At 70.6% G+C, this 920,324-nt stretch carries 754 protein-coding genes, 43 pseudogenes and 1 riboswitch (2 of these 798 running past the window's edge); of the genes and pseudogenes, 396 read left to right on the top strand and 401 right to left on the bottom strand.

The window, feature by feature from the left end:
* Positions 1–79: pseudogene (locus tag OG842_RS37760) on the bottom strand (oxidoreductase); its annotated part reaches 8 nt to the left of the window's first position; the annotation flags it as partial.
* A gap of 268 nt (positions 80–347) precedes the next feature.
* Between OG842_RS37760 and OG842_RS37755 the strand changes: the two are divergent.
* The 3 genes from OG842_RS37755 to OG842_RS37745 all read left to right on the top strand — a co-directional run bounded on the left by OG842_RS37755 (position 348) and on the right by OG842_RS37745 (position 2,005).
* Positions 348–914 carry a YrhB domain-containing protein gene (locus OG842_RS37755; RefSeq protein ID WP_266734406.1) on the top strand — a complete coding sequence of 189 codons (567 nt, stop codon included), beginning with the start codon at positions 348–350 and terminating at the stop codon, positions 912–914.
* Between the two features lie 123 nt (positions 915–1,037).
* On the top strand, positions 1,038–1,343 hold the full coding sequence (locus OG842_RS37750; RefSeq protein ID WP_266737234.1) for a transposase: 306 nt from the start codon (positions 1,038–1,040) through the stop codon (positions 1,341–1,343).
* Positions 1,340–2,005, top strand: a complete 666-nt coding sequence (locus OG842_RS37745; protein ID WP_328512612.1) for an IS3 family transposase — start codon at positions 1,340–1,342, stop codon at positions 2,003–2,005. The genes OG842_RS37750 and OG842_RS37745 overlap by 4 nt, the downstream gene beginning before the upstream one ends.
* Here OG842_RS37745 and OG842_RS37740 read toward each other — a convergent pair.
* A pseudogene (locus tag OG842_RS37740) lies at positions 1,953–3,350 on the bottom strand (IS30 family transposase). The gene OG842_RS37745 and the pseudogene OG842_RS37740 sit on opposite strands and share 53 nt — an antisense overlap.
* A gap of 47 nt (positions 3,351–3,397) precedes the next feature.
* On the opposite strand from OG842_RS37740, the pseudogene OG842_RS37735 reads away from it, so the two are divergent.
* From OG842_RS37735 to OG842_RS37725, 3 genes and pseudogenes are all read left to right on the top strand, one after another.
* Positions 3,398–3,697, top strand: a pseudogene (locus OG842_RS37735) (integrase core domain-containing protein); the annotation flags it as partial.
* Between the two features lie 30 nt (positions 3,698–3,727).
* Positions 3,728–3,982: pseudogene (locus OG842_RS37730) on the top strand (IS110 family transposase); the annotation flags it as partial.
* A gap of 126 nt (positions 3,983–4,108) precedes the next feature.
* Positions 4,109–4,453 (top strand): hypothetical protein, encoded by a 345-nt coding sequence (locus OG842_RS37725; RefSeq protein WP_266734409.1) that lies wholly within the window; start codon positions 4,109–4,111, stop codon positions 4,451–4,453.
* A 256-nt stretch (positions 4,454–4,709) separates the two neighbouring features.
* On the opposite strand, the gene OG842_RS37720 is transcribed toward OG842_RS37725, so the two are convergent.
* A complete protein-coding gene (locus OG842_RS37720) occupies positions 4,710–4,832 on the bottom strand; it encodes a hypothetical protein (protein ID WP_266734410.1) in 123 nt (40 codons plus the stop codon).
* A 149-nt stretch (positions 4,833–4,981) separates the two neighbouring features.
* On the opposite strand from OG842_RS37720, the gene OG842_RS37715 reads away from it, so the two are divergent.
* The 3 genes and pseudogenes from OG842_RS37715 (at position 4,982) to OG842_RS37705 (ending at position 7,568) form a co-directional block, all read left to right on the top strand.
* Positions 4,982–5,233, top strand: coding sequence for a DUF7660 family protein (locus tag OG842_RS37715; protein ID WP_266734411.1), 252 nt, complete (start codon positions 4,982–4,984; stop codon positions 5,231–5,233).
* A 234-nt stretch (positions 5,234–5,467) separates the two neighbouring features.
* Positions 5,468–6,722, top strand: a pseudogene (locus OG842_RS37710) (IS256 family transposase).
* A gap of 222 nt (positions 6,723–6,944) precedes the next feature.
* Positions 6,945–7,568 (top strand): hypothetical protein, encoded by a 624-nt coding sequence (locus OG842_RS37705; RefSeq protein ID WP_266734412.1) that lies wholly within the window; start codon positions 6,945–6,947, stop codon positions 7,566–7,568.
* Between the two features lie 122 nt (positions 7,569–7,690).
* Here the strand turns inward: OG842_RS37705 and OG842_RS37700 are convergent, their stop codons facing one another.
* The gene (locus tag OG842_RS37700; RefSeq protein WP_266734413.1) at positions 7,691–8,284 is read right to left on the bottom strand and encodes a hypothetical protein; all 594 of its coding nucleotides are present in this window, start codon (positions 8,282–8,284) and stop codon (positions 7,691–7,693) included.
* Positions 8,285–8,810: 526 nt separating this feature from the next.
* Here OG842_RS37700 and OG842_RS37695 point away from each other — a divergent pair.
* Entirely contained in the window at positions 8,811–9,032 is a 222-nt protein-coding gene (locus OG842_RS37695; protein ID WP_266734414.1) for a hypothetical protein, read from the top strand.
* Positions 9,033–9,559: 527 nt separating this feature from the next.
* A complete protein-coding gene (locus OG842_RS37690) occupies positions 9,560–11,011 on the top strand; it encodes an amidase (protein WP_266737235.1) in 1,452 nt (483 codons plus the stop codon).
* Positions 11,012–11,359: 348 nt separating this feature from the next.
* Here the strand turns inward: OG842_RS37690 and OG842_RS37685 are convergent, their stop codons facing one another.
* From OG842_RS37685 to OG842_RS37660, 7 genes and pseudogenes are all read right to left on the bottom strand, one after another.
* Positions 11,360–11,497, bottom strand: coding sequence for a hypothetical protein (locus OG842_RS37685; protein WP_266734415.1), 138 nt, complete (start codon positions 11,495–11,497; stop codon positions 11,360–11,362).
* A gap of 25 nt (positions 11,498–11,522) precedes the next feature.
* On the bottom strand, positions 11,523–12,017 hold the full coding sequence (locus tag OG842_RS37680; protein WP_266734417.1) for a hypothetical protein: 495 nt from the start codon (positions 12,015–12,017) through the stop codon (positions 11,523–11,525).
* 118 nt (positions 12,018–12,135) lie between these two features.
* Entirely contained in the window at positions 12,136–12,648 is a 513-nt protein-coding gene (locus tag OG842_RS37675; protein ID WP_328512611.1) for an outer membrane protein assembly factor BamB family protein, read from the bottom strand.
* Positions 12,573–13,109, bottom strand: a pseudogene (locus OG842_RS45320) (outer membrane protein assembly factor BamB family protein); the annotation flags it as partial. The gene OG842_RS37675 and the pseudogene OG842_RS45320, both read right to left, overlap by 76 nt.
* Positions 13,110–13,567: 458 nt before the next feature.
* Positions 13,568–14,221, bottom strand: a pseudogene (locus OG842_RS45315) (serine/threonine-protein kinase); the annotation flags it as partial.
* Between the two features lie 125 nt (positions 14,222–14,346).
* On the bottom strand, positions 14,347–14,580 hold the full coding sequence (locus tag OG842_RS37665) for a hypothetical protein (protein WP_266734420.1): 234 nt from the start codon (positions 14,578–14,580) through the stop codon (positions 14,347–14,349).
* A 422-nt stretch (positions 14,581–15,002) separates the two neighbouring features.
* Positions 15,003–15,128 carry a hypothetical protein gene (locus OG842_RS37660; RefSeq protein WP_266734421.1) on the bottom strand — a complete coding sequence of 42 codons (126 nt, stop codon included), beginning with the start codon at positions 15,126–15,128 and terminating at the stop codon, positions 15,003–15,005.
* 149 nt (positions 15,129–15,277) lie between these two features.
* Here OG842_RS37660 and OG842_RS37655 point away from each other — a divergent pair, with 149 nt between their 5' ends.
* The 3 genes from OG842_RS37655 to OG842_RS37645 all read left to right on the top strand — a co-directional run bounded on the left by OG842_RS37655 (position 15,278) and on the right by OG842_RS37645 (position 18,186).
* Positions 15,278–16,261, top strand: coding sequence for a helix-turn-helix domain-containing protein (locus OG842_RS37655; RefSeq protein WP_266734422.1), 984 nt, complete (start codon positions 15,278–15,280; stop codon positions 16,259–16,261).
* Positions 16,262–16,859: 598 nt separating this feature from the next.
* A complete protein-coding gene (locus OG842_RS37650; protein WP_266734423.1) occupies positions 16,860–17,555 on the top strand; it encodes a hypothetical protein in 696 nt (231 codons plus the stop codon).
* Positions 17,556–18,024: 469 nt separating this feature from the next.
* Positions 18,025–18,186, top strand: a complete 162-nt coding sequence (locus OG842_RS37645) for a hypothetical protein (RefSeq protein ID WP_266734425.1) — start codon at positions 18,025–18,027, stop codon at positions 18,184–18,186.
* Between the two features lie 426 nt (positions 18,187–18,612).
* On the opposite strand, the gene OG842_RS37640 is transcribed toward OG842_RS37645, so the two are convergent.
* The gene (locus tag OG842_RS37640) at positions 18,613–19,785 is read right to left on the bottom strand and encodes a hypothetical protein (RefSeq protein ID WP_266734426.1); all 1,173 of its coding nucleotides are present in this window, start codon (positions 19,783–19,785) and stop codon (positions 18,613–18,615) included.
* A gap of 230 nt (positions 19,786–20,015) precedes the next feature.
* Positions 20,016–20,436: pseudogene (locus OG842_RS37635) on the bottom strand (IS5/IS1182 family transposase); the annotation flags it as partial.
* Positions 20,437–20,577: 141 nt separating this feature from the next.
* On the opposite strand from OG842_RS37635, the gene OG842_RS37630 reads away from it, so the two are divergent.
* Together OG842_RS37630 and OG842_RS37625 are read left to right on the top strand one after the other, a co-directional pair.
* On the top strand, positions 20,578–21,222 hold the full coding sequence (locus OG842_RS37630) for a DUF6461 domain-containing protein (protein ID WP_266734428.1): 645 nt from the start codon (positions 20,578–20,580) through the stop codon (positions 21,220–21,222).
* A 383-nt stretch (positions 21,223–21,605) separates the two neighbouring features.
* A complete protein-coding gene (locus OG842_RS37625) occupies positions 21,606–22,133 on the top strand; it encodes a DinB family protein (protein ID WP_266734430.1) in 528 nt (175 codons plus the stop codon).
* 429 nt (positions 22,134–22,562) lie between these two features.
* Here OG842_RS37625 and OG842_RS37620 read toward each other — a convergent pair whose 3' ends face one another.
* The gene (locus tag OG842_RS37620) at positions 22,563–23,105 is read right to left on the bottom strand and encodes a hypothetical protein (RefSeq protein ID WP_266734432.1); all 543 of its coding nucleotides are present in this window, start codon (positions 23,103–23,105) and stop codon (positions 22,563–22,565) included.
* Positions 23,106–23,737: 632 nt separating this feature from the next.
* Complete coding sequence (locus OG842_RS37610; protein WP_266737236.1) at positions 23,738–24,289, bottom strand: YciI family protein; 552 nt, start codon at positions 24,287–24,289, stop codon at positions 23,738–23,740.
* Between the two features lie 82 nt (positions 24,290–24,371).
* Between OG842_RS37610 and OG842_RS37605 the strand changes: the two genes are divergently transcribed.
* Complete coding sequence (locus tag OG842_RS37605; protein ID WP_266734434.1) at positions 24,372–24,497, top strand: hypothetical protein; 126 nt, start codon at positions 24,372–24,374, stop codon at positions 24,495–24,497.
* Between the two features lie 1,045 nt (positions 24,498–25,542).
* Here the strand turns inward: OG842_RS37605 and OG842_RS37600 are convergent.
* Complete coding sequence (locus OG842_RS37600) at positions 25,543–27,213, bottom strand: tetratricopeptide repeat protein (protein ID WP_266734435.1); 1,671 nt, start codon at positions 27,211–27,213, stop codon at positions 25,543–25,545.
* Positions 27,214–27,715: 502 nt separating this feature from the next.
* On the opposite strand from OG842_RS37600, the gene OG842_RS37595 reads away from it, so the two are divergent.
* From OG842_RS37595 to OG842_RS37585, 3 genes are all read left to right on the top strand, one after another.
* The gene (locus OG842_RS37595) at positions 27,716–29,779 is read left to right on the top strand and encodes a discoidin domain-containing protein (protein WP_266734436.1); all 2,064 of its coding nucleotides are present in this window, start codon (positions 27,716–27,718) and stop codon (positions 29,777–29,779) included.
* 224 nt (positions 29,780–30,003) lie between these two features.
* The gene (locus OG842_RS37590; protein ID WP_266734437.1) at positions 30,004–32,064 is read left to right on the top strand and encodes an alpha-galactosidase; all 2,061 of its coding nucleotides are present in this window, start codon (positions 30,004–30,006) and stop codon (positions 32,062–32,064) included.
* The gene (locus OG842_RS37585; protein ID WP_266734438.1) at positions 32,061–33,359 is read left to right on the top strand and encodes an MFS transporter; all 1,299 of its coding nucleotides are present in this window, start codon (positions 32,061–32,063) and stop codon (positions 33,357–33,359) included. The genes OG842_RS37590 and OG842_RS37585 overlap by 4 nt, the downstream gene beginning before the upstream one ends.
* Positions 33,360–33,495: 136 nt before the next feature.
* Here OG842_RS37585 and OG842_RS37580 read toward each other — a convergent pair whose 3' ends face one another.
* Entirely contained in the window at positions 33,496–34,119 is a 624-nt protein-coding gene (locus OG842_RS37580; protein ID WP_266734439.1) for a TetR/AcrR family transcriptional regulator, read from the bottom strand.
* A gap of 61 nt (positions 34,120–34,180) precedes the next feature.
* Between OG842_RS37580 and OG842_RS37575 the strand changes: the two genes are divergently transcribed.
* The gene (locus tag OG842_RS37575; protein WP_266734441.1) at positions 34,181–35,515 is read left to right on the top strand and encodes a GH1 family beta-glucosidase; all 1,335 of its coding nucleotides are present in this window, start codon (positions 34,181–34,183) and stop codon (positions 35,513–35,515) included.
* A gap of 302 nt (positions 35,516–35,817) precedes the next feature.
* Here OG842_RS37575 and OG842_RS37570 read toward each other — a convergent pair whose 3' ends face one another.
* On the bottom strand, positions 35,818–37,872 hold the full coding sequence (locus OG842_RS37570; protein WP_266734442.1) for a phosphocholine-specific phospholipase C: 2,055 nt from the start codon (positions 37,870–37,872) through the stop codon (positions 35,818–35,820).
* 910 nt (positions 37,873–38,782) lie between these two features.
* Here OG842_RS37570 and OG842_RS37565 point away from each other — a divergent pair.
* The 7 genes from OG842_RS37565 to OG842_RS37535 all read left to right on the top strand — a co-directional run bounded on the left by OG842_RS37565 (position 38,783) and on the right by OG842_RS37535 (position 47,902).
* Positions 38,783–39,982, top strand: coding sequence for an aminotransferase class V-fold PLP-dependent enzyme (locus OG842_RS37565; protein ID WP_266734443.1), 1,200 nt, complete (start codon positions 38,783–38,785; stop codon positions 39,980–39,982).
* Positions 39,967–41,295 carry an extracellular solute-binding protein gene (locus tag OG842_RS37560; RefSeq protein ID WP_266734444.1) on the top strand — a complete coding sequence of 443 codons (1,329 nt, stop codon included), beginning with the start codon at positions 39,967–39,969 and terminating at the stop codon, positions 41,293–41,295. Before OG842_RS37565 ends, OG842_RS37560 begins: the two co-directional genes overlap by 16 nt.
* Before the next feature lie 5 nt (positions 41,296–41,300).
* Positions 41,301–42,257, top strand: coding sequence for a carbohydrate ABC transporter permease (locus OG842_RS37555; protein WP_266734446.1), 957 nt, complete (start codon positions 41,301–41,303; stop codon positions 42,255–42,257).
* A complete protein-coding gene (locus OG842_RS37550; RefSeq protein ID WP_266734447.1) occupies positions 42,254–43,069 on the top strand; it encodes a carbohydrate ABC transporter permease in 816 nt (271 codons plus the stop codon). Before OG842_RS37555 ends, OG842_RS37550 begins: the two co-directional genes overlap by 4 nt.
* 5 nt (positions 43,070–43,074) lie before the next feature.
* Positions 43,075–44,928 carry a glycoside hydrolase family 36 protein gene (locus OG842_RS37545; RefSeq protein WP_266734448.1) on the top strand — a complete coding sequence of 618 codons (1,854 nt, stop codon included), beginning with the start codon at positions 43,075–43,077 and terminating at the stop codon, positions 44,926–44,928.
* A 57-nt stretch (positions 44,929–44,985) separates the two neighbouring features.
* Positions 44,986–46,014: a LacI family DNA-binding transcriptional regulator gene (locus tag OG842_RS37540; RefSeq protein WP_266734449.1), complete on the top strand. Its 1,029-nt coding sequence runs from the start codon at positions 44,986–44,988 to the stop codon at positions 46,012–46,014.
* A gap of 529 nt (positions 46,015–46,543) precedes the next feature.
* Positions 46,544–47,902 (top strand): alpha/beta hydrolase family protein, encoded by a 1,359-nt coding sequence (locus tag OG842_RS37535; protein WP_328512610.1) that lies wholly within the window; start codon positions 46,544–46,546, stop codon positions 47,900–47,902.
* Between the two features lie 466 nt (positions 47,903–48,368).
* Here the strand turns inward: OG842_RS37535 and OG842_RS37530 are convergent, their stop codons facing one another.
* Positions 48,369–50,462 carry a DUF6351 family protein gene (locus OG842_RS37530; protein ID WP_266734452.1) on the bottom strand — a complete coding sequence of 698 codons (2,094 nt, stop codon included), beginning with the start codon at positions 50,460–50,462 and terminating at the stop codon, positions 48,369–48,371.
* Between the two features lie 253 nt (positions 50,463–50,715).
* Positions 50,716–51,858 carry a mandelate racemase/muconate lactonizing enzyme family protein gene (locus OG842_RS37525; RefSeq protein WP_266734454.1) on the bottom strand — a complete coding sequence of 381 codons (1,143 nt, stop codon included), beginning with the start codon at positions 51,856–51,858 and terminating at the stop codon, positions 50,716–50,718.
* Positions 51,859–52,093: 235 nt separating this feature from the next.
* Here OG842_RS37525 and OG842_RS37520 point away from each other — a divergent pair, with 235 nt between their 5' ends.
* The 8 genes from OG842_RS37520 to OG842_RS37485 all read left to right on the top strand — a co-directional run bounded on the left by OG842_RS37520 (position 52,094) and on the right by OG842_RS37485 (position 62,987).
* Complete coding sequence (locus tag OG842_RS37520; RefSeq protein ID WP_266734456.1) at positions 52,094–53,098, top strand: LacI family DNA-binding transcriptional regulator; 1,005 nt, start codon at positions 52,094–52,096, stop codon at positions 53,096–53,098.
* A gap of 113 nt (positions 53,099–53,211) precedes the next feature.
* Positions 53,212–54,552 carry an ABC transporter substrate-binding protein gene (locus tag OG842_RS37515; RefSeq protein WP_266734457.1) on the top strand — a complete coding sequence of 447 codons (1,341 nt, stop codon included), beginning with the start codon at positions 53,212–53,214 and terminating at the stop codon, positions 54,550–54,552.
* A gap of 7 nt (positions 54,553–54,559) precedes the next feature.
* Positions 54,560–55,510, top strand: a complete 951-nt coding sequence (locus OG842_RS37510) for a carbohydrate ABC transporter permease (protein WP_266734459.1) — start codon at positions 54,560–54,562, stop codon at positions 55,508–55,510.
* Positions 55,507–56,385 carry a carbohydrate ABC transporter permease gene (locus tag OG842_RS37505; protein ID WP_266734461.1) on the top strand — a complete coding sequence of 293 codons (879 nt, stop codon included), beginning with the start codon at positions 55,507–55,509 and terminating at the stop codon, positions 56,383–56,385. The genes OG842_RS37510 and OG842_RS37505 overlap by 4 nt, the downstream gene beginning before the upstream one ends.
* Before the next feature lie 111 nt (positions 56,386–56,496).
* On the top strand, positions 56,497–58,788 hold the full coding sequence (locus OG842_RS37500) for a hypothetical protein (RefSeq protein WP_266734463.1): 2,292 nt from the start codon (positions 56,497–56,499) through the stop codon (positions 58,786–58,788).
* A gap of 12 nt (positions 58,789–58,800) precedes the next feature.
* Positions 58,801–61,023: an FAD-dependent oxidoreductase gene (locus OG842_RS37495; RefSeq protein ID WP_266734464.1), complete on the top strand. Its 2,223-nt coding sequence runs from the start codon at positions 58,801–58,803 to the stop codon at positions 61,021–61,023.
* A 26-nt stretch (positions 61,024–61,049) separates the two neighbouring features.
* Entirely contained in the window at positions 61,050–61,916 is an 867-nt protein-coding gene (locus tag OG842_RS37490) for an NAD-dependent epimerase/dehydratase family protein (protein WP_266734466.1), read from the top strand.
* Positions 61,917–62,027: 111 nt separating this feature from the next.
* Complete coding sequence (locus tag OG842_RS37485) at positions 62,028–62,987, top strand: SDR family oxidoreductase (protein WP_266734468.1); 960 nt, start codon at positions 62,028–62,030, stop codon at positions 62,985–62,987.
* A 13-nt stretch (positions 62,988–63,000) separates the two neighbouring features.
* Here the strand turns inward: OG842_RS37485 and OG842_RS37480 are convergent.
* A pseudogene (locus tag OG842_RS37480) lies at positions 63,001–63,285 on the bottom strand (peptidylprolyl isomerase); the annotation flags it as partial.
* A gap of 824 nt (positions 63,286–64,109) precedes the next feature.
* Here OG842_RS37480 and OG842_RS37470 point away from each other — a divergent pair.
* On the top strand, positions 64,110–65,129 hold the full coding sequence (locus OG842_RS37470) for a proline racemase family protein (RefSeq protein WP_266734470.1): 1,020 nt from the start codon (positions 64,110–64,112) through the stop codon (positions 65,127–65,129).
* A gap of 335 nt (positions 65,130–65,464) precedes the next feature.
* Here the strand turns inward: OG842_RS37470 and OG842_RS37465 are convergent, their stop codons facing one another.
* Together OG842_RS37465 and OG842_RS37460 are read right to left on the bottom strand one after the other, a co-directional pair.
* A complete protein-coding gene (locus tag OG842_RS37465; protein ID WP_266734471.1) occupies positions 65,465–68,860 on the bottom strand; it encodes a S8 family serine peptidase in 3,396 nt (1,131 codons plus the stop codon).
* A gap of 137 nt (positions 68,861–68,997) precedes the next feature.
* The gene (locus OG842_RS37460) at positions 68,998–70,029 is read right to left on the bottom strand and encodes a helix-turn-helix domain-containing protein (RefSeq protein WP_266734472.1); all 1,032 of its coding nucleotides are present in this window, start codon (positions 70,027–70,029) and stop codon (positions 68,998–69,000) included.
* Between the two features lie 165 nt (positions 70,030–70,194).
* Here OG842_RS37460 and OG842_RS37455 point away from each other — a divergent pair, with 165 nt between their 5' ends.
* From OG842_RS37455 to OG842_RS45310, 3 genes and pseudogenes are all read left to right on the top strand, one after another.
* The gene (locus OG842_RS37455) at positions 70,195–71,316 is read left to right on the top strand and encodes a PP2C family protein-serine/threonine phosphatase (RefSeq protein WP_266734473.1); all 1,122 of its coding nucleotides are present in this window, start codon (positions 70,195–70,197) and stop codon (positions 71,314–71,316) included.
* A gap of 280 nt (positions 71,317–71,596) precedes the next feature.
* Positions 71,597–72,628, top strand: a complete 1,032-nt coding sequence (locus OG842_RS37450) for an endonuclease/exonuclease/phosphatase family protein (protein WP_266734474.1) — start codon at positions 71,597–71,599, stop codon at positions 72,626–72,628.
* Between the two features lie 126 nt (positions 72,629–72,754).
* Positions 72,755–73,369, top strand: a pseudogene (locus OG842_RS45310) (DUF5959 family protein); the annotation flags it as partial.
* A 27-nt stretch (positions 73,370–73,396) separates the two neighbouring features.
* Here OG842_RS45310 and OG842_RS37445 read toward each other — a convergent pair.
* The 4 genes from OG842_RS37445 to OG842_RS37430 form a co-directional block, all read right to left on the bottom strand.
* Positions 73,397–73,570: a hypothetical protein gene (locus OG842_RS37445; RefSeq protein ID WP_266734476.1), complete on the bottom strand. Its 174-nt coding sequence runs from the start codon at positions 73,568–73,570 to the stop codon at positions 73,397–73,399.
* A 99-nt stretch (positions 73,571–73,669) separates the two neighbouring features.
* On the bottom strand, positions 73,670–75,091 hold the full coding sequence (locus OG842_RS37440) for an FG-GAP repeat domain-containing protein (protein WP_266734478.1): 1,422 nt from the start codon (positions 75,089–75,091) through the stop codon (positions 73,670–73,672).
* Positions 75,092–76,232: 1,141 nt separating this feature from the next.
* The gene (locus OG842_RS37435; RefSeq protein WP_266734479.1) at positions 76,233–77,066 is read right to left on the bottom strand and encodes a PIG-L family deacetylase; all 834 of its coding nucleotides are present in this window, start codon (positions 77,064–77,066) and stop codon (positions 76,233–76,235) included.
* A 417-nt stretch (positions 77,067–77,483) separates the two neighbouring features.
* Positions 77,484–77,876: a VOC family protein gene (locus tag OG842_RS37430; protein ID WP_266734480.1), complete on the bottom strand. Its 393-nt coding sequence runs from the start codon at positions 77,874–77,876 to the stop codon at positions 77,484–77,486.
* Between the two features lie 786 nt (positions 77,877–78,662).
* Between OG842_RS37430 and OG842_RS37425 the strand changes: the two genes are divergently transcribed.
* The 4 genes and pseudogenes from OG842_RS37425 (at position 78,663) to OG842_RS37410 (ending at position 81,033) form a co-directional block, all read left to right on the top strand.
* Complete coding sequence (locus OG842_RS37425; protein ID WP_266734481.1) at positions 78,663–79,379, top strand: hypothetical protein; 717 nt, start codon at positions 78,663–78,665, stop codon at positions 79,377–79,379.
* A gap of 77 nt (positions 79,380–79,456) precedes the next feature.
* Positions 79,457–79,720 (top strand): annotated as a pseudogene (locus OG842_RS37420) (transposase); the annotation flags it as partial.
* 47 nt (positions 79,721–79,767) lie between these two features.
* A complete protein-coding gene (locus OG842_RS37415) occupies positions 79,768–79,983 on the top strand; it encodes a GNAT family N-acetyltransferase (RefSeq protein ID WP_443064031.1) in 216 nt (71 codons plus the stop codon).
* 348 nt (positions 79,984–80,331) lie between these two features.
* A complete protein-coding gene (locus OG842_RS37410) occupies positions 80,332–81,033 on the top strand; it encodes a 2-phosphosulfolactate phosphatase (RefSeq protein ID WP_266737237.1) in 702 nt (233 codons plus the stop codon).
* A 350-nt stretch (positions 81,034–81,383) separates the two neighbouring features.
* Here the strand turns inward: OG842_RS37410 and OG842_RS37405 are convergent, their stop codons facing one another.
* Both OG842_RS37405 and OG842_RS37400 read right to left on the bottom strand, forming a co-directional pair.
* Entirely contained in the window at positions 81,384–81,773 is a 390-nt protein-coding gene (locus OG842_RS37405) for a hypothetical protein (protein WP_266734482.1), read from the bottom strand.
* Between the two features lie 260 nt (positions 81,774–82,033).
* Positions 82,034–82,318 carry a hypothetical protein gene (locus OG842_RS37400; RefSeq protein WP_266734484.1) on the bottom strand — a complete coding sequence of 95 codons (285 nt, stop codon included), beginning with the start codon at positions 82,316–82,318 and terminating at the stop codon, positions 82,034–82,036.
* Positions 82,319–82,347: 29 nt separating this feature from the next.
* Here OG842_RS37400 and OG842_RS37395 point away from each other — a divergent pair, with 29 nt between their 5' ends.
* The 3 genes from OG842_RS37395 (at position 82,348) to OG842_RS37385 (ending at position 85,116) form a co-directional block, all read left to right on the top strand.
* On the top strand, positions 82,348–82,917 hold the full coding sequence (locus OG842_RS37395; protein WP_266734485.1) for a TetR/AcrR family transcriptional regulator: 570 nt from the start codon (positions 82,348–82,350) through the stop codon (positions 82,915–82,917).
* 94 nt (positions 82,918–83,011) lie between these two features.
* Complete coding sequence (locus OG842_RS37390; protein WP_266734487.1) at positions 83,012–84,190, top strand: GDSL-type esterase/lipase family protein; 1,179 nt, start codon at positions 83,012–83,014, stop codon at positions 84,188–84,190.
* 212 nt (positions 84,191–84,402) lie between these two features.
* The gene (locus tag OG842_RS37385) at positions 84,403–85,116 is read left to right on the top strand and encodes a hypothetical protein (RefSeq protein WP_266737239.1); all 714 of its coding nucleotides are present in this window, start codon (positions 84,403–84,405) and stop codon (positions 85,114–85,116) included.
* Positions 85,117–85,267: 151 nt separating this feature from the next.
* Here OG842_RS37385 and OG842_RS37380 read toward each other — a convergent pair whose 3' ends face one another.
* Positions 85,268–85,516: a hypothetical protein gene (locus OG842_RS37380; RefSeq protein WP_266734488.1), complete on the bottom strand. Its 249-nt coding sequence runs from the start codon at positions 85,514–85,516 to the stop codon at positions 85,268–85,270.
* Between the two features lie 364 nt (positions 85,517–85,880).
* On the opposite strand from OG842_RS37380, the gene OG842_RS37375 reads away from it, so the two are divergent.
* Positions 85,881–94,358 (top strand): type I polyketide synthase, encoded by an 8,478-nt coding sequence (locus OG842_RS37375; RefSeq protein ID WP_266734489.1) that lies wholly within the window; start codon positions 85,881–85,883, stop codon positions 94,356–94,358.
* Positions 94,359–94,898: 540 nt separating this feature from the next.
* Entirely contained in the window at positions 94,899–95,687 is a 789-nt protein-coding gene (locus OG842_RS37370) for an IclR family transcriptional regulator (RefSeq protein ID WP_266734490.1), read from the top strand.
* 64 nt (positions 95,688–95,751) lie between these two features.
* Here OG842_RS37370 and OG842_RS37365 read toward each other — a convergent pair whose 3' ends face one another.
* Positions 95,752–98,052: an FAD-dependent oxidoreductase gene (locus OG842_RS37365; RefSeq protein ID WP_266734491.1), complete on the bottom strand. Its 2,301-nt coding sequence runs from the start codon at positions 98,050–98,052 to the stop codon at positions 95,752–95,754.
* Positions 98,053–98,489: 437 nt separating this feature from the next.
* On the opposite strand from OG842_RS37365, the gene OG842_RS37360 reads away from it, so the two are divergent.
* The 7 genes from OG842_RS37360 (at position 98,490) to OG842_RS37330 (ending at position 107,686) form a co-directional block, all read left to right on the top strand.
* Positions 98,490–99,419: a carbohydrate ABC transporter permease gene (locus tag OG842_RS37360; RefSeq protein ID WP_266734492.1), complete on the top strand. Its 930-nt coding sequence runs from the start codon at positions 98,490–98,492 to the stop codon at positions 99,417–99,419.
* Positions 99,416–100,336: a carbohydrate ABC transporter permease gene (locus OG842_RS37355; RefSeq protein ID WP_266734494.1), complete on the top strand. Its 921-nt coding sequence runs from the start codon at positions 99,416–99,418 to the stop codon at positions 100,334–100,336. The genes OG842_RS37360 and OG842_RS37355 overlap by 4 nt, the downstream gene beginning before the upstream one ends.
* A 68-nt stretch (positions 100,337–100,404) precedes the next feature.
* Positions 100,405–101,706, top strand: a complete 1,302-nt coding sequence (locus tag OG842_RS37350) for an extracellular solute-binding protein (protein ID WP_266734496.1) — start codon at positions 100,405–100,407, stop codon at positions 101,704–101,706.
* Between the two features lie 225 nt (positions 101,707–101,931).
* A complete protein-coding gene (locus tag OG842_RS37345) occupies positions 101,932–103,248 on the top strand; it encodes a BNR-4 repeat-containing protein (protein ID WP_266734498.1) in 1,317 nt (438 codons plus the stop codon).
* A gap of 187 nt (positions 103,249–103,435) precedes the next feature.
* Complete coding sequence (locus tag OG842_RS37340; RefSeq protein ID WP_328512609.1) at positions 103,436–105,226, top strand: serine/threonine-protein kinase; 1,791 nt, start codon at positions 103,436–103,438, stop codon at positions 105,224–105,226.
* A gap of 82 nt (positions 105,227–105,308) precedes the next feature.
* Positions 105,309–106,508 (top strand): DUF1266 domain-containing protein, encoded by a 1,200-nt coding sequence (locus tag OG842_RS37335; RefSeq protein WP_443064030.1) that lies wholly within the window; start codon positions 105,309–105,311, stop codon positions 106,506–106,508.
* Complete coding sequence (locus OG842_RS37330) at positions 106,499–107,686, top strand: DUF1266 domain-containing protein (protein WP_266734500.1); 1,188 nt, start codon at positions 106,499–106,501, stop codon at positions 107,684–107,686. Before OG842_RS37335 ends, OG842_RS37330 begins: the two co-directional genes overlap by 10 nt.
* Before the next feature lie 246 nt (positions 107,687–107,932).
* Here the strand turns inward: OG842_RS37330 and OG842_RS37325 are convergent, their stop codons facing one another.
* The 3 genes from OG842_RS37325 to OG842_RS37315 all read right to left on the bottom strand — a co-directional run bounded on the left by OG842_RS37325 (position 107,933) and on the right by OG842_RS37315 (position 110,622).
* Positions 107,933–108,484, bottom strand: coding sequence for a DoxX family protein (locus tag OG842_RS37325; RefSeq protein WP_266734502.1), 552 nt, complete (start codon positions 108,482–108,484; stop codon positions 107,933–107,935).
* A 297-nt stretch (positions 108,485–108,781) separates the two neighbouring features.
* Entirely contained in the window at positions 108,782–109,453 is a 672-nt protein-coding gene (locus tag OG842_RS37320) for a response regulator transcription factor (protein ID WP_266734503.1), read from the bottom strand.
* The gene (locus OG842_RS37315) at positions 109,450–110,622 is read right to left on the bottom strand and encodes a sensor histidine kinase (protein ID WP_266734505.1); all 1,173 of its coding nucleotides are present in this window, start codon (positions 110,620–110,622) and stop codon (positions 109,450–109,452) included. Before OG842_RS37315 ends, OG842_RS37320 begins: the two co-directional genes overlap by 4 nt.
* Positions 110,623–110,746: 124 nt before the next feature.
* Here OG842_RS37315 and OG842_RS37310 point away from each other — a divergent pair, with 124 nt between their 5' ends.
* From OG842_RS37310 to OG842_RS37300, 3 genes are all read left to right on the top strand, one after another.
* Complete coding sequence (locus OG842_RS37310; protein ID WP_266734506.1) at positions 110,747–112,291, top strand: hypothetical protein; 1,545 nt, start codon at positions 110,747–110,749, stop codon at positions 112,289–112,291.
* A 192-nt stretch (positions 112,292–112,483) separates the two neighbouring features.
* On the top strand, positions 112,484–113,050 hold the full coding sequence (locus tag OG842_RS37305; RefSeq protein WP_266734508.1) for a DUF4303 domain-containing protein: 567 nt from the start codon (positions 112,484–112,486) through the stop codon (positions 113,048–113,050).
* 38 nt (positions 113,051–113,088) lie between these two features.
* Positions 113,089–113,430 carry a hypothetical protein gene (locus OG842_RS37300; protein WP_266734509.1) on the top strand — a complete coding sequence of 114 codons (342 nt, stop codon included), beginning with the start codon at positions 113,089–113,091 and terminating at the stop codon, positions 113,428–113,430.
* A gap of 48 nt (positions 113,431–113,478) precedes the next feature.
* Here the strand turns inward: OG842_RS37300 and OG842_RS37295 are convergent, their stop codons facing one another.
* Both OG842_RS37295 and OG842_RS37290 read right to left on the bottom strand, forming a co-directional pair.
* Positions 113,479–114,123 (bottom strand): class I SAM-dependent methyltransferase, encoded by a 645-nt coding sequence (locus tag OG842_RS37295; protein ID WP_266734510.1) that lies wholly within the window; start codon positions 114,121–114,123, stop codon positions 113,479–113,481.
* 146 nt (positions 114,124–114,269) lie between these two features.
* A complete protein-coding gene (locus OG842_RS37290; protein ID WP_266734511.1) occupies positions 114,270–115,247 on the bottom strand; it encodes a nitronate monooxygenase in 978 nt (325 codons plus the stop codon).
* Between the two features lie 118 nt (positions 115,248–115,365).
* Here OG842_RS37290 and OG842_RS37285 point away from each other — a divergent pair, with 118 nt between their 5' ends.
* Positions 115,366–115,536, top strand: coding sequence for a hypothetical protein (locus OG842_RS37285; protein WP_266734512.1), 171 nt, complete (start codon positions 115,366–115,368; stop codon positions 115,534–115,536).
* 69 nt (positions 115,537–115,605) lie between these two features.
* Positions 115,606–116,262, top strand: a complete 657-nt coding sequence (locus tag OG842_RS37280; RefSeq protein ID WP_266734513.1) for a class I SAM-dependent methyltransferase — start codon at positions 115,606–115,608, stop codon at positions 116,260–116,262.
* 40 nt (positions 116,263–116,302) lie between these two features.
* Here OG842_RS37280 and OG842_RS37275 read toward each other — a convergent pair whose 3' ends face one another.
* Positions 116,303–116,671 carry a winged helix-turn-helix transcriptional regulator gene (locus OG842_RS37275; protein ID WP_266734514.1) on the bottom strand — a complete coding sequence of 123 codons (369 nt, stop codon included), beginning with the start codon at positions 116,669–116,671 and terminating at the stop codon, positions 116,303–116,305.
* A 63-nt stretch (positions 116,672–116,734) separates the two neighbouring features.
* On the opposite strand from OG842_RS37275, the gene OG842_RS37270 reads away from it, so the two are divergent.
* A complete protein-coding gene (locus OG842_RS37270; protein WP_323185835.1) occupies positions 116,735–117,451 on the top strand; it encodes a YybH family protein in 717 nt (238 codons plus the stop codon).
* Positions 117,405–118,397, top strand: coding sequence for a phosphotransferase family protein (locus OG842_RS37265; protein ID WP_266734515.1), 993 nt, complete (start codon positions 117,405–117,407; stop codon positions 118,395–118,397). The genes OG842_RS37270 and OG842_RS37265 overlap by 47 nt, the downstream gene beginning before the upstream one ends.
* A gap of 102 nt (positions 118,398–118,499) precedes the next feature.
* Here OG842_RS37265 and OG842_RS37260 read toward each other — a convergent pair whose 3' ends face one another.
* From OG842_RS37260 to OG842_RS37245, 4 genes are all read right to left on the bottom strand, one after another.
* Entirely contained in the window at positions 118,500–119,762 is a 1,263-nt protein-coding gene (locus tag OG842_RS37260; protein ID WP_266734516.1) for an MFS transporter, read from the bottom strand.
* A gap of 11 nt (positions 119,763–119,773) precedes the next feature.
* Complete coding sequence (locus tag OG842_RS37255; protein WP_266734517.1) at positions 119,774–120,466, bottom strand: ArsR/SmtB family transcription factor; 693 nt, start codon at positions 120,464–120,466, stop codon at positions 119,774–119,776.
* 198 nt (positions 120,467–120,664) lie between these two features.
* Positions 120,665–122,161 (bottom strand): S1 RNA-binding domain-containing protein, encoded by a 1,497-nt coding sequence (locus OG842_RS37250; protein WP_266734518.1) that lies wholly within the window; start codon positions 122,159–122,161, stop codon positions 120,665–120,667.
* Positions 122,162–122,318: 157 nt separating this feature from the next.
* Positions 122,319–123,602 (bottom strand): alpha/beta hydrolase family protein, encoded by a 1,284-nt coding sequence (locus OG842_RS37245; protein ID WP_266734519.1) that lies wholly within the window; start codon positions 123,600–123,602, stop codon positions 122,319–122,321.
* 251 nt (positions 123,603–123,853) lie between these two features.
* Between OG842_RS37245 and OG842_RS37240 the strand changes: the two genes are divergently transcribed.
* From OG842_RS37240 to OG842_RS37230, 3 genes and pseudogenes are all read left to right on the top strand, one after another.
* Positions 123,854–124,456 carry a dihydrofolate reductase family protein gene (locus OG842_RS37240; protein WP_266734520.1) on the top strand — a complete coding sequence of 201 codons (603 nt, stop codon included), beginning with the start codon at positions 123,854–123,856 and terminating at the stop codon, positions 124,454–124,456.
* Positions 124,457–124,788: 332 nt separating this feature from the next.
* A pseudogene (locus OG842_RS37235) lies at positions 124,789–125,040 on the top strand (GDSL family lipase); the annotation flags it as partial.
* A 52-nt stretch (positions 125,041–125,092) separates the two neighbouring features.
* A complete protein-coding gene (locus OG842_RS37230) occupies positions 125,093–125,452 on the top strand; it encodes an SGNH/GDSL hydrolase family protein (RefSeq protein WP_266737402.1) in 360 nt (119 codons plus the stop codon).
* Positions 125,453–125,540: 88 nt separating this feature from the next.
* Here OG842_RS37230 and OG842_RS37225 read toward each other — a convergent pair whose 3' ends face one another.
* A complete protein-coding gene (locus OG842_RS37225) occupies positions 125,541–126,449 on the bottom strand; it encodes a hypothetical protein (RefSeq protein ID WP_266734521.1) in 909 nt (302 codons plus the stop codon).
* A gap of 308 nt (positions 126,450–126,757) precedes the next feature.
* Here OG842_RS37225 and OG842_RS37220 point away from each other — a divergent pair, with 308 nt between their 5' ends.
* On the top strand, positions 126,758–127,111 hold the full coding sequence (locus OG842_RS37220; protein ID WP_266734522.1) for a hypothetical protein: 354 nt from the start codon (positions 126,758–126,760) through the stop codon (positions 127,109–127,111).
* Between the two features lie 125 nt (positions 127,112–127,236).
* Positions 127,237–127,764, top strand: a complete 528-nt coding sequence (locus OG842_RS37215) for a GNAT family N-acetyltransferase (RefSeq protein ID WP_266734523.1) — start codon at positions 127,237–127,239, stop codon at positions 127,762–127,764.
* Between the two features lie 126 nt (positions 127,765–127,890).
* On the opposite strand, the gene OG842_RS37210 is transcribed toward OG842_RS37215, so the two are convergent.
* Both OG842_RS37210 and OG842_RS37205 read right to left on the bottom strand, forming a co-directional pair.
* A complete protein-coding gene (locus OG842_RS37210) occupies positions 127,891–128,358 on the bottom strand; it encodes a hypothetical protein (protein ID WP_266734524.1) in 468 nt (155 codons plus the stop codon).
* Between the two features lie 309 nt (positions 128,359–128,667).
* Complete coding sequence (locus OG842_RS37205) at positions 128,668–129,162, bottom strand: MarR family winged helix-turn-helix transcriptional regulator (protein WP_266734525.1); 495 nt, start codon at positions 129,160–129,162, stop codon at positions 128,668–128,670.
* A gap of 192 nt (positions 129,163–129,354) precedes the next feature.
* On the opposite strand from OG842_RS37205, the gene OG842_RS37200 reads away from it, so the two are divergent.
* Positions 129,355–130,161: an SDR family NAD(P)-dependent oxidoreductase gene (locus OG842_RS37200; RefSeq protein ID WP_266737245.1), complete on the top strand. Its 807-nt coding sequence runs from the start codon at positions 129,355–129,357 to the stop codon at positions 130,159–130,161.
* Between the two features lie 90 nt (positions 130,162–130,251).
* The gene (locus OG842_RS37195; protein ID WP_266734526.1) at positions 130,252–131,328 is read left to right on the top strand and encodes a DUF4419 domain-containing protein; all 1,077 of its coding nucleotides are present in this window, start codon (positions 130,252–130,254) and stop codon (positions 131,326–131,328) included.
* Positions 131,329–131,367: 39 nt separating this feature from the next.
* Here OG842_RS37195 and OG842_RS37190 read toward each other — a convergent pair whose 3' ends face one another.
* A complete protein-coding gene (locus OG842_RS37190) occupies positions 131,368–133,278 on the bottom strand; it encodes an ATP-binding cassette domain-containing protein (RefSeq protein WP_401876181.1) in 1,911 nt (636 codons plus the stop codon).
* Between the two features lie 379 nt (positions 133,279–133,657).
* Between OG842_RS37190 and OG842_RS37185 the strand changes: the two genes are divergently transcribed.
* The 4 genes from OG842_RS37185 to OG842_RS37170 all read left to right on the top strand — a co-directional run bounded on the left by OG842_RS37185 (position 133,658) and on the right by OG842_RS37170 (position 138,586).
* Complete coding sequence (locus OG842_RS37185) at positions 133,658–134,758, top strand: helix-turn-helix domain-containing protein (RefSeq protein ID WP_266734527.1); 1,101 nt, start codon at positions 133,658–133,660, stop codon at positions 134,756–134,758.
* 291 nt (positions 134,759–135,049) lie between these two features.
* Positions 135,050–136,003: an alpha/beta hydrolase gene (locus OG842_RS37180; RefSeq protein WP_266734528.1), complete on the top strand. Its 954-nt coding sequence runs from the start codon at positions 135,050–135,052 to the stop codon at positions 136,001–136,003.
* Between the two features lie 49 nt (positions 136,004–136,052).
* Complete coding sequence (locus OG842_RS37175; RefSeq protein ID WP_266734529.1) at positions 136,053–137,678, top strand: flavin-containing monooxygenase; 1,626 nt, start codon at positions 136,053–136,055, stop codon at positions 137,676–137,678.
* Complete coding sequence (locus tag OG842_RS37170; protein WP_266734530.1) at positions 137,675–138,586, top strand: SDR family NAD(P)-dependent oxidoreductase; 912 nt, start codon at positions 137,675–137,677, stop codon at positions 138,584–138,586. Before OG842_RS37175 ends, OG842_RS37170 begins: the two co-directional genes overlap by 4 nt.
* 81 nt (positions 138,587–138,667) lie before the next feature.
* On the opposite strand, the gene OG842_RS37165 is transcribed toward OG842_RS37170, so the two are convergent.
* Positions 138,668–139,498, bottom strand: coding sequence for an SDR family oxidoreductase (locus tag OG842_RS37165; protein ID WP_266734531.1), 831 nt, complete (start codon positions 139,496–139,498; stop codon positions 138,668–138,670).
* Positions 139,499–139,640: 142 nt separating this feature from the next.
* Here OG842_RS37165 and OG842_RS37160 point away from each other — a divergent pair, with 142 nt between their 5' ends.
* The gene (locus OG842_RS37160) at positions 139,641–140,273 is read left to right on the top strand and encodes an acyl-CoA-like ligand-binding transcription factor (protein WP_401876179.1); all 633 of its coding nucleotides are present in this window, start codon (positions 139,641–139,643) and stop codon (positions 140,271–140,273) included.
* 66 nt (positions 140,274–140,339) lie between these two features.
* Complete coding sequence (locus tag OG842_RS37155; RefSeq protein ID WP_266734533.1) at positions 140,340–141,947, top strand: MDR family MFS transporter; 1,608 nt, start codon at positions 140,340–140,342, stop codon at positions 141,945–141,947.
* A gap of 107 nt (positions 141,948–142,054) precedes the next feature.
* Here the strand turns inward: OG842_RS37155 and OG842_RS37150 are convergent, their stop codons facing one another.
* A complete protein-coding gene (locus OG842_RS37150; RefSeq protein WP_266734534.1) occupies positions 142,055–142,831 on the bottom strand; it encodes a hypothetical protein in 777 nt (258 codons plus the stop codon).
* A 152-nt stretch (positions 142,832–142,983) separates the two neighbouring features.
* On the bottom strand, positions 142,984–143,844 hold the full coding sequence (locus OG842_RS37145; protein ID WP_266734535.1) for an alpha/beta fold hydrolase: 861 nt from the start codon (positions 143,842–143,844) through the stop codon (positions 142,984–142,986).
* Between the two features lie 58 nt (positions 143,845–143,902).
* On the opposite strand from OG842_RS37145, the gene OG842_RS37140 reads away from it, so the two are divergent.
* The 3 genes from OG842_RS37140 (at position 143,903) to OG842_RS37130 (ending at position 145,746) form a co-directional block, all read left to right on the top strand.
* Entirely contained in the window at positions 143,903–144,511 is a 609-nt protein-coding gene (locus OG842_RS37140; protein ID WP_266734536.1) for a TetR/AcrR family transcriptional regulator, read from the top strand.
* A 120-nt stretch (positions 144,512–144,631) separates the two neighbouring features.
* Positions 144,632–145,102 (top strand): DUF5959 family protein, encoded by a 471-nt coding sequence (locus tag OG842_RS37135; protein ID WP_266734537.1) that lies wholly within the window; start codon positions 144,632–144,634, stop codon positions 145,100–145,102.
* Positions 145,103–145,245: 143 nt separating this feature from the next.
* The gene (locus OG842_RS37130) at positions 145,246–145,746 is read left to right on the top strand and encodes a DUF1203 domain-containing protein (protein ID WP_266734538.1); all 501 of its coding nucleotides are present in this window, start codon (positions 145,246–145,248) and stop codon (positions 145,744–145,746) included.
* Positions 145,747–146,081: 335 nt separating this feature from the next.
* Here the strand turns inward: OG842_RS37130 and OG842_RS37125 are convergent, their stop codons facing one another.
* Positions 146,082–148,367, bottom strand: a complete 2,286-nt coding sequence (locus OG842_RS37125; protein WP_266737249.1) for an ATP-binding protein — start codon at positions 148,365–148,367, stop codon at positions 146,082–146,084.
* Positions 148,368–148,632: 265 nt separating this feature from the next.
* Here OG842_RS37125 and OG842_RS37120 point away from each other — a divergent pair.
* Positions 148,633–149,308: pseudogene (locus OG842_RS37120) on the top strand (GlxA family transcriptional regulator); the annotation flags it as partial.
* 32 nt (positions 149,309–149,340) lie between these two features.
* Here OG842_RS37120 and OG842_RS37115 read toward each other — a convergent pair.
* The 4 genes from OG842_RS37115 to OG842_RS37100 all read right to left on the bottom strand — a co-directional run bounded on the left by OG842_RS37115 (position 149,341) and on the right by OG842_RS37100 (position 153,893).
* Entirely contained in the window at positions 149,341–150,996 is a 1,656-nt protein-coding gene (locus tag OG842_RS37115) for a TlrC/CarA/OleB/SrmB family ABC-F type ribosomal protection protein (RefSeq protein ID WP_266734539.1), read from the bottom strand.
* 351 nt (positions 150,997–151,347) lie between these two features.
* Entirely contained in the window at positions 151,348–152,067 is a 720-nt protein-coding gene (locus OG842_RS37110) for a VOC family protein (RefSeq protein WP_266734540.1), read from the bottom strand.
* Positions 152,068–152,458: 391 nt separating this feature from the next.
* Entirely contained in the window at positions 152,459–153,268 is an 810-nt protein-coding gene (locus OG842_RS37105) for an aminoglycoside N(3)-acetyltransferase (protein WP_266734541.1), read from the bottom strand.
* Positions 153,269–153,371: 103 nt separating this feature from the next.
* Complete coding sequence (locus tag OG842_RS37100; protein WP_266734543.1) at positions 153,372–153,893, bottom strand: CGNR zinc finger domain-containing protein; 522 nt, start codon at positions 153,891–153,893, stop codon at positions 153,372–153,374.
* Positions 153,894–153,919: 26 nt separating this feature from the next.
* Here OG842_RS37100 and OG842_RS37095 point away from each other — a divergent pair, with 26 nt between their 5' ends.
* Both OG842_RS37095 and OG842_RS37090 read left to right on the top strand, forming a co-directional pair.
* Positions 153,920–154,435 (top strand): GNAT family N-acetyltransferase, encoded by a 516-nt coding sequence (locus OG842_RS37095; protein ID WP_266734544.1) that lies wholly within the window; start codon positions 153,920–153,922, stop codon positions 154,433–154,435.
* Positions 154,436–154,494: 59 nt separating this feature from the next.
* Positions 154,495–154,932: a GNAT family N-acetyltransferase gene (locus OG842_RS37090; protein WP_266734545.1), complete on the top strand. Its 438-nt coding sequence runs from the start codon at positions 154,495–154,497 to the stop codon at positions 154,930–154,932.
* Positions 154,933–154,986: 54 nt separating this feature from the next.
* Here the strand turns inward: OG842_RS37090 and OG842_RS37085 are convergent, their stop codons facing one another.
* Genes OG842_RS37085 through OG842_RS37065 form a run of 5 tightly spaced genes read right to left on the bottom strand, consistent with a single transcriptional unit; the run spans position 154,987 to position 162,297 of the window.
* Positions 154,987–157,803: a DUF5682 family protein gene (locus OG842_RS37085; protein WP_266734546.1), complete on the bottom strand. Its 2,817-nt coding sequence runs from the start codon at positions 157,801–157,803 to the stop codon at positions 154,987–154,989.
* Entirely contained in the window at positions 157,800–158,912 is a 1,113-nt protein-coding gene (locus OG842_RS37080) for an ATP-binding protein (RefSeq protein ID WP_266734547.1), read from the bottom strand. Before OG842_RS37080 ends, OG842_RS37085 begins: the two co-directional genes overlap by 4 nt.
* A gap of 12 nt (positions 158,913–158,924) precedes the next feature.
* Complete coding sequence (locus OG842_RS37075; protein ID WP_266734548.1) at positions 158,925–160,409, bottom strand: vWA domain-containing protein; 1,485 nt, start codon at positions 160,407–160,409, stop codon at positions 158,925–158,927.
* On the bottom strand, positions 160,406–161,794 hold the full coding sequence (locus OG842_RS37070; protein ID WP_443064079.1) for a hypothetical protein: 1,389 nt from the start codon (positions 161,792–161,794) through the stop codon (positions 160,406–160,408). Before OG842_RS37070 ends, OG842_RS37075 begins: the two co-directional genes overlap by 4 nt.
* Positions 161,794–162,297, bottom strand: a complete 504-nt coding sequence (locus OG842_RS37065) for a hypothetical protein (protein WP_266734551.1) — start codon at positions 162,295–162,297, stop codon at positions 161,794–161,796. The genes OG842_RS37070 and OG842_RS37065 overlap by 1 nt, the downstream gene beginning before the upstream one ends.
* Before the next feature lie 888 nt (positions 162,298–163,185).
* Between OG842_RS37065 and OG842_RS37060 the strand changes: the two genes are divergently transcribed.
* Both OG842_RS37060 and OG842_RS37055 read left to right on the top strand, forming a co-directional pair.
* Positions 163,186–163,449 (top strand): hypothetical protein, encoded by a 264-nt coding sequence (locus OG842_RS37060; RefSeq protein WP_266734552.1) that lies wholly within the window; start codon positions 163,186–163,188, stop codon positions 163,447–163,449.
* A 93-nt stretch (positions 163,450–163,542) separates the two neighbouring features.
* A complete protein-coding gene (locus tag OG842_RS37055; protein ID WP_266734554.1) occupies positions 163,543–164,682 on the top strand; it encodes a hypothetical protein in 1,140 nt (379 codons plus the stop codon).
* A gap of 16 nt (positions 164,683–164,698) precedes the next feature.
* Here the strand turns inward: OG842_RS37055 and OG842_RS37050 are convergent, their stop codons facing one another.
* Positions 164,699–165,463, bottom strand: a complete 765-nt coding sequence (locus tag OG842_RS37050; protein WP_266734556.1) for a GNAT family N-acetyltransferase — start codon at positions 165,461–165,463, stop codon at positions 164,699–164,701.
* Between the two features lie 22 nt (positions 165,464–165,485).
* Entirely contained in the window at positions 165,486–166,331 is an 846-nt protein-coding gene (locus OG842_RS37045) for a class I SAM-dependent methyltransferase (RefSeq protein ID WP_266734557.1), read from the bottom strand.
* 168 nt (positions 166,332–166,499) lie between these two features.
* Between OG842_RS37045 and OG842_RS37040 the strand changes: the two genes are divergently transcribed.
* Positions 166,500–167,978 (top strand): N,N-dimethylformamidase beta subunit family domain-containing protein, encoded by a 1,479-nt coding sequence (locus OG842_RS37040; protein ID WP_266734559.1) that lies wholly within the window; start codon positions 166,500–166,502, stop codon positions 167,976–167,978.
* Here OG842_RS37040 and OG842_RS37035 read toward each other — a convergent pair.
* Both OG842_RS37035 and OG842_RS37030 read right to left on the bottom strand, forming a co-directional pair.
* Positions 167,926–168,678, bottom strand: coding sequence for an HAD family hydrolase (locus OG842_RS37035; protein ID WP_266734561.1), 753 nt, complete (start codon positions 168,676–168,678; stop codon positions 167,926–167,928). The genes OG842_RS37040 and OG842_RS37035 overlap by 53 nt on opposite strands.
* 20 nt (positions 168,679–168,698) lie before the next feature.
* On the bottom strand, positions 168,699–169,862 hold the full coding sequence (locus tag OG842_RS37030; protein ID WP_266734562.1) for a serine/threonine protein kinase: 1,164 nt from the start codon (positions 169,860–169,862) through the stop codon (positions 168,699–168,701).
* A 309-nt stretch (positions 169,863–170,171) separates the two neighbouring features.
* On the opposite strand from OG842_RS37030, the gene OG842_RS37025 reads away from it, so the two are divergent.
* The 4 genes from OG842_RS37025 (at position 170,172) to OG842_RS37010 (ending at position 174,393) form a co-directional block, all read left to right on the top strand.
* Entirely contained in the window at positions 170,172–171,464 is a 1,293-nt protein-coding gene (locus tag OG842_RS37025; protein WP_266734564.1) for an extracellular solute-binding protein, read from the top strand.
* Positions 171,454–172,368 (top strand): carbohydrate ABC transporter permease, encoded by a 915-nt coding sequence (locus tag OG842_RS37020; protein WP_266734566.1) that lies wholly within the window; start codon positions 171,454–171,456, stop codon positions 172,366–172,368. Before OG842_RS37025 ends, OG842_RS37020 begins: the two co-directional genes overlap by 11 nt.
* A complete protein-coding gene (locus OG842_RS37015; RefSeq protein WP_266734567.1) occupies positions 172,365–173,228 on the top strand; it encodes a carbohydrate ABC transporter permease in 864 nt (287 codons plus the stop codon). Before OG842_RS37020 ends, OG842_RS37015 begins: the two co-directional genes overlap by 4 nt.
* Positions 173,229–173,295: 67 nt before the next feature.
* Positions 173,296–174,393, top strand: coding sequence for a radical SAM protein (locus OG842_RS37010; protein ID WP_266734569.1), 1,098 nt, complete (start codon positions 173,296–173,298; stop codon positions 174,391–174,393).
* Positions 174,394–174,452: 59 nt separating this feature from the next.
* Here the strand turns inward: OG842_RS37010 and OG842_RS37005 are convergent, their stop codons facing one another.
* The 3 genes from OG842_RS37005 to OG842_RS36995 are packed head-to-tail and all read right to left on the bottom strand — an operon-like array spanning position 174,453 to position 177,051.
* The gene (locus OG842_RS37005) at positions 174,453–175,418 is read right to left on the bottom strand and encodes a mevalonate kinase family protein (RefSeq protein ID WP_266734571.1); all 966 of its coding nucleotides are present in this window, start codon (positions 175,416–175,418) and stop codon (positions 174,453–174,455) included.
* Complete coding sequence (locus tag OG842_RS37000) at positions 175,415–175,909, bottom strand: NUDIX domain-containing protein (RefSeq protein WP_266734574.1); 495 nt, start codon at positions 175,907–175,909, stop codon at positions 175,415–175,417. Before OG842_RS37000 ends, OG842_RS37005 begins: the two co-directional genes overlap by 4 nt.
* A complete protein-coding gene (locus OG842_RS36995; protein ID WP_266734575.1) occupies positions 175,906–177,051 on the bottom strand; it encodes an NAD-dependent epimerase/dehydratase family protein in 1,146 nt (381 codons plus the stop codon). Before OG842_RS36995 ends, OG842_RS37000 begins: the two co-directional genes overlap by 4 nt.
* 218 nt (positions 177,052–177,269) lie before the next feature.
* Between OG842_RS36995 and OG842_RS36990 the strand changes: the two genes are divergently transcribed.
* Positions 177,270–178,901: an NAD-dependent epimerase/dehydratase family protein gene (locus OG842_RS36990; RefSeq protein ID WP_266734577.1), complete on the top strand. Its 1,632-nt coding sequence runs from the start codon at positions 177,270–177,272 to the stop codon at positions 178,899–178,901.
* 93 nt (positions 178,902–178,994) lie between these two features.
* On the opposite strand, the gene OG842_RS36985 is transcribed toward OG842_RS36990, so the two are convergent.
* Complete coding sequence (locus tag OG842_RS36985) at positions 178,995–181,547, bottom strand: ATP-dependent Clp protease ATP-binding subunit (protein ID WP_266734578.1); 2,553 nt, start codon at positions 181,545–181,547, stop codon at positions 178,995–178,997.
* A gap of 366 nt (positions 181,548–181,913) precedes the next feature.
* Between OG842_RS36985 and OG842_RS36980 the strand changes: the two genes are divergently transcribed.
* The gene (locus OG842_RS36980) at positions 181,914–182,282 is read left to right on the top strand and encodes a hypothetical protein (protein ID WP_266734580.1); all 369 of its coding nucleotides are present in this window, start codon (positions 181,914–181,916) and stop codon (positions 182,280–182,282) included.
* 238 nt (positions 182,283–182,520) lie between these two features.
* The gene (locus tag OG842_RS36975) at positions 182,521–182,682 is read left to right on the top strand and encodes a hypothetical protein (protein ID WP_266734581.1); all 162 of its coding nucleotides are present in this window, start codon (positions 182,521–182,523) and stop codon (positions 182,680–182,682) included.
* Positions 182,683–182,701: 19 nt separating this feature from the next.
* Here OG842_RS36975 and OG842_RS36970 read toward each other — a convergent pair whose 3' ends face one another.
* The gene (locus OG842_RS36970) at positions 182,702–183,361 is read right to left on the bottom strand and encodes an HAD-IA family hydrolase (protein WP_266734583.1); all 660 of its coding nucleotides are present in this window, start codon (positions 183,359–183,361) and stop codon (positions 182,702–182,704) included.
* Positions 183,362–183,741: 380 nt separating this feature from the next.
* On the opposite strand from OG842_RS36970, the gene OG842_RS36965 reads away from it, so the two are divergent.
* Positions 183,742–184,461, top strand: a complete 720-nt coding sequence (locus tag OG842_RS36965; RefSeq protein WP_266734585.1) for a hypothetical protein — start codon at positions 183,742–183,744, stop codon at positions 184,459–184,461.
* Between the two features lie 96 nt (positions 184,462–184,557).
* Here the strand turns inward: OG842_RS36965 and OG842_RS36960 are convergent, their stop codons facing one another.
* The 3 genes from OG842_RS36960 to OG842_RS36950 form a co-directional block, all read right to left on the bottom strand.
* Complete coding sequence (locus tag OG842_RS36960; protein ID WP_266734587.1) at positions 184,558–184,731, bottom strand: hypothetical protein; 174 nt, start codon at positions 184,729–184,731, stop codon at positions 184,558–184,560.
* Between the two features lie 147 nt (positions 184,732–184,878).
* Positions 184,879–185,340, bottom strand: a complete 462-nt coding sequence (locus tag OG842_RS36955) for an alpha-L-fucosidase (RefSeq protein WP_266734588.1) — start codon at positions 185,338–185,340, stop codon at positions 184,879–184,881.
* Between the two features lie 276 nt (positions 185,341–185,616).
* Positions 185,617–186,132 carry a lytic polysaccharide monooxygenase auxiliary activity family 9 protein gene (locus tag OG842_RS36950; RefSeq protein WP_266734589.1) on the bottom strand — a complete coding sequence of 172 codons (516 nt, stop codon included), beginning with the start codon at positions 186,130–186,132 and terminating at the stop codon, positions 185,617–185,619.
* A gap of 282 nt (positions 186,133–186,414) precedes the next feature.
* Here OG842_RS36950 and OG842_RS36945 point away from each other — a divergent pair, with 282 nt between their 5' ends.
* Positions 186,415–186,969 (top strand): cupin domain-containing protein, encoded by a 555-nt coding sequence (locus OG842_RS36945; protein WP_266734591.1) that lies wholly within the window; start codon positions 186,415–186,417, stop codon positions 186,967–186,969.
* Positions 186,970–187,046: 77 nt separating this feature from the next.
* On the opposite strand, the gene OG842_RS36940 is transcribed toward OG842_RS36945, so the two are convergent.
* A complete protein-coding gene (locus tag OG842_RS36940; protein ID WP_266734593.1) occupies positions 187,047–187,562 on the bottom strand; it encodes a DinB family protein in 516 nt (171 codons plus the stop codon).
* A gap of 50 nt (positions 187,563–187,612) precedes the next feature.
* Positions 187,613–188,389, bottom strand: a complete 777-nt coding sequence (locus OG842_RS36935) for a DUF4389 domain-containing protein (protein ID WP_266734594.1) — start codon at positions 188,387–188,389, stop codon at positions 187,613–187,615.
* 182 nt (positions 188,390–188,571) lie between these two features.
* On the opposite strand from OG842_RS36935, the gene OG842_RS36930 reads away from it, so the two are divergent.
* Positions 188,572–189,246 carry a YoaK family protein gene (locus OG842_RS36930; protein WP_266734596.1) on the top strand — a complete coding sequence of 225 codons (675 nt, stop codon included), beginning with the start codon at positions 188,572–188,574 and terminating at the stop codon, positions 189,244–189,246.
* Between the two features lie 192 nt (positions 189,247–189,438).
* Here OG842_RS36930 and rpmG read toward each other — a convergent pair whose 3' ends face one another.
* On the bottom strand, positions 189,439–189,603 hold the full coding sequence (gene rpmG / locus OG842_RS36925) for a 50S ribosomal protein L33 (RefSeq protein WP_124721937.1): 165 nt from the start codon (positions 189,601–189,603) through the stop codon (positions 189,439–189,441).
* A 391-nt stretch (positions 189,604–189,994) separates the two neighbouring features.
* Between rpmG and OG842_RS36920 the strand changes: the two genes are divergently transcribed.
* Positions 189,995–191,473, top strand: a complete 1,479-nt coding sequence (locus OG842_RS36920) for a PP2C family protein-serine/threonine phosphatase (RefSeq protein WP_266734598.1) — start codon at positions 189,995–189,997, stop codon at positions 191,471–191,473.
* A gap of 168 nt (positions 191,474–191,641) precedes the next feature.
* Here the strand turns inward: OG842_RS36920 and OG842_RS36915 are convergent, their stop codons facing one another.
* Positions 191,642–193,141, bottom strand: coding sequence for a DNA-binding protein NsdB (locus OG842_RS36915; RefSeq protein ID WP_266734600.1), 1,500 nt, complete (start codon positions 193,139–193,141; stop codon positions 191,642–191,644).
* Positions 193,142–193,372: 231 nt separating this feature from the next.
* Between OG842_RS36915 and OG842_RS36910 the strand changes: the two genes are divergently transcribed.
* The gene (locus tag OG842_RS36910; RefSeq protein ID WP_266734602.1) at positions 193,373–194,509 is read left to right on the top strand and encodes an aminoglycoside phosphotransferase family protein; all 1,137 of its coding nucleotides are present in this window, start codon (positions 193,373–193,375) and stop codon (positions 194,507–194,509) included.
* Positions 194,510–194,578: 69 nt separating this feature from the next.
* On the opposite strand, the gene OG842_RS36905 is transcribed toward OG842_RS36910, so the two are convergent.
* From OG842_RS36905 to OG842_RS36880, 6 genes are all read right to left on the bottom strand, one after another.
* Complete coding sequence (locus tag OG842_RS36905; protein ID WP_266734604.1) at positions 194,579–197,674, bottom strand: ThuA domain-containing protein; 3,096 nt, start codon at positions 197,672–197,674, stop codon at positions 194,579–194,581.
* An 85-nt stretch (positions 197,675–197,759) separates the two neighbouring features.
* Entirely contained in the window at positions 197,760–198,632 is an 873-nt protein-coding gene (locus OG842_RS36900; RefSeq protein ID WP_266734606.1) for a sugar phosphate isomerase/epimerase family protein, read from the bottom strand.
* The gene (locus OG842_RS36895) at positions 198,629–199,843 is read right to left on the bottom strand and encodes an ABC transporter substrate-binding protein (protein WP_266734608.1); all 1,215 of its coding nucleotides are present in this window, start codon (positions 199,841–199,843) and stop codon (positions 198,629–198,631) included. Before OG842_RS36895 ends, OG842_RS36900 begins: the two co-directional genes overlap by 4 nt.
* A complete protein-coding gene (locus OG842_RS36890; protein ID WP_266734609.1) occupies positions 199,840–200,841 on the bottom strand; it encodes an ABC transporter permease in 1,002 nt (333 codons plus the stop codon). Before OG842_RS36890 ends, OG842_RS36895 begins: the two co-directional genes overlap by 4 nt.
* The gene (locus OG842_RS36885) at positions 200,838–201,854 is read right to left on the bottom strand and encodes an ABC transporter permease (RefSeq protein WP_266734611.1); all 1,017 of its coding nucleotides are present in this window, start codon (positions 201,852–201,854) and stop codon (positions 200,838–200,840) included. Before OG842_RS36885 ends, OG842_RS36890 begins: the two co-directional genes overlap by 4 nt.
* Complete coding sequence (locus OG842_RS36880; RefSeq protein ID WP_266734612.1) at positions 201,851–203,338, bottom strand: sugar ABC transporter ATP-binding protein; 1,488 nt, start codon at positions 203,336–203,338, stop codon at positions 201,851–201,853. Before OG842_RS36880 ends, OG842_RS36885 begins: the two co-directional genes overlap by 4 nt.
* A gap of 165 nt (positions 203,339–203,503) precedes the next feature.
* Here OG842_RS36880 and OG842_RS36875 point away from each other — a divergent pair, with 165 nt between their 5' ends.
* Positions 203,504–204,691 carry an ROK family transcriptional regulator gene (locus OG842_RS36875; RefSeq protein WP_266734614.1) on the top strand — a complete coding sequence of 396 codons (1,188 nt, stop codon included), beginning with the start codon at positions 203,504–203,506 and terminating at the stop codon, positions 204,689–204,691.
* A 50-nt stretch (positions 204,692–204,741) separates the two neighbouring features.
* Here OG842_RS36875 and OG842_RS36870 read toward each other — a convergent pair whose 3' ends face one another.
* Both OG842_RS36870 and OG842_RS36865 read right to left on the bottom strand, forming a co-directional pair.
* Entirely contained in the window at positions 204,742–205,011 is a 270-nt protein-coding gene (locus OG842_RS36870) for a hypothetical protein (protein ID WP_266734616.1), read from the bottom strand.
* A 68-nt stretch (positions 205,012–205,079) separates the two neighbouring features.
* Positions 205,080–206,411 carry an N-acetylmuramoyl-L-alanine amidase gene (locus tag OG842_RS36865; protein ID WP_266734618.1) on the bottom strand — a complete coding sequence of 444 codons (1,332 nt, stop codon included), beginning with the start codon at positions 206,409–206,411 and terminating at the stop codon, positions 205,080–205,082.
* Positions 206,412–206,796: 385 nt separating this feature from the next.
* Between OG842_RS36865 and OG842_RS36860 the strand changes: the two genes are divergently transcribed.
* Positions 206,797–209,010, top strand: a complete 2,214-nt coding sequence (locus OG842_RS36860; protein ID WP_266734620.1) for a terpene synthase family protein — start codon at positions 206,797–206,799, stop codon at positions 209,008–209,010.
* On the opposite strand, the gene OG842_RS36855 is transcribed toward OG842_RS36860, so the two are convergent.
* The 7 genes from OG842_RS36855 to OG842_RS36825 form a co-directional block, all read right to left on the bottom strand.
* The gene (locus OG842_RS36855; protein ID WP_266737251.1) at positions 208,986–211,220 is read right to left on the bottom strand and encodes a glycoside hydrolase family 95 protein; all 2,235 of its coding nucleotides are present in this window, start codon (positions 211,218–211,220) and stop codon (positions 208,986–208,988) included. The two genes, OG842_RS36860 and OG842_RS36855, sit on opposite strands and share 25 nt — an antisense overlap.
* A gap of 308 nt (positions 211,221–211,528) precedes the next feature.
* Positions 211,529–212,029 carry a hypothetical protein gene (locus OG842_RS36850; RefSeq protein WP_018550733.1) on the bottom strand — a complete coding sequence of 167 codons (501 nt, stop codon included), beginning with the start codon at positions 212,027–212,029 and terminating at the stop codon, positions 211,529–211,531.
* Between the two features lie 312 nt (positions 212,030–212,341).
* On the bottom strand, positions 212,342–212,584 hold the full coding sequence (locus OG842_RS36845; protein ID WP_266734622.1) for a DUF397 domain-containing protein: 243 nt from the start codon (positions 212,582–212,584) through the stop codon (positions 212,342–212,344).
* A gap of 101 nt (positions 212,585–212,685) precedes the next feature.
* Entirely contained in the window at positions 212,686–213,852 is a 1,167-nt protein-coding gene (locus OG842_RS36840) for a thiolase domain-containing protein (RefSeq protein WP_266734624.1), read from the bottom strand.
* Entirely contained in the window at positions 213,845–214,897 is a 1,053-nt protein-coding gene (locus OG842_RS36835) for a thiolase domain-containing protein (protein ID WP_266734625.1), read from the bottom strand. Before OG842_RS36835 ends, OG842_RS36840 begins: the two co-directional genes overlap by 8 nt.
* Positions 214,898–215,842, bottom strand: a complete 945-nt coding sequence (locus OG842_RS36830; RefSeq protein WP_266734626.1) for a Zn-ribbon domain-containing OB-fold protein — start codon at positions 215,840–215,842, stop codon at positions 214,898–214,900.
* 15 nt (positions 215,843–215,857) lie between these two features.
* A complete protein-coding gene (locus tag OG842_RS36825) occupies positions 215,858–216,658 on the bottom strand; it encodes a crotonase/enoyl-CoA hydratase family protein (RefSeq protein WP_266734628.1) in 801 nt (266 codons plus the stop codon).
* 167 nt (positions 216,659–216,825) lie between these two features.
* Between OG842_RS36825 and OG842_RS36820 the strand changes: the two genes are divergently transcribed.
* The 3 genes from OG842_RS36820 to OG842_RS36810 all read left to right on the top strand — a co-directional run bounded on the left by OG842_RS36820 (position 216,826) and on the right by OG842_RS36810 (position 220,769).
* Positions 216,826–218,454, top strand: coding sequence for an acyl-CoA synthetase (locus OG842_RS36820; protein WP_266734630.1), 1,629 nt, complete (start codon positions 216,826–216,828; stop codon positions 218,452–218,454).
* Between the two features lie 135 nt (positions 218,455–218,589).
* The gene (locus tag OG842_RS36815) at positions 218,590–219,651 is read left to right on the top strand and encodes a right-handed parallel beta-helix repeat-containing protein (protein ID WP_401876153.1); all 1,062 of its coding nucleotides are present in this window, start codon (positions 218,590–218,592) and stop codon (positions 219,649–219,651) included.
* Between the two features lie 35 nt (positions 219,652–219,686).
* Positions 219,687–220,769, top strand: coding sequence for a methyltransferase (locus OG842_RS36810; RefSeq protein WP_266734634.1), 1,083 nt, complete (start codon positions 219,687–219,689; stop codon positions 220,767–220,769).
* 70 nt (positions 220,770–220,839) lie between these two features.
* On the opposite strand, the gene OG842_RS36805 is transcribed toward OG842_RS36810, so the two are convergent.
* From OG842_RS36805 to OG842_RS36775, 7 genes are all read right to left on the bottom strand, one after another.
* Positions 220,840–221,172: a TcmI family type II polyketide cyclase gene (locus OG842_RS36805; protein WP_266734636.1), complete on the bottom strand. Its 333-nt coding sequence runs from the start codon at positions 221,170–221,172 to the stop codon at positions 220,840–220,842.
* Between the two features lie 75 nt (positions 221,173–221,247).
* Complete coding sequence (locus OG842_RS36800; protein WP_266734637.1) at positions 221,248–221,727, bottom strand: SRPBCC family protein; 480 nt, start codon at positions 221,725–221,727, stop codon at positions 221,248–221,250.
* 1 nt (position 221,728) lies between these two features.
* A complete protein-coding gene (locus tag OG842_RS36795; RefSeq protein ID WP_266734639.1) occupies positions 221,729–221,986 on the bottom strand; it encodes an acyl carrier protein in 258 nt (85 codons plus the stop codon).
* A gap of 15 nt (positions 221,987–222,001) precedes the next feature.
* Positions 222,002–223,252: a ketosynthase chain-length factor gene (locus OG842_RS36790; protein WP_266734640.1), complete on the bottom strand. Its 1,251-nt coding sequence runs from the start codon at positions 223,250–223,252 to the stop codon at positions 222,002–222,004.
* Complete coding sequence (locus OG842_RS36785) at positions 223,249–224,517, bottom strand: beta-ketoacyl-[acyl-carrier-protein] synthase family protein (RefSeq protein ID WP_266734641.1); 1,269 nt, start codon at positions 224,515–224,517, stop codon at positions 223,249–223,251. The genes OG842_RS36790 and OG842_RS36785 overlap by 4 nt, the downstream gene beginning before the upstream one ends.
* Positions 224,514–224,948, bottom strand: a complete 435-nt coding sequence (locus tag OG842_RS36780) for a cupin domain-containing protein (protein WP_093551855.1) — start codon at positions 224,946–224,948, stop codon at positions 224,514–224,516. The genes OG842_RS36785 and OG842_RS36780 overlap by 4 nt, the downstream gene beginning before the upstream one ends.
* Before the next feature lie 76 nt (positions 224,949–225,024).
* Positions 225,025–226,146, bottom strand: a complete 1,122-nt coding sequence (locus OG842_RS36775) for a SchA/CurD-like domain-containing protein (RefSeq protein WP_266734646.1) — start codon at positions 226,144–226,146, stop codon at positions 225,025–225,027.
* 268 nt (positions 226,147–226,414) lie between these two features.
* Here OG842_RS36775 and OG842_RS36770 point away from each other — a divergent pair, with 268 nt between their 5' ends.
* On the top strand, positions 226,415–228,043 hold the full coding sequence (locus OG842_RS36770; protein WP_266734648.1) for an FAD-dependent oxidoreductase: 1,629 nt from the start codon (positions 226,415–226,417) through the stop codon (positions 228,041–228,043).
* 26 nt (positions 228,044–228,069) lie between these two features.
* On the opposite strand, the gene OG842_RS36765 is transcribed toward OG842_RS36770, so the two are convergent.
* Positions 228,070–229,593 carry an alpha/beta fold hydrolase gene (locus OG842_RS36765; RefSeq protein ID WP_266734650.1) on the bottom strand — a complete coding sequence of 508 codons (1,524 nt, stop codon included), beginning with the start codon at positions 229,591–229,593 and terminating at the stop codon, positions 228,070–228,072.
* A 172-nt stretch (positions 229,594–229,765) separates the two neighbouring features.
* Here OG842_RS36765 and paaK point away from each other — a divergent pair, with 172 nt between their 5' ends.
* On the top strand, positions 229,766–231,067 hold the full coding sequence (paaK, locus tag OG842_RS36760; RefSeq protein WP_266734652.1) for a phenylacetate--CoA ligase PaaK: 1,302 nt from the start codon (positions 229,766–229,768) through the stop codon (positions 231,065–231,067).
* A 17-nt stretch (positions 231,068–231,084) separates the two neighbouring features.
* On the opposite strand, the gene OG842_RS36755 is transcribed toward paaK, so the two are convergent.
* The gene (locus OG842_RS36755) at positions 231,085–232,584 is read right to left on the bottom strand and encodes an acyl-CoA synthetase (RefSeq protein ID WP_266734653.1); all 1,500 of its coding nucleotides are present in this window, start codon (positions 232,582–232,584) and stop codon (positions 231,085–231,087) included.
* 150 nt (positions 232,585–232,734) lie between these two features.
* On the opposite strand from OG842_RS36755, the gene OG842_RS36750 reads away from it, so the two are divergent.
* A complete protein-coding gene (locus tag OG842_RS36750; RefSeq protein ID WP_266734654.1) occupies positions 232,735–235,152 on the top strand; it encodes a penicillin acylase family protein in 2,418 nt (805 codons plus the stop codon).
* 68 nt (positions 235,153–235,220) lie between these two features.
* On the opposite strand, the gene OG842_RS36745 is transcribed toward OG842_RS36750, so the two are convergent.
* From OG842_RS36745 to OG842_RS36735, 3 genes are read right to left on the bottom strand one after another with little or no spacing between them, the layout of a single operon-like run.
* Positions 235,221–236,327: a calcium:proton antiporter gene (locus OG842_RS36745; RefSeq protein ID WP_266734655.1), complete on the bottom strand. Its 1,107-nt coding sequence runs from the start codon at positions 236,325–236,327 to the stop codon at positions 235,221–235,223.
* Positions 236,328–236,387: 60 nt separating this feature from the next.
* Positions 236,388–237,938 carry an acyl-CoA synthetase gene (locus tag OG842_RS36740; RefSeq protein WP_266734656.1) on the bottom strand — a complete coding sequence of 517 codons (1,551 nt, stop codon included), beginning with the start codon at positions 237,936–237,938 and terminating at the stop codon, positions 236,388–236,390.
* Positions 237,935–239,044 carry an NAD(P)H-dependent flavin oxidoreductase gene (locus tag OG842_RS36735; protein ID WP_266734657.1) on the bottom strand — a complete coding sequence of 370 codons (1,110 nt, stop codon included), beginning with the start codon at positions 239,042–239,044 and terminating at the stop codon, positions 237,935–237,937. The genes OG842_RS36740 and OG842_RS36735 overlap by 4 nt, the downstream gene beginning before the upstream one ends.
* A 182-nt stretch (positions 239,045–239,226) precedes the next feature.
* On the opposite strand from OG842_RS36735, the gene OG842_RS36730 reads away from it, so the two are divergent.
* Genes OG842_RS36730 through OG842_RS36715 form a run of 4 tightly spaced genes read left to right on the top strand, consistent with a single transcriptional unit; the run spans position 239,227 to position 243,785 of the window.
* Positions 239,227–241,077, top strand: a complete 1,851-nt coding sequence (locus tag OG842_RS36730) for a serine hydrolase (protein ID WP_266734659.1) — start codon at positions 239,227–239,229, stop codon at positions 241,075–241,077.
* Positions 241,078–241,108: 31 nt separating this feature from the next.
* Positions 241,109–241,987: a phosphotransferase gene (locus OG842_RS36725; protein WP_266734660.1), complete on the top strand. Its 879-nt coding sequence runs from the start codon at positions 241,109–241,111 to the stop codon at positions 241,985–241,987.
* Between the two features lie 35 nt (positions 241,988–242,022).
* Positions 242,023–242,505: a diadenosine tetraphosphate hydrolase gene (locus tag OG842_RS36720; protein ID WP_401876146.1), complete on the top strand. Its 483-nt coding sequence runs from the start codon at positions 242,023–242,025 to the stop codon at positions 242,503–242,505.
* A 59-nt stretch (positions 242,506–242,564) separates the two neighbouring features.
* Positions 242,565–243,785: an MFS transporter gene (locus tag OG842_RS36715; protein ID WP_266734663.1), complete on the top strand. Its 1,221-nt coding sequence runs from the start codon at positions 242,565–242,567 to the stop codon at positions 243,783–243,785.
* Positions 243,786–243,825: 40 nt separating this feature from the next.
* On the opposite strand, the gene OG842_RS36710 is transcribed toward OG842_RS36715, so the two are convergent.
* From OG842_RS36710 to OG842_RS36680, 7 genes and pseudogenes are all read right to left on the bottom strand, one after another.
* Positions 243,826–244,725, bottom strand: a complete 900-nt coding sequence (locus OG842_RS36710) for a MurR/RpiR family transcriptional regulator (protein WP_266734665.1) — start codon at positions 244,723–244,725, stop codon at positions 243,826–243,828.
* Between the two features lie 28 nt (positions 244,726–244,753).
* Positions 244,754–246,004, bottom strand: coding sequence for a M20/M25/M40 family metallo-hydrolase (locus OG842_RS36705; RefSeq protein WP_266734666.1), 1,251 nt, complete (start codon positions 246,002–246,004; stop codon positions 244,754–244,756).
* Positions 246,004–246,774 carry an amino acid ABC transporter ATP-binding protein gene (locus OG842_RS36700; protein ID WP_323185838.1) on the bottom strand — a complete coding sequence of 257 codons (771 nt, stop codon included), beginning with the start codon at positions 246,772–246,774 and terminating at the stop codon, positions 246,004–246,006. The genes OG842_RS36705 and OG842_RS36700 overlap by 1 nt, the downstream gene beginning before the upstream one ends.
* A complete protein-coding gene (locus tag OG842_RS36695) occupies positions 246,771–247,757 on the bottom strand; it encodes an amino acid ABC transporter permease (RefSeq protein WP_266734668.1) in 987 nt (328 codons plus the stop codon). The genes OG842_RS36700 and OG842_RS36695 overlap by 4 nt, the downstream gene beginning before the upstream one ends.
* Position 247,758: 1 nt before the next feature.
* Positions 247,759–248,712, bottom strand: a complete 954-nt coding sequence (locus tag OG842_RS36690; protein WP_266734670.1) for an ABC transporter substrate-binding protein — start codon at positions 248,710–248,712, stop codon at positions 247,759–247,761.
* Between the two features lie 182 nt (positions 248,713–248,894).
* On the bottom strand, positions 248,895–249,392 hold the full coding sequence (locus OG842_RS36685; protein WP_266734671.1) for an SIS domain-containing protein: 498 nt from the start codon (positions 249,390–249,392) through the stop codon (positions 248,895–248,897).
* Between the two features lie 251 nt (positions 249,393–249,643).
* Positions 249,644–249,820: pseudogene (locus OG842_RS36680) on the bottom strand (MurR/RpiR family transcriptional regulator); the annotation flags it as partial.
* A 26-nt stretch (positions 249,821–249,846) separates the two neighbouring features.
* On the opposite strand from OG842_RS36680, the gene OG842_RS36675 reads away from it, so the two are divergent.
* A complete protein-coding gene (locus tag OG842_RS36675) occupies positions 249,847–250,713 on the top strand; it encodes an EamA family transporter (RefSeq protein ID WP_266734672.1) in 867 nt (288 codons plus the stop codon).
* A 19-nt stretch (positions 250,714–250,732) separates the two neighbouring features.
* Here OG842_RS36675 and OG842_RS36670 read toward each other — a convergent pair whose 3' ends face one another.
* Positions 250,733–251,842: a LacI family DNA-binding transcriptional regulator gene (locus tag OG842_RS36670; protein ID WP_266734674.1), complete on the bottom strand. Its 1,110-nt coding sequence runs from the start codon at positions 251,840–251,842 to the stop codon at positions 250,733–250,735.
* Positions 251,843–252,067: 225 nt separating this feature from the next.
* Between OG842_RS36670 and OG842_RS36665 the strand changes: the two genes are divergently transcribed.
* The 11 genes from OG842_RS36665 (at position 252,068) to OG842_RS36615 (ending at position 266,094) form a co-directional block, all read left to right on the top strand.
* Positions 252,068–253,336 (top strand): ABC transporter substrate-binding protein, encoded by a 1,269-nt coding sequence (locus OG842_RS36665; protein WP_266734675.1) that lies wholly within the window; start codon positions 252,068–252,070, stop codon positions 253,334–253,336.
* Positions 253,337–253,348: 12 nt separating this feature from the next.
* A complete protein-coding gene (locus OG842_RS36660) occupies positions 253,349–254,317 on the top strand; it encodes a carbohydrate ABC transporter permease (protein ID WP_266734676.1) in 969 nt (322 codons plus the stop codon).
* Positions 254,304–255,227, top strand: coding sequence for a carbohydrate ABC transporter permease (locus tag OG842_RS36655; protein WP_266734677.1), 924 nt, complete (start codon positions 254,304–254,306; stop codon positions 255,225–255,227). The genes OG842_RS36660 and OG842_RS36655 overlap by 14 nt, the downstream gene beginning before the upstream one ends.
* Positions 255,228–255,311: 84 nt before the next feature.
* Positions 255,312–256,076 (top strand): SDR family NAD(P)-dependent oxidoreductase, encoded by a 765-nt coding sequence (locus OG842_RS36650; RefSeq protein ID WP_266734678.1) that lies wholly within the window; start codon positions 255,312–255,314, stop codon positions 256,074–256,076.
* Positions 256,064–257,854: a heparinase II/III domain-containing protein gene (locus OG842_RS36645; RefSeq protein ID WP_266734680.1), complete on the top strand. Its 1,791-nt coding sequence runs from the start codon at positions 256,064–256,066 to the stop codon at positions 257,852–257,854. Before OG842_RS36650 ends, OG842_RS36645 begins: the two co-directional genes overlap by 13 nt.
* Positions 257,855–257,857: 3 nt before the next feature.
* Entirely contained in the window at positions 257,858–259,843 is a 1,986-nt protein-coding gene (locus OG842_RS36640) for a heparinase II/III family protein (protein ID WP_266734681.1), read from the top strand.
* A 5-nt stretch (positions 259,844–259,848) separates the two neighbouring features.
* Positions 259,849–260,451 (top strand): DUF624 domain-containing protein, encoded by a 603-nt coding sequence (locus OG842_RS36635; protein ID WP_266734682.1) that lies wholly within the window; start codon positions 259,849–259,851, stop codon positions 260,449–260,451.
* On the top strand, positions 260,448–261,527 hold the full coding sequence (locus OG842_RS36630) for a right-handed parallel beta-helix repeat-containing protein (protein WP_266734684.1): 1,080 nt from the start codon (positions 260,448–260,450) through the stop codon (positions 261,525–261,527). The genes OG842_RS36635 and OG842_RS36630 overlap by 4 nt, the downstream gene beginning before the upstream one ends.
* Positions 261,524–262,675, top strand: a complete 1,152-nt coding sequence (locus OG842_RS36625) for an SGNH/GDSL hydrolase family protein (RefSeq protein ID WP_266734685.1) — start codon at positions 261,524–261,526, stop codon at positions 262,673–262,675. Before OG842_RS36630 ends, OG842_RS36625 begins: the two co-directional genes overlap by 4 nt.
* A gap of 7 nt (positions 262,676–262,682) precedes the next feature.
* Positions 262,683–265,115, top strand: a complete 2,433-nt coding sequence (locus OG842_RS36620) for a polysaccharide lyase 8 family protein (protein ID WP_266734686.1) — start codon at positions 262,683–262,685, stop codon at positions 265,113–265,115.
* Positions 265,116–265,119: 4 nt separating this feature from the next.
* Positions 265,120–266,094: an acetylxylan esterase gene (locus OG842_RS36615; protein WP_323185842.1), complete on the top strand. Its 975-nt coding sequence runs from the start codon at positions 265,120–265,122 to the stop codon at positions 266,092–266,094.
* Positions 266,095–266,104: 10 nt separating this feature from the next.
* Here OG842_RS36615 and OG842_RS36610 read toward each other — a convergent pair whose 3' ends face one another.
* The 4 genes from OG842_RS36610 to OG842_RS36595 form a co-directional block, all read right to left on the bottom strand.
* On the bottom strand, positions 266,105–267,649 hold the full coding sequence (locus OG842_RS36610; RefSeq protein ID WP_266734687.1) for a phytoene desaturase family protein: 1,545 nt from the start codon (positions 267,647–267,649) through the stop codon (positions 266,105–266,107).
* 119 nt (positions 267,650–267,768) lie between these two features.
* Positions 267,769–270,012, bottom strand: a complete 2,244-nt coding sequence (locus OG842_RS36605) for a serine/threonine-protein kinase (protein WP_266734688.1) — start codon at positions 270,010–270,012, stop codon at positions 267,769–267,771.
* Positions 270,013–270,047: 35 nt separating this feature from the next.
* Positions 270,048–270,935: an oxygenase MpaB family protein gene (locus OG842_RS36600; RefSeq protein ID WP_266734689.1), complete on the bottom strand. Its 888-nt coding sequence runs from the start codon at positions 270,933–270,935 to the stop codon at positions 270,048–270,050.
* Positions 270,936–271,083: 148 nt separating this feature from the next.
* Positions 271,084–271,959: a universal stress protein gene (locus OG842_RS36595; protein WP_266734690.1), complete on the bottom strand. Its 876-nt coding sequence runs from the start codon at positions 271,957–271,959 to the stop codon at positions 271,084–271,086.
* A 256-nt stretch (positions 271,960–272,215) separates the two neighbouring features.
* Between OG842_RS36595 and OG842_RS36590 the strand changes: the two genes are divergently transcribed.
* Both OG842_RS36590 and OG842_RS36585 read left to right on the top strand, forming a co-directional pair.
* A complete protein-coding gene (locus OG842_RS36590) occupies positions 272,216–272,677 on the top strand; it encodes a Crp/Fnr family transcriptional regulator (RefSeq protein ID WP_266734692.1) in 462 nt (153 codons plus the stop codon).
* A gap of 129 nt (positions 272,678–272,806) precedes the next feature.
* Entirely contained in the window at positions 272,807–274,078 is a 1,272-nt protein-coding gene (locus OG842_RS36585; protein WP_266734693.1) for a cation:proton antiporter, read from the top strand.
* A 155-nt stretch (positions 274,079–274,233) separates the two neighbouring features.
* Here OG842_RS36585 and OG842_RS36580 read toward each other — a convergent pair whose 3' ends face one another.
* The 3 genes from OG842_RS36580 to OG842_RS36570 all read right to left on the bottom strand — a co-directional run bounded on the left by OG842_RS36580 (position 274,234) and on the right by OG842_RS36570 (position 281,527).
* Positions 274,234–276,612, bottom strand: coding sequence for an Ig domain-containing protein (locus OG842_RS36580; RefSeq protein WP_266734694.1), 2,379 nt, complete (start codon positions 276,610–276,612; stop codon positions 274,234–274,236).
* 108 nt (positions 276,613–276,720) lie between these two features.
* Complete coding sequence (locus OG842_RS36575; protein WP_266734696.1) at positions 276,721–279,081, bottom strand: discoidin domain-containing protein; 2,361 nt, start codon at positions 279,079–279,081, stop codon at positions 276,721–276,723.
* Between the two features lie 121 nt (positions 279,082–279,202).
* Complete coding sequence (locus OG842_RS36570) at positions 279,203–281,527, bottom strand: Ig domain-containing protein (protein ID WP_266734698.1); 2,325 nt, start codon at positions 281,525–281,527, stop codon at positions 279,203–279,205.
* 491 nt (positions 281,528–282,018) lie between these two features.
* Between OG842_RS36570 and OG842_RS36565 the strand changes: the two genes are divergently transcribed.
* The 7 genes from OG842_RS36565 to OG842_RS36535 all read left to right on the top strand — a co-directional run bounded on the left by OG842_RS36565 (position 282,019) and on the right by OG842_RS36535 (position 289,975).
* Positions 282,019–282,813, top strand: a complete 795-nt coding sequence (locus OG842_RS36565; protein ID WP_266692892.1) for a FadR/GntR family transcriptional regulator — start codon at positions 282,019–282,021, stop codon at positions 282,811–282,813.
* A gap of 434 nt (positions 282,814–283,247) precedes the next feature.
* Positions 283,248–284,546, top strand: coding sequence for an ABC transporter substrate-binding protein (locus tag OG842_RS36560; protein ID WP_328512608.1), 1,299 nt, complete (start codon positions 283,248–283,250; stop codon positions 284,544–284,546).
* On the top strand, positions 284,546–285,544 hold the full coding sequence (locus tag OG842_RS36555) for a carbohydrate ABC transporter permease (protein ID WP_266734702.1): 999 nt from the start codon (positions 284,546–284,548) through the stop codon (positions 285,542–285,544). The genes OG842_RS36560 and OG842_RS36555 overlap by 1 nt, the downstream gene beginning before the upstream one ends.
* Before the next feature lie 38 nt (positions 285,545–285,582).
* Positions 285,583–286,416 carry a carbohydrate ABC transporter permease gene (locus OG842_RS36550; RefSeq protein ID WP_266737255.1) on the top strand — a complete coding sequence of 278 codons (834 nt, stop codon included), beginning with the start codon at positions 285,583–285,585 and terminating at the stop codon, positions 286,414–286,416.
* Positions 286,417–286,565: 149 nt separating this feature from the next.
* Positions 286,566–287,561, top strand: coding sequence for an aldo/keto reductase (locus OG842_RS36545; protein WP_266734703.1), 996 nt, complete (start codon positions 286,566–286,568; stop codon positions 287,559–287,561).
* Positions 287,562–287,602: 41 nt separating this feature from the next.
* Positions 287,603–289,654, top strand: coding sequence for a hypothetical protein (locus OG842_RS36540; protein ID WP_266734705.1), 2,052 nt, complete (start codon positions 287,603–287,605; stop codon positions 289,652–289,654).
* Positions 289,655–289,684: 30 nt separating this feature from the next.
* Positions 289,685–289,975, top strand: coding sequence for a hypothetical protein (locus tag OG842_RS36535; protein WP_266734707.1), 291 nt, complete (start codon positions 289,685–289,687; stop codon positions 289,973–289,975).
* 104 nt (positions 289,976–290,079) lie between these two features.
* Here OG842_RS36535 and OG842_RS36530 read toward each other — a convergent pair whose 3' ends face one another.
* From OG842_RS36530 to OG842_RS36520, 3 genes are all read right to left on the bottom strand, one after another.
* Positions 290,080–290,409 carry an L-rhamnose mutarotase gene (locus OG842_RS36530; protein WP_266734709.1) on the bottom strand — a complete coding sequence of 110 codons (330 nt, stop codon included), beginning with the start codon at positions 290,407–290,409 and terminating at the stop codon, positions 290,080–290,082.
* Positions 290,410–290,520: 111 nt separating this feature from the next.
* On the bottom strand, positions 290,521–291,564 hold the full coding sequence (locus OG842_RS36525) for an enolase C-terminal domain-like protein (protein WP_266734710.1): 1,044 nt from the start codon (positions 291,562–291,564) through the stop codon (positions 290,521–290,523).
* Between the two features lie 30 nt (positions 291,565–291,594).
* Positions 291,595–292,371: a FadR/GntR family transcriptional regulator gene (locus OG842_RS36520; protein ID WP_266734711.1), complete on the bottom strand. Its 777-nt coding sequence runs from the start codon at positions 292,369–292,371 to the stop codon at positions 291,595–291,597.
* Between the two features lie 424 nt (positions 292,372–292,795).
* Between OG842_RS36520 and OG842_RS36515 the strand changes: the two genes are divergently transcribed.
* Positions 292,796–293,965, top strand: a complete 1,170-nt coding sequence (locus OG842_RS36515; protein WP_266734713.1) for a Gfo/Idh/MocA family protein — start codon at positions 292,796–292,798, stop codon at positions 293,963–293,965.
* Between the two features lie 106 nt (positions 293,966–294,071).
* Here the strand turns inward: OG842_RS36515 and OG842_RS36510 are convergent, their stop codons facing one another.
* The 3 genes from OG842_RS36510 to OG842_RS36500 form a co-directional block, all read right to left on the bottom strand.
* Complete coding sequence (locus OG842_RS36510; protein ID WP_266734715.1) at positions 294,072–295,841, bottom strand: glycoside hydrolase family 35 protein; 1,770 nt, start codon at positions 295,839–295,841, stop codon at positions 294,072–294,074.
* A gap of 63 nt (positions 295,842–295,904) precedes the next feature.
* A complete protein-coding gene (locus OG842_RS36505) occupies positions 295,905–296,852 on the bottom strand; it encodes an ROK family protein (RefSeq protein WP_266734717.1) in 948 nt (315 codons plus the stop codon).
* Positions 296,849–298,552 carry a class I mannose-6-phosphate isomerase gene (locus OG842_RS36500; protein WP_266734719.1) on the bottom strand — a complete coding sequence of 568 codons (1,704 nt, stop codon included), beginning with the start codon at positions 298,550–298,552 and terminating at the stop codon, positions 296,849–296,851. Before OG842_RS36500 ends, OG842_RS36505 begins: the two co-directional genes overlap by 4 nt.
* Positions 298,553–299,093: 541 nt before the next feature.
* Between OG842_RS36500 and OG842_RS36495 the strand changes: the two genes are divergently transcribed.
* The 10 genes from OG842_RS36495 to OG842_RS36450 all read left to right on the top strand — a co-directional run bounded on the left by OG842_RS36495 (position 299,094) and on the right by OG842_RS36450 (position 312,162).
* A complete protein-coding gene (locus OG842_RS36495; RefSeq protein WP_266734721.1) occupies positions 299,094–300,401 on the top strand; it encodes an ABC transporter substrate-binding protein in 1,308 nt (435 codons plus the stop codon).
* Positions 300,398–301,393, top strand: a complete 996-nt coding sequence (locus OG842_RS36490; protein ID WP_266734722.1) for a carbohydrate ABC transporter permease — start codon at positions 300,398–300,400, stop codon at positions 301,391–301,393. The genes OG842_RS36495 and OG842_RS36490 overlap by 4 nt, the downstream gene beginning before the upstream one ends.
* Positions 301,390–302,298 (top strand): carbohydrate ABC transporter permease, encoded by a 909-nt coding sequence (locus OG842_RS36485; RefSeq protein WP_266734724.1) that lies wholly within the window; start codon positions 301,390–301,392, stop codon positions 302,296–302,298. Before OG842_RS36490 ends, OG842_RS36485 begins: the two co-directional genes overlap by 4 nt.
* Before the next feature lie 1,438 nt (positions 302,299–303,736).
* Positions 303,737–305,737: a hypothetical protein gene (locus OG842_RS36480; RefSeq protein ID WP_266734725.1), complete on the top strand. Its 2,001-nt coding sequence runs from the start codon at positions 303,737–303,739 to the stop codon at positions 305,735–305,737.
* Positions 305,734–306,138: a hypothetical protein gene (locus tag OG842_RS36475; protein ID WP_176156439.1), complete on the top strand. Its 405-nt coding sequence runs from the start codon at positions 305,734–305,736 to the stop codon at positions 306,136–306,138. Before OG842_RS36480 ends, OG842_RS36475 begins: the two co-directional genes overlap by 4 nt.
* Positions 306,139–306,356: 218 nt before the next feature.
* The gene (locus OG842_RS36470; RefSeq protein WP_266734726.1) at positions 306,357–306,821 is read left to right on the top strand and encodes a hypothetical protein; all 465 of its coding nucleotides are present in this window, start codon (positions 306,357–306,359) and stop codon (positions 306,819–306,821) included.
* Between the two features lie 293 nt (positions 306,822–307,114).
* Positions 307,115–309,646, top strand: coding sequence for a hypothetical protein (locus OG842_RS36465; protein ID WP_328512607.1), 2,532 nt, complete (start codon positions 307,115–307,117; stop codon positions 309,644–309,646).
* 149 nt (positions 309,647–309,795) lie between these two features.
* Entirely contained in the window at positions 309,796–310,929 is a 1,134-nt protein-coding gene (locus OG842_RS36460; RefSeq protein ID WP_266734729.1) for a hypothetical protein, read from the top strand.
* A 30-nt stretch (positions 310,930–310,959) separates the two neighbouring features.
* Complete coding sequence (locus tag OG842_RS36455; protein WP_266734730.1) at positions 310,960–311,523, top strand: hypothetical protein; 564 nt, start codon at positions 310,960–310,962, stop codon at positions 311,521–311,523.
* A 78-nt stretch (positions 311,524–311,601) separates the two neighbouring features.
* Complete coding sequence (locus OG842_RS36450; protein WP_266734731.1) at positions 311,602–312,162, top strand: hypothetical protein; 561 nt, start codon at positions 311,602–311,604, stop codon at positions 312,160–312,162.
* A 107-nt stretch (positions 312,163–312,269) separates the two neighbouring features.
* Here OG842_RS36450 and OG842_RS36445 read toward each other — a convergent pair whose 3' ends face one another.
* Positions 312,270–312,761, bottom strand: coding sequence for a hypothetical protein (locus OG842_RS36445; protein ID WP_266734732.1), 492 nt, complete (start codon positions 312,759–312,761; stop codon positions 312,270–312,272).
* Between the two features lie 319 nt (positions 312,762–313,080).
* Between OG842_RS36445 and OG842_RS36440 the strand changes: the two genes are divergently transcribed.
* Together OG842_RS36440 and OG842_RS36435 are read left to right on the top strand one after the other, a co-directional pair.
* Entirely contained in the window at positions 313,081–313,302 is a 222-nt protein-coding gene (locus tag OG842_RS36440; protein WP_266734733.1) for a hypothetical protein, read from the top strand.
* A 211-nt stretch (positions 313,303–313,513) separates the two neighbouring features.
* Entirely contained in the window at positions 313,514–314,287 is a 774-nt protein-coding gene (locus OG842_RS36435) for a hypothetical protein (protein WP_266734735.1), read from the top strand.
* Between the two features lie 140 nt (positions 314,288–314,427).
* On the opposite strand, the gene OG842_RS36430 is transcribed toward OG842_RS36435, so the two are convergent.
* The gene (locus OG842_RS36430) at positions 314,428–314,553 is read right to left on the bottom strand and encodes a hypothetical protein (RefSeq protein WP_266734736.1); all 126 of its coding nucleotides are present in this window, start codon (positions 314,551–314,553) and stop codon (positions 314,428–314,430) included.
* Positions 314,554–314,662: 109 nt separating this feature from the next.
* Positions 314,663–316,072 (bottom strand): hypothetical protein, encoded by a 1,410-nt coding sequence (locus OG842_RS36425; RefSeq protein ID WP_266734738.1) that lies wholly within the window; start codon positions 316,070–316,072, stop codon positions 314,663–314,665.
* Positions 316,073–316,971: 899 nt separating this feature from the next.
* Here OG842_RS36425 and OG842_RS36420 point away from each other — a divergent pair.
* Positions 316,972–317,325, top strand: a pseudogene (locus OG842_RS36420) (helix-turn-helix domain-containing protein); the annotation flags it as partial.
* 115 nt (positions 317,326–317,440) lie between these two features.
* On the opposite strand, the gene ltrA reads toward OG842_RS36420, so the two are convergent.
* Positions 317,441–318,904, bottom strand: a complete 1,464-nt coding sequence (ltrA, locus tag OG842_RS36415; RefSeq protein ID WP_266734739.1) for a group II intron reverse transcriptase/maturase — start codon at positions 318,902–318,904, stop codon at positions 317,441–317,443.
* A 593-nt stretch (positions 318,905–319,497) separates the two neighbouring features.
* Between ltrA and OG842_RS36410 the strand changes: the two are divergent.
* A pseudogene (locus OG842_RS36410) lies at positions 319,498–319,888 on the top strand (transposase family protein); the annotation flags it as partial.
* Positions 319,889–320,120: 232 nt separating this feature from the next.
* Here the strand turns inward: OG842_RS36410 and OG842_RS36400 are convergent.
* Positions 320,121–320,464: pseudogene (locus OG842_RS36400) on the bottom strand (helix-turn-helix domain-containing protein); the annotation flags it as partial.
* A gap of 99 nt (positions 320,465–320,563) precedes the next feature.
* Here OG842_RS36400 and OG842_RS36395 point away from each other — a divergent pair.
* The 3 genes and pseudogenes from OG842_RS36395 (at position 320,564) to OG842_RS36385 (ending at position 322,760) form a co-directional block, all read left to right on the top strand.
* Complete coding sequence (locus tag OG842_RS36395; protein ID WP_266734740.1) at positions 320,564–320,977, top strand: hypothetical protein; 414 nt, start codon at positions 320,564–320,566, stop codon at positions 320,975–320,977.
* Positions 320,978–321,151: 174 nt separating this feature from the next.
* A pseudogene (locus tag OG842_RS36390) lies at positions 321,152–321,520 on the top strand (transposase); the annotation flags it as partial.
* A 1,105-nt stretch (positions 321,521–322,625) separates the two neighbouring features.
* Positions 322,626–322,760: a hypothetical protein gene (locus tag OG842_RS36385; protein WP_328512606.1), complete on the top strand. Its 135-nt coding sequence runs from the start codon at positions 322,626–322,628 to the stop codon at positions 322,758–322,760.
* 258 nt (positions 322,761–323,018) lie between these two features.
* On the opposite strand, the pseudogene OG842_RS45305 reads toward OG842_RS36385, so the two are convergent.
* A pseudogene (locus OG842_RS45305) lies at positions 323,019–323,489 on the bottom strand (TniQ family protein); the annotation flags it as partial.
* Positions 323,490–324,201: 712 nt separating this feature from the next.
* On the opposite strand from OG842_RS45305, the gene OG842_RS36380 reads away from it, so the two are divergent.
* Genes OG842_RS36380 through OG842_RS36365 form a run of 4 tightly spaced genes read left to right on the top strand, consistent with a single transcriptional unit; the run spans position 324,202 to position 330,570 of the window.
* Positions 324,202–324,987 (top strand): TnsA-like heteromeric transposase endonuclease subunit, encoded by a 786-nt coding sequence (locus OG842_RS36380; protein ID WP_266734742.1) that lies wholly within the window; start codon positions 324,202–324,204, stop codon positions 324,985–324,987.
* Positions 324,984–327,380: a transposase gene (locus OG842_RS36375; protein WP_266734743.1), complete on the top strand. Its 2,397-nt coding sequence runs from the start codon at positions 324,984–324,986 to the stop codon at positions 327,378–327,380. The genes OG842_RS36380 and OG842_RS36375 overlap by 4 nt, the downstream gene beginning before the upstream one ends.
* On the top strand, positions 327,377–328,627 hold the full coding sequence (locus tag OG842_RS36370) for an AAA family ATPase (RefSeq protein ID WP_266734745.1): 1,251 nt from the start codon (positions 327,377–327,379) through the stop codon (positions 328,625–328,627). Before OG842_RS36375 ends, OG842_RS36370 begins: the two co-directional genes overlap by 4 nt.
* 5 nt (positions 328,628–328,632) lie before the next feature.
* Entirely contained in the window at positions 328,633–330,570 is a 1,938-nt protein-coding gene (locus OG842_RS36365; RefSeq protein WP_266734746.1) for a TniQ family protein, read from the top strand.
* A 598-nt stretch (positions 330,571–331,168) separates the two neighbouring features.
* Here the strand turns inward: OG842_RS36365 and OG842_RS36360 are convergent.
* From OG842_RS36360 to OG842_RS36350, 3 genes are all read right to left on the bottom strand, one after another.
* On the bottom strand, positions 331,169–332,347 hold the full coding sequence (locus OG842_RS36360) for an acyl-CoA dehydrogenase family protein (RefSeq protein WP_266734748.1): 1,179 nt from the start codon (positions 332,345–332,347) through the stop codon (positions 331,169–331,171).
* Positions 332,348–332,448: 101 nt separating this feature from the next.
* The gene (locus tag OG842_RS36355) at positions 332,449–333,606 is read right to left on the bottom strand and encodes a methyltransferase (protein ID WP_266734749.1); all 1,158 of its coding nucleotides are present in this window, start codon (positions 333,604–333,606) and stop codon (positions 332,449–332,451) included.
* Between the two features lie 77 nt (positions 333,607–333,683).
* Positions 333,684–333,890, bottom strand: coding sequence for a hypothetical protein (locus OG842_RS36350; protein ID WP_266734751.1), 207 nt, complete (start codon positions 333,888–333,890; stop codon positions 333,684–333,686).
* 249 nt (positions 333,891–334,139) lie between these two features.
* Between OG842_RS36350 and OG842_RS36345 the strand changes: the two genes are divergently transcribed.
* Positions 334,140–334,964 carry an endonuclease I family protein gene (locus OG842_RS36345; RefSeq protein ID WP_266734753.1) on the top strand — a complete coding sequence of 275 codons (825 nt, stop codon included), beginning with the start codon at positions 334,140–334,142 and terminating at the stop codon, positions 334,962–334,964.
* Positions 334,965–335,015: 51 nt separating this feature from the next.
* Here OG842_RS36345 and glsA read toward each other — a convergent pair whose 3' ends face one another.
* Both glsA and OG842_RS36335 read right to left on the bottom strand, forming a co-directional pair.
* On the bottom strand, positions 335,016–336,353 hold the full coding sequence (gene glsA, locus OG842_RS36340) for a glutaminase A (RefSeq protein ID WP_266734754.1): 1,338 nt from the start codon (positions 336,351–336,353) through the stop codon (positions 335,016–335,018).
* 12 nt (positions 336,354–336,365) lie between these two features.
* Positions 336,366–336,932: a hypothetical protein gene (locus tag OG842_RS36335; protein WP_266734756.1), complete on the bottom strand. Its 567-nt coding sequence runs from the start codon at positions 336,930–336,932 to the stop codon at positions 336,366–336,368.
* A gap of 176 nt (positions 336,933–337,108) precedes the next feature.
* Between OG842_RS36335 and OG842_RS36330 the strand changes: the two genes are divergently transcribed.
* Together OG842_RS36330 and OG842_RS36325 are read left to right on the top strand one after the other, a co-directional pair.
* Positions 337,109–338,224: a baeRF3 domain-containing protein gene (locus tag OG842_RS36330; RefSeq protein ID WP_266734757.1), complete on the top strand. Its 1,116-nt coding sequence runs from the start codon at positions 337,109–337,111 to the stop codon at positions 338,222–338,224.
* Between the two features lie 134 nt (positions 338,225–338,358).
* On the top strand, positions 338,359–338,682 hold the full coding sequence (locus tag OG842_RS36325; protein ID WP_266734759.1) for a plasmid stabilization protein: 324 nt from the start codon (positions 338,359–338,361) through the stop codon (positions 338,680–338,682).
* Positions 338,683–338,728: 46 nt separating this feature from the next.
* On the opposite strand, the gene OG842_RS36320 is transcribed toward OG842_RS36325, so the two are convergent.
* The 7 genes from OG842_RS36320 to OG842_RS36290 form a co-directional block, all read right to left on the bottom strand.
* A complete protein-coding gene (locus OG842_RS36320; RefSeq protein WP_266734761.1) occupies positions 338,729–341,125 on the bottom strand; it encodes a phosphoketolase family protein in 2,397 nt (798 codons plus the stop codon).
* Positions 341,126–341,144: 19 nt separating this feature from the next.
* A complete protein-coding gene (locus tag OG842_RS36315) occupies positions 341,145–342,563 on the bottom strand; it encodes an NADP-dependent succinic semialdehyde dehydrogenase (protein ID WP_266734762.1) in 1,419 nt (472 codons plus the stop codon).
* A 186-nt stretch (positions 342,564–342,749) separates the two neighbouring features.
* Entirely contained in the window at positions 342,750–343,253 is a 504-nt protein-coding gene (locus tag OG842_RS36310; RefSeq protein ID WP_266734764.1) for an ATP-binding protein, read from the bottom strand.
* Positions 343,254–343,429: 176 nt separating this feature from the next.
* Positions 343,430–345,529 (bottom strand): xanthine dehydrogenase family protein molybdopterin-binding subunit, encoded by a 2,100-nt coding sequence (locus OG842_RS36305; protein WP_266734766.1) that lies wholly within the window; start codon positions 345,527–345,529, stop codon positions 343,430–343,432.
* A gap of 109 nt (positions 345,530–345,638) precedes the next feature.
* On the bottom strand, positions 345,639–346,625 hold the full coding sequence (locus OG842_RS36300) for an FAD binding domain-containing protein (RefSeq protein WP_266734768.1): 987 nt from the start codon (positions 346,623–346,625) through the stop codon (positions 345,639–345,641).
* Positions 346,622–347,188, bottom strand: coding sequence for a 2Fe-2S iron-sulfur cluster-binding protein (locus OG842_RS36295; protein WP_266734770.1), 567 nt, complete (start codon positions 347,186–347,188; stop codon positions 346,622–346,624). The genes OG842_RS36300 and OG842_RS36295 overlap by 4 nt, the downstream gene beginning before the upstream one ends.
* 115 nt (positions 347,189–347,303) lie before the next feature.
* Complete coding sequence (locus OG842_RS36290; RefSeq protein ID WP_266734771.1) at positions 347,304–347,693, bottom strand: hypothetical protein; 390 nt, start codon at positions 347,691–347,693, stop codon at positions 347,304–347,306.
* A gap of 218 nt (positions 347,694–347,911) precedes the next feature.
* Between OG842_RS36290 and OG842_RS36285 the strand changes: the two genes are divergently transcribed.
* Entirely contained in the window at positions 347,912–348,244 is a 333-nt protein-coding gene (locus tag OG842_RS36285) for a DUF6479 family protein (protein WP_266734772.1), read from the top strand.
* Between the two features lie 213 nt (positions 348,245–348,457).
* On the top strand, positions 348,458–349,207 hold the full coding sequence (locus OG842_RS36280) for a VOC family protein (RefSeq protein WP_443064078.1): 750 nt from the start codon (positions 348,458–348,460) through the stop codon (positions 349,205–349,207).
* A 27-nt stretch (positions 349,208–349,234) separates the two neighbouring features.
* On the opposite strand, the gene OG842_RS36275 is transcribed toward OG842_RS36280, so the two are convergent.
* Positions 349,235–349,747: a DUF6328 family protein gene (locus tag OG842_RS36275; protein ID WP_266734774.1), complete on the bottom strand. Its 513-nt coding sequence runs from the start codon at positions 349,745–349,747 to the stop codon at positions 349,235–349,237.
* 219 nt (positions 349,748–349,966) lie between these two features.
* Between OG842_RS36275 and OG842_RS36270 the strand changes: the two genes are divergently transcribed.
* Positions 349,967–350,356 carry a VOC family protein gene (locus OG842_RS36270; RefSeq protein ID WP_266734776.1) on the top strand — a complete coding sequence of 130 codons (390 nt, stop codon included), beginning with the start codon at positions 349,967–349,969 and terminating at the stop codon, positions 350,354–350,356.
* 72 nt (positions 350,357–350,428) lie between these two features.
* On the opposite strand, the gene OG842_RS36265 is transcribed toward OG842_RS36270, so the two are convergent.
* The 6 genes and pseudogenes from OG842_RS36265 to OG842_RS36240 form a co-directional block, all read right to left on the bottom strand.
* The gene (locus OG842_RS36265; RefSeq protein WP_266734777.1) at positions 350,429–350,920 is read right to left on the bottom strand and encodes a GNAT family N-acetyltransferase; all 492 of its coding nucleotides are present in this window, start codon (positions 350,918–350,920) and stop codon (positions 350,429–350,431) included.
* Between the two features lie 66 nt (positions 350,921–350,986).
* Positions 350,987–351,391, bottom strand: a complete 405-nt coding sequence (locus OG842_RS36260; RefSeq protein ID WP_266734778.1) for a J-domain-containing protein — start codon at positions 351,389–351,391, stop codon at positions 350,987–350,989.
* Between the two features lie 133 nt (positions 351,392–351,524).
* Positions 351,525–352,469 carry a hypothetical protein gene (locus tag OG842_RS36255; RefSeq protein ID WP_266734779.1) on the bottom strand — a complete coding sequence of 315 codons (945 nt, stop codon included), beginning with the start codon at positions 352,467–352,469 and terminating at the stop codon, positions 351,525–351,527.
* A 106-nt stretch (positions 352,470–352,575) separates the two neighbouring features.
* Positions 352,576–353,373: a tyrosine-protein phosphatase gene (locus tag OG842_RS36250; RefSeq protein ID WP_266734781.1), complete on the bottom strand. Its 798-nt coding sequence runs from the start codon at positions 353,371–353,373 to the stop codon at positions 352,576–352,578.
* Between the two features lie 415 nt (positions 353,374–353,788).
* Positions 353,789–353,935 (bottom strand): annotated as a pseudogene (locus OG842_RS36245) (ATP-binding cassette domain-containing protein); the annotation flags it as partial.
* A gap of 95 nt (positions 353,936–354,030) precedes the next feature.
* Positions 354,031–354,426, bottom strand: a complete 396-nt coding sequence (locus tag OG842_RS36240; RefSeq protein ID WP_266734783.1) for a TOBE domain-containing protein — start codon at positions 354,424–354,426, stop codon at positions 354,031–354,033.
* Between the two features lie 217 nt (positions 354,427–354,643).
* Here OG842_RS36240 and mutA point away from each other — a divergent pair, with 217 nt between their 5' ends.
* From mutA to meaB, 3 genes are read left to right on the top strand one after another with little or no spacing between them, the layout of a single operon-like run.
* Positions 354,644–356,503: a methylmalonyl-CoA mutase small subunit gene (mutA, locus tag OG842_RS36235; protein WP_266734785.1), complete on the top strand. Its 1,860-nt coding sequence runs from the start codon at positions 354,644–354,646 to the stop codon at positions 356,501–356,503.
* Entirely contained in the window at positions 356,503–358,704 is a 2,202-nt protein-coding gene (scpA, locus tag OG842_RS36230; protein WP_266734786.1) for a methylmalonyl-CoA mutase, read from the top strand. The genes mutA and scpA overlap by 1 nt, the downstream gene beginning before the upstream one ends.
* A gap of 12 nt (positions 358,705–358,716) precedes the next feature.
* The gene (meaB, locus tag OG842_RS36225; protein ID WP_266734788.1) at positions 358,717–359,736 is read left to right on the top strand and encodes a methylmalonyl Co-A mutase-associated GTPase MeaB; all 1,020 of its coding nucleotides are present in this window, start codon (positions 358,717–358,719) and stop codon (positions 359,734–359,736) included.
* A gap of 67 nt (positions 359,737–359,803) precedes the next feature.
* On the opposite strand, the gene OG842_RS36220 is transcribed toward meaB, so the two are convergent.
* On the bottom strand, positions 359,804–360,685 hold the full coding sequence (locus OG842_RS36220) for a GNAT family N-acetyltransferase (protein ID WP_266734789.1): 882 nt from the start codon (positions 360,683–360,685) through the stop codon (positions 359,804–359,806).
* 393 nt (positions 360,686–361,078) lie between these two features.
* Between OG842_RS36220 and rho the strand changes: the two genes are divergently transcribed.
* A complete protein-coding gene (gene rho, locus OG842_RS36215) occupies positions 361,079–362,269 on the top strand; it encodes a transcription termination factor Rho (protein WP_266734790.1) in 1,191 nt (396 codons plus the stop codon).
* 54 nt (positions 362,270–362,323) lie between these two features.
* The gene (locus tag OG842_RS36210) at positions 362,324–363,322 is read left to right on the top strand and encodes an aldo/keto reductase family protein (RefSeq protein WP_266734792.1); all 999 of its coding nucleotides are present in this window, start codon (positions 362,324–362,326) and stop codon (positions 363,320–363,322) included.
* Positions 363,323–363,373: 51 nt separating this feature from the next.
* Here OG842_RS36210 and OG842_RS36205 read toward each other — a convergent pair whose 3' ends face one another.
* The 5 genes from OG842_RS36205 to OG842_RS36185 all read right to left on the bottom strand — a co-directional run bounded on the left by OG842_RS36205 (position 363,374) and on the right by OG842_RS36185 (position 370,473).
* A complete protein-coding gene (locus tag OG842_RS36205; protein ID WP_266734793.1) occupies positions 363,374–364,735 on the bottom strand; it encodes an NAD(P)/FAD-dependent oxidoreductase in 1,362 nt (453 codons plus the stop codon).
* 132 nt (positions 364,736–364,867) lie between these two features.
* Positions 364,868–365,209 (bottom strand): hypothetical protein, encoded by a 342-nt coding sequence (locus tag OG842_RS36200; RefSeq protein ID WP_266734794.1) that lies wholly within the window; start codon positions 365,207–365,209, stop codon positions 364,868–364,870.
* 29 nt (positions 365,210–365,238) lie between these two features.
* The gene (ctaD, locus tag OG842_RS36195) at positions 365,239–366,969 is read right to left on the bottom strand and encodes an aa3-type cytochrome oxidase subunit I (RefSeq protein ID WP_266734795.1); all 1,731 of its coding nucleotides are present in this window, start codon (positions 366,967–366,969) and stop codon (positions 365,239–365,241) included.
* A gap of 335 nt (positions 366,970–367,304) precedes the next feature.
* Positions 367,305–368,042 (bottom strand): SDR family oxidoreductase, encoded by a 738-nt coding sequence (locus OG842_RS36190; RefSeq protein ID WP_266734796.1) that lies wholly within the window; start codon positions 368,040–368,042, stop codon positions 367,305–367,307.
* A gap of 208 nt (positions 368,043–368,250) precedes the next feature.
* Positions 368,251–370,473 (bottom strand): NADP-dependent isocitrate dehydrogenase, encoded by a 2,223-nt coding sequence (locus OG842_RS36185; protein ID WP_266734798.1) that lies wholly within the window; start codon positions 370,471–370,473, stop codon positions 368,251–368,253.
* A 301-nt stretch (positions 370,474–370,774) separates the two neighbouring features.
* Between OG842_RS36185 and OG842_RS36180 the strand changes: the two genes are divergently transcribed.
* The 6 genes from OG842_RS36180 to OG842_RS36155 all read left to right on the top strand — a co-directional run bounded on the left by OG842_RS36180 (position 370,775) and on the right by OG842_RS36155 (position 374,650).
* Entirely contained in the window at positions 370,775–371,704 is a 930-nt protein-coding gene (locus OG842_RS36180; RefSeq protein WP_328512605.1) for an LLM class F420-dependent oxidoreductase, read from the top strand.
* A 60-nt stretch (positions 371,705–371,764) separates the two neighbouring features.
* Positions 371,765–371,929, top strand: coding sequence for a hypothetical protein (locus OG842_RS36175; RefSeq protein WP_323185844.1), 165 nt, complete (start codon positions 371,765–371,767; stop codon positions 371,927–371,929).
* Between the two features lie 174 nt (positions 371,930–372,103).
* Positions 372,104–372,325 carry a hypothetical protein gene (locus OG842_RS36170; protein WP_323185845.1) on the top strand — a complete coding sequence of 74 codons (222 nt, stop codon included), beginning with the start codon at positions 372,104–372,106 and terminating at the stop codon, positions 372,323–372,325.
* A gap of 265 nt (positions 372,326–372,590) precedes the next feature.
* Entirely contained in the window at positions 372,591–373,583 is a 993-nt protein-coding gene (gene dhaK, locus OG842_RS36165) for a dihydroxyacetone kinase subunit DhaK (RefSeq protein ID WP_266734799.1), read from the top strand.
* 45 nt (positions 373,584–373,628) lie between these two features.
* The gene (gene dhaL, locus OG842_RS36160; protein WP_266737256.1) at positions 373,629–374,243 is read left to right on the top strand and encodes a dihydroxyacetone kinase subunit DhaL; all 615 of its coding nucleotides are present in this window, start codon (positions 373,629–373,631) and stop codon (positions 374,241–374,243) included.
* Positions 374,240–374,650, top strand: coding sequence for a PTS-dependent dihydroxyacetone kinase phosphotransferase subunit DhaM (locus OG842_RS36155; RefSeq protein ID WP_266734801.1), 411 nt, complete (start codon positions 374,240–374,242; stop codon positions 374,648–374,650). Before dhaL ends, OG842_RS36155 begins: the two co-directional genes overlap by 4 nt.
* 62 nt (positions 374,651–374,712) lie before the next feature.
* Here OG842_RS36155 and OG842_RS36150 read toward each other — a convergent pair whose 3' ends face one another.
* Positions 374,713–378,162, bottom strand: a complete 3,450-nt coding sequence (locus OG842_RS36150; protein WP_443064077.1) for a phosphodiester glycosidase family protein — start codon at positions 378,160–378,162, stop codon at positions 374,713–374,715.
* 292 nt (positions 378,163–378,454) lie between these two features.
* Between OG842_RS36150 and OG842_RS36145 the strand changes: the two genes are divergently transcribed.
* The gene (locus tag OG842_RS36145) at positions 378,455–378,967 is read left to right on the top strand and encodes an NUDIX domain-containing protein (protein WP_266734804.1); all 513 of its coding nucleotides are present in this window, start codon (positions 378,455–378,457) and stop codon (positions 378,965–378,967) included.
* 39 nt (positions 378,968–379,006) lie between these two features.
* On the opposite strand, the gene OG842_RS36140 is transcribed toward OG842_RS36145, so the two are convergent.
* Both OG842_RS36140 and OG842_RS36135 read right to left on the bottom strand, forming a co-directional pair.
* Positions 379,007–379,951, bottom strand: coding sequence for a M48 family metalloprotease (locus tag OG842_RS36140; RefSeq protein ID WP_266734805.1), 945 nt, complete (start codon positions 379,949–379,951; stop codon positions 379,007–379,009).
* Between the two features lie 72 nt (positions 379,952–380,023).
* Entirely contained in the window at positions 380,024–380,356 is a 333-nt protein-coding gene (locus tag OG842_RS36135) for a BlaI/MecI/CopY family transcriptional regulator (RefSeq protein ID WP_266737258.1), read from the bottom strand.
* 252 nt (positions 380,357–380,608) lie between these two features.
* Here OG842_RS36135 and OG842_RS36130 point away from each other — a divergent pair, with 252 nt between their 5' ends.
* Both OG842_RS36130 and OG842_RS36125 read left to right on the top strand, forming a co-directional pair.
* Positions 380,609–381,277 (top strand): DedA family protein, encoded by a 669-nt coding sequence (locus OG842_RS36130; protein WP_266734806.1) that lies wholly within the window; start codon positions 380,609–380,611, stop codon positions 381,275–381,277.
* A complete protein-coding gene (locus OG842_RS36125) occupies positions 381,277–381,879 on the top strand; it encodes a phosphatase PAP2 family protein (protein ID WP_266734807.1) in 603 nt (200 codons plus the stop codon). Before OG842_RS36130 ends, OG842_RS36125 begins: the two co-directional genes overlap by 1 nt.
* Positions 381,880–381,906: 27 nt before the next feature.
* Here the strand turns inward: OG842_RS36125 and OG842_RS36120 are convergent, their stop codons facing one another.
* The 8 genes from OG842_RS36120 to OG842_RS36085 all read right to left on the bottom strand — a co-directional run bounded on the left by OG842_RS36120 (position 381,907) and on the right by OG842_RS36085 (position 388,983).
* The gene (locus tag OG842_RS36120) at positions 381,907–382,230 is read right to left on the bottom strand and encodes a DUF6191 domain-containing protein (protein ID WP_266734809.1); all 324 of its coding nucleotides are present in this window, start codon (positions 382,228–382,230) and stop codon (positions 381,907–381,909) included.
* A gap of 116 nt (positions 382,231–382,346) precedes the next feature.
* Positions 382,347–383,387, bottom strand: coding sequence for an NAD(P)-dependent alcohol dehydrogenase (locus OG842_RS36115; protein ID WP_266734810.1), 1,041 nt, complete (start codon positions 383,385–383,387; stop codon positions 382,347–382,349).
* 81 nt (positions 383,388–383,468) lie between these two features.
* Positions 383,469–384,242, bottom strand: a complete 774-nt coding sequence (locus OG842_RS36110; protein ID WP_266734812.1) for an SDR family NAD(P)-dependent oxidoreductase — start codon at positions 384,240–384,242, stop codon at positions 383,469–383,471.
* Positions 384,239–384,910: a TetR family transcriptional regulator gene (locus OG842_RS36105; protein WP_266734813.1), complete on the bottom strand. Its 672-nt coding sequence runs from the start codon at positions 384,908–384,910 to the stop codon at positions 384,239–384,241. The genes OG842_RS36110 and OG842_RS36105 overlap by 4 nt, the downstream gene beginning before the upstream one ends.
* Positions 384,911–384,997: 87 nt before the next feature.
* Positions 384,998–386,158: a PP2C family protein-serine/threonine phosphatase gene (locus OG842_RS36100; protein WP_266734814.1), complete on the bottom strand. Its 1,161-nt coding sequence runs from the start codon at positions 386,156–386,158 to the stop codon at positions 384,998–385,000.
* A gap of 230 nt (positions 386,159–386,388) precedes the next feature.
* Positions 386,389–387,162: a GNAT family N-acetyltransferase gene (locus OG842_RS36095; protein WP_266734816.1), complete on the bottom strand. Its 774-nt coding sequence runs from the start codon at positions 387,160–387,162 to the stop codon at positions 386,389–386,391.
* Positions 387,159–388,079, bottom strand: coding sequence for an NADP-dependent oxidoreductase (locus tag OG842_RS36090; RefSeq protein WP_266734817.1), 921 nt, complete (start codon positions 388,077–388,079; stop codon positions 387,159–387,161). Before OG842_RS36090 ends, OG842_RS36095 begins: the two co-directional genes overlap by 4 nt.
* A 157-nt stretch (positions 388,080–388,236) precedes the next feature.
* Positions 388,237–388,983: a hypothetical protein gene (locus OG842_RS36085; RefSeq protein WP_266734819.1), complete on the bottom strand. Its 747-nt coding sequence runs from the start codon at positions 388,981–388,983 to the stop codon at positions 388,237–388,239.
* A 230-nt stretch (positions 388,984–389,213) separates the two neighbouring features.
* On the opposite strand from OG842_RS36085, the gene OG842_RS36080 reads away from it, so the two are divergent.
* From OG842_RS36080 to OG842_RS36070, 3 genes are all read left to right on the top strand, one after another.
* Complete coding sequence (locus tag OG842_RS36080) at positions 389,214–389,723, top strand: hypothetical protein (RefSeq protein ID WP_266734820.1); 510 nt, start codon at positions 389,214–389,216, stop codon at positions 389,721–389,723.
* A 419-nt stretch (positions 389,724–390,142) separates the two neighbouring features.
* Positions 390,143–391,054 carry a SigB/SigF/SigG family RNA polymerase sigma factor gene (locus OG842_RS36075; protein ID WP_266734821.1) on the top strand — a complete coding sequence of 304 codons (912 nt, stop codon included), beginning with the start codon at positions 390,143–390,145 and terminating at the stop codon, positions 391,052–391,054.
* Between the two features lie 524 nt (positions 391,055–391,578).
* Positions 391,579–392,850, top strand: a complete 1,272-nt coding sequence (locus tag OG842_RS36070) for a sulfite oxidase (protein ID WP_266734822.1) — start codon at positions 391,579–391,581, stop codon at positions 392,848–392,850.
* A 45-nt stretch (positions 392,851–392,895) separates the two neighbouring features.
* Here the strand turns inward: OG842_RS36070 and OG842_RS36065 are convergent, their stop codons facing one another.
* The 3 genes from OG842_RS36065 to OG842_RS36055 form a co-directional block, all read right to left on the bottom strand.
* Positions 392,896–393,804 (bottom strand): NAD(P)-dependent oxidoreductase, encoded by a 909-nt coding sequence (locus OG842_RS36065; RefSeq protein WP_266734824.1) that lies wholly within the window; start codon positions 393,802–393,804, stop codon positions 392,896–392,898.
* A gap of 55 nt (positions 393,805–393,859) precedes the next feature.
* Complete coding sequence (locus OG842_RS36060; RefSeq protein WP_443064029.1) at positions 393,860–394,444, bottom strand: adenosylcobinamide amidohydrolase; 585 nt, start codon at positions 394,442–394,444, stop codon at positions 393,860–393,862.
* Between the two features lie 172 nt (positions 394,445–394,616).
* Positions 394,617–395,852 carry a cytochrome P450 family protein gene (locus OG842_RS36055; RefSeq protein ID WP_266734826.1) on the bottom strand — a complete coding sequence of 412 codons (1,236 nt, stop codon included), beginning with the start codon at positions 395,850–395,852 and terminating at the stop codon, positions 394,617–394,619.
* Positions 395,853–396,317: 465 nt separating this feature from the next.
* Between OG842_RS36055 and OG842_RS36050 the strand changes: the two genes are divergently transcribed.
* Positions 396,318–397,379, top strand: coding sequence for a PRC and DUF2382 domain-containing protein (locus OG842_RS36050; RefSeq protein WP_266734827.1), 1,062 nt, complete (start codon positions 396,318–396,320; stop codon positions 397,377–397,379).
* A 164-nt stretch (positions 397,380–397,543) separates the two neighbouring features.
* Here OG842_RS36050 and OG842_RS36045 read toward each other — a convergent pair.
* The 5 genes and pseudogenes from OG842_RS36045 to OG842_RS36025 form a co-directional block, all read right to left on the bottom strand.
* Positions 397,544–397,969, bottom strand: a pseudogene (locus OG842_RS36045) (ABC transporter ATP-binding protein); the annotation flags it as partial.
* A gap of 164 nt (positions 397,970–398,133) precedes the next feature.
* Entirely contained in the window at positions 398,134–399,357 is a 1,224-nt protein-coding gene (locus tag OG842_RS36040; protein WP_266734829.1) for a beta-ketoacyl-[acyl-carrier-protein] synthase family protein, read from the bottom strand.
* Positions 399,354–399,632, bottom strand: coding sequence for an acyl carrier protein (locus OG842_RS36035; protein WP_266734830.1), 279 nt, complete (start codon positions 399,630–399,632; stop codon positions 399,354–399,356). The genes OG842_RS36040 and OG842_RS36035 overlap by 4 nt, the downstream gene beginning before the upstream one ends.
* Before the next feature lie 260 nt (positions 399,633–399,892).
* Positions 399,893–401,752 (bottom strand): acyl-CoA dehydrogenase family protein, encoded by a 1,860-nt coding sequence (locus tag OG842_RS36030; protein WP_266734832.1) that lies wholly within the window; start codon positions 401,750–401,752, stop codon positions 399,893–399,895.
* A 14-nt stretch (positions 401,753–401,766) separates the two neighbouring features.
* Positions 401,767–403,044 (bottom strand): beta-ketoacyl-[acyl-carrier-protein] synthase family protein, encoded by a 1,278-nt coding sequence (locus OG842_RS36025; RefSeq protein ID WP_266734834.1) that lies wholly within the window; start codon positions 403,042–403,044, stop codon positions 401,767–401,769.
* A 198-nt stretch (positions 403,045–403,242) separates the two neighbouring features.
* Between OG842_RS36025 and OG842_RS36020 the strand changes: the two genes are divergently transcribed.
* On the top strand, positions 403,243–404,538 hold the full coding sequence (locus OG842_RS36020) for a hypothetical protein (RefSeq protein ID WP_266734836.1): 1,296 nt from the start codon (positions 403,243–403,245) through the stop codon (positions 404,536–404,538).
* A 37-nt stretch (positions 404,539–404,575) separates the two neighbouring features.
* Here the strand turns inward: OG842_RS36020 and OG842_RS36015 are convergent, their stop codons facing one another.
* From OG842_RS36015 to OG842_RS35965, 10 genes and pseudogenes are all read right to left on the bottom strand, one after another.
* A complete protein-coding gene (locus OG842_RS36015) occupies positions 404,576–405,508 on the bottom strand; it encodes a carbohydrate kinase family protein (RefSeq protein WP_266737262.1) in 933 nt (310 codons plus the stop codon).
* A 14-nt stretch (positions 405,509–405,522) separates the two neighbouring features.
* Positions 405,523–406,728: a GH32 C-terminal domain-containing protein gene (locus OG842_RS36010; RefSeq protein WP_443064028.1), complete on the bottom strand. Its 1,206-nt coding sequence runs from the start codon at positions 406,726–406,728 to the stop codon at positions 405,523–405,525.
* A gap of 73 nt (positions 406,729–406,801) precedes the next feature.
* Positions 406,802–407,128 (bottom strand): annotated as a pseudogene (locus tag OG842_RS36000) (ATP-binding cassette domain-containing protein); the annotation flags it as partial.
* An 8-nt stretch (positions 407,129–407,136) separates the two neighbouring features.
* A complete protein-coding gene (locus tag OG842_RS35995; protein WP_266734837.1) occupies positions 407,137–407,571 on the bottom strand; it encodes an ATP-binding cassette domain-containing protein in 435 nt (144 codons plus the stop codon).
* Positions 407,568–408,590 (bottom strand): LacI family DNA-binding transcriptional regulator, encoded by a 1,023-nt coding sequence (locus OG842_RS35990; RefSeq protein WP_266734839.1) that lies wholly within the window; start codon positions 408,588–408,590, stop codon positions 407,568–407,570. Before OG842_RS35990 ends, OG842_RS35995 begins: the two co-directional genes overlap by 4 nt.
* Positions 408,591–408,771: 181 nt before the next feature.
* On the bottom strand, positions 408,772–409,026 hold the full coding sequence (locus OG842_RS35985) for a type B 50S ribosomal protein L31 (protein ID WP_093540855.1): 255 nt from the start codon (positions 409,024–409,026) through the stop codon (positions 408,772–408,774).
* A 151-nt stretch (positions 409,027–409,177) separates the two neighbouring features.
* On the bottom strand, positions 409,178–410,059 hold the full coding sequence (locus OG842_RS35980) for an ABC transporter substrate-binding protein (RefSeq protein ID WP_266734840.1): 882 nt from the start codon (positions 410,057–410,059) through the stop codon (positions 409,178–409,180).
* A 164-nt stretch (positions 410,060–410,223) separates the two neighbouring features.
* Entirely contained in the window at positions 410,224–411,258 is a 1,035-nt protein-coding gene (locus OG842_RS35975) for an alpha/beta hydrolase (RefSeq protein WP_266734842.1), read from the bottom strand.
* 149 nt (positions 411,259–411,407) lie between these two features.
* A complete protein-coding gene (locus OG842_RS35970; protein ID WP_266734844.1) occupies positions 411,408–412,184 on the bottom strand; it encodes a hypothetical protein in 777 nt (258 codons plus the stop codon).
* A gap of 163 nt (positions 412,185–412,347) precedes the next feature.
* Positions 412,348–413,235, bottom strand: a complete 888-nt coding sequence (locus tag OG842_RS35965) for a LysR family transcriptional regulator (protein WP_266734846.1) — start codon at positions 413,233–413,235, stop codon at positions 412,348–412,350.
* A gap of 79 nt (positions 413,236–413,314) precedes the next feature.
* Here OG842_RS35965 and OG842_RS35960 point away from each other — a divergent pair, with 79 nt between their 5' ends.
* Positions 413,315–414,559 carry an MFS transporter gene (locus OG842_RS35960; protein ID WP_266734848.1) on the top strand — a complete coding sequence of 415 codons (1,245 nt, stop codon included), beginning with the start codon at positions 413,315–413,317 and terminating at the stop codon, positions 414,557–414,559.
* 22 nt (positions 414,560–414,581) lie between these two features.
* On the opposite strand, the gene OG842_RS35955 is transcribed toward OG842_RS35960, so the two are convergent.
* The gene (locus OG842_RS35955) at positions 414,582–414,899 is read right to left on the bottom strand and encodes a cupin (protein ID WP_266734849.1); all 318 of its coding nucleotides are present in this window, start codon (positions 414,897–414,899) and stop codon (positions 414,582–414,584) included.
* 73 nt (positions 414,900–414,972) lie between these two features.
* On the bottom strand, positions 414,973–415,455 hold the full coding sequence (locus OG842_RS35950) for a GNAT family N-acetyltransferase (RefSeq protein ID WP_266734851.1): 483 nt from the start codon (positions 415,453–415,455) through the stop codon (positions 414,973–414,975).
* Between the two features lie 220 nt (positions 415,456–415,675).
* Here OG842_RS35950 and pgm point away from each other — a divergent pair, with 220 nt between their 5' ends.
* Positions 415,676–417,316 (top strand): phosphoglucomutase (alpha-D-glucose-1,6-bisphosphate-dependent), encoded by a 1,641-nt coding sequence (gene pgm / locus OG842_RS35945; RefSeq protein WP_266734853.1) that lies wholly within the window; start codon positions 415,676–415,678, stop codon positions 417,314–417,316.
* A 46-nt stretch (positions 417,317–417,362) separates the two neighbouring features.
* Here the strand turns inward: pgm and OG842_RS35940 are convergent, their stop codons facing one another.
* The gene (locus OG842_RS35940) at positions 417,363–419,030 is read right to left on the bottom strand and encodes a PHP domain-containing protein (protein WP_266734854.1); all 1,668 of its coding nucleotides are present in this window, start codon (positions 419,028–419,030) and stop codon (positions 417,363–417,365) included.
* A gap of 170 nt (positions 419,031–419,200) precedes the next feature.
* Entirely contained in the window at positions 419,201–419,674 is a 474-nt protein-coding gene (locus OG842_RS35935; protein WP_266734856.1) for an alkyl sulfatase C-terminal domain-containing protein, read from the bottom strand.
* A 140-nt stretch (positions 419,675–419,814) separates the two neighbouring features.
* Between OG842_RS35935 and OG842_RS35930 the strand changes: the two genes are divergently transcribed.
* Positions 419,815–421,131 carry a DUF2254 family protein gene (locus OG842_RS35930; RefSeq protein ID WP_266734858.1) on the top strand — a complete coding sequence of 439 codons (1,317 nt, stop codon included), beginning with the start codon at positions 419,815–419,817 and terminating at the stop codon, positions 421,129–421,131.
* Between the two features lie 29 nt (positions 421,132–421,160).
* Here OG842_RS35930 and OG842_RS35925 read toward each other — a convergent pair whose 3' ends face one another.
* The 3 genes from OG842_RS35925 to OG842_RS35915 are packed head-to-tail and all read right to left on the bottom strand — an operon-like array spanning position 421,161 to position 422,967.
* Entirely contained in the window at positions 421,161–422,078 is a 918-nt protein-coding gene (locus OG842_RS35925) for an MFS transporter (protein WP_266734859.1), read from the bottom strand.
* A complete protein-coding gene (locus OG842_RS35920) occupies positions 422,036–422,362 on the bottom strand; it encodes a hypothetical protein (RefSeq protein ID WP_266734860.1) in 327 nt (108 codons plus the stop codon). The genes OG842_RS35925 and OG842_RS35920 overlap by 43 nt, the downstream gene beginning before the upstream one ends.
* Positions 422,359–422,967: an ArsR/SmtB family transcription factor gene (locus OG842_RS35915; protein WP_266734861.1), complete on the bottom strand. Its 609-nt coding sequence runs from the start codon at positions 422,965–422,967 to the stop codon at positions 422,359–422,361. The genes OG842_RS35920 and OG842_RS35915 overlap by 4 nt, the downstream gene beginning before the upstream one ends.
* A 204-nt stretch (positions 422,968–423,171) precedes the next feature.
* Between OG842_RS35915 and OG842_RS35910 the strand changes: the two genes are divergently transcribed.
* The 4 genes from OG842_RS35910 to OG842_RS35895 all read left to right on the top strand — a co-directional run bounded on the left by OG842_RS35910 (position 423,172) and on the right by OG842_RS35895 (position 428,691).
* Entirely contained in the window at positions 423,172–425,211 is a 2,040-nt protein-coding gene (locus tag OG842_RS35910) for an ATP-binding SpoIIE family protein phosphatase (RefSeq protein WP_266734862.1), read from the top strand.
* A 125-nt stretch (positions 425,212–425,336) separates the two neighbouring features.
* The gene (locus OG842_RS35905) at positions 425,337–425,948 is read left to right on the top strand and encodes a TetR/AcrR family transcriptional regulator (protein WP_266734863.1); all 612 of its coding nucleotides are present in this window, start codon (positions 425,337–425,339) and stop codon (positions 425,946–425,948) included.
* Between the two features lie 88 nt (positions 425,949–426,036).
* Positions 426,037–427,740, top strand: a complete 1,704-nt coding sequence (locus OG842_RS35900; RefSeq protein WP_266734865.1) for an acyl-CoA dehydrogenase family protein — start codon at positions 426,037–426,039, stop codon at positions 427,738–427,740.
* Positions 427,741–427,839: 99 nt separating this feature from the next.
* A complete protein-coding gene (locus OG842_RS35895; protein ID WP_266734867.1) occupies positions 427,840–428,691 on the top strand; it encodes an SCO6745 family protein in 852 nt (283 codons plus the stop codon).
* Between the two features lie 41 nt (positions 428,692–428,732).
* On the opposite strand, the gene OG842_RS35890 is transcribed toward OG842_RS35895, so the two are convergent.
* From OG842_RS35890 to OG842_RS35880, 3 genes are read right to left on the bottom strand one after another with little or no spacing between them, the layout of a single operon-like run.
* Positions 428,733–429,356: a DUF6629 family protein gene (locus tag OG842_RS35890; RefSeq protein ID WP_266734868.1), complete on the bottom strand. Its 624-nt coding sequence runs from the start codon at positions 429,354–429,356 to the stop codon at positions 428,733–428,735.
* A gap of 51 nt (positions 429,357–429,407) precedes the next feature.
* Entirely contained in the window at positions 429,408–430,517 is a 1,110-nt protein-coding gene (locus OG842_RS35885; protein WP_266734870.1) for an XdhC family protein, read from the bottom strand.
* Between the two features lie 23 nt (positions 430,518–430,540).
* Positions 430,541–430,840, bottom strand: coding sequence for a DUF1876 domain-containing protein (locus tag OG842_RS35880; protein ID WP_266734871.1), 300 nt, complete (start codon positions 430,838–430,840; stop codon positions 430,541–430,543).
* 289 nt (positions 430,841–431,129) lie between these two features.
* On the opposite strand from OG842_RS35880, the gene OG842_RS35875 reads away from it, so the two are divergent.
* From OG842_RS35875 to OG842_RS35865, 3 genes are all read left to right on the top strand, one after another.
* On the top strand, positions 431,130–431,960 hold the full coding sequence (locus tag OG842_RS35875) for a PP2C family protein-serine/threonine phosphatase (RefSeq protein ID WP_266734873.1): 831 nt from the start codon (positions 431,130–431,132) through the stop codon (positions 431,958–431,960).
* Positions 431,961–432,029: 69 nt separating this feature from the next.
* A complete protein-coding gene (locus OG842_RS35870) occupies positions 432,030–433,025 on the top strand; it encodes an MASE1 domain-containing protein (protein ID WP_266734875.1) in 996 nt (331 codons plus the stop codon).
* Between the two features lie 390 nt (positions 433,026–433,415).
* Positions 433,416–434,963, top strand: a complete 1,548-nt coding sequence (locus OG842_RS35865) for an exopolysaccharide biosynthesis polyprenyl glycosylphosphotransferase (RefSeq protein WP_266737264.1) — start codon at positions 433,416–433,418, stop codon at positions 434,961–434,963.
* Positions 434,964–435,038: 75 nt separating this feature from the next.
* On the opposite strand, the gene OG842_RS35860 is transcribed toward OG842_RS35865, so the two are convergent.
* Positions 435,039–436,022 (bottom strand): GDP-L-fucose synthase family protein, encoded by a 984-nt coding sequence (locus tag OG842_RS35860; RefSeq protein ID WP_266734877.1) that lies wholly within the window; start codon positions 436,020–436,022, stop codon positions 435,039–435,041.
* Positions 436,023–436,150: 128 nt separating this feature from the next.
* Here OG842_RS35860 and gmd point away from each other — a divergent pair, with 128 nt between their 5' ends.
* The 4 genes from gmd to OG842_RS35840 all read left to right on the top strand — a co-directional run bounded on the left by gmd (position 436,151) and on the right by OG842_RS35840 (position 441,042).
* On the top strand, positions 436,151–437,164 hold the full coding sequence (gene gmd / locus OG842_RS35855; RefSeq protein ID WP_266734879.1) for a GDP-mannose 4,6-dehydratase: 1,014 nt from the start codon (positions 436,151–436,153) through the stop codon (positions 437,162–437,164).
* A gap of 100 nt (positions 437,165–437,264) precedes the next feature.
* On the top strand, positions 437,265–439,526 hold the full coding sequence (locus OG842_RS35850) for a LamG-like jellyroll fold domain-containing protein (protein ID WP_401876083.1): 2,262 nt from the start codon (positions 437,265–437,267) through the stop codon (positions 439,524–439,526).
* Positions 439,523–440,218, top strand: coding sequence for a hypothetical protein (locus tag OG842_RS35845; RefSeq protein WP_266734880.1), 696 nt, complete (start codon positions 439,523–439,525; stop codon positions 440,216–440,218). The genes OG842_RS35850 and OG842_RS35845 overlap by 4 nt, the downstream gene beginning before the upstream one ends.
* Positions 440,215–441,042, top strand: a complete 828-nt coding sequence (locus OG842_RS35840; protein WP_266734881.1) for a glycosyltransferase family 2 protein — start codon at positions 440,215–440,217, stop codon at positions 441,040–441,042. The genes OG842_RS35845 and OG842_RS35840 overlap by 4 nt, the downstream gene beginning before the upstream one ends.
* Here OG842_RS35840 and OG842_RS35835 read toward each other — a convergent pair.
* Positions 441,014–442,204, bottom strand: a complete 1,191-nt coding sequence (locus OG842_RS35835) for a glycosyltransferase (RefSeq protein ID WP_266734883.1) — start codon at positions 442,202–442,204, stop codon at positions 441,014–441,016. The two genes, OG842_RS35840 and OG842_RS35835, sit on opposite strands and share 29 nt — an antisense overlap.
* Positions 442,205–442,310: 106 nt before the next feature.
* Here OG842_RS35835 and OG842_RS35830 point away from each other — a divergent pair, with 106 nt between their 5' ends.
* Positions 442,311–443,822: a hypothetical protein gene (locus OG842_RS35830; RefSeq protein ID WP_266734884.1), complete on the top strand. Its 1,512-nt coding sequence runs from the start codon at positions 442,311–442,313 to the stop codon at positions 443,820–443,822.
* On the opposite strand, the gene OG842_RS35825 is transcribed toward OG842_RS35830, so the two are convergent.
* Genes OG842_RS35825 through OG842_RS35815 form a run of 3 tightly spaced genes read right to left on the bottom strand, consistent with a single transcriptional unit; the run spans position 443,785 to position 447,967 of the window.
* The gene (locus OG842_RS35825; protein WP_266734885.1) at positions 443,785–445,035 is read right to left on the bottom strand and encodes a hypothetical protein; all 1,251 of its coding nucleotides are present in this window, start codon (positions 445,033–445,035) and stop codon (positions 443,785–443,787) included. The two genes, OG842_RS35830 and OG842_RS35825, sit on opposite strands and share 38 nt — an antisense overlap.
* Entirely contained in the window at positions 445,032–446,705 is a 1,674-nt protein-coding gene (locus tag OG842_RS35820) for a lipopolysaccharide biosynthesis protein (RefSeq protein ID WP_266734887.1), read from the bottom strand. The genes OG842_RS35825 and OG842_RS35820 overlap by 4 nt, the downstream gene beginning before the upstream one ends.
* The gene (locus OG842_RS35815; protein ID WP_266734889.1) at positions 446,702–447,967 is read right to left on the bottom strand and encodes a glycosyltransferase; all 1,266 of its coding nucleotides are present in this window, start codon (positions 447,965–447,967) and stop codon (positions 446,702–446,704) included. Before OG842_RS35815 ends, OG842_RS35820 begins: the two co-directional genes overlap by 4 nt.
* Before the next feature lie 235 nt (positions 447,968–448,202).
* On the opposite strand from OG842_RS35815, the gene OG842_RS35810 reads away from it, so the two are divergent.
* Complete coding sequence (locus OG842_RS35810; RefSeq protein WP_266734891.1) at positions 448,203–448,643, top strand: adenylyltransferase/cytidyltransferase family protein; 441 nt, start codon at positions 448,203–448,205, stop codon at positions 448,641–448,643.
* On the opposite strand, the gene OG842_RS35805 is transcribed toward OG842_RS35810, so the two are convergent.
* Together OG842_RS35805 and OG842_RS35800 are read right to left on the bottom strand one after the other, a co-directional pair.
* A complete protein-coding gene (locus OG842_RS35805) occupies positions 448,618–449,349 on the bottom strand; it encodes a CDP-alcohol phosphatidyltransferase family protein (protein WP_266734893.1) in 732 nt (243 codons plus the stop codon). The two genes, OG842_RS35810 and OG842_RS35805, sit on opposite strands and share 26 nt — an antisense overlap.
* A 189-nt stretch (positions 449,350–449,538) precedes the next feature.
* Positions 449,539–450,234, bottom strand: a complete 696-nt coding sequence (locus OG842_RS35800; RefSeq protein WP_266734895.1) for a ribonuclease H family protein — start codon at positions 450,232–450,234, stop codon at positions 449,539–449,541.
* Positions 450,235–450,364: 130 nt separating this feature from the next.
* Here OG842_RS35800 and OG842_RS35795 point away from each other — a divergent pair, with 130 nt between their 5' ends.
* Positions 450,365–450,556 carry a DUF6381 family protein gene (locus OG842_RS35795; protein ID WP_266734896.1) on the top strand — a complete coding sequence of 64 codons (192 nt, stop codon included), beginning with the start codon at positions 450,365–450,367 and terminating at the stop codon, positions 450,554–450,556.
* Between the two features lie 155 nt (positions 450,557–450,711).
* On the opposite strand, the gene OG842_RS35790 is transcribed toward OG842_RS35795, so the two are convergent.
* Positions 450,712–451,296 carry a nucleoside deaminase gene (locus OG842_RS35790; protein ID WP_323185848.1) on the bottom strand — a complete coding sequence of 195 codons (585 nt, stop codon included), beginning with the start codon at positions 451,294–451,296 and terminating at the stop codon, positions 450,712–450,714.
* Positions 451,297–451,385: 89 nt separating this feature from the next.
* Here OG842_RS35790 and OG842_RS35785 point away from each other — a divergent pair, with 89 nt between their 5' ends.
* The 11 genes from OG842_RS35785 (at position 451,386) to OG842_RS35735 (ending at position 466,590) form a co-directional block, all read left to right on the top strand.
* Positions 451,386–452,351, top strand: a complete 966-nt coding sequence (locus tag OG842_RS35785; RefSeq protein WP_266734898.1) for an antibiotic biosynthesis monooxygenase — start codon at positions 451,386–451,388, stop codon at positions 452,349–452,351.
* Between the two features lie 128 nt (positions 452,352–452,479).
* Positions 452,480–453,460: a PmoA family protein gene (locus OG842_RS35780; protein ID WP_266734900.1), complete on the top strand. Its 981-nt coding sequence runs from the start codon at positions 452,480–452,482 to the stop codon at positions 453,458–453,460.
* Positions 453,454–454,419, top strand: a complete 966-nt coding sequence (locus tag OG842_RS35775; RefSeq protein WP_266734901.1) for a D-2-hydroxyacid dehydrogenase — start codon at positions 453,454–453,456, stop codon at positions 454,417–454,419. The genes OG842_RS35780 and OG842_RS35775 overlap by 7 nt, the downstream gene beginning before the upstream one ends.
* 12 nt (positions 454,420–454,431) lie before the next feature.
* A complete protein-coding gene (locus tag OG842_RS35770; RefSeq protein WP_328512604.1) occupies positions 454,432–455,673 on the top strand; it encodes a mandelate racemase/muconate lactonizing enzyme family protein in 1,242 nt (413 codons plus the stop codon).
* 84 nt (positions 455,674–455,757) lie between these two features.
* Complete coding sequence (locus OG842_RS35765) at positions 455,758–456,828, top strand: LacI family DNA-binding transcriptional regulator (RefSeq protein ID WP_266734904.1); 1,071 nt, start codon at positions 455,758–455,760, stop codon at positions 456,826–456,828.
* Between the two features lie 179 nt (positions 456,829–457,007).
* Positions 457,008–458,180: a GntR family transcriptional regulator gene (locus tag OG842_RS35760; protein WP_266734905.1), complete on the top strand. Its 1,173-nt coding sequence runs from the start codon at positions 457,008–457,010 to the stop codon at positions 458,178–458,180.
* A 14-nt stretch (positions 458,181–458,194) separates the two neighbouring features.
* On the top strand, positions 458,195–459,829 hold the full coding sequence (locus tag OG842_RS35755) for an FAD-dependent oxidoreductase (RefSeq protein WP_266734907.1): 1,635 nt from the start codon (positions 458,195–458,197) through the stop codon (positions 459,827–459,829).
* Between the two features lie 100 nt (positions 459,830–459,929).
* Positions 459,930–461,039: a Gfo/Idh/MocA family protein gene (locus OG842_RS35750; RefSeq protein WP_328512603.1), complete on the top strand. Its 1,110-nt coding sequence runs from the start codon at positions 459,930–459,932 to the stop codon at positions 461,037–461,039.
* Positions 461,036–461,761, top strand: coding sequence for a polysaccharide deacetylase family protein (locus OG842_RS35745; RefSeq protein ID WP_266734910.1), 726 nt, complete (start codon positions 461,036–461,038; stop codon positions 461,759–461,761). The genes OG842_RS35750 and OG842_RS35745 overlap by 4 nt, the downstream gene beginning before the upstream one ends.
* A gap of 46 nt (positions 461,762–461,807) precedes the next feature.
* Positions 461,808–464,822 (top strand): alpha-mannosidase, encoded by a 3,015-nt coding sequence (locus tag OG842_RS35740; RefSeq protein WP_266734912.1) that lies wholly within the window; start codon positions 461,808–461,810, stop codon positions 464,820–464,822.
* Positions 464,823–464,877: 55 nt separating this feature from the next.
* Positions 464,878–466,590: a serine/threonine-protein kinase gene (locus OG842_RS35735; protein WP_266734914.1), complete on the top strand. Its 1,713-nt coding sequence runs from the start codon at positions 464,878–464,880 to the stop codon at positions 466,588–466,590.
* A gap of 12 nt (positions 466,591–466,602) precedes the next feature.
* Here the strand turns inward: OG842_RS35735 and OG842_RS35730 are convergent, their stop codons facing one another.
* The 7 genes from OG842_RS35730 to OG842_RS35700 form a co-directional block, all read right to left on the bottom strand.
* Entirely contained in the window at positions 466,603–467,094 is a 492-nt protein-coding gene (locus OG842_RS35730; protein WP_328512602.1) for a hypothetical protein, read from the bottom strand.
* 147 nt (positions 467,095–467,241) lie between these two features.
* A complete protein-coding gene (locus tag OG842_RS35725) occupies positions 467,242–467,925 on the bottom strand; it encodes a hypothetical protein (protein WP_266734917.1) in 684 nt (227 codons plus the stop codon).
* A gap of 141 nt (positions 467,926–468,066) precedes the next feature.
* Positions 468,067–469,041: an acetylxylan esterase gene (locus OG842_RS35720; protein WP_266734918.1), complete on the bottom strand. Its 975-nt coding sequence runs from the start codon at positions 469,039–469,041 to the stop codon at positions 468,067–468,069.
* Positions 469,042–469,155: 114 nt separating this feature from the next.
* On the bottom strand, positions 469,156–471,948 hold the full coding sequence (locus tag OG842_RS35715) for a hypothetical protein (protein ID WP_266734920.1): 2,793 nt from the start codon (positions 471,946–471,948) through the stop codon (positions 469,156–469,158).
* Between the two features lie 171 nt (positions 471,949–472,119).
* Positions 472,120–473,046 (bottom strand): carbohydrate ABC transporter permease, encoded by a 927-nt coding sequence (locus OG842_RS35710; RefSeq protein ID WP_266734922.1) that lies wholly within the window; start codon positions 473,044–473,046, stop codon positions 472,120–472,122.
* On the bottom strand, positions 473,046–474,074 hold the full coding sequence (locus tag OG842_RS35705; RefSeq protein WP_266734924.1) for a carbohydrate ABC transporter permease: 1,029 nt from the start codon (positions 474,072–474,074) through the stop codon (positions 473,046–473,048). The genes OG842_RS35710 and OG842_RS35705 overlap by 1 nt, the downstream gene beginning before the upstream one ends.
* A 73-nt stretch (positions 474,075–474,147) precedes the next feature.
* Positions 474,148–475,530: an extracellular solute-binding protein gene (locus OG842_RS35700; protein WP_266734925.1), complete on the bottom strand. Its 1,383-nt coding sequence runs from the start codon at positions 475,528–475,530 to the stop codon at positions 474,148–474,150.
* 231 nt (positions 475,531–475,761) lie between these two features.
* On the opposite strand from OG842_RS35700, the gene OG842_RS35695 reads away from it, so the two are divergent.
* Positions 475,762–477,567 carry a hypothetical protein gene (locus tag OG842_RS35695; RefSeq protein WP_266734927.1) on the top strand — a complete coding sequence of 602 codons (1,806 nt, stop codon included), beginning with the start codon at positions 475,762–475,764 and terminating at the stop codon, positions 477,565–477,567.
* Positions 477,568–477,670: 103 nt separating this feature from the next.
* Positions 477,671–478,804, top strand: coding sequence for a PP2C family protein-serine/threonine phosphatase (locus tag OG842_RS35690; protein WP_266734928.1), 1,134 nt, complete (start codon positions 477,671–477,673; stop codon positions 478,802–478,804).
* Between the two features lie 25 nt (positions 478,805–478,829).
* On the opposite strand, the gene OG842_RS35685 is transcribed toward OG842_RS35690, so the two are convergent.
* The 7 genes from OG842_RS35685 to OG842_RS35655 form a co-directional block, all read right to left on the bottom strand.
* Positions 478,830–479,975, bottom strand: coding sequence for a glycosyltransferase (locus OG842_RS35685; RefSeq protein ID WP_266734929.1), 1,146 nt, complete (start codon positions 479,973–479,975; stop codon positions 478,830–478,832).
* 174 nt (positions 479,976–480,149) lie between these two features.
* Positions 480,150–481,619 (bottom strand): MFS transporter, encoded by a 1,470-nt coding sequence (locus tag OG842_RS35680; protein WP_401876075.1) that lies wholly within the window; start codon positions 481,617–481,619, stop codon positions 480,150–480,152.
* Positions 481,620–481,977: 358 nt separating this feature from the next.
* Positions 481,978–483,909, bottom strand: coding sequence for a molecular chaperone HtpG (gene htpG / locus OG842_RS35675; RefSeq protein WP_266734930.1), 1,932 nt, complete (start codon positions 483,907–483,909; stop codon positions 481,978–481,980).
* Positions 483,910–483,998: 89 nt separating this feature from the next.
* Entirely contained in the window at positions 483,999–484,802 is an 804-nt protein-coding gene (locus OG842_RS35670) for an SDR family NAD(P)-dependent oxidoreductase (protein ID WP_266734931.1), read from the bottom strand.
* Positions 484,803–484,859: 57 nt separating this feature from the next.
* The gene (locus tag OG842_RS35665) at positions 484,860–485,642 is read right to left on the bottom strand and encodes an SDR family NAD(P)-dependent oxidoreductase (RefSeq protein WP_266734933.1); all 783 of its coding nucleotides are present in this window, start codon (positions 485,640–485,642) and stop codon (positions 484,860–484,862) included.
* On the bottom strand, positions 485,599–486,333 hold the full coding sequence (locus OG842_RS35660) for a GntR family transcriptional regulator (protein ID WP_266734934.1): 735 nt from the start codon (positions 486,331–486,333) through the stop codon (positions 485,599–485,601). The genes OG842_RS35665 and OG842_RS35660 overlap by 44 nt, the downstream gene beginning before the upstream one ends.
* Before the next feature lie 60 nt (positions 486,334–486,393).
* On the bottom strand, positions 486,394–486,948 hold the full coding sequence (locus tag OG842_RS35655) for a VOC family protein (RefSeq protein ID WP_266734936.1): 555 nt from the start codon (positions 486,946–486,948) through the stop codon (positions 486,394–486,396).
* Positions 486,949–487,086: 138 nt separating this feature from the next.
* Between OG842_RS35655 and OG842_RS35650 the strand changes: the two genes are divergently transcribed.
* From OG842_RS35650 to OG842_RS35640, 3 genes are all read left to right on the top strand, one after another.
* Positions 487,087–489,285, top strand: a complete 2,199-nt coding sequence (locus tag OG842_RS35650; RefSeq protein ID WP_266734938.1) for an alpha-ketoacid dehydrogenase subunit alpha/beta — start codon at positions 487,087–487,089, stop codon at positions 489,283–489,285.
* A 37-nt stretch (positions 489,286–489,322) separates the two neighbouring features.
* Positions 489,323–490,621, top strand: coding sequence for a 2-oxo acid dehydrogenase subunit E2 (locus OG842_RS35645; RefSeq protein WP_266734940.1), 1,299 nt, complete (start codon positions 489,323–489,325; stop codon positions 490,619–490,621).
* 115 nt (positions 490,622–490,736) lie between these two features.
* The gene (locus tag OG842_RS35640) at positions 490,737–492,080 is read left to right on the top strand and encodes an MFS transporter (protein WP_266734942.1); all 1,344 of its coding nucleotides are present in this window, start codon (positions 490,737–490,739) and stop codon (positions 492,078–492,080) included.
* 82 nt (positions 492,081–492,162) lie between these two features.
* On the opposite strand, the gene OG842_RS35635 is transcribed toward OG842_RS35640, so the two are convergent.
* From OG842_RS35635 to OG842_RS35615, 5 genes are all read right to left on the bottom strand, one after another.
* The gene (locus OG842_RS35635) at positions 492,163–492,459 is read right to left on the bottom strand and encodes a hypothetical protein (RefSeq protein WP_323185849.1); all 297 of its coding nucleotides are present in this window, start codon (positions 492,457–492,459) and stop codon (positions 492,163–492,165) included.
* Positions 492,460–492,804: 345 nt separating this feature from the next.
* Entirely contained in the window at positions 492,805–494,856 is a 2,052-nt protein-coding gene (locus tag OG842_RS35630; RefSeq protein ID WP_266734944.1) for a beta-galactosidase, read from the bottom strand.
* Positions 494,857–494,941: 85 nt separating this feature from the next.
* Entirely contained in the window at positions 494,942–496,282 is a 1,341-nt protein-coding gene (locus OG842_RS35625) for an ABC transporter substrate-binding protein (protein WP_266734946.1), read from the bottom strand.
* Between the two features lie 94 nt (positions 496,283–496,376).
* Positions 496,377–497,315 carry a carbohydrate ABC transporter permease gene (locus OG842_RS35620; protein ID WP_266734948.1) on the bottom strand — a complete coding sequence of 313 codons (939 nt, stop codon included), beginning with the start codon at positions 497,313–497,315 and terminating at the stop codon, positions 496,377–496,379.
* 4 nt (positions 497,316–497,319) lie between these two features.
* Complete coding sequence (locus OG842_RS35615; RefSeq protein ID WP_266734950.1) at positions 497,320–498,246, bottom strand: carbohydrate ABC transporter permease; 927 nt, start codon at positions 498,244–498,246, stop codon at positions 497,320–497,322.
* Positions 498,247–498,507: 261 nt separating this feature from the next.
* On the opposite strand from OG842_RS35615, the gene OG842_RS35610 reads away from it, so the two are divergent.
* On the top strand, positions 498,508–499,494 hold the full coding sequence (locus OG842_RS35610; RefSeq protein ID WP_266737271.1) for a LacI family DNA-binding transcriptional regulator: 987 nt from the start codon (positions 498,508–498,510) through the stop codon (positions 499,492–499,494).
* A gap of 240 nt (positions 499,495–499,734) precedes the next feature.
* On the opposite strand, the gene OG842_RS35605 is transcribed toward OG842_RS35610, so the two are convergent.
* The gene (locus OG842_RS35605; protein WP_266734952.1) at positions 499,735–500,568 is read right to left on the bottom strand and encodes a ribonuclease activity regulator RraA; all 834 of its coding nucleotides are present in this window, start codon (positions 500,566–500,568) and stop codon (positions 499,735–499,737) included.
* Positions 500,569–500,653: 85 nt separating this feature from the next.
* On the opposite strand from OG842_RS35605, the gene OG842_RS35600 reads away from it, so the two are divergent.
* From OG842_RS35600 to OG842_RS35580, 5 genes are all read left to right on the top strand, one after another.
* Positions 500,654–501,946, top strand: a complete 1,293-nt coding sequence (locus tag OG842_RS35600) for an alpha-L-fucosidase (RefSeq protein WP_443064027.1) — start codon at positions 500,654–500,656, stop codon at positions 501,944–501,946.
* Between the two features lie 315 nt (positions 501,947–502,261).
* Positions 502,262–503,506 carry an ABC transporter substrate-binding protein gene (locus OG842_RS35595; protein ID WP_266734953.1) on the top strand — a complete coding sequence of 415 codons (1,245 nt, stop codon included), beginning with the start codon at positions 502,262–502,264 and terminating at the stop codon, positions 503,504–503,506.
* The gene (locus OG842_RS35590) at positions 503,485–504,411 is read left to right on the top strand and encodes a carbohydrate ABC transporter permease (RefSeq protein WP_266734955.1); all 927 of its coding nucleotides are present in this window, start codon (positions 503,485–503,487) and stop codon (positions 504,409–504,411) included. Before OG842_RS35595 ends, OG842_RS35590 begins: the two co-directional genes overlap by 22 nt.
* 13 nt (positions 504,412–504,424) lie before the next feature.
* A complete protein-coding gene (locus OG842_RS35585; protein ID WP_266734957.1) occupies positions 504,425–505,336 on the top strand; it encodes a carbohydrate ABC transporter permease in 912 nt (303 codons plus the stop codon).
* Positions 505,337–505,437: 101 nt separating this feature from the next.
* On the top strand, positions 505,438–507,414 hold the full coding sequence (locus OG842_RS35580) for a right-handed parallel beta-helix repeat-containing protein (protein ID WP_266734958.1): 1,977 nt from the start codon (positions 505,438–505,440) through the stop codon (positions 507,412–507,414).
* An 88-nt stretch (positions 507,415–507,502) separates the two neighbouring features.
* Here the strand turns inward: OG842_RS35580 and OG842_RS35575 are convergent, their stop codons facing one another.
* The 3 genes from OG842_RS35575 to OG842_RS35565 form a co-directional block, all read right to left on the bottom strand.
* On the bottom strand, positions 507,503–508,270 hold the full coding sequence (locus OG842_RS35575) for a GntR family transcriptional regulator (RefSeq protein ID WP_266734959.1): 768 nt from the start codon (positions 508,268–508,270) through the stop codon (positions 507,503–507,505).
* A gap of 68 nt (positions 508,271–508,338) precedes the next feature.
* Entirely contained in the window at positions 508,339–509,325 is a 987-nt protein-coding gene (locus OG842_RS35570; protein WP_266734960.1) for an acetylxylan esterase, read from the bottom strand.
* 123 nt (positions 509,326–509,448) lie between these two features.
* Positions 509,449–510,273: an amidohydrolase family protein gene (locus OG842_RS35565; protein ID WP_266734961.1), complete on the bottom strand. Its 825-nt coding sequence runs from the start codon at positions 510,271–510,273 to the stop codon at positions 509,449–509,451.
* Between the two features lie 135 nt (positions 510,274–510,408).
* Between OG842_RS35565 and OG842_RS35560 the strand changes: the two genes are divergently transcribed.
* The 4 genes and pseudogenes from OG842_RS35560 to OG842_RS35545 form a co-directional block, all read left to right on the top strand.
* Positions 510,409–512,331 carry a hypothetical protein gene (locus tag OG842_RS35560; protein ID WP_266734962.1) on the top strand — a complete coding sequence of 641 codons (1,923 nt, stop codon included), beginning with the start codon at positions 510,409–510,411 and terminating at the stop codon, positions 512,329–512,331.
* The gene (locus OG842_RS35555) at positions 512,328–513,284 is read left to right on the top strand and encodes an aldo/keto reductase (RefSeq protein ID WP_266734964.1); all 957 of its coding nucleotides are present in this window, start codon (positions 512,328–512,330) and stop codon (positions 513,282–513,284) included. The genes OG842_RS35560 and OG842_RS35555 overlap by 4 nt, the downstream gene beginning before the upstream one ends.
* 191 nt (positions 513,285–513,475) lie before the next feature.
* Positions 513,476–513,613, top strand: coding sequence for a hypothetical protein (locus OG842_RS35550; RefSeq protein ID WP_266734965.1), 138 nt, complete (start codon positions 513,476–513,478; stop codon positions 513,611–513,613).
* 69 nt (positions 513,614–513,682) lie between these two features.
* A pseudogene (locus OG842_RS35545) lies at positions 513,683–514,091 on the top strand (MFS transporter); the annotation flags it as partial.
* A gap of 202 nt (positions 514,092–514,293) precedes the next feature.
* Here OG842_RS35545 and OG842_RS35540 read toward each other — a convergent pair.
* On the bottom strand, positions 514,294–517,302 hold the full coding sequence (locus OG842_RS35540) for a S8 family serine peptidase (RefSeq protein WP_266734967.1): 3,009 nt from the start codon (positions 517,300–517,302) through the stop codon (positions 514,294–514,296).
* A gap of 298 nt (positions 517,303–517,600) precedes the next feature.
* Between OG842_RS35540 and OG842_RS35535 the strand changes: the two genes are divergently transcribed.
* Positions 517,601–518,563 (top strand): helix-turn-helix transcriptional regulator, encoded by a 963-nt coding sequence (locus OG842_RS35535; protein ID WP_266734969.1) that lies wholly within the window; start codon positions 517,601–517,603, stop codon positions 518,561–518,563.
* A 16-nt stretch (positions 518,564–518,579) separates the two neighbouring features.
* Here OG842_RS35535 and OG842_RS35530 read toward each other — a convergent pair whose 3' ends face one another.
* Positions 518,580–519,542 carry a helix-turn-helix domain-containing protein gene (locus OG842_RS35530; RefSeq protein ID WP_266734971.1) on the bottom strand — a complete coding sequence of 321 codons (963 nt, stop codon included), beginning with the start codon at positions 519,540–519,542 and terminating at the stop codon, positions 518,580–518,582.
* Positions 519,543–519,633: 91 nt separating this feature from the next.
* On the opposite strand from OG842_RS35530, the gene OG842_RS35525 reads away from it, so the two are divergent.
* Together OG842_RS35525 and OG842_RS35520 are read left to right on the top strand one after the other, a co-directional pair.
* The gene (locus tag OG842_RS35525; RefSeq protein ID WP_328512601.1) at positions 519,634–523,863 is read left to right on the top strand and encodes a S8 family serine peptidase; all 4,230 of its coding nucleotides are present in this window, start codon (positions 519,634–519,636) and stop codon (positions 523,861–523,863) included.
* 265 nt (positions 523,864–524,128) lie between these two features.
* The gene (locus OG842_RS35520) at positions 524,129–525,514 is read left to right on the top strand and encodes an MFS transporter (RefSeq protein WP_328512600.1); all 1,386 of its coding nucleotides are present in this window, start codon (positions 524,129–524,131) and stop codon (positions 525,512–525,514) included.
* Positions 525,515–525,581: 67 nt separating this feature from the next.
* Here OG842_RS35520 and OG842_RS35515 read toward each other — a convergent pair whose 3' ends face one another.
* From OG842_RS35515 to OG842_RS35500, 4 genes are all read right to left on the bottom strand, one after another.
* Positions 525,582–526,061, bottom strand: coding sequence for an NUDIX hydrolase (locus OG842_RS35515; protein ID WP_266734974.1), 480 nt, complete (start codon positions 526,059–526,061; stop codon positions 525,582–525,584).
* Between the two features lie 72 nt (positions 526,062–526,133).
* A complete protein-coding gene (lnt, locus tag OG842_RS35510; protein WP_266734976.1) occupies positions 526,134–527,720 on the bottom strand; it encodes an apolipoprotein N-acyltransferase in 1,587 nt (528 codons plus the stop codon).
* A gap of 135 nt (positions 527,721–527,855) precedes the next feature.
* The gene (locus OG842_RS35505; RefSeq protein ID WP_266734978.1) at positions 527,856–528,419 is read right to left on the bottom strand and encodes a hypothetical protein; all 564 of its coding nucleotides are present in this window, start codon (positions 528,417–528,419) and stop codon (positions 527,856–527,858) included.
* A 59-nt stretch (positions 528,420–528,478) separates the two neighbouring features.
* The gene (locus tag OG842_RS35500; RefSeq protein ID WP_266734979.1) at positions 528,479–529,264 is read right to left on the bottom strand and encodes a glutamate racemase; all 786 of its coding nucleotides are present in this window, start codon (positions 529,262–529,264) and stop codon (positions 528,479–528,481) included.
* Positions 529,265–529,322: 58 nt separating this feature from the next.
* Between OG842_RS35500 and OG842_RS35495 the strand changes: the two genes are divergently transcribed.
* Positions 529,323–530,495 (top strand): glycosyltransferase, encoded by a 1,173-nt coding sequence (locus OG842_RS35495; protein WP_266734980.1) that lies wholly within the window; start codon positions 529,323–529,325, stop codon positions 530,493–530,495.
* A 52-nt stretch (positions 530,496–530,547) separates the two neighbouring features.
* On the opposite strand, the gene OG842_RS35490 is transcribed toward OG842_RS35495, so the two are convergent.
* Positions 530,548–531,861: a TerD family protein gene (locus OG842_RS35490; RefSeq protein WP_266734982.1), complete on the bottom strand. Its 1,314-nt coding sequence runs from the start codon at positions 531,859–531,861 to the stop codon at positions 530,548–530,550.
* Between the two features lie 217 nt (positions 531,862–532,078).
* On the opposite strand from OG842_RS35490, the gene OG842_RS35485 reads away from it, so the two are divergent.
* From OG842_RS35485 to OG842_RS35465, 5 genes are read left to right on the top strand one after another with little or no spacing between them, the layout of a single operon-like run.
* Complete coding sequence (locus tag OG842_RS35485; RefSeq protein WP_266734983.1) at positions 532,079–532,963, top strand: ABC transporter substrate-binding protein; 885 nt, start codon at positions 532,079–532,081, stop codon at positions 532,961–532,963.
* An 8-nt stretch (positions 532,964–532,971) separates the two neighbouring features.
* On the top strand, positions 532,972–533,946 hold the full coding sequence (locus tag OG842_RS35480; RefSeq protein WP_266734985.1) for an amino acid ABC transporter permease: 975 nt from the start codon (positions 532,972–532,974) through the stop codon (positions 533,944–533,946).
* Complete coding sequence (locus OG842_RS35475; RefSeq protein ID WP_266734986.1) at positions 533,943–534,716, top strand: amino acid ABC transporter ATP-binding protein; 774 nt, start codon at positions 533,943–533,945, stop codon at positions 534,714–534,716. The genes OG842_RS35480 and OG842_RS35475 overlap by 4 nt, the downstream gene beginning before the upstream one ends.
* Positions 534,716–536,335: an N-acyl-D-amino-acid deacylase family protein gene (locus OG842_RS35470; RefSeq protein ID WP_266734987.1), complete on the top strand. Its 1,620-nt coding sequence runs from the start codon at positions 534,716–534,718 to the stop codon at positions 536,333–536,335. The genes OG842_RS35475 and OG842_RS35470 overlap by 1 nt, the downstream gene beginning before the upstream one ends.
* Positions 536,332–537,177, top strand: coding sequence for a serine hydrolase (locus OG842_RS35465; protein ID WP_266734989.1), 846 nt, complete (start codon positions 536,332–536,334; stop codon positions 537,175–537,177). Before OG842_RS35470 ends, OG842_RS35465 begins: the two co-directional genes overlap by 4 nt.
* Positions 537,178–537,221: 44 nt before the next feature.
* Here the strand turns inward: OG842_RS35465 and OG842_RS35460 are convergent, their stop codons facing one another.
* From OG842_RS35460 to OG842_RS35450, 3 genes are all read right to left on the bottom strand, one after another.
* Positions 537,222–538,145, bottom strand: coding sequence for a LysR family transcriptional regulator (locus tag OG842_RS35460; protein ID WP_266734991.1), 924 nt, complete (start codon positions 538,143–538,145; stop codon positions 537,222–537,224).
* Positions 538,139–539,461, bottom strand: coding sequence for a diaminopimelate decarboxylase (gene lysA, locus OG842_RS35455; protein WP_266734993.1), 1,323 nt, complete (start codon positions 539,459–539,461; stop codon positions 538,139–538,141). The genes OG842_RS35460 and lysA overlap by 7 nt, the downstream gene beginning before the upstream one ends.
* Before the next feature lie 687 nt (positions 539,462–540,148).
* Positions 540,149–541,075 carry a carbohydrate kinase family protein gene (locus OG842_RS35450; protein ID WP_266734995.1) on the bottom strand — a complete coding sequence of 309 codons (927 nt, stop codon included), beginning with the start codon at positions 541,073–541,075 and terminating at the stop codon, positions 540,149–540,151.
* Positions 541,076–541,282: 207 nt separating this feature from the next.
* Between OG842_RS35450 and OG842_RS35445 the strand changes: the two genes are divergently transcribed.
* From OG842_RS35445 to OG842_RS35435, 3 genes are all read left to right on the top strand, one after another.
* A complete protein-coding gene (locus OG842_RS35445; RefSeq protein ID WP_266734996.1) occupies positions 541,283–541,774 on the top strand; it encodes a DUF6643 family protein in 492 nt (163 codons plus the stop codon).
* Positions 541,775–541,998: 224 nt separating this feature from the next.
* Entirely contained in the window at positions 541,999–542,607 is a 609-nt protein-coding gene (locus OG842_RS35440; protein ID WP_443064026.1) for an Rv1733c family protein, read from the top strand.
* Positions 542,608–542,759: 152 nt separating this feature from the next.
* Positions 542,760–545,198 carry a right-handed parallel beta-helix repeat-containing protein gene (locus OG842_RS35435; protein WP_266734998.1) on the top strand — a complete coding sequence of 813 codons (2,439 nt, stop codon included), beginning with the start codon at positions 542,760–542,762 and terminating at the stop codon, positions 545,196–545,198.
* Here the strand turns inward: OG842_RS35435 and OG842_RS35430 are convergent.
* On the bottom strand, positions 545,168–547,564 hold the full coding sequence (locus tag OG842_RS35430) for a hypothetical protein (RefSeq protein WP_266735000.1): 2,397 nt from the start codon (positions 547,562–547,564) through the stop codon (positions 545,168–545,170). The two genes, OG842_RS35435 and OG842_RS35430, sit on opposite strands and share 31 nt — an antisense overlap.
* 184 nt (positions 547,565–547,748) lie before the next feature.
* On the opposite strand from OG842_RS35430, the gene OG842_RS35425 reads away from it, so the two are divergent.
* From OG842_RS35425 to OG842_RS35415, 3 genes are all read left to right on the top strand, one after another.
* The gene (locus OG842_RS35425) at positions 547,749–548,585 is read left to right on the top strand and encodes a DeoR/GlpR family DNA-binding transcription regulator (RefSeq protein ID WP_266735002.1); all 837 of its coding nucleotides are present in this window, start codon (positions 547,749–547,751) and stop codon (positions 548,583–548,585) included.
* Positions 548,586–548,656: 71 nt separating this feature from the next.
* The gene (locus OG842_RS35420) at positions 548,657–549,109 is read left to right on the top strand and encodes an SRPBCC family protein (RefSeq protein ID WP_266735003.1); all 453 of its coding nucleotides are present in this window, start codon (positions 548,657–548,659) and stop codon (positions 549,107–549,109) included.
* Positions 549,110–549,236: 127 nt separating this feature from the next.
* The gene (locus OG842_RS35415; protein WP_266735004.1) at positions 549,237–549,716 is read left to right on the top strand and encodes an SRPBCC family protein; all 480 of its coding nucleotides are present in this window, start codon (positions 549,237–549,239) and stop codon (positions 549,714–549,716) included.
* A 54-nt stretch (positions 549,717–549,770) separates the two neighbouring features.
* Here the strand turns inward: OG842_RS35415 and OG842_RS35410 are convergent, their stop codons facing one another.
* Positions 549,771–550,901, bottom strand: coding sequence for a PLP-dependent cysteine synthase family protein (locus tag OG842_RS35410; protein WP_266737277.1), 1,131 nt, complete (start codon positions 550,899–550,901; stop codon positions 549,771–549,773).
* A gap of 205 nt (positions 550,902–551,106) precedes the next feature.
* Here OG842_RS35410 and OG842_RS35405 point away from each other — a divergent pair, with 205 nt between their 5' ends.
* Both OG842_RS35405 and OG842_RS35400 read left to right on the top strand, forming a co-directional pair.
* Positions 551,107–551,424 (top strand): hypothetical protein, encoded by a 318-nt coding sequence (locus OG842_RS35405; protein ID WP_266735005.1) that lies wholly within the window; start codon positions 551,107–551,109, stop codon positions 551,422–551,424.
* Positions 551,425–551,610: 186 nt separating this feature from the next.
* Positions 551,611–552,132, top strand: a complete 522-nt coding sequence (locus OG842_RS35400; protein WP_266735006.1) for an ATP-binding protein — start codon at positions 551,611–551,613, stop codon at positions 552,130–552,132.
* Positions 552,133–552,216: 84 nt separating this feature from the next.
* Here OG842_RS35400 and OG842_RS35395 read toward each other — a convergent pair whose 3' ends face one another.
* Genes OG842_RS35395 through OG842_RS35385 form a run of 3 tightly spaced genes read right to left on the bottom strand, consistent with a single transcriptional unit; the run spans position 552,217 to position 555,876 of the window.
* On the bottom strand, positions 552,217–554,781 hold the full coding sequence (locus OG842_RS35395) for an ABC transporter permease (protein WP_266735008.1): 2,565 nt from the start codon (positions 554,779–554,781) through the stop codon (positions 552,217–552,219).
* A 4-nt stretch (positions 554,782–554,785) separates the two neighbouring features.
* Positions 554,786–555,589 carry an ABC transporter ATP-binding protein gene (locus tag OG842_RS35390; protein WP_266735010.1) on the bottom strand — a complete coding sequence of 268 codons (804 nt, stop codon included), beginning with the start codon at positions 555,587–555,589 and terminating at the stop codon, positions 554,786–554,788.
* Complete coding sequence (locus OG842_RS35385; RefSeq protein WP_266735011.1) at positions 555,586–555,876, bottom strand: SHOCT domain-containing protein; 291 nt, start codon at positions 555,874–555,876, stop codon at positions 555,586–555,588. Before OG842_RS35385 ends, OG842_RS35390 begins: the two co-directional genes overlap by 4 nt.
* 558 nt (positions 555,877–556,434) lie before the next feature.
* Here OG842_RS35385 and OG842_RS35380 point away from each other — a divergent pair.
* The gene (locus tag OG842_RS35380; RefSeq protein WP_266735012.1) at positions 556,435–556,860 is read left to right on the top strand and encodes a hypothetical protein; all 426 of its coding nucleotides are present in this window, start codon (positions 556,435–556,437) and stop codon (positions 556,858–556,860) included.
* A 75-nt stretch (positions 556,861–556,935) separates the two neighbouring features.
* Here the strand turns inward: OG842_RS35380 and OG842_RS35375 are convergent, their stop codons facing one another.
* Entirely contained in the window at positions 556,936–558,150 is a 1,215-nt protein-coding gene (locus OG842_RS35375) for an ROK family protein (protein WP_266735013.1), read from the bottom strand.
* Positions 558,151–558,258: 108 nt separating this feature from the next.
* Between OG842_RS35375 and OG842_RS35370 the strand changes: the two genes are divergently transcribed.
* Together OG842_RS35370 and OG842_RS35365 are read left to right on the top strand one after the other, a co-directional pair.
* Entirely contained in the window at positions 558,259–559,482 is a 1,224-nt protein-coding gene (locus OG842_RS35370) for an MFS transporter (protein WP_266735014.1), read from the top strand.
* Positions 559,483–559,525: 43 nt separating this feature from the next.
* Positions 559,526–560,323, top strand: coding sequence for a maleylpyruvate isomerase family mycothiol-dependent enzyme (locus tag OG842_RS35365; protein ID WP_266735016.1), 798 nt, complete (start codon positions 559,526–559,528; stop codon positions 560,321–560,323).
* 111 nt (positions 560,324–560,434) lie between these two features.
* On the opposite strand, the gene OG842_RS35360 is transcribed toward OG842_RS35365, so the two are convergent.
* Positions 560,435–560,836: a MarR family winged helix-turn-helix transcriptional regulator gene (locus tag OG842_RS35360; RefSeq protein ID WP_266735018.1), complete on the bottom strand. Its 402-nt coding sequence runs from the start codon at positions 560,834–560,836 to the stop codon at positions 560,435–560,437.
* An 87-nt stretch (positions 560,837–560,923) separates the two neighbouring features.
* On the opposite strand from OG842_RS35360, the gene OG842_RS35355 reads away from it, so the two are divergent.
* A complete protein-coding gene (locus OG842_RS35355) occupies positions 560,924–562,429 on the top strand; it encodes an MFS transporter (RefSeq protein ID WP_266735019.1) in 1,506 nt (501 codons plus the stop codon).
* Positions 562,430–562,528: 99 nt separating this feature from the next.
* Here the strand turns inward: OG842_RS35355 and OG842_RS35350 are convergent, their stop codons facing one another.
* From OG842_RS35350 to OG842_RS35340, 3 genes are all read right to left on the bottom strand, one after another.
* Positions 562,529–563,194 carry a response regulator gene (locus OG842_RS35350; RefSeq protein ID WP_266735020.1) on the bottom strand — a complete coding sequence of 222 codons (666 nt, stop codon included), beginning with the start codon at positions 563,192–563,194 and terminating at the stop codon, positions 562,529–562,531.
* The gene (locus OG842_RS35345) at positions 563,191–564,453 is read right to left on the bottom strand and encodes a sensor histidine kinase (protein WP_266735021.1); all 1,263 of its coding nucleotides are present in this window, start codon (positions 564,451–564,453) and stop codon (positions 563,191–563,193) included. The genes OG842_RS35350 and OG842_RS35345 overlap by 4 nt, the downstream gene beginning before the upstream one ends.
* A 94-nt stretch (positions 564,454–564,547) precedes the next feature.
* Positions 564,548–565,255: a TetR/AcrR family transcriptional regulator gene (locus tag OG842_RS35340; RefSeq protein ID WP_266735023.1), complete on the bottom strand. Its 708-nt coding sequence runs from the start codon at positions 565,253–565,255 to the stop codon at positions 564,548–564,550.
* 128 nt (positions 565,256–565,383) lie between these two features.
* Between OG842_RS35340 and OG842_RS35335 the strand changes: the two genes are divergently transcribed.
* A complete protein-coding gene (locus tag OG842_RS35335) occupies positions 565,384–565,836 on the top strand; it encodes a nitroreductase family deazaflavin-dependent oxidoreductase (RefSeq protein WP_266735025.1) in 453 nt (150 codons plus the stop codon).
* Positions 565,837–565,935: 99 nt separating this feature from the next.
* Here OG842_RS35335 and OG842_RS35330 read toward each other — a convergent pair whose 3' ends face one another.
* Complete coding sequence (locus tag OG842_RS35330) at positions 565,936–567,150, bottom strand: geranylgeranyl reductase family protein (protein WP_266735027.1); 1,215 nt, start codon at positions 567,148–567,150, stop codon at positions 565,936–565,938.
* Positions 567,151–567,333: 183 nt separating this feature from the next.
* Here OG842_RS35330 and OG842_RS35325 point away from each other — a divergent pair, with 183 nt between their 5' ends.
* The gene (locus tag OG842_RS35325) at positions 567,334–568,698 is read left to right on the top strand and encodes a dipeptidase (protein ID WP_266735029.1); all 1,365 of its coding nucleotides are present in this window, start codon (positions 567,334–567,336) and stop codon (positions 568,696–568,698) included.
* A 177-nt stretch (positions 568,699–568,875) separates the two neighbouring features.
* Positions 568,876–569,562: an MBL fold metallo-hydrolase gene (locus tag OG842_RS35320; RefSeq protein WP_266735031.1), complete on the top strand. Its 687-nt coding sequence runs from the start codon at positions 568,876–568,878 to the stop codon at positions 569,560–569,562.
* Positions 569,563–569,595: 33 nt separating this feature from the next.
* On the opposite strand, the gene OG842_RS35315 is transcribed toward OG842_RS35320, so the two are convergent.
* Complete coding sequence (locus tag OG842_RS35315) at positions 569,596–570,633, bottom strand: NUDIX hydrolase (RefSeq protein WP_266735033.1); 1,038 nt, start codon at positions 570,631–570,633, stop codon at positions 569,596–569,598.
* A gap of 415 nt (positions 570,634–571,048) precedes the next feature.
* Here OG842_RS35315 and OG842_RS35310 point away from each other — a divergent pair, with 415 nt between their 5' ends.
* Positions 571,049–571,453: an excalibur calcium-binding domain-containing protein gene (locus tag OG842_RS35310; RefSeq protein WP_323185852.1), complete on the top strand. Its 405-nt coding sequence runs from the start codon at positions 571,049–571,051 to the stop codon at positions 571,451–571,453.
* 44 nt (positions 571,454–571,497) lie between these two features.
* Here OG842_RS35310 and OG842_RS35305 read toward each other — a convergent pair whose 3' ends face one another.
* From OG842_RS35305 to OG842_RS35295, 3 genes are read right to left on the bottom strand one after another with little or no spacing between them, the layout of a single operon-like run.
* On the bottom strand, positions 571,498–572,421 hold the full coding sequence (locus tag OG842_RS35305) for a carbohydrate ABC transporter permease (protein WP_266735037.1): 924 nt from the start codon (positions 572,419–572,421) through the stop codon (positions 571,498–571,500).
* Positions 572,418–573,332: a carbohydrate ABC transporter permease gene (locus OG842_RS35300; RefSeq protein ID WP_266735038.1), complete on the bottom strand. Its 915-nt coding sequence runs from the start codon at positions 573,330–573,332 to the stop codon at positions 572,418–572,420. Before OG842_RS35300 ends, OG842_RS35305 begins: the two co-directional genes overlap by 4 nt.
* A 46-nt stretch (positions 573,333–573,378) precedes the next feature.
* The gene (locus OG842_RS35295) at positions 573,379–574,668 is read right to left on the bottom strand and encodes an ABC transporter substrate-binding protein (RefSeq protein ID WP_266737279.1); all 1,290 of its coding nucleotides are present in this window, start codon (positions 574,666–574,668) and stop codon (positions 573,379–573,381) included.
* A gap of 268 nt (positions 574,669–574,936) precedes the next feature.
* On the opposite strand from OG842_RS35295, the gene OG842_RS35290 reads away from it, so the two are divergent.
* The gene (locus OG842_RS35290) at positions 574,937–576,982 is read left to right on the top strand and encodes an NPCBM/NEW2 domain-containing protein (protein ID WP_443064025.1); all 2,046 of its coding nucleotides are present in this window, start codon (positions 574,937–574,939) and stop codon (positions 576,980–576,982) included.
* An 82-nt stretch (positions 576,983–577,064) separates the two neighbouring features.
* Here the strand turns inward: OG842_RS35290 and OG842_RS35285 are convergent, their stop codons facing one another.
* Positions 577,065–578,018 carry an ROK family protein gene (locus OG842_RS35285; RefSeq protein WP_266735039.1) on the bottom strand — a complete coding sequence of 318 codons (954 nt, stop codon included), beginning with the start codon at positions 578,016–578,018 and terminating at the stop codon, positions 577,065–577,067.
* A gap of 180 nt (positions 578,019–578,198) precedes the next feature.
* Between OG842_RS35285 and OG842_RS35280 the strand changes: the two genes are divergently transcribed.
* Together OG842_RS35280 and OG842_RS35275 are read left to right on the top strand one after the other, a co-directional pair.
* Positions 578,199–579,227, top strand: coding sequence for a LacI family DNA-binding transcriptional regulator (locus OG842_RS35280; RefSeq protein ID WP_266735041.1), 1,029 nt, complete (start codon positions 578,199–578,201; stop codon positions 579,225–579,227).
* A 67-nt stretch (positions 579,228–579,294) separates the two neighbouring features.
* A complete protein-coding gene (locus OG842_RS35275) occupies positions 579,295–580,137 on the top strand; it encodes an alpha/beta fold hydrolase (protein ID WP_266735043.1) in 843 nt (280 codons plus the stop codon).
* 15 nt (positions 580,138–580,152) lie between these two features.
* Here the strand turns inward: OG842_RS35275 and OG842_RS35270 are convergent, their stop codons facing one another.
* The 5 genes from OG842_RS35270 to OG842_RS35250 all read right to left on the bottom strand — a co-directional run bounded on the left by OG842_RS35270 (position 580,153) and on the right by OG842_RS35250 (position 584,776).
* A complete protein-coding gene (locus tag OG842_RS35270; RefSeq protein WP_266735045.1) occupies positions 580,153–581,451 on the bottom strand; it encodes a DUF6986 family protein in 1,299 nt (432 codons plus the stop codon).
* Between the two features lie 178 nt (positions 581,452–581,629).
* The gene (locus OG842_RS35265; protein WP_266728490.1) at positions 581,630–582,592 is read right to left on the bottom strand and encodes an electron transfer flavoprotein subunit alpha/FixB family protein; all 963 of its coding nucleotides are present in this window, start codon (positions 582,590–582,592) and stop codon (positions 581,630–581,632) included.
* Between the two features lie 141 nt (positions 582,593–582,733).
* The gene (locus OG842_RS35260; RefSeq protein WP_266728488.1) at positions 582,734–583,519 is read right to left on the bottom strand and encodes an electron transfer flavoprotein subunit beta/FixA family protein; all 786 of its coding nucleotides are present in this window, start codon (positions 583,517–583,519) and stop codon (positions 582,734–582,736) included.
* A 203-nt stretch (positions 583,520–583,722) separates the two neighbouring features.
* The gene (locus OG842_RS35255; protein ID WP_266735047.1) at positions 583,723–584,229 is read right to left on the bottom strand and encodes a flavin reductase family protein; all 507 of its coding nucleotides are present in this window, start codon (positions 584,227–584,229) and stop codon (positions 583,723–583,725) included.
* Positions 584,230–584,425: 196 nt separating this feature from the next.
* A complete protein-coding gene (locus OG842_RS35250; protein WP_443064024.1) occupies positions 584,426–584,776 on the bottom strand; it encodes a TlpA family protein disulfide reductase in 351 nt (116 codons plus the stop codon).
* A 194-nt stretch (positions 584,777–584,970) separates the two neighbouring features.
* Between OG842_RS35250 and OG842_RS35245 the strand changes: the two genes are divergently transcribed.
* Positions 584,971–585,693, top strand: a complete 723-nt coding sequence (locus OG842_RS35245; protein WP_266735051.1) for a lysophospholipid acyltransferase family protein — start codon at positions 584,971–584,973, stop codon at positions 585,691–585,693.
* Between the two features lie 107 nt (positions 585,694–585,800).
* Here OG842_RS35245 and OG842_RS35240 read toward each other — a convergent pair whose 3' ends face one another.
* The 4 genes from OG842_RS35240 to OG842_RS35225 form a co-directional block, all read right to left on the bottom strand.
* Positions 585,801–586,400, bottom strand: coding sequence for a transglutaminase domain-containing protein (locus OG842_RS35240; protein WP_266735053.1), 600 nt, complete (start codon positions 586,398–586,400; stop codon positions 585,801–585,803).
* A gap of 86 nt (positions 586,401–586,486) precedes the next feature.
* On the bottom strand, positions 586,487–587,566 hold the full coding sequence (locus tag OG842_RS35235) for a threonine aldolase family protein (protein WP_266735054.1): 1,080 nt from the start codon (positions 587,564–587,566) through the stop codon (positions 586,487–586,489).
* Complete coding sequence (locus OG842_RS35230; protein WP_266735056.1) at positions 587,545–588,312, bottom strand: SDR family NAD(P)-dependent oxidoreductase; 768 nt, start codon at positions 588,310–588,312, stop codon at positions 587,545–587,547. Before OG842_RS35230 ends, OG842_RS35235 begins: the two co-directional genes overlap by 22 nt.
* A gap of 26 nt (positions 588,313–588,338) precedes the next feature.
* On the bottom strand, positions 588,339–589,736 hold the full coding sequence (locus tag OG842_RS35225; RefSeq protein WP_266735058.1) for a DUF6421 family protein: 1,398 nt from the start codon (positions 589,734–589,736) through the stop codon (positions 588,339–588,341).
* A 319-nt stretch (positions 589,737–590,055) separates the two neighbouring features.
* Here OG842_RS35225 and OG842_RS35220 point away from each other — a divergent pair, with 319 nt between their 5' ends.
* Complete coding sequence (locus tag OG842_RS35220) at positions 590,056–590,706, top strand: glycerophosphodiester phosphodiesterase (RefSeq protein WP_266735059.1); 651 nt, start codon at positions 590,056–590,058, stop codon at positions 590,704–590,706.
* 12 nt (positions 590,707–590,718) lie between these two features.
* Here the strand turns inward: OG842_RS35220 and OG842_RS35215 are convergent, their stop codons facing one another.
* Positions 590,719–591,270, bottom strand: a complete 552-nt coding sequence (locus OG842_RS35215) for a GNAT family N-acetyltransferase (RefSeq protein ID WP_266735060.1) — start codon at positions 591,268–591,270, stop codon at positions 590,719–590,721.
* 77 nt (positions 591,271–591,347) lie between these two features.
* Here OG842_RS35215 and OG842_RS35210 point away from each other — a divergent pair, with 77 nt between their 5' ends.
* The gene (locus tag OG842_RS35210; RefSeq protein ID WP_266735062.1) at positions 591,348–591,734 is read left to right on the top strand and encodes a VOC family protein; all 387 of its coding nucleotides are present in this window, start codon (positions 591,348–591,350) and stop codon (positions 591,732–591,734) included.
* Positions 591,735–591,752: 18 nt separating this feature from the next.
* On the opposite strand, the gene yczR is transcribed toward OG842_RS35210, so the two are convergent.
* Positions 591,753–593,165, bottom strand: a complete 1,413-nt coding sequence (yczR, locus tag OG842_RS35205; protein ID WP_266735064.1) for an aminotransferase-like domain-containing protein — start codon at positions 593,163–593,165, stop codon at positions 591,753–591,755.
* Positions 593,166–593,292: 127 nt separating this feature from the next.
* Here yczR and OG842_RS35200 point away from each other — a divergent pair, with 127 nt between their 5' ends.
* The 7 genes from OG842_RS35200 (at position 593,293) to OG842_RS35170 (ending at position 598,972) form a co-directional block, all read left to right on the top strand.
* Positions 593,293–594,546, top strand: a complete 1,254-nt coding sequence (locus OG842_RS35200) for a Tm-1-like ATP-binding domain-containing protein (protein WP_266735066.1) — start codon at positions 593,293–593,295, stop codon at positions 594,544–594,546.
* Positions 594,547–594,605: 59 nt separating this feature from the next.
* Entirely contained in the window at positions 594,606–595,430 is an 825-nt protein-coding gene (locus OG842_RS35195; RefSeq protein ID WP_266735068.1) for a phosphoenolpyruvate hydrolase family protein, read from the top strand.
* 161 nt (positions 595,431–595,591) lie between these two features.
* Positions 595,592–596,179: a DUF5134 domain-containing protein gene (locus OG842_RS35190; RefSeq protein ID WP_266735070.1), complete on the top strand. Its 588-nt coding sequence runs from the start codon at positions 595,592–595,594 to the stop codon at positions 596,177–596,179.
* A gap of 86 nt (positions 596,180–596,265) precedes the next feature.
* Positions 596,266–597,201 carry a M56 family metallopeptidase gene (locus OG842_RS35185; RefSeq protein WP_328512599.1) on the top strand — a complete coding sequence of 312 codons (936 nt, stop codon included), beginning with the start codon at positions 596,266–596,268 and terminating at the stop codon, positions 597,199–597,201.
* Between the two features lie 33 nt (positions 597,202–597,234).
* The gene (locus OG842_RS35180) at positions 597,235–597,933 is read left to right on the top strand and encodes a phosphatase PAP2 family protein (protein WP_266735073.1); all 699 of its coding nucleotides are present in this window, start codon (positions 597,235–597,237) and stop codon (positions 597,931–597,933) included.
* A gap of 88 nt (positions 597,934–598,021) precedes the next feature.
* On the top strand, positions 598,022–598,723 hold the full coding sequence (locus OG842_RS35175; protein WP_266735074.1) for an HAD family hydrolase: 702 nt from the start codon (positions 598,022–598,024) through the stop codon (positions 598,721–598,723).
* A 69-nt stretch (positions 598,724–598,792) separates the two neighbouring features.
* Complete coding sequence (locus tag OG842_RS35170) at positions 598,793–598,972, top strand: hypothetical protein (RefSeq protein WP_266735076.1); 180 nt, start codon at positions 598,793–598,795, stop codon at positions 598,970–598,972.
* A gap of 188 nt (positions 598,973–599,160) precedes the next feature.
* On the opposite strand, the gene OG842_RS35165 is transcribed toward OG842_RS35170, so the two are convergent.
* Positions 599,161–600,651 carry an LVIVD repeat-containing protein gene (locus tag OG842_RS35165; RefSeq protein ID WP_266735078.1) on the bottom strand — a complete coding sequence of 497 codons (1,491 nt, stop codon included), beginning with the start codon at positions 600,649–600,651 and terminating at the stop codon, positions 599,161–599,163.
* A gap of 158 nt (positions 600,652–600,809) precedes the next feature.
* Here OG842_RS35165 and OG842_RS35160 point away from each other — a divergent pair, with 158 nt between their 5' ends.
* The 3 genes from OG842_RS35160 to OG842_RS35150 all read left to right on the top strand — a co-directional run bounded on the left by OG842_RS35160 (position 600,810) and on the right by OG842_RS35150 (position 603,550).
* Positions 600,810–601,496 carry a DUF305 domain-containing protein gene (locus OG842_RS35160; RefSeq protein WP_328512598.1) on the top strand — a complete coding sequence of 229 codons (687 nt, stop codon included), beginning with the start codon at positions 600,810–600,812 and terminating at the stop codon, positions 601,494–601,496.
* Positions 601,497–601,573: 77 nt separating this feature from the next.
* The gene (locus OG842_RS35155; RefSeq protein ID WP_266735082.1) at positions 601,574–602,980 is read left to right on the top strand and encodes an FAD-dependent oxidoreductase; all 1,407 of its coding nucleotides are present in this window, start codon (positions 601,574–601,576) and stop codon (positions 602,978–602,980) included.
* A gap of 72 nt (positions 602,981–603,052) precedes the next feature.
* Positions 603,053–603,550, top strand: coding sequence for a hypothetical protein (locus OG842_RS35150; protein ID WP_266735084.1), 498 nt, complete (start codon positions 603,053–603,055; stop codon positions 603,548–603,550).
* A 51-nt stretch (positions 603,551–603,601) separates the two neighbouring features.
* Here the strand turns inward: OG842_RS35150 and OG842_RS35145 are convergent.
* The 4 genes and pseudogenes from OG842_RS35145 to OG842_RS35130 form a co-directional block, all read right to left on the bottom strand.
* Positions 603,602–603,853 (bottom strand): annotated as a pseudogene (locus tag OG842_RS35145) (IS5/IS1182 family transposase); the annotation flags it as partial.
* Between the two features lie 3 nt (positions 603,854–603,856).
* Positions 603,857–604,237: an ArsR/SmtB family transcription factor gene (locus OG842_RS35140; protein WP_266735085.1), complete on the bottom strand. Its 381-nt coding sequence runs from the start codon at positions 604,235–604,237 to the stop codon at positions 603,857–603,859.
* 520 nt (positions 604,238–604,757) lie between these two features.
* The gene (locus tag OG842_RS35135; protein WP_266735086.1) at positions 604,758–605,855 is read right to left on the bottom strand and encodes an NADH:flavin oxidoreductase/NADH oxidase; all 1,098 of its coding nucleotides are present in this window, start codon (positions 605,853–605,855) and stop codon (positions 604,758–604,760) included.
* A gap of 71 nt (positions 605,856–605,926) precedes the next feature.
* A complete protein-coding gene (locus OG842_RS35130; protein ID WP_266735087.1) occupies positions 605,927–606,316 on the bottom strand; it encodes a hypothetical protein in 390 nt (129 codons plus the stop codon).
* Between the two features lie 162 nt (positions 606,317–606,478).
* On the opposite strand from OG842_RS35130, the gene OG842_RS35125 reads away from it, so the two are divergent.
* Entirely contained in the window at positions 606,479–607,015 is a 537-nt protein-coding gene (locus OG842_RS35125; RefSeq protein WP_266735088.1) for a GNAT family N-acetyltransferase, read from the top strand.
* On the opposite strand, the gene OG842_RS35120 is transcribed toward OG842_RS35125, so the two are convergent.
* On the bottom strand, positions 607,003–607,719 hold the full coding sequence (locus tag OG842_RS35120) for a cupin domain-containing protein (RefSeq protein ID WP_266735089.1): 717 nt from the start codon (positions 607,717–607,719) through the stop codon (positions 607,003–607,005). The genes OG842_RS35125 and OG842_RS35120 overlap by 13 nt on opposite strands.
* Before the next feature lie 172 nt (positions 607,720–607,891).
* On the opposite strand from OG842_RS35120, the gene OG842_RS35115 reads away from it, so the two are divergent.
* Together OG842_RS35115 and OG842_RS35110 are read left to right on the top strand one after the other, a co-directional pair.
* On the top strand, positions 607,892–608,980 hold the full coding sequence (locus tag OG842_RS35115; RefSeq protein ID WP_266735090.1) for a WD40/YVTN/BNR-like repeat-containing protein: 1,089 nt from the start codon (positions 607,892–607,894) through the stop codon (positions 608,978–608,980).
* Positions 608,981–609,175: 195 nt separating this feature from the next.
* Positions 609,176–612,040, top strand: coding sequence for a hypothetical protein (locus tag OG842_RS35110; protein WP_443064023.1), 2,865 nt, complete (start codon positions 609,176–609,178; stop codon positions 612,038–612,040).
* Positions 612,041–612,124: 84 nt separating this feature from the next.
* Here OG842_RS35110 and OG842_RS35105 read toward each other — a convergent pair whose 3' ends face one another.
* Positions 612,125–612,802 carry a uracil-DNA glycosylase gene (locus OG842_RS35105; RefSeq protein ID WP_266735092.1) on the bottom strand — a complete coding sequence of 226 codons (678 nt, stop codon included), beginning with the start codon at positions 612,800–612,802 and terminating at the stop codon, positions 612,125–612,127.
* A gap of 141 nt (positions 612,803–612,943) precedes the next feature.
* On the opposite strand from OG842_RS35105, the gene OG842_RS35100 reads away from it, so the two are divergent.
* Both OG842_RS35100 and OG842_RS35095 read left to right on the top strand, forming a co-directional pair.
* Positions 612,944–614,020 (top strand): N-acetylglucosamine kinase, encoded by a 1,077-nt coding sequence (locus OG842_RS35100; protein WP_266735094.1) that lies wholly within the window; start codon positions 612,944–612,946, stop codon positions 614,018–614,020.
* A gap of 119 nt (positions 614,021–614,139) precedes the next feature.
* Positions 614,140–615,063, top strand: a complete 924-nt coding sequence (locus tag OG842_RS35095) for a sirohydrochlorin chelatase (RefSeq protein WP_266735096.1) — start codon at positions 614,140–614,142, stop codon at positions 615,061–615,063.
* Between the two features lie 99 nt (positions 615,064–615,162).
* On the opposite strand, the gene OG842_RS35090 is transcribed toward OG842_RS35095, so the two are convergent.
* The 7 genes from OG842_RS35090 to OG842_RS35060 form a co-directional block, all read right to left on the bottom strand.
* Positions 615,163–616,248 (bottom strand): lactonase family protein, encoded by a 1,086-nt coding sequence (locus tag OG842_RS35090; protein ID WP_266735098.1) that lies wholly within the window; start codon positions 616,246–616,248, stop codon positions 615,163–615,165.
* Positions 616,249–616,398: 150 nt separating this feature from the next.
* Positions 616,399–617,904 (bottom strand): FUSC family protein, encoded by a 1,506-nt coding sequence (locus tag OG842_RS35085; protein ID WP_266735099.1) that lies wholly within the window; start codon positions 617,902–617,904, stop codon positions 616,399–616,401.
* A 238-nt stretch (positions 617,905–618,142) separates the two neighbouring features.
* Complete coding sequence (locus tag OG842_RS35080) at positions 618,143–619,297, bottom strand: glycosyltransferase family 4 protein (RefSeq protein ID WP_266735101.1); 1,155 nt, start codon at positions 619,295–619,297, stop codon at positions 618,143–618,145.
* A 280-nt stretch (positions 619,298–619,577) separates the two neighbouring features.
* The gene (locus tag OG842_RS35075; protein ID WP_266735102.1) at positions 619,578–620,249 is read right to left on the bottom strand and encodes a response regulator; all 672 of its coding nucleotides are present in this window, start codon (positions 620,247–620,249) and stop codon (positions 619,578–619,580) included.
* Positions 620,246–621,598, bottom strand: a complete 1,353-nt coding sequence (locus OG842_RS35070) for a sensor histidine kinase (protein ID WP_266737282.1) — start codon at positions 621,596–621,598, stop codon at positions 620,246–620,248. Before OG842_RS35070 ends, OG842_RS35075 begins: the two co-directional genes overlap by 4 nt.
* 25 nt (positions 621,599–621,623) lie before the next feature.
* The gene (locus OG842_RS35065; protein WP_266735104.1) at positions 621,624–622,790 is read right to left on the bottom strand and encodes an acyltransferase family protein; all 1,167 of its coding nucleotides are present in this window, start codon (positions 622,788–622,790) and stop codon (positions 621,624–621,626) included.
* On the bottom strand, positions 622,783–623,760 hold the full coding sequence (locus OG842_RS35060) for an alpha/beta hydrolase (protein ID WP_266735106.1): 978 nt from the start codon (positions 623,758–623,760) through the stop codon (positions 622,783–622,785). The genes OG842_RS35065 and OG842_RS35060 overlap by 8 nt, the downstream gene beginning before the upstream one ends.
* Positions 623,761–623,987: 227 nt before the next feature.
* On the opposite strand from OG842_RS35060, the gene OG842_RS35055 reads away from it, so the two are divergent.
* The 4 genes from OG842_RS35055 to OG842_RS35040 all read left to right on the top strand — a co-directional run bounded on the left by OG842_RS35055 (position 623,988) and on the right by OG842_RS35040 (position 630,365).
* A complete protein-coding gene (locus tag OG842_RS35055; protein WP_266735108.1) occupies positions 623,988–624,473 on the top strand; it encodes an Lrp/AsnC family transcriptional regulator in 486 nt (161 codons plus the stop codon).
* 232 nt (positions 624,474–624,705) lie between these two features.
* Positions 624,706–625,944 carry a serine/threonine-protein kinase gene (locus OG842_RS35050; RefSeq protein WP_266735109.1) on the top strand — a complete coding sequence of 413 codons (1,239 nt, stop codon included), beginning with the start codon at positions 624,706–624,708 and terminating at the stop codon, positions 625,942–625,944.
* Between the two features lie 129 nt (positions 625,945–626,073).
* Complete coding sequence (locus OG842_RS35045) at positions 626,074–626,613, top strand: hypothetical protein (protein ID WP_266735111.1); 540 nt, start codon at positions 626,074–626,076, stop codon at positions 626,611–626,613.
* Between the two features lie 269 nt (positions 626,614–626,882).
* Positions 626,883–630,365, top strand: coding sequence for a M28 family peptidase (locus tag OG842_RS35040; RefSeq protein ID WP_266737284.1), 3,483 nt, complete (start codon positions 626,883–626,885; stop codon positions 630,363–630,365).
* 60 nt (positions 630,366–630,425) lie between these two features.
* Here the strand turns inward: OG842_RS35040 and OG842_RS35035 are convergent, their stop codons facing one another.
* Positions 630,426–631,865, bottom strand: coding sequence for a helix-turn-helix domain-containing protein (locus OG842_RS35035; protein WP_266735112.1), 1,440 nt, complete (start codon positions 631,863–631,865; stop codon positions 630,426–630,428).
* Positions 631,866–632,477: 612 nt separating this feature from the next.
* Between OG842_RS35035 and OG842_RS35030 the strand changes: the two genes are divergently transcribed.
* The 4 genes from OG842_RS35030 to OG842_RS35015 all read left to right on the top strand — a co-directional run bounded on the left by OG842_RS35030 (position 632,478) and on the right by OG842_RS35015 (position 636,246).
* Positions 632,478–633,434: a DUF3048 domain-containing protein gene (locus tag OG842_RS35030; RefSeq protein WP_328512597.1), complete on the top strand. Its 957-nt coding sequence runs from the start codon at positions 632,478–632,480 to the stop codon at positions 633,432–633,434.
* Positions 633,435–633,638: 204 nt separating this feature from the next.
* On the top strand, positions 633,639–634,301 hold the full coding sequence (locus tag OG842_RS35025) for a DedA family protein (RefSeq protein ID WP_266735115.1): 663 nt from the start codon (positions 633,639–633,641) through the stop codon (positions 634,299–634,301).
* Between the two features lie 92 nt (positions 634,302–634,393).
* The gene (locus OG842_RS35020; RefSeq protein WP_443064022.1) at positions 634,394–635,611 is read left to right on the top strand and encodes a sensor histidine kinase; all 1,218 of its coding nucleotides are present in this window, start codon (positions 634,394–634,396) and stop codon (positions 635,609–635,611) included.
* A complete protein-coding gene (locus tag OG842_RS35015; RefSeq protein WP_266737288.1) occupies positions 635,611–636,246 on the top strand; it encodes a response regulator in 636 nt (211 codons plus the stop codon). The genes OG842_RS35020 and OG842_RS35015 overlap by 1 nt, the downstream gene beginning before the upstream one ends.
* A gap of 16 nt (positions 636,247–636,262) precedes the next feature.
* Here OG842_RS35015 and OG842_RS35010 read toward each other — a convergent pair whose 3' ends face one another.
* Complete coding sequence (locus OG842_RS35010) at positions 636,263–637,618, bottom strand: dipeptidase (protein ID WP_266735117.1); 1,356 nt, start codon at positions 637,616–637,618, stop codon at positions 636,263–636,265.
* A gap of 134 nt (positions 637,619–637,752) precedes the next feature.
* A complete protein-coding gene (locus tag OG842_RS35005; RefSeq protein WP_266735118.1) occupies positions 637,753–639,234 on the bottom strand; it encodes an APC family permease in 1,482 nt (493 codons plus the stop codon).
* A gap of 398 nt (positions 639,235–639,632) precedes the next feature.
* On the opposite strand from OG842_RS35005, the gene OG842_RS35000 reads away from it, so the two are divergent.
* On the top strand, positions 639,633–640,961 hold the full coding sequence (locus OG842_RS35000) for a geranylgeranyl reductase family protein (RefSeq protein ID WP_266735120.1): 1,329 nt from the start codon (positions 639,633–639,635) through the stop codon (positions 640,959–640,961).
* Between the two features lie 58 nt (positions 640,962–641,019).
* Here the strand turns inward: OG842_RS35000 and OG842_RS34995 are convergent, their stop codons facing one another.
* Positions 641,020–641,823: a LysR family substrate-binding domain-containing protein gene (locus OG842_RS34995; RefSeq protein WP_266735121.1), complete on the bottom strand. Its 804-nt coding sequence runs from the start codon at positions 641,821–641,823 to the stop codon at positions 641,020–641,022.
* 58 nt (positions 641,824–641,881) lie between these two features.
* On the opposite strand from OG842_RS34995, the gene OG842_RS34990 reads away from it, so the two are divergent.
* Positions 641,882–642,286 carry a DUF5997 family protein gene (locus OG842_RS34990; RefSeq protein WP_266735122.1) on the top strand — a complete coding sequence of 135 codons (405 nt, stop codon included), beginning with the start codon at positions 641,882–641,884 and terminating at the stop codon, positions 642,284–642,286.
* A 99-nt stretch (positions 642,287–642,385) separates the two neighbouring features.
* Here the strand turns inward: OG842_RS34990 and OG842_RS34985 are convergent, their stop codons facing one another.
* Positions 642,386–642,898: a nucleoside deaminase gene (locus tag OG842_RS34985; protein ID WP_266735124.1), complete on the bottom strand. Its 513-nt coding sequence runs from the start codon at positions 642,896–642,898 to the stop codon at positions 642,386–642,388.
* Positions 642,899–643,088: 190 nt separating this feature from the next.
* Here OG842_RS34985 and OG842_RS34980 point away from each other — a divergent pair, with 190 nt between their 5' ends.
* Together OG842_RS34980 and OG842_RS34975 are read left to right on the top strand one after the other, a co-directional pair.
* Positions 643,089–644,252, top strand: a complete 1,164-nt coding sequence (locus OG842_RS34980; protein WP_266735126.1) for an MFS transporter — start codon at positions 643,089–643,091, stop codon at positions 644,250–644,252.
* A gap of 29 nt (positions 644,253–644,281) precedes the next feature.
* Entirely contained in the window at positions 644,282–644,773 is a 492-nt protein-coding gene (locus tag OG842_RS34975; RefSeq protein ID WP_266735127.1) for a hypothetical protein, read from the top strand.
* 94 nt (positions 644,774–644,867) lie between these two features.
* Here OG842_RS34975 and OG842_RS34970 read toward each other — a convergent pair whose 3' ends face one another.
* Entirely contained in the window at positions 644,868–646,202 is a 1,335-nt protein-coding gene (locus OG842_RS34970) for an MFS transporter (RefSeq protein WP_266735128.1), read from the bottom strand.
* 185 nt (positions 646,203–646,387) lie between these two features.
* The gene (locus tag OG842_RS34965) at positions 646,388–647,566 is read right to left on the bottom strand and encodes a PucR family transcriptional regulator (RefSeq protein ID WP_266735130.1); all 1,179 of its coding nucleotides are present in this window, start codon (positions 647,564–647,566) and stop codon (positions 646,388–646,390) included.
* Positions 647,567–647,759: 193 nt separating this feature from the next.
* Between OG842_RS34965 and OG842_RS34960 the strand changes: the two genes are divergently transcribed.
* On the top strand, positions 647,760–649,496 hold the full coding sequence (locus tag OG842_RS34960) for an aldehyde dehydrogenase family protein (RefSeq protein ID WP_266735131.1): 1,737 nt from the start codon (positions 647,760–647,762) through the stop codon (positions 649,494–649,496).
* A 74-nt stretch (positions 649,497–649,570) separates the two neighbouring features.
* On the opposite strand, the gene OG842_RS34955 is transcribed toward OG842_RS34960, so the two are convergent.
* The 3 genes from OG842_RS34955 to OG842_RS34945 all read right to left on the bottom strand — a co-directional run bounded on the left by OG842_RS34955 (position 649,571) and on the right by OG842_RS34945 (position 651,588).
* Positions 649,571–649,726, bottom strand: a complete 156-nt coding sequence (locus tag OG842_RS34955) for a DUF6131 family protein (RefSeq protein ID WP_266735132.1) — start codon at positions 649,724–649,726, stop codon at positions 649,571–649,573.
* Between the two features lie 78 nt (positions 649,727–649,804).
* Entirely contained in the window at positions 649,805–651,169 is a 1,365-nt protein-coding gene (locus tag OG842_RS34950; RefSeq protein WP_266735134.1) for a nitrate/nitrite transporter, read from the bottom strand.
* Complete coding sequence (locus tag OG842_RS34945) at positions 651,166–651,588, bottom strand: nitrite reductase (NAD(P)H) small subunit (RefSeq protein WP_266735136.1); 423 nt, start codon at positions 651,586–651,588, stop codon at positions 651,166–651,168. Before OG842_RS34945 ends, OG842_RS34950 begins: the two co-directional genes overlap by 4 nt.
* On the opposite strand from OG842_RS34945, the gene OG842_RS34940 reads away from it, so the two are divergent.
* Positions 651,566–652,102 (top strand): winged helix-turn-helix domain-containing protein, encoded by a 537-nt coding sequence (locus tag OG842_RS34940; RefSeq protein WP_266735138.1) that lies wholly within the window; start codon positions 651,566–651,568, stop codon positions 652,100–652,102. The two genes, OG842_RS34945 and OG842_RS34940, sit on opposite strands and share 23 nt — an antisense overlap.
* A complete protein-coding gene (locus OG842_RS34935; RefSeq protein ID WP_266735140.1) occupies positions 652,099–652,872 on the top strand; it encodes a sirohydrochlorin chelatase in 774 nt (257 codons plus the stop codon). Before OG842_RS34940 ends, OG842_RS34935 begins: the two co-directional genes overlap by 4 nt.
* On the opposite strand, the gene OG842_RS34930 is transcribed toward OG842_RS34935, so the two are convergent.
* The gene (locus OG842_RS34930; RefSeq protein ID WP_266735141.1) at positions 652,856–653,476 is read right to left on the bottom strand and encodes an L-threonylcarbamoyladenylate synthase; all 621 of its coding nucleotides are present in this window, start codon (positions 653,474–653,476) and stop codon (positions 652,856–652,858) included. The genes OG842_RS34935 and OG842_RS34930 overlap by 17 nt on opposite strands.
* 201 nt (positions 653,477–653,677) lie before the next feature.
* Here OG842_RS34930 and OG842_RS34925 point away from each other — a divergent pair, with 201 nt between their 5' ends.
* Positions 653,678–654,148 (top strand): GreA/GreB family elongation factor, encoded by a 471-nt coding sequence (locus OG842_RS34925; protein ID WP_266735142.1) that lies wholly within the window; start codon positions 653,678–653,680, stop codon positions 654,146–654,148.
* Here the strand turns inward: OG842_RS34925 and OG842_RS34920 are convergent.
* Together OG842_RS34920 and OG842_RS34915 are read right to left on the bottom strand one after the other, a co-directional pair.
* Positions 654,145–656,196 (bottom strand): eCIS core domain-containing protein, encoded by a 2,052-nt coding sequence (locus tag OG842_RS34920; RefSeq protein ID WP_443064021.1) that lies wholly within the window; start codon positions 656,194–656,196, stop codon positions 654,145–654,147. The genes OG842_RS34925 and OG842_RS34920 overlap by 4 nt on opposite strands.
* 67 nt (positions 656,197–656,263) lie before the next feature.
* Complete coding sequence (locus OG842_RS34915; protein ID WP_266735144.1) at positions 656,264–656,905, bottom strand: DUF1345 domain-containing protein; 642 nt, start codon at positions 656,903–656,905, stop codon at positions 656,264–656,266.
* A 196-nt stretch (positions 656,906–657,101) separates the two neighbouring features.
* Between OG842_RS34915 and OG842_RS34910 the strand changes: the two genes are divergently transcribed.
* On the top strand, positions 657,102–659,417 hold the full coding sequence (locus OG842_RS34910; RefSeq protein ID WP_266735146.1) for an FdhF/YdeP family oxidoreductase: 2,316 nt from the start codon (positions 657,102–657,104) through the stop codon (positions 659,415–659,417).
* 24 nt (positions 659,418–659,441) lie between these two features.
* Here the strand turns inward: OG842_RS34910 and OG842_RS34905 are convergent, their stop codons facing one another.
* Positions 659,442–661,178, bottom strand: coding sequence for an FUSC family protein (locus OG842_RS34905; RefSeq protein WP_266735148.1), 1,737 nt, complete (start codon positions 661,176–661,178; stop codon positions 659,442–659,444).
* A 222-nt stretch (positions 661,179–661,400) separates the two neighbouring features.
* Between OG842_RS34905 and OG842_RS34900 the strand changes: the two are divergent.
* The 4 genes and pseudogenes from OG842_RS34900 to OG842_RS34885 form a co-directional block, all read left to right on the top strand.
* A pseudogene (locus tag OG842_RS34900) lies at positions 661,401–661,697 on the top strand (AMP-binding enzyme); the annotation flags it as partial.
* Between the two features lie 41 nt (positions 661,698–661,738).
* A pseudogene (locus OG842_RS34895) lies at positions 661,739–662,421 on the top strand (isochorismatase family protein).
* 37 nt (positions 662,422–662,458) lie between these two features.
* Positions 662,459–664,516, top strand: coding sequence for a DUF4139 domain-containing protein (locus OG842_RS34890; RefSeq protein WP_266735149.1), 2,058 nt, complete (start codon positions 662,459–662,461; stop codon positions 664,514–664,516).
* A 6-nt stretch (positions 664,517–664,522) separates the two neighbouring features.
* A complete protein-coding gene (locus OG842_RS34885) occupies positions 664,523–666,085 on the top strand; it encodes a mucoidy inhibitor MuiA family protein (protein ID WP_266735151.1) in 1,563 nt (520 codons plus the stop codon).
* A gap of 25 nt (positions 666,086–666,110) precedes the next feature.
* Here OG842_RS34885 and OG842_RS34880 read toward each other — a convergent pair whose 3' ends face one another.
* Complete coding sequence (locus OG842_RS34880) at positions 666,111–667,229, bottom strand: hypothetical protein (RefSeq protein WP_266735153.1); 1,119 nt, start codon at positions 667,227–667,229, stop codon at positions 666,111–666,113.
* Positions 667,220–668,473, bottom strand: a complete 1,254-nt coding sequence (locus OG842_RS34875) for a hypothetical protein (protein WP_266735155.1) — start codon at positions 668,471–668,473, stop codon at positions 667,220–667,222. Before OG842_RS34875 ends, OG842_RS34880 begins: the two co-directional genes overlap by 10 nt.
* 205 nt (positions 668,474–668,678) lie before the next feature.
* Here OG842_RS34875 and OG842_RS34870 point away from each other — a divergent pair, with 205 nt between their 5' ends.
* Positions 668,679–669,695, top strand: coding sequence for a serine/threonine-protein kinase (locus OG842_RS34870; RefSeq protein ID WP_266735157.1), 1,017 nt, complete (start codon positions 668,679–668,681; stop codon positions 669,693–669,695).
* 77 nt (positions 669,696–669,772) lie between these two features.
* On the opposite strand, the gene OG842_RS34865 is transcribed toward OG842_RS34870, so the two are convergent.
* Entirely contained in the window at positions 669,773–671,893 is a 2,121-nt protein-coding gene (locus OG842_RS34865; protein WP_266735159.1) for a LamG domain-containing protein, read from the bottom strand.
* Positions 671,894–672,592: 699 nt separating this feature from the next.
* A pseudogene (locus OG842_RS34860) lies at positions 672,593–673,315 on the bottom strand (VTC domain-containing protein); the annotation flags it as partial.
* 369 nt (positions 673,316–673,684) lie between these two features.
* Here OG842_RS34860 and OG842_RS34855 point away from each other — a divergent pair.
* The 3 genes and pseudogenes from OG842_RS34855 (at position 673,685) to OG842_RS34845 (ending at position 676,443) form a co-directional block, all read left to right on the top strand.
* The gene (locus OG842_RS34855; RefSeq protein WP_443064076.1) at positions 673,685–675,061 is read left to right on the top strand and encodes a family 2B encapsulin nanocompartment shell protein; all 1,377 of its coding nucleotides are present in this window, start codon (positions 673,685–673,687) and stop codon (positions 675,059–675,061) included.
* A gap of 80 nt (positions 675,062–675,141) precedes the next feature.
* Positions 675,142–675,546, top strand: a pseudogene (gene tcp / locus OG842_RS34850) (2-methylisoborneol synthase); the annotation flags it as partial.
* Positions 675,547–675,561: 15 nt separating this feature from the next.
* Complete coding sequence (locus OG842_RS34845; RefSeq protein WP_266735161.1) at positions 675,562–676,443, top strand: geranyl diphosphate 2-C-methyltransferase; 882 nt, start codon at positions 675,562–675,564, stop codon at positions 676,441–676,443.
* A 63-nt stretch (positions 676,444–676,506) separates the two neighbouring features.
* Here OG842_RS34845 and OG842_RS34840 read toward each other — a convergent pair whose 3' ends face one another.
* Entirely contained in the window at positions 676,507–678,735 is a 2,229-nt protein-coding gene (locus OG842_RS34840; RefSeq protein ID WP_266735162.1) for a serine/threonine-protein kinase, read from the bottom strand.
* A gap of 372 nt (positions 678,736–679,107) precedes the next feature.
* Here OG842_RS34840 and OG842_RS34835 point away from each other — a divergent pair, with 372 nt between their 5' ends.
* Positions 679,108–680,988, top strand: coding sequence for an APC family permease (locus OG842_RS34835; protein ID WP_266735164.1), 1,881 nt, complete (start codon positions 679,108–679,110; stop codon positions 680,986–680,988).
* Between the two features lie 247 nt (positions 680,989–681,235).
* On the top strand, positions 681,236–683,185 hold the full coding sequence (locus OG842_RS34830) for an amino acid transporter (protein WP_328512596.1): 1,950 nt from the start codon (positions 681,236–681,238) through the stop codon (positions 683,183–683,185).
* 113 nt (positions 683,186–683,298) lie between these two features.
* Here OG842_RS34830 and OG842_RS34825 read toward each other — a convergent pair whose 3' ends face one another.
* The 6 genes from OG842_RS34825 to OG842_RS34800 all read right to left on the bottom strand — a co-directional run bounded on the left by OG842_RS34825 (position 683,299) and on the right by OG842_RS34800 (position 690,684).
* Complete coding sequence (locus OG842_RS34825) at positions 683,299–683,958, bottom strand: HAD family hydrolase (RefSeq protein WP_266735166.1); 660 nt, start codon at positions 683,956–683,958, stop codon at positions 683,299–683,301.
* A 282-nt stretch (positions 683,959–684,240) separates the two neighbouring features.
* A complete protein-coding gene (locus tag OG842_RS34820) occupies positions 684,241–686,178 on the bottom strand; it encodes a glycoside hydrolase family 5 protein (protein ID WP_266735167.1) in 1,938 nt (645 codons plus the stop codon).
* Positions 686,179–686,246: 68 nt separating this feature from the next.
* Complete coding sequence (locus OG842_RS34815; RefSeq protein WP_266735168.1) at positions 686,247–687,092, bottom strand: carbohydrate ABC transporter permease; 846 nt, start codon at positions 687,090–687,092, stop codon at positions 686,247–686,249.
* A 7-nt stretch (positions 687,093–687,099) separates the two neighbouring features.
* Entirely contained in the window at positions 687,100–688,092 is a 993-nt protein-coding gene (locus OG842_RS34810) for a carbohydrate ABC transporter permease (RefSeq protein ID WP_266735169.1), read from the bottom strand.
* The gene (locus tag OG842_RS34805) at positions 688,089–689,372 is read right to left on the bottom strand and encodes an ABC transporter substrate-binding protein (protein WP_266735170.1); all 1,284 of its coding nucleotides are present in this window, start codon (positions 689,370–689,372) and stop codon (positions 688,089–688,091) included. Before OG842_RS34805 ends, OG842_RS34810 begins: the two co-directional genes overlap by 4 nt.
* 121 nt (positions 689,373–689,493) lie before the next feature.
* Positions 689,494–690,684, bottom strand: coding sequence for an ROK family transcriptional regulator (locus tag OG842_RS34800; RefSeq protein WP_266735171.1), 1,191 nt, complete (start codon positions 690,682–690,684; stop codon positions 689,494–689,496).
* A gap of 193 nt (positions 690,685–690,877) precedes the next feature.
* Between OG842_RS34800 and OG842_RS34795 the strand changes: the two genes are divergently transcribed.
* From OG842_RS34795 to OG842_RS34780, 4 genes are all read left to right on the top strand, one after another.
* On the top strand, positions 690,878–693,007 hold the full coding sequence (locus OG842_RS34795) for an alpha-galactosidase (RefSeq protein ID WP_266735173.1): 2,130 nt from the start codon (positions 690,878–690,880) through the stop codon (positions 693,005–693,007).
* 43 nt (positions 693,008–693,050) lie between these two features.
* Complete coding sequence (locus tag OG842_RS34790) at positions 693,051–693,893, top strand: alkaline phosphatase family protein (RefSeq protein ID WP_323185854.1); 843 nt, start codon at positions 693,051–693,053, stop codon at positions 693,891–693,893.
* 184 nt (positions 693,894–694,077) lie between these two features.
* Positions 694,078–694,560 carry a hypothetical protein gene (locus OG842_RS34785; RefSeq protein WP_266735174.1) on the top strand — a complete coding sequence of 161 codons (483 nt, stop codon included), beginning with the start codon at positions 694,078–694,080 and terminating at the stop codon, positions 694,558–694,560.
* Positions 694,561–694,693: 133 nt separating this feature from the next.
* Complete coding sequence (locus tag OG842_RS34780) at positions 694,694–695,056, top strand: hypothetical protein (protein WP_266735176.1); 363 nt, start codon at positions 694,694–694,696, stop codon at positions 695,054–695,056.
* Positions 695,057–695,284: 228 nt separating this feature from the next.
* On the opposite strand, the gene OG842_RS34775 is transcribed toward OG842_RS34780, so the two are convergent.
* Positions 695,285–695,914 carry a hypothetical protein gene (locus OG842_RS34775; RefSeq protein WP_266735177.1) on the bottom strand — a complete coding sequence of 210 codons (630 nt, stop codon included), beginning with the start codon at positions 695,912–695,914 and terminating at the stop codon, positions 695,285–695,287.
* A gap of 135 nt (positions 695,915–696,049) precedes the next feature.
* Between OG842_RS34775 and OG842_RS34770 the strand changes: the two genes are divergently transcribed.
* Positions 696,050–697,147, top strand: coding sequence for a baeRF2 domain-containing protein (locus OG842_RS34770; protein ID WP_266735179.1), 1,098 nt, complete (start codon positions 696,050–696,052; stop codon positions 697,145–697,147).
* Between the two features lie 115 nt (positions 697,148–697,262).
* Here OG842_RS34770 and OG842_RS34765 read toward each other — a convergent pair whose 3' ends face one another.
* The gene (locus OG842_RS34765; RefSeq protein ID WP_266735181.1) at positions 697,263–698,426 is read right to left on the bottom strand and encodes an ROK family transcriptional regulator; all 1,164 of its coding nucleotides are present in this window, start codon (positions 698,424–698,426) and stop codon (positions 697,263–697,265) included.
* 197 nt (positions 698,427–698,623) lie between these two features.
* Between OG842_RS34765 and OG842_RS34760 the strand changes: the two genes are divergently transcribed.
* Positions 698,624–701,149, top strand: a complete 2,526-nt coding sequence (locus tag OG842_RS34760) for an alpha-N-acetylglucosaminidase (protein ID WP_266735183.1) — start codon at positions 698,624–698,626, stop codon at positions 701,147–701,149.
* Here the strand turns inward: OG842_RS34760 and OG842_RS34755 are convergent.
* Positions 701,122–701,763 (bottom strand): annotated as a pseudogene (locus OG842_RS34755) (GNAT family N-acetyltransferase); the annotation flags it as partial. The gene OG842_RS34760 and the pseudogene OG842_RS34755 sit on opposite strands and share 28 nt — an antisense overlap.
* Before the next feature lie 5 nt (positions 701,764–701,768).
* Complete coding sequence (locus tag OG842_RS34750) at positions 701,769–702,245, bottom strand: 3-oxoacyl-[acyl-carrier-protein] synthase III C-terminal domain-containing protein (protein WP_266735185.1); 477 nt, start codon at positions 702,243–702,245, stop codon at positions 701,769–701,771.
* Between OG842_RS34750 and OG842_RS34745 the strand changes: the two genes are divergently transcribed.
* Complete coding sequence (locus OG842_RS34745; protein WP_266735186.1) at positions 702,238–702,666, top strand: AfsR/SARP family transcriptional regulator; 429 nt, start codon at positions 702,238–702,240, stop codon at positions 702,664–702,666. The two genes, OG842_RS34750 and OG842_RS34745, sit on opposite strands and share 8 nt — an antisense overlap.
* Before the next feature lie 353 nt (positions 702,667–703,019).
* Here OG842_RS34745 and OG842_RS34740 read toward each other — a convergent pair whose 3' ends face one another.
* On the bottom strand, positions 703,020–703,442 hold the full coding sequence (locus OG842_RS34740; protein ID WP_266735187.1) for a secondary thiamine-phosphate synthase enzyme YjbQ: 423 nt from the start codon (positions 703,440–703,442) through the stop codon (positions 703,020–703,022).
* Between the two features lie 92 nt (positions 703,443–703,534).
* On the opposite strand from OG842_RS34740, the gene OG842_RS45300 reads away from it, so the two are divergent.
* The 6 genes and pseudogenes from OG842_RS45300 to OG842_RS34715 all read left to right on the top strand — a co-directional run bounded on the left by OG842_RS45300 (position 703,535) and on the right by OG842_RS34715 (position 709,004).
* A complete protein-coding gene (locus OG842_RS45300; protein WP_353962610.1) occupies positions 703,535–703,618 on the top strand; it encodes a putative leader peptide in 84 nt (27 codons plus the stop codon).
* Positions 703,619–703,827: 209 nt separating this feature from the next.
* Positions 703,828–704,722, top strand: a pseudogene (locus OG842_RS34735) (ABC transporter permease).
* Positions 704,695–705,471, top strand: a complete 777-nt coding sequence (locus tag OG842_RS34730; protein WP_266735189.1) for an ABC transporter ATP-binding protein — start codon at positions 704,695–704,697, stop codon at positions 705,469–705,471. The pseudogene OG842_RS34735 and the gene OG842_RS34730 overlap by 28 nt, the downstream one beginning before the upstream one ends.
* Positions 705,472–705,546: 75 nt before the next feature.
* Entirely contained in the window at positions 705,547–706,575 is a 1,029-nt protein-coding gene (locus OG842_RS34725) for an ABC transporter substrate-binding protein (RefSeq protein ID WP_266735191.1), read from the top strand.
* Positions 706,572–707,780, top strand: coding sequence for an LLM class flavin-dependent oxidoreductase (locus OG842_RS34720; protein WP_266735193.1), 1,209 nt, complete (start codon positions 706,572–706,574; stop codon positions 707,778–707,780). The genes OG842_RS34725 and OG842_RS34720 overlap by 4 nt, the downstream gene beginning before the upstream one ends.
* Positions 707,781–707,879: 99 nt before the next feature.
* Positions 707,880–709,004, top strand: a complete 1,125-nt coding sequence (locus OG842_RS34715) for an NAD(P)-binding domain-containing protein (protein WP_266735194.1) — start codon at positions 707,880–707,882, stop codon at positions 709,002–709,004.
* A gap of 47 nt (positions 709,005–709,051) precedes the next feature.
* Here OG842_RS34715 and mltG read toward each other — a convergent pair whose 3' ends face one another.
* Positions 709,052–709,900 (bottom strand): endolytic transglycosylase MltG, encoded by an 849-nt coding sequence (gene mltG / locus OG842_RS34710; RefSeq protein WP_266735196.1) that lies wholly within the window; start codon positions 709,898–709,900, stop codon positions 709,052–709,054.
* 381 nt (positions 709,901–710,281) lie between these two features.
* On the bottom strand, positions 710,282–712,087 hold the full coding sequence (locus tag OG842_RS34705) for an ABC transporter ATP-binding protein (RefSeq protein ID WP_266735197.1): 1,806 nt from the start codon (positions 712,085–712,087) through the stop codon (positions 710,282–710,284).
* Positions 712,088–712,234: 147 nt separating this feature from the next.
* Between OG842_RS34705 and OG842_RS34700 the strand changes: the two genes are divergently transcribed.
* The 5 genes from OG842_RS34700 to OG842_RS34680 all read left to right on the top strand — a co-directional run bounded on the left by OG842_RS34700 (position 712,235) and on the right by OG842_RS34680 (position 721,335).
* Positions 712,235–712,678: a MarR family winged helix-turn-helix transcriptional regulator gene (locus OG842_RS34700; RefSeq protein WP_124719176.1), complete on the top strand. Its 444-nt coding sequence runs from the start codon at positions 712,235–712,237 to the stop codon at positions 712,676–712,678.
* Between the two features lie 73 nt (positions 712,679–712,751).
* On the top strand, positions 712,752–715,703 hold the full coding sequence (locus OG842_RS34695) for an FAD-binding and (Fe-S)-binding domain-containing protein (protein ID WP_266735199.1): 2,952 nt from the start codon (positions 712,752–712,754) through the stop codon (positions 715,701–715,703).
* A 242-nt stretch (positions 715,704–715,945) separates the two neighbouring features.
* Complete coding sequence (locus OG842_RS34690; protein ID WP_266735201.1) at positions 715,946–717,397, top strand: Gfo/Idh/MocA family protein; 1,452 nt, start codon at positions 715,946–715,948, stop codon at positions 717,395–717,397.
* Between the two features lie 252 nt (positions 717,398–717,649).
* On the top strand, positions 717,650–719,557 hold the full coding sequence (locus OG842_RS34685; protein ID WP_266735203.1) for an ABC transporter transmembrane domain-containing protein: 1,908 nt from the start codon (positions 717,650–717,652) through the stop codon (positions 719,555–719,557).
* The gene (locus tag OG842_RS34680) at positions 719,554–721,335 is read left to right on the top strand and encodes an ABC transporter ATP-binding protein (protein WP_266735204.1); all 1,782 of its coding nucleotides are present in this window, start codon (positions 719,554–719,556) and stop codon (positions 721,333–721,335) included. Before OG842_RS34685 ends, OG842_RS34680 begins: the two co-directional genes overlap by 4 nt.
* A gap of 29 nt (positions 721,336–721,364) precedes the next feature.
* On the opposite strand, the gene OG842_RS34675 is transcribed toward OG842_RS34680, so the two are convergent.
* Positions 721,365–722,156, bottom strand: coding sequence for a metal-dependent hydrolase (locus tag OG842_RS34675; RefSeq protein ID WP_266735206.1), 792 nt, complete (start codon positions 722,154–722,156; stop codon positions 721,365–721,367).
* 78 nt (positions 722,157–722,234) lie between these two features.
* Here OG842_RS34675 and OG842_RS34670 point away from each other — a divergent pair, with 78 nt between their 5' ends.
* Entirely contained in the window at positions 722,235–724,808 is a 2,574-nt protein-coding gene (locus OG842_RS34670; RefSeq protein WP_266735208.1) for a DEAD/DEAH box helicase, read from the top strand.
* Positions 724,809–724,857: 49 nt separating this feature from the next.
* Positions 724,858–725,730 carry an acyl-CoA thioesterase gene (locus OG842_RS34665; RefSeq protein WP_266735210.1) on the top strand — a complete coding sequence of 291 codons (873 nt, stop codon included), beginning with the start codon at positions 724,858–724,860 and terminating at the stop codon, positions 725,728–725,730.
* 86 nt (positions 725,731–725,816) lie between these two features.
* Here the strand turns inward: OG842_RS34665 and OG842_RS34660 are convergent, their stop codons facing one another.
* Complete coding sequence (locus tag OG842_RS34660) at positions 725,817–726,068, bottom strand: DUF6011 domain-containing protein (protein ID WP_266735211.1); 252 nt, start codon at positions 726,066–726,068, stop codon at positions 725,817–725,819.
* Between the two features lie 106 nt (positions 726,069–726,174).
* Here OG842_RS34660 and OG842_RS34655 point away from each other — a divergent pair, with 106 nt between their 5' ends.
* Entirely contained in the window at positions 726,175–726,834 is a 660-nt protein-coding gene (locus OG842_RS34655) for a hypothetical protein (RefSeq protein ID WP_266735213.1), read from the top strand.
* A 66-nt stretch (positions 726,835–726,900) separates the two neighbouring features.
* Here OG842_RS34655 and OG842_RS34650 read toward each other — a convergent pair whose 3' ends face one another.
* Both OG842_RS34650 and OG842_RS34645 read right to left on the bottom strand, forming a co-directional pair.
* Complete coding sequence (locus tag OG842_RS34650) at positions 726,901–727,197, bottom strand: SHOCT domain-containing protein (protein WP_266735215.1); 297 nt, start codon at positions 727,195–727,197, stop codon at positions 726,901–726,903.
* A 108-nt stretch (positions 727,198–727,305) separates the two neighbouring features.
* Positions 727,306–727,749: a DUF6325 family protein gene (locus OG842_RS34645; protein WP_266735217.1), complete on the bottom strand. Its 444-nt coding sequence runs from the start codon at positions 727,747–727,749 to the stop codon at positions 727,306–727,308.
* Between the two features lie 286 nt (positions 727,750–728,035).
* Between OG842_RS34645 and OG842_RS34640 the strand changes: the two genes are divergently transcribed.
* Together OG842_RS34640 and OG842_RS34635 are read left to right on the top strand one after the other, a co-directional pair.
* The gene (locus tag OG842_RS34640; RefSeq protein ID WP_266735219.1) at positions 728,036–728,881 is read left to right on the top strand and encodes an SDR family oxidoreductase; all 846 of its coding nucleotides are present in this window, start codon (positions 728,036–728,038) and stop codon (positions 728,879–728,881) included.
* A gap of 49 nt (positions 728,882–728,930) precedes the next feature.
* A complete protein-coding gene (locus OG842_RS34635; RefSeq protein ID WP_266735221.1) occupies positions 728,931–730,700 on the top strand; it encodes a cation:proton antiporter in 1,770 nt (589 codons plus the stop codon).
* 52 nt (positions 730,701–730,752) lie between these two features.
* Here the strand turns inward: OG842_RS34635 and OG842_RS34630 are convergent.
* Positions 730,753–731,576, bottom strand: a pseudogene (locus OG842_RS34630) (glycoside hydrolase family 15 protein); the annotation flags it as partial.
* 293 nt (positions 731,577–731,869) lie between these two features.
* Here OG842_RS34630 and OG842_RS34625 point away from each other — a divergent pair.
* Positions 731,870–733,294 carry a DUF2252 domain-containing protein gene (locus OG842_RS34625; RefSeq protein WP_266735223.1) on the top strand — a complete coding sequence of 475 codons (1,425 nt, stop codon included), beginning with the start codon at positions 731,870–731,872 and terminating at the stop codon, positions 733,292–733,294.
* A 169-nt stretch (positions 733,295–733,463) separates the two neighbouring features.
* Entirely contained in the window at positions 733,464–734,795 is a 1,332-nt protein-coding gene (locus tag OG842_RS34620; RefSeq protein ID WP_266735225.1) for a chloride channel protein, read from the top strand.
* 18 nt (positions 734,796–734,813) lie between these two features.
* Here OG842_RS34620 and OG842_RS34615 read toward each other — a convergent pair whose 3' ends face one another.
* Positions 734,814–735,254 carry a DUF7144 family membrane protein gene (locus OG842_RS34615; protein ID WP_266735227.1) on the bottom strand — a complete coding sequence of 147 codons (441 nt, stop codon included), beginning with the start codon at positions 735,252–735,254 and terminating at the stop codon, positions 734,814–734,816.
* Positions 735,255–735,414: 160 nt separating this feature from the next.
* Between OG842_RS34615 and OG842_RS34610 the strand changes: the two genes are divergently transcribed.
* The 3 genes from OG842_RS34610 (at position 735,415) to OG842_RS34600 (ending at position 737,258) form a co-directional block, all read left to right on the top strand.
* A complete protein-coding gene (locus OG842_RS34610) occupies positions 735,415–735,996 on the top strand; it encodes a helix-turn-helix domain-containing protein (protein WP_266735228.1) in 582 nt (193 codons plus the stop codon).
* Between the two features lie 13 nt (positions 735,997–736,009).
* Positions 736,010–736,552 carry a GNAT family N-acetyltransferase gene (locus OG842_RS34605; RefSeq protein ID WP_266735229.1) on the top strand — a complete coding sequence of 181 codons (543 nt, stop codon included), beginning with the start codon at positions 736,010–736,012 and terminating at the stop codon, positions 736,550–736,552.
* Positions 736,553–736,769: 217 nt separating this feature from the next.
* Positions 736,770–737,258 (top strand): glutathione peroxidase, encoded by a 489-nt coding sequence (locus OG842_RS34600; protein ID WP_266735231.1) that lies wholly within the window; start codon positions 736,770–736,772, stop codon positions 737,256–737,258.
* 68 nt (positions 737,259–737,326) lie between these two features.
* Here OG842_RS34600 and OG842_RS34595 read toward each other — a convergent pair whose 3' ends face one another.
* Positions 737,327–738,553 carry an acyl-CoA dehydrogenase family protein gene (locus tag OG842_RS34595; protein WP_266735233.1) on the bottom strand — a complete coding sequence of 409 codons (1,227 nt, stop codon included), beginning with the start codon at positions 738,551–738,553 and terminating at the stop codon, positions 737,327–737,329.
* 174 nt (positions 738,554–738,727) lie between these two features.
* Between OG842_RS34595 and OG842_RS34590 the strand changes: the two genes are divergently transcribed.
* Positions 738,728–739,378: a TetR family transcriptional regulator gene (locus OG842_RS34590; protein WP_266735234.1), complete on the top strand. Its 651-nt coding sequence runs from the start codon at positions 738,728–738,730 to the stop codon at positions 739,376–739,378.
* A 41-nt stretch (positions 739,379–739,419) separates the two neighbouring features.
* Here OG842_RS34590 and def read toward each other — a convergent pair whose 3' ends face one another.
* Positions 739,420–739,983, bottom strand: a complete 564-nt coding sequence (def, locus tag OG842_RS34585; protein WP_266735235.1) for a peptide deformylase — start codon at positions 739,981–739,983, stop codon at positions 739,420–739,422.
* A 114-nt stretch (positions 739,984–740,097) separates the two neighbouring features.
* Between def and OG842_RS34580 the strand changes: the two genes are divergently transcribed.
* From OG842_RS34580 to OG842_RS34560, 5 genes are all read left to right on the top strand, one after another.
* Positions 740,098–741,336 (top strand): Mur ligase family protein, encoded by a 1,239-nt coding sequence (locus OG842_RS34580; RefSeq protein ID WP_189544649.1) that lies wholly within the window; start codon positions 740,098–740,100, stop codon positions 741,334–741,336.
* 34 nt (positions 741,337–741,370) lie between these two features.
* Complete coding sequence (locus tag OG842_RS34575; RefSeq protein WP_266735241.1) at positions 741,371–742,096, top strand: type 1 glutamine amidotransferase; 726 nt, start codon at positions 741,371–741,373, stop codon at positions 742,094–742,096.
* Positions 742,097–742,239: 143 nt separating this feature from the next.
* Entirely contained in the window at positions 742,240–743,268 is a 1,029-nt protein-coding gene (locus OG842_RS34570) for a 6-phosphofructokinase (protein ID WP_266735243.1), read from the top strand.
* 111 nt (positions 743,269–743,379) lie between these two features.
* Positions 743,380–744,330: a cytochrome c oxidase assembly protein gene (locus OG842_RS34565; RefSeq protein ID WP_266735245.1), complete on the top strand. Its 951-nt coding sequence runs from the start codon at positions 743,380–743,382 to the stop codon at positions 744,328–744,330.
* Positions 744,331–744,396: 66 nt separating this feature from the next.
* Complete coding sequence (locus tag OG842_RS34560) at positions 744,397–744,555, top strand: hypothetical protein (protein ID WP_107408259.1); 159 nt, start codon at positions 744,397–744,399, stop codon at positions 744,553–744,555.
* A gap of 59 nt (positions 744,556–744,614) precedes the next feature.
* Here the strand turns inward: OG842_RS34560 and OG842_RS34555 are convergent, their stop codons facing one another.
* Positions 744,615–746,168, bottom strand: coding sequence for an alkaline phosphatase D family protein (locus OG842_RS34555; RefSeq protein WP_266735247.1), 1,554 nt, complete (start codon positions 746,166–746,168; stop codon positions 744,615–744,617).
* Positions 746,169–746,528: 360 nt separating this feature from the next.
* On the opposite strand from OG842_RS34555, the gene OG842_RS34550 reads away from it, so the two are divergent.
* The 5 genes from OG842_RS34550 to OG842_RS34530 are packed head-to-tail and all read left to right on the top strand — an operon-like array spanning position 746,529 to position 756,659.
* Positions 746,529–749,444: an alpha-L-rhamnosidase gene (locus tag OG842_RS34550; protein WP_328512595.1), complete on the top strand. Its 2,916-nt coding sequence runs from the start codon at positions 746,529–746,531 to the stop codon at positions 749,442–749,444.
* Positions 749,441–750,748, top strand: coding sequence for an extracellular solute-binding protein (locus OG842_RS34545; RefSeq protein WP_266735251.1), 1,308 nt, complete (start codon positions 749,441–749,443; stop codon positions 750,746–750,748). Before OG842_RS34550 ends, OG842_RS34545 begins: the two co-directional genes overlap by 4 nt.
* Positions 750,745–751,707: a carbohydrate ABC transporter permease gene (locus OG842_RS34540; protein ID WP_266735252.1), complete on the top strand. Its 963-nt coding sequence runs from the start codon at positions 750,745–750,747 to the stop codon at positions 751,705–751,707. The genes OG842_RS34545 and OG842_RS34540 overlap by 4 nt, the downstream gene beginning before the upstream one ends.
* A complete protein-coding gene (locus tag OG842_RS34535) occupies positions 751,704–752,579 on the top strand; it encodes a carbohydrate ABC transporter permease (RefSeq protein ID WP_266735254.1) in 876 nt (291 codons plus the stop codon). The genes OG842_RS34540 and OG842_RS34535 overlap by 4 nt, the downstream gene beginning before the upstream one ends.
* 9 nt (positions 752,580–752,588) lie before the next feature.
* The gene (locus tag OG842_RS34530; RefSeq protein ID WP_266735256.1) at positions 752,589–756,659 is read left to right on the top strand and encodes a hypothetical protein; all 4,071 of its coding nucleotides are present in this window, start codon (positions 752,589–752,591) and stop codon (positions 756,657–756,659) included.
* 8 nt (positions 756,660–756,667) lie between these two features.
* On the opposite strand, the gene OG842_RS34525 is transcribed toward OG842_RS34530, so the two are convergent.
* The 5 genes from OG842_RS34525 to OG842_RS34505 are packed head-to-tail and all read right to left on the bottom strand — an operon-like array spanning position 756,668 to position 764,021.
* Entirely contained in the window at positions 756,668–758,872 is a 2,205-nt protein-coding gene (locus OG842_RS34525) for an MGH1-like glycoside hydrolase domain-containing protein (protein ID WP_266735258.1), read from the bottom strand.
* Positions 758,869–760,902, bottom strand: a complete 2,034-nt coding sequence (locus OG842_RS34520; protein ID WP_266735260.1) for a beta-galactosidase — start codon at positions 760,900–760,902, stop codon at positions 758,869–758,871. The genes OG842_RS34525 and OG842_RS34520 overlap by 4 nt, the downstream gene beginning before the upstream one ends.
* Positions 760,899–761,756, bottom strand: coding sequence for a carbohydrate ABC transporter permease (locus tag OG842_RS34515; RefSeq protein WP_266735262.1), 858 nt, complete (start codon positions 761,754–761,756; stop codon positions 760,899–760,901). The genes OG842_RS34520 and OG842_RS34515 overlap by 4 nt, the downstream gene beginning before the upstream one ends.
* Complete coding sequence (locus OG842_RS34510; RefSeq protein ID WP_266735263.1) at positions 761,753–762,679, bottom strand: carbohydrate ABC transporter permease; 927 nt, start codon at positions 762,677–762,679, stop codon at positions 761,753–761,755. Before OG842_RS34510 ends, OG842_RS34515 begins: the two co-directional genes overlap by 4 nt.
* Before the next feature lie 4 nt (positions 762,680–762,683).
* Positions 762,684–764,021 carry an ABC transporter substrate-binding protein gene (locus tag OG842_RS34505; protein ID WP_266735265.1) on the bottom strand — a complete coding sequence of 446 codons (1,338 nt, stop codon included), beginning with the start codon at positions 764,019–764,021 and terminating at the stop codon, positions 762,684–762,686.
* 143 nt (positions 764,022–764,164) lie between these two features.
* Between OG842_RS34505 and gcvPA the strand changes: the two genes are divergently transcribed.
* The 8 genes from gcvPA (at position 764,165) to OG842_RS34465 (ending at position 773,040) form a co-directional block, all read left to right on the top strand.
* Positions 764,165–765,556, top strand: a complete 1,392-nt coding sequence (gene gcvPA, locus OG842_RS34500; protein ID WP_266735267.1) for an aminomethyl-transferring glycine dehydrogenase subunit GcvPA — start codon at positions 764,165–764,167, stop codon at positions 765,554–765,556.
* Positions 765,553–767,151: an aminomethyl-transferring glycine dehydrogenase subunit GcvPB gene (gene gcvPB, locus OG842_RS34495; protein WP_266735268.1), complete on the top strand. Its 1,599-nt coding sequence runs from the start codon at positions 765,553–765,555 to the stop codon at positions 767,149–767,151. Before gcvPA ends, gcvPB begins: the two co-directional genes overlap by 4 nt.
* Complete coding sequence (locus OG842_RS34490; RefSeq protein WP_266735270.1) at positions 767,148–768,302, top strand: ATP-NAD kinase family protein; 1,155 nt, start codon at positions 767,148–767,150, stop codon at positions 768,300–768,302. The genes gcvPB and OG842_RS34490 overlap by 4 nt, the downstream gene beginning before the upstream one ends.
* Positions 768,303–768,370: 68 nt before the next feature.
* On the top strand, positions 768,371–769,117 hold the full coding sequence (locus OG842_RS34485; RefSeq protein WP_266735271.1) for an SDR family NAD(P)-dependent oxidoreductase: 747 nt from the start codon (positions 768,371–768,373) through the stop codon (positions 769,115–769,117).
* A gap of 49 nt (positions 769,118–769,166) precedes the next feature.
* Entirely contained in the window at positions 769,167–769,808 is a 642-nt protein-coding gene (locus tag OG842_RS34480) for a GntR family transcriptional regulator (RefSeq protein WP_266735273.1), read from the top strand.
* 99 nt (positions 769,809–769,907) lie between these two features.
* Complete coding sequence (locus OG842_RS34475; RefSeq protein ID WP_266735274.1) at positions 769,908–771,125, top strand: DUF4032 domain-containing protein; 1,218 nt, start codon at positions 769,908–769,910, stop codon at positions 771,123–771,125.
* A gap of 69 nt (positions 771,126–771,194) precedes the next feature.
* Positions 771,195–771,926 (top strand): lysophospholipid acyltransferase family protein, encoded by a 732-nt coding sequence (locus OG842_RS34470; protein WP_266735275.1) that lies wholly within the window; start codon positions 771,195–771,197, stop codon positions 771,924–771,926.
* A gap of 64 nt (positions 771,927–771,990) precedes the next feature.
* Positions 771,991–773,040 (top strand): NAD-dependent epimerase/dehydratase family protein, encoded by a 1,050-nt coding sequence (locus tag OG842_RS34465; RefSeq protein WP_266735276.1) that lies wholly within the window; start codon positions 771,991–771,993, stop codon positions 773,038–773,040.
* Between the two features lie 17 nt (positions 773,041–773,057).
* On the opposite strand, the gene OG842_RS34460 is transcribed toward OG842_RS34465, so the two are convergent.
* The 7 genes from OG842_RS34460 to OG842_RS34430 form a co-directional block, all read right to left on the bottom strand.
* On the bottom strand, positions 773,058–773,825 hold the full coding sequence (locus OG842_RS34460) for an urease accessory protein UreD (protein ID WP_266735277.1): 768 nt from the start codon (positions 773,823–773,825) through the stop codon (positions 773,058–773,060).
* Complete coding sequence (gene ureG, locus OG842_RS34455; RefSeq protein WP_266735279.1) at positions 773,822–774,499, bottom strand: urease accessory protein UreG; 678 nt, start codon at positions 774,497–774,499, stop codon at positions 773,822–773,824. Before ureG ends, OG842_RS34460 begins: the two co-directional genes overlap by 4 nt.
* A gap of 26 nt (positions 774,500–774,525) precedes the next feature.
* Positions 774,526–775,188 carry an urease accessory protein UreF gene (locus tag OG842_RS34450; RefSeq protein ID WP_266735281.1) on the bottom strand — a complete coding sequence of 221 codons (663 nt, stop codon included), beginning with the start codon at positions 775,186–775,188 and terminating at the stop codon, positions 774,526–774,528.
* 34 nt (positions 775,189–775,222) lie between these two features.
* Entirely contained in the window at positions 775,223–776,944 is a 1,722-nt protein-coding gene (locus OG842_RS34445) for an urease subunit alpha (RefSeq protein ID WP_266735283.1), read from the bottom strand.
* On the bottom strand, positions 776,937–777,248 hold the full coding sequence (locus OG842_RS34440) for an urease subunit beta (RefSeq protein ID WP_266735285.1): 312 nt from the start codon (positions 777,246–777,248) through the stop codon (positions 776,937–776,939). Before OG842_RS34440 ends, OG842_RS34445 begins: the two co-directional genes overlap by 8 nt.
* 15 nt (positions 777,249–777,263) lie before the next feature.
* Entirely contained in the window at positions 777,264–777,566 is a 303-nt protein-coding gene (locus OG842_RS34435) for an urease subunit gamma (protein WP_266735286.1), read from the bottom strand.
* A 269-nt stretch (positions 777,567–777,835) separates the two neighbouring features.
* A complete protein-coding gene (locus OG842_RS34430; protein WP_266735288.1) occupies positions 777,836–778,120 on the bottom strand; it encodes a type II toxin-antitoxin system Phd/YefM family antitoxin in 285 nt (94 codons plus the stop codon).
* Positions 778,121–778,893: 773 nt separating this feature from the next.
* Here OG842_RS34430 and OG842_RS34425 point away from each other — a divergent pair.
* Both OG842_RS34425 and OG842_RS34420 read left to right on the top strand, forming a co-directional pair.
* Entirely contained in the window at positions 778,894–780,108 is a 1,215-nt protein-coding gene (locus OG842_RS34425; protein WP_266735290.1) for an IS110 family transposase, read from the top strand.
* A 70-nt stretch (positions 780,109–780,178) separates the two neighbouring features.
* The gene (locus OG842_RS34420) at positions 780,179–780,814 is read left to right on the top strand and encodes a DUF7003 family protein (RefSeq protein ID WP_266735292.1); all 636 of its coding nucleotides are present in this window, start codon (positions 780,179–780,181) and stop codon (positions 780,812–780,814) included.
* Positions 780,815–781,085: 271 nt separating this feature from the next.
* Here OG842_RS34420 and OG842_RS45295 read toward each other — a convergent pair.
* The 7 genes and pseudogenes from OG842_RS45295 to OG842_RS34385 form a co-directional block, all read right to left on the bottom strand.
* Positions 781,086–781,253, bottom strand: a pseudogene (locus tag OG842_RS45295) (hypothetical protein); the annotation flags it as partial.
* Positions 781,254–781,262: 9 nt separating this feature from the next.
* On the bottom strand, positions 781,263–781,427 hold the full coding sequence (locus OG842_RS34410) for a hypothetical protein (protein WP_266735294.1): 165 nt from the start codon (positions 781,425–781,427) through the stop codon (positions 781,263–781,265).
* Positions 781,428–781,528: 101 nt separating this feature from the next.
* On the bottom strand, positions 781,529–781,909 hold the full coding sequence (locus OG842_RS34405; RefSeq protein ID WP_266735296.1) for a hypothetical protein: 381 nt from the start codon (positions 781,907–781,909) through the stop codon (positions 781,529–781,531).
* On the bottom strand, positions 781,906–782,163 hold the full coding sequence (locus OG842_RS34400) for a hypothetical protein (RefSeq protein ID WP_266735298.1): 258 nt from the start codon (positions 782,161–782,163) through the stop codon (positions 781,906–781,908). The genes OG842_RS34405 and OG842_RS34400 overlap by 4 nt, the downstream gene beginning before the upstream one ends.
* 392 nt (positions 782,164–782,555) lie before the next feature.
* Complete coding sequence (locus tag OG842_RS34395) at positions 782,556–783,329, bottom strand: VOC family protein (protein WP_266735299.1); 774 nt, start codon at positions 783,327–783,329, stop codon at positions 782,556–782,558.
* 45 nt (positions 783,330–783,374) lie between these two features.
* Positions 783,375–783,932: a hemerythrin domain-containing protein gene (locus OG842_RS34390; RefSeq protein ID WP_266735301.1), complete on the bottom strand. Its 558-nt coding sequence runs from the start codon at positions 783,930–783,932 to the stop codon at positions 783,375–783,377.
* Between the two features lie 208 nt (positions 783,933–784,140).
* A pseudogene (locus OG842_RS34385) lies at positions 784,141–784,266 on the bottom strand (MMPL family transporter); the annotation flags it as partial.
* A 141-nt stretch (positions 784,267–784,407) separates the two neighbouring features.
* Between OG842_RS34385 and OG842_RS34380 the strand changes: the two are divergent.
* A complete protein-coding gene (locus OG842_RS34380; protein ID WP_266735303.1) occupies positions 784,408–785,739 on the top strand; it encodes a phosphoribosyltransferase family protein in 1,332 nt (443 codons plus the stop codon).
* Positions 785,740–786,191: 452 nt separating this feature from the next.
* Complete coding sequence (locus OG842_RS34375; RefSeq protein WP_266735304.1) at positions 786,192–786,593, top strand: nuclear transport factor 2 family protein; 402 nt, start codon at positions 786,192–786,194, stop codon at positions 786,591–786,593.
* A 65-nt stretch (positions 786,594–786,658) separates the two neighbouring features.
* Here OG842_RS34375 and OG842_RS34370 read toward each other — a convergent pair.
* The 4 genes and pseudogenes from OG842_RS34370 to OG842_RS34355 all read right to left on the bottom strand — a co-directional run.
* Positions 786,659–787,290: pseudogene (locus OG842_RS34370) on the bottom strand (IS5 family transposase); the annotation flags it as partial.
* A 606-nt stretch (positions 787,291–787,896) separates the two neighbouring features.
* Positions 787,897–788,316, bottom strand: coding sequence for a CBS domain-containing protein (locus OG842_RS34365; protein WP_266735306.1), 420 nt, complete (start codon positions 788,314–788,316; stop codon positions 787,897–787,899).
* Positions 788,317–789,994: 1,678 nt separating this feature from the next.
* Positions 789,995–791,935 (bottom strand): multicopper oxidase family protein, encoded by a 1,941-nt coding sequence (locus OG842_RS34360; protein WP_266735307.1) that lies wholly within the window; start codon positions 791,933–791,935, stop codon positions 789,995–789,997.
* Between the two features lie 422 nt (positions 791,936–792,357).
* A pseudogene (locus OG842_RS34355) lies at positions 792,358–792,570 on the bottom strand (transposase); the annotation flags it as partial.
* A 144-nt stretch (positions 792,571–792,714) separates the two neighbouring features.
* Here OG842_RS34355 and OG842_RS34350 point away from each other — a divergent pair.
* From OG842_RS34350 to OG842_RS34340, 3 genes are read left to right on the top strand one after another with little or no spacing between them, the layout of a single operon-like run.
* On the top strand, positions 792,715–793,173 hold the full coding sequence (locus OG842_RS34350) for a MarR family winged helix-turn-helix transcriptional regulator (protein WP_266735311.1): 459 nt from the start codon (positions 792,715–792,717) through the stop codon (positions 793,171–793,173).
* Entirely contained in the window at positions 793,170–794,039 is an 870-nt protein-coding gene (locus tag OG842_RS34345) for an ABC transporter ATP-binding protein (protein WP_266735313.1), read from the top strand. Before OG842_RS34350 ends, OG842_RS34345 begins: the two co-directional genes overlap by 4 nt.
* Positions 793,999–794,862, top strand: coding sequence for an ABC transporter permease (locus tag OG842_RS34340; RefSeq protein WP_266735315.1), 864 nt, complete (start codon positions 793,999–794,001; stop codon positions 794,860–794,862). Before OG842_RS34345 ends, OG842_RS34340 begins: the two co-directional genes overlap by 41 nt.
* Before the next feature lie 21 nt (positions 794,863–794,883).
* Here the strand turns inward: OG842_RS34340 and OG842_RS34335 are convergent, their stop codons facing one another.
* Positions 794,884–795,852, bottom strand: coding sequence for a DUF2785 domain-containing protein (locus tag OG842_RS34335; RefSeq protein ID WP_266735316.1), 969 nt, complete (start codon positions 795,850–795,852; stop codon positions 794,884–794,886).
* A 120-nt stretch (positions 795,853–795,972) separates the two neighbouring features.
* Positions 795,973–796,155 (bottom strand): annotated as a pseudogene (locus tag OG842_RS45290) (IS5 family transposase); the annotation flags it as partial.
* A 100-nt stretch (positions 796,156–796,255) separates the two neighbouring features.
* Between OG842_RS45290 and OG842_RS34325 the strand changes: the two are divergent.
* A pseudogene (locus OG842_RS34325) lies at positions 796,256–796,544 on the top strand (IS5/IS1182 family transposase); the annotation flags it as partial.
* A 123-nt stretch (positions 796,545–796,667) separates the two neighbouring features.
* On the opposite strand, the gene OG842_RS34320 reads toward OG842_RS34325, so the two are convergent.
* From OG842_RS34320 to OG842_RS34310, 3 genes and pseudogenes are all read right to left on the bottom strand, one after another.
* Positions 796,668–798,803, bottom strand: coding sequence for a SpoIIE family protein phosphatase (locus OG842_RS34320; RefSeq protein WP_443064020.1), 2,136 nt, complete (start codon positions 798,801–798,803; stop codon positions 796,668–796,670).
* A 594-nt stretch (positions 798,804–799,397) separates the two neighbouring features.
* The gene (locus OG842_RS34315) at positions 799,398–800,042 is read right to left on the bottom strand and encodes a CBS domain-containing protein (RefSeq protein ID WP_266735320.1); all 645 of its coding nucleotides are present in this window, start codon (positions 800,040–800,042) and stop codon (positions 799,398–799,400) included.
* Between the two features lie 438 nt (positions 800,043–800,480).
* Positions 800,481–800,880 (bottom strand): annotated as a pseudogene (locus OG842_RS34310) (cyclic nucleotide-binding domain-containing protein).
* A gap of 659 nt (positions 800,881–801,539) precedes the next feature.
* Between OG842_RS34310 and OG842_RS34305 the strand changes: the two are divergent.
* Complete coding sequence (locus OG842_RS34305; protein WP_443064019.1) at positions 801,540–801,683, top strand: hypothetical protein; 144 nt, start codon at positions 801,540–801,542, stop codon at positions 801,681–801,683.
* Positions 801,684–802,023: 340 nt separating this feature from the next.
* Here OG842_RS34305 and OG842_RS34300 read toward each other — a convergent pair whose 3' ends face one another.
* Positions 802,024–802,542 carry a GNAT family N-acetyltransferase gene (locus OG842_RS34300; protein ID WP_266735321.1) on the bottom strand — a complete coding sequence of 173 codons (519 nt, stop codon included), beginning with the start codon at positions 802,540–802,542 and terminating at the stop codon, positions 802,024–802,026.
* Positions 802,539–803,793: pseudogene (locus tag OG842_RS34295) on the bottom strand (IS256 family transposase). Before OG842_RS34295 ends, OG842_RS34300 begins: the two are co-directional and overlap by 4 nt.
* 1,124 nt (positions 803,794–804,917) lie before the next feature.
* On the opposite strand from OG842_RS34295, the gene OG842_RS34290 reads away from it, so the two are divergent.
* From OG842_RS34290 to OG842_RS34280, 3 genes are all read left to right on the top strand, one after another.
* Positions 804,918–805,553 carry an ATP-dependent Clp protease proteolytic subunit gene (locus OG842_RS34290; RefSeq protein ID WP_323185906.1) on the top strand — a complete coding sequence of 212 codons (636 nt, stop codon included), beginning with the start codon at positions 804,918–804,920 and terminating at the stop codon, positions 805,551–805,553.
* Between the two features lie 7 nt (positions 805,554–805,560).
* On the top strand, positions 805,561–805,869 hold the full coding sequence (locus OG842_RS34285; RefSeq protein WP_266735324.1) for a hypothetical protein: 309 nt from the start codon (positions 805,561–805,563) through the stop codon (positions 805,867–805,869).
* 401 nt (positions 805,870–806,270) lie between these two features.
* Positions 806,271–806,443: riboswitch (cyclic di-AMP (ydaO/yuaA leader) on the top strand.
* A 3-nt stretch (positions 806,444–806,446) separates the two neighbouring features.
* The gene (locus OG842_RS34280; protein WP_266735325.1) at positions 806,447–806,920 is read left to right on the top strand and encodes a C40 family peptidase; all 474 of its coding nucleotides are present in this window, start codon (positions 806,447–806,449) and stop codon (positions 806,918–806,920) included.
* 44 nt (positions 806,921–806,964) lie between these two features.
* On the opposite strand, the gene OG842_RS34275 is transcribed toward OG842_RS34280, so the two are convergent.
* Positions 806,965–807,597, bottom strand: a complete 633-nt coding sequence (locus OG842_RS34275; protein WP_266735327.1) for a LysE family translocator — start codon at positions 807,595–807,597, stop codon at positions 806,965–806,967.
* A gap of 72 nt (positions 807,598–807,669) precedes the next feature.
* Here OG842_RS34275 and OG842_RS34270 point away from each other — a divergent pair, with 72 nt between their 5' ends.
* Complete coding sequence (locus OG842_RS34270) at positions 807,670–808,608, top strand: LysR family transcriptional regulator (protein WP_266735329.1); 939 nt, start codon at positions 807,670–807,672, stop codon at positions 808,606–808,608.
* Between the two features lie 36 nt (positions 808,609–808,644).
* Here the strand turns inward: OG842_RS34270 and OG842_RS34265 are convergent, their stop codons facing one another.
* Entirely contained in the window at positions 808,645–809,076 is a 432-nt protein-coding gene (locus OG842_RS34265; protein WP_266735331.1) for an ATP-binding protein, read from the bottom strand.
* A gap of 204 nt (positions 809,077–809,280) precedes the next feature.
* On the opposite strand from OG842_RS34265, the gene OG842_RS34260 reads away from it, so the two are divergent.
* Positions 809,281–810,141, top strand: coding sequence for a helix-turn-helix domain-containing protein (locus OG842_RS34260; protein WP_266735333.1), 861 nt, complete (start codon positions 809,281–809,283; stop codon positions 810,139–810,141).
* Positions 810,142–810,166: 25 nt separating this feature from the next.
* Complete coding sequence (locus tag OG842_RS34255) at positions 810,167–810,373, top strand: DUF397 domain-containing protein (protein ID WP_266735335.1); 207 nt, start codon at positions 810,167–810,169, stop codon at positions 810,371–810,373.
* 87 nt (positions 810,374–810,460) lie between these two features.
* Here OG842_RS34255 and OG842_RS34250 read toward each other — a convergent pair whose 3' ends face one another.
* Positions 810,461–811,603 carry an 8-amino-7-oxononanoate synthase gene (locus OG842_RS34250; RefSeq protein ID WP_266735337.1) on the bottom strand — a complete coding sequence of 381 codons (1,143 nt, stop codon included), beginning with the start codon at positions 811,601–811,603 and terminating at the stop codon, positions 810,461–810,463.
* Between the two features lie 142 nt (positions 811,604–811,745).
* Here OG842_RS34250 and bioB point away from each other — a divergent pair, with 142 nt between their 5' ends.
* The 4 genes from bioB (at position 811,746) to OG842_RS34230 (ending at position 815,656) form a co-directional block, all read left to right on the top strand.
* Positions 811,746–812,912, top strand: coding sequence for a biotin synthase BioB (bioB, locus tag OG842_RS34245; RefSeq protein WP_266735338.1), 1,167 nt, complete (start codon positions 811,746–811,748; stop codon positions 812,910–812,912).
* The gene (locus OG842_RS34240) at positions 812,905–814,209 is read left to right on the top strand and encodes an adenosylmethionine--8-amino-7-oxononanoate transaminase (RefSeq protein WP_266735340.1); all 1,305 of its coding nucleotides are present in this window, start codon (positions 812,905–812,907) and stop codon (positions 814,207–814,209) included. The genes bioB and OG842_RS34240 overlap by 8 nt, the downstream gene beginning before the upstream one ends.
* 1 nt (position 814,210) lies before the next feature.
* Positions 814,211–814,900, top strand: coding sequence for a dethiobiotin synthase (bioD, locus tag OG842_RS34235; protein WP_266735342.1), 690 nt, complete (start codon positions 814,211–814,213; stop codon positions 814,898–814,900).
* Between the two features lie 78 nt (positions 814,901–814,978).
* A complete protein-coding gene (locus OG842_RS34230) occupies positions 814,979–815,656 on the top strand; it encodes a class I SAM-dependent methyltransferase (RefSeq protein ID WP_266735344.1) in 678 nt (225 codons plus the stop codon).
* Between the two features lie 159 nt (positions 815,657–815,815).
* Here the strand turns inward: OG842_RS34230 and OG842_RS34225 are convergent, their stop codons facing one another.
* Both OG842_RS34225 and OG842_RS34220 read right to left on the bottom strand, forming a co-directional pair.
* Positions 815,816–816,187 carry a fic family toxin-antitoxin system, toxin component gene (locus tag OG842_RS34225; RefSeq protein WP_093551070.1) on the bottom strand — a complete coding sequence of 124 codons (372 nt, stop codon included), beginning with the start codon at positions 816,185–816,187 and terminating at the stop codon, positions 815,816–815,818.
* Entirely contained in the window at positions 816,184–816,411 is a 228-nt protein-coding gene (locus tag OG842_RS34220) for an antitoxin (RefSeq protein ID WP_089114466.1), read from the bottom strand. The genes OG842_RS34225 and OG842_RS34220 overlap by 4 nt, the downstream gene beginning before the upstream one ends.
* A 403-nt stretch (positions 816,412–816,814) precedes the next feature.
* Here OG842_RS34220 and OG842_RS34215 point away from each other — a divergent pair, with 403 nt between their 5' ends.
* The 7 genes from OG842_RS34215 to mug all read left to right on the top strand — a co-directional run bounded on the left by OG842_RS34215 (position 816,815) and on the right by mug (position 823,566).
* The gene (locus tag OG842_RS34215; protein WP_266727096.1) at positions 816,815–817,330 is read left to right on the top strand and encodes a transglycosylase SLT domain-containing protein; all 516 of its coding nucleotides are present in this window, start codon (positions 816,815–816,817) and stop codon (positions 817,328–817,330) included.
* 140 nt (positions 817,331–817,470) lie between these two features.
* Positions 817,471–817,896, top strand: a complete 426-nt coding sequence (locus OG842_RS34210) for a GNAT family N-acetyltransferase (protein WP_266735347.1) — start codon at positions 817,471–817,473, stop codon at positions 817,894–817,896.
* A 172-nt stretch (positions 817,897–818,068) separates the two neighbouring features.
* A complete protein-coding gene (locus OG842_RS34205) occupies positions 818,069–819,406 on the top strand; it encodes a hemolysin family protein (RefSeq protein WP_266735349.1) in 1,338 nt (445 codons plus the stop codon).
* A complete protein-coding gene (locus OG842_RS34200; RefSeq protein ID WP_266735351.1) occupies positions 819,403–820,422 on the top strand; it encodes a hemolysin family protein in 1,020 nt (339 codons plus the stop codon). The genes OG842_RS34205 and OG842_RS34200 overlap by 4 nt, the downstream gene beginning before the upstream one ends.
* Before the next feature lie 129 nt (positions 820,423–820,551).
* Positions 820,552–821,400: an SGNH/GDSL hydrolase family protein gene (locus OG842_RS34195; RefSeq protein ID WP_266735352.1), complete on the top strand. Its 849-nt coding sequence runs from the start codon at positions 820,552–820,554 to the stop codon at positions 821,398–821,400.
* Between the two features lie 59 nt (positions 821,401–821,459).
* Entirely contained in the window at positions 821,460–822,902 is a 1,443-nt protein-coding gene (purB, locus tag OG842_RS34190) for an adenylosuccinate lyase (protein ID WP_266735354.1), read from the top strand.
* 19 nt (positions 822,903–822,921) lie between these two features.
* A complete protein-coding gene (mug, locus tag OG842_RS34185; protein WP_266735356.1) occupies positions 822,922–823,566 on the top strand; it encodes a G/U mismatch-specific DNA glycosylase in 645 nt (214 codons plus the stop codon).
* Between the two features lie 108 nt (positions 823,567–823,674).
* Here mug and OG842_RS34180 read toward each other — a convergent pair whose 3' ends face one another.
* The 3 genes from OG842_RS34180 to OG842_RS34170 form a co-directional block, all read right to left on the bottom strand.
* Complete coding sequence (locus OG842_RS34180; protein ID WP_266735358.1) at positions 823,675–824,112, bottom strand: hypothetical protein; 438 nt, start codon at positions 824,110–824,112, stop codon at positions 823,675–823,677.
* Between the two features lie 97 nt (positions 824,113–824,209).
* On the bottom strand, positions 824,210–824,947 hold the full coding sequence (locus tag OG842_RS34175) for an ABC transporter permease (RefSeq protein WP_266735360.1): 738 nt from the start codon (positions 824,945–824,947) through the stop codon (positions 824,210–824,212).
* A gap of 2 nt (positions 824,948–824,949) precedes the next feature.
* On the bottom strand, positions 824,950–825,888 hold the full coding sequence (locus OG842_RS34170; RefSeq protein WP_266735361.1) for an ABC transporter ATP-binding protein: 939 nt from the start codon (positions 825,886–825,888) through the stop codon (positions 824,950–824,952).
* Positions 825,889–825,996: 108 nt separating this feature from the next.
* Here OG842_RS34170 and OG842_RS34165 point away from each other — a divergent pair, with 108 nt between their 5' ends.
* The 3 genes from OG842_RS34165 (at position 825,997) to OG842_RS34155 (ending at position 829,263) form a co-directional block, all read left to right on the top strand.
* Positions 825,997–827,190, top strand: coding sequence for a sensor histidine kinase (locus OG842_RS34165; protein WP_266735363.1), 1,194 nt, complete (start codon positions 825,997–825,999; stop codon positions 827,188–827,190).
* Between the two features lie 164 nt (positions 827,191–827,354).
* Positions 827,355–828,005 carry a response regulator gene (locus OG842_RS34160; protein ID WP_266735364.1) on the top strand — a complete coding sequence of 217 codons (651 nt, stop codon included), beginning with the start codon at positions 827,355–827,357 and terminating at the stop codon, positions 828,003–828,005.
* A gap of 100 nt (positions 828,006–828,105) precedes the next feature.
* Complete coding sequence (locus tag OG842_RS34155) at positions 828,106–829,263, top strand: ROK family protein (RefSeq protein ID WP_266735366.1); 1,158 nt, start codon at positions 828,106–828,108, stop codon at positions 829,261–829,263.
* Positions 829,264–829,328: 65 nt separating this feature from the next.
* Here OG842_RS34155 and OG842_RS34150 read toward each other — a convergent pair whose 3' ends face one another.
* A complete protein-coding gene (locus OG842_RS34150) occupies positions 829,329–830,096 on the bottom strand; it encodes a GntR family transcriptional regulator (RefSeq protein ID WP_266735368.1) in 768 nt (255 codons plus the stop codon).
* 261 nt (positions 830,097–830,357) lie between these two features.
* On the bottom strand, positions 830,358–831,251 hold the full coding sequence (sigJ, locus tag OG842_RS34145; RefSeq protein ID WP_266735369.1) for an RNA polymerase sigma factor SigJ: 894 nt from the start codon (positions 831,249–831,251) through the stop codon (positions 830,358–830,360).
* Between the two features lie 154 nt (positions 831,252–831,405).
* Between sigJ and OG842_RS34140 the strand changes: the two genes are divergently transcribed.
* Positions 831,406–832,236 (top strand): alpha/beta fold hydrolase, encoded by an 831-nt coding sequence (locus OG842_RS34140; protein WP_266735370.1) that lies wholly within the window; start codon positions 831,406–831,408, stop codon positions 832,234–832,236.
* A gap of 75 nt (positions 832,237–832,311) precedes the next feature.
* On the opposite strand, the pseudogene OG842_RS34135 reads toward OG842_RS34140, so the two are convergent.
* A pseudogene (locus tag OG842_RS34135) lies at positions 832,312–833,160 on the bottom strand (DMT family transporter); the annotation flags it as partial.
* A 47-nt stretch (positions 833,161–833,207) separates the two neighbouring features.
* On the opposite strand from OG842_RS34135, the gene pdxR reads away from it, so the two are divergent.
* The 5 genes from pdxR to OG842_RS34110 all read left to right on the top strand — a co-directional run bounded on the left by pdxR (position 833,208) and on the right by OG842_RS34110 (position 842,053).
* Positions 833,208–834,701, top strand: a complete 1,494-nt coding sequence (gene pdxR, locus OG842_RS34130; RefSeq protein WP_266735371.1) for a MocR-like pyridoxine biosynthesis transcription factor PdxR — start codon at positions 833,208–833,210, stop codon at positions 834,699–834,701.
* Positions 834,702–834,792: 91 nt separating this feature from the next.
* Positions 834,793–836,373 (top strand): alkaline phosphatase D family protein, encoded by a 1,581-nt coding sequence (locus tag OG842_RS34125; protein WP_266735373.1) that lies wholly within the window; start codon positions 834,793–834,795, stop codon positions 836,371–836,373.
* 73 nt (positions 836,374–836,446) lie between these two features.
* Complete coding sequence (locus OG842_RS34120) at positions 836,447–837,817, top strand: SWIM zinc finger family protein (RefSeq protein WP_266735375.1); 1,371 nt, start codon at positions 836,447–836,449, stop codon at positions 837,815–837,817.
* Positions 837,814–840,471: a DUF7824 domain-containing protein gene (locus OG842_RS34115; protein ID WP_266735376.1), complete on the top strand. Its 2,658-nt coding sequence runs from the start codon at positions 837,814–837,816 to the stop codon at positions 840,469–840,471. Before OG842_RS34120 ends, OG842_RS34115 begins: the two co-directional genes overlap by 4 nt.
* A gap of 136 nt (positions 840,472–840,607) precedes the next feature.
* On the top strand, positions 840,608–842,053 hold the full coding sequence (locus OG842_RS34110) for a GNAT family N-acetyltransferase (protein WP_266735377.1): 1,446 nt from the start codon (positions 840,608–840,610) through the stop codon (positions 842,051–842,053).
* A gap of 57 nt (positions 842,054–842,110) precedes the next feature.
* Here the strand turns inward: OG842_RS34110 and OG842_RS34105 are convergent, their stop codons facing one another.
* On the bottom strand, positions 842,111–843,349 hold the full coding sequence (locus tag OG842_RS34105) for a trans-sulfuration enzyme family protein (protein ID WP_266735379.1): 1,239 nt from the start codon (positions 843,347–843,349) through the stop codon (positions 842,111–842,113).
* A gap of 59 nt (positions 843,350–843,408) precedes the next feature.
* Here OG842_RS34105 and OG842_RS34100 point away from each other — a divergent pair, with 59 nt between their 5' ends.
* Together OG842_RS34100 and OG842_RS34095 are read left to right on the top strand one after the other, a co-directional pair.
* Positions 843,409–843,903, top strand: coding sequence for an Lrp/AsnC family transcriptional regulator (locus tag OG842_RS34100; RefSeq protein WP_266735380.1), 495 nt, complete (start codon positions 843,409–843,411; stop codon positions 843,901–843,903).
* A gap of 48 nt (positions 843,904–843,951) precedes the next feature.
* The gene (locus OG842_RS34095; protein ID WP_266735382.1) at positions 843,952–845,637 is read left to right on the top strand and encodes a DUF885 domain-containing protein; all 1,686 of its coding nucleotides are present in this window, start codon (positions 843,952–843,954) and stop codon (positions 845,635–845,637) included.
* A gap of 144 nt (positions 845,638–845,781) precedes the next feature.
* Here OG842_RS34095 and OG842_RS34090 read toward each other — a convergent pair whose 3' ends face one another.
* Complete coding sequence (locus tag OG842_RS34090) at positions 845,782–846,270, bottom strand: rhodanese-like domain-containing protein (RefSeq protein ID WP_266735384.1); 489 nt, start codon at positions 846,268–846,270, stop codon at positions 845,782–845,784.
* A gap of 94 nt (positions 846,271–846,364) precedes the next feature.
* Here OG842_RS34090 and OG842_RS34085 point away from each other — a divergent pair, with 94 nt between their 5' ends.
* A complete protein-coding gene (locus tag OG842_RS34085) occupies positions 846,365–846,811 on the top strand; it encodes an Lrp/AsnC family transcriptional regulator (protein ID WP_266735386.1) in 447 nt (148 codons plus the stop codon).
* Here OG842_RS34085 and OG842_RS34080 read toward each other — a convergent pair.
* From OG842_RS34080 to OG842_RS34070, 3 genes are all read right to left on the bottom strand, one after another.
* Complete coding sequence (locus OG842_RS34080) at positions 846,801–849,965, bottom strand: AAA family ATPase (RefSeq protein ID WP_266735387.1); 3,165 nt, start codon at positions 849,963–849,965, stop codon at positions 846,801–846,803. The genes OG842_RS34085 and OG842_RS34080 overlap by 11 nt on opposite strands.
* Positions 849,962–851,128 (bottom strand): exonuclease SbcCD subunit D, encoded by a 1,167-nt coding sequence (locus tag OG842_RS34075; protein ID WP_266735388.1) that lies wholly within the window; start codon positions 851,126–851,128, stop codon positions 849,962–849,964. The genes OG842_RS34080 and OG842_RS34075 overlap by 4 nt, the downstream gene beginning before the upstream one ends.
* A 162-nt stretch (positions 851,129–851,290) precedes the next feature.
* Positions 851,291–851,917 (bottom strand): YigZ family protein, encoded by a 627-nt coding sequence (locus tag OG842_RS34070; RefSeq protein ID WP_266735389.1) that lies wholly within the window; start codon positions 851,915–851,917, stop codon positions 851,291–851,293.
* A 58-nt stretch (positions 851,918–851,975) separates the two neighbouring features.
* On the opposite strand from OG842_RS34070, the gene OG842_RS34065 reads away from it, so the two are divergent.
* Both OG842_RS34065 and OG842_RS34060 read left to right on the top strand, forming a co-directional pair.
* Positions 851,976–852,386, top strand: coding sequence for a CoA-binding protein (locus OG842_RS34065; protein WP_266735390.1), 411 nt, complete (start codon positions 851,976–851,978; stop codon positions 852,384–852,386).
* Between the two features lie 81 nt (positions 852,387–852,467).
* On the top strand, positions 852,468–853,316 hold the full coding sequence (locus tag OG842_RS34060) for an aminoglycoside N(3)-acetyltransferase (RefSeq protein WP_266735392.1): 849 nt from the start codon (positions 852,468–852,470) through the stop codon (positions 853,314–853,316).
* A 23-nt stretch (positions 853,317–853,339) separates the two neighbouring features.
* On the opposite strand, the gene OG842_RS34055 is transcribed toward OG842_RS34060, so the two are convergent.
* A complete protein-coding gene (locus tag OG842_RS34055; RefSeq protein WP_266735394.1) occupies positions 853,340–853,900 on the bottom strand; it encodes a YbaK/EbsC family protein in 561 nt (186 codons plus the stop codon).
* Between the two features lie 43 nt (positions 853,901–853,943).
* Positions 853,944–854,516, bottom strand: a complete 573-nt coding sequence (locus OG842_RS34050) for a helix-turn-helix domain-containing protein (RefSeq protein WP_266735396.1) — start codon at positions 854,514–854,516, stop codon at positions 853,944–853,946.
* Positions 854,517–854,609: 93 nt separating this feature from the next.
* On the opposite strand from OG842_RS34050, the gene OG842_RS34045 reads away from it, so the two are divergent.
* Positions 854,610–855,476 carry a DMT family transporter gene (locus tag OG842_RS34045; RefSeq protein WP_266735397.1) on the top strand — a complete coding sequence of 289 codons (867 nt, stop codon included), beginning with the start codon at positions 854,610–854,612 and terminating at the stop codon, positions 855,474–855,476.
* Positions 855,477–855,482: 6 nt separating this feature from the next.
* On the opposite strand, the gene OG842_RS34040 is transcribed toward OG842_RS34045, so the two are convergent.
* Positions 855,483–856,226: an acyltransferase gene (locus tag OG842_RS34040; protein WP_266735399.1), complete on the bottom strand. Its 744-nt coding sequence runs from the start codon at positions 856,224–856,226 to the stop codon at positions 855,483–855,485.
* Positions 856,227–856,408: 182 nt separating this feature from the next.
* Here OG842_RS34040 and OG842_RS34035 point away from each other — a divergent pair, with 182 nt between their 5' ends.
* Positions 856,409–856,939 (top strand): gamma carbonic anhydrase family protein, encoded by a 531-nt coding sequence (locus OG842_RS34035; RefSeq protein WP_266735400.1) that lies wholly within the window; start codon positions 856,409–856,411, stop codon positions 856,937–856,939.
* 74 nt (positions 856,940–857,013) lie between these two features.
* Here OG842_RS34035 and OG842_RS34030 read toward each other — a convergent pair whose 3' ends face one another.
* Positions 857,014–857,664: a DedA family protein gene (locus OG842_RS34030; protein ID WP_266735401.1), complete on the bottom strand. Its 651-nt coding sequence runs from the start codon at positions 857,662–857,664 to the stop codon at positions 857,014–857,016.
* Positions 857,665–857,822: 158 nt separating this feature from the next.
* The gene (locus tag OG842_RS34025; protein WP_266737293.1) at positions 857,823–858,260 is read right to left on the bottom strand and encodes a DUF4442 domain-containing protein; all 438 of its coding nucleotides are present in this window, start codon (positions 858,258–858,260) and stop codon (positions 857,823–857,825) included.
* Positions 858,261–858,413: 153 nt separating this feature from the next.
* On the opposite strand from OG842_RS34025, the gene OG842_RS34020 reads away from it, so the two are divergent.
* Both OG842_RS34020 and OG842_RS34015 read left to right on the top strand, forming a co-directional pair.
* On the top strand, positions 858,414–859,448 hold the full coding sequence (locus OG842_RS34020; protein ID WP_266735402.1) for a hypothetical protein: 1,035 nt from the start codon (positions 858,414–858,416) through the stop codon (positions 859,446–859,448).
* Positions 859,449–859,507: 59 nt separating this feature from the next.
* A complete protein-coding gene (locus OG842_RS34015) occupies positions 859,508–860,812 on the top strand; it encodes an MFS transporter (protein ID WP_266737294.1) in 1,305 nt (434 codons plus the stop codon).
* Here the strand turns inward: OG842_RS34015 and OG842_RS34010 are convergent.
* The 3 genes from OG842_RS34010 to tuf form a co-directional block, all read right to left on the bottom strand.
* Positions 860,774–861,619, bottom strand: coding sequence for a spermidine synthase (locus OG842_RS34010; RefSeq protein WP_266735404.1), 846 nt, complete (start codon positions 861,617–861,619; stop codon positions 860,774–860,776). The genes OG842_RS34015 and OG842_RS34010 overlap by 39 nt on opposite strands.
* A 22-nt stretch (positions 861,620–861,641) precedes the next feature.
* Positions 861,642–862,487: a patatin-like phospholipase family protein gene (locus tag OG842_RS34005; protein WP_266735406.1), complete on the bottom strand. Its 846-nt coding sequence runs from the start codon at positions 862,485–862,487 to the stop codon at positions 861,642–861,644.
* Positions 862,488–862,553: 66 nt separating this feature from the next.
* On the bottom strand, positions 862,554–863,741 hold the full coding sequence (gene tuf, locus OG842_RS34000) for an elongation factor Tu (protein WP_266735408.1): 1,188 nt from the start codon (positions 863,739–863,741) through the stop codon (positions 862,554–862,556).
* Positions 863,742–864,158: 417 nt separating this feature from the next.
* Here tuf and OG842_RS33995 point away from each other — a divergent pair, with 417 nt between their 5' ends.
* Both OG842_RS33995 and OG842_RS33990 read left to right on the top strand, forming a co-directional pair.
* Positions 864,159–864,872: a TVP38/TMEM64 family protein gene (locus OG842_RS33995; protein WP_266735410.1), complete on the top strand. Its 714-nt coding sequence runs from the start codon at positions 864,159–864,161 to the stop codon at positions 864,870–864,872.
* A gap of 202 nt (positions 864,873–865,074) precedes the next feature.
* Positions 865,075–865,947, top strand: coding sequence for an undecaprenyl-diphosphate phosphatase (locus OG842_RS33990; RefSeq protein WP_266735412.1), 873 nt, complete (start codon positions 865,075–865,077; stop codon positions 865,945–865,947).
* 331 nt (positions 865,948–866,278) lie between these two features.
* Here the strand turns inward: OG842_RS33990 and OG842_RS33985 are convergent.
* Positions 866,279–866,416, bottom strand: a pseudogene (locus tag OG842_RS33985) (transcriptional regulator); the annotation flags it as partial.
* Between OG842_RS33985 and OG842_RS33980 the strand changes: the two are divergent.
* A pseudogene (locus OG842_RS33980) lies at positions 866,415–866,637 on the top strand (short-chain dehydrogenase); the annotation flags it as partial. The pseudogenes OG842_RS33985 and OG842_RS33980 sit on opposite strands and share 2 nt — an antisense overlap.
* 362 nt (positions 866,638–866,999) lie before the next feature.
* The gene (locus OG842_RS33975) at positions 867,000–867,947 is read left to right on the top strand and encodes a PP2C family protein-serine/threonine phosphatase (protein ID WP_266735413.1); all 948 of its coding nucleotides are present in this window, start codon (positions 867,000–867,002) and stop codon (positions 867,945–867,947) included.
* Between the two features lie 345 nt (positions 867,948–868,292).
* Here OG842_RS33975 and OG842_RS33970 read toward each other — a convergent pair whose 3' ends face one another.
* Both OG842_RS33970 and OG842_RS33965 read right to left on the bottom strand, forming a co-directional pair.
* Positions 868,293–868,559, bottom strand: a complete 267-nt coding sequence (locus OG842_RS33970) for a hypothetical protein (protein WP_266735414.1) — start codon at positions 868,557–868,559, stop codon at positions 868,293–868,295.
* 193 nt (positions 868,560–868,752) lie between these two features.
* Complete coding sequence (locus OG842_RS33965; protein ID WP_266735415.1) at positions 868,753–869,280, bottom strand: hypothetical protein; 528 nt, start codon at positions 869,278–869,280, stop codon at positions 868,753–868,755.
* Between the two features lie 72 nt (positions 869,281–869,352).
* On the opposite strand from OG842_RS33965, the pseudogene OG842_RS33960 reads away from it, so the two are divergent.
* A pseudogene (locus OG842_RS33960) lies at positions 869,353–869,454 on the top strand (undecaprenyl-diphosphatase); the annotation flags it as partial.
* Positions 869,455–869,508: 54 nt separating this feature from the next.
* Here the strand turns inward: OG842_RS33960 and OG842_RS33955 are convergent.
* Positions 869,509–869,778, bottom strand: coding sequence for a hypothetical protein (locus tag OG842_RS33955; RefSeq protein WP_072489644.1), 270 nt, complete (start codon positions 869,776–869,778; stop codon positions 869,509–869,511).
* A 247-nt stretch (positions 869,779–870,025) separates the two neighbouring features.
* Between OG842_RS33955 and OG842_RS33950 the strand changes: the two genes are divergently transcribed.
* The 3 genes from OG842_RS33950 (at position 870,026) to lnt (OG842_RS33940) (ending at position 873,177) form a co-directional block, all read left to right on the top strand.
* On the top strand, positions 870,026–870,886 hold the full coding sequence (locus OG842_RS33950) for a universal stress protein (protein WP_266735416.1): 861 nt from the start codon (positions 870,026–870,028) through the stop codon (positions 870,884–870,886).
* Positions 870,887–870,953: 67 nt separating this feature from the next.
* Positions 870,954–871,451, top strand: coding sequence for a nuclear transport factor 2 family protein (locus OG842_RS33945; RefSeq protein ID WP_266735417.1), 498 nt, complete (start codon positions 870,954–870,956; stop codon positions 871,449–871,451).
* Between the two features lie 100 nt (positions 871,452–871,551).
* Entirely contained in the window at positions 871,552–873,177 is a 1,626-nt protein-coding gene (gene lnt / locus OG842_RS33940) for an apolipoprotein N-acyltransferase (RefSeq protein ID WP_266735418.1), read from the top strand.
* Between the two features lie 8 nt (positions 873,178–873,185).
* Here the strand turns inward: lnt (OG842_RS33940) and OG842_RS33935 are convergent, their stop codons facing one another.
* The 3 genes from OG842_RS33935 to OG842_RS33925 all read right to left on the bottom strand — a co-directional run bounded on the left by OG842_RS33935 (position 873,186) and on the right by OG842_RS33925 (position 875,770).
* On the bottom strand, positions 873,186–873,533 hold the full coding sequence (locus OG842_RS33935) for a hypothetical protein (RefSeq protein WP_266735420.1): 348 nt from the start codon (positions 873,531–873,533) through the stop codon (positions 873,186–873,188).
* 103 nt (positions 873,534–873,636) lie between these two features.
* Entirely contained in the window at positions 873,637–874,536 is a 900-nt protein-coding gene (locus tag OG842_RS33930; protein WP_266735422.1) for a Gfo/Idh/MocA family protein, read from the bottom strand.
* 13 nt (positions 874,537–874,549) lie between these two features.
* Positions 874,550–875,770 (bottom strand): FAD-dependent monooxygenase, encoded by a 1,221-nt coding sequence (locus OG842_RS33925; RefSeq protein ID WP_266735424.1) that lies wholly within the window; start codon positions 875,768–875,770, stop codon positions 874,550–874,552.
* A gap of 116 nt (positions 875,771–875,886) precedes the next feature.
* Here OG842_RS33925 and OG842_RS33920 point away from each other — a divergent pair, with 116 nt between their 5' ends.
* Positions 875,887–876,492 (top strand): TetR/AcrR family transcriptional regulator, encoded by a 606-nt coding sequence (locus OG842_RS33920; protein WP_266735426.1) that lies wholly within the window; start codon positions 875,887–875,889, stop codon positions 876,490–876,492.
* Positions 876,493–876,649: 157 nt separating this feature from the next.
* Positions 876,650–877,102 carry a hypothetical protein gene (locus tag OG842_RS33915; RefSeq protein WP_266735428.1) on the top strand — a complete coding sequence of 151 codons (453 nt, stop codon included), beginning with the start codon at positions 876,650–876,652 and terminating at the stop codon, positions 877,100–877,102.
* A gap of 51 nt (positions 877,103–877,153) precedes the next feature.
* Here the strand turns inward: OG842_RS33915 and OG842_RS33910 are convergent, their stop codons facing one another.
* From OG842_RS33910 to OG842_RS33800, 23 genes are all read right to left on the bottom strand, one after another.
* Positions 877,154–877,639 (bottom strand): hypothetical protein, encoded by a 486-nt coding sequence (locus OG842_RS33910; protein WP_266735429.1) that lies wholly within the window; start codon positions 877,637–877,639, stop codon positions 877,154–877,156.
* Positions 877,640–877,774: 135 nt separating this feature from the next.
* Entirely contained in the window at positions 877,775–878,458 is a 684-nt protein-coding gene (locus OG842_RS33905; RefSeq protein WP_266735430.1) for a uracil-DNA glycosylase, read from the bottom strand.
* Positions 878,459–878,546: 88 nt separating this feature from the next.
* On the bottom strand, positions 878,547–880,127 hold the full coding sequence (locus tag OG842_RS33900; RefSeq protein ID WP_266735431.1) for an ABC transporter substrate-binding protein: 1,581 nt from the start codon (positions 880,125–880,127) through the stop codon (positions 878,547–878,549).
* A 118-nt stretch (positions 880,128–880,245) separates the two neighbouring features.
* A complete protein-coding gene (locus OG842_RS33895; protein ID WP_266735432.1) occupies positions 880,246–881,001 on the bottom strand; it encodes an SDR family oxidoreductase in 756 nt (251 codons plus the stop codon).
* A 20-nt stretch (positions 881,002–881,021) separates the two neighbouring features.
* Positions 881,022–881,783, bottom strand: a complete 762-nt coding sequence (fabG, locus tag OG842_RS33890; protein ID WP_266735433.1) for a 3-oxoacyl-ACP reductase FabG — start codon at positions 881,781–881,783, stop codon at positions 881,022–881,024.
* A gap of 236 nt (positions 881,784–882,019) precedes the next feature.
* The gene (locus OG842_RS33885; RefSeq protein WP_266735435.1) at positions 882,020–882,403 is read right to left on the bottom strand and encodes a DUF3037 domain-containing protein; all 384 of its coding nucleotides are present in this window, start codon (positions 882,401–882,403) and stop codon (positions 882,020–882,022) included.
* A complete protein-coding gene (locus tag OG842_RS33880) occupies positions 882,400–883,254 on the bottom strand; it encodes a HipA family kinase (RefSeq protein WP_266735437.1) in 855 nt (284 codons plus the stop codon). Before OG842_RS33880 ends, OG842_RS33885 begins: the two co-directional genes overlap by 4 nt.
* Before the next feature lie 152 nt (positions 883,255–883,406).
* A complete protein-coding gene (locus OG842_RS33875; protein WP_266735439.1) occupies positions 883,407–883,934 on the bottom strand; it encodes a hypothetical protein in 528 nt (175 codons plus the stop codon).
* 433 nt (positions 883,935–884,367) lie between these two features.
* Positions 884,368–885,372 (bottom strand): ketol-acid reductoisomerase, encoded by a 1,005-nt coding sequence (ilvC, locus tag OG842_RS33870; protein WP_266735440.1) that lies wholly within the window; start codon positions 885,370–885,372, stop codon positions 884,368–884,370.
* A 60-nt stretch (positions 885,373–885,432) separates the two neighbouring features.
* Complete coding sequence (ilvN, locus tag OG842_RS33865; protein WP_266735442.1) at positions 885,433–885,993, bottom strand: acetolactate synthase small subunit; 561 nt, start codon at positions 885,991–885,993, stop codon at positions 885,433–885,435.
* Positions 885,994–886,007: 14 nt separating this feature from the next.
* Positions 886,008–887,897, bottom strand: coding sequence for an acetolactate synthase large subunit (locus tag OG842_RS33860; RefSeq protein ID WP_266735443.1), 1,890 nt, complete (start codon positions 887,895–887,897; stop codon positions 886,008–886,010).
* A gap of 136 nt (positions 887,898–888,033) precedes the next feature.
* Complete coding sequence (locus OG842_RS33855; protein ID WP_266735445.1) at positions 888,034–888,810, bottom strand: 4'-phosphopantetheinyl transferase family protein; 777 nt, start codon at positions 888,808–888,810, stop codon at positions 888,034–888,036.
* A gap of 43 nt (positions 888,811–888,853) precedes the next feature.
* Complete coding sequence (locus tag OG842_RS33850) at positions 888,854–890,146, bottom strand: MFS transporter (RefSeq protein WP_266735447.1); 1,293 nt, start codon at positions 890,144–890,146, stop codon at positions 888,854–888,856.
* Positions 890,131–891,609: an argininosuccinate lyase gene (gene argH / locus OG842_RS33845; protein ID WP_266735448.1), complete on the bottom strand. Its 1,479-nt coding sequence runs from the start codon at positions 891,607–891,609 to the stop codon at positions 890,131–890,133. Before argH ends, OG842_RS33850 begins: the two co-directional genes overlap by 16 nt.
* Entirely contained in the window at positions 891,606–892,871 is a 1,266-nt protein-coding gene (locus OG842_RS33840; RefSeq protein ID WP_266735450.1) for an ATP-grasp domain-containing protein, read from the bottom strand. The genes argH and OG842_RS33840 overlap by 4 nt, the downstream gene beginning before the upstream one ends.
* Positions 892,868–893,917 carry a PLP-dependent cysteine synthase family protein gene (locus OG842_RS33835; protein ID WP_266735452.1) on the bottom strand — a complete coding sequence of 350 codons (1,050 nt, stop codon included), beginning with the start codon at positions 893,915–893,917 and terminating at the stop codon, positions 892,868–892,870. Before OG842_RS33835 ends, OG842_RS33840 begins: the two co-directional genes overlap by 4 nt.
* A 1-nt stretch (position 893,918) precedes the next feature.
* Positions 893,919–894,836, bottom strand: coding sequence for a GHMP family kinase ATP-binding protein (locus OG842_RS33830; protein WP_266735453.1), 918 nt, complete (start codon positions 894,834–894,836; stop codon positions 893,919–893,921).
* A gap of 186 nt (positions 894,837–895,022) precedes the next feature.
* Entirely contained in the window at positions 895,023–902,108 is a 7,086-nt protein-coding gene (locus tag OG842_RS33825; protein WP_266735455.1) for an amino acid adenylation domain-containing protein, read from the bottom strand.
* Positions 902,105–913,462 carry a non-ribosomal peptide synthetase gene (locus OG842_RS33820; RefSeq protein WP_266735457.1) on the bottom strand — a complete coding sequence of 3,786 codons (11,358 nt, stop codon included), beginning with the start codon at positions 913,460–913,462 and terminating at the stop codon, positions 902,105–902,107. The genes OG842_RS33825 and OG842_RS33820 overlap by 4 nt, the downstream gene beginning before the upstream one ends.
* Positions 913,463–913,593: 131 nt before the next feature.
* Positions 913,594–914,862 carry a glutamate synthase-related protein gene (locus tag OG842_RS33815; RefSeq protein ID WP_266735458.1) on the bottom strand — a complete coding sequence of 423 codons (1,269 nt, stop codon included), beginning with the start codon at positions 914,860–914,862 and terminating at the stop codon, positions 913,594–913,596.
* Positions 914,859–915,875, bottom strand: a complete 1,017-nt coding sequence (locus OG842_RS33810) for an asparagine synthetase A (RefSeq protein ID WP_266735460.1) — start codon at positions 915,873–915,875, stop codon at positions 914,859–914,861. Before OG842_RS33810 ends, OG842_RS33815 begins: the two co-directional genes overlap by 4 nt.
* Positions 915,872–917,278: a methylaspartate mutase gene (locus tag OG842_RS33805; protein WP_401877846.1), complete on the bottom strand. Its 1,407-nt coding sequence runs from the start codon at positions 917,276–917,278 to the stop codon at positions 915,872–915,874. The genes OG842_RS33810 and OG842_RS33805 overlap by 4 nt, the downstream gene beginning before the upstream one ends.
* Positions 917,275–917,727, bottom strand: coding sequence for a cobalamin B12-binding domain-containing protein (locus OG842_RS33800; protein ID WP_266735462.1), 453 nt, complete (start codon positions 917,725–917,727; stop codon positions 917,275–917,277). The genes OG842_RS33805 and OG842_RS33800 overlap by 4 nt, the downstream gene beginning before the upstream one ends.
* A 296-nt stretch (positions 917,728–918,023) precedes the next feature.
* Here OG842_RS33800 and OG842_RS33795 point away from each other — a divergent pair, with 296 nt between their 5' ends.
* Positions 918,024–918,305 (top strand): hypothetical protein, encoded by a 282-nt coding sequence (locus OG842_RS33795; protein ID WP_266735463.1) that lies wholly within the window; start codon positions 918,024–918,026, stop codon positions 918,303–918,305.
* Positions 918,306–918,446: 141 nt separating this feature from the next.
* Positions 918,447–918,659 carry an MbtH family protein gene (locus OG842_RS33790; protein WP_266735465.1) on the top strand — a complete coding sequence of 71 codons (213 nt, stop codon included), beginning with the start codon at positions 918,447–918,449 and terminating at the stop codon, positions 918,657–918,659.
* A 213-nt stretch (positions 918,660–918,872) separates the two neighbouring features.
* On the opposite strand, the gene OG842_RS33785 is transcribed toward OG842_RS33790, so the two are convergent.
* Together OG842_RS33785 and OG842_RS33780 are read right to left on the bottom strand one after the other, a co-directional pair.
* Positions 918,873–919,799, bottom strand: coding sequence for an ornithine carbamoyltransferase (locus tag OG842_RS33785; protein ID WP_266735467.1), 927 nt, complete (start codon positions 919,797–919,799; stop codon positions 918,873–918,875).
* 53 nt (positions 919,800–919,852) lie between these two features.
* A protein-coding gene (locus OG842_RS33780; protein WP_328512594.1) for a helix-turn-helix domain-containing protein crosses the window boundary here: on the bottom strand, positions 919,853–920,324 show its end. It continues 887 nt past the right edge of the window; the window shows 472 of its 1,359 coding nt (coding positions 888–1,359); the start codon falls outside the window, past its right edge; it ends in the stop codon at positions 919,853–919,855.

Below are 920,324 nucleotides of genomic sequence, written 5' to 3'. Positions count from 1 at the left end.
GCGCGGTGGGCCGGACCACGATCTCGTTCACATCGACCGCGGCAGGCTGTTCGATCGCGAAAGCGATGGCCCGGGCAATCTCCGGGCGCTCGCCTCAGGCGTCTTCGGGTCCCCAAGGACTTCACAGGGCCGCGTTGGCGCAGGTAGTCCGTTCTGGCTCGCTCGAATGCCCGTCCTCGTGCCTGTACTTCGGCGGCCGGGGCCACGGGGCTTGTCAGTGGCAGGGAGGGGGCTGTGGCGGATGCTTCGTGACGGCCGGGGCAGACAGGTTCGCGGTTCCTTCATGTGAGAGACCTGGTGAGCGAAACCCGTGGTGGCGAGGTGATGTTCCGGGTGATGCTGTGGTCGTGATCGAACGGGATGACGCGGTACGCATTGTTGAGGAAGAGCTGGCACGTGGCCATCAGGCGTGGGCCGCCGCCGGCGTCGAGCAGTTCCCGCGCAGCGTGGTAGTGCGCGTAGTCGAGCACGAGCTCGCCTGGAAGGTCTATGTCCAATCCGAGGAGTATGAGCGAACACGGAATCTACCCGCGATGCTGGTGGGACACGGTCCGTATCTGGTCGACCGCGCCGATGGCGGGCTCCACTCGATCGGAGTGCTCTCTGCGATCAATGGGGCTTGGGAGGACGACTACCGAAGTCGTATCCGAGGGCTGCCGGTCCGCACTCCGGTGGATGATCTCCACGACCAGCTACGGACGGCAGCGGAAGCAACGGGCGGACGCATGGCTGCTGTCCGTGCCCTTCGTCGGAAGGTAACCGGGCTCTCCCCGGCGCATGCCCTCGCCTACGTATCCGGGCTGCTCGCAGGTGAAGTGCCGCCTCAGCTCCTGGCCATCGCTCGCCAGGATCTCGTGAAACCCCTCGACCGTGTGTACGCCGTACGTACCTTCGGCATTGATGCTGATTTCTGAGATGCGACCGGTCGAAACCGCGGTAGACACGTGGTTGACCTTGTTGGCGGACCTTGACCCCGGATTTTGGACACCGGAGAGACTTGGATCTTGATGGTCCAGGAGAACGGAGTCCCTGTGGGGATGAAGCACTATCCCGCCGATTTCAAGGCGGACGCGGTCACGTTGTACCGGTCGAGGCCGGGAGCGACAATCAAGTCGGTCGCCGCTGATCTCGGGGTGAACACCGAGACGCTGAGGAACTGGATCCGAGCCGCGGACGGGCGCCGGCCCGGCGCTCACTCCGCACCGCCGACCGCTGCCCGAACCGAAGGCAACGACGTTCAGGCGGAGCTGACCGCAGCACGCAAGAGGATCCGCGAACTCGAGGAAGAACGCGACATCCTCCGTAAGGCGGCCCGGTATTTCGCGACGGAGACGCGCTGGTGAACCACTACCAGTTCGTTGAGGATCACCAGCGCCGTCACGGCGTGAAGCGGCTCTGCGACATCCTCGGCCTGGCCCGCTCGAGCTTCTACTACTGGCGCCGCACCGCAGCCGCAAGAGCGGCCCGGCAGGCCGTCGAGGCCGGGCTCGCGGCCCGAATACGCAAGGTCCACCAGGACTCCAACGGGACCTACGGAGTTCCGAGGATCACCGCCGAGCTCCGTGACGGGGACGGCCCGGCTATCAACCACAAACGCGTCGCGAGGATCATGCGGACCATCGGGCTCGAGGGAGTCCGGTTGCGCCGCCGGCACCGCACCACCGTCGCGGACCAGGCCGCGGCGAAGGCGCCAGATCTGATCGGGCGTGACTTCACCGCGGCTGTGGTGAACACGAAGTACGTCGGGGACATCACATACCTGCCGGTCAGCGGCGCGAAGCCGCTCTACCTCGCAACCGTCATCGACCTCGCCTCACGCCGGCTGGCCGGGTGGGCGATCGCCGACCACATGCGGACCGAGCTCGTCACCGACGCCCTGGCGGCCGCCGAGCGGACCCGCGGGAGCCTGGCAGGAGCGATCACGCACACCGACCACGGCTCGCAGGACGGATTCAATCGGTCGTCGCAACGCTGGCTGGTGGGAGCGATCGTAGCTGCTTGGTGAATACTTCAGCCGGGGTTCGCCACCCGAGTGTTTTCCGGGGCCGGTTGTTGAAGACCGCCGCGACGGCCTGGAGCTCTTCGCTGTTCCAGCGGGACAAGTCGGTGCCCTTGGGGAAGTACTAACGCAGTAGGCCGTTGGTGTTCTCGTTGGTCCCGCGTTGCCAGGGGCTGTGGGGGTCAGCGAAGTAGACAGGGATGCCGGTCTCGACCGTGAAGGCGGCGTGCGCGGACAACTCCTTGCCGCGGTCCCAGGTGAGAGACCGCCGGAGTTGCTCAGGCAGTGTGGTCATCGTCCTGGCCAGGGCGTTCTTCATCGTGCTGGCACCGTATCCGGCCAGAGCGGGTCCGTTCTTCGTGCGCGGGACCACACCGTAGCCCTCCTCGCGCGGCAGGTGGACCAGCATGGTGAACCTGGTGGTGCGCTCGACGAGAGTCCCGATCGCCGAGCGCTTCAGCCCGATGATGAGGTCGCCCTCCCAGTGCCCGGGAACGGCGCGGTCCTCGGCCTCGGCGGGACGCTCGCCGAGGAGGACCTTGTCGGTGACGTGGGCCCACGCCTTCTGCCGGCTGCGTGCCCGGGGAACACGCAGCGCCCGTCCGGTGCGCAGGCAGGCCACCAGCTCGCGTTTCAGCGCACCACGTCCCTCGACGTAGAGCGCCTGGTAGATCGCCTCGTGACTGATGCGCATGTCCTCATCGTCGGGGAACTCGACCGGCAGGCGTCGCGCGATCTGCTCCGGGCTCCATGCTGTCACCCAGCCTCTGTCGCCGCGGTGCGGCTTGTTGCGCCCCTTCCAGGCCGGGCCCTCCGGGCCCAGACGGTTGCCTCCGGCGTCGGTGACGTCCCTCGACAGCCGGGCCTGGATATAGGCTCGCAGCCTCGGATTGTCCACGAGCTTGGCCGTCTTCGGGCGCCGGGCCCGGCGTTCAGCGTGCCACTGCGCGGTCGAGGCCCGGTAGTCCAGCTTGTAGGTCCGGGTAGAGGCATTGCGCCGCAGCTCACGGGAGACCGTCGACGGCGCCCGTCCGAGCCTGCGGGCGATCTCGCGGACGCCGGCGCCCTGGGCATGCCAGACGGCGATGTCCTCCCGCTCGGGAAACGACAGGTAGCGCCCGGACACATCATCAGGAAGACACGGATTCACGCCGCCAGCGTGCCGGAACCAGCGGAATCCCACCGGCCCGGACACCCCGGCAGCACTGCACGCATCCTCGGTCTTGGCACCCCGAGCGATCACCGTCCAGAACCTGACCCTGTCCTCACGCCAGGCCACCGACGGCCTGCCCGGCGACGGCATCAACCCCCGATACGCACGAACCTGCTTGTGCCGCTCCACAGAGCCCATCGCTCCACCTCCCGATCAAGGTGTTGCGACGATCAGTTGAATTCGTCCAATATACGAGTAGGGCCTTCGCCGAGATCTGCAGGTCAGCAGGGGTCCAGCAGAGTATGGGCGCGATCGGGTCCAGCGCGGACAACGCCGCCGCGGAAAGCTTCAACGCAGCCTTCAAGAGAGAAACACTCAAAGGCCGAAAGGCCTGGCCGAGCGAGCGCGAGGCCAGGCTCGACGCCTTCCGCCGGCTGACCCGATACAACACCCGACGCAGGCACTCCCGCCTCGGCCAAAGATCCCCGATCGCCTACGAGAACGGCCTCCAACCCGCAGCAACTACCCTGGCCCAAGCCGCATAGACGTGTTCACAATCCGGGGTCAAGGCCCCCGGCCGCGTCAGCGGCAATATGCGCAGGCCCCGCCGCTACCACCGCGGGCTGCTTCGGGCCTTCTACCTCTCCTCGATGGCCAGCCTGAGATCGTGCCCCGCAACGCACAGCTACTACTGGCGCAAGCGGAACGAAGGGAAGGGGCACAAACAGGCTCTGCTTTCCCTTGCTCGGCGCAGAGCCAATGTTCTGTTGGCAATGATCCGCGATGGAACGTGCTATCAAGGCCTACCGAACGTCACAACTACGGCTTGACATCGTCATTGGGAAGTTCTTTAAACTGCTACGCTCGCTACGCCCTTCAGGCGGCGTGTGGTGTACTGGTCGGCCGTCTGGCCTGGTTCATGAAGGCGGCGTGCGGTGGAGCGCTGCGGAGCGAGCATGTGGGACGGCCCCTTTTACCGAGTCAGGCGTGACGGATACGAGATCTGCTTCGTGCCCGGTGCGGGAGAGGACCTCAACGAGGTCTGCAATGTGGACATGTGGGTCATCCGCGATGACGGCGAGCGCTGGTCCGGAACCGTGTTCACCCTTGATGAGGTGCACCGAATCATGGACCGCCAGCGGCAGGCGGGCGACCCAGAAGGCGACTACTGGTGGTGCTGGGACGGCCTCATCGTCCGCGACTCGGGTGTGCCGTCGATGGTCGAGGTCATCGACGGGCTCGTCGCCGCGGGCGAGCATGAGACAGTCCTTCGACACGTTGGACCCGAAGAGGACGCTTGATCTTGTTGACTCCGAATTAACCAACGATGACCCGAACGTGATCACTCGTATGGGGACTCCGCAGACGTGAACGAGTCTGCTGCAGCACGATGTCCGGCGGAATGCGTTCGTGGCGGCGTCACACTCCCGGGACAACTTCTTCGATTGCCTGCCCGTGCGTAGGACGCGCTGTTCCAGCTGACCGACGCGTTGCTGTGTGCGGACGGAGCGGTGAGGCGCCGGTGGATCTCACTCTGACAGCCGCGTACCTACGCGGTCACGACGCGACGTACGTGGCTCTGATCAGCAGGAACGCCGCGCTGCCGCTGGGGCCGACCGGCGACGTCGCCGAGGTCACCGCGGACCAGGTCCGCCGTGCGGTCGAGGACCTCGTCGACATGGGGCGGACGGCCGCCCGAGCACGGGCTGGGCAGCTGTACAAGGGAAATTGCGCGGCACAGCGACAGAGTGCTCCGCGCTCCCGGTCTGGTGCTCCCATTGTTCGTCAAGCGTGGGGAGGTGCTCGCAGGCGCAAGGTACCTTCCCTCCATGTCACTTACTCCCGGCGGCGAGGTCCGCAGCCGCGACGAGCTGGTCGCCTTCGTCCGAGAACTGCACCAGGACTACCTCCGCCGGGGGCACGAATGGGAGAACCAGAGCCTCGATCACTTCCTTGAGGCCCTCGCGGCGTGGATGGATGACTCGCCGGGCTGGTATCGAAACTTCGGGAAGCAGCTCCCCGCGGAAGGGGACTGGACCTTCCTGGCCAGAGCCCTTGAAGCCGCCACCGTCTATGAGTGAATCCGCACGGTGATGAGGATGTGCGCGGTCTGGTTCAGGGTGCCGGTGCGGACCTTGACGGCGGGCCGGGTGGCGTTGTGGAGGGCGCGTACGGCCTCTGGAGCAATGCTCAGGACCTGTGGATCGGTCTTGGGAGAGGTGCCTCGCGAAACGCGGAGGGCGTACCTTCCCGAGTGATCGATTGATGGTCACCGAGTAGACCTGCGTTGCACCGCAGGTTGGGAAGGCACGCCCGTGCTCAGCGTAGTCAACAACGATGGAACCACGGAGACCGGATCCTTGATGGACGACATCGTCCGCGAGGGTGCCCGGCGGATGCTCGCCGCGGCCCTGGAGGCCGAAGTCAACCAGTACATAGCGGAGTTGGCTGGTGAGCGGGACGAGGTCGGCCGCCGTCTGGTGGTCCGCAACGGTCATCATCGTGAACGGACGGTGACCACCGCCGCCGGGCCGGTCGCGGTGAAGGCGCCCCGCGTGAACGACAAGCGCGTCGACGTGGAGACCGGTGAGCGCAAGCGGTTCTCGTCGAAGATCCTCGCGCCGTGGTGCCGCAAGTCCCCGAAGATCAGCGAGGTCCTGCCCCTGCTCTACCTCCACGGACTGTCCTCCGGGGATTTCGTGCCCGCGATGGAGCAGTTCCTGGGTTCCTCGGCCGGCCTCTCGTCGGCGACGGTGACCCGGCTGACGAAGCAGTGGACCGACGACCACGCTGCCTTCCAGGCCCGCGACCTGTCGGATTCCGACTACGTCTACGTGTGGGCCGACGGTGTCCACCCCAAGGTCCGCCTCGGCCAGGCCCATTCCTGCGTCCTGGTCCTTATGGGCGTGCGCCCCGACGGCCGCAAGGAACTCATTGCGCTGGCCGAGGGGCTGCGTGAATCGAGCGAATCGTGGGCGGATCTGCTGCGGGACTGCCGCCGACGCGGCATGCTTGATCCCGAACTCGTGGTCGGTGACGGCGCGATGGGCCTGTGGAGGGCGCTCGCAGAGGTATTTCCGCAGGCCAGGCACCAGAGGTGCTGGGTTCACAAGGTCCGCAATGTCATGAACGCGCTAACGAAGTCGGCTCAGCCCGGCGCGAAGAGGGCCCTGCAGCAGATCTACAACGCCGAGGGCCGCGACCACGCCGAGAAGGCGATCAAGGACTTCGAGCGCGCCTACGGAGCGAAGTGGCCGAAAGCGGCCAAGAAGGTCACCGCCGAGGCCGACGAGCTCCTCGCGTTCCTACGACTTCCCCGCCGAGCACTGGGTGCACCTGCGCACGACAAATCCCATCGAGAGCACTTTCAGCACCGTGAAGCTGAGGACCAAAGTCACCCGCGGGGCTGGCAGCCCAGCCGCGGCCCTGGCGATGGTGTTCAAACTCGTCGAGTCCGCCCAGGCGCGCTGGCGCGCCATCACCGCACCCCACCTCGTCGCTCTCGTCCGCGCCGGATCCCGCTTCGAACGCGGACACCTCGTCGAACGCCCGGAAGGTCACGCGGCCTGACTGGAAGGAAGAGCGGAAGCCTCCCACCGAGGCCAAGGCCCTGGTCGGACCGGGTGGGGTGATCGCCTGGGAGGGGCGCAAGTGGACATGTCGAAGACGGCCCCTTCGGGCGCGCCTTGGGCACGGTGTCTCCTCGACGTGGCGCATACTCCAGTGCCGGTCTGGTTGATCACTGGCATATGCTCCCCGTGCCGGCATGCAAGGCAGACCGAGGGGGCATTCATGAGTGATTCCTGGAGTGCCGGTTCGGAGACCAGGGGCGGGGACTGGGTGGGCGAGGAGGGAGGGACGCCGTTTCCAGAAAACGTGAGCGGTGCGCCTGACGGCGGGGCCGGGCTGTGGCGCATGCTGTCGTGCCTGGGGATCGTCGTACTCGTCCTGGCGGTGCTGGCTGGAGGGATCATCTGGCTGTTCCAGGATGAACTGTTCCACCCGTTCGGCGACGTCCGGGCATGCGAGGGAAGCGACGTACAGTTGCCAGGCGTGATCCACGCCGGGGGCGCGTCGATCCCATCCGGCGCCTCCGACGTCCACTACTTCACCCGGAACGGCAGCGCTGAGGTCACCTTCGTGAGCGGCCAGATACCGGACTACCTTCACCGTGCCGGCATCCTCCCGGATGGCGAGCCCCTGTTCGATGAGAAGTACGGCACCAAAGCGGTCGCCGACGACGAGATCGAGCTCCCGGATGGTCTGTGCGGCTCTCCCCTGCGTGGCCCTGTCTGGATCTATCACTCCACAAGCGCCACCGGGTCCAGCGTCAACGTCATGGTCGAGCGCTCTCCCACGGTCAACGACTACTTCCGCTTCCCGGCCCGCGCCGTGGTCACCTACAACCTCCCCTGACGCGCACGGTGGAAAGTCTGACCAGTTCAGATGCCGTGTCCTCTATCGTTGTGGGTCGTCCCACCAGTCCCGCGATGCTCAGCATGAAAGACCGTGGTGGAACGCTGGCGTCCTTGGACACATCACTTCGGCGTCTTGTCCTTGCAACTCTCCGAAGCTCTCACCACGCCGAAGACAACGGGGAAATCGGTGATCTGCTGGTTCGGGCCCGGCTGGGAGTTGCAGATCTTCCACTCAGCCGGGTCGTCCACCGGACGGTCCTGTCCGCTCGCGTCCTGGAAGGTCATGTCGAGTTCGGAACTCATCTGCTCGTATGCACGCCCGGCGTTGCCGCCGATGACATCCGGCATGGTGGCGGTGACCGGCCGCTCGGGGTTTTCCGAGCGACGCGTACTCCTGCAGCATGCCCGCCGGCAGGGCCCGAACCTCGCTCTGACGTCCTTGCCGTCAACCAGAGAGCCCAGGCCCTCTACCGGCGACTGGGCCTGCACGAGGTCACCTGGCACGGCGAGAAGATCAGGGTGTCCCCCAAGCCGTCTCAGCCCGGCCCGATCCACAGATCTTGACAATGGCTCATGCCTCCTGACGGTGTTGTCCTTGGGTATGGCCGATGCCCAGCCGGACAGTGCGGCGCGGACGGCTGCGTAGGCGTTGACGCAATCGGACTTGCCGATCCAGCACCGTTCGACCTTGTCGGGTCGATTGACCTCGATCACGGTAGGGCCGCTTGGCGAGCAGCACACGTGAATCCCAGGCTGCAGGAGGAGGTCCCCTCCTCGACGCCGACAGCGCTCACCGTGCCACGGGCGTTCAGGAACGCGATCGCCGCGGCATATCCGGTCGTCGTGGTTGGGAACTCGGCGTCGGCAACGTGGCCACCCCCGGTCGGTGATGACAGCAACGTGAATCGTGTCCGCGTGGGAGTCCACTCCGCCGAACACCGAATTCACTTCTGCGGCGGGCGTGATCGTCACCGTCATGCTGTCAGTTGCCTTACCGGGCCGGAGGTGACGCCAGCCAGGTGGGTCACCAACTACGACGTAGGCCGGTGGACCTACCTCCGGATCGCGAGGCGGGCAGGCTCGCGGCCCGGCTGACCCAGCGCCCGGGATCGAGGTTGTCTGTCGTGACCGTGCCCCGTTCTTCGCCGAGGGCGCCAGTATCGGGGCGTCCGCCGCCGTCCGGGTCGCCGACCGGCACCTGTGGCGCAACCTCGGAGAAGTCTCCGTTCGGAGTAACCGCGTGGACGGAGATGTGCTGGATCAGAATGCCTCCCGGCTGGAGCACGGCCGGTCCGTGCTGATGGTGCCGCGGGTCGGAAGGGATGTCTCGACCGGGGATGTCGCGCTGCCGTGGCGGGAGTTGGATGGCTCCAGGTTGCCGATCGTGCCGGTGAGCGAGTTCATGCATGAGCTCGTGGCCCGTGGGGAACACAGCAGCATCCTGCCGTTCCTACGCCTATGACCTGCTGCGCTGGTTCCGTTTCCTGGCAGTGGAAGAAGCAAGCCGATCGCCTGCAGCAGCAGCAAGCCAAGCTCGGCGAGCACGGACCCAGCGCTCTCGGCGTCGGCGTCGTAGAAGGACACGTCAGCCGCATCAAGATGCTCAAGAGACAGAGGTTCGGCCGGGCCGGCTTCGTTCTCTTACGCAAGCGAGTCCGCTTGGCTCACTGATCGATGTCAGACCCGTTCGCCGTCGTCCAGTTCGGCCACTCGCGGTTGACCCATGCTGCGGAGAAGGACGCGTCCACGCCGGTGCTGGTGAAGCTGTCCGGGCATACGTCGGTCCGCAGCCTCGCGAAGTACGTGCAGGTGTCCAATGATGGTCTCCTGAACTCCCAGGCCGACACCGATCCCGCCGCGCGTCGACATCGCCGGCGATCGGGTGGAGTGTCTGTGGCCGGAGAAGAAAATGATGAGTACGGAGACATCCATCCCGTTGCGCGAAGCGGCATTTCGTGCCCTGCTCCAGAGGCCAATACGGTCGGTTTCATGGAGTGGAATTTTCAGACGGCCGAAGAACTCGCGGCTGCTTTGCGTGCCGGTGAAGTGACCTCGGCTGAACTGACTGACGAAGCGATCGCCCGTATCGAGCGGGACGACAAGGCGATCAACGCAATCTGTGTGCCGGACTTCGACCGTGCACGGGCCGCCGCGCGCGGTGCCGACCAGGCTCGCGCCCGTGGTGAGGACCGTCCACTGCTCGGTATTCCGGTGACGGTCAAAGAGTCATACAACATGGCTGGGCTGCCCACGACCTGGGGCATGCCGCAACACCGGGACTACATGCCGGCCCAGGACGCGGTACAGGTGTCGCGGCTCAAGGCCGCAGGCGCGGTGGTGCTCGGCAAGACCAATGTGCCCTTGGGGCTGCAAGATATCCAGAGCTTCAACGAGATCTACGGCACCACCAAAAATCCGTGGGATCACGATCGCACGTCGGGCGGATCCTCCGGCGGATCAGCGGCGGCCCTGGCGTCCGGATTCTGCGCGCTGTCCATCGGCTCCGACCTCGCCGGTTCGCTGCGCACCCCCGCGCATTTCTGCGGCATCTATGCGCACAAGCCGACACTCGGACTGGCGGCAACCCGCGGCATGGTCGCGCCGCAGGCACCGCCATTGCCGGTCGACCTCGACCTCGCCGTCGTCGGTCCGATGGCGCGCACTGCCCGCGACCTCACGCTCCTGCTCGACGTCATGGCCGGACCGGACCCGCTGACGCTCGGCAAGGCGCACGACTTGACGCTGCCGCCCGCGCGCCACGAGCGGCTCGGCGACTTCCGGGTCCTGGTCGTCGACGAGCATCCGCTCATTCCGACCGGGTCCGCTGTGCGGGCAGGCGTGAACCGGGTGGCCGACGCCCTTGTCGACGGCGGCGCCCACGTCGAACGGCACAGCCGGTTGCTGCCCGATCTGGCCGAAACCGCGACGCTCTACACGCAGTTGCTGTTCTCGAGCTCCGTTGCACATTTTCCCGTCGAAGCGTACGAGCAGTTGCAGACCCGCGCCGCCGGACTCAGCGCGGACGACCGGAGTCTCGATGCGGCGCGGCTTCGTGGCATGGTGTTCAGCCACCGCGACTGGATCGAGGCGAACAGTCGTCGTGAGCTCCACCGCCACGGCTGGCGGCAGCTCTTCGCCGAGTTCGACGCCCTGGTGTGTCCCATCACGCCCACTCCCGCGTTCCCGCACGACCACAACCCCGATCCGATGCAACGCCGGCTCGACATCGACGGCGTCGGTTACCCGTACTTCGACCAGCTCGTCTGGGCCGGTCTGGCCACCATGCCCGGCCTGCCCGCCACTGCCATACCAGCGGGCCGGTCCCCCGAGGGTCTGCCGGTGGGAGTGCAGCTCATCGGTCCGATGTTCGAGGACCGCACCCCGCTGCGACTGGCCGAACTGCTCGAACAGAAGATCGGCGGCTTCCAGGCGCCGAAGTAGGGCGTACTACCTGGTATCCGTCGAGGACGAGGCGCGGATCACGACGAGACCCTCGAATGCGCGCAGTCGCTGCCCGGAACGCGCATGTCACCCGCCTCCCGACCGCTACAACGCCACGGCACAGCCGTCCCGGTGGAGGTTCACCACCTCCACCGGGACGACCTGCCGACCAGGCTCGACCGGCGCACCGCCGATCACCACGAAGAATCCTCCGCCGGACTGGCAACGTGATCAACCCCCGAAGGACTTCCGGAACCGACCATTGAGACACCTTCGGTCCCACTGGTCTCCCCACGGAGATCACTCACCGTGCACGCATCACGGAAAGTGAGCCAGAACCCCTGGAGATCAACGAAGCCACTGGCCGAACGCGCCATCGGCAACCTTGCTGCCGCTGGTCTCGGCCGGGTTGCCCGCGCCGTGAAGCCGCAGGCTCAAGGTGCTGGGGTACCGGTCGGAGGTGAGCGACGACTGCATGGCGGGCACCGGCCTGCCCCTCTCGGCGTGATCGTCAGAAGATGCCGAAGAAGCGATGCCACCAACTGGGCCGCCCAACGTGCTGCGGGAGCCGGCTCGGTCCGTCGTAGTCGAGCTCCAGGAGTTCTTCGGCAACCACCACATAGCCGAGCTCGGCCAACGCTCGATTGACCTTGTCAAGGTCGGCGCCGTCCAGCTCGCCCTCGGCCTGGGCATCCCCCGTCCCGAGGAAGGCGCCGGGGTTGTCCGCGCAGACCAGAGCCAGCGAGCCGAACTTGCTCACACAGACAACGATCCGGGCACCGCACACGGCCGCGTCCCCGGGCACGACGACGCGTCCGTACTCGCTGGAGTCCTGGGTGTCCTGCTCGGCCGTGCAACGAGCCCCGAAGTCACCTTCGAGCCGGGTCACCAGACCGCCGAAGAGGGCTGCCGCCACACCGCGGTTGTAGTGCTGCGGCCACTCCAGCCACTCCGGATCATCGAGCCCACGCAGCAGCGCCAGCAGATCCGCTTCGCGCCCGGGCATGCCCTCATCCTGACGTGACAGCCACACACGGAGCTGCTCGGGGTACCCCCACGCCCGCCCCAGACAACGCCCGTTCAGGTTCCGTAGCGGGCTGAGCAGGTGCCGAATGGTGACGGACCTATGTCGGGTGCGTGCCGGTGGCCGCGTCGAAGGCGAGCAGTTGGGCCGACGTGGCCACGTACACCAAGCGGCCGTGGACGATGGGGTGGTTGCCGTCCGCGGTGAGCCCCACCCGTTCGCTGGAACTGGCGCTCCACACTTCGGAGCCGTCCTTGGCGTCCAGTGCCAGGACGGTGGGGGAGAATTCTTCGCGGACGGCGACGTAGACCCGTCCGTCGGCGACGGCCGGGATGGTCCCCTCCCGGTCTCCGGCGGCCCACTTCCGCTTGCCGCCGGCCGCGTTCAGCGCGTACACCAGCCGGTCGCCCCCGCCGACGTAGACCGTGTCGCCGGCCAACACGGCCGGTGTGCGCTCTCCAGTCCATCGTCCTGGACCGGGGACGTCCACCTCGCCCTGCCGTCGTCCATGCCGAGGGCCATGGCCTTGTCCTGGGCCACGAGGTACAAGAGCCTCTTGGACGCGTCCACCGCGGGTGGTCCGGGCAGGAAGCCATTCGCGGGACGCGTCCACCGCTGGCCGCCGTCGTCCAGGCGGAGCGTATACAGCTTGTCGTCCCAGCTGCTCAGATAGGCGGTGTCGCCGCTCACCCTCAGCGTGTGGTCCCGCCACTCCCTCTCGGACTTCCACCTCTTGGCACCGGTGGCGGCGTCCAGGCAGTACAGGACCCCATCGGTGACGAAACACACTGCCTCGCCATGCGCCCGGACCGTCGTGCTGCGGTCCTTGCCCGACCTGAACCTCCACTTGGCCGCGCGCCGCCGTCGAATGCGTGCACCGTTCCGTCGTCGCACCCCACGAACACCTGGGAGCCGGACGCCGCCAAGGAACCGGCCTGCTTGAGGGACCCGGTCCACAACCTCTTGCCGCTCGCCGGCTCCACCGCGTGGAGCCCTTCGTAGTCGATGGCATAGAGCACCTCTCCGGCCACCACGGGGGTGGTGGAGATGGTGGCGTCCAGCGGGATCGCCCATCCCGAGTCGGCGGCTGGGGGACGGGATCTGGTGGTGGAATCGCTGGGACCGGTCCGTCCGCTTCCCGCCTCGTGGCCGGAACGCAGCAGCGCGGCGACGCCCGTGGCCGCGGCGGCCACCGCTCCGGCTCCGAGCCCGAGCTGCAGGACCCGGCGACGCGTGGGCGATTGGGGCGTCACCTGGCCGGGGGTGACCGGCCGCCGACCGGGCAGAGACGCAGGCGCCGTCTGGGTGGGCAGGGCGTGCGGACCACGGTGCGCGGGCCGCTCGGCCATGCCTGCTTCGCGGGGCGGCTGGGGTGGGTCCGCAACTGTGGGTGTGGCGTTGGAAGCGGGTATCTCGGTGCGGGCGGGGACCGTGGTGTGGAGGAACCTGTGAAGGGTGTCGTGAACTTCGGCGGCAGTGGCAGGGCGGTCGGCGGGATCTTTGGCGAGGAGTCGTAGGACGAGGGTGTCGAGGGTGGTGGGGATGCCGGAGCGGTGGTGGCTGGGCGGTGTGGGCGGAGTGGTGAGGTGAGCGGTCATCACGGCGACGGGCCCGGTGGGCTGGAAGGGCGTGTGACCGGTGAGGAGTTCGTGCAGGACGCAGCCCAGCGCGTAGAGGTCGGACCGGGCGTCACCAGGGTGTTCGTTGAAGCGTTCCGGCGGCATGTAGGCGAGGGTGCCCATGACCTGGCTGGATTTGGTGGCGGAGGCCATGAGACGGGCGATGCCGAAGTCGAGGACTTTGATCTCACTGTCGGTGGTGAGCATGAGGTTGCCCGGTTTGAGGTCCCGGTGGACAACATCGGCGGCGTGGGCGGCGGACTGGGCCGCGGCGGTTTGCGCGGCCCAGTCCGCCGCCCGGTGGATGGGGGGTGGACCGTCTCGTCGCAGGGGTGCGGCAAGGTCGTGTCCGGCTATGTACTCCATGACTAGATAGAGGGTTCCGTCGGCAGGGTCTTCACCCATGTCGAAGACCGTGACCACGCTGCGGTGGTTGAGTCGGCCGGCGGTGCGTGCTTCACGGAAGAAGAGCTCCGCACCGCCGCTCTCGCCTTGCTGATGGGAGAGGAGTTTGACTGCGACGCGGCGTCCGATGACACGGTCGCGGCCTTCCCAGACCTCACCCATGCCGCCCCGGCCCACGAGCGACGCCAGCTCGTACCGGCCCGCAAGTACCCGATCAGTCATGCTTCCCCCGTCACCTGTCCTCGCAGACCAGATCCCCTTGATCCCACCATTGAACCGCAGCCCGCTCACCGTTCTCCGACGGCCGGGACTCCATAGCGACCGGTGCAACTCCTGATCAAGGAACTTGCATTGATGACCAGTGACAACATGGCCAGGGCCGGGTCCGTCCGGGCGGTGATCCTCAGCCCGGCGACGGGGTGGACGAGTTGGCCGAACAGGCTCAGGGCGGGCGAGCACTGCAGGCGGTATGAGAAGTTGCGGGTGATCGAGCCGGAGAGCGCGTTCTGGCGGCGCGGCATCCAGGTGTGCGTGCGGTCAGTGAGCGAGACCGGGACGGATCAGTTGCGGGTGCCGTACGACTGCATTCCCCCGACGACCGGACCCGGGCAAGGTTCCCCGCTCGGGGCATTGCTCACCGACCAGCGAAATCCCACACGGCCGGGCGGCTGCCCGCGCCTGGGCGGCGGCCGTGCACGGGCACTTGTGTGAAGGACACCCTCCAAGTGCCACGGAAGCACGTCGAACGCCTGGAGGACGCGGGCGGAGGTGCGGCGGTCCCGGCAGGCCGTCAGGCAGGTGCTGGAAGGGCTGTGGTGGTCGAGCACCTGACTCGACAACTTCCGTAAACGCGCCCACAAGCTCATCGAGCAGAGCCGCGCGGACCTGGATGCTTCTCGGCATGCACTGGTCAAGGCGAGGGCGGCACACGGGCGGGAATCATTCACCGGGCGACCAGTTCGTCGAGCGGGGGCGTGCCGAGATCGGCCGCGGGACGCGCGAGACTCAGTGCGGTGAGGAAATGGCCCCTACGACCGCCCCCATGGCCGCCGCAGGTGGGCCGTCGCATGGCTGGACCGTTCACGAGCGACCTTCTGAGTACGCTTCGGCGGTATCGACTGGACAAGGCCGGGAATAGCCTCGGAGGGCCGAGCTGTCTCGGCGAACCGATGGGTGATCATCAGAGCGGCGATACCGGGGGCGGACATGTGGCTGAACGTGTCGAACGAGGAACTTCCCGCGCGGGAGCGGTTGCCCTTCTGGGCCGACATGCTCTCCCGCGAACTGGCCCCTCTCACCGTGAGCAGCGCAAGAGCCGATGTCGACTTCCCCGCAAGGGGCTGCCTGCTGAACCTCGGTCCCGTACGGGTCGCCGCGTTCGACAGCCCGCCTGCGCGCCTGAAACGCACCTGGGCCGACGTCCGGCAGGCCGACCCGGCCACGTACCAGCTCACTTTCGTCTCCGGCACGCCCCTGAGGATCAGCCAGCGGCGCCAGGACTCCGGGCTGGTGTGCGGCGACATGGTGCTCTGGAACAGCTCTCACCCGTTCGAGGGTGAGGTGCCCGACCGGGGCCGTCACATTCAGTCGCACATTCTGCAACTGCCGCGCGAGGAGCTGCCGCTCCCACCCGACAAGGTCGACCGGCTCCTCGCCCGGCCCCTGTCCGCCCGTACCGGGATGGGAGCGATCCTCGCCCGGTTCGTGACAACTCTGGATGCCTACGGCCCCGACTGCGACCCGCACGATCTGAGCCGACTGGGGGCAATGGCGCTCGACCTGGCAGGCGCCTGCCTGGCGCAGCACATCGATGGTTACGGCGACCTCCCGGCCGAGACCCGCCGGCAGGCCCTTCTGGCCCGCGTCAATGCCTTCATCGACCGCAACCTCGGTGATCCGGAACTGAGCCCGGCGGACATCGCGGCGCACCATCACATCTCTCTGCGCTCCCTGCACACCCTCTTCCGGCAGCAGGAGGAGACCGTGGCGGCCTCAATACGCCGGCGTCGGCTGGAACACTGCCACGCCGACCTCACCGATCCCCGCCTGCGACGACGCCCGATCAGCGCCATCGCCGCCCGGTGGGGTTTCCTGCGCCCGCCGGAATTCAGCAGGGCGTTCCGCGCGAAATACGGTGTGCCGCCCAGAGAGCTCAGGCAGACGGCACTGGGCAGCGTGCCCGATACGGAAGGGCCGCGCTGAGCCACAAGTAGCGGTGCATGTATCGCCAACTCGCGGATGCCACCGCACGCCACGATGTCAGGGACGGGGGGCACCGGGCTCCGCCACGAGGCAGAGCCCAGCTCGTCCTCACCCGTTGCAGTTGTCAATCTTCCGTGGCAAAGGGGAAGTGAGCTGCCGGCGGCACACGATCGCAACGTCATGGCGTGCACGGGCATTGGAGGCACGCCCATGAGTGGTCCTCTCCTGCGGTTCCTTCTGCGCGTGACCGTCCTTCCCTGGAGTTTGCGTTCGTAGTGGCGGTGCAGGCGGGGCATTCGGCGAGCCAGGGCGCCGTCCTCTCCACGGCCCAGCGGTGGCGACCCGACCGTGCGGAGGAGTCGGCGCGCTTGCGGGCGATGGGGTGACGGATGTCCCTCTTGCACAACCGTCACAGATGGGGTGTGCGGTGTCGAGTCCGTAGCGGTCGGCGAAGGGCCGGCCGGGGACGTGATCGAGGACGAAGGTGCTACGCAAGAGTCACGGGGCACCCGCCACATACGTCATGCACCATCGCCCCGAAGGTCAACTCGACTTGAAATCAGATGACTTGCACAACCTGGGAGAGTGAGGGACCCGCATGGAGATTGTCGTCCTGGCGTTGTGCGCTCTGGCCGTGTACGGACTTTTCCTGAAGGCCCGGACCGTGCTACACACCTGGCGGCTCCCCGCCCTGTCCATCAGCATGGATCGGCTGGACATCTACCAGAAGCAGGCGTTCCAGGAGATCTGTCGAAGGTCCCCGAGCCTCGGCACCCGAGTCCGCCTGGCACCGTACTTCGACGAGCAGCAGTGGAACCGCGCCGATGCCCTGCTCGTCCTCGCCGAACCCGTCAAACACAAACTCGTGCGTATCGAGGGATGGAAGTTCGGGTCCTATGCCCTCACCCGCAAGGGCTGGCGCGAATACCGGAAGCACTTCATGTGGACAGGGATCAGTGACGAGTCCATGCATATAACTGCCTCTGAGGGCGGTCTCGCCGCAGTCAACGTCAACAGCCCTCACGGGTTGGCCCAGAGCAGCGGGCGTGACAGCAGGGCCGACCTGTCCGTCATCTCGTACCACCAGCTGGCCACCGCTCTCAGGGCCGACTCGGAAGGTGCCCCGCCCGAGGAGGCGGTCAGGGCGCGGGAGTATGCCGAAGACCTGACGGACGCGGCCGGTGCGCAGGACACCGACCGGGCCGGCCGCGTCCTCGGCCGCGTCAATGCCTTTCTCGCAACTGCGAGTTCCGCCTTCAACCTGACCAGGAACCTGCTGCCGCCCGGCAACTGAAACCGGATGCATCTCGCGCGGCTCGGCTTCCGGAGGTCGGTGACGGCCGGACCGGGGCTACGCCGGGCACCCCGGCCATCGAGCTCCCTCACGTCCTGCCACTGAGGTGAACAGCGCGGCGCGGTCGCCTCTCGATCGGGCAAGTGACGCCAAGCGCCGCCGTATTCAGCCTTCCGATCCCCCTACCGGGTCGGCGGCGAACGCGGGCAGCTATGCCCGCTCCGGGTCCGAGTGGCGCGGAGTGCGCCGGCTCTGCCGAAAGGCGGAGCCCGGATCCGTCTTGAGGTCCATGCCCGCGCGTCCGTGGCGACCAATACTGGTTGGCATGCCCGTCATCAGCTGTTTCCGTCGTGTCGGCCGCCCCTGGCCGGACGCTCCAGCGCGTCCCGGGCTGGGGCGGCCAGGATGTCGTGGAGACGGCCGGTGTGGCCATTGCCGCCTTGTGTCTGTTCGCGGCCGCCCAGCGGCTGTGGCATCTGCCGCACGCGAGCGGGTCGAACTGTCTCCCTCCCCTGGGGGCATCCTCGCCCTCGTGGTCCTGCTCTCCCTCGCCGTCGGCGCGCTCGCGGCCACCCTGCCCGCCCGGCGGGCCGCCGCGCTCAGCCCGCTGGAAGCGGTCGCGCAGACGTAGGAAGGCGGACCTCACCCCACACCTCCACCGCAAGTGCGGGAGGGGCGAAACTCGTTCGCCCCTCCCGCGCGGTTCGACCGAGGGTCTGCGTACGTGGGTACGCCAACAGCACGACGCCAAGGCCGGGATCGTCCCCGACGCGGACCGTCGCATCGCGAGTGTGCAGCAGGCCGAACCGGCTCCCACCCGCCTCTCACGCAACCATGGCCAGTGGCTGGCGGGCCCCGCCGCGGCGGGGCCGCGTTGTGAGCGGGGGCTTCTCCCCCACGCGCTCGGCCTGCTGACGCTCTCATGCCGTCCCAAGGGAACGTGACGGACCCGCCCCGTCATGGATGGCACTTCCCATGCACCGGACGGCTTGGCGGTGCCCGATCAGAGAGACGGGAGCGGAACCGCGGGCGGGAAGGCGCCCGGCCCGGAGCGGGACTACCGGATTTCGAGGAGGGCAACGGCCTCGGCAAAGTCGGCATGAGCGGGCTCAAAGGTCCGCGCGGCGACGAGGAACATCGAGCGGTCCGTCAAGGCCCGGGCGAGGCGTGCAGGGTCGTCGGGCAGGCGGCGGGCGAGCGCCACGCTTTCGTCGAAGTACGGCTTGAACCGCTCCTCGAACCGGTAGGGGTGGTTGCCCTCGCGGAGGGCCACGCGGATGCTGATTCTGCGCTGGACGTCGACCAGCTCAGGCAGTCGGTCGGCCTCGCGTAGGCCCGCCGCCTCCGTTTCGAGCTCTGGCAGAGTGCCGAGAAAGGCATCCCGCGTGTCTCTCGACCATCCGAAGTCGGTGCCGAACGGCGGCATTGGGGACTCAGCGCTCGCAGCTCGTTCGTCGCCCCGTCCCGAGAGGGCGAACAGGGTGACCCACCACGCGAGAATGCAGCTCCAGTCCTTCGGCTCGCCCGTCGTCGCCAGCTCCTCAAGGACGGTCAGGGCCTCCCACCGGGTGGCCGCGGCGTCCGCCCCGTGCCCGGCGGCCTCGCGCATCCGGGAGAGGTGCACCAGCTCCCAGGTGAGTATGGCCAGGGCAGTGCGCTGGCCGGCGACCTTGCGCCGGGTCTCGTCAAGGAGCTCGCGGAAGACGCCTGATGCCGCGTCGTCCAGGCCGGCGCCCTCCAGGTTCGCCGCCCACTCGACCATGTTCCAGAAGGAGTGCTCCGATCTGCCGTTGCGGACTGCCTTCTCGTTGAGCTCTGCGGCCTCCCGGAAGCGCCCCTCCTCGGCCAGGATGTTCGCCAGCCGCCCGCTCTTTCCAGCCTCGGCCATTTCCTCGCAGGCCGCGCGTCCCTCTGCTCGGCGTCCGAGGGCGAACAGGGCCGACTGGTAGACGTTCAGCGCCCTGCACAGCCTTTCTTCCCGGGCCGGCGCCCCGGCCTCGATCCTCCGGCAGGCCTCGACCGCCTCGGCGGCCAGCACCAGGTCCACCTCCGGGTCCCGGTTGTGGTAGCTCATCGAGAGGAGCGCGTCGACCAGCTTCGGGAGATACGCCTTCGGGCTCACCTCCGCCAGAACCCGGTACGCGTGGACCTGTTCGAGCAGGCTCAGTCGGCCGGAACCCAACAACAGCACTCGGGCCCGCAGCACCGCGTCGTGATCGATCTTCCCCATGTTCCCCCCTGTCTCCGGGTGATGCACGAAGGAGATTCTGGGAGTCGGGGAGCGGACCGGACAAGGCTCGCGAACTGTGCGTTCCGTCCTACGAAAAACGCCGCTGACCTGTCATGATGGACATGCTCTTGCAGTAGTCCACCGGATGCGTGGTCGGCAGGCATCTTTGAGGAGAGCAGAGCCGGCTCGTCGTCCATGCACCGGCCTGACGGGCCCTTCGAGCACCTTGCTCAGCGCCGGGTCCAGGTGAGGATGGCAGCAAGGTACAAAGCTGCCTGGTAAGCGATGGCAAGCTTGGCCGTCGGCATAGCAAGGCCGCGCCACTGCATACGTCGAGCGGTGCACCGCTCGACGGCATCGCGCTCCTTGTACGTCTCAGCGACGAAACCGGGCGGGCGGCCTCCCACGCGGCCTCGCCGCAGACAGTGGCCGATCTGGTCGGCGAGCTGCGGGATGCGGGATGCCAGCACGGATGCCGCGTCGACGGAGGTCCCCACGGATCGCGCGGGAAGAGCAGGCCCGATCCGCAAGGACGACCGCAGAGCGGGTCGTTGGCCTGCCGAGGCCGCTTCGCTGGATCCGGATTCCGGCCATGACCGCCTCGCAAGCCGGCGCGTCATCTGCCTGGCCGCCCGCAGCGACATGGATGGACTGCGATGCGTCCAAGGTGACCGTGGCCTTCACTGTTCCCCAGCCGTGACAAGCTACTGACCGCTTGTGGGGCACAGCACCAGGTCCCGCTGTGCCTCACCGGTCCCACGTTGTGTTCGGAAGGAGAAGGAGAAATCGGCAATGACCGACCATCTCGCATGGATCGCCGATGCCTGGCAGAGCGCGAACCCGAGCGCCTCCGACCTGTACATCACCTGCGCCCGCGGCCTCAGCCCTCAGCAGCTGGCCGAACGCATGGCCGACCATGAACCTGTCGAGGTCGGACCTTCCCTCACCCTCCAGGAAGCATCCCGCGTGGTCGACCTCACGCAGATCTACTGCGTCGGCCGCATCGGCCGAAGCGGCGACTGGTCATTCATCGTGGAGTGCGGAGGCAGCGAAGGCTGGTCCCTCGACCCGGCAGTGTCCCGCGGCGGCGCCGAAGTGCTGATACTCGACCCACGGCCGGACGATCCGCCCTCCTTCTTCAGGTACCTCGCCGACGGTGAGCTGCGAATGCACCTCGAGTTGGGCTTCGGCTACGACCCCACCGGAACCCGGCCTGACCTGCTGCGCCCAGCGCTGGAAGCGGCCGGAGTCATCCCGCAGGAAGACCGCGTCGATGTCCTGCTCGGCGATGACGAGGAGCTGTCGCCTCTCGAAGAGAAGCGTCGAGTGTTGAAGGTCGCCGGTGAGCATTTCGGGCTGTCACTACCCCGGAAGGTGATCGAGAACGGGCGGCTTCCTGCAGTGGTCACCCGCACGTCACCTCCGTCGTCCTGGTGACCACGAGCGTACGAAGTGCTGCTGCGCCGGAACGGGTCGCTCACCGGCACGCCTTGCTCCGATCACCGGCGTTCCGCCTCGCCGGCCAGCCTGTCCGAACCCCGACCGGTTGCACGCGCTCACCTCCTCCAGCGCCCAAGACGCACACGGTGCCCTTCGGGACATCCGGTCGCGCCACCGGATGTGTCCGAACCACCCGGCCATCCTTTCAGCAGCAGTGTCTGTGCGGCACTTTGGGCAGCAGTTGGAGGTCGATGGGATCGGAGATGTCCACGCAACGAGCTTCGATGTCACTGATTGGGCGCGGGAGGCGCCGATTACGTACGTTCGTCGTCGGTGAAGGAGGGTCGTAAATCCACGACCGTTCCTGCGAGGGTGTGTCCATGAACACGACACCGGATGGACGACCTGTCCCACCTGCACATGCTGACGAGCGCGCCATGCTGGAAGCGTGGCTGGACTTTCACCGTGCGACTCTCGCCCTGAAGTGTTCCGGCCTGAAAGATGATCAGTTGCGGCTGGCCTCGGCGGCACCGTCGTCGATGACACTGCTCGGCCTCGTCCAGCACCTGGCTGAGGTGGAACGCAACTGGTTCCAGCGTGTATTCGCAGGCCAGGACCTGCCACCGGTCTTCGGACAGAGCAATGGCGACGGCTTTGCCCTTCGCCCGGACCGGGGACTGGACGAGGTGATGGCTGCTTGGCAGGCGGAGGTCGCCCGTGGCCGTGAACTGATCGCCGACGCGTCGCTGGACGACTCCGGCCGCCTGTCCGAACAGGAAGCGGGTCACGTCGGTGACCAGGGAGTCTCGCTGCGCTGGATCTTGGTGCACATGATCGAGGAATACGCACGCCACAACGGTCATGCCGATCTCATCCGCGAGCGGATCGACGGGGGTACCGGCGCGTGAGAGAAGCCCTTGCGCGGCCACAAGGCCGCGCAAGCGGCCGCTTCTTCCCTCCCAAATGGTGGCAGCCGTCGGCCGTCGGCTACTGATCCCCGGCCTGTTCTGCCGCGTGGGGAGGGCATTCCGCCGCCGGTGGACACCTGGAGTGCGCAGATTCTTCAGCAGCACTGAGTGGATTGTCCTGTCGCCAGTCGCGAGTCGTCATCAACGCGGAGGGAAACACTGCCGCCGTCCCACGGATGGCCAGGCGCTTGCCGACGAAGCGTCGGAAACACCACGGAGATCGCCAAGGGTGTGCGTCCCTTGATGGGCCGGGTCCACTATTTCTGCGACTGTCAACTGTCTGGATGGCCGCGCCTCACGAGCTCGTGCATGGCTGGCGGCGGCGGGCACAGGGCTGCCTGATGGCATGGTGCCCTCTCAGCCGGTGGCTCAAGGGGTCCCCAGCGATCGAGCGAAATCAGCGAGCGTCCGGAAGTCGTCCTCGCGTAGACCGATTCGCGGGTTGACGTGGTGCAGAAGCCCAGGAGCCCGGTGGTGGGCGGTTACGTAGACCTCGTCGAGGTCGCTCTGCTCGTCGTCCACCCAGGCGAAGGGACGGCCGTTGGCGTAGCGCACAAGGGGCGCAGTCTTCCAGTGGACCCCGTCCGGGCGCTCCTGGAACAGGGCGTCGCCGAAGTCGACGAAGGGGAGTTCGGGAAGGCCGAGCACCGGGGCGATCCACCGATTGGCGTCGTCCATCCACGAGGTGGCCCAGCACAACTCGTAGTCGAGCCCGAGCAAGGCTCGCCCGTGCTCAGGGTTGAGCCAGACCCTCAGGTGCCGCCTCCGGACCGGGAATACTCTGTCTTCCATCAGGGTCCCGCTGCCCAGCGGCACTCTGAGTGTGGTGTAGTCGTCGGGGCGCTTCTGTGGCTTGGCCGCGTAGGGGTTGAGCGGCCCGTCCACATCGAGGAACAGCAGTGGTCGGTTCATGGTCTCACCTTTGCTCAGCATTGGCTGCGTCGTGGAAGTCTGGTTGCAACGATCGTCTCGGCGCCGGGGCGATCTGATGTGGTGATCCCGGTATGGCTGGTGCGATCACGGCGTCGGCGCCGTCCCGGATATCGCCGTATATCGATTCGGGGTGGCGCCCAGAGCGCCACCGTTCAGGTGAAGTGTCCTGGTTGACCACGCGATGCCATGGGTGATCAGGGATTTCCCGCGTCCCGTCGCCCTGCGGACGCACCGCAGGTGGGCCAGGGCGAGCAGGGTCTGGCGCAAGGCGGGACGGCGTCTCCACCGTGTCCCGATGTCCTGCCGTCCGGCCGTTCAGTTGCCCGATCGGGAACCGTAGGGTGCGGCTGGACAGATCAATCGAGGACGGTTGGACCGGCACGTGAAGCTCCTGGTGGAAGCGGGTGAACTCGGTCGAGAGACTGTCTACCAGGAGCTTCTTCGTTGCGCAGGAGCGACCAACTCGTGGTGAGCGCTGCGAGGTGGGGAAAGGCCGTCCCCTGTGCCGCCGGTCATCCGTTCAGGATCTCTGGGAGTGGCTGGAACCGTGCTTCCGTGAGGCTGCTGACGTCAACCGGCAGGCGTCGGCAGCGTGGTGCTCCCCTGCTGCTTCAGGACCTTCGCCCGCCGAACTCCCAGTGGTGCACCTCGATTTCGGCGTACGCGTCCGGGGCAAGGACGGCGCGTGCCGTGTCCGGGTTCGGAGCACTGAGCAGCACCGCTGTACCCAGCCAGGTGTCACCGTCGTCGGACAGCAGCGGCCCGAACGCAATCAGTTCGTCCCGGTCGGGCGGCAGGACGAGATCGGCGGGCTGCCCCGAGCCGAGGCCGAGTACCAGGTACCGGTTGTCACCGGTCGGGCCGCCTGGGAAGTCCCACATGGTTCGTCCGAGCATGTTGCGCCACCGGCGCAGCATCACATCACGGTACGCGCCGGCCTGGTAGTTGGGTTCGTTGAAGGCGAACGCGCGGGCAGCGACGGAATCCGGCAGGTCGACGATGTGCACGCTGCCGACGGGCGTTTCGCCGTCGGCGGCAAAAACCGGGCCGCGAGCGATCATCTCCTCGGCGTACCGGTCCATGTACGACCAGTGCTCTTGCAGCAGCTCGTTGCGCAGGGCGAGGGAGTCGGGCCGGTCGCGGTGGTAGCAGAAGAACTCCATGCCCATGACCTTCTCCGACGTACGGCCTCATCACAACAGGCTTTCGCAGCGATGACCGCACGCTCCGTACGCGGTCGCCGTCGTGGCGCGGGGCCACGGTCCGAGCGCATCCGGCGGCAACGACGTGTCCGAGTCCGCCGTCCGCCGCTGGCGCGACGAGCTGATCGGACTGCTCGCCGCCAAGGCACCGCGCCTGGACCGAGCCTGAGGCAGATCGCCAAGCAGGGCGGAAAGGTGGTCCTGACAACCGCCGGCGGATGACTCGGAGGCGAGGGACGCTTCCGGCTCAAGTCGCATTGTGCGGGCTCGCGCGTTCAGGTCGGGGCCGAGTGAGTGGGTGGCAGGGCCCGGACGTGGTCGGGTGAGAGGTGAAGCTCATACGGCAGGCAGCAGTCGGAGCAGAGGGTCGCGACCAGTGTTCCGCAGGCGCAGACCTGGTTCATTCCCCCGTCAGGAGTCGCCCCGCAGCATGCGGCGGAGGCGTGCCGCGTCGTCAGTCCATTGGAGTCATCCGGGTTTACGACGATATTGCCTCGCAGCCCCTGGGAGACCAACGGCTGCCCGTCGATGTTGTGGAGAGTCCCACGGCGGGGCATCACAGGGCCCGGCGCCTCGGCAATGACAAGAGGCGGGCCGTACGGTTCCGTCTCGATCGCGTAGCAGCCCGACGGCACGGTTGCCGGCGACGGCCCCATTTCCTCCGCCTCCCACCACGCGTGGTGGGGAGCCTCGGGCACTGCCGGCAATCGCTTCAGCGGGCCGGTCAGCGCAGCGCCGCAGGCGGCGCACGCGAACACGGTCATCTCCGCCGCGGCCCGGTCGACCATGACGGAGTCAGGTACGGCTGCCTGCTCGCTGCCCGGTCGGACACTGGTCCCATCCTGACGACCCTGATCTTCCATGGCGGAACCGTACTGACACGCGCTGATCTCCAGCAGTCGCCTCTGCCGAACCAGACGGACGGTCTACTGCGCGGACTGCCGCGCTCGACCGGCGTGAGCACCCCAGGAGTCCATCACGCCAGCCCGTTGACCTGCGACTTCAAGTTTGGCGAAGGCTCACTGCCGGAACCATTTCTGCGTGAACACACCCGAGCCTGTCGCTCTACGTCTGCTGTCCGAAGTGCTGGACAGACGCCGCTGCTGAAAGTGAACGAAACCGGCGGCTCGTACGGTCTGACATGGGTGCCCTGGCAGGACGACGCTCATGGGCCGTCCCACTCGGGTTTGCCCCCATGCCGCCGGCCGGCGGCGTCACGCCCTCAGTGCCGCCTCCACCTCCGCAAGCTCTTTCTCCGGGGCGACCGTCCGGGACAGTACGTCCAGGTCGTCCCGGCTGTAGCGGGCACTCACATCGTCGTCCCAGCGTGCGGCGGCGGTCCGCAGCGGCTCGGTGGCTTCGGCCAGGCGGCCCAGCCGGTGCAGGACGAGTCCGTAGTACCCGGCGGCCTCCGTCCTGTACGCGGAGTCGCCGCCTTGTTCCCAGGCCATCCGGAGAAACGGCTCCGCCTCGGCGTACGCGCCGCGCTGCGCCTTCAGTTTGCCCGCGAGCATGTTGTTCAGCGGGGACCCGTCACCGGCTGCGAGCACATACCAGCGCTCGGCCTCCTGGTAGTCCCGGTGGTGCTCGGAGAGCCATCCCATCTGATTGCACGCGTCATCGTGGCCCGCCTCGGCGGCCGTCCGGTACCACTGGTCGCGCAGCGCGGGCCTGCGCAGAGCGCCGTGCAACTCCGCGAGGTCGTAAGCCGCCTGTGGGTCCCCGGCCAGCGCGGCGGGTTCGATCCAGCGGACCAGGTGGCGGTCGTCCGCGCCACCCCAGTCGCCGAGGATCTTCCCGTACGCGTACGAGGCGTGCACGTCGCCCGCTTCGGCCCGCTCGCGCAGCCCTGGCAGTCGGCGCAGGTCTTTGCCTGGTGCGACGGCGCCGCTCGCCCGGATCGCGGCGATCCGGGCAAGCTGCTCGACGACGTCCTCGTCGTCCTCGCCGACCTCCCGGAACCAACGTTCGGCCTCCTCGTACCGGCGCTGCCGCTTGCACAGGATCCCAAGGTTCCATTGGGCCGACTGATGCCCGCGGTCGGCCGCGAGGCCGTACCAGTGCTCGGCTTCGCCGAGGTCGCCGCGCCGCTCGTGCAGGATGCCGATTACATAGGCGGCGCCTGCGTAACCCTCCTCGTGGGCTTGGAGCAGCAGGCTGCGGGCCTCGGGCCAGGACGCCTCGCCGCCGGTCTCCGTCAGGAACACGGCGTGGTCCACGCGGGCGGAGGCGCTGAGAGCGGAAGCCCTGCGGTAGTAGCCGGCGGCCTCGGCCGTCAAGCCCGGGTATTCGCGGAAGCGCTGTTCCAGGGCGAAGAGCGGCCTCAGCGCCTCTGCGGCGGCGGCCCCGTCCCCGGCGGCCTCGGCTGCATCGAGACCCGCCGCTACGCGGTCGAAGTCCTCTCGGATCGACTCGAAGAGCTGCACCCAACGAAAGACCGCGATGTCGCCCAATTCGATGTCGCTCATCAGGAACTTCGCCGCCTCGTCGAGTCTTCCCTCGGCTGCGAGCAGCTTGCCGAGCTCGATCTTGCAGTCGAGGTTGCGCCCTCCCTCCCAGCCACGGCGGAACCAGTCGGCCGCCTCCGGATCACCATCCTCTCGGAGCAGTACACCGAGTCCGTAGGCGCACCCGGCATGCCGTTCGGCGACGGCACGGTAGAGCGCGTCCGCGGCCTGCCGATCGCCCCGGATCTTGCGGTACCGCGCAAGGGTGTAGTGCGAGAAGGCGTCACCGGCCGCCACGGCCTGCTCCCAGTACGGGATGCCTTCGTCCACGTGCTTGCGCAGCACGAAGAAGTCGGTGTGCCTGCGGGCGGTCTTGGTGTCACCCGCGCGGGCGGCGGCGACGAGCGCCTCGCCGTGGGCCCTTATGTCCTGCGTCATGATCGCATCGTGCCAGGCGGCGCCAACGACCTTCCAATTGGCTGCTGTTGTCCGCCGGCAGGGCCGGTGCGCCGGAGAGCACCTCGGCATCAAGGGCTATCGGCCGCGCTGTTGGTCGACTCACTCACGACCGGCAACTGCACGCATGCGTGACCGCCCGTGAGGCGATGCTGAGGGCTGGACTTCAACTCCCCCACGGCCGCGGCGGGCCTGGCCGAACAGGCCCGCCGCGTCGCCGGAACCTCGCCGACCGCCGCCGCAGCCCTGGCCGCCCCCGCCCACGTCCTCCCCTGCCGGCCGCCACCGCCGCGCTCGCATCCGTCATGTCCGAGGCGCCCATGCGCTCCGTGATCTCGACCGCAGGGGTGCGAACACCCCGTTTCCAGTGGGGTGCTCTTCCTCAATTCCCGGGGATGGCCCCGACAGGGACTTGGCGTCGCGGGCTCGTATCCCTAAGTTATGAGCAGAACATGAGTCCCGCTCACATTTAAGGATCTACGCGATGACCATGGTTCAACCTCCGCGCCACAGATTCAGATCCCTCACAGTGGTGTCACTGCTCCTCGCCGTGATGACCCTGGTACTCGGCCCGGTGCCCAGCTCCGCGGCGGAGCCCAACTGGTGGGATCCGACCGCCCGGCCCACACCCGACTCGCAGACAAACGTCACGGGCGAGCCCTTCAAGGGCACCGACGCCCAGGGGCGTGTAAGGGGCTTCGTCGACGCCCACGACCACATCATGTCCAACGAGGGCTTCGGCGGCCGGCTGATCTGCGGCAAGCCGTTCTCGGAGCAGGGTGTCACCGACGCGCTCAAGGACTGCCCCGAGCACTACCCCGACGGCACGGGCGCCGTCTTCGACTTCATCACCAAGGGGGACGGGAAGCACGACCCCAACGGGTGGCCCACGTTCAAGGACTGGCCCGCCCATGACTCGCTGACCCACCAGCAGAACTACTACGCCTGGATCGAGCGGGCATGGCGCGGCGGCCAGCGGGTGCTGGTCAACGACCTGGTCACCAACGGCGTGATCTGCTCGGTCTACTTCTTCAAGGACCGCAGCTGCGACGAGATGACCGCCATCCGTCTCGAGGCGCAGAAGTCGTACGACATGCAGGCCTTCATCGACAAGATGTACGGCGGCCCGGGCAAGGGCTGGTTCCGTATCGTCACCGACAGTGCGCAGGCCCGCGAGGTCATCAAGCAGGGCAAACTGGCCGTCGTCCTGGGGGTCGAGACCTCCGAGCCGTTCGGCTGCAAGCAGATCCTGGACATCGCGCAGTGCAGCAAGGAGGACATCGACCGCGGCCTCGACGAGCTGTACAAACTGGGCGTGCGCAGCATGTTCCTGTGCCACAAGTTCGACAACGCACTGTGCGGGGTGCGCTACGACTCCGGCGCCCTCGGTACGGCCATCAACGTGGGCCAGTTCCTGTCGACCGGCACCTTCTGGAAGACGGAGACCTGCCGCGGCCCGCAGCACGACAACCCCATCGGCAACGCGAGGGCACCCGAGGCGGAGAAGCAGCTGCCGGAGGGGGTGGCCGTCCCCTCGTACGCCTCGGACGCGCAGTGCAACACCCGCGGGCTGACCGACCTCGGCGCGTACGCGGTGCGCGGCATGATGCAACGTCACATGATGCTGGAACTCGACCACATGAGCGTCAAGGCCGCGGGTCAGGCCTTCGACATCATGGAGTCGGAGTCGTACCCGGGCGCCATCTCCTCGCACAGCTGGATGGACCTGGGCTGGACCGAGCGGCTCTACAAGCTCGGCGGGTTCGCCGCCCAGTACATGAGCGGCTCCGAGGCGTTCAGCGCGGAGGCCAAGCGCACGGACGCGCTGCGTGAGAAGTACAAGGTCGGCTACGGATACGGCACCGACATGAACGGAGTCGGCGGCTGGCCGGCCCCGCGGGGCGGGGACACCCCGAACCCAGTCAAGTACCCCTTCCGCAGCACGGACGGCGGCTCGGTGATCGACAAGCAGACCGCCGGCGAGCGCACATGGGACTTCAACACCGATGGTGCCTCGCACTACGGCATGGTCCCGGACTGGATCGAGGACATCCGGATCGTCGGCGGCCAGGGGGTCGTGGACGACCTCTTCTCGGGCGCCGAGTCCTACCTCCACACCTGGGGCAACACCGAGCAGCACAAGTCCGGGGCGAACCTGGCCTCGGGTGCCACCGCCTCGGCGTCCTCGTCGGAATGGTGGAACCCGTTCGTCAGCTTCGCGCCCGGCAAGGCCGTGGACGGCGACACCTCCACCCGCTGGGCCAGCGAGTGGAACAACGACCAGTGGCTGCGGATCGACCTCGGATCCTCGAAGCCGGTCGACCGCGTCACCCTCGACTGGGAGGAGGCGTACGGGAAGTCGTACCGCGTCGAGCTGTCGGAGGACGGCACGACCTGGAAGACGGCCTGGTCCACGACCGCCGGTGACGGCGGCCTGGACACGGCACGTTTCGCCGGAACCCGGGCGCGCTACGTACGAATCACCGGGCTGGAGCGCGGCACCCAGTGGGGCTACTCGCTTCGCGAGGTCGGCGTCTACGCCGACTGACCCACCCACGAGGCGGTGCCCGGAGCCGGGGCCGGCCGGATCAGCTCTCCTGATCCGGCCGGCCCCGGCTGACTTTCCGGCGCGTTCGCCGCCCGCGGTCCACGCGGAGCGCGGGGAACCACCTGCCGCGAATTTCGACAGCCACCGTCAGGGGGCTTGGCGCAGCGGGCTCGCGTGCCTAACGTATGACCAAACATGAGCCCTACTCACGTTTAAGGACTTGCGTGATCACTCACCACTCCGAAGCCCGCCTCTGGCTCCTGAGTACCCCTGGCACCTCCTACGCCTTCCGGCTGGACGCCGACGACACCCCCCGGCATGTGCACTGGGGCCGGCCGCTGACCCTGGAGCAGGCCGTCGTGATCGCGGCCGACCTGCCCGACGAGGACCCCGGCGGCGACGACCCCGGCAGTGAGGAGTACGTGGTCGAGGGCGGCCTGCGGTTCGGGGCGCAGTCGCTGACCGTCCGGTTCGACGACGGTGTCCGCGGCTTCGAGTGGCGGTTCCTCTCGCACACGGTCGAGGACGGCCTGCTCACGCTCTCCTTCACCGACCGTGTCCGCTCCCTCGGTCTCGACCTGCACTACCGGCTCCGGGACGGCCATGACCAGATCGAGCGCTGGGCCGTCCTCACCGCGGACGAGCCGGTGGACGTCCTGCGGTTCGACTCCGCCGCCTGGACGCTGCCCGCCCGCGACGACTACCGCGTCAGCCATGTGGTGGGGGAATGGGGCCGGGAGTTCCAGCTCCAGCGCGACCGGGTGCCCGTCGGGGAGACCGTGTTCACCAGCCGGCTCGGCATCACGGGACAGCATGCCGGGCCGTGGCTGATGCTCGACGCGCAGGACGCCGCCGAGGAGCACGGCGAGGTCTGGAGCGCGGCCCTGGCCTGGAGCGGCAGCCGCCGGATCACCCTGCGCCGCGACTCCTACGGCCGCGCCTCCTGGACGGGCGGGTTCGGCCACGAGGGCCTGGTCTGGAAGCTGGCCGCCGGCGAGCGTCTGGAGACCCCCGTCTTCACCGGGCTGTATGCCCCCGACGGCTTCGGCGGCACCAGCCGCCGCTGGCACGCCTACATCGAACGTGAGGTGCTGCCCGCCCGCCCTGCCGAACGCCCGTTGATCTTCAACTCGTGGGAGGCGACCGAGTTCGACATCAGCGAGAAGCAGCAGACCGAGCTGGCCGACCTGGCCGCGGGTCTCGGCGTCGAGGTCTTCGTCGTGGACGACGCCTGGTTCGGCGCGCGCACCAGCGACATGGCCGGGCTCGGCGACTGGTGGCCCAACCCCGACCGCTTCCCGAACGGCCTGGGCCCGCTCGCCGACCACGTCCGCGCACTGGGCATGGGCTTCGGCCTGTGGGTCGAGCCCGAGGCGGTCAACCCCGACAGCGACCTCTTCCGTGCGCACCCCGACTGGATCCTGTGCCAGGACGGCCGTACCCGCACCCGGCGCCGCCACCAGCACGTGCTGAACTTCGCCCGCCGCGACGTCCGGGAATGGGCGGTCGACTGGCTGGTCAGGACCGTCACCGAGCTGGACGTGGTCTTCCTCAAATGGGACATGAACCGGCCCTTCAGCGAGGCGGGGCAGCCCGGTGCCGCCGACCCCGACCGGGTCTGGATCGAGCACACGCGCGGGGTCTACGAGGTGATGGACCGGCTGCGCGCCGCCCGTCCCGGCCTGTACCTGGAATCGTGCGCGGGCGGCGGCGGCCGGGCCGACCTGGGCGTGCTGGCCCGCGCCGACCAGGTCTGGACGTCCGACAACACCGACGCCGCCGACCGGGTCGCGATCCAGCACGGCCACTGCCAGCTGCTGCCCGCCCGGACCATGGGCGCCTGGGTCACCGACAGCCCGCACAGCTTCACCGCCCGCCCGACCTCGATCCGGTACCGCTTCCATGTCTCGATGGCCGGGGCGATGGGCATCGGCGGCAACCTGCGGAACTGGAGCGAGGAGGATCTGGCCTGGGCCCGGATGCTGGTCGAGCAGTACAAGCGGATCCGGCCCGTGGTGCACGGCGGCGTCCAGTACCGCCTGGAGCACGACGCCGTGCAGTACCTCACCGAGAACGAGGTCGTCGTCTTCCAGTTCCAGCCGTCCGCGCTGACCCGCTCGGTCGCCCGCACCCGGCTGAAGGGCCTCGACCCCGACGCCCGCTACCGGGACGAGACCACCGGCGCCGTCCACGAGGGCGCCGTCCTGCTCAGCCACGGCCTCCCGCCGCTGCTGTCCTTCGACTGGACGAGCGAGCTCGTCCACCTCAAGAGAGTGTCCCGATGAGCCTTGCCCCCGAGCTGCCCGAGCGCCCCGAGCGCAGCCGGCTGTCCGAGCGCCCCGAGGCCCTCGCCGAGCCCGTCCGCCGGGTCGGCCCCGGCTGGGTCGCCCTGTACGTCCTGGCCAACGTCGGGGTGTTCATCCCGATGCAGGTGCCGACCACGTTCCTGATGCCCGAGCAGATCGCCCAGATCGACCCGGCGGGGAAGGTCGGCAGCTACGCCTGGGTCAGCATGATGGGCGCGATCTCGGGCATCGTCATCGCACCGCTGGCCGGCGCGCTCAGCGACCGCACCACCAGCCGGTTCGGCCGCCGCCGGCCGTGGATGCTCGTGGGCTCGCTGGTCTGCATGGCGACGCTGGTCTTCACCGGCCTCCAGACGACGGTCGTCGGGGTCGCGCTCGGCTCCCTCGTGCTGTCCGCCTCGTTCATGATCATCGGTGCCGGACTCTCGCCGGTGGTGCCCGACCAGGTCCCGGTCGCCCAACGCGGCGCCGTGCTGGGCTGGGCCATGGTCCCGCAGGCGGGCGCCCTGATCGCGGGCGGGCTGCTGATCGGTCTGGTCACGGGCTTCGCCTCGCAGTACCTGCTGATGGCCGTACTGCCGCTCCTGATCCTGCTGTTCGCGACCACCATGAAGGATCCGCCGCTGCCCCGCCTGCACCGCGAGCCGTTCTCGCTGCGCACCTTCCTGGACGGCTACCGGATCAGTCCGCGCGCGCACCCCGACTTCGTCTGGGCGATGAGCTCCCGCTTCATCATGGGTCTCGGCTACGGCATGGGCACGCTCTACCTGCCGTACTTCCTGGACGACGTCCTGCACTACGAGAAGTTGTTCCCCGGCCGGTCCACCGAGGACGGCCTGCTCATCGTGATCGGCATCAACTGCCTGGCCACGATCTCGACGGTCGTCCTCAGCGGCTGGCTCTCCGACAAGCTGGGCAAGCGGCGCATGCTGGTCTTCCTCGGCGGCGTCACGATGGCCGTCGCCGCGGTCCCGCTCGCGCTGTCGCCCACGTGGACCATGACGCTGGTCGCGGCCGTCATCCTGGGCCTGGGCTACGGCGTGTATCTGGCCGTCGACACCGCCCTGGTCACCGAGGTGCTCCCCGCCTCGGCCGACCGCGGCAAGGACATGGCCCTGGCCAACCTGATGACCTCCCTGCCCTACGTTCTCGTTCCCGCGGTCGCCTCGGTCGTGCTCAGCGGTCCGGGGGGCTACAGCTCGCTGTTTCTCTGCTCGGCGGCCATGTCCGCGCTGGGCGCGGTACTGGTCTGGAAGGTCAAAGCCGTCCGTTGAGTACCGGGCAGGGCGGCGGCGTCGTCCTGCGGCAGATCCAGGGCATCACCCGGCGTGGCTCGCGACAGCGCCCGGGTGGCTCCGGCCATTCGTGCCTCCGGCCGCGAAGCACGCGTTGGGCACTGCTGGTTGCCGGTCACCGGCGTCGATCGTTCAGATAGCTGTTGAGGACTCGTTTGCACTCAGCGATCAGCTGGGCGTCGCCCTGCGGATCGATACGGAAGGCGAGTTGCAGCACACTGTCCGCGCACTCCAGGGCAACCCGCACCGCGATCTCGAATTCGGCGTCGTCCTGGACCCCGATCAGGGAGGCGGTCAGTGAGCGCAGCCTTCCGGCGACCGCGGTGTTGTTGTCCAGGGTCGGCTCCAGGGTGTGGTCCTGTCCCACCGCGCCGAAGTCGACCACGCCGAAACCGGTGATCGTCCGGCGCATGGTGACGAATTCGTCGACGGTCACATCCACGATGCCCGAGATGCCCTCGGGCTCCTCCTGCTCCAGCCGGTCCGCGACCCGCCCCAGGAAGGACTCCAGATTGCGGGCGGCGAGCGCTCCGATCAGCCCCTCCCTGTCGGAGAAGAACTGGTAGAGGGTGCCGATGGGCACCTCGGCCCTGCGGGCCACCTCCTTGGTGGTCAGCCCTGCGTAGCCGACCTCGTCCAGGAGTTCGGCGCAAGCGTCCAGCAGCCGTTCGAAGCGTTCGGCGCTGCGCTTCTGGACCGGCAGCCGGCGCAGCGTCCCTGCGGTGCGATCTTGATTCACGCTTCCATCATCCCATCGAGCGGGTTAACGTGAGCCCTGCTCATGTTTCAGGAGGTTAGACGTGACACTGGACCATCTCCCTGCGGACTTCATCTGGGGCGCCTCGACGGCGTCGTATCAGATCGAGGGCGCCACCAAGGAGGACGGCCGCGGACCCTCGGTATGGGACACCTTCACCGCGCGGCCCGGCACGATCCGCGACGGGCACACCGGTGACGTGGCCTGCGACCACTACCACCGGTACGAGCAGGACATCGCACTGATGGCCGAGGCGGGCCTCACCGGCTACCGCTTCTCCATCGCCTGGCCCCGGATCCAGCCGACCGGCAAGGGCGAGGTCAACCCCAAGGGCCTGGACTTCTACGACCGGCTGGTCGACGGCCTGCTCACCCGCGGCATCGAACCCGTCCCCACCCTGTTCCACTGGGACCTTCCGCAGGCCCTCGAGGACGACGGCGGCTGGCTGAACCGCGACACAGCACACCGCTTCGCCGAGTACGCCGCCATCATGGCCGACCGGCTGGGCGACCGCGTCCAGAAGTGGATCACGCTCAACGAGCCGTTCATCCACATGGTCTGGGGCTACGGTCTCGGCACTCACGCACCGGGCCGCACCCTGTTCCTGGACTGCCTGCCGGTCGCCCACCATCAGCTGCTCGGCCACGGCCTGGCGCTCAGGGAGCTGCGGGCGCGCGGCCTCCAGGTGATGATCGCCAACAACTGCACCCCGGTCTGGCCCGCCTCGGACTCCCCCGCCGACCGGGCCGCCGCGCGAGCCTATGACAACCTGCACAACCGCCTGTTCAACGACCCGATCTTCAAGGGCGCCTACCCGGACCTGTCGGACTTCGGCGCGGACGTGACCCTCGACGGCTCCGTCCGGGACGGCGATCTCGAACTGATCTCGGCCCCCTTGAGCGCGCTCGGCATCAACTACTACAACCCGACCCGGATCCAGGCGCCGGCGTCCGAGGGGCTGCCGTTCGAAGAGGCCCCCATCGAGGGCTACCGCCGCACCTCCTTCGACTGGCCCGTCGTCCCCGACGGCCTGCGGGAACTGCTCGTCGGCCTCAAGGAGCGTTACCCGGCACTCCCGCCGGTCTACATCACGGAGAACGGCTGCTCGGCCGAGGACGTCGTCGATGCGGACGGGGCCGTCCTCGACCCCGACCGCATCGACTACTTGGACACCCATCTCCAGGCCGTCGACACCGCCGTGGCCCAGGGCGTGGACGTGCGCGGCTACTTCACCTGGACCCTGATCGACAACTTCGAATGGGCCGAGGGCTTCCACCAGCGCTTCGGTCTCGTCCACGTCGACCACGACACCCAGGTCCGCACCCCGAAGGCGTCCTTCGCGTGGTACCGCGACCTCATCCGCGCCCAGCGCGGCTGAGCCGCCCGCCGGGCTCGCGTCGCGGATTCCGTACGCGCTCCGGCGGATCCCGGGTGCCGGACTCGCACCCGAGCCGGACAGGCAAGCAGGCGCTTCGCATCCTTCTGCCCCGAGTCGTACGACGTCGGGGCCCGGGCCGACGAGGCGCCTGGACGGCCGGGCCGCAGCGCGGTCGTCCCCTCGATCAGGTCCCGGCCCGACGGGCCGGGCTCGCGGGGTGGTGAGCTCCGGCACGGCACGCTGACGCCTCGTCACCCTTCGGGTGTGTGCCCCTCCGTCCACCGGGCGGAGGGGCACAGGTGTCACACGGTCGCGATGCCCGGGTCACTCACGCCGGCCCGACCGTTCTCGACGTGCCCGGCCAGGCGCCGCAGATATCCGGCGTTGCCCTCGACGACGATCGTCAGGTCGTACCAGCGCTTGGTCGCGCGCAGGTCGATGCTCTGCTCGACGGTGGCGCCGGCGCGGACCGTATAGGTCTGGCGCCGGCCGCCGTACGCGTTGGTCACGGTGAGGTGTGCGTCGACGGTCGACGGGTTGGTCAGGGTGAGCTTCAGGTTGCCGGCGTCGTGGCGTGCCGTCACCTCCGGCTCGGCGGCCTTGTTGTTGCCCTTGAAAGCGCGCAGGAAGCCGTTCGGGCCGTGGGCCGTGAGGTCGTAACTGCCGCTGGAATAATACGAGTTCCAGCTGTCGGAGACGGGCTTCCCGGCTGCCGCCGTGTACGTCCACGGGCCGTCGGAGCGATTCTGGGAGCGCACCTGGAAGGCGGCGCCCGCCTGGTCCCCTGCGCTGAACGTCAGCTTGTACTTGCCGGTCGAGAGGTCTGCGGCCCCATCGACATACGGGGCGTAGGAGAGCGGGCGGCTCGGCCGCGCCCCGGCCTCCTGCCGGGGCAGGGCGCCCTGGGCAGGTGGCCTCGGTACGTAGCTGTTGTGGCGGTCGCGGTCCGGCGGGGCGTAGCCCGCGGTGTCCGGCAGGTCGGCCGGGTTCGTGTTCTTGAGGGAGAAGTCGAAGGCGGATGTGAGGTCACCACAGATGGCGCGCCGCCATGGCGAGATGTTGGTCTCCTTCACCCCGAACCGGTTCTCCATGAAGCGCAGGATCGAGGTGTGGTCGAAGGTCTCGGAGCAGACGTATCCGCCGGTGGACCACGGCGAGACAACGATCATCGGGACACGCTGCCCGAGGCCGTACGGACCTGCGGCGTATCCGATACTGCCCTTGTAGTGGTCGAGCGTGGTGTCGACGGTGGACAGGCCCTGGCCGGCGGAGGCCGGCGGATAGGGCGGTACGACGTGGTCGAAGTAGCCGTCGTTCTCGTCGTAGGTGATGAACAGGGCGGTCCTGCTCCATACCTCGGGGTTCGAGGTGAGCGCGTCAAGGACGTGCGAGATGTACCAAGCGCCGTAGTTTGCAGGCCAGTTGGGGTGTTCGGAGAACGCTTCGGGGGCGGCGATCCAGGAGATCTGCGGCAATCTGCCGGCCTTGACGTCGGCTTTGAGGATGTCGAAGTATCCGTCTCCCGCCTTGGCGTTCGTGCCGGTGCGGGCCTTTTCGTAAAGGGGGTCGCCGGGCTTGGCATTGCGGTAGTTGTTGAAGTACAGCAGGGAATTGTCGCCGTAGTTGCCGCGGTATGCGTCGTTGATCCAGCCCCAGCCGCCGGCCGCATCGAGGCCGTCGCCGATGTCCTGGTACACCTTCCAGGAAATTCCTGCCTTCTCAAGGCGCTCGGCGTACGTCGTCCAGCCGTAGCCCGCTTCCTGATTACCGAGGACCGGGCCGCCGCCGGTACCGTCGTTGCCGACGTGTCCGGAAAGCATGTAGTAGCGGTTCGGGTCGGTCGCACCCATGAACGAGCAGTGGTAGTCGTCGCAGACGGTGAATTTGTCGGCGAGGGCGTAATGGAACGGGATGTCTTCCCGTGTCAGGTACGCCATGGTGCCGGTGCCCTTGGCGGGGATCCAGTTGTCGTACTTACCGTTGTTGAACGCGCTGTGCCCACCGGCCCAGTCGTGATCGAGGCCTGCGATGAACTGCATGCCCAGGTCGTCGGCGTCCGGGTGGTACGGCAGCGTTTCCTTGCCGAAAAAGCTGGTCTGGTGCCATACCGGCTTGCCGCTGGGCAGTGTCACCGGGCGGGGGTCGCCGAAGCCCCGGACGCCCTTCATCGACCCGAAGTAATGATCGAAGGAACGGTTCTCCTGCATGAGGACGACGATGTGTTCGACGTCCTGGACGGTTCCACTGCGGCGCGCCGCGGGGATGGCTGCGGCGCGGTCGATGGATCCGGACAGAGCGGTGAACCCCGCGGTAGCTCCCGCGATTTGAAGGAAGCGACGCCGGTTGATTTCGGTCATGGCTGTGGGGATCCTCCTGTTGCTTCAGTGATTTCCGTCCACGATGAGTGGCAGAGGGAGTATTCAAGAGAACCCGGGCTTATGGAAGGTGGGCCGAGGTGACAGTCACGCAAAATATGGGTGGATAGTGCGCGGGACGTCTGCGCATGGCCGCAGATCGTCCCACAAGTCCCATTCCACTGCCTTCGGACCGGCTTCCGTTCCGTGGGCGCGGGCGTCACCTTCGTCGTACGCAGCCGCTTCTCCGGGCTGCCGCAGACGTTCATTCGTTCCCGATTCACGGGCGGCGGACAGGAGTTCGTCCACCCCGCCGCGAGGAACCGCCGCCCCGGGTTACCGACAAGGCGCCCCGTCCCGTGCACCGCGAGCTCCTGCCGACCCGCAGAGCGTGTTCGCGACACCGGGTCCCGGAGTTCACCGGAGAGGTGATCCGACGACCGGGAGCCGAATTTCCGGCCGCCGACGGAAGCGTCCTCGCCCGCGATACGACGATGCCCTCACCGCGACATCGATTCACTCCCGGGGACGACAACATCGTCAGAGTACGTACGGATTCTTGCCCGTGGGTCCGGCCCGCGACCACTCCTCCAGGGCCGATGCCACTGGCATCGGTGCCGGTCGGTACCAGCTGACGTTGTTGCGAACCGGGGAGTTCACCGGTGCGGCCGGTCCATGCCGAGCGGGTGGCGGTCGGTGGTGGATGCGGTTCCACGCCGACGCGCGGGCGGCGCCGCACCGGATCCACGTGACCGGGACGGGCCTGCGCATACCGCCCGCCTGCGCGGGGGCCTGTCGGCCGTCTCGCTGGAAAGTAGTTGCGCTGAACGTCTTGCCGGGTCGTCTCGATCTCCCTATTGTGAACCTTCAAATTCCTGAACGTGCGTGTATCGAGCTCTGTTAGGTCAGTTTTTTGAACGATCAAATCCGTCCGGCACCCGAATCCGTCACCCCCGCGGTCTCCGGTCCGGCTCCCGCTCACGGTCCGAGGGCGGGCTACCTCGACTACGCCAGGATCGGCCCGCTCTCCCGCCCGGCCGCCGCCGCGCTCGCCACCACGACCGCGCTCGCCGCCCGCCTCGACCCCACCGACCTCGACCGGCTGTTCGCCCTCAGCGACGCCGCCCAGACTTCGGCCGCCCGGCTGCTCGACGCCCGTCGGCACGAGATCGCCCTCGCCCCGTCCACCAGCAACGGCCTGTTCACCGTGGCCGCCGCACTCCACGGCCCCGGTACCGTCCTGGTGCCCCGCGACGAGTTCCCCGCCAACCTCTACCCCTGGCTTCGCTTCGCCGGCCGCGGCGGTCCCGCGGTCCGCCTCGTCGACCCGGACGGGCAGCGACACATCACCCCCGACCTCCTGCGCCGCCACCTCACTCCCGACGTCACCGCCCTCGCCGTCAGTGCCGTCGACTCGCTCACCGGCCACCTGGCACCGCTCGCCGCCCTCAAGGAGGTCCTCGGGCCCGGCCGGCTGCTGATCGTCGACGCCATCCAGGGCCTGGGCTCCGTCCCGCTCGAAGTGGACGCCGCAGACATCCTCGTCAGCGGCGGCCAGAAGTGGCTACGGGCCGGCTGGGGAGCCGCGCTGCTACTGATCCGCGACCGGTGCGCCGAGCGCCTGGCTCCCGGGCTCGGTGGCTGGGCCGGCGTCACGGAACCCTTCTCGCCCCGGCATCCGGCGCCACCGCTGCCCGGGGCCGCCGCCCATCTCGCCACCAACCCGGACTTCCCGGCCGCCGCTGCCATCGGCGCGGCGATCGACGCCCTGGCCGGCCAGGGCGGACCGGCCGTCGTCGGCGGTCGCATCCGCGCCGTCCTCAACGAACTGCTCGATCGTGCACGCCAGGCAGGTGCCGAGGTCCTGCTGGACGGGCTCGGGCCCCAGGAGCGCGGCGGCATCGGCGCTTTCCGGCTGCCCGGTCATGATCCCGCCGCCGTCCACCGCGCCCTCGAAGCGGGCGGAGTCATCACCACCCGTCGCGACGAGTGGATCCGGCTGTCTCCCCACGCTTCGACCCCCGACGCCGCGGCGGACCTGCTCACCGAGGCGCTGCACGTCTTCACCCGCCCCACGTCCCACTCCCAGGAGCCCATATGTCCCACCAACTGAGCCGCCGCCGTCTGCTTCAGCTCGCCACCGCCTCCGTCGCCGGACTCGGCCTTGCCGCCTGCGGCGACAACGGGTCGGGCAGCGCCGGAGGCGACGGCGACAGCGGCAAAATCACCGTCTGGAGCTGGACCACCCCGGCCGAGGGCCTGCGCAGCGTCGTCCCCGCCTTCGAGCGGGACAACCCCGGCATCGAGGTCGACGTCCAGGATGTCGGCAACCCGGCCATCTGGGACAAGATCACCGTCGGCCTCGCCTCGGGCGGCAAGGGCCTCGCGGACGTCCTGCACATCGGCGTCGACTACCTGCCCGGTTACCTGGACAAGTTCCCCGACGGCATCGCCGACCTGTCCAGGCTCGGCGCCGACAAGTACAAGGACGCCTTCGCCAAGGGTCTATGGCCGACCGTCATAGGCGAGAACAAGGCCGCCCACGCCCTCCCGTGGGAGGTCAACCCACTCGGTCTCTTCTACCGTCACGACCACTTCGAGAAGGCCGGTGTCGACCCCGACGGCATCGGCGACTGGAACGACATGATCGCCGCAGGGTCGAAGATCCTCAACGCCACCGGTGTCCGGCTGCTGGGGCTCGACAAGACCGGCGCCACCCAGGACATGGACTTCTTCCAGAACCTGATGCAACTCCAGGACGTCTTCTACTTCGACCAGGACGGGAAGATCACGCTCGCCTCCCCGGCCGCCATCAAGGCCCTCACCATCATCAAGCGGCTCAACGACGCCGGTCTGATCGCCGACACCGCGGGCCAGGGCACCGAGAAGCGCCTGCTCGGCCAAGGGAAGCTCGCCACCTACGCGGAGGCGGCCTGGGCCGTGGAGTATCTGGCCTCCACGTTCCCCGAGCAGAAGGGGAAGTGGCGCTCCATGCAGCCGCCCGCCGCCGTTCCCGGGGGCAAGCGCAACGCCATCGTCAACTCCACCTACCTGGCCGTCTCCGGCTCCAGCACGCGTCGCAAGGCCGCCTGGCGATTCATCGAGTACGCGCTCACCAAGCCCGCCCGAATCAACCGGATGTTCGCCTCCGGCGGCGTCTTCCCCGCCCTCAAGGCGGCGTACGACGACCCGAAGTTCAGCTCGCCGCACCCCTTCTACGGCGGCCAGAAGGTGCTGAAGCCCTTCGTCGAATCGCTCTCCGCCGATGCTCGGGCCACCAACTTCACCGGCGACTACGCCCGCGCCCTCAAGTTCGCCAGCGACGCCCAGAGCCAAGTGCTGCTCAAGGGCGCCGACCCGGCCGACGCCCTCAAGAAGGCCGCCGAGCAGCTTGCCCAGCAGACCGGTCGGCAGCAGGCGGTCTGACCACCATGTCCCTCGCCCCGTCCGAACACGCTCCCGCCACCACCACCCCGGCCGGCCGCGGCACCACCAAGCAGACCCGCCGCACCCGCCCGTGCCGCCGCCGACTGCTGACCCGCACCTCCGTCCCGTACCTGCTGATCATGCCCGCCGTGCTGGGCTTCGCGATCTTCAAGGCGTACCCCATCGTCGCCTCGCTCTGGATCAGCCTCACCACCGGCAACGGCGCCGGTCGGCACTTCACCGGGCTCGGCAACTACCAGCGCCTGCTGAGCGACCCGCTGTTCTGGACCGCGCTGAAGAACACCGCGCTGATCCTGGTCGTCCAGGTGCCGCTGATGCTCGGGCTCGCCCTGCTCGTCGCCCTCGGCCTCAACTCCACCAAGGTCTGGCTGCGCCCGCTCTGGCGGCTCGGCGTCTTCGTCCCCTCGCTGACCGGTCTGGTCGCCGCGGGCGTGATGTTCTCCGTGATCCTCAACCGCGACGCCGGACTGTTGAACTGGGTCCTCTCCCTGTTCGGCATCGACCGGGTGAACTGGCTCGGCAGCCCCTTCTGGGCCCGCGTCGGCGTCGTCCTCGTCATCACCTGGCACTACACCGGCTACAACGCGGTGATCTACCTCGCCGGCCTCCAGGGCATTCCCCAGGAGCTGTACGAGGCCGCGAAGGTCGACGGCGCGGGACCGGTCCGCCGCTTCGTCTCCATCACCCTTCCCCAGCTGCGGCCGATCCTGCTCCTCACCGTGGTGCTCTCCACCATCGGCACCCTGCAGCTCTTCGACGAGCCGTACGTCCTCACCGGCGGCGGCCCCGACAACGCCACCTTGACGGTCACCATGTACCTCTACAACAACGGCTTCAAATACTTCGACTTCGGCTACGCCTCGGCTCTCGCCTACGCGCTCGCGCTGATCGTGGCCGTGCTCGGCTTCCTGCAGGTCCGCCTGATGGGAGAGCGCAAGTGAAGCGCCGCAGCCTCCTCCTCACCCTGCTCCTCGCGGGCGCCTTCGGGCTCTGCGTCGGTCCGTTCTACTGGCTCGCCATGGCCGCCACGCAGGAGAACAGCGACGTGTTCTCCTGGCCGCCGAAGCTGCTGCCCGGCGGTCACCTCATGGAGAACCTCCAGGGGCTCCAGGATTCCATCGGGCTCACCCGCGTCCTGTTCAACACCGTGCTGGTGGCGGGCGTCCAGACGGCAGGCGCGGTCGCCGTCTCGGTCCTTGCGGGCTACGCCTTCGCCAAGTTCGAGTTCCGCGGGCGCAATCTGTTCTTCGTCCTGCTGCTCAGCACCCTCGTCCTCCCCGACACGGTGATGCTCATCCCGATCTTCGAGATGATGATGAAACTGGGCCTGATCGACTCCTACCAGTCCGTCATCCTCCCGGGCCTGGTCACCCCGTTCGGCATCTTCCTGATGCGGCAGGCGCTGCGCTCCATGCCCGACGAACTCCTGGACGCGGCCCGCGTCGACGGCGCGGGCGAACTGCGGGTGCTGTGGCGGATCGTCATCCCGGTCAACCGGCCGGTCATCGCGGCGCTCGCGCTGTTCGTCTTTCTCGGCGGCTGGAACCAGTTCGTCTGGCCGCTGATCGCGCTGCGCAGCCCCGACATGTACACGCTGCCCGTGGCCACCGCCACCCTGCAGGGCCTTGCGACCACCAACTACGCGCAGGTCCTGCTCGCCGCCGCCATCGCCGCCGTCCCCGTGATGGCCCTCTTCCTCGTCCTGCAACGCCAGTTCATCTCCGGCCTGCTGGCCGGGGCCACCAAGGAGTGACCACCGTGACCACCGAAACACCCGCGGTCCCGCAGCAGCGCACCCCTGTCTGGCGCCCCAACACGCCGGCCGACGCGACCCCCGACACCATCGTCCACCAGCAGCTCGCCACCGGCCTGTCCGACTCCACCGGAGCCCCGCTCGACGTCCACCTCACCGGGCTCGGCTGCGACCGACTGGAGACCGTCGTCACCCCGGCCGGCGACGGTGTGGCCCTGATCGAGGTCACGACGGCGGCCGCGGCCACCGTCCGCGCCGAATGGCGGGTCCCCTGCCTCGGGGCCACCGCCTACTGGACCCCGGACACCAACGCCTCCCGCTGGCTGCCGCCGTCCTGGATCGCCCCCCGGACCGTCTCGCTCGCCCTGGGCGCCCCCGTCGCCAGTCTGGTCGGCGCCGACGACCGCGCCCTGTGCACCGCCGCCGCCGAAGAGACCTCCGCACCCGTGCGCGTCGGCGCCGGAGTGGTGGAGGAAAGCAGCGAGTTCGCCTTCACCATGGAACAGGACCTCACCCCTGACGGGCCGCCGCTGCGGCTGCGGATCGACCTCAGCGGCCGGCACTTCGCCGCCACCCTGCAGGCCGTCACCGCCTGGTGGGCCGAGGGACTGCACCACCCCGGTGTCTCCCCCGCCGCCCGGATGCCCGCGTACTCCACCTGGTACAGCCTCCACCAGAACGTCGACGCCGCCGCCGTCGAACGCCAGGCCGCCCTCGCCGCGGCCGTCGGCTGCGAGAGCATCATCGTCGACGACGGCTGGCAGACCTCCGACCGTGCCCGCGGCTACGGCCACTGCGGCGACTGGGAGCCCAACCCGGCGGCCTTCCCCGACCCCTCGACCCACGTCGCCGAGGTCCACCGGATCGGCCTCGCCTACCTCCTGTGGTACGCACTGCCATTCATCGGGCGCCACAACGATGCCTGGGACCGCTTCAAGGGAATGATCCTGCGCGAGGAGCCCCACCTGGACGCGGCCGTGCTCGACCCCCGCCACCCCGAGGTCCGCGCCTACCTGGTCGAGAAGGTCTCCCGCGCCGTCGAGCAGTGGGACATGGACGGCCTGAAGCTCGACTTCATCGACCGCTTCGCCGTCACCGACCCCCCGCCCGCCCCGGCCGGTGCCGACCGCACCGCCGTCCACGCGGGCGTGCTCCAGCTGCTCGCCGACCTCGACGCCCGCCTGCGCCGCACCCGGCCCGACGTGATCGTCGAACACCGCCAGCCGTACGTCAGCCCCGGGCTGTGGCCGTACGCCACCATGGTCCGCGCCACCGACTGCCCGCTCAGTCCTGCCGAGAACCGCCAGCGCACCGTCGACTGCCGCCTCACCGCGGGCCCGCTCGCCGTCCATGCCGACATGATCACGTGGAACTCCGCCGAGACGCCCGAGTCCGTCGCCGTCCACCTCGTCAACGCCCTGTTCTCGGTGCCGCAGATCTCCGTCGACCTCACCGCCCAGAGCCCCGACCAGCTCGCCACCCTGCGCTTCTGGCTCGGCATCTCGCGCCGGTACGCCGACGTCCTCCAGCTCGGCGTCCTGGAACCCGCCCGGCCCGACCTGGGCTACCCCCTGGTCCGCGCCCGCGACCACCGCACCACCGTGGTCGCACGCTACGCACCGCTGCCCGTCGCCCTCCCGGACCGGCACGCCGCGGACGGCCCGCAGACCCTGCTCGTCGCCAACGCGGACAGCGACCCCACGGTGCTCCTGACCTCCCCCCGACCGGAACAGGCCCTCGCGCGCGTCCAGGACTGCCGTGGTGAGATCCTGTCCGAGACCGTGCTCGACCTCGTCGCCGGGGTGAACTCGGTGACCGTGCCGACCGGTGGCCTGCTCACCCTGACCCGCGAGCACTGAGAACCGCGGGCTGGGGGAGGCCACCGCCACCCCCAGCCCGCCGACCACAGAGGAACGATGACCGCTCGACAGGTGACCATCGAGGACGTCGCACACGCGGCCGGAGTCTCCCGCCAGACCGTCTCGAACGCCCTCAACGCACCTCACCGGCTGCGCGCCGCCACCCTCGCCCGGGTCACCGCCGCCATCGACGAACTCGGTTACCAACCCGACCAGTCCGCCCGCAGCCTGCGCACCGGCACCCGCAAGATCATCGGCTATCCCGCCCCCGCCGACAACCCCGCCGACCCCAACCCCCTGATGGGCGGCTTCCTCCAGGCGCTGGTGACCGCCGCCGACGCGGTCGGCCACCGCATCCTGGTGTTCCGTTCCGACCCCCAGCAGGGCGCCGGAGCAGTCGCCAGGTCCTTCAACGGACTGATCGCGGCCCGCCAGGTCGACGGGTTCGTCCTCTCCGACGTCGTCCACGACGACCCCCGTGTCGACGTGCTCACCGAGGCCGGTTTCCCGTTCGCCGCCTTCGGCCGCACCGCCCCCGGCCGCCCGCAGAACTGGGTGGACATCGACTCCACCGCCGCCACCGCCGCGCTGGTCGGGCTCCTGCTGGACCAGGGCCACCGACGGATCTGCTACCTCAACTCCGCCGCATCCCTGCCCTGGCTCGCCGACCGCAGGGCCGGCTTCCTTCAGGCCGCGGCCACCGCACCCGACGGCGCCTTCGAGGTCGGTGTCCCCGGCGACGACCCGGCCGCGCTTTCCCACGCCGTCCAGCGCCTGCTCACCGGCCCCGACCGCCCGACCGCCCTGGTATGCGCAAGCGACTGGCTCGCCCTGACCGCCTACCAGGCCGTCCGCGCCGCAGGCCTCGCCGTCGGCGACGACGTCGCCGTCACCGGCTTCAACGACATCCCGCTCTGCACGCTGCTCCAGCCCGCCCTCACCAGTGCGCGCCTGCCCCTGGCCGCCATCGCGCGCGCCCTCGTCGACCGGCTGATCGCCGCCGTCGAGGACCCCGCCGCCACCCCGGCGAGCGGGCTGCTGCTCCCTGCGGAGCCGGTCGTGCGCGACAGCACGCCCGGACGGTAGCGGCGGCCGGCAGCGCGCTTTGCCCGGATGTCTCCTCGGTGATGTCCGCCTCGGCGGGTTCCGCCCAGGAGCGCAGTTCGGCGGCGAACGAAGTGCGCCTGGCCTGCGCCCGGATGCTGTCCCGCAGGATGTTGCGGGCGACTACGAGCAGCCACGGCAGCAGCGGCCCGCGTCGCAGTCGGGCACTCTCGCACCCTCTGCCCGTCACGGTGTGTTCTGTCTTTGGGCAGTCGGCGGAACGGGTTGATTCTCCGGCTGATGGCTGACCTCGGTCACCTCGACCGGCGCAATGCGGAGAGCGCCCACTCTGACACGAACACAGCACAGATCCGGGGGTTGTCCCCACCCCCGCGAGGGGGTCCACCCACCTCGACGCACGTTGTGACAGCAACAAGGATCTGGATCTCCAAGGACGCGCACGTCACGGCTGCCGGCCGACCGGAAAACCTGGGGGATCGAGATGAAACTCGCACGTGGGCTCTGCCCTCGCAGACTACTGTTGCTGCTGTCGACAGCCTGCGTCGCCCTGATGTTGCTGTCACCGACGGCTGCGGCCGCTCCTGCGGACGACCGACCCGTCCCGACCGAGGTGTCGTTCACAGGCGCGGACGGTGTGCGGCTGAACGGGACGGTGTTCAGCCCCAGGGCAGTCGGCGGGGACCGGCCCGCGCTGGTGATGGTGCCGGGTGCGGGTCCCGGCGGCCGGTCGGAGTTGCGGGACGCGGCCGAGTCGTACGCTCGGCATGGCATCGTGGCCCTGATCTACGACAAACGCACCACCGGGTACTCCACTCTGCACCGCGACTACTCTCTCCTCGCCGGTGACGCGCTCGCTGCGCTCCGCTTGCTGCGCGACCGGCCCGGAGTCGACAGGGCCAGGACCGGGATGTGGGGACTGTCCGAGGGTGCGTGGGCGGTGTCCTTGGCGGCGAGCCGGTCGGCGGACGTGTCGTTCGTGATCACCGCGGGAGCGGTCGGCATGGAACCTGCCCGGCAGCAGGCATGGGCCTATGGTGAGTACCTGGCTCATGCGGGTGTCTCCGGCTCGCTTCCGCACACCATGCAGGGGTCCTTCACCCGGCAGCTCGTCGGCGCGGGCCTGTTCCCGGAGGCCGACTACGACCCGGTGCCGACGTGGCAGCGCGTCCGCCAGCCGGTGTTGGCCGAATGGGGCACCCTCGACCGCGAGGCAGCTCCGCAGGAGAGTTCTCGGATCATCGCCCGCGCGCTGTACCGGGGTGGCAACAGGCACTGCACCATCCGCTTCGTGCCGGGCGTGCGGCACAACCTCAACGGGACCCTCGACCACGGCTTCGACCGGATCTCCCGACTGCCGTCCGACTACGCCGGCTTCGAAGCGGCATGGATCGAGCGGCTGAGCCTCGGACTGCCGTCCCGGACCATCGGCCCGGCACCGCACCAGCAGCGGCAGACCCGAGCTCTGCCGTCGCCTCTCTGGTACGACGCCGGCCAGGTCCAGCTGGCGGCCCTGTGTGTCCTCGCAATCGGATTCGTCGGGTATCCGCTGTGCGTGCTCGTTCGCCGCGTCGGCAAGGGGCGCGGTCGGCGGGTTCCGTCTCTGCGCGCCGCACGGTGGCTTTCCGGCACCGGCCTCGCGGTGTTCGTGGGGACACCCGTCTATCTGCTCTTCCTCGCGCTCACCGCCGCGGGCGTCACAGGTCCTGTCCTCCTGGGGCGGACACTGCCCTGGCTCGCACTGCAGCTCCTGGCTGTCGCCGTGATGGGGGCGACCGTGTGGACGGGGGTGTCGTGGTGGCACGGCCGAGGGAGGTTCGGCCGAGCCGAGAGTGTCCGCCTCGGTCTTCTCCTTGCCGCGGGGCTGGTCTTCGTGCCGTGGGGGATGTACTGGGGGCTTCTCGTCCCCTGAGCGCTCTCTGTCCTGTCGAGAAGTGGGGGTCGGGCAAGCCGCGCTGAGGGGTCGGCAGGTCAGACGTGAGGGAGCGGGCCCCGTATGCCGGGGCCCGCACCTTCGGGCGTCCGCCCGTACGCTCACTGCGCCGACGGCAGAAGGGAGGCGAGTGGGGACTCGCGCCCCTTGCTCACCGCGCTCAGGCGGTCCGGTCGGACCGATCGTCGCGCGAGCCGTCTCCGGCACTCGTCCCGCAGCCGCGGACGAACTCGTCCGAGGATCCCGACCCGCTGCTCTTCCGCTTTCCGGCCGTCTGACCCGCACTCCCACCATCCGCCGCAACGGGTCCCCCGGCGGGCAGTGGGCACGGCCCGCCAGGGCTGGGAAGGCCGTCGGCCGCCCCGTACGCCGTCATTCTCATCCCCACTGGCATCGGAGCGAGGGGTCGCACCTGCCCCAGTTCGGGCCCACTGCCGCGATCCCTTCACTGCCGGTCGAAGGAGAGCCATGTACCGGCGAGGTCCTGCTGACCCGCGCCGGGCTTGGACCAGTCGCAGACACCGTCCCGGAAGATCGCCTGCAGATCCTCCAACTGGCCATCGGTCACCGGCACTCGGTAGTCGGAGCGGGTCACGGGACGCTTGCGGCACTTGACGATGTCGTTGGCCACATCGGCTCCGGCGACCATCCGCGGCGATGTCCACACCGGGTAGAGGGTGTTGCACTCGGTGTTGTCGATGCCCTCGACCTGGGGCTCCGCGATCTTCTTCGCACCGATGCCACGCGTCCAGCAGGCGTCCGTGAGGCCTTGCGGCTTGTTGCGGACGATCTTCTCGATGGGGGCTTCGTCGCCGGAGTCCGCCTTGATGCCGGTGAGCCACTGGTCCATGTCGGACAGCATCCCGGCAAGTGTGAATCCGTGCCCGTTGGAGCGGGTGAGCATGATCTGGTTGGCATGGGTGCCGTTGGCCTTGTCCAGGCGCGCCCGGGTGGAGAAGGAGTGGAAGCGCATGTGCATGTCGCCGGCGGCCGCGTCGTCCGTGTAGTCGCGGTAGTCGATGATCGGGACGTCGGCGAGGCCACCGCCGCCGTTCAGCATGCGGCCCGTGCGGTAGGCGAGCCGTACCGCCTTGAGATCGGCGACGGTGCGCTCCGCGGCGGGCTTGGCGTCGTCGTCGAGGCCGCCGATGCGCCGGTTCAGGTCGATGAACTGGCCCATGTCGATGGCCCCCTTGTTCAGGGCCTCAAGTCCGTACTGGATACCGGTGTTGTCGAGCGGCCTGCGCGCCTTCCCGGTCTCCGGTACCTCGCCGTAGACGTTCACGGTGTGGCTGTAGACGTCACAGCGGGCACCGTCCGGGTTGGTGCCGGGGTCGTAGCGCTGTCCCGTGGGCAGCTGGGACGGGCAGTACACCGTGGGGTCGATTCGGCCGGCGGCGCGGGCCAGGCTGCCGATGCTCTCCCACTTGCCGAACCCGGAGACCGCCCGCTGCTGCTCCTCGGTGAACGCGTCCGGCGCGACATCCTTGAAGTAGTGGTTCAGGAGCTGGGCGTCGCTGAGCGTCTGAATCGTCCCGAAGCCGACGTCGGGGAAGCTGCAGCCGGAGAGGATGCCGTCCAGCAGACCCGGGTAGTTGTCGGCGATCTGATGGGTCTGGTACGAGCCGCCGGAGCAGCCGTTTCCGATGGTGAAGGCCGGTTCGCCGTAGGTCTCCACGAAGCGTTCCTTGACCATGCTCATGGTCTCGGCCGCCAGCACGTCGTTGCAGTTGTTGCCGAACACGTTCAGCGTGGACGAGGCGACGCCGTAGCCCTTGCTCAGATACGTGTCGTTCATGATGCCGACGGTGTTTCGGCCCTGGACGTACCAGCCTCCGTTGCAGCCCCCGCCGAAGCCGTACACGAGGCGCCCGTTCCAGCCCGGCTCACGTTGCAGCGGGTCGGGGGCGGCGGCCTGCGGATCGTGCAGCACAGCCGTCTCGTAGATGCCGCGGTTGATGGTGCCGGTCTCCACGCGGACGATGTACGGCACCTTCTCGCCCGCGCTCGTCGTGGCGGTCGCCAGGTCAGCGGGACGGACGTTCTCGTCGGGCAATGGAGCGAACTTGCCGGCCGTGGTGCGGTACATGTAGTCGACGCGGGTCCTGACCGAGCAGTCCTTGTCGACCGGCTGGCCGAGGGTGCCACCCGTGACCGTCTTGAACTCGGTGGTGTCACAGACGAACGGCTGCTCGTGCGGCCCGGCGAACACCGGCCCGGTGATGGGGTGGTTCTTCAGGGTCAGTTGTCCGGAGTCCGCGCCCTGGGCCCTGGCCGTGAGCCTGTTGTCGCCCTTGGCCAGCCCCTTCACCACGCCCATCAGCGCATGGTTGCCAAAGGGCCGGAAACTCGAGGTCACGTCCCGGCCTTCCACCTCGACCCGGACTTGGTCGGCCGCTGTGGAGGCGGGCACCTCGACACGTATCAGGGCGTCGTCTCCCGACACCGTGCCTGGCCGCGACGACACGGCCGTCACCTGCAGCTTCTCGCGTTCCTGGCTGCCGGCCGGCGTCGCCGACGCGCCTACCAGCACGCCCATGAACGCTATGCCGGCAAGGCCCAGTCGGACCGGCCTGGCGGCTCCTGTGAACGACACGACGGAACTCGCCTCACTTTCTGGAGTCGGAGATCGTGCTCAGTGTGCGGGTGCGGGCCATGGGCCCGCCGGGGCTGTGATGTGAATGTCCCGCCGGGATACCGGCGGCTGATGCGGCGGGTCGTGGGAGTCAGGTCCCGGGCCCGCGCCGGTGGCCGCGTCAAAGGCCTGCGCGTTCCGGCCGTGCGCGGCGCGGCTACCAGTTGGTGAACGCCCCGTCCGCCGTTCGCAAGTGCGGGCGCTCGGCCGCGGCGGCCTGATACCGACGCGCCGCCGCCCGGTCGATGTCGACGCCGATGCCAGGCAGTTCGCTCAGCTCGACCCGCCCCGGCAGGATCGTCGGCCGTGCGGTGAAGAGGGCGGCGATGGCTGGATCCGGGTCGGTCTGGTGCTCCTGGATCGCCACATTGGGGCAGGCCAGGTTGAGTTGGAGCGAGGAAGCGGCGGTGACCGGGCCGAGCGGGTTGTGGGTGGCGAGCTTGATGTGGTGGGTCTCCGCCATCGCCGCGATCTTCTTCGCCTCGGTCAGGCCCGCGGCCACCCCGACGTCCACGCGCGCGAAATCGATGAGGTCGTCCTCGATGAGTGTCCTGAACTCCCATTTGGAGCCGTACTGCTCACCTGCGGCCAGTGGAACGCCGGTGCGGGCCCGCAGCATACGGTAGCTGTCCGGGTTCTCACAGCGCAGGGGGTCCTCGACGAAGTACGGGCGGGCCGCCTCGATCTCCCGGCACAGGGTCAGCGCCTCCGGCGGATCCAGGCGCGTATGGACGTCGAGGATCAGCTCCACTTCGTCGCCGACCGCGTCCCGCACCTGATGGAAGAGGACCACCGAATCGCGCAGGCAGCGGCGGGCGTCGAGCGTGCCGTCGGCGTCGTGCGGCGCGGCGAACCGCAGATGACGCCAGCCCTCGGAGACCAGGTCGCGGCAGCGGTCCAGGAACCACGCGCGGTCGTGGTAGCCGTCGCCGACATGCACATAGGCGGGTACGTGATCACGCACCCGGCCGCCGAGAAGCTCATGCACCGGTACGCCGAGCGCCTTGCCGCGGATGTCCCAGAGCGCCACGTCCACCGCTGCGATGGCGGCGCCGAGTATACGGTCGGCGGGGAAGAACCCGCGCCGGAACATCACCTGCCAGAGGTGCTCGATCCGTCGCGGGTCCTCGCCGACGATCAGCTCCGCGAGGTGCTCGAGACCGCCCGCGACCGCCCGTTGGCGCGACCTGATGCCGACCTCGCCCAGGCCGTGGATGCCCTCGTCGGTGTCGACCACGACCAGCATCATGCTGTCGCCGTGGTCGGGGAGAGTCAGCACTTCCAGGCCGGTGATCTTCATTCCACTCCTCTATGAAAACGTTCCCGCAATTTCAGCACTGTTCTTGAGAACACATCATCAGCAGCAGTCGAGCTGATGCGCAAGACCCGTGCATCCAGAAGGTTTTCCTCGATGAAATAGTCCTGACACACGTCTTGACATGTCGTGGGAACGTTCGCAAACATCAACCGCATTCGCAGGATCCAGATGCGAGACGACCGGGGTCCCCCGGCTCAAGACGACGAGGAGGCCGTCCGTGGCAGTCACGATCCGGGAGGTGGCGAGCGTCGCGGGCGTCTCGGTGTCGACGGTGTCCCGCGCGTTCACCGCACCCGACCAGGTGCAGCCGACGACGCGGCAGCGCATCTTCGACGCCGCGGCCGAGCTCGGCTACTCCCCCAACCCGGCGGCGCGTTCACTGCGCGGCGGCGGCACCGGAACGCTCGGCCTGATCGTCCCGGACATCGCCAACCCGTTCTTCCCGCCGATCATCAAGGCGATGCAGGCCCGCGCCCGGCACCTGGGCTACACGGTCCTGGTCGCCGACAGCGACGAGCGCGAGGCGGACGAGCTGGCCGCCATCGCGGCCGTCTCGAAGCGGGTCGACGGCCTGATCCTGTGGGCCTCCACCCTGACCGAGGACCGGCTCCATGAACTCGCGGGCCGGATGCCGCTGGTGGTGGTGAACCGTCACGTCCCGGGCATCCCCGAGGTCCGGATCTCATTGTCCGCCGGCATCTCCCAGGCCGCCGAGCAGTTGAAGGCGTACGGTCATCGGCGCTGCGTCTTCATCAACGCGTCCCGCGCCGAGCTGAGCCGTGGGAAGTCCATCCAGGAGTCCTTCGAAGCGCTCGACCTCTCCCTGTCCGAGCTCGGTCCGTACGAGCCGCGGTTCGAGACGGGCGTGCACGCCGCCACCCTCGTCGCCGCCCACGACGCGACCGCCGTGATCGCCCACAACGACCTGGTCGCCCTCGGCGTGCTGCACCAGATGGCCAACCTCGGCGTGAACGTGCCGCGCGACGTCAGTGTCATCGGCATCGACGACACACTGCTCGCCTCCGTCTCCACCCCCAGCCTCACCACGATCAGGATCGACCCCGAAGAGATCGCCACGCGGGCGGGGGACCTCCTGATCAAGACGATCTCGTCTGGCACAACAGGACGTACTGGACAAGGACTTGAGGTCGATTCCCCCTTCGTGGAGATCGGCTCACGCCTGATCCCCCGCGCCTCGACGGGCCCCGCACCCGCCCACTGATCCACGGCGCACAGCACTACATCGCACCACACCACACCCGCACCGAGCCCACTCCTGCCCTTCTTGGAGCCGTTATGCCCAGAAACTCCCGCTGTGCGGCCATACTTGGCTGCATGGCGCTGACCGCGACCCTCGCGGGCTGTTCCTCCCTCACCCCGAGCAGTGCCGGCGGGGACGGCGATCTCGTGCTGCGGGTGCAGGGCATGCCGCCGGCCACCGACAAGCCGGGGCTCGCCCTGTTCAAGAAGCAGGTGGCCGACTTCGAGAAGGCCAACCCGGGCATCAAGGTCAAGGGTTCGACCACGGTCTTCGACCCGCTGACGTTCTCCGCGAAGCTGTCCGGCGGCAATGTCGAGGACGTCATCAAGGTGCCGCTGACGGAGCCGCAGCGGCTCATCCAGCAGAAGCAGGTGCAGCCGATCACCGGGCAGCTCAAGGAGTGGAAGCACTTCAAGGAGTTCAACCCTCAGGTCCTCCAGCCGCTCACTGACAGCGCCGGCGACGTGTACGGCGTACCGCAGAATCCGTACGCCCAGGGCCTGGTCTACAACCGCGAGCTCTTCGAGAAGGCCGGCCTCGACCCGGACAGACCACCGACCACCTGGACGGAAGTCCGCACAGCCGCCAAGAGGATCAGCGACAGTACCGGCAAGGCGGGCTTCGTCCACGAGTCCAAGGACAACCAGGGCGGCTGGCAGCTGACGATGCTGTCGTACGCCTTCGGTGGCGAGCTGGAGAAGGAGCAGGGTGGCAAGTACACCGCCACGCTCACCGGGGAGCCGACGAAGAAGGCATTGCGGCTGCTCAAGGACATGCGCTGGAAGGACGATTCGCTCGGCAAGACCCTGCTCAACAATCAGAACGACGTGATCAAGCAGTTCGCGGCCGGGCAGGTCGGCATGTTCATGGGCAGCCCGGGGACGTACCGACTGGCGAAGATGCAGTTCGGCATGGAGAACACCGAAGCCTTCGGAGTGGCCCCGATGCCGCAGTCCGGCGGCGATGCGACGCTCACCGGCGGCGACATCTACATGGTCCCGAAGTCCGCCGACAAGAAGCATGCGGCAGCGGCCGTCGAGTGGCTGACCTTCGCCTACGCCAAGCCGCAGTACAGCACCGACATCGCCGCCGAGCAGGCCAAGGCGCTCTCCGCCGACCCGAAGTCCGCGGTGGGCGTGCCGACGCTTCCGGTCTTCGACAGAGAACGGCAGACCGAGATCGACGCAGCGATCAAGCCGTACGTCAATGTGAAGCTGCAGAACTTCAAGCCGTACATCGACGGTCTCTCCACGCTGAAACTGAAGCCGGAGCCGCCGTACCAGGCGCAGAAGCTGTACACCGTGCTCGACCCGGTGGTCCAGGCTGTACTCACCAAGCGCGACGCCGACATCGACGCCCTGCTGGCCTCGGCCGAGAAGGACGTCAATGCCAAGCTCGCCGCGGACCAGAAGTAGCCGGCCCATGGCCCTGCTCACTCCGTCCCGGCGCCCGGCCGCTGTCGCCAAGGAGCCCGTCCCGCGAACCCTGCCGCAGCGGCAGCGTGGCACCGGCCCCCGCAAACAGTTCACGGCCTGGCTGTTTCTCGTCCCCGCGCTGCTGGTCTTCGGGCTCTTCGCCTGGTGGCCGATCGTGCGCAGCCTGCTGCTCAGCTTCCAGAAGACCAACCTCGTCGAGCCCGCGGTCTGGGTCGGACTGGACAACTTCCGTACCCTGTTCGACGATCCGCTGCTCGGCACCGCCGTCGGGAACACCCTGTTCTTCGTGGTCCTCGGCCTGCTGATCGGCTTCCCGGCGCCGCTGATCCTGGCCGCGATCATGTCGACGGTGCGGCGCGGCGCGGGCGTCTACCGCTTCCTGGTGTACCTGCCGGTGGTCATCCCGCCAGTGGTGGCGATCCTGCTCTGGAAATGGTTCTACGATCCCGGGAGCGGGCTGTTCAACAACGTCCTCGGAAAGGTCGGGCTCGGCCCGTACTCGTGGCTGGAGTCCTCCGACAGCGCCATGCTCTCGCTGATCCTGGAGGCCACCTGGGCGGGCATGGGCGGCGCCGTCCTGATCTACCTCGCGGCGATGGTCGGCATCCCCGGCGAACTCTATGAGGCCGCCGAGATGGACGGTGCCGGGATCTGGCGGCGGATCTGGCATGTGATGCTGCCCCAACTTCGTTCTGTCATCGGACTGTTGCTGCTCGTCCAGCTGATCAACACGGTGCAGGTCTTCACCGAGCCGTACGTCTTCACCGGCGGCGGACCCGAGAACTCCACCCTCACGGTCCTGCTGCTGATCTTCCGGTACGCCTTCCAGGACGGCGCGTACGGCCAGGCCGCCGCACTCTCCTTCCTGATGGTGCTCGTCCTCGCCCTGCTCTCCGCGGTGTATCTGCGGGCCACCCGCAGCTGGAGCACGTCATGACCACGCTCACCACCTTCGTCTCCACCAACGACCGCCAGCGCCCCGGCGTACGCGCCGCAGTGCGCTCCATCCAGGTGTTCACGCTGCTCCTGCTGCTGCTCATCGGTATCGGACCGCTTTACTGGATGGTCAAGGGCGCGGTATCGACACCCACCGAGCTCACCACCCAGCCCCTGGCCCTCTGGCCGGACCGGCCGGCCCTGGGCAACTTCTCGGCCGCATACACCGATCTGGGTGTCGGCCGCTATCTGATGAACACCTTCCTGGTGGTCGGCGGATCGTGGTTCGTGCAGCTCTTCGTCTCGGCCACGGCGGGCTTCGCCCTGTCGGTGCTCAGGCCCAGGTTCGGCAAGGCCGTCTACGGAGCGATCCTCGCCACGATGTTCGTGCCGTACACGGTGAACATGGTCAGCCTCTTCATGACCGTGACCGATGTACCGTTCCTCCACATCAACCTGGGCGACACCTACTGGGCGATCTGGCTGCCGGCCGGCACTAACGCCTTCACGGTGCTGCTCGCCAAGCAGTTCTTCGACGCCCTGCCCAAGGAGCTGTTCGACGCGGCGCGGGTCGACGGTGCGAGTACCCGGCAACTGCTCACCAGGATCGTGCTGCCCATGAGCAAGCCGGTGCTCGCCGTGATCAGTCTGCTCGCGGTGATGCACTCCTGGAAGGACTTCCTGTGGCCGCTGGTGGCCATCACCGACCCCGAGAAGCAGCCGATCAGCGTCGCTCTCGCCCAGCTCACCACGCAGGCCCCGCAGGACCAGCTGATCGCCGCGATGGTGCTCGCCGTCGCCCCGCCGGTGCTCGTCTTCGTCGTCTGCCAGAAGTACATCGTCGCCGGGCTCGGCTTCACCGGAGTCAAGGGCTGAGTCCACCGGAGCCGATGGCCGGGCCATCGGCTCCCCACCACACCTTCCGCTTCGGAGCCTTCCCAGCCTTCGGAGCATCCGGAACACCTCGACCGAGAGAAGGGCACCTCCATGTCAGTCGCCCGCCGCAGATTCATCCAGGGCACGGCCGTCGCCACCGGCGCCGCACTGCTGCCGGCCGTTCCCGCGCACGCCGCAGACCCGGTCACCATCGAGGCCGACGGCATCACCCTCGTCGGCCGTGTCGACGGCAGCGTCCTCGTGCAGGACGGTACGGGCGCCGACCGCATCCTGCTCAGCCACTTCATGATCAAGGACACCGCGCTCGGCCAGCAGCGCACCTTCGGCGGCACGCCCGCCCGGATAACGCTCGCCGACGGGCGGCCCGCGATTCAGGTCACGTACACGATGGCGAGCGGCGCGTCCGGAGTCACGGTGCGCGGCACCTTCGACGTCACCGCTCACAAGGCGCACATGAAGTGGGAGGTAGGCGGCTCCAGCACGCTCACACCGGCCGGCTTCATGTTCTCCCGCACGGTGTACGGAGCGAGCGCGCCGGAGTCGTACGAAGCGCTGACCGTCTGGGAGCGGGACGCCCGGGGCGGCATTCCGTACGAGGTGAACGCGGGCGGCGCGTACGTGGAGACGTGGGCGGGCTCGAAGGGCTTCTTCTGCCTCTCGTCCACCGTCCCGGCGAGCACGAACGCCACATGGATCCATTCCCCCGGCACCTCGACCGGTGCGGGCACCGCGGTCACCGAGGCCGATCTGGTCCTCGGCGATCTGCGGCCTCGCGGGGCGGGAGCGCTCGCCGCCAGGAGGCCCCTCGGCGTGGAGGTGTGGACCGACCAGCCGTTCAACCTCTACAAGGCGGCAGGGCAGACGATGACGCTCAAGGCGCAGGTCGTCAACGGCTCGGCCGCGACCAGGAAGGTGACGCTCACATGGTGGGCGCGGGACTTCGGCGGCAAGCGGATCGGCGGTGGAACGCTCTCCAGGAGCCTCGCGGCGGGCGCCGCCTGGAACGCCTCCTTTCCCCTGACCTCGCCCTCGCAGAACATCGTGTTCACCGAGGTGGAGGTGGTCAGCGGCAACGACAGGGCGCTGGCCCGCACGAATCTGAGTGTGCTCCCGGAGTTCACGTACAAGGCGGGCAAGGAGTCGATGTTCGGCCTCGCCAACTACCCCTGGCTGCTCAAGCCTGGCAAGGAGGCAGTGCTCGGGCTGGTCAGGACGCTCGGCATCAAGTGGATCCGCATCGCCTACGCGGGTGCCCCGGGCATCGACACCGCGACCCTGGACGCGAACGGCATCGGGCACAACGTGGAGCTGAGCGGCATCCCCGTGGGCGGCAGCCCGGAGCAGATCGCGGCCTGGGCCGACACCAATGTCGCCAAGGCCCTGGACGCCGAGGCCGCGTACTTCGAGGTGAGCAACGAGGTCAACCAGCCCTGGATGTCGGGCCGCGGCGCCGATGCCTACGTCCGGGACGGTCTGCGCCAGGTCACCACGCGCCTCGACGCGGCGGGCTCGCGGATGAAGGTCATGAACGCCGGCCTCGGCGGCATGGACTACGTATGGACCAAGAACTTCCATGACGCGGGCGGCTGGGACCTCATCGACGCCTTCGCCTTCCACCCCGGCCGAGGCAACTTCACGCCCGACTTCGCGCCGCCGCCCGAGGAGTGGACGCAGGGGTCGTCCGGCTCGTACTGGAACTTCCTCGGCGCACTGCGCAAGGCGAACCAGGTGCTTCAGGAGTACGGCGGCGACAAGGAGCTGTGGCTCACCGAGGCGTACGCTCCGACCCGGCCCAACGCCTGGTGGAGCGACACCTACCGGCACGCCGCCGAGAACACACTGCTCACGCTCGCTCTTGCCAAGTCCGAGAAGGTGCGCGCCGTCAACTGGTATCAGCTGCACGACTCGGTGATCCACCACCCGCAGGAGGCCGACCCGGCCAACCCCGAGTACCACTACGGCCTGATGAACCGCGACACCAGCGCCAAGCCCTCGCTCCTCGCCTTCGCGACCGCAGCCCGGGTCCTGGACGAGGCCGAGTTCGTCCGGCATCTCGCCTTCGCGGACCAGGACATCAAGGGGCTCCTCTTCACCACCCCCGACGGACCGGTGTCGATCATCTGGAGCCGCAAGGACGGGTACGTCCTCAACGCCGAGCACGGCGAGGACCCCTGGTACGCATCGCCCGAGCCATGGATCGACACCTGGACGACCAGGACCAAGGCCGTGGCCCACTCGGGCACGGTCGACGGCAAGGTGCGGGAGCTCAACTGCATCGGCCAGGAACGCTCTCTGAAAGCTTCGAACGGCAAGGTCACCCTCACCCTCGACGGTGCCCCGCGCATCTACTACGGCCTCTCCGCCAATCCCGACTGGAAGTAAGTGACGCACGACATGAGGAATGAAACCGCACGGCACGACATCACCGTCGTCGGCGGCGGCCTGGCCGGGGTCTGCGCGGCGATCGCCGCCGCCCGGCTCGGCCGGAGCGTCGCGCTGATCAACAACAGGCCGGTGCTCGGCGGCAACGCGAGCAGCGAGGTCCGGGTCTGGGTGTGCGGCGCGACCGGCCACGGCAGGAATCACCATGCCCGTGAGGGCGGCATCATGGGCGAGTTGCTCGTGGAGAACCAGTTCCGCAACCCGGACGGGAACCCCTACTACTGGGATGCCGTGGTCCTGGACGCCGTACGCGCCGAGCCGGGCATCACGCTCTATCTCAACACCGACGTGCGCGAGGTCGACGCCGAAGGTCCGGACGAGGCCCGGCGGATCACCTCGGTCACCGGATGGATGATGGGCTCGGAGCGGCGGATACGTTTCGAGAGCCCCCTCTTCCTCGACTGCACGGGGGACGGCCTGATCGGCCACCTGGCGGGCGCCCACCACCGCATCGGCCGGGAATCGCGCGCCGAGTACGACGAGGCATGGGCTCCGGAGACGGCCGACGACATCACCCTGGGCTCCACGCTCCTCTTCTATACGAAGGATGCCGGTCACCCGGTCAAGTTCGTGCCGCCGAACTTCGCCAAGGACATCACCGGGACCTCCATCCCGCAGCGCCGCATCATCAAGGCGGGCGACAACGGTTGCGCGTACTGGTGGATCGAGTTCGGCGGCGAGCTCGACACCGTCCACGACAACGAACGCATCCGCGACGAGCTGTGGTCGGTGATCCACGGCATCTGGGACCACATCAAGAACTCCGGCGAGTTCGACGCGGCGAACATGACCCTGGAGTGGGTGGGCTCGGTCCCGGGCAAGCGGGAGTACCGGCGCTTCCTCGGCGACTACGTACTGCACCAGGGCGACATCCTCGGCCAGACCGAGTTCGCCGACCGGGTCGCTTTCGGCGGCTGGTCGATCGACCTGCACCCGCCGCAGGGCATGTACTCCGACGGGGCAGGTGCCAGACAGCTCTACGCGGACGGCATTTACCACATTCCGTACCGCAGCCTCTACTCGGTGAACACCGAGAACCTGCTCTTCGCCGGGCGCAACATCTCCGCCAGCCATGTCGCCTTCGGCTCGACCCGGGTCATGGCGACCTGCGCCACGATCGGCCAGGCGGCCGGCACGGCGGCGGCGCTCTGCGCCACCGGGGATGTCACTCCGCGCGGACTCCCCGTGCCCGAGCTGCACCGGGCGCTGCTGCGCCAGGATGCCTCACTCATCGGCCTCGCCTCGACGGACCCGGAGGACCTGGCCCTGCGGGCGACGGTCAGCGCATCGTCCGCCTTGAGCAGCTTGGCGGTCGAGGAATCCGACGAGCCATGGCCGCTCGCGGCGGACGCCGGACTCGTCCTCCCCGCGGACCCGGGCCTCTCCGGGGTGGAGCTGCTCGTCGACGCCGACCGCGACACCGAGATCGTGATCGATCTGTACGACCCCGAACTCGGCCAGAACTACGTCCCGCGCCGCCTCGTCGCCTCCACCACCGTGTCCGTCGCCGCCGGGGCCCGGCAGTGGATCAGGACGGGCCTGGACTGGTCTCCCGAAACCCCCCGCAACGCCTTCCTGGTGGTCCGCGCCAACGACGCCCTCGCCCTGCACCGCTCCGACCGCCCGACCCCCGGCGTCCTGTGCTTCACGCGCGTCCCGCTGCGCCCGTCGGACGAATCGCCGCAGCCGCTGCGCGAGTGGACGGACACGGGCCTGCTGCGCCGCACCTTCTGCCTCCGTACGGGAGAGACCGCGGCCTACTCCCCCGCCAGGGCCACCGACGGCTATGCCCGCCCGTACGCGGGACCCCACATGTGGGTCTCCGCACCACTGGCGGACGACCCGTCCCCCTGGCTCGAGTTGGCCTGGCCCGAACCGGTCGCCCTGGGCCGGATCGAGGTCATCGCCGACGACGACGTCAACGAGGACCTGATCAACCTGCACCACCACCGCACGCCCTTCGACACCCTCCCCACCCTCCTTCGCGACTACCGCGTCGAGGCACTGGATACCGACGGCACCTGGCGCGTGATCGCCCGTTCGGCGCAGAATCGGCGGCGCCGCGTGACGCACACGCCGGCGGAGCCGGTCACCGCATCGGCGATCCGGGTCGTCGTCGAGGCCACCAACGGGGCAGCGTCGGCGCATGTCGTCGCCGTGCGCGCCTACGAGTAGAAACACCGACGCGGGAGAGTGACTGGATGGTCAGAAGAGCGATGGTCACCGGGGCCGCCGGGCGGATCGGGCGGGCGGTCCTCGCGCTGCTCGCCGAGCGCGGGATCGAGGCGAACGCCCTGGTCCTCGATGATCCCGGTGATCTGGCGGCGCGCCTGGTCGTGACCGGTGACGCGGCCGACGCGAAGACCGTGCGGGCGGCTCTGGAGGGTGCCGACGCGGTCATCCACCTGGCGGCGATCCCGACTCCCGAGCGCAACACCGCGTTCGAGGTCTTCGCGGGCAACAGCCTCACCACCTTCACCGTCCTGGAGGAGGCCGGCCGGGCCGGGATCCGGCACGCGGCGGTGGCGAGCTCCTGGGGTGTCACGGGCCTGCCCTGGACGGACGCCGAGGATCCCCATCCGCCGTACGCACCGGTCGATGAGGAGATGGCCTCCCAGGTCGCCGACCCCTACGGCCTGTCCAAGCAGGTCGACGAGCTGACAGCGCAGATGATGGCGCGGCGGCACGGGATGAGCGTGGTGTGCCTGCGCTATCCGTACGTGGGCGGATTCGAGGAACGGCTGTACGCACACGCCGCCCGGCTCACGGCCGACCCGGCCGCGGGGGCAAGGGAGCTGTGGACGTACCTGGAGGTCCACGACGCGGCGAGGGCCGCGCTGCTGGCCCTGGACGTGCCCGGCCGTGCGGCGCACGCGGTACACCTCTGCGCCCCCGAGATAGTCGTGCCGTACCCGACGGAGGAGCTGCTGCGCCGCTTTCACCCCACGACCGTGCTCCGGCGCCCGCTGCCGGGGCGCGCGGCACCCGTCGACACCTCGGCCGCGCACAGGCTGCTGGGGTTCACGGCACAGAATCTCCTCGGTCACGGGGCGGTGTTGCCGGGTTGAGATCACGACGGCCGCCGGTCCACCGCAGATGGGAGAGAACAATTCCGGGCGAGGACAACCCAAGGAGAAAAGACGCCATGAACTGTCGCCTTTAACGTGCACGGTGGTGGCATGAACAAGGACAGGAACACCCAGTACACCGATCAGGCTGGCCCGCTCGCCGGCCGGATCGCACTCGTCGCCGGGGCCACCCGCGGCGCCGGACGCGCCCTCGCCGTCGAACTCGGCCGCGCCGGCGCCACCGTCTACGTCACCGGCCGCACCACCCGCGAGCACATCAGCGAGGTCGGCCGGACCACGGAAACCATCGAGGAGACCGCGGAACTGGTCACAGCGGCCGGCGGCACCGGCATCGCCGTCCCCACCGATCACCTGGACGAGGACCGGGTACGCGCCCTCGTCGAACGGATCGACCGCGAGCAAGGACGGCTCGACATCCTGGTCAACGACCTCTGGGGCGGCGAACACCTGCTCATCGGCTCCGTCTTCGGCAAGAAGAGCTGGGAGACACCGCTCGCCGACGGCCTGCGCATCCTGGAACTCGGGGTGCGCTCGCACGTGATCACCGCAGCACTCGCCCTCCCCCTCCTGGTCCGCTCCACCGCTCCCCTGCACGTGGAGGTCACCGACGGCACCGCGGTCTCCAACCGCCGATACCGCGAGAACCTCTACTACGACCTCGCGAAGAACGCCCCGATCCGGATCGCCTTCGGGCTGGGAGAGGAACTGGCAGGGTACGGGGGCACGGCGGTCGCCGTCACACCGGGCTTCCTGCGCTCGGAACAGATGCTCACCCACTTCGGCGTGAACGAGGACAACTGGCGCGACGCCGTCGCCCAGGAACCGGGCTTCGCGATCGCCGAATCACCGCACTACCTCGCCCGCGCGGTAGCCGCGCTCGCCGCCGACCCGGACCGCGCCGCCCGCTGGAACGGCAAGTCCACCTCCAGCGCCGAACTCGCCAGGACCTACAACGTCCGGGACATCGACGGCAGCCAGCCGGACGCCTGGGCGTACTTCGAGGCCATCCGGCACGGCGGGAAGGACAGCCCCGCGGACGGCTACCGCTGATCCTCCGGCCTTAGAACTGGGACGTTGCCGAGTGCGGCTCCATCGTGCGGGCCATCGCCACGCTGTACCTGTGGTTCTTCAGCCCGTTGTCCGCCTCGTTCCGGACGGGGGAACGGGTCTCCTTCTTCTTCATGCCGGGCTCGAAACCGCCAGCCTGGATCATGAAGTTGTTGATGACCCGGTGGAAGACCGTGCCGTCGTAGAAGCCGTCCTCGACGTACTGGACGAAGTTCTCGACCGTCTTCGGAGCCTTCTCGGCATCGAGCGGCAGGATGATGTCACCGTGGTTGGTGGCCAGCCGGACCTTGGACGTGACGACCTCATTGTCTGTGTGCGTACGACGACGGAACGATCAAGAGCATTGTCACAGCCCCGCCTGGACCCGGCTCGCCGCACGGCAGGCGGGGCTGGTGACCGCAGCTGCCGAGGGATGAAGCGGCCGTCTACCGTGGCCGATCCGTGCCAGTGACGCTCCTGGGCACCGAGCGGGCGCGGTGCGGGATACCGTCCGGGAGCCGCCGAACGGCGGCGGCGAGGTTACCCGAGCCGTGCCGGGAGGCCACCGTCACCACCGAGGAGGAACGTGACGCCGAGTTCGAAGAGGCGTTCAGCGCTCTCCGCCTCGTCATGGCCGACCGGGAGGTCGCCGAACTCCGCAAGGCCGGTGAATCCACGGTGCGCGGATTCACCGACGGGTCGAGACCGTGGATGATCCCGGTCGGCACACGGGAGACGACACGGGAGACTGCAGCCAGGTCATCGGCCCGCGTGCGAACGCCCCGTCGCAGGGCGGACCGGACTCAAGCATGAGTTCCGACTCGGCGAGGGAGCGGCGCCGGCCCGTCCGGACGACCTCACCACGCCCGAGGAGCGACGCGGCGTCGGTGTCCGGACCGAGGACGGCCCGGTCGTCACCGAGGACGGTCACGAGGGCCTGGGCCGAGGCGTGGATGGCGCGGTTCGCCGGCTGACAACATGTCACCGATGCCAGGTTCACCGGGGTTTTCCCGCCGCGCTCGCCTCGGCTCTCGACTCACGCGATCCCGAACCGGACGAGTTCGTCGACGCCGCTCGGATCCGGCCGGCTCACACCCTGCCCTAACCAGCTCCGTGGAGGACCTCATGACCATCCACCAGGTATTCACCACCGACTACCACACCGGTGGTGAACCGTTCCGCATCGTCCCCGAACCGCCGGTCGCCATCGAAGGCGCCACCGTCGCCGAACGCCGTATGTTCGCCATCGGCAACGCCGACGTGGACAACCTGCGTAAGCTGTTGTGCTTCGAACCGCGCGGACACGCCGACATGTACGGCGGGTTCATCACGCCGCCCGATGACGAGGGTGCTCACTTCGGCGTGCTGTTCTGGCACAAGGACGGCTTCTCGACAGCCTGCGGCCACGGTTCCATCGCGCTCGCCGTCTGGGCCGTGCAGACCGGCCGCGTCGCCCGCGACCCCTCCGGCATCACCACGGTCGTCATCGACGTCCCCTCGGGCCGGGTCACCCTGCGCGTGCACACCGCCGGCGAACAGGTCACCGGAGTCGACTTCGTCAATGTCCCCAGCTACCGGCTCGCCGAACGCGTCACCGTCGCCACGTCCCGCGGGGACGTCGCCGTCGATGTCGCCTACGGCGGCGCCATCTACGCTCATCTGGAAGCGGCCGACGCAGGACTGGCAGTCACCCCCGAGCACTACTCCGACCTCATCGCGATCGGACGCGAGGTCAAATGGGCGCTGAACGACAGCGAGTACGCGCGTCACCCTGCCGACGGCCGCCTCAGCGGCATCTACGGAACCATCCTGTACGACGACCTCGGCACCGACGAGAACGGCAACCCGCACCAGCGCAACGTCACCGTCTTCGCCGACGGCCAGGTCGACCGTTCCCCGTGCGGCTCCGGCACCTGCTCCCGCGTCGCCGTACTCGCAGCGACCGGCCACCTCGAGCCGGGCCGGATTCTCGTCCACGACTCGATCGTCGGCACCCGCTTCCACGCACGGGTTGTCGCGGAGTCGGCCGCCGACGGCTACGCCGCTGTCATTCCAGAGGTCACGGGGATGGCATACCGGACCGGCGAGCACCGCTTCGACCTCGATCCCGCGGACGAACTCGGCACCGGCTTCGTCCTGCGGTAACCGCCCCGTCGACCGGCTGGGGATGCGCGTGCGCGGTGCTGACGTCCCGCGTACGCCTCTCACTCAGGAGTCCGCCCCGGCCCGTCCTGCCCGATCGACCGCACGGCGTCACCGTCGACGGAATCTGCCTCGGCCTCTGCCTCGACGCCGCTGCCTGAGAGGCCCGTCGCCGAGAAGGTCCACCACTCATGGCCGATCCCACCAGACGCCCGGATCTGACCGGGAATCAGGTGGGATCGGGTTGTGTTGCCGCAAACCGCATTCATCTCTTGCACGGTTGCGCCCGGAAGGGCCGCGTGGTCGACGTACTGACCCACGCGGCCCGGACCAGGTGATTACCGGACGTCGTAGGCGCGGGTGATCGTCTGGGTGACCGCGTTGCCGTTGGCGTCGGTGAGGGTTGCCTTCATCGTGACCTGCTTGCCGGAGGCTCCGGTGTGGTCGAGAAGGGCCGTCCAGCGGCCGTCATGCTGTTCGGTCGGCGCCTGGGTCCAGGTGGTGCCGCCGTCGTAGGAGTAGGACAGCGTGGCCGCCGTGATCGCGCCCGGGGCGTATCCGGCGTGTCCCTCGACCGACAGGCCGACCTTCAGTCCCTTCTCCGCGGGAAGGGTGTTCATGCCGTCCACCGGCGCGTCGTACGCCGGGAAGAGGAGCGGCAGGCCGCGCGAGAAGACGTCCGGCTCCCGGTGGGAGCGGAAGCTCCACGTGGTGGTGACGGCGCTGGAGCGCAGCCAGTTCCGGTCCGAGGTGTCAATCTTCTGCAGGTTCTGGGTGAGTTCGTAGGCGGAGTCCTCGTCCGGCACCTCGAACACGTCGTACGGATAGATGCTCCGGCCGATCTCTTCACCATTGCGCTTCAGCAGCAGGTTGCCGATGTCGCCGAACGATCCGCCGAAGGACCAGTGGTCGCCGGACCCGTCGAGCCAGAACGCGGTCTGGATGCCCATCAGGTCGCCCTGCCGCTCGGCGGCGAGCACGGGCTTGCCGTTGGTGTCACGCGGGGCGGCCGGCCGCAGCAGGCCGCGGTACCACTCCTCGGCTCGTCGCTGTCCGGTCCGGTAGGTGCGCTCCTGGTCGCCCATGAACGCGGCGAACGGGAAGCTGGTCATCGCACCGTGGTACCAGACGTCGTCGCCGGTCGTGTAGTAGGCGGTGCGGGTCGTGGGCACGTGCACCACGCCGTACGGGCTCACGGGGATGTAGTCGCTGCCGCTCTCGGGGCGGCGGACGAACATCGCATCGAGGTAGTCGGCTTCCTTGCCCACGGCGTTCCAGGTCTCGGTGACCTGCGCCAGCCGGGAGTCCTTGGGCCGGTAGACCTGGTCGGAGTGGAGCGGTCCCGTGGTCGGGAACGTCAGGTTGTAGACGTACGGCGAGCCGCCCTCGGATCCGCTCGCGCGCCAGGTGGGCCGGAACTCGAAGGTACCGTTCGTGGCGCGTCCGTCGATGTCCGCGTAGAACTTCTGGACGGTGGCGTTCGCCGAGACCGAGCCGGAGAGCAGCCAGGTGTCGTCCCAGGTGCGGGCGTAGCTGATCGTGGTCAGGTCCACCGTCGCCGGGCGGTCGGTCTCCAGGCTCAGCCGGTGGGCCTGCCGGGCGTCGAGGACGACCGTGGTGTCCCGGGTGATCCGGAGCTGCGGCCGCGCGAGGTAACTGACCGATTCGGCGGCGCCGTTCGCGTCGTACGTCGTCACGAAGCCGCTGATGGAGTAGCTGCCAGGACGGACACGGTACGTCTGGTCGGACGCCCCGGAGTTTTTGCGGCGCTCTCCCTTGTCGGTGTCCAGGCTGACGAGATCCAAGGAGGAGCTGCCGGTCGCGGGCTTGCCGTTGCGGTCCACGGTCTTGACCCGGAGGGTGACCGTCTCCGCCTGGACGTACAGCGTGACCGGCACGGAGACGTGCACGTCGCCGCCGGTGGCGAGGATCCGGCCGGTGACCGCACCGTACTGCGAGTCCTGGAGACGGGCGGTGGGGTCGATCTGCACCGGCACCTGAGCGGTGGTCCCGGCGGGGATCGTCACCTTGCGCTGCCCCAGCTTGACGATGTCGGAGTGGACATCGCTGCCGTCGTTGCCGTGTACGCCGCTGACCCTCAGGTTCAGGGTCAGGTCGTTGCCGCTGGTGTTGGTGAAGGGCACCTTCACGGATGTGCGGTCCGACGCGTCCTGCGGCCAGTTGTAGTTGCCGGCCTGGACGGCGGGCGCGGAGACCACCTTCTGGTTCACCGCGGCGAACACGTCGAGGACGCCGGCGCCGGTCTGGTCGGCGCCCGCCACCTTCCCGCCGGTGCGGGCCGAGGAGACGAGCGCGGCCTTGATCTGCTGAGCGGTCCAGTCCGGGTGGGCCTGGCGGACGACGGCCGCGGCACCCGCAACGTGCGGGGTCGCCATCGAGGTGCCGGACATCGACCGGTAGGCGTAGACGCCGCGGCCGCCCGCGCTCGCCGCCGAGATGTCGACGCCGGGCGCGGCGATCTCGGGCTTGAGGGTGTGCGTGACGGCGACGGGGCCGCGGCTGGAGAACTGCGCGGTGCTGTCGTCCCGGTCCACGGCGCCGACGGTCAGCACACTGGGCACGCACCCGGGCGAGGAGACGGTCTCGGTGCCCGGGCCGGCGTTGCCCGCGGCGACGACGAACAGGGTGTGCGTGTTCTGCGCGAGCTGCTCCGCGGCCTGGGCCACCGGGTCGGCGCAGTCCCCGATCGCCGGGCTGCCAAGGCTCATGGAGACGACGTCGGCCTGCTGGTCGACGGCCCACTGCATGCCGGCGATGACCCAGGAGTCCAGGCCGTAGCCACCGTCGTTGAGCACCTTGCCGATGAGCAGGGAGGCGCCTGGGGCCACGCCCTTCTTGCGGCCTTCGCTGGCGGCTCCGGACCCGCCGACCGTGGAAGCGGTGTGGGTGCCGTGCCCGACATGGTCGTCGGTGGTCTTGGAGTCCGTGAAGTTCTTGGAGGTGGCGACCCGGTCCACGAGGTCCGGGTGCTCGGCGTCCACGCCCGTGTCCAGCACGGCGACCTTGGTGTTCTTGCCGTCGTAGCCGGCCGCCCAGGCCTCCGGCGCGTGGACCTGCTTGGTGGACCGGTCCAGCGTGGCCTCGACCTTGCCGTCCAGCCACAGCTTCTTCAACGCGGAGGCGGAACGCGAGCGGGAGTCGGTGACGTCCCGCCAGAACGTGGCGGCGGTGTCCTTGTCCGCCTTGAGCGCGACGCCGCCCACGGCGGGAAGCGACAGGCTCCGTTCGGAGCCGCGAGGTGCCTCCGGCGCGTTCTTGGCGACGTTCACGCTGTTGCCGTAGGTGGCGATCAGCGGGAGCGAGTCGGTGTGCGCGTCGTCATATCCCTGGCGGATGAGCCCGGTGACGTTGAACAGCTGCTCATCGACCCTGCCCTCGGCGACCGCCTGGGAGGCGCCCTCGGGGTAGACGTAGAGGTCCTTGCCCGACTGGTAGGTCTGGAACATCGACTGCGTGCCGTCCTCGCGCGGCAGCACCGCCGCGGAGCTGCGGCCCGACTTGTCCGTGGTCACGAGGACCTTGTCTCCGGTGACGAGCGTGACCGCCGTCTGCTTGCCGCGGTCCTGCGCGGTCTCGCTGCCGACGACGGATCTCTTCCCCGAACCCGGGGCGGCGTCATGCGGTGCATCCGCCGCCCCGGACGGCGTGACTGCCGTGAAGGCCAGGGCCGCGGCGGACGCCGCTCCCATGGCTATACGTGTGATGGGGCGCATGAATCTCCCTACTTGGTGCAATGAAATGCCGTGGTGCGGCTGCAGCCTGGCAGACATGCAGATGACATAGGGATGCCTGCGCGTGACGGGTTCCCCGCATGTCGGGTTTCCGCCAGACGGTCACGAGGGAGAGCCGGTCACAGCCAGCCCGCGCGGGCAGCGTGCCAGCCGAGCTGCAGGCGGGAATCGGCTCCCGCAAGGTCCATCAGACGGCGCGTCCGCCGCTCCACGGTCCGGATGGAGACACCTAGCTGCGAAGCCGCGCGCCGGTCGGAGATCCCCGCCAGCAGCAAGGACAGGACTTCGAGTTCGCCCTCGGTCGGCCATTGCTCCTCTGCCGTCTGCGCCCGTACGCCCGAGGCAGTGGGGTACAGCGGCCGGGCCCGGTCCCATTCCTTCTCGAACAGGTGCACAAGGGCGGTGAGCAGACCGCTGCGGTGCACCACGATGGCGCTCGGCTCGCCGCAAGGACCGGCCATCTCCAGCGGCACCATGGCGCGCTCCCGGTCCGACACGACCATCTTCAGCGGCAGGTCGTCGACGAGGCGGAGTTCCAGCCCCGCGGTGATGGCCGCCCGCATGTCCGCTGCCACCTCGTGTCCGTCGAGGTAGTCCTTCGCGGCCACGACCCGGAATTCGACCCCGCGGTCGAGCGCGGAACTCTCCGCCATGTCGGTGTCCTCGCGCGGCACCGCCATCGGCGCGCCGACGAGGAACACGAGCAGCTCCCGCTGCGCGCCGAGCTCCAGCTGGTGGAACCGGTGGGCCACCTGCTCCACGCCGACGACCACCTCCACGACACTGCCCGCAGGGTGTGCGGCGGTGCTCCGGTACTGCTCGGTCAGCACCGAGAACGCGTTCTCGGCCCGCTGCAACGCGTTGCGCTGCTCGACGAGAAGCGGGGCGAGGGCCACGGAAGGCGGCGTGAGCCGGTACCGGGCGGCGGGTCCGCCGTCGGCTCCTTGGCCGGCCGGGGCAGACACCTCACCGCCCGCCTCCGACACCACCGCGACCAGGCCACGTGCCGCCAGATCGAGCAGGACTCGGGCGATCTCGGCCCGCTCCAGTCCGGTCTGCCGGACGAGTTCCTGGGCCGAGGCGGACGAACGGGGCAGCAGAGCGGTGTAGACAGCCTCTTCGGCTGAGCCCAGTCCCAGTGCCTGCAACATCCAGTTCCCCCCTCGGGGAGACCTTATCCCCGCCGCCCGGCGCACCATGCGCCGACCCGGAATACCGGCCGCCGAGTGGGTGCGGTCGTCCGGCGGGGCGCGGCCGCCCCGCGGTCGGGGCCTGCTTACTGTGGACAGAAATGCCCCATCTGCCCCGGAGGTCCCGTGGTGCGTAAGCATTCGAAGAAGCCGGTGCGTCCGGCCGAGGCCATCGAACCGCCGAGCGGGGCCGAAGTCGTGATCGCCGTCGTCTCGGTCACCTTGCTGGTGCTGATTCTGGGGGCCCTGTCGCAGTCCCCGGTGTGGCTTCTGGGCCTTCTCGTCTTCCTTCCGGCGGCGGCGTCGGCGCTGTGCACCGTCCGCCAGACGAAGTTCGTGTCCGCCTGGACCGGACTCGTCGTGATCGTCACCATGCTGGTCCGGCACGGGGACGGGCGGCCGTGGCTCGACAGGTTCCTCATGATCCTGCTCACCCTCGTCCTGGGTGCGGCCTCCGTCTACGCGTGCCACCGCCGCATCAGCCGTGAGCGGGAGATGATCGGACTGCGCTCCACTGCGGCCGCGATGCAGCGGCACATCCTGCGCCCCCTGCCCATGCTCACCGACGACGTCCTGGTGAACGGGGTGTACGAGCCCGTGCAGGAGGACCGTCTGGTCGGCGGGGACATCTACGACGTCGTCGACTCGCCGTGGGGAACCCGGGTGCTGATCGGCGACGTCCAGGGAAAGGGCCTTCCGGCGGTCGGCGCCGCGTTCGCCGTCATCGGCGCATTCCGTGCGACGGCCCACCGGGAACCCACCCTGACCGCGCTCGTCGACGCCCTGGACGCCTCCGTAGTACGGCACAACTCCTATGCCGCGCAGACCGGCGACGACGAACGGTTCGTCACCGCGCTCATCCTCAACATCGACGCGGGTGCGGAGGTGCAGGCCATCAACTGCGGTCATGTCCTGCCACAGGTGCTGCAGGACGCCACTGTCACGACACCGGCCCTCACGTCCGGCGTCCCCCTCGGTCTCGCCGAGCTCGCCGACGAACCCGCAACGGTCGACTGGTTCGTCTTCCCGCCCGGCGCGACCCTGCTCCTGACCACGGACGGACTCACCGAGACCCGCGCCGCGGACGGTGCGTTCTACCCCCTCACCGAGAGCCTCACCCGGCGCGTGTCGCTCTCCCCCACCGAGCTGCCGCGTGCGCTGTACGACGACGCGCGTGTGTTCGCCGGGGGCGGCGGCCAGCACGACGACGTGGCGGTACTGACGGTGCGACGGTCACCGAGCCACTGAGCGGTCGTTCGCCTCACATCGTCATACGCGGGAAGCCCCGCGCACGGCAGAGGCGTACTCGCTGTCCTGCTGCTGCTCGCCATCCCCTCCGTCCCCGCACTTGCCACCCCCATGCCCTCAAGGAGCTGCCGGACGCCCGAGTCCAGACCGCCTGCGGACCGCCTACGGACAACTCCGCACGGCATGGACCGCAGCCGGGTACTGGTGGATCCGGCTTTCAACAGAAACTGATTCGCCTGATCACGCGTCCTGGGGGGCGAGGCCGAGTGGATGGGAAGCCATGGTGGAACGGGCGGACAGCGGTGCGACGTCGACGGTGAAGGCAGCGGCGCCCCCGCGGGCGCAGTGTCGGACGGGACGGTGGGAGGAGTACGCGAGGGGCCGGCCGGCCTTGACGCGGGACCGGGCCCTCGCCGCGCTCGCGGTGCTGACGGCCGGGCTGTTGGCTCTCCACCGGGCCGTCCCCAACTCCTTGGGCCGCCTGGGCAGTTCGCTGGAGAGCTTCCTGCCTTGGCTCGGCCTGGTGGTCGTGGTTCTGCTCGGTCCGACGCTGCTGCGGCGTTCGGCCACCGCGCTGGTGGCCCTGCTACTGCCGGTGGCGGCCTGGACGTACCTCTTCGGCGGGCTGCTGCTGCCCGGGGCAGAACCCGGCGCGCACGACCTGGTCGTGGTGCAGCACAACGTCAGCGACGAGAACAGCGACCCGGCGGGCACGGCCCGCACCCTGGCAGACGCCTCGCCCGATCTAATCGCGCTGGAGGAGCTGGTCCGCCCGGCGCTGCCGGTCTACGAGAGGACCCTCGCCCTGGACTATCCGTACCGCACAGTCCAGGGCACCGTCGCACTCTGGTCGAAGCATCCGCTCACCGACGCCCGGCCGTTGAACATAAAGCCCCAAGGGATCACGGAAGCCTGGAATCGCGGGCTGCGTGCCGTGGTCCACACACCGCATGGCGAGATCGCGGCGTACGTCGCGCACCTGCCCTCGGTCCGCGTCGGGGCGAGCGGCCTCGCGTCCTCCTGGCGCGACGAAAGCGCCGAGCTGCTGGGCAGGGCCATCGCCGCCGAGAAGCTGAAAACGGTGATCCTGCTGGGCGACCTCAACGGCACGGTCGACGACCGCGGGCTGGCCCCGCTGACCTCACGGATGAACGTGGCGGAACGCGGCTTCGCCTTCAGCTTCCCCGCCGCCTTCCCGCTGGCCCGGATCGACCAGGTCATGACCCGCTCGGCAACCGTCGGCCACATCCGCACCTTGCCCGCCACCGGCAGCGACCACCTGCCGGTCGCCGCCCGAATCACACTGGGCTGAAGAAACAGCCCAAGTGACAGCCAGAGCGCTTCGGTACATTCGGTAGAGAGAACCTGGGGAAGCCGGCAGCCGCGTGGAGAAGGCTCAGGGCGTCGAAGCCAATGCCCGTGACGGAACAGCGTCACGGTCTGCGTTCTGGGACGTAATCCGAGGTGGGCCGCCGGACTCGACGCCGAGATCGTCGTCAAGACGCCCTTCGTGTCCGGCCGTATCGACCTGGCGTTGTACGTTTTGCGGCTGAAGAGCTGGGCCGACGCGCTGGACCGGCTCGAGGCCGGCGAAGACGTGGCATGGATGGAGATGAGCAGAGGGCCGTCCATCTCGATCCGGCTCACGGGCGAACGTGGCTGCCCAGAGGTGACCGTGGAGGACGAGTCCGGGTCCATGGTCACCGTGCGGGTTCCGATCGTCCCGCCGGACGACTGGATTGCCGGCCACCGCCGGCGTCTGCGCCAGGTGATGGATCACGGGTCCCGATGCTGTCAGGATAGAGAGGCAAGCCGACGCCTGCGGGCGAGTGGGCGACCGGGGCAGGAAGACTTCATGGATTTCACCGCTGGCCTCCTGCGGATCCGCAGCCGACGGAACCGGTGCAGATGGACTGACACACGCTCCACGACCCGACGTCGAACGCCGAGTCCGGAGCTGTGGACGGCACCGCTTCGGGCGACCACCCTCTTCACACCGAGGGCCCACCCGCCCGCCACCAGCCCACAGGGCGCCACCGACAGGTCGGCATGATCCGGCCGCGTCCACGTGGGTGAGGCGTCATGGCGTACGGGCGGCTGCTGCCATCAGCGGTACGACGCCCGCCCCGTCGGAGACACGGGCCTCGGCGTCGCCCTGCGTCCGTCGCCAACTCCCGGTGGCGGCCGCGCCGTCCTGTACGACCAGCGAGCGCGTGCGTAACGAAATCGCCGCCTCGAAGCAGATCACAGCCACGGGCGGCAGAACGAACCATCCGGCTCGCTGGGGCCGGGTGCCGGGTGCGCTGCTTCGCGGTGCGCTCGGCACCCGGTGCATGGAGCTTGATCATTTGTCTCAGTGGCCGAAGCCGGAGCCGAAGCTGTCCCCTGTCATGGGCTTCAGTCCCAGATCCGCAGGCCCGATGAGCATTGGCCTGGATGTGCTGATGCCGGAAGGGCCGCCTCGCAGAATCCTGACCTTGTCGTCGGCCCCGCTTGCGTACGACGTGCTGACCGCCAGTTCGGCCGCGCCGTCGCCGTTCAGGTCCTGGATCGCCAGCCGGGGCCACGCCGGGAGGCCGGAAATGCTCTTCGCGCTCCTACCTGTCAAGCCCTGCGGTCCGCCGCGCAGCACCAGGGTCACCGTCTTGTCGCCCTTGAGCGGGGCACTGAACGCGACGTCGGCGTAACCGTCGCCGTTCACATCACCCGTCGCCGGCGCGTACCCGAAATTGCAGCGGGAGGAAACCGGCTCGCCGGGCAGCCCCGGTGTCTTCTCGTTGATCGTCGTGGGCTTCAGGCCGGTGCTCCACCCGCTCTTTCCGCCGTACGCGACCATCAGCCGGCTGCCGCCCTCGGGCGTGGCTTCGTCGCCGACGATCTCGCAGGTGAGGCTGACGATCACATCGACGAAGCCGTCCTTGTTCACGTCGGACGTGAGGGTGGTCGAGCCGTACATGTCCTTGCCGCGCGCGTCCTTGAGGCGCGGCCCCTTCCTCAGTACGCCGTTGGCCGCTCCGCGGTACACGAGGGTGGCGCGGGGGGTCGGGATCTCGTCCGCGAACACATGCGACCAGGTGACCACCAGATCGTCCTTGCCGTCGCCGTTCACGTCGCCGACGCCGGTGGGCCGGGCGGTGTAGTACGACGGCTTGTCGGGGGTGAGGTCGAGCGTCTTCGTGCGGGCCGGCTTGCCCGTCCGGGTGAACGGGCCGAACCGTATCGTCGCCTTCGAGTCCGTGCCTCGGCTCGTGACGAGGTCGGCGTGGCCGTCGCCGTCGAAGTCGCCGGCGACCGGCGTGGCGCCGGTCAGCTGCGCCGCTCCGGAGAGCTTCTTCCTTCCGCCCCACACCACGAAGACCGTGTTGCTGCCGGCCTGCGTGATGAGGTCGCTTCGGCCGTCCCCGTCGAGGTCGGCCGAGATGGCACCGCTGCCGAAGCGGCCGCCGGTGCCCGCTTTGCCGAGGCCGAGGCTGTCCTGGGTGATCACCTGGTGGCGCGGGGTGCCGGGGTCGGCAGTCGACCCGCTCACCACTGCCGCGTAACCGGCGGCGTACTTGCCGTCGACCGTGGCCGCCGTGTCGGTGATGACCAGATCCTCCTTCCCGTCGCCGTCGAAGTCGGCATGAGCCCCGGCGGTGTCGGGGTCGGCCGTCGGCCTCGTCGTGGCCGCGGCGGTCTGCGTCGCGCCAGGTGAGACGGTGGAGTCGGGGACGGCCCCGGGGGCCCCGCAGCCGGCTACCGCGATCAGGGCCAGGGTGACAAGTCTTTTCCGCATGGAGAGTTGGACTGGGGCCACCCCCGAATGGTTGCGCCGGCGACCAGGCCGGCAGACCGACCGTACGGCGGTGACCACGCCGATACGGGCGCAGTCACCCTGCCATCGGGCCGCTCCAGGACCGGCACCGGCCACGTGCCGGGGCCGCGGACCTTCTGCTCCCGGTCCCGCCGCCAGCGCCTGACACAACACACCACCGAGCAGTGCGTCGGCCCCGCTCCCGCTGCACGACGTACAACGGGTCACCGTCGGACTGTCTGGCGACGGTCGAGGCCCGGCTCGGAACAGCGTTGCCCAGCGACTGCAAGGAGCTGGTCCGGTTGTTCGGCTACGGGACTTCGACGACTACCTCGGCCTCGTCGAGTTCAACGAGTTCCGGGCCCCGTCCGAGCAGCCGCCGAGGACGGCGGCGAGCGATGGGAGCCGTACCGGCTCCGCCCGGCTCCTGGACGCCTACTTCAGTGGGCGGAGACGGAGCAGCGGACCTCCTTCTACTGGCTCACCGAGGGCGCCGACCCCGGCCGGTGACCCATCCTCGTCACGGGTGACGACTACAGCGAGTGGGACCGGTTCGACGTATCGACCGCGGAATTCGTCCACCGCCTGCTCACCGACCCACACCACCCCTACTCCACGGCACGCTACTTCGACCAGCACTGAGCCCTTTCCGACCTCACCCCGCGTGTGAGGTCGAAAAAGGCTCCGTCTCCGCCGTAACGGTGCGTCTGTGGTTGAAGGCGCAAGTCGCCAGAGACCTCTGAGTCCGCCGGTGGACCACTCCTCGCCCCCGATCGGAGCCGGCCCGGACGCGCCTTCAGCCACGGCGAGTTCGATAGTCAGCCCGAGGATCCTGCAGAGAAGGTTGTCACCAACTGGCCGGGCCGAGCACCCTGCGTATCCACGGAGCACGGTCATGAGGACGGCAAGGGAGGCCGGCCCCGAAGCGGTCCAAGGCACACCCGTGAACAGCAGCCCGTCCATGGCGAGTTGTCGCCACTCATGGATCCCGCTCTGCGGCATTCGGGCCACAGCGGGCGGCCCGAATGCGGGCAGGAACCCCAGAGCTGCGCCGGCCGCCACCCGACTGGCGAACTGTCCAGTCCAAGCCGGCGCCAACGCGGCAATGACGGCATACAGCGGATCAGCGCAGTCCGGCGAAGAGATCGTTCTCGGGTGCGGCCGCGCCGGTGGCGTCCTTGACACGTACGAAGGTCTCCATGCCCATCAACTCGCCGAACCTCTCCTTGCCCATCTTGAGGAAGAAGATGTTCTCGCCCTGACTGGCGTGCGCGGCCAGCGCATCGAACTTCTGACCGCTGAATGCGGTGGTGTCGACCCACGTGGTGATCTCATCGTCGGGCAGGCCGATCTCGGCCATCGCGGCGGACTCGGCAGGATCCGGCTCCGGCATGTCCCCACCAAACTCGCGCATGGTCTCCCCGAACCGCTGCATCATCGAGCGGGGCGCCGTCGTCCAGTACACCTTCGGTGTCAGCGCGGTCATCTCCAGCGCCGCCATCGTGATGCGGTGGGCCTGAATGTGGTCGGGGTGGCCGTAGAAGCCGTTCTCGTCGTAGGTGACGACCACATCGGGTCGGTAGTGCCGCATGAGTTCCGCAAGTCGGGCAGCGCCTTCCTCCACGGGGGTCTGCCAGAAGGATCCAGGGGCGTCATTGCTCGGCCACCCCATCATCCCGGAGTCGGCATAGTCCAGCATCTCCAGATCGCTGACCTTCAGGACGTCACAACTCGCCCTGAGTTCTTGGCGGCGCATCAAGGCGACGGCCGCCGGATCATGCCCGGGATCGCCCGGCTTGACACCCCCCGGCCCATCACCGCAACCACCGTCGGTACACGTCACGAGGACCGTGCGGATGCCTTCGGCCGCGTACCGCGCGAGGACCCCTCCGGTTCCGGTGGCCTCGTCGTCGGGGTGGGCGTGTACTGCCATGAGCGTCAACGGCCGGTCAGTCATGAAACGGTCCTCCTGCAGAAGTACGTCTTGGTCCGAGTGCGCGGCAGGCGTACCGCGATCCTGGGGTCCGGATCCTGGCGGGGCGGATGACCTCGCAGTCTCCGTGTTCCCCGCCCGTACGGCGCCGGTCCCTCGGTCGATGCAACCGTGCCGACCGGGCCCGCTGTTCCCGGCGCAGCCAATTGGTCTTCCAGGCGTCGGAGTTTCAACGCGAACACGGTGCAGGCGCGACCTGCACGTCGCAAAGCCACGTCGGCCTCCGCCCGCCGCACCGAGCCGCCGGTCAACACGGTTCATTCCCCCAAGTACACCCCAGGCCCGAAGCTCACCGGTCGAAGGCTGATGTGGACAGACTCTGCCCCGACACCGGCACCCGTGCGGAGTATCCCCGGTGGGCGGCCGGCCGCCGAGCGGGGATCAGTACGTCTGGATCTCCAGCAGGTTCCCGTCCGGGTCACGCAGGTGCGCCGCCCGCAGTCCCCACCCCGGCATGTCCCGGGCGGGCGTCACCAGCACCCCGCCATGCCGACGGCACAGCGCGACCGCCGCGTCCATCGCAGCCACGTCAGCGACGGGCACCACGAGAGCCGCGCCGCCCGCCGGAGGAGCCGACGGGACCTCACCGACGAACATATCCCGCTGGATCACGGCGAACGCGGTCGCTCCGCCGGGCGCGTCCCAACTGGCGTACCCGGACGCCGCGTCACCACGCGCGAGCACGTACCCCGTCAGCCCGGGCAGTACGCCCTCGTAGAAAGCGAAGACGGCCGGATGGTTCCCGGCAAGCATGCGCGGATACAAAGCGAACATGGCCCCAATCTACTGGCCGTTCCGCTTCGGTTGGGGCGCGGCTGAGGGTTGGGTACGAGACGCGAGAGCGCCTTCCCGAACCGGGACGATGGACCGTTCCAGGGTTCCGTGGCCGCCGGAGGGAGACACTCCCCGTGTGAAGGAAGTCGGTTCGAGGCCTCGCTCGTGGTGCCCACTGGCGGTTCGTGGTTGGCCGGTGCACCGGACCGTCCACGAGCGCAGGCCGTACAGCTCCTGGTCCACCGCCGCATGCCCGCACACGACCGCTTCATCGATGCTGCCGCTGCATACTTCAGCGCCAACACATGAGAGTGCCTATGCCCCGCAGCCTGAAGTGGCTTGCTCCATGCCGACGGCGAGCAGACACGGAGATCACGATCTGCAGCTGAAGTATTCGTACTCCAACCGGACTTCTTCATTCGCACTGGTCAACGGCTTGGACGCGGAGAGTGGAGCGGTCCTTGCCGGGGCACCCCACAAACGCGTGGGCGCGCTGCTTGTAGTGGCAACGGCGGGCGCGTGCTCGGTGGCGGCGACGCCGGTGGGACCACCTCATCGCGTGCGGGCAAGGGCGGTTGCGTGATGGGCTGGGCGGGAACACCGCGGGACAGAACCTCGGTGACGAGGACCCCGCGCCCGAGCCCACGCCGACTGACGAGCCCACTCGTCTCCTGCGGGCCCCTGCCGGCCATCTGACCGGTGTGACCTGCCAAGGTGGGTCGCGCACCGCACCAAGCGCCGTCCGACCATGCACCCAGCACGGACCACACCACAGGAGGGGACACCATGGGCAAACAACGCATCACCGTCTGCCTGCCGCCCGTCGGCCCCGACGGGCTGAAGCAGGCGATCGGGCAGGCCATGGCCCCGTTCTGGTACGACCGTGAGGACCGCCCTCACTCGGACTGGGTGGGCGAATGGAGCTACTGGTTCATCTCCGGGGCGGGCTGTCTCTTCGACGTACTGCCCGGCCACGAGGACGACCCCCGGCTCGTGCGGTACGACGACTGGACCGAACCCCCCGAGGACCTGCCGCCCTCCCGCTGCCACGGCGGCCCGCGAGGCATCCTTGACCTCGACACGCCCCGCGCCGCCGAGGCCCGCCGGGCGGCCGGCACCTGGACGGCGTACCGCGCCTTCGCCGACCGCTACCCGCCCGCGCTGCCTTTCCGCCACTTCGCCGAGCGGGTCAGGAACCTGGAGCCCGACCGCGCCAGGGAGGCCGCCGTGGCCGCCTTCCGTGAACAGCCCCTGATCCAGGCGATCGAGGCCGACCCCGCCCTGGAGGAGCGGTTCACATTCGACCCCGTCCGCCGCTTCGACGAGGACCTGGAGACCTACGTGACCCGCCATGTGGCCGCCGTGCTGCCCACCCCCGCCCTGCTCACCCTCGACGGCCGGTGGGTGGAGGCCGGCGGCCTCGACTACAAACAAATGTTCAACGCCTGCCTGGACGGCCTGCCCGGCGACTCGATGGTCGTGCGGGTGCTCTACCACTCGTGACGCAGTGGCACTCCAGCCGGGCTTCTTCATCAGCGCTGGTCAACGGCTTGGGTGTGGAGAGTGCAGCGGGCCGATGGCTGCAGCACCTCCTCTCCCGGAGCCGCTGGGAGGCCGACGAGGTCCGCGACGACCTGCACGCCTACGTCGCCGAGCATCTCGGCGCAGACAACGGCGTGCTGATCATCGACGACACCGGCTTCGTGAAGAAGGACACCGCCTCCGCCGTGGTCCGGCGCCACCACTCCGGCACCGCAGGCCGCACCGAGAACTGCTGGATCGGCGTCTTCCCCGCCTGCGCCACCACCCGCGGCTGCACCCTGGTCGACCGAGAGTTCTACGTGCGGTTCAGGAGGATCGATGGACATCAGGGGCCGCATTCGCCTTTGCCGTGATCGACCGCATGGACACCGTGCTGGGCAACGTGGCCGTCAGCGCAGTGGATCAATGTCATCGGACCGGGTGGGTGTCGTACTGGACTGCGGTCCCTGCCCGAGGCCGGGGCGTCGCATCGCTCGCTTGCCGGCCGCTGGCACGCTGGTCCTTCGACGAGCTCGAACTGTTCCGACTCGAACTGGGCCATCGAACCAACAACCCGGCCTCCTGAAGGGTGGCCCTACTTCCGGATGACGGTGGTAGGCACCACACCACCGCCAGGGTGATCGAGTCATGTTCCGCTTCGCGAGAGGCCGGCTGTCCGCTTCGCACGGAGTTCGAGGGCCGATTCGCCTGCTTCTGCACAAGACAACGCGGCACGACAAAGAGGTCCACATCGCACGTAATGACCAGATATATTCGGCGCGGTTGATGCCGTCGTCGAAGGATCCGATACGGGCCGGCCGATACGCACCGCTTTCGCGGCGCAGGCAACCGATGGTATTGCATTCCGAGACCGTCTACGTGATGTGCATCACCGCCTGGATGATTCGGTTCGGGCATGCGCGATCATGACCGGATGAACGCTCGCTTCCTTGGTATTGTCGAGCTGACCGAAGCCCCGTCCGTGACGGTCGTTGTCGACGTCATGCGTGCTTTCACGGTGGCTGCCTGGGCCTTTGGTCAGGGGGCGGAGAAGATCGTTCTTGCTGAGTCTTTGGACGAAGCGCTGGCGCTCAAGGCTCGCCACCCGGATTGGGTGGCACTCAAGGACGGTCCGCTCGCGCCCGGGTTCGACACCGTCAACTCTCCGGGCCTGTTGCGGTCTGTTGACCTTGCTGGGCGGACCGTTGTGCAGAAGACCACGGCAGGGACGGTCGGCGCCCTCGCCGTCAAGGAGGCGTCGCTGGTGCTGTGCGCCAGTTTCGTGGTGGCGGAGGCGACGGCTCGGCTCTTGCGGACACACGAGTGTGACAGCGTCACGTTCGTGGTCACTGGCGAAGACGGGCAGGCCGACGAAGATCTGGCGTGCGCTCAATACATCGCCCGCCGGGCCACAGGGGACGGGACGAATGCAGGTGAGTTCCTTCGCCGCGCCGACGAGTCGCGTGCTGCCTCCGAGTTGAGGGAGGGTGTGCGCCAAGGGGTCCATCCTGATGACGTCGCACTCTGCCTTGAGCTCGACCGATTCCCCTTCGCCATGGTGGCGACCTTGGAAGACTCGTTCATGATCCTCCGTCCGTGCGCCGTGCCTTCGCTGACCGACGAGACTTCGATCTGATCGCTTCGCCAGTGCTGTGACAGGGAAGGTTCACCGGGATACTGGTCGCGGTGGCAGGGTTGGTGCCGATTGGATGTCGCGGCCAAGGAAGGAATCCATCAACCCGGATTACGACGCCGAGCTGGACCGAGCCAATTGAGCGCTCGCCCCACGGCCCAACCGCACCTCCGCGTTGGTTGATTTCGGGCCGCTCGGCATACGCCCGATCCACGTGATCACGGACAACCTCTCCACCCACAAGGGCGCTCAGATCCGCCGGCAGGCGTGGAAGAACAGCGTCGAGCTGTTCTCAGACCTTCGCTGGGGCGGCCGACCGTTGGCGGCGGTCTGCGACTTCCCGCCGCGACGGTCTACTCGGCCATTTCCTCAGGACACAGCCGAGTGATCCTCTTTCCCGCTTCGGTCTCGACCAGGGTCAACGCGCCGGTCCAGTCCCCGTCTTCGGGATACTCCCAGGTGGCCGCATCCTCGAGGATCGCCAGAAGCTGATCACGAGGCACCAGTTCGCCGGGCTGAAAGCCACTTTCCCCGGAGGGCGAGGTCCACGGCGCGAGTCGGCGGACCTGAATCCACCCACGATCGACGAGAGCAAGCAAGATTCCCGCCAGCTCGTTGACCGGTCGGGACTGGTCGGTTTCGTCGAGATCACCCCAGACACCAGGGAGGATGTCGATCTCATAGGAGTTGACCATGAAGGCTTCTTCAGACTTGGTCAGCATGTCCCATTCTTTCTTGCTCATGCAGCAATCGTCACAGAGCGGGAGCGCGACAGGCTGCTGCACCGCTGACCAGGTCATCCCAATCAGTAGGAGCTGACCTGCCGATATGAACGTCATCGACGGTGAGTTGACAGATGGCGGCGAGCTTCCGTGGGTAGAGAATGTGCAGCAGTCCCGTGACGCGGTCCGGGGGGCGGCAGGGCGTCGTCGCGGCGGAGGCACCGGGCGTCGGGCCTGCACTTTCAATGGTGTCGAGAGGGCCTCTCCGGCGGACCGTACCGTTACGTTTCAGGGGTGAGCGACGCGTGGAGCCGCGCGCCGACACCCGCATCCTTCTTGTCCCGCAATGTACAGAGCGGGCAGGCGCGGTCGCCGCACATGTAGGCACCCACCGAGTTGCCCTGCTTCTCCAGATCGCCCCAGAAGCGCTCGGCCGGATCAAGGGGAACGAGCACGTGCTTCGCCTCGCCCTTGGCGCAGTTCACGTACGCGGTACGGATGCCTTGCTCGGTCAGTGGGTCCGTGAGCGGCAGGCACATTTGCCTAAAATCCTTAGGCAAATGCATAATGGTTGTCGTCGAATGAGAGGAAGATTATGGTTCGCGTGGGGCTGACCACGGAGCGCCTGACGCGTGCCGGGGCGGAACTGGCCGACGAGATCGGCTTCGACCAGGTGACCCTCTCGGCGCTCGCCCGGCGGTTCGATGTCAAGGTCGCGAGTCTGTATTCGCACCTGAAGAACTCCCAGGACCTCAAGACCAGGATCGCCCTGCTCGCGCTGGAGGAACTCGCCGACCGGGTCGCCGCCGCGCTGGCAGGGCGGGCCGGCAAGGACGCCCTGGCCGCCTTTGCGGATGCCTACCGCGACTACGCCCGGGAGCATCCCGGCCGCTACGACGCCGCCCGACTCAGGCTCGACCCCGAGACCGCGGCCGCCAGTGCCGGGGTGCGGCACGCACAGATGACGCGGGCGATCCTGCGCGGCTACGACCTGCCGGAGCCGGACCAGACACACGCGGTCCGGATGCTGGGCAGCGTCTTCCACGGCTACGTCAGCCTGGAGATGGCCGGAGGCTTCAGTCACACCGCCGTCGACTCTCAGGAATCCTGGGCCTGGATCCTGGATTCCCTCGATGTTCTGTTGCGGAACCGGACCAAGCCTTGACCAGCGGGGGCCGCGTCGCCGGAGACGGTCCGCCGCACACCGGCACAGCCGCACACCTGAACACTCCGAGAATCTTGATCAAAAGGCTGGGACAGTGAACACCGAACACGACTGGATTACCACACCTGTCACCGCGGACATACTGCGTGGATTCCTCGACGTGGAACCGACCGCACACGGCCTGCTGCCGCATCGACTGCCCGCTCGGGCCCGCCGGCAGATCCCTGACAACCAACTGGCCGTGGCCGAGGCCCAGCCCTCCGGCGTGCGGCTGTCCTTCCGTACCCGGGCCACCGCCATCGAACTGGACACGCTGCCCACCAAGCGGGTCTACCGAGGTTTCCCGGCCCCGGCGGACGGCGTCTACGACCTGCTGGTCGACGGCCGGCTCGCCGCCCAGGCCACAGTGCCCGGCGGTAACGTCCGCACGATCACCGACATGGTCACCCAGTCCGCCGAGCTGCGTGAGGGGCCCGTCGGCACCGCCCGGTTCACCGGTCTACCGGCGCGTGAGAAGGACATCGAGATCTGGCTTCCGCATACAGAGATCACCGAGCTGATCGCTCTGCGTACCGATTCCCCGGTCGAGCCGGCGCGGGACAGCGGGCGCAGGGTATGGCTGCACCACGGCAGTTCCATCAGCCACGGCTCGAACGCCGCCCACCCGACCGCGATCTGGCCCGCCCTGGCCGCGGCCCAGGGCGAAGTGGAGCTGGTCAACCTGGGGTTCGGCGGCAGCGCGCTGCTCGACCCGTTCACCGCACGCGCAATGCGAGACACCCCTGCGGACCTGATCAGCGTCAAGATCGGCATCAACGTCGTCAACTCCGACGTGATGCGCCTGCGCGCCTTCACCCCCGCGGTCCACGGCTTCCTCGACACCATCCGCGAGGGGCATCCGACCACACCGCTGCTGGTCGTGTCCCCCGTCCTGTGCCCGGTCCAGGAGGACACTCCCGGCCCCCTCGCGCCCGACTTCGAGGGCGGGACATTGCGGTTCAAGGCCACGGGCGATCCTGCCGAACGCGCTGCCGGGCGCCTGACGCTCAACGTCATCCGCGACGAACTCGCCCGGATCGTCGAACAGCGCACGGCTGACGACCCGAACCTGCACTACCTCGACGGCCGTGACCTCTACGGCGAGAAGGACTACGCCGAATTCCCGCTGCCCGACGAGGTCCATCCTGATCCCGCAGGGCACCGCCGCATCGGCGAGAACTTCGCGCGGCTCGTCTTCGGCGATGGTGGTCCCTTCGCCGCCGAGACGGGCTGACCACATCGCGGTCACGCAGAGTGTGATCAATCGGGCGACGTCCTTCTCAAGGTGCCGATGTGGACCATCTGGGACTGGAACTCTCACCGGATGGCATCGCGCCCCACCACCCCTGCGTGCCGTCCGGAATCCCGTCGTGTCTTCACCTGCGGTCAATAACCTTTGCGCCGGGGATTCGCCTCGGACATGCTTGGCGTCATGCGAGCGTGGAAATGCAGCTGAAGTTGCGTGAGTTCCGGCCCCGGATCGGGCCACGGGAGTACCGGGTGGTGCAGCCGTGGCATCCGCTGCGGCACACCGCACTCGCCGACCCGACCGGCTACGGCTGGCTGGTCGGCGACCACGACGGCCTGTCCCGCCTCGCCGCGCTCTTCTCCTTCGTCGCCTACTCCCGGCAGACCATCGTGCACATCCCGCTGCGGGACGGAGTCCCCATGGACGGCTGGTACGAGCAGTACCTGGAGATCTGCGGAGGCCGGGTCGACCTCGTCCTGGTCCACCACTCACTGGGCCTGCGCCCCGCCAACTGGCCCGACCTGCGCCGGCGCCCCGTCCAGGGCACCCCTCTCACCGTCCGGACCGACGAACACCGCACCGCCCGTGACGCCGCCGCTTGGAACCGCCGGTGCGGGCATGCCCGGACCCGTGAGTGGCTGCGCCCCGTCACCCATGCCCGGACCCTCTTCCTGACGGGAAGCCGCGGCCCCTTCACCGCCGCCTGCACCGAGTTCGAGTACGCGGCCGGCTGGGGTCCCCGCCAGGCCGACGCCGCCCACGGCGACCAGGTCCTGGCCAGCAGCATCACCAGTCAGCTTCTGCCCGACCCCGACCTGCGCCGCCCCGAGGTCGACATCTCCTTCAAAGCCCACCCGCCCTGCGCCAACTTCCGCCGCGCCCACGGTTGCCCCCGCTCAGGGCGCGGGTGAACGAGGGGCACCGCACGAACCGACGCTGCGATCGTGTCCCGGCGTGGCAATGGATGCCTGACGCGATCGGTCCGGTCCGGCCCCGGCCTGGTGCGGAGCAGGACCGGACTGGCGAGCCCTACCGGCCCGCCCTGGTGTACATGGCGCTGCTTCAGCGCCCGTAACGCTTGCAGCTCAGGTACTTGGGCGGGACCGAAGGGGCTCCGTCATCGAGGCGGATCCGTACGACCGCGGCTCCGCCGGAGACGTCCGCCGGCACGGTGATGCTGAACTTCTCGCTGGTGCCGCATGCGGAGCGGGGGCTGTAGCCGACGCCCAGTTCCTTGTTCTTGGCGTCCAGGGTGAAAGCCGTGGTCCCCCGGCAGTTCCCCGGGGCCACCGACTTCTGCTCACCTGACACGGTGACCGACCGGTTGTGTGACCTCCAGCTGACGAGTTGCCCGGTCGGCGTCCTCAAGGACCGCATCAGCGTAGACCCAGTGACCACCCAAGGCGGGATAAGTCATGGATTGGGCGTGTTGGGTGAGTCACCGGTGAACTCGCCGACGGGGTGCGGGGTTCTGGCCGACCGGAACGCCCGCGTGCCGTGCGCCGGCTGGTGGCCGCGAGTCGGCCTACGACGACGGTGAAGCGCGTCCGGTGCGCGGGAACAACTGCTCGGGGCAGGTGAGTCGTACTCCGTCAGGGTCGGCCCGTCACCGGGAGGCAACCCGGGGCACTGTGCCATCGTCCTCAACGGCGGGTCGTCTCAAGGAGGTCATGCGGTGGGTAAGCACGCCGACATCGTCAAACCACTGCCGGAACTGCTCGGGCACCACGCCCGGCGCCTCGGCGACAAGGTCGGTTTCGAGGACCGGCTCAGGCGTGTGACCTACCGGGAGCTGGAACGGAGGACTGCGCGGCTGGCCGGCCATCTGGCCGGACTCGGTCTGGAGCGTGGTGACCGGGTGGCCGTGCTGCTCGGCAACCGTGTCGAGGCGGTCGAGAGCCTGCTCGCCGTCACCCGGGCGAGCGGCGTGGGTGTGCCGCTGGACCCCGGGAACTCAGTGGAAGAGCTGGCCCGCCTGCTGGACGACAGCGCGGCACGGGTGCTCATCACGGATGATGTCTGCCTGGCGCGGCGGCGAACGCTGCCGTTGCGCCCCGGGTTGATCGTGGTGGTGGCCGAAGGCGGTGCCGAGGACGGGGGCTGGGACTCGGATTCGGGCGCGGAACTCGCGGAACGCGTGGAGCCGGCGGGCGAGGTCGGCGGAGTCGGGGGCCGGCCCGCCGGGGTGGCGGGCGCGGCCGGCGTTCTGCGGTTCGAGGAGTTGGCGGGTACCGAGCCGAGGACGTCGGCCCGGGACGATCTCGCGCTGGACGAAGTGGCCTGGCTGCTCTACACCTCGGGCTCCTCCGGTGTGCCCAAGGGCGTGCTGTCCACCCAGCGCAACCGGCTCTCGCCGGTCGCGACGGGCCTGGTCGGTGTTCTGGGCCTGTCCGAACAGGACCGTGTGCTGTGGCCGTTGCCCCTCCATCATGCGATGAGCCAGATCGTGTGTTTCCTCGGGGTGACCGCGGTGGGGGCGAGCGCGGTGCTGCTGCCCCGGTTCTCGGTGTCGGGGGTGCTCGGCGAACTGCGGCGTGAGGAAGACTCGTTCACCTTGCTCGGCGGGGTTCCGACCACGTACTCGGCGCTGCTCGACGCGGTCCGGGGCGAGAGCGGCGGTCTCGGCGGCTCCGCGCTGCGGGGTTGTGTCAGTGGTGGCGCGGCGGCTGGTCCCGGGTTCCACGAGTCCTTCGAGGCGATCTGTGGTGTGCCCTATCTGGAGCATTACGGCAGCACGGAGGCGGGCCCGGTCACCATGTCGGCGCCGGACGGAGCGACGGCGTCCGAGGCGTGCGGGCGAGTGCTGCCCGGCACCCGGGTCCGGGTCGGCGGGGGTCCGGACGGCCGGGACACCGGCGAGGGCGAGTTGTGGGTCAACGGGCCCGGGGTGATGGCCGGTTACCACGGCAGGCCGGAAGCCACCGCGGGGGTACTGCGCGACGGCTGGTTCCGCACGGGTGACCTGGCCAGGATCGATGGCTCCGGTGCGCTGGCGATCACCGGCCGGGCGAGCGATCTGATCATCCGGGGCGGGGTGAACATCCACCCTTCGGAGGTGGAGGCCGTGCTGCGGCGGCTGCCCGGGGTGGCGGACGCCGCCGTGGCCGGACGTCCGCACCCCGCCTTCGGCGAGGTGCCGGTCGGCTATCTGGTCGCCGAGCCCGGCGGCGTACTGGACCGGGGACGCATCCTCGCCGCCTGTCGTGCGGAACTGTCCGGTTCCAAGGTGCCTGTCGAGCTGTTCGAGGTGGAGGACCTTCCCCGTACCTCTTCCGGGAAGATCCTGCGACGGGATCTCGCCGGTCTGCCCGCACGGGCGCTGGGCGCGGAGGCCACCGGCAACGGGAAGCCGTCGGAGGGCCTGCTCGCCCTGGTGCGGAGCGAGGTGGCGGCCGTGCTCGGCTGTACGGCTCGGGCGGTGGAGCCGAGTACCGCGCTGCGGGACCTGGGCATGGACTCCCTCACGGCCACGGTGCTGCGGGAGCGATTGTCGGCCGCGACCGGTCTGCCGCTCTCCGAGGCCGTCGCCTTCGACTTTCCCACGGCCGAGGCGCTCGCCGCCCACCTCGGGGAACGGAACGCCCTCGCACCGGCCGGCGCCGGGCCGGTGGACCGGAGTGCGGCCCGGTCGGACGACGATCCCGTGGTGATCGTGGGGATGGCCTGCCGCTACCCCGGGGACGTGACCTCGCCCGAGGAGCTGTGGCAGCTGGTGGCCGAGGGGCGGGACGCCATCGGCCCCTTCCCCACCGACCGGGGCTGGGACGTCGACGCGCTCTACGACCCGGACCCCGGGCGGCCCGGGAGGACGTACGTGCGCGAGGGCGGTTTCCTCTCCGGTGCGGACCGCTTCGACCCCGCCTTCTTCGGCATCTCGCCCCGCGAGGCCCTGGCCATGGACCCGCAGCACCGGTTGCTGCTCGAAGTGGCGTGGGAGGCTTTCGAGTACGCCGGTCTTGTCCCGGGCACTCTGCGCGGCTCGGCGACCGGTGTGTACGTCGGACTGATGTACAGCGACTACGCGCGCCGTCTGGCAAGGACACCCGAGCAGGTCGAGGGGTACCTCGGCCTCGGCAACGCCGGAAGCGTCGCCTCGGGCCGCATCGCGTACGCCTTCGGCCTCGAAGGCCCGGCCCTCACCGTGGACACGGCGTGTTCCTCGTCCCTGGTGGCCCTGCATCTGGCGGCCCAGGCGCTGCGCCGGGGTGAGTGTGCCTTCGCGTTGGCCGGTGGCGCCACGGTGATGTCGGGGCCCTCGTCGTTCGTGGAGTTCAGTCGCCAGCGGGCGCTGGCGCCGGACGGCCGCTGCAAGGCGTTCGGTGCGTCCGCCGACGGCACGGGGTGGGCCGAGGGTGCCGGAATGCTGCTGCTGAGCCGGTTGTCCGAGGCTCGCCGCGCCGGGCTTCCGGTACTGGCCGTGGTGCGCGGCTCGGCGGTGAACCAGGACGGGGCGAGCAATGGGCTGACCGCGCCGCACGGACCGGCGCAGCAGCGGGTGATCCGGCAGGCGCTGGCGGACGCGGGATTGAATCCCGGGGACATCGACGCGGTGGAGGCACACGGCACCGGCACCCGGCTGGGGGACGTCATCGAGGCGGAGGCCTTCCTCGCGACGTACGGGCGGCAGGAGCGGGAGCGTCCCCTCCGGCTCGGCTCGGTGAAGTCGAACATCGGTCACACCCAGGCCGCTGCCGGAGTGGCCGGGGTGATCAAGATGGTCCAGGCGATGCGGCACGGTGTGCTGCCGCGTACCTTGCACGCCGACGAGCCGACGCCCCGGGTCGACTGGTCGGCGGGGCGGATCGCGCTGCTGAGCCGGGCGGTGGAGTGGCCTGCGACGGACCGTCGGCGCCGGGTGGGGGTGTCGTCGTTCGGGATCAGCGGCACCAATGCCCATGTGGTGCTGGAAGAGCCTCCGGGCAACAGGGAGGCCGCAGCGCTGTGTGTTGTGGCGGGCGGCGGGGCCGCGAGCAGCAGCCGTGTCGGGCCCGGGGTGGAGTCGGAGTGTGCGGCGCGTCCTGAGCGGGCCGCGGTGGCCTTTCCGGTGTCGGCGAGGAGCGTGCCGGGGCTGCGGGCCCAGGCGCGACGGCTGTACGACCATGTGGCCGCCGCTCCCGACACGTCCCTGGTGGACATCGGGTACTCCCTCGCCACCACGCGTGCGGCCCTGGAGCACCGGGCCGTGGTGGTGGCCCGGGACCGTGCGAAGCTGCTCGGCTCCCTGCGGGCCGTGGCCGAGGGCGGCAACCGGTCCGGAGTGCATACGGGCACGTCCCGCCATCACGGCTCGACAGCCTTCCTGTTCACCGGTCAGGGCAGTCAACGTTCCGGCATGGGCCGCGAGTCGTACGAGTCACGCGACCTGTACCCGGCCTTCGCCCGTTCGTTGGACGAGTGCTGTGCCCTGCTCGACCCACTGCTGCCGGTGCCCCTGCGGGACGTCATGTTCGCCGGGCCCGGTACGGAGAAGGGCGCGTTGCTGGACACGACCCGGTTCGCGCAGCCGGCGCTCTTCGCTCTGGAGACCGCGCTGTTCCGGCAGTTCGAGGCGTGGGGAGTACGCCCCGGTCTGGTGGCCGGGCACTCGGTGGGCGAGGTGACGGCGGCGCACGCCGCCGGGGTGTTGTCCCTCGCGGACGCGTGCACGCTGGTGGCGGCCCGGGGCCGGCTGATGGACGCGCTGCCTCCGGGTGGCGCGATGGCGGCCGTGGCCGCGGGCGCGGACGAGGTGGCCGGCCACCTCTCCGGGGTCGGGAGCGCGGTGGAGATCGCCGCGGTCAACGGGCCTGCGTCGGTGGTGGTCTCCGGTGACGAGTCCGCGGTGCGGGAGGTGGCCGCGCACTTCCGGGAGCGGGGCCGTTCGGTGACGCCGCTGCGGGTCGGTCATGCCTTCCACTCCGCCCGGATGGAGCCCGTGCTGGCCGAGTTCGCGGACGTGGTCGGGCGCTTGTCCTTCGCCGCACCGCACCTGCCTCTGATCACCGCTGTACCGGGCCGGGCGGCCACCGCCGAGGAGGTGCGCGCACCGGAATTCTGGGTGGACCATGTCCGCCGTCCGGTCCGCTTCGCCGATTCGGTGGCATACCTGGGTGAGCAAGGCGCGGCGCACTACGTCGAACTGGGGCCGGACGGCGTGCTCACCGGCCTGGTGCGTGATTGCCTCGCCGTGTCCGGGCCGGGCCCGGACGCGGACGGCACGGACGGCGGACCGGACGCGGGCGAAGCGGGCGGTGGTGAGTGGGGCCCGGTACCGCTGGTTCTGCCGACACTGCGCAGGACGCGGCCGGAGGCGGATGCCCTGCTCGACACGCTGGCCGCGCTGCACGCCCATGGTGTTCCCGTCGACTGGCGGGCTGCCCTCGCCGGGAGCGGCGGGCGGCGCGTCGCGCTGCCCACGTACGCCTTCCAGCGCCGCCGGTACTGGCTGGAGGCCGTCCCGGAGCTTCCGCCCGCCTCCCCGGCGGCCGAGGCCGCCCATCCGTTCCTGCGGTCGGGCACCCGTACGGCCGACGACGACGGGCTGCTGCTGAGCGGGTTGCTCTCGGTGCGGGACCAGCCGTGGCTTGCCGACCATGTGGTGGCCGGGGAGATCTTGCTTCCTGCGACCGCCTTCCTCGAAATGGCCGTCCATGCGGGCGAGTTGATGGGCGCCGCTGTCCTGGACGAGCTCGTTCTGACCGCACCGCTGCCGTTGCACTCGGACGATGCCGTCGCCCTGCAGGTGAGGGTGGCGGGGGCGGACGAAACGGGGCGTCGGGCTGTGCTCTTCCACTCCCGTCCGCATACTCCGGCGGGTGACGGTCCCTGGCTCCGTAACGCCGTCGGCACTCTTTCGCCGACGCGGCCGCCCGCGGACCGGACAACGGCCGAAGGTGAGACCGCGGGCGAGACCGGCGGCGCGCCCCGGCCTGACGCGTCCTGGCCGCCGGAGGGGGCGATGCCGCTGCACGCCGACGGCCCGGGGACGGGGCCGTACGATCAACTGGCCGCCGAAGGGCTGCGATACGGCCCCGCCTTCCGGGGCATGCGTGCCGCCTGGAGGCACCGGGAGGAGTTGTACGCGGACGTCGCGCTGCCTGAAGCTGTCCGGGCCGCGCACCGGGAGGCGGGCGGTCCTGAGTTCGTCCTGCATCCCGCGCTGCTCGACGCGGCGCTCCACGCCCTGGCCCTGGACGGCCTGGCCGCGAACGTGTCCGGGGCGGCCGGACCGGCGGACGGCGGGTCGTCCCTGCCGTTCGCCTTCAGCGGGGTGCGTGTACACATCGCCGGTGTGCAGCGCTTGCGAGTGCGGGTGGCCCCCGGTCCGGACGGTCGGGCCGCAGTGGAGCTGACCGACGAGACGGGCTCGCCGGTGGCGACGGTCCGTTCACTGGCGCTCCGGCCCCTTCCGCGTACCGAATTCGGCTCCGGCTCAACGGCGGCGGACGCGGTCACCGGTGCTCTCCACCGGACGGACTGGGTGGCGATGGCCGAGCCGTCCCCGCCCGTGACGCTGCCCCGCTGGGGGGTTCTGGGCGCGGCAGGCACATGGCTGGTGGATGCTCTCGCGCCGCCCGGTTCCGGTGTCCCGGTGTACCCCGACCCGGCGGCGTGCGACGCGTCTTCGGCCGTCGTCGTGGCACCGTGCCCACTGCCGGGCACGGCCGGCGATGACCAGGACCAGGCTGCCGGTCTGCTGCGGGCGGCGGACCGGGCACTGAGGCTCGTGCAGGAGTGGCTCGCCGAGCCGCGCCTGTCCCGTTCCCGTCTCGTCCTCGTGACGTCCGGTGCCGTCGCTCCGGCAGGTGACGGTTTCCCCACGGACGATGCCGCCGGTCGCGGGAGTGACGACCGGTCCGGCGAGACAGGGCCCGTACCGTTGCACACCCCGGTGTGGGGTCTGGTCCGTTCGGCGCTGCGGGAGAATCCGGGCCGCTTCGCCGTCATCGACGTGGACGAACACCCCGACTCGTGGAGCGCCCTTCCCGGCCTGCTGGCCGCCTCGGTACCGGAGGCGGCCGTACGCCGGGGGGCGGTGTACGTACCGAAGCTGGTGCCGCTGCCGGCCGAGGCGGCACCGAAGCCACGGAAGGGGCGGACCCTCGACCCGGAGGGGACCGTCCTGGTCACCGGCGGCACCGGTTCCCTGGGGATGCTGGTGGCTCGGCACCTGGTCACCGCTCACGGTGTCCGGCACCTGCTGCTCGCCGGCCGACGCGGGCCGGACGCTCCGGGCGCCCGTGAACTCGTCTCGGAGCTGTACGAGGCGGGCGCCCGGGTGACCGTTCACGCCTGTGATGTCGCGGACCGGACCGCGCTCGCGGCCCTGCTCGACGCGGTGCCGGCGGCCCACCCGCTGACGGGTGTCGTGCACACCGCGGGAGTACTGGACGACGGTGTCGTCGCGGCGCTCACCACGGACCGGGTGAGGCGGGTGATGCGCCCCAAGGCGGACGCCGCCCTCGCTCTGCACGAACTGACCCGGGGTCATGACCTGGCCGTGTTCGCGTTGTTCTCCTCGGTGGCGGGCGCCTTCGGCTCCGCCGGCCAGGCCAACTACGCCGCGGCCAATTGTGTGTTGGATGCCCTGGCGCGGCACCGCGGGCGGCTCGGGCTGCCCGGCACGTCGATCGTCTGGGGCCCCTGGCAGCAGAACGACGGCATGATGACCCACCTCGGCAACGCGGACCGGCAGCGGATGGCCCGTTCCGGGTTCGGCCCGCTCGGGCCGGAAGAGGGCTTGGCGCTCTTCGACGCGGCCGTGGCCGGCGACGAACCCGTGGTGGTGGCGGCCCGCCTCGCCCCGGCCGCTCTCCGCAGCGGTGACACGGCGGCGAACCGGCTCCGCTCCCCAGCCGAGGACGAAAACTACGCGGGCGACGGGGGCGGGGACCGGCTCGGCCGGTTGCCGACGGGTGCTTCGTCCGGAGAGATGGGCAAGGTGCTGCTCACGAAGGTCCGGACGCTGGCGGCCCGCGTCCTGGGCCATCGGGAGGAGGCGAGCGAGATCGACGAGGACGCCCTGCTGGCGGACCTGGGGCTGGATTCCCTGGCCGCGGTCGATCTGCGCAATGAGCTCGCGGCGTGGACGGGGCTCGCACTGCCGTCCACGCTGCTGTTCGACTTCCCGACGCCGCGCGCGCTCGCCGTCGAGCTGACGCGGCGGTACGCCGCCGAGGCACCATCTGCGGGTGCCGCGTCCGACGCCCGGACACGGCCCGGGGCCGTCGGCTCTCCGGGCTCCCCGGAACTTTCCGGACGGTCGGCGGACGACGATCCGGGAAGCAGCGCGGGAGGACGCCCTGGGGCGGGCGCTCCGCCGGACGTCCGGGGGCGGGTCACCGAAGCATCGCACGCCGAGGAGTCTCCGGACTCCCTGGGCGCGCTCTTCCGTACCGCATGCGCCCGGGGCCGGAGCTGGGACGGCATGGTGCTCCTCACCGTCGCCGCGCGCCTGCGCCCGGTCTTCGACGGGACCGGGGCTCCCGGCACGACGCACGAACCCGTCATGCTCGCGGCGGGCGGTACGGGGTCCCGGCTGGTCTGCTCCCCCGCGCTCAGCGCACTGTCCGGACCGCAGGAGTACGCGCGTCTCGGTGCCGGGCTACGCGGGCTGCGGCCGGTTTCTGCGGTGCGGCACCCGGGGTTCGAGCCCCGCGAGGCGCTGCCCGCCACACTGGACGCGTTCGTCACGGCCCAGGTCGCCGCTGTTCGCGCGGCCTCGGCCGAAGGCCCTCCGGTACTGCTGGGGCGGTCCGCCGGTGGCTGGGTGGCCCACGCCGTGGCCGAGCGTCTGGAGTCCGAGGGTGCCGCCCCGGCCGCCGTCGTCCTGGTGGACACCTATCCGCCCGGTCACGGCGACCGGGGACAGGCGCTTTCCGCGATGACGTCGGACATGCTGCGCCGGGCGGCGGAGTTCGCCTCCGCCAGTACCGACCGGCTCACCGCCATGGCCGGATACTTCGAGCTCTTCAGCGGCTGGAAACCCGCTCCGCTTGCCTGTCCCACCCTGTACGTACGAGCCCGGGACCTGCTGCCCGGCGCCGATCCCGCCCCGGACTGGAGCCTGCCGCACGCAGAGATCACCGTGCCGGGGGACCACTTCACCATGTTGGAGGAGCACGCCCGTAGCACCGCGCTCGCCATCCACGAGTGGCTCGGCAACCGGTTCTGAGGAGGTCCCGGCTGAAGCGGATCGCCGAGCACCTCGACGTCCCTGCGCGGCTTCCTGAAGCGGTTGCCGAGGCCTCATGATGCAGTCATGAGGATTCCCGACCGACGGATCGAACTCTTCGCGGGTACTGACAGTGGCAACCGGTTCAGCGGCCCTGCGACGGGGGGTGAACGGCCCATGGTGTCTTGCCGATCAAGCCGGGGCAGCGAGCGGTGACTTGCGACTCGAAGCTGAGGGCCCTGCGCGTTCGGGGGCTCGCCCACGTGGCGGCTGTGTCTCCGCCGAAAGGCAGAAGTCCCGATCAGTCCCCAGGCGTACGGCCCCGCCCGGCTGTGTTCCTCGCCCTGGCCCTGTTCATCGGCGCCTTCGCCGCGATCTGCCCGGCGAGGCGGGCGGATCGTCGCTCCGGGCGCCGTCCCCCGCGAGACGGTTCGGGCCCGGATCCGGACCTTCGCAAGCCGGTGGAAGTCGGGGACATCCCCAGGTCGACGCGATATGCTGATGCAGATTGTGCAAGCCATTTGCAAAATGAGGAGGGCCATGGCCACGCGGGCGACCGATGCCGGGACGAACCAGAGCGTCGAACGAGCGGTCTCGGTACTGCGCGCACTCGACGCCGGCCGCGCCGAACTACGCGTCTCCGACGTCGCCGAACTCACCGGGCTGGGGTCTTCCACCACCTCTCGGCTCCTGTCCACCCTCGAACGGCTCGACATGGTCGAACGCGACCCGGTCAGCAACCTCTACCGCCTCAGCCTCGGGATTCTCCCGCTCGCCGCCACCGCGACCAACCGGCATCCCGTCCACCGCGCGGCCCGCATGGTCCTCCAGGACCTCGCGACCCGCACCGGGCTGGGGGCCAATGTCGCCGTCCGCCGGGACTCCGAGCTGATGTTCCTGTGCAATTTCGAGGGGCACCGCGCCCCGAAGTCCTATACGCAGGCCGGGCACACGGCGCCGCTGCACGCCACCAGCATCGGCAAATGCCTTCTCACCGGCCTCACGCCCAAGGAGCGCCGCAAGCTGCTTCCCGAGCCGCTCGCGGCACACACCGACTACACGACCACCAGCCACGACCTCCTCGACGCCGAGATCGACACGGTCCGCCGCACCGGTTACGCGATCGAAGCCGAGGAACGCGCCCTGGGCCGTGCTTCCCTCGCCGCACCCGTCCGCGACGCCTCGGGTGACGTGGTCGCCGCCATCTCCCTGTGGGGCCCGGCCTCCCTCCTCGGCAACCACGCCGAGACCAACGGGCAGCGGCTCGCCCTCACCCGTGAGGTCATCGAAGCCGCCGACGCCATCAGCCAGGCGCTCGGCGTCCTCTGAATCACACGGCGAAGGGGCCCGGTGAAGGTCGAACAACCTTCACCGGGCCCCTTCGCCGTGCCGTTTACGCGCCGTACGCCTTGAACGCGATCACGTGCGCGTGCCGCGCGCCGTGCGTCGCATCCACCACGAGCCGCAGCGCATCGGTGCGCAGGGGCCCGCCGTCCGCACCGTTCAGCGGGTGCACGCGGTGGCGGCGGCGGTTGCCCTCCACCGTCAGCAGCGTGCGCCAGGTGCCGTCGGGCTCGCGGCTCTGGAGGCGGTAGTCGCGGACCAGTTCCGGCATGACCTCGAACGGGGTGCGGTGGCGGTGCAGGTTGTTGAGGTACTCGTCGACGTCGTCGTCGAACACCACGCGTGCCTCGGTGAGGTGCTGCTCCTCGTCCCAGTCCAGGCTCAGCCACTGCTCGGCCCGGTCCGGGTCGGGCAGCAGCTCGGACGACCACATCTGCGGGCCTCCGTAAGCGCGCTGGAATCCGCCGACGGCCCGCTCGGGCCGGAACGCACCGGTGTCCGGGGCCGCACGGAAGCCGAAGCTCCGGCGGCGCAGGCCGCGGGCCTGCCATTCCAGGACCAGCTGGCCGTCCTCCTCCGGAATGTCGTGGTCGACGGCCGCGTCCCCCTCGACCCTGCTGCGCAGCGCGAGGACACCGTCGGTGCGCTCGGGGACGAGGACCAGCGCGGCACCCGGGCAGGCGCGCACGATGAGGACGACGTTCTCCGGGGCGTCCGGACGATGGCCGAGGCGGGCCGTGACCCAGTGGGGGCCCTCGGCCGGCACGGTGACCGTGGTGGTGAGCAGGTGATCGACCGGGACCGCGTTCTCGGGGCGGCCGGTGCTCCACAGTTCCACGGTGAGTTCGCTCGCCGGCCCGCCCGGGACGCCGTGGACGAGCAGGTCGACCGTGTCGAGTGCGGGGTCCACCGGCAGCAGCAGCGCAAGGTCGCGGGTGAGCGGGTAAGGCTCGCCGGGTGCGGTCTGCGTGGGCTCGGCGGCCAGGCGGCTCAGGTGCGAGGAGGCGCTGACGCGGGCCGTGCGCGCCAGGTTCTCGGGGTCGTCGTCGTACAGGCCGATGACCGAGGCGTCCTGCCGCAGCAGGGTGCGGCGCACCAGTTCAGGGTGTTTTGCGGCGAGTTCGCGCGGGGTGAGGCCCTCGGTGACACAGAGCGCGGCGGCCGTGCCCGCGGCCTCGCCGAGCGTGGCACAGGTGGCCATGACACGGGTGGCGCCGAAGGCGATGTGGGTGGCGGAGATGTTGCGCCCGGCGAACAGGAGGTTCGTGACGTTCGCCGAGTACAGGGAGCGCAGCGGTACGTGGAAGATGCCGTCCGCGTAGCGCTGGCGCGCGCCGGGTTCGTCGGCGTACATGCCCTGCACCGGGTGGAGGTCCACGGACCAGCCGCCGAAGGCGACGCGGTCGGCGAACTGCCGCTGTTCGAGAATGTCCTGCTGGGTCAGCATGTGGTCGCCGAGGAAACGGCGGTACTCGCGCTTGCCGGGGAGACTGCCGACCCATTCCAGGGTCAGGTTCTCGGCGTCCGGGAATTCACCGGAGTTCTTGATGTGGTCCCAGATGCCCATGATCACGGACTGGAGCTCGTCGCGGATGCGTTCGTTGTCGTGGACGGTGTCGAGCTCGCCGCCCCACTCGATCCACCAGTAGTCGCAGCCGTTGTCGCCGGTGCGCAGGACGCGGTTGCGCAGGATGGGCGTGGTGGTGAGGTCGCGGGCGCTGGCGGGCGGCACGAACTTCACCGGCCGGCCCGTGTCCTTGGTGTGGAACAGGATCGTCGACCCGAGCAGCGCCTCGTCCTCCTCCTCGGGTGCCCAGGGCTCACCGAACTCGGCGCGCGCCTCGCGGCCGATGCGGTGGTGGGCGCCGGCGAGGTGGCCGAGCAGGCCGTCGCCGGTGCAGTCGAGGAACTGCTGCGCGTGGAAGGTGATGCGCCGCTCGGAGCCCATCATCCAGCCAATGCAGGAGTGCACCTCGCGTGCGTCGTCCGGGCCGCTCGCCTCGACCTCGCGTACGTCGGTGTTGAGGTACAGGTCGATGTTCGGCTCGGCGCGGACCGCGTCGAGGACCACCTGGTCCCAGTAGTACGGGTTGCCTTCGGGGTTGCGGAACTGGTTCTCGGTGTACAGCTCGCCCATGATTCCGGTCTCCCGGGCCCAGCGGTGCACGCCATGGGCGGTGGCGCCGCAGACCCAGACACGGACCTCGCTGCTGGCATTGCCACCCAGGACGGGCCGGTTGTTGACCAGCGCGACGCGTCGGCCGAGCCGTGCCGCGGCGATGGCCGCACAGGTCCCCGCCAGGCCACCGCCGATGACGGCGATGTCGTAATGGACCTCTTCTTCCCGCACGGTGCGGCCTCCTTGATGTGAAGCTCGGATTCTCTCCGCCACAGCGAAGCGGCCTTGAACGTACATCACATCCATATTGTGCAACCACTGTTCAGCCAGTGGGATGTGTTGTAAGTTTCCAGCGCAGCCGACGACACCGTCGCCGCGGGCCGACGGACCAGCTCATGGCAAGTGCGGCGACTTCGCCGGTCCCGCACAGAACCGGCGTTTCACTCACCAGCAGGGTTGACGCCGTCGCAGGATATGGAGAACGATCCCGCATGCTGCAACTTGCGTTCAATGGAGCATGCAATGGCATTCACACAGGGCCTCGGGCGAAACAGGGGACGGGGCGACGCACCACTCGCGCCCGGCCGCGTCGCATCCGGCTGCCGGTGCACGGCCTTCCGTGCCACGCCCTGCAACACCGCTCCCGCCCCGTTTGAGAGGACACACCCATGAGTACGGCCGCACCTCCCCAGAAGGCCGCTCCACGCCGTGAGCGGGCCGGTGGGCGGCTCTCCAACGGCGCGTTCGCACTGCTGCTGACCGCCCCGGGGATCGCCCTGTTCGCGACGATCATCGTCTACCCGCTGGTCTCGGCCCTGTTCACCGGCTTCTTCAAGCAGGATCTGCGGCTGCCGGGCCGGGAATTCGTCGGCCTGGAGAACTTCACCTACTGGCTGGACGGCGACTTCCTCACGATCCTCAAGCAGACGCTGATCTTCACCGTCGGTGCGACGGTCGTGCCCTTCGTGATCGGCTTCGCGCTCGCGCTCGCGCTGAACTCGGGCCTGAAAGGCAGCGGCTTCCTGCGCGGCCTGTTCCTGTTCCCGTGGGTGATCCCCGGCGTGGTGATCTCCTTCCTGTGGATGTGGATCTTCAACGCGAACTACGGCGTACTGAACGGCATCCTCATGAAGGCCGGGATCATCGAGGAGTCCATCTCCTGGCTCGGCCAGCCCGGCACCGCCATGCTCGCCGTCATCATCACCAAGACCTGGGCGAGCTTCCCCTGGATGATGGTGATGCTGCTGGCCGGTCTGCAGACCGTCCCCAAGGAACTGCACGAGGCGGCCTCCATGGACGGGGCCGGCTCGATCCGGCGCTTCTTCGCCGTAACCTGGCCGCAGGTCCGCGGTGTCGCCTCGATCGTGCTGCTCCTGGAGTTCATCTGGAACTTCCAGCACTTCGACACCATCTACGTGCTCACCGGCGGCGGCCCGGCCGGCTCCACCGAGACCTTCGCGACCGCCGTGTACCAGACCGCCTTCAAGGGCTTCGACATCGGCCGGGCGACCGCGCTGGGCGGACTGTGGATGCTGCTCCTGCTCGTCCTCGTCGCCGTATACCTCAGGATCACCGAGCGGAAGGGCGACGCCCGATGACCTCCACGACTTCCACCCCGCTGTCCGGCACCGAGCGGCTGAGGCCGCACACCGCGTCCGCCGGGCGCACCTCGCGACGCCGGATCCGCAAGGACCTGCTGCGCTCGCGGATCGCCGCCTGGACCGCGGTCCTGGTGATCGGCGCCTTCGGCATGCTGCCGATCTACTGGCTGCTGGCCACCGCCCTGAGCAGCCCCGAGCAGACTTTCCAGTTCCCGCCGAAGCTCATACCCACCGAGATCACCTTCAGCAACTTCACGGCCCTCGCCGAGAACGAGCAGCTGATCAAGTACCTGGTCAACTCCCTCATCGTGGCCTCGATCACCGCCGTGCTGAGCGTGGTCGTCGCCACGTACATGGGCTACTCGTTCTCCAAGTTCCGCTACCGCGGACGCCGGTCGCTGATGCACCTGGTGCTGGCCTCCCAGATGTTCCCCCAGGCGGTCCTGCTGGTGACGCTGTACGCCGTCTTCTCCAGCTTCGGCCTGCTGAACACGTACACCGCCCTGGTGCTGTCCTTCACCACGTTCACGATGCCGCTGTGCGTCTGGATGCTGAAGGGCATCTTCGACACCATTCCGGACGCCCTGCTGGAAGCCGCGTCCATCGACGGCGCGTCCCGGTGGCGGACGCTGCACTCCATCGTGGCGCCGCTGGCCGCGCCCGGAATGATCGCCGCCGGCCTGTTCGCCTTCGTCCGCGGCTGGAACGACTTCATCTTCGCGGTGACGCTGGCCGACAAGGAGAAGCAGACCCTGCCGCCCGGCCTCGTCTCCACGTACATCGGTGAGTTCCAGACCGCCTGGCCGGAGCTGATGGCGGCCTCGCTCGTCGTCTCCGTCCCCGTGGTCATCGCCTTCATGTTCCTGCAGCGCTACCTCGTCGGCGGCATGACCGCCGGTTCGGTCAAGAGCTGAGCCCGCGGGATCCTCCCGCACCGTCCCCCCACACCCTTCCCTTCCGCCCACTCCCCCATGGAGAGACCATGACCACCTCTGGCATCAGCCGGCGCGGCGCGCTGCGCATGTTCGGCATCGGCGCGCTCAGTGTGGCCGGAGCCGGTGCTCTGGGCGCCTGCGCACCGTCCGGCGCCAGCACCTCCTCGAACGGAGGCGACACGAAGTCCAAGGACTTCGACTTCACCTCCTGGTCGCTCAACGAGGAGGCCGCCAAGCCCTCCATCGAGAAGATCATCAAGGCGTGGGAGAAGTCCGAGGGCTCCAAGATCCGCGCGGTCTCGTACCCGTACAACGAGTACCTGAGCCAGCTCACCCTCAAGCTCGGCGGCGGCGAGACGACCGGCGCGGTGCACCTCGACATCGCCTGGCTCGCCGCGGTGGCACAGATGGGCAAGCTCGCCGAACTCGACACCGTGGCCATGAAGGGCGGCTACACGAACGTCGCGCTGAACAGCGGCATGTACGACGGCAAGCAGTACGGCCTGCCGTGGAACACCGGCTCGATCGGCGTGATCGCCAACTCCAAGCTCCTGGAGAAGGCCGGCATCAAGAAGCACCCCACCACCATCGAGGAGTTCGAGGGCGCGCTGCGGGAGCTGAAGGGGCTCGGCAACGGCATCGTGCCCTACGCCGCGGCCACCAAGGTCGCGCAGCTCAAGGACATCTTCCCGTGGATGCAGACCTTCGGCTGCATACTCATGGACGGCGACAAGGTGACCATCGGCGACGACGCCTCCGTCGACGCGGTCACCTGGTACAAGAAGCTGCACGACGAGAAGCTGATCGCCGCGGACGTGGACCGCTTCGACGCGCGCGCCCTGTTCGGGCAGGGCAAGGCCGCCTTCTACGACGACGCCATCATCGGCAAGGGCGTGACCTCGGCGCAGTCCAAGGACAAGACGCTGGCCGACGCGATGCAGCCGATGAAGCGGCCGGTGCTGAAGGCCGGAGACACGCCGCAGGCGCTGCTGTGGGGCGGCGTGATCGCGATCGTCAAGGGCAAGGGACAGGACGCGGCGACGCAGTTCGCCCTGCACACCACTTCCGACCGCGCCACCACCACCGAGTACTTCGCCTCCCGCGCCTTGCCGCCGTCCACCACGGTGGGCCTGTCCGACCCGAAGGTCGCCCAGGACACCTTCACCACCGAGTGGACCGAGAAGATCACCGACACGGCGACCGGCAGCCCGTTCTGGCAGTTCGCTCAGAACGCGCAGATCGAGGAGGCCGTGGCCAAGCAGGTCCAGGCGGTCCTGGTCGGCAAGTCGAAGCCGAAGGACGCGATGAAGAAGGCCGGCGAGGAGGTCGCCGCCCTCATCAAGCGCTGAGTCGGCGCGCGGCGCTCCGGGCCCGGTGAAGGTCGAAACGGCCATCATCGGGCCCTTTGCCATGCCGCACATGCCTTCCTCAGTACGTATTCAAGTTCCGCATTGTGCAACCTCTGTTCATGATCTGGGAACTGCTGTAAATTCCGGGCGCAGCGGAGGGGGTGTGCCGACCTGCGGGGCCACTCCCGTTCGCCTCACCGCCACACCGCCACGAAGGAGTTCACCTTGCGACGTCCCACGGCACGCGCGTACGCCGCCTCGGCCGCGTCCCTGGCCGCCCTGCTCTCGCTCGTCCCGGCCGCCGCCCGGGCCGACGACACGGACCGTGCCGCGACCGCGGCGGCCGCGGCGACGGTGATCGAGAAGGTCCCGTACGCGATGGACTCGTCGAACCAGGCCGCCTGGTGGACGCCGGTCGCCACGTACAAGGGGCGGGGTCAGTACACGTACTTCGCCTTCAACGAGCCCGGTTCGACGGCCGCCACGCACCGTCCGGCGATCGCGCGGCGCGACCCGGACGGGGTGTGGAGCCGTCTGCCGCTGCTCGACAAGAGCGGACAGCAGGCCGAGTTCCCCGACGACAACGGTCACAACCAGTCGTCCGTCGCGCGCGACGGCAGCGGCCGTCTGCATGTGTTCGCCTCCATGCACGCCGACCCCTGGCGCTACTTCCGCACCGAAGCCCCCGGCGGGGACGTCACGGATCACGCGTCCGAGCTGCCCGACCAGGGCGTGGGCATCACCTATCCGGTCGTGACCACCGCACCCAACGGCGATCTGTACCTGGCCGCCCGCGTCGGCTCCGGCTCCGACAAGCGCCCCGGCAAGCTGTACCGCTGGGACAACGCCGCCGCACGCTGGAGCGTGGTCGCCACCTTCGCCGACGCGCTGAACCGCTCGGTGTACCCCGACGACCTGACGGTGGACGCCGACGGCCGCGTACATCTCCTCTACGAGTGGGCCAAGGCCCCGGCGACCGGGTTCCGGCACCAGCTCTCCTACCTGAGCTACGACCCGTCGACCGGCGCCTTCGCGGACAGCGCGGGCGCGGCCGTCACCACCCCGGTGACGCCCGACACGTCCGATGTGATCCAGGAGCTCACCACAGGTGAGGAGTGGAGCATCGACAACGCCTACCCGGGCCCTGCGGTGCAGAGCGCCAAGCTCACCCTCGACGGCTCCACCCCGAAGGTCGCCTACCGCTACCGCTCGGCCGACAGCGGCGGCAACTTCCGTGTGTACTACGCGTATCCGAGCGGCAGCGACTGGGTCCGCAAGACCGTGTACGCCGGTGGCCAGACGGCCGCGGCCCTCGGCATCACCTGGGACGAGACGGACACCAAGCGGATCTACTACGTCGCCGGCTCCGGTACCGACCGCGTCTTCGCCGCGACACAGTCGGCGGACGGGGCATGGACCGCGGAGTCCGCCGCACCGGGCGTGAGCGCGGACCGGCTCGCGGTGCGGCGGGACTCGGACGGCAACGACGTGCTGTACCTGCCGGACACGGCGCACAACTCGCTGTATTACGGGCTTCGTTGATGCCCTGAACCGGCGGCGGGGAGGGGCGGCGTCCGTCGTCCGCCGCCCCTCCCGTCCGCCGCCGGACCCGGCCGCCGACTGCGTCCCGGCGGAGGCAACTGCGTCCGGCCCGGCTCCAGCAGGCACGTGTTGCTGTCGATCTGATGACAACGGCCGTGCTCGGACCCAAGAATGCGGGGAGTCGGTGATGGCAGGGATGCAGGGGGAAGAGAACGTGCCGCAGGCTGGGGATGTACTGGACAGGCGTTACAGGTTGGACTCCCGGCTGGGCGCCGGAGGGTTCGGCACCGTCTGGCAGGGCCGTGATCTGCGTATGAACCGCGAAGTCGCGGTGAAGACCGGGGTCCCGGACACCGTGGAGGAGGCCCGCCGGTTCGTGCGGGAGGCGGAACTTGCCGGCTCTCTCGCACATCCCGACATCGTGACCGTCCACGACTTCGCCCACATCCACTGGGAGGGGCGGGAACTCGTCTATCTGGTGATGGAGTTGGTGCGAGGAGAGAGTCTCGCTGACGTACTCCGGCGCGGCCTCCCCGGCTTCCACGACTCCGTCGTCTGGGCCGGGCGGATCTGCTCGGCGCTGGAGGCGGCCCACTCGGCGGGGATCGTGCACCGCGACATCAAACCCGCGAACGTGATCATCGGAGCGGCGGACACCCTCAAGGTCCTCGACTTCGGCATCGCCCGGCACCAGCTCTCCCGAACCGATCTCACCGGGAACGGCGTCATCGGGACCGCTCTGTACATGGCTCCGGAACGCTTCCGAGGCGCGGCGGACGCGCGCTCGGACCTGTACTCGCTCGGCTGCCTGCTGATGGAGATGTGGACCGGCCGGCTGCCGTTCCCCGGAACGTCGTGGCAGGAGCTGTACGCCCAGCACATCGGTGCACCGCCGCCGCGGCCGAGCGCGTTCACCCCCTCGCTCTCCGCCACCGCCGACCAGCTCGTCCTCGACCTCCTGGCCAAGGATCCGGCCGGCCGGCCGCCGCACGCAGCCGCTGTTGCGCAACGCCTGACACTGCTGGCCCAGGGCACCGAGCCCACCGCGTCGCGGCCGGGCACGACGCCTCAACCCCCCTCGTACACGCCCACGGTCCTCGACGAGGGTGCGGAGCCGGTGCGTGCCGCGCTGCGTCGTCGGCTGGGCCAGATCATGGCGCTGCCCGATGACTCCGACATCGGCGAGTTCCAGGAACTGCTGGGTGCGCTGATCCCCGAGGCCCAGCGGGAACTGGGCCCGGACGACCCGCTGACCACGGAGGCCGTCCTCGTTCGTGCCCGGCGGTTGTGGCGCCGGGACCCGACCGACACGGCTCTGGCCCGAACCGTTCCGAAGCTGCGGAGGGTCTTCGGCGAACAGGATCGGCGGACGATCGAGGCACGGGCACTGCTCCTCGGGCAACAGGTTCAGTCGGCACACGCGGACAGGACTGCGGCGACGGCCGAGATGCGCGAGGTCATCAAAACGGCGCAGCATGTACTGGGCCCCTTCGACCCGGTCACCCTGCACGCGCGCGCCGAGCTGGCCACGGGCCTGTGCAAGGGGTTGTCGCGGGACAGGTTCGAGGATGTGAAGCGGCGAAGGGCCATCCTGGAGCGCCTGCTGCCCGACCTCGTCCGTGGGCTGCCTGCCGAAGACTCCCATCGCCGTGACATCCACCTGACCGTGGCCGACGACGCCTACCTCATGCAGGATTACGAGACGGCCGGGCGGTACTACGACGAATTGGCGGCCCTCGACGACGGCGACGACCGGGCGTGGCCCGCGAAGACCGTCTTCGCCCACGCGCGCAGCCTCGGTGAGACCGGCGAATTCGAGCGCGCGGCTGCCATGTTGGCGCAGCTGACGAACACACTGGCCGACGAGGGGAACGCCAGGAGCTACCTCGGGAGCGAGGCACGCCGACTGGAGTCCCGCTACAGGCGACGACTGCGCCGCCGGACGCATCAGCCCCGCGGCTGGTTCACGCGCGGCTGAGACGCCGGCTTCCTCCGGCGCGTCGGCCGTCGACTCGCAGGTCGCCGCCCCGGCCGCCGGAGGCGTTCCATAGGATCCCACCGTGACAACGGGGACAGGAACAACGGGTACAGGTACGGCGGAGACAGCGGCACCGTGGGCGGACTGGTCGCCACCGACCGAGACGGAACGGCTGCTCCACGAGACAGTGGTGACCGGCAGCCGGGATGCTTTGCTGGACGTCCTGGCCAGGAGCAGGCTCTTCGTACTCGTCGCCCGGCTGTACGCGGACACTCCCGGCTTCACTCCGCCGCTCACGGCGCAGCCGGATCCCGCGTCCGGCCGGACGTGTGTCACGGTGCTGACATCCGGCGCGCTGCCGCCCTGGCACCCGGACTGGGTGTTCGAGGCGACCGGTCTCGACGAGCTCGCGCGCCGTTGGCCGGACGGTGTGCGGTGGCTGGGGATCAATCCCGGCACGCCGTACGCCGTCACGCTTGAGGCCGGTCCGGGACGTCGCCGTGCGTGGCTGAAGGCCCACGCGCGGTCGGGCGGTCCGCAGGCCGGCGTGCTGTTGACCCACCGGGCCGGTCCGCTGCACGGACCGGTCGCACACGGGCTGGCTCTCGGAGCCCATCTCGCCGTGCACAACGGCCTCGTCTGGAACGACCTGGGCGCCGCCTACGAGGGGTACGCAACGGATCGCGTCCGGCTCCGCAACCCCTGGGTCGTGCAGGACCGCGCCGACTACCGGGAGACTCTCGAAGCACTGCTGGCCGCCCGACTCGTCGGCCGCACCTACGAGTCGGTGCTCGGGATCCGTCGTGCCCTCGCCGGGCGGCTGGGCCGCACCCCCACGGTCCCGGAGTGGTCCGCGGCGCTCACCGAAGCGCTGGTGCACCGCCGCTCCGCACCGTCCGACGCGGACGAAGCCCATGAGGCGCTGCGGCTGGCCGCCAAATACGAGGACAGGTTCCGCGCGGACGGCGCCCTCGGCCCCGCTGAGCGGGTCGACACCCTGGCCGCCTTCGACTACGGGCGGGCGGTCAACGTCGTACGGCTCGCGCTGGGTGCCCGCCTCTGCGATCCACGCGAAGCCGAACAGGCAGTGCTGCGTATCGGCGCCCTGGCCGGGCAGGCGTACGGTTCCTGGGCGCAGTTCTCCCTCGGATACTCGCTGGCCCGTGTGATGCACTTCGACGAGGACGATCCGTCCGGGGTGAAGTACGAGCAGTCGCTCGCTCAGCACCGCGTCCTGACGCAGGACCCCAACAGCCCTTACCGGAACATCGCATGGTCATGAATCCGCTGCCCCCTCACCCCGGCTTCCCTGCCCTCGGCGCCCCCTGGATCCCGCCCTCGACAACCGAGCACCTGTTGCACGAAGCGGGCGTACGCGGTGACACGGAGGCCCAACTGCGTGTGCTGGCCGGCGAGGAGCTGTTCATCGTCGCGCCGAAGGCCGAGGTGGACGCGGCTCCCGACATGGTCACCTGGCGCTCGTACCGGGACCAGGGCGGACGACGCTGCCGTCCGGTGCTCACCCGGGGGATGCTGCCGCCCTGGCATCCGGAGTGGGTGTTCCACGCCGTCTCCCTCAAGTGGGTGGCGGAGTCCGACTGGCACGACCCGTACCAGCTGCTCTCCGTCAACGCCGGCACTCCCGCCCAGTCGGTCTTCCCGGCCACGCCCGCGCACCGTGCGATGTGGATGCGCTACCACGCGGAGAACGACCGTCCCAGGAACGACCGGCTGATCGCCTTGCGGCACGGGGCACTGCACGGCCCTCTGGCCTACGGACTGGCGTGCGGGGTGCATCTGGCGGTCGGCAACGGTGTGCCCTGGAACGAGGTGGGCACCGCGTACCACGACTACTCGCGCGAGCTGGAGCTGCTCCGCGACGCATGGGGCATCACCGAACCGACCGGCTGGCGGGAGCAGTTGGACTTGCTGCTGGACGCGCGCAACAGTCCGCCCGAACCCGATTTCGTACTCCGGGTACGTGAACAGCTCTGGGCCGGGCTCGGCGAGCAGCCCACCGTGGAGCTGTGGCGCGAGACGGCCGCCGGGCACGCCCAGGACATCGGGGCGGGCCACGGCACGGTCAAGGACATCGAGGAGTTGGTAAGGCGCATCGTCAGGTACGAGGCCCGGTTCCGCGCCGACGGGCTGCTGCCGCCGGACGGCCGGGTCAGCACCACGGTCGCCTACGACTACGGGCGTGCCGTGAACCTGGCCAGGTGGGGGCTGTCCGCCCGTTTCTGCGCCCCGCACGAGGCGGAGCAGGCCATCGTGCACGCCGGTGCGCTGAGCAGACCGGCCTACCGATCGTGGGAGGAGTTCTCCGCGGGATACACGCTGGGCCGTGTACTGCGGTTCGACGGCGAGGAATACGGCCACTACTACCGGAGCAGTGTCACGGCGCACCGTCTGCTGACGGAGAGCGAGGGCAGCCCGTGGCGGAACCTGCCCTGGCGCTGAACCCTGCCGTGTCTCTCCGCCGTCCTCGCTGATCCGGGGGCGGCGGAGTGCGAGTTGCTTGTATGATCACTGGCGGGATAGGGCTCGTAGCGCAGAGGTCGTCGCGCCTTCACCGCGTGTGGGAGGACGCCGGTTCGAATCCGGTCAGCCCCATCCCGCCTTCCGTCGTCACGCGGAGTGGCCACATCCCTGACGTCGACGGCAGACACAACAGCCGTCCGAATCCGTCCAAGTGCGTATCCGCGTTCAAAGGTTCAGCACGATGGCGGCGCCGATGCCACCCACGAACAGCGCGAAAGCGGCTTCCGGCCAGCCGCCCCTCCCCCAGCGGAACGGTCTGTCGAGGGCGAACCTGCCGGGACCGATGGCGGCGACGGCCAGTGCCACGACCGCGATGCACACGTTGTACTCGACGCCGCCTTCCGTCTCCCACAGGCCATGTGCCGCGGTGACGGTCGCCATGGCATTGATCATCACGCCGATCAGGGCAGCCGATGCCAGTGGGGTGAACAGTCCCAGCGCCAGGCCCAGCCCGCCCAGGAACTCGGAACCGCCGCCGATGGCGGCATAGACCACTCCTGGGCGGTATCCCAGAGCGGCGAAACCCCTGCCCGCTGCGTCGAGACCTTCACCACCGAATATTCCGAAGAGCTTCTGTGATCCGTGCCCGGCCATGAGGAGGCCGAAGGTGATCCTGACAAGGAGCAGACCGCAGTCACCGGCGGAGACCACGGTCCCTGCCGGAACGCGGGCCGCCTGCTGGGGCGGGGCACGCAGCTTCTCATCGATGAACTTCATCGCGGACTCCCTCTTCGCTCCGCATTGCCGCGGAGATTCAGTTGGACTGCCGCCTCCGCCATCGAGCAGATGCGCGTTCTCGCATCGAAGTGCGTGAATCGGATTGCCTTTCCATCGTTACCCCTCCTCCCACCGGTATCGACCCCGGAGCGGTGGGGTGCGCGCGGTATCAGCAGGTGAAAGCCGTGCGGTCGGCTTGATTCATCCTGCACCGATCCGTCCGATCACTGTCGGTGGCGCCCGGTCGTGCCGGGGATCCACACGTCGCCGCGCAGTGGCAGATCCCGCCTTGTCGTGTCAGGGGGCCGGAGCGCCGGCGATGCGATAGCCGACCCCGGGTGTGGTCGTGATGACGGGCGGGCCGCCCAGCTTGCGGCGCAGTCGGCCGATGGTGACGGTCACGGTGTTGGTGAACGGGTCGGCGTTCTCGTCCCACACCTGTTCCAGGAGGCCCTCGGCGCTCAGGAAACCGGGGGCGGCGCGCAGCAGGGCCTCCAGGACGGCGAACTCCTTGACCGACAGCTCAAGCGGACGGCCGTCGCGGAGGGCGGTGCGGCGTACCGGGTCGAGTTCGAGGCCGGCGGCACGTAGCGTGCGCGACCGGGCGGCCGGTCTGCGGCGGGCGAGGGAGTGGATGCGCAGGATCAGCTCCGGGAAGTGGAAGGGCTTGGCGAGGTAGTCGTCGGCGCCGAGGGTGAGGCCGCTGACCCGGTCGCCGGGTGCACCGGCCGCGGTCAGCATCAGGACCATCGGGCGGTCGTTCCGCTCGGTGATCATCTGGCAGAGCGTGTCGCCGTGGATCCCGGGCAGGTCACGGTCGAGGACCACGACGTCGTACGCGTTCACGTCGAGCCTGGCAGCGGCGGCCAAGCCGTCGTGCGCGACGTCGACGGCCATTCCCTGGTCCCGCAGTCCCTCGGCCACGACCTCGGCGAGCGACCTCGCGTCCTCCACGACCAGAACTCTCACCGCTTCACTTCTCCTCTCCGGAAACCGACCGCCGTCGGCATCGCCGCCGCGACACGCAGGCCGCCCTCCGGCCGGGCCAGCAGGGTGAGACGGCCGCCGTGCGCCGCGACGATCGCTGCGACGATCGAGAGTCCCAGCCCGGAACTGCACTCCGGTCCCGTCCGGTCGGCGCCGAGACGCTCGAACGGCTGCGTCAGCCGGTCCACCTGGGTCTGGTCGAGAACGCGCCCACCGGTCTCGACGACGAAGTGTGCCCCGGTGTCGTCGCGTTCGGTGGCAACCCGGATCCAGCCGCGCTGCTCGTTGTGCACGATCGCGTTGTCGACGATGTTCTCCACCATCCGGGACAGCAGTGCCTGACTGCCCCGTGTCCAGGCGTCCCGCCCGACGGTGTCGTCATCGACGGTCAGCTTCTTCGCGGTGATGTCTCCGGCTCGTCCGGTCAGCGCCCCCCGCGCCAACTCGCCCAGCGATACGGGGGTCCGGTCGGCGAGGGTGCCGTGTCGGGCCCGGGCGAGGACGAGGAAACCGTCCAGCAGGTGGTCCACCCGGTCGAGTTCGGTCCGAAGCCGGCCCACGAGCGCGACGGTCTGCGCCGCGGGCTCGGGTTTGGCGGCGGCGACATCCAGCGAAGCCCGCATCGTCGCCAGTGGCGTGCGCAGTTCGTGCGAGGCGTTGCCGACGAACCGGCGCTGCGCGACGAATGAGGCTTCGAGTCGCTCCAGAAGGCCGTCGACCGTGTCTGCCAGCTCCTTGACCTCGTCGACGGGCCCGGCCACGGCAAGGCGCTGATGCAGGTTCTCCGCGGTGATCCGCCGTGTCGCCGCGGTGATCAGCCGCAACGGTCGCAGGACACGGCCGGCCAGGATTCGGCCGAGCAGGAGAGAAACGCCCGCCATCACCAGCAGCGCGATCAGCGAGCCGGCCAGCAACCGGTGGCTCTGCTGCGCGTGCACGTCCGCGAGTCGCCGCGCCAGATCCTGGATCTGCTGTTCGGCGGCGGCGAGGTCTGACGGGCCGGCCGGGGGCTGTTCAGGAGCGGCGCTGGACACCCGGCCACCGGACATCAGGTACGTCAGGGCGAGCAGCACGATTCCGGACCCGAGGAACCCCGCCGCGTACAGGATCGTGAATCGCCGTCCGACGGTCCAGCTCCATGGCTTTCCCACGTTCTCTTCCTCCTCATACCGCTGCGGGTCCGGCAGCCGGACCCAGACTGCCCCACGGCACCTAACAGCGGGATGACAGAGGCGGTTCGGACCATGTCATGGGCCGAACCGTAGAACCGATGCCATGCTCACGACCAACGAACTACTTCGACAGGTTCGACAGGAGTGGATCAGGTTCCGGCGTCCTGGCCGGCTGATCGCGATGGCGGCCGCGGCTCTGGTCGTCGTCGCCCTCGGTCTGCTCCCCGCGTTCGGCAACCACACGTCCTGCGACGGCCCGTGCCCGGCCGGACCGACCGGGCCGGACGGCTCACACGTCAACGACCAGTTCTCCTTCCTGCATCGCGATCTGGGCGAGAACGGCAGCATCACGGTCCGCATGACATCCATGACGGGCACGATCACCTATCCGCCGCCGGACCATGACCGGATCGTCCCGGGCCTGGTGCCGTGGGCGAAGGCCGGGATCATCATCAAGGACGGGATCCGCCGGGGGTCGTCGTACGCGGCGTTGATGCTCACCGGCAGCCACGGCGTGCGGATGCAGTACGACTACCGACATGACATCGCAGGCAGCCCCGGCGGGGTCTCGGCCGAGTCGCCCCGGTGGCTGCGGCTGACACGGTCGGGCGACTCCGTCACCGGCTACGAGTCCGCCGACGGCCGGCGGTGGGCGAAGGTCGGCACGGCGCAGCTGTCCGGTCTGCCCAGGACCGCGCAGGTCGGCCTCTTCGCCACCTCTCCCGGAGATCTGACACTGCGGCCCGTCGGCCTCGGCGGCGCCACGGAAGAGGTGCGTTTCACTCAGGCCGGCGGTGCCTTCGACAACGTCGTTCTCAGCAACGTGCCCTCCTCCGCCGGGGGCTGGCGCTCCGACGCCGTCGGGGAAATGAACCGGACCGACTGGGAGAAGTACCACAAGGCATCCGGGGCGGTGGTGGACGGCGGCACGATCACCGTCACCGGCACCGGCGACATCGGGCCGGGAGATACCGAGGGAGGTGACCGCCCGGTGGAACGTACCCTCGGCGGTCTGGCCCCTGGGCTGCTCATCGTGGTCGTGGTCGCCGTGCGGTTCGTCGCGTCCGGGTCCCGCAGCGAGCCCGCGCGCGGTGCCCCGGTCACCCGCCGGGGGCTCGCTGCGAAGGCGGCCGTCGTCGGAGCCGTCACGTTCGTGACCGGTCTCCTGGCCGTGGGGATCGTGATCCCGGTCGGCACGGCGATTCTGCGCGAGTACGGGACCACCGTCATCGCGGTGTCCTCGCTCACCGGCGTGCGGGTGGTCGTCGGGACCGCCGCTGTGCTCGCCCTCGCCGCCGTGCTCGCGCTCGCGCTCGGCGCCCTCCTTCGCCGCATCTGGCTCGCGGTCCTCGCCGCCGTACTGGCGATCGTGGTCCCGTACGCCGTGACCTCCGTCCCGCTGCTGGCCGACGGTCTCTCGCGGTGGCTGTTGCGGGTCACTCCGGCCGCCGGCTTCGCCACCCAGCAGACCCTCGTCGAGTATCCGCAGGTCACCGCCCACTTCGTACCTTCCACCGGATACTTCCCGCTTCCGTGGTGGGCCGGGATCGCCGTGTTGTGTGCGTACGTGGTGGTGTTCCTGGGCCTCGCTCTGAGCCGCCTGCCGCGAAGCGACGGGCGGGCCGGGCAAGCGGGGCGCTGGAGGTGACCGTCGGCGGCACGGGGCCACGTACCGGAGTACGCCGGAGGAGAACTCGGTGTCCGGCTCCGGGCCGCCGGGGCGGATCACATTCCGCCGGAAGTGTCGCTCGCACTCGGCCGGTCCGAAACTGTCGCCGCTGTCGCGCCGAGGACGGCACACACCGGCCGATGCCTTCACCACCCCTGGTAGGGTCCACGGATGCGTTTTGACTGGGCCGGGCTCGAAGCGGCGATACGAGAACAAGTCGTCGGCTTCGTCCTCCGTATGTGTGCCGAGCATCCCGACGAGCACATCTACGGCGCGGCTGTCCATGAGTTCTACGCCGAGTCCGGCGGCACCATCGCCTGGACGCTCGTCGGCGTGGCGAGCGAGGAGAGACTCGCAGCGGCGGCGTCCGGCCCGCTCGATGCTCAGGCCTTGCGGTGGAGCCCGGCGGACTGGCCATGGCAACTCGACCCGGGAGCGGCCGAGGAGGAGTGGGCCTCCCGGCTGGAGGCAGCCGCGACGGCCGGGGACGGCCGGCACTGGGAATCGGTCCACCAGCGCTACTTGCGTACCGCCACCAAGGCCTGCACGGCAGCGCGGAAGCAGTTGGTGGCCGACGGGGTGGTGGGCAAGGATTTTCTCGTCGTCGCGATGGACGAGGCGTGGGAGCTCATACCCTTGAGTCCGACCCGGGCGCAGGTACGTCAGCATTTCCCCGAGCTGGACGCCGAACTGTGCGAGGCGGACCGACTGGCCGCGTGCCTCCGGAACAGCGGGTGAACGAGCTCGTCGCCATCGTCGAGTCACACAATTCGCCGTTGCCCTCCGAGCCGGCGGTGGAGTCGCTCCGGGCACTCGGTGCGCTCGCCGTTCCCGCCGTGCTGGCGCGTCTGGACGGTTCGCGTTCGCCCGACAGATGGCTCTGGGCGAAGCTCCTGGCCGACATCGGCATCGCATCGGCCGAGGTGTCCGACGCGCTGGAACGAGCCATGACGAACAGACACCTCGGCGAACCGGACCGGGCCTGGGCCGCGGCAGCGCTCTCCGGCGCACCGCTGGACGCGGAGCAGCATGAGCACTACACCGCCCGGCTGCGGCACCTGCGTCAGGACGACCCGGATCCGTCGGTACGCAATGCGGCGGCCGCACTCGGCGGATGACCGTGCACGAACCCGGGGTCCGTCCGGTGGCGGGTAACGGAGCAGCCCTCAGGACCGGCGACGTGCAAAGAGGACAGCTCCTGGCCGGCTCTCGTCGAGATCGAGCAGCCATTGGGCCTCGACGGTGAATCCTGCATCGCGCAGCCAGTCCGTCATCCGGGCAGGCTGCCGTCGATGGACGTGAACGTGCATCGGGTGGCCGCCGTAACCCTGGGTCTTCAGTCGCGACTCGTCGCCTACGTGAAAGCCGAGCAGCAGCGGTCCACCGGGGCGCACGACCCGTCGGAAATGGCCGAGGACCGCAGGGATCTCGTCGTCGGGAACATGGATCAATGACCAGAAGGCGAGCAGAGCGGTGACGGAGGCGTCGGCGAGGGGGAGGTCCGTCATCGTTCCCACCTCGAACCGCAGGTCGGGGTGGTCGCTCCGGGCCACGTCGATCATCCCGGGCGACAGGTCGATCCCGAATGCGTCCACACCCAGCTCATGCAGGTGAGCGGTGACATGCCCGGGTCCGCAGCCCACGTCCGCCACCGGCCCGCCGCCGGCTGCATGAACCATGTCGGCGAACAACGCCAGTGCCGCCCGGAGGTACGGCTCTCCTGCGATGGCCTCGCGCAGTTGGTCCGCGTAGCTGACCGCGACTGTGTCGTACGAACTCCGGGTATCTGCCAACCATCCGCTCACACTCATGCTCCGACACGGTAGTCGACCAACTGCGCGATGTTGTACTGACGGCCGCCGGAGCACGAGGCACAAGGCGGCCTGGCCCCCGCGTGGTCAGCAACAGCATCCATGTCTCATGGTGCCCCCGAACCGCCAGTCCCAGAACGCCCCGCTCAGCCGCGCCTGCCTGCCCGGGACAGTGCTTGCTCGGCCTGTGCGGCCAGGGTGCCGACCAGGTCGAACGCGGACGGCAGGTCGTCGATGAGGTCGATGGCCTCGCTCGCCCACCGGGGCAACGGGGGGATCTCGCCTCGGACCACGGCTTCCTGGTACGCCTGTTGGGCATGCGGGGCAGCCGCGAGCTCGTCCTCCCGGCCCCGCCATGCGTCGAGGTAGGGGTGGCCGAGAGTGCGGGCGGTGTACTTCGACGGCCACCGCGAGCTGCGGGCAATGTCCAGCACCCTGTTGCGCTCGGTGTCCTCCCCGCGTCCCTCAACGATCGCCTGGGCGGTCCCTGGAGCGATCAGGGCCTCGGTCGTGGCTTGGAAGCGGGTGCCGATCAGCGCTCCCTCGGCCCCCAGCGCCAGCGCGGCGGCCACACCGCGCCCGTCGGCGATCCCACCTGCCGCCAGTACCGGCACCGGCGCCGCCAGGTCCACCACGGCGGGGACGAACGGCAGTGTGGAGCGCCCGTTCCGGGCTCCGTGTCCGCCGGATTCGGTGCCCTGCGCCACGATCACATCGGCGCCCAGGTCCACCGCCCTCCGGGCCTCCTCCATGTCGGTGGCCTGAATGATCAGCACCGCGCCCGCGCTGCGGATGTGCTCCACGAACGGACTCGGATCACCGAAGGACAACATCACCGCAGCCGGCCCGTGTTCCAGCGCTCGGGCCACCACTGCGACGTCGATCGCCCACGCCTGGAATCCTATGCCCCACGGCTTCCCGGCGGCCTCGTCGACCAGGACAGGAAGCTCGCGGGCCAACCAGTCCTGATCGCCGTTCCCGCTGCCCAGCAGTCCGAACCCGCCGCCGCGCGATACCGCCCCCGCCAGAGCTCCACCGGCCGACCCGCCCATCGGGGCCAGCGCGATCGGAAGCTCCACACCGATCATTTCCGTGAATGCCGTCGACAGTCCCATCAGTCCCATGGCTTCAATCCTCACCCGTCTGTCCTGTCGGCAAACGGCGCCAAGCCGTACGCCGGAAGCGAATCAAGTGGGGTCAAGCGGATCAGGCGGATCAGGCCGAACTGGCAAGTTCGACGAGGTGCGCGTCCGGGGCCCCGGCCGTGTGCGGGTGCTCGCTCTCCTGGAGCCGCACCGCGAGGCGACGCGGACTTCGTGGCTGGCGGCGCCACTCGACGCCTTCGCGGTCGCCGATTTCGACCTCGACGGGTTCGTCACCGGCCTCCTGGACACGGTGTACGGGACCGCGTGAAGGCGCCCGCCCCCTGTGCCTGCGGATCGGTGGTTTCGCAGGCGGCTGAGGCTCTGATGGACTCATGTGATGACGACACCGCTGCCCCGCATCGTGCGAGCACTCGAGCAGTTCCACGCCACCCACCCCTGGGATCACAACGCCCACTACCACCGATGGATCCTGCGCCGGCTCCCCAGGCGTTTCGACAGCGCCCTGGACGTCGGATCAGGCAGCGGTGACCTCGCCAGGCTCCTGGCCTCACGGGCCGGAGCAGTGCACGGCATCGACGTGGACCCCACCATCCTCGCTCGCGCGCGCGAGCTCACAGCCCCGACCGCCCCGGTGACCTTCTCTGTCGGAGACGCGCTGAAGGAGGTACCTCCCGGCCCCTACGACGTCATTACCTGTGTCGCCACCATCCACCACATGCCGTTCAGCGACGCCCTCACCCACTTCCGACAGCACCTGGCGCCCGGCGGAACTCTGGTCGTCGTCGGCCTCTACCGCCCGCAGTCCCGGAGCGATTACCTGATCGATGCCGTCGCCATCCCGTCGAATGTCGCCATGGCCTGGATCAAGAACAAGGGCCGCAAGGCGCCGCGACCAGCCTCGATGACCGCCCCGACCCGACCGGCGACCACGACCTTTGCAGACATCGTCCGCGACGCCCGCCAGGCGCTGCCCGGCGCACGGCTGCGCCGACGGCTGTTCTGGCGCTACACGCTGGTCTGGCACCAGCAGTAGGCGCTCGGCCTCACGGCTCGGCCGGGTGCACGCCGCCGTCTCAGGCCGGGGCCTCGGCTCCCCAGTCCCACAGGGCTTGGAGGACCGGGCCGAGGCGGTGTCCTCGCGGGGTGAGCGCGTGGCGCACTCGCGGAGGCCAGCCCGGGTGGCGGTCGCGTTCGACGACTCCGGCCTCGCCAAGTTGTGCCAGCCTGTCGGACAGCACCTTGTCCGACAACGTGGGCAGGGCCGCGCGCAGCTCGCTGTAGGAGCGGTCGCCGCGCAGCAGCTCGCGAACCACCAGCGTCGTCCAGCGGCCGTGAAGGGCCGCCAGCGTGATCTCCACCGGGCAGGCGGGATTGGGCACCTCGATGTTCGCGTATGGGTCCTCGGGCAGCCCTGCCGGGTGACCAACCGTTCGGTGAGTCACGAGATCGCCTCCTAACGTGTGGAGCACCCTATTCTCCCCGCAACGGAAGGACATCTGTCGATCATGCGGGAACTGGCCGATCGGCCCGAAGACGTGCCCGCAGTGTTCGCCGAGCGGTTCAACAGTGGCGATGCCACCGCGTTGGCGGAGGTCTACGAGGACGGGGCAGTGCTGGTCGAGCAGTCGGGAACGCCGGTGACCGGCCCGGCCCTGCTCGCCGCCAATGGCCGTCTGCAGAACCTCGGAGTCCCCGTCTCGGTCCGTCCGCGGCACGTCTACCGCAACGGAGACCTGGCGCTGCTGATCGTGGACTGGGCCATCGACGGGACCGACCGTGACGGCGAGGCGGTGCACGTCGAGGGCACAGCTACCGATGTCGCCCGGCGGGGGCCGGACGGCCGCTGCGGTACGCCATCGACAACCCCTTCGGTCTCCGTTCGCAGCAGGTCCCCACCGAGGACGCCGCAGATCCGACGTCCTGAAACAGCACAGCTGGTCAAGCGTCTGCTGTCGGCAGGCTCCGAGCAGACGACTTCCGAAGTCTGCGCGTCCACCGGGACCGTGCGGCCAAGGCCCTCGATCGAATCGGTCGGCCGAGCCAGTCTCCGGACGCCCCCGGAGGCATCACCACCCCGCGCGAAGACGCCTTGCGGACCCACGAACAGATGCTGCTGCTGGAAGTGGAGAATCTATCCAGTGGGACGCGCGGCGTCTTCCTGTGTAGCTTCTGCGGATGAGGCAATTCGCGGACACCGAAAACCTGTCGGAACTCGTGCGTGATGCGCTGGGAGCGGGACGCCGCGTCATCTCGGTGGACCGGTTGCGTGGGGGAAGCCAGAAGGGCGTGTACCGGGCCCGCCTCGATGGCCCCCGTACGGAGAGCGTGATCGTCTACAGCTGGGCCGAGGACGAGAACTACTGGCCGAGCACAGGAGAGGCCGATCCCTCCGATCCCTTCGCGCCCGCGTCAGGAATGGCCCAGTTCCTGACCGCACAACGGACCTTGCACGGTCTCGGGGTACGGGTTCCGCAGGTGCTCCTGGCGGATGGCAGCCGATGCCGCTTTCCGGCCGATTTCGCCGTGGTCGAGGACGTTGCCGGTGGCACGCTCGAAGCCTTCTTCGAGACGGATCCCGAGCGCGCGGCAGGGGCCCTCGGCGGCCTTGCCGAGATGCTCGGCGTGATGCACCGTGACCGGTCCCGGGACTACGGCGGCGTGGACCTGCGGGAGCACGGCGACTGCGTCTCCGATGTCCCGTGCGAGCGACGGGTGCTCGACCGTGCCCTGGGGCACCTCAAGGAGGCGGCGGCGCGTGACGGCAGCATCGCGGCGGCCGAAGCCGCTTTGCGCGACCGTCTTGAACAGCTGGCGGAACGGGTGAGCCCTCGCCAGGAATACGGCCTGATCCACGGAGAACTCGGACCCGACCACGTCCTGGTGGATGTCGACGGGCACCCCGTCCTGATCGACATCGAGGGCCTGATGTACTTCGACATCGAGTGGGAGCATGTATTCCTCCGGCTCCGCTTCCGTGAGCGGTACGCCGCGCTGTCCCGGCCCGATCTCGATCCCCGACGACTCGACCTCTACATGCTCGCGATGCGGCTGTCACTGGTGGCCGGCCCGCTGCGTCTCCTCGACGGTGACTTCCCCGGTCGGGCGTTCATGCAGGGAGTCGCTGTCCACAACGCGAAGGAGGCACTGGCGCTTCTGCCGCAGACGTAGCCCTCGGGTATGTCGGGCCACACGGATCACTCAGCTGTTTCCCCGACTCAGTCGGCTCACAGTGATGTGTGTTCCTGCCGGGTTCAATGGGGATGAACTTCCCTATCTTTTAGGGTAGTTGCGGCCTGTCGGCGCGGCGGACCCCGTCGTCGCCGGCCGGAGTTCGGCGCGCCGTAGCACGGGAACGGCCAGGCCGAGCACCCCGGCGGACAGGCAGATCGCGCCGCATCCGGCGAAGAACGCATCCGCTCCCCACAGAGCCACCGTCACGCCGACCGCCGGGAAGAGCGCGGGCGCGAGGCCCAGTGTGCACAGTGTCGTGACCGAGGTGACCCGGCCGAGGTATCGCGGGTCGGTCTCCGTCTGGATCAGGGCGCCGGTCACGACCGCGGTGAGCCCGCTGGTCAGGCCGATCAGGGCGCCGAACCCCACGGCAGCGGGCAATGAAGGGGCCTGCCCCAGCGCGACCGCGCCCGCAGCTGTCCCGAGCAACGCCCCGGACATCGCCAGCCCGGCACGTGGGATCCGGGGCGACACGGTGAGAATCAACCCCGCCGCCGCGCCTCCGACGCTGAACGCACTCGCGACCCAGCCCATCCCCGACGCGCCCCAGCCGCGTTCGTCCGCCAGGAGCACCAGGCCGGTGGCGACCGGGCCGCTGAAGCACATCTCGCTCAGCCCGATCACTGCGACCAGGGACGCGAGCGTCCGGTGGCGGCGGACGTATCGCAAACCGTCACCCAGCTCACGCCAGGCAGAGGCTCGCCGAGGAACCTCCGTCGGGGGCGCGATCCGCACGGTGAGCAGAACGGCGAGCGAGCCGGCGAAGAGTACCCCCGCGGCCGTGAACGCACCGGCCGCACCGCCGATGGCCAGCACCACCCCCGCCAGGAGCGGGCCGACCGCGTTGCTCAGCCGTATCGACAGCCCGCGCATCCCCTGGACCCTGGCGAGTTGCCCGGGCGTCGTGATGCGCGGCGGCAACGCACCCACCGCCGGCATGAACACCGCGTCCACCACACCGAAGATCAACGCCACCGTGGCCAACAGCCAGACACCCGGCGACGCCGACACGACTGCCGCGGCCACGGCGAGGATCACCACGCAGCGGACCGCATCGCTGACCACAGCGACCCGGCGCGGCCCGAACCGGTCGGCCACCACGCCCCCGCCGAGCATGAAGACCGCCCGGGGAAGTGCCCCGGCCGCGACCACCAGGCCCGCCTGCGACGGCCCGCCGGTCCGGGTGGCAGCCCAGGACAGGGCGAGGAAGTACACGACGTCGCCCGTCACCGAGGCGGTGTACGCGGCAAGCCAGCGAAGGACGTTGACGTCCCGGTGAGCGGGCCGCGCGAACGCTGCCATGCCGTGCGTACTCACGCGTCACCGGTCGGTCGCAGGGCCGCGCCGGGCACCGGAAACGCCTGCACTTGCAGCACTATCGGAGAGAAGCCTTCAGGCGCCCCGCGCACCTCGGTCGCTTCAGGTACTTCGGGTGCTTCCCCGGCTCCGTGGCGGTAGCGGGCGATCACCTCGAAGAGCTCGGACCTCATCCGGTCCACGTCGCCGGGTGTCAAGTACAGGAGGAAGTCGCTGTAGACGGTGACGTCGAGCCATTCCTGAGGAAGCAGGGCCACCTCCTGCGCTGCCCTGCGCAATCGGTCCGCAGCGGCTGCGGCGACTGCCTGCGTGTATGCGCGTCCGGCCTCGCGTTGCTCCGCCGGCGCTGTCGCAGGCTCGTGGATCGACTGGCGATGAAGGGATTTCCACCATCGTTCCCGCCCGGTGCCCCGGCCAGGCTCGTCCACGATGAGTCCGCCCGACGCGAGGCGACGCAGGTGGTAGCTCGCCGCACCGGGGTTGATGCCGAGTTCCTCCGCGATGCGGGTGGCGGTGGAAGGACCGCGCTCACGCAACAGGGTGAGCACGTTCAGGCGCAATGGATGAGCAAGTACGCGCAGGGCTGCGGTGTCGAGTTCGATGTCCCGTTCCGACGACTCGATGTCTCGGTCCGAGAACTCGGCCGAGGCAGCGGAGGAAGCGGCGGATGCGGCGGAAGAAGCGGCCATGCGCCAAAGATAGACCTACAACAATTGTTTCGAAAGAGATGTTGTGAACAATGGCATGCCAAGCCGAAGCTATACTGAATGTCCGTCAACTTTGCTGGCACCGGCTGAGGTTGGCCATTCGGTCCCGACGCTCCCGCAACGCACCGGCTGGCTGTCGGTGACGTGGTTCCGGCAGTCAGGATGCCGCCGGCCGATACGTCACGAACCGGCAGTAGGGGCCTGAGCGAGCGAAAGGAGAATGCGGCGGCCCGGGAGGTCGACGTCTGCGATCTCCACGGTGAGGATGTCGCCCACTCGAACGGCGTTCTCGGGCCGCTCGACGGGGGTGTCGGCCGGCTCTCCGATGCGCACCAGTCCCTGGAAGCCGTCCTCCCGGTCTTCGACGCGGACGAAGAACCCGAACGGCACGATGTTCGTGACCGGGCCGGTGACCACTTCCCCGATCCGCTGCGCCACCTGCGGCCACGGGTCCTCCTGCGCCGCCTTGAGCGACAGCGCAACTCGTTCCCGGGCCATGTCGACGTCGAGCACTTCGGCAGTGATCTCCTGTCCGACACCGACGACGTCGGAGGGATGGTTGACGGGGCGCCAGGACAGCTCCGGAATGTTGATCACCGCGGTGAAGCCGCCGATGTCGACGAACGTGACGCCGAAGTCGGCAATGCACGTCACGGTGCCGGTGACGAGCTGACCGCGCCGTAGGGTCTTCAGGACGGCCCAGTCCCGGTCGCTGGGCGTCGGTTCGGTCTGCCAGCGAGCACGTAGGGTGCCGTCGCTGTCGGGCAGCACGGCCGTGAACAGCGGGTGGCGCTCATCGATGCTCACGGGTACGACGGCCGCGGAACGCGCGTCGGCGATGCGAAGGGTCACTGCCCCGAACTGGGTCTCGTCGGCAATCGTGGCGTTGATCCGGCCGTTCACGTCCTCCCAGAGGATCTCCACCGTGCCCTCGTCGGGCAACGCGGCCACGGCCTCCTCGACCTCGATGAACAGGTTCGGCCAGACTGCCAGCTGGGCACGAGGAGCGAGTTGGGCACGCACGGTCTCGATGTTGTCGAGTGTGAGGCGGTGCCAGCGCGACGCGTTCTCGACGTAGGTCTCCTCCAGAAAGGTTGCACGATGGGAGCTCACCACCCATCGCAGGCGGGCCCAGAAGTCGGCGTCGGCCGGGCGCTGTACGTGAGGCTCATCGGGGACGAAGTCGTACGGCGACGCGTCCAGGCGTTCCGGGAACAACCCGAGTGAGCGGGTACGGGCCAGCGCCGCTTCACAGGGCCGGCTGCTGCCCACGTAGACGTACTGGTCCCAGCCGACGTGCACCGAGAACACCCCGTCGACCTCCAGGCGGCACCATGCTCCGTTGTCGCGGAGCATGGCCCGGACGAGTTCCAGGCCGACCTCGACCGGCACCGGCGTACCGTCGTGGAATCCGGCGAGGTCGTTCGGGAAGAGGCCCGCCAGTCCGTGGCCACCGACCGGCGGCTCCAGGCCGAAATGGGCGAACCCACCGATCTGCGGTTCGCGGACGGTCAGTTGGTCGATGCCCATGTCTTCGGCGAAGGCGGCTACTGCCATGAGGTAGGCGGCCTCGACCGGTCCGTGGTCGCTGATCTCGGACTCGGCGCCGATGTAGTGGCCGTGCTGGTCGCGGTCGGCGGGGTCGTATTTGGTGACCCGGTAGACATGAGGCAGCACGTCACTGCCTGCCAGGGGGCGAAGGCGATGCTGGGGACATGCCTTCAGCGTAGGCCGGTCTCCCCCTCTCTTGCGCGAAGGGCCTCTCCCCCATGTCGAAGAGGCCGTTCAACGTCTTCGCCGGGGCGGCCCCGGCGAGGGGTCGGACGCGGCCGTCTCAGTCGACGTCAGTCGTCTCGTCGAAGAAGCGGACGATCCGTGGCAGGGCCTGCCTCACCGAGTTGCTGTGGTCGTAGTCACCGACGTCCGTGAGTCGGTAGTCGGCGCCGTTGTCCCTCAGCTGTTGTGCACAGTACTCGGAGTGGGAGTAATCGACGTCCTGGTCGCCGCGGGCGTGGAAGAGGCTCACGGGTACGTTCGGCTTCCAGTCACAAGTGGTGTCCAGCGCGTGCAGCCGGTGCTTGAGGACACCGCTGGGTCTGCGGATCCTGTCCAGGAAGTCTTCGGTGAACAGGTCCTTGGACGCGGGCGGGAGCGCACCGGCGATCTCCTCTGTCGTGTGATCACCGTCGAAGAGCCCCTCCACGATCCGGTCGTAGGGTGCGCGGAAGACTTCGCTCGGCGAGCCGTAGAGGCCGTAGGTCTTGTTCCACGCAGTCGCGAAGTAGGCGAGATAGAGGCCGGACTTGGCGATCCTGTCGTCCGCCGCAGCCGCTTCGAAAGCAGACAGATGGAACGGACCGGCGACCGGGGCGACCGCCCCGAGCCGGAAGTACCGGTCGGCTCCCTCCTGGAGGGCCCGGCCGACGAGCATGGTCGCGGGCCCGCCTTGCGAGAACCCGCTGACGTGGACCGTGCGGTCGAGTTTCCGGCCGTCTCGATGGGCGAAGGTACGTGCCGCGCGCAGCCCGTCGACGGCGGCGGCGACGGTGGCCCGTGGATCGCCGTACGGGTGGAAGCCCTCGCCCGCGCCGAGGCCCACGTAGTCGGGCGCCGAGACCGCGCGTCCGGTCGACGCGAACAAGTACGCCGCCAGCCTGTCGTCGGAGGCGGGGTCCTCCGAGGCGACGTCCTTGCGGTAGGCGATGGTGCCGTGCAGCCAGGAGACGGTCGGCAGATGGCGGTCGAAGGTCTTGGGCAACACGAGAAGCTGACTCGCCGTGGTCGGCTCGCCCGCGCTGTTCGTGGTGCGGTACACGATCTGATAGGCCGTCACTCCGTATCGGACCCGGGAGGAGTCGATCTTTCCTTGCAGCTCCGCGGCTACCTGTTGCGTCGTCAGATCAGCTGACCGGCGGAAGGAGACTACGGCTCCGGATTCTGCCGTCCGGGTGGAGGAATCGGCGATCGAGGTCGGCGGGGTCGCAGTGGGCCGGGTCCGTGTGTCTACGGCAGAGGCCACCGCCGAGGTCGGCGCGGCCAGGGCCGCCCCGCTGCCGAGGAGGGCCGCAGCCACGCCTACCAGCAATCGGGGCGAGGTGCGGAAGCGATGTGAAGTCATGTGTGGATCTTGTCTGTTGACGGGTTCGCAAGAACATGAGGCCAACCGCCCGATCCGCGTAGGGCCGGCCCTACAGGGACTCCCTAGGGGTTTACGTATGGAGGGCAGGCACGGGGCGCCGGTCTCGGGCAGCCCTTGCTCCGTGACAGGCACGTAGTGATCATGGGACTCCAGGCACTTGGCTGTACGGCTCGGTCCACTGCACACCGATTGCCGATCGCCACTGCCAATCGATCAACGGAAGGTCGTCCGTGCGCAAGCTTGTGTACTACATCGCATCCACTCTCGACGGTTTCATCGCAGGACCAGATAATTCCGACCCCACCGGTCCGGACGGATTCTGGCCGATCCCCGAGGACTACATCCAGCACCTCGTCGCCGAGTACCCGGAAACGCTCCCTGCCCCGGCGCGTGCCTCGCTCTCCATCACGGCAGACGGCACGCATTTCGACACCGTCCTCGAAGGTCGGCGCTCCTACGAGATCGGCCTCAAGGCCGGGCTGACGAATGCCTACCCGCACCTGCGCCATCTGGTGTTCTCCAGGACGCTGACCGAGAGCCCGGACCCGGACGTGGAACTGATTGCCGACGATCCGGTCGCGACGGTACGGGAGTTGAAGCAGCAGAACGGCAAGGACATCTGGCTGGTCGGCGGTGCCGAGCTGGCCGGAGCTCTGTATTCCGAGATAGACGCGCTGATCATCAAACTGAGCCCCATGACCATCGGCTCAGGAATTCCGCTCTTCTCCCACAAGGCGGTGTTCGACCCCCGCACCTGGGAAATCACCGACCACACTGTTCTGAAGTCCGGGGCAGCGTTCCTCACCTACGCCCGCAGAACCCCCAGCGCGTAACTGCTCGATTGCAGGTACATCTCTGGCCCAGCCCGGCTTGTGGACGTACGTCCTGTGGCTTCGACCTTGGGGTGGGCCGGAGCTCGCCCCGGTCTCGGCGAGTCGGATTCCTTGGCCGCAGTCGACGGGGCGTTGTCGATCTTCCTCCTTCATCGTCTTGTCGATCCGGCCCGCGTGGGCAGAACGCAGAAGGTTCCCCGCCATGGAGGCGTGGTGTCGGCGGTGCGTCGGAGGGCTGTCGGTCCGATGTCGACGGGGCCTGGCACCTTTCGAGAGGTCCTGCCTTTCCTCTCCTCAACCGAGTTCGGCTCGCCCGAGTCCAAGGAGCCCACATGTCGATCACTGTCCGGCCGGGAAGCACCGTGATGTTCACCGGCGATTCGATCACCGACTGCCAACGGCGGGAGAGCGAAGACGGTTTCGGATACGGCTACCCGCTGCGCGTCGTGGGCGAGTGGGGACTCCGGTACCCGGACCGGCCCGTGACCTGGCTGAACACCGCGAACGCGGGCGACAAGGTGCGGGACCTCGAAGCCCGCTGGAAGACCGACGTACTCGACGCGCGCCCGGACGTGGTGTCGATCCTCGTCGGGGTCAACGACATGGGCTGGCACACACTGGACCCGAAGGGGGTACGTGATCTCGGCGGAGGAGTTCGAAGCGGGCTACGACCGCCTGCTCGCGCCCCTCGCCGAGGCGGGCACGCAACTGGTCCTCATCGAGCCATTCCTCCTGCCGATCAACGGTGTCATCGAGGCCGGTGCCGCACTCATCGGGGAGGAGGAGCGGCGGCAGTGGCGCACCGACCTGGACCCGAAGATCCAGGCCGTGCGCAAGCTGGCCGGCGCGTACGACGCCCATCTGCTCGCCGCCGACGGCATGTTCGCCGGGCTCGCCGCGCCGAACGGCCCGGAGTACTGGGCCGCGGACGGTGTACACCCGACACCGGCCGGTCACGCCGCACTCGCGGCGGCCTGGCTGCGCCTGGTCACGTGACCGGTCGGCGGTATCGGTGACGGCCAGCTCATGCGCGAAGTCGGCCATCAGCTACACGTTCAGGGGCGAGCTGCGCATCGCTCCGGAGTCAGGCTCCGCAGAACGGCATGGTTCGCACATAGCCGCCGAGGTTCTCGTCGTCGGTACCCAGAAGTGTGTCGGAGGAGCCGGGCAGACATTCCACCGCCTCGATCTTGTACCGCGGGAAGGTCCCCAGCACCGTCGGATTCGCCGCAAGCCTGACCTGTACCCGGCCGGTGGCCGACACGGTCACCCGGCCCGCGTCACTCACCGCGGAGTCGAACGGGCCGTCATCACCGGCGTCCGCCGCCGAGCTCACGATGATCCGGCCGGAACCGGTCACCGAGATATCGGAGATGTGCCGAGTCCCCTCCCCGGTCGGGTACGCCGCCACGTAGGACCGGCGCGTCACGGCACCGAACTGCGGCTGCCCCCACGGGGCGAACGACAACCGCGAGGCGTTCAGCGTGGCGGGACGAGCCGCACCGGCTCCCCGGTCGGCCCACAGGGCGGCAAGTTTCCCGTTCTGAGCGACAAGCGCGAAGCTCTCGAAGTCATCGCCCTCGCCGATCCCGGGCAGTGGCGTGTAGTCGACAACTTCCGCTGTGGAGCCGGTGACCTTCAGCCGGTAGACGATGCCACGGCTGGCGAGCGCCAGGTACTCCCCGGGCATCCCTGGGATGGCCTCGACGGCCTCCAGGTCGACGGGTTCCGGCCCGTCCCAGATGATCGGGGAGACGTCGTCGGATCCCTCCCGGTGGGTGATCCGGGACAGGCGCCGCTCCCCGGACCGCTTGTTGTCGTGCACAACCAGCGCGTACACCCCTTCTCCGTCCGCGGTACGGCCCTCGTACGCGAGACCGCTGACTCCGCTGCGGGCGTCACCACCGACCTTCTGCCATTCACTGCCGTCCGCACCGGCCGAGGCGGTGCCGAGCGTCGTCAGCAGGGCGGCCGCCGCGGTGATACAAACCATGCGCTGCAACATCGGGAGTTCCACTGGGAGTCGCTCGCCTTCTCTGTCCGACGGACGCGAGGTCACGCGCCGGGCGTCAGGTTATTGATCATCGTGAGCGCGGCCCAGCGACGCTTACTCCATTTGCCGGAGCGTGAAGTCGGACTCGGTGGGCATGCATCACGCGTCGCGCGCCATTCGCCATATGCCGTGCGTCGTGCGTCGTGCGTCGTGCGGAAACGACGTGGCAGTCCGACTTGGCGTGCCGGTATCGTCCGGTCGCACGACCAGCCGTTCCGGCGGCCGCCGACCCTCAGAGAGCGATTCCCATGATCAGCCGGCATGCAACGACGACCTTGTGGCGCCCGACCGGCCCCAAGGAGCTGGATCTGGTCCGGGAGCTGAACTGGCGTGCGTGGCCGCCCCGCCTTCCCGAGCAGCCCATCTTCTACCCGGTTCTCAACGAGGACTACGCGATCCGGATCGCCCGGGACTGGAATGTGAAGCACGACGGAGCCGGGTTCGTCACGCGTTTCGAGGTCGAGTCCGAGTTCCTGCGCCGCTACCCCGTCCAGCAGGCCGGCGGGCGGACGATCCTCGAGTTGTGGGTGCCGGCCGAGGAACTCGACGAATTCAACGCCCATATCGTCGGCGAGATCCAACTCGTCCACGAATTCCGCTAGGGCCTGTACGGCGGATCACGGCCGGGGTCGCCCGCGGCCCAGCCCTGGAGGTCGTCGCCGTTCTCCGAACTCCACTGAACGATCCACCAGTCGGCCTCGTCCGCGGCCGGTGCGAGGATTGCGGGATGAACGATCTGCGCTTCCGGCTCGCCGGTGACACCGACCTCCCCGCTCTCGTTCGTCTGCGCGACGACGCCGCTCGCTGGATGCTCGCCCAGGGCATCAACAACCAGTGGCAGCCCGGCGAGCTGGACGAGGAGCATTTCCGCCGGGTCATGGCCGGTGGTGAAGTCTGGATCGCCGAGACCGACGGCCGGGTGGCCGGGGCCTGGGAGTTGTGGTGGACGGACGAGGATGCCTGGGGGCCGCAACCGCCCGTGGCCGGCTATGTGCACCGGTTGATGGTGGACCGCAGCAGCGCCCGTCCGGGTACCGGGCGGCTGCTGCTACGAGCTGTGGAGCAGCGGGTGGCCGCGGCGGGACGGGCGTTCGTCCGTCTGGACTGTCTGGCCGGGAATGCTCGTCTGAGCTCCTATTACGTGAAGGACGGCTACCGGATCGTCGGCCACAAGGCGGGCAAGCCGCAGCCGGGCGGTGTTCCCAAGTCGTTCACGCTCCTCGAGAAGGACCTGCAGACCGGCCGCGAGCGCTGAGCAGCCGGAGCCCGACCTGCCGAGGACGACCTTGGCGGACGTTTCGGGAGCGCGCGGTCGGCGTCGGGACGGCTGCCTGCGGCAGGCAGGCAACCGCCTCGGCCGGTAACCGCTTTCGCGAGCCGCTCAGCGACGGAGGACGTAGCGGGTCAGGCGGGAGCGTGCGCCCCGGCGGCTGACGCCGAGCGCCTGGGCGACGGTGTCCCACTCCGGCCCGTCCGCGGTGTCGAGGCTGTACACGGCATCCTCCGCGACGCGCTGGGTCATGCGTTCCAAGGTGGCGGCGGCCCGGATCGCGGCCAGTGGTTCGTCGGTGATCAGGGCGGTGAGACGTGTCTCGACCTGGTCGAGGAGGGCGGTGAGGTCCACCGGCAGGGAAACGGTGCGCGCCTGTACGTCGTTGATGTGGGCGTCCCAGTCGCCTTCCGGGCCGCTGGTGTCGTACGGGTACGGATTCCGCCGCTCGACGGCTTCCCAGTCGAGCAGGTAGCGAGGTGTGCCGCGCCAGCCGCACGAACACGCGCCGCGCAGCTCGGTGGCGACCGGAGCGCCGAGCGTGCCGTCGTACACGTACCAGTCAGTGCTCCGGTGCACCGTCGGCCCGCTTCCGGTGTCGAAGTACACCGGGCCCGGCTCGGTGCCGTCGGCCGGCAGGTCGGCCCTCGTGCTCGTCGCCGAACTCTTCGGTCTCCCACATGCCGGACTCCTCCCCCACCGGAACTCCGGTGAGTCTCGAACGGCCGGCCCGGACGGCGCACCCGAAGTGCCGCTCCGCTCACTGGCCCGGCCGGCCTGTCGACAACCCTGCCCGACCGTGGCTGCTCCGGCGGGCGAATACCCGAACCGGTGAATCCGTCCATCGCAACTGGTCCGGATGGGGCGGGCGTTCGGTTTTCTGTCCGGTCAGTCCGTGGCCGAGGGGATGTCGGACCGGCCCGTGCGGGACCAGGTGAGCCCTTCGAGCTGTTCGATGCTCTGGTTGAACTCCACCAGCAGGGTGAGGAATTGCGCGGTTCGCTCGCCCGTCCACCCGGACGCCTCGATGAGGCGCGTGGTGCCCGCTCTGCTGATGGCGCGATCCTTCTCCAGGCGTTCCAGACCGAGTGCGGTGGGACGGAATTTGCGGGCCATCCCTCCGTCGGGATCGGGGATGCGTTCCACCAGGCCGTTCCGGAGCATCGCGCTGACCTGGCGATTGATGGTGGAGACGTCGACCTGGAAGGTGTGGGCCAGTTCCTTGAGCGTGAGCGGTTCACCGACTTCCAGCCGGGTGAGCAGGACATAGGCCGAGCGTTCCAGGCTCTGGCCGATGCGGGGACCCCGCGCGGCGATGAAATGCCGGGACAGCAAGGTCAGCTCCCGCTCCAGATCGCTCAGCCGGTGCTCTTGCTCGCTCATGTGCCTGGTCCTCTTCCACCGTGGGTTCCCACTCATCATCGCGCATGTCAAGCCCTGTCACTGCTGCCCCCACGGCGCACGACGGACCATGTTTGTTCATTGTGCACATAATATGCATCTTGCATATTATGTGCATGGTGCCCATCGAGCAGCCCTGCGCAGCCGCACAGCCATACACGGAAGGACATGATCATGGATCGCCTCAAGGACAAGGTCGCGGTCATCACCGGCGCGGGCAGCGGTATCGGAAGGTCCGCCGCCGAACTGATGAGCCTGCAAGGGGCCCGTGTCGTGGTCGCCGACTTCAACACCCAGGGCGCCGAGGAGACCGCCGAAATCATCGAGGCGGCGGGCGGACGGGCGCTGCCGGTCACCGTGGACGTCACCGACGAGGGCTCGGTCGCCGACATGGTCGCCGCGGCCATCAGTGAGTTCGACGGCCTGCACGTCCTGTGCAACCACGTCGGCGGAACGAACCCGCGCAAGGACCTGGACCTGCTCCGCATGGACATGGACGAGTTCGACCGGGCCGTCGCCCTCAATATGCGCAGCACCCTGCTGGGTGCCCGGCACGCGGTGCCCCACGTGATCCGCGCCGGTGGCGGATCCGTCATCAACACGGCATCCGTCGCCGCGCTCGTCGGCGATGTCCTGCAGACCTCCTACGGTGCCGTCAAGGCCGCGGTGGTCAGCATCACGAAGTCGATCGCCGTCCAGTACGGGCCGCAGAACGTGCGCTGCAACGCCATCGCCCCCGGTGCGGCCATGACCCCCGCTCTGGAGAACAACCTCCCCGAGTACGTCGTCGAAGCGCTGCGGAAGGGCAACGCACTCCCGTACCTGGGCTCTCCCGAGGACATCGGCCACGCCATGGTGTTCCTCGCCTCCGACGAGTCCCGATACCTCACCGGCCAGCTCCTCGTCGTCGACGGCGGCATGAGCATGCAGTCCTCCGCGGCCCCCGGGCGGCGCGCCATGCTCCCCGGAGCCGCTCGTTAGAATCGCGGCCGGTCGTACCGCCGCGGCTGATCGCGGCTGCCGCGGCCGGCCGGTGCTGCTGAAGAATGCTGCTGGGGATCGGGGATCGGGATGGCTGTCGAGATAGACCTGCCGCTCGGCGAGAACGCCGGTGCTGATGCCGATTCCGATGCCCATGCCGCCCGGCTCGCTGCCGAGCTCACCGAGCTGGGGAACGAACGCTTCCTCCGTGCGGCGCTGCCCGGTACGGCACGCTTCCACCACCGCAGCACCGACCGGCTCGTCGGTTGGCCGACGACCGCCCCGGAGGCCGTTGAGCCCGCCTCCAGCCTCCTGTTGCGCGCCATCCACCTATGCTTCACGGCCCACTTGCCCCTGAGCCTGTCCCCCGACCTGCTCTGGTACGCCGTCGTGCACGAGACGGCCGTACACATCCGCCTCAACTCCCGTACGTACGAGGGGGTCTTCACCGAAACACCGGGAAAGCAGCAGCTCATCACCGTTCGCGACGACCTGGCGGCGCTGGACTGGGAGCGCTCGATCAACCTGGTCAAGCAGCCGCTGCGGGCCCGGATCGGCGACGACGTGGCCGATCTGTTCCAGCCCACGTTCTCCACCACCACTCCTGGTGACGCCACGGCCGCGCTGGTGGCGCTGATGGACGTGGTCAGCCCGTACTACCGCTTCCAGTGGGTCTCGCTCTGCGGAATCCCCCGGATCAGGCTGGAGGGCTCGGGCCGGGACTGGCGGCTTCTGGCCGCCCGCGTACGTGAACTGGAAGGGTGGTTCGAGGGTCTGCGTCTGTGGTTCAAGGCCCTGCACCCCGTGCTGGACGCGATCTGCGCGACGGCCTCGGGATGGGGAGCGGACCGGGAGTTCTGGCGTTCGCTGTACAAGTGGGAGTCTGCCTCCGGCGGCGATCGTGTGACGGGCTGGATCACCACCTTCTTCGCCCACCGGTACACCGACGACGGCCCCGTTCCCAAGAAGTCGTTCGGCCCGGGGGCCACCGTGGAGGAGGACTTCCCCTCACATCTCTCGCGCGTCCCGTTCCGCTGGGAGACGCCGGCCGGCGATCTCCGGATGGCCTTTCTGGGGGGCGTTCTCGGCGTCGCCCGCGACGGTGAGTGGGTCCGCCCCCTGCTCGGTCATGCGGTGGTGGAACTGGCCGCGGATCACGCGGTGTGATCCCGCGTACGGTTCACGGCCGGACGGTCGGACGACCGGTCAGCGGTCCTGCGACAGCTCCAGGAGTTCGGCGAAGGTGCCTGCCGCGTGGACCAGGTCCTCGTACCGGCCCTGTTCGGTGATGCGGCCGTGCTCCATCACGACGATGTGGTCGGCGATCCTGGTGTTCTCCAGCCGGTGGGTGACCACGACCGTGATGCGGTCGCCGGCGATGGCCTTGATCCGCTCGAAGATGCCGTGCTCACCGCGTGGGTCCATCTGCGAGGTGGGCTCGTCCAGGATCAGCAGCGACGGCCGACGGTACAGCGCGCGGGAACAGGCCAGCCGCTGCCACTGTCCGCCGGACAGCTCCGCGCCGCCGAAGAGCTCGCGGGCGAGGAGGGTGTCCAGACGCTCCGGCAGTTCCTCGACCGCCTCACGCATTCCGACCGCGTCGACCGCCTCCCACACGGGTCCGTCGTCGGCGGTGCGGGGCTGGCCGAGGGTGATGTTCTCCCGCACCCGCAGCGGCCACTGGGCGAAGATCTGCGGGACCAGCCCCGTGCGGCGCCAGACGGAGGCCGGGTCGACCTCGGCGAGATCCGCTCCGTTCCAGGTCACTCTGCCCTTGTCGGGCAGGTTGATTCCGGTGAGCAGCCGGGTCAGGGTCGACTTCCCCGAGCCGTTCGTGCCGACGATCGCGAGGATCTGGCCGCGCCTCAGTGTCAGGGAGACGCCAGCGACGGCCGGTTTCTCCTTCCCCGGGTACTGATAGACGACTTCGTCGAGCCGGATCTCGTCGACCGGACCGGTGACGGCGCGATCCCCTCGCCTGGGCGCCCGCGCGGCGGCGGCGTCGAGGAATGCCTGCATGTCGCCGAGGTAGAGGCTGGTGTGGAAGACCGCGGCCCCGTTGATGACGACCTGCGACAGGGAAGCCAGCGTGGTCTGCACGGCCAGGACCGCGGTCGCGGCGATCGCGAGCCCGATCCGGCCGGTCACGGCGAGCCAGGCCAGTACGGCCCAGGTGAGGACGAGGAACGCACCGCCGGCCAGTGAGGAGAGCAGGGCGATGCGCAGGGTGCGCGGGGCGGCGGCCAGGGTCCGCCGGTCGCACCGTTCGGACAGTGACCGGTACCAGAACAGCAGGTAGTCGGTCATTCCGTTGGCGCGTACCTCGTCACCGTACTTGGGCGTGGTGGACCACCAGCGCATCATGCCCCGCACATTGCGGTCGGCGACGTTGGCGTAGTGGATCTCGTAGTCCACGCGCGCGGTCAGGACGGCTCCGATCCCGGCGGGCAGGACGGCGAGGAGCAGCAGCGGCAGCATCGCCGGGTTCAGTACGGACAGGACGCCGCCGGCGGTGACCATGCGGATCAGGGCGGACATGAGCCTCTGGGCATCGGTGACCATCACCTGGGTGCGCAGCACGCCCATCTCCGCGGCCTCCTGGCGGTCGGCGAAGCCGTGCTCCGAGTAGGCCGCGGCCTCGACCCGGCAGACCGCCTCGACCAGGGCGGTGTCCGTCTCGGTGGTCAGCCTCGGGGTGATGCGCCTCTCGGCGTACGTGGCCGTCGCGCCCGCCGCCCGGGCGAGGGCGGCCGCGACGGCCACGAGAAGGAGCGCCGGCAGGGCGTCGCGCAGCCGTTCGGCCACGGCGCCGGTCCCGAGGACGGGTTTCATCGCCCGTGCCGTCGCCGTCAGAAGGACGGCCGCGGACAGGCCCGTCAGCAATTGGCACCCGATCAGCAGCCGCACCGCATTGCGGTCGGTACGCCACGACAGCCGGGCGATCCGGTGCAGGACCGTCGGGATCTGCCCGCACATCTTCCGGAAGGAGACCTCGGCGAGCGGGTTGACCGCGTACTGCCCGCTGTAGCTGAACTCCGCCGGAGGCGGTGGTGGCAGTTGCGGTGGCGGCGGCGATGCTGTCGTGAACTGCTGCTTTCCTGTCTCGGTCGAGGTCAAGTGAGCTCCCTGGTAGGTCGCTTGGGCATGTCATGGAGCTCAACGACCGGGCCGGATTCTTCGAACACATGTATTTGAGCCGAGGTGGATTCCGTACGGCAGAGCGAGAAACGGAGCGTGCGGGATGCACCGACCGTTGCCGGGTACGGAGGCGGCTCGGAGCGACGTTGGCCGAAACGCCGACGCCCCCCGCGCGAGCCCGGGATCGGGAGCCGAGCCAGGTCGCTCGCGGACTCCGCCGCCCCACTCCCGGCCGGGCGCCGTCGGCATCACCTCGTGGCCACCCACCGCGGCCGCACCTCTTCCCCACTCCGCCGCGGTGGACGACACTCGTCCCAAGATCACAGCACTCTGCGACGGGGGAGATCGGAGTGGGTACATGCGGGGTCTCGTGCTGCGGCTGGCCGGGCTCAATGCCGGGGCGGAGAGCGCCATGCGGCTCATTGGCTTCTTCGACACCCTCGTCGAGCAGCGGCTCGGCCTCGACGGGGTACTGGGGATGGCGGCCCGGGTCGCCGAGTGTCCGGTCGGGCTGTCCGGGCCCGGTTGCGACGGTCTGACGGCCGGGCCGGACGGCAGGACCCGGCCAGGCGGGTCTCCCCCGGGCGCGGCGGTACGGGAGCTGCGCGACGGGCAGTACGCCTGGCTGGCACGCGAGGGTGGACCGCAGCCCTTCGACGAGCTGCTCCTGGAGCGGCTGGCGCTGGCCTGCGACACCGTGCTGAGCCGTCGCGGCAGCGAGGCCGTACCGCTCGACCCTGCGCTGCTGGAGACCGTCATCAGCTCCACCGCGCCGCTGCCCGAGCGGGCGCGCGCGCTGCGGCTGCTGGGTTTCGCGCCCTCGGGCCCGCTCACCGTCCTGGCCGTCGACGGTGGGCGGGGCCCGCAGGGGATGGCGCCGGTCCTCGAACGGCTCCCTCCCGCCCCGGCGGGCCGCCGCCGGACGGCCGCTCTCGGCTCGGTGCACGCGGTGGCCGTGGTGGGCCCGCTGCCCGAGCGGCTGCTCGCCCCGGCGGGCTTCCGGATCGGGGTGGGTCCCGAGGTCACCGCGACCGAGGCGCCGCGCTCCTGGGAGGGTGCGGTGCGGGCGCTGCGGTTCGCGGGGACGTCGCGCTCGGATGTGGGGCTGGCCCCGGTCGCGGAGGAGCCCGCGATCTACCACTCCTCGCTCGGCGCCTTCGAGGTGCTGGCGAGGGAACTGTCCGGCCCGGCCATCGCCGGCATAGGCGACCTGGACGTCCTGGACGCGCTCGCGGCGGAGCCGGGCAGCGGCACGGAGATGCTGACCACACTCGAGGTCCTGGTGCAGGCGGGTTCGCTGCGCGCGGCGGCGCGGGAGTTGCACCTGCACCACAACTCGGTGGCGGTGCGGGTCGCGCGGGCGGAGGCGGCGCTCGGTTACGGGCTGGGCGAGACGGTGGGCCGCTTCCGGCTGGCGCTCGCCCTGGCCCTGCGGCGCCTGCGGGACAACCCGGCGTAGCGGCGAATGCGCGCACGGAGCCGGTGGCGCGGGCGGGACGCGCGACAGGTGGAGCGAGGGACGTTGTCGAATGGGCGGGGCCCCTCTCCCCCGCCCGCCGGACGAGTCGCACCCTGTCCCCTCCGCCCGCTAGGCGCAAGCCGCCAACCGGCGCGGACGGGGGCGGATCGCGCGCCACCCGGCTCATGACCCGGTCGGGGCCGCGGACACAGACTGGCGACGTCAGCAGCGGTTCTCCCGGGCGGTCCTGTTCCGTCCGGTGCCGCTCCGTGCCGTCCGCCGGAGGCCCCCGTGCCCCTTCCCCTGCCCGTCGATCCCGAACTCGCCCCGTGGCTGGCCCTGCTGCCCGCCCTCGATGTCGGTGACGCCGCCGCCGCGCGGGCCACCGTCGAGGCGATGGGTGCCGCCGCGCCGCCCTTCGTCCTCCCCGAGGGCGTCGAGTCGAGCGAGCACCGCGTAGTGGGGGCCCCTGGCGCCCCCGAGGTTCCCATGTCGGTCTTCCGTCCGGCGGGGTCCGGTACCGGGCTGCCGGCCGTGCTCTATGTGCACGGCGGCGGGTTCATCCTGGAGGAGGGTGACGGGGACCGGGCCCTCGCCGCGCGATGGGCGGCCGAACTCGGCGCCGTCGTCGTCTCCGTGCGATACCGGCTGGCCCCCGAGCACCCCTATCCTGCCGCCACCGAAGACTGTTACGCGGCCCTGGATTGGCTGGCGGCGAACGCCGACGGCCTGGGGGTGGACCCGGCCCGGATCGCCGTCGCCGGGATGAGCGCCGGGGGCGGTCTCGCCGCCGCGCTCGCCCTGCTGGCCAGGGACCGCGGTGGACCGGCGTTGTGTTTCCAGCTGCTCGACATACCGGAGCTGGACGACCGCCTGGACACCCCCTCCATGCGGGAGTTCACCGACACGCCGGTGTGGAACCGCACCAACGCCGTGCACAGCTGGCGGGCCTACCTCGGGGCCGACCGCGACCCCGCCGCCCCGGTGCCCGCCTATGCCGCGCCCGCCCGCGCCGAGGACTTGTCGGGGCTGCCGCCCGCGTACGTCGCCGTGAGCGACCTCGACCCACTGCGCGACGAGGGACTCGACTACGCCCAGCGCCTCGTACAGGCCGGTGTCCCCACCGAACTGCACCTGTTTCCCGGCACCTTCCACGGCGCGGCCGGCTTCGTGCCGGACACGGCCGTGACCCGCCGCATGACCGAGGGCGCGCTGGACGCGCTGCGTCGCGGCCTCGCCGTCTGAAGAAACGCCTGAAGGAACCCACTCCCTCCCCCCACTCAAGGAGCCGCACATGACCGACTCAGCAACCACCGTTCCGGAGTACGACGCACTCGTCGTCGGCGCCGGGTTCGGCGGCCTCTACGCCCTGCACCAGCTGCGCGCGCACGGGTTCAGCTGCCACGCCTTCGAGACGGGCGACGACGTCGGCGGCACGTGGTACTGGAACCGCTATCCCGGAGCCCGCTGCGACGTCGAGAGCCTGGACTACTGCTACTCGTTCTCCGCCGAGCTGCACGCCGAGTGGGACTGGTCCGAGCGCTTCGCCACCCAGCCCGAGATCCTGCGCTACGCCGGACACGTCGCGGACCGCTTCGACCTGCGGCCGATGATCTCCTTCGAGACGCGGGTGGTCTCGGCCGTCTGGGAGGAGGAGGGCAGGACATGGCTCCTGACCACCGATACCGGCCGCCGCGCCAGGGCACGGTTCCTCGTCACCGCCGTGGGCTGCCTGTCCGCATCCCGCATCCCCGACCTGCCCGGTCTCGGCACGTTCGGCGGCGAGGTGCACCACACCGGCCGCTGGCCGCACGAGGGCGTGGACCTCGCCGGCAAGCGCGTCGCCGTCATCGGAACGGGCTCCTCCGGCATCCAGGCCGTACCCGAACTCGCTTCGAATTCAGCTCACTTGACTGTCTTTCAGCGAACCCCCAACTACAGCCTGCCGGCCCGCAACCGGCCGCTTTCGGGCCGCGAGAGCTGGCGGGCCAAGACGGAGCTGGAGGAGCTGCGCACTTATGCCCGTACGGGATTCTCCGGCTTCTACATCGCCTCCACCGGCCGTTCGGCCCTCGACGTGGGCGAGGAGGAGCGCCGGTCCGCCTTCGAGCGCAAGTGGGCCATCGGCGGGACCGAGATCATGTCGGTCTTCAACGACATACTCACGGACGGGAAGGCCAATGACCACCTCGCCGAGTTCGTCCGCGAGAAGATCCGGGACGCCGTGGACGACCCGGAGACGGCACGCAAGCTCGTCCCGGTGGACTACCCCATCGGCACCAAACGCATCTGCGTCGACACGGGCTACTTCTCCACGTACAACCGCGAGAACGTCGATCTCGTCGACCTGCGGGCCGAACCGCTCGTGGAGATCACCGAGGACGGCATCCGCACCGAAGCCGGCACGTACCCGGCCGATGTCCTGGTGCTGGCCACCGGCTACGACGCCATGACCGGTCCGCTCACCCGCATCGACATCCGCGGGACGGGCGGCCGGGCCCTGAAGGAACAGTGGGCCTCGGGACCGCGCAGCTACCTGGGTCTCTCGGTGGCCGGCTTCCCCAACCTGCTCACGGTCACCGGGCCCGGCAGCCCCTCGGTGCTGGTCAACATGGTGCGGGCGGTCGAGCAGCACGTCGAATGGATCGTGGACTGCCTGCGGCAGCTGCGCGAGGACGGTGTGGAGCGGATCGAGGCGCGGCCGGAGGCACAGGACTCCTGGGTCGCCCATGTCAACGAGGTCGCCGACACGACGCTCTACCCGCGTGCCGACTCCTGGTACGTGGGCGCCAACGTGGAAGGAAAGGCACGGGTGTTCATGCCGTACGCGGGCGGGCTCAACAACTATCGGGAGCGGTGCGAGGAAGTGGCCCGGTCCGGCTACCAGGGCTTCGCGCTGGGTACGGAGGTGTCGGCGTGAGGCGGGACACGCTGAGGCTGGACGGGCGCTCCGTCGTCGTCACGGGCGCGGGCCGCGGACTCGGCCGGGCCTATGCCCTGGACCTCGCCGCGCGCGGCGCCCATGTCGTCGTCAACGACCTGGGAACGGCGACGGACGGCACCGGGAGCGAGGACTCGGGCCCGGCGGCGCAGGTCGTCGAGGAGATCCGGGCGGCGGGCCAGACGGCGGTCGCGAGCACCGCGGACGCGAGCGGTATCGAGGGGACGCAGTCCCTGATCGATCTGGCGTGCGCCGAGTTCGGCTCCGTCGACGGGATCGTGGCGAACGCCGGGATCTACCGGCCCGGGCTGGACTTCACCGACATCGACGAGGCGCTGCTGGAGCGGATGACGGCCATTCACTCCCTCGGCGCCTGGCGGCTGGTACGGGCCGCCTGGCCCCGATTCACGGAGAGCGGACGGGGCCGGGTCGTCCTGGTCACCTCGGCGGCCGGTCTGTACGGAATGGCCGGGAACGCCGCGTACTCCCTGCTCAAGGCGGGGATCGTGGGGCTGACGCGGACGCTGGCCGCCGAGGGCGCCCCCCACGGTATCCGTGTCAATGCGGTGGCTCCGGTGGCCTGGTCACGGATGTCGGCGGCGACCGAGGGCGTGCCGGCGGAGGTGCTGGAGCGGATGCGGGAGCAGGCGCCGCCCGAGGCGGTCGCGCCGGTCGTGGCCGCGCTCCTCGCGGATGACGTACCGGTCACGGGCGAGGTGCTGAGCGCGGGACGCGGCCGCGTGGGGCGGGTGCTGACGGGTGAGACCCCGGGCATCCGCTCGGCGGACGGCGGACCGCTGCTCGCCCAGGACCTCACCGAGCGGCTCGACGAACTGCTCTCCGCGGACGGGGTGGTGTACCCGGCCTCGGCGCACGAGACCCCCTGAGCGGATTCCGGGGCGGGATGAGCGCAGGGGACACTCCCGGGCGGCGGGGACGCCCCCGGGGACGTCCCCCGTCCGTCTGCCTCAAGCCGCCACGGCGAGGAACCGGCGGGCACCGCGCAGTGTCGTTTGCAGCCTCCGCTGGGTGGTACGGCTGTCGAGGCGGATGTCGAGTCCCCCGGGAAGTGCGCTTTCGGCCCGCAGACCCGCGGGCAGGCGGGAGGCGTCGAGCCCGTCGCGCCGGGCGATGAGGATGCCGAGCTCGTGACGGCTCACGGCGTCGGTTCCCGCCAGATGGTGAACGCCCTTCGAGTCGTCGTAGGCGAGTTCCAGCAGGGCGGCGGCCAGGTCGGTGACATGCACCGGGCATCGGATGTCGTCGGTGAACAGGACTCCGTCGCGGGTCCCGGCCGCGAGGCCGTGCACCGCGCGTACGTGCTCGGAACGTCGGCCGTCGCCGATGATCAGTGAGGTACGGGCAATGACGGCATCGGCGTGCAGGAGGCGGACGCCCGTCTCCGCCGCTGCTTTCGCCGCACCGTAAGGAGTAAGAGGGTCGGGGAGGCAGGATTCGTCGTAGTGGACGCGGGTACCGGAGAAGACCGCGTCGCTCGATACATGGATCAGGCGGCTGCCGTACTTCGCCGCGGTCATTGCCAGCCGGACAGGACCCTCCGCCGTGACCGTCCAGTCGGATCTGCTGCTCGTCGCGTTGATGATCACGCGCGGTCCCACCTCGGCCACGACCGCTTCGACGCGATCGGGGGCGCGCAGGTCGAGGGCGTGCCAGGTGGCCTCCGCGGTGCCGCCGGCGCCGGTCGCGAAGGTCGCGGCCGTCGTGTACCCCGCCGCCACCGCCCGGCGGACCAGCTCGGTACCCAGGAAACCACTGCCGCCGATGACCAGGAGTGTCATGAGGCGACACAGTAGAGGATCATTCGGTCGGCCGTGGGCACCGGACTTTCGCCGTACCACCCCGATCCCGCCCCTGGCGGGCACACGGCCGGGGGTGCGAACGCCCGAGAATAATTTTGCGCAGCACGCAAACTTGCATAGCATGCACTTCATGAGCGCCGACAATGCCGACAGCGCCGACGACACGGCTCTCGGGCTGCGCGAGCGCAAGAAGCGCGCGACACGCGACGCACTCGCGGACGCGGCGCTGCGCATGGCCGCGGACCGCGGGATCGAGAACGTGACCGTGGAAGCGGTCACCGATGCGGTCGGCGTCTCCGTGCGCACCTTCTTCAACTACTTCCCGTGCCTCGAGGACGCGATCACCCGCCCGAACCACGACAACGCCGAGCGGACCCGTCGCGCGGTGCTCAACGCACCGGAGGAACTCACGGCACTCAACGCCCTGCGCGAGGCGGTCGGCCAGGAGCTCGCCCACATCGAGGAGGACCACGAACGCTGGGAGCTCCAGATGGCCGTGCTCAGGAAGAGTCCTGCACTGCTGTCCGGATTCCTGGCCGCCCAGGGCGCGGACGAACGCGCGCTGGTCGCCGCCGTGGCCGAGCGCCTCGGCCGGGACCCCGATACCGATCTCCGCCCCCGGCTGCTCGCGCTCGCGACGATCGCCGCCGTGCGCGCCGCCGTGGAGCTCTGGGTGGCCTCCGGCCGTACTCGCACGTTCCAGAGCATCTATCGCGAGGCTTTCGCCTCGCTGGCCGCCGGTCTGAACGACTGAGGCACATCCGAAGGCCCCGCCCGGGGCCGTTCGACCGAGAAACCAGAGAATGAGGAACGCCAGCCGATGAGCGCTGCCGTCACACCCGAAGCCGGCACGGCCGGTGCGCCCGAGGGGGCCGCACCAGCCATGACGCGTCGTCAGATACTCCAGGCCATGTCCGGCCTGATGGCCGGCATGTTCGTGGCCATCCTGGCCTCCACCGTGGTCTCCAACGCACTTCCCCGCATCATCGCCGACCTGCACGGCACCCAGTCCTCGTACACCTGGGTGGTCACCGCGGAGCTTCTGGCGATGACTGCGACCGTTCCGATCTGGGGCAAGCTGTCCGACCTCTACGACAAGAAGCTGCTCATCCAGCTGTCCCTCTCGATGTTCATCGTCGGCTCGCTGGTCGCCGGCTTCTCGCACAGCGTCGGCCTGCTCATCGTGAGCCGTGTGGTGCAGGGCATCGGAGCGGGCGGTCTCACGGCGCTCGCCCAGGTCGTGATGGCGGCGATCATTCCGCCGCGTGAACTCGGCCGCTACTCGGGCATCTTCGGTGCCGTGTTCGCCGTCGGCACCGTCGCGGGACCGCTCATCGGCGGTGTGCTCGTGGACACCTCCTGGCTGGGATGGCGCTGGTGCTTCTTCATCGGCGTGCCGTTCGCGCTGCTCGCGATCGCGCTGCTCCAACTGACCCTGAAGCTGCCCACGGTCCGCCGGGAAGTGAAGATCGACTACCTCGGCGCCGTCCTCATCATGAGCGGGGTCAGCGCCCTGCTGCTGTGGGTGACCCTCGCGGGCAACCGGTTCGACTGGGCGTCGTGGCAGACCGCCGTCCTGGTCACCGCCGGTGTGGTCCTGCTGACTGCCGCGGTACTGGTCGAGTCCGTGGTCAAGGAACCGATCATCCCGCTGGGCATCTTCCGCAACCGCACCGTGACGCTGACGACCGTGGCGAGCCTGCTGGTGGGCGTGGCCATGTTCGGCGGCACGGTGTTCCTCTCCCAGTACTTCCAGATCTCGCTCGGCAAGACGCCGACCGTCGCCGGCCTGATGAGCCTGCCGATGATCCTCGGTCTGATGATCTCCACAACGGTCGCCGGGCAGATCATCTCGGCCCGCGGCAAGTGGAAGGGCTTCCTGATCGCGGGCGGCATCATCATGACCGCGGGCATGGGCCTGCTGTCCACGATCAGCGCGGAATCCTCGTTCGGGCTGCTCAGTGTGTACATGGTGGTGCTCGGCGTGGGCGTCGGCATGCTGATGCAGAACCTGGTGCTGGCGGCCCAGAACGACGTGCCCGCGTCGGAGCTGGGTGCGGCGACCTCGGTGCTGTCGTTCTTCCGCAGCCTCGGTGGGGCGATCGGCACGAGCGCGCTGGGCGCCGTGCTCAGCCACCGGGTGGCGAGCGAGATGGCGAAGGGCTTCGGCGGGGCGGCGGACAACGGGGGCGCCGGACACGGCGTTCCCGACCTGTCCACGCTTCCCGAGCCTGCCCGGCAGATCGTCGAGCACGCGTACGGGGTCGCGACCGCGGATGTCTTCCTGATCGGAGCACCCTTCGCGTTCCTCGCCCTGATCGCGGTGCTGTTCATCAAGGAGAAGCCGCTCAAGACGCAGAGCGGCATGGAGCGGCTCGCGCAGGAGAACGCCGCCGGCGGGAAGTCGCCGGCTACCCCGGCGCACTGACCCCCAGCGGGGCAATGAGACCAACGGCCACACCGATCAGCCGATCGGTGTGGCCGTTGGTCTCCGCGGGGTCAGCGGGGTCAGCGGGGTCAGCGGGGTCAGCGGGGTCAGCGGGCGGGAGGAGCGGGCCAGGCGCCCGGTTGCGCCGGGCGGTTCGGTTTCTTCCCGGCCGAGCGGTTGCTGATGAGCGCCTGCCGGATCTGCGCGGCGGTCGCCCGTGCGTGCTCCGAGGTGGAGATCGCCTCGGCGGTGGCGGGGACGAAGCGGTGGGCCGGCCGCCGGCAGTACGGGCAGGGCGCTCCGTCGGCGAGGAGATAGCCGTCCTCGCAGACCCGGTTCGAGCAGTTGGTGGGGCTTACGAGGGCCTCGGCGATCTCCTGGGGTGCCCAGCGGCGGCGGTTCTCCTCGTCGCGTTCGTGGATCGCGTGGGACCAGCGGTTGCTCCAGCGCCTTTCGATCCGGTCGAGGAGCTGGGCGGCCGTCCGGAGCTTGAGCTCCTCGTACAGGATGTCGTGCAGGGTGCGCGGGACGCGATGCCCGAGTGCCTGGAGCAGTGGCTGGGGAAAGCCCTGCATGATGAAGCGGATCGGGTCGCTGCCCGGGCTCTGCTTCCACTGCTGGCAGTTGCAGACTCCCCCGTCGGGCAGCGGCTTGAGGCAGCGGGTGCACAGGCCGCGGCAGTCCACGCAGATCCCGTCGTTCAGCCCGTCCAGATGCGGCGCGGGCGCCCGGCCGCATTCGCGGCAGCAGGCCGCGCACAGCCCGCACAACCGCTCGTTGCCCTGCTGAGTCGTCCAGTTCCGCTGCTGACAGCGGCAGCACAGGCTGGTGTTGCAGTAGTCGCTGTGCTCGCCGTTGTGCCGGCCGAGGGGAGCGAAGGACATGGTGCTTCCTCTTTTCGTGCCCGCGCACGGTCTTGCTCCGTACAGCGTAAGGGCTGCCCCGTGGTCCCCGGTGGGCAAGGCCCGAACCGGGTGGCACGGCTCACAGGAAGTCCTCGTGGCCGCACCGGCGGCAGCACACCGGCCTCTCGCTCTCAGGCGATCTCCTCCTCCTTCATGAACCGGCGCAGTTCGTGGGCGAGCGCCGACGGGTTGTCCATGGGTACCAGCGTTCCGGCCCCGGGGATCTCGACGTATCGCCCCCGCGGCAGCAGTGCGGCCAGGCGCCGGCCGGTCTCGGGCGGCATCATCCGGTCCTCCGCGCCCCAGGCCACCAGCGCCGGCCGGTCGAAGTGCCGCAACCGTTCGGCGGCCCGCAGATAGGTGTCCTTCTGCGTGGAACGCAGAAGGCGGGCGAGGTCGCGGCGGATGGCCCGGTCGGTCAGCAGCGGCCCGTACCAGCGGCGCACCCGCTCGTACGGGATCCCGCGCGCCGTCATTCCGCCCAGCGAGCGGCGCATCGATGCCAGGAAGGGCACCCGGAAGGACTGGAGGAGCAGGAACAGGCCGCCCGGCACCCGGCTCGCGGCCAGGAGCGTGCGGCCCTGGACGCCCGGCGGATAGTTGTCGAGCGCCTCGCAGGAGGTGAGCACCAGGCGGGCGATGCGCTCGTCGCGCACGCCGGGCAGGAGCTGGGCGGTGCCGGCGTCGTTCTGCACCAGCGTGACCGCGCGCAGGTCCAGCCGCTCCAGGAATTCGGCGAGCAGGTCCGCGACGCCCTGTGCCGACAGATCCGCGGTCGGCCGCATCGGGTGGCGGTGGCTGCCGAGCGGCAGGACGGGGACCACCACGCGGAAGTCTTCGCGCAGCTCCGCCACGAGGCCGTCCCAGACCGATCCGTCGAAAGCGAGCCCGTGGACGAGCACCACGGTCCCGCCCGGCCCGTCCCCCGTTCCGGTGTCTGTTCGGGTGTCGGTGTACTCGATGGTTCCGGCGCTCAGTTCGATTTCCGGCATCGTATGGCCTCCCCGTGACCGCTACTTGATAGACCGATCTAGTGAGAGACTATCCGGCATGAGGACCACCGGCGACACCAGGCAGCGGATCGTCGCTGCCGCCACCGAACTCTTCCGGCGCCAGGGCTACGCGGCGACCGGCATGAAGCAGATCGTCTCGGAGGCCGGGGCCCCGTACGGCTCGGCGTACCACTTCTTCCCCGGAGGCAAGGGCCAGCTCGGCGAGGAGGTGATCCGTACCTCCGGAGCCGCTTATCTGGAGCTGATCGGCAGTCTGTTCGCCGACCACGGGGCGGATCCGGCAACCGCCACCGCTGCCGCCTTCACGGGCGCGGCCGAGACCCTGCGGGAACTGGACTTCACCGACCCGTGCCCGATCGCCACCGTGGCCCTGGAGGTCGCCAGTACGCACGAGGCGCTGCGTCGCGCGACGGCGGACGTCTTCGCCTCGTGGATCGAGGCCCTAGCCGCCTTCTACGCCGCTGCGGGCATCGCGGTGGACACCGCCCGGGACACCGCGGGCTCGGTGATCGCCCTGCTGGAAGGTGCCTTCATGCTCGCCCGCGCGGCCCACGACACGGCCCCGGTCCTCGCCGCGGCCCGTGCGTCCGCCGCGATCGTCCGTGAGGCGCTGGGGTCCGCCGAACCATGCCGGGCCGTCCCGTGACGGCCCGGCCCCGGAACCACTGATCGCAGCGCTCGTTCTCCGGGGCCTCCCACAGCCGCGCGCAGCCCATGGGAGAGAATGCACGCGACATGCACCAGCCAGGCCATGCGGAGGCACACAGTGGGAAAGCCGGAGCCCGTCGACCTGATCCATCTGGCGGACGCAGCCGGGGGCCAGTGCGTCGTTCGCGTCACCGGGCGCCACCAGCCCGGCGTTCTGCCCGGACACGACACCCTGCGCGCCGACGTACTGGTGTCCACCGACTTCCTCGACGCACGGCTCGATCTCTTCCTCTCCCAGCGGGATCTGTCCACCTGGGCGCAGCAGTTGGAGGGCCTGGCGCCCAGGGGCACGGCGGAGATCGGTGGCGACCGAGGGCTGCAGCTCGGTCTTCGCGTCAACGAGGACCGGTCCCTGAGCGTGACGATCCACGACCCCGACCGGCTCTCCACGCTGTTCGCGATCCAGCCGCACGACGACTGGGTCCAGGACCATAGGGCCCGCCTGGAGCGCGTTCGTCAGGTCTGGCCCAGCGAGGTCGTCGAGGCCGCCCCGATGGTCTACGAGTGGAGCCCGGTCCGCGGCGGGTGAGCGCCTGCGGCACGCGGACACCCCGGTGGCACCGCGCGACGACCGCACGCCCCCGGGCGGCCGCTCCCCGACGAAGCCGGAACGGGCAGGGCAACGTCCGATTCCCGCCAGCTCCGGGACGGGCGTCCGCGGATGCTGGAGCCATGACCACGACTTACCAGGTGCGGGCCATCGACCCCGCCGTGCTGAAGCGACTGCGGGAACGGGACGACGCCGGTCGGACCCGGACACCCCTCACCGATCCGGAGGGTGGTGCCCCGCTGCGCTGCTGTCTGCGGCACAGCGAGGCGGGCGAGCGCATCGTCCTCGTCTCCTACGCGCCGTTGCGTCGCTGGGCGGCGGAGACGGACGCCGAGCCGGGCCCGTACGACGAGTGCGGTCCGGTCTTCGTTCATGCCGAGGAGTGCGACGGACCGGCTTCCGGCCCCGGCTATCCGGCCGAGCTGCACGGTGCTCGCCGGGTGCTGCGGGCCTACGACGGCCGGGGGCACATCCTCGGCGGGCGACTGATCGAGATCCCCAAAGAACGGGCCGCCGAGGTGGACGACGCACTGCACGAGGTCTTCGCCGATCCGGCAGTGGCCCTCGTACACGTCCGCGCGGTGGAGTTCGGCTGTTTCATGGTCGAGGCGCGCCGCCGGTAGGCGGGGCAGGGGGTGGGTTTCAGCGGTCGGAATCATGCGCTTGCACCGCCGACAGCGCGGGCACATGTTTCCGGTGTGCCGCCAGGGAGGTGGGAGCACTCGGGTCCGCGACAGCCCCGTCCACCAACGCTGCGCAGTAACTCCGCCTCCCCGGCGGCACGCCCAGCCTGCCGCACCCCACGGTGCCGCGACGCGCGTTGAACCGCAGGTCAGTACACGTATCTGTGCCGTCGGACCCGTCTCACCCCGTTGGCGTCGGCATACGTACCGGTGGCGGAACGGGTATACGTACGACTGTGGGGCGGCCGGGGCGGGACGCTGCCACGGGACAGCCCTCAGGGGCTCAGCACCGACGCGATCTCCGTGCGCGAATCGATCGCGAGCTTGGTGAGAATGCGCTCGACATGTGTGTCCGCGGTGCGCTTGGAGATCACGAGCTGCTCGGCGACCTCCCGGTTGGACAGCCCGCTCGCGACCAGCGTGGCGACTTCCCGTTCGCGCGGGGTGAGTACATCGGCCGGCGTGGACCCCTGCCGGCTGCGGGGCAGGCGCCCCGCGGAGAGCGGGCTGTCGGTGTCCGCCCGTACCGCGTGCAGGATCTCGGTGCCCGACAGCCGCGCCCCCACGCCGTGCCAGCGTTCGTACTCCGTGTCTCCCAGCGCTTCCCGCAGGGCGTTGCGGGTTGCCTCCTGCTGGTCCAGCAAGGACGCCAGCATGGCAACGGGGTCGCCGCTGAGCCGCCGCGCGCCTTCCGCGTACCCCAGCAGCCACGCCGCCCTGACGTAACGTCCCCGTTCCGCGGCGTGCCAGGCCAGGCCCAGGCAGCAGAGCGCGGCGACCAGTACGTCACCGATCTCGCTGATGGAGTCCAGGGCCTGCCGCAGCGCGTCGGCAGCCTCCTCGTGGCGGCCGGCGAGCCAGAGAATGAAGCCCTGCGCCAAGAGCGTGGAACCGTAGAACTGGCGATCACCCGTGCCGTCCAGATGGGCCAGCCCCACCTCGCACAGCTCCAGGGCCCCGTCGGGGTCCCCGAGCACCGCGCGCAGCAGCGCGCCTTCGTAGTGGACCATGCTGATGCCCAGCGAGTCGCCCACGGCGACGATCCGCCGACGCCCCTGTTCCAGATCGGCCAGTCCCTCGTCGATCTCGCCGCAGAGCGCTCGCATCGATCCGATGTACGGCTCCGTGAACAGTGCCACGCGCTGTTCGTCGCAGTTCAGCGCGGCCTCCCGCGCCTGCTGGAAAAAGGCCGGCGCCACTGCCAGGTCGGCGGTCCAGGTGGCGAACACTCCGGTCATGAACAGGCCCCAGGCCCGCTCCGAGCAGTCCTCGGGCACCAGGCGGAGCCCCTTGTCGATCCAGTACAGCCCCTCGGACAGGGTGCCGGTCGCCCTCCAGTGCGGGGCGAGCTGCACGGCGAGGCTCAGCCCTTCCACCGCACGGTCCGGGACCGTGAAGGCGTACTTCATCGCGGCCCGGATGTCGGCGATCTGGCTGCGCACCGCTCGATGGAGCTCGGCCTGCGCCGGGGTGATGAGTTCGGCCCACAGGCGCCCGGCCGTGTCCCGGTGGTACTCGAAGTGCCGCCCGCGCACGGCGGCCGCGTCGCTCTCCTCGTCGAGGCGCTCGGCACCGTACTCCCGGATCGTGTCCAGGAACCGGTAGCGCGCCCCGTCCTCGCCGACGCGCTGCACGACCGACTTGTCCACCAGGCCGAACAGCGCCTCCAGGACGGCGTCGGACGGGAGCCCGTCGTCCCCGCCCACCCGTTCCGCGGCCGACAGTTCGAATGGCCCGGCGAAGACGGACAGGCGCGCCCACAGCAGCCGCTCCGCCGGTGTGCAGAGCTCGTGGGACCAGCCGATGGTGGTACGGAGCGTCTGGTGCCGGGCGCAGGCCGCGCGCTGCCCGCCGGTGAACACCTCGAACCGGCGGTCCAGCCGGGCCACCAGCTCGGCCAGGGGGGCGACCCGCAGCCGCACGGCGGCCAGTTCGAGGGCGAGCGGGATTCTGTCGAGCCGTTCGACGAGCGCCAGCGTCTGTGTCCGGTTGGCTTCGGTGATGGTCCAGCCCGGCAGGACGCGGGCGGCTCGCTGCGTGAACAGCTCCACGGCGTCGTCCACGCCGAGCGGGGCGATCGGCATCGTCCGCTCGTCGGCCACGTCGAGGGGCTGCCGGCTGGTGGCCAGTACACACACCTCGGCGGCCTCGCGCAGCAGGACGTCGCAGAGAACGGCGCAGGCGTCGACCATGTGCTCGCAGGTGTCGAGCACGATGAGCAGCTGCTGCCCCTTGAGATGGGCGACGACCGCGTCCAGGGGTTCCATACCGGCCTGGTCCGGGACGCCCAGCACGGTGGCCAGCGTCGCGGGTACCAGTTCGGGGTCGGACAGGGCCGACAGCTCGGCCAGCCACACCCCGTCCGGGAACCGTTCCCGCAGGCCCTCCGCCGCACGCAGGGCGGTGCGGCTCTTGCCGACACCGCCGGGGCCCACCAGGGTGACGAGCCGTACCTCGCGGAAGGCTTCCTGGATCAGCGAGATCTCCTCGGCACGTCCGACGAAACTGGTCCGCTCGGCGGGGGGTTGCCCGCCGCGCCGCTGCCCGAAGCCGAATCCCATGGCGTCCCCGTGATGCTCAAGTCCCGCACCTTCGCGCGACATGGGCACAGTGTAGATGCGCGACTTCGGAGAGTTGCCAAAGTTCGAATGGATACGCAGCGGCTGCGAATCCTCGGTGCGTGAGGGACGTGCCGGCGTGCGGGCGGGGGTACGGGGCCGTCACCCGCCGCGTACCCCCGCTCCCGGCATCACCCGGCCCTCCCGGCCCGACGCGCTCAGTCGGTGTTCCGGTCCTCCCGGCCCTCCACCACCAGGACGATCTTCCGGCACGCGCATGGTGTCCATCTGCACCGGTGCGTTCGTGCCGGCCGCCGCGGGCTGCTCGACGGCCGCCGGGCCACCACCCACTGGGACCTGAGCGGATGCCTCCGCAAGTGGTTCCCGCACGTCCAGCTGGATCCGAAGGTCCTGTTCGTGGACGACGGCGATGTGCTGACCGCGGCGGGGGCCGCCGCCGGGGTCGACATGTGCCTGCATCTGGTGCGTACGGACCACGGCAGCGCGATCGCCAACCAGGTGGCCAGGCACTGTGTGGTCCCGCCGTGGCGGGAGGGCGGACAGGCGCAGTTCATCGACCAGCCGGTACCGGAGCCGACCGGGCAGAGCACTTCCGCCACCCGCCAGTGGGCGCTGGAGCGGCTGCACGAACCGCTGGCTTCACCGACCTCGCCACCCACGCCCGGATGAGCCGCCGCACCTTCGCTCGGCGCTTCCAGAACGAGGTGGGGGTCAGCCCCGGGCGCTAGCTCACCCAGCAGCGCGTCGCCCGGGCCCGGCACCTCCAGGAATCCACCGCCCTGCCCGTGGACGAAGTCGCCACTCGGACCGGCTTCAGCAGCGACACCTCGCTGCGCCAGCATCTGCACGCGGCCATCGGCGTCCCCCCGCTCACCTACCGAAGGACATTCCGCGGAGCGGCCACGGCCGGTGCCAAAGCCTGACGCGGGGTCCGGGGCCCCCTGGTGAAGGTGGCTCAGGCCGCCCCGGAATCCGCGATGTGCCCGCGGTCCATGGTGAGCCGGGCGCCGGTGAACCGGGAACGCATCCGGCGGTCGTGGGTGACGACGACCACGGCACCCCGGAAGTCCACCAGCGCCTGCTCCAGCTCCTCGACCAGCACCGGGGTGAGGTGGTTGGTGGGCTCGTCCAGCAACAGCAGGTCCATCGGCTCACTGACCAGCCGCGCGATCTCGATCCGGCGCCGCTGTCCGTACGACAGGTCCTTCACCCGTCGCCGTAGGTCGGACGGGCCGAACAGGCCCAGGGAGAGCAGCTTTTCGGCGTGGTCCGCCAAGTAGCCGCCCCGGCCGTGGGCGAAGGCCCGCAGCACGGTCAGTTCCGGCGGCCAGGGTGTCTCGTCCTGCCGCAGGTGCCCGACCCGGCAACCGACGCGCACCGAGCCGCTGTCCGGTGCCAACTCCTCGGAAAGCACCCGCAGCAAGGTGGACTTGCCCGCACCGTTGGGACCGGTGATCATCAGCCGCTCGCCCGGCCGGATCCGCAGGAAGCCGACGGACAGCCGGTCCGCGACTCTCACCTCGGTGAGTTCGGCCACCGCCTCCTCCGCCGCCTCCGGGCCCACGGATTCGATGCGGGCCGCGAAGGAAAGCGGGTCCGCGGGGGCGTGGACCGGGCTCTCGGTCAGCTGGGCCACGCGTTGCTTGGCGTTGCGGATCCGCGCCATCGCGCCATGGTCCCGTCCGCGCCTGCGGTACGCACCGTGGCCGAACGAGGAGAGGGCCATCTTGCGCGGGATGTTGTCCATCCGCGCCACGTTGGAGGCGATCAGCCCCTGGTTCCGGTCGAGTTCGGCGCGCCACTCCTCGTACTCCCGCAGCCGCCGCGCACGTTCCACGGCCTTGGCCGCCAGATACCCCTCGTAGCCGTCGCCGTAGCGGGTCACGCGGCCGGAGCCGACCTCCAGGATCGTGGTGGTGAGCCGGTCGAGGAACACCCGGTCGTGGGTGACCGCGATCACCGTGCCGCGGTGGCCCCGCAAGTGGTCCTCCAGCCATTCCATCGCCCCGTCGTCGAGGTCGTTGGTCGGCTCGTCGAGCAGCAGCAGTTCCGGTGCCGAGGCCAGGGTCGCCGCGAGTGCCAGCCGGGAGCGCTCGCCGCCGGAGAGGGTCCTGAGCCTGCGGTCGCGGTCCAGGCCCGGCAGTCCGAGGCCGTGCAGCGCGACCTCCACCCGTACGTCGGCCTCGTAGCCGCCACGCGCCTGGTACCGCTCGATGAGGACGGCGTAGCGCTGGAGGATGGCGGACAGCTCCGATTCGGGGGCGTCCGCGTCGTGCTCGGCCAGTTCCGCCTCCGTCCGGCGCATCGCCGCTTCGAGCTCGCGCAGGTCGGACAGGGCCAGGTCGACGGCGTCCTGGACGGTGGCGTCGAGCGGCAGCTCCAGAGTCTGCGCCAGGTAGCCGATGCCGCCGGGAGCGACCACGGTGAGCATGCCGTTGTCGGGCTGCTCACGGCCGGCGAGGACCTTGAGCAGTGTGGACTTGCCGGATCCGTTGTCGCCGATCACACCGACCTTCTCGCCCGGCTTGATGCTGAAGCCGACCCGGTCGAGCACGATGCAGTCGTGGTAGCGCTTGGTGATGTCATGGAGGGCGAATTGCGCAATCGACACGCGTGTATCTCCTGTTTCCAGATGAGGACGGGTGAATGCGTGAGCGCGCTGAGCGGTACGGCCGGAGAATGCGGCACAACCGAAAGAGACCGGCACACAGGCCGCCGCAGCGCTCGGAGACGGTGCGGTCGAAACCGGTGCGGTGGTGTGTCAGCAGCACGCTGCTGGATGCGGCGACGGAGTCCAGCTCAACGCCGCGCATCCTCATCTGTCACAGAGTTCCCATGGAGTGAACCATAGGCGGGGGCCGGTGACCCGGCAAGGGAATTCGGGCCCACCGGCCCGCAGTTCAACGGATGGATGCCTCGGTGGACGGACCGAAGCTGTGCATGGTGGGTGCCGGAGCTGCTGTCATGGGCCGGATACGGTGAAGAGCGCGCCGTCCGGGTCTCGGATGACGAAGGCGTCCTTCGACGGGTCGTCGAGTGCGGGAACCAATGACGACTCACCGCCGGCATCGACGGCGGCGGCTGCGGCGCGTGCGCTGTCCTCGACGCGGAAGTCGACGATCCAACGGGGCCGGATCCGGGGATCCGCAGCGGCTTCGATGCCTCCGCCACGAAGGGTGGCAACGGTTCGCCCTTCGAGCTTGACGAGAACGTGGTCCTGCGCGTACTCGACCGTGCAGCCACCGGGCGGTTCGGCCCAGTCGAAGATCCCCGCGTAAAAGATCGCCGCCTCGAAGGCATGGCGAGTCTGCAGGTCCAGCCGCGCGGGAGCGCTGCCCTGCCCCACCGACCAGGCAAGGGCGGTGCCCTCCCACAGGCCGAAGACGGCCCCGTCCCGGTCGGCGGCGATCGCCGCGCGGCCATCGGCCAGTTTCACCGGCCCGACGGCGAGTGTGGCGCCGCGCTCCCTGACCCGGTCCGCGGCCTCGCCCACGTCGTCCACGGCGAAGTACGGGGTCCAGACGGCGGGCGGACTGGCGGCGGGGCCGCAGCATCCGATCCCGGCCACGGGGCGGCTGTGCGCCATGGCCACGGAGAAGTTGCTGCCGAGGCTGCTGGCCACGAATTCCCAGCCCATGACGTCGGCGTAGAAGGCCTGGGTCGCGTGCAGATCGTGAATCATCAGGCTGACCCAGCAGGGAGCGCCGTTTACGTGCCTGATCCTTCCGAGGGCCGGCATTCGATGCTCCTTCGGGTCTCTCGTCGCTGCTGCTGTCCCACGGGCCGCGCCTCGATCCGTGTGAACAACTCGTCCACATCGGCCTGGCCTCGCCGTGGGTTCCGCGATCGATCGCCTCCCATACCAATGGCTCGGCGCTGCCTTCGTCACCGAACGTCGTACGGTGTTGGCCGGTCGGTGACGGACGTGCTGGCGGTCGGCAGGCCGAGTTCGTGATCTAACGGTGTACCTCAGACCGCTCCACCGCACCTCAGCGCTCCCGCTCCCGCGCCCGATCCCGCACCGCCTGCCGGTGCGGGAGCCCGGCGCCGACCGGCGGTCGGCGTGGATCCGATCACTCCGCGGACGGGCGCGGACGGTGCTCGGGCAGCCAGCCCTCGGCGTACGCGACGGCCTCGGCCAGGCCGAACAACCGGGCCTCCGCACCGCCCACCGTGCCCCTTACCACCGGGCGTTCCTTCTCGAAGGCCGCACCCAGTTCATCGAAGCGGTCCGAAGTGAACGAGGTGTCACGCACCGTTGCCCATGCACGACCCTGCGGAGTCATGACGGCGAAGGAGTTGTCCACCCGCGGCGAAGGGACGCGGTACTCGGCGAGGTGGAACGCCGTGCAGGAATCGAAGCCCGCACCCAGGAGAAGAACCCGCGCCCCGGCTTCTTCCAGCCGGGCGAGGGGGCTGTGCTCGCCGAGCCGGCAGTCGAGCGCGTGGGCATCCACGATCGCTGGTGCGCGTGGGCCCACGGCCGCGAAGGAGGTCTGCGGATGACAACTGCGGAGGGCGCCCGGCCAGCTGCGCACGGTCTCCGGGATGATGCCGACGCCGAGGGTGGGAGTGGTCCGGGCGTCGAAGGCCGGCATCGAGGCGCGGATGTCCGCCCACCAAGCCTCGGGCACGGGCGGGTTCTGCCAGTACGCCGGATCCGAATTGTCGCCGGAGTGGGTTGGCACCACCAGGGTCCCGCTGTCGCCGAGAGCGTCGAGCAGCGCCATGACGACGGTGCCGGGACCGCCGCAGACCCAGCCGAGCGAGCTGAGCGAGGAATGCACGAGGAGGACCTCACCGGCGCGCAGGCCCATTGCGCGGAAGTCGGAGGCGAGCGAATCACGGGTACACATCGGGCCGGAGGGAGGTTTGATAGGCATGAGCAGTCAGTGTCCAGGCGCCGATCGGCTTGGACCACTGCTTTTCGGCGCGGGTTGACCAGCCTGCGTCGGGGTCGGTGGCGACCAGGGGCCGTCCTTCGGGTCAGGGTGCGGTCCGCGCGCGGTGCCGGCGTACCGCGTCGCGGTTGGCACACCGCCGCGAGCAGTAGCGCTGCCGCCCGGTGCGGGAGGTGTCGGCGAAGACCACGGCGCACTCGGTGACGGCGCACCGCCGCAGCCGCCGCATGCCCCGCCCCGCCAGGTGCAGCGCGGTGCCGACGGAGAGCAGTGAGAACAGCAACGGGCCGAGCATCTGCCGGTCGTCCCGGTAGTGCAGGTGCCAGCCGTCCTCGGCGTGGTCGGTCAGCCTCGGGTAGGCGGCGGCCGCCGCCAGCATCCGGTTGAGCAACTCGGCGCGCTCGTGCTCCTCTTCGGCATCGACGACCTTCTCCCAGGCGTCCAGCACTTCATGGGTGCGGTCGAGATCCTTCGGCGTGACCGGAAGCTCCACCACCAGGCCGGCGGCGCGGCAGCGGTCCGCGAGCTCCTCGGCGCTCGCGGGGCGCCGGTTGGCCAGATCCGCGGCCAGCTTCACGACATCCTCGCCGTAAGGGTTGAGGTGCATAAGACCATTACATCAGTGTGGTCGGCATGAGACAACGCACTGAGAACCACACCGCCGTACGGCAGGCGGTGGAGGGCGACATCGCGGAACTCGTACGCCTGCGGGCGATGCTGTTCGACGACCTCGGCGGCGATTTCTTCGACCCCGCGTCGGGAGGCGACGACTGGCTGCAAGCCCTGGCCGTCGTGCTCAAGGAGCAGTTGTCCGCGGCCGCGGACGCCGCCTCCGGTACCGACGCCGTACGCATCCTTGTCGTGGACGGCGGGAGTGGCCTCGCCGCCTGTGGCATCGGCACGATCGAGCAACGACTGCCCGGCCCGCACCTGCGCAACGGCCGGATCGGGCAGGTGATCGGCGTGGTCACCGACCCGGAGTACCGGCGGCTCGGTCACAGCCGCTCGGTCATGCGGGGACTGCTCGACTGGTTCCGGGAGAGGGATGTCGCCCGGGTCGATCTGTACGCCTCCCCCAAGGGCGAGCCCCTCTATCGTGAGCTCGGCTTCACCAACCACCCCGACCCGTCGCTGTACTGGCGTCCGTGACCACACGACGCGGACGCCCTCCCACCCTGTTCGCGGGACTTGTCGGTAGGGTCACGACAATGAGCGTCGAGGTGGAGGTCGTCCGTGGGGCGACCGATGAAATGGTGGAGGCGATCGCTCGCCTGCTGCCGCAGCTTTCGAGTACTGCCGGTGTGCCCGACCGGGAGTCGGTGGCCGCTTTGTTGCGCAGTGACGCCAATACCCTGCTGATGGCCAGGGTCGAGGGCCGAGTCGTCGGCATGCTGACTCTGATCCTGTTTCCGTTGCCGACGGGCCTGCGGGGCCGCATCGAGGATGTCGTGGTCGACGGGGCGGCGCGGGGTCACGGAGTGGGCGCGGCGCTGACGGAGGAAGCACTGCGCCTGGCCGAGGTGGCCGGGGCCCGGACGGTCGATCTCACCTCGCGTCCGTCCCGCCAGGCAGCGAATCGGCTGTACGAGCGTCTGGGGTTCAAGGCCCGCGATTCCCAGGTCCACCGGTTTGTCGTGCGGCCATAGGCTCGACCGCACGGCTGTGCTGCCCGGCAAGGCCGGGCAGCACAGCCGTATGCGTCACGCTCCGGCCAGCAGCACTTCCAGCGCGGCGGCCGTCTCGGGATGGCGACCGGTCAGCGCCGCACCTGCCGGGCGGTCGGTCTCCGCCGTCTCCCACGTGCCTTCGCAGCCCAGCAGACTCGCCACCGCGTCGCACGTCGCGGGGTGCGCGGCAAGCAGTGTGCAGCCGTGGGGGCCTTCCGGGCCGACTCCCGGACGCAGGGCTTCGGGCTCCGGCTGTGCCAGCCACGGCGGCACCCATGCGTCCAGCGCTGCGAGCCGTCCGGGGAAGGTCCGCCCGGCTTCACGGATCAGCAGCGGAGCCAGCTCCGAGCCGCTGGATCGCAGAGTGGTGATCAGGGTCGGCAGCCATGGTAGAAGCACCGGATCCGGCAGCCGTGCGAACGCGTTCGACACTGCCTCCACCACGAAGTCCGTGAGGCCCGGGACGGGCTCCAGGGCCTGTACGAAGCCGCTGAGATAGCGCGGATAGGCGGGCACCACCAAGGGGTTGCCCAGCAGTTCGTCGCACTTCGCCCGCAGGTCCGCGCGGGAGAGGTGCCCGAGCTGCACCCGGGCCGCCCACAGCAGTGCCGTCTTCGACGGCTCCTCGGGATGCGACTGGACCACGGCCAGTTCCAGCTGGGTCCGGTCGCAGCCCAGCGACAGCGCCAGGCTCTCCATGCTGAACAGGAAGCCCAGTGTGGCGGCCACCTGGCGGACAGTGGCGTCTTCGTCGGTGAACGCCGTCGGCAGCAGGGTGCAGTAGTGGGCGTATCCCGTCTTGGCGAAGGATTCGATCCAGGACGGCAGCACCGGTTCGCTGGTGCGGTAGTACGCCAGCAGCCGCCGCACCCGGCGCAGTACCTCCGGTGCGCCGTCGACGCTTCGTTCGGCCGAGAGCACCTCCAGGGCGTGTGTGCCCAGTTCGTCGGCGAGGCGGCGGCTGCGCAGGTAAAGCGTCGCGTCCTCGACGGCTTCCAGGACGGTCGCGGTGGTGGCTCGCCGGTCGTACGCCGTGCGGCGCAGACGCTGCTCCAGTACCTGCTCGATGCTGACGCCCTCGTAGCCGAGCTCGATGAGCGCACGCTGGTAGGTGCCGAGCGCGAGGTCCCACGATTCCTGGATCGGCCGCTCCCCCAGTTTCCGTTCGCCCATGATCGGGCGGGCGGCGCCCTGCGGCAGCAGGTGGCGCAGCATCCACAACGCGTCGGAGCAGCGCTCCAGTTCCGGCTGGGAGGCGATGTCCAGCAGTGCCCGTTGCACACCGGTCTGCTGGAGCTTCAGGCCCAGGGGCGCGAGCCGGTCGTGCACGTCGCGGGCCAGGGGCGGCAGCGCCTCGTAGCCGACCCGGCCGACCCGGTCGCCGCCCATCATGATCTCCACGAGGCGCCGCACATCGCGCCGGCCGGGCACGGTGTCCTTCTCGATGCAGGTGACGGCCGCGTCCTGGAAGTCGTACGGGGTGGGCTTGGCCCGGTCGCGCATTCCGGCCAGCAGGATCGACGTCTCGAACACCGCGATGGCGTCGGCGGTGGAGGCGAGGTAGCCGTTGCGGCGCGCGGCGCGCACGATCTCGACCGACCAGCCGAGCAGTTCCGCCTCGTCGAGCCGGTCCAGTGCGGGCGGTCGCTGCAGGAATCCGGTCAGCTTGTCCGAGGGCGGGATCGCCTCCGCGGGCCCCACCGCCGCCGCGGCCACGGCCTTCTTGGCCTTGGCACTCGACTTCTTCGCGCCCGCCTGTCCGGCCAGGCGGAAGGGCTCTACGCGGGTGCGCCGGACGTTCTTCGCCCATACGGTCGCGGCGATCGACACCGATCCCGCGGCGAGGCCGAACTGCGCCTCGATCGCCGCGTGGCTGGACGGAATCAGGCCGTGCTGCCACGTGGTGGCACTGGGCGGGCTGATCTCGAAGGTGTCCGTGCCGTGGACGCCGAACTCGGCGACGCGGCTGGCCGCGTGGAAGGCGCCGCACACGTAGAGGCAGTCCGCGGGGTCGGTGCCGGTCGCGGCCAGGTGTTCGCGCATCCTGGTCCACATGTAGCGTTCGCGGTCCTCGTCCACCCGGAGCCGGTGGGAGTCGCCGGGTGCCAGTCGCCGGAAGAGGCTTCCGATCAGGAGCATGACCTGGCGGTAGGTGTCGTGGTCACTGTCGCCGAGCGGCAGCTCGACGTACTGGTGCCACCACTCCGACCAGTGCCGCACCTTGCCGTGGTGCAGCAGGTGCTCCTCCAGTTCGGCGAAGCGCGGTCGCAGGTCTCCGATCTCCACGCCGACCGCGTCACCGTGCAGTGCGGCTTCCTCCTCGGCGGGAGGTGTGTCCGGGGCGGCCGGCTCGGCGGACTCCGTCGCACGTGCGTCCCACTGGAAGACGTGGTCCGAGGAGCGGTCGACGAGGACCAGTTCCACGCCCGGTGTGTCCAGGGCGTAGGCGATCGCCTGGTACTCGGCGGAGGCCTCGGTGATCGGTGCGACCACCGAGAGCGGGGACCACTCGACCGGGAAGCCGTCGACCTCGGTCGCGAACGACTGGACCGCCACCGGGAGCTTGCAGTTGCGCAGCTCCGTCAGCAGTGGCGCCATGTCCTCGCACAGTTCGAGGTAGACCACCTTGGGCCGCTTCTCCCGCAGGCGACGGGCCATCGCGATCGCCGAGGCGGGTGAGTGATGGCAGACGGGGAAGATCTCGAGCGGCTCACGGACCGCGTGGTCGACGTCGTCGACGATGCCGAGAAGGATGCCCTCCAGCGCGTCGGGTCCGTCGGCGAACGTGGCCGCGGCCTCCTGCAGCTGAGCCCGCAGTCCTTCGAACGTCCCCTCGTGGGTGCTGGTCATGACAGGGTGGCGATCGCGTCGCGGCCGCCCTCCAGGAACTCCGGCCAGGAACCGCCCTCTTCCTTGCTGCGCGGCTCGACGACACCGTGCAGGTACTTGTTGAGGATGGCCAGGTCCTCGGGCTCGCGCCGGGCCAGCGATCCGACGAGCGAGGAGGCCAGCGTGCGGGCGGTGAGAGCGCGCTCGCCGAAGAAGTTGCTGTGCAGCACCGCGTCCTCCAGCACACCGATCTGTTCCGCGGTGGACAGGGCGGACTCCAGTTTCTCGTCGTCGCTGCCGGCCGCGGCCGCCGAGGCACGGAGGTCGGCGAAGCTCTGCAGCAGCACGTCGAGCAGGGTCGGCGGCACTTCCAGTTCGATCTGGTGGCGGCGCAGCAGTTCTTCGGTACGGAAGCGGACGATCTCCACCTCGCTCTTCTTGTTCGTCACCACCGGGATGCGGACGAAGTTGAAGCGTCGCTTGAGCGCCGAGGAAAGGTCGTTGACGCCTCGGTCGCGGCTGTTCGCGGTGGCGATGATCGAGAAGCCGGGCTTGGCGAAGACGATGCTGTCGCTGTCGAGTTCGGGTACCGAGATGTACTTCTCGGACAGGATCGAGATCAGCGCGTCCTGCACGTCGCTGGTGGAACGCGTGAGTTCCTCGAAGCGGCCGATCGCGCCGGATTCCATCGCGGTCATGATCGGCGAGGGGATCATCGATTCCCGCGACTGGCCCTTGGCGATGACCATCGACACGTTCCAGGAGTACTTGATGTGGTCCTCGGTGGTGCCGGCCGTGCCCTGCACCACCAGCGTGGAGTTGCGGCAGATCGCGGCGGACAACAGCTCGGCCAGCCAGCTCTTGCCCGTGCCGGGGTCACCTATGAGCAGCAGGCCGCGGTCGGAGGCGAGTGTGACGATGGAACGCTCGACGAAACTGCGGTCGCCGTACCACTTCTGCGAGATCTCCCGGTCCAGGCCGTCGGACCGCTCGGAGCCCAGGACGAACAGGCGGACCATCTTCGGGGACAGCCGCCAGGAGAAGGGCTTGGGGTTGTCGTCGATGGACTCCAGCCACTCCAGTTCCTCGGCGTACTTGATCTCGGCGGGGGCGCGCAACAGGTCGGACATGAAAGGGCCTTTCTAGGCGAGGAAGGTCTTGAGCTCGTCGACGAGCTTGCGGATGTGGCCGGAGAGCACCGGCGTGCCGAGGTCTTTGAAGCGGTCACGGAACCACGGGTTGACACTGCCGCGGCCGGAGCTGGTGACCGAGCCGACCGGGATGAACTTGGCTCCCGAACGGTGAATGGCGACCATGCTCTGGAACAGTGGCTCGGTCTGCCATTCGTAGAAGTCGGAGATCCACACCACGACGGTGTTGCGGGGCTCCGCGATCTTCGGCTGGGCAAGTGCCATGGCCACCGTGCCGTCGGTGCCGCCACCGAGGTTGGTGCGCAGCAGGGTCTCGAAGGGGTCGTGCACCCATGGTGTGAGGTCGAGCGCCTGTGTGTCGTACGCGATGAGGTGGACGTCCACCTTCGGCAGCCCGGCGAAGATGGACGCAAGGATGGTGCAGTTCACCATGGAGTCGACCATCGAGCCCGACTGGTCCACGACGACGATCAGCCGCTGGGGTGTCGTCCTGCGGGCCGTGTGCCGGTAGTAGAGGCGGTCGACGTAGAGCCGCTCCTCCTCCGGGCTCCAGTTGGTGAGGTTCTTCCAGATCGTCCGGTCCAGATCGAGGTTGCGGAACACCCGCTTGGGCGGGACGGAGCGGTCCAGGGGACCCACCGTGGCCTTTTCCACCTGGGTGCGCAGTACTTCGGCGACCTCGTCGACGAAGCGGCGGATGAGGTCCTTGGCGTTGGCCAGGGCCACGCCCGAGAGGTTGTTCTTGTCCCGCAGCAGCTGCTCGATCAGCGACATGCTCGGGGTGAGCCGCGAGGCGAGCCCGGAATCGGCGAGCACCTCGCGCAGGTGCATCCGTTTGACGAGGTCCGCCTCGATGGTGGCCAGTTCCGGTCCGATCTCCGGAATGAGCCGGCCGAGGTCGGGGGACGCGTGCCGACCGCCGGTGCCGGTCGGGCTGGCACCCGCCCCTGCCGCGCCTTTCCCGGGACGGCCGCCTCGCAGCTCGCCGGGGACGCAGCCGAGGGCACGTTCGAGCCAGCCCGCATCGGACTGCCAGCGCGCCAGTTGTCCGGCGGTGACCGTGCCCGAGCCGGAGGCGAAGACATTGAGCAGCACCTTCGACACCAGCGCCGCCCGTCGTACTTCGGCGGCCCGGTCGCGGGCATCGGGTCCCTCGGAGTCGAGGTCCGGAGCCGGCTTGGGCTCGGGCGTCATCAGGCCGTCGAACTCGGCTGCCAGGTCCGGATGCCGCTGCACGATCGAGTCGACGGAAGCCTGTGGGTCCAGCAGTGCGGAGGGCAGGCCGATGTCCTCGACGACGGCGAGGCTCGCGGATTCCAGCGTGCTCTGCTCCTCGGGGTCGAAGAGCCGGGCTAGGAGCCGCCAGTACAGGACCTGCCGGCGGTTGTCCTGGGCATCCGCCTCCGGGATCCGAGAGGGCTGAAGGGTCGGCGGGGCCGTGGTCCCGGTGGTTCGTTCCGTCGTGTGGTCCGTCATTTCCGCAGCAGCCTCCCCGCGCGCTCCCGCAGCACGGCCACGGCGTCGGTGGCGGCCTTCTCGGCCTTGACACCGGTCTTGTCGGTCGTGCCCCCGGCCCATCCCCCGGCGTGGATCGTGACGGTCTTCTTCCGTACGGTCGTCTCGACGGCCAGCGGCTGCACGCGATACGTCCCGGCGTCCCAGCGGAGCAGTCCGATGCACGCGCCGGATGCCGCGACGGCCTCGGGGGTGAGCGGTCCGGCGGTCGGAATGCGGTCGGTGTCGACGGCGAGGGGGCCCGCGGCGAGGGTGAACGTGACCGCGTCGTCGTCCTTGGTGGCGGCGTAGCCGTCCAGGAACACGGGGACGGCGATGCGCGCCGGGTGCCGGTCCAGGGGTGCTGTCGCCGCGTCGGTGGCCGTGGGCAGGGCGACGCGGGCGGTGGCGAAGGCGTCGGCGGGCTCGCCCCGGCGTGCGTGCTCGTCGCTCCAGATCAGGTCGCCCTCCGCGGTGACGGGCATGTCGGTGAGCTCCATCGAGCGGCCTTCGCCGATGGCGGCCAGCAGCGACATGTGCGGGCGGAGCAGCTGCCAGAGCCCTGCTCCGACGACCGTGTCGGGTTTCGGCGCCGCGGCCCCGGCGCGTACCAGACGGGGCGTGGTGCCGTCGGCGGGCTCGAACACCGCGTGAACCTGGGCCTGTACGGCGGTCGCGTGTTCATGGACGTCGATACCGAGGGGCAGGAGACGGCCGGTGGCCGTACCGGTCACGGGCACATCGGCCGCTCCGGGCACCGTCAGCAGCAGTGCGCGTGACCACAGGTCGGCCCAGCGGCGTGCCGGGATCCGTTCCATGGACAAGCCAGGGCAGGACGCCGCGAGTTCGGCGGCGAAGCCGTCCAGGAGCGTCGCCAGGCGGCGCAGCGCGGGATCCGGCAGCATCGCGGAGACGACCGGCGCCGCGCCGGCGACCACTTCGTGGTCGATGCCCTGCCATCCGCAGCGCGCCAGATCGGCCAGCCAGGAGCGGGCGGCGGTGAGCAGGTTCGCCCCCTGCTGCCCGGCGGGAGCGGGGACCGTCGCCTCGGCACGGGTCCGGCCGGTCGCCTCCTCGATGCGGGTCATCAGTGCGTCGTGGACGGAGCCGAGGAGCGCGGTGCGGGCGGCGGCAAGGGCGAGGAAGTGGTCCTCGCTCGCGGCTCCGCCCGCCGCCTTCCCGGCCGCCTCGGCGGCCCTTACGGCCAGTGGCGTCCCGGCGACCGCGTGCGCGAGGCCGGTCAGTCCGGCGCTCTGGGTGGGCTGAGGACGCAGCAGGCCGGCGACGAGAGCCCGGTCGAAGCCGTCGACGGCCTCCAGGGCCTCGTCGAGTCCGGTGATGTCCTCCGCGAACAGGTCGGCACGCATCACGCCACCGCCCTGGTCGGCGGGAACCACTGCATCTCCGGCAACGGTGCCGTGGTCGGGGCGAGTTCCAGGTAGGCGAGGTGGCGCAGGAACCGGCTGAAGACGGGTGCGGCCGCCTTGGTGTCCCCCTGCGGTGGACGTGCGGCGCTCATGTCATTGGCCAGGGTCTGCGCGCTCGGCTCCCCGTCCGCGGGCTCGGCCTTCAGGTAGCGGGCGACGCGCTCGGCACCGTACTGCAGCACCGCCTCGTTGATCAGGGCCCTGATGTGATTGCAGAACGACCCCCGCGCGCCGCCGCAGGGGCGGTTGTTGTTGGTGCTGCAGGCGAACGCGTAAGTGGCCGCGGCGACCGACGACACATAGACCCGCCCGATGTCGGAGCCGCTGGACACCACACCCTGCAGGCGTCCGTCGGCCAGCTCGACGAACGGGACTTTGGCCAGCTTGCGCGGTCGTGCGGGTGTTGTCACCCGTGCCGTGCTCGACCTCTCCCAATCTGACAACACACCACTCCTATGTGCACCAAGGCGACTTCCTCGCCACAACGGCAGGACACGACCGAACATACCTACGACCACTGACAACGCCCGGTCGCGGCCGCGGCGCCGCCCGCTGCGCGGCTGCGGCCAGGGACGTGCGGCAGCCGCGCAGCAGGGCATCAACGTTTCGGCGCCGGAGGTGGACGATCACCTGCACGCGGCGGGGAGGAGCGGAGCGCGCCGTCCCCCGGCGGCGTCAGAGGGTGGGTGCGGAGCCCTCGGAGGGCACGGCTTCTCCGCCCGAAGACCGGGGGTGGAACGGGATGGCCACGAGGTCGTACTGAGGGCACGGCGTCGTGAAGCACTGCTTGGGCGAGGGCACACAGAACTGTCCGTCAGGCGCGACGACGGCGGCGCACGGACTCGCCTGTGGAGCGATGGAACCCGTCCGTTGGGCAGTCGAACCCGTCCGATGGGCAATGGATCCCGTCCGTGGAGCAGTGGAGCTCGCCTGTGGTGCGACGGAGCCTTCTCCGGCGTGCGCCGGGCTCGCCATGGTGAGGGGCAGGGCGGTGAGAGCGACCGCCGTGGCGGTACGCAGCAGGTTGTGAATCACAAGGAGCAGAGTTAGCCGCACCCCGGCGCGTGGCCGTATCGCCCGAGGGGTCAATCACCCTTACGGGTTCAGAGGTTCATCCCCGGAACATATTTACTACGAGTCTCGCACCTTGCCGGCGCCGACCGAATCTCGTCATTACGCGGCCGCGCACGGCGCCGTGCCTGCCTCGATGTTGGGCCAGACTGGCCGGAATGGGCCGTCACACAACGGGATGCTCTGCCGTTCACTTCTCGGAAGCTCGCAAGCAGCGCGACGGATGGGGGGCGTTCACAGTGCGGCGAACTCTGCGGTCCTTGTTGCTCGTCGTCGGGGGTGGCCTCGCGGGGCTCGCGGTAGTTGCTGTGCACCGAGCCGGTCTGCCGCTCGGCTTCGTCGTGTATGCCGACACCGCCATCGTGCTGTGCTGGCTCGTCGTCGCCGTCCTGCTGTTTCAGGGGCGCCGGGTTCCGGAGGTCCCCGTGGACGGCACCGGCGGCCGGCACCACCAGGCTGTGCGCTGCTCCACCGACGGCGAGCCCTGCGCCCGCTCCCACTGGGGCGCCCGCCACCGCCCCTGATCCGGCCAAAGTCCCCGCGCGCCGGCCCCCGCGCGGCCGCGCTCTGCGATTATGACCGGCGACCACCCCCGCCGAGCAGTCGAGGAGTGCCGTGTGACCGAGGTCCACGTGAGTTCGGCCGTCATGACCCACCCCGTGCGCCTCACCCAGGCCCAGGACCTCGCCGCCCGGCTGCGGCTCGACGGTCTCGCCCTCGACCCCGACCCCGAGGGGCCGCCCTCCGCCCTGCGCACCGCCCTGGTCGCGTGGGCCGCCGTGACTCCGCGGGCCAGTCATCATCTCGTCGTCCAGGACGACGTCGACGCCCCCGCCGAGCTCCTGGAGATCGTCGGGCGGGCCGCTGCCCGGTTTCCCGACGAGGCGCTGGTCTTCTACACCAACTGGCACGCCCGCAACGGCGCCGCCGTCCGGCTCGCCGCCCTCGCCGGAGCCTGCTGGGTGCGGGCCGTGCCCGATGAGTTCACGCCGTCGCTGGGGGTCTGCCTGCCGTCCGGGACCGCCGCCGACTTCCGCGAGTACGCCCGCGAGAGCGCCGAACGCCACGACGACGAACTGCTCTCCGTCTTCTTCCGCAGCCGCGGCCGGGGCCGGATGAGCCTGCTCGCCGTACCGAACATCGTCGAACACATCGGCACCAGCAGCATCAACGGTCACGCGGCCCAGGGCATCCGCCTCGCCGTCTGCCCCACCTCCGCCGCCGACGCCGCTCCCCTGCTCGCCCGGGGCGGCGTCCTGGAGGAGCCCGGGTGGATCCCGTACATGCGGTACGGAGAGGGATACATCCGTCTGGCCGGCCAGGAACACGACGCCGACGGCGGGCGCGGCCACCACCGGTGGCGCGATGCGCTGCCCGCGACCGGGCTCACCGAGGAGCTGGTCCGGGAGACACAGGACGCGCACCTGCCGGAGGACCTGGCGGCGGATGTGGCCCGGAGCTTCGGCAGGGCCTTCGCGGAGGAGCTGTGGATCCACTGTCTGCTGCTCGGACGGCAGGCCGCCCGAGCGGCCCGGCGCCTGTCCCCCTCGCCGGACGATGTCCCCCCGGACGCGCTCGACCGGATGAGGCACTCCGCAGTCGCCACCGCCGGACCCGCCGGGCTCCCGCCCGAACGCCGTCCGGAGGCGGGCCCGGACGAGGTCCGTACGATGGCCGCGTTCGCGTGGACCGCCGTCCGAGCGGGCACACGGCTTCAGGGGCTGTCCGCCGGCGGCCACCGGCCCGTCGAGCTGTAGCGGACCGGCCGGACCATCAGGAAGGGTCGGGGCCGGCCCCGACCCGGTGCGTGATCCACACCCCGGGCTCCCAGTACGCCCCCAGGTCCCGCGCCCGGTCGACATCGAGCGGCGCGAGACCACCCGGGAAGACGTACTGCCCGTCCTCCGGGAAGGCGAGACCCGTCCAGCTCTCCCATTCGGCGACCGTGCCCGTGATCCGCGAGGACCGGTCGGACGCCGCCGCGACCGTGCCGCCCGCGCCCACCTGGGTTCGGATCCATGGGTCGAACGGGGCCCCGTCGTCCCGTGTCCAGGCCGCGTACCGCTCGATCGGCACCAGCGGGTACCGTTCCTTCCACGTGGGCCGTACCGGCACCAGGACCGTCCCGAGCCCGGCGCGGCGCGCGGTGTCCGACATCGCGTCGAGCAGCACCTTGGACAGGCCCCGGCCCTGGTGGTCCTCGGCCACCTCGATGCCCAGCGCGCACAGGGCGCCGGGCGCTCGCCCGGCATCGCGGTCCGCGAAGGCCCGAGCGATCGAGTCGTCCAGGCCGGGGCCCAGATCGGCCGCGGTGCCGTCCCAGGAGCGGGGCAGCGACCTGCCCGCGCCGACGATCACGTCTTGCTCGTCGTCGTACAGGACGAACTGGAACTCCGGAAAGTCCTCGAACAGCCGGTTCCAGTAGTCGCCGTTGATGTCACCGTGCAGGTTGTACTCGGGCACCACACCGGCGAACCGCTCGGGAATGCGGTCCCACAGTTCGGGCCGTTCCGCGTGACGTACCACTACCAGGGTCATGGAGCCCCCTTCCAGGAGAGATCTAGGAGGGGACCTCGACGTCCCAGACGACGACGATCGGCAGACCGTCCCAGGCGGCACGGGCCGCGTCCGCGATGAACTCCTCGTAACCGCCGGGCGCGAGCCGCCCGTTGAACAGCGGCTCGTGGCAGCCGCGCACCCGCAGCCCGGCCCGGCCGAACGCGTCCAGGTAACGGCTCGGCAGATGCACGTGGTTGCGTACGAACGCCAGCTCTTCGGAGCCCCGCACGAAGAGGCACTGGCCCTGCAGCGAGATGACGAAGGGGTGCATGTCCGAGACCACGATCCGCCCGCCCGGCCGGACCACCCGCGCCAGCTCGGCAACACCCGTGGCGAGGTCCGGAAGATGCGTCATGGCCAGCGAGCAGACCGCGAGGTCGACGGAGTCGTCGTCGAGCGGCAGCCGCTCCAGCCGCCCCACGCGGAACTCGGCGTCCGGGGCGTGCTCGCGGGCCTTCGCCAGCATCTGCGGCGACTGGTCCACACCGATCGTGTGGTGACCGCGTGCGGTCAGCGCCCGGGTCTGCCGCCCGGTGCCGCAGGCGGCGTCGAGCGCCACACCCGTCGCCAGGCCGTCGAGGATCGAGTGGACGACCGGCTCCTCCACCTCGATGTACGAGCTGGGCAGTGAGTCGTACACCGCCGACCAGGCCGCGTACCCCTCCGCCTCGTCGAGCTCGCTGACCGCGGCCCCGCCGTCCGGCAGCTTCTCCTCGTCGAGAACGAAGCGGCGTATTTCCGCCACCCGCTCCTGGAGGAACTCCTCGTCGCCATCCATGGCATGGCGCAGCAGCGCGAGCCCCTCGATCCCCAGCACCATTTCCCGTACGCGGAATTCACCGCTCATTCGAGCCCCTCACCGGCCGGTGGACGGATCCATGTCCTGTCTGGTTCCGCCCTACCCGGACCGCCTGACACGGAGTCGAAAAATACCTCCTATGTCCAAAAAGGTGGCTCGAATGGCCGGTTCACGACACTGTTGTCGTCCGAACAGTCGCTGCTTAGCATGTGCGCCATGATTGAAGGATATCTGGGCCGTGAAAGCGTCATCGCTGGCGGAGAAGTGCTGCTGCACATCTCCACCGACGCTCCTCTGTTCCGTCTCCGTTTTTACCGGCTGGGACAGGAACTCGCGCCCGTCGGAGAATCCGGCACGTATCGGGGAATCCTTCATACCCCGCCTGCTCACCCCGACGGAATACCCGGCCTCGCCTCGCCCGCCGACGACTGGAACTGGCCGCCGATCTCCCTTCCCGTACCGGAGGACTGGCAGCCGGGAATCTATCTGGTCGAATTCATCGAATGCACCGGACACGGTCCGGACGGTGGCGGGAATCCGCCACTGCTCGACGCGGAGCACCTCGAGGGGCACGCGCGGGAGTTCTTCGTCGTACGCCCGCGCGTGCCCGGTGGCCACTCCCGCATCCTCTACAAGAAGTCCACCTTCACGCGACATGCCTACAACCGCTCCGACCGGCCCGGTCTGGAACGCGCCGTCAGCCTCTACGACCACCCCGTCCACCGCACCGGCGGCGAGGGCACCCTCCGAGGCCACAAGGTCAGCTTCCACCGCCCCGGTGGCGTCATCGACCTCGCCTACTGGGACGCGCCGTTCATCGCCTGGCTGGAACGCAACGGCTATCCCGTCGAGTACTGCACCGACCTCGATCTGCACGAGGACCCCGCCCTGCTCTCCTCGTACGATCTCCTCCTCAGCGTCGGCCACGACGAATACTGGAGCGTCGCGATGCGCACCCATGCGGAGCGATTCGTCCGTGAGGGCGGAAACATCGCCTTTCTCAGCGCCAACACCTGCTGGTGGCGTGTGCATCCGACGGACGGCAACACTGCTTTCGTCTCCGACACCGACCACCACGTCGGTGACGAATACCCTTATTCGCCTGCCACCGACCAATGGTGGACGCCCGAACCCGACGGAGTCGGAAATCCGGAGAACTCGCTCACCGGAGTAAGTTTCCGCAATGGCGGAATGTGGCCCGCAACGGAATGGCCCGGCGACCGCCCCCGCACCGGATACACGGTGCAGCACGCCGGTCATTGGATCTACGAGGGCACCGGACTGCGCGACGGGTCCGACGGAGGAACACCGGACCGGCTCGGATCGGGAACACCCCTCATCGGATACGAATGCGACGGCGCCGCCTACGCCTACGACACATATGGAACAGCCCACGCCACCGGAGAGGACGGCACTCCGGACTCCTTCCTGATTCTGGGAATCCACGTGCTGGAACCGGTGCACGAGGATTTCCACCACTTCAAGTGGGGCCACTGGAACGGCCCGGTGCGCGAAGCAGCCATCAGCAGCCCCCGCGCCGCCACGATGGGCATCCACACCGCAGGCGGCACCGTCTTCACCGCCGGCACCACCGACTGGTCCGTGGTCTGCGGGCACGAACAGGATCCGGGCGTCGTCCGTGTCACCCGCAACCTCCTCGACCGCCTGCGCCACCGGACCCCGCTCCCGGGGTGAGCAGTTCCCGCAGACCGGAGATCCGCGCCGCCCGCTCCGGCAGGGGCGGCGCGATGCCCTCCACCGCACGGTCGGGACGCCACAGATGTACCGCCCGCATTCCCGCCGCCAGCGGACCGAGCACGTCGGGCACCCACATGTCGCCGACGAACAGCACCCGCCCGGCCGGCAGCGCACACCGCTGCACCAGCGCGCGGTAGATCAGCGGATGGGGCTTGCGTGCCCCGGCCCGCGCGGAGCCGACGACCACGTCCACGGCCCCGCCGATCCCCACCGCCTCGACGCACTCCTCCAGGTTCCAGAACCAGTTGGAGCACACCCCGACGAGCAGCCCGCGCTCCCGCAGTGCCGCGAGCACTCCGGGGACGTCCGCGAAGAGTTCGAGCCGGACCGCCTTCATCGCCCGGTCGAGCTCGGCGACCAGACCGTCCAGCTCGCCCTCCGGCACCCCGCAGCCACGTGCCCGCCGCCGCAGCCGGTCCCGCTCCCACGCCGTGTACGCCGCCTCACCGACCGAGTGCGCCGCGTGCTCCTCGCCCTCGCCGGGGCCCACCGACCACTGGTCCCCCCAGAGTTCCCCCTGAGCGGCCAGGCCCCGGCGCGCGAAGATCCCGCGGTGCTCCGGCGGCAGCGGCTCCACCATCCGCACCAGCGTCCCGTAGAAGTCGAAGACGACCGCGCCGACACCGACCGGCACCATCGCGGGACCGTGTTCCATTCCTAGAACCGGCCGTACCTGTGCGGGAAGTAGTCCTCCAGCGTGCCTTCCCGTTCGATGTCGACGGTCGCGCAGTGCAGCCCGCCGCCGAACGGTCCGACCGCCCGGAACGGCACCGGCACGATCTCGAAGCCGTACGACGACAGCTGCTCCGCGAGCCGCACCTCTTTTTCCTCGACGCACAGTGTGTTCGCGTCGAGGTTCAGCATGTTCCCGGCGAGCCACGGACTGCAGAAGGACAGCTTCGGCGGATGGTCCCAGCTCGCCGGCTGGACGGCCTCGACGATCTCCCAGTCGTTGAGCTTGAAGAACTCCATCAGCTCGGCGTCCGCGAGCCGCTCGCCGCAGTGCAGGACGAGTCCGGGCCGTAGCGGCACCCAGGTCGCGTCGATGTGCAGCGGATGGGTGTTGGTCGAGGTCACCGCATGCACCCGGTGGTCGGGGTAGTGGCGCCGCAGCCACTCGTACCCGCTCTTGTTGGTGACGAACGACAGCTGCACGAACAGGTCCTTGCCGAACCGAGCCACGTCCGCGGCGTCGAACAGCGGCTCGGCCTCGGTGAGCACCAGGTCGTAGTCGCGGACCCGGGCCAGCTGCTCCTCGGTCGACAGCTCGTTGTACGTGTCCCAGAACCCGGTCTTGTACGAGGCATCCGTCAGCCGCGGTTTGGGTGCGGCCTCCCAGCGCATCCGGTCGTCGGCGTCGAACAGGCTCTGCAGCACCGGCCGGTAGCAGAGGTACTCGAACCAGCGGCTGCGATACGACATGGTCGCTTCCAGGACCTCGTTGCCGACCGTGAGCAGCAGGTCCCGGGGCGGCATGCAGCCGAACATCGACTCATGCGCCCACTCCGGCGTGCCCACCTGCCGGCTGAAGTCGAACGGGGTGGGGCGGTCCACCCTGATGCCGCGCCGCCGCAGCATGTCCGAGAAGTCGTCGAGCTGCTGCTCGGCCTCGGCCACCATGTCCGCGGGCATGGGACCGTACGTCCCCAGAGGGAAGCCGTCGTCGGGGTAGTCCCGGCGCACCGCGTGCTCGGGGGCCTGCACCACGGTGCCCTCCGCCCGGCCGACGATCACGTGCCGCAGCGGATCCCAGCCGTTCCAGGAGTTGACCCGCACGGGGCGCGCGGAGATGTCGGGGGCGGTTGTGCTCTGCTCGGTCACGTACAAGCCCTTCGATCGGGGTCGTGGAGTGCCGCAGGCCAAACTGCGGGCACTGTCACGTCACCGTCAAGAGCCACCCCGCTACCCACCGTGCCGATCGCGTCAGCGTGGCCTGAGTACGGCCTCGCCGTCTCAGCGCCTTTCGGCATCCACACAGCGCAGCGGGGAACTGCTGGGCTTTCCGTGGGAAGCGCACCGTCGTGTTCCGGCCGAAACTCCGCGCCGCTGCGGGGAGTCGCGACCCGCGGGGTAGTGAGAAGACCGTCGCCGAAGCCCCGTACGTCTCAATGACCCCGCACGGAGGAACCCATGGCACTGCGTCCGCACCGCCGATCCGTGATCCTGGGAGCCCTCCTGCTGCTCACGGCGGTGGCGGGCTGTAGTGGGGGCGACGCGGACGAACGGGGCGGGGGCGGCGACGGACTGACGGTGTGGCTGACGGTCGACGCCCGGGAAAGCTGGCCGGAGTTGGTCGCCTCCGCCAACGCCCGGTTCGCGAAGAAGCACCCCGGGGTCAAGGTGGACGTCCAGTACCAGCAGTGGACGACGAAGAACCAGAAGCTCGACGCGGTCCTCGCGGGCCGGAACGTGCCCGACGTGGTCGAGATGGGCAACAGCGAGACCACCAACTACATCGTCAACGGCGCCTTCGCACCGCTCGACCCGAAGAGCTTCGACCGCTCCGGGCAGTGGCTGCCCGCGCTCGCCGACGCCTGCCGCGACGACGGCCGGACGTACTGCGTGCCGTACTACGCGGGGGCCCGCGTCGGTGTCTACCGCACCGACTACTTCCAGCGCGCCGACCTCACCCACGCGCCGCGCACGTACCCCGAGTTGATCTCCTCCCTGGACCGGCTCAAGAAGCGGTTCGGTGCCGAGGACCCCGGCTTCTCGGCCTTCTACATGCCCGGCCGCTACTGGTACGCCGCCATGGGCTTCGTCAAGGACGCCGGCGGCGAGATGGCGGTCGAGAAGGACGGCCGCTGGCAGGGTGCGCTCTCCTCACCGAAGTCCGTCGCCGGGCTCACCGCCTGGAAGAAGCTCCTGGACGACTACTACGTCGGCGACCGGGCGAAGGACAACGGGGACCAGCCCGCCGTCGTCGGGCAGGGCAAGGTCGGTGTCTTCTACGGCAACACCTGGGAGGCCGCGGCCGCGGCCGACGCCCGCTCCGGCGGTGACCCGCGGCTCAAGGGCAAGTTCGCCACCTTCGCCTTCCCCGGCCCGTCCGGACAGCTGCTCCCGCCGTTCCTCGGCGGCTCCACCCTTGCCGTGCCCGTGAAGTCGAAGAACCAGGACCTGGCGAACGACTGGATCCGCCTCTTCACCGACCGGGAGTCGCAGGAGCGGCTGATCGCCGCCAACACCCTTCCCAACAACACCGTCCAGCTCGCGGACGTCGCCGCCGGCGGCATAAACGGTCCTGCCGCCCAGGCCGCCACACGCGGCTGGGTCACTCCCCTCGCCCCCGGCTGGACCTCGGTGGAGAAGTCCAACGTCCTGCCCGAGATGCTGGAGCGCATCGCCACCGGCAAGGCGTCCGTGGCGGACGCCGCGCGGGAAGCGGACCGCAGGATCGACGCCGTGATCAATGAGCGCTGATCCGGCCGGGCGCAGGCTGCGCCCCCTCCTGCCCTATCTGCTGATCGCCCCGGCCCTGCTCGCCCTGCTCGTGGTCCTCGGCTACCCGCTGGTCGACATGGTGACCCTGGCCTTCCAGGACATGACCCGCAAGGAGCTGTTCAGCGGCACGGCGCCGCCCTGGGCCGGGCTCGGGCAGTTCCGGGCGATCCTCGGCGACGGGTTCTTCTGGACCGTGACGGCCCGCACGGCCCTGTTCACGCTCGTCTGCGTCACCCTCACCATGGTGCTCGGCCTGCTCACCGCCCTTCTGATGCGGCTGGTGTCCCCGTGGGTCCGCGCCGTCCTCGCCGGGATCCTCGTCGCGGTGTGGGCGATGCCCGTGATGGTGGCGGCGGCGATCTTCCGTTGGCTCTTCGACGCGGACTACGGCGTCGTCAACTGGCTGCTCTCGACGCTGCCCGGCCTCGATCTCGCCCGGCACAACTGGTTCACCGACCCGTTGCAGGGCTTCGCCGTGATCACCGCCGTCGTCGTCTGGGGCGCGCTGCCGTTCGCCGCGATCAGCCTGCACGCGGCCCTCGCCCAGATCCCGCCGGAGCTGGAGGAGGCCGCCCTCATCGACGGCGCCCGCCCCTCCCAGGTCTTCCGGTACGTCACCTTCCCCGCGATCAAACCCCTGTTCGTGATGGTCACCACCCTGATGTCGATCTGGGACTTCGGGGTCTTCAACCAGATCTGGCTGATGCGCGGCGGCCAGCCCGAGCGCGAGTACTACCTGCTCGGCGTGTACTCCTTCATCGAGTCCTTCGCCGTCAACCGCTACAGCGCCGGAGCCGCGATCGCCCTGGTCACCGTCGTGCTGCTGCTCGCCGGGGCCGTGCTGTACCTGCGGCAGATGCTGCGGCTGGGGGAGGTCGAATGAGCGCGGTACGCAAGCGGCCGGGGGCGGGCAGGGGACTGCGTCGCGGGCCCCGGCGCCGTTACGACGTCCTCGGCCTCCTCGTGGCGGCCGCCGTCGGCTTCCCCGTCTACTGGATGGTCATCACCGCGTTCCGGCCGGCGACCGAGATCCTCAGCCTGCCGCCCGAGTTCTGGCCGGCCCACCCCACCTTCGCCAATTTCGCCCGTGCGATGCGCACGGAGACCTTCTGGTCCAACGTCCGCTCCAGCGCCGTCATCGGCCTCGGCACCGTCCTCGTCTCGCTCCTGGTCGGCACCCTCGCCGCGTTCGCCCTCTCCCGCTTCCGCTTCGCCGGCCGCAAGGCGTTCGTCGTGGTGATCCTCACCGTCCAGATGATCCCGCTCGCCGCCCTCGTCATCCCCGTCTACCTGCTCCTGAACGAGGCGGGTCTCACCGACAGTCTCGGTGGCGTGATCCTCGTCTACCTCGTCTTCACGCTGCCGTTCACCGTGTGGATGCTGCACGGCTTCATCTCGGCGATCCCGGTCGAGCTCGAAGAGGCGGCGATGGTCGACGGCTGCGGCCGCTTCGGCGCCTTCGTCCGCGTCGTCCTGCCGCTGCTCGCCCCCGGGCTCGTCGCGACTTCCGTCTTCGCCATGGTGCAGGCGTGGAACGAGTACGTGCTCGTCTACGTCCTGCTGTCCACCCCTCAGAAGCAGACCCTCAGCATCTGGCTGGTCTCCTTCCAGACCAGCTTCGGCACCGACTACGGCGGGCTGATGGCGGGCGCCACGCTCACCGCCCTGCCCGTGGTCGTGTTCTTCCTGGCCGTCCAGCGCAAGATCGCCGCGGGGCTGGCCACCGGCGCGGTCAAGGGCTGAACGACGCCCGGCCACAACCGGTGCGCCCCGCCGACGACACCCCGTACACCCCGCAGAGGAGAGCCCTGTGACGCACGACCGCCTCGACCTCGTCTCCAAGCTCTACCAGCCCTCGGGCTGGCCCCGGATCCTCCAGGCCGCCTCCGGCACGCCCTCCCACGCCCCCCTCGTCGTGGACTTGGACCCGACCACGTTCTGCGACCTGGCCTGCCCCGAATGCATCAGCGGAAAGCTCCTCAACCAGGGCCGGTTCACCCCGGACCGGCTCGCCGCCCTCGCCGAGGAACTCGTCGCGATGTCCGTCCGGGCGGTGGTCCTGATAGGCGGCGGGGAACCCCTCGCCCATCGCGGCACCCGCAAGGTATTACGCATCCTCGGCGAGGCGGGCCTGGCCGTCGGGGTCGTCACCAACGGCACGATGATCAAGCAGAACCTCGCCGAACTCGCCCAGTACGCCACCTGGGTCCGCGTCTCCGTCGACGCCGGCACCGCTGAGACGTACGGCCTGTTCCGGCCGGACCGCAAGGGCCGCAGTGTGTTCGACAAGGTGATCGGGAACATGCGGCTGCTCGCCGCCGAGAAGGCCGGAGCGCTCGGCTACTCCTTCCTCGTGATGTCGCGCCGGGAACCGGACGGGCGGACCGTCGCCAATCACCACGAGGTGCTGCGCGCCGCCGAACTCGCCCACGACATCGGCTGCGACTACTTCGAGACCAAGGCCATGTTCGACGACGACCACCACGTCGTGCAGGTCCCGCAGGAGATGCTGGACTCGGTCGACCGCCAGCTCATCGAAGCCGCCCGGCTGGAGAGCGACCGCTTCCAGCTCGTCAACTCCTCCACCCTCACCTCCCTGCGCAGCCATGTCGGCCCCGTCCAGCCCAAGGAGTACAACCGCTGCCGGGTCGCCGAACTCCGCACCCTCATCACCCCCTCCGGGGTGTACGTGTGCGCCTACCACCGGGGCAACCCGCTCGCCCGGATAGGCGACGCCGTCACCGACGACCTCGCCACCATCTGGCAGGACTCCGACCGCGGGATCGTCGACCCGAGCCGGGACTGCCGGTTCCACTGCGCGCGCCACGGCTCCAACCTGGAACTGGAGCGCATCGCCCGCGGAACCGGCGAGCTCCCGCCGATGGAGGACTACGACCCGTTCCTCTAGGGCCTGTCCGACCCTGATCCGCCGGATCAGGCCCAGGGACCTGATCCGGCGGACAGGCCCTATCCCCTCTCGGCCGGCACCGGGGCCCGGCGGGTGCCCGGGGCCGCCGCGGTGGGCAGGACCCGGGCCCCCGGATGGGAGACGCGCAGCGCCCGCTCCAGGCGCCGCACCCGTTCCGCGGTCTCCTCCGCCCGGCAGACGCCGACCAGCGCACCGCCTCCGCCTGCCCCGCTCAGCTTCAGCGGCAGGCCGGCGGAGCGCAGCGCGTCCCTTCGCAGCTCCTCCAGGAGCGGCGTCGACATCCGCTGGTGATCCCGCATGGCCTCGTGGGCGTCGGTCATAGCGGCCCCGAGCCGGGCCAGATCCCTGCCGCGCAGCGCCTCCCACACCCGGCCCGATGCCTCGTCGGCCGCGCGCCGGTACGCGGCGAGCGCCGGGTCGCCGGCGGCGAGCTGCGCCCGTACGTCCCGGATGTGGTGCCTGGTGTCCTTGTGGGTGCCGGAGTCCACGACGACCACCCGCCACTCGGCCGGGAGGTCCAGCCGCTCCCGTACGGCCGGAAGTCCTTGTTCGCGGCCGTCGAGAAGGAGCGCGCCGCCCTCGACGACCGCGAGGTGGTCCATGCCGCCACCGTTGAAGACCGCGAACTCGAACTCGTACGCCCACTGCGCGATCGTGGTGTCGCAGACGCGCCGCCCGGAGAGCGACGCGTCCGTGAACGCCCGGAACAGCGCCACGATCCGTGCCGTCGACGACGAGAGACCGCTCGCCGCGGGAGCCTCGCTGCGCACGGTGACGGCGGGCGGGTGTGCGGCGAGGCCGGGCAGCCGCTCGCGCAGGAACGTCCACACCCCCCGCTGCCAGCTGTCCTCGGTCTCCCCGTCGGGGCCGGGCACGACCTCCACGGTCGTCATCAGGCCGAGCGCGAGACTCACCGAGCGGCCCCCGCCGAGCCAGTCCAGGTCCTCGCCGGACAGGCAGGCCCGGCAGGGAACCACCGCGCGTATCGGATGTTTGGCATTCACCGTGCCTGGAACCTTCCCTCCGTGCGGAACCTCTCGTACATGGACAGCACCACCTCCGTCGGCGGATGCAGTGGCCGGGGCGGGTCGCCGAGCGGCCGGAACAGTGCCTGGCGCACCTCGTCGGCGCCGGGCGCGAGCGTCCCCGACCAGCGCCGGGCGAAGAAGCACAGCGCGAAGCAGTGCGTCACGTCCCCGTTCGGGTAGGTGAGGGTGTGCACCTGCGGATCGGAGAGCGATCCGAACGCCACCAGATCATCCCGCTCCACCCGCAGCCCGGTCTCCTCGGCGACCTCCCGGACGGCCGCGTCGGCGAAGTCGCCGCCCTCCTCGCAGGCACCGGCCGGCAGTTCCCAGACCCCGTTGTCCACGCGCTGCTGGAACAGCCCCCGGCCCTCGGAGTCGAGCAGAAGCACCTGCGCACCGGGCACGAGGAGGGTTCTGGAGCCGACTTCTTGACGCAACGACCAGATGTAGGAACCGGCATAACTCATGTCGTGCGTGTCGCCTCCGTCGCTGTCCCCCCGGCCCCGTCGTCGCGCAGCGTCTCATGCCCCGCCGCCTCGTCGGCCAGCCAGCGCGGCGTGGCGTCCGGCGTGGCGAGCAACCATCGCACGTAGCGCTCCACGCCCTCACGGACCCCGATGCCCGCCTGCCAGCGCAGCAGTTCCCTGGAGTGTTCGACCGAGGCGTAGCCGCCGAGCGGGTCCCCCTCGGGGCGCGGGGTGGTGATCCGCCGCGCGCCGGGGAAGTACGGGGCGATCAGGTCGGCCACTTCCTTGACCGAAGTTGGCCTGCCCGTTCCGACGTTGACGGTCTGCCCGGCCATCCGGTCCTCGGTCAGGGCGAGTGCGGTGGCCTCGGCGACGTCGTCGACGTGGATGAGGTCGCGGACCTGGATCCCGCCGCCGTTGAGGCGCATCGGCCGGCCGAGGCGGGCCTGGAGGGAGAGCCAGGGCACCATCCAGGAGTGGCTGCCGGGCTTGGGGATCTGGGGCTCGCCGTACACGGAGAAGTAACGCACCACCGCGTACTCGGTGCCGCCGGCGGCACCGAGCATCAGCCGGGTCTGGTGCTCGGCCCAGAGCTTGGAGTTCGCGTACACGGATACCGGATGCAGCGGCATGCCCTCGTGGAAGACCTGCGGTCCCTCGATGCCGGGCACGCCGTCGCCGTACACGGAGGCGGAGGAGACCAGTACGAGCCTGCGGACCGGGAAGCGGGCGGCCTGTTCCAGGACGACCTGGGTGCCCTCCACGTTGGCGCGGAAGGCGATGTCGGGGCGCCGGGTGCAGGCGGCGACATCCGCGTAGGCGGCCGCGTGCACCACGAAGTCGGCCTCGCGCAGCAGCCCTCCGACAACCGCGGCGTCGCGGACGTCGCCCACGACAAGGCGTGCGCCGCTGCGCGCCACCCCGAAGGTCGCGTGGCCCGACTCGGGGTAGGCGTCCATCCGGTCCAGGACGGTGACGATGGCTCCGGCGCTCCGCAGCAGCGCGACCAGCCGGCTGCCGACGAGCCCGCCGCCGCCGGTCACCACGACGCGGGCGTCACGGAGCTGTTCGAGCCGGGAGCGGACGGTCTCCTGGTTGGCGATGGAGCCCTCGGCGACGGCCAAGGAGGGTAACGCGGGCATGGAAGCCTCTTTCCGGCGTCAGGGGATGCAGTCGGTTCTCGGCATGCGAGCGCAAGCATCGTCGGGCCCGTCGCATGCCCGCCAGAGGGCGATTTCGGCACTCTTGCGGGGCGTGTGAGCCATCCGTACTGTCCGGATCTGGCTGGCGGGACACGGGTGCCGGGCAGGCCCGGACAGAGGGAGGACGTATGGCGCGTCAACGGCTCAGTGCAGTGGTCATGACCCATCCCAAGCGCCGCGCGGCGGCCGAGAAACTGGCGTTGAGCGCGCCGTCCGGCCTTCTGCGGGTCGTCATGGACCCCGACCCCACCGGGACTCCGTCGGTGCTGCGCACCGCGCTGGCCGCGTGGTCGGCGATCGAGGACGGGGCCACGCATCAACTGGTGATCCAGGACGACATGGTGTTGTCCGATTCCTTCTTCGACCGGGTCCGGTGCGCGATCGAGGAGTTGCCCGACTCGGCGCTCGCCCTGTTCGCTCTCTGGGACTCCCGCAACGGGGCGGCCGTGCGGTTCGGGGCGATGGCGGGTGCCCGCTGGGTCGGTGCCGTCAACGAGTACTTCCCCTGCGTGGCGATCGTTCTGCCGCGCCGGGTCGCCGAGGGTTTCGTCGCGTACGGGAGGCAGCGGCTCGGCGGCTGGCCCGACGACATCCTGATGTACCGCTATCTGTGTGCCAACGGTGTACCGCGCCATGTCGCCGTGCCGAACCTCGCCGAGCACGAGGACCGCGGCTCGATCTCCGGGAACGCGTTCCGCGGCCCGCGCCGCTCGGTCTGCTTCCTGCCGGGGGACGGGGCCGGGGGCGAGGGCCGGACCCTGGCCGGCCTGACGGTGATCCCGTTCTTCAAGTACGGCGTCGCGAAGTGCGCGGTACGGGTCTCCGGCCCCGGCCCGGAACGGTGGCTGCACCTGGACGCGGAGCAGTACCTGCGCGGCGCCGGTCTCTCGCCCGCGCTGCTCCGTCCGCCCGGCGGCGGCGCGGCCGAGGCGGATGTACGAGGGACCTGGCTGACGGCACTCGCGATGGGGTTCGAGGCGGCCCGCGCCGGATTGGCGGTGCCGCCCGAGGCGTCTCCGGCGTACGCGGAGGCGGTGGCGACGATCGGTCCGGGCGGCATCAGCAACGCCAGTACGGAGGAGCACATCGCGCGGCGTCGCGAACCCCTGGCCGAGGTGGCGCGGCTGGCGCTCCAGGCCGGGCGCGAGGCTGCCGCCGGGCACCGGCCGCGGCCCCGGCGGCCGGGCGGCCTGATGTGGCGCGGGGCGGCGACACCGCTCGGCGAACACCTCGTGCGCAGGCTGGCCGACCGGGAGGAGCGGTCCGCCGCCGTCGTCGACCTCACGCGGCTCCACGGCGCCGAACCGGAGGTGACGATCCGTCCGCAGGGCGACCCCGTCCCGTACCGCCTGGGCGTGGGTGAGGTGTACGGCCCCGGCTGCTCGCGCGACAGCCGTGTCGGCCGCATGGTGTGGGAGGCGCTGCGGAGCCGTCCCGTCGTGGTCGAGGGTGATCCGGACGCCGAGGTGCATCCGGTGTACGTGGACGATCTCGCCGACGCGATCGAGGCCGTGCTCCGGATCCGGCCGGAACGGCACGTCCTCACGGTCGCGCCCGAGAAACCGTGCACGGCGGCGGAGTTGGCGCAGGCCGTGCACGAGGCCGTACGGCCCGTGCCGGTGCGGACCGGGACCGGGGCCGGGTCCGTTGCCGGGTCCGGGGACGGGCGGCCTGCCCCGGCGGACGCGGTGCGACCGCCCGGCTGGACGCCCGCGACGGGTCTGGCACGCGGACTGCACGCCTTCGCCCAGTGGCTCGCCTATGAGGGCGTCCTGCACGCCGAGGACTGATCCGGCGAGACGCCGGCGGATCCCTGACAGGGCTTGGCGCGCAGTTCCCGGGACCGCGCGCCAGGCCCTGTGGTCGGGGATCGGCGGCGGGGCCTACTCGGCCTCGGTCGCCTCGGTCGCGGACCCGGCACCCGACTTGGTATCGGCCCCGGCCTCTGCCCCTGGCTCCGGTCGGCGGATCGAGCAGACCAGCGCGTTGTCCTTCACGTCGGCGACGACGGTGTCGCCCGGCTCCGCCTCGTCGCTCAGCAGCAGGGAGGCGATGCGGTTGTCGAGTTCGGTCTGGATCGTGCGGCGCAGCGGGCGGGCCCCGAACTCCGGCTGGTGGCCGTGTGCGACGAGGAGCTTCTTCGCGGCCTCCGTGATCTCCAGTTCCATTCCCTGGGCCCGTACGCGGCGTTTGCTGCCGTCCAGCATCAGGTCGACGATGAGGCCGAGGTCGTCCTTGTCGAGGCCGTGGAAGATGATCGTCTCGTCGACACGGTTGAGGAACTCCGGCGGGAAGTGGCCCCGCAGGTCGCCCATGAGGTCGTCACGGATCTCGGAGACATCGCCCTTGTGGGCGAGGATGCGCTGGGCCCCGATGTTGGACGTCATGATGACGACGGTGTGACGGAAGTCTACCGTCCGCCCCTGCGCGTCGGTCAGGCGTCCGTCGTCGAGGACTTGCAGCAGCGTGTTGAAGACGTCCGGGTGGGCCTTCTCCACCTCGTCGAACAGGAGCACGCTGTACGGCTGGCGGCGTACCTTCTCCGTCAGCTGGCCGGCCTCCTCGTGGCCCACGTATCCGGGGGGTGCGCCGACGAGCCGCGAGACGGTGTGCTTCTCCTGGAACTCGCTCATGTCGAAGCGGACCATGCGGTGCTCATCGCCGAAGAGCAACTCGGCCAGTGCCTTGGCGAGTTCGGTCTTGCCCACACCGGTGGGACCGAGGAAGAGGAAGGAGCCGACGGGACGGTCGGGGTCGCCCATTCCGGCCCGGTTGCGGCGCACCGCCTGGGCGATCGCGGTGACCGCCTCGTCCTGGCCGACCACCCGGGAGTGCAGTGCGTCCTCCAGCTTGAGGAGCTTCTCCTTCTCGCTGGCGGTGAGCTGCGTGACCGGGATGCCGGTGCGGCGGGAGACGACATCGGCGATGTCCGCGGTGGTGACGTCCATGACGCCCTCACGGCGTTCCTCGATGCCCGCGAGTTCGGCCTCGGTCTCCGCGACCTGCGTCTTCAGCCCGGAGGCCTTCTCGAAGTCCTCGGACGCGACCGCCTCGTCCTTCTCCCGTTTCAGCTTGGCGAGCCGGTCCTCTCGGGAGACGACTTCGGTGGACCGGCCGAGCGAGCGCAGCCGTACCCTGGCGCCCGCCTGGTCCATGAGGTCGATGGCCTTGTCCGGCAGGAATCGGTCGCTGATGTAGCGGTCGGACAGCTCGGCCGCCGCCACCAGGGCTTCGTCGGCGAAGCGGACCTGGTGGTGGGCCTCGTAGGAGTCCCGAAGGCCCTCCAGGATCTGGATGGTCTCCTCGACCGTCGGCTCGGGCACCATGACGGGCTGGAAGCGGCGCTCAAGGGCGGCGTCCTTCTCGATGTGCTTGCGGTACTCGTCGATGGTCGTCGCGCCGACGACATGCAGCTCGCCGCGGGCCAGAGCGGGTTTGAGCATGTTGCCCGCGTCCATCGCGCCCTCGCCGGACGCCCCGGCGCCGACCACGGTGTGCAGCTCGTCGATGAACAGGATCATCGAGTCCGCGGCGGCGCTGACCTCCTCGATGACGTTCTTGAGCCGTTCCTCGAACTGGCCGCGGTACTGGGAGCCCGCCACCAGGCCGGAGAGGTCCAGGGCGATCACCCGCTTGTCCTTGAGGGTGCGGGGGACGTCCCCGGCCACGATGCGCTGGGCGATCCCCTCCACGATCGCGGTCTTGCCGACGCCGGGCTCGCCGATCAGCACGGGGTTGTTCTTGGAGCGCCGGGAGAGGACCTCCACGGTCTGCTCGATCTCCTCGGCCCGGCCGACCACGGGGTCGAGTTTCCCGGCCTTCGCCTCTTCGGTCAGGTCCCGTCCGTACTGGTCGAGTGTGGGGGTGTCGCTGGTCCCGCCCGTCGGGGTGCCGTCGGCCCGTGCCGCGCTCTCCGCCTCGCGCCGCAGTCTGCCGGTGTCCGTGCCGTAGGAGCCGAGCAGTCTGGCCGCGCCGGAATCCTGTGTGTCCAGCAGCGCGCCGAGGATGTGCTCGGGTCCGATGTAGGAGACGCCGGCTGCCTGTGAACGCTCGTAGGCCTGCAGCAGTACGCGCTTGGCGGAGGGCGTCAGGCTCGGCTCGGCGGACGGCGTTGCGCTCTCCCCCGGCAGGACTTCCGCGATCCGTTTGGCCAGCTCGTCGGGGTTGGCCCCGGCCTGTTCGAGCAGGGTGCGTGCCGGGTCCACCTGGGTGGCCGCCCACAGCAGATGCTCCGTGTCCAGGTCCCGGCTGCCGTCCTCGGTCGCGCGTGTGGTCGCCCGGCCTATGAGCTCGCGCGCCGATTCGGTCAGCAGCCGCCCGATGGGAACCCGCTGCACCTGTGGCGGCGAGGACGCCGGGGACATCCCGAAGAACCGGTTGAGCAGTTCGTTGAACGGGTCCGGGCCGCCGAAGGAGCCGAAGGAGGACATGGTCATGGTCACCGTCCAGTGAGTGCGGGTGAGAGGGAGAGCGCGATCGGTGGGTATGCCTGCCGGGATCGCCCTGCGCCGGACGCGGGCGTGGGTCGCCCGGGGGTCACGGATCATCTCGGTCGCCTCGTGGCCCCCATCGGGCAGGTGATTTCACTAGACCAACGCCCACTCCGTCCCGCAACGGCGCGGACGATCATGTATCGCCCGCCGGCGTCGCTCGGCATGCCGTCACGGACTTCCCGGCCCGGTGGCGGACCGGCCGGGTATCCGCCGTTCGGGTGATGACCGGACCGTCGGTGCCGCACCGCGCGGGCGGCGGTCCCGGCAGGTCGCCTCGCCGCCCGCATGGACCCCGCCAGAACTTGCGTCATGAGCAACAAGGAGAAGTCGGAGGATCTCAAGGGCGGCCCCGGCCATATGATCCTGCTGGCGGTCGTCTTCGCAGTGCCCGTCCTCAAGCCGGCCTGGACGCTCGGTGGCGGGATTGAGGCGAGTGAGGCGCTGGTCGCCATGGAGCCGTCCAACTGGCCGGACGTCCTGATCGGCATGCTCCTCAACACCGCGCTGCTCGCCTCGGTGCTCGCCGTCGTGGTCTCGCGCACCACATACGCCTACTTCGCCGCCAGGGGCGGAGCCCGGGTGCACGCGGACAGCTCCGTCGCTCACACTCCGGCCGCCGCCGCCGTCGTCCCGGTCACCTTCGCCCTGGTGGTCGGGGCGTTCCACGGATGGTGGTGAGGTGCCGCGGTGGCCGTAGCCTCGTACGCGCTGCGTCTCGGCGTGATCGTCGAGTACCGCACCGGGCGCCGCGAGCGCGCCGACGGCAGACGCACCGGCACCTCGTCCTCCGGGTGACTCGAACAGACCGCGGATGCCGCGGCCGTGGCCGCCCTGCTGCTGGCCGGGTGGCGCTCCCGGTGATCGCGCCGGCGGGGCGGTGGACGGCCGCGCCTGGACGAGTGTCGTGGAGTGCGATGTGAACACCGGGCAGGGGAATGAACGTGCACGTCTCGTGGAGCTGGGCCGCAAGGGCAACGGCGTCGTCGGCTGGGACATCAAGGGTGACGAGGTCGTCAACGGCCTGAACTGCCAGGTCTCCGAGGACGACGTGGTGCGTGCGCCGTGGTGTCGCGCTTGAGGACGGGGCCGCCCCGTTCTCAGTGGGTGACGGCCGCCAGCAGGCCGGGCAGTTCGCGCATGTCGTCGAACACGGTGGTGCCCGGCCCCTCCAGCCGCGAGGCGGGTGTGAGACCGCCGCAGTAGCCGAAGGCCCGCATCCCGGCGGCACGCGCCGCCCGGACTCCGTATGCGCTGTCCTCGACCACCGCGCATCGCCCGGGGTCCACTCCCATGGAGCGGGCGGCGTGGAGGAAGAGGTCGGGGGCGGGCTTGCCCGTCGTGACGTCGGCGGCGCTGAAGATGTTCGCCTCGAAGTGGTGGCTCAGCGCGGCGAGTTCGAGGCCCCGCCTGATGGCGTCGTGATCGCTGTTCGAGGCAACGCAGACGGGTGCGGTGAGACCGTTCAGCGCCTCTGCGATGCCGTCGACAGCAGTCAGTTCGGCGTCCAACGCCGCCCGGTACAGGTGCTCGTACTTGTGCTGCCAGCCCTTCTCCAGCCGCCGCCCGAGCCGTTGCTCCACGGCCGCCGTGTAGACCTCGCTGGACGAGCCCACGAACCGCTCGATGATCTCGGCCTCCGTGAACGCGCATCCGAGGTCGGCCATGATCACCGCGTCCACCTTGACGCATATCCGCTCGCTGTCCACGAGGACACCGTCGCAGTCGAAGATCACCAGTTCGACAGGATGACGAGTCATGGGCGGCAGCCTAGCCTGCACTTACCGGCAGCAGGCCACGGAGGATCGACACCCACCCGGACACGTTGACTCGCGGCGTCCAGTTTCGGACATGCAGAGGGTGGCCTTACTCCGTGCCGGAGGGGCCGTGATCACGAATCCGCACCCGGCGGTCGCGTCGCATCCGAGGCGTGTTCGCCGACGCGGCGGTCTCCTGTGGGCCGTGCCTGTTGACCACTGCCGTACGGAGCGAGCCGACGAGCCCCGGCTGACGCACCGTCATCGACGCCGTCCCCGCACCCCTCGGACCTGGCACGTTCTATTTCCGGATTTCTACGTTCTTGTCGGTGCCATACGCCACGCTGAACGCATACCGCCCAACACCGGCTTGGAGGCCAGTAGTGGACGCCCAGGACCTCGCGCAGCTCGCCGACAAAGAGTTCGAGCAGATTCTCACCTCGAACATTCACCCGCCCACCCGCGACGCCAGAACGTGGGCGGCGATCACTCACCCCGACAATCTGCCGCGCGCCCGGAAGATCCTCACGCATGTCCACGAGCGCACCGCGAGCGTTCTGCGCCGCCGGAAGACCGAGCGCGAGGAGTTCCGCGTCGAGTGCTTCGCGCGGGGTGAGGCCGGCAAGCGGGAATGGTTCGCCACCCGGGCCGAATTCGAATCGCTGCGGCGCCGCACCGCGAACTTTCACCAGCGTGTCCAGCGAGCCATCTCCGAGCTGGGCCAGGAGCAGCGGAACGTGAACCGCGCGCAGAGCCTGAGCTCCGGTCAGCAGAGCCGGGAGACGCTCCGTGAACTGGCTGTTGCCGTGCAGCGCCACCAGGCGGTCCACGCCCGCGACGGCGGCGGCGCCGAGCCGGCGGACCACGAGCTGTGGCGGCATCTGGACCGGCTGACCGTGCCCACGGGCCCCGGGCAGGAACCGACGACGCTTCGCACGATGCTCAACATCTACTGGACCGACGTGCATCCGCTCGATGACGGTCCGGAGCGGCGGACGAGGACCGAGGACATCACCCACAGCGCTCCCGCGGCCCCGCCGCCGGCTCACTGCTGCGTGCCGCATGCCCGGCGCGTCCAAGGCCGGGAGGACCGCACGACATAGCCGCGGGTCCCACGCTCCCCCGCCCTGCCGGCACGGGGCGGACCGGGGATCGTCCGTTCCCCCGCCGTGCCGGAGATCCGGCCGGATACGTCCGGGTCAGGGTGCCTTGTACAGACCCGGCTTCGCCACATTCGGGTTGGCGCGGGCGCCGAGGACGCGCAGCCGGACCTTCGACGTGGTGACGGGCGCGCTCAGGTACTCGATGCGTTTGTACCCGATGGCGCCCGCCTGCACGACGGTCTTCCACGCGGTGCCGTCCCAGACATCCACGGCGAAGGACTCGACACGTTGCCCGCGGGTGATGTCCTCCCTGGAGCACGACGCGGTCGAAGGTGACCGGCTGCGGGGACTCCACGACCACCTCCCCCGAGTGCGCGTCACCGGCCGGGCTCCACGCGGAGGTCAGCTGTTCGTCCGTCAGCGGGGAGCCGCCGGAGGGGACCCCGGCAGGTTGGTGCCGTACGTGGCGCGTACGGTCTGTCCGAAGGATGCCGGCGCGGCGGTGTCCGGATCGCTGATCCGGCCGTCCCGGTTGGGCGGCACGTTCAGCAGCAGTACGGAGTTGCGGCCGACCGATGTGCGGTAGAGGTCGAGCAGCTTGGCGGGCGTCTTCACCTGGCTGTCCTGGGAGGCGTGCCGGAACCAGCCGGGCCGGATGGAGACGTCCGACTCCGCCGGGTACCAGGCGAGGTGGTCCGGGTGGTGGGCGGTGAGGACGTTCCGGGAGGCGAGGTCGCCGCCCTCCGGCGCGACCACCATGTCGTCGGCCCGGTACGTGTACGTGGTGGCCGGGGCGTCGTCGCCGTCGACGAGCGTCGGGACGGTGACCGTCTTCTTGGCGCTGTTGTTGCCGAAGCGGCCCTTGCCCCGATGTCCCACGGCCGGGATCTCCGCGCTGTGGGCGGGTGAGAGACAGACGCCGACGCCGAGGCCGGCGGAGCGGGCTGAAGTTGAGGCGGTGGGTGAAGCGGAGTTGGCCGACGGCGGCCGGACGCTCCGCTTCAAGGGTCGGGTGAATCTTCCGGCCGAGCGTCCGATCCGGCGCTGGGAGATGTGGCCGCGGGGACTGTCCCGCCTGACGTACGCCCTTGGCGGTACGCCGAGGCCCGCACGAGCGGGTGGGGGCCTCGGCGCACCGCCGGCCGGGCTCGCCGGTCAGCCGATGTTCACGTCGACACAGGCGTAGAAGGCGTTGGCGGTGTCGGCGATGTTCCACACCGCGAGCACCTTCTGCCTGCCCGTCAGGCCGCCGAAGTCGACCTGGTGGGTGACGGTGGCGCCGGGCTGCGCGCCGTTGTCGTTGAACTCAGCGATCTTCCGGCCACCGGCGAAGTACTGCCAGGTGCTAGTGGCGTGCCGGGCGGTCAGGACCCACTGGAAGGACGTGCTCCGGCCGACCGGGGTGACCTGCCATCCCTTGGAGTCGTTGTCGAGTTCGGCGAACCGGCTGTTGCCGCCGCTGCAACTGGTCAGCCCCTTTGGGCCCTCCACGCTCTGCGGCTCGTACTTGATGTCCCCGCAGCTCACGGTACCGGCGGCGCACTGGGCCTGACGGCTCGGGGGCGACGAGATGTATCCGTGGGCACTGGCGGAGCCGACCGGAAGGCTCAGGACCAGTACGGGGGCGAGTAAGGCACCGATGACTGCGGCTGTCTTCCTTTTCGCGTGCATGCTTCTCCTTCACGTGAGGCGTCGCCGCACACGAGCGGGCTATGGGGGCCCGGTGTGGCAGACCGGCCTCTCCGGTGTGGGGCCAAGAGGTGCGAAGGGCACGGCAGGAACCGCTGCCGCGTACGCCCGGGACTCGCGACGTCCGACAGGGCACTGCACTTGCCCTAGACCACCCACCGACGCGTTCACGTCAAGACGCCGGTGCCTCGCCGTCGGTCCGGTCCACGGCATAGCCTCGTGGTGCGGCACGCTCCGTGCCCGCCCCCGACGAGCAGGAATGCCATGCCCTCCCATGCCACTCCCCCGCCCGGCCCGTCCGGTTCCGCCGGGCTCGATGCCTTCCACCCCGACCTGTCCGGCCATGACGACAGCGGTGACGGCGCGGCCGGCCAGGGACTCCCGCTGCACGCCCGGCTCCACCACATCCGTGCCGACGCGCTCGACGGCGACACCGCGCAGACGGGCGGCATGCGCCGGTTCGCCGCGATCAGCGGCAACAGGGTCGGGTCGCGGCGCATCTGGATGGGCCAGACCCATGTGGCGGCGCGAACCGCCTCGTCCAACCATCACCACGGAGACTCCGAGACGGCGATCCATGTGATCAAGGGACACCCGGAGTTCGTGTTCCTCGACGATTCGAGCGGCACGGCCGAGGAAGTCCGGATCCACACCTCCCCCGGTGACTACATCTTCGTACCGCCGTTCGTGCCGCACCGCGAGGAGAATCCCAGCGCCGACGAGGAGGCGGTCGTGGTGATCGCCCGCAGCACCCAGGAGGCGATCGTCGTCAATCTCCCGGAGCTGTACGTGCTGGGGGGCGAGCCCGACGCCGGATGACGAGCCGGTGGAATCCGGCTCGGCCGCGTACGTCCTCCGCGCACACTCGGCCGCGCCGGGCCCCGCTCAGCGCGGCGTCACCAGCCCGTCGCACCGTCGACGCGCTCGCGCACCAGGTCCGCGTGGCCGGTGTGGCGCGCGTACTCACCGATCATGTGCAGGTGGATCAGCCGGAGCGAATACTCCTCGCCGCCGTGGACGAAGGTGTCGTCCAGCGAGGCCTTGGCGACGATCTCGTCCGCGAGCCGGCACTCCTCGACGAGACGGGCGTAGTCCTCGGCCGCCCGGGGCGGGTCCAGGTCCTCGAAGTCCGCGTCCTTGCCCTTCTCCGGGTCGTACATGGAGTCGAACGACTGACCGGCGAACCGCTCCCGGAACCAGACACGTTCGACCTTCGCCATGTGGCGGATCAGTCCGAGAAGGGTGAGGTTCGACGGCTCCACGGTCTGTTCGGCGAGTTGCTCCCCGGTCAGGCCCGCGCACTTGTGCAGCAGGCAACTGCGGAACCACGCGAGACAGCCGGTGAGCATCTCGCGCTCCTCGGCCACGAGTGAACCGGATGTGCGCACAACCTCAGGTGCTGTCCATGTCATGACGTGATCACGCCTCGTCCGCGCTGGCACCGGACAGGGTTCAGGAGCTTTCACATGCTGTCGGTGGGCTCGTTCGACCAAGTGGTCGTGGTGGACGTGGTGATGGCGGTGGCCACCCCGAGCACCAGGAACAGGATGAGCAGCCCCTTCCCCGCATCGCTCATGACGAGGGGCCGTGTGGCGGAACGTGTCTGCCGCTGCGGTACGGAGAGGTCGTCGTCGCCGAAGAAGCCCTTGGGGTAGGCCGGGGTGAGCATCATGGCGTAGGCGCCGAAGCGCAGTTCGTAGCGGAGCACGGCGGCCGTGGCCCCGAAGAGGGGGCGCGGCATGCGTCCCAGGATCAGGGTGATCAGCCACCAGACGATCGCGACCGCCCACCAGCCGGACATGACGAGGCCCTGCACGACGGCCGCCGGAATCATCAGGATCAGGCGGAAGAGGACGGCCAGGCGATTGAGGGCGGTGGGCCGGACCTCGATCCGGACCGGGTAGTCCGGCGGCGGATCGAGGGTGAACGGCGGATAGCGGTCCACGAGCAGCATGCTGCTCGCGCCGACCCGTACCTGGTAACCGAGGAATCCGGCGAGGAAACGGAAGACCGGTTCGGGCAACCGCCCCAGGAACAGTGCGGCGAACCACCCCACGATGACGGTCAGCACGGCCGCTATGTACAGGAGGAACAGCACGATGAAGTGCGGGATCAGGAGAAGCAGCCGTACCAGCACGGTGAGCCGGCGCTGTCGGGGCGGCTCGATGACGTCCAGCACGGGCAGCCACTCGGCGGCGGCCCATGCCCTCGGGCCCGGACTCCACTGGGCGTCGGCCATGTCGCTCCTCGTCGGCGGGTGATCCGTACGCCGTCGGCTCGTACGACGTCCCCCCACGCTGGGCCGGGCGGGGATGCCCCGCAATCGGCCACGGACCGAACGGGTGCCGCGTGCCGCTCACGGCGCCCGGACCGCCGGGCTCACCCATGGCGGCGGTCCGGGCCCGAACCGAGAATGCAGGCGTGTCCACTCCCACGCACCCCTCCGCCCCCACCCGCCACGCCGGGCCCGGCCCCTGGGGCGAATGGGCCCTTCTGCTTCTGTCGGCCGCTTCCGGGGCGGCCGACGCCTTCGTCTTCATCTGCGTCGGCCAGGTCTTCGCCGGGGTGATGACCGGGAATCTGGTGCTGCTGGGCGCCTCTGCCGCCGGTGGCGGGGAGCAAGGGGTGGCGCTGCGGGTGGTCACCGCGCTGGGCGCCTACGCCGTCGGCGTCGGCTGCGGTGCGTGGATGAGCGATCGGTCGCGGTGGTCACTGCCGGTGATGCTGCTGGTGGAGGTGGCCCTGCTGGCGGCGGGGGCCGTGCTGTGGGCGCTGGGGCTGATCACTTCGGACGGGGACCGGCTGGGGCTGCTGGTGCTCATCGCCGTGGCCATGGGCATCCAGGGCCGGATCCGCGCGACACCCACCAACTATTTCACCGGCACGCTCACCTCCCTCGCCGGCCGGGCGGCTCTGCGGTCATGGGAGCAGGGGGACCGCTGGGTGGCCGGCCGGTTGGCGGCGGTCGTGGCGGGCGCCGCCGTGACCGCGCTGGCCGTACGCCTATGGTCTGACGCGGCAGCGGCGGTGGCGGTGGTGCCGGCGGCGGGCGCACTGCTCATCGAGTGGGCGCGCAGAGCGGCGTCCAAGCGCTGACCTGCGACGATGTCCAGAGAAGAGGAAAGCCCCGGCCGGATCGGGGGAATCCAGCCGGGGCGGCTCATAGGTGGGCGCGGTGCGCGACATCCACATATAGGTGAACGATAAACCACCGCGCCCCGTTCCCGGAAACGCGCACCCCGCACTGTGATCCACGGCACGGAATGCGGCTTCCCGACGGATCCGCGCTCAGCGTTCCTCACGGAAGAGCACGTGCTGTCCCACCACGGGGTCGAACTTGCGCAGCACCAGCCGGTCGGGGTTGTTCCGGCGGCTCTTGCGCGTCACATAGCTCTGCCCCGTTCCGGCCGTCGACCGGAGAGTGACGACGGGACGGGTCTCACTGCGGGCCATGGGCGCCTCCAGACTTCCATGCCGACCCCATCCCCTTTGGTGAGAATGGGTGTCGTTTTCGTTCTGGTCACTTAACATGGTGAGCCACTGCCGCATTCCCGCCGCACGGCCAGTGGCGCCTCGCATATGCCCCCGATCGGGCCGGAGGCGCGGCGGCGGACCGGCGCACTCGGGCGCACAACCGTCCTCACACACCGGATGACTTGCGCCAACGTCCGTCGATGGCAAAGGTGTTCGACGGAACGGCGTCATCCGCAGCCCATGGCATATGCCGGAAGCAACAACGTCTCGAGTGTTGCCAAATCCCTTACGGGCTCCCGCAGGCTGTGCAACAGTCGTCTTCGGTCCACCTTTCAGACCTGGTCGTGCCGCGCCTGTATCGGAGTACGAGATGCCGTCCCATCTGTCCGCGGACCGCCCCGCCCCACAGCCACCCGAGCGCGATACCGTCGATGCGCTGATCAACCGGACCCTTCGGCTCCGTGGCGATGTGGATGCCGTGCGGCGGGACACGGTGCTGATCGACGAGGAGGACCCGCAGCTGCGCTGGCAGCGGGCGCTCTGCGATCTGGCGGTCCACCATCTCGACGACCTCGGCACACACCTGGGTCAGCTCAAGGAGGGCCTGCCGCCCGGAACCGCGCAGCACCTCGCGGAGACCGTGGCCCCTCCAACGGCGCAGGACCTGCAGGACGCGGCCGCGAGAAGCACGCAGGAGCCTTACGACAGTTCGAAGCCGGGATCGCTGATCGGCCGGGTGGGCAGCGCGGAGTGGAATCTGCTCACCGACGAGGTCAGCTGGTCCGAGGAACTGTTCCAGATCTTCGGCAGGCCCCCCGCCGCCGGACCGCTCTCGCTGGACGAGCTCCCGTCCATGCTCCTTCCCGAGGACCAGCCCCTGCTCACCGCCCTGGTGACCGACTGCCTGGTGGACGGCAAGCCGATAGACGGCGAGTTCCGCATCACGCGGACCGACGGCCGGATGCGCACTCTCCACATGATGGGCGAGCCCGTCCTCGATTCGAACGGGTGCACCGCCTCCATGTGGGCGGTGCTGCGCGACGTCAGCGAGGTGCGGCGCAGCCAGCAGGCGGTGCGCCGGAGCCATGAATCGCTGCGCAGCCGGGAGCACCGGGCACAGACCGAGCACCGCCTGGCGGTCGAGCTCCAGGAGGCCGTGCTCCCCCCCTGGCGTGGCTCACTGCGGCTTCCCTCGCAGGGGCCCGGCGCCCTGGACATCGCGGCGCACTACCTTCCGTCGGAGTCGAGTTCACTCATCGGCGGCGACTGGTACGACGCGCTGGAAATGCCGGACGGCAGGACCCTGCTCACGGTCGGTGATCTGACCGGTCATGGCATCCAGGCCACCTCGGCCATGGCTTTGCTGCTGGGCGCGCTGCGTGGCATGGCCGTGGCCGGCATCGAGCCGGGCGCCCTGATGGGGCATCTCAATCAGCTACTGGAGTCCTCCGTCCAACCTGCTCTCGGCAGCGCGGTGTGCTGCCTTCTGGATCCGTCCACCGGCGCCCTCACCTGGGCGCAGGCCGGACACCCCGCACCGCTGCTGTTCCGCGACGGAGTGGGGCGTCCGCTGCCCGCGCCGGACGGGGTCCTGCTCGGCGCGGCCTCCGGGGTCGCGTACGAGCAGGACGAAGTGCACCTGCTGCCCGGTGACGTGCTGGTGCTGCACACCGACGGGCTGAACCGTCACAGCGACCGGGGTGCGGGCCCGGACGCACTGCTGGCTCTGGCCCCGCGCTTCACGCAGGCCCTTTCGGCACAGGAGTGCCTGCGGACCGTCGTCGCGGAGTTCGGCGGCACCGAGCGCCTGGACGACGCCTGCGTGCTGATCGCCCGCGTCGGGGCGTAGCGCACGGCTCGACACGTACAGGGCACGGACAACCGCGGAACGCCGGACACGGCGCGGTACGCAGGAGGGCGTGCCCGCCTACGGGTGCGATGCTCGGACAGCTGGTGGCCGGAAGGCCGGTGGTCGGACGGTCTGTGCTCGGCGCCCCTTCGTCGCGGCGCCCGCAGGTCAGATCTCCGACGATCGCCTGCGCTGCTTGATGCTGGAGTTCTGCGGCAGGGAGAGCTTGATCTCCTCTCTCAGGTCCTTGATCTTCGCGTAGCCCGCGAACTGGCCTGTGAGCCGGTACATTTCGCGCAGCCGGTCCCAGGTGCGGTGCGAGGAGGTCTCCCCCATCGTCACCAGGGCGAGCCGCGCGTACCGGTCGGCCTGCTCTGGATCGTCGGCGATGAAGCAGGCCGAGGCGAGCGAGATGTAGTCGAAGATCTTGGACCGCTGGCGTCCGTTGGCCCGTAGTTCCAGCGCCAGTTTGGCGTGGCGCTGCGCCACGATCGCGGCCGACGGGTCGTGTTCGGCGAGCGTGCGGAAGGCCAGGGCCTGCATGCCGTGCATGTCCGCCTCGTCGAACAGCTGCATCCAGCTGGGCGGCGGCACATCGCTCTTGTCCGAGATGAAGAGTTCCTCGGCCTTGCCGAGCGTGCGCCGCATGGCCTGGCCGCGGCCCATGGATGCCTGTGCCCAGGCCTCGATGGTGTGCAGCATCGCCTGGGTGCGGGGCAGAACCATGTCCCCGGAGCCGGACTTGGCGAGCTTCATCAGGTCCAGGGCGTCATCGGGACGGCCCAGGTGGACCATCTGACGTGCCGCCCTGGAGAGCGCCTCTCCCGCGCGGGGGCGGTCGCCGCCCTCGCGCGCCGCGTGTGCCGCGATGACGAAGTACTTCTGGGCGGTCGGTTCGAGGCCGATGTCGTGGGACATCCATCCCGCGAGCACCGCGAGGTTGGCCGCGACGCCCCAGAGCCGGCGCTGGAGATGATCGGGGTGGCGGTAGGCGAGCATGCCGCCCACCTCGTTGAGCTGGCCCACCACGGCCTTGCGCTGGAGTCCGCCGCCCCGTGAGGCGTCCCAGGCGCGGAACACCTCGACGGACCGCTCCAGCGCCTCGATCTCGTCGGACCCGATGGGCGCGGCCTCGTACCGGTCGAAACCAGCGGGGTCCGCGTGCAGCGGGTCCTCGATCCGTGGAGCGTCGGCCGCCAGTACGGGGTCGGAGTGCAGCCAGTCGTGCATGGGGCCGGTGATGGTCGATCCTGCGGCGAGCGCGGCGCCCGCGCTCACCAAGCCGCGTCGGTTGAGCATGAGGTCCATTCCCGTGAATTCGGTGAGGACCGCTGCCGTCCGCTCGGGCGCCCACGGCAGTCCGTCGGGATTGTCCTGCGTCCCGGCCTCCCGCCGTTTCCCCACACGCCCGCGTCGGCCGAACCCGAGGTCCTCGATGGTCACGACACGACCGAGTCGCTCGGTGAACAGGGCAGCCAGCACCTTGGGCACGGGATCGCGGGGGGACTCCCCCATGTCGATCCAACGCCTCACCCGCGAGGTGTCGGTGGCCAGTTGCGGGTGGCCCATGGCCGCCGCTTTTCTGTTCACCATTCTCGCGAGTTCGCCCTTGGACCAGCCGGCGAGGCCGAACAGGTCGGACAGGCGGGTGTTGGGTTCTCCGGTCACGTCAAGCCCCCAGGTTCTCGGCTGTGTTGACAGTAACCCCCTGTCAGAGGCCTTGCGACAATTCGCCAGGGTTCGCCAGGGTCCGCCAGTTGGTCTGCCACCCGCCTGCCGGTGTCAGGTAGGAAAGCGCCACCCCGCCCGGCAGCCCTAGGTACTCCCCAGGGTGCCGAACGGCCGCCGGCCGGGGCGGTGCACGCAACTTGTCGGCGCGCGAAGGGATCTGTCTCGCCCATGTACACAGCATCGTCCTCCGTGACCGCCCCGCCCCGGCCGCTCCGTCCCCTGGGGGCGGGCGGGGGTCCGTACCTCTCCCCGCACGCCGCTCCCCCGGCGCCCGGCACGGTCCGGCCGCGACGGCCGGCCGGGATGGTCGGCCCGCCGCTCAGCGGCCGGCTGGACCTGTCCGGCGCGCAGGGGGCGCAGCTGAGAATGGCGATCGCCTCGGTGCACCGGATCTGCCCCGAGTTCAACCCGGTCCAGGTGCTGCGCCGCAGCGGTCGTTCGGTGCTGCTGGTCGGCTCCACCGGCCGGGCGACCGCGGTCGCCAAGTGTTTACTGGACCACTCCCCCGCGTGGTCGGAGCGGTTCCGTCACGAAATAGCTGCATACCGTGCGTTCGTCCGGCACCGTCCGCCGGTGCGCGTGCCGCGTCTCATCGCGGCCGATCCGGAGAACTGCACCCTGGTGATCGAGCGGATGCCCGGCCGGGTGGCCGCGTTGACCCGGCATCCCTCGGAGGCTCCGCCCCGTGCCGATATCCGGGCCGCGCTGGGCGCGATCAGCCGGATCAACGCCTGGCGGCCGGCGCCGGGGCTGTTCGAAGCCCCGCTCGACTACGCCTCGCGGATCGCGCGCTATCACGAGCTGGGGCTATTCACGGACCGGGATCTGGGCGATCTGCAGAAGCTGCTGCACGGTCTGGCGCACGCGGGCGGCCGGCAGGGCACGGGGCAGTTCTGCCACGGTGACGCACTGCTCTCCAACATCCTGCTGTCGCCCACGGGTCCGGTGCTCGTGGACTGGGAGCACGCGGGCTGGTATCTGCCCGGCTACGACCTGGCGACGCTCTGGACGGTCCTCGGTGACGCACCGGCGGCGCGACGTCAGATCAGCCAGCTGGCGCAGGCCAACGGACCCGCCGCGCGGGACGCGTTCCTGGTGAACCTCATGCTGGTGCTGACCCGCGAGATCCGTACGTACGAGACGGCCGTCCAGCGGGCCATGCGGGATTCGACGGCCTCGGGCGCCGGTCAGGAGCGTCCCGGTGCACTGTCGTCGAGCGAGGAACAGCGGTTGTTGCTGCGCCGGCTGCACGACGACTGCGCGATGGCCCGCAGGGCCGTGCGTGCCGCGGTCGGCACCCGCTGACCCTGCCAGGGGGGTGCGTGCTGCGGGTCCGGTGCCGACACACCGGACCCGCAGCTCGCCGAAGTACGGTCAGGGGCTCTTGAAGTCCACCGCGTCCACGTCGAACGAGTTGTCCTGCGGGGACGTGAAGACGAGGTACAGCTTGTGGGTTCCCTTCAGTTCCTGGACGGGCACGGGCGGGGTCGCCTGGTAGTTGTCCCAGCCGCCCGTATTGGGGACCGGGGTGGTGGCGAGCAGCGGGCCGTCGGCGGAGTCCGCTCGGAGTTCGATCGCGCCGACCCCATAGGGTGAGGACAGCCGGTAGCTGACCGTGCCGACGCCTTCGACGCTCATCGGGTCGAAAGCGACCCAGTCGCCGTCGGAGACGTCTCCGATCCGCTTGCCGTTCTCGGCTCCTTCCTGAGCGACGACGCGGGTGCCGGACTGGCCGTCGTAGTACTCGGCCTGCTTGTGCTTCGGCTGGAGCACGGCGCGGCCGTACCCGGTCAAGGCCGAGACGCCGTCGCCGCCCTTGTCGGTGTACTTGGCGTTGAGTACGTAGGTGAGGTCCGCTCCTTCGGGGTGGCCGCCCAGATCACCGGTGTCCACGGTGCCCTCGCAGCCGGGGATGTCGGTGGTGGGGTGCTCGTGGTCGTCGTGGCCCAGGGCCGGGTTGACGGTGACCTTGGAGCAGTCGACCGGGCCGTCCTCGGGGTCGGTGACCGTGACCTTGTACGGGATCTTGTCGCCGAACTCGATGAGTTTGCCGCTGACCGGGAATTCGATGGTCACCTTGGGTGCCGTATTGCCCGCGGTGACGGGGATGTTGGCGTAGCCGGACTTGCCGGTGGAGTCGGTGACCTTCAGCTGGGCGGCGAAGTCGCCCTTGGCCGTGTAGGTGTGGCTGGGGGACGCCTCCGTGGAGTCGTAGGTGCCGTCGCCGTCGAAGTCCCAGGCGTAACTGAGCGCGTCTCCGTCCGGGTCGTTGCTGCCCTCGCTGGAGAAGTCGACCTTCAGCGGTACGGGGCCGTCGGTGGCGGAGGCGGCGGCCTTGGCCACCGGGGCGCGCTGTCCCTGGGCGTAGTCGATGCGGTAGAGCCCGGAGTCGTTGTTGCCGCCGCCGAACGAGCTGCCCCATTCGAGGACGTAGAGCGAGCCGTCGGGCCCGAAGGTCATGTCCATCGGCTTGTTGAACTTCTGGGTGGAGAGGAAGTCATTGATCTTCAGGACCTTCTGGTCCTTGTCGAAGCGGACTTCCTTGACGTAGTTGCGCGACCACTCGTAGAAGAAGCTCGTGCCCTCGAAGTAGGCGGGGAACTTCGTGGTGGACGGGTTCTTCCCGTCGTAGTGGTAGACGGGGCCGCTCATCGGGGCGGAGCCGCCGCTGCCGACCTCGGGAAATTCCTCGGAGGCGCCGTAGCCGTACCAGATCTCCGGCTGCTGAATGGGCGGTAGCTGGGTCAGGCCGGTGTTGTTGGGCGAGGGGTTGACCGGGTTGGCGCAGTCGAACTTGGGGCCGACTTCCTTGGTGTCGGGGTTGTACGGGGCGTATGCCTGGTTGTTGCCGTGGCAGAACGGCCAGCCGAAGTTGCCGGCCTTCTTGATGACGTTGTACTCGACTAGGCCCTCGGGGCCTCGGTCGGTGGTGGGCAGTCCGCGGTCCGGACCGTAGTCGGAGGCGTGGACGTAGCCCGTCTTGGGGTCGACGGTGAAGCGGAACGGGTTGCGGAAGCCCATCGCGTAGATCTCGGGCCGGGTCTTGGCGGTGCCGGGGGCGAAGAGGTTGCCCTTGGGGATGGTATAGCCGCCGGAGTCCTTCGGCTTGATGCGCAGGATCTTGCCGCGCAGGTCGTTCGTGTTGCCTGCGGTGCGGGCGGCGTCCAGCATCTGCTTGCCCTCGCGCCAGTCGAGCGGGGCGTATCCCTGCCAGTTCGGGTCGAGGTTGGGCGGGGTGTCGTCGCCGACGCCGAGGTAGAGCGTGCGGCCGGGGCCGAACTCGACGGCGCCTCCGGTGTGTCCGGGCTCGGGGAAGCTGCGGTCGCGGTAGGCGGGGACGTCGAGGAGCTTCTTCTCGCTGGCGGCGTCGAGGGTGTTGCCCTTGACCGTGAAGCGGGAGAGCCGGTTGACGTCCTCGGTGGCGCCCGCGGGGGCGTAGTAGAGGTAGATCCAGTGGTTCTTCATGAAGTCCGGGTCGAGCTCCATGCCGACCAGGCCGTCCTCGCCGCCGGTGTAGACGTCGAGCTTTCCGGCGGTGGTGGTGGCGTGGGTCGCCGGGTCGTAGATGTTGATCTCGCCGCTGCGCTGGACGTAGAAGACCCGTCCGTCCTTGGCGACGTCGAGTTCCATCGGGTCCGCGGTGTTGTCGTCCAGGGCGACCTTCTCGTAGCCGCTCCAGACGGTGCCGCCGCAGTCGCCGGGCTTGTTGCCGGCGGCCCACCTGACGCCGCCCATGACGTGGGTACGGAAGGCGGCTTCGCTGTACGAGGCGGTGTCGTGGCCCATGGCGGTCGCCCAGACCCGGCCGCCCTCGGTGTTGCGGCACCAGGAGATCGGATGGTCGGCGCCCATGGCGGAGCCGCCGGGGTTGTACGTGGTCTCGTCGGCGGTGACCAGGACGTGGACGTCGCCGCGGGGGTTCCGGTCGAAGTTGTACCACTCCTCGGGGCGCTCCCAGCGTTCGGGGAGTCCTGCGGTGGAGGGGTGGACGCGGTCGGCGACCTTGGCGGTGCCCTGGAGGACACCGGGTGAGTGGGCGGGCATGTGGACGCCGCCGTTGATGGCCTCGTCCCACCAGGGGAAGGTCTCCTCGATACCCATGTCGAGGGTGTTGTGGAGGGCGACGACGCCGCCACCGCCACGTACATAGGCCTGCATCGCCTCGCGCTGGGCGTCGGTGTCCCAGACCATGCCGGAATTCTGCAGCATGACGACGACGTCGAAGTCCTTGAGCTTCTCCGTGTCGAAGACCGCGGGGTCGGCGGTCTCGACGAGCTCGAAGCCGCCCGCGGCGGCCTCCTCCTTGAACATCTGGATGCCGGCCGGGATGGAGGCGTGTACATAGCCGACGGCACGGGTGAAGAGCAGGGCGCGGAAGGCAGGTGCCTTGCCGGTGGTGGCTGCGGAGGCGGGCAGTGCGGTCAGCGCGAGGAGCAGTGCGCCCACCAGCGCGATGAACGTACGCCGCATGTCACGGACATGACAGCGCAATCGGTGACGGCTCACGAGCGGGTCCTCTCTGCGGGTTGCGGACGAGCGGGGCAAGGGGGGTGGATTACGGGACAGCGCTCAGGGCCTGCCGCAGGAAGGCCAGGCCGTCGGTGGCGATGCTGTCCTGGGTGCCGGCGAGCGGCCGCCAGACCGAGGCGGCGACCGCGATGGCATCGTTGTGCGCGGTGAACGACTCGATGCAGAGCGGGCCCCAGTAGCCGCACGTGGCGAGCGCGGCGAGGAAGCCGGGCCAGTCGATACTGTCGGCGCCGGGTGTGCCCCGGTCGCCGGCGCACACCTGGACGTGGACGATGCGGCCCGCCGCGCGGTGCACGGCGCCGGGCAGCGAACGTTCCTCGATGTTCTGGTGGTAAACGTCGAGCGCGAGGCCGATGGTGCTCTCGGGGAGCCCGGTCAGCGCTTCGAGGGTCTGGTCCACGGTGTTGAGCAGGCTCGTCTCGTACCGGTTGAGGGGTTCCACCGCGAGCCGCACGCCCGCCGCGCGGGCATGCTCGACTACCAGCACGAGGTTCTCCCGCAACTCCTCGTAGGCGGCGGCGCGTTCGGCGCGGTCCATCCGCCAGGTGCGGCCCACCGCCGCGTACATGGGTCCGGCGACGGTGGGGGCGCCGAGGGCCTCGGCGGCGTCTACGCACCGGTACAGGTAGTCCTGGGTGACCCGGACGGTCTGCGGTTCGGTGCGGACGAGGTCGCGGCCGGGCGGCATGACGGCGATCACCGCGGCGGGGGCGAGACCGGAGGCGTCGAGGAGCTTGGCCACCGACGCGGGCGCCCAGTCCCGTTCGTTCTCCAGCGGGATCTCGACGCAGTCGAAGCCCCAAGCGGACAGCTTCGGCAGCACGTCACCGAGCGTTTCGTAGGTCACCGGCGAATGCCAGATCCACGGGTTGGCACCGATCGGGAAGGCGACGCTCACTTCTTGCCTCCCCATTTCTCCGGGAATCCGGGCAGGTTCTCGCAGCCGCACATCGCGTAGTGGAGGGGCGGCATGCCGGGCTTGTAGTACTGGTCGAGGGTGTCCTGGGTGACGGTGGGCTGCGGGAGCTTCCACTCCTTGGGGACCTGCTGCCCCTTGAGGATCCTCAGCGCGGCGATGACCGGTGTGCGCCACTGGAAGGTGGGGTACGAGGGGGCGATCGCGGTGAGCTTCTTCTCCTTCCAGGCCTGGAGGAAGTCCTGCTGGTCCTCGCCGGTGATGGGCGGTACGTCCTTGCCGGCGTCCTCGAAGGCTTCGACGGCGGCGACGGAGGTCGCTCCGGAGTCCATCCAGACGCCGTCGATGTCGCCGTTGCGGGTGAGGGCGTCGGTGACGATCGCCTTGGTCTTCGCCGGGTCGCCGTCGGTGAACTTCACGTCCACGACGTCGAGTCCGCTCTTGTCGAACGCGAGTTTCGCCGCGGACCAGCGGGTCTCCAGCACATCGACGCCGGGGGAGATCCGCAGGGCGAGGATCTTCCCCTTGGGCTTCACCTTCCCGACGAGGAAGTCGGCGGCGACCGCCCCGTATCCGTAGCCGCCGATCGGGTTGATGAAGGTGACCGCGCAGTCGGTCTCGACGCCCCGGTCGAAGACGATCACCGGCACCTTGCCGCAGGCCTGCTCGACGGCGGGGGTGAGGGTGGCCGTGGTGTTCGGGGAGACGATCAGGGCGTCGCAGTCCCGGCCGGCGAGCTCCTGGATGTCGGAGATCTGTTTGTCGTCCTTGCCCTGCGCGTCGAGAACGGTGAACTCGGTGATCTCCTTGTGGAGTGCGGCCTCGGCCCGCATGTTCTTGAGGCCGACCTGACGCCAGGGGTTGAAGACCCCGGCGTTGGAGAAGCAGAGGTGGATTCCGCCGGAGCCCTTCTTCTTGTACTGACCGGTGTCGACGAGCTCCGGGCGGAGCATCTGCTCCCACGGCTTTCCGGCGGGCCCCTGCGGGGTGACCTCGGCGAGGCCGAGCTGACGGTCGTACTCGGCCCGGTCGAAGAACTCCGACTGCTTGCCGGTGCCCGGGTCGCCCGTGCCGCCACTCGCTCCGGCGGTGGGCGCGTCGGGCGGTGCGTCGCTGGTACAGCCCGCGAGCAGGGCCGCACCGAGCAGGGCGGCGACCGGCGCGAGGAGGTGTCCGAGCTTTCGCGTACTCATGAGGTTTTCGCTCCCGGGGATCGGTTGCCGCGGCGCAGCCGGGACCAGTCGGCTGCGCCGATGGCGACGGCGGCGATGACGATGACGCCTTGCACGGTCGATTCCAGGGCGCCGGAGACGCCCTGGAGGTTGAGCAGGGTGAACAGTGCCTGGAGCGAGAACGCCCCGGCCATCGCCGCGACGACGGAGCCCCGCCCGCCGCCCAGCACCACACCGCCCAGGACGACGGCGGTGATCGCCTCGAACTCGTAGCCGCGGCCGGCCTGTGCCGAGACGCCGGAGAACCCGCCGACCAGTACCGCCGCGAGCGCGGCCGCGACGCCGGAGAGTACGAAGGCGATGGTCCGGGCGCGTGCGACCCGGACGCCGGCCAGCGCCGCGGCACGTTCGCTGTCGCCGGTGGCCAGCAGCGTGCGGCCGAAGTCGGAACGCATCAGGCGTACGGCCAGGAGGCCCGCGACGACGCAGGCGAGTACGGCCCACGGCAGCCAGCCGAACGCGGTGCCGCGCCCGAGCCTGCGGAACTCCGCGGGCAGGGAGCCGTGGGGCGAACCGCCGGTCCAGAAGAAGACTGCGCCTTCGAGGATCAGCATCATGCCGAGCGTGGTGATGAACGACGGCACGCGCAGCAGGGTGGTGATCAGTCCGCTGACGAGTCCGGCGAGGGCTCCGGCGAGCAGCAGGACCGCGGTGACCAGGAGCCAGGGTGCGGCCGGGAACGAGCCGTACAGTTCGGCGGCGACGACCACCCCGGCGGTGACGATCGCTCCGACGGAGAGGTCGAACTCGCCGCAGACGATGACCAGGTACTGGCCGGCGGCCAGGATGACGAGGGGGGCGGCGCGCTTGACGAAGGCGAGGAAGCGGTCGGGTTCGTAGAAGCCGGGGTCGGTGAGGGCGAGTGCGGCCAGGAGCACCACGAGCAGGAGGTAGACGGGTGTGCCGGTGGTGAGGGCACGCAGTGCGCGGCGGCCGGCGGGCGCCTGGGCGGTGGTCATGCGGTCCGCTCCTTCGGGGTGCGGCGGCCTCGGGCGTAGAGGGCGACGGCCGCGATGATGACGACGCCCCGGACGACGTTCTTGAAGAACGGGTCCACGGACAGCTGGTTGAAGACGCTGTCGAGCACGGCGAGGACGAGTACTCCGCCGAGGGTGCCCGCCACTCCCCCGCGCCCGCCGGCGAGCGCGGTGCCGCCGAGGACGACGGCGGCGATGGACTCCAGGTCGTAGCGGGCCTCCGTGCCCGCCCAGGGAGCGCCGGCGCCGAGCCGTGCGGCGAGGAAGAGGGCCGCCGCGCCGACGCAGAGCGAGCACAGCAGGTGCGCGGTGACGACGGTGCGCCGGGTGCGGACGCCGGAGAGCCGGGCGGCGTGCTCGTCGCCTCCGGTCGCGTACATGTGGTGGCCGAGCCGGGTGCGGCGGGTGATCAGCCACAGGGCGGCGGCGACCGCGAGGAGGAGGAAGAGGGAGACGGGGACCGGTCCGATCCGGTCGTAGCCGAGGTGCTGGAAGGAGGCGGGGACCTTGCCGGCGGGGCCGGTGTAGTTGTCCTCGATCCAGCCGCGCAGGATGAAGGCGGTGCCGAGGGTGGCGATGAAGGCGTTGACCTTGAGGCCGGTGACGATCAGCCCGTTGGCCAGGCCGACGGCGGCGCTGAGGGCGAGGACGGCGATGACCGCGACGAGCACGCTGCCGCTCTCCATCGTCTCCGCGGCGACAAGGGTGCCGAGGCCGATGAGGTAGGCGACGGAGAGGTCGAGCGATCCCGTCAGGATGACGACGGACTGGCCGACGGCCACGAGGCCGAGGGCGACGCAGTTCTGAAGGATCGTCACCACGTTGGTCACGGTCAGGAAGTCCCCGCCGCGGGCCGCGACGGTGATCCAGCCGAGCACGGTGACGGCGAGGGCGGCCAGCCAGACCCCGGCCACCGGGCCGGTGAGGCGGAGGCGGGCCGTCCGGGGCGGGGCGGTGCGGGGCCGGGTTTCGAGGCCGGGCCGGAGTGCGGTCATGCTGCTCCCTCCGTGGCGGGGCCACCGCCGGTGGCGATGCGCATGACCGCCTCTTCCGGGGCTCCGGCGGGCAGTTCGCCGGCGAGGCGGCCTTGGGACATGACGAGGACGCGGTCACTCATGCCGATCAGCTCGGGCAGTTCGGAGGAGATGATGAGTACGGCGAGGCCTTCGCGGGCCAGTTCCCGTACCAGGGTGTGGATGGCCGCCTTGGCGCCGACGTCGACGCCGCGGGTCGGTTCGTCGAAGAGGAGCACCCGGGGGCCGGCGGCGAGCCACTTGGCGATGACGACCTTCTGCTGGTTGCCGCCGGACAGGTACTGGACCTGCTGGTCCTCGCCGTGGGCGTGGAGGCGTACGCGCTCCAGCAGCGCGGTCACCTCGCGGCGTGCGGCCGGTCCGCCGCGCGCCGGGACCGCACGGGTCACGAGCAGTGCGTTGTCGGCCACGGACTGGTGCAGTACGAGGCCCTCCCCCTTGCGGTCCTCGGTGACCAGGGCGATCCCGGCCCGGACGGCTTCCCGGGGGTTCGCCGGGCGCAGCGGCTCCCCGCCGACGGTCATGGTGCCCGTGGTGAAGGGGGCGGCGCCGAACAGGGCGCGGGCCAGGGAGGTCCGGCCGGAGCCCTGGAGGCCGGCGACGCCGACGACCTCGCCGGCCCGCAGGGTCAGATCGATACCGGAAATCCTGGAGTTGCCGCCGCCGCGCACCGTGAGCCGCTCCTCGCCGAGCTCCTCCGGGCCGGCCCGGGGCGGGTAGTAGGCGCCGAGCTCCCGTCCCACCATGGCGCAAACCACCGTGTCGGCGTCGGTTTCACGGGTGGTGAGCGTGGTGACGCGGCGGCCGTCCTTGAGGACGGTGATGCGCTGCGAGAGGTCGAAGACCTCGCGAAGCCGGTGCGAGATGTACAGGATGCCGATTCCGCGGGCGGTCAGGCGGCGCACGAGGGCGCCGAGTCGCTCGACCTCGTGGTCGGCGAGTGCGGCGGTGGGTTCGTCCATCACCAGGATGCGGACGTCCGATGCGAGGGCCTTGACGATCTCCACGGTCTGCCGGCGTGCGACGGACAGCTCGTGGACGGGGGTGCGCGGGGCGATGCCGGTCTCGTCGAGTTCGGCGAGGAGTTCGGCGGTGCGCCGCTCCATGGCGCGTCGGTCGACCAGGCCGTACCTGGTCGGTTCGCGGCCGAGGAAGACGTTCTCGGCGACCGTGCGGTGCGTCAGGAGCGCGAACTCCTGGTGGATGATGCCGACCCCGGCGGCCTGGGCCTGGGCCGGGTGGCTGAAGGAGTGGGCGGTGCCGTCGATGGTGAGGGTCCCCTCGTCGGGTAAGTGCTCGCCCGCGAGGATCTTCATGAGTGTCGACTTTCCGGCGCCGTTCTCCCCCACCAGGGCATGCACTTCCCCGGCTTCGAGGTCGAGCCCCACCCCATCGAGCACACGCACCCCGAGGAAGCTCTTGGACACACCCTGCATCGTCAGCATCGAACTGCTCCTCGCTCAGTGGTCTGCAGAGCAGAGTCGTGACAGGGATTGGGAGTGTCAAGGGCTCAAGCACCTTTGTTTTCTGGCGACTTGGCATGTACTTATGCCGATGAACGAACAGCAGATGCCTTGTGAGCAGCGAAAGTCGTGCCTAGGGTGGCTGCCATGTCTTCGCCGTCGGATCGCAATTCCGCTGCCGCGTCGCACTCGCCCGGCGAGGTGCTCGCGCTGATCGGTTCGGGGGCGGTCGCGACCCGTGCCGACATCGCCCGGGTGACCGGAATGGCCCGCTCGACAGTTTCCCAGCGAGTGGACGCGTTGATCGCGCACGGTCTCGTGGACGAGGACGCCGACGGTGGCTCCACCGGCGGCCGGCCGCCGAGACGGCTGGCGCTGCGCACCCGTGAGCACGCGGTGGCCGGGGTGGATCTGGGGGCCTCGCACTGCCGGGTGGCACTGATGGACATCGGGGGGACCACGCTCGCTTCGCACGAGGAACCGCTGTTGATCGGGGACGGCCCGGATTCCGTGCTGCGGCATGTGGAACGCACCGTGCGCGCACTGCTGGAGGAGACGGGCCGGGAGCCGAGGACGCTACGGTCCATCGGTGTCGGGGTGCCGGGTCCGGTGGAGTTCTCCACCGGCCGTCCGGTCGATCCGCCGATCATGCCGGGCTGGCACCAGTACCCGATCCCGGAGTTCTTCGCCTCCCGCTTCGGGGTGCGGGCGCTGGTCGACAACGATGTGAACGTGATGGCGCTGGGCGAGCAGCGGCGCGCGTTCCCGGACTGCCGCTATCTGCTGTACATCAAGGTCGGTACGGGGATCGGCTGCGGGATCGTCGCGGACGGCAAACTGCACCGGGGCGCGCAGGGGTGCGCGGGCGACATCGGCCATATCCGGGTCGGGGATCTCGACGATCCCTGCCGGTGCGGCAATTCGGGCTGTCTGGAGGCCGTCGCGGGCGGTGCGTCACTGGCGGCGAAGCTGGTCGCGCTGGGGCTGGACGCGACGTCGGGCAGTGACGTCGTGCGCCTGGTGCGGTCCGGTAACCGGGACGCGGTGCGGATGGTGCGGGAGGCCGGGCGGGCGGTGGGCGAGGTCCTCGCCGGTCTGGTGAACTTCTTCAACCCGGACACGGTGGTGATGGGCGGCGCCCTGGCCGCCGTACACGATCAGTTGCTCGCGGGGGTCCGGGAGGCGGTGTACCGGCGCTCGCATCCGCTGGCCACCCAGTTGCTGCGGATCGAGCCGAGCCGTACGGGGGAGAACGCGGCGGCGGTGGGGGCGGGCATCCTCGCGATCGAGCACGCGCTGTCGCCCGCGCAGGTGAACCGGCTGGTCGCGGGGTGAGCGCGGGTGCCCCTCCGCGCGCGGAGGGGCACCGATCACGCGTCGGGCGGTCACGCCGGAGTCATCAGGTCCCACCGGGCCTCGAACAGCACGCACCGGTACTGCTCCCAGCTCCCGTCGGCGACGCCCGCGTCCCCGGCCGCGACGCACTCCTGCTGGGTGTCGAACGAGCCGGAGACGTCCCAGCCCTGCGCCCCGGTCTCGGAAGCGGCGGCGGCCGAGGCCGTGGCGACGGTGACGGCGACCGGGGCGACGGTGAGTGCGAGCGCCATGGCGATGCCCGCGGCCGCGGTGGCGGCGGTCCTGGTCGGCTTGTACATGGAGTCCTCCTTCTCGACTGTACGGATTCCCGGCGTCCCGTCGCCGCTGCGACGGCCCCGGTGCGGTCTCAGCGGGTGCGCACGATGTCCACGTCGGACGCCTTCACGAAGGCGATCCGGTGGCCGATCTGCACCGTCACGTACTTCTCCTCGCCGCGGAAGTACGCGTGGTCGAGCGGGTACGAGGAGTCGATCGTCGGCGCGTAGAAGAATCCCGTCGGTGCCTCGCCGCCGCCGGGGTAGGACTGGCCGGCCTTGATCTTGTACTGGAGCGGCGCGCCCACCCGCTTGTCCGCGAAGTCCGCGGGGTACTCGGACTTCTCCGGGTACGCGACCCCGTACACCGGGACGTCCGTGCGGCCGGCCTTCGGCCTGACGACGTAGCCGGAGGTGGGGGTGGTGTTGCCGCTGCGGGCCGGGGTCTCGAACCAGGCCTTCTGGCCGTACCACCAGATCGCCGTCCAGCCGGGGGCGCGGTCCGCGACGACGGCCTGCTGGGTGGCGCTGATCTTGCTGCCCCAGTCGGCCGCGCAGTTCGTGCCGGGCGAGCCGTCGGAGTGGAGGCCGGGGTCGGAGAAGAGGGGCGCGTCGGCGGACGGCGCGGTGTGCAGCGGGACGGCGCTGGAGCCCTGGACCGGCAGGTCGACGCCCTTCTCGCAGTCACGGAAGGCCTGCTGGTTCTTCTCGAAGTCCGGGCTGACGGTGATCAGTTCGCTGCTCTTGGGGGCGCTCGGCACGGTGGGCTTGCCGAGCAGCTTCATGAAGCGGTTCCAGTCCCAGTACGTGCCCGGGTCCCAGTGCATGTTCTTGGTGCCGGACGCGCTGGTGGGCGGCACTCCGTCGTGGCCGATGATGTGCTGGCGGTCGAGCGGTATGTCGTACTTGGCGGCGAGGTAACGCACCAGCTTGGCGGTCGAGCGGTACATCTCGGGGGTGTACCACTTGGCGCCCTCGACGGCGACGCCCTCCTGCTCGATGCCGATGGAGTGGCTGTTGACGTACCAGTTGCCGGCCTGCCAGGCGACGTCCTTGCCCTTGACCATCTGCGTGACATGGCCGTCGCCCGAGCGCACCACATAGTGGGCGGAGGTCTGCTTCAGCGGGTTCTGGAAGATCTTCAGGGTGGTGTCGAAGTCTTCCTCGGTGTCGTGCAGAACGATGAATCTGACCTTGTTGGTGTGCGGCCGGTCCGCGGTGTCGTAGTTCCCGTACGTCTCCTTGTCGGCCGGGTCACCCGTCTGCTGGTAGGCCGCCGGCACCCAGTCGCACGAGAGCCTGCGCGGGCATTCCGGTCGCACCCCGTCCGCACCGGCCTGCGCCACGGGGCTGAGCAGCGCCATGCTCAGTGCGCCGACACCTGTCAGCGCGATTGCGAGTCCGGTCCTCTGCTTGGAGGTCATGACAACCCTTCCTGGAGCCGTGCGTGATGGAGCCGTGCGTGTTCCGATCTCACTGATCCGCTGTGCGCGCACACTCTCCGACCTGAGATGACAGCGCGTCAAGGGATCCGTGGGGGTCGCGGATCGAGCCAGTGGACCAGACCACTGGCAGGGTGTCCGACCTGCGAAGGAAAGTTTCAACCGGGCACCTTGGACGGCCTGTTGTCCGGGTCGCGGTCAGCGTACGGACGGCCGGCGGAGCACACCCGGGACCCGCCCATGCGGGCGCCTTTTATGTGACTAATCGCGAATGTGCGTGCCTCGAACGGACGAAGGGTAGTGCTCGCGCCGACACGATCACGTCCGCGCGAGCTCCGCGCGGCGACCCAGGAAAGGCCGTACGCACATGGCTCAGCCCTTCACCCTGCCGGACTTCTACGTTCCGTATCCGGCACGGCTCAACGCCCATGTCGAGGAGGCCCGGGTACACACCAAGGAGTGGGCGCGCAGCATAGGGATGGTGGAGGGTTCGGGCATCTGGGAGGAGAAGGACATCGACTCCCACGACTACGCGCTGCTCTGTGCGTACACCCATCCCGACTGCTCGGCCGAGGCACTCTCCCTGGTCACCGACTGGTACGTGTGGGTCTTCTTCTTCGACGACCACTTCCTGGAGCTCTTCAAACGCAACCCCGACCGCGAGGGCGCCAAGCGCTATCTGGACCGGTTGCCGGCGTTCATGCCGATGGACCGCGGGGCCCCGATGCCGGAGCCGGCCAATCCGGTCGAGGCGGGGCTGGCCGATCTGTGGACGCGTACGGTGCCAAGCATGTCCGACGCCTGGCGGGCCAGGTTCGCCGTGGCGACGGAGAACCTGCTCAACGAGTCGCTGTGGGAGCTCTCCAACATCAACGAGGGGCGCATCGCGAACCCGGTCGAGTACATCGAGATGCGCCGCAAGGTCGGCGGCGCCCCGTGGTCGGCGGGTCTCGTGGAGTACGCGGCGGGCGCCGAGGTCCCCGAGGCGGTGGCCGACGAGCGTGCACTGCGGGTGCTGCGCGACGCCTTCTCCGACGCCGTGCATCTGCGCAACGACCTCTTCTCGTACCAGCGGGAGGTGGAGGACGAGGGCGAGAACAGCAATGGTGTGCTCGTCCTGGAGCACTTCCTCGGCTGTTCCACGCAGGAGGCCGCCGATGCGGTGAACGATCTTCTGACGTCCCGTCTCCAGCAGTTCGAGAACACCGCGCTCACCGAACTCGGCCCGCTCTGCGCGCAGAAGGGGCTCGACCCGGCGCAGACCGCGGCGGTGCTAGCGTACGTCAAGGGCCTGCAGGACTGGCAGTCCGGCGGCCATGAGTGGCACATGCGCTCCAGCCGCTACATGAACGACGGCGCGGTCGAAGCGGCCACCACCGGCTTCGGGATGGCCGCGGCGTCGATCCGGTTCACCTCGCGCTCGGAGAGGGCCCGGCTGCGCAGCCACACCCACGTGCCCCACCAGCGCGTCGGCCCGTCGCTGGTGCCCGACATCGAGCTGCCCTTCGGCACGACCCTGAGCCCGCATCTGGACGGGGCGCGGGTCCGCATCGTCGGCTGGGCGAGCCGGATGGGCATTCTGGAGGCGCAGCCGGGGGTGCCCGGTTCGCACATCTGGGACGAGGCGCGGCTCCTCGCGACGGATCTGCCGCTGTGTGCGGCGGGGCTGCACCCGGACGCAACACCGCAGGAGCTGGACCTCTCCTCGCAGTGGCTGACCTGGGGGACGTACGGCGACGACTGGTTCCCGGTGGTGCACGGGCGGGCACGCGATCTGGCGGGCGCCAAGCTCGCCAATGAGCGGCTGTCGCTGTTCATGCCGCTGGACGGGTCCGGGACTCCCGAGCCGGTCAACGCCCTGGAGCGGGGGCTCGCCGATCTCTGGGCGCGGACCTCGGCCCCGATGGACATGAGCGGGCGCCGCGCGTTCCGCAAGTCGGTCGAGGACATGACCGCCAGTTGGGTGTGGGAGCTGGCGAACCAGGCGCAGAACCGCATCCCGGACCCGGTGGACTACGTCGAGATGCGGCGCATGACCTTCGGCTCCGACCTCACGATGAGCCTGTGCCGGCTGGGTCATGGCAGGAAGGTTCCGCCGGAGATCTACCGGAGCGGGCCGCTGCGCTCCCTGGAGAACGCGGCGGCCGACTACGCGTGTCTGCTCAACGACCTGTTCTCGTACCAGAAGGAGATCGAGTTCGAGGGCGAGGTGCACAACGGCGTCCTGGTCGTGCAGAACTTCTTCGGGGTGGACTATCCGACCGGGGTGGCGATCGTGCACGACCTGATGAAGTCGCGGCTGAGGCAGTTCCTGCACGTCGCCGAGCAGGAACTCCCGGTGCTCTACCACGACTTCGGGCTGGACGCGGAGGCCCGTGAGGTCCTCGCCGGTTACGTGCAGGAGCTGAAGCACTGGATCGCGGGCATCCTGATCTGGCACCGGGACTGCCGGCGCTACCGGGAGCAGGATCTGCTGCGCGGCACCGGCACCCCGTGGCACATCAGCGGTCCCACGGGGCTCGGTGTGTCGGCGGCGCGGGTGACCGCGCTGTTCGCTCAGCCCTCGACGGTCAGCGTGTAGCGGCCTCCGGCACGTGCCTTGAAGACCTTCTCGCCACTCGCGAACAGCGAGCTGCGGACGGTCACATCGCGGGTGCGGCTCGCCGTGATCACCACACGGCGGGCCTGCCCGGCGGCCCATTCGATGTCGACGGTGAAGCCGCCCCTGGCGCGCAGTCCGCGCACCGATCCGTCCGGCCAGCCCGAGGGGAGGGCGGGGAGGATGTCGACGGTGTCGTGCTGGCTCTGCAGCAGCATTTCGGCGATGCCCGAGGTGGCGCCGAAGTTGCCGTCGATCTGGAAGGGCGGGTGGGTGTCCCAGAGGTTGGGCAGCGTGGAGTTCTTCAGCTGTTCGGCGAGCATCCGGTGGGCGTGGTCGCCGTCGCGCAGCCGCGCCCAGAAGTTGATCTTCCACGCCTTCGACCAGCCGGTGCCGCCGTCGCCGCGCGCCCCGAGGGAGACCTCGGCCGCCTCGGCCCACTTGCTGCCGGGTTCGATCTGCCGCCCGGGGTGCAGGGCGAAGAGGTGCGAGACATGGCGGTGGTCGTCGGCCGGGTCGTCCCGGTCGGTCTTCCACTCCTGGAGCTGTCCCCACGACCCGATCCGCAGTCCGGGGTCGAGCCGGCCGAGGGCGGTCTCCAGCCTGCCCCGGAAGGCCGGTGTGTCGCCGAGGGTCCGGGCGGCCTCCAGGGCGTTGCTGAGGAGGTCGTGCACGATCTGCTGGGACATCGCGGCACCGGCGGTGAAGTCGCCGTGCTCGGGTGAGTAGCTGGGGGTGACGACGAGCAGTCCGTCGCGCGGGTCGGTGCGCAGATTGGCCAGCCAGAATTCGGCCGCCTCCTTCATCGCCGGGTAGGCGGTGGAGCGCAGGTAGTCGGTGGATCCGCTGAACCGGTAGTGCTCGTACATCTGCTGGGTGAGCCAGGCGGCCGCCTCGGGGAACCAGAAGGCGGTGGACCAGTCGTGGACGCCGGTGAAGCCGTACGGGTTGGTCTCGTTGTGCACCACCCAGCCGGCGGTCCCGAACATCTCCTTCGCCGTCCTGCGACCCGGGGCGCGCATCGCCTCGATGTAGCGGTCGTACGGTGCGGTGGTCTCGGCGAGGTTGGTGACCTCGGCGAGCCAGTAGTTCATCTGCAGATTGATGTTGCTGTGGTAGTCGGCGGACCAGGGCGGGGTGGTCGAGTTGTTCCACACGCCCTGGAGGTTGGCGGGCAGCGAGCCGGCCCGTGAGGAGGCGATCAGCAGGTAGCGGCCGTACTGGAAGAACAGCGCCTCCAGGGCCCGGTCGGCTGGGCTCGTCCCGCCCGTGTAGGCGGCGAGCAGCCGGTCGGTGGGCAGGTCGGGCAGTTCCTGGCCGATGTCGAGGGCGACCCGGTCGAAGAGGGCGCGGTGATCGCGCACATGGGCGTCGCGGACCTTCTCGTACGAGGTCCGGGCGGCGAGGTCCACGGCGGCGGTGACCGCGGTGTGCGGGTCCTCGCCCCGGTAGGCGGGGTAGCTGTCGGCGTAGTCGGTGCCCGCGGCAAGGAAGAACCAGGCGCTGTCGGCGCCGGTGACGGTGAGGGTGCCGTCCGCGCCCGCGGTGACGGTGCCGCCGCTGGTCCGGACGCGGATCTGGGCCTCGAAGCGCAGACCGTTGTCCTTCAGGGCGCCGCGTACGGTGAGCCGGTCCCGGTCGGCGGTGACGGTGCAGTCGCTGCGGGGCGAGGTGTAGCGCAGGGTGAAGGAGACCTGCCCCGGGCGGTCGGCGCCTAGGCGGCCCGCGATGACCCGGCCCGGATGGGAGACGAAGAACTCCCTTGTATGCCTGACCTCTTGGTGGGTGTAGGTCACGGCGGCGAGGGCGTTGCGCAGGTCGAGGGTGCGGCGGTAGGAGGCGTCGGGGGCGGCCGGGGCGTTCGGCAGATCCAGTCTCAGGTCACCGAAGACCTGGTAGGCGCCGTAGCCGCGGCGCGGCTGCCCGAGTTCGGCGGCGACGGTGTCCGGACCGAGAGCGCCCTGGCTGTCGAGGCGCTGTTGTACGTCGGCGAGGGCGGCGGGCCTGGGAGCGGTCCAGTTCCCGAAGTCGTAGCCCTGGACGGAGCCGGGGCCGCCGGTCCACAGGGTCTTCTCGTTGAAGGTGAGCTGCTCGGAGGCGAGTGTCCCGAACACGCTCGCGCCGAGGGCGCCGCCGCCGATGGGCAGCGACTCGCGCTCCCAGCCCGCGGCCGGCGCGTCGTACCGGAGCATTGGCTCCGCCTGTTTCTTCGAGTCGGCGGCTCCCATCGATTCATCGGAGGTACCGGCAGCAGCAGCCGTGCCGGAAAGGGCAGGGATTCCCAGTGCCAGCGCACCGGTTGCCCCTATCGCTGTCTTCACGGTGGTACGTCGCGTGATCCCGGATGTCATGCGGCCGACGGTAAAGGTCCGACGACTGGCCCGACAAGGAGCATGACAAAGCGGCCTCTTGGACGGAGGCCGCGAGCACTTGGACGGATGTCGGTGGGTGCGCCCCGCAGCCGCCCGGTACGTGCGGGCGGCCGGCGAGCGGTGCGAAGTCAGCCCTGCTGGAACAGCTCGGCGGGCAGCGGCTTGAGCAGGGTGTACAGGTCGTCGGTGATCGGCCGGTCCCAGCTGGCGATGGTGACCAGCACACCGTCGCTGCGGTCGAACTGGACGCAGGAGATCCGGCTCTCGGAGAGCTTGACGCGGCGCACGATCAGCAGGTTGTCGCCCTGCATGACGGGCATGTCCTCCGTGCCGGTGACCTCGACCGGCTCGTCGTTCTCCAGCGCGAGCAGCAGCTGGGCGACCTCGAACGGGACCTGTCCCTCCTCGGTCTCGCGGGCGGGCGAGCCCTCCGGGAGGTTGCCGATGATCATCGCGGGGCCGCGGCCGCCGAACAGGTCGTAGCGCAGGAAGACGCCCTGACAGCTTCCGTCGGGCGCGGGCAGCAGACCCGCGCCGAGGTTTCCGGGCCAGTCCCCCGGGTCCATGGCCAGGACGTCGAAGTCGGGGCCCGCGGGTGTGGCGGCGCTACGGCGGCGGAGGAAGGACATGCAGACATGTTACGTGTCCGGGCTCACCTTGCGGAGCCGGGTCCGTGCAGGCCGGGGCGGCGAAGCGTACGCGGCCCGGCCGCGGGGAGGATTCCGCGGCCGGGGTCCGGCCCCGGTCACACTCCGCTCAGCCGGGTCCGGAGATCACGTTCACCGCTCGCAGCGACCACGCCACCCACGGTGTGCGGTCCCCGTCTGCTGCGTTCCGCCCCGCCGTGCCGCCGATCGAGTGATCACGGGCCGAGGGGCCGGGGGTCCGGAGCCCCGGCCCCTCGGACCCGGAGCCGCGTCATGCCACGTCACGGTGCGCCCTCAGGTGAGGTCGAACTCGCCGTCGCGGGCGTTCACCACGAAGGCGCGCCATTCGGCCGGGGTGAAAACGATCGACGGGCTGCCGGGTTTCCCCGCGTTGCGCATCGCGACGAATCCCTCGACGAAGGCGACCTGGACGTCCCCCGCGCCCTGACTGCCCGACCTCCACTGCGCGTTGCTGAGGTCGAGATCCGGCTTGTCCCGGCCCGCGAAGGGGTGCTGGGCCGTGGTGCGCTCCGCCACGTCGGCTCCTCCCACTCGTCGTCCCGGGCCAAAGGTAGTCACCCCCGGCGGTCCCGGACAGGGCGCGAAGGGGGCTTCCGCCGGCCCGGGAACGACCGGTGTCAGCTGCTGGGCGGCTCGGCTCCGACCAGCCACATGGAGAAGAACTGCGCCCCGCCCCCGTAGGCGTGGCCGAGCGCCTTCCGGGCCCCCGCCACCTGGTGTTCGCCCGCCTGCCCCCGTACCTGCAACGCGGCTTCGGCGAAGCGGATCATGCCGGAGGCGCCGATGGGATTGGTGGAGAGCACGCCGCCCGAGGGGTTCACCGGCAGGTCGCCGTCGAGTTCGGTGACGCCGGACTCGGTGAGCTTCCAGCCCTCCCCCTCGTCGGCGAAGCCCAGGTTCTCCAGCCACATCGGCTCGTACCAGGAGAAGGGCACGTACATCTCCACGGCGTCGATCTCCCGCCGGGGGTCGCCGATGCCCGCCTGCCGGTACACATCGGCGGCGCAGTCGCGGCCCGCCCGCGGCGAGACGAAGTCCTTTCCGGCGAAGAGGGTCGGCTCGCTGCGCATCGCGCCGCCGTGCACCCAGGCGGGCGGTTGCGGCGAACGGGCCGCCCCGGCACGGTCGGTGAGTACCATCGCGCAGGCCCCGTCGGAGGACGGGCAGGTCTCCGAGTAGCGGATCGGGTCCCAGAGCATCGGTGCCGAGCGGACCTTCTCCAGGGTGATGTCGGGGTCGTGGATGTGCGCGTAGGGATTCTTGAGCGCGTTGCGGCGGTCCTTGTACGCGACGAGCGAGCCGACCGTGTCCGGCGCCCCGGTCCGGCGCATGTACGCCCGTACGTGCGGGGCGAAGAAGCCGCCCGCTCCGGCCAGCAGCGGCTGCTGGAACGGGATGGGCAGCGAGAGCCCCCACATGGCGTTGGACTCGGACTGTTTCTCGAAGGCGAGTGTGAGGACGGTGCGGTGCACCCGCGCGGAGACCAGATTGGCGGCGACCAGCGCGGTGGAACCGCCGACCGAGCCCGCGGTGTGCACCCGGAGCATCGGTTTGCCGACCGCGCCGAGGGCGTCGGCGAGATAGAGCTCCGGCATCATCAGGCCCTCGAAGAAGTCGGGGGCCTTGCCGATGACGACGGCGTCGATGTCCGCCCAGGTCAGGGCTGCGTCCTCCAGTGCGCGGACGGCGGCCTCGCGGACGAGTCCGGCGATGGACACGTCCCGGCGTGCGGCTACGTGCTTCGTCTGGCCGATGCCGACGACGGCCACGGGCTCCTCAGGCATGAGCGCTCTCCCCTTCGAGGACGGCGACCATGTTCTGCTGGAGGCAGGGCCCGGAGGTGGCGTGGGCGAGTGCCCGGTCGGACTCGCCGCGGTGGATGCGGGCAGCGGCCTCGCCGAGGCGGATCAGCCCGGCGGCCATGACGGGGTTGGCGGCGAGCGCGCCGCCGGACGGGTTGACGTCGACGCTGTCGTCGAGTCGGAGCGCCTTGCGCAGCACCACCTCCTGGGAGGTGAACGGGGCGTGCAACTCGGCGGTGTCCACAGGCCGTTCGAAGGCCCCGGCTCGGGTCGCGGCGAGCCGCGTGGACGGTGAGTCGGTCAGCTCCCGCACACCGAGGGAGTGGGCCTCGATGCGGTGGTCGATGCCGCGGATCCAGGCGGGGCGGGGGCACAGGGCCCTTGCGGTGTCACCGGCAGCGAGGATCACGGCGGCCGCGCCGTCGCCGACCGGCGGGCAGTCGCCGGTGCGCAGTGGCCGCACGACGTAGTCGCCGGCCGGGACTGCACCCTTGAGCTGGGCGTGCGGGTTGTCCGCCGCGGCGACCCGGCTGCGGTGGGCGATCGCGGCGAGGGCCGTCTCGTCCGTGTCGCCCGCGTCGATCAGCGCCTGGGCCTGGAGGGCGGCGAGCGCCACGGAGTCCGGCCAGAGCGGGCCGACGTAGTACGGGTCGAGCTGGCGGGTGAGGACGTCGCGCACCTCGCCGGGCGAGGACTTTCCGTAGGAGTAGACGAGCGCGGTGTCCGCCTGGCCGGTCTGGATCTTCACCCAGGCCTCGTACAGCGCCCAGGCCCCGTCCATCTCCACGTGGGACTCGGAGATCGGCGGGTTGGCGCCGACGCCGTCGAGCGCCATGGTGAAGGAGAAGGCCCGGCCCGCGAGGTAGTCGCTGGAGCCGGAGCAGGTGAATCCGATGTCGCTCGCCCTGAGCCCGGTCGCGTCGAGGACCTGGTGGAGGACGGGCATCAGTATCTCGACTTCGGAGAGTTCATCGGTCTGCCGCAGATGGTCGGTCTGCGCGAAGGCGACGATCGCCACGTCTCGCATCTAGAGCAGCTCCTTGTACGCGTCGTAGTCGGCGTCGGGCTCGCCGGTCGGCCGGTAGTGATCGGGGTGCCGCCCGCCCTCGGTCCAGACGGGCTCGACGCGCAGGCCCATGCGCACCTGGTCGTACGGGATGCCGCCGATCCGGGCGTGCAGTGCGAGGTCCGCGCCGTCGAGCGCGATGTGCGCGTAGACGTAGGGGACTTCGATGTCCAGGTTCTTGGCCTTGATGTTGACGATGCAGAACGTGGTGACGGTGCCGCGCGGGCCGACCTCGACCTGTTCGGTGGTGGCGACGCCGCAGGTGGGGCAGGCGCCGCGGGGCGGTACGTACACCTTGTGGCAGGACGGGCAGCGCTCGCCGACGATGTGCTGCCGGGAGAGTGCGTCGAGGTACGCGCTCTGGGCGCGGCCTGGGGTGTACCGGTAGTCGAGCCGGGCCGGGGTGACGATGCCGGTGACGGGATCGGTGAACTCCCCGTCGTGCGGGGCCGATTGACCGGTGTCACCGCCATCGTACGGCTCGAAGCAGGCGATGTCGGTGATCGCGCCGGTGCGTTCGGCGGCCCAACGGATCCGTACCCGCATGCCGCTGTGCACGGCGTCGGGGCCGGGGGCGTCGAGGGCGTGCAGCAGTGCGGTGTCGGCACCGTCGAGCCGGACCAGGACCCAGGCGAAGGGGGTGGCGAGGGGCTGGGCGGGGCGGGGGGCGGGGTTCCAGGCCCAGGTGGTGACGGTGCCAGTGGCGGCGACCTCGGTCAGTTCGCGGAGTTCCTCCGCAGTGACGGGGTCGTACTCGACGGGCGGGACCAGGACCTTACCCCCGGCGGTGCTCACGCCGAGGACGGTGCGTTCGCGCAGTCCGGTGAGGAAGGCGCTCTGGACGGGCCCCAGGGAGCGGGTGAAGGGGAATTCGACCACCAGCGGTGCGCTGAGGGTTTCGGGCACGGTTGACTCCTCGGCTCAGGCGCGCCGGTAGACGGGCGGCCGCTTCTCGGCGAAGGCTCGGGCGCCTTCCTTTGCGTCTTCGGTCGCGAACACCGGCCAGCCGCGCTTCAGTTCGGCGGCCAGCCCCTCGGTCTCGGTCATCTCCGCGGTCTCGTACACGGACGCCTTGACGGCTTCGACGGCGAGCGGTCCGCAGGCGTTGATCCGTTCGGCGACGGCGAGGGCCTCCTCCAGTGCCGTGCCGTCGGGGACGACCCGGCCGATCAGCCCGATTCCGGCCGCCTCCTCGGCGCTGTACGCACGTCCGGTGAGGAGCATCTCGAGCGCGTGCGTCCGGGCGATCTGGCGCGGCAGCCGGACCGTCGACCCGCCGATGGGGAAGAGACCTCGCTGCACCTCGAAGAGCCCGAAGGTGGCACCCGCCCCGGCGATCCGGATGTCGGTGCCCTGGAGGATCTCGGTGCCGCCCGCGACGCAGTGGCCCTCCACGGCGGCGATGACCGGTTTGCGGGGGCGATGGTGGCGCAGCATCGCCTTCCAGTGCAGATCGGGGTCGGCGGTCATCCGGTCCCGGTACTGCTCGCCCTCCATTCCCTTGCCCGCCAGGGCCTTGAGGTCCATGCCGGCGCAGAAGCAGCCGCCCGCGCCGGTGAGGATCACCGAGCGGATCGTGTCGTCCTCGTCCGCCGCCAGCCAGCCGTCGTAGAGCCCGACCAGCATCGGCAGCGACAGGGCGTTCTTCGCCTCCGGTCTGTTCAGGGTGAGCACCAGTGTGGCGCCCTCGCGCCGCACGACGAGGTGTTCCGTACCGCCCATTGTCCGCCTCCCGTCTAAAGACCTAGAACAGGTTGCAGTAGGCGGTGGCCCAGTTCAATAGTTTTCTGACAGCCAGTCAGATTTCCTCGGCGGCACCCCTTCCCAGTTGAGCCTCCCGGCGCTCTAATGACCGCCGAGCCAGTCAGATTCCGGGGTCAGGAGGAACGGTGGAGTACAACCTTGCCGACCTGTTCGAGTCGGTCGTCGACGCCGTCCCGGAACGCGAGGCGCTCGTCTACGTCGACCATCCCGGCACGGGCGCGGAGCGCCGGCTGACGTACGCGGAGCTGGACGCGGCGGCCAACCGCCTGGCCCACCATCTGATCGAGGCGGGCATCGCTCCGGGCGAGCATCTGGGGCTGCACCTCTACAACGGGGTGGAGTACCTCCAGACCGTGCTGGCCTGCCTGAAGGCCCGCATCGTTCCCGTCAACGTGAACTACCGTTACGTGGAAGAAGAGTTGGTCTACCTCTACCGTGACGCGGATCTGGCCGCGCTGGTCTTCGACGCCGAGTTCGACGAACGGGTCGCGGCCGCCGCACCGAAGGCCCCCGGCCTGCGCCATCTCGTACGGGTGGGGGTGCCGGAGGCGGGGGTACGCGGCCCGGACGCCGTCGCCTTCACCGATGCCGAGGCGTCCAGCAGCCCGGAGCGCGGGTTCCCGCCGCGGTCACCCGACGACCAGTTCATCATCTACACCGGCGGCACCACCGGGATGCCCAAGGGTGTGATGTGGCGCCAGGAGGACCTCTTCTTCTCCGGCCTCGGCGGGGGCGCGCCCACCGGTGAGCCGGTGAAGTCCCCGCAGGAGCTGGCCGAGCGGGTCGCCGCGGGAGGTGACGGGATCACCTTCTTCCCCACTCCGCCGCTGATGCACGGCACCTCGACGCTCACCGCCTTCATCGGTTTCAACTTCGGGCAGCGGGTGGTGGTCCACCGCAAGTTCGTGCCCGAGGAGGTGCTCCGTACGATCGAGAAGGAGAAGGTCACCAGTGTGTCGCTGGTGGGCGACGCGATGCTGCGGCCGCTGATCGACGCACTGAAGGGCCCGCTGAAGGGCACCGACTGCTCCGCGATGTTCTCGGTGTCCAGTTCGGGCGCGATCATGTCGGAATCGGTGCGCGCCGAATTCCAGGAACTGGTGCCGACGGTAATGCTGCTGAACAACTTCGGCTCGTCGGAGTCCGGGTTCAACGGCACGGCGACGGCCGACTCCGGGCCGGAGAACGGATTCCGGCTCCGGGTCAACTCCCGTACGGCGGTGGTCGATCCGGCGACGTACGAGCCGGTGGCTCCGGGTGAGCCGGGACGGATCGCCCAGCGCGGGCACGTGCCGCTCGGCTACTACAACGACCCCGGCAAGACCGCGGAGACCTTCTTCCGGCGGGGCGAAGAGCGATGGGTCCTGCTCGGGGACATGGCCACGGTCGACGAGGAGGGCATCGTCACGGTCCTCGGCCGCGGCTCGCAGTGCATCAACACCGGGGGCGAGAAGGTGTACCCCGAGGAGGTCGAGCAGGCACTGAAGGCCCACCCGGACGTTTACGACGCACTGGTCGCCGCGGTGCCCGACGAACGGTGGGGCAACCGTGTCGCGGCGGTGGTGCAGCTGCGCGAGGGAGCGGCCGAGCCCACGCTCGACGATCTCCAGGCCCACTGCCGGACCCGGCTGGCGGGCTACAAGATCCCTCGCCGGCTGGTGATCACCCACCGGATCCAGCGCTCGCCGAGCGGCAAGGCCGATTACCGGTGGGCCCGCTCGGTCGTCGCACCCCGGCCCGGATCCGGGGAGTGAGGGCGGGCCCGGCCGCGCGGGCGGACCGGGCCCGGTCACCGAGCGGCGGAGCCCGCATCACCCATTCGGGCACGCTCCGGACCCATCCGCTCACCCTATGTGGCAACAGGGGGAGATCGCCCATAGTTTCGGCTCATGAAGAAACGAAACATCAGGGCTTTTGTCCCTATCGTGATCCTCTCGGCTGCTGGGTGCGGAATGTCCTCCGCCTCGGCCACGGACTCGCACGAGGTCCGTCCGGGCGAGTCGATCCAGAAAGCGGTGGACGCCGCCCAGCCTGGTGACACCATCGTCCTGCTGCCCGGCACGTACCGGGAGAGCGTCCTGGTCACCAAGCCCGACCTGACCCTGCGCGGCGCCGGCAGCAAGACCGTGATCCGGCCGGCCGAGGCGGGCACGAAGGCCGCCGACGCCTGCGCGAAGGCCGGCAGCGGAATCTGCGTCCAGGGCCGGTCGGGCAAGACCGTGGACGGCGTCCGCGTCGAATCGCTGACCTTGTCCGGGTTCAAGAAGAACGGCATCTGGGCCTCCTGGACCGACCGGCTGACCGTCCGCCGGGTCATCTCCGAGCACAACGGTGTCTGGGGCATCGCCCAGGAGCGCTCCACCCGCGGCGCGTTCATCGGCAACACCGCCCGCGCCAACGGCGACGCCGGCATCTTCGTCGCGAACACCGTCGACAAGGAGGGCGGCGCCACCGACACCCGGGGCACCGAGGTCCGGGACAACGCGCTGAAGGACAACCGGATCGGATTCACCGCCAGGCGGGTCCGGAACCTGTCGGTCCACGACAACAGCGTCTCCGGCAACTGCACCGGTGTGTTCGTCGTGGGCGACGAAGGAAAGCCGCAGGCCGGCGCCATGACGATCGAGTCCAACGAGATCACCGGCAACAACAAGTTCTGCTCCGCGACCGAACGGCTGTCGGCCCTCCAGGGCTCCGGCCTCGTGCTCACCGGAGCCGCGGACACCAAGGTGCGTTCGAACACCATCCGCGACAACTCCGGCGCCACCCCGATGTCCGGCGGCGTCGTCCTGTTCAAGAGCTTCGTGGGCACGAAGAACACCGGCAACACCATCAGCGGCAACGTCGTGCTCGGCAACAAGCCGGCCGACCTCGCCAATGGGGACACCGGCAAGGGCAACACCTTCGCCGACAACGTCTGCGCCAAGTCCGCACCGGCCGGCATGTGCTGACCGGTGCACCCCCGCACGAGGAGAAGCGAGACAGCATGACCACTGTGAGCCCCACCCCGACCCCCACCCCCTCCCCCGTACACGCCGCCCTCCCGCACCCCGTCACTCCCCCGCAGCCGGCCATGCAACTGCGCGAGCTGGTCTTCGGCGCGGCCAGGGCCGCCGCCGTGCGGGCCGCCGCCCGCCTGGGCGTCGCCGACGCGCTGGGCGAGACGCCCACCACGGCGCAGGAGCTCGCGGCGCTGGTGAAGGCCGAGCCGGCGCCGCTGCGGCGGCTGCTGCGCGCCCTGTCCTGCTACGGGATCTTCACCGAGACCCCGGACGGGCAGTTCGCCCACACGGAGATGTCACGCCTGCTGCGCAAGGACGACCCCAACAGCCTGCGCGACATCTCGCTGTGGTGCACCGAGCCCTGGACCTGGGACGTCTGGCCGCGCCTCGACGACGCGGTGCGCACCGGCAAGAGCGTCTTCGCCGACGTGCACGGCAAGGGGTTCTTCGACTACCTCCACCAGGAGGCCCACGAGTCCGCGCAGATCTTCAACCGCGCGATGACCACCTCCAGCATGCAGTCCGCGCTGGACGTCGCCGAGCTCCTGGACCTCACCGGGGTGTCCACGGTCGCCGACATCGGCGGCGGCCAGGGGCACGTACTGGCGAGCCTGCTGGAGAAGGACCCCTCGCTGCACGGCACGCTGATGGATCTGCCGGGTGTGGTGGCCCGCGCCGACGCGCGGCTGCGGGACCAGGGCGCGCTCGTCGACCGGACCCGGATCGTCGCCGGGGACTGCCGTGAGGCCATCCCCGTCGACGCCGATCTCTACATCATCAAGAACATCCTGGAATGGGACGACGAGAGCACCCGCAGGACGCTGCGCAACGTGATCGCGGCGGCCCGGCCGGGTGCCAGGGTCGTCATCATCGAGAACCTCGTCGACGACACCCCCTCTATGCGGTTCACCACCGCGATGGACCTGCTGCTGCTCCTGAACGTCGGCGGAGCGAAGCACACCAGGGAGAGCCTGGTCACCCGGATCTCGGACGCCGGGCTGCTGATCGGCGACGTCGTCGCGGTCAACCCCTACCTGGACGCGTTCGAGTGCGTGGTCCCCGGCTGACCTCCCCTCCCCGGGCATACGGATCGCCCCGGGCCCGGCCTCTCGGCCGGACCCGGGGCGATCGTCCGTCTCAGGCGGGGGCGCCGCGCTCCCACGTGTAGAACTCGTGGGCCATGGCGTCCTTGGGGCTCCGCCAGGTCTTCGGGTCGTACGCGCTGACGTAGGCGGTCAGCTTGTCGCTGATGTCCCTGAACTCGGGGTGCTCGGTCACCTTCGCGATCTCGGGGCCCGGCGGCTGCTCCGACTCGATCAGGTGCAGATACACGTCGCCGAACTGGAAGAGCTTGCGCCTGGTCACACCGACGAGGTGGGGCAGTTCGCCGCTGTCGGAGGCCGCGAACAGTTCGGCGATGTCCGGCGCCGAACCCGGTGCCATCCGGGCGACGATCAGAGCGTGGTGCATCGGGAGATGCCTTTCTGGTTCGCGGCCCGCCACCCGGCCCGGGGGCGGGGTGGCGGGCCGTGGGCGGATGGCGGGTCAGTTGGCCCCGACCGAGGCGGTGCGGCGCTCCCGGTCGCGCTGTTCGATCTTGTCCCGGATCAGCTCCATCTGGACCTTGGAGTTGCGGTTGATGTTGTCGGTCATCCAGGCGTCGTCGACGGGTGCGTCGGGACGCATCGCGAAGTCCTGGGTCCAGTGCATCTTCGTGCCGCCGGGCACCTCGGAGTACTCCCACCGGATGTTCATGTGCTGGAACGGACCGGGCTCCACACGACGGGCGCGGACCGTGCGCCCGTCGCGGTCCACGGTCCGCTCGGAGACCCAGCTCCACACCTTGTCGTTCTCGTCGGGGTGCATCGTCAGACGGAAGGTGGTGCTGTCGCCGTCCCGCTCGATGATCTCGACCGCGGCGTACTCACTGAACAGCCGCGGCCAGTTTTCCAGGTCGTTCGTCACGTCCCAGACCAGGTCCAGGGGGGCGGCGATGGTGATCTCGTTCTCGGTGTGTCCGGGCACTTCAGGCTCCTGTCATGAGGCTGTTGTTGACGAGGTCGAGGAATTCCTGCGGGGTCTTGCAACGGTCCGCGTCGGCCGGCAGCGGCCGACCGTGCCGGTTCTCCAGCACACCGACGATGCCGAGGAGGCCCAGCGAGTCCAGGCCGTACTCGTCGAAGGCCGAACCGGGGCGCTGCTCCATGTCGAGCGGGTCTACGGAGACTCCGGCGCCCTTCTTCATCAGGACGGCGAGTTCCGTGTAGGTCAGTCGGTCGGTCATGAGGACTTCTCCTTCTCACGTTCGGGGGTCGGTGGAGCACCGCAGCACGATCGCGGCGTTCGAGCCCATGAGCCCGCGGCTGAGCACCAGCGCCGTCCGCAGCTCGGCGGGGCGGGCGCAGCCGGTGACGACGTCGAGGTCGTGGCACACCTCGAAGACGTTCGGCGTGGGCGGTATGAGCGCGTTCTCCATGGAAAGCACCGCGGCGGCCGTGTCCAGCACCGGTGCACCGCAGTACGCGCGCCCGATCCCGGTCTTGGGCGCCGTCACCGGGACCCGCTTGCCGTGCGCACCGAGGGCGTCGGCGATCGCCAGCGCCTCGGCGTGGTCGGCCGCGGGTACGCCGAGGGCGTCCGCGAAGACGACATCGATCTCGTCCGGCGCGCAGTCGGCCTCCCGCAGGGCGCCGATGATCGCCTGGGCGAGGCCCTCCCGGGACTCCTCCCACCTGGCAGCTCCGGTGAACGTGGCGGCGTGCCCGGCGAGTTCGGCCCGTACCTTGGCGCCGCGCCGGCGTGCCGACTGCTCCTCCTCGACCACCAGCATGGCGCCGCCCTCTGCCGGCACGAAGCCGCAGGCGCCCGAGGTGAACGGCCGGTAGGCGCGGGTGGGGTCCTCGACGGTGCTCAGGTCCTCGTACCCGAGCTGGCAGACGACCGAGTAGGGCGCCAGCGGGGCCTCTGCCGCGCCGACCACCACCGCCTCGGTGCCGCCCCGGATCGAGCGGGCGGCGTGCGCCAGCGCGTCCAGACCGCCGGCCTCGTCGCTGGCCACGACCGCGCACGGCCCCTTGAAGCCGCCGCGGATCGAGATCTGGCCGGTGCTGGCCGCGTAGAACCAGGCGATGGACTGGTAGGGGCCCACATAGCTGGAGCCCTGTCCCCACAGCCGCTGGAGTTCACGCTGGCCGAACTCTCCGCCGCCGGACCCGGCCGCGGTGACGACGCCGACGTCGAAGGGTGAGTTTTCGTAGTCGGCGCGGCCGAGCCGGGCGTCGTCCAGCGCGATGTCCGCGGCGGCCATCGCGAAGTGCGTGAACTTGTCGGTCTGGACGAGGAAGCGCTCCTCGATCAGCTCGACCGCCTCGAATCCCCGCACTTCGCCCGCAACCCGCAGGGGCAGGTGTTCGCAGCCCTCGCGGGTGACCCGGTCGAGGACGCTCACGCCTTCGTGCGTCCGCTTCCAGAATGCCTCGGTGTTGTTTCCGTTGGGGGCGACCACACCGATGCCGGTGACGACGGTGCGCCGGGCTTTGCGGGTTCTCATGGTGTCCTCCCACCTGTACGGGTCAGGGCGACCGCGGACTGGAAGCCGCCGAAGCCGCTGCCCACCGAGAGGACGCTGCGCAGCTTCATCGGGCGTGCGGTGCGGGGCACGTAGTCGAGGTCGCACTCGGGGTCGGGGGTCTCGTAGTTCGCCGTCGGCGGCACCGTCTGGTGCTCCAGGGCGAGTACGCAGGCCGCGATTTCTATCGCCCCGATCGCCCCCAGCGAGTGGCCGACCATGGACTTGATCGAACTCATCGGGATGTCGAAGGCGTGCGCGCCCAGGGCCCGCTTCACGGCGGCCGTCTCGTGCCGGTCGTTCTGCTTGGTGCCCGAGCCGTGCGCGTTGACGTAGTCGATCTGCGTGCCGTCCATGCGGGCGTGGCCCAGCGCCCGATTGATCGCCTCGGCCATCTCCAGGCCCTCGGGGGTCAGCCCGGTCATGTGGTAGGCGTTGCCGAAGGTGGCGTAGCCCGCGATCTCGCAGTACACGGTGGCACCGCGGGCACGGGCGTGTTCCAGCTCCTCCAGGACGAGGACCGCGCCGCCCTCGCCCATGACGAAGCCGTCGCGGCGTGCGTCGAACGGCCGGGAGGCGTGCTCCGGGTCGTCGTTGTTCGCCGAGGTGGCCTTGATCGCGTCGAAGCACGCCACGGTGATCGGGGTGATCGGTGAGTCGGACGCCCCCGCGACGCACACGTCGACGCGGCCCTCCTCGATGGACTGGAAGGCGTACCCGATCGCGTCGAGGCCGGAGGTGCAGCCCGTGGAGACGGTCTGCACCGGGCCGTGCGCACCGACCTGCTCGGCGACCGCCGAGGCGAGCGAGCTGGGTGAGAAGGCCCGCTCCAGGTGCGGGCCGGCCGGCCGGGGGTCGACGTCCCAGCGCGCACCGCTCTCGCTGACCGCGACGTAGTCGTGCTCCAGCCGGGTGGTGCCGCCGACCGCGGTGCCCAGCGACACCCCCATGCGCCAGGGGTCCACCTTCTCCGGGTCGAGGCCCGCGTCACCGAGGGCCTCCCTGGCCGCCACCATCGCGAACTGGATGTAGCGGTCCGACCGGTCGACGGTGCCGGCGTCCAGCCCGTGCGCCGCCGGGTCGAAGTCGCACTCGGCGGCGATCCGGGAGCGGAAGCCGGCCGGGTCGAAGAGCGTGATGCCCCGGGTGGCGGTTCGTCCGTTCGCGAGGAGGTCCCAGAAGGCCGGTGCGCCGATGCCGCCCGGGGCGACGACACCGACGCCGGTGACCGCCACGCGGCGGGTCATGAAGCGGCCTCCGTTCGTTCCGGAGGTGCGACGCGGTCGGCGGATTCGGTGTGCTCGGTGTCGACGTGGCCGAGTTCGGGACGCGGGGCGAGCGGGCCGAGGTGGAAGACCATGCGGGCCTCGACGTCGCCCACGTTGCGGAATCGGTGGCGTACATGGGGAGGGATCAGCAGGCCCTGGTCGGGCCGCATCCGGTGCGGTTCACCGTCCAGGTCCACTTCCAGCAGCCCGTTCACCACGTACACGAACTCCTCCGAGTACGGGTGGTAGTGCTCGCCGATGCGGTCGCCGGGCTGGACGATCGCCAGCCCCATGAAGCCACTGGTGGCTCCCACCGCTGTCGGAGTGAGCATGGCGCGCAGGTCTCCTCCGCGCCTGCGGTTGGGCTGCGTCTCACTGAGGTCCACGATGCGTGGCCGGTGCATGGTCATGAGTGCTTTCCTCCTGGCGCATTGCGCGTTGTAATGACGGGTTGAGCGAGAACCCCCCAGGGTGCGGATGCGCGGTTCAGGACTCCATGGCCCGCCGATCTGTGATCAGGGTCATCTCGGACTGCGTGAGGAAGTGCGGGATGCCCTGCTCGTCCGTGGGCACGGCGTTGTTCCCGCCGTCGAGGAGACGCCCGAGCCTTGCCACCTTGCCGGCGCCGTCGATGCCCACCGCCTGGGCGGGCTGGGCGTCGATGGGTTCGACCGCTTCGAGGAGGCGGACGACGACGTCGTCGCGCTGGAAGATGGTGCTGCTGTCGATGATGCTCGTCGGGTCGTCGGCCGCCTCCTCGTCGTGCTCGGCCAGGAGCCGGGCGAGTGCCATGCCGCAGCCCTCCTTGGCCTGGTAGAAGAGCGCGTGCCGGCGGACGTCCTCGGCCTTGTGCCGGCCGGCGGTCACGTGGTGGACGGTGGGGAGCGCCGCCCGGGTGAAGAACATCCGGGCGGAGTCCGGGTCGCTGAGGTCCCGGTCCTGCTCCAGATACGGGTTGATCGCCTCTTCGACGGCCCTGACCTCGGGCTGCCGGGCGACGTGGCGCAGGGCGGCGAGCAGGTCGCCCTCGACCTCGACGGCCCGCACGACGCGGTTTCCGTGCATGAAGAGCGAGGTACGGCGCAGTCGGGTGTCCTCGTCGACCCGTGCGTTGGGGGAGTCGTAGTCGGCGAGGATCTTGGCCACGATGTCCTCGGTGCCCGGCTTGACGGTGAAGGTGAGCGCGTGGCGCACCACGCCGTCGCCCAGGCGCGGGGACGCCTGGAGGCGGCCCTTGGCCGGCTCGGGTGCCATCTCGAAGGCCTTCCCGGTCTCCCGCAGCACGCTGAACCGCAGCGACCTGGTGTCGCGCACGCAGTTGTGCAGCGGCTGGACCGTGGCGACGTGCTCCTCGCTGTTCACCCAGGCGAGGAACGGGGGTGCGCTGTCCCATTCGCTGGTGATCAGCCACTGAGAGGGGTTCTCGATGGACTGGCACAGCTGGTCGCTGATGTGCCCTGGAACGGATGCCACCTGGTTGCGCAGGTGCTCGTACGCCTCCAGGAACTCTTTCTGGGCACCGTCGTAGAGGTCCAGCAGCAGCACGACGCGCAGTCGGGAACCGTCGAAGGCGGACTGGGAGATCCGTTCCGAGAGGGTGGTGGTCATCTTTCGATCTCCTTCGAGGACGGTTCGCCGGCCGTGCCGGGTGGCAGGCCGTCAACCGTCGGTTGGCGAGTGGATTCGGAGCGGGGACTCTCCCGGCGGATGTGATCGGTCCGCCCCCCGGGCCGCGGGCGTCGTCTCCGTGACCGATCGTGAAACGCTGGTCCGGGTGGCGCGAGATTTATGAACCGTTCAGGTGAGCAGGCGTCCGAACCGCTCTCACCAGGGCATTGAACATTGCATCCGAACGGCGTCCGAGCTGGAGCAACTGATGAACGAGAACGTCGACATTCGCGTACCGGTCCTCATCGTGGGCGGCTCCCTGGTGGGCCTGTCCGCCTCGCTGTTCCTCGGCCGGCTCGGGATCGAGCACCTGCTGGTCGAGAAGCACCGGTCCACCTCCACTCACCCGCGCGGCCGCGGCAACAACGTCCGCACGATGGAGGTGTTCCGTGCGGCGGGCGCCGAGGCGGGCATCCGGCGGGCGGCCTCGGTCCTCGCCGACAACCACGGCATCCTGCAGGCCGGTTCGCTCACCGGGGACGACCAGGAGTGGCTGTTCAAGGAGATCGACCCGGGGGGCGGGATCGCCCGGTTCAGCCCGACCGGCTGGTGCCTGTGCAGCCAGAACGACCTGGAGCCGGTGCTGGTGGAGCGGGCCCGGGAACAGGGCGGTGACCTGCGGTTCTCCACCGAGATGCAGAGCTTCGACCAGGACCCGTCGGGGGTGGACGCGGCGCTGAAGAACCGGGAGACCGGCGAGCACATCAGTGTGCGCGCGGACTACCTCATCGCGGCCGACGGCCCGCGCAGCCCCATCCGTGAGCAGCTGCGCATCGACCGTACGGGTCCCGGCGACCTGTTCCACAACGTCAGCATCACCTTCCGTTCCCGGCAGCTCGCCGATGTGCTGGGCGACCGGCGGTTCATCGTCTGCTATCTGACCAACCCGGCAGCGGACGGTGCCCTGTTGCCGGTCGACAACAAGAAGGACTGGGTCTTCCACGCGCCGTGGCAGCCCCAACTCGGCGAAACCATGGAGGACTTCACCGACGAGCGGTGTGCCGAGCACATCCGTACCGCGGTCGGCGCTCCGGGCATCGACATCGAGATCACCGGGAAGGCGCCGTGGCACGCCGCAGAGCGGGTCGCCGAGCGCTACTCCAGCGGCCGGGTCTTCCTCGCCGGTGACTCGGCGCACGAGATGTCCCCCACCGGCGCGTTCGGCTCCAACACCGGCATCCAGGACGCGCACAACCTGGCGTGGAAGCTCGCCGCCGTGCTGAAGGGCGAGGCGGGCCCCGGTCTGCTGGACACCTACGAGGCGGAGCGGCTGCCGGTGGCGCGGGCGACGAGCCAACGGGCTTCGGCGCGCTCCAGCGAGCACAGCCACCCGGGGTACTCGGCGGCGCCGGGCGTCGGCGGCGGGAAGCAGGGCGGCATGCTCAGCGTGGCGCTGGGCTACCGCTACGTCCGCGGCGCGGTGCTGGGCACCGACCCCGAGCAGCCGGTGGTGCCGCAGGGCGTGCAGTTGAACGGTGAACCTGGAAGTCGCGCGCCGCATCTGTGGGTTCATCAGGGCGGTGAGCGCAAGTCCACACTCGATCTGTACGAACACACCTTCGTGCTGCTCACCGACGGTACGGACGTGACGTGGCGGCGGGCCGCGGCACGGGTCGCCGACCGGCTCTCGGTGCGGCTCCAGGCGTACGGCATCGGCGCGGGCTCCGATCTGGAGCCGGAGAACGGCGCGGACTGGGCCGAACTCCACGGCACCACGGCTCAGGGCGCCGTGCTGGTGCGTCCGGACGGCTTCGTGGCCTGGCGGTCGACGGGCCCCGCGGCGGATGCCGAGAGCACCCTCCACGAGGTCCTGACCACCCTGCTGCACCGCCCCTGACCAGGCCGGCGGCACCGGCGGCGGGCTCAGGACAGGCCGAACGCCCGTAGCGCCGAGAGGAATTCTTCCGGCCGGTCGGTATGGACGTGGTGTCCGGCGTCGATGGTGACGAACCGGCCGTCCGGTATCCGCCCCGCCAGCCAGCTCAGCCTTTCCTGGGCGATCTGGCTGGTGGGGCCGCCGCCGATGACGAGGGTGGGGGCGGTGATCCCGCCGAGCCGTTCCGCCCAGGCGGGATCGGGCTCGTTCAGCTGGGCATCGGTCGACGGCACCAAGGTCCAGTCGAAGTCGAGTTCCCCGTCGGGCCGTTCGGCGAGGGGGCGGGGCGGATCGAGCGGGAACGGCGGCGGCATCTCCTCCAGGACGAGCCGGCCGATCAGCCCGGGTTCCCGCTCGGCGAGCAGACAGGCGGCAGCGGCGCCCATGGAGTGGCCGATCACCGTGGCCCCCGCCAGATTGCGTGCCTCCAGGAAGGCGTGCAGATCGTCCCGGAACAGCTCGAAGGAGTAGCGGCCGGGCCAGTCGCTGAGTCCGTGACCACGGAAGTCGAAGGCGTACACCCGGTGTTCGGGGGCGAGGCGTTCGGCGACCTCTGTCCAGGTCCCGCTGTTGTCGCAGCGGCCGTGGGCGAGCACGACGGGTGGCGCCGCCGGGTCTCCCCACACCCGGTGGGCGAGCCGGGTGCCACCGGCGTGCACGCTCTGCACCTCCGGGTCGAGAAAGGCCTCCACCGTACGGACGAAGGCGCCCGGGTCGTCCAGCCAGGGGAAGTGCGCGGCGCCGCGCTGCACGACGAACTCGGCGTCGGGGAAGAGCGCGACCAGTTCGGCGGCGCGGTCCGGGGTCGGGCCCGCGTCGTACTCCCCCGCGAGGACGAGCACCGGTGCGGTGACCGCCGCCAGCGCGGCGTTCGTGGTGGGCGGATCGAAGACGCCGTCCTCGTAATAGACCGAACCCGCCTCGGAGTTGGTCTGTGCGGCCGCCTCGACGGCATGGGCGCGGGCGGCATCGTCCCAGCGCCCGTAGGCGAACGGCGCGACCGCGGCCCGGACCCGGTCCGAGGCGCGGCCGGCGAGGAAGTCGTCCAGCGCGGCCCGCGCCTGCGTGAACCACGGTTCGTGGCGCCGCAGTTCACTCGCCTCGCGCCAGTCCTGTTCGGTGACGTCGATGCCGACCGCCCGGGTGCCGGGGGTGACGAGCGTGAGCGTACGGATCCGCTCCGGGTACCTGGCGGCGTACAGCGCGGCCAGGTTGGCGGAGGCGGAGTGGGCGAGCAGGTCGACGCGTTCCTCGCCGAGGTGTTCGCGCAGCGCCTCGACGTCGTCGACCAGCCGGTCGCAGCGGTAGGCCGACGGGTCGTCCGGCACCGCGGAGTCCCCGGTGCCGCGCAGATCGGGCACCACGAGCCGGCGGCGGGCACAGAGGCCGCCGAGGTCCCCGAGGTACGCACCGGCCCGCATCGGCCCGCCGGGCAGGCAGATCAGCGGTGCGCCCTTCCCGAGAAGGCGGTAGGCGAGTTCGGTCCCGTCGTATGCGTGGAAGATCGGCATGCCCGCCATCCAAACAGCGCCCGACGGGCGGCGCAGCCGTGTTCGGTATGAGCGAAGCCGCGATGTGGATCAGCCGCGTCGCCCCTCTTGCCATCGGGCGGAACATACTGAATTACTGCTACCGAAAGATCGACCGAATGATCGGTCGCCTGCTCGGAAGAGGGAGATCCCGATGACGTCTGCGCTGGACCAGGCGGAACGGCTGGGCCGGGACGAGCTGGAGGCGCTCCAGCTGGAGCGGCTGCGGGCCACGCTGCACCACGCGTACGAGAACGTCGGCCACTACCGGGCCGCGTTCGACCGGGCCGGGCTGCGCCCGGACGACTGCCGTACGCTCGCCGATCTCGCCCGCTTCCCCTTCACGACCAAGGCCGACCTGCGGGACAACTACCCCTTCGGCATGTTCGCCGTGCCCGAGGAGCAGGTGCGCCGGATCCACGCGTCCAGCGGGACGACGGGCCGTCCGACCGTCGTCGGTTACACCCAGCGGGACCTGGACACCTGGGCCGACGTCGTCGCCCGCTCCATCCGGGCGGCCGGCGGGCGCCCCGGGCAGAAGGTCCATGTGGCTTACGGATACGGGCTGTTCACCGGCGGGCTCGGCGCCCACTACGGGGCGGAGCGGCTCGGCTGCACGGTCATTCCCGCCTCGGGGGGCATGACCGCCCGCCAGGTCCAGCTGATCCAGGACTTCCGCCCCGAGATCATCATGGTGACCCCGTCGTACATGCTGACCCTCCTCGACGAGTTCGAACGGCAGGGTGTCGATCCGCGGTCGACCTCCCTGAAGGTCGGGATCTTCGGTGCCGAGCCGTGGACGCAGGAGATGCGGCGCGAGATCGAGGAGCGGTTCGCCATCGACGCCGTCGACATCTACGGGCTCTCGGAGGTGATGGGGCCCGGTGTGGCGCAGGAGTGTGTCGAGACGAAGGACGGGCTGCACATCTGGGAGGACCACTTCTATCCCGAGGTCGTCGACCCGTTCACCGGTGAGGTGCTGCCCGAGGGCGAGGAGGGCGAGCTGGTCTTCACCTCGCTCACCAAGGAGGCCATGCCGGTGATCCGCTACCGGACGCGGGACCTGACCCGGCTGCTGCCGGGCACGGCCCGGGTGTTCCGGCGGATGGAGAAGGTGACCGGGCGCAGCGACGATCTGGTGATCCTGCGCGGCGTGAACCTCTTCCCGACGCAGATCGAAGAGATCGTGCTGCGCACGCCGGGGGTGGCGCCGCACTTCCAGTTGCGGCTGACCCGGGAGGGCCGGCTCGACGCGCTGACCGTACGGGCCGAGGCACGGGCCGGAACCACCCCGGAGCAGCGGACGGCGGCCGCGGCGTCGATCACGGCCGCCGTCAAGGACGGGATCGGGGTGTCGGTCGGGGTGGAGATCGTCGATCCCGAGACGCTGGAGCGGTCGGTCGGCAAGTTCCGGCGGATCGTGGACGAGCGCGACGGGCGTGCGGACGCGCCCTGAGGGCTCCGGGCCGTCCGCTACGCGAACCGGTCGCGCAGCTCCCGCTTGAGGATCTTCCCGCTGGCGTTGCGCGGCAGTTCGTCCACGAAGAGGACCTTCTTCGGAGCCTTGAAGTGGGCGAGCCGCTCGCGGGCGTGGTCGATGAGTTCGGCCGCCGTCGCGTCGCCGCGCAGTACCACGAAGGCGGTGACGGCCTCGATCCAGCGCTCGTCGGGCAGTCCGACGACCGCGGCCTCGGCGACGGCGGGATGGGCGTAGAGGGCGTCCTCGACCTGCCGGGAGGCGACGAGGACGCCGCCGGAGTTGATGACGTCCTTCACCCGGTCGACGACGGTGAGGAAGCCCTCGGCGTCGCGCACCGCGAGGTCGCCGGAGTGGAACCAGCCGTCGCGGAAGGCTTCGGCGGTCTCCTCGGGCTTGTCCCAGTAGCCCTCGCACAACTGGGGTGACCGGTAGACCACTTCGCCGGCCGTGCCGTCGGGGACCTCCTTGCCGTCCTCGTCGACGACCCGGGCCTCGACGAAGAGGACGGGCCTGCCGCAGGAGTCCATCCGGCCCTCGTGCTCGTCCGGTCCGAGGACGGCGGCGAGCGGGCCGATCTCGCTCTGCCCGAAGCAGTTGTAGAAGGCGAGCGCGGGCAGCCGTTCGCGGAGCCGTTCCAGTACGGGCACGGGCATGATCGAAGCGCCGTAGTACGCCTTGCGCAGGCCGCCGAGTTCGCGGGTGGCGAAGCCGGGGTGCCGGGAGATGCCGATCCAGACGGTCGGCGGGGCGAAGACGCTGTCGGCCTGCCCCGTCTCCACGAGGTCGAAGATCCGGTCGGCGTCGGGTGCGTCGAGGATGGTGTTCTGCGCCCCGACCGCGAGGTAGGGCAGCAGGAAGACATGCATCTGCGCGGAGTGGTAAAGCGGCAGCGAGTGGACGGGCCGGTCGGCGGCGCGCAGGTCGAGCGCCGTGATGGCGCTGACGTACTCGTGCACGAGCGCCCCGTGGGTCATCATCGCGCCCTTGGGCTGCGCGGTGGTGCCCGAGGTGTAGAGCAGCTGGACGAGGTCTGTCGCGGCCGGTTCGCGTTCCGGGACGAAGGGGCGCGGGGTGGCGGAAGCCGCCAGCAGGGAGTCCGGTGCGTCGCGCAGCGGGCGTACGGGGAACGCGGCCGGAATCCGGTCGGCGAGGTCCGGGTCGGTGAGGACGAGGGCGCTGCCGGACTGTTCGAGGATGTACGTGAGGTCGTCGCCGGTGAGGTTCTGGTTGACCGGTACGTGGACCAGGCCCGCGCGGGCGCAGCCGAGATAGCCGATCAGATACGCGTCGGAGTTGTGCGCGTAGCAGGCGACCCGGTCACCGGGGCGCAGTCCGTGCTCGCCGGCGAGGACGGCGGCGGCGGTGCTGACGGCCGTGTCGAGCTCCGCGTACGTCCATGACCTGTCCGCGTACCGCAGGGCGGTGCGCTCCGGGGTGCGCCGGGCGCTCCGTGCCAGGACTCCGTCGACTGTGCTGCTCCGTACACCTGTCATGGCGTGATCCTGTGCGGCCGGAACCCGGGGGTCAAGGGTCCGGATACCGGTGGGGATGTTGACAGGGGTGCGAGCGTGCTGGCTGAGTTGCGCGTGGCGACTCGAACCCTCGGGCAACCGCCTTTCGCACCCGCACAGTTGGGAGGACCGTTGCCGCTCCGCAACCGTCTGAGACTTCTTGCGATATCCGGCCTCGCGCTGTTCACAGTTTCGGCGTCGTTGCCGCCCGCCGCGGCCGACGGCCCGCGCTCCCACCGTCCGTCGGGCGGCGGGCTGTCCGCCACGATCCGGTACACCGAGTACGGCATCCCGCACATCGTGGCGAAGGACTACGCGAACCTGGGCTTCGGCAACGGCTGGGCCCAGGCCGCCGACCAGGTGTGCACCCTCGCCGACGGCTTCGTGACGCTGCGCGGCGAACGGTCCCGGTACTTCGGTCCCGACGCGGCTCCGGACGGATCGCTGTCCGCCGCGACGAAGAACCTCTCCAGCGATCTGTACTTCCGCCGGATCCGCGAGGCCCGCACCCTGGAGAAGCTGCTGAAGCAGCCGGCGCCGGCGGGTCAGAGCCATGATGTCAGGGAACTGGAGCGCGGCTGGGCGGCCGGTTACAACGCCTGGCTGGCACAGAACCGGATCGACGACCCGGCCTGCAGGGGCGCCGACTGGGTGCGGCCGGTGACGACGCTGGACGTGGTGGCGCGCGGCTACGCGCTCTCGGTGCTCGGCGGTCAGGGGCGCGGCATCGACGGCATCACGGGCGCTCAGCCGCCGACCGGGGCGGCGGGGACTCCCGAGGTCCCGTCGCCGGGCGACGCGGCGGACGCGGCCCGGCGGCTGCTGTCGACGCAGAACGCGGACATGGGCTCCAACGCGGTGGCGTTCCGCGGCGACACGACGGCGAACGGGCGGGGCCTGCTGCTGGGCAATCCGCACTACCCGTGGCAGGGCGGGCGGCGGTTCTGGCAGTCCCAGCAGACGATTCCCGGCGAGCTGGACGTGGCGGGCGGCTCGCTGCTCGGCGCGCCGATCGTCTCGATCGGGCACAACGAGAACATCGCGTGGAGCCACACCGTCGCCACCGGCGTCCCGGTCAGCCTCCATCAGCTCACCCTCGATCCGGCCGATCCGACCGTGTATCTGGTGGACGGCAGACCCGAGCGGATGACGAAGCGTACGGTCTCGGTCGCGGTGAAGGGCGGCGGTGCGGTGACCCGCACGCAGTGGTCGACCCGGTACGGGCCGGTCATCACCTCGCTCGGTGCCGGGCTGCCGCTGCCCTGGACCACGACGACCGCGTACGCGCTCAATGACCCCAACGCGGTGAATCTGCGCTTCTCGGACGCCGGTCTCGGTTTCAGCCGGGCGCGCAGCACCGCTGACATCGGGGCGGCGCTGCGTCGTACCCAGGGGCTGCCGTGGGTGAACACCATCGCCGCCGATTCGTCCGGGCATTCGTTCTTCTCGCAGTCGCAGGTGCTGCCGAGGATCACGGACGAGCTCGCGGGGCGGTGTTCCACGGCGCTGGGCAGGGCGACGTATCCGGCCTCCGGGCTGGCGGTGCTGGACGGCTCCAGGAGCGACTGCGCGCTCGGTTCGGACCCGGACGCCGTGCAGCCGGGGATCTTCGGGCCGGGCCGGATGCCCACCGTGAAGGACGCCCCGTACGTGGAGAACTCCAACGACAGCGCCTGGCTGACCAACGCGGACGCGCCGCTGGCCGGGTACGAGCGGGTGTTCGGCACCGTCGGCACGCCCCGCTCGATGCGGACCCGGGGCGCGATCGAGGATGTCTCGGCGATGGCGGCGAAGGGCCGGCTGACGGTGGCCGATCTCCAGGGCCAGCAGTTCGCCAACCGTGCGCCGGCCGGTGATCTGACCGCCTCGGACCTGGCGGCGGCCTGCGCGGCGCTGCCCGGCGGCCGTGCGGTCGGCAGCGACGGCACGGCGGTCGATGTGTCGGCGGCGTGCGAGGTACTGCGGCGCTGGGACCGGAAGACCGACACCGGCAGCCGGGGCGCGCTGCTCTTCGACCGGTTCTGGCGCAGGGCGACGGCCGCGGTCCCGCAGGGCGAGCTGTGGAAGGTGCCCTTCTCCCCCGCCGATCCGGTCGGTACGCCGAACACGCTGAACACCTCGGCACCCGGCGTCGCCAGGGCTCTCGCCGACACGGTGGCCGAACTGCGGGCCGCCGGGATCACGCTGGACGCCCCGCTGGGCCGGCACCAGTGGGTGGAACGGAACGGGAAGCGCATCCCCATCGGCGGCGGTACGGAATCGCTCGGCGTCTGGAACAAGACGGAGCCGGTGTGGGACGCGGCGGCCGGCGGCTACCAGGAGGTGTCTGCCGGTTCCAGCTACATCCAGGCGGTCGGCTGGGACGGCGGCAAGTGCCCGGTGGCACGCACCCTGCTCACGTACTCGCAGTCCTCCGCCCCGGGCTCGGCGCACTACAGCGACCAGACCGAGCTGTACTCGGGTGAGCGGTGGGTGACGTCCCGGTTCTGTGAGAAGGACATCCTGCGCTCGCCGGCGCTGCGGGTCGTTCGGGTCCACGAACGCCGGTAGCTCCTCGCGGTGCGATCGGTCCCTGTCAGCCCGACCGGTGGGGCCGGACAGGGACCGATCGCGGGGAATCAGGGGCTGATCGCGAGGAAGACGAACGCGGCGAAGATCGAGAGATGCACGCCGCCCTGGAGCAGGGTGGCCCGTCCCGGTACGACGGTCAGCGCGCCGACCACCACGGTGAGGGCGAGCAGCACCATATGGGTGGCGCCGAGGCCGAGATGGAGCGGTCCGTCGAGCCAGACCGAGGCGAGGGCGATGGCCGGGATGGTCAGGCCGATGCTCGCCATCGCCGAGCCGAGGGCGAGATTGAGGCTGGTCTGGACGCGTTCGCGGCGGGCGGCCCGTACCGCCGCCAGGGTCTCCGGCAGCAGCACCAGCAGCGCGATGACGACACCTACCACCGCCTGGGGCATCCCGGCCGCCTCCACCCCGGACTCGATGGTCGGCGACACGGACTTGGCGTCGCCGACGACCGCGACCAGGGCGATCAGCAGCATCACCACGCTCAGCGCGGTGGCGCCCCGGCCGGGCAGCACCGCGTGGTGCTCGTCCGGTTTGAGCTCGCCCTCGGGTGTGAGGGGCAGGAAGTACTCACGGTGCCGCACCGTCTGCACGGCGACGAACAGTCCGTACAGGAAGAGTGAGGCGACGGCGGCGAAGGTCAGCTGGGCGGTGGAGAACTCGGGGCCCGGCTTGCCGACGGTGAAGGTCGGCAGGACCAGGCTGAGCGTGGCGAGGGTGGCGACGGTCGCGAGGGCGGCCCCGGAGCCCTCGGCGTTGAAGACGACGACTCGGCTGCGGACGGCGCCCACGAGCAGCGAAAGGCCGACGATGCCGTTGCAGGTGATCATCACGGCGGCGAAGACGGTGTCCCGGGCGAGCGCGGACGTCTTGGGGCCGCCGTCCACCATCAGCGTGACGATGAGGGCCACTTCGATCACGGTGACGGCGACGGCGAGTACGAGCGAGCCGAACGGTTCGCCGACCCGGTGCGCGATGACCTCGGCATGGTGCACGGCGGCCAGGACGGCGCCCGCGAGACAGAGCGCGACCACGGCGACGGCGAACGCTGGCAGCTCCCGGCCCCAGCTGAAGACCAGGGCGAGCGCGGCGACGACCGGCACGACCACCGTCCACCGGGTGGCCAGTGTCCGGACCGTCGCGAGCGCGTTCATGGGCCACACCCTGCCAGAGCGGGTACAGGGGCGCTCGTCGGGCGGCGGCCGGACGGCGGCTCACAGGGCCCGTGAGTGGCCCTCCCAGTACGGGTCGCGCAGCCGCCGCTTGTAGAGCTTGCCGTTGGGGTCGCGGGGCATCACATCGATGAAGTCGATGCTTCTGGGGCGCTTGTACCCGGCCAGGCGCTGTTCGCAGTGGCGCAGGATCGCGGCGGCGAGCTCCTGGCCCGCCTCGTGCCCCTCGGCCGGTTCGACCACCGCCTTGACCTCCTCGCCCCAGTCGGGATGCGGGATGCCGAAGACGGCGACGTCGGCGACCGCGGGGTGGCCGAGGAGTGCGCCCTCGATCTCGGCGGGGTAGATGTTGACCCCACCGGAGATGATCATGTCGATCTTGCGGTCGCGGAGGAAGAGGTAGCCGTCCTCGTCGAGGATGCCGAGGTCGCCGACGGTGAAGAAGTCGCCGATGCGGTTCTTCCGGGTCTTGGTCTCGTCCTTGTGGTAGCTGAAGCCGCCGGTGTTCATCTTCAGGTAGACGGTGCCGAGCTCGCCGGGCGGCAGCCGGTTGCCGTCGTCGTCGAAGACGGCGAGCTCGCTGATCGGCCAGGCCCTGCCGACCGTGCCCGGCTTCTTCAGCCAGTCCTCCGCGGTGGCGAAGGCGCCGCCGCCCTCACTGGCCGCGTAGTACTCCTCGACGCATCTCCCCCACCAGTCGATCATGGCGCGCTTGACGTGGTCGGGGCAGGGCGCGGCACCGTGGATGGCGTGCCGCATGGCCGAGACGTCGTAGCGCCGCTTCACCTCGTCGGGGAGGGCGAGCAGGCGGTGGAACTGGGTCGGGACCATGTGCGTGTGGGTGCAGCGGTGGGTGTCGATGAGCCGCAGCATCTCCTCGGGCGTCCACCGGTCCATCAGGACCAGCGGGTGTCCGATGTGCAGGGACGCGCCCGCGAACTGCAGGACGGCGGTGTGGTAAAGCGGCGAGCAGACCAGGTGGACGTTGCCGTCGAACGGTTTGATCCCGAAGATGCCGAGGAACCCGCCGAGGTGGCTCTCCTCGGGGAGCTTGCCGGAGAGCGGGCGGCGGATGCCGCGCGGGCGGCCCGTGGTGCCGGAGGTGTAGTTCATGACCCAGCCCAGGGTGCGGTCCTCCGGGGCGTCCTCTCGCTGCCCTTCGAGCAGTTCGGCGTACGGGCGGAAGCCGTCGACCGTGCCCACGGCGTAGCGGTGGCTCGCCGGCAGCTCCGCCTCGTCGGCGGCCTCGGTCGCGGCCTGCGCGAACCGCTCGTGCGCGATGAGCACCTTGGCGCCGGAGTCGGCGACGATCCAGGCGATCTCGGGGCCGACGAAGTGGTGGTTGACGGGTACGAGGTAGAGGCCGGCCTGAGAGGCGGCGAGGTAGGCGGTGAAGAACTCGACGCCGTTGGGCAGCACCACCGCGAACGCGTCGCCGCGCCGCAGCCCGGCCGCACGCAGTCCGTGGACGAGGCGGTTGGCGGCGGCGTGCAGCCGGCCCGCCGTCCAGCTCTCGCCGTCGGGGGCGGTCAGGACCGTGCGGTCGGGGTCGGCGGTGGCCTGGGCCCAGAAGCCGTTGGGCGGCTGACTCATGAGGCGCTCCGTCCGGCGATGCGGTTGATCCGGTCCACGGCTCGCTCGAAGCCGCGGGTCAGGTCGTCGAAGACGGCCTGCACACTGCGTTCGCTGTTCATCCGGCCGACGATCTGGCCGACGGGGGTGCCGAGCAGCGCGCCGGTCTCGTACTTCTGGATGCGCGAGACGGCCTCGGCCACCAGCAGCCCCTGGAGCGGCATGGGTAGGGTGCCGGGCCCGGCCGGGTCGTCCCAGGCGTCGGTCCATTCGGTACGGAGCTGGCGTGCGGGCTTGCCGGTGAGGGCGCGGGAGCGGACGGTGTCGCCGGAGCCCGCGGCGAGGAGTTTGCGGGTCAGGGCGCGGGAGTGGAGGTCGGCCTCCTCGGTGGTCAGCCAGAGGGAGCCGAGCCAGACGCCCTGGGCGCCGAGGGCCAGCCCGGCGGCTATCTGCTCGCCGCTGCCGATGCCGCCGGCGGCGAGGACGGGCAGCGTTCCGACGGCGTCGACCACGTCCGGGACCAGGACCATGGAGGCGATCTCGCCGGTGTGGCCGCCCGCCTCGTACCCCTGGGCGACGACGATGTCGATGCCCGCGTCGGCGTGGTGGCGGGCGTGCTTGGCGCTCCCGGCGAGGGCGGCGACGAGCACGCCCCGGTCGTGGGCCCGTTGGACGACGTCGGCGGGCGGCGACCCGAGGGCGTTGGCGAGGAGCCGGATGGGGTAGTCGAAGGCGACGTCGAGCTGGTTGCGTGCGACCTCCTCCATCCAGCCGGTGATGCGCCAGCCGGACGCCTCGCCCTCGGGGAGTTCGGGGACGCCGTGCTTGGCGAGGGTGTCCTGGACGAACTGGCGGTGTCCGGACGGGATCATCGCCTCGACGTCGGCCTCGGTCACCCCCTCCACCTTTTTCGCCGGCATGACGACGTCGAGGCCGTACGGCTTGCCGTCGGTGTGCTCCTGCATCCAGTCGAGGTCGCGCGCGAGGTCGTCGGGGGCGGTGTAGCGGACCGCGCCGAGTACGCCGAATCCGCCGGCCCGGGTGATGGCCGCGGCCACCGCGGGGAACGGCGTGAAGCCGAAGATGGCGTGCTCGACTCCCAGTTTCTTGCTCAGCTCCGTCTCCATGGGCCGCAGGATGCCGCAGCCGGTCATCCGAGGGAAGAGATTTTCTGATGCAGTGTCAGATTCTTTGTGGCGCAGGGGGCCTCCGTGGCGGCGGGGGTGACAGTAATCTCTGCGGCGGCAGGAAGTTTCATTGCCGGACGAATTTTCGAAAGTTACTTTCGTTCAGTGAGAAGGGGTTCCGGATGACCGAGGACGCGGCGGACAGAGGGATCAGCCGACGGAGGCTGGGCAGTGGAATGCTGGCCCTGGGCGGGGCACTCGCCCTGGCGCCGATTCCGTTCGCGGAACGGGCGTCGGCCATGGAGTCGGGGGCGGGGTCGTCGGACATGCGCACAGGGATCACGGGGAGCGGCGCACCGGGGCACGGCAGGCCGACGCTGCGGCGCGGCCCGGCCGACCGCGCCGGGCTGCTCCAGGAACCCCTGGACCAACTGGTCGCCGACGCGGAGAAGTTCCTCGCCGCCTCCCCGAAGCACCCCTGGTACGCGGGTGCGGTGCTGCTCGCCGGGCGGGGCGGCACGGTGGCCCTGCACCGGCCGATCGGCAAGGCCGTGCGCTATGCGGCGTACGACGAGAAGTCCGACACCGGGGTGGAGTTCCCGCCGGACCAGCAGATCGCCATGGCCGAGGACACCGTCTTCGACCTGGCGTCGGTCTCGAAGCTGTTCACCTCGATCCTGGCCGTGCAGCAGATCGAGCGCGGGACGCTGGAGCTGGAGGCGAAGGTCGCCTCGTACCTCCCCGATTTCGCGGGCGGCGGCAAGCAGGACATCACGATCCGTCAGCTGCTCACGCACACCTCGGGCTTCCGCGCCTGGATCCCGCTGTACAAGGCGCCGACGAGGGAGGGAAAGCTCCAACTGCTGTGGAACGAGGTGCCGGCCAACCCGCCGGGCACGGTGTACCTCTACTCCGACCTCAACCTGATCTCGCTCCAGCTGGTCCTGGAGAAGATCACCGGCCGCAAGCAGGACGTCCTGCTCCGTGAGCAGATCACCGCCCCGCTCGGAATGCACCGCACCCGGTACAACCCCCCGGCCTCCTGGAAGCCGAAGATCGCCGCCACCGAGGACGCCCGGCTGCCCTGGTCCGGGCTGGACCGCGGGCTGGTCTGGGGCGAGGTGCACGACGAGAACGCGTACAGCCTGGACGGGGTCGCGGGCCATGCCGGGGTCTTCTCCTGCGCCTGGGACCTGGCGATCCTCGCCCGTACGCTGCTCAACGGCGGGGTCTACGGCCGCGCGCGGATCCTCTCCGCCGAATCGGTCGACCTGCTGTTCACCGACTTCAACACCGCGTTCCCCGGCGACGAGCACGGTCTCGGCTTCGAGCTCTACCAGCACTGGTACATGGGGGCGATGGCCACCCCGCGCACCGCGGGCCACACCGGTTTCACCGGCACCAGTCTCGTACTGGACCCGACGACCGACTCGTTCCTGATCGTTCTCGGCAACTCGGTCCACCCGGTGCGCAGTTGGCGCTCCGGAAGCGCACCACGCGTCGCCACGGCCAATCAGATGGCGCGCGCCGTCGCGGTCCGTCCCGCCCGTGGCCGTACGGCGTGGTTCTCCGGAATGGCGAGCGCCGCCTCGGCCACGCTCACCCTGCCGCCGCTGCGCATCACCTCCTCGCACGCCCGGCTGAGCTCGGCCCTGTGGTGGGACACCGAGCCCGGGTCCGACTTCCTCTTGCTGGAGGCGTCGGCGGACGCCGGGGCGACCTGGCAGCCGGTCCCCTTCACCACCGTCCCGACATCGCAAAAACCCCTCCCCGAGCCCGAACCGCACCCCACCGGCGCGGTCTCCGGCTGGTCCGGCCGGGTGTGGCACCGCCTGGACGCGGACCTCGCCGCCTGGCACGGCAAGGAGGTCCGGCTGAGGTGGCGGTACACGACGGACCAGCTGTACGTCGGGCGAGGGGCGTACGTGAACGCCGTCCGGGTCGAGGACGGCAACCGGACCCTCTTCGACGAGAGCCGGCCCGCCGACGCCGCGCGCATCGAGGCACTGGGCTGGACGGCGTCGACGGACTGAGCCCCACCCGGCCGTATCGGACAATGTCCCGATGAGCACATCACCACCGCGGAGCTGGGCACGCGCCGAACGCCTGGACGCCGACCGGACGGCAGCAGCCGTGCACGCCCTGACCGGTGTGCGGCTGGTGGTCGAGGGGCCCTGTCCGGGCGGTGAGGTCGGAGCCGCGTACGTGCGGTGGCCCGACGGCCGCCGTTCGGTCCTCAAGTCGCGGCCGGGCGCCCGGATCGAGGAGCTGCGAGCGGGTCCGCTGGCGGTGTGCGAGGTGCTGGGTGCCCGTGGATATCCGTGCCCCGCCACGGAGCTGGCCCTCCAGATGGGCGATGCGGTGGTACTGGTCCAGGAACTTCTGCCGGGCACACCGGTGGAGTTCCTGGACCACCGCGGGCTGGACCGGGCTCTCGCCCTCAACGCGTCGCAGGCCGGACTGCTGGCCGGGCACCCGCAGGTCCCCTCGATGAACCTGTACCTGCTCGACGACGGCCCCGGCTACTGCCTCCACGAACCACTGCGCCGGCACGGCCCGCGCGGCGCCGCCCTGGAGCGGCGGATCAGATCCGTCGGGGCCGATTGTCCTCGCCTGCTCGCCGGACACGACGTCGTGCACATGGACTTCCACCACGGCAACCTGCTCGGCGTGGACGGCACGGTCACGGGGGTCATCGACTGGGACGGCGCCGGACGCGGGGATCACCGGTTCGACCTGGTCACCCTGCGCTTCGGACTGCACGCGAAGGAACAGCCGCCGGGCGTCGTCCGTCGCCTGGACGACATCCTGGACGCCCTTCCCGAGGAGATCCTGCGTCCCTGCTGGGCCCATATGAGTCTGCGCATGACCGACTGGGCGATCCGGCACTTCGCCCCGGGCGAGGTCGAGCACTGGCTGGATCTGGCCGAACAGCGCCTGTGACGGATCCGGTCGGGCAGGACGCGCTGTAGGTTCCGGTGGTGATCTCCAGCTGGAAGAACGACCGAATAGGCAGTGCCCTGCGGGGCGAGAACCCGACCGTCATGCGCCGCCTGAGTGCGGGATTCGCCGCGATCGGAGACGTGCAGTTCCTGCCGGGGTACTCGGTGCTCCTGGTCGACGAACCAGGGGTGGAGCGCCTGTCCGAACTCCCAAGAGCCAGGCGGTCGGCATTCCTGTCCGACATGGACCGGCTCGGCGAAGCCGTCGAACGGGCCTGCCGCCGTGCGGACCCCGCGTTCCGCCGGGTGAACCTGGAGATCCTCGGCAACACCGACGGCTTCCTGCACGCCCATGTGTGGCCCCGCTACGAGTGGGAGCCGGACGATCTGGTGCGCATGCCCGTCTGGCTGTATCCCCAGGACAGGTGGAGCGACGGACGCTTCGCGCTCGGCCCCCGGCACGACGCGCTGCGGGCGGCGATCGGCGAGGAGCTGGACGGAGCTCCGACGGTGAGCTGACGGCCCGGCTCCGCGCCACCGGCAGAAGCCACCGCCGCGACACCCACAACAGGAGAATCATGGAGTCCACCGTCGAGGCGTCCGCGACCCGTCCGGCGCCCTTGCGGGTTCCGGCCTTCCGGCGGTTCGCGCTCGCCACTCTCGTCTCGGCGACCGGCTCCGCGATGGCGCCCCTCGCACTCGCCTACGCGGTGATCGGCCAGGGCGGCGGAGCAGGGGCGCTCGGTGTGGTGCTGGCGACCAATTCGGTGCCCACGATCGTCTTCACCGTCGTGGGCGGTGTTCTCGCGGACCGTCTGTCACGCAGCCGGATCCTGTTCCTGAGCAACCTGCTGGCCGCGGCCGGGCAGGGCGTGCTCGCGACACTCGTGGCCACCGGCCATGCGACAACCACTTCGATCGCCGGGTGCGGCTTCGTCTCCGGGATCGCCACAGCGTTCACGGCTCCGGCCGCGACGGGTGTCGTTGCGCAGATCGTCGCGGCCGAGCATCTGCAACGGGCCAACGCGCTGCTCCGGCTTCCGAGCAATGCCGTCAAGGTGCTCGGCCCTGTTGCCGGAGGGGTGATCGTCGCGGTCGGCGGGCCGGCCTGGGCCCTGTCCTGGGACGCGCTCAGCTTTCTCGTCGCGGCACTGCTCCTGCTCGGCCTGCGGCTGAGCGCCCCGGTCACGACGAGCAGCGCCCTGGCCGATCTGCGGGCCGGGTGGTCCGGATTCCGGTCGCGCACCTGGCTGTGGACGTACACCGCCGCCGGCACGGTGGTGGTCGCCGCGTGGCTGGCCGGGTTTCAGCTGCTCGGTCCGCTGACCGCGGCCGAGAGCTACGCGGGGGCGCGCTCCTGGGGGCTCGTCCAGGGCGCATTCGCGTTCGGGCTGTTCGCGGGGACGGTGGTGTGCCTGCGCTGGAAACCGTACCGTCTGCTGGCCGTCGCCGTGATCACCGGCGCCGGACTCTGTCTGCCACCGGCGGCACTCGGCCTCGGTCTGGCCCTGCCCTGGGTGCTGCTCGCCGCCGTGCTCGCGGGCGTCGGGCTGGATGTCGCCATCGTGTCGTGGAACACCGCGCTCCAACAGCACGTCCCCCAGGAGGAACTGGGCCGGATGAGCTCGTTCAACGGTGTCGGTGAGCGGATCGCCATCCCCCTCGGCTACCTCGTCACCGCCCTCGCCGCACATGCCTGGGCCGACCGGACCGTACTCCTGGTCTGTGCCGGTGCCATCGTGGCCACCACGGTCCTCAACCTCTGCGTACGGGACGTGTACCGCGTCAATCGCGCCTGAGCGTGCGGGCAGACGCGTACTGAAGAGCACGTCCGCCGTCTCAGGCCGGCCCGGAGTCGTCAGGCTGGATGCCTGCCCGGCGGGACACGTCCTCACTGTGCTCCAGGTGACTGCGCCCTTCTTCGCCGAGCTGCCCGATCACCCCGGCGAGCACCGTCTCGACGGTGGCCAGCGTCGGGACCATGCTGTCGTACGGCGAAGGCTCGGCGACATGACTGGGCAGGACGACATCGGAGAGGCCGGTCACCGGCGAGAGCCAGGCGTCGGTGAACAGGACGACCTTGCTTCCGCACTGCGCGGCCATCCCCGCGATGACGATCTTGTCCGGTTCGTAGCGCCGGTAGTCGAAGACCACGAGGACGTCCTGCCGCCCGAGACCCGCCAGGACGGCGGTCCGCTCCACGTCGCGGTCCGGCAGGATGACCACGTCCCCGCGCAGCTGCATGAGGTGCAGCCCCAGGTACTGCGCCAGCAGATGCGTGAACCGGCCGCCGACCAGGATGATGCGACGCTTGGGGTGGCAGAGCAGGGAGATCGCCGCCTGCACGTCGTGGGGTGGCAGTTCCCTCAACGTGCGGGCGACCTCGGAGCTGAACACGTCCGGTCCGCCCTCGGGGAGCGCCGTGTCCCGCCCCTCCTCGCCCGGAGCGCCGGGTGACGCGGCTCCGTATCCCCGTGTGCTGTAGAGCTGCAGAGGTGAGGCTCTGCGTTCCTCCAGTTCCCCCCGCAGCGCCGCCTGGAAGTCGGGAAACCCCTTGTAGCCGAGCCGGTTGACGAATCGGATCACCGTGGGCGCGCTCACCGTGGCGCGTTCGGCGAGCGTGGCCACCGTCTCGAAACCGGCCGCCGGGTAGCCGGCGAGGAGCACCCGGGCCACCTTGCGTTCGGCCGGGCTGAGGTCACCGAACCGTTGCCGGATCTCTTCGGCGAGTGAGGACATGGGCCGGGCGCCACCTTTCTGAAGGGGTTCAGGTTACGCGGACCGGCGTGCTCCGGGCATCCGGGTCGGCTGTCGTCGTGGAGCCGAGATTCGTGATCAGTGCCGCGAGCAGGGCGACCCGGTGCGGGACCGTCGTCACGTCCAGCCATTCCTCCGGGCTGTGGTCACCACCGCCGACCGGGCCGAGGCCGTCGAGCGTCGGCACCCCGGCTCCGGCGATGGTGTTGGCGTCGCCGACGCCACCGGTGGCAGCGGCCCCGAGGTCGAGGCCGAGCTCCGCCCCGGCCTCCCGGGCACGGGCGAACACGGCGCGGGCCGCCGGGGTGTCCTCCATGGCCGGGCATGTCTCCGTCTGCCGCACGGTGGCCCTGGTGCCCGGTACGGACAACTGGGCGGCGGCCACGACGATGGCCTGCCTGGCGTGCCGGATGCCCGATTCGGTCGAGGAGCGTACCTCCACGTGCAACTCGGCCTCGGGGCAGACGATGTTGATACGGCTGCCGGCCCGGATCATCCCCACATTGACCGTGACGTCGCCCCACCGTCCGTTCATCTCCTGGCAGGCGATGAGCAGATGAGCAGCGGCCAGCGCGGCGTTGGCTCCGCGTTCCGGTTCGATGCCGGCGTGTGCGGCCCGTCCCTCGACAGTGATCAGGAAGTCCGCCACGCCCTTGCGGGCGATGACGAGGTCGCCGTTCTCCCGGGCGCACTCCAGGCCCAGCCCGAAGTCGACGGCCCCGGCGAGCTCCGCGGTCACCCGGCGGCTGGCCGGGGAACCGATCTCCTCGTCGGGGGTGGCCAGGAAGACGATCTCCGCGAAGTCCGTCAGCCCGCGGCGCAGCAGGATCTCCACGGCGGTGAGGCCGGCCAGCAGGCCTCCCTTGTCGTCGCTGACTCCGGGGCCGTGGGCGAGCGGGCCGTCAAGGGTGAAGGGGCGCCGCGCCGCCGTCCCGTCGTCGAAGACGGTGTCCAGGTGTCCGGCGAGGAGGATGCGCCGTCCGCCCTGCTCGGCAGGGATCCGTCCGGGCAGCCGCCCCACCACCAGGTCACCGAAGCGCATGTCCCGGCCCGGGACCGTGACGGGCGTCCGGTCCACCTCGAACCCCAGGCCGGTCAGGCGCCGCCCGGTCCAGGTCGCGATGCGGTTGACTCCTTCGGGGCTGTACGAGCCGGAGTCGATGGACACCAGATGTTCCAGGTCCGCCAGGTAGCGGGGCTGGAGGGCGAAGGCGTCGGAGAGCAGCGGGGCCGCCCTGCCCCGCTTTCGTGCTTCGGGCATCACAGGACCTTCGACAGAAAGGTACGGGTGCGTTCCTGCCGGGGATCGCCGAGTACCTGCCGGGGGTCACCGGCCTCGACCACGACACCGCCGTCCATGAAGACGGCCGTGTCCGCGACCTCCCGGGCGAATCCGATCTCGTGCGTGACGACGACCATCGTCATCCCTTCCGCGGCCAACTGCCGCATCACGTCGAGCACTTCCCCGACAAGTTCCGGGTCCAGGGCCGACGTCGGTTCGTCGAAGAGCATCAGTTCGGGCTTCATCGCGAGCGCTCTGGCGATCGCGACGCGTTGCTGCTGGCCGCCGGACAACTGGGCCGGATAGCGCTCGGCACGGTCGGCGAGGCCGACCCGGTCCAGCAGCCGCAGGGCGTCGGTACGTGCCTCGGCCCTGGTGACGCCCGCGACCTTCACGGGCGCCTCCATGACGTTCTCCAGCGCCGTCATGTGCGGGAAGAGATTGAACCGCTGGAACACCATCCCGATGTTGCGGCGAGCGCGGGCGATCTCGCGTTCCTTCAGCTCGTACAGCCGGTCGCCCTGCTGCCGGTAGCCGACCGGGGCGCCGTCGACGGAGAGGCGGCCTCCGTCGATCTTCTCCAGATGGTTGATGCAGCGCAGGAACGTGGACTTCCCCGAGCCGGAGGGGCCCAGCAGGCAGCAGACGCGCCCACGTTCGACAGTCAGGTCGATGCCCCGGAGCACGGAGACCTTCCCGAAGTGTTTGCGCACGCCCTCGGCGTGCACCATCGGCGTTTCCACAGTCATCCCTTCGTGTCGGTCGATGCGGCGGGGACGGTCCGGGAGATCCGGAGTACGGCGCCCGTGACGAGGCGTCGCAGCGGCCCGGCGGCAGGGGTGGCGGGTGAGCTGCCACGGCCGTAGCGGCGCTCCAGCCAGGACTGTGGCAGGCCCAGTGCCGTGACGAGGATCAGGTACCAGATGCCGGCGACCACGAGCATGGGGACGACCTGGTAGTTCTGCGCGTACACGTCCTGGATGTTGGACATCAGGTCGTGGGCGGAGATCACCGAGACCAGAGCGGTCATCTTGAGCATGTTGATCGCCTCGTTCCCCAGCGGCGGGATGATGACCCGCATGGCCTGGGGCAGCACGATGCGCCGGGTGGTCAGGGCCGGGCGCATGCCTAGCGACTGGGCGGCCTCCGTCTGTCCCGCGTCGACGGACTGGATACCCGCGCGGACGATCTCGCTCGCGTACGCGGCCTCGTTCAGTCCCAGCGCCAGGAGTGCGGCGACGGCGGGGGTGAGCACCGTGTTGGTGTCCAGGTCCAGGAACGTGATGTGGGTGAACGGGATGCCGATCAGGATGTGTTTGTAGAGGGCGCCCGCGTATCCCCAGAAGATGATCTGGACCAGGAGCGGGGTGCCGCGGAAGACCGATACGAACGCGTTGGCCAGGACCCGGAGCACAGGGTTGGACGACAGGCGCATCACGGCCACGAGAACGCCCAGTCCGAGGCCGACGGCCATGGCTGCCGCGGTGAGCCACAGTGTGGTGGCCAGGCCGTCGAAGACGAGGTCGGCGAAGACGTAGTGCCCGACGATGTCCCAGTGCAGGTTCTCGTTCCCGGCAAGGGAGCCGATCAGGCCGACGAGGGCGGTGAGGGCTGCCGCGGCCGCCAGCCATCGGCCCCAGTACCGGATCGGTACGACGGTGAGACTCTTCTCGGCAACCGGTGCGATGACCTGGGCGCCGCGTAGGGACCCGGCCGGTGTGAGGGCGGCCATGTCAGGACACCGCCGCGTTCCTGGTGGCCTGCTTCACGGCGATGGAGGCGGCGCCGTACTTGTCGCAGATCTTGCCGAGCGTGCCGTCGTCGATGAGTGCCTGCAGGGCCTTCTGGATCGCTTCGGTCAGCCCGGGAAGCTGTTTGCTGACACCGATGCCGTTGGGTGTCGCCTCGTAGCCACCGCCCGCGGCGGGATCCTCGACCACTTCGAAGGCGCGGCCGCCGTCGGCGGTCTTCGCCGTCCAGCCGGCGCCGGGCTTCGTCACCAGATCGGCGACCACCTTCCCCGAGCGCAGGGCGAGTTGGGCGTCGGAATCCTTCGGGAACGTCTGGATGGAGACGGCGTCACTGCCCGCTTCGGCGCACTTGGACTGATGTGCCTTCAGCACTTCCAGCTGGTGGCTGGCCGCCTGGGTGCCGACCGACTTGCCGCAGAGATCGTCGAGCCGTGCGATCCGGTCCGGATTGCCCTTGACCACGAGGATTCCCGAGCCCGACACGGAGTAGTCCACGAAGTCCAGGACCCGCTGGCGCTCCCTGGTGTCGGTCATGGCCGACATGACCGCGTCGAACTTGCCGGCCTGGACGGCGGGCACGATGCCGTCGAACTTCTGGGCCGTGAAGGCGAATCGCACCCCCAGCTTGGCGCCGAGTGCCTGGCCGAGGTCGAAATCGAGCCCGGTGAGCTCGGGCCGCCCCTCGGCCTTGAACATGATGAACGGCGCATACGGTACGTCGGTCGCCACCCGGACCGTACCGCCGGCCCTGATGGCCGAGGGCAGGGAGGCGTGGAGTTTCGCGTCGCGGGTGACGTGCACGCCCGCGACGGCGACATCGCCGGTGGGAGCGGCGGCGTCATCGGCGGCGCCACCCTTTCCGCATGCGGACAGCGTGGACACTGCGATCAGCAGTGCGGTGGCCGCTACTGCGCGGCGGGCTGGGCGGGTAAGCAAGACGGACCCCTCTCGCGGAACTGCCGTGCGGTCGATTCAACCGCCGACCAGATGCCCGCACGTTACACGCAAGGTCCATTTTGGCCACACTGTAATTCTCGTAACAGGTTAATAACGGTCGTGCCGGGTGGCGAAATGAGCCGCTGTCCATGGGTTCACTGCCTTCCGGAGCAACCTTCGCGTCACACCTCGCATCGATGATTCGTTTCAGGATGCCGATCGCCAGGCACATGTGTAACGCGTTCGGCATGTGACACCCACAGCCACCCGGCCAGGTCAGTAGGTGTGGTCGGCGGAGAGGCGGAGGGTCCGTTCCGCCGTGGTCGCGCGAAGGGTGAGGAGAGTCTGGGTGAGCGCGTCCACGGTGACGAGGTGGGCGATCCGGCTGGCCGTGGTTTCCAGCCCGAAGACGAGGTCCTGCCCCCGGCGACGAGAGTGTGCGTACAGGTCTCACTCAGGGGCGACTGCGCATAGCTGGTGAGGCCGATGACCTCGGCGCCCGCGCGGCGGGCACGGCGGGCGGTGTCGACGGTACTGCGGGTGGCACCCGTGTGGCTGATGGCCAGGCAGACCGCACCCGGAGGCAGTTGGGCGGCGGCGAACTGGGCGGTGAGGGGGTCGACAGGGGCGTCGACGACGCACCCGAGGGCACGCAGGCGGTAGGCGGCGTCGGCGGCCACGGCGGCGGAGAGGCCGGCCGCCGCGACCACGACGCGGGGTGCGGCGTCCAGCGCGGTCGCCGCCGGTCGGCGGTCAGCGTGGTGGCGAGGTCGTCGAGGGCTTCGCGGGAGGCGTGGACCGTGTCGGCCAGGGCGCGTGCGGCCGGGTCGCCGTGGGGATCCGGCGCCGGTACGCGGGTGGGGCTCTGGCGCGCCGCCGCGATCTTCAGTTCCTGGTAACCACGGAAGCCGAGGCGTTGGCAGGCGCGGACGACCGATGACGGCGCCGTACCGGCCAGGGCGGCGACATCGCTGACGCCGAGCCGAACGAGGTCGGCCCCCTGATCGAGGATCACCCGCGCGACGCGGGCCTCGGTCTCGCGGAGCTCCGGCAGCTTGGCCCGTACGTGCGCGCCGAGCCGGTACTCGTCGGCGGAATTCTGTTCCATGTGATTAGAGCTGGAGCCCTTTCGCCATGCCTTCGTTCCTTCCTGCGGGCACAGCTGTGCCCGCAGCCGTGCTCACTGCCGCCGTTCTGCATGCCCTGTGGAACGCGATGGCCCACCGCATCACCGACAAACTGGTGGGTTTCACACTCATCAACCTCGCGTACACCGGCTGCGCGGCAGTCATGGTCTGTTTCACACCGATACCCGAGGCCGGGGCCTGGCCGTTCATCCTGGTCTCCGCCGCGCTGGAGGTGCTCTCCCAGCTCTTCCTCCTGCGCGCCTACCAGCTGGGGGACTTCGGCCAGATGTACCCCATCGCCCGTGGCACCGCGCCACTGCTCGTGGCGGTCGCCTCCGTGACCGTGCTGGGCCGGCCGCTCGCCGTCGCAGAAATGGCGGGGGTTCTGGTGATTTCCGCGGGTCTGGCCGGTCTGGCCTTCGCGGACGGGTGGCCCGGACGCGCCCAACTGCCCGCGCTCGCCGCGGCGGTGGCCACCGGAGTGGTCATCGCCGGTTACACAGTCGTCGACGGCACGGGCGTCCACCGCTCCCAGACCGTGATCGGCTACATCGCGTGGCTCTTCCTGTGCCAGGGCCCCGTCCTGCCGCTGCTGGCACTGGCCCGACGCGGCCGCCCCCTGTTCGCGCAGCTCAAGCCGGTCCGCGGGATCGGCCTGACAGGCGGTGCCGTCTCCTTGCTCGCCTACGGCCTCGTCATCTGGGCGCAGGCCCACGGCGACCTGGCGACCGTCGCCGCCCTGCGTGAAACCAGCATCCTCATCGCGGCGCTGATCGCCACCCTGCTCTTCCGCGAACGGTTCGGGCGGCTGCGTCTCACCGCCGGCGCGGCCGTCCTCGCCGGCATCGTCGTCCTCGAACTCGCCCATCCCTGAGCCGTCGGATACGCCCCTGCTACGCCGTCCGGCCCGCGACCGGCTGCCCAGCGCCGGCCGGTGCCGGGATCGCGGCGGTCGTACCGGTCGGCGCCGGGGCCGTGGACTCCCGTACGACCAGCCTCGGCCGGATGAGCAGTGACCGGCCGGCCGCCGGGGCCGAGTCGATCCGGGCCCGCAGCTGCTGGAAGGTCTCCGCGGCCATCTCCGGCAGCGGCTGGCGGACCGTGGTGAGCGGCGGTTCGAAGAGGTCGGCGAGGAGGATGTCGTCGAAGCCGACCACGGAGACGTCCTGTCCGGCGCTGCGCCCGGCGTCCTTGGCACCCCGGCAGATCCCGATCGCGCACATGTCGTTGATCGCGACGAACGCGGTGGGCGGGCGCGGGCCGCCGAGGAGCTCCCTGGCGGCGTTGCGTCCGAGTTCGGCCGCGTCCTTGTCACCGAACTCGGTGGCGTCCGCGCCGGGCCAGACGATCGCGTCGGCCGGGTCGAGACCGGCCGCCTCCAGGGCGGCCCGGAAGCCGCGCAGCCGTTCTCGGCGGTTGACGCTGTTGACCGAGCCGGAGACGAACGCCAGCCGGCGATGACCGAGTTCGATCAGATGACGGGTGGCGATCTCGGCACCCATCGCGTTGTCGACGCTGATGGAGGCCAGTGACGGCGGATCGCCCGCCTGCGCGGTGCGGTCGAAGGCGACCATCTTCAGCCCACGGCTCAGCAGCGGTGTCATGTGGTCGAGCGAGGGCAGCGAGGAGCAGAGCACCACTCCGCTCACCCCGTCCGCGAGCAGTTCCTCGCCGTACTTGAGCTCGCGGGCCGCGTCGCGCTCGCTGTTGCAGAGCAGTACGTGGTACCCCTCGGCGAGCGCGATGGCCTCCAGCTCCCGGGCGAGCGCCCCCCAGAAGGGGTTGGCCACCGACGGCACGATGAGGCCGATGACCTTGATGCGGCCGGTGCGCAGCATCCGGGCGGCTCGGTTGGGCCGGTAGCTGAGCTGCTCGATCACCTGCTCCACGCGGGCCAGCGTGGCCGCCTGCATACGGTCCGTCCGCCCGTTGAGGACGTTGGAGACCGTGCTCGCGGAGACCCCCGCGGCCTCCGCGACCTGATGGATCGTTACCCCGCTCATGCCACCTCCGGTTCGGAACTCGCTAGACCATACCAGTGTATCGATTTACTGAACTTCGTTTACCGGTACACCCGTTAACATCCCTGAAAATTCATGTGCATCAGCTGTTGACGTCGCTCTCACGACGTTCCTAGCATCAGTGCATCGATTTACCGGCACTTCCCAGCCATGGCTGGGTTCCATCGCTGGATCGATCCACAGCCTCCACCTCAAAAGGGGTGTTCCATGCAACTCAAAAGACGGTCGCTGCTTGCCGCCATCGGCGCCGGTACCGCTGCCGCCGCGCTCAGCGGGTGCGGAACCGGCACTTCGGCGGCAGGCTCCGCCGACGGTCCCGCCGAAGGTGAGATCACTCTGCTCACCCCGATCTACGAAGGTGCCGACGGCAAGACGCTGTTGGAGAAGGAGATACTCGGCGGCTTCCGGAAGAAGTACCCGGACGTCAAGGTGAACGTGGACTACACCACGTACGACCAGCTCAATGAGAAGATCACCACGGGGCTCGCGGGCGGTCTGCTGCCCGACGTGCTGATGATGGGCGTGGGCTGGATCCCGCCGTTCGCCGCGAAGAAGGCGATCGCGGAGCTGCCCGAGAAGTTCGCCACCGCGCACGACTACGAGGAGCGGGTGCTTGAGCCGTCCCGGTACGACGGCAAGCTGTACGCGCTGCCGGTCGTCCTCGACACCCGCATCGTCGTCTACCGCAAGGACCACTTCGCCGAGGCCGGCATCAAGAAGACCCCGGCGAACTGGGCCGAACTGCGCGCCGTGGCCAAGCAGCTGACCAAGAACGGCCGGGTCGGGTTCGACCCGTTCTCCATCCATCTGCGCCAGTGCTGGGAGACCTTCCTCTTCGCCAACGGTGGCCAGCTGTTCAGCGAGGACGGCAAGAAGGTGCTGTTCACCGACGCGCGCGGGGTCGAGGCGCTGCAGTTCTTCAAGGACCTGGTCAAGGACGGCTCCGCCGACTACGCCAAGAAGACGGACCTCGGCGCCCCGACCAACGTACAGACCGGCAAGGCGTCGATGATGATGACGTCCAGCGCGCTGTGGACCCAGGTCGGGGAACAGACGCCGGACCTGATCAAGGACGACAAGCTCGGAGCGTTCGTCCTCGCCAACCGCAAGCCCGCGATGCTCCAGGGCGGCACCCTCGTCACCCAGTCCGCCACTTCCAAGCACCCGGCAGCGGCCCGCGCTCTCGTCGAGTACCTCGCGACGCCCGAGTCGATCCTCGGTGCGGCCAAACAGCGCGGTTCGGTGCCTGGTCTCAAGGATCTCAACGACACCAGCTACGTGAAGGAGAACAAGTTCGTCGATCTTTCCCTGCAGAGCATGGGCCACGCGTGCTCGGAGGGCGGCACCACCGCCTGGATGGAGATCCGCGAGAAGATCAAGCCCACGCTGGAGCCCGCGATCGTGGGCAACCAGTCGGCGAAGGACGCCATCGCTGAACTCGGCCGGCTCGCCGAGGCCGCGATCGGCCGGATGTAAGGACCCGTCACTGTGGGAGCTACATCCGTATTGAAGGCGCGCCCCGCGCCGCCCTCCGCCCCGGCCGGGCACACGGTCACGAAGAAGCGCTCCGGCCGGGCCCCGACGGGGCCGGGGCGCCGCAGGCAGCGCGCCGGCATGCTGATGGTGGCGCCCGCGCTGCTGCATGCCTCGCTCTGGATCGGTCTGCCGGTCGTCGCATCGGTGGTCCTGGCCTTCACGAAGTACGACGTGCTGACGGCGCCGCAGTTCGTGGGTCTGGACAACTTCCGCGACATGCTGGACGACGCGGTGTTCCGCAAGTCCATCGTCAACACCGTCATCTACACCTTCTTCACCGTCCCGTTCGGCATGGCGCTGGGGCTGCTCGTGGCCCTGGCACTGCACACCGGTCTGAAGGCCAGGGGCATTTTCCGTACCGCGGTCTTCATTCCCCAGGTGACGGCCACCGTCGCGATCGCGCTGGTCTGGCTGTGGATCTACAACCCCGGCAACGGGCTGCTGAACACACTCCTGTCCTTCCTCGGGATCGACGGCCCGGCCTGGCTCTCGTCGACCTCGTGGGCGATGCCGTCGGTGATCCTGGTCGGCATCTGGCAGGGCATCGGCATGAAGATGCTCATCTACTTGGCCGCGCTGCAGTCCCTGCCGAAGGAGCTGTACGAAGCGGCTTCGGTGGACGGCGCGTCCAAGGTGCGCCAATTCTTCTCGATCACTCTGCCGCTGCTGAAACCCGCGACGTTCTTCGTCCTCATCACGTCGATGATCAGCGCGTTCCAGTCCTTCGACCAGATCTACATCCTGACCGACGGCGGCCCGGGCAACAGCACCACGATGATGACGTTCGAGATCTACAAGTCCGCCTTCCGGGAGTTCCGCATCGGGTACGCCTCCGCGCAGTCACTGGTGCTGTTCGTACTGCTGATGGGCTTCACCCTGGTCAACCGGCGGATCATGGGAGGCACCCGTGGCAACAACTGAGCTGCACGCGCCGCGGGCCACGAGCAAGTCCCGGCCGGTGAAGAACGGCAAGCCGCTCACCGCCGGCCGGGTCGCGCTCTACGTGACCCTCACCGTCGTCTCGCTGCTGATGGTGGTGCCGTTCGTCTGGATGGTGCTCACCTCGCTCAAGACCCCGGTGGAGATCGCCTCCCAGGACGCCGGACTGCTGCCGGAACACTGGGAGTTCGGGAACTACGTCGACGCGCTGAAGGCGGCGCCGTTCGCGACGTACGCGCGCAACAGCTTCATCATCGCCTTCAGTCACACCCTCATCAACGTGGTCGTGGCGTCGATGGCCGGGTACGCGCTGGCGCGGATCAAGTTCCGGGGCAGCGAGGTCATCTTCTACCTCTTCATCGCCGCGCTGATGATCCCCACATACACCAAGGTGCTGCCGGAGTTCCTGATCGTCCGCTTCATGCCGCTGGCCGGCGGGAACGACATCTTCGGCCAGGGCGGCAGCGGCTGGCTCGACTCCTGGTGGGCGCTGATCGTTCCCGGCGCCGTCACCCCGTTCGCGGTCTTCCTCTTCCGCCAGTTCTATCTGGACCTCCCGGTGGAACTGGAGGAGGCGGCCAGGCTCGACGGTCTCGGCGAGTTCCGGATCTACGCCCGGATCATGACGCCGCAGGTCAAACCCGCGCTCACCACCGTGGCGCTGCTGACCTTCGAGTCGTCGTGGAACAACTTCCTCTGGCCACTGCTGGTGACCCGCACGGACAGCCTGCGGGTGATCCAGGTGGGACTCTCCGTCTTCAAGACGGAGAACGGCCCCCAGTGGCACTTCCTGATGGCCGGCACCACGCTGGCCACCCTGCCCATGGTCATTCTCTTCCTCATCGGCCAGCGCTACTTCGTGCAGGGCTTCGCGACCGCCGGTCTCAAGTGACCGGCTCCGGTCCTCCGTGACCGGATCAGGCACCACGTCACCGGCTTTCGCCCGAACGACCGTTCTTCGAAAGGTACTTACTCCATGTCTGCTGATCTCAACGGCTCCCGCGCACTGGTGACAGGGGCGGGCCACGGCATCGGCCGCGCCATCGCCGTCGCGCTCGCCGAGGCCGGTGCGGACGTCGCCGTCCACTACCACTCCTCCGCCGACGAGGCCGCGAAGACGGTCTCGGCGATCGAGGCGCTGGGCCGCCGGGCGAAGGCGTTCAAGGCCGATGTCACGGTGACCGGCGATGTGGACCGGCTCGTCGAAGAGGCGACCGGCTTCCTCGGCGGGCTGGACGTGCTGGTCTGCAACGCGGGTCATCTGATCGGCCGGGCCACCATCGCCGAGATGACCGACGACCACTTCGACCAGGTCCTCTCCACCAATCTGACGTCCACGTTCCGCACCGTGCGCGCCGCGATCCCCCATCTGAAGGAGTCGTCGGCCGGCCGCATCATCACGATGGCCTCGCTGGCCGCGCACAACGGCGGCGGCCCCGGCTCGGTGGCCTACGCGGCGGCCAAGGCCGGTGTGCGCGGCTTCACCAAGGGCCTGGCCAAGGAGCTCGGCTCCACCGGCATCACCGTCAACGCCGTCGCGCCCGGCTTCATCAAGGGCACCGCCTTCCACGACACGTTCACCGCGCCCGAGGCGCAGCAGGCGATGGAGGCCGGCATCCCGGTCGGCCGGGCCGGCACCCCCGAGGACGTCGGCGCCGCGGTCGTCCACCTGGCCTCGCCGTCGTCCGGCTTCCTCACCGCCACCACCGTGGACATCGACGGTGGCGTGTGGCCGCGTTGAGGCGGATCGCCCGGGAGCGGGGCGGCTGGTGGCACGCGTACGTCTGCCCGGCGCACGGCGTGGAGCTCGACCACGGTGACCTGCTCTGCGGGGTGTTCCCCGAGGGCGGTGCGCGCTGCGCGTACGGCTGCCGGGTGGACGACGAGGCGGTGCGCGGCGCCTGGCTGGTGCTCTCGCACCAGGCGTGGGCGCGGCACCTGCGGGTGCTCGCCCACCGCAATGAGCGCGCCGAGTCCGTGTCGCGGCTGGTGGAGTACGCGGGGCTGTACGCCTCGCTGGCCACCGAGCGGCACGGCGAGGCCCAGTCCTGGATGCTGCGCGGCCGGCTCTTCCACCAGGCGCTGACCGACGCCATCTGGGCGGTGAACGTCGGGCACGCCGTGATCACGCTCGCCGAGCAGTCGACCGAGGACCTGGCGCCGGTGCTGCCGCTGCTGGACGCGCTGGAGCGGGCCGCTCTCGACGCCCGGGACGTGCTCACCGGTCAGGGCCACCTCGCCTCCAACTACACCGCGTGGCTCAACGCGGCCGGTGTGGCAGCGAGTCGGGGCGCTGCGGCGGCCCGTGGCCAGGAGTGGGACGGTGCCGGGCAGTGGCTGGAGGGCGAGCACGGGCTGTACGCGCATCTGCGGGTCGCGGTCGCCGATGACGGCTGGGAGTGGGAGGGCAGCACGTACTACCACGGGTTCGTGTTGCGGGCGGCGCTGCTGGCGCTGCGGGGCACCGACCCCGCGGCCGTGCCGTCGGACGTGGTGGACGTGCTGGCCGGGATGACGGATGTGCTGGCGGCGATCGCCACGCCGGGCGGCATCCTGCCGGCGCTGCACGACGGCCCGTATCTGCGTGGTCCACTCGCCCTGGAGTGGCTCGAACTCGTTGCGCTGGCCCAGCAGTTGGCGCCTTCACCGGCTCTTGAGGCGGTGGCCGGCCGGGCGCGTGCCGAGCTCGGCGCGCAGGACGACGGGCTCGACCGGGAGCTGGACGGCTGGTTCGCCGGCCCGCCGCTGCCGCAGCGCCCCGCCCCCGGTGCGGTGACGGTGTTCCCGACCGCCGGGTACGCGGTGCTGCACCACGCGGGCGTCCACGCGCTGCTGGACTTCGGTCCGCACGGCGGTTCGCACGGCCATCGCGACAAGCTGTCGCTGTATCTGTACGGCGACACCACCCCGTGGCAGCCCGACCCCGGCCAAGTGCCCTACGCGCACGCCGAGTTCCGCGATCTGTACGCATCGACCGAGGCCCATCCGGCGTTCCGGGTGGACGGCGGCGAACAGGCCGAGTGCACCGGGCGGCTGCTCGGTTCGGACGGTTCGTCCGTGACCGCCGAGGTGACGACCGCGTACGAGGGTGTGCGCGCGGTGCGCCGGGTGGTGCTCGGTGACGGCTATCTGGTCGATCTGCTGACGGTGCGGGCCGAGGACGAGCGGCGCCTCACCGCGCAGCTGCGCCCAGGTGTCGCGCTGGACGTCCAGCTCCAGGCCTCGGGCGAGGTCCGCACCACCTGGTACGGCGACGAGACCCTGCACGGCTGGCACACCCACACCCCGGGTGCGACCGTGCGTCCGGTCTCCCGGCCGGGCCCGGGTCCGGCCGACGACCCGCAGCGGGTGCGCACCCGGGTCGACTTCACCGCGCGGTCGCAGGAGGTCACCTTCGCGTCGGTGTACCAGGCGGCGTCGGCCGGGCCCGCCGTGGCCGATGTGCGGCTGGACGGTGACGGGGTGCTGACGGTCTCGCTGACCGACGGCGGTAGCGCACGGTTCCGGACGGAGGACTGACCCTTGTTGCTCTCGGCGACCCCGCCGCCCGGCCCGCGCCCCGCACAGCAGGCGCGGCTGTACGAGGAGGCCGCCCGCCACCGCGGGCTGACCCCGCCTCGTACGCATCCCCTGGCCAGCATCACCTGGCTCGGCCCCGCCGCCTCCAACCCGGCGCTGGCCTACCGGGTGAGCGGCGATCCGGTCCACCTGGCGGAGAGCCGGCGCTGGATCGAGGCCGCGGTGCGGCTGCCGCACTGGGGCAAGGCCCATATGCCGGACCACGATCTGGACGCCGGCTGGCTGCTGCACCATCTCTCGCTCGCCTACCGGTGGATCGGCGACGATCTACCGGACGGCGTGCGGGCGCTGCTGCGGTACAAGCTGCTGCTCCAGGGGCGGCGGATGTACGAGTTCGCGGTGGCGAGCGAGGGCCGCTGGTGGTCGTCGTCGTACTGGCAGAACCACAACTGGATCTGCTACGCGGGTCTGGCGACGGCCGGTTATGTGCTGGGCAAGGAGGAGTGGACCGAGCGCGCCAAGGACAACCTCGGTACGGTCCTCGATCTGATGCCGGACGACGGTTCGCACGCCGAAGGGGTCGTCTACTGGCGCTACGGCGTGCCCTTCCTCGCCATCCACCTGGACCTCCTCCAGGAGGCGGAGGGCATCGACTGGTGGGGGCGGGGCGGCTTCCTCTCGAACACCTTCCGCTACCGGCTGCACCAGCTGGCTCCCGGCTTCGCGTTCAACGTCGACCACGGCGACTGCCACGACCGGCGCAGCGGACACAGCGCCGGCCTGTACTACCGGCTCGCGGCGCAGTACGGGATCGCGCAGGCACAGTGGCTGGGCGATCTCGCCTCGGGTGAACTGCTGTGGCAGGAGGCGGCGGAGAGCGGGGTGCGGCCGGGGATCCTGCCGGAGGCGTATCTCGAATACCTCTGGTACGACCCGTCGGTGGCCGCTGCCCGTCCCACCGAGACCCGGGCGTTCTTCCCGGATCTCGGTCTGCTCGCGGCCCGTACCGGATGGGACGACGACGCCACGCTCGTCTCGTTCAAGGCGAGCCCCGCCGGCGGCCACAAGGCGTGGGAGACCTCCGCGAAGCACCGTGCGGAACTGGGCTGGGAGACCCTCGACCAGGGTCACCACCACCCCGATTCGGGCTCGTTCGTGCTGGTGTCGCAGGGTGCGTTCCTCGCGGTCGACGAGGGTTACAGCAACCGCAAGCGGGCCGCGCACCACAATCTGCTGCTGGTGGACGGCCAGGGGTACGCGGACGAGGACCGCTACCACGTCTACAAGGACATCCCGTACGAGCGGCAGGCCCGGCAGCGCGATGTGCTCGCCGGTCCCGACTGCGGGTGGGCGCATGCGACGGCGGAGATCGCCGCGATGTACGACCCCGCGCTCGGGGTGCGGCGGCTGGACCGGACGCTGGTGTTCACCCCGTCGGGACGGCTCGTGCTGCTGGACCTCGCCGAGGCGGACACGGAGCGGGAGTGGTCGTTCCTGCTCCAGACCGACCGGCCCACCGAACCCGGGCCCGACGGCAGTCGGCTGATCCGGTCCGGGGCGGCCTGTGCCCTGGTACGGCGGTTCGCGCCGCAGGACGCCTCGGTCGTCTCCGAGGCCACCGAGGTCGAGGCGAACCCGACGTCGAGCACGCCGGAGCTGCGTCTCACCCGCACACTGCACACGCTGCGTGCGACGACCGCGCCCTCGGCACAGGCGCTCTTCCTCACCGCGATCGTCCCGGGCCCGGCACCGGCCCCGGCCGAGCGGGTGGAGTGCGCGCAGGGCCAGGGCGTCACGTTCGGCGAGGAGACCGTGCTCCTCTCCCCCGTCGAGCGCCGGATCCGTACCGCGACGGTGTCGGCCGACGCGGCGGCGGTGCTGCTCGGGGCCGAGGGCTCGGCCCCGTACGTGGTGGCGGCCACCCGGCTGGAGCTGGACGGCCGCGTGCTGCTCGATGTCCCGGAGCCGTACACAGGAAAGGTCGGCTGATCACCATGCAGGCAACCCTCTCGTCCGGCTGGCCGACGCTGCTGCGGCGGCTGGAGTTCGTGGCCTATCCGGCAGCCGCCGGGGCCGCCTTCACCCTGCTGTCGCTCGGTGTCGTGACCTGGCTCCCCGCGCTCGCCGCGATGGGGCACGCCCTCCAGCGGTGGCGGGCGGAGGGTGACAGCCGCTGTTTCACCAACACCTTCGCCGCCTTCCCGCAGTACTGGCGGTCCCTGTGGCGCCACAGCCTGGCGTCCACCGCGGCGGGCATCGTCCTGGCCGCCAACATCGTCCATCTGCTGGGCCGTCCGGAGCCGTGGACGTTCGTGCTGCTCGCCGCGCAGGTGGGCATCGCGGCCGCGCTCACGATCCACCATGTGGCGCTGGCGGCCGAGGCGGGCCGCTCGCCGCGCGGCACGGTCCGCACCTGGTCGCGCGGTGCGCTGGCCCTCGGCTTCGGCTCGGCGGCCCGTGGCACCGCACTGCTCGGCGCGGTGGTCTCCGCCGCGCTGATCTCCCTCGTCGTACCGCTGGGACCCCTGCTCCTCGGCCCCAGCATCCCCGTACTGCTCGCTCTGTCCTTCGCAGACCCCAGGAGGCACACCCCATGAGCCGTGTACTGCGCACCACCCTCGTCGCCGCGCTCGCCGCCGGCGCACCGCTCGCCTTCCCCCCGCCTTCGGTGGCCGCCGAGGCCGCCACCGCGTACTACGTGTCGCCGTCCGGCAGCGACTCCAACGCCGGTACGTCGGCGGGCGCCCCGCTCGCCACCATCCAGAAGGCGGTCGACCTGGCGCCGACGGGCGCGGTGGTCAACCTCGCCGCCGGTACGTACAAGCAGGACGTCGTGACCAAGCGCTCCGGTGTCACCATCACCGGTCCGGCGAACGCCGTGGTGAAGGGGGCCGGCGACGCCCGGATCATCCAGGTGCAGCACGACTCGACGACGCTCAGCGGCTTCACCGTGGACGGACTGCACGGCTCGGCCGGCGACGTGTCGGGGTACCGCCTGAAACTCATCTATGTCATGAGCACGACCCCGGGCAACGGGGTGGGCGCGCTGCGGATCACCGGGATGACGCTGAAGAACGCCGCCGACGAGTGCCTTCGGGTGCGCTATCTGGTGACCGGGGCGGACATCTCCGACAACACGATCACCAACTGCGGGGTCGCCGACTTCAAGTTCGGCGGTGGCGGCAAGAACGGTGAGGGCATCTACCTCGGCACGGCCCCGGAGCAGCAGGGGGCGAACGGCGCCCCGGACGCGGCCCCCGACATCAGCAAGAACAACCGCATCCATCACAACACCATCGCCACCCAGGGCAACGAGTGCGTCGACGTGAAGGAGAACTCGACCAACAACTACGTCGAGTACAACGACTGCAGCGGTCAGAAGGACTCCAGCTCCGGCGGCCTGGACGCGCGCGGCAGCGGCAACATCTTCCGCTACAACACCATTCACGACAACGTCGGCGCGGGCATCCGGCTCGGCGGTGACACCGCGACCGACGGCATCGACACCAGTATTTACGGCAACACCATCACCGGTAACGCGGGCGGCGGCATCAAGTTCATGCGCACCCCGCAAGGTCCGGTGTGCACCAACACCATGAGCGGCAACACCGGTGGCGACGCGGTCGGCACCTACGGCAGCGAGTACGACCCGACGGGTGCGTGCCCCCAGTGACCGGGCGGGGACCCGCGAGACGCGGGGTACTGACGGCGGCGGCCTCTCTGGCGGCGGTCGCGGCCACGGCGCCGGGGGCGCAGGCGGCCGAGCGGTCGGGCGGCGGCGCGAGCCGGTCGCGGTGGACGACGTCCTGGTCGACCGCGCAGACCGCGCCCACCGCCACGGACACGGTGGCGAGCGCCGGCCTGACCGACGGCACCTGCGTCGCCAACGTACGGCTCTCCGCGGGCGGAACCGTCCGGCTGCGTTACGGGCACGCCTTCGGCACGGCCCCGGTCCTCGTCGGCCCGGTGACGGCGGGCGGCCTGCCGGTGACGTTCGGCGGGCGGCAGCAGGCGTGGCTCGCCGCGGGCTCCACGCTGACCAGCGACGCTGTCGCCGGACTGCGGGTCACCGAGGGGGCGCGGCTGACGGTGGAGACCAGGCTCCCCGGCCCCACCGGTCCGCTCTCCTTCCACCGCAACACCCATGCCTCGCACTCCGTGGACGGCGAGCGCACCACTTCGGTGTTCCTGCTGACCGGCGTCGAGGTGACGGGCGCGCACGGGCCCGTGGTCGCGGTGCTCGGCGACTCCATCACGGAGGGCGTCGGCACCCCCGACGACGCCGATCTGCGCTGGCCCGACCAGCTGGCCAGGCGGCTTCCCGGTTCCGCCGTCGCCAATCTCGGCATCAGCGGCAACCGGCTGCTGCTGGACGACGCCCGGTTCGGGCCGGGCGGCCAGGCGCGCTTCGACCGCGATGTGCTGTCCCTGCCCGGACTGCGCACCGTACTCGTCCATCTCGGTGTCAACGACCTCCAGCAGCCGCCGAGCCAGACCGATCCGGCGCGCGTGCTGGCCGGGTACCGGCAGTTGGTGCTGCGCGCCCGCAACGCCGGGCTGCGGACGGTCGGCGCGACCATCGCCCCGTTCGGCGGCTGGACCCGCTGGACGCCGGAGCTCGAAGCGGTGCGGCAGCGGATCAACGCGGCGGTGCGCACCGGCCGGGTCTTCGACGCCGTCGTCGACTTCGACGCGGCACTGCGCGATGCGGCAGACCCGGCACGGCTGCTGCCCGCGTACGACAGCGGGGACGGACTCCACCCCAATCCTTCCGGTCATGCCGCGCTGGCAGCGGCCGTCGACCGCCGAAATCTCCTGTGAGGGCCGCATGACGAACCCGGGCACCACTCCAGGCACCACCCGCCGCACCGTTCTCGCCGGTGCGGCGGCTCTCGGCGCGGCCGCCGCGCTGCCGCTGGCGCTCACCGCCGCCGCGTCCACCGCGCACGCTGCGGAAGGGCCCGCCGTCATCGACGACGCCACCGCCCTGCGCACCCGCTGGCACACGCTGCTCACCGGCGGCCCCGGCCTCGACCTGACGGACCCGCAGATCGCCGCGGCCGTGGCCAGGATCGGCAAGGCCGCGACCACCTCGGCCAAGGGCCTCGACCCGGCCCGGACCGACGGGCTGTTCCCCGATCTGACCAGCACCACGCTCTCCAACCACGTGACGACGTCGTTCAAACGGCTCGCCACGGTCGCGACCGCGTGGGCCGTCCCCGGCACCCCGCAGTACGGCGACACCGCGCTGCGCGATCTGCTGCTGGCCGGTATCGACTGGATGCTGACCAACCGCTACGGCGCCGGCCACACCCGGTTCGACAACGACTGGGACTGGGAGATCGGCTCCGCGCTCGCCCTCAACGACGCGACCGTTCTGCTGTACGACGCGCTCGGTACGGAGCGGCTCGGCCGGATCACCGCGGCCGTACGGCACTACACACCCGACCCGAACCTCTGGCGGGCCGACCGGCAGATCGCCACCGGCGCCAACCGGGTCTGGATCTCCACCGTGGTCGCCGTCAACGCGGTGCTCACCGGGACCGGCGGCGATCTGGCCCGGGTCCGTGACGCTCTTTCGGACGTCGAGGGTTCGGGCGCCAACAGCGTCCTCGCCTTCAACGACGCGAGCGCCGCGGCGGAGGGCACCGGCGAGGGCTTCTACTCCGACGGTTCGTTCCTCCAGCACTACAAGCACCCGTACAACGGCGGGTACGGCAAGGAGCTGCTGAACAACCTGTCCCGGCTGCTGAACCTCCTCGCCGGGACCGAGTGGGCGGTCACCGACCCCGACCTCGACAACATCCGCGGCTGGGTCGACGACGGCTTCGACCCGCTGCTGGTGCGCGGCGACGTGATGGCCTCGGTGTGCGGGCGCGAGATCGCCCGGCCCAGCAAGCAGGGCCATGTGTCGGCGCAGACGGTCATCGAGGCGGTGGTGCGGCTGATCCCGAGCTTCCCCGGCGAGACGGCCGACCGGTTCACCTCCCTGGTCAAGCAGTGGATCGCCGAGGACACCTACCGGGACTTCCTGGCCGTCACCGACCTCGCCTCGCTGGTCGCCGCCCGGCAGGTCATCGCCTCCACGGTGCCGGCGCGAGGGCCGCTGGTCGCGCACAAGCAGCACCCTCGGATGGACAAGGCCGCCCACCACCGGCCGTCGTTCGCGCTCGGCATCTCCGCGTACTCGTCCCGGATCTACAACTACGAGTCGATCCAGAACGAGAACCTGCACGCCTGGCACCTGTCCGACGGCATGGTCCTGCTCTACACCGACGACCTCGGGCACTACAGCGAGGACTACTGGCCGACCGTCGACCCGGCCCGGCTGCCCGGCACCACGGTCATCGCCGGGCGCCCCGCGGACGCGGCGGGGCAGCGCACCACCAGCACGGCAGACTGGGCGGGCGGCACCGCGCTGCCCGGCACCACGCTCGGCGCGTACGGCATGGAGCTGCGCGCGTACGGCAGTTCGCTGCACGGGCTGAAGAGCTGGTTCTGCCTGGACGACGTGATCGCCTGCGTCGGCTCGGGCATCGACGCCGACGCTGGCACGGCCGAGACGGTCGTGGAGAACCGGAAGCTGCGCGACCCGAAGGCCGCCCTGCTGGTCAACGGCACGGCGGCGCCCACGGACGCCGGCTGGTCGGCCCGTATCGACAAGGTGCGGTGGCTGCATGTGGCCGGAACCGGCGGCTACGTCTTCCCCGAGCCCGTCACGCTGAACGGTCTGCGTGAGGACCGCACCGCGACCTGGCGCGAGATCAACCTCAAGTACGGCACGGACACCTCGGTCACCCGCCCGTACCTGACGCTGTGGCAGGACCACGGCGCCGCCCCGAGCGGGGCCGGCTACTTCTGGCTCCAGGCCCCGGCCGCCTCGGCCGAGCGGACCGAGCAGTGGTCGGCCGCGCCGCCGGTGAAGCTGATCGCCCGCTCCACCTCCGTGCACGCGGTGCGCCGCTGCGCGGACGGGCTGGTCGCCGCGAACTTCTGGACGGCCGGCACCGTGCAGGAGCTGTCCTCGGACGGCCCCGCCTCGGTGCTGGTCCGCCCGGACGGGAAGACGGTGAAGGTGTCGCTGTCCGACCCGACACAGCTGCGGTCCTCGGTCGTGCTGGACCTGGCGCAGCGCGGCCTGAGCGTCGTCTCCGCCGATCCGGGCGTGAGCGCCCGCTCCACCGGCAGCGGCATCCGGATCACCGCCGACACCACCGGACGCCACGGTGCAACCCTCAACCTCACCCTGAAGAGGAGCTAGACCCTTGCTGTTCGACATGCCTCTGGACCGGCTGCGCGACTACCGGCCGGAACCGGAGGAGCCGGCCGACTTCGACGCCTTCTGGGAGAAGACGCTCACCGAGACGGCCCGCCACGACCTTGACGCCGAGTTCGTCCTGCACGACGCCGGGTTCGCGACCGTCGACGTGTTCGACGTGACGTTCCGGGGCTGGGGCGGGCAGCCGGTCAAGGCCTGGCTGATGCTGCCGAAGACGCGTTCCGGCGCGCTGCCCGCCGTGGTGCAGTACATCGGCTACAACGGCGGCCGGGGCATCCCGTACTCCTGGCTGACCTGGAGCGCGCTCGGCTACGCCCATCTGGTGATGGACAACCGGGGCCAGGGCGGCGGCGGCAAGAACACCGCGGACACCCCGGACATCGGCCCGGACGGGCACGGCTCCTCCTCGCCGGGCTTCCTGACCCGCGGCATCGAGGACCCGTACCGCCACTACTACCGGCGGCTGATCACGGACGCGGTGCGGGCGGTCGACGCGGCGAAGGCCCATGACGCGGTGGACGCCTCCCGGGTGGCGGTGCTCGGCGGCAGCCAGGGCGGCGGGCTGGCGCTGGCCGTCGCCGGGCTGCGGGACGACATCGTGGCCACCGTCGCCGATGTGCCGTTCCTCTGCCACTACCGGCGCGCCTCGCAGATCACGGACGCCGGACCGTACGCGGAGATCGCCCGCTGGCTGTCCGGGCACCGCTTCCGGATCGACGAGGCGATGGAGACGCTGTCCTACTTCGACGGGGTCAACTTCGCGGCACGGGCGAGTGCCCCGGCGTGGTTCTCGGTCGGCCTGATGGACAAGATCTGCCCGTCGTCCACGGTGTTTGCCGCCTACCACCGCTATGCGGGCCCGGCGCAGATCGAGGTGTTCACGTACAACGGGCACGAGGGCGGCGCCGAGTACGACCTGCCGCGCAAGCTCGGTGCGCTGCGGGGCGTGTTCGGCCGGTAGCGCACCACGGTCACCGGCCCAGCGCCGCCATCGCGGCGTTGTGGCCGGGAACCCCGCTGACCCCGCCGCCGCGCACCGCGCCGGCCCCGCAGAGCAGCACATTGGCGTGTGCCGTCTCCACCCCCCACCGGCCGGTGGACCCGGTGGCGTACGGGAAGGCGAGGTCCCGGTGGAAGATGTGGCCGCCGGGCAGCCGCAGATCCCGCTCCAGGTCGAGCGGGGTCTTCGCCTCGATGCACGGCTCGCCGTTCCCGTCGCGGGCCAGGCAGTCGGTGACCGGTTCGTCCAGGTGCGCGTCGAGCTGGGCGAGCGTCGCCGCGAGCAGTTCGGCGCGGGTCGCCGCGTTGTCGGTGGCGAAGAGCCGGGCGGGGGTGTGCAGACCGAAGAGGGTGAGGGTCTGGTAGCCGCGGGCGGCCAGGTCCGGACCGAGGATCGACGGGTCGGTCAGCGAGTGGCAGTAGATCTCCGACGGCGGGGCGGCGGGCAGCCGGCCCGCCGCGGCGTCCCGGTAGGCGTCGGCGAGCTGCCCGTACCCCTCGGCGATGTGGAACGTCCCGGCGAAGGCCGCGCGCGGGTCGACGGAGCGGTCGCGCAGCCGCGGCAGCCGGGTGAGCAGCATGTTCACCTTCAGCTGCGCGCCCTCGGCCGGGGCGGGCGGTTCGTCCCCGAGGAGGGCGGCGAGCGCCTGCGGGGAGGCGTTGACCAGGACCTTGCGGGCCGCGACGACCTGCTCGCCCTCGGGTGAGCGGACGGTGACCTCGGCCCGTGTTCCGTCGGTGTCGATCCGGGTCGCCTCGTGCCGGACCCGGATCTGTGCCCCGGCCTCGCGGGCGGCGCGGGCCAGGGCGTCGGTGAGCGCGCCCATGCCGCCGACGGGGACGTCCCAGTCGCCGGTGGAGCCGCCGATGACGTGGTAGAGGAAGCAGCGGTTCTGGAGCAGCGACGGATCGTGCGCGTCGGCGAAGGTGCCGATCAGGGCGTCGGTGAGGACGACTCCGCGTACCAGGTCGTCGGTGAAGTTCTTCTCGACGGCGACGCCGATGGGCTCCTCGAAGAGCGTCCGCCAGGCCTGCGGGTCGTCGATCCGCTCGCGCAGGGCGTCGCGGCCCGGCAGCGGTTCGGTGAGGGTCGGGAAGACCCGTTCGGCGACGTGCCTGGTCATCCCGTAGAACCGCTGCCACGCCTCGTACTCCCGGTCGGAGCCGGTGAGCGCGGCGAAGGAGTCCCGGGTGCCCTCCCCGCCGACGAGCAGCCCGGTGGCGCGGCCGCCGCGCACGGTCGGGGTGTACGAGGAGACGGTCCGCTTCCGTACCGCGAAGTCCAGTCCGAGATCGCCGACGATCTTCTTCGGGAGCAGGGACACCAGGTACGAGTAGCGCGACAGGCGGGCGTCGACCCCGTCGAAGGGGCGGGTCGAGACGGCCGCTCCCCCGGTGGTGGCCAGCCGCTCCAGGACCAGCACGGACTGTCCGGCACGGGCGAGGTATGCGGCGGCGACCAGACCGTTGTGGCCGCCGCCCACGATCACTGCGTCATAGCTGTCGGGTGCGGGCATGACCCTTCGTAGCACGGCGCGATCGCCCGTGGCCAGAGGACGTGGGGCCCGGTCGGTGCGGCGGCGCTGCCCGCTGCACAGCGCCGGCCTGCCGTGTGACCGAAGGCCGTGCTGCCGCGTCAGTTCGGCGGCTGCTGCCCGCTGCGCAACGCCGCGACCTGCCGGTAGAGCTCGACGGCCTCCGTTCCCCGGCCGAGCTGCTCCAGGCAGTGCGCCTCGTCGTTGCGGGCGGCGAGGGCGTCGGGGTGGCCGGCGCCCAGGAGCCGGTCGCGGGCCTCGGCGACGGTGCGGTAGACGGTGAGGGCGTCGGCCCAGCGGCCGAGCCAGCCGAGGCCGACGGCGACCTCGCGGCGGCTGACGAGGGTGTCCGCGTGGTCCGGGCCCAGCACGCGTTCGCGGATCGCGCACACGTCGCGCGCCTCGGCCAGCGCCTCCTCCCAGCGGGCGAGGCGCCCCAGGTTGACGCCGAGGCCGTGGCGGGCGCGGAGCGTCTCGGGGTCGGCGGCGCCGCCCACCCTGGTCCGGTCCGCCACGAGGGTGCGGTACAGCTCCAGGGCCTCCGCGCTGCGGCCCAGGCGGCCGAGGCTGATGCCGACCTCGTAGCGGGCGGAGAGCGTGTCGGGGTGGTCGGGGCCGAGCGATCTCGACCGGGCCCGGGCGACTTCCCGGTACGCCTGCAGGGCCTCCGTCCAGCGCCCCAGCCGGCCCAGGGTGTACGCCACCTCGTAGAGCGTGACCAGGGTGTCGGGGTGGTCGGCGCCGAGCAGCCGGCTGCGGGCCGACGCCACGTCCCTGGCCATCCGGTAGGAGTCCTCCAGGCGGCCGAGCCTGCCGAGGTTGAAGGCGAGGTTGTGGCGGCAGCGCAGGGTGTCGGGGTGGTCGGGGCCCATCGACCGTTCCCGGGAGGCGAGCACCTCCGCGTACACCTGATGGGCCTCGAAGTGCCGGCCCAGCCGGCCCAGCACGTACGCCGACTCCTGGCGGGCCGCCAGGGTCTCCGGGTGGTCGGGGCCCAGGATGCGCTCGCGGCCCCGGGCGACGCGCTCGAACTCCCGCAGGGCGTCCGAGGCACGTCCGGTGCGGCTGAGGGTGAAGCCGATCTCGTAACGGCTGGCAAGCGTGTCGGGGTGGTCTGGGCCCAGCGCGTGCTCCCGTTCGGCGGCGACCGCGCGATGCACCTCGCCAGCCTCCTCCCAGTGGCCGAGGCGGCCCAGGTTGAGGCCCGCGCTGTGCCGGCTGGCGAGGACCGACAGCAGTTCCGGCGACGGGGTCGGGCGTTCGGCCCCGGCCGGCGGCAGTTCGCCGGTCAGGCTGCGCAGGTCGGTGCCGGTGGTCCACTCGCCGGTGAGCCCTGCCCAGTGGTCGGGCGGGGCGAGCACGGCGTGGGTTCCGGTCGCCCTGTGGCCGGTGGTCATGGAGCGGGCCCAGGCGGGCAGCTGCTGCCCCGGGAGCACGACGGGAACGGGCGGTGCGAGCGGTACCCGCCCGGTGGGCGGCAGGTGCGGCTGCTCGCCGGTGCGGCCGACGGCGATCCGCTGCCGGAGGTCGCCCGCGTCGACGGGCCGCTCCTCGGGGGTCTTGGCCAGCAGTTCCAGCACGACACGGTCGAAGAAGCCCGGGAGCTCGGCCCGGTGGGTGCGCAGCGGGCGGGGCTGGGTGTCGCGGTGTCCGACGAGGACGGCCCAGGCGTCGTCGAGGTCGAACGGCGGTACCCCGGTGGCGATCTCGTAGAGCACGCAGCCCAGTGAGTAGAGGTCGCTGCGGTGGTCGATCTGGCCGCCGCTGATCTGCTCGGGCGACATGTAGTGCGGGGTGCCCATGGCGATGCCGGTGCCGGTGAGACGGGAGGTGAAGCCGACGTCGTGGCCGAGCCGGGCGATGCCGAAGTCGCAGATCTTCACCGTGCCGTCGGCCAGCCGCATGATGTTGGCGGGCTTGAGGTCGCGGTGCACGACGCCCTGCTGGTGGGTGTAGCCGAGGGCGTCGGCGACCTGTTCGGCGATGTCGACGACGTCCGGCACCGGCAGCGGGTGCTGCTTGTTGTCCTCCAGGAGCTGGCTGAGGTTGCGCCCGTCGAGGAGTTCCATGACCAGGTAGAGGACGCCCTCGTGCTCGCCGAAGTCGTGGACGACGGTGACGCCGCGGTGCTGGAGCGCGGCGGCGACCCGGGCCTCGCGACGGAAGCGTTCCCGCAGGACGCGGGTGAAGGACTGGTCGTGCTGGGGCCCCATCGGCTTCAGGCATTTGACGGCGACGTGGCGGCCGAGCGACTCGTCGCGGGCGCGCCACACCTCCCCCATGCCCCCGCGCCCGATCAGATCGAGCAGTCGGTACCGGCTCTGGATCAGCCTGGTGTCCGCCATCGCCTGCTGTCGCCCCCGTCTGCTCCGCCTGCTGTCTACTGCTGCGCCCTCCCCGGCCCGTCCAGTATGGCGGCCCGGCTGCGCAGTTTGTACGGGGTGGGGCGGCTGCCGGGACCGAGCCGGGCCATCGCGTTCAGAATGTGTCCGGGCGGGAGCCGCCAGCGGAGCCGGGCGGGGATGCGGCGCAGCAGGGCTCCGGCGGTGCGCAGGCGCCGGTCGACGGTGTGCGCCGGTGCGGCGGGTCTGCCGTAGAGCTCATGGGCGTACGGGGGCAGTGACTGGTAGGCGAGTGCCGCGACTGGCCGCCACAGCAGGGCCCGCGCCGGTACGAGCAGCGGGTGGACGGGGGGCCGTCGCAGGAAGTCGTCGACGTCCAGCGCCTCCGCGGACGCGGCGAGCCGGGGACGTACGCACTCGAAGTAGGCGGCGAGCTGTGCGGTGGTGGCCGGGACGTCCACGGGGTCGAGGCCGACGAGGCGGGCGCTGTGGCGGTGCTCGTCGACGTAGCGGTCGGCCTGGGCGGCGGTGAGCGGGAAGCCGGACCGGCGTTCGACCTGGAGGTAGGAGTCCACCTCCGCGCAGTGCACCCACAGCAGCAGTTCGGGCTCGTCGACGCCGTAGCTCTCCCCGGTCCGCGGGTCGGTGGCCTTGATGAGCCGGTGGATCCTGCGGACCCGGGCACCGGCCTGCTCGGCGGCCTCGGTGGTGCCGTAGGTGATCGTGCCGACGAAGCCGGCCGTGCGCATCAGCCTTCCCCAGGCGTCCTTGCGGAAGTCGGAGTTCTGCACGACGCCGCGTACGGCGCGCGGGTGCAGCGCCTGGAGGTAGAGCGCCCGGACTCCGGCGATCCACATCATCGGGTCGCCGTGCATCTGCCAGGTGACGGATTCGGGCCCGAAGAGCCCCGGGTCGGCGTCCACCATGTCGCTCGTACCTCCCGCTCGGCGGCGTACGTACGTATGCCGTACGCCCCCACAGGATGCGCGCGACGGGGCGGAAGCTCCAGACCCCCGTCCCGCCCGGTCACGCCCCGGCGATCACCGCCGCACCGGCCCGGCAGGGGTCCTCGCGTCATTCGTGGGGGACGACCGCGACGGGGCAGCGTGCGTGATGGATGGCGCCCTGGGCCACGGGGCCCAGGGACGGTGCCGGGCCACGATGGCGCCGGCCCCGGCCGACGACCAGCAGATCGGCACCCTCGGCGGCCTGCACGACGGCCTTGGCGGGGCTCACCAGTGCCGTGCCGTCGGTGACGTCCACCTGCGGGAACCTCTCACGCCAGGGAAGGAGGGTCCGGCCGAGGAGCTTCTGCGCGCCCTGGACGACTTCCTCGGCCACGTCATGGTCCACGCCCCAGGGCACGTACGCGTCCACCGGCAGGCTCCGGCCGTGGACGGCCCGAAGGGGCATGCCGCGCGCGGCGGCGGCCTCGAAGGCGAATCGGAGCAGGTTGTCGCAGGGCCCGTGCAATTTGAGCGCCACCACCACGCCACGCGTTCCGCTCGGGGCGGGCTGTCGGCCGTCGTCCCCCGCACCGGCCCGTACCAGGACCACCGGCCGCTCGGCACGGGCCACGACGGGCAGGCTGATGTCACCGAGGAAATAGCTCTCCACGGGCACCAGCCCACGCGAACCGAGCACGGTCATCTCGGACTCCGATGCCGCTTGCAGAAGGGCGTGCTCGGCGTCGTCGGCGACCAGGCTACCGACGACGGTGAGGCCCGGGTGGTGCGCCTGGAGTTCCACCCGGGTGTTGTCCACGATCCGTCTCGCCCAGTAGTTCTGGTCCTTCTCGGCGGGAACGTCGGCCGGTTCCTCCACCAGCAGCGGCCATGCGTGCAGCAGGCGCAGCGTGAGTTCGCGCCGCTCGGCTTCGTCGGCGGCCCAATGGGCGGCTGCCAGGCTCTCGGGCGACCCGTCGAGGCCGACGGTGACGACTGGCTCCATGACGAATGCCTCCGTCTCTCAGGGAACCGGAACGGCGGCAGAGGATCGACGGGGTCGAGCAGCTGCGCAGACGCGCCGGGCACGGGTCCTCTTCATCCGACAAGTACCCCAGATCCTCCGGCGGCGCATTTGGAGGGCGCCATCCGGCTGGCCCGGGGTGCGCGGGAGGCAGATAGTGGAGAGGCGGCGCATCGGGCGGAACCCGCCGGGAGGTGCTCACGGAAGCCCTCGGAAGCCGCAGAGGAGGCCACCCGCCATGAGCGCTTCTCCCACCCGTATCACCTCGGCCCTGCCCGCCTCGTACCGTGCCCGCCTGATGCAGATGGGGCAGGAGGTCAATTTCGAGGAGGGCGCGCGCCTCTTCAACGAGGGGGACCACGCGGACCGCTTCTGGATCCTGCGTTCGGGCACCGTCACGCTGGACTTCCGCGTCCCCAAAAGCTCGCCGGCCTCGATCGAGAACCTCGGGCCCGGCGAACTCGTGGGCTGGTCATGGCTGTTCGAGCCGTACATCTGGCACCTCGGGGCCGAGGCGATGACGCCCGTCCGTACCCATGAGTTCGACGCGGCGACGGTACGGATGACGATGGACGCCGATCCCGCCTTCGGCTCGGCCATCGGCCACTGGGTCGGTCAGGTCCTCGCCCACCGGTTGCAGGCAGCCCGGGTCCGTCTCCTCGATCTCTACGCCCCGCACGGCGGTGGCGGCCTCGTGTGATCCGTACCGCCGCCCTGACCCCAGTCGGGTGAAAGCTGCGGTCACACCCTCCGGCTGGACCCTCATACCACCGCGACCACCGAGAATCGGCCCTCCGTCGGCCTTGCGGCCACGATCACGGAGTGCACGGTGGATGGAACCCTCTCGCTGATTCTCCTCCTTCTCTTCCTCTGGGGTCTCTACTCGCAGCGACTGGCACGCGTCGAACTCACCGCCCCCGTGGCGTTCGTGGCTCTGGGCCTGCTGCTGGCCGAAGGGCTCGGCGTACTGGACCTGGCCCCCTCGCCCGGTACGGTACGGGCGCTCGCCGAGACCACCCTGACCTGGGTGCTCTTCACCGACGCCGCACGGCTGTCCTTCCGGGCGCTCCGTCCCGACCTCGGTCTGTACGTGCGGCTCCTGCTGCTCGCCCTGCCGATGTGCATCGGCCTCGGCGCGCTCATGGCCACGGCCCTGCTCCCCGGTGTGTCGGGCTGGGCCGCGCTGTACGTCGGGGCCGCACTCGCCCCGACGGACGCCGCGCTCGGCGCCACGATGATGGTCGATCCGGTGGTGCCCGAGAGGATCCGCCGGCTCATCAACGTCGAGAGCGGCCTGAACGACGGCATCGCCACCCCGTTCGTCGTCATCGCCCTCGCCGCGGTCGCCGCGGCCGGAAGCACGTCGAGCGCCCATGCCTCCGAGGGCGCCCTGGTGGAACTCGCCATCGGCCTGGCCTACGGCACGGTGCTGGGGCTGACGGCCGGGTGGCTGCTGCGTTCCGCCCTGCGCAGGGGCTGGACCACCGAAGGCGTCGCCGGGCCGGGCGTCCTGGCGCTGGCCCTGTTGAGCTACACCTCGGCCATCGCGATCGGCGGCAACGGTTTCGTCGCCGCCTTCATCGCCGGCCTGGCCTTCGGCTCGGCACACGCCGCCTCACAGCACGTGCTGCTGTTCGTCGAGCAGTCCGCCTCGCTGCTCTCCGTGCTGGTCTGGCTGCTCTTCGGCGCCGTGCTGGTGCCGGCTGCCGTCACTCACCTCACCTGGCAGGCACTGCTCTACGCGGTGCTGAGCCTGACGGTGCTGCGCATGGTGCCGGTGGCTCTGTCCTTGACCGGAAGCGGTCTGGACCGAAGAACCGTCCTGTTCGTGGGCTGGTTCGGTCCGCGTGGACTGGCATCCGTCATCTTCGCTCTGCTGGCGGTCGAGGACCTGGCCCCGTCCGCCGCACGGACGATCGTCCCGGTGGTCGCCTGCACCGTGCTGCTCAGCGTCCTCGCACACGGCATCACGTCCACTCCCCTCGCCCAGCGCTACGGCAGAGCCTCGAAGGCCACCGGCGCGCCCACCGCGGGCCCGGCCGTGAACGCTCTGCCCGTCCGGGGCATGACGGCGGGCACCAACCCCGGTCACACACCATGAGCACCGTCCGGCAGGGTGTCGGCGCACAGGAACCAGGCGAGCCAGGGCCACGACATCTCTCCGGACGCCGTCGAAGGGCAGCGCTGAGGCGTGTCGTCACACTTCCGTCGTGACCCTGACTGTGTTCAGCGGTCATGGACCGACCGAGGCCGTTGTCAGCCGCGAGTGACCCGCAGGCTGTACGTGACCTCCGCGTCGGCCATGATGCCGTTGTTGCGCGCGGTGATCGTGAACCGCTTGGCGCCCGGGGCGGTGGGGACTCCGGTGATGCCGCCGGTGTCCTTGTTCAGGCTCAGTCCGGCGGGCAGCGCGCCGGACGTGACCTCGTACCGGACCGTCCGGGGCGAGCTGGAGGTGACCTTGAACGCGTACAGCTCACCCACGCGGCCGTCGGCCGGCTCCGGTGTCGTGAAACCGGGCTTCGGCGCCTGCACCGGCTGAGCCGGGCCGACCGGACTGCCGGACGAGTCCAGCTCCTGCAGCGACCACTCCTTCCCCTCGGTCATCTCGCTCAGGTGCCAGTTCTTCTTCTCGTCGGTCATGAGCTGCTGCTGGGCGGGCGTGAAGGCGCCGGCCTCGACGGCGGAGTTCCAGATCCGTACCGCGGTGAGGACCGCCGCGGTGTCGGATCCCTTGGCGAGACTGTCCGTGCTCGTCTCGAACCAGCCGAAGTTCGCGCCGATCGACGCGCCGAGGGCCAGGTTGTGCTCGACGCCGAGCGTGCTCGTGCCTCCGCCGATCGGCAGTGAACCGCCCATGGCGGGGAGGAAGTTGGCCCGGTAGAAGTTGTTGTTCCTGGTCACCTGCGCGTAGTTGGAATCGGACCAGCCGATGCCGCCCCAGCTGATCCGCGACTGGGCGAACCAGGAGTTGGACGACGGGTTGGAGGCCTCGCAGATGAAGCCGTCCCTGGAGTCGAGCCGGCGGTAGATCCCGTTGACCAGGTGAGCGAAGCCCTGGCCGCGCCAGCCGCTCCAGGACACCTCCTCCAGTCCGTCGTAGGAGATGCTCCGTACACCGGTGGTGTTGGCCATGGTGGCAAGGCGGGTGGCGATCTCGTCGATGACCGGCAGGTCGCCTCGCGCTCCGCCGTACTGGTTCTCGCTGACCCGGGTGGCGTCGGCCCCGGCGGGGTGGGCCGCCGCGGACGATCCCCACTGCGCCCGGCTGACGCCGGTGAACTGCCACTCGTCGGCGCCGGCCTGCGTCACAGCGGAGAACGTGAGGAACTCGTCGCCGATGCGCAGCCGGCGGCCGATGACGTGACCGCCGCCCCCGGAGTCTCCGTCGGCGTACAGGGTCGTGTCCGACGCGGCCAGAGCGCGGGTCAGCTGCACGGTCGCGCCGACCGTGAGCCGCTTGTCGGCCGGTGCGGGAGAGATGTACGGGTCATTGGCCTGGATGAAATTGGACAGGGTGTGCACGCCGACCCGCATGCCGCCCGCGGCGGCGGTCGCGACCAGTTGAGCCGCGGCGGCGTCCGAGCCGCCGAAGCCGCTGTTGAACTGGTAGTGCCCCGTCGACTTCCAGGGACCGGCCGCACCCTGCACGGAGTAGACGTTCTCGATGCCCGCCTGCTTCGCGAACTTCATGGCGTCGAAGAGGTTCGAGCTGCCGAGGGACGACAGGGCCAGGAACGGCTGCCGGGTCGCCCGGGCCACCTTCTGCCACTGCCCGTCGATGGTCGGGTACGGCAGGTGCTCGCCCTGCGCGATCTGGCTGAGCACGGTGAGCACGAGATCAGGGGCGCTGCCGTACACGGCCAGCTTCGATCCGAGGATCCGGCCTTCGAAGCCCGGCAGCGGACCGATCCGGATGCCGTCCTCGCGGGTCCGTACGGTGCTGTAGTCGTAGGAGTAGGCGCGCAGAATGCTGCCCCACGACGTCTTCGCCGCGGCGCCCCACTCGTTCTGCGTTCCGGCCTCCCCGTACGGCTTCGGCCTCACCTCCGAGCCGAACCCGTACGCGTCGAACTCTTTGGGCCAGCCGCCGACGGTCTTGTCGTTGAGCGGGGTGATACCGAGGGCGAAGCTACTGTCGCGGACCACACCGACGGCCTCGCCGACGGTGTCGGTGACGCTGGTGGCCAACGGCCCCCACAGCAGGGTCCGCACGTCCACACCCGGCGCGGCGTCCAGACCGACGACCTCGAGCGTCGCGTACGTCGCGTGGTCGACGACCTTGACCTCGACCGTCGCCCGGTCGCCGCTGAACACCAGCACGTGCCGGTCCCGCCGGGAGACCTTCACCTGGGTGGGGGCATCCTGCTCTCCGTCGCCCAGGACGACGGACACCAGGGGGAGCGACCTGCCCGCCGCCAGATGGTCGGTTCCCGTGCGTATGTCCTTCAGTTCGACGACCCGGCCCGTCGGGTCGAGACCCAGCGACAGGAATCCCGCCCTGATCCGCAACGGGCGGCCGGCCTGCTCCGTGAACGCCGGCCCTGCTGCTGCAGCCGGCTGGGCGAGGGCCGGTGTCGCGATCAGCGCCAGCGAACTGACACCGCCGGCGATCAGGAATTTTCTTCTGTCCACGATTCCTCCAAATCGACATGCACCGATATGTCTTGTGTTCTACGTGGAGGGCGCTATCGGTTGTGCAGTGGTGCCGGCCGACGTCGTCACCGGCCGGCACCACGTCTCTCAGCGGCGCAGGAGGTTCGTCGCCGGGCTCGCGGCCCGGACCTCGATGCGCCGGAGCGAATAGCCGAAGGACGACGTGCGCTTGATGCCCTGCATGCGGATGTACCGGCCCGAGGCGGGAGCGAAAGTGAGGTCGTCCACGCGGGCGCCCGCCGCCTTGTCCCGGACGGCGGCGGCTGTCTTCCAGTTCGTCCCGTCGTCGGAGACCTGGATGTCGTAGTCCTTTCCGGACGCCGTCTCCCAGTCGAGCAGGACGCGGCGGACCGTCTGTACCTGACCCAGGTCCACCTGGATCCATTCGCCGTCACGGTAGGCGCTGGCCCAGCGGCTCACCGGGTCGCCGTCGGTGGCGTTCTCCGGTCCCAGGCTGGGCACTTCGGACGACGACGCGGTGGCCGGCCGGTGCAGCGCCAGATCCGCTGCGTCGAAGACGCGCATGCTCCACAGCGCGAAGCCGTCCTGCTTGCGGGCCGCTTCGGTGCCGACGAGACGCACGTACCGGGCGGTGACCGGCTCGAAGGTGAGCGTGTCGGACCCCGCGGACGCGCGGTCCGTGCGGCGGGCGACGGTGGCCCAGGTCGTGCCGTCGCCGGACACCTGGATCGCGTAGTCGCGGCCGTGTGCGGGCGCCCAGTCCAGGTCGGCCCTGGTGACGATCTCGGGGCGGCCGAGGTCCACGCGGAGCCAGGCGTGATCTCCCGGGCCGCTCTGCCACTTGGTCGTGCTCACCCCGTCGAATGCCGCGTCGGCCGTGCCCGCGGACGCGGACGCCGGCTTGCCCGCGCTCAGCTCACTGTTGGCCGGGGTGGCGAGTGTCGTGGCGACCTCGGTGAGCCCCGTACCCACGCCGAGCTTGCGCACGGTCGACATGAAATCGCTGTACGGAACGCCCGAGTCGGCACCGCTCCACATCTTCTGCGCGAGGACGCCGAAGGTGGGCTCGACCAGTTCGTGCACGTCGAGTTCGGTGTAGCTGGACTTGGTCAGGTCGTTCCACACCGAGGACATGGCGCCGAGGAGCTGGGGGTCCTTCGGTGCGACGCTCTGGCCGTCGGGGAATACGTTGGGTTCCCAGTTGTCGTAGAGGTACTTACCGTCCAGGCCGTGGCCGTGGTAGTAGCTCGCGAACGGGACGATGTAGAGCAGGGCGTCGTTGGTGTTGATGAACGAGTAGCCGTCCTTCTTGGCGGCCTGCGGGCCGTACCAGGAGTTGTTCCAGCTGTTGAGGGTGACGTCGCGGTCGAAGCCCTCGGTGTCGGACGTCATCAGGGACAGGCTGCCCCAGGCGCGCGGATGCTTGCCGAGCGTGCGGATGTGGGCGGCGATCTCGTTGAAGTAGCTCTTGTAGCGGGGCTTGTCCGACCGGTACTCGTCGGCGCCGAAGTGCATGTCCGGACCGCGGAACCACGGCGTGAACTCGTCGAACACCGACTTCATGAACGCGGTGGTCTCCGGCTTGGACAGGTCCAGGTGGTCGGAGTCGCCGTTGTTGAGGCCCAGGGACGGCTTGAACCGGATGAACGCGAGCGAATGGGCGGGGGCGTCGAACTCGGGGACGAGCGTGACGCCGTTGGCGGCGGCAGTGTCCTCGAAGGAGTCCCAGTCGTGCCGGTCGTACGCCCCGTCCTTCGAGGCCAGGCCGGACAGCGCGGGGTTGTCGGTCCTGAGCCGGAAGCCGGCCTGGGCCTCGCTCCAGGGCCGGTCGCCCTTGAACCCGTTGTCGTTGAGGTGGATCTGGAACTCGTTGAGCTTGAACCAGCCCATGAGGCGGATGTAGTCGCGGATGAAGTCCGCGGTGAAGAAGCGCCGCCCGACATCCAGCGTGAAGCCCCGCACCTTGTAGTTCGGCCAGTCCACGGCGGTGCCCACGGGGACGGAGTCACGGCCGTCGTCGAGCAGCAGGATCTGCAGGAGCGTACGCGTGCCGTAGTAGACGCCCTTCGCGGTCGGCGCGGCGATCCGCACGTTCTCGCCGGTGACCGTGAAGGTGTAGCCCTCTTCCTCGAACCGGGCGCTGTCCACCGCTTCGGGCAGGGTGGGATCGATCGAAAGCACGATGTCGCCGCTTTGCGGGTGGCGCGGCGACAGGGTCGGCTTGCGCCCCATGACCTGCTCGATCTCCTCGGGGAGGGTGGCGAGTTGATCGCGGAGACGGTCGCGGTGCGCTCCGGCGAACACGATGCGGCTGTGCCGGCTCAGCTCGAAGAATCCGGTGCGGCCCTGCCACTTCTGGAGGGCGGGCACCACTGCGGGTTTCGCGTTGACCTGGTCGGGGGCGGCGCTCGCCGGTGTGGCGGGAGCAGCGAGGGCGAGCAGGGAGACCATCAACGCGAGAAGGCACAACAGCTGTGTTGGACGCACTCTCATATGAAACTCCAAGCGTTCTCGATGGATTCGTTCCTGGAGGTTCGTGCGGGTGACGCGACGGGGAGCAGGTGCCGGGCCGTGCCCCGACCGAGGCCGGGGCACGGCCCGGCAGCGGTCACGGCCGGGTCGTCACCTTGTAGGTGGTCTTCGCGTCCGCGACGATCCCGCCGTTCTTTGCTGTGATGGTGAACTTGCTGGTGCCGGGGGCGGTCGGGATTCCGGTGATGCCGCCGGTGTCCTGGTTGAGGGTCAGGCCGCGCGGGAGGCGGCCGTCGGTGACCTCGTAGCGGATGGTCCGCGGAGTCGTCGAGGTCACCTTGAAGGCGTACAGCTTTCCGACCCGGGCGTCCGTCGGCTCCGACGTGGCGAAGCCCGGCGTCGGGGCCTTGATCGACTGCGGGTCACCGATCGGCTGACCGGACGTGTCCATCTCCTGCAGCGTCCACTCGGCGTCCGGCGTGACCTCGCTCAGGTGCCAGTGCCTGCTCGCGACGCCCAGCTGCTTCTTCTGCTCGGCAGTGAACGCGCCGGATGCTCGCGCGGACTCCCACATCCGGACGGCGGCGAGCAGCACGGCGGTGTTCTGCCCGGACTGGAGGCTGCTCACGCTGGTCTCGAAGTTGATGCCGGCGTCCAGAGAGGCCGCGTGCGCCAGGGTGTCCTCGATCTTCTGCAGGGCGTCGCCGCCCGAGAGCCCCTGCTGGCCCATCATCCCGGGCAGGTAGTTCGCCCGGTAGAAGATGTTGCTGCGGATGATCTGGGCGTAGCTCGTGGGGCCGATCTCACCCCAGCTCGCCCTGGACTGGGCGTCCCAGGTGTTCGACGCGAGGTTGCTGCACTCGGTGATGAAGTTCTTCGTGGTGACCTGCCGGTGGACGCCGTTGACGAGCCGGGCGAAGCCGTAGCCGCCCCAGCCGTTGTAGCCGGTACCTTCGAGCCCGTCGTAGGACGTGGCGTGGACCCCGCTGGTGTTGTAGGCGGTGGCCAGCCGGGTCGCGATCTCGTCGGTGATCGGCAGACTGGCCAGGGCGCCGCCGTAGCCGTTCTGGATGAGCCGGGCGACGGTGGTACCGGCCGGGTAGTCCTTGGCGGCCGAGGACCACTGTGCCCGGCTCAGGCCGCTGACCTGCCACTCGGTGTTGCTGACCTTGGTGACGGAATCGTAGGTGATGAACTCGTCGCCGATGCGCAGCCGTTGACCGTCGACGCCGGAGGCCAGCAGGCCGTTGGCATCCACGTACAGCGTGGTGTCCGACCCGGCCAGCGGGCGGGTGAGCCGGGCGGAGCCGCCCACCGCGAGCCGTGGATCGGCCGGCGCCTTCACGTACGGGTCGTTGGCATCGATGAAGGTGGACAGGGTGTGCACCCCGACCTCGATGCCCTCCTTCGCCGCTGCGGCCACCAACTGGGCGGCTGCCGCGTCCGATCCGCCGAAGGAGCCGTTGAACTGGTAGTGCCCGTGCGACACCCACGGCCCGTTGCCGCTGATCGCGTAGATGTTCCGCACCCCGGCCTGCGCGGCAAGCTTGGCGGCCGCTGTGACGGTGCCCGTGTTGAGGTCGTGGACCCAGAAGTGGGTCTGCGAGGTGCGCTGGGCCGCCTTCTGCCACTGGCCGTCGAGGGTGGGGTACGCCTGGTTGTGCTCCTTGGCGATCTGGCTGAGCACGGTCAGGGCGAGATCCGGCGCACTACCGAACAGGGCGATCTTCGACCCGACGATCCGGCCCTCGGGCGCGGGCAGCGGGCCGAGCGGGATCTCGTAACCGTTGGTGCGCTGCCGGACCCGTGCCTTGCTGTAGTCGTAGGTGGTGGCGCGCAGGACGCTGCCCCACGTGGTCTTCGCAGCGACGTTGCTCGCCAGCCACTCGTCCTTCGCACCGGTCTGCAGGCCGTACGGATTCCATACGAGGTCAGGACCGAACCCGTACGCCAGATGCTCGTTCGGCCACCCGCCCACCGTCTTGTCGTTCAGCGGCCGGACCCCCATGACGAAACCGGAGTTGGCGACCACACCGGCCGTCTCGCCGATGGTGTCGTCGAGCGTCGTCGGCAGCGGACCCCACAGCAGCGTCTGCACATCCACACCCGAGGCGGCCGTCAGGCCGACGACTTCAAGTGTGGAATGCGTGGCAAACCCGACGGCCTCCACGTGGATCGTCACGCTCTCGCCGACGAACTCAAGGACCTGCCGGTGGTGCGCACGGTCACGCGACACGACCCGCACCTTCGCGGGAACCACGTGCTTGCCGTCGGCCACCACGCTGACCAGCGGCACGGGGGTGTCCTTGGCCAGGTGGTCGGTGCCGTCGCGCAGGTCCACCAGGCTGTCCACGTATCCGGAGCCGCTGATGCCCACCGACAGGAAGCCCGCCCCGATCCGCAGCGACGGGGACGTCTTGGTCCTGGCCGTTCGCGCGGCATGCGCGGGTCCGGCGGCCATGGCCACGGCCGTGGCCGAACTCAAGCCGCTGGCAACCAGAAAGCGACGCCTGTCCACATGTCCTCCTAGGTGAAGTGACTCTCGATGACGCGCGGGATCGCTGATCAGCTGCCCGTGAACAGCACAGAGGGGCGCATGGCCGGCAAACGTCGAGCGACGAACAAGGTCACCTGGATAGTTCGTATTCTTCAACGAAGATGGTTCGCGCTGTTCCGAGGAGCGGGATCGGCGGACGGCCGTGAGCCGGAGAGCCCATGGGCCTGCCCGTGCAGGGAAGTGCGCTTGCTTCTCCTGTGTAACTACCGCAGCACAAGTGCGGTCTAGCGTGCACGGCACGGAAGTGGCCGTCAAGGCTTAGTTCGGATCTATTCCCGATGACAGGAGTGCTCCGTGGAGCGGTCCGAGCACCCCTGTGCGGGCGGCCCGGGAGGTATCTTGGGGGCCCAGCACTTGGTATTTCGTGACGGCATGCATCGGATACATGGAGCAACATGACTGGATCTTCCCGGCCCGCGTCCGCGGCATCGGAGACGGAGACTGAGGCGGCTCCCTACCGCCCCGGCTACGAGGTCGCGGCGGAGCGCATCCTGGAGTACGTCGCCCGGCAGGGGATGGGGCCCGGCGACCGGCTGCCGACGGAGAAGGACCTGGCGGCCGAAGTGGACATGAGCAGGACGGTGGTGCGAGAGGGCGTCAAGATCCTCTCGGCCCTCGGGAGGCTCTCGGTGGAGAAGGGGCGCGGCATCTTCGTGGCGCATCCCAGGAACGACCTGTGGTCCGACACGTTCTCCCGGTTCCTGCCGACCGACCCGAGCCGCGTCGGTGAACTGTTCGAGTTCCGGCGCTTCACCGAGGCCGAGACCAGCGGGCTCGCGGCCGCGCGGGCCACACCGGTTCAGCTCAGGGCGATCCGCGAGGCGGCGCAGCGCTCGGCTGAGGCCGCCGAGCGCGACGACCACGAGTCGTTCGGCCGGGCCGATGCGGAGTTCCATCAGGCGATCGGCGCGGCAGCGGGGAACGCGTTCCTCTCCAGCCTGGTCGACGCGATCCAGCGGCTGCAGCGACAGGTCACCATCGTGGCCCTGGCCGACTCCGCACCGGGATCACTCGCCGGGGCCGCGGAGCAGCACCTGGCGATCCTGGAAGCGATCGGGGCCGGTGAGCAGGAACAGGCCGCCGCCCTCATGGCCCGCCATATCGACACGACGGAACTCCAGGTCCAGCGAGAGATCCGCAATCGCATCTTTGCCGCTCCCGCCGCTCCCGCCGGCCGGGACGGGGCGTGACCGCGGACGACAGCCTCGATCAGTAGCGCCCCGCCGCCCGCCCCGCCGCCCACACCGGAAACGACCAGGCGACGGGGCGTGCCGGGGTCGTGAACCGCGCCACCGATGCGTCTCGTTCCTGCGAAGCGAATCCGTCGGGGCCGGCGAAACTCTACCGACATGTATCAGATCTATTGCCGCCCTGGTTCAGGCAATAACTCCGTCTCATCTCTTGACATGCCGTCGCGTGCGGACTTCCATACCCCAAGGTGCCCCGACGGGCGAACGCTGAGGGGAAGCGGTCGCCCCCGAGAGCAGCAGGACTCTGGGAAGAGTCTGAACCATGTGACGGATTCGGTGGACGGTCGGCAGCGGGATTCCCTCTCTCGTCTCGGTACGAACAAGACAGCGACTCGGTACCGCCCCCGGACAACGACGGGTAGGGGAAGTTGGACATGATGCGCAATCCGATACTCACGAGAACTGCCGCCCTCGCAGGTGCTCTCCTCCTGGCCGGGTGCACGGCCGGCAGTTCCGGTACGAGTGCGTCCAAGGGCGACGGCGACAAGGTCACCCTGACCTTCCTCACCTTCGAAACGCCCAACCTGGACGCGAAGTACTGGGACGCCGCGATCGACCGCGCCTCGGCGAAGGTGCCCGGGGTGACGATCAAGAAGCTCGTGTCGCCCAGCGCCGACCGCACCGGGTACGCGAAGCAGCTCGACAGCACGGGGCAGTTCCCGGACGTCATGATCGGCCTGAACCCCGCCGGATTCGCCGAGGCGGGCAAGCTGTCACCGTGGACGGACAAGGAACTCGCGACGTACGGGAACCCCCGCGCCAACACCTACGACGGCAAGGTCTACCAGCTGCCCTACGCCGCCCAGACGACGCTCGTCTACTACAACAAGAAGGACTTCGCGGCGGCCGGCATCGACACACCGCCCCAAACGTACCGTGAACTGCTCGACGACAGCGCCAAGTTGAAGAAGAAGGGCATCAACCCCTTCGTGGTCGGCGGTGGCGGCAAGGATTCCTGGGCCGACATGTTCCCGCTGATCTGCACGGTGGCCACCGACGTCTACAAGAAGACGCCGGACTGGCTGTCCCAACGTGCCAAGGGAAAGGTCAAGTTCACCGACCCGGCGTTCGTCGCCGCCGCCCAGAAGGTCGCCGGCCTCGCGGACAAGGGATACATCGACCGCGCCGGCCTTTCCCGCTCCTACGCGGACACCGAACAGGCCTTCCGTGACGGAAAGGGCGCGATGTATCCGATGGGCAGCTGGTTCTCCGCCTCGGCCGACACGAAGAAGCCGGACTTCGACACGGGCGTCTTCGCGTGGCCCACGGACCAAGGGGCCCCGGCGCTCCCCGGCGTCCTCGGCGGCGGGATGACGGTGAGCTCCAAGGCCTCCGATGTTCCTCTGGCCAAGAAGTGGGCCAAGGCCTTCATGGAGGACCAGAAGAACCTGGACGCCGCCGTCAAGGCCGACGGGCTCATCATCGACATCAAGGGCTACAGCCCGCCCAGCACCATGGGCCCCGTCTACAAGAAGACCGTGGCGGCGTATCGGCAGGCCCAGAAGGACGACGGGATCGTCAACTCGTTCTCCCAGGAGACCGGTGACGGTTCCCTGCCGCCCGGCCTGGCCGACAAGGCCGCGGCCGGCGTCCAGAATCTCCTCGGCGGGCGAATGACAGCCCGTCAGTTCGGTGCCTACATGGACGAGCAGTGGGACAAGGCCACCCGATAATGCGCATACGTACCCTGACTCGACCGGATGGTTCCGCCGCCGCGCCCGAGGCGAAGGACACGGCAGCGGTCCGACCACAGCACACCCCCGCGCGGCGGTCGTCGCGACCGTCCCGGCGCTTCCGGCCGAACGGCGGACCGGGCCGCTTCGCTCTCTTCGCGGCTCCCGGACTGCTCGCCTACCTGGCCCTCGTCCTGGTGCCGATCGGCATGACCGCCGGCTACAGCCTCACCAACAAGAACCCCTTCAACCCGCCGACCCGGTGGGTGGGCCTGTCCAACCTCACGAGCCTGTTCTCCGACGACGACTTCCTCAAAGCACTGCAGAACACCGTCGTCATCACCGTGATCGTGACGCTGGTGACCAACGCCGGCGGCCTGGCGATCGCCCTGCTGCTCGACCGGCGCGGCTGGCTGTACAACGCTCTGCGCAGCGTGTTCTTCGTACCGGTCGTGCTGAGCGCCGTGGTGGTCAGCGTCATCTGGCAGGCGATCCTCGTCGACGACGGCCTGCTCAACTCGATGCTGCGACAGCTGGGGGTGAGCCATCCGCCGGGCTGGCTCTCCGACCCGAGCCTCGCCCTCTACACGGTCTCGTGGGTCATCGCCTGGCAGGGGCTCGGCTTCTGCGTGGTGATCTACCTGGCCGGACTGCAGGGCATCCCGCAGGAGTTGCACGAAGCGGCGGCCATCGACGGCTGCGGACCACTGATGCGGTTCCGCCACGTCACCTGGCCGATGCTGGCACCCGCCGTCACCATCAACACGGTCATGTCACTGATCGGCGGATTCAAGGCCTACGACCAGATCCAGGTGCTCACCAACGGCGGCCCCGGCCCCGGCACCACATCCACCCTCGCCTTCCAGGTGATCCAGACCGCGTTCAACGGCAACCACGTCGGCTACGCCTCCGCGATGGCCGTGGCGATGCTGATCCTGGTCGCGACCGTCTCCGTGATCGCGCTCGGGTGGCTGCAGAAACGCGAGGTGTCCGCATGAGCACGAACACGAAGATGAACCCGGACCTGGACGCAAACATGAACAGGGGTGGAACACGGGCGTGGATACGTCCGGTCGTCGCGCTCCTCGCCGGCCTGCTGTTCTTCCTGCCGATCTACCTCGTGCTGGTCAACGTGTTCAAGGACGGTTCGGCGATCGTGTCGAACCCGGTCGGCCTCCCGGTCCCACCGACCCTGGACAACATCCAGAGCGTGCTGTCGCGCCCGGACCACCTCTTCTGGTACGGGCTGGTCAACAGCACGGAGGTCACCGTGATCTCCATCCTCGTCATCACCGCGATCTCCGCCATGCTCGGCCACTACCTGGCCCGGTCGACCGGCGTCCTGTCCAAGGTCATCATGGTCGTCCTGCTCTGCGGTCTCATGGTGCCGCCCGCGGTGATCCTCACCCCGATCACCGAAGTCCTGCGCACGCTGGGGCTGATGAGCAGCGTGCCCGGACTGGTCCTGGCGTATGTCGGCTACTACATGCCGTTCGGGGTGTTCGTCTTCGCGGGCTTCGCCAAGACGATCCCCCGAGAGCTCGAAGAAGCCGCGGCGATCGACGGCGCCGGAGCGTTCCGCGCCTTCTGGCAGGTGGTCTTCCCGCTGATGCGGCCGGCCTCGGCCAGCGTGGTGATCTTCCTCGGCGTCTGGATCTGGAACGACTTCCTCAACCCGCTGATCGTCCTGGGCCCGGCAGCAGGCACCACGGTGACCGTCGGCATCTACCGGGCCATCGGCGAACACCAGGCGGACTTCGGCTCGGTCTTCGCCTTCATGTTCCTGGCGACACTGCCCATCCTCGTCTTCTACCTGGCCTTCCAGAAGCAGTTCGTCAAGGGCCTCACAGGAGGAGCGACGAAGGGTTGAGATCGGCCGGTACGGCTGGGCATGTGACAGGGGGCGGGGACCGACGCAAGCCCCGCCCCCGTCACATGTCGCGGACTTCGGACGCTCGCGCCCCTTCACGCCCGTTCATGTCCTTTCACGTCCCTTCGGCGAGAGGCACTCCTCACCCCATGCACTCCACAGCACCCGTGCACACCGCCACCGCCGTCGACGCACTGTCACTGGGTGCCGCCGCCCTGGGGAACCTGTTCCACGCGGTCAGCGACGAGGACGCGGCCGCCGCCATGGAGGCCGCCTGGAACTGCGGCATCCGAGCGTTCGACACCGCTCCGCACTACGGACTCGGCCTGTCCGAGCGCCGGCTGGGGGACGCGCTGCGCACCCGGCCACGTACGCAGTTCACGCTGTCCACCAAGGTCGGCCGCCTGCTGCGCGCACGCGCCGGGCCGCCCGGCGACGACCTGGCGAACGGCTTCGCCGTCCCGGCCACCCACGAACGGGTGTGGGACTTCAGCGCCCGCGGTGTACGCACCGGCGTCGAGGAAAGCCTCGCCCGGCTCGGTCTCGACCGCGTGGACACCGTCTACCTGCACGATCCGGACAGCCACGAGCGCGAGGCCTTCGACTGCGCCTACCCCGAGCTGGAGCGGATGCGTGCGGAGGGCATGGTCGGGGCGATCGGCGTCGGCATGAATCAGACCGCGATGCCGACACGCTTCGTCCGCGACACCGACATCGACGTGGTCCTGCTGGCCGGCCGCTACTCCCTGCTAGACCAGAGCGCTCTGGCCGCACTGCTGCCGCTGGCGGCGCAGCGCGGAGTGTCCGTGCTGGTCGGCGGGGTGTTCAACTCGGGCCTCCTCGCCGATCCCCAGCCGGGCGCGACCTTCGACTACGCACCGGCCCCGGCACACCTGCTGGACCGGGCGCTGGCTCTGCGCACGCTGTGCGAGACCTTCGGGGTTCCGCTGCGGGCAGCCGCCCTGCAATTCCCGCTGGGGCACCCGGCGGTCGCCGGTGTGCTGCTCGGGGCACGCAGCGCCGCCGAGGTGACGGACGCCACCGCGATGATCAGCCACCCCGTACCCGAGGAGATGTGGCTCGCCCTGCGTGCCCAGGGTCTGCTGCCGCCGGACGTGCCGGTGCCTGTGCCGACATCGATCTGAAACTCAATTCGCTGGAACACGCACACAAGGATGGTTGCAGAATGCTTGACAGGAGAAACTGCCTTTCTTTGTTGGCGGCCGCCGGAGTCGGAGCGAAGATCGCTCTCGAACCCACGGTCTCGCGAGCCCAATCGCTCGACGCAGGGGTTGCCGGAGCCAGCGGCCAGACTGCGGAACTCAGCCGTGCTCTGCGCGAGCTGCACGGCTCCCTCCTGGTATCGGTTCGGGAATATGACGGCACGACGCTGTGCCGGGCCCAGCAGTTCGACGGCGACCTGCTGACCGACGGACCGCGACAGTGGCAACTGAAGTGGGATACGCGGCGGGTACCCGATGGTCACGGGTGGGAGGTCACCCTGACCTGCACCCTGGAGAAGGGGGCGGCGGAACAGACCGCGATCTCCGTGGATTTCCCCTTCGAGAGCTGGGAGACCGCTAACTACGTGATGATTCCCGGAATCATCTACAACGGCAATCGCTATCGCGCCATCGGCAACGGATACAATCCGGACTATCCGGCAGACATGTACTACAACCCACGGACACCGCTGACGATATCGAACAACCCGCGACTGGCCGTCGATGCTGCGGCGACCTCACGGATCGAGCTGGCGACGTGCAACACTGCCGCCCCGGCGATGAGCTTCTTCTCGCCCAAGTTCGGAAAGGGCTGGATCGTCCTCACCGAGCAAGGAACCCGCCTGGGAAACAGTGGACTCTCGGTCGAGGAGAGCGCGAGCAGGGAAAGCTGTGAATTCAGCATCTCGGCACCGGTCATGCGCCGGCAGGCGGCAGGTTTCGGCGGCTTTCGGCCGAGCGGTGACAGTGCGTCGAACTGGGCCCCCGGTGACACGGTTTCGATTCGCTTCCAGGTTTTCACCTTCGATGCCGACGGAATTCCGGCAGTCCTGCAAAAGTTCATGGATGTGCGAAAGTCGCTCACCGGCCCCACCGTGCCTCGCAACCTGCTTCCGATGAGTAAGCTGGCCGAGCTCGGCACCAACATCTGCCGAGGAAATTTCACAGAGACCAAGGCAGGCCGCTACTACCTGCCGGAAAACTCCAGGCACTTTCAACTGGGTTGGGTCAGCGGAATGATCAACACCTACCCCATGTTGGCTCTGAATGACCCGACGGAACGGGACAGGGTCTCCGATGAGCTTGACTTCATCTGTTCCCGCATGAAGGGGCAGAGCGGATTCTTCTACGGCTTCATCAGCGAAGACGGCGAGATCCTCTCAGAGAAGGCCCACCCCGACTTCCCTGCTGTGCAGGCGATGGTGCGCAAGAACGGAGACATGCTCTTCTGGCTGATCAAGCACGTGATGCTCCTGAAGGCACAAGGGCACGGCGACACCATCAAGGAATCCTGGGAACTGGCCGCGGCCGGTCTGGCCGAAGCGTTCACCCGGACCTGGCGAAAGCACGGAGAATTCGGTCAGTACATCGTTCCCGGAACAGGCGACATCGCCGTGTACAACTCGACGGCCGGCGCCATCGCTCCGGCCGGGCTCGCCCTGGCGGCCGAATACTTCCACCGTCCGGACTGGTTGGCCGCGGCCGAGGAAGCAGCCGAATTCTACTATGAGCGCGACATCAAGTCCCGTGGGTTCACCAGTGGAGCGTGCGCGGATATTTCACAGGATGCGGACTCCGAAACGGCGTTCGGTCTCCTGGAGTCATTCATGGCGCTGCACCAGTACACCGGAAAGAAGATATGGCTGAACCGCGCGAAGGTCCAGGCTGCTTTGTGCTCGTCCTGGACTCTTGCGTACGATCCTCTGTTTCCGGCAGGCAGTGATATCGCGCGGCTGGAGGGAAGGATGGCGGGCGCCGTTTGGGCAAGCAGCCAGAACAAACATGCCGCGCCCGGTGTCTGTACGTCCTCCGCCGACCACCTGTTCAAGCTGTATCGGGCTACTGGGGACAAGAAGTACGCTGAACTCATCAGCGATATCCAGCATGCCCACGCCGAGGCCGTCAACATGCCGGGACACATCACCACCGACTACCTCATCGGTTCGAGCATGGAGCGGATCCAGCCCAGCGACGCCGAGGGCAAGGGTGCCGTCGGTGATTTCATCAGGACGTGAAACTCCTGGACCGAGACCAATGGTGTCTTGATGGCACTCGAACTTCCCGGAATCTACGTCCGGCCCGGGGAAGGAATTCTCATTCCCTTTGATCACGTCGAGGCCGAGCATGTCAGCGAGAGCCGTCAGGCGGCCGTAGTCCGCTTGACCAACAAAACGGCCTACGCGGCAAGGGTGTCGGTACTGGCGGAAACGGCCCGCCAATCGGCCCGCCCCCTCGGGTACACGGCGTTCCTCAACTGGCCGCAGGTCGAAGTCCCGGCGGGTGGGTCGGTCACCGTGCGGATCACGAGGAAAGGCAAGGTCGCACGTCAAGCCTGATCCGACTGAGCCTGTCCCCGTCCACGGTCTGTGACCCGCGGCAGGCAAACGGCGGAGGGGGCGGACGCTGCTGCGTCCGCCCCCTCCGCCGTTTGCCCCTGATGTCACTCGAGATGGAAGACCTCTTCGGCAGGTGCCCACCACTCGCCGTCGCCGGCGCTGTCCAGTGGCTGCTGGCAGGGGTCGGTACGGGCCCACCAGTCCCGGGTGACCGGGCACTCGGCGATGAGCGCGGTGTCGGCCGCGTAGTCCTCGCCGGTGTACTCGAGGTAGCTGAAGAGCAGCCCATCACGCAGGAAGATCGAGTAGTTGCCGATGTGGGCGCGCTCGAGGGTCGCGAGGACCTCGGGCCAGGCCGCCGCGTGCAAGGCTCGGTATTCCGCCTCGAGTTCCCCACGCAGGCGTATGACCGAGGCGTAGCGTTGCACGGGCATGGTGTGGCTCCTTTCCACGAAGCACTGAGGCATTGAGACGTTGAGCCGTTGGAAACCTGAAACATCGTCAAGGACGTTCCGGAGCGGCCCTGTTGGTTCGAACGGAAGTCGTCACCAGCCCGGTTGATCGAAGCCGATGCCGGGGGCCGACGGCGCCCGCACCAGCCCGTCGGCACCGACCGCCGGCTCGCGCTGCACGGGGTTGGTGTAGACGAGGGACTCGTAGTAGGTGGTGTTGGGGATCGCCATGCACAGGTGGGCATTGACCACTCCGCTGCCGTGCACCTCGGCCCGCAGGTTGTAGCTCTCGGCCAGGTGCGCGATGCGCAGGGCTCCGGTGATCCCGCCTTTGAGCTGCGCACTGGTGCGGACCCGGCTCGCCGCGCCCGCCATGATGAAGTCACCGACGTTGAAATGCGCGCCGTCGGACGTCTCCGCGACCAGCAGCGGAATGTCGACCTGTTCGGCCAGCCACCGGTGGGCGGTCACGCTGAACTCGCGCATCGGCTCCTCGTACCACAGGTAGTCCGCCTCGGAAAGCGCGCGGCCGAGGTACACCGAGTCCGCGAGGTCGAACCCGGCCGAGCCGTCGTACATGAGCGGGACGTCGTCACCGACGTGGGCCCGCAGCTTCTGGCACAGGTCCGCGTCGGCTCGCGGGTCTCCCCACGCGTGCAGCTTGATGGCGGAGTAGCCGAGCTCCAGACACTGGTCGGCCACATCGAGGTACTCCTCGACGCTGCCGAAAGTGACCGTGCTCGCGTAGGCGGGGATGGCCTCGCGGTAGGGGCCGAGCAGCCGGTGGACCGGCTGTCCGGCCGCGAGACCGGCCAGGTCCCACAGCGCTACGTCGACCAGGCCGAGCGCGTAGATGGGGAGCTCCTCTATACGGTCCAGCTCCCACAGGCGGTGCCACAGCAGCTCGCGCATCAGCGGGTCGCGGCCGAGCAGGTCCTCACGTATACGGCGGTTCACCAGATCGGCGACGATCAGCCCACGTCTCGTGTGCGCCTCGCCCACCAAGCCTTCGTCCGTGTGGACCCGCAGGATCCCGCCCACGACCGCCGGCTCCGATCCGGGCAGCCCTGCCCGCCACCGGAAGGGCGGCTGAGCGGGCAGATCGACCAGTTCCACAGTCACGTCGGTGATTCGCATGGGTGTCCTTCATGGGTGGTGGTGTGGGGTTCAGGCGTTGGGGTGGCCCGGGGCGATGCGGTGCCGGATCTCTCGTTGGAACTGGTGGGTGGTCCGGTCTATGTGGTGGGCCATGAGGGTGTGCGCGTGCGTGGGTTCGCCGGTGGCGATTGCGTGGGCGATGGCTTCGTGCTGGGCGGCGGCGTCGCGCAGGGATCCGCCCGCGAGGCCGGCCAGTCCTATGGCGGTGACCTGGTGTTGCAGGCGACGCAGGGTGTCGATGGTGGCGGCGAAGAAGGCGTTGTTGGTGGCTGTGGCGATGGCGGTGTGGAAGGTGTCGTCGGCGTGGCTGAAGGCGTCGATGTCGTCCTGCCGGGCGGCCCGGGTGGACTGGTGGGCGGCCGCGCGGACGGCTTTGACCTGGGCGGGAGTGGCGCGTTCGGCGGCCAGGCGGGCGGTGGTGGTTTCCAAGTGGCGCCGGAATTCGAAGAGTTCGTCGACCTGACGCAGATCGGCGGGCAGGAAGTGGGTCAGGGAGTGCTGCCAGGAGGACTGGTCGGGCTGGGCGACATAGATGCCGCGGCCCTTGTGCACGGACAGCCGGCCCAGCGCGGAGAGGATCTTCACCGCCTCGCGGACCACGGTCCGGCTCATCCCCACCCGGTCGGCCAGGTCCTGCTCGGTGGGCAGCCGGGCGCCGGGCCCCAGGCCGGCCAGGACGAGGTACTCGAGGATGCGTTCGGCCGCGACCTCGTAGCCGGGACGGTAACCGGCCCCATCGCCCGGGGGTTGCGGCGCGGGTGCGGTGCTGTGGGCTGCGCGGGTCACCGGCACTCCCCTTTCACGTCGGTCCACTTCTCCGTCGATCCATGTCACGGCGGTCCGGACGGTACGGCGGTCCACGTCGGGCGTGAGGTTGCCGAACGACGCAGAGACGCACCATCTGCGATATGTTTCTGATACATCAGCCAATTCGGGGTCAGTGAATCACATCCAAACTCTTGACGCCAGGATCCGGTGAACTCAGACTCGTTCCGTCCCGCACCGACCACCTCGCCCCACCTCTCACCGGGGCAACATCCTTCTCTGCCCGGCCGCAGCACCTCCGAGAGCGCGGCCGCCCTGGTGGTCGACACCATCCCGACCCCCTCAGAATCAAGACAATCCCACCATGCAACCGGATATGTTCCAGATCTATCATCCGGTCATCCTCGCTCTGCTGGGGTCGAAACCTTCTGAAAGGGCAAGCACCTTGGACGACATCAGGCTCGGCGTCATCGGCCTGGGTAATCGCAGCGACCTGGCCGACCTGGCCCACCGGCCCGGTTCGGGCTCACTGGTGGCCGCCGCCTGCGACCGCGACCGGCAGTTGCTGACGCGCGCCGAACAGCGATTCGGCACCCGGGTGCGGACCGCCGCCGATCACCACGAGCTGCTCGACGCGGGACTCGACGGCGTGCTGGTGCTGACTCCGGACCACACGCACGGGGAGATCGGCCTGGACTTCCTTCAGGCCGGTGTACCGGTGTTCCTGGACAAACCGATGGCGATCACCACCGAGGGGTGCGACCGGCTGCTCGCGGCGGCTCACCGGCATCGGACCCCGTTGTACGTGGGCCACAACATGCGCCACATGCCGGTCGTGGTGGCCATGCGTGAACTGATCGTCAAGGGGGCGATCGGCGAGGTCAAGGCCATCTGGTGCCGCCATTTCGTCGGCCACGGCGGGGACTTCTACTTCAAGGACTGGCACGCGGACCGACGCCGCACCACCGGCCTGCTGCTGCAGAAGGGCGCGCACGACATTGATGTCATCCATTGGCTGGCCGACGGCTACACCCGGCGGGTGAACGCCATGGGCGGGCTGACGGTCTACGGGGACATCGACTCACACCGCGACCGCAGCGGGGAGCGGATGACCGAGTGGCTGTCGACGGAGAACTGGCCGCCGCTCACCCAGACCGGTCTCCACCCGGTGGTGGACGTGGAGGACCTGAGCATGATGCAGATGCAGCTGGACAACGGAGTTTTCGCGAGCTACCAGCAGTGTCACTACACCCCCGACTACTGGCGCAACTACACGGTGATCGGCACCGAGGGGCGCCTGGAGAACTTCGGCGACTCGGAGGGAGCGGAGGTCCACGTGTGGAACCGCCGCTCCGACGGCCGCGCCGAGGCCGATCTGGTGGTGCCCGTGCACACACCGACCGGCACGCACGGGGGCGCCGATCCCGTGCTGATGGCGGAGTTCCTGCGGTTCGCGCGGGACGGCGGAGCCACCGTCACCTCGCCCGTCGCGGCCCGCGAAGCGGTGGCCGCCGGCTACGCGGCCACCATGTCGTTGCGGGACGGCGGCCGGGCCGTCGAGGTCGCGGCCCCGGACCGGGAGTTGGCCGCGTACTTCGGGCACGGCCAGAGCTGATTCAGACAGACGGAAGCCGGCGGAATCCCGTCGGTGCTCCGGGACTCGCTTCAAGCGGCTCCGGTCCGGAAGGAATACGGACCGGAGCCCCTTGGCAGTCCGGAGGTCAGTCGGTCGGGCCCAGATCCGGGACGTCGCAGAGTTCGATCCGCTCGCCCGGCCGGTGCAGTTCCAGGATCACGAGTTCATTTCGGCCGGCCCGCCACACCGGGGCGGGGGCGTACAGGGTGCGCTGGGGTCCGCGGTCCCAGTAACGGCCGAGGGCGAAGCCGTTCAGCCACACCTGGCCCTTGGTCCAGCCCGGCAGGGCCAGGAAACCGTCGGCCGGTTCCGGTACCTCCAGCGTCGCACGGTGAAAGGCCGGGCCCTCGATCTGTTCGGCGGCCCCGAACCGCAGGCCTGCCAGATCGGTCAGCGGGAGGGGGCGGATCTCCCAGTCGAACTGGTACTGGCCGTCGATCCGGACGCCGCCGCTGATGCCCTTGCGATCCTCCAGCAAGGGGCCGTAGTTGATCCGTCCCATGTTCTCCACCAGCAGGTCGAGTTCGGCACCGGTGTCGGGGACGTTGATCGGCAGCGCGTCGAGCGGCCCTGTCCGCTCCAGGACGCCCAGCGGCACTCCGTCGAGGAACACCTGGGCCCGGTCCGCGAGGCCGTGCACGCGCAGGGTCGAGTCGGGGAAGGAGCCACGGAGCCACGTGCGGTAGTGGATCAGCCCCAGTGACTGGCCCAGCACCTCCATCGGTTCCGGTGAGAGCCGCTGCCGAGGAGTGGAGAGCACGTCGAGGCAGTCCGCCAGCGCCACCGCACCGTTCGGCCGTACCGTCTGCGGGGCGAGCCGGTCCGGTGTCGCGGGTATCGCGTACGGGATCGGGCCACGGTGCCGCTCGATCACCGCGCGGAACGCGTGGAACTTCTCGGTCAGCTCGCCGGCCTCACCGACCGGAGCGTCGTAGTCGTAGCTGGTGCAGGTGGGCTGGTAGTCGGTCTCGTTGTGGTTGGCTCCGTTCCACCACCCGAAGTTCGTGCCGCCGTGGCCCATGTAGATGTTGACCGAGGCGCCCTGAGTCAGCATCCGGTCCAGCTCCCCGGCGGCCTCGTCCGCGTTCCGTACGTGGTGGTGCTCGCCCCAGTGGTCGAACCAGCCGTGCCAGTACTCGGAGCACATCAGCGGGCCGGTCGGCTGGTGGCGGCGCAAGGTCGCCAGTGACTCCTCGGGCTGCGAGCCGAAGGTCGCGGTCGCCAGGGTGCCGGGCAGCATGCCCCCGCGCAGTACGCCGTCAGTGGCTCCGTCGGCGGTGAACAGCAGGCAGTCCACGCCGCGTCGGACCAGGCCCTGCCGCAGATGGTCGAGGTAGGGGGTGTCATGGCCGTAACTGCCGTACTCGTTCTCGACCTGGACGGCGATCACCGGCCCGCCCCGGCCGGCGAGCAGGGGGCGCAGGACTGGGATCAACTGGTCGAACCAGGCGTCCACGGCGGCCAGATAGCGGTCGTCGGTGCGGCGCAGCCGCAGCCCGGGGTCGGCCAGCAGCCATGCGGGGAGGCCGCCGAACTCCCACTCGGCGCAGATGTAGGGGCCGGGTCGCACGATCACGTCCAGGTCGAGCCGGGCAGCGGTGCGCAGGAAGCGGGCGACATCGGCCTGTCCGGAGAAGTCGGTCTGCCCGGGAGCCGGCTGGTGCAGATTCCAGGCGATATAGGTCTCGACGGTGTTGACGCCCATGGCGCGCAGCCGCAGCAGCCGGTCCTCCCACAGTTCGGGGTGGACACGGAAGTAGTGGATGGCGGCGGAGACGATCTGGTGGGGGCGTCCGGCGCGCAGGAAGCCGCGCTCGGTCACGATCAGTTCGGCGGTGGAACGGGGAGGGGTCACAGCTGTTCCCAGGGGGTCGGTGGTGTGGATGGAGGAGGCCTCGTCGCACGTGCCGGGCCGGTGTCAGCGGGAGTCTCCGAGCGGCGCGGTACGGTCGCCCGGCCGGCCGCACACCCCGGCCAGGTAAGCCGCGCCGAGCAGCGGGGCCTCGTCCGGCCGGTGTGCCGGGGTGATGACGACGCGTCGGTTGCGGACCGGATCGGCCTCGGTGAGCCCTGAGCGCAGCGGCTCGGCCAGGAGGTCCCAGGCCCCCGCGATCGCGCCCCCGACCACCAGAACCGTCGGCTCGAAGGCGGCGAGCAGTGGCCCGAGCACCTTTCCCAGGGCACGGAACGTCTCGGTGAACACCTCCGCCGCGGCCCGGTCCCCCTGCCGCGCCCGCCGGGCGATCTCCCGGACGTCGGGCGGCGCCGCGCCGGTCGCCCGTGCGTAGGCCCGCCGCAGGGCACGCCGGGACACCGTCTCCTCCAGGGGTCCGCCCGCGTAGCGCAGGTTGTGGACCCAGCCTTCGGGAGGGACCCCGGGGCCGTGCCGCAGTATCCGGCCGTCGCGCAGGAAGCAGGAACCCACACCGGTCCCGAGGGTGATACCGGCGGCGGTGCGGTGCCCGCGCGCCGCCCCGGCCCACCACTCGCCGAGCACGAACGCCTCCGCGTCGTTGCAGAAGCTGAGCGCGGTGGCGCCGGGCAGTGACGCCGTCAGGGCGGCCCGCAGATCGACCCCCCGCAGGGCTTCGAACTTGCCGACCCCTTCGAACCGCCCGATCCCGCGCTCGTAGTCGAACGGACCGGGCAGTGCCACGGCCCATGGGCCCGTGCCGAGGCCGGACAGCCGGTCGGCGCAGCGGACGAGGGCCGACAGGATCTCCTCGGCACTGCCGTCGCTGTCCACCGCCTCACGGAACGAGCGGCCGGACCGGAGACTGCGGGCGCGGATGTCGACACCGGCCGCGGTCACATGGGTGCCGCCGACCTCGAGGACCGAGACGGTGGCCTCGTCGGCGGGGCTCACCGCACCAGCGCCTTCACATAGCGCACCGGTCCCCCGCCCAGGGCCCGCACCCGGTAGGCGCCGACCGCGGCGGGCACGGTCAGTGTCTCGGCGTACGCCAGCACATGGCGGTGGCCGCTACTGGTCTCCAGGACGATTCCGTCGCCCTCCACGACGTTGAGGACGTGGAAGCGGTGGTCCGTGTCGTCGTCCGCGACGGTGTCCGGCGCCAGTGCGATCCGCCGGACCTCGAAGAACATCTCCGGGAGGCGGCCGATGACGTCCTCGTGCCAGCCGTCGCCCGAGCGCAGGGTGCGCGGCGTGGGGACCAGGTCCCTGGCCACGGCTTCCCCCGACCGGTCCGGGTCCAAGTTTTCGAACGCGTGGCCGACGTGGACCGGCCGCTGCCTGCCTTCGCTGTCCTTGCGCAGCCAGTCGTAGAGGCGAAGGCTGTACAGGTACGGCGTCGCGCTGATCTCGAGAACGACATTGCCCTCGCCGCTGCCGTGCGGGGTGCCGCCCGGGATGAGGAAGATCTGGTGCGGATCGGCCGGGAAGGTCTGGACGTACTGTTCGATGTCGAACGGCACGCCGTCGTGGAACGCCCGGTCCGCCTCGTGCCGGAAGGCCGAGAGGTCGGCGTCCTGGCGCAGCCCCAGGAACACCTGCCGGCCGGGCCCGCCGAGCATCATGTAGTAGGTCTCGTGCTGGGTGTACGGCCATCCGAATACGCGGCGCATGTAGTCCGACTGCGGGTGGCAGTGGACGGAGAGGTTGCCGCCGCCGACGGTGTCGAGGTAGTCGAAGCGGATCGGGAACGAGGTGCCGAACCTCGCGTGCACGTCGTCGCCGAGGATCGCCTCGGGGTGCGAGGCGACCAGTGCCTGCAGGGGCACCTCGACCCGCGGACCGTCCGGCGTACCCACCAGAATCCCGCTCTCGGGAGCGATGAGCTCGTAGCCCAGCGCGGTGTTGGCCGCCTCCTGGTTGAAGCCGAGCTGCTCCTGGGCCCAATGTCCGCCCCAGGACGTGGTGTTGAAGGTGGGGCGGGTACGGAAGGGCCGCCCGGCCAGATCTGCGAGGGCAGCGCGCAGGGCGACGCCCTCCAGCCAGGACGGGGCCTGCGCGTCCTGGGTGTCCAGCCACAGGTCGAGGCCGGACACGAGGGTGTCGCGGTGCCGGTCGAGGACGGGCCAGTCGATGTAGAAGAGCCGACGGGTCGTACCCGCCCCGGTACCGGCAGGCTGCCCCAGGTTGCGGCCGGTCCCGCCGGTGATCTGGGCCTCGGCGTACCGCTTGGGCAGGTCCGCGTACCAGAGCCGGTCGTGCGGCACCAGGGCCGCGCCCGGTCCGAAGACGACCGTCACGGTGTCGTCGGCGGCCCCGGGCTCCGGCAGCCCGGCGAAGAAGTCGGCGAGCCCGGCCCGGGACAGCGGGGCGAAGTCCGGGTCGTCCTCCAGTACTGCGGAGGCGGTCAGGGCGAGGACGTCCGGCCAGGGCGCGAAGTGCTCGCGCAGGTCGGTCTGTTTGGTCGCGACGGCGCGGGCGGCCAGCGCCTCACAGATCCCGGCGGCAACCGCCTCCCAGTCCACCGCAACCGGGCCGTCGACGGCGAGGACGAGACCCGGGGCGAGTCCGGCGACCGCCTCCCGGTACCCGGCGCCCACCTCCGCGGAGATGCTGTAACACGGTTCGGCTTCATAGCCGCGAACTTCCGACATGACGGTGTCAGCCTTTCTGTCTCTCGGTAGGGCTTGCTGATCGTGCGGCTCAGGCCGCTCCTGCAACGAGGGCCGGGAGCACCACACTGGGCGTGACGCCGGGGACGAGCGGCGCAGGCGCCGACCGCGCCATGGTCGGGACGGTTGGGGGCGACGGCGACCGGGTCGCCGTCGCCCTGCGGTCCGCTCAGCCTCCCCACGGCGCTCCAGGCGCCGGTCCGGTCCCGGCCTGGTGTCCGACGGCGGGATCACGGCCGCCGCGGTGATGAAGGCAGGCTCGCAGCGGCTTCAATGCCCATCCGATATTTCGGAGCTACGGATCTCTACGGATGGAATGTATCCGATCTATGGTCTTGACGTCACGGAGTGCCCCACAAATACTGAGCTTCGCCTCGCGATGGATACAAGTACCGGACCTCAGCGCCTCGGGAAACTACAGCCCCACCCCTCGACCTTCGAGGGCAGCACCAGGCTCCTCACGTTCAACGCGCCCAAGAATCTGAGCAATTGCCAGTTCTTCGCAACGGGAAGGTGCACATAAATGCTTGCTAAGTTGGCCGCGCGCTCCAGAAGGCGGGCCGTACTCGGGAGTTTGTCCGCGGCCGCCCTGGTCCTGACCGCTGCGGCGTGCGGAGGGAGCGGCGACGACAAGGCCGTCGGCGGCACCGTCCACCTGGAGTTCTGGGGCTGGGCCCCCGGCTACGACAAGTCGGCCGAGCTGTTCAACGCCACCCACAAGAGCATCAAGGTCACCTTCAAGAAGCTGCCGTCCGGTGGCCAGGGCGGCTACGACAAGATGCTCTCGGCGGTGAAGGCGGGCAACGCCCCCTGCCTGGCACAGATCGGCTTCGAGTCCATACCCACGTTCCTGCTGGAGGGCGCCCTGGAGGACGTCTCCCAGGAGGCCGGTGCCACGAAGGACAAGTTCGTTCCGTGGACGTGGAACCAGGTCACCGTCGCGGGCAGGACCTACGGCATCCCGGTCGACACGGGCCCGATGGCCATGTACTACCGCAAGGACGTCTTCAAGAAGTACGGCATCGCGGTGCCGACGACCTGGGACGAGTACGCCAAGGCGGCCGAGAAGCTGCACAAGGCCGACCCCGAGGCCCACATCGTGAACCTGCGGGCGATCACCCTGTCCGGCCTGGCCTGGCAGAAGGGCGCCAAGTGGTTCGGCACCGAGGGCGACGCGTGGCACGTCGGCGTCGACGACGACCAGTCCGGGCAACTCGCCGACTACTGGCAGCAGTTGGTGGAGAAGAAGCTGGTGGCCACGGACCAGGGCTACAGCCCCGCATGGTGGAGCGGCCTGCAGTCCGGCAAGGTGGCCACGGCCATCGGCGCGGTCTGGCTGAACCCGCTGATCGCCCAGAACGCACCCAAGGCCAAGGGCAAGTTCGCCGTCGCCCCGATGCCGCAGTGGACCGCCGGGGAGAAGAAGTTCGGCAACGACGGCGGCGGCAGTACGGCCGTGCTCAAGGGCTGTCAGCACAAGGACGAGGCAGTGGAGTTCGCCACCTGGATGAGCACCGACCCCGACAGCCTCAAGAACCTGATCACGAAGACCGGCATCTACCCGGCCGCCACCGCCGGACTCGAGCTGCCCGAAGTGAACAAGGGCGTGGACTACTACGGCGGCCAGAACATCTACAAGGTGTTCGGCGAAGCCGCCCAGCACACGGACACGAACTGGCAGTGGGGTCCCACGCAGTCGCAGTTCGGTGTCGACCTGGACGAGGCGACCGCCAACGCCTACGCCGGTTCCGGCACGCTGTTCGACGCGTTCAGCAACGTACAGAAGAAGACGCTCTCGGCGATCAAGTCCAAGGGCGTGAAGGTCAGATGACCCGCGATGCGGACTCCCCGACACTGCCGGCCGCGGACCGGCCGGCGCCGTCGGGCGATCACGGCCCGGGCCGGGAGCGGCGGCCGTCGCGCAGCCGCTCCGGCAGCAGGCTCGCCGCCCGGCGCAACCGCTCCGCCGCCGTGCTGCTCGCCCCGTTCGGCGTCCTGTTCCTGGCCGTGTTCGTCATCCCGATCGGCTACGCCGTCCATCAGAGCCTCTTCCGGGTGGAGCGCTCCGGGCTCGGCTTCGGGGCACCACGCACCGTCTTCGCCGGCCTGGACAACTACACACGGGTGCTCACCGACAGCACGTTCCTGAAGGGCGTGGGCAGGGTCCTGCTCTTCGGCCTCGTCCAGGTGCCGGTGATGCTGGGTCTCGCCCTGCTCCTCGCCCTGCTCCTCGACTCCCGAGTGGCACGGTTCAAGCGCTTCTTCCGCGTGGCGTACTTCCTGCCGTTCGCGATCCCCGGTGTGATCGCGGCGGTGCTGTGGGCCTTCCTCTACATGCCCGGCATCAGTCCGTTGAACGACATCGGCAGGAGCATCGGCGCGGACGTCGACTTCCTCTCCCACGACGTGATCCTCTTCTCGATCGGCAACATCGTCACCTGGTCCTGGACCGGCTACAACATGCTGATCATCTACACCTCGCTGCAGTCCGTCCCCAAGGAGTTGTACGAGGCCGCCGAGCTGGACGGATGCTCCGGATTCCGGATCGCCTGGCACATCAAGGTGCCGCTGGTGCGCCCGGCCCTCACCCTGACCGGCGTCTTCTCCATCATCGGCACGCTGCAACTGTTCGGCGAACCGATGGTGCTGCGCCCCATGACCGCCGCGATCAGCAGCAACTACACCCCGGTGATGCTCTCCTACCAGGCTGCCTTCGGCCTCAACGACTACAACTTCGCCGCGGCTGTCGCGGTGGTCCTGGCCCTTGCCACATTCGTCCTGTCCTACGGCTTCCTGCGCCTGAGCACACAAGGATCGCGATGAGCACGCAGCCCACAGCCCGACACCGCAGGTCCGACCCGGGGCGGGCGGCGCCGCCCGCCCGCCGTCGCGGCACTTCGGCCGCCCGGCTGAGCACCACCGTGCTGCTGTTCGCGATCGCGGGCTACTTCCTGCTGCCGATCTGGTGGCTGATCGTCTCGGCGACGAAATCCAACGGCGACCTGTTCGGCAGCAACGGTTTCTGGTTCGGCTCGCACTTCCACCTCGCCGACAACCTCACGAAGGTCTTCCGGCACAGCGACGGCATCTTCGGCCGCTGGCTCCTCAACAGCCTTCTGTACTGCGGGGCCGGGGCCCTGGTGGCCACACTGTTCGCCGCGATGGCCGGATACGCCCTGGCCAAATATCCCTTCAAAGGCCGGGAGGGTGTCTTCGCCGTGATCCTCGGCGCGGTGCTCATCCCCCCGCCGCTGCTCGCCCTCCCGCTGTATCTGCTCGCCTCGTCGACCGGCCTCGTCAACACGTACTGGTCGGTGCTGATCCCGAGCGCCGTCACCCCCTTCGGGGTCTACCTCGCCCGCGTCTACGCCGAAGCCTCCGTGCCCGACGAACTCACCGACGCCGCCCGGGTCGACGGCGCGGGAGAACTCCGGATCTTCTTCACCATCGCCCTGCGGCTGATGTCGCCCGCGCTGGTCACCATCTGCCTGTTCCAGTTCGTGGGGATCTGGAACAACTTCTTCCTGCCACTGATGATGCTCGCCGACGACTCACGCTGGCCGCTCACCCTGGGTCTCTACTTCTGGAACAGCCAGCTTCGGGACCAGCCCTGGTACGACATCGTCGTCACGGGCTCCCTGGTATCGGTGGTCCCCCTCTGCATCGCCTTCCTCGCCCTCCAACGGTTCTGGCGCTCGGGGCTGTCCGCGGGAAGCCTCAAGAGCTGACGCTCGGACAGTTCCGTGCTGATCAGCTGTGACGAGTGCTGCGGGCTTCTCTCAGCAGGTGAGGGCAGTGGCCCACCCGATGACCGCGGGCTGCAGCCAGTGCCGACCATGCCTCTCTTGTGCCGACTACGAATCCTCGTCACACGGTGACTGTGACCAGGATCGGTGGTTGGCACTACGGGATCTTCGTGACCTGCACTGATGCCAACCAGGTTCTGGGACTGCAAGTACAGAATCAGAGAGATGGTTGGCACTTTGGTACACCGCAGGTCAGTGGAGGTTCTGCCGGAACTTCAGGCCCGAGGCAACTTCTCTGCTGGTGATCCGTACGGTGACGCATCCAGATCAAAACGTCGCAGACCCAGAGCACGCTGAAGGTCGCGGAGACGGGTCCAGCTTGCCGTAGGCCCATCAGCTCGCCACGGTCGAGGGAAAACAGCGCCCTGACATCTCGCGCTCCACGGCGGGTCCACGGGCAGCGGCAGAAGAACCGAGCTGCTCGGGCGGTCAGCAACCGGGCCGGTCGATGGTGTGGGCGCCAGTATCGACGACCCCGGCATCCAGTCGTCGACTCGACGACCGGCAGGGGCACTGTTCGCTGGCCCTTCGCGGCTTCGCCGCGCTAGACCAGGGTTTGGGCGGTCCCCATTCGGACCAACAACAGTGCCCAGCGTCGTCGGGCGATTCGGTGCCGGGCACAGCCGAGGTCCGCTTCACCGACATCGAGCACTTGGAGTTCGATTTCTGGCTCACCGATGTCTGGAAGTCCGGGGCAGGCTGCTGTGACTGAGCGCTTCAGTTGGCCAGTGAGCGTTCGATCTGGCCAGTTGAGCGCCGCCATTTCCCATGGTCAGCGGGTCGTGATGCTAGAGAGCTGCACTCCTCGGAGTGCGGCCTTGGGTATCGCGCCCGCAGGCAATGGTGTGCGGGCGGAGCCCCCTGCCCTGATCCTGCCACTCAGGCCCCGTTCGCCCCGACTCGGGACCGGGTGGCCGGGGACAGCTCGCGGGTTCGAGGAAGGCAGCCTGGGCGCTCCGGACGTGGTAGCCGGGCCGGTCTCTCGAGTTTGCGCAGCTAGTGAGCCTGGAGTCGCACGGCATCTGCCGGTGCGTCAAAAGGAGTCCAGTAAAACCACTTTGGACGATGGTCAGCGAACCGGTAGGGTGCGGCCGACGCCGTTGATTGCGGCGGTCAAACGCCTGCGCGCGCGGACCGAGGTCTGCAACCGCACGACTTGGGCTCCTCTCCGCCTGCGACGGCCTCGCCGCCACACACGTAGAGCACTCGAACTGCCGCTGACCGACGTGACAACGCTACGAAACCCTGAACGGACTGAGGTTCTTCAGAGGCGGAGTAGGTGCGTGGCAGCCCGGATGGCGCCGCGTGACGCGCGGCCAACGCCGGCGTACTACACGCCGGCCATCCAAGAAGGCGCCCCATGAGCAGCAGTTCCAAGCCGGACCGTGGCGAGACCCGTGAGATCCAGGTCATCCCGGTCAGCGGATTCCGAAACGACAACGGTGAGTTCGAGCACCGTGTCCCGCCGGTCAGCCAGACGACCAAGGCCCAGACCCAGCTCGGCAAGCTCGGCGGAGTTCTCCTTAGCCCCAGCCACATCGAGCGTCTCGCCCACCTGGCCACCGACCCCCAGGAGCTCGAGCTCAGCCGGGCTGAGCGGCACCGGACGCCGTTCGGCTGGCTGACGACGCTGAACTTCCGCGCGTACGCGCCGATGATCTCCCCTGCGGTGGAGAACGACCGGTTGCTCGCGGACGCGAGCTACGCCGCCGACCCCAAGGCGCCCCGCGGCCGACTCGCGCTGTCGATGCCGGCCCCGCACGACCGGTACGCGACGCTGGTCCACGGCGACGCGTTCGAGGCCGTGATGGAGGCCGTGGACCGGGCCGCGATCGCCGTGCAGAAGGACAACCCGCAGGACGTAGGGGAGCGCATCGTTGAGCGCTCGCTGACGCTGGTGCCGGCGACCTTCACCGGGTCCCCCGACTCGGTCGGCGAGGACTACACGGCCGTGGACGGCAACTGTCGGCTGATCTCCTGCCTGGTGCTCCTGCCGGTCGAGCGCGGATGGCTGACCGGCGACGCCCGCGACCACACCCGGATCCGGCTGCTGCCCTCGTACCTCATGCGACTGCCGCTCGTTGCCCGCCGTGAGCTCGTCCGCAAGATCGCCAAGGTGGCCCACAAGCGACTGGCGCAGCCGCCGAAGGGTACCGAGGCGGACCAGCGGGAGCGGAACGAAGCGGCGATCGCGCTCAACGCGCTCACCGTGCCGGTCCAGGTGATCGTCGGCTACGAGGACGACGACCCGCAGCGCGGGATGGAGCGCTTCCCCGCCGCTGTCCGCAGCGTGCTGGTGCGCATGAACGTGTCCGCCAAGAAGTTCTCCGCCGGCTCCCAGCACGCCGTCGTCGCCGAGGAGATGGCGACGGCCCTCTACGACGAGGGCCTGCTGGATGGCAGGCAGCCCGACAAGGACCTGGCGACGGCGCGGCGGGACGTTCTGATCGGCCGCGAGCAGGTGCCCGAGGGGATGCGCCTGCTTGGCCTGGACGACCTGCCCGACCTTCGCTTCGCCCAGATCGTCCAGGAGCTCACCCGCAAGGGGCACGCCTTCAACCGCCTCGTGCGCTCCCAGCTCGGTAAGACTGGTCTCTACCTCAGCCACCGCAACGGGCCGGTGGTGGAACTGGGACTGCGTTCGTACTCGGCGAGCGTCGAGACGCCGAAGCACCTGGACTCGATCCGCAAGGCGCTGGACACCGGCTGCCTGTGGCAGGACCTGGTCGACACCGAGTGGACGGTGGAGAACGCCGCCACGGACCACGCCATCGACGGCCTCCGGGACCGCGCCCACGCCAACGACACCCAGGCCGCCCTCGTGCTCGGCGTGCTCGGCATGGTCGCCTTGGTGGTCACCGGTCACCTGCGGGCCGCCGCCGGCTCGGCCGAGGAGACGGTCGGCACCACCATCGCCCGTACCAGCGTCGGGCAGATCATCAAGGGCCTCCTGGAGACCGGGCCGGGCCGCGAGCTCTTGGCCGACGCCGTGAAGCGGTCTCGGGCCCGCCGGCCGCTGCGCTGGTGGGACAGCGAGTCCAAGTCCCTGGTCGAGCAGCCGTCGGACTGGGCGACCTCCACCTTCAACGCCTACCTGCGCCAGGCGGTCCGGCACGGCTTCACCTCCGAGGCGGAGCGCAACAACCCCGCCGCCAAGGAGGCCGCGAGCCTCACCCGGTTCCAGGAGGCGGTGTTCACCGCGAAGGACCGGCTGATGGACCTCATCGAGATGCGCGACGAGAACGGCACTGACGACAAGATCGCCTGGCTCGAGGTGGAGTCGACGTTCGGGATCCTCGCGGGCATCACCGCTCGCCTCGGCAAGATCGCCGAGTCGGAGCCCCTGTCGGACAGCTGGTGAGCGCCCTGGTGTGGCAGGGCGTCGCCACGATGACGCCCGAGCGCTACGCCGTGCTGGCCAGCCTGGTAGGCCCCTGGCTGGAGGAGTACCGGGACTCTCCGATCTGGATCGGGGAGGACAGCGGGAACGAGCGTCGTGCCATCTACATCCCGGTGAACGGAGAGGGCGTGGCCTGCTACTGCGGACGGACCCGACCCGAGCGGGCGCTCTGCGGGGGCGCCGCTTCGGTTCGTATCCGTCAGCACATGGCGGAGTCCAGGTCCAAGCGGGAGGAGTGGTCGGCTTACTGGGTGCTGCCGCTCCGCGCCGATACCCCGGCTGTCGTGGTTGGTGAGTTGGAACGTACGGTGGCCGCTCGCCTCGGCGTTCCCCTCGTCAATCGCCGCTGGCGTCGCCACTGACGATCCGTCCCGGGGGTGGGACAACCGCCCCCGGGACGCGACGTTTGGACGCTGATTCGCACATACCCTCGCGCGGCCGCACGGTCGTGTGACGGAGGAGTGGAGCTACACACGTGGTGAGTACGTCCCCGGATGACGGACACGATGGGATGATCTTGTATCCGATCACGTTCAAGGGGGGGTGGGACGTACGCGCGGCATCCTGAGCCGGTGAGCTGGTGCTGCCCCGGCCCTACTGGAAGCCCGGATTCGACGGCCCCGTGAAGTTCAGCCGGGACGGCACCCTGCTCGCCGACCGGGAGGCGAAGAACGTGGTCTCCGTCCGCGACGTCGCCACCCTGAGGGAGGTCACCTCGATGAGGGCAGCCGAGCCCCCGTCCCTGCTCGTGCCCGAACCGTCCATTCTGGGACTGGCCCTGCCTGCAGGGGATGCCTGGAAATGGGGCTTCGCCCGCTTCTTCGACACCGAAGGAAAGATTCTCACCATCTCGGGAAAGGTGGTGCAGCGCTGGGAGCCGCGCACCGGCCAGGAACTCGCGGAGTTCAACGTTGAGCCCCTGATGCCCGACGGCAAGCCGGACGTCATGATCGCCCCCGGTCCGGCGCCGAACGAGGTAGCCGTCATCGTCCTGGGCAACCCCGTCGTACGCATCGTCGACATCACCACCGGCAAGATCACGTAGAGCATCGGGACCACCGAGGACGTCCTCGCGATCCAGTTCGACCGCAGCGGCCGCCACTTCGCGCTGATGCGCCGCGGATCGATCATCGAACTCTGGCAACGCGACCCACCTCCCCGCAGGCCCGCCGTGCGCCGCGCAAGTGAAGCTCACGAGCAGGTATGGCCAGTCCAGTCCCTTCGTTCCTCTACCGGCGCCATCACCGTGTATACCCGTTCCGCCGATACCCTGTCCGGCCAACGCTCAACTCGCCAAGTGAAGCACTCAGTCACACCCGGTGTGACTGGGCGCTCCAGGTGGCGGGTGAGCGGTCGAGATGGCGAAGTGCTGAGAGGTCTGGTCGTCGCGTCGCTGAGCTATACCCGGCAACAGGTGCGCCACTCCTGGGGCGGCTCTCGGTGGCGACCTTGTCATTACGCGCCCGGCCAGTGCTATGGGAGGCTGGCGTCGTGGATTCGAGGAGATATCTGGGGCAGGCCGGCATGGAAGCAGCTGTCCTCCCCTCCCGGGCGGCCTACCTCATTGCGGGCGGCAGCGTGGCCGGGTTCCGTGCGGCCGTGACGCAGGCCAGCAGCCGGTGGGGTGGCATGACCGAGCCCATCGTCGAAGCCCAGGCGTCGGGCCTGTCCACGCTGCACGAGCAGACCGTCCGCATCGCCAAGGTCGAGGCGCTCGTCAACATCGACGCCGCCCCGTTGGCCGCCGAGGAGATCGCGGAGGGCCTCGGGCTGCCTATCGTCGACCTTGCGGGCATACGGAAGAGCAACGTGGCATCCACCTGCTCCCTGGCCGAGGTCGTGCAATTCGACCCGGCTTACCCTCCGATCGCAGCGAGCCCGACCGGAGCGCTCTGGCAGCTGGCGGCGGCCGGCTGCGTAAAGCAGCGCAACATTGTCGAACCTGTGAGGGTGAGCAGGCAGGAGGACGAGTTCGGCCGGTACCAGCTGAATGAGGACACTCGGATCCATAGCACGGTCGCGCAGTTCGGCGAGTACCCGAGCACCCCCGCGAGGCGCATTCCGACGGTCCTGTGGGTCGTAGAGGGCGAGGGCTTCACCGACAGCATCGACTTCTGGAATACCAGGGCGCTGAGACCGGTCGACATGATCGAGATGCCGATGCTGCTGCTGCCGGGCGCCGACACGGTCAAGTACTGGCTCGACTTCCCCGAGCAGGTAGCCCGTCTCCTCAAGTCTCGCCCCGACGAGTTCGCCGTCGACGTGGCGCTCGTCAGCCGCTCGGCGTCGCCCGAGCAGCTGCTGGAGCTCGCCTCTGTGCTAGGTCTGGAGCCCACCGAGGAGGAGCCGCGGGACGGGACTCACAGGCCCGCGTTCCCGGCCCGGACCGCCCCGTTCACCTTCCGGACGGACCTGGACCCCACGGCGTGGGTGACCTTCGAACGCCACTACGGCGTGCCGACGTCGTTCGACGTCCAGGTCTTCGCCGACGGGCCGAGCACCTTGCGCTTCATTCAGCCCGTCGGGTTCAACGGGTATGCCGGGGCCCTGGTGAGGTTCTGGGGCGAGCCCCTGCTCGGCTTGCCGGCCCGCCCGTCCATCGCCGAGCTGGTTCACCCCGATGCCCAGTGGCGGGACGGCAAGCTGCAGCTCGCGTTCCAGCCGATGCCCCACCAGCTCGCCGTTCAGATGACGTTCCCCCTGCTGCCGCAGGCCACGGAACGGCTTCTGGACGATGTCGCAACCGGACACCAGCTGTCCTCTGCGGGACGGCTGGGAACGGCCCTGGCCGAACGCGCCGACAGCTCTGCGCTTCTCGAGCCCGGTGTCTACGAGGCAGCCGTCGCCCTGACCACGCCGCGGTCCAAGGAGCTGTTGAAGCGGCTGAAGGAGCTTCGCGCGGACGGCCACCCGGACGCCGCGCTCGCCGAACTGGCCGCCACGTGGGGTGGCCGGTCCGAGCGTCGCTATCTGCCCGCCGACAAGCTGCCGAACGCCAGGGCGGAAGACCGGGCGGCGGCGCTGGAACAGCTGTGCGTGCTCGGCTGGGCCGAGCGTGGACTGGAGAGCATCTGCCCCTCCTGCACCAGCCGGTCCTTTGTTCCGCTCGGCCAGACCAGCAGTTCCCCGCAGTGCCCCGGGTGCGGCGCCGTTTCCACCTACCAGTCCGGCGGCGCGCCGACTGCCGTGCACTACCGGCTCGACAGCTTCACCGACCGGGCCAGCGACAACGGCCTGTTGCCGCATCTGCTGGTCATCGCCGAGCTCTGCCGGCGCAAGCCCCGTTCGCATTTCCTCCCCGGCACCGACGTCACCTTCGAAGGCGGCACCCAGGAAGAGGTGGATATCTTCGGTATCTGGGACGGGAAGGTCCTCTCCGGGGAAGTGAAGACCTCAGCCTCGGAGTTCAACGAGGCCCAACTCCGGCGCGACGTCGCACTGAGCCAGCGGCTCGGAGCGGATGTGCACCTGCTCGCCTCGATCACCCCAGTTGACGAGACCGTCAGGAATACCGCGCGGGAGCTGTGCAACGCGGCCGGGCTGGAACTGGAGGTCCTGGACCAAGCCGATCTTCGCCCAGCCGCAAACAAGCCCGTCCCTGCGACAGCGGCCAACGGCCTCGGCTGGCTGCGTACCGCAACGGCTGACCTGACCTCGCTGATCGAGAAGGGCAAGCCCGTCAGCCACGGCCAGGTGGCGCGGATCCTGAAGACCGCGTCCGGCGGAGCCGCCCCGGTGCCCGGGCATATCGCGGCTCTCTCCTGGGCGCTGACCGAGCACGGAGATCATGCCGCAGACCTGCTACTCCGAGCTCTTGGGGTGCTCGATGCCGCGATCCACAAGCACGGCGCGGCCGGCCCGGAGGCCTAGAGGCAGCTACTGGTCTCCGAGCTGTCGCTCAATCGCCAACTGAAGCGCTCAGTCACGCCCTCGGACCGTTACTGGTCCGGGGGCTCGGTCGCGTATCGGTCTGCCCCGTTGGCCAGTTGATGCTTGCCGGGTTGGGCGATGATGGGCCGGTGAGTTTGGATCTGAGCAACTATGAGCTGCGCTGGCCGGCGCCGCTGTTCGCGTCCGAGGGCGAGCGGGTCCTGCGGGTCCCGAACAGATGGTGGGAGGACCAGGCGGTCTGGCTCCTGACGGAGGCCTTCGCCGGTACTACGGTGGTGGCCGACTTCGAGGAGTTGCCCAACAGCCCCGCACCGTCGGATGACCCATGGGCCAGCACTACCCCTGGCTGGGGGGAGCGGCAGGGAAGGGACAAGCGGGACTGGCTCACCGAGCTGGTCGGCCGCGCCTCGGAGCTGCGCCGTGCCGTCGAGCCGCGGCCGTACTGGCCGCAGCGGCAAGGGCGCGGCCTCTCGCACGACGGCAGTACCCCACGGGACTCCCGCCGCGACTTCGAGCGGATCGTCAGCGACTTTGCCGACAGCGGCTACCTGGTGGAGGTTTTCGGCGAGGACTGCGTGGACGACCCCACCGAGCTGTCGGACGCGGACGCCTCGCGAGTGATCGAGCGCCGCCTGGGCATTCCCGACCTGTGGCCCTTATCCCCGGCTACGTGGGACGAGGACACCTTCTTCGGGCTGATCGAGGTCTTCCACGACCTTCTCAGCCGCCCCCGGACTCGCCGCTTCCACTCCTACGCCGGGTGCGGCTGGCACCACTCGGAGTTCCACAACGGGCCCGCCCGGCTCCTTTACCGCAGCAAGGTCAACGAGCTGCTCCGCGAGGCCGGCATCGAATACGAGCTGGCCGCCGAAGGCGAGGACCTCGGGCGCCTGGTCGCCGTCACCGACGACGCCCGCAGCGCGCTGGTGGACCACGCCCTGACCGGCAGTACCCCGGACATCACGGCCCGGGTCCGTCACGCCGTCGCCCTCTTCCGCGCCCGTGACGCGGCTGCGGAGAGCAAGCGATCAGCGATCGTGGCCCTCGCGGGCATCCTTGAGGAACGCCGGGCCCTCCTCAAGGAGCAGCTCGGCAAGGACGAAGGGGCTCTCTTCGATATCGCCAACCGCTACGACCTGCGCCACCGGAGAGCAGACCAGCGCGGCGACTACGACGAAGCGTTCCTGGACTGGATCTTCTGGTGGTACCTCGGAACGGTCGAGCTCAGCAACCGGCTCATCGCGTCACGGATCGGCGGCTGATACCGCGTCCTGTCCGGAGAGCAGGGGGGCATGAACTATCCGAGGCTGAGAGCAATCCCGGAAGGTCTGGTGATCACCGTATGCCTGCTGGTGCTGACTGCGTGCAGCGGCAACGACGACCCGCCGGTCAGACGCAGCGACGGCGTGATCAAGGACTTCGGGCACGTCACAACACCCGATCTGAAGAAGTGGGTCCAGAGGTCTGAACTGCCGCAGAAGACCAAGAGCCTGATCGACCTCTACGTCGGCAAGATCCGCGTCACCAACGGGTTCGCCGGATGCCTGACAGAGGGACGGACCGAACCGCTCATGAACGTTGAGCTGACCTATCCAGACCTCGGGCAATACGACGAACAGGGCTTGGACGAGCAGCGCGACTGGAGCCGCCGAATCATTTCAGGACTGGAAGAGTTCGCCCATACCTTCGAGCCGGGCTACTTCACGGAGGACGGTTGGGTCGGAGGGCCAACCTGGGTGACCGACCCCAAGGGCGGTCTGGACTGCAGCGGCAGTATCGAGATGGGCCAGCTATTGACCCCAGCGGCGAACATGGGAACGGATTACCACCAGAGGGACAACAACCCGATCCCCTGAGAATGGTACCGGGCCGACCGTGCCGCCAATGCTGACGAAGCCGCGCGCCGCCTGCCTCAACCCGCCTACGATGCCCTGGTGCGGAAGACGAAAGCGTTCAAGGAAGCCGTTGCCGAGACGCTCGCGGAGCTGGCCCGTCGCGGAGTGACGTTCGCCCCCGCGACCGTGGCGGACACGATCGAGCAGCAGATCACCACCGTGTCCGAACGGCTCGGGATCCAGGTTCGCTCCGCCTGGAGGTACTTCGACGCCTCCGCCACGGCCGACCGCCTCGCCAAGAACCAGGCCTCCTACGAGGAGAGCAGCAGCGAGAAGGACGCCGGGCAGGCACCGATGCCGCCGATCGACAACCCTGAGCTCGCCCTGGTCCTCGCCGGAGTGCCGGACTCCCTGGCCCAGACCGGCGGTGACCTGTACGCGGTCATCATCAACGTCGCGGTCAACGCCTGGATGGCCGGCCACATCCACGGCGAGGACGGATGCGCCGGCTGCGACGGCAGCCGCGGCGATGTCGGGCACGACTGGGAGGCGCGCATGCGGATGATCAGCGAGCTCCAGCCGAACATCACCAAGTGGTTCGACCGCGATGTATGGACCGCCGCCGTCAACGACGCCGGCTACACCGTCACCCGGCGCTGACCTGACCATCGCTCGCCACTCGGACCTGTACCAGCACCCGGAGCCCGACGCTCACCTCGTGCCAGCTCGAGGCCGTGGCGCATCGCATCTGCCAACCGGTCACCCGGTCACCCGGCGGCCTCCTTCTCGGCAAGCTTCTTCCGGGCCTGCTGGTAGTCCTCGTACGTCACGGCGTTCAGCGCCTCAATCCGGGCGAGCGCCTCCACCGTGTCGTCCTTCCTCATCGCGGTGTCCATGAACTTCAGCAGCAGCTCCACCATCGCGTGGCTCTTCCAGTGCCGCAGCTCCGCCTCGTTCAGCAGCTCCGGGCCGCTGGCCATCATCATGTTGACCAGCCGCTCTCTCGCCCGCCACTCCCGGCGCCGACGCCACCAGCCACCCCCCGGCCGGTTCAGATACCGCAGCTTGCGGATCTGCTCCACCATGGCCCTGATCTGCGTCTCTTGCTCGGGCGTCCACGCCTTCCCAGAACCGTCAGCAAGCGCCTGGACGGCCTCCTGAGCGGCCTTGCTGCCGTCGCCCGGCCCGTCGCCGCACAGTTGCTCCACGGCCTTCCTGAGCGACGCTTCCGCCGCTGTGGTGTCGTTGTCTTCGGCCACGCTCTCCCTCTCTTTTCCTCGCCGAACGCGCAGCATGCCCGCCGTGCGGCACCCCGGGCAATCGGACGGCCGGCCTACTGGGGATCCGGGGCCGCCCCTCCCGGCGCGGCCGCCGTGCGACGGGAGCGCCGACGGATGACGCCGGGCAGCTGGCGGGTGGCGGCGGCCGGGGTGAAGAACAGCCCGATCATGCTGAGCTGTCCTGTTGTGCCGTCCGCGCCTGCGCTCCGAGGGCGTCCCCGACGACCTTCCAACTCACCCCTGCCTGCCCGGGTTACGCCGTCAAGCCGGATCATCGCCCTAGCTACACTGCGACTTCATGACGACGATCTACACGACCCAGGAGTGGAAAGGCCACGGGAGGCAGAACTACTACTGGAACGAGTACAGGCTCGAAGGCAACACCGTCGTCAAGTACAAGTGCAACCGGCAGAAGTTCTTCGACGGCGATGAGAACACCTGGCAGAAGGACGAGCAGTTCCAGAAAGCCTGGGAACTTGACGACCCGAGCATGCCCGACTGGCTGAGGCAGCATCTCTGATCACACCTGCCCTCTCTCTGTAGCCCTGGAACGCATCACCGCATGCCTGTATGGCTGCTGACAGGCCTCGGAGCCATGAGGCGGCGACGGGGGCCGTCAGTGGGCCTGTAGTGCCCGCCCCGCTACGGTCCGGCGGCCGGCCGGGCCGGATCACGATTCAGTGGTCGGGCCACACGCTCGCCGATACGAGCCCGGCCGATACGATCTGCCGATGTCCTGCGTTTTCTGCGGCCGTGCTCCGGTCACCAAGGAGCACGTCTTCCCCCAGTGGCTGAACGAGTACCTCCTCCCAGGACGTCAGCGGACCGAACAAGCCCGCTACGGTGATGGCGCCTACGACAAGACCCGGGAGACGGCGGGTCTGGACTTCACGGTCAAGAAGGTCTGCGCCCCGTGCAACAACGGTTGGATGTCGCAGATGGAGGTCGCTTCCAGGGACGCCCTCACGCCTCTGATCACCGGGCAGGACCTCAGCCTCATTTCCCTGCCGCAGCAGCGCCAGATCGCGCTCTGGGCCACAAAGACAGCGATGATGGCCGACCAAACCCAGCACACGCCCCTCCTGCCGCCCCATCAGCTTCGGAGGCTGCGTACTCACCGGGCGATACCTGGTGGGACGCGTGTCTGGATCGGTGCCTGCCCACAACGCGAACCCCTCGTCACCAGCCTCACCGTGAAGGTCGACCTCACCGGCGTAGGCGCGCCCGGGAGCCCGCAGCCGGTCGGGTTCTACTGCCCGATGAAGATCGGGTACCTCTGTCTCTACGTCTACTTCCCGGCCGTCGACGTCGTCATCCAGCACGCTCGGGAGTTCCACCTGTCCGTCGCCCGGATCTGGCCCCGCCGTTCCAGCAGCCTGCCGTTCCCTCCTCCCGTCCAGCCGCAGGACGGGGAAGCCTTCGAATACTTCGCCGACGCGCTAAAGGAAAGTCTGTACCTCTACACACCCGAGGAAGCCGCCCAGCACCGGCTCAAGGAATCCTGACGCCGGGGCCGGCACAGCAGTGCAGCCCCCCCATACGCAACCTCCCGGTATCCCGCGTCGCGGGACGCCGACCTCCGACCGCCATCGAGAGCTGTGTCGAAGTACGGGCTCAGTCGCCTCGGCCGTCGTGCCTGTGCAGGTCAGTCAGAGACGGACGGTTTCTCTTCCCAGAACCAGCCGTGGGCGGCCATGCCCTCCTTCGACCACTCCATCACCAGCAGGGCTCCCTCCTTGGCCTGGGCGGCGTCACAACTGCGGCCGTCCACGAAGAAGCGGATCAGCGCCCCGTTGGGCCGAGCTTTAGGGATACGCCCAGCCGCAGCAATTCCGCTGGAAGTCCTATTTTCAGAACTGCGAGAAAACCATTGAAGAGACTTAGACCGGTGTATATTCAACTTCCGCAGATGCCCAAGTCGCAAGCTGGGCGACCAGCAGGCTTGTCTTGTGCTCCACAGAATCCCCTAACCGGACATAACGGATCGCCGCGGACAGCGACTCAGCGAGTTCCGGGTCTGTGACTTCCACAGCAAAGGCACGCAGGACGCGGAGTTGGGGCACACTGCGTAGCCCGCCATCAAGCGCAGCGATGGCCCGCCGCGCTGTCCAGCCACGAGTTACAGCTTCCGTCACGCAGGGCTGACCGTCGTATGTCCAGACTCGCTGAAATCGCACAGCGGCAAGCCCATGATGATCATCAGCTTCATTAGCCGGATCCAAGAAAGGGCGCAAAAGCGATACAGGGCCACTCAGGACGTGCCAGCCATCTTCCCGCTTGGCATGAAGGGTGAAGATCTCAATGCTGTCGGGAATTAGCGCGGATGCGCCAGCCACCAGGACAGTCAGAGGCGAACCTTCAGGCGCTTCCAGATGAACCGTCCAGGAACCCTCTCGTTCCTCCAGGAAGATCTCCTGGCAACCCAGGCCAGACATACCCACGCTTAGCATAACCGCTGGAGATATCCCGAAGGAATGGTAGCTGGTCGCGTCAAGAAGGTTCACGTCTAGCTGATTGAATGCAAGCGTTAGTCCGACGAAATATCCCATGGCACTTTCGCACGCCCTGATGATCTCATCGTTCAGTTCACTCCAGGAGATTTCCTGCGAACCAGACTTAATTTCTATGCGTACACCATCATCCTGATAGCGAACCATTCTATGTGCTTGGGCTGTGCGCAAGTCCAGGTTGAAACCCCCCAGCAGGTTCTCCATCACGGGGCGCGTGCGAGCGCTACGCAAAAGATCCGTCGCATTGTCTTGCCGAAGCTTGCCGTAGGGCCTTGACTTCTGTCCTGACGTCACGAGCAGGGCAATTGCCACCAGCTGTCCTGCGCCCTCCACCAAACTTGCAGCGATATCAACCATGGACCGCCCCACTTGACGCGGCACGCCACAATTCGCTGCCTGCGCAACCTGAGAGGCGGCGTCGAACAGGTCTAGCATTGCCGCCTCATAATCAGATTTGAAGTGAGGACTCTCCGCCAAGATCGATAGTAGCTCAGGATTCTGGGAAAATATTTCGAAGCTTCCCTTTACGATGCGCTCAAATCTATCTTCGTCTCCCTGTGCGACCATAAGGGCCCGCTGTAGAGCGAACTGCAGACCACCCCCGTACCCGTACTGAGGGGGGGTTCCAAGGATTCTCGCAACCTCGGCCTCGGCAAGCGCACAAAGATCTGCCAGATCGGTTGCGCCCAATTCCATCATTGACTGCCGCAGCAGCACGACCATCTGATCCTGAAAACCGTCAACCTCCAAGAGTTCATTGAGCCGGTTTACCTTTTCCATGTGCATTCCTAGAACGTCACCAGAAGCGTCCATTCTTTTCTGCGCAACGTCTGCGTGACGCTGCGCTTCTAGCGGCGTAGGCGCGTCTAGTGCGGCTAGATATGCACGTACTGTATCCACGAGATGCTCAATGCAGGCTCTCGCACCGTCAACCAAGGGTAGATACGGACGGTGCCGAACTGCTGCGGACGCAACGGCGCGCTCATTGACCAGTTCCTCAACAACTTCCCTGAGAGTATCGTCGGCCCCCGGCAGGGTTTGAGTCACCGAGCGAACCGCGGCGAAAAAGCGGTATAGCCATGACTCCAATCGCCCCACTAGCATTTCCATTTCAGCAGCCTGAAACAGGCTCGGAGATGCTTCCACGGGAGAGGTCGTCAACAACTCGGCTGTGGCACGTATGGATGCCCGACGTGCTCCCGCACGCTGATCTATTTCCCAAGGAGCTGGGCGGGCTCCACAGTCCGCACAGTCAACGCCGCGAACTCGTTTGATCCCGCACCTCGCGCACAAGACAAGGTCGTAAGACAAACGGAACCGCAGTTGGTTCTCTGAAGTTTCCATGCGCTTCTCCCGGTTCGAGGGGTTGGTTGCACTCATGGAGTGCAACTCCCATGGGCATCATCTCGCGAAGCAGGAGAGGAGCACAGGCAGATTCTCATGTGTCGGGGAGAGCACACACGGCAGCTACTGACAGCTGTTCAGTTACCCGGAGCGCCTCGTGCCTCAGCACATCATCAGCCGGGTTCGCTTGGCCCCCGCCGCCGGAACTGCCGAGGGCGCAAGAGTGCGCCTTCTCCAACGTGATGGCGCTGGCCGTGTTGGACGGATCTACGGAACGACGAAGCTCCTGGTAGACGGTTTCACGACCAAGATCCGCTGTCTGCCAGGAGCTTCGTGTGCTTGTCTACCCGTCGTCGATCGACCTGTCGAGTCGCGCCCTGCGGTACCTGACCGGACGACTCGCTGTACGGCGAGGGGAGATCGGGACCCGGTGGCGGCGCCTGACCGTCGGCCGTCAGGCTCTCCTCGCTCTGGCCCATCTGAGGTGCGGTGACGCCTACGCCCAGCTCGCCGCCGGTTTTGGTATCGGCATCGCGACCGCGTACCGCTACATTCGCGAGGCCGTTGATGTGCTGGCCGCGCTCGCGCCCACCCTGGCCGAGGTGATGAGCATCGCGAGGACCAAGGCATTCGTGATTCTGGACGGCACTCTGCTGCCGATCGACCGGGCCGCCGCCGACACCCCGTACTGTTGAGTCGGCACGGAGCGCGGTGCCGGTGTTGCCACCGGCCCGTTTCTCCGTGCCGCTCGCCGAACCCGGCGTGCGGCTCTCACCGCACCGGGCTCTCCACGGTCTCTGCCGTTCAAGCGTGGTTGAGAACCCAGGGGTTGGGGATCGTGTTGCCCCGGTAGCGATAGCGGGTGACCGCGATCGAGACCATGGGGAACAGTTCGATCCCGTCCGCCGAGAGCCTGTGCCACCGGCCATTGCGGTCGGTGAAGCGTCGGCGGACGTCCTTCCACCTCCAGCGATGCAGCACCATCCACCAGCTGGTCACCCGTCGCCATACGAAGTGGTCCAGGGCTTTCAGCGTGGTCTTGCATACCGCGTGCTTGAAGTAGTTGACCCAGCCGCGCAGAATCGAGTTGATCCTCTTCAGTACGGTCCCCGGGTCCTGCTGCGACGTTCTGTTCGTCAGGGCACGGATCTTGTCCTTCAGCTGCCGGATGGGCCTCGCGGCGATGAAGGTGTAGACGTACCACTTGTTCGAGCCTCGCTTACGGCGCCACTGGATGTGGAACCCCAGGAAGTCGAACCCTTCCGACATGTCCACGATCTGGGTCTTGGCTGGTGACAGCCTCAGCCCGAGAGGGTGCAGTACGTCGGCGATGTCCTCGCGCAGGCGGGCGACATCGTCGCGGCTGCCGTCGACCAGGACGACGAAGTCGTCCGCGTAGCGGACGATGCGCCAGTTCGGGCGGCCGTGGTGACGATGGTGTGCCCGCCTGCCCCTGGTGGACATCCTTCCGCCCGGCTCCCACGGCTCCATCACGTGCTCGTCGAGCACGGACAGGGCGATGTTCGCCAGCAGCGGGGAGAGGATGCCGCCCTGCGGGGTGCCGGTGAAGGTCTCCTCGCGGTCGCCGCCCTCAGTGAGGACGCCGGCCTTGAGAAACGCCTTGACCAGCCGCAGCACGCGCTTGTCCTTGACCCGCGCTCGCACCCGGTCCAACAGGGCCGCGTGGTCGATGGAGTCGAAGCACGCCTCGATGTCCGCGTCCAGCACCCAGCGATAGCCGTTGGTGCCGTAGCGGTGTATCTCGGCGATCGCGTCGTGTGCGCGCCGCATGGGCCGGAAACCGTAGGAGACCGGCAGGAAGTCGGCCTCGAAGATCGGCTCCAGCACCAGCTTGAGGGCCGCCTGGACCACCCGGTCGGAGACGGTCGGGATGCCGAGCTTGCGCACCTTCCCGCTCCCGCCGGGCTTGGGGATCTTACGTTCGCGTACCGGCAGCGGGCGGAATTCACCCGTTTTCAGTACGCGTTGCAGGTCCTCCAGGTAGCCCGGGAGACCGAGGTCCCGCTCGACGTTGACGACCGTGAGGCCGTCGACGCCCGGGGTTCGGGCTCCCTTGTTGCCCGCGACCCGTTCGAACGCCACGAGCAGCGTCGCCGGGTCGCATACGAGGTTGAACAGATCGTCGAACCTGCGGCCGTGGTCGGCCGCCGCCCAACGGTGAAGCTTGGTCTGCATCCCCGATACCCGCTGGCGAGACCCCACCGGGGCCTCGGGAGCACCACTGTTCAGCGGTGCGTCTTTCGGCATTGCAGCCTCCTTCCCTTCTCGAAACCGCTGCCGCCCTTCCCCATGTGCCGGGCTCTCCCCGACTCGGAGTACTACGGCGGCTCCGCCCCGTCCCGGCCCGATCGACCGACGATGGACCCAGCCCTCCGCCCGAGCTGGACGCGCGGCAGGAAGGCGGAACCGGGACGGTTCCCGTGTTCGCTCGTTGTTCGATCGTCGGAGTAGGAGCCCGGCTATGCCCCCGCGGCCTCGCCACGGCTACCCCGCAGCACTTCACCGTGGCCTCCCCGCGCGACCGAAATAGACCGCCCGGGAAGTTCCCTGCCAGCCGAATATCCAGCAGGGACGCACCGCATCCAGCCCTGATCCACCAGGTTCGAGCTGGCGTGCCTCAAGGAGGCGTAGACGCCGGTTCCTCGCGTACTCCTCTCCGTCTCGCTTGCCGGACCCGCACCATCTGGCAGTACTGGCACGTCCCGGCTTTGTCGGGGCTGCTTCCCGCCCTCCCCGGCACCTCCCGGTTCAGGCTGCCCCCAGCTTCAACCTCCCTGCTGCGACAGGGCGATGGCGGCGGTCTTTCACCTCCACTCGAACAACAAGCGCCTCACGGCGCACACTCGGGCAAACACAAGCGCCATGGCATGAACGTCCAGGTCCTCACCGACCCGTTCGACCGCCTGCTGTGGGCCTCGCCCGCCCTCCCCGGCTCCACCCACGACCTGACCGCCGCCCGCACCCACAGATCGTCGAAGCACTCACCGCCGCCGGCCTCAAGTGCTGGGCCGACAGGGCATACCAAGGTGCCGGCGGCCCCATCCGGGCCCCCTTCCGCGGCCGTCGCCTCAAACGGTGGCAGCGCCGACACAACAGCACACACGCCAAGATCCGCTGCCTCGAGCAGGCCATGGCCACCCTCAAGGACTCCTGCTACGAGAGCTCCGTTGCAACACCAACCGCATCACTGCGACCGTCCAAGCCCTCCTCATCCTTCAACACGCCTCCGCGTGCGGTTGGAAAGCGCTCAGCCCTCCTCCTGAACGGCGCCCTGGCCCCTACCCGCGGCCACACCATCGCCGAGCAGCCAAAGAAGTACCGGTACTCCACCAATCACCAGACCGGCTTCCAGAGCAGCGGACGAGTCTGGCGCCAAGGCCGCCGTCGGCTAGACCCTCACGATCACCGACGGCGGATAACCAGGCAACTTCATCCCGCCCGCACCGCCGATAGCTCGGCCAGCGCGAGTGGGCACCAGGGTGCCGTCCACGATCAGCACGGCGTCCTTGGCGAACCGCTTGCGCGGCCGGAGCGCGAGCATCGGCCCGAGGTGATCGATGATGCGGTCCGCCGCCGACTTCGACACCCCGAACAGCGGCGCGAGCTGCCGCATCGTCAAGTTCGTGCGCCAGTACGCCGCGACCAGCAGTGCCCTGTCCTCCAGCGGAAAGCTCCACGGTCGGCCCTTGCGGCGGCGTCCGCACCCTGGCGCCGCAGAATGGTCATCAGCTTCCCGAACTGCCTCGGACTCAGCCCGCTGAATGGGGCTATCCAGGGCGGCTCCGACGCCATGATCACACCAGCCACGACGAGATCGTCTCATCTTGATCCTGCTGCCGGGCCGCCAGCCTCTGACGGGACACAACTCGGTGGCCCGGACGGATTCGGCGTGAGAGCCTCACGCCCGTGGCTACTGAAACCGAGGTGGGACAGCTGTTGCACCAGCGCGGCTGGCGGACGGCATTCACGGTCACTGAAAGGGTGAACGCGTGGGCTTCCCTCGTGAGTGTCATCGAGCGCGGCTACGGCGACGACATCTACGAGTACACCAACGACCTCTACTGCCGAAACTGGCTGCACGAAGCGTGGCTCCTGCTGGACGAACACATCGTCCAACTCTGGACCCCACGGATCAAAGCCCTGGACGCCCAGTACAAGGCCGCGACCATCGACGACGACGGCCAAGCACTCGATCAGTTCCACAGGCTGCCCGGCCCCGACCTGTGGTGGTGGCGGCGCCACCCTCGCGTCCTCACCGGAGACCTCGGGCGTTCGCTTCGCTCGGCCGGCGCCATCGGCGTCGACCCGGACACGGCTTGACCCTCAGCCTCGTGGGATTACGGCACAGCCTTTAGCTTGATCTTTAACCTCGGGGGTCGAACGACGTCTCGCACTTGATCACTCAGACTGGTAACTGCCTTACGCGCAGGCGGCCTTCGGCTGAGCATGTGCTCCGACCAAGGAACACACACGCCCAGCACGAAGGCCGTGAGGATGAGTCTGCTGCATCATGCTGTCCGGCAGGATCCGTTCGCGGAACTGTCACGCTTGCGGGGTGAGTTCTACTCCTGCCTGACCAGGCGTGCGGATGCACTGTTCGAGCTTGCCGACGCCGTGCTGTGTGCCGACGGCCCCGTCCGGTCGCTGGTGGAGCTGTCACTGGTGGGCGAACATCGTCGCGGGCATGGCGGGCTCTACGACGCACTGGCCGCCGGCCGAGTCGATGTCGCCCGGCTGCGGCGGGCCCTGGCCACGGTGCCGCTGCCGCGATCAGCGGACGGCCGGCTGGTCCTGGCCGCCGACATCACCTGCTGGCTGAGGCCCGACGCGCACACCTCGCCGCAGCGGATCCTGTGTCACACCTAGCGCAAGGCGGCAAAGTATTTCGCCGGGGAGACGCGCTGGTGAACCGCTGGGTGCGGCGTCGGCGACCGCGCCGCCGTGATGGACGACAGCCGCTGGGCTACTGCTGTGCTGGCAGTTCCCTCACCTCACAGTCCGCCCCGAGCCGGTCGGCGTAAGGGCCGAGCCTCTGAAGCAAGGTGAGCATGCCGCCGCGGCGGGCGTTACTAAGTTGGCTCGCAGCCGCAGTCACGATATGCGCACCGGCTAGCCGCTTCCCGGTCGTGGTGTCTCGGATCAGGGGGCTGAACAGGTGGTAGCCCTGAGTTGCACGAGCCCAGGCGAGCACGGAGAACCCAATGTGGTGGTGGGACTGCTTGAGGCTATGGCCCAAGTCGCGTGTGAGGTCCGTCCAGTCCTGTGCGGGAACGACCCATTGAGCCAGTTGCCGTCGTCGGCGAGCGTAATTGTGGCGCTCCGGGTCTCGCTCCATCTGTTCCGCGACGGCTTCTACGGCCGAGCGGAAGAGTGGCCAGGCGTCTTCTGGGCAGCGCTTCCTCAGCTGCCGTATGGAGGACAGGGCGCAACTAACCGGCATGTCAAGGATGTGGGCGGCTTCGATCACCGTCGCCCCGGTGCTCATTTCAATCAGCTTGAGGGCTGCGGCCCTGCGGATGTGGTTGGCATTGGCCGAGCTGGACACGGTGAGACGAGTGGAGAATACGGAGAAGTATTGCTGATACCAAGTGGCAGGGATGAGCTGCGGGACCTCTCCCGGGCTGAAGCGGCTCTCTCGCGAAGGGACACGTAGAGCGGCAGTGGCCAAGGGGTAGCGGCGGCCGGCATGGAATCCTCGGTACTGGCGGCTCAGCGCACGTGCGAGTGATGGGGTCACGGGCTGGCTGCGGAGCGTCCTCATGAAGCGGGCTCGATCCTGCCCGGCAGCACTGTCCGCCAAGGACTGCATAGTGTCACGCAGGCTCGCGGGATTCCGGTCTGCGAGGAGAGTGTCGCTCTGCAGGAGGAGCGCTGCGGTCGCTTTGGGGTCGGCAGGCGGTCGAAGAACGCTTGCCGACCCATGCTGGGCACCCGGCCGCGGAGCGCTTTTGCGTCGCGCCTCAGCGATGTGACCGTCCAGAGCGTCAGCGAGTGGCGTGTCGAGTGGTGCGGAGTGAGTGGAGGCTGGCCAGGCAAGGACGACGAGCTGCGCGACAGCAAGCAGGTCGTTGAAGTAGAAGGGGTCTTCGCGTCCTGGCAGTAATCGCGCGGCAATGTGTTCCTGCAGTCGCAGACACGATTCCAGGTATGAGGTGGCGGAGTTCTTACCCTCGGGTCTCCGGGTCAGCGGTGCTTCGCAGTAGGCGCGGTGCTGTCGGCCAGTAGAGCCGCGCAGGACGTTACGGCAGTTCGCGGGGTGGATCCCACTGGCATCAGGGTTCAGCACCATACCCAGGCGGGCTCGGGAAGCGGCATGGAGCGGAAGGGTGCATGTGGAGCACTGGTATTCCAGTAGCTGTCTGTGCCGTGTGCATGCAAAAACCACGGGCAAATGCCAGTCCCGGCGCCAGGCGCCTCCATGAGCGCGCTGGATAGGGCTTCCGTCACCGATAAGGCAAGCGGCGCAGAAACGGTTGACTTGCAAAAAGGCCCAGGCGTCACGCCGAATCTTTCCATTCGCCTGTAGTCCGACACGAGCGAGCGGTGGATAGCTGCTGGCATGACAGCTCAGACCAAAGGCTGCAACTTCATCCATGGTGAGGTGAGTTGCCGCGGCGAACGAGTTAGCCCTCTCGCGCTCTAGCCCTAGCAGAAGGTGAGCGGGGAACCGCGATGCCCTATCGCCGGAGGCATAGGTAACCAGCGATGTGATTCGCCCGATTCGGGCAGGCGATCGGTCCAGGCGATGAGCCAAGCGCAGAATGAATCCCGTCAAGGATTCTTCCGGAAGCGGTGCGAGGCTACGGGGAAGGGGGCTCACCCTTCTCCCCATTGCACGGCTCGTCGCGCCAACGTCATCGCGCACACCTGTTCCGCTCCGCTCCTGTCAACACTCCCGCGCCATTTACGTCTTCCACGCAGGCACCTTTCAGATCACGGTGGGTCGCCGGTGACGCTGCAGAGCAACGGTTGGGAGCTCGGGTAACGCCCCTCAATGAAAAGTTCGACGGCAGTCCCTCAGCGGGCGGCGAGCCAGATCTCGCTGCTGTGCGGTTTGCACCCAGAGAGAGTCACGGCGCCCATTCACGTCGCGGCGCCGTACCGCGGCAGCCGGGAGCCCAGGTCACATTGGACAGCGATCCGCTCGGTGTGTCGTTCGAGCCGGTCAAGCTGCGAGGTAGTGGCGTCAGAGTGGCGCCGTCCATCCAGCCCTGATTCGTGTTCGCCCTGTTGGTGCCTGAAAGTCACGCCCCGGACGGGCCTCCGAGCCGTGCCGGTTCGGACGGGCTCAACAAGATCAGCCGTGCCTTGCCTGCGGGAAGAAAGCGGAGACACATTCACTCGAATGTGTGAATTACGAAAGAGTGAACGACCTGGGCTGCGTTGCGAGCCATACGGTCTTTCCGCTCTTGGAGTACGGATCACGGCGAGGAGGCGAGCGCTCCCAGATGAACTCAGCAACTTCGGGGCGGAGTTGGTCCACTGGACCGACACCTTACCGTGATGGTGCCTGGTCGGATATTTGTTCCCTTGAAGACCTCGCCGTGCTGGACTCCGGGTTCACGGAGTACACACAGGCGCTGGATCTTGACGAGAAGTGGCCCGTGCGCTGGACCACGACGTGGAAGTTCGGCCAGACTCCGATCACCAGACCGGTGCGCGACTTGGACATGATGGATCTCCGGCGCAGCGTTCCGGTACGCCGCTTCACCTGGCGCACGGACCAGTTCCACCGCCCCGGGCTCGAGTATCTGATGGCGACGGACCGGCACCACGGCTTCGAAAGCCACGAGGAGGAGCGGCTGCTGCTGGTCGCCGACTTCGCCGCGGGCCTGGTGGAGGCCCTGTGTCAGCCGTTCCGGCTACGGTTTCTCTCCGGCGGCAAGTCGATCCAGCACACCCCGGACTTCCTGCTGGTGACCGAGTCCGGACTCTTCCTGATCGACGTACGTCCTGCCGATCGGATCAAGCCGCAGGACGCACTGAAGTTTGCCGCCACCGCCGAGGCCGCGCTGTCGGCGGGCTGGCAGTACGGCGTCGTGGCGGGGTGGCGCCGACACGTGTGGACGAACGTGGACGCACTCTCCGCGGAGCGGCGTCCGACGCCTGATGTGCTGGGCATTCAGGACCAGTTACGGCAGGTGGCAGCGCAAGGACCCTTGCCGTTCGGCGAGTTGGTTGAGCAGTGCCGGATTCCGGCGATCGCCCGGGCTCATGCGATTCATCTGCTCTGGCATCGACACCTTGGCGCGGATCTCTCGGGGCCGTTCGGTGATGCGAGCCTGATCCGTCTGGCTCCCGAGCAGCACCGCCGGGAGTTGCCACGGTGAGCACTTCAGCAGATCCCATGTGGAACCTGGCGGCGGGCGCCGAGCTGATCATCAGTGGCAGCGCGTGGCGGATCCAGTCCTGTCTGCCCCATCTCAGCCGGGTCACCCTCGTCGACGAGAACGGCGAGGCGTGGAAGACCTCGCTGAGCGAGCTCATGCATCGCCCGGACTGCCGTCCCTCCACCCGGACGCGTACGGACCTGCCGGCCGCGGACCGCGGTCGGCAGCCCAAGGCAATGGATGATTTGGATGACCACCAGCGCCAGATCATCATGCTCCGCATGGAGCACCTGCTCGAGGCCAAAACGGGGTATCGCAGCGGCGACCCGCTCTACGCGCTGCCGCATGAACCCCTGCCGCAGTACGACCCGGACATCACGACGCTGACCCAGCGCCGCAAGGCGAAGGCAAAGGAACTACTGAAAGCCGCGGCCGAGGCCCCCGCACAGGCGAAGGCGAACGGTCTGCACAAGGCGAGCCTGCGCACGCTGATTCGATGGGACACCGCACGGGCGAAGTACGGTCCGATCGGCGTCGCGGACGACCGGTGGCTGCGGGAGGCGACCGGGCACACGATCTCCCCCGAACTGCGCGAGGCATTGTTCGCGGTGTATGCGGAGTGCTCGGATCGCCGCTCGAAAATGACCATGCGGGACATCGAGCGCCTCATCCACCAGTACATACGGGAGGTGTTCGAATCGCCCGAGGCCGAGCCCGCCGAGGGGGAAGCCACCAAGCCTGACTCCGCCGCCCCCTCGCGTGTGAAGATCCCCAACTACGACACCCTGCGAGCCATCTGGAAAGAGTGGTTCGGCTCCAACGGGGGACGACAGCGCTACATACGCTCAGCGGCAAAGGCGAAGCAGTACGCGACCGGCTGGCACATCGTGGTGCACCGCCCCGGCCAAGTCGTCGCCCTGGACAGCACAGTGCTGCCGGTGAAGGTACTGGACAACGTGTTCGGCGACCCGGTCTCCGTGTATCTGACGCTGGCACTGGACGTCTACACGCGCTCGATCGTGGCGTTCCGCCTCAGCCTTGTCTCCGACAAGTCGATCGACGTGGCGATGGTGCTGCGGGACATGATGATGCCGTTGCCGATGCGCCCGGAGTGGGGCACGAACGTGGAGTGGGCCTACCCAGGCGTCCCCCACACGGTGGTCGCGGAGTTCGCCGGGTACGAAGTCGCCGGACTGCCGTTCTTCTCTCCCGAGACGGTCACCACCGACCACGGCTCCGTCTACCGCAACCACCACCTCGTCGAAGTGCAGCGGGTCATCAAGGCGAACATCAAACCCAGCCGCGTTCTGCGTCCGACCGACAAGCACTCCGTGGAGCGGACGTTCGGCGCCATCAAGTCGCTGCTATTCGCGGTCCTGCTCGGCTACCAGGGCACGGACGTCGCCGACCGGGGCGTGGACCCGGAGGCCGACGCCTGCCTGACCGTGACGGGGATGGAACACATCATCGCCACCTGGGTTGTCGAGACCTGGCAGAACCGGCGCTTCGGTTCCTACGCCCCAAGCTGGGACCCGCGTGGCGATCACAGCCCCAACAGCCTGTTCGCGGCCGCTATGGCCCAGGGCGGCTTCGCTCTGCGGATTCCCCCCGCCGAGCTGTACTACCGGCTCCTGCCGCGGCACAAGCTCATGATCCACGGCAAGCGCGGTGTGAAGGTCAAGAACCTCTGGTACGACGGACCCGCCCTGGATCCCTACCGCGGGAAGCTCTCCGGCCGTGGAGGAAAGAAGAACAAGAACAGGTACGTCGTCCACCGTGACCCGCGTGATCCGTGCTTCGTGTTCTTCCAGGACCCCGATACGCACGACTGGCACACGCTCCGTTGGACGGGCCTGCCCGAAGAAGGCGAGGTGCCCGCCTTCAGCGACGCCCGCGTCCACGAAGCCATGCGGGAACTACGCAAGACCGGCCTTGCCCCGAAGTCGGACACCGAACTCCTTCCAGTTCTGCTGGAGTTGATCGGCGGCAACATCCCGGTCGAGAAGTGGCCCACCCAACTCTCCAAGCGGAAGCGAACCGAGCACGCTCGCGAAGTCGCCCAGCGGGCCGCGGCGGCCGCCGACCGGCCCGCAAACGCGATCAAGAAGGAGACGCCGACGCCACGCGCCACTGTCCCCGCCGCGCGGACAGGTTCCTCCGAAGGCAAAGTCGTACCTCTTCGTCCGAAGGATCGCGCACAGCAAATACACGACGCGGTGAACAGCGAACGTCGGCGCCGCCGCGAAGCCGCAATCCCCGACGAGCTGTCGACGGCCCCCAACCTGTCCGAACGGCTGCGCTCTTCGAGCTTGTTGGCACTACTGGACGACGACTCCGTCGATGACGACACCCCCATCACGCCCGACGAGACCGAGAAAGAGGCCAGCCAATGACCTCGAAGCCGAACCCGCTGTCGTTCCTCCCCGGCCCGACGGTGGACCGCACCACCTTCGAAGGCTGGAACCGGTGGTGCGAGACCCGCGACGCCTTCGTCCCCGCGCCGATCCTCACAGCCGAGGAGTACGGCCGTCTGACCAAGCGCCAGAAGCGCATCCATGACCTGCACCGCCTCGCGACACACAGCTCCCTGCCGATCCAGGCCACCCCGATGAGCGAACGCGTAGCCCACGCGGTGCTCGCCCGCGTCGAGGACGGCGCCTACAGCCACAAGGCCGGAACCCGCGGCGGCATCATGGTCAACGGCGACGGCGCCCAGGGCAAGACCGAGACGATCTGCGAAGCCCTGGCCATCTTCCAGGAGGAATGGCTGGCCCTCCACAACTATGCGAACCCCGACGCCATGCCCGGCACCCGCGACCTAGTCGCCCCCGTCGCCTACGTACGCTGCCCGGTCAAGGCCACTCCCATCTCCACCTGCCAGCGGATCCTCGACTTCTACGGCGAGGACCACAAGGGCATGCGCCTGGAAGACCTCGTGCGCACCGTCAAGACCGCAGTCGTCGAGCACGCCACGAAGGCCCTCGTGATCGACGACATCACCCGCCTCAAGCTCCACCGGGAAGCCGACCAGGACGTGCTCGACCTGATCCGCGAAATGATGAGCATGCCCGTCACGCTCATCCTGGTCGGCGTCGGCATCCCCACCTCGGGTCTGCTGCGCGAAGGCCGCCGTGACCCCAAGACCCAGGAGTGGGTCTACGAGCCGGTCAAGGACGTCGGACGCAGCCCCAACGCCCACGCCGCCAGCCAGCACGAACGTCGTTTCCAGGTCGTCGACCTCGACCCATTCAGGTACAAGACACCAGCGCAGATGAAGGCATGGATAGTCCATCTCCGGCGCCTGGAGTGTGAGTTGCGCCTGTTGAGCGACACCACCGGGATGCTCACCGCCGGCGACATGCCCGAGTACCTGTTCAACCGCACCAAGGGTGTGGTCGGCATCCTGGAAAAGCTCATCCAGCACGGCTGCCGCCGCGCCATGGAGAACAAGAGCGAGCGTCTCACCAAGGACCTGCTCAACCAGTTCACCGTCACCCCCGACGACATGCCCGACCTCGACGCCGGATCCGGCGAACAGCCCGACATTCCACCCCACGAGCCGACGCAGAAGAAGAACCCCCGAGGCCGCAATACCGTCTTCGACGACGACGGCCCCGCCGCGGCCGACGAGGCAAGCTGACGGAGGTGACACCCCGACCGCTGTCCCGCAGCCTCGCACCCCTCCCCGAGGAATCACTGCCCGGTCTGCTCCTGCGGCTGGCGTACCGCATGGAGCGCTCTCCCGCCCGGATCGCACACCTTTGCGGACTGGTTCATCGTCAAAACCGGCTCCCAGGCGAGTACCTGCTCTCACTGCCTGGCGAGCGGATCGTGCAGTTCGCCGCGGCCACCCGCCTGAGCGTGGAGGAAGCCAATGCACTGACACTGTCGTCCTATGCCGGCGTCTACCCGCCGTTGGCGTCCGTACGGATCGACGGCAACCGGACCACCGCCGCCGCGCGGAAGTCGTGGGCTGCCAGCATGTCCAGTCGGTACTGTGCCGCGTGCCTTTCCGGTGACGGAAGTCCCACCCAATCTCGCTATGGCGGCCCCTGGAAACTGCGCTGGCATCTCCCCGTCTCGTATGCCTGCGTCACGCACCGCACCTTGCTCTCCCACACCTGCCCGCGCTGTGGGGACATGCCGAATCGGCCGACAAGCACCGAGCGCCAAGGGCTGATCATGCACCGGACCACGAGCGGGTTGCACCCAGCCCAATGCCGGCGCCCCGTAGCTGATGCCGACGTCTCTCCGACCGCTGCTTGCGCTGCCCGTCTGGACGACGGACGCCAGGCCGCACGGGTGCCCGATGCCGATCTGTCCATGCTTCTTGCACTACAGCACCGCATCGATCACCGGCTGGCACGCAGCCAATCCCCTACAAATCCAGGCGAGCTGGCCTCGGGTCTCTTCTTCTTTCCGGATCTCATCGTCGCTGCACATCTGATCCGGCTCAGCTGGCCAGACGGCGCTCACTACACTTCCTCGACTTCGCTGGCCGACCTGATCGATCGCCACGTCTCCTCCGCTGCCACTCGCCGCCGCACCTATGAGCCCGCGGGGCGCAGGCTCGCTGCCTGGGACGCCCCCGAGGACCCAGGTGAGTGCGCGGCGCTGCTTGTTGCCGCCGACGCCCTTCTCGGCCACGAGGACCGCGATAACGCTGGGGTGACCGATCGCGTCCGGCCACTCGCTGAGGCCGCGTTCAGTCGCAGTTCCGCCAACATCGGCGCTTCGTTGCGGCGTGCGGACGTCTCCCCTGCCATGGCGCGAGCTCTGCTACGTCATGACAAGGGGTTCTACCGTGCCGCCGGCCACCGGCACGCGCGGCAGAGCCTTCCCTCACGGCCGAGCCGCTTCCGCATCGAGCATGTGCCTGCCCTCCTGCCGCAAACGTGGCTGTCCGCCCACTTCGAAGACCTCCTGTCCCAGTGGCTACACCACACCGCCTGGAAGGTGCGGCACCTGCGGCGCGTTGCAGCGCTCAAGCTCGCCGAGATGAGTGGCGGCGGCACCTGGCCCGACTGCGCGAAGACGCTCCGTATCCCGTGGAACACCGCACAGCAGTCCCTCAAGGTCGTCAGGAAGGAATTGGACTTGCAGAACCTGTGGCCAGACTTCGAGCGGGCCGTCGAAAGGCTGGCCAGCCAATTGGACCGGGACACAGATCGTGTGCACTTCGGGCACCGCCGGGAACTTCTCTCGGCCTGGCAGGTCCCGCCTCCGGACTGGGCCGAACTCCTTCACGAACTGAGTCAGTTCGGCCAGGGCGTCACCACCCCCACTCGTGACACCGCGACCGTGCTGATCTGGGCGCATGTCACCCAGGGTGATCACCTTCACAGCCCCGTGCTCACCGCCCTGAGGGAATCGGGCTCCAGCACCCAGAGCTTGGTCGCGTCGGTCAACCAGCTCCGCACGCTGGCGAACCACAAGGGCAGCAAGCGCAACCTGTTGCGCCGCCTCGCGGCATACTCTGACCTTCTCGCCACCGCCTGCGATCGATCGGCTGTCTCGTCGCCGACCGGCTACGCCGAAATCGGGCTACAGGCTGCTCACCTGCGTGGAATCAAGTCCCCGTAGGAGTGTGGTGATTACGCCAGGGCTCAGTGGTAGATCATCCGCCGACGCCCCGAGGCGAATGACGATCGCACCCTCAGGGGGTCTCGTAATACGGCCTCGTACATCTGCCGCTCCAGCGGTACTCCGCAGCACCGAGTAGGCCGAACGGCTAATCATCCCCTCGGAGAAGCCGTCAAAATCGCACTGCGTAGCAACCGTGTTGCCAACGTGGTCGCAGTATTGACGTTTCGCCGAAGCGCTCGCCCACCGCTTCGACGTCCTTCCCGAGCGCATCAACTACGCCAAGCGCCGTGGGGCCTCAAGAGGCCCTGTTCTCGTATAGCTACGGCGAACAGACATGTAGCGCTCCTCGAAATCTCTGCGCAACCCAGCCTGGGACTACCTGCGACCAAAACTTGGCTCTCGGCGGCTCCGTAGACACGATCAGCAAGCAAGAACCGCGACGCGCGGTACGCCCGAACCTCATCAACCCACGGAACGTAGCAGGTCAGCTACCTCAGGTGGCCGACGCATCAGATCACTGCCCGCTTAGCCAACGATTTCAGCTGGCGCCAACCATCCCTCTTTTGTGCCAACTAAAAATCTTCGTCACAGTGACTCACCGCCGTACGCGCGGCATCCCCAGGCCGATCCACGAGATGATCTCCCGCTGGATCTCGTTGTTGCCGCCGCCGAAGGTGAAGATGACGGCGGAGCGGTATCCGCGTTCCAGTTCGCCGTGCAGTACGGCGCCCGCCGAGCCTTCCTTGAGCGGTCCCGCCGAGCCGACGATCTCCATCAGCCAGGCGTAGGCGTCGCGGCGCGCCTCGGAGCCGTAGACCTTGACGGCGGAGGCGTCCTGCGGGGTGAGGGTGGCGTTCTGCACGGCGGACACCATCTGCCAGTTGAGGAGCTTCATTGCGTCGAGCCTGGTGTGGGTGCGGGCCAGCAGGGCGCGGACCCAGCCGAGGTCGATCACGCGGCGGCCGTCGGTGAGCCGGGTGTCCGCGGCCCAGCGCTGGACGTTGTGGAGGGCGCGGATGGCCATGGTGCCGTGGGCGGCGAGGGTGACGCGTTCGTGGTTGAGCTGGTTGGTGATGAGCCGCCAGCCCTGGTTCTCCTCGCCGACACGGCGGGAGACGGGGACGCGAATGTTCTCGTAGTAGCTGGCGGTGGTGTCGTGCGAGGCGAGGGTGTTGATCAGGGTGCAGGAGTAGCCGGGGTCCGTGGTCGGGACGAGCAGCATGGTGATGCCCTTGTGCGGTGCCGCGTCCGGGTCCGTGCGGACGGCGAGCCAGACCCAGTCCGCGGTGTCGCCGTTGGTCGTCCAGATCTTCTGCCCGTTGACGACATACTCGTCGCCCTCACGCACGGCCCTGGTCTTGAGGGCGGCGAGGTCGGTGCCCGCGTCGGGCTCGCTGTAGCCGATCGCGAAGTCGATCTCGCCGGACAGGATCTTCGGCAGGAAGTACGCCTTCTGCTCGTCGGTGCCGTACCGCATGATCGTCGGGCCGACGGTGTTGAGGGCCATCAGCGGCAGCGGTACGCCCGCCTGCGCGGCCTCGTCGAAGAAGATGAACTGCTCCATCGGGGACAGTCCGCGTCCACCGTACTCCACCGGCCAGCCGACGCCGAGCCAGCCGTCGGTACCGAGGCGGCGGATCGTCCCCCGGTAGAAGGCCTTCTGGGCCGCGGGGGCTGCGTAGCGCGCGTACGCGTCGTCGGGGACCAGTGCGGCGAAGTAGGCGCGCAGCTCGGCGCGCAACTGCTGCTGTTCAGGCGTGTATTCGAGGTGCACGGCCCCTCCGGGAGTCTCGCGGTCGCGTCGTCCTTGTGCGGCGGCGCACACAGTAGAACGTGTTGCAAGAATCCGGAAGGGCCGGGACGTCTCCGGCCGGGTCAGCGCTTGACGGCTCGCAGGACGACGAACTTCGGGTCGCCCGCGACGGTGACGCAGTTGCCGAAGATGCGGCGGAGCCGGGTGTGGTAGCCGAGGTGCCGGTTGCCGACGACCCACAGTTCGCCGCCTGGCCGCAGTGCGTCGCGCGCGCCGAGGAACATGGTGCGTGCCGTCGCGTCGGTGGTGGCCTGGTGGGAGTGGAACGGCGGATTGTTCAGCACCAGGTCCACGCTGGCGGACGGCAGTTCCGCCGGCCCGTCGCCGACGACGAACTCGGCCTTGGCGTCCGGTCCGGTGTTGGCTCGGAACGTCTCCTCGGCGGAGGCGACCGCCTGGTACGACTCGTCGATGAAGGTGACCGTCGCCTCGGGGTTGGCGAGCGCCGCGGACAGCCCGACGACGCCGTTCCCGCAGCCGAGGTCGACGACCCGATCGGGGCCGCTGCGCGCGGGGAGGTGGCCGAGGAAGAACCGGGTGCCGATGTCGAGGCGCTCGGCGCAGAAGATCCCGGCGTGGTTGGTGACGGTCCGGCCGGAGACCGGTCCGACCCCCTGGGGCAGCTCGTACCGGTACGGCCACGGGCTGGGTGTGCGGGCCGTTCCCGGGGCCGGGGTGGAGAAGATCAGCCGGGCCTTCTTGACCGCGAGGGACGTGCGGGTGGGACCGATGATCCGCTCGAAGAGCTTGAGGGTGGAGGTGTGGATCTCCTTGACCATCCCGGTGCCGATGACGACCGTGCCGGGGTGGACGGCCGGGGCGAGCCGGTGCAGCTGGTCCTCCAGGAGTGCGAGGCTCTTCGGGACACGTACCAGCAGGACATCGATGCGGTCCGGCGGGGTGTCCCTGGCCGACAGCAGACGCACCGCGTCCGCGTCCACGCCGTTGCGGTCCAGGTTCGCCAGGGTCGCGCGCTGCGCCAGGTAGGAATCGGTGATCTGTACGGGCCGGTGCGCGGCCAGTACGGTGCTCAGCGCGCCCCAGCGGTCGCCCACCACGACCACGGCGCCCGACAGATCGACCGGGTCCGTGCCGTCGGCCCCTTCCAGCCGCCGCAGCAGGTACTCGTCGGCAGCGTCCCACGCTCGGAACGGGTCGCGCGGATCCTCGGGGTAGCGGGCGAGGTCGAACCCGGCCCCTGACGTCGTCAAACGGTTCATTGTCCACCCAGGCTAGCCGAGCCGCGGGGAGCGCCCGCACACTCCCCGCGCGCCGGCCGCCGGGCCGCCGCGTACCGCTACGGCAGCACCTTGTCGATCGCCGACCGGCCCTCCCGGGCCAGCCTGCGCTCCGCCCACTGGAGATTCTTCGGGGTCAGGTCCCGCCCGGAGGCGAGCACCAGGTCCTCCGCCGACGGATTGTCGCTGCCGCCGGTGTGCAAGAGGCTGTCGGGAGTCACTCCCCGGGTCACGGATACGGATACGGATTCGGGCTCGTCGCTCATGCCGCCTCCTCGTCCTTTCGGTCATTCTCGCCCCGCGCCAGGCCCGCCGCATCCGAGGCCTCCCGGACCTCTCCCGGGGGCACGATCAAGCCATCACTTGACCTGCACATGATAGGTACACACTGTTCACACCATGGTCACGGTGCGTGTGGAAGGCTCCCGCGTACCACATACCACACGACCGCCGCGGCGCCGTCCCCACCTTGTGACGGTGTCGTGGCGCACGCATTTTCGGAGAGGACACCCCACATGTCCCGTCGTCACCTTCGTTACCGGCGCCCGCTGCTGGCGACCCTTGCCGCCTTCGCGGTGCTCGGCGGTACCGCCGCCGCCGCACCGGCCGCCGTACCCGAGGCCGCGCCCACCACCGCGACACCGCTCCGGGTACTCGACGACACGTACTACCAGGACGCGCTCGGCAAGACCGGAACCCAGCTGAAGAGCGCTCTGCACGGGATCATCAAGAACCAGACCAAGATCTCCTACAGCCAGGTCTGGGAAGCCCTCAAGGACACCGACCAGGACCCCGCCAACAGCTCGAACGTGATCCTCCTCTACACCGGGCGTTCCCAGTCCAAGAACTCCAACGGCGGCTCGGTCGGGGACTGGAACCGCGAGCACGTCTGGGCCAAGTCGCACGGCGACTTCGGCACCGCCACCGGCCCCGGCACCGACATCCACCACCTGCGCCCGGAGGACGTCACCGTCAACTCGATCCGCGGCAACAAGGACTTCGACAACGGCGGCAGCGCGGTCAGCGGCGCACCGGGCAACTACACCGACAGCGACTCCTTCGAGCCGCGCGACGCGGTCAAGGGCGACGTGGCCCGCATGATCCTCTACATGGCGGTGCGCTACGAGGGCGACGACTCCTTCGCCGACCTGGAGCCCAACGAGAAGGTGTCCAACGGTTCCGCACCGAACATCGGCCGGCTGTCGGTGCTGAAGGCATGGAGCCAGGAGGACCCGCCGGACAGCTTCGAGAAGCGGCGCAACGACGTCATATTCGACAAGTACCAGCACAACCGGAACCCGTTCATCGATCACCCCGAGTGGGTCGAATCCATCTGGTAGGCCCGACCGATCCGGAGGTCCGGCGGCCATCCGCCGGACCGGCCGGGGTGCTCAGCCGCCGGTGCACCAGGCCACGGCCTGTTCGCGGGTGGCGAAGCACCTGAGGGCCGTCGGCGCGTCCCGCTGTCCGGTGCCGGGCGGGGCGAGCCGCCCGGCCGGGTCGGCGACGGCGGTGCGCGCGCCGTCCGCCGCGATCCGGCCGAGCCCGCCGCGCAGCATCGCGCGGGCCACCCGGTCCACACCGGTGACCTGCAGCAGGTCCAGCACGAGCGGTCCCGTCCCCCGGGGGCGCGACTCGTCCAGCGCGTACAGCACCCGCTCGGCCGCGGTGAAGTCGATGGCGCCCTGGGCCGCCACCACCGCGACCCGTTCGCGCGGGACGCTGTCCCGAGGGCCCGGCCCGGCGGCGGGCAGATCACCCGCGGTGGCGACGAGCGTGACGGTGGAGGCGGCCAGTGCCGGGTTGTGCATCAGGTGCAGGCCGAGCCTCTCCGACAGGGCACCGAGCGCGGCGCGCCCGCGTACCGAGGTGCCGCTCGGGTCCAGCCGGGGGCTGTACGTCGCCAGCCCGAACCGTGCGGGGCCCGCGGCGATCAGCCCGCCGGACACACCGCTCTTCGCCGGCAGCCCCACGCGCAGCAGCCATTCGCCGGAGGCGTCGTACATGCCGCAGGTCGCCATCACCGCCAGCACCTGCGCGGCGACCGGCTCAGGGACCACCGCCTCACCGGTGAGCGGGTTCACGCCGCCGTGCGCAAGGGTGGCGGCCATCGCTGCCAGGTCCAGCGCGGTGACCCGTACCGCGCACTGTCTGAAGTACGTCTCGACCGCCGCGACCGGGTCGACGGGCAGCGGGCCGGCGCTCCGGATCAAGTAGGCCAGGGCGCGGTTGCGGTCGCCGGTGGCGGCCTCCGAGGCGTACACCTGCTCGTCCACGTCCAGCCGCCGGCCGGCGAACCGGCTCAGGCAGTCGAGGATGCGGTCGAACCTCGGGGCGTCGGGGGTGTCCGGGATCAGCGCGGTGGTGATGATGGCCCCCGCGTTGACCATGGCGTTGTCGGGCCGCCCGGTGTCCGGTTCCAGGCTTATGGCGTTGTACGCCTCCCCGCTGGGCTCGGCGTTGACCCAGCGGCACACCTCGTCGAGCCCGAGGACGGACAGCGCGAGCGCGTAGACGAACGGTTTCGACACGGACTGCATGGTGAACGGGGCACCGGCGTCGCCCGCGCTGTAGCGGTGACCGTCCATGCTGATCAGCGCCAGCCCGAACGCGTCCGGGTCGGTCCGCGCCAACTGCGGGATGTAGTCGGCCGGTCGGCCGTCCCGCAGCCCGGTGAACCGCGTGTGCAGTTCGCACAGGGCTTCGGTGACGGCGTCGGCGGCGCTCATCCGGCCCGGCCGTCAGCCGCGCTCGGCCTGGGCGATCCGGGGGAACGTCTTGACACCGGCCGCCTTCCGGCTGTTGGCGTTCTGGCTGACGGTCCGTCCGGGTGGAGCGGCCGGGAAGCCGAGCACCACTGAGTCGAGCACCTTCCCCGACGCGTCGATGAATTCCACCTTGACGGCGTAGAAGGCGGCCTTGTCCGTGTGGTTGGTGACTCGGACGACGGCGCTGCGGAACTGCTCGGTCTTGGCGAGGGGCAGCCCGGTCACCGACACGTCCCCGATCGCGTTGCCCCGGCCCTGCACACCTTCGAGCAGCTTCGCCGCCTGCTGCCGGTTGCGCTCGGCGGCGGCGGAGACCGAGGCGGCGAACTCCTGCTGGGTGCGCCCGGTGGGACTCGCGGTCCGGGTCATGGCCGGTTCGGGGGAGACCGTTCGGGTGCTCCTGGCCGTACCCGTCGAGTTGGTGCCGGAGCCGCCGCAGGCGGCGGTACCGGTGATGATCGCCGCGGCCAGTACGGCCGGGGCCAGATTGCGCGCTGCGCGGCCGCCAAGGGCGTTTCGCGAAGAACTGATCGGGTTCACGGAGGCTCCGTCTGCCCGGAAGGGCGTAAGTGGAAGTCGGGGAAACCGCTGTTCGGCACTGCCTGGGAAGACAATGAAGAACTCGCCCATATTAGGAACAAAAGATATGAATTGACTCGTCGAATTCACCCGCTTCACTCGGGAGCGGACTCCGGCCGAACCCCTGGGAGAGAACGATGGACACGGACGCCCTGACCGCCGGCCTGTTGCGGGAACTGCGGACGGTCAAGCCCTATCCGGCCCTGTCCCTGACCATGCCGACGCACCGCCGCGCCCCGGACAACGCCCAGGACTCCGTTCGGCTGCGCAATCTGGTGGCCGAGGCCGCCGATCGGCTGGAGGCGGACCCCGCGGTCACCCGCGAGGTGCGGACCGCGATCAAGGAGCAGCTCGACCGGGCGGTCACCGAGGTGGACCCCCGCCGGGCCCTGGACGCCCTGGTCCTCCTCGTCACCCCCGACGAGCACCGGATCTGGCAGCTTCCGCGCACCGCGCCCGAACGGGTGGTGCTCAGTGACACCTATCTGACCCGCAACCTGGTCGCCGCGAAGGCGCAGTCCCAGCCGTTCTGGGTACTCACCGTGTCGGCCGACCGGGCCGTCCTGTGGAGCGGCACGGCGGACGCCGTGCGGGAGGAGCGGACCGGCGGGTTCCCGCTCACGGCTCCGCAGGAGCCGCCCAATCCGCAGCGCGAGGAGCGGGTCGGCGACACCCCGAGCACCTTCAGCGACGAGGAGACGCGCAACTTCCTGCGCACTGTCGACGAGAAGCTGCGCACGGTGCTCGCCGAGGAGACGCGCCCGCTCTACCTCATGGGTCTCGCCCCCGCGCTCGCCCTGCTGGACGAGGTCGGGGGGAGCGCCAAGTCTGCCGTCGGCCGGGTCACGAAGGGTGCCCCCGCCGACATGTCGGCGGGGGAGCTGCTCAAAGAACTGCGGCCGGCGCTCGACGAGCGGCAGCAGCGGTTCGTGGCGGAGATCGACGGCAGACTGGACGAGGCCCGCGGCCGTCGTGCCTTCGCCGGGGGCCTCGACGAGGTGTGGGCCGCCGTTCGGGAGGGCCGTGCCGGGCTGGTCGCGGTGGAGGAGCACTTCCAGCAGACGGTACGGGTGACGGACGAGCACCTGGAGCCGGTGAGCGGCGGAGCCGCGGATCTCACGGATGTCGCGGTCCGCGAGGACATCGTGGACGAGCTCGTCGAGGCGGCCCTGGACAGCGGCACCGACGTGGTCTTCCTCCCGGACGGCTCGCTCGCGGAGCACGGACGTATCGCGGCGGCCCTGCGCTACTGAACGGACCGGCGCGACGCCGTACCCCCTCCCCCGGGCCCGCATGCCTCAGGCGTGCGGGCCCGGGGGCGCGCTGGGAGACTGAGGAGGGGCCGCCTGGCCCCGGGGCAGGTCCCGGAGAAAGGGGTGACTGCACCATGCCACGCGGATCCAACGCCAAGCGGGAACGGCAGTACGAGCACATCAAGGAGAGCGCGCAGGAGCGCGGGGTCAGCGAGGAACGGGCCGAGGAGATCGCGGCCCGTACGGTCAACAAGGCACGCGCCCGCGCCGGTGAGTCCAGGACGGCCAGCCGTACCTCCGTCGAGGACATGTCGTCCTCGCGGCGCGGCGGTCTGCGTTCCCACAGCGGAGCGGAAGGGCCGACCCGCGACCAGCTTTACGAAGAGGCGAAGAAGAAGAACATCCTCGGGCGGTCGAGCATGACGAAGGCCGAGTTGGCACGGGCCGTGGGCCGCTGAGCCTGCGTCGTGGAAGCCGGGGGTGGGCGTGGGAGCCGGAGCGGTGTCAGCCGCTCCAGGTCCAGTCGGCCACCTCCGGCAGGTCCGTGCCGTGTTCACGGATCCAGGCGTGGTGGCGGGTCCGGACATCCGCCATCGCCTGGCGCACCGCCACGGCACGGACGCCGAGGCCGGGCACCCGGTCGATGACGTCCATGACCAGCCGGTAGCGGTCCAGGTCGTTGCGGACCACCATGTCGAAGGGCGTCGTGGTGGTGCCCTCCTCCTTGTAGCCCCGCACATGCAGCTGCTCGTGGCCCGCGCGCCGGTAGGCGAGCCGGTGGATCAGCCACGGGTAGCCGTGGTAGGCGAAGATCACGGGGGTGTCCTTGGTGAACACCGCGTCGTACTCGGAGTCCGGCATCCCGTGCGGGTGTGCCTCGCGGGGCAGCAGCCGCGTCATGTCGACCACGTTGACCACCCGTACCGCCAGTTCCGGCAGATGCCTGCGCAGCAGGTCGGCGGCGGCCAGGGTCTCCAGCGTGGGTACGTCACCGGCGCAGGCGAGCACCACGTCGGGTGCGCGGCTGCCGTTCTCCGTGCCCGCCCATTCCCAGACCCCGGCGCCGCGGGCACAGTGCGCGCGGGCCTGGTCGAGGGCGAGCCAGTCGAAGGAGGGCTGCTTTCCGGCCACGATCACATTGACGTAGTCGCGGCTGCGCAGCGCGTGGTCGGCGACCGAGAGCAGGGTGTTGGCGTCCGGCGGCAGATAGACCCGTACGACCTCGGGGCTCTTGTCGAGGATGTGGTCGACGAAACCCGGGTCCTGGTGGGAGAAGCCGTTGTGGTCCTGACGCCAGACGTGCGAGGTGAGCAGGTAGTTGAGCGAGGCGATGGGGCGGCGCCAGGCCAGCCGGCGGGAGGTTCTGAGCCATTTGATGTGCTGGTTGACCATCGAGTCGACGATGTGGGCGAACGCCTCGTAGCAGGAGAAGAGGCCGTGCCGGCCGGTGAGCAGGTAGCCCTCCAGCCAGCCCTGGCACAGGTGCTCGGAGAGCACCTCCATGACGCGTCCGTCGCGGGCGAGGTGCTCGTCGGTCGGCAGCATCCGTTCCTGCCAGGCCTTCGTGGTGGCGCCGTAGAGGGCGTCCAGCCGGTTCGAGGCGGTTTCGTCGGGGCCCACAACGCGGAAGTCGCGGCGCTCGGAAGTGGCGGCCATGACGGCCTCCAGCAGACCGCCGAGCACACGGGTCGGCTCGTGCAGCACGGTGCCGGGCTTGTCGACCTCGACGGCGTGGTCGTCCAGCGGCGGGATCGGCAGGTCGCGCAGGAGCAGACCGCCGTTGGCGTACGGGGTCGAGCCGAGCCTGGCGTCGCCCTCGGGCACACAGGCGAGCACCTGGGGGCCGGGCCGTCCCGACGCGTCGAAGAGTTCCTCGGGCCGGTAGGAGCGCATCCACTCCTCCAGCTGCCGCAGGTGCTCCTCGTTGTCCCGGACGCCGGGCAGCGGGACCTGATGGGCGCGCCAGGTTCCTTCGACGGGCACCCCGTCGACCGCCACCGGCCCGGTCCAGCCCTTGGGGGTGCGCAGCACGATCATCGGCCAGTGCGGGCGTGCGGTGTCGCCGCCGGTGCGGGCGGCGGCCTGGAGTTCCCGGATCCGGTCGACGGCCCGGTCCATCGCGGCGGCCATCGCCCGGTGCACGCCGACCGGGTCGTCGCCGCCGACGTACAGGGGGTCGTGCCCGTAGCCGCGCAGCAGTGCGTCGAGCTCCGTCTCGGGGAGGCGGGCGAGCACGGTGGGGTTGGCGATCTTGTACCCGTTGAGGTGGAGGACCGGGAGGACGGCGCCGTCGTGCACCGGGTCGAGGAACTTGTTGGAGTGCCAGGACGCGGCGAGCGGTCCGGTCTCGGCCTCGCCGTCGCCGATGACGCAGGTGACGAGCAGGCCGGGGTGGTCCAGGGCGGCCCCGTAGGCGTGCGTGAGGGCGTAGCCGAGTTCGCCGCCCTCGTGGATGGAGCCGGGTGTCTCCGGTGCCACATGGCTGGGCACCCCGCCGGGGAAGGAGAACTGCTTGAACAGCTTCCCCATGCCTTCGGCGTCCCGGGTGACGTCCGGGTACGTCTGCGAGTAGCTGCCCTCCAGCCAGGAGTTGGCGAGGACGGCGGGCCCGCCGTGGCCGGGGCCCCAGACGCAGAGGCCCTGGATCCCACGGGACTTGATGACGCGGTTGAGGTGGGTGTGGACCAGGTTCAGTCCGGGTGAGGTTCCCCAGTGGCCGAGCAGCCGCGGCTTGATGTCGTCCCGAGCGAGCGGCCGGGTCAGGAGCGGGTTGTCCATCAGGTAGATCTGGCCGACGGTGAGGTAGTTGGCGGCCCGCCAGTGGGCGTCGAGTGCCGCGATCTCCTCGTCGGAAGGGCCGGTCGCGCCGGATGTGGCTGCCGGGCCGGGGGCGTTGCTCATGGTGTCTCCAACCGGGGCCCTACGGGCCGACGGGCTCGGGGCCGTACCAGACCGTGGTCGCGTTGCAGAACGCGCGGATGCCCTGTCCGGCGAGCTCACGTCCGTACCCGGAGCGCTTCACACCGCCGAAGGGCAGTGCGGGGTGGGACGCCGTCATGCCGTTGAAGAAGACACCGCCGGCCTCCAGGTCGCGTACACAGCGGCGCGCCTCGTCCGCGTCGCGGGTCCATACGTTGGAGCTGAGGCCGAAGGGGCTGTCGTTGGCGAGCGCCACGGCTTCGTCCAGCTCGTCGACGCGGTAGAGGGAGGCGACGGGGCCGAAGGTCTCCTCGCGGTGGATGCGCATGGCGGGGGTGATCCCGGCGAGGACCGTGGGGGCGTAGAACCAGCCCCGCTCCAGTTCCGGGGCCAGGCCCTCGGGCCTGCCGCCTCCGCACAGCGCTCGCGCGCCCTGCCGTACGGCGTCGTCCACCAGCTCCTCCAGGTCGGTGCGTCCCTGTTCGCTGGCGAGCGGTCCGACGTCGGTGGATTCCTCCAGCGGGTCGCCGACCGTCAGGTTGCTCATGCCCACGGTGAACCGTTCGGCGAACTCCTCGTACACCTCGGTGTGCACGATGAACCGTTTGGCGGCGATGCAGGACTGCCCGTTGTTCTGCGCCCGTGCGGTCACGGCGGTACGGGCGGCCCTGGCCACGTCGGCGGACGGCATGACGAGATACGGGTCGCTGCCGCCGAGCTCCAGGACGGTGTGCTTCACCTCGTCGCCGGCGATCGACGCGACCGAGCGGCCTGCTGGCTCGCTGCCGGTGAGGGTGGCGGCGACGACCCGGCGGTCGCGCAGGATCGCCTCGACCGCCCCCGATCCCACCAGCAGGCTCTGGAAGCAGCCCGCCGGGAATCCGGCCCGGCGGAACAGGCCCTCCAGGTACATGGCCGTCTGAGGGACGTTGGAGGCGTGCTTGAGCAGACCGACGTTGCCCGCCATGAGGGCCGGGGCGGCAAATCGTATGACCTGCCAGAGCGGGAAGTTCCACGGCATCACGGCGAGCACGGGACCGAGCGGCCGGTAGTGGACGTAGGCCCGCGAGGCACCGGAGTCCCGCACATCGTCGAAAGACGGGTGCTGGTCCGCGAGGAGTTCCTCGGCGTGGGCCGCGTACCAGCGCATCGCCTTGGCGCATTTGGCGGCCTCGGCGCGGGCCGCCACGACGGGTTTGCCCATTTCGATGGTCATGGTGCGCGCGATGTCCCGCTGGTCCTCGTCGAGCAGGACGGCGGCCTGGTTCAGCAGGCGGGCCCGCTCGGCGAACCCGGTGGTCCGGTACTGCCGGTACGCGGTGGCGGCGGCGTCGAGCCGCTGCTCGATGCCCGCCTCGTCGAGCGCGTCGAATCTTCTGAGGGTCTCGCCGTTCGCGGGATTGACCGTCGCGATGGGCATGGCCGTGTCCTCCTTGCCTCGTTCCTTCGACCGTGCCGTGCCGTACGCCGCGCCGCAACGCGGGCCCCGCCGGGCGGACACCCCGGCCGGCGCGGTCGGTGCGTGCGGTGTGCACGCCGTCCGCGCCGGGAGGGGGAAACGTCCAGCGGGTACGAATTGTGGCGCTGCCGGTCCCGGTGGCCCGGCTCAGACGAGAGCGGGGTCGGATGCCGTCGCGGGCTCGATGACGGGGGCGGCGGCCGCCACGGGCGGGCGCCGGGACTCGCGCACCCCGGGCAGCGGCGGGAACCGCACCAGGTCGGCGCTGTACGGCTCCTTGGCGTACCGGGTGAACCAGACGACCTTGCCCTCGGCCGTGCGGCAGGTGCCCCAGCTGTCGCTCAGGGCCATGACCCGGCTCAGGCCACCACCGCCGTTGCTGAGCAGTCGCGGCATCTCGGAGCCGTTGTCGGCGACGGAGACCGTGAGATGCCGCCCGGACCAGCGGAGTTCGACGACACAGTTGTTGTCGTCACCGACATGCCGGTGGACATTGGTCAGCAGCTCCTCCACACCCCGGCATACCGGCCGGATATGGAGTTCGAGACTCCAGTGGCGGAGGTGTGCCGCGATTATTCGTCGCAGCTGACACACACGCTCTGCCGAAACCTGGAATTCGACCAGGTAGTGCCGGTCGAGTGGAACGGTCATCGTCGAGGCTCCTCACATCGAGGCCCACTGGCTTCGCCCCGTTGAACCAACAACCCCCGAACACGAAGAGTGAGCAGATGTCACTTCTGGGTCACTCCACAGGGTGACTCGCCGGCACCGCTCGTGCAACACGTGGGGGGCTTTCGCCGAGAGGCCCCGGGGTGCGTCCGTCCGGGTCACAGGAGGTACGGCAGCAGTGTGTCCGGGGTGAGCGGGAGACTGCGCAGCCTGACGCCGGTGGCGTGCCGGACGGCGTTGCCGACGGCCGCCGCGGCGCCGACGATGCCGATCTCGCCGATGCCCTTGCTGCCCATCGGGTTGAGATGCGGATCCTCCTCGTCGATCCAGTGCGCCTCGATCTCCGGCACGTCGGCGCAGGCCGGCACGTGGTAGGTGGCGAGATCGCTCTCGGTGTAGTCGCCGAAGACGGGGTCCATGGTGGATGCCTCGGTCAGTGCCATGCCGACCCCCATGGTCATCCCGCCGATGAACTGGGAGCGCGCGGTACGGGAGTTGAGGATGCGTCCGGCGGCGAAGACACCGAGCATCCGGCGCAGCCGCACCTCTCCCGTCCGTGCGTGCACGGCGACTTCGGCGAAGTGGGCGCCGAACGCGTGGCGTGCGTAAGGGGATTGTCCGGCGGTCTCCTGCTGGGTGTCGGCGGTGACGGTGAGCCCGTCGGCGGGGACCGGTCCGCTGCGCTCGCGCAACTGGCGCAGCAGCAGGGTGGCTGCCTTGTGCACGGACCAGCCCCAGGAGGCGGTGCCCGACGATCCGCCCGCCAGTGGGGCGTCGGGCAGTTCGCTGCTCCCGATGTCGACCCGGACGTTCTCCACGGGCGTGGCCAGGACGTCGGCGGCGATCTGCGCGAGCACGGTGCGGGCGCCGGTGCCGATGTCGGTGGCGTTGGTCCGGATGAGGAACGAGCCGTCGGCGGCGGCCTGCGCCGAGGCGCTGGAGGCCGCGATGTACACGGGGTAGGTGGCGGCTGCGACGCCCGTGCCGAGCAGCAGGGGCCCCTCCTCGCGGCTCGCGGGGCGCGGGTCGCGGTCGTACCAGCCGAAGCGCGCGGCGCCCTTCTCCAGGCAGGCGGCCAGGCCGCGGCTGCTGAACTCGCGTCCGGAGTCCGGTTCGTTCGCCGGATCGTTGCGGATGCGCAGTTCGACGGGGTCCATGCCGAGCGCCGAGGCGAGTTCGTCCATGGCGGATTCGAGGGCGTACATGCCCGGCGCCTCGCCCGGTGCGCGCATCCAGGAGGGGCTCGGCACGTCCAGGGCGACGACCCGGTGGGTGGTGCGGCTGGTGGCGGAGCCGTACATGATCCGGGTCGGCACGGCCGCCTGCTCCACGAACTCCTTGATGGTGGAGGTGTGGGTGATGCACTCGTGGTCGACCGCGGTGAGGATGCCGTCGAGTTCGGCGCCGAGCCTGATGCGCTGGATGGTGGGGGCGCGATGGCCGACCACGGCGGCCAGCTGGCGGCGGGGCAGCGCGATCTTGACGGGGCGGCCGGTGTGGCGTGCGGCCATGGCCGCCAGGACGGTCTGCGGGCGCGGTGTCCCCTTGGATCCGAAGCCGCCGCCGACGTGCTCGGAGACGGCGGTGATCTGCTGCGGCCTCAGTCCGAAGGCGGTGGCGAGGCTGTCGCGGACCGTGGTGGAGCCCTGGCTGGAGTCGTGGACGGTCAGATGTCCGTCGTCGTCCCACTGCGCCGTCGTGGCGTGCGGTTCCATGGGGTGGTTGTGCAGGGCGCCGATGGTATAGGTGGCGTCGACCTGTACGGGTGCCGCGTCGAAGGCCCAGCCGGTGTCGCCGCGCTCCCGGACGGCGGGGTAGTCGCCATTGACGATCTGCGGGGTGTACAGGCCGGGGTGCTCCTCGGTCAGCAGGACATCGTGCCCGTCGGTCTCGTACGTGATCCGCAGCGCCTCGGCCCCGGCGCGGGCGCCCTCCGGGGTGTCGGCCACCACGAGCGCGACGGGCCAGCCCCGGTGCGGGACCCGGTCGTTCTGGAGGACGGCGAGGATCGGGTCGTCGGGCTCCTTCAGCCGGGGCGCGTCGTGGTGGGTGAGCACGGCGTGCACACCCGGCAGGGCCAGCGCCTCGTCCGCGTGGATCGCGTCGACGCGGCCGCGGGCGACAGTGGCGGGGACGGGCCACCCGTACAGACACCCCGGCGGGGTGTGCTCGGCGGCGTAGCGGGCGGTGCCCGTGACCTTGTCCCGGCCCTCACGGCGGACGACGGGGGTGCCCAGTGGTGACGGGGCCTGGCTCATGACGGGGTCCTCACGGCGGGGGCGGCGTTGGGTGCGGTTGCTCAGCTTTCGGCGGGGCGGCCGAGAGACGATCGCCCGGCGCCGGCGGGGCGGTGCCGGGGCCGGTCGCTCAGGTCTCGGCGGCGAGTTCGGCGAGTACGTCGACGGCCAGGTTGCGAGCGAGGCCCACCTTGAACGCGTTCTCGCGCAGCGGCCGGGCGGCGGCGAGTTCGGCGTCGACCGCACGCTCGAACGTCTCGTCGGTGGCCGGTGCTCCCCGCAGCAGGTCCTCGGCGGCGTGTGCGCGCCAGGGCCGGTGGGCGAGCCCGCCGAAGGCCAGCGCGGCATGCTCGATCCGGCCGCCGCGGACGCTCAGTACGGCGGCGACGGACGCGAGGGCGAAGGCGAAGGAGGCGCGGTCGCGGGCCTTGCGGTAGAGGGAGGTGGCGCCTTCCGGGCGCGGTGGCAGGACCAGCTCGGTGATGAGTTCGCCCGGCCGGATCTCGGTGTCCTGTTCGGGGGTGTCGCCCGGAAGGCGGTGGAATCCGGTGGCGGGCAGGGTCCGTCCGCCGTCCGGTCCGTACAACTGGACGGTGGCGTCGAGGGCGGACAGCGCCACGGCCATGTCGGACGGGTGGGTGGCGACGCAGTGCGCGGAGTGGCCGAGTACTGCGAGGTCGCGCTGGGCGCTGTCGTGGGCGGGGCAGCCGGTGCCGGGTGCCCGTTTGTTGCACGGCTTGGAGGTGTCCTGGAAGTACGCGCAACGGGTGCGCTGAAGCAGGTTGCCGCCGGTCGTGGCGGTGTTGCGCAGCTGCCCCGAGGCGCCGGACAGCAGCGCCTGGGACAGGGCGGGATAGCGGGTGCGTACCGCGGGATGGGCGGCCAGGTCGCCGTTGCGCACGGTCGCGCCGATCCGCAGGCCGCCGTCCTCGGTGTCGGCCACGTGGTCCAGCGGCAGCCGGCTGATGTCGATGAGCCGGTCCGGGGCCGCGACGCCGAGCTTCATCAGATCGACGAGGTTGGTGCCGCCGCCGAGGAACACGGCGCCGGGGTGGGCGGCGCGCTCACGGACCGCTTCCTCGGCGGACCGGGCGCGGAGATAGGCGAAGGGCTTCACAGCGCCACGTCCTCGATCGCCTCGACGATGCGGGGGTAGGCGCCGCAGCGGCACAGATTGCCGCTCATCCGCTCGCGGATCTCGTCGGCGTCGAGCGGCGCCGGGGCCGATACCGGTGCCCTGCGGGCGGTGGCATGGGACGGGAAGCCGTCGGCCGCCTCGCCGAGCATGCCGACCGCCGAGCAGATCTGGCCGGGGGTGCAGTAGCCGCACTGCAGGGCGTCGCGGTCCAGGAAGGCTTCCTGGAGGGGGTGGAGCCGGTCGCCGTCGGCGAGGCCCTCGACGGTGGTGACGGCGGCGCCGTCGTGGGCGACGGCGAGCAGCAGGCAGCTGTTGGCCCGCCGGCCGTCGACGATGACGGTGCACGCCCCGCACTGTCCGTGGTCGCAGCCCTTCTTCGCGCCGGTGAGGCCGAGGTGCTCGCGCAGGGCGTCCAGGACGGTGGTGCGGTGATCGAGCGTGAGCGTCCGCTCGGTTCCGTTGATCTGCAGTGTCAGGGTGGAACGGTGACCGGTTGCTCCCGGCTGCTGCGCACCGTCGTCCCGCCCGCGAGAGGGGTCCACGCACTCGCACCTTTCAGGGGTGACCTTTTGACCGTTTTCTACCAGACGTGCGAGGGCTTCCCACTTCATTGCTCCGCCACCGGGCCGTGACCCGTCGGTCGGTCGTCCCATCGGTCTACCGGCTCGACAGACGCAGCCGCACCTCTTCCTCCTGGTCGCCGGAGACGGCCCCGACGACGGTCACGTCGAAGGCGTGCGCCAGGCTCCGCCTCAGCCGCTCCACCGCCCAGTAGCCGCCCTGCACGTCGACGCTCACGGGCGCGCCGAGCGCGACCGGGCCGGACACCACCCGGGCCTCCGTGACGTCGACGGTCACCACCCATGCGGTGGGGCGCTTGCCCGCGAGGTCCTGCGGTACGTCGACCGAGGCCCGGTCGGTGGTGAACGCGGCCCGCAGCACATCGAAGACCATCCGTGCGTCGGCCTTCTCGCATCCGCTGATGACGACCGACACCTCCTCGGTGTACCCGCTGTCCTCCGTCTGCTTCTCCTTGATGGTGTTCACCGCGGTTCCTTCCGCTCCGTGCCCCTGGGGCGATTCGGGGATGTCTCCAGGCTCACCCCGCGGCAGGACGACGGCGACACGAGACCACCGGATTTCGAACGGATAGCGACCCTACGGCGCAAAGCCCGGAGCGAAACACCTTTCAGGTCATATCCACTTAAAACATGAATTCATGTGAATTATTGAGTGAGGACTGCGCCTCGGGGTATCCGGCAAGCATGGACGTTTCGAACGCAGACCTGAGTTCGCTGGCCGTCACCTTCGCCGACGGGCGGGGCGCCACCGGGTCGGTGCTGGGCATTGTCGGAGTGGTTCTGGTGGCCGTACTGATCGGCGCCTTCTGGCTCGGGCAGCGGCGCCGCGACCAGGAACTGCCACCGCCCAGCCCCGACGAGCAGCCACCGCGGCCGGACCACCGCAGCCACATCGAGGAACGCGATGTGCACGGCGACGACCACTTCCCGCCCGACCGCCGGGGCCTTTCGCCGTACGAACTCGGTGACCACGGGAACGAACCCATCCCCCGAGAGACCGACGAGCAGCGCGACTGACCCCGCGGACCTCCCGGCAACGGTCCGCGGTGGGGGCATCGCGTGTTGCGGGGGCGACTGCCTGCGGTGAGGCTGGTGGGGGTCCGCCGGCCACAGGCGTACCCAGACCTCGGAACCGATGAAGGCAGTAGGACCATGAGCGGAAGCCACCTGGGGAAGGCGTCGACACCGGCGCCGCTGACCGGATCCGCAGCGCCCTGCTGGGTCAACCTCATGACCCGTGACCTGGGAGCGGCGCAGGAGTTCTACGGCGCGGTGCTGGGGTGGACCTTCCGTCCGGGCAAGCTGGGGCAGGAGTTCTCGGTCGCGCGCCGGGGCGACGTACCGGTCGCCGGCATCGGCGCGGTGGCGACCGCCTACCGGGTGGCCGTGGCCTGGACGCCCTACTTCTCCGTCCCCGACGCCGACGCGGCGGCCTCGCGCATCCGGGAGCGCAGCGGCACGGTCGCCGTGGGACCGATGGCTCTCGGCAAGGGGCGCGGGGCGCTCGCGGCGGACCGGGACGGTGCGGTGTTCGGGATCTGGGAGCGGACCGAGCCCGCGACCTCGCCGCCCGCGCCGGACGGCCATTCGCACGCCTGGCTCCGTCTGCACACCAGGAACGCCTTCGACGCCGCGATCTTCTACGGGCAGGTGCTCGACTGGGCGAGCGGGCGCCCGGGGTCCTGCGAGGTGTCGTACGAGGGGGACGAGGTCATCGTCGAGTGCGACGGGCGCCTGCTGTTCCGGATCAACTCGGGCGCGGTGGAGGCGGCGCCCGATCCCTTGGTCCGCCCGCACTGGCAGGTGCACTTCCCGGTCACCGATGTGGCGGCCACGGTCGCGACTGCGCGGGAGCACGGCGGCAGCCTGGTCGAGCAGCGGGCTCTGGCGCAGGGCGCGGAGGCGACCCTGCTGGACCCGGACGGCGGCCTCTTCACGGTCACGGACGTCCGGGGGCTCGCGGCGGACGGTTCCGGCTGACCCGGTCAACCTCTCGTCGGCCGCCGGTCATTTCCCGCGTACGGACGAGAAGCGGGCCAGCGCCCAGGCCGGAAAGACGAACCAGCAGATCAGGAACCACAGCGCCATCGCACCGACCAGCCACAGCGCGACGGAGTTGTGCAGGGCCACCCGCAGGATGAGCAGCAGGGTGGAGCACATGGTGCAGAACAGCAGGACGAGCCCGAGCACGGTCATCCGTGACGCCCAGGCGACCGTCTGCGGTTTGAGCCGCCGCCCGGTGAGCAGCCGGTGGTACGAAACGGGCCCGATCAGAGCGGCGGCGGTGGCCGATCCCAGCATCACCGTGACCACGTAGATGGTGCGGTCGGTGTCCGAGAGTTCACCGAAGCGGGGCTGGAAGACGACGGCGAGCAGGAAGCCGAACAGGATCTGGACGCCGGTCTGGGCCACGCGCAGTTCCTGGAGCAGATCGGTCCATCGCCGGTCCGCCCGTTCCTCGGGCGTCTCGTCGCGGCCTCCGCGGCCCTGGGCGTCGGGAAGACGTGCTGTCGAGGTCACCGGGAGCCTCCGTCCGAATACCCGGAGTACTTCACCTTCCTCCCTCCCCCACCGTAACCGGTCACCGGGGCCGTGGCGGTGGCGGTGGCCGGATCCGTTCGCCCGAACCTCGACGATCAGTTCGACCTCGCCTAGGATTTTGGTACGGCATCGCGCGTCGGTCACCGGCCGGGTGAGGCGTGGAGGTGCCCGTGAGATGCCCGTTGGAGGCATTCCACAGTGTCAGTCGAGTTGAATCACACCATCATCCACTCCCGGGACAACCGGAAGTCCGCCGAGTTCCTGGCGGACATACTGGGGCTCGAAATCGGCGAGGAATGGGGCCCGTTCATCCCGGTCACCACCGCGAACGGGGTCACGCTGGACTTCGCGACCATTCCCGAAGCCTCGATCACCGTGCAGCACTACGCCTTCCTCATCTCGGAGGCGGAGTTCGACACCGCGTACGCCCGCATCAAGGAGCTCGGGGTCGCGTACTTCGCGGATCCGCACAAGAAGCAGCCGGGCGAGATCAACCACAACGACGGCGGCCGAGGCGTGTACTTCCTCGATCCCGCCGGTCACGCCATGGAGATCATCACGCGCCCGTACGGCGGCTTCCCCTCGTAACACGGCGTCCTGACAAGGGAGTTCGGCCGGGGTTCGCGCACGCGTCCCGGCCGGGCTCCCTGTCGCCCCGGATCAGGCGACCGGCAGCAGCAGCTCGGGCCGGTCCCACATCACCGCGGGCGGGGTGGCGGCCAGGGTGCCGGTCCGCCGGGCACCCACACTCCGGTAGAAGCCTTCGGCGGGCGGGTGCGAGACGACGCGGACCCCGGTGAGGCCGACGCGTTCCGCCTCTGCGCGCAGATGCCCGACGAGCAGCCGCCCGATGCCGCGTCCCTGCGCGTCGTCGGCGACGAACATGAGGTCGAGCTCCGGCGGCTCGAGAACGAGCGCGTAGAAACCCAGCACCCGCTCGGAGCCGGTCTCCACCGCCACGAAGACCCGATGGGTCTCGATGTAGTCGGGGCCCACCCGGTATCCGGCGACCATGGCGGCATAGTGCCCCTCGTAGGCGCGGGAGCTCCTGACCAGCCGGGTGAGCCGCTTCGCGTCCCGGGCGGTGGCACGCCTGATGCTCACGGTCTCCCGCAGCGCCTCGCCGCCCCGACGCGTAATGCTCGATTTCATGGATGGAGTATTACGCATCCGGCTGCTGGACACCCACCCGCGAGCCGGCCACCGGCCCGCCGGGCGCTACGGCCGATCGCGCACCGTGCGCCATTCGTCGACCACGGCGTCGATGTCGAACGGCTTGAGGTTCAGCGGCGGGCCCGGCGGCGGCCGCCTGATGGCCGCCGCGATCTTCTCGTTGACCTCGGACAGCATGCGCCGCACCTCGGCCTCCGTCCGCGCCTTGGACACGGATTCGGCCACGTCCTCCGCCTGCTTGCGCAGAGCCAGGGCCGGCGGGAGCACCGAGACCCCTTCGCGCTGGAGTTTCTGCTTGATCCACCAGTTCTCGTCATAGGGAGCCCCGATGGCGTCGAGCGGCTTGCCGAACCCCGGCAACTGCGAGATGTCGCCGCGCTGCTCGGACTCCCGGATCTGCTTGTCGACCCATGATTCGAAGCTGACGCCCGCAGGCTTGCGCTCGGTCAACGTACGCCCCTCTCGGAGGATTCGTAATCCGGTCCCTCCACGATACCCAGGGGCGTGGGAGGCTCGGCGCCCGCACGGACCCGCATTGCAACCCCCTTCGGTACAACACCGTTCCGGGGACCGGACAACCGCCTCAGTGCGCGTGTCCGGCGGACTCCCCGGCCTCGCTCCCCCGGTGTCCGTCGCCGTCGTTGCCCGGTTCCGCCACCCGGACGGTGAAGGCCGCGGTGCGCACCTTGCCCTCGTGCTTGAAGTCGAGGAAGAGCCGGTACGCCCCGGCACTGGGAGCCGTCGCGGTGAAGGACACCACCGGACCGGGGCCACCCTCGTTCGGGTGGACGTGCAGATAGGCCAGGTCGCCCGAGCGCAGGGCGACGAGGTGCCCGTACGCACCGAGGTAGGGCTGGAGATCGGTGACGGGACGGCCGTTCCTGCTGACGGTCAGCTTCAGTTCGCCGCTCCGGCCGGCCCGGAGGTCGCCGCCGAGAGCGACGCGGTAGCCGTCCACCTCGGCGGTGGCGCCCGGGGCCGGGAGAGCGGCGGGGCGGTAGGCCCCGGAGACGGCCAGATCCGCGCCCAGCGTGAGGTTCTCGGCGCCTGCGGCCGCCGGGGTGAAGTCGGCGAACACCCGGTAGCCGCCCGCTTCGGGGAGGTCGACGGGGGTCGACCAGGTGCCGTCGCCCGCCCGGACGGGGTGCAGGTGCCGGTACCGGGTGAGGTCGGTGGAGGCGAGTATGAAATGCAACTCCTTGCCGTGCTCACGCTGGTAGGCGGTGACCTTGCGCCCGCTGTCGTCCTTGACGGCGAACCGGATCTCGCTCCGGTCCCCGGCACGGACCACCGGTGCCTCCAGGTCCAGCGTGTAGCCGCCCTCGGAGATCTGCAGCCCGCCGGGCGCGTGGTCCGCCGCCGCGGCCTTCGCCCCGCCCTCCTCTCCCCCGGCGTGGCCACCGTGCTGCTGCGCGGGGCGGTCCTCCGCGGCCACCAGCGGGTCGACACCCTTGCCCACTCCGTACGCGGTTCCGAAGGTCGCGGCGAGCGCGGTGGCGAAGGCGGTGATCTTCAGTGCGTTGTTCATGACAGGTTCCTCCATCGGGTCGACCGGGAGGCAGCGCTTCCCGACGCCTCACAACATACCCCCTAGGGGTATCAAGTCAACCCCGGAGCACGCCGATCGCTCCGGCTCAGGCAGGCACCACCAGCCCGGCACGCAGTCGCTCCAGCGCGACTTCGGGAATGCGCAGGCCGTCGCGCACATACCCGTCGAGTCCGCCCCATCGCTCATCCATCGCGTCCAGCGCCGTGTCGAGGTAGCGGGGGCGGACCTCGGTGATCGCGGAGGCGATCCCCGGATCGCCGCCCGCGTCCAGGAAGGCCTGCACGTACGGCGCGAAGGCGACCCGTACCACCGGATTCACCGCGAGGAACTCGGCGCGCACGACCTCGCGGGACGCCCCGAGCATCATCAGGAGCAGGGCCGCGGCCCAGCCGGTACGGTCCTTGCCGGCCGTGCAGTGGAACAGCACCGGGCGGGCCCGGTCGTCGGCGACCGTCTCGACGAAGGCCCGGTAGGCGGCGGACGCACCCGGCGAGAGCACCATCTGCCGGTAGGTGTCCGCGAAGAGCCCCTCCGCCTTTCCGCCGCCCAGCAGCCGCTCGGCCGCGACGGGGTCGGCGAGCAGTGCGCGCAGCCGGGCGGGCGCCACACCCGGGTTGTCCCCGAGCACATCGGCGACGAACAGCCGGGCGCCCGGCGGCAGCCGGTCGGGGCCCGCGGCACGCTCGTCGGCGGTCCGCAGATCGACGACGGTACGGATGCCGAGCGCGGCCACCCGCGAGTCCTGCGCCGCGTCGAGCCCACTGAGCTGACCGGACCGCAGCACGACGCCGGCCCGGACCCGGTGGTCCGGGCCCAGGGCGATGCCACCCAGGTCGCGCAGATTGAGGACGGTGGATGCCGGGACGGCCCTGGCGGTCTGCACGATGAACTTCCCCTTTTTCCCGACGCGTATCCGAATTCATTCGTTTTTGCCGGATCAAACGTCGCACGCAGCCGGGAAATCGACAAAGTAAAACGCCGGACGACAATCGATCGTTGGCACTCGCGGAGATAAAGGAAATGTGAAATCGCAACCGCCCCCACCCAGGTCAGGGGGCACACCACACCAATAGCGGTGTGTTCTGTGAATCCCGGCTCGAAGGGCGGCGCCGGTCGGCGCACGGACCGCCACGACGGCCCTTGAATTCCCACCTGGTAACGCAACAGAACGGAACGGGCCACCTCGCGCCGCGCCGGGGAATCCTCGCGCTCAGTGCACGACGACAGTGACCTCGGTCGCCTTGATGCTCGTCCGTACGGCGGTCCCCTCGACGAGCCCCAGCTCGGCCGCCGCTTCGGCGGGCGGCGAGCGCCCTGGCCACGGCCACGCGCTGGGCCCGGCCGCCGGAGAGCTGGGCGGGTTTGCGGTGGGCGAGGTGGCCGACGCCCAGCCGGTCGAGCCATTGCCGCGCCTCGCGCCGGGCCTACCCGCGGGCGACGCCGTGGGCGCCCTCGTCCGCAGCGGTGCGCCGCCCGGTTAGGGTGGTCGGCAGGGTCAGGTGACTCCTTGAAGTGGATGCGTGCCGTGCGTGACGCGCGGTCAGACGCGGTCGATGTGCACGTTGGTGGACTTCACGCGGGCGGTGGCCTGCATGCCGACCTCCAGACCCAGTTCCTCGACGGCCTCGCGGGTGAGCAGTGACACCAGGCGGTGCGGGCCCGCCTGGATCTCCACCTGGGCCGCGACGTCGCCGAGCTTCACGGCGGTGACGATGCCCGGGAAGGCGTTGCGGGCCGAGGTGTACGAGGCGTCGTCCTCGCCGCCCGCGCCCTGGCCGACCTCGATGGAGAATGCGGCCAGGTCGCGGCCGTCGATGAGCCTGCGGCCGCTCTCGTCGCGGTGGGTGGCGACCCTCCCGGCGTCCGCCCAGCGGCGGGCCGTGTCGGGGCTGACCCCGAGCAGGCGTGCCGCCTGACCGATTGTGTAGGACTGCATGCGCGACAAGGTATGCGAGCTGTCATGGCAGATGCAATCCATTCGAGTGGTATGTGCAGCAAATGCCAGGCACATTGGAGGAATCACCAAGTACCGGGGCGGGCCGGGCCGGGGCCGGCTACGCGACGGTGGGTGAAGGATCAAGTGCGCTCCGGAGAGGGCAAGGTCACAAGCGGAACCCATGCTGCCCTCAAGCCCCCTGACCTAGCATCTGGGCATGACGGTCCTGCCTGCCGACGGGTTTTCGTTGGCCGCCGAATTCCCCGCCCCCGCCCATGAGCAGTGGCAACACCTCGTCGAAGGTGTGCTGCGCAAGTCGGGCAAGGAGGCCGCGGGTTCGGCCGCCGAGGAAGCGCTGTCCACCACGGTGGAGGACGGGCTCATCACCCGTCCCCTCTACACCTCGCGCGACAGCGCGCCCGATGCCGGATATCCGGGCTTCGCCCCCTTCACCCGCGGCAGCAAGGCCGAGGGCAGCGCGGCGGGCGGCTGGGACGTGCGGCAGCGGCACACCCTGCCGGATCCCGCGCGTCTCAACGAGGCGGTGCTCGCCGATCTGGAGAACGGCGTCACCTCGTTGTGGCTGACCGTGGGCGGTGCCGCGGGCGTGCCGGTGTCCGCGCTGGCGGGGGCCCTGGACGGGGTCTACCTGGATCTGGCTCCCGTCGTGCTCGACGCCGGCGACGAGACCGACGCCGCGGCGAAAGAGCTGCTGCGGATCTGCGCGGAGCGGGGCGTCGACCTGGGGAGCGTGCGTGGCAACCTCGGCGCGGACCCGTTCGGGCAGGCAGCCCGCAGCGGTGCCGATCCCGATCTTCCGGACGCGGTGCGCTGGGCGCAGCGGTGCGCACGGGAGTTTCCCGGGCTGCGGGCGCTGACCGTCGACGCGCTGCCGTACCACGAGGCCGGCGGTTCGGCGGCCGAGGAACTGGGCGCTTCGCTGGCGACCGGTGTCGCCCTGCTGCGGGCGCTGACCGACGCCGGACTGTCGGTCGAGGACGCCTGCGGGCAGTTGGAGTTCCGGTACGCGGCGACCGCCGACCAGTTCCTGACCATCGCCAAGCTGCGGGCCGCGCGCCGGCTGTGGTCCCGGGTGGCCGAGGTGTGCGGGGCCGCCGGTGCCGGTGCGCAGCGTCAGCACGCGGTGACGTCGTCGGTGATGATGACGCGGCGCGATCCGTGGGTGAACATGCTGCGCACGACGCTGGCGTGTCTGGGGGCGGGGGTCGGCGGCGCCGACTCCGTCACCGTGCTGCCGTTCGATCACGCGCTGGGCCTGCCGGACGCGTTCGCCCGGCGCATCGCCCGTAACACCTCGACGATCCTGCTGGAGGAGTCGCACCTGGCCCGGGTGATCGACCCGGCGGGCGGTTCCTGGTACGTGGAGCGGCTCACCACCGAACTCGCCGATGCCGCCTGGTCGTTCTTCCAGGAGATCGAACGCTCCGGCGGCCAGGCCGCCGCGCTCCGCTCGGGGATGATCGGCGAGCGTCTGGCTGCCACCTGGGCGGCGCGCAGCAAGGATCTGGCGCGTCGAAAGGAGCCGATCACCGGGGTCAGCGAGTACCCGCAGCTCGCGGAGCGGCCGGTGGAGCGTGAGCCGTCCCCCGCCGTACCGGCCGCGCCGGGCGGTCTGCCCAGGGTCCGCCGGGCCGAGGCGTTCGAGGCGCTGCGCGCCCGGTCGGACGCGCATCTCGCGGCGACCGGGCAGCGGCCGAAGGTCTTCCTCGCCGCGCTCGGCCCCGCCGCGGCGCACACCGCGCGGGCGTCGTTCGCCGCCAATCTGTTCCAGGCCGGCGGCATCGAACCGGTCCACGACCCGGTCTCGGTCGACGCGACCACGGCCGCAGACGCCTTCAGGGCCGGCGGGGCCACCGTGGCGTGCCTCTGCTCCAGCGACGCGCTCTACGCCGAGCAAGCCGAAGCGGTGGCCGGGGCACTGCGGTCGGCGGGTGCCGAGCGGGTGTTCCTGGCCGGGCGGCCCGGCGAGTACGCCGGCGTCGACGAGTACGTCTTCGCGGGCTCCGATGTGGTGGCCGTGCTCTCCTCCCTTCTCGACCGTATGGATGTGGCGTAATGCGTATCCCCGACTTCTCCGGCATCGAGCTCGGTCCGGGCGGCGCCGCCGAGGTGTCCGAGGACCAGTGGCGTGCCTCGGTGAAGGAGTCCTCCGGCAGTTCCGACGGCGATCTGCTGTGGGAGACCCCGGAAGGCATCGCGGTCAAGCCGCTGTACACCGGGCACGACCTCGAAGGGCTCGACTTCCTCGGTACGTACCCGGGCATCGCCCCGTATCTGCGGGGCCCGTACCCGACGATGTACGTCAACCAGCCCTGGACGATCCGGCAGTACGCCGGGTTCTCCACGGCCGAGGAGTCCAACGCCTTCTACCGCCGCAACCTCGCGGCCGGGCAGAAGGGTCTCTCCGTCGCCTTCGACCTGCCGACCCACCGCGGCTACGACAGCGACCACCCGCGGGTGACCGGTGACGTCGGCATGGCGGGCGTGGCGATCGACTCGATCTATGACATGCGCCAGCTCTTCGACGGCATCCCGCTGGACAAGATGACCGTGTCGATGACGATGAACGGCGCGGTGCTCCCCGTCCTCGCGCTGTACATCGTCGCGGCGGAGGAACAGGGCGTACCGCCCGAGAAGCTGGCCGGGACCATTCAGAACGACATTCTGAAGGAGTTCATGGTCCGCAACACCTACATCTATCCGCCGAAGCCCTCGATGCGGATCATCTCCGACATCTTCGCGTACACCTCGCAGAAGATGCCGCGCTACAACTCGATCTCCATCTCCGGCTATCACATCCAGGAGGCGGGTGCGACGGCCGATCTGGAGCTGGCGTACACCCTCGCGGACGGGGTGGAGTATCTGCGGGCCGGCCGGGACGCCGGTCTCGACGTGGACGCGTTCGCGCCGCGGCTGTCGTTCTTCTGGGCGATCGGCATGAACTTCTTCATGGAGATCGCGAAGCTGCGGGCGGCCCGGCTGCTCTGGGCCAAGCTGGTCAAGGAGTTCGAGCCGAAGAACGCCAAGTCGCTCTCGCTGCGCACCCATTCGCAGACCTCGGGGTGGTCGCTGACCGCGCAGGACGTGTTCAACAACGTCACCCGGACCTGTGTGGAGGCGATGGCCGCCACCCAGGGGCACACCCAGTCGCTGCACACCAACGCGCTCGACGAGGCGCTGGCCCTGCCGACCGACTTCTCCGCCCGGATCGCCCGGAACACCCAGCTGCTGCTCCAGCAGGAGTCGGGCACCGGCCGGGTGATCGACCCGTGGGGCGGCAGCGCGTACGTGGAGAAGCTGACGTACGACCTGGCGCGCCGGGCCTGGCAGCACATCGAGGAGGTCGAGGCCGCGGGCGGCATGGCGCAGGCCATCGACGCGGGCATCCCCAAGCTCCGGGTGGAGGAGGCCGCGGCCCGCACCCAGGCGCGGATCGACTCCGGACGCCAGCCGGTGATCGGGGTCAACAAGTACCGGGTGGAGAGCGACGAGCAGATCGATGTGCTGAAGGTCGACAACTCCTCGGTCCGCGCCCAGCAGATCGAGAAGCTGCGCCGGCTGCGCCAGGAGCGCGACGAGGCCGCCTGCCAAGCGGCGCTGCGGGCGCTGACGGCCGCTGCCGAACGTGATCCCGGCCCCGGCCTCGAAGGCAATCTGCTGGCACTGGCCGTCGACGCGGCACGCGCGATGGCGACCGTGGGCGAGATCTCGGACGCCCTGGAGAAGGTGTACGGGAGGCACGCGGGCCAGATCCGTACGATCTCCGGTGTGTACCGCAACGAGGCAGGTGAATCCCCTTCCGTGGACCGTACCCGGGCGCTGGTGGACAGGTTCGAGGAGGCCGAGGGGCGCCGTCCGCGCATCCTGGTCGCCAAGATGGGACAGGACGGCCACGACCGCGGCCAGAAGGTGATCTCGACCGCCTTCGCCGACCTGGGCTTCGACGTGGACGTCGGCCCGCTGTTCCAGACGCCGGCCGAGGTGGCGCGGCAGGCGGTGGAGGCGGACGTGCACATCGTGGGCGTCTCCTCGCTGGCTGCCGGGCACCTCACGCTGGTGCCGGCGCTCCGCGAGGAGCTGGCGGCCGAGGGGCGGGAGGACATCATGATCGTGGTGGGCGGGGTGATTCCGCCGCAGGACGTCGAGGCGCTGCACGAGGCGGGTGCGACGGCCGTGTTCCCGCCCGGCACGGTGATCCCGGATGCCGCGTACGACCTGGTGACGCGGCTCGGCGCCGCGCTCGGCCACGAGCTGTGAGCCGCTGACCCGATGGCTCCCAGGATCGACATCGACAGCTATGTGAAGGGGGTGCTCGACGGGAAGAGGGCGCACATCGCGCGCGCCATCACTCTCGTCGAGTCCACCCGCCCCGATCACCGGGCGCTGGCCCAGCAGTTGCTGCGCGAGCTGCTGCCGCACTCCGGCGCCGCGCGGCGGATCGGCATCAGCGGCGTGCCCGGGGTCGGGAAGTCCACCTTCATCGACGCGCTGGGCACGATGCTCACCGGGCTCGGGCACCGGGTCGCGGTCTTGGCCGTCGACCCCTCCTCCAGCCGTACGGGCGGCTCCATCCTGGGCGACAAGACCAGGATGGAGCGGCTGGCGGTGGACCCGGCGGCGTTCGTGCGCCCGTCCCCCACCGCCGGGACGCTCGGCGGGGTGGCCAAGGCGACCCGGGAGTCCATCGTGGTGATGGAGGCCGCGGGGTACGACGTGGTGCTGGTGGAGACGGTCGGCGTCGGGCAGTCGGAGACGGCGGTGGCCAATATGGTCGACACGTTTCTGCTGCTGACACTGGCCCGGACCGGCGATCAGCTCCAGGGCATCAAGAAGGGTGTGCTGGAGCTGGCGGACGCGATCGCGGTCAACAAGGCCGACGGCCCGCACGAGCGCGACGCCCGCGCGGCCGCGCGTGAACTGGCGGGCGCGCTGCGGCTGATGCACCCGGTCGACGCGGCGTGGACACCGCCGGTGCTCACCTGCAGCGCCCGTGAGTCGGCCGGTCTCGACACCCTGTGGGAGCGTCTTGAGCAGCACCGGGCGCTGCTGGAGTCGACCGGGCGGCTCGCCGCGAAGCGGCGTGACCAGCAGGTCGACTGGACGTGGACGATGGTGCGGGACGAGCTGCTGGAGAGTCTGCGCGGCCATCCCGAGGTGCGTGCCCTCACGCCGGGGCTGGAACAGCGGGTACGGGACGGGGAGTTGACGGCCACGCTGGCGGCCGAGCAGATCCTGTCCGCGTTCCGGGGCGCGGCGGCGGTCGCGGGGGCCGGTGACCCGGTGGCCTGACGGTCCGGGTGAGCGATGTCTGCGTCCGGCGGTCCGGAACTGCCGGGCCGCCGGACGTTCGCAGCCGCTACAGATCGAGCTGGTACTCGACCGAGCCGTGTGTCGGCTCGTAGCCGAGTGCGTCGTTGATGCGCCGCATGTGCGTATTACTGTCGGCGGTGTCCGTCAGCAGCCCCTCCAGGCCGGGGTGGGCCTCGCGGGCGTGGAGGATGGAGCCTGCCTTCATCCACGCTCCGAGGCCGTGTCCCCGGTGCTCGGGAAGGACTCCGGTGCCGTAGTGCTGGGCGTCGCCCTTTCCGTCGCCCGGGACGACGAGTTCCGTGAAGCCCACGATCGTGGTGGTGGACTCCTCGACCGCCACGACGGTGTGGAGCAGGTCGCCGCGGGCCGCGACGGCCGCCGCCGCGGAGCGGACCCGGTCCACGTCCCAGACGACCGTGCCGAAGTCGGTGTCGTCCATGGGCATGTCGTCCATGGCCCGGCGCGAGGCGGCGAACGTCACCGCGAGCTCGTCCGGGACGGTGCCGTCCCAGGAGATCAGCCGGTAGCCCGGGTGCGGCCGCCCGACGGCCCGGTGCAGGGCCTCGGTGTCGGCCTTCGCCAGCGGGAGCCGTACGTACGTCAGGGTCAGGACCTTGCGCAGTCCCTTGGCCCGCAGGAAGTGGTCTCCCGCCGATCCGGTCTCGGCCTGCGCGATCACGCTGCGCCGGTCCTCCTCGCGGGCAGCGGCGACCGCGGCGTCGAACAGCAGTGAGCCGACGCCGTTGCGGCGCTCCGCGGGGTGGACGGTGAGTTCCAGTTCGGCGAGGTGGTCCTGGCCCTCGCGGGTGAAGACGCGCAGGAACGCCGAGCCGAGGGGGCTGCCGTCGGGGCCGGAGGCGAGCCAGGCCAGACGGTGGCTGCCGGTGGGCCGGTCGGGGTCGGCCAGCACGGTGATGCGTATCGACAAAGTGACTCCTGTGCGCCCGGGGCGCCGGTCGGAACGGGTGAGCGGGCGGGTGGCCCGGAGAACCACATCACTCCGTGAGAGCCTCGGCAACCGGATTTCGGAGCCCCTGGCAGTCCTGCCCGTCCCCGGCATGGTCCCGCTCCCGCAGAGCCGTGCTACCGTGTTTTTGGTACCAGTGTCCGCCTCGCTCCGAGGCGCCGGTGCCGATTCACCTCTCCGAAGCTGCCGCGCCCGTCCTTCTCGACCGGCGATCCAGCTCTTGGCGTCACCTCATCCAGTCCGGGCCGACCTCTGCCCGTTCGGACTTTCCCGCCCGTCGTCGGGGGCGTGTTCTCTGCCGCCCCGTGCCGTCCGGCCCCTCATTCGCCATGTCCGCGAAAGGACCCGCCCACCATGACCATCTCTCTCGAACACCCGCTTCAGCAAGGGCAGTTGACCGCAGATTCCACGAACACCACCGAGGCCACCGGCGTACTCGACCTCACACACCAGGGGAACGGCGTACTGCGCGTACGGGACGGCCTCCCCTCCCCCGGCGACGTGGTGGTCCCGGCCGCCCTGATCCGCCGCCACGGCCTGCGCCGGGGCGACGCCGTGACCGGGCTCTGCGACCGGCCCCGCACCCTGTCCGCCGTGGAGCGGGTCAACGGCCTGTTCCCGCAGGCGCTCCGGGGCCGGCCCCACTTCCGTGACCTCACCCCGCTCCACCCGCGGCAGCGGCTGCGGCTGGAGACGCCGTCCGGCGGTGCCGCGATGCGGCTCGTCGACCTGGTCGCACCGGTCGGCAAGGGACAGCGCGGGCTCGTCGTCGCGCCACCCAGGACCGGCAAGACGGTGCTGCTCCAGCAGATCGCCGCGGCCGTCGCCGCCAACCACCCCGAGTGCCACCTGATGGTGGTGCTGGTCGACGAACGTCCCGAAGAGGTCACCGACATGCGCCGGTCCGTCCGGGGCGAGGTGCTCGCCTCGACCTTCGACCGGCCCGCGAAGGAACACATCGCGCTCGCCGAACTCGCGGTGGAACGTGCCAAGCGGCTGGTCGAACAGGGCCAGGACGTCGTCGTCCTGCTCGACTCCCTCACCCGCCTGTGCCGCGCCCACAACAACGCCTCCGCCGCGGGCGGACGCACCCTCAGCGGCGGTGTCGACGCGGCCGCCCTGCTCGGCCCCAAGCAGCTCTTCGGCGCCGCACGGCTCGCCGAGGAGGGCGGCTCCCTCACCATCCTGGCCACCGCGTTGGTGGAGACGGGCTCCCGCGCCGACGACTACTTCTTCGAGGAGCTGAAGAGCACCGGCAACATGGAACTCCGGCTCGACCGCACACTCGCCCAACGACGCGTCCACCCGGCCGTGAACATCCCGTCTTCCGGCACCCGGCGCGAGGAACTCCTCGTACCGGAGAGCGAGTTGCGGTTGGTACGCGGGCTGCGGCGCGCGCTGCACACCAGGGATCCGCAGGCCGCGCTGGAAACCCTGCTGGACCGGCTCCGCCGCACCCCGGACAACGCCTCGTTCCTCCGCGCCGTCCACGGCACCGTCCCACAAGCCCGAGTCTGTCCGGACGGCACCGGCGCGGACGCATAGCATGGCCCGGCGATTGCATGATCCGCGCCTCACGAGCACAGGGAGAGCAGCCACATGGAGTTCCGCCGACTCGGCCGCAGCGGCCTGACCATCAGTGAGATCGCTTACGGGAACTGGCTCACCCACGGTTCCCAGGTGGAGGAGGACGCGGCTGCGGCCTGCATCCGCGCCGCCCTGGACGCCGGAATCACCACCTTCGACACCGCGGACGTCTACGCCGAGACCCGGGCCGAAGCCGTCCTGGGCCGGGCGCTCAAGGGCGAACGCCGCGAGGGTCTGGAGGTGTTCACCAAGGTCTACTTCCCGACCGGCCCCGGACACAACGACCGGGGGCTCGGCCGCAAGCACATCGTGGAGTCCATCGACAACTCGCTGCGCCGTCTGCAGACGGATTACGTGGACCTGTACCAGGCCCACCGCTACGACCACTCGACCCCGCTGGAGGAGACGATGGAGGCGTTCGCCGACGTCGTCCGCTCCGGCAAGGCCCTCTACATCGGCGTCTCGGAGTGGACGGCCGACCAGCTCCGCGCCGCGCACGGGCTGGCCCGCGAGCTGCGGGTGCCGCTGATCTCCAACCAGCCGCAGTACTCGGCGCTGTGGCGGGTCATCGAGAGCGACGTGGTGCCGGCCTCCGAGGAACTGGGCATCGGCCAGATCGTCTGGTCCCCGATCGCCCAGGGCGCGCTCACCGGCAAGTACAAGCCGGGTGCGCCGCTCCCGGCCGGTTCGCGGGCGACCGACGACAAGGGCGGCGCGAACATGATCGCCGACTGGCTGCGCGACGACGTGCTGGAGCGCGTCCAGCGGCTGCGGCCGCTCGCCGACGGCGCCGGTCTCAGCCTGGCCCAGCTCGCGGTCGCGTGGGTGCTGCAGAACTCCAACGTCTCGGCCGCGATCATCGGCGCCTCCCGGCCGGAGCAGGTGGCGGAGAACGCCGCGGCGGCCGGCGTGACGCTCGACTCGGAGCTGCTGAAGGGGATCGACGACATCCTGGACCCGGTGGTCGAGCGGGATCCCGGGCTGACGGCCGGGCACGCGGGCAACAGCTGATCCGGCCGCACGGCCCCGGCCCTGTGCGGGCCGGGGCCGTGCGCTGCGGGATCAGGTGCCGGTGTGCAGCGAGGCGGTGTACTCGCGGACCTGTGCCGGTGTGAGGTAGGTGTCCGTGTGCTCGAAGTCGCGCAGCTTGGCCGGCTGCCGGGACAGGAAGCCGGTGCGTACGAAGTCGTCGCCGGCGACGGCGTTGAGGATCCAGTTGGTCGCGACCCGGGCCTTGGCGACATTGGTGCGCAGCGCCGACCAGTGGTAGCCGCGGGCGACGGCCTGTGCGGGAATCCCGTGCAGTTCGATGCCGAGCGGCTTGGAGACCGCGTCCTTGCCGCCGAGGTCCACGACGAGACCGAGGTCCTTGTGGACGTACGGCTTCAGCGGCTGGTTGCGCAGGGTCGCGATGAGGTTGTCGGCGAGCCTGCGGCCCTGGCGCATGGCGTGCTGTGCGGTGGGCGGGCAGACCGCTCCGTCGCCCTTGTGCAGGTCCGGCACGGCCGCGCAGTCGCCGAGGGCGAAGACGCCGTCGAAGCCGGGCAGGCTCATCTCGGGGGTGACGGCCAGCCGGCCGCGTACCGTCTCCGCGTCGAACGTGCTGACCAGCGGGCTGGCGGCGACGCCCGCCGTCCAGATCAGGGTCCGGCAGGGCAGCACCCGGCCGTCGGTGAAGGTGACCTTCTCCGGGGCGGCCTCGGCGATCGAGACGCCGAGCGAGACCTCGATGCCGCGTGCGCGCAGCACCTGAAGGGCGCTTCGGCCCAGCTTGTCGCCCAGTTCGGGCATCAGTTTCGGGGCGATGTCGATAAGGTGCCACTTGATCAGCTTCGGGTCGAGCCGCGGGTACTGCTGGACCGCGCTGGTGGTGAGGCGTTGCAGGCAGGCCGCGGTCTCGGTGCCCGCGTATCCACCGCCGACCACCACGAACTGGAGGCGCGAGGCCCGCTCGTTCTCGTCGTGGCTGGCGTCGGCGAGGTCGAGCTGGGCGATCACGTGGTCTCGTACGTAGGCGGCCTCGGCCAGTGTCTTCATGCCCCGGGCGTTGTCCAGCAGGCCGGGGATGTCGAAGGTGCGGGTGACGCTCCCGGCACTGAGCACGATGTAGTCGTAGGGCTCGTAGACGACCTCGTCGGTGATCTTGCGGATGACGCAGACCTTCGCCCTGGGATCCACGCCGATGGCCCCGCCCGGGATGATCCGGGTGCGGTGTTTGCGGCTGCGGCGCAGTGAGATGGCGACCGACTGGGGGGTGAGCACGCCCGCCGCGACCTGTGGCAGCAGGGGGAGGTAGAGCTGGTACGAGAACGGGGCGACGAGTGCGATCTCCGCCTCGCCGGGGATGAGCCCGCGCTCCAGACGGCGCACGCACTCCACTCCGGCGAATCCGGCGCCGACAACGAGGATCCTGGGTCGTGCCACGGTGTTCGTCCCTTCTCGGGCCTGTACGTTCATCCGTTCGCCTGCCACGTCGCACGCGCCCGTCCACCCTCATCTTCACGAGCCCGGTACGAGTTCGCCTGCTGAGGGCGGCGGAACGGACGACCCACCCGGTCAGCGGGTGAGCAGGGTGACCGCGGTGCAGGTGCCGCCGACGGCGCCGACGGCCACGACACCGGCGGTCACGCAGCGTGCCCTGAGCCTGCGGTAGCGCGCCTCGTACTCGCCGCGCAGCGCGGTGGCGCGGGCCGAGATACGGCAGAGCGTCGCCCGTGACGCGGCGAGCCGGTCGGCGGTGTAGACGCGTTCGACGTCCTCGCGCTGGGCGGTGGTGAGCCAGGGCAGCTCGTCGGTGAAGCAGCCCGCGCGGCGGCGGGCCTCCTCGACCTCGGCGCTCCACAGCAGGTAGCCCTGCAGCTGTGCCAGGCCGCGGGCGCTGTCCTTGTCGGGGTCCACTCGCTCCTCCTCCCGCCGGGCCGTCGTGCTCAGTCCCGCTCGTCGCCCCGGGTCCGGGGCAGTTCCGTGACCGGACGGTTGAGGGCCTCGTCGAGGGCGCGGACCGAGGGGTGGTGCAGGTCGAAGGCCGGGGATTCGGAACGGATCCGCGGCAGGGTGAGGAAGTTGTGCCGCGGCGGCGGGCATGAGGTCGCCCACTCCAGCGAGCGGCCGTAGCCCCACGGGTCGTCGACTCCGACGTTCCGGCCGTACTTGGCGGTCTTCCAGACGTTGTAGAAGAACGGCAGCATCGACAGGCCGAGCAGGAACGAGGAGATCGTCGAGATCGTGTTCAGCGCGGTGAAGCCGTCCGCGGCGAGGTAGTCCGCGTAACGACGCGGCATGCCTTCCGCGCCCAGCCAGTGCTGCACCAGGAACGTGCCGTGGAAGCCCACGAACAGCGTCCAGAACGTGATTTTTCCGAGCCGCTCGTCCAGCATCTTGCCGGTGAACTTCGGCCACCAGAAGTGGAATCCGGCGAACATCGCGAAGACCACGGTGCCGAAGACGACGTAGTGGAAGTGCGCGACGACGAAGTACGAGTCCGAGACGTGGAAGTCCATCGGGGGCGAGGCGAGGATCACGCCGGTCAGACCGCCGAACAGGAAGGTGACCAGGAATCCGATCGACCAGAGCATCGGTGTCTCGAAGGACAGCGCCCCGTGCCACATCGTGCCGATCCAGTTGAAGAACTTCACACCGGTCGGTACCGCGATGAGGAAGGTCATGAACGAGAAGAACGGCAGCAGCACACCGCCCGTGACGAACATGTGGTGCGCCCACACGGTCGCGGAGAGGCCCGCGATGGCGATCGTCGCGCTGATCAGGCCGATGTAGCCGAAGATCGGCTTCCGGCTGAAGACCGGGATGATCTCGCTGACGATGCCGAAGAACGGCAGGGCGATGATGTACACCTCCGGGTGGCCGAAGAACCAGAAGAGGTGCTGCCACAGCAGTGCGCCTCCGTTGGCCGGGTCGAAGACGTGCGCGCCGAACTTGCGGTCCGCCTCCAGCACAAGGAGGGCGGCTGCGAGGACCGGGAAGGCCAGCAGGACCAGCACAGCGGTCAGCAGGACGTTCCAGACGAAGATCGGCATGCGGAACATCGTCATGCCGGGGGCGCGCAGGCAGATGATCGTGGTGATGAAGTTGACCGAGCCGAGGATCGTGCCGAAGCCGGAGAAGGCCAGCCCCATGATCCACATGTCGCTGCCGATGCCCGGTGAGCGGACCGCGTCGGTCAGCGGGGAGTAGGCGAACCAGCCGAAGTCCGCCGCCCCGTTCGGGGTGAGGAAGCCGGCCACGACGATGACCGAGCCGAAGAGGTAGAGCCAGTACGCGAACATGTTCAGCCGCGGGAACGCCACGTCGGGCGCGCCGATCTGCAGCGGCATGATCCAGTTGGTGAATCCGGCGAACAGCGGCGTCGCGAACATCAGCAGCATGATCGTGCCATGGATCGTGAACGCCTGGTTGAACTGCTCGGGCGAGACGATCTGCATCCCCGGACGCGCCAGTTCGGCGCGCATGACGAGGGCCAGCACACCGCCCACGACGAAGAAGGCGAACGAGGTGACGAGGTAGAGCGTGCCGATCGTCTTGTGGTCGGTGGTGGTCAGCCACTTGATGACGACGTTTCCCGGTTCCTTCGCGTGGACCGGGAGCTCGTTCGCGTACGCCTCCTCCGCGTCGGCCGGCCCTGTTGTGCCCGTCGTCGTCACTGGGACGCTCCTTCGATCGTCGTTCGCGGGTGGACCGAGCACCCGGCAGGGGAGCCGTTTCCACCAGGACGGCCGGCAGACCGGTCCCGCGCGCGTCACGCCAGATTCCAGGAGCAGCAAATCAGCCGCGGGGCCGCTGTGCGTGGCCCGCCGCCCGCCGTCGTACGACATTCACCCGTCAGGGCGCCCACGGGTCGGGGACGGGTTTCGTGCCGTCGGTCGGCCGTCGACCGGGCCACCATCGGCCGAACTCCGCTGCCGTGCGGTGCGGTTGCCGGGCGGTCCGGTGGACGCGCCCGGGGCCGGGGGCCGGCGGCGGGCTTCCCCGGCGCCGCTCAGGCCAGCCCGCCCGTCGCGCGGATGTTCTGCCCCGTGATCCACCGGCCGTCGTGACCGGCGAGGAAGGCGACCACATCGGCCACGTCGGCGGGATGCCCCAGTCGGCGCAGCGGGGTCATTCCGGCGACTGCCTCCAGTGCCTGCGGCTGGTTGTTGCCGCGCAGCAGCTCGGTGTCGGTGGCGCCGGGCGAGACGGTGTTGACCGTGATCCCGCGGGCCCCGAGTTCATGGGCGGCGACGGCGGTGAGCTGCTCGACGGCGCCCTTGCTCGCGGCGTAGGCGGAGATGCCGGGGCCCGGCCGCACAGTGTTGGCCGTGGAGATGTTCACGATGCGGCCGCCGTCGCGCATCCTCAGCGCCGCGTGGCGGACCGTCATGAAGACCGCTCTGGTGTTGACCGCGAGGACCTGGTCGAAGACCGCGGGATCGGTGTCCGTGAGCAGGGAGGGGGTGGGGCACAGCGCGGCGTTGTTCACCAGGATGTCCAGCCCGTCGAGCTCTTCCTCGGCGACCGACATCAGGCGCTCGGGGCCGTCGGGCTCCGCGAGGTCCAGCCGGACCGCCCGGACCGTGCCGCCGTCGCCCCGCACCGTGCGGACGACCTCGGCCGCGGCGTCGTCGTCGGTGGCGTAGTTGAAGACCACGTGCGCCCCGTCGCGGCACAGGCGCTCGACGATCGCGCGGCCGATGCCCCGTGATCCACCGGTGACCACGGCGTTCCTGCCTGTCAGCACGGCCTCTCCCCTTCCATGGCACGGTTGGTCCGGGCGTACGAACCTATCGGTGAAAGGGCTCCACGGGGCCGGTTGTGCGGAATCTCCTCGATACGGCGGCCTGGCTCCGGTGCCGCTCCTGGACACGCAACCGCCCCGGCCGGGCATGGTGCCGGCCGGGGCGGGAGAGGTGGGGCGCCTGGTCGCGCCCCCGCTGCGCGGTGTCGTGTCAGCCGATGGAGGCGATGGCCTGGACGAACGTCTGCGAGGGACGCATGACGGCGGAGGCCTTGGCCGGGTCGGGCTGGTAGTAGCCACCGATGTCGGCCGGCGAGCCCTGCACCGCGATCAGCTCGTCGACGATGGTCTGCTCCTGCTCGCCCAGCGTCTTCGCGAGCTCGGCGAACGCCTGCGCGAGCTGCGCGTCGTCGGTCTGCTGCGCCAGCTCCTGGGCCCAGTACAGGGCCAGGTAGAAGTGGCTGCCGCGGTTGTCGATGCCGCCCAGCTTGCGGCTCGGCGACTTGTCCTCGTTGAGGAAGGTGCCGGTCGCGCGATCGAGGGTGTCGGCGAGGATCTGGGCGCGTGCGTTGCCCGTGGTCGTCGCCAGGTGCTCGAAGCTGGCCGCGAGCGCGAAGAACTCGCCCAGGCTGTCCCAGCGCAGGTAGTTCTCCTTGACCAGCTGCTGGACGTGCTTGGGCGCGGAGCCGCCCGCGCCCGTCTCGAACAGACCGCCGCCGTTCATGAGCGGGACGACGGAGAGCATCTTCGCGCTCGTGCCCAGCTCCAGGATCGGGAACAGGTCGGTCAGGTAGTCACGCAGCACGTTGCCGGTGACCGAGATGGTGTCCTCACCGCGACGGATGCGCTCCAGCGAGAACGCGGTCGCCTCGACCGGCGACATGATCTCGATCTGCAGGCCGTCCGTGTCGTGGTCGGCGAGGTACTTCTTGACCTTGGTGATCAGCTGCGCGTCGTGGGCGCGGTCCTCGTCCAGCCAGAACACGGCCGGGACGCCGGTGGCGCGGGCGCGGGTGACGGCGAGCTTGACCCAGTCCTGGATCGGCAGGTCCTTGGCCTGGCACATGCGGAAGATGTCGCCGGCGCCGACGGCCTGCTCCAGGACGACCTCGCCGTTGCCGTCGACGACCCGCACCGTGCCGGTGGTGGGGATCTCGAAGGTCTTGTCGTGGCTGCCGTACTCCTCGGCCTTCTGCGCCATCAGGCCGACGTTCGGCACCGAGCCCATGGTCGACGGGTCGAAGGCGCCGTTGGCGCGGCAGTCGTCGATGACGACCTGGTAGACACCCGCGTAGCTGCTGTCCGGCAGGACCGCAAGGGTGTCGGCCTCCTCGCCGTCCGGGCCCCACATGTGACCGGAGGTGCGGATCATGGCCGGCATGGAGGCGTCGACGATGACATCGCTCGGCACGTGCAGGTTGGTGATGCCCTTGTCCGAGTCGACCATGGCCAGCGCGGGGCCGTCGGCGAGCTCGGCCTCGAAGGACGCCTTGATCTCGGCGCCGATGTGCGGCACCGAGTCCAGGCCCTTGAGAATGGCGCCGAGGCCGTCGTTCGGGGACAGGCCGGCGGCCACGAGCGCCTCGCCGTACTTGGCGAAGGTGTTCGGGAAGAAGGCGCGGACCACGTGGCCGAAGATGATCGGGTCGGAGACCTTCATCATGGTGGCCTTGAGGTGGACGGAGAACAGCACGTTCTCGGCCTTGGCGCGGGCGACCTGCGCGGTGAAGAACTCGCGCAGGGCCGCGACGCGCATGACCGCCGCGTCGACGACCTCGCCCGCGAGCACCGGCACCGACTCGCGCAGCACGGTGGTGCTGCCGTCGTCGCCCGCGAGCTCGATGCGCAGCGCACCGTCCTCGGCGATGACCGTGGACTTCTCGGTGGAGCGGAAGTCGTCGACGCCCATGGTGGCGACGTTCGTCTTCGAGTCGGCGGTCCACTTGCCCATGCGGTGCGGGTGCGCCTTGGCGTAGTTCTTGACCGAGGCGGGGGCACGGCGGTCGGAGTTGCCCTCGCGCAGCACGGGGTTCACCGCGCTGCCCTTGACCTTGTCGTAGCGCGCGCGGACGTCCTTGTCCTCGTCGGTCTGCGGGTCGTCCGGGTAGTCCGGCAGCGCGTAGCCCTGTGCCTGCAGCTCGGCGATGGCCGCCTTGAGCTGCGGGATCGAGGCCGAGATGTTGGGAAGCTTGATGATGTTGGCCTCGGGGCGCTTGGCCAGCTCACCGAGCTCGGCGAGCGCGTCGTCGATGCGCTGGCCCTCCTGGAGACGCTCGGGGAAGCTGGCGATGATGCGTCCGGCCAGCGAGATGTCACGGCTCTCGACATTGACCCCGGCCGTCGAGGCGTACGCCTGGATCACGGGCAAGAACGAATACGTCGCCAGGGCCGGGGCCTCGTCGGTGTGTGTATAGATGATGGTCGAGTCAGTCACCCTGTGCTCCGCTCCACGTCTGCAACATTGCTTGACATCAAGATATCTCGTGATCGCCCCGGCCTCGACAGGGCCCCGCGTTCACCGGCGCCGAACCGTGTCGCCACGGCCGCGCACCGCGCATGCGCCCCGTCCGGGTCCGGCGGCCGCCCGTCGGCGTACGCCCCGGTCACCGCGTACGGACCGCACCCGCCCCACGGGCCGCAGCCGCACCCGGCACCCCTCCGCGAAGAGAGCCGGACGAACAACGGGCAAGTGTCATACGGTGGTTGTCCCGCTGCTCACCAGAAGGAGTACGCACATGCCGGTCTCGCTGGGTCTCGGTCTTCCGCAGATGAAGCAGTACGACATCGGCCGCGATGTGGCCGCCGTGGCACGCGCGGCGGAGGAGACCGGCTACGAGAGCCTGTGGGTCTTCGAGCGGATCATCTTCCCCGAGCCCGCCGCACAGGGGCTGTACGGCGTTCCGGGGCTGCCGTGGCCCGAGCAGTACCGCAGCGTCGCCGACCCGCTGATCACGCTCGCGCTGGCCGCCGGGGCGACGGACCGGGCCCGGCTGGGCACCAGCGTCCTGGTCGCGCCGCTGCACGTGCCGTTCCAGCTGGCCCGTTCGCTGGCCTCGCTCGACGTGGCGAGCGGCGGCCGGGTGGTCGCGGGCCTCGGCACCGGCTGGTCGCTGGACGAGTACGCCGCCGCGTCGGTCGCCCCCTTCGAGAAGCGCGGCGCGGTGCTGGACGAGCTGCTCGACGTGTGCGCGGCCGTCTGGGGCCCGGACCCGGTCTCGTACCAGGGCGAGCTGACCACCATCGCCCCGTCGGTGGTCGGTCCGAAGCCTGTGCGCCCCATCCCGGTCTATCTGCCGGCGAACAGCCCCCGGGCCACCCGCCGCCTGGTCGACCGGGCCGACGGCTGGATGCCGGTGGCCATGGGCGCCGCACAGCTGGCCGAGCAGTGGAAGCGGATCCAGGACCTGGCGGCCGAGCGGGGCCGCGAGCGTCCGGTCGGCGTCTGCGCCCGTGCCAATGCCCGGTACACCGCCGAACCGGCCGCAGGTGCGGCCCGCACCCCCTTCCACGGCAATGTGGCCCAGATCGTCGAGGACCTGGTGGCCCATGCCGAGACGGGGGTACCGGAGATCCTGCTGGACCTCCAGGGCACGACGCGCGACGCCTCGGAGCTGATCGACGTGGCCGGCGAGGTGTACGAGGCGGCGCGGGCGGCAGGCGTCTGACCGGGTACGACGCGGGGGGCCGGGTGGGGCGGCGGCGCGGACGGTGCACCATGGTCCGCGATGCGACGAGGACTGATGCACGGCATGGCCTGGGTGCTCTCCACAGGGGCCGCGGTCACGCTGTCCTGGTGGGGTGTCCACACGGTGCTGTCGGGAACCGCCTACGAACCGCCCCGCGCCCTCCCGATCGCGGACGCGGCACGCGCCGAGGCCGAGGAGGCGTAGCCGCGGCCCTCCCTCACGTACCGCTCCGGGAAGTCCCCGGAACCCGGCACGTCACCGCCCACCGAGGACAGGAACGGCGAGAACGACACGGCCCCGAAGCCCTCGGCCGGCGCGCCGCGAGGTTCCGCTCCGGCCGGCCCGCCGAGCCCGGCCGGCGAGCCCTCCGGCGGGGCCGTGAAGGTGCAGGGCTACACCGTCGACGGCGGCCGGGTCGTCTTCGGCATCGAGCGGGCCGACGCGGAGCTGGTCTCGGCGACTCCCGGATCGGGCTGGCAGATGCAGGTGTGGAAGACGGAGCAGTGGATCCGGGTGACCTTCACCCGGGACGACCGCGAGATCTCGGTCATCTGCGGCTGGTACCAGCACACGCCGCTCGTCGAGATCGAGGAGCGGTAGCTCAGCGCGGCCGGCCGCTCGGTCCTCGTGCGGAATGGGGACGGCGTGCGCCCCGGCTCGGGCGATCCGCCGAACAAGCGGACTCCCGGACCCGGCCGGTCATCGGTTCGGCTGTCTCCGACACAACGTGATACCCCATCAGTAGAGTCGGCAGCGACCCGGCGACAGCTCGGCCGGAGCCCCGGGGTCCGACGAGGTGGCGGGACCCGGCCGGGCTGTGCGGACCCCGCTCGGCGCCACACCTCCCAACTCCCAGGAGATACCGTTGAGGATGCTGATCAACGTCCCCGAAACCGTTGTCGCGGACGCACTGCGCGGTATGGCCGCCGCCCACCCCGAACTGACCGTGGACGTCGAGAACCGCGTCGTCGTGCGGAGTGACGCGCCCGTGGCCGGGAAGGTGGCGCTCGTCTCCGGCGGCGGGTCCGGGCACGAGCCGTTGCACGCGGGGTTCGTCGGGCCCGGGATGCTCTCCGCGGCCTGCCCCGGAGAGGTGTTCACCTCGCCCGTGCCGGACCAGATGGTGCGGGCCGCCGCCGCGGTCGACAGCGGTGCCGGAGTACTGTTCGTCGTCAAGAACTACACGGGTGACGTACTGAACTTCGAGATGGCCGCGGAGCTCGCCGAGGACGAGGGCATCCGGGTCGCCCAGGTACTGGTCAACGACGACGTGGCCGTGACGGACAGTCTTTTCACGGCGGGGCGGCGCGGCACGGGCGCCACCCTGTTCGTCGAGAAGATCGCCGGGGCGGCGGCCGACGAGGGCGCTCCGCTGGAGCGGGTGGAGGCCGTCGCCCGGCAGGTGAACGAGGCGTCGCGGAGTTTCGGGGTCGCGCTCGGCGCCGTCACCACACCGGCCAAGGGCTCCCCCACGTTCGATCTGCCGGCGGGTGAGCTGGAGCTCGGGATCGGCATTCACGGCGAGCCGGGGCGGGAACGCCGGCCCATGATGACCTCGCACGAGATCGCGGACTTCGCGGTGCACGCGGTGCTCGACGACCTGCGGCCGACCGGGCCGGTGATCGTGCTGGTCAACGGCATGGGCGCGACGCCGCTGCTGGAGCTGTACGGATTCGCCTCCGAGGTCCAGCGCGTGCTGTCCGAGCGGAGTGTCGTCGCGGCTCGTACGCTCGTGGGGAACTATGTGACCTCGCTCGACATGGCGGGCTGTTCGGTGACGGTCTGCCAGGTGGACGAGGAGCTGCTGCGGCTATGGGACGCACCGGTGGAGACCCCGGCGCTGCGCTGGGGCCGATGACCCGCCCGTACCGCACCCGTCATGCTGGAGCGACAAGGAGATCATGTGCTCGACGCCGACTTCTTCCACCGTTGGATGACCGCGGCCGCCGCCGCGGTGAGCCGTGAGGCGGACCACCTCACCGACCTCGACTCCGCGATCGGGGACGCCGATCACGGCCGCAACATGCACCGCGGGTTCGCGGCGGTGACCGCGGTCCTCGGCGAGGAGTCGCCACAGACTCCGGGGGCCGTACTGATGCTGGCCGGAAGGCAGCTGATCTCGACGGTCGGCGGTGCGTCGGGCCCGCTGTACGGGACGCTGCTGCGGCGCACGGGCAAGGCCCTGGGCGATGCTCCCGCCGTGACGCCGGAGCAGTTGGCGGAGGCGCTCGGGGTGGGCGTCGCGGCCGTGGCGCAGCTCGGTGGGGCGCAGGCCGGGGACAAGACGATGCTCGACGCGCTGCTGCCTGCCGCCGAGGCGCTCGGCACCTCGTTCGGGGCGGCCCGGGAGGCGTCCGAGGCCGGGGCGCTGGCGACGGTGCCGATGCAGGCCCGCAAGGGCAGGGCAAGTTATCTGGGTGAGCGCAGCATCGGTCATCAGGACCCCGGGGCGACGTCCTCGGCGCTGCTGATCGCCGCGCTGGCCGATACGGCGGCGGCGAACGGGGGCGGCGCATGAGCGACGGGAATCAGGTCGGGATCGTGCTGGTCTCGCACAGCGGCCCGGTCGCCGAGTCCGTGGCCGAGCTGGCCCGGGGGCTCGCGGCGGGCGGCGCCACGGCGCCGGTGGCTGCCGCCGGAGGCACCCCCGCGGGGGGCCTCGGGACGAGCGCGGAACTGATCGCCGCGGCAGCCAGGTCGGTGGACTCCGGCGCGGGCGTCGCTCTGCTGGTCGATCTGGGCAGCGCGGTGCTCACGGTCAAGTCGATGCTGGCCGAGGGTGACGAACTGCCGGACGGCTCACGGCTGGTGGACGCGCCGTTCCTGGAGGGTGCCGTGGCGGCCGTGGTCACCGCGTCGGCGGGTGGCGACATCGCGGCGGTGGAGGCCGCGGCGTCGGAGGCGTACGGGTACCGCAAGCTGTAGCCGGGCGGGGCCGCCCGCACCCGTGTGGGGATGCGGGCGGCCCCGGTCCGGCTCCCGGTCGGTCAGGCGGCCGGAGCGGACCCGGCTGCGGCGACGGTGATCCGCACCTGCTGTGTCGTGCCGTTGACCGTCACGGCGAGGGTGATCGTGCCCGGCCGGAGCGCGGTGAGGGTGCCGGTGGACGGATCGAGGACCGCCGTGTGGCGGGGGCGGACGCCACTGCGGTCACCGATGTGCACGTTCGGCGAGCCGGTCCAGTCGGCGGCCAGCGGGAAGCCGACCGGGACGCTTCGGGTCCCCTGGGTGACCGTCGCGGTGACCTTCGTACGGCTTCCGGTGGCGAGCACCGACGGCGCGTCGATCCTCAGCGCGTCCACATGTGCGCGGGTCTGTACGGAGATCCAGTCGGGCCCGCCCTGCCACGGCCGTTGCCGCGCCGCGGCCTGGGCCCCCTGGCCGATGCGGTCGGCGCCGACCAGCGACCAGCCGGTGAAACCGCCGTCGTCCGCGGGTCCGGCCGGTGCCTTGCCGGAGTTGCCGTTGATCAGGTACGGCACTCCGTCGACGTGCGAGGCGTGGAAGACGCCGACGTGGCTGCCGATGAGGGCCGCGCCCTTGCCCGTCGTACGGCGGAAGTCGGCGAGCCACTGTTCGACCAGGGCGGCCTCCTTGCGGTCCCCGAGCTGGCTGCCCTTCTGCACGGTCGGATCGCGCGGCGGCACATGCTCGATGACCATCAGCGAATCGACGGTCCGGTCCTCGGCAGCCGCGTCCAGCTGGGCGCGGAGCTGCTTGATCTGGGCGAAGCCGCCGCCGCGCAGGCTGAGGCTGGAGGTGTCGAGGGTGACGACGCGGGTGCCCTTGTGGTCGAACGTCCGCTGGGCGGGCCCGAATTCGGTGATGAAGTTGTCGATCCTGCCGCCCATCACCTCATGGTTGCCCGGTACGTAGTACCAGGGCAGCGTGTCGCCGAGTTCCTCGGTGAGGATGCGGCGGGCGAAGGCCAGGTCCGCGGGCGATCCCTCGTCGACGAGGTCCCCGTTGACGACCAGGAAGTCCGGGGCCGCAGCCTTGATCTCGCGCAGGGTGCGCCGGGCCTGGGCGACGATCGCGCTGTCCGGGTCGCGGGCGACGAACTGGGCATCGGACATCACCGCGAACCGCCAGTCCCGGCGCCCGGTCACGGCCGCCGGGTCGATCAGCGGGTCGGCGGGAGCGGCCTGTTCGGGCAGGTCGACGGTGGGCGGGACCTGGGCGGTGAGTTCGTCGATCACGATCTCACCGGTGTACTGCTTGGCCGCCGCGGTCTCCGCGAGGTAGAAGCGGGACACGGAGAGCGGCATGGCGGCTCCCGGCGGCACGGCGAAGGTGACCTGCCGCCAGCCGTTCCAGGTGACGTACGGTCCGCGCAGCAGCTGGTCGGATCCGGCGGCGTCCTTGAGGTGCAGGGTCGGCCAGGCGCCCCGGCCGTCGCCCTTGATCCACAGCTTGAACGACTGGGGCTGGCCGGGCACGGCGACCGGCTGGGGCGGGGCGGCGTAGGCGGCGCGGGTGGCGGTGGACCGGGTGAAGTCGTAGGTGAGCTTCAGTCCGGTACCGGTGTGGCCGTCGGGGGTGGCCGCCAGCGATCCGTCCGCGCGCGCCTGGCTGAACTTCCAGGACCCGGCGTCGTCGAAGGTGGAGACGGCCTGCTCGGTGAGGCCGACGCTGACGGCGAGGACGGTCGTGGTGCCCGCGACGTTCGCCTTGATCTGCCCCGCGCCGGAGCCGGTGCGTGAGGCGACGGTGAACGAGCCCTGCCCGTCGTCGCGGATGTCGAAGAGGGCGTGGTCGTAGTCGAGTTCGATGTCGCGCGGCTCGACGGGGGCGCTGGTGCCGTGGGCGTCGAATCCGACGATGCCGAAGGTGCCGGTCGCCCCGGCGTCGGCGAGACCCACCCGCCGGGTGGTGGCTTCGGTCCGGGCCAGCTCGTCGAGGACGGTCAGGGACGTGCTCCCGCGCGCCGGTCCGTGTTCGGCGCGTACGTCGGTGGTGCCGCTGCGACGTGCGGTGAAGAGCCCGTCGCCGTCGACCGTGCCGACCGATCCGTGTGCGGTGCGCCAGCGCGGGGCGCCCTGCGCGGGGCCGTACGTCTCGTCGTACCCGGTCGCGGTGAGGCGACGGGTGAGGCCGGGGAACACCCGGTCGGGGTGGCCGCCCTTCACCGGGTCGGCGCCCGGCGCGGCGCCGGCGGGGGTGCGGGGCTCGACCCAGTAGCCCTTGAGCCGTCCGCTGCCGTCGGGTGCGGTGAGGGCGAGGCCGTTGGGTACGGTGCGCTCGCTGCCGTCGGACGGGCTGTTCTCCACCCGCAGCGCGTCGCTGCCGGGTTCGCGGGCGACGAGGGTCGACGATCCGCCGCCGTCCAGGTTGAGTGCGCTGTACGATCCGGCGCGCTTCATCATCAGGCCGAGTTCGGTGAGGGTGACGCCGCCGCTGTCGGCCTGCCGTCCGTCGACGGTGAGGATCTGCATGGTCCGGCCGTCCTCGGAGAAGCCGACGGCGGTGCGGGGTGCGGCGGTGTTGTTGCCCTCGCCGTCGTGGTTCTGCGCGACTCCGTCGACGACGAGGAGTTCCCGGCCGCCGACGGCGGTGCGCGGTACGGCCCCGCTGTCGGTGCGGGCCCGGTAGGTCAGGGACACCGGGTCACCGGGCTTCAGCGCGCCGAGTGCCACGGCGCCGGCCTCACGGCCGACCAGGACGGTGGTGCCTTCGGGTACGGCCCCGGAGCCGGGTGCGGGTGAGACGGAGACGACCTTGCCGTCCCGTACGACCGCTTCGGCGACCGGCGTCGCGCTGTCCACGGTCAGGGCACGGTCGGCGGTTCCCCAGGCGGAGGTGTACGCGCCGACCTGGCCGGCCGGCACGTTGGCCGCGTTGTAGGCGGCGAGCGGCCGCTGTCCGGCGGGCAGGGTGAGCGTGCCCTCGAAGTACAGGTTCAGGATGCGGCCCGCGCTGTCGGGGCCGATGCCGACGGCCCGGTTGATGCCGGGGGCGGGCGACTGGACGGTGGCTCCGTCCTTGATGCCGATGCCCTCGGGCGCGCCGGTCTGGTTGATGTCGAAGAAGTCGGCGTTGATCGCGGCTACGGTTCGGCGGCCGCGGCCCGCGTCGTGTCCGGCGGCGAGTTCGGAGACGCTGTGCCGTTCGGAGACCTTGCCGGAGGAGAGGTAGTCGGCGCGTACGCCGCTGCCCGCGAGGTCGACCGAGAGGTTGTCGACGCGCAGCCACTTGTCGGACTCGAGCCGGTCGTACGAGCTGAGGCGGACCCCCGGGGCGATCGGGCGGGAGGTGCGTGCGGTCTCGATGCCGTCGCCGTCCGCCACCGAGCGGGGCGCCCCCGTCGGGTTGCTCGCGGGTGGCGGGGCGACCGGTCTGAGGATCTCCGCGGAGGTGCGGGGTCGTGGATCGGGGTTCGAATCGGCGAGCGCGGGAGAGATCGCGCCGACGGTCAGGGCGGACACCGTCGCGAGCAGCACGGCCGGGCGCGCGAGAGCCCTGTGCCCGCGCGCCGCCCTCCCGCGCGGTCCGGTTGTCCTGCCGACTATGCCAAGGCCCACAAGTCCTCCTGGATTGCCAATGGTTGCGCGGCCCGGTCCGGGCGCGGGCGCTGTCGGCGGACAGCATGGCCGGGTGCGCAACGGCGCACCAGAGGGCATCGGGAACCTCGCGGCGAACAGGACGCGTCGGGTCGATGACGGCAATGATCAGCACGAAGGCTGTGTCGCCGACGGCACTCCGCCCAGGTCGGGACGCAGACTTGACGGCATGCCAAACCGGAAGCGTGCCAGGCGCAGTGCGGGCCTTCTCCTGTTCCGACGGTCGGGCGAGGCCGGTTTCGAGGTACTCATCGGGCACATGGGCGGCCCGTTCTGGGCGGGTCGCGAGAGTGCGGCCTGGTCGGTCCCCAAGGGGGAGTACGACTCCGAGGAGGAGCCGGCGGCCGCCGCCCGGCGTGAGTTCGCGGAGGAGTTCGGGCGTCCGGTGCCGGACGGTGAGTGGGTGGCGCTGGGCGAGGCGCTTCAGTCGGGCGGCAAGACCGTGACGGTGTGGGCGCTGGAGGCGGATCTCGATGCCGCGACGGCCGTCCCGGGGACGTTCACCATGGAGTGGCCGAGGGGGTCGGGTGTGCGCCGGGAGTTCCCGGAGGTCGACCGGTTCGCGTGGTGCACGCCCCGGGAGGCGGCCGAGCGGCTGGTCGCGGGACAGCGGGTCTTCCTCGACCGGCTGCGGGAACACCTGGTGGACGGGCGGGGGACGCCCGATCAGGAGGGGGCCTGAGCGGGCTCGCCGGACGAACGGGCGGCGGGGATCAGCCGGTCAGTGGTGCGCGCCCTCGCCCTGTGCCACCTCGATGCTGCTGTGCAGATCGTTCGTCGCGTCGAGCGCGGCGGCTCCGGAGGCGACCAGGCAGGCCAGCAGCACCGCGGCCGCGGCACGGCCGACGCGGGAGCGTGCGGTGTTCCGGCCGAGGAGTGCGGCGACGCGGCGCGGTACGGGCCCGGCCGCGGCGGCGAGCGCCACCCGTGGGCGGGGCTGCGGGGCGCCTTCGGCGGCGCGTGCGGCGAGGGCGGCCCGGCCGATGGCGCGGGCGGCGATCCGCCGGTCGCCGACCGCGGCGGCGGCCGCCTCGTCGGCGCAGCGTTCCAGGGCGTAGCCCATGGGGGCCCGCAGGGAGCGCAGCGCCGGGTGGCAGAGCGCGGCGGCTTCGACAGCGGCGACGAAAAGGTGGTGACGGCCCGCGAGATGGGCGCGTTCGTGCGCCAGCAGGGCATCGCGTTCGGCGGGGTCGAGGGCGCGCAGCATTCCCGTGGTGACGACGATCCGGCCGGGGGTGCCGGGGCGGCCGGGCAGCGCGTAGGCGTCGGGGCGGCTGTCCCGCAGGACGGCCAGCTCGCCGTCGGCGCGCCCGTCGAGCCGTCCGGCCCGGCGCAGCTCCGCCCAGTGACGGCGGGCGGCGCGGGCGACGGCGGCGGTGCAGCCCACGAGGAGAGCCAATGCGGCGGCGGCCAGCGGCAGGGTGGCCGCCGGGACGGCGTCGGAGAGCGGTCTGACCAGCTCGCCCAGGGCGAAGACCACGGAGAACCGGGTCGCGCCGGGCACCACGAGCAGGACCAGGGCGAGGACGCTGCACAGGGCGAGGCCGACGCCCGTCGCGGCGAGCAGCCGCACGGCGCGCACCGGCGAGAGCGCGTCCGCCAGACGGCGGGCGGCGGGCACCGCCAGGAACGGCATCAGCAGTGGCACCCACACGGCGTAGATCACTGGGCCTCCCCGGACACGGCGCTCGCGGCGGTCATGGCGCTGATCACGAGGGCTCCCCGGTCGCGGCCCGGATCATGATGTCTCCCCGTCGAGCAGGTCCCGGAGCAGCTGCTCGTCCTCGTCGGTGAGCTGTGAGACGAAGCGGGCCAGGACGGTGCTGCGGTCCTCCTGCTTCCGCAGTTCGCTGTGCATGCGGCGGGCGGTCAGTCCGGGCTCGTCCTCGGTGGGCGTGTAGGCGAATCCGCGGCCTGCCCGGGTGCGGTCGACCGCGCCCTTCTCGTACAGGCGCGACAGGATCGTGGTGACGGTGGTACGGGCGAGTTCCGCGCCGATCGCGCCCTGGACCTGGCCCGGGGTGAGCGGTGTTCCCGCGGCCCACAGCGCCGCCAGGATCGTGGATTCCAGCTCACCGGCGTGGCGCCGTTCGGCAGTTGCGGAGTGCGGTGCCGGTCCCGCTGCCGGTTCGCCGTGTGTCCGGGGGCCGGGTTCGCCGTGTGCGTGGGGGCCGGATCCGCCGCTCGATATCCCCTTCACCTGGGACATGGGAACTCTCCTCCCCCTTCGGGCGTCTACAGTGATGTAGACCGTCTACATCACTGTAGTCAGTCCGGGCGCTCCGTCGGGTCGCCCGCTCACCATTATGGGAGACCCTCCACCGTGTCCGTATTCTCACTGGCGTCCGCGCCACAGGCGGTGAACCTGCTGGACGCGGGGTCACTGCTCGGGGCGTTCGGCGCGCTCGGCATCGCCGTCGTGCTCTTCGCCGAGACGGGACTGCTCGTCGGTTTCTTCCTCCCCGGCGACTCCCTGTTGTTCACGGCGGGCCTGCTCTGCGTGTCCGGCGCCCATGGGCCGGTGCACCTGTCGTTGCCGCAGGTCCTGATCGCCGCGGTGGCCGGCGCGCTGCTGGGCGCCCAGACGGGTTACTGGATCGGCAGCCGGGGCGGCCGGGCCCTGCTCGCCCGCAGCCGCTCCAAGCGGCTGCACGAGGGCGCCGCCCGCGCCGAGGAGCTGCTCGGCAGATACGGCCACGCGCGGGCGATCGTGCTGGCCCGCTTCGTACCTGTCGTACGTACGGTGCTCAATCCGCTGGCCGGGGCACTCGGCGTCCCGGCCCGGGTGTTCACGCTGTGGCAGGCCGTCGGCGGGGTGGTCTGGACCGTCGGGCTCGTCCTTGCGGGGTACGCGCTGGGGTCCTCGGTGCCGAACGTCGACCGCTATCTGCTGCCGATCGTCGCCCTCGTGGTCGTGATCTCCCTCGTCCCGCTCGCCGCCGAACTGCTCCGCTCCCGGGGCCGGCGCACCCCCGAAGGGGAGAACAGTTGATGCCCATCGCCTCCATCGCCACCTCGACCGACGGCGGCCTGTACACCTGGATCACCGAGCTGGCCCAGCGCACCCCCGCCGCCGTGGACTCCGCCATCCGGATCTGGTCGGACTACGGGCTCGTCCTGTTCGCCCTGCTGATGCTCGCGTCCTGGTGGCGCTCCCGCTCCACCGATCCCGCGCGGACCGCCATGGCGCTCTGCGCCCCGCTCGTCGTGGTGGCCGCGTATCTCGCCAACGACCTGGTGAAGTCGCTCTTCCACGAGCAGCGGCCGTGCCAGACCCTTCATGTCGTGACGGTGGAGGCGTGCCCGGCGCTCGGTGACTGGTCCTTCCCCAGCAACCACGCCGCCATCGCGGCGGCCGCGGCGACGGCGATCTGGCTGGCCGACCGCAGGCTCGCGGCGATCGCGGTGCCCGCCGCCGTGCTGATGGCCGCGTCCCGGGTGTGGATCGGTGTGCACTACCCGCACGATGTGCTGATCGGGCTGGTGACCGGCGCGCTCGTCGCCTGGCTGCTGACGACGGCGGCGCGGCGCTGTGCCCCGGCGGTGGTCCGGCTGCGCGGCACCGCTCTGCGCCCCCTGGTGGCGACGCGGTGAGCCGGGACGTTCCGGGGCCGGTGGCCGCTACCCGGTGGCGCCGCCGGGCAGGCGGATGACGGCGCGGCCGCCGTCCAGGTCGACGGTGGAGCGGTGGGGCGGGGCGCCGTCCTCCTCGTCGTCGCGCATCAGCAGGGCGCTCCGGCGTTCCTTGAGCTCGCTCTGCTTGCCGGGCGAGAAGCTCGCGTGCAGCTGCTCGAACCCCGTCGCCGACACCTGCCCCTGCCGCGCGCTGTTGCGCCATGGCAGCAGGCCCGCCCGGCCCGCGCGCAGCATCAGCTGATCGAGAAAGGCGACCGCGGTCAGCCCGATCACGAGTCCGGGCAGGGTCATCAGCGCGACGAATTCCATCCGCCGAGTCTCCCCCTCGGGCGGCGCGCCGCGCATCGGTCGCGGGTATGACGATGCGGGCCGTCGCGATCCGCGACGGCCCGCACGGCCGTGAGCGAGGAGGGCCTCCCGGCCGGTCAGCCGTTGGGGAGGATGACCGCGCGGCCGTTGATCTTGCCGTGGTGCAGCCGCTCGTACGCCAGCGGTGCCTCGTCCAGGGAGTACGTCTCCACGTGGACCTTGACCGATCCGGCACGGGCGAGGTCGAGCACCTCGGCGAGTTCGGAGCGCGATCCCCAGTACGGGGAGGTCACCGTCGTGTTGTACGGCAGCGAGCCGAAGCCGACCGGCAGCGCGCCGCCGCCGAGACCCACGATCGTGACGTCGGAGTCGATGGCGGCCGCGGCCCCGGCGGTGGCGACGGTGGGCGGCGCGCCCACGAAGTCGAGGATGACCTGTGCGCCGATGCCGCCGGTGAGTTCCCTGACTTTCGCCGCGGCGTCCTTGTCGGACAGCACGGTCTCGTGCGCACCGACGGCGCGGGCGAGGGCCAGCTTGTCCTCGGTGACGTCGAGCGCGATGACCCGGACGGCCGTCATGGCGCGCAGCAGCTGGATCGCGACGTGGCCCAGGCCGCCGGCGCCGATGACCACGGCAGTGGCACCCGGCACCAGCTTGGGCAGCGAGCGCTTGATCGCGTGGTACGGGGTCAGGCCCGCGTCGGTGAGCGGCACGGCCTGGACCGGGTCGAGGTCGCCGAGGGGCACCAGGTGGCGCGGGTCGTCGACGATCATGTACTCGGCCATGGCGCCGGGCGCGCCGAGTCCGGGCGGGGCGATGCCGAGATCCTTGGCGCGCAGGCAGTAGTTCTCCTTGCCCTCGGCGCACTTGACGCAGGTGCCGCAGCCCCAGGGGCCGTAGACCGCGACGGACTCGCCGACCGTGAGCCCGCTCACGCCGTCGCCCAGGGCGGCGACGGTGCCCACGCCCTCGTGGCCGAGGGTGAGCGGCAGCGGGAAGGGGATCTGGTCCGCGGGCCAGCTCATCACGGCGATGTCGGAGTGGCAGACACCCGCGGCGGTGACCTTCAGCATCACCTGGCCGGGGCCGGGCTCGGGGTCGGGCACGGTGACGACCTCGGGTGCTGCACCCACGGTGCGGTACTGAACGGCCTTCATGGAATTCTCCTCACGTTCTCTGCTCCATTGCTCACCCCCGTTCCCCCGTCCGCCAGTCGCCCCCGTTCCCCCGTCCGCCACTCAGGAGGCGGAGTAGCCGCCGTCCACGAGGTGGTAGCTGCCGTGGATGAAGGAAGCGCGGTCGGAGAGCAGGAAGGCGGCGAGTTCGGCGACTTCCTCCGCCTTGCCGAGGCGTCCGGCCGGGTGCAGCGAGATCAGGTGGTCGCGGGCCGCGCTGTCGGTGTCGCGCAGCAGCGGCGTGTCGATGAAGCCGGGGCCGACGGCGTTGACCCGGACGTTCCGGGCCGCGTATTCGAGGGCCGCCGTCTTGGTGAGGCCGACGACGCCGTGCTTGGCCGCCACGTAGGCGGGCGATCCGGCGAAGCCGTTGGTGCCGAGGATCGACGACATGTTCACGACGGCGCCGCCGCCGGCCGCGACGATGGCGGGAAGCTCGTAGCGCATCGAGTAGAAGACACCGCCGAGGTTGGTGGCGACGACCCGGTCCCAGTCCTCGATCCCGTACTCACCGGTGGGGTTGCTGGGGCCGCCGATGCCGGCGTTGTTGACCGCGAGGTGCAGGGCGCCGAAGGTGTCCACGGCGAACCGGACGCCCGCTTCGACGGAGGCGGAGTCGGTCACGTCCATGGCGACCGCGGCAGCCTTGGTGCCGACGCTCTCCAGTTCGGCGACCGCCTTGCGGGCACTGGCCTCGTCGTAGTCGGCGACGACGACGGACGCGCCGCCTGTGGCCAGCCGGTGGGCCAGGGCCAGTCCGATGCCGGAGGCTCCGCCGGTGATGAGGGCGGTCTTGCCGGCGAATTCCTGGTCGGCGGGGGCGGGGGTGGTGCTCATGATTCTGTGCTTCCTTCCGTGGTGCTGTGCTGCGCCTGCCCGGCGGGGGGCTGCGCGAGCAGTTCGCCGGCGAGGGCGTCGAAGGCCTGCCCGATCAGTCGGGGCAGGTCGTCCGGTTGCCCGGCGCGTGCCCAGGCGGCCTGGGCCGCGAGGAGTGCCCCGGCGCCCGCGGCGACCGTGACGGCGGGGCGGATGTCCCGTCGCGGGTCGACCCCGAGCCGGTCCGCGACGATGGCGACCGATTCCTCCTGGGCGTCCACCCGGATGTGGTGGAACGCCGCATAGAGGGTCGGTTCCTGCTCGGCGAGGACCAGCAGGTCGAAGATCCGTTCGCGCCGGTGCCAGGCCTGCGCTCCGGGGGCTTCGAGCCAGTCCTGGACGGCCCGGCGGTAGGCGATGAGCGGGGGCTCGTCGGCGGGGCGGGTCCGCAGGGCGTCGTTGATCCGGTCGCCGTCGCCCCGGAGCGAGTCCAGGACCGCGACTTCCTTGCTCGTGAAGTACCGGCTGAAGGTGCGCCGGTCGACGTCCGCGCGTTCCGCGATCTCCTCGACCGTCACATTCTTCAGACCCCGGTCGAGCACGAGCTCGAACGCGGCCTGCGCCAGTGCGTCCCGGGTTCTGCGGGCCTTGCGGCTCCGCCGCTCCGGGGTCTTCCGTTCCGGATTCATAAATGCACCGTACACCTGAAAATGTCCCGACGCGACACAAGTCTCGTCGGGACATTTGATCGGCGCGGGACTGTCCGTCCCGGACGGTTACCTGCCGCTGGACGCGAAGGCCTCCCGGCGGGCGCCGTGGTCCGCCGTCCCGGTCCGGTACGGGGTGCCGGCCGGTGCCCGGCACAGCGCGATCACGGCGACGTCATCACGTCGTACACCGCCGGAGAACGCCTCCAGGTCCGCGTGGAGCGCGTGCAGGAGCTCGAACGGCTCCAGCTCCGTCCAGCGACTCAGCCGGGCGTCCAGCGGGTAGAAGGCGCCGGACGGGTCACGGGCCTCGGTCACTCCGTCGGTGCAGAGCAGGAGCGTGGCACCGGCCGGGAGGTCCAGCGGTTCCGCGACCCGCGCCTCCTGCCCGAGTTCCGCCATGCCCAGCGGAACGAACGTGCGGGCCAGCGGGAGCGCGCGGACCACGTCCTGGTCCAGCAGCCGGGGCGGCAGGTGGCCGCAGTTGACGGCCTGGACCCGGTCGCTCCCGTCGAAGCCCAGCACCAGTGCGGTGACGAAGCGCTCGGTCTCACCGGTCTGGGCGGAGAACGCGTTGTGCCGGGCGACCGCGTCCTCCAGGGCGTCGACCACCCCGGTCAGGTCGGGCTCCCGGATGGCCGCTTCCCGGAACGCTCCGAGCACGGCGAAGCCCACCCCGATCGCGGCGAGTCCCTTGCCCTGGACGTCCCCGATGATCGCCCGGGTTCCGTAGGGCGACTCGACGACCTCGTAGATGTCGCCACCGACCAGCCGGTCCTCCTCGATCGGTGTGTAGATGCCGTGGGCGAGGACCTGGTCGGTCAGGATGGGCAGCGGGCGCAGGATCTGACGCTGGAGCGCCCCGGCGGCGGAGCGCAGCCTGGCGATCTCGGTGGCATGGCGGATCCGCAGCACGCACGAGCCGACCCCCAGGAAGCAGGCCAGCACGGTGAAGGCGACGCTGCTGGCGGTGTCCCAGAACGTTCCGCCGGCCACCAGGCGGGAGCAGACGACGACGGCCGTGACCCAGGTGGCCACGCCGATGGTCTGCCGGACCGTCCCGAAGACGGAGACCAGGGCGGGGACGACCACCATCAGCGGTACGAGGTGCAGGTCCTTGCCGGTCCGGAAGTCCAGGAGGACGACCAGGACGGTCAGCAGTGCCAACCCTGCGAACAGCGCCGGGTTCCCGACCCGTGGCGCACGTACGGCCGCCTCCCCCGCGTCCATGCCCGGGAGCGCCGCTCCACATGTCGCAGGCTGGCACTGAGGCCCGATCGTCACCGCCGACTCCTCCCAGGATCTGCCGGCACGGTGCCGACGTTCCCTCCCAGTGCACCCGGTTCCGAGGGGCGGCGCACGTGGCTTATGGCCTCCCGGGGGCGCCGAAGGTCCCGACCTGGGAGGCCGTCAGTGCCCTTCGGCCCGGTGCTGCCGGGCCGAAGGTCCCGCACCGTGGATCAGCGCGCGGCTGCCGCGCGGGCCTCGCGCCCGCTGCGGACGCCGCCCGGCCCCGGCAGGCGGGCCGGCGGCTGCTGCGGTGCGAGCGCCGAGAGGAAGGACGTCCGGCGGCGGAGCACGAATCCCAGGGATTCGTAGAGCCGGACGGCATTGGTGTTGGAGGAGGCGGCATGCAGGAACGGCGTCTCGCCGCGCTGCCTGATCTCGTGGGCGACGGCACGCACCAGCCCGGTGCCGAGCCCCTGGCCGCGTACGGACTCGTCCGTGCAGACGGCGCTGATCTCGGACCAGCCCGGCAGGTGCAGCCGTTCCCCGGCCATCGCGACGAGCACGCCGTCGCGCCGTACCCCGAGGTACGTGCCGAGCTCGACGGTGCGGGGCAGGAACGGTCCCGGCCGGGTGCGCTCGACCAGTTCGAGCATCTCGGGCACATCGGCGGGTCCGAGCCGTACGGCCCCGGAGAAGGGCGCCGTCTCGACCCCGGCGTCGACGAGCTGGACGCCCTCGGCCCGGAAGACGGTCTCCCAGTCGTCCGGCGGGGGCTCACGGAAGGCGGTGACGGTGACGGCGCCACCGGGCCCGACGAGCGCCGCCGCGTCGTCCCAGTCCTCGGCCGTCGGGGTGTCCGGGATCGCGACCCATGGGGCCACGTCCGGCCGGTACCGCAGGATGCGGCCGCGGCGCTCGGCGAAATGGGCGTGCGGGCCTGACAGCGCGGCGTGGACCGGGCTGTCCAGCGGGTGCGGCCTGCCGGCGGCGTCCGGCGCGCTCACGCGACCACCTCGATCGCGATCTTGCCGAGGGTGTGACCGCTCTCCACGGCCCGCAGCGCGTCTCCCGCCCCGGCGAGCGGGAAGGCCCGGTTCACATGGGGCCGCAGGGCGCCTTCGACGACGAGGTCCGCCACCTCGTCGAGGACCGCCGCGGTGCGGGCCCGTTCGACGGCCGCACCGCCGAGCTCCGCGGCCAGCGGCTTGTCCCCGGCGCTGATCAGGGCCGTCGGGTCCCCGAGCAGTGTGGCCGCGGCCCGCAGGGTGTCGCCGCCGACCAGGTCGAAGACCGCGTCCACACCGTCGGGGGCCGCCACCCGCACCCGGTCCGCGAGCCCGGGGCCGGATTCGACGTGCACCGCGCCGAGCGACTCGACGAACTCCTTCTTGGCCGCACCGGCGACGCCGACGACCTGGATGCCCGCGTGCCGGGCGATCTGCACCGCCGCGGCACCCACCCCGCCCCCGGCGCCGGTGACCAGCAGGGTCGAACCGGGGCCGAGGCCGAGCTGGCACACACCGTCGTACGCGGTGGCCGCCGCGACCGGCAGTACCGCCGCGTCGGTGAACGACAGCCCGGCCGGCTTGTGCGCGGACACGGCGACGGGCAGCAGCGTGTACTCGGCGTACCCGCCGGTCACCGGGTTGCCGAAGACCTCGTCCCCGATCGCGAACCCTTCGACGTCCGGGCCGACGCCCTCGACGACCCCGGCGGCCTCGCTGCCGAAAACGGTGGGGAAGGGCTGCAGCTCGCTGCCGGGCCTGATGTACCCCGTGCGCAGCTTCCAGTCGACCGGGTTGACCCCGGCCGCCCGAACCGCGACGAGCAGCTCACCCGGGCCGGGCACCGGCACGTCCTGCTCGATGAGGGCCTCCACCTCCGGTCCGCCGTGGCGGGTGAACACGTAAGCCTTGGGCATGAGCTCCCTCTCTCCTGCTGCACGGCACCGGCGGCCGGGTGGCCGCCGGTGTCACAGCAGCAGGAATGCGCTGGTCCGGGCAGCGTATTCCCCGGGGCGGAGCGCGTTCATCGGACCGCAACGATCCTGAATCGTTCACGGGTCGGTGATTCCGCGGTCAGCTCCTGAGGCTCTTCATCAGGTCGCGCATGTCGCTGATCATCGCCGACCGGTACGGGGAGAGATCGGAGGTGTCCGGCCCGTCATCGGACGGCGGTTCACCCGCGTCGCTGTTGTACTGCGCGGAGGCGAAGAGACCCAGCGAGAGGACCGCGCCGCCCTCCTGCACCCGCAGTTCCGCGTAGCCGTCGTCCTGCGTCAGCACATACGCGCTGTCGCCGAGGTTCGGGACCTTCTCGGCCTTCGTCCCGGCATCAGGACCGGAATCGCTCACCCCGCGCATCGCCTCGAATTCGGCTGCGGGGTCGGACTTCTTGTGCAGTGCCACGGTGATCGCGACGGAGTAGTCGGTGTACCAACGACTACTGATCGACTTCTTCGCGGCCGGTGAACGAAGGGAGATGAAGCACCTCACCCGGTCCAGGGCCGGATCGTTCAGGAGCTCCGGTGCGACCATCGCGGTGTCCTCCTTCGGTGCGAGCGCCGCGCCCAGTGCCTTCAGCTGCACGGTCGGGCACGGGTTCGCGTCCAGCCGGTAACCATGCATGTCCGGCTTCCGGTCACCAACCGGATGGAGGTACAACGCCCCGGCCCACACCGCCGAAGCCACCGCGGCTCCGCTCACCGCCCACCACCACGGACGGCGCGGCCGGGGTTCCCGGGCGGGATTCCGGTCGAACTCGCCCACCACCTCGCCCGGCCCGACCGCACCGAACTCGTCCACCATCTCCGGCTCGGAAATCACCTGTGCCCCCCTCGGCAGAACCATCCGTCCACCACATGATGGTCCACAGGGACCGCAGCGGGACTCGAGACGGCCGTGGGAGGGCCGTGGGAGCGGTTCGCCGTCTGTTCGGACGCGCCGTCCGACCGCATCCGCGGACCTGCGAAGATGTCGCGGCCCCACTGCTGCGCGTCGCCTGGGGCCGGAATTCGGGTGACAGTGGACGCGCGATGTGCGGGCGGGGGAAACAGATGAGCGCGTCGGGCGCCGTGGTGCGTCGCGGGTTGTTGTTCGGCATCCGGGCCGGGGCGGTTCCGGCCGGGATCTGCGCGGTGCTGTGGGCTGTGATCGCACTGGCGGGACTGTCCGGGGAGCCGCTGGAGAGCACCTTCGAGAAGCCCGTGGCAGGACTCGTCGCCGTGCTGGGTTCCCTCGCCGTGGGGGCGGCAATGGGCCTGGTGACGGGCGCCGTACTCGCGGTCGCGCCTTCACGCGTGCTCGGTTCCGCCCTCGTGCGTGGCCTGGTCTGCTTCGTGGTGGGGACCGCGTCGGCCGTGGGCGAGGTGGTGGTGATGGATGTGTCGTCCGAAGGCGGCTACGGGCCCGTCATCGTGGCCGTGCTGGCCATGCCGGTGGTGGGGGCCGTCACGGCGGCGCGCAGCCGGTCAATCGCGGCCCCACGCCTCGGTGGCGGGGCCGTCGTCGGGGGCGCGGATGCGGGTACGGGTGCGGGCCGGGGTACGAGTTCGATTCCGGGTTGAGGTACAGGTTCGGGTGCGGGCCGAGGTACGGGTTCGGACTCCGGTTCGGTGCGATGAAGCCGTCTCCTGGTCGAAGTTGCCGTCTTTCTCCCGAACCTGCGACATCGACGTCGGAACACCGTCGATTTCGACTCAACTACCGCTGGATATGCGCCGGTCGGTCCCCATTGCCCCTCGGCTGTGGCAGTCTGGACAGCGACCGCCCCACCGGGCTCCCCCGTACCGGTGGGGCGGTTCCGCTTTTCTCGCGAGCCCGGTCCGCGTGGGTGCCGGAACATGACGGGGGGTCACGGCGAGCACGGCGAATCCCAGCCATTCGCTGCCGTGTGACGTGATCGACTTCCGCAGTCGCGCATGGGAATTCCCTCTTGGGGCAGGCGCATCAATCTCATGGGACACGACCTGGGGAGCGTGACGGAATGACGGCGCACACTGCGCGGACCGCCGGTACGGAGAGGGCGGAGGGTCCTCGCTCGACACCGGCGGACGTGCCGGCCGGGGACCTCGGTGGGTTGCCGTGGATCGAGGACGCGGGAAAGGTCGCCCCTTGCGACGCGCGCGAACTGTCCAGGCTGTTCTTCGGCCGTCTCCAGGCCCTGGAGGAGGGAACCCCCGCCCATCAGTACGCGCGCAACACCCTCATCGAGATGAACCTCTCCCTCGTGCGGTTCGCCGCGGGCCGGTTCCGCAACCGGGGCGGCGGTGGCGACATGGAGGACATCGTCCAGGTCGGCACCATCGGGCTGATCAAGGCCATCGACCGGTTCGAGCTCTCCCGCGAGGTCGAGTTCACCTCCTTCGCGGTCCCGTACATCACCGGGGAGATCAAACGATTCTTCCGTGACACCACCTGGGCCGTACATGTCCCGCGCCGGCTCCAGGAGTTGCGGGTCGACATCGCCAGGACCAAGGAGTCGCTCGTCACGGAGCTCGACCGCGACCCCACCGTCCCGGAGCTCGCCGAACAGCTGGGGCTGAGCGAGGAAGAGGTCACCGAGGGCATCGTGGCCGCCAACGGGTACGCGGCGGGTTCGCTGGACATGCCGGCCGATCCGTCGGAAGCAGGGCGGCGCCATGCCCCGGGGCGCACCTTCGCCGATGTCCTGGGCGGTCCGGATCCCGCCCTGGAGACGGTCGAGAATCTGCACGCGCTCGCGCCACTGCTGGGCTGTCTCGACGAACGCGAGCGTCGCATCATCGACATGCGTTTCGGCCAGGAGATGACCCAGGCCCGGATCGGCGCGGAACTCGGCATCTCCCAGATGCATGTGTCGCGACTGATCAGCAGAATCCTGCGGAAGCTCCGCAACGGGATGTTCGTCGAGGAGTGACCACGGACGTCACTGCCCGGGGCCGTCGCCGTAGAGGATCACCGGGCGGAGCCGTCGCGCACGCCGGTGCGTCGCGGCGGCTCCGGCCATACATTGCGGCCGAATGAACTCCGTCGCCGGCACCGGGCCGCTCGGCCCCGCCCCCACCGGCCTCCGTACCACTGGGCGAGAAACGCCCGTGCCCAGGTCGGAGGCGGTTCGGCGGCGGAATCGAGGAGTGGGGTGCGGTGATGTCGCCCATTCCGCGCGGCCGTGGCGGGCACGGCGCCCGTACGGAAGTGCGGTTGACGCCTGCGGGAGCCGCTGACACGCTCACCGCCATGCCCGCGACTCCTGCCCTCGTCTCGCGGCGCCACGTCGATCTGGGACGCCTCGCGTCCGCCGCGTGGCGTCTCAACTCCTGCCGCGCACCGCTCCGTTGAGCAGCGGATGAGCAGCTGAGCCGCAGCGGCGATTGCCCGGGTCCGCTGACGCGCCGTCATCGTCCGCCCGTCCTCGCTCCTCCTCGTCCCCCGGAGTTGCCCATGAGATCCGATCCGCCGTCCGAGGCCGCCTACGACAGGATGCGGCTGCGTCAATGGTCACGAGGTGCCGCGCGGTCCGCCGGGATCGACCGGCGGGATCTGCTGAGGCTGCTGGCGGCCGCTTCGGCGGCCGGGCCCCTGGCCGGGCTCGCCGCTCCCGCGTACGCGGCGCCCGCCACCGATTCGCCGTCCGCGCCCGGGATCGTGAAACCGCTGCCGCCCGAGGTGTTCACCGTGCGCGGCACCAACGCCGAGACGAACTTCGCGGCGCTGCGCCAAACCGGGCTGCTCACCCCGGCCGACCGCTTCTTCGTACGCAATCACACCGTCACCCCGCGGATCGACGCGGCGGCCTGGAGGCTGACCGTGTGGGGCAGTGGGCTGACGGGCCCCGCCGTGGAATTCACGTACGACGAGCTGCGTGCCCTGCCCGCGGTCACCCGCACCGCGTTCGTCGAGTGCGCGGGGAACGCCCGGAGCTTCTACGCGACCCAGCAGAACCAGCAGGTGAGCGGCACCGCCTGGACCCTGGGCGCGATCGGGACGGCCCGCTGGCGCGGGGCGCGGCTCTCCGACGTGCTGCGGCGGGCCGGCATCGGCCGGGACGCGGTCGATGTGCTGCCGCGCGGCCTGGACGACGAGGTGGTCAGCGACGGGATCCGGCTGGGGCGGGTGCGCAGGCCACTGCCGGTGGCGAAGGCGCTGGACGACGTGCTGCTCGCGTACGAGATGAACGGGCGGCCGCTACCGCCCGACCACGGCCATCCGGTGCGGCTGATCGTGCCGTCCTGGGTGGGCATCGCCAACATCAAGTGGGTCGGTGACATCGAGGTGAGCGCGGAGCCCCTGGTCTCGCCCTGGAACACCGGGCTCTACCGGCTGTTCGGCGCCGGCTACCCCCCGGAGGGCAGCGCGCCGCTGACCCGGCAGACGCTGAAGAGCGCGTTCGAGGTGGCACCGGGGGCGTCGTTCCCGGCGGGCCGGCGCCAGGTGCTGACCGGGCGCTCGTGGTCGGGCGGGGCACCCGTGCGCACGGTCGAGATCAGCACCGACGGGGGTGCCCGGTGGCGGCGTGCCCGGCTGCGTGACCAGCCGAGGAGCGGGAGCTGGGTCCGCTGGTCGGCCGACTGGGTGCCGGGGGCCCCGGGGCCGGCCGTCCTGCTGGCGCGGGCGACGGACCGGACGGGCCGTACCCAGCCCGAGGCCGCCGTCCACAACACGCAGGGCTATCTCTTCGATGCCGTGGTCCGGCACGAGGTGCGGGTCGTCTGACGACTCCGGGACCGGCGCCGCCTGCGCAGCGCGTCGTGGGGCGGCTCAGTCGCTGTCCCGCTCCTCGGCCCGGCCCGCGTAATAGGTGGCGATCATGTCCTCGCCGCCGTGTCCCGCCGCCTCGGCCCGTACGAAACGGTCGGCCGACGCCGCGACGAGGTCCAGCCGCACCCCCGACGCCTGCGCCGCGTCCAGGATGAGGCGGGTGTCCTTGAGCGCGGTGGACAGGGTGAAGCTCGGGGTGAGGTCGCCGGAGAGCACGGCGGCGGACTTGCCCTGCAGATAGGCGGAGTCCAGCGGGCCGCCCTTCATGACGTCGAGGAACGTCTGCGGGTCGATGCCCAGCCCTTCCGCAAGGTTGAGGCACTCCGCGATGTTGTTGACCATGGTGAGCACCCAGGTGTTGACCACGAGCTTCAGCCGCGAGGCCGCTCCCGGGGCCTCGCCGACCCAGACCGTACGCTGCCCGATCGCGTCCAGCACCGGGTCGACCGCGGCGCGGGCGGCGGACGGACCGGCGACGAACACCGTCAACGCCCCTTGTTCCGCGGGCTGTTTGGTGCCGGAGACCGGTGCGTCGAGATATACCAGGCCCAGGTCGGCGGCGCGCTGGGCAAGATCTGCGGTGGCGTCGAGCCCGACCGTCGAGCTCTGGAGCAGGATCTGGCCCCCGTGCACTCCCCCGGACGCGGCGGCGAGCGCGGCGGCGACGGAGGGGCCGTCGCTGAGCATGGTGACGACGACATCCGCGCCGCGTACGGCTTCCTCGGCCGTCTCCGTGACCACGGCGCCGTCGGCGGCGAGCGGGGCAGCCCTGGACTGCGTACGGTTCCAGGCACGGACGTCGAGCCCGGCCCGCAGCAGGCTCCGGGCCATTCCCGACCCCATGATTCCGGTGCCGAGGACGGCGACGACCGGCCGTCCCCCGGTGGCGTCCGCAGTGCTCGATGTCATGAGGGGGCTCCCTTCGTCGGCCGGGCCCGGGGTCGGCGCGCGGCGCTGTGGATTCTCAGGATTGCCGCAGTGCGCCTTCGAGGACGGCAGCGTGCACCACCCTGGCGAGTCGCGCACCCCACAGGGAGCGCGGCCCCGCGAAGGGTTCGGCGGGGGCGGGTCCCGGGGTGGGGGCGGCGATGCAGACGGCGTCCGTGGGGGTGCCCGAGCAGTCCAGGCCCGCGTCCAGGAGAGCCTGGACCTTGGCCTCGGTCGCGGTGGCGACGGCGTTGACGAGTGCGGCGTCGGAGAGCGGCACGGGGAGCGTGACGACGATGTTGATCGTGCCCGGTCGCGGCGGCCCTTCTGTGCCCTCCGCCGGGGCGGCGGCCCAGCCGCGTACGCCGAGTCCGCAGGTGGCGGTCGCGGTCGCGCCCTCTTCGGCCGCGACCGTGTACGCGGTGACGTCGGCGGCCGTCATCAGCCCGGCGCCGGGTCCGGTGAGGTGTTCGGCGGCGGCGATCTCGGCGAGGTGCCGGTCGGGGTCCAGACGCGGGTAGCCGCCGGGCACCTGGGCGTTGAGTATCCAGTCGCGCGGGCCGATGCCGCCGCCGAGGACGGCGCTGCCGCACACCCGCCACCCCGGCCCGAGCCGCCACACCAGGTGGTGCAGTTGTGCACCGTCCTCCTGCCGGACCAGCAGTTCACCGCGCTGCTCGGGCAGCCGGATGCGTACGGAACTGATGGGGCACCCCCGGTGGCGCGGCAGGAAGACGGTCGGCTCTTGGCCCGTCGATCATATGTGCCGACGTGAATGTGCCGGGGCTCCGGCTCTACGGGCGGAGCCGCACGGGGAGCCGTCCCGTGCTGTTGCCGACGAAGCCCAGGTGGCGGGGCAGCTCGGGCTCCGGGACGGCGAGTTCCAGTTCCGGGAAGCGGCCGAACAGCTGCTCCAGCGCGATGGCGGCCTCCATGCGGGCGAGCGGTGCCCCGAGGCAGTAGTGCGGGCCGTGGCCGAGCGAGAGATGCCGGGCGGCGGTCCGGCGGGCGGGCCTGGTCACATCGAAGCGGTCGGCGTCGGGTCCGTGCGCGGCCTTGTCCCGTCCGGCCGCGGAGTAGCCGGCGAGCACAGGGGTGCCCTGCGGGATGACGGTGCCGTCGAGCGTGAGGTCCCGGGTCGGGTAGCGGAACGGGAAGTAGCTGACCGGGCTGTCCCAGCGCAGCGTCTCCTCCACCACGTCCGCCCAGTTCGCCCGGCCCGTTGTGACGAGCCGGAGCTGTTCGGGATGGGTGCACAGCGCCCGTACGGCGTTGGTGATGAGGTTCAGCGTGGTCTCGTGCCCCGCGATGATCAACAGGAGCAGGGTGCCGATGAGTTCGTGCTGCCCGAGCCGGCCGCCGCCCTCGTCGCGGGCGGCGATCAGCGCGCTGGTCAGGTCGGCGCCGGGCCGCTCGGCACGGGCGACGGCGACCGCTCCGAGCAGGGCCACCAGCTCCCGGTTGGCGGCCATCGCCTCCTCGGGGCCGGTATCGGTCGCGACCACCCGGCCGGACAGGTGGTGCAGCCGGTCCTGGTGCTCGGCCTCGACGCCGAGCAGCTCGCAGATGACGCCCATCGGCAGCGGCAGGGCGAACCGGGAGCGCAGATCCACAGTTCCGTCGCCCTCGGCGGCGGAACGGTCGACGCGGTCGAGCAGTTCCGCGGCCACCGTCGCGATGCGGGGCCGCAGTTCCTCCACCCGCCGTGCGGTGAACGCGTTGCCGACCAGTGAGCGCAGCCGTCGGTGGTCGTCGCCGTCCGCGGTGGTCATGCCCTGCACGGTGGCGAAGGTCCTGAGCGGCCAGCCGTCCGGGATGCGCCCCTCGGCAAGTTCGGTGAAGTGGTGGGCGCCCTTGGCCACGTCGGGGTGGGCGAGGAATTCCCGGAGCGCGTCGTGCCCGAGCACCACCGCCCCGGCCACGTCGCCGGGGAGCACGACGGATACCACGGTCCCCCGGGCCAGCAGCATGGCGTTGTCCGCGTGCGGGCAGCCGCCGGCCGGGTCCAGGCGGTGCGGGGTGCCGGTCATCGAGGTCTCCAGACGCTGGTGGGCCGGTGGCCGTGGCCGACGGGCGAGGTGGGCGGCAGCCTGTTCGAACGGTGCCGATCCTAAGGTCGGCGGCACCGGCGGGAGGGCGGGTTGCCGGTGTTCACAACGCCTTCCGCACGACGAGGGGTTGGTGCCGGTACCGCTCGGTGACGACCCCCTCCTCGCCGGTCGCCGATCAGGCTCCCGGTGCGGCCGGGCAGGCCGTGCCGCGCGTAGCGGGCAGCCCGGCACACCCTCCGCCCGCTTCACCCGAATGGCCTAACTCGTGGACGAGGTGCCCACCGCCGTGGCAGGCGGTCAACGCCCAACCGCCGAGCATGCGGCAGGCGGCCTTTGCGGACCGGGCGGTTGCAGCGTCCATCCGGGTGAGGCGCGATGGAAGGCGGACGCGCCTCCTCTGATGGCCTCAGCCACAGGACGCGCCCGGACGAGGAGGAATCGGTCATGGCAGCCGCTGACGGTTTCACGGATTCCGGAGAGCTCGACGGCCTTACGGTGTACGACACCGACGGCGAGAAGGTCGGCAGTGTGGGCCGGGTGTACGTCGACGACAACACCGGCCGACCGGACTGGATAACGGTGAAGACCGGCCTGTTCGGCATGAAGGAAAGTTTCGTTCCGCTTGCCGGAGCCCGCCGCGTCGGATCCGATCTGCACATCTCGCACCCGAAGGACCGCGTCAAGGACGCCCCCCGGGTGGACGCGGACGCGCATCTGTCCGTGGCGGAGGAGGAAGAGCTCTACACGCACTACGGCCTCGCCAGGAACACCACCGCGAAGCTCGGCGACCGGCCGGGCACGGGCAACACGACGGCGTCCGGGACCGGCACCACGGCCATGGGAGCGGCGGGAGCCGCCGGGGCGGCCGGGGCCATGGGCGCGGCCGGCGCCGGACGCACCACCGGGTCCGACAAGTCGGCCATGACCGGCACCACCGCCGCCGGTACGGGCACGGCCCGGACCACCTCGTCCGGCATGACCGGCGCCGGATCCGGTCCGGGCCAGGGCAGGCACCGCGGCACCGGGGCGGCCGGCACCTCGCGTCCCCTCGTCGGCGCCGGGGCGGGCTCCGAACGGTCGGCCGCCGACCTGGGCGGCAAGGAGGAGATGATCCGCTCCGAGGAGCAACTCCACGTCGGCACCGAGGAGTACGAGAGCGGAAAGGCCCGGCTGCACAAGTACGTCGTCACCGAGAACGTCACCAGGACCGTGCCGGTGACGCACGAAGAGGTGCGCCTGATCCGTGAACCCCTCCAGCCCGGCGAGAAGACGGCGGAACGGGCCGCGATCCGCGAGCAGGACGTCGAGGTCACCCTGCACGCGGAACGTCCGACCACGCGCAAGGAGACCGTGCCCGTCGAGCGGGTGCGGATGGAGACCAAGAAGGTCACCGAGCAGAAGGAAGTCTCCGCCGAACTCCGCAAGGAGCAGATCGACTACGCGGACGGCACCGACATCGGCGGCAAGGACACGGGCGGCGAATTCGGCCGGGGACGCCGCCGCTGACCCCTTACCGCACACCGCGGCGAACAGCCGCACCCGGACAGCTCTCAGGGCGGACCCGCGCAGTGCCGGGGTCCGCCCGACCGCTTTCACGGCACCCGCCCGCTCTCGTGGCACCTCACCACTTTCGTGGCGCCCGACAGCTCTCGTGGCGCCCGCGCCGGACGCTACGTGCCCGCAGGCCACCCCGGCAGGAAGCGCACCGAGGGCCGCCCGTCCGGGCCGTCCGGCGTGACGCGGGCGGCGACCCGGTACGCGTCGGCGATCAGCTCCTCGGTGATCACTTCCGCAGGGGTGCCGGCGGCCACCACCCGCCCCTCCTTCAGCACCGCGATCCGGTCGCAGAACATCGCGGCCGGGTTGAGGTCGTGCAGCGCGATCACACCGGTCAGCGGCAGCGAGGCGATCAGCGCGAGGAGTTCCAGCTGGTGCTGGATGTCGAGGTGGTTCGTCGGCCAGTCGAGCAGCAACTCACGCGGCTGCTGAGCCGGCGCACGCGCGATCTGGACACGCTGGCGCTCGCCCCCGGACAGGGTGTGCCAGAACTGGTCGGCACGGTCGGCCAGGCCGGTCCGCACGAGTGCTTCGCGTACCGGCTGCCACACGCCGCCCGTGCCCTCGCCGGTTCCGGGCACCGGCGGCTGCTGCCGGTCACGGGGCGGTGGTGGCCGGTGGTACGCCGGGCCGTCTTCCCGTCGCACCACCTGCCACCTGCCTGCTGCCTGCTGCCTGCTGCCTGCTGCCTGCGGAACGGTCCTCAGGGGCGCTGAAGGGCGATGACGGCGTTGTGGCCGCCGAATCCGAACGAGTGGCTGACGGCGCGCCTGATGGGCCGCCGCAGCGGTTGCTTGGTGACGCAGTCGATGTCGAACTCGGGCGCCGGGGCGTCCAGGTTGGCGATCGGAGGTACGACTCCGCGCTGGAGCGTGAGGACGGTCAGTCCGGCCTCGATCGCTCCGGCCGCCCCCATGCAGTGCCCCAGTACGCCCTTGGGTGCGGTGACGGGTGGCCGGTGCGGGTAGACCCGGGCGATGAGGGCGGCCTCGACGGCGTCGTTGACCGGGGTCGCCGTGCCGTGCGCATTGACGTGCTCGACGTCCTCGGCCGCCCAGCCCGCGTCGCGCAGCGCGGCCTCCACCGCTGCCTGGGCGACCTTGCCGGAGGGGCGCGGGCTGATGGGGTGGTGGGCGTCGGTGGTGGCGCCGGTGCCGGCGAGCAGCGCCCGTGGGGCCGCGTCCCGGGCCCGGGCGTCGTCCGTCCGTTCCAGCACCATGACGGCCGCGCCCTCGCCCATGACCAGGCCGGCCCGGTCGGCGGCGAAGGGCCGGCACAGTCCGGCCGGGTCGCCGACCCGCCGGGCCCCGGCCCCGGACCTGGCGAACGCGGCCATGGCGGCCGGGTAGACGATCGACTCGGTGGCTCCGGCGATCGCGATGTCGCACTGCCCGGTGACCAGCAGGTCGCGGGCGACGGACAGCGCGGTGGCGCCGGACGAGCAGGCGGTGCACGGCGCCATGCTGGGTCCGGTGGCCCGCAGCTGGATCGCGATCTCGGCGGCGGGCATGTTCGGGATGGTGAGCAGGATGCCCGACGGCGAGGTGGCCCCGGCGCCGAGCCGGTCGAGCACGACGGCCTGCTCGGTCAGCGAGGCGGAACCGCCGCTGCTGGTGCCGACGACCACCGCGACCCGGCTGCCCTCCCACCGGGCCGGGTCGAGCCCGGCGTCGGCGACCGCCTCCCGGGCGGCGAGCACGGCGAGTTTCACGTACTTCCCCATGCGGAAGGACGCCCGGCCGCCGATCGCGGCGTCCAGGTCGATGCCGTCGACCATGCAGGCGAAGTCGATCGCGCAGCCTTCGAGTTCGGCGACGGTACGGGCCGGTGACACTCCCGCGCACACACCCTGCCAGGTGGATTCCGTGTCGTTGCCGACCGGGGTGATCATGCCCAGGCCGGTGACGGCGACGGCCGGCCGGTTCATCGGGCGTTGCTCATCGCTGCCCCGCCGCCCGTCCGCGCGCCGCTGCCGTCCGCCGCGTCGATGAACCGTGTGATGTCGGCCAGCGTGGCGTTCTTGGGGAACTGGTCGAAGTCCCGGTCGCCGCCGGCCGTCTCCCTGATGAGGACGGCGAACTCGGCAACGGCGAGGGAGTCCATCTCCAGGCTGTCCATCGTGGAGCCCGGGTGGATCTCCGCTGCGGGGACTTTGAAGGTGTGTGTCAGAACCTCGGTGATCTTGGGGTGAATCGCGCTCATCAGCTTTCTCTCCATCATTCGGTCCGGCTGTCGGGGCCGGCGGTGAAACCGTCCCGACGCCGAATCAACTAGGAGGAGTGCCTCCAGTTACGCCTTGTGCCGAACCGATTCGCCACCGTCCTCCCCGCGCTCCCCGCACCACCGGGCCAGGACGGACGCCGTACCCCAGAAGGCCAGCAGGACAACGCGTACCCCGAGGGCCCCGGCCGCCTCTCTGACCCGATGACTCCGCACGGCTGTTCCCTTCCTCGTCATGGTCCTCACCGCTCGCCCCGAGCCGCTTCCCGGCCCCCGTCGGTCTGCCAGAAGGCTCCCGGATCGTCGTAGGCGTCCACGTAGTCGGCGCCTGCGATCGGCCAGTCGGCGAGCAGTTGTGGCGGCAGCGCGAAGGACTCGACGAGTTCGGGCAGATGCGCGGCGACCGTGGCGATGAGCTCCTCCACCCTGTCCGGCAGGCATTTGACCTGGTCGGCGGTCAGCAGCCCCGCGGCCAGCAGATCACCGGCGTTGCGGGCGATCCGGTCCAGCGCGAAGAGCCGCTGCAGCTCGCCGAGCCGGTCGCGGGCGGGCCCCTCGGGCAGCGCGGCCACCGCCTCCGCGTACGCCTCGGCCGCCTGCCGCTGGGCATGCGCCTCGACGCCGCGCAGGGCGGGTCCGGACGCCGCGTTCCACCGCGCCAGCGGGTCGCCGTGCGGTGCGAGGCCGATCCGCTCCTGGGCCCGGCCGAACCAGATCCGCTCCAGTTCCGCGAGCAGCCCGCCGAGGAAGCCGGGGTCGTCGAGATCACCGGGTCCGCCGCCGGGGCAAGGACCGGGCCCGGCCGGTGCGGCGGCGAAGAGCATTTCCGCCGCCGCCTTGGCGTGGATGGCCAGATTGTCGCCCTCGGCGGTGATGGCGCCCTCCACCCCGGTGAGGAGTTCGCTCATACCGTTGTGCTCCAGGAGTGCCTGGGCACCGCAGCGTTCCCGGGATTCCACGATCACGGACCTGGCCTGCCAGGTGATCCATCCCTTGGCGACGGCGACCAGCCGCTCGGCCTCCTCCCGTCGCTCGCCGCGCTCCCAGCGGTCCAGGGCCCTGCGGTGCAGCAGGCTCATCGCGAAGACGGTGGCCATGGCCGAGGCGAGCGGTCCGTGGTGACTGCGGTGGGCGATCACCGGCACCCGGTTCGAGCCCCGTGGGCCCGAGATGTACCGGTGGCCGCCGTAGCGGACGGCGACGGCGAGCGTCGCGCGCGCACAGCCGACCGCGCAGGCCGTCATCGAGATCTTGCCGGAGGTGACACGTCCGATCGACGCGAGGAAGCGGCGCCTGCGGTTGTCGAGGGCGCTGCTGAACTCCCCGTCCGCACCGATCCGTCCGTGGTCCCCGTCGAGCAGCGCGGCGCGCCCCACGAAGACCCGGTCGAAGGAGGTCAGGCAGTGGTCCACCGGGCTGCCCGTGCGGGTGGGGAGCGTGCGGACGCGTACCCCGGGCAGGGCCTGTTCGGCGTCGGTGAGCGGCACGAGGAAGAGGAAGACCCCGTGGTCGGCGCCGTCGACGAGCAGGCGGGCGGCCACCAGCCCGGTCTTGGGGCCGCCGGCCGGGCTGGTGTTGGGCATGAATTTCTGCGCACCGGCGTGCGGTGTGCGCAGCACGAAGCCGTCGCGCTCGCGGTCGTACTCGGCCGTGGTCTCGACGGCCGCGGCGTCGTTGCCGTGTGCCACCTCCGTACAGAGGAAGGTGCCGATGCGCCGCAGCCGCAGGAAGTCCGACAGGTCGCGGCGGCCGTCGCCCCCGTGGTCGAGGAGGCTGCCGAGAAAGAGGTTGTAGTGGATGCCCGCCACCGTGGTGAGCGCCGGGTCCACCGGGCCGAGCCATTCGTGCAGCGCCGCGAGGGCACGGGGGTCCGCGGCCAGCCGGGCGCCGCTGTCCAGGCAGTCGTTGAGGACGCGCAGCCGCTCGTACGCGAGAGCCAGGCGTTCCTCGGCGGTGCGGCGGTCCGGGCGGCGGCGAAAGGGTTCGGTGCTGATCAACCGCTGCCAGAAGCCGTGCTCCCGGCGGAAGTTGCCGCCGAGGAGCACACCGGTGAGGAGGTCCGTGGATCGTTCTGCGGAGGGGCTGTCGATCGTTGCGGTCATGGAAAATAAAACGATCAAACAACGGCGAGGACACCCGGGTCCGTCCGTGACGGGCCGTCCGCGTCGGCGCGCTGGAAGGCGAGTACGACATTGTGTCCGCCGAAGCCGAAGGAGTGGCTCAGCGCCCGCTCGACCGGCTGGATCCGGGCTTCCTTGACCACGCAGTCGAGGTCGAACCCGTCCGGCAGCGAGTCCAGGTTGGCGATCGGCGGGACGAGGCCGTGCTCCAGGGTCAGTACGGTGGCGACCGCCTCGATCGCCCCGGACGCCGCGAGGGTGTGCCCGAGGACGCCCTTCGGTGCGGTCACCGACGGCCGGTGCGGGAAGAGCTCGGAGATCAGCGCGGTCTCCATCGCGTCGTTGAGCTGCGTCGACGTGCCGTGCGCGTTGATGTGGTCGACCTCGTGGGCCGCCCAGCCCGCCTCGCGCAGCGCGGCCTCGACGGCCTTGCGCGCGCCGCCGCCCTCCGGGTCCGGGGCCGTGGGGTGGTGGGCGTCGGTGCTGGAGCCCGTACCGGTCAGCAGTGCGCGCGGCCGTCCGCCCCGAGCGTACGCGTCGGCCGTCCGTTCCAGTACGAGCACGGCGGCGCCCTCACCGATCACGAACCCGTCCCGGTCCGCGGCGAACGGCCGCGACGCCCCCGCCGGATCGCCGGTGCGCAGCGAGAGTGCGCCCATTCCCGCGAAGGCGCTCACCACCAGCGGGGTGAGCACGGCCTCCGCGCCGCCCGCCACCACCACGTCGCACCGGTCGTTCAGCAGCAGGTCGCGGGCGACGGCGACGGCCGTCGCCCCGGACGCGCAGGCGGTCGCCGGGGCCAGGCTGGGGCCGTGGGCCCGCAGGGCGATGGCCAGCTCACCGGCGGCCGCGTTGGGCATCATCATCGGGACCAGCAGCGGTGACACCGCGTCCGCTCCGCCGTCGTCGAGCCTGCGCACGTTGTCGACGAGCACGGACACCCCGCCCACCCCGACGCCGAGCACCACGGCGACCCGGTCGCCGTCCCACCGCTCGGGCGACAGACCGGCGTCCGCCACGGCCTGGCGGGCGGCGACCAGTGCCATCTTCACGAACCGTGCCATCCGCCACACCGAACGCCCGCCGACCGCCGCGTCCAGGTCGATCCCGTCCACCGGACAGCCGAAGTCGACCGGCAGTCCGGCCAGTTCCTCGCAGCCGCGGGCCGTGGACACACCGGCGCACAGCCCCTCCCAGAAGGTGTGCTCGTCCGCGCCCGCCGACGTCACCAGCCCCAGCCCGGTCACCGCGACGCCTCCGTCAACCCTCGTCATGCCCGCCCCCTCCTCCGTAATCGATCACGCCTACTGGTTGTCGAACGGCCGTAGCCCCGGCAAGGATGCGCCCAATGAGCCGAAAGGGTCATCGATACCTCCGGCGGGCCGAACGGTGCCGCACACCACGGTGACCGTCCTCACCCGTCCGGACCAGCCCGCCGTGCCGTGTGCGGTGGCAGGCCGTCCCCTGGGGGGATGGAAGCGGACCACGATCATCCGAAGCCCCCGCATGACAGTGCCGAGCTGGAGGAGCTGCGTGCCAGGGTGGCTGTGCTGGAGGACCGTGCCCCGGCCCGGCACCGTCCGCGCGCCCGTTCGTTCCTGGCCGTGCTGCTCGTCCTGGTCGCGGCCGTTCTCACTCCGCTGAGCATCGTGTCGTCCTGGGCGAAGAACCAGATCAGCGACACCGACAACTATGTGGCGATGATGGCGCCGCTCGCCTCCGATCCCGATGTGCAGGCCGCGGTGACCGATCGCGTCACCGGTGCCGTCATGCAGCACCTGGATGTGAAGGCCCTGCTGTCCGAGGTCTCCCCCGCGGACCGGCCGGTGCTCGACAAGGCGCTGTCGAAGCTGAACGGCCCCATCACCACGGGCATTTCGAACTTCGTGCACGGGACCGTGGAGAAGTTCGTCGCCAGTGACGCCTTCGCGACGATCTGGACCGACCTCAACCGGGCGGCCCAGTCCGCCGCGGTGAAGGCGCTGTCCGGGAGCGGCGGCGGGGCCGTGAAGCTCACCGACGACACCGTCACCATCGACCTCGCACCGGTCATCGACCGGGTGAAACAGCGTCTCGTCGACCGGGGGCTGGGCGTCGCGGCGAAGATTCCCGAGGTCCACACCGATTTCACGGTGCTCACCTCCGATTCGGTGGGCAAGGCCCAGAGGTGGTTCCGGGCCCTCCAGATCATCGGGTTCTGGCTGCCGTTGGCCACTCTGGTGCTGGCAGCGGGCGGGGTGCTCCTCGCGGTGCGCCGCCGCCGCGCCCTGGTCACGGCGGCGCTCGTGGTCGCGGCCGGTGCCGCGGTGCTCGGCCTGGCGTTGTGGGTGGGCCGGGCGTTCTATCTCGACAGTCTGCCGTCCGGGGTGTCGCAGCCGGCGGCCGGTTCGGTCTTCGACGCCCTGGTCGGTCAGATGCGTGCCCTGGTCCGCATGGTCGTCACGCTCGGCGTCGTGGTGGCCCTCGCCGCCTGGCTCACCGGTGACGGCCGCGCCGCCGGCCGTGTCATGGCGATGTGGAGCGGCGGCATCGGTGCCGTACGGGACGCCGCCGGGTTCACCGGCGGCCCGGTCGGCCGGTGGGTGCACCGTGCCAGGCGCCCGCTGAACTGGACGGTCGTCGTGGTGGCCGCCGCGGTCCTGGTGGCGTGGGACCGGCCGACGGGCCTGGTCACGGTGTGGATCGCGCTCTGTGCGCTCTTCGTCCTCGCCGTCGTCGAGTTCCTCGACGACGACAGCAGCCCGCATCTGGCGGTGCCCGGGGGATGAAGGCTCCCGGGCACCTCGTTCCCCGGCCGGGGCGTGTTCAGCTCCGGTCGAGTGCCGCCTTCAGCTCCGCCCCGTCCGGCGGGTTGGCGCCGGCCCGGGCCACGGTCACCGCGGCCGAGGCCGCCGCGTGCCGCAGGACATCGGCCGTCCGGGCCCGGTCCAGCGAGCGGAGCCCCTCCCGTCCGTCCGAGCCGAGCAGTCCGTGTCCGGCGAGGGCGTGCAGGGTGCCCGACATGAAGGCGTCGCCCGCCCCCACCGTGTCGACGACGTCGGTGGGCAGCGCGTCGACCGTCACCCGCCCGCCGGGCAGTACGGCCAGCGCGCCGTCGCCGCCCCGGGTGACGAGGACGAGTGCCGGGCCGGTGGCCAGCCACCGCTCGGCGACCCGCTCCGGATCCTGGCCCGGGTACAGCCATTCCAGGTCCTCGTCGCTGGCCTTGACCACATCGCTGAGCGCGACGCACCGCTCGACCCTGCGGACGGCCGACTCGTGGTCCCCCATCAGCTCGGGCCGCACATTGGGGTCGTAGCTGACGGTCGCGGACGCCCGCAGCGACTCCACGGCGGCCAGGACGGTGGCCGCCCCCGGTTCCATCACCGCCGCGATGGAACCGGTGTGCACATGGTGGGGTGGCCGGTCCAGCGATACCGGGCCGAGCGTCCAGGTGATGTCGAAGGTGTACTCGGCCCGGCCCGCCCCGTCCAGGGTGACGGCGGCGGACGGGGTGGGGGCCGTGGCGCCGTCCGTGCGGACCTCGACCCCGGCACCGGCGAGATGGTCCCTGATCAGCCGGCCGTCGGCGTCGGGGCCGAGCTGGGTGAGCAGGGTGGAGCCGTGCCCGAGCCGGGCCAGGCCGTACGCGACGTTGGCCGGGCTGCCGCCCGGGTGGACCTGGTCGGCCGCACCCGGCAGCCGGACGATGTCGGCGACGCATTCGCCGATGACCAGCAGGTCGAGTCTGTCGAGCATGAGGGTGGGGTCTCCTAGAGTGCGGTGACGAAGGTGTCCTGGTAGGCGGCGCGGCCTCCGAACACATTGAGCCCGATCCTGCCGCGCGTGTGGTGGGTGTCGGTCACATCGACGACAGGCAGGCCGTCGACGAACGCCTCGATCCGCCCGCCCCGGGCCCGGATCCGCAGCGCGAGGCCGAGACCCGGGCGGATCAGCAGCGGTGCCTCGGCGAGCACGGTGGTCCGTCCCCCGTCCTTGCGGAAGAGTCTGACCGTCCGCAGGTTCGGATCGAGGTTGAGGGCGTATCCGTCGGCCGTGTCGGGCAAGGCACGCAGCAGCACCGATCCGGCACCACTGGTCCCGTCGGGGCCGCCGAGGCGGACGAGGGAGGTCAGTTCCAGATCGCCGTACTCGGTGCTGGAGACGGCGGTCGAGTCCCGGTCGAAGACTCCGGTGCGGCCGGCGCCGGTGGTCGTCCAGTGCCCGGCCGGCACGACGGTGAGCTCGCCGAGCCCGCCGCTGCGGAACTCCCCGCCGCGCGGTTCCGCGGCAGGCTCGGGGCCGGTGTCCGTCACCCGGAAGACGTCGCGGAGCCGGTGGACGGTCAGGGTGACGATGCGGGCGGTGCCTCCGGAGGCGTAGCAGGCCACGCCCCGGTCGTCCGGTCCGGGGAAGAGCAGGCTGCTGATCGTGACCCGGCCGTCCCCGCCGAACACCTCGATGGAGGAGGTGTCCATGAACAGCCTGATCCGCAGCCGCCGTTCGCCGTCGACGGTGGTGAGGGACAGGGGCGCTTCCGTCCGTCCGGCGAAGTGCTCGGTGAAGTAGTCGACTCCTGCGGCGCTGCGGTCCACGAAGAGTTTCCCGGTGCCGGTGTCGTAGCCGACGAGGGTGTGCCGGTCTCCCCCGGTACGGAGCCGGAAGCCGAATTCCGTCGCGGCGCCCGTGCCCGGCAGGGCGATCTCGGCCTCGATCTCGTAGGACCGGCCGCTCAGCGCGGAGAGCGGGTCGGCGGAGCCCGGACGCATGGTGACGTCCTCGATCGTGGTGCTGTCCGCGCGCAGCGTCTCGATCTCCGCAGCGGGCCGCTGGACGAGTCCCCCGGCGGTCAGGGTCAGTTCGCGGGCGATGCCGAGCTGGCCGTTCCATTCGCCGGTCGGGGCGCTGAACGCGTAGTCCCAGTTGCTGAGCCGGCCGAGCTGGACGCGCCGGCCGTCCGGCAGCCCGTAGAAGGTCATGGCGGCGTAGTAGTCGCGGCCGGCCTCGGCGCGCGTCGTAGCCGTGGTCGCGCTCCGGGTCGGGGACGGCGGAGAGCAGGAGTCCGGTGTAGGGGTGGGCGGGGCGGTCCATCAGGGCGAGCGAGTCGCCGCCCTCGACGAGTTCACCGGCGAAGAGCACCTGGGTGGTGTCGGCGACGTAGCGCGCCGAGGCCAGGTCGTGGGTGATGTACAGCATGGAGATGCCGTGCTCGTCGCGCAGCCGCCGCATCAGGTTGAGGATGCCGATGCGTACGGAGACGTCGCGCATCGAGGTCGGCTCGTCGGCGAGGACGAGGCGGGGGTCCACGGCGAGCGCGCGGGCGATGGCGACGCGCTGGCGCTGTCCGCCGGAGAGCTCGTGCGGGTAGGACTGGAGCATGTCCTCGGTCAGCCCGACCGTGGTGATGAGTTCGCGCAGTTCGCTCTCGCCCGCGGGCCGCCCGTGCACCAGCAGGGCGCGGCGCAGGAAGTGCTCACGCGGTGGACGGGGTTGAGGGAGCCTAAGGGGTCCTGGAACACCATCTGTACGGTGCCCCGGTAGGCGCGGGAGGCGCCGCGCCGCTGGGTCCTCAGCACGTCCTGGCCGTCCAGCAGGACCTGCCCGGAGGTCGGCTGTTCGAGGCGGGCGAGGCAGCGGGCGAGGGTGGACTTGCCGCTGCCGGACTCGCCGACGAGGGCGACGATCCTTCCGTGCAGGATGTCGAGATCGACGGCGTTCAGGGCCCGGTGGTGGTCGCGGGAGAACAGTCCGCCCATCCGGAAGTCCTTGGTGAGCCCGCGCACGCTCATCAGCGGGGTGCGGGTGGTGGCCGGGGCCGTCATCGCAGTCGGACCGACGAGCGTTCGATCAGCGGGCAGCCGACCTTCATCTGTGTGGTGTCGAGCGGCTGTCCCGCTGTGAGAGCGCCGAGCATGTCCACGCCCTTGGCTCCCATGGCCTCGAAGGGCAGGGCGACCGTGGTGAGGCCGGGCCGCAGGTAGGCGGCGATGAGTTCCTGGTTGTCGAATCCGATGACGGCGATGTCGTCCGGGATCCGCAGTCCCCGTTCCTTGATGGCGTCGTAAGCGCCCATCGCCGTACGGTCGTTGCCGCAGAACAGTGCGGTGGGGCGGCCGTTCTCGCGGTCGAGGAGTTCGCAGGCCGCCGCGTACCCGCCGTCGGTGGCATGTCCCGGTACGACGAGGCTGTCGTCGATGTCCAGTCCGGCCTCGCGCAGGGCCTGTTCGTACCCCTGGCGCCGTCCGACGGCGGTCGGGATGCCCGTGTCGAGGTTGATGAATCCGATGCGCCGGTGTCCCGCGTCCAGCAGCCGCCGGGTCGCGGTGTGGCCGCCTGCCACCTCGTCGGGCACCACGGACGGCAGGGCGCCGTCCGCGTCGAAGCAGTTCACCAGGACGACCGGCACCTCGCGGGCGGCGGGCGGCAGGGTCACCGCACGGTGCCAGGTGGTGGCGTACAGCAGCCCTTCGGCACGCTGTTCCAGCAGCTTGTCGAAGGCGGCGGCCTCCATGGCCCGGTCCCGGTCCCCCGCCGTGATGAGCAGGAACTTCCCGTCGGCCCAGGCCCGGTCCTGTGCCCCCTTGATCACGTCGACGGCGAACGGCGCGGTGACGATCTCGGTGATCAGCCCGTACCACTCGCTGCGTTTGGCGGCGAGTGCCCGCGCTCCGGCGTTGGGCCGGTAGCCGAGCTCCTCGATCGAGGCGCGGATGCGCAGCCGGGTCTCTTCGGGGATCCCGGCGTCGGCGCCGTTCAGGACGAAGGAGACGGTGGTGCGTGAGACCCCGGCGTGGCGGGCGACATCGCTCATCGTCACGCGTCGCGCCTTGTTCGTGGCCACTTCGGTTACCCCCTGTGTCCCTCGGGCAGCGGGCCGTGCTCTGGTTACGCGCTTTAGTAACGCGCGTTAGTTCGATGTTGCAGGCAAGTTACGAGGGGTTGGCCGACGGTGTCAAGAGGGGTGACGCGGCGAGTCCCCCGCCCCTTCGGGAAGGGCCGGGGGACTCGGGTCCGTACGTGGGTCAGGAGGCGTCCTCGCCCCCGTACCGGCGCTCGAATTTGGCGACCTGCCCCTCCGAGTCGACGACGCGCGCCTTCCCGGTGAAGAAGGGGTGGCTCTCGGCGGAGATCTCCACGTCGATGACGGGGTAGCTGTTGCCGTCGTCCCAGTCGATCGTCTGCTCGCTCGACGCGGTGGAACGGGTCAGAAATGCGTAGCCCGCCGAACGGTCGCGGAAGACGACGGGACGGTAGGAAGGGTGCTTGTCCTGCTGCATGCCTGCTCCTGGGGACGTACGGGGTGGTCTGCGCGGGTGGTCCTGACCAGCCTCGCGAACCGGTACGTCCCGCGCGATCGGACACGTCCGTACGGGCGTCGGCCCGCACGGCCCGTCCCCGCCGGGTGCCGGGCGTACGCCCCGCCCGTGCTCAGCGCCCGGCCGCCTCCATCGCGTCGGCCACTCGCGTCAGGAAGGCCGCGTGGGCGCGCGCGCTGCACACCGGCTCCGGGTTCCACGGCACCACCCGGGCGGCCCGCTCGATCGCCTGCCAGTCCGCGTTGGTCCGCAGCTCGTCGAGCGGTGTGGCGTTGGCCCTGATGTCGGCGAGGACCACCTCGGGGCGCAGGGCCGCCGCCTCCGCCCAGCCGACCGTGGACCAGTTCGCACCGGGCCCCTCGGCGGGCTCCACGAGGCCGACGCCGAGCTCGGCCAGCACCCGCAGCTCGGGCCACATCCGGGGGCGGGCGAGGTGCGTCCGTTCCTGGCCGGCCGGGGAGAGGGCGACGACCCGGGGCCCGTCCGCCCCGGCGGCGAGCGTGCGCAGCCGGTGCCGTGCTCCGTCCAGGCCCCGGGTCGCCGCCTCGGGCTCCTCGGCCCCGAGCGAGCGGGCGAGCAGGGCGAACCGGTCACCGATCTCGGCGAGGGTGCGTGCCTGCCCCACGTCGATGACGACGACCGGGACCTGCTCCTCCAGATGCTTGGCGGTCTCCGGGGCGAGCCCGTAGACATGGCCGCCGCCGTAGCTGACGGCCACCACGAGATCGGGCTCACCGCTCAGCAGGGTGTCCACGTCCAGGGTGCTGCCCGCGCCGAGGTAGCCGACCTCGGCCAACGGGAGCGAACCGGTCTTCGCCACGTCCGGCACGGCCCGGTCGTCGTGATCGGAGCCGAATATCGCGCCGGGGCGTATGCCGTGGTCCCACAGGGTCGCTCCGGCCTGGACATAGGCGAGCACCCGCGCCGGGCGCCGCTCGGCCGTCGACAACTGTCCACGATCGTCGGAGAACTGCCACACGGAATGCTCCCTCACGTCACACACCCCTCGCCACCGGTCGCCGCACCCCGCACACCGGGGTCGTACACCAGTACCTGCCCAGCGGACTCCGGTGGCACCCCACCCGGTGGCCGGTCGGCGCGGATGGCGCGAAGAGGCCCGTGCACGGCCGCGATACGGCCCCTGCCGTCACCGTTTCGTCAGCTCGGATCCGCCATCCGCCGGGAGAGCCAGGCCAGTGCGGGCGGCATCCGGTACTCGACGGCGTGGTGGCCTCCGTCGAACAGCTCGAAGCGTATGGCCGCGTCGTCCACCCCGGCCTCGGCCAGGGCGTCACGGAACGCCTGCGCGCCCAGGTCGAGGAACCATTCGTCGCGGGTTCCCGCGTCGATCCAGATCGCCCGCTGGGACCGCAGCGCCTCGGCGTGCCCGGGCACCATCCGTACCGGGTCCCAATCCAGCCAGCGCCGCCAGATCTCCGGGCGGAGCGCACCCGTTCGCGGGTCGAAGGGCAACTGGGGCGTGCCGTCCGGGGCGGGCGAGAAGCAGGACGAGACGCCGAGCAGTTCGAGCAGCCGCAGATCCTCGTCCCTGGTGAAGGCCACGCGTGAGCGGAAGTCGTCCCACCAGCGGAAGATGTCGCCGTCATAGTCCCTCAAGTGCCTTGCCGCCATGAGGAAGTGGGGAATGTACTGGGCCTCCGACAGCGAGTCGCCCGAATGCGTCGCGAAGGCGCCGAACAGGTCGGGCCTCAGCATCGGCGTGATCATCGCGCCGAGTCCGCCGCTCGACTTCCCTGCCAGCGCGCGGTGTTCACGGTCGGCGAGCGTGCGGTAGTGGGCGTCGACCCACGGCACGATCTCCTCGCAGAGGTACGAGTGGTAGCGGCCGGTCCCCGGCGAGTCGATGTACTGGCTGCCGCCGTACGTGGTCCAGGCGTCCACGAACACCAGCACCATCGGCGGGGCTTCGCCGCGGGCGAAGATCCCGTCGACGAGTTCGGGCACCGGTTGGCGGTAGGGGGTGCGGTTGCGCCAGACCGGGAGGGTGCCGGCGTAGCCGAGCAGGAGGTACGTGACGGGGTAGCGGCGCCCGGGATCGGCGTCGTAGCCGGGCGGGGTGTAGACCCAGAGCGGCCGTTGCGACGGGTCGCCGAGCGGGTTGTCGCGCAACAGGGCGCTGTCCAGGACGTGTTCGTCGATACGGCCTGCGAGTTCGGTGGGCCATGGGGACATCGGAACCTCCTCGGGGAGCGGGAGCCCGACGTTACTACGATTTCAAAATATATGAATTGGAAGCACAACTGTCGTGCCGGCTGCCGCCGCACACACCGCGGGCGCGGCCGTCACCGTTTCCGGGACGGCCGCGCCCGGCCGGCAGATCTCTAGAGGTTGGGGCGGATGGCGTCGGCGATGACCTTCAGGCCGGTCACACCCGGGCTGGGGAAGAGCCCGACGTTCGGGAACGCCCTGGTGGGCACGCCCTTCCAGGCGATGTCGGTGTCGAAGAGGCGCATTCCGGCCCAGAAGTCGGTGCCCAGCTCGGAGTTGAGGTGGGCGGCCCACTGGCCGTCCATGTCCATGATCACGCGCTCGGGGCCGATCCCGCCGTTGTGCGGAACGAATTCACCCGTCGTGAACGCCTGCGGGACGCTGAAGTTCAGCATGGTCAGCTCCCCGGCGGCCCGGGGCACTCCGTCGACCTCCGGAGTGGCGAAGAACTTGCTGTCCCCGAACGCCGCGAACTGGATCCAGAAGTCCTCGATCTCGTAGACCTTGCCGGTGGCGGAGACGATGCGGAAGCCCCCGGGGTAGCAGACCCGGCCGCTGGGCAGTTCGATGTTGTCATACTTCTCCCCGATGGGCATGACCGCGGCCGTGCCGTTGTCGGCCAGCCGGATCGGGGCGATGGCGTCGATCGTGGCGCCGGCTCTCCTCAGGCCGTCCAGGAGGGGTTGCGAGAAGGTGACCTTCGCCGTTCCCTCCTTGGAGAGGTACAGGCCGGTCTCCCCCGGCTTCACGCAGCCCTTGACGGCGGCGGCGTGCTCCTGGGCCCGGACCTGCGGAGCCGACCGCGCGGCAGCGGGCACCGCCTGACCGGCCGTCAGCATGACGGCGCAGAATCCGGCGGCCACCGCGAAGGGGGCAAGGATGTAGCGCATGGCTGGTCTCCCTGAGAGACGAATGAGGCATGGCGGGCGAACGCCCGTCCAGACATCTACCAACGGCACCGGCTTCAAGATCGTCGGCGCGGCACCCGGTCGCGCCGAACGGCCGATCAAGCTCATCCCAATGGTCAGACCCGGGCCCGTCCCATGCGTTCGCTCAGCCGGTCACGGCACCGGGATCGACGCCGAGTCCGGTCAGGAACGCGGCGGCGGCCGGAGTGGGGCGGAAGCGGCTCCAGACCAGGCGCTCGGTGCGCGCGGGGGCATCGCGGACGGACAGCACGTGCACGCCGGCCAGTTCCGCCGCGAAGGCGGCCGGCAGCATGGCGATGCCGAGCCCGCTGCGTACCAGCCGCACGATGAAGTCGGTTCCGCTGACCTCGAACGCCACCTCCCGGGTGAGGCCCATCGCCGCGAACGCCTCCTCCGACTGCGCACGGGCCGCGGTGCCGTCCGGGTAGTCGACGAACATCTCCTGCGCCAGCCGCTCCAGCCCCGTCTCCGAGTGCCCGGCCAGGGCGTGGGTCGGTGCCACGACCGCGACCAGTTCGCCCGTGGCCAGCTCGTGATCGCTCACGCCCTTGGGCCGGTAGCTCGGCAGCACCCCCAGGAACGCCACGTCGAGCGTCCCGTCCCGTACCTCCTGGGCCAGGTCCTTGCTCGCTCCGTCCCGCAGCACGATGTGCACCCTCGGGTAGCGGAGGTGGAAGGCCCGCAGTGCGGCCGGGATGTCGACCGCGGAGATGGTCGGGATGGAGCCGACCGCGAGGCGGCCGCGGACCTCCCCCGCCGTCGCGGCGACCTCGGCGCGGGCCCGCTCCGCCGCGTCCAGCGCCTGCCGGGCCTCCGGCAGGAACACCTCGCCCGCCGCGGTGAGCCGGACCCGGCGGCTGGTGCGGTCGAAGAGCCGGGCCCCCAGCTCCTTCTCCAGCCGGGCGATCTGATGGCTCAACGCGGACTGGACGACCAGGCACCGCTTCGCGGCCCGGGTGAAGCTCCCCAGCTCCGCCACCGCGACGACGTACCGCATCTGCTGAAGTTCCATGGATCTATCGTGAACCACGATCGATCGAATGAAAAACATGTGTTGGACTCATGGATGGTCGGTCCCCGAGGCTGGGCACATGGCTCACACCACTCACGAAACCCGTAGCCCGGCCGTGCCCCGCACCATGTCCCAGCCTCCCGTGCTCGGGCGCGGTCTGGTTCTGCTGATGGCGCTCGCCGCCGCCCTCTCCTGCGCCGGGAACTACTTCGCGCAGCCGCTCCTCGACATCATCGAGGGGAATCTGCACATAGGTGTCACCGCCGCGGGGCTGATCGTGACCGCCGCCCAGGCCGGGTACGCGCTGGGGCTGATCCTGCTCGTCCCGCTCGGGGACGTCATGGACCGACGGCGGCTCGCCGTGGGCCTGTTCGCCCTGACCGCCTTCTTCCTCCTGGTGACGGCCGCCGCGCCCACGGGGCCGCTGCTGATCGCCGGCACGCTGCTGACCGCGCTTACCTCCGTCGGGGCCCAGGTCGTGGTGCCGTTCGCGGCGGCTCTCGCGGCCCCGGCCGAGCGCGGCAGGATCGTCGGCGTCGTCATGTCCGGCGTGCTGCTCGGCGGGCTGTTCGGGCGCCTCGCCGCCGGAGCGCTCTCCGAACTCGGCGGCTGGCGGACCGTGTACTGGGTGAACGCGCTGCTCATGGCCGTCATGGCGATGCTCCTGCACAAGCGCCTCCCCCGCCTGCCCCGGCCGGGCGACGCGGCCACGATGCGGTACACCGGGCTGCTGCGCTCCACGCTTGCCCTGCTGCGGCAGGAACCCCTACTGCGCCGGCGGGCGGCCATCGGCGCGTTCTCCATGGCCTCGTACAGCGTGCAGCTGACCGCACTGACGTTCCTGCTGACCCGGCCGCCCTTCCGGTGGAACGCCGCCGCCATCGGGCTCTTCGGCCTGGTGGGCGTCATCGGTGTAGTGGGCATGAACATCGCGGCCCGGCTGAGCGACCGGGGCCGGGTGCAGGTGGTGTCGGGAACGGCGGCGGCGCTCCTCACGCTCGCCTGGCTGCCGCTGCTGGCCGGTGAGTCGTCACTGCTGTGGCTGACGGTCGGCGTGATCCTGCTGAACATCGCCCAGCAGGCGGGGCTCAACAGCAGCCAGAACGTGATCTACGCGCTCCGCCCGGAGGCCCGAAACCGGATCAACTCCGCATTCATGACGCTCTTCTTCATGGGCGGGGCGGCCGGCGCCGCGCTCGCCTCGGTGGTCTGGTCCCGGGCCGGCTGGAGCGGCATCTGCCTCCTGGGCGGTGCGCTCGCCGCGGGCAGCCTCGTGCTGTGGATCCTGGAGCGCACCCGGATGGCCTCCGCCGCGCGCCCCTGAACCGGGTCCGGGTCCGTCGCCGTCAGTCGTTGACGGCGGTCAGGAGCACCACGGCGTCCTCCAGCGCCAGCAGCCCGTGCCGCTCCTGCGGAACCGGGTGCAGCGCTCCGGCGCTCAGCTCCACATCGCCGGAGGCCGCTGTGAGGCGGACCCTGCCGCGGAGCACCTGGAGGGAGGCCGCGGTGGGGGCGTTGTGCTCGTCGAGGGCGGATCCCGAGGTGAGGGCGATGACGGTCTGTCTCAGGGGTTCCTGATGCAGCAGTCGGTGCGCGCTGCGGCCGTGCGCGGAGGCTCGGGCCGCGGCCAGATGCTCGTCGGCGAGGGCATTCAGATCGTCCATGTGCCCACTGTGCCGCAGTGCCCGTCCCCCCGCGATCCTGGCGCCGGGCGGCGACGCGGACCACCCGGCCGGGTCAGCCGCCGGCCGTCCACCGGTACCGGACGTCCGGCTCCCGCTCCTCGTTGCGGCCCCCGTCGTCGAACGAGACGGCGGTGAACCCGTGCCGCTCGTAGAAGGCCCGCGCGTCCGTGTTGCGCTGGAAGACGTACAGCGTGAGCTCGCCGGCCGCGAGCCGGCGCACCTCGGCCAGGAGCAGCGAGCCGATGCCCCGGCGCCTTACGCCGGGGCGCAGGTAGAGGTGTTCCAGCTCGGTTCCGTCCAGGGAGGCGAAGCCCAGCAGCTCCCCGGCGCCGGTCTCGGCGACCCGCACCGTCGTCCCGGGCAGCACCACATGGGTCATCCAGGCGAGGGTGTCCTCGTCGCTGTGCACCTTCGGCAGATACGGCATCGACGCGGCGCGCGAGTCGAGGAAGAGCCGGGTCAGCGGGCCGGCGTCCTCGGCGGTGGCCTCACGCAGCAGCACCCGGCCGTCCGGTTCGGAAGCGTTCGGTGACATCTCGTCCCTCCTGGTCCGGCCGGAAGGCCGCCGCTGTACGCGGTCCGCGGTCCGCGGTGAACTGCTCGTATGCGCGGACCGAACCTATGCCGGGGCCCGTCGGGACCGCCAGCGGGATTCGGCCCGTCCGGGCGCGGCAGTCGCGGACCGGCGCGGGCCACCCGCGAAAATGTGATGGGGGAACGACCGAAGCGACCGACCGATACGGAGGAGTGGGCAGATGCCGCACGAACGAGCTGGACAGCCGGCCCGGCCGGAGGATCTCATTGATGTGGCGCGGCTGGTGACGGCGTATTACGCGCTGCACCCGGACCCGGCCGAGCCGGACCAGCGGGTGGCGTTCGGCACCTCCGGTCACCGTGGGTCGGCCACGGCCACCGCGTTCAACGAGGACCATATCGCCGCCACCAGCCAGGCCATCAGCGAGTACCGGGCGATGCAGGGCACCGACGGGCCGCTCTTCCTCGGCGCCGACACCCATGCGCTGTCGGAGCCGGCCCGGGTCACCGCCATCGAGGTGTTCGCCGCCAACGACGTGACGGTGCTCGTCGATCCGGCCGACGGCTTCACCCCGACCCCGGCGGTCTCGCACGCGATCCTCGGCCACAACCGGGGCCGGACGGCAGGGCTCGCCGACGGTGTGGTGGTCACCCCGTCCCACAACCCGCCCGGCGACGGCGGGTTCAAGTACAACCCGCCGAACGGCGGCCCGGCCGGGTCCGGTGCCACGGGCTGGATCCAGGAGCGGGCCAACGAGATCATCGCCGCCGGGATGAAGGACGTGCGCCGGCTGCCGTACGCCCGTGCACGGGCGGCGTCCACCACCGGGACGTACGACTTCCTCGGCAACTACGTGGCCGACCTGCCGTCCGTGCTCGACCTGGACGCGGTGCGCGCGGCCGGAGTGCGCATCGGCGCCGACCCGTTGGGCGGCGCGTCGGTCGCGTACTGGGGCCGGATCGCCGAGCAGCACCGGCTCGATCTGACGGTCGTCAATCCGCTGACCGACCCCACCTGGCGGTTCATGACGCTGGACTGGGACGGAAAGATCCGGATGGACTGCTCGTCGCCGTACGCGATGGCCTCGCTGATCGGGCAGCGGGACCGCTTCCAGATCGCGACCGGGAACGACGCCGACGCCGACCGGCACGGCATCGTGACGCCGGACGCCGGGCTGATGAACCCGAACCACTACCTCGCCGTCGCCATCGACTACCTGTACGCCCACCGGGAGCAGTGGCCGACGGCCGCGGGCGTCGGCAAGACGCTGGTCTCGTCGGGGATGATCGACCGGGTCGCCGCCGGTCTCGGCCGTGAGCTGGTCGAGGTGCCGGTCGGCTTCAAGTGGTTCGTGGACGGCCTGGTCGACGGCTCGATCGGGTTCGGCGGCGAGGAGTCCGCCGGGGCCTCGTTCCTGCGCCGCGACGGTTCGGTGTGGACGACCGACAAGGACGGCATCATTCTGGCGCTGCTCGCCTCGGAGATCCTCGCGGTGACCGGCAAGTCCCCATCCGAGCAGTACGCGGCGCTCACCGCCCGGTTCGGTGAGCCCGCGTACGCCCGGATCGACGCTCCCGCCGACCGTGAGCAGAAGGCGGTCCTCGCGCGCCTCTCCCCCGAGCAGGTCACCGCCGACACGCTGGCCGGTGAGCCGGTCACGGCCGTGCTGACCGAGGCGCCCGGCAACGGCGCGCCGATCGGCGGCATCAAGGTGACCACCGAGAACGCCTGGTTCGCGGCGCGCCCCTCGGGCACCGAGGACGTGTACAAGATCTACGCGGAGTCGTTCCTGGGCGCCGGTCATCTCGGCCGGGTGCAGGAGGAGGCCAGGGCCGTGGTCTCCGCGGCGCTGGGGTCCTGAGCCGGGCCGGGGCGGCCTGCGGGCCGCCCCGGCCGTTCGCGCGGGTTCAGCGCACCACGTCCACGAAGACCGGGTTGGTGTAGAACCAGGTGTCCAGCCACGGGTTTCCCTGGCCCGGCTCGTGCGGCAGCGGGCCGTGCGGGTCGATCGCCGCGCCGAGGAATCCCGTCCCGTGGCGCTTGCCGTCACTGCCGCGCAGCCGCAGGTAGAACGGCTCGTCGGCGCGGCCGACCGGGATGCGCAGAGTGTACGTGCCGCGGCGGCCCGAGACGTCGGCGGTGTGGGCGAGCCGAGTGTCGGGGGCGTGCCAGTCGTCGCGGTCGGCGGCCGGGCCGCGGACCGCGCCGCGGATGACGTCGACGTGCTCCAGGCTCGGCAGCACACCGTACGGGTTGCGGCGGGACGCGGCGGTCACCGTGACGGTGAGGGTGAGCCGCTCGCCGCGCCGGGCGCGCAGCCGGCCGCCGAGCGTTGCGCTGTTGCCGTGCTCGCCGCGCACCTCGACGTCGATGCCGTCGATGAGATGACCGTGGTCGACCCAGACCCGGCCGGCCCGCAGTCCCTCCATCACGTTCCGGTAGCCGTACCGGGTGACGCCGACGTGCGTACGGCTGAACTGGCCGGGCCAGAAGTCGCCGCCGGGCTGCGGTTCGGTGGTGTTGTACGGGTCGGGCAGGTGGCCGGTGTTGTCGAAGTTCTGTCCGGGCGGCCACTCGCCGTTGACCCAGGTGTCCTGGGCGACGCGGTGGACGTCGGAGTTGGAGGTGATCGTGAAGAGCTTTCCCTCCGCCAGCATCGCGTCCCACAGTCCGCCGACGGTCGCGGTCGCCCAGTCGAAGCCGCCGTAGGTGACGTACGCCTCGCGCGGGTAGCCGGGCCAGGAGTCGGCGGACGGTGAATTGCTGTACTCGCCGCGGACGTTGGTGTCCGGGTGCCAGCCCGGGATGGCACCGGCCTGGGCACCGGGGGCGCCCTCCATGCCGATCATGATCCCGGGGGCGGCGTCGCGCCAGCCGCGCATCTCGTGCGGGGAGTCGATGCCCAGGCGCATGGGGTGGTTGGCGAGGACGAGTACGTCGTCGACGTAACGGGTGCGGCGCTGTTCGGCCAGCCATTTGAGGGCCTTGACCGCGTGTGCCTCGTTGCGCGGGGTGTCGGGGTGCGTCGGGGCGCCGGCCGTGTAGCCGAGCAGCTTGCCGTCGAAGGCCTCCTCGAAGCGGGTGAGGAGGTCGACCTCGTGCCGTCCGGGGGGCGAGAAGACCGTGCAGTGCTCGGCGCCGGGGATGTACCACTCCAGCCCCTGGAAGATGAGCATGCGCTTGTTGTCGGCGCGGGCCCTGAGGATCTCCTGGTGCTCCCGCGCGGCGCCGAACTCGGCGTGGCCGATGTTGCTGTGCTCGGTGAAGACCATCCAGTCGAGACCGAACTTCTGTCCTGCGGAGGCTAGTTGGGAGAACGTGTACTTGGCGTCGTGGCTGTAGACGGAGTGGTTGTGGTGGTCGCCGACCAGATAGACGAGATCCGGGGCGTGTCCGTGCCCGCGGGACGGGCCTCCCCGGCTTTCGGCCAGCGCGGGCAGCGGCAGCGAGGCGGCGGCGAAGGCGGCACCGAACAGACCGGCGCGGCGCATCAGCCCTCGGCGGCTGAGGCCCTGCGGGTCGAGCCGCTCAGCGGGAACCTGGGGGTCGGCCCATTCGGGCACGGGGTGGGACATGACGCGTCGTTCTCCTTCGTGCGGGCGGCGACGGTCCGGGGCCGGACCGCAGGGCCGCCGACAGAAGGATTTCCTGATTCCGGAACCGTCCGGTGAACCCCGGGCGAAGTACGGGGGTCGCACCCGTGGCAACCGGGCACGACAGCGCGGGGTTCACCGGACCGCGGTGTTCACGGCGTGACGATGGCGAAGTCCGGGTCGGGCTCGCCGAGGTGGCCGAGCAGTTCGTCCACCTTCGCGAGATCGCCGTCGGCCTTCGCCCACCCCTGCTCCACCAGATCGGCGAGTGGTGTCTCACCGAGGAGCAGCGCGCGCAGGGCGTCCTCGTCGAGCGTCACCTCGACGTCCGGCTCACAGGCCGCGGGACCATTGCCCGTCACATGGGTGAGCACACCGTTGCGCAGCCGCATGCCGACGGGGTCCTGGTCCTTCACGTTCCAGCGTACGCAGATGTCGGCGTCCCAGCTGCGGGGTCCGTCGACGCGGATGGCGAGGGCGTCGAAGAGCTGGTCGGGCGTCAGGGCGCGCAGCAGGTCGGGGGCCGTGGTGGTGGTCGGTGTGCCGACGGGGTGCTCCGAACGGGGGACACGAGGGCGGTACCGGAACCCGGTGCCGTACCGGTCGCCGTCGCCCGCCCGGAGCATCGCGGCTTGTGGGACCCGGGGCGGAGTTCCACGATGGCGGTCCTGGAAGCGACGGCATCGGGGACGGACATGGGTAACGGCAGGGGCATGAGCAGCGCCGCACCCCCGCCCCGCCCCGCGTGCCCCCCGCACGCCCCACGATGACTCCGCCCGTCCGCGCCCGGGGCCCCCGCCGCAGCAGAGGCTCCCACCGGGCCCGCAACCTGCGCAGCCGCGCCGCGGCCGTTCTCCTGGTCGTGCTCGGCGCCTTCCTCGGCTGGGCCGTACCCGTCTGGGAGCGGCATCTGCCGTCGACAGGACTGGGGTTCGACGCGTCCACGGCGCAGGCGACCCTCGCCGCCATCGCCGGCGGCATGATCACGCTCGCCGGTTTCATCGTCACGGCGATCACGCTCGTGATCCAGACCGTCCAGTCGATGTCTCCCCGGCTGGTCGCGGCGCTGGGACACTTCAGCCGGTACCTCGTGCTCTTCGGGCTCCTGATCGGCACCGCCCTGTACGCGCTCGTGGCCCTCAGCCAGGTACGGGAGTCCCACGTCCCCCGGGGAAGCGTCACCTTCGCCGTGGGGCTGGTGCTGGTCGATTCCGTCGTGGTGCTCCGTCTCCTGGCCTCCCTGCGGCATGCGGTGACCGGCGGCGGGCTCTCGCGCGCGGTGGGCGAACGGCTCCGCACCGTCATCGACCAGGCGTATCCGCCGGGGCCCGCGGTGCCCGCGCCGCCCACCGGTGATGCCGACCGTGCCACCCGCGTACCTGTCGTCCACGGGGGCGGGCCGGCCGTACTGCTCTCCATCGACGAACCGAGGCTCGTACGGATCGCCGCCCGCCACGATCTGCGGATCCGCTTCGTCCACGCGATCGGGGACTTCTTGGGGGCCCACGACACGGTCGCGTTCCTGGAGCCGGCACACGGCCGGGGCGGCGCGGGCACCCGTCTGGCGAAGCGCGTCGCCGCCTGCGTCCGGTACGGCCCCAGCCGCACCGTGGAGCAGGACGCCCCGTACGGGTTCCGGCTGCTGGCCGACATCACGGTCAGGGCCCTCTCACCGGCCGTGAACGACCCGACGACGGCGGTGCAGTCCCTGGACCAGATCGAGGACGCGCTCCTGAGACTGTCGCAGCGCTCCCTGGGCGACGCCTGGCTGCTCGACGCGGCCGGCACCCCCCGGGTGTCGTACCCCTCACCCGGCTGGGAGGACCTCGTCTCCCTCGCCCTGGACGAGACGCTCATGTACGGGTCGTCCAACCCGCAGGTCGTCCGGCGCCTGCGGGCGTTGCTGGAGCGCGTGGCCGCTGCCGCGCCGCCGCCGCGCAGAGGGGAACTCGCCCGGCGCACGGCCGCGTTGGAACGCCTGTCCTCGGCGGCCCTCTCCGATCCGCTGCTGTCGGCGGTGGCCGATGTGCCCGATCGTCAGGGGCTGGGCGGATCGGCGCCCCGGGGCGATTCCCTCGGCTGAGGGCCGAGGGCGGACGTTCATCCGTCGGATCATGAGGCCACTGGCCGGCTGTCGCCGTCCGTGGTGTGGTCCGGAACCAGGGAACGGATGCGGGGTATCGGCGAGGGCAGCAGCCAGAGCAGCGACAGGGATCCGCCGACGGCCGCGACGAGGAGGGTCGCCCGCAGGCCGATGAGGGTGGCGAGCAGCCCGCCGACGACGGCGCCGACCGGGCGTACGCCGTAATTGATCGTGCTGTACGCGCCGGCCACGCGGCTGCGCATGCCGTCCGGGATCACCGCGGCCTGGAGGGAGTTGAGGTTGACGTCGAACAGCATGACGCCGAACCCCGAGCCAATGACGATGCCGCGCCCCACACCAAAGCATCGCGAGATCCTCGGGGCGAGCACGGCGCCGAGGAGGGCACCGGTCGCGCCGGTCCCGAACGCGATGCCGATCACTGTGGCGGAGAGTCCGAGGCTCCGGTCGGCGAACAGCACGAACAGCCCGCTGCCCGCCACGAAGGTGAAGAAGTTGACGGTTGCCGCGCAGCCGAGGCCGGCCCGCAGTACCGGGTGCCGGGCGACGAATGCCAGGCCGTCCCTGGCACGCCGCAGCAGCGAGGACGCCGCCGTGGCAGCGGGCGGTGGTTCGTCGACCGGAACTCTGCTGATCAGGACCGCCGACACCAGGAAGGTCAGGGCGTCCACCACGATGGCCACGGGTGCGGTGAGCAACTGGACCAGTGGGCCGCCGATGGCCGGGCCGGCCACGTACGACGCGGACCGCGCGGCGCTGAGCTTGCTGTGGGCATCGACGTAGGACGCGCGCGGCACGAGACTCACGAAGAAGGGCGGCCAGGCGGTGTTGAACAGCACCCCGGCGGCGCCGGTCAGCAAAGCCACGACGTACAACTGCCCCAGCGTCACCGCGTCCAGTAGGTAGGCCGCCGGGAGGCTGAGCAGCACCGCGGCCCGCGCGCCAGGTCGGCGAGGATCATCAGACGGCGTTTGCGGGCCCGCTGGTCGACCCAGGCACCCAGGACCATGGCGAGCAGGTTCGGGGTCCAGATGAGCGCGGTCAGCCACGCCGCCTGGTTGGCCGTGGCGTTCAGGGCGCCGACGGCGATCAGTGGCAGGGCCAGTTCGGTTATCCGGTCACCGAACTGGGAGACCGACTGACCGGCCCAGAAACGGCGGAACCGCCGGTCCCGCCACAGCGATGTCGCGGCGTTCCGGTCCGGCGCGGTCACGGTGTCCGTCCGGTCTGCTCCTCGGCGCCTTCCGGCAGGACATAGCGCAGCAGCCGGACGCCGCGGGCGTCGGCGGGCCGCTCGTCCGGGTCACGGGTGGCGTACGGCGCGAGCACGCGCTCGATCCCCTCCTCGATGGCCGCGAGTTCCTCGGCGGAGACCACGACGCGGGTGTTGGCCAGCCCGGCCTGGCCGAGCCACGCCGGGTCGAGTGCGGGTTCGACCTCGGCGGCCCATCGGGCCGGGAGATCGGCCGAGCGCCGGAACATCTCCTGCGACAGCGCCCGCGCGGCCGACCGGCCCTCCTCGTCGGCCGGGTCGTGCGGCGCCTTGAACCGGAAGCCGCCTGCCGCCGCCTCCCACCGCCGTTGACGGCGGTCCGGGCCCGGCTCGCTGTCGCGGACCAGTCCGAAGCCCGCCAGGTGGCGCAGATGCCAGCTGGTCACCGAGGGCGTCGCGCCCACGTCGGGCGCGAGCTGGGTCGCGGTCGCGGGCCCGTGCCGCCGAAGGCGGTCGAGGATCGCCAGCCGCACCGGATGGGCCAGCGCCCGCATGGCCTGCGGATCGGTGATCTCGATATCGCCCAGGCGATTATTGGAATCCATGACGTGAGAGCTTCCTCTCACAATTCCTGAGAGTCAACTCTCACATCGTGCGGAGTGGCAGCGGGCAGTCCCCCGGTGGCGAAGTGCGCAGGGTGCACCGACGCTTGTCCCTACCTGCCGATCCGAGCAGGGGCGGAGCCTGATGGGGGTGAATCCGTGTCGGATGCCGGTGCACCGGTCCCCGAGCCGGCGGGAGCCGACGGTATGGGGGCGGCGATCCTGCACACCTTGTTCGCCCAGTCCGCCGTGGGGCTGCATGTGCTGGACACGCGGCTGCGAGTGGTCCGGGCGAACCTCCTGCCCGACGACGTTCCCGCCGAGCGTCTCGCGGGCCGGTACTTCACCGACGCCTACCGACTGGAGCGGCCGCACGAGGCGGAGCGGGTGCTGCACGGTGTGCTGGACAGCGGGGCGGCCGTGCGCGGTCTCGTGGTCCGCGGCCGGCTCGCCGACGGGGCCGGCCCCGATCGCAGCCTGAAGGTGTCCGTGCACCGGCTGGACGACGCGCGGGGGCACACGCTCGGGCTGCTGGCCACGGTCGTCGACGTGGACGAGCAGGAGAAGGCGCGTACCCGGTCGGCGTGCCTGGCGGCGGTGCGTACCCGGGTGGGCAGGTCGCTCGATGTGGCGGCCACCTGCGAGGGGCTGGTCGCGGCCGTGGTGCCGGTCTTCGCCGACCTGGCCGTCGTCGAGGTGGTGGACGAGGTGCTGCGGGGGTCGGACCCGCCGCCGGGGCCGCTGGGGCACGACGTGCCGCTGCGCCGCGTGGCCCTGCGGGGGCACGGTGCGGACGGTCACCGGGACGGGCTCGTCGGCGAGATGCGCCGGCTGCCCGCCCGTACGCCCTACGCGCTGGCCGTGTCCGACCTCCGGCCCCGCCTGGTCCGGATCACTCCCCGTACGCCCTGGCTCGGCACGGCCCCCGAGAGCGCGCGGCTGATCGAGGCGACCGGGGCCCACTCCATGATCGTGGTGCCGCTGAAACTGCACGGCGCGGTCCTCGGGCTGGTGAGCCTCTACCGGTGCCGGGATTCGGAACCCTTCGAGGAGAACGATCTCCCGATGACGCTGACGGCCGCCGCCCATGTCGCCCTCAGCATCGACAACGCGCGGCAGTACGAGCGCGACCATGTGATCGCCTCCACGGTCCAGCGCCGGCTCCTGCCGCAGCGCGACAACGGCAACGTCGCCGTGGAGACCGCGCACTTCCTGCTGCCCGGACGCAACAGCGGCTCCTGGTTCGACACCATCGGCCTCTCCGGCGCCCGCACTGCCCTGATCGTCGGCGCCGTCGACGGACCCGGGCTCCAGACGGCCATCACCATGGGCCAGCTGCGGACCGCCCTCCACGCGCTGGCCGGACTCGACCTGGAGCCCGACGAGGTGCTGGCCAGGCTGGCCGACACCACCGAACGCCTCGCCAGGGAACGGGAGGCGCTGCCGCCCGCGGACCGGCTGCTCGGGCAGTCGCTCACGAGCACGTGCATGTACGCCGTCCACGACCCGTTCGCCGGTACGTGCACCATCGCGCGGGCGGGGAACGCGACAGCGGGCCTCCTCACCCCCGACGGCACCACGGCCGCCCTGGACGTACCCGAGGGGCCCCGGCTCTTCTCCGGCGACAGCGCCCCCTTCGCCACTGCCACCTTCGCCCTGGACGAAGGCAGTGTCCTGGCGTTCTTCTCCGGCACCCCGATACCCGCGGGCCGGCAGCCTGCCGGTCTGCGCGAGGCCCTCGCCAGACCCGGCCGCAGCCTCCAGGACCTGTGCGACGACGTGGTCTACAACCTGCCGGCCGACGCGCACCCCGAGGGCGCCGCCCTCCTGCTCGCCCGCACCGGCGTCGTTCCGCCGGACCGGTTCTCGACCTGGGACCTGCCCAGCGACCTGACCTCCCCGGGCGTCGCCCGCACGCTCATGCGCGACCGGCTCGACAGCTGGCACCTCGACGAGGAGACGATCGAGGCGACCGAACTCATCGTGAGCGAACTGGTCACCAACGCGGTCCGTTACGGCGCCCCTCCGCTGCGGCTGCGGCTGATCCTGGACCGCACGCTCACCTGCGAAGTGCACGACGGCAGCCCGGTCGCGCCCCACCTGCGCCATGCCCGCACCGCCGACGAGGGCGGTCGCGGCCTGTTCATCGTCTCCCAGCTCGCCGCCCACTGGGGCACCCGGTACGGCGCCGGCGGCAAGACCCTGTGGACCGAGCAGGAGATCGGCTCCGCCACGGACGACCGCTGACCGGCGCGGCACGGCTGGGCACGTGCGGGGCGGCTGGGCGCACAACGGCTGCGCGCCGGGCCATTGCCCCCGGACAGCAACAGTGGTTGGCTGGACAACAGAAGATATGAATCGGGGTTCAGACCATGGCCTACCGACCCACCGCCCGTACGGAGGCGACCCGGCTCGCCCACCGTGAACGGCTGCTCGACGCCGCGCGGGAGCTGCTGGCGGAGGGCGGATACCCGGCAACCGGCGTCTCCGCGCTCGCCCGGCGGGCCGGTGTGGCCACCGGCAGCGTGTACAACCACTTCGCCTCCAAGCAGGAACTGCTCGCCGCGGTCTTCCGGCATGTCGCGGGCCATGAGCTGGGCGCGGTACGGGAGGCGGTGCAGGCACGGCGCGGCGCCACCGATCAGCTGCGCGCGCTCGTCGAGGTCTTCTCCTACCGCGCGCTGCGCAGTCCGCGTACGGCCTGGGCGCTGCTGGCCGAACCGGTCGACCCGCTCGTCGAGGAGGAGCGGCTCACCTATCGGCGCGGCTACCACATGCTCGCCGAGACGGTCATCGTCGCCGGTATCTCGGCAGGCGAACTGCCCGAGCAGAACGCCCAGTTGTCGGCCGCCGCCGTGATCGGGGCGGTCGGCGAGGCGCTGCTCGGCCCGCTCTCGCCGGTCGGCGCGCGCACCGGCCCCGGGCCCGTCGTGGAGAGCATCACCGCGCTGTGCCTCAGAGCGGTCGGGGCCGGCGGTTCCTGAACCCGGGCCGCCCACCCCGCCGTACCGGCTCACCCCGAATCGCTTCCCTCGCCGCCCCGACCGTCTACCCAGGACAGGATCACCCGCCATGACCGTCACCCAGCACCGGACCGACCTGCGGCCCGGGGCCCCCGCTCCGCACCCCACCCACGAGGTCACCAACCAGGCACCGCCCCGGGTGGACCTCGACGAGTACGGCACCAATCTGCCGCTCGCCGAAGCCGTTCGCGCCTTCGGGGCGGCCTGGCACGAACCGGAGCTGCACGAGATCGGCGCCCTGGTCGGCTCCGAGCGCTTCCAGACCGCCACGGAGCTCGCCCACAACTCGCCGCCCGTCCTGCGCACCCACGACCGGTACGGCAACCGCGTCGACGAGGTCGAGTTCCACCCCGCGTACCACGAGATCATCGGCGGGGCCGTGCACCACGGCACGCACACCGCGGGCTGGGCCGACCCGAAGCCCGGGGCTGCGGTGGCACGGGCGGCGTCGTTCATGCTGTTCGCCCAGATCGAGCCCGGCCACGCCTGCCCGATGTCCATGTCGCACGCCGTGGTCCCGGTCCTCCAGCGCGACCCGGACGTGGGCCGGGACTGGCTGCCGGGCCTGCTCAGCCGCGCGTACGACCCCCGCCTGATCACCCCGGGCGAGAAGTCCGGGCTCACCTTCGGCATGGGGATGACGGAGAAGCAGGGCGGCTCCGACGTACGCGCCAACACCACGCGGGCCGTCCCGCTGGCCTCCGACCCCGAGGGCCGAGCCCATCTGCTGACCGGTCACAAGTGGTTCTTCTCCGCCCCGCAGTCGGACGCCTTCCTGGTGCTGGCCCAGGCCGAGTCCGGGCTCACCTGCTTCCTCGTGCCGCGGGTCCTGGCCGACGGCACCCGCAACACGGTCCGGATCCAGCGGCTGAAGAACAAGCTGGGCAACAAGTCGAACGCCTCCTCCGAGGTGGAGTTCGACGGCACCTGGGCGGTCCGGGTCGGCGAGCCGGGCCGCGGCGTCCCGACCATCATCGAGATGGTCAACCACACCCGGCTCGACTGTGTGCTGGGCACCACCGCGGGCATGCGGCAGTCGGTGTCCGAGGCGATCTGGCACGCCCGGCACCGCAGCGCCTTCGGTGCCCGGCTGGCCGACCAGCCCGCCATGACGGCTGTCCTGGCCGACCTGGCGCTGGAGACGGAGGCCGCGACCTGGACCTCGCTGCGCCTGGCCCACGCGTACGAGAGCGGCAGCGGCGAGTCCGAGGAGTTGTTCCGCCGGCTGGCCACCGCGGTGTCCAAGTACTGGATCTGCAAGCGCGGCCCGCACCACGCCTACGAGGCGCTGGAGTGCCTGGGCGGCAACGGCTACACCGAGGACTGGCCGCTGGCCCGGCGCTACCGCGAACAGCCGGTGATGGCGGTGTGGGAGGGGACCGGCAACGTGATCGCCCTCGATGTACTGCGGGGCATCGGACGCACACCGCAGTCGCTGGACGCCTTCTGGGCCGAGCTGGAGACCACGGCCGGTGCCAGTTCCGTACTGGACGCGCATGTCCGCCGGGTGCGCCAGGAGCTGGCCGATGACCTGCGCGACCCGCTCGCGGCGCAGACCCGGGCGCGGGCGTCGGTCGAGGGCATGGCGCTGGCCCTGCAGGCCTCGCTGATGCTCCGTCACGCTCCCGCCGCGTCGGCCGAGGCGTTCGTGGCCGCCAGGCTCGACGAGGGCCGCGGCCACCAGTACGGCATCCTGCCGCGCGGCACCGACGCCGCGGCGATCGTGGACCGGCACTTCGGCGCCGCGGGCTGAGCCCGTAGGGGCGTGTGCGCAGGACCGGCGGGCCGGCGCTGCGGCTCCCGCCCGCCCGTCGTCGGGGCGCGGCCGGCCGGCCGGTCTAAGGTTGGCCGTATGGAGTCGAGACCCCGCACCCTGTGGCTGCGTACCGAGCCCCTCCACGCCGTGCTCTACTTCGACGAGGAGTGCCGGGGCATCGGGAGGTCCGTCGGCCTCAAGGGCTTCTGGATGGGGTACTTCGCCACCCGTACGGCCCCCATGGGGCGGATCCGCCCCGAGGCCGCCACCGCCGTCCTGGGTGTCTTCGCGCCGGGCATGGTGGCCCGCGCACTGCCCGACGCCTGGCGGGTCGTCACCCCCGAGAAGCTCACCGACCTGCGCGCCCGGCTCGCCGCGAGTGCGCTGCGCCGGCTCGTCCCGGAAATCGACGCTCTCGCCGGCCCGCTCATCCCGCCGCTCGCAGCGATGGTGGCCGACGCCTCCCCGCAGGCCCGCCCGCTGTTCGCCGCCAACCGCCCGCTGTGCGACCGCACCGACCCGGTGGAGAGCCTGTGGCAACTCACCACCGCGCTGCGGGAGTTCCGGGGCGACGCGCACAACGTCGCGCTCGCCGACCACGGTCTCGACGCACCCGAGGCCCTCGTGCTCGCCGCTGCCACGGGCCGTGTCCCGCGCGAGGGCATCCGGCTCGACCGCGGTTGGAGCGAGGCAGAGTGGGCGGAGGCCGAGGAACGGCTCCGCTCCCGCGGCCTGATCGACGCGGAGTCCGCTGCCACGCCACGCGGCCGCCAGGAACGGGAGCTCGTCGAGGACACCACCGACCGGCTGGCCGCCCGGCTGCTGCGCCCCCTCGCCGAGAGCGCGGTGGACGAGCTGCTCGCCGCCCTGGAGCTGCCGGCCCGGCAGGTGCTGGCCGCGGACCTGCTGCCCTTCCCCAACCCGATCGGCCTGCCCGGGACGGTCTGACTGCTGTCGTCGCACGCCCGCCAGGCAGTACGGGACAGCCCTCAGACACCTCCGGTAGCCGGGTCCGGGCGGGGCCGGGCCAGCAGGATCACCGAGCACACCGCCGCGAAGGCGCACCACGTCGAGACGAACTCCAGCCGCCACAGTGCCGCACAGACGGCGGCCCCGACGGCGGCCAGTGCACCGAGCCTCCTCAGCACCGGGTCCCCGGCCAGGAGCAGGGCGCCGACCGTGGCCAGGAGATAGCCGGCGACCAGGAGTCCGGAGCGGGGAAGGTCGAGGGCGTAGCCGAGGGTGTGCCCGCGGATCTCGGCGGTCACCGGGCGGGTCGCCAGGCCGTACGCGAGCGCGACGGCGGTCGCGGTTCCGGCCGCGAGCGGGACCAGCAGGCGGCGCCGGGCATCCGGCGGGGCGGCGCACAGCACCCCCAGCGGGACCCACAACGGCAGCACCGGCGGGGCGATGACGGCCCAGGCGAGGGTGGCGGGGCCGGTTCCGCCACCCGAGCGCCAGATCACCGACTCGATGATCTGGTGGGCGCCGAGCAGCAACGGCAGCGCCGCGAGCGGCAGATCGCGCACCCGGCGCACCCGCGCCACGCACACCACCCCGATGGCCGCGACGCCCGTGCCGGCGACGAGGTCGGCGGTCGCACTCCAGCACATGGTGTTCCCCAGGGACCCGGCGGTACGGAATCGTTCACTTCCGCGACAACGCTACGGGTCCGGGGCGCGGCGATGGATCGCCCCGGCCGTGTCCGTGAGCGGGCTGCCCGTGCCGCCCCAGCGCAGGGCGACGATCTCCGCGGCGATCGAGACGGCGACCTCCTCGGGGGTGCGTGCCCCGAGGTCGAGGCCGACGGGGGAACGCAGCCGGGCCAGTTCCGCTTCGCCGAGACCCGTCTCGCGCAGCCGGGCCAGCCGGTCCTCATGGGTGCGGCGGCTGCCCATGGCGCCGATGTAGGCGGCCGGGGTACGCAGCGCCACCTCCAGCAGCGGTACGTCGAACTTGGGGTCGTGGGTGAGTACGCACATCACGGTCCGCCCGTCGGTCTCCGTGTCGCGCAGGTACCGGTGCGGCCAGTCGACGACGACCTCCGCACCGGCGGGGAAGCGCCGGGCGTCGGCGAAGGCGGGGCGGGCGTCGCAGACGGTGACCCGGTATCCGAGGAACGCACCGATCCGGGCCACCGCCGCCGCGAAGTCGATCGCGCCGAAGACCAGCATCCGGGGCGGCGGGGCGAACGACTGGAGGAACACGGCGACGTCGTCCTCGCGCCGTTCACCGTTCGGGCCGTAGTGCCGCAACCCCGTTGCCCCCTGGGCGAGTTCCCCGCGCGCGTCGGCGGTCACGGCGGCGTCCAGGCCGCTCGCGCCCAGCGACCCCGACACGGTGTCCGGCCGGACCGCGAGGGCGGCACCGCGTGGAGCGGGTCCATCGGTCACGGTGGCGACCACCACCGGGCGGTGCCCGGCGACCGCCGCTGCGACCTCGCCGAAGGTGGGGTCGGACGCCGCCGTCACCGGGCGTACGAGGAGTGTGATCTCGCCGCCGCAGGTGAGTCCGACGGCGAAGGCGTCCTCGTCGCTGTATCCGAAGGTCTCCAGCCTGGCCCGGCCGGTTTCCACGACCTCCTTGGCGAGTTCGAGGACGGCTCCCTCGACGCAGCCGCCGGAGACGCTGCCCACGACCTCGTCGTCCGGTCCCACCGCCATCGCCGCGCCGGGGCCGCGCGGCGCGCTGCGGCTGACCGCGACGACGGTGGCGAGCCCGAACGGCTCCCCCGCGGCGTACCAGCGGCCGAGCACCGGCAGGATCTCACGCATCGCGCCGCCTTGCTCCCGGGGAATCAGGCCGTGCTGTCGGTCCACGCGTAGGGCGGGGCCACCGGGCCGCTCGCGGGTCCGGCGCCCACGTTCTCCAGGTCCGCGTCGGCGGCCTTCATCAGCTGGGCGGCCACGTCCTTCATGGCACGGCTCGCCGCGAGTTCGTCGCCGATGGCCGGTACGTCCACGTCCTGCGGGTTGCAGCGGGCGACCCCGTGTCCGGTGAGCTTCGTGGAGCCGGTGTCCAGCACCGCCTCCGCCTTGGTCGTCCCGTCGTCCTCGGTCAGACCGAGGCGGAGCCTCCACTCCAGCGTGCGGGTCATCGCGCACCTCCTGCGGCCGCGTCCGGTCGCGATGCGCCGGCTCGACGCGGTCCTGCCACCAGCATCCACCCGGCCGGGCGGGTTCGCGCGTTCCGGCTCGTCCTCGGGGATCGCACCGCCGGCACTCGCCCTGCGGGGATCACGCCGCCGAAATAGGATGCGGGATGTCGAATTTCACCGGCGGCGGGCGATGCCACCGCCCGGAATCCGGTCCGTCGGCACCCCGGCCGGCCCCGTCGCGGCAGGCCGTGTGCTGTGCCGTGCGGACAACCGCAGTGCGGAGCGGCCCATGAACCGGCGTCGTCCTCCCCGTTCGGCGAGTGCCGAGGAGTTGCTCACCACGCTGCAACAGCTCACCTCCCGGGCGCGCCGCGAGGTGGAGCTGCACCGGGCCCGGGTGGAACTGGCCGAGGTGCTCCAGCGCGAGATGCTCCCGGCGGCGCTGCCCGCGCGCCCGGGGCTCCAGACCGCTGCCCGGTACACGCCCGCCCGCAGCGGACTGGACATCGGCGGCGACTGGTACGACGGCTTCGTGCTGCCGGACGGTGCGCTGGCCTTCGCCATCGGGGACGTACAGGGCCACGACGTCGAGGCCGCCGCGTTCATGGGGCAGGTCCGCATCGCCATGCGGGCGATAGCCGCCACCGTCGCGGACCCCGGCGAGGTCGTGGGCCGGACCAACGACCTGCTGGTCTCGGTGGGCTCCGGCCTCTTCGCGACGTGTACCTTCGTCCGCCTCGACCCGGTGTCCCGGGAGCTGGAGAGCGCCCGCGCCGGGCATGTCGCCGCGGTGTGGGCCACGGCCGACGGGCGGTCCGGGGTGACCAGTGACGAGGGCGGGCTGCCGCTGGGGATCCAGGCGGGCGAGCGCTATCCGGTCACCCGGCGGAGACTGACCGCCCCGGGCGCGTTCGTCCTGGTCACGGACGGGGTGGTGGAGGGGCCTTCGTTCCCGATCGACCGGGGTCTGGACGCGGTGACCCGGCTGGTGCGAGCACGGGTCGGCGCCGACGCCGGCGAGCTGGCCGACGTGGTCCTGGGGGCGGCGGAGCAGACCGGTCACCAGGACGACGCCGCCGTGCTCGTGGTACGGCACGGGACCGTCCCCGGCCGGTACTGAAACCGCGACCTTCCGGGCGAAGCGTGTCAAACAGCCGCCACCCGTCCGGGGCAGTGTCTGATGAGATGCGTGATCCGCAGCGAGAGAACCAGACGTGCGGCCGCGGCCGCGCTACGTGTCCTTGCCGTCACCGCTGCCTACTACGCGGCCGGGGGGCTCGGCCTCATCCGGGAGGTGTCCGTCCACGGCGCGGTCGTCACACCGCTCTGGCCGCCGACGGGCATCGCGCTGGGCGCGCTGATCCACCTGGGTCTCAGTGCCTGGCCCGGGATCGCGCTGGGCTCCCTCCTCGTCGTCGCCACGCTCAGCGGCTCGGTCACGCCCTCCACCTTCGCCGTCGTGGCGGGCAGCACCGCCGCCCCGCTCTGCTCGTACCTGATACTCCGCAGAGCCGGCTTCCGCAAGGAGCTGGACAGGCTGCGCGACGGGGTCATGCTGGTCTTCCTCGGCGCGCTGGCCGGGATGGTCATCAGCGCGACCGTGGGCACGGGCATGCTGGCGCTGAACGGGAAGCTGCCGCTGAGCGGGTTCTGGCCGGTCTGGGCGGCGTGGTGGTCGGGGGACGCGATGGGGGTGCTCGTGGTCACCCCCGTGCTGCTCGTACTGCACAGGCTGCGGATGCCCCGGACCACCGACCGGTGGATCGAGGCGAGCGCGCTGCTGATCGTCGCCGTCACGGTCTCCCTGGTGGCGACCCGGAGCTCACTGTCGGTGCTCTATCTGGTCTTTCCGGTGCTCATCTGGGCGGCCCTGCGATTCCAGCTGGCGGGAAGCGCACCCTGCGCCCTGCTGGTGTCGGTCCTGGCGGCGATCGCGGGAACGGAGGGGGTGGGTCCGTTCGCGGGACGGACGATCCTTCACGTGATGATCGACCTCACCGTGCTCAACGGCTGCGTGGCGCTGACCGCGCTGCTGCTCGCGGCCGTCGTGACCGAGCAGAGCAATATCCGGCAGAGGATCGAACGCGCCTGCGAGGAACTGGCCGAAGTGGTCGACCATCTGGCACCGGGAAGGGCGGCGGCCGCGTGGCCGCCCCGGACCGAGGACGAACCCGACAGCCAATGAGCACCACGCACCCCCGGCACCACTGACCGAAACAATCCGGCCAGTGGCCGTCACCACATGCGCCCTCGCTCGTTTGTTGGCCGGGGATGGTCTCCCGACAGCGCGCTGTCGCGGATGAACCTGGTGGACACGCCAAGCAGTTGACCGGCATACATGTCCGCACACAACCCGATTCAGGTGCATTCCAAATGCCAACACTTACTCACAGACCAAGAGATCCGGCGCGGAACGGGACGAGATCCGAGTCAGTGTGCATGTCTGAACTTCACGAGAACTCCAGCGAAATGGCACGTCTGTGGATATCGTGCACCGAGCGAGGGCGCATCCGTCAGTCCATGAGATCGGCGGATGCGCCCCGTTTGTGACGATGCGACTGTGACTGGGGGGTTCATGGGGCATGTCGAGCTACCCGATTCGGACAGATCAGGACCCGTGGGACTGGCGGGGGCGCCACGTCCACGTACCGTCTCCAATCGGCCTCGCGGCAACGGACTCGATGAATTGTGGAGGGCGCCGACCGCACCGCGCGAGCGGTCCGGACCGGCACCCGCGAAGAGCAGGGCGACCCGGCGTGTACCGGTGGTCGTCGGCGCCGAGTTCCTCGGCCTCGGGGTTCCGGCCCTGCTCGTACTGCGTACCGGCGGGCAGTCCCGGGCCGTGCTGGCCGCGGCCGTGGCCGCACTGGCGTGGTTCGGCCTGCGGGCCGTACGCGGCAGGTACGCGGAACGGTCCCCGGGCGGACCACCGGGGGTACTGAGCACGACCGGTGACTGGCTGCTGCTCATAGGCGTGCTCGCCGTGCTGCACACGGCGAGCGGCGATGCGCTCGACCCTGCGACGGCCTTGGTGGCGTTGCTGCCCGGCCTGCCGGCGGGCATCGCGGCGCAGGCCCTGCGGCGACTGCCGTGGCCGGGTCGCCCGCCACGGGCGGTCCGGCGGGTGCTGGTGGTGGGCGAGGCGCCGGGCGTCGACCGCGCCGTCCGGCTGCTCGCGTCCCGTGCCGACCATCCGTACGCGGTCGTGGCCGCGGTCCCGGTGGGGGCCGCACCGCTGGAGTGCGGGGTACCGGTGCCGGGCCGGCTCGCACCGGCGCCGGCCGACGACGACGTGTCGACCGTACTGGGCGGGGCGTTCGCGCAGGATGCGGACCTGGCGCTGGTGGTTCCCGGCCCCCAGCTCTCGGAGGAACGGCTGTGCCGGCTCTCCTGGGGACTGCACGACGGCGGGCTCGCGCTGTCCGTGCTCCCGGGACTCTCGGGCATCGCGGCCGGCCGGGTACGGGCCACCGCCGCCGCCGGGCTCACCCTGCTGCACATCGCGCCACCGCTGCGCCGTGGGCCGCAGCCGGCCCTGAAGGCCGTGGTGGACCGCGTCGGCGCCGCCCTCGGCCTGCTGGTCCTGACACCCCTGCTGGTCCTGATCGGGGCGGCGGTGCGGTTCGGCTCCGACGGGCCGGTGTTCCACCGCCAGATCCGGCAGGGGCAGCACAACCGGCCATTCACGATGTGGAAGTTCCGCACCATGGTGACCGACGCCGAGAGCCACAAGCAGCGGCTTCTCGCCACGAACGAGACCGACGGTCCGATGTTCAAAATGCGCCGCGATCCCCGGGTGACCGGAATCGGCCGTCTGCTGCGCCGGACGTCCCTCGACGAGCTCCCGCAGCTGCTCAATGTGCTCCGCGGCGACATGTCGCTGGTCGGCCCACGCCCCCCGCTGCCGGAGGAGGTGTCCCGGTACGACGAGCGCGAGTTCCGGCGGCTCGCCGTGAAACCGGGGCTGACCGGTCTGTGGCAGGTCAGCGGCCGCTCGGACCTGTCCTGGCAGGAGACGGTCTCGCTCGATCTGTGGTACGTCGACAACTGGTCGGTGGCCACGGACATGGGACTCATGGCCCGTACGCTGCGCGCCGTCACCGACGGCCGCGGGGCGTACTGAGAGCGGCGGCCATCAATGCGAGGAGTGCAAAATACCGTTCCGGGTACGGCCGTTCGGCCGTACCCGCGATCCGGCTCAGATCTGCGCGGGCTGCCGTTCCAGCCACCACGCGTAGGTCTGGGCGATCCCGTCACGCAGCGCGATCCCCGGTGCGAAGCCGAGCGAGGCGAGCCGGGAGACGTCGAGCAGTTTGCGCGGGGTGCCGTCGGGTTTGGCCGTGTCCCATTCGACTGTCCCCTGGTATCCCGTCACATCCTGCACCGCGGCGGCAAGTTCACGGATCGTCAGATCGCTGCCGCAGCCGATGTTGACCGGTTCGTCGCCGTCGTATCGCTCCAGCAGCAGGAGGCACGCGGCGGCCAGGTCGTCCACATGCAGGAACTCCCGGCGCGGGCTGCCGGAACCCCAGAGCGTGACCGTGGGCGCACCGTCCCGGCGCGCCTCGTGGAAGCGGCGGATCAGCGCGGGCAGTACGTGCGAGGACTCCAGGTCGAAGTTGTCGCCCGGACCGTAGAGGTTGGTGGGCATGGCGCTGATGTACGAGGCGCCGTACTGCCGGCGGTAGGAGCGGGTCTGCACGATTCCGGCGATCTTGGCCAGTGCGTACGCCTCGTTGGTCGGCTCCAACGGGCCGGTGAGCAGAGCGCTTTCGGGGATCGGCTGCGGGGCGAGCCTGGGGTAGATGCAGGACGAGCCGAGGAAGAGCAAGCGCTCGACCCCGGCCGCGTGCGCCCCGGCGACGACGCTCAGCTGGATGCGCAGATTGTCCTCCAGGAACTGCACCGGATACGTGCTGTTGGCCATGATCCCGCCGACCCTGGCGGCGGCCAGCACCACGGCCTGCGGACGGACCTCGCGGAGGAACGCCTCGGTCCGTGCGGCGTCGCGCAGATCGAGCCGGTCGCGATCACGGGTGATCACCTCGTGCCCCTCGTCGGTGAGGCGGCGCACAACGGCCGAGCCGACCAGGCCGCGGTGGCCCGCGACGAACACGCGGGCACCGGATCGTAGGAGGGAACGGACGGATTCCTGGGGAGGGCCGGGGAGATCAGTCGTCATGGCCCGGATTCTGCCAGCACCAGCAGCCTGCGGTGATGTTTTGCCGCAGAACGCTCAATCCCGATATTTCGACGGGAAATATTCGGTGCGGAACAACAGCCACTGAAGCGATCAGAGAAGGGGGAGTCGTGGCGAAGACCGCGCTCATCACCGGTGTGACCGGACAGGACGGCTCGTACCTGTCCGAGCTGCTGCTCGACAAGGGGTACACGGTCCATGGCCTGATACGCCGCTCGTCGAGCTTCAACACCGAGCGCATAGACCACATCTACCAGGGACCGGAGGAGGAGAACCGCTCGTTCGTCCTGCACCACGCCGACCTCGCCGACGGGGTCGCGCTGGTGAACCTGCTGCGCGACATCCGGCCGGACGAGGTCTACAACCTGGGTGCGCAGTCGCACGTCCGCGTGTCGTTCGACGCACCGCTGTACACGGGTGACGTCACCGGTCTCGGCACCATCCGGCTGCTGGAAGCGGTCCGTGCGAGCGGGATCGACACCCGGGTCTACCAGGCTTCCTCGTCCGAGATGTTCGGCGCCACCCCGCCGCCGCAGAACGAGGCGACGCCGTTCCATCCGCGCAGCCCGTACAGCGTCGCCAAGGTGTACTCGTACTGGGCCACGGTCAACTACCGTGAGGCGTACGGCATGTTCGCGGTCAACGGGATCCTCTTCAACCACGAGTCCCCGCGCCGCGGCGAGACCTTCGTGACCCGGAAGATCACTCGCGGGGTGGCCCGGATCAAGGCGGGCCTGCAGACCCATCTCCATCTGGGCAATCTCGATGCCGTACGCGACTGGGGGTACGCCCCCGAGTACGTCGAGGCGATGTGGCGGATGCTCCAGTGCGACGTCCCGGACGACTATGTGGTGGCCACGGGCGAGGGTGTCAGTGTGCGGGAGTTCCTGGAGTACGCCTTCGCGCACGCGGGCCTGGACTGGCGCGAACACGTGCGCCACGACGCCAAGTACGAACGTCCCAGCGAGGTCGACGCCCTGATCGGGGACGCCACCAAGGCCGAGGAGCTCCTCGGCTGGAAACCGGTCGTGCGGTCGCGGGAGCTCGCCAGGATCATGGTCGAGGCCGACATCCGCCAGCTCTCCGACCAACTGGCCGGAGCGGCCGTGCGAGTGGACCGATGACACCGCCATGCACCAACACGACAGCCGGCACCACCGCACTCCCGGTGGAGCCGTGCGCCGCGGCGGTCCGGCCGCGGCCCGTTCTCACCTTCGGAGCTGAATGATGAACGCAACCACGGGCCGCAGCCCCGTACGCAGCGGCCGGGTACGTGCCGCCGCCGCCGCGCTCTGCCTGCTCGCCGGAGCACTGTCCGCCGCCGCGTCCGGGGGCTCCCCGGCCGCGGCCCTCACCCCGCCGGTCTCGCTGACCGCGGACGACCTCACCACCTGGCAGACCAACGGCATCGTCTGGTCGATGGCCGCGTCGGACGCCGGTGTCGTCTACACCGGCGGCACCTTCTCCACCGTACGGCCGCCGGACGCGGCGGCCGGCACCTCGGAGCAGCCCGCGGTGAACTTTGCCGCCTTCGACGCCGCGACCGGTGCGCCGACCGGCTGCAGCCTTTCGTTCGCCCTCTCGTCCGGCACGGCGACCGTAAGGGCGCTGGCACTCTCACCGGACCAGAAGACCCTTTACGTCGGAGGGCAGTTCGGGTCGGTGAGCGGTGTCGGGGTGAGCAACATCGCCGCGATCGACACCGCGAGCTGCACCCCGCGCCAGGACTTCAAGGTCTCCGTCTCCGCGACGGTGCGGGCCCTCGCCGTCACCGCCGACACCGTGTACCTGGGCGGTGACTTCAACACGGTGGCCGGACAGACCAGGAACAAGTTCGCCGCGGTCACCACGGGCGCCGCGCTGAAGCCGTGGAAGGCCGACGCGGACGAGATCGGCCGGGCCGTCGAGCTGACGCCCGACCGCAAGCACGTGCTGCTCGGCGGCAACTTCTTCAAGGTCAACGGCGCCACTTCGCACGCGCTGGCGGTCGTGGACGCCACGACCGGGGCGGTGACCAAGAGCTACCCGGCCGGGTTCATTCCCAACACCTCCACGGTGCAGGACCTCACCACTGACGCCACCGGCTTCTACACCGCCAACGAGGGCACCGGAGGCGGTGTCTTCGACGGCCGGATCGCACTGGACCTGAGCGACTTCGAGCAGCGCTGGCGGGACACCTGCCTCGGCGCCACCCAGGCCGTCCTGGTGCACGACGGTGTGCTGTACAGCGGGAGTCACGCCCATGACTGCGCCACCATGGGCGAGTTCCCCAACCAGCCGCGCAAGCATCTGCTGGCCCAGTCCGTCGACGACCCGAAGCTGCTGCCCTGGTTCCCGGACACCAACGACGGCATCGGGGAGCCGGTCGGGCCCCGGGTGATGGCCCAGACCGACAAGGGCGGTCATCACTACCTGTGGGTCGGCGGCGAGTTCACCACCGTCAACGGAGCCGCGCAGCAGGGTCTGACCCGGTTCGCCGACGGTCCCGACACCGGGGCCCCGTGGGTACCCAACGTGACCCTGTCCACGATCGCCCCGGGGAAGGTGGTGGTCGACTGGCAGACCAGCTTCGACACCGACGACGGGGAACTCACCTACCGGATCTACAAGGACGGCGCGAGCACCCCGGTGCACACCACGACGGGCTACTCGCTGTTCTGGGACCGGCCGCAACTGAGCTGGACGGACACGGACGTGGCGGCGGGCGAGACGCACTCGTACCGGATCAGCGCGAGTGACGGCACCAACACCAGCGCCAAGTCGGCCGCCGTGTCCGCCACCGTGACCTCCGCGGCCGAGAAGTATCCCGCCAAGGTGCTCGCGGACGGCGCTTCGCTCTACTGGCGGTACGACGAGACCGCCTCGACCCTCGCGGGCGACAGCAGCGGCGGGCGGAACAACGGGTTCGTTCGCAACTCCCCCACCCGGCGGGTGACCCCGGCCGCCGTCGCGGGCCCCTCGACCGCGATCGGCCTCAACGGTTCGACGCAGTACGTCTACAGCAACAAGCGCCATCCGCAGCCGACCAGGTTCTCGGTGGAGACCTGGATCAGGACGACGACCACCAAGGGCGGGAAGATCATCGGCTTCGGCAGTCTGACCATGCAGAACAGCACCCAGTACGACAAGCACGTGTACATGCGCGACGACGGCCGGCTGGTCTTCGGGGTGCACAGCGGAAGCACCAGGACCATCACCACGCCCAGCGCCTACAACAACGGCGCCTGGCACCACGTGGTCGCCACGCAGGGACCCGGCGGCATGGCGCTGTACGTCGACGGGCAGCTCCGTGCCTCGAACGCGCTGTACACAGGCAACGAGAAGTACGACGGCTACTGGCGGGTCGGCGGGGACAACCTGAACGGCTGGCCGTCCAAGCCGACGAGCGATTTCTTCGCCGGGCAGATCGACGAGACCGCCGTCTACCCGACCGCGCTGAGCAGCGCGCAGATCAGTGCCCACTACGCACTGAGGACGGCCGGATGAGGCATCCGTTCCGGGCCGGTGCCGCCTTCGTCGTACTGACGGCGGCGCTGGCCGCCTGCGGCTCGTCCTCCGAGGGGCGGGACGGCGCGAGCGGCGCCGGAGCCACTGCCACGCATGCCCCGCTCGCCGCCCCGACGGCCGGGCCCGGCACCGCAGCCACCGCTGCCCCCTCGGCCCCGCCCACGAGTGAGCCTCCGAAGCTGCCCAGCGATCGACTCACCCCGGCCACCGGTTCGTTCACCCGGAAGGAGAAGGATTATCTGGTCGACCGGGTGCCCAGGGGCATGGACCCCGCAGCAGTGCTCCAGACCGGTCAGGAGACCTGCGACCGGCTGCGGTTCCTGGTGAAGGCCGACCGGGACGTGGCGGTCGGTGCGATCGTGACGGGCGAGATCGCCGACGCGCGACCCGCCGTCGAGTACCTCTGCACCCAGCACCGGGACCTGCTGCGGGAGGCCGACCGGGGATACGCGGACGGCACGTACCGGAACGAGCAGATCCGGCCGGGCCGCTACCACGACGTCTCCCCCACCGGAGACTGCACCTGGCGGATCGCCGGCGCGGACGACAGGACCCTGGCCTCCGGCTCCGGCGCCGCCGGGAAGCGGACCACGATCACCGTGCCCCGGCAGGCCCGTGTCTTCACCTCCACAGGCTGCTACGCCTGGCTGCCCGAAGGAGACCTCGGATGAACAAGCTGCCGATAGCCGTGGCGATCCCCACGAAGAACGAGGGGCTCAACATCGCCGAGGCGGTGACGTCGGTACTCGGCCATTTCGAGGCGGTGGTCGTCGTCGACTCACACAGCACGGACGAGACGGCGAAGATCGCCGAGGAGTGCGGTGCCGAGGTGGTCACGTACACCTGGGACGGCGGTCATCCGCGTAAGAAGCAGTGGTGTCTGGACCATGTCCGCACGGACCTGGACTGGATCCTGCTGCTCGACGGCGACGAGCGGATCGGTCCCGGGCTGCTGGCCGAACTGCGGCAGGTCTTCGCCGACCCGGCCGCGCCGAAGCCGGCGGCGTACGACATTCCGCTCGGCTACTGGTTCTCCGGGAAGCGGCTGCGGCACGGCTACACCATCCGGAAGCGGTCACTGACCGACCGCACCCGCTGCCGGTATCCGGAGGTGGGTGATCTGGACGCGCCGGGCATCGGTGAGGTCGAGGGCCATTACCAGCCGGTCGCGGATTCGGTCGGCTCGCTCCGCAATCCGATCGAGCACCAGGATCTCGACCCGGTCACCGCCTGGTTCGAGCGGCACAACCGCTACTCGGACTGGGAGGCGTGGCTGGAGCACCACCCCGAGGTCAAGGAGCAGGTGCGCAGGGTGAAGTCGCGCCAGGGGCAGCTGTTCCACAAGGCACCGTTCAAGCCCCTGGTGTCGTTCGCCTACATGTATCTGTACCGGCGGGGGTTCCTCGACGGGCGGGCGGGGTTCGACTTCGCGCTGGCGATGAGCTTCTACCGCTGGCAGATCGCCCTCAAGTCCCGTGAGGGGAAGACCGTTTGACCCGGCCTCCCCTCCGGCGGACCACGTCTTCGTAGGTCCGCCGGAGGGTGGCGGTCACGGCCTCGATGGTGAAGTCCTCGTTCACCAGGTCCCAGGCGGCCCTGCCCGTACGGGTGTTGGTCTCCGGTTCGAGGAGTTCCAGGACGGCGGCGGCGACCTTGAGTGCGTTCTTCCCGTCCTCGCCGACCCGGCTGTCGATCACGCGGCCCGCGCCCGCGCGCGCCACATCGGGGCCGAGTCCGCAGGTGCGGGTGATGACGACGGGGGTGCCGACCGACATCGCTTCCAGGACGGACACGCCCAGGGGCTCCTCGATCGACGGCAGTACGTACACATCGGCCCGCCGCCCCGCCGCCAGGACCTCCTCGTGCCCGAGCGGCCCCACATGGTCGAGCGATCCCGTCACCCCCAGCCTGCGGGCGAGTTCGAGGGTCGCGGGCAGTGCGCCGGTGTCGGGACCGGCCAGCACGAAGCGGGCGCCCGGATGCCGGGCCAGGACCGCCGGCATCGCGGCGACGAAGTCCTCCGGGCGCTTGCGCTCCTGGATCCGGGCGAGGAAGAGGACCGTCGGCGGCCGCCCTGACTCCCGGACGGGTTTGATCTCCTGCGGGCGCACTCCGTTGACCAGTCGTACGGTCCGGGTCAGCGGGACCGGTGCGGCTACGGCGTTCACATCGAGGCGTTCCGTCTCGGTGAGGTGCAGTACGGCGTCGGCACCGCGCAGCACCCTGCGCACGCCCAGCAGATCGGTGAGCCGGGCGACCCGGTTCTCGGTGGGGTCCACCATGCCGTGCGTCTGGACGACCAGTGGGGTGCGGAAGGCCAGGGCGAGCAGCGCGGCGGGCAGTGTCACCAGGTCGCGCATCAGGTGGACATGGACGAGGTCGGCGCCGCGCATCATGCGGTACGCGGTGCGCAGGAGCGCACCGGATGTGATGCCGCTGACCTCGAACGCGGGGAGCAGGTGGCGGGCCTGGAAGAGATGGGCCGGCACTCCCTCGATCTCGCGCGGGAGGGGGCCCTCGAAACCGTCTCCGAGTGCCATGATCCTGGCGTCGTCGCCGGCGGCCCGCTGGACCTTCGACAGGTTGAGCGCCACTCTGGTCGGGCCACCGAACGCGTGGTCCGGAGTGTGCAGTGTGACGACGTGCAGAATCTTCACCAGGGTTCCCCTCAACCGCGGCCGACGTTTCACAGACTAGTCATCCAAACCCCCCAAGTGGGTTGATTCGTTAGAGTGTTCACAGGTCCACGGAAACGGGGAGCACATGACGTCCGTGCACGAGGCGGCGCCGTCCGCACCCGTACCGGAGCACGGCCCGCGGGAGCCGGGCCACGCGCAGGCCGGGCCCGGTTCGTGGGCGATGCTCTCGCGCGCCCTGGCCGTGCCCCTCATCCTCGCCCTGGTCTGTTTCCTGCCCGCGGTGATCGCCGCGCAGCCCGGCACCGGGGTCCGCGACACCGCGTACTGGCTGCAGCTGGTGCTGACCTGTTATGCGGGGATCCGGCTCGCGACCATGGTCCTTTCCACCCGGCGGCGGCTGTTGCAGGGCGTCTTCTGGATGTTCGTGTACATCGCGATGGGCGTGGCGCCGTTCGCCCAGGCCGTCATCGGGCAGACGCCCACCCCGATGGTCGGGCCGCGGTCGGATCTGGTGACGGCCGTCGCGCTGATCCTGGTGGGCTGCGCAGCGTTCGACCTGGGGGCCCTGCTGGCGTCGCGGCGGCCGCTGCGGCGGCGGGTCGCCGCGCGTTCCGGGGGCCGTCCGGCGGTGGCACACCCGGGGCGGCTCGGGCTGCTGGTGCTGCTGGCCTTCGCGGCGAGCGGCTACTACGTCCTGAAGGTCGGCGGGCCGGCGGTCTTCTTCACCAGCCGTCAGGAGATCAGCGCCTCGGTCGCGGGGAGCGGGGTGGGATCGGACGGGTCCAATGTGGGGTCGGCCTTCCTCAAGGGCTTCGGCACGGTGCCCGCACTGCTGGCGCTGCTCTTCTTCACCCGTCGCCTGGTGACCTCGCGCGCGGCCCGGCGCTCCCCGTCGGCGGTACTGGTCTGGGCCGGGCTGTCCGTCCTCAACGTGATCGTCAACAACCCGGTGTCCAACGCCCGTTACTGGTTCCTGACGGTGCTGGTCTCGCTGCTGTTCACCGCCTTCCCGAGCAGCGCGGCGATGTACCGCTCGGTGCTGGCCATGGGGGTGGTCGGGGCGCTGGTGCTGTTCCCCTACGCGGACCGGTTCCGGTACGACAGCGCCGGGTACCGGCCGGTGGACTCGTCGTCGGTCTTCGAGCCGCTGGCCACCAAGGACTACGACCAGACGGTGATGTTCGCCAACACGATCACCTGGGTCGACACCCGCGGCCACACCTACGGGCGTCAACTGGCGGGCTCCGCACTCTTCTTCGTTCCCCGGTCGGTGTGGAGCGGCAAGCCGGAGGACACGGGGGTGCGCGTAGGTCAGTGGATGGGGATGAACATGACCAACCTGTCGGCGCCGCTGTGGACCGAGCTGTGGGTCGACTTCGGTGCGCCGGGCATGGTCGGTGGCCTCGCACTGATCGGGTACGCCGCCGCCCGTACCGACCGGCGGTACGCGCGGGCCGTCTCCCGGGACGGTCCGGGGCCCGGCAGCGTCCTGGCGGTCACCGCACCTCTGGTCGCCGGGTACACCTTCATCCTTTTGCGCGGTCCGTTGTTGCAGTCCGTCGGCAAGCTGGCCGTCGCGGCGCTCTGCCTGCTGCTGGTCACGAGCTTTCGCCGGGACGGGCGGCAGCCGCGCTGAGGGGTGTCCGCGCCGCGGCCGTACGGTTCGCGAGCCGGGCCACCCTGGTCCAGGTGGCCACCGCCTTGCACCCGGAGCCCAGGCACAGGCCCCAGGCCGCGCCCGGGACCCCGCCCAGCGCATAGCCGCCGGTGAGGAAGGCGACGGAGGCGAGGGAGAAGACCACCTGGATGGCGAGTGTGGTGCGCGGGTCGAGCATCCGCAGGGCCAGCAGCCCGCAGGTGCCGACGGCCATCGCCGTGTACTGGCTGCCGGTCGCCGGGAGCAGGGCGGCGGCCGTGGGCCAGGTGTCGCCCAGCAGCCGGCGTCCGGCCGGGTCGGGCAGCAGGGCCAGTACGGTGGCCCAGGCGGCGGCGACCGCCGCGAGGACGGCCGCGAGCACGGCGGCGGCCCGCACCCTGCGCCGTTCGCCGGCGAGTCTGCCCAGCAGGGGCGGGCCGAAGCCGGTGGCCGAGGTGAACAGCACGTTCAACGGCCCGAACAGGGTGGTCGCGCCACGCAGCGCGCCGACCACCAGCGGGCTGCCGACCGCGCCGAGTCCGAGCACGGAGAGCTGGCCGGTGGCGTTGCCCACCGCGAACTCCACCACGAAGCGCCTCCCGAGGTGGCCCCGCCGCAGCAGGGCCCCCGGCCGCACCGGTGCCCCGGCCACCCTCCGGTGCAGCAGGGCGGCCGACAGGAGCAGGGCCGGCAGCGCGGCGAGCCCCCACACCACGACGAGCCGGGCGGCGGGGGCGCCAAGCGGTTGCAGGGCCAACGCGCCCAGCACGCAGACCAGTCGCAGGACATCGCCCGCCAGCGCCAGGTGCGGCAGGTGCAGGGTGGAGAAGGCATAACGCATGATGTCCTGGCCCAGCACCACCGGCAGGACGAGCCCCAGCGCCATCAGGGCGTTCGCGGTGGCGCCCGGCACCAGCAGACAGACCCCGGCCAGGGCCGCGCCGAGCACCTCCGCCGCGATCAGGGTGAACGCCACCGCCGACCGGCAGGCGCCGCGCGCCTCCTCGCTCCCGCCGCGTCGCAGCACGAGCGGCTGCCCGGTATGGGCGCCGGACACGCCCAGCAGCACCGTGAAGACGAGGTAGACCGCCGAGAAGCGGGCGAACTCCGCCACGGTGGAGAGCCGGGCGGCCGTCACCAGCACCAGGATGTTGGTGAGCGCTGCCACGCCCTGGTCCGCGACCGAACAGACGATCGCGGTACGTGCCCTCATCTGTGTCCGGCGGCGGAGTCGAAGGGACGCAGCCCCAGCGTCTCGGCGGGGTCACCGGTGTGTTCCGGCCCGCGGCCCGCTTTGTCCCTGGGCGGCCGGCCACCGCCCGGCCGACGCTTGGCGGCCTTCCGGCGGGCCCGGCGCTCGTGGCGGCTCAGACCGGGGTGCAGCAGGGCGCCGAGCACGGATCCGCCCGCGGCCCCGATGATCTCCCGGATCCGCTCCAGGTCGCTGCGGTGCACCTCGCGCGGGTCGCAGACCACCACGACGCTCTCCACCCGGTCGATCAGCGCGACGGCGTCGGCGTACGACAGTACGGGCGGGGCCAGCACGATGACGACGGCGTCGGGCCGGTCGCCCTCGGCGACGATCCGGCCGACGGGTGCCGATGTCAGGGCACGCGGCACGTTGTCCGTACGCCGGCCCGCTATCAGGGTGAAGGCGCCCGACCCGGGTACGTCCACGTTCATCTGGCTGTCCGACGGCCAGGCGCGCCGGCCCCGGGTCGCCCAGCGCGGCCGGGAACCCTGTGCCGCCGGGCCGAGGTCCCCGGCCAGTGCGGGGGTGCGCAGATCGGCCTCGACCAGGATCACGTCGCGTCCCATCTCGGCGAAGGCCGCGGCCAGGTTGGCCGCGGCGGCGGCCGCTGCCGCGCCGTCCCCGCGCGGGGCGGTGACCAGGAGCCTGCGGCGCTCGGCGAACGACGGATCGTAGGCGAGCCGGAAGGCGACCGCACGGTACTCCTCGGCGAGCCTGCTCCCGCTCCGCCCGATGGCCAGCAGCGAGCCGCCGTACGCACGCTCCCTGGGCAGGGTGCCGAGCAGGGGCGCGCCGAGCGAACCGACCAGTTCCCGGGTCGAGCGCACGGCCGGGTCGAAGACCAGGCGGACCCAGGACAGGAGCAGTCCCAGTGCGAGTCCGACGACACCGCCGAGCCCCAGCAGCAGCGGCAGTCCGGCCCCGGTGGGCTCGCTCGGGGCGGCGGGCTTCTTCGTCAGGTAGCCGGGGGTGGTGTCCAGCGCACGCAGCTCGGAGATCTTCCGGCTGAGTTCGGAGATCGCGACCACGAGGTTGGCCCGTGCGCTGGTCACGTCGTTGCTGCTGCCGGCCTGCGCCGCCAGCTGGTCGCGCTGTTCGGTGAGCGGGGTCAGCTGGGCGCGGTAGCCGTCGACCATGTGGGCGATGCTGTTCTCGGTGCGCTGGCGGCGTATCTCCAGGTAGGCGTCGGCGAGCGCCTGGGCCCGTGCCTTCGCCAGTGCGGGGGTGCGGCCGGTGTAGGCGAAGCGGAGCACGAGGGTGTTGGGCGGGTTGGTGACCTGGAGGCCGGAGAGCAGCGGCCCGACCGCCACCCGGTCGCCCTGTCCGGCCAGGGTGGTGACGGCCAGGGTGCCCACGGTGTCGCTGACGGCGGTCTGCCGCTCGGAGCCGATGTTGATGCCCTTGTCGGCGGAGGCACCGGCGGCGAACGGGTCCGAGGCGGCGGAACGTACGACGACCTCGCCCGTCGATGTGTAGCTCTCCTCGCCGCTCAGCGCGAGCCAGCCGCCCCCGACGAGCCCGACGACCACGCCGGAGGCGAGCAGGGCCCGGTAGCGCAGGAGCTGGCGGAACTGGTCCCTCAGCAGGGCGGGTTCGTCCTGGTCCTCCAGGGCGCGGATCGGCTGGTTCATCTGCGTGGTCTCCCTTCGACGTCCGCGAGGACCTCGGTGAGCAGGGCGTCGAAGCGGGCCAGGCCCGCCTCGCGGCCCAGGTGACGTGCGACGTACTGGGGTCCGTTGGCCCCGAGCGCGTCCGCCCCGGCCGGCGCCTCGACGAGCTTGCGTACGGCCGACAGCAGCGCCGCGGGGTCCTCCGGGGCGACGAGGAGCCCGGCGCCGGACCGCTGGACCTCCTGCGCGGTGCCTCCCCCTTCGGCGACCGAGGCCACCACGGGCCGGCCCGAGACGAAGTAGGAGGTGAGCTTGGAGGGGACGCTCATGTCGAGCACGGAGGCCCGCTGGGTCACCGCGAGCACGTCTGCGGCGGCGAGGACGTCAGTGAACTCGCCCGCGTCGGCCGGGGGCAGGATGTCGAGGTTGCGCAGGCCCGCCGCGCGCGCCAGCAGCGTCTCGCGCTGATTCCCGTCGCCCATGAGCACCACGCGGATCTCCGGCGCGAGCCGGGCCGCGTCGACGAGGACCTCCAGGCCCTGTTTGAGCCCCATGTTCCCGGAGTGCAGGACCACCGGGGTGCCCTCGCTCCAGCCGAGGCGCGCCCTGGTCCCGGCCCGGTCGGCGGAAGGGGCCCGCACATGCGACCAGTTGGGCACCGTACGGATGCGTCCCGGGTCCACCCCGTACGCGGTGACGCGGGGCACGAAGCTCTCGTGGATGACTCCGACGAGGGCCGCGGAGCGCAGCGCGTACCGTTCGGCGGCCGAGGCGACGGCTGCGGCACGGCCGCCGCCCCGGATGCCGCTCTGCGCGGCGGCGGCGCCCATCAGATCCTGCACGACGGGTATGTACGGGACCCGGTGGCGGCCGGCCAGCCGGGCCCCGATGACGCCCCCGGCGAGACTGGGCACCTGCGAGAACACCGCGTCGGGCGGCCTGGAGGCGGGCGGAGACAGCAGCCCGTGCCCCAGCACCGTCGCCTCGAACGCGGCTCTGCGCAGGGCGGTCTGACGGGACGGCACATAGTGTCTTCGCCGGTGCACGGTGACCCCGGCCCGCTTCTCGGCGACCCGCCACACCCCCCGGTACTCCGCTTCGATCCGCCAGGACGGGTAGTGCGGCATCCCGGTCAGTACATGGGTGTCCGCCCCGGCCGCCGCCCAGTGCTCGGCGAGCTGCGCGGCGTACGGGCCGATGCCCGTCAGCTCCGGCGCGTAGTTCGTCGAGACGAGCAGCAGGGTACGGCCCTCGAACGGCTTGTGACGATCGGCATCGGACATGGAAGCTCGCCTTCCCCCCGGAACATTCGGTGTTCCCCCAAGGAACAGCCCCCAGACTCTCCTCGGGGAACAGCCCCAAAAGCGAGCTTATCCGTTCACGAGATGCGCAAGTGGTCTTCACAGTAAGGTCGTTGCTCCATCAACACCGATACCGATATCCCACCGCACCGGATGGCATGTCCGGACAACTGCTGCGGGACACGGACATCACGTTCACCGTGGGGGGAGAGAACGGATGGTGCACAGGGTCGGCTACGCGCCGGGGGTCTACGACCTCTTCCATGTGGGACACCTGAACATCCTGCGGCACGCCCGCAGTCAGTGCGACTACCTCGTCGCCGGGGTCGTCTCGGACGAGATGGCCGCGCTCGCCAAGGGCCATCGGCCGGTGATTCCGCTGCCGGAGCGCCTGGAGATCGTACGCAGCGTGCGCTACGTGGACGCCGCGTTCGTCGAGACGGTGCCCGACAAGGTCGAGACCTGGCAGCAGGTGAGGTTCGACGTGATCTTCAAGGGGGACGACTGGCGGGACACGGAGAAGGGGAAACGGCTGGAACGCGACTTCGCCAAGGTCGGCGTGGAGGTCGTCTACTTCCCGTACACCGTGCACACGTCCAGCACCCAGCTGCGCCGGGCGCTGGACACACTCGTCAGTCCGCAGTCCGGAGCGCTCTGAGTTCCGTGAACCACTTGGCGAGGAACACCACCAGGAACAGCGCGTGCACGGCGGCGAGCACCGCGTAGCCGATGCGGAACGCGGTGCGGTCACCGAGGAGCAGGAACACCAGACAGAACACCCCGTAGTCGGCGGGCAGCAGCGCCACGGCCCGCAGACGGGACACCGGGGCGCCGGCCCCGGCGCCTGCCACGGGCCGGGCGGCAGCCTTCCCCAGCTGTTCGCGCAGCAGCCCCGCGCAGAACGTCAGCACCGCCGTGAACAGGAAACCCAGCGGCAGGAGGAGCCACCCCTCGCCGGGCACTCCGGAGAACCTCTGGAAGGAGATCAGCACGGCGGTGTGCACGAGGATCATCTTGGCGCAGTCCACGACATGGTCCAGCCACTCGCCGTCCGGGCCTCCCCCGCCGGTGAGTCTGGCCAGCTGCCCGTCGGCCGAATCGAGGGCGAAGCCGATGGCGAGCCCCGCGTAGACCGCGACCGCGAGCCCGACGGAGGGATGGACGAGTGCCACCGAGGCGATCGCGGCGAACGTGAAAGCCGCACTGATCAAAGTGACTTGATTGGGTGTCAGCCCCATCCGGTACGCAACGGCCGCGAGAACCCGGCCCGCCGGCCGGTTCACGTACCGCGAGTAGAGCGACACCCCCTTGGCGGTCTTCTGCGCGCCGCGCAACTCACGCAGGACCGTGCCCTTGCTTCCCATCCGCCCCCCCCAGCGTCCCACCGTTGCGAACGGCGTCGGCATCGCCCCCCAGGAATGCGCGGACACCGCCACCGGAACCGCATCATGGCACGCGGACCCGGTCGCGCGGGGCAACCCGGGCGCACCGACCCCGATCCGCCGGACAGGCACTGCCTCACTCCGGCGGGCCGCTAGCGGCGGCAATGCTTCTCAGGCGGGGGCGGTGCGGCACTCCGGGTGGCCCCAGCCGTTGGGGTTCTTGGCGATCATGTCCTGTGCCGCGTAAGGCTTTCCGCAGTGGCAGCGGCCCGCGAACCTGGCCTTTATGGTGCCGCCGGAACGGGCGGGACGTGCCGCGCCCGCCGCCTTCTTCGTCGCCGCGCCGCCGCGCCGACCCTCGGTCGCCCGGGCGGGGGCCGGTGTCGGCAGCTGCGTGGAGCCGTGCGCGGTTCCGGCCGGCCGCTGGGCCACCGCGGCCTCGCTGGCCGCCTGGTCGGCGATTGCGTTGAGCGGGTCGCCGTCCACCTGGTGGGCCGGGACGTAGGTGAAGCGCACGGTCCGGCCGGTCAGCCGGTCGTCGATGGCGACCACCAGGTCACGGTTGGCCACCGGCTTGCCGGCCGAGGTCTTCCAGCCGTTGCGCTTCCACCCCGGCAGCCACTTGGTCACCGCGTTCATCGCGTACTGCGAGTCCATCCGTACCTCGATCGCCACGGCGGGGTCCGTCGACTCCAACAGCTCTCGCAGCGCGGTGAGTTCAGCGACGTTGTTGGTCGCGGTGCCCAGCGGTCCCGCTTCCCAGCGCTCGGGCCGGCCCTGCGCGTCGGCCACGACCCATGCCCAGGCCGCGGGTCCCGGATTGCCCTTGGACGCCCCGTCACACGCGGCGATGATGCTCTCGTTCATGCCCTTGATCATGCCAGCGTCGCGACGCCTCCCGGAGACCGTCACTCTGAGTGACGATTCGAGGTGCGGCGACCCGGCGGCACTGGTTCTCTGATGGAGCCCGCTCTTCCCAACCGCACAAGGAGCGATGATGAGCGTTGCACGTGAATCCGGTGACCGTGCGCAGCAGCTGCGTGACAAGGCCCGGCAGATGACCGAGGCCGCCGAGCGCACCACCGACCCTGAGCAGCGCCAGCGGCTCCAGGAGAAGGCCCGGAAGCTGCAGGAGCAGTGCGACCAGCAGGGCAACATGGGCGGCGGAAGCATCCGTCCGCCCAAGTAGGACCCGCCCCGCACCAACGGCCGACGTCTTGCCGCTCTTCCATGAGTGTGCGGCAAGCCGTCGGCCGCCGTGCCGGGCCGGCTCCGCAGGCCGCCCGGCATCCCCGGTTCCCCGGTCCCCTGGTCCTCGGTCCTCGGTCCTCGGTCGCTGCTTATTCAGTAGGGATGCTTGTTCGCCCTGTCCGCCCAGGCCCGGTAGGACGTGGCCCCCAGTTCGGGGTGGACCTGTTCCAGCGTGATGCTGCGCCGGTCCGGCGGCTTGGCGAAGTCCTCGTACTGGAAAGCGTCGTCGAAACCGATCTCCTGCGTCGCCTTCCAGTCACAGCTGTAGTAGACGGCACCGATGCGGGCCCAGTAGATGGCGCTCATGCACATCGGGCACGGGGCCCCGCTCGTGTAGATCGTGCACCCCTGCAGCATCCTGGCACGTTCCGGCACGACATCGGGCGAGCCCTCGGGACGCGGCACCAGTTTGAGCGTGTACCGGTCCAGGTACGCCTCGGAGATGCTGGGGGCCTCGGGATTGAAGACCTGAATGGCCTTGCGGATGGCTTCCACCTCGCCGTGCGCGGTCGGATCGGCGGTGAGCAGTACCCGGTTCTGCCCACGCGCGATGATCTCGCCGTCCTTGGTGATCACCGCACCGAACGGCCCGCCCCAGCCCTCCTCGACGGACTCGGTGGCCAGCCGCACGGCTTCGGCCATGAATTCCTTGTGCCCCATCACGGAAACCCTCTTCATCCGGCGCTCGCCCTCCTGGCGCGACCACCTTTCGGGGCTAAAATTACCCTATTTGTCCGATAACTCCCTTTAGAACTAGACTACTCCGCATGAGTAACCGTGCAAGCCCCGACCCCGGCGGCAGTGCCACGGTCGTCATTTCCCAGAGGGTCCGGGCCGGCCGGAACGACGACTACAGACGCTGGCAGGAGAGGACCAACGAAGTCGTACGGGGTTTCAACGGGTTCCAGGGGACGGAGATGTACCCACCGGCTTCCGGTGACGAGAACGAGTGGGTCGTCGTATTCCGTTTCTCCCGCCTCGATCAGCTCACGCGCTGGCTGAAGTCGGCAGCGCGTCAGCAACTCCTCGACGAGGGCCTTCCGTTGTTCGACGGACCGGCCACACAGGAGGTGCTCTCCGGCGGGACGCCGACCGACGACGTCGTCACGGCCGTGGTCTCGCACGATGTGCGGCCGGGTCACGAGCAGGACTTCCTGCACTGGCAGTCCAAGATCCTCAAGGAGCAGGAGAAGCAACCGGGTTTCATGGGGTCCGAGTTGTTCAGACCGGTGAAGGGCATCCAGGACCGCTGGGTGGTGGCATTCCGGTTCGATACCCGGGAACACCTGGAGGCATGGCTCGCATCCGATGCCCGCCGGCGGCTCATCGAGGAAGGGCGCGGCCATTTCGACTCCTACGACGTACGCAAGATCGGCTCGGCGTTCGGCGGCTGGTTCCGCTTCGGGTCGGGCCCGCAGGAGGGCGTGCCGCCCAACTGGAAGCAGGCCATGTCCGTGGTGCTGGCGCTGTATCCGACGGTGATGATTCTGGAGCTGACGGCGGGTGACTGGTTCAAGCGCCTGGGGGTACCGGGGTACGTCGCACTGTTCCTCAGCAATGTACTGAGCGTGAGCATCCTGACCTGGCTGCTGATGCCTCTGGTCAACCGGGCACTCGCGTTCTGGCTGCTGCCCGGCCGCGCGCGGTCGGTCCGGGTCCATGTGGCCGGGGCCGCCGTCGTGACGGTGTGCTACCTGGTGATCATCACCGTCTTCGGCCTGACCACCGGCTGACCGCGGCGCACGCGCACCACCCCTTCCGCATCGCAGCCGCCCTCGTCCCGCGTTGCTGTTGACGTCCCTCCGACGCAGGCCCTAGGTTGCGGTAAGCGCTTTCCAGCCGCATCCAGGAGACTCGGGACATGAGCAGCCCACTGCGCATCACGCACGCCCACGGCGACCGGATCACGGTCACGGAGGAGCGCGGCGGCATCGATCTGATCAGTTACGTCTACCGTCCGGAAGCGGCCTGGGAGGCCCCGAAGCCGTACATCCACCCCATGCGCACACTGACCGACAACGTTGTCACCGGCTATCGGCCAAACGATCACCGCTGGCACAAGGGCCTCCAGATGACGGCCTCCCACCTCTCCGGGCAGAACCTGTGGGGAGGCAACACCTATGTGCACGGCCGGGACTACGTGCCGCTGCCCGAGCGGGTCGGGTCGATGGCGCACATCGGATTCGACGAGATCGCGGCGGATGCCGGACGCGCGGTCGTCGCGGAGCGGCTGAGCTGGCGCCACAACGACGGCACGCACTGGGCGGACGAGCTGCGCCGGATCGAACTGCATGACGTCGAGCACACCGGTGCCGGATCCGGCACCGGCACAAGCTCCGGCACCACGGAGAAGGGCACCGGCGGCAGCTGGACGCTGACCTGGTCCAGCGCGATCACCAACCGGCGCACCGAACCGCTGCTCTTCGGCAGCCCGACGACCCACGGCCGGGAGGCGGCCGGCTACACCGGCCTCTTCTGGCGCGGGCCCCGCGCCTTCCGCGGCGGCCGGATCCTCGGCCCGGACGGGGAGGGCCCGGTGCTTATGGGGGCGCAGGCCCCCTGGCTGGCCTACAGCGGCGAACACGACGGCGCCGACGGACACGCCACACTGATCTTCCAGCACGCCCCGGAGAACGATCACACGGGAGCGGCCGGCACCCACCCGGCGCACTGGTTCGTCCGCGACGAGCCCTTCGCCGCGGTGGCCCCCTCATTCGCGTTCCACGAGGAGCTGGAGCTCGCCCCGGGCGACACCCTGGCCCGCCGCTACCGGGTCACCGTCGCGGACGGGCAGTGGGACCGGGAACGGATCACCGAGTATCTCGCGGAGCACCCGTGGTGAACCCGGACAAGGACCGTGGCGGCCTGTACGTGGAGCTGTCGCTCCCCGGTGCCGAGCGCGCCCGCCTGCGTGAACTCTTTCCCGGGCCCGTGTGGTTCGCCGAGCCGGGAACCACGTCGGAGTCGGATGCCCGCGCCCTCGCCGAGGCCGGCACGGCACTCGGCAATCCCCGGGCGGACCGGGTGGCGAACGCGCCCCGGCTGAAGTGGCTGCAGCTCGCCTCGGTCGGGATCGACGACTATCTGGGGCTGGACTGGCCCGTACTCGGCCGACGGCTGACCGTGACCAACCTGGGGGATGTCTTCGCCGACCCGGTGGCACAGTCCTGCCTGGCGGGAATCCTGACGCTCCATCGCGGCATCGACCTGCTTTCCGGGCTGCGCGCCGAAGGCAGTTGGGCGAAGTCCGCCGTGCGGCCCCGGCTGCGTCTGCTGACCGGGGCCCGGGTGCTCGTCCTGGGCCGGGGCTCCATCGCCCGGCGGTTCGCCGAGCTGCTCGGCCCGTTCGGCTGCCCCGTCACGCACTTCGCGCGCGGCTCCGGCGACATCCGCACCCTGGCCGGGCTCGATGAGCGACTGCCCGGATTCGACGTGGTGGTGGGGCTGCTGCCCGGGACGCCGGAGACGAGCGGACTGCTCGACGCGCGACGGCTGGCCCTGCTGCGGCCGGGAGCCGTTCTGGTGAACGCCGGGCGGGGATCGCTTGTGGACGAGGAGGCACTGGTGTCCGGGCTGACCTCCGGGCGGCTCGGCGGAGCCGTGCTGGACGTCACCGGGGAGGAACCGCTGCCCGCCGGTCACCCGCTGTGGACCTGTCCCGGTGTCGTCCTCACCCAGCACACCGCAGGTGGTTCCACGGACGAGAGCGCCCGGGTCGTCGACCTGTTCGCCGACAACTGGCGCCGTTTCCATGCCGGTTCACCATTGCGAAACCCCGTGCAGTGGTCCAGAGGATTCTGAGGACGCGACGCCATGCCCGAACCCCCCGCCCCGCACCACGACGCACCGATCGGCGACGGAGTGCGCATCGCGGCGATCCGGCCGGTGCTGCTCAGCGCCCCGTACGCGGATCCGGAGAATCTGGAGGTGCGTCTGGCGCTGCCGACCGGGTGGCGCACGACGGGTCTGGTCGAGGTCACTCTGGACGACGGTACGACCGGGCTCGGAGAGGGCTACCTCGCCGTCTTCGCGCCGCAGGTCTTCGTGTCGACGGTCGATCTGATCGCCCCGTACCTGATCGGCCGTCCGGCCGGAGAGCTGGAGGAGCGGTACCGGGACATGGTGCTCGTGACGGGCTACTGGAGTCTCCAGGGGGCGGCCCGCCACGTCGTCTCCGCCGTGGAGGCGGCCCTGGTGGACGCCCTCGGGAAGCGGGCGGGCGTGCCCGCGTACGAGTTGCTGGGCGGCCGCCGCACGGACGCGATCCGGCTCTACGCCAGCGGGGGCGACTCGACCTCCCCGTCGGCGATGGCCGCCGAGATCGCCGCCGTGGCGGCCCTCGGCATCGACACCTTCAAGATCAGGTCGCGGGGCCACGAGGCGGACAAGGCGGTGTGGACGCTGGAACACGCGGCCGCGCACGGCATCGGCGTCGCCGTCGACATGGCACAGAATCTGGCGGACCCGGGCCAGTCTGTGGCGCAGGCGCTGGCGTTCCTCGACGCGGTAAGGGGCGGCACCCGGTGGCCGGTGCGGTTCCTGGAGGAGCCGCTGGGGCCCGCCCGGACCGCCGAGTATCCCGCTCTGCGGCGGGCGGCGGGCTGTCCGGTGGCGGGCGGGGAGACCGTCACCACCGCGCAGGAACTGCTGGAGCGCATGGCCCTTGGGCACTACGACCTGGTGCAGCCGGACGTCACGGTCGTCGGCGGTCCGCGCCAGACGCTGGCAGTCTTCGCGGGCGCGGCGGAGCACGGGGTCGATGTGGTGGTCCATTGCTGGGGCAGCGCCGTGTGCCAGGCGGCCAACTATCACACCGCCTTCGCGGGCGGCGGACGGCTGGCCGAGTGGCCGATGCCCGGGTACCCGCTGCGGTCGGACCTGCTGGTCGAACCGTTCCGTCTGGCGGGCGGTCACCTGCTCGCTCCACGGGCCCCGGGGCTCGGCGTCCGGCTCACTCCGGAGACCGAGCGGCGGTACGCCTTCCGGGACGATGCCGTCTGCCGCTGTGCGACTCCGTTGCCACCCGCCGTCCCGGGCCGGTGGCGCACGGACTGACCTCACGGGCGGGAGGGTGCCGGTGGCCGGTTTCCTGTGGCCTGCGCAATGGGAAAACGCTTTCAGTGCGGCTATCGTAGCCCCATGCAGAGCCAGGTCAATCGACGTTCAGCCCGTCCCCGCCCGTCGTCCGCCGTGACGCTCCAGCAGGTCGCGCAGGACGCCGGGGTCTCTCTCGCCACGGCTTCACGCGTCCTCAGCGACAGCGACCGCAACGTCACCCAGGAGCTCCAGGAGCGCGTCCTGGAGGCGGCCGCCCGGCTCCGCTACGTGTCCAACGCACCGGCTCGCGCGCTCGTGCAGTCCACGACGTCCATCGTCGGTCTGGTCGTGCACGACGTGAACGACGCGTACTACTCCGCCATCGCGGCCGGTGTCATGGAGGTCGCCCGCGACCACAAGCTCCTGGTGATGCTGGCGGGCACCTTCCACGAGCCCGGACTCCAGGCGGAGTACGTGGCCCGGCTGCGGGCGCAGCGGGCCCGTGCCGTGGTCCTCGCCGGATCCGGCTTCACCGGCGGGAGCCCCGCGCTCACCCAGGAGCTGGAGGCCTTCGCGGCACAGGGCGGCCGAGTGACCGCCGTCGCGCACCAGGACCTCCCGGTGGACACCATCGTGCCGGGCAACCGCGAGGGCGGCCGGGCGGTCGCCGAGCACCTCGCCGGGCTGGGGCACACCGAGATCGGCGTCATCTGCGGACCACTGGCCCTCGTCTCCGTACAGGATCGGCTGCTCGGCTTCCTGGAGCGGGCCGCCGAGCTGGGCGTCGTCGTGCAGGAGCACCACCGCGTGGAGGCCGACTTCACCCGGGAGGGCGGGCGGACCGCGGCGGTGCGGCTGTTCCGCAGGTCGCCGGGGATCACCGCACTGTTCGCGCTCAACGACGCCATGGCGCTGGGTGCGCTCGCCGCGCTCCGTGACGACCTCGGCCGGAGCGTTCCCTCCGACGTCTCCGTCGTCGGCTTCGACGATCTGCCCGTGGCCTGCGACGTCACCCCCGCGCTGACCACCGTACGGCTGCCGCTGGAGGAGATCGGCCGCCGGGCGCTGCTGCTGGCCCTCGGCGACGCGACGGCTTCGCCGCGCACGCTCGCCGTGCCCTCGCGCCTGGTGGTACGGGCCAGTACGGCACCGCCGCCCCGTTTGATCGGCTGATCCCGCAGATCAAGTCTCCTTTCGGAAAAGTGAGTTGACGCGTTAAATCACCGAACTTCCGGCTTGACGCACCAAGTTGTCGATCCTTTCCCTGCAACCCCCTTGAAATAATGCATTAACCCCCACCACACTGAGGTCAACGCCGATTGACGCGTCAAATCCGAAAGGGTGGTGGCTGGATGGGTACGTCTGGGCCCAAGTACCAGCGCATCAAGGACGAGTTGCGGGCCGAGGTGGCACGTGACGAGTACGAGGCCGGTGCTCCGTTCATCACTCAGAACCAGCTGCGCGAGCGCTTCCAGGTCAGCTCCACCACCGCTGTCCGGGCGCTCAACGACCTTGTCGCGGAAGGGTTGTTGGTGCGTCGGCGGGGCCAGGGGACCTTTGTCGCCGACCCTGAGGACCGGGCCGCGGAGCCCGTCGCGGCGCACCGGTCCGGGGTGATCGCCTGCATCATCAGCGGCCAGGGTCCGTACCAGTCGGAGGTGCTGCGCGGGATCGAGTCCGGTTGTTCGGAGCGCGGGATGCGGCTGTTCTTCTCCGACTCCGCCGTCCATATGACCGAGACGGGGCATGCCTCGCACGAAGCCTCGCTGGCCCGCCAGGACCAGGTGCTGCGCCAGGCCGTCGAGGACCGGGTCGAGGGCATCATCCTCTACCCCGTCCAAGGTGTGCCCGATCCCGGCGTACTCGCCGAGATCAGGCGCCTGCGCATCCCCATGGTCCTGGTCGACCGGTATTTTCCGGGTCTCGCCATCGACGCGGTCACCGCCGACAACTACGACGTCGGCTACCGGCTCACCGAACACCTGCTGGCCGACGGCCACGAGCGGATAGCGACGCTCTGGGGCGAGACGCAGTGCACCAGCGTCCACGACCGGATGACCGGGCACAAGCAGGCGCTGCGCGCCCATGACCAGCCACTGCTCCCCCAGTTGACCGCGCTGCGTTCGTACACGGCACTGTCCGAGGACGATCGCAAGGAGCTGCTGACCGAACTGCTCGGCTCGCCCGAGCCGCCGACCGCGCTGCTGTGCGCTCACGGTTTCGCCGTCGCCACCGCGGCCGCCGACCTGGCCGCGCTCGGCGTCGCCGTGCCCGACGAGATCGTGCTGGCCGGTATGGACGACGCCGGCCCCTACGACCTGCTGCCGCTCACCAGCTTCGCCGCCCGGCTCCCCGCCAGGGAGATCGGCCTGCGGGCGGTCGAGCAGCTGGTCACCCGGATCGCGGAGCGCGCGGCGGGCGAGGACCCGTACCGGAGCGCCGAGCAGATCGTGCTTCCCGTCCGGATCAGGACGCGCGAGTCCGTGCCGGTCCGGCTCCGTACCGTCGCCGCCCGCCGGCCCTGAGGGAGGAGACTCCTGTGTTCGCCGCCCCCACCCCCCGTACCCGCGAACTCGGGACCGATGTCCTGGTGGTCGGTGCCGGTCTCGGCGGTCTCGCCGCCGCGCTGACCGCCGCCCGGTTCGGACACCGCGTCGTGCTCACCGAGGCGACCGACTGGCCCGGTGGCCTGTTCACCGCGCAGGCCGTGCCGCTCGCCGACGGACACCGCATCGAACTGGACCCCGTCTCCCCCGGCTACCGCGATCTGCGCGAGCGGATACGCGACTTCTACCGGCGCAACTACCCGCTGTGCCCCGAGCCGTTCGCCGATCCCCTGCTCGACCCCGGCCTCAGCACCACCGGCCATCTCAGCCACGAGCCGCGCGCCGCACTCGCGGTCGTCCAGGAGCTCCTGACCCCGCACCTCGCATCCGGCAGGCTCACCCTGCTGCTCGGCCACCGTCCGGTAGCGGCCCAGGCGGACGGGGACCGGGTGACCTCGGTGACCCTGGCGGGGGCGGACGACCGGCCGCTGACGGTCGGTGCCCGCTACGTCATCGACGCGACGGACCTGGGCGAGCTGCTCGCGCTCGCGGGCGTCGAGCACGTCACCGGCGCCGAGTCCCGCGAGGAGACCGGCGAGCCGCACGCGCCCGCCGTCGCCGATCCGCTGGACCAGCAGCCGGTCTCCTGGGTCTTCGCCCTGGACCACCGCCCCGGCGAGGACCACACGGTGGACCGGCCGGCCGGCTACGACCGGTGGTCAGACACCTTCTCCTGGGACACCGCGGAGCCGGGCGGCGGACCGGCCCGCTCCGTGCCGCTGTTCCTGCACGAGCCGGACGACGTCCCGCCCTGGGCGGCACCGCCCAACGACCGCTGGCACCGGCTGCGGGCGTTCGCCCGGAGCCGGTATCTGCCCGGTACGTTCGACAGCGACATCACCCTGGTCGACTGGGAGCAGACCGCCTACAGCGGGCTCCCGCTCGCCGGTTGCGGGGACGAGGTACGGGCGCGGGCCGAGCAGGAGGCACGCGAGCAGGCCAGGTCGTTCCTGTACTGGATGCAGACCCGCGCGCCCCGGCACGACGGCGGTCACGGCTACCCCGAGCTGCGGCTGCGGCCCGATGTCACGGGCACCGGCGACGGGTTCGCCAAGGCCGCGCACGTACGCGAATCCCGGCGCATCCGGGCCGAGTTCACCCTCCTCGAACACCAGCTGACCGCCGAGGCGCGGGCCGGGGCGCCGGGCGCCGAGACGTTCACGGACAGCGTGGGCACCCTGCGTTCCCGGATCACCCTGCACCCCGGGACGGGGGGCGGCGCGGGGCTGGACCTGGAGTGCCTGCCGTTCCAGCTGCCGCTGGGGGCGCTGCTGCCGGTACGGGTGGACAATCTGCTCCCTGCCGGGCTGAACATCGGCGCCACCCATCTCAGCGCGCCCGCGCTCGGCGGGCACGCGGGCCAGTGGAGCATCGGTGAGGCGGTCGGCGCACTGGTCTCCTACTGCCTGGAGCACCGGCTGCCGCCGCGTGCGGTCCGCGCGAGCGAGCATCGGCTCGCCTCCTTCCAGGACCGGCTGAGCTCCTCGCTCGGTCTCGCCCTCGACTGGCCGGACCGGCTCCGCACCGGACCCGTGACCAGTGCCGGGGCGCTCTACGCCACCCTCTGACCCGACCCACTGCCCTTCCTTCGGGGAGGGCACTTTCCCGACCTGCTGGAAAACGCTTACCAATCCCGGCGGCTCACGCCCTCAGCCTGGACGGCCCTCTGTGACTGCGACTCCTTATCGTGTACTGCTCGTCGGCGCGGGCAACATCGCCCGCGCCGTCCATATGCCGGCGTTCCTCGGACTTCCCTCGGACTTCACGGTGGTGGGGGCCGTGGACGCCGATCCCGCGGCCGCCCGCTCCTTCGCCGCCGACTTCGCGCTCCCCCACCACTCCACCGATCTCGCCGCGTCGCTGGGCGAGCTCCGCCCCGATCTCGTCGTCGTCGCCTCGCCGCCCGTCGCCCACCGGGAGCAGGTCGTCGCCGCGCTGACCGCCGGGGCCTGGGTGTGGTGCGAGAAGCCGCCGGCGCTGAGCCTGGCGGAGTACGACGCCATGACCGCCGCCGAGGGCGAGCAGGGCCCGTACTCGCCGATCGTCTTCCAGCACCGGTTCGGCTCGGGGGCCGAACACGCCAAGGCGCTCATCGCCTCCGGGGAGCTGGGGGCGCCGCTGGTCGCCCACTGCCAGACCACCTGGTACCGCGACAACGCCTACTACGCGGTCCCGTGGCGCGGGAAGTGGGCGACCGAGGGCGCGGGCCCCGCCATGGGGCTCGGCATCCACCAGATCGACCTGCTGCTCGAACTGCTCGGCGACTGGGCGGAGATCCGGGCCATGGCGGGCCGGCTGGCCCGTGACGTCGAGACCGACGACGTCACCACCGCCACCGTGCGCTTCGCCTCGGGTGCGCTGGCCACCGTGGTCAACAGCGCACTCTCGCCACGGCAGTCGAGCCATCTGCGGATCGATCTGCGGGACGCCACGATCGAACTGAACCATCTCTACGGGTACGGGAACGGGGACTGGACCTACACCCCGGCGCCCGGCGTCGACCCCGGCCGGGCGGACCGCTGGAACTCCCCGGCCGAGTCCGTCCCGAGCTCGCACTCCGCCCAACTGCGTTCGCTCCTGGCCGACATGCGGGCGGGGCGCCGGCCCAGGGCGAGCGCCGGGGACGGCCGCCGCTCCCTGGAGCTGATCACCGCGATGTACAAGGCGGCGCTCACCGGTCTCCCGGTCCGGGCCGGCGAGATCGTCCCGGGCGACCCCTTCTACACGGCGCTGCACGGCTCCGTTCCCGGCTGGGCGCCACAGGAGCCGGGGCGATGACCGACCGCCCGGACGGCGGCTTCGACCGTGCGCTGCTGCTCACCTTCGACGACCGGCACGTGCACGAGTGGGCCGCGGTCGCGCCGCTGTTCACCTCGTACGGCGCGCGGGTCACCTTCTTCGTCTGCGAGCCCGACCGGCTGGACCGGGACGAGGTGCGGCTGCTGCGCCGGCTCGCGGACGACGGCCACACCGTCGGCTGCCACGGCCTGCGGCACGAGCGCGCACCGGAGTTCGTCGCCGCGCACGGCGCGGGCACCTACCTCGACCGCGAGGTGGTGCCCGCCCTCGACGCGCTGCGCCGCCTCGGCTTCCCGGCCCGCAGCTTCGCCTACCCGTGCAGCGCCCGCGACGAGGACACCGACCGGCTGCTCCTCACGCTCTTCGAGCGGCTGCGCGGCGGGGTGCCGGTCGCCCGTCGCGCAGATCCGTCCCTCGCGGCCGAACTCCACGTCCCGGCCGGTGACGTCGCCGCCCGGCGGGTCCTGCCGGGCTGCTCGGTGGACTCCGGGCGCGGGGGTCTCGCGTACGGGGACGATCTGAGCGGTGTCGAGGCGGCACTGCACCGGAGCGCCGAGCACGGCGGTGTGACCACGCTCTACGCCCACTGCGTCGCCGACGCCCACGAGGCCAACCATGTGACCCCGGCCCGGCTGGAGAAGCTCCTGGCCGCGGCCGACGGGATGTCACTGCCCTGTGTGGGCTTCGACGAACTCCCGTGAACCACCGACGCGTTGCAAACATTTCCTCCAGAGGGGCCCTTCACCCATGCATGACGACCGCACACTGACCGAGGAACGGCTCGGCCGCGCCCTGCGCGAGCGCATCCGCCCCGCCGTCCACCCCCGTACCGCGGAGCTGGAGTTCGAGGTCTGGCACGCCCCCGGCGAACCGGTGCCCTTCACCGAGGCGGTGGCCGCCCCGTACGAGCCGGGCGCCATCGGCGACGACTGGGGGCCGGCCTGGGGCACCAGCTGGTTCCGGGTGACCGGCCGGGTCCCGCGGGACTGGGCCGGTGAGACCGTCGAGGCGGTGATCGACCTCGGTTTCGCCAAGGACCGGCCCGGCTTCTCCGCGGAGGCGCTGGCCCACCGGCCGGACGGCAGCGTGGTCAAGGCGCTCAACCCGCGCAACACCTGGCTGCGGATCGGCGAACCGGTGGCGGGCGGCGAGGAGTTCACGTACTTCCTGGAAGCCGCCGCCAATCCGGAGATCCTGGACGGGGTCAGTCCGCTGGGCGACCGGGGGACGGCGGGCAGCGAGCCGCTGTACCGCGTCGAGCGAATGGACCTCGCGGTCTTCGACCAGCAGGTGTGGGAGCTGGTCCAGGACCTGGAGGTGCTCGACCAGCTGATGCGGCAGCTGCCGCTCGGATCGGCGCGCCGCTGGGAGATCCTGCGCGCGGTGGAACGCTGCCTGGACGCCCTGGACCTGGACGCCGTGGGAGCGAGCGCGCCCGCCGCCCGGGAGTGGCTGCGGGCGGTGCTCTCATCCCCCGCGCACGCCTCCGCGCACCGGCTGTCTGCGGTGGGACACGCGCACATCGACTCGGCGTGGCTGTGGCCGCTGCGGGAGACGGTGCGCAAGGTCGCCCGCACCACCTCCAACGTGGTGGCGCTGATGGACGACCGACCGGAGTTCGTCTTCGCGATGTCGCAGGCGCAGCAGCTGGACTGGCTGCGGGAGCACCAGCCGGCGCTGTACGCCCGGGTGAAGGAGAAGGTGGCCGCCGGTCAGTTCGTGCCGGTGGGCGGGATGTGGGTGGAGTCGGACACCAACATGCCCGGATCGGAGGCGCTGGCCCGGCAGTTCGTGTTCGGCAAGCGGTTCTTCCTGGAGGAGTTCGGGGTCGAGACTCAGGAGGTGTGGCTGCCGGACTCGTTCGGCTACTCGGCGGCGCTGCCGCAGCTGGTGAAGCTCTCCGGTTCGCGCTGGTTCCTCACCCAGAAGATCTCGTGGAACACGACGAACCCGTTCCCGCACCACTCCTTCCTGTGGGAGGGGCTTGACGGCACCCGGGTGTTCACGCACTTCCCGCCGGTGGACACCTATGTGGCCGAGCTGTCCGGCGAGGAGCTCGCGCACGCCGAGGAGAACTTCCGGGACAAGGGCCACGCCACCCGCTCGCTGGTGCCGTTCGGCTGGGGTGACGGCGGTGGCGGCCCCACCCGCGAGATGCTGGCGCGTGCCGAGCGGCTCGCGGACCTGGAGGGCTCCCCCCGGGTGACGATCGAGGCTCCTTCGGACTTCTTCGCGGCCGCCGAGGCGGAGTACGACCGGCCGCCGGTGTGGCTGGGCGAGCTGTATCTGGAGCTGCACCGCGGTACGTACACCTCGCAGGCGCGGACCAAGCAGGGCAACCGGCGCAGCGAGCATCTGCTGCGGGAGGCGGAGCTGTGGGCGGCGACCGCCGCGGTCCGGGCCGGATTCCCTTATCCGCACGAGGAGTTGGACCGGATCTGGAAGAGCGTGCTGCTGCATCAGTTCCACGACATCCTGCCGGGTTCGTCGATCGCCTGGGTGCACCGTGAGGCCGAGGCGACGTACGCCCGGATCGCCGCTGAGCTGGAGGCGGTGATCGGTGCGGCGCAGCGGGCGCTGGCCGGTGCCCCGGAGGGCGGTGGCACGGTGGTGTTCAACTCCGCGCCGCACGGCCGGGCCGGCATCGCGGCGGGGGGCGCGGCGCCCGTCGGGCAGGACCACGGGCAGCCTGCCGTGGAGGTCGCGGAGCACGGCACCGGCTTCCGGCTGGACAACGGGGTGCTCCGGGTGACCGTGGACGGGCGGGGGCTCGTGGTCTCCGTCGTCGACCTGGCGACCGGGCGCGAGACGGTCGCGCCGGGCTGCGCGGCGAATCTGCTCCAGGTCCACCCGGATCTGCCCAACCGGTGGGACGCGTGGGACGTCGATGCCTTCTACCGCAACACGGTGACCGACCTGACCGGGGCGGACGTGGTGCGGCGCAGCGGTGACGGCGTCGAGGTGGTGCGCAGCTTCGGCTCGTCCCGGGTCACCCAGCTGCTGACGCTGCGGCCCGGTGCGCGGCGCCTCGACATCGACACCGAGGTCGACTGGCACGAGCAGGAGAAGTTCCTCAAGGCGGCGTTCCCGATCGATGTGCGCGCCGATCACTCCACTGCGGAGACCCAGTTCGGGCACGTGCAGCGGCCGACGCACACCAACACCAGCTGGGAGGCGGCCAAGTTCGAGATCTGCGCCCACCGTTTCCTGCATGTCGGCGAGCCGGGCTGGGGTGCGGCGCTGATCAACGACTCGACGTACGGGCACGATGTGACCCGTACGGTCCGCGAGGACGGTTCGACCACGACGACGGTGCGGCTCTCGCTGTTGCGGGCGCCCCGCTATCCCGACCCGGCGACCGACCAGGGGGTGCACCGGCTGCGGTACGCGCTGCTGCCGGGGGCGACGATCGGTGACGCGGTCCGTGAGGGCTGGTCGTTCGGTCTGCCCGAGCGCCGGGTGCCGGGGAGCGCCGAGGTGGCCCCGCTGGTCTCGGTCGACGACGACGCGGTGGTCGTGACGGCGGTGAAGCTCGCCGACGACGGCAGTGGGGACGTGGTGGTCCGGCTGCACGAGGCGCACGGCGGGCGGGTCTCGGCCCGTCTGACGGCGGGCTTCGCTCTGGCCGGGGCGAGTGTCACGGATCTGCTGGAGCGTCCGCTCGCGGGTGAGCGGGCCGAGGTGGACGGCGATGCGGTCCGGCTGGTGCTCCGGCCCTTCCAGATCGTGACGCTCAGGCTCACACCGGACGACGAGGCGTGAGAGGCGTACGGGGTGGGTGCCTGCCTTGTCGGACCTGCCCCGTACTCTTTTTTCCATGACCGCTGGGGGGCCTGTGCGCCGTGTGATCGACGACCGTTTCGAGCTGGTGAGCCGGCTCGGCAGTGGCGGTATGGGCATGGTGTGGCGAGCCCACGACCTGGCCCTGCACCGCGATGTGGCGCTCAAGGAGGTCCGGCCCCCGGACCCGGCGCTCGCCGAGAACGATCCGGAGTCGGCCCGGCTGCTGCGTGAGCGGGTGCTGCGCGAGGCGCGTGCGCTGGCCCGGCTCGACCACCCGGGCGTCGTCACGGTCCACCACATCGTGGACGGCGGCGTGGGGACATACCCGTGGATCGTGATGGAGCTGGTGCCCGGCGCCTCGCTCGCGGAGCGGCTGGCCGAGGGGACGCTCTCCCCGGTCGAGGCCGCCGAGCTGGGCCGCGGAGTGCTGTCCGCGCTGCGGGCCGCCCATGCCGCCGGGATCCTGCACCGCGACGTCAAGCCCGCCAACGTACTGCTGCGGGCCGACGGGAGCCCGGTGCTCACCGACTTCGGCATCGCGGCGATCCGTGAGTCCACGAGTCTGACGGCAACCGGTTCCATCATCGGCTCCCCCGACTACATGGCGCCCGAGCGCATTCGCGGCGAGGAGGGCGATCCTTCGTCGGACCTGTGGTCGCTCGGCATGATGCTGTACGTCGCCGTGGAGGGCCGACACCCGCTGCGCAAGGCCACGACCCTGGCGACGCTGGCGGCCGTGCTGGACGAGGAGATCCCGCCGCCCGCGCAGGCCGGTCCGCTGGCTCCGGTACTGAACGCGCTGCTGACCCGGGACACGGCCGCCAGGCCCGGTCCCGAGGAGCTGGACCGGATGCTCGCGGCGGTGAGCGAGCCGGCGCCAGCGACCGGACCGGGCCGTGCGGCGCCGCAGGATGCCGTGCCGCCCCGTCCGGCGGCGCTCACCCGGCAGGACGCGGTGCCGCCCGGTTTCGGTCCCCCCGGCCCGACCACCGTCCTGCCCACCGCCCCCGTGCGGCGTCCGCCCGTCACCGCTCCCCCGCGCCCGCAGCCCGCGACGCTGGGCACCCAGGAGATCCGCCGCCGGGTCCGGCGCGGCCGTGCCGTCGCGATATCCACCGCCCTCGCGGGCACCGCCCTGACCGGGGTGCTGGTGTGGTCGCTGCTGCCCGCCGAGGACACGAAGGCTTCCGGGAGCACCCCGTCCGCCTCCGGCCGGGCCTCGGAACCGGCCCCGGACTCCTCGGGCGGGCCCTCCCCCGCCGAGGAGAAGGAGACCCCGCAGAAGCCCACCGCGCCCGAGAACCTGCTGACGCCCTCCGGCGCACGATCCGTCATCGCGGCGCTCAAGCCGGTGATGGGCACCACCGAGATCACGTCGTTCACGCTGTACGACGTGCACGCGAGCGCCGAGGCCCCGATCGCGAAGAACAAGGCCCTGTACGACGTCTTCGCCTACCGGGACGGCAAGGCCACCCGGGAACGGGCGGGCGGCACGCTCATATCGGGCTCCAAGTCCGTGGACCTGGAGAAGTTCGACTGGGACGCCCTGCCGGGGCTGATCCGCCGGGCGGACAAGGAGCTCGGCGTCGCCGAGCCCACCACCCACTACGTGGACATCGACCCGGCCTCGCCGTTCGACAACTACCAGCCGACGCTGAGCGTCTACGTCTCGGACGAGTACGGCGGCGCCTATCTGCGGGCCGACATCAACGGCAAGGTGCTCAAGAAGTACCCGCGCAACGGCTGAGCCCGCGGCGGCTCAGCCCAGCACCCGTACCAGTACCAGCAGCACGGCCGCGATCACCGCGCCCGACACCAGCGCGCGGAACCCGGCCGGAACGCCGCCGGCCCGGCGCTTCACCTCGCCCGCCGGCGGAACGAGGCGCTCCGCCCGGGCCAGCCACTCGCGCGGCGGGTTGTTGGGGATGACGACCCGCCAGGGCTGCTCGGGGTCGTACTCGACGACCGCCCTGGACCTGTGCAACAGCCCCTGCAGGTCGAGGGGGTGACGGACCTCGATCCGGTAAGGGGGCAGGTCGTCGGTCATCACGGTCAGGTCGAAGGCGAACACGGAGTCCACGGCCTGCCCGTCGATGGCGGTCCGGCCGTTCTTCTTGTTCACCGCCTTCACCCCGTTGACCACGGCGGGCGCGAAGGCGCGCGGGCCGCCGGAGCGCAGCGCGGGGGCGGCGACGCCCGACTTCATGTCCTCGGCCGCCTTGCCGTACGCCGTCAGGGCCAGGGCCGTCACCGGCAGCCCCGACGATCAGCAGCCAGCGGGGGCCGTCCAGGGCGCCCTGGACCACTGCGGCCAGCGCGAGGCCGGTGCCGGTCGCGGACACCACGGTGAGCAGCCGGAGGGCGTTTCGCAGGGAGGGCGCGGGAGAGGTCGACGTGGTCATGAGATGCGCAGCAACTTCCGGCGGGGGATGGCGACCCTGGTGAGGGCCGGGTCGCCGGGGCGGTCGGCGTCGTACACGGCGAGGGTGTCGCGTCTGAGGGCGACGCGTTCCACGACGGCCGGGACCTCGTGGCGCACTCCGTCCTCGTCGTCGAACACCGCGGTGACCTCACCGTACTTCCGGCCCACCGGGCGCCAGCCCTCCAGCACCGCGTCGGCCGTGCGGTAGCGGCGGGACAGCCTGCGCAGTCCCGCGGTGCGCCGCAGGCTCACCGCGGCGCCCCACCAGGCGGCGAGACAGCCGACGCCCGCGGCGGACCACAGGAAGGTGAGCCACTGGGAGACGGTGAAGTCGCCGAGCGGAAGGAAGATGTGGAAGCTGGTGACGGTGTCCCGCTCGACCTGGCCCTCCGCCAGCGCGTCGTACCAGCCGACCGCGGCCGCGACGGCGGAGAGTGCGATCATCGCGCCCGGTGCCGCCCGGTGGAGGTACCGGGCGCAGAGCAGGCCGAGGACGACGGCGAAGCCGATGCCGAGCATCGGGGACATGGATGCGAGCTGGTCACTGGCGCAGCCCCCGGCCAGGTCGCAGGCCCATTTCACCCCCGCCGCCTCGTGGCTGGCGATGTACCACATCATCCAGACCTGCCACGCCATCAGCGCGCACGCGATGACGCGCATCGCCTGCGCATAGGCTCTCTGCCGCACTGTTCGCCCTTGTCCTCGCACGTCACGGGGCATTGACGTGCCCCGGTGGACCATATACACGGTGTCCACAACCTGTCCGTGATCCACACCACGCCGGCTGCGGTGCGGCGGGGTTCAGACCGTGCTGTTCAGTGCCTTCGGCACCCAGCGGAGCTGGGCGGCCTCCTGGAACATGGCACCGCCCTCGTGTCCGTTGAACGGGTAGACCTCGATCTCCTTCTCGCCGCGGTAGGCGTTGTGGGCGGCGAAGACCGTGGACGGCGGGCAGACCTGGTCCATCAACGCGACGGAGAAGAGCGCGGGGGCGGTGCCCCGGGCGGCGAAGGACACCCCGTCGAAGTACGACAGGGTGCGCAGGGCGGTCTCCTCCTTGCCTCGGTGCATCTTGAGGTAGCGGGCTATCTCCGCGTACGGGTTGGCGTCGGTGAGGGTGACGGCCCGGCCGAAGTGGCAGAGGAACGGGACGTCGGCGGCGATGGCTGCCAGGTCGGGGAGGAGTCCGCCGACCGCGAGGGTGATGCCGCCGCCCTGGCTGCCGCCGAGCGCGACGGTGCGGGCGGGGTCGGCGAGCGGATGCGACCGGGCCGCTTCCACGGCGCGCACGGCGTCGGCGTAGACGCGGCGGTAGTAGTAGCTCTCCGGGTCCTCGATGCCCCGGGTCATGAAGCCCGCGTGGGAGGGGCCGGAGCCGACCGGGTCGGGGGTGTCGCCCACGTTGCCGCCGCTGCCCTGGCCGCGCACGTCCATGATGAAGTGGGCGAATCCGGCCATGGGCCACAGGCCCCAGCAGTGCGGAAGGCTGCGGCCGCCGTTGTAGCCGTGGAACTGGACGACGAGCGGGAGCGGGCCCTCGGCGTTCGCGGGGGCGGTGAACCAGCCCTTGACCGGGTGGCCGCCGAAGCCGGCGAACGTGACGTCCCAGGTGCGTGTGCCGGTCAGCCCGGTCTCGACGGGTTCGAAGGAGACCGCGGGGTCGTGTGCGCGGGTCTCGGCGAGGGTCTTCGACCAGAAGGCGTCGAAGTCGTCCGGCTCGTCGATCTGCGGCCGGTAGGCGCGGAGTTCGGGCAGCGGCAGGTCGAACAGGGCCATGAGCTGGTCTCCTCACGTGGGGGCTCGGGACAGTGTGCCGTGCGGCAGCAGGGCAGCGGGCGGCGGGGCCGGGCGCTGTCAGGTGCGCCCGGCCCCGCCCGTTCCGGGGGTGGGTCAGTCGGTCAGCTGGACGGCCCGCAGGCCGGTGGCGCTCTTGGAGTTGTTGGCGATGGCGGCGCCCCACTCCGACCAGCCGCGTGCCCGGCCGTCGTCGTCGCTGTCGTTGACGACGAAGCCGAGTCCGATGGATGCGGTGGGCTTGCCGGCGAGGCCGAGCGAGGCCCACGGCACGGTCACCGTGTAGTGGGTGGTGGTGCCGTCACGGGTGACCTGCGCGGTGGCGCCGGGGGTCGGTCCCGCGGACTGGCCGGAGGGTGCCCGCCAGGTGTGGACCTGCGGCTTGCCGCCCACGAGCGAGGCGCCGAACTCGACGTACTGCTTGCTGCGGCCCGGCACCTGAGGGGTGACGGCGAACTGGATGCTGTCGCCCTGCCACATGTTCTCGGCGGTGGTGGCGGGCTGTGCCAGGGCGTTGTCCGTGATCGCGCCCTTGAGTACGAGTCCGGCGTCGGTGTACTGGGGCCGGACGGTGCCGGACAGGTCGGCCGCGCCGTTGTATCCGCCCTTGTAGCTCACCGAGCCGTCGGCGATGACGTCGATGGGGGTGGTGGTGTCGGTGCCGGCCGGCTGGACGGAACCCCAGCCGTTCCAGGCGCCCACCGCGGTCCTGGCGCCGTCGGGGGTGTTGATGTAGGCGGCCGTCCAGTAGCGCTTCCACTGCTTGATGTTGCGCGCGTCCACGGTGTACGAGGCGCTGGACTCGGCGCCGACCTTGATCGGTCCGTCGATGGTGCCCCGGTCCAGGTAGGTGTCGCCCGAGTTCACCTGCCAGTCCAGCTCGGTGAGTTCGAGCGGGCCGCGGACGCGGTTGTTGGTGACGGTCACCTTGAGCCCGGCGGCGAACGGGGCCGACTTCTTCACCACCGGGTCGAAGGTGACCTGGGTGGGCGGCACCACCTCGGTGTCGGAGGTGAGGCGGGCGAGGTTCACCGGCCCGAGTCCGACCGTGCCGCTGACCGTGCGCGGGCCGGTGAGGGCCGAGGTGGGCAGCTCGATGGTCCGGCGGACGACCTTGCCGGGCTCGGCCGTGACCCGGTACTTCTCCCCGGCGATCCGGAAGTCGTAGCGCAGCGGCAGCGTCCGGCCCTTGGTGCCGTCCACCTGGAGCACCGCGTCGACGGTCTCCTCGGTGTTGGAGTGCTGCGGCAGCCGGAGTGAGAACACGGGGCCGCTCACGGTCTTGACCGCGCTCACCGCGCCCTTGACGTACAGCACCTTGCCGTCGATGCCGAGCTGCACCTTGCCGCCGACCGGGAGGTAGGTCTTGTCGTGGCCCATCTGGTCCGTGACGGTGACCGGTCCGGTGGCCGACAGTTCCGCCGTTCCCGGTGTCGCGGCCGTGGTGTACAGGGCCCGGACCATGTCGGTTCCGGTGCCGAAGCGGTACGAGCGGACGTCGGCGGAACCCGCGTCGTCACGGCCGGCGTAGGCGCGGCCCGCGAGCTGGCGGATCAGCACGCCCTCGGTGACCACGGACGGCTTGGGCTGCCAGGCCTTGACGTCCGCGGTGGGGCGCTTGAAGGCGCCGAAGTTGTGTTCCTTGTTGGTGGCGTCGGTGCCGTCGTTGGTGAGGTCGTACCAGTAGTAGCGGTCGACGCCGGAGGCGAACGAGAAGATCTGGGCGCGCGGCACGTACGCGGCCTGCTGGGCCGGGGTGACACCGTCGCTGTGGGTCGGGTAGCCGTTCTCGGTGATCCACAGCGGGAAGTCCTTGCCGCCCGCCGCGTCCAGGTCGGCGCGTACCTGCGGCAGTTTCTCCAGCGCGGTCTCGGGCGGGTTGGGATAGCCGTAGTGGTGAACGCTGAGCGCGTTCATGTACTTGAGGCCGCCGATCGCGTACAGCCGCTTCAGCCAGTCGGTCTGGAGACCGGCCAGACCGCCGCCGACCACGGTGGCGTCCGGGACCTTGGCGTGCACCTTGCCGTAGCTGGCCTGGAGCAGCTTGAGGTAGCAGTCGGCGGTGATTCCGCAGGTGCCGTTGTTGAAGCCGGTCGAGTTGTACTCGTTGTAGATCTCGATTTCCTTCGAGGACTGCTGGTACTTCTCCACGACGGCGGCCGTGAACTTCCCGTACGCCTCAAGCGCCTCGTCGGACGCGGGCGTGCGGTTGCCGTCGTAATTGGGGTTGCGGTAACCGGAGATGGGCAGGGCGGTCAGCCCCTGCGACTTGGCGTACGGGATGTGCTGGTCGGTGGAGTAGCTGCTCCAGGAGTACGTGCCGGGGGTCTTCTCGATGGCGCCCCAGTTGATGTCGGAGCGGATCCCGTGCATGCCCATCAGCTTGACCGAGCGCAGCAGCTTCTGGTCGTCGCCGTCGTTCCATCCGTAGTGGATGCCCGTGCCGAAGCGGGTGTCCTGCTGTTCCTTGCCGGTCAGCGCGGTCAGTACGCCGAAGTCGGCGGTGCGGGTGGTGGTGCCGGCGGTCGCCGTGAGTGTGTAGTAGCCGCTGCCGAGCTTCGTGACGTCGACGGTGGCCGTGCCGCCCGAGACCGGGGCGGTGCCCGACGCGACGGTCAGGCCCTGGTCGTCGATGGCCTTCCAGGCCACGGAGGCCTGGTCGGAGGTCAGGGTGATCTTCGCCTGTCCCTTGACGAAGATCAGGTCGGACGAGGTGACGGTGAGGGTGCCGGCCGCGTGGGCGGCCGGGGCCGTGCCCGGCAGCGGAGCCGCCACCAGCAGACAGCCGAGCAGGGCGGCGGCGCCGCCCCATGCGGCGGGCCGCCGGGAGCGACCCCTTATTCTGGCCGGAGCCAGAGGACCTGGCCGGATCGTGCCGTTCTGTTCCATCGAGGCAACCTCTCGATCGGATCGGCGCGGTGCGTTTCGGTGGTTCCCGGGTGGGGGTGTGCTCCGTCGGCTGTACCCCGGCGGAGCACACCGGCCCGTATGCCGTCGGCGGGCACCGCTGCCGCCGTCGGCTGGCGCGGACGGGGGTCCGGCGCCGGTGCCCGGGTGGTCTCATCCCTTGAGGCCGGTGAAGCCTCCCCCGCCGCGGACGATCTGCCGCTGGAAGATCAGGAACAGCACGACCGGGGGCAGGATGGCGAGCAGCATCCCGGCGATGAGCAGCGACTGCTCCGCCGTTTCCGCGAGGCGCGGCAGTGCGGCGGAGATGGGCTGCTTCTCGGTGTCCGGGATGACGATCAGCGGCCAGAGGAAGTCCTTCCAGGAGTTCATGACCGTCAGCAGGGTCACCACCGCCAGGATCGGCTTCGACATGGGCAGCACGATCCGGCGGAAGATGGTGAACGGCCCCGCCCCGTCGACCTTGGCGGCCTCGAAGAGTTCGCGGGGGATGCCGTCGAAGAACTTCATCACGATCAGCACGGTGAAGGCGCTGGCCGCGTGCGGCAGCCAGACGCCCCAGGGGCTGTTGGCGAGGGAGATGCCGAGGCCCGGAAGGTCGAGCACGGTGAGGTAGAGCGCCACCAGGGAGATGGAGCCGGGGATGAACAGGGTGGCGAGCACCATCCACCGCACGGGCGCCGCCCACTTGGGGCTCAGCACGGACAGGACGTAGCCACCGGTGGTGGCGACCACGAGGTGGGCGACGACCGAGCCGGTGACCAGGACCACGGTGTTCCAGAGGTACTGGCCGACCTGGAGTTCGCTCCAGGCGCGGGAGAGGTTCTCCCACTGCGCGTGGTCGGGCCAGAGCGCCAGCGGGTCGCGCAGCAGCTCCTGGGTCGGTGAGACGGCGCCCTTGAACGTCCAGTAGAGGGGCGCGGCTCCGAAGGCGAGCAGCAGCAGGAGCGAGAGGGTCTGCACGGAGCGGAGCGAGAACCGTACGGAGGTGCGCCGCCGGTCGGCACTGGAGATGAGTCCGCGTGCGCTCTCCTCGGAACGGCTGCCCCGGCGGGTGCGGAGGGGGGTCTGTACGGCCATCAGTTGCTCCAGCTCCTCGTCGCCCGCAGATAGATCGCCGAGAGCACGCCGAGCACGAGGGCCAGCATCACACTGAGTGCGGTCGCGGCTCCGAAGTCTCCGTTCTGGAAGGCGTAGTTGTAGATCAGCATCAGGATGGTGAGTGTGGAGTCCTCCGGGCCGCCGTCCGTCATCACGAAGGGTTCGGTGAAGATCTGGAGGGTGCCGATGATCTGGAGCAGCAGCATGATCAGGACGACCCCGCGCAGTGACGGCAGGGTGATGTGCCAGACCCGGCGCCAGATGCCCGCGGCGTCGATCTCGGCGGCCTCGTAGAGTTCCGTCGGCACGGAGCCGAGCGCCGCCAGATAGATGATGACCGTGGAGCCGAAGCCGGCCCAGGTGGCTTCCAGCACGATCGACAGCATCGCGGTGTCGGTGGACTGGAGCCACGGGTACGGGCCGAGGCCCACATGGGCCAGCAGTTGGTTGAACAGCCCGGCGTCCGGGTCGTAGAACACCTTCCACAGCAGCACCGAAACGACCGGCGGGATCGCCACCGGAAGGTAGGCGAGGATCCGGAACAGGGTGCCGCCGCGCCGGAGTTCGGAGATCAGCACGGCGAGGAAGAGCGGTATGGGGAAGCCGATCACCAGGGCGAGGACGGCGAACAGCGCGGTGTTCTTGACGGCCTTCCACAGCAGCGGGTCGTCCAGCACATGCCGGAAGTTGTCCAGGCCCACCCAGGTGGCGGGGTCGACCAGATTGGTCTGCTGGAAGCTGAGCTGCACGCTCTGGACGATCGGCCACCACGAGAAGTAGGCGAAGCACAGCACCATCGGCAGGCCGAACAGGATGGTGGTGACACCTCCTTGCCTGACCCAGCGGACGAAGCGTTCCGCCGGGCCGCCGCGGTGCGGGGAGGCGGTGCGCGGCGGCCCGTCGGTCCGCGGCCGGGCCGCGGAGGGGTCGGCGGAACGTTGTTTCCTCGTCCGGTCCTTCCGGGTGCGGTTCCCGGCGGGCGCCGCAGGCGCTTGCGACCTGCTCATCGACGTCTCCTCGCCTCTCCTCGTGCTGTGCTCACTGCCTGATGGACCGGACGCTCCGCTGCGGGGCGTGGCGCTAGTTCTGCGCCCGCTCCACCTGGGACTCGACCTGCGCCGCGGCCTTCTTCAGCTGCTCAGCCGGGTCGGCGTCCTCGCGGGTCAGTACGGCCTGTACGGCGCTGTCGAGGGCCTTGTAGACGTTCTGTGCCTCGACGGGCGGCTCGATGGCGAGTTCGTAGTCGCCGAGTGTGCTGCTGTACGGGGCGAAGTTCCCGATCGGCACGTTGGCCTGCTTGTCGACCGCGGCCTGGACCGGATCGGCGATGGCCGGCTTGTAGAACGGCACGGTCGGCACACCGATGGCGGCACCGTCCTTCTTCTTGGCCACCGCGTCCTTCTCGGCGAGCCCTGCGTCGTACTTGGTGGACAGGTAGTAGAAGTCGATGAACTTCGCCGCGGCCTCGCGCTGTTGTGGAGTGGCCCGAGGGCTGATCACCGCGATGGTGCCGCCGGCCAGGGTCCGCTTGCCGCTGCCGTCGACGGGCATGGCGCCGAGGCCGATGGTCTTCGGGTCGCCCTTGTACTGCTGGATGTAGTGGCCGACCATGCTCGGTCCGGCGATCGTCATGCCGATCTTCCCGGCGGAGAAGTCCTTCTCCATGTCGGTGATGTTGCGCAGTTGGTTCTTGCCCATCGAGTCGTCCGTCCAGCGCATCTCCTTCAGCGCCTTCAGCGACTTCTCGGCGCCGCTGCCGGGACGGTCGAAGCTGTTGGCCCACTTGCCGCCGGACTCCTCCTGCATGCTGTCGCCGAAGGAGTACGCCATCGCGGTGAGCATCCAGCCGCCGGTGTTCTCCTTGGTCATCTGCGCGTATCCGGTGGCGTCGGTCTTCTCGGAGATCGCCTTGGCCGCCGTACGGACCTCCGACCAACTGGTCGGCGGTTTGTCCAGGTCGAGTCCGGCCTTCTCGAACAGGTCCCGGTTGTAGACCAGACCGAGGGCGTACTCCTCGGTGGGAATGCCGTACAGCTTGCCGTCCACGCCCTTCGCGGGCCCGAGGGCGACGTCGTTGAAGTCCTCGCTGTGGTTCAGCGCCTTGAACTCCGAGGAGAGATCGGCGATCTGCCTACGCTTGATCAGGCCCGACATCTCGGTCAGCGGCACCCGTACGACCGTCTCCAGACTGCCGCCGCCCACCTTGGTCTGGAAGCTCTGCTGGTCGTACTGGTACTCGTTCGTCCTGATCCTGATCTTGGGGTTCGCCTTCTGGAACTCCGCGACCCGCGCGTCGAACGTCTTGAGCGCGGCCGCGTTGGTGGCGGGCGGGCGCCCGGAGACGGTGATCGTCACCGTGCCGTCGGCGGCCGTGTCGCTGCCGGAACCGGAACACGAGGCAAGCACGCAGACGAGCGCACCCGCGGTGACGCCCGTCAGGGCGATGCGCAGGGAGGGTCTCATCGGGGACTCCATTCAGGGGCAGACCGGAAACCGACTGGAAAGCGTTTTCCAGCCGGGGTCACCTTGCACCGACCGATATCGCCGCGTCAATGGGTCGGGTGTGGGCATCCGCCCCGGAGCCCAACGAATGCCCCTTGCCGCAGCGTAGACGTCGGCTTAGCCTCTGGAAAACGTTTCCCAAGCGTTTTCCCGAGATCGTCGGCCCGACGATCGCGAGCTGGAGGACATCCCGTGCACCCTGCCTGGTCGGCCGCCGAGTACGACCGCGCCCTGCTCCGAGCAGCCCTTGCCGAGGGCGACCGCTGCTGGGACTCCGAGGCGAACCTGCTGCAGGTCGAAGCCCCGTACAACCCCATCCACACCCACATCAAGGGCGGTCTCGCACACCCCACGCGTAACTCCCTGCACTACGCCCTCCTTCTGCTGGAACGGGGCGGCGAGGGGGACGCCGAGCGCGCCCACTCCGTGATCCGGCGGATCGCCGGGCTCCAGGACCGGTCGCCGGAGAACGCCACCTACGGGATCTGGGGCTACTACGCCGAGGAACCGGCGGCCGAGATGGACCCGGCCGACTGGAACTGGGCGGACTTCCTCGGCATCGCCCTGCTGCTGGTGGACGCCCGCCACGGCGACGGTCTGCCGGCCGACGTGCGGCACGAACTGCGGGAGTCGCTGCGGCACGCGGCCGCGTCGATCGTCCGCAGGAACGTGCATCTGACGTACACCAACGTCGCCGTCATGGGCACCTTCGTGACACTCGCCGCCGGGAAGCTCCTCGGCGACGAGAGGCTGTTCGCGTACGGCAAGGACCGCATGGTGCGGCTCTCACGGGCCATCGACGGCACCGGCAGCTTCACCGAGTTCAACAGCCCGTCCTACTGGGGCGTCGTGCTCCAGACCCTGACCCTGATCAGGGAGCATGTCGACGACACAGAGGTGCTGGAGCTCAACGACCGGCTGCACGACCGGCTCTGGCTGCACTTCCTGGCCCGCTGGCACCCGCCGACCCGCCAGCTCTCCGGCCCGATGGCCCGCTGCTACAGCAACGACCTGGGGGTGCCGCCGTTCCTGGCGAAGGCGGTGCGCGGGGAGCTCGGCGCGCCGGTGCCCAGCCCGGTCCGGGGCGAGATGGCGACCGGGGTGGAGTCCTGCGTGGACTACCGGATGCCCGACTGGGTCCTGCCCCGGCTGCGGGGGCTGGCGGGCGAGCACGAGCACCGGGAGCTGTTCACCGGGGCCCCGTTCCCGGAGACGGGCACCACCTGGCTGGACGCGGTCACCACGCTGGGCAGCGTGAACCACCAGGACACCTGGCTGCAGCGGCGTCCGCTGTTCGGCCACTGGGTCCGCCCGGACGGGACCTCCGGGCATCTGCACGTCCATCTGATGAAGGACGACGGCGCCGAGGACTTCGATTTCGCCTCGGGTGTGCTCTCCACCGTGCAGAGCGGTCCGCACGTCGCCTGGCTGGCGGGGTTCGCCTGCCCTGCGGGCGACCGGCACCACCACCTCGACATGATCGAGCCGGGCGACCGGTTCCGGGCGCGTTCGCTGCGGCTGGTGGTGGACGCGATCGGCGCGCCGCCCGTGGCGGAGCCGTCCACGATCGACGGCGGGATCGAACTCGACCTGGGCACGGCCCGGCTGGACTTCAGGCTGGCCGGCGGTGCGTTCGGCGGCCGTACGCCGACGGCCCGGCTGGTGCCGCGCGCCGACGGGGTTCGGATCGAAGTGGTGTTCTTCGAGAGCACGACCCCGGCCGAGCTGGACTGGGCGGCGCTCGGCGACACCTTCGCGGCGGGGACCCTGTCCCTGGTGCCGTCCGGCGCGCGGCGGGGTGCGCAGCCCGGTCCCGAGGTGGCGGTGGCCGGTGACCACGCCGAGGTGCGGTGGACGACCCCGCAGGGGCGCCGGCTCATGGTGCGCGGCGGCCGGTCGGTCGTCTCCCGCGAGGAGCACGCCGCGCTGCACTCCGCGACGCTGGACGGCGCAGCGCCGCCGTCGCCCCGCCTCTCGGATTCGCTGCTCGTTCCGTAGGACACCGGACCCGGCCGGCCGTGCGGGCAGCCCGCGGCCGGCCGGGCCGGTGGTCCTCGGCGTACAAGGAGCGGGAACGGGCCGAGTGAGGTATCCCGGAAGCATGGCTTCCCCGCGCTTCCTGGATTCGGTCCGTGAGTCCCGAAGGCGCAGGAACGCGCTCCTGGCGATGCCGTTCGTGCTGATCGCCGTCGTCACGGTGGTCGACTTCCTCGCACCGACGGATGTCCATCTCGGTCCGTTCCTGGTGGCCGCGCCCGCGATGGCCGCCTCGTTCACCGGGCCGCGCATGACCGGCTTCGTCGGCGTGGTCGCCGTGCTGGCGCAAGTCCTGGTGGCCGCGCGCACCAGTCTCTACGACCTCAACCACACCTACCAGATCATCGCGCTCGTGCTCATCTCCGTCATGGCCACCTTCTTCGCCCACCTGAGGGTCCGCAGCGAGCGGGCCGTGACCCAGCTGCGTTCGGTGGCCGAGGCGGCACAGCACGTGGTGCTGCGTCCGCTGCCGGGACGGAGCGGCCCTCTGCGCATCTCCTCGGTCTATCTGGCGGCGGAGGAGGAGGCGCAGATCGGCGGCGACCTCTACGCCGCCGCCCGCACCATGGGAGGCACCCGCGTGATCATCGGCGACGTACGCGGCAAGGGGCTCGCCGCGATCGGCGAGGCGGCGAGCGTCCTGGGCGCCTTCCACGCTCTCTCGCGCCAGCGGTGGACGCTGCCCGAACTGGTGGCCCAGCTGGAGACGAGCATCGCGCCGTGCCCCGAGGACGACACGGCCGAGGCGGGCGCGGACGGGCAGGACGACCCGGAGCTCGCGGAGTCGTTCGTCACCGCGGCCGTGCTCGACCTCCCCGACGACGCCGCCGAGATCCGCCTGGTCAGCTGCGGTCATCCACCGCCGCTCCTGCTGCGGGCGGGTGAGGTGATCCCGCTCGATGTCCGGACGCCGGCCCCGCCGCTCGGTCTGACCCGCCTGGTGATCACCGAACACACGGCGGAGACGTTCCGCTTCGAGGCCGGTGACACCCTGCTCCTGTACACCGACGGCGTCATCGAGTCCCGGGACCGGTCGGGGCGCTTCTATCCGCTGCGGGAACGGGCCGCTTCGCGGTCCGGCACGGGCCCCGAAGCCCTGCTGGAGACCCTGTGCGCCGACCTGTTGCGGCACGCGGGCGGCAGCCTGGGGGACGACGCGGCGCTGGTGGCCATCGAACGCCTGCCGGCCTCCGGATGACGCCTCCCCGCGCCCGCCGCAGAGGTCACGGTGCGAGGGTGCCGAGCAGTTCCGCGACCGTGACGGTCGACCGCATCTCGTCGGCCAGGCGCCCGGCGCGGGCACGGTAGGACGGATCCGCGAGAACCAGTTCGGTGGCCGCGCGGATGGCCCGTACGTCGTCGGCGCCCAGCATCACCGCCTTGTCCGCCGGGCCGCCGGTCGGGGTGACGGCCGTACCCGCCCCCGCGTCGGCCACCAGCCGGGCGTTCACCGGCTGGTCCGCGAAGAGCGGGACGCAGACCAGCGGGACACCGGCCGCCAGGGCGCCGAACACCGTCCCGGAGCCGCCGTGGCAGACCACGAGCGACGCACTGCGCAGGACGTCCGCCTGCGGCACCCACTGCTCCACATGGACCTGGGACGGCAGCGGTCCGAGGTCCGCCGCCTCGATGAGGTGTCCCGTGGTGAGCAGTACCCGCACCGGCAGTCCGCTCACCGCCTCGACGAGCCCCCGGTACAGGCCGACCGCGGTCGGCAGGGCACCCGCCTCGGTGCCCAGGGTGAGATGGACCAGCGGTTCCGCCGATCCGCCCCACCGGTCCGCCAGCGCGCCCGGTCGGGGGGTTTCGTGGTAGCGGTGGGTAACGGCGTACGAGGAGGGGTCCAGGGAAGCCGGCAGGCGGGTCAGATACGGGGTGGCGAGGAGACGTTCCGTGATGCCCGTTCCGTACGGCGCGAACACGGGGGTGAGCAGGGTGTCGGTGGACCGGGTGAACCGCGCGGCCGAGACCGCGACCCGGAGCCGCGGGATGCCGTGCCGCTCGGCGGCCACCACCGACGCGAACTCGTACGCCTCGTGCACGACGAGATCGGGCCGCCAGTCGCGGCACGCCTCCTCCAGCGCGGGAAGCATCGCGGCGATCCCGAGCCGGCCGAACACCTCCGTGACCATCATCGCGACGCCGTCGTCCGGGGACAGCGCCAGCACGGGCGTCATGGCCCGCGCGATCTCCTCCTGGGGAGGTTCCCCGCCGATGCGGTAAGGCTGTTTCCGGGTCGCCAGTAACGATTCGAGTGCCGGTGGAGCGACGACGAGGACGTCGTCACCCCGCGCCGTGCACGCGTCGATGAGGGGGACGAGCGGGTGGAAGTGGCCCGGTCCGCGGGTCGAGGCGAAAAGTACACGCATGGGACAGAGCCTAGGGATGTGCACCTGCCGCCCGCAGGACCGCTTTCCGCCTGATTCTGCGCGTTTCCGGCGCGTTTCCGATGTTCGTGCGCCGCGGCCTCCCGGCACCTCGCATCCGGTTCCTGCCGTTCGGTTCGCGCCGGGCTCGCACGCCCCGGCCCCGACACGCCCGGCTCACGCGCCGCGGGCCCGGCCCGCGAGCACGACTGCCAGGATTCCGGGCACGAGCAGCAGCCCGAAGGCGGCGGCGTAGCCGACGTGGTCGTTGGATCCGCCGCCCAGGAAGGCGTTGAAGACGGCGGAGGCGACGCCCAGAACCAGGATCTGGCCCAGGTTCTGGTTGGTCTGCATCGCACTGCTGGCGTAGCCCTGGCGGCCGGCCGGGGCATGGGCGAGGGACAGCACGGTGAGGGACGGGGCGAGCAGGCCCATGCCGACGGCCGCGACGACCATCGAGGACGCGGCGGTGATCGGCGGCATCCCGGGCAACGACCCGACGGAGGCGATCACGACCGCCACCACCTGCACCAACGCCCCCACCACGACCAGGCGGTGACGGGGCGTCCGCTCCGGCAGCCGGCCCTGCACCCAGGAGGAGGCGGCCCACGCCACGGCGGCGCCGGTGAAGGCCAGACCCGTCACCACGGGGGCCACGTCCCGGCCGGTGACCAGCATCAGCGGCACGAACGCCTCCAGCGTGAAGAACACTCCCGAACTCAGCCCGCGCAGCAGCACCGTGGCCGGCAGTCCGCGCGCGGCACGCCAGGTGCCCGACGGCAGCAGCCGGAAGGCGAACAGCACCATCAGCGCGAGTCCCGCCACCGCGAACAGCAGATGGCGCGTGTCCCAGCCCGAAACTCCGTACTGGCCAAGCGCCGCACCCACGCTCACCGCCACCGCGATGGTCAGGGCGGGGCGCGGGGTCCGCTCCTTCGACAGCGTGGGCGCGGCCTTCCGGGAACGACCGTTCAGCAGGGCCACGACCGCCAGCGCCGGAAGCGCCGTGAGCGCCGCCAGGCCGTAGAAGACCGCACGCCAGGACCACCACTCGGCCACCAGCCCGGCCAGCGGAGGTCCGACCAGTGACGGAATGATCCAGCAGGCGCTCATCAGCGCCAGGGCGCGCGGCTGGAGCCGCTCGGGATACGCCTGGCCGATCGCGGTGTTGATCGCCACCGCGACCATCCCGCCCGCCACGCCGTCCACGAAGCGCCCGGCGGCCAGTTGCCAGATCGAGGTGCTGCTCGCCGAGACCAGCAGGGTGACCACGGCCAGCACCATGCCCGCCGCCAGCGGGCGGTTCGCCCCCGCCCGGTCGGCCCAGTGACCGCCCAGTACGCCGCCCAGCAGGCTCGCGGCCACGAAACAGCCCGCCACCAGCGGGAAGAGGGACACCCCGTCCAGATCCCGGGCGGCCGTCGGGAGCGTGGGCACCACGGCCAGTGCGGCGAGGCCGGTCAGGAACATCACCGCGGCAAAGCTCGAGGTGGCCGCCGCGTACGTCCGGGAGAAAATGCCCTCGGCGGCCTCGGAGCCCAGGGGCGGCAGGCCGGCTGTCGTCGTCCGTCGGCCGCCTTCCTCGGTGGGTGGTTCCGCGGACGTCGCACGCGGTTCGCGCGAGGGGCTCTTCGGGGCATCGGTCACAGGCGCACAAGCTATGTCGGCCGTATGAGCGCGTGCCACTCGTTTTCCGCGCACACCGCCGTCCCGGAAACCGCCCGGTGCATGGCGCTCCCCGCCACCACACCCCTCCCCGGCGGCCGGGAAGCGGACCGGAGCGCCGGGGAAGGGGGCCGGCCCTCGGGGGCCGGGGCGCAACCGGGCCACTGCCCGTACTTTGATACTCGCCCCGGACCGCGTTATGCGCATCCTGGTGCGGGCCGGTCCTGAGCCGACGCGGACGAACCGGCCGGTGGGCCGTGCCCCGGTGTACGAGGCACGGCCCACCGTGAAGCTTCGGCCGCTGTGCCGCTGTCGGCGCGGATTCACCGACAGCGGGCGGTCACAGGGTGCGTTCGAGGCGATCGGCCATCAGCCTGACGAAGCGCGACGGGTCGCTCAGTTCGCCGCCCTCGGCCAGCAGCGCCAGGTCGTGGAGCAGTTCGGCCGTCTCCTGGAGTGCGGCACCGTCGCCCTCGCCGCGTTCGGCGTGTGCCCGGTTGAGGCCGCTGACCAGCGCGTGCTCCGGGTTGAGTTCGAGGATGCGCTTGACCTCGGGAACGGGCTGGCCCATGGCGCGGTACATGTTCTCCAGGGCCGGCGTCAGGTCGTTCGTGTCCGAGACGATGCAGGCGGGCGAGACGGTGAGGCGCGAGGAGAGCCGTACTTCCTTGACGGTGCCGCTCAGCCGGTCCGTCATCCAGCCGAGCAGATCCGCGTACTCCTGCTGCCGGCCCTCGCGCTCGGTCGCGGCCTCCTTCTTCTCCTCCTCGGTCCCGAGGTCGACCTCCCCCTTGGCGACGGACCGCAGCTTCTTGCCGTCGAACTCCGGCTCCGCCTCGACCCACACCTCGTCGACGGGGTCGGTCAGCAGCAGCACCTCGACGCCCTTGGCGCGGAACGCCTCCATGTGCGGGGAGTTCTCGATGGCCTGACGGGACTCGCCCGTCACGTAGAAGATGTGCTCCTGGCCGTCCTTCATCCGCTCCACGTACTGCCGCAGCGTGGTCGGCTCGTCCTTGTCGTGGGTGGTGGCGAAGGACGCGATGCCGAGGATGGTCTCGCGGTTCTCGAAGTCACTCAGCAGCCCTTCCTTGACGACCCGGCCGAACTCCCGCCAGAACGTGGCGTACCGCTCCGGCTCGGCGGTCATCATGTCCTTGACCGTCGACAGCACCTTCTTCGCCAGCCGCCGGTGCATCAGCTGGATCTGGCGGTCCTGCTGGAGGATCTCCCGCGACACGTTGAGCGACAGGTCCTGCGCGTCGACGACACCCTTGACGAAGCGCAGGTACGGCGGCATCAGCGCTTCGCAGTCGTCCATGATGAAGACGCGCTTCACATAGAGCTGGATGCCGCGCCGGTACCCCTGCATGAAGAGGTCCTGGGGCGCGTGCGACGGGATGAAGAGCAGTGCCTGGTACTCGAAAGTGCCTTCCGCCTGGAGACGGATGGTCTCCAGCGGGGCACTCCAGTCGTGGCTGATGTGCTTGTACAGCTCGTGGTACTCGTCGTCGGTGACCTCGTCGCGCGAGCGCGCCCACAGCGCCTTCATCGAGTTGAGCGTCTCGGGCTCGCGCGGGGCGTCGTCGGCCCCTTCCTCGCCGTCCGCGCCCTGCGTGGCCTCGGGAACCATCCGGACCGGCCAGGTGATGAAGTCCGAGTACCGCTTGACGATCTCCCTGATCTTCCACGGGGAGACGTAGTCGTGCAGCTGGTCGTCGGTGTCCTCCGGCTTGAGCCGGAGCGTGACGGAGGTTCCCTGGGGAGCGCTGTCGACGGTCTCGATCGTGTACGTGCCCTCGCCGGAGGACGTCCACCGGGTGCCCTGGCTCTCGCCCGCGCGCCGGGTCAGCAGCGTGACCTCGTCGGCCACCATGAAGCTGGAGTAGAACCCGACACCGAACTGACCGATCAGGCCGTCGGCCGCGGCGTTCTCCTCGGCCTCCTTGAGTTCCCGCAGGAACTTCGCGGTGCCCGAGTTCGCGATGGTCCCGATGAGCTGGACCACTTCGTCGTGAGACATCCCGATGCCGTTGTCCCGCACGGTCAGCGTGCGGGCCTGCCGGTCGGTCTCGATGGCGATGTGGAGGTCGGACACATCCGCGTCGAGCGAGTCGTCGCGCAGTGCTTCGAGCCGCAGCTTGTCGAGCGCGTCGGAGGCGTTGGAGACGAGCTCACGCAGGAACACGTCCTTGTTCGAGTAGATCGAGTGGATCATCATCTGCAGAAGCTGGCGCGCTTCCACCTGAAACTCGAACGTCTCAGTGGGCATAATCCGTGATTCCTTCTCAGGTCCGCGGTACGGAAATCGGCCTGAGTACTTTAGATCAGCCGGCCGCATCGGCGCCGCCATGCCTCCGGTCAGGCCGGTGCCACCGCGTAGCCGTCGGCCGTCCAGCCGCCGTCGCTGACCATCACCTGGCCCGTGATGTTCGCGGACACGCCGGAGGACAGGAACAGGGCGAGGTGCGCGATGTCCTCGGGGCTGCCGAGGCGGCCGCGCGGGGTGCGGCGGCGCAGCGCCCCGGTGTCCAGCCGGCCGGCGACGGAGAGCCGGGTCAGCAGGTCGGTCTCGACGTACCCCGGTGCGAGCGCGTTGACCCGGATGCCGAACGGGGCCCACTCGACGGCCAGGACCTTGGTGAGGGCGGCGACGGCCGCCTTGGCCGCGCAGTACGCCGCGCGCTCGGGCCCGGCCGTCACTCCGTACATCGACGAGGTGGTCAGGATGACGCCCCCGTCGCCCTCGCGCATGATGCGGGCGGCGGCACGTGCGCAGACGAAGGCCCCGGTGAGGTTGACGTCCAACGCGGTGTTCCAGCGGTCCAGTTCGAGGTCGAGGGACGGCGCGTTGGCGGACACTCCGGCGTTGGCGACCATGACGGACAGCTCTCCCGTCCGGGCGGTGAAGTCGGTCAGCGCCGCCGTCACGGCGTCCTGGTCGCTGACCGGGGCGGTCGCCGTCGCGATCACCTGGCCGGGGTGGCGCGCCTCCATCGCGGGGCGCACCCGGTCCAGTTCGTCGCCGTCGATGTCGAGCAGCAGCACATGGCATCCGGCGTGCGCGAAGGCATCGGCCATCGCGAGTCCCAGGCCGCGGGCGGCGCCGGTGACGCATACGGAGCTGCCGCTCAGGTCCGGGTAGATCGCCGCTTCGGTCGTCATGTTCTGTTCCGTTCCCACTCGCACTGCCGCTCTCTTCATCGGTGTTCTTCTTCCTGCTCAGATCATGTGCATGCCGCCGTTCACATGGATGACCTCGCCCTGTACGAAGCTCGCCGCGGGCGAGCAGAGGAAGGTGACGACGGAGGCCACTTCCTCCGGCCTGCCCAGGCGGCCGAGGGGGGTGGTGGCGAGAGCGGTGTCGCCGCGGTCGGCGACGTAGTCGCGGGTCATGGGGGTCTCGATGATGCCGGGCGAGACCATGTTGATCCGTGCCCTGGAGCCGAGTTCCCAGGCGAGGCTGCGGGAGAAGGCGAGCAGCGCGCCCTTCGTCGCCGCGTAGTGCGCGTGCCGGACGCTGCCGCGGTGACCGGCCATGGAGGTCAGGTTGACGATGCTGCCGCCCTCGTTGAGGTGGGGCAGTACGGCGCGGGTGAGGTAGAAGACACCGTTGAGGTTGACCGAGATGACGGTGTTCCACTGCTCGTCGGTCATGTCGGCGACGGCCTGCTCCGGATAGATCCCGGCGGCGGGCACGAGGAAGTCGACCGAGCCGAACATCTCGACGGCGGCGGCGACGAAGGCGTTGTTGCTCTCCGGCGAGGCCGCGTCCAGGGTTCGGGTGATCACGGTGGCGCCCGTGGGGTCGAGCGTCGCGGCGAACTCCTCCAGTGCCCCGGCGTTCAGGTCGCCGAGCACCAGGTTGGCGCCTGCCGCGTGGAACTGGCGGGCCACCTCGCGGGCGATGCCGCCGCCCGCGCCGGACAGGAGGAGGGTCCGGCCCTCGAAGGGGCGGGCGTCAGTCCGCGGGGCCTGCTTCGTCTGCTGTGTGGTCGCTGTCATGGTCTTCCTCTGTGAACAGTTCGGGATGTTGGGCCAGTTCGAGCCGTGTGCGGCGGATGTGGCCGGTGAGAAAGCGTTCGGCGTCGACGGTGTCGCCCCGCTTGATCGCATCGATGATCAGGCGGTGTTCGGCATGGATCAGTTCCCAGCCGGTGTCGCCGGCGAGCCGGGCGAAGGCGCGGCGGTAGTGCTGTGTGGTGTTCCAGAAGCGGTCGACCATGGCGGTGATCTGGGCGACGCGGCATCCGGCGTAGGTGAGCAGGTGGAGACGGCCGTCGAGGGCCAGGAAGCGGTCCACGTCGGTGGTGAGCTCGATCTGCCGCGCGATCGTCTCCAGTTCGGCGATCTGTGCTGCGGACAGATGCGGGATGCTCTCGCTGAGGGCGAGCGGTTCCAGGCGTTCGCGGATCTTGTAGACGCCCTCGCACTCCGCCATGTCCATCCTGGAGACCCAGGCGCCGCTGTTGGACTTCACGACCGTCAGGCCCTCTGCCGCCAGTATCCGCAGGGCCTCGCGTACGGGCAGCCGGCTGGCGCCGAGCTGCGCTGCGACCTGCTCCTGCATGATCCGTGCGCCGGGGCGCAGTTCACCGCTGAGGATGGCGGCACGCAGATGGTCCGCGACGCGCTGGCTGGCGACGGCGGCGCTGGGGCCGGGCGTGTCCGATCCGGTGGTCGGCTTGCGAGACATGGTTCTCCCTGGTGCGGTGTCGCGGCGGCGGGTGGGGCCGGTGCGGCGGGTGCGGGGTGTTCAGACGGAAGGCTGCCACAGCAGTACCGGTGAGTCGGCCTCGTACCGCTTGCCGCCCGGATAGGAGACCAGCTCCAGCTGCATCCCCCAGGGAGTGAGGAAGTAGACCCAGCGCTGCCCCTCGCTCGGGCCGGAGCTGGCCGTGGGTTCGCCCATGATCCGTACGCCGTGCCGTCGAAGGTGTGCCACGGCGGCGTCGAGGTCGGTGACGTAGAAGGCGAGATGGTGGCCACCGACATCGCTGTTGCTCGGTGGTCGCGTCTGCTGGCCGGGGGCCTCGTACTCGAAGATCTCGAAGTTCGGACCGCCCGCGCAGCGGAAGAAGCGCAGCTCGCGCATCACGGCGCGCGGGTGGACGCCGAGGTGGTCGCTCATCCAGGTGCCGTCGGAGCGGAACGGGCCGAGCGAGTAGACGTGCTCGCAGCCGATCACCTCGACGAAGAACCGGGTCGCCTCTTCAAGGTCGGGAACCGTGAAGCCGATGTGCTCGACGCCGGCCAGCCCGGGAAGTCCCTGCCCCCGGTCACCTGTGGAATGGATCCATCTATCCGCCATGCGTCTCACATTGCGCCGCCACAGGTGCCGTAGTCAATGGACACTCCCGAAATTTGAACGTAACGTTCCGGTAACGAGGTATTGGCTATGGATCCATTCGCTGCGACAGTGCTCACCGAATCACACAGGAGAGTGCTCATGCCCACACACCGGAAACTGGCCCCCGCCGCACCCTGGACCGAGGTGACGGCGACCAAGAAGGACTGGCACGGCGCGGACCCCCGGCTGCTGACCTCGATGTTCACCCAGACCCTGCTGATCAGGACCTTCGAGGAGTACGTACTCGACCTGGCGGGCCAGGGACTGGTCCACGGCCCGGCGCACTCCAGCATCGGCCAGGAGGGCGGCGCCGTCGGCTCGGTGCTGCCGCTGACCGGCGCCGACTTCGTCGGCGGTTCGCACCGGGGGCACCACCAGTTCCTCGCCAAGGCACTGGGTTACGTCGCGCCCGCCGGCATCGACCTGCGCCGCCCCGTCGACGACGAGGTGCGCACCGTCCTGCAGCGCAGCCTGGCCGAGATCTGCGGCCTGGCCAGGGGCTTCTGCCGGGGGCGGGGCGGGTCCATGCATCTGCAGTGGCGCGAGGCCGGGGCCATGGGCACCAACGCGATCGTCGGTGGCGGCGTGCCGCAGGCCGCCGGGTTCGCCTGGTCGGCGCGGCAGGCCGGCACCGATGCCGTCTCGGTGACCTACTTCGGGGACGGCGCGGTCAACATCGGCTCCGTGCTGGAGACGATGAACCTCGCCGCCGCCTGGAAGCTGCCGGTCTGCTTCTTCATCGAGAACAACAAGTACGCCGTCTCCACCCATGTGGACGAGGCGACGGCCGAGCCCCGGCTGTCGGCGCGCGGTCTGGGCTTCAACATCCCCAGCTGGCGCGTGGACGGCATGGACCCGCTCGCCACGTACCTCGCCATGAGCGAGGCCGTGGACCACATGCGCGCGGGCCACGGCCCGACCATCGTCGAGGCCGAGGTCTACCGCTTCTTCCACCAGAACGGCCCGTTCCCCGGCAGCGCGTTCGGCTACCGCACCAAGGACGAGGAGAAGGAGTGGCGGGCCCGCGACCCGCTCGCCCTCGTCTCGCGGCAGCTCGTCGAGAACGGCGTCCTCGGCGCCGACGAGATCGAGGAGTGCACGGCGCGGGCCAAGGCCGTCATGGCCGCCATCGGCGACGAACTGCTGGAGCCCGACCCCGAAGGCAAGCCGGGCACCCGCCGCATCAGGCCCTCCGAATGGCCCGACCCGTCCTTCCGTGACGTCGGCGTACGCGGCGACCTCAGCGAGTTCGACGACGTACGCGTCGCCGACACCGGCACCGGGGCGGATGCCTTCCAGGGCCGCCTGGAACAGCGGAAGTTCATCGACGTCGTGGCCGAGGTGATGAGCCGGCGCATGGCCGAGGACGAGTCGGTCGTCGTCATGGGCGAGGACGTGCACCGGCTCAAGGGCGGCACCAACGGCGCCACCAAGGGCCTGGCCGAGGCCCACCCGGACCGTGTCCTGGGCACCCCGATCAGTGAGAACGCCTTCGCCGGGCTGGCCGGCGGCATCGCGCTCGACGGCCGGTACAAGCCGGTGGTCGAGTTCATGTACGCCGACTTCATGTGGGTCGCGGCCGACCAGATCTTCAACCAGATCGGCAAGGCCCGGCACATGTTCGGCGGCGACGGACAGGGGTCCGGAGTGCCGCTCGTCCTGCGCAGCAAGGTCGCCATGGGCACCGGCTACGGCTCCCAGCACTCCATGGATCCGGCGGGAATCCTCGCCACGGCCCCGGGCTGGCGGATCGTCGCCCCGTCCACGCCCTTCGACTACGTGGGCCTGATGAACTCCGCACTGACCTGCAAGGACCCGGTCGTCGTACTGGAGCACACCGACCTGTACAGCTCGGTCGGTCCCGGCCCGGTGGACGATTTCGACTACTGCCTGCCGGTGGGCAAGGCGGCCGTGCGCCGCACCGGATCACGGATCACCGTCGTCACGTACCTCGCGATGACCAACTACGTGCTGGAGGCCGTCGAGCAGCTGGGCCTGGACGCCGAGGTCATCGACCTGCGGTGGCTGGACCGCGCCAGTCTCGACTGGGACACCCTCGGCGCGAGCATCCGCAAGACCAACAACGTGCTCATCGCCGAGCAGGGCCCCGTCGGCACCTCGTACGGCGGCTGGCTGTCCGACGAGATCCAGCGCCGCCACTTCGACTGGCTGGACCGGCCGGTCGAGCGCGTCCAGGCCGGCGAGTCCTCGCCCAGCATCAGCAAGGTGCTGGAGCGGGCGGCAATCGCACGGACCGAAGAGGTCGTGGCCGCGCTCCAGCGGGTCACCGGGAACTGACCCTCCCCGTACGAGAGAACACCCAGGAGGGTTGATCATGGCAGAACTGTTCCGAATGCCCGCCGTGGCCGCCGACGCGGCAACGGCCGTGCTGTCCGCCTGGCAGGTGGCGGAGGGAGAAGCGTTCACGAAGGACGACGCGCTCGTCTCCATCGAGACCGACAAGGCCGAGGTGGACGTCTCCGCCGAGCGGGACGGCGTACTGCTCAGGACGCTGTACGAGGCCGGCGTCGAGATCGAGGTCGGCGACCCGATCGCCGTGCTCGGCGCCGTCGGCGAACAGGTCGGTGACCTCGACGCACTGCTGGCGGAACTCGGTGTCGGCGTCACCGCGCCCGGCGAGGCCCGGCAGGCGGTGCGCCGGGACGTACCGGAGGAGCCCGTGGCACGGCCCACGGCCGCCCCGGCGCCCGGTGGGCCGGATCGCGGCGGGCGGATCTTCAGCAGTCCGCTGGCCCGCAGGCTGGCCCGGGAGGCGGGGCTCGGCATCGAGACCCTCACCGGCACCGGGCCCGGTGGACGCGTCGTCCGGCGTGACGTCGAGGCCGCCGTCGCGGCGCGGCGGACGCAGGCGACTCCGCCGCCCGCAGCTCCGGCACCCCTGGCGGCCGCCCCCGTGCCGCAGGCCGCCGCGCCCGCCGCACCGGCCGACACCGGCGACCACGAGGACATCCCGCACACCCGGATGCGCCGGGCCATCGCCAGGCGCCTGACGGAGAGCAAGCAGCACACCCCGCACTTCTATCTCCGGGCGACCTGCGCCGTGGACGAGCTGCTCGCCCTGCGGCAGCGGATCAACGCCGTCAGCCCGGTCAAGGTCTCGGTCAACGACCTGCTGATCAAGGCCGTCGCCATGGCACACACCCAGGTGCCCGAGATGAACGCGGTGTGGCAGCCGGAAGCCGTCCGCCGGTTCCGTTCCGTCGACGTCTCGGTCGCCATCGCCACCGACACGGGCCTGGTGACGCCGGTACTGCGCGGGATCGAGAACCTGTCGGTGTCGGCGATCGCCACGCGGACCCGCGCGTTCGCGGAGCAGGCGCGCTCCGGGGCGTTGCGCCCCGCCGACCTCGAAGGCGGATCGATCACCGTGTCGAACCTCGGCATGTACGGGGTCGAGGAGTTCGCCGCCATCATCAACCCGCCGCAGGCCGCGATCCTGGCCATCGGCGCCGCACGCGACGAGGCGGTGGTCCGCGACGGTGCGGTCACCGCGGCGAAGGTGCTCGGCGTGGTCCTGTCCGTGGACCACCGTCCGGTGGACGGTGCCGTGGCGGCGCGCTGGCTCGCGGCCTTCACCGAGGCCGTTCAGAACCCGGTCCGGCTCGTCGTCTGAACCCACCCCGGCGGCCGGGCCGCCCGAGGCGCCACCGTCGCGGGCAGCCCGACCTCGCCCCCTAAGTCCTGTCGTCCGCATCCGACGGCTGCCAGAGCACACCAAGAGGACACCGATGTCTTTGATCCGCGGTTCCCGCACGCCCAGTGCGGCCACACCACACGAAACCCCGCGCGATGCGCTCGGCGAGCTGGACCAGCGCAATCTGCGGCGGCTGATGCCGCTGCTGCTGGCCGCCTACATCATGTCGTTCCTGGACCGGACCAACATCGGTCTGGCCAAGGAACGCCTGGAGGTCGACCTGGGCATCTCCGCCGCGGCCTACGGGCTGGGCGCGGGGCTCTTCTTCCTCACCTACGCGATCTCCGAGGTGCCCAGCAACCTGATCATGTACCGGGTGGGCGCCCGCTGGTGGATCACCCGGATCATGCTGACCTGGGGCGTCATCTCCGCCTGCATGGCCTTCGTGCAGGGCGAGAAGTCCTTCTACGCCATGCGGCTGCTGCTCGGCGCCGCCGAGGCCGGGCTGCTGCCGGGCATCCTGCTCTACTTCACCTACTGGTTCCGCTCCGAGATCCGCGGCAGGGCCATCGGGCTGCTCCTGCTCGGCGCCTCCATCGCCAGCGTCGTGGGAAACCCGCTCGGCGGGCTGCTGATGGAGATGGACGGGATCGGCGGCTGGCACGGCTGGCAGTGGATGTTCGTCATCGAGGGGGTCCCCTGCCTCTTCCTGGCGTTCGCCATCTACCGCTTCCTGCCCGACGGCCCGGCCAAGGCGCCCTGGCTGACGGCGGACGAGGCCCGGCTGGTCCAGGACGCGGTCACCCGCGAGCAGACCGAGGGCGCCCAGGCGGCCGGCAACGGCTCCGGTTCCGGCTCGCTGCTGACGGTGCTGCGCGACAAGCAGATGCTGCTGGCCATCTTCGCCAACTGGACCCATCAGGTCGCCCTGTACTCCGTCGTCTACTTCCTGCCCGGCATCATCGGCGGCTGGGGCGATCTCTCGCCGTTCACCATCGGCCTGCTGACCGGACTGCCCTGGCTCACCGCGGCCGTCGGCGCCGTACTGGTGCCGCCCCGCGCGACCACGCCCCGGCGCTCCCGCAACTTCGTGGTGGTCGGCCTGCTGATGATGTTCACCGGCCTCGTCGTCGCCGCCGTCGCCGGTCCCGTGATCGCCCTGCTCGGCTTCTGCTTCACCGGCCTGGCGTTCTTCGTGGTCCAGCCCCTGCTGTTCAACTTCCCCGCCACCCGCCTCTCGGGCAAGACCCTCGCGGGCGGCCTGGCGCTGCTCAACACCATCGGCATCACCGGCGGCTTCGTCGGCCCCTACATCATGGGGTACGCCGAGGACGCCACCGGCAACCACCTGTCCGGCCTGTGGGTCTCCATCGTCCTGCTGGCCCTCGGCGCGCTGGCGGCCACGCGGCTGCGCTTCTCCCCCAAGTCCGCGTCCTGACGCACCCCATGGCGTGGGCCCCACGGGGTCCACGCCATGGGGCCCACTTCCGGCGCCGCTGCCCTCGATGCGTCCTCGCTGTTCATTCCGGCACCCAACCGTGGACAGTGGGCAGGCCGTAAAAATTCTGCCCCTGGTTGACCACGCTCTGGGTGCCCCCGCTGATGTTGTTGTTGACCGTCACGGTCGGCACATCTGCTGTTCGAGGGGCCAGTTCGTCGAGCAGCAGTCGCAGTTCCTGCGCGGCGGCCGGGTCCGCGCGCAGCGCTCGGCGCATCCTGAGCCGCCACTCGTCCTCGATGTCCGTCGCGACGTCGGGATCCTCACCCTCACGGGCCGCGATGAGTTCCGCCCGGGACGCCTCGAGCTCTTCGTCCACGCCACCGGTCTCCTCGCCGCGGGCAAGGAATCGTGCCACTCGCTCCCGCGTATGGGTCCAGGCGTCCGAGACCATGTGCCCGACCAAGGTCGTCGCACCCGATGCCGCCAGCGCCGCCAACTCCGCTTCCACGATGCCCCCGTTGTCTCGCCGTCGTTCTGCGCGCGTGTGAAGTCACCTCTACCGTAGAGAGCGGACGAGCACTTCGGAAGCGCGACCGGGGGCGCGGCGCGGCGGAGAATCAGCCATTGCACGACGCCGCGGGGCCTGAGTGCGTGGAGTCGCCTCTGGCCGTCGCTGCCGGGCCGGGCCCGCGGCAGCGGCCCCGGCAGCGGCGACGAACTTTCAGGGGGTGGGCTGCCGGAGTACGGCCACCTCCCGGGGTGGCAGCACGAGGCCGCCCTCCGACGCAGGACCGGCGAGCAGCTCACCGGTCACACCGGGCAGCGGCACCGGCGCGTCGCTGCGGTTGACCAGGAAGAGGTAGCGGCTGCCCGCGTCGCGACGCACCGCCAGTTCGACCACTCCCTGTGCTCCGTCCGGGAGTTCACTGGTCACGCCGGTCGGTGCGAGCAGCTCCGGCAGCAGCGCGGCGAGGCCTTCGACGCCGAGGCGGGTGGAGACGTACGCGGCCGACCCGTCGCCCGTCGTACGGCGTGTGACGGCCGGGCGGGAGGCGTACGCCCCAGTGCGGTAGTGGGCGAGCACCTCCGTGTCCGGTCCGGTGACCGTGATCCGGTCGGTCCACACGCTGCCGGTCGTCGCGTTGTCGAGGTCGACGGTGTCGCCGTCGAGCAGCGGCCCGAACTCCTCGATGCGGATGCCGAGCAGCTCGCGCAGGGCGCCGGGGTAGCCGCCGAGCCAGATGTGGTCGTTCTCGTCGACGACGCCGGAGAAGTACGTGGTGACGAGGTGTCCGCCGCCCTCCACGTACCGGGTCAGCTCCGTGCCGAAGGGCCGGGACACCATGTGCAGCACGGGTGCGATCACCACGTCGTACGAGGAGAGATCGGTACGGTGCGCGGGTACCACATCGGCGCGGATGCCGAGCCGCAGCAGCGCGGAGTACCAGTCGAGGGCCTCGCGGTGGTAGTCGAGCCTCGATGTGGGATGGGAGTCCTGCTCGCTGGCCCACCACGAGTCCCAGTCGAACAAAAGGGCCACGCGGGCGGGTTCACGCTCGGTTCCGGCGATCGGTGCGATCGCTTCGAGGGTGCGGCCCAACTCCGAGACGGAGCGGAAGACCGCGCTGTCGGGGCCGGCGTGCGGCACCATCGCCGAGTGGTACTTCTCGGCTCCGGCCGCCGACTGGCGCCACTGGAAGAAGCAGACGGCGTCGGCGCCGTGCGCCACGTGCAGCAGCGAGTCCCGCGCCAATTCCCCCGGGTTCTTCGCGAGGTTGACGGGCTGCCAGTTCACGGCGCCGGTGGAGTGCTCCATCAGGAACCACGGGCGGTGGCCGGCGATCCCGCTGGTCAGATTTGCGGCGAAGGAGAGCTCGTCGCGGTCCTGCGGGCCGGGGACGACGTAGTGGTCGTTGGCGACGAAGTCGATCGCGCCCGAGGCCGCCCAGTCCGCGTAGTCCATGCCCTTGGTGCCGCCCATCACCATGAAGTTGGTGGTCACCGGCACGTCGGGGGTCAGCTCCCGCAGCACCTCGCGCTCGGCGAGGAGATGGTCCTTGAGCGCGTCCGACGAGAACCGCTTGAAGTCGAGCTGCTGCGTCGGATTGGGGTGCGAGGCGGCGAGGCGGGGTGGCAGGATCTGGCCCCAGTCGCTGTAGCGCTGGGACCAGAAGGCCGTTCCCCAGGCATGGTTGAGGGCGTCGAGGTCGGTGTAGCGGCGGCGCAGCCAGGCCCGGAAGGCATGAGCGGCGTCGTCGGAGTAGTCGTAGACGTTGTGGCAGCCCAGCTCGTTGTTGACGTGCCAGGCGACCAGGGCCGGGTGTCCGGCGTAGCGCGTCGCCAGCTCCCGGACCAGGCGCAGCGCGTGGGTGCGGAAGACTTGTGAGGTGGGCCGCCAGTGCTGGCGTGCGCCCGGCCAGAGCGTCTCGCCGGTCGCGGTCACCGGCAGGATCTCCGGGTGGGCGGTGGTGAGCCAAGGCGGCGGGGACGCGGTCGCGGTGGCCAGGTCGACGCCGATGCCGCCCGCGTGCAGCAGGTCCATCACCTCGTCGAGCCAGCCGAAGTCCCAGGTGTCGGCGGTGGGCTGGAGCCGGGCCCAGGAGAAGATCGCCAGGGAGACGATGTTCACGCCGGCCTCGCGCATCAGCCGGACGTCCTCCTCCCACACCTCCCGCGGCCACTGCTCGGGGTTGTAGTCGGCGCCGTAGCCGAGGCGTCGGCTGCCGTCGCCGCCCGCCGGGTAGGGGAAGCGGGTGGTGCGGGGGGAGGTCATGCAGGTCCTTTCGGGGTCCAAGGTCAGGTGGAGATGACGATGGCTGTGGCTGTGGTGCGGTCAGGAGCCCGGAAGGCTCCGGGGGCTACTTCTCGACGGTGAATCCCTGCTCCGTGCCGTACTTGACGGACGCGTCCTGCCAGGCCTTCAGGCCCTGGTCCAGCCTGGTGCCGGAGATGTAGGCCTTGCCGACGGTGTCGTTGAAGATCGAGTTGGCGTACACCTGGTACGGCAGGTACTTCCAGTCGGTGGGCACGTTCTTCGCGGACTCGGCGAAGACCTTGTTGGCCCTCTGGCCGCCGAAGTACGGGAATTCGGTGTTCTGGAACGCCTCGGAGTCCAGGTCCTTCGTGGTAGCGGGGAACGCGCCGTTCTCGACGCGGGTCTGCACGCCCGCACCGGAGTTGGCGTACTCGACGAAGGCGTACGCGAGTTCCTTGTTGCCGCCGAGCTCGGGCAGCGCGAGCGAGCTGCCGCCGTTCTCCGCGCTGGCCGTCGCGCCCTTGGTCCACTGCGGCAGCGGGGCGGCGCGCCAGTCGCCGGAGGCGCCCTTCACGCCGGAGGCGAAGTTGGCGGGCATCCACGCACCGGTGGGCAGTGTGGCGATGGTGCCGTCACCGAGGCCCTTGTACCAGTCGTCGCTCCATCCGGCGATCGGCGAGAGGAGCTTCTCGTCGATGAGCTTCTGCCAGGTCGCGGTGTACTTCTTCGAGCCCTCGTCGGTGAAGTCGATGCCGACCTTGGTGCCGTCGACCTTGTACGGGTGCGCCCCGGCCTGCCACAGAAGGCTGGTGGTCAGGCCCGCGTCGCCGAGGTCGCTGGTGATGTATGCCTTCGGGTCCGCCTTGTGCAGCTTGCCGGCCGCCTCGACGTACTCGTCCCATGTCGTCGGCACGGCGATGTCGTACTTGTCGAAGACCTTCTTGTTGTAGAAGAGCGCCATCGGCCCGGAGTCCATCGGCAGGCCGTAGACGCCGTCACCGGCCCGCACCGCGTTCCACGGGCCCGGGGAGTACGTGTCGGCCAGCTTGTCGGCACCGTACGGCTTGAGGTCGGTGACCGACTTCGTCAGCGCGTACTGGCTGAGGGCGTAGTACTCGATCTGCGCGACATCGGGGACGCCCTTCTTGGCCGAGATCGCGTTCTGCAGGGCCTTGTACTGGTCGTTGTTGGTGCCCGCGTTGACCAGCTTGACGTCGACCTTCGGGTACTTCTTCTCGAAGTCGGCGACGACCTGCTTCAGGGTGGGCTCCCACGCCCACACGGTTACCGTGCCGCCCTTCTTCAGGGCGGCCTGGATGTCGGCCGCGCCGACCTTCTTCTGTGCGGAGTCCTCGTCGTCGGAGCCGCCGCAGGCGGTCACCCCGAGGGCGAGGGCGCAGACGAGACCGATGCCGCGCAGCAGGCGGCGGGGGTTCTTGGGCATGGCGATGCTTCCACTTCGTCGTGGTTCTACAGAGGGTTGTCGTGCTTCTACAGAGGGTTCTCGGGGGCGGTGAAGGCTGGGTTCCTGGCTGCGTCTACTCCTTGACGCTTCCGGCAGCGAGACCGGACTGCCAGTACTTCTGGAGCATCAGGAACGCTGCGATCAGCGGCACGATGGTGATCAGCGAGCCGGTGATCACCAGGTTGAACACGACCTCGCCGCCGGCCGCGTAGGCCTGCTTGTTCCATGCGTCGAGTCCGACGGTCAGCGGGTACCAGTCGGGGTCCTTCAGCATGATCAGCGGCAGGAAGTAGTTGTTCCACGTCGCGACCGTGGTGAAGAGCAGGACGGTGACCGTCCCGGGCGCCAGCAGTGGCAGCGCGACCCGGAAGAAGGTGCGCACCTCGTTCGCGCCGTCGATGCGGGCCGCCTCCATCAGCTCGGTGGGGATCGCCTCGGTGGCGAACACCCACATCAGATACAGGCCGAACGGCGAGATCAGGGACGGGACGATGACCGCCCACGGGGTGTCGGTCAGGCCGATCTTGCTGAACATGAGGAACGTCGGGACGGCGAGCGCCGTGGTCGGCACCGCGACCGCGCCGATGACGACCGCGAACACGGCCCGCTTGCCCGGGAAGGCGAACTTGGCGAGCGCGTACCCACCGAGCACCGCGAGGAAGGTGGCACCGCCCGCGCCCACCACCACGTACAGCAGGGTGTTGAGGAGCCAGCGGCCGAAGACACCGTCCTGGTAGGTGAAGGTCTGGGCGATGTTGTCCCACAGGGCGAAGTCCCCGTCGAACCAGAGGCCGAACGAGCGCGCCAGTCCCCCCTGTGTCTTGGTGGCGCTGATCAGCAGCCACAGCAGCGGGACGAGGCTGTAGAGCACGACGACCGCGGTGAGCAGGGTCAGCAGGACACTGCGCCTGGGGCGCCCGGGGGTGTGGCGGCGCGGGGCGCGAAGGCGCGGGGCGGCGGACTTCGCCGGAGCGGCGGGGCGGGGGGCGGTGGCGGTGGTCGGTCCGGTCATCGGGTCACGCTCCCTTGCGCATGCCGCGCAGCTGGACGACGTAGGCGACGACCATGGTGATCACGCCCATGACGATGGCGACCGTCGCGGAGTAGTTGTGCTGCTGGCCGGAGAAGGACAGCGAGTACGTGTAGTAGTTCGGGGTGTAGTCGGTGGTGATCGCGTTCGGTGCCAGCTTCTGGAGGATGGCGGGCTCGTTGAAGAGCTGGAAGCTGCCGATGATCGAGAAGATGGTGGCGATGACGAGCGCGCCGCGGATGGCCGGCAGTTTGATCGCCGAGATGACGCGCCACTGTCCCGCGCCGTCGATCTCCGCCGCCTCGTACAGCGAGTGCGGGACCACCCGCAGCGCGGCAAAGAAGATCAGCATGTTGTAGCCGACGAACTCCCAGGTCACGATGTTGCCGATGGACGCCAGGATCAGGTCGGAGGAGAGCGGGTCGGGCAGCTTCACGCCGAACGCGTCGTTGATGTCGCCGACCAGGCCGAAGCGGGTGCCGTAGATGAAGCCCCACATGAGGGAGGCGACGACGGCGGGCACCGCGTACGGCAGGAAGACGGCGATCCGGAAGAAGTCCTTGCCGTAGAGGCGGCCGCTGTCGAGGGCGAGCGCGATCAGCAGCGCGAGCCCCAGCATGATCGGCACCTGGATGAGGAGGAACAGGCCGACGCGCCCGACCCCTTCCCAGAACTGGCCGTCCTGCAGGGCCTGTTGGTAGTTGTCGAAGCCCACGAAGGCAGTGCCGCCGATGAGCTGGGTCCGGAAGAGGCTCAAGTAGATCGAGTACCCGAGCGGTGCCAGGAAGACCAGCGCGAAGACGAGGACGAAGGGGCCGATGAACCCCCATCCCGTCCACGAGCGGCGTGCCCGTCGCACCGGTGGTCCGGCCGGGCGGGGCCCCGTGGCCGCCGACGGTTGAAGCGTCGTCATCTTGCGTCCCTCACTCGTACATCCCTCGCGGGTGGTGACCTCGATGTTTGCGTAACCATTTCGGCGTGCAAGGCACTGACGGCTGATATGTTTACGTAAACATCGGGTGGCGGCATGTTTACACCGCCCCGTTGATCACGGTCAAGAGTCTGTCTCCCGGTATACGAACGGGGCAGCTGGTGAGGGGGGACGGTGGGAGCAACCGACAGCGCCCCGGCACGAGGCGGGGCCGGCGGCCGGCGCCGTGCGCAGAGCGCGTCGATGGCGGACGTGGCCCGGGTCTCGGGGGTCTCGGCGCAGACGGTGTCGCGCGTCTCCAACGGCTTCCCCGGCGTCAACGAGGAGACGCGGCAACGGGTGCTCACGGCGATGAAGGAGCTCGGCTACCGACCCAACAGCGCGGCCCGCGCGCTCAAGCGGGGCGAGTTCCGCACGATCGGCGTGATCACGTTCACCCTGTCCACGACGGGCAACATGCGCACGCTGGAGGCCATCGCGACATCGGCCGCGCAGGAGGGGTACTCGGTCACGCTGATGCCGGTCGCGGTCCCCACCCAGGACGAGGTGCGCGGCGCCTTCTCCCGGCTGGGCGAGCTGGCGGTGGACGCCGTCATCGTCATCATGGAGGTCCATCTGCTCGATTCGGCGCCCCTGTCGCTGCCGCCGCACGTGAAGATCGTGGTCGCGGACTCGGACGCCGGGGACCGGTACGCGGTCGTCGACACCGACCAGGCGGGCGGCACCCGGGATGCCGTGCAGCATCTGCTCGGCCTCGGACACCACACCGTGTGGCATCTCGCCGGACCGGAGGCGTCGTACGCGGCGCAACGCCGAACGGACGCCTGGCGCAAGGCACTCGAGGAGGCCGGTCGAGTGCCGCCGCCCCTGGTGCGCGGCGACTGGTCGGCGGAGTCGGGCTACCGCGCCGGCCTCCACCTGGCCGAACAGTCCGACTGCACCGCGGTGTTCGCCGCCAACGACCAGATGGCGCTGGGCCTGCTGCGCGCCCTGAACGAGCGCGGCCGCAAGGTCCCCCAGGACGTCTCGGTCATCGGCTTCGACGACATCCCGGAGTCGGGCTCGTTCCTTCCCCCGCTGACCACGGTCCACCAGGACTTCGCCGAGGTCGGCCGCCGCTGTGTGGAGAGCGCCCTGCGCCAGGTACGGCAGGGCGGGGAGGAGCGGGGAACGACGCTGGTGCCCACCCGGCTGGTGGTACGGGACAGCACGGCGCCCGGACGCGGCTGAGAGCGTGCCGGCGGCCGGGGCGCTCGGGCGGCGAAGCCTGTGCCGGTGGCGCCATCCGCGCCACCCGGCACCGCGGTCGCCTCCCTTCCCCGGCCCAGGACGCCGCCCCGCGCGGCCGCCCACCGCCGACCTCGCACCTTCCGCGCCACCCGGAGCCCGCACCACCCACCCGGGGACCGCTCCGTCCGCGCGCCCGTTCCGTCCCGACCCGTCCCCGCTCCGTCCGCGCGCCCGCCCGGCTCAGGTGGCGGGCCGGCTCGCCAGGTACTCGGTCAGGCCCTCGCCGGTGAGCGGGTAGTAGTCGGAGAGCCGTCCGCCCTCGTCGAGGCGGCGGCGCGCGAACTCCTCCCGGTCCTGGTGCAGCAGGGAATCCTCGGAAAGCGGGATCGCATTCCGCTGCGGCACGACGACGGCGCCGTCCTCGTCGGCCACGATCAGGTCGCCGGGGGTCACCAGGGAGCCGCCGACACCGACGGGCACGTTGAACGCGGACGGGAACAGCTCGGTCTGCGAGGCGTAGTGCGGGGTGACGCCGGTGCACCAGATGGGCACGCCGAGTGCCCGGACCCGGGCCGCGTCCCGCACCCGTCCGTCGACCACGATCCCGGCACCGCCGCGCAGCTTGAAGTAACGCACGAGCATGTCGCCGAGGCAACCGGTGAAGTGACTGCCGTAGGCCGAGACGACGAGCACGTCGCCGGGCCGGATGGATTCCAGGACGCCCCACAGCGCGGTCTTGCGCTCGATGTCCTCCTGCTCCGCGCCGTTGAAGACGTCCTCGCGCTGCGGCAGGAACTGCAGTGTCACGGCACCGCCGGTGACCTTCACGTCCGGTTCGCGGTGCAGCGGTACGGGACCGTCGATGAACGTCCGGGTGATGCCCATCTGGTGCAGCTTCGCGCAGGCCGTCGCCGCGCTCACGTCCTTGAGGGCCTCCACCATCTGTGAGGTGGGCCGTACGTAGTCCGCGGTGTGGGCCGGCGCTCGCGTCGATTCGTAACGACGGCCCTCCCCCGTCCCACTGACGCGGGTCTCCCCCGTCGACGGCGTTTCCTGATCCCCTGTCGGGTTCATGCACTTGCCTCTCCGTGCGCTCGTCGCGCACAACGCCAGTGACACCATCGCCTATCGATGGTAGATAACAGCCAATCGATTAGTGATGTCAATGCGTCAGGAGCCTTCCGTGACCGATGCTTCCACCGACTCCCCTGATCCCACCGGGTGGTTCGAGGCCGCTCGCTTCGGACTGTTCGTCCACTTCGGCCTGTACAGCCTGGCGGCCCGGCACGAGTGGGTGCGCAGCCGGGAATCCATGTCGCAGCAGGCGTACGACCGTTACCTGCACCGCTTCGATCCCGATCTCTTCGATGCCCCGCAACTGGCGCGTACGGCACGCGAGTCGGGCATGCGATACGCGGTGCTGACTGCCAAGCACCACGACGGTTTCTGCCTGTTCGACTCGGCGCTGTCCGACTACACCTCGGTGCGCGCGACGGGCCGGGACCTGGTGCGCGAGTTCGTCGACGCGATGCGCGCCGAGGGCCTGCGCGTCGGCCTGTACTACTCGCTGCTCGACTGGCACCACCCCGACTTCACGGTCGACGAGCACCATCCGCTGCGCGGCACCGCGGCCGAGCAGGAGCCGCGTGACATGGCACGCTACCGCGCGTACATGGAGGGGCAGATACGCGAGCTCCTCACCGCCTACGGCCCGATCGACCTGCTCTTCTTCGACTTCACATATCCGGAGAAGGGGCCACAGGAGTGGGGTGCCGGGCAACTCCGCTCCCTGGTGAAGGAGTTGCAGCCCGGCATCCTCGTCAACGACCGGCTCGGCATCCCCGGCGACTACGTGACGCCCGAGCAGTACCAGCCCGACCGGCCGCTGGAGCGCGGCGGTGAGCGGGTGATGTGGGAGGCCTGCCACACCCTCAACGGCTCGTGGGGATACGACCGCGACAACCACGACTACAAGGACCCCGCGCTACTGGTCCGCATGCTGGTGCAGTCCGTCGCCTGCGGCGGCAATCTCATCCTGAACGTCGGACCCACCGGCCGCGGCGCCCTGGACCCGCGAGCCCGCGCCACGCTCGGAGCCATCGGCGAGTGGACCCGGCTGCACGCGCGTTCCGTGCAGGGCGCGGGGCCGAGCGCGTTCGAGGCGCCGGCGAACGCCCTGTACACGCAGGCCGGCCGCCGCCTGTATCTGCACCTGCTGGCCTGGCCGCTCAGACACCTCCACCTGCCGGGACTGGCCGGGCGGGTGCGTTACGCCCAACTCCTGCACGACGGTTCGGAGATCCGGTTCCAGGAGATGGACGGCACACGGCACGAGCACAACAACCTCGCGCCGCCGAACCAGCCTGCGGGCACCCTGACCCTGACCCTGCCGATCGCCCGGCCCGACGTGCTGCTCCCGGTGATCGAGCTGGAGCTGGACGGGCAGGAGTGATCTCCCTGGTGCCCAAGGCCTCGTCGCCGTGCGGTGGTTGCTCGCCGACGGAGCCGACCGGAACCGGGGAAAGGAACTCAGAGCATTGCCGCAGCACTCTTGAAGAAGCGAGATGCAGCCCTTTAGCATCAGCAATCGATAGACGATAGACACAGAGGCGAGGGCCCCGCCCCGCCTTCGCCGCATCGCGCCACCCCTCCGGGCGACCGTACCGATCGGCCGCCCGCACCCCCCTCCCATCACAGCTCCACCGGGAACTCTGCGACTGAACACCAACTATCGATTATTCACGACTACGCAACGGAGCGTGTCCCGATGAAGAAAATGTGGCGCCGTACCTGCGGACTCGCCGTGGCTCCCCTCGTGATGGCATCGGCCGTCGCCTGCGGCAACGGCTCCGACCAGGCCTCGGAGGGCACGACCCTCCGCGTCATCGTGAACATCACGCCGAACCTGACGGAGAAGTACTGGAACGATCTCTTCGACACGTACGAGAAATCCCACCCCGGAGTGACGGTCAAGCTCGAACTGACCGGCACGATCTCGGCGGACGCGAAGCTGAGGCAGGACCTGGCGGCGGGCGATCCGCCGGATGTCGCCCAGCAGATCACGCCGACCGCCGAAACCGCGTCGCTCTTCGCCGACCTGTCCGACCAGCCCTGGACCACCAAGACGCCGCTGGCCGACCAGTACGCCATCGACGGCAAGCACTACGTGGTCGGTGTGGGTGAGCAGATCCAGTCGCTCGTGTTCTACAGCAAGGCCGCCTTCGAGAAGGCCGGGATCGACGCCACGAACATCCGGTCCCTGGATCAGTTCACTTCGGCCATGGGCAGCTTGAAGGGAGCCGGCTTCAAGCCGCTGCAGACCGCCGGTCAGTGGGTCACCGGCTCCCAGTTCTCCATGATGGCCGACGCGGGTGTGCTCACCGCCGACCCCGAGTGGACGGCCAAGCGCAAGGACGGGAAGGCCTCCTTCGCGAAGAGCGGCTACCTGCCCTACCTGGAGCACTACAAGAGCTGGATCGACAAGGGCTACCTGGACAAGAGCGCGCTCGGCCTCACCTACGCGGACGGCCAGACGGCCTTCCTGAACGGCAAGTCCGCGATGTACATCATGGGTTCGTTCTTCGTGCCCGCCGCCGACGCCGCGAAGAAGAGCGACGACATCGGCGTGTTCACCATGCCGACCGACGGGGCCTACCCGTCCGGCCAGTTCGGCAACATCTCGAACCCGTACGTGGTGGTGAACAAGTCGCGCCACAAGGCCGAGGCGATCGAGTTCGTGAAGTGGGCGACCACCGACCCGAAGGCCCTCAAGAGCCAGCTCGCCTCCGACGCCAATCTGCGTGAGGGCTTCACGTACCCGATGTCCAGCCTCGGTTCGTCCGTGCAGAAGATCCTGGACAAGGCGCCGTCGGTGATCGTGAAGTCCGGGAAGAGCCAGCCGATCGCCGGGTTCAGCGACGAGCTCAACAAGCAGATCCAGTCCCTGTACACGGGCTCGTCCCCCGCGGGCGCGGCCGAAGGATTGGACAAGTGGTGGAACTCGCAGAGCTGAACGCGGGACTGAAGCACCGGGGGCGACGCCGGGCCAGGCTTCGGGACTCGGCCGTCACCCTCGCGATGATGGGCCCGGCCGTACTGCTCTACACGGTGATGACCGTCGTGCCGGTGGGCGTCGCGGTGTATCTCAGTCTGACCGACTGGGACGGCTTCTCCACCGCCACGTTCACCGGGCTCGACAACTACAAGCACCTGTTCGACGATCCGAGTTCGTCGGACGCCTGGTACGTGACGGGGCTGGTCGCCGTGGCCGGCACGGTCCTCATGGTGGGACTGGGGCTCGTGTACGCGCTGGCTCTCAAGGGCCGTTCGCGCACCAACTCGTTCTTCCGGGCCGTCGCCTACTTCCCGCACGTCATCAGCGCGCTGATCCTCGGCTACCTGTGGGCGGCGATCCTCGGCACCAACGGCGCCATCAACAACACACTCGCCAAGTTCGGGATCGAGCCGCTGGGTTTCCTCTTCGACGAGCAGTTCGCGCTGATCTCGCTGATCGCCGTGATCGTGTGGGCCGGATTCGGCTTCAACGTCGTCCTGTTCGTGGCCGCCCTGCAGACGGTGCCCGCCGAGCTGCTGGAGGCCGCAGCGATGGACGGCGCCTCCAAGCGGCAGATCAACACACGGATCGTGATCCCCATGATCGCGCCCGTGGTGACCGTGGCGACGGTGCTGAACCTGGTGGGGCTCGTCCGGGCGTACGACATCGTGGTCAGCCTCACCGGCGGCGGTCCGGCCGGGTCGACGCAGACGTTCACGTACCTCATTCTCGCCCGTTCCTTCGAGGGCACCAAGGTCGGGTACGCGACCGCGCAGGCAGTGTTCCTGATGGTGGTGTCCGCGGTGCTCGCCCTCGTTGTGACAACGCTGCGCAACCGTCAAGACCAAGCCGCGACAGGTTAGTTAGGAGCCGTTGGTGGTGGTACTAGAGGCAGAGGTCCGCGAGAAGCCGAAGGCCTTGCCGACCAGGAGCGACGACGTGCGGCGCACGGAGCGCGACGAGTCCCGTTCGCCCGTGCGGTGGGGCCTGCTCGGCGTGCTGTTCGTCGTCATGGTCGTGCCGGTCTATCTGCTCGTGGTGAACGCCTTCAAGTCGCAGCAGGACATCCTCGACAACCCGTTCTCGATCCCCCTGAGCGGGCTGACCTTCGAGCACATGTCGGCCGCGATCAGCAGCCCGCAGTTCAACGTCATCGGCGGCTACGGCTTCACGCTGTTCCTCGTCGTGGTCGTGGACGTGCTGTGCATCCTGCTCGCGGGCCCCGCCGCGTACGCGATCGCGCGCAGTCTCAAGCGGCGTACGCAGCTGGTGCTGCTGTATTTCCTGGCCGGCACGTTCATCCCGGGTGCCGCCGTGATCATCCCGGTGATCTATGTGCTGCGCGAGGTCGGGCTGGCCAACACCGTGACCGGTCTGGTCGCGCACGATGTGGCGTCCACGCTGCCGGTGAGCATCTTCCTGTTCGTCGGCTTCATCCGCACCATCCCGGTGGACATCGACCACGCGGCGACGATCGACGGCGCGGGCCGGTACCGGACGTTCTGGTCCATCATCTTCCCGCTGATGCGTCCGGCGGTCGTCACGGTGCTGATCCTCAACTCGATCGGGATCTGGAACGACTTCGTCTCACCGCAGATCCTGCTCAGCCCGTCCTCCGGGCACTACACGGTCACGACGGCGATCTACGCGGGCATCAGCCAGTACTCGACCGACCTGACGAAGGTGTTTCCCAACCTTCTGCTCGCCGTCGCGCCCGTCGTCATCTTCTTCATCTACATGCAGCGCCACATCATCAGCGGTCTCACCGTCGGCGCCGTGAAGGGATGAGTCGTGAAGGGACGAGCCCTGGAGAGACGACCGGGCTCGTTCTCACCCGTCCGAGCAAGAGCCGAGAGAAGAGAAAGGACCACGCAGTGCTGAGGAGTTCGATGCCACGGTCCCGCAGGGGTTCGTGGCCCGCAGCCGCCCTGCTCGCAGCCCTGGCCATGGTGGCGGCCGGTCAGCCCGCCGCCGCCCATCCGGCCGGGTTCCGGCCGGGAAAGACCTACTACGTCGCGCCGTCCGGGAAGGACACCGCCGGCGGCCGGAGCGCCAGGGCCCCGTTCCGGCACATCCAGAGGTGCGCCGACGTGATGGTGCCGGGCGACACGTGCCTGGTCCTGTCCGGCACGTACGAGGAGACGGTCGTGCCGGCCCGTTCCGGCACCGCCGAACTGCCGATCACCTACCGCGCCGCCCCGGGCGCGAAGGTGACGGTCAGCGGTTCCTCCAGGATCGGCGGCTTCGAGCCGGTCACCGCCGCCGATGTCACCGAGATCGCCAGGACCGACCCGTTCGCCAAGGACTCGCAGTTCAGCGACGCGGTGGCGGCCGGGCACGTCTACAGCACGGATGTCGACCTCGGCCCGGACGTGAGCACCGTGCAGGTGTTCACCGACAAGAAGATGGGCGTCGAGGCCCAATGGCCCTACCCCGGGCTCGATCTGCTCGGCCCCACGCTCCAGTACGCCGGTGCGGGCAGCGCGGACGCCACGATCGCCGACGCGGACCTGACCCGTCCGGCCGGTTACTGGGACGGCGCGCGCGCTCTCACCGGCTACTGGTACATCTCGGCCACGGGCAAGGTGAAGAGTTCGGCCGTCGGCTCGGTGACGCTCGACGTGGCGCCGCCGTGCGTCCACAAGGTCGTACCGAAGGAGACGCGGTACGCGCTCTCCGGCAAGATCGGTGAGCTCGCGCACCCCGGCGAGTGGTTCTACGACCCGGCCACGAAGCGCCTGTACGTGTACAGCACCGACGACCCCGGTGCCCACACCTTCGAGGCCAAGCGCCGCACCCTCGGCTTCGACCTGACGAACACCGGCCACACCACGGTCGCCGGCATCGGCCTGTTCGCCACCACGATCCAGACGGGCGCCACCAGCACCGGTGTCACCCTCGACGGCATCGAGGGCAAGTACCTGTCGCACTACACGGACATCACCCGGGGCGCGACGGACTGCGGCAGCACGGTGACCCGGGGCGTCGGCGACACCGGCATCATCCTCGACGGCACCCACAACAAGATCGTGAACAGCGATCTGTCGCTGAGCGCCGGGAACGGCATCGCACTGCGCGGACAGAACAACACCGCCACGGACAACGTGATCCACGACGTGGACTACATGGGCACCTACGCGGCGGGCATCGCCGTACAGGGCAACAGTCAGACGGTCACGCACAACACCATCTCCCGCGTCGGCCGCAGCGGCATCAACCTCCAGTGGAACGAGGTGGCCGGCCTCACCCCGGGCAAGGACCTGATCGCGTACAACGACATCTCCGGGTACGCCCGGCTGAGCCTGGACGTCGCCGCGATCTACACCTGCTGCAGCGCGTACATGATGGGTTCGTCCATCGACCACAACGTGCTGCACGACCCGGCACCCACGACGACCTCGACCACGTTCGGCATCTCGGGCGTCTACGCGGACAACGGCCAGAGCGATCTCGTCATCGCGAACAACGTGGGCTGGGGCAACCGCGAGGGCACGGTGATGCTCAACGGACTGGGCACCGGGTCGCACGACAACAGCGTCTACAACAACACCGGTGGGATGACGCTGTTCTACGTGAAGGAGCCGGAGGCGTCGACCGGCACGAAGATCTACAACAACATCGGGACGATCCGGGGCCTGACCGACGCCACGAACGGCGGTCTCGTCCTGTCGAACAACCTTCCCGCCGAGGCCGATCCGCTCTTCGTCGACGCGGCGAACCACGACTACCGGCTGACCGCCGAATCCCCCGCGCGCAATGCGGCGATCCCGCTGCCGGGGATCAATGGCGGTTCCACGGACGCGACACCGAGTCTGGGTGCGTATCAGTACGGGGCACCGAAGTGGACGGCGGGCGCCCGCCGATAATTCCCCGGATTGCCAGCCTCTCTGCAACTCACATGCAAAACAAAGGGGGCCCGATGCGGATTTCGCATCGGGCCCCCTCGTCGGTGGATCAATTCGACTTGGCCGCCGTCTTCCTGGCCGCCGTCCGCTTCGTCGCGGCGGCCTTCTTGCGCGGCTTCTTCGTCTCCCGGGCGTCCGGCACGGGCCCGCGGCCGGCGGCATGGTCGGCGAAGGCCTCCGCCGCCTTGTCGGGCTCCCCGGACCGCAGCAGATCGACGAGACGGCCGTGTTCGTCGGCCATGGCGCACCAGTCACCGTCGAAGAGCGGGTCGGAGATGGCCCGCAGGGTGCGCAGGCTCGGCTCGATGACCTCCCACATCCGGGCCAGGAACGGATTGCCGGCGAACTGGCTGACCAGGGTGTGGAACTCTATGTCGGCGTCGCGGAAGCCGCTCACGTCGCTCGCGGCGACCGCCTCGCGCATCCGCTCCACCAGCGCGTCGAGCTCGGCGAGCTGCTCCTCGGTGATGTGCTCGGCGGCGAGCCGGGCGGCGAGGCCCTCCAGCGGTTCGCGCACCTGACGGGCGTACTCCGCGTCCTGTGAGGAGATCTCGACCACGAAGTGGCCGCGGCGCGGGACGTGCGTGAACAGGCCCTCACGCGCGAGCCGCTTGACCGCCTCGCGCACCGGGGCCTGGCTCACACCGAGCCGCCGTGCGATCTCCGATTCGACCACCCGGTCGTTCGGCGCGAGATCGCCCTCGACCACGGCCTGGCGGAGCAGTTCGTAGACCTGGTCCGAGATCAGGGTCTTGCGGAACCGGTCCTTGTTGGTGGCCAGCGTGGAGACGAATCCACCCGACGCATTGGATGCCATGAATTCCCAATCCTGCACTGGGGCACGTAAGTTGCGACATAATACGCGCCCATCTTCTCTCGATGGAATCACACCGAGGTTTCCAGCTGCTTGGACAGCCATTCCAATTTGACGACCTCATGGGCGGGCCCGCCGCCTTCGTGATCATTGAACGGATAGGTCCGTATCTGCTTGTCGGCCTGGTCCACATTCCGCTGGGCGCCGTAATGGTTGAACGCCGCATACACCGTGGAGGGCGGGCAGACGCGGTCCATCAGACCGACCGAGAACAGCGTCGGCGCATTCGCCCTGCGGGCCAGGGCGGCGCCGTCGAAGTAGGACATGGTGCGGGCGACCGTGGCCGCGTGCTCGCGGTGCAGCTTCACGAACCTGGCGACCTCGACGTACGGCGGCAGGTCGGTGATCGTGGTGGCGCGCGGGAAGTGGCACAGGAACGGCACGTCCGGCATGACGGCCACGAGGTCGGGGACGAGACCCGCCGCGGCGAGCGCGATCCCGCCGCCCTGGCTGGTGCCGGTGACCACGGTGCGGGCCGGGTCGACGTCCGGGTGCGTGCGCGCGGCGGCGACGGCGCGCACCGCGTCGGTGTACAGGCGCCGGTAGTAGTAGCGGCGCGGATCGAGCACGCCGCGGGTGAGGAAGCCGGGCGCGGCGATGTCACCGGCGGCCGGGTCGGGGTCGGGGGTCTCGGCGCCCTGGCCCCGGGTGTCCATGACGAGGTGCGCGTAGCCCGCGTCCGCCCACAGTCGCTTCTCGTGCGGGGCGCCCCGGCCGCTGCCGTAGCCCAGATACTCCACGACGACCGGCAGCGGGCCGGTGCGGGTCACCGGCAGGTGGAACCAGCCGCGCACGGGGTGGCCGCCGTAGCCGGCGAAGGTCACGTCGAAGGTGTCGATCGTGGCGAGCCCGTTGTGCACCGGCTCGAACGTCGCGGCGAGGCCGAACTCCTCCTGCCGGCCGAGTGTCTCCTGCCAGAACGTGTCGAAGTCGCCCGGCTCGGTGAGGGCCGGACGGTATCTCTCCAGCTCGTCCAGGGACAGGTCGAAATGTGCCATGGGGCATCTCCGCGGAGGTCGGGACCGACTCTCGGCGAGGCGGAGCCGGTCACTGTTCATCGCCTATCGATCATCGAGAGAATCGAATCAGGGGCGTTCGAGCACTGTCAACCACGCGTACGGTCATCCGCCGAGTCCGTACACCCGGACCGCGGTCGTGTGCAGTACCCGATGCCGCTGATCTGCCGTCAGATGGGCCAGGCCGAGCGCGGACGCCGTGAGCGAGTCGGCCCGTGAGCCGCGGGGCAGGCAGATCGGCCAGTCCGAGCCGACGAGAGCGCGGTCGGGGCCGAGCACGTCCACGACGTGTCGCACCATGTGCGCGACGCGCCGCCGCTCCACCCCGTGCTGCTGGGTGAGCAGCCCGGAGATCTTCACCACCACGCCCGGGCTCGCGGCGGCGCGCTCCACGTCGCGGTACCAGCCCCCCGCCGCAGGTGTGCGCGGGTCCGGTGCGTTGCCCAGGTGGTCGACGACGACGGTCAGCCCGGGGTGCCGGTCGGCGACATCGGCCGCCTCCTTCAACGCGCCCCGGTGGAGGTTGAGTTCCAGTGCCGTACTGGCTTCGGCCAGCACCGGGACGAGCGCGCGGGCCGGCTCGGGGGTGTCCGCCCACGTGGCGCCGCCGAGCCGCATCCCGCCCGGGCGAAGGTCGCCGAGCTCGTGCAGGAGGGCGCGGAACGGGCCGGGGCCGCCGGCGCCGTGGACGTGCAGGTTGGCCACGTAACCGGCGACCAGGTCCGGGCGGCGCAGGCGCAGTTCACGCAGGGCGAGCGTCTCTCCCGCGTCGCCGCGCGACGCCTCGACCAGGATCGCCCCCGCCAGGTCGAGACCTTCACCCGAGCGCTCCAAGTCGGCCTCGTCGAAGGCGCGATGGAGCTCGCTGCCCGGCCGGATCCACGGGAACCCCTCGGCCGGATCCCACAGGTGGACATGGCAGTCGATCACGGTGCGCCTCCTTCTCGGGGCTCTTCGGGGCCGCTCCGGAGTATTGACACGTCGGCTCCCTGCCCGTGAGTCTAACCATCGGCTATCGATGGGCGATTATTCAATCCGTACGTGACGAGGGTGCAGGTGTTCTCGATGCTCAGGCCTGAACGAACCGGTGGCACGCGCACAGTGGGCGAGCCGCACGGACCTCTGCTGACCGCGTCCCGGCGCGTCACCGAGGTCCCCCGGTGGGCTTACCTGGAGAGGGAGTTGTTCGCCGTACAGGACAAGGCGTGGCGGCTCTTCGCCGACCGCTACACCGAGGGCGACGGCCGTCTCGTCTTCCGCGACACGCTCGGCCGGGGAATGGACGGCCGGGACGGTGTGGACGACTTCTACGAGCCGTTCTTCAACTGGCCGACGCTGTATCTGCTGGGTGGCAGCGCGGAGTTGCTGACCGCGGCGCGGCGGCACTGGCGCGGGGTCACCGCGCAGCTCACCGAGATGGGCATGCTCGTCGACGGCCTGGAGCGCGGCTACGACTGGTTCCACCAGGGCGAGGGCCTGCTCCTCTTCTACGGCCTGTGCCTCGCCGACCCGGAAGACGCTGAGCTGCGTGAACTCGCCCTGCGTTTCGCCGACTTCTACCTTCCCGGCGGCCCCAACTACGATCCCGCGAACCGGCTCCTGCGTGCTCCGCACAACGGCTCGGCCGGACCGCGCTTCGGCTTCAGCGACGAAGAAGCGCACTTCCCGTGGAGCCTGGCCCTGCGCCCGTACGGCCTGCCGCTGGACGGGGTCGACGACGTCATGTCCTTCGACGACCTGGCCGCTTCGCCCGAGCGTGCCCGCGCGTACGGCCGTGCGATGTGGGACCGGATGGGCCGCGGTGACACGATCGTGAACCTGGCCGCCACCGGTCTGGCCACCAACGCCTTCCTGCTCAGCGGCGAACAGCGCTACGCGGACTGGGTGGCCGAATATGTCGCCGTGTGGCAGGAGCGGCTGGCGGGGCGTGACGTCGTGCCCGACAACGTGGGCCTGAACGGTGTGGTGGGCGAGTACCTGGACGGCCGCTGGTACGGCGGGCACTACGGATGGTCGTGGCCGCACGGCCTGTCCCCCGTCGGGAGCGCCACCGTCATCGGCGCGGCGAACGCGACGCTGCTCACCGGGGACCGGGGCTTCCTGGACCTCGCCCGCAACCCCCTGGACGTGGTGCTGCGCCACGCCGAGCAGCGCGGCGCCGACCGGATGGGCACGCTCGGCGAGCGCTGGGAGCCCCACCTGCGCTCGATGACGGCCGAGCGCACCCTCATGGTGCCCCAGCGGCACAACGACTCCGGTTGGTTCGACTTCACCGTCATGCCCGGCCAGCTCCCGCTCGCGCTCTGGCACTTCAGCCGCGAGCAGGCCGACCGGGACCGGATCGAGCATCTGCGCGCGGAGTCCCACTGGGACTGGACCACCGTGCACACCCAGCGCATCAAGGACGAGGCCGGGCACGAGGAGCCCTGGTACGAGTTCCTGCACGGACGCAACCCGCACTTCCCCGAGCGGATGCTGCGCAGCGCCCTCGCGAGCTGCGCCGAGCGGGTCGAGGCCATCGAGAACGACACGGTCGACCCGGCCGTCGGCCCCGACGCCCTGGACATTCACCACTGGCAGCACCTCAACCCGGTCGTGACGGAGGCGCTGCTGCAGCTGACCACCGGCTCCCCGCAGGTCCTCTACAACGGCGGCCTCGCCCAACTGCACCTGCGCTACCACGACGCGGACGCCCGCCGTCCCGGCCTTCCGGCGGACGTCGCCGCGCTCGTTTCGGACATCCGCCCGGACCACACGGTGGTGGAGCTGATCAACCTCGGCGACCCGGCGCGCTCCCTGCTGGTGCAGGCGGGTTCGTTCGCCGAGCACCACGTCGCCACCGTCCGCGTGGACGACGGTCCCGAGCAGCCGGTCGACGGACCGTACTGCCGCGTCGGCCTGCCCGGGAACTCACGGATCCGACTGACCCTGACCATGACGCTGCGTACAGGCCGCGCGGCCTGCACCTCCCCGTGGGAGACGGCATGACCGACAACGCCGCAGCGAACCGGCTGCCCTTCACCCTGCCCCGCATCGGCATCGGCACCGCTCCCCTGGGCGGGCTCTTCGAGGAGGTCACCGAGCAGGAAGCCGCCGCGACCCTGGAGGCCGCGGCCGAGGCCGGGATCACGTACTTCGACACCGCGCCCCGCTACGGACACGGCCTCGCCGAACAGCGCCTGGGCCGCCTGCTCGCCCCGTCCGGGGTCACCGACCCGGTGATCTCCACGAAGACGGGATGGCTGCTGCGACCCCGGCCGGACGGCTCCCCCGGTGAGGTGGTCACCGACTGGACGGAGCGCGGCATCCGCGAATCCCTGGAGGCGAGCCTGACCCGCCTGGGCCGCTCCAGCGTCGACATCCTGTATCTGCACGACCCCGACGACTACCCGGACGAGATACGCCGCACTGCCTATCCGGCGGTGCGCAGGCTGCGCGACGAGGGGCTGATCCGGGCGATCGGATTCGGGATGAACCACAGCGGTCCGCTCGCCTCGTACGTGGCGGAGTTCGAGGTCGACGTCGTGCTCATCGCGGGCCGCTTCTCGCTCCTGGACCACGAGGCGCTCACCACCCTGCTGCCGCTGTGCGCCAGGACGGGCACCGCGGTGGTAGTCGGCGGCGTCTTCAACACCGGCCTGCTGGCCGACCCTTCCCCCGGCGCCATGTTCAACTACCGGCCGGTTCCGGCGGAAACGCTGGAGCGGGCGCGCCGGTGCCGGACGCTGTGCGAAGCGTACGAGGTGCCGCTGCCCGCGGCCGCGATCCAGTTCCCGCTGCTGCACGCCGGCGTCGACTCGGTCGTCCTCGGCTGCCGTTCGGCGGCCGAGGTGACGGCGAACGCGGCGGCCGCCCGCTTCCCGGTCCCGGACGAGCTCTGGCAGCGGCTCGCCGAGGCCGGGTTCGTGCCCGAGCAGTTGCTGGAGGGGCGCGCCGGGTAGCCACGGACGACCGTCCGCCGCCGCGCCCGGCCGGCGGCGGACGGCGACCGGTCCCGGCACGCCCGTCATGGTGGCCTCGCGCTCACCCGGACCGAGAACTGTGGTGTCCCACCGCATACGCCCCTGAACTGCCCCTTCCTACGGTATGGCAACGCACACACGTCCCCGCCAACCGTCCGGAAGTGGTACCCATGGCCGCCCCAGCAACCTTTCCGCCAGCCCCGTCGAACCTCAAGCGCATCGTCGCCGCAAGCCTCGTCGGGACCACCATCGAGTGGTACGACAACTCATCCGATCAGAACTACGACCTGCTGTTTACACGCCACTGATCCGCCGAAGTCAGCACCGAACCAGCACCGGAGATTCTCGTGCTGCGTGACGGATCGAGATAAATGCGCTCAAGCCGGCTCGCGGAACGGTCCGGCCACCGCGTCGCCTGCCTGCTGGGCGCTGCCCGCCTGGCCGGCTCACTGGCCGACCTGTCCTGGGGCGTCGACCACGGGTACGGCGCCATCGTGGCCTGCATGGTCGCGATGACCGTCGGCCTGCGCACCGTCATGACGATCTGCCGCTCAACGACGGGCCCAGGAGGTCGGAAGCAGCATCGGCACCGCCGTGGTCGGCACCCTGATCGCGGCGCTCGTCACCACACGCCTGCCCGCAGGCACCTGGGGCGACGCACTGGTGGCGTCGGTCTTCCACGGCGAGCGGATCACCTACACCGTGCTGGCGGTCGTCGTCGGCCTCGTCGCGGCCGGCGGTGCACTCACCCTCACCGACTCCCACGCCACCGAAGAGCCCGCCTGAACGAACTCGTACATCCGCGTGCCCGGACGGGCCGGTGACAGGCGGGACCGGGCCGCACGACGAAGCTCCTGGCAGACGGGGTCTCGACCGAGATCACCCATGTCTGCCAGGAGCTTCGTGCACTGCCCGACCACGTCCGGCTGATCTGTCGAGCCGAACCTCGCGGTTCATGACCGGACAGGCGTCAGCGCGACATCCGGTGTCAGTTGAGGGTCAGGAAGGTGCCCGCACCGTTCGGGTATTCGATCCAGACGGTGGACCGGGATGCTGCCGGGACGCCGGACCAGGTGGCGGTCAGGTCGGTCGGCGTGCCGGGGGTGACACGGGCGTGGTCGGCTGTGACGGTGACCTTGCCGGTGACCGGGCTGTCCTCGGAGATGTGGTTCACCTGGTAGGTGTACGGGGTGACGGTGTCATCGGTGCTGCCGAGCGCGACCACGGCTACGAAGATCGTCCCGGCGTTCGGCTGCCCCAGGGAGATGGTCGAGGTGCCGTTGCTGTCGGGATCGGCAAACGCGGCTGACTGCAGAACGCCGTCGACCATCACTCCCCAGACGACGCCGACGATGGTGTCTGCCGCCGGATCGAAGTGCACCGAGATCTGAGCGGCCTTGGTACCGGCCGGGATGTTCGTCTCGTAGTAGGTCTCAGCAGCGGTTCCGGTCAGGGTGGCCTTGGTGAGGGGCGAGGAGACGGGTCCGCGTGCGGTGGCCGTGAGGGTGCTGGTGGCCGGAGTGACGGAGAAGGTGGTCTCGCCGCTGGTGCCGGTGCCCTTGATCTCGGCAGGGGCGTGGACGCTCTGCGGGGTGACGGCGATCGGGCTGCGGACCATGGTGCGGCCGGAGGTCCACGTGAGGGAACCGGTGTCGAGGATTCCCGAACGCGCCTTGGTCACATCGAACTTGATGGTGAAGGTGCGCTTCTGCCCGGCGTGACTGAAGTGCAGGACGGAAGGCGAGACGGTGGCCTTGACGCCGGGCAGATCGACCTTGGCCCGGTAGGTGCCGGCCGAGGTGGCGGTGACGGTACGGGTGACCGTCTGGGTACCGAAGAGCTCACCGATCGCGATGGAGGGGTAGTTGAGGTCGCTGGGGTCGATGGCCTCGGTTCCGGTCCGGGTGTCGATGCCGACACCTTCGAGGTACCCCAGCCAGTCCCGCTCGCTGGAGTCGTAGACGAGCCCCGGCCGCAGCATCGCGCGGGCCTCGACCTCGCCGGCGCCCTGGGCGAAGAGGTCGCCGTTGTTCTTGCCGTCAGCGGTCTTGGTGGGGGAAGCGGTGGTCATCATGGCCGACTTGATGCTCATCGGGGACCAGGTGGGGTGCTCGGAGAGGTAGAGGGCGGCGAGGCCGGCGATGTGCGGGGTCGCCATGGAGGTGCCGGAGAGGTAGTCGAAGTCGCGGCCCTGGTTGCCGGGCGGGGCGACGGCGGCGAGGATGGTGGCGCCGGGCGCGGTGATGTCGGGCTTGAGGAGATCGCCCTTGCCGACGAGGGAGGGGCCGCGGGAGGAGAAGCCGGCGACCTGCGGGTAGGTGGCCCCCTTGCCGCCGCTGGTGAGGGTGGCGGTGGCGCCGTCCGTGGCGGCGTAGTCGCGTACGGCGGTGGCCTCCGGGCCGTTCAGGTGCACGGTCGGTATGGAGTGCAGGTCGCCGTCACTGCTCTCGTTCCGCCTGTTGACCAGGACCATGGCGGTGCCGCCGGCCCTCTTGACCTCGGCGGACTTGTCCACGCGCGCGGTGACGCCCCGGTCGCAGACGACCGTCTTCCCAGCGGTGCGTGCGGGGTCCAGCGTTCCCGCGGCACAGAGGTCGGCGTCGGCGACGTCGGCCTCGGCGGTCTTGACGGCGGCGGCACGAACGAGCGGTGCGGAGCCGACGGTTTCGTGCACGCTGGTGCTGATACCGGTGTAGCTCTTCCCGTTGCCGAGCGTGACCGTGCCGGTGTGCGAGGCGATGGTTCCGGCGGCAACGGTGGTGGTCCAGGGAGCCGTGTTGTCGAGGCTGGCGGACTCGGGGCCGGCGTTGCCCCCGGCGGTGGCGACGAAGACACCCGCTGCGGCGGCGTTACGGAGCGCGGTCTGGGACGGGTCGTCGTACTCGCTCTCGAACATGCCGCCGAGGGAGTAGTTGATGACGTCCACACCGTCGGCGACGGCCTGGTCGATGGCGGCGACGAGGTCGCTGGTCAGGCCACCGTCCTGCTTGCCGTCCTTGCTCTGCCACAGGGCCTTGTAGACGGCGACGGTGGCGGCGGGGGCGACGCCGGAGACGGTGCCGAGGTCATGGCCGTCGACAGTGGCCCGGACGCCCGCGTTACCGGCCGCGGTCGATGCGGTGTGGGTGCCGTGGCCCTGGCTGTCTCGCGGGGAGATGTAGCCGGCCCGGTTGGATTCGGGGACCTGCTGGAGCCAGCCGTCGGCGAAGTAGCGGGCGCTGACGATCTTCTGGTTGCAGTCGGCGGCGGCGAAGCTCTCGCCGGTCTGGCAGGTGCCGGTGAAGGTGGTCCCGTCGGCCTTGTGCATGACGGTGGTGGTGCCATCGAGGTAGGGCCGGTAGAGGTCGTCCTTGGACGGCTTCTTGCCGTGCTTGCCGCCGGGCTTCCTGCTCGTGAGCGCCGGGGCCTTGAACGAGGCGCTCTCGGGCCAGATACCGGTGTCGATGTCGCCGATGACGATGCCGCGGCCTGCCTTGGCCGTACCGCCGAGGGCGGCCCACAGACCCTTGCGGCCGGAGAGGCCGAGGAAGTCGGAGGAGTTCCTGTCGTCGGTGGCCTGGTGGAGCCGGTCCGGGGCGATGTTGGTGACGCCCTTGGTGCGGGCCAGCTGGACGAGCTGGGCGGCGTTGAGCCGGGCGCTGAAGGTGTTGGTGGTGACGGCGTAGTGCTGGCGGACGGTCGCGCCGACCTTCTTGGCGACATGGCGCTGCTCGGCGACCAGGTGCGTGCGGTAGCGCTTGGCGTTCGAAGTGGTGACGTCGAGCTTCCGGCCCTCGGCGGGGCGGGTGGCGGGGAGGTCGTCGACGCTGCCGTCGTACGTGACGAGGGGCTGGTCGGCCAGCGTGATCAGGTAGTTGCCGGCAGCCAGGGGCTGGGCGGGGCCCTTCGCGACGGCGGGGGTGGCGAGCGGCAGGCTGAGTGCGGCAAGGGTGGTGGTGAGCAGGGCACCAATGGTGCCGCGACGGATTCGGGACGCTCTTCGTGGCTGAGGTGTCACAGGATTCCTCACGGATGTTCGGGCAGGCCGGACAGGCGAGCGGCGGCACTCGCCCTGGGTGTGAGTCGGCGACTTGAGTGGCGAACCGCCGTTCACGCGGGTTGATCGATAGGCGATTCAAGAGAAGTGAACGCTGTGCGATCACTTGGTGTCCAGATAACCTGATGGCGTGTTTGGCGCGGTGACCAAAAGCGCCACCTGCGGGGGGACGATCGGCCGGTGACCTGCACTCTTCCACCTGCCCCGGGCGACCCGACACGTGTGAGAGCGGAGGCTGGTTGTGCTGGAAGCAGTGGGCATGAGCGCGTTCGACGAGGGCGTGTACCGAGCGGTGCTGACGGGGCCTCAGAGCGCGGTACCTGATCTCGCGGAGAACGTGGGCGCCGGCGCGGCCCGTACGGGGCAGGCGTTGAAACGCCTCGCCGCTCTGGGACTGGTGCGGCGGGTGGGGCGGGGCCGGTGGGAGGCGGTGAGTCCGCGCTCGGCCCTGTCCGCGTTGCTGCACCGCCGCCGGTCGGAGGTGGAGACGGTGTTCGCTGGGGTGGAGACGGAGTTCGCCGATCTGCAGCGCCTGCACCGGGCCGGGCAGTTGCGGTCGGATCCCGGCGCCCTGGTGGAGGTGCTGACGGGCCATGAGGTGATGGTGCGAAAGGTCGAGGAGCTGAGCCGGGCAGTCACCACGCATCTGTGGACGCTGGACAAGCCGCCATATCTGGAGCCGGTGGGAGAGCCGCACCACAACGAGCGGGAAACGGCGACGACTACGGAGTGGCTGGAGCGTGGTGTGGACATCCGGGGCGTGTACTGCCTGGAGTCGATCGAACCGCCAGGGCGGCTGGAGTCGATTCTGAACCTGGCGGCCCTCGGGGAGAAGTCCCGGTTGCTGCCGCATCTTCCGTTCAAGGCCCGGATCGTGGACCGGCGGGTAGCGGTGGTGCCGTTGACCGGGGGGAGCAAGGACTCCATCGTGGTGGTTCATCCGTCTGGGCTGCTGGACGGGTTGATGGAGTTGTTCGAGGCGTACTGGGAGCGGGCCGAACCGTTGCTCTCCGACGGGCTGGGGGTGGTGGAGGGACCCAGCGAGGAGGAGCTGATGCTGGTCCGCCTGCTGCACGCCGGATTCAAGGACCAGGCCATTGCCCGGCAGTTGGGGGTCAGCGTGCGCACAGCGACGCGTCGGGTGGCGGCGTTGATGCGGAGGCTGGACGCAGGGACTCGGTTTCAGGCCGGAGTGAAGGCGCGGGAGCGCGGCTGGGTGTGACAGCTGGCGTGCTGTCTCACAACCAGCCGCGGCGGGCCGCGATCACTCCGGCCTGGAAGCGGTTGGCGGCGCCGAGGAGGTCGTGCAGGCGGCTGATACGGCGGCGCATGGTGCGAACGGACCAGCCGAGCTGACGGGCTATCGCCTCGTCCTTGAGGCCACTGACCAGGAGGGTGAGGACGAGTCGGTCCTCCTCGCCGAGGGGGTCCTCAGCGGGGGCGTTGAGGGGCAGGGCCTGTTTCCAGCACATTTCCCAGTAGCCGGTGAGGGCATCGAGCAGGGTGGACGGGCGGATCACCGCGGCGCGAACGTCGTCGAGGTCGAGGGAGAGCGGCATCAGAGCGAGCTTGCGGTCCGCGATGGCGAGTTTGATGCCCAGGCCGGGCAGGACGCGGGCCTGTTCGCCGTGCCGGACCAGCTCGCGGATGTCGTCGAGGACGCCCGGCCATTCCAGGGCCTCGGGGGCGTAGACCGCGCGGTACCGTACACCGCGGCCGAGCGCCGTCGCCTCCACCGGGTTGGAGGTCGTCAGGGCGTACGGCGGCCGGTCCAGGGTCATCACGTCCTCGTGGGCCTCCTGTTGAAGGCGGACGAACCAGCGGCCGAGCGCCTCGCTGCCGGTGGTGATCTCCACCTCGTCCTCACAGGTCGCGCCGGTTCGCGCGGCGGCGAACAGCCGGGACAGCTCGCCGGCCACCGAACGGACTCGCTCCAGCTCATTGCTTCTGGCCCGTACCAGCGCCTCGACGGCGGCGCCCGGCTCGATCGCGGCGTACCGGCGGCGGGTGCCGGCGAGCCGGCCGACCAGCCCGTGATCGCGAAGCCGGTCCAGCGCCCTGGCAACGCGCTCGGACGAACAGTCGAGATCCGCGGTGAGTTCGGCAGGCGCCGCCGTCCGCCGGGTCAGAACGGCGCGGTAGACGCTCTCGTCGAACGGATCGATTCCTGCCGCCGTGAGTTGCGGTGTCTCGGGAGTCATGGACGGATGATGGCCCAGTTGTGCCAGCGGCAGCAATGGGCCACGGAGATCAGTTGTGCGACAAGTGCCTTCACCACTAGGACCTTTACGCATGGCAATGAAGTCACGAAGATCGCGTCATGCCGCCCTCGCCGCCGTTGTTCTCGCCGGCACGTTGGCGGCGACACCGGGTGCCGCCAACGCGTCCACGCCCGACCCGTCGCAACGAGTGCTCGTCGAACTGTCCGGGAACCCAGCGGTCACCGCCGCGCCCGGTGGATCGCTGCTGTCCGCCGAGGCCGCCCGCGGCGTCGGCGCCGCCCGCCGCGCCCTGGACGCGCGGCAGGAGACATTCCTCGGCTCGGCGAGGAGCGCCGGGCTGCACCCCTCGGCGACCCGCAAACTGGGTCTGCTCATCGATGCCGTGGCAATGACGGTGCCCGCGTCCGAGGTGGGACGACTGTCCTCGCTGCCGGGCGTCACCGCCGTCCGCCCCGACACCCGGGTGCTGACGAAGACTGACGCGAGCGTCCCGCTGATCGGCGCACCCGGCGTCTGGCAGCGCAAGGACCCCACTGGAAAGCGCGTCACGGGCACGGGGACCACTGTCGCGATCCTGGACAGCGGGGTGGACTACACCCACCCCGACCTGGGTGGCGGACTCGGCAAGGGCCACAAGGTCGTCGGCGGGCACGACTTCGTCAACGGCGACGAGGACCCGATGGACGACAACGGCCACGGCACCCACGTCGCCGGCATCATCGCAGGCAAGGCGGCTGTGAAGGGCGGCGTCACCGGCGTGGCGCCCGGCGCGAATCTGCTGGCCTACAAGGTGATGGACGCCGACGGCTCCGGGTACACGTCGGACATCATCGCCGGAATCGAGGCAGCCTCCGATCCGGCCAACCCGCACCGCGCCGATGTCATCAACATGAGCCTCGGCGGCCCCGGCGACGGCACCGACCCGCTGGGCCGCGCCGCGACCGCGGCCGTACGAGCCGGTGTGGTCGTGGTGGCCGCGGCGGGCAACGACGGACCGGGCGCAGGTACGGTCAACAGTCCCGGCACGGCCGACGGTGTGGTCTCGGTCGGCGCGTCGACGAGCAATTTGCGGCTGCCCAGCGCCTATCTGGCCGGCGACAAACCCGAGTTGATCCAGAGCTACCGCGGCATCCTGTCCGCGAACCCGCCGGAGGACCCGGTCACGGCGCCGCTCGTCGATGTCGGAGAGGGCACCGCCGAGGACTGGAAGCGGGTCGGCGACGTACGCGGAAAGATCGTACGGGCGCAGATGCTCGTCGCCGCCGACGCGCGGTACCTGACGGCGAGCGCCGTGGAGTGGGCGCAGGAGGCGGAGAAGCGCGGTGCGATCGCCGTGCTGGCCGGCCTGCCCTCCAACGACGGCCCGGTGTTCGTCGCCGGAGCACCGGGAGAGCTCACGCCGTCGGAGGTGAACCCTGAGCCGGGAGTGGCCCAGGTGCCGTCATCGCCCGCGCGGATCGACGCCTCCGGCGACTCGCTGCGCATGGACCGCCTGGTGGTCATGGGCATCGACTCGACCCAGTACCAGGAGCTGAGCACCCGGCTCGCCGCCGGGAAGGTCTCGGTGACGCTGCGGGGCACCGACACCACCGACCGGATCGCCTCGTTCTCCTCACGCGGTCCCTCCCAGGACTTCGGTCTGAAGCCCGATCTGGTCGCACCAGGCGTGGAGATCCGCTCCACCGTGCCCAAGTCGCTTTACGGGCCCGGCCAGTACCGCATGTCGGGCACGTCGATGGCGGCCCCGCACGTCGCCGGTGCCGCGGCCCTGCTCCGCCAGCTGCACCCCGGCCGGACGCCCGCCGAGATCAAGGCCGAACTGATCGGCACCGCGAAGCCGCTGAGCGGCACCGGGCCCACGACGCAGGGCTCGGGCAGACTCGATGTGGCCGCGGCCGCCTCCGCCACGGTCAGCGCCTCACCGGCCTCGGTGTCGTTCGGGCTCGCCGATCTGTCCCGGCGTCACGTCGGCGGCACCGCGAAGGTGACGTTGCGGAACTCCGGCAAGCTGCCGGTTGCGGCCTCGCTGCGGGCCGAGGGTCCGGCCACGGTCTCGGCGAAGCGGGTCACCGTGCCGGCCGGGGGGACCGCGACCGTCACGGTCTCGCTGCGCGTCGCCCTGCCGGCCACCGACACCGAGATCAGCGGCCGTCTCACGGCGACGCCCGACCGGGGACCGGCGATCAACGTGCCCTACCTGCTCGCCGTTCGGCATCTGGCCGTCCAGGCCGCACCCGACCCGAGCGACGGTCACTCGACCGTGCACATCGCCCCGCCGACCCGGCTGGTCGCACCGCCGGTCGTCACCGTCACTCCGCCTCGCGGCAAGGCCGTCGACGTCACTTCCACACTCGATCCCGCCAGCGGTTACTACCGGGCCGAGGTGACCGGCAGCGTGGCCGGCACCTACCGGGTCTCGGTACACGGCACCGCCGGAACCGGGCAGCTGCTCACCGGCGCCGGCGCCTTCGAGGTCACCCCGGTCGACAGCCGCGGGGACCGCTGGGAGCCGGTCGGCCCCAACAGCGAGGCCGGTTCGGTCGTCCTCTCGCCGAGTCGGCCGAAGCAGGCCGTCCTCACCCAGTACCAGAAGGCGGCTCCCTGGCTGACCACCGACAACGGGGCCTCCTGGCGCCAGTTGGGCCGACTGCCCGTCGCGGACGGCACGGGTCCGCTCGTGGTGGACGCGAAGAATCCCGACCGCTGGTGGTACGCCGTGAACAGCGTTCACGACGGCAGCCGCCGGGGCGCCATCCTGCGCACCGATGACAACGGGCGGACCTGGCGCACGCTCGACGTCCCGGACACCCGCATCGTGGCGCTCGCCGCCGATGAACGGACCCGCACCCTGGTCGCGGTCACCTCGGACGCACTGCTGGTCAGCACGGACGCGGGCGACCACTGGACGACATATCCGACCGGCGTCACCGGCGCCGTCACCGCCGCCGCCGTCACCGGTGACACCCTCTATATGACGACGTATCACGGCGTCTGGGCCCGCTCCGGCATCGGCTCGGGCAACCCCGGCGAGGCACGCCTGCTCTTCGCCCCGTCCGGCGGGGGCGTCGGCGGGCTGGCCGCCGACTCCTCGGTCGTGGCGGTGTATGTCCCGGGCCGGGGAGTTGTCGGTTCCCGTGACGGCGGGGAAACCTGGACCACCCTGCTGTCCATGACGGACGGCGGACTCCGCCTGACCTTCTCGGGTGACGACCTGTACCTGAGCACGTTGTCCGGCAGCGGCCGTCTCAGCCGCGACCACGGTCGGACGTGGACCACGGTCGCCGCGCCGTCGCGCGAAGCGCTACCGGTGGACTACGACCGTTGGGCCGACGGTTCCGTCACCGTCTCCAGCGAGCAGGACGGTCTCTACCGGGGTGCCGCGGACGGCACCGGATATCGGCGGATCGGTGTCCAGGGACTGACGATCAACGATCTCGCTGTCAGTGACGGCCACCTGCTCGCCGCCACCGACAGCTCGGTCTACCGCACCGCCCTTCCCGTCGCGAGCCCGGAATGGGGCCGGTCGGGCGGCGAGGGCATGAGGGGCGTGACTGTCCCGCAACTTGCCGTGTCGGCCAAGGATCCGAAGGTGATCTGGAAGGTGCGGCGCACCGCGTTCGGCTCATTCACCGTCGAGCGCAGCGGCGACGGCGGCACCACCTGGGAGAAGAGGGGCAGTTCGGCGGAGGTGCCGACGGCGCTCCTGGTCCACCCCGCCGACCCGAACCGGGTCATGGTCAGCTTCCGAAGCCTTTTGGGCCAGGGGCTGTTCGCCACCAGTGACGGCGGCGCGACGTGGAAGAACCTTTACCACGAGCGCTCCTTCGACACCATCGCGGGCGACCCCGCAAATCCGCTGCGCCTGTGGCTCGGCAACGCCGCCGGTCTCTACCGGTCCGACGACGGTGGGGTGACCGTCACCAAAGTCACCGACGGCCCGGTGACCGCGATCGACCTCGACGGGCGGCGCCTGGTGATCGGCGGCGAGAGCGTCCGCGTCAGCACCGACGCCGGCCGGACCTTCCGCACCGCGGACACTGGCGCTCTGGCGATCCATGTCTCCGACCTGCTCCGGGTGAAGGACACGCTCTACGCGGCCACCACCAGGTCCGGAGCCAGCGGCCTCCTGCAAGGCGGCCGCGGCGTACTTCGCAGTACCGACCACGGTCTGAGCTGGCACAACATCTCAACCGGCCTGCAGAACACCGACACCACCAAACTGGCCGCGAGCCCCGATGCCCGCGCGCTCTACGTCGGCACCGTCGACGGGGGCGTGCACCGTCTCAACCTGCGTCACTGATCGCTACGGACCGGGTGCCCGGACGGAACCTCCGTCCGGGCACGCCAACCGGGTTCATCCGGCCGCCTGTGTACGGGTCTCACGGTGCGGGGGCCTGCCGGCCTTCAATACGGTCCTCGAAGCAGTCTCGACGTGCCTGTCATGGTGGCCCCGCGCACACCCGGCCCGAGAACTATGGTGTCCCGCCACATACGCCCCTGAACTGCCCCTTCCTACGGTATGGCGACGCACGCACGTCCCCGCCAACCGTCCGGAAGTGGTTCCCATGGCCGCCCCAGCAACCTCTCCGCCAGCCCCGTCGAACCTCAAGCGCATCGTCGCCGCAAGCCTCGTCGGGACCACCATCGAGTGGTACGACTTCTTCCTCTACGGGTCAGCCGCCGCGCTGGTCTTCAACAAGCTGTTCTTCCCGGAGTCCGACCCGCTCGTCGGAACGCTCCTGTCCTTCCTCACCTACGCGGTCGGCTTCGCCGCCCGGCCGCTGGGTGCCCTGGTGTTCGGCCACTACGGCGACCGGCTCGGCCGCAAGAAGCTGCTGGTGCTCAGCCTGCTGATGATGGGCGGGGCGACGTTCGCGATCGGGCTGCTGCCGACGCATGCCACGGTCGGGGCCGCCGCCCCCGTACTCCTCACGATCCTGCGGCTGGTGCAGGGCTTCGCGCTCGGGGGCGAATGGGGCGGGGCCGTGCTGCTGGTGTCGGAGCACGGGGACGCCGAACGGCGCGGCTTCTGGGCCTCCTGGCCGCAGACGGGCGCACCGGCCGGGCAGCTGCTCGCCACCGGGGTGCTGTCCGCGCTCACCGCGCTGATGTCGGAATCCGCCTTCGGGTCGTGGGGCTGGCGAATCCCCTTCCTGCTCTCCGGTGTCCTGGTGCTCATCGGCCTGTGGATCCGGCTCTCCGTCGATGAATCGCCGGTCTTCAAGGCCGCGCTGGCGCAGGCCGAGGAGCGCAGGTCGAGTGCCGGGACGGCCGAGAAGATGCCGCTCGTCGCCGTGCTGCGGCACCACTGGCGCGATGTGCTGATCGCCATGGGCGCCAGGATGGCGGAGAACATCAGCTACTACGTGATCACGGCGTTCGTGCTCGTCTACGCGACCACGGCGGCGGATCTGAGCAAGCAGACCGCGCTCAACGCGGTGCTCATCGCCTCGGCCGTCCACTTCGCGGTCATTCCGATGTGGGGCGCGCTTTCGGACCGGGTCGGGCGCAAGCCGGTGTATCTGGTCGGCGCGGTCGGTGTCGGGCTGTGGACGTTCCCGTTCTTCGCGCTTATCGACACCCGGAACTTCGGAAGTCTGCTGCTCGCCGTCACCGTCGGGCTGTTCTTCCACGGTGCGATGTACGCACCGCAGGCCGCCTTCTTCTCGGAGATGTTCGCGACCCGGATGCGGTACTCGGGCGCTTCGATCGGGGCGCAGTTCTCGTCGGTCGCGGCCGGTGCCCCGGCGCCGCTCATCGCCACCGCGCTGCTCGCGGACTTCGACAGCTCGGTACCCATCTCGCTGTACGTCATCGCCGCCGCGCTCATCACCCTGCTCGCGGTCGGGTGCGCCAAGGAGACCCGGCACCGGGACCTCACGGACATCGACGGGGCCGCGGCCGCCCCGGACGCCGCCGGGGCGCCGAAGGCCGACGCCCGTACCGTCTGAGTGCGTGGTCGCGAACGTCGTCCGCAGGGCGGCCCGGGAGACCGGGCCGCCCTGCGGGCGACGGTGTTCACTGCCCGGCGGTGGGTTCGAACCAGGTGGGTCCGTCGGTCATCGACTGCTTGATCCTGAAGAGCCCGAACTCGTTCAGCGGCGGCAGCGCGTCCACCGGGAACCAACCCACCTCCAGCGACTCGTCGTCGTTGACGCGTGCCTCACCGCCGGTCGCCCGGCAGCGGAAGGTGACGTCGAGGTACTGGCAGCGGTCGCCGTTCGCGTACTGCACGGGCTCCAGGGCCTGGGTGAGCACGACCCGCTCCGCGACGCAGCGCACGTTGGTCTCTTCGTACACCTCGCGCTCCGCCGTCGCCGCCGGCTGCTCGCCCGGCTCGCAGATGCCGCCGATGACCGACCATTTGCCGGTGTCGGAACGGCGTCCCAGGAGCACTCTTCCCTCGTCGTCGAACACGATGGCGGTGACGCCGGGCAGCAGGAGCAGTTGCTGACCTGCGGTGGCGCGGATCTCGCGGATGAAATCAGGAGTTGTCATGGGTCCGACCCTAAAGGCTGTCCGTGATCCACCAGGAATCACAGGACAGCCCCTACGTGGCGCACCGGTGGATCAGCGGCTGCGCCGGCTCCGTACCGCACGGACGCTGACCAGGCCGAGCCCGGCCACGGCGATCAGCACCAGCACCGCTTCGGGGAGCGTGCCCATCCGGGTCGCGGGCGTCAGCGAGGACCTCAGCGGCACCTCGTCCACGAGCGCGTCCGGGGTGAACAGCTTCGTCTTCTGGACGACCGTCCCGTCCGGGCGGATCACGGCGCTGACCCCGCTGGTGACGGGGACGACGACGGACCTGCTGTGCTCGACCGCCCGCACCCTGGACATGGCCAGTTGCTGATAGGTCATCTCGCTGCGGCCGAAGGTGGCGTTGTTGCTGGGTACGGCGATCAGCTGGCCGCCGTGCGTGACGGTGTCCCGTACGGCGTCGTCGAACGCGGCCTCGTAGCAGGTCACGAGCCCCACGTTCGCGCCCGCCAGGTCGAAGACCCCGACCTTCTTCCCGGGCCCGAAGTCACGCGTCACCCGGTCCACGTCGGAGCTGAAGATCCGGGCGATGGAGCGCATCGGCATGTACTCGCCGAACGGCTGGATGTGGCGCTTGTCGTAGGTTTCGACGGGGCCCTTCTCCGGATCCCACTGGATGAGGGTGTTGCGCAGGTTCCCGCTGTCGGGCTCGACCACCGCGCCGACCACGGTGGGCACGCCGATCGCCTTCACCGCGTCGTCGATCAGGATCCTGGCGTCGGCGTTCCGGTACGGGTCGAGGTCGGAGGAGTTCTCCGGCCACAGGACGAAGTCGGGCTGCGGGACCTTGCCCTCCTTCACCTCCCGGGCAAGCTGTTCGGTGCGGCGCACATGGTTGTCCAGGACGGCGCGGCGCTGGGAGTTGAAGTCGAGTCCGAGCCGGGGCACGTTGCCCTGGATCGCGGCGACGGTCGCGGTGCCGTCCTCGGCCGAGTCGTCGACGAGGGGCAGCGCGGCGAAGGCGCCGGCGACGGGTACCAGGACGGTCGCGGCCGCGGCGGCGACGGCCGCCCTGGACAGCGTGCCCGTACGGCGGTGGGCGCGGATCTGGCGTACCGCTTCGCAGAGACCGAAGCCGCACAGCACCACCGCGAAGGAGAGCAGCGGTGTGCCTCCCAGGGCCGCGAGCGGCAGGAACACGCCGTCCGCCTGGCCGAAGGCGATCTTCCCCCACGGGAAGCCGCCGAACGGCACCCGGGCCCGGACCGCCTCGTCGAGCACCCAGACCGCGGCGGCCCACACCGGCCACCAGGCGAGCCGGCTGACGGCGGCGATCCCGATGCAGCCGACCGCGATGAACAGCGCCTCGGCGGCGGAGAGCGCCAGCCACGGCACCGGACCGACCTCCTCGCCGGTCCAGTGCAGCAGCGGCAGCATGAAGCCCAGTCCGGCGAGCAGACCGAGTCCGAAGCCGGCCCGGAGCAGTCGTCGGTGCAGCACCCAGCCGAGCAGGGCGAAACCGGGCAGGACCAGCCACCACAGGGGGCGCGGCGGGAAGCTCAGATACAGCAGTACGCCCGCGATCACGGCGGCCGGGGGCCGCAGGAAGCGTCGCTTCCGGGACACGGGGGATGAGACCGGCTGCGCGGCCTCGACTTCGGTGGTGGTGGCGCTCACCCGGCGGAGTCTACGGTGGCCGGCTGTGCGTCCGGCAGCCCCGCCCGTGTGGTGGAACCCTTCGTACCGGATCGTTCCGGCGCTTTCCCGCACAGATCCGGTCCGCAGCCGTCCGAGCGGGGCGGCCCTCGGGGGTCAGGTACCGGCCGTCGCTCCGGTCGCCGGCAGCTGCAGGCGCTCGCGGATGAACCGGACGCCCGCCTCCGCGTCGTCGACCGTGATGGTGAACGTCCTGCCGTCGCCGAGCCGGAGCACCAGGCCCTCGCCCCTGCGGACCACCACGGCCGTACCCTGCTCGGGTCGCCAGCGGTAGCCCCAGCCGCCCCATTGGCGCGGGGTGACCTCGGGAGCGAATTCCGCGCCCACCACCTGGGTGAGCAGAATCCGGCGGCGCGGCAGGCCCATGTGGCCGCAGCGCACCTCCAGGGCGTCCCCGTCGACCCTCACGGCCACGTTCACGAACGCGAGGGTGCCGAACAGCATGAGCAGCCCGGCGGCGACACAGCCGATCACGGACATCAGCAGCGGGGCGATCCCGGAGGCCCAGTTGGAGGTGACGGCCAGCTGGACGCCGAGCGCCAGGCAGGCGGCGCCGGCGGCCGCGAGTACCCACTGGGCCCGGTTGGTGGCCCTGCCGGTCCAGACGGCGGAGCAGGCGTCGGCTCCGTCGTGCCGGGGTTTTCGGGAGTGGTCCCTCATGTCAAGCAGCGTACTCAGGATTCCGCACGCCGGGGATGGGACGAACGGGCCCCGCCGGGTCAGCGGGCCGGGCTGACGGCTCCCAGCAGCCGCCCCTCGGCGTAGGCCAGAGCGGCTTTCGGCAGGTCGGCGGGGCGGCCGCTGAGAAGGACCGCGAGAGAGGTGGACGGTTCGGCCGACGGAGCGGGTTCGGCACCGATCCGGCGCAGTGCCTGGGCGGCGACGGCGCCCGCGGAACCGTACAGCGCGACCGGCGGCAGACCGGGTTGCCGCACCGCGTCGCGAATGCGTTCGGCGACCAGTTCGTAGTGGGTGCAGCCCAGGACCACGGCCCGGACATCGCGCGGGGTGCGGGCGGCGGCCGCGGCGATCGCCAGGTCGATCGCCGTCTCGTCCGCGTACTGCACGGCGTCGGCGAGACCCGGGCAGGGCACCTCGGTGACGTCGACGGAGCGCGCGAATTCGGCGATGAGTCCGCGCTGGTACGGGCTGCCGGTGGTGGCGGGCGTGGCCCAGATCGCGACGGGGCCGCCACCGGCCACGGACGGCTTGATGGCGGGGACGGTGCCGATGACCGGCAGCGTGGGTTCGAGCTCGGCGCGGAGCGCCGGGAGGGCGTGCACGGAGGCCGTGTTGCAGGCGACGATCAGTGCGTCCGGCCGGTGGGCGGCGGCCGCGCGGGCCACGTCGAGTGCTTGGGCGCTCACGTACTCGGGCGTACGCGGTCCCCAGGGCATGCCGTCGGGGTCGGAGGAGAGCACCAGATCGGCGTCCGGCCTCAGCCGGCGTACCGCGGCGGCTGCCGCGAGCAGGCCGATTCCTGAGTCCATGAGCGCGATCTTCACCCGGTCACCATAGTCGACCGCCCTTGCGGTTCCGTCCCGGTGGGGCAGACTGCGGCGGATGAGCGCCGTTGCCTGGATCGCCGTGGGTTCGCTGGCCGCATGGGTGTGGCTGCTGCTGGGACAAGGGTTCTTCTGGCGGACCGACCAGCGGCTGCCCCGCCGGGAGCCCCCTGCCGGATGGCCGTCCGTCGCGATCGTGGTGCCCGCGCGTGACGAGGCCGACATGCTGCCGGTGAGCCTGCCGTCGCTGCTGGCGCAGGACTATCCGGGGCGGGCGGAGATCTTTCTCGTCGACGACTGCAGCAAGGACGGGACCGGGGACGTCGCCCGCGCGCTGTCCGTACGGTACGGGGGGCTGCCGGTGACGGTCGTCTCGCCGGGTGAGCCCGAGCCGGGCTGGACGGGCAAGCTCTGGGCGGTGCGGCACGGGATCTCGCTGGCCCGGACCAGGGAGCCGGAGTATCTGCTGCTCACCGACGCAGACATCGCGCACGAGCCGGACAGTCTGCGGGAGCTGGTCGCAGCCGCCGGATCGGGCGGCTTCGACCTGGTCTCGCAGATGGCCCGGCTGCGGGTGTCGAGTCTCTGGGAGCGGCTGGTGGTGCCGGCCTTCGTGTACTTCTTCTCGCAGCTCTATCCGTTCCGGTGGGTGAACCGGGCGGGTGCCCGGACGGCTGCTGCGGCCGGTGGCTGCGTGCTGCTGCGGACCGGGGCGGCACAGCGGGCCCGGGTGCCGGAGTCGATCCGGCAGGCGGTGATCGACGACGTGTCGCTGGCGCGGGTGGTGCAGCGCAGCGGCGGGCGGATCTGGCTGGGGCTCGCGGAGCGGGTGGACAGCGTGCGGCCGTACCCGCGGCTGGCGGATCTGTGGCGGATGGTGTCGCGGAGCGCATACGCCCAGTTGCGGCACAGTCCGCCGCTGCTGCTGGGGACGGTGCTGGGGCTCGCGCTGGTCTATCTCGTCCCGCCGGCCGCGCTCGTCGCCGGGCTGCTGACCGGTGACCCGGTGGCGGCGTGGACGGGCGGACTGGCGTGGGCGGTGATGACCGCGACGTATCTGCCGATGCTGCGTTACTACCGGCAGTCGCTGTGGTCGGCTCCGTTGCTGCCGTTCACCGCCGTGCTCTATCTGCTGATGACGGTCGATTCGGCGGTGCAGCACTACCGGGGCCGCGGCGCGGCCTGGAAGGGGCGTACGTACGCCCGCCCCGAGGCCGCGCCGGACCGGTGAGCCGAGCCGGCGGTGGGCCGATGGCCGCAGGGCCGGCCGGACCGCCGGGGGGTTATTTACGGCCGGGTGTCCAGTTCATGCCCCACCCGTAGGCGTAGTCGATGGTGCGCTGCGGGCTGACTCCGCGCTCGGGGACGAGGTAGCGGGCCTCGCGCTGCACCGTGAGGTCTCCCCCGTTGTTGGTCAGGAGCGCCAGGGCACAGACCGTGGACGGGACGGTGCATTCGTCGAGCGAGAAGTCGATCGGGGCGCCGTTCTGGGGCTGGAGCGTGACGGTCGCGTGGAGGTCGGCGAAGCTCCGGGCGCCTTCGTAGATGGTGACGAAGATCAGGACGCGCCGGAGCTTGTTCTTGTGGTCGAGGTTGACGGTGAGGTTCTCGCCGGTGGAGACGGCGCCGGTGCGGTCGTCTCCGTCGAGATGGATGTAGGGAGGGTGCTGGAGGGCGCCGAACGCGTTTCCCAGCGCCTGCACGACTCCCTTGCGGCCGTCGGTCAGTTCGTAGAGGGCGCAGAGATCGAGGTCGAGGTCCGAGTGGTTGGCGACCGCTCTGCCGAACTTGCTTCCCCAGCCCTTGAACTGTTTGCGCACTTCCCAGTTGAGATTGACGCGAAGCGCACCCGAAGTGCCGCCCTGTTTGGCGAGGGAGACCACCGGCGCTTCCTTGGTGAGCGTCACCTTGGACAGGCGGACGGGCGCGGGGGCAGGGGGTGCGGCAGGCGCCGGCGGCGCCATCGGCGGCGCGGGCGGAGCCGACGGCCGGTGGTCGAACCGCGTTGCGCTCTGCGGCTGTTGGGGTGTGCGGGGCCGGCGATTGGGCTGAGCCGGCTGGGGCCGCTGCGGTTCGTCGACGGAGATCCCGAAGTCGGTCGCGAGCCCTTCGAGGCCGGTGTCGTACCCCTGGCCGACGGCGCGGAACTTCCAGGCGCCCTGGCGCCGGTAGAGCTCCCCGAGGATGAACGCGGTCTCGATCGTCGCGTCCGCGCTGTCGAAGCGCGCGATCTCCCTGCCGCTCGCCGCGTCCGTGATCCGTACGTACAGCCCGGCCACCCGGCCGAACGTGCCGCCGTCCGCGGAGGCCGCCAGGACCACCCGGTCGATGGCCGGCTCGACGCGTGCCAGGTCGACCGCGAGGCTGTCCGTCGTCCCGTCACCGGCGGTCCGCTTGCCCTCGTGGCGCACCGCGCCGGACGCGTGGGAGGGCTGGTTGTAGAAGACGAAGTCGGCGTCGCCGCGCACCTTTCCCGACGGCATGAGAAGGAGTGCCGAGCCGTCCACGTCCGGTGTCCCCGGGGAGGTGCGCCATCCCAGTTCGACCCGCACGGCCTGAGCCGCCACCGGAACATTGGCTCCCTTTTGCATGGTCATGCTTCGCCCCCATCACGAGTCCGGCTGCCCGAAAACCTTTCTCCGACAACCTAATCCCCCGGACCGTCACAGGGGTCACGGACGTCCGGTCAGGTCGCCGCGATCCACCGGACCCGTACGGATTTCGATGGTCAGGCATGAATGGCTTCATCATCTTCCGTTCACCGGGGCGCGGCTGCCAGCATCGGCGCACCGCCACCCCTTGAGGGAGAATCCGATGAATCGTCCCCGTTCTCTGCGCTGTCTGGCAGCCCTGGCCGTGGTGGCTCTCGCGGCCACCGCCTGCGGGCGTTCCGGTCAGGGCGAAGCCCCGTCCGAAGCCGCGTCGAAGGCCGCCTCCGGCCGGACCGCGGCCGAGTTGCTGCCCGCCCAGTACCGGGAAAAGGGTGTGCTCCGGGTGGCCACCGCGGTCGGGTACCCGCCGATGGAGATGTACGAGCCCGGCACCACCCGGCTCACCGGCGTCGACCCCGATCTGGCCAAGGCCCTTGCCGAGCGGCTCAAGCTGAAGCTCGAACTCACCAATGCCGCCTTCGACGGACTGATCCCCGGCCTGGAGTCGGGACGGTTCGACCTGGTGATGTCGTCCATGACCGACAGTGCGCAGCGGCGCCGGGCGGTCGACTTCGTCGACTACTTCCGCACCGGCGGCGTCATCATGACGAAGCAGGGCAACCCGCAGGGCATCAAGTCCCTCGCGGACCTCTGCGGAAAGACCGTCGTCCTCGCCAAGGGCAGCTCAAACCTCCACATCGGCGAGGAACAGAACGCCAAGTGCCAGGAGAAGATGCGGATCTCCCAGAGCGAGGACGCACCGACCGGGCTGCTGCAGCTGGACAGCGGACGCGCGGTCGCGACCATCGTCGACTATCCCGTCGCCAAGATGTTCACGAAGAAGAGCAGTTCGTACGAGGTCCTGCCGGAGCAGTACGGCACCGCTCCCTGGGGCATCGCGTCCGCGAAGAGCCAGGGCGGACTGCGCGACGCCGTCCACAGGGCCCTGCAGGAGCTCATCGACAACGGCGACTACAAGAAGATCCTCGACACCTGGGGAGTCGGCGACAGCGCCGTGCCCGAGGCCACCGTCAACGACGGGCAGTGAGAACGGACATGAACCCCCAGAAAACACCCGGGCCCGCCCGCGGCGGGGTGCCGGATGCAGGCCCCGCCGACCGGATGCCCCACGAGGACGACCTCTCCCTCCAGGTGACCGGACGCCCGCGTCCCGGGCGCTGGCTCGCGGTCCTCGCCGCCGCCCTGTTCGCGGTGTGGCTCGCCTACACCGTCATCGTCAATCCCAATCTGCACTGGGACATCGTCGCCGAGTACCAGTTCGACGGCGTGATCCTCAAGGGCCTCGGGGTGACCGTTCAGCTCACCCTCGTCTCGATGGTGCTCGGCATCGCCATCGGGGTCGTCGTCGCGGTGATGCAGCTGTCCGACAGTCCGGTCCTGCGGCTCACCGCCGGTGCGTACACCTGGTTCTTCCGGGGCACCCCGCTGCTGGTCCAGCTCATCTTCTGGTTCAACCTGGCCCTGCTGTTCCCCGTGATCAGCGTCGGAATCCCGTTCGACGGCCCCAAACTCATCAGCTGGCAGTCCAACCAGGTGATCACCGGCTTCGTGGCCGCGCTCCTCGGACTCTCCATCAACGAGGGCGCCTACATGGCCGAGATCGTGCGGGCCGGCATCCAGAGCGTGGATCCCGGCCAGCGCGAGGCGGGCGCCTCCATCGGGATGTCGAACCGCCGGATCCTGTCCCGGATCATCCTTCCGCAGGCGATGCGGGTCATCATCCCGCCGTTCGGCAACCAGTTCATCTCCATGCTCAAGACGACCTCGCTGGTCTCGGTCATCGCCGGTGCCGATCTGATGACCGTCTCCCAGCACCTCTACCTCGCCAACTTCGAAGTGGTCGCCCTGCTCCTGGTGGCCTCGATCTGGTACCTCGTGCTCACCACGATCGCCAGCATCGGTCAGCACGCCGTCGAGCGGCGCTACAGCCCCGGTACCGCTCCCGTGCTGCGGAGCAGGATCCTGGCCAATCTCCTGCCCGGAGGCACCAAGAAGGGGGCAACGGCATGAACGACGTGATCCTCAAGGCCCGCGGGGTCCGCAAGAGGTTCGGTGACACCGAGGTGCTGAGGGGCATCGACCTCGATGTCCGCAGCGGTGAGGTGCTCTGTGTCATCGGCCCCTCCGGGTCCGGGAAGTCCACGCTGCTGCGCTGCTTCAACCACCTCGAGCGGATCGACGCGGGGCGGGTGTGGATGGACGGTGAGCTGGTCGGCTACGAACAGCACGGCCCGTCCGGCCGGGTGCTGCGCGAGCGGCGCGCCCGGGACGTGCGGCGCCAGCGCGAACGGATCGGCATGGTGTTCCAGCGGTTCCACCTGTTCCCGCACCGCACCGCGGTGCAGAACGTGATGGAGGGTCCGGTCGTCGTCAAGGGACGGCCCCGTGCGCAGGCCGAGAAGCAGGCCCGCGGGCTGCTGGCCGACGTCGGTCTCTCGGACCGGGCGGACCACTACCCGGGGCAGCTGTCCGGCGGGCAGCAGCAGCGTGTGGCGATCGCCCGCGCGCTGGCCATGGAACCCGCCCTCATGCTCTTCGACGAACCCACCTCCGCCCTCGATCCCGAACTCGTCGGCGAAGTGCTCGGGGTCATGCGCGACCTGGCCCGCAGCGGCATGACGATGGTCGTGGTCACCCACGAGATGGGCTTCGCCCGTGAGGTCGCCGACCGGGTCCTGTTCATGGACCGGGGCGCCGTCGTCGAGGCCGGGAGCCCTGACCTGTTGTTCACCGACCCGCAGCACGAGCGCACGCGGGCCTTCCTGTCGACGGTGCTGTGATGGGCCGCCCTCTCGATCTGCTGCTGCGCGGCGGCACGCTCGTGGACGGAACCGGAGCACCCGCCCGGGAGGCGGACATCGCGGTGGTGGCCGGGCGGATCGCCGTGCTCCCCGCCGGCGCCCCCGCCACGGCAGCCGAGACCCTGGACGTGGCCGGGCGGGTCGTCGCACCCGGCTTCATCGATGTGCACACGCACTCCGACGCCCTCGCGGCTCCCCACGGGGACGGCGGTACCGCGGAGGCGGCCGACGACCTCCGTCTCGCTCCCCTGCTCCAGGGTGTCACCACGGAGATCTGCGGCAACTGCGGGACCAGCCTGTTCCCCTCGCTCCCCGCGCGGCTGCCGGAACTCGCCGAGCACCTCAGGGTGACGTTCGGGCTCGGACCGGTGCGGCCCGCCGTGGACTTCGACGCGTTCGCCGCCGGTCAGGACCCCGCTCTGCGCCACACCCACATCGCCTCGCTGGTCGGCCACGGCACGCTGCGCGCCGGAGTGATGGGCTTCGAGGCCCGGCCGCCCCGGCCCGGTGAACTGGACGCCATGTGCGCACTGCTGGACCGGGCGCTGGCCCAGGGGGCGGCCGGTCTGTCCACCGGGCTGATCTACCCGCCCGGCACCTACGCCGACACCGAGGAGATCGTCGCGCTGGCCGCGGTCGCCGCCCAGCACGGCAAGCCCTACGTCACTCATCTGCGCGACGAGATGTCACAGGTGGAGTCCGCCCTGGAAGAGGCCCTGGAGATCGCGGTGCGCTCCGGCGCCCCGCTGCAGATCTCCCACCACAAGACCGCGGGCCGGCACGCCTGGGGCGCCACACTGCGCACCCTGCCCCGGCTGGAACGGGCCCGCGCCGAAGGCGTGGACGTGCTGTGCGACGTCTATCCGTACACGGCGGGAAGCACCGTCCTGCACGCCATGCTGCCCCCGTGGGCGAGTGAGGGCGGCGTCGGCGCCCTGCTGGAGCGGTTGCGCCGCCCCGAGACGCGCGACCGGATCAGGAGGGACATCGCCCGGGGCGTCGAGGGGTGGGAGAACACCGTGGGGAACGGCGGCTGGGACCTCATCTCGGTGGCCGCCGCGCAGACACATCCCGAGGCCGAGGGGCGCACCATCGCCGAACTCGCGGCCGAGCGCGGCGTCCATCCGGTCGACCAGGCGTGCGATCTCCTGCTGGCCGAGCAGGGCGAGGTGACCATCATCAGCCATTCCATGCGCGAGGACGACGTCCGCCGGGTCCTCGCCAGCCCGTTGTCGATGATCGGCTCGGACGGCGTGCCCAAACCCGGCCGTCCGCATCCGCGCTGGGCGGGAAGTTTCGCCCGGGTGCTCGGCCACTACGCCCGCGACGAGCAACTGCTCCCGCTGGAGAGCGCAGTGCACAAGATGACCGGGCTGCCCGCCGGGCGGTTCGGCCTCACCGGCCGCGGCGTGGTCCGCGACGGCGCCGTCGCCGATCTCGTCGTACTCGACCCGGCGTCGGTGCGCGACACCGCCGACTTCGACCGGCCCCTGCTGACGCCCGAAGGCATCGATACCGTCGTGGTGTCGGGGCGGGTCGCGGCGAGAGACGGCCGCCCGACCTCGGCGCGGGCGGGAGAAGTGGTGAGGATCCGATGAGTCTGGCCCAGGTGGCCGCGGCGGCGCGGCGTTCGGCCGCGCTGCCGCTCACCCTCGCCGTCGCCGCCGTCGACATCGACGGCGGCGGCACGGTGGGGGTGGACGAGCGCACCGTGCTGCCGGTGGCGTCCGCCTCGAAGCTGCTGCTGCTCGCCGAGGTCGCACACCGGCTGGACAGCGGGGAACTGCCCGCCGACCGTGTCGTGGAGGTCCTCGACGAGGACGTGGCGGAGGGCACCGGTCTGCTGCGCAGGCTGAGCGGGCGCGGCTGGACCGTCGAGGATCTGGCCTGGCTGACGGCCTCGGTGAGCGACAACACCGCCACCAACGCGCTGTTGCGCCTCGTGGGGCGGGAGTCCACGGCCCGGCTGGCAGGGGAGCTCGGGCTCGATCACCTCGCGCTGCACGACAGGGTCCGCGACGTCCGGGGCCCGGGCGTGCCGCCCGTCTTCGCCACCGGCACCGCACGGGACCTGGCGCGGCTGGTGACGCACGCGGTGCGCGGCACCATGAGCAGTCCGGCGGCCTCCGCCCGGCTGTTGCGCTGGATGCGTGCCAACACCGACCACGGCCTGGTCCCCGCGCTGATCGACCACGACCCGTACGCCCCGGGCTTTCCCGAACGGCTGCGCGACGGGCTCCTGGTGGCCAACAAGACCGGCACCGACACCGGGGTCCGTGCCGACGCCGGTGTCATCGTGGGCAGGCGCCGGCTGGCGTACGCGGTGGTGGCGCACTGGGACACGGCGCTGGGCCCGAGCACCGAGCGGGCCGCGGTGCATGCCATCCGGGACGTGGGGCGGACCCTCGCGGCCTGTGCCGGGCGCCCGACCGCCGGCTGAGAAGCCCGCCCCCGGGGACGCGGTGGGCGTGACCGGCGTACCGGTCACGCCCACTGCACCTCCAGCAGCGACCGGATCTCCTCGGCGGCCGACCGCAGGTCCGCGAGGAAGATCTTCAGCAGCGGGTTGCGGTTGGTGGGCCGGGTGGCGACACCGATGCGCCGGTGCAGCCGGGGGTGGTCCAGTCGGCAGACATGCACGCCTGCGGTGTCGCCGAGCCCGAGGGCCGGGACGAGTGCGATGCCCATGCCCGCGCGGGCCAGGTTGATCGTGACCTGGTAGTGATCGCTGCGGCAGCGCACCCGGGGCCGGAAACCCTCTGCCGCGCACGCCCGCTCCAGAACCGGTTCGCCGGTGTGGCCGCCGTGCGTACCGATCCAGCTCTCCCCCTCAAGGGCGGCGAGCCGGACCGCGGCGTGCCGCCCGAGGCGGTGCCGCAGGGGAAGGACCACCAGCTGCGGCTCGTCGAAGAACATCTCCACGTCCACGGTCGCCTGCCGGCACCAGGGGTCGAGCGGATGCTCGAAGACGACCGCGGCGTCGAGCCGGCCCGCCTCCAGGTCGGGCACCAGCTCGTGCGGCTGTCCCAGAATCAGCTCCAGCTCGACCTGGGGCCGGTTCGCCGAGAACGCCGACAGGGCCCGGGGCAGCAGCTCCAGGCCCGAGGAGGCGAAGAAGCCCAGCCGCAGGACCCCCGCCTCGCCCTCGGAGTGCGCCCGCAGGTCGTCCCGGGCCACGGCCATCAGGTCGGCGACCGCCTGCGCGTGCTCGGCCAGTCGCACCCCGGCCGCGGTCAGCCGCAGGCTCTGCGGCTGCCGTTCCACCAACGCCACTCCGAGCTCCTGCTCCAGCCGGGCCAGCTGGTGCGAGATCGCGGAGGGGCTCAGATGCAGCGCCTGGGCCGCGGCCACGATGGTGCCGGTACGGGCGATCTCCAGCAGGACGAGCAGTCGGGCACTGTTCAGCATCGGGTCAGGTTAAGGGCTGCCCCGTGATCCCTGGCGGGCTCGTCCACGTCCAGGCGCAGCAGGTCCTCCTCGGTTTCCCGGCGCACCACGGTGCGGGCGTGGCCGTCGCGTACGAAGACGACGGCGGGACGCGGCAGTTTGTTGTAGTTGGAGGCCATGGCGTATCCGTAGGCGCCGGTGACCGGCGTGGCCAGGAGGTCGTCCACCGCGACGTCGGCGGGCAGGGCGGCGTCGTCGACGATCACGTCACCGCTCTCGCAGTGCTTGCCGACCAGCCGTGCCCGCATGGGCCTGGGTGCACGCGGGCTGCGCGGCAGGAACACCTCGTAGCGGCTGCCGTACAGGGCGGGGCGCAGGTTGTCGCTCATCCCGCCGTCCACGCCGACGTACGTCCGCACGCCCTCGATGCGCTTGATCGTGCCCACCCGGTAGAGGGTCAGCCCGGCACGGGCGGCGATGGAACGGCCGGGCTCCACGGTCACCGGGGAACCCCAGCCCGCGCCACGCACCGCGATCCGTACCCGGGCCGCCCATTCGGCGAACGACGGTGCGGTCTGTCCCGCCTCGTACGCGACGCCGAGGCCGCCGCCGACCGTGAGCCGGTGCATCCCGGTGTCGGCGGCGAACCGCGCGACGGCGGCGGCTCCGGCCGCGAGTTCCGCGGTGTCCAGCACCTGCGAGCCCACATGCGCGTGGACGCCTTCCAGGGTCATCGCCGGGGAACCGGCGGCTCGGCGCACGGCTGCCGCCGCGGTTCCGCCGGCGAGGCCGAAGCCGAACTTCGAGTCGTTGCCACCGGTGCGGATCGCCTCGTGCGCGCCGGCGGCCACTCCGGGCGCCACCCGCAGCTGGATCCGGGCGGGCGGCAGGTGTTCCTCGGCGTGCAGCCGCTCGATGCGGTCCATCTCGTCGAAGCTGTCGACCACCAGGTGCCGCACCCGGGCGGACATGGCGGTGCGCAGCTCCGTCGCGTCCTTGTTGCTGCCGTGCAGGACGATCCGGTCGGCGGGCACCCCGGCGTGCAGCGCGACCCGCAGCTCGCCGCCGGAGGCGACATCGAGCAGCAGCCCCTCTTCGTGGGCCAGCCTGGCCATGGCCGTGCACAGGAACGCCTTGGAGGCGTAGGCGACGTTGTCCCGGCCGAAGGCGGCGACCGCCTCCCGGCAGCGCCGGCGCAGATGCTCCTCGTCGTACACGAAGAGGGGCGTTCCGAAACGCCGTGCCAGTTCGGTGAGCAGGACGCCACCGACGGCCAGCCCTTCCGGACGTGTTTCGGAAGTGCCGGGCAGCAGGCCCGATTCGATGGCTGACGTCATGCGTTCCTCCCCGGAAGCCGGCTCGCAGCCATCCTGCGGCCTGCACAGGAGGTCATAAAAGCGCATTCTTCTATGGCTGAGCCTCATGGATTTCGATGCTCGCACCGTGCTGCCGGTGCCGGCGCGGCCGCCCCGGAACGACGCGGCCGGTGCGGCCGCGCCGGTTTCCGTGGGTGGCCCGGTGGCGCACCGTGTCCCGGGCAAGCCCCGTATCCCTTCGGCGGACGAGGCCACCCTTGAGCGGCCTCAGATCCTGGATCGTCGCCGGTTCGTCCGCTCGCGCCGTACTGGTCACCGCGCCGAGCTCCGTCACGGCCAGGAGCCCGTCGGCCGGTGATGCGGCGGCCGCCTCCCGCGGCGGGCCACGCCTTCGGCTCGGGTCCGGCCGAGGCGGCGCTGCGGCGCCTGCTCCCGCACCACGCCGGGCAGTGTGCTCCGGGGCATCCTCCATCTCCCGGAGGGCACCGGCGGCAAGCCGGCCGCTTACGAGCTCTTCGCCGAACCGTCCTGGCGCACGGGGCCGTTGGACCACTCCGCCTGGTTCGCTGCCTACGCCGCGGGACGCCACGGCGGCGCCGACCCCCGCATGCGGTCAGGGCGTGGGAACTCCTGCGCACCGGCCCGTACAGCACTCCGTCCGGCACCCGGAGCGAGTCCCGGGACAGCGGCGCTCGGTGCCGCCACCGGCTACTGGCTCCCGTCCCGGTCGTGGTCCGATGCCAGCAGGAGTTCGCGCGGGACGAGCGCGGTGGAACCCGGCGCGGTGCAGGCGTACGCCCCCGCCACGGCTCCCAGCCGGGCGCACTCCAGCGGGCCCCGGCCGGCGAGCCTCCCGTACAGGAAGCCGCAGACGTACGCGTCGCCCGCGCCGTTGGAGTCCACCACCGGTGCGGGCGGGACGGTCGCGGGGATGTGGTGCGGGGTGGGGCCGCCGTCCCGGGTGAGTACGTGGGAGCCGCCCGCACCCGCCGTGGCGACCACGGTGTCGGCGCGGCCCTCGCGGAGGATCTCCCGCATCAGGGCGAAGGTGCCCTCGCCCGCGCCCGCCGCACTGAGGAAGACGAGGTCGGAGCGGAGTGCGAACTCCCGGTGGTGGTCGGCCAGTCCGTCCCAGTCGTGCAGGTCCGTGGAGACGGGTACGCCGAGTTCCTCGATGTCGTCGTAGAGGAAGCGCGTGAAATTCATGATGGACAGGTGGACGTGGCGGGTACGCCGCAGCCTCGGCAGGTAGAAATCCCGGGGCATTCTCAGGTCGGCGGGGTCGCGGGCGTCGTAGAACGACATCCGGCGTCCGGTCGCGTCCACCAGGTTCACGGCGCGGCGGGTGCCCGCAGCGGAGACAAACGGGGCGAACTCCACGTCCCCTTCGGCCAGTCGCTCGCGCACCTGGGCACCGGTCCAGTCGTCGCCGATGCAGTCGAGGAGCGCGACCTCCAGTCCGAGCGCCCGGGTGCCGAGCGCCACGTTCCCCCCGGTGTGGCCCGGCCATTCCTCGATCGGCCCGACCTGGACCGAGTCGACGAGCGGGACGGGCAGGGTGTCGACCCGCACGATGGTGTCCACGCCACTGCCTCCGACGACCAGGACGTCGTACTCCGTGTGCTCTCGGGTCACCGCTGAGCCCTCCTGTTCCCGTGGCGGCCCAGTATGCCGTGGGCGGCAGGTTCTTCCGCACTGTCCGTCAGGAAGCGGAAAAGCCCCGGCTCCTAACGGAGCCTTTATCCCTGTTTTGCCAGGTCAGGCGGTCAGAACTGGCGTAAAACGGATGACCCCAAGATTAGGTCTCCCCAACCAGCACATCGTGGGCTTAACTTAGGTGTCATGACCTCCCCCCGCTCCACCTACGGCGGCGGCTACTACGCCGCACCGTCGTTCCCCGACACTCCGATCTACGACTCCCTGGTCGCGGAGCGGGGCACCCCTCAGATCGCTCCGATCCGAGTGCCTGCCGCCTACGACACCGGCAACAGCTATCTGCCGGCGCTCCCGGCGGCGCTGCCGGCTCTTCCCGCGGCACCTTCCCAGCCCGGTCCGTCGTACGGCTACCAGCAGCCGGCGGCTCAGCAGGGTTACGCGCCGATGCAGCCCGCGCAGCTGCAGCACGCGCCGGCGCCGTACATCCCGCAGCAGCCGTCCGCGGCCCGCGGCGGATACCAGGCGCCCTACCCGCAGCAACAGCAGCGGCCCGCGCCGGGCACCGGTTACGAGGCGATGCGTCCGGCGTCGCCCCGTCCGGCGCCCACCCGGCCTGCCCCGGCTCCCTCGCCCTACGAGGACCCGTACAACCGCCCGTACCAGGGCCGGGGGTACTGACCCGACATCACACGCAGTCGCACGGAGTCGTCGTCGAGCCATGGGGACTCGACGGCGACTTCGGCGTTCACGCTCCGGACGTGCCGTCAGTCCGGGGCGGGCCGACGGGAACTCATTGGGGTGGGTCGCGCGTTGGTCGGGGTGAGGTTGCTCTCTCTTCGCTCCTTCACCACGCGAAGCGTGCCGTATCAGGCTAAGACGGATACGGAAGGGGGTGCAGGACTGTGCGAGCGGTTACGGGTATATGGCGCTGGCGGCACAATCCCCTGCGCCGCGCCACTGACCGGCGCGAGGCATGGGTGGCTCTTGTCGCGTTGCTCCTGATGGTGCTGGCGGCACCGGCCCTGGGCTGGGTGTGCGGGTCGTACGCCGACGACGCCCTGCAGAAATCGGTGCGGGTCCAGCAGGCCGAACGTCGTGCCACCACCGCGGTCGTGCTGCGCCGGGCACCGCGGCCGCCGCGATTCGCCACCGACCCCGAGGTGTCCTCGGAGCACGGTTCGCAGACCCCGGTGGTGGCGCGCTGGAAGGCCCCGGACGGCACCGCCCGCCGCGGCACGGTGATGACCTCGTCCCGGAGGACCGCCCCGGGCAGCAGGGTGGGGATCTGGACGGATCTCGAAGGCCGCCCCGCCACGCGCCCCATGGACGCACCGACGGCCCGTACCCACGCGGTGCTGGCCGGGCTCGGCGCGACGATGCTCGCCGTCGGACTGATCGAGGGCGTACGGCAATTGATCGTCCGGCGCATGGTGCGCGGACGGTACACCCGGATCGACCAGGACTGGGCCAAGACCGGTCCGGACTGGGGCAGGACCGGAACCGGCAGCTGATCAGCTGGTGATCGGGGCAACTCCCGCCCGCCGCGCGCGCTACGGTGGACCGGCCCGCCCGCTTTCCCGGTGGGCGGTCCCGGGATTCGCCGCTGCCGTAAGGCCGGTGACACGGGCATCACGCACGCACGAGGTGGGGGCACAACAGCGCCATGGCACAGGGCACGGTCCAGGTGACGCACACCGGCACATCGCGGTGGCGGCGCCGCACAGGCGAATACGCCTCCCTCACCGCAGCCCTGGAGGCCGCGGCCGACGGTGATGTCCTCACCATCGCGCCGGGCACCTACCGGGAGAATCTGGTCCTGCACCGCGCGGTGACCCTGCGCGGACCCGAGGGTTCCGTCGGCTCCGTCCGGATCGCCCCGCCCGACGGGGTCCCGCTGACCGTCCGCGCCTCCGCCGTCGTCACGGACCTGCATGTGGAGGGCCAGGACTCGACGGCCCCCGCACTGCTCGTCGAGGACGGCGCACCGGACATCGCGGACCTGCGGATCGTCACCCGTTCCGCCGCCGGGATCGAAGTGCGCGGTACGGCCCGGCCGACCGTGCGCCGCTGCACGGTCGACAACCCCGCCGGGGTCGGCATCGCCGTACTCGACGGCGCGGGCGGGGTGTTCGAGGAGTGCGAGGTCGTCTCCGCCGGGCAGTCCGGGATCTCGGTCCGCGACGGCGCGCATCCACGGCTGGAGCGCTGCCGGGTCCACCACGCGTCGGGCGCGGGCCTCAGCGTCACCGGCGAAGGAAGCGCCCTGGAGGGCGTCGGCTGCGAGGTGTACGAGATCAAGGGCAGCGGGATACAGGTGACCGCGCGTGCGGCCGCCCATCTCACCGACTGCACGGTGCACCGCACTTCGGCGGACGGTGTCACGCTCGACACCGACGCGGTACTGACGCTCGCCGACTGCGACATCCACGACATCCCGGAGAACGCGGTGGACCTGCGTTCCCGTTCGGTCCTCACCCTGACCCGCTCCACGGTGCGCCGCTTCGGCCGCAACGGCCTCTCGGTCTGGGATCCCGGCACCCGGGTCGACGCCAACCAGTGCGAGATCCACGACAGTACGGGCGACTACCCGGCGGTCTGGGTGAGCGACGGGGCGACGGTGATACTGGACTCCTGCCGGGTCCATGACGTGCCGGACGCCATCTTCGTGCTCGACCGGGGCTCGCGCGCCGACGTCGTCGACAGCGATCTGTCCCAGGTCCGCAACACCGCGGTGTCGGTGAGCGACGGGGCGACGGCGCAGCTGGACGACTGCCGCATCCGTGAGGCGTCCACCGGCGCCTGGTTCCGCGACCACGGCAGCGGGGGCACGCTGAACAACTGCACCATCGACACGGCGCAGACCGGAGTGATCGTCACCAAGGGCGCCGACCCGACGATCGAGCGCTGCACGGTCACCTCGCCCGCCGAGGCCGGTTTCTACGTCTCCGCCGAGGGCCGCGGCACGTTCAACAGCTGCCGGGTCACCGGCAGCGACGGCTACGGTTTCCATGTGATGGACGGCTGCCGTACGACGCTGACCCGTTGCCGGACCGAGCGGTGCGCCCGCGGTGGCTACGAGTTCGCCGAGCCCGCCGTCGCGCACGGCGACGGCCAGGGAACCGGACCCGTGGTGGAGGACTGCACGAGCGACGAGAGCGCGCTGCGCTCCCCCGCTCCCCCGGTGCCCACCGTGCTGACGGCGACCCAGTCGGCCCCAGGACTGCTCGGCGGCGTTCCCGGACAGCGCGCCGTCGAGCCCGCCCCGGCCGAGGTGCCCGCCACCGCGCCGGCGCGCGGGTCGGACGCGGTGCTCGGGGAACTGGACGCGCTGGTGGGCCTGGACAGCGTCAAGCGGGAGGTACGCGCCCTCACCGACATGATCGAGGTGGGCCGGCGGCGCCAGGAGGCCGGGCTCAAGGCGGCGTCCGTCCGCCGCCATCTCGTCTTCACCGGCTCCCCCGGCACCGGGAAGACCACCGTGGCCCGGCTGTACGGCGAGATCCTCGCCTCGCTCGGGGTGCTGGAGCGGGGCCATCTGGTCGAGGTGTCCCGTGTCGATCTGGTCGGTGAGCACATCGGCTCGACCGCCATCCGGACCCAGGAGGCCTTCGACCGGGCGCGCGGCGGGGTGCTGTTCGTCGACGAGGCGTACGCCCTGTCGCCCGAGGACTCCGGCCGGGACTTCGGCCGGGAGGCGATCGACACGCTGGTGAAGCTGATGGAGGACCACCGGGACGCGGTGGTCGTCATCGTCGCCGGCTACACCCACGAGATGGAGCGGTTCCTCACCGTCAACCCCGGCGTGGCGTCCCGTTTCTCCCGGACCATCACCTTCAGCGACTACGAGCCCGCCGAGTTGCTGCGCATCGTGGAGCAGCAGGCCGAAGAGCACGAGTACAGCCTGGCCTCCGGGACCGGGGAGGCACTGCTGAAGTACTTCGCCGAGCTGCCGAAGGGGCCGGCGTTCGGCAACGGCCGTACCGCGCGCCAGACCTTCGAGTCGATGGTGGAGCGGCATGCGGGCCGGGTCGCCCAGCTCGCCGAGCCGAGCACGGACGACCTGACCCTGCTCTACCCGGAAGACCTGCCCGAACTGCCCTGAGTCCGCGAGGTCTTGGTGGTGTCCTCCCCGTCGGACTGGCGGGGCAGGACCGGGTCCAGCCGTTCCAGGAGCGCGGCCCGCTCCTGGGCGAAGACCGGGTCGGCCTGGTAGTCCGAGTGCCCCAGAACGGCTTCGGGCAGCGGATGCTCGCGGGTCCGCCCGTAGACCAGGGGGTCCTTCAGCGGCCCTCGGTCGACCTCGGGCCCGGGGCCCTCGTCGAGCCGGACCCGGCCGCCGATCGGGTCGGTGGCCCGCCACAGGTTGCGCCAGCAGTGCACGGAGCGGTGCAGGGCGTGCAGCGGCCCGGGGCCGAAGTAGGCCGGGAACCAGCGCGCGTACAGTCGCTCGATCGGCGAGCCGTAGGTGAGCAGGGCGACCCGGCTGCGGGTCTCGGCGGGCAGCTGCCAGACCGCGGACGCGGCGAGGACGCTGCCCTGGGAGTGCCCGGAGATGACGAGCCTGCCCCGGGTGAGCGCGGTCCAGGCGGACATCCGTGACGCCAGGTCGGGGACGGCCCGCTCGGCGTAGCAGGGCGGCGCGAAGGGGTGGGCGGCACGCGGCCAGAACGTACCGACGTCCCAGAGGATGCCGATGGTGCGCCGGGCCGAGGCGTCGCGGTAGGCGCGCCGTCCCCAGGTGACGAAGAGTATGAAGCCGAGTCCGACCATCCAGGAGCCGGTGGACTGCGCGGCCTGGGCGACGGACTCGGCGAACGGGCCGCTGCCCTTCATCGCGAGTCCTGGCACCTGGCCGCTCGCCCAGGCCCCGAAAACCGCTGCCGCGCCGAGCAACAGGGTGGCGGCGCAGACCGGGCCGAGGATCCAGGGCGCGGAGTCGGTGAGGGCGGCCGTGGCCTGGATGCGGGCGATCTGCCGGGTGCGGGCCGGGTCCGGCCGTTCGTCCTCGTACGCCCGGTCGATCTCCGGCTCCAGGGCGCGGGCGGCGAGCCAGGTCCGTACGAGCAGCACCAGGGCGGGGACGGCCAGCAGCACCAGGAGCACGGGGATGACCGACGCCTGCCAGCTGAGCAGTACCGGCGGGCCCTCGATGACGGAGCTCCGGCCCATGCCGGGGGTGCCGGGGCCGTCGAGCCAGTCGGCGACGCGCTGGGAGACCCCGCCGCTCATCACGCCGCCGAGGGCGCAGGCGAGCATCGCGACCACGGGCCCGCCGAGTCCGTACATGACGGTGCGGGGTTCTGGGGTCCGGCGGTACAGGCTCAGTGACACCACGGCGAGTACGACGACGAGTGTCCCCTGGGCGAGGGTGATGACGCTGAAGGCGACATCGCCGGGCAGGGCGCCGGCCGAGGTCCAGTCGGGACGGGACCAGGCGGCGTACGCCGCGGCGAGGACCAGCAGGGTCAGGGCCGCGCCGGGCAGGTAGGTGATGAGGGCGCGGTCGAGCCGGTTGTCCAGGCGCCGTTCGCTGCGGCCGCGGCGGCAGACCACCCAGAGCACGACGAGCCCGCCCAGGACCAGTGCCGCCTCGAACAGCCGGCCGATGATGCCGGGTACGGGTCCGGTGACGGCCCGGTCGTGGCGGGCCGCGGCGCCCGCGACCGAGGCGGCGACGGTCAGGAATCCGGCGGCGGTGTGGGCGGCGCGCAGCCGGGCGACCAGACGGCGGCCGTACCAGAATCCGGGCCGGCCGAGGGCGGGGCGGACGACGGGCCCGGTGCCGGTGGTGGCCGGGGCGGGTGCAGGCGTGGGGTCGAGGTCGTCCGGTTCGGTTCCGGTGAGCGGGCGCTGTGATTCGTACGCGCTCCAGGTCCGGTTGGACAGGAACCAGAGCAGCGCCACCAGGGCGGTGGGCACCAGGGCGGCCAGGGCGAGCCTGCGGCCCGGCTGGGACCACCAGCCGCCCTGTGCCGTCGACAGGAAGCCGAGCCAGGACCGCTGGTTCGAGCAGTCCGGTACGCCCGCGCACTGCCAGGCCGCCAGGTCGAGCGCGACCTCGCAGGCCGCCGCGGTCAGCAGCACCGTGAGGCTGAGCGCGAGGAGCCGGACGAGGACGCCGTACAGGCGCACCGTGCGGGTACGGGAGCGGGCGGTGGGGCGCATCCAGTGGGCGAGGTTGACCACCATGAACGGGAGCAGCAGCAGCCACAGGGCGCGGGAGCCGTTGCCGGAGGTCAGGTTGGACCAGCAGTAGGCCTCGGGGATGGGGCGGTCGCGGTACCGCTCCGGGTGCTGTTCGGCGTCCGTGTCCTCGGCCCGCCGGTAGATGGCGGCGGTCGCGTCGCCGGTGATCCGGACGGTACGCGGGTCGTCGAGCATCTCCTGGGGGGTGGCGCCGCCCACGCCGTGGACCAGGAGTTCCAGCGCGGGCCCGGGGCTCTGCGGGGCCTGGGTGGCAGGTGGCACGGGAGTGGCTCGCTCTCTCGGTCGTGGGGGGTTCGGTGCGCGGTCACCAGAATCGCGGAAAGGGGCCGGTGGCCGCACCGCTCTCACCGAATCTCCCCAGTGCGGCGGCCGGCGACACCGCGTGGCAGGATGACCCCGTTCGAAGAGACTGCTGCACGGCCATCGGGAAGGACCGGACCCGGCGTTGAGCGACAATCAGAACCTGCTCGCGGAGCAGCGGCGCGCCCTGATCCTCGACGAGGTGCGCAGGCGCGGCGGGGTCCGGGTCAATGAGCTGACCCGCAAGCTGAACGTCTCCGACATGACGGTGCGCCGGGACCTGGACGCATTGGCCCGCCAGGGGGTCATCGAGAAGGTGCACGGCGGGGCCGTGCCGGTGGTCGAGGCCAGTACGCACGAGCCCGGTTTCGAGGCCAAGTCGGCGCTGGAACTGACCGCCAAGGAGGACATCGCGCGGGCGGCGGCGGCCATGGCGGTGCCCGGCAGCGCGATCGCGCTCTCCGGCGGCACGACGACGTACGCGCTCGCCCAGCAGTTGCTGGACGTACCGGATCTGACGGTGGTGACCAACTCGGTGCGGGTCGCCGATGTCTTCCACACCGCGCAGCGGTCGGGGAGCGCGGCAGGGGCCCGGCCCGGGGCCGCCACGGTGGTGCTGACCGGCGGGGTGCGGACCCCCTCGGACTCGCTGGTCGGTCCGGTCGCCGATCAGGCGATCGCCTCCCTCCACTTCGATGTGCTGTTCCTCGGCGTGCACGGGATCTCGGTGGAGGCCGGTCTCTCGACGCCGAATCTGGCGGAGGCCGAGACCAATCGCCGTTTCGTCCAGTCCGCGCGGCGGGTGGTGGTGGTCGCCGACCACACCAAGTGGGGGACGGTCGGCCTGAGTTCGTTCGCTTCGCTGGACCAGGTGGACACCTTCGTGACGGACGCGGGGCTGTCGGCCGCCGCCCGTGCGGAGATCGAGGAGCATCTGCCGGGGCTGGTGGTGACCGGCCCGGTCGCGGAGGGCGGCTCCTGAGCTGCTGTCGGACCCCGGGCGGATTCCGTTCGGCTCGCGCCGGGCGGTGTCCGGGCCCTTAGGATCGTGCTGTGGCCGTCTTCCGGATCGAGTGCTTCACCTCCTTGCCCGCCGCCGAGTCCTGGCGCCGGGTGACGGACTGGGAACGGCACGCCGCGCACGTACCGCTGACCACGATCACCGTCCCCACGGGGCTGCCGACCGGTGTCGGAACCGTTTTCGTGGCGCGTACGGGCGTGGGGCCGCTGGGGTTCGACGACCCGATGGAAGTGGTGCGGTGGACACCGCCCGCAGCCGGGCGCGCGGGGCTGTGCCGGCTGGAGAAGCGCGGTTCGCTGGTGCGGGGCCGGGCGTCGATCGATGTGTATCCGACGGATTCCGGTTCGCATGTGGTGTGGGTGGAGGAGCTGGGCGTGCGGCTGCTGCCGCGGTGGTGCGATCCGCTGATCGCCGGGGCGGGCCGCCGGGTCTTCGGCCGGGTGCTCGACAGCATGCTGGACCGTCCGGCGCGGCACCGCCCGTAGCGTGCGTCCGGAGCCGGCCCCGGACGCTCCGGGGTACGGCAGCCGCACGGACCACGACATCTGACGACACGTCAGCTATGGTGTGGCGCGACCCCGTCCGCCGCCGACCGCACGGGAGGTGCGTTCCATGCCACGCCGACTCCGTTCCGTGGAGCTCGAGTTCGTCGAATCCGCTCCGCTGCGGCTGGTCTTCGCCGCCGAGGTGTCCGCGGCCCCCGAGGAGGTCTACCGGGCGCTCGCCGACGATGTGCCGGGCTGGCCGGGCTGGTTCACGGCGGTGACGTCCGCCCGGCCCACCGAGGACGGCGCGGGCCGTGAGGTCCGGCTCAAGGGCGGCTTCGTGATCCAGGAGACGATCATGGCGGCGGAGCCCGGTAAGCGGTACGCCTACCGGGCCGACCGGACCAACGCCCCAGGCATGCGGGCCCTCCTGGAGGAGTGGCGGCTCACCCCGGCCGGGACCGGGACGCTGGTGCAGTGGACGTTCGCCGCCGACGGTTCCGCACCGTTCCGCTTCACCCTGCGGCTGGCCCGGTCCGGGGTGGGCCGCTCCTTCCGGGACGCGGTCCGCGAGCTCGACCGGCGGCTGACCGGATCCGCGGCCTGAGACCCCGCGCGGCGCGCCCGTGCCCCGTGCCACGCCGGCGGTCGGGGCCGGCGGTCAGGGCCAGTTGCCGTCGGCCAGGAAGGAGTCGATGGTCGCCGTGTACGGTGCGATGTCCAGGCCCTGCGCGGCGAGCCAGCTGTCGGAGTAGTACTTGTCGAGATAGCGGTCGCCCGGGTCGCAGATCAGGGTGACGACGCTGCCCGTGCTGCCCTGCTCGACCATTTCGGCGACCAGTTTGAACGCGCTCCACAGCCCGGTGCCGGTGGAGCCGCCGGCCTTGCGGCCGATGGCCTGCTCCAGGGCGCGCACGGCCGCGACGCTGGCCGCGTCCGGCACCTTCATCATCCGGTCGATGGCCCCGGGCACGAAGCTCGGCTCCATCCGGGGCCTGCCGATGCCCTCGATCCGGGAGCCGCAGTCGCTGGTGGCCAGGGGATCGTGCCGGGTCCAGCCGTCGAAGAAGCAGGAGTTCTCCGGGTCGGGCACACAGATCAGGGTGTCGAACTGCATGTAGTGCACATAGCGGGCGATGGTCGCCGAGGTGCCGCCGGTGCCCGCCGTGGCGACGATCCACGTCGGCTCCGGATAGCGCTCCAGCCTCAGCTGCTGGTAGATCGACTCGGCGATGTTGTTGTTGCCGCGCCAGTCGGTGGCCCGCTCGGCGTAGGTGAACTGGTCCATGTAGTGGCCGCCGGTCTCCGCGGCGAGCCTGGCGGACTCCTCGTACATCTTCCGCGAGTCGTCGACGAAATGACATCGGCCGCCGTGGAATTCGATCAGCCGGCACTTCTCGGGGCTGGTGGTGCGGGGCATCACGGCGATGAACGGCACACCGATCAGCTTGGCGAAGTACGCCTCCGAGACGGCCGTCGAACCGCTGGACGCCTCGATCACCGGCTTGCCCGGCCGGATCCAGCCGTTGCAGAGCCCGTAGAGGAAGAGCGAGCGGGCCAGCCGGTGCTTGAGGCTGCCGGTGGGATGCGTCGATTCATCCTTGAGGTAGAGGTCGATGCCCCACGCCTCGGGCAGCGGGAAGAGCAGCAGATGGGTGTCGGCGGAGCGGTTGGCGTCGGCCTGGACCTTGCGTACCGCCTCCTTCAGCCAGGCCCGGTACCCGGGGTCGGAGCGGTCGATGTCGATCGTCGCAGCGGCCCGGCCCTCGCCGCCGTGCTTCTCGGTGCCCATCATCGCGTTCCTCCTCGTGTCACCATCACTCCACCGACAACCGTATTCCCCCTACCTGCACAAACGTTCACTTTGATGCTCCATAGCCCTGCCTTGGCGTCAACCGGCCCGGAGCCTTGGCACCGGACCGGCACGCGGCCTGGCGTGCCGGTACATGTTTGTGCAGACTTCCCATCAGAAGTGTCACGAAGGGGGCGAAGCAACCATGTCGGAAACGGAGTTCAGTGCGACGGGGGTACGGATCGAGCGGTGGGCCCGCTCGCTCACGAGGGCCGGGCAGGTGATCGTCAAGGACGGCAGACTGGCCCTGCTCACCAGCAACGGGCGGGAGATCGACAGCGCCCCGGTGGTGACGGTGAGCGCGGGCAGGCCGTGGTTCGCCGGAGCCGGCGCGGCCGTGGCCCGCCTCAACGGGACGCGGTACCGGCTGACGATGGGGCAGCGCAACCGCGGTCCGGACCGGGGCGGACCGGCCCGCCGGTTCCTCGAAACGCTGCGCAGCGCGGGTGGACGGATGACCTGATACCGGCGGCCGCGCCGGGACATCGCGAGTTGCGGAGCCGTGACCCCTGGGCGACATTGGACACGTCACTCATGGTTCACCGGCGGTGACACTGTGATCCACACCGCCGGGCCCGGATCAGCGGCCGGCCGGCCGCGGGATCCGTTCCTCCGTCTTCTTCCGGACCTATTTCGGGGAGTCGCAGCCGTGATCAGCGAGCCAAGCAGGCACTGCACGGTGGAGCTCCAGGCCCTGCCGTCGCGGATCGGTCAGGTCCGCAGAATCATCTCGGCGCAGTTGCGCTACTGGCATCTCGATCCTCTGATCGACCAGGCCGCGCTCGGCGTCACCGAGCTGCTGACCAATGTCCACCGGCATGCCCAGCCGGACAAATCATGCACCGTCGAGATCGAGTTGCTGCTCGAACGGCTGACGGTGTCCGTCCACGACCACGACCCACGGCTGCCGACCGTGCGTGAGCCCAGCGCGTCCAGTACCTCGGGGCGCGGGCTCGCGCTGATCGCCGCGGTCAGCGAGAGCTGGGGGGTCCGTCCGAGGGGCGGGGCCGGGAAGGTCGTCTGGTTCACCCTTCCGGCTCCTCCCCGGAGCTCCTTGCTCGCCCCGCACCCGGTGTACGGGGCCACCACCGACGGGCCGTTCGAGCTGGACTCCGTCATATACCTGGAGAGCGGCACGCCTTCCGCCGCGCGGTCGGCGGTGGTCGGCTGACATGCCGGGCCCGGGCGGGGAAGACCGTGACGTGACGAGGAGGGGCGAGGCGCCGGACCGCGCCTCGCCCCTCCTCGCTGCGCGCTACTGCGCGGCGATCGCGCGGAGCACGTTCAGCCGTGCGGCCCGGTGGGCGGGGCGCAGGCCCGCCAGCGCTCCGGCGGCGACCCCCACGAGGGCGACCACCAGGAGCCGCAGCGGCGGCAGGTCGAACGCGACGGCGGTGTCGCCCGCCGACGCCTCGACCAGCACCCAGCCGAGGAAGCCGCCGAGCAGCAGTCCGCCCGCCGTACCGAACGCGGCCACCAGTACGGACTCCCAGCGGACCATCGAGCGCAGCTGGCTCCGGGTCTGGCCCACGGCTCGCAACAGGCCCAGCTCCCTGGTGCGTTCGTGCAGGGCCAGGGTGAGCGTGTTGGCGATGCCCAGCAGGGCGATCAGTACGGCGAGTGCCAGCAGGGCGTAGACCAGGGTGAGCATCATGTCGATGGCGCCGGCCGAGGACCGCGCGTACTCGTCGCGGGTCTGTACCTCCGGGTTGCCGTACGCCGCCGCGGTCTTCGCGACCGCCGCCTTGCCGTCGGCGGTGGACACGCCGGGTGCGAAGGAGACTGCGATCAGCGAGTCGGAGTCCTGTGCGCGGTGCGGGGCCCAGGCCTGGCGGGTGATGACGTAGTCGCCCGCCAGTTCCGAGTGGTCGTAGACGGCACGGACGGTGAAGTCGTGCCGTGTGCCGTCGGTGAAGCCGAGCCGGACCGAGGATCCAGGGTGCAGGTCGCGCTTCGCGGCCTCGGCGCCGGAGACGGCGATCCCGTCCGTGCCCAGCCCCGTGAGCGAGCCGTCGACCCGGCCGAGGTCGAAGACCCTGCCGAGGGCGGCCGGGTCGGTGACGGTCAGGGCGCGTCCCGCGCCGTCGACCTTTGCGACCCCCTTGCCCAGGCCGACGGCGGTCGCGACCTGCGGCAGCCGGTCGACAGCCGGGGCGAGCCCGGGGCTCAGGCCGCTGCCGCCCGCGCCGAAGGCGGGCGCGCTGATGGCGACATCGCCCGCGAAGGAGCGGTCGACGGTCTGGTTCATGGTCGCCTTCAGCGATGCGCCGAAGACGGTGAAGAGGGAGACCACGGCGACGCCGATCATCAGCGCGGTCGCGGTGGCCGCGGTCCGCCGGGGGCTGCGCAGTGCGTTGCGCCGGGCCAGCCCGCCGGTGACGCCGCGCAGCCGGCCGAGCGGGGCTCCGAGGACCCGTATCGCGTACGTGGCGGCGGCCGGTCCGAGGACCACGAACGCGGCGAGCGCCGCCACCGCACCGGCCGCCGACAGCTGGACCGACGAGGTGGCCAGGGTGCCGGTCAGGATGGCGCCGACGGCGGCCACCAGCAGCACGAGTCCGGTCAGGGCCCTGGTCCGGGACGCCCCGGAGTCGTCGACGGCGCTCTCCCGCAGGGCGGCGAGCGGCGCGGTGCGGCCGGCCCGGACGGCGGGCAGCAGGGCTGAGCCGACGCAGACCAGGATGCCCACGGCGAGCGGCAGCAGCAGGGAGACGGCGCCGATCACCAGCGCGCCGTCGGGGAACGGGAAGCCGACGGCGGGGAAGAGGGCCCGCAGTCCGGCGGCGATGCCGATGCCACCGGCCAGGCCCGCGGCGGAGGCGATCACGGCGACCGCGGTCGCCTCGACGAGGGTCGCGGTGACGACCTGGCGGCGTGCGGCGCCCAGCGCGCGCAGCAGCGCGTTCTCCCGGGTCCGCTGGGCGACGACGATGGCGAAGGTGTTGTGGATGGAGAAGGTGGCGACGAGCAGCACGATCCCGGAGAACACCAGGAGCAGCGTGGTGAACAGGCCGAGGAAGGCGCCGGAGATCATGTCCCGGTTCTCGGCCGCCGCTGCCTGTCCGGTGACGGCCTCGACGCTCCTGGGCAGCACGGGCCGCAGCGCGTCGACCAGTTCCTGCTGGCTGGTGCCGGGGCCGGCGCGGACCAGGATCGCCGATGCCTCGCCGGGCTTCGGCGTCAGGTACTTCTCGGCGTCGGCCAGGGTCATGGCCGTGTAGGTGACCTGCCCCATGCCGTCCTGGCCGCCGAACGTGGCCAGTCCGACGATCCTCACGTGTACGGGGTCGGGGGTGCGCAGCACGGTCGTGTCGCCGATCCTGAGCCCGCCCCGGTCGGCGGTGCCACGGTTGACGACGACCTCACCGGGGGCGGCGGGGGCGCGTCCGGCGGCGAGCCGGTACGGGTTGAGTTCCGGGTCGTCGATCCAGTTGCCCGCGAGGGTGGGCGGGCCCTGGCCGCCGATCGGCTTGCCGTCGGTGCCGACGAGCTGGCCGGCGCCCTGGATGTCGGGGGCCGCCGCGGCGACGCCGGGGGTCCGTTCGATCTGCTTCACCAGTGCGGTGCTCACCGGCTGCCGGGTGCCCCGGGCCTCACCGGCGACGGTGACCACGTCCGTGCCGCGCACGACGGCGTCGGTGCCGGCGTTGGCGTCGGCGAACATGGTGTCGAAGTTGGCGCGCAGGGTGTCGCCCATGACGAGCGTCCCGGTGAGGAACGCGACTCCGAGCAGGACGGCGACGAACGTACCGGCGAAACGGCGCTTGTGGGCGCGGAGCAAGGAGATGCTCAGGCGTACCGAGGCCCGGGTGCTGTTCATGCCGTCACCGCCTGCGTGAGGGGTGGGGGGCGAAGGACTTGAAGCGGTCGAGCACGCGCTCCGCCGTGGGGTCGGGCATCCGGTCGACGAGCCGGCCGTCGGCGAGGAAGACGACTTCGTCGGCGTGGGCGGCGGCGACCGGGTCATGGGTGACCATCACGACCGTACGGGCGGTCCGCCGGACGGTGCTGCCGAGCAGCCGGAGCACTTCCTGACCGGAGCGGGAGTCGAGGTTGCCGGTCGGTTCGTCGGCGAAGACGACGTCGGGACTGCCCGCGAAGGCCCGCGCCACCGCCACCCGCTGCTGCTGTCCGCCGGACAGCTCGCCGGGCCGGTGGTGCAGGCGGTCCCGGAGCCCGACGGTGTCGATGAGGGTGTCGAGCCACTCGGGGTCGGACCGCTCCCCCGCGAGGTCCAGGGGAAGGGTGATGTTCTCCGCGACGGTGAGCGTCGGCAGGAGGTTGAAGGACTGGAAGACGAAGCCGATCCGGCTCCGGCGGAGCAGGGTCAGCCTGCGGTCGTCGAGCGCGCTGATGTCGGTCTCCCCGATGAAGGCGGAGCCCGAGGTGAGCGTGTCGAGTCCGGCGGCGCAGTGCATCAGGGTGGATTTGCCGGATCCGGAGGGTCCCATGATCGCGGTGAAGCGCCCGGCCGGGAAGTCGACGCTCACCCCGTCCAGTGCCCTGACCCGGGTGTCGCCCGCGCCGTAGAGCTTCACCGCGTCGACGACCCGGGCGGCGGCGGGCGCGGAGGTGGGGGTGGGGGTGGGGGTGGGGGTGGGCTCGGAGGTGGGGGCGGTGGTGGTCATGCCACGCCTCCCCTGCTGCCGCGGCCGAACTGTTCGTCCAGGACGGAGAGCCGGCGCCAGTACTCGTCCTCGTCGATCTCGCCGGCCGCGAAACGCCCGCCGAGCAGGGTGATCGGCGACGGTTCGGCAGGTGCTTCCCGGGTGGTACGGGCCTGCCAGGATCCTCGTCGGCCGCGCCACGCGGTACGGCGCAGCAGAGTGACACCGCCGATGACGACGGCCGCCCAGAAGAGCGGGAAGAGGAGGATCCAGGGCCCGGGTCCACCGCTGTACGCCAGGGTGTTCATCTCGGTCGGCTCCCTCGGTTCAGGGGTTCGTGGTCAGGTTTTCCTGACGCTTCCGAGCCTCGCCAAAAGAGGCGTCCGAGTCGTCGTACGGCCAGCGGCCGTGCGCGTACCCCCTCGGGAGTACGTGGCGCCGCCTCGGCTGCTCCCGACGGTGACCGGGACGATCGGCCGGCTGCGCGGCCGACTCGCCGGGATCGGTCCAGGCGCGCCGGTACGTCCGAGGACGCTCGTACTCCGTACGCCGCTGACTGCCGTCCCGTCCCGTCCCCGGGTGACCCCGGCGTGCCCGCGAGCGCCCGCGCCGTGGTTCATGCCGTCATTTCTCGCTTCGTCCAGGGCGGTCATCTCTGCGCAGCGAAGCCCCGGCCCGACCAGGACCTCCTGCGTGAGGGGGCGCGAACGCATGAGTCTTGACACCGCGCCGCAGGGTGATGCTTCATGTAGCCGATCACGATCATGCCGGGCCCAACTGGGCCTGCCTGAAAGGAAATTGGGGCCAATTCCAGGTTTCTGTCCTGTTGCCCGAGCCCCACACCGAACCCAGAAGGCGGTTCAACTGTGCGCTCTTCGCGGAAGGTTCTGCTCACCGTAGCGGCCGCAGCATCACTGACTCTGTTCAACCCGACCACTGCGTTCGCCGCCTATTTCGGCACGGAAACGGACTACGCGGCCAACTACACACCCGGAGATGTCGACCAGCACTGGACTTGTTCACAGGCCAAGGGCGCCTATGTCTGCTTCACGGGCCTCGGGGACTACATCAAGGTGTATGACGAAGCGGGCGATGGCTATGCCGCAGTTGCCGAGTGGGATGACCTGGACTCGACCAGGTCGGGTTCCTGCGTCAACAAGTTGAGTGCGGGGTCGGTGGGGACGTGCAACAAGAACTTCACCGAAGGGCATACGATCCGCCTCCGGGCCGCACTCTATGACAGCGGTGAACCGGTGGGCACCAAGGGTGCCTGGGTCGAAGGCAACGCCTAGAGCCTTTCGTCCGGACCGGGCCGGCTCCCTGACCCGGCCCGATCCGGACGAGAGGCCCTGACGGCCGTCCTTCCGTCAGGCCAGCGCGGCCAGCGGGTCGTCCAGCACCGGCTGCCAGGCCAGTTCGGCCGCACCCACCAGGCTGTTGTGGTTGAGCGTGCACGGCAGGATGGGGACGCTGCCGCTCCGTCCCCACAGGCTGCGGTCGGCGACCACCGCACGCAGCCGCTCCGGGTCCGCGTCGAGCAGGGCGCGGTGGAGTCCGCCGAGGATGATGCGGTCCGGGTTGAGGATGTTGACCAGGCCGGCCAGCCCGAGGCCGAGCCGGTCGATCAGCTCCTCGGCCGCACCCCGCACCGCGGCGTCCTCGTACTCCGTGCGCAGCAGGTCACCGGCCTGCTTGAGCAGCGACTCCTCCGGGCCGGGTTCGCGGCGGGCGGCGACGAGGAAGGCCAGCGGGTCGGTCTCGACGTCCAGGCAGCCGCGCCCGCCGCAGTGGCAGGGGCGCCCCTCGGGATTGACCGTGAGATGGCCCACTTCCAGCGCGAGTCCCGAACTCCCGGTGTGCAGGCGGCCGTCGAGGACGAGCGCGCCGCCCACTCCCCGGTGGCCGGTGGCCACGCAGAGCAGGTGCTGGGCGCCGCGGCCGGCGCCGTGCCGGTGTTCGGCGAGCGCGGCGAGGTTGACGTCGTTCCCGGTGAACGCCGGTCCGGGGATGCCCGCTTCGCGTACGCATTCGGCGAAGATCTCGCTCACCGGGGCGCCGGCCTGCCAGGCGATGTGCAGCGGGTTGAGCGCGGTGCCCTCCGGTTCGGCGACCGCCGACGGCACCGCGAGCCCCGCACCGACGCAGCGCAGTCCGCTGTCCCGCAGCAACCGGGCACAGTCGTCGACCACTTCGCCGATGACCTGGGCCGGGTCCGCCGTGACGGTGACGCGGCCGGGAGCGGTGGCCACCAGCCGCCCGCCCAGTCCGACGAGCGCGGCGCGGAATCCGTCGGCGTGCACCTGGGCGGCGATGGCGACGGGACCGGACTCCCGGACGGACAGCCGGTGCGAGGGGCGGCCCTGCGATCCGGCGGCGGAACCGGGCCGGGAGTCGACCCGGATCAGGCCGAGCGCCTCCAGTTCCGCGGCGACCGCACCGGCTGTCGCCCGGGTGACCCCGAGCTCGGAGGTGAGGACGGAGCGGGTGGGCGCACGCCCGGTATGGACCAGTTCCAGTGCGGGTCCGAGCGCGCTGCGGCCCCTCTCCAACTTTGTCCGGGTGGTGGACACCTTGCCGTTCATGGGGGCGAGTCTCCCACGGTCCTGGGGTACGGCCGACGCCCCGGTGGCCCGGCTGCGCCCCTGCCGACCGTCTTGCGTCCATTGTCGCGGCGCCCCTATGCTTAGTTTGTGCCGCAACTAAACAAACTGCGGACGGCCCTACCGGGGGGACCGGGCGGAAACACCGCCGTACCCCCGTCGGCCCGCCTCCGTACCGCCCTGACCGTGTTCTTCGCCCTCGACGGCTTCCTCTTCGCCGGCTGGGTGGTCCGCATCCCGGCCATCAAGCACCAGACCGGCGCCTCCGCCGCCACTCTGGGCCTCGCGCTGCTCGGGGTCTCCGCCGGGGCCGTGGTGACCATGGTGTTCACCGGCCGGCTGTGCCGGCGCTTCGGCAGCCATCCGGTGACCGTGGCCTGCGGCGTCCTGCTCTCCCTCGCCATCGCCCTTCCCGCACAGACGCGTTCGGCCCCGGCGCTCGGCATGGTCCTGTTGGTCTTCGGTGCCGCGTACGGCGGGATGAACGTGGCGATGAACAGCGCCGCGGTCGATCTGGTCGCCGCGCTGAGGCGCCCCGTGATGCCCGGCTTCCATGCCGCCTTCAGCCTCGGCGGCATGGTCGGCGCCGGGCTCGGCGGGCTGGTCGCGGGCGGCCTCTCCCCGGCCACCCATCTCCTCGCCCTCACCGGGGCCGGGCTCCTGGTCACCGCGGTGGCCGGGCCGGTGCTGCTGCGTCACCCGGCGCCCCGGCCCGCGGTCCGGGCACCGGGCACCGAGGAGCCTCGGCGGCTGAGCGGGCGGACCCGCCGACTGGTGCTCCTGTTCGGCCTGATCGCACTCTGCACCGCCTACGGTGAAGGCGCCCTGGCCGACTGGGGCGCACTCCACCTGGAGCAGGACCTGCACGCCCACCCCGGCGTCGCGGCCGCCGGCTACTCCTTGTTCGCGCTGGCCATGACGGCGGGCCGGCTCAGCGGCACGGCCCTGCTCGAACGGCTCGGCCAGACCCGCACCCTCGTCCTGGGCGGTGCGACGGCCGCCGTCGGGATGCTGCTCGGTTCGCTCGCCCCCAGCACGTGGCCGGCCCTTCTGGGCTTCGCGGTCACCGGGCTCGGCCTGGCCAACATCTTCCCGGTCGCGGTCGGCCGGGCCGGTGAGCTGGCCGGGGCCGGCGGGGTGGCCGCCGCGTCGACCCTCGGCTACGGCGGGATGCTGCTCGGGCCGCCGGCGATCGGCTTCCTGACCGACTGGTTCTCGCTCCCGGTGGCCCTCACCACGGTGGCGCTGCTGGCCACCACGGCCGCGGCGCTGGGGTACGGGGCACGCAACGCGACCCATGCGCCGGCGGCCTGATCCGGTGGGGACAGGAGCCCGGACCGCTGACACAATCGGGGCCATGGAGATCGCGGACCACATCAAGTCCCTGGCCGCCGCAGGACAGTTGCTGGCGACCGCCGCGCAGGGGGCGGGGACCGGCGCCCCGGTGCCGACCTGTCCTCAGTGGCGGGTGCGCGATCTGCTGCGGCACACCGGGATGGTGCACCGCTGGGCGACCGCGTTCGTCGCCGAAGGCCACACCTCGTACCACCCCGACGACGGGGAACCCGATCTGGACGGGCCGGAACTGATCGACTGGTTCCGCGAGGGCCACGGCCTCCTGGTGGACGCCCTGGACGCCGCGCCGGCCGGGCTGGAGTGCTGGAGCTTCCTGCCCGCGCCGTCGCCCCTGGCCTTCTGGGCCCGGCGCCAGGCGCACGAGACCACGATCCACCGGGTGGACGCGGAGTCGGCCCTGGGTGAACGGCCGTCGCCGGTCCCGGCCGCCCTCGCGGTGGACGGGATCGACGAGTTGCTGCTCGGGTTCCACGCCCGCCCGAAGAGCCTGGTACGCACCTCGGCGCCGCGCACCCTCCGGATGCGCGCCACGGACGCCGACGCCTGCTGGACCGTACACCTCTCTCAGGAGCCGCCACGGGCCGTACGGACGGACGGAGCACCCGAAGAAGGATCCGAAGAAGGGCTCGTGGACTGCGAGTTGGCCGCCTCGGCCAAGGAGCTCTACCTGACGCTCTGGAACCGGCTTCCGCTCGCCGCGGTCACCGTGACGGGCGACCCGGAGCCCGCCCGGATCTGGCGCGAGAATTCCGCGATCAACTGGTCCGGACCGCCAAGGACGCCGGCGACCGGGGCGTAGCGGCGGCCGACAACACGCCCGGCGCAGCGGCCCGTTCCTTCGCCGCGCCCACACCCCCGGCACGTTCTTTCGCCATGCCCACCACTCCCCCGGAACGGTCCGGCGTCGCGCTCACTCCCCCGGCCCGTCGAGCATGCGGGCGAGCACCGACCTCTGCAGGGGCTTCACCTCGGCGTGGCGCTCCCGGCCCTTCGCCGTCAGCTCCACCTGGACGCCCCGGCGGTCCTCGCTGCACATTCCCCGGCGCACCAGGTCGTCCTTCTCCAGCCGTGCCACCAGGCGGGACAGCGCGCTCTGGCTGAGGTGGACCCGGGAGGCCAGCTCCTGCATGCGATAGGCGCAGCCGCCCTCTTCGGACGCCCCCTCCGCCAGTACGTCGAGCACCTCGAAATCGCTGGCGCCGAGGCCGTGCCGGTGCAACTCGCGGTCGAGCTCGCAGAGAGTCCTGGCATGCAGCGCGAGGATGTCCCGCCACTCGTCGACGAGCACCCGCTCGGACTTGTTCGCTGCCATGACCGCACGTTAGCAGAGACGACACCCTTTGTTGCATCGTCATTAAATGCACTTGCATTCAATGCATGTGCATGTACTGTGCTGCGCATGACCACTCCGCTCAACGCCCCCGATTCCCATGCGCGTTGGAGCCCGCGCCTGTGGGGCACGCTCCTCGTGCTCTGCGCCGCGATGTTCCTGGACGCCCTCGACGTCTCCATGGTCGGCGTCGCGCTGCCGTCCATCGCCGACGATCTCGGGCTGACCACTTCGACCCTCCAGTGGATCGTCAGCGGCTACATCCTCGGCTACGGCGGGCTGCTGCTCCTCGGTGGCCGGGCGGCCGATCTGCTGGGCAGGCGCCGGGTCTTCCTCGTCGCGCTCGGTGTCTTCGCCCTCGCCTCGCTGCTCGGTGGTTTCGTCGACTCCGGACCGCTGCTGATCGCCAGTCGTTTCATCAAGGGACTGAGCGCCGCCTTCACCGCACCGGCCGGGCTCTCCATCATCACCACCACGTTCAAGGAGGGCCCGCAGCGCAATCGCGCCCTGTCCATCTACACCACCTGCGCGGCCACCGGATTCTCCATGGGCCTGGTCCTCTCGGGCCTGCTCACCCAGCTGTCCTGGCGGTGGACGATGCTGCTGCCCGCCCCGATCGCCCTGATCGCCCTGGTCGCGGGTCTCAAGCTGATCCCGCACAGCGAGCGCGAGGACACCCACCGCGGCTACGACCTGCCGGGCGCCGTCACCGGCACGGGCGCGATGCTGCTGCTGGTCTTCACGGTCGTGCAGGCGCCCGAGGCCGGCTGGACCTCCGCCCGCACCCTGCTGTCGTTCCTCGCCGTCGCCGTACTGCTCACCGTCTTCGTCACCATCGAGCGGCGCACCGCGAACCCGCTGATCCGCCTCGGGGTGCTGCGCTCCGGGAGCCAGGTCAGGGCGCAGCTGGGCGCCGCGGCGTTCTTCGGGAGTTACGTGGGCTTCCAGTTCCTGGTGACCCAGTACATGCAGTCGCTGCTCGGCTGGTCCGCGCTGGAGACCGCGCTGGCCTTCCTGCCCGCTGGGGTGCTGGTCGCCCTCTCCTCCACGAAGATCGGTGATGTGGTGGACCGGTTCGGGACACCGCGCGTCATCGCCACCGGGTTCACGTTCCTCGTCATCGGCTACGCACTCTTCCTGCGGATCACCCTCACCCCGTCGTACGCCGTGGTGATCCTGCCGTCCATGCTGCTGCTCGGCGCGGCCTGCGCGCTGACCTTCCCCTCGCTCAACATCCAGGCCACCAACGGGGTGGACGACGATGAGCAGGGCATGGTGTCGGGCCTGCTGAACACCTCGATCCAGGTCGGCGGGGCGATCTTCCTGGCGGTCGTGACCGCGGTGATCACGGCGCACGGCAGCGGCGACGGTTCGCGCCAGGCGGTCCTGGACAGCTACCGGCCCGGCCTGGCCGTGGTGACCGCGGTCGCGTTCGCCGGGCTGCTGATCACGCTCACCGGCCTGCGACGCCCAAGGCCCGTACAGCACACCGTGCTGGTCACTTCGTCGGAGACGGACCGTGCGGCCGGGGCCGGGACGACGGCCCCCGCGCAGAAGGTGTCCGTGCGGGACTGACCACCGGGCGAGGGGGACGGTGCGGTGTCCGGCCGGGGCGATTGCTCGTCGGCCGGACACCGCGCCGGTGTGCTGCCGCGAGCGCCGTCCGCGCCCGGCTCAGCCGAGCCAGCCCGGCCGCACCAGCCCCGACTCGTAGGCGAGCACGACGAGCTGGGCCCGGTCGCGGGCGCCCAGCTTCACCATGGTGCGGCTGACGTGGGTCTTGGCGGTGAGGGGGCTGACGACGAGGCGCCGGGCGATCTCCTCGTTGGAGAGCCCTATCCCGACGAGCGCCATCACCTCCCGCTCCCGTTCGGTGAGTTCGCCCAGCCCGGTCGATACCGCGGGTTCCTTGGAACGGGCCGCGAACTCGGCGATCAGGCGCCGGGTGACCCCCGGCGAGAGCAGCGCGTCGCCGCCCACCACCGCCCGTACGGCGCGCAGCAGTTCGTCCGGTTCGGTGTCCTTGACGAGGAAGCCGGAGGCCCCGGACCGGATCGCCTCGAAGACGTACTCGTCGAGCTCGAAGGTGGTGAGCATGACCACCCGGACGTCGTCCAGCCGGGCGTCCCCGGTGATGGCGCGGGTCGCGGCGAGGCCGTCCAGATGCGGCATCCGGATGTCCATCAGCACGATGTCGGGCCGCAGTTCGCCCACCAGGCGCACGGCTTCCGCACCGTCGGCGGCCTCCCCGGCCACCTCGATTTCGGGCTGGGCGTCGAGCAGGGCCCGGAAGCCCGCCCGGACCAGCGACTGGTCGTCGGCGAGCAGTACGCGGATCACGGTGTCTCCTCCTCGTGTGCCGCCGTGCCGGGCGCACCGGACGGCAGTGGAAGCTCGGCGCGCACCCGGAAGCCGCCGTCGGCCCGGGGGCCCGCCTCGATCGTGCCACCGAGCGCGGCGGCCCGCTCCCGCATTCCCGCCAGCCCGTTGCCGCTGCCTCCGGCGTCGCCGCCGGTGGCGGGTCCTTCGTCGTCGATACTGAGCCGGATGCGGCCGGGCCCGTAGCCGATCCGGACCCGCGCGGTACGCGATCCGGAGTGCCGGACCACGTTGGTCAGCGCCTCCTGCACGATACGGAAGGCGGCGAGGTCCGCGCCGGGCGGCACGGCCGGCCGTTCGCCCTCGGTCTCGACGGTGACGGTCAGTCCGGTGCTCGCCGCCTGTTCGACGAGTTCGGGGAGCCGGTCGAGTCCGGGGGCCGGGGCCCTGGGGGCGTCTCCGGGGGTGCGCAGGGTGTCGAGCACCTGACGCACCTCGCCCAGCGCCTCCTTGCTGGCCGCCTTGATGGTGGTCAGCGCCGCACGCGCCTGCTCCGGATCGGAGTCCAGCAGCGCGAGTCCCACGCTCGACTGGACGTTGATGACGGAGATGCTGTGGGCCAGGACGTCATGGAGTTCGCGCGCCATCCGCAGCCGTTCCTCATCGGCCCGGCGCTGCTCCGCCGCCTCCCGTTCCGCCTGCCGGTCCGCCCACTGCTCACGGCGTACGCGTACGAACTCGGCGGCGGCGATGATGGCCACCACCCAGGCGGCGATGCCCAGTTCCTGTCCCCAGGCGGCGGGATGGTCGTCCGAGGGCGGCAGCCACCGGTAGAGCCAGTGCGCCACCAGGACGTGCCCCAGCCACACCATGCCGACGGCGGACCAGGCGGCCCGCCGGTGCCCCGAGACCACGGCGCTGAAGCAGCCCACGGCGACGGCCAGGAAGACCGGCCCGTACGGATAGCCGGCCACCAGATAGATCATCGCTGCGGCCGAGCTGCCGAAGACGGCCACCACGGGGTGGCGGTGGCGCACCAGGAGCACGGCCACGGACAGGAAGAGCAGCAGCCGCGCGAAGAGGTCCAGCGGGGCCCGCTCGTCCATCTGCCCCCGGGCCGCGATGGTCGAGCCGATCATGACGACGGCACCGATCAGGATCGTCGACGGCCAGGCCAGCCGGGTGGTGGACCACCCCGGCGCCCCGGTCAGCCACCGCGGCGGCTCGCCGTGCGCCCAGGGGGGACCACCGCCGCTTCCGTGTGAGCGCTGCTCTTCCATGCCGGCCACGCTAGACCGCGGGCCGCGCCCGGGGCGTCAGCCGGGCGTGGTGCTCACCCGTACTCCCCGGGGAGTACGTCGTACGGGAGAGCCCTCAGCCGTTCCCGCCGACGGGCAGGCCGACCGCGCGGGCCATCTCGGTGACCGCTTCCCGGAAGAAGACGTCCCGGGCCTCCACCACCCGGTTGAACTGGCCGAAGATCTCGAAGGAGATCAGCCCGAACAGCTGCGCCCAGGCGGCGATCAGCGGGGTGGCGGCCTCCGGGGGAAGGCCCGGGGCGAACTCGGTGACCATCCGCGCGGCCTCGTCGCGCAGATCGTCGGCGAGCGTCGGCAGGGCCAGTCCGTCCGCGCGGTGGGCGTCCGCGACCACTGCGATCAGGACGAGGCCGACGCGGGAGGCGGGGCCGATCGTCGCCTGCGGTGCGGTGTAGCCGGGCACGGGCGAGCCGTAGATCAGGGCGTATTCGTGGGGGTGGGCGAGGGCCCAGTCGCGCACGGCCCGGGTGACCGCGATCCAGCGGGCGAGGTGGGTGGCGGCCTCGGCGCCGGCGGCCCGGTGGGCGGCCTCGGCGGCCGCACCGACGGAGTCGTACGCGTCGACGATCAGGGCGGTGAGCAGCTCGTCCCGGCTGGGGAAGTAGCGGTAGAGGGCGGACGACGCCATGCCGAGCTCCCGTGCGACGGCGCGCAGCGACAGCTTCGCGGCGCCCTCGGCCGCAAGCTGTTTCCTCGCCTCGTCCTTGATGGCGGCGGTGACCTCGATACGGGCCCGTTCCCTGGCTCCTCGGACAGTGCTCATGGCCAGCAGTCTGCCACGGAAGCAGAGCACCGACCAACAATGAGAGCAGTGCTCTTGCTTTTGGGCACCCGTCCCGTGCACACTGATCTCAAGCGAGAGCACCGCTCTCAAAACCTTGGGGAGTCACCATGTCTCAGCCGTACTACCTCCGCGGCAGCGCCCTCAACGTCCGGATGAACGGCATCGTCGGCTGGCTCGCCCGCCACGGCGTCAGCATGTTCGGGTCGGCCGAGATGTCGGTGCGCGGCCGCAAGAGCGGGCAGCTGCAGCGCATACCCGTGAACCCCCACACGCATGAGGGCGCGCAGTACCTCGTCTCCGCCCGGGGCCACTCCCAGTGGGTGCGCAACATGCGGGCCGCGGGCGGCGGCGAGCTGCGGGTGGGCCGGAAGGTCCGGGCCTTCACCGCCGTGGAGATCCCGGACGACGAGCAGAAGTCGCTGGTCATCCGCACCTACCTGGAGCGGTGGGGCTGGGAGGTCAACGACTACTTCCAGGGCATCACCGCAAAGTCCTCGGACGCCGAACTGCTGGCGGCCTGCCCGGACCACCCCGTCTTCCGGATCGCCGTGGAGCGCTGACCGTGCATCCGGCGCCGCCCGGCGTACGAAGGGAACTTCGCGGATCAGGCCGGGTCAGGGTCGGCCGACCCTGACCCGGCCTGATCCGGACGAAAGGCCCTAGCGGTCCATCGCGTTCAGCGCCCGCTGTGCCAGCGGATGCGTACGGACCAGCTCGCCGAGCGAGGTCGTGCCGCGGGTGATGCCCGCGAACGCGTTCCAGGCCGGGCGGAATCCTGTCAGTACTGCGTGCAGCACCCCCGGACGGCGCTCGAACAGCTTCAGCATGCGCCGCCCGACACCCATCTCGACGCCGAGTCCCGCCTTGATGGCGAACGCGTAGTTCAGCGCCTGGCGCCGGGCGTCCACCGCATCGTGCGACTCCGCGATCCGGACCGCCCACTCACCGGCCAGCCGCCCCGACCGCAGCGCGAAGGAGATCCCCTCGCGGGTCCACGGCTCCAGCAGCCCCGCCGCGTCGCCGCACACCAGCACCCGCCCGCGTGACAGCGGCGAGTCGTCGCTGCGGCAGCGCGTCAGATGACCGGAGGAGATCTTCGGCTCGAAGCCGGCGAGGCCGAGCCGGGCGATGAAGTCCTCCAGGTACCGCTTGGTTCCCGCCCCGTCGCCCCGCGCCGAGATCACACCGACCGTCAGGACGTCGCCCTTGGGGAAGACCCAGCCGTAACTGCCGGGCATGGGGCCCCAGTCGATGAGCACCCGCCCCGCCCAGTCCTCCGCGACCGTGGCCGGAACCGGGATCTCCGCCTCCAGGCCGAGGTCCACCTGGTCGAGCTTCACCCCGACATGAGCCCCTATCCGCCCCGCGCTGCCGTCGGCACCGACGACCGCGCGGGCCAGGACCGTCTCGCCGCCGGACAGCACCACAGCGACCGTGCGCCGGTCGGGCACCGAGGCGCCGTGCTGCTCGACCCTCATCACGGTCGCGCCCGTACGCAGTTCGGCGCCCGCCTTCTGCGCCTCCTCGACCAGACCCGCGTCGAACTCGGGGCGGTTGATGAGGCCGAAGAGCATCCGCTTGGAGCGGCGGGTCCGCGCCAGCCTGCCGTTGAGCGAGAAGGTGACCGCGTGGATCCGGTCCCGCAGCGGAAGTTCGAACCCGGGCGGCAGCGAATCACGCGAAAACCCGATGATCCCGCCGCCACATGTCTTGTACCGGGGAAGCTCCGCCTTCTCCAGAAGCAGCACCCGCCGGCCGGCGACCGCTGCCGCGTATGCCGCGGATGCTCCGGCCGGTCCACCACCGACTACGACGACATCCCACACGGACGACTCTTCGTGCTCCTGTACGGCGTCTGCGTTCTCGCTGCTCACGATGTGCTTCTGCTCCCGATCCCACCAGTGGCCCATGCTGCTCACGGCATCCTACGGCGCGTTGCCCCCGGCCCCCGCTGTGGGAGGATCGACCGTACGTTCGTCCCGCATGCGACGCCGCACACTCGGTGCACATGTGGCCGGATTCGTACACATAACGTCGCACCCACGAGGAGCGTGCCCATGACCGCCCGTCCGATTTCCGAGACCATTGCCTCGCTGATGCCCCGTGCCAAGGCGGAGCTGGCCGAGTTGGTGGCCTTCCAGTCGGTGGCGGATCCCGCGCAGTTCCCGAAGAGCGAGTGCGAGGCGGCCGCCAACTGGGTCGCCGACGCGCTGCGCGCCGAGGACTTCCAGGACGTCGCCCTTCTCGACACCCCCGACGGCACCCAGTCGGTCTACGGCTTCCTGCCCGGCCCGGCCGGCGCCCCGACCGTACTGCTCTACGCGCACTACGACGTGCAGCCGCCGCTCGACGAGTCCGCCTGGCTCTCGCCCCCGTTCGAGCTGACGGAGCGCGACGGCCGCTGGTACGGGCGGGGCTCGGCCGACTGCAAGGGCGGCTTCATCATGCACCTCCTCGCCCTGCGCGCCCTCAAGGCCGACGGCGGCGTCCCGGTCTCCGTGAAGGTGATCGCCGAGGGTTCCGAGGAGCAGGGCACCGGCGGCCTGGAGCGGTACGCTGAGGCGCACCCCGAACTGCTGGCCGCCGACACCATCGTCATCGGCGACACCGGCAACTTCCGGGTCGGTCTGCCGACGGTCACCGCGACGCTGCGCGGCATGACGATGCTGCGGGTCACCGTCGACACCCTCGAAGGAAACCTGCACTCCGGGCAGTTCGGCGGCGCCGCCCCGGACGCGCTGGCCGCGCTGATCCAGCTGCTGGCGTCGTTGCGCGCCGAGGACGGCACCACGACCGTCGACGGGCTCGCCACGGACACCGAGTGGGACGGACTGCAGTACCCGGAGGCCGAGTTCCGCAAGGACGCGAAGGTCCTCGACGGGGTCGGGCTGATCGGCACGGGCACGGTCGCCGACCGCATCTGGGCCCGGCCCGCCGTCACCGTCATCGGCATCGACTGCCCGCCGGTGGTCGGCGCGACGCCGTCGCTCCAGGCGAGCGCGCGGGCGCAGATCAGCCTGCGGGTCCCGCCGGGCCAGGACGCCGCCGCGGCGACCGAGCTGCTGACCGCCCATCTCGAGGCGCACGCCCCGTGGGGGGCCAGGGTCGCGGTGGAACAGGTCGGCCAGGGCCAGCCGTTCCGCGCGGACACCACCAGCCCGGCGTACACGTCGATGGCGCAGGCGATGGAGGCCGCGTACCCGGGCGAGAAGATGCAGACGTCCGGCATGGGCGGCTCGATCCCGCTCTGCAACACCCTCGCCGCCCTCTACCCGGAGGCCGAGATCCTGCTGATCGGCCTGAGCGAGCCGGAGGCACAGATCCACGCGGTGAACGAGAGCGTCTCGCCCGAGGAACTGGAGCGGCTGTCGCTCGCCGAGGCCCTGTTCCTGCGGAACTACGCGGAGTCCAAGCGGGTCTGACCGCACGCCTTACGATCCGGAGCCCCGCGGACTCCCGGCGAACAGCCGGAACGCGGGGTTCCGCGCTGACCGCGCGGACGCACGTCCACACGGCCCCGCGGTCGCTACGCGCTGAGCGAAGCTCGCCCAGAGCGTAGATCCGCCCGGCGGGCGGGCACGTCCACGTACGTTCGCCGTATGGACGTCGTCGAAGTACTCCCCCAGCTGCACATGTTCCGCTTCCCCATCGGCCAGGCGTACCTGTGGCAGGACGGTGCGGACCTCACCCTGATCGACGCGGGCGACATCGACGCCGCGCCCGCGATCGAGGGTGCGGTGCGCGGTCTCGGCCTGGACCCGGGCCGGATCGGCCGGATCGTGATCACCCACGGACACTGCGACCACTACGGCGCCGCGCAGGAGCTCGCCGACCGGCACGGCGCCGAGATCCTCGCACATCGCCTGGACGCGGCGGTGATCCGGGGCGAGGAGGTCATCGCCGATCCCGTACTGCTCGACTGGGAACTCCCGCTGTGGGAGCACGCGCGGACCGTTCCCGCCGCCCCGCCGACCCGGGTCGACCGCGAACTGGCCGACGGCGACGACCTCGGGTTCGGCGCGGGGGCGCGGGTGGTCCACGCCCCAGGCCACACCCCGGGCTCCATCGGCATCCATCTCCCGCGCCACGGCGTGCTGTTCACCGGGGACTGCGTGGCCGGGGTCGACCGGGTGATGCTGGGCGTCTTCAACATCGACCGGGCGCAGGCCGTGGCCTCCTTCCGGCGGCTGGCCGCGCTGGAGCCGGCCACGGTCTGCTTCGGGCACGGCGAACCGCTGACCGCGGACGCCCCGGCGCTGCTGCGCGCCGCAGAGCCAGTCGGGTGAACTCTGATCGGGCGGCCACGCCTTGGCGCGCTCTCAGCCGACGGGGGCTCCGGCCTCCAGGTTGAGCACGACTGACCGCTCGCGGGCGCGCAGCGCCCAGCGCAGCCGTTCGTAACGGGTCGGGGGCAGCATGGTGGCCGCCTCCGCCTCGGTGGCGAACCGCCAGCCGCGCAGTTCGGAGCCGGGCAGCAGCAGCCGCTGCGCGTCCGCGCCGGTCAGCAGGCCGCCGTCGAAGAGGAGCCGCAGGCCGCCGTAGCCGGGCGGCCTGGGCGCCTCCCAGTCGACAACGAGGAGTTTCGGCACCCGGTCGAGATGGATGCCTATCTCCTCGGCCACTTCACGGATCCCGGCCTGGGCCGGTGCCTCGCCGGACTCGACGACTCCGCCCGGGAATTCCCAGCCGGGTTTGTACGTCGGGTCGACGAGCAGCACCCGGTCGTGCTCGTCGAAGAGCAGGACGCCGGCCGCCACGGTCTCCGCGGTCGGTTCGGGTGTCTGCACGATCTCGCACGGGGTGGCGGCGCCGCTGCCGACCGCCTCGGCTATGCGCTCGGCCGTCTCGTACGGGGTGAGCGCGCCGGTGTCGATGGCGTAGGCGTCCTGGGTGAGCCAGCCGAGCGCCGCCCGGTACGGCTCGATGTGCTGGCGGGCCCACTGCCGTACCCGGTCGCTGTGCGCCGGATCGCCGGGATACTCCACGCGGTCGGCGATCCGTTTGCGCAGGATCGTTTCCTCAGGTGAGAGCAGGACATGGCGCACCGCTATGCGCCGGGAGGCCAGCCCTCCGAAGATCTCGTCCCGGTACTCCTGTCTCAGCAGGGTCATCGGCACCACCAGCACACCGGGCACCTCGGCGAGCAGGGCCGCCGCGGTGTCCACCACCAGTCTCCGCCAGATCGGCAGGTCCTGGAAGTCCGTCACCTCGGCGAGTCTCTTCTGGGGCAGCAGCTGCCGCAGCCCCGCGCCGACGAGTGCGGGGTCGTAGAAGGTGCTGTTCGGGATCAGATCGATCAGTTCACGCGCGGCGCTCGTCTTGCCCACGCCGAACGCACCGTTGATCCAGACGATCACGGTTCCCCCTCTTCCGTAGCCCCCTGTGGCTTGCCCGCAACACCCTGCCGCGAAAACCCGGTTGTGGCGATGCCTGCTTCCCGGACGGAACCGACGGCTGTCCGGCGCCGGCACCCCCGGCAGCAGCGACAAGCTCGGGACGGCTTGCCGGCGGCCACAGCCCTTCCACAGGACGGCTTGCTGGTGGCCACAGCCCTTCCACTCCGCCATCACAATTTCATCACCACCGGAATATTTGAATCCTGGGCACCTGCCGGGACCGTTACGGTCATCTCTCCATGAGCAGCACCAGGGGGGACATATGCCTCAAAACCAGCAACCGCCGTGGGGGCCACCGCCCCAGCCGCCCGGCAACAACCCGTACGGAACGCCCGGTCCACCGGACCGCCGTCCGAAGTGGGCACGGAAGCGCATAGTGATCCCGGCTGCCGTCGTCCTGTTCCTCGTGGGTGTGGGCATCGGGGCCGCGGACGATCCCGCCGCGACGGAGAAGGCCGCCGACGCGAAGGCCGCGCCGTCCGCGACGGTGACCGCGGCGGCCACGGTGACGGCCACCCCGGCGCCGTCGGTCACCGAGACCGTCACCGCGAGCCCGGAGCCGGCGCCCACCGTCACGAAGACCCGCACCGTCAGGGTGACCGTCCCGCCCGCGGCCGAGGACGACGGCTCCTCCGGCGGATCCGGTTCGGGCGGGGGCGGCGCCACGTACTACGCCAACTGCTCCGCCGCACGGGTGGCCGGCGCCGCGCCCGTCCACGCGGGCGAGCCCGGCTACGGTCGCCATCTCGACCGGGACGGGGACGGGGTCGGCTGCGAATAGCGGCCGTCCGGAAGCGGGGCGTGCTCCCTCGGGTCCGATGACTGCTAACCCTTGCTGGACCCGAGGGTGAGGCCCGCGATGAAGTGGCGCTGGAGCAGCAGGAAGACCACCAGCGTGGGCAGGGCGACGATCACCGAGCCTGCGGCGAGCAGGTTGTAGTCCGTGAAGAACTGGCCCCTGAGGTTGTTCAGCGCCGAGGTGATGGGGAGCTTGTCGCCGTCGGAGATGAAGACCAGCGCCCACAGGAAGTCGTTGTACATCCAGGTGAACTGGAGCGTGCCGAGCGCGGCCAGGGCCGGGCGGCACAGCGGCAGGGTGATCCGCCAGTACCGGGTCCAGACGCCCGCGCCGTCGACGACGGCGGCCTCCAGGATCTCCTGCGGCAGGGTGCGCATGAAGTTGGCCAGGACGAAGACGCAGAAGCCGAGCTGGAATCCGACCTGCACGACGACGACGGCCCAGTACGAGTCGAACATCGTCATCGAGTCGGACATCCAGTAGGGCAGCGGGATGCGGTTGAACACCACGTACAGGGGCGTCACGATCACCTGCTGCGGCAGCAGGTTCCCGGCGGTGAAGAGCATCAGCAGGACGAGCCCGCCGCGCATCTTCAGGCGCGCCAGCGCGAAAGCCACGAACGAGGCGAGGAAGAGGGTGACCAGCACCCCCGGGACCGCGATGATCATGGTGTTGACGAAGTACTTCGTCATGCCGGAGTCGGAGAACGCCTGGCGGTAGTAGTCCAGGGAGAGATGGCGGGGCAGCGAGAAGTAGCCGTGCTCGGCGGTCTCGTCGTACGGCCGCAGCGACGCGTACACCGCGAGCAGCAGCGGGGCGAGGAAGGCGAGGGAGACCGCCATCAGGAAGGCGTGGACTCCGATCCGGCCGGGGCGGGTCCGGCGCCGGGCGGCACGGGCCGGCGGCGCGGGCGGTGCGGCGAGCGGGACCGGGGCGGCTTGGGCGGTCAACGGTTCTTCTCCCCTCGGAGCTCCTGGACCAGGTACGTCACGACGAACCCCAGGGAGACGACCAGCAGGACGACGGCGATGGCGGAGCCGAAGCCGATCCGGCTGGCCTCACCGATGATGTTGTCGGTGACGAGGACCGAGAGCAGTTCGAGCCCGTTGCGGCCGTGATTGACCGCGTACACGATGTCGAACGCGCGCAGGGACTCGATGACGGTGATGACGCCGACGATGACGTTGACCGGCCGCAGGGTGGGCAGGACGATACGGAAGAAGGTCTGGGTCTCCCCCGCCCCGTCGATCGCCGCGGCCTCCTTCAGCGAGGGGTCGACGGCCTTGAGTCCGGCGAGGTAGAGGATCATCACGTAGCCGGTGTGCCGCCAGGCGGCGGCGAGCATGACCATCCAGATGTTGAGGTCCGGATCGCCGAGCCAGTCCGTCGGTGAACCCGTGTCGCCGATGACCGCGTTGAGGGCGCCCTGGTCGCGGGAGAAGACCAGCTGGGCGATGAATCCGACCACGGCGAGCGACAGCACGACGGGCATGTACAGCGTCGACTGGTAGAAGCGGCTGAAGCGCACCCCCCGGTCGATGAGCACGGCCAGCAGCAGCCCGAAGGGGGTGGCGACCAGGCCGAGAAAGGCGAGCCAGAGCAGATTGTGCCGGGCCGCGGGCCAGAACTGCGGGTAGTTGTTGAAGAGGTTCTCGTAGTTCTGCGTACCGACCCACTTGATGTCACCGATGCCGTCCCAGCCGGTGAAGGAGAGCGCCACGGAGGCGAGGGTCGGTCCCCAGACGACGGCGATGTCGAGCAGGACGGGTATGCCGAGCAGCACAGCGAGTACGGCGAGGTCGCGGCCGGTGAACCGTCGCGAGACCCGCCGTCCGGTGCGCCGGGCCGGGATGAACGACACGGTCGGTACTCCAGGTTCGGTCGGATGCCATCGGGGTCGTCCGGGGTCAGTCGGCGGCGAAGACGGTCTTCTTCTGCCGTTCGATGTCGTTGACCAGGCCGTCCACGTCGTCCGGGTCGCTGATGAACTTCTGGATCGCGGGGATCATGACCGTGGAGGAGAAGTCCGGCCTGGTGTCCCGGTCCAGGAACTGGGAGATCTGCTTCGCCCCGGAGACCAGCTCCACGGCCTTCTTCTGGAGCGGTGAGTACGTGGAGATGTCGGCCTGGTCGCTGACCGCGATGTTGTTCGGGTCGCTCTTCAGGTAGATGTCCTCGGCCTTCCCGGTGGCCAGCCACTTGAGCAGGCCCTTGGCGCTCTCCAGGCTCTTGCCGTTCGTGAGGTTCTTCGATTTCTTGGCCAGCAGGAAGCCGTCGATGGGTGCCTCGACGGCGTCCTGACCGTGCTCCGGATTGATCTCGGGGAAGGGGAAGAAGTCGATGTCGCCCTGTTCGCCCTTGGGGAACTGGGCCCCGGGGTGCGGCAGTCCGAGGACGGCCATGCCGGCTTCCTTCTTCTGGAGGCTGTTGGCGGCCTCCTGCCAGGTACGGCCGTTGGCGCCCGGCTGGCAGTAAGGGAGGAGCCGACGCCAGGTGTCGAAGACCTCCCGGACCCGCTTGTCGGTCCAGGCGACCTCGCCCGCCATCAGGCTCTTGTGGAACTCGTAGCCGTTGGTCCGCATGTCGATGTAGTCGAAGGTGCCCATGGCGGGCCAGCCGTCCTTGTCGCAGAACGCGATGGGGTCGAGCTTGTCCTTCTTCATCTGCTCGGCGAGCGCGACGTATTCGTCGAGCGTCCTCGGCGCCTGATAGCCGCGGTCCGCGAACAGGCTCTTGCGGTGGAAGACGGCCCACGGATAGTAGTAGTAGGGGGTGAGGTACTGCTTGCCGTCCGCTCCGGTGGACTGGGCCTTCAGCGCGGCCGAGAAGCCCTTGTAGTCCTGCCAGTTGTCGCTGATGTCGTGCAGCAGTCCTTTTTCGGCGAAGAATTGCATCCGGTATCCGGCGAACCACATGAAGACGTCGTCCGGCCTGCCCTGGAGATATCTGTTGATGTTCTCCTGAAAGGTGTTGTGGTCGACGGTGTTGACCTTCACCTTCCGCCCGTCCGACTGTGCCTCGTACGCGGCGAAGGCGTCGGCGAACGCCTTCTTCGGAACCGGGTCGGAGGAATTCGACCCCAAGGTGATCGTCTTCCCGTCGCCCCCGGGGCCGCTCCCGCAGGCGGTGAGCAGCGCGGGCAGCGCCACCGCTCCGGCACCAACGGCCGCGCCACGCAGCAGACTCCGCCGGGACATCCGATGTCCTGCGAAACTGCCCGGCACACCCGACCTGTCGTAACCAGACTGCGTCATGCCCCGCTCCTTCGGAGATGCAACCCAACACAACCGAACGTGCGATTGGATCTCACCCCCAACTGATGGTGCCGTCAAGGGTTTTGACGAGATACCGGGGCAACCGCCGCCACCCCTCTTCCAACACACTTCAACACGCCCTAACGTAATCGCACGCCTTGGCGTGCACATGCTGTCATCCGATCATGGACGAGTATGGAGGAACGTAACGATGCGTCATCTTCCAACCCGTACAACCCGAACCAGCCGTCGTGGAGTCATCGGAGTGCTGATGGCCGGGCTGCTGTGCGCCGCGGGAACGACCGTTCCCGCCGCCGCGAACTCGCCCCTCACCGGGCCCGCGCCCATTCACGCCGTGACTCCGCAGTCCGGAAACGGCCTTGCGCTCACCCCTCCGATGGGGTTCAACAATTGGAACTCGACACACTGCCGGGCCGAGTTCGACGAGTCGATGATCAAGGGAATCGCCGACATCTTCGTCGAGAAGGGCCTCAAGGCGGCGGGCTATCAGTACGTCAATCTCGACGACTGCTGGGCGAAGCAGCAGCGCAATGCGGACGGAAAGCTGGAGGCCGATCCGCAGCGCTTCCCGAACGGCATCAAGGCCGTCGCGGACTATGTGCACTCCAAGGGCCTCAAAATCGGCATCTACACCAGCGCCGGCACCAAGACCTGCGACAGTGCGGGTCTCCCGGGAGCACTTGGTCATGAGTTCAGTGACGCACAGCAGTTCGCGGACTGGGGCATCGACTATCTGAAGTACGACAACTGCAACAACCAGGGTGTCGACGCGAAGAAGCGCTATACGACGATGCGGGACGCCCTGGCGGCGACGGGCCGCCCGATCGTCTACAGCATCTGCGAATGGGGCGAGAACAAGCCCTGGGAGTGGGCCGGCGAACTCGGCAACCTCTGGCGCACGACCGGCGACATCAACGACAGCTGGGGCAGCATGCTGTCGATCATGAAGAAGAACCTGCCCCTCGCGGCCGCCGCCGGCCCGGGGCACTGGAACGACCCCGACATGCTGGAGGTCGGCAACGGCGGCATGACGGACACGGAGTACCGCACCCACTTCTCCATGTGGTCGGTGATGGCGGCGCCACTGCTCATCGGCTCCGATCTGCGCAAGGCAAGCGCGGAGACCTTCGAGATCCTCTCCAACCAGGAGGTCATCGCCGTCGATCAGGACCCGCTCGGCAAGCAGGGCACCGTGCTCTCCTCCGTCGGCGGACGCTGGGTGGTCGCCAAGGAGATGCGGGACGGCAGCCGCGCCGTCGCCCTCTTCAACGAGACCGGCAGCGCCCAGCGCATCGCGACGACGGCCGCCGAGGTGGGACTGCCGGAGGCCGACGGGTACACGATGCGCGACCTGTGGGAGCACAGGTCCTACAACACCGCGGGCACCCTGGCGGCGACCGTCCCGGCGCACGGGACGGTGCTGCTGCGCGTCGCCGCCGACGACAAGTGGGCCGCCCAGCCGCCCGCGGTGGAACTCGGCCTGGACTCACGCCCGTTGATCGAAGCCGGGCACACCGCCACGCTGACCACCACGGTCACCGATCTGGGCCGCACCCCCGCCAGGAACGTCTCGGCGCAGCTCAGCGGCCCCTCGGGCTGGCAGGTGAAGGCGGTGTCGCCGACCGGTTCACCGGCGCTGCCCACCAGCCGCTCCCTGAGCACCCGCTGGCAGGTGACGGCCCCCGCGCGGGCAACTGGTGCGTACGACCTGACCTTCGCCGTCCGGTACCGCTCACCGGCCGGCACCCGGGTGGAATCCACGGTCCCGCTCCGGGCCCATGTCGTGGTCCCGCCGCCGGCGGGCGGCGGTTACCTGAGCGATCTGCCGCAGCTCTCGGCATCCAACGGCTGGGGCCCGGTCGAGAAGGACACCAGCAACGGTGAGAGCGGTGCGGGCGACGGCAATCCGCTGACGATCGGCGGCGAGGTCTTCACCAAGGGCCTCGGCGTGCACGCCGACAGCGCCGTCGAGTTCTACACCGGCGGGGCGTGCGACACCGTGACGGCGCGGGTCGGGGTCGACGACGAGAAGGGCACCAGGGGAACGGTCGCCTTCGAGGTCTGGGCCGACGGTACGAAGGCGGCGTCGACCGGCGTGCTGACCAACGCGATGCCCGCCCAGCCGCTCACCGCCGATGTGAGCGGCGCGCAGGTGGTACGTCTGGTGGTCGGCGACGGCGGGGACGGCGTCGATTCCGACCACGCGGACTGGGCGGACCTCCGGATCACCTGCTGACGAGGGGCGGCGGTGGCGGCGCCACGCGTTCGGCGGGCGGGTGGTTTCCGGGGAACCAGCCCCGGAAACCACCCGACGCCGGTCAGCCACGGGCGGCCGCCACACCGCCCGGACCCACCCGCGCCGCCGCGGCCGCGCCGACAAGTCCCGCGTCGGTGCCCATCACCGCCGGGGCCACCTCGATCCGCCGGACGAAGGAGAGCGTGGCGTACTGGCGCAGGGCCCGGCGCAACGGCGCGAAGAGGATGTCGCCCGCACCGGCCACGCCCCCGCCGATCACCGCGATGTCGATCTCGACGAGCGTGGCGGTGGCGGCGATCCCGGCGGCCAGCGCCTGCGCGGCGCGCTCGAAGGAGGCAACCGCGACCGGGTCCCCCGCACGCGCCGCTACAGCCACCGCTGCGGCCGAGGCATCGCCGTCCGGTCCGGGCCGCCAGCCGGCCTCCAGCGCCCGGCGGGCGATGTTGGGACCACTGGCGATGCGCTCGACGCAGCCGCGCGAACCGCACGGGCAGGGGTCGCCGTCCAGATCCACGCAGACATGGCCGATGTGCCCCGCGTTGCCCGTGGGGCCGGGGTGGAGCTTGCCGCCGAGGACGAGCCCGCCGCCGACACCGGTCGACACGACCATGCAGAGCGCGTTGTCGTAGCCCCGGGCGGCGCCCAGCCAGTGCTCGGCGGCCGTCATCGCGACCCCGTCGCCGACCAGTTCGACGGGCAGCCCGCCGACCGCCTTGCCGACCCGTTCCACCAGCGGGAAGTCCCGCCAGCCGGGGACGTTGACCGGGCTGACCGTACCGGCCGAGGCGTCGACCGGACCCGCGCTGCCGATGCCGACCGCCGCCGCCCGCCCCCACAGCGGGGATCCGGACAGCTCGGCGAGCACCTCCGTCACGGCCCCCATCACCGACTCGGCGCTCTCGCGGGCGGGCGTCGGCCGCTGCGCCCGTGCGAGAAGCGCGCCGCCGCCGTCCACCAGCGCGGCGGCGATCTTGGTGCCGCCGATGTCCAGCGCGGCAACGAGGTCGGTATGCATCGGTGTGGCTCCGTGAGTAGAGGGCGGGGACCTGCGGCTTCTGGAAACAGTCTGCCCAGTCTCCATTCAGCTGACAACGTTGTCCAGGGCCTATGCTCGTCGGCACAGCCTCCGGCCGCCTCCGTGACACCTGCCACGGATCCGCCGGACCGCCCGCACCCGAGGACAGGACAGCGCACCGTGGCCGAGACCGCCCGTCACTCCGAGACCCGCTACGGCAACCGGCCGACCATGAAGGACGTGGCGGCCCGCGCCGGAGTGGGCCTCAAGACGGTCTCGCGCGTGGTCAACAGCGAGCCCGGGGTCACGCCCGACACCGAGCGCCGGGTCCAGGAGGCGATCGAGGCGCTCGGCTTCCGGCGCAACGACAGCGCGCGCGTCCTGCGCAAGGGCCGCACGGCCTCGATCGGCCTCGTCCTGGAGGACCTCGCGGACCCGTTCTACGGGCCGCTGAGCCGCGCCGTGGAAGAGGTCGCCCGCGCGCACGGCGCCCTGCTCATCAACGGGTCGAGCGCCGAGGACCCGGAGCGCGAGCAGGAGCTGGTGCTCGCGCTGTGCGCGCGCCGGGTGGACGGGCTGATCGTGATCCCCGCCGGTGACGACCACCGCTATCTGGAGCCGGAGATAAAGGCGGGCGTCGCCACCGTCTTCGTGGACCGCCCGGCGGGCCGGATCGACGCCGACATGGTCCTCTCCGACAGCTTCGGCGGCGCGTGCGAGGGGGTTGCCCATCTGATCGCGCACGGCCACCGCCGGATCGGCTTCATCGGTGACCAGCCGCGCATCCACACCGCGACCGAGCGGCTGCGCGGCTATCACGCGGCGATGTCGGACGCCGGGATCACCGTCGAGGACTCCTGGGTCTCGCTGGGCTCCACCGAGCCCGCGCGGGTCAGAGCGGCCGCCGAGGCGATGCTCACGGGCCCGGAGCCGGTGACGGCACTCTTCGCGGGCAACAACCGTGTGACGGTCACCGCGGTCCGCGTGCTGGCCGAGCAGGACCGCCGGGTCGCCCTGGTCGGCTTCGACGACATCGAGCTCGCCGATCTCCTCGGCATCACCGTCATCTCCCAGGACGCCGCGGCCGTGGGCCGGACGGCGGCCGAACACCTCTTCCGCCGCCTGGACGGCGCGGACCACGCCCCGGCACGGGTGGAGCTGCCGACGTCCCTCATCCCCCGCGGCTCCGGCGAACTGCCGCCCGCCTGAGAGGGACAAACCCGGGGGCCGCGTAAACCGATTGCCGGTTCCGTCGGCCGGTCATCAGGATGGCGCCGTGCCCGCCTTCACCGCGCCCGACGGAACCGAACTCGCCTACCACCTCAGGGGCGAGGGAGAGCCGCTGCTCGTGCTGCCCGGCGGCCCGATGCGCGCCTCCGCCTACCTCGGCGATCTCGGCGGGCTGTCGAGCCGGCGCCGGCTGATCATGCTCGATCCGAGGGGTACGGGTGACTCCGCCGTCCCCGCCGATCCGGCGACCTATCGCGTCGACCGGCAGGTCGCCGACGTGGAGGCGTTCCGCGAACACCTCGGGCTCGACCGGGTGGACGTGCTCGCGCACTCGGCGGGTGGCGATCTCGCGCTCCTCCACGCGGCCCGGCATCCGCGGCACGTCCGCAGCCTCGCGCTGATCACCGCCCGTGCGCGCGCCCTGGGTGTCGACTTCACCGAGGAAGACCGCCGCGAAGCCGTGGCCCTGCGCGCGGGAGAACCGTGGTTCGCGACCGCGTACAGGGCCTACGAAGCCGTCTGGGCGGGCGAAGCCACCGACGACGACTGGGACGCCATCGCCCCGTTCTTCTACGGCCGCTGGGACGGCGCCGCACGGGCACACGCCGCCACCGACGTCGAGCAGAGCAACTACGGGGCCGCCGACCGCTATGCGGCTCCCGGCGCCTTCGATCCCGCCGAAGCCCTCGACGCACTTGCCGGGTGGGATGCCCGGGTCCTGGTCCTCGCGGGCGAGCTGGACGGCGGGCCGCTGCCCCGGGTCGCGGCCACGATCGCGGGGTTGCTGCCCCATGCGCAGCCGGTCGTCCAGCCGGGCGCCGGTCACTTCCCGTGGCTCGACGACCCCCGGTGCTTCACGGGGATCGTCGAGACCTTTCTTCAGGGATGACGGTACGGGCGGGGCCTACGGGGCCGTCACCGTCAGTCCCCCGCGCCGCGGCGAGGCAAAGGCGTCCAGGTCGTCCCGCGTCAACCCGGTCAGCCGGGCGACCTCGGCGGTGTCCAGGGCGCCGCAGTCGATGCCGCGCAGCAGGTAGCCGCTGAGGGCCTTGGCGGTGGCGGGCTCGTCCATGACGTCGCCACCGGCCTTGGCCACGTACGCGGCGAGGCGGGCCGCGGCCTGCTCCAGGCCCTCGCGATAGAAGGTGTAGACGGCCGCGTAGCGGGTCGGCAGGTGGCCCGGGTGCATGTCCCAGCCCTGGTAGTAGGCGCGGGCGAGGGCGCGGCGGGTGAGGCCGTAGTGCAGCCGCCAGGCCTCGTGGACCTGGGGCGTGGGGCCGACCGGGAGGACGTTGGTGGAGCCGTCCGAGACCCGTACGCCGGTGCCGGCGGCGGCTACCTGCATGACGGCCTTGGCGTGGTCGGCGGCCGGGTGGTCGCTGGCCTGGTAGGCAGCGCTGACGCCGACGCAGGCGCTGTAGTCGAAGGTGCCGTAGTGCAGGCCGGTGGCCCGGCCCCGCGCCGCGTCGATCATGCGGGCGACGGCGGCGGTGCCGTCGGCGGCGAGGATGGACTGGCTCGTCTCGATCTGGATCTCGAAGCCGAGCCGCCCGGCGGGCAGCCCGTGCGCCTCCTCGAACGCTTCGAGCAGCCGGACGAAGGCCGTGACCTGCTCGGGGTACGTCACCTTGGGCAGCGTGAGGACCAGTCCGTCGGGAAGGCCGCCGGCCTGCATCAGACCGGTGAGGAAGACGTCCGTGGTGCGGATGCCCCGGTCGCGTACGGCAGCCTCCATGCACTTCATCCGGATGCCCATGTACGGGGCCGCCGTGCCGTTCGCGTACACCTCCGAGACCAGCCGGGCGGCACGGGCGGCGGACTCGTCCTCCTCCGCGTCGGGGCGGGGGCCGTAGCCGTCCTCGAAGTCGATGCGGAGGTCCTCGATCGGCTCGCGCTCCAGCTTGGCGCGCACCCGGTCGTGGACGGGCCCGGCGAGTTCGTCCGGGATGCCGAGGACGGCGGCGAACGAGGCGGCGTCGGGGGCGTGCTCGTCGAGCGCCTCCAGTGCCTGGTCGCCCCAGGAGCGGATGGTGCCCGCCACGAACGTGTCGCCGGGTACGTAGACCGTGTGGACCGGCTGGCGCGTACCCGGGTCCCCGGGGTAGCGGCGTGCCAGCTCGGCGTCGACCGCGGTGAGGGAAGCGCTGATCTCCTCGCTGACCGCACCTGCGAGGCTCGTTGCCACCTTCTCCTGCTGACCCATTTCCACACCTTCCACAGTCACGCTGTTTCCGCTTCCCGGAATCAACAATCCGTATAGTGAAGTTATAAGGCCGTCGGACCTGCGTCAATGGTGACCGGAAACGGTCCGGGGCCGTGTGGTGCGTGTGCACCACACGGCCCCGGACCGTCGGATGGGGGTGTTCCGGCCTGGCCGGGGGTCAGCCCTTGCGGGACTTGACCTCGTCGGTGAGCTGGGGAACGACCTGGAAGAGGTCGCCGACGACGCCGTAGTCCACGAGGTCGAAGATCGGGGCCTCGGCGTCCTTGTTGATCGCGACGATCGTCTTCGAGGTCTGCATCCCGGCCCGGTGCTGGATCGCACCCGAGATCCCCGACGCGATGTACAGCTGCGGGGACACGGACTTGCCGGTCTGGCCGACCTGGTTGGAATGCGGGTACCAGCCCGCGTCCACCGCCGCACGCGAGGCACCCACGGCCGCACCCAGCGAGTCCGCGAGCGCCTCGATCAGCGCGAAGTTCTCCGCACCGTTGACCCCACGGCCACCCGAGACCACGATCGCCGCCTCGGTCAGCTCCGGACGGCCCGTCGCCTCACGCGGCGTCCGCGCGGTCACCCGCGTCCCCGTCGCCAGCGCCGAGAACGACACCGCCAGCACCTCCGCCGCACCCGCCGCCGCGACCGGCTCGACCGGAGCCGAGTTCGGCTTCACCGTGATCACCGGCGTGCCCCGCGACACCCGCGACCGCGTGCTGAACGACGCCGCGAACGCCGACTGCGTGGCCACCGGACCCTGCTCACCGGCCTCCAGATCCACCGCATCGGTGATCAGACCCGAACCGATCCGCACCGCCAGACGCGCCGCGATCTCCTTGCCCTCCGCCGACGACGGCACCAGCACCGCCACCGGCGACACCGCCTCGTACGCCGCCTGCAAAGCATCCACCTTCGGCACCACGAGGTACTCGCCGAACTCGGCATCCTCCGCCGTCAGCACCCGCACCGCACCGTGCTCACCCAGCACCGCCGCCGTACCACCGGCACCCGCGCCCACCGCGAGCGCCACCGGCTCACCCAGACGACGCGCCAGCGTCAGCAACTCCAGCGTGGGCTTGCGAACCGCACCGTCCACGTGATCGACAAAAACCAGAACTTCAGCCATGGGACTTCAATCTCCTGCGAGTAACGAAGAAACAGGGGGAGCACAACAGGAACCACAACCCCAACCCGAAACCGAACAGACACCGGAACCGGAACCGGGGCCAGAGGCCGGGCGCCGGGGGCCAGGCGCCGGGGACCGGGGTCAGATGAACTTCTGGCCCGCCAGGAACTCCGCCAGCAGACGGCCGCCCTCGCCCTCGTCCTTCACGATCGTGCCCGCCGTCCGCGCCGGACGCTCCGCCGCCGAATCGACCACGCTCCAGGAACCCTCCAGACCCACCTCACCGGCCTCGATCCCCAGATCCTCCAGATCCCACGACTGGACCGGCTTCTTCTTCGCCGCCATGATCCCCTTGAACGACGGGTAACGCGCCTCACCCGACTGGTCCGTCACCGACACCACCGCCGGCAACGACGCCTCCACCCGCTCCGAGGCACTGTCACCGTCACGACGGCCCCGCACCACACCGTCCGCCACCGACACCTCGGACAGCAACGTCACCTGCGGCACACCCAGACGCTCCGCCAGCAACGCCGGGACCACACCCATCGTCCCGTCCGTCGACGCCATCCCCGAGACCACCAGGTCGTACCCGGCCTTCTCCACAGCCTTCGCCAGCACCAGCGACGTAGCCATCACATCACTGCCGTGCAGATCGTCGTCCTCGACATGAACCGCCTTGTCCGCACCCATCGACAACGCCTTGCGCAACGCGTCCTTGGCATCCTCCGGACCCACCGTCAACACGGTGACCTCAGCCTCGTCCGCCTCGTCCGCGATCTGCAACGCCTGCTCCACCGCGTACTCATCGAGCTCCGACAGCAGACCGTCCACATCCTCACGGTCCACCGTCAGGTCATCGGCGAAATGCCGGTCACCGGTGGCGTCGGGCACGTACTTCACACAGACAACGATCCTCAAGCTCACGCCGGCTCTCCTACTGCATCGTCATTTCCGGGCTGCCTTGTTGCACGCAGCATAGGCGCCTGATGGGGCGGTTTCCGGTCGGGGCGACCGACGCCTCGACCGGAAATATTACTAGCCAGTACACCCAGCGGCTCACCCATGAGCAAGCGCTCGGAACTGTGATATGCCCAACGTACGGCACCCCGTGCGGCGCCTGGGCGGAGTCAGTCCCGCAGCGCGTTGAAACGGCCCTGGTGATAGATCAGCGGACGGCCGCCTCCGGCCGGATCCCCGACCACGGCCTGTGCGATCACGATCCGGTGGTCCCCGGCCGGGACGCGGGCGACCACGCGGCAGACCAGCCACGCCAGTACGCCGTCGAGCACCGGCACTCCTTCGGGCCCACTGCGCCAATAGGTGGACGGGCCGAAGCGGTCGGCGCCGCTGCGGGCGAATGTGGCGGCCAGCTCCTGCTGGTGCTCGCCGAGTATGTGGACGCCGATGTGCTCGGCCTCGGCCAGGACCGGCCAGCTGGAGGACGCGGTGCCGACCCCGAAGGAGATCAGCGGTGGCTCGGCGGCCACGGAGTTGAGGGAGGTGGCGGTGAAGCCGACCGGGCGGTCACCTGCGGCGGTGATCACTGCCACGCCGGCGGCGTGTTGCCGGAAGACCGAGCGGAGCAGCTCGGGAGAGGCCGTGCGGGTGGTGCCGAGCTCGGGCGATGCCGTCATGGACATGTCCTTCTGCGGAAGTGGCGTACGGGGCCGTGGTTGCTCAGGCACCCGGACAGCGCGCACTCGCGTTGCGGGCGAGATCCACGTGGACCCGGCCGTAAAGAAGGACTTCCGGTGGCATAGCGTCAGACTGACGATGCATGGCCAGTGCAGTCAAGGCCGTTCCGCGATGTGGGAGATGTATCACTGTCCGTCACATCGCCTGTCCCAGAGCGGCGACCACGTCGACGGTGCGCGGCTGGCCGACGGCCCGTCGGACTATCCGGCCGGCCGCGTCGAGGACCAGCACGGTCGGCGTCCGGCTGATCTCCAGCTCCCGCACGAGGGTGAGATGCGCCTCGGCGTCGATCTCCACATGGGCCACGCCGTCCACCATGCGCGCCACCTCGGCGAGGGTCCGGCGGGTGGCCCGGCAGGGCTGACAGAACGCGCTGGAGAACTGCACGAGGGTGGCCCGCTCCCCCAGTTCGGCGCCGAGCCGGGCCGCGTCCAGCGGCTCTCCACACGTCTGCCCGTCCACCTTCGGCCTCCTGTCAGAGCTCATCGCAAGAGGTCAGCGCCACCGGCCCGCGAGACATTCCCGGAGGTTCCACGTGACGAGAATCTCGCGCCCCGAGCCCTCGGAGACTGGCCACCGCGTCGCGCATGGGGCACGATCGGCGCAATGCCGCAAACCTACGGCTGCGTAACTTCCGCCGGGAGAACCCTCCTCAGGCGCTGAAGAAGGGTCTTCCCCAGATGGCAGAACTCGTCTATCGGCCGGTCATCGGCGCCGCTCGTACGTTTTTCAAGGCGCTTGACCTGAAGATCGACACTCAGGGTTCCGAGCACATCCCGAAGACCGGTGGCGCGGTACTGGTGAGCAACCACATCAGCTATCTGGACTTCATCTTCACCGGGCTCGCGGCCCTGCCGCAGAAGCGGCTGGTCCGCTTCATGGCGAAGGAGTCGGTCTTCCGGCACAAGATCTCGGGACCGCTGATGCGCGGCATGAAGCACATCCCCGTCGACCGCAAGCAGGGCGAGGACGCGTATGCGCACGCGCTCGCCTCGCTGCGCGCCGGCGAGATCGTCGGTGTGTTCCCCGAGGCCACCATCTCGGAGTCGTTCACGCTGAAGAGCTTCAAGTCGGGCGCCGCCCGGCTGGCCCAGGAGGCCGGCGTACCGCTGATCCCGATGGCGCTGTGGGGGACGCAGCGCCTGTGGACCAAGGGCCGGCCGCGCAATCTCAAGCGCAACCACGTGCCGGTGACGATCCGGGTCGGCGAGCCCGTGGAGGCACCCGCCGACCAGTACGCGGGCGCGATCACGCGGCGGCTGCGGGAGCGGGTCCAGGAGCTCCTGGAGGCGGCCCAGCGCGCCTATCCCGTGCGCCCGAAGGACGCGAGCGACACCTGGTGGGTCCCCGCCCACCTCGGCGGTACGGCCCCGACCCCCGCCGAGGTGCGGGAGAGGAGCTGACACGGCCGAAACGTCACTCCGGGGAGCGGGCGTCGACCCGCTGCCCGGAGTGACGCCTTTCCGGCTCGGTGTGCCATGTCGCCGGCTCGGCGCGTCGTTTCGCCGGCTCAGAGCGCCGTGGGAAGAGTGCGCCACAGCTGCGGGCGGTCTTCGGCGGACCGCAGGCCGTGCAGCACCGCCGGATGCGGGGCCGCGTACAGGAGCGGGTAATCCACCTCGCCGGTCCTGGGCCGGACGGGCCAGGCCAGCCGCTCCTCGTCGAGCGAGAACTGCGCGTCGACGCCGGGCTTGTTGCCGCGGGCGTCCTGGCGGTACCAGCGGTCACGGCCGGGCAGCCGGATCGCGATCAGCCCGTGCACGGGACCGGGCTCCCCGTTGTCGTCAGCGAGGGCCTGGTAGCAGAGAGCGGTCGGGATGCCCGCCGCGCGCAGGAGGGCGGCCAGGGCGTGGGACTTGGAGTGGCAGATGCCGTTCCGCGTAGCGAGGACGTCGGAGGCTCGCCAGGTGACCCGCATGTCGCCGGAATCGGCGGAGTGCGGAATGGTGTCGCGCACAAAGGCGTAGGCGGCGGACGCGTATGCATATGCGTCGATGGTGTCGCCACGGAGCTCGGCGACCTTCTCCCGCACCAGCGGATGCTCGTGGTCGATGGCCTCGTCGGCCGCCAGGTAGGCGGAGAGTTCAGGGACCTGCTGGATCAGTTCCATGGGCGCCGAGCGTAGATGTGCGGCCGACCGAGAGTCAATGACTTTCCGGTCGACCGCATATCTATCCAGTCACTATCAATTTTTGGCTACTTCGCCATCTCTTCCTTCAGGGCGAGGACGAACGCGTCGACGTCGTCCTCCCTCGTGTCGAAGGCGCACATCCAGCGGACATCGCCGGCCGCCTCGTCCCAGAAGTAGAAGCGGAAGCGCTTCTGCAGCCGCTCGCTCACCTCGTGGGGCAGCCGGGCGAAGACGGCGTTGGCCTGGACGGGGTGGAGGATCTCCACCCCGTCCACCGTCCGCACGCCCTCGGCGAGCCGCTGGGCCATCGCGTTGGCGTGCCGGGCGTTGCGCAGCCAGAGGTCCCCGGCGAGCAGCGCCTCCAGCTGCACGGAGACGAAGCGCATCTTCGACGCGAGCTGCATGGACAGCTTGCGCAGGTGCTTCATGGCGCGGACGGCGTCCGGGTTCAGGACGACCACGGCCTCGCCGAAGATCGCCCCGTTCTTCGTACCGCCGAAGGACAGCACATCGACGCCGACGGTGTTGGTGAACGTACGCATCGGCACGTCCAGCGACGCCGCGGCGTTGGCTATCCGGGCCCCGTCCAGATGGACCTTCATGCCGTGTCCGTGGGCGTGGTCGCAGATGGCGCGGATCTCGTCGGGTGTGTAGACCGTGCCCAGCTCGGTGTTCTGGGCGATCGAGACGACCTGCGGCATGGCACGGTGCTCGTCGTCCCAGCCGTATGCCTGCCGGTCGATGAGCTCGGGGGTGAGCTTGCCGTCCGGGGTGGGCACGGTGAGCAGCTTGAGGCCGCCCACCCGCTCCGGGGCGCCGCCCTCGTCCACGTTGATGTGGGCGGACTCGGCGCAGATCACCGCGCCCCAGCGGTCGGTCATCGCCTGGAGGGAGACGACGTTGGCGCCGGTGCCGTTGAAGACCGGGAAGGCTTCGGCGGTGGGGCCGAAGTGGCTGTGCATGACGCGCTGGAGGTGCTCGGTGTACTCGTCCTCGCCGTAGGCGATCTGGTGACCGCCGTTGGCGAGGGCGAGGGCCGCGAGGATCTCCGGGTGGGTGCCCGCGTAGTTGTCGCTGGCGAAACCGCGGATCTGCGGGTCGTGGTGGCGCCGCGCGTCGGTCCTTACGGTTGTGGGGTCAGCCACAGGCGCTTTCCGTTCACTTCCGGGGCGGGCCGGTCCCAGACGCCGGCGATGGCATCGGCCAGCTCCTTGACGTCGGTGAAGCCCGCGAACTTCGCATTGGGGCGCTCGGCGCGCATCGCGTCGTGCACCAGTGCCTTGACGACCAGGATCGCAGCCGCGGTCCTGGGCCCTTCGTCGCCCCCCGCCTTGCGGAACGCGTCCGCGAGCGCGAGCGTCCAGGCCTCGGCCGCCGCCTTCGACGCGGCGTAGGCGGCGTTTCCAGCGGTGGGCTTGGACGCCCCGGCCGCGCTGATCAGCACATAGCGGCCACGGTCGCTGCGCTGGAGACCGTCCTGGAAGGCCAGCGAGGTGTGCTGGACCGTACGGATCAGCAGCTTCTCCAGCAGGTTCCAGTCGGCGAGGTCGGTCTCGGCGAAGCTCGGGCTGCCGCGCCAGCCGCCGACGAGGTGGACCAGGCCGTCGATCCGGCCGAATTCCTTCTCGGTCTTGTCCGCCCATTCACGGGCGGCACCGAGGTCCAGCAGATCGACCGTGTCGCCGGTGACGGTGGCGCCGCCATGGGCGTAGCGCGCGGCGTCGACCGCCTCGGCCAGGCGGGCGGCGTCCGCGTCGGAGGCGACGACCGTCGCACCGGCCTCGGCGAGCCTCATCAGTGTGGCCCGCCCGGCCGGGCCCGCGGCCCCGGCCACCGCGACCACGGCGCCTTCGAGAGCACCGCTCCCGTTGCCCCTGCCGTTTCCGTTCATGGCCACCGCCTCCTCAGACCCGGCGCTCACGCGGCTGCCCGCTCGGCATCCGCGGCGGTGATCCCCTTGGTCGAGGCGATCACGTTCTTCAGCTTCTTGGAAAGCGCCTCATAGAACATGCTCAGGGGAAACTCGTCAGGAAGCACATCGTCCACGAGCTTACGGGGCGGCTGCGACAGGTCCAGCGCGTCCGGGCCCTTGGCCCAGCGGGAGCCCGGGTGCGGGGCGAGGTAGGTCGAGACCAGGTCGTACGCGGCGAACCAGTGGACCAGCTTGGGGCGGTCGATGCCGTCGCGGTAGAGCTTCTCGATCTCGGCGCAGAGCTGGTTGGTGATCTGCGGGGCGCGGTCCCAGTCGATCTTCAGCGTGTTGTCGGTCCAGCGGACCACGTCGTGCTTGTGGAGGTACGCGAAGAGCAGCTGGCCGCCGAGACCGTCGTAGTTGCGGACGCGCTCGCCGGTTACGGGGAAGCGGAACATCCGGTCGAAGAGGACGGCGTACTGGACGTCACGGCCGTGCGGGTTGCCCTCGGCCTCCAGCTTCACGGCCTCCTTGAAGGCGGTGAGGTCGCAGCGCAGCTCCTCCAGGCCGTACATCCAGAACGGCTGGCGCTGCTTGATCATGAAGGGGTCGAAGGGCAGGTCGCCGTGGCTGTGGGTGCGGTCGTGGACCATGTCCCACAGGACGAACGCCTGCTCGCAGCGCTGCTGGTCGGCGACCATCTCCCGGATGTCGTCGGGCAGCTCGACGCCGAGCAGCTCGACCGAGGCCTCGGTGACCCGGCGGAAGCGGGCCGCCTCGCGGTCGCAGAAGATGCCGCCCCAGCTGAAGCGCTCGGGGGCCTCGCGCACGGCGATGGTCTCCGGGAAGAGCACGGCGGAGTTGGTGTCGTAGCCCGAGGTGAAGTCCTCGAAGGTGATGCCGCAGAACAGCGGGTTGTCGTAGCGGGTGGCTTCGAGCTCGGCCAGCCACTCGGGCCAGACCATCCGCAGCACGACCGCTTCGAGGTTGCGGTCCGGGTTGCCGTTCTGTGTGTACATCGCGAAGACGGCCAGGTGCTGCAGACCGTCGGTGCGGTTCTTGGCCGGCTGGAAGGCGAGCAGCGAGTCCAGGAAGTCCGGTACGCCGAAGCCGTCCGCGGCCCAGCGGCGCAGGTCCGCGGCGAGGGCGCGGTGGTACGCGGCGTCGTGCGGCAGCAGCGGGGAGAGCTCCTCGACCGCGGCGATCACACGGTCCAGCGTCGACCGTGCGGCCTCGGGGGACGGCGCACCCTCGGCCTCGAAGTCGATGGAACCGTCCTTCGACTGCCAGGGGCGGATCTCCTCCACGGCATTCTTGAGTGCGGGCCAGGCGGGATGATCGACCACCCTCTGATCCGTTGCTATGCCGCCCGCAGCAGCGTCCTGCACAAGAATTTCCGTCATAACACTTCCTCCACAGGAGAACCTCGCGTTAAGCAACCGTATCCATGTGCGGTTCCTTGAGACAAGTGGGGTCCTGAAAATTATCCTGCCGCCCCCCATGGTCACCGCGATTCTTCCTGCGCGGAACGTTCTCGGCGACTACTTCCGTCGGCCGGACGCGCATTGCGGGTGTCCGCCGCTTCACCGCTCCCCCAGTGGGGTCGGGGCTGCCGGATCGCCGTATGCCGCAGTGCCTCGTGGGTAGGAACGGCAGCGGGGAGACGCCGTCGACGGAAAGCGGGTTGCCTTGTCTTTTCTCACCATCGGACATCGCGGAGTGATGGGTGTCGAGCCGGAGAACACCCTGCGCTCGTTCGTCCACGCGGAACGGGCCGGAATGGACGTGATCGAGCTGGACCTTCATCTGAGCAAGGACGGCGCGCTGGCCGTCATGCACGACGCCGATGTGGACCGTACGACCGACGGCACCGGGGCGATCAACGAGAAGACCCTGTCCGAGCTGCGGGAACTCGATGCCGGACAGGGCGAGCGGGTGCCGGTCTTCGAGGAGGTGCTCGACGCCGTGCGGTCCCCTGTGCAGGCCGAGATCAAGGACGCGGCGGCGGCCCGCGCGCTGGCCGAGGTGATGCTGAGACGCGATCTCGTCGACCGGGTCGAGGTGTCCTCGTTCCACGACGAGGCGGTGGCCGAGATCGCCCGGCTGGTGCCGGGGGTACGGACCGTGCTCATCGCCAGCCGCTGGCAGGGCGATGTGGTGGACCGGGCGAAGGCGGTGGGGGCGGCGACGCTGGCGCTGAACATCCGCCGCCTCACCCTGGAGGTGGCCGAACAGGCGCACGCCGAGGGGCTGAAGGTCATCGGCTGGGTGGTGAACACCCAGGACCATCTGCGGCTGGCACGCGCCCTGCGGCTGGACGGCGCGACCACCGACTACCCGGAGATCCGCCGCGCCGGCCGCTTCACCGCCTGATCACGGTCCCGGTCAGACGAGGTCCTTGACCAGCAGTTCGAAGGCGAGGTCGTCACGCTGCGGAATACCGAAGCGCTCGTCGCCGTACGGGAACGGGCTGAGCTCTCCCGTACGGCGGTAGCCGCGCCGCTCGTACCAGGCGATCAGCTCCTCGCGCACCGAGATCACGGTCATGTGCATCTCGCTCACGCCCCAGCTCTCCCTGACGGTGCGCTCGGCCTCGGCGATGATCACCTTGCCGAGCCCCGCCCCCTGCAGTCCGGGACGGACCGCGAACATCCCGAAGTAGGCGGCGTCGCCGCGGTGTTCGAGCTGGCAGCAGGCGACGAGCCCGCCGTCGCGCTCCACCACGAGCAGTCGGCTGCCGGGCGCTTCGAGGACCTGACGCACACCGTCCGGGTCCGTCCGCTGCCCCTGCAGGATGTCCGCCTCGGTGGTCCAGCCGGACCGGCTGGAGTCCCCGCGGTACGCCGACTCGATCAGCGTCACCAGCGCGGGCACATCGGCGTCGGCGGCGTCACGGAAGGTCAGCTGTCCCGGGTCCTGGGCGGGGGCGGTGTCCATGGGCGTGGCTCTCCGTTTCTGTGCTGTGGCCGTGCCGGAGCAGCGTAACCCGGCTGTCCCGAACTAGATTCGGGCGCATGGTTCATGTGCTGAGCAGCCGGATCCTGTTGCGCCCGGCCGATCCCGAACGGTCCCGCGTCTTCTACGGCCAGTCCCTCGGACTGCCCGTCTACCGGGAGTTCGGCACCGGCCCCGAGCGGGGCACGGTCTACTTCCTCGGCGGCGGCTTCCTGGAGGTGTCCGGACGCGCCGCCGAGCCGCCGGTGCCCGGCCTGCAACTGTGGATGCAGGTCGCGGATGTGCGGGCGGCGTACGAGGAGTTGTCGGCCCGCGGCGTCGAGGTGCTGCGGGAGCCGGTTCGCGAGCCGTGGGGGCTGATCGAGATGTGGATCCGCGATCCGGACGGGCACCGGATCGTGATGGTGGAGGTCCCGGCGGACCATCCGCTGCGGTATCGCCCCTGAGCCGACGCGGTGGCGCCGTCAGTGCGGGGCGCGGCTGCGCCGCGCGCAGTCGACGAGCACGGGCAGGGCCTTCGCAAGGCCACCGTCGTCGTCGGCGAAGGGAAGTCGCACGTGGTGGCGGAAGCCGTCCACGGCGGAGAAGGCCGGACCGGGGACGATCAGTACGCCCGCGCGGCGGGCCAGCTGGGCGGTGGCTTCGGCGTCGGCGCCCGGGATCTCCACCCAGAGGGCTGAGCCACCGGCGGGGCGTTCCCACCGCCAGCCGGTCCGCTGCTCGCTCAGCAGCCGTTCGGTCTCCGCCAGACGTTCGCGCAGCCGGGAGCGGCGCCGGGCGCGGGCCTCGGGCAGTTGCCCCAGCAGCTTCACGGCGAGCATCTGATCCACCACCGGGCACGACAGGTCGACGGACCTCTTGATGTCGGCCAGGCGCCGGATCACGGTGGTGGAGGCCCTGATCCAGCCCAGCCGGAGGCCGCCCCAGAAGAGCTTGGACAGGGTGCCGACGGTGGCCGTGGCGGCGGGCGGCAGCAGGCCGGCGAGGGAGCGGGGCGCGGCGTCGTCGAGCAGGGACAGTTCGGCGTAGGCGTTGTCCTCCACCACGTACAGGCCCTGTTCGGCCAGTACGGCGGCCCAGGCGCGGCGGGTGGGCTCGTCCATGCCGCGTCCGGTGGGGTTGTGGACGGACGGTTGCAGATAGACGAGGCGGGGCCGGACGTGGCCGGCCAGCCGGGCCAGCGCGCGGGCGCCGTGCGCCCCGCCCGCGGGCAGCGGGACGAGCCGGGCGCCTCGGCCGCGCAGCGCTTCGAGCGCGCCGCGGTAGGTGGGGTCCTCCACGATCACCGTGTCACCGGGTTCGACCAGGCCCTGGGTGATCAGCCAGACGGCCTGCTGGGATCCGGCGGTCACCAGGATCTGTTCCGCAGAGGTCGGCAGGCCCGCCGAGCGGTGGTACTCGGCGATCCCCTCGCGGAGCTCGGGCAGCCCGTACGGGAGGTACCCGTCGCCGGCCAGCGCGGCGGTGAGGTCACCGGCCGACAGGTCACCGACGGCCGCCGCGACCGCGGGCAGGCCGTCAAGCGCCCCGCTGGACAGGTCGATGCCGCCGTCCCTGGTCCCGAAGCTGGCCAGCCGCCCCTCGGTCGCCGGCTCGCCCACCGCGCCGGAACCCCGCAGCCGGGAGCCGCTGCCCTGCCGGCTCTCCAGCCACCCCTCGGCCTCCAGCAGTCCGTACGCGGCCGTCACCGTGGAGCGGCTGACGCCCAGCGCCGTCGCCAGGGCGCGCTGGGAGGGCAGCACCGTGCCCGGTGCCACGTCGCCGCGCTGCGCCAGCTCGCGCAGCGCCTCGGCCAGCAGTCGCGGCATCGCGCCCGTGCCGTCCTTGGACCACCCGGTGAGCAGACGGGACAGCCGGGTGGGAGGAATGCGGTCCATCCCTCCATCATCTGCGGTCCGTGCGCTCGTCATCGCCCGCCGCAGGCCAATTGCCCCCAAGTGGTCTTTGCCGCCCTCCGGCGGCTCGCACATGATCGGGAGAACGCCGTTGCAAAGGAGCAGGAACATGGCGACCGTGGTGCTCGTCGGGACGTTGGACACCAAGGGGGCGGAGTACGAGTGGCTCGCGGCGCGGCTCCGCGAAGCGGGCTGCGACGTGGTGCTCGTCGATGCCGGGGTGATGCCGTCGCCGGCGGGCACGGTCGCGGGTGACATCGACGCGGCGGCCGTCGCGCGACGCGCCGGGCACGGTCTGGAGGCGCTGCGCGCCGGCGGGGACCGCGGTGCGGCGGTGTCCGCCATGGCCGACGGGGTCGAGCGGATCGTCGGTGATCTGCACCGCGAGGGGCAGCTGCACGCGGTGCTGGCGGTGGCCGGGAGCGGCGGGTCGTTCATCGCCGCGCGTGCCATGCAGGCGCTGCCCATCGGCGTCCCGAAGGTGCTGGTGTCCACCATGGCCGGCGGGGACGTGTCGCCGTACGTGGGCAGCAGCGACATCACCATGATGTACAGCGTCGTCGACGTGGCGGGCATCAACTCGGTGTCCTCGCAGATCATGGGCAACGCGGTGGCGGCGGCGGCCGGCATGGCCATCCACCACGAGCGGAGCCTGAACGAGTCGCGGCCCCAGGGGCGCCCGCTGATCGGCGCCAGCATGTTCGGCGTCACCACGCCGGCGGTCGACGCCGCCCGCCGGCGGCTGGACGAGCTGGGCTACGAGGTCCTGGTCTTCCACGCCACCGGTGCGGGCGGCCGGGCGCTGGAGAAGCTCGCCTCGGGCGGGTTCCTCGCGGGTGTCCTGGACCTGACCACCACGGAGCTCGCGGACGAACTGGTCGGCGGCGTGCTGAGCGCCGGCCCCGACCGGCTCACCGCGGCGGGCCGGACCGGCGTGCCTCAGGTGGTCGCGCCCGGCGCGCTGGACATGGTCAACTTCGGCCCCGCCGACACCGTTCCGGAACGCTTCGCGGATCGCCGGCTGCTCGTGCACAACCCCACCGTCACACTGATGCGCACCACGGCCGAGGAGATGACCGGACTCGGCGCCTCCATGGGGCGGAAGCTGGCCTCGGCGCACGGCCCGACCGCGGTCCTCTGGCCGCTGGGCGGCATCTCCGCCGTGGACGCCCAGGGCGGGCCGTTCCACGATCCGGAGGCCGACGCGGCCGGACTGGCCGCCCTGCGCGCCGCCCTGCGGGGCAGCGCCGTCGATCTGCGCGAGATCGGCGCACATCTCAACGACCCGTCGTTCGGCGTCGCCGCCGCCGACCACCTCCACCAGCTGATCAGCACCCAGGAACGTTCGCACCCGAACGTCTGAACCTCGCATCCGCACGTCGCAGCGGCGAGAAACCCACCGACCGAATCAGGAGTCCATCCGTGAACCGCAACCAAGCCCTGTCGCGCCTGACCGAGCAGGTCGCAGCAGGCAAGGCCGTCATAGGCGCGGGCGCAGGCACCGGCCTGTCCGCCAAGTGCGCGGAGGCCGGCGGCGTCGACCTGCTGATCATCTACAACTCCGGGCGGTACCGGATGGCCGGGCGGGGCTCGCTGGCGGGCCTGCTTCCGTACGGCGACGCCAACGCCATCGTGCTCGACATGGCGGGCGAGGTCCTGCCCGTGGTGCGGGACGTCCCCGTGCTCGCCGGGGTGTGCGGCACCGACCCGTTCCGGATCATGGGCAACTTCCTCGACCAGTTGAAGGCCATCGGCTTCACCGGCGTGCAGAACTTCCCCACCGTCGGGCTCTACGACGGCAGGTTCCGCGAGAACCTGGAGGAGACCGGCATGGGCTTCGGTCTGGAGATCGACATGATCCGCCAGGCCCACGAACGCGATCTGCTCACCGCGCCCTATGTGTTCGACCCCGAGCAGGCCGCCGAAATGGCGCGGGCGGGTGCCGATGTCCTCGTACCGCACGTCGGGTTGACCACCAAGGGGTCCATCGGCGCCTCGACCGCGCTCACGCTCGATCAGGCCGCCGCCGCCGTGCAGGAGATGCACGACGCCGCGAAGCGCGTCAATCCCGACATCGTCGTGCTCTGCCACGGCGGCCCGATCGCCGAACCGGAGGACGCCCGTTACGTCCTGGAGCACACCTCGGGGATCGCCGGTTTCTTCGGCGCCTCTTCCATGGAACGGCTGCCCACGGAGCGGGCCATCACCGAGCAGGCACGCGCCTTCAAGTCCCTCACTCTCGGCTGACGAGAGGGCGAATCGGCCGGCGGGAGGACGAAGACGCAGCGCGCGGCGGGAAAACGCTCCTGCCGCGCGCTCCCCTTGTACTTCAGTGCGCCGCGTACGACGGTCCCTGTCCGGGCATCGACCAAGGGGAACCGCGTCGTACGGCCAGGGGGAGGTGCGCTGTGCACGGATCGGCGATGTCGGGCTGGCTGCTGATGGCCTTGTGCGCGACGACGGGTGCGTACTGCCTGCTGCGCACCCGCGGCGAGACCGGGGAGGGGCGCAGGACCGCGCGTGCGGAGGCGCTGATGGGGTTCGGCATGGCCGCCATGGCGGTCCCGGCGGCCGTCGTGACACCCCCCGAGTGGGCATGGGCGGTGTACGCGGCGCTGTTCGGGGCCGCCTCGTTGCGCGCGCTGTGGTTCTCGCGGCGCAGCGGACACCATCTGCACCATCTCGTCGGGTCCTCGGCGATGGTCTACATGGCCCTGACGATGGCACCGGGCGGCGCTGCGGCGCACGGCGGACACCTGGGACACGGGGTCGCGGCGGCCGGGGGCGTCCCTGCGCTGACCGGGCTGCTGCTCGCCTACTACGCGGTGTACGTGCTGCGGTCGGGGGCCCGGCTGATACCCGTGGCCGCCGCTCCCGTCCCGGCGGGCGGTGGCGGTGGCCCGGCCGGCGGCTCCTGGACCGCGCGGCCCGAGATGGCGCTCGCCTGCCGGCTGACGATGGGGATGGCCATGTTCGCGATGCTGCTCGCTCTGTGAGACAGCCGGCCGGTCAAACCGTGGTCTGCGTCACTTGCCGCGCACAGCCATACCCGTGGGTACCGCACCCCTCATAGGCTGACGTCATGTTGGTCTCCCTCGCACTGCTGCTGCTCGGTGCACTGGCCGCCGTCCTGACCCCGCGGCTGATGGCCAGGGCCCGATGGCCGGAGCGCGAGCCCGTCGTGGCGCTGTGGGTGTGGCAGTGCGTGGTGGCCGGGGTGCTGCTCTCGTTCGCGCTCTCCATGACGTTCAGCGCGGCCGCCGCCTGGCAGGCGGTGCGCGGGCATGTGTTCGCGCCGGCGCCGCACGCGGTGGTGGAGGCCTACGCGTTGGGCGGGCACGGCCGGTGGTCCGCCGCCATGGCCGTGCTGCTGGCGCTCGGCGGGCTGTGGTCGGCGGTGATGCTGACCCGAGAGATCCACCGGGCCCAGGTGCGTCGCAGGCAGCGGCGCGCCGAACTCCTGATGCGTGCCCCGCTGATGCCGGGCGAGAAGCCCGGCAGCGGACGTCTCGTCGTGCTGGAGGGCGAGCGTCCGGACGCCTGGTGGCTGCCGGGCTCCGCGCCTCAACTGGTCATCACCACCACGGCACTCAGGCGCCTGAAAGGCCGTCAGCTGGATGCGGTGCTGGCCCATGAGCAGGGGCACGCGAACGCACGGCACGACTGGCTGCTGCACTGCTCCGGCGCGCTGGCGACCGGGTTCCCGCAGGTACCGGTGTTCGCGGCGTTCCGCGACGAGATGCACAGGCTGGTCGAACTGGCCGCGGACGACGTGGCGTCGAAGCGCTTCGGCCGGCTGACGATCGCCCTGGCCCTGGTGGAACTCAACGAGGACCGGGGCGTGTTCGGCCCCTGCCCGGCGCCGGACGCACAGTTGCCGCTGCGGGTGAACCGGTTGCTCACCCCGGCCGACCGGCTCACCGCGGGCCGTCGGCTCCGGCTGACCGCGGCGGCCGCGCTGGTGCCGGTGGTCCCGCTTCTGGTGGCCTTCATTCCAGGACTCAGCGCGCTGCGATAGCCAGGGCCGCCGGCCTTCCGGGAAGATCGCCCCATGCCGTCCACGCAGCTCCCCCCACCGGTCCCTAAGCGTTCCCGTGTCACACCGTTCAGAACGGGTGCGGTCTGCGCGCTTCTCGCGCTGGTCGTGCTGATCCTCGTCGCCGTGCGCTGGTCACCGCTGATGACGCTGGACCGTACCGTCGCGGACGCCCTGCACCGCAGGGCGGTGGCCGAACCCGGCCTGGTCCACGTGAACCGGATCCTGACCGACTGGGCCTGGGATCCATGGACCATGCGCGCCCTGATCACGATGGCGGTGGTGGCGCTGTGGTGGCGCGGAGAACGGCTGCTCGCGGTGTGGGTCGCGGCGACGAGCGTGCTGGGCACTCTGGTGCAGCAGGGGCTGAAGTCCGCGGTCGGCCGGGAGCGGCCGCAGTGGCCGGACCCGGTGGATTCCGCGCATTACGCGGCGTTCCCGTCCGGTCACGCGATGACGGCGACGGTGAGCTGCGGCCTGCTGCTCTGGCTGCTGCGCCGGTACGGCGTCGGGCCCCGGCTGTGGCGGACGGCGCTGGTCGTGGCGTGCGTCTCGGTCGTCGGGGTGGGCCTGACCCGCCTCTACCTGGGCGTGCACTGGCTGAGCGACGTAGTGGCCGGCTGGCTGCTGGGGGTATCCCTGGTCGCCTTCGCGATCGCCGGATTCGCCCGGTACGAGCGGCGCGGCGAGCCCCGGGCGCCCAGCCGTTCCTGAGCCGGCCCCGACCGGCCGCGTCCCGCCCTCCCCCTCGCCGAGCGATCCGCCTTGTCGAGCCGCCCCCGTGCCGGGGAGGATCGCAGCCATGCAGATCAAGGGTGTGCTCTTCGACTTCTCCGGGACTCTCTTCCGTATCGAGTCCGTCCGGTCCTGGCTGCGCGCGGTCCTCGCCGAGCAGGGGGTGACGGTGGGCGAGGCCGACTTCGAACGGTACGTGGGCGAGCTGGAGGCCGCCGGAGCACTGCCGGGCGGCCCGCCTCCCCGGCACGTCCCCGCCCGGCTCGCCGACGCGTACGCCACCCGTGACGAGAGCGCGGAACTCCACCGGGAGGCGTACACCGGGCTGGCCCGGCAGGTGGCCCTGCCGGATCCCGGCCTGTACGACGCGCTGTACGAGCGGCATCGGACACCGGCCGCCTGGGAGCCGTATCCGGACGCGGCGGAGGTGCTCGGCGCGCTGCACGACAGCGGAATCCGGATCGGCGTGGTCAGCAACATCGGCTGGGACCTGCGGCCGGTCTTCCGGGCGCACGGTCTGGACCCCCTGATCGACACCTATGTGCTGTCGTACGAGCACGGCGTCCAGAAGCCGGACTCACGAATCTTCCACACCGCCTGCACAAGTCTCGGGCTGGATCCGGCGGACGTGGTGATGGTCGGCGACGACCGGAACGCGGACGGCGGGGCCGCCGCACTGGGCTGTGACGTGCGGTTTGTGCACCATCTGCTGGTGGCGGAGCGGCCTGACGGACTGCGGACGCTCGGACTGGTGCCGGGCGTTGCCTGACAGACATGTGAGAGATGTCCCTGACGCCCAATGGGTCTGATTGTCACATCGTGGCCTTAGCCTGTATGCATGTCCCGTTCTCCGTGCTCCTCCGACTCCACGCGCACCGCCGCCGTGGTGAACAAAGAGATCCGTGAGCTGTGGCAGCGCTCGGGCGGCTGCCTGTCCCCCGAGGACGAGGAGCAGTACCAGCGCCTGCTGGTGGAGTGGGCCGCTGTGACGAGCGGCGGCGGCAGGTCCGCCGCCTAGCACCGCGGCACCCCGCACCGCGCTGTCCCGCAGGGCGGTGGATCCGCCCTGCGGGACACCTTCCGTTTCGCGGTGGATCCGGCCGGGTGGAGGTTCCGGTCGGGTGGTGGTTCCAGTCCTGTAGTGGATCCGTTCAGGTGGCGGATCCGGTCGGGCGTGGGATCCGGTCAGGCAGTGGATCCGGTCGGTCAGCGGTCGAAGTAGTCCGGCTGGGTCTGCACGTTGAGCTCGTCCAGCCGCACCCTCTTCGCCGGGTCGGTCCGCCGGTCGTCGAGCTTCAGGACGTCGAAGCCCTTGGCGATGTCGTTGGAGTAGATGTAGCCGTTGTAGTAGTACGCCGACCAGGGGCCGGCCGTGGTGACGGCGTCGGTGCTGACCGGGCCGCGCTCGAAGTAGCCGATCTCCTTCGGCTTCGACGAGTCGGTGAAGTCCCAGACCGACACCCCGCCCTGGTACCAGGCCTGGACCATCAGGTCGCGGCCCTTGACCGGGATGATCGAGCCGTTGTGGGCGACGCAGACCTCGGTGTCGGCCTGCGGGCGGTCGATCTTGAAGTAGCTGCGGAAGACCAGCTTGCGGTGGTCGCCCTTGCCGACGATGTCGTAGATGCCGTTGGCGCCGCGCTTCGGGCCGATCTCCTCGTTGCAGGTGGCCGCGCCACCGCCGCCGAGCTCATCGGTGAAGACGACCTTGTCCGTCGTCTGGTTGAACGTCGCCGAGTGCCAGAACGCGAAGTTCACATTGTCCTGCACCCGGTCGATGATCTTCGGGTTCTCCGGGTCCTTGATGGAGAACAGCAGCCCGTCGCCCATGCAGGCACCCGCGGCCAGGTCCTTCGAGGGCAGCACGGTGATGTCGTGGCAGCCGGTGGTCTTGGAGACGCCCGGGTTGTCCGGGGCACCCGGGTTGCCGCCGTCCGGGAAGAGCACCGGGAAGTTCACGACCGCTGCCTTCTCGGGCGCGTTGCGCGGCACCTTGATGACGGAGATGCCGTCGTGCGGCGGCTGGCAGTCGGGGAACGTCGCGCTCGGCGAGTACGAGGAGACGTACACGTACACGTTCTTGCGCTCGGGAACCAGTGTGTGGGTGTGCGATCCGCACGCGGTCTCGACGGCGGCGACATACTTCGGGTTGCGCTTGTCGCTGATGTCGAAGACCTTCATGCCCTCCCAGGAGGACTTCTCCGTGGCGGGCTGGGTGGTGCTGGTGCAGGAGTTGTCGCTGCGCGAGGAGTCGGTGGACAGGAAGAGCAGGTTGCCCGAGACCGATATGTCGTTCTGCGAGCCGGGGCAGAGGACCTGCGAGACCGTCTTCGGGGCGCTGGGGTTGCTGATGTCGAAGATCCGGAAACCGTCGTAGTTTCCGGCGAAGGCGTACTTCCCCTGGAAGGCCAGGTCCGTGTTGAGGCCCTTGAGCGCGTCCTTCGGGACGTTGGCCAGATGAGTGATGTTGGAGCTGTGGACGATCTCGTCCACGCCTGGTACTTCGCCGCTCTCGATCGCGGCCTTGGCCTCGGCCTTCTGGGCGGCGGAGACGCCCGTCCGGGCCTCACCCCGGTTCCCGGGGTCGGGCGTCGCGGCCGCGGGTCCGGCCATCAACAACGTGGCCAGCAGGCCGGCGGCTGCCGTCGCCACGCCCAGCCGTCTGCGCCGCACCGGGCTCGTGTGCAACGAAATCACTGCGTCCTCCCATGGATCCGAACGTAGTTGAACGGTTCACGGACCTCGGCAGTATCGTCCTTGTCATGGTGATCCCAACAGATGGCAACAGAGACGTAATGAAAGTTTCTGATCGCTGCCGCGCGGAAGCGTGTTAGGACGGTCGGCAACCACCCCATATGGCCATGGAGGTCCACTTGTTGATCCGCCGTCAGACCATGTGTGTACGTAGCTCCGCTCTTGTCGCAGTAGTCGTTTCAGCCGTTCTCGCCCTCGCCGCGTGCGATGCGGGGGGCGGCGAGAACCGCACCAAGGCCCAGGTGGGCGGGGGTCCTTCGGTGGTGGCCCCCGGAAAGCCGGGGGAGCCCGCAAGGACGCTCTCCGCCGAGGAGGCCGCGAAGGCCGCCGGGGACGACAGCCCCAACTCGGCCGACTACCGCTATGCGCAGATGATGATCCAACACCACGCCCAGGCCCTGGAGATGGCCCGACTCGCCCCGTCGCGTTCCGGCTCCTCCTCGGTCAAACGGCTCGCCGAGCGCATAACCGCCGGCCAGAAGCCGGAGATAGGCGCCATGGAGGGGTGGCTCACGCACAACGGCGGAGCGAAGCGCAAATCAGCCCATGACCACTCGGCGATGCCCGGGATGGCGACCCCGGCCCAGCTGGAGAAGTTGCGCGCGGCGGACGGCGCGGCCTTCGACAAGCTCTTCCTGAAGTTGATGATCACCCACCACCAGGGGGCGATCACGATGGCGACCGAGGTGCTCGCGGAGGGGAACAACGTGCAGATCGAGGAGATGGCCGGCGACGTCGTCGCACAGCAGACGGTGGAGATCAACCGAATGCGCACGATGTCGTCCTGACGACGGCCCCGGCGCGCCTCTCCCCCGCTCCGCCCGCCGGTGCCATGCTGGAGGCATCCTCCGGGAAGAGGTGCGCCGTGCTCCGTGTCGCCGTCGTCGGCTCCGGCCCCAGCGGGGTCTACACCGCCCAGGCCCTGGTCGCGCAGGACCGGGTTCCCGATGTCCGGGTCCATGTGCTGGACCGGCTCCCCTGCCCGTACGGCCTGGTGCGTTACGGCGTCGCGCCGGACCACGAGAAGATCAAGTCGCTGCAGAACAGTCTGCGGACCGTCCTGGAGCATGAGCGGATCACCTTCCTCGGGAACGTCGAGGTGGGCGGGGGCGGGATTCCGCCCGAGCGGCTCGGCGAGCTCTACGACGCGGTGGTCTACTGCGTCGGGGCCGCGACCGACCGTTCGCTCGCCGTCCCCGGTGAGGATCTGCCCGGCAGTTTCTCCGCCACCGAGTTCGTCTCCTGGTACAGCGCACACCCCGACGCGGCGGCCGACGGCTTCCCGCTACGGGCGCGTTCGGCCGTGGTGATCGGGGTCGGCAACGTGGCGGTGGACGTGGCGAGGATTCTCGCGCGGAGCGCACAGGAGCTGCACCCCACCGACGTGCCGCACGGTGCGCTCGGCGCACTGGCGGGCAGCCGGGTGCGCGAGATCCACATGGCGGGCAGACGCGGACCGTCACAGGCCAGGTTCACCACCAAGGAGCTGCGCGAGCTGGGCAGCCTGCCGCAGGCCCGGGTCCTGGTGGACGAGACGGAGCTCGCCCTCGATCCGGCGTACGCGAATCCGTCCGCCCAGCAGGCCCCCGCCCTGTCCTCACCGCCGAACGCGCCGCCCCCGACGGCGGCGGCCCGGCGCAATGTCGAGGTCCTGCGCGGCTGGGCCGCGGCCGGCAGCGAGGGCGCGGGCCCCGGCGGGCATCTGCCGCGCACCATCCGCCTGCGGTTCTTCCTCCGCCCCGTCGAGCTGCTGGAGCGGGACGGCCGGGTGGCCGGGGTCCGGTTCGCCCGGACCGTGCCGGACGGCAGCGGGGGTGTGCGCGACGCCGGTACGTACGAGGACATCGACGCCCAGCTCGTGCTGCGGGCGGTCGGCTACCGGGGGATCCCGCTGCCCGGACTGCCCTTCGACCCGGTGCGCGGGACAGTGCCGCATCTGGCGGGGCGGGTGCTGCGGGACGGGGTGCCGTCACCCGGGGAGTACGTCGCCGGGTGGATCAAGCGGGGGCCGACCGGGGTGATCGGCTCGAACCGCTCGTGCGCCAAGGAGACGGTGGCTTCGCTGCTCGACGACGCCCCGCTGCTCGCCGGGCACCCATCGGTACCCGATCCGGTGGCAGCGCTGCGGGCGTGGGGGCTGCGTCCGGTGGAGTGGGACGGCTGGCTGTCCATCGAGCGGGCGGAGGCTGCGCTCGGCCGGTCGCTGGGCCGGGAGCGGGTGAAGATCCCGGACTGGGCGGGGCTGCTGAACGCCGCACGGGACAGCCTTTAGGCCGTCTCGTCTCTTTTGGATCATCGACCGGCATACTGGGCGCCATCCAGAATACGGCCGGAAGCAGATAGCGTGAAATCCGACATATTTCGCATCAGTGCAAGCATTGCAGCTGCCACCGTGACGGCACTCGCGCCGTCCTCTTGCGGGGCAGAAAAGCCCGTCGTCACTCCAAAGGCCGTAACTCATTCCGAACTGGTCGGCCGATGGGACGGGGAGCGGAAATGCGGATCGCCGACAGTTCGACTACGTGACGATTACACTTTTTCCAGCAAAAACTTTCCGGTCGAGTGGGACGGCCCCGTGCCGGACGCGCAGGTGACACGCCGTTCATCCGACGGGAAATGGCATGGGGTCAACAAAGACCCTGGCCTGTCGCCCTATCTGGTACTTCGTTTCAAGAATCACAACGACATCCAGACTCTGCAATTCTTTTTGGAGCGTGGAGAGCTGCAGATGGACGGGACTGTCGACGCGGGCGGGGGAGACCCCTATCCCTACCCATGTCACTACAAACGCACTTCTGTCGACCCTGAGGCCCAGGACGATTCTTTCGGATCACCTCGCTGACCGGATGAAGATGGCAGCGAGATGGAGTCCGGCAAGGTCGATGGTGGCGGTCTCGACCGTGTTGCGTTGTTCGTAGGCGTCGCGGCCGAAGACCGGTGGCCTGCCGCCGCAGCTGCCAAGGCGTTTGCGGTTGGCGGCCCGGTCGGCGGGCTGTGGGATCACGGCCCGGATTCCGCGCCGGCGGAGACGGGAACGGATCGGGCGGGACGAGTAGGCATTGTCGGCCAGGATCATGTCCGATGTGGTCTTGGGCCGGCCGATGGGCCGGGGCACCCGTAAGCGGGCCATGACCTCGTCGGAAACGGCCTAGCGGTCCTCGCCGACGCGCCGGAGCTGCCGGTTCGCCGCATCGAGGACGCTGTCGAGGAGCCCGGGGAACAGCGCGTCCAGGTCGTCTCGCCGCAGCCCGTTCATCTTGGCCGTGCCACGGTAGATCTGCTGGACGATCCCGCTCTCGCGCAGCACCCGGAAGTGGTGCGTGGAGGTGGACTTGGAGACCGGCAGTTCGAAACAGGAGCAGGTGAGTTCGGCGTCGGCGGCGGCCAGCTCACGGACGATGCGCAGTCGCATCGGGTCGGAGAGTGCGTGGAGCACCCCCTCGATGCGGATCTCGTCCCGCGCGGGGTGGTCGAGCACGCGACCGCCCGCCTCGGCGGTACTCGTGGCAGGGGCGCTGGTGGCGGTCACGTCGGCTCCACTTACTGGGGTTGCTGGGATCCTTCTTGGTCGGACCCTTCATAATACGAGGTTCGTCGTAGTTCTACATCCATCGGACAGGGCCGCCGCGCCTCTTTACTCACCCGTCGCGCCCGGGCGACTTCACCGCACGCACCGGATCTTCGCCCTCCCCCACCGACACGCGCACCGCCTCGGCCCACTGCTCGACGACCAACGTCGGCTGGTCCCCACCGCCAACATCCACTACCGGCCGACCGGTGGATCGTCCGGCGCGGAAGCCGAACTCCCTTACGGCACAAGGCGACAGACTCCGCCCCGAGCCGGTCCACCGATGCCCCGGCATCCGGGTTCCGGGACGATCGGGCGCATGAGCGGATGGACCGGACGCACGCCGAGGTGGGTGGTCGCACTCGTGACGCCTTACGTCGCGGTCCTGCACCGGGTGCAGCGCGACTGCGGCGGGCCGCCCCGGCCCGGGGCCCCGTGACGCATCGCAGCGTGCGGGGACCGGCCGGGGCGGTGCGGGGTCTCAGACCGCGCGGAGGTACTGCTCCGGCTTGCGGAGTTCGCCGCCCAGTTCACGGGCCGCCTCCTGGGCCCACGACGGGCTGCGCAGCAGTTCGCGCCCGAGGAGGACGGCGTCGGCCCGCCCCTCGGTGATGATCTTCTCGGCCTGCTGCGGCTCGGTGATCAGGCCCACCGCCGCCACCGGCAGCGAGGTCTCGGCCCTGACCCGCTCGGCGAAGGGGACCTGGTACCCCGGCCCGGTCGCGATGCGGGCGCGCGGGGCGTTCCCGCCGCTGGAGACGTCCAGCAGGTCGACCCCGTGGGCCTGGAGTTGCGCGGCCAGCCGCACGGTCTCGTCGACCGTCCAGCCCTCGCGGTCGTCCTCGTCGTTCTCCGTGAGCCAGTCCGTCGCGGAGATCCGGAAGAGGACGGGCAGCTCCTGCGGCCAGACCTCACGCACCGCGTCGACGATCTCCAGGGCGAGGCGGGTGCGGTTCTCGAAGCTGCCGCCGTACTCGTCGGTGCGCCGGTTGCTGTGCGGAGAGAGGAACTGCCCGATGAGGTAACCGTGGGCGCCGTGCACCTCGGCGACCTCGAACCCGGCGTCGAGAGCGCGGCGCGCGGCCTCGCGGAACTGGTCGACGACGCCCCGGATCTCGTCCACGGTCAGCTCGTGCGGCACGGGGTGACCGTCGTCGAACGGCAGCGGGCTGGGGGCGACGGGCGTCCAGCCGTGTGCCTCCGGCCCGACCGGCCCGCCGCCCAGCCAGGGGGCCGCCGTGGAGGCCTTGCGCCCGGCGTGCGCGAGCTGGATGCCGGCGACCGAGCCCTGCCCCTTGATGAACGACGTGATCCGGCGGAGGGCGGCGACCTGGGTGTCGTTCCAGATGCCGAGGTCGGCGGGGCTGATCCGGCCCTCGGGGCTGACGGCCGTCGCCTCGGTGAGGATGAGCCCGGTGCCGCCGATGGCTCGCGCCGCGAGATGGGCGAAGTGCCAGTCGGTCGCGACGCCCTGGTCGGGCCCGTCCGGTGCGGCGCTGTACTGGCACATGGGCGCCATCCAGACCCGGTTGGGGATGACCAGCGACCGCAGGGCGCAGGGCTCGAAAAGGGCACTCACGTCGGACTCCGTTTCGACAGGTACGGAAGAATCGTTAGTACGATACATCCCGTACTACGACGCTCGTCAAATTACGATGACTCTCGTACCACCCGGAGCGTGATGTCGGCGTCCGCGTCATAGCCCTGGGTCCAGCTGCGCCCGGCACCGGACTTCCAGGTGACGTGGACGGTGGCACCGTCGACCCTGACTTCGTCCACCGTCATGGCCCGGTCGCCGTCCCGTACGTCCCCCCGACGCAGTTCGCGCGCCTCGACCGTGACGAGCTCCGCCGACCGCGCGCTGTCGGCCTCGTCCGCCGCGAGGGTGAGCGCCGCCGCCAGCTCCCGGGCCCGGGCGGCGGTGCAGATCAGCGACAGCTCCCCCGAGGGCGCCTCGACCCTGATCCCGACCCGTGCTCCGACGGGGTTCACCGCCACGCCTGCCGCACGCCCCTCGGCGTCCTCGATCCCGCTCGTCATCGCTCCACGCTTCCTCTCGCCCGACCGGATTCTTTCCTCGGACCGAATTCTTGCCTTACGTCCGGCCGGTTCTCGAATCCCGTGTCCGGCCGGTCGGGGCGCGCGCCGGCCTGCGACTATTGCGTTGCGGACCGCCCGGGGGGCTGCGTAGCGTCACCGGCCATGACGACCCCCGCCCTGCACACCGCACGCCTGCGCCTGGCGCCGTACACGCCGGACGACGAGGAGGACTTCGTCGCCCTCTTCCAGGACACCCGGGTATCCCGCTGGATGGGGGAAGGACCCCAGAGCGAGACGGAGGACCGTGCCCTGTTCGGGCGGATCTTCAGCACGGTCTACGCACAGGATCTGTTCGATGTCTGGGCGGTCCGGCACGAGGGGCGGTTCGTCGGCCATGCGGAGATCAAGCCGTCGGCGGACGTGGGCGGCCACGAGATCGTCTACGCACTGGCCACCACCGCCTGGGGGCAGGGGTTCGGCACGGAGATCGCGCAGGCACTGACCGGGTACGGATTCGACGCGCTCGGGCTCACCGAGGTGCATGCCACGGTGGCCGCCGACAACACCGCGTCGCTGACGCTGCTGGGCCGGATCGGCTTCCGGCATGTCCGGGACACCGTGGAGGAGGACGGCAGCACGACCCGGGTCCTGACCCGCCCGGCCGCCTCCGGCTCCGCAGGGGCCGGTCAGCCCCGGTAGACGTCCAGACGGCCGCACATGCCGAACTTTCCGTACGCGGAGGGCTGTTCGGCGTGTACACAGGCGTCGGCGAGGTAGTCGCCGTCACCGCGCGCCACGGCGTCGAGCTGGGCGCCGGTCACCTCGGAAGCGGCGGCGGCTCCGCGCTGCCAGCGCCCGCGCCAGTCCTCGGCTCTCGGGCGTACGAGCGCTGCCGCGGCCCGGTGGAATGCGGCGAGCGGCTCGGGGTCGCCCGCTTCGGTGGCCTGACACAGGGCGAGAAAGCCCTCCACGGCGAGATCGCGGCGGGCGCGGGCGGCCCGCGCCTGATCCGCTTCCGGGCCGCCGACTGGCAGGGCGACCGACGCCCGGTAGACATCGGGGTCCGCCAGCCGGTCCGGCGGCAGGGTGAGTACGGCGTCGCCCGCCTCCGGCAGTCCGCTGTTCTCCATGAGGACGACGATGCGCAGCCCGTCCTCGTTGACGAGCCGGTGGATCGTGCCGGGCGTGAACCAGACCAGCGCGCCCGGTGCCAGCGGTGTCTGCCGGAACCCCGACGCGGTGAGGGTCTGCACCGAGCCCGTGCCGCCGACCACCACGTACCCCTCGGAGCAGGTGAGGTGGAGATGGGGCGTCCCGCCGCGCAGGCCGTCCGCCGTGGGCCAGTCGTACACCCGCAGGTGGGACACGGCGACGGCGCCGGGCAACCCTTCGAAGGTCGGCACAGCTGCTCCTCGGTCTCGGCTCGGCAAGCGCTTTCCACGCCTGCTGCACCGTACCCGCGCCGGCCACGCAAGCAACAGGGCCCGGGTGTCAGGGCCGCCCTGCGACCCTCTGTCAGTGGTCGGGTGCAGACTTGCCGATATCCGACACAACGGCGTTTCGGGAGGTTCGGCCATGACCGACGTACTGCTCACCGTGGGCACCCGCAAGGGACTCTTCATCGGCCGCGGGCGCGGCGGCACATGGGAGTTCGACGGCCCGCATTTCAATGCCCAGGCGGTCTATTCGATCGCCATCGACACCCGCAGGCGGGTCCCACGCCTCCTGGTCGGCGGTGACAGCGCGCACTGGGGCCCCTCGGTCTTCCATTCCGACGATCTGGGCAGGACCTGGGTCGAGCCACAGCAACCGGCGGTGAAGTTCCCCCGGTTCACCGGGACATCGCTGGAGCGGGTCTGGCAATTGCATCCGGCGGGCCCCGAGGCGCCCGATGTCGTGTACGCGGGGACCGAGCCCGCCGCGCTGTTCCGTTCGGAGGACGGCGGGGAGTCGTTCGAGCTGGTCCGCCCGCTGTGGGAGCACCCGACGCGTTCGCAATGGGTGCCCGGCGGGGGCGGCGAGGGGCTGCACACCATCCTGACGGACCCGAGGGACGCCAGGGTCGTGACCGTCGCGGTATCCACGGCCGGGGTGTTCCGTACCAAGGACGGCGGTGCGAGCTGGGCTCCTTCGAACAAGGGGGTGTCCGCGGTCTTCCTCCCCGACCCTGACCCGGAGTTCGGTCAGTGCGTCCACAAGGTGGCGAGGGACGCGGTCGATCCCGACCGGCTCTATCTCCAGAACCACTGGGGAGTTTTCCGGAGCGACGACTCCGGGGACCACTGGACCGACATCGGGCAGACACTGCCCTCGGACTTCGGTTTCGCCGTGTCCGCGCACCCGCACCGCGCGGACACGGCCTACATCTTCCCGATCAACGCCGATGCCGACCGGGTGCCCGCCGAGCACCGCTGCCGGGTGTTCCGTACCACCGATGCGGGCAGCACCTGGGAGCCGCTTTCGACGGGCCTGCCCGAGGAGACGCACTACGGCACGGTGCTGCGCGACGCGCTCTGCACGGACGACGCCGACCCGGCGGGGGTCTACTTCGGCAATCGCAACGGCGAGCTGTACGCAAGCGCGGACGACGGGGACAGCTGGCAGCAGCTCGCCTCGCATCTGCCGGACGTCCTGTGCGTGCGGGCGGCGGTGATCGACGCCTGACCGACCACCGGCAGCGTGCCGCCACTTGGCCGGTTCCTCACGGCCATCGGTCCAACTCGACTCCCCGAAGCAGCAGTTCCACGCCATGTGACGCGGCCTGAGGCAACCCCTGGGCTTCGCTCTCCGTCCTCCGGGAGCGGGGGCCCCAGGGATCCCTGGGGAGTTCGCGAGCGCCGATGACCAGGAGGAACCACCTTGATCCATGTCCCGCGCACGGCTACCGCCGCACTGGCGGTACTCACTCTGACCGTGGGATGGCCGGAGTTGGCGCGCGCGTCGCCACAACCGGCGCACACCCGGATTTCCGCCGAAGCCATATCCGCCATATCTGCCACGTCCGCCACATCAGCCACATCTGCTATCCGCACCGTGTCGCGCGGAGAGCCGGACGGCCGGCTCCCCTCGGGCTGGCGGATCACCGGTACGGGAGCCGGGCAGCGGCTCGTCTGGACCTCGCCCCACCCGGTACCCATGGGCGATGCCCGGGTCGAGTTCTACTCCGGGGACGAGCTCCTGGGCCGGCCGGTCGCCGCGCAGGACCGGCGTACGTTCCGGCTGAAGCTCGACGGTGCGCGCATCGGACCGGTGACCGGCCTCAAGGCACTGGCGGGCGGACGGCGTCTCGACGCCTCGGGACCCCGACGGACCCCGGACGGCCGGCGGACCACCGAACCGGCGCGGCCGACGGCTCCGGCACCCACTCCCGCTCCCGCGAACCCCGTCGATCCCGGCGTACCGGGGAAGTACCGGACCGTCAGCGGTGAGTACGCCCTGAAGTCGGTACGGTTGCCCGGGTTCAGCGCCCCCGTGGAGATGCGCGCCGCGGTGGTGTCACCGGTCGGCGCGCCGGGGCGCCGACCGCTCGCACTGTTCCTGCACGGCCGTCACTACACATGTTTCAACGCCAAGGGCGACCAGGGCATCTCCTGGCCCTGCGAGGCGGGCACGCGGCCGGTACCGAGCCATCGGGGCTATCTGCGCGACCAGAAGCTCCTGGCCTCCCAGGGCTACGTCACGGTGTCCGTCTCGGCCAACGGGATCAACGGACAGGACGACAGCGCCGACGACGGGGGCGCCCAGGCGCGCTCGTCCCTGGTGCGTCTGCACCTCGCCCGCTGGGCGGACTGGGCCGCCCACCGGTCCGCAGCGCCCGCGGCCGTGCGCACCGCACCGCCGGCCGACATGTCCCGGGTGCTGCTCGTGGGCCACTCCCGGGGCGGCGAGGGCGTCAACCGGGCCGCGCTCGACAGCCTCTCCCGGCCGCCCACGGACCAGGACGGCTACCGCGGCCCGGTGCGCTGGCGCATTCGCGGCACCGTCCTGATCGGCCCGACCGTCTTCGGGCAGAACCCGGTTCCCGATGTGCCGTCCATGACCATCCTGCCGGGCTGCGACGGCGACGTGTCCGACCTCCAGGGCCAGATCTACGTCGACGGCACCCGGGGCGTCAGCCGTGGTGCCGCACTGCACAGCGCGGTCTACATGGTCGGCGCCAACCACAACTTCTTCAACAGCGAGTGGACGCCGGGGCAGGCGCAAGCGCCCGCCGACGACGACTTCTGGGACGGCGACACACCGGACCCGGTGTGCACGCCGGGCAAGAAGGCCCGGCTCACCGCCACTTCGCAGCAGGCCGCCGGCGCCACGTACATCGCCGCCGCAGCCCGGCTGTTCGTCGCGGGCGACGACCGCGTGCGTCCGCTGCTGGACGGTTCGGACCGGCGCGCGCCCTCCGCCGGTCCGGCGCGTGTGCTCACCCACGCGGTCGGCGGGAAGCGCACGCCCGCGTTCCTGCCGGACACCTCGACGTCCGTGACGGGCGGCCGGGTGTGCGCACAGGTGGATCCCGATCCGGGCCGTGCCTGTCTGCCGCCTGAAGGGTCCGCCGTGTCCCCGCACTTCGCCATGTGGGAGACCGCCAGGGAGCCCGGCCGCTACGCGGTCGCGATGCGCTGGTCGAAGCCGGGCGGTGCGGTGCGGATCCGTCCCGCTCGTCCGGTCTCCGTGGCGGGCGCCGAGTCGCTGGCGCTCCGGGTGATCGTGCCGCCCGACACCACCGGCACCCGGCTGGACATCGCTCTCACCGACACCTCGGGCCGACGGGCGACGCTCGGCCGCGCGAAGATCGACGGGCTGCCGGGCAGCGACCGGACGGCTTCCTACTGGGGACGCGAGATCCGCGTGCCGCTCTCCGCCGCCGTGCGGAGCAAGGTGGACCTGAAGCATGTGAAGAGCCTGGAGCTGACCCCGGGAAGCGGTTCGGGGCAGGCATGGCTGGTCGACGCCTGGGGCTGGCGCCCCGGCACACCCGCGGTCCGGGCGGCCTCTCTGCCGCGCGTGGACATCGGCCACCTGAAGGTCGAGGAAGGCGACTTCGGGGTCCGTACCTACCGTGTTCCGGTCACCGTCTCCGGGCGCGGCAGCGGACAGGTCCGGCTGTTCTTCACCGAGCCCGGCAAGGACGAGCCCAACCACCGGACGGTGACGGTGCGTCCGGGCAGCCATGACATCGATGTGCCGGTCGAGGTACGGGGCAACACCCGCTTCGGCTACGACATCACGCACAGCGTGTTCGTCAAGGCGGTCCGGGGCGCGGTCGTGGGTTCGCATCTCGGGGGCGTGACCGTGCGGAACGACGATCCGATGCCCACGATCGAGGTGAAGCCGGTCGCGGACCAGGTCACCGAGGGGCAGAGCCTGCGCTGGAAGGTCTCGCTCTCCGCGGTCGCCGATGTCGACGTCGACTCCGCCGGATTCGCGATCCAGCCGGTCGGCCGGGGTACGGAACTGTCCACCCTGGACGTCGACGGACCGTGGCTGCGGGACACGTTCGGCGAGTCGCCCGACCCGGCCCGGCCGCTGTCCGGGGTGGCGGATCCGGCGTTCCTCCTGGCCGTGGTGCCCGCCGGGAAGCTGAGTGCCGAAGTGACCGTGCCCACGGTCCGCGACGCACTGGAGGAGCCCGAGGAATCACTGCGGATGCAGCTGATGACCTACGGCGATTCCTGGGAGCCGCAGGAAGGGCCGGTGTTCACCGGCACGGTGCGCGACGCGTCCTGAACCGTACCGACCGGCGTATGAACCGGAAGGCGGCGTGGTACCGGCTCCGCGAAGGAGCCGGTACCACTCCGGGGCCGACAGGGCTCAGGGCAGTTGCCAGTCGACGGCCTGGGCCCCCTGGCGCAGCAGGAGTTCATTGGTGCGGCTGAACGGGCGCGAGCCGAAGAAGCCGCGGTCCGCCGACATGGGCGAGGGGTGCGCGGACTCGATCGCCGGGTAGCCGTCGAGGAACGGTCGCAGATTGCGGGCGTCGCGCCCCCACAGCACGGACACCAGCGGTTTGCCGCGTGCGGCCAGGGCCCGGATGGCCTGTTCGGTCACTTCCTCCCAGCCCTTGCCGCGGTGCGCGCCCGGTTTGCGGGGCGCCGTGGTGAGTGCCCTGTTCAGCAGCAGTACGCCCTGTCGCGTCCAGGGCGTCAGGTCACCGTTCGACGGGCGTGGAAGTCCCAGGTCCGTGTGCATCTCCCGGAAGATGTTCTCCAGGCTGCCGGGCACCTGGGGAACTTCGGGGGCCACGGAGAAGCTCAGCCCCACCGCCATTCCGGGTGTCGGGTAGGGGTCCTGACCGACGATCAGGACGCGTACGTCGTCGAAGGGCTGCTGGAACGCGCGCAGAACGTTCGCTCCGGCCGGCAGATAGGTGCGTCCCGCCGCCACCTCCGCACGCAGGAAATCGCCCATCGCGGCGATGCGTCCGGCCACGGGGGCGAGTGCCTCGGCCCAGCCGGGCTCGACTACTTCATTCAACGGTCGTGGTGCCACGGAACGTCACTCTACCGGCGTAAACGCTCCGCTCCCGGCCCGAAGCCGGTCCGGGCCGCCGAACTCGCACTCCCCCGGCCCGTTCTCGCGGTACGGGGGATAGGCTGCCGCCGTCATTCGTCTTCCTCCTGGAGTCGGCCCATGAGCTCACCGCGGCGATCGCCGGAAAGCACCGGCACCGGTGTGCGTCCGGGCGGGGCGAAGGGCGCACCGGGTCCGTACGTGCTCGGTGTGGACTCGGGCGGTTCGGGGCTGCGCGTGGCCCTGGGCGCCGTCGGTCTGTCCGCCCCCTTGGCGACGACGGCCTGCGCCGCTCCGGTGCGCACCGGAGCGGCCGGAATCGACGCGGCCCATCTGCTGGAACAACTGCTGCCCGCCGCCCGCCTGCTGCTGGAGCGGTGCGGCGGCGAGAGCGGCGCCGGGATCGGCGCGGTGGCGATCGGTGCCGCCGGCATGGCGACGCTCGGCGGGCAGTTGCGCGCGGAGCTGCCCTCGGCACTGGAGGGCACGCTCGGGGTGCGGAGGCTGGCGCTGGCCGCCGATGCCGTGACCGCGTACGCGGGGGCGGTCGGCCAGCGCCCGGGGGCGGTCGTAGCGGCCGGCACGGGCATGATCGCGCTGGGCACGGACCTGACGAGCTGGCGCCGGGCCGACGGCTGGGGGCATCTGCTGGGCGACAGCGGCGGCGGGGCCTGGATCGGCCGGGCCGGGCTCGACGCGGCCATGCGTGCCCACGACGGGCGGCGCGGCGGATCCGCCGCTCTGCTGTCCCGGCTGGAGGCGGTGTTCGGGCCGGCGCCGGAGCTTCCCGGGCTGCTCTATCCGCGTACCGACCGGCCTGCCGTGCTGGCCTCGTTCGCGCCCGAGGTCGCCGCGTGCGCCGGGCACGATCCGGTCGCCGCGGGCATTCTGCGCGAGGCCGCGGCACATGTCGCGGAGGCGGCCGCGGCGGTGTGCCCGGAGGCGGGGGCCGACGGCGAACCGTGCGAAGTGGCGCTGACGGGCGGCTTGTTCCGGATGGGCGATCCGCTGCTCGTACCCCTGCGCGAGGAGCTGGCCCGCCAGCTTCCGCAGGCACGGGCGGTCCCCGGTTCGGGTGATCCATTGACCGGCGCACTGTCCATCGCCCAGGCGTTGGCGACCGGGGATCTACGGCTGCCCCGCCACCCGACGCTGCTGTGGGTGCCTGGTGAGGGGCCTGGGCACAAGCCCGAATAGGTGGCGACAGAGCAGGACAGTCGACCAGTAAGCCGCTCATCGGATAAAAGCGGACAGATAACGCCTGTCCGGACCCTCCCCGAACAGAGCCGCACCCAAAACCAGTAGCATGCGGCGCCATGAGCACCCCCACTGGGCCCGCTTCCGGCCTGCCTGTACGAATGCCGCGACCTCGCCAGTCCGGACGGCACCGCCGCCCGGAGCCCGTGGTCGCACCCGAGGGCGCTGCCGCGCTCGTTCTCGCCGTCCCCGGTACCCCCTCCCCGGCCACGCGCAGCCTGGCCGAGGAGGTGATCAGCATCGCCCGTTCCGAGCTGCCCGGCCTCAACGCCCGGATCGGCTACCTCGACGGCGACGATGCCGAGTACCCGACGCTCTCCGCCGCACTCACCCACTGCGCCACCGAGCGTGTCGCGCGCTACGAGCAGGCGCAGGCCGCAGGCCGTGAGGTCGCCGCGCCCGAGGGGCCGTCCGCCGTCGTCGTACCGCTGCTCGCGGGGCCGGACAGCGCCCTGATCCGGCGGATACGACAGGCCGTGATGGACAGCGGTACGCAGGTCGAGCTGACCGATGTGCTCGGCCCGCACCCGCTGCTCGCCGAGGCACTGCACGTGCGGCTCTCCGAGGCCGGTCTGGCCCGTGCCGACCGCGCCAGGCTCTTCACGGTGGCCACGGCCGCCGACGGCATCGTGCTGGCCACGGTGGGTGGCGACGAGGCCGTGCAGGCCGCCGGGATCACCGGCATGCTGCTGGCCGCCCGGCTCGCGGTTCCGGTGATGGCCGCGGCGCTGGACGTCGAGGGTTCGGTCGCGTCGATCGCCGAGCAGCTCACGAGCTCCGGCTCGGCGCAGCTCGCGCTGGCCCCGTACCTGGTGGGCCCGGAGGTGGCCGAGGGGCTGCTGGACGCCGCCGCGAAGGAGGCGGGCTGCGCGACGGCCGAGCCGCTCGGCGCGTACCCGGCGATCGGCAAGCTCGTGCTGTCGATGTACATGACGATGCTCGGCATCACGCCCGTCGCGCCGCAGGGTGCCCAGGCGCACTGACCCCGTGCCGGGTGCGCCCGGCAGCCGGTCGGTGCACGAACGCCGGACGGGCCCGGTTCTCCGGGCCCGTCCGGCGTTCGTGCTGTGCGCGGCGCAGGGTCAGGCGAAGATCACGCAGGACGCGGCGGGGGCGGCCAGTGAGCCGACGCGACGCGGGATTCCGGTCTCCGGGTCGACGTCGAACCAGCTGACGTCGCCGGACCGCTCGTTGGCCGCGTACAGCCGGCGGCCGGTGGGGTCGAGTGCGAGGTCGCGCGGCCAGTGCCCGCCGCAGTCCACGGTCGTGACCAGGGTCGCCCGCTCGCCGGTCGCGTCGAGCGCCAGGACCGAGATGCTGTCGTGGCCCCGGTTGGCGGTCCAGAGGAACCGTCCGTCGTGCGAGACGACCACCTCGGAGGGGTACGTCGCCGGTTCGCCGCCCTCCGCCGGCAACACAGGCAGCACGGAGGTCTCCCCCACCGGCTCCAGGACGCCCGCGGCCGCGTTCCACCGGCATGCGGTGACGGTCGGTTCGAGTTCGTTCAGGACGTAGGCGTGGCCGCCCGCGGGGTGGAAGGCCAGGTGGCGCGGGCCGGTGCCCGGCCGCAGGGCCGTCTCACCGTGCAGCCGCAGCGACCCGGTCGTCGTGTCGAGCGCGCAGATCCGTACGGAGTCGGTCCCGAGGTCCACGCTGAGCACCCAGTTCCCCGAGGGGTCGGGCAGCACCTGGTGGGCGTGCGGGCCGCGCTGCCGGTCGGCGTCGGGACCGCTGCCCTCGTGCCGGAAGACGGCAGTGGCCGGGCCGAGGGATCCGTGCGGCGTCACGGGCAGGACGCTCACGCTGCCGGAGCCGTAGTTGGCGGTGAGCAGATGACCGCCCGCGAGCGCGAGATGGGTCGGTCCGCCGCCGTCCACCGGGCGGATCGCGCCTATCGGCTTCGGTACATCGCCGGTCACGTCCAGGGCGGCTGCCGCACCGGGATCGGTCTCGCTGACCGCGTAGAGGGCGCCGCCGCCCGGCCCCGGCCCATGGCCCAGGGCGAGGTACGAGGGGTCGGGGACCGCGTCCGTGGCGCCGAGGACGGTCAGCGCCCCGGTCTCCCGGTCCACGGCGGCGACGGTGATTCCCCGTCCGCCCGCCGACGTGAACGACCCGATGAACGCCCGCACCGCGCCGTCGCCGCTGCCCGCCGCACTGTCAGTCACCGCACTGCCCCTCTCAGCCGACCGACCACGGCGGCCGGTACCGTCGTGATCTTCCGGGGCGACGGTAGCAGTCGGCCATCAGGTCCAGACCAGTGCCTCGGCTGCCGGGGCCGCCCGGGAGGACACGTCCGAAGCCGTTTCGCACACCGGTCACACACCGATCAGCGGCGCGCGCGGATCGCTGTGCAGTGGTGCGGCGAGTTCGGCCAGTGCCCGCTCCAGGCCGTGCAGATGGGCGAGCGCGGGACCGGCCGTGGCCGTGTGCGGCGGGACGCCCGGTACGCCGGGCCGGTGCTGCGGATCGGGGGCGGTCAGGGCCTCCACGGATGCCTCGACCCGCCAGCAGGCGGCGGCGAGCCGGGCGTCGTGGGATGCCTCGGGGTCCGCCGCGACGGAGGCCAGTCCGCGCACCTCACGTGCGCAGGCGTCCAGCAGGGCGAGCACCTGACGGGCACGGGCCTTGCGGGCGCGCAGCGGGCTGAGCGGGTGGACCAGCGGGGCCAGGGACATCCGTACCCGGCCGAGCAGCGCCTCCAGCTCGGCGATCCGGGGCGCGGGATCGGCGGTCGGGGATCCCGAGAGCCGTGCGGCGGCCTCCGCGGTGCAGGCGTGCACACAGCGCAGGGCCCGCTGGATCCAGGCGTCGGTGGTGGCGTGCGTGGTGACCGGCAGCACGAGCAGCACCGCGAGCATCGCGCCGAGCGCGCCCGCGCCGGTCTCCGTCAGGCGCAGCACGAGCAGAGCGGGGTCCAGCACGCCCAGGAGTCCGTAGAGCGCACCGGCCATCACCGTCACCGAGAACACCATCCAGGTGTAGGAGACCGCGGCGGTGTAGAAGATCCCGAAGACGCCGGCCGCGACGACGATCGCGGTGGGCACGGGCGCTCCGTGCAGCGGGACGACGACGGCCAGGCCGATGGGTACGCCGACCAGTGTGCCCAGGACCCTGCGGAAGCCGCGCACCAGTGTCTCGCCGCGTGAGGCGGTGTTCACGAAGACCCACCAGGTGGCGCCCACCGCCCAGTACCAGCGCTGCTCGGAGAGGACGAGCCCCGCCATCACCGCGAAGGCCGCGCCCGCGGTCGCCTGGACCGCCTGGCGGGTGGTCGCCCGGCCCAGCCCGCTGCCGGTCACCGGGGCGGGCACGAAGGGGGCGGGCTGCCGCCGCTCGTAGCACCAGAGCCCGAAGCGGACGGCCGACGAGACGAGCAGGGAGAGGGCGACCGCGGAGTACAGCTCGGGCAGCTGTCCGGGCAGGGTGTGAAGGAACTGTGTGGTGAAGAACGCCATGAACGCGAACACGCCGAGCGAGTGGCCGCGCGGCCCCCATCGCCTGGCGTACACACCCGCGCCGATGACCGCGAGGAACGCCACGTCGCGGGCCACCGGGTGGTCGTGCAGTCCCGCGGCGAGGGCGAGCACGGGGAAACCGGCGACGGGCAGCAGGGCGGTGGTGATCGCCTGCCCCCGCACCGTGGTGTCCAGCACCGTGAACAGGGCCAGCAGCGCGGCAAGGCCGCCGGTGATGGCCGCGACCAGGGAGTGACCGGCCAGACCGCACACCGCGACGGCGAGTCCGATGCCGAGGACGGCCCGGACGCTGCTGCGCAGCCGCTGCCGGCCCGGGTCCGGGGCGACGAACATCCTCTTCAGCACCAAACGCTCCTGCTTCCGTGCACCGGCCCTGCACACCGGCATGAAAAAGGCGCCGCGGAGATCCGCAGCGCCATCGACGGGTACATCACAACATCCCCGCGGCCCATGGCTCAACCCGAGCGGGCTCCACTGAGCCATTGGCACATTCATCGCCGGAGGCGGTGCACCATCAGTAAGCCAACGGACCGGCGGTGTGCCGAACCCTGACCGATTGACCGCACCGCCCCCGCGCGGCTCTCTACTCCTCGCCCGGCAGGGGCGCCGCCACCTCCTCGGCGGGGGTGAGGAGGTCCGTCAGGTGGCGGGCCGACGCGTCCCACGACCAGGACTCCCGGACCCATTCACGACCCGCCGCGCCCATCGCCTCCCGGTCCGGGTCCAGGAGTATCCCGGTCAGCGCCCCGGCGACGGCCGCGGGGTCGGTGCCGTCCACGACCCGGCCGGTCCTGCCGTCGAGGACGGTGTCCGGAGCACCACCCGAGTCGCCGACGACCACCGGCAGACCGCTCGCAGCCGCCTCCAGGAACACGATCCCGAGCCCCTCCGCCTCCAGACCGGCCCGCCGGGTTCGGCACGGCATCGCGAAGACGTCCGCCACGGCGTAGTACGGCGGGGTGTCGGTGTGCGCGACGCCGCCCGCGAAGTGGACCGCTCCCCCGCCGTACCGCGCCGCCAGTTTGCGCAGCCGGGCCTCGTCGGGCCCCCGGCCGACCACCACCAGCTCGGCGTCGGGCACCTTGCTCCGGATCAGCGGCAGGGCCCGGATGAGGGTGTCCTGGCCCTTGCGGGGGACGAGCCTGGCCACACAGAGGATGACGCGCTTGCCGTGCAGGGCGAGTTCGGTGAGCGGGTCGGGGCCGTCGTCGGCGCGCGGCCGGTACACCTGGGCGTCGACCCCGGGAACCAGCCGGCTCATGCGGGCGCGCGGGCCGAGCGCGGGCTCGATCCGGGCGCGGGTGTACTGACCCAGATACGTGACCACGTCGACGCCATCGCCTATCCGGCGCATCAGCCCGCGCGCACCAGGGGTTCTGGCCCACCAGATCTCGTGGCCGTGGGTGGTCGCCACGATGCGCCGTACGCCGCCGCGCCGCAGGGCCGGCGCCATCAGGGCCAGCGGGGCGGCGGCACCGAACCAGACCCGGTCACAGCCGTGGGCTCTTGCGATCTCGACGGCCCTGCGGGTGACCCGGCCGGTCGGCAGCAGGGTGCGGCTGGAATCCCGTACGACGGGGAACGGGAGGCTCGCGTCGTAGGCGGTGTCCCCGGGCTCGTGCGAGGTGTAGACGACCACGTCGTCGTCCGGAACCCGGGTGGCCATCGCGTGCACGAAGGTCTCGATGCCGCCCTGCCGCGGCGGGAAGTCGTTGGTGATGACGAGGGTGGTGCCCATGGACTCTTCGGTTCCTTCGGTCGGATACGGAATCGGTCGGAGCGTGCGCGGAAACGGCTCGATGCCGTGGTTCGCGGGGCACGACGACTCGCCGGGCGGCCCTCGGCCGCTCGGTGGTCCCGGGTCGTACGCCCCTGTGTCGTGGCGTTCCCGACGTTCTCCGGGCATGCCGGAGCGAGCGACGGGCACGGACGCCGCGCCGGGTGCGTTGCGTTGTGCTGTGCGGGTCGTAAGGGGTGCGCTGGTCGTGAGAGGTGCGCGGGCCGTGTGGTGGAACCGGCTAGTAGCCGGACGGACGCACCAGGCCCGTTTCGTAGGCGTGGACCGCTGCCTGGGTCCGGTCGCGCAGACCCAACTTGGCCAGGATCCGGCCCACATGGGTCTTCACGGTCTGTTCGGCGACCACGAGACGCGCGGCGATCTCGGTGTTGGACAGGCCCTGTGCGATCAGGGCCAGGACCTCGGTCTCACGCTCCGTCAGTTCGCCGGTGCGATCCCTGAGCGGGGCTCGTGGGCCGGCGCTCACCCGGGCGAACTCGGCGATCAGCCGCTTGGTGATGTTCGGGGCGAGCAGGGCCTCGCCCTCCGCCACCACCCTTACCGCATGGGCCAGTTCGTCGGCCGACGCGTCCTTCAGGAGGAACCCGGACGCACCCGCGCGCAGCGCCTCGTAGACGTACTCGTCGAGATCGAAGGTGGTCAGGACGAGGACCTTGACGGTGGCGCCGTCGACCCCGGTGATGATGCGTGTCGCCTCGATGCCGCCGAGCCGGGGCATGCGGATGTCCATCAGGACGACGTCCGGGGCGAGTTCGGCCACCTTCTCCACGGCGTCCGCGCCGTCCACCGCCTGGCCGACGACCTCGATGCCGGGTTCGGCGTTCAGCAGCACCGTGAAGCCCTGCCGGACCATCATCTGGTCGTCGGCGATCAGTACGCGGATGGCCGTCATCGGGTTTCCTCGGCAGGGTCGGTGGGATCGGCGGAATCTGCAGGGTCGGTGCGGTCGACGGGCCCGGCGGCGGGCGGTGCGGGCAGTATCGCAGTGACTTCGTAGCCGCCGTCGGGGGTAGGCCCGGTGGCGAGTTCACCGCCCAGCATCGCGACGCGCTCGCGCATGCCGAGCAGGCCGTGGCCCTCGCCCGTGGTGGGCGGGGCGGGGCGGACCGGCGCGGTGTTGGTGACCCGCACCGTGACCCCGGAGCTCCGGTGACGGATCTCCACCCGCACCCGGGCCCCCGGTGCGTGCCGCATCGCGTTGCTGAGCGCCTCCTGCACGATGCGGAACGCCGACAGCTCGACACCCGGCGACAGCGGACGCGGCTCCCCGGTGGCCTCGGCGGTGACCTCGACCCCGGCTCCGCGCGCGTTGCCGATCAGTTCGTCCAGCCGTTCCAGCGTGGGCTGCGGGGCGTGCCGCGCGGCCTGCGGCAGGGGGTCCTCGGAGCGCAGTACGCCAAGGACCCGGCGCAGTTCGGTGAGCGCGTCGACCGCGTTCCTGCGGATGCCCGCTACGTTCTCCCGCAGTTCGTCGGACGGGTTCTCGACCAGGTGCGGGACGACCTGCGCCTGGATGGAGATGACCGACATGTGGTGGGCGACCACGTCGTGCAGCTCGCGTGCGATGCGGTTGCGCTCCTCCAGCAGGGTGCGTCTGGCACGCTCCTCGGCGGTGAGCTCCTCCTGTTCGACCAGCCGGGTACGTGCCACAGCGAGGCCGCGCAGCGCGATGCCCATCACCACCGTGATGACGAGGACGCCGATGGCGAGGCGGATGTCGTTGGCGTTGCGCCAGGGGGTGTTCGCTCCGCAGAGGAGCCCCGCCAGCACGGTGATCGTCAGGGTCTCGGCGGCGATCCGGGGGCGCAGCCGCAGCGCGAGCAGGAACAGCACCCCGGCCTGCATCACGATCCCGGCCCCGCTCCAGGGGAACGCGCCGTCCCACGGGAACCGCGTCCCGGGGCCGACGTTCGCGGCGAACGGGGTGACCAGCACCATGACGAGCATCGACGCCCACCAGGCCAGGAGCGGGCGGTACAGGGCGACGACGATCGCCGCCGACTGGACCCCGGCGAGCAGGACCCCGAGCTGAATGCCCATCCCGAAGTCGAAGGCGTACTGGTTGCTGCCCGCGATGAGCACCCCCACCGCGCCCATCACCAGCGGCACCATGATCACCGGCCGCCACTCCAGCCAACGCGGCTTCCCCGACTGCCCGTTCGGGTCGACCGCCGTGGTCGCGAGATCCTGGCGCAGGGTACGGGGCAGTGCCCGCAGTACCCGCGCCGAACGCTTCACCATGTCCCCCCGGTTCACAGCTCGCACCTTAGACACGTCGTGCCTCCATCGATCCGGCGGGGCGTCCCTCGCGGACGACCAGGTTCCTCGTCCGCGCCGGCCGCTGCCGTTCGTAACCGCGGAACGCCAGCAGGCAGATCAGCAGCGCCGCAGCGAACGCCGGCAGCCAGGCGAGCCGGGCGAGTACCCAGCCGGGTCCGTCGGGCAGATCGTGCAGGCCCGGCAGCATTCCGCCCGCCCACAGGCCGGTCGCGGTGACCGTGATCATCGCCGTCTGGTGCCACAGGAACACCGTCATCGCCGAGAGGTTCACCGTCGCCACCACCGCCCACAGGGCGGGCCGCCTCAGCATCCGGCGCAGCGGGCCGAGCAGCAGCAGCGCCGCCCCGCACTGCGCGAGGCCGAAGGTGACCACGGCGAGGGTCGGCGGGTCGAGGTTGGAGATCTCCACACCGGGCACTCCTACCATGCTCGCGGGGTAGCCGCCCCATCTGACCAGTGCGGCGGTGGCCGCGGCTCCGCCGAGCAGCAGCGTCCAGCCGGTGCGGCGGCCGAGCAGCTCGCCCCGGGCCCAGGCCGCGCCCAGGCAGTACGGCACGAGCCAGCCGGCCGCCACGTTGACCGCGGCGAATCCGCCGGGCGCGTCCAGGCCGAAGCGGTAGAGGTCGACGACCAGTACGACGGCGAACGGCCACAGCGGATGGAGCCTCGCCACCAGCGGGGTCACCGCCGTCAGCGCCGCGAAGACCGCGATGAACCAGAGCGGGGACCACACCAGCTTGCACAGTGCGCGCACGGTGTCCTGGTCCACCCCGGCGAAGAGCATTGCGCACGCCGCCACGGACCATACGACCGGCACCACGGCCATCGGACGCAGCAGCCGGCTCATCCGCGCACGGAGCCAACGGCCGTAGCTCTCGCCCCGGGCGCGGGCGGCGGCATGGCTTCTCGCACCGACCAGTCCGCCGACCAGGAAGAAGACCGCGAGGGTCTGGAACAGCCAGGAGACCGGGGTGAGTCCGGGCAGGTACCGCAGCGGGCTCGCTCCGTGCACGGTGCCACTGTCGACGACCAGTGCGGTCACCAGCCAGTGGCCGAGGACCACGCCGAGGATGGCGATGGCGCGCAGGGCGTCGACCGCCCGGTCGCGGTCGGCGGGGGTGGCGGACTCGATCCGTCGTGCGAAGTCACGCATGGCGCTCTCCCGTGGGGTCTGCGGATCCGGCCGCTCCGGCCACGATCCGGGCGATGTTCCTCAGCGGTTCGGAGCCGGCCTTCAGGTAGTCGCTGTGGCCGCCGGAGCCCGCCGCGAAGGTCTCGGCGCCGAACCCGGGCGCGACCGGGTCCGTACCGAATCCGATGTCCACGAAGGGCAGTCGGAGCTCGGTGTGCGGCACGTCCGCGATCCAGTCGCCGCTGCTGCGGCCGGCCCAGACGGTGGCCGTGGTGTGCAGAGCGGAGGCGTTCGGGTAGCCGGTACCCGGGCTGCCGTACAGGACGATGCCGGCGACCCGCAGTCGGTGCGCGGCCCGCGCGCAGACGACGGAGCCGTAGGAGTGGCAGAGCAGGGTGGTCCGGGCCTCGGGCTTCAGGTGCTTCAACTCCCGCATGAACCGCACCAGTTCCGGTGCGGCCTCGATGGCCCGTCCCGAGGTGAGCGAGTCCGGGCTCACCGTCACCGGCGTCCGGTACCCGAGCCAGGCGACGACCGCCGAGCGACCGCCCAGTTCGTCGCGCAGGGCACGCGCACCGTTGCGCAGCCGCCAGTAGTGGTCGATGCCGATGCCCGCGCCGGGGACCAGCACGGCAATGCGTTCCGCGTGGGACAGATCGCCGAACACCTCGACGGAGCGGCCGCCGTCCCGGCCGTCGAAGGCGAGGAAGCGGCGGGCGGGATCGGCCATCTCGTGCAGCGCGGTGGCCCGCTTGCGGTCGCCGTGGCGGGCCGCCGCCCGCTCGGCCGCGCCGATGTCGGCCCGCGTCGCGCCGTACCGCCCGGCGAGGGCCTCGGGTGCGGCGCTGGTCAGCGGGGCGTGGACGGCCGGGGCCGGGGCCGGTACGGCCGTCGGGCCCGCCGCGCCCGAGAGGGGCAGGGCCACCGAGGCGGCCACCAGTGCGGCGAGCAGGCCGCGGCGCAGGCGGGACCTGCTCGGATGGGACGGCATGGCGGGTTGTTCCTCCCGTACCTGGTGGCTGTGTGCTCGGGTACAGAAGCTATGAACAGGGCCCCGTAGTCGGCGTCCCACCGGGGTGTGAACCTTTTCCGTAGCTCTCAGGGACTACGGGTATGACGGGCGGCCGACTGCGGACCGGGGCGCTCCGGCAGGGGCCAGGCTGCGCCATTGGTACAGTCACAGCCCGGATCGTCGTACCAGAAGGAGGCCGGCGGACCATGGCAGTGGACGCTCTCGACACCCGTATCCTTCGGTTGCTCATCGAGCAGCCCCGTACCAGCGTCCGTGAGTACGCGCGCATCCTCTCCATCGCCCGGGGCACTCTCCAGGCCCGTCTCGACCGGCTGGAGCGGGACGGAGTGATCACCGGCACCGGGCCGGTCCTCTCCCCCGCCGCCCTGGGCCACCCGGTGCTGGCCTTCGTCCACCTCGAAGTCACCCAGGGGCACCTCGACGAGGTCGGCGAGGCGCTCGCCGCGGTACCGGAGATCGTCGAGGCGTTCTCGACGACGGGCGGCGGGGATCTGCTGGCGCGGGTGGTGGCCCGGGACAACGGGCACCTGGAGGATGTGATCCAGCGGCTGATCCAGTTGCCCGGGGTGGTCAGGACGCGTACCGAGGTGGCGTTGCGGGAACGGGTGCCACACCGGCTGCTGCCGCTGGTCGAATCGGTAGGCCGTACGGCGGCGGGCGGCCGGAACTGATCACCGGGGCGCGGGGCGAACACAGGTTCGGTGCACGAGCTGCGGACTGGGCCGCTCCGCTGGAACGCCGGGTCCGGCGGCCCGATATCCTGATCTTGCCGCGCGCCCCCCACCTCGTCCCGACCCCGTCGGGTCGTCGCCGTGGCAGCAGAAGCGGCCCACAATTCGAGATTGGTGCACAGTGCTGGTAGCTGGTCGGTACCGGTTGGTTTCCCCCATCGGCCGTGGCGGCATGGGGGAGGTGTGGCGTGCCTCGGACGAAGTCCTCGGCAGAGCCGTCGCCGTGAAGTTGCTCCTCGGCGACCACGCCGACGAGTCGGCCACCGCCCGGTTCCGGCTGGAGGCGCAGACCGCGGCCCGGCTGAGCCATCCTCATCTGGTGGCGGTGTTCGACTTCGGGGCCTGGGAGAACCGCTTCTACCTCGTGATGGAGCTCGTCGAGGGCAGGAGCCTGGGCGATCTCCTCAATGCCGAGGAGCGGCTCGGTGCCGAACAGGTCGCCCGGATCGCCGGGCAGGCCGCCGCGGGGCTCGCCGCCGCCCACCGGCAGGGCATCGTGCACCGCGACATCAAGCCCGGGAACCTGATGCTGGACGCCGAAGGGTCCGTCAAGATCGGCGACTTCGGCATCGCCCAGTTCGTCGACGACCCGTCCGCCGCACTGACCACCACAGGACAGATCGTCGGCACCAGCCTCTATCTCGCCCCGGAGCGCGCCCTGGGCCGTACGGCCGGCGCGGCGTCCGACATGTACTCCCTCGGCTGTGTGATCTACCAACTCCTGCTGGGAGATCCGCCGTTCCGCTCGGACACGGCGACCGCCACGCTCTATCAACATGTCGATACCGCGCCCGTACCGCTCAGACAGCGGGGTGTCGACCTGTCCCCGGCCTTCGACTCCTATCTGCTCGGGCTGCTCGCGAAGCAGCCGGAGGACCGGCCCAGTGCCCAGCAGGTCGCCGAGTGGTTCCAGAGCGACGCCTGGCGGGGGCAGCCGGAGCCGCTGCCGATGTACGCGCCGATCCCTCCCCCCGCGCCGCCGACCGGTGCCCCGCACATCCCCGCCGCCGCTCCGGCCGGGACCGGCCGTCCGCATGTGCCGGCCGCAGCCCCCACGTTCGGCTCCGCCCCGGCGGCAGGCTCCGCCCAGCAGGGCGACGGCGCGGCGACGTACCGGCTGCCGCAGTCCGGTGGCCGCAGGCGGCGCCCGGCGGAACGGACCGCGCCCGTCCTGCGGAGCACCGGTGCCCGGGAGGCGATCAGGCGCCGGCCCAGGGTGGCCAGCGCCATCGCCGGCACGGTCGCCTTCATCGCGGCCGTGTATGTGGGGATGGTGCTGTTCTCCCCGGATTCCGGCTCGGCCGACACCCCGGACACCGGCTCGACCGCGACCACCGGGCCCGAGCCGTCCGCCCCCTCGTCCGCACCACTGGATCCGGCCGGGGACGAGGAGGACGACGAGCAGGACTGACTCCGTCGCCGGGTGCCCGCCGGCGCTCCACGGCCGCCGCGTCAAGCAACCGTCAGGGCCCCGCGCCCCGACATCAGCGGTGCGTCAACGCGAGTCCGCCGGGCCGGCCGGCCCTCTAGCGTCGCTGCCATGCAACGCCACATCGGCCTGCGGTGGCCGTCTCCTCCCGGCATGACCGCCCACGACCACGGCTGGGCCGCGGACCTGCGCTTCGCGGTCCACTGCGCCGTCGCGCTCCTCGGTCTGCTCCTGGCCGTCGACGCGGCAGCCCGCCATCTGACCTGGCCGCGCGCCCTGTTGTGGACGGGCCTCTCCGCTCTGCTGTGGGCGGTCCTGGTGCCGCCCCGGGTGCGCGCGGGTGCCGGGTGGCTCTCTTCCAGGCGCCTGTTCCACGAGCGGACCGTACGCACCGACCGGCTGGTTTCAGCGCGTTGGTCGGACGGCGTCGCCCAGCGCCTGGTACTCCGGGACGCCGACGGCCACCGGGTCGAGGTCGACCCGGAGGTGTTCCTCGCGAACCCGGCGCTGTGGCACCGGCTGGACGAGGACGTCCGCGGCTGCGTGGAGCGTGGGACGCTGCGGTGCGGGGTCACTGCACTGAGGCAGTTGGCCGACCGTATCGACCGCAGGCACGCGCGAGCGGTGTTCACGGTCTCCGGGCTGGAGTGACCGCTGCGCGCCGGACCGGAGCAACCGCCCCGCGTGCCGGCGCCGTTGTGCGATCCCACCAGCGCGGCTTGACCAAACTTGCCAAGTCCCCCCCGCACCCCTCGCAGTTCGTTGACGAGTGCATGACGACGTGTGAGTGTTCGGTCGCTCGATCACGGACACCACGGACGCGGGCGCCCGGCGACGGCTGGGGCAAGTACGTCGACGTACGCGGCTGCCCGTGATCGAGGCCCCCCTCAAGTCAAGGAGCCTCGATGAAACTCAGACCGATGACGGCCGGGACGACCCTGGCCGTCCTCGCCGCAATGCTGGTCGTCACCGGCGGGCAGACGGCGTCCGCCGACCCGGCCCCGCCCGCCCCCTCCGCGCTCTCGGCCGCCGTGTCGGCCGCCGACCGGGCGGCCGCCAGTGGTCTCGACACCCTGGCCAAGGGGCCCGAGGAGCGGTACGAGCGCCAGATGGTGACCCCGTGGGTCAAGGGCATGTACTCCGTCGCCTACCAGCGCACCTACCGCGGCCTGCCGGTCGTCGGCGGCGACGCGGTCGTGGTGGCCGACTCCGAGGGCCGGGTACGCGGCACCCAGTCAGCCGTGTCCCGGCGGATCAACGTACCGACCACGCCGACCGTCTCCGCCGAGGCTGCCGAGACCACCGCCCGCAAGAAGCTCCGCACGGTGAAGCGGGTGGAATCGCGTCGGCTCGTGGTCCGTGCCACGGACAAGTCCTCCCGGCTGGCGTGGGAGACAGTGCTCACCGGACGCACCGCCAAGGCCCCCAGCCGGCTGCATGTCTTCGTCGACGCGGGCACCGGCAAGGTCATCGACAGCTACGACGACGTCAAGGCGGGCACCGGCAACAGCCAGTGGAACGGACCGTCGCCGCTGGCCATCGACACCACCGCCTCGGGCAGCAGCTACTCGCTGCGTGACCCCAACCGGCCCGGCCTGAGCTGCGCCGACTACAGCACGGGCAGTGTCTTCACCAAGTCGAGCGACTCCTGGGGCACCGGCAACGCCTCCAGCAAGGAGACCGGCTGCGTCGACGTCATGTGGGCGGCGCAGCACGAGTGGAACATGCTCAAGGACTGGCTGGGCCGCAACGGACACAACGGCAACGGCGGCAGCTGGCCGGTCGAGGTCGGGCTGAACGACGTCAACGCCTACTGGGACGGCTCGTCGGTCTCCATCGGCCACAACAACGCCAATCAGTGGATCGGCGCGATGGACGTGGTGGGCCATGAGTTCGGCCATGGCATAGACCAGTTCACGCCCGGCGGCGCCAACAACGAGTCCGGTCTCGGTGAGGCCACCGGCGACATCATGGGCGCCCTGACCGAGGCGTACACCAACGAACCGGCTCCGTACGACGATCCCGACTACACCGTCGGCGAGAAGATCGACCTGGTCGGCGACGGGCCGATCCGGATCATGTACAACCCGGGGCAGATCGGCGACCCGAACTGCTACAGCTCCTCGATACCCAACACCGAGGAGCATGCCGCGGCCGGTCCGCTCAACCACTGGTTCTACCTGCTGGCCGAGGGCTCGAACCCGGGCGGCGGGAAGCCGTCCAGCCCCACCTGCAACAGCTCGTCGGTCACCGGTGTAGGCATCCAGAGCGCCGGCAAGGTCTTCTACGGCGGCATGCTGCTGAAGACCAGCGGGATGACCTACAAGCGCTACCGCACGGCCACTTTGACCGCGGCCAAGAACCTCGACCAGAGCTGTGTGCTCTTCGACCGGACCAAGGCCGCCTGGGACGCCATCAGCGTGCCCGCACAGAGCGGCGACCCGACCTGTACACCCAGCGGCAACAACGACTTCACGATGTCCCTGGACCCGGGGGCGGGCTCGGTGAAGCCGGGCAGTTCGGTGACGGCCACGGTGCGGACCACGGTCAGCTCCGGAAGCGCGCAGACGGTCGCTCTGACGGCGAGCGGCCTGCCGAGCGGTGTCACCGCGACCTTCAGCCCCTCGTCGGTACAGGCCGGGGCGAACTCGACGATGACCGTGTCGGCGTCCTCCAACGCCGCGCCAGGCGCGTACACCTTCACGGTGAAGGGTGACGGCACCCAGAGCCACACCGCGCAGTACAACCTGACCGTCGACAACGGGGGCGGCAATCCGGGCGGCAGCGCACCGGACATCAGCGTCGCCAACGTGCAGGCGCACCTCACGCAGCTGAACACCATCGCCACCCAGAACGGCGGCAACCGCCGGGCCGGCAGCGCCGGTTACACGGCCTCCCTCGCCTATGTGAAGAGCAAGCTGCAGGCGGCCGGCTACACCGTCAGCGAGCAGACCTGCACCAGCTGCACCTACCGCGGCAACAACCTGATCGCCGACTGGCCGGGCGGGCCGTCCGACCAGACGATCATGTTCGGTGCCCACCTGGACGGCGTCTCGGCCGGCCCCGGCATCAACGACAACGGTTCGGGCTCCGCCACCCTGCTGGAGAACGCCCTCACGCTGGCCCAGCGCAACCCGGCCATGACGAAGCACGTCCGCTTCGCCTGGTGGAACGGCGAGGAGCAGGGCCTGCAGGGCTCCGAGTACTACGTCGGCCAGCTCAGCTCCGCCGAGCGCGGCGCCATCAAGGCGTACTACAACTTCGACATGGTGGCCTCGACCAACGGCGGCTACTTCATCAACAACGTCAACTCGGCCGCCTCGGCGCCGATGAAGGAGTACTGGGACTCGCTGAACCTCGCACCGGAGGAGAACGTCGAGGGCCAGGGCCGGTCCGACGACTACTCCTTCCAGCAGGGCGGCATCCCCACCTCGGGCTACGCGACCGGCGCCAGCGACACCAAGACGTCGGCGCAGGCCGCCAAGTGGGGCGGCACGGCGGGCCGTTCCTACGACTCCTGCTACCACTCGTCCTGCGACACCACGGCCAACATCAACGCGACGGCGCTCGACCGCAGCGCCGACGGGGTCGCCTACACCATCTGGAAGACCTCCGTCGGCACCACCGCGCCCGCCGACGACTTCTCCGTCTCGGTGAAGCCGGTCTCCGGCAATGTCCAGCCGGGCGGCTCGGTCACCGCAGCCGTGTCCACCGCGACGTCCGCCGGCTCCGCCCAGACCGTGAAGCTGACGGCCTCCGGCGCGCCGAGCGGCGTCACCGTCTCGTTCGCCCCGGCATCCGTGCAGTCGGGTTCCTCCTCGACGATGACCGTCTCGGCCGGGGCCCAGGCCGCGGCGGGCACGTACACCCTCACGGTGACCGGTACCGGCACGGCCACCCACACCACCACGTACTCGCTCGTCGTCGGTGGCGGCTCCACCTGCCAGGCCCGGCAGGTCGTCGCCAACGGCGGCTTCGAGGACGGCGTCACCCCGTGGACCCAGACGGACGGTGTGATCAACAACCGGACGTCGGAGGAGCCGGCCCACTCGGGCTCGTACACGGCCTGGCTCGGTGGCTGGGGATCGACCCACTCGGACACGGTCTCGCAGTCGCTGACCGTGCCGGCGGGCTGCTCGACGTACAAGCTGTCCTTCTATCTGAGCACCGACACGGACGAGTCGGCGGGTGACCCGACCGCGTACGACACGTTCACCGTGAAGCTGGGGACCAAGACGCTCGCGACGTACTCCAACGTGGACGCCACGGGCTCCTACGTCCAGAAGACCTTCGACGTCGGCGAGTTCGCCGGCCAGACGGTCACGCTCGGATTCACCAGCAAGGAGGACGCCTATCTGCAGACCAGCTTCGTCGTCGACGACGTGACGCTGAACGCCGGCTGATCCTTTGCCGGTGCGGGATCCGGGGTGGGGCGTGTGCACACACGCCCCGCCTCCGGCGTGTCAGCGGACGACGGCCGCCAGCCTGCGGGTGAAGTCGTCGGTCTCCGGCCGGTTGTCGTGCCGGGCCGCCAACCGGCTGTGCAGACCGCGCAGTTCCTGTCCGAGCAGCGTCGAAGCTGTGACCTCGGTGGTGTCCAGGACCGGTCCGGCGATGGCGATCGCCGCCTGCGGGTCCTGGGCGCAGGCGTGCGCGTCCGCCATCCGTACCAGGAACAGCATCCGCGCCGAGTGCATCCCCGGCGGGAGCAGACCGAGGGCGGTGCGGGCCGCGCCCACCGCGCGCAGGGCCAGCCGGCGGTCCCCGGTCGCCGCCGCCAGGTCCCGCAGCGCCCCGGCGGCGCCGGATTCCACCCGCAGGCGCACCGAGGCGACGGACAGCCAGGGCGCCTCCGTCTCGTCCTGCTCGCCGACCCGGTCCAGCTGCGACCAGGCACGGTCGATGTGGTCCAGGGTCTGGCGGGCATCGCCCCGTACCGCGTGGCCGCGCGCCAGGTACAGATCGCTCATGGCGCCCGCCCAGTACCGGCCGGCGGCGGCCTGCCGGATCGCACCTCCGTAGGCGAGGGCGGACGGGCCGTCGCCCTCCAGCCGGGCCAGTGTGCTCATGTCGCTGAGCGCGGCCACCTCCGTACCGACGTGACCGGCCAGCTGGGCCCAGACCAGCGAGCGGTCGAGCCAGGCCATCGCGGTCGCGTTGCGGCCCCACTGCAGCCGCAGACAGCCGGCGGACTGCGCGTACTCGGCAGCCAGCGGGGCGAGTTGACGTTGGTAGGGCGCGGCGGGCAGGGCCATCCAGCGGAGCATCGCGTGCAGCGTGCGCTCGACGACGACGGTGGCTCCGGGCCAGGCGCGCTCCTCGTCGGCCCGCAGGCAGACGGCGAGCAGCGCCGTCAGGGCGTGCACCGTGTCGATGTCCAGCGCGGGGCGCGACGCGGCGGACGGGCCGAGGGAGCAGAAGGCCGAGTGCAGGGCGACGACGTCGGCGAGCACCGGGACGGTGCAGCCGTCCCGGCCGTGCACCGGGCACATCAGCCCGTAGCTGGGCAGCCTGCCGGGCAGGACGGTGTCCGGTGGCAGCATCGCGAGCAGGGCGCCTCCCGCGGGCTCCCCCGGCAGCGGCCCCTGCCGTGCGGGGGCCGCTGCGGGGCGCGCCGCCGCGCCCTCCTCGCCCGTACCGCCCGCTCCCTCGGCCGCCTCGCAGGCGGCGAGGAGGGCACCGCCCGCCGTCATCAGTTCGTCCAGCCTGCGGGCCAGCGGCAGCGGTGTCCTGCGGGTGCCGTGCTCCAGCTTGCTGATGGCGGTGTGGTCGTATCCGACGCGGACCCCCACCTGGGCCTGGGTGAGCCCGGCGCGCCTGCGCCACTGGCGCAGCCGGGTGCCGAAGGCCCGCCATGCCTCCGCGGTACGGGCGTCCGGCGCGGCGCCCATGCCTTCGGTCACCCGGAACTCCGCGGAGCCCCGCCGGATTCCCCACCCGTGCCATGCTCATGGCTCATAGCGGGGAAGGATAGCGAGCGCGGGGGTGCGCTGTCCCCGGTGCGGCGGGAAGACGGCGCCGCCGCGCAACTCCCTTGCCCGGACGGCCGGTCGGGAGGGTCCTTACGGCCACCCGGGCTCGGCCCGCCGGGCGGTTCCGGGCAGCCCCGGCCCGAGCCGTGCCCGTGGGTGCCGGGACAGGGCGCGTCCACCGGTGTGGGGAACTGTTCGGACCCCGTGACCGGAAGATTCACGCGGGGCCCGCATGAACGACTCACGCGCCGGGCATATGACGGGAGACCGACAGGGGGTGGTGGCAATGGGCCGCATCAGGATCGTCCGACGACCACAGCTGCCGTCCCGTCCGCCGCCCCTCGATCTGAGGACCCCCTCGGGCCGCCCGTTGCCGTACTGAGCGCGGGGCCCGACGCCTCGCTGTGAGCCGGCCGAGGGCCGTCCGCCCCGCCCCGTGGGAACCCCTGGGATGCCCTTCTGCGTGATGATGGGCAGAGAGCCGTCGCGGCGCGCGGTCGCGGCCGGAGGCGTCGCGTCGGCCGACTCGGAAGGGCGGCCCTCATGCACTCGTTCAGGACGCGGAGGCCGGGCGCGGCATCAGCGCTCGCGCTGGCACTGCTCACCACCGCCCTGGCGGGCTGCCAGGGCTGGGGAACGACTTCCTCGCCAGGCAGCCCCCAGCCGTCCACGCCCTCCGGACCACGCGCCCACGTCCTCGCCGTGAAGATCGACAACGTCGGTCCCGCCCGCCCGCAGACCGGGCTCGACAAGGCGGACATCGTCTATGTGGAGCAGGTCGAGGCCGGTCTCAGCCGCATACTCGCCGCCTACTCCTCCCGGCTGCCGCCCGTGGTCGGCCCGGTGCGCAGCGCCCGGGAGACGGACCTGGAGCTGCTCCGCCAGTTCGACCGGCCGACGCTCGCCTTCTCCGGGGCCCAGAGCAAGCTCCTCCCGGTCATCGCGGCGGCCCCGCTGGATCCGCTGCCTCCCGAGAAGGCCCAGGACGCGTACTTCCGCGGCAGCGACCGCGCTGCGCCGCACAACCTGTATCTGCGCCCCGGCCGGACCCCGCACGCCACCACCGGCGTGAACGCGGCCGAGGACATCGGGCTGCGCTTCGCCGCGGCCCTGCCGGGCGGCAGACCGGTCGCCGATCGTACGGTGCGCTACCCGGCGGCGCGATTCACGTTCACCTGGTCGGCCGAACAGCGCCAGTGGCTCGTTTCCATGGACGGCGCCGCTGCCCGTACGTCGGAAGGCGCCAGGCTCGGCGCGGCCGATGTGGTGGTGCAGTACGTGACCGTGCGCCCCTCGCCGTATCAGGACCGGTGGGGCAGCACGTCCCCGTGCACCGAGACCGTGGGCTCCGGCTCCGCCGTGGTGCTGCGCGACGGCAAGGAGTACGACGTCCGTTGGTCGCGTCCGGCGGCCGGTTCCACGACCGCCTTCACCACCCGGGACGGCGAGCGCATGACGTTCGCACGGGGCCAGGTCTGGATCGTCTTCGCACAGAAATGACGACCGCCGGAGCGTCGGTATCCCGGTGCGGCCAACCCGTCGGCGCGGCGCCGGGGTTACGGAAAACCGCAGGGTGGCGGATGCGGAGTACAGCATCCGGCCGGGTGGGTTTCCTCGTACCGGTGCCGGTCGTCGGTTCCTAGCGTTGCCGGTGGGGCGCGGCGGACTTCTCGCGCCTCATCTACAACGGCCAGGAGTCAGTTCATGGATCTCGTCATTCTCGGTCTCGCCAAGGAACCCGCGGGCGGTGTCGCCGGCTGGGCGGCCGGCCTCGTCGACACCATGGGAGGCCCGGGGGCCGGACTCGCCATCGCCCTGGAGAATCTCTTTCCGCCGCTGCCCAGCGAAGTCATTCTGCCGCTGACCGGGTTCGCGGCGGGGCAGGGTGTCATCACTCTGGCCTCCGCGCTCCTGTGGACCACACTGGGTTCGGTGGTGGGTGCGGTGGCTCTGTACTGGATCGGAATGCTCTTCGGCCGCGACCGCATGCACGCGGTCTGGGCGAGGCTTCCGCTGGTGCGGGGTTCCGATCTGGAGCGTACGGAGCAGTGGTTCGCCAGGCACGGCACCAAGGCCGTCCTGCTGGGCCGCATGGTGCCGGTCTTCCGCAGTCTCATCTCCGTGCCGGCCGGTGTGGAGCGGATGCCGCTGCCGCTCTTCGTGACCCTGACCGCCGTGGGCAGCCTGTTGTGGAACTCGGTGCTTGTGATGGCCGGTTACTGGCTCGGCGACCGCTGGGATCTGGTGGAGACCTACGTCGGGGTCCTGTCCAAGGCCGTTCTCGTCCTGGTCCTGGTGGCCGTCGCCGGGTATGTGACCGTACGCCTGCGGTCCGGTGGCCGGGCCCAGCACCGCCGGGTCTCTTGAGCCCGGCGCCCCGGCCCCGTACGCCGTCGGTGGCCCCCGCCCGGCCGGAAGGATCTTGCCGTGTCCCTGCCGTACGACTAGCCTCGGCAACCGTGCAGGGGGACTTCGCGGACGGTACGACCGGTCGGCTGCCGGAGCTGTCCGGTCTGCGGCACGACGGGGTGGGCGCACCGGTGACCCACGCGTATCCCTGGCCCCGCAGGGCCTCGGGCGCTCTGTTCGGCTGCTGCACCGCCCTGTTGGGGCTGCTGTACTTCGCCGTGCCGGGCGGGTTGTCACTGCCGTTCGCGCTGTGGCCCCGTACCCGGCCGCGTGCGCTGGCCCTGCTGAGTACCGGGGCGCGTGGGCTCACCGGGCTGGAACGGATCCGCCGCAGTGTCTTCTTCGGCGACGTGTTCCCCGCACACCACGCGTCCGACCGGAATGTTCTTCGCTATCTGGCCGCCCGCACCGGCGCGGGGACGCTGTTCGCCGGGGTGCTCGCGTTGCTGGGCTACGGGGCCGTGCTGGCCGGGTTGCTGGCCGCGGGCGTGGTCCGCGACCCCGCCGACTGGCAGGGGCTGCTGCCCCAGGCGCTCCTCGGCGGTGTGCTGCTCTTCCTCGATCTGCAAGGGATCTTCTCGCTGAACGCGCTCGACTCCCGGTTGGCGCGCGATCATTTCGGGCCCTCGGAGCGGGAGTTGCTGGAGCGGCGCATCGCCGAACTGGCCGCCAGCCGGGCCGGGGTGCTCCGGGCCGTCGACGCGGAACGCAGGCGGATCGAGCGCGATCTGCACGACGGTATGCAGCAGCGGCTCGTCGCACTGGCCATGCTGCTGGGCCGGGCCCGCCGCAACCGGCGCCCCGAACAGGCGGAGTTGCTGCTCCAGCAGGCCCACCAGGCCTCCCAGGAGGTCCTCACGGAACTGCGCGAGGTGGCCTGGCGGGTCTACCCTTCGGCCCTCGACGAGCTGGGGCTCGAAGAGGCTCTCGGCGGGGTGGCCCAACGCTGCGGCATTCCCCTGCACATGGAGTTCTCCCTGCCGCTGCCGTTGCCCCGGCCGGTGGAGACCGCCGCCTACTTCGTGGTCTGCGAGGCCGTGACCAACGCGGCCAAGCACGCGCGGGCGACCCGCATCCGGGTGAGCGTCCGGGGCGACGGGGGCCAGGTCTCGGTGTCGGTCCAGGACAACGGCACCGGCGGCGCGGATCCGCTGGGCGGCGGGCTGTCCGGGCTGCGCAGCCGGGTGGACGCGCTGGACGGCCGGCTGCACATCGACAGCCCCTGCGGGGGCCCCACCACGATCACCGCGGAGTTGCCGTGCGCGTAATGCTCGCCGAGGACTCGACCCTGCTGCGGGAGGGCCTGGCCCTGCTGCTGGCGGAGGAGGGGCACGAGGTCCTCGCCTCGGTGGGGGACGGTGACTCCCTCGTCCGGGCGGTCGAGGCGGACCCGCCGGACCTCGTCGTTGTCGACATCCGGATGCCTCCGACCCACACCGATGAGGGGCTGCGGGCCGCGCTGGAGATCCGTGAGCGGTGGCCCCTGGTCGGTGTGCTGGTGCTCTCCCAGCACGTGGAGCGCAACTACGCGGTGCGGCTGCTGTCCCGGAACGCCGAGCGGGTCGGCTATCTGCTCAAGGACCGGGTCGCGCAGGTCGACGAGTTCCTGGAGTCGCTGGAACGGATCCACGCGGGCGGGGCGTCCATCGACGCGGAGGTCGTACGGCAGTTGGTGGTGCGGACCACGCACGTCGACCCGTTGGCCGGGCTGACGCCCCGGGAGCGCACCGTTCTGCAGGAGCTGGCGCAGGGCCGCAGCAACGCGGCCATCGCGCAGCAGTTGCACATCTCGCTGAGTTCGGTCGAGAAGAACCTCAACTCGGTCTTCGAGAAGCTCGATCTGCCGCGCGCCACCGGCTACAGCAGGCGGGTGCTGGCGGTCCTGCGCTATCTGGAGTCCTAGCGGGGCCCCGGGCCGCTCAGTTGCGCCGCGCGGCAGCGTACCGGCTCAGGAAGAGAGCCTCGACATGGGCCATGTGCTGGATCTCGGTGGGGTCGACGCTCTCGTTGGGGGCGTGGATGAGGCACTGCGGTTCCTCCACGCCCATCAGGACGATCTCGGCGCGCGGGTAGGCGTTGGTGAAGACGTTGCACAGCGGGATGGAGCCGCCTTGGCCGAGGGCGACCATCGGCTCTCCGTAGACGTCCGCCATGGCCCGGCCCAGGGTCGCGTAGGCCGGTCCGTCGGTGGCGGCCCGGAACGGTGCGCCGGTCCCCTCGGACTCGACCGAGACGTGCGCTCCCCAGGGGGCGGCCTTCTCCAGGTGGGCGGTCAGGGCCAGCAGCGCGGCGTCCGCGTTCGTTCCCGGCGGTACGCGCAGGCTCACCCGGGCCCGTGCGGTGCCCTGGACGGCGGCGGACGAGCCGACGACCGGTGGGCAGTCGATGCCGAGGACGGTTACGGCGGGGCGGGCCCAGAGCCGGTCGGCGACTGTCCCGGAGCCGGTGAGCGAGACCTCGTCCAGCACGTCGGCGTCGCGCCGGAACTGCTCCTCGTCGTAGGGCGCCCCGGGCCAGGTCCCGGAGGAGTCGAGTCCGTCGATGCGCGTTCCGCCGTCCGCGTCGCGCAGGGTGGACAGGATCTGGACGAGTGCGGCGAGGGCGTCCGGGGCCGGCCCGCCGAACATCCCCGAGTGCAGTTCGGCGCCGAGCGTGGACACGGTCACCACGACACCGGCGAGGCCGCGCAGGGAGGTGGTGACGGTCGGCCGTCCCACGGCGGCGTTGCCCGTGTCGCAGATCAGCAGCGCGTCGGCCAGCAACTGCTCGCGGTGCTGCTCGACGTACGCCTCCAGGCCGCCGGTGCCCTGTTCCTCCGACCCCTCGGCGACGAACCGCAGCCCGACCGGCAGGTCGTCCCCGAGGGCCCGCAGTGCGGTGAGGTGCATGACGATGTTGCCCTTGCAGTCCGCGCTGCCACGTCCGTACCAGCGGCCGTCGCGCTCGGTGAGCGTGAAGGGGGGCGAGGCCCAGGCGTCGTCGTCGAGCGGCGGCTGGACGTCGTAGTGGCAGTAGAGCAGCACGGTCGGCGCGCCGGGCGGCGGCGGGCGGTGGCCGAGCACGGCCGCGCTGCCGTCGGGCGTCTCGGCGAGGTGCACATCGTGCAGACCCGCCTCGGTGAAGGCGTCGGCGACCCACTGGGCCGCCCTGCGGCATTCCTCGGGCGGGTACTGGCGGGGGTCGGCGACGGAGGGGATCGAGACCAGCTCGGTGAGGTCCGCCTTGGCACGCGGCATCAGGGCGGCGATCCGGTCGGCCAGTTCGTGCTCGCTCATCGTTGTCTCCCGGTCGTCGGTCCGGACCCTGGTGGTCCGGTTCTTGTTGCTTTGATTCGGGGTGGCCCTTGCTTCGCGGCTGCCTTTGCTTCGGGGTGGCCTCCGATCGCGCTGGTGCCGGCGATGCGTGGGGCTCATGCGCCACCGTCCGCCGCCGCACCGTCCTGCCCGGCGGGCGTGCGCCAGTTCGGCTTGCGGAGTCTGAGGAAGAGGTACGGCACGAGCAGACCGAGCACGACGAGCCCGCCTCCGACCAGCGCGATGTACGACCAGACGCTGCCGCCGCCGAACTGCGACGACGGTACGAAGCCGATCACCAGGGCGGCGAGCGAGGCGAGCAGACCGAGGACGCAGAGCGGTACGAGGGCGGGGGCGCGGTAGCCGCGCGGGTGGTCGGGCTGGGTCCTGCGCAGCCGGATCGCGGCGGCGAACATCAGCAGATAGACGATGAGATACACCTGTGTGGTGATCACGGAGAAGATCCAGTAGGCGCTGGAGACATCGGGGATCAGCGCGTACATGAGGGCGATGGCGGTGGTCACGACGCCCTGGGTGACCAGGATGTTCTGCTGGATGCCGTTCTTGTTGAGCTTCTGGAGGAACGGTGGCAGATAGCCCTCCTCCCGGGAGATCAGCAGCAGGCCCTTGGACGGCCCCGCCAGCCAGGTGAGCATGCCGCCGAGCGCCGCCGCGACCAGGGCGACGGCCACGACCGGGGTGAGCCAGCCGATGTGGAAGTACGAGAAGAACGCGTCGAACGCCTGCATCACACCGGCCGTCAGGCTGAGCTGATCGGCCGGGACGACCCAGCTGATGGCCAGCGCCGGAAGGATGAAGATCAGCAGCACCAGTCCCATGGCGAGGAACATCGACCGCGGGTACTGCCTGGCCGGGTTCTTCAGCGACGAGACGTGGACGGCGTTCATCTCCATGCCGGAGTAGCTGAGGAAGTTGTTGACGATCAGGACGAGGCTGGCGAGCCCGGTCCACTGCGGAAGCAGATGACTGGCGGTCATGGGAGCCGCGGAGCCGTTGCCCTGGCCCAGGAAGACGAAGCCGAGCACGACGAGGACGGTGCCCGGAATCAGCGTCCCGATGATCAGGCCCCAGGACGAGAGCCCCGCGACGGCCTTCGTGCCCCGGGAGGAGACCCACACCCCGGTCCAGTAAAGAACCATGATCACGATCGCGGTGTACACGCCGTTGCCGGCCAGGCTCGGATCGATGACATAGGCGATGGTGCTCGCGACGTACGCGAGCAGGCTCGGGTAGTAGAAGATCGTCATCGCGAACTGGCACCACACGGCGAGGAATCCGAGCGGCTTCGACAGCCCCTCGCTCACCCAGCGGTAGACACCGCCGTTCCACCCCGACGCCAGCTCGGCGGAGACCAGCGCCGTGGGCATCAGGAACACGATCGCCGGGACGACGTAGAGGAAGACGCAGGCCAGTCCGTACACGGCCATCGTCGGGGCGGACCGCAGGCTGGCCACCGAGGCGGTGGTCATCAGCGCCAGCGTCACCCAGGTCATCCCCGGCACCGCGGGCTTCCTGGTCCGGGGCTGCGATGCGGGGATCTCCGACTCGGCTTCCGAGGGGACGTCCATGGTGCTCATTCGGCACTCCTTGCGGCGGCAGGGCGTTGCTGGCGGGAAGGGGCGACGGAACTCTTGCGGCCCGGCGGCGGGCGCGGGCGGGCGGGGGCCCCGGTTTGCGGCGGCCGGGCGGGGCCGGGTGACGCGGCGTCGGCCAATGCGCGGGGTGCGACCTCGGGTGTGGAGATCGGTCGAGAACCTCCGACTCGCCGGACGACGCTCCATCAGCGGTGTCCCTTTCACCCGAGTAGCTGGTCAGCAAGGGTAAATTGTCATGGTTTCAGGTGGTTCGCATCTTGAGGTTCCCGCCGGAAGGTGCCGGATTTCCGGACCGGGTCACACACCGGCCGTCCTTGATCGATGATGAAGCGGACGGCTGCCGTCCCCGGTACGGCACCGGCTTCAGGAAGGGGTTCCCGATGCGGGAAACGACGCCAGACCGGTCCGGGTCGGACGCCCGGCCCGACCACGGCTCGGACGAGGAAGCCCAGGTGATCGTGGTGGGAGCGGGGCCCGCGGGATCCGCTGCCGCCTTCCACCTCGCCAGAGCGGGCGTCGATGTCCTGCTGCTGGAGAAGTCCCGCTTCCCCCGGGAGAAGGTGTGCGGGGACGGTCTGACGCCGCGTGCGGTGCATCAGCTCATCAGGATGGGCGTCGACATCAAGGCTCCGGGATGGACCCGTTCGCGCGGGATGCGCTGGGTGGCCGGGGAGCATCAGGTCCACATCGACTGGCCCGCGCTCGGCCGCTATCCGGACTTCGGTCTCTCACGCAGCCGGCACGACTTCGACGACATCCTCGCCCGGCACGCCGTCGCCGCCGGAGCACGGCTGCGCACCGGTGTGAAGGTTACCGAGCCGCTGACCGACCGGGCAGGGCGCATCACCGGTGTCACCGCCGTCACCGAGGAGAAGGAGCCCCTGGCCTTCCACGCGCCGATCGTGATCGCCGCCGACGGCGCCTCCGCCCGTCTCGCCCTCGCCATGGGGCTCCAGCGGGACAGGAACCGGCAGATCGCGACGGCCGCCCGCCGGTACTACCGCAGCCCCGAGCGCTCCGCGGAGGAGTACCTGGAGCTGTGGGCCGACCTCCGGTTCCCCGGGAGCGATCACTACCTGCCCGGGTACGGCTGGATCTTCCCGATGGGCGACGGTCGCGTCAACGTCGGCCTCGGCGCACTGCCGCACCGCCGGCACGGAAAGGCGGACCTGCGCGCCACGTTGGAAGAGTGGCTGGCCCGTACTCCCGAGGCATGGGGGCTGCGCGAGGAGAACGCGGAGGGCCCCGTCCGCAGCGCCGCCCTTCCGCTGGGCTTCAACCGCCATCCCCTCTACACCCGCGGGCTCCTGCTCGTCGGCGACTCCGGAGGCATGATCAGCCCCTGGAACGGCGAGGGAATCGGCCAGGCCATGGAAGCCGGTGAGGTCGCCGCCGAGACCGCCACACTGGCCCTCGCGATGCCCCGGGGCCCCGGGCGCGAGCAGGTGCTGCACGGCTACCCGGTCGAGATGAACCGCCGCTGGGGGCGCTACTACCGCCTGGGCAACACGGCCGCCGATCTGATCTTCAGCCGCTCCGGTTTCCAGCCGGTCCTCAACCGTTACGTCATGGGGTCGCCGTTCCTGCTCAACACCCTGGCCCGGCTGCTCACCAACCTCACGGACAAGCCCTCGCACGACCTGGTCGACCATCTGCTCAACGGCGTCGTGCGCCTCGTACCGGAACCGAAGGTACGGCGCAGGCGCTGAGAGCCGGACCGTGCGGCGCACCGGGCGGTCCCCGGTGCGCCGCAGGTGCGTCCACGCCTCAGGGGCGGCGACGGGGTTTGCCGCGCTTGGCGGCCTTGGGGGCGGCGGAGCCGCCCCGCGTGCTCTTGCCGCCCGATTTCCCGGCCGTCCTGGCACCCGACTTTCCGGCCGACTTGCCTGCCGCGGGCTTCCGCCCGGCGCCGCTCTTGTCGGCGCGCTTGTCCTTCGCCTTCGCCTGGGCCTGGGGCTTGGGGCGGCCCCGTGTGCTGTTGACGGTCCGCCCGCGGACGATCCCGATGAACTCCTCCACCAGATCGGTGGTCTCGTCCTCCAGCCACGACAGCGCGACGCGCGATTCGGGTGCGTCGGTCACCGGCCGGTACGTGAGGTCCTTGCGGTGGTGGAGGCGGGCGAGCGACTGCGGTACGACGAGCAGCCCCACCCCCGCGGCCACCAGCTCGACGGCGTCCGCCGTGGTGGCGGGACGCTCGTTGGCGGGCCGCCCGGGGCGGTCCTCCCAGTCGAGGGTGTCGTCGAGGGGGTGCAGCACGATGTCGTCGGCCAGCTCCGCGGCCGAGACCTCGTCGACGGTCGCCATGACGTGGTCCTTCGGGACCACGACCACGGTCGTCTCGGTATAGAGGGGGATGGCGCTGAGAGCCGTCCGGTCGATCGGCAGCCGTACGAGGCCGACGTCGGCCTCACGCCCCCGCAGCGCGTCGGACGCCTCGGCGGCCGACACCCCCACGAGGGTCAGCGGGACGTCGGGCAGCCGCTCGTTCCAGATCCGCACCCACTTTCCGGGTGTCACCCCCGGGACGTACGCGAGCCGGAACGAAGGGGTTACTTCCGAGCTTGTCACTCCGCCAGGTTACCGGCCCTGGTCAGAGGTAGCGCACACGCTCGATACCCTTGTCCGTATGACGTCGCACAAGACCGCCCAGACGATGAAGCCCGCGACCGCGGCAAAGAAGCTGGGTGTGTACCTAGAGGCCACCCCCAGCGAGTTCCAGGAGGGTGTCGTCTCGCGCACCGAGCTGAACGCACTGCAGTCCGATCCGCCCGAGTGGCTGCAGGAGCTGCGACGCAACGGCCCGCACCCCCGGCCGGTGGTCGCCGCGAAGCTGGGTGTCTCGATCGCGGGTCTCGCCCGTGGCGGAATCACCGAAGCTCTCACGACGGAGCAGATCGAGGCGCTGAAGCAGGAAGCCCCCGACTGGCTCCAGCAGGAACGTGTCACCCAGGCGGAGGTCCGCAAGGAGGCGGTGCGGATCAAGGAGAAGAACGCGGCCCGCGCGGACCGGTCCGACGACCAGCGCTCCTGAGCGACCCCGCCCCGGGCGAATGAGGAAACCCGCCCCGGGCGAAGCCGCCTGCCCCTGCCCGGGGCAGGCGGGAGAACCCCGGGAAACCCGGGAAGACCCTCAGCCGTCGGTGGCCACGCCCAGCATCCGGGCGTGCAGGGCGCGTACCTCGTCGGCGAGCGACGGATCGGGGCCTGCCACCGGGATGCCCGGAGCGACGGCGTTGACGGGAAGGGCCGCGACCGGCCCCGCGTCGAAGCCCCAACTCCGGCGCCACTCCACGAGTTGGTCGCAGCCCGACGCGTACACGATGCGGCCGAGGCCGACCCAGGCGTGGGCCGCGCTGCACATCGGGCAGTGCTCGCCGGACGTGTAGACGACGCTGGCGTTCCGCTCCTGCGGCGACAGGTTCTCGGCAGCCCAGCGCGCGATCTCGAACTCCGGGTGGCGGGTCGCGTCGCCGCCCTGGACCCGGTTGCGGTCCTCGAACCGGACCGTGCCGTGCTCGTCCACGAGGAGCGAGCCGAACGGCTCGTCACCGGCCGTGAGGGCCTCACGCGCGAGATCGACGCAACGACGGAGGAACTCGCGGTCCCCCGCTGTGACAGACTGCGGATCGCTCACTGTGCTCATGGCACCAGGCTAACAGCCGAGCCGTATTCGGTATACCATTTACGTCACCTGGGCGGCCCTGTTGCCGCCCTCCTTCGCATGCCGGCCTGCCGCGACAGCCGGTCCGTCGACGGCGCCACGGAGGCACGAGCCAGTGAGGAACGCTCCGGCGGAAAGCGCCGCCCGGGAAACGGTCTGGAACGCACCGGGCATGCCCACGCTGCTGCTCCTCACGGCGACGGGCTTCTCGGGGTTCGCGGTGCTGCTGCCCACCGCACCGCTCTGGGCCGTGCACGGCGGGGCCGATGCCGCCGGCGCCGGTTCGGTCAACGCGGTCCTGATGCTCTGCACCGTGCTCGCCCAGACCCTGGTCCCGACGGCGATACGCCGCGTCGGCTGGCGCACCACCCTGGTCTGCGGGATGGTGCTGCTCGGCGTTCCCGCGCTCCTGCACCTGCTGACCGCGCAGCTCGGCGTGGTGCTCGCGCTCGCCGCGGTGCGCGGACTCGGGTTCGGGGTGCTCACGGTCTGCGGCGCCGGTGCCGTCGCCGAACTCGTCGAGCCAGCGCGGCGCGGGCAGGCGATCGGCGCGTACGGTCTGGCCATCGCGGGGCCCCAGTTCATCCTGGTGTCGACCGCGCCGTGGGCCGCGCAGAACCTGGGCTTCGGGGTCGTGTTCGCCGTCGGCGCGCTGCCCCTGCTCGGCGTGGTGCCCGCGCTCCGGCTGGCCCGCCGACTGGACGGACACCTGGCCGGGGCCGAGAGCGCACCCGACCGGGATGCCGTGCCGGACAGGCGTGCCGTGTACCTTCCACTGCTGCCGCCGATGCTGCTCCTGCTCGGCGTCACCACGGCCGGCGGCGCCCTGATCACCTTCGCCCCGCAAATAAGCGGCGACTCCACCGCGACGATGGCCGGGCTGCTGCTCCTGACGGGGACGGCGGCCGTTTCGCGCTGGCGGTTCGGCGCACTGGCCGACCGGTACGGAACGGAACCGTTCCGCTGGCCGCTCGTGATCGTCACGGCGGTCGGACTCGCCCTGACGGCCTGGGCGGTGGCCACGCCGGAGGCGACCGCCCTGGTGCCGCTGCTCGCCGGGATGGCCCTGGTCGGGGTCAGCTACGGCGGGCTCCAGAACCTGACCCTGGTCGACGCCTTCGCCGCCGTCGACAGCCGGTCCAGCGGCGTCGCGAGCGCCGTGTGGAACATCGGGTTCGACGGCGGTACGGGGGTGGGCGCCCTCCTCGTCGGCTACCTGGCGACGGGGGCCTCGTTCTCCCTGGCGTTCCTGGCCACGGCCGCGCTCTGCCTCGCCACGCTGCCGCTCGCCTTCGCGGGCCGGCGCGACGCCGCTCCCCGCCGATCGGCCGGCTGACCCGAATACATTTGGCATACCATCGCTTCATGGCTCATGTGATACTGACGAACGTCCGCACCTGGGGTTCGGCGCCCGTGGACCTCGTGCTGTCCGGCGCCGAGATCCTCTCCGTGGTACCCGTCGGAACGGCGGGCGTCGAGGGCGAGCGCCTGGACGGTGGCGGCCTTCTCGCCCTGCCCGGCTTCATCAACGCGCACGCCCACCTCGACAAGAGCTGGTGGGGAAAGCCGTGGGTCTCCTACGGCGGCGAGGCCACGACCCAGGGGCGCATCTCCCACGAACGCGCGGAGCGTGACGGACTCGGTATCCCGAGCACGTCCTCGACCACCGCCGTGCTGGGCGAGTTCCTCCGGCACGGCACGACGGCGGTACGCAGCCACGTGGACGTCGACCTCGGTGTCGGACTGCGCGGGATCGAGGTCGTCCGCGAGGCGGTGGCCGGGTTCGGCGGCGCGATCGAGGTGGAGATCGTCGCGTTCCCGCACGTGGTGGTCCGGGACGGCGAACTCCAGGTCTGATCCAGGTCTGATCGAGATCGGTGACGACGACCGGCACGGCCGCGGTGGACACGTTCCGCCGCGGCCGTCGCCGTATGCGGATGCCCGCGGCCGTTCACGTACGCCGGTGCCGCAGGGCCGTCCGGCCCGTCCCGGCCTCTCCCGGCACGTACAGGCCGCTGTACCTGAGCAGTTGGGGCGCTCTGGCCGCGAGTGTCAGCAACACCGCGACCAGCAGGATTCCGCTGAGGAACGCGGTGGCTCCGACCCCCACCGCCTGGGCCGCCGCGCCGAGCCCCAGCGAGGCGAACGGCATGACGCCGATGGCGAGTTCCTGGAGGCCGAGGGCGCGCCCCCGTACCTCCGGCTCGGTCGTCATCAGCAGCAAGGTGGTCTGGAGCACACCGAACGAAGCGCTCATCAGCCCGATGCACGCCATCAGCGCGAACGAGAGCGGGACCGTCCGGGACAGCGCGAACAGCGACCAAAGGGCGCCCCAGGCGGCGGTGCCGATCACGAAAAGTCCGCCCTTGAACTTGAAGTCGCCGAGCATGGCTATGACCAGCGAACCGGCGAGACCGCCCAGGCCGCCGCAGGTCAGCAGCCATCCCAGACCTGCGGCGTCGAGCCCGAGGACCTCGGCGAACACGGGCATGAATGCCTGGTGGACGGGCCACAGCAGGACGTTGGCGGCGAGGGTGACGAGCAGCACGGCCGCTGCGAGCCGGCTGGTCAGGACCGTACGGAATCCGCTGGTGAGCATCTTCAGCGCGGGCTCCGGGCGGCCCGGCGCCGTGTGCCCCACGCCGCGCAGCGGCCACAGCGCCGCGAGGGACACCACGTACCAGGCGGTCGAGATCCAGAGGGCGGTGGGCGCCCCGAAGGCACTGATCATCGCCCCGCCGATCGCCGGTCCGATGACCTGCGTCATGTTCATCGCCAGTGCGTTGAGCGCGTTGGCGTTGCTCAGGTTCTCCCGTCCGACCAGATCGAGCACGAGCGAGGCGCGCGGCGGCTGGGACGGGGACTGCGCCAGGCCGATCGCCAGTCCCCCGGCGACCAGCGCCCCGTACGACACCTGGCCGAACGACGCCATGACCGCCACCACGACGACCGCGCCCAGGGCCCACAGGCAGGCGATCATGAGCAGCCGCACCCGGTCGTAGCGGTCGCAGAGCACTCCGGCGAAGGGGCCCAGGAGCATGGGGGCGAGCCGTACCGCGGTGAACACGGCGAGCAGGAACTCCGACCCGGTGGTGTCGAACACGAGCCAGGCCATGACGAGCGTCTGGGTCCACGCGCCGCCGTAGAAGAACAGGTTGGAGACCCACAGAAGACGGAATCCCGGGCTGGTGCGCAGCGAGGCCAGCGCCTTCCCCGCACCCGTCGCCGCCCGTGATCCCCCCGCTTCGAACCGTGCCGATGCCTCCACCGGCTCTTTCTGCGACAACGCACCCCTCCTCGTCCGACGCCCCGCCCCCGGTCCGCGGACCGGCCGGTCCTGCCACGGGAGCGGGTCGACGAAAGGCAGGATGATCACCCACCGGAAATGGTATCCCAAAAGTGCGAGACCCCCGTCGGGGCAGTTCGCTGGGCCCGGTCCGCGCCTGCAGCCGGTCCGTGCACCGCGGAGAGCTACCGGATGCCGCCGGAGAGCCGCCGCGCCCGCAGGGCGACGTAGAGTTCGGCGGCGTCGACCGGGCGGGTCGGAGCGCGGCCCGTCAGCTCCGTGATGCGGGCGATCCGGTACAGCACCGTGTTGCGGTGGCAGTGGAGCCGGCGTGCCGCCTCGGCGGTCGAGCCGCCCGCTGCGAACCACGCGTCCAGGGTGTCGAGCAGGGCCGCGTCGCCGCCGTCGCCGGAGAGCAGCGGCCCGAGCACGTTCTCGCCGAGCTCGGCCGCGGACTCGGCGTGGGCCGCGACGAGGGCGTCGATCGGGGCGCTGCCGTAGCAGTGGACGCCGGTCCCCGCCGGGGCCACGCACTCCAGGGCGATCCGTGCCTGGCGTACCGCCTCCGGCGCCGCGGCAAGCGTGGTGAACGGCCGGCTCACGCCCACCCGGGCGGTCGCCGCCTGCCGTACGGTCCTGAGCACCGCGGCGGTCCCGGCCTCGCCGGCCGGGGCGACCAGGCCCAGCCGCTCGCCCAGTTCGGTGGTCCACACGGACGCCACATCGACGTCGGCCAGCCGGGCGGCGACTCCGGGGAGCGGGTCCTCGCCGTCGCGCCCGAGCTCGCCGGCCACGACGTGGAACGAGGCCCGTTCCGGCAGGCCCAGGGCTCGTTGGACGCCCGCGGCGCTGCCGAACCGGACGTCGTCGGATCCCTCGAAGACACGGAGCAGTGTGACCCGTCGCGCCACCTGCTCCTGCCGTTCCCGGTCGTCGGCGACCTCGCGGTATGCCTCGGTCGCGGCCGTGGAGCAGCGGTCCAGGACGGCCCAGAAGTGTGTGGAGCGGCGCAGCAGCGCGTCGGCCTGCTCGCCGGCCGTGGCGCGGGCGATCGCCCACTCCCAGATCTCCATGCCGCCGAGCCGGAAGGCGTGCAGCAGCGCCGGGAGCGGGACGCCGTGCTCGGCCTTGATCCGCCCGGCCCGCCGGGCCGTCTCCTCGCAGACGTCGGGGCCGCCGGTCTCCTTGCGCAGGAGGGCCTCGATGTTGGCGTGGACGAGGTCGCGGAGGAGGGCGGGCGGGAGCGGGCTCCCGGTGTAGCTGGACTCGTCCGCGGCGATCTTCTGGACGGTCACGTCGGTGAGTTCACCGACGGAGGCGAGGATCCCGGCGAAGACGGGGCCGCAGCCCGTGGTGTCGCGCATGCCACCACCGTACCCGCCCCGCCCACGGTCGAATTGTGCGGCTGCACAGTGCAGTTCGGTGGATCGTGCGGTGCCCGCCCATGGCGGGGCGTTGGGATCTCCGTCATCTTGGTGTGGTCCGAAGAACCTTGTGCCACGGACCAACTCCGAAGCACGGCTCCCGTCCGTGCGGTCGCGACCGAGGGAGAGCACCATGACTGCCGCAGCACCCGAGGACAGCACCGGGACGACGGCCGGGGACGTGCCCGGACTCGACACGATGCTGGCCGAACTCGCGGAGGGTGAACGGCGTTGGGCGGCGACGTCCCTGGCCGAGCGGGGCGCCCTGCTGACCCGGGTCCATGCGGCGGTCTGCGCCGAGGCCGAGAACTGGGTACGGGTCGCGAGCCGGATCAAACTGCTGCCGGACGACTCGCCGCTCGTCGGCGAGGAGTGGCTCTCCGGTCCGTACGCGCTGCTGACCTCCCTGGACGCGCTCGCCCGCACGCTCCGGACCATCGCGTCGGGTCACGGCCCGCTCGACGGCGCGAAGTTCGGCCGGGCACCGGGCGGCCGGGTGAGTGTGCCGGTCCTTCCGCTCACCGTGCGGGACCGGCTGCTCATGAACGGCTTCAGCGCCGAGGTGTGGATGCCGCCCCGGGTCGACGCGGACACCGTGCGGCGCCGGGCGGGCCTCGGCGCGCTGCACCCGGAGCGCACTTCGGGCATCGGTCTCGTCCTCGGCGCCGGCAACATCACGTCCATCGCACCGCTCGACGTGCTGTACGAACTGGTCGCGCACAACCGGGTCGTCGTGCTGAAGCTCAATCCGGTGCTGGGCGAGCTGGAACCGGTCTTCCGGCGCGCGCTCGCACCGCTCGTCGACCACGGCGTCCTGCGCATCGTCACCGGCGGGGGCGACGTCGGCGGCTACCTCGCACACCATCCGGACGTCGCGCACGTCCACATCACCGGCGCTCTCGCCACCCATGACGTCGTCGCCTTCGGACCGGGCGAGGAGGGCCGGGCCCGCAAGGCCGCCGGCACCCCGCTGCTGGACAAGCCCATGACGAGCGAACTCGGCGGCGTCTCCCCGGTTATCGTGGTCCCGGGCGCGTGGAGCGCCGCCGATCTCCGCTACCAGGCCGAACACATCGCGACCCAGCGGCTGCACAACAGCGGCCACAACTGCATCGCCTCGCAAGTGGTCGTGGTCAGCGGCGACTGGCCGCAGCGCGAGGCCTTCCTCGGGCATCTCCGGGACGCCCTGCGGACGGCCCCGGCCCGGCCCGGCTGGTATCCGGGCAGCGCGGACCGGCTGGCCGGCGCGGCACGCAGCCACCCGGGGGCCGAGTGGCAGGGCGCGGAGGGATCGCGTCTGCTGGTCGAGGTCGGCGACGGGAGCCCGGCGGAGGTGGAGACGACCGAGTACTTCGCGCCCGTACTCGGTGTCCTCACGCTGCCCGGACCGGGCTCCGAATTCCTGGACCGGGCCGTCGAGCGGGCCAACCGGGACCTGTTCGGCACGCTCGGGGCGAACATCGTGATCGACCCGGTCACCATGAAGCGCCTGGGCCGGTCGTTCGACCGTGCGGTGGCGGAGCTGCGGTACGGAACGGTCGCCGTCAACGCCTGGACGGCACTCGGCTTCCTCACCGCGACGGCGCCGTGGGGCGCCTTCCCCGGCCACACCGTCACGGAGGCCGGGAGCGGGATCGGCGTCGTACACAACGCCCTGCTGATCGACGCACCGGAACGCACCGTCGTCCGGGGGCCGTTCCGGCCCTTCCCGAGGTCGGTCGCGGGCGGCGAGTTCGCGCTGTTCCCGAAGCCGCCGTGGTTCGTCACCGCGCGCAGCGCCGCTCTGACGGGCCGCCGGCTCACCCGGCTGGCGCAGCGGCCGTCCTGGGCACGGATGCCGGCCGTGTTCGCCGCGGCCTTCCGGGCCTGAGCACGCGCCCGGTCCGTACGGAGCCGATGGCGCCGGGGCTGTGCCCCTTGCCCCCGGCAGCCGGCACGGCAGTGCTACCAGTAGTGGCGCCGGCCGCCCACCGCGTGTCCGACGGCGCCCAGGATCCACAGGACGGCGCCGATCACGACGAGCACGATCCCGATGGTCCACAGGATCGAGATTCCGGCCACCAGGCCGATGAGCAGCAGAATGACACCGAGGACGATCATGGCGTCCTCCAATCGTGCGGCTCATCCCAGTATGCGCCCAGGCCCCGCGGCCGCGTCGCCGAGGCGTCGCGGCCGCGGTCACACGCCGGGCAGCCGGCCCGCGGACCGGCGCAGATAGCAGGCCCAGGTCACCACCAGGCACAGACCGTAGTACCCGAGGAACGCCTCGTACACCGCCTGTCCGTTCCCCGTCGCCAGGAAGGACTGCCGGAAGGCCAGGTTGACCAGCACTCCGCCGAAGGCACCGATGGCCCCGGCCACTCCGATCAGGGCCGTGGTCCGGTGTCGTGAGCGTCGCTCGGCCTCGGCCGGCGGGGCGCCCTGCGCGATCTCCGCCCGTGCCGTTGCGCGGAAGATCGCCGGGATCATCTTGTACGTCGAGCCGTTCCCCGCCCCGCTGAGGACGAAGAGCGCGACGAACCCGCCCAGGAACAGTGCCAGGGAGTGCTGCCGTGACGCCTCCAGCACCACGCCCGCGCCCAGTGCCATGGCGGCGAAGGTCCAGAACGTGACCCGGGCGCCGCCGTAGCGGTCCGCCAGGAGACCGCCCAGCGGGCGGGAGAGCGAGCCGAGCAGCGGCCCGAGGAAGGTGAGGGCCGCCGCCTTCGCCGGGGTGTCGAACTGCTGGTGGAACTGGACCTGGAGGACCTGTCCGAAGGCGAAGCCGAAGCCGATGAACGAGCCGAAGGTACCGATGTAGAGCAGCGACATCACCCGGCCGTGCGTGTTCCCCAGCACCCCGCGCATGGCGCCGCGCTCGCCGCGTGCGGTGGCGAGGTTGTCCATCCGCAGCGCCGCGCCGAGCGCCGCCAGCACGATCAGCGGCAGGTAGACGAGGATCAGCAGCCGCGGATGGCCGGCGCCCGCGGTGGCCAGCACCAGGGGGCCGAGCAGTTGTACGGCCGGTACGCCGAGATTGCCGCCGCCGGCGTTCACCCCCAGCGCCCAGCCCTTGAGCCGCTGCGGGTAGAAGGCGTTGATGTTGGCCATCGAGGAGGCGAAGCTGCCGCCGCCGACCCCGGCCACGGCGGCCACCGCGAGCAGTGTGCCGTACGAGAGCCCGGGCTTGAGCACGATCCCGGCCAGGGCGGTCGGCACGAGCAGCAACAGGGCACTGAACACCGTCCAGTTGCGGCCGCCGAACCGTGCCACGGCGACGGTGTACGGAATCCGCAGCACCGAGCCGAGTGCGGTGGGCAGGGCGGTGAGGGTGGACTTCCCGGCCGCGTCGATGTGGTCCTCAGGGCCGAGAAAGAGCACCAGCACCGACCACAGGCTCCAGACGGAGAAGCCGATGTGTTCGCTCAGGACCGAGTGGACCAGGTTGCGCCGGGCGATCCGGGCGCCTGCCAGGGTCCAGAATTCTTCGTCCTCGGGATCCCAGTCCTCGATCCGCCGGGAACCGCTGCGGCCGGTGGTGACGGCTGCCGTGGCGGTGCTCATCGGCTCACTTCCGCAGGGCTGGCCGCGACCACGCGCGCGGGCCAGACGCGCAGGTCGGCGGGGGTGCCGTCGGGGGTGTGCGCCTCGTCCAGCGAGCGTCCGGTGCGCAGTTCGAAGGCGTGCTTGAGCATCGGCGAGATCACCACCGGCACCCCGAGCCTGCTGCCGAGCAGCCCCCGGGAGATGACGAGGGCGCCGCTGAACGGGTCGCGGTTGGCCAGTGCGTGGACCGTGCCGCCGCGCTCGCGGAAGAGCGCGACCTGGTCGCCCCGCCGGCCGACCAGCACCGCGATCCCGCGTCCCGGGTCCAGATCCCGGTACCGGCATACCGGCGTCCAGGTCCGCCCGTCGTCGATCTCCACCACGGGTTCGGTGTTCGCTTCGGGGATGGTGTTCGTGTCGGGGAAGGTCCCGTTCATCGTGCCCGCGATCGACGCCTTCCTCGCCGTCACGGCCGGACTCGGGCTCGGCGACGAGGTGTTGACCGCGCTGCGGGAGGACGTGCTGCCGGTCTGTGTGGGGCCGGTCTGTGGCAGGCGGCTGGAGGAGGCCGAAGTCGCCGTGCTCTTCCCCGAGAGGGGGCGGCTCGGCGCCATGGTGCGGACCGTCGAGGCCGCACTGCCGGCGCACGCCAGGCGTGAAGTACGCGCCGGTCCCAGCACGTTGGTGCTCCAGGGCAACGCCGTACTGATCGACGACGACCCGCCGGTGCGGCTTCCGCCGCTGCTCGCGGCCGTGCTGCGGGCGCTGGCCGAGCAGCCGGGGCGGGTGCTCGGCCGGGCCGAACTGCTGCGCCGTGTCTGGGTCACCGGCCAGGCCGACGAGCACGCGGTGGAGGCGGCGGTCGCCCGGCTGAGAGGGGCGCTGGACGGACACGCCCGGCTGGTGCGTACGGTACCCAAGCGCGGCTACAGCCTGGCGGCGGCGACATGAGGGACGAGACCGCGGCGCCGACCCTGCTGGCCGTGGCGCACGGCACCCGCGACCGGGCGGGCATCGCCGCCTACCGGGCGTTGCTCGACCTGGTACGTGCCCGGCGGCCCGGCCTGACGGCCGAGCTGTCCTTCCTGGACCTCGCCCTGCCGACGTCGGCCCAGGTGCTCGCCGCCCGTCGTGGTCCGGTGGTGCTGGTCCCGCTGCTGCTGAACACCGGCTACCACGTGACGGTGGACCTGCCCGCCGTCCGGGCCGCCGCGCCCCACCCGGACATCCGGCAGGCGGCGCCGCTCGGCCCGGACCCGTTGCTGGCCGCCGCCCTGGCCGACCGGCTCGCGGAGGCCGACCGACTCTCGGAGGCGGGCCGGAGCACGGGCGTCCACGGACCGTCCGGGCCCGACGCCGTCGTGCTGGCGGCAGCCGGGTCCACCGATCCGGCGGCCCGTGCGGACACCGAGGTGATGGCCGACCTGCTCCGGGAGCGGCTCGGTCGCCCGGTGGTCGCCGCCTACCTCTGCGCGAACGCGCCGTCACCGGCCGAGGCGGTACGGGCCCTGCGGGCCGCGGGTCACCGCCGGGTGGTGGTGACCCGCCATCTGATGGCCCCGGGCCATTTCGCCCGCCGCGCGCAGGAAGCCGGCGGCTGCCTCGTATCGGCCCCGCTCGGCGCGCACCCCGACGTGGCGCGCCTGGTGCTGAAGCGCTTCGACGAGGCGTCCGGGGAGACGGCGCGGTGTCCGGCCGGGGCGGCTACTCGAACCGTGTGACGTCACCGGCGCCCCGGCGGACGATCTCGGGTTCGCCGCCGGAGAAGTCGATGACGGTGGTCGGCTCGGTGCCGCAGTCGCCCGAGTCGACGACGGCGTCCACCACGTGATCGAGGCGTTCCTTGATCTCCCAGCCCTGTGTCAACGGCTCGTCCTCGTCGGGCAGGAGCAGGGTGCTGGACAGGAGCGGTTCCCCGAGTTCGGCGAGCAGCGCCTGAGTGACGACATGGTCGGGGATCCGTACGCCGACCGTCTTCTTCTTCGGGTGCAGCAGCTGGCGCGGCACCTCTTTCGTGGCGGGGAGGATGAAGGTGTAACTGCCGGGCGTCGCCGCCTTGATCGCACGGAACACATCGTTGTCGACCTGCACGAACTGACCCAGCTGGGCGAAGTTCCGGCAGACAAGAGTGAAGTGGTGACGGTCGTCGAGGTTCCGGATCGAGCGGATCCTGCCGATCCCGTCCCGGCTGCCCAGTTGGCATCCCAGTGCGTAGCAGGAGTCCGTCGGGTACGCGACGAGCGCACCGGACCGGATGCTGTCGGCAACGCTGCTGATGGTGCGCCGCTGAGGATTCTCGGGGTGCACGTCGAAGTACTTCGCCATCCGCGGAGTCTAAGGGCTGTCCGGTATCCGTTCCCCGCTTCGAGGGGGACACCGCCGTATCGGGTGAGTGGCGGGCGGCTCCCGGCTCACCTCCGCGGCGTGGGGGCTCACCACCGCAGCGTGGAGATATGCCTGATATGTTACGAATATCACTGATGACCTGCGGTGCTGGACCGCGCCGCCCGCGCGACGGGAGCAGGAATGAACGGTGGACCCGAACCCATGAGCGCTGCCGCCCGCAGGGCTCTGGAACAGGAGCTCGCCGACCTGCGCACCGAGCGCGCCACCGTCGCCGCCACGCTGCGCGGCGGGGAGCAGGTGGGCGACCGGGCTGACGAGGCCGACGAGTTGCAGCGCGGCACGGATCTCGACCACCTGGACACCCGTATCGCCGAGATCGACGGCCGGCTCCGCGAGGCGGACGCCGCGGGGCCGCCCTCGACCGAAACGGTCGGCGTGGGCAGCACGGTGAAGGTGCGGTTCGCGGACGCCACGGAGATGACCATGCGGATCAGCGAGTTCCCCGAGGCACTGGACCCGACGCTGGTCACCACGGACAGCCCGCTCGGCAGCGCGCTGCTCGGCCGTCGCGCCGGCGAGACCGTCACGTATGACGCGCCCGGGGGACGTACGACCGCAGTCGTGGTGTCGGTGGGCGGCGAGAGCGCCTAGGAGCCGGTTCGATCCGTTGATCGCTCGGTCAGCGACCGCCAGGCCTGGGTCATGGCATGGAGCAGTGTGATCCTGCTTCGGACCGCCATGTCCACCACCTGATCGCCGAGTCCCTTGAGTTCCGCATTCTCCTTGATCTTCTTCTTGAGGCCGCTGGCGTACTTGGAGTCGTCGGCGCCGAGGTTCATGGCGGCCAGCTGTCTGAGCATGCCCACGTCGGTCACCTTCCCGTAGACGAGGTCGGCCAGGGCCAGCTTCTGCCGGGGGCCCAGTCCGTACGCCGCGGCGACGCGGTCCTGCCACTCCTGCTTCCTGGCGTGGCTCTGGGCGAGATCGAAGAGCTTCTTGAGGGTGGCATCGGTGACGGCCGCACCGCGCTCGTGTCCGCCGACGTTCTCGCCGACCCGGCTCATGTCGGTGGTGATCGCGTACCGGGAGTCGAAGGCCGCCGTCACGTCCGAGCGCTTGGAGCGCAGCGACTCCACCAGTTGCTTGCCCTCCAGTTTGCCGGTTCCGAAGGAGATGCCGTCCTCCAGCCCGTGCATCCCCCAATCCGTCTTCACCTTCACGAAGGTGTTCGGCTCGGGGTAGTAGACGGCACTCGGGTCCATCCCGGCCATGGCGTCCCGCACTGCCAGGTCCACCTGGCCGGCGTGCCAGATCAGGATGCCGTCGGCGGTGGCCCTGGTGCTCTCGGGAGCCGTGTAGCCGCCGCTGAAGAGGTCCGTCTCGCCCGTGCCGAGGGCTGTGGAGGCCGCGGAGAAGAGCGGTCCCGCCGCCGTGGCGAACGACTGGGTGTCGGAGTCGCCGATGTGCAGGTAGACGTGTTCCCTGCCCCGGTTCTTCAGGCCCTCCACCAGTTCGGCCACCTTGGGGTCGCGCTGGATCCGGTCCCTTATCTCGCCGTAGGGGATGGTGGCCTGGTTGATGCCCGCGGTGGAGGTGACGCGGTGGTCGGACCAGGTGAAGCCGATGATCTCGACCCTGAACCGGGTGTCGTCCCAACGGCTCGTGAAATTGCTGATCCTGTTCCTCAGCAGCGTCTCCGGGTCGGTCCCCGGGGCGCGCCAGCAGTTCACCCCGATCACCAGGGCGAACCTGTCCACGGGTGAGGTGTCCTCGTCGAATCCTGTGGTGTACGTGTCGGCGATCGCGAAGAGGTCCAGGTCGTCGCTGAGCACGGCGGGGACGAGCGCCACCGTCCCGACACCGCCCTCCTCCACCTGGCCCTGCCCGAACGCCCCCGTGCTCGCCGATGCGTTGAGGGCGGCGAGCGTCGCCTTGCGCTGTACGGCCGCGGGCCCCGCCGTCGTCGCGGTCCGGGGAGCCAAACGCCCGGCCGCCCGCCGGACCGGTGCCGCCGGGGTGGTACCGAGACCCATGGCGTGCGCGGCACTCGCCTCGGCCTCGCGCTCGAAGCGGTCGGACGGGTCGCTGACCTTGAGGCCGTCCCCCCGGTCGGTGCCCGCGACGGCGCCTCGGCGTTGCTGGATGACGTGGGTGAGTTCGTGGGCGAGGGTATGGCGGTCGCCGCCGCCGCTGCCGATCACGATGTGGTTGCCGCTGGTGTACGCGTGGGCGCCGACTTCGGCGGCGGAGGCTCTTGCCGCGGCGTCGGTGTGGATGCGGACGTCGGAGAAGTCCGCACCGAGGCGGGCCTCCATGTCGGTGCGGGTCTCCTCGTCCAGCGCCCGGCCCGAGGTACGCAGCACGTCGTGGACGGCGGACCGCTGCACCGCGGGCCGTGCGGGGCTTCCGGGCGTACCGGACCGCTGAGGCTGCTCGGCACGCCGGTGGGCGTCCTCGGCGGTGTACGGGGGCGGCTCCTGGGCCCAGGGGTGGCCGGCCGCACGGAGCATCTGGACGACCATGGCGTTGCCCGGTCCGGCCTGAAGCGCCGCCAGTCCGGTGGGCGGTGCCTCGGTCCGGGTGCCCGGCGTGGTGCGGGCCGTGGTGGTGACGGGCGTACCGGCCGACTTCTCCGGGCGCCGAGGGGTGTTGTGGCGGTGCGCGTGTGTCATGCCGCTGCTGTCCCTGTCCATGTGCATGGCCGCCTTCCGATCCTTGCCGAGCATAGGGGCCGGTCCGTCGTCAGTGTGATGCTTTCGTGCAGGATCAGCCGGTGACGATTCCGGCGACGAGGTTGATCGTGGTGGCGAGGATGCTCGCGCCGAACACATAGGACAGCAGGCAGTGCCGAAGGACGACCGCCCGGATGGCGGAGCTGGAGACTCCGGTGTCGGAGACCTGGTAGGTCATCCCGAGGTTGTAGCTGAAGTAGAGGAAGTCGACGTACTTCGGCGGGTCCTGCGAATTGAAGTCGATCCCGCCCTCTGACGACACGTAGTAGAGGTACGCGTAACGGGTCGCGTACATCAGATGGAGCGATGCCCAGGCCATGAACACACCGCAGAGCGCTGTCGCGGCCGCCGCGTGGCTCAGGTCCGAACGGCCGACCAGGAGCAGCACCACGATGCCGACCAGTCCGCACAGGGAGGCCGTGACGACGGCCAGCTCCTCCAGAACGGGCCGGAACTCCTCGCGCCGGAGGTTGCGGTGGGTGGTGGCCGCGTCCATGGGCCACAGCACCATCCACCCCGTCACCACGAAGAGCGTCTCCGCCGCGGCGATTCCGGTGAGGACGCCCAGCGGCCCGTTGGCCGGCACGGCGGTGACCACGCCGACCGCCACGCCGGCGATCACCGCTGCGACGAGCCTGGGCACCGCGGAGAGCGTCGGCCAATGCTTCCTGGACATCAGGGGTGACCACCTCGATGGCTCGGTGGATCACCGTGCCCGGCCGGGACGAGTACGTCCACGCTATCGGCGCCCGCGCCGGGGTGCAGCCCGGCGCGGGCGCCGATAGCCTGCCCGAAAGGATCGGTCCCGTCCCGAAATCGCACTCCTTTCGGGATCGCCCCCACCTCGCCCGACGGCGGAAGGGTTGAAGACCTTGAGCACCGACCACGACGAGCAGCAGCCGCTGGAACCCGCGGTCGGTCCCACCCCCGGGGGCGACCCGGAGTTCCGCCCCTACCACCACCCCGCGGCGGGCTGGGGCGCGGCGAAGAGCGTGACCAATTTCCTGGTGCGCGAGGGTGCTCTCGTCGACGGTCCGCGGGCCATCATGCGGATGAACCACGAGAACACCGGGTTCGACTGTCCCGGGTGCGCGTGGCCGGACGACACCAAGGGCCTGCATCTGGACATCTGCGAGAACGGGATCAAGCACGTCACCTGGGAGATGACCCGCAAGCGGGTCGGGCGCGATTTCTTCGCCGCCCATTCGGTGACCGAGCTGTCCGGGTGGAGCGACTACGAACTGGAGAACCAGGGCCGGCTGACCGAACCGATGGTCTACGACCCCGAGTCGGACCACTACGTCCCGATCAACTGGAAGAACGCCTTCGAGCTGGTCGGCAGCACACTGCGCGGGCTCGACGACCCGAACCAGGCGTCGTTCTACACCTCCGGCCGGCTCGGCAACGAGGCCACGTTCCTCTACCAGTTGATGGCCCGTGAGCTGGGCACGAACAACCTGCCGGACTGCTCCAACATGTGCCACGAGGCCAGCGGCCGCGCCCTTCAGGCATCCCTGGGCACCGGCAAGGGCACCGTCGACCTCAAGGACTGGGAGTCCGCGGACGCGCTGTTCATCCTGGGGGTCAACGCCGCTTCCAACGCGCCCCGGATGCTCACCTCCCTCGCCGAGGCGCACCGCCGCGGCGCACAGATCGTGCACATCAACCCGCTCGTCGAGGCGGCGGCCACCCGCACCATCGTCCCCCACGACTTCACCGACATGGCCCTGCTCAAGACGACCCGGACCAGCACCCTCAATCTGCAACCGCGCATCGGCGGCGACATGGCGCTGCTGCGCGGCATGGCCAAGTCGGTCCTGGAGCAGTCCGACTCCGATCCCAGGGCGCTGGACCGGGAGTTCATCGACCGGCACACCTCGGGCTTCGAGGAGTACCGGGCGCTGTGCGAGGCCACGTCGTGGGAGGAGATCGAGACCCAGTCCGGGCTGAGCCGCACCGACATCCTCAAGGCGGCGCGGGTGTACGGCGAGGCCGACCGCTCCATCGTCAGCTGGTGCCTGGGGCTCACCCAGCACGAGCACGGCGTCGACACCGTCCGGGAGATCGTCAACCTGCTTCTGCTCCGCGGCAACCTGGGGCGGGAGGGCGCCGGCCCCTCCCCCGTGCGCGGGCACAGCAACGTACAGGGCAACCGCACCTGCGGCATCGACCACCGGCCCGGTGACGCGTTCCTGGACCGCCTCGCCGAGGTCTGCGGGATCGAGCCGCCCCGTGAGCACGGGCTGGACACCGTGAACACGATCAAGGCGATGCGGCGCGGCGACGTGAAGGTGTTCGTCGGCATGGGCGGCAACTTCGCCCTCGCGGCGCCCGACACCCCGGCCACCTACGCGGCGCTGCGCACCTGCGAACTCACCGTCCAGGTGAGCACCAAGCTCAACCGCAGCCATCTCGTCCACGGCCGCCGGGCCCTGATCCTGCCGTGCCTCGGCCGTACCGAGAAGGACCATCAGCGCAAGGGCGTCCAGAGCACGTCCGTCGAGGACTCGATGAGCATGGTCCACCTGTCCATCGGCATGAAGCGCCCCGCCTCCCCGCACCTGCTGTCCGAGCCGGCCATCGTCGCCGGCATGGCCCGGGCCGCACTGCCCGACAGCGACACGCCCTGGCACTGGTACGTCGAGGACTACGACCGGATCCGCGACACCATGGCCAAGGTCCTCGACGGCTTCGAGGACTTCAACCGCCGGGTACGCCTGCCGCTCGGCTTCCGGATCAAGCAGCCCGCCCGTGAACTGGTCTTCCTGACCCCGTCCGGACGCGCCGAGTTCTCCACCGCCGCCCTGCCCGACGTCGTTCCCGCCCCCGGCACGCTGGCCCTCGGCACCATGCGCTCCCACGACCAGTGGAACACCACCATCTACTCCGACAACGACCGCTACCGCGGCATCAGGAACCTGCGCACGCTCGTCTTCATGAACCGGGCCGACATGCGTGAACGCGGCATCGCCGACCTCGGCCCCGTCGACATCACGAGCACCGCCAGGGACGGCAGTCAGCGGTCCCTCAACGGCTACCTCGCCGTCCCCTACGACATCCCCCGGGGCTGCGCGGCCGGCTACATGCCTGAGATGAACGTGCTGTGCGCGCTCGGCGACTACAGCACCCAGAGCGACCAGCCGATCATGAAGCACGTCAACGTCACCATCGGCCCCGCTGCTGCCTGAGCTGTCTGTGCACGGTGCCGCGCGTCACCGCGACCGGACGAACCGTTCCAGGAGCAGGTAGGCCCGCTGTTCCGCGGCGGCGAGTTCGGCAGGATCGATCTCGGCGGGCCAGAGCTCGCCCGCCGCGGCGTCGTCGGCCTCGCGCAGCTCCACCACCGCTGCCGCCAGGTAGGTCTGGACGACCGGGAACGACGCCTCCAGGCGGTTGTCCAGGGAGTGCTCCGCGTGTTCGGACGCCTGCGTGCACGCGGCCAGCGCGCGTTCCGCCCGGACCGCGGCGTGGTCATGGACCACCAGCAGCGCGCAGCCGAGCGCGATGACGATGCCGAGGACGCTGCCCAGGGCCCGGTCCAGGACGAGGGCCCCGGCGGGTGAGGGCGCGGCCAGGTCGGCCATCAGCAGCGCCAGCGGGGTGAGGAAGACGACGCCGAGGCCGTAGTTGCGGGCCACGACGTACTCCAGCAGGAACTCCAGAAGCACGATCACGAGGACGAGCACCAGGGGATCGGGGTGTGCGGCGAGCACGCCGAGCGCGAGCAGCAGTCCGGCGACCGTGCCCAGGGTGCGCTGCACCGCCCGCCGGGCCGCCGTACGGACGTTGATCGAGTGCAGCACCGCGGCGGCCGAGATCGCCGCCCAGTAGCCGTGGCCGAGGCCCAGCAGGAGGGCCGTCCATCCCGCCAGGCCGGTGCCGAGGGTCATCCGCAGGGCGGGCACGAGCAGGACCGGTCCGTGGCCGCGGCGGCCGTGGCGCCGACCCGTCACCAGCTCCGCGGCGCGCAGCTCGGCGGCGCTCCGGCCGGCGGGACCGGCCGGAGCGGGCTGGGGACCGGCCACGGGGTCCGGGCCGGCCCGGTCGGTCGCGGGCGGGAGCGACAGCTCCGGCAGCAGTCGCGGTTCCCGGCGGCGACGGCTCACCAGCAGCCGGGCCTGGCGGCGCAGATGCCGCTCCGGGCCGACCGGGGCGTCGGGCGGCCGGCGGGCGGAACCGATGAGCAGCGACCAGGAGAAGTCGGTGAGGCGCAGGCAGGTGCCACCCCGGGTGCCCCGCGCGGCGGCCGTCGGGGGCAGGACGCCGAGGGTCCGGTACGCCTGGAGCACGGCGGCGGTCGCCCGGTGCCTGCCGGGACCGCCGCCGTACCCCGCCTCGGTCGCCCCGCCCAGCTCGGCGAGCTCGCGGAGTGCCGCGGCGACGGCGAGCCGCTGCGGACGGTCCGGGTGCACGAACCAGCCCGCCACGGCCAGCACCCAGGCGACGGCCGCGCCCGATGCGGCCAGCGCGGTCTGCGGAAGGACATCGGCGAAGGCCGGGGAGCCATTGGCCGCCACGGCGAAGGAGAAGAGCAGCAGCACGGCGCCCAGCCCGCTCAGGCCTGCCGCGTCGCAGGCGAGCTTCGCGGCTCCGGCCACCACGGCCATGGCGGCGACCACCACCGCGGCGCCCGCTCCCCCGTCCCGCGGATGGGCCCAGGCGGCGAGCGCCGAACCGCAGCCCACACACGCGGTCATGGCCACCGCGACCAGTGCGAGGGCACGGGCCCGACGCCCGTAGGGCAGGTTGCGGCCGAACGTGGTGGTGAAGGAGCCCAGCATGGCGTAGACGGCCTGATCGGCCCGCCCCGCCAGTGCCATCGGGAGCGCAGGCAGCGCCATGGCCAGTGCGGCACGCAGGGCGAAGGAGAAGGCGCCGTCCACCCTGTGCAGGGCGAGTGCGCCGCGCGGGGACAGCGCGCGCCCCAGCCGGACTGCCGAACGCCGCATTCCGCTCCTGGTGACCACGGGGAGCAGAATACGCAAACAGGGCATATGTGGTGCACATCGCCTGCTCTTGCGGGGCACCTGCTCCCGCGCCCGTCAACTGCTCACGTGTTCGGGCACCTGCTCCCGCGCCCGGTCAACTGCTCCCGTGTCCGGGCACCTGCTCCCGCGTCCGGCCGTGCAACGGCTCGCGGCTCATGACCTCCTGACCTCGATCCGGGGCAGCCGTGTCGCCCCGACGCCAACGTGGTGGCCGAGCCGGACCCGTACCTGGGCGAACGCGCCTGCGCGTACGTGATCCTGCGTCCGGGCGCTGGTCCGCTGAAGCCGGTGGACGTCAAGGGGTTCGTACATGAACGGGGTCTGGCCGCGCACAAGGTTCCCGACCGCGTCGAGTTCGTGGACGCGTTCCCGCAGACCGGCATCGGAATGATCTCCAAGAAGGCGCTACGGACCGCCGCGGCACGGAACGCGTCCGCGCCTCCGTCGACGCGGAACGCGTCCGTTTCTCCGTCGGCCTGACCCTCCCGTGAGCCCCCTCCCCTGAACGGAATCCCCGCACCATGGTCCTGCCCGCCATCGCCCCGTACCCCAGGCCGGCCACCGGTGAGTTGCCCGCCAACCGGGTCGGGTGGACCGTCGACCCGTCACGCGCGGTGCTCCTCGTCCACGATCTGCAGAACCACTTCCTGTCGGCCTACGATCCCGCCGCTCACCGATACCCGAACTGCTTTCGCACGTGGCGGAGTTGAAGAAGTCGACGACGCGACTCGGCATCCCGGTGCTCTACACCGCGCAGCCCGGTGGCCAGAGTCCACAACAGCGCGGACTGCAACAGGAATTCTGAGGTCCGGGCCTGCCGGCCGACCCACACGCCGCCGCGATCGCCGAGGCCGTCGCACCCGACGAGGGCGACACGGTGCTCACCAAGTGGAAGTACAGCGGCTTCGTCCGCACCGACCTCCTGGAACGCTTGCGTGAACAGGGCCGCGACCAGATCGTCATCACCGGCGTCTACGCCCACATCGGCGTCCTCATGACCGCGTGCGACGCCTGGATGCAGGACATCCAGGCCTTCGTGGCGGCCGACGCGGTGGCCGGCTTCTCCGCCGAGGACCACGCGATGGCCCTGCGCTGGGCGGCAGGCAGATGCGCCGTCGTCACGAGCACCCGGACCGTCTTCGAAGGGAGCTGGCCGACGCCGTCCGACGGATTCGACGCGGGCGCGCGGACCGGCCCGGCGTAAGCTGCGTTCGGCATGGACACGGCTGGGGGCGGAGCACATGACGGATGAGTCGGCACAACGGTGGGACTCGACCCTCGATTCGGTCGTGGTGTACGCGCAGGGCGCGATCTGCCGGCGCCTGGCCCGGGGCAGCGTGTCGCCCGACGGCCGGGTGCGGGTGACGGGACTGCCCCGCTCGCTGGACCCGGGCTCGCTGCGGGCCGGTGTCCTCGGCTCCCCCGGGGTGCGCGTCACCGAGGCCCGGGTGGAGGTCGAGGCCGAGCCGGTCGGCTCGCGCACGCCCGACGAGTTGCGGCGCGAGGTCGAGCGGCTCAGTGACGAGCACGCTGCCGCGCAAGGACGCCGGGACCGGCAGCTGAGCCTGATCGAGGAGGTCAGGGCTCTCCACCCGGTCCCGCCTCCCCGCAGGCGGGACGATCCGCACCGCCGCACCCCGGTCGACGCCTGGCTGGAGCTCGCCGGCTTCGTGGACGAGCGGCTGGCGGGGCTGCACAAGCGGCTCGTCGAGCTGGAGGAGGCGCTGCGCACCGTCGAGCACGAGCTCGACGGCGCCGCCGACCGGCTCGCGCGGGCCTCCACCGACGCGCCGTCGGCGCACGTGGAGACCACGGTCTGCGCGGTGCTCACCCTCGCCGGCACCGACAGCGACACCGGTGACGCGGAGGTGGAGGTGGAGCTGGAGTACGGGGTGCCGGGCGCCGTCTGGGTACCGGCCTACCGCCTCGGTCACCGCCAGGGCGACGGCAGCGGCCGGCTGATGCTGCGCGCCTCGGTCGCCCAGCGGACCGGCGAGGACTGGACCGGTGTGCGCATCGCCCTGGCCACCGCCGATCTCCGGCGCCGCACCGACCTGCCCAGGCTCCGCTCGATGCGGATCGGACGCAGCCAGCCCGCCCCCGCGCCCTCCGGCTGGCGCGAGCCCCCGGCCGGGCTCGTCGACCTGTTCTCCGGGTACGACGCGGCCGGTCCCGGCCCGGCCCCGGCACCCGCGGCGTCGGTGGGTGGCTTCGCCCTCTCGGTCGCCGCGGCCGAGCCTGCTCTGCCACCGCCGCCTCCGCCGCCACCCGCACCGACCCCGGCCCAGGCCCCGCTGAGCTACGGCGCTCCGCCGGCCGCGTTCCCGCCGCCGAGCGGCGGGTACGGCGCTCCGCCGGCAGCCTTCGGCGGCGGGCCCTACGCGGGTGCCCCCGGCGCCGCCATGGCGCCCGCGGCACCCGGCGGCGCCGTGCCGCCGCCCCCGCCGACACCGGCAGCCGGTCCGCCTCAGCCGAGCGGCGCCGAACTCGACTACGCCGGCCTCGTCCTGTGCGGCCCCGAGGAGACGGGCGGTCGCAGGGGCCGGCTGTTTCCCGGCTCCCCCTTCGACCCGGTGGCGGCCGAGTACCGCCGCCGCGCCGAGGCGGTGGCCGCGCTGCCGCTGCCCGGTCAGGCCGTACGGCCCCGCGAGTCGGCGGGCTCCTTCGACCACCGCTTCGACGCCGCCGCCCGCGCCGACATCCCGTCGGACGGCACCTGGCACACCGTCACCGTCGGCGAGATCCCGGTCGGTCTGCGTACCGAGTACCTCTGTGTGCCGTCCGTGGAGCCGGCCGTGTACGCGACGCTGGTGCTCTCCAACTCCACCGACCAGGCGCTGCTGGCCGGCCCGGTGGAGATCACCGTCGACGACGACTACCTGCTGACCGCCGCACTGCCCACGCTCGCCCCCGGCGGGGTCCGCCGGGTGGGGCTCGGGCCGGCCGAGGGCATCCGGATCACCCGCCGTACCAACCTGCACGAGTCCACCGCGGGCCTGCGCAACAACACCACCGTGCTCGACCACCGCGTCCACGTGGAACTGTCCAACGGGCTCGCGAGGCCCGTCACGGTGGAGGTCCACGAACGGGTCCCGGTCTCCTCCGAGCCGGACGTCCGGATCGAGGAACGGGCCGACTGGACGGCACCCGAGGAAGGCACGGGGCCCGACCGGCACGCGCCGGGAACCCGCGTCTGGCGGCTCGACCTGCCCGCAGGCGCCACCGCCGCCCTCGACGGCGGTTACGAGATCCGCATCCCGACCGGCAAGGCCCTGGTCGGCGGCAACCGCAGGAGCTGACACACCATGTCCACGGCCCGGAAGCCGATCGCCCTCCCCGTCACCGCCGTCACCTGTCTCGAGGACCGCGCCCACGTCGAGCGCGCCGTCGTGCTCGACCTGGAGGCCGGGGTCCAGCGGCTGCATCTCGGACCGGTCAGCGCGCTGGCCGTCGACCGGACCCTCCATGCCGAGCTGACCGCCGAGCACCCCGCGACCGTCCTCGACGTACGGATCGTCCGCAGCTGGACACCTCGCGCACCGCTGCCGCCCACGGAGGACGACTCCGCCCTGCGCCACCGCGTACACGCCCTCGAAGAGGAGCGGCAGGCCCTGGAGCAGCGGCGCGACCGGCTGAAGACCCGGCTCGACCTGCTCGGCCGCCTCGCCGCCGATCTGCTGCGGGAGATCGGCGAGGGCGCCGGCTCCGGGGAGACCGAACGGGCCCGCTGGGCCCGGGAACTGGACCGGGTGGACGCCGAACGCGACGAACACGGCGAGCAACTCCGCTCCGCAGACGCCCGGTTGGCTGCCGTCAACAGCGAACTCGGGTCAGCCGAGCGGGCCATGCGGCTCGCCGAGGAGGAGCCGGCCGAGCTGGTCGGCCATGTCGAGCTGACCGTGGAGGCCGCGGCCGCCGGGCCGGCCGGGCTGCGGCTGAGCCACCTCACCCCGTGTGCGCTGTGGCGGCCCGCCTACCGGGCCGTGCTCGACGGGGACTCCCTGACGCTGGAGACCGATGCGATGGTCTGGCAGCGCACCGGCGAGGACTGGTCGGACGTACGGCTGACACTGTCGACGGCCCGCTCGGCGCTGGCCACCGATCCGCCACGGCTGGACGAGGACCGGCTGACCCTCAAGGACCGCTCCGCGGCGGAGCGCCGCACGGTCGACGTCGAGCTGCGCGAGGAGGAGATCGGGGTCCTCGGCCCGGCCCCGGTGCTCGGTCTGCCGGGGGTGGACGACGGCGGCGAGGCGCGGGTGCTGAGATCCCCCGCGCCGGTCTCGGTACCCGGTGACGGCCGCGCCCACCGGGTGCCGCTCTCCGCCTTCACCACGGCCGCGCGCAGCGAGTACGCCTGCTCACCGGAGTTGTCCCCACTGGTCACCCAGGTGGTGCGGTTCGACAACCTGTCCGGCCACGCGCTGCTCGCCGGGCCCGTGGACCTGGTGCGCGGCAGCGGCTTCGGCGGCCGCGGCACGCTGGACTTCACCGCCCCCGGCGCCCCCGCCGAGCTGGCCTTCGGCAGCTGCGACGACTACCGGGTGGTCCGGCGTGCCGAGGAGTCCCGGGAATCCACCGGGATCACCCAGCGGACCGTGGTCACCCGCACGGTCCGGCTGCACCTGTCCCGGTTCTCCGCCCCCGGGGAGCAGGACGAGCGGGTGGTCGTCCTTCGGGAGCGGGTCCCGGTCTCCGAGGTCTCGGCGGTGGAGATCCGGCTGCGGAAGGGTTCGTGCTCCCCGGCGCCCGACGCGGTTGACGCCGAGGGCATCGCCCGCTGGGACGTCCCGCTCCCGCCCGGCGGCCGCCGCACGGTCACCCTGGTCTACGAGGTGTCGGCGAGCGCCAGGGTCACCGGGCTCTGAGTCCGGTGGACGGCTGCTCGCGATGTCACGGAGTGGCCGGGGCGGAACATCCGTGGCCCTTCGCCGAGCGCTCGGCGAAGGCCCGCAGTGCCGCACGTTCGTAGGCGAGGTCCGCGTCGCTTCTGGGGTAATCGAGGCGCTCGCGCGCATCGGCCGACGGCTGCAGGGTGAACAGCGCCCGGCCGTCGGGGCACTTGGCCGATGTCCAGCTCATCCGGCCGCCGGGGTCGCGCTGATGCGCGGGCGTGTCGGCGTCCGGTGTGTCGGTGTTCGGTGTGTCCTCGTACGAATCCTCCGCGGCGAGGACCAACTGCTGTTGCGCATAGGGACCGAAGTCCGCTTCGAGTTCGTAGCGCGTCCTGTGGTCGGCGTCGGCAAGTAGGCACGTCTCGTGCGGGGCGCCCCCGCGGGCGGTCTCGGTGGCGATCGCCATGCCGTGTGCGGCGGGAATGCCGGAGCAGGTCCCGTCCGCCGTGCCGAGCGGCTCGTAATCGTCCTCGGATACCGGCAGGCCGAGGCTGCTGACGGGCTTCCCGAGCTCGGCTCCGCAGTGCCGGGCCTTCGAGACCCTGGACGCGGTGGAGGTGGCGATCCTGGTGAACCCCGGCCTTTCGGCCGGGTCGTCCAGTGACGCGTCGCCGGTTGTCGTGACGGATACGTACAAGCTCTTGGGACTGCGTGTCCCGGTGCACTTCAGGACCAGACTCGTGGTCACGTCCTCGTACTCGGCGGCACTGAAGAGATCCGCCTCTGCGTCGTCTCCCGGGTCGGCTCCGAAGAGCCCTGTCCACCCGTGGCCGACCGGCACGGCAAACGCCCGCGGAGCGCCCGTGAAGAGGGAGTCCGGGCGCTTCCCGGTCTGTGGGATGTCGAGGATGCGGATCTCGACGGTGCCGCCGTCGTGCACGTCCACCTCACACCCCACCAGGCCCGCGCCGCGTCTTTCGTTCTCGGCCTCGACGGCCCCCGCTCCGAGGACGCCGCGCAACACGTTCCGGTCGAGCAGGCCGTCGCAGGCTCCGTCGAGCGCCGACTCGTCGCTCCAGCGCTGGAAGTCGCCGTGCACCTGGAGATACCCGGCGACGACGACGGCCGCTGCGACCAGGGCCACGACCGCCCGCAGGACGTTCCGCCTCACCGCCATCCCTCCACCTCTCCCAGGATCCTGGATTCATGACACCCCTGCTGCCGGGGCCAGCCGTCGGGGTCGGCGAGATAGCTGTCCATCAGCTTGCGGGCGTCCTTGGAGTACTTGGCCCGCTCCGCCTCAGTGAGCGTGTACGCACTGAGGTCGTTTGTCTCCATGCGGACGGTGACCCGGTGGTACGTGCTGCCCGCGGCGCACTCCGACCCTGCCCACAGGGCGAGTTCGCGCAACCCCGAGTCCGGGATGTCCCTGGTCCGTTTCCCGTCGCGGAAGCCGAAGCTGTCACCGGAGCGTTCGTACTGGGCGTCGGCCGACTCCCTGAGCGGCCCGGACCAGCTCGCCGCCGAGACCTCGACGACCGCACCGTCGCGTGGTGTCGGATCGGTGTCCATCGGGTCCTCGCGGTCCAGGACGGTGGCGGTGCAGACGCTCACCAGCCGTGAGTCCTGCAGATCACCGCTCGCTGTCCACTTGCCGGGGAAACCCGCTCGCCTGCCGACCCCACGGCATTTCTTCACACCCAGACCCGGCTCGTCGATCCCCACGACCTTCATGTTGCCGCCGTCCGCGTCCTTGGTGACATGAGCCTCGTACGTGTCGAGGACCCGCGTGGGCGGCTTCAGCGGGGAGCCGCCGCACTTCTGCGCGGCGGTGATCCCGTTGGCGACCTGGACCGCGGTACGGAAGTCATAGAGATACCCGGCCGGCTTCCCCTTGCCGGGAACGGGCAGATCGACATCGGCCGCGACGTACATCCCCGATGCCTCGCGGGCCCGCCCCGCCAGCCCTCCGGGGCACTCGGCGACGACCCACGTCCGCCCGCGCTCGTCCACCCGGCCGGTGAGTCCGGGCGCCTCGTACCCGTCGTTGCCGACGCCGGGCAGGATTTCCTCGGCCCGCAACGTCATCGGCATCTCGGATATCAGCGCGACGGCCTGCACCCGCACCGATCCGTGCCCCGGCCAGGTGACGGAGCAGTTCACCAGGGAGTGGCTGTCCTCACCGGGATCGAGCACGGTGCCGTACTGACTCACCTCGCCCGCGACGCCGTCGGGCACGAGGCCCCGCAGCTCCTCGTACGGCAGCAGCCCGGCACAGGCACGCTTCAACTGCGCCCGGTTCGCCGCCATATGGCCACGCTCGTCCGACCGGCCGCCGCCGCCCGAGAAGAACACCACCCCGGTGACGAGCAGCACGAGCGGTAGCCCTACGAACAACGGCTTGCGCAGTCTTGACGGCACTCGGCCCACGGAGCCCCCTCCCCAGTACCACTGGCGGATTCAAGTCATCGCCGGTGGATCGAACAATGGAACCTATCAGAGCCCGTAGCCCCGACCGCTGGGGGCTTCCAGGGCTCTGGACGACGGCCGAGCACCGTCCTCCTCTGCTTGGTGCACACCAGTGGCCCGGTAGCCTCGCGACCGACACGAGGGGGAGTTGAGGCCCGTGCCGAGGCTGGCGCTGCACAGCGAGTTCCGCTACATCCACGAGCCGCTGCCCATCGACGACCCCGCCATACCGGTTCTGGGGCACGAGGATCTGGTGGCCGGCCTGCGCAGGCGGCTGACCTACTCGCACGGTGGCACGTTCCTGATCACGGGCTTCCGGGGCGTCGGGAAGTCCACGCTGGTGATGCGGGCGTTGGCGGAAGCCGCCGGGACACGACCGGCAGGGGATGTGCTGCTCCCCGTGCATCTCAACGTCGCGCGGCGGATGGAGGCCGACCAACGCCTGTTCGCGGTGGTCCGGCGGGTCTTCGAGAGCCTGGAGGACCACGGCCTGCTCGATCGGCTGCCCGACGTGCAGAACGCGTTGATCCTGGCCTACATGCGGACCTCGCTGTCCTTCAAGCAGACGCACTCGGAGGGAAGCGAACGGGGCGGGACGGTGGGGATGGCACCCCGGCAGAGCCTGGTGGCGTCGTTCCGCCGTGAGGCCCGTATCGGGATGAGGGTCCGGCGCCGTCACGTCGCGCGGACGGTGGACGTGGTGGAGGAACCGGAACTCGCCCTGGTGATGGAACTCGTCGAAGGACCGACCCTGGGGAACGTTCTCGGGGACGGAGGACCGCTGTCCGCGGACCGGACGGTCGGGATTGCCCGGCAACTCGGGGCGGCCCTGATGCATTTGGCCTCCCTGGGACTCTCGCGCATCGACCTGAAGCCGAGCAATGTGATCCTGCACCCGCAGCGCGGCGCGGTGGTCGTGGATCTGGGCGTGGCGCACGTGCTGGAGAGCGGTGAGGAACGCACGGCGATCACCATGGCGGGAATGGTGATCGGCGCACCGGGCTACATGTCGCCCGAGCAGGTGGTGGGCGATCGCCCGGACACCCGGTCCGACATCTTCACCCTCGGCCTGCTCCTCCGGGAGTGCCTGATGGGGCGTTCGCCGTACAACCAGACGTCGATGATGGCCCGGCTCATCGCGATGGCCCAGGCACGGGAGACGGGCTCGGCCTGACCACGCCCCCCGGCGCGGTCAGGCCCTCCTCCGGCCCGTTCGGGATCGAGAACTCCCGGGGGCTGCTTCCGCGGGCCTCAGTAGAGGTAGGCGAACGACTTCACCTGGGACGCGGTGAGGGCTCCGCTGAAGACACGGACGGTGTCCGCCCCACCGTGGAAGTACTCGCCCCAGCCGCCGTCAGCGGTGTGGCCGCGACCGATCTGGAGCGGGCCCGGGGCGTTCCAGGAGGCGTTGAACTCCGTGCCGGCCACGGCCTCACCGTTGACGTACAGGGTGATGTGCCCCTCGGAGTCGTCGTACACGACGACCACTTCGTCGGAGAACGAAGTGGGAGCGCCGGGTCCGGCGACAACTGTCTCAGCGGCGCCCGGTCCGCTGCCGTCGGTGACGATCAACTGCCACTGGGACGCGGCCGGGTCGTAGCGGACCTTGAAGGCGTCGCTGTCGGCGTCGCCCTGCGACAGCACGGTCATCGGCCGGTCGGGGGTGGTGTCCGCGAAACGGACCCGCAGGCCGGCGCTGAAGCTGTCGGCGGTGTCGACGACGGGGCCGCTGGTGGCGGCGTAGTCGTCCGTACCGTCCAGGAACAGGTGGTCGTTGCCGTCGAGGGCGTCCGCCGGAAAGTCGACGCAGTCGGGGTCTTCGAGGCAGCCCTCGATGTCGGGGGTGTAGAAGCCGGCGCCGCCGTGCAGGGTGAGCGGCTTGTCGCCGTCCCGGCCGGGGATCACACCGTCATCGGTCCGCTCGATGTCCCAGGCGGCGGCCAGTTCGGCGGGGCGGGACCCCAGTCGCTCGATCTCCTCGCGGGGCACGACCCGGTCCCAGACTCGGACGTCGCCGATCTCGCCCTTCCAGCGCGCACCGGAGTCGCCGCGGGCGCGGCCGATCTGGAAGGCGCCGGGGGCGGCCACCGGGGCGACGCCGGTCTCGGAGTCGACTTCCTTGCCGTTCACGTAGAGACGCAGCGTCTTGTCCTCGGTGTCGTACAGGCCGGTCAGGTGGGCCCATCCGCCGACCGAGGCGCTGCCGCCGGTGAGGGTGGTGGCGCCGTAGCGGAAGGCCCAGGTGGCGGAGGAGCCCGAGGCCGGGCGCAGGCCGAGGGTGAAGGCGGAGGTGTCGTCGGCGGCGTCCTGGCCGGCCACCGTCATCGCAGTGCCGGTGGCGGAGGGGCGGACCCAGGCGGAGAGGGCAAAGGTCTTGGTGGTGTCCGTCGCGGGGACGTCCGGGGTGAGGTAGCTGTTGCCCCGGCCGTCGAGGCTGACGGTGGAGGTGAGATCGGTGCGGGACGGAGCGGGGGCGCCGAAGCGGACACCGCTCCCGGCGCGGGCCGCGGGGCCGGCCTCGGCGGCGGCGTGGTCCGCTCCTGCCGGGTCGGCGAGCTTCCAGTGGGCGACGGGTGCGCGGCCCTCGGCTACGCGCATCCAGTAGGTCGTCTCGGAGCTGGACCGTCCGGCCCGGTCCACGGCGCGGACCTGCATGTAGTAGGGCCCGCCGGATTCCGGCATCCACCGGATGGTGGCCGGTCCGCCCGGCTCCTCGGGCCGGACCCGCTTCGGTACGGAGCCGAGAACGGTGTAGACGTACTCGAGGACGTCCTGGGACGGGGAGTCGAAAGTGAAGCTGCCGTAGACGCCGACGCCGTCGTGCCAGCCGCTCTCGTCGTCCGGGTACTGCTCCGAGGCAACCGTCGCGGGCTCGGGGCTGACCGTGTCGATGATGAACCGGCAGGTGATACCGGGGATTTCATCGCTCCAGGCGGAGGTCGCGGCCTCGTCGTCGACGGCCCGCACGTGCCAGGAGATGACGGTGTCGGCCGGGAGGTCGGTGGGGGTCCGCCACAGCTGAGTGATGGGCGAGTTCACGATGCCGGAGGTGTGGGTGCGGCGCTGCTGGGCTCCGTCGGCGTCGGTCCACCACGCCTCGAACTCGGCGCCGGCCCCGTTGGTCTCCCACTCCTCGTTGTCCTCCGTCGTGTCCTCGACGACGGCCCGGAGTTCGGGTGCGCGGGGTACGTAGACGGGCTCGTCGGAACAGGCCTTGGTGGAGTCGACGGTGAGGGTGTCGATGCTCGGCTGAAGCGGAGGAAGGTTTCCCCCGGCTGCCGTGGCGATGCCCGGGGTGGCAGCGAGCAGCACGGCTGCCAGTCCCGTGGCCGCGGCGGCGGTTCTGGCGCGCCGACCGGTATATGTCTTCATGCGGTTGGGTCCCCCCTGTTTCGGTTGTCCGGTCCTGCGCGGGACGGGTTCGCAGCGTTCGGCTCGCGCAGGGGGCTACGCGGAGACCAACAGCCGTCATGCTCGCCGTCGGTCTCGGGCTGCATGACTCTAGAGTGTCTTCGAACGCATTCAAAACGATTTCCGGAACTGCGCGGAATCGTGACGCCACCGAGCCGCAACAGGTCTGATCCCCGCCTCGTTACGCGTCGTTGTGCGCGTGGTTGTGCGCGTGGTTGTGCGCGTCGGGACCCGCGTCCCGGTGGAGCGACCCGCCGCCCGACCGACCGGGCGGCGAAGCTACCGCCCGCGGACAACGCCGCGCCGACCGAAGCAGCCACGACCGCCTTCACCCACAGCAACCACGTCCACGCCGGGGCCGTGGCCACGATCGTCACCCTTCTCACGGGCGCGACCTGGCTCATGCGCGCGAGGCTCGAACGCACCGAGCTCGCGCGGCACCCCGCAACGCCCCACTCGTGACGCCGGCTTCCGTATACCCGTGCCCCGACGAGAGGATTCGCCGGTGCTCATCGAGTTCTGCGACGGTCCGGTCAGTGGGTGATGGTGTTGCGGAGCTCGCCGCTTCCTCTGATGGCGACGGTGTGCTGGCTGCCGTCGTGGAGTCGGCCGGTACCGGTCCGCTGAAAGTCCCGCTGAGTTCCTGCAGATCGAAGTTGACTGTGCTCCTGCTTTCGGCAGCGTGAGCGGCTGCTGCTCGATGGGGGCGGGCGGCGGGAAGTCTGCCTCGCGGCTATGGAAGACCGAGTGCGGCGCAAGGCCGAACGCCTCGATGGACTGCACGTACTTGGAGATCCGGACCAGGCCGAGGTTGCGCCGGGCGGCCGGGTCGGTGATCCAGTGCGGGGTGCGCTCGTTCGCCTTGATCTCCATCACCGACATGTGCGGCGGGATGATGAACCGGTTCTCCGGAGTGGGAGTGCCGAAGAGAAAGTCCCGGTCCCGGCCGCGTATGCGCCGGTCGAAGGTGACCCGCAGCCCGGTGTCGGCGTCCCGGCCCGCCAGGGCCTCGCGCTGGTAGCCCGTGATCGCGGTGGGCTGCAGATTCAGCCGCACGACCAGTTCGAGAACCTCCTGGGTGAAGGCGCTCTCCTTCGCCGTGTGGTCGACCATCTCGCGGCCGTCGCACAGGCGTCGCGCCACCCCGTACGGCAGGGTGATCCGCCTCTTCTGCGTGACCCGGTCGACGCGCTGCTTGATCTCCACGCACACCGGCGACTCGTCGGTGACCCCGTCGAGATCCCCGTAGTGGCGGATCCGCAGCTTGCGGCGGAACTTCAGACCTTCGGTCTTCTCCCAGTAGAACCGCAGTTGAGGAGAGTCGTAGTACGAGCTCCACACACCGTATCCGCCCACCGGGCTGTTGAGATCGCGGCCCATCCGGGAGAAACCCGAGGCCGTCGCCGGCACCCTTCGCATACGGCACCCCTGCCGCCCTGGACTCGTCGGTCCCACACCGCCGGAGCCGAACCGGCCACTTGCCAGGACGCGCCGCCGATCGCTGCTGGATCTCGCTGATACTCGGACAAACATCACGCGGGCACGATCATCGTATCGAGTTGATGTCGGCAACTTTCCTTGGTCCGGAGGGCGAAGCGGCCATTAGTGTCCCTGTGGACCTGGACGGATTCCCGTTCACATACCCCTTTTCCCTCTTGTTGCCCCGCGGCGTCCGCATACGCACATCAACGCCCTCACCAAGGAGAACTTCGCCCGATGACCACTGACTAGAGCCCGGAAACACAACTGGAGCTGCCCCGGCAGTCCAGCCTGGGCACGGCGGCTGCCCGCAACCTCGCCACCACGACCAAATCCGCCCCGCAGATGCAGGAGATCACCTCTCGCTGGCTGCTGCGGATGCTCCCGTGGGTGGAGGCCCGGGGTGGGGCCTACCGGGTGAACCGTCGCCTGGCCTACACCGTCGGCGACGGGAGCGTGGACTTCGTCCAGAACGGCTCCGACGTCAGGGTGATCCCCCGTGAGCTCGGTGAACTGGCTCTGCTGCGCGGCTTCGACGACGTGGAGGTACTGACGGCCATCGCCGATCGGTGCGTGCAACGCGACTTCCGGGCCGGCGAGACGCTGGTCGAGCGCGGGACGCCCGCGGACAGGCTCCACCTGATCGCCCACGGCCGCATCAGGCAGTCCTCCGTGGGAAGTTACGGCGACGAGGTCACCCTGGACGTACTCGCCGACGGCGACCGGTTCGGAGAGAACGTCCTCCTGGACGGGGACGCCCGGTGGGAGCAGACCGCCACCGCCGAGACCTCGGGCACACTGCTCACGCTGTCACGCGCCGACTTCGCGGCCGTGCTGTCCACGGCGCCGAGCCTCCGGGAGCACCTCGAAGCATTCTCATCGCCCTCCCGCCGGCGGCAGAACCATCGCGGTGAGGCGGAGATCGCGATGTCGGCCGGCCACACCGGCGAGCACGAGTTGCCCGGCGCGTTCGTCGATTACGAACTCGATCCCCGCGAGTACGAACTCTCGGTCGCCCAGACCGTTCTGCGGATCCACACGAGGGTCGCCGACCTCTACAACGGGCCGATGAACCAGACCCAGGAGCAACTCAGGCTCACCGTCGAGGCGTTGCGCGAGCGCCAGGAGCACGAGCTGATCACCAACCGGGAGTTCGGCCTGCTTCACAACGCCGACTTCAAGCAGCGCATCCAGACGCACTCCGGCCCGCCGACCCCGGACGACATGGACGAACTGCTCTGTCGGCGCCGCGGTTCCAAGTTCTTCCTCGCGCACCCCCGGACGATCGCGGCGATCGGGCGTGAGTTCAACTCGCGTGGGATCTATCCGGACCACGTCGACCTCGGCGGCCAGCAGGTCCCGGCCTGGCGCGGGGTCCCGATCCTCCCGTGCAACAAGATCCCCGTCACACCGGAGAAGACCAGCTCGATCCTCGTCATGCGTACCGGCGAGGAGAACCAGGGCGTCATCGGTCTGCACCAGACCGGGCTGCCGGACGAGTACGAACCGGGGCTGTCGGTCCGCTTCATGGGCATCGACGAGAAGGCGATCATGTCCTACCTCGTCAGTACCTACTACTCCGCCGCGATCCTCGTGCCGGACGCGGTCGGCGTGCTGGAGAACGTGCAGATCGCCCGCTGGCCCAAGTAGCGGCCCTGGTCCGAAGGGCTGCGAGGACCACGGGGGCTCGCCCATCGGCCTCGGCGAACGCCTTCTGCTGGCGCACACCGCCCTGCCCCACCATCACCGACACCGTCGGCGGCTACGAACTGCCGGCGGACCTGAACGCCCGGCCCGCCGTGCAAAGGGTCATCGCCCTCGCGGGAAACGCGACGACCATCGTGAACGACCTCTACTCGTACACCAAGGAACTCGCTGCTCCCGGCCGGCACCTGAACCTGCCCGTCGTGATCGCCGAACGTGAGGGCCTCTCCGACCGGGACGCCTATCTGAAGTCGGTCGAGGTCCACAACGACCTCATGCACGACTTCGAGACCGAAGCCGCCGCCCTGGCCGCCGCCTGCCCCGCCCCGAATGTGCAGCGCTTCCTGCGGGGCGTGGCCGCGTGGGTCGACGGCAACCACTACTGGCACCAGTCCAACACCTATCGCTACAGCCTGCCCGACTTCTGGTAAGAGAATGGATTCATCGTGACCAACACCGAACTCACCGCCGCCCCCGCCTCCCTGCGCATCCCCCGCCCGGCGACGCCCTACCAGAGCGACATCGCCCGCTACTGGGACGGAGAGGCCAGGCCCGTGAACCTGCGTCTCGGCGATGTCGACGGCCTCTACCACCACCACTACGGCATCGGTGACGTCGACCGCTCCGCACTCGGCGACGCCGAGGACAGCGAGAGCGAGAAGAAACTGATCGCCGAACTCCACCGGCTGGAGTCGGCACAGGCGGAGTTCCTCCTGGGGCACCTCGGTGACATCGGGCGCGACGACACCCTGGTGGACGCCGGCTGTGGCCGCGGCGGCTCGATGGTGATGGCGCACCAGCGCTTCGGATGCAAGGTCGAAGGTGTCACGCTGTCGGCCAAGCAAGCCGACTTCGCCAACAACCGTGCCCGTGAACTCCGCCTCCAGGACCACGTCCGTGCCCGCGTCTGCAACATGCTCGCCATGCCCTTCGAGACCGGGTCGGCCGCGGCTTCCTGGAACAACGAGTCGAGCATGTACGTCGATCTGCACGACCTCTTCGCCGAGCATTCCCGCGTCCTCGCGGTCGGCGGCCGCTACGTGACCATCACCGGCTGCTGGAACCCGCGGTACGGCCAGCCCTCGAAGTGGGTCTCGCAGATCAACGCGCACTTCGAGTGCAACATCCACTCGCGCCGGGAGTACCTGCGCGCCATGGCCGACAATCGCCTCGTGCCACAGGCCGTCGTCGACCTCACCCCCGACACCCTGCCCTACTGGGAGCTGAGGGCCACGTCTTCGCTGGTCACGGGAATCGAGGACGCGTTCATCAACTCCTACAGGGACGGGTCCTTCCAGTACCTGCTCATCGCGGCCGACCGCGTCTGACCTCCTGCTGACCGGGAGGGCCCGCCCCGACGGAACGGGCCCTCCCCCGCAACCCCGCCGGGGTCAGCCCGACTTCGGCGGCTTCTGCGTGTCGAAGGCGAAGAGGGTGTTCTTGGCCGCGGCCACGACCACCGCACGCCCCGCGACGGTCACGCGCGGGCTTGCGCCCTGCTCACCCGTCAGACCATCGGCCTGCGGATCGGTTGTCCACAGCGGTTCGCCATCGGACGGTGACAGCGCGACCACCCGGCCGGTGGCCGAGCTGAAATACAGCGCGCCGTCTCCCGCCACGGGACCCGACGCCCCCTCCACGCCCGTCTGCCGGGACCACTTCTTCCGGCCGGTCGCGGGGTCGAGCGCCGTGATGAGACCGGTCTGGCCGCTCACGTAGAGGGTGCCGTCCGCCATGCCGGGCGTCCCCGCGTACGTCTCTGCCAGCCGGGAGTACGTGACCTTCCGCGAGGCCGGGTCGACCTGCGCCACCCTGTCGTAGCCGGCCAGTTCCCATCCCTCCATGTGCTCCTGAAGGAGTACGAGCCTGCCGTTGGCGACGCCCATCGGCACGGCGGGACCGTTGACCGCGATGGGCCTGCCCAGTGTCCCCGAGGCGCGGTCGACCGTGTACAGGGTGGAGTGGCGCACCGCCAGGCCATCCACCTCCGCGTCCGTCGCGCACATCGCGAGGAGCTGCGCGCCCACCGGGACGGGAGCGCACTGTGTGCCCGCGGGGAACGGCGTCCGCCAGGTGACCGTACCGCTGTGCGCGTCCCGGGCCTCGAAGCGGGAGTTGGAGGCATCGACCGTCACAACGGCGGAGCCGACCACAAGGGCGTCCTGGGTCCGGCCCGTGACGGCCTGCGACTGGGCGCCGGACGGCACGGACCACAGCTCCCGGCCACTGTCCGCATCGATGGCCACCACCTCGTCGAGAGGGCCTTGCGGGTCGCCCTGGGCGGCGAAGCGGTAACCGAGCACCGTGTCATCGGTGGCGCCCACCAGGTGCATGCCCTGGACGGGGACGCCCGGACTCTTCGCCGTCCACACCCGCGAGCCGTCCGAGGCCCTGATACGGGTCGCGACCACGCCTCCGCCCCCGCAGAACAGCGCGTCGCCGCGCGCGACGCAACGCAGTTCGTCGGGAGTGTCCTCGCTACCGCCCCGCACAGTCGTGCGCCACGGCGCGAAGCCGTCCGGAAGCGAGGCACCCGGCGTCGCAACGCTGTTGCCCGTGTCGCCGCCGTTCCCCCCGAAGCCGCCCGCCTGCAAGGCGGCGACTCCCCCTCCGATCGCCGTCACCGCGACCGCGGCCGCGAGCACGGGACGCCATCGGCGCCGGAGACGGCGGCCGATGGTGCTGGTGCTCCCCGTGCCGGGACCGGCCGGGGCGGCGGTCGGTGCCGGGGTGGCCGGCGTCGCGAAGTGATGCTGGGTGATCATGTCGCGGGTACGGCCCGTGCCGCTCCCTTGCGCATCGGTCCCGCCGAGGTCGGACGGCAGGTCCCGCAGGAGCACCAGGAGTTCGTCCGCCGAGGGGCGCCCCTCGGGCTCCTTGGCCAGGCACGACTCGACGACCACGCGCAAGGCCGCCGGCACGGCGTCCAGCGACGGTTCCTCGTGCACCACCTGGTACGCCGTCATGTACGGGCTGTCCGCGTCGAAGGGCCCGCGGCCCGTCGCCGCGTACACCAGCAGCGTCCCCAGCGAGAAGACGTCGGACCGCGGCCCCACGTCACGCGGCGCCTGCAGCTGCTCCGGCGACATGAAGGGCGGCGTACCGATGACCCGCCCTGTCATCGTCAGCGTCTGCTGGTCCGCGGCGCGCGAAATACCGAAGTCGATGACGCGCGGGCCCTCGGGGGAGAGCACGACGTTCGAAGGCTTCAGATCACGGTGGACGACCCCCACCCGGTGGATGTCGCGCAGCGCCTCCGCCAGCCCGATGCCGAGCCTCCGCAGCTCCACTCCGTTCAGCGGGCCATCCGCCGCGATGCGCTGGGCGAGCGTGGGCCCCTCGATGTAGGTCGTCGCCATCCACGGCTGCTCGGCCTCAGGGGCGGCGTCGACCACGGCGGCGGTGAACGCGCCGCTCACCCGTCTCGCCGCAGCCACCTCCTGCCGGAAACGGATGCGGAACTCGTCGTCCCCCGCGAACTGCTGGTGGATCAGTTTGATCGCGACAGGCCGGCCCGAGCTCGTACGGGCCAGAAAGACCGTGCCCATGCCACCCGAGCCGAGGCGCGCCTCAAGCGGATAACCGCCGATCTCGGCTGGGTCACCTCCGCGCAGCGACACTCTTCCCGACCTCCCGTCCCCCCGTGCGGCTCTGCCGCGACGGGCCTGCGTATCCGTGCTGCACACAAACTAGCCGCAGGGCAGTACCGCAGGGCAAAGCGGGTGACGTACAAGGAGCCCGGGGCCGCTCCCGTGTCGTGGGACACCGCGCGGTGCGGACCGTCTCCGCACCAAATTGTTCAGAACTATCGAAATTTAGGCAAATTACCCGAGCGCCCGGTTCGGGCCAGCTTTTGACGCCGCCCTGACCAACACCGTCAAGAACTCGGGAAAAGACCGGCACGTGGCGCCAAGAACGCGCAAGCACCCGACCCGACCGGCCGAGAACGGACACACGCTGGGCGAACCCTTGCACGGAGGAGCTCTCACCCCATGTACGTTCTCAGCTCAGAATCCAGTGCGGCACCGAGCGCCGAGGTGCCCCCTGGCGACGGGGCCCGTCACAGGCTCACGGCCGTTACGGGGCTGGCCGCCCTGTCGCTCGACGCGATGGCGTCGGTGGCGTACGGGCCTGAGGCCATCGTCCTTGTGCTGGCAGCCGCGGGTGGTTACGGGCTCGGCTTCACACTCCCCGTCACCGTGGCGATCGCCCTGCTGCTGGCGGTGCTCGTCGCCTCGTACCGGCAGGTCATCGCAGCGTTTCCGGACGGCGGAGGCAGTTACGCGGTCGCAAGGACACATCTGGGCCGCCGCACCAGCCTGGTCGCCGCCGCGTCCCTGGTTCTGGACTACGTCCTGAACGTGGCCGTCGCCGTGACCGCGGGGGTGGCAGCGCTGACCTCCGCGTTCCCGGAGCTGTACGGCGATCGCCTGTGGCTGTGCCTCGCCGTACTGATCCTGATCACCGCCGTGAATCTGCGCGGGATCGTGGACTCGGCGCGTGCGTTCATCGTGCCGACCGCGGTGTTCGTCGGAGCGATCTTCGTGCTCATCGTGGTCGGCCTGTTCCGCGACGCCCCGGTGAGTACGGAAGCGGCCGCCGGTCACGCGTCCGTACTCGGCGCCAACGCCACCGCGGTCGGTGCGCTGCTCCTCCTCAAGGCCTTCGCCGCGGGCTGTTCGGCGCTCACCGGTGTCGAGGCCATCGCCAACGCCGTGCCGTCGTTCCGTGCCCCGGCCGCCCGCCGCGCACAGCGCGCCGAGGTGGCACTCGGCGCACTGCTCGGCGCGATGCTGATCGGTCTGTCCGTGCTGATCTCCCGGTTCGGGTTGCAGCCGGTCGAAGGCGTGACCGTACTGGCGCAGCTCGCCGACGCGTCCTTCGGGCACAATCTCGCCTTCTACGTCGTGCAGTCCGCCACGATGGTGCTGCTGGCCCTGTCCGCGAACACGTCGTTCGGCGGCCTGCCTGTGCTGCTGAAGCTGCTGGCCCGCGACAACTACCTGCCCCATGTCTTCGGGCTCAAGGCCGACCGGCAGGTCCACCGCCACGGGGTCCTCACGCTCGCGGCCGTATCCGCCACGCTCCTGGTCTTCTCCGGTGGCGATACCAACACCCTCGTCCCGCTGTTCGCGATCGGTGTGTTCGTCGGTTTCACCATCGCCCAGACCGGCATGGTCATCCACTGGCGCACGGTCCGCGGAAGCAGGTGGGCGGGCAAGGCTGTGCTGAACGGTCTGGGCGCTCTCCTGACAGGCGTCAGCGCCGTCGTTGTCACGGCCACCAAGTTCCACGACGGCGCCTGGCTGATCGTCGTCACGCTGCCCCTGCTGGTCGCCGGCTTCGAGTCCGTCCACCGCGCCTACACCAGGATCGGTGAACGGCTGGGCGTCGGCCGCGTTCCGGAGCCCCCGCACCGCGACCGCTCGCTGATCGTGGTTCCGGTCTCGTCCCTCACCCGGCTCACCAGCGAGGCCCTCACCGCGGCGGTGTCCCTCGGTGACGAGGTCCATGCGGTGACGGTCTGTCACCCGGACCCCGAGGACCGGGAGCAGACCGAGGCGCTGGAGCGGGACTGGGCACTGTGGAATCCGGGGGTCCCCCTGGTCCGGATCGCCTCCGACCGCCGCACGGTCGGCCGCCCGGTCGCCGCGTATGTACGGAAGGTTGCGTCCACCGATCCGGGCCTGCGGATCACCGTGCTCATCCCCGAGGTCGAGCCGGCCCGCCTGTGGCAGCGGCTGCTGCAGAACCAGCGTGGTGCGGTCGTCGCCCACGCTGTCCGGCACGAGACGAACGCGGTCATCTGCCGCCTGCGGTTCCGGCTCCTGGACGACTCGGCCGAGCCGCCCACAGACCTCAGCCTGCGGTAGTCGCCGCGCCCGGGCTCGGCTCCGTCGGGGACCCCGGAGCCGTCGAAGTCAGCCGCTGACGGCCCGCCAGGACCTCCTCCACCGGGGCGTTCGCACACTGCGGAGGTCGAACGCGGTGTGCGGGCGGGGACACGTCTTCGCCCGGTACGGGAAGCCCTCGGTCGCGGATCATTCCGTGCGTACGCTGAGGCAGCCGTCTCGCCGATGGCCTGCACCGTTCGCTTCGCCGCACGTCAGGAGCACAACGATGGCCACCCCTTCCCATGAGCCTCCGGGTCGCCTGCGCGCATGGATGCTGGAGGGCCTGTCCGACATCGCCGGACACCAGCAGGGGCCGCACGCCAAGCCCGAGCCCGCGGGCAAGGGGCAGCGGTGGTGGCGGGTGATGTGCCTGACCGGCGTCGACTACTTCTCCACGCTGGGCTATCAGCCGGGCATCGCCGCCCTCGCGGCCGGACTGCTGTCCCCCGTGGCCACCATCGTGCTCGTGATCGTCACGCTGGCGGGGGCACTGCCGGTCTACCGACGGGTGGCCCAGGAGAGCCCGCACGGCGAGGGCTCGATCGCGATGCTGGAGCGGCTGCTCTCGTTCTGGAAGGGCAAGCTCTTCGTCCTGACACTGCTCGGCTTCGCTGCCGCCGACTTCCTGATCACCATCACGCTGTCGGCCGCGGACGCCTCCACCCACCTGGTGGAGAACCCGCACCTGAACGATGCGCTGCACAACAAGCAGATGCTGATCACACTGTTGCTGATCGCGCTGCTCGGAGCGGTGTTCCTCAAGGGCTTCCTGGAGGCCATCGGCGTCGCCGTCGTCCTGGTCGGGATCTATCTGACCCTGAATGTCGTCGTCGTGGTGTCGGGTCTGTGGCACGTCGCCACGGCCACGCACGTGGTCACCGACTGGACGAGCGCCCTGACCACCGAGCACGGCAACGTCCTCGCCATGGTGGGCATCGCCTTGCTGGTCTTCCCGAAGCTGGCCCTCGGCCTGTCCGGCTTCGAGACCGGAGTCGCGGTCATGCCTCATGTCTCGGGCGACCCCGACGACACCGAGGAGAAGCCCACCGGCCGTATCCGCGACACGAAGAAGCTGCTGACCACCGCTGCGGTGATCATGAGCGTGTTCCTGATCGCCACCAGTTTCATCACCACCGTGCTCATCCCGGCCAAGGAGTTCGAGTCGGGCGGCCGGGCGAACGGCCGCGCACTCGCGTATCTGGCGCACGAGTACCTCGGAAACACCTTCGGCACCGTCTACGACGTCTCCACGATCGCCATCCTGTGGTTCGCCGGCGCCTCCGCCATGGCCGGCCTGCTCAACCTGATGCCCCGCTACCTGCCCCGGTACGGCATGGCGCCGCAGTGGGCGCGCGCCGTGCGCCCGATGGTGATCGTGTTCATCCTGGTGGCGTTCCTGGTCACCTGGATCTTCGATGCCTCTGTCGACGCCCAGGGCGGCGCCTACGCCACCGGCGTCCTCGTCCTGATCAGCTCAGCCGCCATCGCCGTCACGATCGCCGCGCGCAAGGCCGGCCAGCACAACTGGACCATCGCCTTCGCCGTCATCTCGGCGATCTTCCTCTACACCACCGTGGCGAATGTGATCGAGCGCCCCGACGGGGTGAAGATCGGTGCCTGCTTCATCGCCGGGATCATCCTCGTCTCGCTGCTCTCACGGCTCGCGCGCGCCTTCGAACTGCGGGTCACCAGCGTGACCATGGACGGCGTGGCGGAGCGTTTCGTGCGGGACGCCGCCAGCCGCAGGATCCGGTTCATCGCCAATGAGCCCGACAACCGCGACGTCGCCGAGTACCGCGACAAGATCGAACAGATCCGTCACGACAACGACGTCCCCGTCCAGGAGGACTTCGTCTTCGTCGAGGTCACCGTCCTCGACCCCTCGGAGTTCGAATCGGGCCTGAACGTACGCGGCGAAGTCCTGCACGGCCGCTACCGCGTTCTGACCCTGGAGAGCTCCTCCGTCCCCAACGCCCTGGCCGCCCTGCTCCTGCACGTCCGCGATCTCACCGGCCACAACCCTCACATCTACTTCGAGTGGACCGAAGGCAACCCCTTCACCAACTTCCTGCGGTTCTTCCTCTTCGGCCAGGGCGAGGTCGCCCCCGTCACCCGCGAGGTCCTCCGCGAGGCCGAACCCGACCGGGCCCGCCGCCCCCGCGTCCACGTCGGGTGAACCGGCGGCACGCGGTCCGGGGCAGCGTGGTGTCACGGTCGCTCAGCGCGTCGTACCGGCCCTCGGCTCGGGAAGTGGGCCCAGCTCACCCGCCGCCCGGACCCACCCGTGCGTCATCGCCCAGCCACCATCGCCCTGAGCAGGGCGACATCCACGTCCGACAGTGTGCGCACGACCGTCCTGCCCGGTGCCACGGGAATGTCGGTCAGCGAGGGCACCGCCAGGACCGCGCAGTCGGCCGCCTCCGCGGAAGCAACGCCGGTCGGGGAGTCCTCGACCGCGACGCAGCGGGCCGGAGCGGCACCGAGAGTGGTCAGGGCCGCCCGGTAGGGGTCGGGAGACGGCTTGGTGCGGGGGGTCTCCCCCGCGGCGACGGAAGTGACGAACCAATTCCGCCCGATGACGTCGAGGACGGTGTTCACGACCGGCCTCGGCGAGGCCGAGACCAGCGCCATCGGCACCCCTGCGGCGTGGACCGCTGCGACGAGTTCGACAGCCCCGGGCATGGGGACGACCTGTCGGCGTACGAGTTCCGTGAAGCGCTGTTCGAGGGCGTCGCCGAGCTGCGCCGACCGGACGTGGCCGACTGCGCGGGCGGCCAGGTGCTCTGCGCAGTCCTCGATCGCCCGGCCGAGAACGAACGGGAGGTCCGCGTCCGTGAGGACGAGTCCCAGACCGAGGGCCTCCTCCTCGACCGCCTGTCGCCAGAGCCGCTCGGTGTCGACGATGGTGCCGTCCATGTCGAAAAGGACTGCTTGGAGTTCGGTGGGCACGGGGTCTCCTGCTGATCTGGTCGGGGTCGGGGGTGCGGGAACGTACAGGCTGTCCGGGCCCCCGGGACCAGGAGCGGCCCAGGGGAGGACCGTCGATCCGGGCCAGTCCCTTCGTCCGGCCGTCGAGGTGAAGGAACGTGCAGGCGGCGCCTGTGCCGGACAGAGGGGGCCTCGGCCTCACGGAGGGCGCGCAGATGGTACGGGCGGGGCCGGCCGCCCGGAGTCGGGCGGCCGGAATCGCTCGGAGGCCGGTCGTGATGGGCCTGAAGTCGATGGGACGGGTCAGGCGAGCGGGCGGCACAGCAGGGCGTCGGGGACGCCGCCGTGGTTCCACTTCCAGGTGTAGGCGACGCCGGCGAGGTACTCGTTGTCGCGGCACTGGCCCTTGTAGTGGCCCGGTGCCCAGTCGCTGGCGGTCGAGCCTCCGGTGGCGGGCCGGTTGTCGCCGCCGTCGAACCAGAGGGCGCGGCCGGTGGTGGGAAGGGCGGCGGTCGCGGGTGCGCACAGGAGGGCCGCCATGGCGTTGCCGCTCACGCTGTAGCCGACGGCGAAGGTGTTGCCGGGGCACTGGAGCTTGTTGTAGCCGCTCGCCCAGTCGCCGCCGGTGACGTAACGCTCGTCGGTGACGACGGTCCAGGGGCCGCTCGCCTTCGCCGGCTGCCCGGCGTCGGTGCACAGTCCTCGGCTGCTGCTCCGGGCGATGCCGGTCACGCGCTGACTGTCCGGGCAGTTGGCCTTGCGGTTGCCCGGCGACCAGTCCGGCTTGGCGAGCATGGTGGCGGAGACGTTGTAGTCGGCGTGGTCCAGGTCCAGCATGTTCCAGCGCGGGGTCGGGGCGATCCGGCCGGCGCGGCCGGGGGCGTTGACGAGCTTGTTCCAGTCGGTGGCGCGCCAGTCGCCCGCGTCCATGACGCCGAGCCGGGCGCCGTTGGCGCTGTAGTTGACCATGGCCCAGTTGTCCTGCGGTGTGCCGTTCGCATCGGTCCAGCCGACGAGGGGCCAGATGGCGAAGTCGGTGTCGTTCTTCACCATGATGTCGGTGAAGTTGGTGAACCAGGCGCGTTCCTTGGCGTCGGTCTCCCCACGGCCGGCGGCGCCGAACTCGCTGATCCACACGGGTGCGGTGAAGTGCTGTCCGGACCGGGTGACGAACAGGGCCTGGTCGTCGACGACCTGGGCGAGCTGTGCGGGGGTGAACTCCTCGTAGCGCGGGTCGTGTGTCTCGCCCGTGCCGGTGGCGCCGGTGTGGTTCGGGCCCGTGTAGCCGTAGAAGTGGGCTGCGTAGACGAGTTTGTCGGAGCGGATCAAGGTGTTGGACAGGGTGGCGACCGGGGTGAGCGTCGGGCGGCCGTGGGGGGTCAGATCGGTTGGTATGCCCTGCCAGTTGATGCCCTCCATGATGACGAGCATCTCCGGGTTGGCCTGCAGGATCTTGTTACCGGCCTCCTCCAGTGCCTTGTTGAGGTCGTGGTCGTCGCCCCAGCCCCAGTTGGGATCGTCCCAGGTGTCGCGGCGGACCTCGTTGCGCAGGTCGGCTCCGACGACCCGCTTGTCGGCCTGGTAGCGCTTGGCCAGGAACACCCAGTCGTCGATCCACTGCTGGGTCGACTGGCCACTGTTCCAGCGCTCGTTGCCGTCCAGGCCGCAGCAGAAGCGGTAGCTGGTGGTGTGGTTGTTGAGGATGACGGCGAAGCCGTCCGTGGTCAGGGCCCCGACGACGGCGTCGAGCACCTGCAGCGGGGTCTTGCCCTTGAGCTGCGGGTTGGCGGCGACGGCCGAGTCCGGGACGACGCTCGTGTCGTGGATCACGGCATTGGCGAAAGGCAGCCGGATGCTGTTGAGGCCCAGGGCGTGGAAGTCGGCCAGGATCTGGGCCATCGGCTTCCGGTCCAGGCCGAGCGGAATGTTGTTCGACATCTGCCTCGCCTGGTGGTTGGCGACGTCCTTTACGTCGCCGCTGCCCTGCCAGGTGCCCTGTGCGCCTGCCCAGTTTCCTGACTTGAGCTTGAACCGGTCGCCGTCGGCGTCGACGACGTACCGGTCCCGGGTCGACAGCGGGGCGGTCCATGAGGCGGCGAGTTGCGCGCCGGTGAGGGCCGGGGGCGGCGCCGTCCGCGTGTCCGCCGCGGCGGCGTGGGGGGTGAGGGTGGCGAGGACGAGCGCGGACGAGGTGACGAGGCCTGCGGTCGCGCGTCGGAGCAAGGTGAAGCGGGGTGTCACGGGGGCTCCTTACGGGTGGGGGTGCGTGCGTCTGCCTTGTGCGTGGTACAGGGAGGTGCGGTGTGGGGTCAGCCCTTGAGGCCGCTGGTGGCGATACCTTCGACGATGTACCGCTGGGCGACGAGGAACATGACGACCAGGGGCGTGATGGTGACGACGGCACCGGCGAAGAGGCCGGGCAGATTGATGGTCTGCGAAGTGAGGAAGGTGGACAGCGCGATCTGCGCGGTCCAGGCGGACGGATCCTGTCCGATGACCAGCGGCCACAGGAAGGAGTTCCAGCTGTCGATGAAGGACAGCGCACCGAGCGAGGCCAGCATGGCTCCTGAGCTCGGCAGGGCGACCCGGCGGTACAGGCCGAGCCAGCCGAGGCCGTCGAGCCGGCCGGCCTCCTCGATCTCGCTGGGGAACTGGAGGTAGAAGTTGCGGAAGAGCAGGACCGCGAACGGGTTGAAGAGACCGGGCACGATGAGGCCCCACAGGGTGTTGACACCCCCCATGGAGCCGACGACGACGAACGTCGGCACGAAGGTGACCGAGCCGGGGATCATCAGCGTGGCCACGATCAGGGCGAGCACCACGCCGCGTCCGGGGACGGGGATCCGGGCCAGGGCGTAGCCCGCGGCGGAGGCGAGAAGGGTGGAGACGGGCGCGGTGACGGCCGCGATGAGCAGGGAGTTGCCGAGGGCCCGGCCCATGGAGACGGTGGGGTCGCTGAAGAGGGCGGTGAAGTTCTCGAAGTGCATCGTCGAGGGCCACCACGTCCACTCCGGCGACGTCAGGCTCTGCGAGTCCATGAGCGCGTTGCGGAGCATGAGGTAGAAGGGCGCGAGGAAGGCCGTGGTGAGGAGGCCGACGAACAGAGCGCGTACGAGGAGGCGCGCGGATCGGGACAGTCCGGGGAGGGTGATCATGCGCGTCTCATTCTCCGCTCCGGCCGAAGCCGGTGAACCGGCCCTGAAGCAGGGTCACTCCGATGATGAGGGCGGTGAGGACGAAGGCTCCGGCCGAGCCGATGCCGTAGTTCTGGCTGCCCATGGCGGTGTTGTAGAGGTGGACCAGCGGTGTCTGCACGGGGGCGGTGGCCGTTCCGGAGAGACCGCTGTTGAACAGGTTGTAGAACTCGTCGAAGGCCTGGAAGGCGGCGATGAACAGCAGCATCAGTACGGCGACGGAGGTGTTGCGCAGCATGGGCAGGGTGATCTTGGTCAGGAGCCGCCTGCCGGTGGCGCCGTCGAGTGCGGCGGCTTCGTACAACTCCTTGGGGATGGCCTGGAGTCCGGCCAGGAACAGCACCATGTAGAAGCCGACCTGGAGCCAGAGCCGCAGGGTGACGAGCGCCACCCAGTAGAGCGGCGGCGAGGTGGACTGGAGCCAGGGAACGGGATCCGCTCCGAACCAGCCTCCGATCGTGTTGGCGATACCCGCCGGGAGGCCGTTGAACAGGGACATCTTCCACAGCAGCGACGCGGCGACGTACGAGACGGCCGCCGGGATGAGGAAGGTGGTACGGAACAGCGCCCGGCCCCGTCTGATCCGGTGCACCAGCAGGGCGAGACCGAGCGAGGCCGCGAAGGTGAGCGGCACGATGAAGGCGGTGAACAGCAGGATCTGGACGAGGGAGCCGCGGAACTCCTGGTCGGACAGGAGCCTGCGATAGTTCTCGAGCCCGACCCAGTGGCCGAGGGCGATGGTGCCGCGCGCGTCGCTGAGGCTGAGCAGGAAACTCCAGCCGATCGCGACGTACTTGAAGAGACCGAGGCCGATCAGCATCGGCGCGGTCAGCAGGACGAACGCGGCCCAGCCGGCCCGGCCGGGACGTGCCCGGCCGGGCCGCGCGGCGCCGCGCGGGATGACCGCGGGGCGCCGCCCGGCATGCTCGGGCTTCAGTGTGAGGTCCGTCGACTGGCTCATCGGCCGAGCTGCTTGTCGATCTCGCGCTGGGCCTTCTTCACCGCGTCGGCCAGAAGGGCGGCAGGATCGCCCTGCCCCTCGACGATCTTCATCGCGGCCGCGTTGAACATGTTGCTCACGGCGGTGTCCCAGGTTCCCGGGAAGTGCTTCCCGTGCTTGTCGGCGAGCACCACGGCCTCCTTGGCCGTGCCCTGGGAGAGCTTCTCCGCGGACGCCGCGACGGTCCTGCGCGGCGGGACGTGGAAGCCGTAGCTCTCGGCGAAGTCCTTCTGCAGGTCGGTCTGCTGGACCCACAGCCACTGGACGAACTTCTTCGCCGCGGCCACGTTCTTGCCCTTGGCATTGACACAGCTGGTCCAGCCGCCGACGCGGACGACGGGGGCGCCGCCGGCCTTGAAGGCGGGCCACGGCAGCACGCCGAAGTCGTCGCCGAGCGCGGACTTGATCGCGGGATTCGCCCACAGGCCGCTCCACTGCATCGGCACGACGCCCTGGGTGAGGGCGGCGGGGTCCCACCAGTCGGTGGTGAAGCCGAGCAGCAGCGACTTGTCGTCGTGCAGTCGCTTCAGGCCGGTCAGCGCTTCGAGTGCCGGTGCCGATCCGAACGCCACCTTGCCCTCGGGGGTCACGAGGTCGCCGCCGTTGGACCAGACGGCGTTGGTCGCAGAGTCGCCGAGACCGTCGTTGCCGATGAACAGGCCCTTGTTCTTCTTCGTGGTCAGGGCCTTCGCCGCGGCGACGAGACCGTCGAAGGTCGTGGGCGGGGTGATACCGGCCTTCGACAGGACGCTCTTGCGGTAGTACAGCATCATGACGTCGTCGATCATCTTGACGCCGTAGAGCTTGCCGTCGACGGTGACCGCCTCGACGGCGTTCGTGTTGAAGTCGCTCTTGGCGGTGCCGTACACGTCGTCGAGGGCGGCGATCTGGCCGCGGTGGACGAGGCTCTCCTTGAAGTCGCCAATCTCGAACACGTCGGGGGCGGCGTCGGTCAGCAGGGTCGCGTTGACCTTCGCCGAGTAGTCGCCCGGGACCCAAGTCACCTTCACGGCTATGTCGGGGTTGGCCTTGGTGAAGGCCGTGGCGTAGCGGAGCACCGCCTGCTGGGTCCCGGCCTCGCCGTAGGCGTGGTACCAGACGTTGAGGGTGGTCTTCGCTCCGGAGGAGGAACCGCCGGTGGGATCGGTGCTGCACGCGGCCGACAGGACGGTTCCGGCGACGACGAGCAGCGATCCCCTGAGGAATCCGCGTCGGCTATGCTCTGGTATGCGTGTGCTCATGTCGCATCCTTCTGTGTGGGTGTGGCGGAGTGGATGTGCTGCCCGGCCGACGCCTTCGTCATTGCTTGCCGGCAGAGGAAGGCGTCGGCCAGGGAGTCGTACGCGACGGCTGCGGGAGTGCTCAGCCGACGCCGATCGTGGTGGTGGCCGCGTACTGCGGGAAGAGGGCCTGGATGGCCACGGCAGCACCGCCTCGGGCCCATTCCTCCCAAGGGAGCGGCCGCAGCGACAGCGGGCACCGGGAAGCCGCCCCGAAGGCGTGTTCGGCGTACGCGTCCTGGATGTGACGGCTGAACAGGTCGTAGGCGTCGGCGCCTTCGCCGCTGACGACGACACGCTCCGGGCCGACGAGGCTGACCAGTGCGGAGATGCCGACCCCGATGGCGTGTCCGGCCCTGGCGAAGGCTTCGCGGGCTGCCGGGTGGCCCTCCCGGGCGACGTCGGCGGCCTCGCCGAACGTGAGGTGCGGCTCCGCGGTGGCCTGGCGGACCGCCGCGAGGATCGCGTCGGTCGAGGCGATCGCTTCGACGCAGCCGCGCCCCCCACAGCGGCAGCGCGGACCGGTCGGGTCGACGCAGAGGTGTCCGACCTCCCCCGCGACGCCGTACGCCCCCCTGATCAGCTGCCCGTTGACGACGAGCGCGGAACCGATGCCCGCACCGATGGTGACCAGCGCGAAGTATTCGGTGCCGATGCCCTCGCCGAACCAGTGCTCCGCGATGGTCAGGGCCCTGACGTCGTTCTCGACGGTTACTGCCAGGCCAGTGGATTCGGTGAGCAGTTCCGCGAGCGGGACCTCGCGCCAGCCCAGCAGGCCGGAGTGGCGGAGTCGGCCGCTTTCGCGGTCCACGTCCCCGTTGACCGCGACGCCGAGGTGTCGGGTCCGGGCCCGGAACGCGGGTTCGGTGTCGAGCAGTTCGTCGACCAGTTCGGCGGTCAGCTCGGCGACGGCCCCGGGGGTGCAGCCGTCGAGCGGCCGGCCCGCGGTGGCCCGGATCCCGGCCCGCAGATCGCAGACGGCGCCGAAGACCTGGTCGCCACTGATCTTCAGTCCGATGAAGTACTCCCGGTCGGGGTCGACCGCGAGCGGGTTGACCGGTCGGCCCGCACCGGGCGCGGTGCGCTCGGGCGGAAGTTCGTACAGATAGCCGTCGTCGATGAGGGGCCTGGCCGCCTTGGTGACCGCGGTCGAGGAGAGTCCCGTCCGCCGTGCCAGTTCCACTCTGCTGAGCGGCCCCTCCGCAAGAAGCAGGGCGAGAACCGCGGTCTCGGCGGGCGCACTGACCAGAGGGCGGGAGTGATGTCGAAACACGGGAGCAACATAGAGCAAATAAATAACTTCTTCCAGTATTGATTTGAGTGTTGGTGCCGCCCTACGCTCGGGCCCTCCTCTGCTCCCCCAGGACTTCTCGAACACCGCGTCGCCTTGGCGGTGTTGTGTCACCTTTTCTCCAAGTCGCCCTGGACCGCACCCTGTTCCACACCAGACCTCAGGGGATCCATCCGTGCACGCCACGCTCCCGCCCGTCACCTTCGAACCCGGCCCCGGCCTCGCGGTCCTGCGCACGCCGAACAGCCTCTACGCGCTGCGCCTCGCCTCCGACGGCAGCCCGCGACACCTCCACTGGGGCCTGCCGCTCGACACCGCGACACTCGCCGACGTCCCCGACGCGGTCTCCCCTGCGGCGAGCAGCTTCGAGGCCGACGCGGCCGCCGACGAACTCGCGCCGCAGACCGGGGCGCGCTTCGGCCCGGCCGGCCTTCAGGTCCGCTTCGCCGACGGGACCCGGGGTGCCCAGTGGCGGTTCGCCGGTCACACCATTGACGGCGGCGAACTGCGGTTGCGCCTCGACGACCGGCACCACCCTCTGCGGGCCGAACTCTGCTACCGCGTCCGGAGCGACACCGATGTCATCGAGCGCTGGACGGAACTGACCCACACCGGGGCCGCGGACGGTCCGCCGGATCCGATCACCGTCGACCGGCTGGACTCGGCGTCGTGGACCGCTCCTCCGCTGTCCGACTACCGGCTCAGCCATCTGACCGGGGGCTGGAACAGCGAGTTCCAGCTCCAGCGAGACCGGCTTCCCGTCGCAGAGACCGGACTGACCAGCCGTCGAGGTCTCACCAGCCACCACGCCAGTCCCTGGCTGGCCCTCGACGACGGCACCGCGAGCGAGGACCAGGGGGAGGTCTGGAGCACGGCGCTCGCCTGGAGCGGCAGCTGGCGCGTCACGATCCACCGCGACCCGACCGGCCGCACCACCTGGACCGGCGGATTCGGCCACGAGGGTCTCAGCTGGACCCTGCAGCCGGGCCAGAGCCTGCGCACACCGGTGTACGCCGGGCTGTACACCCCGCACGGGTTCGGCGCCGCCAGCCGCGCCTGGCACCACCACGTGCGCGGGCACGTACTGCCCGAGCCCGGGCGCGACCGGCCGGTGCTCTACAACTCGTGGGAGGCCACCGGATTCGACGTGGACGAGGCCGGCCAGATCCGCCTCGCACACCTGGCTGCCCGCGTCGGTGCCGAACTCTTCGTCCTGGACGACGGATGGTTCGGCAGCCGTCGCGACGACCGGTCCGGACTCGGCGACTGGACTCCCCGCCCCGAGGCCTTCCCCCGTGGACTTCACCCGCTCGCCGACGAGGTGCACCGCCTCGGCATGGACTTCGGGCTGTGGGTCGAGCCGGAAATGGTCAACCGTGACAGCGAGTTGTACCGCGCGCACCCGGACTGGGTCCTCCACTCCCCCCAGCTCGACGCGACCGAACTGCGCAACCAGCTCGTGCTGAACTTCGCCCGGCCCGAAGTCGAGGCCTGGGCCCAGCAGACCCTCGACCATCTGGTGCGCGAGAACGGCGTCGACTGGCTCAAGTGGGACGCCAACCGGGCCTTCACCGAAGCGGGATGGGACGGCCATCCCGACCCCGACCGCCTGTGGATCGACCACACCCGTGCCGTCCACCGCATCATGGACCGGCTCCGCGCCGCCCACCCCGGTCTGCGCATCGAGGCGTGCGCGGGTGGCGGCGGGCGCGTCGACCTCGGCATCCTCGCCCGCACCGATCAGGCCTGGACCTCGGACAACACCGACCCGGTCGACCGGATCGGCATCCAGCACGGCTTCGGTCAGCTCTTCCCCGCCCAGGCCATGGCCGCGTGGGTGACCGACAGCCCCAACACCGCCACCGGCCGGCGCACTCCTCTACGCTTCCGCTTCCATGTCGCCATGGCGGGCGCGCTGGGTCTCGGCGGAGACCTGACGTCGTGGTCCGAGGAGGAACTCGCGGAAGCCGCGGAGCTCGTGGCCGAGTACAAGCTGATCCGCCCGCTCGTGCAGAGGGGACACCAGCACCGGGTCGCCCCGGCCGCCGAGCCCGTGACAGCCGTCCACTACGCGGCACCGGACGACAGCGAGCACGTGCTTCTCGTCTGGCGTCCCACGACCCGCTTCGGCCACCGCCCCGCCCCGGTGCGGTTGCCCGCTCTCGACCCCGAGGCGCGCTACCTGGACCCGGAACTGAACCAGGTCCACAGCGGCGCCGTCCTCGTACGCCACGGCATCGACCCGCGGCTGCCCGTCGGCGACTACGCCAGCAGCCTGATCCGGCTCCGCCGTGTCGGCCCCTGACACCTCCCTCTCACACCCACCCACGACTCCCCTGGAACCGCCCATGAACAGCGCCCACGTACTGGTGATCGGCATCGACGGCGTACGCCTCGACCTGCTCCCCGAACTGCATACGCCGCATCTCGACGGGATCGCCCGCGCAGGCTTCCTGGCCCCCGTCGAGGTGGACTCCGTGACGCCGACGATGTCGGGCCCTTGCTGGACCACCATCGTCACCGGCGTCGGCGTCGCGAAGCACGGCGTCTGGGCCAACCGTTTCGACGGCAACCGCCTCGACCTCTTCCCCGACTTCACGACCCGCCTCGCGGCCGACTGCGGACGACGAACCTTCGCCGTCGGCGGCTGGGCACCGTTGTTCCTCGCCCAGGACGGCGGCCCCCTCTTCGTCTCCCCCACCAGGCTCCGCTACATCGCCCCCCGCGAGGACACCCCAGAGGCCTGGGAGGAGGTGGACGACAGGGTGACCGACGACGCGGAGCACCTCCTCGGGCTGGACGAGGACCTCCACGCCGGCTTCGTCTATCTCGGCGCCGTCGACGAGACCGCCCACTTCCTCGGCTGCGGCGAGGAGTATCGCCAGGCGATCGAGGCGGCGGACCGACGCCTCGGTCGCCTCCTCACCGCCATACGTGATCGCCCCGGCCACGCGGCGGAGCGGTGGACGGTCATCGTGGTGACGGACCACGGCCACCGCGACGAAGGGGGCCACGGAGGACGAAGCCGACAGGAGCGTACGGCCTGGATCGCCGCCTCCGGTCCCGGCCTGACCCCCGGCACGGCCCCGTCGCCCCTCCACCACGCCGACGTCGCCGCGCACGTCTTCACCGCCCTCGACATCACGCCCGACCCTCACTGGACCTTGGACGGCACCGCGTTCACCGCGTGAGCCCAGCGAGGAAGGCCCAGGACACCGTGTCGAGCCGCCTGCCCCGGGGGCGCCGTCGCTGCACGGCGCGCCGGCCATGACGTAAGGCTCTGGAGGGGCGTAGTACGTCGGCCTCGATGACCACTGCGGGCGGGCAGCTGAAAGCGTGTCACGTGCCCGGCAACGGAATGAGTGGAATGAGTTCATGGCTGCAGTGATCGCAATGCTGGAAGAGCTCAGGGATATCGCCCCGCTGACCGCCGAGGGCGCGGCGGCGCGGTTCGCGGCCCAGGAGTGGACGCCCGGGGGCAGGCCCCGCGACGGCGTGGAGGCATCGTGGGACAAGGACGGCGTCGGGGGCTGGATCCAGACGTTCGGCGGTGGGGTGGTCTGCGTCTCGTTCTATGTCTGGATCCGCGACGTCGACGAGTCGGGCTACTTCGACGACCTGGATGCCGTCTACGAGCAGGGGGAGCAGGCGCTGGCCCGCTTCCTGCCCGAAATCGAGGAATCTCCTCTCGCCGGCCACCTCGTCGAGGCCGAGCAGACGGCAGCGGACAGGGACGAGTTCATCGCGTTGAAGAAGTGGACCCTCGACGGCCGGATCCTGACCGCAGGCGTGGTCCAGCAGGACACCGATCTTCCGGTGATGGTCGTGGTGGCGCTGGAGGAGCCGGACCCTGCCTGACCCACCCCACCCCGCACGTCGGAACGCCCGCGCCTACCCGGGCGAAGTCGCAGCTGATCACGGTGGGGAGCCATCGCTTCTGGCAGGGCCAGGCGGGGCTGCCGGCCCTGCTGGCACAGCGCTCGACCCTGCTGTGCGCGGGCGCCCGCGCCGGCCAGGTCACGCTTTCCGGTCCCCCGGATTCCGCGAGGAGCTCGCCGACCGGCTCCAGGACTATCTCGGTGCCCGTGGCATCACCGACCTGGAGCGCGCGGCAGTGGTCGGCGGGCACACGGTGGACCTGCTGTTCACGGTGTGCGGGGAGAACACGGCTGTGCTCATCGACACGGGCCCCTTGCCCGGGCAGGATCCCGCGCGCCATCTGCGGCTCACCCACGCACGCGGTGACCTGCTGATCGGGCTGCCGTCCGGCGGCCGGGGCGCGAAGCCCGCGCCGGTGGCCAGGGCGGTGCGACTGCCGGCCTGGGAGGCGATGCTGGATCCGCTCTTCGCCTGACCGCTCGCACACGGCATGGGGGCTCGCGGGCTCGCGTCACATCGCAGGCGTCCGGAGCGTCAGGGCCGGGACGAGCCTCCAGCCACCCGTCGAGGACATGGACGTTGCGCAGACAGGTCGGTACGGCAACTCCGGGCGCAAGGGAGCACCGTGGTCACCTCAGGGCGTCCCGTTCGCAGTGGATGGCCTGCCCGAGGGCGTCGGACCGAGGGAGCCGACCGGGCAGGGTCACGAGAGGAGACGATCGATCGTGTGCGCGAACGACCTGTAGCCGTTCCAGACCTCGTCAGCACACCCGGAACCCGGCATCAATACGGCCGGCAGGTGGGCGACACGCCACATGCGATACGTGTCCCGCACCGCCCCGGGATCACGCATTCCGACCAGGCCGGCCGCTGCACGGATCGCTTCAATGATCAGTTCGGACAGCGAAGTACTGGATTTCTCTCTGGCCACAGCAGCACCCACGAGGGCGTGCATGAGCCTCACCAATTGCAGGTCGCGCCCTGCTTCGACCATTCGACGCACCGACCGGGGGTTTTCGAGAGCTGGAGAAAACTCCTCGATGCCGCCGGACCACAGCAGCAGGGACGGAGCCGTCACTTCATGGTCACGATGCCAACCGAGCCCATCCACCAAGGCCATCGTCGAGTCAGGGAAACCACCGCTCTCCTGCGCAACTTGCAGGATTCCATCCAAAGCGGCGTGATTTCGCCGCACAAAACTCCCGACGGAGACACGGTCGAGTGAAACACGGAACTCGCCATCGACCACCGCACATATTTCAACGACGCCCCCCAAGGGCCCAAAAATCTCGCGCGCAATAGCGACTCCGGCACCTTCCGGAAGATTTCCCATATTTCCTCCCCCTGGCTGTTACGGCCGGCTCCCGACCGCCCCACATTCCGCACCGCATCGCGCTCGTCGAGCTCCATCGCCCCCTCCTGAGGCGCGCATCATCAAAGGAGGGGAGACCATCGACGAGGAGTGACGATGAGGTTGTCGTTTCTTGAACCCCTCTACGCGGAGCCGGGTCCGTTCGCCTCCGTGTACCTGGACACCTCCCGAGACGTCGAGCATCCCGAGCGAGCTATCGCGCTGCGCTGGCAGCGGCTGCGCGAGAGTCTGTCCCGTCAGGGCTCGGACCTGGCTCTGCTGAACGTACTGGAGGAGGCGGTCGGTGCCGACACAGCGGTGCCGGGGGTGCATGGTCAGGCCATCTTCGCCGCCCACGGCACACTCGTCCTGGACGGGGAGCTGCCCAGGCCGCCCGAACGCGACTCCGCGCGTTACAGCACCCTGCCGGACGCGATGCCCCTGGTCACACAGCACGTTCCGGAGATCCCCTACATGGCCGTGGTCGTCCACTACGGCGGCCTCCCGACCGCCGAGACCCACGGCTGGGTGACTCTGGAGGCGGAGGCCGGCACCTGGCCCACGTCCACCGTCACCCCGGGTGAGCGGCTGCACCGCAGGGTCGCGGTGGCGACCTGGCACCGCACCTCCCTCCGGCTCGGCCACCGGCTGGACGAACGGGCGCGGCGCGCCCATGCCGACGCCGTCGTCGTGGGCGGGGACGAGTGGGCATGCAACGTACTGATCCGCCGCCTGCCGCACGCCCTGCGGGACAAGGTCGTACGCGTGGGCGGCCGGACCCCCACCAACACCGGACGCGCCCTGCTGGAGCCGCAGCTCGACGGCGTCTTCCGCGGCCACATGGCCGCGCACGACCGGGAACTCGTGGACATCTTCATCGGCCGGCGCGCCCTGGACGGGCCCATGGCGGAGGGGCTGGCCGCGACTGTCGCCGCCCTCCAGCGCGGCCAGGTCGCGGCACTGCTGCTGAACCGGCCGCCAGGGTCTTCGCTGCGGCTCTGGACAGGCTCCCAGCCCACTCAGCTCGCCCTGACCGAGGCGGAACTGATGTCCTTCGGCGTTCGGGCCCCGCGCGAGGAACGCGCCGACGAGGCCCTCGTCCGGGCCCTCGTCGGCACCAGCGCCGAGCTGGTCGTCGTACCGGAGAACGAGCTGAGGCTGCACGAGGGCGTGGGCGCTCTGCTGCGGTACATCGACCCGGGGACCCCGTCCTGACGTCGGCCCGCCGCGCCTCCCGGTGGTGCGGTTACCGTCGCGCCCCCGCGTCGTGGCGAGGGATTGCGGATACGCCCACCGGCGGCCCCAGGGCACCCGTGCTCGCGGCGCATGCTCAGCCCTGGGGCGTTCCCTGCATCCGTTCCTCCGCGACATCCAGGGAATGGCGCACCGCACCCAGCGCCACGGCTTGTTCCCCCAGTGTCGACGCATGCACGGTGACCGGTACCAGGGCGTGGAGGTGGAGATGACGGCGGACCGGCTCCAGCAGGGCGTCTCCCGCCCGGGACACTCCGCCACCGATGACGACGCGGTCCGGGTCGAGCACCAGCAGCATCGCGGCCAGACCGCGTGCGAAGCGGGCAGCCACCCGCTCCACGACATCGGTGGCGGCCCGGTCACCGGCCGCCGCCGCCTCGAAGAGCGGTGCGATGTCGTCCTCGTCGCCTGTCGGCGCGCCGGCCTCCAGGGCGAGCCGATGGATGGCTGCCGCCCCGACCAACCGCTCGAACGGTCCGGTGCCGTCGGAGGGGCGCGGTCCTGGAGGTGCGTCGGGGTCGGATGCCAGGTCGATGAAGCCCAGTTCCCCGGCGGCGGCCGAATGCCCGCGATACGGCTTGCCGTTGATGATGATGCCGCAGCCGATGCGCCGGCCCCACTGCACGAACACCAGGCTCTCGGCCTTGGCGTCGGCCCCCCGCCGCCGTTCGGCGAGGACGGCGAGGTTGACGTCGTTGTCGATGAACACCGAGCAGTGCAACCAGTCGCCGAGTCGCGTCACCGCGGGCAGCCCGGCCCAGCCGGGGATGCTCGGAGCCAGCAGTATCTCGCCGCGGTCCCGGTCGACGATGCCGGGCGTGCCGACAGTCACCGCCCACAGGTGGGACAGCGGAACTCCCGCCTCCACGACCGCGGTGGTCAGTGCGGCACGAACGGTGTCGAACATCTGGCGCCCGTCAGTGCCCGCGTCCACCGCTGCACGGTGGACCGTCAGGACCCGCCCCGCGAGGTCTGCGATCGCCACGAGCACCTTGTGGGGTCCGATGTCGATTCCGGCGACGTATCCCGTCTCGGCACGGAACCTGGCGTACTGGGCCGGCCGTCCGGGCTGCAGCGAATTGCCCGTGGATGTGAACTCCACCAGGCCGCGGTCCCGCAGGTCCGCCAGGGCTCTCGTCACCGCGGGCCGTGACAGCCCCGTGGCCGCGGCGAGGCCACTGACGCTGGTGGCGGCGGAGTCGGCCTCCCGCAGCGCCGCCAGGACGGCAGCGACGTTCATCTGCCGAAGCACATGCGGCCCGTTGGCCGCTGTTCTCCTGGCTGCCATGTGCGTCCGTACCCCCGCCCTCCCCGCTGTCGTGCTGGGCACTCTACCCAGCCGATCCACAACGAGCGGTCCGGTGTATTGACGGGCTCCAGCACTCGCCTCCATATTATCGAACGCTCCATTAATAATCCCTCTCTGATGGGCTGCCAATGAGAGAACCGAGATCCTGGGCCGCCGCGTTCTTGGCCATGGCCCTTGCCGCACTGGCCACGGTCCTGGGCACTTCCACCACTACTGCAGCCACCGGGACCGGGGCCGCCGCGGTGACCTCCGCCGGCCGGCCCTCCTTCGCCACAGGTCCGGCCAGGGCAGCGCTCGCACGGCTGCTGCCGCGCCACGTCTCCCAGTTCACACTTGTCGCGGTGAGCCGCCCCGAGTCCGGCGACTACTTCACCGTCTCCGGCAGCGCCGGCGATCTCCGTGTCCAGGGAACCAGCCCCGCCGTGATCCTCAGCGGCGTCAACTGGTACCTGAAGTACGGCGCGAAGGTCGACCTCGGATGGCCGGGCGACAGCACGGCGAAACTGCCCCGCATACTGCCCGCCCCCGCCGGCACCGTCCGCAAGGACGCCTCGGTGCCGCACCGCTTCGCGCTCAACGACACCGACGACGGCTACTCCGGCGCGTACCGCGACTGGGCCTCCTACGAGAAGCAGATCGATCTGCTCGCCCTGCACGGCGCGAACGAGGTCTTCGTCCAGACGGGCGCTGACGCCGTCTACTACGAAACCCTCCAGGACTTCGGCTACTCCAAGGACGAACTCCGGTCCTGGATCCCCGGCCCGGCACACCAGCCGTGGTGGCTGATGCAGAACATGTCCGGTTTCGGCGGCCCCGTCTCCGAGCAGCAGCTGAAGGATCGCGCGGAACTCGGCCGCAGGATCGCGGACCGACTGCGCCAACTCGGCATGACCCCGGTACTGCCCGGCTATTACGGCACAGTTCCGCCGCGGTTCACGGAGAAGAACCCCACCGGACCGGTCGTCCCGCAGGGCGGCTGGGTCGGCTTCGACCGGCCCGACTGGCTCGACCCGCGCAGCCGGATGTTCCCCGAGGTCGCCGCCTCGTTCTACCGCCACCAGCGCGAACTCTTCGGCGACTCCACGATGTACAAGATGGACCTGCTCCACGAGGGCGGGAGGCCGGGCGACGTCCCCATCGGCGACGCCGCCAAGGCCGTGATGAACGCGCTGCAGACCGCGCACCCCGGTGCCACCTGGACCCTGCTCGGCTGGCAGAACAACCCCTCCACGCAGATCATCGACGCCGTCGACAAGAGCAAGCTGTTCATCGTCGACGGCCTGTCCGACCGCTACGACGGCCTCGACCGGGAAGCCTCCTGGCACGGCGCGCCCTACGCGTTCGGCACGATCCCCAACTTCGGCGGCCACACCACCATCGGCGCCAACACCGCTGTCTGGACCGAACGCTTCGACCAGTGGCGCACCAAGCCCGGCAGCGCGCTGAGAGGCATCGCCTACCTTCCGGAAGGCACCGGCGGGAACCCCGTCGCCTACGAGCTGTTCACCGAACTGGCCTGGCGTACCGGCCCGGTGGACCACAGGGCGTGGTTCGCCCAGTATGCGGAGCGCCGCTACGGCGGCGTGGACCCGCACGCCGCCAAGGCGTGGGAGCTGCTGCGCAGCGGCCCGTACAGCACCTCGTCCGGCACGTGGAGCGAGTCCCAGGACAGCCTCTTCACCGCACGCCCCCGGCTGACGGCGACCACCGCGGCCAGCTGGAGCCCCGGCGCGATGCGCTACGAAGCGAGCACGGTGCAGCGGGCGCTGATCGAACTGCTGCAGGTCGCGCCCGGACTGCGGAACACAGACGCCTATCGCTTCGACCTGGTCGACGTCGCACGGCAGGCCCTGGCCAACCACAGCCGGACCCTGCTCCCGCAGATCAAGGCCGCCTACGACGCCAAGGACCTGCCCCGCTTCCGTCAGCGGGCCGCCGAGTGGAAGAGCGACCTCGCCCTGCTGGACGAACTCCTCGCCACCGACGCCCGGTTCCTCCTCGGTCCCTGGCTGGAGGACGCCAAGTCATCGGGCACCACGGAGGCGGAGAAGGCGGCGGCCGAGTTCGACGCCCGCTCCATCCTCACTACCTGGGGCGACCGCTCCGGCAGCGACTCGGGCGGCCTGCGCGACTACGCCAACCGGGAATGGTCCGGGCTGGTCTCCGACTTCTACGCCATGCGCTGGACCAAGTACCTCGACTCCCTCGACACCGCGCTGGCCACCGGCCGGGCACCGGTCTCCATCGACTGGTTCGCCGTCGAGAACGCCTGGAACCAGCAGCGCGACACCTACCCCGTCAAGGCCTCGGGCGACCCGGTGGCACTGGCCACCGCGATACGCGACGCCCTGCCCGCCCCGCCGCCCTCGGGACCGGTCACCGGCTCCGACGGCACGTGCGTGGAGGTTGGGCCTGGGGCGTCCGCTGCTGCGGGACGGGAGGAGGCGGTGCGGCGCGGCGCGGCACCGATGGCTCAGGACTCCGGTTCGCCCTTCCCGTGGCACCAGGTCCGCAGCAGCACCCTCCGCCCCTTCGCCTCCCGCGCGACGAGCTCGTCCGCGGTGGGCACGAATCCGGCCGATCGCGCCACGGCGGCGCTCGGGGCGTTCTCGACCTCTGTCCGCAGAATCACCCGTCTCGCGTCCAGGTGCTGAACGGCGTATTCGGTGGCGACCGCGACCGCCGCGGACGCCAGTCCGCGACGCCGGTACCGGGGCCCGACACCGTAGGCGAGCTCGATGTCCCGGTCGTCCAGGTCGTCCTGAAAGAGCAACACCTCCCCCTGCGGCTGCCCGCCGTCGGCCGTGATGGCCAGTTGCACACAACGGCCTTCGCTCCGGGCCTTGCGGGCCCGCCCGAGGTACTCGCGAGCGGCGTCCACATCGAACGGCGAAGGTACGCACAGCACGAGGTCGGGCCTGGCCGCGTAGAGCTCGCTGGTCGGGTCGGTGAGGTCGAAAAGCCAACTGTCGTACGAGGACAGGGCGGTGCGCAGCACGATGCCGTGCCGGGCGGCCTCGGCGGCGAGGGCGGGGACGACGGGGGCGACGGTTCCGCTGCCGGTGACGGCGACGGCGAAGGCGGGGGCCGTGGGGTGTGCGGCGAGCACCGCTTCCGGGTCGAGGCGGCTCAGGAGCTCTCCCGCACGGGCGAGTTCGGTCTCGTCGGCCTCGGCGAGCAGGGTGCCCAGCCGGAGGTACTGGGCGGCGAGGGTGCCCGCCTGCTGGAGTTCGAGCAGGCGCTGGGTGAGGGAGGCGGCGTCTGGCATCGGGGTCAGTCCCTCTCCAGCGCGAAGCCGGACTTGATCCATTTGCTGGACTCGATGGCGATGCCGAGGGCGCGTTTGCCGGGGCCGAGCCGCTCCAGGGCCTGTTCGAGCTGGAAGAAGCTGAGGCCGTTGCCGTTGTTGCCGGTCTCGTCGACGCAGCTGATCTCGGCGGCCCCGGGCAGGTCGAGTCTGCGGACGATGCGTTCGGTCATCCGGCCCGAGAGCTGCGGGGGCAGCAGGTGGTCGACCTGGTCGCGTTCCCAGCCGACCTCCCCGAGGAGGGTGTCGAGGACTTCGGCCGCCATGCCGGGGACGTACTGCTCGATGGCCTTGTAGTCCTCGGCTGCGGGTGCCCGGTCCGAGTCGCGGTCGACGGGTCCGAACCACTCCAGGACGGCGCCGGGTTCGCGGCCGCGCCCGACGAGCCGGGTGTGCACGGCGCGCAGGCGTACGGCGTCGGCGGCGTCGGCGGTTGTGAGCACCGCGGCTCCGGCGCAGGCCACGATCGCCCTGGGCGCGGCACTCAAGCTGCTGCACGGCGAGGAGCTGGACCGTCTCCAAGGAGGCAGCATCACCCGGAACTTCATCACGTGGCTGGAGGAAGTCCGGCTCGAATGCCAGGAGATGCTCATCGAGTCAGGCCTCTCGCTGGGCCGGCACCGCGAGTCCATCAGCACCCTCCAGTTCCTGACCGCCCGCTACCCCCTGCACGAGGCCTTCTACCGCCAACTGATGATCGCCTTCTACCGCAGCGACCGCCGAGCCGAAGCCCTCCGCACCTACCAGGCGGCCCGCGGCACCCTGCGCGAGGAACTGGGCCTGGACCCGTGCGACGCCCTCTACGACCTCCACCACGCCATCCTCCTCGCCGACGACCGCCTCCAACTGCGCCAGGCCCTCTGACCCCGGGGCAGGCGAGGCCACCCGGCCCCGCCTGCCCCGGGTGCTGGTCCCGGTTGCGCTGGACGGGCGGATGTGTCCTTCGGTAATTTCTACAGACCGTCCAGTCGCCTAGTCACCGTGTCGAGTGTCGGCCAAGGAGGACCCTCGCGCAGCAAGCGCAGGAGTTCCTCTCCGAATCGCCTCCCATGCGGGAACTGGTCGCCAAGCTCCCAGCGTCAGGCGGCGAGCAGGCATTTGCCGCATCCGTCATAGGGACGCTCGATCGTATGTGGGGTCGTACCGTGCAATATTCTCTCCGTTCGCGCACGCATGGTACGGAGAATCGGCGGCACGACCCCTGGGAGCGATCTTGGTCAGCCCAGGAAGCTCAGACGAACCTGACGGTTGTCTTTAGCAATGTTCGTGTCGACCAGGCACACCGACTGCCACGTCCCCAGCTCCAGCCGCCCCCCGATCACCGGAAGCGTCGCGTGGGGTGGGACGAGGGCGGGCAGTACGTGGTCGCGGCCGTGGCCGGGGCTGCCGTGGCGGTGTTGCCAGCGGCCGTCGGCGGGCAGCAGGGTGTGGAGGGTGGCCAGGAGGTCGTCGTCGCTGCCGGCCCCGGTCTCCAGGACAGCGATGCCGGCGGTCGCGTGCGGTACGAAGATGTTGAGGAGGCCGTCCTTGGAGGCGGCGTGCCGGGCGAGGAACTGCTCGCACTCGGCGGTCAGGTCGGTGACGGACTCCGTCGTGCCGGTGGTGATGTGCAGAACGCTGGTGGCGAAGGCGTGGGGCATAGGCCCATCATCGCGCCCATGGGGCAGGATCGCGCGTCCATCTGCCGAGACGTCATTGACCGTCTCGATGATGCGTCGCTACGTTCAGCGGCATGTTCCGTTCAGCTCTGCTCACTTCGCGCGGTCACATCGACCTGCAGCGGGTGGCCTCCGCCGCGTGTCGTCGCGGCTGCTGACGCTCCTTCAGCCCCTTCTCCGCCGGTGACCGGGCTCTCCTGCCGCCCGTCCCCCTCGCCGTAGGCGTCTGCCCGTACGCAACGCACATCGGCGTGTCCCGCCCCGTCCGCCGCCCGGCGTGACCCCGCTGCCGTGACGGCAGCGAGGGCTCGCGCTGCCCTGGTCGCGGTGCGCCTCCCCCTGCCCGTGGACTGCTCGTGGAGCCCTCGTGACCATCAGCCATGCCCTCGCACCACCGGATATGTCTTCAGAATCCGGTAAGATTCCTGCTTCTCCCGACCGCAGGCCGCTCGACCTGGAACTTGTTGTGCCGGCCTCCGCACGGGGTGCGCGCCTGCGGGCCCTGCCTCGTTGGCTTCGGCGTGCCATCGGGCCGCTGCTGCTGCTCGCACTGTGGCAGGAACTCAGTGCCACCGGGATCCTGCACGTCGATGTGCTCGCCTCGCCCGGCACCATCGCCCGTGCCGGATCGGACCTGATCTCCGACGGGACGCTGCCCTCGGCAATGGGGGATCTCGCTTCAGCGGGTGGCCGCGGGGCTGGGGCTCGGGGGTGTCGTGGGAACGGCGCTCGCGCTGGTCTCCGGGCTCTCGCGGCTCGGCGAGGATCTGGTGGACGCGAGTGTGCAGATGCTGCGCACCGTCCCCTGGGTCGGGCTGATCCCGCTCTTCATCATCTGGCTGGGCATCGGCGAGGCCCCGAAGGTGGCGCTGATCGCGCTCGGTGTGGCCTTTCATCTGTACCTCAATGTGTACGCGGGCATTCGGGGGGTCGACGCCCAACTCGTGGAGGCAGGTGAGTCGTTGGGGCTCGGACGGTGGGGACTGATCCGGCATGTCGTGCTGCCGGGCGCGCTGCCCGGGGCCATGACCGGGCTCCGGTACTGGCTCGCCACCGCGTGGCTGGCCCTGGTCTTCGGCGAGTCCGTCAACGCCGACGCCGGGATCGGCTTCCTGATGAACCAGGCCCGGGAGTTCTTCCGTACCGACGTCATCGTCGTCTGCCTCGTCTTCTACGCCTTCCTCGGCCTCACCGCCGATGTCATCGTCCGCACACTCGAAAGGCTGTTGCTGCAATGGCGACCGACCTTCACGGGGCAGTGAGCCCCGCCGCACCGGCCGACCCCGCCGAGAGCGCGGTGCGGGTGCGGGGACTGACCCGTTCCTTCGACGGCAGGGCCGTCGTCGACGGGCTCGACCTCACCCTGCGCGCCGGTGAGTACACCGCGCTGCTCGGTCGTAGCGGCTGCGGGAAGTCGACACTGCTGCGGGTGCTCGCCGGGCTGGACCGGGAGATCGAGGGCACGGTGCTCGTGCCGAGGCGACGGGCGGTCGCCTTCCAGGCACCACGGCTCATGCCGTGGAAGCGGGTCTGGCGCAATGTGCTGCTCGGTCTGCCCGGAAAGCCCGAACGGGCCGTTGCCGAGCGCGCGTTGGAGGAGGTCGGGCTCGGGGAGCGGTCCGGGGCGTGGCCCAAGACGCTCTCCGGTGGTGAGGCGCAGCGCGCCTCGCTGGCCCGCGCCCTGGTGCGTGAGCCCGATCTACTGCTGCTCGACGAACCGTTCGGCGCGCTGGACGCGTTGACCCGCATCAAGGCGCAGCAACTGGTGGCCGAGCTCTGGCAGCGGCGCGGCTGCGCAGTGCTGCTGGTCACCCACGATGTGGACGAGGCGCTGCTGCTGGCCGACCGCGCACTGGTGATGCGCGACGGAGCGATCGCGTACGACACGCCCGTGGGTCTGGACAGGCCGCGCAGTGCGAGCGGTGCCGGGTTCGCGGCGTTGCGCTCCCGGCTGCTGGCCGAGTTGGGCGTCGACGGCGCCGCACCCGCCGCGCCCGGCGAGGCCGCCTGAGACGGGGGCTGTTCGCCATCTGTCTCCCCGGCTCCCGCCGCTCATGACGAAGGACGAAAGACGAAAGACGATCCGATGAGAAGTCGCGCTCTGCCTGCCCTCCTGCTGTCCCTGGCCCTGCTGCTGTCCGCCTGCGGCGGTGCCACGTCCGCCGCCACCACCGGTGACACCGACGGGAAGGGCGGTGTCACCCTCGCCGTCGGCGACCAGAAGGGTGGTTACGAAGCCATCCTGCGGGCCTCCGGTGAACTGGACGATCTCGACTACCGCATCAGATGGTCGACCTTCACCTCCGGCCCACCGCTCCTGGAGGCGGTCAACGCCCAGGCCGTGGACCTCGGGGGCGTCGGCAACACGCCGCCCGTCTTCGCGGCGGGTTCCGATTCCAGGATCGTCGTGGTGGGCGCCGCCCACGGATCGTCCGACGGCGAGGCCATCGTCGTACCCGAGGACTCGCCGCTGAAGTCCCCGAAGCAGCTCAAGGGCCGGTCGATCGCGGTGGCGCAGGGCAGTTCGGCCCACTACCAGCTGATCGCCTCGCTGAAGAAGGCGGGGCTCGGCATCGAGGACGTGAAGCCGAAGTACCTTCAGCCGGCGGACGCGCTGGCCGCGTTCAGCCGGGGCAAGGTCGACGCCTGGGCGATCTGGGACCCGTACACCTCGCAGGTCCTGCGCACCACGAAGTCCCGGGTGCTGACCACGGGTCAGGGTGTTGTGAACGGTCTCAGCTTCCAGGTGTCCTCGCCGGCCGCGCTGAAGGACCCCGGGAAGTCCCGGGCCATCGGTGATCTGCTGCTCCGTCTGCAGCGGGCTCAGTCCCGGGTGTTCAAGCATCCCGACGCCTGGGCGAAGGTCTGGGCGAAGGAGACCGGACTGCCGTACGAGGTGGCCCTGGACGCGGTCAGGCGCAGTGCCGGGACCCGGGTGTCCGTGGCCCTCGATCCTGCCCCGATCGCCTCCGAGCAGGCGATCGCCGACACCTTCGCCGATCTGAAGCTCATTCCGAGGCGCTTCTCCTTCGAGGAGTACGTCGACCCCCGTTTCAACCGCGATCTGCCTCCGTCCTCCACCGCTCCCCGCTCCTTCGGAAAGGCCTCGTCATGAATGTTCATCTGCACTGGTTCCTGCCCACCGGTGGTGACGGGCGTACGCTCGTCGACCGGCACGCGTACACCGACGGCGGAATCAAGCGGGACCGGATCACTCCGGTGAGCGGAGTGCGCGCCCCCGACATCGAGTACCTGGCGCAGATCGCCAAGGCAGCCGAGCAGTTGGGCTTCGAGGCCGTGCTGACGCCCACCGAGACCTGGTGCGAGGACGCCTGTCTGACGACGGTGGCCCTGGCCCAGCACACCGAACGGCTGAAGTTCCTGGTGGCGTTCCGGCCGGGGGTGATCTCACCGGTGCTCGCCGCGCAGATGGCGGCGACCTATCAGCGGATCACCCGGGGGCGGCTGCTGCTCAACGTCGTCACGGGTGGCGACTCGACGGAGCAGCGGCGGTTCGGTGACCACCTGGACCACGACCGGCGGTACGCGCGGACCGCGGAGTTCCTGTCGGTGGTGCGGGGCGCGTGGAGCGGGCGGCCCTTCGACTTCGAGGGTGAGCACTACCAGGTGGAGGGCGGGCTGACCGCGCTGCCGCCGGACCCGCTGCCGGACATCTTCTTCGGCGGGTCGTCGGCGACGGCGGGCCCGGTGGCCGCCGCCCATGCCGATGTCTATCTGGCCTGGGGCGAGCCGCCGGCCGCCGTGAAGGAGAAGATCGACTGGATCCGCGGCCTGGCCGAGGAGCAGGGCCGTACGGTCCGCTTCGGCATCCGGCTGCACACGATCTCGCGCGACTCCTCGCGCGAGGCATGGGCGACGGCCGACCGGCTGCTGGGCGATCTCGATGCCGGGACGATCGCGGCCGCCCAGCAGGCGCTGGGGCGGAGCGAGTCGGTCGGGCAGCAGCGGATGCTGGCGCTGCACGGCGGCTCGCGCGACAAGCTGGAGATCTCGCCGAACCTGTGGGCGGGCGTCGGGCTGGTGCGGGGCGGTGCCGGAACCGCGCTGGTGGGCAGTCATGCGGAGGTAGCCGACCGGATCGAGGAGTACCACGCGCTGGGTGTGGAGCACTTCGTGCTATCCGGCTACCCGCATCTGGAGGAGGCGTACTGGTTCGGCGAGGGCGTGACGCCCGAGCTGGCGGCGCGCGGCCTGCTGTCGACCGTACCGGCGTCGCCGTTGCTCGGGGTGCCTGCCGCGAACGGCCGGCCGGCGTCGGCGCCGGGCGGGGCGCCGCTGCTGCTCGCCGGGGGCCGCTGACCGGGCGGCGGCCAGCGGACCGGCCCGTCGACCGGCAGGGGAAGCCCCGGGGCCGGGCCGATCGGGAAGATCCTGGACCACGACAGGGTTGGTAGAAGCGTGAACAACTCTGGGGTGGCCGCAGCACGCGAGGTCGATGTCGTCGTGATCGGCGCCGGACAGGCAGGTCTGTCCGGCGCCTACCATCTGCGCCGCGCCGGCCTGGCGCCCGATCGCGACTTCGTCGTGCTCGACCATGCCCCGCACCCCGGTGGGGCCTGGCAGTTCCGCTGGCCCTCGCTCACCTACGGCAAGGTCCACGGCATGCACGCGCTGCCCGGCATGGAGCTCACCGGAGCGGACGACCGCCGGCCCTCCTCCGAGGTGATCGGTGAGTACTTCGCCGAATACGAGCGCACCTTCGACCTGCGGGTCCACCGGCCCGTGGAGGTGAGCGCGGTACGCGAGGGCGCCGGCGGGCGGCTGCTCGTCGAGAGCTCCGAGGGTACGTACGCCGCCCGTGCCCTGATCAACGCCACCGGCACCTGGGACCGGCCGTTCTGGCCGCGCTATCCGGGCCAGGAGAGCTTCCTGGGGCGGCAGTTGCACACCGCGAACTACCCGGGTCCGGCGGAGTTCGCCGGGCAGCGTGTGGTGGTGGTCGGCGGCGGGGCCTCGGGGACGCAGCATCTGATGGAGATCGCCGAGGTGGCGGCCGAGACGTACTGGGTGACGCGGCGGCCGCCGGTCTTCCGGGACGGCCCCTTCGACGCGGACCGGGGGCGGGCCGCGGTGGCATTGGTCGAGGAGCGGGTGCGGCGCGGGCTGCCGCCGCAGAGTGTGGTGTCCGTGACCGGGCTGCCGCTCACCGACGCGGTGCGGCGGGCCCGTGAGACGGGGGTGCTGGACCGGCTGCCGATGTTCGACCGGATCACTCCGAGCGGGGTGGCTTGGGACGACGGGCGGACGGTCGAGGCGGACGTCATCCTCTGGGCCACCGGATTCCGGGCCGCCATCGACCATCTCGCGCCGCTGAAGCTGCGCGAGCCGGGCGGCGGCATCCGGGTCGAGGGCACCCGGGCGGTCCGGGACGCACGCGTCCACCTCGTCGGGTACGGGCCGTCCGCCAGCACGATCGGCGCCAATCGGGCGGGACGGGCCGCGGTGCGTGCGATCGGCCGGCTGCTGGACGAGAAGGACACGGCGGCGGACGCCGACGAGGTGTTCACGCCCGCCGCGGTGTGACGGGGCAAGGGCTCAGCGGGCGAACGCGTTGCGACGGTTGCGGGGGCTCAGCGGGGGGATGCGCTGCGGCGATTGCGGTTGAACTCCGCCACGTTTCTCTGCTGTTCCGTGTAGCTGCTGGTGAATCGGGTGTCCCCCGGCGCGACCGTGACGAAGTACAGCCATGCTCCGGGAGTGGGGGCGATCGTTGCCGTCATCGCCTGCTCCCCCGGGTTCCCGATGGGCGTGGGAGGCAGCCCCTCGCGCTCGTAGCTGTTGTACGGACTGTCGATCTTCGTATCGCCCGTGGTGGTGTGCAGAGTGCTGCGGTTCAGCGCGTAGTTGAGTGTGGAATCCATCTGGAGCGGCATGCCCCGGTCCAGCCGGTTGTAGATCACTCTGGCGACCTTGCCCATGTCGGCCACGGTGTCCGCCTCGGCCTGCACGATGCTCGCGATCGTCACCGTCTGGTACACCGATACGCCGTTGCGCTGCGCGCCCTCGGCGATGTGGTCCGCGCCGAATCGTTCGACCGCGGTGTCGGCCATGTACCGGAGCAGGCTCTGCGGGGTCGTGGCGGAGGTGACGGGGTACGTCGCCGGGAAGAGGTAGCCCTCGGGGTTGCCCTTCGCCGCGGCCGGGAGCGGCAGGTCCGTCGTGGCGGCGGCCTTCTCGGTGGTCCCGGGCTCGACATCGAGGGACTTGTCGACCGCCGCGTACACCTGGGAGGCCCGCCATCCCTCGGGGATGACGAGCGAGCGCGCCTGCTCGACCTTCGGCCCTCGCGTCAGCAGCGGTACGAGCACTGCCGCTGCCACGACCAGGACGAGGACGACTCCGATGAACAGGACCAGACGGCCGCGCCAGGTCGGACGGAGAGTGCGACGGGGTGGGGTGTCCGGGGGTTCGTTCACCATGCGGGCACGCTATCCCGCCGTCCGGAACCGGGTCCCTGCCGACACGAGCCCCGCGGTTCATGAATGGAACACACGAACAGGGGATCGGGTGTTCGCTGGAACGCGTGATCGTTCCGGGATTAGTTGCTCAACTCCGCTGCGGCGCAGGATGATTACAGGGCGCAAGCGACGGGCTGCAGACCGCGATTGTGCTGTCCCAGATTTGCAATACGCACAAGGAGAAGCACCAAATGAACTTCCTCACCAACCTGCTCGCCGGCATCGTCCACTTCGTGGGTTGGCTCGTCTGACCATTGCTCCGCCCGGCGCCGTCGCTCCCCGTCCCACGGGAGCGGCGGCGTCGCCGCGTGTGCGGCCCGACGGCACGCCCGGTCTCGTCGATCAGCCTGCCGCGGGAGCCAGTTGGGTGTCCCGCCGGACCAGCGCGGCATAGCGGCCGTCCTGCTGGAGCAGCTCCTCGTGGCTGCCGCGCTCGGCGGTCCGGCCGTGGTCCAGGACGACGATCTGGTCCGCGTCACGGACGGTGGAGAGCCGGTGCGCGATGGTGATGGTGGTGCGCCCCTCGGAGAGCGCGTCGATGGCTTCCTGCACGGCGAATTCCGTACGGGTGTCGAGGGCGCTCGTCGCCTCGTCGAGCACCAGGACCGGCGGGTCGCGCAGGATCGTGCGGGCGATGGCGAGGCGCTGCTTCTCACCGCCGGAGAAGCGGTAGCCGCGTTCACCGACGAGGGTGTCGTAGCCGTCGGGCAGTGAGGCGATGTGGTCGTGGATCTGTGCCGCACGGGCCGCCGCCTCGATCTCGGCGTCGGTCGCGTCCGGCTTTGCGAAGCGCAGATTGTCGGCGACCGAGGCATGGAAGAGGTAGGTCTCCTGGGAGACCACACCCACGGCTCTGGCCAGGGTGTCGAAATCGAGATCGCGTACGTCGACCCCGTCGAGCGTGACCCGGCCGCCGGTGACGTCGTAGAGCCTGGGCACCAGATAGCTGAGCGTGGACTTGCCGGATCCGGTCGGACCGACGACCGCCAGGCTGCCGCCGGCCGGGACGATCACATCGATGCCGCTGAGGGTCGGCCCGCTCTTCTCGTCGTAGCTGAAATCGACGTCCTCGAAGCGGATCTCGCCGCGGATGCTCTTCAGCCGGACCGGGTTCTCGGGCTCGGTGATGTCCACTTCGAGGTCGAGGTACTCGAAGATCCGCTGGAAGAGCGCGAGGGACGTCTGCATCTCCACACCGGTGGAGAGAAGGCTCACGGCGGGCCGGAAGAGGCCCTGCTGGAGCGAGACGAAGGCGACGAGCGTGCCGATGGAGACGGCGGGTCCGCCGGGCTGCAGGGCGAGGCCCGCCGCCCAGTAGATGACCGCGGGCATTGCGGCCATGACGATGCCGATCGTGGACATCCGCCACCGCCCGGCCATGCTGGAGCGCACTTCGAGGTCGACGAGCTTCTCGGACTCCTCGGCGAAGCCCTTGGTGAGGGAGTCCGAGCGACCCATGGTCCGGCCAAGCAGGATGCCGCTGACGGAGAGCGACTCGGTCACCGTGGCCGCCATCGCGGCCATCTGCTTCTGGCGCCGGGTGGTGATCTTCTTGCGCTCACGGCCGACCCGGCGGCTGATCCAGACGAAGACCGGCAGCAGCAGGAGCGAGACCAGGGTGAGCCGCCAGTCGAGGGCCAGCATGGCGACGACCGTGGCTGTGACCGCGGTGAGATTGGAGACCAGTGACGTGGCCGTGGAGGTGACGGTCGCCTGCATGCCGCCGATGTCGTTGGCGATGCGGGACTGGACCTCGCCGGTGCGGGTCCGGGTGAAGAAGGCGAGCGGCATCCGCTGCAACTGGGCGTAGACGGCGGTGCGCAGGTCGTGCATGACGCGCTGGCCGACCGTGGTGGAGATCAGGGTCTGCAGCACGCCGAAGACGCTCGTCGTCACGGCGGTGAGGATCATGCCGAGGGCGAGCAGGGACAGCAGTCCCGTACGCCCCTGGGGAATGGCCGTGTCCAGGATCTCGCGCAGCAGGAACGGGGAGGCGACCGACACCAGTGACGAGGCGCCGACGAGCAGGCCGACCAGCGCCAGCCGGCCTCGGTAGGGACGGAAGAGGCGCAGGATGCGGCGCACCTCGGCGGGCGGACGGCTCTCGTCCCGCGGCGGGGGTGTCCAGTTGATCACGTCGGGTTTCATGGGCTCCTTCGTCGGGCGTGCGACGGCTGTGACCCGGGCGGGGCTCGATCGGGGGACCGGGCGAGGGCGCGGGCGAGCCGATTTTTGAGAGCATAGCTCATTGTTACCTATGCTCACAATGAACAAGGTCCTGATATTGTTCCCATCATGGACTCCTCCGACGCCGACGGCGTGCTCGCCGAGCAGTTGCTGCGGGTGACCCGCAGGCTCCAGCGGATTCAGAGCCGCCAGCTGGAGCCGATCGGCATCACGCCCGCGCAGTTCCGGCTGCTGCGCACCGTCGCGCATTACGACGGCCCGCCCCGGATGGCCGATCTCGCACAGCGCCTGGATGTCGTCCCGCGCGCCGTGACCACCCTGGTCGACGGCCTGGAGGCGAGCGGACGGGTGCGCCGCGCCCCCGATCCGGACAGCCGCCGGGTGGTCCGCATCGAGATCACCGAGGAGGGACTCGCCACCCTCCGGTCGCTGCGTGACGCGCGCCGGGCCGCCGCAGAGGAGATCCTGGCTCCACTGACCGCCGATCAGCGCGAGGTGCTCGGCGGACTGCTGTCCGCTCTGGTCAACGGAATGCCGGAGCGCCGTTGCTGACGGACACCCCCTGGACACCGGGCGGCGTGCCCGCCGCCGTGGTACCGAACCGAACCGCCGAGGAGACCTCGACATGCCATTGCTGGAGCCGAAGCCGGAAGCACTGCGTCCCGACGCGGTGCGCACGCCCTCCGTGGACCGGGTCCCCGACCGGCAGGCTCCGGGCACGCCCGAACCGCTGCGCGGCGAGCTGATCGCCCTGCTCGGGCCGGAGAAGGTGCTCTGGAAGGTCTCCGACCTGGTGAAGTACGCCTCCGACGCCAGTCCTTACCGTTTCCTCCCCCAGGTCGTGGTGGTCCCGCAGGACATCGACGACGTCTCGGCGATCCTGTCGTACGCGCACGGCAGGGGCCGCGAGGTCGTCTTCCGGGCCGCCGGCACCAGCCTGAACGGCCAGGCCCAGGGCGAGGACATCCTGGTCGACGTCCGCCACCACTGGGCGGGCATCGAGGTGCTGGACGACGGAGCGCGGGCCCGCATCCGCCCGGGTACGACGGTCGTGCGGGCCAACGCCGCCCTCGCCCGGCACGGCCGGCTGCTGGGCCCCGACCCGGCCAGCGCGATCGCGTGCACGATCGGCGGAGTCGTCGCCAACAACGCCTCGGGAATGACCGCGGGCACGACCCGTAATTCGTACCGCACGGTCTCCTCACTCACCTTCGTGCTGCCGAGCGGCACCGTCGTCGACACGGCGGACCCGGCCGCGGACGAGGACCTCGCCCGCGCCGAGCCGGGGCTCTGCGAAGGGCTGCTGGCCCTGAAGGCGGAGATCGAGGCGGACGCGGAGCTCACGGCCCGGATCCGGGCCAAGTACGAGATCAAGAACACCAACGGCTACCGGCTCGACGCCTTCCTGGACGGCTCGACGCCGGTCCAGATCCTGCGCGGCCTGATGGTCGGTTCCGAGGGCACCTTCGGCTTCATCTCCGAGGTCGTCTTCGACACGCTGCCGCTGGACCGCCGGATCTCCACGGCCCTGCTGTTCTTCCCTTCCCTCACCGCGGCGGCCGCCGCCGTGCCCCGTTTCAACGAGGCGGGCGCGATCGCCGTCGAGCTGATGGACGGCAATACGCTGCGTGCCTCGGTGAGCGTCAAGGGCGTACCGGCGGACTGGGCCGAACTGCCCAAGGCGACCACGGCACTGCTGGTGGAGTTCCGCGCTCCGGACGAGCCCGGCCAGGAGGCGTACGAGCGGGCGGCGGCGGCCGTCGTCGAGGAACTCGACCTGGTCGCGCCCGTCCCCTCGGTGACCAATGCGTTCACCCGCGAAGCCAAGGTCATCTCCGGTTACTGGAAGGCCCGCAAGGCATTCGTCAGCGCGGTCGGCGGCTCCCGGCCCTCGGGTACGACGCTGATCACGGAGGACTTCGCGGTGCCGCCCTCCCGGCTGGCCGAGGCCTGCGAGGCGTTGCTCGGGCTCCAGGCTCAGCACGGCTTCGACGCCGCCGTCGCCGGCCACGCAGCGCACGGGAACCTGCACTTCCTGCTCGCCTTCGACGCGGCGAAGCCGTCCGACGTCGACCGGTACGCCGCGTTCATGGAAGACTTCTGCCGGCTGACGGTGGAGCGCTTCGACGGCTCCCTGAAGGCCGAGCACGCCACCGGCCGCAACATCGCCCCGTTCCTGGAGCTGGAGTGGGGTCCGAAGGCGACCGAGCTGATGTGGCGCACCAAGCAGATCATCGACCCCGACGGCATCCTGGCTCCCCGGATCGTCCTCGACCGCGACCCGAAGGCCCATCTGCGCGGGCTGAAGACCATCCCCGAGGTCGAGGCGATCGCCGATCCCTGCATCGAGTGCGGCTTCTGCGAGCCCACCTGCCCCAGCCACGATCTGACGACGTCCCCGCGCCAGCGGATCGTGCTGCGGCGGGAGATGCTCCGCCAGCCGGACGGCTCCCCGGTGGAGAGCCAGTTGCTCGACGCGTACGGCTACGACGCCGTCGACACCTGTGCGGGCGACTCGACGTGCAAGCTCGCCTGCCCGGTGGGCATCGACACCGGCGCGATGATGAAGGACTTCCGCCACCGGCGGCACTCGCCGCGCGAGGAGCGCATCGCGGCGCTCACGGCGAAGAACTTCAAGGCGGTGGAGGCGGCGGCGCGGCTCGCGGTGGCCGCGGCCGACCGGATCGGTGACCGGCTCGGTGACGGACCGCTGGAGACCATCACCGCGCTCGCCCGCAGGGCCGTGCGCCCCGATCTGGTGCCCGAGTGGCTGCCGGAGATTCCCGGCGCCGCCGCCCGGAAGCTGCCGCGGACCTCCCGCGTCGGGGCGAGCGCCGTCTACTACCCGGCGTGTGTGAACCGCATCTTCGGCGGCCCCGAGGGCCATCGTGGTCCTTCGCTCCCGCAGGCCGTCGTCGCCGTGTCCGCCCGCGCCGGAAAGCCGGTGTGGATCCCGGACGATGTCGCGGGGACCTGCTGCGCGACGATCTGGCACTCCAAGGGGTACGACGAGGGCAACGCCGTGATGGCCAACCGCATCGTGGAGGCGGCCTGGGGCTGGACGGCCGGCGGAAAGCTGCCGCTGGTCGTCGACGCCTCTTCGTGCACCCTGGGCATCGCCCATGAGGTGGTGCCGTATCTCACCGATGACAACCGGGAGTTGCACCGGGAGCTGACCATCGTCGACTCCCTGGTCTGGGCGGCCGACGAGCTGCTTCCGGAGCTGACGGTGCTGCGGAAGACCGGGTCGGCGGTCCTGCATCCGACGTGCTCCATGCAGCATCTGGACGATGTGGAGCAGTTGCGTACGGTCGCGGAGGCCTGCGCCGAGGAGGTCGTGATCCCCGACGACGCCGGGTGCTGCGCCTTCGCCGGCGACCGGGGCATGCTGCACAAGGAGCTGACGGCCTCGGCGACGGCGAAGGAGGCCGCCGAGGTGAAGGCGCGCGAGTACGACGCGTATCTCTCGGCCAACCGCATGTGCGAGATCGGCATGGACCGGGCCACGGGGCAGCAGTACTACTCGGTGCTGATGGAGTTGGAGCGGGCCACCCGGCCGGGGGCCGTCGTGCGCTGATCACCGGGCCGGGGCTGTTGTGCGCTGATCACCGGGCCGTACGGCCCCCGTTCGCCGTCCCGCACCGCCGGGCGGGCTCGACACGTTCGAGCCCGCCCGGCTTTTCGTGCGGCCACGAAAGTCCATGGTTTCGGCACAGGAGTCCAATCCCTCCTCTTGCGCAACAGCAGACTCAACTACCAGGGTCCTTACCGAGGTTCACGCACCAGCCGCGCACGTCAGACCCCCTTTCTGGAGGATCGATGAACGACGCAGCACAGCACAACGACGGTACGCAGGGTGGCGACGAGGGCTCCATGAGCCGCCGCTCGGTCCTCTGGACGACCGCCGGAGTGGCCGGGGCCGGACTCGGACTCGGCGCCCTCGGCACCTCCTCCGCAGCCGCCGCCCCCGTCCGGGGCCCCGAGGCCGCCACTGCGGACCAGGCGGCCGCTCCGAAGCGCCAGGGCGCGACCATGGTGGGGGTCCCGTTCGAGGGGCGCTCCACCGTGCGGGTCGGCATCGTCGGCCTCGGCAACCGCGGTGGCAGCATGATCGACCTCTTCCTCGCCGTCACCGGCGTACAGGTCGTCGCCGTCTGCGACCCGGTCAAGGCCAAGGCGCAGCGGGCCGCCGCGAAGGTGACCGCCGCGGGTCAGCCGGCACCCGCCGTCTACACCAACGGCGAGAACGACTACGAGAACCTCTGCAAGCGCGGGGACATCGACTTCGTCTATGTGGCGACGCCCTGGGACTTCCACTTCCAGATGGCGAAGACCGCCATGCTGAACGGCAAGCACGTCGGTGTGGAGTGTCCGATCGCGCTCCAGCTCGACCAGCTCTGGGAGCTGGTCGACCTGTCCGAGCGGACCAGGCGCCACTGCATGCAGCTGGAGAACTGCTGTTACGGGCAGAACGAGATGCGGGTACTGCGCATGGCGCACGCCGGTCTCTTCGGTGATCTGCTGCACGGCGCGGGCGCCTACAACCACGATCTGCGCGGCCTGATGTTCGACCCGGACTACTACGAAGGCCCTTGGCGCAGGCTGTGGCACACCAGGCTGCGCGGCGACCTCTACCCCAACCACGGGTTCGGCCCGGTCGCCAATTACATGGACATCAACCGCGGCGACCGTGCGGTGAGCATCACCAGTGTCGGTTCCCCGTCCCTCGGGCTCGCCGAGTACCGCGAGAAGAACATGCCGGCCGGCGACCCGAGCTGGAAGGAGACCTATATCGAGTCCGACCGGACCATCAGTCTCGTCCAGACCGCCAAGGGACGGGTCATACGGCTGGAGCACGACGTGTCCACCCCGCATCCGTACTCGCGGATCAACAGCCTCGGCGGCACGAAGGGCGTCTTCGAGGACTACCCCGCCCGTATCTACATCGAGCCCGACCACACCAATGACAGCTGGGGCGACTTCTCCAAGTACCAGGAGTGGGACCACTGGCTGTGGAAGGAGCACGCCAACCCGCCCGGCGGCCACGGCGGCATGGACTACATGCTGGTGTTCCGGCTGATGCAGTGCATGCGGCTCGGCCTCGTCCCCGACTTCGATGTGTACGACGCGGCGACCTGGACGTCGCCCGTGCCGCTCAGCCACCTGTCCATCAAGGCGAAGGGCGCGCCGCAGCAGATTCCGGACTTCACCCGCGGCGAGTGGAAGAAGGCCCGCTCCGGCATGGACTCGGAGAACCCGGAGAAGGCCTGACCGGCCGGGCGGGCCGGGCACAGGCCCTGCTGGGGCCTGAGCCGGCCCGGCCCGCCCGCCCATGCGCGTCGCGGCCCCGGCAGTGGCAGTGCCCGTGCAGCCCTGGTGATGGCAGTGGCAGTGGCGCGATACGGCCGTTCCTGGAGAAAAACAATTGCCCGAACCGACGCCCCGGGGTGAACCTGGCACGGTTTGGATCATTCGCCTTGATCCATTCACCGAACCACCAGTCACACCGAACCATGGGACGTCATGCAGATTCGCGATCTTCCCTACCCGGATCCCGGCGATCCCGATGTCCGCTCAGGCCCTCGCTTCCTGCTCTGGCTGGGCCGCAACCAGCTCAGGGGCCAGCTCGCTTCCCTGTCCTGGGGCCTGCTGCACCAATGCGCTCTCGCCGGTCTGCCGCCCGCCGTCGGCCTGGCCGTCCAGGCGGTCGTCGACCGTTCCGGCAGCCGGCTCGCGTGGTCGGGCGGGCTGATCGCGGTCCTGGGCGTGCTGATGGCGGTGGGCGACACGATGCTGCACCGGACGGCCGTCACCAACTGGATCACCGCCGCCGCCCGGGTCCAGCAGCTGCTGGCCCGCAAGACCGCGGAGCTCGGTTCGGCGCTGACGCGCCGGGTCGCGGCGGGCGAGGTGATCGCGGTGTCCACAGCGGACGTCGAGAAGATCGGCTGGTTCGTCGAGGCGCTCTCGCGGTTCGCCGCGGCGGCCGCCGCGCTGGTGCTGATCTGTGTGGGGCTCCTGCTGTATCTGCCGTCGCTGGGCATTCTGGTGGCGGTCTCCGTACCGCTGCTGGCCCTCGCCGTGCTGCCGCTGCTCCCCCGGGCGACCCGGCGTGCGGACCTCCAGCGCGAGAAGGCGGGCAAGGCCACGGAACTGGCCTCGGACACCGTGGCGGGGCTGCGGGTGCTGCGCGGGATCGGCGGCGAGGAGCTCTTCCTCGGCCGCTACCGGCGTGCCTCCCAGGAGGTCCGCGAGGCCGCGGTGCGCAGCGCGCGGATGTGGTCGCTGATCTCGGCGATCCAGGTGCTGCTGCCGGGCGTGCTGCTCATCTCGCTGGTCGTGTACGGGGCGATGCTGGCCCGGGACGGCCGGATCGAGGTCGGCCAGCTGGTCACGGTGTACAGCGCGGCGGCCCTGCTGCTGTACCCGCTCCGCCACGTGGAGGAGATCGCGATGGCGTACTCCTTCTCGCGGCCCTCCGCCCAGCGCGCGGTCCGGGTGCTGTCGTTGCACCGTACGGCCCAGCCGTCGGGCGACGATGCCGCACCGGTCGCCGACGCCGCGCCGACCGGTGATCTGTACGACCCGGTCACCGGTCTGATTGCCCCGGCGGGCCTGTTCACCGCGGTGGTCTGCGGGGATCCGGACGAGGCGGGCCGGCTGGCGGAGCGGCTCGGCGGGCATGCCCGGACGGACCCGGACACGGACACGGCTCCGGACGAGGACGGGCGTGCCGCAGAGGCGGAGGACGGAGCGCCCGGCTCCGCGGGCGGGGACGCCGCGGCGCGGACGGCGCCGTCCGTCCTGCTCGGTGGCGTGCCGCTGGACGAGCTCACGCTGGACTCCGCCCGGACCGCCGTGCTCGTCCAGGACAAGGACCCGGTGCTGCTCTCCGGCACGCTGCGCGAGCTGCTGGACGTCCCGTCGTCGGGCCGGGTGCGTACCGAGGAGGCGCTGGCGGCCGCGCAGTGCGGCGATGTGCTGGACTCCCTGGCGCAGGCGTCGCTCACCACGGACGGCGACCCGATGACGACCCGGATCACCGAACGCGGCCGGTCGCTCTCGGGCGGCCAGCGCCAGCGGCTCGCGCTGGCCCGCTCCCTGGTGGCCGACCCGGAGGCACTGGTTCTCGACGAGCCGACCTCCGCCGTCGACTCGCACACGGAGGCCCTGGTCGCCGCCGGGATCAAGGCGCTGCGCCAGGGCCGTACCACCGTGGCGTTCGCCTCCTCGCCACTGCTGCTCGACCTCGCGGACCGGGTGGTGCTGGTACACCGGGGCACCGTCGTCGCGGTCGGCGGGCACCGCGAGCTCCTGCGCACGGACCCCCGCTACCGGGCGGTCGTGACACGTGAGACGGACGACGAGATCGAGGCCCTGGCCTCCTGCGGCACGACCGGAACGATCGAGGAAATCGAGGAACGGGCATGATCGGCGTAGCGGTACCGGCGTACGACCCGGCCGCGCCGGAGTCGGCGACGACCCTGCCGGTCGGCACCCCCACCACCGTACGGAGCTATGTACGGGAGCTGCTGCGGCGCCATCGCGGGCGGTTCACGGTGCTCGTCGCGTTCAACGCCGTCGCGGTCATCGCGTCGATCGTCGGCCCGTATCTGCTGGGCGGACTGGTCGAGGACCTCTCCGAGGGGGTGCGGGACCTCCATCTGGAGCGGACCGCCGGGGTGTTCGCGCTCGCGCTGGTCGTGCAGACCGTGTTCACCCGGCAGATGCGCCTGCGCAGCGCGATGCTCGGTGAGGAGATGCTGGCCGATCTGCGCGAGGACTTCCTCGTACGGTCGGTGGGACTGCCGCCGGGGGTGCTGGAGCGGGCCGGGACCGGCGATCTGCTCTCCAGGATCACCACGGACATCGACCGGCTGGCCAACGCGATGCGCGAGGCCGTGCCGCAGCTGGCGATCGGCGTGGTGTGGGCGGGGCTCCTGCTCACCGCTCTCACCGTGACGGCTCCGCCGCTGGCGCTCTCGGTGCTGCTCGCCCTGCCCGTGCTGATCCTCGGCTGCCGCTGGTACTTCAAGCGGGCGCCGTCCGCGTACCGTTCGGAGGCGGCGGGGTACGCCGCGGTCGCCGCGATGCTCGCGGAGACCGTGGACGCCGGACGGACCGTGGAGGCGCACCGGCTGGGTGCGCGCCGGGTGGCGCTGTCGGACACCCGCATCGCCCAGTGGACGGCGTGGGAACGGTACACACTCTTCCTGCGCTCCGTGCTCTTCCCCGTCATCAACGTCACCTACGTGACGATTCTGGGCGCGGTGCTGATGCTCGGCGGCTGGTTCGTCATCGAGGGCTGGCTGACCGTGGGGCAGCTGACCACGGGTGCGCTGCTGGCACAGATGATGGTCGACCCGATCGGCCTGATCCTGCGCTGGTACGACGAGTTGCAGGTCGCCCAGGTGTCGCTGGCCCGGCTGGTCGGGGTGCGGGACATCGAGCCGGACGCGGGCGACGCGCAGGTCGTGCCGGACGGCCGGGACGTCCGGGCCGACGAGGTGCGCTTCGGGTACCGCGCCGGGCTCGACGTCCTGCACCGGGTGTCGCTGGACGTCGCGCCGGGTACGCGCCTGGCGCTGGTCGGCCCGTCCGGCGCCGGCAAGTCCACGCTGGGCCGGTTGCTGGCCGGGATCTACGCCCCGCGCGCGGGGGAAGTGACGCTCGGCGGTGCCGAGTTGTCGCGGATGCGGGCGGAGGACGTACGTACGCATGTGGCGCTGGTCAACCAGGAACACCATGTGTTCGTCGGTTCGCTGCGCGACAACCTGCTGCTGGCCCGGACGGGCGCCGAGGACGCCGAGCTGTGGGCGTCGCTGGCTGCCGTCGACGCGGACGGCTGGGCGAAGGCTCTTCAGGAAGGGCTGGACACCGAGGTCGGCTCCGGTGGTCTGGCGCTGACCCCGGCGCAGGCCCAGCAGATCGCGCTGGCCCGGCTGGTCCTGGCCGATCCGCACACGCTGGTGCTGGACGAGGCGACATCCCTGCTGGACCCGCGGGCCGCCCGCCACCTGGAGCGCTCACTGGCCCGGGTGCTGGACGGCCGTACGGTCGTGGCGATCGCTCACCGGCTGCACACCGCGCACGACGCGGATGTGATCGCGGTCGTGGAGCGCGGCCGGATCAGTGAGCTGGGCAGTCATGACGAGCTGGTCGCGGCGGACGGCGCGTATGCGGCGCTGTGGCGGTCCTGGCACGGCTGACCGCACGGCCCGGGGCGGGGCGGGGCGGGTCAGATGAAGTTCAGCGCGGCCGCTCCGCCCACTCCCCCGAGCACCATGAACGCCGGCATCAGCACCTTCAGCTCCACCCAGCTGCCGGCCCGGAACCGCATGGCCTTCGGCGGGCCGATCGGGTACCAGCGCTTGCGGCCGATCGGGATGGGCCACAGGATCGGGCAGCCCGAGACAGTGAGCGCGTCGCCGATGTCGTGCACGAGGGCGCCGAGCACGATGGGCAGCCCGAGCCAGAGGTACTCCTGGCCGGGGGCGGTGAACAGCCAGTCCGAGCCGTTGCCCGGCTTGTCCAGGACACCGGCCAGTATCCAGGCACTGGTCGCGCCGAGCAGCCAGACCAGGACGTCGCTGGACATCCGGGCGGCCCGCCACAGCAGCCCTTCGACGGCGAGCACCAGGTGGACGAAGAGGATCGCAAGCACCGCCCACCGGCCGCCGGTGATCGCCGCGGCGGAGGCTCCGGCACCGATCAGGACCGCCCACACCCAGGTGTGGGTCAGTGTCCGGTGGCCCCCGTTGCGGGTCGAGTCGCCGCGCATCCGGGTCGCCTTGTAGACAGCGTGCGAGAGCTTGTCGACGATTTCGCAGACCCCCCGGGACACCGGCCCGAAGGCGCGCGAGATGGTCGCGGACTTGTGGTCGAGGTCCGGGGCCAGCGCGGCTCCGGCGGTGATCAGCGCCCCGACGACGAGGACGGGCCACGGCATCGCATGACCGGCGGCCGCCGCCGCCGCGCCCACCCCCAGCCAGGCCGCTGCCCCCGACAGAGAGTGTGCCGGTCCCATCATGGTTCTTCCCGCCCCCAGAGTCGTATCGCTGCCATTGCCGTTGTGGCACGGCCGAGTTGAGTGGGAAGCGTATCGCCCATGATCTTCATACCGTCGTCCGGTTCCCTCATCCGGGCGGAAGGCAGGCAAGATGGGGGCGTGACCCTTATCGATCAGCTGCCCCCGACCGACGACCCCGACGCCCTCTTCGAGGCTTTCTCGTCATGGACCGAGACGCGGGGCATCACCCTCTATCCGGCCCAGGAGGAGGCACTGATCGAGGTGGTCTCCGGCGCGAACGTGATCCTTTCCACCCCGACCGGCTCCGGAAAGAGCCTGGTCGCGGCGGGTGCGCACTTCACCGCGCTGGCCCAGGACAAGGTCACCTTCTACACCGCGCCGATCAAGGCACTGGTCTCGGAGAAGTTCTTCGACCTGTGCAAGCTGTTCGGTACGGAGAACGTCGGCATGCTCACCGGCGACGCCTCGGTCAACGCGGATGCCCCGGTGATCTGCTGCACGGCCGAGGTGCTGGCCTCCATCGCGCTGCGTGACGGCAAGTACGCCGACATCGGCCAGGTCGTGATGGACGAGTTCCACTTCTACGCCGAGCAGGACCGCGGCTGGGCCTGGCAGATCCCTCTGCTGGAGCTGCCGCAGGCCCAGTTCATCCTGATGTCGGCCACGCTCGGCGACGTCCGGATGTTCGAGGAGGACCTGACCCGCCGTACCGGCCGCCCCACGTCCGTGGTGCGTTCGGCGACCCGGCCGGTCCCGCTCAGCTACGAGTACCGGCTGACCCCGATCACCGAGACCCTCACCGAACTCCTGGACACCAGGCAGTCGCCGGTCTACATCGTGCACTTCACCCAGGCCGCGGCCGTCGAGCGGGCGCAGTCGCTGATGAGCATCAACATGTGCACCAAGGAGGAGAAGGAGAAGATCGCCGATCTGATCGGCAACTTCCGCTTCACCACCAAGTTCGGCCAGAACCTCTCCCGCTATGTGCGGCACGGCATCGGGGTGCACCACGCGGGCATGCTGCCGAAGTACCGGCGCCTGGTGGAGAAGCTCGCCCAGGCCGGCCTGCTGAAGGTGATCTGCGGTACGGACACCCTCGGCGTCGGCGTCAACGTACCCATCCGTACGGTGCTGTTCACCGCGCTCACCAAGTACGACGGCACCCGGGTGCGTACGCTGCGCGCCCGTGAGTTCCACCAGATCGCCGGCCGCGCGGGACGGGCCGGCTTCGACACGGCGGGCTTCGTCGTGGCGCAGGCTCCCGAGCACGTCATCGAGAACGAGAAGGCCGTCAAGAAGGCCGGCGACGACCCGAAGAAGAAGCGCAAGGTGGTCCGCAAAAAGGCCCCCGAGGGCTTCGTCGCCTGGTCGGAGACCACGTTCGACAAACTGATCCAGTCCGACCCGGAGCCGCTGACCTCCCGCTTCCGCGTCACGCACACCATGCTGCTGTCCGTGATCGCCCGTCCCGGCAACGCCTTCGAGGCGATGCGACGTCTGCTGGAGGACAACCACGAGCCGCGCCGGGCGCAGCTGCGGCACATCCGCCGGGCCATCGCGATCTACCGCTCGCTGCTGGACGGCGGCGTCGTGGAACAGCTCGACAAGCCGGACGCGGAGGGCCGGATCGTCCGGCTCACCGTCGACCTCCAGCAGGACTTCGCGCTCAACCAGCCGCTGTCCACCTTCGCGCTGGCCGCGTTCGACCTGCTGGACCCGGACTCCCCCTCGTACGCGCTGGACATGGTCTCCGTCGTCGAGTCGACGCTCGACGATCCCCGGCAGATCCTCGCCGCGCAGCAGAACAAGGCGCGCGGCGAGGCGGTCGGGCAGATGAAGGCGGACGGTGTCGAGTACGAGGAGCGGATGGAGCTGCTCCAGGAGGTCACGTACCCGAAGCCGCTGAGCGAGCTGCTGTGGCACGCGTACGACGTGTACCGCAGGAGCCACCCGTGGGTGGGCGACCACCCCGTCTCGCCGAAGTCCGTGATCCGTGACATGTACGAACGCGCCATGACGTTCACGGAGTTCACCTCCAATTACGAGCTGGCCCGCACCGAGGGCATCGTGCTGCGCTATCTCGCCAGTGCGTACAAGGCGCTGGAGCACACCATCCCGGACGACCTCAAGTCCGAGGACCTGGAGGATCTGATCGCCTGGCTCGGCGAGATGGTCCGGCAGGTGGACTCCAGTCTGCTCGACGAGTGGGAGCAGCTGGCCAACCCCGAGGTGGAGACCGCCGAGCAGGCGCAGGAGCGGGCCGACGAGGTGAAGCCGGTCACGGCCAACGCCCGCGCCTTCCGGGTGCTGGTGCGCAACGCGATGTTCCGCCGGGTCGAGCTGGCCGCGCTGGACAAGGTGGGCGAGCTCGGCGAGCTGGACAGCGACGCGGGCTGGGACGAGGACGCATGGGGCGATGCGATGGACGCCTACTGGGACGAGTACGACGACCTGGGCACCGGTCCGGACGCCCGCGGTCCGAAGCTGCTGAAGATCGACGAGGACGCGGCGCACGGGCTGTGGCGGGTCCGGCAGACCTTCGCCGACCCCAACGGCGACCACGACTGGGGCATCAGCGCGGAGATCGACCTGGCCGCCTCCGACGAGGAGGGCCGGGCCGTGGTCCGCGTGACCTCCGTCGGTCAGCTGTGAGGACGTACGCCGCGGGCGCGGCACCGTTGCGAGAGTGGAGACGAACCGCATGACGAACCCCGCCGAGCGCCTGGTCGATCTGCTCGACCTGGAGCGGATCGAGGTCAACATATTCCGCGGGCGCAGCCCGCAGGAGTCCCTGCAGCGGGTCTTCGGCGGGCAGGTCGCCGGGCAGGCGCTGGTGGCGGCCGGCCGGACCACCGACGGGGACCGGCCGGTCCACTCGCTGCACGCGTACTTCCTGCGTCCGGGGCGGCCGGGTGTGCCGATCGTCTACGAGGTGGAGCGCGTCCGGGACGGCCGGTCGTTCACCACCCGCCGGGTCACGGCCGTCCAGCAGGGCCGGACGATCTTCAATCTGACGGCGTCCTTCCACCGGCCGGAGGAGGCGGGCTTCGAGCACCAGCTGCCGCCGGCCCGCGAGGTCCCGGATCCGGAGGAGCTGCCGACCGTCGCCGAGGAGGTCCGGGAACACCTCGGGGCGCTCCCGGAGGCCCTGGAGAGGATGGCCCGCCGGCAGCCCTTCGACATCAGGTACGTCGACCGGCTGCGCTGGACGAAGGAGGAGGTCGAGGACGCGGACCCGCGCAGCGCGGTGTGGATGCGGGCGGTCGGCCCGCTGGGCGACGACCCTCTGGTGCACACATGTGCGCTGACGTACGCCAGCGACATGACGCTGCTCGACGCGGTCCGTATCCCGGTGGAGCCGTTGTGGGGGCCGCGTGGTTTCGACATGGCGTCGCTGGACCACGCGATGTGGTTCCACCGTCCGTTCCGGGCGGACGAGTGGTTCCTCTACGACCAGGAGTCGCCGGTCGCGACGGGCGGCCGGGGGCTGGCGCGGGGCCGGATCTACGACCGGGACGGCAACCTGCTGGTGTCCGTGGTGCAGGAGGGGCTGTTCCGCCGTCTCGGCGCATAGGGTCTTTCGTCTGGATCAGGCCGGATCAGGGAGCGGGGCCCGGTGCCCGTGCATCGCAACGAGAGGCCCTGGCCCGCTTCCTCGTGTCAGACGCCGGGCAGCGGGTCCTGCTCGACCTCGTGGCGGCGGGTGCGGATGTCCGGGGGCGCCGGGTGGAGCTTGGCGTCGCAGGCGGGGCCGAGGCCGGTGCGGCGTGAGGCCGTACCGGTGAGCGGGCGGCCGCACATGCGGCAGCGCACCACCTTCCGGCGGGCGGTGCGGCCGGCCGGGTCGTCCCCGGGCGGGGGCTCGGCGCCGGTTCCGGGGAACGGCTCGGGGAGGGGCTCGGCGGATTCCACGGATCGATCTTCTCAGGGCGCCGTCCGCTGTGCGACGTCCGAGCAGCAAGCAGACATCCGAGCAGTACACAGACGTCCGAGCAGCACACAACGGAGGAGTTCACCGGTGAGCAGCGTGCTGACCATGAAGCCGGCCGCGGTCTCGCCCGTCGGCCATGTCGTCGAGTTCGCCGACGCGCCCGGAGGCGAGTCCCGGGTGGTCGCCCATGTGGAGCGCGAACTGCCGGAGGGCGGGATACCCGCGTACCTCGCGGCCCGCAAGTCGGGGGTGCGTTCCTTCGTCCTGTGGTCCGACGGCGAGCGCCGGACCCGGCTGGCCACCCTCGTCACCGCGTCCGCGGCCGACGGCGTGGCCACGTACCGGGTGCTGGGCGCGCAGGGCGAGCTGATCGGCACGCTCGTCCGGGAGAAGGCTCTCCACGGCAAGGGGCTGCGGACCCGCTGGACGGTCGCCCAGACCGGCTGCCCGGAGGCGGTCGGCTTCAAGGGCCGGATCTTCTGGTGGTACGTGTGGTGGCTGCTGTTCCCGGTCCAGGTGGCGATCGGCGTGGGCAGCCTGCTGAGCGGCGGGGGCGATGTGGCTCGCGGGCCGCGGCGCGTCATCTGGCGGGCCGGCCGGGAGGTTCCGCTGGAGTTCTTCTCGGACGACGACGAGGTCCATGTCCACGCGCCGTGGGTCGACTGGCGGCTCGCGGCGGCGCTGTGCGCACTGATCCGTACCTTCGACGGCTGGCTGGGCACGCCCTGGGACGACAAGCGGGAGTGAGCGGGGCCGTCGGGGCCTCCGTCGCCCGGCGGGGCCTGCGCGGTCCCGGTCGCCCGGCCGGGCCGGTCAGGAGCCGAGGATCCTGGCCTTCTGGGCCTCGAACTCGCTCTCGCTCAGCACTCCCTGGCTCTTGAGATCGCCGAGGTCCTTGAGCTGGGCGATCTTGTTGCTCATCTCGTCCTCCGGCGCGAGGGACGTGGGCGCGGGCGGCGGGGGCGCCGCGGCGGCCTGCTGGGCCTGCGCCTGCTCGGCGTCCTGGCGCGCCCAGCGGCCCGCCTGCCGCCGGGAGACCCGATTGGAGACCGAGGTGGCGGTTCCGGCGATCACCGCTGTACGGGCGACGCCACGAAGAAGGCCTGGCATGGTGCATCTCCTTTTGACTGGCTGGTGCGGGGGGGGCCGGCTGACTGGCTGGTGCGGGGGGCCGGCCGGCGCCACGAGGACCGGTCGGCGCTGCGGGGGCCGACCTGTTCAGACCCCGGCCTCGGCCGCGTCGAGCGATGCCAGGATCTCCTGGACCGGGATGCGCCCGTTGGCGACGAGTCGTCCCCCCGAGCGGCGCAGCGCGGCCGCGAGCGGTCCGGCCCACACGTTCTCGTAGATGACGATCCCGGCGGCGCTGCCGGGTTCGAGAACCGCGCTCACCTCGTCGATGTCGTCCCGGCCGAGCAGGCCGGAGGACACCCCTTCGAACACTGCCAGGTCCTCGTGCCCGTTCGCGGTCAGCTCGGAGAGCTCCACGCCCGCGACCGTTCCGTCCTCGCTCTTGCGGAGGAAGACCAGGTCCAGGATCCGGATGATTCCCCGGTCGACCAGGTCGACCAGCAGGGGCAGTCCCTCACCCGTCATCCGGCTGCTCGGGAATTCGATCACCAGGTAGTCGATCGGCCCCGTCTCGTCGGTCTCGCTGCTCACACCGGCTCCTCAGAATCTCGACTGCCCCGGGTCCGCCAGGGCCTGTGCCTCCGTCATTGGAACAGTGGGCGGGCCGGTGCGCATCTCGGTCGTGGCGGCGGACGGACTCGGCACCATTCGGCCGTCGGAGGGACAGCGGGTCACTCCGACGGCCGAGTGGTGCGAGCCGTGCCAAGCCCGTGCCCGGCCGCCACGGATGGTTGTCGCGCGCGGACGGCCTGCCCGGGCCGGTCCGGATTCCTGCGGGGCCCGGACATCGCCACGCGCGGGACGACGGGAGACGAGGATGACTTCACCTTCACCGGCGGACGCGGCCCGGCAGCGGATGCCGTTGCCCCTGTTGCGAGGCCAGAAGGCACTGGTGACGGGTGCGAGCTCCGGCATCGGCAGGGCGACCGCGGTGGAGCTGGGGCGGGCGGGTGCCGATGTCGTCGTCAACTACGTCGCCGGCCGTGAGGCGGCCGAGGACGTGGTGCGGGAGATCGAGGGCTTCGGCGTGCGGGCGTACGCCCATGAGGCGGACGTCTCCCGGGAGGATCAGGTCGTCGCCATGTTCGCCCGCATGGTCGAGGAGTTCGGCACGGTCGACGTCCTGGTCGCCAACGCCGGCCTGCAGCGGGACGCCGCCGCCGCGGAGATGACCCTGGACCAGTGGAACAAGGTGCTGGACGTCAATCTCACCGGACAGTTCCTGTGCGCCCGGGAGGCGGTCAAGGAGTTCGACCGCCGGGGCGTCGTGCCCGAGGTGTCCCGCGCCGCCAGGAAGATCATCTGCATGAGCTCGGTCCACCAGATCATCCCGTGGTCGGGGCATCTGAACTACGCCGCGTCCAAGGGCGGCGTCCTCATGCTGATGCAGACCCTGGCCCAGGAATGCGCACCCCGAGGCATCCGGGTCAACGCCGTGGCCCCCGGTGCCATCCGCACCCCCATCAACACCAGCGCCTGGGACACCCCCGAGGCCGAGGCCGAACTCCTCAAGCTGATCCCCTACCGCAGGGTGGGCGATCCGCCGGACATCGCCACCGCGGTGACGCTGCTGGCGTCCGACCTGATGGATTACGTCGTGGGCACCACCCTCTACGTCGACGGCGGGATGACTCTCTTCCCCGGCTTCGCCACCGGAGGCTGACCCTGTTCCCGAGGGCGGCCGATCACCTGGCATCCGAGGAGGCACGGACATGACGGCTGACGAAGTAATGGTGGGTGTGGGGCTCATCGTGGTGCTCGCGGTCGGCTCCCAGCTGCTGGCGAGCCGGCTGCGGATTCCCGCCCTCCTGATCCTGCTGCCGGTCGGCTTCGCCGCCGGGACGCTGACGGACGACGTCAATCCCGAGAAGCTGCTCGGCGAGGCCTTCTCGCCGCTGGTCTCGCTCGCGGTGGCGGTGATCCTCTACGAGGCCGGGCTCGGCCTGGAGATCAGCCGGCTGCGGGGCCATACGCGTCGCATCGTGGTCAGGCTGCTCTGGCTGGGGGCGCTCATCACCTGGCTGTCCGCCGCGCTGTTCGCGGTGCCGGTGCTGAACATGTCCAAGGGCGCGGCCGTGATGCTGGGCGCGATCCTCGTCGTGTCCGGCCCGACGGTCGTCGGGCCACTGCTCAACTTCGTACGGCCCTCCGAGCGGCTGCAGCGCATCCTCGTCTGGGAAGGCTCCCTGATCGATCCGGTCGGCGGCATCCTGGGGGCGCTCGCCTTCCATGCCGTGGTCGCCGGTGAACTCAAGGGTTTCGGAAGCCAGCTGGAACAGTTCTCGGCCAGCGTCGCGGTGGGTGCGGTGGGCGGCGTGGTCGGGGCCGGTGTGCTGTGGCTGCTGCTGCGCCGGGCCCGGCTGAACGAGGAACTGGCCACGTCGGCGCAGATCGCCGCGGTGATCGGAATCGCTGCCGCCTGTGACGCGCTCCGCGAGGACACCGGGCTCATCTCCGCGGTCGTGATGGGTATGGCCATGGCGAATCTGCCGGGGCTGGACCTTCCGGCCCGCCGGCCGTTCCTCGACACCCTGGTCTCGCTGATCATCGGCCTGTTGTTCATCTCCATCTCGGCCACGGTCACCCCGGCCTCGCTGCGCCACGTGGTGCTCCCCTCGCTCGCCCTGGTCGCCCTCCTGGTGCTGGTGGTGCGCCCCCTCGTGGCCCTGGTGTCGACGGCCGGTACCGATGTCCGGGGCGGGGAACGGTGGTTCATCGGGTGGATGGCCCCGCGTGGCATCGTCGCCGCGGCGACCGCTTCCACGTTCTCGGCGACCCTGGTGGCGCGGGGCGTCGACGGCGCCGAGCGGATCCTGCCCGCGACCTTCGTGGTGATCGTCGCCACCGTCACGCTGTACGGCCTGACGGCGCTTCCGGTCGCCCGGCGGCTGAAGGTGCTGCGCCCCTCCCGGTCCCGGCCACTGCTGGTGGGCGGCGCGCCCTGGGCGGTCGATCTGGGGCGCGCGCTGAACTCGGCGGGGCTGGACGTGCTGATGTGGGCGGGTGCCGAGCGCCAGCGGGCCCGGATCGAGGAGGCCGGGCTGCCCCTGGCTACGGGCGAGCTGCTCGCGGCTGCCTCGGGTGCCGCGGCGGAGCTGGAGGGCATCACCGGTGTGCTGCTGCTCACCGAGGAGGACGACTTCAACGCGCTGGCGGCGATGACCCTGCGGGAGAGCGTCGAGGGCCCGGTCCACCGGCTCGCTCCGGACACCGACAGCCAGGGTGTGGTGGCGCCGTACACCGGGGGCGAGCCCCTCTTCCGTACCGGTCTGACCGGTACGGAGCTGGCCCGCCGGTACGAGGCCGGGGCCCGAATGCTCACGCGGCGGGCCGACGGGGCCCTACCGGCCGGGCACGACGTGCTGTTCGTCGTACGCGCCGACGGGCTGCTCGCCCCGGTGACCCACACGCACACCCCGGATGCCCGGCCGGGCGACACCGCCGTCCTCCTCGGGCCCCCGTCCCGGCCGCCGTCGCCCTGAGAGGATGGGGGTGTCCTGTAGCCGGAGGGCACCCGACAACCACCGAGCGCCGTCAGCCGCGTTCCTTGGCGCGTGCCGCGTCCAGCGCCTCGTCCAGGGTCCGCGCCGCCGTGATGAGCGAGAGGCGGGTGAACGCCTTTGGGAGGATGCCGAGTTGCTCGCCGCTGGGGCCGATCTCCTCGCGAACAAGCCGACATGGTTGGCGTACGCGAGCATCTTCTCGAAGGCGTAGCGAGCCTTGCGCAGCCGGCCCGCGCGGGCCAGGGCGTCGACGTGCAGGAACGTGCAGAGGCTGAACGTGCCCTCGGAGCCCCGCAGTCCGTCCGGGGAGGCCGCGGGGTAGTAGCGGTAGACGAAGCTGCCGGAGACGAGCATGCGGTCCATGGCGTCGAGCGTGGCGAGCCAGCCGGGGTCCTTCGGGGCGAGGCACCTCACCCTGGGCACCAGCAGCAGCGAGGCGCCCAGCACTGTGCTGCCGTAGTACTGGACGAAGGCCTGCTCGGACTCGCTCCAGCCGCGTCCCATGACCTGTTCGAGAATGGCGTCGCTGGCGCCCGGCCACCGGACGGTGTCGGCGGGCCGGCTGAGATCGGCCGCCAGGCGCAGGCCGCGGTCGAACGCCGCCCAGCCCATCACTTGGCTGTAGGCGAAGTCCTGCCGTCCGCCGTGGGTCTCCCAGATGCCCTCGTCGGGCCGGTCCCAGCGGTCCACGAGCCAGTCGAGGGTCCGGGCCACCACCTGCCAGCCCCGGTAGCCCGCCTGGATGCCCACCTCGCGGCCCTCGGACAGCGCGTAGAGGGCCTCGCCGTAGATGTCGAGCTGCAACTGGCCGACGGCCGCGGTGCCGAGCCGTACCCGGTAAAAGCCCCGGTAGCCCGTTTACGGACGGACCGCTCCGGCCTCCACTGTCCGCCAGGCACCCCGTGCTCGCTCGCCCGGACCGCCCCGCCCCGCCCCGCCCCGGGCGTCCGCCGGTCGCGATCCGGACGCGGGACGTGACGGGCGACGTCCAGATGATGCCGGAACCGGGCCGAGCCGCGATGATCGGACTCGGGGCACGGACGCGCCGACCGGTGCGACGTCCCCGGGGCCGGGCAGGCGGGCGTCGGCGGGAGCGGCATACGCCCGTGGCGCAGTGGCGCACGCCCGTGAGCGGTCAGGAGGACCCGATGCCGCAGGACGCGACCTCGATGCTCAGGACGGCACCGGACGCGACGCCGGAGCAGCGGGCGGCTCGCGGGAGGGCGGCCCGGCGGGCGGCCCCGCGGTCGAGTCACGCCGAGTTCGAACCGCCGGCCGACCGGCCCGACCCGCTGGCCGTCCTCGAAGCCCAGTCCGCGGCCCGGGTGCCCGAACTCGTACCGATCCGCTACGGCCGGATGGCCGAGTCGCCGTTCCGCTTCTACCGGGGTGCCGCCGCGATCATGGCATCCGACCTGGCCTCCACCGGGAACTGTGGGATCAGGGCCCAACTGTGCGGGGACGCCCATCTGCTGAACTTCGGGCTGTTCGCCTCGCCGGAACGGAATCTGCTGTTCGACATCAACGACTTCGACGAGACGTCACCGGGGCCCTGGGAGTGGGACGTCAAGCGCCTGGCGGCCAGCTTCGTCGTCGCGGGCCGGGCGAACGGCTTCACCGACCAGGAGCGCGCGGACATCGTGCTGACCACGGTGAGGGCGTACCGGGAGTCGATGATCCGGTTCGCCGGCATGCGCAATCTCGACGTGTGGTACTCGCGGACCGACATCGGCCGTCTCGAAGCGCTGGCCTCCCAGCAGTTGGCGAAGCGCGGCCGCAGGAAGCTGTCACGGGCCGCGTCCAAGGCCCGCACCCGGGACAGCCTTCGGGCCTTCGACAAGCTCACCGTGGCGGTGGACGGAGAGCCGCGCATCGCGGCGGACCCGCCGCTGCTCGTACCGGTGGCCGCTCTGCTCCCGGCGGGCGAGCGCGACGCGACGCAGGAGCGGTTCCGCGAACTGATCGGCCGCTACGGCCGCAGCCTGCCGTCGGACCGGCGGACCCTGCTCTCCGACTTCCGGTTCGTGGACATGGCGCGCAAGGTGGTCGGCGTCGGCAGCGTCGGTACGCGTTGCTGGATCATCCTGATGCTCGGCAGGGACGGCGGGGATCCGCTCCTCCTCCAGGCCAAGGAGGCCGGCCCCTCGGTGCTCGCGCCCCATGCCGGCCCCGGCCCGTACCGGAACCAGGGCGAGCGCGTGGTCGCGGGACAGCGGCTGATGCAGGCGGCGGGCGACATCTTCCTCGGCTGGGAGCGGGTGGAGGGGATCGACGGCAGGCGCCGCGACTTCTACGTACGCCAGTTGCGGGACTGGAAGGGTGTCATGGAGCCGGAGGACATGGTGCCGTCCGGCATGCGGGTCCTCGGCGAGGCGTGCGGCACCGCGCTGGCCCGCGCCCATGCCCGTTCGGGCGACCGGATCGCCATCGCGGCTTACCTGGGGCGCGGCCACTCGTTCGACCGGGCGCTGACGTATTTCGCCGAGAAGTACGCCGACTGCAACGAGCGGGACCACCGGGCGCTCGTCGACGCGGTGCGGGCGGGCCGGCTTCCCGCGACCCGGGACGTCTGAGCCTCCCCCGGCGCCGCCCGCGCGCTGGTCCAGGGGAATGGCGGTACGGAGATCACCGCACCCGTACAGCGGGTACATCACGGCCGAATGCGCACGTTGTGCTATCTCCTTGTGAACGCTTGCGGGACAGCGTGTTCCGGACGGTTGTGACGCCGAGGAGACAACGATCATGTCGACCGAGCCCGCCGCGACTCCCCCGGCGGCAGTGAACCCCTCCGCGCTGATCCGCACCCGCGGTTACGCGGTGCTCCTCGTGATGGCGGCGGCTCTCGGAGTCCCGGTCTCGGCGGTGGCGTTCGGCTTCCTCGCGCTCGTCCACGAACTCCAGTCGCTCACCTACCACGACCTGCCCCGGGCCCTGGGGTTCGCCGGTACACCGTCCTGGTGGCCGGTGCCGCTGCTCGCCGTCGCGGGCCTGCTGGTCGGGCTGACCATCCGCCACCTGCCGGGCATCGGCGGTCACCGGCCCGCCGACGGGATGGTGAGCACGGGGGCGCCGTCGGCGGTGGAACTGCCCGGCATCGTGCTGGCGGCGCTCGCCTCGCTGGGCCTCGGGGCGGTGCTCGGTCCCGAGGCGCCGCTGATCGCGCTCGGCGGCGGACTGGCCGTGCTCGCGGCGCGCCTGGTCCGGCCCGGCATCAATCCCGGCGCGAGTGCCGTGATGGGAGCCGCGGGCAGCTTTGCCGCGATCAGTGCGCTGCTGGGGTCGCCGCTCCTGGGAGCCTTTCTCCTGATGGAGACCTCGGGGCTGGCCGGGATGATGCTCGGGCTGGTCCTGGTGCCGGGTCTGCTGGCGTCCGGCGTCGGCGCGCTCATCTTCACCGGACTCGGTTCGTGGACCGGTCTCGGGACGTACTCCCTGGCACTTCACCATGTGCCCGGCGCCACGGCGCCCGACCTCGCGCGATTCGGCTGGGCGCTCGTCGTGGGCGTGGCCGCGGCCTTCGTCGGCACGGGCATTCGGTGGTTCGCGCTGTTCCTCCAGGCACGGGTGGTACGGCGGACCGTGACGGCCACCGTCGTCATGGGCCTGGTCGTCGGCGCGGCGGCTCTCGTGTACGCGCAGAGCACCGGCCGGGACGCGTCCGGGGTGCTGTACTCCGGGGAGGACGCCCTCGATCCGCTGCTGGCGCAGAGCGCCGGATACTCGGTGGGCACGCTCGTGGTACTGGTCGCCTGCAAGGCGGTGGCTTACTGCGCTTCCTTGAGCAGCTTCCGGGGCGGCCCGGTCTTCCCGGCGATGTTCATCGGAGCGGCGGGCGGTACAGCCCTGTCCCATCTGCCGGGACTGGACCTCACGTCGGGCTTCGCGATGGGTATCGGCGCCATGTGCGTGGCGATGCTGAAGCTCCCGATGACCTCGGTGCTGCTGGCGACACTGCTGCTGGGGTCCGAGGGCCTGACCGTCATGCCGCTCGTGATCGTCGCGGTCGTGGTCTCCTACGTCGTCACGCTCAGGCTCGCGCCGTCCCCGGCCGACGCCCGGCCGGATCGAGGATGAGGGGCCTGTGCCGTGACCTCAGACGCTCTCCTTCTCCTCGTACGAATCGGCGCACAGCGCCCAGATGATGAAGACGTCGATGGCGATGAGCACGATGGACCAGAGCGGGTAGTGGGGAAGCCACAGGAAGTTGGCGAGTGCGCTCAGGCCCGCGAGCACGATGCCGGTCACACGTGCCCATGCGGCTCCGGTGAACAGCGCGCAGCCGGCGATGACGATGACGATGCCGAGTGCGAGGTGGATCCAGCCCCAGCCGGCGAGATTGAACCGGAACACATAGTCACGGGTGGCGATGAATACGTTGTTCCTGGCGATGGCTGCGATTCCCTCGAAGATCGCCATCGCTCCGCCGAAGATCATCAGCACCGCCGCGAAGGCGGTCCAGCCGATCTGGAGAGGATGGTGCGAACTCGAAGGGCCGGCGGGCGCCACCGACGGCCCAGTGCTGGTACTGGCCATTTGCGGCCTCCTCGGGTAGCAGGGCAACCCGGCGGGCCGAGTGACCGCCCGGGCCTCCCAGACCAAGGGTGTCACGTCGGCACCCACCCGGCAGAACAAGCGCTGCCCGGGGCCGCCGCCCTCGCACGACCCGTCTCCGTACAGGGATATCATCTCCATGATGAGAGAAACCGAAGAGACGGAGCCCGGCTCCGTCGATGCCCGGCTCGCCGCGCGCCTGGGTGAACTGCGCACCGAGCGCGGCTGGTCGCTGGACGAGCTCTCGCGACGCAGCGGGGTGAGCCGCTCCACCCTGTCGCGGCTGGAACGCGGCGAGTTGAGCCCGACCGCCGCGCTGCTCGGCAGGTTGTGCACGGTCTACGGACGGACGATGTCCCGCCTCCTGCTGGAGGTGGAGACGGAGCCCCCGCAACTCGTCCCCGCCGCACGGCAGCCGGTCTGGCGGGACGAGGCATCGGGCTTCGTACGCCGCTCGGTCTCGCCGCCGCACACCGGCCTGCGCGCGGAGGTCATCGAGGGCACCCTCGACGCGGGGGCCGCCATCGCGTACGACGACGCACCGGTGTCCGGCCTGGAGCAGCACGTGTGGGTGCTGGAGGGAACGGTCGAGATCACCGTCGACGGCACCGTGCACACCGTGCGCCGCGGCGACTGTCTTCGGTTCCGGCTGCGCGGCCCCTCGCACTTCCACTGTCCGGGGCCGGAACAGGTCCGCTATGCCCTGATGATCGTTCTGCCATGAGAGGACTTTACGCATGACCGAGATCGTCGCCGTATACGGAAACGAACTGGTCACCTACGCCGATGAGTTGGCCGCACTCCTGGTGGACACCGTGGACGGCGGATCGTCGGTGGGTTTCCTCGCGCCACTGGACCGCGACGTGGCCGCCGTCTGGTGGCGGGAGCGGGCCGGGGACGTGGACGCCGGTCTCCTCCAGGTGTGGATCGCCCGCGACGCGGAACGGATCGCGGGAACCATCGCCCTGTCCCGGGCCCGGCTGCCCAACGCCCGCCACCGCGCGGAGGTGGCCAAGCTGATGGTGCGTCCGTCGGCGCGCGGCCGGGGCCTGGGCCGGTCGCTGCTCGACGCGGCCGAGCGGTCGGCCGCCGGGGCCGGCGTCACACTGCTGGTTCTGGACACCGAGAGCGGAAGTCCCGCCGAGCGGCTCTACCGTTCGGCGGGCTGGACGGAGTGCGGTTCGATCCCGGACTATGCCGAGGACCCGGCCGGGGTCTTGAAGCCGACGACCCTCTACTACAAGGCGATCGGCCCCGCGCGGGCGCTGCCCGACCGGTGAGAGTGCGCCGTTCTCCCGGCCCAGGCACAGGAGTTCGATCCCCGGCCCGTATCCGTACACGGGTCGCTCATCGGGGTCATGCCGCGGTCGCAGCGACTGCCGTACTCCCGCAGGTCGGTAACGTGCGGGGGCTCCGGACGGCCGGCGGACGGGCTTCGTACGGACCTGTTCCGGGCGTGACAATGGCTGTGGAAGCCACACCTCACGAGGAGACCTCATGACGCTGCACGACATCCCCCTGCGCACACTCACCGGTGAGCCCACGTCCCTGGCCGACTACCGGGGCCGGGCCGTCCTGTTGGTGAATGTCGCGTCCAAGTGCGGGCTCACCCCGCAGTACGAGGGCCTGGAAAGGCTCCAGAATTCGTACGCGGCCCGCGGCTTCACCGTGCTCGGTGTGCCGTGCAACCAGTTCGCCGGCCAGGAGCCGGGGAGCCCGGAGGAGATCCAGACCTTCTGCTCGACGACATACGGGGTCAGCTTCCCGCTGCTGGAGAAGACCGATGTGAACGGCGAGGGCCGTCACCCGCTCTATGCCGAGCTGGCCCAGCTGGCGGACGCGGACGGCGAGGCCGGTGACGTCCAGTGGAACTTCGAGAAGTTCCTCATCTCGCCGGCGGGCGTACCGGTCGCGCGCCTGCGCCCCGGCACGGAGCCGGAGGCGCCCGAGCTCATCGCGGCCATCGAGGCCCAGCTGCCGGCCTGACGGACCGTGTCCTCGATCGCCGGGCGGGCCGGAACAAGGCCCGTCCGGCGATCGAGCAACGCGGATCTCTAGCGGATCGGCATGCCCGAGAGGGTGCGGGCGATCACCAGGCGCTGGATCTCGCTGGTGCCCTCGAAGATCGTGTAGATCGCCGCGTCCCGGTGCATCCGCTCCACCGGGTACTCACGGGTGAAGCCGTTGCCGCCGAGGATCTGGACGGCCTGGGCGGTGACCTTCTTCGCGGTCTCGCTCGCGTACAGCTTGGACATCGAGCCCTCGGCCGAGGTGAACGGCTTGCCGGTGGTCGCCATCCACGAGGCGCGCCACACCAGCAGCCGGGCCGCGTCGATCTGCGTACGCATGTCGGCGAGCTGGAAGGCGATGCCCTGGTTGTCGATGATGGGCCGGCCGAACTGGGTGCGGGTCTTCGCGTAGTCCAGCGCCACCTCGTACGCGGCACGGGCGGTGCCGACCGCCATGGCGCCGACCGCGGGGCGGGACGCCTCGAAGGTGGCCATCGCCGCGTTCTTCACCCGCTCACCGCCGGAGGCGGCGCGCTCGCGGGCCCGTGCCAGGCGCTGATCGAGCTTCTCCTTGCCGCCGAGCAGGCAGTGGCCGGGAATCCGGACGTCCTCCAGGACGACCTCGGCGGTGTGCGAGGCGCGGATACCGTGCTTCTTGAACTTCTGGCCCTGGGAGAGGCCGGGGGTGTTCGGCGGCACGATGAACGAGGCGTGCCCCTTGGAGCCCAGCTCCGGGTCGACCACGGCGACGACGACATGGACGTTGGCGATGCCGCCGTTGGTCGCCCAGGTCTTGGTGCCGTTCAGCACCCACTCGTCCTTGGCCTGGTCGTACACGGCGCGGGTGCGCATCGAGGCGACGTCGGAACCGGCGTCCGGCTCGGAGGAGCAGAAGGCCGCGACCTTGACGTCGTCGGCGTCGCCGTACATCTGCGGGATCCAGGTGCCGATCTGCTCCTCGGTGCCGTTGGCGAGGACGCCCACGGCCGCCAGGCCCGTACCGACGATGGACAGGGCGATGCCCGCGTCCCCCCAGAAGAGCTCCTCCATGGCCATCGGGATGCCGAGGCCCGTAGGGTCGAAGAACTGCTGGGCGTAGAAGTCGAGGGAGTAGATGCCTACCTTGGCCGCCTCCTGGATGACGGGCCAGGGCGTTTCCTCACGTTCGTCCCACTCGGAGGCCGCCGGACGGATCACATCCGCTGCGAAGCCGTGAAGCCAGTCACGGACCTGCTTCTGGTCATCGTTGAGTTCGAGCGTGAACTCGGACATGTTCCCCTCCACGTACTGCTGTGAAAAACCACTCGTTACTTGCGGTAACCGCAGTCTGTTACCGACAAGTAGCCTCTGTCAACCGCCCCGGCTGGGATCCACATCGCGTTGGGCAGGGTGTTACGTTGCGCAGGCAGGACGCAATATGCACGGCCAGGGGCGGGGAGAGGCGACATGGAGAGCACACGACAGGCAGAGCGACAGCGGACAGCGGCCGAGAGCCGCCGCCGCGAGCTGCTCGAAGCCGCCGACCGCGTGGTGCTCAGGGACGGGCCGGGGGCCTCGATGAACGCCATCGCGGCGGAGGCCGGGATCACCAAGCCCATCCTCTACCGGCACTTCGGCGACAAGGGCGGCCTCTACCGCGCCCTCGCCAAGCGCCACACCGACGCCCTGCTGATCGCCCTGCGCGCCGCGCTCGACGCCCCCGCCGAGCGCCGCCGGCGCGTCGAGTCGACGCTCGACACCTATCTCGCGGCCATCGAGGCCCGCCCACAGGTCTACCGCTTCCTGATGCACCCGTCCGACGACGCGGCGCCCTCGACGGAGCAGGGCTTCGACGTCGGACGGCACTCGGCACCCCTGCTGCGCCGGCTCGGCGAGGAACTCGCCCTGGTGATCGCCGAGCGGGTGGACCTCGGCCCGGACAGCGAGGCCATGGCACGCATCTGGGGCCACGGCATCGTCGGCATGATGCATGCGGCGGGCGACTGGTGGCTGGGCGAACGCCCCTGCTCCCGCGAGCAGTTGGTGAGCAGCCTGGCCGATCTGCTGTGGGGCCGGCTGTCAGCCGCGGGCGACCGGCCGGGCGGCCCCGGATTCTGAGCGGCCGTCGGGCGACCTCCGGTCGGGACCTCCCGACAGCCTCAGACCCCGGACGTGGCCCGACCGGTGCGCGCCCAGGGCGCCCGGCGGGCCGCCCGCAGCGCCCTCCTGCGGCGCAGCCCGGTCAACCGGTCCGTGTAGACCTTGCCTTCGAGATGGTCGCACTCGTGCTGGAGACAGCGCGCGAAGAACCCGGTGCCGGTGACCCGGACCGGCTCGCCGTCGGCCGTGAAGCCCTCGACGACGGCCCGGTCGAACCGCGGGGTGCCCGCTTCGAGGCCGGGCAGCGAGAGGCAGCCCTCCGGGCCGCGTACGGTGATGCCGTCGGCCTCGACGAGCCTGGGGTTGACGAGGTGCCCGAGGTGACGGATGTCGTCGTCGTCCGGGCAGTCGTAGACGAACACCCGCAGGGGGACGCCGATCTGGTTGGCCGCGAGGCCGACGCCCTCGGCCGCATACATGGTGGCGTACATGTCCTCGACGAGCCGGGCGAGCGCGGGACCGAAGTCCGTGACGGGTTCACAGCTCCCGTGCAGCACCGGATCACCGAGCAGGCTCATGGCACGAATCAGTCCGGAACTGCCGGGGATCGGGCGGTTTCGCATGGCCGCAATCGTACGTTCCACGTGACCTCCACCTTCCCGGCGGTGCCAGGGTGCGGCCGTAGCGCCGGACATCGATAGGCTGGGCGTGGACCGATGCAAGGAGGATCTAGGACGATGGCAGGCAACACGGAGCCGCTGTCGCCACGGGCCAAGCTGGCCGTGACGGCGGGCAAGGCCGCGGCGGCGGTGTCACGCGCCGCTGGGCGCGGCAGCGGATCGGTGATCGGCGGCCGGGTGGCGCTCAAGCTCGACCCCGACCTGCTGGGGCGGCTGGCGCAGCACCTGGACGTGATCCTCGTGTCGGCGACGAACGGCAAGACGACGACCACCCGGCTGATCGCCGAGGCGCTGCGGGCCGCGGGCCCGGTGGTGTCGAACGCGCTCGGCGCCAACATGCCGGCGGGCATCACCTCCGCGCTGGCCGGCGGCTCGGACGCGCAGTACGGCGTGATCGAGGTGGACGAGAAGTACCTCGCCGGGGTCGCGCGCGACACGACGCCCAAGGTGATCGCACTGCTCAACCTCTCCCGCGACCAGCTGGACCGCGCGGCGGAGACCCGGATGCTGGCGGAGAAGTGGCGTGAGGGGCTGTCCGGTTCGAAGGCCGTGATCGTCGCGAACGCCGACGACCCGCTGATCGTCTGGGCCGCTTCCTCCTCCCCCAATGTGGTGTGGGTCGCGGCGGGACAGGCGTGGAAGGACGACGCCTGGTCCTGCCCGTCCTGCGGCGGTGTGATGCAGCGCCCCGGCGACGACTGGTTCTGCGGCGAGTGCGGATTCCGCCGGCCCGCTCCCAGCTGGGTCCTGCACGGCGACTACGTCCTGGACCCGCATGGTTCGGCGTGGCCGATCCACCTCCAGCTGCCCGGCCGCGCCAACAAGGCCAACGCCACCAGCTCCGCCGCCGTGGCCGCCGTCTTCGGTGTGCCGCCGCAGGTCGCGCTGGAGCGCATGTACCAGGTGCAGGCCGTCGCGGGCCGCTACGACGTGGTGTCCTTCCTCGGCCGTGAGCTGCGGCTGCTGCTGGCGAAGAACCCGGCGGGCTGGCTGGAGACGTTCTCCCTGATCGACCCGCCGCCCACGCCGGTGATCCTCTCCGTCAACGCCCGCGGCGCGGACGGCACGGACACCTCCTGGCTGTGGGACGTGGACTACACCCAGCTCGCCGGTCACCCGATCTTCGTGCTCGGCGACCGCAAGCTGGACCTGGCGGTCCGGCTCGAAGTGGCCGGTCTCGACTTCCGGGTCTGCGAGAACCTCGACGAGGCCGTGCAACAGGCCCCACCCGGCCGTATCGAGGTCATCGCCAACTACACCGCCTTCCAGGATCTGCGCCGTCGTGTCGGCAACTGACCCCGGCCCCGGCCACCTCCGGAGAGGACGAAGCATGAGCAACGGTCTGCGTCTGGTCTGGGTGTACCCCGACCTCCTCAGCACCTACGGCGACCAGGGCAACGCGCTGGTGGTGGAGCGCCGGGCCCGGCAGCGCGGTCTCGACGTGCAGCGCGTCGACGTGCGCAGCGACCAGCCGGTCCCGACGTCCGGCGACATCTATCTGATCGGCGGCGGCGAGGACCGGCCGCAGCGGCTCGCCGCGGAGCGGCTGCGCCGCGACGGCGGGCTCAGCCGGGCCGCGTCGAACGGCGCGATCATCTTCTCGGTCTGCGCGGGTTACCAGATCCTCGGTCACGAGTTCATCAACGACCTCGGTGAGCGCGAGCCCGGTCTGGGGCTGCTCGACGTGGTCTCCACCCGCGGCGAGGGTGCCCGGTGCGTCGGTGACGTACTGGCCGACATCGACCCGCAGCTCGGCCTGCCGCCGCTGACCGGGTTCGAGAACCACCAGGGCGTCACGCATCTCGGCCCGACGGCACGGCCGTTCGCCCGGGTGCAGCTCGGCCGGGGCAACGGCACCGGCGACGGCACCGAGGGCGCGTACAACGACACCGTCTTCGGTACGTACATGCACGGCCCCGTCATGGCGCGCAACCCGCTGATCGCGGACCTGCTGCTGAAGCTGGCCCTCGATGTGAACGCCCTGCCGCCGACGGACGACCGCTGGTACGAGGCGCTGCGCGCGGAGCGCATCGCGTCGGCGACACAGCCCGCCTGATGAGGCGGTTTTCGCTCGTCTGAGCGGAGTCCAGCAGGCGGACGCCCGGTTCGGTCCCGCCACCCTGCGCCGGTAGGGTGGCGGGGATCCAACCGGACGACGTGGTCCGGTCGTCGGCCCACGTTGCAAAGGTTTCCCGGGCAATGCGAATTGGTGTTCTCACCTCCGGCGGCGACTGCCCCGGCCTCAATGCCGTCATCCGTTCCGTCGTTCATCGCGCGGTGGTCGACCACGGCGACGAGGTCATCGGCTTCCACGACGGCTGGAAAGGCCTCCTGGAGGGCGACTACCGCAAGCTCGACCTCGACGCGGTCGGCGGCATCCTCGCCCGGGGCGGCACGATCCTCGGCTCCTCCCGGGTCCAGCCCGCCCATCTGCGCGGCGGGGTGGAGCAGGCCAGGGGCCACGTCTCCGACCTCGGTCTCGACGCGATCATCCCGATCGGCGGCGAGGGCACGCTGAAGGCGGCCAACCTGCTCTCCGAGGCGGGGCTGCCGATCGTCGGCGTACCGAAGACCATCGACAACGACATCGCCTCCACGGATGTGACCTTCGGCTTCGACACCGCCGTCGGTGTCGCGACCGAGGCACTCGACCGGCTCAAGACGACCGCCGAATCGCACCAGCGGGTGCTGATCGTCGAGGTCATGGGCCGCCACACCGGCTGGATCGCCCTGCACTCGGGCATGGCGGCCGGCGCGCACGCCATCGTCGTGCCGGAGCGCCCCTTCGACATCGACGAGCTGACCGAGGTGGTCGGGCGGCGTTTCTCGGCGGGCAAGAAGTTCGCGATCGTCGTCGTCGCCGAGGGCGCCAAGCCCCGCGAGGGCACGTCGATGGAGATCGAGCAGGGCACCAAGGACATCTACGGGCACGAGCGGTTCGCCGGCATGGCCACGCAGCTCTCCGGCGAGCTGGAGCGGCGTCTGGGCAAGGAGGCCCGCCCGGTGATCCTCGGCCATGTGCAGCGCGGTGGCACGCCGACCGCGTACGACCGGGTGCTCGCCACCCGCTTCGGCTGGCACGCGGTGGAGGCGGCGCACCGCGGCGAATTCGGCATGCTGACGGCGCTGCGCGGCACGGACATCGTGATGGTGCCGCTGAACAAGGCCGTGGAGACGCTGAAGACGGTCCCGGCCGAGCGGTACGCCGAGGCGGAGTGCGTGCTCTGAGCGACGCCTCGTCCTTCGGACTGCCCCCGGCCGCAGCTGCGGCCGGGGGCAGTTCTACTCTGGTCGGGACAACCGGCACGAAACGGGGATGCCCCCAGCAGGAGTGAACAGATGGATCACAGCGGGCACGGCATGAACATGGATCTGCCGCCGTTCACGCTGGGACGTGGGCTCCAATTCTCCGCGGACCCCTTCTTCCTCATCGGTTGCGTTCTCGGCATCGGCCTGTACGCGTACGCCGTGCTGCGGCTGCGCAGACGCGGGGACGACTGGCCGGTCGGCCGGATCGTGTTCTTCGTCGTCGGCGTGCTGAGCATCGCCCTGGTGATGTGCACCAGGCTCAACGACTACGGCATGGTCATGTTCAGCGTGCACATGGTGCAGCACATGGTGATCAGCATGCTGTCGCCGATCCTGCTGCTGCTGGGCGCTCCGGTGACGTTGGCGCTGCGTGCACTGCCGGTCGCGGGCCGTGGCCGCACGGGGCCGCGCGAGCTGCTGCTCAAGCTGCTGCACAGCCGGTACATGAAGATCATCACGCATCCGGCCTTCACGATCCCGCTCTTCATCGCCAGCCTGTACGGGCTGTACTTCACCCCGCTCTTCGATTTCCTGATGGGCTCGAAGACCGGTCACATCGCGATGATGGTGCACTTCCTCGCGGTCGGCCTGGTGTTCTTCTGGCCGATCATGGGCGTCGACCCGGGGCCGCACCGCCCCGGCTATGTGATGCGGATGCTGGAGCTGTTCGCCGGGATGCCGTTCCACGCGTTCTTCGGTATCGCCCTCATGATGGCGACCACCCCGATGGTGGGGACGTACCAGAATCCGCCGGCCTCGCTGGGCATCGACGCACTGAGCGATCAGGGCTGGGCGGGCGGTATCGCCTGGGCCTTCAGTGAGATCCCCTCGGTGCTGGTGCTGATCGCGCTGGTCTTCCAGTGGTACCGCTCCGAGCAGCGGACGGCGAAGCGCTCGGACCGCCGGGCCGACCGGGACGGTGACCAGGAGCTGCAGGCGTACAACGCCTATCTCGCCTCATTGCAGGCGCGCGGGCAGTAGCGGTGGGCATGCCTCAGGGGTGACGATGGCATCCACGGCCGCACGGCCGATGAGGAGGGTGCGGGCATGTCCGGATCCACGAAGGCCATGGGAGTGCTCACGCTGACCGCCCTGGTCGTGGTCACCGCCTACACGGTGGCCCTGGGGAGCAGCGGCTGGCTCTGGTTCGGTTGGGTGGTGCTCGGCCTGATCACCCTGGGAATGGCGGCGACGCGCGAGTCCTGATCCCGGGGATCCGCGCGGGCGGCGCCCCGTTCCCGGGGCACCGCTCGGCGGGTGTTTCCTCAGGCCTCCTGGAGCCCTGGATGACCGGCCTCGGTCACGTAGGAGGTCCGGGTCGAGATGGGTGCGCCGGGGGTGGTGACGTACGGGAGCACCTTGAAGTCGGCGCGGCAGCTGTTCCGGGTCAGCGAGCAGTGCACGTATCCGCGCTGGAAGTTTGTGAACTTTATGTGCTCGTTGGCCGCGAGCAGCCTGGCGCCGGAGGGGTCCAGGTCCATTCCGTCCTTGGTGGTGGAGATGGACGAACCGACGAATTCGACACCGAGCGTCGGTGATCCCGGATCGTCGAAGTTCTGCTTGAGATCGGCGGCGAGGTGGCGGTGCATGTCGCCGGTGAGGACGACCGGGTTGCTCACACTGCGGTCGGTGAGCTCCTTGAACAGCCGTTGGCGGGCGTCCACGTAACCGTCCCAGAAGTCCATCACGAATGCCTGGCCGGGGCCGGGGTCGGTGTCGACCTGGGTCACGGGGATCTGCTGGGAGATCATGTTCCACGTCGCGTCGGAGCGCCCGAGGCCGTTGAAGAGCCACTGTTCCTGCTCGGGGCCGAGGATGGTGCGGCCCGGTGTCAGCCGTTCGTCGCAGCCGCTCCTGGTGCCGTCGCCGCAGGGCTGGTCGTCGCGGAAGAGCCGGGTGTCGAGGATGTGGAAGGTGGCCATCCGCCCGTAGCGCAGACGGCGGTACATGCGTGCCTCGAAGCCGTTCGGCTTGTTCGGCAGCCGCAGCGGGAGGTGCTCGTAGTAGGCCTGGAAGGCTGCCGCCGCGCGCTCGCGGAAGACCGCCGGGTCCTGGTCGGGCTCGGTGTCTGCCTTGGACTTGTCGCGCGCCCAGTTGTCCTCGACCTCGTGGTCGTCCCAGACGAGGGCGAACGGGTGGGCCTGGTGGGCGGCGATGAGGTCGGGGTCGAAGCGGTGGAGGGCGTGGCGGTTGCGGTACTGGACGAGGTTCATCGGCTCGGGCCGCAGCTCGGCGGCCACGGGGACGTTGCGCACGCCCCCCATGGCGTCGATGGCGTTCTCGTAGATGTAGTCGCCGAGGTGCAGGACCAGGTCGACGTCCTCCTCGGCAAGGTGCCGGTAGGCGGTGTAGAAGCCCTCGAACCACGCCTGGCAGGAGACGAAGGCGAAGTCGAGCTCCCTGGGCCGGCTGTTCGGCGGGGGCGCGGTGCGGGTGCGGCCGACCGGGCTGTGCATGCGGCCGGCGCGGAAGCGGTAGTAGTAGTGCCGGTCCGGCTGGAGTCCGGAGACCTCCACGTGGACGGAGTGGGCGAGCTCGGGCACCGCCCGGGTCCGTCCCCGGCGTACGACGGACCGGAAGCGGTCGTCGCGGGCGACCTCCCACTGCACGTCGACGGCGTACGGCGGCATGCCGCCGCTGCCGTCGGGCGCGAGGGGCTGGGGGGCGAGGCGGGTCCACAGGACGACCCCGTCCGGCCACGGATCGCCGGACGCGACGCCGAGGGTGAACGGGTCCTCGTGGAAGGGTGTGTCACCCCAGGCCCGGCCGGCCGACAGGCCGGACGCGGCCAGGGCCATGCCGACCGTTCCGCCGAGCATCACCCGTCTCCCGAACCCTCCGGTACCACTTGACGCTCTGTTCATTTGCATGAAACTCGTCCCTTCGTCGGGCGGGATTCCGTCCGGTACGAGATGGGATCGGCGCGTGATTTCACGCCCGTCCATGTGGTAATCACAGGGTGAATATCACAGAGGAAACACACGCCACAAGACCACCTACGAGTGGTCATATCGCCGTTCACAGGTGGTTAGTTGAGGGGACATCAGCCCTTCTCCGACGCGACCGATCCCAGGTCGGCAACACCCTTGACACCCCTGAGGGCGGCTCATAGTCTCCACGCCACAGAATTAACGTTAGATTTCACATCGGGAAATTCGGTGCGACGGAAGGACGTGTTCGTGTCCGGTTCCCCGGCAGCGGGTGTCCCCGCCCGCCGCCCCGCCGAAGGGCCGGTGACCGGCCGTCCGGAGGCCCGGAGGCTGCGTCCGTACGGCCTGCGGTGCGAACACCGCACCACCCCGCTGGGGATCGACGAACCCGCGCCCCGGCTCTCCTGGCGGCTGGCCTCCGACGTCCGTGGCGACGACCCGGTGGCCTACCGGATCCGCGTCGCCGAGCACGCCGGGGATCTGGACGGGGGCGGCCGACTCCTCTGGGACACCGGCCGGGTGGCCGATCCCGGCGCCACGGCCGTCGACTACGCCGGTCCGGCTCTGCCGGGCCGTACGCGCTTCCACTGGCGGGTCTCGGTGTGGCCGACCGGGTCGGACACGCCCGCCGAGGACAGCTCGTGGTTCGAGACCGGCTTCACCCGGACCGACGAGTGGCGGGCCTCGTGGATCACCCACGAGGCCCGCCCGGTCGATGTCATGGACGCGCCCACCGAGGGCGAGTTCGCCCTCGACGACCACGGGCTCGCCCCGTGCCCCGTGCTGCGCCGGGCCTTCACCGCGTCGTCCGGCACCCGGGCCAGGCTGTACGTCAGCGCGCGCGGCCTGTACGAGGTCCGGCTCAACGGCGAACGGGTCGGCGACGCCGAGCTCGCACCCGGCTGGACCGACTACCACCACCGGGTGCAGTACCAGACGTACGACGTGACCGCCTCGCTGCGGGACGGCGAGAACGTCCTCTCGGCCACCGTCGCCGACGGCTGGTGGAGCGGATTCGTCGGCTTCGAGCCGCGCCGGGCCGGGGCCCACTACGGCTCGTACCCCCAGTTCCTGGCCGAACTCCACCTGACCGGGGCGGACGGCCGGTGCTCCGTGCTGGTCACCGACGACACCTGGCGCACCGCCACCGGGGTGATCCGCCACGCGGATCTGCTGATGGGCGAGTGCCATGACCTCCGGCGCTCCGCCGATGGCTGGGAGCTGCCCGGCTTCGACGACTCCGGCTGGTCCCCCGCCCAGGTCACCGACGCCGATCACCGCCTGCTGGTGGCCTCCGCCGACGAGCCCGTGCGGGCGATGACCGCACTGCGGCCGCGCTCGGTCGAACGCGTCTCCCCCGGGACCCACGTCGTCGACTTCGGCCAGAACCTCGCCGGACGCGTACGGCTGAGCGTGCGCCGACTCGCGGCCGGGGCCCGGGTGGTGGTCCGGCACGCCGAGGTGCTGGACGGGACGGGGCAGCTGTACACGGCCAATCTGCGCACCGCCGCGGCGACCGATGTGCTCGTCGGGGACGGGCGCGAGCACATCGTGTTCGAGCCGCGCTTCACGTATCACGGGTTCCGGTACGCGGAGATCAGCGGCGTGCCCGAGCTGGCCGAGGCCGATGTCGTCGCCGTGGCGCTGCACAGCGACACCCCGTGGGCCGGGGAGTTCGACTGCTCGGACGCCGAGCTGAGACGGCTCCACGACTGTGTGGCGTGGGGACAGCGTTCGAACTTCGTGAGCGTGCCCACGGACTGTCCGCAGCGCGACGAGCGGCTCGGCTGGCTCGCGGACGCGCAGGTCTTCCTGCCCACGGCCGCGCTCAACGCGGATGTCGCCGCGTTCTTCACCAAGTGGCTGCGCGATGTCGACGACGCCCGCACCCCCGACGGCGGCTTCACCAATGTCGCTCCACGCCTCGTGGGCGTCGCGGACGAGGGGGCGCCCGGCTGGGCCGACGCGGGAGTGATCATCCCCTGGCACCTCTACCGCGTCTACGACGACCCGCGGTTCCTCTCCCGGGCCCTGGAAGGCATGTGCGCCTGGGTCGACCTGATCCATCGCCACAACCCCGGTCTGATCTGGCGCGACCGGGTGGGCCCGCACTTCTCCGACTGGCTCGCCCCGGGCACCCCCACCCCGCGCGACGTGATCGCAACCGCGTACTTCGCGCAGAGCACCCGGCTCACCGCGCAGGCCGCCGATGTGCTCGGGCAGAAGGACACCGGCGAGCGCTACCACCGGCTGGCGGACGACATCCGCCGTACGTTCACCGAGCAGTTCGTGACGTCCCTGAATACCGCGGACGGCCTGTCCGTACGCGTCGCCGGTGACACCCAGACCGGGTATCTCGTCGCGCTCGCCTTCGATCTGCTGCCCACCGGGCTCGCCGAGGCGGCCGCCCGCCGTCTCGCCGAACTCATCGAGTCGGCCGGGCCCGCCCTGCTGACGGGATTCCTCGGGGTGGCGCTCGCCGCGCCCGTCCTCGACGACCACGGACGGGCCGACCTCGCCCATGCGCTCCTGCTCCGCGACGAGGTGCCTTCGTGGCGGTTCCCGCTGCGGCACGGCGCCACCACGATCTGGGAACGCTGGGACGGCTGGACCCCGGGCACGGGATTCCGGGCACCGTCGATGAACTCCTTCAACCACTACGCGCTCGGTTCGATCGGCGAATGGCTCTACCGCGGTGTCGCCGGCCTGGACCAGGCGCCGGACTCCACTGGATACCGGCACCTGCGGATCCGGCCGCGCCCCGGCGGCCTGCGCCACGCGAGCGCCCACCACGAGACCGTGCGCGGCACCGTGAGGGTGACCTGGGAGCGGCAGGGCGACCGGATCGCCCTGCGTGTTCTGGTACCGCCCGGCGCCACCGCCGATGTGTACGTGCCCACCACGGACCCCGGCTCGGTCCGCGAATCGGGCCTGGTGCCGGGCGCCGACGACCGCCACATCACGCTGATCGCGACCGCCTCCGACCACGTGGTCCACCGCGTGTCCTCGGGCTCCTACCGCTTCACCGCGACCCATCCTCCGGTGGACTGCCACGCGGGGCCGGCCGGGGCGGAACTGCCGCTGTCGCTCACCCCGAGCCGACGCACATCAGGACCGGCGACGAAACCTTCGTTCGCCCGTTCGTACGAGGAGGACACACCATGACGACGGGTTCTCGCTTCCGGCCGGGCCGAAGCACGGTCGGCCGCCGGGGATTTCTCCGGATCGGCGGCGGGGTCGCGGCGCTCGCCGCCCTGCCGCCCGCTCTGACCGCCTGCTCCGACTCCGGCGGCGGTTCCGGCAAGCTGCGCGTCGTCGGCGTCGCCGACCAGCAGAAGCCGATACAGGAACTCGTCGGCCTCTACCGCAAGTCCCATCCCGACGACTCGTTCGCCACCTCCTTCGCGCCCACGGACCAGGTGCAGACGGTGCTGCGCACCCAACTCGCCGGGGGCAACGCCCCGGATGTGCATGTGCTCTATCCGGGCAGTGGCAGCGCCATGTCCATGGTCGAGCTGGCCAAGGCCGGTCTGCTCGCCGATCTCAGCGAGCAGGCGTGGACCAAGGAGGTTCCGGCGAACTTCCACCCCGCTTACCGGCGCGAAGGAAAAACGTATCTCTACTCGGCGGGCAGCAGCGCCATCGGCGCCATCTACAACAAGAAGGCCTTCGCCAAGGCCGGGGTGGAACCGCCCCGGACGTGGAGCGAGCTCCTGGATGTCTGCGCCAAGTTGAAGGCCAAGGGCATCATCCCGATCGCACTCGGCGCACAGACGGCCTGGGTCACCCAGCTGATCACGTACGCGCTGGTCCCCAACGCCGTCTATGCGAAGAACCCCGGGTTCGACGCCGAGATGGCCTCCGGCAAGGCGCACTTCCGCGGCTCCGGGTGGGCCGACGCCATGGGCAAGTACCAGGAACTCCAGCGCCGGGGATTCTTCAACGAGAACCCCAACGGAACGACGTACGAGCAGCAGACCTCGATGGTCGCCGGTGGCAAGGCCGCCATGGCCGTCCAGGTCTCCGCCGTGCTCGCCAACTTCCGCCAGGCCGCCCGGACCCCGGAGGACCTCGGCATGTTCCCCTTCCCCGGTGGTGACGACCCCGCGAAGCTGTGGATCCCGGCGGGCATCGTCGTCGGGCTCGGCGTCTCGGCGCGGTCCAGGAAGTCGGCCGCGGCGAAGGCGTTCATCGAATTCCTCGGGAAGCAGGAGAACGTCGACCGCTGGGCACAGTCCGTGGCCGCGATCCCGTTCAAGCGCAATGCCTCGACGAAGATCGACCCGGTCCTCTCCGACTTCCTGCCCATCATCGACGACAACCGGGCGGTCCCCTTCATGGACCAGAGCTGGCCCAACGCCGAGGTGCAGCCCGCCCACTTCGCCGCCGTGCAGAATCTGCTCGCCGGGAAGACGGACGTCGACGGCGCCCTGGGGCAGATGGACGAGGCCTACGGGAAGAAATCGTGACGAGCGCCCCCCAGAAGACTGTCCCCGGCGTGGTCACGGCGGCCGGGGACGTTCCACTAACGGGTCACGGCCGACCGGCCCGGCGCCGCGACCACACCGTCCCGCCCTGGCTCTTCGTCGTCCCGGCCCTCGTCGTCTACGCCGTCGTCGTGCTCTACCCGAGCCTCGCCGGGGTGATGTACGCCTTCACCGACTGGTCGGGCATCGGCGGCTTCTCCTTCACCGGCGTGGACAACTTCCGCGCCCTGCTCGACGACAGCCGCGCCCTGGAGTCCGTCACCAACACCCTGCTCCTGACCATCGCCGTGGTCGTCGTCCAGAACGGCATCGGCCTGCTGCTGGCGCTCGGTGTGCACGCCAACATCAAGTCCCGTGCGGTACTGCGGCTGATCTTCTTCGCACCGGCCGTGGTCAGCCCCGTCATGGTCGCGATCCTGTGGAAGTACGTCTACAACCCGGAGAACGGCGCCGGGCTCAACGGGCTGCTCGGCGCCGTCGGACTCGGCGGGCTGCGTCAGGACTGGCTCGGCAATCCCTCGCTCGCCCTGTGGTCCGTCGCGGCGATGGTCGTGTGGCAGTACGCGGGCTACTCGATGGTCGTCTTCCTGGCCGGGCTCCAGGGCGTGCCCGCCGAACTCCACGAGGCCGCGAGGATCGACGGGGCGGGTTCCTGGCAGCGCTTCCGCTATGTCACCTGGCCGCTCCTGGCCCCGGCGCTGACGATCAACCTGATGCTGTCGACCATCGGCGGTCTCAAGCTCTTCGACCAGGTCTACGCCGCCACCAACGGCGGTCCCGGCACCTCCAGCGAAACCCTGTCGACCGTCCTGTACAAGGAGGCGTTCGTCTACGGGAAGTTCGGCTACAGCACCGCCGTGGCCCTGGTCCTCGCGCTGTTCGTCGCCGCGGTCTCCCTGGTCCAGCTCCGTTATCTGCGTGCGAGGGAGGTCACCGCGTGAGCGTCACAACGGCCCGCGGACCGGCGAACCGGAAGGCCGGCCGCGGGGGCCGCAGACCGCGGTACGGGCAGTACGCCCTCGAACTGGTCATGATCGCCGTCGCCGTCGTCTTCCTGTTCCCGGTGTACGCCCTGATCACCCTGGCGATGAAGGACCCCCGGCAGATCTCCGAGTCGCCCCTCTCGCTGCCCTCGCCGCCCACCTTCGGCAACTTCGGCGACGCCTGGTCCTCCGCGTCGTTGGGGCCCGCACTGCTCAACAGCACGGTCATCACCGTCGTCAGTCTGCTGCTCCTGATCGCCGTCGGTTCCACCGGGGCCTACTACCTCGCGCGGTGCGCCCGCGGCCTCGGCTACGGGCTGTACATCCTGTTCCTGCTGGGCATCGTGCTGCCGTTCCAGCTCGGCATGATTCCGCTGTACAAGCTCGTCGACGACCTCGGCTGGCTCGGCACGTACCAGGGCATGGTGCTCTTCTACACCGGCATCCAACTGCCCTTCACCGTCTTCCTGTACACCGGATTCATCCGCGCGCTGCCGCAGGACTACGCCCAGGCCGCGCTGATCGACGGCTGCAACCACCGGCAGGCGTTCACCCGGATCGTCTTCCCGCTGCTGCGCCCCATCACCGGCACCGTGATCATCCTGAACGCGGTGTTCATCTGGAACGACTTCTTCACACCGCTGCTCTACCTGGGCGGCTCCGACAAGGAGACCGTGCCGGTGGGCATCTTCGCGTTCGTCGGCCAGTACGTTTCGGACTACGGGCTCGTCTTCGCCGGACTGGTGCTCGCCGCACTGCCGATCCTGATCGTCTTCGTGGTCCTCCAACGCTATGTGATCAAGGGCTTCGCGGGCGGCCTCAAGGGCTGAGGACCTCTCATGGCACATCCGGGTGATCCGCTCCTCCCGCCGAGCGTCGCGGCGGTACTCGCCGGGCCACCGCGCGCCTTCTCGCCCGTCGCGATCTGGTGGTGGAGCGGGGAGCGGCTCGACCGGACGCGGCTGCGGGCGCAGCTGGAGCGCTTCGCAGAGGGCGGGGTGCACAATCTGGTGCTCCTCAACCTGGCGCCGTCGGGACCGCTGTTCGGCTCCGACGCCGACGACCCGCCGTTCCTCTCCGACGCGTGGTGGGCGCTGCTCGACGGGGTGTGCGACGACGCCCGCGAGCTCGGCGTCCGGCTCTGGTTCTACGACCAGCTCGGCTTCTCCGGCGCCGATCTGCAGGCAAGCCTCGTCGACGAGCGGCCCGCGTACGCCGGTCGTCGGCTCGGCCGGGTGCGGGCCGTGGTCGAGTCCTCGGCGGAGCGCGCCGGCGAGCTGCGGTGTCCGCCTCGGGGCCGGCCGCTCGCGGGCCGTGCCGAACCGCTCGACGCCGACGGCCGGAGCACCGGCCCGGCGGTCGCGGTGCCGGTGGCCGACGGAATCGTACGGGCGCCGGGCACCGGCCGCTGGCGGCTGACGCTCCATCACCACGAGGCGCTCGGCTTCGACTACCTGGGTACCGAGGCGTGCGCGGCGCTGCTGGACCGGGTGCACGGGGAGTTCGAACGTCGGCTCGGTGACCGGCTCGGGTCCGTCGTGGCCGGCTCGTTCCAGGACGAACTGCCGTCCCTGCCCACCTGGTCCGCCGGCTTCGCCGAAGCCTTTCTGCGGCTTCGCGGGTACGACATCACCGAGCGGCTGGACGCCCTGTACGACGACTGCGCGGACCGGGACGTCCACCGGGTCCGGCGCGACTACCACCTGACCCGCGCCGAACTGGCCGAGGAGGCGTTCTTCCGGCCGCTGGCCGCCTGGCACGAGCGGCACGGGCTGCTCATCGGCTGCGACCAGCAGGACCCGGCCCGCGCCGGACACCCGGTCGCGGGCGTGGAACTGTACGCCGACTACGCGCGGACCCATCGCTGGTTCTCGGCGCCCGGCTCCGACCATCACGGGGACGCCCGCGTCCACTCCTCGCTCGCCCACCTCTACGGCCGTCCCCGCGCCTGGGTCGAGGCCTTCCACTCCACCGGCTGGGGCGGCACCCTGGAGGAGACCTTCGACTGGCTGCTCCCCTGGCTCCGTGCCGGTGCCACGCTGTACAACCCGCATGCCGTCTACTACACGACCAAGGGCGGCTGGTGGGAGTGGGCGCCGCCCGCGACCGACTGGCGCCAGCCCTACTGGCGCCACCACCGGGTGTTCGCCGACGCCGTGACCCGGCTCTGCGCGATCCTGGGCCTCGGTCACCATCTGTGCGACGTCGCGGTCCTGCTGCCCACCACCACCGCCCAGGCGGGCACCGCCCTGGACGGCGTCGGTGAGGCGGCGTCCCGCGCCCAGTCGGCCTATCTCGAACTCATCGGGGACATGGCCTGGTTCCGCACCCGGCCGGGCGTCCTGGACCGGCTCGGTCTCGACGCCGACGTCATCGACGACGCCTCGGTGGCCCGGGCCCGCGTCTCGCGGCTCGACGACGGCGTACGGCTGCGGGTCGCGGACGAGGCGTACTCGACGATCGTGCTTCCCTCGTGCACCGTCCTCGAACGGGAGACGGCCGAGCGGCTCGTCGAATTCGTCTCCGTCGGCGGTCGGTTGATCGCCTGGGGCGAGCTCCCCGAGCAGCTCGTGGGCTCCGGGGCGGCCGCGGCGGACGGGCTGCGGGCGTGCTTCGCGGACGGCCGGGCCGTGCACGTACCCCGGACGGACGACCCGGCCGGTTCGCTCGGCGCCGCTCTCGGCGGGGTGCGGTCCGTCGTCCGCGCGCCGGTGCCCGCGCTCGCGCGGCGGGTGGACGGTGCCACGGTGGTCTTCCTGACCGCGGCCGCCCCACGGGCGACCCGTGCGGAAGTCGCCGCCCCCGACGAGCGGGGCGCCGCCCTGGGCTGGCTGGACGTCCGTTACGACTTCGACCCAGGCCGCTACGCGCGGCGGGCCCGGGTCCGGGTGCGGGACGTGGCGGGCCCGGCCGTTCTGGTGGACCCGTTCGGCGGCGCTTCCCGGCGGCTGCCGGTGCGGCCCGTCGCCGACGAGCCCCGTACCGTCGAGGTCGACGTCCCGTTCGACGCGGGCCCCGCGGCCGTGCTGGTCTTCCCGGCCGCCCGGGACCGGGAGCCGGACGGGCCCGTGGTTTCCGGCGCCCGGCCGTCCACCGCCACCACCGTCGAGATCCCCCCGGACGCGGAGTGGGACATGGTGCTCGTGCCCACGCTCGACAACACCTGGGGCGACTTCGCCCGCCCGGCGACCGGTCCGCCCGCCGGCGCGGCCGTCACCGAGTGCCGTACCTTCCGGCACCGGGTGGAGGCGTCCGGTGAGGACGGCGTCCGGGACGGCTGGGCATCGGCGCCCCCCTGCTCCGGTCCGCCACCGGCCACGGTCCGCGCGACGTTCGGACCGCGCGCGCTGGTGCTCCGCGAGGGGCCGGGCCGGGACGGCCCGTCGGTACTGGAATGGTCCGAGACCCTGGGCGTGCACAAGGACCCGGTGCATCGTGCGGTCCTGGGTCCGAAGGGGCATGTGCCGGAGGAGTTCGCGCACATCGGCCGCGCGTTGGCCGGAGAGGTGGTGCGGCTGAGTGCGGCGATGCACCTGGGCGAGGACTTCGACGGGCACCTCGCGATCGGGGCGGCGGCGGCGAAGCGGGTCCGGCTCGACGGTGTTCGCGTGGCGCTCGACGACGGGGGTCATCTCGCGATGGGCCCGGTACGGACCACGGCCGGAGTCCATCTCCTCGAACTGGAACTGACACCCGATCAGGACTGCGACCTGCGGGCGCACCTGGCGCTCGTGCGTGACCCCCGGCGCTACCGGCGCCCGGAGTGGATCCACGCACCCGGGACCATGGGGACGACGCTGCGTCTGGCCGCGCTCCCCGCCCGCGCCGTCGTCCAGGTCGCGTCCAAGGTGCCCTGCGCACTGCGGGTGAACGGCCGGCTCATGGGCCGGCAGGGCGGTTTCGACCCGTACGCCGAGCATGCCGTGCCACGTGTGCGGCGCCACGATGTGGCGGCGGCGCTGCGGGTCGGCGACAACCACATCACGGTCGAGGTGTCCGGCGACGGCGAGCGCGCGGTCCTGGTGGACGCACTCTTCGACGGCGGGGACGGCGCGGACGCCGAGTCCGTCGCGACGCTGCACAGCGACGCCCGCTGGTGGGCCGAGGGGCCGCGGGGCCGCGAGCCGGTCCGGGTGCGCCGCGAGCCGGTGGGCGATCCCGCCGCGCTGTGTCTGCGACGCCGCCCGCATCCGCTGCCGGGCGCCTCTTGGCTGGACCCGGAGGCCGACGACGGAACGGTGGTTCCGGTCCGGTTCGCAGTTCCGGGGCGCCGGGGCGGCGTGGAGTGGCTGTGGTGCGAACTCCCGCCCGGAAGCACCCGGTTGACGGCGCAGGTGTACGGCGAGGTCACCGTCCACGTGGACGGCGCCGAGTGCCCCGCCGCCGTGAGCGACACCGATGCCCGGGGGGTGCGCACCGTGACGGCCGATCTGCCGGCCGGTGACCGTGGCGGGCCGCGGGGGGCGGCGCTGCGGGTCCGGACCCGCCCGGGGTACGAGGGTGGCGCCGCGCTGGCCGGTCCGGTGCGCTGCGTGGTCGGCCCCGGGCGGATCCGGCTCGGCGACTGGGAGGGCCAGGGGCTCGCCGAGTACAGCGGCGGGGTGCGGTACGGCCGAGCGGTGACCGTGCCGGCCGAGGCCGTCGCGGGACGGGTGTCGCTCGACCTCGGGCGGGTCCGGGGGACGGCCGAGGTACGGGTCGGTGGCGTCGTGGCGGGGGTGCGGGTGTGTTCCCCGTACGTGTTCGACCTGACGGGTCTGGTCGTGCCGGGGGCCAACGCCGTGGAGATCACCGTGTTCGGGACGTTGGCACCCCGCCTGGACTCGACGAGCCCGACCCACTTCGTCTTTCCCGGTCAGCGCGTCAGCGGCCTGCTGGGGCCGGTACGGCTGCGCACCGAGCGGAGGTGACGGGGGTCCTACTCGTCTCCCGTCAGCATCGGCAGCAGCAGCGCCGCCGACCAGCTGAAGTTGGGCGAGTTGAGCGGCGCCCCGGTGGTGGGGTCGTAGTTCTCCATGACCGGTCCGTCTCCTGTGAGGCCCGAGGCGTGGGTGAGGAGCCGGTCCGTCAGGGCGTCCGCGTCCTTGCCGTAACCGTAGCGGCGCAGGCCGCCGAGGGCGAAGTATGCCTGGTCGAACCAGACGGGGCCGCGCCAGTACGCGGTCGGCGAGAAGTAGGGCGAGCTCTTCGACACGGTCGGGAAGGGCACTGTGGTGGCGAACTCCGCCGGGTCCGTCAGCTTGTCGCGCACGGCGCGGGCCTGTGCGGCGGACGCCGTGCCGGTCCACAGCGGGACGGCGCCCTCGATGCCGCGGCCGCGCGCCGTGAGCGGTGCGCCGGTGCCGAGCGCGGTGTCGTGGAACCAGCCGTCCGAGGGGTCGTACATCGTCGTGCGGACGGCGGCGGAGGTGGCGGCGGAGCGCTGCTTCCAGTGCCTGGCGTCGGCGCCCCGGCCGATCGCTCCCGCGATGCGGGCCAAGTAGCGCTGGTCGGCGGCGAGATAGGAGTTCAGGTCGACGGATTCCTGGTCGACGGAGTAGCCGAGGAGCGTTCCGTCGGCGGCCCGGTTGGCGACGGTGCCGGTGCCGAGGGTGGCGTCGAAGCGGGGCGCGTTGTCCATGCCGCTCTCCCAGGCCGCGGCGAGCCGCCGTTGCTCGGGGGAGTCGTTGGCCGGGTCGACGGTGGCGCCGTACTCGGCGAGCCCGTCGCGGTCGTGGTCCCGGTTGCGGTACCACCAGTCCTGGTACGCGACGAGCTTCGGGTACATCTCGCGCAGGAACGCCCGGTCCCCCGACTTCGCGTACACCTCCCACACGGCCCAGGCGGCCAGCGGGGGCTTGGAGTTGCGCTCGTTCCAGTTGCCGCCGCCGCGTTCGGGGTCGTTGTAGAAGATGACGTCGGGGATCATCCCGGCGTCCTGGGGGCGGGTCGCGGAGTCGGGTCGGATCTGCCAGTCGAACATGGAGCGGATCTGCGACTGGGCCAGCTCGGGTGCGAAGCGCGCCGTGCCGACCGCCTGCTTCCAGGTGTCCCAGGCCCAGATGCCGCCGGTGAACCACTTGTAGGAGATCGACGGGGTGATGCCGTCGTGCTTGATCTGTCCCGCCGCGCCGCGCCAGTTGGTGACGAGGGTCTGGAGGGACTTCACGGCCGTGCGCCGCCGGTCGGCCGGGACGCCCCGGGTCACCCCGGCGACATAGCCGCGCCAGCGCGCGTCCGACGCGGACACGACGGCGGCGGGGCGGGCCAGTACGTCGCGGACCTTCGCCTGTTCCTTCGTGCGCTCGGCTGCGGTGAAGGTGTAGGACTCGGTCCAGTCGAAGCTGTGCGAGCGGCCGGGCGCGAGGGTCACCGGCCGCGCCGCCTCGGTGCGGTACGTGTCGCCGTCCACGGTCGTGCGGACGCGGTCCTTGTGGGTGACCTCGAAGCGTTCCGTGCCGTCGGTGAGGTAGTCCCAGGTCTCGCGGACCTTCGCGAAGTCGACCCCGACGCCGGAGCCGGTGGCGGTCAGCGACGGCGCGTCGCGCATCGGCTTGTCGGCGGGGCGCAGCAGGCGGCCCGTCCAGTCGGCGCCCAGTGTGCGGGTCGCGGGGCCGGTGTTGCGGACCTCGGCCCTGATCAGGGCACTGCGGTCGGTGGCGAAGCGGAGTTCGAGGGTGAGCCGCAGACCGCGGCCGAGGTCGTAGGACTGGAGGAGGCGGCCCGGGAGCGAGGTGGAGCGGGGTGCGCCGCCGCCGGCCAGGTCCAGGGGGCGGCCGTGTTCGGTGAGGCGGATGCGGCTGAAGGACTTGCTGAGCCACCAGGGGTATTCCTGGGCGATGTAGAGGGGTCCGGAGAAGCCGCCGTAGGCGTCCTTGTCCCCGGCCTCCGGCAGGGCGTAGGCGTGCCAGGCACCCCGGTCGGCGAAGACGGTGACGGGGTTGTTGTCCTCGTCGTCGCCGGGCTCGGCGGCGGTGGGGGTGCCGTGCAGATCAAGGACGTCGGCGTAGGCGGGCAGGGGTTCCGGGTGCCCGTGGGCGGCGGCTGTCTGCGGTACGGCGAGGGCTCCGCCGGCGAGCAGGAGCGCGGTCAGGGCGCCGATGGAGCGGTGTGCGGTCAGGTGTCGGTCTCTGCGGCGGGTCATTTCGCGGTCCCTTCCGGGGAGTCGGTGGCGATGCGCAGGACGGCGGCGCCGAGCGGGCCGAGGTCGATGTGGTCGCGGACGGCGACGCCGGTGAGCAGATCGGTGCCGCCTGCCCCGTGGCGGCCGGTCAGTGGCGTCCGTGTGTCGTGGTCGGTGTGGTTGAGGACGAAGAGGTACGTGCCCTGCGCGCCGGAGCGCACGGTCGCCTCGACTCCCTCGGGGACGTCGAGCACGGGACGTACGCCCGCCGCCCGCAGCGCTTCGTCGAGCACGGCCGCGATGCCGTCGCCGAGGTGGGCGCTGATGTACCAGGCGGTGCCGGTGCCGTGGTGGTGGCGGGTGACGGCGGGGCGGCCGGCCAGTTCGCCGGCCGCGTACGAGTCGACGGTCTCCGTGTCCGGGCCCTCGGGCTCGATCCACTCGCTCCACAGGGTGGCCCGTGCGCCGGAGGCGAGCGGCAGCTCCGTACCGTCGGGGATCGGCCAGAACTCGTCGACGGACACGCCGAGTACGTCCCGCAGCGGTCCCGGTGCGCCGCCGTCGTGGATGTGGTCGTGGCCGTCGACGACGCCGCTGAAGGGCCCGCAGACGAGGTGGCCGCCGCCGTGCACGTAGGCGGTGATGCGGGCGGCGTTCTCGGGCCGCAGCAGGTGGAGGTTGGGGGCGAGGACGGCCCGGTAGCCTTCCAGGTCCGCGTGCGGGGGCACGAATTCGACGGAGACGGCGCGGGCGTGGAGCGCCGCGTACCAGGGGCGCAGCAGCTCGCGCCAGCGCATCCGGGCGGAGGGGTGGTCCTCGGCCTCCAGGGCCCACCAGGAGTCCCAGTCCAGGACGATCGCCACGTCGGCCGGGGTGGTGGTGCCGGTGATCTCGCCGAGCCGGGCGAGTTCGGCGCCGAAGCGGACGGTCTCGCGCCAGCCCCGGGAGGCGGTACCGCGGTGCGGGAGCAGTGCGCTGTGGTACTTCTCCGCGCCGGCGCGGGAGGCGCGCCACTGGAAGTACATGATTCCGTCGGCGCCGCGGGCCAGCGCCTGGAGCGACCAGAGGCGTTGCAGTCCGGGCTCCTTGGGGACGTTGACCGGCCGCCAGCTGACGGCGGACGGTGCCTGTTCGAGGAGCAGCCAGGGCCGACCGCCCTTGAGGGAGCGCATGAGGTCGTAGTTGAGCGAGGCGTTGACGTGGGCGTGCGGGTCGGCGGGGTCCGGGTAGGCGTCGTCGGAGACGAGGTCCTCGTGCTCGGCCCACTTCCAGTAGTCGAGAGCCTTGAACATCGACATGAAGTTGGTGGTGGCCGGGATGTCCGGGCTGATTTCCCGCAGTGCCTCGCGTTCGGCGCGGTGGCATTCGAGGAGGGCGTCGGAGCAGAAGCGGCGCCAGTCCAGGAGTTGTGTCGGGTTGACCGGTCCGGGTGCGGTGCGCGGCGGTTCGATCTCGTCGTGACTGCCGTAGCGCTGCGACCAGAATGCCGTGCCCCAGGCGTGGTTGAGGGCGTCGACGGTGCCGTAACGGTCGGTGAGCCAGGCGCGGAAGTGGTCGGCGGAGCGGGCGCAGAAGCACTCGGTGACGTGGTCGCCGTACTCGTTGTGGATGTGCCACAGGGCGAGCGCCGGGTGGTGTGCGTAGCGTTCGGCGAGGGTGCGGGTGAGGCGGAGCGCGGCGGTGCGGTAGTCGGGCGAGGAGGGGCAGTAGTGCTGGCGGGAGCCGAATTCGAGCCGTACGCCGTCGGCCGTGACCGGCAGGATCTCCGGGTGGGCGCGGACCAGCCAGGCCGGCGGTGACGCGGTCGCGGTGGCCAGGTCGACGGCGATGCCGTGGGCGTGCAGCAGGTCCAGGAGCCGGTCGAACCATTCGAAGTCCCAGGTGTCCGGGCCGGGTTGGAGCCGGGCCCAGGAGAAGACGCCGACGGTCACCATGTTCACACCGGCCTCGCGCATCAGCACGGCGTCCTCTGCCCAGACGTCCTCGGGCCACTGTTCGGGGTTGTAGTCACCGCCGTAGAGGATGCCCGGGACACGGGTCGGGCGGCTCATCCCTTCACCGCCCCGCCGAGCAGTCCGGCCACGAACTGCCGCTGGAACAGCAGGAAGAGAAGCATCAGCGGGAGCGTGGCGAGGAGCGAGCCGAGCATCAGGCCGGAGTAGTCGACGTGGGAGAGACCGGTGAGGGTGTTGAGTGCGACGGGCACGGTGTACTTGTCCTCCGAGTTGAGCATGAGCAGGGGCCAGATGAAGCTGTTCCACTGCGCCATGAACGTGAAGATGACCAGGGCGCCGAGTTGCGGGCGCACGCACGGCAGCACGACCTGGTAGAAGGTGCGCAGCTCGCCGGAGCCGTCGATGCGGGCGGATTCGAGGAGCTCGTCGGGGAAGTCGACGAAGCCCTGCCGCATCAGGAGGATGCCGAAGGAGTTCGCCAGGAACGGCAGGATCACCGCCTGGTACGAGTCGATCCAGCCGACGCTCGCCATCATCTGGAACAGCGGCACGAGCAGTACCTGGAACGGGATCATCATCGTGGCGAGCACGGCGCCGAGCAGCAGACCGCGGCCTCGGAAGCGGTACTTGGCCAGTCCGTAGCCGCACATGGCGGAGATCAGCGAGCTGAGCGCGGTGTGGACGACGGCGATGCCGACGCTGTTGAGCAGGACCCGGCCGAAGCCGATGGTGTCCTGGAGCCGCGCGAGGTTGTCGAGCAGCCGGCCGCCGGGCAGGAACGGGGGCGGCGAGTGGAACAGGTCGGACGTGGAGTGCGTCGCGGCGATCGCCATCCAGAGGAACGGCACCAGGCTGACGACGGCACCGGCCGCGAGCAGCAGCCGCACGGTGTAGCGGCCCAGGCGCCGGACCGGGTGGACGCGTACGGGGGCCTGCTGGAGGGCGGTCACCGGCGGCGCTCCCTTCCGAAGGCGACGTACTGGAGGGCGGAGATCGCGGCGATGAGGGCCACGACCACCCAGGCGATGGCGGCGGCGTAGCCGAAGTCGAGCTGCTGGAAGCCGACCTTGTAGAGGTAGACGACGGGGGTGAGAGTCGCGTCGTCGGGGCCGCCCCGGGTGAGGACGTAGTTCTCGTCGAAGAGCTGGAGCGTTCCGATGGTGGAGGTGATCACGCAGAACAGGACGACGGGGCGCAGCTGCGGCAGGATCACCCGGGCGTACGTGGAGAAGGTGGTGGCGCCGTCGATGGCGGCGGCCTCGTACTGTTCCTTGCCGATGGACTGGAGTCCGGCGAGCAGGATGACGGCGTTGTAGCCGGTCCAGCGCCAGGTCAGGGACGCGATCAGGGAGACGCGGGCCCAGGTGGGGCTGTTGAGCCAGTCGACCTGGCCGATGCCGGCGGCGCCGAGGATCTGGTTGACCAGGCCGCCGTCGGTCTTGAGGAGGACCTGGAAGACGACGGCGTACGCGACGAGTGTGGTGACGGCGGGCAGGAAGTAGATCGCCCGCCAGGTGCCGCGGAAGCGCAGCCAGGACTGGTTGAGCAGGACGGCCAGGACGAGGGCCAGGCCGATCATGACGGGGACCTGCACGACGAGGATGACCCCGGTGTTGAACAGGGACTCCAGGAAGGCGGGGTCTTCGGCCATCCGCCGGTACTGGTCGAGTCCGACCCAGTGGGTGGCGCCGGCGTCCTCGGTGGTGAAGCTCTGCAGGAAGCTCGCGCCCAGCGGGTAGGCGAAGAAGAGCACGAAGAGGACGGCCGCCGGTCCGGCGAAGATCCAGGCGGTGGGGCCCCGGCGTCTGCGGCGTGCCGCGGCCGGGGCACGGGCGGGGGCGGCCGGCCGGTCGAGGGTGGTGTGGACGGCCATCGGGCTACTTCACCCTTTCGCGGCCGGTGGCCGTGGCGAGCTGCCGCGCGGCCGAGTCGAGGGCGGTGCGCGGGTCCTTGCCGCGCAGCATCACGCCGTTTACGGCGGAGACCACGATGTCGGTGGCCTTGGCGTCGTCCTTGTTGTTCTCGACCGGCGGGATGTTGCGGGCGAGCCGGGCGAACACGTCGAGGGCCGCCTGCCCGCCGAAGTACTCCTGTTTCTCGCTCAGGTACGGGTCGTCGAGGGCGGGCAGATAGGCGGGGAAGAGGCCTTCGCGCTTGAGCATGGAGACCTGGTTGGCCTTGCCGGTGAGCAGGAACTCGATGAACGCCCAGGCGAGGCGGGGGTTCTTGCTCTGCGCGGGGACGCAGAGCGTGGAGCCGCCGACGTTGGAGGTGCGGATGCCGTCGGTGGTGAAGCCGGGCAGCGGCACCACCCCGAACCTGCCCTTCAGCTCCGGCATCTCGTCGGTGAGCGTGCCCGTCCACCAGGCGGCGGTGGGTGTGGTGGTGACCTTGCCCTCGTTGGTGCCGGTGACGAGTCCGTCCCAGCCCTTCTCGTAGTCGACGAGCCCCTCGTCCTGCAGGTTCTTCATCAGGGTGAGGGCCTTCACGGCCTCCGGGGTGTCGAGTGCGACCCGGCCGCCCTTGAAGTAGTACTGGCCCTGCTGCTGGAGCAGCATCGGCAGGATCCCGGCGTCCGTGGAGTCCATGATGAGCAGCTTGCGGCCGGTGGCCTTCTTGATGCGGACACCCGCCGCCACATAGTCGTCCCATGTCACCAGCGACGCGGGGTCCACTCCCGCGGCACGGAAGTGGTCCCTGCGGTAGAACAGCGCGCAGGGTCCGATGTCCCAGGGCAGGGCGAGGACCGCGCTGTCCTTGCCGGTGACGGTGCGCCAGGCGGCCCGGTCGAAGTCGCCTCCGTAGCGGCCGCCGAGGCTGGTCAGGTCGTAGAAGCCGCTGGGGAAGTTGCCGGTGAAGCGCGGCATGTGACTGCCCTCGACCGTGAGGACGTCGGCGAGACCCGAGCCGCCGCGCAGGCCCACGGTGATCTTGTCGTAGGCGTTGTCGTAGCCGATGTCGACGATGTCGACGGTGGTGCCGGGGTGGCGCTCCTCGAAGGTGCGGGCGAGGCGCTTCATGGCCTTGGCCGCCACGTCCCACGACCAGACGCTGATCCTGCCGCTGACCTTGCCCCCTTCGTCGTCCTTCCTGCCGCCGATGTCCCGGGCCTCTCCGCCGCCCGCGCCGCCCATGGCACAGCCACTGACCAGGGACGTTGCCGCGGTCGCGAAACCTGTGGCCAGAACAACCCGTCGGGTGGGTCTCGTTGACACTCTTGCCTCCTGGAGCGTGAATGCCTAATGCTGTATTCAGAACACTGAATGACGGAGGCTGCCGTCAAGAGGTGTACACCCAAAGACTTTTGCTGCTGTGGTCCATGGCCGTCCCCCGAGTCGGCTCACGCGAAAGGCGCGGCATGACGTCACCCCAGGACTCCGTCCACACATACACCCATCCCTACATCCCGAACGCGGTGCCGGCCGTGCGGCAGGCGATGCTGGAGGAGATCGGCGCCGCGAGCGTCGAGGACTTCTACGCCGACATCCCGGACGGCATCCGGCTGCACCGCCCCCTCGACCTGCCGGAGCCGTTGCGTTCGGAAGCCGAACTAACCCGCCACATGGAGGCGTTGCTCGGCCGCAACACCTCGACGCGGCAGGCGCTCAGCTTCCTCGGCTCCGGCTGCTACCAGCACCACGTACCAGCGGTCGTGGACGAGGTGGTCAACCGCAGCGAGTTCCTCACGGCGTACGCGGGCGAGCCCTACGAGGACCACGGCCGCTTCCAGGCGCTGTGGGAGTACCAGTCGATGATGGCCGAGCTGCTCGATGTCGAGATCGTCAACGTCCCGGTGTACGACGGCTTCCAGGCCTCGGGGACGGCCCTGCGCATGGCCGGGCGGATCACCGGCCGCCGACGGCTGCTCGTCGCCACCGCGATCGACGCCGACAAGCTCTCCCGGATCCGTGACTACGTACGCCCCGACCACGACGTGACGGTGGTCCCGGTCGACCCGGCCACCGGCCGCGCCGACCTCGAAGCGGTGCGCGAGGCGCTCGCCGCGGGCGACACCGCGGCGGTGTACGCGGACACGCCCTCCGCGCTCGGAATCGTCGACGAGGCGCTCCCCCTCCTCGCCGACCTCGCCCACGAGGCAGGTGCGTTGTACGTCGTGGGCTGCAATCCGCTCACGCTCGGCGTGCTCGCGCCGCCCTCCGCGTACGGCGCCGACATCGCGTGCGGCGACATCCAGCCGCTGGGCCTGCACCAGAGCTTCGGCGGCGCGAACGCCGGTTTCATCGCCACCCGCGACGAGGAGAGGCTGGTGGCCGAGTATCCGTCACGGCTGTTCGGCCTGGTTCCGACGAGTGTCGAGGGCGAGTACGGCTTCGGTGACGTCGCCTACGAACGGACCTCGTTCGCGCTGCGCGAGGAGGGCAAGGAGTGGGTCGGCACGGCCGCCGCGCTGCACGGCATCGGTGCCGGGGTCTATCTCGCGCTGATGGGACCGCAGGGCATGCGGGAGATCGGCGAGACGATCCTCGCGCTGACCGCGTACGCCCGCGGGTGCCTGGCCGAGGTGCCCGGCATCGAGGTCCCGTACGGCGACGCCCTGCACTTCGCCGACTTCACCGTCCGCTACACGGGCGGCCGGACCGCCGCCGAGATCCGCGCCGAACTCAAGGAGCGGGGCATCTTCGGCGGTACCCCGACCGGCACGCACGAGGCCGCGTTCTGCGTCACCGAAGTCCACACCAGGTCCGACATCGACCGGCTCGCCGCGACCCTGAAGGAGATCGTCAAGTGACCGCCTCGCACGCGCCCGTGCCCGTCTCCCCCGAGGAGGCACGCATCGCCGGCAAGCCCCGGCTGCGCCGGTTCCAGCAGGCGTCCTGGGACGAGAAGCTGATCTTCGAGCTCGGTTCGCCGGGTGAGCGGGGCGTCCTCGTCCCGGCCGCCGACCCGTCCCTCGGCATGCCGGCGATTCCCGCCGCGCTGCGCCGCTCCGATCCGCCCGCCCTGCCGGAGATGTCCCAACAGCAGGTCCTGCGCCACTACTTGCGCCTTTCGCAGGAGAACCTCGGCGCCGATCTCAACATCGACGTCGGCCAGGGCACCTGCACCATGAAGTACAGCCCCAAGGTCAACGACCAGTTCGTGCGCGACCCCCGGATCGCGGCGCTGCACCCCCTCCAGGACGAGGACACGGTCCAGGGCGTCCTGGGGATCATCCACGGCCTGGAGCAGCTGCTGAAGGAGATCTCCGGCATGGACCGGGTCTCGCTCCAGCCGGGCGCGGGCTCCGCCGCGATCTACACCAACGTCGCCATGATCCGCGCCTACTTCGCCGCGCGCGGCGAGCTGGACCAGCGCGACGAGGTCATCACGACGATCTTCTCCCACCCGTCCAACGCGGCCTGCGCGAAGACCGCCGGTTTCAAGGTCATCACCCTCCATCCGGACGCCGACGGCTACCCCGACATCGAGGCGCTCCGGGCGGCGGTGGGCCCGCGCACGGCGGCGCTCCTGATCACCAATCCCGAGGACACCGGGATCTACAATCCGCGCATCGAGGAGTTCGTGCGCATCGTGCACGAGGCGGGCGGCCTGTGCTCGTACGACCAGGCCAATGCCAACGGCGTCCTCGGCATCACCCGCGCCCGGGACGCGGGCTTCGACCTGTGCCACTTCAACCTGCACAAGACGTTCTCGACCCCGCACGCCTGCGGCGGCCCGGCGGCGGGCGCCTGCGCCGTGACCGAGGAGCTCGCCCCGTATCTCCCGCGTCCGACCGTCGAGCTCGACCCGGAGACGGGCACGTACCGGCTGGACGACGACCGGCCCGGGTCGGTCGGCAAGATGCGGCCGTTCTACGGCGTCGTGCCGAACCTGGTCCGCGCCTACGCCTGGATCATGTCGCTCGGGGCGGAGGGCCTGCGGGCCGCCGCCGAGACGGCCGTCCTCAACAACAACTACCTGCTCCACAAGGTCCGGCAGATCCCGGGCGTCTCCGTGCCGTACGCGGCCGGGCGCCCACGCGTCGAACAGGTCCGCTACAGCTGGGAGAAGCTCCACCAGGACACCGGGCTGCACTCCGAGGACATCGGCCTGCGCGCCGCGGACTTCGGCACGCACTACTGGACCAGCCACCACCCGTACGTGGTGCCGGAGCCCATGACGCTGGAGCCGACCGAGTCGTACACGCGCGCCGACCTCGACGAGTACGCGGCGATCCTCGCGGAGATCGCCCGCGAGGCGTACGAGGACCCGGAGACCGTACGTACGGCCCCGCATCGTTCGACCATCCACCGGGTGCGCCCGGAGGCCCTGGACGACCCCGCGGTCTGGGCGGTCTCCTGGCGCGCGTACCGCCGCAAGGTGCTCGGTGAGGCCGGCCGGTGACGAGGGTCGGTCTGGTGGTCAACCCGGTCGCCGGGCTCGGCGGCCGGGTGGGCCTGGGCGGCACCGACGGCCCGGACCGGGCCCGCACGGCGCTGTCGCTGGGCGCACGCCCGCTGGCGGGGGCGCGGGCGGCCGCGGCCCTGGGCGAACTGGCGGCGCGCGCGGGCGAGTCGGCCCGGGACGGGCTCCTCGTCGTCACCGCCGCGGGTCGGCTGGGCGCCGACTCCGTCGCCGCCGCGGGACTCACGGAACGGATCGTGTACGCCGCCGGGGCCGGCCGCGACACCTCGGCCGCGGACACGGCCGCCACGGTGCGGGCGGTCGTCGCCGAGGGCGTCGATCTGCTGTTCTTCGCCGGCGGCGACGGCACCGCGCGGGACGTGCTCGGCGCCCTCGGCTCCCCCGGCGTCGTACCCTGCCCGGTCCTCGGCGTGCCGACCGGCGTCAAGATGCACTCGGCCGTCTTCGCGGTCAGCCCGCGTGCCGCGGGCGAGGTCGCGGCGGCGTGGCTCGCCCGCACGGGCGGCGTCCGGCTGCGGGACGCCGAGGTGATGGACCGCGACGAGGACGCCCTGGGCGAAGGACGCGTAACCTCCCGGTTGTTCGGGTGGCTGCCCGTCCCCGACGTGCCGGTCCGCGTGCAGCAGCGCAAGACCGGCAGCACCGCCGCCTCGCCCGAGGCGGTCGGCGGGATCGCGGCCGAGGTCGCCGAGCGGGTCGGGGAAGGGCTGCTCGTGCTCGGCCCCGGCAGCACCACCCGGGCGGTGGCGGCGGCGCTCGGCGCGGACGTCTCGCTCACCGGGGTCGACGCGCTCGCCCTGCGGCCGGGCCACCCGCCCCGCATCGTGGCCCGCGACGCCGGGGAGGACACCCTCCTGGCACTCGGCCCCGCCTGGATCGCCCTCTCCCCCATCGGCGGCCAGGGGTTCCTCCTCGGCCGCGGCAACCAGCAGATCTCGCCGCGCGTGCTGCGTGCGGCGGGCGGCCGCGAGCGCCTGCTCGTGCTGTGCACGGAAACCAAACTGGCCGCCCTCGGCGGCCGCCCGCTACTCCTGGACACCGGCGACGACGCGCTCGACGCGGAGCTGTCCGGCCACCTTCCCGTCATCACCGGCAGGCGGCGCACCTCGCTGTACCGCCTGGCCATGTGACCGCGTAACCCCGGCACCCCGATATCCCTACATCTCGACATCCCGACCCAGGACACAAGGAGCCCAGGATGATCTCCCTCGACGGCAAGCGCGCGATCGTCACCGGCGGCGGAGCCGGCATCGGCCGCGCCACCGCCCAGGTCCTCGCCGAACTCGGCGCCCGCGTGGTGATCGCCGACATCGACGCGGAGGGCGGCGAACACACCGCGAAGGACACCGGAGGAACCTTCGTACGCTGCGACGTGTCGCGGCACGAGGACTGCGAGGCCGTCGTGCACACGGCGCAGGAACGGTTCGGCGGCGTGGACGTCCTCTTCAACAACGCCGGCATCATCCGCCGCTCCACGGTCTGCGAGATCACCGAGGACGACTGGGACCTGGTGATGGCCGTGAACATCCGCTCGGTGATGCTGATGAGCCGGCTGGTGATCCCGGGGATGGCGGCCCAGGGCGGCGGTTCCATCGTCAACACCGGCTCCGGATGGGGCATCCGCGGCGGCGGCCGGGCCGTCTCGTACTGCGCGTCGAAGGGCGCCGTCGTCAACATGACCCGCGCCATGGCCATCGACCACGGCCCCGACAACATCCGCGTCAACTGTGTCTGCCCCGGCGACACGGCGACCGGGATGCTCGCCGAGGAGGCCCGCCAGCTCGGCGAGAGCTCCGACGCGTTCTACGCCGACGCCGCCGACCGGCCGCTCGGCCGGATCGGGCAGCCCCGCGACATCGCGCAGACCGTGGCGTTCCTCGCCTCCGACGCCTCGGCGTTCCTGAGCGGGGCGGTCATCCCCGTCGACGGCGCCGGTACCGCGTGACCCGCCGGTAGCGGATAATCGACCGGACCGAAGGGGAGGGCAGCCTCACATGCCAATCGAAAACCGCCCGTTGCGCGAACAGGTCAAGGAGGAACTGATCAAGCGCCTCGGGCGCGGCACGATCGCGACCAACTCGCCGATCAACGAGGGGCAGCTCGCCACCGAGCTCGGTGTCAGCCGTACTCCGCTGCGCGAGGCACTGATCACGCTGGAGCGTGAGGGCGTCATCACCAGCGAGCGCGGCAAGGGCTTCCGCTTCACGCCGCTCAGCGCGCAGGAGTTCCGCGATCTGTCCGCGATCGTCGCGACGCTGGAGGCGCTCGCCCTGGAGTCCAGCGATCCGGAGCATCTGGCGGTGACGGCCCCCCGCCTCCTGGAGGAGGCCCGCGCGTTCTCGGCCCCGCAGGCACCGCACGACGTCATAGAGCGTTACGACGACGCGTGGCACGACCTGCTGCTGTCCGGCTGCACCAACGACCGTCTGATGAAGCTGATCACCTCCCTGAAGGTGACGATGCACCGCTACGAGCGGGTCGCCCTGGGCGACCAGGACATCCTGGAGCGCTCGGCACAGGAGCACGAGCGGATCGCCGAGTGCCTGCAACGCGGTGACCTGGACGCGGCCGTCGCGGCGCTCAAGGAGAACTGGAACAGCGGGATGCACCGGATCCTGGAGCATCTGAAGGACTGACGGCGCGTGGCGGCGGTGCGGACCCGGGTCTTGACCCGCACCGCCCCTTCGGGGTCCGATCACGGTCGACCCGTCGCACGACCCAGGGACTGTGACCGCATGACTCTGCAGATCAGCGCCACCAACCCCGAACACCCGGCCCTCCTGCTCGAACTGCCCTGGCACATCCCCCTGGAGCAGTGGCCCGACGAGTACCTCGTGCCGCTCCCCCGCGGCATCTCCCGGCACGTCGTGCGCTATGCGCGAGCGGGGGAGGAGACCGTGGCCGTGAAGGAGCTCGCCGAACGGCCGGCGCTGCGCGAGTACGAGCTCCTGCGTACGCTCGACCGGCTCGGGATACCCGCCGTCGACCCGCTCGCCGTGGTCACCGGCCGGACCGGGGCCGACGGCTCGCCCCTGGAACCCGTCCTGATCACCCGCCACCTGGGCGGTTCGCTGCCCTACCGCTCGATGTTCGAGACGACCATGCGCCCCGGCACTGTGCACCGCCTCATGGACGCCCTCGCCGTCCTGCTCGTCCGGCTGCATCTGACGGGATTCGCCTGGGGGGACTGCTCGCTGTCCAACACCCTGTTCCGGCGGGACGCGGGCGCGTACGCCGCCTACCTCGTGGACGCCGAGACCGGTGAGCTGCACCCCCGGCTCAGCGACGGGCAGCGCGGGTACGACATCGAGCTCGCCCGGGTCAACATCAGCGGCGAGATGCTCGATCTGGAGGCATCGGGCGCACTGCATCCGTCCATCGACCCGATCGCGTTCGGCCTGGAGATCGAGGAGCGCTACCAGGCGCTGTGGACGGAGCTGACCCGTACGTCCGTCTACCCGGCGGGCAAACACCACTACATGGAGCGCCGCATCCGCCGTCTCAACGACCTGGGCTTCGACGTCGCCGAGATGCAGATATCGCACTCGGACCAGGGGAACACGGTCACGTTCGTGCCCAAGGTCGTGGACGCCGGTCATCATCAGCGCCAACTCCTGCGGGTCACCGGGATGGACGCGGAGGAGAACCAGGCGCGCCGGCTCCTGAACGACCTGGAGAGCTGGATGGCCACCCAGGACGACTACGCGCCCGGCGACCGGCACGGCGCCCGCACCGAGGTGCTCGCCCATCGCTGGGTCCGGGAGATCTTCCGGCCCACCGTGCGCGCGGCGCGCGACCATGCGCCCGCCCGGATGGACGCGGCCGAGCTCTACCACGAGCTCCTCGAACACCGCTGGCACCTCTCCGAGCAGGCCCAGCACGACATCGGACTCGACGCGGCGGTCCAGGACTACGTCAGGAAGACGGTTACGGAGGACGACAGCTGCACATAGGCTGCCCACCTTGAGTTGTGCACTGGCGAGCCAGGCATGATCCGGACGAGAGGAATGAGGAGCCGCCCCGTGTTCTACCAGGTGCTCAAATACGTCATCATCGGGCCGCTCCTGCGATTGTTCTTCCGCCCGAGGATCGAGGGCCTGGAGCACATCCCCGAGGAGGGTGCGGCGATCGTCGCCGGGAACCATCTGTCGTTCTCGGACCACTTCCTGATGCCCGCGATCCTCAAGCGGCGCATCACGTTCCTCGCCAAGGCCGAGTACTTCACCGGGCCGGGGGTGAAGGGGCGGCTGACCGCCGCCTTCTTCCGGGGCATCGGACAGATCCCGGTCGACCGTTCCGGCAAGGAGGCCGGGCAGGCGGCGATCCGGGAAGGGCTCGGGGTGCTGAGCCGGGGCGAACTCCTCGGGATCTACCCGGAGGGCACCCGCTCGCACGACGGCCGGCTCTACAAGGGCAAGGTGGGCGTGGCCGTCATGGCGATCACGGCGCAGGTGCCCGTGGTGCCGTGCGCGATGGTGGGCACGTTCGAGATCCAGCCGCCGGGACAGACCGTCCCGCGCATCAAGCGCGTCACCATCCGCTTCGGTGAACCGCTGGACTTCTCCCGCTACGCCGGGATGGAGAACCAGAAGGCCGCGGTCCGGGCCGTCACCGACGAGATCATGTACGCGATCCTGGGGCTCTCGGGTCAGGAGTACGTGGACGAGTACGCGGTCAAGGTGAAGGCGGCGCAGGCCGAGCGGGCGGGACAGTCGAAGAAGTTCCCGAAGAAGTTCCCGAAACTGCGACGCTGACGGCGGATCCGCGCTCGGTGAACGCCGCCGGGACCGGTGACCGCCCGGCCCTAGCGTGGCTCCCATGAGCAAGGGAAACGCATGGGTGCTGGGCGCGACGGGACAGATCGGACGAGTGGCGGTGCGGTCACTCGTCGAGGACGGCTGGGAGGTGACGGCCGCCTCGCTCGGCGGCGGCCGGGACGATCGGTGGGACGCGGCGGTGCGCACGACCGCCCTGGACCGGAATGCCGAAGGGGCGCTCGCGGCGGCGCTGGGCGACGGCTGCGACGTGCTGGTCGACATGGTGGCGTACGACGCGGGCCACGCCCGTCAGCTGACCGGCCTCGCGGATCGCATCGGTTCGGCGGTGGTCGTCTCCAGCGGTGCGGTGTACGAGGACGACCGGGGCCGCAGCTTCGACACGCAGGGCGAACCCGACGGGGCGCCGCGGTATCCGGTGCCGATCCCGGAGTCGCAGCCCACCGTGCCGGCCGGCGAAACGACGTACGGGACGCGGAAGATACGGCTGGAGCAGGATCTGCTGGCGGCCGGGGACGCGCTGCCGGTGACGCTGCTGCGGGCCGGGGCGATCCACGGGACGCACTGCCGATCGCCGCGTGAGCTGTACTTCGTGAAGCGTCTCCTGGACGGCCGCGACCGGCGGGTGCTCGCGTTCAGCGGGGAGTCCCGCTTCCACCCGGTCCACGCCTCCAACCTTGCCGAGCTGATCCGGCTCGCCGCCCTGCGGCCCGGTTCACGGGTGCTGAACGCCGGGGATCCGCAGGCGCCGACGGTCGCGGAGATCGGCGAGGCCGTCGACGCGGTGCTCGGCCGCAGGACCGAGACCGTGCTGATGGCGGGCCCGTTCGGGGAGGACGGTGTCGGCGCGACGCCCTGGAGCGGTGCCCATCCCATCGTGTACGACATGACGGCCGCCGAGCACGAGCTGGGGTACCGGCCGGTCACCGGCTATGTGGAGTCGCTGCCGGAGACGGTGGAGTGGATCGCCGCACGGTTGGCGGGCCAGGACTGGACGGAGGCATTCCCCGCCATGCTGCGGGCGTACGGGAAGAAGCTCTTCGACTACGCGGCGGAGGACGCCTGGCTGGCGGCGTACGACCGGAAGGGGTGAGACGAGGGCCTCGGCGGTCACCCCGCGCGGGCGTCGAGCAGATCGTTCAGCGCGTCGTCCAGTACTCCGCGCAGCAGGCGCGCGTCGGGGGCGACGGCGGTGACCAGCACGGCAGGGCCGGCGAGCGGGGTGCGGACGGCGGTGTCCCCCAGCGTTCGCGCATCGGGGCACCGCTCCTCGAACACCGGGTCCACGACGAGGAGTTGACCGACTGCCCGGTGGCCGCCCAGGACCGCGGCGCCGTCCCAGCCGCCGGGTACGCCCGGCCCGTAGGCCATCTGCTGGTCGATCAGCGGCCTGCCCGCGCGGTGCACGGTGAGGCGGCTGACGAGGGTGCCGGTGGTTTCGGCGTGGCGACCGAGGATCTGTTCCTCCCGCAGCACCAGCCGCGCGGTGGCCGCGAGCCGGACGCGCGTGGTCATGTGCAGGACGCTGCCGTGGGCCGAGACGAGCTGCTCCGGCAGCCAGCGCAGCTCGGCCCGCTCCGCCACACTCAACTCGATCTCGTACGTGGCGGGTTCGCGCCCCGTGCCGGGCAGGGCCACGGTCGCTGCCGCGGAGTCGACGGTGAGCCGGGCGCCTTCTTCGACCCGCGTCCCGATGGTGAGCCGGTCCCCGCCGAGCGGTGCGCTCATGGCGCCGACGACGGTGACCCGGGCACCGGAACCGTACGTGTCACGGGTGCGGCGCGGGGCGAGCGGTCCGTCGCCCTCCAGCAGAGGCAGCGAGGTGACGCCCCGGCCGTCGAGCGCCGCCGTGATCCGGGCGGTGGCCTGGATGCTCATGCGGTCCAGGCGGCGAGCCGCTCGCGCACCCAGTCGGCGACGGGCCCGACACCCGCCCCGGCGGTGAGCGAGGTGAGGACCACGGGGAGCGTCCCGCGCTGCTGGGCGGCGTCGTGGGCCATCCGGTCGAGATCGGAGCCGACGTGCGGGGCGAGGTCGGTCTTGTTGATGACGAGCAGGTCGGAGGTGGTGACGCCGGGGCCGCCCTTGCGCGGGATGTCGTCGCCGCCCGCCACGTCGATGACGAAGATCTGCGCGTCGACGAGCCCCTTGGAGAAGGTCGCTGTGAGGTTGTCGCCACCGGATTCGACCAGGATCAGATCGAGTGGCCCGACGGTGTCCTCCAGGTCCTCGACGGCTTCGAGGTTGGCGGAGATGTCGTCGCGGATCGCGGTGTGCGGGCAGGCGCCGGTCTCCACAGCCTGGATGCGCTCGGGCGGCAGTACGGCGTGGCGCAGCAGGAAGGCGGCGTCCTCGCGGGTGTAGATGTCGTTGGTGACCACCGCGATGGACAGCTGGTCGCGCAGGGACCGGCAGAGGGCGGCGACCGTCGCGGTCTTGCCCGAGCCGACCGGTCCGCCGAGTCCGATGCGCAGGGCGCGCCGGGTGCCGTCCGGGCGGGCGGCGTCGGCGCTCACGGCGGCGGGGCCGTGCTGGGTGTGGTCGAGGTGCATGGGTGCGGCTCCTGGTTCCTGCGGGGTCATGAGGCGAACAGGCGGACCGGGCGGGCCGCATGCATCTCGGCGGTGATGTCGAGGAGCGGGGCCGAGGCAGCGGGCAGCGCGTCGATGGTTCTGTGCGCCGCGGCGGCCGCCTGTGCGGCGACCTCGTCGAGTTCGGGGGCGAGTCGGGCGAGTACGGCGGTGGCCTCGAAGGGGTCGAGGGAGAGCAGGCGGACGACGGCGGTGGCCGGCCCGCCGACGGTCTCGTAGGCCACGCAGTGCGCGGCGTCCTCGGGCCCGAGCCCCGCCGATCGTGCGGTGAGGCCGAGGACGACGGGCTGGTGGGCGCCGCGCGGCCGGGCCTCGGCGAGCGCGGCGAGTTCGGGGCCGGGCCAGGTGGCACGGGCGGCCCGCATCAGCTGCCGGCCGAGCCTGCGGGCCACGGCGCGCAGGGCGGGTGACGGGGTGCGGGCGTCGGCGGCCTCGTCGAGTGCGAGCGGGTCGTGGCCGTGGGCGGCCGCCGCGGCGAGCGCGGCGGCCGTGAGTCCGGTGGTGTGCAGGCGGCCCCGGCAGAACTCGGCGAGGTCCTCGGCGTCGCGGATCCGCCCCGACTTCACGGCCTGTTCGGCGCCACCGGAATGGGCGTGGCCGCCGGCGGGGAACCGGCCGTCGGCGAGGACGAGCAGCGCCGCGCGGCTCATCGAACGGCCCGCTTCGGGTGCCCTGTGTGTTGCATCAGAAAAGGAAGTAACGCTGGGTCATGGGAAGTTCGGCGGCGGGTGCCGGTTCGACCGGCTCGCCGTCGATCGTCACGGCAAAGCTGTCGGGATCGACCCGGACCCGGGGAGTCGCGTCGTTCTCCCGCATGTCCGCCTTGGTGACGCCGCGCGTACCGCTGATCGGCACGAAGCTCTTGCCGAGACCGAGGCGCTCCGGCAGGCCGTCCTGGATGGCCGCGTCGGCCACGAAGTTGAGGGAGCCGGCCGCCGGCGAGCGGCCCACCGCGCCGAACATCGGGCGGGGCAGCACCGGTTGCGGGGTCGGGATCGAGGCGTTGGCATCGCCCATCTGCGCGTACGCGATCTGGCCGCCCTTGATCACGGTCTGCGGTTTGACGCCGAAGAACGCCGGTTCCCACAGCACCAGGTCGGCGAGCTTGCCCGGCTCCACCGAGCCGATCTCCCGGTCGAGCCCCTGGGCGACCGCCGGGTTGATGGTGTACTTGGCGACATAGCGACGCACCCGCCGGTTGTCGGCCCGTCCGTCGCCGGGAAGTGCTCCGCGGCGCTTCTTCATCACATGGGCGGTCTGCCAGGTGCGCAGCACGACCTCGCCGATGCGGCCCATCGCCTGGGAGTCGGACGAGATGATCGAGATGGCCCCGAGGTCGTGCAGGATGTCCTCGGCCGCGATGGTGGTGGGCCGGATCCGGGATTCCGCGAAGGCCAGGTCCTCCGGCACGGCCGGGTTGAGGTGGTGGCAGACCATCAGCATGTCGAGGTGTTCCTCGATGGTGTTGACGGTGTGCGGCCGGGTCGGGTTGGTGGAGCTGGGCAGGACGTACGGCTCCGAGACGATGCCGATGATGTCCGGTGCGTGCCCGCCGCCGGCGCCTTCGGTGTGGTATGCGTGGATGGAGCGGCCGGCGATGGCGGCGAGGGTGTCGGCGACGAATCCGGCCTCGTTGAGGGTGTCGGTGTGGATGGCGAGCTGGGCGCCCGTCTCCTCGCAGACGCCCAGGCAGGCGTCGATGACGGCGGGGGTGGCGCCCCAGTCCTCATGAATCTTGAATCCGAGTGCGCCGGCCCGCAGTTGGGAGTGCATCGCCTCGCGCGACATGGTGTTGCCCTTGCCGAGCAGGCCGATGTTGACGGGGTACGCGTCCAGTGCCCCGAACATCCGGGCGAGGTGCCATGGACCCGGGGTGATGGTGGTCGCCTTGGTGCCTTCGGCCGGTCCGGTGCCGCCGCCGACCAGGGTGGTGATCCCGCAGGAGAGTGCCTGGTCGATCAGGGTCGGCGAGATGAAGTGGACATGGGCGTCGATGGCCCCGGCGGTGAGGAACTTCCCGTTGCCCGCGATGATCTCGGTCTCGGGGCCGATGACCAGGTCGGGGTGGACGCCGTCCATGGTGTCGGGGTTGCCGGCCTTGCCGATCCCGGTGATCCGGCCGTCGCGGATGCCGATGTCCGCCTTGACGACGCCCCAGTGGTCGATGATCACGGCGCCGGTGATGACGGTGTCCGGGGCGCCCTCGGCCCACGTGGTGCGGGCCTGGCCCATCGATTCGCGCAGCACCTTGCCGCCGCCGAACACGGCCTCGTCACCGGCGAGTCCGGGGCCGCCCGAGCGGTCCTCCTCGATCTCGACGAGCAGATCGGTGTCGGCGAGCCGGATGCGGTCGCCGGTCGTGGGGCCGAACAGGTCGGCATACACGGCGCGGTCGAGTTCAGCCATCGAGGGCACCTCCGGTCTCGCCGCGCAGGCCGGGGACGACGCGCCGTCCGGCGAGCGGGACGAGTTCGACGTCGACCGGGATGCCGGGTTCGAAGCGCACGGCGGTCCCGGCGGCGATGTTCAGCCGCAGTCCACGGGCGGCCGGACGGTCGAAGTCCAGGCCGGGGTTGGCCTCGGCGAAGTGGTAGTGCGAGCCGACCTGGACGGGCCGGTCGGCAGCGTTGAGCACGGTGAGGCGGGTGACGGGGCGCCCCTCGTTGAACGGCACGGGCCCGTCCGCGTACAGGATCTCTCCGGGAATCATCGGTGGCACCTCCGGTCAGACGATCGGATCGTGGACGGTGACGAGCTTGGTGCCGTCCGGGAAGGTGGCCTCGACCTGGACGTCGTGGATCATCTCGGACACCCCGTCCATGACGTCGTCGCGGCCCAGTACCGTACGGCCCGACGCCATCAGCTCGGAGACCGTACGGCCGTCGCGGGCGCCCTCCAGCAGGTGGACGGTGATCAGCGCGATCGCCTCGGGATGGTTGAGCCGCAGTCCGCGCGCCCGGCGCTGCCGCGCCACGTCGGCGGCGACATGGACGAGCAGGCGTTCCTGTTCGTGCGGGGTCAGTCGCATGGCTCCACCTCACGGTCCGGTGCCCAGTACCGTCCCTGGGCGCGGCGAGACATCGGCCGCCTCCGGCACGACCGCTGGACGGCGAACCGCCGACTCGCACGAGACGGTGCACGTTAGGACCGGAGCTTTTCCGGCGCGTTAAATCCGCCGCGACATTTCCGGCACATCGATTCCGGCACGTAAATTCCCGTGCGTCAGCCGGTCTTCGGCGGCCCCATGGGCATCGGGCCGCGCAGGCCGTTCGCCGGCGCGGACCGTGGGGGCGGGGCTCAGCTGCCCGGCTCGCCGTGCTGCCGGTGCTCCGCCGCGATACCGAACCGCCGCCGTTCGCCGGGAGCGGACACCGCGGAGTCGAGCGAGGAGACCGAACTGATCACCTGCTCCTCGACGGCCGCCCCGCCCTTCTCCAGTCGCTCCAGGTCAGCGGCCGAGACAAGCGCCACCAGCGGCTTGCCGTGGCGCGTCACGACCACGCGCTCACCGCCGTAGACGACGCGGTTGATCAGTTCGGCGAGCTCAGCCCGGGCTTGCGTCACCGGAATCTCGTAGGCCATGCTCCCTAGCTTATGTAATGTCCACCTGGTGCGCCGTGGTCCGTGGCGACAGCGATTGTCCAGGTCAGAGGCTCTCACGTGCTCCCGTGCGCTCTCGTTTGTGCGAGATGTGTGAGACGAGGCGAGACGAAGAGTTTCTGGTCGTACTCAAATCCTGGCGGGTCTCAGCGGGGATCGACGCCTCACATGACGCGATCCGGCTGGTGCAGCCAGACATCCTGGCAGTGAGGTCTCCTGGCCAGCCCGGAGGCGCCGGCGGGCGGTTCACCGAGACCAACATACCGCGCGCACAGCCTCGGCCTGGTCCCAAAAGTGACCTCCCCGCGCCCGGCGGGACGAGATCTCCATCCGCGAGATCGTCGGAACGACGGTACCGATCCAGGCACGCACCCAGGCGCCGCACCGCAGTGATCAGCCCCGTTGCCTTTTTCGTGGCCCCGCAATGGGGCGCCTGGCCCCCGAGTCCGGTATGGGTGTGTGCCCCCTGTCGAAGTGATGACCTGGGGGGGTGTTGCCGCCGGGCTTCGGGGCACCGCTTGACCGCTGACAAGGGGCCTGACGACCGTCTGGTCCGGTGCAACGCCGGGCCGTTTCAGGGCGGGGATGTCTGCGTAACGTGGTTGCCGGCGTGTGGTGCCGCAGGGACGGCCGGGAACTGAGGAGACGAGAGACGAGGGGCACGCGCGCATGGTCGACAGGACCGCGATAGATCCCTTCCTCGGCCTGGACCTGAGTTCCACCACGCCCACGGCCGGACCGCGGACGGCAGAACCGTGCACGACAAGCGGCTGCCCAACACCGAGCCGAAACTGCTGGAACTTTTCACCAATCTTGTGGCGAAGTTCGGCACCGTTTTGATGATCGTGGACCAGGTCGCCAACATCGGCGCGCTGCCGTTGACGGTGGCCCGCGCCGCGGGCTGCCGGGTCGCCTACCCGCCCGGGTTGTCGATGCGCAGGGCTGCCGACCTGCACCCGGGCAAGGCCAAGACCGATGCTCGCGACGCGTTCGTGATCGCGGAGACCGCCCGGTCCATGCCGCACACCCTGCGTGCGGTGGACCGTGACGACGAGGTGCTGGGCGAGCTGACCATGCTCACCGGCTACGACAACGACCTGGCCGGTGAGGTCAGCCGCACCACCAACCGGCTGCGCGGCCTGCTCTCTCGATCCATCCCCCCTCGAGCGTGTGCTCGGCCCTCGCCTGGCCTACCCCTACGTTCAGGCCCTCCTGGCCCGGCACGGCTCTCTGGCAAAGCTGAAAAACTCGGCCGGGTCCGCTGCGAGGCCCTGCTGAAGGCGAACAGCTCGCGCATGGCCCACCACCTCACCACCGAGATCTACGGCGCGCTCGCCGAGCAGACCCTCGTCGTTCCCGGCACCGAGGCGTCCGCGCTGATCGTGCCGGGCCTGGCCGCCCAGCTCGCCGCTGCCCACACCCAGCGCCGTCAGACCGAGCAGGAGATCGCCGCCCTGCTGGAGGCCCTCCCTCTTTTCCACCTCCTGACGTCCCTGCCCGGCATGGGCGTCAGGACTACGGCCGCGGTGATCGCCGCGATCGGTGACGGCACCGGCTTCCCCACCGCCGGACACCTCGCCTCTTATGCCGGACTCGCCCCGGCCACAAAGTCCTCGGGCACCTCGATTCACGGCGAGCACGCTCCACCGCGGCAACCGGCTCCTCAAACGTGCCCTGTTCCAGGCCGCGTTCGCCGCGATCGGCTGCAAAGCCGACCCGTCCTCCCGGATCTACTACGACCGTCAGCGCGCCCGGGGCAAGACCCACACCCAGACCGTGCTCCGTCTCGCCCGCCAACGCGTCAACGTCATACACGCGGTGATCCGCAACGGCACCCTCTACGAACCCCGCACCCCCGATCTCGCTGCCTGACAGGCGCTTCGCCCTGCTCTTCCCGCCCCCGTCGCGTCTGCCCGCAGGCACCGCCACCTCTGCCATGTCGGCCGTCGGGCTGCCCGCACAGCATATGAGCCGCCGGGCTTTGCTCCGCTTCAGGAGGACGGCGGCCTTGTGTCAGTCAGCCCTGGTAGCGTCCGCGACGTGATCGAAGCGAACGATATTCTCGCCCAACTGGACAAATGCGCTGCCGAGTTCAATCTCCCTCATCCCGATAACGGTTACTTCTACGCAGTGGATGTGCGGATGCACCTCTACCGTGACCCGTGGCGCTGGGCCCTGATCATCGAGACCGTCGGATACAACCCGCGCATGGGCAACCTCGTCAACGTGGTGGGCACCTACGGGAATTGCCTGATCACTGGTGAACCGGGCTGGGAGAACGAGGGCATCCACTCCCGTGTCGAGAACATGGAGGAGATCGACGATCAGGAGACCTACGCAGGTGGTGCTCCCATGGTTGTCAGGGGGCGAACGCCGGCCGTGGAGGCGGAGCCCGGCGAGCCGCTCGAAGTCGTGTTCCGCAGGCTGGTGCCGGAGTACCGGGATCTGATCCTTGCCGACGAAGCCGAAGTGCAGTCAAGGATTCCCGGGGACCTACCGAAGGTTCTGCAACTGGAGGAATGGCACCAGCCGGAGGATATCGATACACCTCCCAGCACGAGTGAGACCTACCAGCAGATCGCGGAAGTTCTAGCGTCTGGTGACGTCGGACGCTACCGACCGAGCCTTTCACCCAATACTCACTGGTCCAACTGGCCGGACTCCGGAACTCTGTGACCGGTCGCCGTGGGTTCGGCGGAATTGCGCCCGCAACGCGGCACGGCGGGCGTCGAGCGAGTGTGATCGCGTCCGACGGGAGCGAGGTGTACGCCCTTACTGCCGCAGAGCCGGAGGGAGTGGACGGGCGGAAATCGAACAGGCTGGCTACCCGCACAGCACCGGCCCGCCGGGAACACCGCCGCCAGGATTGACGAAACAGATAGGCCCTCGGAAAGAACCGCCTGACGGCCGGTCGCAGCCGGACGGTTTCGAAGTCGTCGATGGGCAGCGCGAGTTGCTCCAGAAGCAGACCGTTGATGACGGTCAGCAGATCCGCAGCTTCGGCCTCGGGGTCTACGGATCCGGCACCGCGCAGTTCCTCGGTGAAGGCCGCCCGCTGGGTGGCTCCCCATTCGTCGAGGCTGGCCGGTAGCTGGCCGCGGCGAGCGACTTCCAGGAAGAACTCCTACCAGGCGATGCCGGAATCCCGGTCTCGGGCCAGGGATCCGGTCACGTACTGCACGATGCGGGTGATCCACTGCGGGATATCGACGTCCGGCAACTGGTCGAAGAGTGCGCGCACTTCCTCGATCTGCCGGGTGGCCAATCGCCGCAGAGCTTCGTCGAGCATCTGGTCGAGAGTGCCGAAGCCGCACGCGCACAGTTCGACACCACGCAATGAGGCCGCCGACCCCGTCCAGAACAGGGCCGGCGGCCGTCAGGGAACGCTGCTCAGGTGTTGAGGTCCAGGACCCGCACCGGCTCGCCCTCCCACCGCTTCGGCGCCGTGGTCGCGATGATCGCCCCGTCCGGGCGGTCGGGGGTGGGCTGTGCAGCGAACTGGCTGTGGGCCGCCGCCCACGTCTCCTGCCGGGCGAGAGCCAGCGCGGCGGACAGGTCCAGGTCCAGGACGGTGATGCCCGGCAGCGCAGCCAGGTGCTCGGCCGTACCGAGCCGCGCCCGGTCGGCCTCGACGAGCGCGCACGCCGGGGCGTACAGGAACCACCCGGGTTCGGCATGCGCCCGGTGGATCAGACGGGAAGCGAGGACGTTGCCCTGGCCTGCCGCGGCCGTCGCCGTGTCGTCCAGGACGATGTGCACGGCGTCGCTCACCGGGCCGTCACCCGGGCCAGGCGCCGGTCCAGCTCACTGTCCAGGTCCTTCTCCTCGGAACCGGTGGGCGCGTAGCCATTCCACGCCTTCAGTGCGGCCCTGGCCTTCTCAGCCCGCTCAGCCCGCTCGGCCGGAGTGAGCATGGTCTCGGCCAGCCGCGCCAGATACGCACGCAGCGACAACCCCTCAGCAGCCGCGATCGCGGCGAGCCGGTCCCTGGCCGCCTCGGGGATACGGACATTGGCATCAGGCATCGTCGTACTCCTTCCCATCCTTAAGGATACGGGTACGTACCCGTATCCTCAGCTGACTGCGCGCACCGACCGGCACGGTGCAGGCCCGATGGCACGGCACCCTCACTGCATCCGGAGGTGAGAGTTTGCTGCTCTGGCGACAGCGGCGCGCCGCAACCGGAAGCCTCTCCCCCCACAACTAACGCCCTGAGCTGAAACCACAGCAGTTCCTCCTTCGCTCAAGGCCCGCGGGGCCCACGAAGGGGGTGACAGCCGCTGTACCGGGGCCGGGGGAAGTACTGCCTGGCGTCAAGCGACGCGAGGCCTCGGACGGTACGGACCGGGACGGCAGCAGTGAACGCGCAGGCCATCGAGTATGTGCGGCAAGCGGGTCGCGGTGGGGGTGGCTGTCATCAGGCGCCGGACAGGGAGAAGAGGGCGCCATCGGGGTCGCGGATGGTGAACGCGCCGTCCGGGGCGCGGGCGGGTGAAGGAACCGGTAAGGATTCACCTCCGGCCATGACGGCGGCTGCTGCGGCCTGCTCGCTGTCCCTCACCCGGAAGTGGACGTTCCACCGGGGCCGGACCCGTGGGTCCGGGCCGGCCTCGTCGCCTCCGCCGCGCAGGGTGGCGACGGTGCGTCCTGCGGCCTGGACGATGATGTGGTCCTGGGCGTACTCGACCGTGCAGCCGCCGGGCGGCCGGGCCCAGTCGAAGACCTCTGCGTAGAAGATCGCGGCGTCGAACGCGTCACGGGTCCACAGGTCCAGCCGCACCGGGTCTTTGCCGTGCCCCACCGACCAGGTCAGGGCCGGGCCTTCCCAGAATCCGAACACGGCACCGTCCCGGTCGGCGGCGATCCCGGCACGGCCCTCACCCAGGACCAGAGGACCAACAGCGAGCGTGGCGCCGCGCTCACTGATCCGGGAAGCCGTCTCGTCCGCGTCCCTGACGGCGAAGTACGGAGTCCAGACGGCCGGATGGCCAGCGCCCGGGCAGCATCCGATCCCGGCGATCCGTTCACCATGTGCCAGAGCCACCGAGAAGCTGCTGCCGAGCGTGCTGGGCCTGAACGTCCAGCCCATGACGTCGGAGTAGAAGGACTGCGCCGCGCGCAGGTCCCGTGCCATCAGGCTCACCCAGCACGGTGCGCCGGCCACCGGAACGGTTCCTTCAAGGGCTGCCATTCGGTGCTCCTGCGGGTGCGTGATGGACGGAAGGCCATGCCGGGTTCAACGGGTCGTGGTGCGGAGCAGGTCGCGTACCCGGTCCACCAGCCCGGCACCCGGAACGAGCAGTCTGCCGGCGGGCGGGGTGCTCGAGAGTGAGGAGTGGGGACGGGTGGGAGCGGTCTCCCTGGCCCGACGCACCAGTCGGCCGAGTTCGTCCAGCGTCTTGGGCGGGAGGGTGGCTGCGAGTTTCGGGAACAGTTCGTGTTCTTCCTCGCGCACGTGGGAGGCGACCTCGAACTTCAGCTTTGCGATCGTGTCGTTGAACTGAGGGTCGTCGACGCTCAGGTCTTCGAGGTCCTTCAGCATGCGCTCGGTTCCGGCGTGATCGGCGAGTTCCTTGTCCGCCAGTGCCGCACCGTGCGGTACGTGCTCGCGGACCACGGGGTAGAGGTGCAGTTCCTCGGTGATGGTGTGCCGTACCAGTTCTACGGTCAGCCGGTCCGCGAGCTCCCGCCGCCTGGGGTGGTCGACGGGCTGCAACTCGATCTGCGAGAAGAGATCCTCCAGCTCACGGTGATCGGCCGCAAGCTCCACGATCACATCGCCACCGGGTTCCATCGCGGCACAGCACCTTTCCTCGGCGTGAACACCCCTCGGGGAGGTGGCAGCACTCAGACAACACACTCTGGGACGCACAATCCCGCGCCCGCGCGCGGGAACCACGCCGTACTCACCTCCCCAGCCCACGTCTCCGTGATGCGATCACTACCGTCCCGCACCAAGATCGGACTACAGACGGTGGCGCGGCCGCGTCCCGCCTCCGGTCTTAACCGCGGGGACAGCCTCCTTTCCCGAGCATCAGCGCCGGCACCAGGAACGAGCGGACGGCGAGGGTATCGAGCAGGACTCCAAAGGCGACAATGAAGGTGATCTGAACCAGGCAGCCCCGGGGTGATCACCCCTCCTGTCAGGCCCCGTCGAGCACGACCTCACGCGTACCCGGCCGCGTAACAAGCACCAGCGAAGGGGCGAGGATGGAGGTACGGGGCGCACGCGTTGCCCACGTGCTCCTCCAGGATGAGGAGGTCGGATCGTGTTCTTCCTGGATCGTCGTGATGCCGGCCGACAACTGGCCGCCCGGCTGGCGTACCTCAAGGGGACTGAGGTGGTGGTGCTCGGCCTGCCCCGTGGAGGGGTTCCGGTCGCCGCGGAGGTCGCCGAGGCGCTGGGCACTCCGCTGGATGTCTGCCTGGTGCGAAAGCTGGGCGTGCCCTTCAAGCCGGAGCTGGGAATGGGAGCGATCGGCGAGGGCGGGATACGCGTGATCAACGATGATGTGGTCCGCACGGCGCGCATCACCCCGGATGAGCTGGCTGAGGTTGAGGCCCGTGAGCGGGAGGTGCTGGAGAGCCGTGCCCGGCGGTACCGGGGCGGGCGGGAACCGATCGGGCTGGAAGGCCGTACGGTGCTGATGATCGATGACGGGGTGGCCACGGGGTCCACGGCGCGCGCGGCCTGCCGGGTCGCCCGCGCCCGCGGGGCTGCACGGATCGTGCTCGCCGTCCCCGTGGCACCTCACGACTGGACCGCACGGCTCGGCGAGGAGGCCGACGAGCTGATATGCCTGCAGACCGCGCGGGACTTCTTCGCGGTCGGACAGTTCTACACGATCGACTTCTCCCAGACCGACGACGATGAGGTTGTCGCCTGTCTGGAAGCGGCGGCCGCCCGCCTGGTGAGCACTCGCCGGACTGGGTCGCGTCACGCCGTGCTCGAGGATCTGGAGGTGGACGTGCGGGCTGGTGCGGTGGTGCTGCGCGGGCAGTTGACGGTGCCCAAGGATGCGAGCGGGTTCGTGGTGTTCGCGCATGGCAGTGGCAGCAGTCGGCACAGCCCTCGCAATCGGTTCGTGGCAGCCGGACTGAATCGGGCCGGGCTGGCCACCCTGCTGTTCGACCTGCTCACCGAGGAGGAAGAGATCGACCGGGCCAACGTGTTCGACACCGGACTGCTGGCCCGGCGGCTAGCGGACACCACCGGCTGGTTGACAGGACAGCCGGAGACCGAAGGGCTCGCTGTCGGGTATTTCGGCGCCAGCACCGGCGCGGCAGCCGCGTTGTGGGCAGCCGCCGAGCCACGTGCGCGGATCGCCGCGGTCGTCTCGCGGGGTGGCAGGCCCGACCTGGCGGGGCCACGACTGCCGTCGGTGACGGCGCCAACGCTACTGATCGTCGGGGGCCACGACCAGCTGGTGCTCGACCTCAATCGCGAGGCTCAAACGCGGTTGCGCTGCGAGAACCGCCTCGTGATCGTCCCCGGCGCCACCCACCTCTTCGAGGAACCCGGTGCCCTGGAGATCGTCACCGATCTGGCCCGTGACTGGTTCGCCGACCATATGGCCCCGATTTCTCATACGGCGGGCTGAGACTGAACGCGTGCTCAGGTCACAGGCGGTGCTCAGCCGGGACGAGGGGCATGTGCGGCCCGGGTGCGGTCAGTCGGTGCAGCGGTGGCAGACGGGGGCTGGGAGGCCGTGCCCGGGAGCCCGTCCCGATAGCCGTCCAGGATTCCGCAGGCAGCGGCTGGCCGCAGGTGGCAGCGCCGCCGGCCCGAGCGCTGGGCGATGGTTGCGGCCGCAGGCGCAAACCATGTGGGCGACGACCTCCGGCGAAGCTACGTCGCGCCGGGACAGCGTGCCCGTGCGAGTCCCTCAGCGAATAGTGCGAGGGCCAGACGGTCACTCGACGCCGTTGCCATGGTGGTCGGCTGCCGCCCCGATCCGGCCAAAGGGGGGATTTAGCAGCCCACGTCCGCCTGGTCCTGGGCTGGCTGTGGCTCGGAGTGCCTAGGCTGTCACCGCTGCGGAAGGGCGGTGCCATGGATGCTGACTCCCGGACCAGAGCCGCGATCGAGCAGCACTGGCGGGCTTCGGAACGCGGGAACACGGAAGCCGAGCACGCCATCTATGCCACGGACGCGATCTTGGACTACCCGCAGTCAGGCGAACGGTTCCGAGGCCGCGCGGCAATTTCGGCGCAACGCGGCAGACACCCGGCCGACAGGCACTTCATCGCCCAGCGGATCACCGGCCGCGCGGATCTATGGGTGAGCGAATGCATCATCACCTACGACGGTGTGCCTTCGTACTCGGTGAGCATTATGGAATTCACTGACCAGCACGTGGTGCATGAGACGCAGTACTTCGCCAACCCCTTCGGTGCGCCGACCTGGCGGGCCGCGCTCGCGGAGCCGATGCCGGACCGCATCGCCGAAGCCTGATTCTTGACCTCGCTCGGGCCAGCAGGCTGACCAGCCTGTCACTTCGCGAGAAGCTCTGCGAACTCCTAACAAGGTGTGAGGTTCCTCAGTCGGCGCCGGCAGATGATGCTGCAGGCCAGGCTGAGGAAGGCTTCATGGATGTCGTCGCGGATCTCCCACCGGATGCGCAAGCGGCGGAACCAGTGCAGCAGGGCGAAGCTCTGCTCGACCACCCAGCGGTGTACGCCGAGTCCTGAGCCATGCTCGGTGCCGCGGCGGGCGATGACCGGGGTGATGCCCAAGGACCGGACCTGCTTGCGGTACTTGTCGTGGTCGTAGCCGCGGTCGGCATAGAGCTTGTCCGGCCGTCGACGGGCCCGTCCGCGTCGGCCACGTACCGGCGGGACGGCCTGGATGAGCGGCATGAGCTGAGTGACGTCGTTGCGGTTTCCGCCGGTGAGCGAGACCGCCAGGGGGATGCCGTGCCCTTCGGTGATCAGGTGGTGTCTCAAGCCCGGCCGGGCACGGTCGACCGGACTCGGGCCGGTTTTGGGCCGCCCGTCATGGCCCGCACGTGGGAGCCGTCGATCACCGCCCTGGACCGGTCCAGCGCGCCGGCAGCATGCAACTCGGCCAGTAGCTGTTCATGCAGGCGCTGCCATACACCCGCGTCGTTCCAGTCCCTCAGACGCCGCCGCCAGCACGTCATGCCCGAGCCGACTTCCTCGACCCTTACTGACGAGCGAACGCGAAACGGCTGCTCACTCCCCCACTGAGGATTCGGGCGCCTGACGGAAGCTCCACGGCCGACCGTTGTACAAGGCGGTGCAACATATTTCGGTGACGATCGAGGGCAGAGGCAGGGACACTTCCACTTCCACTTCCACGGGTAGGGACCGGCCGTGGCGGGTCCAGCGGAACGTTGAAACGCATCCCCTCAGCGGAGGCAACATACCCGCCGCCCAGTCGGGGGCGAGGTCGACATCATCCCGCCTCGCCAGCTTCCGCCATCTCCCGCGAGGTGTACGCCCGCGACACCGGCATCCCCCTGGAAGAGCGTGACGAACGAGCAGCCCACGCTTTCGCCCACACGGTCGCGGGCCTCACCTCCGGACCAGGAACCCACGGAGTGCGGCCGATCCGGTGAGAGCTCACCGCCCACCAGTACGACCAGATAATCAAGTACGCCACCGCAGTCCGGACCAGGACCGCCTCCACCGGGACGGCGGTGGAGCTACGCACGTCGGCCCGGCCAGCATGACCGCCTCCGTGTGCTTCCCGAGGTCCGTCCTTTCGGACAGTGCCAGGGCGTCGTCACCGATGATCACTTCGCGGCGCAAATGACCTCGACGAAGTGGCCCACCTGCTCCTCCGGGAGGCGACGTGCCAGGTCCGCCTCGCTGATCATGCCGACCAGGCGATGGTTCTCGATGACCGGCAGCCGCCGGATCCTGTGCTCCTCCATGGCCCGCAGAACGTCATCCGTGTTGGCCCCGGCGTCAATGGTGATCGGTTTGCCCTGCTCAAGCATGCCCGCGGTCATGCTCTTCGGGTCCTTGCCCTTGGCGAGACACTTCACCACGATGTCGCGGTCGGTGATGATGCCGTGGAGCCTGTCGTCCGGCCCGCAGACCGGGAGCGCTCCGACATCCAGCTCACTCATCCGGCGCGCCGCGACCTCCAGCGTCTCGTTCTCCTGGATGCAGGTTGCATCGGCGTGCATGATCTCCCGTGCGATGGTCATGGCCATCTCCTTCGGCCCGAGAATCTACGCGGGCAGAGCCCACGGACCCGGGCACGCCCCGCATAACTCCCCCTGGAACCAGTGTGAGTTCTTTACATCCCGCGCGCATGCCAGCCAACAGGTGGTGAGCCACCATGCGAGCAGTTGCGGGGTGAAGGCTCGCGGCCAGTCACCGGTGAGCCTTACGGTTCAGGCGGACGCTGCTGGCGGGCCCGCCTCCGGCTCACAGTGACCAGTGCTGGTGGGCCGTCCAGGAGACGGCGTTGGCATACCCGCCGACCACGAAGAACACTGGGCATGACCTGCAGCAACAGGGTCAGCCAGCGGCCCAGCCGACGTACTGAGGAGCGTCGAGACCAGACAGATGCCCACTCCGGTACGTGACGCTGACCAGTAGCCAGTGGCCAATCACCACCCCGCCGATCGCACACACACGCAGAAGGTCCACGCAACGGTTCTGTTCCACCCGGTTCCTCCCACGAGATCGCCATGCCAGTCGTCGGTGTACGGCTGACTGGTCTCCGTGTGAGTGCGGTGCCAGCGAGTGATCAGCCGTCCACGGTTCCGCGGCTGCGGGACAGCCCATCGTCGGCGCCTACGCCGAACGGCGCGATGCCCGTAAGCCATGCTGAATCGGACGCCAGGGGCCTCCCCCGAGTCATGTTCTTCGTGTTGCCGCGCCACTCCGCCTCCCACACCTGCCCGGACAGATGCCGGGTGCGAGGAATGCCCTACTTCCAAACCCTCCTCCGCCTCGCGCGCCGCCGCATCAGCACGCTGTTCGCGGTGTTCCGCAGTCGCACCTGCCACAGGCTCCGAACTCTGTACTCCGCTCACCAAAGCGCTGCCGAGACCGACGTGTTCGCCCTCCAGCACGGAGTCCAAGACCTTCACGGCCGGTTCCTGCGACAGCCTGCGACCTTTCGCCATGATGCCCTCGGCGCGAGCCCGGCCGGCCGCACCGTCAAGCGAGAAGTCCCAGGGACCACCAGGTCGTCCCCGAGCGCCAACACCAGTACGTCGACCACTGGGCGAACGAAGGCTCCGGGGCCGGATCAGCCGGCCGTGAACGCACCGGCCGAGGGAAAGACGAACAGGCTCAGCGCCGCAAACGCCGCCCGAGACCACCAGCGAGGCTGCCGCGAGCACCTGCTCCACGCCCCGACGCGGCAGTCGCCGGAAGCCCAGGCAGCCGAGAATGCCGCCCCGCCCGGCAGCACGCCGACCATGGCGTTGGCGGCTGCCCGCGGGCCGTCACCCGTCTCATACGCCACTGCACAACGCACGCAGGAGCCATCGTTGAAACAGCGGCGATGCACACGATGGAACCTCAAGCCCCATGGCGACCCCGAACTCGGGCGAACGCACCCGAAAGATCAAGTGGTTCGCCTCCACCAACTCGCGCCGCCGGAAGGCGCCGGCCAGGACTACGGCCACCAAGACAAGCCCACCACCGAGTCATCCCACCCAGTCGGGCCTCGCGAAGGTGCCCGGTGCTGCCCTGTCGTTCCCGGACCCGGACTGCGGCTGCGGCCGGGCATCGGCGGGGCGTTGCCGCAGTGCGGGGCGACCGCAATGCGCAGGATGCACCCGACAGCCCACCTGCCCACGATTCCGGCTCTGGCTGATCTCATTTGAGGGGAGCACTCCGAGACACCGGAGAGGGGCAGAAGCTCCGTCATCCGACGGTATAGGGACGCATCATTTCATTGTCCTCGTGTTCGAGCATGTGGCAGTGCCAGGCGTATCGGCCTGCCCGGTCGAATGTCGCCTTCAGCCTCGTCACGGCACTCGGATAGGCGACTGCTGTGTCCTTGAACCCCTTCTCCCACGGCTCGGCGGGCCGCGTAGCGCGGCCCGCCTGTTGCCGGTCGAGGACTTGGAACTGGACTTCGTGGACATGAATCGGGTGTGCGTCCTTCGTGAAGTTGTGAATCTCCCAGATCTCGGTCGCGCCCAGGGCCGGATTCTCCGTAACGGGGTCGTCCCAGCGCATCGGCACGGGGGCCCCGTTCCGGTCCAGGGTGCCGAGCAGCATTTGCCGGGGGCCGACGTTCGGCAGCGACGCGGACTTCTGCTCGCTGAGGGAAAGCCGTCGGATGCGGCTTGCCTTGCCCAACGGTTCGAACGACGGAAGCGACAGCTGGGAAGGTGGCACGGTCGTGTCCGGTGAGGTGAGTGCTTCGATGACGAGCTTCATGATTTGTCCGGTGGTGGCAGGGTCTGCCGGGGAGTAGTCCGTACCTGCCGTCCCGCCCTGGAATGCTTTGTCGGGGCCCTCGTTGATGAGATACAGCTCGGTCCCGACCGGAACGGATGCGAAGTCGACGATCACGTCGGCGCGCTCGGCGGGAGCGATGAGCACCTGGTCGCGCTGTACGGGTGCGGGGAGGAAGCCTCCCTCGCTTCCGATCTGGCAGAAGGGCAGGGCGGGGGGCGCGGGACGCTTGGCGAGTGGGTGGGTGACGATCTTGAGGATCAGGTACCGCGAGTTGCATCCATTGAGAAGCCTGAAACGGTAGCGGCGCGGTTCGGCTCGAAGGACCGGCCAAGTACTCCCGTTGGTCACCATCGTGTTGCCGAAGAACTCGGGGTTCCAGATCGGAGGGATGTCACTGTCCGGGATGTAGGGGCCCCTGAATCCGTCGAAGGCACTGCGTCCGGCCGGGTAGAACAAGCTGCCGTCGACGTGGAACGAGCGGTCCTGGATGGCGAGAGGGATCTCGTAGTACTTCCGGCCGGGCGGATCACCGGGCCGGGGCGCGGGCCCGGGCAAAACACCGGCGGGAAGGTCCGCAGGTCCGCCTCGCAGAAGGTAGAACCCTGCCAGTCCGGCGTAGACATTCAGCCGTGTGACGCCCAGGGTGTGATCGTGGAACCAGAAGGTCGAGGCCCTCTCCGCGTTGGCGTACTGGAACACGGCGTCCCCCCGGCCCCAGGCGTCGCCGAACCGGTCTTCGAACTTCTCCTTGAACTCCTCGTAGAACGATCCGACTTCGGCGTATCCCGCAGGAAGGTCAAGCGCGCCGGGAAGGTACCAGGCTTCGGTGTAGCCATCGCTCTCCTCCGAGTTCCGCCCGCCATGCAGGTGCGTCACGATCGGCACCGGGCCCGCGTACGGTCCGGGTGTCGAGCGGAATCCGGGGCGTGAGTCCCGGGCCGATGTTCCACCCGGAGGGTTCGCCCAGTGCAGTGTGGGGTCGACCGGCAGCAGGTGCGGCAAGTAACGGCCCTTGCGATCAAGCAGCTGGTTCTTCCACCTCACCCGCACAGGCGTTCCGGCACGGGCCTCGACGGTGAACGCGGGGTAGTGGAAGCTGCTCGGATGCTGAGTCGATCCGTACCCCCACACGGTCGTCGCCGGTAGGCCGGAGGGCAGCACCTGCTGCTGGAACTGTCGCACACCGATCACGTACTGGTCGATGTGATCGGCGACGCCGCCCCCGGCCCGCGGCATGACGGGCGGGACGACGAGCGGCGTGACGTACTTGTCCACCTGTCCCGGATCCAGAACGCCCTTGCCGCTGGGCTCGAGGAGGCGTGGAGTCGCGGAGGCCGCCGGAAGGAGCGCAAACATTCCGCCGACCGCCGCCTGCACGACACGCCGTCTCGTGACCACGTAGGTCCTCCATCAATTGCGGGCACCATCAGGTGTCACAGCTTGCAGATCCGTGCGCTGCCGGTGGTGCTCCACGGACGTATCTGACGATCAGCGCGTGAACACGTGCGGGGTACCGGGCCCCGGACCTGCGTGTACCAGGCCCCGGGATACATGCCTTGGTGAGCCTTTTTGATTTCTTCTGTGCGCATTTAAGCGGCTCTGGATGCCGGAATCGCGTCACGAGCTAGGCAGCGCACCTCCTATCACCCCGTTGCTTCGGAATCGCTGACGGGCAATTACTGCGGTTGAACTCGTGAAGTCGTCTCCGGTCAGGTCGTCTGCCTCGTCCGGGCCGGGCAGCGCTCGTCCGTCGAGACAGTGGAGGTGGGGATCAGACGCCTGCCGTGCCGCAGCGATCCGGGCCGGCTCGGCACGGAGCACGCGATCTCCACGTTGTTCGCCGCCGCCCACGTAGCGGCCCGCCGGCACCGCTTCGTCGTCAGGTGCGGGAAGTAGTTGTCACAGACGATCGCAAGGCGTACGTCCATCGGGTTCAGCGAGCGCAGGCAGCGACAGGACTCCAGGAACTTCGACCTGTTCTTGGTCTTCTTGACGTGCCCGTAGAGCTGGTCCTTGGCGAGGTCATAGGCGGCGGGCGTACGCGCTGAGGCAGGGTGCACGCCGGAGTTCCCCGGAACCGGGGCGTCGCCTCCTGCTCACCGCGGGGGACGGCGCCCCCACTGTCCTGCACAGGAGACAACCGCACATTAGGTCGTATACAGAGCTAAAATGGGCAGATGGCGGCGGGTGATCTACCTGATGAGCTCGCCGGACTTCTGCCCCGTGTCCAGAGGCTCGCCCGGCGAAGGCTGTGGAGCGGCCAGTCGGCGCCCCGACTGCGCGGGGCGCACGCCGAACTCCTGCGGTTGGTGGCCGCCGAACCCGGCATCCGCGTCTCCACAGCCGCGCACACCCTCTGTCTCGCGCCCAACTCGGTCAGCACCCTGGTGAACCACCTCGTCACCGAAGGACTGCTGCGACGGGAGAAGGACCCCGGAGACAGGAGGGCCGCGCTGCTGTATCCGACCCCAGCGGGGGTCGGGAAGCTGAGCGACTGGCACGCCCGTCGCGAGGTGCTGTTCCGGGAACACCTGGCCGGACTCGACGCGGCCGACCGGGCGGCACTCACCGCCGCACTCCCGGCCCTGCACAGACTCGCCGCCTCACTGCGAAGCCAAGGGGATGAGACCGCGTGACCACGGAAACCGCCCCCGCCCTGAACTGCACCGGACTGAGCTACAGCTTCGGTGACACGAAGGCCGTCGACGGCCTGGACCTGCTGGTCGACGAGGGGGAGGTGTTCGGCCTCCTGGGGCCCAACGGCGCGGGCAAGACCACCACGATGCGCGCGATCACCACGCTCCTGCCCGTGCCGCCCGGCGTCATCGAGGTTTTCGGCCATGACGCGGCCCGGCACAAGATGGCGGTGCGGCGCCTGCTCGGCTACGTACCGCAGCAACTGTCGGCCGACGCGAGCCTCACCGGCCAGGAGAACGTCCAGCTCTTCGCCCGCGTGTTCGACGTACCCCGCCGCGAGCGCGCCGCGCGGGTCTCCCAGGCGCTGGACGCGGTCGGACTCGGCGATGTCGCGCACCGGCTCACCGCCACATACTCCGGCGGCATGGTCCGCCGCCTCGAACTCGCGCAGGCACTGGTCAGCGCACCCCGGCTGATGATCCTGGACGAACCGACCATCGGCCTGGACCCGATCGCGCGCGACAGCGTCTGGGACCGCATCACCGAGATACGGGTCGGCACCGGCATGACCGTGCTGGTCACCACCCACTCCATGGACGAGGCCGACCAGCGCTGCGACCGGCTCGCGCTGATGCACCTCGGCCGACTCCGCGCGCTCGGCACCCCCGCCCAGCTCAAGAGCGAACTCGTCGCCCACCAAAGGGAACCGGGCGAGACGGGCCTTCCGCCACCGTCTCTGGAGGACGTCTTCCGATACCACTCCGGAAGCGGACTCAACGACCCCGGTTCTACCGCGGAGAACGAGGAGAGAGGAGCGTTCCGAGATGTCCGCCGTACCCGTCGCACCGCATCCCGCCTCGGCTGAGTCCGGCCCGCCGGATCAGCGCTTCGCGCTGCTGCTGACCCCGCCACCGCCCCGCACCGGCTGGCGCGTCGTACCCGCGCGTGTCACCGCGATGTGCGTGGTCGAAATGCAGAAGCTGCGCCACGACCGCACCGAGATCTACACCCGCGCCGTGCAGCCCGCGCTCTGGCTGCTGATCTTCGGCGTGACGTTCTCACGTATTCACGCCATCCCCACCGGCGGCGTTCCCTATCTCGACTTCCTCGCGCCCGGCATCATCGCCCAGTCCGCAATGTTCATCGCAATCTTCTACGGCATCATGATCATCTGGGAGCGGGACTCCGGCGTCCTCACCAAACTCATGGTCACACCGACGCCCCGGACCGCCCTGGTGACCGGCAAGGCCTTTGCCGCCGGGGTGAAAGCAGTGATCCAGGCCGGGGTCGTGATCGTGATCGCCACGCTGATCGGTGTCGGCATGACATGGAACCCGTTGCGGTTGCTCGGCGTCGTCGTGGTCGTCGTGCTCGCCTCGGCGTTCTTCTCCTGCCTGTCGATGTCGATCGCCGGGATCGTCCTCACCCGCGACCGGCTGATGGGCATCGGCCAGGCCATCACGATGCCGCTCTTCTTCGCCTCCAACGCGCTCTACCCGGTCGCCCTCATGCCTGGCTGGCTCCAGGCCGTCAGCAGGGTGAACCCGCTGAGCTACGAGGTCGACGCCCTGCGCGGGCTGCTCATCGGCACCCAGGCCCACCTCGGCCTCGACCTCGCGGTCCTCGCTTTCGCGGCACTGGTCGGCATCGTCGCCGCCGGTTCGCTGCTGGGCCGCCTGGCCCGCTGAGCACTACAGGGGTGTCCGGATTCACCAGCCGTTCGTGTGATCAGCCCGCCTAAAGCGTGTTTGGGAACTCATTGACCTGTCTGGTTGGCCGTTGGGCGCCTGCCGGTGAGACGCGCCCCGGGAGACGTGCCTCACCATGCGGTGGCACCCGCCCGTCACGCCCCCTGGAAGGTCAGGGCCAGCACCTCCGTCAGGCGCCGCTTCAGCGCCTCCGCGTGCGGCGGGCGCCCAGGGGTGGGGGCGCCGTCGATCCGGACGCCGGTGTCGGCGAGGAGGTACAGCATCCGCAGCGTGCGTATGGCGTTGGAGGTGTGCGCGGCCACGGTGGGGGCGCCGCGCCGGCCGGCCGGCGGCGAAGTCCGTCTCGATCGCGTCCAGCCAGCCGACGGCCTCCGCCTCGGACAGTTCCGGCCGGGTGAGCGTGCGGGCGACGCCCTGGGCGAGCCGGTCGTCCTCCTGTTGGGCGAAGAGCTCGTCGGTCGGAACCACGAGCCGCTCCGCCGCCAGCGCGAGCATCTCCTTCGGGTCGACATCCGGATGGAGCCCGAAGGCGCCCAGCAGGTCAGCGCCGTGCGCGACGGCGTGGAGCCAGCCGAGCTCGGGGTCGTACCCGCGCAGGTCCGTCTCGGCCGGGAACCAGCGACGGAAGGCGGCGAGCCATGCTGGGTCGAAGTCGCCGCGACCGACGATCATGTCGAGCACGAGCGGGGCGAAGGTACGCGCCTGGATCTCGGGGTCGTCGAACCGGTCGGCCATCACGGTACCCAGCTGGGCGCGCAGCGGCTTGTCGATGACGTCCCGCTGGATCCACGTCCGCAGCACCACACAGGGAGCGCCGTCGCGGATATCCGGGTCGGGGTGGCGGAGGACCTCGGTCAGTTCGGTGGCGAGGGCCGGCAGTTCGGCCGTCGCCGGGGCGGGGCAGTCGTTCTCGTAGAGGTACAGCCAGCGGGCCGCGTCGATCGGCGGCCCGTCGTCGGACTTGGTCACTGCCTCACCTTCGGCGAGGGTCCCCGGCAAGGCAACCGGTTATCGGACGGATGCGGGGCGAGCAGGCGGCCCGGGCCCAATGGGGACCGCTTGTCAGTACGCCTCACCACGCTCGTTGTGCTTGAGCCTGTTGATCCCGCACTCGACCGCGTGCCGGGCCTTGTAGTCCTTGCGGTCGAAGGCCGGAGGTCGACCACCTGTCTTCCCGCGCCGCTTGCGGTTGGCGGCCTGGTCGGCAGGCTCCGGGATCGTGCGGCGGATTCCCCGCTTTCGCAGGTAGGCCCGGTTGGCGCGAAAGGAGTAAGAGCTCGCGCATATAGGCGGCGTGGGCAGCCCCGAAAGCAAGGTAGGCAGGTCCCGGTGATCATGGAGTTGCGACGCTCTGTGATCACCGGGGAGATCTCTGCCCGTCCTTCCGTCATGGCTGACCGACCCGCTCTGGGTTCAATTCACGGCACTGCTGCCCGAGCGCCCTGCGGTCGATCCGGCCCACCCGCTGGATTGCCACCGCAGCCGTATCAGCGACCGGATCGTGTTCGACAAGCTGCTCCAGCTCTTGCGGTTCGGCTGCTCCTACCAGGCGGTCTCCGACACGACCTGCTCGGCGACCACGATCCGCAACTGCCGCAACTGCCGCAACGAGTGGATCCGGCTCGACATCCTCGCCCGGCTCAAACAAATCGCGCACGCCTGGCAGAACTCCGTCCACCGGCTCCGATCGGCGGTGGGCTTGGAAGGGGAGGCATGCTTCACCGAGCCCGGCGGCGTCGACGTGGCGGAGACGGAGGCCCCGCCGAGCCGGGCGGCCTTTGCTGTCAGCGGCCGTGTTGTTGAGGCCGGATGAGGAGCAGGGCGATGTCGTCGTTGCGGGGGGCGGACCGTTGGGCGTGGTGAATGAGTGTGTCGGCGAGGGCATCCAGGGTCTGGCCCCTGGCCTGTGCGAGCTGGGCGGCGAGGTCGGCGGTGGCGTCGTCGATGTCGACGCCGGGGGTTTCGACGAGTCCGTCGGTGTAAAGGGCGAGCACGGCCCCGGGCGGTAGGGGGATGTCGGTCTCCGGGTAGTCGGCGGCGGAGTCGATGCCGAGCAGAAGCCCAGGCGTCAGCGGGAGGATCTCGGCGTGCAGGTCGGGGTGGCGCAGGAGTGGGGGCGGGTGGCCGGCGGTGGCCAGGCAGGCGCGGTGGCGTGCCAGGTCGAGCTGGACGTAGAGGCAACTCGTGAACAGGCCGGGGTCGAGGTCGGTGAGCAGGCGGTTGGTGCGGGCGAGGACTTGGCCGGGCGGTGCGCCGGCGGTGGCGTGGACGGCGGTGCGGACCTGCCCCATGAGGGCGGCGGCGTTCACGTTGTGGCCTTGGACGTCGCCGATTGCTGCGGCGGCGAGGTCGGTGTCGAGATGAATGAGGTCGTAGAAGTCGCCGCCGACGTCGATGCCGTGAGCGGTGGGGAGGTAGCGGGTGGCCACGTCCAGGCCGGGGACGCAGGGCAGTGCTTGGGGCAGCAGGCTGGCTTGCAAGCTGTGGGCGAGAGCCTTGTTGGCGTCGTAGAGGCGGGCGCGGTCCAGGGCCTGGGCGATCAGCCCGGCGGTCGAGGTGAGGACAGCTCGTTCCTCGGGCGTGAAGGGATGCGGCCGGTCGTACGCGAGGACCAGCGAGCCGACGGGGCGGCCGGAGGCGATCAGGGGCAGGAAGGCCCAGGCGGCCTTGCCGTCCTGCAGGACGGCGGGGGGATGAGCGCGCTTGAGGTCCGCGAAGGTGGCGTAGAAGCTGGGGACGCCGCTGGTCAGGACACGCACGGCAGGGGTGTTGGAGGCCAGGGGGGTGCCGTCGAAGCGGTCCACGAGTTCGGCGGGATAGCCGCGGTAGCCGATGATCCGCAGCCGGCCCTCCTCGGCGATCATCAGGGCGAGGGCTTGGGCCTCGAAGGCGGTCGGGATCAGGTCGGCGATCCGGTCGATCACGTCCGTGACCCCGACGGCCTCGGTCAGCGTGGCAGCGAGGTGCATCAGGTGGTGGTGGGCGGTCGACCGGCCCGGTGCGGCCGGCGGTGCGGGGTGCAGAACCCTTGACGTCTTTGAGGCAGGGGCCGGGGAGGCCGGGGCGATGCGGACGCTGAGGCCGGATACGTCCGGGTAGAGGTGGAAGGACAGCCACCGGTCCGGTGGGCGCAGGGCGGTGAAGGAGGTGGCCTCCTGGCTGAGCACCGCGGCCCGGTAGCGGTCCTCGACGACTGGGTCGTCCAGCCACGGCAGGACCTGCCGTGGCAGGGCGTCCAGCAGGTCGGCGGCGCTCGCGCCGAGGAGGTCGGCGGCGGTGGTTGTGATGAAGGTGATCCGGCCGTCGAGGTCCAAGGTGCAGCATCCTCCGGGCAGGCGCTCGGCGAAGTCCGCCGCTGCCGCCCTCTGGGTTGGACCACGGGCACGGGCACGCAGGGGGGCCAGGACCTGCGGCTCGGAGCCGGGCAGCAGCGGGTGGCCGCTGTCGGCGGCCTGCCGCAGCAGAAGGCCCAGGCGGCGGCAGGAGGTACGGACCGCGCTGCGTTCGTGCCGGGTCAGCGGCGATGGATGCGAGCTGGGCCACCGCACCACCAGGGCGCCCCAGGTGGTGGTGCCGGTGGTGATCGGGGCAGCGGCCGCCGAGAAGGGATAGGGCAGCGAGAGCGCCATCTGCGGGTAGTGCCGCGCCATCTCTTCCTGGCCGCCTATCCAGACCAGACGCCGCTCGCGCACGGCGTCGGTCGCCGGGGTGCGGGCCGCCAGCGGCACCTGCGTCCAGTGCGCGGCGATCTGCCGGGGAACCCCCCGCAGCACCGCCAGCCGCAGCACCCTCCCGCCCGGCGGCAGCAGGTAAACCAGGCCCCCGGAAGCATCCGTCTCCCGCATGAACTGGTCCAAAGCGGCGCCGAGTAGACGCATGCCAGAGCCTGTGCCAGTGCCGAAGCTGGCAAGGTCCCTCATGCTCTCACCCTCCCCAGCGGCACCAGGCAGGAATCCCTCCAGGCGCCTGAAGCGACTTCTGGCCGCCTCCGCACTGATGCCCAGGCCGGCACCGATCTGCGCCCAGCTCGCCCCGGCTCGCCGGTCCGCCAACACCGCACAGCGCACCAGCCGCCCGGCCAGCCCCGGCACCTCCGCCACCGCGGCAACATGACGGCCTCCCGCTCCTCGCCCCGGACACGAGTCGCTCGCCCGCTGGGCGACGGCCTCCACCTGCGTCAGGAGATCCGCTTCCGCGAACACCAGCGCCTGCCGCGCCTCCGCCGCCGCCTGCCAGCGACGCCTGGCCCGCCAGGCCGCCTGCCGGTGCGCCTGATGGCAATACCGCCGACCCGGGCCTGCCGACTCAGGCAGCGGAGCTTCGCACCAGCCGCACCGATCGTCACCCATATACCGATCGTCGCCCATATAGGGAAAATATGCTCTGCTGCCGTGACGACGTGCTGCACATGTCCACCGGGGCGGTGGCGGCTGTACCTATGCGTCGACAGGCATACGTACCGATCATATCGGCATCAAGATGCCCAAACTGCTTACAGTAAACGGCAGGGCTGGCTAGCCCTCCCGGGCGGCGGCGAGGTGTGCGTCCACGGCGACGACGCCGTCGACGCCCTGGCACAGGCCCACGACCACCGGGACGAGACGTGGTTCCGGGACGTGGCCCCGCAGGGTGACGACCCCGTCGTGGACCTCTACCACGACGGTGCCTTCGCCCAGGCCGAGGATGCGTCCCAGGACGTCCTGCTCGACCTCGCCGCGGATCTCTACATCGGAGCGGATGAAGGCGTCGAGCAGGTCGCTGCGGCTGACGATGCCGGTGAGGAGCCCGCCATCGCCGACCACGGGCAGCTGCTTGACGTGCCGCCTGCGGAGTTCCCGCGCGGCCCGGGGGATCGTCCAGTCGGCGCGGGCGGTGAAGACGGGGCTGCTCATGAGCGCGCCCGCGGTCCGGGCCCGGGCCTTGCCCCAGGCGCGCTCGTCGTTCCCGTCCTGCCCCTGCGGATCGGGCATGCCGGTCTCGTGCCGCAGCACGTCGGACGCGGACACGACGCCGATGGGGGCGCCGTCGTCGTCGACGACCGGGGCCGCGACGATGTCATTCGCGTCCAGCAGGGCGGTGACCTCCTGGAGTGGTGTGTTGGGGCGGAGGGTGAGGACCTCCTCGGTCATCACGTCGCCGACCGTACGGCGGTGCAGCATGGCACCGACCTCCTCCGCTTTGCGACGGGCAGCCGAGATCGGACCGCCCGGGCGGACGACGCGCGGCGCACCGGCCTCTGGGGCCCTGCCGACTCGTCCACGCCGTCTCCCCTACCCATGACAGCACCGCGCCGCTCCACCGACCAGTGACGTTCGGCCCGGCGGGGAGGGCCGGCGGTCCCACGGCCAGGAGTGCGGCCGAGTGCGCGTTGGATGCTGGCAACGCTGAGCGCCAGGCCCTTGCGTCGATGGGGATGATCAGGTCGCCCCCTGACTGCTTCCTCAGCGTCATCGAGCTACGGGCTTCAGCTGCGAATACTCAACACTGTCGGCACGACGCGGGCCATCGTCGTCCTGACCTCCTCGAAGAGAGATCCGGCTCTTCCACTCGGCTATACGTCCCTCCGTCCGGATGCCGCAGGAGATTCACTGTGGGACCTACGTCACTCCGCTGCCATGGGGTGTGTAGAGATCGAGGAGCCGGATCCGGGTGGCTTGTAGCCGGTGTGTGACCACTTCCAGGACGCGGCGGGTCAGTGCGAGGCCGAATGCGGGATCCACTTCGCACAGCTCGTGTACGGCATTCGCGTCGAACTCGCGGGCCCGTACCAGGCTGTACCTCAGCCCCCAGTCGCCAGGCATACGGGGGGACCAGCCAGGACCAGCCGAGCAGATCGCCGTGGCCCAGCGTCTCCACCGTGGCGGCGCGGCCTCCGTGTGCCTGGAGGTCGAGCGTGCCGGCGCCGGCGCGGATGATCCAGAACCGGTCGGCGGGGTCGCCCTCGTTGAAGATCCGTGTCCCTGCGGGGAACGAGACCTCGTGCGAGCAAGCCATCATGGTCCTGGCCCTCCGCCGGCAGTCCGTGGAGAAAGGTGCTGTTCATCGGTGTCCTCCCAGGTTCCGGCCGCCGCGGTTGCTCCGCACGGTGCCGACCGTGTCCACACCCCCAGGCTGCGTCAGCGGCAGGTTGCGCACTTGGGCCGAAAGGTCCCGCTGGTGTGCCCCTTGCGGCCTTGTTCCGTAGCGCGGGTCGGCCACGGGCCTGGGACATCAGCCGAAGAGGCTCCGCATCCGGATCGTCCGTATCCGGCGCCTGTGCGTCTTCAGGGCCCGAAGCCGCGCGCCTGACCCTGGCCTGCTGGATCCCGTGCTGGCCTGGCTCGTGCAGTCGTTCTTGCACGACAACCCCTAAGGTCCGCACCATGCCCCGTCTTGGATGGCTCGCCCGAAAGCCGCTGGGCAGCGTCATGGGCAGCAGATGAGGCCGCGTTGCGCAGCCTGCCGCTGCGCCTCATCCACGCCGAGGACTGGCCCGTATCCGTCGCCATGCCGGGTGAGCAGCTTCGAGACGCAGGAACGTGGGTCCGACCGCATGCTCACCGAGGTCGCAAACGACCTGCGGGGGCGCCATCCCGGGCTCGACATGACCACCGGGCGGCTCTCCGCACGCCCCCCCAGCGGCCCTGTCCGCCGAGGCGAGCGAGGCGGACCTGCTGGTGCTCGGCTCGCGTGGGCTCAGCCGCACCATGGTGTTCTTCATCCACTCGTTTGACATAGCCACGATCAGTGGCATCGAGCGGCCGGTCATCCTCGTGCGGGCGACCAATCGGCCGGACGACGAGCCACCGCCCCCGTACTGACCCCTATCGTGACCTGGTCGTCGGTGTCGACGTCCATCAGCCCTGCGACGCGCTGCCGGCTTTCGCCTTCGACGAAGCCGTACGGCGTGACTGCGTACTGTGGATCGTGCACGGTTGGCCACTTCCCTCGGTAGTGGCCCAGGATCCCCTGTTCGATCAGGGGTCCGCCAGGAGACGGACGCGAAAGTCGACCGCGCGCTTGCCTAACTGCTGATGCCCTGGCGGCAGAAGTGCCCGTCGCTGGACGTCGTCGAGCAGGCACTTGTGGGCTCTCCCGGAGAGCAGTTGGTCCACTGCACCGCCGACGCGAGTAATAGTCAATACCTGTGGATCGTTGAAGTTATCGCCTGATAATCCGGTGCCATCGGATCTCGCCGTCGTGCCATTCGTCGGTGGGTGCGAGGCCTGCGGCAGTAGCGACGGCAGCGGATGCCCGATGTTCAGGGTGGATGTGGGCGATGACGCTGTGTACCGGCTGCCGACTGAGCCAATCGACGAGTCCTCGGGCTGCCTCGGTGGCGATGCCGCTTCCTTGCCACAGGGTGCCCACCACCCACGCGACCTCGGCAATGGGGCCGTGGCCAGAGGGGCTGACCGTCGCCTGGACTGTGCCGGTCAGGCGGGACTTGTCACGGAGCCGGATCACCCAGTTCAGCCAGGAGATGGCCGGATCGGGGGAGCCTGCGGTCATGCGCTGGTAGCGCGAGCGTAGGGCTTGCGGGGTGTCCGGAGTGCCGCCGATGAAGGTGTGCAGGGCCGGATCGGACAGCACTGCGGCCATCTCCTCGGCGTGCTCGACGTGCAGCGGCAGCAGGTCCAGCCTCCTGGTACTGATGGCCTGGGGCTTGAGGGTGCTCATGCCGCGACCGCCTCGGGGCGTTCGACGAACTGGCCGCGTTCGAAGCGGGCTTCGGCGCGGACGAGGGCGACGAGGTGGGGTGCGTTCACGGCCCGCCACCGTTGCTGGGCGGACTCGACGAGTTCGAAGACCATGGCCAGGGCGGCGGTGCGGGAGCCGGCGCCGCGGGTGACCTTGGTCCGCAGCCGGACGGTGGAAAAGATCGACTCAATGGGATTCGTGGTCCGCAGGTGGATCCAGTGCTCGGCCGGGAAGTCGTAGAACGCCAGCAACTGATCCTGGTCGTCGGTGATCTTCTTGACCGTCTTGGGGAACTTCGCGCCATAGAGCTGGGCGAACGTCCTGACCGCCGCCTCGGTGTGGTCGTGGCCCTCGGCGTTGTAGATGTCCTGGATGGCCTTCTTCGCGCCGGGCTGCGCGGATTTCGGCATGGCGTCCAGGACATTTGCGGTCTTGTGAACCCAACACCGTTGCTCGCGGGTGGCGGGGAATAGCTCGGCCAGAGCCTTCCAGAAGCCCAGGGCGCCCTCCCCGACCGCGAGCACCGGGGCTCGCATGCCCGTGCGGGCGCAGTCCCGCAGCAGGTCAGCCCACGACTCGGCGGACTCGCGGTAGCCGTCCTTGAGCGCGACCGGCTCCTTGGAGCCGTCAGCCCGGGCCCCGATGAGCACCAGCACGCACGCCTTGGCCTCCTCCAGGCGGACGTTGAGGTGGATGCCGTCGGTCCACACGTACACGTAGTCGACCTCGGACGAATCGCGGTCCTTGAAGCCGGCGTGGTCGGCCTGCCACTGCGCCGTCAGCCGGGTGACCGTCGTCGCCGAGAGCCCGGCGGAGGAGCCGAGGAACTGCTCCAGAGCGGGCACGAAGTCGCCAGAGGACAGGCCATGCAAGTAGAGCAGGGTCAACACCTCGCTGATCTTCGGGGACTTGCGGCACCACGGAGGCAGGATCGCTGAAGAGAACCGCTTACGCTCACCGGTCTGTTCGCCGACGCGCTTGTCGTTCACCCGCGGCGCCTTCATCTCGACCACGCCGGCCGCGGTGGTGACCTGCCGGGGCTGGTGATAGCCGTTGCGGACCACCAGACGTCGCCCCCTGCAGTCGCGCTCATCGGCCAACTCAGCCATACGCGTTGGCTTCGGCCTCCCGTGCGACGGCCAACATCCGCCGAGCGCCTTCCCGAACAACCTCATCCAACAGCGAACTGCCACTCGGCCTGGCGCCGTTCTCGTTGACTACCGTGAGCACGGGCGCGCCTTCCCGGCCGACGCGGCAACGTCGACCTTGCTCGATGACCTACCGATCGATCCATCGGGAAGGTACGCCTCCTTCCGTCACGAGTGATCCACAGGTACTGAGCATCGCTCGCCGACGCGGATCTCGTGGTCGTCGGCCGCTGTATCCGCTGGTCCCCCTGGGAAGCCACATCGACCCGATCGCCCACGCGGTGATCCACCGCTCCCCGGCACCCGTCGCCGTCGTCGCCCACGACTGAACGACGTGCCCGACACGGAGGTTTCCATGCCGGCACCGGCACTCGGGGCGATAGCCGTGGAATCTGCGGAGTCCCTCGCAGAGAACCCAGCGACGGTCCCGGCGATGCACAACGCGTAGTCATCCGGTGGGGCTCAGGCGGAGCAGGCGCGGCATCCAACCGGAGTGACGGAGGTCGACGATGGCTCAGAACACGGCGGACGGCACGCACGGCGGCGCACAAGGAAGCGGGGCTGACTCGCCGACCTCGGAGAAGCATGCACCGCACGACCGAAAGCACGGAACCGAGGCACCCGGGGGCCGTCTCTTCCCGGGCCTCACGAATCCTCTCGGCCCGCGCGCGATTGAAGGTCTCGCGGACATGAGGTGTCTGTGCGACACGCTCGACCACGCGACCGGCCAGCTCATCGCTCGCTCGACCACTTCGGCAGCGACCTCGTCGTCAAGCCCGCCGGCCCGCGTCGCCCTGGACCAAGCCCTGGCAGCCGCCGCCTCGCGAGGTGCCCCGGTGCGCGCGGTGTGAGTGCGGCAGCGCCCGCTGCTCGGATTCCTCGACGAGCAGGCCGCGCTCGAGTCGTGTCACAGGCAGCTGCACGAAGCGACCGCTGCGCGTTCCGCCGCGTACCAGCCATGCAGTGCTGCGGGGCACCCGGCGGGTCGAGGCGCCTGATGATCAAGACGCTTAGAGAGATTGTGAGATATCCGCCCTCAGCGAACGGCTAAAACAGCCTCTTACCTGGGACTTTTAGTGGATCACCAGGATCATTCCTCCATCCTAACCTTCTGTACGTCCTGTACATTTTTCACGGAAACCGGTGCGGCCCCGTGCAGCGCCCGTACAGACCCCGTGCAGCCCCCGGAGGAAAGGCATCGCCATGCTGTTCCAACCCACCGCCCGTCACGTACTGCCCGAGTTCACCGAGCGCACATCCAACGGGACCCGCACCCTCGACCCGTACTCCAAGCTGCTCTCCGAACGGATCGTCTTCCTCGGCACCCCGGTCGACGACGCCGCGGCCGGCGATCTGATCGCGCAGCTCATGTACCTGGAGCACGACGCCCCGGACCGGCCCGTATCGCTCTACATCAACTCGCCCGGCGGCTCGTTCGGGGCCATGTCCGCGATCTACGACACGATGCAGTACCTCGATTGCGAGGTGGAGACCTACTGTCTCGGCCAGGCCGGTTCCTGCGCCTCCGCACTGCTCGCCGCTGGCGCTCCCGGCCGGCGGCACGCACTGCCCGGCGCGCGGGTCGTCGTGCGGCAGCCCGAGCTCACCGAGCCGGTGCGGGGCCGGCCGTCCGACCTGGAGATCGAGGCGCGGGAACTGGAGCGGGTCCGCGCGATGCTCACCGCACTGTTGACCCGTCACACGGGCCGCACCGAGGGGCAGATCACCGCCGACACCGAACGCGACCTCATCCTCGACGCGGCGGGCGCCAAGGCGTACGGGCTGGTGGACCACGTCCTGGAGAGCCGGAATTCCTCACTCCCGCCGCACGGCGCGAGGTGAACGCCCGATGCGGCCACCGGAGTTCCCACCCCTGCCCGCACTGACCCGCGCCGAGGGGGAGTTCATCGACCACTACCTCGAAGTCCTCGACCAGGTAGGCCGGATCAACCCGGCCCGAGGCAGCGACACCTATGGCGCACTGCGCGCCGCACAGGCACTCGTGGCGCGGTCACGGGCGCTGCGGGACGCCCTCGCCTTGATGCACGAGCGCGGCGAGGCACACATCCACGCCGCCACGCTCGCCCGGGCGCTGCGCGTGCTGGACGGGGAACGGCGGGCCGGACGCGTCACCGTACCCCCTGCACCGGGCAGTTGACCGACTCCCGCGCCCGCGTGCCGGCGGCGGGGCCCGCCCAACTCCCCCTGCCTCGCCGTCCGGCGGCCCTTCACCCAACTCCCGTACTCGACACGCCCGACGGCCTCACCGAAAATCCTCGCTCGTTCGGCGTAGGAAGTCCCTCTCCCGAGGGACCATTCAACTTGCGTTTCGCGCGTGAACAGTGAGCGGAATCCTGCCTTCCGTGCCTGGTACGAACCCCTTCCGGATCACCGGCGGAGCGTCAAAAATCACCATGCCCACCCGAACGGATCAGTCGTGAGGAGCCTCACAAATCCCTGTTCAAGCTCGGAAATCCGGCAGCCGGTAAGTCAAGATCCCTGGGACGACAAGCCCCCGCCACCGCGGCGGGGCGGTCCGGGCGGACGCCGAGTCCTGCCGCCGTCCGGATGCCTGGTCGACAGAAGTGGATCGGCAGGAGTGGAGGACCCGAGCACAACGGGTCGACCTGAACACCGGTCGACCCTCGGGGTGAAGCCGCCGAACGCGGCCGGGCAACTTCGCCAGCCCGAACCCGACAGGTCATCCTTCACAGGCGGCTGACGAAGGGTTGCGCATGACTGCGCAGGTTCATGTCCCGTCTCTGCTCGTCCGGGCCGGTACGGCCTCGGTTCTCACACTCGCCGCCGTCGGCGGCACCATGTTCGCCCCGGGCGCCGCGACGGACGCCCAGGCGGCGACGCTGTCGATGAAGGCGCTCAAGATCGCGGCATCGAAGAAGGGGTCGCCCTACGGTTGGGGGGCCACCGGCCCGAACCGCTTCGACTGCTCGGGGCTGACGCTCTATTCGTTCAAGAAGGCGGGCAAGAGGCTTCCCCGCACGGCCCAGCAGCAGTACAACCGGACGCGGCACATCTCGGCCTCGCACCGCAAACGCGGCGATCTGGTCTTCTTCCACTACGGCCGCAGCGTCTACCACGTGGGGATCTATGCCGGTAAGGGCAAGATCTGGCACTCGCCGAGGACCGGCTCCGTGGTGCGGCTGGAGAAGATCTGGACCAAGAGCGTCTACTACGGCCGGGTCCGCTGAGGCGGGGCCCGTCCGGCGGGCCGGGGCCGTCGCCCCTCCCGCGCTCAGTGCGGCAGCGGGCCGGTCACCAGCACCAGCCCCAGCGCGGTGAGCGCCGCGCCGCTGCCACCCTCGATGGCGCGCGCGGTGCGCGGCCGGCGCAGCCACCGCCCCAGCCGGTCCACGAGGAGCGCCACCGCCGGGAACCAGACCAGCGCCATCGCGACGACGATCGCCGCGAGCAGCAGGGTCCTGGGCAGCGGCGGCTGCCCGTCGGGGACGAACTGCGGCAGCAGGCTGAGGAAGAGCACCGGCGCCTTGGGATTGAGCGCATTGGTCAAGAAGCCCTGCCGCAGCGCGCGCACGCGTCCCCGGTCCGCGGGCCGGTCCTCGGGACCGTCCCCGTCCGGGGCGCGGCGCCGGGCCGCGCGCAGGGCGCTGATGCCGAGGTACAGGACATAGACCCCGCCGAGCAGCTGGACGGTACGCAACAGGGCGGGCACCGCCACGAGCACCGCGGCGAGCCCGGCGACGGCCAGGGCGGTGTGCACCAGCAGGCCGCCGGCCACGCCCAGCGCGCTGGCCACCCCCGCGCTCCGGGAGGCGAGCGCATTGCGTACAACGACGGTGAAGTCCGCGCCCGGCAGCGCGACCATTCCTGCGGCGACCCCGGCGAAGGCGATCAGTTGTGCGTCCATGGGTCCACCCTGACCCGACAGAGCCTTTAGCATGTACTTGGAATCTTCTGGGTCTGCCAAAAGGAACGCTTAATGTACGACCCGACACGGCTGGCGGCGCTGGTGGCGGTCGCGGAGGCCGGATCGATCACCCGGGCCGCCGCACGTCTGGGCTACACCGCGCCGGCCCTCTCCCAGCAGCTCGCCAAGCTGGAGCGGGAGGCGGGCGCCGCACTGCTGGTACGTCACCACCGAGGGGCCCGGCTCACGGCCGCGGGCGAACTGCTGGCCGGACGCGCCCGGCGCGTCCTCGACGAGATGGACCAGGCCCGCCATGAGCTGGCCCGCCTCTCCGGACTGTCCGGCGGACGCCTGCGGGTCGGCACGTTCACCACGGCGGGCATCCATCTGCTGCCACCGGTGCTGAGCGCCTTCCGGCGTGCCCACCCGGATGTGGAGCTGGCGGTCACCGAGTACGAACCGCCCCAGGGGGTGGCGGCGGTGGCCGCCGGCGAGGTCGATCTGGCGCTGACCCATGTGTACGAGCCGGCCGCCGCGACGCCCTGGCCCGCCGGGGTCTTCGCAGAACCGCTGCTGGTCGAGGAACTGGTGCTGATCACGGCGGTCGGCCAGATGCTGTCCGAGGGCAGCGGGAGACTGCCGGTGACCGAACTGGCGGGCCGGCCGCTGATCAGCAGCGCGCCCACGCATCCGCCGCGACGCGGGGTGGAGCAGGCGCTGGCCGAGGCCGGGGCGACACCCGCCGTGGTCTGTGAGTCGCCCGGCTATGCGCTGGTGTGCGCGCTGGTCAGTGCGGGCATCGGGATGGCAGTCGTCCCGGAGATGGTCGCCGCGATGTCACCCACGCCGCTGTCCGTACGGCGGCTGGATCCCGCCTCCTTCCGGCGGACGATCTCGGTGGTGCACCGCGGTGACCGGGCGAGCGCCGCGGCGGCGACGCTCCAGGCCCTGTTGCGCAGCGGGTTCGGGAAGGCGGGCTCGGCGCAGCGGCTGGTCGGCGAAGCGGGGTGACCGCGTCGGTGCGGCGAAACGGGATGAGCACGTCGGTCAGCTCTGCACGGGGATGCTCCATGGAAGCGCGATCCACACCGTCTTGCCGCCCTCGGCGGTGGGGGTGACGGTGAGTCGGCCGCCGCATTCCTTGGCCAGACAGCGGATGATCACCATGCCGCGGCCGTTGTCCTGCTGAACGGCGGCGGGCAGCCGCCTGGGCCAGCGGGGGTGACTGTCCGTCACCCCGAGGTGCAGCTGCTCCTCCCGCTCCAGCCGGAGGTCCACGGTGAACGTGGGCGACTGCCCGAAGGTGTGCTGGACGGCGTTGGTCGCGAGCTCCGAGACAATGAGCTGGATACTGTCGGCGAAGTCGGTGCCGGTGGCCAGACCCCATTCGGTGAGCACCCGGGCCACGTACCTGCGGGCCGCCGGGACCGAGACCGGCTCGCTCGGCAGAGTGAGGTTTGCTTCCTGATGGTCTGCCATGGCGAGCCGTCCCTTTCCCACCCGAACCGACCCGCGATCGGTACAGGTTGCGCTTCGCGCCAGATTGCCATCGATGCTGCCTTCTGGGACGGCGATCCACCAAGATATGCATATATCTATCGCTCAAAGCGGTGAACCCTGCCACGCAAGACCTTATGCGGGCGGCACACTGTCCGCTCGGCAGAAGAGGGAGGGAGGCCGCGGATGCAGCACGGCCCTGCGGTTCGACGCCGCAAGCTCGGGGAGGAGCTCCGGAGTCTGCGCCACGCGTCGGGACTGACCAGTCGGGACGCGGCGCGGATGCTCGGCTGGCACCAGTCGAAGGTGAGCCGGATCGAGACCGGGATGAGCGGGGTGCAGCCGGCCGATGTGACCCGGCTGCTGGACATCTACGGCGTGGACGACCCCCAGTTGCGGGATCTCCTTGCCGCACTGGCGGGTTCGGCGGGTGGTGGCGGCACCGGATGGTGGCATGCCTATCGAGGTCTGATCCCACCCCAGTACCGCGACTTCATCAGTCTGGAGTCCCAGGCGCGGACCGCGCGCACGCTGGAGACCTCGGTGGTGCCGGGTCTGTTGCAGACGGCCGAATACGCGCGTGCGGTGACCCGGGCCTCGTTGGACGGGCTGCCGGCCGGCCAGCTGGACTCCCTGGTGGAGGTGCGGCTCGCCAGGCAGGGGGTGCTGCGGACCGATCCGCCGCTGCGGCTGAGCGCGGTGCTCGACGAGGCGGTGCTACGGCGCGAGGTCGGCGGCTGCCGGGTGATGCGGGAGCAGCTGCGCCATCTGACCCGGGTGGCCCAACTTCCCCATGTGCAGCTCCAGTTGCTTCCGTTCTCGATGGGCGCCTATGCCGGCCTCACCGGGCCTTTCGTTATCTTCTCATTTCCGAGCACTTCTGATCTGGATGTGGTTGTTCTCGACCATTTGACGAGTAGCCTCTACCTGGAGCGGAAAGAAGACCTTGAGGCGTACAGCTCGGCCTTCCGCACGATGCAGGCTCACGCGCTGTCGCCGGAGCACTCGTTGGACCTCATCGCCGCGATCGAACGCGACGGTCAGTGACCCCGGACCGCCCGAGGGGGGCGTCATGTCGGATTGCCTCGCACAGCACGGCTTACGGTGGCGGCGCAGCAGCCGCAGCACGGGTATGAACAACTGTGTGGAAGCCGCACCGTTCGGTGACGGGCGGCTGGCCGTGCGGGACTCCAAGGATGTGTCCAGACCACCGCTGCGGTTCTCCGCGGCGGCCTGGACCTCGTTCGTCGTCGGCCTGCACCGGGGGCCGGCCGGCTGACGGGAGCGGTCGAGACCCCTCCGGTCGGCTGACGGAAGCGGCCCGGACCTCTCCGGTCGGCCGACGGAGCGGTCCGTACCTCGCCGGTCAGCCGGCGGGAGCGGTCCGCCGCACGACCGACACGGCGGTGGCGATCTGGTCCTCGGTCAGGTCGGCCCGCGCCGTCAGCCGCAGCCGGGACACCCCGTCCGGCACCGACGGGGGCCGGAAGCAGCCCACCACGATTCCGGCGGCACGGCAGTCGGCCGCCCAGCGGACCGCCGCGTCCGCCGAGGGGGCGCGCACCGAGACCACGGCGGCGTCCGGTCGCACGGCGGTCAGGCCGGCCCCGGTGAGCTGCTCGTACAGCTCCGAGGCAACCGCGCGGGCCCGGGTGGCCCGTTCCGGTTCCCGGCGCAGCAGCCGCAGGCTTCCGAGTGCGGCGCCCGCCGCGGCCGGCGCAAGGCCGGTGTCGAAGATGAACGTCCGGGCCGCGTTGACGAGGTGTTCGATGACCCGGGCCGGGCCGAGGACCGCTCCGCCCTGGCTGCCCAGGGACTTGGAGAGGGTGAGCGTGGTGACGATTCCTTCGTCGCCCGCGAGACCGGCGGCGGCGAGCGCCCCTCGGCCGCCGTCTCCCAGCACGCCCAGGCCGTGTGCGTCGTCGACGAGCAGTGCGGCGCCCTCGGCCCGGCAGACTCCGGCCAGTTCGGGCAGCGGTGCCGCGTCGCCGTCGACCGAGAAGACCGAGTCGGTGACGGCCAGTGCCCGTCCTCCGTGCGCCTGCAGGGCCTTGCGTACGGCCTCGGGGTCGGCATGCGGAACGACGGCGGTTCCGGCGCGGGAGAGCCGACAACCGTCCACGATCGAGGCGTGGTTGCCCGCGTCGGAGACGATCAGCGAGCCAAGGCCGGTGAGCGCCGTGACGGCCGCGAGGTTGGCCGCATAACCCGATGACAGCACCAGGGCCGCTTCGAAACCGCAGAATTCGGCCAGTTCGCCTTCGAGTTCGGCGTGCAGTGCGGTGGAGCCGGTGACCAGTCGGGATCCGGTCGCGCCCGCACCCCACTCGCGCGCGGCCTCGGCGGCGGCGGCGGTGACGTCGGGGTGTCGGGTCAGGCCCAGATAGTCATTGCTCGCGAGGTCCAGAAGTCCGGACGCGGCGGGCCGGGGGCGCAGGGTCCGGACGAGTCCGGCGTCCGCGCGGCGGCGCGCCTCGGTGTCGATCCAGTCGAACGGGTCGAAGGGCATGAGCAGTCCCTTTTGTAGGCAGCTCACAGACCCTAACCGTGGTTGCAACAGGTCATGGTGTGGCAATACACACACCCTCGGCGGGCTCTGTTGTCCGGTTCCTCCTTGGCTGCGGGCCGTGCCGTAGGCCAGGATCTTGACCATGGACCTCCTGAACACGCTGGTGGACAAGGGGCTGCGGCGCGAGCTGCCGACCCGCGAAGAAGCCCTCGCCGTACTGGCGACCTCCGACGACGATCTGCTCGAAGTGGTGGCCGCGGCCGGAAAGGTGCGCCGTCAGTGGTTCGGGCGGCGCGTGAAGCTGAACTATCTGGTCAACCTCAAGTCCGGTCTCTGCCCCGAGGACTGCTCGTACTGCTCGCAGCGGCTCGGCTCCAAGGCCGGGATCCTCAAGTACACCTGGCTGAAACCGGACGAGGCGTCGAAGGCCGCCGCCGCCGGGGTGGCGGGCGGCGCCAAGCGGGTGTGCCTGGTGGCGAGCGGCCGCGGTCCGACGGATCGCGATGTCGACCGGGTGTCGGAGACCATCGAGGCGATCAAGGAACAGAACGAGGGCGTCGAGGTGTGCGCCTGCCTCGGTCTGCTCTCCGACGGACAGGCCGACCGGCTGCGTTCGGCGGGTGCCGACGCGTACAACCACAACCTCAACACGTCCGAGGGAACGTACGGGGACATCACCACCACCCACACCTACGCGGACCGGGTGGAGACCGTCCAGCAGGCGCAGGCCGCCGGGCTCTCGGCGTGTTCCGGACTGATCGCCGGAATGGGCGAGAGCGACGCCGACCTGGTCGATGTCGTCTTCTCGCTGCGCGAACTGGATCCTGACTCGGTGCCGGTGAACTTCCTGATCCCGTTCGAGGGAACCCCGCTGGCAAAGGAGTGGAACCTCACCCCGCAGCGCTGTCTGCGGATTCTGGCGATGGTCCGGTTCGTCTGCCCGGACGTGGAGGTACGGCTCGCGGGCGGGCGCGAGGTCCATCTGCGCTCGATGCAGCCGCTGGCCCTGCACCTGGTCAACTCGATCTTCCTGGGCGACTACCTCACCAGCGAGGGGCAGGCGGGCCAGGTGGACCTGGACATGATCGCGGACGCCGGTTTCGAGGTGGAGGGGGCGGGCACGACGACGCTGCCCGCGCACCGTGCGGAGTCCCGCGGCGGCTGCGGTTCGCACGACGGCGGCTGCGCCCCGTGCGGTGACGCGCCCGGGGAGGCCGCGCCCGATGCCCAGGAGGTGCCGGCCGCGCGCACGGATCTGGTGGCGGTCCGCCGTCGTGGCGCGGGAACGGATCTCGCCCCCAATGCCTGAGGCCCTCTCCCCGGCCGAGCTGCGGTCCCTGGACCGGGCCCACGTCTGGCATCCGTACGGCCCGATGCCGGGACGTCAGGAGCCACTGGTCGTGGAGTCCGCGTCCGGGGTGCGGCTGAGGCTGGCCGAACCGTCCCACGGGCAGAGCGAGTTGGTCGACGGCATGTCGTCCTGGTGGTCGGCGGTGCACGGCTACAACCATCCGGTGCTCAACGATGCGGCCCGTGATCAGCTGGGCCGGATGAGCCATGTGATGTTCGGCGGGCTCACCCATGAGCCCGCCGTGCGGCTGGCCACCCGGCTGGTCGAGATCACTCCGGAGCCACTGCGGCACGTCTTCCTCTCCGACTCGGGGTCGGTCTCCGTCGAGGTCGCGGTCAAGATGTGCCTGCAGTACTGGCGCTCGGCCGGGCGGCCCGCCAAGCAGCGGCTGCTCACCTGGCGCGGCGGCTATCACGGGGACACCTGGCAGCCGATGTCGGTCTGCGACCCCGAGGGCGGCATGCACGAGCTGTGGTCGGGGGTGCTGCCCCGCCAGGTCTTCGCGGACGAGCCCCCGGCAGGTTTCGACGCGGAACCGGACCCCGCGTACGTACGGCACCTGCGGGAGCTGATCGCCGAGCACGCCGACCGCCTGGCCGCGGTGATCGTGGAGCCGGTGGTGCAGGGTGCGGGCGGAATGCGGTTCCACTCCCCCGCGTATCTGCGGGTGCTGCGCGAGGCGTGCGACGAGCACGAGGTGCTGCTGGTGTTCGACGAGATCGCCACAGGCTTCGGCCGCACCGGGAAGCTGTTCGCCGCCGGGCATGCGGGGGTCTCCCCCGATGTCATGTGTGTGGGCAAGGCGCTGACCGGCGGCTATCTGACGATGGCGGCGACCCTGTGCACCTCCCGGGTGGCGGAGGGCATCTCCAGCGGCGAGGTGCCGGTGCTCGCGCACGGACCGACGTTCATGGGCAATCCGCTCGCCGCCGCGGTGGCGTGCGCCTCCGTCGATCTGCTGCTCGGCCAGGACTGGGAGCGGGAGGTGAAGCGGATCGGCACGGGGCTGCGGGAGGGTCTCGCCCCGGCGTCGGAACTGCCCGGGGTACGGGACGTGCGGGTGCTGGGTGCGATCGGCGTCGTACATCTCGACCACGAGGTGGACATGGCGGCCGCGACCCGGGCGGCGGTACGGGAAGGGGTGTGGCTGCGGCCGTTCCGCGACCTCGTCTACACGATGCCGCCGTATGTGACCGGTGACGAGGATGTGGCACGTATCTGCCGCGCCGTGTGCGCGGCTGCGCGAGAGGGTTGAGATGACGTTTCTGGTGGTGACGGGGACGGGCACGGAGATCGGCAAGACGGTCGTGACGGCGGCCGTGGCGGCGGCGTGCGCGGACCGCGGCGTCGCGGTGCTCAAGCCGGCGCAGACGGGGCTGGCCCCCGGCGAACCCGGTGATGCCGCAGAGGTGGCACGGTTGGCGGGGGGCCATGTCACCGCGGTCGAACTGGCCCGGTTTCCCGAGCCGTTGGCTCCCGCAACGGCCGCCCGCAGGGCTGGTCTCCCGCCGGTGCGGCCGTACGAGATCGCCGACGCGGCGCAGAAGCTGGCGACCGAACACGATCTGGTGCTGATCGAGGGTGCGGGGGGCCTGCTCGTACGGTTCGACGACGAGGGTTCGACCCTCGCCGACGCCGCCCGGCTGCTGGACGCGCCGGTACTGGTCGTGACGCCCGCCGGTCTGGGCACGCTCAACACCACCGCGCTGACCGCGGAGGCGCTGCGGGCCCGGGGGCTGGGGTGTCTCGGCGTGGTGGTGGGCAGCATGCCCGCCGAGCCGGATCTGGCGTCGCGCTGCAATCTGGCGGACCTCCCCGTGGTGGCGGGTGCCCCGCTGCTGGGTGCGGTGCCGGCCGGTGCGGGAGCGCTGGAGCCCACCGACTTCCGTGCGCGGGCCGGGAGTTGGCTCGCGGCGGAGCTGGGCGGGAATCGGCCCGCCGGATGAGCGGATGAGCGGCGCGGGACGGGGGAGAATCTAAGTAGCCGCACTTTCTGCCGGAGCGCCCGGTCGAGGAGGTCCGTCATGCGTCTGCGCAGCACGAGAATCCCACAGGACGCGGTGCACCATCCCGTCTTCGCCCGGTTCTACGCCCGGATGAGCGTGGTCGCGGAGACCAAGGCGGGGCTGGCCGCGGTGCGCTCGGAGCTGTTGGACGGCATGTCCGGCCGGGTCATCGAGATAGGCGCGGGCAATGGCCTGAACTTCGCGCACTACCCGCCCGCGGTGTCGGAGGTGGTGGCCATCGAGCCCGAGCGCAGTCTGCGGCGGCTGGCGGTGCGGTCGGCGCTGCGCGCCGGGCTCCCGGTGGATGTGGTGCCGGGCGCGGCGGAGGCGCTGCCGGTGAAGAGCGAGGCGTTCGACGGGGCGGTCGCCTCGCTGGTGCTGTGCAGCGTACGGAGTGTGGAGCGTTCGCTCGCGGAGATCGTGCGGGTGCTGCGGCCCGGCGGTGAGCTGCGCTTCTTCGAGCATGTGCAGGCCGACGACCGGGCAATGGCGGTGACGCAGCAAGCGCTGGACCGTACGGTCTGGCCGCTGATGACGGGCGGTTGCCATACGGGGCGCGACACGCTGGGTGCCATCGAGAGGGCCGGATTCGTGGTGGAGACGTACCGCAGGGTCAGGATGCCGGAGTGGGGAATCCGGCTGCCCACGTCGACATGCGTGCTGGGCGTGGCGCGCCGCCCGGACGTGGCGGCCTGACGCGCCGGTCCACTGTTGCACGCGGATCGGTCCACGGCCGCCGTGTCGCCGGGGCGGTCACGGGCTTCACCCCGCTGCCGGGGCGGTCACCGGCTTCTCCGGCGCGGGACTACCGGCTCCTCCGGCGAGGGGCTGTCGTGGGCTCCACTGCCGGGACGGTCACAGGCTCCACTGGCGGAGTTCGTCGGCGATGGCCCGGACGTCGGCCTTGCCCTCCTTCACCAGCCGGGCCAGATCACGCACCTGCTCGGGCGAGGTGATGACCTTGAGTCCGGAGGCGACGAGATAGCCGTACGCGACGGCCGAGGAGAACATCGCGTTGGAGTGTTCGAGCGCGGGGACATGGAGCAGCAACTGCAGGAGAGCGGCGGCCCGGGAATGCGGGTCGCTGTAGACGGGGCTGCCGAAGATCTCGGCCTCATGGCGGGCCACGGCGGCCACGAGCGCACCCCAGTCGACCACCTGGGGGTCACCGGGGGTCTTGTGCTCGGCCACCATGAGCAGCCAGGAAAGGTCGATCTGGAGGTTCAACGCGTGCCTTCGCGCTCCGGGCCGAACTCTTCGGCGAACACCGACTCGTACTGCTTCATGAAGTCGGCTGCGGCTTCGACGAATGTGTGGCCGACCTCGCCCGCGTCCTGCCGCACGAGTTCCTCGATGTAGCGGTTCACGCTCATCCCCCTCTGCAACGCACGCTGTCGCGCGGCCTCGGCGGTGGCCTCGTCCACTCTCACGTTCAGCTGAGTCTTGGGCACACCAACACGCTAGCGCGCTTGCGCTAGCACCGGCAAGAGAAGTGCACCGGCACCAGTGCGCGGGACGGCACGCAGAAAACGCCCGCCTAAACCCTCGAAATGACTCTGTGGATGTGATGCCACCCATAGGGGCCACGTCACATCCTAGGTCGGATAGTAGAAACAGGGCCGTCCCAAGCAGCGCGAAAACGGTCCAGAGTGGTTCATTTCGGACATTCCTCCGTATTGGGGTAGTACGTCACATCATTGACCCCCGTCCCGGCCGCCGCTAACCATGGTTCTCGTCGCAGTCCACCGCGACCGGCCCGGACGGACCACCCGCCGGACCACGCAGGGCCCCCGCCCCGCACGCCGCCACCCACCCCGGACGGCACACCCCCTCACCAAGGAGAGTCACTTCCGCATGACCACCCACGCCCTGAACCGCACCAGCCGCCTGCGCAACCTGTCCGTCACCGCCCTGGCCACCACCGCCGCCGCGGCAGCCGCCCTCACCCTCACCTCCACCTCCGCACACGCCGCCGAGACCAAGCAGCCCACCACCCCCGCCGTCGCCAAGGCCACCACCACCGGCGACACCCAGGGCAACAGCGGCTACGCCAACAACCTGGACGGCTGGATCAAGGAATCCCTCGCCATCATGAAGGCCAAGGGCATCCCCGGCACCTACGAAGGCCTGCACCGCAACATCATGCGCGAGTCCAGCGGCAACCCCAACGCCCAGAACGGCTGGGACGTCAACGCCCAGAAGGGCACCCCCTCCAAGGGCCTGCTCCAGGTCATCCAGCCCACCTTCAGCGCCTACCACGTCGCCGGCACCGCCAGCAGCCTCACCGACCCCGTCGCCAACATCACCGCGGCCGCCAACTACGCCGCCGACCGCTACGGATCCATCGACAACGTCAACTCCGCCTACTGAGCCGTGGGTTCACCGAGTCACCGAATCATTGAGCCGCGGAATCGCCGATCCGCGGAGTCACGGAATCGCCGAGTCGTCGCACCGCCTCCCGATGGCGAAATCATTCGCCGAACGGATCCGCGCTCTGCTTGGCTCGCCCCATGAGTGATCTCCGCATACGCCACGCCGGCCTCCCCGACATCGACACCGTGTTGCGCTTCTGGCGCGAGGCCGCGGAGGGAACGAGCATCAGCGACGACCACGACGGAGTGGCCCGGCTCATTTCGACAGACCCCGAAGCCCTGCTGCTGGCGGCCCGTGACGGCCGCCTCGTGGGAACCGTCATCGCCGGTTTCGACGGCTGGCGGTGCTCCGCATACCGGCTGGCCGTGCACCCCGACTGCCGCCGGCAAGGGGTCGCCACCGCCCTGATGGAAGCGGCGGAACAGCGATTCCTCGCCCTTGGCGGGCGACGGGTCGACGCCATGGTTCTCGAGGCCAACGAACGGGCACACCACGCCTGGGCCGCGAGCGGCTACCACCGCGAGGACCACTGGCGGCGCTGGGTGAAGCCGCTCAGCGACTGAGAGGATCACCTTTAAAACGGCTGACTTTGCCGACCCTTTACTATGGTGTCCTCCTGTCCGATCCTTCCGAAAGGTGTGAGCGTCCGTCCATGGGCGAGCCTCCCAGTAGTCGATATCGCCGGCACCGAGCGATCCTCCTGTCCCTGCCCGATCATGGGACGGAGGTGAACCGATGACCGAAGTGCTTCTACTGCTCGTGGCGGTACTGCTCTCGCTGGCCTGCGGCGCCTTCGTCGCGGCCGAGTTCTCTCTGACGACGGTCGAGCGCGGACAGCTCGAACGCGCCGTCGAGCGGGGCGAGCGGGGCGCAGCGAGCGCCATGAAGGCCGTACGCAGCCTCACCTTCCAGCTCTCCGGCGCGCAGCTCGGCATCACCGTCACCAACCTGGTGGTCGGCATGCTCTCCGAACCGTCCATCGCGAAGCTGATCCGCGGTCCGGTGGAGGCGGTCGGCCTCTCGCCGAGCGTTGCGTCCTCGGTGGCCCTGGTGCTGGGAACGGCGCTGTCAACCGTGTTCCTGATGATCGTCGGTGAACTGGTCCCGAAGAACTGGGCGATCTCCTCCCCGCTCGCCGTGGCGAAGACCGTGGCCACCCCGCAGCGGGCCTTCACCGCCGTCTTCCGCCCCTTCATCAGCCACCTCAACAACACCGCCAACCGGATCGTGCGCCGCTTCGGCCTCGAACCGGCCGAGGAACTGGCCTCCGCGCGAAGCCCGCAGGAGCTGGCGGCGCTGGCCCGGCACAGCGCGAAGGAAGGTGCGCTGGAGGCCGACACGGCGGAGCTGTTCGTCCGCACGCTGAACCTGGCCGAACTGACGGCGGAGAACGTGATGACCCCCCGGGTCCAGGTCACCGCGCTGGAGGCGCAGGCGACCGCCGAGGACGTCGCGAACGCCACCCGGGCGACGGGCCTGTCACGTTTCCCCGTCTACCTCGGCAGCCTGGACACCGTCGTCGGTGTGGCGCACATCAAGGACGTGCTGGCCATCCCGGCCGAGCAGCGGTCCCGTACCCGCGTGTCGGAGATGCTGCGCGAACCCCTGCTCGTGCCGGAGACGCTCACGGTGGACCGACTCCTGGACCGGTTGTCGGGCAAGCTCGCCATGGCCGTCGTCATCGACGAGTACGGCGGCACGGCGGGCGTCGTGACGCTGGAGGACATCGTCGAGGAAGTGGTCGGTGAGGTGCGCGACGAGCACGACCCGCACGAGACCGCGGACCTCGCACCGGCCGGCGAGGACGCCGACGGGCGGACCCTGTGGTCGGCCGACGGCGCCGCACGCATCGACCAGCTGAAGACGATCGGACTGCGGGTGCCGGACGGGCCTTACGAGACGCTTGCCGGGCTCATCGCCACCGAGGTCGGCCGCATCCCCGCAGTGGGTGACACGGTCGAGCTGGCGGACTGGCGGATCGACGTGGTCGACGCATCCGGACGCCGCGCCGCGCGGGCCCTGCTGCACGCGCCGCTCCCCGGCGACGACGATCAGACGGAGGAAGCACGGTGATCGCCGTCCAGCTCTTCATCGGACTGATGACCCTGGTCGTCAATGCCTTCTTCGTCGGGGCTGAGTTCGCGCTGATCTCCGTACGCCGCAGTCAGATCGAGCCCGAGGCCGAGGCCGGGAACCGGCGGGCGCGCAGCGTCATCTGGGGCCTCGAACACGTATCGGCGCTGCTCGCAGCCGCGCAGCTGGGCATCACCCTCTGCACGCTGGTGCTCGGTATCGTCGCCGAGCCGGCCTTCGCGCACCTGCTGGAGCCGGTGTTCGACGCGGTGGGCGTGCCGCACGGACTGATCCATCCGATCTCGTTCGTGATCGCGCTGTCCGTGGCGACGTATCTGCACATGCTCCTCGGCGAGATGGTGCCGAAGAACATCGCCCTGGCCGAGCCCGTACGCGCCGCGCTGCTGCTCGGACCGCCGCTGGTGGCCCTCGCCAGGGCGCTGCGCCCGGTGATCTTCGCGATCAACGCCTTCGCCAACGCGCTGCTCAAGATCCTGCGGGTCGAGACGAAGGACGAGGTGTCCGCCACGTTCTCCGACGACGAACTGGCCCGACTGGTGACGGACTCGGGCGACGCCGGGCTGGTCGACGACCGCTCGGCCGAGCGACTGCGCCACGCGCTGGAGCTGGGCCGTCGTCCGGTGCGTGATGTGGTGATGCCGGTGGACCGGGTCGTGTATGCCAGGGTCGGGACCACGCCGGAGCAGCTGGAGCGGCTCTCGAACGAGACCGGCTTCTCGCGCTTCCCCGTGATGGACAGCGAGGAGCGGATCCTGGGCTACCTCCATGTGAAGGACGCCCTCGATGCCACGCCGCGCGATGTGCCCTTCCCGGTGACGGCGATGCGCCCGATCGCGCGGGTCCGGGCCGGCACACCGCTCGACGACGCCCTGACCGCGCTGCGACGCAGCCGTACGCACCTGGCGGCGGTGCTCGACGAGGACGACCGGCTGGCCGGAATGGTCACCATGGAGGACGTGCTCCGCGAGCTGGTGGGGCGCCCGAAGGCGCGCTGACCGATGTGGGGCCGCGGCACGGGACTCCGGCCGCGGCCTCTTCCGTTCCCGTCCGGCCCGTACCGGCCACTTCCGGCCCGTTCCGGCCCCCGGGAGTGGCCGGACCCGCCGCGATACGATCGCATCGCCATGGAAACAAATGCCTCCTACAACAGTCTTGTCGCGGTCGGCGACTCGTTCACCGAGGGCATGTCGGACCTGCTGCCCGACGGTTCGTACCGCGGCTGGGCCGACGTCCTCGCCGGACGGCTCGCCGCCCGCACGCCGGGATTCCGCTACGCGAATCTCGCCGTGCGGGGCAAGCTGATCGGCCAGATCGTCGACGAGCAGGTCGATGTGGCTGCCGCCATGCAGGCGGATGTCGTCACACTCGTCGGCGGGCTCAACGACACACTGCGGCCCAAGTGCGACATGGGCATGGTCCGCGGACGGCTCGAGGAGGCCGTGGAGCGACTGGCACCCTCGTGCGAAACGCTCGTGCTCATGCGCAGCCCGGGGCGCAACGGTCCGGTGATGGAGCGTTTCCGTCCGCGGATGGAGGAGCTGTTCGCCCTGGTCGACGATCTGGCTGCCCGGCACGGAGCAGTGGTCGTCGATCTGTACGGGGCACCGGCCCTGGGTGATCCCCGGATGTGGGACGTCGACCGGCTGCATCTGACGGCGGACGGGCACACCAGGGTCGCCGAGGCGGTCTGGCAGACGCTGGGACTGCCTCCGGAGCACGACTGGCGCACGCCCCTGCCGACCGCCGTACCGCCCAGGTGGGCCAGGCGGCGGGTCGACGACCTCCGCTTCGCCCGCGAGCACCTGATGCCATGGATCGGCCGCCGCCTGACCGGCCGCTCGTCCGGCGACGGCCGGACAGGCGCCCAGTACAGCGCCGAACTGGGCCGGGCGTTCTGGGTCACCCCCGAGGACAACGGCGCCCCCGGCCCCGTGGCGACCTGGCGCAGGATCGACTCGGCACCGCTCTCGTAGCAACCCACAAACCGGACCGCGGCGCTGGCCTGCACAAACCACCAGTAGAATCCGGACACGTGACTGCTGTGTCTGCGAAGCCTCGCATCCCCAATGTCCTGGCCGGCCGCTACGCCTCCACGGAGCTGGCCGTCCTCTGGTCCCCCGAGCAGAAGGTGAAGCTGGAACGCCAGCTGTGGCTGGCGGTGCTGCGCGCTCAGAAGGACCTCGGGATCGAGGTTCCGGACGCCGCGCTCGCCGATTACGAACGTGTCATCGACCAGGTGGACCTTGCCTCGATCGCCGAGCGCGAGAAGGTCACCCGGCACGACGTCAAGGCCCGGATCGAGGAATTCAACGCCCTCGCTGGCCACGAGCAGGTCCACAAGGGCATGACGTCCCGGGACCTCACGGAGAACGTCGAGCAGCTGCAGATCCGGCTCTCCCTGGAGCTGATGCGCGACCGCACGGTGGCGGTCCTGGCCCGGCTCGGCAAGCTGTCGGGCGAGTACCGCGAGCTGGTCATGGCCGGCCGCTCCCACAACGTCGCCGCGCAGGCGACCACCCTCGGCAAGCGGTTCGCGACCGCGGCCGACGAGCTGCTGGTGGCCTACGGACGGCTCGAGGACCTGCTGGACCGCTACCCGCTGCGGGGCATCAAGGGCCCCGTCGGCACGGCGCAGGACATGCTCGACCTGCTGGGCGGCGACGCCGGGAAGCTCGCCGACCTCGAACAGCGCATCGCCGCACACCTCGGCTTCTCCCAGGCCTTCACCTCGGTCGGCCAGGTCTATCCGCGCTCGCTCGACTACGACGTGGTGACGGCGCTGGTCCAGCTGGCCGCGGCCCCGTCGTCGGTCGCCAAGACGATCCGTCTGATGGCCGGGCACGAGCTGGTGACCGAGGGCTTCAAGCCTGGTCAGGTCGGCTCGTCCGCGATGCCGCACAAGATGAACACGCGGTCCTGCGAGCGGGTCAACGGCCTGATGGTGATCCTGCGCGGATACGCGTCGATGACCGGTGAGCTGGCGGGCGACCAGTGGAACGAGGGCGACGTGTCCTGCTCCGTGGTCCGCCGGGTGGCACTCCCGGACGCCTTCTTCGCGTTCGACGGTCTGCTGGAGACGTTCCTGACGGTGCTCGACGAGTTCGGGGCGTTCCCGGCAGTCGTCGCCCGTGAGCTGGATCGCTACCTCCCGTTCCTCGCTACGACCAAGGTCCTGATGGGTGCGGTGCGCGCGGGTGTCGGCCGTGAGGTCGCCCACGAGGCGATCAAGGAGAACGCGGTCGCCTCGGCCCTGGCCATGCGCGAGCAGGGCGCCGAGCGCAATGAGCTGCTCGACAAGCTGGCCGCCGACGACCGCATCCCGCTGGACCGCGCGCAGCTCGACGCGCTGATGGCCGACAAGCTCTCCTTCACGGGGGCCGCGGGCGACCAGGTCACGGCGCTGGTCTCCCGCATCGAGGAGATCGCCAAGCAGCACCCCGAGGCCGCCGCATACACGCCGGGCTCCATCCTCTGACGGCCACGACCACAGCCGGATGACACCCGAAGAGCTCCAGGCCGCCCGCGACCGCACCGTTCCCGATGTGGTCGCGGGCGGCCTGCGTGTGCTGTTCTGCGGGATCAACCCGAGCCTGATGACGGGGGCGACGGGCCACCACTTCGCCCACCCCGGCAACCGGTTCTGGCCGGTACTCCATCGGTCGGGCTTCACACCGCGGCAGTTGAAGCCGGCCGAACAGAGCGAACTACTGCGATACGGCCTCGGGATCACCAATGTGGTCGCGAGGGCCACCGCCCGGGCGGACGAGCTCACCGCCGAGGAATTCCGCGAGGGCGGTCAGATCCTGGCAGCCAAGGTGGAACTGCTGCGACCGCAGTGGCTGGCGGTCGTAGGGATCACGGCGTACCGAACGGCCTTCGGCAGGCGTACCGCACGGATCGGCCCGCAGGACCACGCAATCGGCGGCGCGCGCATCTGGGCCCTGCCCAACCCCAGCGGCCTCAACGCCCACTGGACCGCTCAGACAATGGCGGAGGAGTACGGCCGCCTCCTCGCCTGCGTCAACCACAACACCGCCGACCCCGCTTTCCCCGCTGTCCCCGCCAATCCCGCGGCCCCTGCCAATGCGGTCGATCCTGCCGGTCCCGGCGATCTCTCCGATCCCACGCAAGCCACCTGACACGCCTGGCGCCACAGCCTCCGTTCCCGGCACCTGGTCCCATCCGCGCCGAACGTCTCCCCGAACGTCGTTCCGACCGGCCGACCGCCGGCCGACCGCCTGCCCGGGTCACGGCGGATCGATCTCCGTCACCACGACGTTCAACTCACACCCCGGCCCTTCCTCCTCCAGGTAGAGCCCGATGCCGATCCACCGCTCCTCGATCCTCCAAAGCTGGAGAAACTCGCAGCCCGCAACCGTATCGGCCCATGCCTCCGGTATCTCCTCGCCGGCGATCATCCGCTCCTGTGCACTCCACAGGCTGATCGCCTGCGGCTCACCCCAGCGACCCGCGAGCAGTGTCAGCAGGGCGTCATGCTCCGCGAGGCACTGGGCCCGGTGTTCCAGTCGCCGCACCTCGTCGTCGTCCCAGTGATCGACGTCCGCGTGCAGGGACGCCGTGTGGTAGCCGGGCCCGCTGACTCCCGAGCCTGACCGGATGCGCTCCGTGGGAAAGCCCGAGGTGCGCATCGCGTCGATGAGGCGGAGGTGATGTGCGGTGGTCATGCCGCCAGTAAACCGTGCAGCACTGACAAGCAGTTCCTCGCCATGGCCTTTGAGGTGCTTTCAGCCGCCCTGAGCCGTATTGAATCGTGGCAACCGGCTACGCGTCCCTGCGCCGGAGCGCCCACCAGCCCGCCAGGAGGGCAGCCGCCGCCCAGGCCGCAGTCACCGCGAGCCCGCCCCACGGTCCGAGACTTCCCTCGGGGTTCTGGTGGAGCACCAACTGGCCCGCCCGGTCCGGCAGATACTGCGCGACTCCGCCTGCGACATCACCGACCACGAAGGAGACTATGAGGACGAACGGGATGAGCAGGCTGAGCACGGCTACGGCGCTGCGCAGCACCACGGCCAGTCCGGCGGCGAACAGGGCCATCAGTGCCAGATAGATCCCGCCCCCGAAGGCCGCCCGCAGCGCGCCCGGCTCGCCCAGGTCGATCGCGTACTCGCCCATGAACAACTGTCCCACCAGGAAGGCGCCGAAGCTGGTGACGAGGCCGACGACGAGTGCCGGCGCGCCGACGAGGGCGATCTTGGCAGCGTAGAAGAGGTTGCGGCGTGGCACGGCGGCGAGCGATATCCGCAGGGCTCCATTGAGGTACTCGGACGAGATCGCGGTCGCTCCGAAGCTGATGGCCGCGATCTGGCCGAAGTTCAGCGCGTAGAAGGCGTCGAAGACCGGCTCGGCGTCGACATTGTCCGCCTCGGCCTGGCCGACCGTGGAGAACGCGAGCAGGGTGACCGCAAGTGTCACGGCGAGGACGGATATCAAGGATCCCGTGACGGACCGGACCGATCTGATCTTGATCCACTCGGAACGCAGTACTGCGATGGTCGACATGGTCAGGCCTCCTGACGGTTGGCGGATGAGGTCGACGCCGATGCGAATTCCGTTGCGTCGGCAGTGAGGTCGAGGTAGGCCTGTTCCAACGTGGCCTGCTCATCGACGAGTTCAAGGACAGGAATGCCTTCGGCGGCGGCTATCGCACCGACCTCCCCTGCCTTCGCGCCCTCGATGGTCCATGAGCCGTCCTCGCCCTGCGCGGGGTCATATCCCTTGCGGATGAGGACATCGCGCAGCCGCGTGGATTCGGTCGTCCGCATCCGTGCGCGAGGCTTGCTGCGGGAGTCCAGGAAGTCCTGCATCGGCAGGTCGGCGAGGAGCCGGCCCCGGCCGAGGATCACGAGGTGATCGGCGAACGACGAGGTCTCGTTCATCAGATGGCTGGAGACCAGGACCGTGCGTCCCTCGCGGGCGAGTCGCTTCATCAGCTCCCGGACCCAGATGATGCCTTCCGGATCGAGACCGTTGGACGGCTCGTCCAGCATCACGACCTCCGGATCGCCCAGCAGGGCGGCCGCTATGCCCAGCCGCTGTCGCATGCCGAGTGATAAGGTCTTGATCCGGGTTCCGCCGACCTCGGTGAGGCCTGCCTCTTCCAGGACCTCCTCGACCCTGCGCGCACCGAGGCCGTTGCTGACCGCCAGGGCGAGCAAGTGGTTCCGCGCGGTGCGCGAGCCATGGGCGGCCTGAGCGTCCAGCAGGGCGCCGACCCGACGCAGCGGATCGCTGAGCGCAGCGTAGGGCTGCCCGCCGATCGTGGCCTTGCCGCCGGTGGGCCGGTCGAGGCCGAGGACGAGTCGCATGGTGGTGGACTTGCCCGCGCCGTTGGGGCCGAGGAAGCCGGTGACGCGCCCCGGGCGCACGCTGAACGTGAGGTTGTCCACGGCACGGGTCGTGCCGTATGTCTTGGTGAGCTCGTGGACGTCGATGCTGGTCATGTCCTCAGCCTCGCCGTCGCGTCCGGGGCCCCGCTTCCCCCGCGCGTGGGGATCGTCTCCCTCTCGCGGGGGAGCCGCCGCACGCATGCGGGCTGGCACGATGGCTGCATGTTCCGCCTTCTGCGCCCGCTCGCCGCATCTGTCACCTACACCCGGTGGCTGCATCTGCTTATCCCGGGTGCGGGCTACAGCGTGTGGTTGTTCATCTCGCCGGATTCCCCATGGGCGCCCATGGTCGTCGCGGTACCGGTCGGTCTGGTGCCCGGTATGCGGCTGGCCGAGGGGGTACAGGCACAACTTCTGCTCGCACCGGAGGAAAGAGGCAAGGCTGATGCCAGTATCTCCGCGGCCACGGCCGCCACTTGGGGCGACCGCTGGAGAACCGTGCTGTGGCTGGAGATACGAATGCTGCTCGCCGTTCCCGTGGGGTACGCGACGGTGTGGCTGTCGGCAACCGCGATGGACCTCGTCCTCACCGCCTCCGGCAGCGGCCCGAGCGATCAATGGCTGGTCCGCGGGGTGGAGCCGCACTGGTGGTATGCCCTGCTCTCCCCCCTGCCCCTCCTGCCGCTGCTCGCCGTCGTCGTGTTGAGCGGCCGGCTGATCACCGAGGCCGCCAAGCAGCTTCTCGGCCCCTCGCCCGTGCAGCGGCTGACCGCTCTGGAGGAGCGCACCGAACAGCTGCTGGAGCGCAACCGCATCGCACGTGAGCTGCACGACTCGATCGGGCACGCATTGACGGTCGCGGTCGTACAGGCCGGCGCGGCCCGGGCTGCACACGACCCGGAGTTCACCGAACGGGCCCTTGCCGCGATCGAGGAGACGGGCCGGGACGCGCTCGACGATCTGGAGCGGGTGCTGCGGGTGCTGCGCGAATCGGGGCCGCCCGCGGGGCAACGGCCGACGCTCGTGGAAGCGGACCGGCTCCTGGACTCCGCGCGCAGTTCGGGCGCGAAGATCGACGCTGACGTGTCAGGTCCGCTGGAACAGGTTCCGGGCGCGGTCTCCCGCGAGGGATATCGCATCCTTCAGGAGTCCCTCACCAATGTGCTGCGTCATTCGGGTACAGTCCCCGTCCGCGTGCGGATCACCCTTGCCGACGGCGGGCTGGAGTTGGAGGTGACCAATCCACTCAATGCCGCGATAGCCGATTCGGTAGCTGTGCCGGGCGGCGGGAGCGGGCTGCGGGGCATCCGGGAGCGGGCCGCGCTGCTGGGCGGAAAGGCCGAGACGGGTCCGCACGAAGGGCAGTGGCGCGTTCGTGCCAGGCTCCCGTTGGACGGCCTGAGGGCTGCCCCTTAGCCCTTGGCCCATCAGTGCGGCGTCGCGGCGTCAGATGCGGCAGGTCGCGAGACAGGAGGCGTCGGCACACCGAGTGCGAGCGGGTGTTCCGGCGACGCGGCAAGGTGCCGCAGCTGTCGTCGTGCGCCCGCCAGGGGGTGCGGGACAGCGCTTAGGGTGGCCCAATGCCGGTTAGCGTACTTCTGGTCGACGACGAGCCCCTCGTCCGCGCGGGGTTGCGTGCGGTCCTTGAGGCCCAGCCCGATATCGAGGTGGTGGGCGAGGCGGGCGACGGCGCCGCCGTGATCCCTCTGCTGCATCAGCTGCGCCCCGATGTGGTGGCCATGGATGTCAGGATGCCGTTGATGGACGGGATCGAGGCAACCCGGGTGGTGCTGCGTACGGTGCCTGATCCGCCGAAGATCCTTGTGGTGACCACCTTCGAGAACGACGAGTACGTCTATGAGGCGTTGCGTGCCGGTGCGGACGGCTTCCTCCTCAAACGTGCCCGGCCCGCCGAGATCGTGCATGCGGTGCGTCTGGTCGCCGAAGGCGAGTCGCTGCTCTTCCCGGCGGCGGTCCGGCAGCTCGCCGCCGAGTACGGGACGAGCAAGGCGCGCGCGGTCATGGACCGGGCAGCGCTGACCGAGCGGGAGTCCGTGGTCCTGCGGCTGATGGCCCGTGGCCTGTCGAACGCGGAGATCGCTGCCAAGCTCGTGGTCGGCGTCGAAACGGTGAAGACCCATGTCAGTGCTGTACTGGCCAAGTTGGGCGCGAGGGACCGTACCCAGGCGGTGATCGCGGCATATGAATCCGGGTTCGTCGCCCCGGGCTGAATTCCCGGCTCCCGGGAACCGCCTCGCGGCCCACGGTCGCCCCGCACCTGGGCAGCGAGTACCATCCGCCTGACATGCGCTAGAGCTGGGAGGACACACCGTGGGCCGGCTGACCGGTGGGGATCCGTCGCTGTTGCGACGCATCAATTCCGCGGTGGTACTGCATGCCCTGCGAGGTGCCGACTCCCCGACCCTGACGGACCTGACCCGGATCACCGGACTGTCCCGTCCGACGGTCGAAGGTGTCATGGAGGGGCTCTTCGAGGCCGGGCTGGTCGTCGAGTCGGGGCCCGACGGGGGCGAGACCCGGCGCCAGGGGCGGCCGGCCCGCCGGTTCCGGTTCCGTGCCGAGGCCGGGCATCTGCTCGGCATCGAGATCGGCCCGCACCGCGTCTCCGCGCTGCTGTCGGGGCTGGACGGCCGGATCATCGGCGCGGGCGCCCGCGAGGTGTCGGAGACCGCCGGCGCCGATGACCGGCTCGACAAGGTCAGGGCCGTGGTGGCCGACCTCCTGCGGCGGACGGGCGTGGCCAGGAGCAGTCTGCGCGCGGTCGGGGTCGGCAGCCCCGGCATCGTGGAGGCCGACGGGACGGTCCGGCTGGGCACCGCCCTGCCCGGCTGGACGGGTCTCGCGCTGGGCGAGCGGCTGAGGCGCTCCTTCCGCTGCCCGGTCCTGGTGGAGAACGACGCCAATGCCGCGGCGGTCGCGGAGCACTGGAAGGGCGCGGCCACCGAGTCCGACGACATCGTGTTCGTCCTGGCGGGGCTGAGCCCGGGTGCCGGTTCGCTGATCGGTGGACGGCTGCACCGCGGGTTCGGCGGTGCGGCGGGCGAGATCGGCGCGCTGCACCTGCTCGGCCGCGAAGTGACTCCGGAGCGGCTTCTGTCCACGACGGACACCCCGCTGGATCCGTTGGACGAGCCCGCGGTCGCCGATGTGTTCGCGGAAGCCCGGCGCGGCGATGCCCGGGCCCAGGCCGCGGTCGAACGCTTCATTCAGCGTCTGGTGCACGATGTGGCGGCGCTGGCGCTGGCGCTGGACCCCGAGCTCGTGGTGGTGGGCGGCTGGGCCACCGGGCTGGACGATGTGCTCGATCCACTCCGCAGCGAGCTGGCCCGCTACTGCCTCCGGCCGCCACGGGTCACGCTGTCGCTGCTCGGTGAGGCCGCGGTGGCCACCGGCGCGCTACGGCTGGCGCTCGACCACGTGGAGGAGCAGCTCTTCGCGGTGGAGGGAACGGTGACGGCCCGCCGCTGACTGCGACGGGCCGCGCATACCGGCGGACGGTGCCTGCCGACGTGGACCGGTGGAGCCGGCCCCGGTCAGGAGGCCCGGCGCTCCTGGTCGTGGTGGCTGATCTCCAGGTCTCCCGAGTCACCGAAGGTGAGCCGGCAGGTGTCGGCCCGGTACGTGGCGACGGAGAGCGCGGCAGTACCGCCCGCCGCGAGGTAGCGGGTGGTGACGACGAGCACGGGGGCGCCGGGCAGCCGGTCGAGCTCCTTGGCGTCGTCCACACGCGCCGAGCCCAGCTCCACCGACCGGTCCTGGCCGTCGAGGCCGAGACGGTGCAGCTCGCGCAGGACACGGCGGGCCCGGGCAGGCCCGGACGGAGCGTCGATCGCGGAGAGTTCGGGCACGGACGGCGACGGGACGTACAGGAACTCCGCCGCGACGGTCTGCCCGTTGGTCACCCGGATCCGGCGCACGATGTGTATCGGCGCGTCGGCTTCCACGTCGAGCACGGCCGCCACCGACGACGGGGCGACCGCGGTGGAGCAGTCCACCGGCTGCCAGGCCTCGGCCGGACCTCCGCCGGACCAGTCCCGCTGTGCCGTGGAGACGGCGACTCCGACTCGCGGCGGCGCGACGGTGGTCCCGACGCCGCGGCGACGCTGCAGCCTTCCTTCGAGTTCGAGCTGTTCCAGAGCCTGCCGGAGCGTGGCTCGGGCGACTCCGAACCGGGCGGCGAGCTCGCGCTCGTTGGGCAGGATCTCCCCCACCGCAAAGTCCGAGTCGAGTGCCTCACTGAGCACGGTCTTGAGGTGCCAGTACTTCGGCTCCTGTACCGATTCCAGCTGCGTCGTCCCCACCCTGTCCTCCGCAATCACCCAGCGGCTATTCCGCGACGTTATTTATTAAAGGTTCCTGTCTTAACGTTGAGACCATAGGACGGTACACACCCTTGGTCAAGACCAATCCTCGGTCGGTCACGCAGGGAAACGGGTCTCTGCCGCAGAGCGTTCACAGGACGTTCGTGGCGCCGTGAGGCGAACGCAGCAAAGAGCCCCACGACCGGGCAGGACGTGGGGCTTCGGACAGGCGCGACGAAGGGCCATGCGGCCAGGGGCCGGCTACTTCTCCGGGAGGTCGGTGAAGCCGGTGAGCTTGTCAGGGTTCCGCACGATGTATACGCACTGGATGAGCCCGTCCTCGATGTCGAGCTGAACGACCGAGTCGATCTTTCCGCCCAGGAACAGCAGCAGGCCGGGCCCACCGTTGAGTTCCAGCAACCGGTGGTCGAGGGCCTCGGCCTGGTCGTGGGCGACGGCGAAGAGGAAGCGGCCGACCTTGTCGGCGCTCTCGATGATCCGCAGCGGCGCCCTGGACTTTCCGCCGCTGTCCCCGACGAGCCGCGCGTCGGGGGCGAGCAGGGCCAGCAGTTCCTCGATGTCGCCGCCCGCCGCCGCGGCGAGGAACCGCTCGGTGAGGTCACGGCGTTGCACCGGGTCGACGTCGTAGCGCGGTTTGCGCTCCTCCACATGGCGCCGCGCACGTCCCGCCAGCTGGCGCACCGCGGCCTCGGTCCGGTCGAGGGCGGCGGCGATCTCCGCGTACGGGAAGCCGAACGCCTCGCGCAGCACGAAAACGGCCCGCTCCAGCGGCGACAGGGACTCCAGGACGACCAGCACGGCGACCGATACGGAGTCGGCCAGCACCGCCTGCTCCGCGGTGTCGGGCACGGACGGTCCGAAATCGGTGACGACCGGCTCCGGCAGCCACGGCCCGACGTACGCCTCGCGCCTCGACTGCACCTGGCGCAGCCGGTCGATGGCGAGGCGGGTGATGATCCTCACGAGAAGGGCGCGCGGCTCCCGCACGTCCTCGCGGGACGCGGAGGACCAACGGAGCCAGGCCTCCTGCACCACGTCCTCGGCATCGGCGATCCGGCCCAGCATGCGGTAGGCGACGCCGGTGAGCACGGGGCGGTGGCTCTCGAAGACATCGGTGGCGGTGTCGGCTGTCACTCCCCCATCCCAGCCGACCTGCCGCACCCTGTCCAGCGCGAATCACCAGCCCCTCTTGAACTGCGGGCTACTGAACGGTAATTGTTATTGACGAGACGTCCAAGTCGCCTTCAGGCATGGCCTCTTCATGCCGGAACACCCCGGGAGCACCAGCATGGCCACCACGGTCTCGTTCAACGTCGACTCATCGCAAGGGCCCCGGACGGTGTCCGTGGCGTATGAGCGGACCGGCGCCGGCGAGCCGCTGCTCCTGCTCCACGGCATCGGTCACCACCGCCAGGCCTGGGATCCGGTGCTGTCCGTGCTCGCCATGGAAAGGGACGTGATAGCCGTGGATCTCCCCGGCTTCGGTGTCTCGCCGGAGCTGCCCGAGGGGCTGCCGTACGACCTGCCGACCGTGGTGAAGGTGCTCGGCGCCTTCTGCGACGAGCTCGGTCTGGACCGGCCCCATGTGGCGGGCAATTCGCTCGGCGGTCTGCTGGCGCTGGGGCTCGGCCGGGAGAAGCTCGTACGGTCGGTGACGGCGCTGTCCCCCGCCGGTTTCTGGACCGAGGGCGAACGCCGCTACGCGTTCGGGACGTTGCGGGCCATGCGGCGGGCCGCGTTGTCGATGCCGGTCCCGCTGATCGAGCGGCTCTCGCGCAGCGCGGCCGGGCGCACGGCGCTGACCAGCACCATCTACGCCCGGCCCGGCCGCCGTTCACCCGATGCCGTCGTCGCGGAGACCCTTGCCCTGCGCGAGGCGACCGGCTTCCACCAGACGCTCGCCGCCGGGGGGAGTGTCTCGTTCACCGACGACGTGCCGGGGCTGCCCGTGACCGTCGCCTGGGGCAGCCGGGACCGGATCCTGCTGCGCCGGCAGGGAATCAGGGCCAAGCACACCATCCCCGACGCCCGGCTGGTCCGGCTTCCGGGCTGCGGTCATGTGCCGATGAACGACGATCCGGCGCTGGTGGCACGCGTCGTTCTCGACACCAGCCGCTGACGGCGTACCGGGCGCCGGAACCGTACGCCGAGCCGCTTCGCTCCGCGACAGGACGCCCGACCCGAGGGCGACCCCCAGCCCGACCAGAAAGCTGCCGCCGACCTGTGCGAGGCCGTACGAACCGGCGCCGACGAGCGGTGCGGTCAGCGCGGCGGAGACGGGGATCAGGCCGGAGAAGAGTGTGGCGCGCTCGGCGCCGATGCGCTGCATGCCCATGTACCAGCAGACGAAACCGATCACCGTGACCACGGCTGCCTGCCACAGCAGCGCGAGCGCCTCCGCCGCGGTGGGTGTCCGCAGCACACCGCTGCCGTCCAGGACCAGGCCGAGGCAGACCGACTCCGCGGCGGCGATGGAGCAGACCGTGGCGGACAGCAGCTTCGGTCCGAGCGGTCGCAGGACCGGCACGGCGAGGACGGCGAAACCGACCTCGCCCGCCAGCGCGCCGACCGAGCAGAGGATGCCGGCCAGGTCCGTACGGCCCCAGCCCTGGACGACGAAGGCCCCGGCAGCGACGAGCGCGGCTGCGTACATGACCGTACGCGTGGGCCGGCGGCGGTCCATGAGTGGCGCGAGTACGGCTACAAAGATTGGGGCACAGCCCACGAACACCCCTGGAACGGCGGGCTCCGCAGATCGTTCCGCGCCGAGCACGGCGAGGTTGAAGCCGACCATGCCGATGGCTGCCAGCAGCGCGAGCCGTCCCCACTGGCGCCGGGTGAGGGTGCGCAGCACGGCAGTCGGCCGGGACCGCTCGTCCCGGGCCAGGAGGAGTACGAGCAGGAGCGCCGCGAGGCCGTAGCGCAGCGCCTGGCCGCCCGCGTACGGATACTCGCCCAGGACACTGTTGGCGGTGAAGGAAGCACCCACGAGGATGCAGGCGAAGGCGGCGAGGAGCGCCCCGCGCAGAGAGCTGACGTTCATGGAATCGACGCTAGGCAGCCGGGCGGTCCGGTTTAAGGTCCACTTTCATGATGTCTTCGGAGACCAATTCGCGGTCGGAGCGCTCTCGGGACGGGGAGTCCGCCACCGCCGCCTGGGAGCTGCTGCTTCCGGCCGCCGCGGAGCCGGCCCGCCGGCGCGGTCGTGCCCTGCAGTCGGCCCTGCGTGAAGCCGTGCGTTCCGGCCGTCTCGTTCCGGGTACGAGGCTCCCGTCCAGCCGTGCGCTCGCCGCCGATCTGCGGGTGTCGCGGGGGCTGGTCACCGAGGCGTACGAGCAGCTCACGGCCGAGGGCTATCTGCGCAGCGGGCGTGGTGCGGGCACCTGGGTCTGCGAAGGGGTCCGCGCTCCGGCGGCGGGGGCGCGGGATCTCGCTCCGCGTGCCGCGGACGTGAGCGTGGACTTCCGGCCCGGAACGCCCGATCTTTCACTGTTCCCGCGCAGTGCCTGGGCCGCCGCCCACCGCTCGGTGCTCGGCCGGCTGCCGCACGGCGCGCTCGGCTATCCCGATCCACGCGGGCTGCCCGGTCTGCGGGACGCCCTGGCCGCCCTGCTGACCAGGCGCCGTGGGGTGGTCGCGGATCCGGAGCGCCTGGTGGTGTGCTCCGGCGTGGCGCAGGCGACGACTCTGCTGGGGTTCGTACTGCACGGGCGCGGAGTGCGGACCGTCGGTGTCGAGGATCCCGGGAGCCCCGAACACTCCGCGTTGTTCGCGTCCGCGGGCATCACCACCATCGGTCTGCCGCTCGACGACGAGGGGCTGGTGACCGCGCCCCTCGTGCGCTCGGGAGTGCGCGCCGTGGTCACCACGCCGGCGCACCAGTTCCCCACCGGTATCGCCTACTCCGCCGCCCGTCGCGGCCGGCTTCTGGAGTGGGCGCGCGCCACGGACGCGCTGATCGTGGAGGACGACTACGACGGCGACTTCCGCTACGACCGCGCACCGGTCGGCGCGCTGCAGGGGCTCGACCCGGAACACGTCGCGTACACCGGCTCGGTGAGCAAATCGCTGGCTCCCGGGCTCCGGCTGGGCTGGCTGCTCGCACCGGCGGCCATGACCGACGAGATCGTCGCCCGCAAGCGCACGATGGATCTGGGCAATCCGGCCGTCGACCAGGCGGTCCTCGCCGACTTCATCACCCGGGGCGGCTACGACCGGCAGCTGCGCCGCTGTCAGCGCGCCTATCGCGAGCGTCGCGACACCCTCACGTCGATGCTGGTGGAGCACTTCCCCGGAACCGAGGTGAGCGGCATCGCCGCGGGTCTCCACATCATCGCCGCGCTGCCCGAGCGGTACGGCCCGGAGCCGGTGTTCATGGCGCGCGCGGCCGATGCCGGGGTCGCCCTGCGGCCGCTGGGTGCCTGCGGCACCGTGCCGGGCGAGGACGGGGCGGTGCGCCTGGTGCTCGGTTACGCCCATCTGGCGCCGACCGACATCGAGCGGGGCGTACGTCTGCTGGCGGCGGCGCAACGGGACGCGGGAGGACCGGCCACCGGCGGGGGCCGTGGCCGGGTGTTCATCTGAGGTTGGTGTGCGCGCCGCCGACGGGAACAAGGGTGGAGTCGATCGACCGGTCACCCGTTCGTCCCGCCGACCACGCCCCGGAGGCGCCTCGATGTCGTACGCTCCGCGTTTTCCGTCCCCTGCCCGCCGCAGTGTGCTGCGCGGTTCGCTCGCCGCGTCGGCCGCTCTCGCGCTCCCCGCTGTGGGCGCGGCTTCCCCCGCCTTCGCGTTGTCCGGCCGGCCGCGCGCGGCATGGGGTGTGCAGGTGGGCGATGTGACCTCGTCGTCCGCGCTGGTCTGGGTGCGGTCGGACCGGCCGGCCCGGATGATCGTGGAGACATCGGCGACGGAGTCGTTCCGGCGGGCCCGCACCTGGCACGGTCCGCTCGTCGGTTCCGGCACCGACTTCACCGGGACGACTCCGCTGTACGGGCTGCCGCCGGGCGAGCAGGTGCACTACCGGGTGACGCTCGCCGATCCCCACGACCCGCGCCGTACCGGGGAGCCGGTGCACGGGACCTTCCGGACGGCCCCCGCCCGGCGCCGCGACGGGGTGCGCTTCCTGTGGTCGGGCGACATCGCGGGACAGGGCTGGGGCATCAACCCGGACATCGGCGGCTACGCGGTGTACGACGAGATGCGCCGCCTCGATCCGGACTTCTTCCTGTGCAGCGGTGACAACATCTACGCGGACGGAGTGATCGAGCCGAGCGTGACGCTGCCCGACGGGCGGGTCTGGCGCAATGTCACCACCGAGGAGAAGGCGAAGGTCGCCGAGACCCTCGCCGAGTACCGCGGGAACTTCCGTTACAACCTGCTCGATCACAACCTCCGTGAGTTCAACGCACAGGTCCCGTCGATCGTTCAGTGGGACGACCACGAGGTGCGCAACAACTGGTATCCGGGGCAGATCCTCGACGACGCCCGGTACACCGAGAAGAACGTGGATGTGCTGGCGGCCCGTTCGATGCGGGCGTTTCGCGAGTACTTCCCGGTGTCCACGCTGCACTCCGCGTCCGGGGAGGGCCGGATGCACCGCGTGGTGCGCCACGGTCCGCTGCTCGATGTGTTCGTGCTCGACATGCGGTCCTTCCGCAACGCCAACTCCCCCGGCCGGCAGCCCGACGACACGACGGGCATCCTCGGTGCCGAGCAGCTGCGGTGGCTCAAGCACGAGCTCTCCCGGTCCCGCGCGGTGTGGAAGGTGATCGCGGCGGACATGCCGCTGGGACTGGTGGTCACCGACGGCGCGACGGACTTCGAGGCGGTCGCGCAGGGCGATCCCGGGGCCCCGCTCGGCCGTGAGCTGCAGATCGCGGAACTGCTGCGGTACATCAAGCACCGCCGGATCACGGGCACGTTGTGGCTGACCGCGGATGTGCACTACACGTCGGCGCAGCACTACGAGCCCGAGCGTGCGGTGTTCAAGGACTTCGCGCCGTTCTGGGAGTTCGTGTCGGGGCCGCTGGCCGCAGGTCAGTTCCAGGCGAACGCGCTCGACGCGACGTTCGGTCCCGACCGGGTCTTCGTGCGGGCGCCGGACCGGGCGAACGTGTCGCCGATGGAGTCGCCGCAGTATTTCGGGGAGGTCGACATCGACGGCGACAGCGGCGAGTTGACCGTGCGGCTGCGCGCGCAGGGCGGCTCCGTACTGTTCAGCAAGGTACTGCAGCCGGGGCGCGTCGGTCAGTGAACCAACGCCCGGCGACCGGCCCCCGGGCGTTGGCCGGGGGCCGATTGTCAGTGGTGGGATCTACGGTTTTTCCATGACCCGATCCGTTCAGGCATTGGCCTACGCACGCCCGTCCGCCCTGGAGCCCTCGCAGTCGGGGCAGCTCCTCGGGCTGGAGACCTCCGGTGGCCTCACACCGCGGGGTGCCGAGTCCCATCCCCGGTTCTTCTCCGGTTTCCTCACCTCGCCGGGGATCGCCGCCCGGGGCCTGCTCGCGGTGGCGGACGTGGCCTCCACGCGCTACTACCAGCGCACCCTGCCCGCGTCGCTCGACCCGGTGGTGACGGGCAACGGCGACCGGCTGCGCTTCGAGTCGTTCTCCGGCTGCTGCGGGGTGTACGCACGCCTGGATGTGCTGCAGGACGGTCTGGACGGTACGCGGACGGGGCACGGGACGACGAATGTGGATGTCAACAATCCGCTGCGGGAGGCGCTTTCGCGGATAGCGGGTGACGATCCGCTGCATCTGCGGGTGGGTCCGGACGAGATGGCCGTCACCACGCTGGACGGCCCGGTCGTGGAGAAGAAGGTGCCGCTGCCCGACCGGTGGCTGCGCGGTTTCGCCGAGGCCCAGGTGGTGTCGGCCGGTTTCGATCTGCGGGCCGAGCTGCCGGCCGCCGAGGCCGTCCGGTTCCTCCGTTCGCTGCCGCGTTCGGGGAACGCCTCGCGGGGCGCCCGGTGGGTGGTTCCCGCCGGGAAGACGCTTCGGCCGACGACCCGGCCGGTGGCCGGGGCGGTGTGCCTGCCGGGACCGGAGCGGTTGGTGGCGTTGCAGCGGGTGCTGCGTCATGCCACGTCGCTCCGGGTGTACGGGCCGGTCACCGACGGGGCGGCGACCGCGAGTGCCTGGGAGGTCGTACTGCCGGGCATGCGTCTCACGCTGACGCTCTCGCCCGATGCCTCGCGCGGTTTCTCGGGCGAGGGCGGTGTGCTCGACGCGCTGGCCACCGATGACGCGGCGGCCGACGCCGAGTTGGTGTCCGTGCTGCTGGCCTGGGAGCCCCGGATCGACACCGCCGACCTGGCGGAGGAGTCGGGTCTCACGGTGGAGCGGGTACGGGCCGCGCTCACCCGGCTGGGGACGGCGGGCCGGGTCGGCTACGACCTCGCGGACGCGGCCTACTTCCACCGCGAGCTGCCCTATGACGCCGACCGGGCCGAGCGGCACAATCCGCGCTTGGTGGCGGCCCGGCAGCTGGCCTGCTCGGGTGCCGTCGTGCTCGACCAGGACGTGGCGGCCGTGACCTCGGGAGAACGCCGCTATCAGGTGAGGGAGAAGGACGGAATGCTGAGCTGCACCTGCCAGTGGTGGGCGGACTACCGAGGACGGCGGGGCCCGTGCAAGCACGCCCTGGCCGTCCGTATGGTCCGTCGCGGCGCTCCGGTCGCCGGGGGTGTGCGATGAAGGAGCTTCTCACCGCAGTACGGGAATTGCGCGCGCACGACGTGCCGGAAGTGCTGGCCGGGATGGACAGGGCGGAACGCAGAGCGGCGCTGGCCGAGCTGAAGGCGCTCCGGAAGGAGGTGCGCAGCTGGAACTGGGACAAGCAGGACCGGGTCCGCAGGGCCCTGCTGGTGGCCGGTGCGGGCTGCCACACCGGCGCCGCAGGATGCGCCTCCTGGATCGGCGGACGGGATCTGGCCGGCTGGAACCGCCAGCCCTTCCCACTGGTCCTCGCGGCCTTGGCGGACCGTGACCCGGAGTGGCTAGGTGACGTCGCGCATCGGCTGGCGGCCCGGCCCGCGACCGCGCAGACCATGTACGAGCTGATCTCCGGGCTGGTGAAGAAGGCGCGGTGCCCCGTGCCCTCGACGGATGGTTTCGTGCTGGGCTGGGCCGAGGCGATCTCGATGGCGCAGTGGCATCGGCGCAAGAAGCGGCCACTCGTCGAGGTGCTCCGCAGCGATCCGTACGCGCCTGCCCTCCTGCCGCGGATCTTCGAGGTGCCGGAGCTGCCGTCGCAGATGCTCTGGCCCGACGATGCGAACGATCCCTGTCAGTGGGCCACCACGTTGGCCGCTCTCCCGAAGGAGGGCCTGCTGGAGCGGCCGGTACTCGTCGACGGTTGTGTGACCCGGCTGTTGCGTGGCGGAAAGCTCAGCGAACTGCGCTTCTTCCTTGGTCTCCTGCGCGAGCTCGAACTGACCGAGCAGGAGGAGACCGAGCGGCTCGCGGACTGGATCGGGATGGCCGCCGACGGCGCCTCCACCGTGGCGGGCCACGCCCAGGGGGTGCTCACCCGGCTGGACGGACGCGGTGAGCTCACCGTGCGGGCCCTGGCGGACGTCTCGGCATCGGTGCTGTTCCGCACCGAGAAGAAGCTGGTGCGGTCCCAGCTCGTGCTGCTCGGCAAGGTGTTGCGTCGCGATCCGTCGGCGGCCGACGAATTGCTGCCCGTCGTCGCGGGTGCTTTCGAGCACGAGGACATCGACATCCAGGAGCGGGCTCTCAAGCTCGTGGCCCGGTATCTGCCCGCCGCCGGGACCCCGGTACGGGAAGAACTCGCCCTGTCGGCTGCGCTGCTGGGGCCGGCGCACCGCACGATGGTGGCCGAGGTGTTCGGCGGCCCGGCGGCCGGGACGCCCGGCAGGCAGGAGTACGAGGAGCTGCTGCCCCCGGTTCCGGACCCGCAGCCCCTCGGTCCGGCACCTGCGACGCTGCCCGAACTGGTCGAGGAGGTGGTGACGCTGATCAGATCGGCGACGCCGGACGTCACCACCTTCGAGTGGGCCCTGGACGGGCTGGTCCGCCATGCCCACAGCGACCGGTCGGCGTTGACGGACGCATTGCGTGACGCGCTGGCGGGTGAGTGGTGGCTCGAGAACGAACCGCCGTCGCAGACCGAGCGGCAGCTTCGCTCGGACGCGGAGATCAGGCTCGTCGTGGCCACGCTGCTCGGACGGGTGTCGGCACGGGCCGTGCAGGAGGAGCGCGCTTCCTGGACCGGCACCGGGACCTGCGTCCACGCCGCGCTGAACGGGATCCTGAGGGCCCGGCTGTGGGAGGCGGCCGACGCGGTGCTGAGCGGCTCCACTCCGTTCCTGCTGGCCGTCCCCACCTGGCACACCGGCTCGCTCGACCCGGCGGTGCTGGTCGAGCGGCTGAGCGACTATCAGCGGCTCGGGGTGCGGCCCGGCGAGGCCGACTTCGCCCAGGCCCTGCTGCGGGTGCGACGCGGAGATCAGCACGGGGCCGCGGAGGCGGCGGCACTGCTCGGCACCCCTGAAGGCGACCGGCTGGCCGCATGGCTGCGGGCCGACGAGCCACTCGCGCGGGTGCACCGCTTCGATCTGGAGAAGAGGGGCCGGGAGGGACAGACGGTCGTACGGTCGTCCCGCGCCCTGATGGCCAGCCAGGAACGCCCGTTCATCCAGGAGGAGTTCCCTCGTTCCTTCCACTGGCTGGGCCGGCCGCAGGTTCCGGCGCATCGCCACTGCTACCACTGGGACGACCACCCGAACCAGTGGACCGCCACCCTGCCCGAGGACGCCGAGACACTGGCCGCCTGGCTGCTGCCGAACATCGCGACCGGTGTGATCGAGGAGATACGGGACACCCTCGGGCCGCTCGTACTGCTCACCGAACTCGACGCGCCCGCGGGCGAGGCCGTCCACCTGATGGTGGCGTATGCGCTGGGGGCACGCCATCCGGAGGACCGGCTCTCGGCGGTGGACGCCCTGCTGATGCTCGCCACCCGGCAGCAGCTCGACGCAGCGCTGCTCGGCAAGCAGTTGGCGGACCTCCTCGGAAACGGTCTGATCAAGCCCAGCCGCCTCGCGGATTCCGCCCGTACCGCAGCCGCCACCGGCGCGTACCGGACGGTGCTGTCCGCACTGACCGGCGCCCTGCCGGGGCTGCTGGCGCAGGAGAAGGCGCCTCGCGGACTGGGCGACCTGCTCTCCGTGGCCGCCGAATGCGTGGAGCACTGCGGTGCGGAGGGTGGCGGGGAGCCGATACCCGGGCTCGCCGAAACGGCCGCGCGCGGCGGATCATCGCAGTTGGTACGTCAAGCGGTCCGGCTGAAGGCCGCCTGGGAGCAGGACTCGGATCGGGCGTGACAGCCCAGCACCGAAACGGGCCGCATCACAGTCCACCAATACAACGAAAGTGGGCGATAAGGGACTAGATCCACACTTAACCCATCAGTCACAGAGTGTTCGTGGTCAGGCAACAACACTGAGCCAGAGTGAAGCCATGACTGATGTGACATCCGCGAAGACCGTCCACCGCTCCCACCACTGGCGACGGGACGTGACCGAGCTCGCCGCGCTGTTCACCGCGGTCGCAGTGGCCGACGCCATCGCGAACCTGATCGGACACCAGCCCGACGGACCGTATCTGCTGATCGCCTCGGCCGTGGCTCTGGCCGTGACGGCCGCTTTCCACACCTGGTGGGCCCGGCGCCACAGCCACGCCCCGCCGCCGGCCGGTACCGGCCTCCCCGCCGAGGGGGACGGCGGCAGCACGGTCCCGGGCCACGGCACCGACGTCGCCACGACCGTGCCGGTGGACACACCCACCGGCACGGGACCGGCGCCGTCCCCCGAGGAGACGGCACTGTGGCGGATGCGGACCACGGTGCGGGACACCCCCGGCTGCCTGGCAGCGCTGTGCGGTGCCCTCGCCCGGCACCGGGTCGACATCCTCACTCTGCAGACGCACCCGCTGGCCCGGGGCACGGTCGACGAGTTCCTGCTGCGGGCACCCGCCCCGCTCCAGGCTCAGCAGCTGAGCCGGGCGATCTCCGCCGCCGGGGGCAGTTCGACCTGGATCGAGCGGGCCGACACACACGATCTGGTCGACGCCCCTACGCGCGTGCTGGGCCTCGCCACCCGCACCGCGCTGGACGCGGCCGAGCTCCCCCTCGCGCTGCGGCAGCTGCTCGGCCGCTGCACCATCCACTCGCTGCCCGCCGTCTCGGTCACCGGCCGGGCGACCGGTGAGACCGCACCCGTCGAAGGAGTGCTGGAGGAGACGGTGATGCGGCTGCGCGACCCGTCCGGGGGTGCGATCACCATCGAACGGCCCTATCTTCCGTTCACGCCGACCGAGTTCGCCCGCGCCCGTGCCCTGGTCGAGCTCGATGCCCGGCTCGGCCCCCGCGTCCCGCGCAGCGAGCATGTGCTCACCCTGCCCGAGGGCAGCGACATCACCGTGCGCCGCGCGGACCGCGGTGACCTCTCGGCAGCACGTGCGATGCACGACCGCTGCTCCGAGCAGACGCTGCGACTGCGCTACCACGGGCCGGTCCACGACGCCGACCGCTACCTGGACCACTTGCTCAGTCCCCGCTTCGGCCGCACCCTGGCCGTGCAGACGACCTCGGGCAGCCTGGTGGCGCTCGGCCACCTCCTCTGGGACGGCGACGAGACCGAAGTGGCCCTCCTCGTCGAGGACGACTGGCAGCGCCGCGGCATCGGCTCCGAGCTCCTGAGCCGCCTGGTGGCGCTCGCCGTCGAGGCGGGCTGCGACAGCGTCTATGCCGTCACCCAGTCATCCAACACCGGCATGGTCGCGGCCATGCGCGCGCTGTCGCTGCCGCTGGACTACCAGATCGAGGAGGGCACCCTGGTCATCACCGCCCGGCTGGACGCGACACCGGTCCGCTCGCTGCCCCCGTACGAGCAGGCCGGTCGCTGACTCCTCGGCAGCTCAGGCCCCGACCACCGAAGCCCCTGGCACGGAGACCCCGGCCGCTCACGACCCGACCGCAGACGGCCCGGGCACGGAGGCCCCGACCGCAGAAGCCCCGGAAGCGGAGGGCTCACGTCCGGCGTCCTGCGAGCTCAGCGCCTGGCACAGATCGGCCCACAGGTCCTCGACGTCCTCCAGGCCGACCGACATGCGCAGCAGCCGGTCCCCGACACCGGCGGCCTGCCGGTCCCCCTCATCCACGATGCGGTGGCTGATGGAGGCCGGATGCTGGATCAGGGTGTCCACGCTGCCCAGGCTCACCGCGGGCGTGATGAGCCGCACGGCCGAGATCACCCGGTGCGGATCCCCGTACACCTCGAACGAGACCATCGCACCGCCCAGCTTCGGGTAGTGGACCCTGGCGACGCGCGGATCGGCGGTCAGCCTGCGGGACAGTTCGGCGGCGCTCGCGGACGCCGCCCGTACCCGTACCGGGAGCGTGGCCAGGCCGCGCAGCAGCAGATATCCGGCCATCGGATGCAGCACCCCGCCGGTGGCGAAACGCACCTGCCGCAGCCGGGCCGCGAACTCCTCGTCGCAGGCGACGACCCCGCCCATCACATCGCCGTGCCCGCCCAGGTACTTGGTGGCGCTGTGCAGCACGATCCGGGCGCCGTGCTCGACGGGCCGTTGCAGGACCGGGGTGGCGAAGGTGTTGTCGACGAGCAGCGGCACCGAGCCGCAGGAGTGCGCGATCGCGCGGATATCGACCTCTTTGAGCGTCGGGTTGGCGGGGGTCTCGACCATCACAAGACCGGTGTCCGGGCGGATCGCGTCGGCGATGCCCGCCGGGTCGGTCCAGGTCACCTCCGTGCCCAGCAGCCCGGCGCCGAGCAGGTGATCGCTGCAGCCGTAGAGCGGCCGGACGGCGACCACATGGCGCAGTCCCATGCTCGCGCGGACCAGCAGCACAGCGGTGAGTGCCGCCATTCCGCTGGCGAACGAGACGGCGCTCTCGGTCCCTTCGAGCCGGGCGAGCGCGGTCTCGAACCGGGCGGTCGTCGGGTTGTCCAGCCGTGCGTAGACCGGCGGTCCTTCGAGCCTCGCACCGGTGGCGGCGAACGTGTCGATCCGCTCCGCCTCGCCCCTGGAGTCGTAGGAGGGGTAGGTGGTGGACAGGTCGATCGGCGGAGCGTGCAGTCCGAGGGCCGCGAGGTCGTCGCGGCCGGCGTGCACGGCATCGGTGGCGAGCGCCCTGGACCGGGTTGCCGTCGGGGGCGCCATCGAGTATTCGGTGTCCATGCCACCACTCTGAACAACGCCCGGGATGGTGAGGTCATCCCCCGTGCTACGTTCGGCAGATGGCCGATTCTGTCGCTCTTGACCCGGTGGACCTGCACATTCTGCGACTGCTGCAGAACGATGCCCGGACCACCTACCGCGAGTTGGCCGCCGAGGTCGGGGTCGCGCCCTCGACCTGCCTGGACCGGGTGACCAGGCTGCGCCGCTCCGGCGTGATTCTCGGCCACCAGCTGCGTCTGGACCCGGCGAGGCTCGGCCGGGGTCTGGAGGCGCTGCTCTCCGTACAGGTGCGGCCGCACCGCAGAGAGCTCATCGGTCCGTTCGTCGAACGCATCAGGACGTTGCCGGAGTCCCGTGCGCTCTTCCACCTGACCGGACCGGACGACTATCTGGTCCATGTCGCGGTCACGGACACGGCCGATCTGCAACGTCTGGTGCTGGACGAATTCACCTCGCGCCGCGAAGTGGCCCGGGTCGAGACCCGGCTGATATTCCAGCAGTGGGAGTGCGGGCCGCTGCTCCCGCCCGCAGAATCGGCGGAGCCGGGGCCCTGAGACCGAATAATGATGACGCGGAGGCCTCCGGCGTACGAGGATGTCCGCATGTCAGACACTTCCAGCAGCGCGCTGCCCCGTCAGGTCGCCGACGCCTACGTCGACGCATTCATCGAACTCGACCCGATCGCCGGCACCTACCTCGGTGTCGCGGAGAGCTCGCGCCGCCTTCCCGACTTCTCCCCCGCAGGTCAGGAGGGTATTGCCGAGCTGGCCCGTACCACCCTGGTGAAGCTCGATGCCGCCGAACAGCTGCCCGGCGCAGACAGCGACTCCGAGCGCCGCTGCGGCCGGCTGCTGCGCGAGCGCCTCATGGCGGAACTCGCCGTCCACGAAGCCGAAGAGGGGCTGCGCTCGGTCTCCAATCTCCACTCCCCGGCGCACAGCGTCCGCGACGTGTTCACCGTGACGCCGACCGAGACCGACGAGGACTGGGCGGCGGTAGTGGACCGGCTGCGCGCGGTGCCCGCCGCGTTCGAGGGCTACCGCGAGTCGCTGGCGCTCGGTCTGGAGCGCAAGCTCCACGGCGGCCCGCGCGCCACCGCCACCTTCATCGGCCAGCTCGACGAGTGGGCGGGTGAGGGCGGTTCGGGCTTCTTCCAGGACTTCGTGGCCCCCGGACCCGCGTCGCTCCGTGCCGATCTGGACGACGGTGCCCGGCAGGCCACCGAGTCGGTCGTGGCGCTGCGCGACTGGATGCGCGATGTGTACGCCCCCGCGGTCGAGGGCGCTCCGGACACGGTGGGCCGCGAGCGGTACGCGCGCTGGTCGCGTTACTTCAACGGCACCGACCTGGACCTGGACGAGGCGTACGCGTACGGCTGGTCCGAGTACCACCGGCTGCTCGCCGAGATGAAGACCGAGGCCGAGAAGGTGCTGCCCGGCGCCGGCCCCTGGGAGGCGCTGGCCCATCTCGATGTGCACGGCAAGCACATCGAGGGGGTCGACGAGGTCCAGGCCTGGCTGCAGGCTCTGATGGACGAGGCGATCGAGGCGCTCGACGGAACGCATTTCGAACTCGCCGAACGCGTACGGAAGGTGGAGTCCCGCATCGCCCCGCCCGGCGGCGCCGCCGCCCCGTACTACACGGGGCCCTCCGAGGACTTCTCGCGTCCGGGCCGCACTTGGCTGCCCACGATGGGCGAGACCCGCTTCCCGGTGTACGACCTGGTGTCCACCTGGTACCACGAGGGTGTGCCCGGCCATCACCTCCAGATCGCGCAGTGGACGCATGTCGCCGACAGCCTCTCCCGCTACCAGGCGTCGATCGGCGGGGTCAGCGCCAACTGCGAGGGCTGGGCCCTGTACGCGGAGCGCCTCATGGACGAGTTGGGCTTCCTGCCCGACGCTGAGCGCCGCCTCGGCTATCTCGACGCGCAGATGATGCGCGCCTGCCGGGTGATCGTGGACATCGGCATGCACGCGGAATTGGAGATCCCGGCGGACTCCCCGTTCCACCCCGGCGAGCGGTGGACGCCCGACCTGGCTCAGGAGTTCTTCGGCAATCACAGCGGCCGTCCGGCCGACTTCGTGGAGAGCGAGCTGACCCGCTATCTCTCGATGCCGGGACAGGCCATCGGTTACAAGCTGGGCGAGCGCGCCTGGCTGCTGGGCCGGGAGAACGCCCGCAAGGCCCACGGCGACGCGTTCGACGCCAAGGCCTGGCACATGGCCGCCCTGTCGCAAGGGCCGCTCGGTCTCGACGATCTCGTCGACGAGCTCTCCAAGCTCTGACACGGTGGCCCGGCGGCCGGGCCCGGTTCACTCCCCGGGCCCGGCCGCCGAGCACCTCCGCAGCCCGAACGGCCGGACCGGCCGGGACAGTCAGGACGACCGGACCGGCCGGACCGGTCGGGACACTCAGGACGACCGGACCGGTCAGCAGCCGCAGACCTCGGAGTCGACCGGTGCGGTGAGCGGGTCCGCGTCCCGACGCTCCCGCCCCTCCCAGGTCTCGGACTCGAAGCCCTCACGCACCCAGTACTCGAAGCCGCCGAGCATCTCCTTGACCCGGTAGCCGAGTTCGGCGAGGGCCAGCGCGGCACGCGTCGCGCCGTTGCAGCCGGGGCCCCAGCAGTACGTGACCACGGGGACCGCCGGGTCGAGCAGCTGGTGGGCCTGCTCGGCAATGAGCGGGGTCGGCAGGTGCACCGCGCCGGGGATGTGTCCCTGGTTCCAGGAATCGGTGGAGCGCGAGTCCAGGAGCACGAAGCCCGGATCGCCGTCGGCCGCGAGCGCGGCGGCGACATCGGAGACATCCGCGTGGAAGGCGAGCGAGGCGCCGAAGTAGGCGACGGCCGCCGCCGGGGAGACGGGCGGGACGTGCAGGACGGGGTGGGCCGCGGTGGCGGTGGGCTGCGAGGTCATGTCCAGAAATCTATGGCCGGTGATCCGCTCCCGGAAGATGAGATCCCCGGCACAATGCTTGCCCTGCCGGGGATTTCCCTGTTGTCTCCTGCCCATGACCGACTATTCCCCGGATGCCACCGACTGGCGCATCCTCGATGTCCTGCAACGCGAGGGGCGCGCGTCGTTCGCCGAGCTGGCGCGCGCGGTGTCGATGTCCCCGAGCGCGGTGACCGAGCGGGTGCGCAGACTGGAGGAGGCCGGGGTGATCAGCGGTTACGCCGCCGTGGTCGACCCGGAGCGGCTCGGGCTGCCGATTCTCGCCCTCGTACGGCTGCGCTACCCCAACGGGCACTACAAGCCGTTCCACGATCTGCTCGAAACGACTCCGGAGATCGTGGAGGCCCACCATGTCACCGGTGACGACTGCTTCGTACTGAAGGTCACCGCCCGCTCGATGAGTCACCTGGAGGAGGTCGCGGGCAGGATCGGCGCGCTCGGTTCGGTGACCACGAGCGTCGCCTACTCCTCGCCGCTCCCCCGCCGCGCCATCAGCCGCTGACCTCGCCGGAGGTGCGGTGCCGGACCGCCGATCCGTGCCGTTCCTTCACCACTTCGAGCTGGGCGGGGATGCGGCGGCGCAGATCGGCGACATGGCTGACGATGCCGACGCTGCGGTCCCGCTCGCGCAGCGAGTCGAGTACGTCGAGCACCTCGTCGAGGGTCTGGTCGTCCAGGCTTCCGAAGCCCTCGTCGATGAAGAGGGTGTCCAGCCGTACCCCGCCCGCCTCGTCGGTGACCACATCGGCGAGGCCGAGCGCGAGGGCGAGCGAGGCGAAGAACGTCTCGCCGCCCGAGAGCGTCGCCGTGTCGCGCTCGCGGCCGGTCCAGGCGTCGACGACATGCAGTCCGAGGCCCGCTCTGCGGCCTCCGGTGCGGGCGTCGGAGTGGACGAGTGTGTAGCGGCCGGAGGACATGCGCTGGAGCCGTGCGGTGGCGGCGGCGGCAACCTGTTCGAGCCGGGCTGCGAGCACGTACGACTCCAGCCGCATCTTGCGTTCGTTGTCCGCGGAGGTGCCCGCGGTGAGTCCGGCCAGCCGTGCCACCCGGTCGTACTCCTCGCGCAGCGGGCCCAGTCCGCGCACCTCGTCCGCGGTGCGGCGGGAGAGCCGGCCGAGTTCGGCGCAGCGCTCGCGCGCGGCCGCCAGTGCGGCCGAGGCGTCCCGCAGCAGCCGTTCGGCCGTGTCGTACGCGGCCTGCGCGGCGTCCACCGCGGCCGGCGGGTGCTCGGCGGCGGCCCGGGTCTCCGTCTCGGCCAGCCGGTCGGCCACCGCCGCCGCCTCGGACTGCCAGGCGTCGACGAGCCGTTGGAGTTCGCGCTGTTCGGCATCGGGGAGGAGGGTCTCGGCCGCGGCCTGCGGGGTGTCGAAACCGGCCCGGAACGCGGCGTCCGCGAGCCGGTCGTCGGCCTCCTTGCGGTGCTGTGCGGCGGCCTCCTCCGCACGTACCGCCTCGGCGGCCGCGGCGAGCAGCGCGACGCGGCGCTCCAGCAGCGCGGCGTGCTCGGCCACGCTGCCCAGATCGCCGCGAGCGGTCGCCAACTCGGCTTCCAGTACGGCGTGTTCGCGGTCCAGTCCTTCGCGCAAGGAGGTGCGGGCCGCGGCCCGGCGTTCGGCGAGCTGCCGGGCTTCGAGGCGTTCGGCCTGTTCCCGCTCGGCGGCCGCGAGGGCCTCGCGCACGGCGTGCATGCCCGCCGCGGTGCGGTACGCCTCGGCGTGCATGCCGGTCAACCGGTCGACGAGTGCGCCGAGTTCGGCCACGGTGGGCTCGGCGTCGGGTGCGGTGCCGGCCGGGCCCGCGGCTACCGGACCGGTCCCGGCGGTCGGTGACGGCCCGGCCGAACCGACGGCGGCGCTCCCGGTCACGCGTGCCGACACGGCGGGGTCGGCGGCATCGGCCCCGTCCCTCTGCTGGGGCACCGACGGCAGTGCGGCCACGCGGGCGGCGGCGTGCTGCTCGCGTACTACGCCGAGCTCCCGGTCCGCGCGCGTACGTGCCTCGTCGGCCCGGCGGTAGGCGTCGAGCGCCCGCTCCTCGGTGGCCCGGTCGACATGTCCGTCGGCCGCGCGGGCCGGGTTGGGGTGGTCGGCCGAGCCGCAGACCTTGCAGTCCTCGCCGTCCACCAGCCCGGCCGCCAGCTCCGCCGCGATGTCCCGCAGTCGGCGTTCGCGCAGCTCCAGCCACGTTTCGTGGGCTCCGGCGGCGTGCTCGCGGGCGGTGGCCAGCCGCTCGGCGGCGGCGGACACCCGGCCGGCGAGCGCGTCGCGGCGGCGGGCCGCATCCAGCCGGGCGCGGGCGGGCTCCAGCCGGCCCGCCAGCTGTTCGGCGCGGGTGGCGGCCTCCTGGGCCGCCTCGATGCGGGCGCGCAGTCCGTCGCGGGTGGACTCCCAGCCGGCCAGCCAGACCTCCGTGTCGCGGATCAGCTCGTCGTCGGCCCTGGCCTGGCGCTCCAGTCCGGCGCGCTCGGTGTCGATCTGCGCGCTGCGCAGCTCGGCCCGCTTCGCGGCTTCGAGCCCGCCGAGCTCCTGCCGCAGCCGTCGCTCCAGCTCCGCGAGCTGTTCGGCACCGGCCTCGGCCAGGGTGCCGGGCAGCACCGCGCGGGCGCGGTCACGGGCCTGGCAGGCCATCCGGTAGGCGCGCTCGGCATCGTCGCGCAGATCCAGTGCCGGTGCGACGAGGTCCGCCTTGCGGGCCCGTGCGAGTCGTTCGTGGTGGCGGTCGCGGTCGGCGCGGCGGTCTTCGAGCACGGCGGCGCGGCGCCGGGTCTCCTCGTACCGCTGCTGGAGTGCGGCGAGTTCGCGTTCGCCGTCGAGGGCCTGTCGGGCGGCCGACTGCCGTTCCTCGGCCGCGGCCAGGGCGCAGGCGGCGATGTCGAGCCGTTCGCGGGCGCCGCTGCGGGCCGTCGCCGCCCACTCCAGTACCCCTTCGGCGAGCCCTGGTTCGCCGGGCTGGATGTCGGGCAGCGGCGCCTCGCGTCCGGCGGGTCCGGCGGCCTGGGCGAGCCGCTGGGCGACCGCGAGGACACGTTCGTCCCCGGCCCTGACCTTGGTCTCGGCGGTGCGGCGCAGTTCGGCGAGGCGGTCTTCGACGGCGGCGAACCGGCGGGTGTCGAAGAGCCTGCCGAGGAGTCTGCCGCGTGCCTCGGCATCGGCGCGCAGGAAGCGCGCGAAGTCGCCCTGCGGCAGGAGCACCACTTGGCAGAACTGCTCCCGGCTCATTCCGATGAGCTGGGTGATCTCCTCGCCGATCTCCTGGTGCGAGCGGCTGAGCGGCCGCCATCCGTCGTCGGGGTCGTACTCCCGCAGCCGGCTCTGGGCCTTCTCCGTGGTGAAGCCGCTGCCCTTCTTCTTGGGGCGGGGCTGTGCGGGGCTCCGGGTGATCTCCAGGCGGCGGCCGCCGACGGTCAGTTCCAGTGCGACCTCGGTGGCGAGATCCGCCGGGGCGTGGTCGCTGCGCAGGGAGGTGCCGGGGCTCTGACGGGCGCCGGGCACCGCGCCGTAGAGGGCGTAGCAGACCGCGTCGAGCACGGAGGTCTTCCCGGCGCCGGTCGGCCCGTGCAGCAGGAAGAGACCGGCCGACGAGAGTGCGTCGAAGTCGATGGACTGGGTGGTGCCGAACGGGCCGAAGGCGGTGAGATCGAGCCGGTGGAGTCTCAACGGTTCACCTCGCGCACGCCGTCGTCCACCCGAACGTGGTCGAAGGCACCGCGCAGCACCGTTCGTTCCTGTTCGTCGGCAGCGGAGCCGCCCCGCACATGTGCCACGAAGTCCTCGGCGATCTGCTGGTCGTCGCGCCCCTTGAGGCGCTGGGCGTACGAGGCGAGCGGGTCGTCGGGGGCCCGGTCCGGTTCGAACACGAGGCTGAGTGTGTGCGGGAACCGCTCCACGAGCCGGGCCATCGGCTCGGCCGGGCGCGCCGGGTCGGTGAGGGTGGCCTCGACCCAGGACTCCCGGTGCTTCTCCAGCGCGGGGTCGTCGATGAGGTCGTCGAGACGGCCGCGGAGCCGGGCGAGCGGGCGGGGCACCGGGCAGTCGAGACGTTCGGCGGTGATCGTGCCCGAGGCGTCGAGGTCGATCAGCCACATGGTCTTGCGGTGGGTGGCCTCGGAGAAGGAGTACGCGAGCGGCGAGCCCGAGTAGCGGACGCGTTCGGTGACGGTCTGGCAGCCGTGCAGATGGCCGAGCGCCACGTAGTCGACGCCGTCGAAGACCCCGGCGGGCACGGCGGCCACCCCGCCGACGGTGATGTCGCGCTCGCTGTCGCTGGGCTCACCGCCCGCGACGAAGGCGTGGGCGAGCACGACGGAGCGGGTGCCGTCCGGGCGCTCGGCCAGGTCTGTGCGTACCCGTTCCATGGCCGCGGTCAGCACCGCTTCGTGCCCGGCGCGCTCCGCCTTGAGGACGTCCTTCACCAGGGCCGGTTCCAGGTAGGGCAGCCCGTAGAACGCCACGTCGCCGTGCGCGTCCGGCAGGACCACGGGGGTGGCGCAGCCGGCCGGGTCGGTCCGCAGGTGGATCCCGGCCCGTCCGATCAGACCCGCGCCCACGCCCAGCCTGCGTGCCGAGTCGTGGTTGCCGGAGATCATCACGGTGGGCACGCCGGCGGCGGCGAGCCGGTGCAGCGCGTCGTCGAAGAGCTCGACGGCGGCCAGTGGCGGTACGGCCCTGTCGTAGACATCACCTGCGACGAGGACCACGTCCACCTCGTGCTCGCGCACCGTCGCCACCAGGTGGTCCAGGTAGGCGGCCTGGGCTTCGAGCAGGGAGACCCGGTGGAACGAGCGCCCCAGGTGCCAGTCGGACGTGTGCAGAATTCTCAAGAGCCGGCTCCGACCTGCATCGTTCTCTTCCTCCGCCCCCGGGGCCGCTGAGTCCCTCTCGTCCCGCCCACCCCAGTCTCGCATCACCGTCGGCCCCGTCCGGGCCGTCGCCCCGCAAGCCGGGTCCGAGCGGGGAAGGTCCTGTGGGGGCGCGGGACCCGGTCAGTCGTCCCCGTACGCCTCGCCGCCGAGCTCCAGTCCGGCCTCGCCCGCCGTCACATCGGCCAGCCAGCCGCGGAAGGACTCGACGTCGGCGTCCGGGAGCCCGATCTCGATGATGACGGCCTCCGCGTAGCGGACCTCGCGCACGGTGCGGCCGGTGGCGCGGAGGTCGTTCTCCAGCTTGCCCGCCCGTTGGTGGCCGATCGTGATCGTGGCGAGGCGGAACCGCCGGCGGGTGATGGTGCCGAGTTCGTCGAGAGCTTCGCCGACCACTCCCCCGTAGGCCCTGATCAGTCCGCCGGCGCCGAGCTTGACACCGCCGTAGTAGCGGGTGACGACAGCGACGACGTAGCGCATCTCACGGCGTGTCAGCATCTGGAGCATCGGTACGCCCGCGGTGCCTCCGGGCTCCCCGTCGTCGCTGGCCTTCTGCACGGAGGCGTCGGCGCCGATCACATAGGCGAAGCAGTTGTGGGTCGCGGTCGGGTGTTCCTTGCGGATGCGTGCGACGAAGTCCTGCGCCTCCTGCTCGGTGGCGGCGGGCGCGAGCGCGCAGATGAAGCGCGACCGGTTGATCTCGGTCTCGTGCACGCCCGCTCGGGCGACTGTCCGGTACTGCTCCTGCATCCGGCCACCCTATGCCCCGCACGGGAATGGTCCGGGGCCGCCGTCCGTTGTGCGGATCATGTACGCAGACGAAGAGACGATCCGCAGGATTCTCGTGAACGGCGGCGACACCTGGGCCGTGGTGGGCCTGTCCGGCAACCGGTCGCGTGCGGCCTACCGCGTCGCCGAGGTGCTCCGGCGCTTCGGCAAGCGGGTGGTCCCGGTGCATCCGAAGGCCGAGCGGGTGCACGGCGAGGACGGCTACGCCTCGTTGGCCGACATCCCGTTCCCGGTCGATGTGGTGGACGTCTTCGTCAACAGCGAGCTGGCGGGCCCGGTGGCCGACCAGGCGGTCGCGGCGGGTGCGGGGGCCGTCTGGTTCCAGCTCGGCGTGGTCGACCCGGAGGCGTACGCCCGCACGCGTGCGGCAGGGCTCGACATGGTCATGGACCGGTGCCCCGCCATCGAGATCCCCGCTCTGGACCGCTGAACCGCAACTGCGTTCCTCGCGCGCACGTGCCCCTCGCATGCATGTTTCGCGCCCGGCGTCCGGCTGGGAGAATGGCCCGCTGTGACCACTACCGCCGCACCGACCCACACCCACAGCCGGAGCCGGCTGGCCGGACAGCTCGCCGAGTTGGGGGTGGAGCGCGACGGCGTGCTGCTGGTGCACGCGTCGATGCGCGCGGTGGGCCCGGTGAGTGGTGGGGTCGGTGCGATCGTCGGTGCGTTGCGGGACGCCCTCGGGCACGGCACGCTCGTCGTCCCCTCCTTCACGCCGGAGAACTCCGACACCTCTCCGCACTACCTCGACCGGGTGCGCGGGCTCGGCGAACGGGATCGGGAGGCCGTGCGGGCGAGCATGCCGCCCTTCGATCCGGCGACGTCGGCCGCACCGTCGATGGGGCGGCTGTCGGAGGCCGTAAGGCTCGGCGAAGGGGCGGTGCGCAGCGGCCACCCGCAGACGTCCTTCGCCGCGCTCGGCCCACTGGCCCGGAAGCTGATGGCGGATCACAGCCCCGACTGCCACCTCGGCGAGGATTCGCCACTGGCCCGGCTCTACGATCTGCGGGCCCAGGTGCTCATGCTGGGCACCGGTTTCGACACCTGCTCCGCGTTCCACCTCGGCGAGTACCGGGTATCCGCCCCGCCCCGCCGGAACTACCGCTGTGTGGTGACGGCCGGGGGCAGCCGCCAGTGGTGGGAGTACGAGGACATCGTGCTGGACGACAGCGACTTCGCGGCCCTGGGCGCGGACTTCGCCCGCGCGGGCACGGGTGCGCAGATCCGTACGGGCCGGGTGGGGTCGTCGACGAGCCGGCTCTACCGCATCGTCGACGCCGTCGACTTCGCCGCCGGCTGGTTGCCGGCCCACCGTGCCGGTGCGGCGGCACGGGCCCTCTGCCACTCGTCCGGCTGAGGGCGCGCCCTCCCGACGGAGCTTCAGCTCCTGATGCCGAGTCCCTCGACGAGCACCGCGCCCGGCAGCGCCGCCAGTGCCTTGCCCGGGACGATCAGCTTGCCCCGGCGGCTGCCGCTGCCGATCAGCACCCACTCCTCGTCGACGACCGCGGGATCGATCAGCAGCGGCCACGCGGCGGGGAGGCCGATGGGGGTGATGCCGCCGTACTCCATGCCTGTCTCGCCGACCGCTGTGTCCATCGGGGCGAAGGACGCCTTGCGGGCGCCCAGCTGCTTGCGGACCACGCCGTTCACATCGACGCGGGTGCTGGACAGGACGAGGCAGGCCGCGAGTGTCACCTCGCCACCGCGCTTGCCCGCCACCACCACGCAATTGGCCGACCGGTCGAGCAGTTCCGCGCCGTGGTGCTCGACGAAGACCGCCGTGTCGGCGATGGCCGGATCCGAGTCGACATGGATGATCTGCTCGGCGGGGAAACCTCCCCAGCCCGCGGTCACGGCCGCGGCGACGGGAGCGGTGAGCAGATCGAGGCGGTCGGCCGCCGGAGCGGTGTTCTCGAAGGAGCCGATGGGAGCGCGCATGTGCGTCACGCTAGCAGCGGCCTCGGGTCTTCGGCCGGGTGTCTCACCGTACGGGCGGGATGGAGACGGCCATGGTCACTTCGGCCGGCTCGGAGCCGTCGTTGCGGTAGGAGTGCGGGTGGTGCGCCTCGAACGAGGCGGAGCCACCGGCCGGTACGGCGTACGGGGTGCCGTCGACGACCAGGGTGAGTTCGCCCGCGGTGACATGGAGCAGTTCGACGGTGCCCTCGGGGTGCGGGTCGGAGGCGCTGCTGTCGCCGGGCATCAGCCGCCAGGACCAGAGTTCGAGCGGCCCCCTGGCCTCCGTGCCGACGAGCAGGGTGGTGGAACTGCCCGCGTCGCTGGACCACATGCGTACCGCCTGGCTCTCGGGCACCAGCCGGACCGGTGAACCCTGCTCGTAGTCGAGCAGGGTGGTGATGCTGACCCCCAGTGCGTCGGCGAGCTTGACCGTGGTGCCGACGCTCGGGTTGGTGCGGGCCTGTTCGATCTGGATGATCATGCCTCGGCTGACCCCGGCACGGGCGGCCAGAGCGTCCAGGGTGAAGCCGCGTTCCCCCCTCCAGCGCTTGAGATTGCGCGCGAGCGACTGAGTGAGCTGATCGAGGTCAGACACATTCCGTCCAATATTTTGGATGACAGGGTCAAAAATACTGCACTACGGTGTGGTGCACTCCACCGTTCACCGCACTGTACTGCGAGGCCTGCAATGACAGCACTGTTCGCGCTGGCCACCAGCCTGCTCTGGGGGCTGGCCGACTTCGGCGGCGGGCTGCTCACCCGGCGCGTCCCCGCGCTCACCGTGGTCGTCGTCTCCCAGGCCGTCGCGGCCGTGGTGCTGGGCGCCGTCGTGGTCGCGACCGGCGGCTGGAGCGAGGCGGGCCCGCAGCTGTGGTTCGCCGTCGCGGCGGGTGTCGTCGGGCCGGTCGCGATGCTGAGCTTCTACCAGGCCCTGGCGCTCGGCCCGATGGGGGTCGTCTCCCCGCTCGGATCGCTGGGCGTCGCCGTGCCGGTGAGTGTCGGGCTCCTGGCCGGGGAACGGCCGGGGCTGCCGCAGTTCGCGGGGGTCGGCATCGCGGTGGTGGGCGTCGTGCTGGCGGGCGGCCCGCAGCTGCGCGGGGCTCCGGTGCAGCGCCGGGCGGTGCTGCTGACCCTGCTGGCCGCGTTCGGTTTCGGGGCGGTGATGTCGCTGATCGCGGAGGCGTCCTCGACGGTGACCGGGCTGTTCCTGGCGCTCTTCGTCCAGCGCCTCACCAATGTCGCGGTGGGCGGTGCGGCCTTGTACGCGTCGGTGCGCCGGGGCGCACGGGCACTGCCCGAGGAGGGCGGAGGCGCCGCGGTGCTCGCCGTACTGCCGGCCCTGGCGCTCGTCGGGCTGGCGGACGTCGCGGCCAACGGCACGTACTCGATCGCCGCGCGGCTCGGGCCGGTCACGGTGGCCGCCGTGCTCGCCTCGCTCTATCCGGTGGTCACCGCCCTGGCGGCGCGCGGCGTGCTGAAGGAGCGGCTGCGCGGGGTGCAGGCCGCCGGGGCCGGTCTCGCCCTGGTGGGCACGGTGCTGCTCGCGACCGGTTGAGGCCTGTCAGTCGGAGGTCTCGCCTGGTTCCGCCAGGGCCAGCAGCTGCTCGGGCGTGACGCCCGTCGGGATCGGCACCGGCGCGGGGGTGCGCAGTGGGGGCTGCCAGCCCTTCTCGGGATCCCAGCCGCGCACGACACGGGCGGGGGCGCCGGCCACCACCGCGTGGTCGGGCACCTCGCCCCGTACCACCGCACCCGCGGCGACCACCACATTGCGCCCGAGCGTGGCCCCCGGGAGGATCACCGCTCCGGTGCCGATCCAGCAGCCCGGCCCGATGGCGACCGGCTCCATGCGGGGCCACTGCCGGCCGACCGGCTCGTGCGGATCGTCGTAGCTGTGGTTCGTCGACGTGATGTAGACGTACGGCCCGCAGTACGTGTCCGGGCCGATGGCCACCGTGGTGTCGGCGACCACATGGCTGCCCCGGCCGAGCACCACCCCGTCGCCCAGGGTCAGGATCGGGTCGGGACCGAGATCGAGGTCGGGCATGAGCCCGGCCGTCAGGGTGACCTGCTCGCCGATCACGCAGTGCGAGCCGAGCTCGATCCACGGCTCGCCGAAGACCGTGCCCTGCGGGAAGGCCAGCCGGGTGCCTTCGCCGATCCGGCGGAAGCGCAGCGCACCCGGCCGGTCCGCGGTGACCGCGCCCGTCTCCTGCACCCATCGCCAGCCACGGTGGAAGGCCCGGGACAGGGCGCGTCGCCGCCAGGCGGCAAGGGAAGAGAACGTGTTCCTGTTCTTCGGCACTCGCTCACGGTAGTCGGCGGCGCCCGAGTCGATCGCCGCGGCGACCTGTGATGTTCACCCCACTCGGTCGCGGCCGCCCGGCCGTCGCCTACCGTTCCTCCAGGCGCGATCGAACAGCCGTGGCCGGCTGCCGGGACCGGACAGCCTCGGCCGCGCGACACCTGAGCACGGAGGAACGGGCGATGGCACAACAGGCGTTGATCACGGGAATGGGCGGCAAGGAGCCGGACATCGACGTGGATGCCTTCACGGCACCGACGTCGGTCGTCATCGGTGAGATCACGATGGCCGCGGGCTCCAGCGTCTGGTACCACGCCGTACTGCGCGCCGACTGCGGGCCGATCGTCATCGGTGCCGACAGCAACATCCAGGACAACTGCAGCGTCCACGGCGACCCCGGGTTCCCCGTCACGGTCGGCGAGCGCGTCTCGGTCGGGCACAACGCCGTGCTCCACGGCTGCACCATCGAGGACGATGTCCTGGTCGGCATGGGCGCCACCGTGCTCAACGGCGCGCACATCGGCGCGGGTTCGCTGATCGCGGCACAGGCCCTGGTCCCGCAGGGAATGCGGGTGCCGCCGGGTTCGCTGGTCGCCGGGGTCCCCGCCAAGGTGAAGCGGCCGCTGACCGAGGAGGAACTCGAAGGCATCAGGTTCAACGCGGTCGGTTACGTGGAGCTGGCCAAGGCGCACCGCCAGGCCCACGAGGGCTGAGCCCGGCGGGCGGTGCGTGAATCGCACCGCCCGGTCCGTGGCGTCGCCGTACGGTCCGTGGCGTCCCCCTACGGTCAGTCGGTGGCCACGACCGTCGCCGACTCGGGCGCCGGGGCGGCCGACGCCGCCTTCTTGGCGCGGTTCTTCACGATCAGCATCGAGGCGATACCGATCAGCACCGCGACCACGAGGCCGAGGTAGGAGAACCGCTTGAGCCATGCCTCGGCGACGACTCCCACCGAGTAGATGACGGCCGTGGTGCCGCCCGCCCAGACGATGCCACCGAGCACATTGGCGATCAGGAACTTCCAGTACGGCATGTGCAGTACGCCTGCCAGCGGACCCGCGAAGATCCTCAGCAGCGCCACGAAGCGGCCGAAGAACACCGCCCACATCCCCCACTTCTCGAACGACCGCTCCGCCATCGCGATCTGGCTCTCGCCGAAGTGCTTGGGGAACTTCCCGCCCAGCTTGGCCAGCAGCGGGCGTCCGCCCTTGCGGCCGATGGCGTATCCGATCGAGTCACCGATGATCGCGCCGGCCGAGGCGCAGGCACCGACCATCCACGGGTTGATTCCGTCGTGCCCGGCGGCCAGGAGCGCCGCGCTGATCAGGACGATCTCGCCCGGCAGCGGGATGCCGAGGCTCTCCAGCCCGATGACCGCGGCCACCAGTGCGTAGACGCTGACCGCGGGGATGGTCTCCAGCCATTCCTGGATGTGCAACGCCGGTTCCTCCCGTAACTGATGCCTGTTGCCCGCCGGGCAACTCCTCGGCGCACGGCGGGAAGCCTACCTGTCCCGCCAGTTGCCCGGACAGCCCGAAAAGCCGCCACGCGCCCTCCCCCGGGGCACGTGGCGGCACTTCGCGAAGCCGGCCGGAATCAGGCGTTGGGGCGCAGCGTCCAGACGACCGTCATCTCACCGGTCACCGCGCCGTCCGCGCGCTGGATCTCGATGGTCACGGGGAACTCCGGCCGCTTGCCCTCGTCGAGTTCGGCAATGACCTCGGCCACCGGGCGGCCGAGGGTCGCCGTCGCGGTGACGACTCCCTTGGCCAGCTTCTTGTAGCCGATCTCCGCCTTCACCGCGAGCGGCACGGCGCGCGACATCTGGTCGCCGAAGGCGGCGATGACGATCGCCCCGCTCGCCGATTCCGCCAGCGTGAACATCGCTCCGGCGTGCGGTCCGCCGATGTGGTTGTGGTACTCGGCCTGGTCCGGCAGGCGGACCACCGCGCGCTCGGCGGTCGTCTCCAGGAATTCGAGGTTGAGGGTCCGGGCCATCGGAACCGTTGCGACGAGCATCTCGCCGACGGTCATCTGTTCAGCACTCATGGCCAGATGTTACTCACGAGTAGAACTTTTTGGCCATCCCCGGGAGCCTCGGGTGGTCCTCCCCGATCGCTTCCTTCACCGTCCGCACACAGGGGCGGGCGTAGCAGACCGGCCACCGCCCCTCTATCGTTACTCGCCATGTGGCCAGGACAGCAGCCGCCCGGGGGCGAGCAAAACCCGCAGGACCAGAATCAGAACCCGTACCAGCAGCCGGGGTACCAGCAGCCGAATCCCTATCAGCAGCCGGGATATCAGCAGCAGGGACAGCAGCCCGGCTACGCGCAGCCGAACCCGTACCAGCAGCCGACCGTGCCGCAGTACGCGGTGCCCGGTCCGCCCGGTGCTCCGCAGCCCGGCGACAACAACAAGAAGAAGACCACCGCCATCGCGATCGTCGCGGCCACCGCGGTGGTCGTGGCCGCCGTGGTGACCGGTGTCGTCGTGATGAACAAGGACGACAAGGGCAAGGACGTCGCCGACGACAAGCAGTCCTCGGCACCCGCCAAGCCGTCAGGTTCCGCCTCCGCGTCCGGCGAGGCGAACCCGCGCGGCGAGGACGGAGACCCCAAGCCCCTCATCCCCGGGTGGAAGGTCGTCACCAACCCCAAGTGGGGCACGCAGTTCGACGTGCCTGGGGACTGGGAGGTCGGGGGGCCCGGCACAGGCTCGTACTTCGAGGACGAGAAGAAGGGGGACGGCTCGCCCCTCATCCTCTTCTCCGCGCCGGCGTTCTTCCAGAAGAAGTGGTGCGTGGACGACACCGACAAGGACGGCGTCAAGGAGGACATGAGCCTCGCGAGCGCCGGCACCAGAGGCGCCCAGGGCGCCACCGACGCCGCCAAGAACGCCCACAGCGAGGCCGGCACCTGGGTGTGGGCCGCCTACGCGCAGCACATGCCGGAGAGCACCATCAAGTTCACCGAGGCCAAGCAGTACACCACCAAGTCGGGTCTCACCGGCCAGGTCGTCACCGCCACCGCCCCGAACGTCACGAAGAAGGAGAAGTGCGACAGCGACGGCAAGGCCATCGCCTTCACCTTCAAGAACAAGAAGGGTGAGTTCGCGTCCTGGGTCCTGTACGGAGCCGACTCCGTCAAGGACGAACTCCCCGACACGACGATCGAGAAGATCCTGAGCACCGTGCGGCTGGTGGACGTCACCCCCGCCCCCTGACCCCGTTCCTTCCGCCGGGAAATCAGTTGGCACGGCGGGGGCGCGGCGGCGATAGTCCCCTGGTGACTGTCGCCGCCTCCGCATCCCGTCCGCCGCACCCCGGCCGCAACTACCGTCTGCTGACCGCCGCCGCGATCATCACGGGCCTGGGTACCCATGGCGCGCTGATCGCGGCGGCGTTCGCCGTTCTGAAGGCGGGCGGTGACGGCGGCGACGTCGGTCTGGTGGCCGCCGCCAGGACCGCGCCCCTGGTGCTCTTCCTGCTGATCGGCGGGGCGATCGCGGACCGGCTGCCGCGCCACCGGGTGATGGTCGCGGCCAACACCCTCAACTGCCTCTCGCAGGCCGCGTTCGCCTGGCTGGTCCTGGCCGGTGACCCGAAGCTGTGGCAGATGATGCTGCTCACCGCGTTGTGCGGCACCGGGCAGGCGTTCTTCAACCCGGCTGCCGAGGGCATGCTGATGTCCAGCGTCAGCCGTGAGCAGGCGAGCCGTGCCTTCGCGCTGTTCCGGATGGCCACGCAGGGCGCGACGATCGGCGGCGCGGCACTCGGCGGCGCCATGATCGCGGCGATGGATCCCGGCTGGGTGCTGGCCGTCGACGCCGCGGCCTTCGCGGTGGCGGGTGCGCTGCGCGCGTTCCTGGACGTCGGTCACATTCCCCCGCGCACTCCGGGCGGCGGCCTGCTCGCCGACATGCGGGACGGCTGGCAGGAGTTCATCGGCCGCTCCTGGCTGTGGAGCATCGTGGCCCAGTTCTCGGTGGTGGTCGCCGCCGTGGGTGCGGCCGAGTCGGTGTACGGTCCGCTGGTCGCCCGGGACGAGCTCGGTGGCGCCCGCCCCTGGGGCTTCGCGCTCGCCGCGTTCGGGGCCGGCACCTTGGGCGGGGCGCTGCTGATGACGCGCTGGAAGCCCAGGCGGCTGCTGCTGGCCGGAACGCTCTGCGTCTTCCCGCTGGCGCTGCCGTCGGCGGGCCTCGCGGTGCCGTTGCCCGTGGGCGCGCTCTGCGCGGTGATGTTCGTCAGCGGCGTCGCCATCGAGGTGTTCGGGGTCTCGTGGATGACGGCCATGCACCAGGAGATCCCGGAGGAGAAGCTCTCGCGCGTCTCGGCGTACGACTGGTTCGGCTCGGTGGCGATGATGCCGGTCGCCACCGCGCTCGCCGGTCCGGTGGAGTCGCTGGTCGGGCGGAGCGAGGCCCTGTGGGGGTGCGCGGCGCTGATCGTGCTGGTCACCGGGGCCGTGCTGTTCGTTCCGGAGGTACGCCGGCTGACCCGGGCCCCGGAGATCACCGAGGTCGCGGCGGGGAAGGACCGGGGGCCGGTGTCAGCCGATGCTGAAGGCTCCGTCGGGCGGCTCGGGTGAGGCGACCGCCTCACCGTCGCCGACGGGCCGGGCGCCACCGGCCAGCCGGTCCAGCGCGGCACCGTACTCGACCCGGGCGGGGAAGGCGTCGCCGGCGCAGCGACGGGTCAGCGCAGCGGTGTCGATGGGGCTCGGCGAGGCGACCAGGATGACGTTGCCGAAGCGCCGGCCGCGCAGCACCGCGGGTTCGGCGATGAGCGCGAGTTCCTCGAAGACGGCCGCGACGGTGGCCAGTTGGGAGCGGAGGAAGCCGAAGGGCGCGCCGTCCGCGAGGTTCGCCGCGTAGATCCCGTGGTCCCGCAGCGTACGGCGGGCAGCCCGCGCGTACTCGACGGAGGTGAGGTGGGCGGGCACCCGCGAGCCGCCGAAGACATCCGCGATCAGGATGTCGAGGGAAGCGGGCGCGGTCCGCTCCAGCAGGCCCCGGGCGTCCGTGCCGTGCACGGTGATCCCGCTGTGGTCGGGGAGCGGAAGCTGCTCGGCGACCAGTTCGAGGAGCCCGAGATCGGCCTCTGCGACGTCCTGGCGGGAGCCGGGTCTGGTCGCGGCGGTGTAGCGGGGCAGGGTGAGCGCACCGCCGCCGAGGTGGAGTACGTCCAGCGGTGCGCCCGGCCCGGCCGCGCAGTCGACGACATGGGCGAGCCGCCGGGCGTACTCGAACTCGAGGTGCTCCGGCGCGTCGAGGTCGACGTAGGACTGGGGCGCCCCGTCGACGGTGAGCAGCCAGGCCCGGTCCCGGTCCACGTCGGGGAGGAGTCTGGCGGTGCCCTGGTCCACGTCCCGGATGACGGGTATCGAGTCGTTCACTCCCCCATTGTGGGGTGCCGGATCAGCTGCTCAGCACCGTGGCGACGGCTTCGGTGTGTGCGGCCGACTGTTCGAGCCCGGCGCGGGCCGCCGCTGCCCGGCAGCTCGGGTCGAGGGGGTTGCGGCCGAATGCCTTCTTCGCGGCCGCGTCCGGGGTGATGACCTCGACCCGGGCACCGTCCGCGGCGAGTGCGGCCGCCTGTGAGCGCGGTGAGGCGATGGCCTTGTTGCCGCTCGCCGAGGGCGCGATGACGACGACGCGTCCGTATCCGGCGGCGAGCTGGGCGTTGGCCGTGGAGTGCACCCCGCCGTCGATCCAGGTCCGCCCCTGAATACGGGTGACGGGCCAGACGCCGGGGACCGCGCAGCTCGCCGTGACGGCGTCGACGAGGGATACCTCACCGTCCCTGTCGAACGTGTGGAGTTCACCGGTCGTGGCGTCGACGGCGGTGACGAGCAGGGGCCTCCCAGGCCACTCCGGCGACAGGAGACGGCTCGCGATCGCCTCGCGTCGTTGCTCCTCGGTGATGCCGGGCCGGGCGTCCTGCGCGATCCTGCCCAGCTTCCGGCCGTACGCCTCGGGGGTCCGCGCGGAGAGTACGGCCCCCGCGTACCGCAGCAGCATGAGCGGGCCGAGCCTGCCGCCCGTCATGTCCTGCGGATCAGCGAGCTGGAGTTCGTAGAGTTCGGGAAGACCGAGCAGTCCGGAGGCCAACTGCGCGCCGACCACCGCTCCCGCCGAGCTGCCGATGATCAGATCCGCCGCGGAGAGGTCCACGCCCGCCTTCGCGAGGCCGTGCAGGATCCCGGTCTCCCACGCACTGCCGGTGACTCCACCGGCACCGAGCACCAATGCTGTGTCTGTCATGCCGTCAGTCTCGCGCACGGCACGGGCCCGCCTCCCGCGGGGTACGGGAAGCGGGCCCTTGGCGGTTCAGAGCAGCCCGGTGACGGTCCCGGCGCCGACCGTGCGGCCGCCCTCGCGGATCGCGAAGCCGAGTCCGCTCTCCAGCGGGACGTCACGTCCCAGCTCGACGGTCAGGTCGACCGTGTCACCGGGGCGCGCCACCGCCACCGCACCGAGGTCGACGTCGCCGACGACGTCCGCGGTGCGGATGTAGAACTGCGGCCGGTACCCGGTGGTGACCGGGGTGGTCCGGCCGCCCTCCTTCGCCGACAGGACGTACACCTGCGCGGTGAAGCGCCGGCTCGGCGTCACACTGCCCGGCGCCGCGACCACATGGCCGCGTCGCACCCGGTCGCGCTCCACCCCGCGCAGCAGCAGCGCCACGTTGTCGCCGGCCTCCGCGGACTCCATCGGCTTCCCGAAGGTCTCCAGGCCGGTGACGACCGTCTCGATGTCCGGGTCCGGTCCGAGCACCGAGACCCGGTCGCCGGTACGGACCGTGCCGCGCTCCACGGCTCCGGTGACGACGGTGCCCCGGCCGGTGATGGTCAGGACGTTCTCCACCGACAGCAGGAACGGCGCGTCGGTGTACCTGACCGGCATCGGCACATACGTGTCGACCGCGTCCAGCAGCGCCTCGACGGCCGCGGTCCAGCGCGGGTCGCCCTCCAGAGCCTTCAGCCCCGACACCCGTACGACGGGAACGGAGTCCCCGCCGTAGCCGTGCGCGGAGAGCAGCTCACGGACCTCCAGCTCGACCAGGTCGGTCAGCACTGTGTCCTCGCCGTCGTCGACGGCGTCCGCCTTGTTGAGGGCGACCACGATGTGGTCGACACCGACCTGACGCGCGAGCAGCACGTGCTCGGCGGTCTGCGGCATGATCCCGTCGAGCGCGGAGACGACCAGGATCGCCCCGTCGAGCTGGGCGGCGCCGGTGACCATGTTCTTGATGTAGTCGGCGTGCCCGGGCATGTCGACGTGCGCGTAGTGGCGGGTGTCGGTCTCGTACTCGACGTGCGCGATGTTGATGGTGATGCCGCGCTGCGTCTCCTCCGGCGCCCGGTCGATCCGGTCGAACGGGACGAACGTGCCGGTCCCCCGGTCGCTGAGGACCTTGGTGATGGCGGCGGTCAGGGTGGTCTTGCCGTGGTCGACGTGGCCCATGGTGCCGATGTTGAGGTGCGGCTTGGTGCGCACGTATGCCTTCTTGGGCATGGCTCATTCCTTGGTGTTCGAAGCTGAGAGAGAAGACCCCAGGGCCCGGCCGACCCTCCCCTTGCGGGGTCCGCCGGACTGTCGGGGGAGGGTCAGCTTCGGGCGCCGCCGATGGGCGCGGCAGCAGCGGTGAACGCTGCCGCTGCGACAGGTGCCGCTGCGATGAAGGGGCTCACGGCAGCCTTCGGCGCGTCCGCGACTGCGGACGGCGCTGCGAGGAAGGCGTACCGGAACATGGGTCCGATCATGTCCGACGGGCCCGGCGGCGTCGAATGGTTTTCCGGCGTACGCCGCGGTGCGGGCAAGGGAGTTCGGCCGGCCCCCGACGCCGGGCGGACGACGGAAACGGGATCGGCGGACCGACCCCTGCCGTGTGCGTTACGACGATCACCCACCGGTGTCGGTTACTCTCCCGGCATGCTCGACCCCGTCCCCGCAGCCCGGCCCGCCCCCGGCCTCGCCGTGCGCTGCACGAGGGCGCTGCTCTCGCCCTGGTCCCGGTTCTCGCTGCTCGTGGCCGTGCTGCTGGGTGCCGCGGCGACGATGCTCCTCCTCCAGCCCCAGCGGCTGCTCGCCACCGGCTGGCCCGCCCAGCTCAGCGGCGGCGCCGTGGCGGTGGTCCTCTTCGGTGTCGCGTACGGCGTGTGCACCGTGGCCTTCGTTCCCCGGCCGCTGCTCAATCTCGCCGCGGGCGCTCTCTTCGGTACGCAGGCGGGGCTGGCCGCCGCGCTGGCGGGGACGGTGCTCGGCGCGGGCATCTCGTTCGGGCTGGGCAGGGTGCTGGGGCAGGACGCGCTCCGTACGCTGCTGCGCGGACGGTGGTTGAAGGCGGCGGACGGCCAGTTGAGCAGGCACGGGTTCCGCTCGATGCTGGCGCTGCGGCTGTTCCCGGGCGTGCCGTTCGCGGCGGCCAACTACTGCGCGGCGGTGTCGCGCATGGGGTATCCGCCGTTCCTGGTCGCCACCGGTCTCGGCTCGATCCCGAACACCGCGGCGTATGTCGTCGCGGGCAGCGAGGCCACGTCACCGACATCGCCGGCGTTCCTGGCCGCGATGGGTTTCATCGTGCTGACGGGGCTCGGCGCGGCCGTCGTCGCCTGGCGCAAGCGCCACCGGCTGGCCGCCGAGTGAGCAGGGGCGCCCGGAGGCTGTCGGCGGAAGGCCCGGGGGACGCGTAACGCTGTTCATCTGAGGGCGGTACCCTGCCCGCGACCGACCGAAGATCTCCGGGGCCCGTCATGGCCCTGTCCTCATTCGACCGCAATGCGCACACTGCCGACGGCCCTCATCGCCGTCTGCCGATGCACGATCACTCCGGGATGGCCAAAGCCCCATGAGCTGGTTCGAATCGTTCGTCCTGGGCCTCGTTCAGGGACTGACCGAGTTCCTGCCGATCTCCTCCAGCGCACATCTGCGGCTCACCGCAGCTTTCGCCGGCTGGCACGACCCGGGTGCGGCGTTCACCGCCATCACCCAGATCGGCACGGAGGCGGCAGTCCTCATCTACTTCCGCAAGGACATCGTCCGGATCGTCTCGGCCTGGCTCCGTTCGCTGACCGACCGGTCGATGCGCGGCGACCACGATGCCAAGATGGGCTGGCTGGTCATCGTGGGCTCCATCCCCATCGGCGTGCTCGGGGTGACGTTCAAGGACCAGATCGAGGGCCCGTTCCGTGATCTGCGGCTGATCGCCACCACGCTGATCGTGATGGGCATCGTCCTCGGCATCGCCGACCGTCTCGCCGCCCGCGACGAGGTGGGCGGGAAGCACCGGGCCGCCAAGGAGCGCAAGACGCTCAGGGAACTCGGTGTGAAGGACGGCCTGATCTTCGGCTTCTGCCAGGCGATGGCGCTGATCCCGGGTGTCTCCCGCTCCGGAGCGACCATCAGCGGCGGTCTGCTGATGGGCTACACCCGTGAGGCCGCGGCCCGGTACTCCTTCCTGCTCGCGATCCCGGCGGTGCTCGCCTCGGGCGTCTTCGAGCTGAAGGATGCGGGCGAGGGGCACGTCTCGTGGGGGCCGACGATCTTCGCGACCGTTATCGCGTTCGGTGTGGGGTACGCGGTCATCGCCTGGTTCATGAAGTTCATCACGACCAAGAGCTTCATGCCGTTCGTCATCTACCGGATCATTTTGGGCATTTTGCTCTTTGTCCTGGTCGGCGCGGGAGTCCTGAGCCCGCACGCGGGCGAGTCCGCCGGGTGATCAACTCTCCACTTCTATTCCGATCCAGCGCTTTCCAGCATTCCCGTGCATCCGCGCGCCATGATCGTCTCCCACTCGCCTCCCGGTCTTCTCCCGCTTTTCCCACGCAGGAGCCGAAGAGGAAGACAGCATGAGCATGTGCTATCGCAAAGCCGGAGAGCAATAAGGAGGGCCCGCACAGCCAGTGCCGTGCGGGCGAGCGCTCAGTCTCAAGGGCAGGTCACCGGAGCAGGGCGATCGCCCCCGTCGCGGCGGCGCCCACGACGCCGGCCATCGCACCAACCATGCCGAGCAGCCACCGCCGGACCTTGAGCGCGTCGACCTCGGTCCCCAGCTCGTTCAGGATCCGGGCCGATGGCCGGGGCCCCCAGGCCTGCTCCATCCGCGTGCAGTAGTCGAGCGAAATGTGGGCGAGCTCCGCCACCTCTTCGCGGCGCAGACCCGGTGTGCGGCGGTCGGTGACCGTAGCCGCCGGCACTGGCGACGGCGCCGCCTACCGGTCGCCCAAGGCCGCCCTCACCGTCCTCCATGCCCAGACGCCGGCCGGGGAGGGCTTCAAGGTCGACGCGCTCGCCTCCGGCCTGCGGGCCACCGATCTCGACCCCCGGGCCGCTGCTGCCGGTGACGACCCGGCCGAGGCCGCCGCTCCGCTTGGCCCTGCTGCCGGACAGCGGCCCCAGCGGTGGGTGATCCAGGCTCGGCGGATCGGGCTACGGTCGGTGATGATGGTGTCGGCGAGATCGAAGAAAGCGCTGATGGTGCGCTTGATGACCCACCTTCGGCGTCCGAGCCGTTCCTGGTTGTCCTGGGCCTGACGGGCTACCGGTTCCGCGTCCGGCCGATGCGCCGCAATCGCCCTATAAGCTGACCATGTGAACTTTTCGGGTCGATTTCGGCGTTTTGCCGATAGCAGCCTCGGGGAGCGGGTGACGCGTCTGGCGCCCCTGGCACTGATCGCCATCATCACTGTGGTTTCCTATGTCAGTCCGAGCAACCTCCACTTCAGTCGCTTTCTCTCTCTCGCCCCCGTTTTCGCTGCCTCGGTCTGGCCAGTGATCGGAACGGTGGCCATAGGTGTGCTCGCCGCAGCCATCGACGTAGTGATCGCCGTGACCATCGGTGGTGTGAGTGAGGAGCGCACACACCTGTTCACCCTCGCGGTGATCGCGGGCGCCACAGCCGCGGCCGCCTTCGCCAGCCATGTGCGCCAGCAGCGGGAGCAGACCCTCGCCGACGTTCGTTCCGTCGCCGAGACGACCCAGAAAGTCCTGCTGCGCCCCATGCCGCACCACCTCGGCCGGCTGGACATCGAGGCTCTGTACCTGGCCGCCGCGGCCCAGGCCCGCGTAGGCGGCGACTTCTACGAGGCATTGGAGACAGTCCACGGCGTCCGCCTGATCATCGGAGACGTGCGCGGCAAGGGCCTCCCTGCGGTCGGCATGGCCTCAGCGATCCTCGGCTGCTTCCGGGAGGCCGCGTACGACGAGCCGGACCTGGCACGACTGGCACGCCGACTGGACGTCAGCACGAGCCGCTCCACCGCACTGCTGCCCGGCGACCGGATGGAGTACTTCGCCACGGCCGTGCTCGTCGAGATCCCCGACGACGGATCGGCTGTCGGCATCGTCAACCTGGGACACCCCCCTCCGCTGCTGCTCAGCGCGGGAACGGTCCACGAGGTCACCCCCACGGCTCCCTCAGCACCCATCAACATGGGTGCGCTGGTCGGGGAGGACTACTGCATCGACACCTTCCCCTTCGTCGCCGAGGACCAGCTGCTGCTCTACACCGACGGCGTCACAGAGACCCGCGACCACACCGGCGCGTTCTTCCCGCTGGTGCAGCACGCGACCCAGTGGGACACGGGCTCCCCGTCCCGGCTGCTCGGACAGTTGCACAGCGACCTGGTCCGCTTCAGCCACGACCGTCTCGACGACGACATCGCGGCAATCGCCGTCCGTGCGGAGGCCGGCACACCGTCGTGCGGGCGGGGTCGGTGAAGGTCTTGTCTCACTTAAAACTCGCGCGGCTAGGCGTGCGCTCCCCGGGCCCGGCACGCCATGTGCCTGCACGTCGGCGGCTGCCACACGGCGAAGAACGCTCGCGGCGTCACCAGAGAACAGGCGCGGCGGCCGGGGTGCGCCTCGGCAAAGTGGTCTGTGACGACGGGAAGCCCGTCTTCTGTGGGTGCGCCAGTTGCCGACCTCGGCGGGGCGCAAGCCTTCAGCACGCAGAGCGGTGAGGACCGCCGAGGCGGACAGGGGAAGGGCCATCGGGCCTCCAGACATGAGGACGCCCCCGTGATCGTGCACGGGGGCGTCGCTTTGGATGTGGTCAGGCGGGGGCTATATGCCTTCGGTGGCAGATGTCGGCATGGGGTCGCCGAGGGTGCGGCACAGGTAAACGCGCTGCGCGTAGACCGCCACCGGCGGATAGGCGGCGGCAATGCTGGCCATGTAGGCCTCGGCGGCGGCCTGCGCCGCAGCGTCCTCGTTCGACAGCTGGGACAGGGACGTACTGAATGGGATCTCGAAGGTGGTGCCGATCTCAACACCTTCGGCGTAGGCCGTGATCGTGAACTGAACGGCGTAGGCGCCTTCCGGAATTGACATATTTGATCTCCTCACGCAGGGGCCCGAATCGGACCGCGATGCCAAGTGAGCCTAAAACAGGAGATGTTGGGGATCATAGGCATGGGTCAGGGTCAGGGGGTGCTGATACTTACGATGTTGATCAGTCCGGAGGCGCTGGCGTTGTGGTTCCGGCCGACGAATACCTACCACGGCACCCGGTACGCCTTGTCCGTCACGTCGTGGAGACCCCCGCCTCAGGCACAGACACCGTGATCCGAGTAGCGGTGACGACGCAGTGCAGGGTGTAGACGGTGTTTGCCCTGAGGGCGGTGCCCGCCGCGGCGTTGGCCGGCTGGGTAGAAGTGTCGGCCGTGGCGTCGTCGCGGTAAATACGCAGGGAGCCGGTGTTGCTGACCTGGACGGTGTACCCGTTGTGCAGGATCCCGGCCGCGGTCGGTTTGGTGGGGGCGTCGTCGGCGCCCAGGTGAAGGGAGAGCGGCGACCACCCGGGACCTCCGGCCGTCGGCACGCCGAACCGGACCTCGAAGGTCCCGGTCGGCGCGGCGGCGCTGGCCTCGCCGGCGAGGAATACCTGGACGCAGCCGCGCTGCACGCGTCGGGTCAGGGTGCGCGCCCGGACCCCGAGTGGCAGCGCGGCTGCGGCGACAGCCGCCGTGATGAGGGAGCCGGATGCGGCTATGTCGATGTCGAGGACGTCGGCCCCCGGGGCGACGAACGCGCCGAAGTCGTCGCCTGCCATCTGTGCGGCGGACCGCCGCAGGTGAGCCCTGCACCCAGCCGTCCGGATGACGGGGACGACGCTGGGGGTCGCTTCATGCCGTTCGTCATCTACCGGGTACTGCTCGGCGTGCTGCTGTTCGTACTGGTGGCCGCAGGTGTGCTGAGCCCGCACGCGGGTGAGTCGGCGGGCTGAGCCGTCCCGTGGCGGTTCAGCGAACACGCCTGGTGCTGCTGAACCGCTCCGTGGTCAGGGTGTGTCGCCCCGCCAGTCCCAGTGGTCGGGGTCGCCGTCCCGTGGCCCGTACTCCGCTCTGCCGCCCGGACCGAATCGCCCGATCTCCGTGTTCAGCGCCGCGCCCTCGCGCAGCGCCCGGTCCGTCCAGCCCGTCACGTCGAGCAGCAGGCCGTCGAGCGGGCCGCCCACCAACTCCCGATAGGTGTGCCCCGGCCGGGGCCCCGGGTCGGGATCGTCGTGGTCGGCGCCGTACACGCGCCGCTGCCGCATCAGCTCGTCCATGGGGGGCAGGATCGCACCCGGCACTGACAATCGCGGGGGGCCGGCCTCTTTCGCTCGCGCCGGCCCGTACCACGGCTTCCCTCTCGTCGGCACACGCCGCAGCTTCGCTCCCGCCGGTCCGTGTCACGGCCCGACGCGGGTGGCGGTGTGTTCCGGATCTTCCAGGCAGATAGGGTCGAAAGACCCCGCCGTGCGCTGTCCGCGCGCACCGGCCGGGGACATCCATCGCCGGAACCTGGAGGCAACCATGACCAGCACCGACCGTCCCGTGATCGCCGCGGTCGACGGCTCGTCGCACAGCCAGGAGGCACTCGACTGGGCCGCCCACGAAGCCGTACGGCGGGGGCTCGGGCTGACGATCGTGCACGCCCGGACGCCCGACCGGCGCGTCGAGCAGGAAACGCTGCGGCGCGAGGCCCAGGAACTGCTCGACCGGTCCGTGCGAAGGGTCTCCGAGATCGCTCCGGAGCTGCGCCCGTCGACGCTGACCCCACTGGACTACCCTTCGGCGGTCCTCACTTCGCTCAGCCGGAACGCCTCGCTGGTGGTGGTCGGCTCACGCGGCCTGGGCGGCTTCCGGTCCCTGATGCTCGGCTCCAACAGCCTGGCCACCGCGTCGATGGCCGCGTGCCCCGTCGTGGTGGTCCACAGCGGGCCTTCGGACGAGGACACGGCGGTGGAGGGAACGCCGTCCGACATCGTCGCGGGGGTGGCCGCCGACGAGAGCAGCGAGGCGGTTCTCGAGTTCGCCTTCGAGACCGCCGCCTCGCGGCCCGGGACGCGGCTGCGGATCGTGCACGGCTGGACGATGTTCTCCTCGATCCTCTCCGGCGGCCCCGTCTTCGACCGGGACGCAGCGGCGGACTCCGCCGAACGCACCCTCGCGGAGCTCACCGCCGGCTGGCGGGAGAAGTACTCGCAGGTCGAAGTCGTCAGGGAACCGGTGGCCGGCTCCGCCTCACGCACCCTGGTCACGGCCTCGGCGACCGCGGCGCTGACCGTGATCGGGCGGCGCCGTGGCGGCGAGTCCCTCGGTCTGGGGCTCTCCCCTGTCGCGCAGACCACGCTCACGCACGCGCTGGGCCCGGTTGCCGTGGTGCCCTGCTGACACCGCGCCGTCCCGTCGTGCGTGCACGCCTCTTGGCCTCGCACGCCGGCGGGCGGACACTGACCCGATGACACAGCGCGTGGACCTCGCGACCGTGATGGACCGGCTGGCCATCGATGCAGTGATCACCGGCTACGCGGTGGCGGTGGACGACGGTGAATGGGCGGACTACCGGGCCCTGTTCACCGCGGACGGCCGCGCCGACTACCGCGGTGCCGGTGGTGTCGAAGGGCCGGCGCACGAGGTGGCCGAGTGGCTGGCGCGGACGATGAGGCTCTTCCCCGTACGTCAGCACCTGGTCGTCAACCGCCGGATCGGGTTCCAGGACCTCGACGGCTACCCGGGCGACCGTGCCGAGGTGCTGGCCGACTACGTGAACCCGATGCGACTGGAGAGCGCCACGGCGGGTTCGGGCGACACGGAGGTACGGGCCACCGCGCCGAACTTCGTCTCCGGCGGGCGGTACGCGTTCTCGCTCTCGCGTACGGACAGCGGCTGGCGGATCCGTACCGTGACCGTCCACGAGAAGTGGCGCGGCCCGGCAGGCCCCTCGGCCGCGGGCTGAGCCGCACCACCGCTGCTTCCGCCTTCCCGCACCGGGGAAGAACTGCGGAGCGGTGGACGAGGGGGGAGACTGCTCATCAGGCAGGACGAGGAGGCGCGGCATGCGGATTCCGGCCGGTCGGAGCGGACAGCGGTCGCGGGTGCTGCGGTCCGGCCGGTGGCGCGGCTGCCTGGCGGTGCTCGCGGGCGCGCTGCCCGCGCTCGCGTTTCCCGCTCCTTCCCTGTGGTGGCTCGCCTGGGTCGGCCTGGTTCCGTGGCTGCTCCTGATCCGGACCGCCGGCACGGGGCGCCGGGCGGCGCTGGAGGGCTGGCTCGGCGGCACCGGCTACATGCTGGCGGTGCACAACTGGCTGATGCCCAGCCTCCATGTCTTCATCCTGATCCTGGCGGCCCTGCTCGGTCTGCTCTGGGCCCCGTGGGGGCTGCTGGTCTTCCGGATGCTGGGCGGGCGGGTGTCCGCCGCGGCCGCCGCCTTGGCGGTCGTCGTGGTGCCCTGCGGGTGGCTGATGATCGAACTGGCCCGTTCCTGGGAGGCGCTCGGCGGTCCGTGGGGGCTGCTCGGTGCCAGCCAGTGGCAGGTGGCTCCCGCGCTCCGGGTGGCGTCGGTGGGCGGGGTGTGGCTGGTGAGCCTCGTGGTGGTGGCGGTGAACACCGCTGTCGCCCTGCTCTTCGTGACCGCGGCCGCCCGTACGGTGGCCGTGGTGGGCATCGTGGTGTGCGCTCTGGCCGTGGGGGCGATGGCGGGTTGGGCGCCGCAGCCCGAGGAGTCGGGAGTGGCCAGGATCGCCGTCGTGCAGCCGGGTGTGGTCACCGGGGCGCACAGCGTCGAGCGCCGGCTCGCCCTCAGTGAGCGGCTGACCGGCTCCCTGGCCGGGCGCGATCTCGACCTGGTGGTGTGGGGCGAGAGCAGTGTGGGGGTGGATCTCGACCGGCACCCGGACATCACCGCCCGGATCGCCGCCCTCTCGCGCCGGGTGGGCGCGGATGTGCTGGTCAACATGGACGCCCTGCAGACCGACCGGTCGGGCCGGACGGGGATCTTCAAGTCGGCGGTGCTGGTGGGTCCGGACGGGCTGACCGGGGAGCGGTACGACAAGATGCGGCTGGTGCCGTTCGGGGAGTACATCCCGGCCCGGTCGGTGCTCGGGTGGGTCACATCCCTGGGCCGGGCGGCGGGCAAGGACCGGTTGCGGGGCACCCGGCAGGTGATCATGTCGCTGCCCGGGGCCGAAGGTGGGCACGGGCTGCGCATCGGGCCGCTGGTCTGCTTCGAGTCCGCGTTCCCCGACATGAGCCGCCGGCTCACCCAGGACGGTGCGCAGGTGCTGATCGCCCAGTCGTCCACCTCCACGTTCCAGCACAGCTGGGCACCCGAGCAGCATGCCTCGCTCGGGGCGCTGCGGGCCGCCGAGAACGGCCGCCCGATGGTGCACGCCACGCTCACCGGCGTCAGTACGGCGTACGGACCTCAGGGAGCGCGGGTCGGGGCTCCGCTCGGTACGGAGACGAGTGGGACCGCCGTGTACGACGTACCGCTGGCGACGGGCACCACGCTCTATGTACGGCTGGGCGACTGGCCGGTGCAGGGGGCGGCGGCGGTGCTGGCCCTGTTCTGCGCCCTCGAAGCGACCCGGTCCCTCATGCGGCGTGACCGGGCCGGGCCGGCCGGGGCGACGGACGAGGCGGCTGCCGCAGTCGGCGGGCCGACCGAGCGTTCGGGGCAGTGAGTGCCGGGCTATCGGGGGCCGTTGACCGAGACGATGTTGCCCTGGGCGTCGACGGTGAGCGAGACCCGTTCGACCTTGTTGGTCACGGCCAGCGCCAGCCACACGGCGCCCCAGAGGAAGCAGGTGAACACCATCAGGATGGCGTGCAGCACATGGTTCAGCCGGTGCCCCCGGACCATGACGACCTGTGTCCCGGAGCGGGATTCCACCCGCCAGCCGCTCGCGATCCGCTGGTTGACCGCCCAGTCGAGGATCAGACCGCGCTGCATTTCGTCGGGGGGCCGCCCGTCGGCCGAGTAGTAGCCCGGCGGCGGCTGGAGCGCGCCCCAGCCCTTTGGCTCGTCGTGAGGTCTCACGAGGTCACCTCCACGGGCCGGTGGCCCATCACCCCAGCCTGCATCGGAGCGGGACCCGACGCATCCGGAGGCCCATCGGCCGCCGGGCCCGGTCGCCCGGCCTCTAGGCGCAGTCCAGGTCGCGCAGGATGCGTTCGCAGAGCTCATGGGTCAGCAGGGCGTCCGCGGCACTCAGCACCTTGCCGACGCGGACGGCGTCCAGGAACGACAGCACGCTCTGCTCGATGCCTCGCTGGCGGGCCACCGACACCCAGTCGCCGCGCCGCCGGACGCTCGGCTGCCCCTTGTGATCGATCACCTCGGCGAGGTTGACGACCTCGCGCTTGGTGTCCTGGCCGGAGACCTCCAGCCGTTCCTCGGTCGAGCCGCTGAGCCGGTTCATCGTGCCGATGGCGGTGAATCCGTCACCGGACAGCTGGAGCACCACGTGGTGCATCAGGCCGTCGCGGATCCTGGCCTGCACGGCGGTGTGCTCGACCGGTCCCGGCACCAGGAAGCGGAGGGTGTCGACGACATGGATGAAGTCGTCGAGCACCATGGTGCGCGGGTCCTCCGGCATGCCCACCCGGTTCTTCTGCATGAGGATCAGCTCGCGCGGGTGCTCGGCGCACTGGGCGTAGCCGGGCGCGACCCTGCGGTTGAAGCCGACGGCGAGGCTCGTTCCGCGCTCCTCGGCGAGGCTCACCAGCCGCTGGGAATCGGCGAATCCGTAGGCCAGCGGCTTGTCCACGTAGGTGGCGACGCCGGCCTCCAGCAGCCGGGCCACGATCTCCGGATGCACGGCCGTCGGGGCATGGACGAACGCGGCGTCCAGCCCCTGGGCGATCAGCGATTCGAGGTCGGTGTGGCGCTGCCCGGCCGGGATGCGGTGGGCCTCGGCGACCGCGGCCAGGGTGGCGGGCGTACGGGTCTGCAGATGCAGTTCGACGCCGGGCAGGGCCGTCAGAACCGGCAGATACGCCTTCTGCGCGATGTCGCCGAGCCCGATGCAGCCGACCTTCACAGGGGTCTCCCTCTCACTGTTCGGCGTCCACCGTCGCGGTGTCCGCCTCGCGAGGGGCAGCATACGTGTGCTGCGGCGGCTGCCAGTCGGCTATCCCGTCGAAGGTGCGCAGGACGAGGCTGGGCCCGACGCGTGAGACGACGGAAAGCAGCGCGTCACGCGTCGCGACGGCGGGGGCGCTGGTCAGCCGCATCAGACGCGCGGTCCGTGCGGCCTTGCGGACGATGGCCGAGGTACGGGGCAACCGGTCGGCGGTGTACGCCGCCGCTCCCGCGCCGAGGTCACCGCCCGGCGTCAGATGGTGGGCGAGCACGATCGCATCCTCGATGGCCTGGTTGCCGCCCTGGCCGAGGCTCGGCGCCATCGCATGCGCGCAGTCGCCGACGAGGACCGTACGCCCCCGGTGGAAGGACGGCAGGGGATCGAGCAGGTGGTGGACATCGTTGCGGAGCACCTGGCCGGGATCGGCGGCAGCGATGATCTCCGGGATCGGGTCGTGCCAGCTGCCGAACCGGCGCATCAGCTCCGCCTTCTCGCCGTCGGCGGCGTGGGCACCGGCCGGGGCGACGGCGGCCCCGTAGGCGTAGACCCGGCCGTCCTTGAGCGGCTGGGTGCCCCAGAGTGCGCCGCGCCCCCAGGTCTCGTGCGGGGCGAAGGGCCGCTGGGGCGCGGGTACGACGATGCGCCAGGTGGTGAATCCGGCGTACGCGGGTCCGGGGTGGTCCGGGAAGAGTGCCCGCCGTACGGCCGAGTTGATGCCGTCGGCGCCGATGACGAGGTCGGCCTCGATCCTCCCGGCCGCCGTCCCGACCACGGCGGGCGCACCGTCCGCCGTCCCCGGGTCCAGCAGCTCCGCCTCGGCTCCGGTGCGGACGGTGCCGTCGGGCAGCCGGGCCACGAGGCGGTCGACGAGAGTGGCGCGGTGCAGCAGGACGATCGAGCCGCCGAACCGCTCGGTCGCCGCGGCGCTGTCCGTACGGGAGAGCCAGCGGCCACCCGGGGCACGCATGCCTCCTTCGCCCTGCCAGGCGGCGAGGGCCCTGATCTCGTCGCCCATGCCGATGACGTCCAGGGCCCGCTGGGAGTTGGGGGCGAGGGAGATGCCGGCTCCGACGGGTTCCAGGGAGGCCGCGCGCTCCAGAACGGTGACCCGCCAGCCGCAGCCGCGCAGGGCCACCGCCGCGGTGAGACCGCCGATTCCGCTGCCGATGACGACGGCATGGGGCTTGTCCATGGCTCCTCCAGCAATCCGCGCATCCCTGTCGCTCCGGAATCCCGGAGCGATGGGACTACACTTGTAGTGACAGATTCACCGTACTACGGGTGTAGTGCCAGCGGTAGGTTGGCCCCATGGCCACACGCACGACCGGCACCTCCCGGGCCGACCTCATCGCCGACACCGCCCTCGCGCTCCTCGCCGAACGCGGGATGCGCGGGCTGACGCACCGCGCGGTGGACGAGCGCGCCGGACTCCCCCAGGGCTCGACGTCCAACTACGCGCGGACCCGGCAGTCCCTGCTGGAGGCGGCGGTGCGACGGCTGGCAGAACGCGAGGCGCGGGTGCTCGCCCCCGCCGAACTGCCGGATCCGGCCGCCGGGGCGCAGGAACTGGTCGCCGGTCTCGCGCGGGCGCTGCACCGCTATCTCACCCGCCATCCCGAACTGCTCCTCTGCCGCTACGAACTGGCCCTGGAGGCGACCCGCCGCCCGGAACTGCGGGAGTTCTTCGACGCGACCGGCCGCCAGTTCCGCGAACCGCTGAAGGCGCTGATGACGGCCGCCGGATCGACCGAGCCCGAACGGCACACGCTCTCCCTGGTGGCCTGGTGCGAGGGGCTGATGTTCTCGTGCGCCGCTGGGTCGTACAACCGCTCCGTACCGAGCGAGGAGGAGCTGCGCACCGGCTTCACGGAACTGCTCGGCGGGATGCTGGGCCCGCGATGGGCGCCGCACTGAGCCACGGGCACCACGCCCACCGTGTCACCAAGGCCGACGTCACCACAGCAATGGCGTCACCACGGCCGCCGCACTCACCCGGCAGGTGTCACTCTTGCGGGCCAATCCCGGCTTCCCGGTTTCTCCGGAGCCCCTCCCGCACAGCAGAGTTGATCAGGTGCAACGAACCAGAATCACCGTGAGCCTCCTGATGGGCGTCGCCGTCACGGCGCTGTCCGGCTGCGTGTCCGTGCAGCCGCAACCCGACGTTCCGCCCCGGCCCCGGGCCAGTGGGCCGGCCCAGGACCTGGCACCGCAGATCGTGCTGCCTCCGGTCCACGACTCCCTGGAGGCCGTGCCGAGCCCCGAGCCGTCCGCCTCCGCGTCCCGCCCCGCTCACGCAGAACCGCCGGACACCCGCCGCTCCGTGCCCCTCGCACCCTGGCAGCAGCGGCGCCCGGCCGCCACGCCGCCCCGGCTGCACGGTGTCCCGCCCGCCGCGGGCGTACCCGCCCCGGCCCTGCCCCGACCGGTCGCCGGGACGGATGTCTGCGCGCTGGGGCGGGGGTACGGGCGCTGGCCCGCGGGCAGCCCCCAGTCCCGGATCTGCGACAACACCTACGGCCACTGAGCCCTGACGGGAGAAATGAGAGGTGGCCCGTCCGCCGTGGACGGGCCACCCTCACAGCTCGCGCAGCCGCAGCTCCAGTCGCGCGATCGCCGCGCGCACCCCTCCCCCGTACCCGTCGTCCGCCCCGTCCTCCGCGAGCACCCCGGAGGCGGCACGCGCCCGGTCCAGATGGACCCGCGCCGCATCGGGGCGTCGGAGCTTCAGATAATCCGCCGCGAGATTGAGATGGAGCGAGGGGTAGAACGCCCGCACCGCCGACGCATCGGGGTGCTGCGCCGCGCGCTCGTCGGTCAGCGCCCAGGCGGCGGTCAACGCCCTCAGGTCCCAGGCCAGTTCGTCACCCGGATCGTCCTGGGTGTCGGCCATGTAGTGGGCGAGGGTGCACCGGTGCAGGGCGTCACCGTCCTCGCCGATCTCCGACCAGAGCTCGCCGAAACGATTCCGGGCCTCTTCCCGGTCGCCGCCGTGCAGCAACATGACCGCCTGGCCGATTCTGGTCATGACGGCGTCCTTGGACGCCTCCCGCTGCTCCGTCACTGCGACCTCCCTGCGCGCTCGTCCCCCGTTCCGCGTTCGACGCTAGCCGCAGCGACGGCGAATCCCGCTGAGGCTCGGGCGGGCGTCCCCGGCCGGCCGCCGGACGCCCGCCGCCGGCCGGGGCGAAACCCCCGGTCAGCCCAGGTCGGGGATGCGCCAGTCGATCGCCTCGTGGCCCTGTGCGGCCACCGCCGCGTTGATCTGCCGGAACGGGCTGGAGCCGAAGAACTTCTTGGCCGACAGCGGCGAGGGGTGTGCCCCCTTCACCACCACATGGCGCTCCTCGTCGATCAGCGGGAGCTTCTTCTGGGCGTAGTTGCCCCAGAGCACGAAGACCGCCGGGTCGGGCCGCGAGGCGACGGCGCGGATCACCGCGTCGGTGAACTTCTCCCAGCCCTTGCCCTTGTGCGAGTTGGCCTCGCCCGCGCGGACCGTCAGCACGGCGTTGAGCAGGAGCACACCCTGCTCGGCCCACGGCATCAGATAGCCGTTGTCCGGGACCGGCAGGCCGAGCTCCTCCTTCATCTCCTTGTAGATGTTCCGCAGGGACGGCGGCGTCTTCACACCCGGCCGCACGGAGAAGCACAGTCCGTGCCCCTGCCCCTCCCCGTGGTACGGGTCCTGGCCGAGGACGAGGACCTTCACCTTGTCGTAGGGCGTGGCCTCCAGCGCGGCGAACACCTGGTCGCGCGGCGGGTAGACCGGCCCCTTGGCCCGCTCCTCCTCGACGAACTCGGTGAGCTCCTTGAAGTACGGCTTCTGCAGCTCTTCGCCGAGGACGCCGCGCCAGGACTCGGGCAGCAGGTCGGTGTCGGTCACTTCAACAACCTCCGGTAAGCAATCAGCTTTTCAACCGAGAACCTACCGGGGGCCACTGACAACGCGCCCTGCCCGGTCCGGCTCCGGGCTACCAGCTGGCCTTGCGGTACAGCTCCCACATCTGCATGACCGTCTGCGGGTCCAGGGCACGCTCGCCGCCGCCGATGTCCTCGCCGGAGGCGACGTACAGCTTGCCCTGCCACAGCGGCAGGATCCGCACGTCGTCGACCAGGATCTTCTGCGCCCGTTCGAACTGCTTGCTGACCGCGCCCCGGTCGCTCTCCTTGCGGGTCTGCGGCAGCAGATCCTTGGTGATCTCGTTCTTCATGTACGGCATCCCGGTGATGCTGTCCTTGCCGAGGAACGGGGCGATGAAGTTGTCCGGGTCCGGGAAGTCCGGGAACCAGCCGCGGCCGAAGGCGGGGTACTCGCCCTTGGTGAAGCCCTCCTGGAACGTCTTCCAGGGCTTGCTCTTCAGCGTGATCCTGAAGAGGCCGGAGCTCTCCAGCTGCCGCTTCAGCTCGTCGAACTCGGGGGCGGTGGAGGAGCCGTACCGGTCGGTGGTGAACCAGAGCGTCAGCTCGACCGGCTTGGTGATGCCCGCCTTGGTCAGGATCTGCTTCGCCTTGCCCTGGTCCGGGTCGCCGTAGGCGTCGAAGAAGCTGGTGGTGTGCCCGGCTATGCCCTTGGGGACCATGGAGTACAGCGGTTCGGCCGTGCCCTGGTAGACCTTGGCCACGAGGGCGTCACGGTCGACGAGCTGGGCGATGGCCCGCCGTACGGCCACGTTCCCCGCCGCCGGGTCCTTCGGGTTGAAGACCAGGAAGCGGATGTCCGCGCCGACCGTCTCGACGATCTGCAGATTGCTTTCCTTGTCCTTGTTCTCCTCCAGGCTGACAACCTCCTCGGCGGTCAGACCCCGGTAGATCGCGTCGATCTCCTTCTTCCGCAGCGCCGCGACCACGGGCGCGGAATCCTTGAAGTACCGAATGGTCACGGCGTCGTTCTTGCGGTTGGCGTAGCCCTTGTAGTCCGGGTTCTTCACCAGTTCGGCACTCTTCCCCGGCTTGTACGAATCAAGCAGGTACGGGCCGGAACCGGTGATCTTTCCATCGCTGCGGAGCTTGTGCTCGGAATAGGCGCTGGGCGCCACCAACGACATCGCGGGCGTGGTGAGAATGAAGGGGAAGGTGGCATCCGGCTTGGTGAGGTGGAAGACGACAATGTCGTCCCCCTTGGTCTCGATCCGGTCGAGCGAGCCGAGCATGCCGACCGGGCCGCCCTTGACCTTGAGCGCCGTGATCCGGTCGATGGAATACTTCACCGCCTCGGCGTCGAGCTTGTCCCCATTGGAGAATTTCAGGCCCGCGCGGAGCTTGCACCGGTAGGAGGTGCTGGTGGTGTCGGTGAACTTGCACCATTCCGCGGCATCGGGCTCGGGCTTCGTGCTGCCGCTGGGGTAGCTCATCAGGGTCTGGAAGACATTTCGCATCAGCTCCCAGGAGTTGTCCCACGCCGCCGCCGGATCGAGGGTGGATGGCTCACTGGTCGTACCGACGACTATCTTCTGCTCGACTTCCGAACCGCTGTCGGAAAGAAGTCCGCAGCCGGCCAGCAGAGAAAGGGAAGCAAGGGCTGCAGCGGCCTGCAGACTGGCCCGGTAGAACACGTGAACGCTCCTCGATCAGCCATGGGTCGGCAGACCATACCGCAGTGCCCCGTCGGGTCAATCCACGGGCCCGACAGGGCACTTGAGTCAATCAGGGCCAAATCCTCTCAGGCTGTTCTCAGCCCACGCCCGCATTCAGGAAAATTCCGCCGTCGACCACCAGAGTCTGCCCCGTGATCCAGTCGGACTGGCTGGACGTGAGGAACGCGGCGGCACCGCCGATGTCCGCCGGCACTCCCAGCCGGCCGAGCGGGTAGGCGGCCGCGGCCTCCTCCTCACGGCCCTCGTACAGCGCCTGGGCGAACTTGGTCTTCACGACCGCGGGTGCGATGGTGTTGACCCGGACGACCGGGGCGAACTCGTGCGCCAGCTGAAGGGTCAGATTGACCATGGCTGCCTTGCTGATGCCGTACGCTCCGATGAAGGGCGAGGCGGAGATCCCGGCGACCGAGGCGATGTTGACGATCGCCCCGCCGTTATCCTTCTGCCAGGCCTTCCAGGTCTGCTGCGCGAAGCCGAGCGCCGAGATCACATTGGTCTCGAAGACCTTGCGGGCGACATTGAGGTCGAGCTCCGCGATCGGCCCGAAGACCGGATTCGTGCCGGCGTTGTTGATCAGGAAGTCGACCCGGCCGAACGCCTCCATGGTGCGCTCGACGGCCACCGCCCGGTGCGCCTCGTCGTGCGCCTTGCCCGCCACGGCGATCGCCCGGTCGGCGCCCAGCCGCTCGACGGCCTCCTTGAGGGCGTCCTCGCCGCGTCCGGTGATGCACACCCGGTCGCCGCGGGCCACCAGCGCCTCGGCGATGCCGTAGCCGATGCCCCGGCTCCCGCCCGTGATGAGCGCGACCTTCCCGCTGTCCTGCACAGTCATGATGTCCGAAGCCCTTCGGGTCAGTTGAGCGGTCCGCCGGCGACGTACATGACCTGACCGGAGACGAAGCCGGCCTCGTCGCCCGTGAAGAAGGCGATGGCGTTGGCGATGTCCTCGGGGCGACCGACGCGCTGCACCGGGATCTGGGTGGCGGCGGCGGCCTGGAACTCCTCGAAGCCCATGCCGACCCGGGCCGCCGTCTGGGCGGTCATCTCGGTGACGATGAAGCCGGGGGCGACGGCGTTGGCCGTGATGCCGAACTTGCCGAGCTCCTTGGCGAGGGTCTTGGTGAAGCCCTGGAGACCGGCCTTGACGGCGGAGTAGTTGGCCTGGCCGCGGTTGCCGAGCGCCGAGGAGGAGGAGAGCGAGACGATCCGGCCGAAATTGGCGTCCACCATGTGCTTCTGAACGGCCTTGGCCATCAGGAACGCGCCCTTGAGGTGCACGTTCATCACGGTGTCCCAGTCGGACTCGGTCATCTTGAAGAGCAGGTTGTCGCGGAGCACGCCCGCGTTGTTGACCAGGATCGTCGGGGCGCCGAGCTCGGCGGCGACCCGCGCGACCGCGGCTTCCACCTGGGCGCTGTCCGACACATCGCAGCCGACCGCGAGGGCGGTGCCCCCGGCGGCGGTGATCTTCTCGACGGTGTCCTTGCAGGCCGCCTCGTCGAGGTCGAGTACGGCGACGGCGCGACCCTCGGCCGCCAGGCGTACCGCGGTGGCGGCGCCAATGCCCCGCGCCGCTCCGGTCACGACGGCGACGCGCTGCTCGGTGGTGGACATGCTTGGTTCTCCTCGCCCTTGGATCGCCGCTCAGCGGGACGTCGGGGCACCCCCGGCACGGGACCTCGTGTGCGCGGAACCTTCCCGATGACTGAGCAACCGCTTAGTACCTTCAGCAGACGAGACGCTAGAAGCCCTGGCACCCGGTGTCAACGGCCCACGGCCGCCGGGGCGCATGTCACACCCGGCGGCGCCGCCCGCACGGTGGTGGCGGGCGGCGCCCGAGGCCCCGGAGGTCAGCGCACCAGCAGGTCGAGCAGCCGCTCGACCTCGGCCTCCGGGTCGGCCGTGAGGCCGCTGTGCACGGGGCTCGGCTGGACGACGGTGGAGCGCGGCGCGATCAGCCACCGGAAGCGGCGGCCGGCGTCGTCACCGCCCGCCTGGCCCGCGTCCGTACCGCCGCGGCACACTCCCTCGACGGCGTGCAGGGCGGCCCGTACACCGACCACGTCGGCGGTCGGGTCCAGGGCCCTCAGCTTGGTCTCGTCCAGATGGGTGCGGGCGGCCACGAAGCTCCGCGCACGGCAGTAGACGACCACGCCCGCGTTGAAGAACTCGCCACGCTGCACCCGGGGCACCACGCGCAGCAGTGCGTACTCGAAGACATCGCGCTCGCTCACGGCCGGCCGTCCTTGTCGTTCTTCTTGGTGGGGTGCGGCCAGGGGGTGAGGTGTTCGGTGAGCCAGCCGGGGGCCTGGGACGGCTTGGGCGCGGTGGGCCCGTCCATCGTGATCCGCTCGTGGATGGTCGCGGCGCGCGGCAGCAGCGCCTCCACATAGGCGCGGCGCAGCTCGTCGGTGGAGTCGAAGCCCGGCTCGTCCACCAGCCACTCGTCGGGGACGTCGGCGGCGACCTCGGTGAGCAGCTCCTCGGTGACCAGCGGGGCCAGCTCGGCGGCGGCCGCCGCGATGTCGGGCGCGAACGGGGCGAGCGCGTGGTCGGAGGCGTTGTACGGCTTGGCGGCGGACGCCTGGGCGCCGGGCCAGTTGTGGTGCCAGATCATGGTGGCGCCGTGGTCGATGAGCCACAGGTCTCCGTGCCAGACCAGCATGTTCGGATTGCGCCAGGACCGGTCGACGTTGTTGATCAGCGCGTCGAACCAGACGACCCGTCCGGCCTCCCGCGCGTCCACCTGGTAGGCGAGGGAGTCGAAGCCGATCGAGCCGGGCAGGAAGTCCATCCCGAGGTTGAGCCCGCCGCTGGCCTTCAGGAGCTCCTGCACCTCCTGATCGGGCTCGGCGAGCCCGATGACCGGGTCGAGCTGGATCTGCACGAGATCGGGGACCCGCAGCCCGAGCCGGCGGCCGAGCTGCCCGCAGATGACCTCCGCGACCAGCGTCTTGCGCCCCTGTCCGGCACCGGTGAATTTCATGACATAGGTGCCGAGATCGTCGGCCTCGACGATCCCGGGAAGCGATCCGCCCTCCCGCAGGGGCGTGACGTAGCGGGTCGCTGTGACTTCGGTGAGCATTTCCCCAGGCTATCCGGCGAGGACACCTCACGATCCACGAAATGTCGCGCCACCGCTCAGTCCCGGGAATCACCCCGGTCGGCTCCGGGGGCCTTCACCGCCGTCGCCGCGACCCTCATATGCCACCGCCGGCTCACCGACTGAACGGCGGTTTACAGCTGGTCCCCCACGCCGGCTGGTTCCGGAGGATGCGGCCCGCCACCGTCCTTGATGTCCTGATCGCAGGTTCGTCCGTCGTAGGACTGGTCATTGGGAATCAATAACACTCCGGCAACCTGCTCAGGGTGCTCGACGGCGAGCCAGCCGTCGCCCGTGAGGTCACCGTCCGGCCCGAACGCCTGGGACGAGTAGACCGTCCGACACCCCAACGTCACGCGCTCCTTATCGACCGCGCAGGCGTCCACTCCAGGGCCGGATCTCCCGTCGGCGCCGTCGAAGCGGTAGTGGAAGTGGACCCGGTCGCCTTCGGAGGGCACCTGCGGGTGGGGCTCAAGGCGCCAGTCAACGACCTCGGCGGTGACGCCGAGAGGCCGCCCAGACGTGTCCTCGACCTGCACCCTTGCACCGGCCTCACCGCGCTCCGCAGTCGTGTCGGTGCAGCCCCAGTGGGAAGAGCAGCCCGATAGGGCGAGAATCACCAGAGCCAACGGAGCACCGGCAAATACCCATGCGGGGAACACTCAGGTGACCTCCAGTCAGAGTGGAGCGGAGCAGTGTATCCCGCGGCACGGCAGCTGCGGGTGACCGCGACGAGCGCCTGCGGCGGTGAGTCCTCGCCATCGCCACCAGCCGCATCAACCACCACCGCCTCACCAGGCGAAACAACGCCTTGAGCGTCATCGGGGGGCTCGTCACCGTCACCGAATCCGCTCAGGCCGACGGCCACACCCTGCTGCGATTCAGGGAGTGGACACGCAAGCCCCTCCGGTCGAGGCTCGGGGCCCGGGACGCCCGACGCCTGCAGAGAGTCCATCCCCGAAGTCTGCTGGTCTCGTGACGTAGCGGGTCGCTGTCTTCGGTGAGCATCGGCCCAGGCTGTCCGGCGCACGGCGCGGCGCCCGGTCCCCGCGGGCGTCTTCGCGCACCGGGGGCCGGACGTCCGGGGCGTCGGTGTTACGCGTCCTCGTCGTTGACCCAGCTCATGAGCTTGCGCAGCTCGCGGCCGGTGGTCTCCAGGAGGTGGTCGCTGTCGGCCTTCTTGTACTCGTTGTACTTGGGCAGACCGGCGTGGTACTCGGCCATCCAGTTCTTGGCGAAGGTGCCGTCCTGGATCTCCGCGAGGACCTTCTTCATCTCGGCCTTGGTGGCGTCGGTGATGATCCGCGGGCCGGTGACGTAGTCGCCCCACTCGGCGGTCTCCGAGATCGACCAGCGCATCTTCTCCAGGCCGCCCTCGTACATCAGGTCCACGATGAGCTTCAGCTCGTGCAGGCACTCGAAGTACGCGATCTCCGGCTGGTAACCGGCCTCGGTCAGCGTCTCGAAACCGGCCTTCACCAGCGCCGCGGTACCACCGCAGAGCACGGCCTGCTCACCGAACAGGTCGGTCTCGGTCTCCTCGGTGAACGTCGTCTTGATGACGCCGGCACGGGTGCCGCCGATGCCCTTCGCGTACGACAGGGCCAGCGCCAGGCCGTTGCCCGAGGCGTCCTGCTCGACGGCCACGATGCACGGAACGCCGCGGCCCTCCTCGTACTGACGGCGGACCAGGTGACCCGGGCCCTTCGGCGCGACCATGCAGACGTCGACGTTGGCCGGCGGCTTGATGAAGTCGAAACGGATGTTCAGACCGTGGCCGAAGAACAGCGCGTCGCCGTCCTTGAGGTTGTCCTTGATGGACTCCTCGTAGACCTGGGCCTGGATCGGGTCCGGGACCAGGATCATGATGACGTCGGCCTCGGCCGCGGCCTCGGACGGCGTCACCACGCGCAGGCCCTGCTCCTCGGCCTTCGCCCTGGACTTCGAGCCCTCGTGCAGACCGACCCGGACGTCGACACCCGAGTCACGCAGCGACAGCGCGTGGGCGTGACCCTGGCTGCCGTAGCCGATGACCGCGACCTTACGGCCCTGGATGATGGACAGGTCGGCATCGTCGTCGTAGAACAGCTCGGCGGGCATGGTACTTCTCCTTGATCACTGGAACGTAAGGGTGTTCGGACGGGACTTGACGGGCACGGGCTATGCGCTCTGCGCCTCGGTGGCGGCCGGGGTCAGGCGGATCGGACGGGCCTCGCGGGCGGAGCGGTCGGCCAGGGCGCGGGAGCCGCGGCCGATCGCGATCGCGCCGGACTGGACGAGCTCCTTGATGCCGAAGGTGGCGAGCATCCGGAGCATCGCGTCAAGCTTGTCGCCGGAGCCGGTCGCTTCGAGGGTGACGGCGTCGGGCGAGACGTCGACGGTTCTCGCGCGGAACAGCTCGGCGATCTGGATGATCTGGGCCCGGGTGCCGTGGCCGGCGCTCACCTTCACCAGGACCAGTTCGCGCTGGACGGCGGAGTCCGCCTCCAGCTCGACGATCTTGAGGACGTTGACCAGCTTGTTGAGCTGCTTGGTCACCTGCTCCAGGGCCAGTTCGTGGTCGACCCTGACGACGATGGTGATGCGGGACAGCTCGGGATGTTCGGTGGTGCCGACCGCGAGCGAGTCGATGTTGAAGCCGCGGCGCGAGAACAGGGCGGCGACACGGGCGAGGATGCCGGGCGTGTCCTCGACCAGGACGGAGAGCGTGTGCTGGGACATGTCAGAGGGTCCTCTCAGTCGTCCGCGTAGTCGCCGAAGTCGGGGCGTACGTCGCGTGCGGCCATGATGTAGTCGTTGGAGGTGCCGGCAGGGACCATCGGCCACACCATCGCGTCCTCGTGGACGATGAAGTCCACCACGACGGGGCGGTCGTTGATCGCGTTGGCCTTGTCGATGATCGCGTCGAGCTCGTAGGGGTTCTCGCAGCGCAGGCCCACACAGCCCATCGCCTCGGAGAGCTGTACGAAGTCCGGGACCCGGGTGCCGTGATGGGTGGCGGATCCCACTCCGCGGGTCGATCCGGTGGTGGCGTTGGTGGCGCCGTCGTGCAGCACGGTGTTGGAGAACCGTGCACCGTAGAACAGGTTCTGCCACTGGCGGACCATCCCGAGCGCGCCGTTGTTGATGATCGCGACCTTGATCGGGATGTTGTTGAGCGCGCAGGTGGTGAGTTCCTGGTTGGTCATCTGGAAGCAGCCGTCGCCGTCGATCGCCCAGACGGTGCGGTCGGGCCTGCCGGCCCTGGCGCCCATCGCGGCCGGGACCGCGTACCCCATCGTTCCGGCGCCGCCCGAGTTGAACCAGGTGCCCGGTTCCTCGTGCGGGAGGAACTGCGCCGCCCACATCTGGTGCTGCCCCACGCCGGAGGCGAACAGCGTTCCCTCCGGGGCCAGTCGGCCGATCCGTTCGATGACCTGCTGCGGGGAGAGCAGTCCCGGGTCGGCGGGCAGTTCGTAGCCGCGCCGGTAGGTGGCCCGCCAGTGGTTCAGCTCCCGCCACCAGGCGTCGTAGTCGCCGGCACGGCCCTCGGTGTGCTCGGCCCGTACGGCCTGGACCAGGGCGAGCAGGACCTCGCGGGCGTCGCCGACGATCGGCACGTCGGCGACCCGGTTCTTGGAGATCTCGGCGGGGTCGATGTCGGCGTGGACGACCTTGGCGTGCGGGGCGAAGCTGTCCAGCCTGCCGGTGACGCGGTCGTCGAAGCGGGCCCCGAGGGCGACGATCAGGTCGGCCTTCTGGAGTGCGGCGACCGCTGCGACGTCCCCGTGCATGCCCGGCATCCCCACGTGCTGCGGGTGGCTGCCGGGGAAGGCGCCCAGCGCCATCAGGGTAGTGACGACGGGGGCCCCGGTCAGTTCGGCCAGGGTGCGCAGTTCGGCCGTGGCCCGTGCCTTGAGCACCCCGCCGCCGACGTAGAGGACCGGGCGGCTCGACGTGCTGATGAGGTGGGCGGCCTCACGGATCTGTTTGGCGTGCGGCTTGGTGACCGGGCGGTAGCCGGGCAGGTCCGTCCTGGTCGGCCAGCGGAAGGTGGTGGTCGCCTGGAGAGCGTCCTTGGTGATGTCGATGAGCACCGGTCCGGGGCGGCCGGTCGAGGCTATGCGGAAGGCCTCGGCGACCGTGCGCGGGATGTCGTCGGCGTTCGTGACCAGGAAGTTGTGCTTGGTGATCGGCATGGTGATGCCGACGATGTCCGCTTCCTGGAAGGCATCCGTGCCGATCGCGGCGGAAGGGACCTGGCCGGTGATCGCGACCAGCGGCACGGAGTCCATGTACGCGTCCGCGATCGGGGTCACCAGATTGGTGGCGCCCGGCCCCGAGGTCGCCATGCACACCCCGACCTTGCCGGTGGCCTGTGCGTATCCGGTGGCCGCGTGCCCGGCGCCCTGCTCGTGGCGGACCAGCACATGACGGACCCGGTCCGAGTCCATCAACGGGTCGTACGCCGGAAGGATGCAGCCGCCGGGGATGCCGAACACGGTGTCCGCGCCGGCCTCCTCCAGCGAGCGGATGAGGGACTGGGCGCCCGTCACGTGCTCGGCGCCGAAGTCGGGCTGCCCGGTGGTGCGGGGCAGCACTTGCGGGAGGAGGGCCGCGGGGGCCTGCTGCACAGCGTTTGACATCGTCAGTTCCAAGAGTCCGTAGGGATGTTGGCGTGGACGTTGCGGTGATCGGCAGCCGCGGCGGGAGCGGCCGGGTGGTGCGTGCCCGCCGCCGAGTGATCACCGCATCGGTGCACCCGGCGGACTCGATGAGTGGTCAGGGCGGGGTTCTCGCCGTCTGGAGGGCATCGCAGTCGTGCCGTACGAGATCGAGGCCGGCGAGCCTGCGGACGAGCGGTCCTTCCACGGTCAGCTCGCCGCGTACCGCCACCGCCGCCGCGTAGCCCCGGTCCACAGGTACGTCGAGCAGGGTCCAGCCGGACGGCGGGTACGGCCCCTCGGGGCGCCCCGAGCCGACGTAGTCGAGCGCGGGGTCGCGTCCCAGGCCCGTGCCGAGGCCCTTGAGGTAGGCCTCCTTCCGGGTCCACAGCCGGGCCAGGGCCCGGGGCCGGGCCGGCGGGCTCAGCGCCGCCAGTTCGGCCTGCTCGTCCACGTGCAGCATCGCCGCGAGGTCGGCGGTGCCGTCCTCGTCCGGCACCAGTTCCACATCGACCCCGATGGGGGCCGCCGCGGTTCCGACGACGGCGAGGTCTCCGCGGTGGGACAGCGAGAAGAACAGCCGGTCGTCGGCGTCGAGCACGGTGGGCCGGCCGTGCGGTCCGCCGCAGCAGGGGCAGGTGTCCCGGCCGAGGTGGACGTCCTCGGGGCGCAGGCTCAGGTACGAGCCGAGCAGCCGGCGAAGGGCGACATGCGCGGCCGTGAACCGGGTCCGGTCGGCGGCGTGCATGAGGGTGGCGGCACGTTGGCGCTCGGTCGCGTCGAGTACCTGTTCGTCCAGGATGCCGATGGGGACATCCGAGACCCTCAGGAGCCAGAGGTCGAGCGAGCCAGGGGGTGGCAGCTCACGGACGACCCACGGCAGGGTTTGTTCCACGGGGTCTCTCCTGTTCGTACGAGAGTGACAGGCGAGTCGGGTCTCACGGCGTGGCCGGCGCGACCGGGAGGTCCCGCCTTCGGCGCAGCGGCCCGATCAGGAGGAGCAGCGGGGTCAGGGCGAGTCCCGCGGTGAGCAGCCACAGGGTGGGCCGCAGACCGAGGGCGGTGCCGAGGATCCCGCCGAGCAGTGAACCGAAGGGAATGGCACCGAAGTTCGCGACCGAGACACTGGCCGAGACGCGGCCGAGCAGCTGGGGCGGACAGTAGCGCTGGCGGAACGCCCCCTGGATCACGTTGGCGAGTACGACGCCGAGCGAGAGGACCGCGCTCCCGACCACCAGTGCGGACAGGGTCCAGTCCATCCGTGTCAGCGGGATGAGCAGGGCGAACGGGGCGCTGGCGATGGTGGCGACCAGCAGTCCGCGGGCCGATCCGAACCGTGCGATCAGGCGTTTCGCGGTGGTGGCTCCGAGGATCCCGCCGATGCTGCTCGACGCGAGGAGCCAGCCGGTTGCGCCTTCGGGCACCCCGAGCTCACGGATGATGAAGACCGGCAGGATCGCCGCCTCGGCCGTCAGCAGCAGGTTGGTGGCGGTGCCGTACAGGGTGAGGACGCGCAGGTACGGATCCTTGAAGGTGTATTGCAGGCCCTCCTTGATGTCCTGTCGCAGGGCCCGCTGCCGCTCGGGTTTCTCCGGGAGCGGTTCCTTGCTCCGGATGCCGAGCAGGCACAGCGCGGAGACGAGGAACGTCACGGAGTTGACGAGGAGACCGGAGGCGGCGCCGAAGGCCTGGGCGAGCAGGCCGCCGCCGCCCAGCCCCGCGACCTGGGCCACCGACTCGCTGCCCTGGAGCTTGGCGTTGGCCTCCTGGAGGTCCTCGGGTCCGACGATGGAGGGCAGGTAGACCTTGTACGAGATCCCGAAGAACACCGCGGCGAAGCCGTTGATCAGTGCCACGGCCAGCAGTTGGGTCATCGTCAGGATTCCGAGCCAGCCCGCCACCGGAACGCTGGCGAGCAGCACCAGCGGGACCACGTTGCAGATCAGCATGATCGGCCGGCGTCGCATCCGGTCGACCCAGGCACCGGCGGGCAGGCCGATGAGCAGCCAGGGCAGCCAGGGGGCGGCCGCCAGCGCGCTCACCCAGAGCGTGCTCGCGTCGAGCGTCACCACGGCCACCAGGGGCATGGCGACCCCGGTGATGTTGATGCCGACGCGGTTGGTCGTCTCGCCGAGCCACAGCAGCCGGAAGTCGTGGTGGCGGCGCAGTCCGCCGCGCGGCGGCGGCCGGTGCTCCTTGCCCGGTGCGCGTTCGGTCAGGCGGGCAGACACGATGTCACCGCCTCGGCCACGGCCCGCGACAGCAGCTCGCTCGCATCGGACCAGCGGGTGCGCCGCTCGGTCGACTCGGCCCTGAGTGCGTCCCGTCGGGCGCTCAGGGCGCGGATCCCGTCGGCCGTGGAGCCGGGTCCGCCGCCGTGGGCGCACGCCGCGGCCACCCGGTCGGGGGCCAGCCCGCCGTCGCCGACGGCGGCGAAGCGGGCCGCGTCCACCAGCGAGCGGCCGGATTCCAGGGCGCCGAGCACGGTCTCGCCGACCAGGTGGTGCGCGGCGCGGAACGGTGTCCCGTCCAGGACGAGCCGTTCCGCCAGGTACGTGGCCGAGGTGAAGCCGTCCACGGCCCGCTCCGTCATGCGTTCGCGTTCCGGTTCGGTGCCCGCCACCACCAGGCTCAGCAGCGTCACCGCGTCGGTGGTGCTGCTCAGTCCGGGCCAGAGGTGCCGTACGGCCTCGGTGCCGACCGCGATGGCGTTGGTGTAGCCGCCGGTGGTCATCGCGGACGCCGCGCCGACGAAGGCGCCGAGGCTCGCGGTGGACCTGCCCTGGATGTGTTCGAGCAGGAACGGGTTGCGTTTCTGCGGCATCATCGAGCTGGATCCGACGAGGGTGTCGCCCACCCTCAGCAGCCCGAACTCCTCCGAGGTCCAGGTGCTCAGGTCCCGCCCGGCGCGGGCCAGCGCGACACCGAGTACGGCAGAGGCGGACAACAGGTCCAGCACGAAGTCCCGGGAGGCCACCGCGTCGACGGAGTTGGGGGCGGCGGAGCCGAAGCCGAGCAGTTCCGCGGTGCGCCCGGGATCGATGGGGACGGAGGTCCCACCGATCGCGCCGGCGCCCAGCGGGTTGACGTCGATCTGGCGTCCGGCGTCCAGCAGCGACTCGTACGCGCGCAGCACCGCGCCGGCGACTCCGGCGAGGTAGTGGCCGTAGCTGATCGGCACGGCCGGCTGGCCGTGGGTGTAGGCGGGCATGATCACGTCGCGGTACTCCTCGGCCTTCGCCAGGAGCACCTCGGCGAGCCGGTCGACCGCGTCGAGCAGGGCCAGGTAGGGGCCGCGTGTCTTCAGCCGGGTGGTGGTGGCGTTGAGGTCGTTGCGGGACCGGCCGGTGTGCAGGATGCCGCCGGTCTCGTCGCCCAGCTTCCCGATGAGGTGGCCCTCGTACGCCAGGTAGACGCCGCGCGGCATCGGGGTGGCCCTGACCGGCGCGAAGTCCTGTCCGCGCAGTTCCTCGACGGCGCGCAGCAGGGCGGCGGCCCGGTCGGCGTCCACGATGCCGCGCTCGGTGAGCATGATCAGGTGGGCGCGGTCGACCTCGCTGATGCAGCGCAGCTCCTCGCCGAGCCCGTCCGTGGTGTCCGGCAGGTACTGGTCGTAGACGATGCGGTGCGCCTCGGCGTCGAGCGCGGCCTTGAGCCGGCCGGTGTCGACGCCGTGTGCCGTCGCTGCGGTCATGCGAATGCCTCCTGTGTGTGCAGGTCCGCGTAGGTCACGGCCTCGCCGAGCAGCGCCACGGCCCGGTCGGCGGCCTCGGCCGCCCGTACCGAGCGGTCGGCGACGGCGATGGCGTGGCCGACGCGGCCCCGGAAGTCCTCGGCGGGACCGACGGGTTCGCCCGGGGCGCGGTAGAGCACCGCCTCGACGGTGCCAGGGACCGTGCGGGCCCTGGCCGCGGCTTCGGTCAGTGCGGCGGACCGGGCGACGATGCCGTCCTGTTCCGCGGTGAGGAAGCGGATCGAGGCGCGGGCGTATCCGGTGCGTTCCAGCTCGGGAGCGGTACCGAGGGCGGCCAGCACCTGGGCGCGGACCAGGTCGATCCCGCAGGCCCTGCGGACCAGTTCGGGGATCATTCCGCCGGCCAGCCTGGGGTTGACCTCGATGACCTGGGCGGTCCGGGGCCCGGTCAGACGGAGCTCCACGTGGGCGGCTCCCCAGCCGAGGCCGAGCGCCCGCACGGCGCGTACCGCGGACTCGCGCAGGGCGATCTCCTGTTCGCCGGGGAGGGCGGCCGGCACGTCGTGGCCGATCTCGACGAAGACCGGCAGCGCGCCGACGTGCTTGGCGACGGTGACGACGGCGTCGGTGCCGAACACCTCGACGGAGTACTCCGGTCCGGTCAGGTACTCCTCGACCAGGATCCGGCTCGGTGCGGCGATGCCCCGTTCGTTCACGGTGGCGGCGAGCAGCGTCCCGGCGTGCTCGGCGACCTGGTCGAGGTCGGTGCAGAGCCGTACGCCCAGACTCCCCGACCCCTGCACCGGTTTGACCACCACGGGCAGTCCGATGGAGCGGGCCGCGGCGAGTGCGTCGGGGACCTCGCGGACGACGGCGAAGTCCGGCGATCCGACGCCCGCGTCGGTGAGCATCCGGCGCTGTTCGGCCTTGTCGCGGCAGGCGCGGACGGCTTCGGCCGAGGGGCCGGGCAGTCCGAGCCGGTAGGCGAGGGCGGCGGCGGTCGGCACGTAGTATTCGGAGCTGGTCAGGACGCCCGCGATGGCGGCGCCGTCCTCCAGGGTGCGGACGGCCGCCCACAGCGCGGTCTCGTCGGAGGTGTCCACGACGACGGTGCGCAGCCGGTCCTCGGCGGCGTACGGGTAGCGGTCCGGGTCCGCGCACAGGAGCACGGGCACCACACCCAGCTCGGCCGCGCGCCTGGCGAACAGCCGTCCGGTACCGGTGGTGTTGCTCTCCACCAGGAGCAGCAGGCGCTCGTTCATGAGCCGACCACCGGCATCACCACGTCGTCGAAGCCGCGGCGGGCCCACAGCAGCCTGGACCAGGCGGCGGTGGCGTCCAGCGGGTGCTCGACGGTGAGCGGGCCGCCGACGGCGGGGGCGGGGACGATCCCCTGCTCGCGCAGCCAGTTGTCGTTGTAGACGGTGGACTGGTAGCGGTAGCCCTCGTCGGGGAGCACCATCACGACGGTGCTCGCCGGGTTCTGCTCGGCCCACCACGACGCCACCTGGAAGGAGGCACCACTGGTCGGGCCCATGAACAGGCCGTGTGCGCGGTAGAGCTCGTGGGTGGCGTGGAAGGCCTCGGGGGCCGTGACCCAGTGGACCTCGTCGTACGCGGCGTGCTTGACGTTGCCCGGGTGGATGCTGCTGCCGAGCCCGCGCAGCGTGCGCGGCCCGTCCGGGCTGCCGAAGATGATGCTGCCCTGGGTGTCGACGCCGACCAGGTGCAGTGCGGGGCCGGTCTGGCGCAGCGCGGCGGCGAGTCCGCCGGTGGAGCCGCCCGAACCGACCGGGCCGACCAGGCAGTCCACGGTGCCGACGGTGCTGCCGATCAGGTCGGCGACGATGCCGTACGCGCCCGGGTTGTCGGGGTTGTCGTACTGGCCGGGGACGAAGGCGTCCGGGTGCTGTCGGCGCAGCTCGGCCACGCGGGCGAGCCTGGCGCCCTGGATGCCGCCGGGCTGGCCGGTGTGCTCGACGATCTCCACCGTCGTGCCGAGCATTTCGAGCCGGGTGCGCAGGTCCCGGTCGATCGCCGAGTCGCCGACGATGGTCAGCGGGTAGCCGCGCAGGCGGCAGACCATGGCCAGGCCCAGGGCGAAGGTGCCGGAGGAGGTCTCGATGATCCGGGTGCCCGGGGAGATCAGGCCGGCGGCCTCGGCGCGGTCGAGTATGTAGCGGGCGGGCAGCAGCTTCATCAGGCTGAAGGCCGCCGCGTAGAGGTTGTCGGTCACCTTGATGATGCGTGGCAGCTCCGTCGCCTCCACGATCGAGGAGTGAGCCTTGGGGAGGGTCGTCGTCGTCATGTCAGTCACCCGTTGTGTAGTTCCACTGCTCGTGAATTCCGAGCTCTTGCAGGAGGTCCTGGGCCAGGCCGGTCCGCGCCTCGACCTCGGGGTCGTCCCGGTCGAAGAGGAGGCCGGCGATGTCCCCGCTGTGTGCCGCCTGTACGCCGACGGCCCCGGTGGTCCGCGCGATGTCCCGGATGCGGTCGAGGTCCGGGATCGGCAGATGACGCTGGTTGATCTCCGTGCTGGCCGTGGCCACGGAGCCGAGCAGGGCCACGTCCTTCATCTGAATGGCCTCCCGGAGCATGGCCTGCAGCCGGGTGAAGAGGTCGATCTCGTCCTGCCCGTACCGGGCCGGTGAGAGGGTCAGTGTGTCCACGCCCCGCCCGCCGTTCTCGGGGCGCGAGCCGAAGCCGAGGACCCGCAGGGCCGGCATCCGGTAGCCGAAGTCCTCGATGACCGTGCCCTCGCGCTGGGCGAACAGGACGGTGGACTCCTCGAACATGAGGGAGTCGGAGGCGGTCTCCGCGCGGACCGCGATCCGGGCGACGTCCTGCGGCGGCAGCGGGCTGACGAAGGCGTCCTTCACCGCCCAGATGGCCGCGAGCACATCGCTCGTGGAGGAGCCGAAGCCCCGGCACAGCGGTACATCGCCGGTGAGGTCGAGGTGACCGCCCGGCAGTTCGGCGCCCGGCGGCGTCACGGCTCGTACCGCGAGTTCCGCCGCGCGCCGTGCCTTGCCCTTCCAGTCCGGCGTCACGGTGACCTCGGCGCCGGGAGCGGGGATGAAGGTCGCGCGGGTCGCGTGAATGGTGCAGGGAAGTGTGACGAGACCTCGGGTGAGCCCGCCGTCGCCGGTGAACACGCCTTGCAGGATCTCGCCGTGGTGGACGGGGGCTGAAGCTACCCCGACACGCCAGCCGGAATGATCAACCATTTCCTTGACTTTCTGTCGCCGGGAGCCGTGGCCTGCGGATGGCTTCACGCTATGCAGGCCGGAACCTGCCGCCCGGCGGCATGAGCGGCAGCCCGCGGGCAATTAGGGGCCCGGGGGCGGCGGCGCACGCGAAGGTGCCCGGGTCCGCCGTCGTGGCGGAGCCGGGCACCCGGGTGCGGCTGTGAGTCAGTGGCGCGCTCCTCGCAACTCCTCGGCCAGCACCTTTCCGATCTCGCGCAGTGGCTCGGCGGTGGTCATGTCCCAGTGCTCGCAGTCGATGTCGTGCTCCTCGACCCGGCCCGTGACATGGGGTGCCCAGGCGTCGGCGCCGCCGGCCGCGGCGGGGGTGCGGGCGGCGTTGAAGAACACCGCGTCGCCGCCGAACCGCCGCCGGGGCACGTACCGGTAGCGCATCTCCAGGTTGCCCGCCGTGGCGGTCACGACCGCCGCGGCCTGGTCCGGTTCCAGGGCGCCCAGGATCGCGTCCTCGGCGCGCAGCACGGCGGCCAGCTCCCCGGCTTCCGGGGCGGTGTCGGCGCAGCGTACGTCGATTTCGGCGCCGCGGCCGCCGAGCAGGGCGGTCAGCACCTCCCGCCCGGTGATGGCGGGTGGCCGGAATCCGTCGGGCAGCGGGTAGGAGTCGAGCAGCGCCAGCAGGGCCACCTCCTCGCCCTGAGCCTCCAGTTCGGCCGCGATCGCGTGGGCGACAAGTCCGCCGAACGACCAGCCGAGCAGGTGGTACGGGCCGTGGGGCTGGACCGAGCGGATCTCCGCCACGTAGCCGGCCGCCATCTCCTCGATGCCGGCCGGCCGGTCCGAGGGGCTGGTCAACTCCTTCGCCTGCAGCCCGATCAGCGGCCGCCGCCCGCCGATGTGCCGCAGCAGTCCGGCGTACGACCAGCTCATCCCGGAGACCGCGTGGACGCAGAACAGCGGGGCCCCGGTGTCGGTGGCGGACGCGGCCCGGATCGGCAGCAGCGTCTCCATCGGGTCGCCGCCCGTGTTCGTGGCGATGTGTTCGGCGAGCAGTACGGGGGTCGGGTACTGGAACAGGTCCCGGATGGTGACGCGGGTGTCCCAGATGGAGCGGATCCGGCCGATCAGCCGGGTGGCGAGCAGCGAGTGGCCGCCCAGTTGGAAGAAGTGGTCGTCGATGGTGACCGAGGTCAGCCCCAGGACGTCCGCGAAGAGGCCGCACAGCACTTCCTCCGCCGGGGTGCGGGGCTCCCGGCCACCGGCGGTGTCGGCCTGCGGCGGTTCGGGCAGCGCCCGGCGGTCGAGCTTGCCGTTGACCGTCAGGGGCAGTGCCTCCAGCGGCACGAACGTGGCCGGAACCATGTACTCGGGCAGGGCCGCGACCGCGTGCCGGCGCAGTTCGGGAAGGTCCGGCCGGCTGCCTTCGGTGGGCACCACGTACGCCACCAGCCGTTTGTCACCGGGCCGGTCCTCGCGGATCAGCACCGCCACCTGGGCGAGGGTGGGGTGCCGCAGCAGCGCCGATTCGATCTCACCCGGCTCGATGCGGAATCCCCGCAACTTGATCTGCTGGTCGGCCCGGCCGAAATACTCCAGCGCGCTGTCCTGGCTCCAGCGGGCCAGGTCGCCGGTCCGGTACATCCGCGAGCCGGGTGCGCCGTGGGGGTCGGCGACGAACCGTTCGGCGCTCAGTGCGGGCTGTCCGATGTAGCCGTGGGCGAGGCCGTGTCCGGCCACGTAGAGCTCGCCGGGGACGCCCGGTGGCAGCATCCGGAGGTTCTCGTCCAGGACGTAGGCGTGCTTGCCTGCGATCGGCCGTCCGATCGGGATGGCGGGCGCCGGTCCGGTGAGGGTGTGGGTGGTGGTGAAGCCCATGCTCTCGGCCGGGCCGTAGCCGTTGACGAGGTGGAGGTGGGGGTGGTCGGCCAGGGCCTTGGCGGTGTGGGCGGGCGAGGCCGCCTCACCGGCGGTCATGGCCTCCTTGATCCGGGAGAAGACCGCCGGGTGCTCGTCGAGCATGTGGTTGAACAGGCTCGCCGACATCTGCAGGGTGGTGATGGCGTGCCGCTCCACCAGCTCCGCGATCTGGTGCGGGTCGGTGTGCTGGCCGGGCTGGAGGACGCAGACGCCGCCGTGCAGGAGCGGTCCGAAGACCTCCAGGGCGAAGGCGTCCCAGGACACCGGCGAGCTCTGCAGATAGGTCTGCCCGGGGCCGAAGTCCAGGTAGTCGGGGCCGATGAACGTGGCGGCCAGTGCCCGGTGGGAGGCTGCGACGCCCTTGGGGACGCCGGTCGATCCGGAGGTGAACATCACGCAGGCGATGGACTCCGGGTGCCCGCCCGTCTCCACGGGTGTCCCCGGCAGGGTGGTGATCGCGGGTATCTCCGCGGTGAGGTCGATCAGGGTGGCCGGGGTCGACAGGGCGGTCAGGTGGGCCTGGGTGACCAGTGCCGCCGGGTCGGTCTGCCCGAGCACGGTGTTCAGCCGGTCGGCCGGGAACTGCGGGTCGAGCAGGGTGTATCCGGCCCCGGCCTTCAGGGCGGCGAGCAGTGCGGCGATGAGCTGCGGGGACCGCTCCAGGTGGATGGCGACGATGCTGCCCGGGGTGACGCCGCGGGCGGTCAGGTGGCGGGCCAGCCGGTTGGACCAGATGTCCAGCTCCTCGTACGTCACCTGCTGTTCCTCGTGGATCAGCGCCACCTGGTGCGGGGTGCGGGCGGCCTGCGCCGTGAACAGCGCGTCGAGCCCGAGTCCGGGTGCCGAGGTCCTGGCGCCGCTCCACTCCCGCAGCCGCTCCCGCTCCGGCCCGGACACCATCTCCAGCTCCGCGAGGGGCAGATCGGGGTTGGCGACCGCGCCGGTGAGGAGCCGTACCAGGCGGTCCGCGGTGGCCTCGACGGTGCGTGCGTCGTACAGGTCGGTGGTGTACTCGATCATGATGTCGAGGCCGTCGGGCCGGCCGTCGGCGGCGCGGTTCTCGGCGAACGCGAAGGTGAGGTCGAACTTCGCGACGGAGACCGGCGGGATGGCGAACTCGCTCTCCAGTCCGGCGAGCCGGGGCGCCTCGTCGCTGGTGTCGCCGACGGTGAGCATGACCTGGAAGAGGGGGTGCCGGGCGGTGGTGCGCTCGGGGTTGAGGGCTTCCACCAGCCGGTCGAACGGCAGGTCCTGGTGGGCCCAGGCGGCGAGGTCGGTCTCCCGGACCCGGGTGAGCAGTTCGCGGAAGCTCGGGTCCCCGCTGGTGTCGGTGCGCAGGACGAGGGTGTTGACGAAGAAGCCGACGAGGTCGTCGAGCTTCTGGTCGGTGCGGCCCGCGACGGGTGAGCCGAGCGGGATGTCGTGCCCGGCGCCGGAGCGGGACAGCAGGGTCGCCACGGCCGCCTGGGCCACCATGAACAGGGTGGTCCCGGTGTCCTGGGCCAGCGACATCAGTGCGTTGTGCAGTTCGGCCGGGCAGTGCACGGCGTGTGTGCGGCCCCGGTTGGAGGCGACGGCGGGGCGGGCGTGGTCGGCGGGCAGGGTTGCTTCCTCCGGCAGGTCGGCGAGCACCCCGCGCCAGTGGTCGAGCTGGCGTTCCTCGTCCCGCTCCAGGATTCGTTGCTGCCAGAGGGAGTAGTCGGCGTACTGGACCGGCAGCGGCTCCCACTCGGGGGCGGTGCCCTCGGTGCGGGCGGCGTAGGCGGTGGCCAGGTCGCGGAAGAGGGGTCCGTTGGACCAGCCGTCGGAGGCGATGTGGTGGATCACCAGCATGAGGACGTGGTCCTCGGCCCCGAGCTTCAACAGCTGGGCCCGGATGGGGAGTTCGGATGCCAGGTCGAAGGTCTGGCCGGCCAGGTCGGCCAACCGCCCGGTGAGTTCCTCCTCGGTGGTGGTGACCAGGGGCAGTTCGGTGGCGGTCGGGGGAAGGATGTGCTGGTGGGGGGTGCCCTCGTGGGTGGGGAAAACGGTGCGCAGGCCTTCGTGGCGGGTGGTTACGTCGGTGAGGGAGAGCTGAAGCGCCCGATGATCGAGGGGGCCCTTGAGGCGCAGGGCGAGGGGGATGTTGTAGGTGGCGGACGGACCCTCCATCTGGTCGAGGAACCAGAGCCGCTGCTGCGCGGACGACAGCGGGACGATCTCCGGCCGCTCCTCGGCCATCAGCGCCGGCCGCCGTTCGCCACTGCCCTCGGCCGCGATCCGCTCGGCCAGTTGCGCGACCGTGGCGTACTGGAAGAGGTCCCGGATGGTGATCTCGGTTTCCCACACCGCCCGGATGCGGCTGATGAGGCGGGTGGCGAGCAGGGAGTGCCCGCCGCGCCGGAAGAAGTGGTCGTCGATGGTGACCGACGGCAGTCCGAGCACGGCCGCGAAGAGGCCGCACAGTACTTCCTCGGCGGGCGTGCGGGGCGCACGGCCGCCGGTGTCGGCGAGTTGCTGGGGTGCGGGCAGGGCGCGTCGGTCGACCTTGCCGTTGGTGGTGAGGGGGATCTCGTCGAGTACGACGAAGGCGGACGGGACCATGTACTCGGGCAGGGCGCCGGAGATCTCGCGGTGCACCGCGTCGGTGTCGATCCTGGCGCCTTCGGCGGCTACGAGGTAGGCGGCGAGCCGCTTGTCACCGGGGCGGTCCTCGCGGACCACGACGGTCGCCTGCCCCACCGCCTCCTGGGCCGTCAACGCGCTCTCGATCTCGCCGAGTTCGATGCGGAAGCCGCGGAGCTTGACCTGCTGGTCGGCGCGGCCCAGGTATTCGAGGGAGCCTTCGAGGTTCCACCGGACCAGGTCACCGGTCCGGTACATCCGGGTTCCGGCCGGGCCGTACGGGTCCGCGACGAAGCGGTCGGCGGTCAGCGAGGCGCGGTTGAGATAGCCCTGTGCCAGACCGGCGCCCGCGATGTACAGCTCGCCGGGGGCGCCCGGCGGAACCAGCCGCAGTGCGGCGTCGAGTACGTAGAGCCGGTGGTTGTCGAGCGGCTCACCGATCGGGATCGCACCCGCGTAGTCGAGCGGCCGGTGGATGCGGTGGGTGGTCGCGAAGGTGGTGGTCTCGGTCGGTCCGTAGCCGTTGACGACGGTGGTGTCCGGGCAGTGGTCCATGACCCGGCGCACCGCCTCCGGCGGGACGACGTCACCCCCCGCCCACACCTCACGCACCCCGGCGAACGCCCCGGGCGCCTCCTCCGCCATGACACGGAAGAGACCGGCGGTCATCCAGAGCGCGGTGACCCGGTGCTCGGTGAGCAGCCGTCGGTAGTCGGCGGGGGCGAGATGGCCGCGCGGCGCCACCACGACGGTGCTGCCGTTCAGCCACGGCACCCAGATCTCGTACGTCGACGCGTCGAAGGCGGCCGGCGAGTGGAACAGCACGCGCCGGTGATTGCCGTTGGCGTACATGGTCTGCGCGGCCAGGTCCGCGACGTTGCGGTGGGTGACCGCGACGCCCTTCGGCACCCCCGTCGAACCCGAGGTGAACATCGCGTACACCGGCTGGTCGGGGTGGATGGTGCGGGAGGGAACGGTGGCGGGCAGCCCGGCCAGGTCGGTGGTGTCGCCCAGCACGATGACCTGCGCGTCGGCGTCCAGGACGACCTGGTGGTCCGAGAGGGCCTGGTCGGTGAGGACGACCGGTGCCCGGGTGTCGGCCAGGATCTGGACGAGGCGGCTGTCGGGGTCGGTGGTGTTCAGCGGGGCGTACACGGCACCGGCCTTGACCACTGCGAGCAGAGCGGTGAGCAGGTCGGTCGAGCGTTCCATGAGGACGGCGACCACGTCGTGCCGCCCGACTCCGGCGTTGATGAGGTGGTGGGCCAGCCGGTTGGTGATCTCGTCGAGTTCGGCGAACGTCAGATCGCGGTCCTCGTCCACCAGCGCCGTCGCGTCCGGGGTCCGGGCGGCCTGCGCGGCGAACAGTTCCGCCAGGCTCATGTCGGAGGTGCCGGTGGCGGTGCCGCTCCGCTCCTCCAGGAGCAGTCGCCGCTCGTGTTCGCCGAGCAGGTCGAGGACGGACAGCGGGGTGTCCGGCGAGGTGACCACGGCTTCGAGCAGCCGGTTCAGCCTGGCCATGAGGGCGTCGATCGTCCGGGCGTCGTAGAGGTCGGTGGCGTACTCGATGGTGATGTCCAGACCGTCCGGACGGCCGTCGCGGGTGCGGTGTTCGGCGAAGCCGAACGTCAGGTCGAACTTGGCGATCTGCAGGGCGCTGTACTCGGTACGGGCGTCGAGCCCCGGGAACCCGATGACGTCGGACCCGGCCTCGCCCATGGTGAGCATCACCTGGAAGAGCGGGTGGCGGGAGGCGGAGCGCTCGGGGTTCAGCACCTCTACCAGCCGGTCGAAGGGCAGGTCCTGGTTGTCCCAGGCCGCCAGGTCCGTCCTGCGGACCCGGGAGAGCAGGTCGCGGAAGCTCGGGTCGCCGCTCAGGTCGGTGCGCAGCACCAGGGTGTTGACGAAGAAGCCGACCAGGCCGTCGAGCGCCTCGTCGATGCGGCCCGACACCGGGGAGCCGATCGGGATGTCGGGGCCGGCGCCGGAGCGGGACAGGGCGGTCGCCACGGCGGCCTGGACCGCCATGAACAGGGTGGCGCCGGATTCCCGCGCGAGGTGGGTCAGGCCGATGTGGATCTCGGCGGGCAGGTGGACGTCGCAGGTGGCGCCGGTGTACGAGGCGGAGGCCGGGCGCGGGCGGTCGGCCGGCAGCGTGGCCTCCTCCGGCAGCTCCGCCAACGCCTTGCGCCAGAAGTCCAGTTGCCGCGCCCCCGCGCTGTCCGGGTCGTCGCCCTCGCCGAGCAGTTCCTGCTGCCAGAGGGTGTAGTCGGCGTACTGGACCGGGAGCGGCTCCCACGCGGGGGCGGCGCCCCTGGCTCGTGCCTCATAGGCGGTGGCGAGGTCCTGGAGCAGAGGCGCGGTCGAGCCGCCGTCCGACACGATGTGGTGCATCACGATGAGCAGGACGTGCTCCTGCTCGCCGAGGGCGATCAACCGGGCCCGGATCGGCAGGTCCAACGCGAGGTGGAAGACCTGGGCGGACTCCTCGGCGAGCACGGCCGGCAGCGTCGCGGCGTCGGCCGGGACGACCCGGAGCGGGAGCTCCACGTCCTCCTCGGCGAGGATGTGCTGACACGGGGTGCCGTCCTGGTCGGGGAAGAGGGTGCGCAGGCTCTCGTGTCTGCCGACCAGGTCCAGAAGTGCCGACTGGAGGGCCGGGCGGTCGAGTTCGCCGTTGAGACGCACGGCGAGTGGGATGTTGTAGGTGGTCGACGGCCCTTCCATCTGGGCGATGAACCACAGCCGCTGCTGGGCGAATGACAGGGGAATCACTTGGTCACTCCCATCCGGCGCATCGGCCGAAGTCTGGGCCGTGCGGCCGCGGCGCCGTCGAGCTTCTCGACGAGCGTGGCCACGATCGGGCTTTCGAAGAGGGTCGCGACGGTGAGTTCGACCCCGAGTACGGTGCGGATCCGGCCGACGAGCCGGGTGGCGAGGAGCGAGTGCCCGCCGAGGTTGAAGAAGTGGTCGTCGATGGTGACCGACGGCAGGCCCAGAATCTCCGCGAAGAGTCCGCAGAGGACTTCTTCCTTTGCGGTGCGCGGCGCGCGCCCGGCGGTGTCGGTGCTCTGCTGGGGTGCGGGCAGGGCGCGTCGGTCGACCTTGCCGTTGGTGGTGAGGGGGATCTCGTCCAGGACGACGAAGGCGGACGGGACCATGTAGTCGGGCAGCAGCCCGGCCACCTGCTTCTGTACGTCCCCCGGTTCGATCCGGGCGCCTTCCTCCGCGGTGAGGTAGGCGACGAGGCGCTTGTCGCCGGGCCGGTCCTCGCGGACGACGACGGTGGCCTGGGCCACGCCCGGCCGTCCGGCGAGGACGGTCTCGATCTCGCCGAGTTCGATGCGGAAGCCGCGGAGCTTGACCTGTTGGTCGGCACGGCCCAGGTATTCCAGGGAGCCTTCGAGGTTCCACCGGACCAGGTCACCCGTCCGGTACATCCGGGTGCCGGCCGGGCCGTACGGGTCCGCGACGAAACGGTCCGCGGTCAGCGCCGGCCGGTCCAGATAGCCCTGCGCCAGACCGGCGCCCGCGATGTACAGCTCGCCCGGCGTACCCGGAGCGACCAGCCGCAGACCCTCGTCCAGGACGTACAGCCGGTGGTTGTCCAGCGGCTCACCGATCGGAATCGCACCCGCGTAATCCAGCGGACGATGGATCCGGTGCGTCGTGGCGAAGGTGGTCGTCTCCGTCGGACCGTAACCATTGACGACCGTGACGTCCGGACAGCGGTCCATGACCCGGCGCACCGCCTCCGGCGGAACGACATCACCCCCCGCCCACACCTCACGCACCCCGGCGAACGCCCCGGGCGCCTCCTCCGCCATCACGCGGAACAGACCCGCCGTCAACCACAGCGAGCTGATCCCGTGTTCAGCGATCAGACCTTCGTACGCTGCCGCGTCGAGATGTCCTGCGGGGGCCACGACGAGGGTGCCGCCATTCAGCCACGGAACCCACATCTCGTACGTCGACGCGTCGAACGCCATCGCCGAGTGGAACAGCACCCGGATGTGGTTGCCATTGGCGTACATCGTCTGCGCCGCCAGATCCGCGACATTCCGGTGCGTGACCGCGACACCCTTCGGAACCCCGGTCGAGCCCGACGTGAACATCGCGTACACCGGCTGATCCGCATGCACCGACACCCCAGGATCCGACACATCGTCGTCCCCGCCGCCAAGCACCGGCCCCAGCACCCGCACACCCGCCGGCAACACCAACGAACCCGGATCCCGGTCCGTCACCAGATGCGAGACCCCCGACTCCCCCACGATCAACTCGACACGATCCGCCGGATACCGCGTATCCAACGGCACATACACCCCACCCGCCTTCACCACACCCAACGTGGCCACCACCGCACCCACCGAACGATCCTGGAACAACGCCACCCGGCTACCCGGACCCACACCCTCGGCGATCAGCCGACGCGCCACCCCATTGGCCAGCCCGTCCAACTCCCGATACGAGAGCTCACACCCCTCACCCACCACCGCAACCGCATCCGGCGTCCGCACCACCTGCGCCCCGAACAACTCCCCAAGCCCCACACCCGGACCACCGGTGACCGCACCGGCCCACTCCCCCAACAACAACCCACGCTCACCCGCCGACAACAACTCCAGCTCACCCACCGGCACATCCGGCGCCGACGCCGCAGCACCCAACAACCGCACCAGACGCTCACCCGCCAACTCCACCGAACGCGCGTCATACAAATCCGTCGCATACTCGATCGTGATGTCCAGCCCACCAGGCCGCCCATCCACCGAACGACGCTCCGCGAAGCCGAAGGTCAGATCGAACTTGGCGATCTCCACCTTCGAGAACTCGTACGCCGCTTCCAGCCCCGGGAGTTCGGGGGCATCGGCGGACATGTCGCCGACGGTGAGCATGACCTGGAAGAGGGGGTGCCGGGCGGTGGTGCGCTCGGGGTTGAGGGCTTCCACCAGCCGGTCGAACGGCAGGTCCTGGTGGCTCCAGGCGGCGAGGTCGGTCTCCCGGACCCGGTTCAGCAGCTCACGGAAGCTCGGGTCGCCGCTGGTGTCGGTGCGCAGGACGAGGGTGTTGACGAAGAAGCCCACCAGGTCGTCGAGCGCCGGGTCGGTACGCCCCGCCACGGGTGAGCCGAGCGGGATGTCGTGCCCGGCGCCGGAGCGGGACAGCAGCGTCGACACCGCGGCCTGGGCCACCATGAAGAGTGTGCTGCCGGTGTCCTGGGCCAGTGAGGTGAGCGAGTCGTGCAGGTCGGCCGGGCAGTGCACGGTGTGCGTGGTGCCCCGGTTGGACGCGGTGGCCGGCCTGGGCCGGTCGGTCGGGAGCGTGGCCTCCTCCGGAAGGTCAGCCAACGCAGAGCGCCAGTAGTCGAGTTGGCGTTCCTCATCGCTTCCGAGGAGTCGTTGCTGCCAGAGGGAGTAGTCGGCGTACTGGACCGGCAGCGCCTCCCACTCGGGGGCGGTGCCCTCGGTGCGGGCGGCGTAGGCGGTGGCCAGGTCGCGGAAGAGGGGTCCGTTGGACCAGCCGTCGGAGGCGATGTGGTGGATGACCACCAGCAGGATGTGCTCCTGTTCGCCGAGGGCCAGCAGATGTGTGCGGATCGGCGGCTGGACGGCCAGGTCGAAGGCGGCCGAGGAGAGCTCGGCCAGTTGTGCGGTGAGTTCCTCCTCGGTGGTGGCGATCAGGGGGACGTCGATGGTGGCCGGGGGCAGGACTTGCTGGTGGGGGGTGCCCTCGTGGGTGGGGAAGACGGTCCGCAGGCCCTCGTGACGGGTGGTGAGGTCGGTGAGTGCGAGCTGAAGCGCCTGGCGATCGAGTCGGCCCTTGAGGCGCAGGGCGAGCGGGATGTTGTAGGTGGCGGAGGGGCCCTCCATCTGGTCGAGGAACCAGAGCCGCTGCTGTGCGGAGGAGAGCGGTACGTTCTCCGGCCGCTCCTGTGCCATCAGCGCCGGCCGGGGCAGTTCACCGCTGCCCGCGGTGACGCATTCGGAGAGTGCGAGCACCGTGGGGTTCCGGAACAGGTCCTTCACCCCGAGCTGCACCCCGAACGCCCGTCGGATGCGGCTGATCAGTCGGGTGCCGAGCACCGAGTGGCCGCCGCGGTGGAAGAAGTGGTCGTCGATGGTGACCGACGGCAGCCCGAGAACGGCCGCGAAGAGGCCGCAGAGCACCTCTTCCTGCGGTGTGCGCGGGGCACGCCCGTTGGTGGCGTGGGAGACCTGGGGTGCGGGCAGGGCACGTCGGTCGACCTTGCCGTTGGTGGTGAGGGGGATCTCGTCCAGGACGACGAAGGCGGACGGGACCATGTACTCGGGCAGAGCGTCCGCGGCATGCCCGCGCAGCTCGGTCAGGTCGATCCTGGCCCCTTCGGCGGCGACGAGGTAGGCGACGAGGCGCTTGTCGCCGGGCCGGTCCTCGCGGACCACCACGGTCGCCTGACCCACGCTCCCGTGAGCGGCCAACGCGGTCTCGATCTCGCCCGGTTCGATGCGGAAGCCGCGGAGCTTGACCTGCTGGTCGGCACGGCCCAGGTATTCGATCGAGCCTTCCAGGTTCCACCGGACCAGGTCGCCCGTCCGGTACATCCGCGCGCCGCCCCGACCGTACGGGTCCGCCACGAAGCGCTCCGCCGTCATGCCCGGCCGGCCGAGGTAGCCACGGGCGAGACCGGCACCGGCGATGTACAGCTCGCCGGGGGTGCCCGGCGGGACCAGCCGCAGACCCTCGTCCAGGACGTACAGCCGGTGGTTGTCCAGCGGCTCACCGATCGGAATCGCACCCGCGTAGTCCAGCGGACGATGGATCCGGTGCGTCGTGGCGAAGGTGGTCGTCTCCGTCGGACCGTAACCATTGACGACCGTGACGTCCGGGCAGCGGTCCATGACCCGGCGCACCGCCTCCGGCGGGACGACGTCACCCCCCGCCCACACCTCACGCACCCCGGCGAACGCCTCCGGAACCTCCTCCGCCATCACGCGGAACAGACCCGCGGTCAGCCACAGCGAGGTGATCCCGCGCTCGGTCAGCAGCCCGCCCAGGGTCCCGGGGTCGAGGTATCCGGGCGGCGCCACCACGACCGTGCCCCCGTTCAGCCAGGGCACCCAGATCTCGTGCGTCGATGCGTCGAAGGTGTGCGGTGAGTGGAACAGAACCCGGGTGTGGTTGCCGTTGGCGTACATCGTCTGCGCGGCCAGGTCGGCCACATTGCGGTGCGTTACCGCGACCCCCTTCGGGACCCCCGTCGAGCCCGACGTGAACATCACGTACAGCCACTGGTCGGGGTGGGCATGGGGCGCCGGGGGCGTCGACGGGAGGTGGGCGTGTCCGGCGGTGCCGTCGAGCACGACGGTCTCGGCGGTGGTCCGGGCCACGATCGGGTGATCGGCCAGCGCCCGGTCGGTGAGCAGGACCGGCGCCCCGGTCTCCGTGAGAATCCGGAGCAGACGGGTGTCGGGATCCGCGGTGTTGAGCGGGGCGTAGACGCCTCCGGCCTTGACCACCGCGAGCAGCCCGGTGAGCAGCTCCGCCGACCGCTCCATCAGGACGGCCACGACACTCTCGGGCCGGACGCCGAGTCCCACGAGGTGGTGGGCCAGGCGGTTGGTGTCCTCGTCCAGCTCCGCGTAGGTCAGCTCCCGGTCGCCGTCGACCAGGGCGATCGCGTCCGGGGTACGCGCGGCCTGCGCGGCGAACAGCTCCGCGAGGCCCGTGCCGGAGGAGCCGGTGACCGCACCGTTCCACTGTTCCAGGAGCTGGTGGCGTTCGTCCGCGCCGATGAACTCCAACTCTCCCACGGGGATTTCGGGTCGTTCGACGGCGTCGCCCAGCAGCCGTACCAGCCGGGCGGTGACTGCCTCGACGGTGCCGGCGTCGTACAGGTCGGTGGCGTACTCGACCCTGATGTCCAGGCCACCGGGGCGGCCGTCGGCCGTGCGGTGTTCGTGGAAGGAGAAGGTGAGGTCGAACTTGGAGATGTCGAGTGTCGTGAAGCCCGACTCGGCTTCGATTCCCGGGAGTTCGAGGGTGGGGGTGACGGCTTCCTGGAGGGTGAGAACGACTTGGAAGAGGGGGTGCCGAGCAGTGGAGCGCTCGGGGTTGAGGGTCTCCACCAGCCGGTCGAAGGGCAGGTCCTGGTGGCTCCAGGCGGCGAGGTCGGTCTCCCGGACCCGGGTCAGCAGCTCACGGAAGCTCGGGTCGCCGCTCAGGTCCGTGCGCAGCACCAGGGTGTTGACGAAGAAGCCCACCAGGTCGTCGAGCGCCTGGTCCGAGCGGCCCGCGATCGGGGCACCGATCGGGATGTCCTCCCCGGCGCCGGAGCGGGACAGCGTGGTGGCGACGGCGGCCTGGGCCACCATGAACAGCGTGCTGCCGGTCTCCCGGGCCAGCCGCGTCAGCCCGTCGTGCAGCTCAGCGGGGACGTGGACGCTGTGGGTGCTGCCTCGGTAGGTGGCGACCGCCGGGCGCGGACGGTCGGCCGGCAGGGTGGCCTCGTCGGGCAGCCCGTCCAGGGCGTGGCGCCAGAACTCGGACTGCCGTTCCCCGTCCTCGGCGAGCAGTTCCTGCTGCCAGAGGGTGTAGTCGGCGTACTGGACCGGCAGCGGCTCCCACGCGGGGGCGGCGCCCTCGGCGCGTGCGGTGCAGGCAGCGGCCAGGTCCCGCAGCAGTGGGGCGGTGGACCAGCCGTCGGAGGCGATGTGGTGCATCACGACCAGCAGGACGTGCTCCTGGTCCCCGAGTGCGAACAGGACTGAGCGGAACGGCAGTTCGCCCTCCAGGTCGAAACTGCGCGCGGCATGGGCCTCGAGTTCCGCCTCCAGGGTGGCTTCGGTCGCCGCGACGACCGGCAGCTCCACCCGGACCTCGGCCGCCGGGAGCTGCCACTGGTAGGCGGCGTCGTCCGCCATCCCGAAGAGGGTGCGCAGCGATTCGTGCCGCACCACCAGGTCGGTGAGCGCGAGCCGGAGGACCTCCGGGTCGAGTGCGCCCGTGAGGCGCAGGGCCAGCGGGATGTTGTACGTCGCCGACGGCCCCTCCAGGTGGTGCAGGAACCAGAGGCGTTGCTGGGCGGAGGAGAGCGGCACCCGCTCGGGCCTGACCGCTTCCCGGAGCGCGGGCCGCCGCACGGCCTCGCCGCCCGCTTCCACGTACTCGGCCAGCCCGGCCACCGTGGGGCCCTGGAAGAGGTCCCGGACGGTGATCTGGACGCCGAAGGTCTGCCGGATGCGGCTGATGAGGCGGGTGGCGAGCAGGGAGTGCCCGCCGAGGTTGAAGAAGTGGTCGTCGATGGTGACCGACGGCAGTCCCAGGACCTCCGCGAAGAGGCCGCACAGAACCTCCTCGACCGGCCCCCGGGGCGCGCGCCCGGCGGTGTCGGTGCTCTGCTGGGGTGCGGGCAGGGCGCGTCGGTCGACCTTGCCGTTGACGGTGAGCGGGATCTCGTCGAGTACGACGAAGGCGGACGGGACCATGTACTCCGGGAGCGTGCCGGCGATCTCGCGGCGCACCGTGTCCGTGTCGATCCTGGCGCCTTCGACTGCGACGAGGTAGGCGACGAGGCGCTTGTCGCCGGGCCGGTCCTCCCGGACCACGACGGTCGCCTGACCCACCGCTTCCCGGTCGGTCAACGCGCTCTCGATCTCGCCGAGTTCGATGCGGAAGCCGCGGAGCTTGACCTGCTGGTCGGCACGGCCCAGGTATTCCAGGGAGCCTTCGAGGTTCCACCGGACCAGGTCACCCGTCCGGTACATCCGGGTGCCGGCCGGGCCGTACGGGTCCGCGACGAAACGGTCCGCGGTCAGCGCCGGCCGGTCCAGATAGCCCTGCGCCAGACCGGCGCCCGCGATGTACAGCTCGCCCGGCGTACCCGGAGCGACCAGCCGCAGACCCTCGTCCAGGACGTACAGCCGGTGGTTGTCCAGCGGCTCACCGATCGGAATCGCACCCGCGTAATCCAGCGGACGATGGATCCGGTGCGTCGTGGCGAAGGTGGTCGTCTCCGTCGGACCGTAACCATTGACGACCGTGACGTCCGGACAGCGGTCCATGACCCGGCGCACCGCCTCCGGCGGAACGACATCACCCCCCGCCCACACCTCACGCACCCCGGCGAACGCCCCGGGCGCCTCCTCCGCCATCACGCGGAACAGACCCGCCGTCAACCACAGCGAGCTGATCCCGTGTTCAGCGATCAGACCTTCGTACGCTGCCGCGTCGAGATGTCCTGCGGGGGCCACGACGAGGGTGCCGCCATTCAGCCACGGAACCCACATCTCGTACGTCGACGCGTCGAACGCCATCGCCGAGTGGAACAGCACCCGGATGTGGTTGCCATTGGCGTACATCGTCTGCGCCGCCAGATCCGCGACATTCCGGTGCGTGACCGCGACACCCTTCGGAACCCCGGTCGAGCCCGACGTGAACATCGCGTACACCGGCTGATCCGCATGCACCGACACCCCAGGATCCGACACATCGTCGTCCCCGCCGCCAAGCACCGGCCCCAGCACCCGCACACCCGCCGGCAACACCAACGAACCCGGATCCCGGTCCGTCACCAGATGCGAGACCCCCGACTCCCCCACGATCAACTCGACACGATCCGCCGGATACCGCGTATCCAACGGCACATACACCCCACCCGCCTTCACCACACCCAACGTGGCCACCACCGCACCCACCGAACGATCCTGGAACAACGCCACCCGGCTTCCCGGACCCACACCCTCGGCGATCAGCCGACGCGCCACCCCATTGGCCAGCCCGTCCAACTCCCGATACGAGAGCTCACACCCCTCACCCACCACCGCAACCGCATCCGGCGTCCGCACCACCTGCGCCCCGAACAACTCCCCAAGCCCCACACCCGGACCACCGGTGACCGCACCGGCCCACTCCCCCAACAACAACCCACGCTCACCCGCCGACAACAACTCCAGCTCACCCACCGGCACATCCGGCGCCGACGCCGCAGCACCCAACAACCGCACCAGACGCTCACCCGCCAACTCCACCGAACGCGCGTCATACAAATCCGTCGCATACTCGATCGTGATGTCCAGCCCACCAGGCCGCCCATCCACCGAACGACGCTCCGCGAAGGAGAACGTCAGGTCGAACTTGGCGAACCGCAGCCAGGTGAACTCCGACTCGGTGTCCAGGTCCCCGGCGACGAGCGTCGGTGTGGCCGCGTCGGTGAGTGTCAGCATCACCTGGAACAGCGGGTGCCGGGCGGCGGAACGGTCGGGGTTGAGGGCTTCCACCAGCCGGTCGAAGGGCAGGTCCTGATGGCTCCAGGCGGCAAGGTCGGTCTCCCGGACCCGGTTCAGCAGCTCACGGAAGCTCGGGTCACCCGACAGATCCGTACGCAGCACCAGGGTGTTGACGAAGAAGCCCACCAGGTCGTCGAGCGCCTGGTCCGTGCGGCCGGCGATCGGTGAGCCGAGCGGGATGTCGTGCCCGGCGCCGGAACGGGAGAGCAGCGTCGACACCGCCGCCTGGGCCACCATGAACACCGATGCGCCGGATTCGCGCGCCAGCTCCGCGAGCGAGGAGTGGACGTCCTCGGGGCAGTGCACGGTGTGGGTGGCGCCGCGGTAGGAGGCGACGGCCGGCCGCTGCCGGACGGTGGGCAGGGTGGCCTCTTCCGGGAGGTCGGCCAGGGTCCGACGCCAGTAGTCGAGTTGGCGGGCGGCGACGCTTTCCTGGTCCGCCGGGTCGCCGAGCACGCCGCGGTGCCAGAGGGTGTAGTCGGCGTACTGGGCGGGCAGCGGCTCCCACGCCGGGCGCTCGCCGCGTGCGCGGGTCGCGTAGGCGGTGCTCAGGTCGCGCATCAGCGGCTGGTAGGACCAGCCGTCGGAGACGATGTGGTGCATGACCACGAGGAGTACGTGGTTGCGCTCTCCGAGGCTGAACAGCCGTGCTCGGAAAGGCAGATCGGCCGCCAGGTCGAAGATCCGCTCGGACTCGGCGGTGAGCAGTGCGGCGATGTCGTCCTCGGTCGCCGGGGTGACCGGCAGCTCCACCCGGACGCTGTCGGCGGGCAGGATCCGCTGGTAGGTCTGCCCTTCCGCCTGCCCGAACACGGTGCGCAGGCTCTCGTGCCGTCCCGCGACATCGGTGAACGCGGACTCCAGGGCGGCGACGTCGAGGTCACCGCGCACCCGGACGGCGAGCGGGATGTTGTACGTCGCCGACGGCCCCTCCAACTGGTCGAGGAACCACAGGCGTTGCTGGGCCGCCGAGAGCGGCAGCGGCTCCGGGCGCTCCTGGGCGGTCAGCGCCGGGCGGGTGGACTCGCCGCCGCCGGTGGCGACGTATTCGGCGAGCAGCGCGACGGTCGGGTAGTCGAAGAACTGTCGCAGCGTCAGCTGGACGTCGAGGACGGTGCGTACCCGGCTGACCAGCCGGGTAGCCAGCAGCGAGTGGCCGCCGACGGTGAAGAAGTCGTCGTCGATGCCGATCGTCGGCAGGCCGAGGGAGTGGGCGAACAGGCCGCAGAGGACCTCCTCGACGAGGTTGCGCGGGGCCCGGCCGTCGGCTGCCGCGCCGGCCCGGGGTGCGGGCAGTGCGCGCCGGTCCAGCTTGCCGTTCGGGGTCAGCGGCAGGGTCCCCATCGGGACGACCGCGGAGGGCACCATGTACTCGACGAGCTGCTCGCCCGCGTACCGGAGGAGTTCGGCCCCGTCGAGGACGCCTTCCTCGGCGGGTACGGCGTAGGCGACCAGGCGTTTGTCGCCGGGCCGGTCCTCGCGGACGATGACCGCGGCCTGGGCGACGGATGGGTGGCGGACGAGCACGGTCTCGATCTCGCCGAGTTCGATGCGGTTGCCGCGCAGCTTGACCTGCTGGTCGGCGCGGCCGAGGAAGACGATCTCGCCGTGTTCGTTCCAGGCGGCCAGGTCGCCGGTGCGGTACATGCGGGTGCCGGCCGGTCCGTAGGGGTCGGCGGTGAACCGCTCGGCGGTCAGGGCGGGCAGCCGGCCGTAGCCCTGGGCGAGGTGCGGTCCCGCGACGTAGAGTTCGCCGGTCCCGCCCGGGGCGGTGTGGCGCAGTTCGGCGTCCAGGACGTACATGGCGGTGTTCGCCATCGGGATGCCGAGGTGGAGCCGGTCGAGGGTGCGGGCCTCGGGGGTGAATGCCTGGTAGCTGCAGAAGACGGTCGCCTCCGTGGGACCGTAGACGTGCACGAACGTGGTGTCCGGGCAGTGGTCGAGGGCCCGTTGGAGGGCGGTGGCGGACAGTACGTCGCCGCCGGTCCAGATCTCGCGCAGCTGCCCCAGGGCGTCGATCGCCTCGCTGGCCATGGCGTCGAAGAGGGCGGTGGTGAAGTACGCGGCGGTCGCCCGGTAGCGGGTGATGGCGTCGGCGAGCTCACCGATGTCGATCTTCGGGGCGGGCAGTACGACGGCCAGTCCGCCGCGCAGCAGCGGCACCCACAGCTCGTAGGTCGAGGAGTCGAAGGGCAGCGGCGAGTAGGCGAGCACCCGCTCGTGGGCCGCGGCGCCGAAGCCCGGGTCCAGGGCCAGTTCGACGACGTTGCGGTGGGTGTTCACGACGCCCTTGGGGGTGCCGCTGGAGCCGGAGGTGAACATCATGTACAGCGGCTGGTCCGGGTGGACCGTGATGTCGGGGCCGGTGGTGGCCGTGCCGGCCGTGGCGCTCGTGTCGTCGAGCCGCAGGGCGGGCAGGTCGCCCGCGAAGCCGGTGTCCCCGGCCGGGCGGTCGGTGACCAGGAGGGTGGCCCCGGTGTTGGAGAGGATCCAGGCGAGGCGGTCCTCGGGCTGGCGGGGGTCCAGGGGTACGTACACGCCGCCGCTCTTCAGCACGGCGAGGACCGTGATGACGTAGGCGAACGAGCGGTCGAAGAGGAGGCCGACGGCGTCGCCGGGCCGGACGCCCTCGTCGACGAAGCGGTGCGCGAGGGCGTTGGCCGCGCCGTCCAGCTCCCGGTAGGTCAGGCTGCGGTCCTCGCGGACGAGGGCGACGGCCTCCGGGGTACGGGCGGCCTGCGCGGCGAAGAGAGCGTGCAGCGCGCCCTCGGGGAGGTTCTCGGCCGTGTCGTTGTACGCGGCGACGTGCGCGGGGACGACGACGCCGAGGGAGAGAGCTGGATCTGCTTGCGGCTGGGACATCTCGACACCTTCTTGGTAGCTCGGATCTCGTGGTCTCGCGGCGTGCCGGGAGACCGACGGAGCCACGGTGGATGACGTGCGGATGGTGCGAATGGGGCGAAGTGGAGTGGTGGGGCAAGTGGGATGGGGAGTCAGCCGGTGCGTGAGGCCGTCGCTGCGGCGTCCGGCAGCAGGACGTCGTCCGCTTCCAGGGCGTTCGCGTGGTACTTGCCGACGGAGCTGATCAGCAGCCGGAGTTCCAGGGCGATGGACTCGACCAGCCGGACCAGCCCGGCTTCGGCGTCCTCGTCCACGGCGAGCAGTGCGGCCCGGCCGAGGCCGACGGCGCGGGCGCCGAGCGCCAGAGCCTTCGCTGCCCTGCCGCCTTCCCAGATCCGCCCGCTGGCGAGCAGACAGTGGTCGGTGCGGCCGATGCGGGTGAGGCACTCGCCGAGCGGGAGCCCCACCTGGCCGAGGAAGGCGGTCGGCGCCCACGCGGTGCCGCCCTCCGCGCCGTCCACGGTGACGGAGTCCGCGCCGGCCGCCCAGGCGGTGGCCGCGGCGTGGGCCACGTCGCGGCCGGGGTGCAGCTTCACCCACACCTTCACGCGGGGGAAGTTGTTCCGCATGAGCCGGATCTGCTGGCGCAGGATCTCCTCGGTGAAGGTGCCGGGGCTGCTGATCCGCAGCACCGAGTCGCTGTCGGCGCCGAACACCGGCTCCATGGCGTACTGTTCGGCGACCCTCCCGCCGGCCTCGCGGCCCAGGACGGTGAGTCCGCCGAGCCCCGGCTTCGCGCCCTGGCCGACCTTCAGCTCGAAGGCGAGCCGGCCGGTGGCGAGCAGCGGTTCGGACACCGGGTCGCTGTAGACCAGGTTCCACACCTCCGCGTCGGCGTCCTCGGTGGACTGCTGCACCACCACGCCGCCGTGCTCGTCGTCGGCGGCACCCGTGTAGGCGGCGATCCGGCCGAGCAGCGGGGAGACTCCGGAGTCGGCGGCGGCGCGGAATCCGTTGACCGGCACCACGTTCTCCCCGATGACCATCGGGATGCCGAGCTGTCCGGCCTGCCGTCCGGCCGCCTCGCCCAGGTCGTGGCTGGCGACCTGGGTCGAGCCGAACGCGGACACGTAGAGCGGCAGCCGGGAGGCGAACCCGCCGACCCGCGTGTCCAGTTCGACGTCCGTGTACAGCGGTTCGCGGGCCAGGTCGATGAGCTTCTTCAGCCGCTCCGGCATGAACACCGGGGGCACGATCCGGGCGCGCTCCAGCAGGTCGTACGCGTCCTGGCCGGCCGGGACCGCGCCCAGCAGGCCGCTGCCGTAGGACTCCAGCGCGGGGAAGGCCCCAGCCGCTCCGGCCCTGGCCCGGTGCCGCACCTGTTCCTCGGGGAAGCCCTCGGCGCTCAGTACGGTGCTCATGCGGACACCACGCCGGGGAGCTTCGGGTAGGCACTGGCCTCCCAGGCGGCGGTGCGCCCGGTGACGTACCGGGTGAAGCGCTCCAGGCCGATGCCGAAGCCGGAGCTGGCGGGGATGCCGCGGCGGGCCAGGTCGAGGTACCAGCCGTACTTGGCAGGGTTCTCGCCGGTCTCGCGCATCCGGGTGACCAGGGCCGCGTAGTCGTGCTCGCGTTCGCTGCCACTGGCCAGTTCGCCGTAGCCCTCGGGGGCGATCAGGTCGAAGTTGCGGAGGATGCCGGGGCGGTCGGCGTCCTCCTGGTCGTAGAAGCCCCGCGAACCCTTGGGGTAGTCGACGACGAAGAACGGGCGGCTGGTCTTCGCGGAGAGGATCTCCTCGCCCTCCCAGTCGATCTCGGCGCCCGGGTCCTGCGGGTGGCCGAGCGCCACCAGGTCCGCGGTGGCCTCCTTGTGCGTGGTGCGGTCGAACGCCCCCCGGACCACCTCGCGGAAGGCGTCCCGGTCCCGGCCGAGGAGCTCCAGGTCCGCGGGCATCTCGCGGACGACCTCGTCGACGACATGGGCGACGAGCCGCTCGGCGAGCTCCATCGCGTCCTCGCGGCGGGCGTCGCGGATCTCCACGTCGATCTGGTGGAACTCGGCGAGATGGCGGTGCGTGACGGCCGTCTCCAGCGGTTCCAGGCGGACGTTGGGCGCGATGTAGAAGATCTTGTCGAAGGCCAGCAGCGACGCCTGCTTGTAGAGGATCGCGCTGGTCATCAGCTTGTACTTGTGGCCGTAGAAGTCGACGTCCACCTGCTTGGAGCCCCGGATGCCCGGGTCGGTGACCGGTCCGATGACCGGGGGCAGCAGCTCCTGGAAGCCCTGCGCGGTCAGGAACGCGCGGGTCGCCGCGAGCATCCGGCTCTGCACCCGCAGCGTGGCGCGGGTCGGCTCGGCGATCAGGTGCTGGTCGGGAGAGGACGGGAACGAGGGCGCGACGCGGCCGTCGGACTCGGCGATCGTGCTGGTCATGGTGCTACCTCCTGGGTGTGCTGCCGATGGGCTGCCGGGCGACGGGCCGCCGGGGGAAGCGGGGAGCGGGAAGCGTGCTGGGGAAGGACGCGGTCGTGGCGGCGCTGTACGAACGACAGGGCGTCGAACAGCCCGGCGGCGGTGAGCCGCCGGCCGCGGTCGCGGACTGGCCCGAGGGGCATCGCCCCGATCTCGGACCAGGTGAGGCGGCCGGACCCGTCGATGTGGCTCCGGGTGCGGCCCGCGTTGTCGGGGTGCAGGCAGTACGGGACGTCGAGGTACCCGCGGGCGAACGCCTTCAGCAGGGCCTGGCCCAGGTCGTCGTCGAGGTTCAGCACCGCGTCGACCAGGGCACGGGCCTCGGCGTACACGGCGTTGTCCGCCGGGTCGGGGTACGGGTCGGGGGCGTTCCGGGGGTGTGCGCCGGTCGCCGTGCGGTGGCGGGCGGCGGCCCGCGCGGCGACCCGCAGGGCCTCGACGTTCTCCGCGACGGTCGGGATGCGGTGCGCCTCGGCCGCCGTCTTCACGATCAGCCGGGCCGCCCCGGTCTCCACGGCCAGTTCGGCCGAGCGCTCCAGGAGGTCCAGGGAGCCGTGCCGGGTCTGCGGATAGAGACCCATGTAGGTGTAGAGGACGATGTGCCAGTCGGTGTCCGGCAGGAACTCGCCGGCCAGCCGGTGCAGGGCGTGCATCGCGTCGCGGTCCTGGTCCGCGTTGGTCTGCTGGGCGTAGCTGAGCGAGATGCTGCGCAGCCCCGCCCGGTGGAAGAAGAGCGCCTCCAGCGCGCTGATCGCGACGAGCAGGCCGGGCGGGCAGAGCTGGCCGAGCATGCAGCCGCCGAAGGTCTCCAGGTGCGGTTCCGCCCCGGTGCAGCGCAGTCCGGCCAGGAAGTCGCAGCTCTCCTGCCAGTTGCGTACGGAGTCCAGGAGCGGGGTGCGTCCGTAGGGCAGACAGTAGGAGACCGGGCCGCCCTCCGTGGCGTCCAGGCCCAGTTGGGCCAGCGCGGCGACGATGCGCTGGGGGCGGGCAGAGCCGTGCCGGATCTGCACCGGGAAGCCTGCGTCGCGGACACCGTCGAGGACCCAGCGCGAGGTGTGCGGGCTGTAGGAGGTGATGGGGAATCCGTTGAGCGGGACGCCGCCGTTCAGGGCGCGGGCCGCGGACGCCTCGTCGTTGACCCGGGTGTAGCTGTCGATGGTCATGGTGCCGACGACCGCGTCGGCCGCCCCCTTGGTGGCCAGCAGGCCGGCCCTCATCAGCGCGGGGTCGGAGAAGCCCATGCGGGGCTGCACCACGAGGGTGCCGCGGGCCTGTGCCCCGGCGACGAAGCGGCCGAAGGAGAGCGGTCGCCGGTGCACGGTGGTGCGGCTCCCGGGAGGCGCCTCCTGGACCGGCGCGGTCACCGTTCCACCTCCTTGGGCAGTGAGTCGACGTAGGACTCGAAGGCGGCGATGTCGACGCCGTCCTGGAAGACCGCGTCGAACCCGGCTCTCATCAGGGCGTCGGCCTCTTCCTCCCCGTCCCCGGACACGCCGAGCTTGCCGCCGATGACCGCGGGCAGGCCGGTCAGCTCCCAGCGCGAGCGGATCGCACCGATCAGCGGTTCGGCGTCGTTGAAGCCGTGCCCGTTGACGCTGCTGACGACCAGGAGGTCGGGCTGGAACTTGCAGCAGGACTCGACGATCTCGTCCTCGGGCACGCAGGAACCCAGATTGACGACCTTGTGCCCGAGGTCTTCGAGCAGCAGTTGGATGTAGATGAGATTCCAGGTGTGCGCATCGGATTGCAGTCCGGTGACAACAACATCCAGCGGCCCGGATCGATGACGAGCCGCCCATTCCGCAGGCTTCATTGTTCGCTTCGTCCACATCATTGGATGACAAGGGGAGAAAGAGGTCCGGGCTGGCCCGGAACTTCCTTTCGGCCACAACCGTAGATTCGCTCCGGAGGCGTTTCCGGCGTGACCGGCGGCAACTGGGCGGCAGCAGAGGAGCAGTTGACCGACTGCCCGGTGCCGGGCGGACGGTGGGACGTGAGACTGGCCGCACTGCATCCGCAGAATTCAGCGCCCGGCCCGTTGCACAACGCGTACACCGCGCAGACCGCGCAGGCGCGCACACAGCCGGCGAACGACCGAGGAGTCATGACATGGCAGAGACCGGCCACAGCGTCCGTGCGGCGGACGTGCTCGCGGACGTGCTGGCAGAGGTACGGGAACGGGTCGACCGGCGGGAGGCGCTCGGCGAGGCCCAGGTCGCCGTGCTCGAAGCCGCGGTGAACATTGTCCGCGCAGGTCAGCCCGGGTTCGAGGTGATGCTGGTGGAGCGTTCGGAGCTGGTGCGCGAGGCGCTCGGTGCGGTGCGCGCGGCCACCGTGGCGACCGGGGTGGCCCTCACGTACGCGCATCGCACGGCCCGGGTGCCCGCCTGATCGCGCGGTCCGTGGTGCCGCCGATCTGCCTGGGCTTCTGCCCGGCGCGCCGGTCCGCGGCTCCTAGTCTCTGATGCAGACGAAAAGCTCAGGCACACCTGAAGACTTCACGAATAACTTCGTCCAACCGAGGTGGAAATCATGGCAACCAACCCGTTCGAGGACTCCCAGGGCCGCTATGTAGTGCTGGCCAACGAAGAGGGTCAGTATTCGCTGTGGCCGGCCCGGATCCAGCAGCCGGCGGGCTGGGAACTGGTGAAGGACGAGGCCAGCAAGCAGGAATGCGGCGAATTCATCGAGGCGAACTGGACCGACATGCGGCCGCGTTCCGTGGTTGCGGCCATGGGTGGCTGAACCCACCGGTTCTCCCGTTCCGAAAAGGCGGGTGCGAGGCGCGATTGGCGCCCGCATCCGCCCTTTCGCGCGATGGCCGGCAGCGAGCGGTCGGCAGCGAGCAAGAAGAACTCCCGGCGGACATGGGGCGTGATCCCATGTCCGCCGGGAGCCGGGCGGGGCGCAGCGACGCGGCGCGGCGTGGCGCGGTCGGTCGGTCGGTCGGTCGGTCGGTCAGCTCTGGATGCCGCGCACGCACCACTCAAGTACCGCCGCGGCGGCCGTCATCTTGTGGTGGGCCTGGCGCCAGGCCCGGCTCGACGCCCCGTCGAGCACCTCGTCGGTGACCTCCTCGCCCCGGACCGCGGGCAGGTCGTGCAGGAAGACGGTGCGCGGGCCGGCGAAACGGTCCAGGAACGCGCGGTTGATCTGGAAGCCGTCGAAGTCCTTGAGCCAGTCGGGGTTCTCCTTCGTCACCCCCATGGTCTGCCACCGGCTGGTGTACACCGCGTCCACCGGGCCCTCTACCTCGTCGGCCGTGACGACCTGGCTCACCAGGGCCTTGCCGCCGCTGAGTTCGGCCGCCAGGTCCAGGGTCTCCTTCGGTACCTCGTACCCACGCGGGCACAGCAGGGTGAGGCGCAGCCCGGGGGTGAGGGCGGCGGCCAGGGCGAGGGCGGCGCCCGAGCTGTTGCCCTCGCCGACGGCGAGCAGGTGCAGACCGTCGAGCGAGCCGAACTCCTCGGCCAGCGTGGCGAGATCGGCGATGGCCTGGGTCGGGTGCTCGTCGAGGCTCAGGGCGTTGACGACGGCCAGGTTCGCGCTGCTGCCGAGCCGGCGGATCTCCTCCACGTCCCCGTTGGTCCGTACGACCAGGGCGTCCAGGTACTGGCCGAGGACCCGGGCGGTGTCCTCGACCGTCTCGCCGGTGGTGAGCTGGAGTTCGTTCGGGCCGAAGGTGATCACGTCGGCGCCCAGACGGGTCGCCGCGGTCCAGAAGGACGTCCGGGTCCGGGTCGAGGACTTGCGGAAGTACAGACCGACCTGTCGTCCGGCCAGCGGCTTCGGCACGATGCCGTCCCGGCCGAACGAGACGGCGCGCCGGACCAGGTGGTCCAGCTCGGCGGGCGTGAGGTCGGCGAGGGAGATCAGGTTGCGCATGGGTGCGGTGCCTTTCATGAGGGCGGGAACGGGGTGGGTGCGAGGGGTGGTCCTCAGTCGCTCAGGGCGGCGGCGAGAGCGGCGGGCGCCGTCTCCCGGTCCTCGTCGAGCACGGCGCGGACCAGGTTGAGCACGGTGAAGCCGACCGGGTCGCCCGCCGTCGTGGGGAGCCGGCGGATCAGACCGCGGACCAGCAGGGCGTGCACATCCCGGGCGGCTTCGGCCAGCGAGGTGCCGGAGGCCCGCGCGGCACCGTCCACCGTCCACGGGTCGTCGAGCGTCGCCAGTGTGCGCAGCAGCCCGGCGGCCTTCGGGTCGAGCCCGGTCACGGCGGCGGTGAGCCGCTCGCCCAGGGTGGGGCCCGCGGCGGGATCGGCCGGGGTGACGCCGTCGAGCAGGACCAGCGGTGAGGTGCGGGCGATGTCCAGGAGTTGCTGCGGGGAGTACAGCAGCAGCCAGGAAGCCGCGGCCTCCAGCGCCTGCGGCATGCCGTCCAGGGCCCGGCAGATGTGGGCCACGGTGGTG

Source organism: Streptomyces sp. NBC_00376, assembly GCF_036077095.1.
Lineage (GTDB): Bacteria > Actinomycetota > Actinomycetes > Streptomycetales > Streptomycetaceae > Streptomyces.
This window is presented reverse-complemented; position numbering and strand designations above follow the sequence as displayed.

Excerpts from the sequence above, each read along its gene's own strand:
- OG842_RS37750 (WP_266737234.1), top strand. The coding sequence starts at position 1,038 with ATGAAGCACTATCCCGCCGATTTCAAGGCGGACGCGGTCACGTTGTAC.
- OG842_RS37725 (WP_266734409.1), top strand. The coding sequence starts at position 4,109 with ATGTGGGACGGCCCCTTTTACCGAGTCAGGCGTGACGGATACGAGATC.
- OG842_RS37720 (WP_266734410.1), bottom strand. The coding sequence starts at position 4,832 with ATGTCGACGAGGTCCTCGACCGCACGGCGGACCTGGTCCGCGGTGACC.
- OG842_RS37715 (WP_266734411.1), top strand. The coding sequence starts at position 4,982 with ATGTCACTTACTCCCGGCGGCGAGGTCCGCAGCCGCGACGAGCTGGTC.
- OG842_RS37705 (WP_266734412.1), top strand. The coding sequence starts at position 6,945 with ATGAGTGATTCCTGGAGTGCCGGTTCGGAGACCAGGGGCGGGGACTGG.
- OG842_RS37690 (WP_266737235.1), top strand. The coding sequence starts at position 9,560 with ATGGAGTGGAATTTTCAGACGGCCGAAGAACTCGCGGCTGCTTTGCGT.
- OG842_RS37680 (WP_266734417.1), bottom strand. The coding sequence starts at position 12,017 with ATGCCCGGGCGCGAAGCGGATCTGCTGGCGCTGCTGCGTGGGCTCGAT.
- OG842_RS37665 (WP_266734420.1), bottom strand. The coding sequence starts at position 14,580 with ATGCCGCGCCGCCAGAACGCGCTCTCCGGCTCGATCACCCGCAACTTC.
- OG842_RS37660 (WP_266734421.1), bottom strand. The coding sequence starts at position 15,128 with ATGCGACGGCCCACCTGCGGCGGCCATGGGGGCGGTCGTAGGGGCCAT.
- OG842_RS37650 (WP_266734423.1), top strand. The coding sequence starts at position 16,860 with ATGGAGATTGTCGTCCTGGCGTTGTGCGCTCTGGCCGTGTACGGACTT.
- OG842_RS37640 (WP_266734426.1), bottom strand. The coding sequence starts at position 19,785 with ATGGGGAAGATCGATCACGACGCGGTGCTGCGGGCCCGAGTGCTGTTG.
- OG842_RS37630 (WP_266734428.1), top strand. The coding sequence starts at position 20,578 with ATGACCGACCATCTCGCATGGATCGCCGATGCCTGGCAGAGCGCGAAC.
- OG842_RS37625 (WP_266734430.1), top strand. The coding sequence starts at position 21,606 with ATGAACACGACACCGGATGGACGACCTGTCCCACCTGCACATGCTGAC.
- OG842_RS37620 (WP_266734432.1), bottom strand. The coding sequence starts at position 23,105 with ATGAACCGACCACTGCTGTTCCTCGATGTGGACGGGCCGCTCAACCCC.
- OG842_RS37610 (WP_266737236.1), bottom strand. The coding sequence starts at position 24,289 with ATGGAGTTCTTCTGCTACCACCGCGACCGGCCCGACTCCCTCGCCCTG.
- OG842_RS37600 (WP_266734435.1), bottom strand. The coding sequence starts at position 27,213 with ATGACGCAGGACATAAGGGCCCACGGCGAGGCGCTCGTCGCCGCCGCC.
- OG842_RS37595 (WP_266734436.1), top strand. The coding sequence starts at position 27,716 with ATGACCATGGTTCAACCTCCGCGCCACAGATTCAGATCCCTCACAGTG.
- OG842_RS37585 (WP_266734438.1), top strand. The coding sequence starts at position 32,061 with ATGAGCCTTGCCCCCGAGCTGCCCGAGCGCCCCGAGCGCAGCCGGCTG.
- OG842_RS37570 (WP_266734442.1), bottom strand. The coding sequence starts at position 37,872 with ATGACCGAAATCAACCGGCGTCGCTTCCTTCAAATCGCGGGAGCTACC.
- OG842_RS37560 (WP_266734444.1), top strand. The coding sequence starts at position 39,967 with ATGTCCCACCAACTGAGCCGCCGCCGTCTGCTTCAGCTCGCCACCGCC.
- OG842_RS37555 (WP_266734446.1), top strand. The coding sequence starts at position 41,301 with ATGTCCCTCGCCCCGTCCGAACACGCTCCCGCCACCACCACCCCGGCC.
- OG842_RS37540 (WP_266734449.1), top strand. The coding sequence starts at position 44,986 with ATGACCGCTCGACAGGTGACCATCGAGGACGTCGCACACGCGGCCGGA.
- OG842_RS37535 (WP_328512610.1), top strand. The coding sequence starts at position 46,544 with ATGTTGCTGTCACCGACGGCTGCGGCCGCTCCTGCGGACGACCGACCC.
- OG842_RS37530 (WP_266734452.1), bottom strand. The coding sequence starts at position 50,462 with ATGGGCGTGCTGGTAGGCGCGTCGGCGACGCCGGCCGGCAGCCAGGAA.
- OG842_RS37525 (WP_266734454.1), bottom strand. The coding sequence starts at position 51,858 with ATGAAGATCACCGGCCTGGAAGTGCTGACTCTCCCCGACCACGGCGAC.
- OG842_RS37515 (WP_266734457.1), top strand. The coding sequence starts at position 53,212 with ATGGCGCTGACCGCGACCCTCGCGGGCTGTTCCTCCCTCACCCCGAGC.
- OG842_RS37510 (WP_266734459.1), top strand. The coding sequence starts at position 54,560 with ATGGCCCTGCTCACTCCGTCCCGGCGCCCGGCCGCTGTCGCCAAGGAG.
- OG842_RS37505 (WP_266734461.1), top strand. The coding sequence starts at position 55,507 with ATGACCACGCTCACCACCTTCGTCTCCACCAACGACCGCCAGCGCCCC.
- OG842_RS37500 (WP_266734463.1), top strand. The coding sequence starts at position 56,497 with ATGTCAGTCGCCCGCCGCAGATTCATCCAGGGCACGGCCGTCGCCACC.
- OG842_RS37495 (WP_266734464.1), top strand. The coding sequence starts at position 58,801 with ATGAGGAATGAAACCGCACGGCACGACATCACCGTCGTCGGCGGCGGC.
- OG842_RS37490 (WP_266734466.1), top strand. The coding sequence starts at position 61,050 with ATGGTCAGAAGAGCGATGGTCACCGGGGCCGCCGGGCGGATCGGGCGG.
- OG842_RS37485 (WP_266734468.1), top strand. The coding sequence starts at position 62,028 with ATGAACAAGGACAGGAACACCCAGTACACCGATCAGGCTGGCCCGCTC.
- OG842_RS37470 (WP_266734470.1), top strand. The coding sequence starts at position 64,110 with ATGACCATCCACCAGGTATTCACCACCGACTACCACACCGGTGGTGAA.
- OG842_RS37465 (WP_266734471.1), bottom strand. The coding sequence starts at position 68,860 with ATGCGCCCCATCACACGTATAGCCATGGGAGCGGCGTCCGCCGCGGCC.
- OG842_RS37460 (WP_266734472.1), bottom strand. The coding sequence starts at position 70,029 with ATGTTGCAGGCACTGGGACTGGGCTCAGCCGAAGAGGCTGTCTACACC.
- OG842_RS37450 (WP_266734474.1), top strand. The coding sequence starts at position 71,597 with ATGGTGGAACGGGCGGACAGCGGTGCGACGTCGACGGTGAAGGCAGCG.
- OG842_RS37440 (WP_266734478.1), bottom strand. The coding sequence starts at position 75,091 with ATGCGGAAAAGACTTGTCACCCTGGCCCTGATCGCGGTAGCCGGCTGC.
- OG842_RS37435 (WP_266734479.1), bottom strand. The coding sequence starts at position 77,066 with ATGACTGACCGGCCGTTGACGCTCATGGCAGTACACGCCCACCCCGAC.
- OG842_RS37430 (WP_266734480.1), bottom strand. The coding sequence starts at position 77,876 with ATGTTCGCTTTGTATCCGCGCATGCTTGCCGGGAACCATCCGGCCGTC.
- OG842_RS37425 (WP_266734481.1), top strand. The coding sequence starts at position 78,663 with ATGGGCAAACAACGCATCACCGTCTGCCTGCCGCCCGTCGGCCCCGAC.
- OG842_RS37410 (WP_266737237.1), top strand. The coding sequence starts at position 80,332 with ATGAACGCTCGCTTCCTTGGTATTGTCGAGCTGACCGAAGCCCCGTCC.
- OG842_RS37405 (WP_266734482.1), bottom strand. The coding sequence starts at position 81,773 with ATGAGCAAGAAAGAATGGGACATGCTGACCAAGTCTGAAGAAGCCTTC.
- OG842_RS37400 (WP_266734484.1), bottom strand. The coding sequence starts at position 82,318 with ATGCATTTGCCTAAGGATTTTAGGCAAATGTGCCTGCCGCTCACGGAC.
- OG842_RS37395 (WP_266734485.1), top strand. The coding sequence starts at position 82,348 with ATGGTTCGCGTGGGGCTGACCACGGAGCGCCTGACGCGTGCCGGGGCG.
- OG842_RS37385 (WP_266737239.1), top strand. The coding sequence starts at position 84,403 with ATGCAGCTGAAGTTGCGTGAGTTCCGGCCCCGGATCGGGCCACGGGAG.
- OG842_RS37370 (WP_266734490.1), top strand. The coding sequence starts at position 94,899 with ATGGCCACGCGGGCGACCGATGCCGGGACGAACCAGAGCGTCGAACGA.
- OG842_RS37360 (WP_266734492.1), top strand. The coding sequence starts at position 98,490 with ATGAGTACGGCCGCACCTCCCCAGAAGGCCGCTCCACGCCGTGAGCGG.
- OG842_RS37355 (WP_266734494.1), top strand. The coding sequence starts at position 99,416 with ATGACCTCCACGACTTCCACCCCGCTGTCCGGCACCGAGCGGCTGAGG.
- OG842_RS37350 (WP_266734496.1), top strand. The coding sequence starts at position 100,405 with ATGACCACCTCTGGCATCAGCCGGCGCGGCGCGCTGCGCATGTTCGGC.
- OG842_RS37340 (WP_328512609.1), top strand. The coding sequence starts at position 103,436 with ATGGCAGGGATGCAGGGGGAAGAGAACGTGCCGCAGGCTGGGGATGTA.
- OG842_RS37330 (WP_266734500.1), top strand. The coding sequence starts at position 106,499 with ATGGTCATGAATCCGCTGCCCCCTCACCCCGGCTTCCCTGCCCTCGGC.
- OG842_RS37325 (WP_266734502.1), bottom strand. The coding sequence starts at position 108,484 with ATGAAGTTCATCGATGAGAAGCTGCGTGCCCCGCCCCAGCAGGCGGCC.
- OG842_RS37310 (WP_266734506.1), top strand. The coding sequence starts at position 110,747 with ATGCTCACGACCAACGAACTACTTCGACAGGTTCGACAGGAGTGGATC.
- OG842_RS37305 (WP_266734508.1), top strand. The coding sequence starts at position 112,484 with ATGCGTTTTGACTGGGCCGGGCTCGAAGCGGCGATACGAGAACAAGTC.
- OG842_RS37295 (WP_266734510.1), bottom strand. The coding sequence starts at position 114,123 with ATGAGTGTGAGCGGATGGTTGGCAGATACCCGGAGTTCGTACGACACA.
- OG842_RS37290 (WP_266734511.1), bottom strand. The coding sequence starts at position 115,247 with ATGGGACTGATGGGACTGTCGACGGCATTCACGGAAATGATCGGTGTG.
- OG842_RS37280 (WP_266734513.1), top strand. The coding sequence starts at position 115,606 with ATGACGACACCGCTGCCCCGCATCGTGCGAGCACTCGAGCAGTTCCAC.
- OG842_RS37270 (WP_323185835.1), top strand. The coding sequence starts at position 116,735 with ATGCGGGAACTGGCCGATCGGCCCGAAGACGTGCCCGCAGTGTTCGCC.
- OG842_RS37265 (WP_266734515.1), top strand. The coding sequence starts at position 117,405 with ATGAGGCAATTCGCGGACACCGAAAACCTGTCGGAACTCGTGCGTGAT.
- OG842_RS37260 (WP_266734516.1), bottom strand. The coding sequence starts at position 119,762 with ATGGCAGCGTTCGCGCGGCCCGCTCACCGGGACGTCAACGTCCTTCGC.
- OG842_RS37255 (WP_266734517.1), bottom strand. The coding sequence starts at position 120,466 with ATGGCCGCTTCTTCCGCCGCATCCGCCGCTTCCTCCGCTGCCTCGGCC.
- OG842_RS37245 (WP_266734519.1), bottom strand. The coding sequence starts at position 123,602 with ATGACTTCACATCGCTTCCGCACCTCGCCCCGATTGCTGGTAGGCGTG.
- OG842_RS37225 (WP_266734521.1), bottom strand. The coding sequence starts at position 126,449 with ATGGTTTGTATCACCGCGGCGGCCGCCCTGCTGACGACGCTCGGCACC.
- OG842_RS37220 (WP_266734522.1), top strand. The coding sequence starts at position 126,758 with ATGATCAGCCGGCATGCAACGACGACCTTGTGGCGCCCGACCGGCCCC.
- OG842_RS37215 (WP_266734523.1), top strand. The coding sequence starts at position 127,237 with ATGAACGATCTGCGCTTCCGGCTCGCCGGTGACACCGACCTCCCCGCT.
- OG842_RS37205 (WP_266734525.1), bottom strand. The coding sequence starts at position 129,162 with ATGAGCGAGCAAGAGCACCGGCTGAGCGATCTGGAGCGGGAGCTGACC.
- OG842_RS37200 (WP_266737245.1), top strand. The coding sequence starts at position 129,355 with ATGGATCGCCTCAAGGACAAGGTCGCGGTCATCACCGGCGCGGGCAGC.
- OG842_RS37195 (WP_266734526.1), top strand. The coding sequence starts at position 130,252 with ATGGCTGTCGAGATAGACCTGCCGCTCGGCGAGAACGCCGGTGCTGAT.
- OG842_RS37185 (WP_266734527.1), top strand. The coding sequence starts at position 133,658 with ATGCGGGGTCTCGTGCTGCGGCTGGCCGGGCTCAATGCCGGGGCGGAG.
- OG842_RS37175 (WP_266734529.1), top strand. The coding sequence starts at position 136,053 with ATGACCGACTCAGCAACCACCGTTCCGGAGTACGACGCACTCGTCGTC.
- OG842_RS37165 (WP_266734531.1), bottom strand. The coding sequence starts at position 139,498 with ATGACACTCCTGGTCATCGGCGGCAGTGGTTTCCTGGGTACCGAGCTG.
- OG842_RS37160 (WP_401876179.1), top strand. The coding sequence starts at position 139,641 with ATGCACTTCATGAGCGCCGACAATGCCGACAGCGCCGACGACACGGCT.
- OG842_RS37155 (WP_266734533.1), top strand. The coding sequence starts at position 140,340 with ATGAGCGCTGCCGTCACACCCGAAGCCGGCACGGCCGGTGCGCCCGAG.
- OG842_RS37150 (WP_266734534.1), bottom strand. The coding sequence starts at position 142,831 with ATGTCCTTCGCTCCCCTCGGCCGGCACAACGGCGAGCACAGCGACTAC.
- OG842_RS37145 (WP_266734535.1), bottom strand. The coding sequence starts at position 143,844 with ATGCCGGAAATCGAACTGAGCGCCGGAACCATCGAGTACACCGACACC.
- OG842_RS37140 (WP_266734536.1), top strand. The coding sequence starts at position 143,903 with ATGAGGACCACCGGCGACACCAGGCAGCGGATCGTCGCTGCCGCCACC.
- OG842_RS37130 (WP_266734538.1), top strand. The coding sequence starts at position 145,246 with ATGACCACGACTTACCAGGTGCGGGCCATCGACCCCGCCGTGCTGAAG.
- OG842_RS37125 (WP_266737249.1), bottom strand. The coding sequence starts at position 148,367 with ATGGGATTCGGCTTCGGGCAGCGGCGCGGCGGGCAACCCCCCGCCGAG.
- OG842_RS37110 (WP_266734540.1), bottom strand. The coding sequence starts at position 152,067 with ATGATTCACGATCTGCACGCGACCCAGGCCTTCTACGCCGACGTCATG.
- OG842_RS37105 (WP_266734541.1), bottom strand. The coding sequence starts at position 153,268 with ATGCCTATCAAACCTCCCTCCGGCCCGATGTGTACCCGTGATTCGCTC.
- OG842_RS37100 (WP_266734543.1), bottom strand. The coding sequence starts at position 153,893 with ATGCACCTCAACCCTTACGGCGAGGATGTCGTGAAGCTGGCCGCGGAT.
- OG842_RS37095 (WP_266734544.1), top strand. The coding sequence starts at position 153,920 with ATGAGACAACGCACTGAGAACCACACCGCCGTACGGCAGGCGGTGGAG.
- OG842_RS37090 (WP_266734545.1), top strand. The coding sequence starts at position 154,495 with ATGAGCGTCGAGGTGGAGGTCGTCCGTGGGGCGACCGATGAAATGGTG.
- OG842_RS37085 (WP_266734546.1), bottom strand. The coding sequence starts at position 157,803 with ATGACCAGCACCCACGAGGGGACGTTCGAAGGACTGCGGGCTCAGCTG.
- OG842_RS37080 (WP_266734547.1), bottom strand. The coding sequence starts at position 158,912 with ATGTCCGACCTGTTGCGCGCCCCCGCCGAGATCAAGTACGCCGAGGAA.
- OG842_RS37075 (WP_266734548.1), bottom strand. The coding sequence starts at position 160,409 with ATGACGGACCACACGACGGAACGAACCACCGGGACCACGGCCCCGCCG.
- OG842_RS37070 (WP_443064079.1), bottom strand. The coding sequence starts at position 161,794 with ATGCGTGCCGACCTGTTCGCGGAGGACATCACCGGACTCGACGAGGCC.
- OG842_RS37050 (WP_266734556.1), bottom strand. The coding sequence starts at position 165,463 with ATGACCCTGGTAGTGGTACGTCACGCGGAACGGCCCGAACTGTGGGAC.
- OG842_RS37045 (WP_266734557.1), bottom strand. The coding sequence starts at position 166,331 with ATGAGCGGTGAATTCCGCGTACGGGAAATGGTGCTGGGGATCGAGGGG.
- OG842_RS37040 (WP_266734559.1), top strand. The coding sequence starts at position 166,500 with ATGATTGAAGGATATCTGGGCCGTGAAAGCGTCATCGCTGGCGGAGAA.
- OG842_RS37035 (WP_266734561.1), bottom strand. The coding sequence starts at position 168,678 with ATGGTGCCGGTCGGTGTCGGCGCGGTCGTCTTCGACTTCTACGGGACG.
- OG842_RS37025 (WP_266734564.1), top strand. The coding sequence starts at position 170,172 with ATGGCACTGCGTCCGCACCGCCGATCCGTGATCCTGGGAGCCCTCCTG.
- OG842_RS37020 (WP_266734566.1), top strand. The coding sequence starts at position 171,454 with ATGAGCGCTGATCCGGCCGGGCGCAGGCTGCGCCCCCTCCTGCCCTAT.
- OG842_RS37015 (WP_266734567.1), top strand. The coding sequence starts at position 172,365 with ATGAGCGCGGTACGCAAGCGGCCGGGGGCGGGCAGGGGACTGCGTCGC.
- OG842_RS37000 (WP_266734574.1), bottom strand. The coding sequence starts at position 175,909 with ATGAGTTATGCCGGTTCCTACATCTGGTCGTTGCGTCAAGAAGTCGGC.
- OG842_RS36995 (WP_266734575.1), bottom strand. The coding sequence starts at position 177,051 with ATGCCCGCGTTACCCTCCTTGGCCGTCGCCGAGGGCTCCATCGCCAAC.
- OG842_RS36990 (WP_266734577.1), top strand. The coding sequence starts at position 177,270 with ATGACCCATCCCAAGCGCCGCGCGGCGGCCGAGAAACTGGCGTTGAGC.
- OG842_RS36985 (WP_266734578.1), bottom strand. The coding sequence starts at position 181,547 with ATGACCATGTCCTCCTTCGGCTCCTTCGGCGGCCCGGACCCGTTCAAC.
- OG842_RS36980 (WP_266734580.1), top strand. The coding sequence starts at position 181,914 with ATGAGCAACAAGGAGAAGTCGGAGGATCTCAAGGGCGGCCCCGGCCAT.
- OG842_RS36970 (WP_266734583.1), bottom strand. The coding sequence starts at position 183,361 with ATGACTCGTCATCCTGTCGAACTGGTGATCTTCGACTGCGACGGTGTC.
- OG842_RS36950 (WP_266734589.1), bottom strand. The coding sequence starts at position 186,132 with ATGCACGCGAAAAGGAAGACAGCCGCAGTCATCGGTGCCTTACTCGCC.
- OG842_RS36945 (WP_266734591.1), top strand. The coding sequence starts at position 186,415 with ATGCCCTCCCATGCCACTCCCCCGCCCGGCCCGTCCGGTTCCGCCGGG.
- OG842_RS36940 (WP_266734593.1), bottom strand. The coding sequence starts at position 187,562 with ATGACATGGACAGCACCTGAGGTTGTGCGCACATCCGGTTCACTCGTG.
- OG842_RS36935 (WP_266734594.1), bottom strand. The coding sequence starts at position 188,389 with ATGGCCGACGCCCAGTGGAGTCCGGGCCCGAGGGCATGGGCCGCCGCC.
- rpmG (WP_124721937.1), bottom strand. The coding sequence starts at position 189,603 with ATGGCCCGCAGTGAGACCCGTCCCGTCGTCACTCTCCGGTCGACGGCC.
- OG842_RS36920 (WP_266734598.1), top strand. The coding sequence starts at position 189,995 with ATGCCGTCCCATCTGTCCGCGGACCGCCCCGCCCCACAGCCACCCGAG.
- OG842_RS36910 (WP_266734602.1), top strand. The coding sequence starts at position 193,373 with ATGTACACAGCATCGTCCTCCGTGACCGCCCCGCCCCGGCCGCTCCGT.
- OG842_RS36905 (WP_266734604.1), bottom strand. The coding sequence starts at position 197,674 with ATGCGGCGTACGTTCATCGCGCTGGTGGGCGCACTGCTCCTCGCGCTG.
- OG842_RS36895 (WP_266734608.1), bottom strand. The coding sequence starts at position 199,843 with ATGAGTACGCGAAAGCTCGGACACCTCCTCGCGCCGGTCGCCGCCCTG.
- OG842_RS36890 (WP_266734609.1), bottom strand. The coding sequence starts at position 200,841 with ATGACCACCGCCCAGGCGCCCGCCGGCCGCCGCGCACTGCGTGCCCTC.
- OG842_RS36885 (WP_266734611.1), bottom strand. The coding sequence starts at position 201,854 with ATGACCGCACTCCGGCCCGGCCTCGAAACCCGGCCCCGCACCGCCCCG.
- OG842_RS36880 (WP_266734612.1), bottom strand. The coding sequence starts at position 203,338 with ATGCTGACGATGCAGGGTGTGTCCAAGAGCTTCCTCGGGGTGCGTGTG.
- OG842_RS36875 (WP_266734614.1), top strand. The coding sequence starts at position 203,504 with ATGTCTTCGCCGTCGGATCGCAATTCCGCTGCCGCGTCGCACTCGCCC.
- OG842_RS36870 (WP_266734616.1), bottom strand. The coding sequence starts at position 205,011 with ATGTACAAGCCGACCAGGACCGCCGCCACCGCGGCCGCGGGCATCGCC.
- OG842_RS36865 (WP_266734618.1), bottom strand. The coding sequence starts at position 206,411 with ATGACCTCCAAGCAGAGGACCGGACTCGCAATCGCGCTGACAGGTGTC.
- OG842_RS36860 (WP_266734620.1), top strand. The coding sequence starts at position 206,797 with ATGGCTCAGCCCTTCACCCTGCCGGACTTCTACGTTCCGTATCCGGCA.
- OG842_RS36855 (WP_266737251.1), bottom strand. The coding sequence starts at position 211,220 with ATGCTCCGGTACGACGCGCCGGCCGCGGGCTGGGAGCGCGAGTCGCTG.
- OG842_RS36850 (WP_018550733.1), bottom strand. The coding sequence starts at position 212,029 with ATGTCCTTCCTCCGCCGCCGTAGCGCCGCCACACCCGCGGGCCCCGAC.
- OG842_RS36840 (WP_266734624.1), bottom strand. The coding sequence starts at position 213,852 with ATGCCTGAGGAGCCCGTGGCCGTCGTCGGCATCGGCCAGACGAAGCAC.
- OG842_RS36835 (WP_266734625.1), bottom strand. The coding sequence starts at position 214,897 with ATGCGAGACGTGGCGATCGTCGCCTTCGCGCAGACCGACCATCTGCGG.
- OG842_RS36825 (WP_266734628.1), bottom strand. The coding sequence starts at position 216,658 with ATGGGCGGTACGGAACACCTCGTCGTGCGGCGCGAGGGCGCCACACTG.
- OG842_RS36815 (WP_401876153.1), top strand. The coding sequence starts at position 218,590 with ATGAAGAAACGAAACATCAGGGCTTTTGTCCCTATCGTGATCCTCTCG.
- OG842_RS36810 (WP_266734634.1), top strand. The coding sequence starts at position 219,687 with ATGACCACTGTGAGCCCCACCCCGACCCCCACCCCCTCCCCCGTACAC.
- OG842_RS36805 (WP_266734636.1), bottom strand. The coding sequence starts at position 221,172 with ATGCACCACGCTCTGATCGTCGCCCGGATGGCACCGGGTTCGGCGCCG.
- OG842_RS36795 (WP_266734639.1), bottom strand. The coding sequence starts at position 221,986 with ATGACCGACCGACTGACCTACACGGAACTCGCCGTCCTGATGAAGAAG.
- OG842_RS36790 (WP_266734640.1), bottom strand. The coding sequence starts at position 223,252 with ATGAGAACCCGCAAAGCCCGGCGCACCGTCGTCACCGGCATCGGTGTG.
- OG842_RS36785 (WP_266734641.1), bottom strand. The coding sequence starts at position 224,517 with ATGACCCGCCGCGTGGCGGTCACCGGCGTCGGTGTCGTCGCCCCGGGC.
- OG842_RS36780 (WP_093551855.1), bottom strand. The coding sequence starts at position 224,948 with ATGACCATGCACCGGCCACGCATCGTGGACCTCAGTGAGACGCAGCCC.
- OG842_RS36775 (WP_266734646.1), bottom strand. The coding sequence starts at position 226,146 with ATGACCACCACCCTCTCGGAACGGATCTCCCAGTCCGCCTTCGACGGT.
- OG842_RS36770 (WP_266734648.1), top strand. The coding sequence starts at position 226,415 with ATGAACGAGAACGTCGACATTCGCGTACCGGTCCTCATCGTGGGCGGC.
- OG842_RS36765 (WP_266734650.1), bottom strand. The coding sequence starts at position 229,593 with ATGCCGATCTTCCACGCATACGACGGGACCGAACTCGCCTACCGCCTT.
- paaK (WP_266734652.1), top strand. The coding sequence starts at position 229,766 with ATGACGTCTGCGCTGGACCAGGCGGAACGGCTGGGCCGGGACGAGCTG.
- OG842_RS36755 (WP_266734653.1), bottom strand. The coding sequence starts at position 232,584 with ATGACAGGTGTACGGAGCAGCACAGTCGACGGAGTCCTGGCACGGAGC.
- OG842_RS36745 (WP_266734655.1), bottom strand. The coding sequence starts at position 236,327 with ATGAACGCGCTCGCGACGGTCCGGACACTGGCCACCCGGTGGACGGTG.
- OG842_RS36740 (WP_266734656.1), bottom strand. The coding sequence starts at position 237,938 with ATGAGTCAGCCGCCCAACGGCTTCTGGGCCCAGGCCACCGCCGACCCC.
- OG842_RS36735 (WP_266734657.1), bottom strand. The coding sequence starts at position 239,044 with ATGGAGACGGAGCTGAGCAAGAAACTGGGAGTCGAGCACGCCATCTTC.
- OG842_RS36730 (WP_266734659.1), top strand. The coding sequence starts at position 239,227 with ATGACCGAGGACGCGGCGGACAGAGGGATCAGCCGACGGAGGCTGGGC.
- OG842_RS36725 (WP_266734660.1), top strand. The coding sequence starts at position 241,109 with ATGAGCACATCACCACCGCGGAGCTGGGCACGCGCCGAACGCCTGGAC.
- OG842_RS36715 (WP_266734663.1), top strand. The coding sequence starts at position 242,565 with ATGGAGTCCACCGTCGAGGCGTCCGCGACCCGTCCGGCGCCCTTGCGG.
- OG842_RS36710 (WP_266734665.1), bottom strand. The coding sequence starts at position 244,725 with ATGTCCTCACTCGCCGAAGAGATCCGGCAACGGTTCGGTGACCTCAGC.
- OG842_RS36705 (WP_266734666.1), bottom strand. The coding sequence starts at position 246,004 with ATGCCCGAAGCACGAAAGCGGGGCAGGGCGGCCCCGCTGCTCTCCGAC.
- OG842_RS36700 (WP_323185838.1), bottom strand. The coding sequence starts at position 246,774 with ATGACTGTGGAAACGCCGATGGTGCACGCCGAGGGCGTGCGCAAACAC.
- OG842_RS36695 (WP_266734668.1), bottom strand. The coding sequence starts at position 247,757 with ATGGCCGCCCTCACACCGGCCGGGTCCCTACGCGGCGCCCAGGTCATC.
- OG842_RS36675 (WP_266734672.1), top strand. The coding sequence starts at position 249,847 with ATGCCTTCGTTCCTTCCTGCGGGCACAGCTGTGCCCGCAGCCGTGCTC.
- OG842_RS36670 (WP_266734674.1), bottom strand. The coding sequence starts at position 251,842 with ATGAGCGGGGTAACGATCCATCAGGTCGCGGAGGCCGCGGGGGTCTCC.
- OG842_RS36665 (WP_266734675.1), top strand. The coding sequence starts at position 252,068 with ATGCAACTCAAAAGACGGTCGCTGCTTGCCGCCATCGGCGCCGGTACC.
- OG842_RS36650 (WP_266734678.1), top strand. The coding sequence starts at position 255,312 with ATGTCTGCTGATCTCAACGGCTCCCGCGCACTGGTGACAGGGGCGGGC.
- OG842_RS36635 (WP_266734682.1), top strand. The coding sequence starts at position 259,849 with ATGCAGGCAACCCTCTCGTCCGGCTGGCCGACGCTGCTGCGGCGGCTG.
- OG842_RS36630 (WP_266734684.1), top strand. The coding sequence starts at position 260,448 with ATGAGCCGTGTACTGCGCACCACCCTCGTCGCCGCGCTCGCCGCCGGC.
- OG842_RS36620 (WP_266734686.1), top strand. The coding sequence starts at position 262,683 with ATGACGAACCCGGGCACCACTCCAGGCACCACCCGCCGCACCGTTCTC.
- OG842_RS36610 (WP_266734687.1), bottom strand. The coding sequence starts at position 267,649 with ATGCCCGCACCCGACAGCTATGACGCAGTGATCGTGGGCGGCGGCCAC.
- OG842_RS36605 (WP_266734688.1), bottom strand. The coding sequence starts at position 270,012 with ATGGCGGACACCAGGCTGATCCAGAGCCGGTACCGACTGCTCGATCTG.
- OG842_RS36600 (WP_266734689.1), bottom strand. The coding sequence starts at position 270,935 with ATGGTGGACGCCGACCCGGGGCTCTTCGGGCCCGAATCCGTCACCTGG.
- OG842_RS36595 (WP_266734690.1), bottom strand. The coding sequence starts at position 271,959 with ATGGAGCCAGTCGTCACCGTCGGCCTCGACGGGTCGCCCGAGAGCCTG.
- OG842_RS36590 (WP_266734692.1), top strand. The coding sequence starts at position 272,216 with ATGAGCGCTTCTCCCACCCGTATCACCTCGGCCCTGCCCGCCTCGTAC.
- OG842_RS36570 (WP_266734698.1), bottom strand. The coding sequence starts at position 281,527 with ATGGCCGCCGGACCCGCGCATGCCGCGCGAACGGCCAGGACCAAGACG.
- OG842_RS36565 (WP_266692892.1), top strand. The coding sequence starts at position 282,019 with ATGACTGGATCTTCCCGGCCCGCGTCCGCGGCATCGGAGACGGAGACT.
- OG842_RS36560 (WP_328512608.1), top strand. The coding sequence starts at position 283,248 with ATGATGCGCAATCCGATACTCACGAGAACTGCCGCCCTCGCAGGTGCT.
- OG842_RS36555 (WP_266734702.1), top strand. The coding sequence starts at position 284,546 with ATGCGCATACGTACCCTGACTCGACCGGATGGTTCCGCCGCCGCGCCC.
- OG842_RS36550 (WP_266737255.1), top strand. The coding sequence starts at position 285,583 with ATGAACAGGGGTGGAACACGGGCGTGGATACGTCCGGTCGTCGCGCTC.
- OG842_RS36545 (WP_266734703.1), top strand. The coding sequence starts at position 286,566 with ATGCACTCCACAGCACCCGTGCACACCGCCACCGCCGTCGACGCACTG.
- OG842_RS36540 (WP_266734705.1), top strand. The coding sequence starts at position 287,603 with ATGCTTGACAGGAGAAACTGCCTTTCTTTGTTGGCGGCCGCCGGAGTC.
- OG842_RS36535 (WP_266734707.1), top strand. The coding sequence starts at position 289,685 with ATGGCACTCGAACTTCCCGGAATCTACGTCCGGCCCGGGGAAGGAATT.
- OG842_RS36530 (WP_266734709.1), bottom strand. The coding sequence starts at position 290,409 with ATGCCCGTGCAACGCTACGCCTCGGTCATACGCCTGCGTGGGGAACTC.
- OG842_RS36525 (WP_266734710.1), bottom strand. The coding sequence starts at position 291,564 with ATGCGAATCACCGACGTGACTGTGGAACTGGTCGATCTGCCCGCTCAG.
- OG842_RS36500 (WP_266734719.1), bottom strand. The coding sequence starts at position 298,552 with ATGTCGGAAGTTCGCGGCTATGAAGCCGAACCGTGTTACAGCATCTCC.
- OG842_RS36495 (WP_266734721.1), top strand. The coding sequence starts at position 299,094 with ATGCTTGCTAAGTTGGCCGCGCGCTCCAGAAGGCGGGCCGTACTCGGG.
- OG842_RS36490 (WP_266734722.1), top strand. The coding sequence starts at position 300,398 with ATGACCCGCGATGCGGACTCCCCGACACTGCCGGCCGCGGACCGGCCG.
- OG842_RS36485 (WP_266734724.1), top strand. The coding sequence starts at position 301,390 with ATGAGCACGCAGCCCACAGCCCGACACCGCAGGTCCGACCCGGGGCGG.
- OG842_RS36480 (WP_266734725.1), top strand. The coding sequence starts at position 303,737 with ATGAGCAGCAGTTCCAAGCCGGACCGTGGCGAGACCCGTGAGATCCAG.
- OG842_RS36455 (WP_266734730.1), top strand. The coding sequence starts at position 310,960 with ATGAACTATCCGAGGCTGAGAGCAATCCCGGAAGGTCTGGTGATCACC.
- OG842_RS36440 (WP_266734733.1), top strand. The coding sequence starts at position 313,081 with ATGACGACGATCTACACGACCCAGGAGTGGAAAGGCCACGGGAGGCAG.
- OG842_RS36435 (WP_266734735.1), top strand. The coding sequence starts at position 313,514 with ATGTCCTGCGTTTTCTGCGGCCGTGCTCCGGTCACCAAGGAGCACGTC.
- OG842_RS36425 (WP_266734738.1), bottom strand. The coding sequence starts at position 316,072 with ATGGAAAAGGTAAACCGGCTCAATGAACTCTTGGAGGTTGACGGTTTT.
- ltrA (WP_266734739.1), bottom strand. The coding sequence starts at position 318,904 with ATGCCGAAAGACGCACCGCTGAACAGTGGTGCTCCCGAGGCCCCGGTG.
- OG842_RS36370 (WP_266734745.1), top strand. The coding sequence starts at position 327,377 with ATGACCTCGAAGCCGAACCCGCTGTCGTTCCTCCCCGGCCCGACGGTG.
- OG842_RS36355 (WP_266734749.1), bottom strand. The coding sequence starts at position 333,606 with ATGAACCGTTTGACGACGTCAGGGGCCGGGTTCGACCTCGCCCGCTAC.
- OG842_RS36350 (WP_266734751.1), bottom strand. The coding sequence starts at position 333,890 with ATGAGCGACGAGCCCGAATCCGTATCCGTATCCGTGACCCGGGGAGTG.
- OG842_RS36345 (WP_266734753.1), top strand. The coding sequence starts at position 334,140 with ATGTCCCGTCGTCACCTTCGTTACCGGCGCCCGCTGCTGGCGACCCTT.
- glsA (WP_266734754.1), bottom strand. The coding sequence starts at position 336,353 with ATGAGCGCCGCCGACGCCGTCACCGAAGCCCTGTGCGAACTGCACACG.
- OG842_RS36330 (WP_266734757.1), top strand. The coding sequence starts at position 337,109 with ATGGACACGGACGCCCTGACCGCCGGCCTGTTGCGGGAACTGCGGACG.
- OG842_RS36325 (WP_266734759.1), top strand. The coding sequence starts at position 338,359 with ATGCCACGCGGATCCAACGCCAAGCGGGAACGGCAGTACGAGCACATC.
- OG842_RS36320 (WP_266734761.1), bottom strand. The coding sequence starts at position 341,125 with ATGAGCAACGCCCCCGGCCCGGCAGCCACATCCGGCGCGACCGGCCCT.
- OG842_RS36315 (WP_266734762.1), bottom strand. The coding sequence starts at position 342,563 with ATGCCCATCGCGACGGTCAATCCCGCGAACGGCGAGACCCTCAGAAGA.
- OG842_RS36310 (WP_266734764.1), bottom strand. The coding sequence starts at position 343,253 with ATGACCGTTCCACTCGACCGGCACTACCTGGTCGAATTCCAGGTTTCG.
- OG842_RS36305 (WP_266734766.1), bottom strand. The coding sequence starts at position 345,529 with ATGAGCCAGGCCCCGTCACCACTGGGCACCCCCGTCGTCCGCCGTGAG.
- OG842_RS36285 (WP_266734772.1), top strand. The coding sequence starts at position 347,912 with ATGGACGTTTCGAACGCAGACCTGAGTTCGCTGGCCGTCACCTTCGCC.
- OG842_RS36280 (WP_443064078.1), top strand. The coding sequence starts at position 348,458 with ATGACCCGTGACCTGGGAGCGGCGCAGGAGTTCTACGGCGCGGTGCTG.
- OG842_RS36265 (WP_266734777.1), bottom strand. The coding sequence starts at position 350,920 with ATGAAATCGAGCATTACGCGTCGGGGCGGCGAGGCGCTGCGGGAGACC.
- OG842_RS36255 (WP_266734779.1), bottom strand. The coding sequence starts at position 352,469 with ATGAACAACGCACTGAAGATCACCGCCTTCGCCACCGCGCTCGCCGCG.
- OG842_RS36240 (WP_266734783.1), bottom strand. The coding sequence starts at position 354,426 with ATGCAGTCCTACACAATCGGTCAGGCGGCACGCCTGCTCGGGGTCAGC.
- mutA (WP_266734785.1), top strand. The coding sequence starts at position 354,644 with ATGACGGTCCTGCCTGCCGACGGGTTTTCGTTGGCCGCCGAATTCCCC.
- scpA (WP_266734786.1), top strand. The coding sequence starts at position 356,503 with ATGCGTATCCCCGACTTCTCCGGCATCGAGCTCGGTCCGGGCGGCGCC.
- meaB (WP_266734788.1), top strand. The coding sequence starts at position 358,717 with ATGGCTCCCAGGATCGACATCGACAGCTATGTGAAGGGGGTGCTCGAC.
- rho (WP_266734790.1), top strand. The coding sequence starts at position 361,079 with ATGACCATCTCTCTCGAACACCCGCTTCAGCAAGGGCAGTTGACCGCA.
- OG842_RS36210 (WP_266734792.1), top strand. The coding sequence starts at position 362,324 with ATGGAGTTCCGCCGACTCGGCCGCAGCGGCCTGACCATCAGTGAGATC.
- OG842_RS36180 (WP_328512605.1), top strand. The coding sequence starts at position 370,775 with ATGCCGGTCTCGCTGGGTCTCGGTCTTCCGCAGATGAAGCAGTACGAC.
- OG842_RS36175 (WP_323185844.1), top strand. The coding sequence starts at position 371,765 with ATGCGACGAGGACTGATGCACGGCATGGCCTGGGTGCTCTCCACAGGG.
- OG842_RS36155 (WP_266734801.1), top strand. The coding sequence starts at position 374,240 with ATGAGCGACGGGAATCAGGTCGGGATCGTGCTGGTCTCGCACAGCGGC.
- OG842_RS36145 (WP_266734804.1), top strand. The coding sequence starts at position 378,455 with ATGCCAAACCGGAAGCGTGCCAGGCGCAGTGCGGGCCTTCTCCTGTTC.
- OG842_RS36125 (WP_266734807.1), top strand. The coding sequence starts at position 381,277 with ATGCCCATCGCCTCCATCGCCACCTCGACCGACGGCGGCCTGTACACC.
- OG842_RS36120 (WP_266734809.1), bottom strand. The coding sequence starts at position 382,230 with ATGGAATTCGTCGCGCTGATGACCCTGCCCGGACTCGTGATCGGGCTG.
- OG842_RS36115 (WP_266734810.1), bottom strand. The coding sequence starts at position 383,387 with ATGAAGGCCGTTCAGTACCGCACCGTGGGTGCAGCACCCGAGGTCGTC.
- OG842_RS36110 (WP_266734812.1), bottom strand. The coding sequence starts at position 384,242 with ATGAGCACCACCCCCGCCCCCGCCGACCAGGAATTCGCCGGCAAGACC.
- OG842_RS36105 (WP_266734813.1), bottom strand. The coding sequence starts at position 384,910 with ATGAATCCGGAACGGAAGACCCCGGAGCGGCGGAGCCGCAAGGCCCGC.
- OG842_RS36100 (WP_266734814.1), bottom strand. The coding sequence starts at position 386,158 with ATGGACGCGGGGGAGGCGGCCGTACGTGCGCCACGGGTCGGGAACCCG.
- OG842_RS36090 (WP_266734817.1), bottom strand. The coding sequence starts at position 388,079 with ATGCCCAAGGCTTACGTGTTCACCCGCCACGGCGGACCGGAGGTGGAG.
- OG842_RS36080 (WP_266734820.1), top strand. The coding sequence starts at position 389,214 with ATGAGCGCGTCGGGCGCCGTGGTGCGTCGCGGGTTGTTGTTCGGCATC.
- OG842_RS36075 (WP_266734821.1), top strand. The coding sequence starts at position 390,143 with ATGACGGCGCACACTGCGCGGACCGCCGGTACGGAGAGGGCGGAGGGT.
- OG842_RS36070 (WP_266734822.1), top strand. The coding sequence starts at position 391,579 with ATGAGATCCGATCCGCCGTCCGAGGCCGCCTACGACAGGATGCGGCTG.
- OG842_RS36065 (WP_266734824.1), bottom strand. The coding sequence starts at position 393,804 with ATGACATCGAGCACTGCGGACGCCACCGGGGGACGGCCGGTCGTCGCC.
- OG842_RS36055 (WP_266734826.1), bottom strand. The coding sequence starts at position 395,852 with ATGACCGGCACCCCGCACCGCCTGGACCCGGCCGGCGGCTGCCCGCAC.
- OG842_RS36050 (WP_266734827.1), top strand. The coding sequence starts at position 396,318 with ATGGCAGCCGCTGACGGTTTCACGGATTCCGGAGAGCTCGACGGCCTT.
- OG842_RS36040 (WP_266734829.1), bottom strand. The coding sequence starts at position 399,357 with ATGAACCGGCCGGCCGTCGCCGTCACCGGCCTGGGCATGATCACCCCG.
- OG842_RS36035 (WP_266734830.1), bottom strand. The coding sequence starts at position 399,632 with ATGAGCGCGATTCACCCCAAGATCACCGAGGTTCTGACACACACCTTC.
- OG842_RS36030 (WP_266734832.1), bottom strand. The coding sequence starts at position 401,752 with ATGACCGCAACGATCGACAGCCCCTCCGCAGAACGATCCACGGACCTC.
- OG842_RS36025 (WP_266734834.1), bottom strand. The coding sequence starts at position 403,044 with ATGACGAGGGTTGACGGAGGCGTCGCGGTGACCGGGCTGGGGCTGGTG.
- OG842_RS36020 (WP_266734836.1), top strand. The coding sequence starts at position 403,243 with ATGGAAGCGGACCACGATCATCCGAAGCCCCCGCATGACAGTGCCGAG.
- OG842_RS36015 (WP_266737262.1), bottom strand. The coding sequence starts at position 405,508 with ATGCTCGACAGACTCGACCTGCTGGTCATCGGCGAATGCGTCGCCGAC.
- OG842_RS36010 (WP_443064028.1), bottom strand. The coding sequence starts at position 406,728 with ATGACCTTCTACGGGCTGCCGGACGGCCGGCGCGTCCAGCTCGGCCGG.
- OG842_RS35995 (WP_266734837.1), bottom strand. The coding sequence starts at position 407,571 with ATGACGGCCCCGGCCACCACCCGCACCCCGCTGATGAGCGTGCGCGGG.
- OG842_RS35985 (WP_093540855.1), bottom strand. The coding sequence starts at position 409,026 with ATGCAGCAGGACAAGCACCCTTCCTACCGTCCCGTCGTCTTCCGCGAC.
- OG842_RS35975 (WP_266734842.1), bottom strand. The coding sequence starts at position 411,258 with ATGTCCCCATGGCCCACCGAACTCGCAGGCCGTATCGACGAACACGTC.
- OG842_RS35970 (WP_266734844.1), bottom strand. The coding sequence starts at position 412,184 with ATGCGCTACATCCTTGCCCCCTTCGCGGTGGCCGCCGGATTCTGCGCC.
- OG842_RS35965 (WP_266734846.1), bottom strand. The coding sequence starts at position 413,235 with ATGGAACTTCAGCAGATGCGGTACGTCGTCGCGGTGGCGGAGCTGGGG.
- OG842_RS35960 (WP_266734848.1), top strand. The coding sequence starts at position 413,315 with ATGGCTCACACCACTCACGAAACCCGTAGCCCGGCCGTGCCCCGCACC.
- OG842_RS35955 (WP_266734849.1), bottom strand. The coding sequence starts at position 414,899 with ATGGACGATCTGAATGCCCTCGCCGACGAGCATCTGGCCGCGGCCCGA.
- OG842_RS35950 (WP_266734851.1), bottom strand. The coding sequence starts at position 415,455 with ATGTCACCGAACGCTTCCGAACCGGACGGCCGGGTGCTGCTGCGTGAG.
- pgm (WP_266734853.1), top strand. The coding sequence starts at position 415,676 with ATGCCGCACGAACGAGCTGGACAGCCGGCCCGGCCGGAGGATCTCATT.
- OG842_RS35940 (WP_266734854.1), bottom strand. The coding sequence starts at position 419,030 with ATGTCCCACCCCGTGCCCGAATGGGCCGACCCCCAGGTTCCCGCTGAG.
- OG842_RS35935 (WP_266734856.1), bottom strand. The coding sequence starts at position 419,674 with ATGCTCCGGGCGGGCGACGGCGACCGGTACGGCACCGGGTTCCGGTAC.
- OG842_RS35930 (WP_266734858.1), top strand. The coding sequence starts at position 419,815 with ATGACTCCGCCCGTCCGCGCCCGGGGCCCCCGCCGCAGCAGAGGCTCC.
- OG842_RS35915 (WP_266734861.1), bottom strand. The coding sequence starts at position 422,967 with ATGGATTCCAATAATCGCCTGGGCGATATCGAGATCACCGATCCGCAG.
- OG842_RS35910 (WP_266734862.1), top strand. The coding sequence starts at position 423,172 with ATGGGGGCGGCGATCCTGCACACCTTGTTCGCCCAGTCCGCCGTGGGG.
- OG842_RS35905 (WP_266734863.1), top strand. The coding sequence starts at position 425,337 with ATGGCCTACCGACCCACCGCCCGTACGGAGGCGACCCGGCTCGCCCAC.
- OG842_RS35900 (WP_266734865.1), top strand. The coding sequence starts at position 426,037 with ATGACCGTCACCCAGCACCGGACCGACCTGCGGCCCGGGGCCCCCGCT.
- OG842_RS35895 (WP_266734867.1), top strand. The coding sequence starts at position 427,840 with ATGGAGTCGAGACCCCGCACCCTGTGGCTGCGTACCGAGCCCCTCCAC.
- OG842_RS35890 (WP_266734868.1), bottom strand. The coding sequence starts at position 429,356 with ATGTGCTGGAGTGCGACCGCCGACCTCGTCGCCGGCACGGGCGTCGCG.
- OG842_RS35885 (WP_266734870.1), bottom strand. The coding sequence starts at position 430,517 with ATGCGTGAGATCCTGCCGGTGCTCGGCCGCTGGTACGCCGCGGGGGAG.
- OG842_RS35880 (WP_266734871.1), bottom strand. The coding sequence starts at position 430,840 with ATGACCCGCACGCTGGAGTGGAGGCTCCGCCTCGGTCTGACCGAGGAC.
- OG842_RS35875 (WP_266734873.1), top strand. The coding sequence starts at position 431,130 with ATGAACCGGCGTCGTCCTCCCCGTTCGGCGAGTGCCGAGGAGTTGCTC.
- OG842_RS35865 (WP_266737264.1), top strand. The coding sequence starts at position 433,416 with ATGGGGCATGTCGAGCTACCCGATTCGGACAGATCAGGACCCGTGGGA.
- OG842_RS35860 (WP_266734877.1), bottom strand. The coding sequence starts at position 436,022 with ATGACGACTGATCTCCCCGGCCCTCCCCAGGAATCCGTCCGTTCCCTC.
- OG842_RS35850 (WP_401876083.1), top strand. The coding sequence starts at position 437,265 with ATGATGAACGCAACCACGGGCCGCAGCCCCGTACGCAGCGGCCGGGTA.
- OG842_RS35845 (WP_266734880.1), top strand. The coding sequence starts at position 439,523 with ATGAGGCATCCGTTCCGGGCCGGTGCCGCCTTCGTCGTACTGACGGCG.
- OG842_RS35840 (WP_266734881.1), top strand. The coding sequence starts at position 440,215 with ATGAACAAGCTGCCGATAGCCGTGGCGATCCCCACGAAGAACGAGGGG.
- OG842_RS35830 (WP_266734884.1), top strand. The coding sequence starts at position 442,311 with ATGACGTCCGTGCACGAGGCGGCGCCGTCCGCACCCGTACCGGAGCAC.
- OG842_RS35825 (WP_266734885.1), bottom strand. The coding sequence starts at position 445,035 with ATGAGGGCACGTACCGCGATCGTCTGTTCGGTCGCGGACCAGGGCGTG.
- OG842_RS35820 (WP_266734887.1), bottom strand. The coding sequence starts at position 446,705 with ATGAACCAGCCGATCCGCGCCCTGGAGGACCAGGACGAACCCGCCCTG.
- OG842_RS35815 (WP_266734889.1), bottom strand. The coding sequence starts at position 447,967 with ATGTCCGATGCCGATCGTCACAAGCCGTTCGAGGGCCGTACCCTGCTG.
- OG842_RS35810 (WP_266734891.1), top strand. The coding sequence starts at position 448,203 with ATGGTGCACAGGGTCGGCTACGCGCCGGGGGTCTACGACCTCTTCCAT.
- OG842_RS35805 (WP_266734893.1), bottom strand. The coding sequence starts at position 449,349 with ATGGGAAGCAAGGGCACGGTCCTGCGTGAGTTGCGCGGCGCGCAGAAG.
- OG842_RS35800 (WP_266734895.1), bottom strand. The coding sequence starts at position 450,234 with ATGAACGAGAGCATCATCGCCGCGTGTGACGGGGCGTCCAAGGGCAAT.
- OG842_RS35795 (WP_266734896.1), top strand. The coding sequence starts at position 450,365 with ATGAGCGTTGCACGTGAATCCGGTGACCGTGCGCAGCAGCTGCGTGAC.
- OG842_RS35790 (WP_323185848.1), bottom strand. The coding sequence starts at position 451,296 with ATGAAGAGGGTTTCCGTGATGGGGCACAAGGAATTCATGGCCGAAGCC.
- OG842_RS35785 (WP_266734898.1), top strand. The coding sequence starts at position 451,386 with ATGAGTAACCGTGCAAGCCCCGACCCCGGCGGCAGTGCCACGGTCGTC.
- OG842_RS35780 (WP_266734900.1), top strand. The coding sequence starts at position 452,480 with ATGAGCAGCCCACTGCGCATCACGCACGCCCACGGCGACCGGATCACG.
- OG842_RS35770 (WP_328512604.1), top strand. The coding sequence starts at position 454,432 with ATGCCCGAACCCCCCGCCCCGCACCACGACGCACCGATCGGCGACGGA.
- OG842_RS35765 (WP_266734904.1), top strand. The coding sequence starts at position 455,758 with ATGCAGAGCCAGGTCAATCGACGTTCAGCCCGTCCCCGCCCGTCGTCC.
- OG842_RS35760 (WP_266734905.1), top strand. The coding sequence starts at position 457,008 with ATGGGTACGTCTGGGCCCAAGTACCAGCGCATCAAGGACGAGTTGCGG.
- OG842_RS35745 (WP_266734910.1), top strand. The coding sequence starts at position 461,036 with ATGACCGACCGCCCGGACGGCGGCTTCGACCGTGCGCTGCTGCTCACC.
- OG842_RS35740 (WP_266734912.1), top strand. The coding sequence starts at position 461,808 with ATGCATGACGACCGCACACTGACCGAGGAACGGCTCGGCCGCGCCCTG.
- OG842_RS35735 (WP_266734914.1), top strand. The coding sequence starts at position 464,878 with ATGACCGCTGGGGGGCCTGTGCGCCGTGTGATCGACGACCGTTTCGAG.
- OG842_RS35725 (WP_266734917.1), bottom strand. The coding sequence starts at position 467,925 with ATGCGCGTCATCGCGTGCGCGCTGATGGCGTGGCAGGTCTGGATGATG.
- OG842_RS35720 (WP_266734918.1), bottom strand. The coding sequence starts at position 469,041 with ATGGCCCTGTTCGACCTGCCGCTGCCCGAACTCCGCGCCTACCGGCCG.
- OG842_RS35715 (WP_266734920.1), bottom strand. The coding sequence starts at position 471,948 with ATGGAACAGAACGGCACGATCCGGCCAGGTCCTCTGGCTCCGGCCAGA.
- OG842_RS35710 (WP_266734922.1), bottom strand. The coding sequence starts at position 473,046 with ATGGCCGTACAGACCCCCCTCCGCACCCGCCGGGGCAGCCGTTCCGAG.
- OG842_RS35705 (WP_266734924.1), bottom strand. The coding sequence starts at position 474,074 with ATGAGCAGGTCGCAAGCGCCTGCGGCGCCCGCCGGGAACCGCACCCGG.
- OG842_RS35700 (WP_266734925.1), bottom strand. The coding sequence starts at position 475,530 with ATGAGACCCTCCCTGCGCATCGCCCTGACGGGCGTCACCGCGGGTGCG.
- OG842_RS35690 (WP_266734928.1), top strand. The coding sequence starts at position 477,671 with ATGGCTTCCCCGCGCTTCCTGGATTCGGTCCGTGAGTCCCGAAGGCGC.
- OG842_RS35685 (WP_266734929.1), bottom strand. The coding sequence starts at position 479,975 with ATGCGTGTACTTTTCGCCTCGACCCGCGGACCGGGCCACTTCCACCCG.
- htpG (WP_266734930.1), bottom strand. The coding sequence starts at position 483,909 with ATGCCCACTGAGACGTTCGAGTTTCAGGTGGAAGCGCGCCAGCTTCTG.
- OG842_RS35670 (WP_266734931.1), bottom strand. The coding sequence starts at position 484,802 with ATGACGACCGAAGCGGCGATCTACCCGGACCTGAGCGGCAGCTCCGTA.
- OG842_RS35665 (WP_266734933.1), bottom strand. The coding sequence starts at position 485,642 with ATGACAGCGACCACACAGCAGACGAAGCAGGCCCCGCGGACTGACGCC.
- OG842_RS35660 (WP_266734934.1), bottom strand. The coding sequence starts at position 486,333 with ATGTCTCGCAAGCCGACCACCGGATCGGACACGCCCGGCCCCAGCGCC.
- OG842_RS35655 (WP_266734936.1), bottom strand. The coding sequence starts at position 486,948 with ATGGCGGATAGATGGATCCATTCCACAGGTGACCGGGGGCAGGGACTT.
- OG842_RS35650 (WP_266734938.1), top strand. The coding sequence starts at position 487,087 with ATGCCCACACACCGGAAACTGGCCCCCGCCGCACCCTGGACCGAGGTG.
- OG842_RS35645 (WP_266734940.1), top strand. The coding sequence starts at position 489,323 with ATGGCAGAACTGTTCCGAATGCCCGCCGTGGCCGCCGACGCGGCAACG.
- OG842_RS35640 (WP_266734942.1), top strand. The coding sequence starts at position 490,737 with ATGTCTTTGATCCGCGGTTCCCGCACGCCCAGTGCGGCCACACCACAC.
- OG842_RS35630 (WP_266734944.1), bottom strand. The coding sequence starts at position 494,856 with ATGACCTCCCCCCGCACCACCCGCTTCCCCTACCCGGCGGGCGGCGAC.
- OG842_RS35625 (WP_266734946.1), bottom strand. The coding sequence starts at position 496,282 with ATGCCCAAGAACCCCCGCCGCCTGCTGCGCGGCATCGGTCTCGTCTGC.
- OG842_RS35620 (WP_266734948.1), bottom strand. The coding sequence starts at position 497,315 with ATGACCGGACCGACCACCGCCACCGCCCCCCGCCCCGCCGCTCCGGCG.
- OG842_RS35615 (WP_266734950.1), bottom strand. The coding sequence starts at position 498,246 with ATGACGACGCTTCAACCGTCGGCGGCCACGGGGCCCCGCCCGGCCGGA.
- OG842_RS35610 (WP_266737271.1), top strand. The coding sequence starts at position 498,508 with ATGGCGGACGTGGCCCGGGTCTCGGGGGTCTCGGCGCAGACGGTGTCG.
- OG842_RS35605 (WP_266734952.1), bottom strand. The coding sequence starts at position 500,568 with ATGAACCCGACAGGGGATCAGGAAACGCCGTCGACGGGGGAGACCCGC.
- OG842_RS35600 (WP_443064027.1), top strand. The coding sequence starts at position 500,654 with ATGTCAATGCGTCAGGAGCCTTCCGTGACCGATGCTTCCACCGACTCC.
- OG842_RS35595 (WP_266734953.1), top strand. The coding sequence starts at position 502,262 with ATGAAGAAAATGTGGCGCCGTACCTGCGGACTCGCCGTGGCTCCCCTC.
- OG842_RS35580 (WP_266734958.1), top strand. The coding sequence starts at position 505,438 with ATGCCACGGTCCCGCAGGGGTTCGTGGCCCGCAGCCGCCCTGCTCGCA.
- OG842_RS35575 (WP_266734959.1), bottom strand. The coding sequence starts at position 508,270 with ATGGCATCCAATGCGTCGGGTGGATTCGTCTCCACGCTGGCCACCAAC.
- OG842_RS35570 (WP_266734960.1), bottom strand. The coding sequence starts at position 509,325 with ATGGCACATTTCGACCTGTCCCTGGACGAGCTGGAGAGATACCGTCCG.
- OG842_RS35560 (WP_266734962.1), top strand. The coding sequence starts at position 510,409 with ATGCTCAGGCCTGAACGAACCGGTGGCACGCGCACAGTGGGCGAGCCG.
- OG842_RS35555 (WP_266734964.1), top strand. The coding sequence starts at position 512,328 with ATGACCGACAACGCCGCAGCGAACCGGCTGCCCTTCACCCTGCCCCGC.
- OG842_RS35550 (WP_266734965.1), top strand. The coding sequence starts at position 513,476 with ATGGCCGCCCCAGCAACCTTTCCGCCAGCCCCGTCGAACCTCAAGCGC.
- OG842_RS35535 (WP_266734969.1), top strand. The coding sequence starts at position 517,601 with ATGAGCGCGTTCGACGAGGGCGTGTACCGAGCGGTGCTGACGGGGCCT.
- OG842_RS35530 (WP_266734971.1), bottom strand. The coding sequence starts at position 519,542 with ATGACTCCCGAGACACCGCAACTCACGGCGGCAGGAATCGATCCGTTC.
- OG842_RS35525 (WP_328512601.1), top strand. The coding sequence starts at position 519,634 with ATGGCAATGAAGTCACGAAGATCGCGTCATGCCGCCCTCGCCGCCGTT.
- OG842_RS35520 (WP_328512600.1), top strand. The coding sequence starts at position 524,129 with ATGGCCGCCCCAGCAACCTCTCCGCCAGCCCCGTCGAACCTCAAGCGC.
- OG842_RS35515 (WP_266734974.1), bottom strand. The coding sequence starts at position 526,061 with ATGACAACTCCTGATTTCATCCGCGAGATCCGCGCCACCGCAGGTCAG.
- OG842_RS35505 (WP_266734978.1), bottom strand. The coding sequence starts at position 528,419 with ATGAGGGACCACTCCCGAAAACCCCGGCACGACGGAGCCGACGCCTGC.
- OG842_RS35495 (WP_266734980.1), top strand. The coding sequence starts at position 529,323 with ATGAGCGCCGTTGCCTGGATCGCCGTGGGTTCGCTGGCCGCATGGGTG.
- OG842_RS35490 (WP_266734982.1), bottom strand. The coding sequence starts at position 531,861 with ATGACCATGCAAAAGGGAGCCAATGTTCCGGTGGCGGCTCAGGCCGTG.
- OG842_RS35485 (WP_266734983.1), top strand. The coding sequence starts at position 532,079 with ATGAATCGTCCCCGTTCTCTGCGCTGTCTGGCAGCCCTGGCCGTGGTG.
- OG842_RS35480 (WP_266734985.1), top strand. The coding sequence starts at position 532,972 with ATGAACCCCCAGAAAACACCCGGGCCCGCCCGCGGCGGGGTGCCGGAT.
- OG842_RS35475 (WP_266734986.1), top strand. The coding sequence starts at position 533,943 with ATGAACGACGTGATCCTCAAGGCCCGCGGGGTCCGCAAGAGGTTCGGT.
- OG842_RS35470 (WP_266734987.1), top strand. The coding sequence starts at position 534,716 with ATGGGCCGCCCTCTCGATCTGCTGCTGCGCGGCGGCACGCTCGTGGAC.
- OG842_RS35465 (WP_266734989.1), top strand. The coding sequence starts at position 536,332 with ATGAGTCTGGCCCAGGTGGCCGCGGCGGCGCGGCGTTCGGCCGCGCTG.
- OG842_RS35460 (WP_266734991.1), bottom strand. The coding sequence starts at position 538,145 with ATGCTGAACAGTGCCCGACTGCTCGTCCTGCTGGAGATCGCCCGTACC.
- lysA (WP_266734993.1), bottom strand. The coding sequence starts at position 539,461 with ATGACGTCAGCCATCGAATCGGGCCTGCTGCCCGGCACTTCCGAAACA.
- OG842_RS35445 (WP_266734996.1), top strand. The coding sequence starts at position 541,283 with ATGACCTCCCCCCGCTCCACCTACGGCGGCGGCTACTACGCCGCACCG.
- OG842_RS35435 (WP_266734998.1), top strand. The coding sequence starts at position 542,760 with ATGGCACAGGGCACGGTCCAGGTGACGCACACCGGCACATCGCGGTGG.
- OG842_RS35415 (WP_266735004.1), top strand. The coding sequence starts at position 549,237 with ATGCCACGCCGACTCCGTTCCGTGGAGCTCGAGTTCGTCGAATCCGCT.
- OG842_RS35410 (WP_266737277.1), bottom strand. The coding sequence starts at position 550,901 with ATGGGCACCGAGAAGCACGGCGGCGAGGGCCGGGCCGCTGCGACGATC.
- OG842_RS35405 (WP_266735005.1), top strand. The coding sequence starts at position 551,107 with ATGTCGGAAACGGAGTTCAGTGCGACGGGGGTACGGATCGAGCGGTGG.
- OG842_RS35395 (WP_266735008.1), bottom strand. The coding sequence starts at position 554,781 with ATGAACAGCACCCGGGCCTCGGTACGCCTGAGCATCTCCTTGCTCCGC.
- OG842_RS35390 (WP_266735010.1), bottom strand. The coding sequence starts at position 555,589 with ATGACCACCACCGCCCCCACCTCCGAGCCCACCCCCACCCCCACCCCC.
- OG842_RS35385 (WP_266735011.1), bottom strand. The coding sequence starts at position 555,876 with ATGAACACCCTGGCGTACAGCGGTGGACCCGGGCCCTGGATCCTCCTC.
- OG842_RS35375 (WP_266735013.1), bottom strand. The coding sequence starts at position 558,150 with ATGAACGGCAAGGTGTCCACCACCCGGACAAAGTTGGAGAGGGGCCGC.
- OG842_RS35365 (WP_266735016.1), top strand. The coding sequence starts at position 559,526 with ATGGAGATCGCGGACCACATCAAGTCCCTGGCCGCCGCAGGACAGTTG.
- OG842_RS35360 (WP_266735018.1), bottom strand. The coding sequence starts at position 560,836 with ATGGCAGCGAACAAGTCCGAGCGGGTGCTCGTCGACGAGTGGCGGGAC.
- OG842_RS35355 (WP_266735019.1), top strand. The coding sequence starts at position 560,924 with ATGACCACTCCGCTCAACGCCCCCGATTCCCATGCGCGTTGGAGCCCG.
- OG842_RS35345 (WP_266735021.1), bottom strand. The coding sequence starts at position 564,453 with ATGGAAGAGCAGCGCTCACACGGAAGCGGCGGTGGTCCCCCCTGGGCG.
- OG842_RS35340 (WP_266735023.1), bottom strand. The coding sequence starts at position 565,255 with ATGAGCACTGTCCGAGGAGCCAGGGAACGGGCCCGTATCGAGGTCACC.
- OG842_RS35335 (WP_266735025.1), top strand. The coding sequence starts at position 565,384 with ATGTCTCAGCCGTACTACCTCCGCGGCAGCGCCCTCAACGTCCGGATG.
- OG842_RS35325 (WP_266735029.1), top strand. The coding sequence starts at position 567,334 with ATGACCGCCCGTCCGATTTCCGAGACCATTGCCTCGCTGATGCCCCGT.
- OG842_RS35320 (WP_266735031.1), top strand. The coding sequence starts at position 568,876 with ATGGACGTCGTCGAAGTACTCCCCCAGCTGCACATGTTCCGCTTCCCC.
- OG842_RS35295 (WP_266737279.1), bottom strand. The coding sequence starts at position 574,668 with ATGTCCCGGCGGAGTCTGCTGCGTGGCGCGGCCGTTGGTGCCGGAGCG.
- OG842_RS35290 (WP_443064025.1), top strand. The coding sequence starts at position 574,937 with ATGCGTCATCTTCCAACCCGTACAACCCGAACCAGCCGTCGTGGAGTC.
- OG842_RS35285 (WP_266735039.1), bottom strand. The coding sequence starts at position 578,018 with ATGCATACCGACCTCGTTGCCGCGCTGGACATCGGCGGCACCAAGATC.
- OG842_RS35270 (WP_266735045.1), bottom strand. The coding sequence starts at position 581,451 with ATGGGTCAGCAGGAGAAGGTGGCAACGAGCCTCGCAGGTGCGGTCAGC.
- OG842_RS35265 (WP_266728490.1), bottom strand. The coding sequence starts at position 582,592 with ATGGCTGAAGTTCTGGTTTTTGTCGATCACGTGGACGGTGCGGTTCGC.
- OG842_RS35255 (WP_266735047.1), bottom strand. The coding sequence starts at position 584,229 with ATGACGGCATCGCCCGAGCTCGGCACCACCCGCACGGCCTCTCCCGAG.
- OG842_RS35250 (WP_443064024.1), bottom strand. The coding sequence starts at position 584,776 with ATGAGCTCTGACAGGAGGCCGAAGGTGGACGGGCAGACGTGTGGAGAG.
- OG842_RS35245 (WP_266735051.1), top strand. The coding sequence starts at position 584,971 with ATGGCAGAACTCGTCTATCGGCCGGTCATCGGCGCCGCTCGTACGTTT.
- OG842_RS35240 (WP_266735053.1), bottom strand. The coding sequence starts at position 586,400 with ATGGAACTGATCCAGCAGGTCCCTGAACTCTCCGCCTACCTGGCGGCC.
- OG842_RS35230 (WP_266735056.1), bottom strand. The coding sequence starts at position 588,312 with ATGAACGGAAACGGCAGGGGCAACGGGAGCGGTGCTCTCGAAGGCGCC.
- OG842_RS35225 (WP_266735058.1), bottom strand. The coding sequence starts at position 589,736 with ATGACGGAAATTCTTGTGCAGGACGCTGCTGCGGGCGGCATAGCAACG.
- OG842_RS35220 (WP_266735059.1), top strand. The coding sequence starts at position 590,056 with ATGGGTGTCGAGCCGGAGAACACCCTGCGCTCGTTCGTCCACGCGGAA.
- OG842_RS35215 (WP_266735060.1), bottom strand. The coding sequence starts at position 591,270 with ATGGACACCGCCCCCGCCCAGGACCCGGGACAGCTGACCTTCCGTGAC.
- OG842_RS35210 (WP_266735062.1), top strand. The coding sequence starts at position 591,348 with ATGGTTCATGTGCTGAGCAGCCGGATCCTGTTGCGCCCGGCCGATCCC.
- yczR (WP_266735064.1), bottom strand. The coding sequence starts at position 593,165 with ATGGACCGCATTCCTCCCACCCGGCTGTCCCGTCTGCTCACCGGGTGG.
- OG842_RS35200 (WP_266735066.1), top strand. The coding sequence starts at position 593,293 with ATGGCGACCGTGGTGCTCGTCGGGACGTTGGACACCAAGGGGGCGGAG.
- OG842_RS35185 (WP_328512599.1), top strand. The coding sequence starts at position 596,266 with ATGTTGGTCTCCCTCGCACTGCTGCTGCTCGGTGCACTGGCCGCCGTC.
- OG842_RS35180 (WP_266735073.1), top strand. The coding sequence starts at position 597,235 with ATGCCGTCCACGCAGCTCCCCCCACCGGTCCCTAAGCGTTCCCGTGTC.
- OG842_RS35175 (WP_266735074.1), top strand. The coding sequence starts at position 598,022 with ATGCAGATCAAGGGTGTGCTCTTCGACTTCTCCGGGACTCTCTTCCGT.
- OG842_RS35170 (WP_266735076.1), top strand. The coding sequence starts at position 598,793 with ATGTCCCGTTCTCCGTGCTCCTCCGACTCCACGCGCACCGCCGCCGTG.
- OG842_RS35160 (WP_328512598.1), top strand. The coding sequence starts at position 600,810 with ATGGCCATGGAGGTCCACTTGTTGATCCGCCGTCAGACCATGTGTGTA.
- OG842_RS35130 (WP_266735087.1), bottom strand. The coding sequence starts at position 606,316 with ATGACGAGCGGGATCGAGGACGCCGAGGGGCGTGCGGCAGGCGTGGCG.
- OG842_RS35125 (WP_266735088.1), top strand. The coding sequence starts at position 606,479 with ATGACGACCCCCGCCCTGCACACCGCACGCCTGCGCCTGGCGCCGTAC.
- OG842_RS35115 (WP_266735090.1), top strand. The coding sequence starts at position 607,892 with ATGACCGACGTACTGCTCACCGTGGGCACCCGCAAGGGACTCTTCATC.
- OG842_RS35100 (WP_266735094.1), top strand. The coding sequence starts at position 612,944 with ATGAGCTCACCGCGGCGATCGCCGGAAAGCACCGGCACCGGTGTGCGT.
- OG842_RS35095 (WP_266735096.1), top strand. The coding sequence starts at position 614,140 with ATGAGCACCCCCACTGGGCCCGCTTCCGGCCTGCCTGTACGAATGCCG.
- OG842_RS35080 (WP_266735101.1), bottom strand. The coding sequence starts at position 619,297 with ATGGGCACCACCCTCGTCATCACCAACGACTTCCCGCCGCGGCAGGGC.
- OG842_RS35075 (WP_266735102.1), bottom strand. The coding sequence starts at position 620,249 with ATGACGGCCATCCGCGTACTGATCGCCGACGACCAGATGATGGTCCGG.
- OG842_RS35070 (WP_266737282.1), bottom strand. The coding sequence starts at position 621,598 with ATGGTGAAGCGTTCGGCGCGGGTACTGCGGGCACTGCCCCGTACCCTG.
- OG842_RS35065 (WP_266735104.1), bottom strand. The coding sequence starts at position 622,790 with ATGCGTGACTTCGCACGACGGATCGAGTCCGCCACCCCCGCCGACCGC.
- OG842_RS35060 (WP_266735106.1), bottom strand. The coding sequence starts at position 623,760 with ATGCCGTCCCATCCGAGCAGGTCCCGCCTGCGCCGCGGCCTGCTCGCC.
- OG842_RS35055 (WP_266735108.1), top strand. The coding sequence starts at position 623,988 with ATGGCAGTGGACGCTCTCGACACCCGTATCCTTCGGTTGCTCATCGAG.
- OG842_RS35050 (WP_266735109.1), top strand. The coding sequence starts at position 624,706 with ATGGGGGAGGTGTGGCGTGCCTCGGACGAAGTCCTCGGCAGAGCCGTC.
- OG842_RS35045 (WP_266735111.1), top strand. The coding sequence starts at position 626,074 with ATGCAACGCCACATCGGCCTGCGGTGGCCGTCTCCTCCCGGCATGACC.
- OG842_RS35040 (WP_266737284.1), top strand. The coding sequence starts at position 626,883 with ATGACGGCCGGGACGACCCTGGCCGTCCTCGCCGCAATGCTGGTCGTC.
- OG842_RS35030 (WP_328512597.1), top strand. The coding sequence starts at position 632,478 with ATGCACTCGTTCAGGACGCGGAGGCCGGGCGCGGCATCAGCGCTCGCG.
- OG842_RS35025 (WP_266735115.1), top strand. The coding sequence starts at position 633,639 with ATGGATCTCGTCATTCTCGGTCTCGCCAAGGAACCCGCGGGCGGTGTC.
- OG842_RS35015 (WP_266737288.1), top strand. The coding sequence starts at position 635,611 with ATGCTCGCCGAGGACTCGACCCTGCTGCGGGAGGGCCTGGCCCTGCTG.
- OG842_RS35010 (WP_266735117.1), bottom strand. The coding sequence starts at position 637,618 with ATGAGCGAGCACGAACTGGCCGACCGGATCGCCGCCCTGATGCCGCGT.
- OG842_RS35005 (WP_266735118.1), bottom strand. The coding sequence starts at position 639,234 with ATGAGCACCATGGACGTCCCCTCGGAAGCCGAGTCGGAGATCCCCGCA.
- OG842_RS35000 (WP_266735120.1), top strand. The coding sequence starts at position 639,633 with ATGCGGGAAACGACGCCAGACCGGTCCGGGTCGGACGCCCGGCCCGAC.
- OG842_RS34990 (WP_266735122.1), top strand. The coding sequence starts at position 641,882 with ATGACGTCGCACAAGACCGCCCAGACGATGAAGCCCGCGACCGCGGCA.
- OG842_RS34985 (WP_266735124.1), bottom strand. The coding sequence starts at position 642,898 with ATGAGCACAGTGAGCGATCCGCAGTCTGTCACAGCGGGGGACCGCGAG.
- OG842_RS34980 (WP_266735126.1), top strand. The coding sequence starts at position 643,089 with ATGCCCACGCTGCTGCTCCTCACGGCGACGGGCTTCTCGGGGTTCGCG.
- OG842_RS34975 (WP_266735127.1), top strand. The coding sequence starts at position 644,282 with ATGGCTCATGTGATACTGACGAACGTCCGCACCTGGGGTTCGGCGCCC.
- OG842_RS34965 (WP_266735130.1), bottom strand. The coding sequence starts at position 647,566 with ATGCGCGACACCACGGGCTGCGGCCCCGTCTTCGCCGGGATCCTCGCC.
- OG842_RS34960 (WP_266735131.1), top strand. The coding sequence starts at position 647,760 with ATGACTGCCGCAGCACCCGAGGACAGCACCGGGACGACGGCCGGGGAC.
- OG842_RS34955 (WP_266735132.1), bottom strand. The coding sequence starts at position 649,726 with ATGATCGTCCTCGGTGTCATTCTGCTGCTCATCGGCCTGGTGGCCGGA.
- OG842_RS34950 (WP_266735134.1), bottom strand. The coding sequence starts at position 651,169 with ATGAGCACCGCCACGGCAGCCGTCACCACCGGCCGCAGCGGTTCCCGG.
- OG842_RS34945 (WP_266735136.1), bottom strand. The coding sequence starts at position 651,588 with ATGAACGGGACCTTCCCCGACACGAACACCATCCCCGAAGCGAACACC.
- OG842_RS34935 (WP_266735140.1), top strand. The coding sequence starts at position 652,099 with ATGAGGGACGAGACCGCGGCGCCGACCCTGCTGGCCGTGGCGCACGGC.
- OG842_RS34930 (WP_266735141.1), bottom strand. The coding sequence starts at position 653,476 with ATGGCGAAGTACTTCGACGTGCACCCCGAGAATCCTCAGCGGCGCACC.
- OG842_RS34925 (WP_266735142.1), top strand. The coding sequence starts at position 653,678 with ATGAACGGTGGACCCGAACCCATGAGCGCTGCCGCCCGCAGGGCTCTG.
- OG842_RS34920 (WP_443064021.1), bottom strand. The coding sequence starts at position 656,196 with ATGCACATGGACAGGGACAGCAGCGGCATGACACACGCGCACCGCCAC.
- OG842_RS34915 (WP_266735144.1), bottom strand. The coding sequence starts at position 656,905 with ATGTCCAGGAAGCATTGGCCGACGCTCTCCGCGGTGCCCAGGCTCGTC.
- OG842_RS34905 (WP_266735148.1), bottom strand. The coding sequence starts at position 661,178 with ATGCGGCGTTCGGCAGTCCGGCTGGGGCGCGCGCTGTCCCCGCGCGGC.
- OG842_RS34890 (WP_266735149.1), top strand. The coding sequence starts at position 662,459 with ATGACGGATGAGTCGGCACAACGGTGGGACTCGACCCTCGATTCGGTC.
- OG842_RS34885 (WP_266735151.1), top strand. The coding sequence starts at position 664,523 with ATGTCCACGGCCCGGAAGCCGATCGCCCTCCCCGTCACCGCCGTCACC.
- OG842_RS34880 (WP_266735153.1), bottom strand. The coding sequence starts at position 667,229 with ATGGCGGTGAGGCGGAACGTCCTGCGGGCGGTCGTGGCCCTGGTCGCA.
- OG842_RS34865 (WP_266735159.1), bottom strand. The coding sequence starts at position 671,893 with ATGAAGACATATACCGGTCGGCGCGCCAGAACCGCCGCCGCGGCCACG.
- OG842_RS34835 (WP_266735164.1), top strand. The coding sequence starts at position 679,108 with ATGTACGTTCTCAGCTCAGAATCCAGTGCGGCACCGAGCGCCGAGGTG.
- OG842_RS34830 (WP_328512596.1), top strand. The coding sequence starts at position 681,236 with ATGGCCACCCCTTCCCATGAGCCTCCGGGTCGCCTGCGCGCATGGATG.
- OG842_RS34815 (WP_266735168.1), bottom strand. The coding sequence starts at position 687,092 with ATGATCACCCTCCCCGGACTGTCCCGATCCGCGCGCCTCCTCGTACGC.
- OG842_RS34810 (WP_266735169.1), bottom strand. The coding sequence starts at position 688,092 with ATGAGCCAGTCGACGGACCTCACACTGAAGCCCGAGCATGCCGGGCGG.
- OG842_RS34805 (WP_266735170.1), bottom strand. The coding sequence starts at position 689,372 with ATGAGCACACGCATACCAGAGCATAGCCGACGCGGATTCCTCAGGGGA.
- OG842_RS34790 (WP_323185854.1), top strand. The coding sequence starts at position 693,051 with ATGAACAGCGCCCACGTACTGGTGATCGGCATCGACGGCGTACGCCTC.
- OG842_RS34785 (WP_266735174.1), top strand. The coding sequence starts at position 694,078 with ATGGCTGCAGTGATCGCAATGCTGGAAGAGCTCAGGGATATCGCCCCG.
- OG842_RS34775 (WP_266735177.1), bottom strand. The coding sequence starts at position 695,914 with ATGGGAAATCTTCCGGAAGGTGCCGGAGTCGCTATTGCGCGCGAGATT.
- OG842_RS34770 (WP_266735179.1), top strand. The coding sequence starts at position 696,050 with ATGAGGTTGTCGTTTCTTGAACCCCTCTACGCGGAGCCGGGTCCGTTC.
- OG842_RS34765 (WP_266735181.1), bottom strand. The coding sequence starts at position 698,426 with ATGAACGTCGCTGCCGTCCTGGCGGCGCTGCGGGAGGCCGACTCCGCC.
- OG842_RS34760 (WP_266735183.1), top strand. The coding sequence starts at position 698,624 with ATGAGAGAACCGAGATCCTGGGCCGCCGCGTTCTTGGCCATGGCCCTT.
- OG842_RS34740 (WP_266735187.1), bottom strand. The coding sequence starts at position 703,442 with ATGCCCCACGCCTTCGCCACCAGCGTTCTGCACATCACCACCGGCACG.
- OG842_RS45300 (WP_353962610.1), top strand. The coding sequence starts at position 703,535 with ATGTTCCGTTCAGCTCTGCTCACTTCGCGCGGTCACATCGACCTGCAG.
- OG842_RS34730 (WP_266735189.1), top strand. The coding sequence starts at position 704,695 with ATGGCGACCGACCTTCACGGGGCAGTGAGCCCCGCCGCACCGGCCGAC.
- OG842_RS34725 (WP_266735191.1), top strand. The coding sequence starts at position 705,547 with ATGAGAAGTCGCGCTCTGCCTGCCCTCCTGCTGTCCCTGGCCCTGCTG.
- OG842_RS34720 (WP_266735193.1), top strand. The coding sequence starts at position 706,572 with ATGAATGTTCATCTGCACTGGTTCCTGCCCACCGGTGGTGACGGGCGT.
- mltG (WP_266735196.1), bottom strand. The coding sequence starts at position 709,900 with ATGGTGAACGAACCCCCGGACACCCCACCCCGTCGCACTCTCCGTCCG.
- OG842_RS34705 (WP_266735197.1), bottom strand. The coding sequence starts at position 712,087 with ATGAAACCCGACGTGATCAACTGGACACCCCCGCCGCGGGACGAGAGC.
- OG842_RS34700 (WP_124719176.1), top strand. The coding sequence starts at position 712,235 with ATGGACTCCTCCGACGCCGACGGCGTGCTCGCCGAGCAGTTGCTGCGG.
- OG842_RS34695 (WP_266735199.1), top strand. The coding sequence starts at position 712,752 with ATGCCATTGCTGGAGCCGAAGCCGGAAGCACTGCGTCCCGACGCGGTG.
- OG842_RS34690 (WP_266735201.1), top strand. The coding sequence starts at position 715,946 with ATGAACGACGCAGCACAGCACAACGACGGTACGCAGGGTGGCGACGAG.
- OG842_RS34685 (WP_266735203.1), top strand. The coding sequence starts at position 717,650 with ATGCAGATTCGCGATCTTCCCTACCCGGATCCCGGCGATCCCGATGTC.
- OG842_RS34680 (WP_266735204.1), top strand. The coding sequence starts at position 719,554 with ATGATCGGCGTAGCGGTACCGGCGTACGACCCGGCCGCGCCGGAGTCG.
- OG842_RS34675 (WP_266735206.1), bottom strand. The coding sequence starts at position 722,156 with ATGATGGGACCGGCACACTCTCTGTCGGGGGCAGCGGCCTGGCTGGGG.
- OG842_RS34670 (WP_266735208.1), top strand. The coding sequence starts at position 722,235 with ATGATCTTCATACCGTCGTCCGGTTCCCTCATCCGGGCGGAAGGCAGG.
- OG842_RS34665 (WP_266735210.1), top strand. The coding sequence starts at position 724,858 with ATGACGAACCCCGCCGAGCGCCTGGTCGATCTGCTCGACCTGGAGCGG.
- OG842_RS34650 (WP_266735215.1), bottom strand. The coding sequence starts at position 727,197 with ATGCCAGGCCTTCTTCGTGGCGTCGCCCGTACAGCGGTGATCGCCGGA.
- OG842_RS34640 (WP_266735219.1), top strand. The coding sequence starts at position 728,036 with ATGACTTCACCTTCACCGGCGGACGCGGCCCGGCAGCGGATGCCGTTG.
- OG842_RS34635 (WP_266735221.1), top strand. The coding sequence starts at position 728,931 with ATGACGGCTGACGAAGTAATGGTGGGTGTGGGGCTCATCGTGGTGCTC.
- OG842_RS34625 (WP_266735223.1), top strand. The coding sequence starts at position 731,870 with ATGCCGCAGGACGCGACCTCGATGCTCAGGACGGCACCGGACGCGACG.
- OG842_RS34620 (WP_266735225.1), top strand. The coding sequence starts at position 733,464 with ATGTCGACCGAGCCCGCCGCGACTCCCCCGGCGGCAGTGAACCCCTCC.
- OG842_RS34615 (WP_266735227.1), bottom strand. The coding sequence starts at position 735,254 with ATGGCCAGTACCAGCACTGGGCCGTCGGTGGCGCCCGCCGGCCCTTCG.
- OG842_RS34610 (WP_266735228.1), top strand. The coding sequence starts at position 735,415 with ATGAGAGAAACCGAAGAGACGGAGCCCGGCTCCGTCGATGCCCGGCTC.
- OG842_RS34605 (WP_266735229.1), top strand. The coding sequence starts at position 736,010 with ATGACCGAGATCGTCGCCGTATACGGAAACGAACTGGTCACCTACGCC.
- OG842_RS34600 (WP_266735231.1), top strand. The coding sequence starts at position 736,770 with ATGACGCTGCACGACATCCCCCTGCGCACACTCACCGGTGAGCCCACG.
- OG842_RS34595 (WP_266735233.1), bottom strand. The coding sequence starts at position 738,553 with ATGTCCGAGTTCACGCTCGAACTCAACGATGACCAGAAGCAGGTCCGT.
- OG842_RS34590 (WP_266735234.1), top strand. The coding sequence starts at position 738,728 with ATGGAGAGCACACGACAGGCAGAGCGACAGCGGACAGCGGCCGAGAGC.
- def (WP_266735235.1), bottom strand. The coding sequence starts at position 739,983 with ATGCGAAACCGCCCGATCCCCGGCAGTTCCGGACTGATTCGTGCCATG.
- OG842_RS34580 (WP_189544649.1), top strand. The coding sequence starts at position 740,098 with ATGGCAGGCAACACGGAGCCGCTGTCGCCACGGGCCAAGCTGGCCGTG.
- OG842_RS34575 (WP_266735241.1), top strand. The coding sequence starts at position 741,371 with ATGAGCAACGGTCTGCGTCTGGTCTGGGTGTACCCCGACCTCCTCAGC.
- OG842_RS34570 (WP_266735243.1), top strand. The coding sequence starts at position 742,240 with ATGCGAATTGGTGTTCTCACCTCCGGCGGCGACTGCCCCGGCCTCAAT.
- OG842_RS34565 (WP_266735245.1), top strand. The coding sequence starts at position 743,380 with ATGGATCACAGCGGGCACGGCATGAACATGGATCTGCCGCCGTTCACG.
- OG842_RS34560 (WP_107408259.1), top strand. The coding sequence starts at position 744,397 with ATGTCCGGATCCACGAAGGCCATGGGAGTGCTCACGCTGACCGCCCTG.
- OG842_RS34555 (WP_266735247.1), bottom strand. The coding sequence starts at position 746,168 with ATGCTCGGCGGAACGGTCGGCATGGCCCTGGCCGCGTCCGGCCTGTCG.
- OG842_RS34545 (WP_266735251.1), top strand. The coding sequence starts at position 749,441 with ATGACGACGGGTTCTCGCTTCCGGCCGGGCCGAAGCACGGTCGGCCGC.
- OG842_RS34530 (WP_266735256.1), top strand. The coding sequence starts at position 752,589 with ATGGCACATCCGGGTGATCCGCTCCTCCCGCCGAGCGTCGCGGCGGTA.
- OG842_RS34525 (WP_266735258.1), bottom strand. The coding sequence starts at position 758,872 with ATGACCCGCCGCAGAGACCGACACCTGACCGCACACCGCTCCATCGGC.
- OG842_RS34520 (WP_266735260.1), bottom strand. The coding sequence starts at position 760,902 with ATGAGCCGCCCGACCCGTGTCCCGGGCATCCTCTACGGCGGTGACTAC.
- OG842_RS34510 (WP_266735263.1), bottom strand. The coding sequence starts at position 762,679 with ATGGCCGTCCACACCACCCTCGACCGGCCGGCCGCCCCCGCCCGTGCC.
- gcvPA (WP_266735267.1), top strand. The coding sequence starts at position 764,165 with ATGACGTCACCCCAGGACTCCGTCCACACATACACCCATCCCTACATC.
- OG842_RS34485 (WP_266735271.1), top strand. The coding sequence starts at position 768,371 with ATGATCTCCCTCGACGGCAAGCGCGCGATCGTCACCGGCGGCGGAGCC.
- OG842_RS34480 (WP_266735273.1), top strand. The coding sequence starts at position 769,167 with ATGCCAATCGAAAACCGCCCGTTGCGCGAACAGGTCAAGGAGGAACTG.
- OG842_RS34475 (WP_266735274.1), top strand. The coding sequence starts at position 769,908 with ATGACTCTGCAGATCAGCGCCACCAACCCCGAACACCCGGCCCTCCTG.
- OG842_RS34465 (WP_266735276.1), top strand. The coding sequence starts at position 771,991 with ATGAGCAAGGGAAACGCATGGGTGCTGGGCGCGACGGGACAGATCGGA.
- OG842_RS34460 (WP_266735277.1), bottom strand. The coding sequence starts at position 773,825 with ATGAGCATCCAGGCCACCGCCCGGATCACGGCGGCGCTCGACGGCCGG.
- ureG (WP_266735279.1), bottom strand. The coding sequence starts at position 774,499 with ATGCACCTCGACCACACCCAGCACGGCCCCGCCGCCGTGAGCGCCGAC.
- OG842_RS34450 (WP_266735281.1), bottom strand. The coding sequence starts at position 775,188 with ATGAGCCGCGCGGCGCTGCTCGTCCTCGCCGACGGCCGGTTCCCCGCC.
- OG842_RS34445 (WP_266735283.1), bottom strand. The coding sequence starts at position 776,944 with ATGGCTGAACTCGACCGCGCCGTGTATGCCGACCTGTTCGGCCCCACG.
- OG842_RS34440 (WP_266735285.1), bottom strand. The coding sequence starts at position 777,248 with ATGATTCCCGGAGAGATCCTGTACGCGGACGGGCCCGTGCCGTTCAAC.
- OG842_RS34435 (WP_266735286.1), bottom strand. The coding sequence starts at position 777,566 with ATGCGACTGACCCCGCACGAACAGGAACGCCTGCTCGTCCATGTCGCC.
- OG842_RS34430 (WP_266735288.1), bottom strand. The coding sequence starts at position 778,120 with ATGGCCTACGAGATTCCGGTGACGCAAGCCCGGGCTGAGCTCGCCGAA.
- OG842_RS34410 (WP_266735294.1), bottom strand. The coding sequence starts at position 781,427 with ATGCTCGACGAAGCTCTGCGGCGATTGGCCACCCGGCAGATCGAGGAA.
- OG842_RS34400 (WP_266735298.1), bottom strand. The coding sequence starts at position 782,163 with ATGCCTGATGCCAATGTCCGTATCCCCGAGGCGGCCAGGGACCGGCTC.
- OG842_RS34395 (WP_266735299.1), bottom strand. The coding sequence starts at position 783,329 with ATGGCAGCCCTTGAAGGAACCGTTCCGGTGGCCGGCGCACCGTGCTGG.
- OG842_RS34390 (WP_266735301.1), bottom strand. The coding sequence starts at position 783,932 with ATGGAACCCGGTGGCGATGTGATCGTGGAGCTTGCGGCCGATCACCGT.
- OG842_RS34375 (WP_266735304.1), top strand. The coding sequence starts at position 786,192 with ATGGATGCTGACTCCCGGACCAGAGCCGCGATCGAGCAGCACTGGCGG.
- OG842_RS34365 (WP_266735306.1), bottom strand. The coding sequence starts at position 788,316 with ATGACCATCGCACGGGAGATCATGCACGCCGATGCAACCTGCATCCAG.
- OG842_RS34350 (WP_266735311.1), top strand. The coding sequence starts at position 792,715 with ATGGCGGCGGGTGATCTACCTGATGAGCTCGCCGGACTTCTGCCCCGT.
- OG842_RS34340 (WP_266735315.1), top strand. The coding sequence starts at position 793,999 with ATGTCCGCCGTACCCGTCGCACCGCATCCCGCCTCGGCTGAGTCCGGC.
- OG842_RS34320 (WP_443064020.1), bottom strand. The coding sequence starts at position 798,803 with ATGAGGGACCTTGCCAGCTTCGGCACTGGCACAGGCTCTGGCATGCGT.
- OG842_RS34315 (WP_266735320.1), bottom strand. The coding sequence starts at position 800,042 with ATGCTGCACCGCCGTACGGTCGGCGACGTGATGACCGAGGAGGTCCTC.
- OG842_RS34300 (WP_266735321.1), bottom strand. The coding sequence starts at position 802,542 with ATGAGCACCCTCAAGCCCCAGGCCATCAGTACCAGGAGGCTGGACCTG.
- OG842_RS34285 (WP_266735324.1), top strand. The coding sequence starts at position 805,561 with ATGCGGCCACCGGAGTTCCCACCCCTGCCCGCACTGACCCGCGCCGAG.
- OG842_RS34280 (WP_266735325.1), top strand. The coding sequence starts at position 806,447 with ATGACTGCGCAGGTTCATGTCCCGTCTCTGCTCGTCCGGGCCGGTACG.
- OG842_RS34275 (WP_266735327.1), bottom strand. The coding sequence starts at position 807,597 with ATGGACGCACAACTGATCGCCTTCGCCGGGGTCGCCGCAGGAATGGTC.
- OG842_RS34270 (WP_266735329.1), top strand. The coding sequence starts at position 807,670 with ATGTACGACCCGACACGGCTGGCGGCGCTGGTGGCGGTCGCGGAGGCC.
- OG842_RS34265 (WP_266735331.1), bottom strand. The coding sequence starts at position 809,076 with ATGGCAGACCATCAGGAAGCAAACCTCACTCTGCCGAGCGAGCCGGTC.
- OG842_RS34260 (WP_266735333.1), top strand. The coding sequence starts at position 809,281 with ATGCAGCACGGCCCTGCGGTTCGACGCCGCAAGCTCGGGGAGGAGCTC.
- OG842_RS34255 (WP_266735335.1), top strand. The coding sequence starts at position 810,167 with ATGTCGGATTGCCTCGCACAGCACGGCTTACGGTGGCGGCGCAGCAGC.
- OG842_RS34250 (WP_266735337.1), bottom strand. The coding sequence starts at position 811,603 with ATGCCCTTCGACCCGTTCGACTGGATCGACACCGAGGCGCGCCGCCGC.
- bioB (WP_266735338.1), top strand. The coding sequence starts at position 811,746 with ATGGACCTCCTGAACACGCTGGTGGACAAGGGGCTGCGGCGCGAGCTG.
- OG842_RS34240 (WP_266735340.1), top strand. The coding sequence starts at position 812,905 with ATGCCTGAGGCCCTCTCCCCGGCCGAGCTGCGGTCCCTGGACCGGGCC.
- bioD (WP_266735342.1), top strand. The coding sequence starts at position 814,211 with ATGACGTTTCTGGTGGTGACGGGGACGGGCACGGAGATCGGCAAGACG.
- OG842_RS34230 (WP_266735344.1), top strand. The coding sequence starts at position 814,979 with ATGCGTCTGCGCAGCACGAGAATCCCACAGGACGCGGTGCACCATCCC.
- OG842_RS34215 (WP_266727096.1), top strand. The coding sequence starts at position 816,815 with ATGACCACCCACGCCCTGAACCGCACCAGCCGCCTGCGCAACCTGTCC.
- OG842_RS34210 (WP_266735347.1), top strand. The coding sequence starts at position 817,471 with ATGAGTGATCTCCGCATACGCCACGCCGGCCTCCCCGACATCGACACC.
- OG842_RS34205 (WP_266735349.1), top strand. The coding sequence starts at position 818,069 with ATGACCGAAGTGCTTCTACTGCTCGTGGCGGTACTGCTCTCGCTGGCC.
- OG842_RS34195 (WP_266735352.1), top strand. The coding sequence starts at position 820,552 with ATGGAAACAAATGCCTCCTACAACAGTCTTGTCGCGGTCGGCGACTCG.
- mug (WP_266735356.1), top strand. The coding sequence starts at position 822,922 with ATGACACCCGAAGAGCTCCAGGCCGCCCGCGACCGCACCGTTCCCGAT.
- OG842_RS34180 (WP_266735358.1), bottom strand. The coding sequence starts at position 824,112 with ATGACCACCGCACATCACCTCCGCCTCATCGACGCGATGCGCACCTCG.
- OG842_RS34175 (WP_266735360.1), bottom strand. The coding sequence starts at position 824,947 with ATGTCGACCATCGCAGTACTGCGTTCCGAGTGGATCAAGATCAGATCG.
- OG842_RS34170 (WP_266735361.1), bottom strand. The coding sequence starts at position 825,888 with ATGACCAGCATCGACGTCCACGAGCTCACCAAGACATACGGCACGACC.
- OG842_RS34165 (WP_266735363.1), top strand. The coding sequence starts at position 825,997 with ATGTTCCGCCTTCTGCGCCCGCTCGCCGCATCTGTCACCTACACCCGG.
- OG842_RS34160 (WP_266735364.1), top strand. The coding sequence starts at position 827,355 with ATGCCGGTTAGCGTACTTCTGGTCGACGACGAGCCCCTCGTCCGCGCG.
- OG842_RS34140 (WP_266735370.1), top strand. The coding sequence starts at position 831,406 with ATGGCCACCACGGTCTCGTTCAACGTCGACTCATCGCAAGGGCCCCGG.
- pdxR (WP_266735371.1), top strand. The coding sequence starts at position 833,208 with ATGATGTCTTCGGAGACCAATTCGCGGTCGGAGCGCTCTCGGGACGGG.
- OG842_RS34125 (WP_266735373.1), top strand. The coding sequence starts at position 834,793 with ATGTCGTACGCTCCGCGTTTTCCGTCCCCTGCCCGCCGCAGTGTGCTG.
- OG842_RS34120 (WP_266735375.1), top strand. The coding sequence starts at position 836,447 with ATGACCCGATCCGTTCAGGCATTGGCCTACGCACGCCCGTCCGCCCTG.
- OG842_RS34115 (WP_266735376.1), top strand. The coding sequence starts at position 837,814 with ATGAAGGAGCTTCTCACCGCAGTACGGGAATTGCGCGCGCACGACGTG.
- OG842_RS34110 (WP_266735377.1), top strand. The coding sequence starts at position 840,608 with ATGACTGATGTGACATCCGCGAAGACCGTCCACCGCTCCCACCACTGG.
- OG842_RS34105 (WP_266735379.1), bottom strand. The coding sequence starts at position 843,349 with ATGGACACCGAATACTCGATGGCGCCCCCGACGGCAACCCGGTCCAGG.
- OG842_RS34100 (WP_266735380.1), top strand. The coding sequence starts at position 843,409 with ATGGCCGATTCTGTCGCTCTTGACCCGGTGGACCTGCACATTCTGCGA.
- OG842_RS34095 (WP_266735382.1), top strand. The coding sequence starts at position 843,952 with ATGTCAGACACTTCCAGCAGCGCGCTGCCCCGTCAGGTCGCCGACGCC.
- OG842_RS34090 (WP_266735384.1), bottom strand. The coding sequence starts at position 846,270 with ATGACCTCGCAGCCCACCGCCACCGCGGCCCACCCCGTCCTGCACGTC.
- OG842_RS34085 (WP_266735386.1), top strand. The coding sequence starts at position 846,365 with ATGACCGACTATTCCCCGGATGCCACCGACTGGCGCATCCTCGATGTC.
- OG842_RS34070 (WP_266735389.1), bottom strand. The coding sequence starts at position 851,917 with ATGCAGGAGCAGTACCGGACAGTCGCCCGAGCGGGCGTGCACGAGACC.
- OG842_RS34065 (WP_266735390.1), top strand. The coding sequence starts at position 851,976 with ATGTACGCAGACGAAGAGACGATCCGCAGGATTCTCGTGAACGGCGGC.
- OG842_RS34055 (WP_266735394.1), bottom strand. The coding sequence starts at position 853,900 with ATGCGCGCTCCCATCGGCTCCTTCGAGAACACCGCTCCGGCGGCCGAC.
- OG842_RS34045 (WP_266735397.1), top strand. The coding sequence starts at position 854,610 with ATGACAGCACTGTTCGCGCTGGCCACCAGCCTGCTCTGGGGGCTGGCC.
- OG842_RS34035 (WP_266735400.1), top strand. The coding sequence starts at position 856,409 with ATGGCACAACAGGCGTTGATCACGGGAATGGGCGGCAAGGAGCCGGAC.
- OG842_RS34025 (WP_266737293.1), bottom strand. The coding sequence starts at position 858,260 with ATGACCGTCGGCGAGATGCTCGTCGCAACGGTTCCGATGGCCCGGACC.
- OG842_RS34020 (WP_266735402.1), top strand. The coding sequence starts at position 858,414 with ATGTGGCCAGGACAGCAGCCGCCCGGGGGCGAGCAAAACCCGCAGGAC.
- OG842_RS34005 (WP_266735406.1), bottom strand. The coding sequence starts at position 862,487 with ATGACAGACACAGCATTGGTGCTCGGTGCCGGTGGAGTCACCGGCAGT.
- tuf (WP_266735408.1), bottom strand. The coding sequence starts at position 863,741 with ATGCCCAAGAAGGCATACGTGCGCACCAAGCCGCACCTCAACATCGGC.
- OG842_RS33995 (WP_266735410.1), top strand. The coding sequence starts at position 864,159 with ATGCTCGACCCCGTCCCCGCAGCCCGGCCCGCCCCCGGCCTCGCCGTG.
- OG842_RS33990 (WP_266735412.1), top strand. The coding sequence starts at position 865,075 with ATGAGCTGGTTCGAATCGTTCGTCCTGGGCCTCGTTCAGGGACTGACC.
- OG842_RS33970 (WP_266735414.1), bottom strand. The coding sequence starts at position 868,559 with ATGTCAATTCCGGAAGGCGCCTACGCCGTTCAGTTCACGATCACGGCC.
- OG842_RS33965 (WP_266735415.1), bottom strand. The coding sequence starts at position 869,280 with ATGGCAGGCGACGACTTCGGCGCGTTCGTCGCCCCGGGGGCCGACGTC.
- OG842_RS33955 (WP_072489644.1), bottom strand. The coding sequence starts at position 869,778 with ATGGACGAGCTGATGCGGCAGCGGCGCGTGTACGGCGCCGACCACGAC.
- OG842_RS33950 (WP_266735416.1), top strand. The coding sequence starts at position 870,026 with ATGACCAGCACCGACCGTCCCGTGATCGCCGCGGTCGACGGCTCGTCG.
- OG842_RS33945 (WP_266735417.1), top strand. The coding sequence starts at position 870,954 with ATGACACAGCGCGTGGACCTCGCGACCGTGATGGACCGGCTGGCCATC.
- lnt (WP_266735418.1), top strand. The coding sequence starts at position 871,552 with ATGCGGATTCCGGCCGGTCGGAGCGGACAGCGGTCGCGGGTGCTGCGG.
- OG842_RS33925 (WP_266735424.1), bottom strand. The coding sequence starts at position 875,770 with ATGGACAAGCCCCATGCCGTCGTCATCGGCAGCGGAATCGGCGGTCTC.
- OG842_RS33920 (WP_266735426.1), top strand. The coding sequence starts at position 875,887 with ATGGCCACACGCACGACCGGCACCTCCCGGGCCGACCTCATCGCCGAC.
- OG842_RS33895 (WP_266735432.1), bottom strand. The coding sequence starts at position 881,001 with ATGACTGTGCAGGACAGCGGGAAGGTCGCGCTCATCACGGGCGGGAGC.
- fabG (WP_266735433.1), bottom strand. The coding sequence starts at position 881,783 with ATGTCCACCACCGAGCAGCGCGTCGCCGTCGTGACCGGAGCGGCGCGG.
- OG842_RS33880 (WP_266735437.1), bottom strand. The coding sequence starts at position 883,254 with ATGCTCACCGAAGTCACAGCGACCCGCTACGTCACGCCCCTGCGGGAG.
- ilvC (WP_266735440.1), bottom strand. The coding sequence starts at position 885,372 with ATGCCCGCCGAGCTGTTCTACGACGACGATGCCGACCTGTCCATCATC.
- ilvN (WP_266735442.1), bottom strand. The coding sequence starts at position 885,993 with ATGTCCCAGCACACGCTCTCCGTCCTGGTCGAGGACACGCCCGGCATC.
- OG842_RS33860 (WP_266735443.1), bottom strand. The coding sequence starts at position 887,897 with ATGTCAAACGCTGTGCAGCAGGCCCCCGCGGCCCTCCTCCCGCAAGTG.
- argH (WP_266735448.1), bottom strand. The coding sequence starts at position 891,609 with ATGACCGCAGCGACGGCACACGGCGTCGACACCGGCCGGCTCAAGGCC.
- OG842_RS33840 (WP_266735450.1), bottom strand. The coding sequence starts at position 892,871 with ATGAACGAGCGCCTGCTGCTCCTGGTGGAGAGCAACACCACCGGTACC.
- OG842_RS33835 (WP_266735452.1), bottom strand. The coding sequence starts at position 893,917 with ATGACGACGACGACCCTCCCCAAGGCTCACTCCTCGATCGTGGAGGCG.
- OG842_RS33830 (WP_266735453.1), bottom strand. The coding sequence starts at position 894,836 with ATGGTTGATCATTCCGGCTGGCGTGTCGGGGTAGCTTCAGCCCCCGTC.
- OG842_RS33820 (WP_266735457.1), bottom strand. The coding sequence starts at position 913,462 with ATGTCCCAGCCGCAAGCAGATCCAGCTCTCTCCCTCGGCGTCGTCGTC.
- OG842_RS33815 (WP_266735458.1), bottom strand. The coding sequence starts at position 914,862 with ATGAGCACCGTACTGAGCGCCGAGGGCTTCCCCGAGGAACAGGTGCGG.
- OG842_RS33810 (WP_266735460.1), bottom strand. The coding sequence starts at position 915,875 with ATGACCAGCACGATCGCCGAGTCCGACGGCCGCGTCGCGCCCTCGTTC.
- OG842_RS33800 (WP_266735462.1), bottom strand. The coding sequence starts at position 917,727 with ATGAAGCCTGCGGAATGGGCGGCTCGTCATCGATCCGGGCCGCTGGAT.
- OG842_RS33795 (WP_266735463.1), top strand. The coding sequence starts at position 918,024 with ATGGCAGAGACCGGCCACAGCGTCCGTGCGGCGGACGTGCTCGCGGAC.
- OG842_RS33790 (WP_266735465.1), top strand. The coding sequence starts at position 918,447 with ATGGCAACCAACCCGTTCGAGGACTCCCAGGGCCGCTATGTAGTGCTG.
- OG842_RS33785 (WP_266735467.1), bottom strand. The coding sequence starts at position 919,799 with ATGCGCAACCTGATCTCCCTCGCCGACCTCACGCCCGCCGAGCTGGAC.